Consider the following 909,356-nt stretch of genomic DNA (forward strand, 5'->3'; position numbering starts at 1 on the left):
TTCCGTCTGCCCTCGGCGCTGGACAACCGGCCGATGCGGTTCGATGAGTGGGAGGCGGTGAGTCCGCAGACCATTTTCGTTTCGGCCACGCCCGGCCCTTATGAAGCCGAGCATGCTGGGCGTGTGGTCGAGCAGGTGGTACGGCCGACTGGTCTGGTCGACCCGCAGGTGGAGGTACGTCCGGCGCTTACTCAGGTTGACGACTTGCTGTCGGAGATCCGCAAGCGCGTGGACGTTGGCGAGCGGGTGTTGGCGACGACCTTGACCAAGCGTATGGCTGAAGACCTGACCGATTACCTGGCGGACCATGATGTGCGGGTGCGTTACCTGCACTCGGACATCGACACCGTCGAGCGGGTGGAGATCATTCGTGACTTGCGTCTGGGTACGTTCGACGTGCTGGTGGGCATCAACCTGCTGCGTGAGGGGTTGGATATGCCGGAGGTATCGTTGGTGGCGATTCTCGATGCTGACAAGGAGGGATTCCTGCGTTCCGAGCGTTCATTGATTCAGACCATCGGGCGTGCGGCTCGTAACCTCAATGGCCGGGCGATTCTGTATGCCGATCAGGTGACGGGGTCGATGCAGCGTGCCATCGACGAGACTGAGCGGCGTCGGGAGAAGCAGATAGCCTTCAACCAGGCGCATGGGATCGTGCCCAAGGGGGTGGTCAAAGACATCACCGATATTATGGAAGGCGCTACGGTGCCGGGTGCGCGTAGCAAGAAGCGCAAGGGGATGGCCAAGGCGGCGGAGGAGAGTGCTCGGTACGAGGCGGAATTGCGGACGCCGGCGGAGATCACCAAACGCATCAAGCAGTTGGAAGAGAAGATGATGCAGTTTGCGAGGGATCTGGAGTTTGAGGCTGCCGCGCAGTTGAGGGATGAAATTACTCAGCTTCGTGAGCGTTTGATAGCCAGCTGATAAGCCCAGTCCCGCAAGTCAGCGTTGTTTTTGCTCTGCTTTTGCTCTGCTTTTGCTCTGTTTTTGCTTCTAGTGCGCGGCAGTTCAGGCGCTGCCAATTGCGACGTCAGTAGGCCGAGCGTAGGTTTTGCGGAGGGAGGTGACGGGCATGGATGCCCGTCAAGCGCTGCGGCCCAGGAGGGGCCGTTCAGCGCGGTCCACCCGGGAGCAAGACCGGAGCGAGGGGACCCCGAAGCGAAGCGTAGGGGCCGGATGATAGGAGCCAGCGGTTTTTGCCTACTTTTGCCCAAGAGCAAAAGTAGGTCGCCGTAAAGGCGAAAAGGTGAATGAGCGCCTCCATGGCGAATGGATATTCACGCTATCTGAATGCCGCCCTTAAATCTGTGCTTTGAAGTTTGAGGTTTTGGTTTCTGGATGCGTGAGCATATCCATTTGCCAAGGCGACGCTCAATCACCTTTCCGCTCTTACAGCGGGTCACTTTTTGGCAGACGCCCCAAAAAGTAACCAAAAAAGTCTGGCTCCTATCATCCGGCCCCTGCGCTTCGCTTCGGGGTTCCCTCGCTCCGGGCTTGCTCCGGGAGGACCGCGCTGAACGGCCCCTCCTGGGCCGCAGCGCTTGACGGGCATCCATGCCCGTCACCTCCCTGCGCAAGCCCTGCGCTCGGCCTCCTGAAGTCGCATGAGGTGGCGCCTGAACTACCGCGCGCTAGAAGTAAGAGCAAAGCGAAGCAAAAGAAAGTCCGTCTCGCATTTTGTAGTTTGAATATTTAATGTGCGGCTGGTTTAGCTGTTGTTGTTGTTGTTGTTGTTGTTGTTGTTGTTGTTGTTGTTGTTGTTGTTGTTGTTGTTATTGTTGTTGTTATTGTTGTTGTTGTTGTTGTTGTTCGGATTTGGTATTTCATGCTCCGCTTTTGCTTTTAATGCGCGATATCCCAGACGCTGCAAATTGCGACGTCAGTAGGCCGAGCGTAGGGCTTGCGGAGGGAGGTGACGGGCATGGATGCCCGTCAAGCGCTGCGGCCCAGGATGGGCCGTTCAGCGCGGTCCTCCCGGGAGCAAGCCCGTAGCGAGGGAACCCCGAAGCGCAGCGTAGGGGCCGGATGATAGGAGCCAGCGGTTTTTGCCTACTTTTGCCCAAGAGCAAAAGTAGGTCGCCGTAAAGGCGAAAAGGTGAATGAGCGCCTCCATGGCGAATGGATATTCACGCGATTTGAATGCCAGCGCCAAGTATTCGCTTTGAAGTTTGAAGTTTGAAGTTTGAGGTTTTGGTATTTAGATTTATGAGCATATCCATTTGCCAAGGCGACGCTCAATCACCTTTCCGCTCTTACAGCGGGTCACTTTTTGGCAGACGCCCCAAAAAGTAACCAAAAAAGTCTGGCTCCTATCATCCGGCCCCTACGCTGCGCTCCGGGGTTCCCTCACTCCGGCCTTGCTCCGGGAGGACCGCGCTGAACGACCCCTCCTGGGCCGCAGCGCTTGACGGGCATCCATGCCCGTCACCTCCCTGCGCAAGGCCTGCGTTCGGCCTCCTGACGTCGCGATTCGTGGTGTCTGGACTATCGCGCACTAGGGGCAAGAGCAAAAGCAAAAGCAAAAGCAAAAAAGGGTTTGCGGCACTTGAATTTGTGAAAACCAATCTTAGTGCGCCTCACCTGCCTTCAACCCCGCCGGCAACTTCTTAGTCAACAATACCGCCACCATGCTCACCGCCAACCCAATCCCGACAAAATGAAACGCATCGTTATAAGCCATGATCAACGCCTGCTGATGGGTAATCTCACTTAACTTGCCAAGCGCAGCGCTATCGCTCCCCAGCCTCTCGGCCAAAAGCGAAAGACGCTCCGCCACCTGCGGGTTGCTCGGCACCAGCGCCTCACGCAGATAATCGAAATACACCTTGCTCCGCGCATCCAGCAAGGTCGCCAGCAAGGCGATACCAATCGCCCCCCCAAGGTTACGCAGAATATTGAACAGGCTCGAAGCCGACCCCGCATCCTGCGGTAGGATGTAAGCCGTCGCGATCAGCGAAATGGTGACCATGATCATCGGCTGTCCAAGCGCCCGAATAACCTGGATCTGATTGAACTGCGGCCCGGCAAAATCCGGATTGAGCACCCCAGAACCAAAGCTGGCGATGCCGAACAGACAGAACCCCAAGGCACACAGTACTTTGGGCGAAACCACCTTCATCAATTGCGGCACCAACGGAATCAGAAACAACTGCGGAATACCCATCCACATGATCACCTCGCCGATCTGCAAGGCGTTGTAGCCCTGGATCTGCGCCAGGTACAGCGGCAACAGATAGATCGAACCATACAGCCCAACCCCCATCCCCAGACTGGCAATGCTCGACAAGCCAAAATTGCGATTACCCAGAATTCGCAGGTTGATCAGCGGGTGGGGCTTGGAGAACTGCAAGATCACGAATGCGATCAGGCTGATCAAGGCAGTGGTGCCCAGTCCGACGATCAGGCTCGACTCCAGCCAGTCCTTGCGGTGGCCTTCCTCCAGGAATACCTGCAGGCAGCCCAGGCCCAGCCCCAAGGTGACGATACCGGCATAGTCGGTGCTTTTGAGCAGCTCCCAGTGCGCCTCCTTCTTCTCCAGGCCATACAGCAAGCCGGCAATCATCAACAGGCCCGGCGGAATGTTGATGTAGAAGATGTATTCCCAGCCCCAGTTTTCCGTCAGCCAGCCGCCCAAGGTGGGGCCGATGGACGGGGCGAAGGTGGCGGTCATGGCGAACATCGCCATGCCCTTGGCACGGTGGTGTTCAGGCAGCTTGATCAGCGTCAGGGTGAAGGCCAGGGGAATCAACGCCCCCCCGGTGAACCCCTGCAATGCGCGAAACACGATCATGCTCTCCAGGTTCCAGGCCATCGAGCAGAGCAGCGACGACAACAGGAACCCCGTCGATACCCAGACCGCCAGGCGTCGTGCCGAGAGCAACTGCACCAACCAGGCCGTGAGCGGAATCATGATGATCTCGGCCACGAGGTAGGAGGTGGAAATCCATGAGCCTTCTTCCAGCGTCGCCGACAGCGCGCCTTGGATATCCTTGAGCGAGGAGTTGGTGATCTGGATATCCAGCACCGCCATGAACGCGCCTAGCATTACGCTCATCACGGCAATCCAGTCGCGTCGGGTCGGCTCCGCCGTCGGTCTCAGCAGCGTGTCACCGGCCATCGCGGGAGCCATGCTCGGGGCGAAGGTCCACGGTTGCCGTCACCGACATACCGGGGCGAATGCGGCCGTGAAGCGGATTGTCGGGGGCAAAGGTCAGCTTCACCGGAATACGCTGCACCACCTTGGTGAAGTTGCCGGTGGCATTGTCCGGCGGCAACAGGCTGAACTGCGCGCCAGAGGCCGCGAACAGGCTATTGACCCGACCCTCGATCGGGGTGTCCGGGTAACTGTCGAACAGCAACTCCACACGTTGGCCCGGCTGCATGCGGCCAATCTGGGTTTCCTTGAAGTTGGCCTGTACCCAGATATCTTCGTCCGGCACGATGGACAGCAGGTAAGCACCCGCTTGCACTACTTGGCCGTTGCGCGCATTGCGCTGACCGATGGTGCCGCTGATCGGCGCGCGGATCTCACAGCGGGTCAGGTTGAGTTCAGCCTGTGCCAGTTCGGCACGGGCGTTGGCGATCTGTGCATCGAGACGCTTGAGCTCAGCGGTCAAGGCGTTTACCTGCTGGCGCTGGCTTTGCAGGTCGGCACGGGCCTTGTCGACTTGAGAACTGGCCACGTGCTTTTCCGCCGACAGCGTCGTGACGCGCTCCTCGGAGACGAACCCAGGTTTGCGCAGCGCCTCGGCGCGGTTCAAGTCCAGGCGCGAACGGTCGAGGGTAGCCTGGTTCGCGGCAACCTGTGCCTGGCCGGCCGCAATCAGGCTGGCTTGCTGGGTCAGGCGACTTTCCGCCTGCGCGCGCTCGGCCTCGCGCGTGGCCAGGGCCGCGTGAGCACGCTCCACGGCCAGCTGGAAGTCGGCGGCCTCCAGGCGTACCAGCAGTTCTCCTTGGCTCACGTGCTGGTTGTCCGCAACCCGCACGTCGTCGATGCGTGCGCCCAACTGGCTGGAGATACGGGTGATCTCGCCTTGAACATAGGCATTGTCGGTACTTTCGAAGAAGCGACCCTTGAAGTACCAGTGAGCCAGGAAGGCGAGGGCGATGAGCGCGACAAGGGTGAGAAAGACCAGCAGGCGGCGTTTGAGTTGGGCGGGCATGAGCACTATCGTTCCAGAAATGTAAACAAATTTAACAGCGACAAACGGCGCAATCACAAGTGACGATCGCGCCATAGCTGGAGCCGAGTGCCCGCTCCCTGCTAACATCCCGCCTTTGTTTCATCTTTCGTTCGAGACTCTCCATGACCACCGTTCGCACGCGTATCGCGCCATCGCCCACTGGCGACCCCCATGTCGGCACCGCCTACATCGCCCTGTTCAACTACTGCTTCGCCAAGCAGCACGGCGGTGAGTTCATCCTGCGTATCGAAGACACCGACCAACTGCGCTCTACCCGCGAGTCGGAGCAGCAGATCTTCGACGCCTTGCGCTGGCTCGGCATCGAATGGAACGAAGGTCCGGACGTGGGGGGGCCACACGGCCCATACCGGCAGAGCGAGCGGGGCGATATCTACGCCAAGTACGCCAAGCAGCTGGTCGACGCTGGCCACGCCTTCTACTGCTTCTGCACTGCCGAAGAGCTCGAGCAGATGCGTGCCGAGCAGATGGCCCGCGGCGAGACCCCGCGCTACGACGGCCGTGCTCTGAACATGAGCGCCGAGGAAGTCCAGCGCCGCCTGGCGGCGGGCGAGCCGCATGTTATCCGTATGAAGGTGCCGAGCGAAGGCATCTGCGTGGTTCCGGACATGCTGCGTGGCGACGTCGAGATTCCATGGGACCGCATGGACATGCAGGTGCTGATGAAGAACGACGGCCTGCCGACCTACTTCCTGGCCAACGTGGTCGATGACCACCTGATGGGCATCACCCACGTGCTGCGTGGCGAGGAGTGGCTGCCTTCTGCGCCGAAGCTGATCAAGCTTTACGAGTATTTCGGTTGGGAACAGCCCAAGCTGTGCTACATGCCGCTGCTGCGCAACCCCGACAAGAGCAAGCTGTCCAAGCGCAAGAACCCAACCTCGGTGACGTTCTACGAGCGCATGGGCTTCTTGCCTGAAGCGATGCTCAATTACCTGGGGCGCATGGGCTGGTCGATGCCGGACGAGCGTGAGAAGTTCTCGCTGGCCGAGATGGTCGAGCATTTCGACTTGTCGCGTATCTCGCTGGGTGGCCCGATCTTCGACATCGAGAAGCTGTCCTGGCTCAACGGCCAGTGGCTGCGTGAGCTGCCGGTGGAAGAGTTTGCCGCTCGTGTGCAGAAATGGGCATTCAACAGCGACTACATGATGAAGATCGCCCCGCACGTACAAGGCCGGGTTGAAACCTTCAGCCAGATCGCGCCGCTGGGTGGCTTCTTCTTCGAAGGCGCGCTCAAACTCGATGCCAAGCTGTTCGAAAGCAAAAAGCTGTCCACCGACCAGGTTCGCCAGGTGATGCAATTGATCCTGTGGAAGCTCGAAAGCCTGCGTCAGTGGGAAAAAGACCGCATCACTGCCTGCATCCAGGCCGTGGTCGAGGCGCTGGAGCTCAAGTTGCGTGATGCCATGCCACTGATGTTCGCCGCCATCACCGGTCAGGCCAGTTCGGTATCGGTGCTCGACGCCATGGAAATCCTCGGTCCAGACCTGACCCGCTATCGCCTGCGCCAAGCGCTCGACCTGCTGGGCGGGGTGTCGAAGAAAGAAAACAAAGAGTGGGAAAAGTTGCTGGCCAACATCGCCTGACCCTGATCGACAGCTGCAGCGCACGCTGTGGGAGCGGCCTTGTGCCGCGAACGGGCCGCCCTGCGGTCCCAGGGTTTTAGTTGCAACGCAAAATCGCAGGGGTCGCACGCGGCCCTTTCGCGACATAAAGCCCCCCACAGCCTGCCGCGGAAGAGGTGAGGCAACCCGTAGCACTGGGGCAGGGCGGTAAGTGATTGTTATCTCGAAAAAAACTTTTGAATTTTTTCAAAAATTTGTTTGACAGCTCTGCAATCCGATCTTAATATGCGCCCCGTCCACAGCGATGAACTAAAACGAAGCGCCAGGCACCCAGCCGGTGATTCAGTTCAGCGCGACATTGTGGGGCTATAGCTCAGCTGGGAGAGCGCCTGCATGGCATGCAGGAGGTCAGCGGTTCGATCCCGCTTAGCTCCACCAAATTCCGCTTAACGGTGAATGCCGATAAGCAAGACCGGGTCCAGCAACCGGGTCTTGAAGGTAAGAAGGTTCGTCCCCTTCGTCTAGTGGCCTAGGACACCGCCCTTTCACGGCGGTAACAGGGGTTCGAGTCCCCTAGGGGACGCCAGTTTCACACAAGCGATGTTTCAGGATGTCGCTGGGCCGAGAGGCTAGAAATCCGGGGCTATAGCTCAGCTGGGAGAGCGCCTGCATGGCATGCAGGAGGTCAGCGGTTCGATCCCGCTTAGCTCCACCAATTTGCCGCGGTTCGTGAAAACGGATCGGCACGAAGGTTACGTCCCCTTCGTCTAGTGGCCTAGGACACCGCCCTTTCACGGCGGTAACAGGGGTTCGAGTCCCCTAGGGGACGCCACTTTTTCCCGCGTTTTGCGGGGCTTAAAGAGGCTCATTCTTAATGTTGGATGAGCCTTTTGTTTTCGGGGCTATAGCTCAGCTGGGAGAGCGCCTGCATGGCATGCAGGAGGTCAGCGGTTCGATCCCGCTTAGCTCCACCAATTCTGCCAGGGTTCGCTAAAGCGAATCTTCGCGAAGGTTACGTCCCCTTCGTCTAGTGGCCTAGGACACCGCCCTTTCACGGCGGTAACAGGGGTTCGAGTCCCCTAGGGGACGCCATTTTTACCCGCGTTTTGCGGGACTTCAAAGGCTCATTCGATTATTGAATGGGCCTTTTGTTTTTTCTCCCCTCCGCCAATGTGCTCGCCCCGTGCCGGGAGTCGTGTTTTTTCGCTTGCCAAAAAATATTATGAGCATAATATGATGCCTATCATATTCGAGGTGCCCATGAGCGATAAAAAGAGCAAGACCCGCGAACGTATCCTGGAAGCCGCCCGCACGGCATTGATCCAGCATGGGCCGGCCGAGCCCAGTGTCAGCCAGGTAATGGGTGCTGCCGGGCTGACGGTGGGGGGCTTCTATGCCCACTTCGACAGCAAGGACGAGCTCATGCTGGAGGCGTTCCGCCAGTTGTTGAACGAGCGTCGCGCGCTGCTTGCCCAGGTCGATCCGAGCCTGGATGGAGCGGGGCGGCGGGCGCTTGCGGCGGCGTTCTACCTGTCGCGCAAGCACCGCGACGCCGAAGTTCAGGCATGCCCGTTGCCCAACTCGCTGGGGGAGATGCAACGGCTGCCCGAGGCCTTTCGCGACGTGTTGGCCGAGCACATCGAGTTGATGACCGCGCAAATGGTCGACAGCCCCGAAGACATCGACAAGGCCCTGGCCGACCTTGCCTTGATGGTGGGCGGCCTGGCCCTGGCTCGGGCATTGGGCACCGATGCGCTATCCGACCGCATCCTGCGCGCCGCCAAGTCGGCGGTGATCTGAACCCCCTACACCTGGAGCAAGGCGATGACTACCCTGAGCTGGATTCGTGGCGTCAATGGCACCCTGGGTCATCTGGCCCCCGAACACATCGCCGGCAAGATGCGCCGCGCCTTCATGACCCCGCGCAACCTGCCGCCCAAACCGTGGGAGTTGCCCTTGCTGGCCAAGGCCGAGCGCATCACCCTGCGTTTCGGTTTGTCGGCGTTGCGCTGGGGCAAGGGGCCGACCGTGTTGCTGATGCACGGTTGGGAGGGGCGGCCGACCCAGTTTGCCGCACTCATCGAAACCTTGGTGCAGGCCGGGCATACCGTGGTATCGCTGGAAGGGCCGGCTCATGGGCGTTCGCCCGGCCAGCAGGCCCATGTGGTGTTGTTCGCGCGCGCATTGCTTGAAGCCGCTGCCGAACTGCCCCCTTTGCGCGCGGTGATCGGCCATTCCATGGGCGGAGCCAGTGTGCTGCTGGCATTGCAGATGGGGTTGCGGGCCGAGGCGGCGGTCAGCATCGCCGCACCTGCGCAGTTGCTGGGTGTGTTGCGTGGCTTCGCCCGGCGTCTTGGCCTGCCGGCACGGGCCAGGGCCGCTTTCATTCGCCAGGTCGAGCGGGATGTGGGGATGCAGATTGCCCGCTTGGACGTCAGCGCCTACCAGCTGGAACTGCCAGGGTTGGTGGTGCACGCCGCCGATGATGCGCTGGTGTCCGCCGATGAGGCGCAGATCATTCACAAAGCCTGGTTCGACAGCCGCCTGATGCTGCTAGAGGAAGGAGGGCACCAGCGGGTGCTGGCCGATCCGCGGCTGAGTGAAGCAGTGCTCGAATTGCTGGCCGGCGCCGGCACTCCCGCGCGGCAAAGCGCCTGAGCTTCCGTTACACTGCCCGCTCATCGACCGGCCCTGCTGTCGGGGCCGGCTTGCCGGCGATATGGCCGGTACAGGCAACCCATTCTTTATCAAGGAAAAGGGCATGAGCTGGGACCTGGCAACACCATTCATCATCGACCTGCGCGTCGGCACCGAGGACATCGACGGTCTCGGCCATGCCAATAACGCGGTTTACGTCACCTGGCTGGAGCGCTGCGCCTGGCGCCACTCCCAGCGCCTGGGGTTGGATTTGGCCGAATACCGGCGTCTTGACCGGGCCATGGCGGTCGTTCGGCATGAAATCGACTACCTCGCTGCCGCCTATGAAGACGATGAGCTGCAACTGGCGACCTGGATCATCGACTGGGATCAACGTCTGCGCATGACCCGTCGCTTTCAGCTCAAGCGCCCGCGGGATGGCGTCACCCTGCTCCGCGCCCAGACCACCTTCGCCTGCATCGAGCTGTCCAGCGGCAAGCCCAAGCGCATGCCGGCGGAGTTTCTCGACGGCTACGGCCCGGCGCTGATCGGTGCCTGACCCGGCGGCGTTTTTTGCTAGACTGCGGCCTTTTCCCGCCGAGACCCAGAAATGCAAATTGCCCTGGCCCCCATGGAGGGGCTGGTCGACAACATCCTGCGCGACGTCCTGACCCGAGTGGGCGGCATCGATTGGTGCGTCACCGAGTTCATTCGCGTCTGCGACCGCTTGTTGCCGGCCTCGTCCTTCGACAAGCTGGCCCCGGAGCTGCGCAGCGGCGCTCGCACCGCGGCCGGGGTGCCGATGCGTGTGCAATTGCTGGGGTCCGACCCGGTATGCCTGGCCGAAAACGCTGCGCTGGCCTGCCAGTTGGGGGCGCCAGTGATCGACCTGAACTTCGGTTGCCCGGCCAAGACGGTCAACAAGTCGCGGGGCGGTGCCGTGCTGCTCAAGGAGCCGGAACTGCTCCATGCCATCGTCCGTGAGGTAAGGCGCGCGGTGCCTGCGCACATTCCGGTAACCTCCAAGATGCGTCTGGGTTTCGATAGCCCTGATGGCGCGCTGGAGTGTGCCACGGCCTTGGCCGAAGGTGGTTCGGCGCATCTGGTGGTCCATGCCCGAACCAAGGTCGAGGGCTACAAGCCGCCGGCCCATTGGGAGTGGGTGGCCAGGGTGCAGGATGTGGTCGAGGTGCCGGTGTTCGCCAATGGCGAGATCTGGACCGTGGACGATTGGCGACGATGCCGCGAGGTCAGCGGCGCCGAAGACATCATGCTGGGTCGTGGCCTGGTCTCGCGTCCGGACCTGGCGTTGCAGATCGCCGCAGCGCGCGATGGCCGCGAGCTCCAGCCGATGTCCTGGGAGGCGCTGTTGCCGTTGCTGCGCGAATTCTGGCGTCAAGCCCAGGCCAAGTTGTCGCCGCGCTACGCGCCGGGGCGCATGAAGCAATGGTTGGCGATGCTGACCCGTAGTTACCCGGAGGCGGTGGTGTTGTTCGCCGAGTTGCGGCGCGAGGATGATTGCCAGCGGATCAGCCGGTTGCTCGGGGTCGAGGTGCCCGCGTTCGAGGAATGCGTGGCTTGATGCGTCCCTGTCGCCGGCTTGCCGGCGATACTGTTTTCAGCCCCCCTAAAATTTTTTTTGCCTACCCCTTGAAAGCCTTTTCCCCGGACATATTTCTTGAGTACGCGATGCCGAAGTCGGGTCGCGCAATGACTTACTTGCTGAAATCTCAGGAGTTTATGACCATGACTAGCGCTTTCTCTCTTGCACCACTGTTCCGCCATTCCGTTGGTTTCGACCGTTTCAACGACCTGTTCGAATCTGCGGCGCGTAACGAGGCGGGTAGCAGCTACCCTCCCTACAACGTAGAAAAACATGGCGATGACCACTATCGTATCGTGGTTGCAGCGGCCGGTTTCCAGGAGCAGGACCTCGACCTGCAAGTCGAAAAAGGCGTCCTGACCGTCACCGGTGGCAAACGCGAAAACACCGCAGCGGAAGTGACCTACTTGCACCAGGGCATTGCCCAGCGCGCCTTCAAGCTGTCGTTCCGCCTGGCTGACCATATCGAAGTCAAGTCCGCGGGTCTGGCCAACGGCCTGCTCAGCATCGACCTGTTGCGCATCGTGCCGGAAGAAGCCAAGGCCAAGCGCATTCCGATCAATGGCGACACGCCAGCGCTGAACTGAGTGCTGCATACACTCAAGAAAGGGCACCCGTAGCGGTGCCCTTTTTTTGTCTCAGTAATTGGCAGGCGCCTCGAGCAGCAGCTGACGAAACTCAGGCAAGGGCAGCGGCCGGCTGTGCAGGTAGCCTTGATACAGGTGGCACCCCAGCAATTCGAGAAACTCCAGTTGCTCGGTCAGTTCCACGCCTTCGGCGATTACCGCCAGGTCGAGGCTGCGGGCCATGGCCACGATCGCGCGGACGATTTCGGCATCGTTGGGGTCGTCCGGCGCATCGCGCACGAAGGTCTGGTCGATCTTCAGTGCATCCACCGGCAGGCGCTTGAGGTAGGTCAGCGACGAATAGCCCGTTCCGAAATCATCCATGGCAAAGCTCACGCCATAACGCTTCAGCTCGCGCATCTTGCTGATGGTATCTTCAAGGTTTTGGATGACGATGCCTTCGGTGATCTCCAGCTTGAGCATATGTCGCGGCAGGCGGTAATCGTCCAGGCTGCGTAGCACGCGTTCGACGAAGTCGTTCTGGCGAAACTGCCGGGGGCTGATGTTCACGCAGAGGCTGAAGTCGTCGGGGTCGACCAGGCCATCTTCGAGCATGCGTGCACAGGCATCGCAGGCTTCGTCGAGAATCCAGCTGCCAACGTCAAGAATCAGGCCGCTTTCTTCAAGCACCTGGATAAATTGCGTTGGTGCCTGCTGGCCCAGTTGCGGGTGGTGCCAGCGCAGAAGCACCTCGGCCCCGACGATCCGGTTGTCGCGGGCATCGACCTGGGGTTGGAAGTGCAGGGCGAGTTCGCCACGCGCCAGGGCCAGGCGCAGGTCGTTTTCCATCCGCAACCGCTCGCTGGCGGCTTTCTGCATGGTCGTGTGGAACAGCTGCGTCGTGTTGCGCCCGGAGTCCTTGGCGCGGTACAGGGCAATGTCGGCGCGCTTGAGCAGGTCGGCTGGGGTCGCGCCATGGTCGGGAATCAGCGCTACGCCAATGCTCGGCGTGACCTGCAGCCGTTGGCCGTCCAGCGACATGGGCTCGGCCAGCAGCTCGCGCAGGGTGTCGGCCAATTCACGGACCTTGTGCTCGACCACCTCACGGCTGCCCTCCAGTCCGCTGAGCAGCACCACGAACTCATCGCCTCCCAGGCGCGCCACGGTGTCTTCCAGGCGCACGCTGGCCTCCAGGCGAGCCGTGATGATCTTCAGCACGGTGTCGCCCACCGGGTGGCCGAGGGAGTCATTGATGTGCTTGAAGTGGTCCAGGTCCAGGAACAGCAGTGCCCCGCGCAGGTTGTGGCGCTTGAGCAGGGCGATCTGCTGACTCAGACGGTCCATCAGCAGGGCGCGGTTGGGCAGGTTGGTCAACGGGTCGTGGTAAGCCAGGTGCCGAATCTGCGCCTGGGCATTCTTCAACTGGCTCACGTCGCGCGCGGTCAGCAGCAGGCATTCGACTTCGTTCAGGCTGATCGGCTCGACCGACACTTCCACCGTCAGGATATCACCGCGTTTGTTGCGCCCAAGCATCTCCCGGTGGTGGACCCGGCCACGCTCGCGGAGTTCGCCGAGCAAGGCGCTGCGCTGCTTGTCGTCGGCCCAGATCCCCAGTTCGTGGACGCTGCGGCCAATCACTTCGGCGGCGCTGTAGCCGGTCAATCGGCAGAAGCCGTCGTTCACCTCCAGGTAACGACCGCTATGGCGTTCGGTGATGGTGATGGCATCCGGGCTGGAGTGGAACGCCTTGGCGAACTTCTCTTCACTGGACTTGAGCGCGGCCTCGGCCCGTTGCTGCTGGGTGATGTCGCGCAGCGTCGTGACGCTGCAGGGCTGCCCATCGACGGTGATCAGGCAACTGGAAATCACGCATGTCAGCGCTGAGCCGTTACGGTGGTTGACCACCACGGCCACATTGTTCAGCGCCCGTTCACGGATGACCCTTTCGATGCGCTGGGCGCGCTCGGAGGTCTCGGCCCACAGGCCGATCTGCTCGGCCGTGCGACCGATCACCTGGTCGGCGTCCCAGCCAAAGGTCTGGGAAAAGGCCCGGTTGACCTCGATGAACTGGCCGGTGTCCTGGCGGGTGACGCAGATCGGGTCCGGGCTTACCTGGAACAGGCTGGCGAATTTTTCTTCCGAAGCGCTCAGGCGCTGTTCGCGTTCGACCTGGTCGGTGATGTCCAACAAGGTACCGGCCATGCGAAACGGGTTGCCCTGTTCGTCGCGATACAGCCGGGCGCGGCTCTCGATGTAGCGTGAGGCGCCGTTTTCCAGCTGTACCCGATAGGTGATCTGGTAGTTGCCCGCCGGACCTTCGCGCAGACTGCGGTAAGCCTGGCGCATGCTGTTGCGTTCCTGCTCCGGTACGCCTCCGAAGAAGGAGTCGAACGATTCGTGGAAGGGGACAGGGTCCAGGCCGTGCAATTGCGCGGCGCGGGCCGAGCCGTAGAGCATGCCGCTGGGAATGTGCCAGTCCCAGGTGCCCAGTTGAGCCGAGTCCAGGGCCAGGTCAAGGCGCTCCTGGCTGTCCTTGAGGGCCTGCTCGGCACGTTTGCGTTCAGTGGTGTCGACGAAGGTGCTGATCAGGTAGGTGACGCCTTCCAGCTCGATGCCCTGGGTGCACAGGATGCCGTCGTGGATCTTGCCGCTGCTGGCGCGAAACTGCACTTCCAAGGTCAACGGGCCGCCATTGGCACGGGTGGCCTCCAGTACCTGGTGGCGTTGCTCTGGGTTTACCCAAAGGCCCAGCTCGAAACTGGTCTTGCCGATCACCTGGCTACCGGGCCAGCCGAACATGTCTTCGAAGTGCTGGTTGACCTCGAAGATCATGCCGTCATGGCGTCGGGTCAGCAAAATTGCGTTGGGGCTGAGGTGGAACAGGGTGGCAAAGCGCTTTTCCGAGTTGATCAGCGCTGTTTCACGGTCGCGCTGGCGCGTGATCTCGCGGATCACCCCGATCATCTGCGGGCGGCCATGGCGGTCGCGGGTCAGGCTGCCATTGATTTCCAGCCAGTGCAGGCTGCCGTCTGGCCAGCGGATGCGGTGGCGCATGGCCTGCTCCACCGGCTCGCCGTTGACCACCGCCTGGAAGGCCTGGCGGGTGCGGGCGCGATCCTCTTCTGGCAGTAGGTCGAGGTAGTCGATGTCGATGGGCAGCGGGCGTTGTGGGTCGAAACCGAACAGCGCCTGGGTTCCGCGCGACCAGCTGACCCTGCCGCTTTCGATATCCCACAGCCAGGCCCCCAGGTGGGCGCCGTTGAGCGCGGCAAGCAGTTGCGGAGCATTTTGCCAGGCCTGTTCCGACTCCTGAGGGTCGGCCGCCGAAATGCGCGGCAGGCGCGGAAAGCGGTTTGCTGATTTGGGCATCGGTACCAGACCTTTGGCGTGTGACGCGTCCTTGAAGTTGGAAGTGCCGGGCTGACGACCGGTCAGGCGGACCCTGCGTGGCTGTCGAGAAGAGCCATGAAGGCCCTGGCCGCGTTCGATAGCGTTCGCTCCGTGTGCAAAATGTAGCCTAGCTGGCGCGACAGCTGTATGCCGGGCAAGGCGATGGGTGCGACCTGTTCATCCAGCATAGTACGGGGCAGCACGCTCCACGCCAGACCAATCGAAACCATCATCTTGATGGTCTCCAGGTAGTTGGTGCTCATGGCGATGTTCGGGGTCAGGCCCTGGCTTTCGAACAGCCGCTGGACGATGTGGTGGGTGAAGGTGTTGCCGCCGGGGAAAACCGCCGGGTGGCGGGCGACGTCGGCCAGGCTGACCGCCGTGTCGCGGGCCAGGGGATGCTCCGGCGCCGCCACGAAGTCCAGGGCATCGTCCCAGACCGGTACCGCCTTGATCAGGTGATGCGGCTCGGGTGCCAGGGTGATCACGGCAATCTCGGCGCGCCCATGGAGGATTTCATCGTAGGCCGCTTCCGAATCCAGGAACTGAATATCCAACGCCACCGCCGGGTACTGGCGGGTAAACACCCGTAAAAGCGGAGGCAGACGATGCAGGCCTATGTGGTGACTGGTGGCAAGGGTCAGGCGACCGCTCACCTCGCCGGTCAAATTGGTCAGCGCACGTCGGGTATCATCCAGTACGTTGAGGATCTGGTAGGCGCGTGGCAGCAGGGCCCGCCCGGCCTCGGTCAGGGTCACTTCTCGGCCCAGGCGGTCGAACAGGCGCACGTCCAGTTGCTGCTCGAGTCCGGCGATGCGTTTGCTGACGGCCGGTTGAGTCAGGTGCAGGCGTTCGCCAGCCCCCGAAAAGCTGCCGGTCTCGGCGATGGCGATGAAAGCGCTGAGGTTGGCCAGGTCCATTCGAATTCCTGATGGTTATGCGAAGCATGAAAATTATGAATTTGAGTTATTCAATCTATCGCCATAGCATCGTCCGTACAAGCCAAGGGGTCTTTGGCATAGAAAGACGCTGATGAGGAACAGTCTGATGGCTGGCAAAACGCTCTACGACAAACTCTGGGAAGCCCATGAGGTCAAGCGCCGTGATGACGGCTCGTCCTTGATCTACATCGACCGCCACATCATTCACGAAGTGACTTCGCCCCAGGCCTTCGAAGGCCTGCGCCTGGCGAACCGCAAGCCGTGGCGGATCGACGCCAACATCGCCACGCCGGACCACAACGTGCCGACCACGCCAGAGCGCAAGGGCGGCATCGAGGCCATCGTCGACCAGGTTTCGCGCCTTCAGGTGCAGACCCTCGACGAGAACTGTGACGAATACGGCATCGTGGAATTCAAGATGAACGACGAGCGCCAAGGCATCGTCCATGTCATCAGCCCAGAGCAGGGCGCTACCTTGCCAGGCATGACCGTGGTCTGCGGCGACTCGCACACCTCGACCCACGGCGCGTTCGGCGCCCTGGCCCATGGCATCGGTACTTCCGAGGTCGAGCACGTGCTCGCCACCCAGTGCCTGGTCGCCAAGAAGATGAAGAACATGCTGGTGCGCGTCGAGGGCCAATTGCCCGCCGGTGTCACCGCCAAGGACATCGTGCTCGCGGTCATCGGTAAGATCGGCACCGCTGGCGGTAACGGCCATGCCATGGAGTTCGCTGGTAGCGCCATCCGCGACCTGTCCATGGAAGGCCGCATGACCATCTGCAACATGTCCATCGAAGCCGGTGCCCGCGTCGGTCTGGTGGCGGTCGACGAGACGACGGTCGCCTATGTCGAAGGCCGTCCGTACGCGCCCAAGGGCGAGCAATGGAAGCAGGCCGTCCAGGCCTGGAAAGGCCTGGTGTCGGATGCCGATGCCGTGTTCGATACCGTGGTCGAGCTCGACGCCACCCAGATCAAGCCGCAAGTCAGCTGGGGCACTTCGCCCGAGATGGTGCTTGCCGTTGACCAGCGCGTGCCTGATCCGGCCGCAGAGCCGGACCTGATCAAGCGTGGTTCCATCGAGCGTGCCCTCAAGTACATGGGCCTTGCCGCCAACCAGGCGATCACCGACATCAAGTTGGACCGCGTATTCATCGGCTCCTGCACCAACTCGCGCATCGAAGATCTGCGCGCCGCCGCCGAAATCGCCAAGGGGCGCAAGGTCGCTGCCAACGTCAAGCAGGCGCTGGTCGTACCGGGCTCTGGCCTGGTCAAGGCCCAGGCCGAGCGTGAGGGCCTGGACAAGATTTTCATCGAAGCTGGCTTCGAGTGGCGTGAGCCTGGTTGCTCGATGTGCCTGGCGATGAACCCGGACCGCCTGGAAAGCGGCGAGCACTGCGCGTCCACGTCCAACCGCAACTTCGAAGGGCGCCAGGGTGCCGGTGGTCGCACCCACCTGGTAAGCCCGGCCATGGCTGCCGCCGCGGCGGTCACCGGCCACTTCATCGATGTCCGCGAGTTGATCCAAGGGAGCGCAGCATGAAAGCCTTTACCCAGCACACCGGTCTTGTTGCGCCGTTGGATCGCGCCAACGTCGACACCGACCAGATCATCCCCAAGCAGTTCCTGAAGTCGATCAAGCGTACCGGCTTTGGCCCTAACCTGTTCGACGAGTGGCGCTACCTGGATGTAGGGCAGCCTTATCAGGACAACAGCAAACGTCCGCTGAACGAAGAGTTCGTGCTCAACCATGCCCGTTACCAGGGCGCCAGCGTCTTGCTGGCGCGCGAGAACTTCGGTTGCGGTTCGAGCCGCGAGCATGCCCCTTGGGCACTCGATGAGTACGGCTTCCGCAGCATCATCGCGCCGAGCTTCGCCGACATCTTCTTCAACAACAGCTTCAAGAATGGCCTGTTGCCGATCATCCTCAGCGACGAAGAAGTCGACGAGCTGTTCAAGCAGGTCGAGGCCCACCCAGGCTATCAGTTGACCATCGACTTGCAGGCCCAGGCCGTTACCCGCCCGGATGGCAAGGTGCTGCACTTCGAGATCGATGCGTTCCGCAAACACTGCCTGCTCAACGGCTTGGACGATATCGGCCTGACCCTGCAGGACAGCGATGCGATCAAGGCCTTCGAGAGCAAGCATCGTGCACAACAGCCCTGGTTGTTCCGTGATGCCTGAAGTTTGCAGGTGACCGTGCCGGCCCTTTCGCGGAGACACCCCGCGAAGAGGTCGGGACAGGCAATAAAAGACCAAAAGGATTGAGACATGACCCGCACCCAGCATACCGATGTGGTCCAACGCCAGTTCGGCGAACAGGCCAGTGCCTACCTCAGCAGCGCCGTGCACGCGCAGGGCAGCGAATTCGCCCTGCTGCAGGCGGAGCTGGCGGGGCGGGACGCTGCCCGAGTGCTGGACCTGGGTTGCGGTGCCGGTCATGTCAGTTTCCAGGTCGCCCCGCAGGTAGCCGAGGTAGTCGCCTACGACCTGTCGCAGTCGATGCTTGATGTTGTGGCCAGTGCCGCCGCCGAGCGCGGCCTGGGCAATATCACCACCGAGCGCGGCGCCGCCGAACACTTGCCGTTCGCCGATGCATCGTTCGACTTCGTCTTCAGCCGGTACTCGGCGCACCACTGGAGCGACCTGGGGCTGGCCTTGCGCGAAGTGCGCCGGGTGCTCAAGCCAGGCGGCGTGGCGGCCTTCATCGATGTCATGTCGCCGGGCAGTCCATTGCTCGACACCTACCTGCAAAGCGTCGAGGTGCTGCGTGATACCAGTCATGTGCGAGACTATTCGGCCGCCGAATGGCAGCAGCAGGTCAGCGAGGCTGGCCTGCACGTGCGCAGCCACACCCGCCAGCGCCTGCGCCTTGAGTTCGGCTCGTGGGTCGAGCGCATGCGCACCCCTGAGCCGCTGCGTGTGGCCATCCGCCAATTGCAGCAGGCCATGGGCGAGGAAGTACGGCAGTATTACCAGATCGAAGCAGACGGCTCGTTCAGCACCGATGTCCTGGTGATGTGGGCCGAGCGCTGAGTTTTTTACGGCGAGGCTGATCGGGCCGCGCCGCTTGAATGGATAGAGGAAAGCATGAGCAAGCAGATTCTGATTCTCCCAGGTGATGGTATCGGCCCGGAAATCATGGCCGAAGCGGTCAAGGTGCTGGAGCTGGCCAACGACAAGTTCCAGCTGGGCATGAGCCTGCAACACGATGTGATCGGTGGCGCGGCCATCGACAAGCACGGCGTGCCGCTGGCCGACGAGACCCTGGAGCGTGCGCGCAGTGCCGATGCCGTGCTGCTGGGTGCCGTTGGTGGCCCGAAATGGGACAAGATCGAGCGTGACATCCGCCCTGAGCGCGGTCTGCTGAAGATCCGTTCGCAACTGGGCCTGTTCGCCAACCTGCGTCCGGCCATCCTCTATCCGCAACTGGCCGATGCCTCTTCGCTCAAGCCCGAAATCGTCGCCGGCCTGGATATCCTCATCGTGCGTGAGTTGACCGGCGGTATCTACTTCGGTGCCCCGCGCGGTCAGCGCGAGCTGGAAGGTGGTGAGCGCCAGGCCTACGACACCCTGCCGTACAGCGAAAGCGAAGTGCGCCGCATCGCCCGTGTCGGCTTCGACATGGCCCGCGTGCGCGGCAAGAAGCTGTGTTCGGTGGACAAGGCCAACGTGCTGGCGTCCAGCCAGCTGTGGCGGGAAGTGGTCGAGGACGTGGCCAAGGACTACCCGGACGTCGAACTGAGCCACATGTACGTCGACAACGCCGCCATGCAACTGGTGCGTGCGCCCAAGCAGTTCGACGTGATGGTCACCGACAACATGTTCGGCGACATCCTGTCGGATGAAGCTTCCATGCTGACCGGTTCCATCGGCATGCTGCCTTCGGCGTCGCTGGATGCCAACAACAAAGGCATGTACGAGCCGTGCCACGGTTCGGCTCCGGACATCGCTGGGCAGGGTATCGCCAACCCACTGGCGACCATCCTGTCGGTGTCGATGATGCTGCGTTACAGCTTCAACGAGCAGGCAGCCGCCGACGCGATCGAGAAGGCGGTGAGCCTGGTGCTGGACCAGGGGCTGCGTACTGGCGACATCTGGTCGGCCGGTTGCAGCAAAGTCGGTACGCAGGAAATGGGCGACGCAGTAGTCGCAGCGCTGCGGAATCTGTAATCTCTCTGGCCCGCCACCGTTTTTGGTCGGTGGCGGCCCACTTTTAGCAAAGGTGTAGTTGCGATGAAACGTGTAGGTCTGATCGGTTGGCGCGGTATGGTCGGTTCCGTGCTCATGCAGCGGATGCTGGAGGAGCAGGATTTCGACCTGATTGAGCCGGTGTTCTTCACCACCTCCAATGTCGGTGGCCAAGGTCCGAACGTGGGCAAGGAAACTGCTCCGCTCAAGGACGCTTATTCGATTGAAGAACTCAAGACCCTCGACGTCATCCTGACCTGCCAGGGCGGCGACTACACCAATGAGGTCTTCCCCAAGCTGCGTGAGGCCGGCTGGCAGGGCTACTGGATCGACGCCGCTTCGTCCCTGCGTATGCAGGATGACGCGGTGATCATCCTCGACCCGGTCAACCGCAAGGTCATCGACCAGCAGCTCGATGCCGGTACCAAGAACTACATCGGTGGCAACTGCACCGTCAGCCTGATGCTGATGGGCCTGGGTGGCCTGTTCGAAGCCGGTCTGGTCGAGTGGATGAGTGCCATGACCTATCAGGCGGCCTCGGGTGCCGGTGCGCAGAACATGCGCGAGCTGATCAAGCAGATGGGCGGTATTCACGCAGCCGTTGCCGATGACCTGGCCAATCCGGCCAGCGCCATTCTCGACATCGACCGCAAGGTTGCCGAAACCATGCGTGGCGAAGCTTTCCCGACCGAGAACTTCGGCGTGCCGCTGGCTGGCAGCCTGATCCCGTGGATCGACAAGGAACTGCCGAACGGACAGAGCCGTGAAGAATGGAAGGCCCAGGCCGAGACCAACAAGATCCTCGGTCGCTTCAAGAGCCCGATCCCGGTCGATGGCATCTGCGTGCGCATCGGAGCCATGCGCTGCCACAGCCAGGCGCTGACCATCAAGCTGAACAAGGACGTGCCGCTGGCCGACATCGAAGGCCTGATCAGCCAGCACAACCCTTGGGTGAAACTGGTGCCCAACCAGCGTGAAATCAGCATGCAGGAGCTGAGCCCGACCAAGGTGACCGGCACCCTGAACATTCCTGTAGGCCGTCTGCGCAAGCTGAACATGGGCTCGCAGTACCTGGGCGCGTTCACCGTGGGCGACCAATTGCTGTGGGGCGCCGCCGAGCCGCTGCGTCGCATGCTGCGGATCCTGCTGGAACGTTGATCGCGCTGGCTCGACCGAAAAACCCGTACTGGAGCCAGTGCGGGTTTTTTTATGGGCGGGCAGGCAGCTTCGTGGCACGGGCCCCACGCAAAGGCCAGCACAGACAAACGCCTGCAATCCAAGTAAAGTGCCGCCCCCGCCGTTTCAGCAAAAGGATTCTCTTCATGACCCACCCCTTGGATATCGCCGTGGTCGGCGCCACCGGTAGCGTCGGTGAAACCCTCGTACAGATCCTCGAAGAGCTGAGTTTTCCGGTAGCGACCCTGCATCTGCTGGCCAGCATGGAATCGGCGGGCAGTAGCGTCATGTTCGCCGGCAAGAAAATCAAAGTCCGTGAAGTCGACAGTTTCGATTTTGCCCAGGTCAAGCTGGCCTTCTTCGCTGCCAGCCCCGCCGTTAGCCGCAGTTTCGCCGACAAGGCGCAGCACGCGGGCTGTACTGTCATCGACCTGTCCGGTGGGCTGGATGATGCGCTGGCGCTGGTGCCCGAAGCCAATGCCGAGCAAATCGCCAAACTGAAGCTGCCGGCTCGCATTTGCAGCCCCAGCACATCGGCTGTCGCGCTGGCGGTGGCATTGGCGCCCCTGAAGGGCTTGGTGGATATCGAGCGGGTGCAGGTCATGGCGTCGTTGGCGGTGTCTGCCCAGGGGCGTGAGGCGGTCAACGAGCTGGCCCGGCAAACCGCCGAGCTGCTCAATGCCCGGCCATTGGAGCCGCGCTTCTTCGACCGTCAGGTAGCCTTCAACCTGCTGGCGCAGGTCGGCGCGGCCGATGAGCAGGGTCACACGGCCGTGGAGCGTCGCCTGGTCAGCGAGTTGCGGGTGCTGCTGGGGCAGCCCCAGCTGAAGATTTCCGTGAGCTGTGTTCAAGTCCCGGTATTTTTTGGCGATAGCTTCAGTGTGGCCGTGCAGAGCCGTCGTCCGGTCGATCTGGAGGCAGTCAAGCAGGCGCTCGAGGCCGCTGGCAGTATCGAACTGGTCGAGGATGACGATTATCCCACCCCGGTGGGTGACGCAGTGGGTCAAGACGTGGTCTATGTTGGTCGTGTACGCCATGGTATTGACGAGCCAGAGCAGCTCAACCTGTGGCTGACCACCGACAACCTGCGCAAGGGCGCTGCACTCAACGCCGTGCAGGTGGCGCAATTGTTGATAAAACACATGGCGTAAAAGATACTGGCGAGCACTTTTGTCCTAAACCTGCGCAGGTTTTGGGACGATTCATACAAGGGAAGAGGTCATGCTTCGAATTCGCAAACTGGTTCTGGCCATGGCGGCAGCGTCGGCGCTGTCGTCTGGCATGGCGAACGCGTTGGGTTTGGGAGAGCTGACCCTCAAGTCGGCCCAGAACCAGCCGTTGGACGCCGAGATCGAGCTGCTCGATGTGCGCGACCTCACCGCTGCCGAAGTGGCGCCGAGCCTGGCGCCGCCAGAAGAGTTCAGCAAGGCCGGGGTCGAATACCCAGGCTACCTGGAGGACCTGACTTTCACCCCGGTGATCAACCCCAATGGCAAGAGTGTGCTGCGGGTAACCTCCAGCCAACCGTTGCCAGGCTCGGTGGTGAAGTTCCTGGTGCAGGTGATGTGGCCGCAAGGCCGTCTGCTGCGCGATTACAGCGTTCTGCTCGACCAGGCCAAGGCCCAGGGCGAACAACCGGCAGCGGCCAATGTCGCTCCGGCGGTCAGCAGCGCCAGCCGCTATACCACCAAGCGTCGTGACACCTTGTGGCAAATCGCCGCGCGGCACACCCAGGGCGGTTCGGTGCAGCAAACCATGCTGGCGATCCAGGCGCTGAACCCGGACGCGTTCATTGGCAACAACATCAACCAGTTGAAGGTCGGCCAGGTCCTGCGCCTGCCCGACCAGCAGCAGATCCAAAGCATTCCCCAGGGAGAGGCAATTCGCGACGTGGCCGAGCAGTATGCGGCCTGGCGTGAGGGCCGGCGCCTGGGGCCACGTGCCCGGCAGTTGGATGCCACGCGGCGCGGTGCTGCCGAAGCCACTCCGGCGCGTATCGCCCAGGGTGACAACCTGCGTCTGGTCAGCCCGGGTAGCCAGGCCGGTGCTGGCAGTGCCAAGGCCATCAGCGACAAGTTGGCCGTGGCCCAGGAGAGCCTGGACACCAGCCGTCGGGACAACGAAGAGCTCAAGAGCCGCATGGCTGACCTGCAGAGTCAGTTGGGCAAGCTTGAGCGACTGATTCAGCTGAAGAATGACCAGTTGGCCCGCCTCGAAGCGCAGAATGCCGCCGATGCTGCGGCCCCTGCTGCGTCTCTGCCGGGCGAGCCTGCGCCGGCACAGCCTGCGGCAACGCCGCAAGCGACTCCGGGCCAGCCCGTGGTGGCGCCAGCGCCTGCGGCGGTCGACACCGCGCCTGAGCCAGCGCCTGAAGTGGCGCTCACGCAGGGGGCTCAGCGGGGCGTGCTGGATGATGTGATGGGTAACCCACTGCTGCTGGGGTTGATCGCAGGCTCGGCATTCCTGGTAGTGCTCCTGCTCCTGCTGCTTCTGGCGCGCAAGCGCAAGGCGCAGCAGGAAGCTGAGAAACACCTGCGCATGGCGCGTGCGCTAGCCGAAGAGGGCGAGCGCGGCAAGGACTTCGACCTGCCTTCGAGTAGTTTCGATGAGCTGGAAGTCTCGGCGCCCAGCGTGACGCTGGCGCCTGCCGTGGTGGCCGCATCCGCCGCTGCCGCCGCCGCTGCGGAAAAACCAGCCGCTGCCGTCGTAGTCGAGGCCCAGCAGAACCCGCATGCCAGCCTGCTGGCAGAAGTCGAGCAGTGCATTGGCCTGGGGCGCTTGAACCGCGCCGCCGACCTGCTGGAAGCCGCGATCGCTGCCGAGCCTGCACACGACGATCTGCGTCTGAAGCTGATGGAAGTGTACGCACGTCAGGGCGACCACAGCGCATTCGTCGAGCAGGAGCACAAGCTGCAGGCTAACGAGGCCAACTCCGCTCAGGTCGGTGCTCTCAAGGAGCGCTACCCGGCGATGCTGGGCATGGCTGCCGGGCTGGGGGCCGCCGCCCTGGCCGCCGAACTTGACGAGCAGTACGTGCAGGACCTGCTGCAAGACTCGCCAGAGACCTCCAGCGTCGTCGAAGAAGCGTCGCAGCCTGTTGCCGATGCCGAAGCGTCTCCAGTCGAGCCTGAACCTGAGCCTCAAGCGCAGGTAGAGCCTGAAGTCGAAGCCGTCGCGCAAGAGCCGGCCCAGGCTATCCCGGATCCGGACGGTGACTTCGATTTGAGTCTGAGCGATGACCTGCCGCTGGAGGATCCGCTCGAGCCACCCATGCTCGACGAAGCCTCCTTGCTCGATCCGGTGGTCGAAGCTGAGCCTGAGATCACTGCCGACGTTGTCCAGGAAGTGGCTTCGCAGCCTGCCGAGACCGATGCCGATGATGATTTCGAAGCGCTGCTGGCCCAGGCCCAGGCATCGGCCGAGCCGCAAAGTGTCGACGATCTGGCCGACTTCGACCTGGATGTCGGCGAGCCGGCTGTCCCGGCTGCCGAGGAAACGCCCGTGGATGTCGCGGCAGAACTCGCCGCGTTCGACGCCATGCCGGAGTTCGACCCGATCTCCGAGCTGGAGCTGCCTGAAGACTTCGACCTGTCGCTGTCGCTGAACGACGACTCGCCGGCGGCAAAGCGTTTTGCCTCGGAGCTCGATGACGTCAACGCAGAGTTGGACAAGTTGTCGCAGAACCTGGAGTCGCCCTCGCTCGAGCCTCACTTCACGGCCGAAGATGCAGCGGCGGAGCCTGCGCCACTGGATGACCTGGACTTCGATTTCTTCTCAGGCGCCGATGAGGTGGCCACCAAGCTCGACCTGGCGCGCGCTTACATCGACATGGGTGATCACCAGGGAGCCCGCGACATCCTCGACGAAGTGGTCAAGGATGGCGACGATACCCAGCGTCAGGAAGCCGAGGAAATGCTGTCCCGGCTGGTGTGACTCCGCATGCGCAGGCCCCTTCAGGCCCCGGCTCGCAGGCGATAGGGACGGTCCAGGCAACAACTTCCTGTGAACCCACAACGGCAGCCCAACACGGCTGCCGTTGTCGTTATAATCCCCGCCAATCGTACTACCCACAGGTTTCAGGTTCTTGGACATCATCGATACCGCCGCCTCCGAATCGGCCGCCGAAGGCTTCACCCGCATTGCCCTGGGGGTGGAATACAAGGGCTCGCGTTACCGTGGCTGGCAGCGTCAGGCCAGCGGCGTGCCCAGTGTTCAGCAGGCGCTGGAACAGGCACTGTCGAAGGTCGCCGACGAGCCGATCACAGTGGTCTGCGCCGGGCGTACCGACGCCGGTGTTCATGGTTGCGGCCAGGTCGTTCACTTCGACACCCGCGCCGTGCGCGATGAGCGGGCCTGGACCTTGGGCACCAACTTCAACCTGCCCCATGACATCAGCGTGGTCTGGGCACGGCCAATGCCGGCGGACTTCCATGCCCGTTTCAAGGCCACTGCCCGGCGTTATCGCTACGTCATCTACAACGACCCGATTCGCCCCGCGCACCTGGCGGAGGAAGTGACCTGGAACCACCGCCCGCTGGATGTGCAGCGCATGGCCGAGGCCGCCCAGTGCCTGCTGGGCACCCACGACTTCAGCGCCTTCCGTGCCAGCCAGTGCCAGGCCAAGTCGCCCATCAAGCACATCCATCACCTGCGGGTGACCCGCCATGGGCAGATGATCGTGCTGGATGTGCGCGCCACGGCATTCCTGCATCACATGGTGCGTAACATCGCTGGCGTGCTGATGACCATCGGCGCTGGCGAGCGGCCAGTGAGCTGGGCGCGGGAGGTGCTGGAGGGGCGCAATCGACGCGAAGGTGGTGTCACGGCGCACCCTTATGGGCTGTATCTGGTACAGGTCGAGTACCCGGAGGCGTTCCCGTTGCCGCAACGTTACATCGGTCCACACTTTTTGACCGGCTACGAGGCCTTGGCAGACTGACGGGTGAAAAGTCATTTGCTACCATCTGGCCTTTAACCGATCACTCAGGGTTCGCAGTCCATGAGCAACGTTCGCAGCAAGATATGCGGCATTACCCGCATTGAAGACGCACTCGCGGCCGCCGAGGCTGGCGCCGATGCCATTGGCTTCGTCTTCTATGCCAAGAGCCCGCGTGCCGTGGATGTGCGCCAGGCGCGCGCCATCATTGCCGAACTGCCACCCTTCGTGACCACGGTCGGGTTGTTCGTCAATGCTTCGCGCTGCGAGCTGAACGAGATTCTCGAGGTGGTGCCGCTGGACCTGCTACAGTTCCACGGCGATGAAACACCTGCCGACTGCGAGGGTTACCATCGCCCCTGGATCAAGGCCCTGCGCGTGCGCCCGGGGGATGATCTCGAGGCGGCCTGCCAGCTTTACGCAGGGGCGCGCGGCATCTTGCTGGACACCTACGTGGCCGGCGTCCCTGGTGGTACCGGCGAGGCCTTCGACTGGTCGCTGGTGCCGGCCCGGCTCAGCAAACCGATCATCCTGGCAGGCGGTCTGTCGGCGGAAAACGTCGGCCAGGCCATCGCCCAGGTACGGCCTTATGGGGTGGATGTCAGCGGTGGGGTAGAGCAGGCCAAAGGCATCAAGGATGCCGCGAAAATCGAAGCCTTCATGCGCGCGGTCAAGCAGGCATGAAGGTGGATGTGACGGCAGGCCGAGCGCCATCGTCCATAGCTATCGCAGCCCTGCGGGGCGACCGCCGGAACATCCGCGGTCGAATGACAAATTGAAGGTGGAGCGGTGCGCAGCCAGGCCTGCGACCGGTCCGTCATCGTTTCGTAGAAGAATGTGAGCTCAAGGGCAAGGCAAGGCCGGCTTGGCCGGTCATTGCCCGCCGATACTGGAGAAAGAAAGCATGAGCAACTGGTTAGTCGACAAACTGATCCCTTCGATCATGCGTTCCGAGGTGAAGAAGAGCTCGGTGCCTGAAGGCCTGTGGCACAAGTGCCCGGCTTGCGAGGCCGTGCTGTATCGTCCGGAGCTGGAAAAGACCTTGGATGTCTGCCCCAAGTGCAACCACCACATGCGCATCGGCGCTCGCGCCCGCATCGACATCTTCCTCGATCCGGAAGGTCGCGCAGAACTGGGTGCCGAGCTGGAGCCGGTCGACCGCCTGAAGTTCCGTGATGGCAAGAAGTACAAGGACCGCCTGGCGGGCGCGCAGAAGCAGACTGGCGAGAAGGATGCGCTGATTTCCATGAGCGGCACCCTGATGGGCATGCCGATCGTGGTCAGCGCCTTCGAATTCTCCTTCATGGGTGGCTCGATGGGCGCCATCGTCGGCGAGCGTTTCGTCCGTGCGGCCAACTACGCCCTGGAAAACCGTTGCCCGATGGTCTGCTTCTCGGCCTCCGGCGGTGCACGCATGCAAGAAGCACTGATCTCGCTGATGCAGATGGCCAAGACCTCGGCTGTGCTGGCGCGCTTGCGTGAAGAAGGCATTCCGTTCATTTCCGTGTTGACCGACCCGGTCTACGGGGGTGTTTCCGCCAGCCTGGCAATGCTCGGCGATGTCATCGTTGGTGAGCCGAAGGCACTGATCGGCTTCGCCGGTCCGCGCGTCATCGAGCAGACCGTGCGCGAAAAACTGCCGGAAGGCTTCCAGCGCAGCGAGTTCCTCCTGGAGCACGGCGCTATCGACCTGATCATCCCTCGTGGCGAGCTGCGTCCGCGCCTGGCTCGTCTGCTGGCGCAGATGACCGGCCAGGAAACGCCAGCACAGGCGCGTGAGGCGGCTGCGGTCGCGTGATGACAGAGCGCAACCTGGGCGAGTGGCTCGCCTACCTCGAACAGTTGCACCCTACGGCCATCGACATGGGGCTGGAGCGTTCGCAGAAGGTGCTTGCCCGGCTGGCGCTGGGCAAGCTGGCGCCACGCGTGGTGACCGTGACTGGCACCAATGGCAAGGGCTCGACCTGCGCCTTCGTGGCGTCGATGCTGCGTGCCCAGGGGCTGAAGGTGGGCGTGTACAGTTCGCCACACCTACTGCGCTACAACGAACGGGTGCTGATCGACGGCCATGAGGCCAGCGATGAGCAGCTGTGCGACGCCTTCGCCGCTGTCGAGGCGGCGCGGGGCGAGATTTCCCTGACCTATTTCGAGATGGGTACCCTGGCCGCGTTCTGGTTGTTCCAGCGCTCGGCACTGGATGCCGTCGTGCTTGAAGTGGGGCTCGGTGGCCGTCTGGACACCGTGAACGTAGTCGATGCCGATCTGGCGTTGGTGACCAGCATCGGCGTGGATCATGTCGACTACCTGGGCGATACCCGCGAAAAGGTGGCGTTCGAGAAGGCCGGTATCTTCCGCGCTGGCAAACCGGCGCTGTGTGGTGATCTGGACCCGCCGCAACCGCTGTTGGACAAGGCCGTCGAGCTGGCGGCGCCGATGTTCCTGCGTGGCCGCGACTTCGACCTGGCCAGCGCCGATGACGCCTGGCATTGGCGGGGTACCGCCGCCGATGGGGTGCAGGTTGAGCTGCGCAATCTGCCATTGCTCGATTTGCCGATGGAAAACGCCGCCTTGGCCTTGCAGGCTTACCTGCTGATGGGGTTGCCATGGGATGCCGGGCAGCTTCGCCAGGCGTTGCTCGACACCCGCATCACCGGGCGTCTCGATCGTCGTTCGCTGATCTGGAAGGGTAAGCGCGTCGAGTTGCTGCTGGACGTCGGGCACAACCCTCACGCTGCCGAGTACCTGGCGCAACGTCTGGCGGCTCGCCCGCCGCAAGGACGTCGTCTGGCGGTGTTCGGCCTGCTTGCCGACAAGGACCTGCCGGGTGTTGTCGCGCCGTTGCAGGGCTTGGTCGATGACTGGGCGGTGACGCCGCTGGCGACCCCGCGCAGTCGTCCGGCCGCCGAGTTGCTCGCAGCCTTGACGAACCTCGGCGCGACGGTGAAGTCTTACGCCAGTGTTGCCGATGCCCTGGAAGGGCAGTGCGCGCACGTGACGTCGAATGACCAGATTCTGCTGTTCGGTTCGTTTTTCTGTGTCGCCGAGGCCCTGGAATGGCTGGAGCGGCAGGCCCCGGAGGCTTGATTAGATGGCTGTGCTGGATAAAGGGATGAAACAGCGTATGGTCGGTGCGCTGGTGTTGGTGGCATTGGCAGTGATCTTCCTGCCGATGCTGTTCACCCGCGAGGATGAAATGCGCCAGGTCCAGGTTGAGGCTCCGCAGGCGCCGGCCATGCCGACCTTGCCGCAAGTGCAGGTCGAGCCGGTTGCCGTGCCGGAGCCGCAACCTGTGCCGGAAGAGCCTCAGCCAGCGCCGGTGGTGGTCAATGAGTCCACTGCGCCGGTCACCACCCCAAGCCAGCCGATCACGCCTTCGCCGCAGACCCAGGCCCAGACCAAGGCACAGACGCCAGTGCCGGCGCCTGCGGCTGCACCGGTTGCCAAGGCTGAAACCCGACCGGCGGCTTCTCCCGCCCCGGCACCAGCCGCTTCGGCACCCTCGAAGATCGACGTTAATGGCCTGCCGGTGAGCTGGTCGATCCAATTGGCCAGCCTGTCCAACCGCGCCGGTGCCGAGAGTTTGCAGAAAACCCTGCGCAGTCAGGGCTACAACGCCTACATTCGTTCGGCCGGTGGCATGAACCGGGTGTATGTCGGGCCAATGATCGAGCGTGCGGAGGCCGAGCGCCTGCGTGACACGATCAATCGGCAGCAGAACCTCAAAGGCTTTGTGGTGCGCTTCCAGCCGGAGCGCAGCTGATTTTGCCGGGGCTGCCTTGCAGCCCATCGCCGGCAATGAGTGCATCGCGAATCACCCTGACATTCCGCTTACCCCAAGCCCGCCGCTCTGGTAAAATGCGCCGCCTCAAACGTCTGCAGGCAGCACCGTGGCATTTACCTGGGTTGATTGGGCGATCATTGCGATCATCGCCATTTCCTCACTGATCAGTCTCAAGCGCGGCTTCGTCAAGGAAGCCTTGTCCCTGCTCATCTGGATCATTGCCGGGGCGGTCGCCTGGATGTTCGGTGGGTCGCTCTCGGTGTATCTTGAGAGTTATATCCAGACCCCCTCGATGCGCACGATTGCAGGCTGCGCCATTCTGTTCGTCGCCACCTTGCTGGTGGGGGCCATGATCAACTTCCTCATTGGCGAGCTGATCCGAGTGACCGGGTTGTCCGGCACCGATCGTTTCCTCGGCATGGCGTTCGGCGCCGCGCGCGGGGCCTTGCTGGTGGTGGTGGCCATCGGGCTGCTCAGCCTGGGGCCGGTTCAACAAGATAGCTGGTGGCAGGAATCACGCCTGATACCACAGTTTCTATTGGTCGCTGACTGGTCGAAAAACCTGATCATGGGTTTCACCGGTCAGTGGATGTCCAGTGGTGTGATCAGCGCACCGGCTGATCTTCCGTTCAAGGAACAGTTGCTCGGGCCCACCAAGCCCTGAGTGCTATTCACTCAAGTTTCATCAAAGTAGGGGTTGCGTCGCATGTGTGGCATCGTCGGTATCGTCGGTAAGTCGAACGTCAATCAGGCGCTGTATGACGCGCTAACGGTCCTCCAGCACCGCGGCCAGGACGCTGCCGGTATCGTGACCAGCCATGACGGCCGGTTGTTCCTGCGCAAGGATAATGGCCTGGTGCGCGATGTCTTCCAGCAGCGCCACATGCAGCGCCTGATCGGCCACATGGGTATCGGTCACGTGCGCTACCCGACCGCGGGCAGCTCGACCTCGGCTGAGGCCCAGCCGTTCTACGTCAACTCGCCGTACGGCATCACCCTGGCACACAACGGCAACCTGACCAACGTCGAGCAGCTGGCCAAGGAGATCTACGAGTCCGACCTGCGTCACGTCAACACCAACTCCGACTCGGAAGTGCTGCTGAACGTCTTCGCCCATGAGCTGGCGGTGCGCGGCAAGCTGCAGCCGACCGAAGAGGACGTGTTCGCTGCGGTTTCCCACGTGCACAGCCGTTGCGTGGGTGGCTATGCGGTGGTGGCGATGATCACCGGTTACGGTATCGTCGGCTTCCGTGACCCGAACGGTATTCGCCCGGTGGTCTTTGGCCAGCGTCATACCGACGAGGGCGTGGAATACATGATCGCTTCGGAAAGCGTTGCCCTCGACGTGCTCGGTTTCACCCTGATCCGCGACCTGGCGCCGGGTGAGGCGGTGTACATCACCGAGGAAGGCCAGCTGTACACCAAGCAGTGCGCCACCAATCCGCAACTCAAGCCGTGCATCTTCGAGCACGTTTACCTGGCCCGCCCCGACTCGATCATGGACGGTGTCTCGGTGTACAAGGCGCGCCTGCGCATGGGCGAGAAACTTGCCGAGAAGATCCAGCGCGAGCGCCCGGATCATGACATCGACGTGGTCATCCCGATTCCGGACACCAGCCGCACCGCGGCGTTGGAGCTGGCCAACCACCTGGGCGTCAAGTTCCGCGAAGGTTTCGTCAAGAACCGTTACATTGGCCGTACCTTCATCATGCCTGGCCAGGCTGCGCGCAAGAAATCGGTCCGTCAGAAGCTCAATGCCATCGAGCTGGAGTTCCGTGGCAAGAACGTCATGCTGGTCGACGATTCGATCGTGCGTGGCACCACCTGCAAACAGATCATCCAGATGGCGCGCGAAGCTGGCGCCAAGAACGTCTACTTCTGCTCCGCAGCCCCTGCGGTGCGTTACCCCAACGTCTACGGCATCGACATGCCGAGCGCTCACGAGCTGATCGCCCACAACCGTACCACCGAGCAGGTGGCCGAGTTGATCGGCGCCGACTGGCTGGTCTACCAGGACCTGCCAGACCTGATCGAATCGGTCGGTGGCGGCAAGATCAAGATCGAGCACTTCGATTGCGCGGTGTTCGACGGTGAATACGTCACCGGCGACATCGACGAAGCCTATCTGGACCGTATCGAACAGGCCCGCAACGATGCGGCCAAGGTCAAGAATCAGGCAGTCAGCGCGATCATCGACCTCTACAACAACTGATTTGGGAGCGACGGCATGACGGATCAATGGGATGCCGGACGACTGGACAGTGACCTCGAGGGTGTCGGTTTCGACACCCTGGCGGTGCGCGCCGGTCAGAGTCGTACACCGGAGGCCGAGCACAGCGAAGCGCTGTTCCTGACCTCCAGCTATGTCTTCCGCACGGCTGCCGATGCAGCCGCGCGCTTTGCCGGTGAAACCCCGGGCAACGTCTATTCCCGCTATACCAACCCCACGGTGCGGGCGTTCGAAGAGCGCCTGGCGGCCATGGAAGGCGCTGAGCAGGCCGTGGCGACTTCAACGGGCATGTCGGCGCTGCTGGCGGTGGTCATGTCGCTGTGCAGTGCAGGCGACCACGTGCTGGTCTCGCAGAGCGTATTCGGCTCGACCATCAGCCTGTTCGAAAAGTACTTCAAGCGATTTGGCGTACAGGTGGACTACGTGCCGCTGGCGGACCTAGGCGGTTGGGAGAAGGCCCTCAAGGCCAACACCAAGCTGCTGGTCGTCGAGTCGCCGTCCAACCCTCTCGCCGAGTTGGTGGACATCAGCGCCCTGGCCGAAATTGCCCATGCCCACGGTGCCTTGCTGGTGGTGGACAACTGCTTCAGTACGCCGGCGTTGCAGCAGCCACTGAAACTGGGTGCCGACATCGTCTTCCACTCCGCCACCAAGTTCATCGACGGCCAGGGCCGTTGCATGGGCGGCGTGGTTGCTGGCCGTGCCGAGCAGATGAAGGAGGTGGTGGGCTTCCTGCGCACCGCCGGGCCGACGCTCAGCCCGTTCAACGCCTGGATATTCACCAAAGGCCTGGAAACGCTCAAGTTGCGCATGCGCGCCCACTGCGAGAGTGCCCAGAAGCTGGCCGAATGGCTGGAGCAACAGGATGGCGTGGAAAAGGTGCATTACGCCGGGCTGCCGAGCCACCCGCAGCACGCGCTGGCCAAGCGCCAGATGAGTGGCTTCGGTGCAGTGGTCAGTTTCGAGGTCAAGGGCGGCAAAGAGGGCGCTTGGCGCGTCATCGACGCTACCCGGATGATTTCGATCACCACCAACCTGGGCGACAGCAAAACCACCATCGCCCACCCAGCCACCACCTCCCACGGTCGTCTGACGCCGCAGGAGCGTGAAGCGGCGGGCATCCGCGACAGCCTGATCCGGGTTGCCGTTGGCCTTGAAGACGTGGCTGATCTGCAAGCCGATCTGGCGCGTGGTCTGGCGGCGCTGTGATCGACTGGAAAGGCGGTGGGCCGGGCCATAACGGCCGGGTAGCCCTGGTGACCGGGGCCGCTCGCGGTATCGGCCTGGGCATTGCCGCCTGGTTGATTTGCGAAGGCTGGCAGGTTGTGCTGACCGACCTTGACCGCAAGCGAGGGGCCAAGGTGGCCAAGGCACTTGGGGAAAACGCCTGGTTCATCACCATGGATGTCGCCGACGAGGCCCAGGTGAGTGCCGGGGTGTCCGAAGTGCTGGGTCAGTTTGGCCGCTTGGACGCCCTGGTGTGCAATGCGGCGATTGCCAATCCGCACAATCAGACGCTGGAAAGCCTGAGCCTGGCCCAGTGGAACCGGGTACTGGCGGTCAACCTCAATGGCCCGATGCTGCTGGCCAAGCACTGCGCACCCTATTTGCGTGCGCACGCAGGGGCCATCGTCAACCTGACCTCGACCCGTGCGCGGCAATCGGAGCCAGACACCGAAGCCTATGCCGCCAGTAAAGGCGGTTTGCTGGCCTTGACCCATGCTTTGGCCATGAGCCTGGGACCGGAGATTCGTGTCAACGCGGTAAGCCCTGGCTGGATCGATGCGCGAGACCCTTCGCAGCGCCGTGCCGAGCCGTTGACCGAGGCTGACCATGCCCAGCATCCGGCGGGCAGGGTAGGGACCGTGGAAGATGTCGCGGCGATGGTGGCCTGGCTGCTGTCGCGCCAGGCGGGTTTCGTCACCGGCCAGGAGTTCGTGGTCGATGGTGGCATGACGCGCAAGATGATCTACACCTGAACCGCACTGCGACAGGGAAGGGGACCGAAAGGTCCCCTTTTTTGTTTCTCTAGCGGATCACTGCAGGAGCCGGCTTGCCGAAGATGGGCTCGCAACAGGCAGGCAAAACCCCAGGGACCGGCAAACTGTTTTTTGCCCTTTTTGAAAAAAAATTCAATGGGGGTATTGACTTAGCTTCGGCACCTGCGTAAATTTCGCGGCCTCAGCGAAGCAAACGCAACAAGCAACATCGCGGGGGTGATTAGCTCAGCCGGGAGAGCATCTGCCTTACAAGCAGAGGGTCGGCGGTTCGATCCCGTCATCACCCACCACTTCCTGAGATTGTTCCTGGTGCAGGCCGCTTTGAAAGAAGCGAAACGCCAGAGAGGAACAGGACGCAAGTCCACTATGCGCAGCGGTAGTTCAGTCGGTTAGAATACCGGCCTGTCACGCCGGGGGTCGCGGGTTCGAGTCCCGTCCGCTGCGCCACTTTTTCAACAGATGGGTGCCTTGCACCGGTCTGAAGCCAAAAGGCGAAAATGCCTGAGGCTGATCCCAGTTTCAATCAGGCGAAAGCCTGAACGATACGCAGCGGTAGTTCAGTCGGTTAGAATACCGGCCTGTCACGCCGGGGGTCGCGGGTTCGAGTCCCGTCCGCTGCGCCATCTTCGTTTCGAGGTCCTTGAACGCCTCGAAGCAACAAGGGAAGCGATCATCGTGTCGCTTTTTTTGTGTCTACCGCTGGGTGCCAAGCACCAAGCAGAGTAGATCAGGAGATCAGGTTTTACCGGGCGCAAGCCCAAGCGATACGCAGCGGTAGTTCAGTCGGTTAGAATACCGGCCTGTCACGCCGGGGGTCGCGGGTTCGAGTCCCGTCCGCTGCGCCATCTTCGCCTCGAGGTCCTTGAACGCCTCGAAGCAACAAGAAAAGCGACCTCAGGGTCGCTTTTTTTGTTTTTGGCTTTGGCAGTGCTCCGTTGCACCTGCGGCCGAATTTACAAGAAGCTGACACACTCTTCACCGATGAACGGTTTCAGTCACTGCCCAGTGTGTTGCACAATAGACACCTTCTCGACTTACCCGGAATTCGCAATGACCAGATCATCCGTCTTTGGTGCGCTCGGGCTGGCCCTAGTGCTGGCGGGCGTGTCCGGTTGCTCTTCGAAAAAAGCCGCTATCTACGAACACGAGAACTTCGACGACTCGGGAACCTTCTCGCGCAGTTTCCCGGTGAGCGATGCCGGCTCCTGCGAGGCTGCACGGCGTGCCTTGCTCAGCCAGGGCTACATTATCACCAGCAGTGGCGCCAATCAGGTCACGGGCAACAAGAGTTTTCAGCAGAACAGCGAAAACCACCTGCAGATCAGCTTCAACATCACCTGTGCGCCCGATGTGAGTGACGATCAGCGTTCGACCATGTTCGCCAACGCCCTGCAGGACCGCTACAGCCTGAAGAAGTCCAATACCTCCGCCAGCTTGGGTGTCGGTGTGCTGGGCTCGGTTTCCATGCCGATCGGTTCGAGCGACGACTCGATGGTCAAGGTCGCCAGTGAGACGGTGACTGCAGCGCAGTTCTATGATCGCTACTTCGCCTTGGTCGAGAGCTACCTGCCAAAGCCGAAGAAGGTCCAAAAAGCCCAGAAGGCGAAGGTCGAGGCGCCCAAGGAAGAAAAGCCCGCAGCTGACCTTGGCTTGCCGGAGCAGGCATCCGCCGCCCCAGTGGTTGCCCCGCCGCCCGCCGCCGCCCTTCAGGCTCCCGCTGCGGCGCCGTTGGCTGCACAGGCGCCAGCCTCTGCCAACGTTGCACCTGCCAGTGAAGTCCAGGCGACCCCGGTAGTCGATGACAGTCAGGGCTCGCAGCCGGTCGCGCCGCCCGCGGAACCTGCGCCGATCCAGGCGCAGACTCAGGACGCTGCCAGCGCCACCGAAACAGCCACGTCTGCGGCCACACCCACTGTTACAGAAGAGCAGCGCTAACTTCCTGAACACCTGCTACGTTTACCCTTCATGGGAGTTGTCATCATTCCTTCACCTTTCCTGCTTAGGTTGAAGGCATGACCAACGAAAATGAAAGCATGAAGAGGACGCAGGGCAATGGATGATTATCAGGAAGAGCTACTCGAGTACCAGGCTTACGAACTGGACACCCCAGAGCCGGCGGACGACGCCACCGAGCTTTAACCCGCGTGACGTTGGCTACGCCGGAACGTTCCCGGCGTCATGCCGGTCCATCGCTTGAACGCGCGTTGGAAGGCTTCGGCTGACGCAAATCCCAACAAATAGGCAATCTCGCCGAAGGCCAGTTCCGTGTCGCGGATATAGGTCTCGGCCAGGTCGCGCCTCGTATCGTTGAGCAGGCTGCGAAACCCTGTGCCTTCCTCCGCCAGCTTGCGGCGCAAGGTCCAGCAGGGCAGTTGTAGGTGCAGTGCTACCTCTTCCAGGTCGGGTTCACGGCCACCGTTGAGCAAGGGCCCCAGCAAGTGAGTGATGCGTTCGCCCAGGCTGCGCACTCGCGTGCGCTGCTGCATCTGCGCTTCGCACAGTTGCAGCAGGTGGTGCCAGGTGCTCGGGCAATGGTGCGGGTTGACAAGGTCCAGCGTGGCCTTGTTCAGGCGCAGTTGATTGCTGCTGGCGCCAAACTGCACGGCAGTGCTGCACAGTGGCTGGTAATGGTCTGCGTAGTCAGGCGCCTCGAACTCGATCTCCAGGCGTTCGGCCTGCAGCGGGACGCCAGCCAGCCCCGCAAGTTGAGCCAGCCAGCCGGCCAGCAGCGAATCGACCACGAAACGGTTGTAACCGTTGTAAGGGCTGATGGAATAGAAACGCAGCCAGGCGCCGTACGGGTCCTCCAGGAAACTGGAATGGCCCCGGTAATTGGCAGCATACAGCGGTTCGAAACGCAGCAAGGTGCGCGCAGCTTCACCCAGGGTGGGTGCCTGCGCGGCCGTGACACCCGCAAGCCCGGCGTGCGAGAGGTGGCTCAGACGGCCCATGTGCAGGCCTAGTGCCGGCTCGCCGGTCAGCTCGATGGCCGCATGGCCCAGATGCATGTAACGCGGGATCGACAATCGCGCATTGGCTTCGCCCAGGCGCGTGGTGTCCAGTCCGTAGCGCAGCAGCAAGGGCGCGGGATCATGGCCCAATTCGCGCAGTGCCTGCGCCAATGGTTGGACGAAGCCTACCGACAGGTCTCCCAGGCGCACACGGGGGCGTGGCATGGCTTCACAACCACAGGTTCAGCAAGCGGGCGCCCTGGCTGGGCGGGCCGGCCAGCAGCGCTCCTGCCTGATGGGCAAAGCCCTGGCCATCGCTGCCTTGTTCCCAGAACTGACCACGCATGAAGACGCTCATGCTGCTCACGCTCGCGTCTGCGGCTTGGGTCAAGCGCTGCCAGGCGGTTTGTTCGCTGACTTCACCGCGTTGCAACGCCAGCGCCGCGGCGGCCTGCTGATGCCGATTGCCGCGCCACGGCGTCTCCCAGCTGCCTTTACCGCTCAGGAATACCGGGTTGGCGATGATCTGCACCGATTGTCGTGCCAGTTGCTGGTGGTTCGAGGGATACCAGCTGTCGCTGCCTACCAGCACGCCAAGGCGTCCGGCGGGTGTCTGCACCACGTGCAAGGGTTGCTGGCGGCCATCGTGAATGTAACGGCGCGTCTCGCTGTCGGGAAATTGCTGGCGCTGGGGCTGGCCCAGCGGCGAGCCATTGGCGGCGAACACGACGCTGCTGTTGAACAGTGGGCCACTTCCGGTGTGCAACACTCCATCCTTGATATACGGGGCCGGCAGCACGATCGAGCCGGCGACCAACGTCACCCCGAACTCCTGGGCCAGGCCGCCGAACAGCAGCTGATAGTCGCTGGCCATCTGCTGCGCTTTCATGCGCAGGTGTGCATCGGTACGGCGGTCATCGCCGCTTGCGCTAAGCATCGCCATCGCATAGCGCAGCGGGTTGCTCAGTTCCAGCCATTGCAAGGCTTCCTGGCTGCGAGTGACTTGGTACAACTCGTTCTTCTCGCCCCGTGCCCACAGCCAGGTGCCGATGTGTTCGGGTAGCACCACCACCGTGCGGGGGCCTACCAGGCCTTGGGCGCGCGCCTGTTCCAGGTAGGCCGAAAGCTTGCGGTGCAGGCGTTGCAGGTTCTGGTAGTCGCTGGGGTAGAGCAGGGGCTCCACGCCCAGCAGGTTGCCGTTGTCGCCCGGTACGCCATGGTTCAGCGCCAGCTCGATGCGCAGGTCCGAGAGGTAATGGCCTTCCGGTCGTTGCAAGGTCCAGAAGCCGTAGCCGCTTAGCGCGGCAATCATTACCAGCGCCAGGGCGCTTGCCAGGAGTTTTCGCATGAAGCCTTACTGTTGGTTGAGGGGCGAAATGGTCGTGCAGTGAAGCAGAGCATTCGCTGCAGCAGCGTGCAGTTGACAGGAAGGTTAAATGATCGGCGGTCTTGAGGGTAGGGCTGGCGATCGAAACCGGGTCGATGCCCGACCTGCCGCCTGGCAGAGGCGGCAGGTTGGAGGGGTAGAAAATCCAGCGTCAGACGGCTTCGACCTTGGTGCTGGCCGCACCCCGGCGCAGGCTCCAGAAGCCCCAGGTGAGGCCAATGACGGCGGCGATGACCGAACCGGACAACACCCCGAGTTTGGCGGCACCCAAGGCGGCTGGATCGGCGTAGGCGAGGTTGGCGATGAAGATCGACATGGTGAAGCCGATACCCGCCAGCAAGCCGATCAAGGTGATACCTGCCCAGGTCACACCGGCAGGCAATGCGCACCACCCCAACCGGACCATGAGCCAGCTGACACTGACGATGCCCAGCGGCTTGCCGAGTACCAGTGCGACCGCTACGGCAGTCATCACCCAGTAAGGCCCTGGAGCGGACAGGTCGACACCCGAGAGACTGACGCCAGCATTGGCAAGGGCGAACAGCGGCATGATGGCGTAGGCCACCCAGGGGTGCAGGTGACCTTGCATGCGCACCACCGGTGCGACCAGTTCGCGTTGTGCCAGGCGCAGACGCTTGAGGGGGTCCATCAGTTGATGTGGATCCTGCTCCGGGGTCTGCGCGCGGCCCAGCAGTTCACCGGTGAATTGCGAGATCGCCTCCAGCGGGCGCTGACGCATGGGCATTGCAGCAACGGGGGTCATCAAGCCGAGCACGACGCCGGCCAGGGTCGGGTGGGCACCGGTCATCAGGATGCCCAGCCAGGTGATCAAGCCTGGTATGACATAGGCGTATGCCGACCCGACGCCTATCTTCTGCAGCCCCACCACCATCAGCAGGCCAACCGCAGCCAAGGCGAGGCCGCTGTAATCGAGGCCGCCGGAATAGAAGAAGGCGATGATCAGCACGGCGATGATGTCGTCGATGATCGCCAGGGCCAGCAGGAAAACGCGGACATTCGCGGGAATCGACTTGCCCAGCAGCGCCAGGACGCCAACGGCGAAGGCGATATCCGTCGCGGTGGGTACCGCCCACCCTTGTTGCTCGGCTGGCGCATGGCCGAAGCTCAGGTAGATCAGTGCCGGGATCGCTACACCACCGATGGCAGCGGCCATGGGCAGCGTGGCCTGGCGCAGGCTGGACAGGGCGCCTTCATGGATTTCACGGCGAATCTCCATGCCGACGACCAGGAAGAAAATGGTCATCAGGCCGTCGTTGATCCAGAAATGCAGCGACTGCGAGACCACCAGCGAGCCGATCCCGAAGGAAACAGGCGTGTGCCAGAGTGCGTCGTAACTGGCGGCAGCGGGGGAGTTTGCCCAGATCAGGGCGGCGATGGCAGCGACCAGCAGGACCACACCACTGACAGCTTCGATATGCAGGAAGCGTTCGAGGTTGGCGAAGGCATGGGCAGCCAGTTGCTGGGCACGGGTTAGCTTGGTTTTTTGCATAGGCGCAAGAACTCCCGCAAGGCGGCCCGACCTGCGTGTCCATTTAACCTGCGTCACTGCCTCATGCAGCTAGCACCCAGGGCGCATTGTACAGGAGTGCGCCGCCTTCAAGGAAAAAAGAACTCGCCATGAGTTCACGCCAAGGCGTGGTGCGGCCTTGTTCATAGGCTTTGGCAGCCCTGGCTGCACTATTTTTTTACATCGCGTTTCCGATCATCCCCGGGGGCCACGAACGATGGCTTGCGCGCCCGGGTCGCCTGCTACGGCTGGCACACCAGGCGCTGGCGTTCATAATTCACCGCTTTGTCCCGTTCGGGCAGGTGATACGCCGCCACACACTGTCGGTCGCTCCACTTGATGGTCAGGCTGCCCTGATCCTGCTCCAACAGCACCAATGCCTTGCCGCTTGGGTCGGAAATCGCCAGTTGCCTGCCTTCGGTATCTTCGACCGAGGCGCCGAATGGAATCGACTGGTTACGCTCGTCGAACAGCTCGAACTGCACCCGACGCCCGCTCTTGCCCGTGTAGCGGGCAAGCACGACGGCGCCGCGTCGAGGCACCAGTTGCTGCGTGGCGTTGTCGATCTCGATGTCGCCCCCCAGATCGCGGGTATCGAGGCTGATCCAGTTGACCCGGTAGGGCTGGGCATTGGGGATCACCGCGTAGCCATTACGTCCGGTTTCCACACCGCTGTAGCTGCTGATCTTTGCACCCTTCACCCCGGGCACTTCGGCCAGTGCGAAGGTTTCGCTCAGCGTCTGGCCGAGGTTGATGCCACCTTGGTGGGCGACGACGGCCCCGGCGATGTTCAGGTTCTGCGAGTCGTAGCCGCGTCCCTGGCTATAGCCCAGGCTGATGTCGGCGACCGAGGTGCGGGTATTGAGGTTGGCCGATGCCGAGCTGCCGCTGGTGCGGCTGTGCCCGCCCTGGATCGAGTAGAAGGTGTCGCTGGTCTCCGAGAGATAACCGTTGACGCCAGCCTGGGTGGTGTCATTGCCTTTCTGCGTGCTCGTGGTGACGAACGCCCGAGGTGCACGGGCGCGGCTGCCGAGCGGGAACGACACCGATACGTTGAACTGGGTATCTTCCCCAGAAGGGCCTGAAGTTCCCAGTTCCTTGGTGCGGCTGACGTCGATGTTGTAGGAAACTTCGCCCCAGTTGTTGCTGTAGCCTGCGGACAGACTCTGCGAGCCGCCTCGGTTCCAGTAGCGCTGGTCGGTGGCCGTCAGGTACAGGCTGCCGAAGGCGCGGTTGCGGCCCAGACTCTGGTTGATGGTCAGGTCGGTTCGGGTCTTGGAGTTGCCGCTGCGTTTGACCAAATCTGTGCTCATGTCCTCGACATGCTGGGCGAGGGTGCGGTAGCCCTCGGTGGAGTAGCGGTAGGCGGCCAGTGTGAAGTTGGTGTCGGTGCCGGTGAATGTCTTGGCGTACAGCGCCCGCAAGCTGTTGCCCTGGGTGGTCTGGCCCTGGGCCTTGCTCGAGGAGTGGGTGACATCCAGCGAGAATGCGCCCAGCAGCGTGTTCAAACCGCTGCCCACGGCCAGTGCCTTGTAGTTGTCGGTGGCTTGCAGGCCGACGACGCCAGTCAAGGTGTTGGACAGGCCGTAGGCCAGCGTCGTGCTGAGCATCTGCGGCCTGGCCAGGCCCTCGGTATTGCTGTTGTAGCGTCCGGCGGAGAGGCTGTACTTGACCTGGCCATCGCGGACCATGAGCGGCAAGCTGGAGAATGCTTGCGTGCTGACCCGCCGGCGACCGTCGGCCTCGATGATGGTGACCTCCAGGTCGCCATTGGAGCCGCTGGGGTAGATGTCGCTGATTTCGAATGGGCCGGGCGGAACGTTGGTGGTATAGAGCACGTAGTCGTTCTGGCGAATCTCGACCCTGGCACTGGTCTGGGCTACACCCCTGACCACCGGCGCGTAGCCGCGCTCGCTATCGGCGCGCATGCCTTCGTCCGAAGCCAGTTTCAGGCCCCGGTAGCGCACGCTGTCGAACAGGTCGGTGTCGCTGAAGATGTCGCCTGCGCTGAACTGGCCCTTGAGCGCCGTCACGTCATGTTGCACATAGCTGCGGTTGCTCTTGAAAGTGTCCGGCCGACCGGTACCGCTGCTGAAGTTCGACTCGTTGCGCAAGCGCCAGCTGCCGAGGTTGATACCGTTGCGCAGGCTCAGGTTGTTGTTGATGCGGGTCTGGGCATCGCCGGCGCTGCGGCTGGTATTGAATTGATAGTTCACGAACGCTGCGGACACCCCGGCATCCCACAGCTGCGGGTCGACATAGCCGCGCAAGCCACGTTTCATCGCAACCTGCGGAATGCTGGCGGACAGGCGCAGGTGATTGGAGTCGTAGCTCAAGCTGGCCTGGTCGATCAGAGTGGGCAGGTCGTAGCACGCCTGGGCGTCAACCAGACGACCTTGGGCCTTGAGCTTGTCCATGTCGATGCCCAACTGTCCGAGCAGCTCCAGGGTCAGGCAGGGTTCCACGACCCCGGTCTGGGGGTTGCGGTTGAAGTCGATGTCACGCCGGCCCACCAGCACGTCGTTGCTGTAGAGGTCTACCCGATAATTGCCCGGCAGCACGCTGTTGGCCGACAGCAGCAGTTGCAAGTCGACCGCCGATTGCGCGCCCTGCAGGAAGGTGGTGTTGAAGCCTTGCAGGTGCGGGTCATCCTGCGCCGCTGCCAAGCCGGGTAGCGTGGTGCAGATGACCAGTGACAGGGCGTTGAGCTTCCAGGCCGGACGAAACGTGCCGCCATTGAGCGCGCGCACGCCTGCAGCGGCGCCGACTACGGAGCGGGAGGCGATGGACAGAGACATACGAGGAACCTATTTCATGTCCCGGCACGGGCTGGGCACGGGGAGGCCGCACGGGACCAGACGCGTGAGGTGTGGGCGCTACGGTTTCACAGGGCGATGGCGGGTTCGGCAGGCTTTGCGCTACCAGGCTGGGCAGTGTTCAACTGCACGGAATATTCATGTTGGGCGCCATAGTCGTTGATGCTCTTGAACGTGAGCGTCAACGGGCCCTCCACCTGGGAAAGTGCCGAGCTGAATGTCCTGTTTGCACGCGGGGCGATCATGGTCGAGTCGACGCTGAGCACAGTTTGCTTTCCGCGTTTGAGTTCGATATCGGCCATGGACACATGGAACAGGCTGGGGTTGTTTACAGTCAGTTGTGCGTGTCCGCCGCGTTGGGTCAGTTGCCAGACCAATTGCTCCGGTGCCAGCAGTGCATTACCGGGCAGGTCGGCCGGGCGAAAGAAAATTTTGATACGTTGACGCACCGCCAGTTGCAAGGTATTGGCCTTGGTACTGGCTTGCGGGATTTCCTGGACATTGAGCCAGACCACCGATTCGCGATCGGTCGGCAAGCCTTGGCCTTCATAGAGAATACGCAGCAGTTGTTCCTGCTTGGGCATTACCCTGGCCAACGGTGGTGTCACAGCGAACGGCGCGGGCGCTTTGGCGCTGTCGCCGCTGTCTATCCAGGATTGCACCAGGACTTCCTGGTTGCCATTGCGCACGATGACATTGGCTTCCTTGTGAGCACCGTCGAACATGACGCGGGTGGCGCTCAGGGAGATGCTGGCGGTTGCCTGGGCGGCAACGAGCATGCCCAGCAACCCGAGAACGGGATACATAGAACGACGCAACATGGTGGATACCTTGCGGGACGAAGGAGTGGCGAGGCTGATCAGCCTCGCCCAGGGAGCAGCTGCGAAGTGATTACTCGTACTGCAGGATGAACGGCAGGGTGGCGTCACCACGACCGGCAGTGGCGGTGCCCGCTGCGCCGGTGGTCACGTAGGCCGCGGAGAAGCTCAGGGTAGCGTCGCCGCCCTCGGCGCCCGTGCCGTGCACTTCGCTCTGGATCTTGGCGGTGGCGGCCGAGCTCAGGTCGATCAGGTTACCGTTGGGGTCGAGCAGGGCGATGCCGACGTTGGCGGCGGTGCCGGTGCCCTTGGTCAGGGCCAGGACCTTCTTGCCAGTGACCAGGCCCGAGCCGCCGCTGTTGGCATCGAAGACCATCGCCACCTTGGTGCCGACGTTGCAGTTGACGTTGAGGTTGAAGTCCTTGCCGGTCACGCGGCCCGAAGTTGGGTTTTCGGCGGTGCCCATGTCCTTGATCGAAACGGTGCCCATGTCTACGGCAATCATACGGTCGGCGTTGGCGCCATCGACCGAGCAGGCGTCATTGTTGATCACGCCGGTGAAGGAAATCTTGCCGCTGCCACCCTTGACCGGTCCGGTGGGCTCGGCGGCCAGGACGCCGGCCGAAGCGGTGATAAGCGACAGGGTCAGTGCGGCCAGGGAAAATTTTTTCATATTAATGTCCACGTGATAGTGAGTAAGTGCTGCAAGTTAATGCACGCTCACGATAAGTCAGGTGGTTTCCCTGGCACATCAGACGAATCTTAATGGCCCGACAATGACAGTCGTTAATTAGTTGAAGATATGACTCGCCAAGCAGTATTCCAATAACTCCTGGTCGCTGTTTACTTCAAGTTTGCGCATCGCTGAAACTTTCTGCGCACTAATGGTCTTGGTGCTGCGGTGTTGACTGCGGGCAATCTCGCTGACACTTTGGCCGGCAACGAAAAGACGCAGTATTTCGAATTCCTTGGGGGACAGGTTTTCTACCCGTTGGTCGATGGCGGTGGTGCAGGCGAGCACCGAGTGCCTTGCCGGTTCCGGCGCCCGGTAGGTGCTGTTGCGGGCGAGGGCATTGAGCGCCTTTTCAATCTCACCGTGCAATTGGTTCTTCTGGATGACGCCGTAGACGCCCAGTTCTTGCAGCCGTGTCAGGATCAGGGGGTTGGAAATCATGGTCAGCACGAGAATGCGGACTGCGGGATAGTGACGTTTGAGGTAGTCGATCAATTTGAGGCCGTCACCATAGGGGGAGTCTGCCGGCATGTTGTAGTCGGAGATGACCATGTCCACCGGGTGGCGTTCGAGCAGTTCGATCAGCCCTTGCGAGCAGACGGCCTCGCCGACCACTTCAAAGCGTGGGTCTCGCTCGACCAGTTCCCGGACGCCGAGCAGCACGATGGGATGATCGTCGGCGATAATGACCTTGAGTTTTTCCATAAAAGACGATCCGTTAGCCGGTGCGGATGGGAGGGTTGTTTGCAGGCGTTGTCAGCGCTGAAATTGATTCTATGCGAGGGTATCTAGCATTGCAGAAAGCCTGTCCAGTACCCCCCGCAGGTTCTCGGTCAGGGCCGCATCGATCGGCGAGTCGACCAGCGCGTTCTCCAGTGCGCAACACTGTTCGGCCAGGGCCTTGGCCTGTACCGCGCCCAGGGCGCCGGCGATGCTGTGCAGGCGTTCGCCAAGGCGCTGGTGGTCACGCTGCTCAAGCGCCAGGCGCAACTGTTGCATGTCCTGGCGCATGGTGCTGACGAACAGTGCGCGCATCGTGGCGGACAGTTGCACGGTCTCGATGGTGGACGGTGCGGGTCGCTCGCTGGAGCTTTGCGCTTGTGCGCGGCTGGAGCTGTCAGCCAGGGTTGGCCGGCACAGGCGGACCAGATGGCTGCGCAAGGTTTGCAGGCTCAGCGGCTTGACCATCCAGGCATTCATTCCCACCTCGATGCAGCGCTGGCCCTCCTCTCGCAGCGCATTGGCAGTGACGCCGATGATCGGTAGCCTTGCGTCATGCTGGCGCAGGGTCCTGGCCAGTTCGTAGCCATTCATCAACGGCATGTTCACGTCGGTGAGGACCACGTCGAAAAGGCCCGGCTGCCAACGTTGCATGGCTTGTTCGCCGTTGGCCGCCACTACCGTTGTGCAGCCCAGCGCTTCGAGTTGCTCCTGGAGAATCGCCTGGTTGATCGGATTGTCCTCGGCCACCAGGATATGCAGGCGCAGGGCGGCGCTTTGCTGCCGCGCCGTGTCCTGGCCCTCGGGTGCGCCGCCCTCGCGGATCCGGGCAACGGCCTGGGCGATGGCACGTATGTCGTGCAGGTCCACCCGCCAGCTACCGTCGCTGAAACTGGCGGGCACCGGGCCGTCGCTGCTGGCGCAGATACGCTGGCCATGCCAGTTGATGGCGTCCGGACAGTCGAGCAGGTCCACCAGCAGGGCCTGGTGATTGTCTTTTTCCATGGGCGGAATCGTCAACGTGGCGCTGATACCCAGGCGTTGCAGCCAGTCGACGCCGTGCTGGGCAAGCTCCGGGATCGGTGCGCGCACGTACACCGGGGTCGGGTCGGGCGCGACCAGCGGGCAGTCGCTCAACTCACCCGGGGCCAGTGGCAGGCTTACTTTCAGGGAAAAACTGCTGCCCAGGCCCGGCTCGCTGACGACCTTGATCTGGCCGCCCATCATGTCGGCCAACCAGCCGCAGATCGGCAGACCCAAACCGGCACCGCCCTCGCTGGAAGCGTCGACGACTTGGTAGAAAAGCTCGAAGAGCCTGGCCTGCTGCGCTTGTGAAATGCCGATGCCGGTATCGGCGACCTGCCATTGGAGGCTGACCTGGGTGTCGTCGAGCGCCAGCACGCGCGTGCGCAGCACCACCCGGCCGGTGTCGGTGAACTTGATGGCGTTGCTCAGCAAGTTGTTGAGGATCTGGCGGATGCGTATCGGGTCGCCGACCACCTGGGCTGGCAGTCGGGCATCGTGGCAAGCGTAGAGCAACAGTCCCTTGCGCTCGGCGAAGGCGCGGTAGGTGCGCACGGTATCTTCGAGCATGTCCAGCGGGCAGAACGTGACTGGCTCAAGGGCCATCTGTCCGGATTCGATCTTCGTCACGTCGAGCACGTCGCTGATCAGTTGGAACAGGGTCGCCGAGGAACGTTGGATGGTGTGCAGGTAGCCTTGCTGGCGGGCATCCAGGTGGGTCAGGCCGAGCAACTCGAGGGTGCCCAGCACGCCGTACAGCGGCGTGCGAATCTCGTGGCTCATGGTTGCCAGGAAGAGGGTCTTGGCGGTGTTGGCGGCGTCGGCGGCGCGGCGCGCCTCTTCCAGCGCCTGGGCGTCCTCGACGTGGCGGGTGACGTCGTTGAATGCGTAAAGGCGTACGTCTTCGCCATGGTAACGGGTCGACACGAAGCCGACCTGCAAATGGCGGCCCTCGACCTGCAGGTAGTGTTCGCCGCTGCGGGTACTGCCCAGTGCCGGGGCGAGAGTGCTGACCAATTCGCGGGTGCCTTGCCATTGTTGCGCGCGCTGGTTCTCCAGCAGTACCTCGTTGTCGGCGCTGCGAACCACGCACAGGCCGGTCGGCGCGGTGTCGATGACCACCCGGCTGAAGGCCTCGCTCTCGGCGATGGTCTCGTGTGCTGCGCGCGCAGGCAGGATGACCTGGCGCTGGTACCAGCGGATGGCCACCCGGCCCAATCCGACCAGGACGAGGAAGGTGGCGGCGAGGCTGGCCAGCGACCAGAACGCGTAACGGAAGAAGTGCCGGTAGGTCACGGTGTAGACCGCGCTCCAGCCACCGTTGGCTTGCTCGTGAAGGCGGAAAACCAGGCCTTCGGGCTTGATGTTGAGGCCTTCATGCACCCCCTCAAGAGGCATGGGCGTGCCGACCAGCACCTCTCCGGACGGAGCAATCAGGTTGAAATGGTCATACACGGTCCAGGCCATGATGCGTTCGAAGTCGTCGATCTGTGCCAGGTCGACCAGCGACGCCACTTGCAAATGTTGGCCGCTTGCCTCAGTCGGGCGCAGGGCGATGCTGGCATAGGCCAGTACCCGCGGTGGGGAGTCCTGGTCCGGCTGTTCGACATAGCTGCGCCAGACGATGCCGGCGCCCTGGTCCAGGCCTTGGGGGCGCCGCGCCGCGACCTGCCTGACCACGTCGATGAAAGGCTCGTCCACGTCCTGGGGCTTGCCCCGACTGCGGCCGGCGGCGGGAACCGTGATGTCGTAATGGGCATCCGGCGAGAACAGGAACACCTGGGGCGATCGGTAGGGGGAGGCCGACCAGAACATGCTGTAGAAGCTGGCCAGGTTCGCACCCTGGCTGAAGATGCTTGCCACCTGGTTGCCAGCGAGGCTGTGCGAGTCGAGCTTGAGGCTGAATGGCAGGGAAAATGGAAATGCCTGGCCTTTGTAGATGTCCGGTCCTTGGTCGGGCAGTGGTGTCAGCACCGGTTCGAGCGCACGTGGGTGGTCGAGCAACTCGCCCCTGGCGCTGCGTAGCACGAGGGCCTCGAGGAAGCTTTCCTGTTCCTGGATGTTTTCCATCAGCCGGGCGAAATGGATGCTGACCGTGTCGTTATGCTCGTCGACCAGGCGCTCGATGGACCAGAGGCTGAAGCCGGCCAGCAGCAGCGCCAGGCCAAGCAGAACGGTCATGCCTTTGTTCAGTCGCAGGGAGCTGCGAGCCAGGTTTTCCAGCAGGGCGTTGTATTGTTTCATGAAAGAATCCGGAAGACCTTGGGGGCATCGGTACCCTAGGGATATTACCTCTGATGCCCGGCCGGCGCCGTGAGTTACAACAGTTCAGTAGGCTGACGGCGGACCGTCGCTGTGCAGCAGGCGCTGGAACTGTTCAGCCGAGACGGCATGGGAGATCAGGAAACCCTGAACCTGGTTGCAGTCTACCTTGCGTAGCATCTCGAGCTCCTGGGGCGTTTCGACACCCTCTGCCACCACGGTCAGCCCAAGCTTGCGCCCCAGGGCGACGATGCTGGCCAGGGCCGAAGCCAGGCTCTCGCTTTCATCGCAGCGCTGCACCAGGGCGCGGTCGATCTTGAGCTCGGTGAACGGCGTCGAGACCAGGCTCAGGTACGAGCTGTAGCCTTTGCCGAAGTCGTCCTGGGACAGGCCGAACCCCTTCATGCGCAAGCGGCAGGCGCCTGCATAGAAATTGCTCAGCTCTTCGGGAACTGAACATTCCATCAGCTCGAAGCACAGCTTGCCGGGCACGCCTTGGTGGTGCAGGACGAACTCCAGCAAGCGGTCGGCCAGGTCATGGCTGTTGAGCAGGTGGGTCGGCAGGTTGATCGAGACGGGGATGTCATAGCCTCGGTCACGCCACCGTGCCTGGGCATCCATGGCTTGCTTGAGCATCACCCACAGCAGCCTTTCCTCGAGGCCGAAGGCCTTGATCGTCGGTAGGAAGGTGCTTGGCAACAAGACTCCTTGGTCCGGATGCATCCAGCGCACCAGCGCTTCGGCTGCGACGATGCGGCCATTGTGCAAAGACTTCTTGGGCTGGAACCAGGCCTGGAAGGCTCGGTTGTTCAAGGCATCTATCAGTGTCTGGCGATCGAACTCGAGGGCTGTCGGGGCCGCCTGGGCCGGAGCCTGGTGGTGCAGTTGCAACTGGTCGATCAGGCTGCGCAGCGCAGCCGGCTCGACTGGCTTGGAAATCAGCCCAAGCACGTCCACGCCAAGGTTCTTGGCCACCAGGCTTGCAGCCATGAGCATGCGCCGCGAGGCCGCGCTCATGATCGCCAGACCGGGTTTGTGGCGAAGGCCAGCCAGGTGCTGGATAAACTGCACGCCATCCATGCCAGGCATCAGCAGGTCAGTCAGGACCAGGTCGAAGTCGCGCAGTCGCAGGCGCTCCAGCGCTTCCTGGCCATCCCGGGCTGCCTCCAGGTTGAAGGTGCCAAGCTCGCTGAACAGGTGTTGCAGGTACATGTGCTGGAAAGGGTGGTCTTCGACGATCAGGATGTTAAAGGACTTCATGGCGGCTACCTCGATACGGGGCCAGGCAGTTGAACAACACTTGCAGGTTGAAAGGCTTGATCAGGCAGCGGTCCATGCCAGCGGCCAGGCACAGTTCTTCCTCGCCACGCAGTGCATTGGCGGTGGCGCCGATGATGGGCTGGGCGCAGCCCAGACCGCGCAGGGCTCGGGCCAGTTCGTAGCCGTTGATACCGGGCATGTTGACGTCGGTCAGCACCAGGTCGAAGTGCTCGCGTTTCCAACTTTGCAGGGCCTGCTCGCCATCGCTGGCCAAGCTCACGCTGCAGCCGAGCTCCTCGAGCTGGTCGCGAAGGATCAACTGGTTGATGAGATTGTCCTCGGCAACCAGCACGTGCAGCCCAAGCGGCTCCGGCGCGCGAACGTCGGGTACGGCTTCGTGCCTGGCACTGCGCAGGCCCTGGGCCTGGGCGACGGCATGGTGCAGGGCGCCCAGGTCGTTGAGGTTGACTTGCCAGTGACCGGCTTCGTGGCGGGCTTCCCAGCATCCCTGGGCGCTGGCCAGGATCCGCGGGCCAGGCCATTCTCCGACCAGGCAGCGCTCGACGCTGCCTGGATGCAGTTCGACCAGCAGTTCGCCGGCCAGGGCGCAGCCCGGCGCACCGACCTGGGCACGAGCCCCCCAGCGACATAACCAGCCAGCGATGGCTTCTGCCAGTTCGCGCGCCGGCGATACCACGTGAATGCGCTCTGCCAGAAGATTGAACGGGGCATTGCTGCGGCCGGACGCCACTTCCAAAGGCAGGGTCAGGCTGAAGCTGCTGCCAAGGCCCAACTCGCTTACCAGGCGCAGTTGGCCATTCATCAATTGGGTCAGCCGCTGGCAGATCGGCAGCCCAAGGCCTGTGCCGGGTATGACCTGGGTATGGCCCTCGGTCTGGTAGAAAGGGTCGAAGATGAACGGCTGGTCCTGTTCGGCGATGCCCTTGCCCGTGTCCGAGACTTGCCACAACAGGCAGGAGCGCTCGCCATCGCGGTTGAGCAGCCGGACCCGCAACACCACGCGGCCGCAATCGGTGAACTTGACCGCATTGCTCAGCAGGTTGTTGAGGATCTGGCGGATCCGGTTGACGTCACCGATCAGGTGTTCCGGCAGGCGCGGGTCCAGACAACTGTAGAGCAGCAGCCCCTTGCTCCTGGCCGCCGCGCTGTAGCCCTGGATTACCTCGCGGACCAGCTCCAACGCACTGAACTCGCTGAGTTCGAGGGCCAGTTGACCTGCCTCGATCTTGGACACGTCGAGGACGTCGCAGATCAACTGCAGCAAGGTCGAGGAGGAGCCTTCGATGGCTTGCAGGTAGTCGCGCTGCTGGGCGTCCAGCGCAGTACGCGACAGCAGCTCCAGGGTGCCCAGCACACCGAAGAGCGGCGTGCGGATCTCATGGCTCATGGTCGCCAGGAACTGGGTTTTCGCTTCGTTGGCCGTGTCGGCAGCGCGCCGGGCATCCTCCAGCGCGGCCTCGATCTGCTTGCGCGCGCTGATGTCGCTGAATGCGCACAACAGAACCTGCTCGCCCTTGTAGCGGGTTGGCGAACAACTCAGGTACAGGTGACGCCCTTCGGCGCTCTCGAAATAGTCGCTGTACTGGCCTTCGTCTGGTTCGAAGACTTTCTCTATCCATTGCGCGCTGCGCGCGTCCCGTGCCTGGCCTTGGCCCAACCACTGCTGGGCCAGGTGATTTTCCAGCACGACCTGTCCATCGCTGCGTCGCAGCACGCACAGGGCCACAGGTGCTGTTTCGATGACATCACGGCTGAACATCTCGCTTTCGACCAGTTCGCGGATACGTTCGACCGTTGGGGTGAAGAAGCGCTGGTCGAAACGCTGGATCAGGACTCTTATCAAGGTGATGCTGAGCACGCAGAACAGCAGGGCACCGAGCAGTTGCTGCCACACGCCGGCGAGGATCGCGGACAGGCCGATCGCGTATACCAGTTGCCAGTCCGAGGACATCAGCGGCTTGCTGATGACCAGGTACTCCGGCAGTAGCCCCTGGCCGACAAAGCCGAAGAAGTCCTGACCCACGGGCTTAGGTAGCGAGCGGTTCAATGCCGGGCCCTGACTGTTGGTGAACACCAGCATCCCGTCGGCGTTGAACATCATGAATTCCCCCGCGCTGGCATCCTTGAGCGATGGCGCCACCGCCTGGCTGTCGATTTCCAGGCCCAGCCAGCCGGAGTCCGCGTCGCGTTCGTCCAGGCGCAGGAAGATGAAAAGGCGCGAGCTTTGCGCGCCCTGGTCGGCCAGCCACAGTTCCCGTGGTGCCTTCACCCGTTGCCCTGCATCGCGGAGTCGGTCGAGCAGGGCGCGTGAAGGCTCCGGCGCCTGCGAGTCGACGTTGTACAGCCAGCGCATGGGGGCTTGGGCATCTGCGCCGACATACAGCAGGTTGACATGGCGCGCCTTGAGATAGGCGCACATGCGTCGTGTCAGCCACAGGCTCCAGCGCTTGCCCGGCTGGTTGCCCAGTTGCAGGTGGACCTCTTCGCCCGGTGCCAGGGGCACCGCTTGGACGCCAGGAACGGCCTGGCGCACGGTTGCGAGGCTCAGGCTTTCGAGCAGTGCCTCACGGTTGGTGAAAAAGGTATGCGCCTCGGCGATCGCACTGCTCATGGCGCCGTGGCGCCGGGCAATGTCGGTGTTGAACGTGAAGGACAGGAAATTGTAGGCCGCGCCGAGAATGCCGGCCGAGAGTACGAACGCCAGCAGCCGAAGCAGCCGGCGTGCTGCTTCGGGGTCGGAGAGTAGAGGGTTGATCTGTTGCAGATAGGCTTTGAGTCGCATCCGGCGAATTTAGGCCCGCCGCTGGCAACTAGACATCAGACGATCCTTAAACGGGCCTGGTCGCGGTGTTACTTGTAGAAAAGGTCTACCAGCGCCATGGCCTCGAACGTACCGGGGACAGGGGCCGAGCGCCAAATCAGGTCGGCACGGAACTCGTTGCGGATCAAGCCCGGTGTAGTGAGGTCCGCCAGCTTGAACCAGGTATCGAAGGGCACCGGTTGGTTGTTGTCCTGCTGGGTCAGGGCGATGCCGACAGAGCTGTTATTGCCGGGCACCAGCAGTTTGTCGATGACACTGGCGCTGCCGGCAACCGGGCTGAAGCGAGCACTGACGGCGTACGGCGTGTCGCAGGTCCTGACCAGGTCGAGGCTGAAATTGGCCGAGCTGGCGACCTGGCCGATTTGTGCCGAGCTGGCGAGGGCGCGGCGGAAATTGACCACCGAAGGTAAGATGGTCAGCTCGGGCGAACAGGGTACGAAGCGCACGTTGTTCATACCGGTGACGACATAGTTGAGGTTGCTGTCAGGCTTGGGGTTGAGTCCGCCCTTGCCGTCCAGCTGGAACACCCGATATTCACTCAGGACGCTGGCTTGTCCATCGGTCGGCGTTTCACCGTATTTTTCGATGAACACGGTGAAGGTCAGGGTGAAGCGGGCCTTGTCCCAGCCCGTGCAGTTCGCCCAGTTGCAACCGTGGAACGAGTTGAAACCGGTGCTGACCGCGCCCGAACTCTGGGTGATGGTCTTGGATCCGTAGCGAATCCCGACCCGTATGCCCTTGCCGATGCTGATTTTCGCAGGGTTGACCCAGAAATAGACGTCTTCCCGTACGCCTGTTTCGTAGTCATCGGCGCAGATGACCGGCACTGAATGTGGCGCAGATTCCCAGATGATCGTGCCGTCCGCCGCGTCGGCCGGCACCGCCAGCGCGGTACCCAGGGCCTCCTTGAACACCGACGCCTTGGAGGGGTCCAGCTTGCATGACAGCGCATAGCTGGTGGCCGGGCAGCTGGCTGCAACGAAGAGCAGGCCCAGCAGGGCTTTTCGAATTGGGATCATGGGGGGCTATCCTGTAGCGGTGTGTTCACGGCAGCGCGACGCGGTGGCGTTTCTGCAGGCCGATATCGGTGAGCTCGCTGAATGCCACACGACTCTGTGCAGGCAGTGTCGAAGGCGCTTCGAGGGTGAGCGATTCCCCTGGGCGCAGGAGGAGGTAGTCCGTAAGCGGGTATGACTGCCCGAGGCTATCGAGTTGGAGATCGATCAGCGAAACATGGAAGGCACTTGGATTGCTGACTTCGATCGAACGAGGCTCGCGCTTGCGCCATTGCAGGCCGGTGGCCGCTTCGCTGGACGAGCCTGGCAGGCCGGCGGGACGATAGAATAGCTTCAGGCGCTGGCGGATGGCGAACTGCAGGGTATCGGTTTGCGCGGGCTTGCGCGGGATCTCGAGGATGTTCAGCCAGAACAGTGATTCCCGGTCCTGGGGTAGGCCCTTGCCTGCGTACAGTATCCGCAGCGTCTGTTGACCGTTGGGGGGGATCAGCGTCAATGGCTGGACGATGGCGAAGGGTGCATCGTCGTGCTCGTCGGGTGCGCTGACCCAACTTTGCATGACCGTGTCCAGGTCGCTGCGATTGATGACGTTGAGGCTCGCTTCCTTGTTCGTTCCCAGGTAGACAAGACGCGTGCCTTCGATCTTGAGTTGGGCCCAAGCATTGGACGCCAGGCCCATCATGACGATCGCCGCCATGGCTGGGAGCAAGAGGGTACGAAGCGAGCGCGGCGACATGGTCAGGGAATGGCTCCGGTGATGCGGGTCGGGAGAGTCTCAGCCATCCTAGGCATCGCAGCGGTCGCAGGCTTTGAGACGTTTCTTAAATTGGCTTCTTTGTTTTGTGAACTACCTCACGCCCGCGGCCAGGCTGCCTGACGTTCATCCGATAGGCTCAACATTGGGTTATCGGGAGAGTGAAAACCATGGGCAGCAAGCGATTCGCATTGAGTGTTGCAGTGTGCCTCGGCCTGGCTGGTCAGGCTCAGGCAGACGCCGTCGTTGTCTCGGGCATGCTGCAGTTCACCGGCAGCATCGTCGAGCCGTCGTGCACGACCACCGCCGGCACTGGCGGCTGGCGAATGGAGGCCTGTCCGGCGCTGGCTCGTGACAGCGTCATCGGTATCCAGGGCGTGGACGATCTGGCGGTGCCGGTTCGGGCGTTACGGGTCGACCGAGGGCCTACCGTCGATCAGGCTTACAGGCTGGTCGATGAGCGCGGCGAGCCCCCGACACAAGGTCACTACGTGGTCATCCTGACGTCACCGTAGGCCTTGAATACCGTCGGCGTTCGTTCGAACCGCGTCGAAGGAAAACCTGAAGGTACGTCGGACTGCATTGAATGACCTGACGCTTCGTGTGGCGAAGCGGCTGCGCATTTTGATCAGTAAGTTGTAATTTCCGATCATTGAGCCCATTCAAACGGCTGTTTAATGTCGCAGCAGATAAACGATAGGCCCCGCCAGCGTGCGAGGTGCCTGCATTTCCGTGATCACGCCACATGGGGAACCGTTTCATGGCTGCCGACCGCTATCCGCACTTGCTGGCCCCGCTCGACCTGGGCTTTACCACCTTGCGTAACCGCACCTTGATGGGCTCGATGCACACCGGCCTTGAAGAGCGTCCCGGCGGTTTCGAACGCATGGCGGCCTACTTTGCCGAGCGCGCGCGCGGTGGCGTCGGGCTCATGGTCACGGGGGGTATTGCGCCCAACGATGAAGGGGGCGTTTATTCTGGCGCGGCCAAGCTGAGCACCGAGGAAGAAGCCGACAAGCACCGGATCGTCACCGACGCCGTGCACGCCGCTGGCGGCAAGATCTGCCTGCAGATACTCCACGCCGGGCGCTATGCGTACAGCCCACGCCAAGTCGCGCCCAGCGCCATCCAGGCTCCGATCAACCCCTTCAAGCCCAAGGAGCTGGACGAGGCGGGGATCGAAAAGCAGATCGCCGACTTCGTCAATTGTGCCGTGCTGGCCCAGCGCGCTGGATACGACGGTGTCGAGGTCATGGGGTCGGAAGGGTATTTCATCAACCAGTTCCTGGCCGCCCACACCAACCACCGCACGGACCGCTGGGGTGGCAGCTACGAAAACCGCATGCGCCTGGCGGTCGAGATCGTCCGCCGCGTGCGCGAGGCGGTAGGGCCGGCATTCATCATCATTTTCCGCCTGTCGATGCTCGACCTGGTCGAAGGCGGCAGCAGTTGGAATGAGATCGTGCTGCTGGCCCAGGCCATCGAGCGCGCAGGCGCGACGCTGATCAACACCGGCATCGGATGGCATGAGGCGCGAATTCCGACCATTGCCACCAAAGTGCCGCGCGCGGCATTCACCAAGGTCACCGCCAAGCTGCGCGGTGCGGTCAAGATCCCGCTGATCACCACTAACCGCATCAACACGCCGGAAGTGGCCGAGGCAGTGCTGGCCGAGGGCGATGCCGACATGGTCTCGATGGCCCGGCCGTTCCTGGCGGACCCAGATTTCGTCAATAAGGCCGCCGAAGGCCGTGCCGATGAAATCAACACCTGCATCGGCTGCAACCAGGCCTGCCTGGACCACACGTTCGGTGGCAAGCTGACCAGTTGCCTGGTCAACCCACGGGCCTGTCACGAGACCGAGTTGAATTACCTGCCGGTCACAAAGGTCAAGCGGATCGCCGTGGTCGGCGCCGGCCCTGCCGGTCTGGCGGCCGCGACCGTGGCTGCCGAGCGAGGCCATGAGGTGACCCTGTTCGATGCAGCAGACGAAGTGGGCGGCCAGTTCAACGTCGCCAAGCGGGTGCCGGGCAAGGAAGAGTTCTTCGAGACGCTTCGCTACTTCCGCAACAAAGTGCGCAGCACCGGCGTAGAGCTGCGCTTGAACACCCGTGTCGACGTCGAGGCATTGGTGCAGGGGAAGTTCGACGAAATCATCCTGGCGACCGGCATTGTTCCCCGTACCCCGGCCATTCCAGGGGTCGAGCACAACAAGGTCCTCAGCTACCTGGACGTGCTGCTGGAGCGCAAGCCGGTGGGCAAGAGCGTGGCGGTGATCGGGGCGGGCGGTATCGGTTTCGACGTTTCCGAATACCTGGTGCATCAGGGGGTGGCCAGCAGCCAGGACCGTGACGCGTTCTGGAAGGAGTGGGGCATCGATACGCACCTCGAAGCACGCGGCGGCGTGGCGGGTATCAAAGCCCAGCCGCATGCGCCTGCACGGCAGGTGTACTTGCTACAGCGCAAGAAATCCAAGGTCGGCGACGGCCTCGGCAAGACCACCGGCTGGATCCACCGTACGGGCTTGAAGAACAAGCATGTGCAGATGCTCAACAGCGTCGAGTACCTGAAGATCGACGACGACGGCCTGCACATCCGCGTCGGCGAGGGGGAGCCGCAGGTGTTGGCGGTGGACAATGTGGTGATTTGCGCCGGGCAGGATCCACTTCGTGAGTTGCATGAAGGGTTGGCGGCGGCGGGGCAGTCGGTTCACCTGATCGGTGGGGCCGACGTTGCTGCCGAACTGGACGCCAAGCGGGCGATCAACCAAGGGTCGCGGTTGGCGGCGGAGCTTTGAGCCACTCGCTGTCCAAGTAGTTGCGGTGGTGCTGACCTTTAGGCTTGAAGGCTGGCACCATCGGTTCGGACATGGTTTCTGGCTCGGTGCTAACGAGCGCTTTATGGGAAAGTCGCAATTTCGGTCACGTTGTGCATATCGCACCTAGGCATAAGCGGTTGTTGCGGGAGCAATGTGGGTAGGTAGGAAAGCGCCTGCTCGGTGAGGTCGGGCAGCGAGCCGCAGATCGTGGTGTGCAGGTTTATGGCAAGGCTCTACCCGTGTTGCGGCGCACGAGGAGTGGTGGTGAGCAGGGTAACGATATCGCCCAATGCCCCTGACAGCGCCATTGCATTTCCGGCCACCCATAACTTGGCGCTGCAAGTGTGCAACCGTTGCAGGCAGAGGTGACCCTCACTGACATTGGCCAGCCATCGGGTGAATACATCGATGCGCTGAGCCAGATCCTCGGCTTCCAGGGTTTCGGGAGGCGCGATAACGAACGCAGAGGATATGAGAGGCTCGCCTTCCTCAAGAGACAGGCGAGCGACGTTAAAAAATGAATCTCTATCTGTATGCAGGGGGGCTGGGGCGCGTAGGAAGATTCGTTATCTATTCGTGGAAAGGTGGCTCATGCCCCAGGCCCTGCTGCTTCGCCTGGTAAACTGCAGCACCAACCAAGGTCTCTCGCCATGTCCCCGTGCCTCTCAGAGCTACCCTCCGCGTTCTTGCAAACTTTTCATCTGCCATGGCTGCAAAACGCTGCGATCGAAGCCGCCATCCTGCGCCTGGACCTGATCGACCCGCTGATCAGCGGCAACAAATGGTTCAAGCTGCGCCACCACCTGCAACGCGCACATGAAAAGGGCGCGCCCGGCCTGATAAGCCTTGGCGGCAACCATTCCAATCACCTCCACGCCCTGGCCGCTGCCGGTAAACGCTTTGGTTTCGCCACGGTGGGGCTGCTGCGCGGTCATGCCCAGGACACGCCAACCGTTCGGGACTTGCAGGGCTTTGGCATGGAGCTGCACTGGCTTGGATACGACGGTTACCGTGCGCGCCACGAGCCCGGTTTCTGGGCGCCCTGGCAGGCTCGCTACCCGGGGTGGCACTGCATTCCCGAAGGCGGTGGCGGGTTGGCGGGCGCCGAGGGTTGTGCAGCGATCGTCGAGCAGGCACAGGCGCAACTGGGAGCGCTGGGGTGGTCAGCGTACGATGCCTGGTGGTTGGCGGCAGGAACCGGGACCACGCTGGCGGGCCTGGTACTGGCCGAGGCGGGTAGGCACGCCGTTCATGGCGCGTTGGCAGTGCCGTGGGATCATGGTGTGCCGCAGACGGTCAGGGAACTGGTCGGCGCTGACGGTTACCAGCTGCACGAAGCCTGTCGTGGCGGTTTTGCCAAGTTCGATGAGGACCTGCTGGCGTTCGTCGACGCGTGCGAGCGACACAGTGGTGTGCCGCTCGAAGCCGTCTACACCGGCAAGGCCTTGCTGGCCTTGCGCGACCAGGCTGAGGCCGGGCTGTTCGAGCCCGGCACCCGCCTGATCTTTCTGCACACCGGTGGCCTGCAGGGGCGGCGCGGTTACTTGTAGGGCAGCATGCGCAGCAGCGTGTTGTCGCGCTGCACATAGTGGTGGTACAGGCCGGCCAGTGCGTGCAGGCCGATCAGCCAGTAGCCCCAGCTGCCCACGCGCTCATGCCAGCCCTTGATGAACTTGGCTTGATCCGGGTCGGCACCGATCAGGTGTGGCAGTTCCAGGCCATAGAACGGCACCGGCTTGTCGGCGGCGCTCAGAATCAACCACCCGGCCAGCGGCAAACCGATCATCAACAGATACAGCGCCAGGTGCATCAGGTGCGCGAGGCCGGTTTGCCAGGCAGGTGGCTTGGGCACGATGGGGGGTGTCGGTCGAGTCACCCGTACGGCAAGGCGCAACCAGACCAGCACGAATACCGTCAGGCCAAGCATGAAGTGCAGGTCTTTCATCAAGTTGCGTTCGGCGCTGTCCTTGGGGAACAGGCCGCGCAACTCGATGCAGGCGTATACAGCGGCGAGCAACACCAGCATCAGCCAATGCAGGGCGATGGACAGGCGTGCGTAATGAGTCGCGGGGGTGGATGAAGCCATGGTCGGTCCTCGTCATCAGGTCGAAAAGAACGCTCTTGGCGGCGCTCGTTCCTAACTGTAACTGGTACGGGAATCTTTTTTTTGCTTTAGATCTGTGAAACTTCGTCGATACAATCCGCTGAGCGATGGCGAATAGCTATTTGCTGTTAGCTCAAGGAAGCAAGTTATACGATTTTCTACACAAGGACTCTGTGTAAATGAAACCTTTCACAGCTGCTTCGAAGGCGGCGCTGCTTTGTGCTTTATCCACTCTCATGCTGGGCGGTTGCCAGCAAACCCCCGAAACCAAACCGCTTGCCAACCTGACCATCCCCCTGTGCGTCAACGACCAATGCGCGGTCATTGACCAGACTGGCAGTTTGCTGGTGGGCCCCGATAACACTTATTCAGGCCTCTACACCGTACCTTTCAGCAATTCCTTCATTTTTGGCGATGGTGATCACTGGAGCCTGGCCAGCCGTGATGGCAAGCAGGTGATCAAAGCCGATATCACCGATGAGCTGTATACCCTGACCCCTGGCTTGTTCGGCTTTGTCCGTGATGGCAAGGTCGGTGTGATGGACGAGCAGGGCAAGGAAGTCCAGCCGGCGCTCTTCGACACCGTATATGTCGGCGGCGAGAATGACTTCATCGTTTATGAAGTGAACGAACTGCGCGGCATTCTCACGGTCAAGGGCGAGAAGGTCAGTGACCCGGTGTTCGATTCGATGTACGTGCGTGGCGCCATGAAAGGTAACTGGGTGCTCGCCAAGCGCGAAGGCGAAAGCTGGGGCTATAACCTGGATACTCGCACGCTGCGCAAGCTCGACTTCGATGACATCGTCGTCGTCGGCGACGGCCACCTGGTGGTCAAGCGCGAAGGTGCCGAAGGCTCGGGTCTGGCCGATGCCGCGGGTAACCTGGTGGTGCCTTTCGGCAAGTTCTGGCTGGGTAACCCAGGGGCTGGATTGGTGGCCTTCAAGGCCACCTACGACGGGATGTGCGGCTATATGGATTACCAAGGCAAGACGGTCATCGAGCCTCGGTATGAAACCTGCGAAGCGTTCGGCAAGACCGGTGCGATGGTGCAACAGCCGCGTACCGAGGCGGGAAGGGGCAAGGCGGGGATGATCGGCCATGACGGCAAGTGGCTGATCGAGCCGAAGTACGACTCCATTGGTGATGCGGGTACCGGCACCGGCATGATCGGTCATCGTCCGGGCTTCAGCCATATTGGCGTGATGCAGAACAGTTTCCTGGCCACCTTTGGCACCGTCGACCTGGATAAAGGCACCGTGTTGATCGAGCCCACTTATGCTGAGGTCGGTGTGCTGGCGCCTGAGCGTTTCGCCTATTCCGAGCTGCAATCGCCGCGCAAGACCGTCAAGGTCTGGGGGATGCCCGATCAGGTGCGCACTGTGGGGATGATGGATGCCAAAGGCACGGTGTTGATCAAGCCGGAGCAGTTCGTCAGGCTCTCGCTGACCGCCGACAAGCAGCACGTGCTTGCCGCCGAGGGTGAGTCCACCGACGCCAATCGCGCCCTCTACGACCTGGACGGCAAGTTGTTGGTGCCGGCCAAATGGCAGGCCATCAAAGTCGACATGGACCGCGGAGTGATCTTTGGTTATCGCGTCGAAGGGTACAACGACGATGCGGTCAGCACCTTGCGGGCCATGTATCGCCTCGATGGCACGGTGGTGTTCGACACCAACCGCTTACCGTGCGGTGCCGAGCAGGTAGTCGATGGCAAGGGCAAGGTGCTCTGGCCGACCGATGCCCAAGCCCACTGCCCCAAGGCTGAACCGGTAGCCGACGCCTCCTGAGGCACGGCGTTCTCAAAGGGGCAGGTGCGGCCAGTCGTCAGCGACCAGGAACAGCCGCTCTGCCTCTTCCCACGCCCCGTCCGCCTGCTCCTCCAGGCGGACCAGCAACTGTGCAGGGGCATGCTCGTCCAGTGCCTGCAACCATTCGCCGATCCCAGCATGCACCAGCAGGTCCTCGGCCTGGAAGCGAGCCGGTGCCAGCCACGCGTGGCGCGGCAAAGGCTGCCAGCACTGCTGTGGTGGCGGTGACCAATCCTTGCGGTGCGACCAGTGCCCACGCAAATGTTGCGGATTGCTCGGCGACGGTGAGTCGGTCTGGCCGTGACAGGGGTAGAACAGGTAGCCGCTCATCCACAAGTGCGCATTGATCTCATCGACACCCAGATCGGCCAGCCTGTCACGTGCCTGTGCACTGCGCGACATGGGCAACTGGTGACCCACGACATGGGCCAGTTTGCTGCCTAGTCGGTCGTGGCAGCCGGGGCCCAGCCAATCGGCCGGGTCGTGGCCGTCAGTCTGCTGGGGGCCGAGGTACAGCTTTATCGCCAGTTCCAGATGATGCACGCCCTCGCGATCGCGCAGGACGATATCCAGTTCGCCCAGCGTTCTACCGCTTTGGCGAATCGCCAGGTTGCCGGCCAGCAACTCGACGCCAGGGGCGTGGCGCAGGGCAAACTGCCAGAGACTTTCGTAGTACAAGCCCAAACGCTGGCTGGTCAGCTGTACCAGCCAGGCGCGCAGCGGCTGGTCGTCGGCATCCAGCGACCGTAGCCACAGCGCCAGGCCTTGTGGATCGTCCGCCCAGGCACTGCCCGTCAGCGGATGGCGCTGGGGGCAGGGCGGGGCACTGAGCAGCGGCGGCGACAGCAGTACCCACGCCAGGTCGCGAACCGCTGGGCGGCGAAGTTGGCGGGGCAGGTCGTGCAGATCGGCAAAAGGCATCATCCTGCGAGCATAGCCGGTTTGCCGCTGCCCGGTCGTTTCGCCCATAATCCCGGCATAGTCACCCGCCGCAGAGCCTCGCAGGAGCCCCATGGAGCAATTTCGCAATATCGGTATCATCGGACGCCTTGGCAGCTCGCAGGTGCTCGACACCATTCGCCGACTGAAAAAATTCCTCCTCGAGCGCCACCTGCACGTGATCCTCGAGGACACCATCGCCGAAGTCCTGCCCGGCCATGGCCTGCAAACCTCCACCCGCAAATTGCTAGGCGAGGTCTGTGACCTGGTCATCGTGGTAGGGGGCGACGGCAGTCTGCTGGGCGCCGCCCGCGCCTTGGCCCGTCACAATATTCCGGTGCTGGGCATCAACCGGGGTAACCTGGGCTTTCTGACCGATATCCGCCCGGACGAGCTGGAAGTGAAAGTCGCCGAGGTGCTCGACGGCCATTACCTGGTGGAAAACCGCTTCCTGCTGCAGGCCGAGGTGCGCCGCCATAACGAGGCCATCGGACAGGGCGATGCGCTCAACGACGTGGTGCTGCACCCTGGCAAGTCGACGCGGATGATCGAGTTCGAGATCTACATCGACGGCCAGTTCGTCTGCAGCCAGAAAGCCGACGGCCTGATCGTCGCCACGCCCACCGGCTCCACCGCCTATGCGCTGTCCGCTGGCGGCCCGATCATGCACCCCAAACTCGACGCCATCGTGATCGTACCGATGTACCCGCATACCCTGTCTGGGCGGCCGATCGTGGTGGACGGCAACAGCGAGCTGAAAATCGTCGTGTCCAAGGACCTGCAGATCTACCCGCAGGTTTCCTGTGATGGCCAGAACCACTTCACCTGCGCCCCTGGCGACACCATCACGGTGAGCAAGAAGCCACAGAAGCTGCGCCTGATCCATCCGCTGGACCACAACTACTACGAGGTCTGCCGCACCAAGCTCGGCTGGGGCAGCCGCCTGGGAGGTAGGGACGACTGATGCTCGATCCGGCGCGAAGTTTCGACATCATCGGCGACGTGCACGGCTGTGCACTGACCCTCGAACGGCTGCTCGACGCCCTCGGCTACAAACGGGTCGGCGGTGTCTGGCGCCACCCTCGGCGCCAGGCGTTGTTCCTGGGTGACATCGTCGATCGCGGGCCGCGCATTCGCGAGGCGCTGCACATCGTCCACGACATGGTCGAAGCCGGCCAGGCGTTCTGCATCATGGGTAACCATGAATACAACGCCCTGGGCTGGGTGACCCCGGCACTGCCGGGCAGTGGCAAGGCCTACGTGCGCGAACATACACCCCGGCATGCCCGCCTGATCGACGAGACCCTGACTCAGTTCGCCCATCATCCAGGCGACTGGCACGACTTCCTGCAGTGGTTCCATGAGCTGCCGCTGTTCGTCGATGCCGGGCGTTTCCGCCTGGTGCACGCCTGCTGGGACGCCCGTCTGATCGAACCGTTACGCCAGCAATATCCGCAAGGGCGCATCGACGAGCATTTCATCCAGGCATCGGCGGTGTCCGGCAGCTTTGCCGCCACCGTGTGCAATCGCCTGTTGCGCGGCACCGACATGCGCCTGCCGGACGGCCTGACACTGACCGGTGGCGATGGCCTGACCCGAGCCTTTTTCCGCACCAAGTTCTGGGAGGAAGACCCGCAGACCTACGGCGACATCGTTTTCCAGCCCGATGCCTTGCCGGAGGAAGTGGCCAGGACACCGCTCAGCCACACCGAGAAAAATGCTTTGCTGCGCTATGCCGAGGACGAGCCCATGCTGTTCGTTGGCCATTACTGGCGTAGTGGCCGACCGGCGCCGATTCGCGACAACTTGGCATGCCTGGACTACAGCGCGGTGCTGTACGGCAAACTGGTGGCCTACCGGCTGGATGACGAAACCCGTATCGACCCGCACAAGTTCGTCTGGGTCGATGTCGACCGACCGCAGGCCAACCAATGAACGTCGTTGAAGTGATACGCCTGCCGCTGACGGTCGACCTCAGCGGCTTCGTCCAGCTGCTGCAGCGCCTGCAGGTGCCGCACCGTGTGATCGTGGAGGGCGAAGCCCAGGTGCTGTGGGCGCCAGAGACAATGGCCGCCGACGTCCTCCAGCTTTATCAGCGCTTCCCGGACGGCAGCGCCGACGTACCGCTTGCGCAACCCCCTGTGGAAGCCAGTATGCCGGTGAATGCTCCAGCACCACCGTCCCTGGCCGAACAAGCCCGTGCCTGCAAGGTCACCGCCTTCATCCTGTTCCTGTGCCTGGTGGTCGCTGGCCTCACTGGCTTGGGCGAGAACTTCACCACCATAGGTTGGTTCACCTTTCTGGACTTCCGCGTCCAGGGCGAATACCTGTACTTCACCCCCTTGGCGCAAAGCCTGGGCGATGGGCAATGGTGGCGGCTGGTCTCGCCCATGCTGTTGCACTTTGGCGTGCTGCACCTGGCGATGAATGGCCTATGGTACTGGGAGCTGGGCAAACGCATCGAACTGCGCCAGGGCCCATGGATGCTGCTCGGCCTGACCCTGTTATTCAGCCTGGTGTCCAACCTGGCCCAGCATTTCGCCAGCGGGCCGAGCCTGTTCGGCGGCTTGTCCGGCGTGCTGTACGGGTTGCTGGGGCACATCTGGTTGTACCAATGGCTCGCGCCGAACCCGCTGTTCAGCCTGCCCAAGGGGGTACTGGTGATGATGCTGATCTGGCTGGTCATCTGCCTGACCGGTGTGGTCGGCCAGCTCGGGTTTGGTCAGATCGCCAACGCCGCCCATGTCGGCGGGTTGCTCATCGGATGCTTGACGGGCCTCTTGGGTGGGGCCCTTGCCCGGCGTAAACTGTCGGTTTGATTACGGCTTTGTACGAGAAGTGCCTGCCCGACCATCATGCTGCGTTGAAAACAGGCTCGGAATGCGTATTTACAAACAGTAAACTCCGCTTCCTCGCCTGTTTTTGCCTCGCCTGATCGCCGTTCGGCGATTTTCGTCCAAACCCCAGGAGACGCTATGTCCACTTTCGCGCAAATGATCGAAAACATTACCCCTGAAATCTATGCAAGCCTGAAAACGGCCGTGGAAATCGGCAAATGGTCCGACGGCCGCAAGCTCACCCCCGAGCAGAAAGAGCTGTCGCTACAGGCCGTGATCGCCTGGGAGATGAAGAACCTCCCCGAGGAGCAGCGCACCGGCTACATGGGCCCGCAAGAGTGCTCGTCGAAATCTGCGCCAATCCCTAACATTCTGTTCAAGTCGGACTCGGTACATTGATCGAACTCGCTCGTGGCTCTCTGAGCAAGATGGCGGTACGCCTGGAAGCGCCGGTCGTCCAGTACAGCTTCCGCCTGGATGACACGCAGGTGCCGGTGAACCCGCTGATCGGGCAGTCGATCCGCCTGGAATACCTTGGCGCCATTCATTGCACCCACTGTGGCAAACGCACCAAGACCAGCTTCAGCCAGGGCTACTGCTACCCGTGCATGACCAAGCTGGCCCAGTGCGACGTGTGCATCATGGCCCCGGAGAAATGCCACTACGACGCAGGCACTTGCCGCGAACCCGCCTGGGGCGAGCAGTTCTGCATGACTGACCACGTGGTGTACCTGGCCAATTCGTCGGGTATCAAGGTCGGCATCACCCGCGCCACTCAACTGCCCACCCGCTGGCTCGACCAGGGGGCTAGCCAGGCGCTGCCGATCATGCGCGTGGCCACCCGTCAGCAATCGGGTCTGGTCGAAGATGTGCTGCGCAGCCAGGTACCGGACCGCACCAATTGGCGCACGCTGCTCAAGGGCGACGCCGAGGTGCTCGACCTCATGGCCATCCGCGAGCAGATCTTCGACGCCTGCGCCGACGGTATCCGCGGTTTGCAGGAGCGTTTCGGCTTGCAGGCCATCCAGCCGTTGGCGGATGCCGAGGTGGTCGAGATGCGTTACCCGGTGGAGGCTTACCCGAAAAAGATCGTCAGCTTCAACCTCGACAAGGACCCGGTGGTGGAAGGCACGCTGCTGGGCATCAAGGGCCAGTACCTGATTTTTGACACCGGCGTGATCAACATTCGCAAGTACACGGCCTACCAACTGGCCGTGCTTCAGTAAAGGATCGTCACCATGCGCACCGAACAACCGCAAGTGATCTACCTCAAGGATTATCAGGCCCCTGAGTACCTGATCGACGAGACGCACCTGACCTTCGAGCTGTTCGAGGACCACACGCTGGTCCATGCGCAACTGGTCATGCGCCGCAACCCCGAGCGTGGCGCCGGTCTGCCGCCGCTGGTGCTCGATGGCCAGCAACTGGAACTGTTGCGTGCGTCGCTGGACGATCAGGAGTTACAGGCGGGCGACTACCAGCTCGATGGCGACAGCCTGACCGTGCAGCCTGAAGGCGAGCGCTTCACCCTCGATACCAGCGTGAAGATCCACCCGGAATCCAACACAGCCCTCGAAGGCCTTTACAAGTCCGGCAAGATGTTCTGCACCCAGTGCGAGGCAGAAGGTTTCCGCAAGATCACCTATTACCTCGACCGCCCGGACGTGATGAGCACCTTCACCACCACGGTGATCGCCGAGCAGCATCGCTACCCGGTGCTGCTGTCCAACGGCAACCCGGTCGGCAGCGGCCCGGCCGAGGATGGCCGGCACTGGGCGACCTGGGAAGACCCGTTCAAGAAGCCGGCCTACCTGTTCGCCCTGGTGGCCGGAGACCTGTGGTGTGTCGAGGACAGCTTCACCCGCCAGTCCGGTCGCGACGTGACCCTGCGCATTTACGTCGAGCCCGAGAACATCGACAAGTGCGACCACGCGATGGTCAGCCTCAAGAACTCCATGCGTTGGGACGAACAGGTCTACGGCCGTGAATACGACCTGGATATCTTCATGATCGTCGCGGTCAACGACTTCAACATGGGCGCCATGGAAAACAAGGGCCTGAACATCTTCAACTCCAGTTGTGTGCTGGCCCGTGCCGAAACCGCCACCGACGCCGCCCACCAGCGCGTCGAAGGCGTGGTTGCCCACGAGTATTTCCACAACTGGTCGGGCAACCGCGTGACCTGCCGCGACTGGTTCCAGCTGTCGCTCAAGGAAGGCTTCACGGTGTTCCGCGATGCCGAATTCAGTGCCGACATGAACTCGCGCACGGTCAAGCGCATCGAGGACGTCGCCTACCTGCGCACCCACCAGTTCGCCGAAGATGCCGGCCCCATGGCCCACCCGGTGCGCCCGGACAGCTTCATTGAGATCTCCAACTTCTACACCCTGACCGTCTACGAGAAGGGCGCCGAGGTGGTGCGCATGGTCCGTACCCTGCTGGGCGCCGAGGGCTTCCGCAAGGGCAGCGACCTGTACTTCGAACGCCACGATGGCCAGGCGGTGACCACCGATGACTTCATCAAGGCCATGGAAGATGCCAACGGTGTCGATTTCACCCAGTTCAAGCGTTGGTACAGCCAGGCCGGCACGCCGCGCCTGGAGGTCAGCGAGTCTTATGACGCGACGGCGCAGACCTACAGCCTGACGTTCCGCCAGAGCTGCCCGGCGACCCCGGATAAGGTCGAGAAGCTGCCGTTCGTGATCCCGGTCGAACTGGGGCTGCTCGATGCTGCAGGCAACGACCTGCCACTGCAGCTGGCCGGTGAAGGCTCGGCAGCAGGTACCACCCGTGTGCTGTCGGTGACCGAAGCCGAACAGACCTTCACCTTCCAGGGCATCGCGGCCAAGCCGCTGCCGTCGCTGCTGCGCGGTTTCAGCGCCCCGGTGAAACTGAGCTTCCCGTACGACCGCGACCAACTGATGTTCCTCATGCAGCATGACAGCGACGGCTTCAACCGCTGGGAAGCGGGCCAGCAGCTGTCGGTGCAGGTGTTGCAGGAGCTGATCGGCCAGCATCAGCGCGGCGAAGCGCTGAAGCTCGACCCGCGGCTGATCACCGCCCTGGGCACCGTGCTGGGCAACGCATCGCTCGATGCAGCCATGGTCGCCGAAATGCTGTCGCTACCGGGCGAGGCCTACCTCACCGAGATCAGCCAGGTGGCCGATGTCGATGCGATCCACGCAGCTCGCGAGTTCGCTCGCCAGCAAATCGCCGAGCAGCTGTTCGACGCGCTGTGGGCCCGCTACCAGGCCAACCGCGAGGTATCGCGCAACACCCCCTATGTGGCGCAAGCCGAGCACTTTGCCCGTCGCAGCCTGCAGAACATCGCGCTGTCCTACCTGATGCTGACCGGCAAGCCGCAGGTGCTGGAAGCGACACTTGAGCAGTTCGAGCACTGCGACAACATGACCGAGCGCCTGACCGCCCTGGCCGTGTTGGTCAACGCCTCGTTCGAAGCCGAGCGGGCCAAGGCGCTGGAGGCCTTTGCCGAACATTTCAAGGACAACCCGTTGGTCATGGACCAGTGGTTCAGCGTGCAGGCGGCCAGTGCGTTGCCCGGTGGCCTGGCGCGGGTCAAGGCGCTGATGCAGCACCCGGCCTTTACGTTGAAGAACCCGAACAAGGTGCGTGCGCTGATCGGTGCGTTCGCCGGGCAGAACCTGGTCAACTTCCATGCGGCCGACGGTTCCGGGTACCGCTTCCTGGCTGACCTGGTGATCGAACTGAATGCGCTGAACCCGCAGATCGCTTCGCGTCAGTTGGCACCGCTGACCCGCTGGCGCAAGTACGACGATGCGCGGCAGGCATTGATGAAGGGCGAGCTGGAGCGGATTCTCGCTTCGGGCGCGCTGTCCAGCGATGTGTATGAAGTGGTGAGTAAGAGCCTGGCCTGAGTGCTCGATAAGCTGAACTCGCCTCTTCGCGGGTAAACCCACTCTTACAGGTACACCACTGCGGTGGGATGACGGTAGGAGCGGGTTTACCCGCGAAGCTTTTGGGGCGGTTAACAAAACATAACGTCCTGCCCGTTGTATTGCCGCGACGTTCCCCGATAGCATGACCCCAAGCTATTGCAGGCCTCTAGATCAGGCTTTTCGCAGTACCTGCAAGGCACAGACCCACCAAGAAAAACACAACAGGGGACGGTCATGAGGGAGCGGTTTTTGACGCAGGCCAGGCCTGGTGCCTGGCCGTTGGCGACCGGTGCGATGCTGGCGCTGGCATTGGGTATGTGGGCGCACACCACGCAAGCGGCCGCCGCCCAGGAGTATTCCACCGAGTCGGCCAAGGCCAGCCAGAGCCTGTTGATCGACGCTGCCCATGCCGGAAAACGGCTGGTGGTGGTGGGGGATCGTGGCCATATCCTGTTCTCCGACGACCAGGGCAAGGCCTGGACCCAGGCACGCGTGCCCACCCGGCAGTTGCTGACCGCTGTCTTCTTTCTCGATGACAAACGCGGCTGGGCGGTGGGTCACGATGCCCAGATCCTCGCCAGCAACGACGGTGGCGCGACCTGGAGCAAACAGTTCGAAGACCTGTCCCGCGAGTCGCCGCTGCTCGATGTCAGCTTCCTCGATGCCCAGCATGGATTTGCTGTCGGTGCCTATGGCGCGTTGCTGGAAACCACCGATGGCGGCCAGCATTGGCAAGATGTGGCCGAGCGCCTCGACAACCCCGATCAACTGCATCTCAACGGTATTGCCCAGGTCAAGGATGCGGGCCTGTTCATCGTCGGCGAGCAGGGCTGCATGTTCCGCTCGGGCGACAACGGCCAGACCTGGTCGAAGGTCGAGGGGCCTTACGAAGGGTCGCTGTTCGGTGTGATCGGCACCTCCCAGCCTCGCACGCTGCTCGCCTATGGCCTGCGCGGCAACCTGTTCCGCTCCACCGATTTCGGCGACACCTGGCAGCCGATCGAACTCAAGGCCACACGTGGCACACTCGAATTCGGCCTGGCAAGCGCTACGCTTCTCGATGACGGCACCCTGGTGCTGGTCGGCAATGGTGGCAGCGTGCTGCGCAGCCACGATGACGGCCAGACCTTCAGCGTCTATAACCGCGCCGACCGCATCGCCCTGGCCGGAGTCAGTGGCCTGGCCAACGGAGGCTTGTTGCTGGTGGGGCAGGGCGGTGTGCACCTGGCCACAGCCGAAGGTGGCGAGCAAACTACCGGGGAGGTGCGTCCATGACCAGTCGCGAGAGCATTACCATGCATCCTCACCACCAGGACAAGGCCACGTTGCTGGAACGCCTGATCTTCAACAACCGCCCGGTGGTCATCGCTTTGTGCCTGCTGGTGAGCATTTTCCTGTTCTGGCAGGCCACGCAGATCCGCCCGTCCACCAGCTTCGAGAAAATGATCCCACTGCAGCATCCGTTCATCGAGCAGATGATGGAGCACCGCAACGACCTGGCGAACCTCGGCAATACGGTGCGCATCTCGGTCGAAGCAGTCAATGGCGACATCTTCGACAAGGACTACATGGAGACCCTGCGTCAGATCCATGACGAGGTGTTCTACATTCCCGGTGTCGATCGCGCCGGCCTCAAGTCGCTGTGGAGCCCCAGCGTGCGCTGGACCGAAGTCACCGAGGAAGGTTTCTCCGGTGGTGAGGTGATACCCAACACCTACAACGGCTCGGCCGAGAGCCTCGACGCGCTGCGCGACAACGTGCTCAAGTCGGGCCAGGTCGGTCGCCTGGTGGGCAACAACTTCAAGTCCAGCATCATCGATGTGCCGTTGCTCGAGCGTTACCCGGACCCACAGGACCAGGGTAAGCTCATCAAGCTTGACTACCAGCAATTCTCCCACCAGCTGGAAGAGAAGATCCGCGACAAGTTCCAGGCCCAGAATCCCAACGTGAAGATTCACATCGTGGGCTTCGCCAAGAAAGTCGGCGACCTGATCGACGGCCTGGTGATGGTGGCGATGTTCTTCGGTGTGGCGCTGCTCATCACCTGGGCCCTGTTGTACTGGTTCACCTGGTGCATCCGCAGCACCATCGCCGTGCTCATCACCACCCTGGTGGCGGTGGTATGGCAGCTAGGGCTGATGCACGCGGTCGGCTTTGGCCTGGACCCTTACTCCATGCTGGTGCCGTTCCTGATCTTCGCCATCGGTATTTCCCATGGCGTGCAGAAGATCAACGGCATCGCGCTGCAGTCCAGCGACGCCGACAATGCCCTGACTGCCGCGCGGCGTACTTTCCGCCAGCTGTTCCTGCCGGGCATGATCGCCATTCTCGCCGACGCGGTGGGCTTCATCACCTTGTTGATCATCGACATCGGCGTTATCCGCGAACTGGCCATTGGCGCCTCCATCGGTGTCGCGGTGATCGTATTCACCAACCTGATCCTGCTGCCGGTGGCGATTTCCTATGTGGGCATCAGCAAGAAGGCCATCGAGCGCAGCAAGAAGGACGCCACCCGTGAGCATCCGTTCTGGCGCCTGTTGTCCAACTTCGCCAGTGCCAAGGTGGCGCCGGTGTCGATCGCCCTTGCTCTGGTGATGTTCGCTGGCGGGCTCTGGTACAGCCAGAACCTGAAGATCGGCGACCTTGACCAGGGTGCGCCGGAATTGCGCCCGGACTCGCGCTACAACCAGGACAACAATTTCATCATCAGCAACTACTCCACCAGCTCTGATGTGTTGGTGATCATGGTCAAGACGCCGTCCGAGAGCTGCTCGATCCACTCGACCATGGCGCCGATCGACGAGTTGATGTGGACCATGGAGAACACCCCTGGCGTGCAGTCGGCGATCTCTTTGGTGACGGTGTCCAAGCAAGTGATCAAGGGCATGAACGAGGGCAGCCTGAAATGGGAAACCCTGTCGCGCAACCCGGACATCCTCAACAACTCCATCGCCCGCGCCGATGGCCTGTACAACGCCGATTGTTCGCTGGCGCCGGTGCTGGTGTTCCTGAACGACCACAAGGCCGAAACCCTGGAGCGGGTGACTGCTGCGGCCAAGGCCTTTGCCGACAGCCACAACAAAGAGGGGCTGCAGTTCCTGCTCGCGGCCGGTAACGCCGGTATCGAGGCGGCCACCAACGAGGTCATCAAGTCCGCCGAGCTGACCATTCTGATCCTGGTGTACATCTGCGTGGCGGTGATGTGCATGATCACCTTCCGTTCCTTTGCCGCCACCCTGTGCATCGTGCTGCCACTGGTGCTGACTTCGGTGCTGGGTAACGCGCTGATGGCGTTCATGGGCATCGGCGTGAAGGTCGCCACCTTGCCGGTGGTGGCCCTGGGGGTGGGTATTGGCGTTGACTACGGCATCTACATCTACAGCCGCCTGGAGAGCTTCCTGCGCGCAGGCATGCCGTTGCAGGAGGCCTACTACCAGACCCTGCGTTCTACTGGCAAGGCGGTGTTGTTCACCGGGTTGTGCCTGGCCATCGGGGTATGCACCTGGATCTTCTCGGCGATCAAGTTCCAGGCTGACATGGGGCTGATGCTGACCTTCATGCTGCTGTGGAACATGTTCGGTGCGCTGTGGCTGCTGCCGGCGCTGGCGCGGTTCTTGATCAAGCCGCAGAAGCTGGCGGGCAAGGAGGGTGGGTCGATCTTCGCCCATTGACAGCCGTGGGTCTTGATCGCCGGCAAGCCGGTTCCTACCCGGGGGTAGGAACCGGCTTGCCGGCGATAAGGCTATAATGCCGCCTCATTTCCAATGGGTACCCCCATGTCTTCCCTCGCCAACGCTCTCCAGTCTTGCGACATGCTCCTGATCGACGGTCTGCACGCCTTCGATTTCACCTTCGACGCCACTGGCCTCACCGTCGAGTGCATGGACGGCCGTCAGATGCGCCGCTGGAGTTTCACCACCGAACAGGTCGCCGCCGCTGTGGGCTCAGGCGATCAGTGGCAGCTCAACGATGACCAGGGCGAGCATCGTCTAGTCTGTATGAGTGCCTTTCGTGCCTCGGATGAAGACGAAGATGAATCGGACCTGGAAGAGCCTGCTGGTCGCTAGTTGCATGAGCGTTCTGATCGACGCCCACGCCGAGACCTTGTTGGTGGGCAGCTATACCGATGGCGTCAGCCAAGGCATCTACCGTTATCACTTCGACAGCAAGCGCGGTCACATCGACCCCACTCCCTTGCAGGTGGTCGATAGCGTAAGTCCTTCGTGGCTGGTGCTGTCGGCCGATCACCGGCAGTTGTTCGCGGTCAACGAAACCGCGCAAGGCACCGTCAGCAGCTTCAGTCTCAGCAGCAAGGGTGTGATCAAGCCTTTGAACCAGGTGCCGACGCAGGGTGATGAACCCACCCACGCCAGCCTCAGCCATGACCAGCGTTACCTGTTCGTCGCCAACTACGCGGTCGCAGCCGATCCAGGCGGCAGCCTGGTGGTGGTGCCCGTCGCCAAGGACGGCAAGCTCAATCCAGTGGTGCAGCAGGCCAGGCACAAAGCCAGTGGCGTCAATCCCGAACGCCAGGCCGGTGCGCATGTACATGCACTGGTACTGTCGCCGGATGGGCGGCACCTGTACGCCTGCGACCTGGGCGCCGACAAGGTGTTCATCTATCGCTACGACGGTGCCAGCCCGACGCATCCGCTGAGCCCGGCGATTCCCGCCTCGGTGGCGTTGCCGCCGGGTAGCGGGCCTAGACATCTGCTGTTCGATGCCAAGGGACGTCATGCCTACCTGACGCTGGAAATGAGCGCAGAAGTGGTCATGTTCGATGTGCAGGATGGTGCGCTGCTGGAGCGACAGCGCTTGCCGCTGACCGAGCGCCAGGAGCCCGAGGCGAAAGCGGCCGGTGGGTTGCATCTGTCGGCCGACGGGCGCTTTCTGTACGTGAGCAACCGAGGCGCGGCCAACGAGATCGTGGCGTTCAGCGTGGCCAAGGACGACGGCCAGTTGAGGTTCTTGCAACGGCGCTCGGTCGAAGGCGACCACCCCCGTGAATTCGCTCTGGATCCAAGCGACAACTTCGTGCTGGTGGCCAATCAGAAGAGCAATCAGATCGTGGTGATGCGCCGCGACCCACGTAGCGGGATGATCGGCGAGACCTTGCAAAAACTGCCACAGGATGCGCCTTCGGACCTGAAGTTTGTCGAGTAACTATCAACCGGCGTGATATTCGCTACTGCCGCAATGAATTTCTGCAGGCGGCTTCAGCGGCGTAAGTTTGACCCAAGGCCCAAACGGGCCAACGTCAAACCACCGCAGTCGAGGTCAGCCCAGATGAACTTCAATCTCTTCCCGGTCATTGCCGCATCCGCCATTTCCGCCTCCGTGGTACTGCCGGCGCATGCCCATGCCGACAGCCGCGCCAAGGCGTCGGCCACCCACAGCTATACCGAGCAGTACCTGCGCCAAAGTGCGCATTTTCATGCGGCACTGAGTGGTAAGCATGCCCATTGAGCATCTGCATTGACCCTATCGCCGGCAAGCCTGCTTCTACTGGGGCCCCGCCGTATCTGTAGGAGCCGGCTTGCCGGCGATAGGGCCAATAAGCTCAACGGGCCATCACCGCCTTGAACAGGTCCGATGCCAGCCACCCCTCTAGCCAGCTCCGCACTCGCGGATAAGCCGCCTCGGCGAACCACTGAGGTTCGACCCCGGCAAACTGGCGCATCAAGGGTAGTAATGCGGCATCGGCCAGGCTGGGATGGTCGGCGAGCAGGTAGGGGCGTGCTTGCAGCAACTGTTCAAGCTCCGCCAGCCAAGGTTCGGCTTGCTGGCGGTAATGCTGGCGCGAGTGCTGCGGGTGACGCTCGGCGTACTTGTATAGATTGACCTGCGCCTTGAATTCTCGGTCGTTGCGCTCGATCAGCCCTTCGGCCTGCCGGGCTGCCGCGGGGTCGCCCCGCAGTTGCCAATCCTGTGGGTCATGCTGTTGCAACGCCCAGCGCATGATGTCCAGGCTTTCCTCCAGCACTGCACTACCCGTATCGAGCACCGGGACCGTGCCTTTGGGCGACAGGGCCAGCAGCTCGGCCGGCTTGTCCTTCATCGCCACTTCACAGACCTGTACGTCGCAGCCGGCGTAGCGCAGGGCCAAACGCGCGCGCATGGCCCAGGGGCAGCGTCGGAACGAGTAGAGAATCACCCGCACACCTCGACATCGCTCAGGCCGTTGCCCTGGCGACGCACCTGGATCTGCACCGGAATGCGCTCATGCATCTCTTGTACGTGCGAGATCACCGCCACTTTGCGCCCTTGGGCCTGCAAGCCATCGAGGGCATCCATGGCCAGTTGCAGCGACTCGGGGTCCAGGCTGCCAAAGCCTTCGTCGATGAACAGCGACTCGATGCGCAGTGTGCTCGACGCCATCGACGCCAGCCCAAGTGCAAGGGCCAGCGACACCAGGAAGGTTTCGCCACCGGACAACGAGTGCACTGAACGCAGCTCGTCACCCATCTCGGTGTCCATCACCAGCAGGCCCAGTGCACTGCCGCCGCGCTTGAGGCGGTAGCGGCGCGCCAGTTGGCGCAGTTGCGCGTTGGCATGGTGCAGCAGCAGGTCGAGGTTGTAGCCCTGGGCGATCTTGCGGAACACGTCACCCGATGCCGAACCTATCAACGCATTGAGCCGCGCCCAGCGCTGCCATTGCTGGTAGGCCTGCTCGATTTCGCCGGCCAGTGCCTGGTGTGCCTGCTGGCGACGTTGATCATCGGCTTGCTGGGCGCGCAGTTCGGCGCATTGTTGTTCAAAGCTGGTCAGATGCTCGCGAAGTTGGGCCAGGGCCTGGTCCAGCTCTTCGGCTGATGCATCGACCGTGGTGTGCGCCGAGTGCTGCTGCAGGCGTTGCTCGCGTTCCTGAAGTACCACGCGGCCCTGTTCGATGGCCTTTTCCGCACCTTGCAGTTGCTGGCGAAGCTCGATCACCTGCGCATCATCCAGCGCCAGCAGGCGGTCGAGACCTGCATCGTCCAGTTCAGGGTGCTCGGCGCGCCACTGGGCGATCTCACCCCGCAATTGCTGATGCTCTTGTTCGAGTGCCTGGCGGCGGGCCTCGTTGGCCTTCAGTTCGCCTGCCAACTGTAAGGCTTGCGTGCGTGCATCCTGCAGATGCTGCGCGGTCTGGGCTTCGAGCGCGCGGGCCTGCTCCAGTTGCTGCTCAAGAGACTGTTGCCAGGCTTCGGCGCTTGGGTGCACCCCCAACAGCTCAGTCAGTGCGGCGCGAGCCTTGTCCATCTGCTCGGCCAGGCCATCGATTTGCTGTTGCAGCTCTTGCTGGCGTTGCACACGAGTCTGCTGCTGGTCACGCAACCGTTCCAGTTGCTGCAGCCGCTGCTGCTGTTCCTGCTGCTCGTCCTTTTGGTGCTCCAGCTGCTGCAGGCGCTGGGCAATCTGCTGGTCGAGGCTGAGGAAGGCATGCGCCGGTTCGTCGCGCAGGGCTTGGAGAATGTCGGCTGGCAGTAGGCTGGCGAAGTCCGCCAGGGCCTGCTCCAGGCGCTGTTGATCCGCATCTAGCGCCTGGTGTTGCTGGTCCAGGCGCTGCTGTGCCTGCTGCTGTGCTTCGCCGGCGGCTTGCAGTTGCTGATTGAGGCGAGCGGCTTCTTTCTGTACCGCGAGCAGGGTGGCCTGACGACTCTCGTCCCGGCTGATCTCCTGCTCCAGGCGACGCAGCTGGCCATCCAGCCAGGCACCACGGGCCGCTGGGTCATGGGCGCTGAGCGCCGCCCAGAGGGCATGAGCGGCCAGTTGTTCGGCCAACGGCTGCAATTGTTCGCTCAACTGCCCGTGCTGATGCTGGTATTCCTTGATCTGGCCGTTGACCACACCGACCTGGGTGCGCAGCTCGATCAGGCGGGCATTGAGCTGTTCGACCAATGCGACTGCCGCCGCTTCCTCGGCCTGATCGTGTCGGCCGAGGCTATGCAGCAGTGCTTCGGGCTGATGGAACGGGTGCTCGGCACTGCCACACACCGGGCAAGGTTCGCCATCACGCAGTTGGCCACGCAGCTCCTCGACGCTGGTGTTGCGTGCCAGGCGCTGCCGTTCGAGCAACTGGCGGGTCAGGGTCAAGGCTTGTTCGGCGTTTTCCAGCTCGGTCTTGGCGGCGGTGCCTTCGCCGATCAGTTGCTGGCGTTGTTGCAGGGCCTGTTGCTGGCGCTCGCGCAGCGAAGCGATGCCTTGCTGCAGTTCTTGCTCGCGGGTGTGCAGGCGCGACAATTCTTCCACGGCGCGTTGCTGCTTACGGTTTTCCTGCAGCATGCCGCCCAGCAGGTCGAGCTGCTCGGCCAGCGCCTGGGGTTCTGCGCCAGCCTCGCGGAACAGCACCTCGAAGGCGTCGCGCTGTGCTTGCAGCTGGGCATTGGCCTGGCTGGCCTGGGCTTGCAAGCCAGGCAGCTCCTCGCGGCCTTGGCTGAGGCGGTTGCCGATCTGCAGCAGCTGTTGCAGTTGCGGGCGGTAGGCCTGCCAGGCGTTGCTCAGCGTGTGCAGCGAAGCGCTCTCTGCCAGGGCGGCGTCGATCCGTGCCAGTTGCTCCTGGCTTCGTTGCTGCTGCTCATCGAGTTGCTGCACCTGTTGCTGCAACGCGCCGGCGGCCAGGTCGGCCTGCTGGCGCGTTTCGCGCAGCTTGCCCAGCTCTTGCGCCAGACGGGCGAGGGTGTCTTGCTCGGCGAAAGCCTGACGCAGGCGTGGGGCGTTTTCGCTCTGATTGCCTTGGGCTTGGCTCAACGCCTGACGTGAAGTTTCCAGCGCCTGCTCAAGTTCGGTGCAGCGGGTGTTCAGATCGTTGTGCTGGCGCTGCTGCTCGCTGAGGGTGGTGGCCAGCGGTGCCAGTGCCGCCTGCAGCGTCTGCTGGCGATGGAACTGGTGGCGCTGCGGCGCCAGGCGTTCCAGGCGCTGCAGGTCGATGCGTTGTCCGGACAGCTGCTCCCACGCCAGTGCTGCATCCTTGAGCGCCTGCGCAGCCTCGTTGTGCTGGGCCTGCAGCTGCTGTTGTTCGACAAGCCAGGCCCGTTGTTGCTCCAGTTGTCGTTCGCGGGCCTGGTCGGCCTTGAACTGCTGCTGGGCCTGCTCCAGGCGTTGGTCAAGCTCGGCACGGGCTTCGCTGGCCATGGGCAGCAAATGGCTGGCGCGGTCTTTCAAGGCACTGTGGGCTTCGCTGGTTTCCCGCGCCTTGCTGAACGCGCGTTGGCCAAGGCGGGTGTAGATGGCGGTGTTGGTGAGCTTTTCCAGCAGCTCGCTGCGTTCTTTGTCGTCGGCCTTGAGGAAGGCGCCGAACTCACTCTGGGCCAACATCACTGCGCGGGTGAACTGTTCGAAGTTCAAGCCCAGGCGTGCTTCGATCAGTTGCTTGTACTCGTTCTTGCCGCTGCCCAGGAGTTGTTCGCTGTCCAGGTCGTACAGGCTCTGGCGGCTGTTCTGCAGCTTGCCGTTGGCCTTGTCGCGGGCGCGGTTCGCTTCCCAGCGCGCCCGGTAGCGGTGGCCATCGATGCCCAGGAAGTCGACTTCGGCAAAGCCGCTACCCGTGCCGCGGCGCAACAGGTTGCGCGGGTCTGAGGTGGGGATTTCGCCGTCGGCGTCTGGCACCTTGGCTTCACGGCCGATGTCTTCGAGCCGTGGCACGCTGCCGAACAGGGCCAGGCATAGCGCGTCCAGCAAGGTGCTCTTGCCGGCGCCAGTAGGGCCAGTGATGGCGAACAGGCCGGCGCTGGCCAGCGGCTCGGCGGTGAAGCCGATGTCGATCGGACCGGCCAGGGACGCCAGGTTCTTGAGGCGAATGGCGAGAATTTTCATGGCAGTTCCTCTTCGAGCTGTACGTCCTGCAGCAACAGGGCGAAGTCGGACAGGGCCTGCTCGTCCACCGGGCTGCCGTAGGCCTGCTCCCAGGCGCGGCTGAACAGGTCTTGCGGCGTCATCTGCGCCAGTTCCACGAAGGCCTGGTCATCGTCCTGCTGTTCGCCACGGCCGGCGTATTCGGCGCTGATGCGCACCAGGCGCACGGCCTTGCCATGCAGGGCCTGCTCGATTTGCTGGCGCAGGTCGGGCTGCGGTTCGTCCAGGCGTACGCGCACTTCCAGCCAGGGCTGGCGGTTGGGGTCTTCGAGCAAGTCGATCATCGGCAAGTCGGCGAGCTGCTGGAGCACTTCACCCAGCGGCGCGGGGCCCAGGCGCTGCAGTGCCACGGCGCGCGGCACCGGGCGCGCTTCGACGCTGATCAGCTCGGTGCCTTCCAGCTCCACCTCCAGTACCTGGTGGGGGTAGTTGATCTCGGCGAACGACAGCGGTATCGGCGAGCCGCTGTAGCGGATGCGGTTCTCGCGGTTGACCTTCTGCGGCTTGTGCAGGTGGCCCAGGGCGACGTAGCTGATGGCTTTGTCGAAGAGCTTGGCCGGCAAGGCTTCGGCATTACCGATGATCAGGCTCCGCTCGGAGTCTTCCGAGACTGAGCCGCCGGCCATGTGTGCATGGCTGATGGCAATCAGCGCCTGGTCTTTCTTGCGTTTTTGCTGCGCTGCGCCGATCAGTTGCTGGTGTACCTGGTGGATACCTTGCAGGTAATCGTCACCCAGCTGCGGGCCAGTGACTTCCGCCGGACGCAGGAAGGGCAGGGCCAGGCACCAAGCGCAGACCTTGCCGCGGGCGTTGGTGAGCGGAATGAGCAGGCGCTCGGCATCCAACTGGCCTTCGTCGAGCCAGTGCACGCGGCCCAGGGCATGGGTGCGCAGGCGCCGCATCAGCGCGGCGGGCAGTTCGATCCGCGAGCCGGAATCGTGGTTGCCGGCGATCATCACGATGTCCAGCTTCGGCAGCTGTTCATGGGCCTGGACGATGAAGTCGTAAAGGCGCTCCTGGGCTTTGACCGGTGGGTTGACCGTGTCGAAGATATCGCCAGCGATCAGCAGCGCATCGGGTTGGCGCAGCCGTAGTTGGCCCAGCAGCCAGTCGAGGAAGCAGGCGTGTTCGAAGTCGCGTTCCTGGCCGTGCAGGCTTTGGCCCAGGTGCCAGTCGGAGGTGTGAAACAGACGCATGGATGACCTGTTGGTGTCGAGTCGGGCAAGCGAGGGAAAGGGCGGTATGGTAACCCAAGCAGGGGGGCGTGGTGTTTGTCGTGAGGTGTTCCGTGTCGGTTGGATCGAGCCCCGCGCGCGGCGCTCGATCTCCAGGACGCCGCGCACTGAAGGCGGGCACCCCAGCCCCTCACTTGGGATACAGTGGCGGCAGGCTTCCTGTTTCTCCAGCGGGTGGCAACACCTGTTCGGCCGGCGGAATGGTGCCGATGGCGCGCCACAATTCATCGCCATGCCAATACTGTCCGCTTTCGCTGTAGAGAGCCCCGTTCAGGCTGTCCAGTGCATCGGACAAGGGCACGAACCGAGCGGCCATGTCGGCCAGGGTTTCCGGTTGCTGGCGTGCCCAGGCATCGAGCGCCTGGCGCGTGGCCTGCGGGTCGTTGGCCTGGCAGGCTCGCTTGATGTCGTCCATCAAGGTGCGTGGGCTCGGACCATTCTGCGCCGCACGCAACACCGCTGGTTGGGAGCGTGCCCGCCACCAGAGGGCGAAGCCCAGTACCGTGGTGAGGGCCAGTATCAAGGTGGCCAGCTGCCAGGGCCAGAGCAGCGTGCTGCCGCTGCGGGTGTCGCCCACCGGTGTTTCGGCGCTCAGTGCCGGGTTGTCCTGCACATCGAGGTTGCGAGCGGGCAGGCTTGAGTGCTCTAGATGGTCTTCGCGGGTGTTCCACCAAGTGACCTCCAGCGCCGGCAGTGCCAGCTGGCCGCTGTGGATTGGGACCAGTGCCTCGCGTTCCTCGCGGTTGGCGGTCATGCCACGTTCGTTGATTTCATTACGCAGCAACGGTTGGTCGGGATAGCGACGCAGGCCGGTGATTTCAGTGGCTGGTAGTGGCGGCAACTGAGTGCTTGAGAGGCCCTCGGCGCGTAGGGTGATGTTACGGGTCAGCGAGTCGCCGATCTGCACCTTCTGTTGCGCAGGGTCAGGGTTCCAGTGTTCTTCCAGGCTCAGGCTGCGGGCGGGCAGCCAAGGCGTATCGGCAGGCCAGGCGGTGGGAATAGGGCGCACGTTCAAGCGCAGCGGCAGCGAGCTGACCTGCAGCTGGCGGCCGACCCGTGCGCTACCAGCCGGTTGCTGGCCATTGTCGGCGGCGGTGGCGGTGAAGGTCAGCGGTGGAATGTCCACGGTGCCGCTTTGCTGCGGGTACAGAGCGTAACGGGTTTCGATCACGCCATGACGAATGCCGTTGATGTCCTTCTCGTAGGTGCGCGACTCACCCAGTTGCTCGACCTTGGCGCTCTCCAGTTGCAGGGGGCTCAAGCTGCTGTCGTCGTACAGCGATACCGAGTGATAGATGCGCACGGTCAGCACGGCCTGCGCCTGGACGTAGACATCGCTGCTGTCGAGGCTGGCTTCGACGAATACCTGGGCCGCGCTGTCCGTCCGGCTGGCGTCGGCCTGCACCACCTGAAGCTCGATGGTCTGACTACGTGATTGGCCCAGTTGCAGTTCGGGGATGACCAGGCTGCCGCTGCGGCGTGGCAGCAGTGTGATGATCCAGCGGGTGCTGGCACGGGTTTCGCCGTCGAGGGTGTGCAGGCTGTTCAACTGGCGCGTGCCACGCACTTCGAAATCGCCCTCCAGCGCACGCAGGTCAGGCTTGCCGAACTGGGTCACATCCTGGCTTTCAAGGGTCAGTTCCAGGGTTTCGCCGGCTTCCAGGCGAGTGCGGTCGACGCTGGCCTGCAGGCTGGGTTGGGCCTGGGCCACCAGGGCCCACAGCAGACAAAGGAGAAAGACGCCGAAGCGACTCATCGTGGATTTTCCTGATGCAATTGCTGTTCATACCAGAATTTGCGCCGCAGCAGTTCCGCCGGGTTGTCGGGGATCTCTCGCAGCCATTGTTCCAGGGCCTGGCGTTGCTCTGCGTCAAGGCTGGTCGACACCGGGCGTTGCGGCGCCTGTGTAACGCTGTCGTCGTCACCGCCCTGGGTGTTGGGTGGTGTCTGACCGTTCTGACTACTCTCGCCGGGTGCCTCGGCGGCCTGTTCGCTGTTGCCGGGTGTGCCCTGGGCCGGGTTGCTGGCCGAGCTACTGTTGCCCTCGGTGTCGCTGCCGGGAGTGCCTTGGGCATCGTTGTCGGCTTGTGGTTCCTCGCCCTTGGCTTCGCGTTGCAGCAGCAGTTGCTGGACCAGCGCCTGGTTGTCCAGCGCCGCCTTGAGGTCGGGCTGTCGCTCCAGGGCTTGCTCGTAGGCATCCAGGGCAGCTTCCAGCTCGCCGCTACGGGCCAGGGCATTGCCTCGATTGTAGTGGGCCGCGGCAGTGTTGCTCTGTGCGAAGGCCTGGGCGGCGCCCGCGAAGTCGCCGGCCTGGTAGAGCGCCATGCCACGCCACTGTGGGTCCTGGAAGTGATGCGCGGCCTCGGCCGGGCGGTTTTGTTCGAGCAGGCGTTGACCTTGCTGGTCGGGGCGCAGCCACAGGTCGTTGAACTCGAAGGCCTGGCTGGGCTGCGGCACGGCCAGCAGCAGTGGCAGGCAGAACAGCCAGCCGCGCCGGCCGGCACAGGCTGCCAACAGCAACAGTGGGAGCAACAGCCAGTAACCCTGGTCGGCCCAACTGTCCAGTTGCACGCTTTGACCGTCGTTGCGCAGGGCGCGGGGGTTGTCGAACAAGCCCAGGCCACGCAGGTCCAGATCGTCGATGCGGGCGTGGCGATAGCGCCCGCCGGTACTGCTGATGAAGGCCTTGAGGCTGGCGCTGTCCAGGCGCGGCAGCAGGATGCCGCCCTGATCGTCCTTGAGGAACTCGCCATTGGCCTGGCGCACCGGTGCGCCTTGACTGCTGCCGATGCCCAGCATCAGCAGGCTCGGCCCCTGACGGCCCAAGGCATGAATGATGCCCTGGCGTTCCTGTTCGCTAAGCGCCGAGCCAATCAGCAACAGCCGACCCTGGCCCAGGCCACTTTGAGCCAGCAGCGACAGGCCTTTTTGTACGGCCAGGTCGGCACGCTGGCCTGCCTGCGGCATGATCGACGGGTCGATGGCTTCGAGCAGGTTGCGTGTCGTGCCCAGGTCGTCGGATAGCGGGACCAGCGTGTGTGCGCTGCCGGCGTAGACGACGAGGGCGGTCTGGCTGTCGCGACGGTGTTCGAGCAGGTCGAGCACTTTGCGCCGGGCGTGTTCCAGGCGGTTGGGCGGGCTGTCTTCGGCAAGCATCTGCGGAGTCAGTTCGAGCAGGATCACCAATGGGTCGGCGGGGCGCTGGCGGGTTTCTTCCACGCGCTGCCAGCTGGGCCCGAGCAAGGCCAGCACCACCAGGAACCAGGCCAGCCCCAAGGCCACCCATGGCAGTTTGCTGGTGCTGCCAGTGCCGCCCCCTAGCAGCACTGGATGGAAAGCGGGCGGCAAGATCATCTGCCAGCGCCCGGCGCGTTTGCGTCGGTGCCACAGTTTGAAGATCAGCCAGCCGAGTAGCGGCAGTACCAGCAGCCAGAGGGGGCGCAGCCATTGTGGCCAAAGGTCGATCATCGCCGTCTCCTCAGGCGCAGGCGCTTCAGGCGTTGGCGCCATTCCGGGTGAGGCTGCAGGAACCGAGGCTTGCGCAGCAGGCGCTGCAGTCGGTTGTCCGGCCATTGCACGGCAACCACCAGCAGTACGCTCAGCAACAACGCAAGGGCCAGCGGCCAGGCGTACAAGTCTTTGGCCGTGCGTGCCTGGGTCGGTTGCTGGGCCACGGGCTCCAGTTGATCGAGGGTGTCGCCGATGGCGTCCAGTTCGGCGCCGTCGTGGGCACGGAAGTAGGTGCCGTGAGTGATCTCGGCAATCTCCTTCAGCGAGGCCTCGTCCAGGTCCAGGCTCGGGTTCAGGCCGAGCAGGCCAGGGGTTCCGCTGGCCTCGGGGTTCGCGCCGATACCGATGGTGTAGATGCGTACGCCCTCCTGGGCTGCCAAGCGTGCCGCGGTCAATGGGTGGATCTGCCCGCCGTTGTTGGCACCGTCGGTGATCAGCACCAGGACCCGGCTCTGCGCCGGACGCTCGCGCAGGCGCTTGACCGCCAGGCCAATGGCGTCGCCGATGGCTGTGTTCTTGCCGGCGATGCCGATTTGCGCTTCGTCGAGGAAAGTACGCACCGTGCGCCGATCGAAGGTGAGGGGGGCCTGCAGGTAGGCCTGGCTGCCGAACAGGATCAAGCCGACCCGGTCACCCTCGCGGTCCTGAAGGAAGTCGCCAAGCAGTGCCTTGACCAGGTCCAGGCGGCTGATGTCCTCGTCCTTCCATTGCATGTCGGGGAAGTCCATGGAGCCGGAGACATCCACGGCCACCAGCAGGTCACGACCACTGGCCGCCACCGGCACCGGGTCGCCAAGCCATTGTGGGCGCGCGGCGGCGAACAGTAGCAGGAGCCAGATCACGACATAGGGCGCCTGTTGCCGCCAGGTTGGCAGGTTCAGGCGCGCCCGGCGCCCGGCCAGTCCTTCCAGTTCATCGAGAAAGCCCACCTTCAGCACCGGCTCGCCGCTGTCGGCGGCGGGCAGCAGCAGACGCGCCAACCACGGCAACGGCAGCAGCGTGAAGATCCACGGCCAGGCCAGCTCAAACATGCTTGCGGATCCAGGTTTCGACCGCCTGGCTGAGCCCGGCGATGGCTTTGTCGTCGAGCTTGCACTCGGGTTTGTAGGCGCCTTCGACTAGCACCATCCAGCGGGTAAGGCCTGCGGCTGGGCAGCGGTTGTCGAGGAAAGCCAGCCATTGGCGCCCGTTGAGGGTATGGCTATTGGCGCCGGGGTAGTGGTTGCGGCACAAACGTTTGAGCAGGGCATTGATCTGTTGTAGCCAGGCACCTGCGGGGGCGCCGTCGTAGGGGCGCGGCAGGCGAGCCAGTTCGGCCAGGGCCTCGACACGCACCGGGTCGAGTGGTTGTTCGGCGCGCACGATGGGACGCTTGCCGGGGCGCCAGCGGCGCAGGCGCCAAATGGCCCACGCGAGCAGCGGCAGTATCGCGAGCAACAACCACCAGCCTGGCGCGGGCGGCCACACGCCGATCGCCTGCGGCGCGATCAAAGGCTGCAGTTGGTCCAACGGGTTCATTTGCCGCTCCCAGGGCGCTGAGCATTCAGGTACTCGCGCAACTGTTCGATCATTTCGCTCTGAGTGCTCAGCGGCATCATCAGGACGCGCAATTTTTGCGTCATGAGCTCCCAACGCTCGACTCGGGCTTCGGCTTGCTGTCGGTAGGCCTGGCGCAGGTTGGCGTCGAGGGTGTCGAGTTCCAGCTGCGCGCTGCGCTGGGCGAAGCGCAGGAGCCCGGCGGCGGGCAGGGCGTGGTCGAGCGGATCGGACACTGGAAGCAGCAGCAGGTCGCAATGGCGCGAAAGCATGGCCAGGTGCTGTTCGGCCTGGTCGGTCAGCGAGCGTTCGTCGCAGATGACGATGGCTAGGCTACCGGGACGCAGCACCTCGCGGGCCCGGCGCAGGGCAAGGCCGAGGTTGTCGGCCTGGGGCACGGCTTCGGTGTGCAGGGACTGGTTGACCTTGGCCAGACGGTTGAGCAGTTGCAGCAGGCTTTGCTTGCTGCGTCGGGGTTTGACTTCGTGGTGTTCGTTGTCACCGAACACCAGCCCACCGATGCGGTCGTTATGGCCCAACGCGGCCCAGCCGAACAACGCCGCGGCCTGGGCGGCCAAGACCGATTTGAACATCAGCCCCGAGCCGAAGAACAGCCGCTGGCTTTGTTCGACGAGGATGAAGATTGGCCGTTCGCGTTCTTCATGGAAGAGTTTGGTGTGTGGCTCCTGCGTGCGTGCGGTGACGCGCCAGTCGATGTTGCGCACGTCGTCGCCGGCCTGGTACACGCGCACCTGGTCGAAGTCCACCCCGCGCCCACGCAGTTTGGAGTGGTGCAGGCCGACCAGTGGGCTGCGCTGGCCGGGGCGCGAGAACAGCTGGATCTCGCGTACTCGGTGGCGCATGTCGATCAGCTCGGCTAGGCCAATGCGGATGCCGGGCTCGGCCAGCTGAGTGGTGGGCATGGGGTCAGGCTACGGCAACGACGTCGAGGATGCGCTGGACCACGCGGTCCTGGTCGATGCCTGCCGCTTCGGCCTCGAAGGACAGGATGATGCGGTGGCGCAGCACATCGAACAGGACCGCCTGGATGTCCTCGGGGCTGACGAAGTCGCGCCCGGCCAGCCAGGCATGGGCCCGGGCGCAGCGATCGAGGGCGATGGAGCCGCGGGGGCTGGCACCGTAGGCGATCCAGTCGGCGAGTTCGGCGTCGAACTTGGCCGGGGTGCGGGTGGCCATTACCAGCTGGACCAGGTATTCCTCCACGGCGTCGGCCATGTACAGCCCGAGGATTTCCTTGCGGGCGGCGAAGATTGCTTGCTGGCTGACGCGTCGCTCGGGCTTGGCCTCGCCGCCGAGGGCTTCGCCCCGTGCCTGGGCGAGAATGCGGCGTTCGACGGCGGCGTCGGGGAAGCCGATTTTCACGTGCATCAGGAAGCGGTCGAGTTGGGCTTCGGGCAGTGGGTAGGTGCCTTCCTGCTCGATGGGGTTCTGGGTGGCCATGACCAGGAACAGCGGCGACAGGTCGTAGGTACTGCGGCCGACGCTGACCTGGCGTTCGGCCATGGCTTCGAGCAGTGCGGACTGGACTTTGGCGGGGGCGCGGTTGATTTCGTCGGCCAGGACCAGGTTATGGAAGATCGGGCCTTGCTGGAACACGAAGCTACCGGTTTCTGGGCGGTAGATTTCGGTGCCGGTGATGTCGGCGGGCAGCAGGTCTGGGGTGAACTGGATGCGGTGGAACTGGGCTTCGATGCCTTCGGCGAGTTCTTTGATGGCCTTGGTCTTGGCCAGGCCTGGGGCACCCTCGACGAGCATGTGGCCATCGGCCAGGAGCACGATCAACAGACGTTCGACCAGTTTTTCCTGGCCTAGGATCTGGGAGGAAAGAAATGTGCGCAGCGCGATCAGCGCTTCACGGTGTTCCATCGGCGACGGTTCCTGGGATTGGGCCCGGGCGCGCTGTGAGCGGGTGCCTGGGGCAGGGGGTGATACTTTAATCTATCCGGGGGGGTGGCGACCAATGGCGGTGGGTAAAATTCTCGAAAAGTCAGTCGTGCTCGTTGTGTGTTGCTTTTGCTTCGGGGGTACGCGGTCGTTCAGGTATCGCCAATTGGGTCATGAGGTCGAGCTTGGGTTTTCGGCAGCAAGACGTTGGCGAGGTGATCCTGTAGGGGGCGGATATATGGGAGTGGGGCGAAAAGGTGAGTGATCACGTTAGTTGAATGCCGCCCTTAAATCTGTGCTTTGAAGTTTGAAGTTTTGGTTTCTGGATGCGTGAGCATATCCATTTGCCAAGGTGACGCTCAATCACCTTTCCGCTCTTACAGCGGGTCACTTTTTGGCAGACGCCCCAAAAAGTAACCAAAAAAGTCTGGCTCCTATCATCCGGCCCCTGCGCTGCGCTCCGGGGTTCTCTCGCTCCGGGCTTGCTCCGGGAGGACCGCGCTGAACGGCCCTTCCTGGGCCGCAGCGCTTGACGGGCATCCATGCCCGTCACCTCCCTGCGCAAGCCCTGCGCTCGGCCTCCTGAAGTCGCATGAGGTGGCGCCTGAACTACCGCGCGCCAGAAGCAAGAGCAAAGCGAAGCAAAAGAAAGTTCGCCTCGCATTTTGTAATTTTAATAGTTAATGAGCGGCTGATTTAGTTGTTATTGTTGTTGTTTTTGTTCGGAGTTGGTATTTGATGCTTCGCTTTTGCTTTTAATGCGCGATATCCCAGACGCTGCAAAGTGCGACGTCAGTAGGCCGAGCGTAGGGCTTGCGGAGGGAGGTGACGGGCATGGATGCCCGTCAAGCGCTGCGGCCCAGGAGGGGCCGTTCAGCGCGGTCCTCCCGGGAGCAAGCCCGTAGCGAGGGAACCCCGGAGCGAAGCGTAGGGGCCGGATGATAGGAGCCAGCGGTTTTTGCCTACTTTTGCCCAAGAGCAAAAGTAGGTCGCCGTAAAGGCGAAAAGGTGAATGAGCGCCTCCATGGCGAATGGATATTCACGCTATCTGAATGCCGCCCTTAAATCTGTGCATTGAAGTTTGAAGTTTGAAGTTTGAAGTTTGAAGTTTTGGTTTCTGGATACGTGAGCTTATCCATTTGCCAAGGTGACGCTCAATCACCTTTCCGCTCTTACAGCGGGTCACTTTTTGGCAGACGCCCCAAAAAGTAACCAAAAAAGTCTGGCTCCTATCATCCGGCCCCTACGCTGCGCTCCGGGGTTCCCTCGCTCCGGGCTTGCTCCGGGAGGACCGCGCTGAACGGCCCCTCCTGGGCCGCAGCGCTTGACGGGCATCCATGCCCGTCACCTCCCTGCGCAAGCCCTGCGCTCGGCCTCCTGAAGTCGCATCAGGTGGCGCCTGAACTACCGCGCGCTAGAAGCAAGAGCAAAGCGAAGCAAAAGAAAGTTTGCCTCGCATTTTGTAATTTTAATAGTTAATGAGCGGCTGATTTAGTTGTTATTGTTTTTGTTCGGAGTTGGTATTTGATGCTTCGCTTTTGCTTTTAATGCGCGATATTCCAGGCGCTGCAAAGTGCGACGTCAGTAGGCCGAGCGTAGGGCTTGCGGAGGGAGGTGACGGGCATGGATGCCCGTCAAGCGCTGCGGCCCAGGAGGGGCCGTTCAGCGCGGTCCTCCCGGGAGCAAGCCCGTAGCGAGGGAACCCCGGAGCGAAGCGTAGGGGCCGGATGATAGGAGCCAGCGGTTTTTGCCTACTTTTGCCCAAGAGCAAAAGTAGGTCGCCGTAAAGGCGAAAAGGTGAATGAGCGCCTCCATGGCGAATGGATATTCACGCTATCTGAATGCCGCCCTTAAATCTGTGCTTTGAAGTTTGAAGTTTGAAGTTTGAAATTTTGGTTTCTGGATACGTGAGCATATCCATTTGCCAAGGTGACGCTCAATCACCTTTCCGCTCTTACAGCGGGTCACTTTTTGGCAGACGCCCCAAAAAGTAACCAAAAAAGTCTGGCTCCTATCATCCGGCCCCTGCGCTGCGCTCCGGGGTTCCCTCGCTCCGGGCTTGCTCCGGGAGGACCGCGCTGAACGGCCCCTCCTGGGCCGCAGCGCTTGACGGGCATCCATGCCCGTCACCTCCCTGCGCAAGCCCTGCGCTCGGCCTCCTGAAGTCGCATTAGGTGGCGCCTGAACTACCGCGCGCTAGAAGCAAGAGCAAAGCGAAGCAAAAGAAAATTTGTCTCGCATTTATGGTTTTAATATTGAATGTGCGGCTGGTTTAGCTGTTGTTGTTGTTGTTGTTGTTGTTGTTGTTGTTGTTCGGATTTGGTATTTCATGCTCCGCTTTTGCTTTTCATGCGCGATATCCCAGGCGCTGCAAATTGCGACGTCAGTAGGCCGAGCGTAGGGCTTGCGGAGGGAGGTGACGGGCATGGATGCCCGTCAAGCGCTGCGGCCCAGGAGGGGCCGTTCTGCGCGGTCCTCCCGGGAGCAAGCCCGTAGCGAGGGAACCCCGAAGCGCAGCGTAGGGGCCGGATGATAGGAGCCAGCGGTTTTTGCCTACTTTTGCCCAAGAGCAAAAGTAGGTCGCCGTAAAGGCGAAAAGGTGAATGAGCGCCTCCATGGCGAATGGATATTCACGCGATTTGAATGCCACCCCTAAGTTCGCCTCATCACCTCTGCCCCCACTCCTTAAAAACGCCCGAAAAAAGTAACTACGAAATCTAGCGGCTATCGTCCAGCCACAGTGCTAAGCCCCCTGAATTCTCAATAGAGGGCGACTGAACCACCGCCCACTAGAAGCGAAATCAAGTTCCAGGCGGAGAAGGGAAATTTCTGTACTTAGATGTTGAATGTGCGGGTAGGCACCGAGGTTAAGCTGTTGCTTGCTGAACTCACCAAGCCAACCGGAGTTCAGCCAGATGGATGAGTTGAGTAAAAAATTCCCCGTGTTCACCAGCACCAAACCTTATGTCCTGCGCATAGGGATCTTCTTCGACGGCACCGGCAACAACGCCCGCAACGCCGTTACCCCCGACTCCCCCACACAAAAATACACCACCGGCAGTTACGCCAACGCCCCAACCAACATCGCCCTGTTACACACGCTATACCCCACCGGCCAACCGCAGGCCACGCCAAATAAACACTTCATGAAACTCTACATCGAAGGCATAGGCACCACCGAAGCCAGCCAGGACTCGACCTTCGCCCAAGCCACCGGACGCGGTCAGACAGGTGTCGAAGCCAGAGTCCAGCAAGCCTTGGCCATGGTCGACCACCACCTGATCGACTGCTTGCACACCCACCCCCACCCCCACCACATCGAGTTCGACCTGTTTGGCTTCAGTCGGGGCGCCGCCGCCGCTCGCCACTTGCTCAACCGGCTACACGACGACACACCCATCTGCTCGCAATATCCACACCTCAAGACCAGCGTCAACTTCATCGGCCTGTTCGACACCGTCGCCGCCATCACCGCCCCACTGCACAATCGCCTCACCCAGGGCACCGCCCGATTCGGCAAGCTACGCCTGGGCTTGGCCCAGGGTTGTGCGCGGCATGTGGTGCAACTGGTCGCCAGCGACGAGCGCCGACACAACTTCCCGTTGGTGCGCACCGACCACGACATCCACATGCCCGGCGTCCATTCAAACATCGGTGGCGGCTATCCCCAGGCACAGCAGGAAAGCGTCCTCCTGTGCAAACCCAACGCCAGCCGCGTCGCACTGACCACGCCTGCCGAACGGACTCGCGCGTATGCAATCACCCGCGCCTTGCTGGAGCAGGCGTACAAGGATTTGCCCGCGCCAAAGCCACAGCTGTTGACCTGGGAAGCACCCATCGCCGGAAGCCGGAGCCGCCGCGATGATCCGGAAAAACAGGTATATGCCGCCGTGCAGTGGCAGCGGGAGGTGAAGGGACAGTTGTCCCGCATCTACCTGAGCGTCATGCGGGAACTGGCCGTGCGCGGCGGGGTGCCTTTCGCCAATCTGGGCAATGACCCAGCCCATCAACTGCCGGACGATCTGCACACCATCAGCCGCAAATTGCATGACTTCGCTCTCGGGCACAGCGCAGACCCGGGGTTGACGCAGGAGGAAACTGCCCAGTTGCGAGAGAAATACATCCACACCTCGGCAAACTGGAATGCACTCAAGGGGCTATGCAACAGCACACTGGATCAGCTCTACATCGACAGACCCGCTGAAGCAGGTCGAGTCATGCACTCCAACCCCGTGCAATGAGGGCAGACAGTCCACGCAAATGGAGTTGCGTGGACAGCAAGGTTCAGCGGGTCTTGGGGGGGGGGCTCGGCAATCGTCTGGCCTGGGGATGGCCGAGGTCGCAGCCTGCGAAGGGGCGTTGCAGAACAGGGCAGCAGGTCCTCGGCTTCCAGGGACGAGCAGTACGTGCGGCATTGTTCCAGGTCACCGCGTTCGAACAGCGCGTTCTTCAGTTCGGTGGTACCTGAACTGAGTTTGTTCCAGATCGTTAGCCAGAAACAGGGGAGGTGCGCGTACCAGCGCCGGATGTTCGCCGACGATCGAGGCCGGTCCTGTGCGCCCTCAAAGCTCGCTAACGAAGGTACCGGTACCCTCGAGGATATTGCGCAACGTCAGCGCCACCTCTTCCAGGTCAGTTCCTTGCGACGTCAACACAATCTCCAGCGACTCATCGCCTTTCAGCGCATCCCGGTCACTGGCAGCCACTTCGATCAACAAGCGCTGGGCACTCAAGGTCACTTTCAAGCCATCCAGGGTCGAGGGTTCGTCGTCCAGGGTCAGGTCGACCGTGTCCTCGTCCGGGTAGCGGGTCAGCAGGAACATCTGTCCCTTGTCGCTGTGGCAGCACAGGGTCGCCATGTCGTCTTCTTCTTCATCGCAGGGCGTGGCGAAGAGCAGGGCGGTTTTGATTTGCATGGGCGGCTCGGATCAAAGGAAATGAGGGGGAATTCTGACAGCCTTGCACGCATCCATAAACGTAAAGTTACCCCCCCTTGACCGAAATTGTCGCAGCGCTGCAAGCCGTAGTGACCACTCAGTCGTTAAGCTGCGCCGAGCCTATGAACGTGGCCTACACGTTCAACGCCTGGTTTTACCGTCCGCCTTGCCACGGTTTGGCTATCGTTGATCCGTACCAAGGCGCACGCATGCGACGCTTCAACTATTACAAAGCCCAAGCGGAGTACCACAGATGGCGTTCTTCACCGCAGCCAGCAAAGCCGACTTCCAGCACCAACTGCAGGCGGCCCTGGCGCAGCACATCAGCGAACAGTCCCTGCCACAAGTGGCGCTGTTCGCCGAGCAGTTCTTCGGCATCATCTCTCTGGACGAACTCACCCAGCGCAGGCTGTCCGACCTGGCCGGCTGCACGCTGTCTGCCTGGCGCATCATCGAGCGCTTCGACCCTGCACAACCGCAAGTGCGGGTCTACAACCCGGATTATGAGCGCAATGGCTGGCAATCGACCCACACGGTGGTCGAGGTGCTGCACCACGACTTGCCATTTTTGGTCGATTCGGTACGCACCGAGCTGAACCGCCGCGGCTACAGCATCCACACCCTGCAGACCACGGTGCTGAGCGTGCGTCGTGGCGCCAAGGGCGAACTGCTCGAACTGCTGCCCAAGGGCACCCAGGGTGAGGGCGTGCGTCATGAATCGCTGATGTACCTGGAGATCGACCGCTGCGCCAATGCCGCCGAACTGACGGTGCTGACCCGTGAAATCGAGCAGGTCTTGGCCGAAGTGCGGGTGGCAGTTGCCGATTTCGAGCCGATGAAGGCCAAGCTGCGCGAAGTGGTCGCTTTGGTGGAGCAGACGCCGTTTGCACCGGTGCAGCATGAGAAGGCCGAGGTCAAGGCGTTCCTCGAATGGTTGTTGGACAACCATTTCACTTTCTTGGGCTACGAAGAATTCACGGTCCGGGACGACAACGCCGGCGGCCAGATGGTGTACGACGAGCAGTCATTCCTCGGCCTGCCACGGCGCCTGCGCGTGGGGCTGAGCGCCGAAGAACTGCGCATCGAAGATTACGCCGTGGCCTACCTCAACGAGCCGCTGCTGCTGTCCTTCGCCAAGGCTGCGCTGCCCAGCCGCGTGCATCGCCCGGCTTATCCGGACTACGTGTCGATTCGCCAGCTCGATGCCGCTGGCAAGGTCATCAAGGAACACCGCTTCATGGGCCTGTACACCTCGTCGGTCTATGGCGAGAGTGTGCATGCCATCCCGTACATCCGCGTCAAGGTCAATGAAGTCGAGCGCCGTTCTGGCTTCGATCCCAAGGCTCACCTGGGCAAGGAACTGGCCCAGGTGCTAGAGGTGTTGCCACGCGACGACCTGTTCCAGACCCCGGTCGACGAGCTGTTCAGCACCGTGATGTCGATCGTGCAGATCCAGGAGCGCAACAAGATTCGCGTATTCCTGCGCAAGGACCCCTACGGCCGCTTCTGCTACTGCCTGGCCTACGTACCGCGTGAGATCTACTCCACCGAGGTGCGCCAGAAGATCCAGCAGGTGCTGATGGAGCGCCTGAAGGCCAGCGACTGCGAGTTCTGGACCTTCTTCTCCGAGTCGGTGCTGGCGCGTGTGCAGCTGATCTTGCGGGTCGACCCGAAGAACCGCATCGACATCGACCCGCAGCAGCTGGAAAACGAAGTGATCCAGGCCTGCCGCTCGTGGCAGGACGACTACTCGGCACTGGTGATCGAGAACTTCGGCGAGGCCCAGGGCACCAACATTCTTGCCGACTTCCCCAAAGGCTTCCCGGCCGGCTACCGTGAGCGCTTCCCTGCGCACTCGGCGGTGGTCGACCTTCAGCACGTGCTGGCACTGTCTGAAAACAAGCCGCTGGCCATGAGTTTCTACCAGCCGCTGACCCGTCTTGGCGAGCGCCTGCTGCACTGCAAGCTGTACCACGCCGATACGCCACTGGCACTGTCCGATGTGCTGCCGATCCTGGAGAACCTTGGCCTGCGCGTGCTGGGTGAGTTCCCGTACCGCTTGCGTCATGCCAGCGGCCGCGAATACTGGATTCACGATTTCGCCTTCACCTACAGCGAAGGCCTGAGCCTGGATATCCAGCAGCTCAACGACATCTTGCAGGATGCCTTCGTCCACATCGTCAAAGGCGATGCCGAGAACGACGCCTTCAACCGCCTGGTCCTGACCGCCGGCCTGCCGTGGCGCGATGTGGCACTGCTGCGCGCGTATGCGCGTTACCTCAAGCAGATTCGCCTGGGCTTCGACCTGGGCTACATCGCCAGCACCCTGAACAACCACACCGACATCGCCCGTGAGCTGACCCGGTTGTTCAAGACCCGTTTCTACCTGGCGCGCAAACTCACCCAGGACGACCTGGACGACAAGCAGCAGCGCCTGGAGCAGGCGATTCTCAGCGCCTTGGACGACGTTCAGGTGCTCAACGAGGACCGTATCCTGCGTCGCTACCTGGACCTGATCAAGGCCACGTTGCGCACCAACTTCTACCAACCGGACGCCCATGGGCACAACAAGTCGTACTTCAGCTTCAAGTTCAACCCCAAGCTGATTCCCGAACTGCCCAAGCCGGTGCCGAAGTTCGAGATCTTCGTCTATTCGCCGCGGGTCGAAGGTGTGCACCTGCGCTTTGGCAACGTCGCCCGTGGCGGCTTGCGTTGGTCGGACCGCGAGGAAGACTTCCGCACCGAGGTGCTGGGCCTGGTGAAAGCCCAGCAAGTGAAGAACTCGGTGATCGTGCCGGTCGGGGCCAAGGGTGGCTTCCTGCCGCGTCGTCTGCCATTGGGTGGCACCCGTGACGAGATCGCCGCCGAGGGCGTAGCGTGCTACCGCATCTTCATCAGTGGACTGCTCGACATCACCGACAACCTCAAGGAGGGCGGCGTGGTGCCGCCAGCCAACGTGGTGCGTCACGACGATGACGATCCGTACCTGGTGGTAGCGGCGGACAAAGGCACAGCGACCTTCTCCGATATCGCCAACGGCATCGCCATCGACTACGGCTTCTGGTTGGGCGATGCCTTCGCCTCGGGTGGTTCGGCTGGCTACGACCACAAGAAGATGGGCATCACCGCCCGCGGTGCCTGGGTGGGTGTTCAGCGCCACTTCCGCGAGCGTGGGATCAACGTGCAGGAAGACCCGATCACTGTGATCGGCATCGGCGACATGGCCGGTGACGTATTCGGTAACGGCCTGCTGATGTCCGACAAGCTGCAACTGGTGGCGGCGTTCAACCACCTGCACATCTTCATCGACCCGAATCCGGATCCGGCCACCAGCTTCGCCGAACGTCAGCGCCTGTTCGATCTGCCACGTTCGGCCTGGAGCGACTACGACACCAGCATCATGTCCGAAGGCGGCGGGATTTTCCCGCGCAGTGCCAAGAGCATTGCCATCAGCCCGCAGATGAAAGAGCGCTTCGCCATCGAGGCTGATCGCCTGACCCCGACCGAGCTGCTCAACGCGCTGCTCAAGGCGCCGGTCGACCTGCTGTGGAACGGCGGTATCGGCACCTACGTCAAAGCCAGCAGCGAAAGCCACGCCGATGTCGGTGATAAGGCCAACGACGCCCTGCGCGTCAATGGCAACGAGCTTCGCTGCAAGGTGGTGGGTGAGGGCGGCAACCTGGGCATGACCCAGCTGGGTCGGGTCGAGTTCGGCCTGCACGGTGGCGCTACCAACACCGACTTCATCGACAACGCCGGTGGTGTGGACTGCTCCGACCATGAGGTCAACATCAAGATCCTGCTCAACGAAGTGGTGCAGGGTGGCGACATGACCGAGAAGCAGCGCAACCAGCTGCTCGGCAGCATGACCGACGAGGTGGCCAGCCTGGTGCTGGGCAACAACTACAAGCAGACCCAGGCGCTGTCGCTGGCGGCCCGTCGTGCCCGCGAGCGGATCGCCGAGTACAAGCGCCTGATGGCTGACCTGGAGGGCCGGGGCAAGCTGGATCGGGCCATCGAGTTCCTGCCGTCCGAGGAGCAGTTGGCCGAGCGCCTGGCCGCAGGCCAGGGCCTGACCCGTGCCGAGCTGTCGGTGCTGATTTCGTACAGCAAGATCGACCTCAAGGAGCAACTGCTCAAGTCGCTGGTGCCGGACGACGACTACCTGACCCGTGACATGGAAACCGCGTTCCCGCCGTCGCTGGTCAGCAAGTTCGCCGACGCCATGCGTCGTCATCGTCTGAAACGTGAGATCGTCAGCACCCAGATCGCCAACGATCTGGTCAACAACATGGGGATCACCTTCGTCCAGCGCCTGAAGGAGTCGACCGGCATGAGCCCGGCCAACGTGGCCGGGGCTTATGTGATCGTGCGCGACATCTTCCACCTGCCGCATTGGTTCCGCCAGATCGAGGCGCTGGATTACCAGGTGCCGGCAGAGGTCCAACTGACCCTGATGGACGAGCTGATGCGCCTGGGCCGCCGGGCCACCCGCTGGTTCCTGCGTAGCCGTCGCAACGAGCAGGATGCCGGGCGTGACACCGCGCACTTCGGGCCGAAAATCGCCCAACTGGGCCTGAAGCTCGACGAGTTGCTCGAAGGCCCGACCCGTGAGCGTTGGATGGTTCGTTACCAGGGCTTCGTCGATGCTGGTGTGCCGGAGCTGTTGGCGCGCATGGTGGCGGGTACCAGCCACCTGTACACGCTGTTGCCGATCATCGAGGCGGCTGACGTGACCGGGCATGATCCGGCCCAGGTGGCCAAGGCGTTCTTCGCTGTGGGCAGTGCCTTCGACCTGACCTGGTACCTGCAGGAGGTCAGCAACCTGACGGTGGAGAACAACTGGCAGGCACTGGCCCGCGAGTCGTTCCGCGACGACATCGACCTGCAGCAGCGCGCGATCACCATTTCCGTGCTGCAGATGGCGGATGCGCCGCAGGACATGGATGCCCGCGTGGCGCTGTGGGCCGAGCAGCACCGGGTGATGGTCGAGCGCTGGCGCGCCATGCTAGACGACTTGCGCAACGCACCGGGTACTGACTATGCGATGTACGCGGTGGCCAACCGCGAGCTGGTCGACTTGGCGATGAGTGGGCAGGCGACGGTGGTGCCGTCCTGATCATCAAGCTGAAATGAGAAAGCCCCGGCAGTGATGCCGGGGCTTTTTTATGAGGCTTGGCGGGAGTTTTGTGGTGGTACGCAAATCGAGCGCCGCCCACGCGACGCATCGCGAGCAGGGCTCGCCCCTCGTTTTTTCCGGCCAGTAACGCCTGCCCCAGACGCACGCAAATCCCGTAGGAGCGAGCCTCGCTCGCGATGCGCCGCGCGGGCGGCGCCCGATCTTACAGGGAAAAAATCGCCTAAGACTAACCCCTTGCAGCCCACCCTCTGGCTACTTGAACCGCCGCTCCACCCCTTTCTCCACCAGGATCTTCGCCGAAATCTCCTCCACCGAAAAATGCGTGGAGTTGATGTTGGGAATGTTCTCGCGCCGGAACAGGTTTTCCACCTCTCTCACTTCGAACTCGCACTGGGCAAAGCTCGAATAGCGGCTGTTGGGCTTGCGCTCGTGGCGGATGGCAGTCAGGCGGTCGGGGTCGATGGTCAGCCCGAACAGCTTGTGCTGGTGCTTTTTCAGCACCGCGGGCAGCTGCAGGCGCTCCATGTCGTCCTCGGTCAGCGGATAGTTGGCGGCGCGGATACCGAATTGCATGGCCATGTACAGGCAGGTGGGCGTCTTGCCGCACCGCGATACGCCCACCAGGATCAAGTCGGCCTTGTCGTAGTAGTGGGTACGGGCGCCGTCGTCGTTGTCCAAAGCGAAATTGACCGCTTCGATGCGCTCCATGTAGTTGGAGTTGCCACCGATTGAGTGGGATTTACCGACGGAATACGACGAATGGGCAGTCAATTCCTGCTCGAGCGGGGATAAAAACGTCGAAAAGATGTCGATCATGAAGCCATTCGACGTGGCCAGGATCTCGCGGATGTCCTGGTTGACGATGGTGTCGAAGATGATCGGGCGCATGCCGTCCCGCTCCGCCGCGGCATTGATTTGCTGGACCATGGTCCGCGCTTTGTCAGGCGTATCGATGTACGGGCGAGTGAATTTGTTGAACGGAATGCTATCGAATTGAGCGAGCAGGCTTTGGCCCAGGGTCTCGGCGGTGATGCCGGTGCCATCGGAGATGAAGAACGCGGTTCTTTTCATTTGCATCCTGGGCCTTAAGCTGATGACGTTTCTTGGATATGATAAGTTCGGTTTGCCGAATGCGGCTGTCGGCATTCTCACTTATTTTCCAGGTACAGGCCACAAGCGTCCGGCCAAGTCAGAACAGGCAGGCGGGCGCCCTTGAGCTTTTCCAATACAGTTAGTGGAGAGATCACCTTGGTAGAGTACGTAGTTTCCCTCGATAAGCTCGGCGTCCATGATGTGGAGCATGTGGGGGGCAAGAACGCATCCCTGGGCGAGATGATCAGTAACCTCGCAGGTGCCGGCGTTTCGGTGCCGGGCGGCTTTGCCACTACGGCTCAGGCGTACCGCGATTTTCTCGAGCAGAGTGGCCTGAACGACCGCATCCATGCCGCGCTTGATGCGTTGGACGTGGACGACGTCAACGCCTTGGCCAAGACCGGCGCACAGATCCGCCAGTGGGTGATGGAGGCCGAGTTCCCGGCTCGCCTGGATTCGGAAATCCGAACTGCCTTCGCCGAAATGTCCAAGGGCAACGACAACATGGCCGTGGCCGTGCGTTCCTCGGCCACCGCCGAAGACTTGCCGGATGCCTCCTTCGCCGGCCAGCAGGAGACCTTCCTGAACATCCGTGGCGTCGACAACGTGATCCGCGCGGCAAAGGAAGTGTTCGCCTCGCTGTTCAATGACCGCGCCATCGCCTACCGCGTGCACCAAGGCTTCGACCATAAGCTGGTGGCCCTGTCCGCTGGCGTGCAGCGTATGGTCCGTTCGGAAACCGGCACCGCCGGTGTGATGTTCACCCTCGACACCGAGTCGGGCTTCCGCGACGTGGTGTTCATCACCGGCGCCTATGGCCTGGGTGAAACCGTGGTGCAAGGTGCGGTGAACCCGGACGAATTCTACGTCCACAAACAGACGCTGCAGGCTGGCCGCCCGGCGATCCTGCGCCGCAACCTGGGCAGCAAGGCGATCAAGATGGTCTATGGCGACGAAGCCAAGGCCGGACGGTCGGTCAAGACGGTCGAAGTCGACCGCGCCGATCGTGCGCGCTTCTGCCTGAGCGACGACGAAGTGAACGAGTTGGCCAAGCAGGCCATGATCATCGAGCAGCACTACCAGCGCCCGATGGACATCGAGTGGGCCAAGGACGGCGACGACGGCAAGCTGTACATCGTCCAGGCTCGCCCTGAGACCGTGAAGAGCCGCGCCAGCGCCAACGTCATGGAGCGTTACCTGCTCAAGGAAAAAGGCACCGTTCTGGTCGAAGGCCGCGCCATCGGCCAGCGCATCGGTGCCGGCAAGGTCCGCGTTATCAACGACGTGTCCGAAATGGACAAGGTGCAACCAGGCGACGTATTGGTCTCCGACATGACCGACCCGGACTGGGAACCGGTCATGAAGCGCGCGAGCGCCATCGTCACCAACCGTGGTGGCCGTACCTGCCACGCGGCGATCATCGCCCGTGAGCTGGGTATTCCGGCTGTGGTCGGTTGCGGCAATGCCACCCAGATCCTCAAGGATGGCCAGGGCGTCACCGTCTCCTGCGCGGAGGGCGACACCGGCTTCATCTTCGAAGGTGAACTGGGCTTTGACGTCAAGCAGAACTCGGTCGACGCCATGCCGGAGCTGCCGTTCAAGATCATGATGAACGTCGGTAACCCGGACCGCGCCTTCGACTTCGCCCAACTGCCCAACGAAGGTGTTGGCCTGGCGCGCCTGGAATTCATCATCAACCGCATGATCGGCGTGCACCCCAAGGCGTTGCTGAACTATGCCGGCCTGCCGCCAGAGCTGAAAGAGAGCGTCGACAAGCGCATCGCCGGCTACAACGATCCGGTCGGCTTCTACGTCGAGAAGCTGGTCGAGGGAATCAGCACCCTGGCTGCGGCCTTCTACCCGAAAAAGGTCATCGTGCGCCTGTCGGACTTCAAGTCCAACGAGTACGCCAACCTGATCGGCGGCAAGCTGTACGAGCCGGAAGAAGAAAACCCGATGCTGGGCTTCCGCGGTGCTTCGCGCTACATCAGCGAGTCGTTCCGTGACTGCTTCGAGCTCGAATGCCGTGCCCTCAAGCGCGTGCGCAACGAGATGGGCCTGACCAACGTCGAGATCATGGTGCCGTTCGTGCGTACCCTGGGCGAGGCCAGCCAGGTGGTCGACCTGCTCGCCGAAAACGGCCTGGCCCGTGGCGACAACGGCCTACGCGTGATCATGATGTGCGAGCTGCCGTCCAACGCGCTGCTGGCCGACGAGTTCCTCGAGTACTTCGACGGCTTCTCCATCGGCTCCAACGACCTGACCCAGCTCACACTGGGCCTGGACCGCGACTCGGGCATCATTGCCCACCTGTTCGATGAGCGTAACCCTGCGGTGAAGAAGCTGCTGGCCAACGCCATTGCCGCGTGCAACAAGGCTGGCAAGTACATCGGCATCTGCGGCCAAGGCCCGTCGGACCACCCGGACCTGGCAAAATGGCTGATGGAGCAGGGCATCGAAAGCGTGTCGCTGAACCCGGACTCGGTACTCGAGACCTGGTTCTTCCTGGCCGAAGGCCAGGGTGTGGCCTGATGCAGTGAATTGCGGGGGCGCGTCTGGCGCGTCCCCGCCTGGTTTCATCCAGGGCGAGTTCCAGCAATGGATCCCGCCCTTTTTTGTGCACCAAGCAACTTTATGCAAAGCAGCAGCAATCTTTTTCCCGTGGCCCTGCTCAGTGCCGAGCGCCGCGGTGACCTCAGCGAAGATGTATACCGGATCAAGGCTGGCAACAGCCCTGACCCGAGCGTCGAGCTGGCCGTGACCCGCCTGGGCCTGGCAGATCAGAATCGGGCCCAAGGCCTGCCGGTGATCCTGCTGCATGGCAGTTTCTCCAACCGGCGCTTTTGGTATTCGCCCAAGGGCATCGGCCTTGGGGCCTATCTGGCGCGAGCCGGTTTCGATGTGTGGATCCCGGAAATGCGCGGCCATGGGCTGTCGCCGCGCAACCTCAGGTGGAAGCACAACAGCGTCGCCGACTATGCCCGTCACGATCTGCCGTTGATTGCTGCGTTCGTGCGCGAGCAGTCGGGCCAGACGCCTCACTGGATCGGCCATTCGTTGGGCGGGACCACCCTGGTGGCGGCCCTGGGCGGCGGTTTTCTCGAGGCCGAACAGGCGGCCAGCGTGGCGCTGTTCGGTACCCAGGTCAGCCGTGTCTACTGGCCATTGAAGGTGCCGCCGCTGGCTTGGGGGGCGAAGCTGGTGCTCAAGCGCTGGGAACAGATATCCGGGCCGCGTTTCAAGCGTGGGCCGGAGGACGAGCCGATCGGCCTGGCGCTGGAGAGCATGCGCTGGCATGGTCTGTTCGGTCGCTTTGGCGATAAGCAGAGCGACTGGTGGGCGGCGTTGGCCGAGGTGGATGTGCCGCTGCTGGCAGTGGCCGGTGCAGGGGACTTCCAGGACCCGGTATGGGCGTGTCGCAAGCTGTTCGACCAGTTTGGCGGCGAGCGCAAGCAGTTCCTGCGCCTGGGGCGCGAGGAAGGCTTCGATGCCTTCGGGCATGTCGACATGCTGGTGAGCAAGGCAGCGCAGGCCCAGGTGTGGCCTCTGGTGGAGCGCTGGTTGCGAGAGCCGCTGCTGCCGGTGCATGAGTCCACAGTGGTGGCGCAGGCTGTGCCCGCCGGTTGAGGCGTCAGGGCTATCCTCGCCGTCAAACCCGGGGTGGGGCAGTCCATGGGCGCGCCGGCCTGCCGGCGATAAGGCCCGCGCAGACGAAATTCACCTGACTGATCGGTCCCGGATGACTGCGACTGCCTCCCCGGTGTAGCCTTGCGTGATCTACCGCTTTCGTTGTGACTGACAGGAGCTTCCCATGCAGCATTACGTAACGCCCGACCTGTGCGACGCCTACCCGGACCTGGTCCAGGTGCTGGAACCCATGTTCAGCAACTTCGGTGGCCGCGATTCCTTCGGCGGCCAGATCGTCACCATCAAGTGCTTCGAAGACAACTCGCTGGTCAAGGAGCAGGTCGAGCTCGATGGCAAGGGCAAGGTGCTGGTGGTCGATGGCGGCGGTTCGCTGCGCCGTGCACTGCTCGGTGACATGCTGGCCGAGAAAGCCGCCAAGAACGGTTGGGAGGGCCTGGTGATCTATGGCTGCGTGCGAGACGTGGACGTGCTGATCCAGACCGATGTCGGCGTGCAAGCCTTGGCCAGCCACCCGATGAAGACCGACAAGCGTGGCATTGGCGATCTCAACGTGCCGGTGACTTTCGCCGGGGTGACCTTCCGCCCAGGTGAATACGTGTACGCCGACAACAACGGCGTGATCGTTTCGCCAAGCCCGCTGAAAATGCCGGAGTGATGCGCCGCGCGCGCTGATGGAGTGTCGATGTTAGAGGAAGACAACGCGCAGTGGGGGCTGGTGCATGCCCTGGTGCTCGATGGCAAAGGCGGCGCGCGCTCGATCGCCCGTACCGAACTGGACGGGCTGCAGTTGCAGGCGCAGGAAAGCCTCTGGCTGCACTGGGACCGAAGCCATCCGCAGACACGTACCTGGCTGTTGCACGACAGTGGCCTGAGCGAGTTCGCCTGCGACCTGTTGCTGGAAGAGAACACCCGTCCGCGGTTGTTGCCGCTGGCCAGCGAGCAGTTGCTGCTGTTCCTGCGTGGGGTCAACCTCAACCCGGGTGCAGAACCCGAAGACATGGTTTCCGTGCGCATCTTCGCCGAAGCGCAGCGGGTGATTTCCCTGCGCTTGCGGCCTTTGCGCGCCAGCGACGAGATTCTCCAGCACCTGGCCGAGGGCAGGGGGCCCAAGTCGGCGTCCGAACTGTTGCTGTTGATGGGAGAGCTGTTGACGGAAAAGGTTCAGGGACTGGTCAGCGACCTTTCCGAGTGGGTCGACAACGAAGAAGAAAAGGTCGAGTCCGACGAACGGTACTCGCCCGAACAGGCCAGCCTGCAGCAAATCCGCCGTCGCGCCGCCGCCCTGCGCCGTTTTCTCGCCCCGCAGCGAGACATCTACGCGCAGTTGTCGCGCAGCAAGTGGAGTTGGTTCGCCGACGCCGACGCCGATTACTGGAACGAGTTGAACAACAGCTTGATCCGCTACCTGGAAGAGCTCGAACTGACCCGCGAACGTGCCGCGTTGGTACTCGAAAGCGAGGACAGACGCCGCAGTGAGCGGATGAACCGGACCATGTACCGGTTCGGCATCATCACCTGCATCTTTCTGCCGATGAGCTTCATCACTGGGTTGCTCGGTATCAACGTGGGCGGTATTCCGGGGGCGGAAAACCCCTACGGCTTCCTGTTTGCCTGCATCGTCGTGCTCGGGTTGGCGGTGGGGCAGTGGTGGCTGTTCCGGCGGTTGCGGTGGGTCTAGTCGTGCACGGGGCGTATCGCACCTACAGCGAGGCGCCGGCGATCCGGCCGCTGCGCACTCATTTTGAAATACCCACAGCGCCAGTCAGTGTGACCCATCGTCCTGCGCCCTCGTCTCTGACTGACACTGCGTGAGGTGCCTATGCACGATCCGTTCGAAGAATCCCTGCGTGACCTGCTCAAGGCGTCGCCGTCCGGTAAGGACCGTGACGATGCCGCGTGCCTGGGTCGCGTCCTGAAGACCGCCAACCGTCAGGTGGGCGCGGGTGATCTGTTCAGCCTCCTGGGCCGCTGGAGCCAGGCGTTGATGATTGCCGTGAACAATGGCTCGGCGCATGTCGCGCCTGTTCGTAGAAACTCTACCCGCAACGCTGCCGGTGGCAGCAAAGCAGATAAGGCCGATTGAATATGGAACTCGATCTCTGGACCCAGAGCCTGGTCACTGCGATGACCGCCCTTTGGACCAAGGTGGCGAACTTCATCCCGAACCTGTTCGGTGCCCTGGTCGTCGTGCTGCTTGGTTTTGTCGTGGCCAAGCTGCTCGATACATTGCTGTCCAAGCTACTGGCCAAGTTCGGCCTGGACCGTCTGATGGCCGGTACCGGCCTGACCAAGATGCTCAGTCGCACCGGTATCCAGGTGCCGATCTCGACCCTGATCGGCAAAATCGTGTACTGGTTCGTGCTGTTGATTTTCCTGGTGTCCGCCGCCGAATCCCTGGGGCTCGAGCGGGTTTCGGCTACCCTCGACATGCTCGCGCTGTACCTGCCCAAGGTGTTTGGCGCGGCGCTGGTGCTGCTGGCGGGTGTGCTGCTGGCGCAAGTAGCCAATGGCCTGGTGCGCGGTGCCGCGGAAGGCATCGGCCTGGAATATTCCGCAGGGCTTGGGCGTATCACCCAAGGCCTGGTGATCATCATCAGCATCTCGGTGGCCATCAGTCAGCTGGAGGTGAAAACCGACCTGCTCAACCACGTGATCGTCATCGGGCTGATTACCGTTGGTCTGGCAATCGCGTTGGCGATGGGCCTCGGCAGCCGCGAGATCGCCGGGCAGATTCTGGCCGGGATCTACGTGCGCGAACTCTATCAGGTCGGCCAGCATGTGCGGATTGGAGAGGTCGAAGGGCAGATCGAGGAAATCGGTACGGTCAAGACGACGGTGCTGACCGATGATGGCGAATTGGTGTCGATGTCTAACCGTGAACTACTTGAGCAGCGTGTCAATAGCCGCTAACCGCACAAAAGCTGTTAATGTATGCCGCCGCGAAAATCGGCCCATGGGGCTAAGCGGCGACATTGACCTGACTGTCGGCCAGATCCGTTTTGAATAAAGTTCATTCGCCGCCCATGCGTTATGACCCCCGCGAGCTCACGGACGAGGAGTTGGTGGCGCGTTCGCATGAGGAGCTGTATCACGTAACTCGCGCCTATGAGGAACTCATGCGGCGCTACCAACGGACCCTGTTCAACGTCTGTGCGCGTTACTTGGGGAACGATCGGGATGCCGACGATGTCTGTCAGGAGGTGATGCTGAAGGTGCTGTACGGTTTGAAGAACTTCGAGGGCAAATCCAAGTTCAAGACCTGGCTCTACAGCATTACCTACAACGAGTGCATCACCCAGTACCGCAAGGAGCGCCGCAAGCGTCGGTTGATGGATGCCTTGAGCCTGGACCCTGTTGAAGAGGCGTCCGAAGACAAGGCGCCGAAACCGGAAGAAAAGGGCGGGCTGGACAAGTGGCTCGTGCATGTGAACCCGATCGACCGGGAGATCCTGGTGCTGCGATTTGTCGCAGAACTGGAGTTTCAGGAGATCGCCGATATCATGCACATGGGCTTGAGCGCAACAAAAATGCGGTACAAGCGCGCGCTAGACAAGCTTCGGGAGAAATTTGCCGGGTTGAGTGAAACTTAGCCGTGTACAAATGTCTCTAACGAATCGGCAAGTTCTGCTAGACTTGCCGTCGAGTTGTCCCCCGGATGTTGGTGGGACTGCTTAACTATCATCAGATGGGGATTTAACGGATGAAATTGAAAAACACCTTGGGCTTGGCCATTGGCTCGCTCGTAGCTGCTACTTCGTTCGGTGCTCTGGCCCAAGGCCAAGGCGCTGTCGAAATCGAAGGCAACGTCACCAAGCAGTACTACGACAGCGAGCGTAACTTCAAGAACGACGGCACCAATCCTGGTGTTCGCCTGGGTTACTTCCTGACCGACGACGTCTCCCTGGATCTGGGTTACAACGAGACTCACAACGCTCGTGGCGAAGTCTTCAACAAGGACATCAAGGGTTCCAAGACCAAGCTCGACGCTACCTACCACTTCGGTACCGTAGGCGATGCTCTGCGTCCGTACGTCTCTGCCGGTTTCGCTCACGAGAGCCTGGGTCAGGCTACCCGTAGCGGCCGTGACCACTCCACCTTCGCCAACGTTGGCGCTGGCGCCAAGTGGTACATCACCGACATGTTCTTCGCCCGTGCTGGCGTTGAAGCCATGTACAACATCGACAACGGCAACACCGAGTGGGGTCCGACCGTTGGTCTGGGTCTGAACTTCGGTGGTAGCGGTGGCAAGGTTGCCGCAGCGCCTGCTCCAGTTGCCGAAGTCTGCTCCGACAGCGACAACGACGGTGTTTGCGACAACGTCGACAAGTGCCCTGACACCCCGGCCAACGTTACCGTTGACGCCGACGGCTGCCCGGCTGTTGCCGAAGTCGTTCGCGTTGAGCTGGACGTCAAGTTCGACTTCGACAAGTCGGTCGTCAAGCCAAACAGCTACGGCGACATCAAGAACCTGGCTGACTTCATGAAGCAGTACCCACAGACCACCACCGTGGTTGAAGGTCACACTGACTCCGTGGGCCCAGACGCTTACAACCAGAAGCTGTCCGAGCGTCGCGCCAACGCTGTCAAGCAGGTCCTGACCCAGCAGTACGGCGTAGAATCCAGCCGTGTTGACTCGGTTGGCTACGGCGAAACCCGTCCGGTTGCCGACAACGCCACCGAAGAAGGCCGCGCTATCAACCGTCGCGTTGAAGCTCAGGTAGAAGCCCAGGCCAAGTAATTGGTTTGACGTTTCATGAAAAACCCGGCCTCGGCCGGGTTTTTCTTTGCCTGCAATTTCAGTTGCCTCACCGTCGGCACTCGGCACATCAGCCGGCCATGACCCGCAGCGCGCGCGCCACCTGCTCGCCAACGACCTCGCCTATCACCAGGATTGCCGGGCTGCTTAACCCGAACCCTTGTGCGTCCTCCACCATTCTCAGCAGATCGCTGCGACACTCCCGTTGCGTTGGCAGCGAGGCATTCTCGATCATCGCCACTGGCATTGTCGGTGTCATGCCGCCATCTAGCAGCCCGCGGCGGATCTGTGCAAGCCGAGCCACGCCCATGTACACCACCAGTGTCGTTCCGCCCTGTGCCAGTGCTGCCCAATTCAGCTCGCTGTCATCCTGGGTATGGGCGGTTACCAGCGTCACTCCTCGGCTCACGCCACGCGAGGTGAGGGATATGCCGCACTGCGTCGCCCCAGCAAGCCCCGCCGTGATGCCGTTGACTACCTCCACGTCGATGCCGTGCCCCTGCAACCACAAGGCTTCTTCGCCACCTCGGCCGAAAATGCAAGGGTCGCCACCCTTGAGTCGTACCACGCAACGACCCTGGCGAGCGTGGCGCAGCATCAGGCGCTGGATGAATGCCTGGGGCGTGGAGCGGCAGCCTCCGCGCTTGCCAACGGCAATGACGCGGGCCTGTGGGCAATACTCCAGTACTGCCGGGTTGACCAGGTCGTCGATCATCACCACCTCGGCCTGGCGCAGTGCGCGTACGGCTTTGAGCGTAAGCAGTTCGGGGTCTCCAGGGCCAGCGCCGACCAGCCAGACTTTCGCATTCATCGGGTGTTCCTCATCGGTAATGGGTTCAGCCCTTGAGCAGGGCGAGCAGCAAGATCAGGTTCAATAGCAAGGACAGTAGCGCCAAGGTTCGCCAGAGCTTGAGGGGTTCCCGCTCCAGGAGCGGTCGATTGCGGCTCGGCAGTTCCTGACGGTCGCCGCGCTCAAGCAGCAGAAGCCACTGTTCGGCGGTCTCGAAGCGTTGTTTCGGATCGGCCGCTACTGCTTGTTGCAGGTTGTGTTGCAGCCATTCCGGCAGATCGGGCCGATATCGCGATGCGTTGATCGCAGTGCCGAAGCGCGGGCGTTGAAAGGCCTCCACTTCACCGTAGGGGTAATGCCCGGTCAGCAACCGATACAGCGTCACACCGACGGCGTAGAGGTCTTGCTGCGGGCTGGGAGGGTGGCCGTCGAACGCTTCGGGTGCGATGAACGAGGGCGTGCCCGGCAAGTCATGGTCTGGTGCTTCGCAGAGGCCCGGGCAGTAGGCCAGGCCGAAGTCCAGAAGACGCAGCTGGCCGTCTTCTCCCAACAGCAGGTTTTCCGGTTTTATATCGCGGTGCAGCAGGTTGCGCCGATGCAGCACGCCGACCGCCTGCAGCAGTTGGCGCGCAACTTCGAGCCACTGCGAGAGCGGCAGGGGGCCTTGTGTTTGCAGCATGCTAGCCAGGCTTTGGCCGCGGTGCTCGCGCATGACGTAGTAAAGGTGCTGGCGCTGGCTGGCCGCATGCACTTCGGGAAAGTGACGCCCGGCGACGCGGCGCAGGAACCATTCCTCCGTGAGCAACCCTTGCGCGGCACCTGGCTCCTGCTCGCGTGCCGCGGGCAAGGTCTTCAGTAGCCACGCCTGGCCCTGGCTATCGCGCACCCGATAGAGCAGGGACTGGCGGCTGTGCGCCAGCAAGGTCTCGACCTGCCAGCCGTCGAGCGACTGGCCTTCGCGCAAGGGGCCAGGCACTGGCCATTGCTGCAACTGGGCCAGGGTGTCACCCAGGTTACCTGCGCCCAGTTGTTCGACGCGCACCAGCAAAGCGCTGGCGTTGTCCTGGCTGCCATTGTGGTGTGCGCTGGCAACCAAGGTTTCGGCGGCCAGCTGCAGGTCGGGTTGCTCGCGCAGCACCGCCAGAATGTGCTGGTCGCCCAGGCTGGCCCAGACACCGTCGCTCAGCAGCAGGAAGCACTCGCCCGCCTGTAACTCGCCTTCCAGGTAATCGACCAGCAGGTGCTGGTCCAGGCCCAGTGCGCGCTTGAGCACATGCTGCATGCCGGGTTGGTCCCAGACGTGGTCTTCGGTCAGGCATTGCAACTGGCCGTTGTACCAACGGTAGGCGCGGCAATCGCCTACGTGGGCAAGGGTGAAACGGCGTCCGCGCAGCACCAGCGCGCTCAGGGTGGTCAACAAGGGCTGACCGCGGCCTTGGGCGCGCAGCCAGCGATTCTGTGCCAGCAGCAGACGGTCCAGGGCCTGGGCCACGCCCCAGGTAGCGGGCGTGGCGTAGTAGTCCATCGCCAGCGCCTGCAAACTGGCCCTGGCCGCAAGGCCGCCGTCGGCGCATTGGCTGACACCGTCCGCCAGGGCGAACAGAAAACCCTTGCTGGCGGCCAGTTCCGGGGCCGGGGTTACCAGGCGCAGGGCGTCCTGGTTCTCTTCTCGTGGCCCGGTGGCGCTGGCTTGGGCGAAACGCAGTTGCAGGCTCATCGGGGGCTCAGACCCGCGCCGCAGTCATTGCGGCAGAACCCCAGGTGGTGCGCCAGCGGCGTTTCACGCCGTGCAGGCCGAACCAGGCCAGCAGGCCCAGACTGGCGAACAGCCACAAGCCAAGCTGGTAGTCGCCGGTGTGCTGCTTGATGGTGCCCAACCCGGCAGCGAGCAGGAAGCCGCCGATGCCGCCCGCCATGCCAATCAGCCCGGTCATGACACCGATCTCCTGGCGGAAGCGTTGTGGCACGAGTTGGAAAACCGCACCGTTGCCGGCCCCAAGGCCAAGCATGGCGCTGACGAACAGGGCCAGGGCGGCAGCTGAGCTTGGCAGGTTGAAGCCGACCGCGGCGATGCAGATGGCTGCCACGCTGTACATCGCCAGCAGCGTACGAATACCGCCGAAACGGTCGGCGAAGGCTCCGCCCAGCGGGCGCATCAGGCTGCCGGCGAACACGCAGGCGGCGGTGTAGTAGCCTGCGGTGACCGGGCTCAGGCCATACTGGTCGCTGAAGTAGCCAGGCAGGGTGCTGGCCAGGCCGATGAAGCCGCCGAAGGTGACGCTGTAGAAGAACATGAACCACCAGCTGTCGCGATCACCCAGAGCCTTGAGGTAATCGGCCATGGCTTTGGGCTTTGGCCGTTCTGGTGCGTTGCGGGCCAGGAGGGCGAACAGCACCAGTGTCAGTGCCAGCGGAATCAGGGCGAAACCGAACACGTTGTTCCAGCCGAAACCTGCTGCCAGTGCCGGTGCCAGCAGCGCGGCGAACACGGTGCCGGAGTTGCCGGCGCCGGCAATGCCCATGGCTTTGCCTTGGTGCTGGGGTGGATACCATTGCGAGGCCAGGGGCAGCGAGACGGCGAACGAAGCACCGGCAAAGCCCAGGAAAACGCCCAGCAGCAGGGCCTGTTCGTAGCTGCGCACGCCAAGGAACCACGCTCCGGCCAGGGCGGCGATGACCACCACCTGGCCGATCAGGCCAGCGGTCTTGGGCGAAAGGCGGTCGACCAACATGCCCATGGCGAAGCGCAATACCGCCCCAGCCAGAATCGGTGTGGCCACCATCAGGCCTCGTTGCTGGGCGCTCAGTTGCAGGTCGGTGGCAATTTGCACGGCCAGTGGGCCTAGCAGGTACCAAACCATGAAGCTCAGGTCGAAGTACAGGAATGCAGCGAACAGGGTGGGCACGTGCCCGGATTTCCAGAAGCTGGTACTCATTTGAACACCTCACTCGGCAAAGCAACGGAAATGAAAAAGACGCCGCTACCCGTTCCACTGGTCTGTGGAGGGGAGGCGACGTCTTTGTCGGGATTTGTGGGCAACCGCCGTTGGCTACCGGTAGGAATTCTTCAGCAAGAGGCGGGCCAAGTCTGGACGTGGGTTGGTCGCGATGAGGCCGGGGCCAGCAGCGCAGTGCCTTGCCCCAGGCGCCTGACTAACCAAGCATCTCGTGCATGGCAATGATCTGCTCGGCCACCTGGATCAGCTTCTGTTGGCGGCTCATGGCCTGGCGGCGCATCAGCGTGTAGGCCTGTTCCTCGTTGCAGTCCTTCATCTTCATCAGCAGGCCCTTAGCCTGTTCGATGCGCTTGCGTTCGGCCAGCTGCTGGTCACGCGCCAGCAACTGGGCCTTGAGCGCCTGGTCGCTTTCGAAACGGGCCATGGCGACATCTAGAATGGGCTGGAGCCGCGCGGCATGGATGCCTTCGACGATGTAGGCGCTGACCCCGGCCTTGATCGCCTGGCGCATGACGCCGGGGTCATGTTCGTCGGTGAACAGCACGATTGGCCGTGGTTGATCGCGGCTGACCAGCACCACCTGCTCCATGACATCGCGGTCCGGGGAGTCGGTGTCGATCAACACCACGTCCGGGTGCACCGTTTCGACGCAGGCGGGCAGGTCGATGGTCAGCCCTGGGGCTTCGATCACCTCGAAGCCGGCCTCGCTCAGCGCGGCCTTGAGGCGGCCGACTTTTTTTTGCGTGTCGTCGATCAGCAGGATGCGTAGCATGTTCGTCACCCTCACAGACCGATACGTGCGCCGCGGGCATCGCCCAGGGCGTGCAGGCGGAAGCTGCGGGCGTAGGCGTGGGGGTCGCTACCGTCCCAGCGGATTCCGTCGATCAGCAGGCTGCTGCGCATGGCGGGTGCATCGCAGGGCACGCCTATGGCATTCGCGGCGTCCCGATACACGTCTAGTTGCTGCACCTGGCGGGCCACGGCAAGGTAGTCGGGGTCTTCGCGCAGCAGGCCCCAGCGGCGGAACTGGGTCATGAACCACATGCCGTCGGACAGGTAGGGCAAGTTGGCCCGTCCCTCGTCGAACAGGCGCAGGGCGTGTCGGTCCTGCCAGTGGTTGCCAAGGCCATCCTGGTAGTCGCCAAGCAAGCGCGGCTCGATGCGTTCCAGGGGCGTGTCCAGGTACGCGCTGCCGCTGAGCAGTTGCGCGGTGCCATGGCGGTTCTCCTGGCTCTGCTCGATGAAGCGGCTAGCGGCCAACACCGCCTTGACCAGCGCGCGGGCACTGTTGGGGTACTGTTCGACGAAGGCGCGTGCGCAGCCCAGGACTTTCTCGGGGTGGTCCGGCCAGATCGACTGGCTGGTTGCCAGGGTGAAGCCCTGGCCTTTGGCCACGGCGTCGGCCGACCAGGGCTCGCCGACGCAGAACCCGTCGATGCGACCGGCCTGAACGTGCGCGACCATTTGCGCAGGGGGCACCACCACGCTGTTCACGTCGTCCAGCGGATGAATACCCTGGCTTGCCAGCCAGTAGTACAGCCACATGGCATGGGTGCCGGTGGGGAAGGTCTGGGCGAAGGTCAGGCGCGCGCCTTGTTGGTGCACCAGGCGCGCCAATGCTTCAGGGTTGGTCACGCCCTTGCGTTGCAGGGCCGGGGAGAGATTGATGGCCTGGGCGTTCTGGTTCAAGCCCATGAGCACCGCCATGGCGCTGGCCGGTACGCCGCCGATCCCCAGGTGGACTGCGTATATCAGGCCGTACAGGCAATGCGCGGCATCCAGCTCGCCGCTGACCAGTTTGTCGCGCAGTCCTGCCCAGGAGCCCTGGCGCTTGAGGTTCAGGGTCAGGCCATGTTGTTGGGCGAAGCCCTGGGTGGCTGCGACCACTACCGATGCGCAGTCGGTCAGGGCCATGAAGCCGATGTTCAGGCTGGGCTTTTCCGGCGCGTCACTGCCGTTCACCCATGCCAAGGGCATTGCCGGGGGTACTGTGTTCACAAGATTCCTCGCCCGTACTGAATAGGCTGTGTCAGGCAATCGAAGCAACCGATGTGCCAAGGCCCTGTCATGCCGGGCGCGCGCTGGCTATAATCGCCACCTCACTCACCGCGAGTCTTGCCCGCCCATGTATACCCTGGCCCGCCAGCTGCTGTTCAAGCTTTCCCCGGAAACCTCCCACGACTTGTCCCTGGACCTGATTGGCGCCGGTGGCCGCCTCGGTCTCAACGGCCTGCTGTGCAAGCAGCCAGCGGCGTTGCCGGTGACCGTCATGGGCTTGAACTTCGCCAACCCGGTGGGCCTGGCCGCCGGCCTGGACAAGAACGGCGCAGCCATCGACGGCTTTGCCCAGTTGGGTTTCGGCTTCGTCGAGATCGGCACCGTGACTCCGCGTCCGCAGCCAGGCAATCCCAAGCCGCGGCTGTTCCGTCTGCCGGAGGCGACGGCGATCATCAACCGCATGGGCTTCAACAACCTGGGGGTCGACCACTTGCTCGAGCGCGTGCGTGCTTCGCGTTACGACGGTGTGCTGGGCATCAACATCGGCAAGAACTTCGATACCCCGGTCGAGCGTGCGGTCGACGACTACCTGATCTGCCTGGAAAAGGTCTACCGCGAGGCCAGCTACATCACGGTCAACGTCAGCTCGCCGAACACCCCCGGCCTGCGCAGCCTGCAGTTCGGCGACTCGCTCAAGCAGTTGCTCGGTACCTTGGCCGAGCGTCGCGAGAAACTCGCGGTCGAGCATGGCAAGCGTGTACCGCTGGCCATCAAGATCGCGCCGGACATGAGCGACGAGGAAACCGCCCAGGTGGCTGGCGCGTTGGTCGAATCGGGTATGGACGCGGTCATCGCCACCAACACCACCCTGGGTCGTGAAGGCGTCGAGGGGTTGCCGTACGGTGGTGAAGCCGGTGGTCTGTCGGGGGCGCCAGTGCTGCAAAAGAGCACTCATACGGTGAAGGTGTTGGCAGGGGAGCTGGCCGGCAAGTTGCCGATCATCGCGGCGGGCGGTATTACCGAAGGCCGTCACGCTGCCGAAAAAATCGCCGCGGGCGCAAGCCTGGTGCAAATTTACTCGGGGTTCATCTACAAAGGCCCTGCGCTGATCCGTGAGGCTGTCGACGCCATCGCTGCCATGCCCCGTACATAAAACGCGCGGGCATAAAAAAGGGCCCCTTGAAAGGGGCCCCTGGGCCTTAGCCCGCCGCCCGGATAGGGCGCGCATGGTAAATCGAATTCAGTGTCCTCGTTCAGCCAACGGCGTGATTTTCGTTGAGTCTATGGATGCCAGCGGTGCCAGTCATTCCGTCCCAGTTATCACCGCGACCTTCACGCCAGCCGTTGATCCAGGCTTGGCGAACAGAAGGAAGATTGAAGGGGCAAAGTTCGCGGGATTTGCCGGTGACCCCGTATTGGTAGCCACGTGAATATGCTCTTTCCAACGGATCACGCTTAAGTCTTCTCATAGGGTGTTGCCCTCACTTGTTGACTGTAATGTCCCGTCGGCCTCTCCGAGGCCGGGCAGAGTCTTTCTGCCGGTTTGCGCTCGCTGCCGGCGTGGCGAGCTGAAGATGCCGCCTCGTTGCGAAGCGGCCTGAGACCAGTTCTAACGAAAGCAGGTCACGGTGTGAATGACCGATTTGTCATAAGGACGTAACCTTTCCGAGGGTGAGGGGATAAGTAAATAAATGCGACTCAACCTTATTTGGCTTTGAGGCCGCTATGATCGGTGTTTGCCGATCGTTGACGTCATTTCGCCAGCGCTGCCGCGGGGTGACAGAAATATTCAGTAATGCGACGAAGGGTCACATTTGACTCCCAGGCGCTGGCATTTTTTGTACTGCTTGATGATCTAAGCTGTCCTCGTCACTGGCGAGCGGCCGATCAATCAGGCGGCCCGGCCTGTACCCGCGCATGTAGCGCAAGGGGCGGCCACCCGGACACCTGTTGGAAAGGGGTTCGGGCAAACATCGGCGGGGCGATGCGTCGCACCGTCACCTATTTAGCCCAAGGCTTTGGAATCCACATGTCGGACCGTTTCGAACTTTATCTCACCTGCCCCAAAGGCCTGGAAGGCCTGCTCGCCGATGAGGCCCGCGGCCTCGGCCTCGAAGAGGTGCGCGAGCATACCTCGGCCATTCGCGGCGTCGCCGACATGGAAACCGCCTACCGCCTGTGCATCTGGTCGCGCCTGGCCAACCGCGTGCTGCTGGTGCTCAAGCGCTTCGCCATGAAGAATGCCGACGACCTCTACGATGGCGTGCACGCCGTGGATTGGGCTGACCATCTGGCCGCAGACGGCACTTTGGCGGTCGAGTTCAGCGGCCATGGCTCGGGTATCGACAATACCCACTTCGGTGCGCTCAAGGTCAAGGATGCCATCGTTGACAAACTGCGCAACCGTGAAGGCCTGCGCCCTTCGGTCGAAAAGGTCGACCCTGATGTGCGTGTGCACCTGCGCCTGGACCGCGGCGAAGCGATCCTTTCGCTCGATCTGTCCGGCCACAGCCTCCATCAGCGTGGCTACCGCTTGCAGCAGGGCGCTGCGCCGCTGAAGGAGAACCTGGCGGCGGCCGTGCTGATCCGTGCCGGTTGGCCACGCATTGCCGCCGAAGGCGGCGCCCTGGCCGACCCGATGTGTGGTGTGGGCACCTTCCTGGTGGAAGCGGCCATGATCGCTGCCGATATCGCTCCCAACCTCAAGCGTGAACGCTGGGGTTTCAGCAACTGGCTTGGCCATGTGCCGGCGTTGTGGCGCAAGGTGCAAGAACAGGCGCAGGCCCGCGCCGAGGCGGGTTTGGCCAAGCCCCCACTGTGGATTCGCGGCTACGAAGCCGATCCTCGGTTGATCCAGCCGGGTCGCAACAACGTCGAACGTGCCGGCCTGGGCGACTGGGTAAAGATCTACCAGGGCGAAGTCGCCAGCTTCGAGCCGCGCCCCGACCAGAACCAGAAGGGCCTGGTCATCAGCAACCCGCCCTACGGTGAGCGCCTGGGTGACGAAGCCAGTTTGTTGTACCTCTACCAGAACCTCGGCGAGCGCCTGCGCCAGGCCTGCATGGGCTGGGAAGCGGCGGTATTCACCGGCGCACCTGAGTTGGGCAAGCGCATGGGCATTCGCAGCCACAAGCAGTACGCGTTCTGGAACGGAGCGTTGCCGTGCAAGCTGCTGCTGTTCAAGGTGCAGCCTGACCAGTTCGTCACCGGTGAGCGCCGCGAAGGCCCGGTCGATGGCGCTGAAGGTGGTCGCCAGGCTCCGGTGGCCAGTGAGCCTGCGCGGCTGTCGGAAGGCGCGCAGATGTTCGCTAATCGTCTGCAGAAAAACCTGAAGCAGCTGGGCAAGTGGGCGCGTCGCGAGCAGGTGGAATGCTACCGTCTGTACGATGCCGACATGCCTGAGTACGCCCTGGCCGTGGACCTCTACCAGAACTGGGTGCACGTTCAGGAATATGCGGCGCCGCGGTCGGTCGACCCGGAGAAGGCCCAGGCGCGCCTGCTCGATGCCTTGGCAGCCATCCCACAGGCGTTGGGTATCGATCCCCAGCGTGTGGTGCTCAAGCGTCGTGAGCGGCAAAGTGGCACTCGCCAATACGAGCGTCAGGCCACCGAGGGTCGCTTCCAGGAGGTCAACGAAGGTGGCGTCAAGCTGTTGGTCAACCTCACGGACTACCTGGACACTGGCCTGTTCCTCGACCATCGCCCGATGCGCATGCGCATCCAGCGCGAGGCGGCCGGCAAGCGCTTCCTCAACCTGTTCTGCTACACCGCCACGGCGACCGTGCATGCGGCCAAGGGCGGTGCGCGCAGCACCACCAGCGTCGACCTGTCGAAAACCTACCTCGACTGGGCGCGCCGCAACCTGTCGCTCAATGGCTTCTCCGAACGTAACCGCCTGGAACAAGGCGATGTGATGGCGTGGTTGGAGGGCAATCGTGACAGCTACGACCTCATCTTCATCGACCCGCCGACCTTCTCCAACTCCAAGCGGATGGAAGGGGTGTTCGACGTTCAACGTGACCACGTGCAGTTGCTTGACCTTGCCATGGCCCGTCTGGCACCGGGTGGCGTGTTGTACTTCTCCAACAACTTCCGCAAGTTCCAGCTCGATGAACACCTGGCCACGCGCTATGGGGTGGAGGAGATCACCGCGCAGACACTGGACCCGGATTTTGCCCGTAACAATCGCATTCACCGCGCCTGGCGCCTGCAATTGCGCTGATACGACGAGGAACGTTGCGCGGCTGATGGCCAATAGCTATAAATGAGCGCAGGGCTGGAAAATTCGCAGGACGCTGACGTGACGAGATTGCTTTATGTCCAAGGGTGGCGTGCATGCGAGGATCCTCGCCCTGTGCAGGGAGGTTGTGCCTGCCTGGGCCGTGGCGTTGGTGGCATTGGTGGCAGGCGGCCTGTTGTCGGCCGCCTTGGCGTTGGCCGCGCAGACATTCTATAAACAACAACTGCGCCAGCGTTTCGACCTGCTGGCCAGTGAGCGTTACAGTCGAATTGCCGAGCGTTTCGAAGACCAGCAGCAGCGCCTGGACGGCCTGCGGCGTTTTTTCAGCTTCTCCAGCGAAATAACCCCCCGCGAATTCGATGGCTATGCCCGGCCATTGCTGCTGCGCACGCAAGTCTACTCCTGGGCTCCGCGCGTGGAGGCGGCGCAGCGTGCCGAGTTCGAGCGCCGTGCCAGCGCCTGGCTCGGGCAGCCCTACCAGATCCGTGAACGGGATGCCCAAGGCAATTGGCATCCCGCGCCGCCACGCGATTACTACTTTCCGGTGCTCTATACCCAGGCAGCCAACATGGACGGTCAACCCTATGGGCCGGACCTGCGCAGCCAGCCTGAGCGCGAGGCGACGCTGGCGCGTGCCGTGGTGCCGGGCAGCATGGCGGTATCGTCACCGCTGAACATGATCAATGTCGCGCCGGACTATACCCGGGGGTTGCTGATGGTGGCACCGGTGTTCTCCGATAACGCAGCCGACGGACCTCCGTCCGGTTACGTGATGGCGTTGTTGAGCATGCGCCAGTTGATCACCGAAGGTCTTCCGGCGGTAGCCAACGACAATCTGGTGGTCCGGATCGTCGACCCCACTGGCACCGGTGGCCAGGAAGTGCTGTTCGACTCGCAGAACCCGGTTGCGCCCCTGCCGCTGGGTAGCAGCCAGTTGCTGCACCTGGCCGATCACGACTACCAGATCGATATCCGCCCCAGCATGGCCTTCCTCAAGGCCAACCGCTCCTCGGCGGCGCTCGGGATCGGCCTGCTGGGTGGATTGCTGAGTGTGTTGCTCAGTGCCTTGCTGTACAGCTTGTTCAGTCAGCGGCAACGAGCATTGGCGCTGGTCGAGCAGCGCACCGCCGAACTGCGGGTGAGCGAGCAGACGCTGCGCGGTACCCACAACCAGTTACGCAGCATATTGGATGCGGCGACCCAGGTGGCGATCATCGCCACCAGTCTCAAGGGCGTGATCAGCACGTTCAATGCTGGCGCCGAAAGCATGCTAGGGTACTCGGCCAGCGAGGCGGTCGGCCATCTGCGGCTCGAGGATCTGGTTCTGCCCCAGGAGCTGCACCTGCGTGCCCACGCGCTGAGCGTGCGTTACGGGCGGGATATCGCGGGGGGGCAGGCCATGTTCGCCGAAACGGTGCAGGAGGCGGGTGGAGAACCTGGAGAGTGGACTTTGCGGCGCAAGGATGGCAGCCAGTTGGTGGCCAACATGCTGGTCACTGCGGTGCTTGACGAGCAGGGGCTGTGGGTCGGTTACCTGGCCATCTGCATCGATGTTACCGAAAGGCGGCGCGTGCACGAGGCGCTGGCACTGCGTGACAGGTTGCTGGAGAAGCTCAGTGCCGAAGTGCCAGGTGGGATTTATCAGTACCGCCTCGATGCCGATGGCCGTTCGTGCTTCCCGTATTCCAGTCAGGGGCTGTACGACATTTACGAAGTGGACCTTCAATTGCTGCGCGAAGATGCCTCCAAGGTGTTCGAGCGTATCCATCCCGATGACCTGGAGCGAGTGCGCCGCTCAGTGCTTTATTCGGCCGAGCATCTCACCCCGTGGCGTGAAGAGTATCGTGTCTGTTTGCCGCGCGCGGGGCTGCGCTGGGTGCGGGGCGAGGCGACGCCTGAAATAGGCGAGCAGGGGTGTACGCTGTGGCACGGCTATCTCACGGACATTTCCGACCTTAAGCGTGTGGAGGAGGAGCTCAGAACCTTGTCGGTGACCGATGCCCTCACCGGAATCCATAACCGGCGCTACTTCCAGGAACGGCTCAAGGTGGAGCTGGAGCGTGCCCAGCGCGATAACTTGGACCTGGCCGTGATCATGCTCGACATTGACCATTTCAAACGAATCAATGACCAGTTCGGCCATGCGGTGGGCGACCATGTGCTGCGCAGCCTGTGCCAGCGCATCGGCAACCGCTTGCGGCGTACCGATGTGTTTTGTCGTCTGGGTGGCGAGGAGTTCATGGTGCTGTGCCCGGGAAGCAACGCCGACCAGGCCTACCGTTTGGCGCTTGAACTGTGGCAGGGGGTACGCAATGTGCCGGTGGACGGTGTCGGCAGGGTGACTGCGAGTTTCGGGATTGCCGGATGGCGTTCAGGCGAGGCGGCCGATGCGTTGTTGTTGCGGGCGGATGCCGGGGTGTATGCGGCCAAACAGGCCGGGAGGGACCGGGTCGAGACGGAGCTGCCATGAGCGCCGCTGCTTGCTGCGGCGCCTTCTTGTAGGAGCGGGTTTACCCGCGAACACGGGCTAAGCCCGTGTCATCCACCGGGTTGCCTGATTCGTGGGTAAACCCGCTCTCACAGGCAAAGCGCGAGCGTCTAGGTGCTCCTGCACGGTCCATGCAGGAGCGCCGATGGTCACTGAGCGGTGGATGCCGTGCTGTTGGCGAGCTTGGGCTGGCGATACAGGTCCAGCAGAACCTGGTCCAGCACCTGCGAAGCACCCCATGGCTTTGGATCGTTGAGGATCGCCGCCACCGCCCAGGTATGGCCGTTGCTGTCGCGGCTGAAGCCGGCAATGGCACGTACGGTGTTCAGCGTACCGGTCTTGATGTGGGCCTCGCCGGTCATCGCCGTGCGTTTCAGGCGCTTGCGCATCGTGCCGTCCATACCCACCAGCGGCATCGAACTGATGAATTCGGCGGAGTAGGGGCTTTTCCAGGCGGCCTGAAGCAAGGCCGCCATCTCGCGGGTGCTCACGCGTTCGGCACGGGACAGACCAGAGCCGTTCTCCATGACCAGATGCGGCGCGGTGATGCCTTTTTTCGCCAGCCACTGGCGGACCACGCGTTGGGCTGCGCGGGCATCGTCACCGTCGGCATCGGTACGGAACTGTGCGCCGATGCTCAGGAACAACTGCTGGGCCATGGTGTTATTGCTGTACTTGTTGATGTCGCGGATCACTTCCACCAGATCGGGGGAGAACGCCCGGGCCAGCAGACGCGCGCTCTTGGGTACGTTTTCGACGCGGTCGCGGCCCTGGATGCTGCCGCCCAGCTCGTTCCAGATCGCCCGCACGGCGCCGGCCGCGTAGGTCGGGTGATCGAGCAGGGACAGGTAGGTTTGCGAGTTGCAGCCGTCGCCGAGTTGGCCGCTGACCACCACGCTCAGGCCGTCGGGCTGGGCTACCGGGTTGTAGCGCACATCGCCGCTGCACTGTTTGGAGGCCACCGCCTTGACCTGGTTGTCGATACGGATGTTGGCAATCGGCGGCTCGACCGCGACGGTCACCTTGCCGCCATCGTTGCGGGCGACGAACCGCAGGGCCTTGAGGTTGACCAGCAGCGAATCGGGTTTGACCAGGAAGGGTTTGTTGACGTCACCGCCGTCATCATCGAACTGTGGCAGGTTCGGCTGGACGAAGTGGCTGCGGTCCAGCACCAGGTCGCCGGTAACCGTGCGCACGCCGTTGGCGCGCAAGTCACGCATCAGCAACCACAGTTTTTCCATGTTCAGCTTGGGGTCGCCGCCGCCCTTGAGGTACAGATTGCCGTTGAGCACGCCATTGCTCAGCGTGCCATCGGTGAAGAATTCGGTCTTCCACTGATAGGTCGGCCCAAGCAGCTCCAGGGCGGCATAGGTGGTGACCAGTTTCATGGTCGAAGCCGGGTTCACCGAAACATCGGCATTGAACACGGTTGGGGTACCGGGCCCATCCAGTGGCAGCATGACCAGCGACAGTGCCGAGTCCTGCAGTTTGTTGGCTTTGAGGGCCTGCTGGACCTTGGGAGGTAGGGTGGTGTTGACGGCTGCGGCCTGGCTGGGCAGTGCCAGAGGCAGAAGCAGGCCGGCGAGAACAAGGGGACGGAGCGTTTTGATCATGTTCGATAAGTACCCTGCGCACGAGGGGAATGATAGCGGGGCTGTAAAAGATGATGGCCCCAGGACGACATACGAGTGCGCATTATGCCCCAAGCGCGATCTACATGGGCTACGGTTCAACGGAAAAGCGCCGCTGGCGCGTGGAAACTGGTAAAGTGCCGCGCGTTATTACTCAAGAGGATTGTTTCATGGCCACCAACCGTTCCCGTCGTCTGCGCAAGAAGCTGTGCGTGGATGAATTCCAGGAGCTGGGTTTCGAACTGAACCTGGATTTCAAGGAAGACCTGTCCGACGAAGCCATCGATGCCTTCCTCGATGCCTTCCTGGCAGAAGCCATGGACGCCAACGGCCTGGACTATGTTGGCGGCGATGACTTCGGCCTGGTCTGCCTGGCCAAGCGTGGCTCGGTCAGCGAAGAACAGCGCGCCACCGTCGAGAGCTGGCTCAAGGGCCGCAGCGAACTGACCAAGATCGAAGTCAGCCCGCTGCTGGACGCCTGGTATCCGGACAAGCCGATCAACCCGGCTTCCTGATCCACAGCTGAGCGGCCGTCCCGCTGACGGACCGCTTCACTGAGCCCTGGCAGGCCCACTCAGGTGCCTGGCCAGGGCTTTTTCAACTCGGCGCATGTGCCGAGCCAACGCCTGTCGCCGGGTCTTCACCATCGAAGTCGGCAGGGCGGTCTCTTCAAGGGCCTCGCAGGCCGCCATCAAGCGCTGTGCTTCGAGCATGCGCGCTGCGCTGAGGATCTTGTGCGCCTGGTCGGAAATCTCCAAGGCGTCTTCAACGGGGTCCATTTGCATCAACACCGTCAGGTCTTGCCGCAAGCTCTCGAGCAACGTGGTCAGGAACCGAGTGCGGGCGCTTGGGTCATTGCCTACGATCGTGCCCAGGCCTTCGAGACAGAAGGGGTGACGCTTGGCGGCGCTGGCTGGTTGACGCGGTTTGATATCGGCCAGGTATTTGCTTAGGGTGCCCAGGCTGATGGGCTTGAGCAGGCAGTCGTCCATGCCGGCGTTCAGGCATTTCTGTGTCACCTCAGGCTGCGCGTTGGCGGTGTAGCCCAGAATTACGCAACGCGCTCGTCCACTGCGTTGTTCTTCGGCACGTACCGCTGTCGCCAGTTGGTAGCCATTCATGTGAGGCATGTTGCAGTCGAGGACCAGCGCATCGAAATTGCCCTCACGCCATTTTTCCAGGCCCTCGGGACCATTGTTGGCGCTCGACTGGCTAAGGCCCAGGTAACTCAGCTGCTGTTCCATCAACAGCAGGTTGGCCGGGTGGTCGTCGATGACCAGGATATTCAGCCTTGGGTCGGGGGTTTGCACGGCGTCGTTCGCCGGCACGGCGCGCGACGGTGGGCCCACCCGCTGCAGCGGCATGACCAGGCGCACCTGGGTGCCAACGCCCTCAAGGCTCTTGATGGTCAGCTTGCCGCCCATCATCTCGCACAGGTTCCGGCAGATGGCCAGTCCGAGTCCGGTACCGGCCCGGGCGCCTTGACTGTGAGGGTTGGCCTGGACGAACGGGCTGAACAATCGGTGCAGATCATCGGCCTGTATACCGATGCCGCTGTCACGCACCTCGAGATCCAGTAGGCCCAGGCCGGTGCCGTCATCATCCTGCACGTCCACACTGATGCGCACCTGGCCATGCTCGGTGAACTTGATGGCATTGCTGGTCAGGTTCGACAGCACCTGTTTGAAACGCAGCGGGTCGAGTAACGCATGGCAGCGTGCGCCAGGGGCGATCAGAACCTCCAGTGACAGGTTTTTCTGGCGGGCCTGGCCGTCGAACACGCGTCCTACCGATTCGATCAGTGCAGCGAGGTTTACAGGCTCCGGCGCCAGTGAAAGGTGACCCGACTCGATCCGAACGATGTCCAGGATATCGCCGATCAAGCCCAGCAGGTCCTTGGCCGAAAGGTAGGCGACTTCCAGTGCCGAGCGGTCCACCTGCCCTCGGTTCGCCCGTTTGACCGCCAGCTCCAGCATGCCGATGACCGCGTTCATTGGCGTACGGATCTCATGGCTGATGGTTGCCAGGAAGGTGCTTTTGGCACGGTTGGCATCATCGGCCTGCTGCTTGGCCTGGCGTAACTGCTGGACCAGCTTGCGCCGCTCGCTGATGTCGATCCAGCCGCCGATGATCCCCTTGACTTCGCCCATGGAATCCCGGTACGGCAGAATCCAGTGGTAGATGGTCATCTCCTGGCCCTTGACCCGCAGCGGCCGGTCGAGGATCAATGGGGTACCGATGCTCATCACACGGTGGTAGTCGGCCTGGATCTGCCGTGTATGTTCAGGATCGCCGTTCAGGCTGTCTTCCAGGCGCTTGCCAATGACGTCTTCGGCGCTGGCCTGGACGGCCTCCAGGTAGCTGTCGTTGCAGCTTTGCAGGCACCCCTCGCGATCTCGCACGTACATCGGATGTGGAGTGCCGTTGATCAGGGCACGCATGAACGCCAGTTGATCGTTCAGGGCGCGCTCGGCGAGTTGGCGCTGTTTGATCTGGCGCCGCAGGCGCGCATTCCAAAGCAGCGCCAGCAGCAGTAGCAGGCCGGTTCCCAGCAGGACCTGCACCGCCAGGCGCAGAAAACCCTGCCAGGTGTTGTCCTCATGGACGCTGTAGCCGCGCCAGCGGTTGTTGATGACCCCCAGTTCCTCCGGCGAGATGCTCATCAGGGCTTTGTCGAGAATCGAAGCGAGCTCGCTCGACGCACTCGGCATGGCCATGGCGAAGCTGGCAGGCTCGCTGTCGATCGAGCTGCGGATGATCAGGTCGGGGTTGCCGGACACTGCGTGGTTGGCGTCGAGCAAGGTGGTGATGACGGCGTCGACGGCCCCGCTGCGCAACAAGGCCATGGAATAGAAGGCGCTTTCGGTTTCGATCCAGCCAATCAGGGGATAGCGCCTGGAAAGCATCTCGTCCATGGCGCTGTAGCGGGTAATTGCGATGCGATGGCCTTGGAGTTGCTCCAGGGTATCCAGTGGTTGCTCGTTGGCACGGGTAACCAGTACGTAGGCACTTTCAAGGTACGGGCGACTGAGGCGCAAGGCGGCGCCATCGGCGCCGTCGGTGGCAAACGCGGCGATCATGTCGACCCGGCCATCCTTGAGCCGGGTGATCATGTCGGCGATACCGCTGGCGCGCTGCACCTCGAAGCGCAGGCCAGTACGCAGGCGAACCAGCTCCAGCAGGTCGGCGCTGATCCCGCGAAAATGGCCGACACCATCGAAGAACGAGACCGGCGCTGCCGTCTCGTCGATGGCTACCCGCACTGTCGGATGGGTCTGCCGCCATTTTTCCTCGGCGGCCGTCAGTTGCAGTTGGCGATCGGTCAGCAGCGTATCGCTGCCCGCGCTCCAGCGTTTGAAGATACTGGTGCGCACGACGCTGGGCTGGATATCGAGGGTGGCGTTCACCAGTTCCCTGAGGGTGGTATCGTCCTGGCGCATGGCGAAGCCGAAGCCAACCGCCTCGTGCTGGCTGAAGCTGGCCATGCGTAGGCGTGGCAGGTGGCCGCGATTGAGCTGGTAGTGGGTGGAGATCGTGTCTCCGATGAACACGTCGGCTTGGCCAAAGGCTACGGCGGCAAGGGCCTGGGATGATGAGCCGAAGGCCAGCAGCTCGGCCTTGGGGTAGGTGTCATGGACTTTTCGCTCGGGCTGGTAATGATACAGCATGCCCAGGCGCAGCCCATCGAGGTCACGGTCCACCGCACGTTTTTCATATTCGCGTGTGACCAGCACCGGTTGGTCGATGGCATAGGGGCGGGACAGGACCAAGCCGTCGGTTTGTGCTTCGTAGCTGTTGGCGCTGCCGAGCAGGTCGATTTCACCCCGTTTCAGGGCCTCGACCGCTGCTTGTCGGTGAGGGTAGCGCAAAACCCGTATTGGCAGCTTCAGGGCTTTGCCGATCAGGTTGGCGTATTCAGCGGTGAGGCCCTGGTAGTCGCGGCCACCGCTGGTGATGTCGAACGGAGGGTAGTCCGGTGCCGAGGTGCCCAGCACCAGTTCGCGACGATTCTCCAGCCATTGCTGCTGCTCGGGCGTCAGTTGCGGATAGGTCGCGGTCGTACCGGAGCGGGGCAGCAACGCATAGGCGGTGGCTTCATGGTGTGTCGCCTGGGCCGCACTCATCATGATCAAGCCAAGGAACATGCAGACAACGTAGCGTGCCATGCCAGGCCTCAGACCAATGCGTTGCGTTTGGCCATGTCTATCAGGTCGACCAGTGTATTGACCTTGAGCTTTTGCATCAGTCGTTTCTTGTAGGTGCTGACGGTTTTGTTGCTCAGGAACATGCCCTGGGCAATCTCCTTGTTGCTTCTGCCTTGGGCAAATAGTTGCAGCACCATAAGTTCGCGGTCATTAACCTGTCGGAAAAGTTTTAAATCGACGTCCGACGCTTCCTGGGAATAATTCATTGCCTGGCTGGGGAAATAATTGTATCCAGCAAGTACAGCCTTGATGGCGCTCAGCAGTTCGCTGAGGTCTTCCTGCTTGCACACATAACCGGCCGCCCCCGAATGCATGCAGCGCACCGCGAACAAGGCCGGGGACTGGGCGGTGAGTACCAGCACTTTCAATGGCAAGGCCATGTTCTGGAGGCGTGACAGCATTTCCAGGCCATCGAGCATGGGGATGCTGATGTCGAGAATCACCAGGTCGGGGAGGGCGTCGCGGATCCTCTGCATGGCATCGACACCGTTGTCCGATTCGCCGACGATCTTGTAGTTCTGGTTCTCCAGCAGCATGCGTACAGCCAGGCGGATAACGGGGTGGTCATCGACAATGAATACGGATTGCATGTTCAACTTCCTGCGGATTAGTGGCGAAGGCAGGTGCACCTTAACTCAGTTGGAAGTCAGCGGGCATGCGAGGAACGACTGTTAGCGATATATGGGAAATCGCTTACAAGAAAAAACAAATAAGACTACGAAAATGCCACGTGTTGTTATTCATTTGACTGATTTAGTAACTTTATATTTGCTAAAAACAAGCCGTGTTTAGCCTTGCTCGGCGGTATGTAGGAGTTTTCTTTCAAAAAGGGTGGCGCGGGCAGCCGCCGCGCCACGTGACAGGTACTCATACCGGGCTGGAACGACCTGTCATTTCCCGTGCCATTTCGCTGGCATAGCTGTCGGTCATGCCGGCGATGAAATCGATCATGCGCAGGAAGGCATTGTGCAGTGAACCGTGTGGGTCGGGCGCATTGTTGCCGATCAGGTCGAGCACCCGGCGGCTCTTGAACGACGGTGAGCGGCCGCCATGTTGTTCCAGAGCAGCTCCGCAGAAGGTGTTGAGCAGGATTTCCAGCGTGGTGTAGGCGCCGATCTCGTGCAGGGTCTTGCGTTTGTCCTGGAAGATCTTGTTACGCGCCATGTCCTTGGCCTGCAGAACGCAGCGCTTGGCCGGGCCATGCATGTGCTCCACCAGATCCCCTGGCAGACGGCCGGCCAACAGCGCCTGTTGCTGCTCGACGAAGGCGCGGGCGGCTGCGTTGGTCAGGTGCTCGATGGCCTTGCCGCGCAGGATGGCCAGCTTTCGTCGCCGGGAGTCCGAGGGGCCGAGTTGGCGGTAGGTTTCGGGCAGGTCGTCGCCAACCAGGTCGAGCAGCAGCGCTTCGACCTCCGCGTACTGGAGCAACTCCATTTCCAGACCGTCTTCCAGGTCGATCAGCGCGTAGCAGATGTCGTCGGCCGCCTCCATCAGGTACACCAGCGGGTGACGCGCCCAGCGTTGGTGCTCGAGCAGTGGCAGGCCCAGTTTGCGGGCGATCTGCTCCAACAGCGGCAATTCGCTCTGGTAGCACCCGAATTTATGCTTCTTGTAGCCCAAGGCATCCGCGTGGCGGGCGCTCCAAGGGTATTTGAGGTAGGTGCCCAGCGTGGCGTAGGTCAGTCGGGTACCGCCATCGAACTGGTGGTACTCCAACTGCGTGAGCACACGGAAACCCTGGGCGTTGCCCTCGAAATTGAGGAAGTCGGCCCTTTCGTCATCGTTCATGTCGTCCAGCCAGCCACGATCCGCGGCCTGCTGGAACCAGTGACGAATAGCGTCCTCGCCTGAGTGGCCGAACGGCGGGTTGCCGATATCGTGGGCCAGGCAGGCGGACTGTACGATCATGCCCAGGTCGCTGGGGGCGCACCAGTCCGGCAAGCTGTCGCGCAGGGTTTCGCCAACCCGCATGCCCAGCGAACGGCCGACGCAGCTGACTTCCAGGGAATGGGTCAGGCGGGTATGGATATGGTCGTTGCTGGAGACTGGGTGTACCTGGGTCTTGCGTCCCAGGCGGCGAAAGGCTCCCGAGAAGATGATCCGGTCGTGGTCTTTGTGGAAGGGGCTGCGGCCGAGTTCTTCGGGGCTGTACAGGGCTTTGCCCAGGCGTTCACGGGTCAGCAGGGTTTGCCAGTCCAAGGCTCGATCTCCTGTCGGTCGATGGCCATAGCTTCCCGTGTCGCGGCTGGCGGTGCAAGCGCCAGCCGCTGATCATTCCCCTCAGGGGCGCCGATTCTGCATGAACAGGCGAATCAGTGGCAGCAAGCTACCCCCCAGCCGCACCAGACGGGCCAGGTTGCCGCTGCGCATGCCTTTGCCTGTGAGGAAACCCATCGCTACCACAGCGCCTAGCCCCCACAATGGCGCATGCTTGATGCCCAGGCCGTCCTGCAGCGAATTACCCATGCCGCGCACGCGTCTGAGTGGTTCGAGCAGTTGCGCCGACTCGTGGCGAATTTCCTGACGGTGCATTTCCAGGCGCAGGCGCAACAGTGCCTTGCGCAGTTCCCTTGGGTTTCGAGTATTTGGCAATTCCGGCAGGCTCATGGCAGTAGGCGCTCCCGGTCCTTGGCCAACTCTTCAAGCGTGGCGTTGAAGGGCGACGATTCGTCGAATACCGCGGCCTTGAGGCGCAAGCCGCAATACAGCGCGGCCAGGCTGTAGAACACGCACAGGCCAATGATGCCGGCCAGTCGATAGCTGTCCCACAGCAGTACCAGCAACAGTCCGGACAAGGCTGTCAGCAACAGCAAAGCGAAGACCAGTGCCAGACCCGCGAACAACAGCAGGCTCAGGGTGCGGGCTTTCTGCTCCTGCAGTTCGATGCCGAACAGTTCGATATGGCTGTGCAACAGCCCGAGCAGGGCCGCACTCAGGCGTTTGCCCGAAACGCCGGCGCCGTTGGCGTCGTTCTCCATGGGGACTCCTCAGCGCCGATTGGCCAACAGGCCGATCAGCAGGCCAACGCCCGCAGCGATACCGATCGCGTGCCAGGGCTTTTCCTGCACATACTGCTCGGCGGCACCCAGGGCGGCCTGGCCGCGTTCGCGCACTGAGTCCTGGGTCAGTTGCAGCGTTTCGCGGGCCTGGGTCAGGCGCTCGTGGATCTGCTCGCGCAGTTCGTCGGCCTGGTCGCCTGCCAGGTTGGCGGTGTCGGCAAGCAGCTTCTCGGTGTCTCGCACCAGTGCCTGGAAGTCAGCCATCAATATCTCTTGTGCATTCTTTGCCGATTTGCTGGCCATGGGGCTCTCCCTTGAGTGTTGGTGAAAATTTCGAGTAACGCGGCGTGGCAAAGGTTCACTGCCAACGCTGGTATGGGCCTTGCTAAGTGTTTTGCCACGTCATGGGGCGATGGCATGGACCGTTGCGCCGATTCAGGGCGACACCCCGGCGGATACCAACAAACCTTAACCCAATCCTCGACAAACCCAAGAAAAAACCACGCAGGCTCCAGCCGGGTCACTGAAACAGGGCAGGGGGCTGGCACCGATTAGGTGCACGGATGCAGGTTCTTGAACTGTCCTGGTGCTTTTTTCAGCAGGTCTGCCTACGTCATGGAAAACATGCACAGCGCGATGGACTCCCTGGTCCATGGCTCCAATACGCTTTTCATCCTCATGGGGGCCATTCTAGTACTGGCCATGCACGCTGGCTTCGCTTTTCTGGAAGTGGGGACCGTGCGACACAAGAATCAGGTCAACGCATTGTCGAAGATCCTCAGCGACTTCGCCATATCGGCCTTGGTGTACTTCTTCATCGGTTACTGGATCGCCTATGGGGTAAGCTTCCTGCACCCGGCGGCGCAGCTGGCGGCCGACCACGGCTATGCACTGGTCAAGTGCTTCTTTCTGCTGACCTTCGCCGCGGCCATCCCGGCCATCATCTCCGGCGGTATCGCCGAGCGGGCGCGATTCGCCCCGCAGCTGTGCGCAACCGCATTGATCGTTGCGTTCATCTACCCGTTCTTCGAAGGCCTGGCATGGAACGGCAACCTGGGTGTGCAGGCATGGCTGCAGGCTACCTTCGGTGCGCCTTTCCATGACTTCGCGGGCTCGGTGGTGGTGCACGCCATGGGCGGCTGGCTGGCCCTGGCGGCAGTGGTGCTGCTGGGCGCGCGGCGTGGGCGCTATCGGGAGGGCCGTCTGGTGGCGTTCGCGCCTTCGAGCATTCCATTCCTGGCGCTGGGTTCGTGGATTCTGATCATCGGCTGGTTCGGCTTCAACGTCATGAGTGCCCAGACCCTGCAGGGGGTGAGCGGCCTGGTGGCGATCAACTCGTTGATGGCCATGGTCGGGGGAACGCTGGCGGCCCTGCTGGCCGGGCGCAATGACCCTGGCTTCCTGCATAACGGCCCATTGGCAGGCCTGGTGGCCGTGTGCGCAGGTTCGGACCTGATGCACCCGATTGGCGCTCTGGCCACCGGGCTGGTGGCGGGCGTGCTGTTCGTCTGGAGCTTCACCGCTGCACAGAACCGCTGGAAGATCGACGATGTGCTGGGTGTCTGGCCTCTGCACGGCTTGTGCGGGGTTTGGGGCGGAATCGCCTGTGGCATCTTCGGCCAGGTCGCGTTAGGCGGCATGGGCGGGGTCAGCCTGATCAGCCAGCTTTTGGGCAGCCTGGCTGGTGTGGTGGTGGCGTTGGTGGGCGGTTTCGCGGTGTATGGAACCCTCCGTGCGCTGCATGGACTGCGTTTGAGCCACGAGCAGGAGTTCCAGGGCGCCGACCTGTCGCTGCACCGCATCGGTGCCACCAGCCAGGATTGAGCCGAGTCAGATGCGCATAGGGCGGGACCGACCTAGAATAGAGGCTCTCCCATTCTCTGACCGGACCTGCCCATGCTGCCTGAATGCCAACTGTTCGGCACCCTCGGTTGCCATCTATGCGAAGTGGCCGAGGCCGTGCTGATGCCTTTCGTCGAGCACGGCCTGCTGGTGGAGCTGGTCGATATCGCCGAAGACGAAGCGTTCTTCGAGCGATACAGCCTGATCATTCCGGTGTTGCGGCGATGCGACAACGGCGCCGAGTTGCGCTGGCCATTCGATGCCGAGCAGGTGGTGACCTTTCTTGGCTGACCTGTGCGAGGGCAGCCTGAATTGACGGAATAGTGAAGCTCTCCGTATGCTGTATATAAATACAGTATCAGGGTGAACTCATGCTCAACGTCGAGCAACTCAAGTACAGCGTCAACCGCATGTCGCCAGACCGGGTATGCGACGCCGTGGTCGAACTGCGTCTTGAAGGCCTGGTGACGGACGACCGCACCCCATTTGGCAAGGTGCATTTCAACACCTGCTTTGCCGAGATCGAGGCCTTGTTCCAACGGGCCGGCTACCACCGGGCGCTCGATGTCGTGGGTTATCAGGGTCTGGTCTATGCGCTCTACGACCCTGGACGCTGGGAGGCGGTGGAGGTGTTGCGTTGGTTGAAAGAGCGTAGCGATGGAGTAGGGCGGGCTGGTTGAGCCGTCGGGCTTGGGGGATAATGCGCGGTCCTGATCGCCCAGAGCTTTGCCATGACCACACCGTTCGACCCCGCTCGCCAGCAGGCCAGCACCGTCTGCCTGCCACCTGGTAACTGGGCGACGGTTCTGGATTGTCTTTGCGACCACTTCAGCGCCATCAGTCGCGACCAGTGGCTTGACCGTTTTGCCCGTGGTCGTGTGCTCGATGCCGAAGGCCAGCCTATTGCAGCTCACCTGCCATATAGGCGGGGCATGCGCCTGCACTATTTTCGCGAAGTGCCCAATGAACGGCCGATCCCGGTGCAGGAAACCATTGTTCACATGGATGAGCACCTGGTGGTGGCTGACAAGCCGCATTTCCTGCCGGTGACGCCGACCGGGGAATACGTCGAACAGACCTTGCTGCGCCGCCTGATCCGCCGCCTGGACAATCCCCACCTGGTGCCGCTGCACCGGATCGACCGGCACACCGCGGGCCTGGTGTTGTTCTCCGCCAACCCTCAGACCCGCAGCGCCTACCAGCGGCTGTTTCCCGAGCGGCGCATCGACAAGCGCTACCAGGCCATTGCTGCGGCGATGCCACAGCATGCATTCCCTTTGGTGCACCGAAGCCGCCTGGTACATGGTGAGCCATTCTTCCGCATGCACGAGGTCGAGGGCCAGAGCAATAGCGAGACCTTGGCCGAGGTGCTGGAAAAGCGAGGCGAGCTTTGGCGCTACGGGCTGTCGCCGGTAACCGGCAAGACTCATCAATTACGTGTTCATATGGCGGCGCTCGGGGCAGGGATCTGCAACGACCCGTTCTACCCGGTTTTGCTCAAGGAAGAAGACGATTACCAGCGACCGTTGAAGTTGCTGGCGCAGAGTTTGCGTTTCGAGGATCCGTTGACGGGGGAGCAGCGGTACTTCGAGAGTGGTTTGACGCTGGATTGGTGAAGCCGGGCCGCTATGCGGCCCGGTGTTCATGCGGGCTCCTCGCAGGAGCACCCGATTGCTGTTGTCTTGCCGGTCCCATTGCTGGCAAGCCGGTTCCTACAGGCGGTGCGCGACGCCTGCAGGAGCGAGCAAGCTTATCGGTTGAAGCGCTCCACCAGCGAATACTGCGTGCCGGCAGTGGAGGTCAGCTCTTCGCTGAGCAGTGCCGAGTGTTGCGCCTGTTCGGCGGTCTGGTCGGCCAGCTCGGCGATGGTGCTGATGTTGCGGCTGATCTCGTCGGCCACGGCGGTCTGTTCTTCGGTGGCCGCCGCGATCTGGGTGGCCATGTCGGTGATATTGGCTACCGCTTCGCTGATTCCAATCAGCGCCTGGTCGGCCTGCATGACCCGCTCGACACCTTCCTGGGCCTGGCGGTGACCGGTTTCCATGGTGAGTACAGCGTTGCTGGCGGTTTGTTGCAGCTTGGCGATCAGGGTGTGGATTTGTCCGGTCGACTCGGCGGTACGCTGGGCCAGTTGGCGGACCTCGTCGGCGACCACCGCGAAACCACGGCCCATTTCACCGGCGCGGGCGGCTTCGATGGCGGCGTTCAGTGCCAGCAGGTTGGTCTGGTCGGCGATGCCTTTGATCACGTCTACCACACCACCGATTTCATCGCTGTCCTTGGCCAGTTGCGTCACGGTCTGACCGGTTTCGCCCACGGCTGTGGAGAGTCGTTCGATGGCTTCGCGGGTTTCACCGGCGATCTGGCGACCCTGGCTGGTCAGGCGGTTGGCTTCCTGGGTGGCGTCGGCAGTGCGTTGGACGTGGTTGGCCACTTCCTGAGTGGTGCTGGCCATCTGGTTGACGGCGGCGGCGACCTGTTCGGTTTCCACCCGCTGACGCTCCAGCCCCGAGGAGCTCTTGTGGGCCAGGGCATCGGACTGGCGCGCTTGCTCGCTGAGGTGTTCGGCACTGTCCTGCAGACGTGTCAGGCAGGTCTTCATCCGCGCATCCTGGCTGAGCATCGCCATTTCCAGGCGTGCCTGTACGCCGCGGCTGTCGGTGAACATCTGCGCGATCAGCGGGTCGGAGGTGGTCTGCTCGGCCAGGCGCAGCAGGCGTTTGAGGCCGCGTTGCTGCCAGGTCAGGCCAAGCAGGCCCAGCGGTACCGACAGGCCGGCGGCCAGGGCAAAGCCCCAGGAATGGCCGAGCCAGTTGCCGATGAGGAAGCCGATCTGGCTGACGAGAATGAACGGCAGCCAGTCCTGCACCACCGGCAGCCATGTGTCGCGGCGCGGGATGGCGCTCTTGCCTTGGTTGATGCGTTGGTAGAGGGCTTCGGCGCGGCGGATCTGCTCGGCAGTAGGTTTGACGCGGACCGACTCGAAGCCGATGACTTGGTTGTTTTCGAAAATGGGGGTGACGTAGGCATTGACCCAGTAGTGGTCGCCCGATTTGCAGCGGTTCTTGACGATGCCCATCCAGGGCAGGCCCTGCTTCAGGGTCTGCCACATATGCGAGAACACCGCCGACGGAACGTCGGGGTGGCGCACCAGGTTGTGCGGGGCACCGGTCAGTTCTTCGCGGGAGAACCCGCTGATCTCGATGAATGCATCGTTACAGTAGGTGATCACACCTTTGGCATTGGTGGTGGAGATCAACCGCTGTTGGGCAGGGAAAGTCCGTTCTCTCTGGGTAATCGGCTGGTTGTTACGCATGGGCTGAGTAATCCGCAAGGCTTTCCACAGATATCGGCAAGCCACTGGTTTTATTGAATGAATATTTAATTATGGTTGATCTGGCGCAAGGATTGTGAGGTGGGGCTGCATTAGGGAATCCTAGGTTTTCAGGGAAGATGCTGCCTTTACTCGGAACTTTATGACCATTTTGTGACGCTTGGCGTCTATCATGACCGATTGGCCATCAAAGAGCCATCGCGCGATGCATGCTGCGCTTTTGCTTTCTTTTGCTTTTGCTGTGTTCTGGTTTCCAGTACGCGGTTGTCCAGGCGCCGCTACTTGCGACGTCGGTAGGTCGAGCGTAGGGCTTGCTCCGGGAGGGCCGCGCTGAACGGCCCCTCCTGGGCCGCAGCGTTTGACGGGCATTCATGCCCGTCACCTCCCTGCGCAGTCGCATCAGGTGGCGTCTGAACTACTGCGAGCTAGAAGCAAGAGCAAAGCGAAGAAAAAGAAAATTTGCCTCGCATTTATGGTTTTAATATTGAATGTGCGGCTGGTTCAGCTGTTGTTGTTGTTGTTGTTGTTGTTGTTGTTGTTTTTGTTGTTCGGATTAGGTATTTCAAGCGCCGCTTTTGCTTTTCATGCGCGATATCCCAGACGCTGCAAATTGCGACGTCAGTAGGCCGAGCGTAGGGCTTGCGGAGGGAGGTGACGGGCATGGATGCCCGTCAAGCGCTGCGGCCCAGGAGGGGCCGTTCAGCGCGGTCCTCCCGGGAGCAAGCCCGTAGCGAGGGAACCCCGGAGCGAAGCGTAGGGGCCGGATGATAGGAGCCAGCGGTTTTTGCCTACTTTTGCCCAAGAGCAAAAGTAGGTCGCCGTAAAGGCGAAAAGGTGAATGAGCGCCTCCATGGCGAATGGATATTCACGCTATCTGAATGCCGCCCTTAAATCTGTGCTTTGAAGTTTGAAGTTTTGGTTTCTGGATGCGTGAGCATATCCATTTGCCAAGGTGACGCTCAATCACCTTTCCGCTCTTACAGCGGGTCACTTTTTGGCAGACGCCCCAAAAAGTAACCAAAAAAGTCTGGCTCCTATCATCCGGCCCCTACGCTTCGCTCCGGGGTTCCCTCGCTCCGGGCTTGCTCCGGGAGGACCGCGCTGAACGGCCCCTCCTGGGCCGCAGCGCTTGACGGGCATCCATGCCCGTCACCTCCCTGCGCAAGCCCTGCGCTCGGCCTCCTGAAGTCGCATGAGGTGGCGCCTGAACTACCGCGCGCTAGAAGCAAGAGCAAAGCGAAGCAAAAGAAAGTCCGTCTCGCATTTTGTAGTTTGAATATTTAATGTGCGGCTGGTTTAGCTGTTGTTGTTGTTGTTGTTGTTGTTGTTGTTGTTGTTGTTGTTGTTGTTGTTGTTGTTCGGATTTGGTATTTCATGCTCCGCTTTTGCTTTTAATGCGCGATATCCCAGACGCTGCAAATTGCGACGTCAGTAGGCCGAGCGTAGGGCTTGCGGAGGGAGGTGACGGGCATGGATGCCCGTCAAGCGCTGCGGCCCAGGAGGGGCCGTTCAGCGCGGTCCTCCCGGGAGCAAGCCCGTAGCGAGGGAACCCCGGAGCGAAGCGTAGGGGCCGGATGATAGGAGCCAGCGGTTTTTGCCTACTTTTGCCCAAGAGCAAAAGTAGGTCGCCGTAAAGGCGAAAAGGTGAATGAGCGCCTCCATGGCGAATGGATATTCACGCTATCTGAATGCCGCCCTTAAATCTGTGCTTTGAAGTTTGAAGTTTGAAGTTTTGGTTTCTGGATACGTGAGCATATCCATTTGCCAAGGTGACGCTCAATCACCTTTCTGCTCTTACAGCGGGTCACTTTTTGGCAGACGCCCCAAAAAGTAACCAAAAAAGTCTGGCTCCTATCATCCGGCCCCTGCGCTGCGCTCCGGGGTTCCCTCGCTCCGGGCTTGCTCCGGGAGGACCGCGCTGAACGGCCCCTCCTGGGCCGCAGCGCTTGACGGGCATCCATGCCCGTCACCTCCCTGCGCAAGCCCTGCGCTCGGCCTCCTGAAGTCGCATTAGGTGGCGCCTGAACTACCGCGCGCTGGAAGCAAAAGCAAAAGCAAAAGCAATGATTCATGGTCCTCAACTTGCAATCAATTGCCTCAGCACATAATGCAGAATGCCGCCCGATTTGAAGTACTCCACTTCATTCAAGGTATCGATCCTGCACAACACCTCGATCTTCTCCTGCTCCCCATCCTCACGAGTCATTCGCAACGTTAAACGCATTCCCGGCCGAATAGATGCATTTTCAAGGCCCTCGATGTCGATGATCTCCCGGCCCGTCAGCCGCAACTGCTTGCGATCGTTCCCAGCCATGAACTGCAATGGCAATACCCCCATACCAACCAGATTGGAACGGTGGATACGTTCGAAACTCTCCGCCAACACCGCCTTCACACCCAGCAAGTTGGTACCTTTGGCCGCCCAGTCACGGCTCGAACCCGTACCATATTCCTGGCCCGCCACCACCACCAATGGCGTTCCTTCAGCCTGGTAACGCATCGCCGCATCATAGATCGACAGCTTCTCGCCCGAAGGCACATGCACCGTATTGCCGCCTTCCTCACCCCCCAGCATCTCGTTGCGGATTCGAATGTTGGCGAAGGTGCCGCGCATCATCACCTCATGGTTCCCCCGACGCGAACCGTAGGAGTTGAAGTCCCGTGGCTCGACACCCTTCTCGCGCAGGTAACGCCCAGCCGGGCTGTCGGCCTTGATGTTGCCAGCGGGGGAGATGTGATCAGTGGTCACCGAGTCGCCAAGCAACGCCAGGATCCGCGCACCATGGATATCACCGATGTGCGGCAATGGCCCGGCGATGTCATCGAAGAACGGCGGGTGCTGGATGTACGTCGAGTCGTCCTGCCAAACGTAGGTGGCCGCCTGCGGTACCTCGATCGCTTGCCACTGCGCGTCACCGGCAAAAACCTCCGCATACTCCTTGTGGAACATGCCGGTGTCGACTTTGGCCACGGCGTCGGCAATCTCCTTCTGACTCGGCCAGATATCGCGCAGGTACACCGGCTGCCCATCCTTGCCGGTGCCCAGGGCATCTCGTGTCAGGTCCAGGCGCACGCTGCCGGCAAGGGCATAGGCAACCACCAGCGGCGGCGATGCCAGCCAGTTGGTCTTCACCAGCGGGTGCACCCGGCCTTCGAAGTTGCGGTTGCCTGAGAGCACCGAGGCAACCGTGAGGTCAGCGTTGGCAATGGCCTTCTCGATCGCCTCGTCCAACGGCCCCGAGTTGCCGATACAGGTGGTGCAGCCATAACCGACCAGGTCAAAACCCAATTGATCAAGGTAGTGGGTCAAACCGGCTGCCTTGAAGTAGTCGGTGACCACTTTCGAGCCTGGCGCCAGGGAGCTCTTCACCCAAGGCTTGCGTTGCAGGCCCTTTTCCACGGCCTTCTTCGCCACCAGGCCAGCAGCCATCATCACGCTGGGGTTGGAGGTGTTGGTGCAGGAGGTGATGGCCGCGATCACCACCGCGCCGTCGCGCAGGGTGTGGGTTTGCCCATCATGCTGGTAGTCGACTTCGCCAGCTTGATCGGCATTGCCTACCGCCACGCCGCCGCCACCTTCGCTTTCCAGGCGGCCAATCTCCTTGGCCAGTGGTTTGGGCTGCAGTTCGATGAAGTGGTCGAAGGCCTGCTTCACCTGGCCCAGGGCGACGCGGTCCTGAGGGCGTTTCGGGCCAGCCAGGCTGGCCTCCACGTCGTTCATATCGAGCGCCAGGGTATCGCTGAACAGCGGTTCCTGACCCGGCAGGCGCCACAGGCCCTGCGCCTTGCAGTACTGTTCGACCAGCTGCACCGTTTCGTTGGGACGACCGGACAGGCGCAGATACTCCAGTGTCACGTCGTCTACCGGGAAGAAACCACAGGTCGCGCCGTACTCTGGAGCCATGTTGGCCAGCGTCGCCCGGTCGGCTAGGGGCAGGTCCGCCAGGCCATCGCCATAGAATTCGACGAACTTGCCCACTACACCTTTCTTGCGCAGCATCTGTGTCACGGTCAGTACCAGGTCCGTAGCGGTGATGCCCTCACGTAACTTGCCGGTGAGTTTGAAACCGACCACTTCCGGAATCAGCATCGACACCGGCTGGCCCAGCATGGCGGCCTCTGCCTCGATCCCGCCAACCCCCCAGCCAAGCACGCCGAGGCCGTTGATCATGGTGGTGTGCGAGTCAGTGCCGACCAGCGTGTCCGGGAAGGCGTAGGTGCGGCCGTCTTCTTCACGGGTCCAAACGGTGCGACCGAGGTACTCCAGATTGACCTGGTGGCAGATGCCCGTTCCAGGTGGCACCACCCGGAAGTTGTGAAAGGCACTTTGGCCCCAGCGCAAGAATGCATAGCGCTCGCCGTTGCGCTGCATCTCGATGTCGACGTTCTCGGCGAACGCCTGGGGCGAGGCATAGCGGTCGACCATCACCGAGTGGTCGATCACCAGGTCCACGGGTGACAACGGGTTGATCCGCTGCGGATCGCCGCCGGCCTTGGCCACGGCTGCACGCATGGCAGCCAGGTCGACCACCGCCGGTACACCGGTGAAGTCTTGCATCAGTACCCTGGCTGGGCGGTATTGAATCTCGCGATCCGAACGCCGCTCCTTTAGCCATGAGGCCAGGGCGTGCAAGTCATCGCCGGTGACGGTCTTGCCGTCTTCCCAGCGCAGCAAGTTCTCCAGCAGCACCTTCAGCGACATCGGCAGGCGTTGCAGGTCGCCTAGCTGGCGGGACGCTTCGGCGAGGCTGTAGTAGTGGTAGGTATGGTCGTTTATCTTCAGGGTCTTGAGGGTTTTCAGGCTATCGAGCGAGGGCATTGCCAACTCCTTCTGCGCCGGTGCCTGGCAATCATGGATATTTGCCAGTGGCACCGCTCTGTATCGGCCCGTACGTCACGGGCCTGGCTGAAAGGTCAGGTTAGACCTGTTTGTCATGCATGACCCACTTCTGGACCGGCGGGGCATGTCGCAGGTTCCGATCTTCCTTTATCATCGCCGGCCTGCCGGCGCCGGTTGTGCGCCAGCCGAAGTGGAGTGAGAGATGAATACCCTGTTCATGCATTGCCGGCCCGGTTTCGAGGGCGAGGTGTGCGCAGAAATCAGTGAACACGCCGCCCGCCTTGGCGTTGCCGGTTATGCCAAGGGCAAGCCGCAGAGCGCCTGCGCCGAGTTCGTCTGTGCCGAGGCCGAAGGTGCCGAGCGGTTGATGGGGGAACTGCGCTTCGCTCAGTTGATTTTCCCGCGCCAGTGGGCCCGTGGTGACTTCGTCGAGTTGCCGGAAAGCGACCGTATCAGCGTGTTGCTCGAGCACCTCGGCGCTTACCCGGAGTTCGGCAGCCTATGGCTGGAGGTGCTCGACAGCAACGAAGGCAAGGAGCTGTCGACCTTTTGCCGGAAGTTCGAGGTCCCGCTGCGCAAAGCCTTGGAAAAGGCCGGGCGCCTGGTCGAAGACAGCAATCGCCCGCGTCTGTTGCTGACGTTCATCAGCGGCAGGCGGGTGTTTGTCGGCATGGCGCCACCGAGCAACAGCGCGCTCTGGGCCATGGGTATCCCTCGGCTGAAGTTCCCCCGCGAGGCACCCAGCCGTTCGACCCTCAAGCTCGAGGAAGCCTGGCACCAATTCATTCCCCGCGAGCAGTGGGAGCAGCGTCTGGGTGACGACATGACCGGTGTCGACCTGGGCGCATCGCCTGGTGGTTGGACCTACCAGCTCGTGCGTCGGGGCATGCTGGTCACCGCGATCGACAACGGCCCCATGGCCGAGAGCTTGATGGACACCGGTCTGGTGCAGCACCTGATGGCCGATGGCTTTACCTGGCAGCCAAAGCAGACAGTGGACTGGATGGTCTGCGACATCGTCGAAAAGCCCGCGCGCACCGCTGCCTTGATCGAAACCTGGCTAGGCGAGGGGCTGTGCCGCGAGGCGGTGGTCAACCTCAAGTTGCCGATGAAGCAACGCTATGCCGAGGTGCGGCGTCTGCTGGATCGCATGGAAGCCACCTTCAAGGCGCGCAAGGTCAGGGTTTCGATTGCCTGTAAGCAGCTGTATCACGACCGCGAGGAAGTGACATGTCACCTGCGCCGGCTCGACTTGAAGCCACGCTGAGTGCTTGGGGCCGGCAGCCGGCCCCTTGGACCGAAGCCTGGCATGCGCGACAATAGCGATCATTTGCGGAGTTCCACATGACTGAATTCACCCCCGACGCCATCCTCGATGCCACTGGCCTGAACTGCCCGGAGCCGGTGATGATGCTGCACCAGCACGTGCGCGACCTGGCCGCTGGCGGCCTGCTCAAGGTGATCGCCACCGACCCCTCGACCCGCCGTGATATCCCCAAGTTCTGCAACTTCCTGGGTCATGAGTTGCTGCAACAGCAGGAAGAGGCCGGTACCTTCCTGTACTGGATCCGCAAGAAGACCGACTGAGCCGCGCTGGATCAAGCCGGGCGTAGCGCCTACACTGCGTTCCCCGCACAGGAGAGCGCCATGCTGATAGTTGCCGACGAGAATATCCCGCTGCTCGATGCCTTCTTCGAAGGCTTCGGCGAGATCCGCCGTTACCCCGGCAGAAGCCTTGACGCGGCCAGCGTCAAGGATGCCGACGTACTGCTGGTGCGCTCGGTGACCCGGGTCGACCGGCAACTGCTCGAAGGCAGCCGTGTCCGTTTCGTGGGCACCTGCACCATCGGCACCGATCACCTGGACCTGGACTACTTTGCCGAGGCTGGCATCCGCTGGAGCAGCGCACCTGGGTGCAACGCCCGTGGCGTGGTGGATTACGTGCTGGGTAGCCTCCTGACCCTGGCCGACCTCGACGGTGTGTCACTGCCTGAGCGCGTATACGGCGTGGTGGGCGCAGGTGAGGTGGGCGGCCGCTTGGTGCGGGTACTGCATGGTCTGGGTTGGAAGGTGCTGGTCTGTGATCCGCTGCGTCAGGCTGTAGAAGGGGGCGACTATGTCAGCCTTGATACGGTGCTTGAGCAGTGTGATGTCATCAGCCTGCACACCCCGTTGCAGCATGGCGGCGACCACCCGACCTGGCATTTGCTGGGCGAGGCGCAATTGGCGCGTTTGCGTGCTGGCGCCTGGCTGATCAATGCCAGTCGCGGACCTGTGGTGGACAACCATGCCCTGCGCGAGCTGTTGCTGGACCGCGAGGATGTGCATGCCGTACTCGATGTATGGGAGGGCGAACCCCAGGTAAACCTGCAGTTGGCTGACTTGTGTACCTTGGCCACGCCACATATCGCAGGCTATAGCCTGGACGGTCGCCAGCGTGGCACGGCGCAGATCTACCAGGCGCTATGCCGTTTCCTCGGTCAGCCCGAGCAGGTGCAATTGGCAGACTTGCTGCCCAAGCCACCGCTGGCGCAGATCGAACTGGATGCCAGCGCCGACCTGGCCTGGTCCCTGGCGACCCTGTGTCGCGCCGTGTATGACCCACGCCGTGACGATGCTGACTTCCGTCGTAGCCTGAGCGATGACCCGGCCCAGCAGCGGGCGGCCTTCGATGCCTTGCGCAAGCATTATCCACCGCGGCGTGAGATCGAAGGGCTGGCGGTGCGTATTCGGGGCGAGGCGCCGCAACTGGCACAGATGGTCAGCGCCTTGGGTTGCGCGGCCCTGTAAGAGCCGGCTCGCCGGCGTTCAGGCCGGGCAGTCCAGCGCAAAACCCCATCAGGCGCCCATGAAAAACCCGGCCAGAGGGCCGGGTTGTCAGAAATCTATTGCTCAGCCCTTGCGCACTTTTTCTACCCGACTGTCTTCGAGGTCTTTGCACGCTTGCTGGATCATCTGCTCGGTGATCGGCACCTCGCGACCTTGGGCGTCGATGATCGAGCCGCAGACCTTCGACGGTGGTTGATTCTGTGGCTTTTGGCTATCGCTGCTTCGCTGCAGACTCATCTTTCCTGTCTCCTCATCAGGTTCAAGCTCAGGGTAACCCTGCGCCGTGACCGGCCTGTGACAGCTCTGGTTCTGTTGTCACGACAGGGACAGTCCAACAGAAAGCGCCTCAAAGCTCCAGTGACCGGTTAGAACGAAAAGCTATACTCACCAGGGTGTGCGCACTATTGGACTGCATTACCCAGAATTGGTCCGCGCTCGCCTGCAACCGTTCCCCCTTATCGGATGAATGGTAGTCTCAGGGTTCCCGTCTCCTCTGGACCTCACCATGCCCGAATCGGTTTCACCACGTCAGCGACGGGCCCTGCGCCTCGCCTGGCAGTTCATTCGTCCTTATCGGCGCCAGGCCCTGCTGGCAGTGCTGGCACTGGTGGTCACGGCAGGCATTACCTTGTCCATGGGCCAGGGCATTCGCTTGCTGGTGGACCAAGGTTTCATGACCCGCTCGCCCCACCAGCTCAACCAGACCATCGGCCTGTTCCTGGTGTTGGTCCTGGCGCTGGCCGTGGGCACTTTCAGCCGGTTTTACCTGGTGTCATGGATCGGCGAACGCTGCGTGGCCGATATTCGGCGGGCGGTGTTCGATCACCTGGTGGGACTGCACCCCGGCTTTTTCGAAGACAACCGCAGTTCCGAGATCCAGTCGCGTCTGACTGCCGACACCACCTTGCTCCAGTCGGTCATAGGTTCATCGCTGTCGATGTTTCTGCGCAATGCCTTGATGGTGGTGGGAGGTGTGGTACTGCTCTTCGTCACCAACCCCAAGCTCACCAGCATCGTGGTGGTCGCCTTGCCCCTGGTGCTGGCACCGATACTGTTGTTTGGCAGGCGGGTGCGCAGCCTGTCGCGTCAGAGTCAGGATCGGGTGGCGGACGTGGGCAGTTACGTGGCGGAGACCTTGGGGCAGATCAAGACAGTACAGGCCTATAACCACCAGTCGCGGGACCGGGAGCTGTTCGCCGGTACTGTCGAGGCGGCTTTCGGTGTGGCGCGGCGGCGCATTGCCCAGCGCGCATGGCTTATCACCCTGGTCATCGTGCTGGTGCTGGGGGCCGTTGGCGTGATGCTCTGGGTCGGTGGCATGGATGTCATCGCCGGGCGTATCTCGGGCGGTGAGCTGGCCGCCTTCGTGTTCTATAGCCTGATCGTCGGCAGCGCCTTCGGTACCCTCAGTGAGGTGATCGGGGAGTTGCAGCGCGCGGCAGGCGCGGCCGAACGTATCGACGAGTTGCTGGCAGCGCGCAGTGCAATACTGCCTCCCTCGGTGCCGACGACATTGGTGTACCCACGGGTGTCTGGCAGGATCGAGTTGCAACAGGTCGGGTTTGCCTACCCGTCGCGGCCTTCGGTGGCGGCCATCGACGATCTGAGCCTGGTGGTAGAGCCGGGGCAGACTGTGGCGCTGGTAGGACCGTCCGGTGCCGGCAAGTCGACCCTGTTCGACCTGCTGCTGCGCTTCTACGACCCCCAGCGCGGGCGCATTCTGCTCGACGGGCAACCCATCACAGACCTGGACCCGGCCGACGTACGTCGCCAATTCGCCTTGGTTGCGCAGAGCCCCGCGCTGTTTCGCGGTAGCGTCGAGGCCAACATCCGATACGGTCGGCCCGAGGCGACCTGGGAGGAGGTGGAAGCGGCTGCGCGGGGCGCCCATGCCGACGCGTTCATCCGGCAGTTACCCCAGGGCTATCAGACGATGCTGGGGGAGGGCGGGACCGGCCTTTCGGGAGGGCAGCGCCAACGCCTGGCCATCGCTCGAGCGCTGTTGGTAGACGCACCTATCCTGTTGCTCGACGAAGCCACCAGCGCCCTCGATGCCCAGAGCGAGCACTTGATCCAGCAAGCGCTGCCGAGCCTGATGGCCGGTCGGACCACCCTGGTGATTGCGCACCGCCTGGCCACGGTGCAACACGCCGACCGGATCGCGGTGATCGACAAGGGCCGTTTGGTGGCGGTGGGCAGCCATGCCCAACTGATCGAGCAAAGCCCACTTTACGCGCGATTGGCCTCGCTGCAGTTCAATACGCGTTAGTGCGTGGCCGTATGTAACATTTCTGTAGCAATTGCCTGAGAGTATCTGGATCAGCTGTTGCGTAAGTGCTCGACCTGGCTGCTATCGACCGATGGCAGCTTTTTTTTGGTCTGCGAACGAGGACATGGATGTCTTGATCTGCGCTGCCGGCGCACGCCATTTTCTTCCTCCTGGTTCCCGAGATCCCGATGTTGCGTAAATCCCTCAGAGTACAAATGCTCACCCTGCTGGCCGGTAGCCTGGCGGCGATGCTGTTGATCGCCCTGGTGTGCTTTCAGTTTCTGTCTTCCAGCGTGCGCGGTTATGCCGGGCTGGTGGATGGGCCGTTACGGGCTTCGCAACTGATCGACGAAGCCAATCTGCAGTTCAAGATTCAGGTGCAGGAGTGGAAGAACGTCTTGCTGCGTGGTCGCCAGCCGGCTGATCTGGACAGGTACTGGCAGCAGTTCCAGACGCGTGAGCAGCAGGTTCAACAGTTGCTCGGGCAATTGATCGAGACCACCGATGGCAAGCTCAAGGCGCCCTTGCAACAGTTGCGCGAGAGCCACCGGCAGTTGGGGGTAGCCTACGAAAAGGGGCGTCAGGCGTTCTTGGCCGCAGGCGGCGACCCTGTGGCGGGCGACCAGGCGGTGAAGGGGGTCGACCGCGCTGCCAGCGAGCAAATGAGTGCGCTGGTCGAACAGCTGCGCGCCGATGCCCGCGAACGGGCGTCCCACATCAGCGCCGTCGCCGAGCGCACAGTGTGGTTGGGTGTGTTGGTCATGTTGGTGTCGGCTGCGCTGGTCGGCCTGCTTAGTCTTTGGTTGATCAATCGCAGCCTGATCAAGCCTATCGGCCAGCTGATCGAGTACGTCGCGCAACTGAGTCAGGGCCGCTTTGTCTCGCGGGTGGACAGCCGCCGTGAGGATGAACTCGGTCGCCTGGCCCGGGCAGCCAATACCCTGCGTGACTTCCTCGCCGACACCGTCGGCCGTTTGCAGGACAACGCCCAGGAGCTCGAAGGTGCGAGCGGCCAATTGCGCAGCATCGCCAGTGACATGGCCCGTGGGACCCATGACCAGTTCCAGCGCACCGACCAGGTGGCCACGGCCATGCACCAGATGTCCGCTACCGCCCAGGAAGTGGCACGCCACGCTGCCGAGGCAGCACGCGCGGCGGATGAAGCAGACCAAAGCGCCCAGGCCGGCGAGCAGGTGATGCAGCAGACCATCGACATCATCGCCGTGGTCAACCGTGAAATTGCCGGTACGGCTGCGGTGATTCGCGAACTGGAAAACGACAGCACCCGCATTGGCAAGGTACTCGAGGTGATTCGCGGCATCGCCGAACAGACCAACCTGCTGGCGCTCAACGCTGCCATAGAGGCGGCCCGTGCTGGCGAGGCCGGGCGTGGTTTTGCGGTGGTTGCCGACGAAGTGCGCAGCCTGGCCCAGCGCACGGCGGCTTCCATCGCGGAAATTCATCAGATCATAGAGGCGGTGCAGTCGGGTGCGGTGGACGCGGTGAAGGCCATCGAAAGCGGTCGGCAGCGCAGCGAGGAGGGGGCCGAGCAGGTCCAGCAGGCGGGGCAGATGCTGCAGCGCATTACCCTGTCGGTGGAGGCGATTCGCGACATGAACCGGCAGATTGCCACGGCGGCCGAGGAACAGACCAGCGTGGCCGAAGACATCTCGTGCAACCTGATCGAAATCACCCGCATCGCCACGGCGAACCAGGAGGCCGTGCAGCACACCGAACGAGCCGGGCAGCGCTTGCATGGCCTCTCGGGGCAGTTGGGTGAGGTGACGTCACGCTTGACCGCCTGACGCGCAAGCGCCAGGCGCGGGTTCACCGGCGAAGCATCCGGGGGAAATCCGCCACCCAGGTTGGCGCAATCCGCTGCCCTGTGGCGGATTGTCGCCATGCGACCTACCGCCTCACCCCATGTTGCCTGGTCCAGGGCCTGTTGGCACGCTCCCTGCTCATAGCGGCGCGCGTGTACACAACAACTGGATCACATCAATGAAGAAAATCCTGCTGACGCTCCTCTGCCTGAGCGTCATCGGTTGCTCCAAACCCGAGGCGCCGCAAAAGTCCGTCGATGTCCTGCTGATCGGCGGCGGCATCATGAGTGCCAGCCTCGGCACCTACCTCACCGAGCTTGAGCCGAACTGGAAGGTCGACGTCTACGAACGCATGGACCAGGTCGCCGAAGAGAGCTCCAATGTCTGGAACAACGCCGGTACCGGGCATTCGGCCTTCTGCGAGCTGAACTACACCAGTGAGGGCACGGACGGCAGTATCGACATCAGCAAGGCCGTCGGTGTCAACGAGCAGTTTGAGATCTCCAAGCAGTTCTGGGCCTATCAGGTCGAGCAGGGCGTGCTGAGCAACCCCAAGTCGTTCATCAACAATGTGCCGCACATGAGCTTCGTATGGGGCGACGAGAACGTCGCCTTCCTGCACAAGCGCGTGGCCGCACTGCAGCACAGTTCGCTGTTCCGCGGTATGGAAATTTCCGAGGACCACGAGCAGATCCGCAAATGGGTGCCGCTGGTGATGGAGGGCCGGGACCCAGAGCAGAAAGTGGCTGCCACGCGGATGGCCATCGGCACCGACGTGAACTTTGGCGAGATCACTCGTCAGCTGTTCGCCTCGATGGCGCGCAACCCCAACGTCAAGCTGCACCTGCGCCATGAAGTGCGTGACATCGTGCGCAACGATGACGGCACCTGGAATGTGCTGGTGGCCGACTTGGCCAATGGTGGGGAGCAGACTCGCGTCAACGCCAAGTTCGTGTTCATCGGTGCCGGTGGCGGTGCGCTTAAACTGCTGCAGAAATCGGGCATTCCCGAAGCGCAAGGCTACGCCGGCTTCCCGGTGGGTGGCCAGTTCCTGATGACCGACAACCCGGACATCGTCGCCCGCCACAAGGCCAAGCTTTACGGCAAAGCCTCGGTCGGCGCGCCGCCGATGTCGGTTCCGCACCTGGACACGCGGATGATCGATGGCAAGCAAGTACTGCTTTTCGGCCCGTTCGCGACCTTCTCCACCAAGTACCTCAAGCACGGCTCGCTGCTGGACATGTTCGCGTCGTTGACCAGCCACAACGTGCTGCCGATGGTGCATGCCGGCATCGACAACATCGACCTGAGCACTTACCTGATGGGCCAATTGATGCTCAGCTTCGATGACCGCATGAACGCCCTGCGCGAGTATTTCCCCAATGCCAGGAACGAAGACTGGCAGTTGCTGCAGGCCGGCCAGCGCGTCCAAGTGATCAAGAAGGACCCGGTACACGGTGGCGTTTTGCAGTTCGGTACAGAAGTCGTGGCCGCCGAGGACGGCAGCATCGCCGCGTTGCTTGGCGCTTCCCCAGGGGCTTCTACCGCTGCGCCGATCATGCTGACCGTGCTGGAAAAGACCTTCAAGGACCGCATCCGGACGCCGCAATGGCAAGCCAAGCTCAAGGAAATCGTGCCGACCTATGGGCAAAAGCTGAACAACGATCTGGAGCTGACCAACAAGACCCGTCAGTGGAGCAGCGCGCGCTTGCAGTTGCTTTACATACCGGTGCAGGCAGAATAGGCCGTAGCCGACCTTAAGTGAGTGGAGTGCTGTGCCGGCCTGTTCGCAGCGCCGGTACAGCTTGCCGACATTTTCTGGACGCAACAAAAAGCCCGCACAAGGCGGGCTTTTTGAAGGATCTGGTCGGAGAGACAGGATTCGAACCTGCGGCCTTCTCGTCCCGAACGAGACGCGCTACCTGGCTGCGCTACACTCCGATGAACAAAATCCTACTGTATCGTCTTTTTGAACGCAAGCCCTTGTTGTGTAAAGGCCGTTTGCTCGAAGGCGGGCTCCATCAGAGCTCTTTTACGGTGCGAATCTGGTCCTTGTTCAGGCGCGTGCGCTTGCCGTCGAGTTGCTCGAATTCATAGAACCCGGAGTCCTCGTCGAACGTCGGGGTGTCCACGGCCTGGATCTCGCGACCGTCGTTCAGCGTGATGACGGTTGGCGATGCGCAGCCAGCGAGGGCGCCCAGCCCCAGGGCGAGAATGAAGGCAGGAAGGGTCCGTTGAATCATCGTGTTTCTCCAGTGCGATGGTGCTAGATGACATTAAGACGCAGGGCGTCCATGCAAGTTCCTCTGACAGTGCAGCATAGCGCTAAAGCCCGGACATTGACCGGGAACAACGGCGGCATCGGCCAGGGCCGGCTGTGATATAACTGCGGCCATCACTTGCTACTGCGACGAATGCTCATGAAAGCCAAAGCAGACACCCCCTTCGTGCCGCTGAACATCGCCGTGCTCACGGTCAGCGACACCCGTACCTTCGAAACCGATACCTCCGGCCAACTGTTCGTCGACCGCTTGACCGAGGCCGGACACCAACTGGCGGCGCGGGTATTGCTCAAGGACGACCTATACAAGATCCGCGCCCAGGTTGCGAACTGGATCGCCGACGAGACCGTGCAGGTGGTATTGATCACTGGCGGTACCGGTTTCACTGGCCGTGACAGCACCCCGGAAGCCGTGGCGTGCCTGCTGGACAAGCAGGTGGAAGGATTCGGCGAATTGTTCCGGCAGATCTCCGTTGCCGATATCGGCACTTCCACGGTGCAGTCTCGTGCTCTGGCAGGCCTGGCCAATGGCACCTTGGTCTGCTGCCTGCCAGGGTCGACCAATGCCGTGCGTACCGGTTGGGACGGCATCTTGGCCGAGCAGCTCGACGCCCGCCATCGCCCCTGCAACTTCGTGCCGCACCTGAAGCAGGCAACGGCCTGTGACAGCCGTGGTTGAGGCAGTGCAGAAGCAGCCGCTGATGTCGGTCGAAGAAGCGCTGCAGCGCTTGATTGCCCTGGCCGAGGCTGCGCCGATCGAGGCACGCGAGATCGTTCCGCTGGCCGAGGCACAGGGCCGGGTCCTGGCGACCGACCTGGTGGCTACGCTGGACCTGCCGCCCTGGCCGAACAGTGCCATGGACGGCTATGCGCTGCGCCTGGACGACTGGCGAGGCGAGCCGCTGCCGGTCAGCCAGCGCATCTTTGCCGGGCATGCCCCCCAACCTTTGCAGCCTGGAACCTGTGCGCGGATCTTCACCGGCGCGCCGCTGCCCGCGGGCGCCGATTGCGTCGAGATGCAGGAAAACGCCGAGGTGCTGGACGATGGCCGGGTGCGTTTCCTCGAGCCCATGAAGCTCGAGCAGAATGTGCGACCACAGGGCCAGGAGACCCGCCAGGGCGAACAGGTGATGGCTGCCGGTACGCGTCTCGGGCCGATTCAGTTGGGCTTGGCGGCGACACTTGGCTTCGCCACCTTGGAGGTGGTGCGAAAGATTCGAGTGGCAGTGCTCAGCACCGGCGATGAATTGGTGGAGCCTGGCCTGCCGCTAGGGCCTGGGCAGATCTACAACAGCAATCGCCGTCTGCTGGTGAGCTGGTTGCAGCGCCTGGGTTGCGAGGTTCGCGATGTGGGCATCCTGGCTGATGACCTGGCCCGCACGCGCGAATGCCTGGCCGGGTTGGGCGATGTCGACCTGATCCTTTCCACGGGCGGTGTTTCCGTCGGTGAAGCTGACTACCTTGGTGCAGTCCTGCGCGAGGCCGGTGAGCTGGCGTTGTGGAAACTTGCGATCAAGCCGGGCAAGCCCCTCACGTTCGGACATTTCCGTGGTGTGCCGGTGATCGGCTTGCCAGGCAACCCAGCGTCCACGCTCGTCACCTTCGGGTTGCTGACCCGCCCCTACCTGTTACGCCGTCAAGGCGTGACCGAGGTGACGCCCTTGCGTTTCGATATGCCTGCCGGTTTCGAATGGACCAAGGCAGGAACCCGCCGCGAATACCTGCGTGCGCGTATCGAGCAAGGCCAGGTGCGGATCTACAAGAACCAGAGTTCTGGTGTGCTGCGCAGCGCGGCATGGGCCGAAGGCCTGGTGGAGGTACGCGAAGGCACCCTGCCCAAGCCGGGCGACAGCGTGCCGTTCATTCCCTTCAGCGAGCTACTTGACTGAACGCCCGAGCCAGGCAGCATCGGTTTGCCTGGCGTCGGCCGGCGTGGCTTGAGTCAGGCGCATATGCACATTCTCCAACTGCTGGGCGCTGACGCTCCAGTCGTGGCGTTGTCGGGCAAACTGGCGGCCGGCCTCGCTGAGCTGGCACATGCGCCATGGTTGGTTGAGTAGTTGCGTGATGAACAGCGCCAACTGGTCGCCGTCGTCACTGCCCAAGTAGTGCTCGCCGTTGTTCACGGCCAAGCCTGAAACGCCCTTGGCAGTGGTGATGACGGGCAAGCCTGCGGCCATTGCCTCAAGAATTTTCACTTTGGAGCCGCCGGCATAGCGCAGGGGCGCGAAAAACAGCGCGGAACGTTGTTGCAGTTCGCGCAGGTCAGGGCGGTAGCCGAGCCATTCGATGCGCGGATCGTTCCAGTGCAGTTTCCAGCTGGCGGGCATGGCGTGCCCGGCGATAGCCAGGCGCACGGCGGGGTTGCTCATCCAGACTTGGGGCAGGATCTCCTCCAGCGCCCATTCGATGGCTTCGAGGTTGGCGCCATACTCGAAATTGCCCACGAACAGCAGACGCTGGCTATGAAATGCCGGGCGCACGTTCTGGTAGTGATCGCAGTCGACACCGTTGACCACCACGTTTACCGGACGCCCGCTGACCTGGCTGATGAGGTCGGCGTCATGAGTACTCACCGCCACCACTTCGGTGGGTTGGCGCAACACGCGTTGCTCCCAGCGCCGGTAGCGCCAGCGGTCGAAGGCATTGAGCGGTCGCAGCCACAGGGGCAGTTGGTCATGGCAGGCGGCGCCCATCACCGATTCGACCGTGTGCTCGGTCAGCATGTACGGTAAGCCGCGGGCCTGCAGGGCTTTTTCGAAAGGCTGGAAGCTGTAGCTGTGCTCGATCTGGATCACATCCCAGGGTTCATCCAGCAATTGTTCGAAGCGGTGTCGAAGGCAGGGGGCCAGGCCGTTGATGATGGCCCGCATCGGGTAGTCGATGATGGGGGATGCCAACAGGTTCAGTGGGCTGTGAAGCGGGCGCCTGGGCAGCACTATCAGGCGCTCGACCAATGGTTCCAGAGCATCGCGGGCGGCATCGCTGAGCGGTATCTTCGACTGCACCAGCAAGGTGATCCGGTGACCGTGCTGCGCGAGGGCGCGCAGCAGGTGGTATTGCCGGGTCTTGCTGCCGCTGGTGGTGGGCCAGGGCAGGTAGGGCAGTGTCCAGAGAATGCGCATGACCCGGAATCCTCGCTAAAGGTCGCGGATAACAAGACGCGCCCGCTGACAATCAGCCAGCAGCTGCTGTCGGGGCGCGTCCATAGATATCAGTAAAGCGTACGATGTCGTCTTCGCCCAGGTATTCGCCGCTCTGTACTTCGATCATCACCAGGTCGATGACGCCAGGGTTGGTCAGGCGGTGGGTGCGGCCTGGTTTGATGAAGGTGGACTCGTTGGTATCGAGCAGGAATTCTTCTTCACCATTGGTCACGCAGGCCATGCCGCTGACCACGATCCAATGTTCGCTGCGGTGATGGTGCATCTGCAGTGACAGGGACTCGCCAGGGCGCACCATGATGCGCTTGATCTTGAACCGCGGGCCTTCCTCCAGCACCGTGTACATCCCCCAGGGACGAGTGACGGTGCGGTGCAGGCGATAGGTTTCGTGGCCCTGGTGCTTGAGCTGCTGGGCGATGACCTTGACCTCCTGGCTGCGCGAGGCATCGGCGATCAGCAGGGCGTCGGGGGTGTCGATGACGATCAGGTTGTCCAGGCCCACGGCGCCAACCAGGCGCTTGGGTGAGTCGATGTAGCAGTTGCGTACATCGTGCAGCACTGCTTCACCGTTGCAGTGGTTGCCGGCGTCGTCGGTCTGGCGCAGCTCACGCACCGCTTCCCAGCTACCGATGTCGCTCCAGCCCAGCTCGCAGGGCACCACGGCGACCTTATCGGAGCGCTCCATCAGGGCGTAGTCGATGGAGATGTCCTCGGCCAGGGCGAAGCTGTCCGCGTCCAACTCCACCTGTAGCGCCTTGTCGCCTTGCTTGATGGCACTGCGCTGCAGGCAGGTGGCGACGCTGCCGAGCAATTCGGGTGCGTGAGCCTGCAGTTCCTCAAGCACACTGCTGGCGCGCAGGCAGAACATGCCGGCGTTCCACAGGTGGCGTCCACCGTCGAGGTATTCTTGGGCGGTAGGCTTGTCGGGCTTTTCAACGAAACGAGCCACCTGATAGGCGTGCTCGTTCAGCGCTTTGCCACGTTCGATGTAGCCGAACCCGGTCTCGGCGCGGTCGGGCACCAGGCCAAAGGTGGCCAGCCAGCCGTTTTCGGCCAGCTGGCGTGCATGAGCGACCGCTTGGGCGAAGGCTTCGAAATCTTGTATCAGGTGGTCGGCGGGCAGGATCAGCAGCAGGCTGTCCTCACCATATTGCGTGGCACAGTGGAGTGCGGCGGCGGCTATCGCCGGAGCCGTATTGCGTCCACTTGGCTCCAGAATGAAGTCCAAGGGCAGCTTGCCTGGATTGACCTGGCCATACTCATCCTGGGTGCGAAAGAATACTTCTCGGTTGGTCACGGTCAGCAAGCGCTCGACCCCGGGTAGGGCGCTGGCACGCGCGAAGGTTTTCTGCAGCAGGCTCTCGCCATCCGGTAAGCGCATGAAGGGCTTGGGCATGGCTTCCCTGGAAACCGGCCAAAGACGGGTACCGGCACCGCCAGCAATGATACAGGGGATCAGAACGCTCATTTCACGACCTCGACTCAGGGCGCCGTCAGTGGCGCCATTGAAGGGGAACGATGCGACCTGTCAGGGTTATGGCGGCAAAAAGTCAAAAAACCGACTTTTCTAGGCATCATCTTCCATGAAGGCCAAATATTTGTCGATCATGCTCCCTGTGAGCGAAGCTTTCAATGATGAATGTGTGAATTTGGTTGTTTTTCGTACGATGGCTTGCGTAGGAGGCCCTCGTCAGTCGAGCAGGGCCATGCAGCATTCTGCGAGAGGCGATGGTCGACATCTGGAGAAGACTGTCTTCACTGGGGAGAAAAACGATGCAAGGGCGCAAGGCGGTGTTGATCCTGCACGGCAAGCAGGCGATGAATGACGAAGTGCGTGAAGCCGTGCGCGGTATGCGCGAGCGCGGTTGGACGTTGGATGTGCGCGTCACCTGGGAAGCCGGGGATGCCCAACGCTTTGTCGATGAGGCGGTGGCGGCCGGTTACACCCATGTGGTCGCAGGTGGCGGCGATGGTACTTTGCGCGATGTAGCCGAAGCCGTGGGGCTGGCGGCCACGGACGCCAGCCTGGCGCTGCTACCGCTGGGCACCGCCAATGATTTCGCCAAGGCTGCTGGAATACCGCTGGAACCTGCGGCGGCGTTGGCGCTGCTGGAGCAGCCCGCAAAACCGATCGACCTGGGGCAGGTGGGCGAGCAACTGTTTCTCAATATGGCCACTGGTGGTTTCGGTAGCCAGGTGACGGCCAACACCTCGGAGGATCTGAAAAAAGTGCTGGGGGCGGCGGCTTACCTGTTCACTGGGCTGTCGCGTTTCAGTGAGCTGCAAGCCGCCAAGGTGGCGTTGCAAGGGCCGGGGTTCGATTGGCAGGGCGAGTTGCTGGCCCTGGGGATCGGCAATGGACGCCAGGCTGGCGGCGGTCAGGTGCTGTGCCCGGAGGCGGTGGCCGACGATGGCCTGCTGGACATCGCCATCCTCCCTGCGCCTCAGGAAATGTTAGGGGCGCTGCGTGACCTCTTCGCCGGCGAGGGCTTGTTCGTCCGCGCCAGGTTGCCGTGGGTGGAGGTCAAGTGCTCCCAGGGGCTGGACATCAACCTTGACGGCGAACCGTTGCAAGCCGAAAGCCTGCGCTTCGAGGCGAAACCTGCGGCCCTGCGCTTGCACCTGCCGGAGGGCTCGCCGCTGCTCAGTCGTCCAGGCTGATGATTTTTTCGCGTACGGCGAACAGCACCAGGCCGGCCACGTCATAGATCTGCAGACGTTTCATGATCTGCGAGCGGTGGGTTTCAACGGTCTTGATCGACAGGCCAAGGCCGGCGGCGATCTCGCGGGTCGATTTGCCGCGCACGATCAGACGCAGGATCTCCAGCTGGCGGGCGGTCAGGTTGTGACGCTCACTGACGGCGTGCTTGCCATGCTGTGCATGCATGAGTGCCTGATTGATCACGGTGTGGGCGATGGCCGGGCTGAGATAGCGCTCGCCATTGCACAGGGCGGCCAGGGCCTGTTCCAGCTCGGTAGCGGTGGTGTCCTTGAGCAGGTAGCCATGGGCGCCGCTTTCCAGGGCGCGCATGATCAGCTCCGGGTCGGTGTGCATCGACAGGATCAGCACCTTGCTGGTATTGCCGCTGGCGCGCAGTTGGGTGAGCGCATCCAGCCCGCTGGTGGAACGCATGGAAATGTCCAGCAGGATGATGTCCGGCGCCAACGCATGCACCTGTTCGAGCAGCTGGTTGCCGTCGTCGGCTTCGCCGATCACGGTGTAGCCAGGAATGTCGGAAACCAGGGCTCGGACCCCGGCACGGATCAGCGAGTGGTCGTCCACCAACAGCAATCTACAGGTCATGGGAAGCGGGGGTCCTGGCACGTTCATGGGTGCGTGGCGGCCATGGGAAAATGACATCGATCCGGGTGCCCAGGCCAAGCTGACTGGTGATGGTCAGGTTGCCCTTCAGGGCCACCACCCGTTCCTGCATACCGGCCATGCCGCGTTGGCCGGCCTCGGCCGGGTTGCTCGTGGGAGTGAAGCCGCGACCGTCGTCCTGGATGGTCAGGGCCAGGCCTTCGGGGCTGCGTTGCAGCTTGATGGTCAGGTTGCGTGCCTGGGCATGGCGCAGCATGTTGGTAACGGCTTCCTGGGTGATGCGAAAGACGGCCATGGACACTTCCTCGCCAATCCCCCCCAGGCGTTGGTGGCATTCCAGGCTCCAGTGCACGTCGCTGCTTGCCAGTGTGCGAACCAGGTGAGCACGCAGGCTGGCTTCCAGGCCCAGGCTGGCCAGTTGCCTTGGGTTGAGAATGGCCGAGACATCGCGCACGTTGCTCAAGGTGTCTTCCAGGGTGTCGCGCAGGGTGCTGCACTGTGGCTGCAGGTCGGCTGGCATCCGCCGTTGCAGCCAGTCCAGTTGCAGCTTGGCAGCGGTCAGCAGTTGGCCGATGTCATCATGCAGTTCGCGGCTCAGGCGTTGGCGCTCGCTCTCCTGGACCTTGAGCATGCGGTCGGCCAGTTCCGCCGGCTGCAGGTTGATCGACCTAGCGCCGCGGCTCAAGTGCCAGGCCACACCCAGCGTGGCGATCAGTTGCAATACCAGCAGGCCACCCGGCAGGGGTTGGTTGGCCATGAACAGCACGAGATTGGCGACCAGCGAAGCCACGCACAGCAACGCCGTCATCCAGCGCAGCAGGGCAGTGCGAGAACAGCAACGCAGAGGGATCTTCAAGCGTGGGAGCATAAATAGGGAAGCCACTGAAGTATTGCTGATGGAGGGCCTTGCACAGGTATTACCAGAGGCTTTGGCGTAGTGCTTTCAATCAATCGTCCAGCGCACGTCGAAAGGATCTGCAGGGGTGCCGAGAGCGTTTTCGTGTGCGCATATTAACACTTTGGGATGATTTGGTCGCGGGCAGCCAGAGCATCGAATCCTTAGGATTTGCGGGGGTATCCGGAGGTTTTTTCATCTCCGGACGAGGCAAAATGCCATTGTTTGACCAAGTTGTGTGCTTTTCCGGCGCAACTCGCTTGAATCGTACTCAAGTGCAAACGCCAAACTTTGGCCAAACTTCACTAGTTCGACCATGGTGGGCCTTGAACAATACGCTTAGTTGCTCTTCGGAAGGGGCGTTCGCGCCGCTCTAAAGGGGGGATGAGCGCTGCGCTGGCGCGGCCGAATGAAGGTGGGCGCCCGACTGTTCGCGCTCATTGCAGGAGGCACACGTTTGCGGAGCAGGTTGGCCCAATATCCGGGCCAGCTCACCCAGCAGCGTGGTCTGTTCGCAGGTGTCCAGGCTCAGGCGGCCGGTGCGCGGGTCGACCAGCTCCAGTTGCCAGGCCAGCAGTGTCAGGCAGGCATCCACGGCCGGTAGGGCTTCACCCTTTAGGTGTCGTTCGTGGCAAGCAGGGGCCAGCATCCGTTGCAAGGCTTCGGCGTAGCGGGCGACTTCGATCAGGCCCAGGTCGTTGGCGCGACGGGCAAGAGTATCGAGGGTGTTGTTCAGGCAATTGCAGGCATCCGGGTCGTTGTCGATCAGTTTCAGGTGCTGTAGGCATTCCTGGGACTGGGTTAACAAGATCTGCGCATCCAGCAGAAATTCCTGCAGGGCGATGCTGTTCGAGGAGGCGTGGTCCATCATGTCACTCCGGCGGCTTTAGCTGGAGCGGGGGTTGGCAACGCCAAGACGATTGCTAGCAAAAGCCTGACTCCATTCATGCAATGAGAATGGCGTCACATTAATGGCTAAAGGATATTGCGAACATCAGGTTGCACCCGATTGCTGCTAAGGGTTTCCCTGATACTGGGTAGGGGTGGCGACGAAGAAGGTGGGGTTGCGATGATCGCAGTAAAGCATGATGGTAAAGTGATATCAATCGCTGGCAAGGCTTTTTCCTGCGGGGGTCAAGCTGCGCATAAAAATGCCGATACAGGATGGATCAACTCACTTTTCCCACACGAGCCTGGGGGCTTTTCCAATGGCTGGCATTCTCGACACGGTAGACCAACGAACGCAATTGGTGGGTGAAAACCGCCTGGAAATTCTGATGTTCCGCCTGGCAGGTCGCCAGCTGTTCGCGATCAACGTGTTCAAGGTGCAGGAAGTGCTGCAGCTGCCCAAGCTGACCTTGATGCCGCAGCGTCATGCATTCGTCTGCGGCGTGGTGAACCTGCGCGGGCAGACCCTGCCAGTGATCGACCTGTCCCAGGCGATCGGCATGCGCCCGCTGCAGCCGGGCCCGGACAGCACCATCATCGTCACCGAGTACAATCGCTCGGTGCAAGCCTTCCTGGTGGGCGGAGTCGATCGCATCGTCAACATGAACTGGGAAGCCATCATGCCGCCGCCTTCCAGCGCTGGCCGTCAGCATTACCTGACCGCCATTACCAAGGTCGATGACAAGTTGGTGGAAGTGATCGACGTGGAAAAGGTCCTGGCCGAGATCGTTCCCTACAACGCCAGGGTTTCCGGCGACAAGCTCGCCGACCCGGTGCTGTCGCGTGCTCGCGGGCGAGAAGTGTTGCTGGTGGATGACTCCAGCGTAGCCCTGGCGCAGTTGCGCGACACCCTGTCCCAGCTTGGCGTCAAGCTGCATGTGGCCAGCGACGGCCTCAAAGCACTGCGCATGCTCAAGGGGTGGGCCGATGCTGGCGAAGATGTCTGCGAGAAATTGCTGATGGTGTTCACTGACGCCGAGATGCCGGAAATGGATGGTTACCGGCTGACCACCGAGATTCGCGGCGATGCGCGCCTGCGCAAGCTCTATGTGGTGCTGCACACGTCGCTGTCGGGCAGCTTCAACGAGTCCATGGTCAAGAAGGTCGGTTGCGACAATTTCCTCTCCAAGTTCCAGCCTGATCGTCTGGTCGATGTGGTGAAGCAGCGTCTGTTGCTGGATACCGCCAGCGCCTGATACCTGCGCTGACCGTGCGCCGGGTATAAGCTAGGCGTTTTCGGAGAGTGCGAGGCTGGCAAGGATGTTTCTGAGTGAGTTGTATCGATATCCGGTGAAGTCGGGGCAGGCGCAACGCTTGCAGGCTTCGCCGGTGGATCACCTGGGTGTGCTCGGTGATCGTCGCTGGATGGTGGTTGAGGAGGAAAACGGCCGCTTTTTGACCCAGCGCGCCTGGCCGCAACTGAGCCAGCTCAAGGCAAGCCATGTTGAAACGGGGCTGCTCTTGGAAACCCCAGGGCAGCCGTCGCTGCAGGTGAAGATGCCGGAGGCTGACGATGATTTGCGCGGGGTGACGATCTGGCGCGATACCTTGCGGGTGCCCGATGCGGGCGACGAGGCGGCTGCCTGGTTGTCGCAGATGCTCGCAAAGCCTGTACGTCTGGTGTATTGCCCGCCACAGCGTGCTCGCTACCTGCCCAGCGGTTATGGCTTGAACAGCGACCGGGCGGCGTTCCCGGATGGCTTTCCATTCCTGCTGATTGGCCAAGGGTCGTTGGATGAACTCAACCGGCGCATTGGCCGGCCCATGGAAATGCTCCGCTTCCGACCGAATCTGGTGGTGCAGGGCAGTGAGCCGTTCGCCGAGGATAACTGGAAGCGCATTCGCATCGGCGAGTTGGAGTTTCGCCTGCTCAAGCCCAGCGTGCGCTGCATCTTCACCACGCTCGACCCAGTGACCGGAGAGCGCAGCCCGGACCGTGAGCCGTTGACCACGCTCAAGACATTCCGTGAAAAGGAAGGGGATGTGTTGTTCGGGCAGAACCTGGCGGTGGATGGCCGAGGGGTGCTTGAAGTGGGGATGAGGGTCGAGGTGGTGGAATAGCGGGAGTGCTTGCCGGCCTCATCGCCGGCAAGCCGGCTCTTGCAGGGAGCCTGGCCGTGTACCCCCTGACAACCGACAGGGGGAGCATGGCTTACATATCGTCGAAGTACCGCTCATGCCAATCCACCAGCGGTTGCGGCGAATTGAGCTTCTGTCCGTAGATCACCGAATACGACAGCACGTTCTGCACGTACTGGCGAGTTTCATCGAACGGGATCGATTCCACCCACACATCGAAGCTCAGGTGCTTGGCGCCCTTGAGCCACTGCCGTACCCGTCCGGGCCCGGCGTTGTAGGCCGCCGAGGCCAACACCCGGTTGCCGTTGAACTGGCTGTGTACCTGGCTCAGGTAGGCTGCGCCCAGCTGGATGTTCTTGTCCGGGTTGAACACTTGCGACGGCGACGCCAGTGGGATGCTGAACTTGCGTGCGGTTTCCTTGGCCGTTGCCGGCATCAGCTGCATCAGGCCACTGGCACCCACGCTGGAGCGGGCATCTTCCATGAAGGCGCTTTCCTGGCGGGTTATGGCGAACACCCAGCTCGAATGCAGGCCGCGTACCTTGGCCTCGCGCACCAGGGTGTCGCGGTGGGCCATGGGGAAACGGACGTCCAGGTCGTCCCAGTATTGAGCCTGGCTGATGGTGCGAATGGCCGGGAAATACCAGCGCAAGTCATAGGCCAGGCGCGCCTGGGCCACCATCTCGTCACGTGTGAAGTGGCGGCTGACGTGGTACCACTCGCGGCGCCCTTCGACGATCTGGCCGCGGGCGTGGAATTCCAGGGCGCGTTTGATCCCGGGCGTATTACGCACCTTGTTGACCAGTTGCGGGCTCAGCACCAGGGGGCGGTTGTTCAGCTGGTAGGGCGTTTGAGCGCGGTCGGCGGCGAGGAAACCATAGAAATCCCGCTCGCGTGCCACATTCTTGTAAAGCAAGGGGATCTGCGGGTTGTTCGGCTGGGCCAGTTCCAGCGTGCGGGCTTGCCAGTACTTCCAGCGGCTGCTGCTGGCCAGGTCCTGGGGCAGGCGCTTGGTCAGCTCGTAGGCATCTTCCCAGCGGCCCAGACGCAACAGCAGACGCAGGCGCCATTCACTGACGGTGTTGTCGCGCAGTTCCGGGTCGAAACGGGTCATCAGGTCCAGGGCGCGCGGATCATAGCGACGGGCCAGGGTCAGGCCGATTTCCCGGGCGATGGCGACTTTTTCGTCGCGGGAGAAATGCATGCGCTGGGCGTAATCGTCGAGCAGCGCCATGGCGCGCTCTGGGTCCTGCCTGGCGAGGCGGCGCAAGCCGAGGCTGACCACGTCGGACATGGCTTCGTTGACCGGGGTGAAGCGCGAAGGTTGGTTCAGCAGTTCGGGTTTCTGTGCCACGTCGACCAGCAGGCGGCCCTGCGGGGCGAGGGTGGTCAGGGTCTTGACCAGGTTGTTGGCCAGCCCATAGTTGCGGGCTTGGGCGGCAAGCTTGGTGCGATTCCAGCGCTTGGCCTCGGTCAGCTGGCCTTCGGCTGCCCACATGCCGAACAGGGTGTCGCAGGCCGCAGGTTGCGACTTGCCGACATTCCACAGTTTTTCGGCGCTGGCGAAACCTTCGGCACGCATGCCATGGCTCAGTTGGTACTGACCGTTGAGGCAGTCCAGTTCAGTGAAATTGAGCTTGGGGTCGTAGTACTTGGCGAAGGTATTCCATTCGCCACGTTCGGCTAGCCAACGCAGCCAGCGCAGTTTCATCCAGTTGGCTTGTGGCAGGTCGCCATGCTTGGCCAGGAACCCCTCGATTTCTTCATTGCTGGCGCTTTTCAGGCGAGCGGTGAGCTCGTCATAGGCCAGGTAAGGCGTCAGCGGGTAGTCGCGCAGGGCCTGGGCGTAACGCAGGTACGGGCCTTTGTCGCCCTTGGCCAAGGCACGTTTGGCCTCGTCGTAGTACTGGCGTTGCAGGGAGAGGTCGGTGGCCTGCACCGCTGTGGCGGCAGCGGTGAGCAGCAGGCAGGATGCAATGTGTAACAGGCGGCTGCGCATGATACGTCCGGGCAGTTGAACCATGGGAAAGTGACGGCGATGCCAGCACTGTTGGAATCTATTGCTTAGCTTAGCCGTTTGCCCGCGACGGGTGAAAGCGCTGTGCTTGTATCAAGGCGTAAAGTTCGACCGGATGTCGCCAGGCCCTGGCAGGATGGCCAACTTAATGCCGGAAGGGGCCAAGTCAGGTAGAATGCGCGCCCGCTTTCTGGAGACGAACATGACCCTGCTCAAATTCAGCGATGTGTCCCTCGCATTCGGCGCCATGCCGCTGCTGGACAAAGTGTCCTGGCAGATCGCCCGTGGCGAGCGGGTGTGCATCATCGGCCGCAACGGCACCGGTAAGTCGAGCATGCTGCGCCTGGTAAAGGGTGAGCAGAAGGGCGATGACGGCGAAATCTGGCGTGCCCCCGGCCTGAAGATTGGTGAGCTGCCTCAGGAGCTGCCCGTAGCCGACGAGCGCAGCGTGTTCGACGTGGTGGCCGAAGGCCTTGATGGCGTGGGCGCGTTGCTGGCCGAATATCATCACCTGAGCCAGAACATTCAGGGTGATGAAGATCTGGAAAAACTCATGCATGTCCAGCACGAACTGGAGGCGCGCGATGGCTGGCGCCTGCAGCAGGTGGTGGAAAGCACCCTGAGCCGCCTGCAATTGCCGGCCGACAAGACCCTGGCCGAGCTGTCAGGCGGCTGGCGCCGTCGTGTGCTGCTGGCCCAGGCGTTGGTGTCCGAGCCCGACCTGCTGTTGCTGGACGAGCCGACCAACCACCTGGACATCGGCGCCATCGCCTGGCTCGAAGAAGCCCTGAGCGGCTTCAACGGTGCCGTGTTGTTCATTACCCACGACCGTTCGTTCCTGCAGAACCTGGCGACGCGCATCCTCGAGCTCGACCGTGGCGGCCTGATTGACTGGAATGGCGATTACGCCAGCTTCCTGGTGCACAAAGAAGCGGCCCTGGCCGCGGAAGAGACCGCCAACGCGCTGTTCGACAAGCGTCTGGCCCAGGAAGAGGTATGGATTCGCCAGGGCATCAAGGCCCGTCGTACCCGCAACGAAGGCCGTGTGCGTGCGCTCAAGGCATTGCGTGTGGAACGTAGTGAGCGCCGCGAGCGTCAGGGCAAGGCCAACATCCAGATCGAGGCGGCGGAGAAGTCCGGCAAGCAGGTCATGGTGCTGGAGAATGTCAGCTTCGCACACCCTGAGGGGCCGATGCTGGTGAAGGACTTCTCCATGGTCCTGCAGCGCGAAGACCGTATTGGCCTGTTGGGCGCCAACGGTACAGGCAAGACCACGCTGCTGAAGCTGATGCTCGGCGATCTTGAGCCGACCTCCGGCAAGGTAGAGCGTGGTACCAAGCTCGAAGTGGCCTATTTCGACCAGATGCGCCACCAGCTCGACCTGGAAAAGACCGTGATCGACAACCTGGCCGAAGGCCGGGACTTCATCGACATCGACGGGCAGAGCCGCCATGTGCTGAGCTACCTGGGCGACTTCCTGTTCAGCCCGCAGCGCGCGCGTACCCCGGTCAAGGCGCTGTCCGGCGGCGAGCGTGCGCGACTGCTGCTGGCCAAGCTGTTCAGCAAGCCTGCCAACCTGTTGGTCCTCGACGAGCCGACCAACGACCTGGATGTCGAGACGCTGGAGCTGCTGGAGGAAGTACTGTCCAACTACAAGGGCACGGTACTGATGGTCAGCCACGACCGGGCTTTCCTCGACAACGTGGTGACCAGCACCCTGGTGTTCGAGGGGGAGGGCAAGGTCCGCGAGTACGTCGGTGGCTATGAAGACTGGATTCGCCAGGGTGGCTCGCCGAAGTTGCTGGGTGTGACCGAAAGCAAGGGCGGCAAGTCGGAGCTCAACAGCGCGGTGGTGGAAAAGCCTGTCGTCGAGGCGGCGCCGGCCCCTGCAGCCGCGGCCGTTGATGCGTCGAAGAAAAAGCTCAGCTACAAGTTGCAGCGCGAGCTGGAGGCGTTGCCGGGGCAGATCGACGAGCTGGAGCAGCGCATGGCGGTGGTTCAGGAAGAGGTCAATGCACCTGGCTTCTACCAGCGCCCTATCGGTGAAACCTCGGCTGTGCTGGCGAAGCTGGAGAAGCTGCAGGCTGAGCTGGATACCTTGGTAGAGCGCTGGGCCGAGCTGGAAGGTTGATCCGACGGGCCCTATCGCCGGCACGCCGACGATAGGGCCCGTGCGGGTTGGATCATTCCTTCTTCTGCAACCGCACCGCCAAGACATCGCAAGGGGCGCCATGCAACACGTCATTGGCGGTAGAGCCCAGCAGCAATGCCAGCCCGTGGCGGCCATGGCTGCCGACCACGATCAGGTCGCAATGTTGTTCCTTGGCCAACTGGTGGATTTCCTGGCGCGGCTGGCCGTAGGTCAGGTGCGAATCGCCACGATTGATGTCCGGGTACTTGTTGAACAGTCGGTCCATGCGCTCCTTGGCCTGGTCGAACTGCTGCTGCTGCAGCTGAGACAGGTCCATGGGCACATCACCGCCGAATGCCATGGCCATCGGCTCGACGATATGCACCAGAGAGACCTTGGCGCCTGTAGGCTCTGCGAGCTTCATGGCGCGCTTGATCACCGGGTCGCATTCTTCGGTCAGGTCGACGGCAACCAGAAGATGTTCGTAGGACATGAGCTGTACTCCTGACAATCGCGATATTGGAAGTATGGTCGCTTTGGGGCAGGTCTTCCGTGAAACTTGAGTAACCCGCTCATTTGCAACGCTTTATGGAATCTAGATATGACGGTATGGCTGGTGGTGTCAATCCTTGCCCTGATTCTCAGTCCGCTTTCCTGGCTGCGTCTTTCACGCAAGCAGGGAGAACAGATGAGTCTGCGCCTGGAGGCTCGGCGCATGGGGCTGGCCATGCAGTTGGCGCCGCAGCAGTGGCCGCACTGGCTGGAAAAAGAGCCGCCTAGCCCGTGTCCTCAGTACCATCGGGCCCGCCGCAAAGGGCACGAAGATAGCTGGTGCTACTGGCAGGTCAGTCCCGGCGTATGGTGGAACCAGTGGCGTGAAGTGTGCGAGGAACCCCGCCTGAACGAGGTGTTCGCGCGTCTGCCTGGGACCGTCTACAAGGTCGAGGCTGACAAACGCATGATTGCGCTGTACTGGAGCGAGCGCGGTGATAAATCTGTGTTGCAGGATATTGCTCACGCCTTTGAAACCCTCGCTTGAACACGCGTTAACGACAAAGCGGCAACATGGCAACGCCCCAGGAGGGTAGGTGCCAGGTTGCCGCTTTGTCGTTTCTGCAGTGCAGAAAAGGCCAGGCAGGCCGGGAATTTCTTGGAGCCACTGGCAGTGTAGAGGGTTATTGAGAGAATGCCTGGATTTTTTTGTGGGATGTGCGCAGGGGCGCGGTAGGTGGCTGGCGATGATTATTCGGGGCCTGTTCGATCGCCCGCAGCCCGCGCGGCGCATCGCGAGCAAGGCTCGCTCCTACAGATCATCGATTTCCTACCCACAGGAATAACTAGCCCGAAACAGACGTGGGGGCGAGTCTTGCTCGCGATCTACGCTTCACCGAACATCTCAAGGCCAACACCTTCGCCCCCCCCCTGAATGGTCAATCGCTGACATGAATGATCAGCGATCACTGTCATCATGTATCGAACCCTGCCGTTGCAAAATGACTGGAAAGTCGCGTTTTCATGGTCTTCGCGAGCATTTGACAACGCCGATCTTTTCGGAGAATGTGTGCATACCCAAATCAAACGGGCGTATGAATTGAGCGTTTGTATGTCACAACGCTCACTCAGAACCCCGACTCGCGCGCTAACGGGTGTGCCTGGGGCAAGGGCAGCATGGCCAGCTCTGCCGCCAGCGTTCGGTGCGTACAGTTCAGCTTCCATATCGTGGAGATCAGTTGATGATTTACGAAGGTAAAGCCATCACGGTTAAGGCTCTTGAAAGCGGCATCGTCGAACTGAAGTTCGACCTCAAGGGTGAGTCCGTCAACAAGTTCAATCGCCTGACCCTGGACGAGCTGCGCCAGGCCGTCGACGCCATCAAGGCCGACGCCTCGGTGAAAGGCGTGATCGTCAGCAGTGGCAAGGACGTGTTCATCGTCGGCGCCGACATCACCGAATTCGTCGAGAACTTCAAGCTGCCCGAGGCCGAACTGGTTGCCGGCAACCTGGAAGCCAACCGCATCTTCAATGCCTTCGAAGACCTCGAAGTACCGACGGTCGCGGCCATCAACGGCATCGCCCTGGGTGGCGGCCTGGAAATGTGCCTGGCGGCCGATTACCGCATCATGTCCTCCAGCGCCAAGATCGGTCTGCCAGAGGTCAAGCTGGGTATCTATCCTGGCTTCGGTGGTACCGTGCGCCTGCCGCGCCTGATCGGCTCCGACAACGCCATCGAGTGGATTGCCTCGGGCAAGGAAAACCGTGCCGATGACGCGCTGAAAGTCGGTGCGGTCGATGCCGTGGTCGCCCCTGAACTGCTGCAGGCCGGGGCCCTGGACCTGATCAAGCGCGCCATCAGCGGCGAGCTGGACTACAAGGCCAAGCGCCAACCGAAGCTCGAGAAGCTCAAGCTCAATGCCATCGAGCAGATGATGGCCTTCGAAACCGCCAAAGGCTTCGTGGCCGGGCAGGCCGGCCCGAACTATCCGGCTCCGGTCGAAGCCATCAAGACCATCCAGAAAGCCGCCAACTTCGGCCGCGACAAAGCGCTGGAAGTCGAGGCCGCAGGTTTCGCCAAGCTGGCCCGTACCTCGGTCGCCGAAAGCCTGGTCGGCCTGTTCTTGAACGATCAGGAGCTCAAGCGCAAGGCCAAGGCCCATGATGAAATCGCCCACGACGTGAAGCAGGCTGCCGTGCTCGGCGCCGGCATCATGGGGGGTGGTATCGCTTATCAGTCGGCGGTCAAAGGTACCCCGATCCTGATGAAGGATATTCGCGAGGAAGCCATCCAGCTGGGCCTGAACGAGGCTTCCAAGCTGCTCGGCAAGCGTGTCGAGAAAGGCCGCCTGACCCCGGCGAAAATGGCGGAGGCGCTCAACGCCATTCGTCCGACGCTGTCCTACGGCGACTTCGCCAACGTCGACATCGTGGTCGAAGCCGTTGTCGAGAACCCGAAGGTCAAGCAGGCTGTATTGGCCGAAGTCGAAAGCCAGGTGAAGGAAGATGCGATCCTCGCCTCCAACACCTCGACCATCTCCATCAACTTGTTGGCCAAGGCCCTCAAGCGTCCAGAGAACTTCGTCGGCATGCACTTTTTCAACCCGGTGCACATGATGCCGCTGGTGGAAGTGATTCGTGGCGAGAAATCCAGCGATGTAGCGGTCGCTACCACCGTGGCGTACGCCAAGAAGATGGGCAAGAACCCGATCGTGGTCAACGACTGCCCGGGCTTCCTGGTCAACCGCGTGCTGTTCCCGTATTTCGGCGGCTTCGCCAAGCTGGTCAGCGCCGGTGTCGACTTCGTGCGCATCGACAAGGTCATGGAGAAGTTCGGCTGGCCCATGGGGCCGGCGTACCTGATGGACGTCGTCGGCATCGACACCGGCCACCACGGCCGTGACGTAATGGCCGAAGGCTTCCCGGACCGCATGAAAGATGACCGTCGCTCGGCCGTCGATGCGCTCTACGAGGCCAACCGTCTCGGCCAGAAGAACGGCAAGGGCTTCTATGCCTACGAAACCGACAAGCGCGGCAAACCGAAGAAAGTGGCCGACAGCAGCGTGCTCGACGTCCTCAAGCCGATCGTGTTCGAAGCGCGTGAAGTCAGCGACGAAGACATCATCAACTGGATGATGATCCCGCTGTGCCTCGAAACCGTGCGCTGCCTGGAAGATGGCATCGTCGAAACCGCCGCCGAAGCCGACATGGGCCTGGTCTATGGCATTGGCTTCCCTCCCTTCCGTGGTGGTGCGCTGCGTTACATCGATTCGATCGGGGTGGCCGAGTTCGTTGCCCTGGCTGACCAATATGCCGACCTCGGACCGCTGTACCACCCGACCGCGAAGCTGCGCGAGATGGCCAAGAATGGCCAGCGCTTCTTCAACTGAGCGGCCCCACAGCGCCTGAGAGCAAGAGTAGAGCGAGAGTATTGATATGAGCCTCAATCCAAGAGACGTGGTGATTGTCGACTTCGGTCGCACCCCGATGGGCCGCTCCAAGGGTGGCATGCACCGCAACACCCGTGCCGAAGACATGTCTGCGCACCTGATCAGCAAGCTGCTGGAGCGTAATGACAAGGTCGACCCGAAAGAAGTCGAGGACGTGATCTGGGGCTGCGTCAACCAGACCCTGGAGCAGGGCTGGAACATCGCCCGCATGGCGTCGCTGATGACCCAGATCCCGCACACTTCCGCAGCCCAGACCGTCAGCCGGCTGTGCGGTTCGTCGATGAGCGCACTGCACACCGCCGCCCAGGCGATCATGACCGGCAACGGTGACGTGTTCGTGGTCGGTGGCGTCGAGCACATGGGCCACGTCAGCATGATGCACGGCGTCGACCCGAACCCGCACATGTCGCTGTATGCCGCCAAGGCTTCAGGCATGATGGGCCTGACCGCTGAAATGCTCGGCAAGATGCACGGCATCAGCCGTGAGCAACAGGACCTGTTTGGCCTGCGCTCGCACCAGCTCGCCCACAAGGCGACGGTCGAGGGCAAGTTCAAGGATGAGATCATCCCGATGCAGGGCTATGACGAGAACGGCTTCCTGAAGGTCTTCGACTTCGACGAGACCATCCGCCCGGAAACCACCCTCGAAGGCCTGGCGTCGCTCAAGCCGGCGTTCAACCCCAAAGGGGGTACCGTCACCGCCGGTACGTCGTCGCAGATCACCGATGGTGCCTCGTGCATGATCGTCATGTCTGGCCAGCGTGCCATGGACCTGGGCATCCAGCCATTGGCGGTCATCCGCTCCATGGCGGTGGCCGGTGTCGACCCAGCGATCATGGGCTACGGTCCGGTGCCGTCGACCCAGAAAGCCCTCAAGCGTGCTGGCCTGACCATGGCCGACATCGACTTCATCGAGCTCAACGAAGCCTTCGCCGCACAGGCCCTGCCAGTGCTGAAAGATTTGAAAGTGCTCGACAAGATGGATGAGAAGGTTAACCTGCACGGCGGCGCCATCGCTTTGGGCCACCCGTTCGGTTGCTCTGGGGCGCGAATTTCCGGCACCCTGCTCAACGTCATGAAGCAGAATGGCGGTACCCTCGGTGTAGCCACCATGTGCGTCGGCCTGGGTCAAGGCATCACCACTGTCTTCGAGCGCGTCTGATCGCGTTGCAAGTCAGCAGCCGGGGCCCAGTGCCCCGGTTTTTGTTTTTTTACAGATTTTGTTTCAAGAGGGTGAGTGACATGCAGATACAACCAGGCGTGTATCGTCATTACAAAGGGCCTGAGTACCGTGTCTTCGCCGCTGCCCAGCACTCCGAGACCGAAGAATGGGTGGTGTTCTACCAGGCGCTGTACGGCGAATTCGGGCTGTGGGTACGGCCACTTTCGATGTTCCTCGAATCAGTCGAGGTTGACGGCGAGCAGGTGCCACGCTTTGCTTTGGTCAAGGCCGAAGAGGGGCTGTCCGGGCACTTGGCCGGGCCAGGCGAGTGATCGACCGCGCTTGACCTCACTCTTTTGCCACTATATATAGCGGTGCCGCGTCTGGCACCTGACGCGTTTTTAATCTTCAGATTCAGGAATACTCCGATCCATGGGCAAATCGCTGGTCATTGTGGAATCCCCGGCCAAGGCCAAGACCATCAACAAGTACCTGGGCAACCAGTACGTGGTGAAGTCGAGTATCGGCCATATCCGAGACCTCCCCACCAGCGGTTCGGCCAGCGCCAGCAAAGAGCCGGCCGCCAAGCGCGGCAAGACTGCGGGTGAGGCTCCGGCCCTGTCGCCCAAGGAAAAGGCGCGGCGCCAGCTGGTGGCACGCATGGGCGTCGACCCAGAACACGGCTGGAAGGCCAAGTACGAGATCCTGCCTGGCAAGGAGAAGGTGATCGACGAACTGCGCCGCCTGGCCAAGGATGCCGACACCATCTATCTCGCAACCGACTTGGATCGCGAAGGGGAGGCCATTGCCTGGCATCTGCGCGAAGCCATTGGTGGGGACGACAGCCGCTACAAGCGCGTGGTGTTCAACGAAATCACCAAGAAGGCCATCCAGGATGCCTTCTCCCAGCCGGGTGAACTCGACATCGACCGCGTCAATGCCCAGCAGGCGCGGCGCTTCCTCGACCGGGTGGTTGGCTACATGGTTTCGCCATTGCTGTGGGCCAAGATCGCCCGCGGCCTGTCCGCTGGACGGGTGCAGTCGGTGGCGGTGAAGCTGGTGGTCGAGCGCGAGCGCGAAATCCGGGCTTTCATCCCCGAGGAATACTGGGAAGTCCACGCTGACCTGGGCACCGCCAAGAACGCCAAGGTGCGCTTCGAAGTGGCTCGCGAGAACGGCGAAGCCTTCAAGCCGCTCAATGAAGCCCAGGCCATGGCCGCACTGGAGAAGCTCAAGGCTTCCAGCTACAGCGTGGTCAAGCGCGAAGACCGGCCGACCAGTAGCAAGCCGTCGGCACCGTTCATTACCTCCACCTTGCAGCAGGCTGCGAGCAATCGCCTGGGCTTCGGGGTGAAGAAGACCATGATGATGGCCCAGCGTCTGTACGAAGCGGGTTACATCACCTACATGCGTACCGACTCGACCAACCTGTCGGCCGACGCCCTGGACATGGCGCGCAGCTACATCGAGCGTGAGTTCGGCAAGCAGTACCTGCCGGAAGCTGCGCTGGTGTACGGCAGCAAGGAGGGCGCTCAGGAAGCGCACGAAGCGATTCGTCCTTCTGACGTCAATACCCATCCGACCAAGCTCAGCGGCATGGAACGCGATGCCGAGCGCTTGTACGAGCTGATCTGGCGTCAGTTCCTGGCCTGCCAGATGCCGCCGGCGCAATACCTGTCCACCAGCGTCACGGTCGCTGCTGGCGACTTCGAGCTGCGTGCCAAGGGCCGTATCCTGAAGTTCGACGGTTATACCCGTGTGCTGCCACAGCAGAGCAAGCCAGGCGAAGACGATGTGCTGCCGGAAATGGCCCAGGGTGAGGCGTTGAAGCTGATCCAACTCGACCCGAGCCAGCATTTCACCAAGCCACCGGCGCGCTTCACCGAGGCCAGCCTGGTCAAGGAAATGGAAAAACGTGGGATCGGTCGTCCGTCCACCTATGCGGCGATCATCTCCACCATCCAGGACCGTGGCTATGTGACCCTGCACAACCGCCGCTTCTATTCCGAGAAGATGGGTGACATCGTCACCGAACGCCTCTCCGAGAGTTTCTCCAATCTGATGGATTACGGCTTCACCGCCGACATGGAAGAGAACCTCGACGACGTGGCCCAGGGCGAGCGTGACTGGAAGAACGTGCTGGACGAGTTCTACGGCGACTTCAGCAAGAAACTGCTGACGGCCGAGTCGGCAGAGAACGGCATGCGTGCCAACCAGCCGACCATGACCAACATTCCGTGCAAGGAATGCGGGCGGCCGATGATGATCCGTACCGCTTCGACCGGCGTGTTCCTGGGTTGCTCGGGATACAGCCTGCCGCCCAAAGAGCGCTGCAAGGCCACCGTGAACCTGGTGCCGGGTGACGAGATTGCTGCAGACGACGAGGGCGAGTCGGAATCCCGCGTGCTGCGTGGCAAGCACCGTTGCCCGATCTGCGCGACGGCGATGGATGCCTACCTGCTGGACGAAAAGCACAAGCTGCATATCTGCGGTAACAACCCGGACTGTGCGGGCTACGAGATCGAGGAAGGCAACTACCGGATCAAGGGCTACGAAGGGCCGAGCCTGGAGTGCGACAAGTGCGGTAGCGAGATGCAGCTCAAGACAGGCCGTTTCGGCAAGTTCTTCGGTTGCACCAATCCTTCGTGCAAGAACACCCGCAAGCTGCTCAAGAGCGGCGAAGCGGCGCCACCGAAGATGGATAAGGTGGACATGCCGGAGCTCAAGTGCGAGAAGGTCGACGATACCTACGTGCTGCGCGACGGCGCTTCTGGGCTGTTCCTGGCCGCCAGCCAGTTCCCCAAGAACCGCGAAACCCGGGCCCCGCTGGTGATGGAGATCGTTCCACACAAGCACGAGATCGACCCTAAGTACCACTTCCTCTGCGATGCGCCGCAGAAGGACCCTGAAGGCCGTCCAGCGGTGATTCGCTACAGCCGCAAGACCAAGGAGCAATACGTGCAGTCCGAGGTCGATGGCAAGCCGACCGGCTGGAAGGCGTTTTACGACGGGAGTACCTGGAAAGTCGAAGACAAGCGCTGATTCCTCGGTGCTGTAATTGGGGCCGCTTTGCGGCCCTGATCATTTATGATGCAGTAATATGCCTTGCAGCCTATGGGAGGGCACTCGAAATGGCCCAGGAACTCTACACCCGCACCAACCAGAAACTGTTCTTCGCCGGCCTCGCCCTCGAATCGATGGCCAAGGCCGAACAGAGCCAGGCCATGAATGCCCAGGGCCTGGTCCAGGCTGAACGCGAGGCAGCGTTGTTTCACCTCAATGGCGCGCTGCTGGGACTGTGTCACGAGATCGGCGGCTTCTACCGGCTGCCGGTAGTGGCTTCGGTCGAGCAGGCGCTCGCCGACGATGCGCTGAACGACATCGCCATCCCTGAAGTGGCTGAAATGCTCGAACTGGTGCGCCAGCGGGAAACCTGGCTGGCGCAACTGGTCAGTGCTTATGCCGATTTGTTCCGACCGCCGGTCGCGAAGAAAACCCCTAAAACCGACGTCACCCAACCGCTGATCCAGGCTGTCAATCTCGACGAACCCGAGCAACCTGCGCTGTCGAGAGCAACCCTGGAAAGCTGGAGGAACAACCTTAAGGACTTGGTGAGACGGTTCCGTGACGCGTTGAGTGAGTGCTGATCACTGATTCGACTGGTACAATGCTGGCCTTTCGAGGAGAACAGCCCTATATGTCAACGTCCTTTCTAGAAATTGTCGAGTTGCCTGATGGCCGGATCGAACTGCGTCGTGCCGAGGACGAAGGCTCTCTGGTAACCCTGGATTTCTCGGAGGACGCCAAGGCGTTCTTGCAGGGGCAGCACGTCGAAGTCGCCAAGGCAATGCTGAGCGTCGGCGTGCAAATGGCAGGTCGCCTCATGGATGGCGAACTCGAACGCGACGAAGGACCGCGCGTACTGCACTAAACGAAGAGTGTGGTGTGAGGTAACAGGCAAAGCCTGAACATCAGCCGAGGCGGATGTTCAGGCTTTGTGCGTTTCCGGCGTTGGCTGCGCGCACCAGTTGCTGGCGTGCGCTGGCGTTGATGTTCCCTAGCCAGCTCACTACGGTATGGCTAAGGCCAAGGCGCAGGGCTTCACAGGCCAGTTGCAGCGGGCTCTGGTTGCCGCGAGGGTGCAGCAGCAGAATGCGTTCGCGGTTGAGGCCTGCATCCCGCAGCCAGGCTTGTGTCAGGTTAGAGGGTGGGGCGATCAGGGTCAGCCAGCGGGCGTCGTCTTCTTCGCTCAGTTCGCGTAGCACAGGCGCCAGCAGGTTTTGGCAGTGTCCAACTGCGCCGCGCAGTGACAGTTCGCTAAACAGCTCGGGTTGGCTGTGCTTGCGCGCCGGCTCTTGTGCCTTCAAGCCAGGCAATACCGGCTGGGCGAGGAAAGCCTCGAACAGCGGGAGCTGAACTTGCTGTGGTGCATGGATGGACTGCTGCATGACGCCTCCTGGATCAGCGGCGAATGACGCCGACACTCAAGCCCTCGATAACCAGTTCCTGTTCTTTCAGGTCGACTTCGATGGGGGCGAATTCGGGGTTCTCGGCAATAAGCCAGACTTTGCTGCCTTCACGCTTGAAGCGCTTGACCGTTACTTCGTCACCGATGCGGGCGACGACGATCTGGCCGTTTCGGGCTTCACGGCAGGTATGGACGGCGAGCAGGTCGCCATCGAAAATGCCGATGTCCTTCATGCTCATGCCATGTACGCGCAGCAGGTAGTCGGCGCGTGGATGGAAGAAGGCCGGGTTGATGTTGCAGGATTGCTCGATATGCTGCTCGGCGAGAATCGGTGCGCCGGCCGCGACCCGGCCAATGATTGGCAGGCCGTTTTCTTCTGCCTTGGCTTCGAACCCAGGGACACGAATGCCGCGGGAGGCCCCAGGGGTCATTTCGATCGCGCCTTTACGGGCGAGGGCCTTGAGGTGTTCCTCGGCGGCGTTGGGCGACTTGAAGCCCAGCTCTTGAGCGATCTCCGCGCGCGTCGGCGGGAAGCCGTTGTCTTCGAGGCAACGTTTGATGAAGGCCAGAATTTCGGCTTGGCGTGACGTCAGTTTCAACATGGCGAGCGCTCTGTCTTTTTATACAGTGACTGGGATTATATACAGTGGCTGGCCCACTGCAAGCGTTGTGCACGCGGAAAAGGCTGGCAATGTGCTGCATGAGGCGCTGGGCGTGGCGGGCAGCGTGGCCTGCAGCGTGTAGGGCGAAGCTGTGTTTTAATGGCGACCGCACGGTCAGCGAGCCTTGACATAAACAGGCCTGAAACGTATGTTTCAAACACCTGTTTGTCTGGCGGAGTAGTCATGGCCCAATCGGAAACCGTTGAACGCATTCTCGATGCTGCCGAGCAGCTGTTCGCAGAGAGGGGATTCGCCGAAACCTCGCTGCGGCTGATCACCAGCAAGGCTGGCGTCAACCTGGCCGCGGTCAACTACCACTTCGGTTCCAAGAAGGCCCTGATCCAGGCGGTGTTCTCGCGCTTCCTGGGCCCGTTCTGCGCCAGCCTCGAGCGCGAGCTGGAGCGTCGCCAGGCCCGGCCTGAACAGAAACCCTCGCTCGAAGAACTGCTGGAGATGCTGGTGGAGCAGGCGCTTGCCGTGCAGCCGCGCAGCAACAACGACCTCTCTATCTTCATGCGCCTGCTGGGCCTGGCCTTCAGCCAGAGCCAGGGGCACCTGCGCCGCTACCTCGAGGACATGTATGGCAAGGTGTTCCGCCGCTACATGCTGCTGGTCAACGAGGCTGCACCGCGCATCCCGCCGCTGGAGCTATTCTGGCGTGTGCATTTCATGCTCGGTGCCGCGGCCTTCAGCATGTCGGGTATCAAGGCACTGCGGGCCATTGCCGAAACCGATTTCGGCATCAATACCTCGATCGAACAAGTCATGCGCCTGATGGTGCCGTTCCTGGCGGCCGGCATGCGTGCCGACAGTGGCGTCACCGACGAGGCCATGGCCAGCGCTCAGCTGCGTCCACGCAGCAAGAACGCCACCGCCAAGGCCTGAACACTGGGCGGGGCAGGGCGCTTCGGCTAAGCTAGCGCCCATGCCTGACCTCGACTTTCTGCACATTTCCCTGACCGACCAGCGCCTCTACGGCTTCGTCCGTGGGCAATTGCGGGTTCGTCTCGATGTTTCCACGGCACGTAACGGCGCGGGTGAGCGCAATGGCTCCGGCTGTACGCCGCGTGGCCTGCATCAAGTGCGTGCGAAGATCGGTGCGGGTTTGCCGCTCAATGCGGTGTTGAGCGGGCGACGCTGGACCGGTGAGGTCTGGACGCCCGCGCTGCACGAGCAGTGTCCTGGGCGTGACTGGATCCTGACCCGCATCTTGTGGCTCAGTGGATGCGAGTCTGGCTTCAACCGCCGGGGCGGTGTCGACACGTTTCGTCGCTACATTTACCTGCACGGGACGCCGGACATCGAACCCTTGCGCGTACCGTTGTCACATGGCTGCATACGCCTGCGCAACACGGATTTGCTTGACCTGTTCGACCGAGTGCCGGCCCATTGCCCGGTGCGTATCGAAGAGGCTGCCTGCCCCCAGTGGGCTTCTCTCAGTCTTCAATGAAGGATTCCTTATGACCGTCAGCCTGCAAGGCTCTCTGATGGTGGATATTGCCGGTAAATGGCTGACCGCCGAGGACCGACATCTCCTGCGCCAGCCCGAAGTGGCTGGCTTGATCATCTTTGCGCGCAATGTCGAAAACCCCCGTCAGGTGCGTGAATTGTGTGCGTCGATCCGCGCCATTCGTCCCGACCTGATCCTGGCGGTCGATCAGGAGGGCGGTCGCGTTCAACGCCTGCGTCAGGGGTTCGTGCGCTTGCCGGCCATGCGTGCGATTGCCGATAACGCCAATGCCGAGTACCTGGCCGAACAGTGCGGGTGGCTGATGGCCACCGAGGTCCTGTCGGTTGGCCTGGACCTCAGTTTCGCGCCGGTGCTCGACCTGGATCACCAGCGCAGCGCAGTGGTCGGCAGCCGCGCCTTCGAAGGTGACCCGCAACGCGCCACGCAATTGGCTGGTGCCTTCATCCGTGGCATGAATGCCGCAGGCATGGCGGCCTGTGGCAAGCACTTCCCTGGGCACGGCTGGGCCGAGGCCGACTCCCATGTGGCTATCCCCACCGACGAGCGTAGCCTCGAGCAATTGCGCCAGGCTGACTTGCTGCCATTCACCCGCTTGGGCAGCCAGCTTGCCGCCGTGATGCCTGCCCATGTGATCTACCCGCAGGTGGATAACCAGCCGGCCGGCTTCTCGCGCCGCTGGTTGCAAGACATCCTGCGCGGCGAGCTGGGCTTCCAGGGTGTGATCTTCAGTGACGACCTGTCCATGGCCGGCGCGCATGTAGTCGGGGATGCCGCCAACCGCATCGAAGCGGCACTGAGCGCCGGTTGCGACATGGGTCTGGTGTGCAATGACCGCGCGTCGGCTGAACTGGCGTTGTGTGCGGCGCAGCGGCTCAAGGTGAAGCCATCGCCACGGATCGCGCGGATGCGTGGGCAGGGCTTTGCCCGGACCGATTACCGCCAGCAGCCCCGTTGGCTGGAGGCACTCGGCGCACTGAAAGAGGCGCAGCTGGTCGACTGAGGCGTCGCTTGCGACATCCCACGGTTTGCGCTATCGCTGTGGGAGCGGCCTCGTGTCGCGAAGGGGCTGCGTAGCGGCCCCAGAAGCTTAGCGCCCGCGTTTGCCTGGCAACGGTGCGAACAGCGCCTCGATCTCGTCATCCCCCAGGCGCCACTGCCCGGCCTGGCCGCCGTCGAGCAAGCCGGACGCAAGCGCCGCCTTCTCCTGCTGCAGTTGCTGGATCTTCTCTTCCACGGTACCCCGGGTGATCAGCTTGAATACGAACACCGGTTTGTCCTGGCCAATGCGGTAGGCGCGGTCGGTGGCCTGGTTCTCGCTGGCGGGGTTCCACCAAGGGTCATAGTGAATCACCGTGTCTGCGGCAGTTAGGTTAAGCCCTGTACCGCCGGCCTTCAGGCTGATCAGGAATACGTCGCTGTCACCGTCCTGGAACTGCTTGACCGGAGCGCGGCGATCTCGGGTGTCGCCGGTCAGCAGGCTGTAGCGGATATCGCGTTTCGCAAGCTCCTGCTCGATCAGCGCCAGCATCGAGGTGAACTGCGAGAACAGCAGCACACGACGGCCTTCGCTCAGCAGTTCTTCGAGCATTTCCATCAAGGCGCCGAGTTTGCCTTTGTCGGCCTGGTTGGCCTTGGCCTCCACACCTTTGACCAGGCGCAAGTCACAGCACACCTGGCGCAGCTTGAGCAAGGCATCGAGGATCACGATCTGGCTGCGCGCCGCGCCGCTGCGGGCGATTTCCTCGCGGACCTTCCTGTCCATCGCCACCCGCACGGCTTCATAGGTGTCGCGCTGGGCGTCGCTGAGCTCGACCCAGTGGACCATCTCGGTCTTGGCGGGCAGCTCGGTGGCTACCTGCTCCTTGGTCCGGCGCAGCAGGAACGGGCGAACACGATTGGCCAGGTGGGTCATGCGCTCGCTGTCGCCCTGACGCTCGATCGGGGTGCGGTAGTCCTGGTTGAAACGCTTGAGGTCGCCCAGCCAGCCGGGCATCAAGAAGTGGAATAGCGACCATAGCTCGCCCAGGTTGTTTTCCATGGGCGTACCGGTCAGGCACAGGCGCTGGCTGGCTTGCAGCTCGCACACCGACTGGGCGGCCTTGCTGGTGCTGCTCTTGATGTTCTGTGCTTCGTCGAGCACCAGGACCGCCCAAGGTTGCCCGCGCAGGTGTTCCAGGTCGCGCGGCACCAGGGCGTAAGTGGTCAATACCAAGTCGTATTCATGCAGAGAGGCGAAGTGCTTGCTGCGTCCGGGGCCGTGAAGGGCCAGTACCCGCAGGCTGGGGGCGAAGCGCTGGGCCTCGTCGAGCCAGTTGGGCACCAGGCTGGTCGGCATCACCGCCAGGGCGGGGGAGGTCAGGCGCCCGGACTGTTTTTCCAGCAGCAGGTGGGCCAGGGTCTGTAGCGTCTTGCCCAGGCCCATGTCGTCACCCAGGATCCCGCCGGTACCCATCTCGCGCAGGGCCTGCATCCAGTTCAGGCCCTGCTGCTGATAAGGACGCAAGGTGGCGTTGAGCTCGCGGGGCGGCGCGACTTGCAGGTCACGGGCATCGCGCAGGCGCCGGCCCAGGTCACGTACGTGTTTGCCGCCTTCCCAGTGCAGTGGCAGATCGGCGATGTCGTTCAGGCGTGCAGCGTCGGCGCGGTCCAGGCGCAGTGCCGGGCCGGCGGTGTCCTCGTGCAGGTACAGCTCACCCAAGGTGCCCATCACGGCCTTGATCCTGCCGTAGGGCAGGGCGACGCGCAGCGCCGGGCTGTCCAGCCGCCCTCGGTTGAGGTCGATCAGCAGGTGCTCGTCGTCGCTGCGGCGGGCCAGTTCGGCTGGGCGCAGCAGCTCAGGATTGCTGCGCAGCAGTTGCAGCACGATCGGCAACAGGCTGTGGCGCTGACCATCGACCACGATCCCCAGCTCCAGGTCGAACCACTCATGGCCTGGGGCTTCGTCGATGGTGGCGTACCAGTCGTCCACCTCGTGCAGGCTGAAGGCGAAATCGCGGTGGATGTCGATTTCCCAGCCCGCCTCGCGAAGGCGCGGCAGGCCATCGCGGGCAAAGCGCAGCCAAGCTTCGTCGTCCGGCAATTGCAGCATCTCGCCGGCACTGTCGGGCAGGGCTTTGCTCTGCCGGGTGGCGGCCTTGAAACCGAGGTCCCGCACGGTCTTGCGCAGGGCTTGCTCAGCCTGGGGCTGGCGGCGGATGCGTTGGCTGGTGGCGTCCACCAGGCGAGTCAGAGGCTTTTCGTCGCTGCCGCTGGCGCGCAGGCCGTCATAGTCGAACGACAGGGCTGCGCGGTGTTGCATCTGGCGCTGCATGCGACCGGTCTTGGGCATGTAGGCGCTGAATTCGAGGCTGCCGAGGGTCAGTCGACCGCGTGGTGAAATATCTTCGATCTGTTCGCTGCTGACAGCGGTGGGTGTTGGAACCTGGCGGTTCAGGGCATTCAGGCGATGGCTCAAGGGCACGACGAGGTGTTCGGGGACCGTGGGTGCACGGGCGAGCTGGCTGGCAATGAAGGGGTCAAGGTCGTGGTCGAGTATGCCGCAGCGGTGCGACTGCCGGTCCACGTAATACAGTGGCTCGATCGGAATTGCCTGAAGTTGCAGGTGCTCATCGTGGTACCAGGCGCCCCGGTAACTGCCGTTTTCCAGCCTTACCCAACGAAATTCAGCGTGCAGCTTCGGGCCGCCAAGCAGTGGCGATGGGTCCTGCTCGTAAAGTAGGCGCCCAGTCGCCAGGGCGTAGCCGAACAGCTCTGCGCCCTGCTTGCCTTCCAGCTCGACCACCGGCGTCACGGACTGCGTGCGTGCATCGATCAGGCGCAACAAGCGGCCGTCGTCCTCGGTCACGTAGCGGGGGGTATAGTAGATCAGTTCAGGCAGCGACGTGATTCGGGCCAGCTTGAGCGTGTCGTCTGCCTGGCGGGTGCCTTTGAGCACTTCCATTCGGCATTGTTCGCGGTCTTTGTAGACCCGGTAATAGATGGCCGGCCCCTTGCGCGCCGGTGCAGGAGCACTCACCGGTTTGGCGGGGGTCTCCAGTGCCTGCACCCACTGGTTGAGATCAGGGGGCAGCGAGAGTGCGGCTTGTTCGCGGGTCATGGAGGGGGCGAGACCGCTGGCGCCGTCCTGTACGAGCAGCAAGGCGGCGACGCAGTGCTTGCAGTTCAGGCGCACCGGGCAACTGCAACTGCCGAGAATGCGCAGCTCTCCGGCATGCGCGAACAGCTTGATTATCTGGGTGTACGTTTGCCCTGACGAGCCTTTGCAGGTCGACTCGATGGACGTGGCATCCTGCGACAGAATGCGGGTTCGCTCCTGCGCGGCATATGCGCGACCGCGGCTCAGCGCGCCGGGATCGAAGTGATCGACCCAGTGCGGATAGGCCCTGAGCAATTCTTCTGCGTCACCCGCGTTCACATCACTGCTCCATCATCTCCGGGTCCATGACCGGCATCTTCGGTGTGCCCGGAGGCGTGACCTTCAGCAGCACTGCCAGGTGGCCGCCATCGAGGAAGGTCAGTTGGCCGCCTTTCACATTGCTGTTGCTCTGCTTGAATTGTTCGCTCTGCAGCACGTTGCCGTTGCCATCGAGCTGGTTGACCCAGAAGTTGGCCTCGACAGTGATGAAGCGGCCTTCGGTGATGCTCAGGTTGCCTTCGATGGGGAAGTGGCCGAACTGCTCTTTGCCCGTGCCCAGCGCGATACGGCTGGGCTCGCTGCCCACCTGCTGTTGCCACGCCTTGTGCAACAGCACGGTGTAGTTCGGGGTGGCTTCGAGCCGGGTCACCTCATCGTCCAGGGCGACCCGACGCTCGTCGTCCTTTTCCAGGCGCGGGGCGCCAGCGCTCCAGTCTTCCGGGGCGAACGGGCTGGTGAAGGCGGGCACGTTGTTCTGCCGCACCAGAATCATTTCCACCTGATACAGGCCTTCGGCGAAGGCGGCCGGCGCGAACAGCGTCAGCAGCAAGGTCAGGCAACGGATGGCACGCATGGATATTCCTTAAGCAGGCTGTGGTGTCAGGCGCTCGAACAGCGCCTCCAGGGTGTTGAAGCGTTCGTCGGGGCGTTCCATCGGAACCAGGAAGCGGAACTGGGTCGCGCCTTCGAACTTATAGCGTTTGGGCTGGCCTTGAATCAGCTTGATCAGGGTCAGTGGGTCGACAGGGGTCTCGGCCTCGAACTCGAGTTTGCCGCCGTTGGGGCCGGCATCGACTTTCTTGATGCCCAGCTTCTCGGCATGCAGCTTGAGCTGAGTCAGGCGCATGAGATTTTTGGTCGGCTCCGGCAGCAGGCCGAAGCGGTCGATCATTTCCACTTGCAGGTCCTTCAGACCCTCCTCGTCAGCGGCCGAAGCGATGCGCTTGTAGAGGATCAGGCGGGCATGTACGTCGGGCAGGTAGTCTTCGGGTATCAACGCCGGCAGGCGCAGGTTGATCTCCGGACCACCGCCCAATGGCTGCTCCAGGTTCGGTTGGGTGCCCTTGCGAATGGCCTTGACCGCCCGTTCGAGCATTTCCATGTACAGGGTGAAGCCGACTGCCTGGATCTGACCGCTCTGACCTTCGCCCAGCAGTTCGCCGGCACCGCGAATCTCCAGGTCGTTGGTGGCCAGCACGAAGCCGGCGCCCAGGTCCTGGGTATTGGCAATGGCTTCCAGGCGCTTCTCGGCATCGGCGCTGATCTGCTGGCGTGGTGGCGTCAGCAGGTAGGCATAGGCTTGGTGGTGACTACGACCAACCCGGCCGCGCAACTGATGCAACTGGGCCAGGCCGAACTTGTCGGCGCGTTCGATGACGATGGTGTTGGCGCTGGGCACGTCGATGCCGGTCTCGATGATGGTCGAGGCGATCAGCACGTTGAAGCGCTTGTGGTAGAAGTCGCTCATCACCTGTTCGAGTTCGCGTTCGCGCATTTGCCCGTGGCCGATGCCGATCCGTGCCTCGGGCACCAGTTCGGCCAGGTCGGCGGCGCATTTCTCGATGGTTTTCACATCGTTGTGCAGGTAGTAGACCTGGCCGCCGCGCAGCAGCTCGCGCAGCAGTGCCTCCTTCACCGTGCTCTTGTTCTGCTCCATGACGAAGGTGCGCACCGACAACCGGCGGGCCGGCGGGGTGGCGATGATCGACAGGTCGCGCATGCCGGACACCGCCATGTTCAACGTGCGCGGAATTGGCGTGGCGGTCAGGGTGAGAATGTCCACCTCGCTACGCAGGGCCTTGAGCTGTTCTTTCTGGCGAACGCCGAAACGGTGTTCTTCATCGATGATGGCCAGGCCTAGGTCCTTGAAGCGCACATCGTCCTGGAGCAGTTTGTGCGTGCCGATCAGGATGTCGATCTTGCCTTCGGCCAGATCAGCCGCCGCTGCCGCCACTTCCTTGGCCGACTTGAAGCGGCTCATGACCTCCACGGTTACCGGCCAGTCGGCGAAGCGGTCGCGGAAGCTGTTGTAGTGCTGCTGGGCGAGCAGGGTAGTGGGCACCAACACTGCCACCTGGCGACCACTGTGCACCGCGATGAAGGCTGCGCGCATGGCCACTTCGGTCTTGCCGAAGCCGACGTCGCCGCACACCAGGCGATCCATGGGCTTGGCGGCCAGCATGTCGGCGCGTACGGCTTCGATGGCGGCTTGCTGGTCGGGGGTTTCCTCGAACGGGAAGCCGGCGCTGAAGGTGGCGTAGTCGGCGGCCGGGTCGGCGAACGCATAGCCTTTGCGCGCGGCGCGGCGGGCATAGATGTCGAGCAGTTCGGCCGCCACGTCGCGCACCTGTTCGGCGGCTTTGCGCTTGGCTTTCTGCCAGGCTTCGGAGCCGAGTCGGTGCAACGGTGCCAGGGCATCATCGCTGCCGGTGTAACGGGCGATCAGGTGCAGGTTGGCCACCGGCACATAGAGCTTGGCGCCCTCGGCGTATTCCAGGGTCAGGAATTCGGCGGCCTGGCCGTCGATTTCCAGGGTTGCCAGGCCCAGGTAGCGACCCACGCCGTGGTCGATATGCACCACTGGCGCACCTTCGCGCAGCTCGGTGAGGTTCTTGATGACTGCATCGTTGGCCGCCTCGCCGCGTTTCTCGCGACGCCGGCGCTGCATGACGCGCTGGCCGAACAGCGGGCTCTCGGCAATCAGCGCCACGGCAGGGTCGTCCAGCAGCAGGCCGTCATCGAGCGGGGCGATGGTGATCGCCAGGCGCTCGCTGCCGGTGATGAATTCGGCCCAGCTTTCGACCGTCTCCGGGCGCAGCTTCAGGCGCTCAAGCAGTTCCAGCAGGACTTCACGGCGGCCTGCCGATTCAGCGGTGAACAGGACCCGGCCAGGGAACTGGTCCAGGAAGTTGGCCAGTTCGGCCAGCGGTTGGTTGGCCTTGGCTTCGATGGCCAGGTTGGGCAAGGCGCGGGCGGGGAAACGCTCACGGCCGGCGCCTGGTTCTACATCGTCGGTACTTGCCACGACGCGCGGCCACTGCTTGAGGCGGGCGAAGCAGTCCTCGACCGGCAGGAACAGTTCGGCTGGCGGCAGCAGCGGGCGGGTCAGGTCGCCACGGCGTTCTTCATAACGGCCGCGGACATCGTTCCAGAAGTGTTCGGCGGCCTGCTCGACACCCGGCAGCGAGAACACTTGAGTGTCGTCCGGCAGGTAGTCGAAAAGGGTGGAGGTTTCTTCGAAGAACAGCGGCAGGTAATACTCGATACCCGCGGGGATGATGCCGCTGGTGAGGTCCTGGAAGATCGCGCTGCGGCGAAAATCGACGTCGAAACGCTCGCGGAAGCGGGCCTTGAAACGGGTCACTTCGTCCTTTTGCATCGGGAACTCGCGGGCCGGCAGCAGGCGAATCGAGTCCACCTTGTCGATCGAGCGCTGGGTTTCCGGGTCGAAGGTGCGCAGGGTTTCGATTTCATCGTCGAACAGGTCGATGCGATAGGGCAGTTTGCTGCCCATCGGGAACAGGTCGATCAAGGCACCCCGCACGGCGAACTCGCCGTGCTCGTAGACGGTGTCGACGCAGCGGTAGCCGGTGGCTTCCAGGCGCGTGCGCATCTGCTCGACATCCACTTTCTGGCCGATGTCCAGCACCAGGCTGCTGCCCAGCAGGAAGCGGGTCGGCGCCAGGCGGTGCAGGGCCGTGGTGATCGGCACCACGAGAATGCCGTGGTCCAGTTCAGGCAACTGGTAGAGGCTGGCGATACGCTGGGAAATGATGTCCTGGTGCGGCGAGAACAGGTCGTACGGCAGGGTTTCCCAGTCAGGGAAAGGCAGCACTGGCAAGTCCGGCGCGAAGAAACGCAGCTCTTGCTCCAGACGGTCGGCGGCCTGGCTGTCGGCCGTCAGCAAAAGGGTGAAGCGACCAGCGTTGCTGGCGGCTTCGGCAATGGCAAGGCTGAGGGCGGCACCGGGCAAGTTGCCCCAGGTTTGTTTGCCGGCCGTGGCCGACATTTGCGGTAGGCGCAGAACTGACACGGGAGATTGCACTCCAAGCGTTGCGGCAAAGAGATCAATTGTACCGGTGCCGGTGCGTGCTGTCAGGCTCGAAAGGCCATGAACACTCGCTCTGGCGTCGGCGACAGGCGCTCATTGCCCGATACGCGTTGGGGCGTCATAATGTAGCCCCTTTTTTCTGTCCCTACATGTGGAAGGTTCCCGTGACTCAGAAGCCCGACCAGTGTCTTGGTGAGTGGATCGATCGTGAAGCTCTTGCTGAAGCGATGATCCCGCTTATCGGTCAGCTCTACCGCAACAACAACGTGGTGAGCTCGATCTATGGCCGTAGCCTGATCAACCGTTCGGTTATCTCGATCCTCAAAGCCCACCGCTTTGCGCGTCACCGTCAAACCGACGAGACCGAACTGTCCGTCCACGAGACATTCCCCCTGCTCAAGGCCATGAGCGAGCTGAAACTGGGCGCCGCTTCGGTCGACCTGGGCAAGCTGGCCAACAAGTTCAAGCAGGAAGGCAACGGCCGCAGCGCCGAGCAGTTCGTGCGTGAAGAGCTGGCTGAAGTGGTTGGCCAGCAGAACGCTTCGGCGCGTAAGGGCACCGACGTCGTGCTGTACGGCTTCGGCCGCATCGGCCGCCTGCTGGCGCGCATCCTGATCGAGAAAACCGGTGGCGGCGACGGCCTGCGCCTGCGCGCCATCGTCGTGCGCAAAGGCGCCGAGAACGATCTGGTCAAGCGTGCCAGCCTGTTGCGTCGTGACTCGGTGCACGGCCCGTTCGATGGCACCATCACCATCGATGAAGCCAACAACACCATCACTGCCAACGGCAACCTGATCCAGGTGATCTACTCCAACGATCCGGCCTCGATCGACTACACCCAGTACGGTATCGAAAACGCCCTGCTGGTCGACAACACCGGTAAATGGCGTGACGCCGAAGGTCTGGGCCAGCACCTGCAGTGCAAAGGCATCGAGCGCGTGATCCTCACCGCACCTGGCAAGGGCGCGCTGAAGAACATCGTTCACGGCATCAACCATGGCGACATCGCCGCCGATGACAAGATCATCTCGGCTGCCTCCTGCACCACCAACGCCATCGTGCCGGTGCTCAAGGCTGTCAACGACCAGTACGGTATCGTCAACGGTCACGTCGAAACCGTTCACTCGTTCACCAACGACCAGAACCTGATCGACAACTTCCACAAGGGCAGCCGTCGTGGCCGCGCCGCGCCGCTGAACATGGTCATCACCGAGACCGGTGCCGCCACTGCCGCCGCCAAGGCCCTGCCAGTGCTCAAGGGCAAGCTGACCGGCAACGCCATTCGCGTGCCGACGCCGAACGTCTCGATGGCCATCCTGAACCTGAACCTGGAAAAGGCCACCAGCCGCGACGAAATCAACGAGTACCTGCGCCAGACCGCCATGCACTCGGAACTGCACAAGCAGATCGACTACGTCAGCTCCCAGGAAGTGGTTTCGACCGACTTCGTGGGTTCGCGCCACGCCGGTGTGGTCGATGCCGAAGCCACCATTTGCAACGACAACCGTGTTGTCCTGTACGTCTGGTACGACAACGAGTTCGGTTACAGCTGCCAGGTGGTTCGCGTGATGGAAGAGATGGCCGGTGTGAACCCGCCAGCGTTTCCGCGCTGATCCGCTTGTAAGGCAATGAAAAAACGGGAACCTTCGGGTTCCCGTTTTTTTTGGCCTGCATTTATTGTGTTTGTACCGACCTTATCGTCAGTCAGCTGGCTGACGATAAGGTCGGTGCAGGCAATCGAGAACCCAACCTTGCGTACAGCCCTTTTGTTCATCCTGATGCTCCTCACCGCCTGCGACCAGGGGCCGACCCTGGAGCGCCTGAGCGGCCCGACCATGGGCAGCAGCTACAGCATCCAGTACGTTCGCGAACCCGGCGGCCCGGCGCCTGCGCAGGTGCAGGCAGCGGTCGAGACCCTTTTGCAGGGCGTCGACCAGCACTACTCGACCTACCGGGGCGACTCCACCGTCAGCCGCTTCAACCAGCTCCCGGCCAACCAGTGCTTGGCACTGCCGCCTGACATGCTGGAGTTGGTCGCCCTCGGTCAGCGCCTCGCCGAACAGAGCGCGGGAGCCTTCGACCTTACGGTCGAGCCGCTGCTCGACCTCTGGGGCTTCGGCCCGCAGGCCCGGGCCGAGCAGGTGCCGGACCCGCAGGCTCTGGCCCAGGCTCGCCAGCGTGTGGGTTATCGCCACCTGCACATCGATGGCCAGGCCCTGTGCAAGGATGCCCCGGTGCAAGTGGACTTCAACAGCATCGCCGCTGGCCATGCGGTCGACCTGATCGCCGAGCGCCTGCGCGCCATGGGTATCGGCAACTTCATCGCCGAGGCCACCGGGGAGCTCAAGGCGGTGGGCCACAAGCCCGATGGCAGTGCCTGGCGCATCGCCCTCGAACTGCCCCGTGAAGATCGCCAGATTGCCCGCCAGATCATTCCCGTCAACGGCCTTGCCGTGTCGACCTCGGGTGACTATCGCCACTATTTCGAGCAGAATGGCCGCCGCTATTCGCACACCTTCGATGCGCGTCTCGGGCGCCCGGTCGATCACAGTCTCGCGGCAGTCACCGTGCTCGATGCCTCGGCCCTGCAAGCGGACGGTTATTCGACCCTGCTGTTGATTCTTGGGCCTGAGCGCGGTTGGGACTTCGCCGTGGCTCATGAGTTGGCGGCGGTATTGGTGACTCGGGCAGAGGGTGGCTTCGTCTCCCGAGCTACGCCTGCGTTCGAACGGGCGGTGAAAGGCGAGTGAAAGCACAAGGACGGATGATCGGCGCCACGGAGTCGGTGAACGACATGTAGTGCAGGCAAAAATAGCCTACGACGCGACCAAGGGTTAATGTTCGCGGCGTTCACGCTTGATTAGACTGCACCCGAATTTTTTCATGGCGCCTCGGCGGCATGATCGAGCCCCGCGAGCCACCGTGACCCGCGGGCCAGTTCTGAAGGAGTACGCATGGCTGTCTACAACTACGACGTAGTGGTGCTGGGTTCCGGCCCGGCCGGAGAAGGCGCGGCAATGAATGCCGCCAAAGCAGGGCGCAAGGTGGCAATGGTCGACAGCCGTCGTCAGGTCGGCGGCAACTGCACCCACCTGGGCACCATCCCGTCCAAGGCACTGCGTCACTCGGTGCGGCAGATCATGCAGTTCAACACCAATCCGATGTTCCGCGCCATCGGTGAGCCACGTTGGTTCTCCTTCCCGGACGTGCTCAAGAGCGCCGAGAAAGTGATTTCCAAGCAGGTCGCGTCGCGTACCGGCTACTACGCCCGCAACCGTGTCGATGTCTTCGTCGGCACCGGCAGCTTCGCCGACGAGCAGACCGTCGAGGTGGTTTGCCCCAACGGCGTAGTCGAGAAACTGGTGGCCAAGCACATCATCATCGCCACCGGCTCGCGCCCGTACCGCCCAGCCGACATCGACTTCCACCACCCACGCGTCTACGACAGCGACACCATCCTCAGCCTGAGCCACACCCCACGCAAGCTGATCGTCTACGGTGCCGGTGTCATCGGTTGCGAATACGCCTCGATCTTCAGCGGTCTTGGCGTACTGGTTGAGCTGGTCGACAACCGTGGCCAGCTACTGAGCTTCCTGGACTCGGAAATTTCCCAGGCGCTGAGCTATCACTTCAGCAACAACAACATCACCGTGCGCCACAATGAGGAGTACGAGCGGGTCGAGGGCCTGGACAACGGTGTGATCCTGCACCTGAAGTCGGGCAAGAAGATCAAGGCCGACGCCTTGCTGTGGTGTAACGGCCGTACCGGCAACACCGACAAGCTGGGCCTGGAAAACATTGGCATCAAGGTCAACAGCCGTGGCCAGATCGAGGTCGACGAGGCCTACCGGACCAGCGTACCTAACATCTACGGTGCCGGTGACGTGATCGGCTGGCCGAGCCTGGCCAGTGCCGCCCACGACCAGGGCCGTTCGGCGGCCGGCAGCATCGTCGACAACGGCAGCTGGCGCTTCGTCGATGACGTGCCGACCGGTATCTACACCATTCCGGAGATCAGCTCGATCGGCAAGAACGAGCAGGAACTGACCCAGGCCAAGGTGCCGTACGAAGTGGGCAAGGCCTTCTTCAAGAGCATGGCCCGTGCGCAGATCGCCGGTGAGCCGCAGGGCATGTTGAAGATCCTGTTCCACCGTGAAACCCTGGAGATCCTGGGTGTGCACTGCTTCGGCTACCAGGCTTCGGAGATCGTTCACATCGGTCAGGCGATCATGAACCAGCCAGGTGAGCAGAACAATCTGAAGTACTTCGTCAACACCACGTTCAACTACCCGACCATGGCCGAAGCCTATCGGGTAGCTGCCTACGACGGCCTGAACCGGCTTTTTTGAGCGGCTCCGGCCGGTGGCCTGAGCCGGTCGGGGAGACCGATTTCAGCCCTACCCGAGGGTGGTCTTGGCCAAACCGGGAAAGTCTGTAATCAGGCTGTCCACGCCAAAATCAGCGAGCCGGCGCATCAGTGCCGGCTCGTTGACCGTCCACACCGATACGTGCAAGCCCTGGTTCTGCGCTTTGATCAGACGCTCAGGGGTGCACAGCGTCCAGTTGAGCGCCAGCATTTCGCAGCCGTAGTTCTGCGCGACCTTCAGCGGGTCGAGCCAGGCGTACTCGGCGACCAGGCCGCGCTTCACGTCCGGGACCAGTTCCTGTGCGGCGCCCAGTACTTCGCGTGAACTCGAGGTGATGGTTACCTTGTCCAGCATGCCGTATTGCTGGGCCAGCTCGCGAATGGCCAGCACGGTGGTGGCGGCGCGGGTGCGCGATGCGCTTTTCACTTCCAGTTGCCAGTGCTCGAAGGCGCATTTCTCGAACAGCTCTTCCAGGCGCGGGATAGGGCAGGGCTGCACATGGCCAGGGCCACCTTTACGGGCATCGTAGGTAACCAGTTCGTCAGCGGTGTGTTCCACCACTTTGCCCCGTCGTCCGGTCGTGCGCTTGAGGGTGGGGTCGTGGATGACCATCAACTCGTTGTCGGCGGACAGGTGCAGGTCCAGTTCGCAGCGGGTGACGCCGTGGGACAGGCACTGGCGGAAGCTGGTCAGGGTGTTCTCGGGTGCTTCGCCCTTGGCGCCGCGGTGGCCATAGATCAGGGTCACGTTCGTTCCTTCAGTTCAAAAGAGTGTCAGGCTCAGGAGGAGGGTGGGTTCTGTTCCAGCTGCTGGCGCCGTTGCTGCTGCTGGCGCTGCAGGATGTAGCGGGCCAGCAACTGGCGCTGGGCGTCGGTCATGTCGGTGAATTCGGTGCCAACCTCGTAGGTGCCGTCCGGTCGAGGATCGCAATGGGTCACCCGGCCTCGCAGCAACAGGCCATGGGCGCGGGGCATGAGCACCATCTTTACCTTCACTCGCGTGCCAGGGGCGATGTGCTTGGCCTGGGCGAATTCGATGCCCCCTTCGGAGATGACCACTGCCTGAGGCTTGCCGATTTCACCGATCAGGGTCTGCGCAACCACGGCGCTGAGCAGGTCCAGGCGTTTGTTCTGGGCGCGCAGGAAGGCGGCCAGGGTGCGGTCCTTCTCGCTCAGCTGGCGCAGCAGGTGCTGGGACTCGAAGTCGGACAGGTGCAGTTCGCTGAGCAGGTTGAACAGCGGGGACTCATCTTGCAACAGTTCTGTCTCAAGGGCTTCGGCCGCGCTCAAGGGACTGATTTCCAGTGCGATCCGGTCTTCGATGCGGTAGTATTCGCGGCGATCTTCTTCGTCTAATGTCGTCATGGCGAACCCATGGTAGCGGCGGTGGTCCGAGTGTAAAGCCGCCGTAGGCGCCTCGCCACAAGGACGTTCCCTTTCATCCGAACAAGCCCCGACATGTTCAGACCTCTTTTCGCATTCATCGGTACGCGTTACACCCGTGCCAAGCGCCGCAATCACTTCGTCTCGTTCATTTCCCTGACCTCGATGATCGGCCTCGCCCTGGGCGTGGTGGTCATGATCGTGGTGCTTTCGGTCATGAACGGCTTCGACCACGAGATGCGTACCCGCGTGCTGGGCATGATTCCCCACGCCACGCTCGAAAGCGGCCAGCCCGTCAACGACTGGCCAGCCCTTGCCAAACAAGTAAAGCAGAATCCGCAGGTGGTGGCAGTTGCGCCCTATACCCAGATGCAGGGCCTGCTGACTCACGATGGCAAGGTGCAGAAGGTTTTGCTCAATGGCATAGACCCTGCGCGCGAGCGTGAGGTGTCGATCATCGACAACTTCATCCTGCAAGGGCGCCTGGAGCAACTGGCGCCGGGCGAGTGGGGCATCATGATCGGCGACAAGGCTGCGGCAAAGCTGGGGGTGGCCATCGGCGACAAACTCACCTTCGTCGCCCCCGAAGTCAGCGTCACGCCGGCCGGCATGTTCCCGCGCATGAAGCGCTTCACCGTGGTCGGCACCTTCCACGTCGGCGCCGGCGAGATCGATGGCTACCTGGGCCTGACCAATATCGCCGACCTGTCGCGCCTGCACCGCTGGAAGGCCGACCAGGTGCAGGGCCTGCGCCTCAAGTTCGACGACCTGTTCCAGGCCCCGCGCGTGGCCTGGGAGATCGCCCAGCGCCTGGGTGACCAGGAATTCTACAGCCGCGACTGGACCCGCACCCACGGCAACCTGTACCAGGCCATTCGCATGGAAAAAGCCATGATCGGCCTGCTGTTGCTGCTGATCGTGGCCGTGGCGGCATTCAACATCATTTCGACCCTGGTGATGGTGGTCAACGACAAGCGCGGCGATATCGCCATCCTGCGTACCCTCGGTGCCACGCCGGGGCAGATCATGGCCATCTTCATGGTCCAGGGCACGGTGATCGGGGTGATCGGCACCTTGATCGGCGCCGTGGTCGGGATTATCGCCGCGCTCAATGTCAGCGCGGTGATCGCCGGCATCGAGAAGCTGATCGGGCACAAGTTCCTCAACGCCGATGTGTATTTCATCGATTACCTGCCGTCGCAGATCCAGGCCAATGACGTGTACATGGTCTGCGGTGCGGCGCTGGTCCTGAGTTTCTTCGCCACCCTGTACCCGGCCTGGCGTGCGGCCCGCACCCAGCCTGCAGAGGCGCTACGTTATGAGTGAGTCGCGCATGAGTGATAAAGCCGTTCTGAGTTGCCGCAACCTGGGCAAGTCCTACGAGGAGGGCCCGGAGTCGGTGCAGGTGTTGTCCGGGTTGAACCTCGAACTGCATGCCGGTGAGCGGGTGGCCATCGTCGGCAGTTCCGGCTCGGGCAAGAGTACCTTGCTCAACCTGCTGGGCGGGCTCGACCGGCCCACCCAAGGCAGTGTCTGGCTGGCCGGCGAAGAACTGTCGGCGCTGGGCGAGCGTGCCCGTGGCCTGCTGCGTAACCGTGAACTGGGCTTCGTCTACCAGTTCCACCACCTGTTGCCCGAGTTCACCGCCATGGAGAACGTGTGCATGCCGCTGCTGATCGGCCGCACGCCCATACCCGAGGCCCGCGAGCGCGCCGAGGCTTTGCTCAAGCGCGTTGGCCTGAGCCATCGTCTGCATCACAAGCCGGCCGAGCTGTCCGGCGGCGAGCGTCAGCGCGTGGCGATCGCCCGAGCCCTGGTCAATCGCCCGGGCCTGGTGATGCTCGACGAGCCGACCGGCAACCTCGATCACCACACCGCCCAGGGCATCCAGGAGCTGATGCAGGAATTGTCCAGCGCATCCAAGACGGCGTTCCTGGTAGTGACCCACGACCTCAATCTGGCGCGTCAGATGGACCGCGTGCTGAAGCTCGACGATGGCCACCTGGTAGCGATCTGATCGGCGTGCCTGGGGCGGCCTGAGCCGCCCCGCAACTTATTCATTGGGTGTTTTCGTACATGTTCAGACCCTTGCCCTTGTTCATCGGTGCTCGCTACACCCGTGCCAAGCGCCGCAACCATTTCATCTCGTTCATCTCCATGACATCGATGATCGGCCTGTCCCTGGGCGTGCTGGCGATGATCGTGGTGTTGTCGGTGATGAATGGCTTTCAGCGCGAGATGAGCTCGCGCATTCTCGGTTTAGTACCCCATGCGGCGATCCTTGGCGTGCAGCCGCTGGACGACTGGCGCAAGGCGGCCGATGCCGCGCTGAGCAATCCTGCGGTGATGGCCGCTGCGCCTATCACGGAAATGGAAGGCATGCTGTCGTACAAGGGCGCCATGCAGCCGATCCAGGTCAGCGGTATCGACCCCGCCGAGGAGGGCAAGGTGTCCATCGTCGGCCAGCACATCGTCCAGGGGCGTTTGCAGGACCTTGAGCCAGGAGAATACGGGGTGGTGATCGGTGAGCTGACCGCGCGTCGCTTCCGTCTCAATACCGGCGACAAGCTGACCCTGATCGTCCCGGAAATCAGCAAGGAACCGGGCGGTATCACCCCGCGCATGCAGCGGTTGACCGTGGTCGGTATCTTCAAGGTCGGTGCCGAGCTCGATGGCTCGCAGGCCTACATGCATGTCGCCGATGCCGGCGAAATGCAGCACTGGGCCGCGGGCCAGGTCCAAGGGGTGCGCCTCAAGCTGCATGACCTGTATGCCGCGCCCCAGGTGTCCAAGGCCATCGCCGCCAGCCTGGGCGATGCCTACCGCGCCGACGACTGGTCGCACACCCAGGGCAGCCTGTTCAGCGCCATGAAGATGGAAAAGACCATGATCGGCCTGTTGTTGCTGATGATCATCGCAGTGGCGGCGTTCAACATCATCGCCACACTGGTGATGGTGGTGAACGACAAGGGGCCGGACATCGCCATTCTGCGTACCCTGGGCGCCACGCCCGCGCAGATCATGGGCACCTTCATGGTTCAGGGCAGCCTGATCGGTATCGTCGGAACGCTGATCGGCGGTGTGCTCGGGGTGATTGCCGCAATCAACGTCAGTCAGATCGTCGGTTGGTTGGAGCGGGTCAGCGGGCAGCACATCTTCACCTCGGATGTGTACTTCGTCAGCAGCCTACCGTCCGAGTTGCAGTGGGGGGATGTGGCGATCATCTGCACGGCGGGGTTGGTGATGAGTTTCCTGGCGACCATCTACCCAGCGTATCGGGCGTCGCAGGTGCAGCCGGCTATTGGGCTCGCTGTCTGAAATCGGGTTGGTGCTAGGGGGCGTTTTGCGCCCCTTTCGTTGCGCAAGGCCGCTCCCGGGATTCACTGCCGGGCGCTGAATTCGATCACGAACCGCGTCCACCCATCCGTACACTCCGCCCGAATGGTCCCGCCATGGGCCTGTACGATCGACCGGGTAATCGCCAATCCCAGCCCGGCATGTTCGTTATTGCCTTCCCGCCGTGCCGGGTCCGCGCGGTAGAACCGATCGAACAGCCGAGGCAACACCGCCGCCTCTATCGGCGTTCCCGTGTTGGCGACGCAAAGGCGTAGCCCTGGCTCCAACGTCACTTGTATCTGCCCACCGGCGGGTGTGAAGCGCAGGGCATTGTCCAGCAGGTTGGACAGCGCCCGCCGCAACATATGGCGGTCGCCCTGTAGCATCGCTTCACCGTCGCGCTGCATCCGCACCTCGACGTCCTCGGCCAGCGGTGCGTAATACTCCAGCAGGGCATCCACTTCGTCATGCAAGGCCAGCGGCGTAAGGCCGGGTACCAACAAGCCATGGTCGGCTTTGGCCAGGAACAGCATGTCGTTGACCATCTGCGCCATCCGTTGCAGCTCTTCCAGGTTGCCATGTAGCGCCTCCCGGTAGTCTTCTAGGCTGCGCGGGCGGGTGAGGGTGACCTGGGTGTGGGTCAGCAGGTTGGACAGCGGTGTACGCAGTTCGTGGGCGATATCGGCGGAAAACGCCGACAGCCGCTGAAAGGCGTCGTCCAGGCGCTGCAACATGGCGTTCACGGTGCTGGCCAGCTCTGCCAACTCATCTGGCATCTGCTCGGCGGGCAAACGGGTAGTCAGCGAGCGTGCCGACACACTGGCTGCGACCTGGCCCATTTGGCGCAAGGGCCGCAGTCCACGGCGCGCAGCCCAGGCGCCGAGCAGCGCGGTGGCCAGCGCCGAAAGACCGACAGTGAGCCATATCAGGCGCTGCATGCCTTGTAGAAAATGCTGGTGGTGGGTGATATCGAGGAACAGCGTCAGGCGCGCAGCGTGCCGGTCGCCTGCGCTCAAGGGGGCTGTGAGGCTGCGGTAATCCATGCCGTTGGCATGCAAGGTGGCCAACCCGGAAGGCAAGGGTGTTTCGGGCAACGCCGACTGGCTGTCGAACCACAGCGTACCATCCTGGCCCTCTACGCGTAGGGCGAGGTCCGACTGGTGGCTGAGTTCGTTGCGCAAAGCAGGCTCGCGTGCGCGCAGATCGCGAGCGTCGTTCACGCCGGCCAGTTGGGTGCGAAACAGCGACAGGCGCGACTCCAGCAACTGCTGGTCCAGTTCGATGAAGTGCTGCCGGCTGGCGTGGCTGAACAGCAAGCCTGCGCCCAGGGAAACCGCTGCGGTACAGGCGGCGAAAAGGAGTGCCAGGCGGCTGCTCAGTGAAACCGGGCGCATCAGTCGTGGCGCTCTTCGAGTACATAGCCCATGCCGCGCACGGTATGGATCAACTTATTGCCATGCGGGTCGTCGATCTTCAGGCGCAGGCGGCGGATCGCGACTTCGATGATGTTGGTATCGCTGTCGAAATTCATGTCCCAGACTTGCGAGGCGATCAATGACTTGGGCAGCACCTCGCCCTGTCGGCGCAGCAGCAATTCCAGTAGCGCAAACTCCTTGGCGGTCAAGTCGATGCGCTGGCCGGCGCGTTCTGCACGGCGGCGGATCAGGTCCAGGCGCAGGTCGGCCAGGCTCAGTGAGGTGTCCTGGGCGGGGTTGGCGCCCCGGCGAAGCAAGGTGCGCACCCGGGCCAGCAGCTCGGAGAAGGCGAAGGGCTTGACCAGGTAATCGTCGGCGCCCAGCTCCAGGCCGTGGACCCGATCCTCGATGGCGTCGCGTGCGGTGAGGAACAGCACCGGTGTGTCCAGGCCGGCTTGGCGTACGGCCTGCAGAATTTGCCAGCCATCGCGTCCTGGCAGCATCACATCGAGAATCAGCAGGTCATGGTCGCCAGTCAGCGCCATGTGCTGACCGGTGTCGCCATCGGCGGCCAGCTCGGTGGCGAAGCCTGCTTCGCTGAGGCCCTGGCACAGGTACTGACCGGTGCGGGCCTGGTCTTCGACGATCAGCAGTTTCATGCATTGTCCGTGTTGGCTGAAGGGGGCCTGTAAATGATACGTGACGATGTGTCCGCTCGGCCAAGCTGACGAAGTTGTAATCTTCCCGTCAGCCAACCGCCAGTCATTGCTTCCTGTTCCCGTCAGGTCGTCGGCCATCGAGTGACAAGAGCCCCAAGGCGAGGCGCAAAAACGGTAGACTAGGGGCATTTCGAACCTTCAGGTCAGTTTCCATGCATCCCGCCGCCGAACATTCCCCGCTGGGCAAGTCCAGCGAATACATTGCCACCTATACCCCTTCGCTGCTGTTTCCGATTCCGCGTACCGCCAAGTGGGCCGAGTTGGGCGTAACCGCCCAGACGCTGCCATGGCAAGGTGTGGATTTCTGGAACTGCTTCGAGCTGTCCTGGCTGCTGCCGTCGGGCAAGCCGGTGGTAGCGATTGGCGAGTTCGCCATTGCGGCCGATTCACCGAACATCATCGAGTCCAAGTCGTTCAAGTTGTACCTCAACTCGTTGAACCAGACGGTATTCGAGTCGATTGCCCAGTTGCAGGCGTGCCTGGTGAAAGACCTCTCCGCTGCCGCCGGCAAACCGGTGGGTGTGCAGGTGCGCACCTTGGCCGAAGTCGAGGCGCAAGGCGTGGTGGCGTTGCCTGGGCAGTGCATCGATGCGCTGGATGTCGCTATCCACAACTACGAGCAGCCCCAGCCGGAACTGTTGCATTGTGACCCTGACCGGGTGGTGGAGGAGACGCTACACAGTCATTTGCTCAAATCCAACTGCCCGGTGACCGGCCAGCCTGACTGGGGCAGCGTGGTGGTCGAATACAAGGGCAAGGCGCTGGATCATGCCAGCCTGCTCACTTATCTGATCAGCTTCCGCCAGCATGCTGACTTCCACGAGCAGTGTGTGGAGCGGATCTACCTTGACCTGAAGCATCTGCTCGAGCCTGAGCATCTGACGGTCTATGCGCGCTATGTGCGCCGGGGCGGGCTGGACATCAACCCGTATCGCAGCACGGGTCCGGTCAGTCCGCAGAACCTGCGGTTGGTGCGTCAGTAAGTCTAGGACTGCTTTACGCCCTGGTGGAGCCGGTTTGCCGGCGATGGGCCGCGCAGCGGCCCTCGCTTCTTCAGATACCCATACTGTGCAGCGAGTTGGCGATACTGCGCAGGGTCGCGGTCAGATCCGGGTGATCGGCCTCGAAACGCTCGATCGCCAGATTCACTCCATCCACCAGGTTGTGGTCTGGTGTCGCTTCCTCAAGCTTCAACTGCGCCTCGATCTGTCGCGCCTCTTCATGCAGGGCGGCCAGTTCCTCATCCGAAAGCGGCACGTTTCGATCCAGTTGCTCGCGCAGGCTGTTCAGTCGCTCTTGCAATTCGCGGGCAGGCATTGGTTGTTCTCCATCAATGGCTTGGCAAGGCATGGACCTCGGCGACGGGGCAAAGGTTCTCGCCTGTCTTCAAGCGTAATCCACTTGCCCACGCTTTGCATGACCCGCATCAACGGTGCTGTATCAGGGTTTTTCGCCTTTGCGTCGGCGCTGGGCGATGTCGACCAGGCAGGTGTCCAGCGCTTCGAGGTGGTCGATGACCGAGTGCACGCCAAGGTCGAACAATGCCAGGGTCGCCCTACCGCGGGCCAGTTCCTGCTCGTGCAGGCTCATGGCTTGCCAATCGCTGGAGGCAAGGTCGCAGGATGGGCTGCAAGCAGCCAGGCCGACGGTCCACAGGCCGGCGTTGAGGCCTGATTGCAGCAGCCGGGGTTCACCGCTGACCAGTACGCAGCCTTCCAGGCGCGGGCTACCCAGGCACATCAGCGCCTGCCAGCAGGCATTCGGTGCAGGCCATTGCGCGCCATTGGCCCCATGGCCAGGCAGCCATTGCGGAAGCACACTGGCCAGGTGCTTGCTCTGGGCTACGCTCTGCTCATCGAGCCAGATGCATGGCACTTGCCGGCGCCGCAAGCCGGCCAGGGCATCGAGCGCGCCAGGGGCGGGCAGGGGGCTGCCGTTTCGAGCCTGTACCAGGCAATTGCGCAGGCCGAACAGCACAGCGGTGAAGGCAGGTGCATCATGCATGGCAACGTCCCTGAAATAGTCCGCAGGCTAGGGCGCGAATGTTACGGCCCAATGACCAGCAACAGATGTTCACAAAATATTGAGCAAAAATGTGTAAAGCTGTTTCTCAACCCGCAAGCCTTTATACTGGCGGCTTATTTGCAGCGCACTGAGCGTGGCTGCGGCCGAGAAAATCGATGGAGAAACATCTATGCGTAGGATCGGTGCCGGTGTGATCGAGCGGGTCACCCAGGCTTGTGTCTGTGCCAGCTTGCTGCTGGCGCCCGTGGCAGCTACCCAGGCAGCCACCGAGGAGGACCCTTGGGAGGCGGTCAACCGTCCGATCTTCAGGTTCAACGACACCGTCGACACGTATGCACTCAAGCCCTTGGCCAAGGGCTACCAGGCCATTACCCCGCAGTTCCTCGAAGATGGTATCCACAATGTCTTCCAGAACCTGGGCGATGTGACCAACCTGGTCAACGATGTGCTTCAACTCAAGCCCCGTGCTGCCGGCATCGACACCGCGCGCTTGATCGTCAACACCACCTTCGGCCTTGGTGGCTTCTTCGATGTGGGCACCAAGATGGGCCTGCAGCGCAACGATGAAGACTTCGGCCAGACCCTGGGCTACTGGGGCGTGAGCAGCGGTCCGTATGTGGTGATCCCGCTGCTGGGCCCCAGCACGGTACGTGACGGCCTGTCCAAGTACCCGGACACCTACACCAAGCCCTACCGCTACATGGACCATGTACCGACCCGCAACTCGATCTTCGCTTTGGACGTGATCGATACCCGCGCTAATCTGCTGTCGGCGGAAAAGCTGATTCAGGGTGACAAGTACATCTTCATTCGCAATGCCTACCTGCAGAACCGCGAGTTCAAGGTCAAGGATGGCGAAGTCGAAGACGACTTCTGATTCACATTGGTGCGAAAAAGGCGACCTCAGGGTCGCCTTTTTCGTATGCCATGCGTGTTCAATGCATGGCCAGGATACGCAGGCCAAGTTTCTGCTGCCCAGTGGGCTGGTCGGCGATCCACACGACCTCGGTGCTGGCGTGCAGTCCCCTGAGTGCCGGATGGTCGGAGTCGATGCGCACTTCGAGTCGATCGCCCACCTTGAAGTGCTGCGCGGCTTGTACCTGCATGCCACCGCTGGACAGGTCGAGGCATACCGCCGCGATCACCTGGCCGGCATGTAGCAGGCTGACCTCGGTATCGATGCGCATGCGGATGAAATCACGTTTTTCGCTGTGGCTGGTGGGCGTCTGGGGCATGCTGCATCCTTCCCATCGGGTTGCACGGGTCGGCTTTCTTATAACTCCCGGTGATTTGCCCTGTAAAGAGCAGGGGCGTCGACCTAGCTGTGCTTGAAACGCCTGGCGGATGGGAGTACCGTCTGCGCCTTACGAGGTACCTCCGCCAGTTGCTGGGTCAGTTTTCTTGTCCTACAACTCAAAGAGAGTGTTACCACCGAGTATCCCTGTAGTCGGCTGTCAGTCTTGATGACACCGCTTCACCAACCCAAACCGGCGCCGTTCGCCCACATGCAGAAAACCAGTGCAACGCTGCTGATCATCGATGACGACGACGTGGTCCGTGCGAGCCTCGCCGCCTATCTGGAAGACAGTGGCTTCAGCGTCCTTCAGGCCAGCAATGGCCAGCAGGGGCTCCAGGTCTTCGAAGAACACCAGCCCGACCTCGTGATCTGCGATCTGCGCATGCCGCAGATGGGCGGCCTCGAACTGATCCGCCAGGTCAGCGAGCGCGCGCCGCAGTTGCCGGTCATCGTGGTGTCCGGAGCCGGGGTGATGAGCGATGCCGTCGAGGCCCTGCGCCTGGGTGCGGCCGATTACCTGATAAAGCCGCTGGAAGATCTGGCGGTGCTCGAGCACTCGGTACGCCGAGCGCTCGATCGTTCGCGGCTGGTGCTGGAGAACCAGCGTTACCGCGAGAAGCTCGAAGCGGCCAACCGTGAGCTCGAGGCCAGCCTGCACTTGTTGCAGGAAGACCAGACCGCCGGCCGTCAGGTGCAGATGAACATGCTGCCGGAAAGCCCCTGGGGCGCCGGCGAGTTCGTGTTCGAACACCAGATCATCCCGTCGCTGTACCTGTCTGGCGATTTCGCCGACTACTTCCGCGTGGATGACCGACGCATTGCCTTCTACCTGGCCGATGTCTCCGGACACGGTGCGTCGTCGGCCTTCGTCACCGTGTTGCTCAAGTTCATGACCACACGGCTGCTGTTCGAGCTAAAACGCAACAGGAATCGTGAGTTCAAGCCTTCGGAAGTGCTCAGCCACATCAATCGTGGGCTGATCAACTGTAAGCTGGGCAAGCATGTCACAATGGTGGGCGGGGTGATCGACGAGGAAACCGGCCTGCTGACCTACGCCGTTGGTGGTCACCTGCCGCTACCGGTGTTGTATACCCCGGGCCAGGCGCGTTACTTGGAAGGCCGTGGTTTGCCGGTGGGCCTGTTCGACGAGGCCACCTATCAGGACCAGGTGATCGAGCTGCCGCCGCAGTTCAGCCTGAGCCTGATGTCCGATGGCATTCTGGACCTTTTGCCGGGAGACACGCTCAAAGATAAAGAAGCTGCCTTGCCGGACATCGTCAAGACAGCGGGTGGTAGCCTGGATGGGCTGCGCCAACGATTTGGATTGGCTACGCTTGGGGAGATGCCGGATGATATCGCCCTATTGGTGTTGAGCAGGAACCTTCAATGAGTACCGGTAGAATCCAGTTCGCCGAGCAAAGCGGTACCTTTGTACTGAAATTTGTCGGTGAAGTGCGCCTGACCCTGTGTTCGGCGCTGGATGCGACGATCGAGAAGATCTTCACCGCGCTGAACTTCTCGGCCATCGTCATCGACCTGACCGAGACCGAAAGCATCGACAGCACTACCTTGGGCCTGTTGGCCAAGTTGTCGATTCTGTCGCGGCAGAAGGTTGGCCTGTTGCCGACCGTGGTCACCACCAACCCGGACATTTCGCGTCTTTTGCAGTCGATGGGTTTCGATCAGGTGTTCAACATCGTCGATCGTCCGGTGCCGTGCCCGGAATGCCTGACCGACTTGCCATCCCAGGACCAGAGCGAGGACGTGGTGCGCTCCAAGGTGCTGGAGGCGCACAAAATCCTGATGGGGTTGAACGACTCCAATCGCGAAGCCTTCCACGACCTGGTAAATGCGCTGGAGCGGACCTGATCCCACCTCTGCATCGCTGCCTTCGCGGGTTCACCCGCGAAGGCGCCAGTGAATCCAAGCCAAAGCTCACGCCCGTCGCATGAACTCCGTCGCCGTTCCACCGGCGGCATTCAACTGGAACACCCGCGCTGGCCGCCCCTGTTCATCGAAGAATACCTGTCCGAGCCCCGCGCTGTTCCATAGCCGTTCGCCTGCATCGGCATGGCTGGGCGTGCGCGGTATCACTTCCATCTCCCGACGCTTGGTGAACCAGTTGAGCGGCGAGCGTGGCGCGTACAGCCAGCGGTTCAGCCGGTCGAGCACCGCCAGCAGGCGTTTGGGGAATTCGTTCTTGATGCCGCTGCTGGTGATCTGCCACAGGTGCGGGCTGCGCTGACGATGGCGAATCAGAACTTCGTAGACGAACGAATAGTGCACATCCCCCGACAGGATCACGTAATGCCCCGGTGTGCGCGAGTGGCGGAAGATGTTCAGGATCACCTGCGCTGCACCCCGGTGGGCCATCCAGTTTTCGGCATCTACCAGCAGCGGGTAGCCCAGCCAACTGAACACCCTCTGCACGGTCTCGATCAGCTTCACCCCGAAAATCGGTGCAGGTGACACGATGATGGCGGAAGGATGGTCGAGCAGCGCCTGCTGCAGCTCGCACAGTGCTTCCCAATCCAACAGGCCGGAGGGCTTGGCCAGGTTGCTTTCGCTGCGCCAGCGTCGGGTGCGGGTGTCCAGCACCAGCAGAGGCGGGTTGGTGGGGAGGTTGAATTGCCAGCCCTGAAAGCGCAGTAGCTCGCCGATCAGTTCATCCTGCACCTGGCTACCCGACGCGGTTTCGGCCAGCGCGCCGACTTGCCCGACCAGCGCTTTGCAGCCATCGGGGTCATTGCCCCAGGCCTGGCACAGCAGGTAGCCCAATAGCGCATTGCCGATGATCCGCCGCGAGAAGGGGTGGCCGTAGGCGGTTTCTTCCCATTGTGCCGACAGGTTCCAGTCATCTGTGATGTCGTGGTCGTCGAAGATCATCAAGCACGGCAGGTGCGCCATCACCCGGGCCACCGGAGCCAGGTTGACGGCAAAGGCCTCGATCAGCGGCAACTCTTTGTGGTACCGACCCTGGCGTTGGGGGTTCAGCCCTTGCGGCATGGTCAGGTCGGCCAGTTGCCAGGGCGTGGGCGACCATACCAGCAGGTACATGGCCATGACCTCGGCGAAGGTCACCAGGTGATTGTCGGCATTGCTGGAGGAGAAGATCGGCTTGCGTTTGCCACCGAAGAAACGCTCGCGCAGGGTTTCGTTGCGCTCCTGCGCCGGCAGCAAGTCCGCACGGTGGTAGTAGCAGGCGGGGTGCTTGTAGAGTGCGGCGCTGTCGCTGACCAGGGCGCCGTCCAAGGTTTCATCGAGCAGGCCCAGGCGTGCGATCAGTGCATGGATGGCCCGCAGCATCGGGCCGGCCACATCGTCGGCATAGACCTGATCGCCAGTCATCAACAGCAGCGCCGGACGTTGTTCAGGCTGTTGGCATTGCTGCAGCAGGCGATCGGCACATAACAGGCCATCGGTGGCGGGGTGATGCGGTTTGCGGCAAGAGCCGTGTAGTAGCTGGTCAAGGCGTTCGCGCAGCACGAAGTTGGGGCGCCGCTGGCCGGGGTAAAGCAGGTGCTCGGCCCAGTCGGCAATGCCTCGGCCGCCGAGAAGCACATCGTATTGAAGCTCGACGTTGCAGGGCAGGGGCTGCGCGAAATGGATGTCCAGCAGGTGCAGGTAGGCGTGTTTGCCCACTGGGATGACCTGGCAATCGGTCCTTGGCGTGATGCCAGGGCAGTCCAGGGTGAATTCGGGTTGCAGCGGTTGCGTGCAGGCGAGCCAGATGGCCAGGCGCTGGGGCTCCAGGCGGCGCAATACTGGGCCTGCGAGAACGAGCGGCAAAGAGGAGGAGGGTGTCATTGACAGCTCTGGTGGCTAAAAGGCCCTACGCTGGCAAGCCAGCGTCTAACGGACGGTGCAAAATAAAACGGGCGGAAAATGTGAACACTTCCCGCCCGTCAGGCAAACCCGGTATGTATCAGGCTTTTTCAGCCATCAGTTTTTCCAGTTTCTCCTGATCCCGCGCGAACTGACGGATGCCTTCGGCGAGTTTCTCGGTGCCCATGGCATCTTCGTTCATCGCCCAGCGGAATTGGCTTTCGTTCAGTACCTGCTTGGCCTCACCGGCATTACCCGGCTTGAGTATGCGTGGCAATTGCCCTTGATCATCGCTCAACTGCTGCAGAAGTTCAGGGCTGATGGTCAGGCGATCACACCCTGCCAACTGCTCGATCTGGCCGATGTTGCGGAAGCTGGCGCCCATGACCACGGTGTTGTAGCCATTGGCCTTGTAGTAGTTGTAGATGCGGGTGACCGACTGCACGCCCGGGTCCTCGGCGCCGACATATTCCTGGCCGGTACTCTTCTTGTACCAGTCGTAGATACGGCCTACGAAAGGCGAGATCAGGAACACCCCGGCATCGGCGCAGGCCTGGGCCTGGGCGAAGGAGAACAGCAAGGTCAGGTTGGTCTGGATACCTTCCTTTTCCAGCTTCTCGGCGGCGCGGATACCCTCCCACGTGGAGGCTAGCTTGATCAGCACGCGGTCTTTGCTCACACCGGCGGCTTCGTAAAGGGCGATCAGTTGGCGAGCTTTGTTCAGCAGCGCCGGTTCATCGAACGACAGACGGGCATCGACTTCGGTGGAGATGCGCCCAGGGATGACCTTGAGAATGCCCGCGCCCACGGCCACGGCGAACTTGTCGCACGCCAGGTCGACATTACCCTTGGCGTCGGCTTTCACCTGCTTGAGCAGGTCGGCATAGCCAGGGATGGCGGCTGCCTTGAGCAGCAGCGACGGGTTGGTGGTGGCATCGACTGGCTTGAGGCGAGTGATGGCATCCAGGTCCCCGGTGTCGGCGACCACGGTGGTGAACTGCTTGAGTTGTTCCAGCTTGGAGGTCATGGGCGTGCTCTGTCCTGTGCATTTACTCGACATTACCCGAGCCCCGGCAGCTGCTCAAGGCCTGCCGACGCTGCTCGGGCGAACACCGCGAATCCCTGTGGGCGCGGGCTTTAAAGGTGAGCGTTCGAGTCGCAACCGAGCCAGAGGTTCCTTGGCGTCGCTTTGCAATCCCGTCCCCGTAAAAGACGGCTTGTCGGCAGCAAGGCGCTGACTGGCGTGTCACCGCCCCTGCAGCAACTCCGCCGCCTGGTCGAACACCACCAACGGTTCAGGCGCTTTATGAATATCCGCCGACAGCAACTGCCGGAACCGCCGCGCCCCCGGGAAGCCCTGGCCAAGCCCGAGGATATGCCGGGTGATGTGATGCATTGCGCCCCCGCTTTGCAGATGCGCAACGATGTACGGTCGCAGCGTCTCCAGTGCCTGGCTACGGCTTACCGCCGGCGCTTCGCTGCCGAACAGGCGTTGGTCCACCTCGGCCAGCAGGTACGGATTGTGATACGCCTCGCGCCCCAGCATCACGCCATCGAAGGTCTCAAGGTGCGTCTGGCACTCGTCCAGGGTCTTGATGCCTCCGTTGAGCACGATTTCCAGGTCGGGGAAGTCCGCTTTCAACTGCGCGGCAACGTCGTAGCGCAGCGGCGGGATTTCGCGGTTTTCCTTGGGCGACAACCCTTCGAGGATGGCGATACGCGCATGCACGGTAAAGCTACGGCAACCGGCCTCGCGTACCTGCCCGACGAAATCGCACAGTTCGGCATAACTGTCGCGGCCATTGATGCCGATGCGATGCTTGACCGTGACCGGAGTCGATACGGCATCTCGCATGGCCTTGACGCAATCGGCCACCAGCGCGGGATGCGCCATCAGGCAGGCACCGATCATGTTGTTCTGCACCCGGTCGCTCGGGCAGCCGACGTTCAGATTGACCTCATCGTAACCAGCCTCCTCGGCCAGTTTCGCGCAGGCGGCCAGGTCGGCCGGGACGCTACCGCCCAGTTGCAGTGCCAGCGGGTGCTCGGAAACGTCGTGGCGCAGGAAGCGGTGGGCGTCGTTGTGAAGGAGCGCACCGGTGGTGACCATTTCGGTGTAGAGCAGGGTGTGCTTGGACAGCAGGCGCAGGAAGAACCGACAGTGGCGGTCGGTCCAATCCATCATCGGCGCAACGCTGAAGCGGCGGGAGGGCTCAGGGCGCGTGGTTTGAGGCTTTGAGGCTGATTCTAGGGGCATTCTGGGTCTACGCAGTGTGTACCGTCCTGCAGGCTGCTGAGAGCGACAGGGTAGGGCGTACCCATACCGAGATCGTGCTTGTGCCAACGCAGAACATGTCAATGTCCAAGCAAGCGGGGAGCTGACGGGGCGGTCGACTGCACCGTTCAGGCCCGCCTGAAGAGAAAGTGCCCTAGTTTACCAAGAGTGCCGCACATTCGCCTGTGTGCAGGTCGCATGGGTTTACACCCGATCTTTGCGGTTGCCGGTAGTTCTGGGTGGAACCGAGTTTTTGCTCTGCCATCGAGCGCGAAAAAGCGTCACTGCGCAGGGAGCGGCATTATTGTTCAGGAGTTTGAGTGCACGCCTGAGGCCGATATCGGATCGGTCTGCATGTCCAAACAGACTTCTCTCAACAGCGTGCGTAACCACTGATGCGCGGGATCGGCCGCGAAGCGAGGATGCCAAAGCAACGACAACGTAAAAGCTTCGGTTGGGACCGGCAACGGAAAACTGTACATGCCTTCACGCAGGCTTGTGGTGTGCCGTGCAGGGACGCTAGCGATTAGGTCTGACACGCGAGCCAGTCCCACTGCGGTTGAAAAGCCAGCAACCATCGTAACCACATTGCGCGATAACCCCTGAGATACAAGCGCGTCGTCAATGGGGCCTCTGTCAGCACCAGTCCGCGACACCAGGATGTGCTTGCCTGCCGCGTACCGCTCTGCTGTAACCACGCCTTGAGCCAAAGGATGTGATAAGCACACTACCCCAACATAATTGTCTCGAAATAGCGCCTGGGAGTAGAGCTCTGGTGCCGTAGAGGTCTCTATCACACCTGTTTCGAGATCAACGGCACCTTCGCGCAATGCCTTGCTGTCTTTGTCAGGCTTCTGCATGAAACATAAACGCACATGTGGGGCTTGGTCGGCAACACGGGCAATGAGTTCTGGCCCGAAACATTCTACAAATCCCTCGCTCGTCCTGAGTCTGAACGTGCGCTCCAGCCTCTGCAGGTCGAGTTTTTTCGAAGGACGCAGAACTGACTGTGCTTCGCTCACTAACTGGCTCACCCTGTCACGAAGCTCTATTGCCCTGGGTGTGGGGACAAGGCCACGACCCGCTCTCACCAATAACGGATCGCCCGTCGTCTCCCGCAAACGCGCAAGCGCACGACTCATCGCCGAAGGGCTGAGGCGCAGACGCTTCGCAGCTCGAGCCACACTGCCCTCTGCCAATACGGCTTCGAGGGTGATGAGCAGATTCAAATCGGGAGCAGTCATGTGGAAGTCGCTCGTTCAAGGGAGGTATGGCGTCGTATGCACTATTAGAATGCAGGTATGGCGTCTTCCGCAAACCAACGGTGCTCCCTAGAGTGGAATGGCGAGCAGAAACCGATTGGGAGAGTCTGTATGAGTACGCTTGAAAGATTCGTCAGCAACGTAAGATCTTCATGGGGGCCGATGAGTACCGAGCTTGTCGCGGCCTGCCAGCAACAATTGGACGACCTGGTCAACGCTGACTGCTCTGAGCAATGGCTCGCTTTGCTTCACTTGGAAGCGGCAGTTCAAAAAGAGCTTTATCGGGACCCGGAACATGGGTTCATTCTGCTGGCCTATACGGAGCCGGCTGGACTTTACCGTCAGCCTCATGACCATGGCAGGGGCTGGGCCATCTACGCCGTGCAGCATGGCGCGGTAGAGGTGGGTACATATGCCAGGATCGAAGACCAAAATGGTGATGTAAAGCCCATCAAACGTGGCTCGACAGTGATCCATGCCGGAGAGAGTCAAGTGTACTTGCCCGGAGATATCCACGATACGCGCTGTCTAGGAAGCCAAGCATTGATATTCCGCTTGACCGATCGCGATCTTAAGAAAGAAGACAAGGAGGCGCGACGGATGACTCGGTATGTAGAGCAAGCTGGAAATTGGGTCCCAGAGACGCGGCAGTGAAGAAGATGTCAGGCTCATACGACTTGATGCCGCCTGTGGCCGGACCACACAACACGCCGCCACCAGCATCGAAAATAGCGGTCGGCGCCGTACTGGCCGGAATGATGTTGGTGGTTATGAACACCGCGATGGCTACAGTAGCGCTCCCGGCAATGGCCTTGGAACTGCGGGTATCTCCCGCTGATGCCACCTGGATATTGACGGCCTATCAAGCAGGTTTGCTGATAGCGATGTTGCCCTGTGCGGCGCTCGGAGAAAAATTCGGTTATCGCGGTGTGTTCACGTGGGGCCTGGGTTTGTTTGCCGCCAGTAGCTTGGCATGTGCACTAGCGCCTACGCTTGGCTGGCTGGTTGCTGCCCGTTTGCTGCAGGGCATTGGCGGAGCCGCCATAATGGCATTGGGGATGGCACTGTTGCGCAGCATTGTGAGTCATCAGAGACTTGGAGCCGCCATAGGCTGGAATGCATCAGTTGTTGCATTTTCATCGGCCGCGGGTCCTTTCATCGGCACTGCCATAATTTCAGTCGCCCAGTGGTCTTGGCTCTTCAGCGTCACACTTCCAGTGGTGGCAGTGGTGTTGCTTGCAACCGTCTGTCTACCGCCTTCCACGAAGAAAGATGATCCGCTTGATCTGTTCAGTATGTTGTGGAGTGTCGGAGTCTTTGCAGCCCTCATCGCTGCGCTAGGTGTGTTGGCGAGCAGGCCGATAGCGGGTGCTCTGTTGCTTGTGTTTTCTGTTGTGCAGATGTGGATGCTGGTTAAAAGGGAACGGGCGAATGCCGCGCCATTAGTTCCGATAGACTTGCTTAAGCATTACCGCTTGCGTGTGTCGGTTATGTCTTCGATATTTTGCTTTTCGGGGCAGACTGTCGGGATGGTCGCCCTGCCATTCTTTCTTCAAAAGAGCCTTGGTCTGAGTAATTGGGTGGTGAGCGGATTGATGGCGGCATGGCCGCTGAGCGTCGCCGTCATGGCTCCATTTTCCGGAGCACTTGCAGATAGAGTCTCCACGGCAAAACTGTGTCTGTTTGGTGGAATGGGGCTTGCTGCTGGGCTTTTCATTATGTCCTTAGTTGACCGTGGCGTAACCTGGTTGCTAATACCCTGCGTAGTTTCATGTGGGTTCGGATTCAGCGTGTTTAATGTTGCGAACAATCGCAATATGTTCTTGGGCGCGCCAGTGCAGAGGAGCGGTGCAATGGGCGGGCTGCAAGGTACTGCGCGATTGGTTGGTCAGACGAGCGGGGCGGTGATAATGGGTATGTTGTTTAACCTAGAGTCTATCGAACAGGCCTCTAGGACGGGTATTGCGATTGGCGCCATCTTGGTGCTGATGTCGGCCTTGCTGAGCTTGCGACACCTCAAGGTGGCACCCGAGATATTTGATGAGGTCGGATAGTTAAATTTCGTGCGGCGTTCACTCAACTATGGCAAAACGCATTAACGAATTTAGCGTGTAAAGGATACTTGCGTTTCAAAACCCTGCCAGCGATCGAGACATTTCGAGACGACCAGTAAGCGATTCCCTGTACTACCGGTGGACGCAACGCAGTGACCCTGCTCATCCCAAAACGCGCTCAGGCCCGCGGCGGCCCACCCGCCAGTCGGGCCGCCATGATTGGCCATCAGTACCGCCATGCCGTGTTGCTCGGCGTATGCCTGCAGAAGCGAGCTATCGTGCGGATAGCCAGCTTCCCCGATGAGTACGCTTGTGGCATACAGGTGTGCACCCTGCTTCGCTGCATGTGATGGGTGTTCCGCTCGGCTGAAGTCAGCACACACAGACAAGGCTATGGATACGTCCGCGATAGACAACAATTCACCGCCATTACCCGCACTAAAATATTGCTCTTCGCCAACGTGTAAATGCTGCTTGGTATAGGCAGTCACTGAACCGTCTCTGTGCAGTACGAAGGACGCAATTAAAGGCTTTTCATGGCCCGCTAGGCGTAACGGCAAACCGACTACAGTGGTCATGCAGGTTTCCCGTGCAACGTTTCGCAAGGGAGAAATTAGCGGGGTATCGATATTTTGCGCCAAGCCATCAGCCAAGGAGGGTTCGTATCCCGTAAGCGATAACTCGGGGAACAGTAGAAACCTCACCCCATGCTCGTGTGCTTGTCGCATGAACGCCATGTGCATGGCTAGGTTGCCATTGAGATCGCCAGCTTGAACGGCGCACTGAGCTGCTGCAAAGATTGGCGACGACATAGATATCTCCCAGACGAGCAAAACCCTAATTGGCCGCCGTTCAGGCGCCATAAGCGCACGGCAGGAGGCAAGATACATGGCGAATACGCTTCTTTAAAGTGTATTAGCCACACGGTACGGTGATGCAATCGAGCCCAGTTTTCCTCAACTTGCGTCGCTTTCCAGTCCGGGTCATTCAATCTTAGGAAGAGGAAAGGGCAATCGGTAAGGTCCGCTTCCGACTCTTACCGCGAGATCCTGAAGGTTTACCTGCTGCCTTGGCGATGACGTTGATCAGCACGATAGAACTGCCCGATCGCCACGGTAACCCCGAGGAATAGGGTTGCCGTCCCCAGCGCTTCCAATGGCGATGGCCAACGCTGCTGGATGAGAAGACCGAAGGTAGTGGCGTAAAGCGTTTCGCTGGCAATCAATTGCCCGCCTAACGCCAGAGGAATGCTTCGCGTTGCGATGGACCAAGCCCAGGCACCGCCGAGGGTTGCTGCCAACCCCTGTACCAGTCCGCAGAGAAGCACCGCCGAGGTTCCGTCGAGAGCGCCGCTGTGGCTTACGAAACTGGACAGTTTCAGGTAGAGCCCCACGGGTAGGAGTGCGACCATTTCGATGCTGCACGTCAGGATAAGCAGTGCCGACCAGAACAGCGGATCCATGCCCGGTCTTGTCCGGAGCGCGCGCTCGTTCAGCAAGCCGAAGGCAGTCCAGAATCCAATCGCCAGCAGGGAAAGCAAGATGCCCACCAGCACCATGACAGCGGGCTGCGAGGCTTGCCCATTGGCGCGCTCGAAACTGCTGGCATTGACCATGATGATACCCAACGCGCCCAGCAGCAGTGGGGCGGCGATGCTACGCCAAGGAATCACCTGGCTGTGCAGGTTTCCGGCGATGGCCAGGACGATGGGCACACAACCTAGCATCACCGGTGGAATCACCGGCCCAGCTGCGATAACGGCACTGGTGATCAGGAAGAAATAGCCGATGTAGCCCAGAAAGCCGAGCAGGCCGACCGTCAGCCAATCGCCAAGTGTCAGCGTCGTCACTTGTCGACGGAACCGAACCAGCACAATGAGCGCCCCCAGGCCGGCAAACGCGTAGCTAACCACCGCTAGGTCAAAGGTGCTGTACTCCCCGATCAGGCTCGGCAACAAATAGAGCAACGACCAGGAAAAAGTGGCTGCGATGGCCGCGATCAATCCAACTTTCATGTGCACTGCTCTGTGTGAGGTTGGCAATGCAGCCATTGTCTGGCCATTTGTCGTGCCGTATTGAAAACCGCCGCGCAATTGCCGTGCGCGGCACTCACAAAGCTACCCTCCAGCAGCAGAAACAGGCTATCGGCGATTTGCTGTGGGGCGTTGAACTTCGCCAGCCTGGCCAGCGAAACCAATTGCTCGCGCACCCCCGCTTTGTGCCGCTCCGCAGCAAGGAATACCGGGTGACTGAATGAGGAAAACTCGGCAGCACTGTTGACGAACAGGCAGCCGCGATGACTGTCGCGCTCGACGTAGCCCTGATAGAGATCGAAGAACGCCAGAAGCGCCTCCAGGGGATCGGGCAAGTCGTTGCGCAGTTGCTCGACTCTCGCTCGCCAGATGCGATCACGCTCCTCCAGGCATGCAACGATCAGCGAATCCTTGGATGGAAAGTGGCCGTAAAGCGTCATCTTGGTGACACCGGCCCGCGCAGCGATGGCCGCTACGCCGGTGACATGTAGTCCTTGGCTCAGAAATAGCTCCAGGGCGGCGTGGATAAGTCGCTGGCGAGTTTCTTCCATGGCGGTTGGCCTTCGCATATTGGGCGGTGATTCGACTATACCGACCGGTAAGGATTGATTGGGCGCAGAAGCGACCACTCTCGACGTACCAGCGACACCGGCCTGCGAACTGATCTTGATGAGGCTGTCACCTGCGCCCGCGTCTGCAGGAAGCGCTAGCTTCGCCGACTGAATCGCGCACTGAAGACAGCCCACCGAGGCGGACAAGGCGCTTCGCGACCCTGGCACGGTTGTGGTGCTGACGCAATAACTTGCGCCGGGGTTTATCGTTGAGCGATGGGCATCCCGGTGGGCGTGTATGGCCACTGCGACAAGCGCACGCAGCTGCCAACCCTTCACGTCGGTTTCAGGATGCGCCTGGTCGCTCCCACGCACCTTCTTGGCCCTACAAGTGCCATGCTTGTTGGATGCCCCGGAGTCCAGTGCGCGCAGACGCACGGCCTTGGGCAAGGAGGCTGCCGACAACCACGCAACCGTGACGTGGTCGGTACGCCGCAGCAGAACACGCCGGGCACTTGCCACTACAACAAAAGGCGGGCCCGTGATGCAGAGGTCCGCTGTATGCCTGATGAACTGCTTGACCTGCCGTTGATCCACAGCATTCTGGCGCGCGAAAAGGAAAACCCTGGCGCGCTGTTACCGATTCTCCATGCCATCCAGGACAGCATCGGCTACGTACCCGATGCCGCCGTCCCCGAGATTGCCCATGCCCTCAACCTCAGCCTGGCCGAGGTGCGTGGGGTCATCAGCTTCTATCACGATTTCCGCACCGCGCCGCCAGCCCGGCACACCCTACGCCTGTGCCGCGCCGAGTCGTGTCAGAGCCGTGGAGCCGAAGCCCTGGCCGCGCAACTGCGCGAGCAGCTGGCGCTGGACGATCATGGCACCAGCGCCGATGGGGCTATCGGTTTGCGACCTGTGTATTGCCTGGGAGCCTGTGCCTGTTCGCCAGCCCTGGAGCTGGACGGTCAACTGCACGCAAGGCTCACCCCTGAGCGGTTGCGGGCCTTGGTCAAGGGTTGCCTGGAGGACGCAGCATGCTGAAGCTGTTCATCCCCTGCGACTCCGTGGCCCGTGCCGTCGGTGCCGATCAGGTCGCCGATGCCCTGTTGCGCGAGGCCGAGCGTCGGCAATTGCCGCTGCAGATCCAGCGCACCAGCTCACGTGGTCTCTACTGGCTCGAACCCTTGGTGGAGTGCGACTTCGGCCGGGGGCGTCAAGGCTTCGGGCCGGTTACCCCGGAGGACGCGCCAGCCTTGCTCGATGCGCTGGTGGGCGAGCCGGGTGGCCATTCGCTGGCCTTGGGTGCCGTTGAAGACATTCCGTATCTGAAAAGCCAGCAGCGCCTGCTGTTCGCCCGCGCCGGCATCACCCGGCCCTTGTCGCTGGAGGACTACCGCGCCCATGGCGGCTTCGAAGGCTTGCGCAGCGCCGTGACGATCGGCGGTGCCGATGTGGTCGCCCAGGTGCTCGAATCCGGCCTGCGCGGCCGTGGTGGCGCAGCCTTCCCGGCGGGCATCAAGTGGCGCACCGTGCGTGAAGCCGGCGCTGGACAGAAGTACGTGGTGTGCAATGCCGACGAAGGCGACTCCGGCACCTTCGCCGACCGCATGCTGATGGAGGGCGATCCGTTCCTGCTGATCGAAGGCATGGCCATTGCCGGTCTCGCGGTGGGCGCAACCAAGGGGTACATCTATGTGCGCTCGGAGTACCCGGATGCGATCCGCGTGCTCGACCAGGCACTGCTCATCGCCCGTGACGCGGGTTATCTGGGCGACGACATAGTCGGCAGCGGCCAGGCCTTCGACCTGGAGGTGCGAGTAGGGGCGGGTGCTTATATCTGCGGCGAGGAAACCGCGTTGCTGGAGTCCATCGAGGGCAAGCGCGGAATCGTCCGTGCCAAGCCACCGCTGCCTGCCCTGCAAGGCTTGTTCGGCCTGCCTACCCTGGTGCACAACGTGCTCACCCTGGCCTCGGTGCCGACGATCCTGGCCAAGGGCGCGGCGTTCTATCGCGACTTCGGCATGGGGCGCTCGCTGGGCACCATGCCGTTCCAGCTGGCGGGCAATGTCCGCTACGGCGGCCTGGTGGAACGCGCCTTCGGTTTGACCCTGCGGGACCTGGTGGACGGCTACGGCGGCGGCACCGCCAGCGGCCGGCCGTTGAAGGCCGCGCAGGTGGGGGGGCCACTCGGCGCCTGGGTGCCTCCCAGCCACTTCGACACCCCGCTGGATTACGAAGCGTTCGCCGCCATGGGCGCGATGCTCGGCCACGGCGGCGTGGTGGTGGCCGACGACACCCTGAACATGGCCAGCATGGCGCGCTTCGCCTTGCAGTTCTGTGCCGAGGAGTCCTGCGGCAAATGCACCCCGTGCCGAATCGGCTCTACCCGTGGCATGGAGGTGGTGGACCGGCTGATCGCCACCCGTGACCTCACCGAACGCCACGACCAGGCCCTGTTGCTGCGTGACCTGTGCGACACGATGCAGTACGGCTCGCTGTGCGCCATGGGCGGGATGACCTCCTACCCGGTGGCCAGTGCACTCAAATACTTCCCCGCCGACTTCGGGTTGACCACCACGGAGGCCGCCCAATGATCAATTTCTTCGACCCCCAGACCGACCTCGGAACCCCAGCGCGCGAAAGCGACGTGCAGGTCAGCCTGACCATCGACGGGCGCGCGATTAGCGTTCCTTCGGGCACGTCCGTCATGCGTGCCGCCGCGTTGCTGGGCACCAGCATCCCCAAACTTTGCGCCACCGACAGCCTGGAAGCCTTTGGCTCGTGCCGGCTGTGCATGGTGGAAATCGAAGGCATGCGCGGCTACCCGGCTTCGTGCACCACGCCGGTCAGCGAAGGCATGGTGGTGCGCACCCAGACCCCGCGCCTGGCCGGCCTGCGCCGCAACGTGATGGAGCTGTACATCTCCGACCACCCGCTGGACTGCCTGACCTGCTCGGCCAACGGCAATTGCGAACTGCAGACCGTCGCCGGACAGGTTGGCCTGCGCGAGGTGCGCTACGGCTATGATGGCGCCAACCACCTGGCGGAACAGAAAGACCAGTCCAACCCGTATTTCGATTACGAGCCCAGCAAGTGCATCGTCTGCAGCCGCTGTGTGCGCGCCTGCGAGGATATCCAGGGGACCTTCGCCCTTACCATCACCGGACGCGGTTTCGACTCGCGGGTCGCGCCAGCCGGTGGCGACAACTTCCTCAGCTCCGAGTGCGTATCCTGCGGTGCCTGCGTGCAAGCCTGCCCGACCGCCACCCTCAGCGAGAAAAGCGTGATCGAGCTTGGCCAGCCCGAGCGAGCGGTCATCACCACGTGCGCCTACTGCGGCGTGGGCTGTTCGTTCCGCGCCGAAATGAAAGGCGACCAGTTGGTACGCATGGTCCCGGACAAGAATGGCGGCGCCAACCACGGCCATGCCTGCGTCAAGGGCCGGTTCGCCTGGGGTTATGCGACCCACCCCGACCGCATCACCAAACCGATGATCCGCAAGCGCCTGGAAGACCCTTGGCAGGAAGTCAGCTGGGACGAGGCGGTGACCTATGCGGCCAGTGAGTTCCGGCGCATCCAGCTCAAATACGGGCGCGACTCGATTGGCGGTATCACCTCCAGCCGCTGCACCAACGAGGAAGCCTACCTGGTACAGAAACTGGTGCGCACCGCGTTCGGCAACAACAACGTCGACACCTGTGCCCGGGTCTGCCACTCACCGACTGGCTATGGCCTCAAGCAAACCCTGGGGGAGTCGGCAGGCACCCAGAGCTTCGACTCGGTGATGCAGGCCGATGTGGTGCTGGTGATCGGCGCCAACCCCACCGACGCCCATCCGGTGTTCGGCTCGCAGCTCAAACGGCGCCTGCGCCAGGGCGCGCGTCTGATCGTCATCGACCCTAGGCGCATCGACCTGGTCGACTCGCCCCATGCCCGCGCCGACCTGCACCTGCAACTGCGGCCCGGCACCAACGTGGCCATGCTCAATGCCTTGGCTCATGTGATCGTCACGGAAGGGCTGCTGGCGCAGCGCTTCATCGACGCCCGCTGCGAGACCGTGGACTTCGCCCACTGGCGCGATTTCGTCAGTCAGCCGGAGAACGCCCCCGAGGTACTTGGCCCTGTGTGCGGTGTACCCGCCGAGCAGATCCGTGCCGCGGCGCGCCTGTATGCAACCGGTGGCAACGCGGCGATCTACTACGGGCTTGGCGTTACCGAGCACAGCCAAGGCAGTACGGCGGTAATGGGCATCGCCAACCTGGCCATGGCCACCGGCAACATTGGCCGGGAAGGGGTCGGGGTGAACCCATTGCGCGGGCAGAACAATGTGCAGGGCTCGTGCGACATGGGTTCGTTCCCCCACGAGTTGCCCGGTTACCGGCACATTTCCAACGAAACCGTACGTGCCGAATTCGAGCAAGCCTGGGGCGTGACCTTGCAACCCGACCCCGGGCTGCGCATTCCCAACATGTTCGAGGCCGCGCTCGACGGCAGCTTCAAGGCGCTGTACTGCCAGGGCGAGGACATTGCTCAAAGCGACCCAAACACTCAGCACGTCACCGCCGCGCTGCTTGCCATGGAGTGCGTGGTGGTGCAGGACATCTTCCTCAACGAGACGGCCAAGTTCGCCCATGTGTTCCTGCCGGGCAGTTCGTTCCTCGAGAAGGACGGTACCTTCACCAATGCCGAGCGGCGTATCTCGCGGGTGCGCAAGGTGATGGAGCCGCTGGCCGGCAAAGCCGACTGGGAGGCTACCGTGGCCCTGGCCAATGCCCTGGGCTACCCGATGAACTACCGCCACCCGTCCGAGATCATGGACGAGATCGCCCGCCTCACGCCGACCTTCCACCGCGTCAGCTACACCGAGCTCGACCGCCACGGCAGCCTGCAGTGGCCGTGCAACGAGGCAGCGCCCGACGGCACGCCGACCATGCACATCGACCAGTTCGTGCGGGGCAAGGGGCGCTTCATGCTCACTGGGTACGTGCCTACCGACGAGAAGGTCAACAACCGCTATCCGCTGCTGTTGACCACCGGCCGCATCCTCAGCCAGTACAACGTTGGCGCCCAGACCCGGCGCACCGCCAACGTCGCCTGGCATGATGCCGACCGTTTGGAAATTCACCCTACCGATGCCGAGAGCCGGGGCATCGTCGAGGGTGACTGGGTTGGCATTGGCAGTCGTGCGGGGCAGACGGTGCTGCGTGCCAAGGTCAGCACACGGGTAGCGCCCGGGGTGGTCTACACCACCTTCCACTTCCCCGAGTCTGGCGCCAACGTGATCACCACCGACAACTCCGACTGGGCCACCAACTGCCCGGAATACAAGGTTACGGCGGTGGAGGTGGTGAAGGTGTTCCAGCCGTCGCAATGGCAGAAACGCTACCAGGACTTCAGCGAGGAGCAGCGTCGTCTGCTCAAGGAGCGCCGCGCCGCGGAACAACCGGAGAAAGCCGAGGTACGTCGATGAGTAGTGAAAACCTGGTGAAGATGGCCAACCAGATTGCCCATTACTTCGACAGCGAACCGGATCACGCCCTGGCGGTACAGGGCGTGAGGCAGCATCTGAAAAGCTTCTGGACACCGGCCATGCGTCGGCAACTGAGCGAGTGGAACCAAGCCCATGGGGGAGAGGGCTTGGACCCGAAAGTGCGGGAGGCTCTGGCCTAGGGGAGGGAGTGCTGGTCCTGTCGCCGGCAACCCGGCTACTACAGAGGGTGTGCCGGGGTGGGGGTGGTGCGAAGATGAAATGTCCGTAATGTTTTTCTGTCGAGTCCTGGGGTAATGCTACGCTCGCGAAAACAACCCCATGCACTCGTTACGGAATTGCACCATGGACATGAACTGGCACCAGGCCTTGCAGGAGAGCCTGAGCTGGCTTGCAATCGCCTCGTTCATCACCCTTGCCTGTTTCACCGCTGCGGCCGCGCTTGCCGTGCGCTATACCCGTTGGGGCAGCCAGTTCTGGCAGTTGGCCGGCCCTTACTTCAGTTTCCGGCGCAGCTGGCGGCCTCTGCTAGGGTTCGCGCTGCTGCTGGTGCTGACCTTGTTCGCGGTGCGCCTGAACGTGCTCTTCTCGTTCTGGTACAACGGCTTCTACAGCGCGTTACAGGCCCTGGACCAGACAGCGTTCTGGTACTTGCTCGGGGTATTCGCGGTGCTGGCCACCATCCATGTGCTGCGCTCGCTGTTCACTTATTATGTGACTCAGGCTTTCAACATCCATTGGCGAGTCTGGCTGACCGAGCGCCTGACCGGTGATTGGATGCATGGCGACGCCTACTACCGTGGGCAGTTCCTCGCCGAGCCGGTGGACAACCCCGACCAGCGTATCGAGTTGGACGTCAACGCCTTCGTGACCAATTCGGTGTCTCTGGCATTGGGTGCAGTCAGCGCGCTGGTTTCGCTGGTCGCCTTCACGGGCATTCTCTGGGGGCTGTCGGCGCCGCTGTCGGTGGCTGGGTACGAAATCCCGCGGGCGATGGTATTCGCCGTCTACGTGTATGTGATCGTCGCCACCTGGATCGCCTTTCGCCTCGGGCGTCCGCTGATTCGCCTCAACTTCCTCAACGAAAAACTCACGGCCAACTTCCGTTATGCATTGATGCGTCTGCGCGAAAACGCGGAGAACATCGCGTTCTACCAGGGCGCTCAGGTGGAGCGAGGCACGTTGCTCGGCCGCTTCACCGCGCTGATCGGCAACGTCTGGGCGTTGGTGTTCCGAACCTTGAAGTTCAGCGGCTTCAACCTGGGTATCAGCCAGGTGGCCGTGGTGTTTCCGTTCATCCTGCAGGCGCCACGGTTCTTCAGCGGTGCAATCAAGCTTGGCGATGTGATGCAGACCTCCCAGGCCTTTGGCCAGGTGCAGGATTCGCTGTCGTTCTTCCGCGAGTCCTACGATACCTTCGCTCAGTACCGCGCCACCCTCGACCGTCTGACCGGTTTTCTCGATGCCAACCAGCAGGCCAGCGAACTGCCGCAGGTCACCACGCAGGACCAGGCACACGCGCTGGACATCAGCCGGCTGCAAGTGCTGCGCCCCGACGGCCACCCCTTGATCGCCGACTTGAATCTGAACCTTCAGGCCGGCCAGGCGCTGTTGATCAAGGGGCCGTCCGGCAGCGGCAAGACCACCTTGCTGCGCGCGCTGGCAGGGCTATGGCCCTATGCCGAAGGCTTGGTCCGCAGACCCCTGGGCAATCAGGCGCTGTTCCTTTCGCAGCGCCCATACCTGCCACTGGGCGACCTGCGAACCGCCATCGCCTACCCGGCGAGCAGCGGTGCGGCGGACGATGCGCGCATGCAGCAGGCGTTGCGTCAAGTCAACCTGCCCCACCTGGCCGAGCGGCTGGGCGTCAGTTGCGACTGGTCGCACATACTCTCGGTTGGCGAGCAGCAGCGCCTGGCGTTCGCCCGGGTGCTGTTCAACCGGCCCCAAGTGGTGTTTCTCGACGAGTCCACTTCAGCCATGGACGAGGGGCTGGAGCATGCGCTGTATTCATTGTTGCGCAATGAGATGCCTGACACCTTGCTGGTCAGTGTCGGCCACCGCAGTACCTTGGCCAGCTTCCACTCCCACCGCCTGGAAGTGGATGGCCATGGCGGTTGGTCGTTGATCGAACAGGAGTTGCTACCCGTCGGCTAGGGCGTGCACCTGTGGGAGGCGCCTGCCTGTAGTTCAGCGCCGCACTTGCGCTGGGTCGGTTACGGCGGACCACTCGAACTGGTCTGGCGCCAGGTACTGCACCTGCTCCGCCGGCAGCTGCGAATCGAGCCACGACCGCGCGTGTTCCGGCGCCAGCACCAGGGGCAGGGCGGTGCCGGCTCGTGGATCATGGTCCTGCGTCAGGATCACGAAACCATCGTCCTCTTCTGGCGCCAGCCCTATACGAATCTGCGTCAGCGCGGCGACGAAGATCGGAGCCCCGCTTTTCAGGCGAACGAAGTGGCACCGTCGCCCGTTAGGTGCCTGTGCATCGTCCGACCAGGCGTACCATCCGTCCGCCATCACCAGCGCTCGGGTCTGTGGCCACAAGGCATGGAAGGGCATGCAGGCGCTGATGATCTGCAGTGGCGCGCTGATCGACGCAGGCTGGCGCTTGCCCGCCCACAGCGGTGTCCACCCCCACGGACGTGGCGTCAAGCGCAGGCCGGTGTCGCTGTCGTGCAGGATCAGCATGCGAGTGCCCGGCTCGATGGTGGGGTGGCCAGGGGGCTCGTTGCTGGCGCTGTCGAGCACAGGCTGTTCGGCGCCCAGCACTCGCAGGTAGTCGGCAGGGCCCTGGTATTGGGCGAAGCACTCACACATGGGCGTTACTCCCTGAGGCGGGTGGGGCGAAGCTGGAAGGCTCCGGGGTCTGTGGCACGTTACCTCGCCGACAGTGAAGCGTTGATGATCTATGCAGCGTTTTCACTGTGAGCGCACCTGGCTGCTGAAGTGGGGCAACAGGGCCAAGCCGACCAGCGTGGCGCCGGCGAATGCGGCGCCGACCAGGAATGTGGCCCGAAAACCTGCGCCGTCCCATAACAGGCCAGCGACCACGCTGGCACCCAGCAGCGCCGCGCCGGTGAGCAGGTGGAACAGGCCAAAGGCCGTCCCACGCAGTCTGGCCGGGGCACTGTCAGCGATCAACGCACTGAATATGCCCTGCGTGAAGCCCAGGTGCAGCCCCCAGGCCACCACGCCGAGTGCCAGCCCGATCCAGCCCGGACACAGCGCCAGCAGCAGGTCGGCGATCAGCAGCAATGCCAACCCCAGCATCAGCACCACGCGGCGGCCGCGCCGGTCGGACAGCGTACCTGCAGGGTAGGCCGAGATCGAATAGGCCAGGGCCAGGAGCACCAGCACCGCCGGTGCCCACTGCGCGGCCAGGCCCATGTCCTGAGCGCGCAGCAACAGGAAGGCTTCGCTGAAGCGGGCCAGGGTGAACAGCGTGGCCAGGATGATCAGCCGCCAGTAAGCAGACCCTAGCCGCACCAACTGGCGCAGGGCAAGCGGTGAGCGTACGGGACGCGTCTTGGGCAGGGTGTCCGGCTCGCGGACGAAGGCTATGAGGATGAACACTGCCAGGAACGCAGGCACCACCGCCACCCAGAACACCGTCTGGAAGTGACTGGAAGTCAACCACATCACCCCGATCGCCAGCAGTGGCCCGAGCAAGGCGCCGACCGTATCCAGCGCCTGACGCAAGCCGAATGCTGCACCGCGCAGCTCTGGAGGGGTCACATCCGCCACCAGCGCGTCCCTGGGCGCCCCGCGAATACCCTTGCCGATGCGGTCGACAAAACGCGCACCGGTCAGCCACTCAAGGCCGGTCGCCAGCGGGAATACTGGTTTGGTCAGGGCCGCGAGGGCATAGCCCAGCACCGTGAGCAGCTTGCGTTTGCCCAGCCGGTCGCTCAAGGCACCGGAGAACACCTTGGTGATCGATGCGGTGGCCTCGGCGATACCCTCGATGAAACCCACCGCAACGACCGAGGTACCAAGCACGGTCACCATGTACAGCGGCAAAAGGGCGTGGATCATCTCCGAGGAAATGTCCATGAACATCGACACGAAGCCCAGCGCCCAGACACTGCGGGGAATTTTCGGCAGTACCCGGGTGGGTCCTGAGCGTTCGGATTTTTCGGCGGCGCGCATGGTTGGCCTCGGCTTCCTACCTTCGAAACTGTAGGAGTCATTGGGCAGGTTGCAACATTGCTGGTGTGCCGGGTTGTTCATGCCAGCCGACCCGCTTTGCCGGCGCTGCGACAGTGCCCGAAAAACGTCTGGGGGCGACGCGGCGACCGTGCTCCCACTCCTGAAGCGAACATACCGAACCCCCGCTTGGCGAAGTTCCGTCACAAACATGTAAATTTCGTAAATAAGATTTAAACACATTTGAGAATCATTATATTCACCATCCCTGTTGGCCCCACACAATGCTTGCCGGGCCGAAGGGCGAGGGGCCCGTCGGCGCGCAGGCCGGGCCGTGCCTTTGCCCATGACCGCAGGAGAAGTGTCGATGCAATCCAGAACCTCACCCAACAGCCTGGCCCTGGCGTTTGTCGCGCTGGCGTCGCCGGCCATGGTGGCGACTGCGGCCGAGGCCGAACAGCAACACACCGGTGAGGTGGTGGAGGTTCCGATGGCCGACCCTGCGCTGGTGATCCAGGACACCTTGGTGACCGCCGAGCGTGAGGCACGCCAGGCGCTGGGTTCGTCGATCATCACTGCTGAAGATATCCAGCGTCACCCACCAGCCAATGACCTGTCCGACATCATTCGCCGCGAGCCGGGGGTCAACCTCACCGGCAACAGTGCCAGTGGCGCGCGGGGCAACAACCGCCAGATCGACCTGCGGGGCATGGGGCCGGAAAACACCCTGATCCTCATCGATGGCAAGCCCTCCAGTGCACGCAATGCGGTGCGTTATGGCTGGAACGGCGACCGCGACACCCGTGGCGAAACCAACTGGGTGCCGGCCGAGGCTGTCGAGCGCATCGAGATTCTTCGCGGTCCGGCTGCAGCGCGCTACGGCTCCGGCGCCATGGGCGGGGTGGTCAATATCATCACCAAACGCCCCACCGAAGCGTTCAAAGGCAACGTCAACCTGTACACCCAACTGCCCCAGGACAGCGCCGAAGGGGCTAGCCAACGGACCAACTTCAACCTCAGCGGCGGGCTGACCGAAAACCTGGGGGGGCGGTTGTACGGAGGCCTGGCCAAGACCGATGCCGACGACCTGGACATCAACGCCAGCCATGCCAACAGCGCTTTGGTCGCTGGCCGTGAAGGGGTGCGCAACAAAGACATCAATGGTCTGCTGAGCTGGAAACTCAATGATGAGCATCGCCTCGAAGCCAGCGCAGGTTACAGCCGCCAGGGCAACATCTACGCTGGCGATACCATGAACAGCAACGGTGGCAGCAATGTCGAGCTGATCTCCAGCCTGTATGGCCACGAGACCAATGTCATGCAACGGAGCACCTACGACCTGACCCACCTGGGTGATTTCACCTGGGGCACCAGCAAGACCTCCCTGGCCTACGAGTACGTGCGCAACTGGCGTCTTAACGAAGGCCTGGCCGGTGGGCCTGAAGGGGCGATCAACGACACCGGGGCGGCTATGTCGCGCCTGCGCAACACCCGCCTGAGCAGCGAAGTGAACCTGCCGTTCGCCACGGGCAGCACCGAGCACGTGCTGACCCTGGGCGGTGAGTACCTCTACGAGTCGCTCAACGACCAGGGCTCGTTCCGCCCGCAGAGCTTCGACCCCAGTGGCGCGGGCAACAACGTCATCAGCGGTTTCGACCGCAGCGACTCGAAGATGACCGCCAAGAGCTATGCGCTGTTCGTCGAGGACAACATCGTTATCGGTGACACCACCGTCACCCCTGGCCTGCGTTTCGACCATCACGAGACCTTTGGCGACAACTTCAGCCCGAGCCTGAATGTGGCGCACAAGTTGACTGAGTCGTTGTCGCTCAAAGGGGGGATTGCCCGCGCCTACAAGACGCCGAACCTGTACCAGTCCAACCCTAATTACCTGCTCTACAGCCGTGGCAACGGCTGCAGCGTGCAGCAGACCAACGCCGGTGGCTGCTACCTGCAAGGCAACGCCGACCTGAAGCCGGAAATCAGCGTCAACAAGGAAGTCGGCCTGCTGTACGACCGTGGCACCTGGCGCACCAGCGCGACCTACTTTCGCAACGACTACAAGAACAAGATCATCGGCGATACCGATGTGCTCTACACCATCAACAGTGGCCGTCGTGTGACCCAATGGGAAAACGCCGGCAAGGCGCGGGTCGAGGGTATCGAGGGCAACCTGTTCGTCGAGCTGAGCCCGACGGTGGACTGGAACACCAACCTGACCTGGATGCTCGACAACGACAACCGCGAAACCGGCGAGCCGCTGTCGGTGATCCCCGAGTACACGGTCAACACCACGCTGGACTGGCGTGCCACCGACAAGCTGTCGTTCCAGGTCGCCGGCACTTACTACGGCAAGCAGAAATCGCCGACCTACAACTTCCGCACCCAGGAAGACTACGACGAACAGGCGCAGCAGGATGTCGAAGCCTACGGGTTGGTGGATGTCAGTGCCGGGTACACGTTCAACGCCAACTACAACGTGCGGGTAGGGGTGAACAACGTGTTCGACAAGCAGATCCTGCGCGGCGGCAATGCCAGCAGCTCGGGCGCCAACACCTACAACCAGCCAGGGCGCGCGTTATTCGCTTCGTTGAACATCTCGTTCTGATCATCGCCAGCAAGCCGGCCCCACACGACCCTTGTGGGAGTCGGCTTGTGGTGGTGACGAACCGCAGCGATGGGGCTGCACGCAGCCCCCTAGGAAAAACACCAAGGACCACTCGATGATCAGAGTCCCCGCCTGGCTGCAGATCCTATCCCGCAGCTGCGCCGCGTTACTCGGCGGCTACGCCTTCAGTTACTCGGCCACCGCTTGCCTTGCCCGTCTGCTGCCGCTATCGCCCGCCGACGCGGTGATCGTCTCGACCCTGCTGGCATTCGTCCTCTACACCGGCGCCATCCTCTGGGCCTTCGCCAGCCGTGACGCCTTGCGCGCCTGGGCGCCGCTCGTCCTGGCAGCGCCGCTGGCGCTCATCGGGTTCTGGCCCCAGACACTGGAGTGGCTGGCATGAAAAACACGTTCACTCAATCCATGGCCTGGCTGCACACCTGGGCCGGGCTGATCTTCGGTTGGTTGCTGTTCGCCATTTTCGTCACCGGCACGTTGGCGGTGTTCGACGAGGAACTCAATCACTGGATGAAGCCTGAGATCCCGACCCGTAGCGTTTCCCAGGCCGATGCTGCCCGACAAGCGGTGGCCTTTTTGCAGGCGCATGAGCCGACAGCGAGCCACTGGGGTATCAGCTTGCCCACCGAGCGGGCGCCGGGGCTGCGGGTGTCCACGGGGGAGCGCCGCCATGGCGGTGGGGTGCAACTGGACCCGGCAACCGGCGAAGTCATCGAGGTCCGTGACAGCGTCGGCGGCAACTTTTTCTTCCGTTTCCACTTCACCCTCGACCTGCCGCGCAATTGGGGCATCTTCGTGGTCGGAGCCCTGGCCCTGGTGATGCTCGCCGCGCTGGTGACCGGCATCGTCATTCACAAGAAAATCTTCAAGGAGTTCTTCACCTTCAGACCGAACAAAGGCCAGCGCTCCTGGCTGGATTTTCACAACGCCAGTGCAGTGCTGTTGCTGCCGTTTCACCTGATGATCACCTACACCGGGCTGGTGATCTTCATGCTGATCTACATTCCCGCGGGCGTCGATGCGCTGTTCGATGGCAACCACCGCGCTTACTTCCAGGCCCAGGGCAATGCGCGGCTCGAACAACCCCGTGGGTTGACCAGGCAACCCGGCGAGCTGGTGGACATCGCACCCTTGCTGGCCCAGGCCGAGGCCCAGCTCGGCCCGATTGCTGGCTTGAGCATCCGTAACCCCAACACGGCCGGCGCACGTATCGAGATCCGCCCGGAGCTGGGCAACCGCATCGCCCTCAGCAAGGGCCAGGCGATGGTGTTCGATGGCGTCAGCGGCAAGCTGCTCAGCGATGTGCCTGAGCTGCGCCCTGCGCCGTTGACCCAGCGGGTGATGGTCGGCCTGCATTTCGCTCAATTCGGGGGCTACCCGATGCGCTGGCTGTACTTCGCCTGCGGGCTGGTCAGCTGCGCGATGATCGCCAGCGGCCTGGTGCTGTTCTGCGTCAAGCGCGGGCGCCAATACGCCAACAGCGGTGCCGAAGCACGCGGGCTTGGTGGGTACCGGGTTGCCGAGGTGTGCAACATCGGCTTCATCACCGGCCTGCTGCTGGCCTGCATCGGCTTGCTGTGGGCCAGCCGCTTGCTGCCAGTCGAACTGGCACTGCGGGAGCAGTGGGAAGTACGGGCGTTCTTTGGCGTGTGGTTGCTGGCGCTGCTGCATGCGGGTGTGCGCCCGGCCAAGCGCGCTTGGGTCGAGCAACTTGGCCTGGCCGCGCTGCTGTGCGCAGGCTTGGCCTCGCTCGGGGGAGTCGGCGATGCCATCCGTCTTGGCGTGGTGGTCACGGCGCTGGTGCTGGGCGGGCTTCTGGGGGCGGCGGCGTGGCGGGTGCAGCTTAAGCCGTCGGCGCCCAGGCAGGCAAGGGCAGGGCGCCTGAGGGAGATGCAAGCATGATCATGCTGGTCACAGGCGGCGTGCTGTGCGCCTACGCTGGAATGCTCGGGCTGTGCCAGGGCCTGGAGCGCCACTACAAGCAGGTCTGGCAGCGCACCTGCCCCCGGTCGCTTCGTCTGACCCTGCGCAGCGCAGGTTGGCTGGCCTTGCTGGCGAGCCTGTGGCTCTGTGCCCAGGCCTGGGGTTGGGCCATGGGACCGGTGGCTTGGTTCGGTGCGATGTCGCTGGCCGGGATGGCACTGCTGATGCTGCTGCCATACTGGCCACGGCTGGCGGTTGCGTTGGTTGCGCTGGTGCCGGTCTGGGGGCTGCTGCAGCTGTGCTTTTGAGCCGGACGCGGGGCTGCAAGCCAGTCCCTGGCGCGCTGACGCTGCCTTCCGTCACCCTGGCGGTTGCGGTAAAACATCCACAGACGTGCTAAACCAGTCTGCTCAACTCGACCCTCAAGAGATTCCCGGTGAAAGCTGTACGCCTCACACTTATTTGTCATGCCCAGACCGCGGCTCAGCGAGCGGGGCGTTTGCATCGTGCGCAGGATGGCATTCTGGACCACGCCGATCGGCCATTGACCCCTATGCCCGATGTGCGCGTGTTGACGGCACCAGAGGCACGTACCAGGGAAACGGCGGCCTGGTTGTCGGGCGCGCCTCAGGTCGAGGTCGGCCTGGCCGATTGCGACCTGGGTCGCTGGCAGGGCATGACGCTGAAGCAGTTGCAGGCCGAGCAGCCCGAGGCGCTGGCGCAGTGGCTGGAGGACCCTCGCAGCGCACCCCATGGGGGCGAATCCTTTGCCGAGGTGTGCCAGCGGGTGGGCGGTTGGCTGGAGGCGTTCGAGGGGAAGGGGGACTGGTTGGCAGTGACGCACCCTATGGTGATCCGGGCAGTGATCGTTCACCTACTGGGGTGTCCGCTGACAGCGTACCAACGCATCGATGTGTTGCCGCTGTCGCGTCTGGCGTTGAGTTACACCGGGCAATGGCGCCTGCGTCTGGCGTGACGCAGGCGCGTCAGCTCAGAACGCGAGCTTGTAGCCGATCAACAGCAGCATGCCGGCCAGGCAAGGCCGCAGCATGCGGTCGGAGATACGCCCGGTGAGGTGGCTACCCAGGTAGATGCCTGGCAGCGAGCCGAGCAGCAGGTAACCCAGCAGCGACCAGTCCATGTTGCCCATGCCCGCGTGGCCTAGGCCGGCAACCAGGGTCAGCGGCACGGCGTGGGCGATCTCGGTCCCCACCAGACGGCGGGTAACCAGGAACGGGTAGAGCAGGAACAACGCCACCGTGCCCAGGGCCCCTGCACCGATGGAAGTGAGCGTGACCATCACGCCCAGCACCACGCCGGTGAGCACGGTGAGGATATTCAGACTGCGATCGCTCAGATGGTAGTGGTCACCGGCATGGCGATTGGCGAAAGCCTGCAGGCGCGACTTGAACAGGATCGCCAGCGCGGTCAGGATCAGCACCACCGCCAGGCCTTGTTTGATCACCGCATTGAGTGCCGAGGTGTCGGTGTGCAGGGTGCTGAGAAACCACAGCGTCAGCGCGGCGGCAGGCACGCTGCCCAGGCTGAGCAGGCCGGTGATCTTCCAGTCGATGTTCCTGTTGCGGCCATGCACCCAGACACCACTGGCCTTGGTGATGGCGGCGTACAGCAGGTCGGTACCCACGGCGGTGGCCGGATTGATGCCGAACCAAAGAAGAATGGGCGTCATCAGCGAACCGCCACCGACGCCGGTCATGCCGACGATGAAACCTACAACCAGTCCGGCAATGGTGAAACCAAAAGAACCTACATCCATACGCTACTCGACTGCCCAGCTTGCCCGTTTTCGGATGCTGCCCAGCATATAGATTTTTTTATAGCCAAATAGACTTGTTCGTTATTAGGTTATAACTGCGCTGATGCAGCGGCATCCCGATGATGCAGCAAACGCCGGCAAGCCGGACCCTCGTCGAAGGGGGAGCCGCCTTGCCAGCGATGGGGCCGAATCAGATTCGGAAGCTACCCACCAGTTGCTTCAACCGCCCGGCCTGCTGGGCCAGCGCATCGCAGTGACGCAGGGTTTCATTGAGGTTTTCCACCCCTTGCTGGTTCAGTGCGTTGATCTGGGTGATGTCCAGGTTGAGGCTCTCGACCACGGCGGTCTGTTCCTCGGTGGCGGTGGCGACGGATTGGTTCATGCCGTCGATCTCGCCGATACGCTGGGTCACGCTGGCCAGCCGCTCGCCCGCCTGGTTGGCCACCTGCACGGTCTGCTCGCTGGACACCTGGCTGGTGTTCATGGTGTGGACCGCCTCGCGGGAACCGACCTGCAGGCTGGTGATCATGCGGTGGATCTCTTCGGCCGACTCCTGGGTGCGGTGCGCAAGGTTACGCACTTCATCGGCCACCACCGCGAACCCACGTCCGGCCTCACCGGCGCGGGCGGCTTCGATGGCGGCGTTGAGTGCCAGCAGGTTGGTCTGCTGGGAGATGCCTTTGATCACATCGAGGATCTTGCCGATGTCGTCGGTACTGGCGTTGAGCGCTTCGATCTGCTCGCAGGATTCGCTGATCCGTTGCGACAGAGCGGTCATGGCGTTGATCGCTTCTTCGACCACTTCGCGACCGCCATGGGCCTGTTCGCTGGCACCGCTGGCATGCTGCGAGGCATCGGCGGCGTTGCGGGCGATTTCCTGGGTGGCGGCACCGAGCTGGTTGATCGCGGCGGCAACGCTGTTGGTGCGCATGCTTTGTTCTTCAGAACCGATGATCGAGGCGTTGGAGGCGTTGACCACCTTTTCCGACAAATCGTGTACCAGGCGAGTTGCCGAAGACACTTCGCTCATGGACGCGTGGATACGCTCGACGAAGCGGTTGAACGAGGTCGCCAATTCGCCGAATTCGTCCTTGTGTTGCACGGTCAGGCGGCGGGTCAGGTCACCTTCGCCCTCGGCGATGTCACGCATGGCGCGGCCCATGGTGGTCAGCGGGCGCATCAGCACCGGGATCAGCAGGCCCAACAGGCCGGCGATGGCCGCTACCGCGATGATCATGGCGATGACCGCCGAAGTGCGGAACTGGCCAAGCGCGGCATAGGCCTTGTCCTTGTCGATCGACAGGCCGATGTACCACTTCGCCGAGGGCAGGCCGCTGACCGGGGCGAAGGAAATCAGTCGTTGCTGACCATTGAGCGTGACATCCTGCATACCGGTGGTGACCCGCAGGCCGCTGCCGGGATAGATGTCTTTGAGGTTCTTCATCGCCTGGTCTTTGTCCGGGCTGACGATCACCTGGCCTTCGCTGTCGACGAGGAAGGCATGACCGATACCGCCGAAGTCGACCGAGTTGATGATCTGCACCAGGGTATCGAGGGTCAGGTCGCCGCCAACCACGCCCATCAGCTCGCCGTTGCCCTTGCGCTTGACCGGGGTGGCGATGGTGACCATCAGGCCACCTACGGCGCCCTGGTAGGGGGCGGTGAGGACGGTTTGCCCGGCGCTGACCGCCGCGCCGTACCAGGGGCGCTGGCGTGGGTCGTAGCCGGCAGGCATCTGTGCGTTGGGACGCTGGGTGAACGCGCCGGTAGCCTGGCCCAGGTAGGTGAAGAGGAAATTGCTCGTGTAGGACGGTTGCTCGATCAGCCCGGCCAGGTTGTCGCCAGCGCCTTGCTCGGCGATGTCCTGGGCCAGGTTCTCCAGCACCAGGATGCGCCCGCTCATCCAGTTCTGCACGCTGCTGGCAGTCAGCGCACCGGACTGTTGCACGGACGATTCGATGTTTTGGGCAATGGTGTTGCGTTGCAGGTAATCGTTGTAAAGCGTGAACAGAGCGAAGGCCAGCACCACGACGGCGCAGGCGCTGAGCAGGATCTTGTGGCGGAATTTCAGGTTCATGTTTCGAGACCTTGAGCCAGTGATGGGAGGGCGCTGCGCGCTTGTGACGGGCGTGCGGACCTTTCACCTTTCATATCGGCGTGCTGGGTAAAAAATTGAAACAGTAACAGTGACTTATTGATCCACTGTCGACGGACGGCAGGTCAGCGTGTGGCCAAGTGTTCGATCAGCATGCGAGCAGCCTGGCGCAGCGGCTGTTGCTTGCGCCAGAAGGCATGGATCGGCAGCTGCAGCTCATTGCGCGTGTTGCGAAAATTCAGGCGCACCAGGCGTCCGGCTTCGATCAGCGGGGCGACCCGGCTGAGCGGCAGATCACCCCAGCCATGGCCGGCTTCGACCATCTGCAGGGCGAGGTCGAAACTGTCGGTGTACCAATGGGTGGCACCGATCGAGGCACGCGGGTCGGCCAGCGGCAGGTCGCGGCTGCGCACCAGGATCTGGCGTACGGCAACCAGGTCCTCAAGATAATGGATGCGCTCGTCGAGCATGGCTCGATGGTTGGGAGACAGGGTCGCCACCAGTGTCTCTGTGCCGATGTGCTGGAATCCTCGTTGGGGGTCTACGTGCAGACCGGCGAAGGCCAGGCAAAGGTCCGCCCGCCCACTGTCGAGCAGCTGCAGGGCATCCTCTTGAGGGGCGCTGAGCAGGGCGATGTCCAGCAGCGGATAGCGCTCGCCCAGGTGGGCGATGGCGGCCAGCAAGGGACGGTGGTCGATGTCCGGGACCACGGCGATGCACAGGCTGCTTTCAAGCCCTTGGGACAGCTCAAGTGCATGCACCTGCAGAAGGCCTAGCTGCTCGGCAATCAGCCGGGCGTGGGGCTCGAGGGCCAGGGCACGGGGGCTGGGCCGCACTTCGCGCGGGCCGCGTTCGAACAGGGTATAGCCCAGTTCGGCTTCGAGGTTGCCGATGGCCATGCTCACCGCCGAGGGTACCCTGCCCAAGGCGCGCGCAGCGGCAGAAAACGAGCCATGGTCGAGCACGGCGAGGAACAACTGGATGTTATCGCTGGAAAAGTTCATGGGCAGCCTCCTGTCAGTCAATCTGAAAGCTGTTGACTTTGCCTGTCAATAAAAATGAATCATCCTTGCGCCCATCGCTTTTGTCATTTGAGGTAACCCCTGGTGCAGGGACTGAAACGCAAACTGGTCTATGTGACCTTCTATGAACTGATCGGCCTGTGCATGTCGACCGTGGGGCTGGCCTACCTGTCGGACACTCAGGCATCGCACACCGGGCCACTGGCGGTGATGATCACCACCATCGCCATGCTCTGGAACCTGATCTACAACAGCCTGTTCGAGTACTGGGAGAGCCGCCAGGCCAAGCGCGGTCGCAGCGTGGCGCGGCGGGTGGCGCATGCCGTGGGTTTCCAGCTGACCTTGGTGGTGTACCTGATACCGCTGATTGCCTGGTGGCTGGACATGAGCCTGGTCGAGGCGTTCCTGGTGGACCTGGCGTTCATCGTTCTGGTGCCTTGCTACACCTTCGTCTACAACTGGGCGTTCGACCGGATCTTCGGCCTGCCGACCTCGGCGATGGCCGTGGCCTGACGCCGCCCAGCCAGCCTCAGGGCGGCAGGCGTATCAATAATGGCTCCTGGCGCTGCTGCACTTCTTGCTCCCTCAGCTGTGGTGCGCTGGCCAGCAAGCTGTCCTCGACCTGGCCGGACAAGTAGTACACCCCCGCCATGGCGCCACTCTGGCGGTTCTCCATCAGCGCCTGCCATTCCTGGTTGAGCGCCACGTTCAGGATCACCCGCAACTGCTCGACCATCTGCGGATGCTCGCGGTCGTGGGTGATCATCCCGTAGCCGGCCGAGACGATCGAAATCATCGCCCCGGCCACCTTGCCCACGGCACTGGCCACGGCACTGGCTATGCCGCGTGGCGCCAGGGTGGCCCCGAGCTTCTCGCTGGCGCGGTCGGCAACCGTTGACAAGCCAATATCGGTTTGCCCAGGGCCTTTTGCTGCTTGCAGGTGCAGGTGCTGGCGCAGGGCCTGCCAGGCGGGCTGCTGTTCCAGTGGCTTGGCGCGCAGCAACTGATAGAGGCTGGCATTGCGTGCCTCGGGCGGGCCCAGGGCGATGGCCGGGATACGATTGAGGCGCTGGCTGAACTGCTCAGGCGGCGCACGATAGCGGGCGATGATGGCTGGCAGTTGCTGGCCGAGCAGTTGCACGTACAACTCGCAAGCCCGATCACGGATGCCTTCGGGGTTGATCTGTTCGGCCACTGGTTCGATCACCCGTTCGTGATACTGCTCCTGCAGGTACAGGGCCAGGCGCTTTTCCGCAGGCTCCCGGCCTTCGCCACTGTCGAGCTTGTACCAGGCGACCTTCAGGGTCAGCCATTGCTGGGTCCAATAGCCGGTGAACCAAGGGATGAAGTCGCTCTCGGTACGCTGCTGCACTTGCTCTTTCCATACCCGCATCGACCGCCGGGCATAGTCATTGGCCGAACCGGCGGCGCCTACCGAAGCCTCGATCAGTTCCTGGTCGATGCGTTGCCAGATGGCGGGCGTGAGCGCCACGGGCGGCGGTGGCGGCGGTGGCTTGCTGGCGCAGCCGCCGAGGGCCACCAGCAGGCAGATCAGCAGTGAGGGAATGCGCAGCGTCATGCGAGCGCCTCCCTGATAAGTGAAGGGGGTTCAACGAGTATAGGGGGCGCATTCTGTGCCTGCCTTGCAGCCCATCGCGACGGCGCGTCGCCGCGACGAGCAGCGGCGATGGCGCAAAGGCGGTGTGGATCACTCGAGTTCGAGCTTGTCTTCCAAACGGTCGAGGTGCTGGTGCATCAGGGTCAGCGCTGTTTCCTCGTTGCCGGCTTCCACGGCGTCGATGATCGCGGCATGTTCCTCCCAGGCGCAGTGTTCGCAGCACGGTGATTCGTAGCGCGCGATGATCAGCGAGGTCATCGGTACCAGGCCGTTGAGAAAGCGCGCCAAGGGGGCGTTGGCGGCCACTTGCGCGAGTTTAAGGTGGAACTCGCCCCCCAGTCGAATCGCCGCACAGCGCTCGCCACGCTCGTGGTGCAGGCGTTCGCGCTCCACCAGCGAGCGCAATTGGCGAATGTGCGAGGGCTTGGCGCGCTGGGTGGCCAGGGTGATCAACGTCGTCTCCGCCAGGCGTCGGGCGCTGAGCACCTGGCGTGCTTGCTCAGGGCCAGGTGCGGCCAGGTGGGCGGTGTGGCTTGGGCGCTGAACCACCACTTGCTGATCCGACAGGCGCCCCAGCACCCGGCGAATCACCGTGCGGCTGACGCCGAAGGCATTGCCCAGCGCTTGCTCGGGCAGCAGGCTGCCCGGTGGCAGGCGCTGCTCGAGAATGGCGTCGAACAGCCGGGGGTAGATCTGATCGGCCGACAGGCGCGTCTCGCCAGCGGCGAGCAGGGCAGGCAACTGAGGGGCGGCTTGGGCGCAGGCGGTCATGGTCGCTCTCCTGGGGTCATTGGCTGTGATGTTCGTCCGGGATGTTCAGCTCGATTCCCATGCGCTGGCCTTCGGCCAGGATGTGCCGGCGCATCTGGGCGCTGGCCTGGGCGCTGTTGCGATCACGGATGGCCCGCACCACGGCTTCGTTCTCCTTGAGTCGGGCGGCCAGGTGCTCGGGGGAATTGCGTAGCATGTCGGCACTTTGCTTGAGGGCATTGCTGGTCTGCTGTACCACGCTTTGGAAGATCGGGTTGGTGGTCAGGGCGAACAGCGCCTCGTGGAAGGCAATGTAGGCTTTGACACCGGCTTCGCTGTCATCGGCCTCGAGGGCTTCGCGCATGTCCATCAGGGTCAGGCGCAATTGGCCAATGTCCTGGCTGTTGGCCGATTGCGCCACCAGGCCGACGATGAAAGGTTCGAGGGTGTAGCGCAGCTCCAGCACGTCGGCCAGGCTGGCCGGTGCCGTGGTATCGGCACCGGGCTCGGTCACCATCGCCTCGGCATCGAGTACCAGAACCCCCTTGCCCGGCATGGCGCGCACAAGGCCCAGGGTTTCCAGCACGGTGACGGCTTCGCGCAGGCTAGGGCGGCTGATGCCCAGTTGCTCGGCCAGCTCGCGTTGGCCAGGCAACATGTCGCCGGAGCGCCACTGGCCCCGTGCAAGCGCCTGGCGCAGTTTTTCCACCACTGAGTTGACGACGGTCGATGAGCTGATCACGGTTCGCTCCTGGAGGGGCCGGCATCAATGCCGGCCACACTCGGTCAAAATTCCTGTTGATGGGCGTTGGGCTGCTTGCGTGGGGTGTGGGCGAAACCCGGCTTGCCATCGAGCACATTCTGCGCACGTTGCATGTCGATGTCCTTTTCCCATCGGGCGATGGCCACGGTAGCCACGCAGTTGCCGATCAGGTTGGTCAGCGCCCGGCCGATGCCCATGAACCAGTCCACCGCCAGCACCAACACCAAGCCCACTACTGGAATCGCCGGTACGGCGGTCAGGGTGGCAGCGAGGATGACCAGCGCCGAACCTGGGATGCCGTGGGCTCCCTTGGAGGTCACCAGCGACACCAACAGAATGGTCAGCAGGTCGGTCATCGCCAGCGGTGTGCCGGTAGCATTGGCAATGAACACGATGGCCAGGGTCAGGTAGATGGAAAAGCCGTCGAGGTTGAACGAGTAGCCCGTCGGAATCACCAGGCCGACGGTGGAACTGCCGATGCCCAGGTGTTCGAGCTTCCGCATGATCTGTGGCAGCACGGCGTCGGAGGAGGCGGTGCCGAGTACGATGGTCAGCTCTTCGCGCAGGTACTTGATGAACGGCAGCAGCTTGAGGCCCGACAGGCGCATCACGGTGCCGAGGATGATCAGCACGAAGCCCGCGCAGGTCAGGTAGAACAAGGCGACCAGCCCGCCCAGGTGCTGCAGGGATTCCAGGCCGTACTTGCTGGTGGTGAAGGCAATGGCGCCGAACACACCGATGGGGGCCAGGCGCACGATCATGCCCATGATGCGGAACACCACATGGCTCAGCTCATTGATCAGCCGCGAGATACCCGCCGCCGAGTCGCCCACCAGGTTCAGGGCACTGCCGAACAGCACCGAGAACAGCAGCACCTGGAGGATGTTGTTATCGGCGAAGGCACCGACCACCGACGTCGGGATGAGGTCCATGAAGAACGCCGTGGCGCCATGGATGTGCTGGCCACGTTCGGCCAGGCTGCTGGCGTCGGCGCTGGACAGCTGCTCGAGGTGAATGTTGGCGCCGCTGCCGATGCCGCTGGTGAAGGCGAAGACCAGGCCGATGACCAGAGCGATGGTGGTCAGGATCTCAAAATAGATGACGGACTTCAGGCCGATTCGCCCGACTTTCTTCAGGTCGCCGGCGCCGGAGATTCCACTGACCACCACGCAGAACACGATGATGCCGATGAGCATCTTGATCAGCTTGATGAAGCCGTCGCCGAGGGGTTTGAGTTGCAGGGACAGGTCGGGGAAGCTGAGGCCGCAGGCAATGCCGAGGGCAAGGCCCAGCACCACTTGCAGAAAGATCGAACGCGAGCACCATTTGAGCATGGGAGGGGTCTCTGATCGGTGTCCTTGCTTCGATGCCGCGAGGGCGAAAGAGCGCAGGACTTAATTATTGTGGTCTTACCGGTTTGTTCAGTGCAGGGTCATAAAAGCGCGAAAAATCCGACTTTGCAAGGAAATTCGGCCTTACCGGTCTGACCAGTTATGGGGCATTGTGGCCTCACTGGCTCTAGTTCGGTGCACATAGCGTTGCGGGCCTGGTGGGGCGCCCGCGCGGATGAGGCGAAAGAGTTCAGGATTTGGCCAATGCCTGATCCACTGCTGCAATCAGCTTGCCAAGCGCCTTGGGCGGGGCCTTGTGAATCACATCGAACAGGTACGCTCGCTGCTCGTCTTCATCGTCAGGCTCGCAGAAGAAGACCTTGGGCTTGATGCCCAGAACGTCGGCGAAGGTTAGCAGGGCGTCGATGCTGGGGGTGTAGGTGCCGGTCTCGAAGCGGCTGATGGTCTTGGGGTCGAAGCCGGTCTGCTCGCCGAATTGTGCCTGCGTCAAGCCTGCCAGCTTACGGTAGCGGCGCAGGGCAAATCCCAGAGCTGATCTCTTCATCAATTAATTCCCATTTAGAATCAGGAACTTACCGGTATAGTTTGGTGTAAGGCAACGCCGCCTTGGATCACATTTGCTTGATTTATGTGATGGTATTCGTAGAATTCGCACTTTGACCGGCCAGTCATTATCGGCTCTCGCTCTATGCTCGACCCGAGGCTGCAAGGGGCTCAGGTGCTCTGGAGCGTTGGAGCCCCACGATGTGAAGCGGTTCCGGTGTGTCCGATGAGCGCGGCGCCGGTTTTCTTGTGAATGGAGTCCCATCGTGCGTGTCAACCTGCCGGTTACACCGGTCGAGCAGCGTTTCCCCGAAGATCAGCGACTGATATCGGCCACCGATACGGCCAGCCTGATCACCTACTGCAACCCAGAATTCGCTGCCATCAGCGGCTACAGCGAAGCCGAGCTGATCGGCAGCCCGCATAACCTTGTGCGGCACCCGGACATGCCTGAGGCGGTGTACGCATTGATGTGGCGTTACCTCAAGGCCGGTAAAAGCTGGATGGGGATCGTCAAGAACCGCTGTCGCAACGGCGATTTCTACTGGGTCAATGCCTATGTCACGCCGATCCTGGAAGATGGGCGGGTGGTCGGTTACGAGTCGGTACGGGTCTGTCCGACCCGCGATCAAGTGCGTAGGGCCGAGGCGTTGTATGCGCGCTTGCGCCAAGGCAAGTCGGCGTTGTCGACCGGCCGTCGCCTGGCATTGCTGGGGCAGGCGCTGGCACTGCCGATGCTCGGTGGTGCCCTGGCAGTGGCGGCCAACCAGTGCTTGCCTGGTGCGCTGGGCCAGGGCGTGACCTTCGCGCTGTTCGTGGCCTACGGCCTATGGGGACGCAACGATTTGCGCCGGCAGTTGCAGCGTGTGATCCAGGGCGCAGACGGTACCTTCGCGGACCCGATCGCAGCCTTGACCTACAGCGACCTGCCGGGCGCTGCCGGGCAGTTGCAGTTGATCCTGGTCGGTGAGCATGCGCGACTCAAGACAGCGCTGACCCGCCTGAGCGATCTTGCCGCGCAGATGGCCGTGGCCGCCGCGCAGGCGGGGCAGTTGTCCCGTGGCACTGAAACCGCCCTGCTCGAGCAGCGCGCCGAAACCGACCTGACCGCCACCGCCATGACCGAGATGGCCGCCTCGATCGGTGAGGTTGCCAGCCATGTGCAGTTAACGGCCAGTGAAGCCCATACCGCCCATGGGCTCGCCGAGCAGGGGAACCGGGTCGCCGACTCGACCGGTACGGCTATTCGCAACCTCGCGGCCACCGTTGGGCAGATCAACCGGGCGGTCACTGACCTTGCGGACCAGACCGACGCCATCTCCGAGGCGGCCGGGATGATCCGCGCCATCGCCGAGCAGACCAACCTGCTGGCACTGAACGCGGCCATCGAAGCGGCCCGTGCCGGTGAGCAAGGGCGTGGGTTCGCGGTGGTGGCCGATGAGGTTCGGGCGTTGGCCGACAAGACCCGCCAGTCGACCCTGCACATCCAGGGCGTCATCGACACGTTGCGCGAGGGCGCCGAGCAGGCCGTGGCCATCGCCAGCCAGGGCATCGAAGGGGCCGAGCACGGTGTAGCCCAGGTGCAGGAGGCGCAACAAGCGTTGCAAGGTATACGCGAGGCGGTGCAGCGAATCAGCGACATGAGCCAGCAGATGGCGACGGCCTCGCAGCAGCAGTCTTCGGTAGCCGAAGAGGTGTCCCGGCAAATCAACGGGGTCGCTGGCATCGCGCAGCAAAGTGCCCATAGCGCCAATGCCGCCGCCTCGCGCGGCGCCGAGCTGGAACAGGTGTGCGCCGGATTGCGCGCCCTGGTGGAGCGCTTCAACCGTTAAAGGCAGGATGCTATGGACGATATCTATCGCGCGGCCGTGGACGCGGCCGCGATCTTTTCCGAGACCGACCTGCGCGGGCGAATCACCTACGTCAACCAGCAGTTCTGCAGTATCTCTGGCTACAGCCGTGAAGAACTGCTCGGTGCCAATCACCGTATTCTCAATTCAGGCCTGCACGAGCCGGAGTTTTTCCTGGGCATGTGGCGGGCCCTGGTCGCAGGGCGGGTGTGGAAAGGCGAGATCTGTAACCGGGCCAAGGATGGCTCGCTGTACTGGGTGGACAGTACCATGGTGCCGCTGATCGACCCCAAGACTGGCAAGGTGCACAGGTACGTCTCGATCCGCTTCGATGTCACTGAAAAACGCCAGTTGCTGCACACCCTGCAATGGCGTGTCGGACACGATGTGCTCACTGGGTTGCCCAACCGCGCGTACTTGTCCGAGTTGCTCAACCAGGCCCTGGCGTTTTCCCGTCGCGAGGACATTCCGTTGGCGGTGTGCATGCTCGACCTCGACGGTTTCAAGGCGGTCAACGATGGCTACGGACATGCCGCGGGCGACTTGCTTCTGGTCGAGGTGGCCCAGCGGTTGAGGAGCATCCTGCGCGGTGGTGATGCAGTGGCAAGGCTGTCGGGCGATGAATTCGTGCTGATCCTGCGTCATGTCGATGGCAGTCAACAGTTGCATGCCGCCTTGCATCGGATACTGCACGCCCTGGCTGCGCCTTATGTCATTCGCGAGCAGCGCCTGGCGCTCAGTGCCAGCGTTGGCGTGACGTTGTTCCCACAGGATGACGAAGATGCCGATACGTTGGTACGCCATGCCGATCAGGCCATGTACGTGGCCAAGCAGCGCGGGCGCAACCGGTATCACATTTTCGATGTTTCCCAGGAACTGGAACTCAAGGCGACGCACCAGACGGTCGCGCAGGTGCGCCGTGCGCTGCGCCAGGGCGAGCTGTGTCTGTATTACCAGCCCAAGGTCAACCTGCACAGCGGCCAGGTGCTGGGTTTCGAGGCCCTGCTGCGCTGGCAGTGCCCAGGCCGTGGACTGGTATTGCCAGGCGAGTTTCTGCCCTTGGTCGAACAGACCGACCTGATCGTGGAGATTGGCGAGTGGGTGATCGAGCAGGCGCTGCACCAACTGCGTCGATGGCAACGCGAAGGGCGTAACTGGTCGCTGAGTGTGAACATCGCCGCCCGACATCTGCAGCGCAATGACTTTGCCGCGCGGCTGGCGCAGTTGCTGGCCGAGCACCCAGGCATTGACCCCACTCGGTTGGACCTGGAGATCGTCGAGTCGGTGGCGCTGGATAATCTCCAGCACGTCAGCCGTTGCTTGGACGCGTGCCTGGCGCTGGGGGTACGTTTTTCGCTGGATGACTTCGGCACCGGCTATTCGTCCTTGAGCTACCTGAAGCGCCTGCCGACTCAGACCATCAAGATCGACAAGTCGTTCGTGCGCGACATCCTCCATGACCAGGATGACCTGGCGCTCACCGGGGCGGTGATCGGCCTGGCACGGGCCTTTGGCCGCGAGGTCATCGCGGAGGGGGTGGAAAGCGTCGAGCATGGGCGGGTGCTGATGGAGCTTGGTTGCGCACTGGCGCAGGGGTATGGCATCGCTGCCCCGATGCCAGTGGGCGAGGTGGCGGCATGGGCGCAGGCCTATCGACAACCGGAGCCATGGCGCTCGGCCTGATCACGGCAGTGGGGCCATGCTCTTGACCGCCGCCAGCTCCGGGTGCGCCACCAGTTTGTCGATATGCAGGGCGTCATCGTTCATCCAGTGTTCGGTAAGGACCCGGTAGTGCTCCATATCCCGACAGCGCATGCGCAGGCTGTAGTCGAAATGGCCGCTGATCAAATGACACTCGTACACTTCGGGGCAACTGCGCATGGTGGCCTCGAAGGCCTTTTGTGCAGCGCGGCCGCTCTGGTTGGAGAGTGCCACCAGTACCAGCAACGAGAGCCCAGGCGATACTTTCTGCAAGTCGATGATCGCTCCGTATCCACGTATCACCCCACGTCGCTCCAGTTTGCGCACACGCTCCAGGCAGGGGCGTGGGGTGAGGTGAACAAGGGTGGACAGCTTCTCGAAAGTGATGCGGCCATCGTGCCGTAGCACGTCGATGATCGCCTCGTCGATGCGGTCCAGGGGGTGGTTGGAATCGGCCTTGGTGTCCATGCGCAATGGCTTCATTCAGCGGGAGGCATGGACAGGTTAGGCGGTAATTCCGCAACTGTCGCTGCAGGGAAAAGAGGGGCCGTCGTGCGGCCCCGCAATATCAGGCGATTGCGCAGCTGGCTGGGTGTGCCGCTCGAATGCCCACCCTGCGCGGTTGCAGCAGTGCGTATAGATCTTTTGGGTTCTCCAGGGTCGGTACCAGCTCGATGTCCTGCCCGATGTCCAGAGCTTGGGCGCAATCCAGTACGTAACGCAGGGCCGCGTAATCCTCCAGGGCAAAGCCGACCGAGTCGAACAGTGTCACCTGGCGGTCATGTTCGCGGCCAGGCACCTGGCCCGTCACCACTTTCCAGAATTCGGTGACGGGCAGGTCTGCCGCCGCCTGCTGGATCTCGCCTTCGATCCGGCTCTGTGGCTCGTACTCGACAATCACCCGCGCCGCTTCGACGATGGCCCGGTGCAACTCAGTCTTGCCCGGGCAGTCACCGCCCACGGCGTTGAGGTGCATGCCCGGTTCGATCATTTCCGGGGTAAGGATGGTGGCGTAGGCTTTGTCGGCAGTCACCGTGGTCACGATGTCGGCGCCGCGCACGGCCTCGGCGACCGAGCCTGCCACGGTCAGCTTCAGGCCGGGACGATCTGCCAGGTTGGCCACCAGCTTGGCGGTGGCGGTCGGGTCGATGTCGTACAGGCGAATCTCGTCGATACCCAACAGTGTTTTGAAGGCAATGGCCTGGAACTCGCTCTGTGCGCCGTTGCCGATCAAGGCCATGCTGCGGCTGTCCTCGCGGGCCAGGTAGCGGGCGGCCAGGGCCGAGGTGGCTGCGGTGCGCAGTGCGGTGGTCAGCGTCATTTCGCTGAGCAGCACCGGGGCGCCAGTGTCGACGCGGCTCAGGGCGCCGAACGCCATCACCGTCAGCAGGCCGTCGCGGGTGTTCTTCGGGTGGCCGTTGACGTGTTTGAAGGCATACAGGTTGTGATCGGAAACCGGCATCAGCTCGATCACTCCGTCCGGCGAGTGATTGGCCAGGCGCGCGCATTTTTCGAAGTCCTGCCAGCGCAGATAGTCCTGGCGAATGTACTCGGCCATTTCCACCAGGCAGGTCGACAGACCTTTGCGATTGACCAGGCGGGCGAGGTCTTGCACATCGATATAGCGGGTCATGGGGTTCTCCGTACAGCGGCGCACCTGAGCGTCGGGTGGGCTCTCAGGGTGGGCTGTAGGTATATTTTCCGACAGGCACTGTGCAAAAGCTGGCTGTGCGCAGGGCGGGGCTCAGCCGCAACAGCTGAAATCAAGCGCCAGGCAGCCGAATCGGCTGTGGGCGGCCCTGGCGCGAAGCTCGCCCAAGGCCTGTGCAGGGAACCTCACTGCGTGTTGAACATTGTCATCGCCAGCTGTCGATACAGGGCGTCTTGGGCGTCGCGACGGGTGCTGAGCAGCAATCGGCCAGCCCGTTCGTACAGCTCGCTTTCGCCGCTGTACCGTCCTGATACCAGGTCGATACGTTGCAAGATGCCTTCAATCCGCCACCTCAAGCCCTGTACTGCGGAGGTCTCCCGCTCCAGGGCTTCGATGAATCTCGGTGGCACGGCCGGTCCGGTGTAGGGCGCGATTGCCGAGGTCGGCTCGGTCAAGTCGGTGTAGTACTCCGAAGCCGCCTGCCACTCCCGGGCCAGTGCCTGGAAGGCCTCAGGGTAAAGCCGTTGCACCCAGGCGCGCCAAAAGGGTTGCTCGCTTGCCCAGCGCGCCAGGAAAGCCCCATCCACCTCGGCCAGTACCGCCTGGGCAAGGTGCTCCAATGTGCCCTCGCTCAGTTGCGCCAGGTAGCCGAAAGCGATCTGCGCCGGTTGATCGGGTAGGCTCAGACGTTCACGCAAGGCGATGCGTGCGACCAGGGCTATTTCGATTTCGTCGGGAGGGAGTTGAGGGTCGGTCAGTCGCTCATCGCTCATGTCATCGTCGGCCAACAGCGCTGGAGCGGCCTGGCGCGCGGCCTCGTCCTCGGCTGCGCTCAAGGCTTGGCGTCGCGCCCGGCGGGCGTTGTACAGGGCGCCGACCCGTTCATCGAGACATGCTTGGCGTGCCAGGCTGGTGACCACGGAGACAGCGACAGCCTCGTCCGATGCTCCGGTGTGGGAAGTGGCTACGCAGCGCCACACCGCGACTTGCGTTTCCACTCGCTGGAACAGCAGGCTGGCCTGATCCACGCAGGCCTCGGCGGCATCGTTGATCTCGGCGGTGACTTGTTCGAGCAATTGCGCGCGTCCCCAGCCAGTTTCCCCATCGACAAGATCTTCGGCGGTCAGGGTGCTCAGCACATGGACGATTCGCTCGCGGGTGAGGGTTGGGTTTGACTGATAGTCCGGTGTTTGGACCATGCGCTCGACCAGGCGATACAGCGCGGACCAGGCGGGGTCTTCGGCATGGGCTTGACGGTGCGCGTCGAGTTCGGCGGGAAGCTCGAGGGCCCAGGGTTCTTCTTCCAGGACGTCGAGGTCAGGGATGGCTTGGAGCCCGGCATTGACCAGCCTGAGCTGGGCCTGTTCGTCGAAGGGGTTGTCGTCGAAGTCATAGTAGGTGCCTTCCTCGCCACTGCGAATGGCTTCGGCGAAGGCTGTGTCGCGCAGTTCGGGCGCGTCAACCAGGCGGTTGCCGCTAAGGTCTAGCGAACGCAGCACCAGGGGGCGCTGATCCATCAAGCCGACGAGTCCCACGGGCCACTGCGTGATCTCGACGCGGTCGAGGTCGAGGGTGTGCAGTCGCTGCCACCCGGTCACGTCAGGCGCGAGGCGCAGCGGGTTCTCGCCCAGGCGCAACGACTGCAGGTGATTCAGGCGTGCCAGCGCGGTGCGGCTTTCCGGGGTCAGGGTGATTTCGTTCGACCCCAGGCTCAGCTCGGTCAATGCAGGCCAACCTTGCAGGGCATCGAAGTGTTCGGCCTGCAGCACCAGATTGTTGAGGTCTGCCTGTAACGAGTACAGGTGCTGCAACTGACCGAGCCGTTCCAGGGCCTGGGTGGGCAAGTCTTCTAGCGCGTCGGTGAGGTTCAGGCGTTGCAGGCGAGGAAGGTGCGCCAGAACGTCGAGGTTGCGAGGCGTGTCCAGAAGCAGGAAGTTTTCCGACAGGTCCAGGGACTCCAGCTGGGTCATCTGGGTCAAGGGTTCAGGCAGCCAGCGCAGCAGATTGCTGGAAAGATCCAGATGGCGTACGCCAGGAAACGCCTGCAGGAATCCATCCAGATTGGCAGCTTCACCGGCGCGTGAACCGACCACGATCAGCCAATTCACGTGCGTCAGGCGTACCGGCAAGGTTGGCAGAGAGCCCAGGTGTTGCGCCTCGAGCACCAATTCGACCTGATCGACTTGCGGGCTTTCCCGTCGCCATGCCTGGCGTATGCGACAGGCCGCCTCGGTGCGAGCGATGCGGCGCTGTTCGATGGCGCCCACCATAAGCCCTTCTGCGTCATTGACCCAGGTGTCGAGCGTAGTGCCAAGGCGTTGGTACTCTGTTCGCAAGCCTTCGAGCAGCCTGGTGAACGCGCCGGGTGCGTCTCCGGCCGCCTGGCGCAGGCGATAACGCAACCATTCGCGATCGCCTGGCTCGCGGCTGGGAAACAGCATGTCGAACAACGCGTCGTCATTCGCCCAGCCTTGGCCGCGGCCGCTGAGTGGATAGCCTATGCGTCCTGTTTCCAGAAGGCGCGTGGGTAATTGGTAGAGCTTGCGTACCGGAGCCATGCCCAGCAGGCGGGCAGCATTGTCGCGGTCGGCGGCGGCTTTTTCGAACAATGCATCGCGTAATGGCAGGGGGTCGTGTATCTGCAGGTTCAGCGCTGTCCGCTCGCTGTCCGGCAAGGCATCGAGCAGGGCTTGGTAAAGGGTCCTGTGACCGGACAATGATTCTGCGTGCTCGTCATAGGGTTGGTAGCTTTGTTCATGGCGCACCAGGGTCTTGACCGGTCGACCGCGCGGGCCGGCAGCGTTGATAAGCCGGCCGTGCAGACTGCCTTCGCGCAACTCGATACGTACCGCGTTGCTCCAGCCAGGTAACTGCTCCAGGCAACCCAAGGCCAGGGCATCGCGATCCTGCCAGGGGCCGCTGTCCTGGTAAAAACGCAGCAAGGCGCGGTTGATGCGAGCTTCGCGCAGGTACAGGCGAGCTGTCTGTGCAATGGCGATAGGCAGGCGGCCACTGCGTTGCAGATGGTCCAGGTCGCGGTTGCTGGCTTTGGCAAGGATCTCGGACTTGGCCCTGAGACTCAGGGAAGGAAAATCGCGTCCGAGGACGACCATGCCGGTGTTTGTCGGCCCAGGTGTTGCGGCATCCGTTGCGCCAAGTGCCTGCAGGTTGTCGAGCAGCAGGGCTGGGGCGGCTTCCTGATCGACCACCACGCGGCGCACGGCTGCATCGCTGAAACTGCTGCTGCGCAGGGCCCGTAGCAGGGTTTCGTCACTCACCGCGACGCCACTGTTGCCGATTCGGCGCATGAGCCTGGCGGTGGTCCAAGCCAGAGGCTGCTCGTGTTCGAGCAGCCAAGGACTGTGGCCGTTGCCCAACAGGCGAGGCTGATACTGGTGGCCTCTGGCGGTTGCGAGACGCCAGCCATGGGCTGCTGTTTTTTCGAGCGGAAGGTGGTTGCCTTCCAGGGTGAGCCAGGGACGGCCCTGATGATGATGCAAGCCTTTGGTTGCCGGAGCGCCTGGTGGCCAGGGCGCTTCTCGGCTGAAAGGCAGCAGGTCTGCATGCCAGAGGCGTTGGCCAGAGGGGCCTGGAATGCGTGTCCAGTTCTCCAGCGGGCCAGTCAGACCGATTGCCGCATGAGCGGCGCCCAGTACGGCAATCTGCACCAGATTGTCGAACACATCGAACAGATGGCCGATGGCCGCATCGGTTTCTCCCTCGTTGAGTGCATGCACGCCTTCGAGAAACGCGTTCACGATCTGCGCGCCGCCGACCACCAGCATCAACTCGCCCAGCGCCGGCACGAACAAGCTCGCCACATTCAGTGCGGTCAGGCCCACGCCCAGCCAGCCCAGCAGGCGTGCCTGCCCGATCGCAGCGTCGAAACGCGCCGTGGGTACGACCAGCGTCACGGCATCGGTCAAGGCGACCTGCACCTGGCTGCTGGCTCGCTGTTCGAAACAGTCACCTGTCCAGGGCGTGAAGGTCAGCGTCAGGCGGGCATTCTTGTCGAGGGTCTCCTGCCATACGTCGTGGGGGGAGGGGAACAGCCGTTTGATCCAACTTACCGACTCGCCTTTTTCCAGCACAGGTGGCGTTGGGTAGAGCAGTGCGTAGGGGTAACGAGGGTAGAGTCTTTGCCGCAGTCGGGCAGCGAAGGCGGGTTGTTGCGCGTGGCTGACGAAGCGGTTGAAGAACAGTCGGAAGTCCTCCTGCCATAAACGGTGGGTAAGCGCTGTGCCGGCAGCCTGCAGGGAGGGGTACTGGCGTACTGCGCCCGAGGGGTCTGCGGGCAAGTAGAGCAGGCAGGGCTCTTGCTCGTCGCGTGGCTCCAGTCGCACCAGCAAAGGCCCGCTCAGGGGGACGCCGAGAACGCTCAGGTAGCCACATTGAAGGCGTCTTGTACCGGTCAGTGAGCGCACTTCGTGCGAGCCTGCGAGCGCGGCTTCGCCCAAGGATTCCCCGCGGCTGTCGATCCGTCCTTGCAGGCGAGCGTAGGTCAGTTCCGCCGCGAAGGCTGCGTGGTCCTGCCCGCGAAGCAGGGCGCGAAAGTCATCCGTGTCGATGTGTTGCCGCAGGTGGTTCAGGTAGCGTTGGCCAAGGTCAAGATTGCGCACGCCTTTGACGAACAGCGTGGTGTCCACGGCCATGGGCTCGAGGGCGTCTTCGGAGGCATAAAGGCGGATGGGCGTGTCGTCGGCCATGTTCTGCATGGCGGCTTCCAGCCAGGACATCATGCGTCGATGAGCGGGCGTGCGGTCGGCCAGCACGGCCGTATCGGGTGAAGGGAGCGGTATGTCCGGATACCAGCGGGCGAGGGCTTCGTTGAGCAAGGGGCGACAGAAGGCTTCCACCGATTCGAGGGGAGTCATGGCCTCGTGCAGTTTTCTCGTGGCCTTGTGGCTGTGCTGCACGCGCTTGCGCAGGATCTGGCGTTGCTGTTTGGTGGCCTCGGTCAGCCAGTCGGGCAGGCGCTGCTGAATCAGCGCCAGGTGGTGAGGTTGCAAGGTGTGCATGGGCTGCTCCTGAAGGGGGGGAGCAGTGAGGCTAATGGCGATGCGGCGAATGCCTTGCGTACAGTGTTAGCACCAGGGGCCAGGTTTGGCGCGGTAGGGCTCGCCAACGAAAACGGCACCCTCTGGGTGCCGTTTCACGTCGTGCGCCACGTGTGCTTACTTGTGCAGTTCTTCCGCTGCGTACAGCGTGTTCTCCAGCAGGCACGCCCGGGTCATCGGCCCGACACCGCCTGGTACCGGGGTGATCCAGCCTGCGCGGGGCAGGGCGGTCTCGTAGACCACGTCGCCGACCAGCTTGCCGTCGTCCTGGCGGTTGATGCCGACGTCGATGACGATGGCGCCTTCCTTGATCCACTCGCCCTTGACCAGGCCCGGCTTACCGGCGGCCACTACCACCAGGTCGGCACGGCCAACGTGGCCGGCGAGGTCCTTGGTGAAGCGGTGGCAGACGGTGACGGTGCAACCGGCCAGCAGCAGTTCCATGGCCATGGGGCGGCCGACGATGTTGGAGGCACCGACGATCACTGCGTTCATGCCGTAAAGGTCCTGGCCGGTGCTGTGCAGCAAGGTCATGATGCCTTTGGGCGTGCATGGGCGCAGCAGCGGGATACGCTGGGCCAGGCGGCCGATATTGTAGGGGTGGAAACCATCGACATCCTTGTCCGGGCGGATCCGCTCAAGCAGCAAGGAGGCGTCAAGGTGTGCGGGCAGCGGCAGTTGCAACAGGATGCCGTCGACGGCCGGGTCGTCATTGAGGCGGTCGATCAGGTCGGTCAGGGCTTGCTGCGTGGTTTCGCTGGGCAAGTCGAAGGCCTGCGAAATGAAGCCGACCTCTTCGCAGTCCTTGCGCTTGTGCGAGACATAGACTTGGGAAGCGGGGTCGGTGCCGACCAGGATCACCGCCAGGCCTGGAGTGCGCAGGCCTTGCTGGCGACGCTCCACGACACGTTGAGCGATCTGCTGGCGCAGGTTGGCGGCGATCGCCTTGCCGTCGATTAGGTGTGCAGTCATAGACGCGTGATTAACCATCGAGAAAGGAACATTAAAGAGGGCGCATTCTCGCACGACATGGCCAAAGGGCAAAGGCGGGTGGTCGGGCAAATCCCCTAACCCCTTAAATAATTTAAATTTTTTAGAAAAAGGTGTTGACGGTATTCCCGCTCGTCTATAAGATTCGCCGCACTTGTCGGGTACGACCTAGCACGGGTTGGCAAGGTCGGGCAGAATGAGTGGTTTGTTGGCTCGTTCGGTCAGGCACACTGCTTATGCGCCCGTAGCTCAGCTGGATAGAGCATCCGCCTTCTAAGCGGATGGTCGCAGGTTCGAGTCCTGCCGGGTGCGCCATTAGGCTGCTTGGGCGAGCAAGTAAGGCTGTATAGCGATATGGTGGGCGTAGCTCAGTTGGTAGAGCGCTGGATTGTGATTCCAGTTGTCGTGGGTTCGATTCCCATCGTCCACCCCATATTCTTCAGAGGCGCCTTGATTGCATGATCTGGCGCCTTTGTTTTAAGCGCTACGCGGACGTGGTGAAATTGGTAGACACACTGGATTTAGGTTCCAGCGGCGCAAGCTGTAAGAGTTCGAGTCTCTTCGTCCGCACCATGCTTCTGTAAGGTTGTAACACGGTTGTAATGTAGTACCGCAAGACCGCAATATGGTGGGCGTAGCTCAGTTGGTAGAGCGCTGGATTGTGATTCCAGTTGTCGTGGGTTCGATTCCCATCGTCCACCCCATATTCTTTAAGGGCGCCTTGATCGAATGGTCGGGCGCCTTTATGTTATCTGCTGTATGCGGACGTGGTGAAATTGGTAGACACACTGGATTTAGGTTCCAGCGGCGCAAGCTGTAAGAGTTCGAGTCTCTTCGTCCGCACCATCTTTTGCATTGAAAAGCCGCTTATTGCGGCTTTTGTGCCTTTTGGGGCGTGTCTTGAGTTGTTGGCTGGTGCGGGTATCGAGCGCCGCCCGCGCGGCGCATCGCGAGCAAGGCTCGCTCCTGCGTCTGTTTCGGGCCGGTACCGCCAGTGACAGACGCGCGCGACCGCCTTGTTTGACGACGCGATATCGCGTCGAGTGCCGAAGCGTTTGAGCGCAAATCTCGCAGGAATGATTGGCCTGAAACGAACGTAGGAGCGAGCCTTGCTCGCGATGCGCCGTGCGAATTGCTGGATTCCCTCCCCCCTTGCAATCCTCTGGTGGCGCCCCAATAAAAGCTGTTAGATTTCAGCCGGTTGAAACACCGGACCATCTGGCCGGCAGAGGAACAACCCAGTGATTGCAAAAGAAGCCCGTCAGGCCCTGGCGCTGCAGCGCTTCGCCGAAGCCAATCCGCAGCTGCTCGAAGAGATTTGCGAGCTCGATGCCCGTGAGCAAGCCCAGCAGATCGAATGGGCCTTCGAGGATGCCGCCGAGGAGCAGGGTATCGAGCCCTGGGAGCTGGCGCTGCAGTTGATCGCCGAAAGCCCTGAGCAACTGCAGGCGATGCGCCTGGAGACCCATCGCGAAGTGGCCGAGGCGCTGGGGATGGAGTGGGAAGAGTACTGCCAGTTCAACGAGATCGACCCTGAGTAAACAGTGTCGCTTGCCCTGGCAGTTGTTTGACAAGGTATTTCGGTTGTGTGCCGCCCAAGGCGTCGCGCAGCCTCCTTATATAGAAGGGCCCGGCGGTGCGCCGTGCGGGCCTTGCAAGTTAATCGACCGGCGTGGTTTTCCGTCGTCCCGGGTGGGGTGACTTCTGGTGCGCGACTCACTAGAATGTTTGCCCTTGATTCTGGAGTCGGGCTATCGCCGGCTAACGTCTGTGCAACGAGGAATATCCATGCAAGTTTCTGTTGAAAACACTTCCGCTCTCGAGCGCCGCATGACCATCGCCGTTCCGGCCGAGCGCGTCGAGAACGAAGTCAACAAGCGTCTGCAGCAGACTGCCAAGCGCGCCAAGGTCGCGGGCTTCCGTCCGGGCAAGGTGCCAATGAGCGTGATCCGCCAGCGCTTCGAGGGCGATGCCCGTCAGGAAGTCTTCGGTGACCTGGTCCAGGCTTCCTTCTACGAGGCGGTTGTCGAGCAGAAGCTTAACCCGGCTGGTGCTCCGTCCGTTGAGCCGAAGTCCTTCGAGAAGGGCAAGGACCTGGAATTCGTCGCTGTCTTCGAAGTCTTCCCAGAGTTCACCGTTGCGGGCCTGGAGTCGATCAAGGTCGAGCGCCTGAGCGCCGAAGTGGCTGACGCTGACCTGGACAACATGCTGGAAGTGCTGCGCAAGCAGAACGTGCGCTTCGAAGCCGTCGAGCGCGCCGCCGAGAAAGACGATCAGGTCAACATCGACTTCGTCGGCAAGATCGACGGTGAAGCCTTCGCCGGTGGTTCGGCCAAGGGCACTCAGCTGGTGCTGGGCTCCGGCCGCATGATCCCAGGCTTCGAAGATGGCCTGGTAGGCGCCAAGGCTGGCGAAGAGCGCGTTGTCAACGTGACCTTCCCAGAGGACTACCAGAACCTGGACCTGGCTGGCAAAGCCGCCGAGTTCACCATTACCGTCAACGCCGTTGCCGCGCCTCAGCTGCCAGAGCTGAACGAAGAGTTCTTCGCCCAGTTCGGTATCAAGGAATCGACCCTGGAAGGCTTCCGCGCCGAAGTTCGCAAGAACATGGAGCGTGAGCTGCGTCAGGCGATCAAGAGCAAGGTCAAGAACCAGGTCATGGACGGTCTGCTGGCCGCCAACCCGATCGAAGTGCCGAAAGCCCTTCTGGAAAACGAAGTCAACCGCCTGCGCGTCCAGGCTGTTCAGCAGTTCGGTGGCAACATCAAGCCTGAGCAGCTGCCAGCCGAGCTGTTCGAAGAGCAAGCCAAGCGCCGCGTTGTGCTGGGCCTGATCGTCGCCGAAGTGGTCAAGCAGTTCGAGCTGAAGCCGGACGACGTCAAGGTTCGCGAGATGATCGAAGAAATGGCTTCGGCTTACCAAGAGCCTGAGCAGGTCATCGCCTGGTACTACAAAAACGACCAGCAACTGAACGAAGTCCGTTCGGTTGTGCTGGAAGAACAAGTTGTAGATACTGTTCTGCAGAAAGCGACTGTGACCGACAAATCGGTCTCGTACGAAGAAGCAGTAAAACCAGCACAGGCTCCAGCCGCTGAGTAATACGTTTCTCTCGTAGGAAACCCCCACAAGCCAGCCTTCGCGCTGGCTTGTGCGTATTCAAGCCATGACTATTTGGGAGTGAGCGCAGGACATGTCCCGCAATTCTTATATTCAGCAGAGCTCTGACATCCAGGCCGCAGGCGGTCTGGTCCCGATGGTTATCGAGCAGTCCGCCCGTGGCGAACGTGCCTATGACATTTACTCGCGCCTGTTGAAGGAGCGAGTGATCTTCCTGGTTGGCCCTGTAGAGGACTACATGGCGAACCTGGTGGTGGCGCAACTGCTGTTCCTTGAAGCGGAAAACCCGGACAAGGATATCCATCTGTACATCAACTCTCCGGGCGGCTCCGTGACTGCTGGCATGTCGATCTACGACACCATGCAGTTCATCAAGCCGGACGTCTCGACCATTTGCATCGGCCAGGCCTGCAGCATGGGCGCCTTCCTTCTGGCGGCCGGTGCCAAGGGCAAGCGTCACTGCCTGCCGAACTCGCGTGTGATGATCCACCAGCCGCTGGGCGGCTTCCAGGGTCAGGCCACCGATATCGAGATCCACGCCCAGGAAATCCTCAACATCAAGGCGCGCCTGAACGAGCTGCTGGCCTACCACACTGGCCAGGACCTGGAGACCATCAAGCGCGACACCGAGCGTGACAACTTCATGAGCGCCTCGCGCGCGGCCGAGTACGGCCTGATCGACTCGGTATACGACAAGCGGCAACTGGCCTCCTGAACCCAGGTGCCAGAGCAGGTAGGTGCCGAAAGCGCCTACCTGCGGACTTGAAAAAGCCCGCAATTGCCTTCATCTTGTGTTGCAAGCCTACCGGATTGGATCGATCGAATGACTGACACCCGTAACGGCGAGGACAGCGGCAAATTGCTCTATTGCTCCTTCTGCGGCAAAAGCCAGCACGAAGTGCGCAAATTGATTGCCGGGCCCTCGGTATTTATCTGCGACGAGTGCGTCGACCTGTGCAACGACATCATCCGTGAGGAGGTGCAGGAAGCCCAGGCCGAAAGCAGCGCGCACAAATTGCCTTCGCCGAAAGAAATCAGCGGCATCCTGGACCAGTACGTAATTGGTCAGGAGCGCGCCAAGAAGGTGCTGTCCGTAGCGGTGTACAACCACTACAAGCGCCTGAACCAACGTGACAAGAAGGGTGACGAGGTCGAACTCGGCAAGAGCAACATCCTGCTCATCGGGCCAACCGGCTCGGGCAAGACTCTGCTCGCCGAAACCTTGGCACGTCTGTTGAACGTACCGTTCACCATCGCTGACGCCACGACCCTGACCGAAGCCGGTTATGTGGGTGAGGACGTCGAGAACATCATTCAGAAGCTGTTGCAAAAGTGCGACTACGACGTGGAGAAGGCCCAGATGGGTATTGTCTACATCGACGAAATCGACAAGATTTCACGTAAGTCGGACAACCCGTCGATTACCCGCGATGTATCGGGTGAGGGCGTGCAGCAAGCGCTGTTGAAACTGATCGAAGGCACCGTCGCCTCCGTACCGCCGCAAGGGGGCCGCAAGCACCCGCAACAGGAATTCCTGCAGGTTGATACCCGCAACATCCTGTTCATTTGTGGTGGCGCCTTCTCGGGCCTGGAAAAGGTCATCCAGAACCGCTCCACCAAAGGTGGCATCGGTTTCGGCGCGGAAGTGCGCAGCAAGGAAGAAGGCAAGAAGGTCGGTGAGTCGCTGCGTGAGGTCGAGCCGGACGATCTGGTGAAGTTTGGCCTGATCCCCGAGTTCGTTGGCCGTCTGCCAGTGCTGGCGACGCTCGACGAGTTGGACGAGGCTGCACTGATGCAGATCCTCACCGAGCCGAAGAACGCCCTCACCAAGCAATATGCCAAGCTGTTCGAGATGGAAAGCGTGGACCTCGAGTTCCGCAGCGACGCCCTCAAGGCCGTCGCCCGCAAGGCCCTGGAGCGCAAGACTGGCGCCCGTGGCCTGCGTTCGATCCTCGAAGGCGTGCTGCTCGACACCATGTACGAGATTCCTTCGCAGAAGGATGTCAGCAAGGTGGTGATCGACGAGAGCGTCATCGAAGGCACTTCGCAGCCGCTGCTGATCTACGAAAACAGTGAGCCGCAAGCCAAGGCCGCACCTGACCTCTGAGTCGGGCGATGGCAACAAGCAAGAAGGGGCCTACGGGCCCCTTTCTGCTTTTCCTTCTCCAGCGCTTGTAATTTGCCAAGCCTGCCCCCACATTAGGTCCAAGCATAATTTCCACCGGTTTCCGGCCATAAGGCCGCTGTAGAGGCGAAATCATGAAGACCACCCTCGACTTGCCTCTTTTGCCATTGCGCGATGTCGTTGTTTACCCGCACATGGTTATCCCGCTGTTCGTGGGGCGCGAAAAGTCTATCGAAGCCCTCGAGGCCGCGATGACGGGCGAAAAGCAGATTCTCCTGCTTGCCCAGAAGAACCCAGCCGATGACGATCCGGGCGAAGACGCCCTGTATCGTGTCGGTACCGTTGCCACCGTGCTGCAACTGCTGAAATTGCCTGATGGCACCGTGAAGGTGTTGGTCGAGGGCGAACAGCGCGGCGCGGTCGAGCGTTTCACCGAAGTTGAAGGGCACATCCGTGCCGAAGTGTCCCTGATCGACGAAGTCGACGCCGCCGAGCGCGAGTCGGAAGTCTTCGTGCGTACCCTGCTGTCGCAGTTCGAGCAGTACGTCCAACTGGGTAAGAAAGTCCCCGCCGAGGTGCTGTCGTCGCTCAACAGCATCGAAGAGCCGGGCCGCCTGGTCGATACCATGGCTGCCCACATGGCGCTGAAGATCGAGCAGAAGCAGGAAATCCTTGAGATCGTCGACCTGCCGGCCCGTGTCGAGCATGTGTTGGCGCTGCTGGATGCGGAAATCGACCTGCTGCAGGTGGAAAAACGCATCCGCGGTCGGGTCAAAAAGCAAATGGAGCGCAGCCAGCGCGAGTACTACCTGAATGAGCAGATGAAGGCCATTCAGAAGGAGCTCGGTGACGGCGACGAAGGCCACAATGAAGTCGAAGAGCTGAAGAAGCGCATCGAAGCCGCCGGCCTGCCCAAGGACGCACTGGCCAAGGCCCAGGCCGAGTTGAACAAGCTCAAGCAGATGTCGCCGATGTCGGCCGAGGCCACGGTGGTCCGCTCCTACCTCGACTGGCTGGTGCAGGTGCCGTGGAAGGCCCAGAGCAAAGTGCGCCTGGACCTGGCCAAGGCCGAGGAAATTCTCGATGCAGACCACTATGGCCTGGAAGAGGTCAAGGAGCGCATTCTCGAGTACCTCGCCGTACAGAAGCGCGTAAAGAAAATTCGCGGCCCGGTGCTGTGCCTGGTCGGTCCGCCTGGCGTCGGCAAGACCTCGCTGGCCGAGTCGATCGCTGCCGCCACCAACCGCAAGTTCGTGCGCATGGCCCTCGGTGGCGTGCGTGACGAAGCCGAGGTCCGGGGTCACCGTCGTACCTACATCGGTTCGATGCCGGGTCGTCTGATCCAGAAAATGACCAAGGTGGGTGTGCGCAACCCGCTGTTCCTGCTCGACGAAATCGACAAGATGGGCAGCGACATGCGTGGCGACCCGGCTTCGGCGCTGCTGGAAGTGCTGGATCCGGAGCAGAACCACAACTTCAACGACCACTACCTGGAGGTCGATTACGACCTCTCGGACGTGATGTTCCTCTGCACCTCGAACTCGATGAACATCCCGCCGGCGCTGCTCGACCGCATGGAAGTCATCCGTCTGCCGGGTTACACCGAGGACGAGAAGATCAACATCGCGGTCAAGTACCTGACCCCGAAGCAGGTCAAGGCCAACGGTTTGAAGAAGGAAGAGCTCGAGATCGACGTCTCGGCCATCCGCGACATCATTCGCTACTACACCCGCGAAGCCGGTGTGCGTGGCCTTGAGCGGCAGATCGCCAAGGTATGCCGCAAGGTGGTCAAGGAACATACCGGGCAGAAGCAGGTCAAGGTCAAGGTTACCAGCGAGCAGCTCGAGCACCTGCTTGGCGTGCGCAAGTTCCGCTATGGCCTGGCCGAGCAGCAAGACCAGATCGGCCAGGTTACCGGCCTTGCCTGGACCCAAGTGGGCGGCGAATTGCTGACCATCGAGGCCGTGGTGATTCCGGGCAAGGGTCAGTTGATCAAGACCGGCTCGCTGGGCGATGTCATGGTCGAGTCGATCACGGCCGCGCAGACCGTGGTTCGCAGCCGTGCCCGAAGCCTGGGCATTGCCGCCGATTTCCACGAGAAGCACGACGTGCACATCCACATGCCAGAGGGGGCAACGCCCAAAGACGGGCCGAGCGCGGGTATCGGCATGTGCACTGCGCTGGTGTCGGCGCTGACCCAGATTCCGGTGCGCGCCGATGTTGCCATGACCGGTGAGATCACCCTGCGTGGCCAGGTTCTGGCTATCGGCGGCTTGAAGGAAAAACTGCTGGCGGCACACCGTGGCGGGATCAAGACGGTGATCATTCCCGAGGAGAATGTTCGCGATCTGAAGGAGATTCCGGAAAATATCAAACAGGATCTTCAGATCAAACCCGTCAAATGGATTGACGAAGTCCTGCAAATTGCGCTGCAATACGCCCCGGAGCCCTTGCCAGATGTGGCTCCGGAGATAGTCGCGAAAGATGAAAAGCGCGACGGCGATGCTAAGGAAAGAATCAGCACGCACTAGTAGTTTTTAGCTGGGGGGCTTTCCTTGACAGTTTTTTCGGGGCCTTGCTATAAAGCGGCACGCTATTGTCAACAAGCCGCCCAGCGCACGTTTCATAAGCTTTTCATTACATACTTAGAAACAAACTCAATAGAGAATAAGGGGACTTAGAGTGAACAAGTCGGAACTGATTGACGCTATCGCCGCATCTGCTGACATCCCGAAAGCTGTAGCCGGCCGTGCGCTGGACGCAGTCATCGAATCCGTCACCGGCGCCCTGAAGCAAGGTGACGATGTGGTACTGGTTGGCTTCGGTACCTTCTCGGTCAAGGAGCGCGCCGAGCGCACCGGCCGCAACCCACAGACCGGCAAGGCTATCAAGATCGCTGCCGCCAAGGTTCCAGGCTTCAAGGCTGGTAAAGGCCTGAAAGACGCCGTCAACTAAGTCGTCTCTTTCAGCCGGTCCTGGCTTGGCCAGGTCCGACCGCGTGGCGGTGGGGCGCAAACGTTCCCGCCGAGCACGCCCGCTTTGAGAAGGCGCATCCACCGGATGCGCCTTTCTTCATATCAGGACTCTACCCACGCTCCGCGGTTGTCGACGCAGTGGTACAACCGTTTCTGGGGGACGCATGCTGCAAAATATCAGGGACAATTCACAAGGTTGGATTGCCAAGACCATCATCGGCCTCATCGTCGTGCTGATGGCGTTGACCGGGTTCGAGGCCATTTTTCAGGCCGCCACTCATTCGCAGGACGCCGCCAAGGTGAACGGCCAGACCATCAGCCAGAACGAGCTGAGCCAGGCCGCGGACATGCAGCGTCGTCAGCTGATGCAACAGCTGGGCAAGGATTTCGACCCTGCGCTGCTGGATGACAAGATGCTGCGCGACGCCGCGCTCAACGGGCTCATCGAACGCAAACTGCTGCTGCAGGGAGCCGAGGACGCCAAGTTTGCCTTGTCCGAGGCAGCGCTGGATCAAGTGATCCTGCAAAGACCGGAATTCCAGGTCGACGGCAAGTTCAATGCCGACCGTTTCGACCAGGTCATCCGCCAGATGGGCTATGGCCGCATGCAGTTCCGCGACATGCTCGCCGAAGAAATGCTCATCGGCCAACTGCGTACCGGCCTTGCCGGCAGCAGCTTCGTCACTGACAAGCAGGTGGAGGCATTCGCTCGCCTGGAAAACCAGACCCGTGACTTCGCTTCCCTGACCTTCAAGGCCAACCCGGCTGTGGTCAAGGTCAGCGACGAAGAGGTCAAGGCGCATTATGACGAGCATGCCAAGGAGTTCATGTCGCCGGACCAGGTGGTCATCGACTACATCGAGTTGAAGAAGTCGGTGTTCTTCGACCAGGTCAAAGTGACCGATGACGAGCTCAAGGCCCAGTACGAGAAAGAAATCGCCAACCTGGCCGAACAGCGCCATGCCGCTCACATCCTGATCGAAGTCAACGACAAGGTCAGCGATGCCCAGGCCAAGGCCCGCATCGAGGAAGTCGAGCAGCGTCTGGCCAAGGGTGAGGATTTCGCCGCCCTGGCCAAGGAGTTCTCCCAGGACCCTGGCTCTGCCAACAGCGGTGGTGATCTCGGTTTCGCTGGCCCGGGCGTCTATGACCCCGCCTTCGAGGATGCGCTGTACAAGCTCAAGGACGGTCAGGTATCGGCTCCGGTGCGCACCGAGTTCGGCTACCACCTGATCAAGCTGCTGGGCGTGCAGGCGCCGGAAGTACCGAGCTTTGCCAGCCTCAAGGACAAGTTGACTCGCGACCTGAAGCTGCCGCTGGTCGAGCAGCGTTACGTCGATGCCGCCAAGCAGTTGCAGGATGCCGCTTACGAGGCGTCCGACCTGGTTCAGCCGGCCCAGGACCTGAACCTGAAGGTGCAGACTTCGGCACCGTTCGGTCGTGAAGGCGGCGAAGGTATCACTGCCAACCGTGCGGTGATCCAGGCGGCATTCTCCGAAGAAGTGCTGGAGGAGGCTGCCAACAGCACCGCCATCGAGCTCGACCCGGAGACCACCGTGGTGCTGCGCGTCAAGGAGCACCGCAAGCCTGAGCAACTGCCGCTGGAGGCCGTGGCCAAGAACATCAGGGAGCACCTGGCCAAAGAGAAGGCTACCGCCGAGCTCAAGGCCAAAGCCGACAAGCTGATTGCAGGTCTGCGCGATGGTTCCATCGCCGCGGGTGCTGCATACGAAGGGCAGGGGTGGACTGCACACGAAGCCGTTACCCGTGGCCAGGACGGTATCGACCCGGCCGAGTTGCAGGCGCTGTTCCGTCTGGCCAAGCCGCAAGCCAAGGACAAACCGGTGTTCGGCAGTGTGGTGCTCAATGACGGCAGCCTGGTAGTGCTGCAACTCAAGGGCGTGAACGAAGGCGCCGCCGCTAGCGACGAGGAGAAGCTGCAGATCCGCAGCTACCTCGCTTCGCGGGCCGGTCAGCAGGACTTCGCGGCCTACCGCAAGCAGCTGGAAGCCAAAGCGGACATCACTCGTTACTGAGTGGTTGCTGCAAACCGAAACAGGCCGCTCATGCGGCCTGTTTCGTTTCTGCGGCTTGGGTTGGCCTCATCACCGGCAAGCCGCTACCGCGGGGTAAGGGGGCGGAGGTCTAACGCTTCTCACCCTCGTAGTTATCGAGGGTATCCCGGGCAATCTCACGCCCCAGTGCGATCAGCTCAGGCGCCTTGTAGAACTCAAAGAACCGGCATACACGTTTGGGCACGTTGATCAGCACATCCGGCGGGTACCCTGCGATCTTGTACTGCGCCAGCGAGGTTTGCATCACTTCGAAGCTCTGGTTGATCAGGTCCAGCAGTGACGCCGGACCGACGTTGTCGATGATGAACGAGCCGGTGGCTGACTTGGGGGCACCTTCGCGCTCCGGAGCTGCCGCAGGCTGCTGAGCTTCGGGGTCGGCGACGTCGGCGAGCCAGGGGTTGGGGGGCGCGAGCCCCTCGGCGACGATCTCCTGTTCGATACGTATCAACTCTTCTGCGGGCTTGCGCCGGAACGGCAAGCGCGACCCCAGCGAGGTCAGCAGCGCGTCGAAGCGCATCTTGAAGGCTGCCGGGCGCTCGATGACAGGCAACTGATACTGTTTCTGGTTGGTGGCGTTGAGATTGACCGCGATGATCAGATCGCAGTGGCTGGATACCACCGGCACGATTGGCAGCGGGTTGAGGATGCCGCCGTCGACCAGCATGCGATTGCCCTGCATCACGGGCGTGAACAGGCTCGGAATGGCCGCCGAAGCACGCATGGCCTGGTGCAGGCAGCCCTCCTGGAACCAGATTTCCTGCTGGTTGGTGAGGTCGGTGGCCACCGCCGTGTAGGGTATGCGCAACTGTTCGATGTTGATTTCGCCGACGATCTTGCGAATCTGGCCAAACACCTTGTCGCCGCGAATGGCGCCAAGGCGGAAGCTGACATCCACCAGGCGCAGCACATCCAGGTAATCGAGGCTTTCGATCCAGTTGCGGTAGTCGTCGAGCTTGCCGGCGGCGTAGATGCCACCAATCACCGCGCCCATGGAGCAACCGGCAATGCAGGCGATATCATAACCGCGCCGTTCGATTTCCTCGATCACGCCAATGTGGGCGTAGCCCCGAGCCCCACCCGATCCCAACACCAGCGCTACACGTTTGTTCATGATCGTTCCCCGGCTTGTGCAACCATTGTCCAACAATGCACGCTTTGATGCCTGTGCTTCAATGTAGACCGCGCTGGACTACTCTAAGCAAGGCATATCGAGCAGGGCACTTTTCAGCGGACCGTGCGTCGAACAGCCACACTTATTTTCTTTTGAGGTAACACTGATGAAAGCCTGGATCTGCCTTCCTCTGATTGCCCTGGCCCTTGCTGGCTGTGCGGGCAAGACGGCCTACCGTGACAGCTGTGCGACCCAGTTGGATGCCGCCTGGAAGGAGCTCGACCTGGCCAAGGCCGAAGGCTTTGCCGGTACCGTCAGTTACTCCAAGGCACTGTCGCTGTTGACCGGGGCCAAGACCCAGCAACAGTTCGAAGGCTTCGAAGGGTGTACCCGCAAAGCCGAGAAGGCACGCTTCTATATCCGTGAGTCCCGCGCCGGGCGCTGACCGGGGAGCGTCATATGTCCACCACCATGCTCGATCATGTCGTTGCCCAGATCCTGAACCTGCAGGTGCGACTGTTGGCGAGTCGCGAGCGTCTGGCTGCCGATACCGACAGCGAGGCGCTGCATGATCTGCGCACCAGCCTACGGCGCTTGCGTAGCCTGTTGCGGCCGTTGCGCGGGTTGCCTGGGGTGGAGCAACTGGAAGATGCCGCCAGGGCGTTGGGTAGCCTGACCACGCCATTGCGAGACCGTGAGGTGCTGGGTGCAGAGCTGGTTCGCCGTGGCATCGTCCAGGCGGGGAAGCGGCGTCTGGAAGGGCGGGGCAATACCTTCGCCAGCGTGGCGAACAGCGCGCAACTAGGCCGGGTGCTGGCCATTCTCGATGCGTTTCCCTTGTTCCTGCGTGCGGCTGATCGTGAGGGGCTGACCAAGTCGCTCGACAGGCGCATCGACAAGCGTCTGGACAAGCAATGGCGCAAATTGCGCAAGGCGCTGGCCGACCCTGCCCATGACCGGCATCGCTTGCGTTTGCTGATCAAGCGAGCCCGTTATGGTGATGAAGCCTATCCGCAACTGGGGCATACGGGGAAGAAACTGCGGCGTCTGCTCAAGCGTGCGCAGGGTGACCTGGGCGACTGGCATGATCGGCTGCAATGGCTGATACAGGCTCGCGAGCAGGCGGACCTAGCCTCCTGCGGTGCGGACTGGGAGCAGGAGTTGCATGAGGCCGAGCGTCAGTCCGATGTCACCTTGGATGCCCTGCAGGCGGCGCTTGAGCACAGATAGCCCTGCAAATGACCGAAATGCGGGCTGATGGCTCGTGGCAGGGCCTTTAGTATGGCCTCATATGCCTGCCCGAGGAGCCTTGCCCCGTGAACTTCGATCAATTGCTCAATGCTGTAGGAGCGCAATCCGAACCCATCAGCATCCCACCTGAGTGGGCCCAGGGCCGCGCTGTGTTCGGTGGCCTCATGGCGGCCATGGTCTACAAGGCCATGAGCTTGAAACTGCCTGACGATCGGCCGGTGCGTTCGCTGGCCATCAGCTTCGTTGCCCCGGCTGCCCCCGATGTACCGATACGCTTCGAGGCCGAGGTGCTGCGCGAGGGCAAGGCGGTTAGCACGCTGCTGGGCCGAGCCGTGCAAGGTGGTCAGGTCGTCACCCTGATCCAAGGCAATTTTGGTGCGGGGCGGCCTTCGGTGGTCGACGTGCCAGCACAGCCTGCGATCCCCATGAAGGCGCTCGAAGCGTCTGCCCCGGAGCTTCCCTATATCAAAGGAGTCACCCCGGAGTTCATGCGCCATGTGGCCCTGCGCTGGGCGATCGGTGGTCTACCGTTCAGCGGCAATGCATCACGGCAGATGGGGGGCTGGGTGCGACTGCGCGATGTTGCACAGGCGCAGGTCAACGTAGCTCACCTGCTCGCCCTGGTCGATGCCTGGCCGCCCAGCCTGATGCCCTTCCTGAAACAGCCGGCGGCGGGCAGTACCCTGACCTGGACCATCGAGTTCATCCAGCCGACGCCGAAACTGTCGACCTTGGACTGGTGCCGCTATTGCGTCGAAACCGAACATGCCCGCGATGGCTACGGACACGCGGCGGCAGCCCTGTGGACGGCCGACGGTGAGTTGCTGGCGCTGAGCCGGCAAACGGTCACGGTATTCGCCTAGCGGGTGCGAAGCAGGACGCTCACAGGAGGGAGGAGCTTCAACGCCGATGTTTGTGTCGCTCTCGCCAGGCACGCCACCAGGCGCCGCTGAGCACGAACCGCGGAAAGGTGATGAACTGCTCGGTCAGCAGGCGTTTTACGGCATCCTTGCGGTTGGCGAAGGGTTCCGGTTGCTCGGCTTCCAGGCGATGGCCTTGGCGCTGCATGCCAAGGCCTGCGATCAGGGCGATGACACCGACTGCGATCTGGCCCAAGTCCAGCGCGACGATACCCGACAGCACCAGTAGCGCGCCCAGGATGAACAGCGGCACCGCGATCAGGTGGAGCACCAGGTTGGTGGGGTGGCGGTGGTTGTGATGGTAGCCGCGCCATTGCCAGGCGGGCAGATTGGGCAGACGTTTGCTCATGGGCATTTCCTCTCGGTCATGCCCAAAGCTTAGTGCCGCCGAGGATCGGCAGCCAATCGACGCTGGCTATGGTGACTATAGCTTGAGTTGGCCAATAGCCTTGTTCAGTTCCCCGGCCAAGGTCGCCAGTTCGCTGCTGGTGGTGGCCGAGCCGACGGTCTGCTGCACGGTTTCTTCGGTCACGTCGCGAATGCTCACCACCGCGCGATTCATCTCTTCGGCGACTTGGCTTTGCTGCTCCGCGGCCACGGCGATCTGGGTATTGCTCTCGCGCATCTGCGCCACGGCGTCAGTGATCTCTGCCAGGGCGATGCCGGCTTCCTGCGCTTGCTTGACGCAGTCGTCAGCCTTGTACGAGCTCTCTTGCATGAACTCGACGGCATCGCGGGTGCCGGACTGCAGCGCCGCGACCATGGTGGTGATTTCGTCGGTGGAGGTTTGTACGCGCTTGGCCAGGTTGCGCACCTCGTCGGCGACCACGGCGAAACCGCGGCCCAGGTCGCCGGCGCGGGCGGCCTCGATAGCGGCGTTGAGTGCCAGCAGGTTGGTCTGTTCGGCAATGCTGTGAATGACGCTGACCACACCGTTGATCTTCTGGCTGTCATCAGCGAGCTGGCGGATCATTTCGGCGGTTTGTTGCACGCCGCTGGACAGCCCGGAGATCGAATCCTGAACCCGGTTGACGACATCCTTGCCGCTCCCGGCCAAGGTATCAGCGGTCTGCGAAAGGTCGCGGGTGGCGCCGGCGTGCTGGGCGATGTGATGCACGGTGGCCGACATCTCGTTGATGGCCGTGGCGGCCTGGTCGGTTTCGCTCTGTTGGCCAAGCATGCCGTGGCGCACCTCGTTCATGCTCGCTGCCAGGCGCGCAGCGCCGGAGTCCAGTTGCGCGGCGGTACGTGCCACGGTGCTGACCACGCGGTGATAGGTCGACTGCATGGCATTGAAGGCACCGGCCATCTGGCCGACTTCATCGCCACAGGCCAAGGGGACCCGCGCCGACAAGTCGCCGGTTTTCTCCACGTGCAGCATGACGTCCTTGAGGGTGTTGAGTTGGCTCAGCAGGAAGCGAATCAACAGTTGCGACGCGCAGAGCATCGCCAGCATCAGGATCAGCACGCACACTGCATAGTTGGTGAAACGGTCAAGGAACACCTGGCGCAGGCTCGGCGAAGCGGCCAGCACCGCAACCTGCTGGTTGCCATGGCGCAGTACTTGGGCGCCACGTAGCGGGTTGTCGCCGAGGATCCAGGCGGCGGGTAACTCGACCCAGCCCTGGGCATCGCGCAGGCCTTCCACGGGTTCGCCGGCATAGGTTGGAGTTTGCCCGGACTGCCAGGTGATGACATTGGCCTGCACGGGCAGGGCTTGCCCGGTTGGCCAGGCAGCCAGTAGCGCTGCCTGGGCGGATGCCTGGCCGTGCGCGGCTTCCGCCCGGGCGCGTTGCTCCAGGTGCACGGCGTACAGCACCAGTAGCAGGGTCGTGACGAAGGCCACCGCGTTGACGGCCCAGAACTTGTACTTCAGGGAAACATTGCTAATCCAGGCACCCATGGGCAGGTCTTCTCTGAGTTGAGCGGGAACATTGTTGGCAAGGTGCCATCATTGTGCCCGGGCAAGCCAGCGCCTGTGTTGATATGCGTCAACGGAGCCCGAAGAAGGCCCGTGCCGTTGCCGTGGTGTGGGCGGCGGTGTGCTCCAGCGATTCGCCACGATGCAAGGCCACCTCGCGCAATACTTCGGGCAGGAACGCTGGCTCGTTGCGTCCATTCTTCGGTTTTGGCCGTAGGCTGCGCGGCAGCAGATAGGGCGCATCGCTCTCCAGCATCAGCCGGCCTTCGGGGATGTTCCCAACCAGAGGGTGCAGGTGGGTTCCCCGGCGTTCATCGCAGATCCAGCCGGTCATTCCGATATGCAGGTCGAGGTCCAGGTAGCTGAACAGCGCCGCGCGCTCGCCTGTGAAGCAGTGCACCACAGCGGCAGGCAGGTGGTCGCGGAAGTCCTTGAGCACCGCCAGCAGGCGTTCGCTGGCGTCGCGCTCGTGCAGGAACACCGGCAGGCGCAATTCGGCGGCGAGCGCCAGCTGGGCTTCCAGGGCTTTTTCCTGCAGCGGGCGAGGGGAGAAGTCGCGGTTGAAATCCAGCCCGCATTCGCCGACTGCACGCACCCTTGGTTCGTTCAGCAGTTGGCGCAACTGGCGTTCGCTGTCGGCATCCCAGGATGTGGCGTCATGGGGGTGCACACCGGCGGTGGCGAACAGGTGGCGGGCGTCTGCATCGAGCTGCTGACACAGGGCCAGGGCCTGTTCGCTGATTTCCAGGCTGGTGCCCGTCAGGACCATCTGCGCCACACCGGCCTCGATGGCGCGTTCGACAATGGCCGCCTGTTGATCATGAAAGCTGCTGTTGGTCAGGTTGACGCCGATATCGATCAGTTGCATGGTGCTACCTCGTGCCGCGGGGCGGCCAGCATAGCAAAAAGCGCGATATTCGGAAAAAAGCCAAGAACTTCAGGCTGTTGCCGTGGTCTTCTGCCGCCGTTTATTACGAGCTGCCTGTGCCACATGGATGCCGCCTCCCGACCTCGGACACGTTCTAGCATGCTGCGATACCTGCTCATCTTGCTGCTGACGCTTGGGCTGCTCACGACCGGCCAGGCCCAGCCGCGTCTGCCTGGCCCTCAGCAGAGCGTGCCGCCTGCCAATGTCCGTGATCTGGAACACGTCCGCGCCAGTAAAGTGTTGCGGGTCTTGGTCAACCAGAGTCGCAACAGCTCGGGCGAGGTCAAGGGCGAGCCGGTTGGCCTGGAGTATTATCGCCTGCGTGCGCTCGAGCATTACCTCAACGCCCGCGCGGGTGACGGCCAGCAGATTCAGCTCAAGCTGATCCCCAGGGCCAAGGAGCAATTGCTGGGTGCACTGCAGCGTGGCGAAGGAGACCTGGCCGCGCCGGGCGAGTTGCTCGACCCCTCCATGGTGCGCGGCGTCGACACCAGCGCTCCGGTGCTGGACCTGGTGCCGCTGGTGCTGGTGGGGCGCAAGGGCGAACGCAGCTTCAGCCGGGTCGAGCAACTGTCGGGTCGCACCGTGGCATTGACCAGTGCCAGCGCCGCCGGCCCGGTGATCGAACAGCTCAACCAGCAGTTGGCGTTGCGCAAGCGGCCGCCGATCAAGGTGGAGTGGGTCGATGCGACCCTGGCGATCGAAGACGTGCTGGAGATGGTCCAGGCCGGCATCTACCACCTGACCCTGGTCGAGCGGCCCATTGCGCAGCGCTGGGCCAAGGTGATGCCGCGGCTTCGTCTCGACACCCGGGTGCAAGTGGGCAGGCCGCAGGCCATACGGTGGTATGTCCGGCGCGATGCACCGCAGCTGTTGGCCACCGTCGACCGTTTCCTGCAGGTCTACCGTGCACCGGACAACCAGGATGCGGCATTCGAACGCATCTATCGACGCCAGTACCGTGTGCGCGACCCGTTGGCCAAGAAGGACCGCCAGCGGTTGGCCTCGCTGCGCCCGGTGTTGCAGAAGCACGGCCAGGCCCAGCAGATCGACTGGTTGAACCTGGCCGCGCTGGCGTTCAAGGAGTCCACTCTGAACCCAAGTGCCCGTGGCAGTGGAGGGGCCCACGGGCTGATGCAGATCACACCCTCGGCGGCGCAGCGGGTGGGGGTGAGCAATACCGCGACCGTCGATGGCAACGTCCAGGCCAGTGCCCGCTACCTGGCGATGATTCGCCGCAAGTTTTTCGCCAGTGCGCAGATCAACGAGCGTGAACGCATGGCCTTCGTACTGGCAGCCTACAACCTCGGGCCAGAGCGCGTCCAAGCCATGCGTGCCGAGGCTCGGCGCCGAGGCCTCAACGGTAACCAATGGTTCTTCCAAACCGAGCGCATCGCCATGGAGCAGGTGGGGATGGGGCCGGTCAACTTCGTCAACAGCGTCAATAAATACTTCCTGGCGTTCAATCGCGAGCGTGCGGTGTTGGAGCGAGTGGCCAAGCGTTAAAGTATCGAATATATCGATAGTGGTTAGCGTTATTTTGCGATTTTACTATCCGTTAATTTGATTAAGATGGCGCCCATCCCAACACACACCGCTTACTCAAGGAAGTCTCGAAATGAACACCACCACTCTCAACGCCCTGTTCTCCACCCGTGCCGGCGCAGGTCTTAGCGTCATTCGCATTCTGGTCGGCATCATCTTCATGGCCCACGGCGCGCAGAAACTGTTCGGCCTGTTTGGCGGCTACGGCCTGGAAGGCACTGGCCAATGGATGGAAAGCATCGGTCTGGCACCTGGCTACCTGATGGCCCTGCTCTCGGGGAGCGCAGAGTTCTTCGGCGGCCTGGCATTGGTGATCGGCTTGTTGGCCCGTCCTGCTGCACTGGCACTGACCGTGACCCTGATCGTGGCGATCTTCTCGGTGCACATCGGCAACGGCTTGTTCATGTCCAACAACGGCTACGAGTTCGCCCTGGCGCTGCTGGCCGGTACCGTGGCGGTGCTCATCGAGGGCGCGGGTCGCTTCTCGCTGGACCGTTTGATCGCCCGCTGAAATCGGTCTGCGGCAAGCTGCGATGAAGGTCTACTTGCAGCTTGCCGCTTCTCGCTCTAGGATACCGCCTGCGCCGATTTAAACAGCTACTTGCGGGGCGCGGGATAAGCCCCCTCCGGGTCATCCGAAATACCGCTAAAGCGCTGGTTCGGTGACGCCTCCCACCGCTGCCCAGCGGGATTCGCGAGGCGGAGAGATGCTCCATGAGTTGTCCACGTACCAGTGTCTGCTTGACCCCACTGCCTGCCAACCAGGCGTCCCGTACCCCGCGCATCCTGCTCGGCGGCCAGCATCAGCCCACGCTTTTGCGTCATCTCGAAGGCTTGTCGCGCCGTAAAGGCCAGGCCCGTGCGTTTCTCATCCAGTTCGCCGAATCCTGCTTCGACCTCGAACAGTACGGCAACGACCGCTTCGACCTTGCCGTGATCCAGGCACCCACAGCCCAGGATGCCGGCCAGGTCATCGGCCACCTCACCCGCATTGCGCGCCAGGGCCTGATCACCCGCCGCTGACAGCGGTTCAGGCACTGATGGATTGTTGTATGCTTGGCCCCGGACTGTTCGTTGATCAGACGTTGTCGGGGGTCAGAGTTGCCAACAAACATCATCACCCGCCATGGGTTCGAGTCCTTGAAAGGTGAACTCGACCATTTGTGGCGAGTGTATCGGCCGGAAATTACCCAGAAAGTGGCATGGGCAGCGTCGCTGGGTGACAGGAGCGAGAATGCCGATTACCAGTACAACAAGAAGCTGCTTCGGGAAATCGACCGCCGCGTACGCTACCTGCGCAAGCGCCTTGAAGATGTAAAGGTGGTGGATTACTCGCCAGAGCAGGAAGGGCGGGTATTCTTCGGAGCCTGGGTCGAAGTGGAGGACGTCGAGGGCGACACCAAGGCATTCCGTATCGTCGGCTACGATGAAATCTATGATCGCAAGGATTACATCTCCATCGACTCGCCGATGGCCAGGGCACTGCTGAAGAAGTCCGAGGGCGACGAGGTGGTCGTCGCGACGCCGGCTGGCGAAGCTGTCTGGTACATCACCAAGATTACCTATTCCACCCCCTGACGTGGGTCCGCTATGGCCAGCAGCGGACCTTGCCGTGGGCATCCGGGGTTTCAACTTTCTCTGAGGACGGCCAGCGGGCTGGCGTTCAATGCCCGTCGCGTGCCCAACACGCCCGCGCCACCCACCAGCAGCGCGCCGGCCAGCGGTAGCACCAGCAGCCAGGGGTGCGGGCTCCATTGCAAGTCGAAGGCATAGCGATACAGCACCAGCGTGATCAGCTCGCACCCCAACGCCGCGAGCGTGCCACTGACAGCGCCCAGCAAGCCGAACTCGATGCGCCGGGCCTTGACCAGCAGCGGTCGCGGCGCACCCAGTGCACGGAGCAATGCACCCTGGCGGATGCGCTCGTCCAGGGTCGCCTGCAGCCCGGCGAACAGCACTGCCAGGCCCGCCGCCAGCACGAACGACAGGACGTACTCGACTGCCAGGGTGACTTGGGCAAGGATACTGCGTAGCTGCTCAAGCAAGGCATCGACCTGGAGAATGGTCACCGCTGGAAATGCCCGTGACAGTGCCACTACTTCAAGGTCGTGGCCAGGCCCCAGGTAGAAGCTGGTCAGGTAGGTGGTCGGTAGCCCTTGCAACGTGCCAGGCTGAAAGATCATGTAGAAGTTCGGCTGGAAGCTGTCCCAGTGCACGCTGCGCAGGCTAGTGACCCGGGCCTGGCGCTGCTGGCCGCCGATGTCGAAGGTCAACAGGTCGCCCATGTGCAGCTTGAGGCTGCTGGCCAGTTCGGCTTCGACAGAAACACCAGGAATCTGGTCGACGGGCGGCGGAACCTGCCACCAGTTGCCGGCGGTCAGCGTATTGCCCTCGGGCAGTTCGGCGGCCCAGGTCAGGCTAAGGTCGCGTTGTACCGCGCGCTCGCCCGCCGAGTCCTTGCTGACGACCTGCTGCACGGGTTGGTCGTTGATCCGGATCAGCCGCCCCGGCGTGACCGGGTAGAGCGGCGCTGTGCTGGCGTTGACCTGACGCAGACGTTCGGCGAACGGTTCGCGATCGTCCGGCAGGATATTCAGGGCGAAATGGTTGGGCGCGTCCTTGGGCAATTGCGCTTGCCAGGTGTCGAGCAGTTCGGCGCGCAACAGTGCGACCAAAGCCATGGCCAGCAGAATCAGGCCGAACGCCAGGGCCTGGCCGGCGGCGGCCATGGGGTGGCGCAGCAGTTGGCCCAGCCCCAGGCGCCAGGTCAGGGGGGCACCGGCCAGCAGCCGCCTGAGGCTGCGCAAGCCCAGCAAGAGCAAACCGCCGAGCACCAGTGCGGCAAGCAGGCCACCGCCCAGCAGGGCGAACGTCAGCAGCAGGTCGAGGCTCAGGCGCCACATGATCAGACCCAGTGCGAGCAAGGCCGCCCCGTAGACCAGCCAGCTGCTCGGTGGCACGGGCAGCAGGTCACGACGCAACACCCGCAAAGGTGGCACTTGGCCGAGAGCGGCGATCGGGGGCAGGGCGAAGCCGGCCAGGGCCACCAAGCCGGTGCCGATTCCCGCTAGCGCTGGCGTCAATCCACCGGGTGGTACAACGCTCGGTAACAGACCTTCGAGCAGGCGGAACAGGCCTAGCTGCGCCAGCCAGCCGAGCAGGGCGCCAGCCAGGGCTGCGGCAAGGCCGAGCAGGGCCAGTTGCACGCAATACAGTCCCAGGGCCTGCCGGCGGGAGAGCCCCAGGCAGCGCAGCAGCGCGCTGGCGTCCAGGCGTCGTGCCGCGTAACGGCTGGCCGACAAGGCCACCGCCACGCCAGCCAGCAGCACCGCCACCAGGCTGGCCATGTTCAGGTAACGTTCGGCCTTGCCCAGGGCGCCGCCGATCTGCTGGTTGCCGTCGCGGGTATCGCGCAGTCGCTGGTTAGCCGCCAGCCCGCCTTCGAGGGTCTGGCGATACTGCGCCAGGGCCGGGCCTTCGCCGCGCCACAGGTCGCGGTAGGTCACCCGGCTGCCGGGTTGGATGACCCCGGTGGCGGGCAGGTCCGCGAGGTTCATCATCACCCGGGGTGTCAGGCTGTAGAAGTTGTTGGCGCGGTCCGGCTCGTAGGTGAGTACGCGGCTCATGCGCAAGGGTTTCATACCCACGTCGATACTGTCCCCAATCGACAGCCCAAGTGCCGCCAGCAGACGCGGCTCGACCCAGGCTTCACCGGGGGCAGGGCCGCCACCAGGCGCTTCTTGCGCATAAGGCGCAGCGGCACTGCGCACCTGCCCTCGAAGCGGATAGGCGCTATCGGTGGCCTTGATGCTGGACAACTGAATGCCGGCGTCACCGCCCACCACACTGGTGAACTCGACCACCTGCGCATGGCTCAGTCCCAGAGATCGCCCGGCGTCTATCTGGTCCTGGCGGGCGGGCGAGCTACCCTGCAACACCAGGTCTGCGCCCAGGAACTCGCTGGCGCGCAACAGCATGGCGCCGTTGAGGCGGGCACCGAAGTAGCCAATGGCCGTGCTGGCGGCCACGGCGACCAGCAGGGCGAAGAACAGCACGCGCACTTCACTGGCGCGGGCGTCGCGCAGCAGTTGGCGCACGGCCAAGCCGCACAGGCGGGAAAAGGGCATGTGGGTCATCAGACCTCCGCAGCGGCCACCAGGCGGCCAGCGTCCAGGCGGATCTGGCGGCGGCAGCGCTGGGCCAGGCGCTCGTCATGGGTGACCAGCACCAGGGTGGTGCCGCGTTCCTTGTTAAGCTCGAACAGAAGATCGCTGATGCGCTCGCCGGTATGGCTGTCCAGATTGCCGGTCGGCTCATCGGCGAACAGTACCGCCGGATGCGCGGCAAATGCCCGGGCGATGGCTACCCGTTGCTGCTCGCCACCGGACAGTTGGCGAGGCGTGTGGCTCAGGCGCTTGCCCAGGCCGACGCGTTCGAGCAAGGTGCGGGCTTGTTCGCGGGCATCGCGACGACCGTCGAGCTCCAGCGGCAGCATCACGTTTTCCAGGGCGTTGAGGCTGTCGAGCAACTGGAACGACTGGAACACGAAGCCGACATGCTCGGCACGCACCCGTGCGCGCTGGTCCTCGTCCAGTGGCCCCAGGTCCTGGCCTGCGAGGATGACCTTGCCGGCGCTGGGGCGGTCCAGCCCGGCGAGCAGGCCGAGCAGGGTCGACTTGCCCGAGCCCGATGCACCGACGATGGCCAGGCTGTCGCCCTGGGCGAGATCAAGGGAGAGGGCGTGGAGGATGGTCAGGTCACCTTCCGCGCTTGGGACCACTTTGCTAAGGTTCTGCGCAACGAGAATGCTGGGGCCCATGGAGAATCCAATGCGAGTGTGGTGGTTGAGTGCCGGTCTGGCGCTGTTTTGCCTGGCCCAGAGCGCGGCAGCGGGAACACTGCTGGTTGTTGGCGATAGTATCAGCGCCGGTTTTGGGCTGGATAGCCGCCAAGGTTGGGTTTCCCTGTTGCAGCAACGCCTGAAACGCGAGGGTTTCAACGATCAGGTGGTCAACGCGTCGATCAGTGGCGATACCAGTGCCGGAGGCCAGGCGCGGCTGCCGGCGCTGCTTGCAGCGCATAAGCCGACCCTGGTGGTACTGGAGTTGGGCGGTAACGACGGGCTGCGTGGTCAGCCTCCGCAGCAATTGCAACAAAATCTTGCCTCGATGATCGACCAGTCCCATGACGCGGGCGCCAAGGTCGTCCTGCTGGGCATGCGGTTACCGCCCAACTACGGGGTGCGCTATACCACGGCCTTCACTCAGGTATACGAGCAATTGGCAGCGCAAAAGAAGGTGTCGCTGGTGCCGTTTTTCCTCGAAGGTGTGGGGGGTGTACCGGAGATGATGCAGGCGGATGGCATCCACCCGGCCCAGGGCGCCCAGACACGCTTGCTGGAAAATGCCTGGCCGGCGATAAAACCCTTGCTGTGATGCTTTTAACGGGGGCGGCTTTCGGCTAATGTTGCGCCCCCCGTTTCGAGAGCCCCCAATGCCGCGTCCTGCCTGGTCCTTGTATGCCTACCAACTGATCGAGCCCGACGAACAGCTCGACCTGTTCGCGTGCCAGGAAATCCGCGTTCATCTGGTGGCCCGTCAGCTCGAGCTGGGGGTGCCCGTGGATCGCACGCTGTGTGGCGGTTTGCTGCCGGCGCAACCACGCTGGTCGGGTGTGCAGCGCTCGATCTATCGCGACAACCGTCTGTGCACGTTGTGCCGGGCAATTCTCGAGGCCCAGCGGCGGGGGATGCGCCCCGTGTGGCCGGAACTCTGAGCACCTTTCATCATCTGAAACGCATGCAGCTCGCCAATGCCTCCCGTTCCCAACAGGGCGGGTGTACAATCGACTGTCTTGACCCATCTTTCGAAGGATTTACCGGATGTTGCCGCGCTTTCCCGCCGTCACCCGTAGCCTGTCCCTGGCCGCCCTGCTGGTAGCTGGGCCCGCCGTCGCGCTGGAGCTGCCCTTGCCGCCACCCGGTGAAGACGTCGTCGGTCAAGTGCAGGTCATCAAGGCCAAGTACGAGGACACCTTTGCCGACATCGGCACGGCCAACGACCTCGGCTACCTTGAAATGATCGCCGCCAACCCGGGTGTCGACCCGTGGCTGCCGGGCGCCGGTACCGAAATCATCCTGCCGACCCGTTATGTGCTGCCGCCAGGCCCGCGTGAAGGGATCGTCATCAACCTTGCCGAATACCGCATGTACTACTTCCCGAAAGGGCAAAACGTCGTGCACACCTTCCCACTGGGTATCGGCCGGGAAGGTTGGGGGTCGCCGATCGCCAACACCAAGATCACCGCCAAGACGCCCAACCCGACCTGGACACCACCTGCTTCGATCCGTGCCGAGCACGCTGCCGATGGCGACATCCTGCCTGCGGTGGTGCCAGCAGGACCCGACAATCCGCTGGGCCCGTTCAAGTTCACCCTGGGCGTGCCGGGTTACCTGATCCACGGTTCGAACAAAAAGTTCGGTATTGGCATGCGTACCAGCCATGGTTGCTTCCGCATGCTCAACAACAACGTGTTGGAGTTGTCGAAGATGGTGCCGGTGGGTACGCCGGTTCGTATCATCAACGAGCCTTACAAGTTCGGTATCAGTGGTGGCAAGGTCTATCTGGAGGCTCACACGCCGTTGGACGATCATGGCAACCCATCGGTGGTCGACAAGCACACCGCGGTCATCAACGCGTTGCTCAAGCGTGAAGACCTGGCCAACAACCTGCGCATGAACTGGGACATGGTGCGTGACGTAGTCGCCGCGGAAGATGGCATGCCGGTTGAAATTGCAGTGCCGGTCAACAACCAGGGTGCGGCACCGATGGTGTCGAGCATCCCGGCTGAACTGCAGTAAAGCCGTTTCGCGATGCCTTTAGGGCCTGCCTTAGTGCAGGCCTTTTCGTTTCTGCCGCAGACAGGCAGGTAAAAACGACAGGCAATAAAAAAGCCGACCCACAAGTGGGTCGGCTTCTCAACAATCCGTGAGGATTATTACTTGCGGCTGGCTTTGTCCAGCATACGCAGAGCGCGCTCGTTGGCTTCGTCAGCGGTCTGCTGAGCCTTCTGAGCGGCTGCCAGTGCGTCGTCAGCCTTACGGTAGGCTTCGTCAGCACGAGCTTGAGCGCGAGCTGCTGCGTCTTCAGTCGCAGTCAGACGAGCTTCGGTTTCTTTGGATACGCTGCTGCAACCGGTAGCCAGAACTGCGGCCAGAGCCAGAGCAGAGAATTTCAGAACGTTGTTCATCGTGTTCCCCTTCAAGGACTTTCTATTAAATAGCCATCTCTCGGAAAAGAGAAACTGGCCGGCGTACATAGTACCCATTACTTGTAGTAAGTAAACTGACTAAGCGCAAGAACTGCAAAAAAAATGTTGGCGAAGGGGTAGCCGACAAGATTTGTAGGGGATTTGTGAAAAAACCGTACAGGTGACGCAAGCGTTTGTAGCGTGGGAACTTTTTTGTTGAACTAACGGTGACTTTAACTGTCGGTTGACGTCTTAAGCCCAAGAGCATCCGGCTGCTGTTCCGGAGTCCAGGGTGGGTGGTTTGCCGTGGAGTTCCGAGCTTTTTAATCGCTCCCACCTTGAGCAATCCTGCCTGCGGCGCCTACTATTTGTGAGTGCCCAGCCGACCGAACGATTGCAATCGCCTCGAGGTCCAAGGGGCAAATGGTGGCGTAGAGGTTCCTCCGCCGGATAAACCATCATCGGTTAAGGTAAGGGCCTGCCATAAAGGCCTGTGAGGAGTAGTGATGAGTGAAGCGCTGACTATCCACCATGACCAGGCCGGTCATCAGTTCGAGACCAATGTGGACGGTCACCGTGCCTATCTGACGTACATGGACCTGGGCAAGCAGACGCTGGACATTTATCGCACCTTCGTGCCGAACGCCTTGCGCGGCCGCGGTATTGCCGCAGCGCTGACCGAGAAGGCCCTGGAGTACGCCGATCAGATGGGTTACACGGTGATCCCATCGTGCTCTTACGTCGAGCGCTACATGGAACGCCAGCAGCGCCATTCGAGCAAAGTCTGATACCGGCGCTGGACGCCAGATACGAAAACGCCGGGCGATGCCCGGCGTTTTCATTGGGCGTGGCTTAACCGCGTTTGCGCTGCGGCAGCACATCCTTGAGTTTGGCGCGCATGCTGCGCAGGGTCTTCTCGGTGGCACTCCAGTCGATGCAGGCATCGGTGATTGAGACGCCGTACTGCAATTCGCTCAGGTCTTTCGGGATCGACTGGCAGCCCCAGTTCAGGTGGCTCTCGACCATCAGGCCGATGATCGACTGGTTGCCTTCGAGGATCTGGTTGGCGACGTTTTCCATCACCAGAGGCTGCAGGGCCGGGTCCTTGTTGGAGTTGGCATGGCTGCAGTCGACCATGATGTTGGCCTTGATCTTGGCCTTGGCCAGGTCCTGTTCGCACAAGGCGACGCTGACCGAATCATAGTTCGGCTTGCCGTTGCCGCCGCGCAGTACCACGTGGCCGTAAGGGTTGCCCTTGGTGGTGACGATGGATACGCCACCTTCCTGGTTGATGCCGAGGAAGCGGTGAGGCTTGGAGACCGACTGCAAGGCGTTGATGGCCACGGTCAGGCCGCCATCGGTGCCATTCTTGAAGCCCACTGCCGAAGAGAGGCCCGAGGCCATTTCGCGGTGGGTCTGGGACTCAGTGGTGCGGGCGCCGATGGCCGACCAGCTGATCAGATCCTGCAGGTACTGCGGGGAAATCGGGTCGAGCGCCTCGGTGGCGGTCGGCAGGCCCATTTCGGCCAGGTCCAGCAGCAACTGACGACCAATGTGCAGGCCATCCTGGATCTTGAACGAGTCATCCAGGTACGGGTCGTTGATCAGGCCTTTCCAGCCGACGGTGGTGCGTGGCTTCTCGAAGTACACGCGCATGACCAGGTACAGCGTGTCGGAAACCTCTTCGGCCAGGACCTTCAGGCGCTCGGCATATTCATGAGCCGCCTTGATGTCATGGATCGAGCAGGGGCCTACCACGACGAACAGGCGGTGGTCCTTGCCGTCGAGGATATTGCGCACCACTTCGCGGCCGGCAGTAACGGTCTGCAGGGCCTTGGCGCTGAGGGGGATTTCCTTCTTGAGCTGATCAGGGGTGATCAAGGTCTCGTTGGAGGCAACGTTTAAGTCATCGATCGGTAAATCAGCCATCGTGTTACTCGTCAGGTCACGGGTGCCGGCCGCCAGCAATCCCCGTGCGGCCCAGCAGCAAGAAAATTCGCAGCGGGGAGCCGAACCTTAGCGCGTTAAGGGGGGCGCGACAATGGGCTGAGTCCCGTCGTTGCGGGGTTTTTCCCCAAAGCCCTGGGCGCCTGATGGTGAATCAGGTGCTTCGCATCGACAAACCGGTGTAAAAATGCTCACCGTCCTTTACCTGGAGTCCCCCTATGCATTCTCGCAAACCGCGTATCGGCATCATCGGCAGTGGCGCCATCGGTGGCTTTTATGGGCTGATGCTGCTGCGCGCCGGCTTCGATGTGCACTTCTTGCTGCGCAGTGAATACGACGTGGTGCGTCAGCAGGGGTTGAGGCTCGACAGTGCGGTACACGGTGAGGTGCGGATGGAGGTTCAGGCCTATGCTGACGTCGCGCACATGCCGCAGTGCGATTGGCTGCTGGTGGGAGCCAAGGCAACCAGCAATCTCGAGCTGGCACCGCTGATCATGCAGGCAGCTGCGCCGGGCGCCCGCGTGGTGTTGCTGCAGAATGGCCTTGGGGTTGAAACGCAGCTGCGCCCGGCTCTGCGCGACGACCTGCACCTGCTGGGTGGCTTGTGTTTCATCTGCGTCAACCGGCAGGCACCGGGGCTGATCCGACATCAAGCCCTGGGGGCGGTCCACCTGGGCTATCACAGCGGGCCGGCCACGGACGGCGGCGAGGCGATCGTCGAAGAGGGCGCCGGATTGTTCCGTACAGCGGGAATCGACTCCAAGGCCATGAGCAACCTTGACCAGGCGCGTTGGCAGAAGCTGGTGTGGAACGTGCCCTACAACGGCCTGTCGGTGCTGTTGCGGGCCAGCACTACGCCACTGATGGCCGACGCCGACAGCCGGGCATTGATTCAGGCGCTGATGGCGGAAGTCGTCCTGGGCGCAAAAGCGTGCGGGCATGCCTTGCCTGAAGGTTACGCAGAACAGCTGTTTCGCATGACCGAGCAGATGCCTGATTACTGGCCCAGCATGTATCACGACTTTGCCCAGCACCGCCCGCTGGAGCTGCAAGCCATCTACGCCGAACCGCTGGCCCAGGCGCATGCCGCCGGCTGCCGCCTGCCGAACATGGAAATGCTTTATAAGGCCCTGGCATTCATCGACCGCGACAGTCGCCGCACCTGAGCCTGCCCAGGCGTGCAGCCCCGGTGCGCCGGGCGGCGAAGCGAGGCTGCCCGGCGCTGCTAAGCTGTAGCTTGCTCTGCCTTAGCGGCAGTCGAGGAGGTCGAATGATTCGTTCCATGTTGTATGCCACCGACCTCGGTGTTTACGCGCCATTCGTCATGCAGCATGCCCTGGCCCTGGCGCGAACTTTCAACGCGGAGCTGTACGTGATCCATGCAGTGGAGCCGATGGGGCAGTTCGCCGAGTCGCTTCTGCAAAGCTACCTCGACGAGCAGACCCTGGATGAGCTGCACAGCGAGGGCGTCAATACGGTCATGGCCAACATCGAGCAGCGGGTGCTGGAGAATTTTCGCGAGGAACTGGGGGAGGCGGCGGACCTGGCGGTGATCAAAAACGTCAGGGTGCGCCAAGGTGATCCGGCCCAAGTGATACTCGACCAGGCGCAGCGCCTGGCGGTCGACCTGCTGATTTTCGGTAGCCACAGCCAGGGGGCAGGTGTCGATGTGCCCCTCGGGCGCACGGCGGTTCGCTTGCTGCAGTTGTCGCCGGTGCCGGTGTACATGGTGCCGCTGGCTCAGCATTTGGGGCGTAGGAAATCGTGACCGTGACGGTAGGAATCTTTCCTGAGGCGTGTAACAAAATAGTTCTAGATTTATTTCGAGAACCACTAATATAGTTATATCTCGTCGCTGCCTGCTGCCGGTGACTTACCGCTGATCCGAGGGAAACCTATGAAGCTTCAACAACTGCGCTACATCTGGGAAGTGGCGCACCATGACCTCAACGTCTCTGCGACGGCACAGAGTCTGTATACCTCCCAGCCCGGGATCAGCAAGCAGATCCGCCTGCTCGAGGATGAGCTGGGTGTCGAAGTCTTCGCCCGCAGCGGCAAGCACCTGACCCGCGTTACGCCCGCAGGTGAGCGCATCATCAACACTGCAGGCGAAATCCTGCGCAAGGTTGAGAGCATCAAGCAGATCGCCCAGGAATTCTCCAACGAGAAGAAGGGTACGCTGTCCATCGCTACCACTCACACTCAGGCACGCTATGCGCTGCCGCCAGTGATCAGCAGCTTCATCAAGCAGTATCCGGAAGTTTCCCTGCACATGCACCAGGGCTCGCCCATGCAGATTGCCGAGATGGCCGCCGACGGCACCGTCGACTTCGCCATCGCCACCGAAGCCCTGGAGCTGTTCGGCGACCTGATCATGATGCCGTGCTACAAGTGGAACCGTTGCGTGGTGGTGCCGCAGGGCCACCCGCTGGCCAAGTTACCGAAGCTGACCCTGGAAGCCGTTGCCGAGTATCCGATCGTCACCTACGTATTTGGTTTCACCGGCCGCTCCAAGCTGGACGAAGCGTTCAATCACCGTGGCTTGACGCCGAAGGTGGTGTTCACCGCCGCTGATGCCGATGTGATCAAGACCTATGTACGATTGGGGCTGGGCGTGGGTATCGTGGCCAAGATGGCTGTGGACAGCAAGCTCGACAGTGACCTGGTGGCTCTGGATGCCAGCGAGTTGTTCGAGGCCAGCATCACCAAGATTGGCTTCCGTCGTGGCACCTTCCTGCGTGGCTTCATGTGCGACTTTATCGAAAAGTTCGCCCCACACCTGACCCGCGAGGTAATGGCCAAGGCCATTCAATGCCATAACAAGCAGGAACTCGAAGAGCTGTTCGACGGCGTCGAGCTGCCCGTGCACTGATAGCGACAGGCAATGAAAAACCGGCTCAAGGGCCGGTTTTTCTTTGCCTGTGGTTCAGGCCTTGCTGATCAGGTTGCCAGCGTGCAGCCCGCATTCCTTCTGGGTCGACTCTTCCCACCACCAGCGACCTTCGCGTTCGTGCTGGTTCGGCAGCACTGGACGGGTGCAGGGTTCGCAACCGATGCTGATGAAGCCGCGCTCATGCAGGCTGTTGTAGGGCAGCTCCAGCATGCGGATGTAGCCCCAGACTTCCTCGCTGGTCATCTGTGCCAGCGGGTTGAACTTGTACAAGGTGCGCTCGGGGGTGGAGAACGCCGTGTCGATTTCCACTACCGCCACCTGGCTGCGGGTGCCGGGGCTCTGGTCGCGACGCTGGCCGGTGGCCCAGGCGCTCACTGTGGTCAGCTTGCGTCGCAGCGGTTCGATCTTGCGGATGCCGCAGCACTCGCCATGGCCGTCCTTGTAGAAGCTGAACAGACCTTTTTCCTTGACGAACGGATCCAGTTTGGCGCGGTCTGGGCTGAGAATCTCGATCGGCAGGTTGTACTGTTCACGTACCTGGTCGATGAAGCGATAGGTTTCCGGGTGCAAGCGGCCGGTGTCGAGGCTGAACACCTTGACCTGCTTGTTCAGCTTCCAGGCCATGTCGACCAGGACCACGTCCTCGGCGCCGCTGAAGGAGATCCACAAGTCGTCGCCAAAGTGTTCGAAGGCAAGCTTAAGGATGTCCTGGGGGGACTTGTTGGCATAGGTCGCGGCCAGGGCGGCGACGTCGAAGGGTTGGCTCATCAGGCGGTTTCCATCTTGGCTGTGGCGCTGTGCGCTCGTAGTGATGTGATGGTAACAAAAAACGGCGGGGCAGACGTCCTGCGTGACAGCCGTCCTGGTCACGTCGCTGATGGGCGAAAGCGCACGCACAATTACATCCCTTGCAGGGTCTGCATCAGTACCCGCACCTTGGCGATCGACTCTTCGTACTCCGACTGCCAGTTCGAATCCGCCACGACGGCGCCGCCGCCCCAGCAACAGGCTTGGCCGTCCTTGATCAGCAAGCTGCGAATGGCGATGGAGCTGTCCATTTCGCCGCGCACGTCCACATACAGCAGTGAGCCGCAATACAGGGCGCGGCGGGTGGGTTCGAGTTCGTCGATGATCTGCATGGCGCGGATCTTCGGTGCGCCGGTGATCGAGCCGCCGGGGAAGCTGTCGCCAATCAGGTCCAGGGCATCTTTGTCGTCGGCCAGGCGGCCGGTGATGCTGCTGACCAGATGGTGGACGTTGGGGTAGCTCTCCAGGCTGAACAGCTCGGGCACGTTTACCGAGCCGATCTGGCAGGTGCGGCCCAGGTCATTGCGCAGCAGGTCGACGATCATGAGGTTTTCCGAGCGGTCCTTGGGGCTGTGACGCAGCTCTTCGGCGTTGCGCAAATCTTCGGCCGGGTCGGCAGAGCGCGGGCGGGTGCCCTTGATTGGCCGCGTTTCGACCAGTCCTTGGCTGACCCGGATGAAGCGCTCCGGAGAGAAGCTGAGCAATGCGCTGCCGTCGGCCAGTTGCTGGAAACCGGAGAAAGGCGTTGGACAGGCTTTGCGCAAGGCTTGATAGGCGCGCCATGGATCACCCTGGCAGGGTGCACGGAACCGTTGGGTCAGGTTGATCTGATAGCAATCGCCAGCCTGAATGTACTGCTGGACCTGGTCGAAGGCAGCTTTGTATTGCACTGGGGTCAGATCGCCGGCCATTGGGGCGAGCAGCTTGAATTCGGGGTGCTCGATGCCGGCAGGGGCTTGGAACAGGTCCATCAGCCGGTCCCGCTCGCCAGGCGCCAGGCTCGGGTGCAGGACCAGTTGGCTGGTGCCAAGCTGGTGGTCGGTGACCAGTGCCCAGGCGTACAGGCCCAATTGGGCATCGGGTAGGCCCAGGTCGTCGCGGGCCTTGGCGGGCAGGTGCTCCAGGCGACGGCCAAAGTCGTAGCTCAGGTAACCGATCAGGCCGCCGGCGAACGGCAGTTCGACACCTTCGGGCAACTCGGCCCGGCCCAGTCGTGCCAGTCCGGCACGCAGGCGCTGCAGGAAGGCGCGTCCCGTCTCGTCAGGGTGTGCTTGCAGGTGCTGCATGGGCCAGGCACTGATCAGGTCGAAGCGACCGCGTTCGGCACCGGGGCGGGCGCTATCGAGCAGGATGGCACCGGGCGCCTGTCGCAGACGTGCGAAATAGGCTGCGGGGTCGGGCTGATAGGGTAGGGGATGTAGCGTACAGGTCGGCATCAGGATGGACGGCGATGACAAAGCGAGGAGGGCGATTGTAGACCTGAGTGGGGTATGCGCCTAGCGTTGGTGCGGCATTTGTGTGGCGTGTCGCGGCCGCATCGCCGGCAAGCCGGTTCCGACAGGCACCGCGACGATCGCGGAGCGCTGTGGGAGCCTGCTTGCCGGCGATTGGCTGGTGCCGTCAACGCTGATGAACGTGCCCGAACAGCCCTTGGGCAACGCGCACGCGCTGCTCGGCATCTTCGGTTTCGCCATTCTTGGCCAGCGCTTCCAGGTGCGCCTCGATGGCGTGGGTGCGCTGGGTCAGGCCGCAGTCGTTGGCGATCTGGATGTTCAGGCCAGGGCGGGCGTTGAGTTCGAGAATCAACGGCCCCTTGTCCTGGTCCAGCACCATGTCTACGCCGATGTAGCCCAGGCCGCACAGTTCATAGCAACTGGCGGCCAGCTTCATGAAACCGTCCCAGTTCGGCAACTGCACGCCGTCTACCGCGTTGGTGGTATCGGGGTGCTTGCTGATGATCCGGTTCAGCCAGGTGCCGCGCAGGGTCATGCCGGTGGCCAGGTCCACGCCTACACCGATGGCGCCCTGGTGCAGGTTGGCCTTGCCGCCGGACTGGCGGGTCGGCAAGCGCAGCATGGCCATCACCGGGTAGCCCATCAACACGATGATGCGAATGTCCGGCACGCCTTCGTAGCTGATGCTTTTGAAGATCTGGTCCGGGGTCACCCGGTACTCGATCAGCGCGCGGTCGCGGTGGCCACCTAGCGAGTACAGGCCGGTCAGGATGCTGGAAATCTGGTGTTCGATTTCCTCATGGCTGATGATCTTGCCCGAGACCGTGCGGTAGTTGTCCTCGAAACGGTCGGCAATCACCAGGATGCCGTCACCGCCGGCGCCTTGCGCCGGCTTGATGACGAAATCGTTGCGCTCGCCGATGATCTGGTCGAGCTTCTCGATTTCTTTTTCGGTTTCGATGATGCCGTACATTTCCGGCACATGGATGCCGGCGGCCAAGGCACGTTCCTTGGTGATGATCTTGTCGTCGACGATCGGGTACAGGTGGCGCTTGTTGTACTTCAACACGTAGTCCGCGTTGCGCCGGTTGATACCCATGATGCCCCGGGCCTCCAGGGCTTTCCAGGTCTTGATCAGGCCGAACATCAGGCGTCAGCCTTCTTCAGGAAAGCCTTGAAGCGCACGAGCTCGGTCAGGCGGTAGCCGCGGTAGCGACCCATCGCCAGCATGAAGCCCACCAGGATCAGCAGTACCGCCGGGAAGGTGAAGACGAAGTACACCAACTCAGGCACGGTCATCAGCAGGTGCGCGAGCGAGGCCGCGAACAGAGTGCCGATGGCGACTTTCATGGCATGGCCGCCGCCACGCTCTTCCCAGGTGATCGACAGGCGCTCGATGGTCATGGTCAGGATCACCATCGGGAACAGGGCGACCGACAGGCCGCGTTCCAGGCCCAGCTTGTGGCTGAACAGGCTGATGGCGGCAATCAGCACCACCACGAAGGTCAGTACCACCGACAGGCGCGGCAGCATCTGCAGCTTGAGGTGTTCGAGGTACGAGCGCAGCGACAGGCCCAGGGCGGTAATCACCGTGAACAGGATGATACCGAAGCCCAGCTGGGTCTCCCGGAAGGCCAGGGCGATCAGCACTGGGGTGAAGGTGCCCAGGGTCTGGATGCCGATCAGGTTGCGCAGCACCAGGATCACCAGCACGCCGATCGGAATCATCACCATGATCATGAAGGTCTGCTGGGTCTGCAGCGGCAGGCCGTAGAGCGAGTATTCGAGGAAGTCGGCGTCGGTGTTCTCGTCGGTCAGCTTGGCCAGGCGGATGGCGTTCATCTCGCTGTTGTTCATGCTGAAGGTGACGTTGGCTTTCTTGCCGCCATCGACGGTGATCAGGTTGTCATCGCCGGTCCACCACAGCAGACGGTCGCTGGGCAGGCCCTGCTCACCGGTGTCCGGATTGAAGTACAGCCAGTCGGTGCCGTTGAAGCTGCGCAGCCACAACTCAGGAGTTTGCGGGGTATCGGCGACCAGGCGGATGGTGTGGACCTTTTCGATCGGCACGTGGGCGATCGACAGCAGCAGGTCGATGACCTGGGCTTTCTTCATCGCCGAGGTGTCGCCGGCAAGCAGCAACTTGACGTTGTCGTCGTTGAGGTTGTTGACCCGTTTGATGGTCTCGCTGACGAAGGTCTCGACGTCGGCCGAGTGCTGGCGGATCGGCGCCATCAGGGCTTCGGCGGCGATCTTCTCAGGGCCCTCGACGGCCAGGCTGTCACGGAAGGTAGGGCCTTTTACCGTGGTTTTCTCTTTGCTATAGCGCTTGGTCAGCACCAGGCGGTAGTAGAGCGTCTGGTTGCCACTGGCGCGGCGGGCCGACCAGGTGACCTTGCGGTTGCCATCGGCCCGGTTGACGCTCACCCCATAGTTGTTGGAAATGAAGCTTTCATTGAGGCTGACGTAGTCGCGGTTCAGCGGCGGCACGAACATCTGGACCTTGACCGGGTCCTTGGCGCTGGCCACGAACTCGACCTTGGCGTCGATGTTCCAGAGGTCATCGGTTTCGTCCTCGGTCACCGGTATGCCGAGGAAGAAGATCTGATAAGCCGTGACCGCCACGCCCAGCAGCACCAGCACGGTGATCAGGACTTTCAAATGGAGGGTAAGAGAGCGCATCGGGATTACTCTGCTTTAGGAGCTTCGGTGGCACAGGCAGGTTTGCCGGCCGCGTATTTAAGGCTTGGGTCGACCAGTGCGTCGAAGTGCTTGAGCGCCTCGGAGCCGATCAGCAGCGGGAACTGGAAGGCGCTGCGGTCGGTGAGGTTGACTTCGATGGTGCGAAGGGTCTGGCCCATGCAGATTTCGAGTTCGATGACCGGGCGGGCCGTGTAGGCCTTGCCGGAGTCTGCATCATAGTCGCCGGCACGGCGCTTGATCTTGCTGACGCGGGCCAGGGGGCGCTCGATCGGGTGCGAGTGGGCGGCATCGATGGCCAGGTAGAAACGCACCCAGCTTTCGCCATTTCGCTTGAAGCGCTTGATGTCGCGCGCGCTCAAGGATGCGGTCTTGGCGCCGGTGTCGAGCTTGGCGGCCACTTCCAGGTCGAGGTCGCCCAGGCGGGCGTATTCGTTCAGACCATACACGGTCTTGCCTGCCGCCTGGCCAAGGGCCGGCAACAGGGTGAGGCATGACAGCAATAAAACGGGTGTAAGTCTCATAATCCTGGCGCGGTGCTGTGCAGGGTTCGGTGTAAGGCGACTGGCAACTACGGCGCAAGCTTCCTCGTTCATCTGTCAACAACATGAATGGATGACAGACACGCAATCCATACTCCGTTGGAGGCGCGGCATTCTATCACGACGATGTCTTGACGCCAGCGCGTCGCAATCAGACAGCACTGGGCTTGGGTAAGTTCGTTCTTAGACGATTGTCGACAATATTCATTTTGTCTTTGACTGCTTGCGCCTGATTCGCTAGTTTCTGGCGAAGTGACTAGCAAGGTGTCAACAATATGCTGGACCTTTCCATCGACAGCCCGGCAGTGAGCGACGAAACGGAAACCTTGTCCGAGAACGTCTTCCGCCGTATCCAGGCCGCGATCGTCAAGGGCGAGATCGCCCCTGGCAGCAAGATCTCCGAGCCTGAACTGGCGCGTACCTATGGCATCAGCCGCGGTCCGCTGCGCGAGGCCATCCACCGTCTGGAAGGCCAGCGCCTGCTGGTGCGTGTGCCACACGTGGGGGCGCGGGTGGTTTCGCTCAGTCATGCCGAACTGATCGAGCTTTACGAAATTCGCGAATCCCTGGAAGGCATGGCCTGTCGCCTGGCCGCCGAGCGCATGAGCCGGGCCGACATCGAAGAGCTGCGTCGGGTGCTCGACACCCACGAGCGTGACGCCGCGTTTCAGGCGGGGCAGGGCTATTACCAGCAGGAAGGCGACTACGACTTCCATTACCGGATCATCCAGGGCAGCGGCAACCAGACCCTGGTGAAGATGCTGTGCGGCGAGCTGTACCAACTGGTGCGCATGTACCGCATCCAGTTTTCCGCTACGCCCAACCGGCCGCGCCAGGCCTTCGCCGAGCACCACCGCATTCTCGACGCCATCGCCGACCGAGACGGCGAACTGGCCGAACTCCTGATGCGCCGTCACATCGGCGCGTCCAAACGCAACATCGAGCGTCACTACCTGGACGCCAACAACAACAGCCCACGAGGTGAGTCATGACTGTGAAGAGCACCCCCGGTCAGCGTTTTCGCGACGCCGTTGCCGCCGAACATCCGCTGCAGGTGGTCGGGACCATCAACGCCAACCATGCCCTGCTGGCCAAGCGTGCCGGTTTCAAGGCCATCTACCTGTCTGGTGGCGGTGTTGCTGCAGGTTCTCTGGGCCTGCCGGACCTGGGCATCACCGGGCTGGATGACGTGTTGACCGATGTGCGGCGTATCACCGACGTCTGCGACCTGCCGCTGCTGGTGGATGTCGACACCGGCTTTGGCGCTTCAGCCTTCAACGTGGCGCGTACCGTGCGCTCGATGATCAAGTTCGGCGCCGCGGCCATTCATATCGAAGACCAAGTGGGCGCCAAGCGTTGCGGGCACCGTCCGAACAAAGAGATTGTCAGCCAGCAGGAGATGGTCGACCGCATCAAGGCTGCGGTGGACGCCCGCACCGATGACAGCTTCGTGATCATGGCGCGTACCGACGCCCTGGCCGTTGAAGGCCTGAACGCTGCGCTGGAGCGCGCCGAAGCCTGCATCGAGGCGGGCGCCGACATGATTTTCCCGGAAGCCATCACCGAGCTGTCGATGTACAAGACCTTCGCCGATCGAGTGAAGGCGCCGATTCTGGCCAACATCACCGAATTCGGCGCCACGCCGCTTTACACCACCGAAGAGCTGGCCTCGGTCGACGTGTCGCTGGTGCTGTACCCGCTGTCGGCGTTCCGTGCCATGAACAAGGCCGCCGAGAACGTTTACACCGCGTTGCGCCGTGACGGGACCCAGAAGAACGTGATCGACACCATGCAAACCCGCATGGAGCTCTACGATGCCATTGGTTACCACGCCTTCGAGCAGAGCCTCGATGCATTGTTCGCCCAGAAGAAAGGTTGAGCCTGTGCCCGCGCCGAACCGGTAGGCGCGACGGGGCAGCAGAGTGACCTGAGAAATTAGCCAGACCGCTTCAATAACAATTTCAAGAAAGGAGAAAAACCATGGCCGAAGCAAAAGTACTCAGTGGCGCAGGCCTGCGTGGCCAGGTAGCCGGCCAGACTGCATTGTCGACAGTTGGCCAGGCCGGTGCCGGGCTGACCTACCGCGGTTACGACGTCCGTGACCTGGCCGCCGGCGCCGAGTTCGAGGAAGTCGCCTACCTGCTGCTGTACGGCGAGCTGCCGAGCAAGGCTGAACTGGCCGACTACAAGCGCAAGCTCAAGGGCCTGCGCGAACTGCCGCAAGCGCTGAAGGAAGTCCTGGAGCGCATCCCGCGTGATGCCCACCCCATGGACGTGATGCGCACCGGTTGCTCGGTGCTCGGCACCCTGGAGCCCGAACTGACCTTCGAGGCCCAGCGCGAGAAGACCGACCGCCTGTTGGCGGTGTTCCCCGCGATCATGTGCTACTGGTACCGCTTCACCCATCACGGTGTGCGTATCGACTGCACCAGCGACGAAGACACCTTGGGCGGTCACTTCCTGCACCTGCTACACGGCAAGAAGCCAAGCGAGCTGCACGTCAAGGTCATGAACGTCTCGCTGATTCTCTACGCCGAGCACGAGTTCAATGCCTCGACGTTCACCGCTCGAGTTTGCGCCTCGACCCTGTCGGACCTGTATTCGTGCATCACCGCGGCCATCGGTTCGTTGCGCGGCCCGCTGCATGGCGGCGCCAACGAGGCGGCGATGGAGCTGATCGAGCGCTTCCAGAGCCCGCAGGAAGCCGTGACCGAGCTGCTCGCCATGCTCGAGCGCAAAGACAAGATCATGGGCTTCGGCCATGCCATCTATAAAGAGTCCGATCCACGCAACGAGGTGATCAAGGGCTGGTCGAAGCAGTTGGCCGACGAGGTGGGCGACACAGTGCTGTACCCGGTTTCCGAGGCCATCGACAAGACCATGTGGGAGCAGAAGCGCCTGTTCCCCAACGCCGACTTCTACCATGCCTCGGCGTATCACTTCATGGGTATCCCGACCAAGCTGTTCACCCCGATTTTCGTCTGCTCGCGCCTGACTGGCTGGGCGGCGCATGTCTTCGAGCAGCGTGCCAACAACCGCATCATCCGTCCGAGCGCCGAGTATGTCGGCGTCGAGCAGCGCCAGTTCGTGCCGATCGACCAGCGCTGATCGTGGAAGACGCCGGGGGCGCACTGCGCCTCTGGAGGTCCACGCCGCACCTGCCCCGAACACCGTGACCGAGCCTGATAACGATATGAACACTGCATTTCGCAAGCACCTGCCAGGCACCGACCTGGACTACTTCGATGCCCGCGCGGCGGTCGAGGCGATCAAGCCCGGCGCCTACGATGGCCTGCCTTACACATCCCGCGTTCTCGCCGAAAACCTGGTGCGCCGCTGCGACCCGGCCACCCTCGACGCTTCGCTGGGGCAGTTGATCGAGCGCAAGCGCGACCTCGACTTTCCCTGGTTCCCGGCCCGTGTCGTGTGCCACGACATCCTCGGCCAGACCGCGTTGGTCGACCTGGCCGGGTTGCGCGATGCCATCGCCGACAAAGGCGGTGATCCGGCACAGGTCAACCCGGTAGTGCCGGTGCAGTTGATCGTCGACCACTCCCTGGCCGTCGAGTGCGGTGGTTTCGACCCGCAGGCGTTCGAGAAGAACCGCGCCATCGAAGACCGCCGCAACGAAGACCGCTTCCACTTCATCAACTGGACCAAGAAGGCGTTCAAGAACGTCGATGTGATCCAGCCGGGCAACGGCATCATGCACCAGATCAACCTGGAGAAGATGTCGCCGGTCATCCACAGCGACCGTGGCGTGGCCTACCCGGACACCTGTGTCGGTACCGACAGCCACACACCTCATGTCGATGCCCTGGGTGTGATCGCCATCGGTGTGGGTGGCCTTGAGGCCGAGAACGTCATGCTTGGCCGCGCCTCCTGGATGCGCCTGCCGGAGATCGTCGGTGTCGAGCTGAGCGGCAAGTTGGCGCCGAACATCACCGCCACCGACCTGGTCCTGGCCTTGACCGAATTCTTGCGCAAGCAGAAGGTGGTGGGTGCTTACCTCGAGTTCTACGGTGAAGGTGCCCGCGCCCTGACCCTGGGCGACCGTGCCACCATCTCCAACATGGCCCCGGAGTACGGCGCTACTGCCGCGATGTTCGCCATCGACCAGCAGACCATCGACTACCTCAAACTGACCGGTCGCGAAGAACAGCAGGTCAAGCTGGTGGAGACCTATGCCAAGGCGACCGGCCTGTGGGCCGACGCACTGGCCAAGGCCGAGTACGAGCGCGTGCTGCGCTTCGATCTGTCGAGTGTCGTGCGCAACATGGCAGGGCCGTCCAACCCGCATGCCCGCGTGGCCACCAGCGACCTGGCGGCCAAGGGTATCGCCGGAGCCTGGGAGGAAGTCCCGGGCCAGATGCCGGACGGCGCGGTGATCATTGCCGCCATCACCAGTTGCACCAACACCAGCAACCCGCGCAACGTGATCGCCGCAGGCCTCTTGGCGCGCAACGCCAACAAACTCGGCCTGATGCGTAAACCCTGGGTCAAGTCGTCGCTTGCCCCGGGCTCCAAAGCTGTTCAGCTGTACCTGGAAGAAGCGGGTCTGGAGAAGGAACTGGAACAACTGGGCTTTGGTATCGTCGCCTTTGCCTGCACCACCTGCAACGGCATGTCCGGCGCGCTGGACCCTGTGATCCAGCAAGAGATCATCGACCGCGACCTGTACGCCACCGCCGTGCTGTCGGGCAACCGTAACTTCGACGGGCGGATCCACCCCTACGCCAAGCAGGCTTTCCTGGCCTCGCCGCCTTTGGTGGTGGCCTATGCCATCGCCGGCACCATCCGCTTCGACATCGAGAAAGATGTGCTGGGTGTGGTCGACGGCAAGGAGATTCGCCTCAAGGACATCTGGCCGAGCGATGAAGAGATCGACGCGGTGGTGCGTGCGGCGGTCAAGCCGGAGCAGTTCCGCAAGGTCTACATTCCGATGTTCGCCATCGAGGAAGACCGTGGGCCGAAGGTGGCACCGCTGTACGAATGGCGCCCGATGAGTACCTACATTCGTCGTCCACCCTACTGGGAAGGCGCCCTTGCGGGTGAGCGCACCTTGCGTGGCATGCGCCCACTGGCGGTGCTGCCGGACAACATTACCACCGACCATCTTTCGCCCTCCAACGCCATCCTGCTCGACAGCGCGGCGGGCGAGTACCTGGCGAAGATGGGCCTGCCGGAGGAGGACTTCAACTCCTACGCCACCCATCGTGGCGACCACCTCACCGCGCAACGTGCCACCTTTGCCAACCCCAAGCTGTTCAACGAGATGGTGCGCAAGGAAGACGGCAGTGTCAGGCAGGGATCGCTGGCGCGCATCGAGCCGGAAGGCAAGGTCACCCGGATGTGGGAGGCGATCGAGACATACATGGAGCGTAAACAGCCGCTGATCATCGTTGCCGGGGCCGACTATGGCCAAGGTTCATCTCGCGACTGGGCGGCCAAGGGCGTACGCCTGGCGGGTGTCGAGGCCATTGTCGCCGAAGGTTTCGAGCGCATTCACCGGACCAACTTGGTGGGCATGGGCGTGTTGCCGCTTGAATTCAAGGCAGGCACCGATCGCAAGACCCTGGCGCTGGACGGCAGTGAGACCTATGACGTGCTGGGCGAGCGCAAGCCGCGTGCAACCCTGACGCTGGTGGTGACGCGCAAGAATGGCGAGCGCGTCGAGGTGCCGGTGACTTGCCGCTTGGATACCGCCGAGGAGGTATCGATCTACGAGGCCGGCGGGGTGCTGCAGCGCTTTGCCCAGGACTTCCTCGAAGCGACCGCCTAATCAGGAGCAGCGCGGTCCCTTGTGGGCGCGGGCAAGCCCCGCGCCCACAAGGGCTGTGCGAGACAGGAATTGAACATGGCCCATGTACCGCAAGTGAAGATCCCCGCCACCTACATCCGTGGTGGCACCAGCAAAGGCGTGTTCTTCCGCCTGCAAGACCTGCCCGAGCAAGCCCAGATTCCCGGCCCGGCCCGCGACGCATTGTTGCTGCGGGTCATTGGCAGCCCCGATCCTTACGGCAAGCAGATCGACGGCATGGGGGGCGCGACCTCCAGCACCAGCAAGACCGTCATTCTTTCGCCCAGCATCAAGCCGGAGCACGATGTCGATTACCTGTTCGGCCAGGTGTCGATCGACAAGGCCTTCGTTGACTGGAGCGGCAACTGCGGCAACCTGTCCGCGGCCGTTGGTGCGTTCGCCATCAGCAGCGGCCTGGTCGACCCAGCGCGCATCCCGCGCAACGGCATCGCCACCGTGCGTATCTGGCAGGCGAATATCGGCAAGACCATCATCGCCCATGTACCGATCACCGAACGTGAAGTGCAGGAAACCGGTGATTTCGAGTTGGATGGCGTAACCTTCCCGGCGGCCGAGGTGCAGCTGGAGTTCCTCGATCCGGCAGCTGACGAGGATGGCGACGGTGGTGCGATGTTCCCCACTGGCAACCTGGTGGACGACCTGGAGGTGCCGGGTGTCGGTACCTTCAAGGCGACGCTGATCAATGCCGGTATCCCGACCATTTTCGTCAACGCGGCCGATATTGGTTATACCGGCACCGAACTGCAGGATGCCATCAACGGTGACCCGCAGGCCTTGCTGCGCTTCGAGACCATTCGCGCCCATGGCGCAGTGCGCATGGGGTTGATCGACAACGTCGATCAGGCTGCCGGGCGTCAGCACACGCCGAAAGTCGCCTTCGTCGCGCCACCAACCACCTACACTGCGTCCAGTGGCAAGACGGTCGCGGCCGGCGATGTCGACCTGCTGGTGCGTGCGTTGTCGATGGGCAAGCTACACCATGCGATGATGGGTACTGCAGCCGTGGCAATCGGCACCGCTGCCGCCATTCCGGGCACCTTGGTCAACCTCGCCGCAGGCGGGGGCGAACGCAGTGCCGTGCGTTTCGGTCATCCCTCGGGCACATTGCGCGTCGGGGCCGAGGCGCGACAGGTGGGCGGCGAGTGGACGGTGACCAAGGCAATCATGAGCCGTAGTGCTCGCGTGCTGATGGAAGGCTGGGTGAGGGTGCCTGGCGATAGTTTCTGACGCACCACTGGCGCTTGGCTTTGAATGAGTAGGGCCGCCCTGCGGCCCCGAATTCACAGGAGCTGCAAATGAGCGCCAACGTGGATCTGAACGAGCGCCCCGATTACGACGGCGTGCTGCAAACCCTCGCCGACTATGTCCTGACCTACCGGGTCGATTCACCCGAGGCCCTGGATACCGCGCGCAACTGCCTGATGGACACGCTGGGTTGCGGCTTGCTTGCCTTGCGCTTCCCTGAATGCACCAAGCACCTCGGCCCGCTGGTCGAGGGCACCGTGGTACCCAATGGCGCGCGCGTGCCCGGCACCAGCTATCGCCTTGACCCGGTGAAGGCCGCCTGGGACATCGGCTGTACCATCCGCTGGCTGGACTACAACGACACTTGGCTGGCCGCCGAATGGGCGCATCCCTCTGACAACCTCGGCGGTATTCTGGCAGTCGCCGATCATCTGTCGCAAAAGCGCGTGGCCACGGGCGAGCGACCGTTGTTGATGCGTGATGTGCTCGAAGCCATGGTCATGGCCCATGAGATCCAGGGTGTACTGGCGCTGGAAAACGCCTTCAACCGCGTTGGCCTCGATCACGTGATTCTGGTCAAGGTGGCTTCTACAGCTGTGTGCGCCAGGCTGATGGGGGCCAACCGCGAGCAGATGCTGAGTGCGTTGTCCCATGCTTTCGTCGATGGTCAGGCACTGCGCACCTACCGTCATGCACCCAACGCCGGTTCGCGCAAGTCTTGGGCTGCCGGGGATGCGTCCAGTCGGGGCGTGCGCCTGGCCGATATCGCCTTGCGCGGCGAGATGGGTGTACCAGGGGTGCTCACCGCGCCGCAGTGGGGGTTCTACGACGTGTTGTTCAGCCATACCAACAAGGACCTGGCGCTCAAGCCTGCCGGCCAGCAGGCGTTGCGCGTGCCTCAGGCATTGGGCAGCTACGTGATGGAAAATGTGCTGTTCAAGGTCAGTTTCCCCGCCGAGTTCCACGCCCAGACCGCCTGTGAGGCAGCCGTGATCCTGCATCCCCTCGTGCGTAACCGCCTGCACGAAGTCGACCGAATCGTCATCACTACCCAGGAGTCGGCGATCCGTATCATCTCCAAGAGCGGGCCGCTGGCCAATGCCGCCGACCGCGACCACTGTTTGCAGTACATGGTGGCGGTGCCGCTGATCTTCGGCCATCTGGTGGCCGAGCATTACGAGGATGCTTTCCACGCCAACCACCCGAGCATCGACCGCTTGCGCGAAAAAATGGAGGTAGTGGAAGACCCTCGCTTCAGCCGCGAATACCTGGAAGCGGACAAGCGCTCGATCGCCAACGCCGTGCAGGTGTTCTTCAAGGATGGCACCAGTACCGAACAGGTAGTGGTGGAATACCCGATCGGGCATCGGCGGCGGCGTGGGGAGGGCATTGCGTTGCTGGAGGCCAAGTTCAGGGAGAACCTGGCGACGCGTTTTGCGCGGCAGCGGTGTGGTGAGATTCTTCAGGTGTGCAAGGACCAGCAGCAGCTGGAGCAGATGGCGGTGCATCGTTTTGTCGATTTGTTCGTGATCTGAGGTTGCTCGTCGTCCTGCACAACCCTCGAAAACTGTGCGGTCCCTGTAGGAGCGGCTTCAGCCGCGAAGAGGTCGGCACAGGTTGAAACAAGAAAGCCCCGGTATTTCTACCGGGGCTTTTCTTTTACATCTTACAACTCAGCTTATGCCTGGACCACTGGGATCTTGGCGTTGGCTGCCGCTTCGCGGAACTCGGCGATCTGGTCGAAGCTCAGGTAGCGGTAGACGTCGGCAGCCATGCTGTCGATGTCTTTGGCGTACTGCATGTACTCTTCGACTGTCGGCAGCTTGCCGATGATCGAAGCGACAGCAGCCAGCTCGGCCGATGCCAGGTACACGTTGGTGGCGTCGCCCAGACGGTTCGGGAAGTTACGGGTCGAGGTGGAGACCACGGTCGAACCGGTCTGCACACGTGCCTGGTTACCCATGCACAGCGAGCAGCCTGGCATTTCCATGCGCGCGCCAGCCTTGCCGTAAATGCCGTAGTAGCCTTCTTCGGTCAGCTGGTGAGCATCCATCTTGGTTGGCGGAGCCAGCCACAGGCGGGTCGGGATGCCGCCCTTGACTTTGTCCAGCAGCTTGCCGGCAGCGCGGAAGTGACCGATGTTGGTCATGCACGAACCGATGAACACTTCGTCGATCTTCTCGCCTTGTACCGAGGACAGCAGGCGGGCATCGTCCGGGTCGTTCGGCGCGCAGAGCACAGGCTCCTTGACTTCGGCCAGGTCGATTTCGATGATTTCGGCGTATTCGGCATCGGCGTCGGCCGACAGCAGCTCAGGCTTGGCCAGCCAGGCTTCCATCGCCTGGGCACGGCGCTCCAGGGTACGGGCGTCGCCGTAGCCTTCGCCGATCATCCAGCGCAGCAGGGTGATGTTGGACTGCAGGTACTCGGCGATGGCCTTCTCTGGCAGCTTGATGGTGCAACCTGCGGCAGAACGCTCGGCCGAGGCGTCGGACAGCTCGAAAGCTTGCTCGACGGTGAGGTCGTTCAGGCCTTCGATCTCGAGGATGCGGCCAGAGAAGATGTTCTTCTTGCCCTTCTTCTCGACGGTCAGCAGACCCTTCTGGATGGCGTAGTAAGGGATGGCGTGAACCAGGTCACGCAGGGTGATGCCCGGTTGCAGTTTGCCCTTGAAGCGCACCAGTACCGACTCAGGCATGTCCAGCGGCATGACGCCGGTAGCAGCAGCGAAGGCTACCAGGCCGGAACCGGCCGGGAACGAGATGCCGATCGGGAAGCGGGTGTGCGAGTCACCACCGGTACCGACGGTGTCCGGCATCAGCATGCGGTTCAGCCAGCTGTGGATGATGCCGTCGCCTGGGCGCAGCGACACGCCGCCACGGGTGCGGATGAAGTCTGGCAGGGTGTGATGGGTGGTGACGTCGATCGGCTTCGGATAGGCCGCGGTGTGGCAGAAGGACTGCATGACCAGGTCGGCGGAGAAGCCCAGGCATGCCAGGTCTTTCAGCTCGTCACGGGTCATCGGGCCAGTGGTGTCCTGGGAGCCGACGGTGGTCATCTTCGGTTCGCAGTAGGCACCTGGGCGTACGCCTTGGCCTTCTGGCAGACCGCAAGCGCGGCCGACCATTTTCTGGGCCAGGGTGAAGCCCTTGCCGGAATCGGCAGGCTGTTCTGGCTTCTTGAACAGGTCCGAAGCACCCAGGCCCAGTTCGGCACGGGCTTTCTCGGTCAGGCCACGGCCGACGATCAGCGGAATACGGCCACCGGCACGAACTTCGTCGAGCAGCACTTCGGTTTTCAGTTCGAAGGTGGTGACCAGCTCGTCGCTACCGTGACGGCGTACTTCACCCTTGAACGGGTAAACGTCGATGACGTCGCCCATGGCCAGGTTGGTGCAGTCGAACTCGATCGGCAGGGCGCCGGCGTCTTCCATGGTGTTGTAGAAGATCGGGGCGATCTTGGTGCCGAAGCAGAAGCCACCTGCGCGCTTGTTCGGCACGTAAGGGATGTCGTCGCCGAAGAACCACAGCACCGAGTTGGTGGCGGACTTACGCGAAGAACCGGTACCGACCACGTCACCGACGTAGGCAACTGGGTAGCCCTTGGCCTTGACCGCTTCGATCTGGGCCAGCGGGCCGACCGAACCAGGCTGCTTCGGCTCGATGCCGTCACGGGCCATTTTCAGCATGGCCAGGGCGTGCAGCGGGATGTCAGGGCGAGACCAGGCGTCTGGAGCAGGGGACAGGTCGTCGGTGTTGGTTTCGCCAGGCACCTTGAACACGGTCAGGGTGTACTTCTCGGCGATGGCCGGGCGGTAGGTGAACCACTCGCCGGCAGCCCAGGATTCCAGGACGGCCTTGGCGTGAACATTGCCGGCCTTGGCCTTTTCGGCCACGTCGTGGAAGGCATCGAACATCAGCAGGGTGTGCTTGAGCTGTTCGGCCGCGACGGCGCCCAGCTCGGCGTCATCCAGCAGCGTGACCAGCGTTTCGATGTTGTAGCCGCCCTGCATGGTGCCCAGCAGCTCGGTGGCGTGCTTGCGGTCGATCAGTGGGGACTTGGCTTCACCCTTGGCGACAGCGGAGAGGAAAGCGGCCTTGACGTAGGCAGCTTCGTCGACTCCTGGCGGAACGCGGTGGGTGATCAGGTCTACGAGGAAGGCTTCTTCGCCGGCCGGCGGGTTTTTCAGCAGCTCGACCAGGCCTGCAGTTTGTTCGGCGTTCAGCGGCTGGGGGACGATACCCAGGGCGGCACGCTCTTCGATGTGTTTGCGGTAGGCTTCAAGCACAGTTATTACCCTCATCAGTGGTCCCTAAAGGGAGTCCGGGACGCTCATCCAGCATTCCCTGCACCCATGCGCGGAGCACGGCTTTTTGAGCCGTCCAGCCAGAGTCGCAGAGAATCCTTACAGAAGCTGCTTTCAAAGTTTTACGCCTGTAGAACGGAAGGCTGATGAGGGCTGGCTCGGGCATGTGGGTACATGGCCCGGGCCAACGCCGTTCTACCGGATGAACTGTGCTCGTGACGCTTTGAAAACAGCTTCCAACGGACATTGTTGCCTTGAAAAGGCGGGATGATTCTACGGCAAAAAAAGCCTGAAGGTAAGGCGGCGAATGTGACTTTAACGAGTGACCCTGGTTAGACAAAGGGCTAACATGGGCCAGTGTTCCATCGCCAAGCCGTTGTTTTTCCATGTCCAATCACGCCATCAAGACCCCTTGCGTCGGCCTGTGCTCCACGGTTTACGGAGACACGGTGTGCCGTGGCTGCAAGCGTTTCCACCATGAGGTGATCCACTGGAACGGCTACGACGACGAGCAGAAGCGCGCGGTCTGGATGCGTCTGGAGCAACTGCTGGCGCAGGTGATGATGGCCAAGCTGGAGGTGTTCGACAAACACCTGCTGCGCCAGCAACTGGTGCAGCGTTCGATTCGCTTCGTCGAACAGCAGTCGGAATATTGCTGGGCGTATCAGCTGATCGCGCGTGGGGCGCGGATGATTCGTGACGTCGAGGCCTACGGGATGGTGTTGCTGCCGGAGTTTCGCGACTGGGAACTGCCGCAGTTGCGCGATGCCATCGACCGGGAGTTCTTTCTGCTTTCCGAGGCGCATTACCAGCGGTACATCGCCCCAGGTTTCCTGCGTGATGCGCTAGAGGGCGGACAGGGCTGAAGCCGTGCAGTGAAGCTGCCTGATACATCGCCAGCAAGCCAGTTCCTACGAGGGGGCGCGTTTGTCCCGCAGGAGCTGGCTTGCCAGCGAAGGGGACGCCAGGTCAGTCCCCGGTATATTCGCAACCGCTGGTGCAGGTTTCGTGGATGCGTACCTTGGACAGCTCTGGCAGCAGCGGCTTGACCTGGTCCCAGATCCACTTTGCGATCACTTCGCTGGTCGGATTTTCCAGGCCTGGAATATCGTTCAGGTAGTTATGATCCAGTTGCTCGTAGATCGGCTTGAAGACCGCCTTGATCTCGGCGAAATCCCGGATCCAGCCGGTGTGCGGGTCGAGTGGGCCGGTCAGGTGCAGGCCGACCTTGAACGAGTGACCATGCAGGCGCCCGCACTTGTGCCCGGCAGGAACGTGGGGCAGGCGGTGGGCCGATTCGAACGTAAACTCTTTGAAGATTTCCACGACTGTCATAACTCTGTGTGAATCGATAATGCGCGCAGTCTACCAGCATGGCCGCTACAAGGCTTGCAGCTGTTCATGCAGCCGCCCGGTGGCAATCAGCTCCAGCAGTTCGTCGCCCAGGCGCTGGCTTTCGGCGATGGCCTTGTACCAGTAGCGCTTGCGGCTCGGCGCATCGCCCATGAAGCGCTTGAAGTCGTTACGGTCCGGCAGCTTGCCGTAGGGCAGCGCTGCCAGGTACTGCGGCGAGGGTGTCATCAGCAGTACGTTTTGCAGGCGCGTGCGGTCGCCCTTGCGCCAGGGCAGGACCTTGTCGAACCAGCCGGGCACCACCTTGTCGGTGAAATGGGGGTAAAGCACCAGGTCGTCGCCGCGGTAGGGCAGGTCCAGATGGTAGTCGAGCAGGCCGCCGTCGCGGTAGGTGCCGGTTCCGGCGCCGGGGATGTCGCGTACACCCTCCATGACCATCGGGATCGAGCCCGAGGCCAGCAGCGCATGGCGCAGGTTGCCCAGGTCGAGCGGCAGGCAGCGTGATGGGAAGTCGGTGAGCGCATCGAGCGGGGGTGTGGCGCGGCCATCATGGAGGATCACCCGCTCGAAGTGTCGACCCAGTCGCGAACGCCCGAGCAGATTGTCAGCGATGACCGACGACAGCCCCATCCCCAATCGACCACGGTGGTCATAAGCGAGCTTGCCGTGGCTTTTGACCACCAGGATATTCAGACGGTAGTGCGGGTTGGCGAGAATCTGGCCATCGCGCCCCTGCAGCAGGTCATCGAGCATGCGCTGGCAACTGCGGCTGATCTGGGCCGGGGTGACGCCCTTGGCGAAGTCCTGTTCGGTGTACAGCTCGCCCAGCAGGCGCAGGCCCGCGACCGGGTCGTCCAGGCAGGCACTGGCGAAGCGCCACGAGCCGATCGACGCACCGATCAGCGACCGCTGGCGCGGCGCCGAGGGCAGCCACTGGCCGAACAATGCCAGGTCCAGCCCCTGGATACCCAGAGGTTTCGGGCCACCCGCGGCGCCGGGCAGCACGCCGACATCGGCCGCCTGCAAGCCACGTTCGCGGATCTGCCGCAGGGCACGGGTGCCGGCCTTGAAGGTCAGGGCGGGGTACTTGATGTGGATGGCGCTCATTGAGGTTCTCGCTGGCAACAAGCGGGTCATTATAGAACCATCGCTCGCAGGTCCGGCGCTTTCCCACACCGGCTCTGCATCCGCGGGGCGCAAGGGGAAACATGCGCTATCATGGCGCCAGCTGTTTTCAGGTTGAATTAAGGACCGCTGGGTAATCTTAACCCCGTAGACAACTTGAACATCTCCAAGGAGAGAAACGATGAAAACCTTGACTGCCCTGTTCGCCGCCGCTGCCCTTGCCCTGGGCGCCAATGCCGCCTTCGCCAAGGACGTTCAGCCTGACGAAGTGGTCAAGCTGGTTAGCGAAAAGACCATCAAGTCGCTGGATGAACTCAAGGCAGCTGCCGTTGCCAAGCATCCAGGCGCTACCGTGACCGACTCCGAACTGGAAAACGAGTACGGCCGTTACATCTACAAGGTCGATCTGCGTGATGCGCAGAACGTCGAATGGGATGTCGACCTGGATGCCAAGACCGGTGAAGTGCTGAAGGACGAGCGGGACAACTGATGATCGCGTTACCGCGGCCGGCGCGTTACCTGGCGCTTTCGCTGCTGGCCGTCTGCTCCCTGGCCGTTGCCCGGGATCTGGATCAGGACGAAGCCCTGGAGCTGCGCCAGAAGGGCATCATCCTGCCGCTCGAGCGACTGCTCGAAACCGCCCTGGGGCGTCACCCCGGGGCGCGTTTGCTGGAGGCCGAACTGGAAGAAGAGGACGACCGCTACGAGTACGAGGTCGAGCTTTTGACCACCGAAGGCGTGGTGCGTGAAATCAAGCTCGATGCCACCTCCGGCGCCCTGCTCAAAGACGAGGAAGACGACTGAATGCGCCTGTTGCTTGTCGAGGACAACGTACCGCTGGCCGATGAACTGATCACCAGCCTGCAACGCCAAGGCTATGCCGTGGACTGGCTGGCCGATGGCCGTGATGCGGTGTACCAAGGCCAAAGCGAGCCTTACGACCTGATCATTCTCGACCTTGGCTTGCCAGGGTTGCCGGGCCTTGAAGTACTGGGCCAATGGCGTGCCGCTGGCCTGGTCACGCCTGTGCTGATTCTAACCGCCCGGGGTTCCTGGGCCGAGCGTATCGAGGGCCTGAAGGCTGGGGCCGACGATTACCTGAGCAAGCCGTTCCACCCTGAAGAATTACAGCTGCGCATCCAGGCCCTGTTGCGTCGTGCCCGTGGCCTGGCCAACCAGCCCACGCTCGAAGCGGCCGGCCTGCACCTGGACGAGAGCCAGCAGTGTGTGAAGCGCGATGGGGTGGATATCCCGCTGACCGCAGCGGAATTCCGCTTGTTGCGTTACTTCATGTTGCACCCGCGGCAGATCCTGTCCAAGAGCCACTTGGCCGAGCATCTGTACGACGGTGAAACCGAGCGCGATTCCAATGTGCTGGAAGTACACGTCAATCATCTGCGGCGCAAACTGGGTCGCAGTGTGATCGAGACCCGCCGTGGCCAAGGGTACCTGTACGCCGGGAGCGCCGAGTGAAGTCGATCCAGGCGCGCCTGAGTCTGGGCCTCGTAGCAGTACTGGTGGTGGTGGGCGTGGCGCTCGCTCAGTTGACGCTGTGGCTGTTCGAGGTGGGGCTGCAGCGCTACCTGGAGGCGGGCCTGCGCAAGGAAAGCGAGAACCTGCTGGTGGCGATGGTGCGCGGGCCGTCCGGCTTGCAGCTCGATGAACGACGTATTTCCGCTGCTTACCAACGGCCATTTTCCGGCTACTACTTTCGTATCGACTTCGACCAAGGCACCTGGCGCTCGCGCTCGCTGTGGGACCTGGACATGCCCAAGCCCGCTGCGCCGGGTCTGTCGGACAGCCATGCGCTAGGGCCAGAAGGCCAGCAACTGCTGGCGTTGCGTGCGGATTATCGGCGCCTTGGACAGGACGTCTCCATCAGCGTGGCCCAGGACTATTCCCCGGTGCGCGAGGGCTTTCGGCGAATGCAGCAGATCGGCCTGGGCATTGGGCTGGTGGCGCTGGTGCTGATCCTGGTGTTGCAGCGGGTCACGGTCACCCGGTCGCTGCGACCGCTGGAGCGGGCACGCCAACAGATCGCCCAGCTGCAACAGGGCCAACGTACGCAGCTGGATGCTGAAGTGCCCACCGAGCTGGCGCCGCTGGTCGACCAGATCAACCACTTGCTGAGCCACACCGAGGACAGCCTGCGCCGTTCGCGCAACGCCCTGGGCAATCTGGGGCATGCCTTGAAAACGCCGCTAGCGGTGTTACTCACCTTGGCGTCCAGCGAGCGCTTGAAGGATTTGCCCGAGGTGCAGGCGCAGATGCGCGAACAACTCGAGCAGATCCAGCAGCGTCTGGCCCGGGAGCTAAACCGGGCGCGCCTGGCCGGCGACGCACTGCCGGGTGCGCAGTTCGATTGCGATGCCGAGCTGCCAGGGCTGCTCGGCACGCTGGCCATGATCCATGGCGAGGGTTTGTCGCTCGTGCATGAGGTGCCGCCTGGGCTGCTGTTGCCGTGGGACCGCGAGGACTTGCTGGAGCTGCTGGGCAATTTGCTGGACAACGCCTGCAAATGGGCCGACAGCGAGGTCCGACTGTCGATTGCGCCGACGCCTGAGGGGTATCGGATCTGCATCGACGACGATGGCCCTGGGATTCCCGAAGGGCAGCGCCAGCAGGTGTTGGAGCGGGGTTCGCGGTTGGATGAGCAGGTCGACGGGCATGGCCTGGGGCTGGGGATCGTGCGCGACATCGTCGAAGCCTGGGGCGGGCAACTGGCCTTGCTGGAGAGCCCCCTGGGCGGGTTGCGGGTCCGCCTCGAACTACCACGCAAGACAGCGCTGATAACCGGCTGACGCGCCTGCAGGTATCAGCTTGCCGAGCGTGGGGCCGTATCAGCACTGCAAAAAAATTGCAGTACAGCCGCATTTTTTTGAATTGGTCCAACCCCTGGGCATCCCTGCACAATGAGCTGCAGTTTCCATCTCTCCATGGATGGCTTCCAGGGCCCAGGCCGCTGCGGCTGGGCTTCCTTTTCAACCCAAAAAACATGACCCCCATTACCTGAATGTCTGCCTCGTCTTCTGAAAGCCGTCTGAGCAGGCTGTTGCCTGCCCCCTTGAACATTCCTCCCCAAGAGTGGCTGCGCGCCGCCTTCGGTGCACTGCTTGGCCTGTTCCTCGCCGGTTGGTTGACCAGCCTGGCCTATGGCCCTGGGATTGCCTTGCACTTGCTTGGGCCCTTGGCCGCCTCGGCGGTACTGGTATTCGCCGTGCACTCCGGGCCCTTGGCCCAACCCTGGTCGGTGGTGGGCAGCTATGCCCTGGCGGGTGCCGTGGGTCTGGCCATGCGCCAGGGCTTGGGTAGCGAACTGTGGGTAGCGGCCGTCGCCCTGGGGCTGTCGTTGGTGTTGATGTGCTTGCTGCGTTGCCTGCACCCACCGGGTGGTGGCGTGGCGGTGAGCGCAGTGCTGGCCGACGCGGGATTGACCGCCCTGGGGGATCATCTGCTTGAGCCGGTGCTGCTCGATGCCTTGATCCTGGTGACGGTGGCGGTGATCTACAACCGCATGACCGGTGTGCGCTACCCCAAGGGTGCAGCACCGCGCAATGAACCGCACCACACGCACGACCCGCTGCCCAGCCAGCGTGTCGGCGTCAGCAGCCAAGACCTGGACCAGGCACTGGACGAATTGGGCGAGTTCGTCGACGTCACCCGCGACGAACTGCAACGCATCATTCTCGCCACCGAGCAAAACGCCTTGCAGCGCAGTCTTGGTGGTATCACTGCCGCCTCGGTGATGTCCCGTGACGTGCAGTTCGCCACACCCGACACCACCCTGGAGCAGGCCTGGGCCATGTTGGCCAGTCACCACTTGAAAACCCTGCCCGTACTGGAGCGAGGCAAGCTGGTGGGCATCGTCAGCCTCAGTGACCTGGTCGGCCCGGCCATGCAGCGCGGGCGGTTCGGTTGGCAGGGTCTGTTCGGTCGCAAAACCGTGCGTATGGCTCAGGTCATGAGCCGTCGTGTGGTCAGCGTGAGCGGGCAACACCCTCTTGAGCGCCTGCTGCCACTGCTGTGTGAGCAAGGCCTGCATTGCTTGCCAGTGCTCGAGGGGGAGCGTCTGGTGGGGGTGGTCACCCAGACCGATCTGATCGCCGGCCTCAAGCGCCAGATTCTCAACGGCTCAGATCAGCGGGTCCCAGCGTTGTGACCAATCGCTGGCGCCGGCAGCCACCAGCCGGCGCAGCAGCGCGAAGGACTGCTGCAGGGCTTCGCTGTCACGCTTGCGCGGGTACACCAGGAATGTCGGATAGGTGAACTCCGGTGCCTGAGGCACCCGCTCGAACACCCCGCTGTCCAGGTAGGCCTGGACCACGCGCGTCCGGAAGTAGCCGCTGCCACCCTGGTCGAGAATGAACTGCAGGGCCAGCGGCCCCAGGTTGAAACTCAGGGCTGGGCGCGCGCAGTCAGGCAGGGCGGCATCATGCTGGCGGCGGAAGGCTTCGCCCCAGTCGATGTAGATGTAAGGCTCTGGCCGATCGACGCGACGCACGCGGATCAGCTTCTCTTCCATCAATTGCTCCACTTGCAGCCCTGGGCCGTAGGTCGGCTGGTACACCAGGGCCGCGTCGAGCAGGCCCATTTCAACCTTGCGCAGCAACGACTCGCCGTCGCTGACCTCGCTGTGGATGGCATGGCTGGGTAGCTCACGGTGCAGGGCGCTGACCCAATCGAGCAGCATCGGGTTGCCCAGACTTACCTCGGCACCGATATGCAGCACCTGCTGGCAGCCTTCGGGTAGCGGCAGGTCGCGCCGCGCCGCCTCCCAGGTCTGCACCAGTTGGTTGGCGTAGCTGACGAAGGCTTCACCGTCGCTGGTCAGGCTGGCACCGGTTCGGCTACGCACGAACAGTTGGCAGCCCAGTTGTCGTTCCAGGCGCTGCACCCTCGCGGTTATGGCCGTCTGCGACACGAACAGGCGTTCGGCAGCGGCCACCAGACTGCCGCACCGCACGATTTCCAGAAATGTTCGGGCCTGATCGATATCCATGGGCTGCTCGGTGACTGAAGGGGCGGCCTATTCTAGAGGCTTTGCACTGTTATGGGGCGCAATTGCGTTGTCTGCAAATTTGCAGGTCGGTTGTGACTTTAGTCCCATGGCGGCCCCGGCGCGCGGGTCCATACTCAGTATCCGCCCTTCAATAACAACAAGTACCGGGTTTCCTTCGCCATGACTTACCAGCACAGCTACACCCACTCCATTTCCGACCCTGCTGCTTTTTGGTCCGAACAGGCCGAACGGCTGGCCTGGCACCGCAAGCCTTCCCTAACCCTGCAACAGAACCCTGATGGCACCCATCGCTGGTTCGCCGACGGTCGCCTGAACAGTTGCTACCTGGCCCTGGACCATCAGATCGAGCAGGGCCGGGGCGAGCAATTGGCGCTGATATACGATTCGCCGGTCACCGGCGTGAAGCAAAGCTTCACCTACAACCAGTTGCGCGATGAGGTGGCACGCCTGGCCGGACTGCTGCGTGAGCTGGGCGTGGGCAAGGGTGACGGCGTGATCATCTACATGCCCATGGTGCCGCAGGCGGCCATGGCCATGCTCGCCTGTGCGCGTATCGGCGCGGTGCACTCGGTGGTGTTCGGTGGCTTTGCCGCCAATGAACTGGCCTTGCGTATCGACGATGCCCGGCCAACGTTACTGCTCACGGCCTCGTGCGGATTGGAGTTCGATCGGGTGATCGAGTACAAGCCGTTGGTCGATCGTGCCTTGCAACTGGCCAGGCACCAGCCCAGGCAGGTGTTGGTGCTGCAACGTCCGCAAGCGCGTGCCGAGCTTCAGGCAGGGCGCGATCTTGACTGGAACCAGGCCCTTGTCGACGCCAAGCCGGTGCCCCCGGTGGAGCTGGAAGCCGGCGACCCGCTTTACATCATGTACACCTCCGGAACCACTGGAAAACCCAAGGGCATCGTGCGCGAGAACGGTGGCAATGCGGTCGCCTTGTGCTACGCCATGCGCCATATCTATGGCATGCAGGCTGGCGATGTGTGGTGGGGCATCTCCGACGTGGGTTGGGTGGTGGGCCATTCGCTGATCGTCTACGGCCCGCTGATGAATGGCTGCACCACGGTGTTCTATGAAGGCAAGCCGATTCGCACGCCGGATGCTTCGGCCTACTGGCGCGTGGTCGAGGCGTACAAGGTCAACGCCTTGTTCTGTGCGCCGACGGCGATGCGTGCGATCCGCAAGGAGGATCCGGACGGAGAACTGATCCGTCGTCATGACCTGAGTTCGCTGCGCCACCTGTTCCTGGCGGGTGAGAAGCTCGACTCCAGTACCCACGAGTGGCTGGAACGGGTCAGCGGAAAACCAGTGCACGATCACTGGTGGCAGACCGAAACCGGCTGGCCGGTGACCGCCCCCTGCGTGGGCCTGGAAGGCAGCGCGGCGCGGCCTGGATCCAGCAACCGAGCGGTACCCGGCTACAACGTCCGCGTGCTGGATGACGAAGGGCGCCTGCTTGGGCCGAATCATCAGGGCTCGATCGTCATCGCATTGCCGCTGCCGCCGGGTTGCAGCCAGACGCTATGGGGTGATCACGAACGTTACCTGCAGGCTTACCTACGGACTTATCCGGGGTATTACCACACCGGTGATGGCGGCTATCTGGACGATGACGGCTTCGTCTACATCATGGGGCGCACCGATGATGTGATCAATGTCTCCGGGCATCGCCTGTCCACTGGCGAGATGGAGGACCTGGTGGCACGACATCCCGCAGTGGCCGAATGCGCGGTGATCGGCGTGCATGACGAGATCAAGGGCCAGGTGCCGTTGGCGCTGGTGGTGCTCAAGGACGGGGAGGGCATTGCCGAGTCGCAGCTGCTGGTCGAGCTGGTCGGCAGTGTGCGTGAAGAGATTGGCGCGCTGGCGTGCTTCAACCGGGTACGCCTGGTCAAGCGCTTGCCCAAGACGCGTTCAGGGAAAATCCTGCGGGCGGTGCTGCGCAAGATCGCCGATGGCCAGGACTATGTGCCGCCGTCGACCCTGGATGACCCAGCGGTGCTGGGGGAGATCGAAGCAGTGCTGGCCGACTTGCCACGGGCTGGTTAGATGCTATCGTGCCGCAGAGCCCTGGCTTCGGTGTCACGATGGCTGGGGCTCTGCGCAGCTCTTTCGCGACGCGGGGCCGCGTCCACATGGACCGGGTGCCGGGTCGGCCTTGGGTGACCGGTGCACTAGCAGCAGCTGGCTTGCACGCGGTAGGGTCAGCGAGCGCAACACAAGAAGCTAGTCGCGATCCGGTCCGATTTGATGCAACTGCCCCAGGCGGCTACGCGTGCGCATCAGGTCGGCGAGCGTGCCACCGAGGCTGTCGGCCAGTGGTCGCTGGCCGATGACCGTCAGTTGCTTGTCCTGGTCATACAGCACATCCACCAGGTTGGCGAAGCGTTGCTGCGCGGCCAATGAACACTCCGACAAATCATCCAGCCGGTCGATGATCCATTCATCGTACTGTTGCGTCAGCACCAGGTAGTCGATGACCGCTGTGGCGTGCTCGCACAAGTCCTCGAACGCGAACATCACTTGTCGGCCTGCTGTGGCTAACGCGCGCAGGGGGCGTTTGTTGACCTCCAGCATGATCGGCTGCAGCGCTGGCACGTTCAGCAGCCGGCGTTGTGCAGCATCGCCAGGCCATACAAAACTGCCGTAGGTGAAACGCTGGTGCTCGCGGTTGGCCGGCAGGCTACGAAAATCGGTATCGCCACTGACTTCCAGCACCTGCATTCGGCTGTTGATCAGGCGGATCACCGGCAGGAAACGTTCATGGTACAGCGGGTTGGGCAGCAGGCCCTCCGGCGCATAGTTGGAGGTTACCAGCAGGAAAATTTCGCGCTCGAACAAGGCGCTGAACAAGCGGGTGAGCAGCATGGCGTCGCCGATGTCGTGCACATGGAACTCGTCGAAGCACAGTACCCGGCAATCGCCCAGGAGCTCGTCCAGCGTCGCGCCCAGGGCGTCATCCAGGGCCCTGTGGCGATGCATGCCTTGGTGCAAGCGGGCGAAGAAATCGTGGAAATGCAGGCGCCGCTTGGCCTGCACCGGCACGGCCTGGAAGAAACCGTCGAGCAGCCAGCTTTTGCCACGGCCCACCGAACCATGCAGGTACAGGCTGCGAGGCTGGCCTTGCGCCAGTCGGGCCAGTTGCTCGGACATGCACTGGATGACCCTGCGTTGCCCCTCGCTGAGCTGGTAGCCACGGGCACTGGCCTTGTCTTCGAACCAGGCAAGCAACTCGCTGTCATTGGACATACCGGCGCGCAGGCGCTGGCCGAGCTGACGCAAAGGGGACGGAATCCAGGCGGGCAAGACGAAGCCTCCTTGGGCTATGGCAGGGCGGGGTGCAGTCTGCGGGAAGCCGTCTATTTTGACTAATAAAGAAACTTGGAGGCAATCATCGTTGCAGGCGATGTATCGGATTGAGCTGAGGGGGATCGCTGAGCGCTCAGGGTTGCGGTGCAGCCCCCATCAATTGCAAGCGAGGTGCCCGGATGAGCGATGACTTTCAGTTGTCCCGCTTCGTGGACGCGCAGGAGCAGGTGTTCCCGCGTGTGCTGAGCGAGCTTGTGGCTGGACACAAGACCAGCCACTGGATGTGGTTCATCTTTCCGCAGCTCGATGGCCTCGGGCACAGCGCCATGGCCGAGCGCTACGCGATTTCCGGTTTGGCCGAAGCGCGGGCGTACCTGAACCATCCGCTGCTGGGCGCCCGCTTGCTGCAATGCATCGATGCGTTGCTGCCCCACACCGATAAGACAGCTCGCCAGATCCTTGGTCGGCCTGACGATCTGAAGCTTCGTTCCTGCCTCACGCTGTTCGCCCAGGTCGACCCGCATGACAGCGTGATCGACCAGGCGCTTTTGCAGTTTTATGCCGGGGAAGCCGATCCAGCTACCCTCGACTTGCTTGTGCGGTAGCTGGCGTTCGAATACCGAAAAACACTAACTCGCTGTTTTACTGCAATTTTTTTTGCACTAGGGGCTTCCCAGGTACGAATAATGTTGTTAAAGTGCCGCGCATTCCAAGACAACAACCCAGTTGTCACTCACTTGGAATTGTCAAAGTAACATCAAGTTAATGATCGTTACTTCCGATACAGGGGCGTCGCCAAGCGGTAAGGCAGCAGGTTTTGATCCTGCCATGCGTTGGTTCGAATCCAGCCGCCCCTGCCATTTTCCCGTAGAACATTCAAAGCTCAGTGCGGAGTCGATCGGCGCTGGGTAAAGTCGTTTCTGCGCATCATGCCTATCCTGGCATGCCGAGCAATTCCTTCAATATCCGCGCCAATTCCTCGGCCTGCACCGGTTTCTGGATCACCAGGCTGCCCGGCAACTCCAGGCCTTGCAGTTCGGCATAGCCGGTCAGGAACACCACCGGCAGGCGCGGGAAGCGCTCACGCACGGCCACGGCCAGCTGGGCACCATTGAATTCAGGCATGGCGAAGTCAGTCAGCAGCAGGTCGATGCCTTCGTCCAGTTGTGCCAGTGCCTGCTCGCCGTTGTGCGCTTGGCGCACCTGATAGCCGTACTGGCGCAACACATCGCCGATCATGTCGCGTACCAGATGGTCATCATCCACCAGCAGCACGGTTCGGTCCCGGCCGCTCTCGCTGACCGATGGTGCGATGCTGGCCACGATCGGCCTTGCCTCGACTTCTTGCTTGACCGCCGGCAGGTAGACCGCGACCTGGGTGCCGCGCCCTGGCTCGGTGTCGATGCGCACGCCACCGCCGGATTGCTTGGCGAAACCGAACACCTGAGCCAGACCCAGACCAGAACCCTTGCCGATGTCCTTGGTGGTGAAGAAGGGTTCGAAGACCTTGGCCAGCACCTCTTCACTCATGCCGCAACCGGTGTCGCGGATACTCAGCATCACGTATTCGCCAGGCTCTGGGTCTTCCGGACGTTGGGGACGTGCCTTGATCCGGGTGTTGCGGGTCGAGAGCGTCAACTGGCCGCCGTCGGTCATGGCATCGCGGGCATTGATCGCCAGGTTGAGGATGATCATCTCGGTCTGGGTCGGGTCGGTCAGCGCCTGCCAGAGGTTGGTGTCCAGGTCCAGGCGCACCGCGACATTGCCGCCCAGGGTGCGGCGCAGCAGTTCCTCCAGCCCGGCCAGTGTCTGGTTGAGGTTCAATGGGACAGGTTCCAGACGTTGACGGCGAGAAAATGCCAGCAACTGCGAAGTCAGCTTGGCGCCACGCTCCCCGGCTTCACGGATGTGGGTCAGGCGAGACCTGGCTTTATCCATGTCGGCCTTGGCCAGGTCGCGCTCGAGGAAGGAGGCGCCGGTGAGAATCACCGTCAGCAGGTTGTTGAAGTCATGGGCGACCCCGGCGGTGAGCTGGCCGACCGCCTCCAGCCGCTGCATCTGCTGCAGTGCGGCCTCGATGCGCTCACGCTCGGTGATCTGTTCGCGCAAGCGGGTGTTGGCTTCTGCCAGACCCAGCGCGGACTCACGTTCGCTGGTGATGTCACGGGCTACCACATACAGCAGGGTGTCTTCAGGCACCACCACCCAGGACAACCAGCGCTGCTGTCCGCCAGCATGCTGGATGCGGCTGACGAAGCGGGCACTGGTGCGACCATGGGCCAGGGCCGCCAGCTCGGTGAGCAGGGTTTCCTGGTCGGCCTCGGGAAGCAGATGCAACAGCGAAACCTGGCTCAGACGCTCGCGGGAAAACCCCAGGCTGGCCTCCCATGCTGGGTTCAGCGCGACGGGGGTGAGGTCCTTGTTGAGCACTGCCAACAGGTCCTGGGACAGCTCCCAGGCGCGGTCGCGCTCGCGAGTGCGGCGTTCCACCCGCTCGCCGAGCATCTCATTGAGTTGCTTGAGCGCCTGGGTGGCCATGCGCTGGGTGTGGATGTCCTGCAGCACACCAGAAAAGCGTACACACCGGCCATCGACCCATTGGCTCTGGCCGCTACTAAGCAACCAGCGGGGCTCCATGCCGTTGCGCAGGGCGATTCGGAATTCGACCCTGTAATGCCCGTCGCTGTCCGTGCAAAGGGCCTGGTTGACGGCGTCCCGGACCATTTGCAGGTCGTCGGGGTAGATGCCGGCGTAGAACACCTCAAGGTTCATCTCGGTGTCGGTGGGCAGACCGAACAGGGTCTTGCAACGGTCATCCCACAGCAGCACGTCTTCCTGGGGTCGATAATCCCAAGTGCCCATGCCTGCCGCGTTGATGGCGATGCGGGCCCGTGCCTCGACATCGGCCAGCGCTTCTTCGGCGCGACGCCGACGCTGGCGCTCCTGCACTTCGGTCATGGCCCGGCGAACCGCCTTGGGCAGCAGTGGCAGGTTCTTCTTCAGCACGTAGTCGGTGGCACCCAGGCGGATCATTTCCACCGCATGCTCTTCACCGTAGATGCCAGACAAGAAAATGAACGGCACATCCGGCGCCAGGCGCTGGGCGATGGCCAGCACTTCGGTGCCCGATGAGCCGGGTAGCACGCAATCGCAGAGAATCAGGTCGTAGTCGTTTTCGCGCAGGGCATGTTCAGCCTCGGTATGGTTGAAGACCAATTGCGATTGCACCTGTAGCCCACTGCGTTCAAGGCGCACCAAGGTCAGCTCGGCATCCATCGAGCTGTCTTCGACCATCAGCAGTTTCAGCGGAGTCGGCAGCATGGTTGCGCTCGCCTCAATTGTTGCCACGGCGGTTCAGTCTCAGTGATCCGGGAGGTGGCTCGTTGAGCACGGCCCAGAACACGCCAAGGTCGGAGATCGCGGCAACGAACTCCTTGAACTCCACCGGTTTTACCACGTAGGCGTTGACTCCGAGTTCGTAGGCACGCAACAGGTCGGGCTCTTCCCGCGAGGAGGTCAGCATCACCGTGGGAATGCTGCGCAGCTCCGCGGTGGCGCGAACTTCCTTGAGCACTTCCAGGCCGTCGACCTTCGGCAGCTTCAGGTCCAGCAACAAGACGGCCGGGTTGCCATCGTCGCGCCCGGCATAGGCATTACGGCGCAGCAGGTAGTCAAGGGCATCGGCGCCATCGCGCAGGACAATGACTTCGTTGGCCAACTGGCTGCGCTCGAGGGCCAGAAGTGTCAGCTCCAGGTCACGGGGGTTGTCTTCGACCAGCAGGATAGGCTTGAGCATGGTTTCAGGTGCCTCAATAAATCGAGGGGTCACGTGGAAGGGTGAAATGGAATGCAGCGCCGTGGTCGATCTGGCCTTCGGCCCACACCCGGCCATCGTGGCGCTCGATGATGCGTCGCACACTCGCCAGGCCGATGCCGGTACCTTCGAAGTCTTCCATGCGGTGCAGGCGCTGGAACACGCCGAACAGTTTGTTGGCATAGGCCATATCGAATCCTACGCCATTATCACGAATGCAGATCTCGATTTCTGTCGGGTGTTGCACAGCACTGATCTGGATTCGGGCCGGCGCTCGCCCGCGGGTATACTTGATGGCGTTGGCGATCAGGTTCTGCAAGGCCATGTTGATGAAGGCGGGGTCGGCGTGCACCTTTGGCAAATCGGCGATGTCCCAGACGATTTCCCGGTCTTTGTAGTCCGGCGCGAGATCGCTACGAATGGCGGTGATCAGGGCGTTGAGGTCAACGTCCGACAGGCGCAAGGCAGAGCGGCCCATCTGCGAGAAGTTCAGCAAGTTGTCCACCAGGCTGCCAGCGAACTGCGCTGCCTCGCCGATGTGCTGCAAGAACCGCCTGCCACGTGGGCTGAGGACTTCACCTTCGATTTCCCCAAGCAGTTCGCTGTACCCGGCAATGTGGCGCAGCGGCGCCCTCAGATCGTGGGACACACTATAGGAAAAGGCCTCCAGTTCCTTGTTGGAGCGACGCAGTTCGTTCGCCAGTTGTGCCAGCTCTTCAGCCTTGCGCAGGACGATGCCCAGCACCGCGGTGCGCAGCTCGACGACGCCTTCGATGAGCAGTGGGTCCCACGGTTCGCTGTAGCCACGCACCTCTTCCTGCCAGCGTTCGAAGCTGTGCCGCGGGTCGAGATTGCCCTGCGGGCCGATATGTTTTTCAGGGCGCCCGGCCCATTGCACGGTGCGAACCTGCTCGGTCCGGAACCACAGCAGGTAATGCGAATGGATCTGCGAAATCGCCACGGCCAGCACACCTGCGACGTGACGGGTGAGCTCGGGAAGTTCGTCGATGTCGCGGCCCACGTTGTCGCTATGGAATACCACTTCGTCATCCCGGGACAGCCAGTGCACCAGTGCAGTCACCTGCGCGACTGGTGGTGTCTGGCCGATGAGCTCGCAGCGTTCGGCGGAGATGACCGCAGCCCCGGTTGCACCGGCAAAGTCCAGCAGTACCTGCGGCAGTTGGTGCAGGCCCTCGCTGACACTGTCATGGTCGGCCATCGACGAAATCATCTGCACGATATGCTGGCGCAGGTCGAGCAGCATGCGGGTACGGGCATGGGATTCGCGTGACTCGATCTGCAGCGACAGCACGCTGGCCAGCAGTTCGCAGGCGGTGCGGGTGCGCAAATCCACGGGACGCGGCTGCGCATGGTGGCACGAAATCAGGCCCCACAGCTGATCATCGACCACGATCGACAGCGACATCGACGCCAGGGTGCCCATGTTGCGCATGTACTGCAGGTGCACCGGCGAAACGCTACGCAGGGTGGCGAAACTCATGTCCAACGCCTTGCCCGTGCGCGGGTTGGCGGCGGGAACCAGGTTTGCCGGCTGATAATGGGCGTCCTCGATCACCCGAATCCGGTTGACCCGGTACAACTCGCGGGCCTGGCGCGGAATGTCCGAGGCCGGGAAGCATAGGCCCAGGTAACTCGGATAACCGTCATCCGCCACTTCGGCCAGTACCTCGCCATTACCCTCGCCATCGAAGCGGTAGGCCTTGACCCGACCGAAGCCGGTGATGCGCTTGATCTGCTCCACCGACTGTTGCAGCAATGCCTGGAGGCTGCCGGCTTTGTGCAGGCTACCCACGAAACCCCGAACCAGCGGATAGTAGTCACCATGGGCTTCGAGGCCCTGCGGCGTGCGCAAAGGCTCGAACTCGGTAATCAGCACCTGGTCGTGACGATGGACCAACAAGCGCAGGACGTCGCCGTAGGGTGAACCAGGGCGCAGGCGCACATCGCCTATGTGAAACGGGAACACTTCCTGCGCAGGCAGCCGCGCAAGGTGCCCGCGCAGGTCGAAGGATCCGCTCATCAGGTCGGCGAACAGGCTGCCCAGCAGCTCCCTGGCCGGCACGCCCAACCAGCGTTCGGTATTGTCGCTGGCCTGAAGGACGCGCAGATCATGCTCGTCCAGCACCAGCAAAAACCCATGGGGCTGAATGCTGCCTGGGACCTGGATCGGCTCCTGGGCGCACCGCTCGAGGGCTTCGGCAAGCGCTTTGTCTAAAGTCATCGATGAAAACTCCTGTCCTTCTGCGCCCATGCATCGTGCATGCGTCTGATACAGGCTGTTGAATGGTGGTTAACGTAACAGAATGTAGGCCGCTTTACCGGCCCAATAGCTATTTGAGGCATGGGAAGCGTCGCGGGTTCGGTGTATGGGTAAATTTTCTTACTCATTTGGCACCACGTCGCGCGTCAGAGTTAATACAAAAGAGTGGCTCCAGGCCATCACGGGAACTGCATTCCGCTGCTACGCTGAAATCCAGCACATAAATACAAGGATAAAAGAGTGACGGAACGCCTTCTGGCCGCGCTGTTGGGCCTGCTGTTGAGCGGCAATGCCGTGGCGACTGACTTCCTTGTGGAAGTGCGGGTTCAGGTAGAGCGCGGTTGCATGCTGGTCAACCAGCAACGCGACGCCGGCGCGCAGGCCTTGGGACGAATCGATCTGGGGGCCGCCGCACGCCTGGACGGCCCAGGCACACCGTTGAGCGGCGTGCTGATCAGCCGGCGCCCCCCGCGCCTGGAATGCAATCCTGATACGCCGTATCAGGTGCGGGTCGATGGTGGCCAGCATGGCGGAGTCGGCGAGCTACGCTACCTGGCGAGCAACGACGGCAAGTCCCGTCCGATTCCTTATCGTCTATACCGGGATGCCGCTTGGCGCGAGCCGGTAGCGGCGGGTGTGCCGCACTCGGCACGGGTGCCTGACAGCGGCTCGGTGGCGCTTCCGCTCTACGCCCGTATCGACAGCCTGGCCTGGGTCCCGCGAGCGGGGCTTTACGCTGACATGCTCAAAGTCACAGTGACTTGGTAGGAAGCCCCATGACCAGGGACGCGACGCCATGAACCGAACCTCGATCTTGTTGCTTAGCCTTGGTCCACTGCTGTTGCCCAGTGGCATAGCCCATGGCACCACCACCGGGTTCATCCAGGCGCGCCTGGTCATCAGCACGGCCTGTCAGATCAGCAACGGTACCGATCAGCCCGCTACCCTGGCCAATCCGGGGGTGATGGATTTCGGCGCGCGCGGGCCGAGCTGGGACCAGCCGTTACGCGGGCGGGTGGACGAAGTGGGCGGTGAGGGCAGCCTGAGGATCAGCTGCACGCCTGAAGTCAGGGCATTCAACGTGCGAATCAATGGTGGCCTCAACGGTAGCGATGGTGTGCGTCGGCTCAGCAACGGCCGCGAAACCATCCCTTACCAACTGGCCTTGGACCCGGGTGGCAATAGCCACTACGGCATTGGCCAGGCACGCGCGTTCACCATCAGCAGCGCCCAGCAGATCCCGATTCCCATCTACGGCGTGGTGGTAGCGCAATCGCGCGCGCTGCCGGCCGGGCTGTATCGCGACACCCTGAGAGTGACTCTGGACTGGTAATCACGCAAGGAGACTCCGATGCGCACGACAATCACCCGTTGTATCCTCGCCGGCCTCGGATTGGCGCTGGCGTACCAGGCTCAGGCCGCCACGGTGACTGGCACCATCAGTGCGACGCTCACGCTGACTGCCGCGTGCCAGGTCAACGGCACTTCAGGCGACTCGGGGTTGAACTTCGGCTCCCTCAACTTCGGCAGCCAGGAAGCCCTGTTCACCAGCGCCAACGCGCAGGTGCTCGGTGGCGCCTCCGCGATGAGCATCCTCTGTTCGGCAGGCACCGTGCCGGTGATCAAGGTGCGCACGGGCACTCATGATGGCCAGTCCAGTGGTGGGACGCGAGCCTTGTCCGATGGCAATGGCAATTTCGTGCCTTACGACTTCTATACCGATGCCGGGCGCACCACGCTGCTGCCCATCGACGGCACCATAACCTTACCGACCAGCACAGGCGTGGCCCAGTCCGTCAACCTGTACGGTCAGGCACGGGGCAAGGCTGGCCTGCCGGCGGGGGTATATACCGACACCGTGGCGGTCGAGCTGTCGTTCTGAGTCATGCGTCCATGGACGAACATCTGCCTCGCGGGGGCGGGGGCGCTGCTGGCCGCGCCTTTGGATGCGGCGACCAGCAGCACATTCCAGGTTTCCGCACAAATCGTTGCTGGCTGCCTGGTGATCGGCGGCGCGACCAACTATGGCCTGCTGGATTTCGGTACCCAGTCGGCGTTGTCGACCAGCACCCTGAACACGTCCCTGGGCGGCACCACGGTGACGTTCCAGTGCACCCCGGGGGTGACCCTGAGCATGAGCCTGGACGGCGGCCAGAACTCCGCCAGTGGTACACGCAACCTCAAGCGCAGCGGTGGAAGCCAATTATTGGCGTATCAACTCTACAGCGATGCCGCCTACAGCCAGGTGCTGGGGATTGGGGCGAGCCTAAACGTCAGCTACGCCGACCCCACCGCGATCAAGTTACCGGTCTATGGCCGGACGCTGTTGAGCGGCACCTTGCCAGCCGGCACCTACACCGACGTGGTGCAGGTGACGGTGACCTGGTGATGCAGCCGGCAACCATGACAAGCAATCAAGGAGAGCAGTATGGCGTCAGGCGCGAAGTGTGCGCGAGGATTGATCGGGGGGTTGCTGCTGGTCTGTTTGCCGGCTGGGGCGGCCACCTCGGTGCTGATCTGGCCGATCGACCCGGTGCTGGAGGCGGGCCAGAAAGCCGGTGCGCTGTGGTTGGAAAACCGCGGGACGGCGCCGGCAAGCCTGCAGGTTCGAGTATTCGCCTGGCGCCAAGGCGATTACCAGGAGCAGTTCCAGGCCCAGCGCGACATCATCGGCAGCCCGCCCGTGGCCACCATCGCGCCGGGGCAGAAGCAACTCGTACGACTGACCCGCACCGGCAGTTCACCTGCCGGCCAGGAGCAGGCATACCGCATCATCATCGATGAAATCCCTTCGCCGCTGCCCACCGACAATGCCAGCCAAGGCACCACCGCGGCCATTCGCCTGCAGATGCGCTATTCGGTGCCGTTGTTCGTCTACGGCGAGGGTTTGTGGGGCAAGCCAGATCCCGAGGGCAAGCGCAGCGTCGACAGTGTCGGCAAGCCGCAACTGAGTTGGCGTGCGGTCACGATACAGGGCAAGCCCTATGTGGAGTTGCGCAACACTGGCCCTGTCCACGCACGCCTGACGGATGTGGTGGTACAGCAGGGCAGTCAGGCCAAGCCGCTGGCCGAAGGCTTGCTGGGCTATGTGTTGCCGGGTGCCAGCATGCGTTGGCCGGCACCACTGGCGCCGAACGCTGGCAGTGTGCTCAAAGGGCGGATCAATGGCCAGGAAGTGGCCGAGGCTATCCGTCAGGGCCAATGAATCTTCAGCTGATTGCTAGGCAGTGGCCAAGGGGGCCCCGGCAATGGTTGGAAACCGTGCGTGAAATGGCTGTCACTGATGGCGCGTCCATGGTGCCTGGGGGCTGCTGTGTTAAGCCCCAACCTCGGCGTGGCCGACGACCTGCCGCCGCCTCCCACGGAGATGGCTGCCGTCGCCGACGCCACGTTGTACCTCGATGTATGGGTGAACCAAGTGCCCAGGGTTGAACTGGTACCGGTCCAGCAGCGCAACGGACGTCTCTATCTGGAAAGCGACGTGCTTCGCAGTGCGGGTATCGACTTGCCGGGCAACCCCCAAGGGGAAGTGGAGCTGGATGCCGTGCAGAGCCTTCACGTCGATTACGACAGTCAGAACCAGCGCCTTATGCTGCAAGTGCCCCCCGCATGGCTGCCAGACCAGCAGGTCGGCGATCGCAACCTGTATCCACCCAGCGACGCCCGCAGCAGCTTCGGCGCATTGTTCAACTACGACCTCTACCTTAATGATACCGATGAGGGTGGTACCTACCTCGCTGCCTGGAATGAACTGCGCTTGTTCGATAGTTGGGGCTCGTTTGCCACCACCGGCCAGTGGCGTCAGTCGTTCCAGCGCATGCCAGGCGATGACAGCCGTCAGGGTTTCCTGCGCTATGACACCCTATGGCGCTACACCGACGAACAGCGCCTGCTGACCTACGATGCCGGTGACCTGGTCACCGGTGCTTTGCCCTGGACCGGATCGGTGCGCGTCGGCGGTGTGCAGGTGTCGCGCGACTTCGGCGCCCGGCCGGACCTGGTCACCTACCCACTGCCGGCATTTGCCGGTGAAGCAGCAGTGCCGACGTCGCTGGACCTCTTCATCAACGGCTACAAGAGCAGCACCACCGAGCTGCAACCGGGCCCCTACACCTTGACTAACGTGCCTTTCATCAACGGTGCGGGTGAGGCCGTGGTAGTCACCACCGACGCACTCGGCCGTCAGGTTTCCACCACCTTGCCGTTCTATGTCACCAGCACCTTGTTGCAGAAAGGCCTGTCGGATTTTTCGGTGGCGGCTGGCAGCTTGCGCCGTGACTATGGCGTGCGCGACTTCAGCTATGGCCCAGGCGTCGCCTCAGCCAGCCTGCGCCATGGCGTTTCCGACAGCTTCACCCTGGAAAGCCATGTCGAGATCGCCGAATCGCTGTTGCTCGGTGGCTTGGGCGGGAACATGCGGCTGGGTAACTTCGGCGTGCTCAATGCGGCCCTGGCCCAAAGCCAGTTCGAGGGGGAAAAAGGCCATCAGGTCGCGTTCGGCTATCAATTCAACAGCCAGCGGCTGGGCTTCAATTATCAGCGCTTGCAGCGTCACGGCGGCTATGCTGATCTGTCACGGGTCGATACCCCGGACATGCAGTTGAGTCAGCGCAGCGAGCAGGTCACCGCGAGTCTGAACCTGAATCGGTACGGTAGCCTCGGTGCCGGCTATTTCGATGTGCGCGCCGGCGATGGCACACGGACCCGCCTGCTCAACCTGAGTTGGAGCAAGCCGCTTTGGGGCAACAGCAGCCTGTATCTGTCGGCGAATCGCGAGATAGGCGACAGCCAGTGGGCAGTGCAGGCCCAGCTGGTGATCCCGTTCGACCTGCACGGAACCCTGGCCCTGAGTACCGAGCGCAGTCAGCAGGGCGAAGACCTGCAACGCGTGAACTATAGCCGCGCCGTGCCATTGGGCGGTGGAGTTGGCTACAACCTGGGGTACGCCACGGGCGGTGACCGCGACGCCTACCGCCAAGCCGATGTGACCTGGCGCCTGCAGTCGGTGCAGTTGCAGGTCGGGGCCTACGGCAGCAGTGGCGCGATGACCCGCTGGGCAGATGCCACCGGTTCCCTGGTGTGGATGGACGCCGGCCTGTTCGCCGCCAACCGCATCGACGATGCCTTCGTAGTGGTCAGCACCGGCGGTTATGCCGATATCCCCGTGCGCTACGAAAACCAGGAGGTGGGCCGTACCGACCGGAACGGCCACCTGCTGGTGCCCTATGGCAGCGGCTACTACCGCGGCAAGTACGAGATCGACCCCATGAACCTGCCGCCGGACATCCTGGCGGCAGAGGTGGAGCAGCGAGTAGCGGTGCGGCGAGGCAGCGGCTATTTGCTGGAATTTCAGCTCAAGCGGGTGATGGCGGCGAGCATCGAACTGGTCGATGTTGGCCAGCAGGCACTCAAGCTGGGCAGCCGTGTGACCCACCAGCAAAGCGGTGGACAGGCGGTGGTCGGCTGGGATGGCCTGGTGTACCTGGAGAATCTGTCGCCGCACAACCGCCTGCGCGTCGACCTGGAAGGGGGCGGGCAATGTCAGGTCGAATTCGATCTGCCTGAAGGGGAGGGCTCGATTCCACTGATCGGCCCACTGGTGTGCCGATGAAGGTGAGACTTGGCGGCTTGCTGTCGTGCGCACTGGTGTCGACCGGGCCTGCCTGGGCGGGATGCACATTGGTATCGACCGCGCCCGCTGCTTTCGGCACGGTCAACTCGACCCTGGTACGCACCGTCGTGCAGAGTGCCTCCACAACCAATGCCGGGCTTCAATGCACGGGCTCTTTGTTGGCGCTGCTGTCGACCACTGACCATTTCTATCTCACGATCACATCGTCGACGACCGGTCTGGTTGGGCCGACGGGGGATGTCATCCCCTATACGATCTATGGCGATAACACTACGTCCTATCCCATCAGCCGCGGCACACCAGCGTTCGACTTCGCACCCAAGGGCATCCTCGAAGCACTCGGGCTGCTTGGCAGCACTGCGCCCAAAACCGTGCCGCTGTACTTCAGGACCCAGATCGGCAGCAATGTGGCGGCAGGCTTGTACCAGGAAACCCTGACCCTTTCCTGGAACTGGGATTATTGCGTGGGGGTCGCCGTCGGCGGCCTGTGCCTGGCGGGGCGAGATTCCGGTAGTGGCAGCAGGTCGCTCAATGTGAGCCTGACCGTGAGCAACGACTGCCAGATCACCACACCCAACATCAGTTTCGCCAGCGCGCCGGTGGTGAGTGGGTTTGGCACGGTTAGCCAGAGCGTGAGCTTGTCCTGTACCAAGGGCAGCAGCTACACGGTAGGGTTGGACGACGGGCAGAACGTATCGGGCGGACGGCGCCGGATGAAATCCAGCGCCAACAATTACCTGGCGTACGACATCTTCAAAAGTGCCGGTGCGGTGCGCTGGGGGGCGTTGAGCAGCGCCCGGCGTTCGAGCAGCGATGCCGACATAAACCCGGGCAATGGGACTGGTACCGGGAGCCAGGTCTTCAACTACAACGCTAAGGTATACACCGACCAGGCCACACCGCCGGCGGCGACTTACATCGATAATGTGGTGCTGGACGTGCAGTTCTGACACCGCTGTTGCGGCCCCCACAGCCTCGTGGGAGCCGGCTGGCCGGCGAGGACGCCGACAACCTCAACGCAAATCATCGACCATCTTCGACAATGTCTCCAACACTGCCCCGGCCAACGCTTTCGACCGCGCCCCCGACCATCCGGTCTCAGGGTTGGGCGCATCGTCATGATCCTTGAACGGCATCTCCAGGGTCAGCGACAGGCAGTCATGGGCCATGCCCACCGCATTGCACGCCAGGGTCGTATTGGCCTGCCCCGGTTCGTCACGGGTATAGCCATATTCGGTCTGAAAGTCTGGCGTCACCCTGCACAGCGTGCTGCGGAACTGCGCCTCCAGCTTCGCCAGCCGCGGCGTGTACCCTGGGTTGCCTTCACAGGCGGCGGTGAACACATGCGGAATTTCCTCATCGCCATGCACGTCGATGAACGCATCCACGCCGTACTGTTTCATCTGCGCCTGGGCGAAGAACACTTCTGGGCTGAGCTCGACGCTGGCGTCCTGCCAGGCCCGGTTGAGGTCCTTGCCCTTGAAGTTGGTGCGCAGGTGGCCGAGGACGGCGCCGTCGGGGTTCATGTTCGGGATCAGGTACAGGTCTGCCTTGGCCAGCAGTTGCTGCACCACCGCGTCGTTGGCTTGCAGGCGGTCGATCACACCCTCCATGAACCACTCGGCCATGTGCTCGCCCGGATGCTGCTGGGCGATCAGCCACAACTTGCGTTTGTTTGCAGCGCCATCGCCTGCGCGCAGCAACGGAATATCGCGGCCCTGCACGCTGCGGCCGCTAGCCAGCAGCTCGACTCCCGGAATCTGCCGGGCGCGTTCGATCAGCTGGTTGTGACGGGCGCGGGGGTAGGGCTCGAAATAAGCGAACCAGATCTGCTCCTGTTCGGCCTTCACTTCGAATGACAGGGCCTTGCCATCGAACTGGCTGGGGACCCGGAACCAGGATTGCTGGTCGTAGGACGCCACCGCGTTGTAGCCACTCCAGGCGTTCTTGTAGGAAGACTGCGAAGCGTTGTCCAGGCTGAAGCGATGGACCTGGCCGGGCGTGAGACCGCTGACCTTGAAGTGGAACCACTGGAAATGGCCGCTGTGCGTGTCCGGGCGGATGGCCAGGTGCACCCGGCTCGGGTTGCTGGCATCCAGTACCTGGATGTTGCCGGAATCGAAATCGCAGTCGATTTTCAGGGGGGACAGCGTTGCGGTCATTGTCAGGCTCCTGGGATTTTCGTGGGGGTACTGTACACCGCCTTGGGGCTCGGCGTGCACCAGCGTTTAGGTTGAGTTCCTAGGTCTTCTGGCCCAGCAGGTTGCCCACCGGGTCGTACTGATAGGCCAGGTGACCACGGCGGGTGTCGTGGATGTCGGTCAGCTGGCCGACGGCATCGTATTGATACTGGCGCTTGAGCAACGTGGACTTGCCGTCGTGGCTACCCAGCCATTGCGCCTGCAGGCGACCCGCCGGGTCCCACGCCTGGGTCTGCATCAGCTGGTTGCCCTGATGCTGGACCACCTCACGGTGCAGAGCATCGCGCTCGTAGGCCAGCAGCTCATGCTGGTCAAGGGGCATGCCCAGCACATGACCGCTGCCGTAGGTGAGCGTGCTGACCTTATGGCCATCGGGGCGAAGGCTCACCGTGCTCAGGTTTCTACGACCATCCAGCTGGTCCTACCGATATCTACATTGTCCTAATTCCAGCTAATGCTTTCTCCAAAACGCTCAAGTTGCTAGAGATTGTCAAGTCTGGTTTTTCACTAGACCATATACCCTCATAATTTTTGACCTTTCAACCAGCCTACTTACCTTTCCTGCAAGCTCACTCTCATAACCACACCCCTAACAAACGCGCCTTTACATTCAGTTAAGCGACCATTCAGAATACAATCTAACAGACAAATAGAAAATTCCTTACTGTCTACTTGCTCCGCCCAGCCAGAAGCAATTTCACATACCCCACCAACAGATCAATCCAGCAAGCAGGTGACTCATTGAACGATACATTCTCTTCAAGCGCCGCCCTCCAATTACCGAGGTAGATGAAAGTGATATTGGCGCAATGGCGAGCCTCGCAACCCACTAATTCCTATTAAAGGTAAGAAGCTAGTAGTTTGAAACCTTTAAGATACTCGCGAGCCATCTCAAGCTCAGCGTCTTCTAACGCCCACACGGAGAAACCTTTCTGGACTGAGCATTCGCCATACCGCTCCATCGCTTGGGTGAGAGCCTGCCGTTTATCGTGCGGCAAGGCCTCAATCTTCCGGCTTGAGTACATATTCAGTTGGTAAATATCTCGAATATATGAGCCCGTGTCATTGGACCATTGTTTTTTCATCCAAGCCCCAGCCTCAGATCGTCGCCCCCACATAAGTGGATGAATTTCATCAGGCATATAGATACCTCTCGCATACCCGGTACCATATGCGTGAGTCTCGACATATGCATAGGCGTAGTCATATGCTTCAACAACATGACCCATCATCAAAAATGAGTCAAGGAGGTCACTTAATCGAATTTTTTCTTTATTAGCAGAGAGCATTAAGCCCGTACCGTTAGAAAAAACCACGGAAAAATCAGAGTTCAGCACCTCACTAACCTCACCTTTTCTCCACTTGCGCTCAGAATATAACTCTATTGCTTCTAACTTCCCCAAGCTCAAGTCTTGTAAATGTTTTTTTTCATTAAACTTCACAACCTTACCGCCACTGCCGCCAGATCGCTCAACGTCACCACGCTCAGAAATCCATCGTTTTACATCAGGGTAAACTGACAGCAGATTTGTTTTGACATCTGAAACAGAATGAGCCACCAAAAAACAGTAATAATCCATACTCAATTCTTCCTTAACGTTTTTCCAGTAGCAGTATAGTCCCCTGCACGAGCCCTGAGGCCTTGTAGAGTTATTCTTCCCTTCGCCTCAAGCCTAGTCAGTTGGTCAGTCGGAGATGGTACTTCAACAATATCCACACTACCATCTTTACGAAGCCCGGTTACATCTGGACGAGTAATAGGATCAGTTGGTACACCTGTTACGGTCTTGACTGCTACGTTAACACCAACTTTCTCATAATCACCACTATTAGCCATCTGCAGAGCAATATCTTCGGACAGTTGCGCATGACCATCACCACCAGTCTTCTGCCCAGTACCGATAATTGGACAGCCATTAACGAGTCTTACTGGCTGCTTTTTCGCTAATCCAAGAGGATCAATCCACTCCACAGGGTTCGTCATGGAACCATTGCAGCTTGCTGTCGGCATTGATGGCCTGGATCAGCTTGCCGTTGCCGTCGTAGGCAAAGGTTTCTTCCTGGCGCTGGTCGCCCTGGCGGGCGACTCGGGAAACGATCCTTCCCACGGCGTCGAAGGACACCTGGGTAAGACGCTGACCGACCTGGGTGCTGGCCAGTCGACCGCTGTCCGGGTCGTACTGGTAGCGGGTGACCAAACCATCGAAGCCCTTTTCTTCCAGCAGGCGGCCGACCGGGTCGTACAGGAACGTGGCCTTGCTGTCGTTCTCGTTCTCCAGCCCGATCAGGCGGCCCAGCTTGTCCCAGCGGTAGCGCAAGGTGTGCTCGTTGGCGTCGACCCGTTCGACCAGTTTGCCGGCCGCGTCGTAGGACCAGGTGGTGCAGCGGTCCAGCGCGTCGACGTGGGCCAACAGGCGGCCTTCGGCATCGCGTTCGAAACGCTCTTCGGTGTTGTCGGGGTGGGTGACTTTCGCCAGCTGACCGGCCTTGTACGTGTAGGTGGTCTTGTTGCCCGCCGCATCGGTGAACAGCACCAGACGACCGACGTCGTCGTACTCCCATTGACTGGTCTTGCCCGAGCAGTCGGTGTACTCGATCAGCTGGTCCGCCGCGTTGTACGCCAGCTTCTTCTCGTTGCCGTTGGCATCCTTGATCGCCTTCACCAGGCCCGAAGGCGTGTAGGTGAATTCGGTCTTGTTGCCCAGCGGGTCGGTGGTTTCGACCAGGTTGCCTTTCCGGTCGTAATCACGCAGCCACAGGCCGCCTTCTGCGTCGCGGATCTTGATCGGGTGACGACGGTCGTCGTAGGCAAAGTGCGTCTTGCTGTGGTCGGCACGGATATGGCGAATGACGCTGCCTTGATCGTCGTAGTCGTAGCGGTCTTCGCTGCCATCGGCGTGCACGTGGCGCAGGAGCTTCTTGCGCTCATCGCGGAACAGCCACTCGGAGCGTTCGTCCGGGTAGCGGATGTGATACAGATGGCCCTGGATATCGTAGTAGTACCAGGTACTTTTGGCCTAAAGTCCTGCGGAAACGAGAAAGATCAATGTACTCCCGAACACTCTTAAAATCACCACCCAAAAAAGCACATTGCTTTTTCGTGCAAATGCATAGTGATAGACTTCAAGAAGTCCGCTAAATATATTGTAGCCTATCTTTTTTTGCGTAATTCCTCACATATAGATCTGTCGAAAACAGAATTGCGCTATACATTCTGACGTGATGTTATGACCAAAACCCTTGCCAAGGATCCCTCGGTAGCGCAGCCCCTTCACGCATTAAATTCATATAAAGGGGCGCATTGACTCCAGCGACACCAGAATGGGAGACCTTATAATCCGACATCACCAAAGCCCGATTAAATAAACATCAAGTCGTTTGAACTATAAATCTACCTTGCACTTCGCCATCTAGCCTCCCGAGTAGCAGTGTCCCTATACCACCTACAAGAATTCCCTTATGTGAAGGAACCGCTTTATTCAAGCGGGAGCTATTAATCTGTAGGACATAGCTCATTCCTGGCGTAAATTCTTCATCCTGGAGCCAGCATGGAGTCCCACCAATCTTTGCGATCCCATTTTCATTACTGTCTTCGCCTTGATTTTTGACAACAGAAATCAATCTTGGCGGTAAAAAATCCGTACCATAGCCATAAATTGGCTGCGCGCCCGGAGAATAAATCAACACATCTCCTCCTTCCTCCATGACCTCATCAATATAGTCATCACTCATTTTAGAGTAGGGTACAAATACAGAGGCCAACTTAGCACCATCCAGCTTGACATCACTGTATTCAGCCAAAAAGGAAAGCGGAAAACACGCTAAGTGGAGCTTAGGGTTGCCTTGACGGTCTAAAGGCCAGCTTATGGAGCCTGGTAGGTGCGCCCCACCGCCTAGATAAGGTTTACGCAGATCAAATTCGCCCTCTTCAAAAGTCAATTCATTAAACATCCCACACCTCCAAATCAAATCGTACAAGGACAGTTCGACAAGAACTGCTCCGCTTCCTGCCTTAACTGCCGGGCTCGAGAGGCCGGCAGGCCTGATGTTCGCAACGCTCCCTGCCAAATATCCATCTGACGCCTACTAGGACGTCCGTTTGTATCATATTGAAACTCATCCCGGCCAAGCCCTAAGTGCTCAGCAGCAAGCTTGTTCTCATTTCTGTGAACTTGCTGATGCATGGTTTTTGGTATGGCAATTGAAGGATTCGCTTTATTTCTAACCCCCTCAGGCGTCAGACGCATTTGCTCCAGCAACTCATTCCTCACAAACTCATGGGCATCCAACTTGTCTCCTCTATTGGGTTTGCTGGTTAAACTCCCGTAAGTTCCAAGCTGGCAATCTCTTGCAAGCCCGAGCATGTCGCGCCAACCGATGGGGTTCGGTGCGTACTCAAAAAGATTCAACCCTCCACCGTAGCTGATCGGGTCCTGGCTCACAAACCGCCCAACCCTCGGATCATAGTACCGATACCGGTTGTAATGCAGCCCGGTCTCATGATCGTGGTACTGCCCCTGGAAGCGAATCGGGTTGCTCATCCCAACCTGCTTGGCCCAGTCCGAGCGCACCTCGCTCACTTCCCCCCACGCCTTGTACTGCCCCGCCCACGCCACCTCTGCGTGGTGGTCGGTCAGCTCCATCGGCGTGCCCAGGTGATCGCACTGGTACCAGGCAATCGCATCGATCGGCTGCGGTTTCACTTCGTGCTGCCACAGCGGGTCCTGGTCGATGTCGTATTCGCGTCCACGCCAGTCCGGCTGCCATAACAGGCGAATCGGTGCCTTGCGCAGCGCCTGCGCAACGGGCACGAAGCTGTCCGGTTCGTACAGGTAGTGCACGGTCCGCCCGGTTTCGCCTTCGTCCTGCGGCGGCGAGCTTTCCCAGGCGAGGTTGTCGCCATCCCAGCCGTACAGCGTGTAACCGCAACCCAGTTCGCGCTGGCGCTTGGCGCGTTGCATCTGGTTCCAGCCGCTGCCCGCACGGGGATCGTCGTAGTGATGCGCGGTCGAGTGTTTGTGCAGGCGACGGCCCAGGGCGTCGTAGCTGTACGCGACGCTGAGCTTGCCATCGTCGAAGCGGACCAGACGGTCGAACAGGTCCCAGGTCAGGCGGGCCTTGTCGCCGTTATGCAGGCGGTGGATGAGGTTGCCGCGTTCGTCGTACTGGTAATGCGTGCCGGCGTACTCGCGCAGCAGGTTGTCCATCAGCTTGTTGCGACGCGGGTCGCTTTCCAGCGGGTGGTTGAGTTCCTGGGTCTTCTGGTCCAGCAGGTTGCCGGCCGGGTCGAAGGCGAAGGTCTCGACACCCAGGCGACTGGTGGCTTGCAGCAGACGGCCCACTGGGTCGTACTGATAAGCCAGGTGACCACGGCGGGTGTCGTGGATGTTGGTCAGCTGGCCGATGGCATCGTATTGATACTGGCGCTTGAGCAACGTGGACTTGCCGTCGTGGCTACCCAGCCACTGCGCCTGCAAGCGACCCGCCGGGTCCCACGCCTGGGTCTGCATCAGCTGGTTGCCCTGGTGCCGGACCACCTCACGGTGCAGAGCATCGCGCTCATAGGCCAGCAGCTCATGCTGGTCGATGGTCATGCCCAGCACGTGACCGCTGCCGTAGGTGAGCGTGCTGACCTTATGGCCATCGGGGCGAATCGTCGCCGTGCGCAGGTTCAGCGCGTCGTACTCGTGCCTCCACACCGCGACCATCGGCACAGCGGTCTTGAGGTAGTACTGATGCTCGCGAGTGAGGTTGCCCGCTTCGTCATGGAACCATTGCAGCTTGCTGTCGGCATTGATGGCCTGGATCAGCTTGCCATTGCCGTCGTAGGCAAAAGTTGCCTAGCACCTTGCCCAACCAAGTCCAGCAGTTGCCGGTTCCTGCTTTTGACCAGTTGACCACGCCGTCCTAGTCTAGCGCGACACTAATTAGCCACTTAACTTCGCACGGGCTTTGTTAACTGAATCCTTAAGCACAAGAACATCGCTCTCGGTAATCTTCAGACTCTTTATTTCCTTCATCATTTCGATTGAGCGAAGCACGGCATCAAGCATTAAGCTCACCTGCCTTGACTCATCCGCCTCTTTGAACTCATTGACAGGTATTTGAACACGAACTTCAATAACCTTACGCGCCTTGTGGTACTTCTTCACTTCGGGATAGTCAATGACTCGCTCGTCTGGCATTAAAATTGAAATGAACGTCCACGAGTTCGCGCCACATTCTAGCGAAACATCAGACAGAGTCTCTACCAGTACATCTTTTACTCTTTTTCGAGCAATTTGAGCGGCATTTCCGACAATAACATGTTGTTCACTTGAAGTGCTAAAAATCATACGGCACCTTAATAATCGCTTTTATTCAGAGGAGGTCTTTTGCCGTCTTTACTTACAGCCTTGTAATCCAATATCTGCTGATGCTGCCACGCATGCATTTCCCACTTTGTCCCCGATGCCTCCTCCTGCATATATGCGTTATTTTCCTTGAGATATTTTTCTGTATACCTGCGTTTACCCATAGTAGTCTCACCGTAGTTTAGAACGCTATGATCGTCTTCATCCCTCAAGGTATATCCAATAGCGGGTTTAGTAGAATTGAGACTATTCCCATGAGTACCATCCTTCTCACACGGACGCCCCGAAGAAGTTGCTGATCGCCGCCTTGGGGTCGTTGAGCAACTGGTCGCTGGCGGCTGCCATCTGCTTGCTCGCCGCCGCCTTGTCGCCCTGGGCGTCGAGTTGGCCGAGCACGACTTTCTCCAGGCCCGTGGCAATTTCGCCAGTCACCTTGGTACCCAGATCGCCCGCGTCCTTGAGAATGCCGGCGATCTTTGGCTGTGCCTGGGTCACAAAGTCGTCGAGGGTCCCGGCGATGGTGGCGTTGAGGTGGCCCATCAGCACCGTGATCAGCGAGTCGCCCAGCAGCATCTTGGCGCTGTTGCGCAGCTCCTGGCGGACCAGGAACAAGGTCGGGCGCAAGCTCATGCGGGCGGCGGCCATGGTCGGCGGCGCTGGCAATACGCCGATCAGGTTGATGCCCAGGCTGACCCAGTCGAGCACCTGGCGGTGCTTGCTCTTGACCAGGGTGACCACATCGCCCAGGGCGTCGACCAGGGCCATGATGTTGCCCACCACCGGCAAGGCACCGGCCACGGTCTTGATCCGTTCGAGGGTGACGTAGCCGCTGCTGACCGACTGCAACCAGGCGTCGAAGGCGGCGGCGCCGCGGCCCACGTCCTTGGCGTCGATGGTGTTGAGTGGGGCGACCGCGACTTGCGCTTCGCGTTGCTTGGATTCGCCACTCATGCCAGCACCTCACTGCCCAGCGGGCGCTTGCCCGGGTTGGCGGGAGGGCTCAGCGTCGGCAGCGTCGGCAGTTGCACCTGTTGCAGCGCGGCCTGGCCGCTCTGGGCCAGTTTCATGCCGGTGCTGGCCAGGGACTTGCCCTTGACGGCGCGATGGATCAGGCCGTGCAGACCGCGGCCGCTGTCGTCGAGCTGGAGGAAGGCGGGTTTGTGCAGCAGGCGTTCCAGGTCCAGCGAAGGGCGTTCGCTGACCAGCTCGAGGTCAATGGCATAGGCGTGGCTGATGGCTTCCGTGCCGTTGAAGGCGAGGACCTGGAAATCGTGCTCCAGGCCGTCGATGTGCAAGCTGAAATGGGTCTGGTTCGCGGCGGCAAACATCCCTGTCCTCCTTTGGGAAAACGTAGCGAAAACGACTGCTGTCCGTCGCGCGAACACGGCAGGGAACGGAACCGAAGTCCGGGAAATGGGCTGGTTAGGCGCGAAGCCTGCGCCGTGGCAATCACTGGAAACACTACGGGAAAGGGATTCCCAGGTATGTCAGACGCGGGTCGACACGACTCGTAGGATTGGGACTACAGCGGGTGGAAGGGCTAAACGTCGCACTTGCTCGGCATTCTCTCTGCGATGCCTGTTGAGCTTTGCGGCAAAGGTTGCACTGCGCATCAGTGTCGGGCTTCTTGACGGCAAGCCGGCTCCTACAGGATTGGAGTGGGCTTGCCCTTGGCCAGAAAATGACACGTCGCTTGACTCGTGAATTTTTTCATGTATTTTTTCATGAAAAATAAGTCTAAAAAATTCACGGTGGTTCTAAGCGATGAAGATGCACGAAGAGGTTGAGGCCCTGGCGATCCTTATTCACGACCTGCGCAAATTCAAGAACCTGTCGTTGAGCGAACTGGCTGAGCGCGCTGATCGTTCGGTGGGCTACCTTTCCCAGGTCGAGCAGGGTGCTACCCGTCCCACCGTGGCGGACCTTACCGCAATCAGCGAAGCGCTCGGCGTTTCCACCGCATACTTCTATAACCTGAGCAAGCCTCGCGCCGTCAGTTGGGTGACTCGCCCTCATGAGCGACGCACGTTGTACTTCGGCTCGGGCATTACCGATGCGCTCGCTTCGCCCACTATCGCTGGCGCCTTCTCCATGCTCGACAGCCTTCTCGAGCCGGGTGCGACCAGTGGCGAGCAGTACCTGAGCGACCGTTCGGAACAGGGCTGCTTCGTGCTCGAGGGTGACCTGACGGTGTGGTTGGACGACAGCGACGCCGTGACACTCCAGGCAAACGACAGCTTCCAGCTGCAACCCCACGCGCACTTGCGTTACGCCAATCTGACGGACAAGCCCACCCGCGTGCTTTGGGTATTCAATTGAATTCGTTCACATCACAAGGATAAGAAGATGAGTCTCATCTTTCCGGATCTGTTGACTGAAGTGCGCTCGTTCCGAGCGGAACACCCAGAAGTACGGTATGTCGACCTGATTGCACTGGATATTCCCGGGCACTTTTATGGCAAGCGATACCCAATGGACATGCTCGAGAAAGTCGCAGCCGGCGCCCCGCTGAAGGTGCCGCAGAATTGTGTACTGCTGGGCACCCAGGGTGGCCTCTACCCGATTGGTGACTACTGCTTTGCCGATGGAGACCCGGATGCAGCACGGCGCCTGGTGCCTGGGACGTTGAGACCGGTGCGCTGGGAAAAGGAAGTGATCGCACAGATGCTGATGACTTCGGACGGCACTGCAAATCCTATCGAGTTCGAGCCCCGTGAAGTGCTGGCCCGTGTCGTCGAACGTCTTGCCAAGCGCGGCATCCGCCCGGTCGTGGCCTTCGAGCTTGAGTTCTACCTGTTCGATCGCAAGCTCAAGGACGGCCTGCCGCGGTTCCCGCGCGATACCGCGACTGACGATGAAGATGATCAGCCGAACATGCATATCGAACGGTTGTCGCGATTTTCGTCCGTACTGCATGAGATGGTCGATGTCGCTAACGAGCAGGGCGTGCCGGCAAACGTCATCACGGCGGAGCTTGGCCCTGGCCAGTTCGAAATCAACTTCTCCCACAGCGACGATGCGCTGAGCGCGGCGGACTGGTCGGCGCTGTTCTGCCGCAGCACTCGCGGTGTCGCGATGAAGCATGGCTATCGTGCAAGCTTCATGAGCAAGCCATACCTGGACGCCCCGGGCAGCGGGATGCATGTGCATGTGAGTCTGTACGACGACGCTGGCAACAACATCCTCGCCGGTCGCGAACAGCGCAACTTGCGCCATGCGGTGGCCGGGTGCCTGGAGCTGCTTCCCCATTGCATGCCGATCTTCGCACCCAACCATAATGCCTACCGCCGCTACGGGGCCATGGTCAACGCTGCCAGCGTTGCGAGCTGGGGCTTCGAAGACCGCGACGCCTGCATTCGCATTCCCGAGTCCGACTCGCGCAACGTGCGTATCGAACACCGGCTCGCCGGCGCCGATGCCAATCCGTACCTGGTGCTGGCGGCCATCCTGACTGGGATGGAGCATGGCCTGGATCGCGGCATCGAACCCATTGCGCCACTGAACGACAACCGCAAGAGCGGTATCGACTTTCCCAAGGATGCCCTGAGCGCAATAGCCGCCATGCGCCACCATCCGGTGGTCAACGAGGGGCTAGGCAGTGAGTTCGTGATGGTCTACTGCGAAAACAAATACCAGGAGCAACTGGATTTTCTCAATGACATCAGTGCTCGCGAATATCGCTGGTTCTTGTAAGTGCCAATAGCCAAGTCATGACGCTGCACCCTCTATTCAACAAGTTTGAATATAACTCCCAACACTGATTTGCCGGAGGATGATATGCCACGTGTGCCCGTTATTGGCATCACAGCATGCACCCGCATGATTGAACAGCATGCGACCCAGATTATCAGCGAGAAGTATGCGCGCGCTGCGGCCAAGGCGGCGTGTGGTTTACCAATCGTGATTCCCAGTCTCGCTGACTTGATGGATACCGCCGACATAATCGACACGGTGGATGGGCTGATCTTTACCGGCTCGCCGTCCAATATCGAACCTTTCCATTACAACGGCCCAGCCAGTGCACCGGGAACTCATCACGACCCTGTGCGCGACGCCACGACTTTACCGCTCATGCGTGCAGCCATCGCGGCAGGCGTTCCGGTACTTGGCATTTGCCGTGGCTTCCAAGAGATGAATGTTGCGCTGGGTGGCACCTTACATCAGAAAGTTCATGAGACGGGTTCATTCATGGACCACCGCGAGGGCAAGGATGAACCCATGGAAAAGCAATATGGCCCGCGCCACACGATGCATATACAGCCAGGCGGCATGATGGACCGCATGGGGTTGCCGGCGATCATCGATGTCAATTCCATACATGGCCAGGGCATAGATGTGTTGGCGCCTGGGTTAAGGGTGGAAGCGCTTGCACCGGATGGCCTGGTGGAAGCGATCTCGGTGGAAGGCAGCAAGGGATTTGCCCTGGCCGTGCAATGGCACCCGGAGTTTCAGGTGCTGGAAAACCCACATTACCTGACGATCTTCCAGTCGTTTGGAAAAGCCTGCCGGCAACGTTCGGTGCTGCGCCAACTGATGTTGAAGTCCGCCTGAAAACTGCCCGATCCCGCATATAGAAAAGTATCCGCGCAGCCCGCCTGCGTATATTGATGGAGAGAAGTCGATGAGTGAAAAGAATTCGCAGACCCTTGCCTGGCAAGCGATGAGTCGTGACCATCACCTGGCACCTTTCAGCGATGTCAAACAACTTGCCGAGAAAGGCCCGCGTATCATTACCTCGGCCAAGGGCGTGTACCTGTGGGACAGCGAAGGCAACAAGATCCTCGATGGCATGGCCGGCCTGTGGTGCGTGGCGGTCGGCTACGGTCGTGACGAGCTGGCCGACGTGGCCTGCCGGCAGATGAAGGAACTGCCGTACTACAACTTGTTCTTCCAGACCGCGCACCCACCCGCGTTGGAACTGGCCAAGGCGATTGCCGACGTGGCCCCGCAAGGCATGAACCATGTGTTCTTCACCGGCTCCGGTTCCGAGGGCAACGACACCGTGTTGCGCATGGTTCGTCACTACTGGGCGATCAAGGGCAAGAAGAGCAAGAAGGTCATCATTGGCCGCATCAACGGTTACCACGGCTCCACCGTGGCCGGTGCGGGGCTGGGCGGCATGAGCGGCATGCACCAGCAGGGCGGCCTGATTCCGGATATCGTGCACATCCCGCAGCCGTACTGGTTTGGCGAAGGCGGCGACATGACCGAGGCCGAATTCGGTGTGTGGGCGGCCGAGCAGCTGGAACAGAAGATTCTTGAGGTTGGCGTGGACAATGTCGCCGCCTTCATCGCTGAGCCGATCCAGGGAGCCGGAGGTGTCATCATTCCGCCGCAGACCTACTGGCCGAAGGTCAAGGAAATTCTGGCCAAGTACGACATCCTGTTCGTCGCCGACGAGGTGATCTGCGGCTTCGGTCGAACCGGCCAGTGGTTCGGTACCGATTACTATGGCCTTGAGCCCGACCTGATGACAATCGCCAAGGGCCTCACCTCTGGCTACATCCCCATGGGCGGTGTGATCGTGCGTGACGAAGTGGCCAAGGTGCTCGGCGAAGGCGGTGACTTCAACCATGGCTTCACTTACTCCGGTCACCCGGTGGCGGCTGCGGTAGGCCTGGAAAACCTGCGTATCCTGCGCGACGAGAAGATCATCGAGCGGGTCCGCGAAGAAACCGCGCCCTACCTGCAAAAGCGCCTGCGCGAGTTGGCCGACCACCCGCTGGTGGGCCAAGTGCGCGGGTTGGGCATGCTCGGTGCGATCGAGCTGGTGAAGGACAAAGCCACTCGGGCGCGCTACGAAGGCCAAGGGGTCGGCATGATCTGCCGCCAGCACTGTTTCGACAATGGCCTGATCATGCGCGCCGTGGGCGATACCATGATCATCGCGCCGCCACTGGTCATCAGCATCGAAGAGATCGACGAACTGGTGGAAAAGGCGCGCAAGTGCCTGGACCTGACCTACCAGGCCATTCAGTGAGGGTAGGGCGTCTCGGTAGGGGCCAAGCGGTTCCCGCCGAGGGGCTCGCTTCACTGCCTTGAAGCAAGCGCGGTGGCGGGCTTGATTTGTGAAGGCATTCCTGTATTTTCCATGCCAATCATTTCTATGTTGCTTAGCCGCGCTTGATCTTGGGTCGTACGTTTACTTCGCACAAACTCGTGAACCCGCCTTCATGTTGTCGAGCCCATTGAAGATCACGGCATGCGATGTTCTTGCGTTCAAGGTTCAAGCATGAAAGTTCACGAAGAAATTGAAGAGCTGGCTGTACTCATTCGCGACTTGCGCAAGTTCAAAGGCCTGACACTGGGCGAGCTGGCTCAACGTATTGGCCGTTCGGTGGGTTTTCTCTCCCAGGTAGAACGGGGCGTGTCGCGTCCAACCGTGGCGGACTTGACGGCGATCAGTGAAACGCTCGGTGTGTCGACGGCGTACTTTTACAACCTGGACAAACCCCGTGGGCTTGACTGGGTAACCCGTCCTGAGGCCCGTCGTACGCTGCATCTGGGCGGTGGTATTACCGATGTGCTGGTCTCGCCCACGATCAACGGGGCTTTTTCCATGCTGGACAGCCACCTCGAACCAGGGGCTAGCAGCGGGGAGGAATACCTGGATGACAGTTCGGAGCAGGGCTGCTTCGTGCTCGAAGGCGAGTTGACGGTCTGGCTGGACGACGGTGAGCCTGTGACGCTTCGCACCAATGACAGCTTTCAGTTGCAATCCCACGCACGTTTTCGTTACGCCAACCTAACGGACAAACCCACCCGCGTGCTTTGGGTCTTCAATTGAGGCACGCGCAGTGAGACTGTTTTTTCGCCAGCTCGCCGAGGCTCGTGACCTTCTGCAGGGTGTGCTGAAACCACACGCTCGGCGAGCAGAAGACGCGGTACGCCTCCTGATCCCCGAGTAGTTGGTTTTTCGCGGGCAACCTATCCGACCGCTTCCACTTCCAGGAACGCCGCCTCCAGCAGCTGCCGCGTATAGGCATGCTGCGGCGCATGGAAGATTGTCTGCGCATCCCCTTGTTCCACCACATGTCCATGCTTGATCACCATCAACTGGTGACTCAGCGCCTTGACCACCGCCAGGTCATGACTGATGAACAGGTAGGTAAGGTTGTACTTGCTCTGCAGATTGCGCAGCAATTCCACGACCTGCCGTTGTACGGTCCGGTCCAGCGCTGAAGTTGGCTCGTCCAGCAAGATCAGTGCAGGCTTCAACACCAAGGCCCGGGCAATCGCGATCCGCTGACGTTGGCCTCCGGAAAACTCATGGGGATAACGGTGACGGGTCCGCGGATCGAGCCCCACTTCCTCCAGTGCCGCGATAATCGCCGCTTCCTGTTCCTGCGCAGTGCCGATGCGGTGGATACGCAAACCCTCGCCGACGATGTCCGCCACGCACATGCGCGGGCTCAGGCTGCCGAAGGGGTCCTGGAACACCACCTGCATTTCCCGCCGCAGTGGCCTGACTTCCTTCTGGTTCAAGCGCTCCAGGTTCTGCCCGTGGAACCGGATTGCCCCCTGGCTTGAAATCAAGCGCAGGATGGCCAAGCCCAATGTCGATTTACCGGAGCCGGACTCACCCACGATCCCTAGCGTCTGCCCCTGGGGCAGGCTGAAGTTGACGCCATCCACCGCCTTCACATGGTCAACCGTGCGCCGCAGAAGCCCCTTTTTGATCGGGAACCAGACCTTGAGGTCCTTCACCTCCAGTAGCGGCGCGCCCTCCGGGTTATGTGCAGGCAAACCGCTGGGCTCGGCGTTGATCAGCATCTGCGTGTAAGGGTGTTGCGGTGCGCTGAACAGTTGGCTGCAGTCGGCTTGCTCGACGATCTGTCCGCGTTGCATCACGCACACGCGGTGGGCGATGCGCCGCACCAGGTTGAGGTCGTGGCTGATCAACAACAGGGCCATGCCCAGGCGCTTCTGCAGTTTCTTGAGCAGCTCAAGAATCTTCAGCTGAACTGTCACGTCCAGTGCCGTGGTTGGTTCGTCGGCGATCAGCAGTTCAGGCTCGTTGGCCAGGGCCATGGCGATCATCACCCGTTGGCGCTGGCCGCCGGACAGTTCATGGGGCAAGGCCTTCAGACGCTTCTTCGGCTCGGGAATACCGACCATTTCCAGCAGTTCGAGGGTGCGGGCGGTGGCTTGCTTGCCCGTCAGGCCCTTGTGTATCAGCAGGATCTCGTTGATCTGTTTCTCGATGCAGTGCAGCGGGTTCAAGGAGGTCATTGGCTCCTGGAAGATCATCGCGATGCGGTTGCCGCGAATGTGGCGCATGGCCTTTTCGCTTTGATGCAACAGGTCCTTCCCCTCGTAGCGGATGCTGCCGCCGGGGTGGCGTGCGAGGGGGTAGGGCAGCAAGCGCAGGATCGAGTGGGCGGTCACCGATTTGCCCGAACCGCTCTCGCCGACCAGGGCCAGGGTCTCGCCCTTGCGGATGTCGAAACTGATGCCATCGACCACGCGGTTGACCTGCTCGCCGGTGACGAACTCCACCGCAAGGTCACGGACTTCGATCAGGTTGTCTTCGCTCATGTCATTTCCTCGGGTCGAAGGCGTCACGGGCGGACTCGCCGATGAACACCAGCAGGCTCAACATCACCGCCAGTACGGCGAAGGCGCTGATGCCCAGCCAGGGCGCCTGCAGGTTGGATTTGCCCTGGGCCACCAGCTCACCCAGCGAAGGCGCGCCGGGCGGCAGGCCGAAGCCGAGGAAGTCCAGGGCGGTCAGGGTGCCGATGGCGCCAGTGAGGATGAAGGGCATGAAGGTCATGGTCGAAATCATCGCGTTGGGCAGGATGTGCCGGTACATGATCGCGCCATTGCGCATGCCCAGGGCACGGGCGGCGCGCACGTATTCGAGGTTACGCCCGCGCAGGAACTCGGCGCGGACCACGTCCACCAGGCTCATCCAGGAGAACAGCAGCATGATCCCCAGCAGCCACCAGAAATTGGGCTGAACGAAACTTGCCAGGATGATCAGCAAGTACAGCACCGGCAAGCCCGACCAGACCTCCAGGAAGCGCTGTCCGGCCAGGTCGACCCAGCCGCCGTAGTAGCCCTGCAAGGCGCCGGCAATGACGCCGACGATGGAGCTGAGCACGGTCAGCGTCAGGGCGAACAGCACCGAAACGCGGAAACCGTAGATCACTCTGGCCAGCACGTCGCGTCCCTGGTCATCGGTGCCCAGCCAGTTGTCGGCCGAAGGCGGCGCAGGGGCTGGGACCTTTAGGTCGTAGTTGATGCTCTGGTAGCTGAACGGAATCGGCGCCCACAGCACCAGGCTGTCTTTCTTGGCCAACAGCTCGCGGATATACGGGCTCTTGTAGTTGGCCTCCAGCGGGAATTCGCCGCCAAAGGTGGTCTCTGGGTAGCGCTTGAACGCCGGGAAATACCATTGGCCGTCGTAACGCACGGCGATGGGTTTGTCGTTGGCGATCAGTTCGGCACCCAGGCTCAGGCCGAACAGAATGATGAACAGCCACAATGACCACCAGCCCCGGCGGTTGGCCTTGAAGCGCTCGAAGCGCCGACGGTTGAGAGGGGACAGGGCCATGTCAGTGCTCCCGGCTGGCGAAGTCGATGCGTGGATCGACCAGGGTGTAGGTCAGGTCGCCGATCAGTTTCACCACCAGCCCCAGCAGGGTGAAGATGAACAGGGTGCCGAAGACCACCGGGTAATCGCGGTTGATCGCCGCTTCGAAACTCATCAGCCCCAGCCCATCGAGGGAGAAGATCACCTCGATCAGCAGCGAGCCGGTGAAGAAGATTCCGATGAAGGCCGACGGGAAGCCGGCGATCACCAGCAGCATGGCGTTGCGGAACACATGGCCGTACAGCACCCGCGACCGGCTAAGGCCCTTGGCCTTGGCGGTGATCACATACTGTTTGTTGATCTCGTCGAGGAAACTGTTCTTGGTCAGCAGGGTCATGGTGGCGAAGTTGCCGATCACCAGCGCGGTAATCGGCAGTACCAGGTGCCAGAAGTAGTCCAGTATCTTGCCGCTGGTGGACAGCGCGTCGAAGTTGTTCGAGGTCAGGCCTCTGAGCGGGAACCAGTCGAAGTAGCTGCCGCCGGCGAACAGCACGATCAGCAAAATGGCGAACAGGAACGCGGGAATGGCATAGCCGACGATGATCGCCGAGCTGGTCCAGACGTCGAAGTGGCTGCCGTGACGCACTGCCTTGGCGATCCCCAGGGGGATCGACACCAGGTACATGATCAGGGTGCTCCACAGCCCCAGCGAGATCGACACCGGCATCTTCTCTGCAATCAGATCGATGACCTTGGCGTCGCGGAAGAAGCTTTCCCCAAAATCCAGTTGGGCGTAGTTCTTGATCATGATCCACAACCGTTCCGGCGCCGACTTGTCGAAGCCGTACATCCGCTCGATCTCGGCGACCAGCGCCGGGTCAAGGCCTTGCGCCCCTCGGTAGCTGGAACCGGCCACCGAGACCTCCGCGCCACCGCCGGCGATGCGGCTGGTGGCGCCTTCGAAGCCTTCGAGCTTGGCGATCATTTGTTCCACCGGGCCACCGGGGGCGGCCTGGACGATGATGAAGTTGATGATCAGGATGCCGAACAGCGTTGGAATGATCAGCAGCAGGCGTCGCAGGATGTAGGCCAGCATGTCAGTTGGCCTCATCGGCAGGGGCCGCTGTATCCGGCGTGGCCGGGGCGACTTCGGGCTTGATCCACCAGGTGTCGATGCCCACGTCGTATTTGGGCGACACGTTCGGGTGGCCGACGTTGTTCCAGTAGGCCACGCGCCAGGTCTTGATGTGCCAGTTGGGGATCACGTAGTAGCCCCAGAGCAATACACGGTCCAGTGCCTTGGTATGGTTGATCAGGCTCTGGCGCGAATCGGCGTTGATCAACTGCTCGACCAGTTGGTCGATGGCCGGGTCGCGCAGGCCGATGAAGTTGCGGCTGCCGGGGTTGTCGGCGGCGGCGCTGGTCCAGTACTCGCGTTGCTCGTTGCCGGGCGAGTTGGACTGCGGGAAACCACCGACGATCATGTCGAAGTCGCGCGAGCGCAGGCGGTTGATGTACTGGGAAACGTCGACCCGGCGGATGTTCAGGTCGATGCCCAGGTCGGCCAGGTTGCGCTTGAACGGCAGCAGGATACGCTCGAACTCGGTCTGTGCCAGCAGAAACTCGATGGACACCGGCTTGCCCTGGGCATCGACCATCTTGTCGTCGACGATCTTCCAGCCGGCGTCCTGCAGCAGCTGGTATGCCTTGCGCTGTTGCTCGCGGATCACGCCGCTGGCATCGCTGACCGGGTTGTGGAATGCCTCGGTGAAGACCTGCTCGGGGATCTTGCCGCGCAAAGGGTCGAGAATCTTCAGTTCATCGGCGCTGGGTAGGCCACGGGCGGCCATTTCGGAGTTTTCGAAGTAGCTGCCGGTGCGGGTGTAGGCACCGTTGAACAGCTGTTTGTTGGTCCATTCGTAGTCCAGCAGCAGGCTCAGCGCTTCGCGTACGCGTACGTCCTGGAACAGCGGGCGGCGCAGGTTGAAGATAAAGCCTTGCATACCGGTTGGGTTGCCGTTGGGCAGCTCTTCGCGAATCAAGCGACCTTCACGTACCGCCGGTACGTTGTAGGCGGTGGCCCAGTTCTTCGCGCTCATTTCCAGCCAGTAGTCGAATTGCCCGGCCTTGAGCGCTTCCAGGGCCACGGTGTTGTCGCGGAAAGCGTCGAAGGTCATGGCGTCGAAGTTGTAGAAACCTCGGTTGATCGGCAGGTCCTTGGCCCAGTAGTCCTTGACCCGCTCGTAGCGAATCGAACGGCCAGCCTTGACCTCGGCCACCTTGTACGGGCCGCTGCCCAGCGGAATTTCCAGGTTGCCGCGGGTGAAGTCGCGGCCCTCGTACCAGTGCTTGGGCAGCACTGGCAGTTGGCCGAGAATCAGCGGCAGCTCACGGTTGTTCCCGTGCTTGAACTTGAACAGCACCCGCAGCGGATCTTCGGCGACCACTTCGGCCACGTCGGCATAGTACTGCCGGTACAGCGGCGCCCCTTGCTTGGTCAGGGCATTGAAGGTGAACACCACATCGTCGGCCCGCATCGAGTGGCCGTCATGGAAGCGGGCTTCGGGGCGCAGGTAGAAGCGCACCCAGCTGTTGTCCGGGGCTTTTTCGATCTTGCCGGCCACCAGGCCATACTCGGTGAACGGCTCGTCCAGGCTCTGGCGCATCAACGTGTCGTAGATGATGCTGATGTTGTCGGCGGCGACCCCTTTGTTGATGAAGGGGTTGAGGCTGTCGAAGCCGCCGAAGCTGGACTGACGGAAGGTACCGCCCTTGGGGGCGTCCGGGTTGACGTAGTCGAAGTGCTTGAAGTCGGCCGGATACTTGGGCGCTTCGTCGTAAAGGGTAAGCGCATGTTGTGGCGCGGCCAATGCCGGTAGGCTCAGGCAGGCGAGCAACAGGCTGCCTGCCAGCCGGCGCAGTCGATGCGTTGGCATCATTGGGCTTTCTCCGAAGTCTTGAGCCACCAGCTGTTCAAGCCCAGTGTATAGGGCGGTGTGGCGACGAAAGCGAACCGGTTGCGGTACGCCAGGCGGTGATTGTCGAGATACCAGTTGGGAATCATGTAGTAATGCCACGAAAGCACACGGTCCAGGGCGCGGGCGGCGGCGACCTGGTCGTCGCGGGTACGGGCGGCGAGCAACGTGTCGAGCAGGTGGTCGACCACCGGGTCCTTGACCCCAGCATAGTTCTTGCTGCCCTTGGTGGTCGCCTGGCTGGAGTGGAAGTACAGCCATTGCTCGAGCCCAGGGCTGAGGGTCTGGTTCAGGGTCATCAGGATCATGTCGAAATCGAACTGGTCCAGGCGCTGTTTGTACTGGGCCCGGTCCACGGTGCGCAGGCGCGCGTCGATACCGATGCTCGCCAGGTTTTCGACATAAGGTTGCAGGATGCGTTCAAGGTTGGGGTTAACCAGCAACAGTTCCATGCGCAACTGCTGGCCTTTGTTGTTCACCAGGCGTTGGCCGTCAAGCTTCCAGCCGGCTTGGGCGAACAGGGCCAGGGCCTGGCGCAGGGTCTGGCGGTTGATACCGCGGCCATCGGTGTGGCTGACCTTGTAGGGCTCGGTGAACAGCTTATCTGGCAACTGGTCGCGGAACGGTGCGAGCAGCAGCCATTCCTTGCCGGTGGGCAGGCCGGTCGCCGCGAACTCGCTGTTGGGGTAGTAACTGGTCGAACGCCGGTAGGCGCTGCTGAACAGGGTGCGGTTGGTCCACTCGAAATCGAGCATCAGGCCCAGGGCCTGACGAACCTGCGCATCGCTGAAGGTGGCGCGGCGGCTGTTCATGAACAGCCCTTGGGTCTGGGTCGGAATGCGGTGGGGTATTTGCGCCTTGATCACATCACCCCGGCGCACCGCCGGAAAGTTGTAGCCGTTCGCCCAGTTCTTGGCCTGGTGCTCGATATAGATGTCGAATTCGCCGGCCTTGAAGGCTTCGAAGGCCACCGTGGCGTCGCGGTAGAACTCGTACTCGACACGGTCGAAGTTGTACTTGCCCCGGTTGACCGCCAGGTCCTTGCCCCAGTAATTCTTCACACGCTCGAACACCAGGCTGCGGCCTGGCTGCACCTGGGTGATGCGGTATGGACCGCTGCCCAGCGGCGGCTCGAAGGTTGTGGCCTTGAAGTCGCGGTTTTGCCAGTAATGCTTGGGCAGCACTGGCATTTCTCCCAAACGCAGGATCAGCAAGGGGTTGCCAGTGCGCTTGAACACGAAGCGGATACGCAGCGGCCCAAGAATATCCACCCGCCGCACTTCCTGCAGATTGGTGCGGTAGATCGGGTGGCCCTCCTTGAGCAGGGTTCGGTAGGAGAACGCAACGTCTGCCGAAGTGATCGGGTGACCGTCGTGAAATCGGGCTTCAGGACGCAGGTTGAATACCACCCAGCTTCGGTCCTCGCTGTATTCCACCGAGCGGGCGATCAGGCCATAGCTGGAGGTCGGTTCATCACCGGATGGGTCGTACTGGCCGGTACCGATCATCAGCGGTTCGTTTAGCTCGCTAATGCCGTATTGCAGGAAGTTCGGTGTGGTGACCGGGCTGGAGCCCTTGAAGGTGTAGGGGTTGAGCGTGTCGAACGTGCCAAATGCCATGGCCCGCAACGTGCCGCCTTTGGGCGCTTGCGGGTTGACCCAGTCGAAATGGGTGAATGTGGCCGGGTACTTGAGCGTGCCGAACTGCGCGTATCCGTGGCTTTCGCTCACCATCGCGACTGCGGGAAAGCTCAAGGCCAGGCTGAGTGACAGCAGGAGGGGACGTATCAATTCGGCATCCGATCCAGAGGCGTTGGGCTTTGGTCGGGCTACAGTAACAGCTTGGCGGGGTTGGAAAAAGGGTGTCTCGGAAGGCCTGTTCGGCTCCCGCCGATTGCCCGCCAATTCATCGAGTCAGCGTTTATCGGTAGGCGCCGACTTGCCGGCGATCACCGGCGAAGCCGGTGCCATGCACCGCGTCGCGTGCCGCACGGGTTAACCCGCGCCCACAAGCTGCCAAGCAACCCGATGCACATCAGTGCGACAGGTAAACCGTCAGGGTCTGCCCTGGCTTGAGGGCATGCCCGCTGCGCGGGTTCCACCGCTTGAGGTGTTTCATCTCGACGTTGAAACGTTTGGCCACCAGGTACAGCGAATCACCTTTGCGCACCTTGTATTGGGTGGAACGCTTCTGCGACGACGCTACACGGTTGCCCGCCGCGCTGGGCGCGTTGCCACCACGCAGGGCCAGTACCTGGCCTGCACGCAGGCGATTGCCCGGGAGTTTGTTCCAGCGCTGGATATCCTTCACTGAAACACGGTTGGCCTTGGCGATGCTGGCCAGGTTGTCGCCACGCTTGACCCGGTAGCTGCGCGCCGCAGGAGCCTTGGCCTCGGCGACCGCAGCCTCGAACACGGCCTTGCGCGGCTGCAGGCTGACCAGTTGTTCTGGCTTGAGGTTGTTCAGGCTGTCGGACAGCAGTTGCGCTTTGGCCGTTGGCACTAGCAGTTGCTTGGGGCCATCGACGGTCATGCGCTTCTTGAACGCCGGGTTTAGCTGGATCAGTTCGTCTTCGTCGATGTTGGCAAAGGCGGCCACCCGTGACAGGTCGAGGCGATCGTTGATCGCCACGGCTTCGAAATAGGGTTCGTTGGCGATGGGGTTCAGGTTCACGCCATAGGCCTCCGGCGTCATCACCACCTGCGACAGGGCCAGTAGCTTGGGCACGTAGTCGCGGGTTTCCTGTGGCAGCGGCAGGTTCCAGTAGTCGGTGGGCAGGCCAAGCCTCTCGTTCCGCTCGATAGCCCGGCTGACCGTGCCTTCTCCCGCATTGTAGGCGGCAAGGGCCAGCAGCCAGTCACCGTTGAACATGTCGTGCAGGCGGGTCAGGTAGTCCAGTGCAGCGTTGGTGGACGCCGTGATGTCGCGGCGGCCATCGTAGAAGTTGGTCTGGCGCAGGTTGAAGTGGCGACCGGTGGACGGGATGAACTGCCACAGGCCGACGGCATGGGCGCGGGAGTAGGCCATCGGGTTGTAGGCACTTTCGATGGCAGGCAGCAGCGCCAGCTCCAGCGGCATGTCGCGTTCTTCGAGCCGCTCGACGATGTAGTGCAGGTACAGGCTGCCTCGCTCGCCAGCGCTTTCGAGGAAGGTCGGGTTGCTGGCGAACCACAGGCGCTGCTGCTCGATGCGCGGGTTGACGTCGATGTTGTCCTGCAGGGCGAAGCCCTGGCGCATGCGCTCCCACACATCCTGGGGTGCCTGGTCGGCAGGCTTGACCGCCAGTGGCGAAGGCTTGTGCTTGATCCGAGCCTGGTAGTTGTGCGCGCGAACGCTGTCGGATTCGTCGAGCTGACGGGTGCTCTGGCAACCCACCAAGGTGGCGGCCAGGGCCAGCGCACTGATTTTGGCCAGGCGCGTCAGGGCGACGGAATGAGAGGTTCTGCGGCTACGGGAAGACATCGGCTGGGACAGGTTTCCGGGCGAAAAATTTCGGCGATTCTAGAAACCGGTCCCTCCCGGGTCAACCGTTGACCACGGTTTGCGATATATCTTGAGGTTATCAGAAGGTGTCCTTCCAAGACCTCAAGGCAGCAAAAACAGTGACCTGCGTGGGGTTTGAATGTCCCTTCCATTCGTCTGCTTTTTGTTTAACTAATGTTTCAGCGGTACGCAGGAAGGGGTTGGTGAGCCGCTCCAGGCCGATAGTTGATGGCAAGGTGATGCGATTGTCGGCGCGCAGCCGGGTAACGTCCTCGAAACGCTGCAGAACGTGCGGGTTGGAGGGCTCCACGGCCCTGGCGAAACGCAGGTTGCTCAGGGTGTACTCGTGGGCGCAGTAGACCTCGGTACGCTCGGGCAAGGCCGCCAGGCGGGCGAGGGCCGGTTGCATCTGTTCTGGGGTCCCTTCGAACATGCGGCCGCAGCCGGCGGCGAACAGTGTGTCGCCACTGAACAGCAGCGGGGTTGACGGTTGGTCGCTGAAGTAGGCGATATGCCCGAGGGTATGGCCGGGCACGGCCAGCACCTGGAAGGTCACGCCCAGTACGGTCAGCTGGTCGCCCTCGTCCAGCGCCAGGTCGCGGCACGGAATACGCTCGTGGGCCGGGCCGCAGACACGGGCGTCGGTCAGGCGCTTGAGCCGCTCGACACCGCCAACGTGGTCGTTATGGTGATGGGTGACCAGGATGTCTTCCAGCACCCAGCCTGGGTGACTGGTCAGCCAGGCCTCCACTGGGCCGGCGTCACCAGGATCGACCACCGCGCAACGGCGTTTGGCAGTATCCTGTAACAACCAGATGTAGTTGTCGGAGAAAGCGGGGAGAGCATCGATCTGTATCATGGTGCGGATCCGAATCGCCAAGCGGCACATGAAGGCATCTTAGCCGCGATGGCGCGGTGCGAGAACCTTCGAGGGAGAGCGCAATGACCGACCAAGCCTTTGCCCAGGCCGACCCGGACTGGGTCGAGCTGATCAGCCTGGCCCGTGACTGGTTCAACGGGCCACTCGGGCGACTGATGCTCGAGGAAGAGGACAAACTGCTCGAAGAAGAACTGGGGCGCTTTTTTGGCGGCTTCCTGGTGCACTACGGCCCCTGCGCCGATGCGCCCCCCAGTGCGCCGCAGGTTCAGCGCAACGTTCGTCTCGGCGCGCCGCTGCCGGGTGTGGAGATCGTCTGCGAAGAACAGGCCTGGCCGCTCGGCGAGCACGCCGCCGACGTGGTGGTGCTGCAACATGGCCTGGATTTCTGCCTGTCGCCCCACGGGCTGCTGCGCGAGGCAGCCAGCGCCGTGCGCCCCGGCGGGCACCTGCTGATCGTCGGTATCAACCCCTGGAGCAGTTGGGGCGTGCGTCATCTCTTCAGCCATGGCGCCCTGCGCAAGGCCCGCTGCATCTCGCCGTCGCGAGTGGGCGACTGGCTCAACCTGCTGGGTTTCGCGCTGGAGAAACGCCGCTTCGGGTGCTATCGTCCGCCGCTTGCCTCGCCCGCCTGGCAGCAACGCCTGGCAGGCTGGGAACGGGTGGCCGGGGGCTGGCAGAGCGCCGGTGGCGGGGTGTACCTGCTGGTGGCGCGCAAGATGGTGGTTGGCCTGCGGCCGCTGCGTCAGCAACGCCGCGAACCCATGGGCAAGTTGCTGCCACTGCCGATGGCCAAGGTCAACCGCGAGCGCAACGAGCCCTGACAGGCCCCGCGTGGCCGACACACTGCATTTTAAACGAGTGGTACATGAGCGATAGCGTCGAAATCTACACCGATGGTGCCTGCAAGGGTAATCCTGGCCCTGGTGGCTGGGGCGTCCTGATGATCTACAAGGGCGTCGAGAAAGAGCTGTGGGGCGGCGAGCGCGAAACCACCAACAACCGTATGGAACTGATGGCCGCGATCCAGGGGCTGATGGCGCTCAAGCGCGAATGCGAGGTGGTGCTGACCACCGACTCGCAGTACGTCATGAAGGGCATCAACGAGTGGATGGTCAACTGGAAGAAACGGGGCTGGAAGACAGCTTCCAAGGAACCGGTGAAAAACGCCGACCTTTGGCAGCAGCTCGATGAGCAAGTCAATCGTCACAAGGTGACCTGGAAGTGGGTGCGCGGTCACATCGGCCACCCCGGCAACGAGCGTGCCGACCAATTGGCCAACCGCGGCGTCGACGAAGTGCGCACCCAGGGTTGAGCTGGGGTACAATCCGCCCCTTTGTCATAGATGCAAGTTGGAGCCCTCCGCGTGGAGCAGCAGCAAGATACCAGGCTGGTCATTCTCGATACCGAAACCACCGGCATGCCGGTGAGCGAAGGCCATCGAATCATCGAGATCGGCTGTGTCGAGGTCATCGGCCGGCGCCTGACCGGGCGCCACTTCCACGTCTATCTGCAACCTGATCGCGAGAGTGACGAGGGCGCCATTGGCGTTCACGGTATCACCGATGCCTTCCTCGTCGACAAGCCGCGTTTTGCCGATGTGGCCGAGGAGTTCTTCGAGTTCATCCAGGGCGCCACGCTGGTCATCCACAACGCGGCGTTCGACGTAGGCTTCATCAACAACGAATTCGCCTTGCTCGGGCAGCACGACCGCGCTGATATCTCCCAGCACTGCACCATCCTTGACACCCTGTTGCTGGCCCGTGCCCGTCATCCAGGGCAGCGCAACAGCCTCGATGCGTTGTGCAAACGCTACGACATCGACAACTCAGGCCGTGAATTGCACGGCGCCTTGCTCGACTCGGAACTGCTGGCTGACGTCTACCTGGCGATGACGGGTGGCCAAACCAGCCTGTCACTGGCAGGCCATGGTGGCGATAACGATCAGCAGGGGCAGGGCGGTGCTGGCAGCGAGATTCGCCGCATTACCGGGCGCGCGCCGGGGCGGGTGATCATGGCCACTGCCGAGGAACTGGAAGCCCATGCCGAGCGGTTGGCGGCAATCGCCAAGTCGGCGGGCGGGCCGGCGATGTGGCAGGCATTGACGGAAACGCCTGCCGGGTAATTCGCTGACCGTACCGGGCTGATTGCCGGCAAGCCGGCGCCTGCAGGGGCTGCCCAGATCCTCAACTACCCTGAACAGCATGACCTGTTCGAAAGGGGGTAGTAGCTGATGTACAAGGACCTCAAGTTCCCCATTCTCATTGTCCACCGGGCAATCAAGGCCGACAGTGTTGCCGGGGAGCGTATACGCGGTATAGCCGAGGAGCTGAGCCAGGACGGTTTCGCCATCCTCGCCGCGGCCGACCATGCCGAGGCCCGTCTGGTTGCCGCCACTCACCACGGACTGGCGTGCATGCTGGTCGCCGCCGAAGGTGTCGGCGAGAATACCCACCTGCTGCAGAACATGGCCGAGTTGATTCGCCTGGCACGCCTGCGTGCCCCGGACCTGCCTATTTTCGCCCTGGGCGAGCAGGTCACGTTGGAGAATGCGCCCGCCGAGGCCATGGGCGAGCTCAACCAACTGCGCGGCATCCTCTACCTGTTCGAAGACACCGTGCCATTCCTGGCACGGCAAGTGGCCCGAGCCGCTCATAATTATCTCGATGGCTTGCTGCCGCCATTCTTCAAAGCCTTGGTCCAGCATACCGCGCAATCGAACTATTCCTGGCACACCCCCGGTCATGGCGGTGGCGTGGCCTACCGCAAAACCCCCGTAGGCTTGGCGTTTCATCAGTTCTTCGGGGAAAACACCCTGCGTTCCGACCTCTCGGTTTCAGTGCCCGAGCTCGGCTCGCTGCTCGATCACACCGGCCCACTGGCAGCTGCGGAGGCCCGCGCCGCCCGCAACTTCGGTGCCGACCACACGTTCTTCGTGATCAATGGTACCTCGACGGCCAACAAGATCGTCTGGCATGCCATGGTTGGCCGTGACGACCTGGTACTGGTAGACCGCAACTGCCACAAGTCGGTAGTGCATGCGATCATCATGACCGGGGCCATCCCCATCTACCTGTGCCCGGAGCGCAACGAGCTGGGCATCATCGGCCCGATCCCGCTCAGTGAGTTCAGTGCCGAGGCCATCCGGGCGAAAATCCAGGCCAACCCTCTTGCGCGCGACCGTGGAGCCCGGATCAAGCTGGCGGTGGTGACCAACTCTACCTACGACGGGCTGTGCTACCACGCCGGGTTGATCAAACAGGCGCTGGGTGCCAGCGTCGAGGTGTTGCATTTCGATGAAGCCTGGTTCGCTTATGCGGCATTTCATGAGTTCTTCGACAATCGCTACGCCATGGGCACTGTCTGTGAGGCGGACAGCCCGCTGGTGTTCAGCACTCACTCGACCCACAAACTGCTCGCCGCCTTCAGCCAGGCATCGATGATCCACGTGCAGGATGGCGCGCAGCGCCAGCTGGACCGCGACCGCTTCAACGAAGCGTTCATGATGCATATTTCCACGTCCCCGCAATACAGCATCCTGGCTTCGCTGGACGTGGCATCGACCATGATGGAGGGCCCCGCCGGACGTTCACTGTTGCAGGAAATGTTCGACGAGGCCCTGAGTTTTCGCCGGGCCCTGGCCAATTTGCGTGAACACATCGCAGCGGATGATTGGTGGTTCAGTATCTGGCAGCCGACGACCGCCGAGGGCATCCACCGCCTGGCGGTACAGGATTGGTTGCTGCAGCCGGGCGCCCAGTGGCATGGTTTTGGTGAAGTGGCGGACGACTATGTGCTGCTGGACCCGCTCAAGGTCACGCTGGTCATGCCAGGGCTCGATGCCGGCGGCGTGCTGGGCGAGCATGGTATTCCCGCAGCGGTGGTCAGCAAGTTCCTCTGGGAGCGGGGGCTGGTGGTGGAGAAGACGGGGTTGTACAGCTTCCTGGTGCTGTTCTCCATGGGGATCACCAAAGGCAAATGGAGCACCTTGCTCACCGAATTGCTCGAGTTCAAACGCCATTACGACGGCAACACGGCATTGAGCGCTTGCCTGCCCAGTGTCGTGGCGGTGGCACCTGTGCGGTACCAGGGCATGGGCCTGAGGGACCTGTGCAACCAACTGCACGATTGCTACCGCGCCAATGCTACCGCCAAGCAGTTCAAGCGTTTGTTCACACGCTTGCCCGAGGTGGTGATGAGCCCGGCCCAGGCCTATGACCGCATGGTGCGCGGCGAGGTGGAAGCGGTGCCGATCGAGGCGCTGCTGGGGCGGGTCGCGGCGGTGATGCTGGTGCCGTATCCGCCGGGTATCGCCCTGATCATGCCGGGCGAACGCTTTACCGAAACCACCCGCTCGATTCTCGATTACCTGGTGTTCGCCCGCGCTTTCGACAGCGGCTTTCCTGGCTTCGTCGCCGATGTGCATGGGCTGCAGCACGAGAACGGCATCTACACGGTGGACTGCATCAAGGAATGCGAATGATCTCGACGCCAGTGCGCGCCAGTTCGAAGCGGTCTTCGCCCAGGTGGTTGACCCGGTCGCCGATGGCCAGGCGATAAGTGGTGATCGGTGCGCCCAGGGTGGTGCCGTCGACCTGGAGCGTGGACTCCTGGAATTCATGCACGGGATAGATACGGCCTTCGGCGTCACGGGCGTGGAACTGACCGACCATTACTGCTGCCATTTGGGTGAAAACCTCTGAATTGCCTGGGAAATGTCTGCAGGCATAGACCGCTCGGGCCCGCAGTAAGTTTTAGCGGCCAAGAAAAAAAACCATGGAACCGAGGAACGGTCATCTATAACTACAACGTCCCATTCCCCAGCAAAGGTTGGAAATCGCCATGAGCCAGGTGTATTCGGTAGCGGTCGTCGTCGGCAGCTTGCGCAAGGATTCGTACAATCGCAAGGTGGCCAGGGCACTTTCGGAGCTGGCGCCGTCCAGCCTTGCCCTGAGGATCGTCGAGATCGCTGACTTGCCGCTGTACAACGAGGATGTCGAGGCCACGGCGCCTGACTCCTGGAAACACTTTCGTGACGAAATTCGTCGCAGCGATGCCGTGCTGTTCGTTACCCCGGAGTACAACCGGTCGGTGCCGGGCTGCCTGAAAAATGCCATCGACGTGGGATCCAGGCCTTACGGGCAAAGCGCATGGGCGGGCAAGCCAACGGCGGTGGTGAGTGTCTCGCCGGGGGCCATCGGTGGCTTCGGTGCCAACCACGCCGTGCGTCAGTCGCTGGTGTTTCTCGACATGCCGTGCATGCAGATGCCAGAAGCCTATATCGGTGGGGCGGCGAGCCTGTTCGATGAAGCCGGCAAGCTCAGTGACAAGACCCGGCCGTTCCTGCAGGGGTTCATCGACAAGTTCGCCTCGTGGGTGAAGTTGAATCGGGCTGTGTAAAGCGGGTCGGACCCCTGTCGTCACGCCGATAGGGGTCGCAACAGCCAGTCAGGAGGCCTGCGGCATTTCACCCTTGGCCAAGCGGCGGTTGATATCGGCAACTACCTCCGGCAGATCGTTGATGGTGTCGATCAGGTAGTGCGGGCGCGACCCTGCGAACATCGAGCGAATACGCTGGCGCTCGCGCTCCAGCTTTTCCACGCTCAATGACTGGTAGCCTTCCCAGGTCAGGCCCAGGGCATTGCCCGAGCACACCAGTGCCACGGTCCACATGCCGGCACGACGGCCTTCGAGAATGCCGGGTACGGTGTCGTCGACCTTGACGCAGGCCGCTACATCGTCGATGCCCAGGGCGATCACGTTGGCCAGTGCCTGGGCCGGCCAAGGACGCCCGTTGGGCGTTTCATCGGTGGCGACGACATGGTCGGCGACATAACCGTTCTGCGCAGCCAGCTCCACCACCTTGTCCATCACCACTTTCGGATAGCCCGAGCAGGAGCCGATCTTCAGGCCATCCTTGCGTAACCCGGTGAGGGTGTCCAGAGCGCCGGGGATCAATGCCGAGTGCACGGCAATCTTCTCGATCTGCAGTGGCATGAAGCGTTCATAGATGGCCGTGACGTCATCGTCGGTGGGCGTGCGGCCAAACACTTTGCGATAGCGCTCGGCGATTTCCGGGACATCGCACAGAGTGCGAATGTGGTCCCACTTGCCCATGCCCATCGGGCCTCGGGCTTCCTCGATGGACACTTGGACGTCGAATTCGGCGAAGGCTTCGACGAAGATCTGGGTCGGGGCGAAGGAGCCGAAGTCGACCACGGTGCCGGCCCAGTCGAGGATGGCGGCTTGCAGCTGGGTGGGGTTGCTGTAGTTCATGTGCGCGAGTTCCTGGGAGTTCGAGGTGATTGGGCGGGTCAGATGTCCAGCACTTCCACTTCCCGCAGCACGTGGGCCACGGCATTGACAGCGGCCTGCATACCGTCTGCTCCGACCACGCCGATGCAGCCGACGCGGAAGGTTTCGACCTGGGTCAGCTTGCCTGGGTAGAGGATGAAACCCTTGGCCTTGACCCGTTCATAGAAGTCCTTGAACTGGTAGCGGGCGTCGTTCGGTGCATGGAAGGTGACGATGATTGGCGCCTGGATCTCGGCCGGAAGGAAACTGCGCAGGCCGATGGCTGCCATGCCATCGAGCAGGGTCTTGCAGTTGTCAGCGTAACGTTGGTGGCGTGCTGGCAGGCCGCCTTCTTCGTTGTACTGCAACAGGGCCTCGTGCAAGGCAGCGACCACATGGGTCGGCGGGGTGAAGCGCCATTGGCCGGTCTTGGCCATGTACTGGTGTTGATCGTGCAAGTCCATGGCCAGGGAATGGGCATTGCCTTCGGCGGCGGCCAGGGCGTTTTTCTCGGCGAACACGAAGCCCATGCCCGGTACCCCTTCAAGGCACTTGCCCGAGGCGGCGATCAGGGCTTCGAACGGGATCTTGCGGGCATCGATCGGCAGTGCGCCGAACGAGCTCATGGCATCGATGATCAGGCGTTTGCCGTGGCGCTTGATGACCTGGGCAATCTCCGGCAGCGGGTTGAGGATACCGGTGCTGGTTTCACAGTGGATCAACGCGACGTGTGTCACGGTGGGGTCGGCGGCCAGCAGGCGGTCGACGTCGGCGGCGGTGGTCGGCTGGTCCTCGGCGGTCTCGAAAGTGCTGTAGGTGCGGCCCAGTACCTTGCAGATCTTGGCCAGGCGCTGGCCGTAGGCGCCATTGATCAGCACCAGCACCTTGCCGTCGCGGGGCACCAGGGTGCCGATGGCGGCTTCGACAGCGAAGGTGCCGCTGCCTTGCAGGGGAACGCAGTGGTGGCTGGCGCTGCCATCGATGATCGCCAGCAATTGCTCGCAGACGCTGGCGGTGAGTTGGTTGAAGTCGCGGTCCCAGGAGCCCCAATCCACCAGCATGGCTTGGCGGGTGCGGAGCGATGTGGTCAGTGGGCCGGGGGTCAGCAGAATCGGGGCATTGCTCATTCCGTGGTTCCTCACAAGCTGCGGGTGGTCCGCCAACAGAGGTGGCGCTGAAACTACGGGTGCTAGGTTGCAATTCGCCCTTTTATCAATCAAATTGTTTGTTGTTATGCCAGTCATAAGTCAGGCCGATAGATATGAACCTGTTCCAGTTACGTGCATTCGACGCGGTTGCCCGTGAAGGCAGTTTCACCCGTGCCGCGGCGCGTCTGTTCATCAGCCAGCCAGCGGTGACCGGGCACATCAAGGCGTTGGAGGAGCACTACCAGATCACGCTGTTGCGGCGCACGGCGCGGCGGGTCGAACTGACCGAGGAGGGTACGCGCCTGGCAGCCATCACCCGGGCCATGTTCAGCCTGGCAGAAGAAGCACAGGTGATGCTGGAGGCCAATCGGCAACTGCTGACCGGGCGCCTGGAAGTCGCTGCCGACGGTCCGCACCGGGTGATGCCCATGCTGGCGCAGTTGCGCGCGCGTTACCCTGGTATCACGGTCAACCTGCGCCTGGGCAATGCCCAGGAAACCCTGGCGGCGCTATTGTCCGAGCATGCCGATGTGGCCGTGCTGACCGAAGTCGAGGCGCGCAATGGCCTGTACTTGCAGGGCCTGGGTGATTCACGGATTTGTGCGCTGTTGCCAGTGGGCCACCCTTGGGCGCATGCCTCGGGTGAGCTGGCGCTGGCCGATCTGGACAAGCAGATCATGGTGCTGCGTGAACCCAGCTCGATCACCCGGCGCACGTTTGACCAGGCGTGTGCGGCAGCCAAGGTGCAACCCCGGGTGCTGCTGGAACTGGACAGTCGTGAGGCGGTGACAGAGGCCGTCGCGGCCGAGCTGGGTATCGGTATCGTCTCATCGGTGGAGGTGGCCCACGATCCTCGGGTGGTGGCTCGGCCCATAGCTGGCGACGGTCTGGTCAACCGGCACATGGTCGGCTGCCTGGAGCGCCGCCGCGAGTTACGTTTGATCAAGGCATTCCTGGGGTTGGATGGGCAATGAGCGAAAAAGACACGATCTCCATGCAACTGGTACGTGAGGCTTTGTTGCAGACATGCCCCGCTGGGTCACCTGACGTGGGCCTGCTGCTTCGCGCCGGCATCGAGCCGGAACAACTGGAGCTGGCGCAGGCGAGGGTGTCTGCCGACGCCTATGCCAAGCTGTGGCGGCTGCTTGCCCGACGTTGCAACGATGAGTTCTTCGCCATGGACCCCCGTGGTTTGCCGATGGGCAGCCTTGCCTTTCTGACCCGCGCAGCCATGGCTCAGCAGAGCCTCGGTGCCGGGCTTGAAATTGCCTTGGGCTTTCTGTCGTTGATGCTGCAGGATCTGCAACCGAGCCTGGTACGCCAGCAGAGCCTGGCCGAAATCGTCGTCAACGAGCCCCGTGACCTGCCACGGCGCGCGTTCACCTATTTCACCTTCTGGATGATCGTGCACGGTGTGGCCTGCTGGCTGGCGGGGCGGCGGATTCCGATCCTGGCTATCGACCTGCGCTGTGCCGAGCCACCGTTCTGCGACGACTACCGGGTGATGTTTTCCGAGAACCTGCAATTCGACCGTCCGCGTACCCGCATGATCATCGCCGCCGACTGCCTGGACCTGCCGCTTAGGCGCACGCCCCAGGAGCTGCAGCGCTTTCTTGCCGAAGCGCCGGGCAACATTCTGGTCAAGTACCGCGATCCGGCCAGCCTGGCCAGGCGCATCCGCAGCGATTTGCTGAAGATCGACCCGGCACATTGGCCGGATGCCGACAGCCTGGCGCGTGGCTTGTGCTTGTCCAGCGCAACCCTGCGCCGGCGCCTGGCGGAGGAGGGGCAGACCTACCAACGCCTCAAGGACAGCGCACGACGCGAGCTGGCGATTGCCTGGTTGGCCCAGGTCGAGCCGGGCCTGGGCGATATCGCCGAACGGCTGGGGTTTGCCGACAGCAGCTCGTTCTACAAGGCCTTCCGTAAATGGTTCGGCTGCAACCCAGGTCACTATCGGGCGCTGATCCAAGCCCGAGACGGGAGCGAATGAATCAACCTCTGCCGTGCGTGTCGAAGCGTTTCCAGCTGCAGCCGAGAGTGGGTTAGGTACAAGCATATGGCCCCTTTCTGCCCAGATCGGAGCCACCATGACGCTTATCCCTCCTTCCCAGCAAGCCTCTTCCGTACAAGCAAGGCTTTCGACCGCTACCGATGACTTCATCCAGGCCCAGTTACCGGACTGGCTGAGGCGAGCCTCGCGCGGGCAGATCAGGAAACTGCGCGATAGCTTCAAAAGGCACCAGGCCAGCCATGATCGGTTGCGAGCAGCGACCCATGAACTGCTTCCGTTGCAGCAGTTTGCCGAGCGACAGTTCCAGGCCCTGCTAGGCGATGCACTGCCTCCAGGCACACAGGTGTCCGATCTGCACTGGGTCACGGTTTCTCCCGATTTTGCGGGGCAGCTGGCGTGGCCCGACTTTGTCTACAAACCCAAGTACACCCATTCGCCCGCACTATCGAAGCTGATGCAGGGATTTGCCGCGGACAGTCGCTTCTACGTGGGCAGTGGCTTGGTCCTGGAAGGTGCCAATGATGTGCTGGTGGCCGCCGACGACGCGTTCACCGAGCGATGCCGGACGTTGGACGCGGGCAAGCTATACCAGGACCAGGTCGAACAGGTGTATGGCGGGCAGAATCTGAATCTGCTGGCCGAAGACAAGCGCAGTGGATTCATCCTCGCCATCGAAATCGCCGCGCTGCGGGGGGAAGTATCCGCGTTGGAGCAAATCGCCCTACGTGACATCGCAACGCACATTCCGCACACGGTCGGGCAACCGGTTCCACACAGTGTCAATCATGTCGAGCTGCTGGGGCAGACGCTTTCCAATGCACTGTTAGTCGTGCTGCGCGAGTTCGATGGTGTGATAAAAAGCGTGCTGCTTTATCTGCCTAGCGCCCCCGACCAGGCCTTGCGACGCTTCACTTCGCTGGCGCAGTTGCACGAGCAGCTGGTCAGCGAACTGCAGCGCCCGGGCTTGCGCCAGTGCCTGTCGGAGCAAGTCCACCTGGAGCATCGCGCAACCTTCCTGCAGACCCTTGATCTGCGCCTGAAGGATGCCCGACCGGACCTGCAATTGGTCAGAGGCTCGATCGTGGAGGATGCGTTCCTCACGTTGGCCAGGGCCCAGGTGCAGCAGGTCAAGGATGATGCGCGGCTATTGTTGGTGCCAACGGCTGAGGTCGATGCCGCCGCCGCTGGGCGACGGATTCAGCGTTGGGAGTCGGTGGGCATGGGGCTTGTCAACCTGGTAGGCCTGTTCAACCCGGTCGTGGGGGCGCTGCTGCTTGGACAGTTGGTGGTGCAGACCTTGTCCGACGTGTTCGAAGGCGCCGTTGATTGGTCCAAAGGCCATCAGCACGAGGCCCTGGAGCATGTGCTGAGTGTCGCAGAGGCCCTGGCCTACACGGTTGCCACGGTCGCGGGCGTGGCCGTGGTGCGCAGTGCCTTCGTGGATGCGCTTGAGCCGATTGCCCTTGATACCCATCGCAAGCGTCTCTGGTCTGGTGATTTGACGCCCTACGAAACCATGCCCGAAGACAGGCGTCTGCAGCCGGACGGCCTGTACGGCCAGGGCAAGCGCCGCTGGATGCGGGTGCAGACCCGTTACTACGAAGTGTATCGCCCCGATCCCCTGGGCCCATGGCGACTTCGCCACCCTTTGCGTGACAGCGCCTATGGTCCGGTCGTGCAACACAATGGTCAGCGCGGTTGGCGGTTGCAACAGGATCAACCGCTCGAGTGGGACGATGGCGCGCGCATGCTGGACTGCCTGTGGCCGCAAGCGTCCCCTGTGGATGCTGAAAGGGCCAGGCAGATTCTTCAGGTGGCCGGCATGGACGTGGATGAGCTGCGGGGTTTGCTGGTGGAGAGCCGACCTGCACCCATCAACCTCGCCGACACGCTGCGCCGGTTCGAAGTTGACGCTCGGATCGAGGCCTTCATCGGCCACCTGAACAGTGGTGCGCTGGGGCAGGATGAAGAAGATCTGCTGGCATGGTGCACTGCTCAACATGAAGTCGCCGGTCCCGAGCAGGGGATGCGCGAGAGGTTGATCGAGCAGATGCCGCTGATGCGGTGGCGGCTGTTCGAGAGCTTTGCCTACGCGCCACGGTCGAGCTCCTCGCTGGCGCTCGTGGTATCGCGTGATTTTCCCGGGCTTCCCAAAGGCTACATTCCGCAGGTGCTCAGCGGCATTGACAGAAGCGAGTTGGAGATAGCGCTTGTGCAGCAGCGCTTGTCGCTGGCGATGGCAAGCAAGGCGCGGTCTTTGCTGCGGGTGGCTCGGCTGACCCGTGCGCTGGAAGGTTTTTACCTTGGCAGCGCCAGCTGCGCGGAAACCGACGAGCTGGCGATTGCTTTGCTCCGCCAGCTGCCGGGAAGGCCGGCCGATCTGAACCTGGAAGTGCGCGAGGCAACGCCCACGGGGCGTCTGTTGGCCGAACTCGATCCGGCGGGTCCCAAAACGGGGCGCATCAGCCTGGTGCGCGTTGGCAGGCACTTTCAATTGTTCGATGGCCGGGGGCAGTCATGGAGACCTTCGAGAACGGCGCCGACTACCATTTTCGAAGCGATCGCGGCAGTGCTGTCGTCGGCCCAATTGCAGGCGCTGGGCCTAGGCGACGATCCAGCCGATGAGTTACGTCAGTTGCTGATCACGCGGCTTCCGAACGCCCACGACCGGTGCATCGAACTGCTCGGTTGGCCTGCCCAGCCTCGCTGGTTCAACCCAGGTCAACGGCTGCCCGATGGTCGCGTCGGCTACGTGCTGAGCGGGCGTGGCCAAGGCGCGGCGCAGGGTTCATCGAAGCAAACGTTGCTCAATGGTTTGCGCCAGCTGTTTCCGGGTCTGGACGATGACCAGCTTGAACAGGAACTGCAGCGCCTGCTGCACGGTGAAGACATGCCGTTTGCAGGCCTGGCAGCGCTGCAGGATGATCATGTGCAGTTGCAGCAGGCACTGAACAGGTGGGTCTCGGCTGAGCTGAACACGACAAGGCAGGCCAATCGGCAACTGCTCTCGGACCGCGTGCTACGCGCCTGGCGCGGGCAAGGCGAGCAAGTGCCGGCCGCTGACGGGCAGCCGGGTGGATTGCGTCTGGCGTTGAGTCTTGGCGAGTTGGCGAGTCTGCCTGCGTTGCCTGGGCAGGTGCAGTTCAATCATGTGACATCCTTGGCCATCAATGACAGCTCGATCACCGCGGTGCCCGCTGACTTCCTGCACAGTTTCGTCAACGTGAACAACCTGAATCTCAGCGGCAATCGGTTATTGGCCATTCCGACCGGACTGGCCCACATGACCCAGCTGCGTACCCTGCGCCTGGCGCGTAACTTCATTCGCATGACCCTGTCGGCTTTCCAGGCGCTCGCCAGCCTGCCCCAGTTGATGCGGTTGGACCTCAGCTACAATCCCCTGGGCGTGCTCTACGTGCCTTTCGGTCAGCTTCAGCACCTGGTTCAGCTGAACGTACGGCATTGCCGGCTGAGCCTCTGGCCGGGGTACATCGAGTTGTGCCAACACTTGCAATTAGCGGACTTGCGAGACAACCAGCTGGCCGAAGTCGCTCCCGAGACGTTACAGATGCCGCAATCTTTCCGTCAGGCATTCGTGGTGGAGCGCAACCTGTTGAGCAACCGGCAGGTGATACGCCTGTACGCACTCGATACGATACCGGAAGCCCCACAGGCTGGATTGTCCCAGGACGACATCCGCGCTTTGTGGATCGGAATTTTGCCTGAATCCGCGAGGTCGGAACGAGGTTCGACATGGGACGCCGTGATGGGGGCCAGCGGCAGCGGACCATTCGCTCAGCTGATGGGTCAGTTGCAGTATGTCTCTGACTACGCTCAGGCACGCCGGTACCTGGCGACCCAGGTGTGGTCATTGCTCGAAGAACTGCAACAGCATGCTTCGCTGCGCGAGCGGATGTTCGAGTGGGTGGATGAGGTGCCTACCGTGCGCAATCGTGTCGCTGATGTGTTCACCCGCTTGCAGGTGCGCATGTTCGAAGCGCGCGCGGAACGGGCCGCGGTGCAGGGCGTGCAGGGGCGTGCGCTGATCGCACTGGGCCGTGGCCTCTATCGTTTGGACGTTATCGCCTTGCTTTCGCGCGAGGCGACGGTGCGAGTGAACGAGCAACGGGCCATCGCTCGGCGGGCAGATCCGAGTGCCACGCACCTGGCGGATGTCGATGGTCGGGATATCGACTTGCTCTATCGTGTGCGGCTCAGAGAGGCGCTGAGTTTGCCTGGGCAGCCCCAGACGATGCATGGCGATAGCCTTCCGGGAATCACCGAGGAATCGATATTCAGCGACCGGCAACGAATCGAACGGGTTGGAGGAATCGAGGAGCTGGCAGAAGACCTGAGTCAACGCCGCTTCTGGCAGTCCTACCTGGAAAATCGTCACGCCAATGACTTCCAGGTGCTGGAGTCGGCGCACCGGGCTCGCATCGGCAGGTACCACGCAGAAAATCCACAGGCAACAGCGGCCGAACGCGCGCGCGCCCTGGACGACCTTCAGATCGCGCACGATGCTGCAGTGCATCGCCATCGGGTGGCACTGACCCGTCATGAACTGAGGTCCGAAACGGCGCGACTGGGATGACACCGCAATGGCCCGGCGTTGCCTGGGCCAGGCAGTGGATGCCACCCATCGGGTGCAGCGGCGAGCGCCGCCTCGGTGGGTAGCCTTCCCGGTTCAGCCGCGCCTCGGGTGGCGGCAGTGTGAGCGGTCCATCAATCGCCGCAGTACCCACCATGATCGAAACCACCCAAGATATGCCGCGAGAACGCGCGACCGACGCTTTCATTGCACAACTCCTGCCGCAATGGCTCCGAAGCTCCACGTATGCCCAGGTGCAAATCCTGCGGACCTGCTTCGAGCACCATGTGCAGAGCCAGCACAAGGTGCAGGTCGCACTGGCAGGACTCGAACCGCTGGATACATTCGTCACCCAACGCCTGCAAGAGAAACTGCAATCGTCGTTTTCTCTGACCGTAGAGCTGGGCAAGGCGCAATGGCGTGAAGAGCGTCGAAAGCTGGTCGCCGATGCCTCAGGCCCGATACTGCACGAAGCGTATTTCGTGCGTTCGCCGGCAGTGCTGAAACTGATGCAGAACTTCAAGCAAGGCGAGTCGTTCTTCGAGCACACCGCTCTGGTGTACCCCGCCGATCCAGCGACGGGGCAGGCTGAGCGGGTGTTGACCACCGACAGCGAGCAACTGGTGGACATCTGCCGGACGCTGGATGTCGGTCGACAGTACCAGCAGCATCTCGACAGCGTGTTGGACACCGACTACCGGGCTGCACTGGCCGAGGACAAGCGCACGCAATTGAGGCTGGCCGTAGAGTTGGCGTCGCTGAAACGGCAGCTGCCCACCGATGAAGTGAACATGCTGCGGCGCTTCGCGGCTGGTCAGCCGTTGACCCACCCTCATAGCCATAGGGTGCGTGCAGGGGCGTTGGAGGTTCTTGGCTGTCGTGTGGACGGTGCATTGGCTTTCGAGTTGCAACGCCTCAACCCCGCGTTCAGGGATGTTCCGCCGTTCATCATCGAAGGTGTGATTCTGTACTTGCCTGGCGATCCTGAGTGCCCCCTGCGCGCATTCGGCAGTTGGCAGCAAGCCAGTTGGGCGCTGGGAGCCCTGTTGCGCGATGCAGCCTATCGGCAAGCTTTCGTTCAGCGGATTGCAATGGCGGACCGCGCTGCCTACCTCTCGACGCTGAACAAGCGCCTGGCAGACGATCAGACCGATGCAAGCTGTGCGTGTGGGGCAATCGATGAGCAGATATTCAAGGTGCTGGCCGAGCAGCAGTTGCAGCGAATTCGCGACAATGCGCGTTTTCTGGCAGTACCCACCGCACAGGTCGACGCCCGCGTCAGTGCCGAGCACCTGCGAACACTGGAGTCCGTCGGCATAGGCCTGGTCAGCCTGGCCGGGTTGTTCGTGCCGGTGATCGGCGCCGTGTTGGTGACCCACTGGGTGGGGCAGATTCTGTCCGAGGTTTTCGAAGGGGTCGAAGACTGGAAACAGGGCCATCAGCACGAAGCCCTGGAACACCTGCTGGGTGTGGTCGAGTCAGTGGCGATCGGCACCGCGCTGGCGGCCGGGACCACGTTGGCCGCCCGCGGCTTCCTACGCAGCGCCAACGTCGACCAGATGGTGCCCGTGCTGGATGGCGAGGGGCGGGCGCGATTATGGTCCGCAGAGATCGGCCATTACGAAGATCCGTCACCGCCGGATGACTTGCTGGAGCAGGATAATGGCCTGTTGTCCAACGCGCTGGGACAGTGGTGGTACAACGATAACAAGTATTTTCAGGTGGTTCCCGTGCCGGGGCGCAGTTCGTGGCGGTTGCGCCATCCACGGCGCGAATCGGGTTTCGGACCGGAGCTGGCGTTCAATGGAGAGCGCGGTTGGCGGCTGTCATCCGAGCGGCCGCTCGAATGGGAGGGAGCGCCCCTCTTGCTGGGGCGCCTGTGGCCACCGGCAACCCGTTTGGACCCCGAGCGTATCGGGCAGATACTGAAGGTCGCGGATGTCGACCAAGACCACCTGCGCGGCCTGTTGGTCGAGGGGCGGGCGCTCCCGGTTGCACTGCGAGACACCCTGGAACGCTTTGCCGTGGACGCCCGTGTCGACGAATTCCTCGAGCAACTGGATCGAGGGCTGAATGTTGACCCCGAGCTGTTCCAGTGGTGCGTCGAGCACTTCGGGCTCGAGGAGGGGCTGACATCGCAGGAGCAACGCGTGGCATTGATCGAAGAGGGCGCAGCGGTACGCGAACAGCTGTTCGATCACTTCTCGCGCAAATACCTTGCCATGGACCCTCTGCTGGACCTGGTTTCGAGGGATTTCAAAGGGTTGCCCGATGCTTATGCGCTCGACGTACTCAGGCAGGCAACCGATACGCAGCGCCGCTGGATGCGCAGCGAACAGCGGATTCCTTTGCCCGTTGCCGAGCGGGCCCGAGCGCATTTGCAGCTGGCGCGGCTGACGCGTGCCCGCGAAGGGCTGTACCTCAAGGGCAGCTATCATCCGGACACGGTTGCGCTGGCCTTTGCGTTGTTGCGCAAGCATGCACGCCTGTCGACGACAGTGGACATCGAACTGCGCGAAGGTTCGGATGTCGGACGCCCGCTGGCGCGGCTTCATCCGCAGAATGATCCACTGCGCATCTCCACCGTTCTGGTAAGGCAGGCCGGTGGCTTCAAATGCTACGACCTGCAAGGACGCGAACTGAGTGTCGACCAGGTCGACCCTGTCGAGATTGGCGAGGTGTTGGCCAGGTACCTCTCCCGAGACGATCTGGCGCGCCTGGGCTGGGATGGTTCCCAAGCCAGCGAACAGATCAACAATGCGCTACGAGCCTGGTTGCCGGCCGACAACAAGGCGCTTGTCGAGTTGTTGGGCGCACGGGAGATAAAACCTACGAGGAATTCACTACGGCGTCTGCCAGACGGGCGTATGGGTTATCCGCTCAACGGGCATGACGAGGCGCGGCACCCTTCGCGACGCTTGTTGCTAGAGTCCTTGGGCGCACTGTATCCGACACACAGTGCCCAAGCACTGGAGGACTATGTGGCGACCCTGCTGGAGTCGCCGCAGACTGCATATGCCGTGATGATCAGGCAGTACCAGCAGTACCTTGCCCTCGATCGGGCAATGCAGACATGGGTGATGCAGGTGCCAGCGGGGCGTCAGCGAGGGGCACGTCGTTTCGCCTCCGAGGAGCTGCGCCGCAGCTGGCGTCTCGGAGGGCCACAGGACAGCGTTTCGAGCACCACTGCACCGGCCAGTCGCCTGACCCTGGTTGGCCTGGACATCGGAGGTCTGCCCGCGCTGCCAGCCAACACCGACTTTGCGCACATCACCGACCTGGTACTGGTCGGTTTGCAACTGGAACACGTGCCGCCAAGTTTCCTGGGGTCTTTCAGCCGATTGCGTGGGTTGAACCTAAGCAACAACGCCCTGACCAGCCTGCCCGCGGGTATCGGGGGGTTGAGCCAGCTGCGCATACTGCACTTGGCGCGTAACCGGATTCGCATGACCGAAGAGGGCGCCCAGGCTTTAAGTGGCCTCACCCAATTGGACACCCTGGATTTGGGCTTCAACCGACTAGGCTCGATCAGCTTGCGCCTGGGGCAGTTGACGCGTCTGCGTGAATTGAACCTGCGCCGGAACAATCTGCACAGCGTGCCCACAGCGCTGGAGCAATGCCTGCACCTTGAGGCGGCGGACCTGCGTGACAACCAGATCGCGCAGCTCCCTGATACTTTGCTGCTTGCACCGTTGCATGTACGCCTTGCCCTCAGGTTGGAAAACAACGCGCTGCCAGTCGCCGAGCGCGAGCGCTTGTACGCTGCCAACCCGGTGCAGGTAGAGCCCCCGGGACCAACGGAAGCGCCAGGCTTGGCCCGCTCGGCCTGGCTGCAGCTCGCGGACTCTGCGACGAGAACCGCAAGAAGCCTGCAATGGGATGATTTGTTGGACGAGCCCGATAGCGATGCGTTCTTCCGAGTGCTGGCAGAACTGACGCAGACCAGTGACTTCCAGCACGTACCGCAGGATCTGTCGCGCCGGGTTTGGGCGATGATCGCCGCAGCCAGCGAGAACGCCGCCCTGCGGGCTGAATTGTTCGAGCTGGCTGCCGTGCGAACTTGCGTCGACCAGGTCATCTCGTGCTTCAGCACGCTCGAAGTCCGCGTATTGCTGGCTGAGGCGATGCAATCTGCGGCGGCAGGCGGGCAGGAGCAGGCCTTACTCGAGCTGGCTTGTGGACTGTTCAGGCTGGATCGGGTTGCGATGATCGCCGGCAAAGAGGTGGAACGGCGGGTGACCTTGGAGGTAGACCGGCTGCGTACCTCTGGGTGGCCCGAGGAGCAGTCCAGGGAGTTCGCGTTAGCGCAGGTGGACGCGATCGAGATCAGTCTAGCCTATCGCGTAGGCCTGGCTCGCACATTGAATCTTCCAGGACAACCGAAAACCATGCAGTTCGAGCAGCTGGCCGGGGTCAGCCCGATGCAGCTCAGCAATGCCGCAGCCGAAGTGCGCTGGGCATCGGCGACCGATGCGCTGTTGAACGATATTAGCCAGCGGGATTTCTGGATCGCGCACCTGGAACGTCAATACGCCACCGAGTTCCAGCAGGTCAAACAGCCGTTCTGGGAGCAACTGGAGGAGGAGGGCACCGAGGACGCCGAGCGTGTCGCGCACATCCAGCGAGCGTTCGACGACGCCGTTCATCGATTGGTCCTGCGCTTGAGCGCCGAGGCGTTGAGCGTGCAGGATCCAGCCAACTGAAATCCTGCTGGAAACGGCCAAACCGCTCATCCCGATTGAGCGGTTTGGCCATTGCCGAGTGACGTCGGCAGCGACAACATCGTTAGACCCATGGTGCGCTCCAACAATAAGAATCCAGGAGTCTGACGATGCGCGATTACGCCGAGGCCGTCCGTTCGTTCAACTACGAACAGGTTGCTCATACCGCCCTGCACGGCAACCTCAAAGCCCTCAATGCCTGTGTCGAGTGCTGCGACCGACATGCAGGCGGGGGCAGGCTCGCCCTGATCTGGGAAGGCCGTGACGGCCAAAGCGAACGCTACAGCTTCGACCAGCTTCAGCAGCAGGCCGCACGCTTTGCCAATGTCCTCAAGGCACAAGGTGTCCAGGCTGGCGACCGGGTCGCCGGTCTGATGCCGCGCACCCCGGAACTGCTGATCACCATTCTCGCCACGTGGCGATTGGGGGCTGTGTACCAGCCGCTGTTCACGGCTTTCGGCCCCAAGGCCATCGAGCATCGCCTGGAGCAGTCCCATGCTCGTGTAGTGGTCACCGACAGCCTGAACCGCAGCAAGCTGGATGAGGTGAACGACTGCCCGACCCTCATTACCGTGAAAGCGCCGGTAGGCGAACTGGATTTCCATCAGGTTCTGGCTGCTGCCGATCAGCACTGCGAACCTGTCATGCGCAGCGGCGATGATCCGTTCCTGCTGATGTTCACCTCGGGCACCACCGGTCCGGCCAAGCCTCTTGAAGTACCGCTGCGCGCGATCGTCGCCTTCCAGGGCTACATGCGTGATGCCATCGACCTGCGGCCGGACGACAACTTCTGGAACCTGGCCGACCCAGGCTGGGCCTACGGTCTTTACTACGCCGTCACCGGCCCGTTGTCGCTGGGCCACGCCACGACGTTCTACGATGGCCCCTTCAGCGTCGAAAGCTGCGCGCGGGTCATTAACAAGCTAGGTATCACCAACCTGGCAGGCTCGCCCACGGCCTACCGTCTGCTGATCGCCGCGGGCAGCGAGTTTTCCACGCCGATCAAAGGCCGGCTGCGCGTGGTCAGCAGCGCCGGTGAACCCCTTAACCCTGAGGTGATCCGCTGGTTCGCCGATGAGCTGGGCGTGACCATCCACGATCACTACGGCCAGACCGAACTGGGCATGGTGTTGTGCAATCACCATGGATTGCAGCACCCGGTGCACTTGGGTTCGGCTGGTTTCTCCATTCCTGGCCACCGGATCGTCGTGGTGGACGAGCAAGGTCTGGAACTGCCGGCCGGTCAACCGGGCATTCTGGCGGTGGACCGCGAACAGTCGCCGCTGTGCTGGTTCGGCGGCTATCACGGCCTGCCCACCAAGGCCTTCGTCGGCAAGTACTACCTGAGCGGCGATACCGTCGAGTTGAACGCGGACGGCAGCATCAGTTTCGTCGGCCGCAGTGACGACGTGATCACCACCTCCGGCTACCGCGTCGGCCCGTTCGATGTCGAGAGCGCGCTGATCGAACACCCGGCGGTGATCGAAGCGGCCGTGGTCGGTAAGCCGGACCCCGAGCGTACCGAGCTGATCAAGGCCTTCGTGGTGCTGGCCGCGGGCTTCAGCGGCAGCCCGGAGCTGGAGGAAACCTTGCGCCAGCATGTGCGCCAACGTCTGTACGCCCATGCCTACCCTCGCGAAATTGAATTCGTCAGCGAGCTGCCCAAGACCCCGAGCGGCAAGCTGCAACGCTTCATCCTGCGCAACCAGGAAATCGCCAAACAACACGCGCACCTGGCAACCCGCGCCAGCGCCTGAAAGGAAAGACAACATGCAAATCAGCCATAAGCACTTCATTGTCAGCGGCGGCGCCTCCGGGCTTGGCGCTGCAACCGCGCAGATGCTGGTCGAAGCTGGCGCCAAGGTGATGCTGGTCGACCTCAATGCCGCCGCCGTCGAAGCCAAGGCCCGCGAGCTGGGTGACAATGCCTGTTTCGCGGTTGCCGATATCAGTGACGAACAGGCCGCCAAGGCAGCGGTGGAGGCGGCGGTCGCCGCCTTCGGCAGCCTTCACGGGCTGGTCAACTGCGCCGGTATCGTCGGTGCCGAGAAAGTGCTGGGCAAGCAGGGGCCGCACGGACTGGCCAGCTTCGCCAAGGTGATCAACGTCAACCTGATCGGTAGCTTCAACCTGCTGCGCCTGGCAGCCGCGGCCATGGCCGAAGGTCAGCCGGACGAGGGCGGCGAGCGCGGAGTGATCATCAACACCGCCTCCATCGCCGCCTATGACGGGCAGATTGGCCAAGCCGCCTACGCCGCGTCCAAGGGCGCCATCGCCAGCCTGACCTTGCCGGCCGCCCGCGAACTGGCGCGTTTCGGGATTCGGGTGATGACCATCGCCCCAGGTATCTTCGAAACGCCGATGATGGCCGGCATGACCCAGGAAGTGCGCGACTCGCTGTCCGCTGGCGTGCCGTTCCCGCCGCGCCTGGGACGGCCGCAGGAATATGCCGCGCTGGCCCGACATATCATTGAAAACAGCATGCTCAACGGCGAGGTGATTCGCCTCGACGGCGCGCTGCGCATGGCTGCCAAGTAAGGAGAACCGAACATGACCATTGCCAACGATCCGATCGTCATCGTCAGCGCTGTGCGCACGCCCATGGGTGGGTTGCAGGGCGAACTCAAGAGCCTGACCGCGCCGCAACTGGGCAGCGCCGCCATCCGCGCCGCCGTCGAGCGCGCTGGGGTCGATGCCGCCAGTGTCGAGCAGGTGCTGTTCGGCTGTGTGCTGCCGGCAGGTCAGGGCCAGGCACCGGCCCGCCAGGCTGCGTTGGGCGCCGGGCTCGACAAGCACACCACGTGCACCACCCTGAACAAGATGTGTGGCTCGGGCATGCAGGCGGCCATCATGGCCCATGACCTGCTGCTGGCCGGCAGCGCCGATGTGGTGGTGGCGGGGGGCATGGAGAGCATGACCAACGCACCGTATTTGCTAGACAAAGCCCGTGGCGGCTACCGCATGGGCCACGGCAGGATCATCGACCACATGTTCATGGATGGCCTGGAGGATGCGTATGACAAAGGGCGCCTGATGGGAACCTTCGCCGAGGACTGCGCCCGGGCCAACGGATTCAGCCGCGAAGCGCAGGATAACTTTGCAATCGCGTCGTTGACCCGTGCCCAGGAAGCCATCAGGAACGGGCGCTTCGCCGCCGAGATTGTCCCGGTCGAGGTCACCGAGGGTAAGGAAAAGCGCCTGGTCAAGGATGACGAGCAGCCGCCCAAGGCGAAGCTGGACAAGATCCCGCAGCTCAAGCCGGCCTTCCGCGAAGGCGGTACCGTGACAGCCGCCAACTCCAGTTCGATTTCCGACGGTGCTGCCGCACTGGTGCTGATGCGTCGCTCCGAAGCCGACAAACGCGGCCTCAAGCCACTGGCGGTCATCCATGGACACTCCGCATTCGCCGATACGCCGGCACTGTTCCCAACCGCGCCGATCGGTGCGATCGACAAATTGATGAAGCGCACCGGCTGGAACCTGGCCGAGGTCGACCTGTTCGAAATCAACGAGGCATTCGCCGTGGTCACCTTGGCGGCCATGAAACACCTCGACCTACCCTCTGAAAAGGTCAACATCCATGGCGGCGCCTGCGCCCTGGGCCACCCCATCGGTGCCTCGGGCGCGCGCATCCTGGTGACCCTGCTGTCGGCCCTGCGCCAGAACAACTTGCGCCGTGGCGTGGCAGCGATCTGCATCGGCGGCGGCGAAGCCACTGCCATGGCCGTCGAATGCCTGTATTGAGGTGAGCCATGTTGGTAACTGATGAGCAACAACAGATCGCCGACGCAGTGCGAGACTTCGCCCAGGAGCGGTTGAAACCGTTTGCCGAGGCGTGGGACAAGGCCCACCGCTATCCACGTGAGGCCATTGCGGAAATGGCCGGTCTGGGCCTGTTCGGCATGCTGGTGCCGGAACAGTACGGTGGCAGTGACACCGGCTATGTGGCCTATGCCATGGCCTTGGAGGAGATCGCGGCCGGCGACGGTGCCTGCTCGACCATCATGAGTGTGCACAATTCGGTCGGTTGCGTGCCGATCCTGAAATTCGGCACCGAGCACCAGAAGCAGCAATTCCTCGCCCCCCTGGCCAGTGGTTCGATGATTGGGGCCTTTGCCCTGACCGAACCCCAGGCCGGTTCCGATGCCAGTAGCCTGAAAACCCGTGCACGGCTCGAAGGCGACCACTATGTGCTTAATGGCAGCAAGCAGTTCATCACCTCCGGGCAGAACGCAGGGGTGGTCATCGTGTTCGCCGTCACCGACCCGGAGGCGGGCAAGCGTGGCATCACCGCGTTCATCGTGCCCACCGACTCACCTGGCTACCAGGTCGCGCGAGTCGAGGACAAGCTCGGCCAGCATGCGTCCGACACCTGCCAGATCGTATTCGACAACGTGCGGGTGCCAGTCGCCAATCGTCTCGGTGAGGAAGGGCAGGGCTACAAGATCGCCCTGGCCAACCTCGAAGGTGGCCGCATCGGTATTGCCTCCCAAGCGGTCGGTATGGCGCGGGCTGCGTTCGAAGTGGCGCGCGACTACGCCAACGAGCGGCAGAGCTTCGGCAAGCCGTTGATCGAGCACCAGGCAGTGGCCTTCCGCCTGGCCGACATGGCCACTCGCATTGCGGTCGCCCGGCAGATGGTGCTGCACGCGGCAGCCTTGCGTGATGCCGGGCGCCCGGCATTGGTGGAAGCCTCGATGGCGAAGCTTTTCGCCTCGGAAATGGCCGAAAAGGTATGCTCGGATGCCTTGCAGACCCTGGGTGGATATGGCTATCTGAGCGACTTCCCGCTGGAACGAATCTACCGCGACGTTCGGGTGTGCCAGATCTACGAGGGCACCAGCGACATTCAGCGCATGGTCATTGCGCGTAATCTTTGAAGGAGCATCCTGCATGGCATTCGAAACCATCCTGTTGGACATCCACGGCAAGGTCGGCCTGATCACCCTCAACCGCCCCCAGGCGCTCAATGCGCTGAACGCGCAGATCGTGGCTGAGATCAACCAGGCGCTGGACCAGCTCGAACGTGACCCCAACATTGGCTGTGTGGTCCTGACCGGCTCCGCCAAGGCCTTCGCCGCCGGCGCTGATATCAAGGAAATGGCCGAGCTCCAGTACCCGCAGATCTATGTCGACGACCTGTTCAGCGATGCCGACCGCATTGCCAATCGACGCAAGCCGATCATCGCGGCTGTTTCTGGCTTTGCCTTGGGCGGGGGCTGCGAGTTGGCGATGATGTGCGACTTCATCCTGGCCGCCGACAACGCCAAGTTCGGTCAACCGGAAATCAACCTGGGCGTACTGCCGGGCATGGGCGGCACCCAGCGTCTGACCCGTGCAGTGGGCAAGGCCAAGGCCATGGAGCTGTGCCTGACCGGCCGCCTGATGGGCGCCGAGGAGGCCGAGCGCGCAGGTTTGGTGGCCCGCGTGGTGCCACAGGCCGAGCTGCTGGAAGAGGCACTGAAGGTGGCTGCGACCATCGCCAGCAAATCGATCCCGGTGAGCATGATGGTCAAGGAAAGCGTCAACCGGGCCTTCGAAGTCACCCTCAGCGAAGGTGTTCGCTTCGAACGTCGCGTGTTCCACGCTGCGTTCGCCACCGAAGACCAGAAGGAAGGCATGGCGGCCTTCATCGGCAAGCGCGAAGCACAGTTCAAGGACCGTTGAGTACAACCCTGTCGTGGCCTGGGCGCCACGGCAGGTTTTCGCGCCTCTTCCCCTGGCCGCCCACGACCGGCAAAGGTCGTGGGTCGGCCCTGCCTGGATCTGCCGATGGGCGGAATCCAGGCCATTTCGGTCAAATTCCCTTGTGATTGCAGTTGCTCCGGGCGACGTGGCGCCTTAGACTGCCGCCCCCTGTAAAAGAGTGCCGGTTGGCGCTTGAAGAATTCCGCTGCCCGCGCCAAGGCGCTGGCGGCACCCGAATCGCCCAATGCACATTTTTCATAGAGAAATCGATGACCAAGGAACAGTTGCTGGCCATGTCGGCCGATGACTACATGAACGCTGAACAGCTGGCATTCTTCACTGCCTTGCTGCAGGCGATGAAAGTCGAAACCCATGAACGCATCGAGCTGAGCCGCGCCACCATCGAAAGCCTGGATACCCCTTCGGATCCAGCCGATGTGGCCTCGGTCGAAGAAGAGCGCCACTGGCTGGTCAATGCCATCGAGCGTGACCAGCGCCTGCTGCCGCAGCTGGAAATGGCCCTGGGCCGTATCGCTGACGAAAGCTTCGGCTGGTGCGACGACAGCGGTGAGCCTATCGGCTTGCAGCGCCTGCTGATCAGTCCGACCACCAAATACTGCATCGAAGCTCAAGAGCGTCACGAGCAGCTCGACCGTCACCAGCGCCAGATCTGAGTCGACGCGTCTGACCAAGCCCCACGGAGCGATCCCTGGGGCTTTTTGCGTGACTGTCGTTTGCGACAGATTTGTTGCCATCGGCGCAATACAGCTGTGCTGAAGCGCGCTTTTTCCGGCACCTTGGCAGGCGTATCATGGGCTCATCGTTAGGTTGCTAATTAAATTCCGGAGGGAATGATGAATAGCCGAGTCGATGTAGCCGTGATGATTGGCTCTGGCGTACCTGCAATGTTGCAGGCGCAGGGGCGGCGGGTGTGCTGGGTGGTACTGGTCAACGGCGAACGCCGGGGCACTGCCTTCGCCAGCCGTGCCGAAGCGGTCGAGTGCCAGGTGGCATGGTTACAGCAATTGGATAAGGGGCGAGCCGCCTAAGTAGGATATTGCGCCCAGCGGCGTAAGAAAAAACCTCTTTTTCTCTCGACGGATTTTGGTGTTTTCGTGCATATTTCCGCCTACGTAATGCACCGATAGATTCCAGCGCCCATTCTGCCGAGGGGCCTGTCGCAATCTGTCGCATCTTTTCTGGCATTTTTGCTGTCAGACTTTACGCTTCCCCGAGGGGAATATGCCGAAAGCCTGCACTTAGGCCAGATCTGGCAAGTCAGAGTAACGATTCCTGCATGCAGCAGCGTCTGCAGGCACAGACATCTCGTGTATTGCGTTATTAATCTTTGTCTATCGACATGAATTGGCCGCGCCTCTTGCACGAAGAGTGAGTGCGGATGTAAACGGTTTGAGGATCACTTCATTGGCAGTCAGTACTCTTGATACCCACGCTCTGTTTGCCTTGGGCGACTTGCGCGCAAGGCTCGTCAAACTGTTTCAGGGGCGTTTTGTCTATGTCACCGAGCAAAGCCCCGAAGGTTTGTACATGGCTGAAATCGACACCGACAGTGCGTTGGTCGTCGACGACAAGCAACGTTTGGAGTTGAAGGTGGGTGACCACTTCCGGGCTGCGGTATTGCCCAGTCGCGAAGGCGGCAAGCTGGAGATGCGCTTTCGTGACATCAAGCTCAATGTCTATGGCGTAGGTGACTATGCGTTCGTTTCCGTCCCTGAAGGTGAAGGCATCGTGTTTCGCGAAGGCCACGGCGTGATGCTGGTGTTCGCCGCCCAGCAACAAGTTCAGGAAGGGCTGGGCAAATTGCTCAAGGCCGTGACCGGCAAGGTTGCGAAATGGCGTAAGGGTGAGTTGACCACCTTCAAGGCCAGTGAATGAGTGAAAGCGCCGTTACGCCCCAGAGCCGGGCCGAGTTTCATCTGCGGTATCAGGCGCAAGCCACCGCGCAGGCCGAGCATCTGTTGGCACAGAGGGAGCGGATGCAGGGTGCCTGGTTGGCCTGGGTAGCGGGCCAGCTCTATCAGCTGAGCCCAGCACCCTATGCCGCGATGGTGCGGCGTGAATTGCAGCGTCTGAGCGAGGGGTAGAAAGGCGGCTGCTCAGTGGTCGTGATTTTTGTGGCTGCTGATTTCCTCAGGCACCGCTTCCTTCGACATCCGTTTGCGAAACAGCGCGGCCCTGGCCAGCAGCAGTGTGGTTACCGGTACCGTGATCGACAGCAGGATCGGAATCAGCCAGGCGTGCAGTACCGGGCCCTCCTTGAGCCACGAGAAATAAAGGATCGAGGCCAGAGAGACGCACCAGGCGCCGATAGTGGAAGCCAGTGCCGGTGGGTGCATACGCTGAAAATAGTCCTTCAGGCGCAACAAGCCCAAGGCTCCCACCAGGGCGAACAGGCTGCTGGTCAGCAGCAGTGCGGCGGTGACAAGCTCAAGCCACAGAGGCAAGTCCAGGGTGTCCGTCATTCGATCACCTCGCCGCGCAGCAGGAACTTGGCCAGGGCAAACGAGCCGACGAAGCCGAACAACGCGATCAGCAAGGCGCCCTCGAAGTAAGTATCGCTGGCATAGCGAATGCCGAGCACCAGCATCATCAGCATCGCCAGGATGTACAGGTAGTCCAGCGCCAGGACCCGGTCCTGGGCGGACGGGCCACGAAACAGCCGGATCAGCGCCAGGGCCATGGCCAACGCAAAGATGAACAGGCTGGCGAGGACTGCATTGGCAAGCAGGCCTGTCATTCGAATATCTCCATCAACGGGCGTTCGTAGGTGTGCTTGAAGTGTTCGATGAAGGCGTGTTCGTCTTCAAGGTCGAACACATGCAGCAATAACACACTGCGGTCCAGGGCCAGTTCTGACCAGACGGTGCCAGGCACGACCGTGGTGATCATCGACAACGCCGCCAGGCCATGGGCATCACGCAGATCCAGCGGAATGTGCACGAATGCCGAGCGGGGTGGTCGCTTGCCTGCGCGCAACACGCCGCGTGCGACCAACAGGTTGGACACGATCACATCGATACCTACCCGGAAGATCAGCCTGGCGATGACCAGCGGCCGTCGCACATGGGCATGCTGAGGCCGCAGAGGGGCCATGAGCAAAGGCGCCAGCATGCCGAGGGCTGCGCCAAGCAGCAGGTTGCCGGCGCTCACCGATAAGTTGAGCAGCAGCCACAGCACGAACAGCGACAGGGACAGCAGCGGGGCAGGGAATAGTCGGCTCATGGTTGCACCTGCCCGTCGAGCGTGGTGGGGCCCGGTATCGGGCGTGCGGCCATCACGGCTTCTATGTACGCATCGGGTGCTTGCAAGCTGGCAGCGGTGTCCTGGGTATAGCGCAGCACAGGCTCGGCCCTGAAGCTCAGGATGATGCACAGGCCAAGCAGGATGACGATCGGCAGGTATTCGAAGCGGCGCAGTACCGGTGAAGGACGTTCCTCGGGCTTCCAGAAGCGCTGGATACCGACGCGGCAGAAGGCGATCAGAGAAGCCATGCCAGACAGCACCAGCAGTGCCACCAGCCCCCAGCCCGCCGCGCTCAGCGGTTGTTCGCTCGGAGTGCCAAGCCCTTGTGGATTGAACAGGGCGCTGATCAGGTTGAGTTTGCCAATGAAGCCCGATAGCGGCGGCATGCCAATGATCAGCAGTGCGCAAGCGATGAAGCTAAGGCCCAGGAAGGCCATGGTCCATGGGATGATCTGGCCGATCACGGCCTTTTGTTCATCGTCGAGGTTGATGCCTTTTGGAGGGTGCAGCGACTCCAGCGGCGGCGGAATGGCATCTTCCTCTTCATCCAGGGGCAGTTCGTTGGCCGAGCGCGAACGCTCGACCAGTTCTGCAAGCAGGAACAGTGCGCATAGGGCCAAGGTCGAGCTGACCAAGTAAAACAGCGCAGCGCCGATCAGGGCCGGCTGGGCGAAACCGATCGCGCCCAGCAGCGTACCAGCGGAGACCAGGATGCTCAGGGCAGCCAGCCGCTCCAGGCGTTGCGCAGCAAGAATCGACACTGCCGCCACCGCTAGCGTCACCAGGCCACCATAGACCAGCCACTGGCCACCGAAGTGCGCCGAGGCCCCGGCCTGGCCGGAGAACAGCAAGGTCCAAAGGCGCAGCACCGCGTACAGCCCGACCTTGGTCATGATGGCGAACAGCGCCGCCACCGGAGCACTGGCTGAGGCATAGGCGGGTACCAGCCAGAAATTCAGTGGCCAGATGCCGGCCTTGACCAGAAACGCCATGGCCAGAATCGCGGCGCCAGCATGCAGCAGGCCACGGTCGGCTTCGGGCACCAGCGGTATCTTCAGGGCCAGATCGGCCATGTTCAGTGTGCCGGTTACGCCATAGAGCATCGCCGCGCCCACCAGGAACAACGACGAAGCGAACAGGTTGATGGCGATGTAGTGCAGGCCAGCCCTGACCCGTGCCCGGCCCGAGCCGTGCAACAACAGACCGTAGGAAGCTGCCAGCAGCACCTCGAAGAATACGAACAGGTTGAACAGGTCGGCGGTCAGGAACGCCCCGTACAGGCCCATCAGTTGGATCTGGAACAGCGCATGGAAGCTGGCGCCGGCACTGTCCCAACGGGCACGGGCGAACATCAGGGCGCTCACAGCAATGACCCCGGTCAGGGTCAGCAACAGGGCAGACAGGTGGTCGACAACCAGCACGATGCCGAACGGTGCCGACCAGTTTCCAGGCAGGTAGACACCAATGGACTCCGCCTGACCTTGGGTGCGCACCCACAGCAACAGGTAGATGGCGATGGCCAGGCCGCTGATGCTGGACAGCAGGTTCAGGCGGGCCTTGAGCTGGCGATGTTTCTCGCCCAGCAACAGCATCACTGCTGCCGTGAGCAATGGCAGCAGGATGGGCGCGACGATCAGTTGGCTCGCTCCAGTCATTCTTCACGCTCCCGGCCATCGACATGGTCGGTGCCGGTCAGGCCACGGGAGGCCAGCAGCACCACCAGGAACAGCGCGGTCATGGCGAAACTGATGACGATGGCAGTGAGTACCAAGGCCTGGGGGAGTGGGTCGGTGTAGTGCAGAAGGTCCTGGGTGACGCCGTCCTTGATGATTGGCTCCTTGCCGATGAACAGGCTACCCATGCTGAAAATGAACAGGTTTACGCCGTAGGACAGCAGGCACAGGCCCATGATCACCTGATAGGTGCGAGGACGCAGGATCAGCCACACTCCAGAGGCGGCCAACACACCGATGGCGATTGCAATGACTTCTTCCATCAGGCGGCTCCTGCTTGGCTGGATTTCGACGGGTTGGCCGGGCGGTAGGCGCGGACCGATTGGTGCGCCAGGGCGGTGAGGATCAACAAGGTCGAACCAACCACGACGGTGTACACGCCGACATCGAAGAACAAGGCGCTGGCCACGTGCACGTCACCCAGCACGGGCAGGTGCAGGTGAGCGGTATGGGTGGTCAGGAAAGGGTAACCCAGCAACATTGCGCCGACCCCGGTCAGGGTGGCGCAGAGCAGGCCGGTACCCATCCAGCGCAGCGGGCGCAGGCTCATCTGGGCTTCGACCCACTGGGTCCCGGCAACCATGTACTGGAGGATGAACGCCACAGACATCACCAGACCGGCGACAAAACCGCCGCCTGGCTGGTTGTGGCCACGCATGAACAGGTACATCGACACCAGCAGGGCGATCGGCAGCAACAAGCGCACCAATACGGCTGGCACCATCATGAAGCCCAGTGCGGTATCGGCGGCATGACGCGGGTTGATCAGGTCGGTGACCACGTCTGGTGCCAGCAACCGTTGTTGTGCAGGCAGCTGCATGCTTTCCTTGGGCGGGCGGAAGCGGCGCAGCAGGGCGAACACGGTCAGGGCCACGGCGACCAGCACGGTGATTTCCCCCAGGGTATCGAAGCCGCGGAAGTCGACCAGCATCACGTTGACCACATTGGTCCCGCCGCCCTGTGGCAGGGCGCGGCTGAGGTAGAACGATGAAATGTCGTTGGGGGTCGGCCGGGTCAGCATGGCATATGACAACGCCGCCATGCCCGCGCCGACCAGCACCGCCAGCAGCAGGTCGCGCAGACGCCGCAGACGCGCACGCTCCTGGCTGCCGGGCAGCGGCGAGACGCCCTCGATACGGCGCGGCAGCCAGCGCAGGCCGAGCAGTATCAGCACGGTGGTGACCACTTCGACCACCAGCTGGGTCAGTGCCAGGTCCGGTGCCGAGAACCAGACGAATGTTATGCAGGTCATCAGACCGCAGACGCTGACCATGATCAACGCCGCCAACCGGTGGTATTTGGCCTGGTAGGCGGCCCCGATGGCGCAGGCGATGGCGATCAGCCACAGGGCGACGAACACGCCAGAACCCGGGATCTTCGGACGGTCACCCCAGCTCAGGCCGCTGTAAAGCATTGGCGTGAGCCCGGCCAGGAAGGCTGCCAGCACCAGCATGAACAGTTGCGCCTGCAGGCGGCGGGACGTCAACAGCCGTTCGATGCGCCGCGCCAGCAGCATCAGTCGCACCTGGCCGTGTTCGAACAAGCGTTTGCCGTTGAACCGTTCGATCAGTGGTGGGTAAGGGAAACGACCGCGACGCAATTGGTTGCGCAGCAGCAGGTACAACACGATGCCCCCGCTCATGGCGATCAGGCTCATGATCAACGGGGCATTCCAGCCGTGCCAGATGGCCAGGCTGTACTCGGGCAAGGTTCCACCTACCACCGGCAGTGCAGCCGCCGCCAGCAATGGGCCGACCGACTGGGCTGGGAAAATGCCCACCACCAGGCAGGTGAGCACCAGCAGTTCCACGGGGGCACGCATCCAGCGCGGCGGTTCATGCGGGGTGTGCGGCAAGTCCTGCGCAGTTGGGCCGAAGAACACATCGACGGTGAAACGCAGGGCGTAGGCCACGCTGAAGGTGCCCGCCAGCGTGGCAATCACCGGTAATGCGGCTTCGACCCAGGCGGTAGAGGAGATGAACACCGTCTCGGCGAAGAACATCTCTTTGGACAGGAAACCGTTCATCAGCGGTACGCCGGCCATCGAGGCGCTGGCGACCATGGCCAGCGTGGCGGTGTAGGGGACCAGGCGGATCAGGCCGCTGAGGCGGCGAATGTCGCGGGTGCCGCTTTCATGGTCGATGATGCCGGCGGCCATGAACAATGACGCCTTGAAGGTGGCGTGGTTGAGAATGTGGAACACCGCCGCCACGGCAGCCAACGGGCTGTTAAGGCCCAGCAGCAGGGTAATGAGCCCGAGGTGGCTGATGGTCGAGTACGCCAGCAGGCCCTTGAGGTCGTTCTGGAACATCGCGGCGAAGGCGCCAAGCAGCAGGGTCAGCGCGCCGGCACCGCCGACGATCCAGAACCACTCTTCGCTGCCTGAGAGTACCGGCCACAGACGGGCCAGCAGGAACACCCCGGCCTTGACCATGGTTGCCGAGTGCAGGTATGCCGACACGGGCGTGGGCGCAGCCATGGCGTGGGGTAGCCAGAACTGGAAGGGGAACTGCGCACTCTTGCTCAGGGCGCCGATCAGGATCAGTGGCAGCAACACCGGGTAGAGCGCGTGCTGGCGAATGGTCTCGCCAGCGGCCAGCACCTTGTCCAGGTCATAGCTGCCGACCACATGGCCGAGCAGCAGCGCGCCGACCAACAGGCACAGCCCGCCGGCGCCGGTGACCATCAGCGCCATGTAGGCCCCCCGGCGAGCATCGGCGCGGTGGTGCCAGTAGCCGATCAGCAGGAACGAAAACAGGCTGGTCAGCTCCCAGAAGAACACCAGCTGGATGAGGTTGCCGGAAATCACCAAACCGAGCATGGCGCCCATGAATGCCAGGAAGAAGGCGAAGAAGCGCGGTACCGGGTCTTGTGGCGACATGTAGTACCGGGCGTACAGCGACACCAGGGTGCCGATGCCCAGCACCAGCAGCGAGAACAGCCAGGCAAAGCCATCCATGCGCAGCACCAGGTTCATGCCCAGGCTTGGCAGCCATAGCAGTTCTTCGCGAATTACCCCGCCATGGGCGACTTGCGGGTACAACAGTGCTACCTGGACGGTACCGACCAAGGCTACGAGCCCGGCAAGGATGGACTCGGCGTTACGTGCATTGTGCGGCAGCACGGCTGCCAGGCAACTGCCCACGAACGGCAGAAGCAATAGCACTATCAATGACATAGCGTTCTATTCTGGAGAGGTTTGCCAAGGATCATACGTGCCGAGCAGTTGATCACCAACACGCAAGCTGTCGCAGAATCGTACAAAACCGGTGTGACAAGCTGTTTTTTTATAACAGTTTTTTACAAAGCATAGTTGCTGTTACGCGCTTTACCGGCTGCCTTCACGTTCGTGCTGAAGGGTTTCATCCGAGGCGTGGTCGGCCGCGTCACCGCGGCGGACCTTCAACTCGCTGACGATCACGGCCAATACGATCAGAGCGCCGCCGATCAGCGCCACGCCCGGCAGACGTTCGCCAGCGATGCGCCCGACGATCCCGGCCCAGACCGGCTCGCCCGCGTAGATCAAGGTGGCGCGGGTCGGCGATACCGATTGCTGGGCCCAGTTCATGGCCACTTGAATGACCGCGCTCATCGCGCCCAGTCCCAAGGCGCTGGCCAGCAGCAACCCGGAAAAGTCGGGAATGCGCTCCTGGGTCGGAACGATCATCAGAAACGACAGCAACGAAGCGGTGGCCAACTGCACCACGGTCACCCGGCGCACATCGACCTGGCCGGCATAGCGGCTGATCAGGATGATCTCGCCAGCGATGGCCACGGCGCTGACCAAGGTGACCAGTTCCCCTTCACTGAAATGCAGGGCGCCGCCTTCCGGGCCGGCCAGCAGCATCAGGCCGACGAAGGCCAGGCAGATGCCGATGCTCGGCATCAGGCCAGGTCGACGCCCGAGCACCAGCCATTGCAGCAACGGGACGAAGGGTACGTAAAGTGCGGTGATGAATGCCGACTGGCTGCTGCTGATGGTTTGCAGACCCATGGTCTGCAGGCCGTAGCCGAGCATGATGGATACACCGATCAGCATGCCGGCCTTCAGCTCGGTGAAAGTCAGGCCCGACAGTGCGCGCGCCGATACCAGGCCGACGAACAGGGCGGCGGCGGCAAAACGCAGGCCGACGAAGAACATCGGGCCACTGACGGTCATCACGTTATGGACCAGCAGGAAGGTGCCACCCCAGAGCATGGTGATGAACACCAGGACCAGTTCGGCCTTGCTCAGGCGTAAAGATAACGACGTCTTTGGGGCGGTGTCTGGCTGGTTCATGGTCTTGCGCACTCGGAGGGGGCGGCGCACAATCGCCGCAAAGTGGGCAGTATACTGCGCAACCTCTTCCAGTGAGCAATATAGTGCACAAAGATTCCGCGCACCGTTCATCGGTGCTTCAACACGTGAGCCAAAACGTCCGTCGCTTGCGTAACGGCCTGGGGCTCAGCCAAAGTGCCCTGGCGGAGCGCTCCGGGGTTAGCAGGCGCATGCTCGTGGCGATAGAGGCCGGGGAAAAGAACGTCAGCCTGACCACCCTCGACTTGATCGCCGAGGCGCTGGGCGTGGCGTTCAGCACGTTGATCCAAGCGCCTGACCACCGCGACCCAAGCCGCATCGAAGAGCTGGCCTGGGCCGGTGAGCACCCGCAGAGCAAGGCCGTGCTGCTGGCCAGCAGTGCGGCCCGACGAGAGGTCGAGATCTGGGAGTGGACCCTCGCGCCGGGGGAGTGCTACGTCAGCGAAGCCGACGCAGAAGGGTGGAGCGAGCAGATCTACGTGGCTGAAGGGCAACTGACCCTGATCATCGAAGGGGCCGAGCACTGCTTGCAGGTCGGCCAGTTCCATGTGTTTCCCAGCAACTGTCGGTACGCCTACCGCAATGATGGAAACGTGCCCACGCGGTTCGTGCGTAATGTAGTGATCTGACCGTAGGTATGGTCCGGTTTCACTGCCCCAGCAAGTCGTCGGTCTTCAACACCTTGGCATAGGCGAATGCCAGTGCGGCCATGGCCGAGGCATGCACATCGACCGCTGGAACCTGCTTGCCATCGAACTCCAGTGGCAGCGTCGCGCAGGCATCGTGCGCCACCGTGACTGCGTAGCCATAGTCGGCGGCGGCACGAGTAGCGGCGTCGATGCACATGTGACTCATGCTGCCGACGATGGTCAGACTTTTTACACCGTGTTGATCCAGGGTGCGCTTGAGCGAGGTGTCGAGGAACGCGTTGACCTTGTGCTTGAGCACCTCTGGCTCACCGTCCAGGGGGGCGACTTTCTTGTGAAAGTGCGCACCGGTCGAGCCAGGGGTGAAGAACGGTGCATCAGCGCTTTCGAACTCGTGGCGAACATGCACCACCAGATCGCGTCGCGCACGGGCGGCGGCGAGCAGTCGTGCAGCGTTGTCGGCAGCGGCTTCGACACCGTCGAGGGGCCACTTGCCGCCGGGGAAGTAGTCGTTCTGGATATCGATGATGATCAGGGCGTGCTTGCTCATGTTGCCTCCTGTGGCAGTAGTCGTTGTCAGGCCATAGTTATAGGCTGTACGCACTGACCTGAGGATTGGCGCGAACGACACTATGGCGGCAAAAACTGACAACCCTGGCAGCCTGGAGATCGGCCTGCTGATCTATCCTGGCGCACAGCGTGCGGCGGTGCATGGCCTCGATGACCTGTTCACCGTTGCCAACCGTGTGGCGGCCGAGTTGGGGGCTGACGACCTGCCACGCGTGCGTGTCAGCCATTGGCAGTTGGACGAGACCGGGCAATTGCGCTGTATTGCCGATGAGCCGGGGCGCGAGGGGCATGGGCTGCGGGTGCTGATCATTCCGCCGAGTCTGGAGTCGATGCCAGTGCCTGAGGTACTGGAGCGTCACCGCTTGCCACTGTGTCACTGGCATGACCGGGGTACGGTATTGGCGTCGGTGTGCATCGGGGTGTTCTTCATTGCCGCCAGCGGGCTGCTCGACGGGCGTGCGGCCAGTACCCACTGGAACTACGCGCATACCTTGGCCCAGCGTTTCCCCAAGGTGCGTGTGGAGGCCAATCAGCCGCTGCTGGACGACGGCGACATCATGACGTCAGCCGGCTTGATGGCCTGGACTGAGCTGGGGCTGCGTCTGCTTGAGCGTTATCTTGGCGCCTCGGTGGCGTGCGAGACGGCACGCTACCTGTCGGTCGAGCCGGTTTCCACGCCAATGCCGGGGGCGCTGTTCAGCCCGAGCCTGGATCATGGTGACGAAGCTGTGCTCAGGGTTCAGCACTGGCTCCAGGCCGGAGCAGCCCACGACGCCGACCTGGCAAGCATGGCCGCCTGCGCCGGGCTTGAGGCGCGCACGTTTCTGCGGCGGTTTCGTGCCGCCACGGGGCTCAGGCCGACCGAATATTGCCAGCAAGTGAGAGTTGGGCAGGCCTGCCGGATGCTGGAATTCACCCGGCGTACGGTTGAGCAGATTGCCTGGGGCGTGGGCTACCAGGATCCGGGCGCCTTTCGTAAGGTGTTTCAGCGAGTCACTGGCCTGACGCCCAGCGAGTACCGGCGAAGATTCGTGTTGCCTTGATCAGGGCAGATGCGGCCCTGGGCCTTCTTCTGCCAGATGATCCTGACGGTTGCGCAAGGGGCAATCCTTCAACGACATGCAGCCGCAGCCGATGCAGCCATCGAGCTGGTCGCGCAACCTGATCATTTCGTCGATCCGCCGATTCAAGTCCTGGCGCCAGCGTGCGGAGAGGTGCCGCCAGTCCTCGGCGGTGGGGGTGTGGTCGCTGGGCAGCTCGGCAAGGGCCTCGGCAATTTCGGCTAAAGGTATGCCCAGGCGCTGGGCCATCTTGATCACCGCGACTCGACGCAACATCGCCCTCAAGTAGCGGCGCTGGTTCCCGGCGTTGCGGGTGCTCTGGATCAGCCCTTTGGTCTCGTAGAAGTGCAGGGCCGTCACCGCGACACCGCTGCGTGCCGCCAGTTGGCCAACACTGAGCAGCTTGTCAGCGGCGATAGGGGGCTTGCTTGGCATGCTAAAAAAGCTCTTGACCTTGAGTTAACTGGAGGTTTTACCCTGCCGAACATCTTGTAGCAAGTGCCCTCGACAAGGAGACTGCTGATGACAGCCACACCGCAAACCCTGTGGTTCACTCAGATGATCGAATACCAAGTGCCCGCCTCGCATCAGGCAGCGTTGGCCCAGGCGCTGGTCGTGCGCAGCGAAGAGTTGGCTGTGCGTTGCAAAGACTTGCAAGGGGTCAGCATCCAGACCAGCGACGATGGCAGTCGGGTGCTGCAGTGTCTGCAATGGCAGTCCCGCCAAGCCTGGGCAGCGGCTGCAGAGTGCTTTGCCGAGGAGCCGTTCTTCGACCTGTTGAGCCTACACCGGGCCCGGGGGGTCAACTTTGCCGCGTACCAGGCATTGTGCAGCCTGGTACGCGACGCCGATGGAGACCTGCACTGCCAGATCGGTGAGGGTCAGGCATACCACGGGGCATAATGCGGGTAGCGGTCGAGGCGTGCACCGATCACCATTTCGCTGATCCACGCCGTCAGGATCGAGCTGTAGGCTTTTTGGTTCTCCTCGCTGGAAAGCGCGTGATCGGCTCCATCGACAATGCGGTGGGTGAGCGAGTGAGCGCTGACGAACGCTGAGCGATAACTCATCATCGTCGTATGAGGGACATAGTCATCCTGCTCTGATTCGACCAGTAACACGTCGCCGCGAAACGCTGCACAGGCCGCCAGGGCGCGGTTGTCGTCCGGGCCAAGCGGGCGCTGGCGGTAGGCGTTGAGGCGCTGGCGGTCGAGGGTTTGCTTGGGGCTATGCCAATCCTCGTCCCAGTACATTGCCGGTACGCGCAAGGCCAACCATTTTACGGGCCGCTGCAAGGTCAGCAGGGTTGCCAGGTAGCCTCCGTAGCTGCTTCCGATGATGGCGATAGCGTTACTATCGACGGCCGGGTGGCCGGCCAGGCGGTCGTAGGCCACCAGTAGGTCTTGGAGGTTCTGCTCGCGCGTGACGGTCAGGCGTTGGCTAGCGGTCTTTTCGTGGCCACGCAGGTCGAAGGTCATGCACACGCAGCCAAGTCCCGTAATCTGCCTGGCGCGGGCCAGGTCTCGTTGCTGGCTACCGCCCCAGCCGTGGACGAACAGAATGCCTGGCATCTTGTTGCCGGGGCTGACAAGAGTGCCGGCTATGCTGTCGCCCTCGACCTGCAGATCAACGGATTCACTCTGAATACTCATAGTGGCGAATCCGTGCGAATTTGCTGAGTTGTCCGAGTTCACTGTCGTTTCCTTGGTAGAAGAGGGTGGCGTCAGTGGGTAGTTCAAGTTGCCCGAAAACTTCGTGGGTCGAGGCGCAGACCTGCTGCAGTGCCGGGTCGTCGGCGAAAGCCTGCAGTGCCAGGAGTTCTGCACTGCTGGCGCCGCCGACGCGCCACGATTGCTCGAGCACGCCGCTGCGCAGGCGGCCTTGGCCATTGCTCCCGCGTGCGATGTCATAGTTGCGCCGCGATGCGATGAAACCGGGAAAGTGCTGCTCTGCGGCTTCCTCGTAAATCATGGCCTGGCGGATCGCCAGGCGCACATGGTCTTCCAGGGGCAGTTGCAGCAAGGCGTGGTAATCACCACGTACCACGACCAGTTCTGAGCCGCCGTAGACCTCTTCCCCTTGGTGATCACGGGTCAACTGCTGGGTACCGTGATAGCTGCAGGTGTGGCCTGCGACCTGTACCTGGCCGACACTGAAGGTCTGTATGTCGCTCAGGTCTTCCTCAAGCACCAGACCCCAAAGTGCCAGATCCTTGTCGTCCATGCTGGCCAATAGCGGTTCCAGTCCATCCAGTTCGCTGATGGCTTTCTGGCCACGCCCGGCGCGCGACAGGACGGGTTTGATCCGCACTGGCCCGTCGCGCAGCAACAACTGGGCTGCGCGGCGGGCATCGGACTTGCTGAATACGGTGTAGCCGCACAGCAGCGCATCGCTGGCTTGTCGGGCAAAGTCGTCGGTCCAGCCGGGCGGGAAGCTGGCATTTGCCGGCAGTGGATGGGAGATTGCCTTCGTCGCCATGTAGGGATGGCTGACCAAACCGCCAAACAGGTCACGCGCGCTGTGAATGCCCAGCGCCGTGTACCGTTGCGGGTCGATCAGCGTTTCGGTAGGCAGGTAGTAGCACTGCTCGTGTTGCGACGGTGGCAGGTCGGACAGGACCGTCTCGCACCCCAGCAGTTGGGCCAGGCCCTGGGCCAGTTTCAGATGCACGCTGTGTTCGTGTTCCGGGGTGTGCTCGCGGGTGTCGAGCAGTACCACGGCGGTTTTCTCGGTGACACGTGCCATGTGCTTCCGCCTGAGCGCGATGAATATAGAGTTTGTGAAGCTGTGGCTTGCGGTAAGTTCAGCCGGAACTGATCGGTGGTCCCGCTCGATCGTAGGAAGTGTCTCGTTCCTACAGGGCGTCATGGGCATTGCATGCCGTGAGTCGACGCCACGATTGCGACACCGTGGCTGCTGTTCCATTATCCTCATCCTGGAATAACCAAGATGTGTCCGCAGGAGTGCGCATGAACGTTCAGACCACGATTGAGCAAAGTGTGCCGGAGCGCCTGGCGCGCGTGCGCGAAGTCATGGCGCGGGAGGGTGTCGATGCCCTGCTGGTGCCTTCGGCCGACCCCCATTTGTCCGAGTACTTGCCCGGTTATTGGCAGGGGCGCCGTTGGCTGTCGGGTTTTGACGGCTCGGTGGGCACCTTGGTGGTGACTGCAGGCTTTGCAGGGGTATGGGTCGACAGCCGTTATTGGGAGCAGGCCGAGAAAGAGCTGGCCGGAAGCGGCATCGAACTGATGAAGCTGATGCCGGGCAAGCCTGGGGCGCTGGAATGGTTGGGAGAACATGTTCCGTTCGATGGCACGGTGGCCGTGGATGGGGCGGTCATGGCTCTGGCTTCGTCGCGACAGCTTCAAGATCGGCTAAAAGCCCGCGAAGCGCGGCTTGTCACTGACAAGGATCTGCTGGAAGAGGTCTGGGAGGGGCGCCCGCAACTGCCCTTCAACCCGGTCTATCAGCACCTGCCTCCTTATGCCACGGTCAGCCGGGCCGAGAAACTTGCCCAGTTGCGTGGTGCCTTGCAGGAGAAGGGAGCAGACTGGCATTTCATCGCGACCTTGGATGACATTGCCTGGCTGTTCAACTTGCGCGGAAGCGATGTTTCATACAACCCGGTCTTCGTTGCCTTTGCACTTATCGGCAAGGACCAGGCAATTCTGTTCGTGGAGGTCAGCAAGCTCGATGAGCATTTGCGTCATGTGCTTGAAGTGGATGGCATCGAAGTACGTGATTACAGCGCGGTCCACGAGGCATTGAAGCGACTGCCACACGGCAGCCGGCTGCTGGTCGATCCGGCGCGCGTGACCTGCGGCCTGTTGAATAACCTGGACGCAGGGGTGCAACTGATCGAAGGTTTGAACCCGACGACGCTTAGCAAATCGCGCAAGAGCGATGAGGAACTGCGGCATATTCGGCAGGTCATGGAGCAGGATGGAGCGGCCTTGTGCGAATTCTTCGCCTGGTTCGAGGCGCAGCAGGGCCAAGAGGTGATAACCGAGCTGACTGTCGATGAGAAATTGAGCGCTGCGCGTCGACGTCGTCCAGGCTTCGTTTCGCTGAGTTTCTCGACCATTGCCGCCTTCAATGGTAACGGTGCCATGCCGCATTACCGCGCGACCGAAGCGTCCCATGCGGTCATCGAGGGCGATGGCCTGCTGTTGATAGACTCCGGAGGGCAGTACCTTGGCGGCACCACCGACATCACCCGGATGGTTCCTGTGGGTACCCCGAGTCTTGAACAGAAAAAGGACTGCACGCGTGTGCTCAAGGGGATGATCGCGCTGTCCCGCGCCACCTTTCCACGGGGCATCCTGTCGCCGCTGCTTGATGCCATTGCGCGTGCACCGATCTGGGCTGACCAGGTCGACTATGGCCATGGTACCGGGCATGGCGTGGGCTACTTCATGAACGTGCATGAAGGTCCGCAGGTGATTGCCTACCAAGCGGCGGCGGCTCCGCAGACTGCGATGCAGGCAGGGATGATCAGTTCGATCGAGCCAGGCACCTACCGGCCGGGTGCTTGGGGGGTGCGAATCGAGAATTTGGTGGCAACCCGTGAGGCGGGCAAGAGTGTGTTCGGCGACTTCCTGTCTTTCGAGACCTTGACGTTGTGCCCGATCGACACACGTTGCCTTGTCCCGGAGTCGCTAACCGAGGAGGAACGCGAATGGTTGAATGGCTATCACCTAATCGTTCGTGAGCGCCTCGCGCCGCTGTTGCAGGGTGACGCACTGACTTGGCTGGAGGCGCGAACAACTCCGTTGTGACGTGAGCCTCTGCACGACCGAAAAAGGGCAGCACTTGGGCTGCCCTTCCTTATTTACAGATGACGATCATGCTGCGGCTGGTATAGCCGGCGGGATTGATGCCGAACAGGTAATCCCCGGGTTCTTCATCGGTATCCCCGGACCGCGCGATGACTTTGTAGCCTCGCTTGCTGCACGAGTTTGCGGCCTTGCTGTAGCAGTTGTCCCATGAAGAGGAGAGCCCCGAGCAGTTGATATGCAGGCCCTTCTTCCCTCTCTTGACCTCAGTCTTGGCTGTGGCGGCACATCCAGCAATAGCGAAGATGGCCAGGATGACCAAAATACGTTTCATTCCTGTCCTTACTGTGCAGGGCTTGTCAGGTGTCGCCCTGTCGTAATTGCGTCAATTCTTCCTGAAATGTCCCCAGCGTCCGTGTTCGGCTCAGTAGATAGCGTAAACATGATGATTCTGTGACAGCTTAATCAGCACGGCGGGCGCCCACAATGGTTAATCCTGTCTCAAATGAAAATATTTCTCATATCAGTCGGCGGCGACAGGAGGATTCGCTTCCCTGCGCATCGACAGTGTGGCACCCACCGAAGCGGTAATGATCGCCGCGATGGCCAGCCACTGAGTGAATGTCAGGACCTCGCCCAGGAACACCAGCCCTGACATCGCGGCGACCGCAGGCTCGATGCTCATCAAGGTGCCAAAGGTGCGCGCTGGCATTTTCGTGAGTGCGATCATTTCCAGGCTATAGGGCAGGGCGGTCGACAGGATGGCGACACCCAGGGCTAGCGGGATCACGGCAGGTGTCAGCAGGGCGCTGCCGGCGTGGACGATACCGATAGGCGCCACGAAGATGGCGGCGACCACTACACCCAGCGCAGCCCCTTGGATACCGTGCTCGGCGCCGGCACGTTGGCCGAACAGAATATAGAGCGCCCAGCACACGCCAGCTCCCAGAGCGTAGGCGGCACCCACAAGGTCCAGCGACTGGCCGCCATGGCCGGCAGGGATCAGTAGCACTAACCCTAGAGTGGCCAGGCCAACCCACAGGAAGTCGATGGCTCGACGTGAGCCGAACAGCGCCACGGCCAGGGGGCCGGTGAATTCCAGTGCTACGGCGATGCCCAGAGGGACGGTTTGCAGGGACATATAGAAGAGGAAGTTCATGCCACCCAGCGCCATGCCATAGATGATCACATTGCGCAGCGTGGTGGCGGTAATGCGTGCTCGCCAGGGGCGCAGGATGAGCAGCATGATCACGGACGCAAAAACCAGCCGCAGTGTGGTAGTGCCTTGTGCGCCGATGATCGGAAACATGCTCTTGGCAAGCGAGGCGCCAGATTGAATCGATGCCATGGCAATAAGCAGCAGGCCTATCGGGAAAAGGGTGGCGGCCAGACTGCGGGATTGGGTGTTCATTGCTGTGTTGCGATCCTGGGAGAGGGGTGATGTGCACTATAGTGCGCAATTGATCGGTCGGGCCGCAAGCATTGCTTCTATATGAGGGGGGGTGTGGGTTTCTGCGACAGGGGGGGTTGACGGGCCTTCGAATCCCCTTATAATGCGCACCTCTTCCGACGTGGTCGAAAAAGAAACGCTTTGTTAATCAAAGAGTTAAATTTTCAGGTAGTATCGGAAGGGCTTCGATCTCGAAGTCGGTGGCGGTTGGCAAGAAGGTTGACAGCGTTTTAAAACGCTGTATTATTCGCCTCCCGCTACGAGAGATCGCAGCGAGTCAAGTGTTTGAAGCTAAACGAGTTTCTCGCAAAAAACTTCAAAATAAACGCTTGACAGCAAATGAGGAAAGCGTAGAATGCGCGCCTCGGTTGAGACGAAACGCTCTTAGCCAAACGCTCTTTAACAAATCGAATCAAGCAATTCGTGTGGGTGCTTGTGAGTACGGACTGATAGTCACAAAGATTATCAGCATCACAAGTGACCATGCGAGAAATCACATAGTCATTTGAGATTGCTGAGCCAAGTTTAGGGTTTCTTAAAAACCCAAGCAGTATTGAACTGAAGAGTTTGATCATGGCTCAGATTGAACGCTGGCGGCAGGCCTAACACATGCAAGTCGAGCGGATGACGGGAGCTTGCTCCTTGATTCAGCGGCGGACGGGTGAGTAATGCCTAGGAATCTGCCTGGTAGTGGGGGACAACGTTTCGAAAGGAGCGCTAATACCGCATACGTCCTACGGGAGAAAGCAGGGGACCTTCGGGCCTTGCGCTATCAGATGAGCCTAGGTCGGATTAGCTAGTTGGTGAGGTAATGGCTCACCAAGGCGACGATCCGTAACTGGTCTGAGAGGATGATCAGTCACACTGGAACTGAGACACGGTCCAGACTCCTACGGGAGGCAGCAGTGGGGAATATTGGACAATGGGCGAAAGCCTGATCCAGCCATGCCGCGTGTGTGAAGAAGGTCTTCGGATTGTAAAGCACTTTAAGTTGGGAGGAAGGGCAGTAAGCTAATACCTTGCTGTTTTGACGTTACCGACAGAATAAGCACCGGCTAACTCTGTGCCAGCAGCCGCGGTAATACAGAGGGTGCAAGCGTTAATCGGAATTACTGGGCGTAAAGCGCGCGTAGGTGGTTCGTTAAGTTGGATGTGAAAGCCCCGGGCTCAACCTGGGAACTGCATCCAAAACTGGCGAGCTAGAGTACGGTAGAGGGTGGTGGAATTTCCTGTGTAGCGGTGAAATGCGTAGATATAGGAAGGAACACCAGTGGCGAAGGCGACCACCTGGACTGATACTGACACTGAGGTGCGAAAGCGTGGGGAGCAAACAGGATTAGATACCCTGGTAGTCCACGCCGTAAACGATGTCAACTAGCCGTTGGAATCCTTGAGATTTTAGTGGCGCAGCTAACGCATTAAGTTGACCGCCTGGGGAGTACGGCCGCAAGGTTAAAACTCAAATGAATTGACGGGGGCCCGCACAAGCGGTGGAGCATGTGGTTTAATTCGAAGCAACGCGAAGAACCTTACCAGGCCTTGACATGCAGAGAACTTTCCAGAGATGGATTGGTGCCTTCGGGAACTCTGACACAGGTGCTGCATGGCTGTCGTCAGCTCGTGTCGTGAGATGTTGGGTTAAGTCCCGTAACGAGCGCAACCCTTGTCCTTAGTTACCAGCACGTTATGGTGGGCACTCTAAGGAGACTGCCGGTGACAAACCGGAGGAAGGTGGGGATGACGTCAAGTCATCATGGCCCTTACGGCCTGGGCTACACACGTGCTACAATGGTCGGTACAGAGGGTTGCCAAGCCGCGAGGTGGAGCTAATCTCACAAAACCGATCGTAGTCCGGATCGCAGTCTGCAACTCGACTGCGTGAAGTCGGAATCGCTAGTAATCGCGAATCAGAATGTCGCGGTGAATACGTTCCCGGGCCTTGTACACACCGCCCGTCACACCATGGGAGTGGGTTGCACCAGAAGTAGCTAGTCTAACCTTCGGGAGGACGGTTACCACGGTGTGATTCATGACTGGGGTGAAGTCGTAACAAGGTAGCCGTAGGGGAACCTGCGGCTGGATCACCTCCTTAATCGACGACATCAGCCTACTGATGAGCTCCCACACGAATTGCTTGATTCTTTGTATAAAGACGATGCTGTAACGCGACCCTGTTATAGGTCTGTAGCTCAGTTGGTTAGAGCGCACCCCTGATAAGGGTGAGGTCGGCAGTTCAAATCTGCCCAGACCTACCAATTACTTGGTGCGGCCTAGAACACACGGGGCCATAGCTCAGCTGGGAGAGCGCCTGCCTTGCACGCAGGAGGTCAGCGGTTCGATCCCGCTTGGCTCCACCACTCTTTCAGGTTGTACAGCTGCTCAGAACTTAGAAATGAACATTCAGATCGAATGTTGATTTCTGACTTTTGTCAGATCGTTCTTTAAAAATTCGGATATGTGATAGATAGACTGACACGCACTTTCACTGGTGTGATGTCAGGCTAAGGTAAAATTTGTGAGTTCTGCTCTTAATTGAGCAACATGCGAATTTTCGGCGAATGTCGTCTTCACAGTATAACCAGATTGCTTGGGGTTATATGGTCAAGTGAAGAAGCGCATACGGTGGATGCCTTGGCAGTCAGAGGCGATGAAAGACGTGGTAGCCTGCGATAAGCTTTGGGGAGTCGGCAAACAGACTGTGATCCAGAGATCTCTGAATGGGGGAACCCAGCCAGCATAAGCTGGTTATCTTGTACTGAATACATAGGTGCAAGAGGCGAACCAGGGGAACTGAAACATCTAAGTACCCTGAGGAAAAGAAATCAACCGAGATTCCCTTAGTAGTGGCGAGCGAACGGGGACCAGCCCTTAAGTTGATTTGAGATTAGTGGAACGCTCTGGAAAGTGCGGCCATAGTGGGTGATAGCCCCGTACACGAAAATCTCTTATCAATGAAATCGAGTAGGACGGAGCACGAGAAACTTTGTCTGAACATGGGGGGACCATCCTCCAAGGCTAAATACTACTGACTGACCGATAGTGAACCAGTACCGTGAGGGAAAGGCGAAAAGAACCCCGGAGAGGGGAGTGAAATAGAACCTGAAACCGTATGCGTACAAGCAGTGGGAGCCTACTTTGTTAGGTGACTGCGTACCTTTTGTATAATGGGTCAGCGACTTATATTCAGTGGCAAGCTTAACCGAATAGGGGAGGCGTAGCGAAAGCGAGTCTTAATAGGGCGTTTAGTCGCTGGGTATAGACCCGAAACCGGGCGATCTATCCATGGGCAGGTTGAAGGTTAGGTAACACTGACTGGAGGACCGAACCGACTACCGTTGAAAAGTTAGCGGATGACCTGTGGATCGGAGTGAAAGGCTAATCAAGCTCGGAGATAGCTGGTTCTCCTCGAAAGCTATTTAGGTAGCGCCTCATGTATCACTCCAGGGGGTAGAGCACTGTTTCGGCTAGGGGGTCATCCCGACTTACCAAACCGATGCAAACTCCGAATACCTGGAAGTGCCGAGCATGGGAGACACACGGCGGGTGCTAACGTCCGTCGTGAAAAGGGAAACAACCCAGACCGTCAGCTAAGGTCCCAAAGTCATGGTTAAGTGGGAAACGATGTGGGAAGGCTTAGACAGCTAGGAGGTTGGCTTAGAAGCAGCCATCCTTTAAAGAAAGCGTAATAGCTCACTAGTCGAGTCGGCCTGCGCGGAAGATGTAACGGGGCTCAAACCATGCACCGAAGCTACGGGTGTCATCTTTGATGACGCGGTAGAGGAGCGTTCTGTAAGCCTGTGAAGGTGAGTTGAGAAGCTTGCTGGAGGTATCAGAAGTGCGAATGCTGACATGAGTAACGACAATGGGAGTGAAAAACTCCCACGCCGAAAGACCAAGGTTTCCTGCGCAACGTTAATCGACGCAGGGTTAGTCGGTCCCTAAGGCGAGGCTGAAAAGCGTAGTCGATGGAAAACAGGTTAATATTCCTGTACTTCCAGTTATTGCGATGGAGGGACGGAGAAGGCTAGGCCAGCTTGGCGTTGGTTGTCCAAGTTTAAGGTGGTAGGCTGAGATCTTAGGCAAATCCGGGATCTTAAGGCCGAGAGCTGATGACGAGTTGCCTTTAGGCGACGAAGTGGTTGATGCCATGCTTCCAAGAAAAGCTCCTAAGCTTCAGATAACTGGGAACCGTACCCCAAACCGACACAGGTGGTCGGGTAGAGAATACCAAGGCGCTTGAGAGAACTCGGGTGAAGGAACTAGGCAAAATGGCACCGTAACTTCGGGAGAAGGTGCGCCGACGAGGGTGAAGGACTTGCTCCGTAAGCCCATGTCGGTCGAAGATACCAGGCCGCTGCGACTGTTTATTAAAAACACAGCACTCTGCAAACACGAAAGTGGACGTATAGGGTGTGACGCCTGCCCGGTGCCGGAAGGTTAATTGATGGGGTTAGCGCAAGCGAAGCTCTTGATCGAAGCCCCGGTAAACGGCGGCCGTAACTATAACGGTCCTAAGGTAGCGAAATTCCTTGTCGGGTAAGTTCCGACCTGCACGAATGGCGTAACGATGGCGGCGCTGTCTCCACCCGAGACTCAGTGAAATTGAAATCGCTGTGAAGATGCAGTGTATCCGCGGCTAGACGGAAAGACCCCGTGAACCTTTACTATAGCTTTGCACTGGACTTTGAATTTGCTTGTGTAGGATAGGTGGGAGGCTTTGAAGTGGGGACGCCAGTTCTCATGGAGCCATTCTTGAAATACCACCCTGGCAACTTTGAGGTTCTAACTCAGGTCCGTTATCCGGATCGAGGACAGTGTATGGTGGGTAGTTTGACTGGGGCGGTCTCCTCCCAAAGAGTAACGGAGGAGTACGAAGGTGCGCTCAGACCGGTCGGAAATCGGTCGCAGAGTATAAAGGCAAAAGCGCGCTTGACTGCGAGACAAACACGTCGAGCAGGTACGAAAGTAGGTCTTAGTGATCCGGTGGTTCTGTATGGAAGGGCCATCGCTCAACGGATAAAAGGTACTCCGGGGATAACAGGCTGATACCGCCCAAGAGTTCATATCGACGGCGGTGTTTGGCACCTCGATGTCGGCTCATCACATCCTGGGGCTGAAGCCGGTCCCAAGGGTATGGCTGTTCGCCATTTAAAGTGGTACGCGAGCTGGGTTTAGAACGTCGTGAGACAGTTCGGTCCCTATCTGCCGTGGACGTTTGAGATTTGAGAGGGGCTGCTCCTAGTACGAGAGGACCGGAGTGGACGAACCTCTGGTGTTCCGGTTGTCACGCCAGTGGCATTGCCGGGTAGCTATGTTCGGAAGAGATAACCGCTGAAAGCATCTAAGCGGGAAACTTGCCTCAAGATGAGATCTCACTGGAACCTTGAGTTCCCTAAAGGGCCGTCGAAGACTACGACGTTGATAGGTTGGGTGTGTAAGCGCTGTGAGGCGTTGAGCTAACCAATACTAATTGCCCGTGAGGCTTGACCATATAACACCCAAGCAATTTGCTGACGCAGATTGCGGTGGTGAAGACGAAACGACCGAAAGTTCGCAAAACCACAAATTCACATATCCGAATTGGCCAAGAGTGTTTAAACGACATTCTGGCAACAGAATTTCTTGACGACCATAGAGCATTGGAACCACCTGATCCCATCCCGAACTCAGCAGTGAAACGATGCATCGCCGATGGTAGTGTGGGGTTTCCCCATGTGAGAGTAGGTCATCGTCAAGATTCATTTAGCAAAACCCCTATCTGCGTGAGCAGGTAGGGGTTTTGTCTTTCCGGCGCGGTGGTTGCAGTCTCAACCCCTCGCCAGTTCCGCCAGGTGGGCTGTTGCTTCCTCGCTCTTGAGCACCAATACATCGCCTTTCAACGCGTCTAGCACCACCTCTGCGGTGTTTCCGATCAAAGCGCCGGTTATGCCGGTTCGGCCGACGGTACCCATGATGGTCACGACAGCGTCGTACTTGTCCTCCGTGAAGGGGATTAGAACATCCGCCGGGCCTTCTGCGATGTGCAGGCGATCATCACTGATATCGAACTCGGCTTGGAAAGCTGTGCATGCGTCCCTATAGCGCTGCTCGATGGTTTCGCTGAGTTGGAAGGCGGGGTCGGAAGCGGAAAGCATGGGGGAGGGATGGGCGCAGATCACATGCAATTCCCCTTTGGCCAAGCTGGCGATTGCATAACCGTGATCGATGATACTGGCATGCAGGCGACGGTGGTCCTCGTCCTGATTGCCGACATCAACAGCAGCAAGAATCACTCCACCGGTCCAGGGCCGCTCGCTCTTGACCATCAACACTGCGCAAGGGCACTGACGCAACAGCTTCCAGTCGCTGGGTGTCAGTATCGCCTTTTTCAGTGGGTTATCCGGTCGATGCTCCTTGATCACCAGTTCGCAACCTTCAGCCTGCTGCACCCGAATAATGGTTTCGTGCAGGCTTTCTTGCCAAGCCTCTTCATGGGTGACATTGACATACCCATCATCGCGCAACTGGCTTTGCAGCAAACTCAAAAGGGCACTGTGCTCACGATTCTTGTCACACATCAGCAGGTGCAGGCGGGCACCTGTCACACCTGCGATCAGTTTGGCCCGGGTCAGTGCGCGGCTATGGGCATGCGCAGGGTCTAGAACGACAAGGATGCTGCGGACGGCTTGCATGGGCGTTAGCTCCCTTCAAAGATGGCGACCTGTGCCTGACTATAGTCCGCGCCGCGCACGCCGCCGTTTGATGTACATCAAGCATAGCCACTGGCGTTGGCCGACGCCGCCGGTATAATTCCTGGTCCTGCCTGTCCTGTGTGGTTGTGTGCTTATGTCCCTGATCCCCGAAATCGACGCTTTCCTCGGCTGTCCCACCCCAGACGCTTGGATCGAGGCGGCGCTGTCGGATCAGGAAACCTTGCTGATCGACCACAAGAATTGCGAGTTCAAGGCTGCCAGCACCGCGCTGAGTCTGATCGCCAAGTACAACACGCACCTGGACCTGATCAACATGATGTCGCGCCTGGCCCGTGAAGAGTTGGTGCATCATGAACAGGTGCTGCGTCTGATGAAGCGTCGTGGTGTGCCATTGCGACCGGTTTCCGCCGGGCGTTATGCGTCGGGTCTGCGCCGTCTGGTACGGGCCCACGAGCCGGTCAAACTGGTCGACACACTGGTTGTCGGGGCCTTTATCGAGGCGCGTAGTTGCGAGCGCTTCGCAGCCTTGGTGCCGCACCTGGATGAAGAGCTCGGCACCTTCTATCACGGGCTGCTGAAAAGCGAGGCGCGCCATTATCAGGGTTACCTGAAGCTTGCACACCAGTACGGTGCTGAGGCGGATATTGCCAAGCGTGTGGAGCTGGTGCGCGAGGCAGAGGTCGAATTGATCAGTTCACCCGATCAGGAATTGCGCTTTCACAGCGGTATCCCCATGGCGCAGGCTGCCTGATCCACCTCAAGAACGCCGCCCCAGCAACAACCCGATGACCAAGCCAAAGCCCGCGGAAATGGCAACGGTTTGCCAAGGATGCCCGCCAATGTAGTCCTGGGTGGCATCCATCACGGGTTGGGCCTTGGCACGTACCCGGTTGGCAGACTCACGGGCCTGGCGCAATTTGAGGCTGACTTGGGCGCGCAGGGTTTCTGCCTCTTCGCCTACCAGGGAGGCGCTGTCGTTGAGGAGCTTCTCTGACTCTTCGATCAATGCCTGCAGCTCGCTGAACACTTGGTCCTTGATTTGTTCGCTTTCGGTAATCAGGGCGGTTTTCCGGGCCATGAACACATCCTCGTCGATGGGTGATTTGAATAATGGATGCCGGTGCGGCGGGAAAGTTGCGCCGGCTTACCGATCATTCGCCCCTACAGTGTAAGATAGCGACCATTTTTCACAGGCAGGTATCCCCATGAGTTTCAATCTGGCCAACAAGAGCTTCGAGGAACGGGCGCAGATCGAGGCAGAAAAGGCCCGCTTGTTCGAACTGTGGCAGAACAACCTCGGCAAAGCCAAGGGCGAGGCCGCGCGGCTGATTGCCGAAAAGCCCCGGCGCAAAGGCAAATGGGCCGAGTGGGTACGTGCCGAGCTTGACAGCATGTCGCCACCGGAATACGCAAACATGGTGCGCAGCGAGGTCAACAAGCTGATGGCCGCCGCCAGCGCCAATCGTTGAGCGCCTGATATCCTGCACTCAACGATAAAGGCTGCCACCCTGAGGCAGGTCAAGCTTGCCCTGGTCGGTGAAACGCACCGTGCCAAACAACCCTCCCGCCAGTTTTCCGCGCAACACATAGGGCAGGCCTTGCAGTGAGTCCAGCTTGCGCAGCCCATAGGCCTGGCGCAGGAAGGAGAACGCTGTGATGCTGACCGGCACCACGATCACCGCTTCGTCGTATCGGCCGATGTGCCCCTTCTGGTCGCTGACGCCGGCCGCCAGTGGCTGGCCATTCACTTCCAGATTGAGTGCGACACCGTCGTAATCGACCGATGCATCATTAGGGTTCTGCACGCGCATCTTCACTGCCATGCGCATCTCCAGTTCTTGTCCTGGCAAAGGCTCGATGCCGATGACGCTGATGTTCAGTGGGTCGCGCGCCTGGAACAGCGCACAGGCACCGAGCCCAAGCGCCATCAATAGCATCAGTGCATAACGGGCGCAGCGCACAAGACGGTCACGCATAGAGGTGGCCTTTTCGTTAGAAAATCAGCATGCAGTGTGGCAAATGCACGAGGACGTTGAAAGTCTCGGGCCTTATGAAAGATACTGTTTCTCATTAACGCCCGATAATCTCTCTTACTGGCTGCTTCTCACTCAATGCTGACGTCTCCCGTGTCTGGTCTGCTGGCAAGTTTCCAGGAGCACTACGACGACCTGCTGCAGTTTCTCACCCGGCGTATGAACGACCGGCAGCGGGCCGCCGATGTGGCGCAGGAGACCTATCTGAAGCTCGTACAGGTCGATCAGCAGGCGATACCGGTTCTGCATGCGCGCAGTTACATCTTTCGCGTGGCCGGCAATCTGGCGATCGATGCCCTGCGTCGTGAGCAGCGTATCGCGTCCCGCCACGATGACAGTGACGGTGCGGGAGAGATTGCCTGTCCGGCCCCCGCGCCGGAAGCGGCGCTGCTTGCCCGCGAGCGTTTGCAGATACTCGACCAAGCGCTGCTGCAATTGCCCAGCAAACCCCGCGAAGCCCTGTTGCTCAACCGCGTCGAAGGCCTGACCCAGGCGCAAATTGCACAGCGGCTGGGCGTTTCCGAGAGCATGGTGGCAAAATACATCGGCCAAGCCCTGCGCCACTGCCGTGACTGGGTCAAACACAACCATGACTGATGCCCTTGCCATGCCCGCGCCTCCACCGACCAGCGACCTGTCCAACGACGCCCTTGACTGGCAGGTGCTGCTGCATTCTGGCAACGCCAGTGCGGCAGACCACGCACGCTATCAACGCTGGTGCCAGCTCAGCGCGGCCCATGCCGAGGCGGCGCGGGAGGCCCAAGCGCTCTGGGAGGATATCGGCGGCACTTCCGCTGCCGCATCGTTCATTGCGTCGCCGGCTCCGCGCAAGCGCCACTGGTTTGCTGGCATCGCCGCATCAGTGGTGCTGTTGGTGGCGGGCTACAGCGGTTGGCAGCAGGCCCCAGTCTGGCTGGCGGACTATCACACAGGCGTGGGGCAGCGGCAGAGCATTACTCTGGCCGATGGCTCGCGGGTGGTGCTCAACAGTGCCAGCGCCTTGACCGTGGCCTTTACCGATCATGAGCGCAGGGTCGTGTTGCGGGCCGGCGAGGCGTTGTTCGAAACGGTCAACGATGTGCGCCCCTTTGTTGTCGCTACTGGCGATGAGACCGTGCGGGGCGACACCGCCGTGTTCAGCGTGCGCAGCGACGGCCGGGTGGTGCTGGCCGAAGGTGAGGCAAGGGTAGCGGGGCAGCTCGTGCCGGTATCGGCAGACGCCAGCGCGCAGACAGCCTGGCAGCGCGGCAAGCTGATTTTCAATGGCAAGCCATTGGGCCAGGTGCTGGCAGAGCTTGAGCGTTACCAGCAGGGTCGCATCCTGTTGTCGGACAGCCAGCTGGCCACACTGCAAGTCAGTGGCGTTTTCGATCTTGACGAGCCTCACGCTTTGTTGCGCACACTCGAGCAGCGTTACGGCCTGAAGGTCACCTATCTGCCATGGCTGGCTGTAGTGCATTGAGTCGTCAGAAAAAATAATCGAAATTTTTTTCATTCAGCACTGCAAGTTCATGCAGGCCAGATCGTCGTAGTGGGACTGATCAGCAACCCATTCTCATTTACGACTTGTCTGGAAGCTTATTCGTGACACTCACGCTCAAGCCTTTGCACCGCCGCGGCGGTCGGTTCCATCATGCCTTGCTGTCCTGCACCGCCCTGGCCATGCTTGCCAGCCCGCTGCAGGTCTGGGCCGACTCCGCTCGCGATCAAGCCCGGGTCGAAGCTCGACAGGTACAGCTCGATCTCCCTGCGCAGGCCCTCGACCAGGCCCTGACCGCGTTTGCCGACCAGGCGGGTTTGCACCTGCTGTACACCACCAGCGACGTCGCAGGGCTCACCAGCCCGGCACTGCAGGGTAGCTACAGCATCGAGCAGGCATTGCAACAGCTGCTGGCCGGAAGCGACATGGCCTGGCAGTTCAGCGACGTCCGCACCGTAACCCTGCGCAGGGCCGAAGGTGCGCCGCAGGCGATCAATCTCAAGCCCATCGAAGTGAGCGTGGCGTCGCGTACCAGCACTGCCATCAGTGAAATTCCTGGTACGGTCTGGGTCGTTGACCAACAGCAGCTGCGCGAGCAGATCGACAGCGGCGTCAGTCTCAAGGAGGCCATCGGCAAGTTGGTGCCTGGCCTGGACCTGGCCCCTGAAGGCCGCACCAACTACGGCCAGAACATGCGCGGGCGCAACGTGTTGGTGATGATCGACGGTGTCAGCCAGAACAGTTCGCGCGGTTTGTCGCGCCAGTTCGATAGCATCTCGCCGTTCAACGTCGAGCGCGTGGAAGTGTTGTCCGGCGCCAGCGCCATCTATGGCGGTGGTGCCACCGGCGGCATCATCAACATCGTGACCAAGAAGGGCGAGCCGGGGCCTGCACGTTTCGAGACTCAGTTTGGCGCCAGCAGCGGCTTCAACAACAGCGACGACCTGGCCACTCGTTTCGCTCAGTCGGTCAGCGGCGGCAATGAGCGGGTGAAGGCTCGCCTGGGAGTTTCCGGCGAACAGAACGAGGCGTTCTATGACGGTGCGGGCGACCAGATTTTCATCGACAACACTCAGACCGACTTGCAGTACAACCGCACCCTCGATGTGCTCGGCACCCTGGGGCTCACCTTGAGCGACGAGCAGAGCCTCGACCTGTTGGCCCAGTACTACGATTCCGGTAACCACGGCAGCACCGGCATCTACTTCCCCAACCTCAACTACAACGCACCGTCAGACTTAGAAGACGCCGAGCTGCGCGGTGGTTATTCCTCTGACCTGGAACCTCGCACCCGTCGTCTGCTACTCAATGCCAACTACCACCACACCGATGTGCTGGGCCAGGACTTCTACCTGCAAGCTTCGTATCGCAAGGAGGACGACAATTTCTATCCGTTCCCTTACTACAACCGCGCCACTCCCACCGGCTCGCGCGGCGTGTACTTCGCCGCGTCGCAGCAGAATTTCGAGGTCACCAGCCTCAAAGGGTTGTTCGCCAAGCAGTGGGATACGCTCAAGCTCACTTACGGGGTAGACCTTGACCGAGAGCGCTTCAATGCCCAGCAGACCACCTTCGATGCACTGACCTCGTCTGAAAGCGGTGGCCTGGACCTGGACAAAGCCAGCAAGGCGGACCGTTACCCCAGCTACCGGGTCGACGGTGTGTCCGTTTACGCCCAGCTCGATTGGCATGCGACCGATAACCTGACCCTGTCCACAGGCGCACGACGCCAGCAGATGGACGTGGATGTCAGCGATTTCAAGGGCGTGCCGGGCGGCAGCAATGACTACCAGGTCAATCTTTACAACATGGGAGCCATCTACGATTTCAAGAATGGCCACCAGGTTTGGACCAACTACGGTGAAGGTTTCGACCTGCCAGACCCTGCCAAATACTACGGCAAGCAAGGCCTGAGCGTGGCCGACAACCCGCTGGCGGGTATCAAGAGTCGTCAGGTCGAGCTCGGCTGGCGCTACGCCGATCTGGATTGGGATGCCCAGGCAGCGTTGTACTACATCTGGTCGGACAAGATCATCAACGTCGACTCGCAGACGCTGACCATCGATGTGGAAGACCAGAAGAGCCGAGACTTTGGCTTTGAAGGGGCGTTGACCCGGCACTTTCAGAGCGGTTGGGAGGCGGGCGGCACCCTGCACCTCACCCGCTCTGAGGAAGAAGACGCCAATGGCGGCTGGGACAAGCGCGACGCTCGATATGCATCGTTGTCCAAATCCACTGCGTTCGTTGGCTGGAAAGGTGACGGCCGTAGCGCACGCCTGCAGGCCAACCATGCATTCAGCTTGAAGGATGACGCTGACCACGAGATCGACGGGTATACGACCTTCGACCTGCTGGCCAGCCAGGACACCGGTTTCGGCACCTTCAGCGCGGGTATCCAGAACCTTCTGGACAAGCAGTACAGTACGGTCTGGGGGCAGCGAGCGACATTGTTCTACTCACCAACTTATGGGCCAGCTTACCTGTATGACTACCAAGGACGGGGCCGGACCTACACCCTGACCTGGAGCATGGCCTACTAACCGGTGCTTGCGCGTGCTGGCCGGATCGCCGGCCGGCGCCTACAGGTGCTTTACGCGCCCTGTAGGCGCCGACTGATCGTTTCATGAGACGAACGCCCCTTGCAGATCCTCCACGAATGCGCCCTGCGCCTCCCCGCAGGCCTGCACTCGATGCCAGGCCAAAGTGAACGGCACAAGGAAATCCAGCGCCGGATCCAGCGCTCGCAGCAGACCTTGCGCCTCCCAAGGTGCTGCGTAATGGCACGGTAGGTAACCGATATGTCGGCCCGACAGGATGAATGCCAGTACACTTTCGGTCTGCTCCGCCACCGCCATGCTTCGGTGGCTTTGAAACGGCTCGCCTGATTTGAGAAAGCGATACGGGTGACGAACCTGGTCCGCTTCGAGCAACTGTCCGTGCTCGACGTGCGGCACCGCGAACAGCGCGTGGCCCTTGCCGCAGTACAAGCGCTGGCGCTCTTCGAACAACGGTTGGTAATCGAACGCTGCCTGGTTACCGGAGAAGTAGCTGATGGCGTAATCCAGCCGCTGCTCCAGCAACAGTCGTTCCAACTCTGCCGGTGGTGCGCTGATCAATTGCAACTGGACGGATTCGTTCCGCTCACGAAAGCGCGATATCGCGTTGGCGATGCGCAGGCTCACCGACGTGTCCTGGCCCTCTGCCAAACCCAGCCGTACAGTCCCCAGCAGCCTTCCGCCAACGCCATTGGCCTGCTGACGAAAGTGCTCGATGTTCAGCAACAATTCGCGGGCAGCATCCAGCAATAACTGGCCTTTTTCAGTCAGTCGGAAGCCACCCTTGCCACGGTTGCACAGGCGATAGCCCAGGCGGGTTTCCAGCTGCGCCATGCGCTGGCTGATGGTGGGTTGGCTGAGCCCAAGTACGCCCTGGGCGGCACTGAAACCACCGGCCTCTACTACAGTGACGAACAGCCGCAGCAGGTGCAGGTCGGGGTCTTGCAGTTGGCCAAGCATACATTGCTCCTGATGAATGTCAGCTTTACAAACTTGCCATTCTTGCAATGTAACTCGGCTGGTATGCTGGCGGCATCCACCCATGTGCCGAGGTGTTCGTCATGCGTCGATCGTTGTGTCTGTTGTCCCTGGTACTGGCCTTACCGCTGCAGGCCGAAGAGAAGGTCGTGAACCTTTACAGCTGGGCGGACTATGTCGCGCCGCAAACCCTTGAGCGCTTCGAGCGCGAGACCGGCTACAAGGTCCGCTACGACACCTTCGACACCACCGAAGTGCTGGAAACCAAGCTGTTAACGGGGGGGAGCGGCTACGATGTGGTGGTGCCATCTTCCACGGTGCTGGCGCGTGCGCTGAAGGCCAGTGCGTTACAACCCTTGAACGCACAGGCAATGCCTGGCTATGCCAATCTCGACAAGGACCTGCTGGCAAAACTGGCCGAGGCCGACCCCGGTAACCGTTACGCAGTGCCCTACACCTGGGGCACATTGGGCCTGGGGGTGAATGTCGAAGCGGTGCGCGAGCGATTGGGTGACGTGCCGCTGGACAGCCTCGACCTGCTGTTCAAGCCCGAGTACGCCAGCCGACTCAAATCATGCGGGATCGCCATGCCCGACTCACCCCAGGAGGTCATCGGCCTGGCCCTTAACTACCTCGGTAAAGACCCGTACAGCCAGGACAAGAACGCGCTTGCCGCCGCCCGCCAGTTGCTGGACCAACTGCAGCCGTCGATCAGCTACGTCGCCAACGGCCGCCAGATCAACGACCTGGCCAACGGCAGCGTGTGCCTGGCATTGACCTACAACGGTGACGCCGCCATGGCGGCCGACCAGGCGCGCAAGGCCGGCAAGCCATTCCAGCTCATCTACCGCATTCCGCGGGAAGGCACCCTGGTGTGGCAGGACAACCTGGTCATTCCCAAGGATGCCCCGCATCCGGAGGCTGCCCGGGCGTTCATCGCCTTCATGCTCAAGCCAGAATCGGTAGCCGCGCTGACCAATACGCTGTTTTTCGCCAACGCCAACCAGGCCGCCACCCCCTTGGTGGACGACGCGGTACGTAACGACCCGGATATCTATCCACCTGCCGCGGTGCGTGAGCGTCTGTACGCCGACCGCAGCATGGCATTGTCCGACCTGCGCCAGCGCAACCGCTTGTGGACGGCATTTCGCAGCGGGCAGTAATCGATAACGACATAGGAGCGACACCGTGGACCAAGCCGCCAACAATGACCAGGCCATGACCCGCGACAGCTTGTACGGCACTGCTGCTGAAAGCACCTACGCAGGCATTACCAGTTTCTCCCGGCGCCGCTACAGCCGCGATTTGCGTGGGGTGGATGTAGTGGTGAGCGGGGTGCCTTTCGACACCGCCACCAGCAACCGCCCAGGCGCACGTTTCGGGCCGCGAGCGATTCGTGCCGCTTCGGTGCAGCAAGCCTGGGCACGGCACTGGCCCTGGGCGTTCGATCCCTTCGACCACCTGGCGGTCATCGACTATGGCGACTGTGCGTTCGACAGTGGGACGCCACAGTCGGTGCCGGAAAGCATAGAGGCCCATGCCAATCGGATACTCGAAGCAGGGTGTGCCATGTTGACCCTGGGCGGCGACCACTTCATCAGCTACCCGCTGCTCAAGGCCCATGCCCGGCGCCACGGGCCGCTGGCGCTGATTCACTTCGATGCACACAGCGACACCTGGCCCGACGAAGATGGCAAGCGCATCGATCATGGCACCATGTTCTGGCACGCTGCGCGCGAAGGCTTGGTCGATCCAACGCATTCCGTGCAGATCGGCCTGCGCACCACCAATGACGACAGCCAGGGCTTTGCCATCCTCGATGCCCGCCAGGTCCATCGCCTGGGCACGGAGGCGGTTATCGAAGCGATCCGCCAGCGAGTCGGTGATCGGCCGGTATACCTGACTTTCGATATCGACTGCCTCGACCCAGCTTTCGCCCCAGGCACGGGGACCCCGGTATGCGGTGGCCTTAGCACCGTACAGGCCCTCGAGATTCTGGGTGGATTGCGTGGCATCAACCTGGTGGGCATGGACCTGGTGGAGGTGGCGCCGGCTTATGATCATGCCGATATCACTGCCCTGGCGGGGGCAACCCTGGCCATGGAAATGCTCTGCCTGTATGCGGCGCGACACAAACTCACCGACACATCACGGGGTCTGTAGGCGTCGGCTGGCCGGCGACCAGGCCATCGGAAAGGACCGATGGCCTTGCGTCGCAACGGTCAGGTACAGCGCCGCCAAAGGCCCATACTGAAACATCACGAATCAACTCCATCCGCTTTCACACTTTTGCCGCGAACCCCTTGCGCCTTAGGCTATCCAACCTTCGAGGCGCGTCATTTTCGTACAGGAGGTGAAGCATGAACATCACGATGCCAACCTTGGGCCTCGGCCTGTTGCTGTGCTTGCCACTGCAAGCGGCGCCCCTCCAGCCGCTGCAGCTCGCTGCTGGCAACAACAACCCTTACAACAGCCCAATCCAGCGCGCCAATCCGAATAGCCGCCAAGGTAGCGTCCAGCCGGCGCCTCCGGTACGCGGGCCTTCGACCGTGCCCATTCAGCGCACGCCCAGCCTGGACAACCGCGGCATCGGTAACGGCGACAACCTTCGGCGTCAGCAGCAAGCGCCAAACCTTGAACCCACTCGGCCACCGCGCGACACCCAGCGCGTGCCGTGAGCCCCGCATCGGAAGGAACCCTGCATGACACGACCCACCTGGCTGATTACCCTGACCGCCGCAGCGTTATTCCCGCTGCTGGCCCAAGCCGCTTCCCAGCAGCAGTTTCCCAGTGAAGAGGGGCCGTTGATCGTCGATACCGTGGCCGATGGCCTGCGCAATCCCTGGTCACTGGCGTTTTTACCGGGTGGCACGGACATGCTGGTGACCGAGCGGCCTGGCAATCTGCGCATCGTCAATGCCGAGGGCAAGGTTGGACCACCCGTCAGTGGCGTGCCCAAGGTGTGGGCCGAAGGGCAGGGTGGTTTGCTGGATGTGGCGCTGTCGCCTGAGTTCGGGAAGGACCGTACCGTCTACCTGTCATTTGCAGAGGAGGGCAGCGACGGCAAGGCCGGGACGGCCGTCGGTCGCGGCCAGCTTTCGGCGGATCGTGCACGACTGGAGAACTTTACCGTGATCTTCCGTCAGTTGCCCAAGCTGTCGGAGGGCAACCACTTTGGTTCGCGGCTGGTGTTTGACCGAGACGGCTACCTGTTCATCGCGCTGGGCGAGAACAACCAGCGGCCCACCGCCCAGGACCTTGACAAGCTGCAGGGCAAGATCGTGCGCTTGTGGCCCGACGGCAGCGTGCCGAAGGACAACCCCTTCGTCGGCCAGGACGCCGTGCGCCCGGAGATCTGGTCTTACGGCCATCGCAACCAGCAGGGCGCTGCCCTCAATCCATGGACCGGAAAACTCTGGACCCACGAACATGGCCCACGCGGCGGTGACGAGATCAACATCCCGCAAGCGGGCAAGAATTACGGGTGGCCCATCGCAACGCATGGCATCAACTATTCGCTGCTGCCGATCCCCGAAGCCGAGGGCAAGCACGTCGATGGCATGATCGACCCGCACCATGTGTGGGAGAAGTCACCCGGAATCAGCGGCATGGCGTTCTACGATAGCCCCACCTTCCAAGCCTGGGGCCACAACTTGTTCATCGGCGCACTGGCCACCCAGGAATTGATCCGACTGCAGTTGGTGGGAGACAAGGTCGTCCATGAGGAGCGGCTGCTGGGCCAGCTCAAGGCGCGGATTCGAGATGTGCGGGTGGGACCGGACGGTTATCTTTATGTGTTGACCGATGAGAAGGATGGAAAGCTGCTGAAAGTTGGGTTGGACGAAGATTGAGGTCGAGCCGCAGGTCGCAGGAGTGCCTATGCTCAAGCATGCATTCCAGGGAGTCGTCTCATGCCTGCCACCTCCATCACCAGCCTTCGGGCCGCACCCTGTGAGCTGATCATCGACACCGATCCCGGGGCCGACGATCTGGTCGCGCTGTTACTGGCCATGGCATCGCCAGATGAGCTGAGTATTCGTGCGATCACCACCGTGGCTGGCAATGTGCACCTTGCCAAGACCTCGCGCAATGCTCGCCTGGCCTGTGAGTGGGGTGGTCGGGAGGATATCCCGGTGTATGCCGGGGCCGCCCGGCCACTGGTACGTGCGCCTGTCCATGCCGCCGAATTGCACGGTGAAGAAGGCTTGAGTGGTGTGACGGTTCATGAGCCGGCCAAGCCCCTGAGTCAGGGCAATGCCGTGCAGTACCTGATCGATACCCTGGGCGCCGCTGAACCTCACAGCATCACCCTGGCCATGCTCGGCCCGCAGACCAACCTGGCACTTGCGCTGATCCAGCGTCCGGAAATAGCCAAGGGCATCAAGGACGTGGTGGTCATGGGCGGTGCCCACTTCAACGGCGGCAACATCACGCCGACGGCGGAATTCAACATTTATGCCGATCCTCACGCCGCCGAGGTAGTGCTGGCAAGTGGCGTTCGCCTGACCTACCTGCCGCTGGACCTGACCCATACGCTACTCACCAGCGATGCTCGTCTGCGGCAGCTGGCGGCTATCCACAACCGTGCCAGTCAAGTGGTGGTGGATATACTCAACGCCTACATCAAGCACGACATGGACGTGTATGGGATGCCCGGCGGGCCTGTGCATGACGCCAGCGTCATCGCCTACCTGGTCAAGCCAGAACTGTTCAGTGGTCGACGTGTCCATCTGGTGGTAGACAGCCGTGAAGGCGCAACCTTCGGCCAGACCATCGCCGATTGGTACGGTGTGCTCAAGCGTCCGGCAAACGTGATGTGGGTATCGCAGGGCGACGCCCAGGGGCTGTTCGATCTGCTCAGTGAGCGTCTGGCGAGATTGCGATAGCCGGCTGTGGGGCGTAGCGCTCGATGACCTGCTCGACGAAACTGCGCGCCGCTTCGGCACCGCGGTCACGTACCAGCAGGTCGATGGCGATCAAAAGCAGCTCCTCCGGGGTGCCAGGGCTGTAGGCGCTCTGGCCCTCGGCCCATTTGACCTTGATGTCGGCGTCGATGCTGTGGCTGCTCATGGAAGGCTCTCGCTGAAGGCCCGGTATGGAGAGGCGAACACCTGACCCTGGCGTTCGAGGGAGGCATGATGCGCTCCACTTCTTGCAGTAAATCATGACTTTGCGTCAAGCACCCTGCGACTTAAGAATAAAAGGCCATGTCGGGCAAACCAAGAGGCTGGTGCAAAATTCAGTCACGATTGCTTTTCGTCTCGACTGGCGAGATCAGGCAGACTTGTGCGGTTTTGCAACAAACTATGAGTGAAGCTGTCGCATTAGGCAGTTCCCGGATTGATTTTAGGAGGATTCATGTTCCGTACCCGCGCTTCCCTGGCGACCCTGCTACTGGCGTCCGTCCTGGCAGGTTGCAGCTCTGGCGGTCACTCGGGCGGCGGTGCCCCGGCAGCGGCGGCTGGCAACGATGGGCGCTGCGATGCCAGTGGGGCCGATTTCGCCATTGGCAAGCCAGGTAGCGCCGAACTGCTCGAGCAGGCGCGAAAGGCCAGCGGCTCGCAAATGGCACGCATCCTCAAACCCCATGACGTGGTCACCCTGGAGTATCGCTCCGAGCGTTTGAACCTTAATGTCGACGAGCGAGGGGTAGTCATCCGCGCCAACTGCGGTTAAGGGGCAGGGCCGAGCGTGCCCGGCGGACACCCAAAAAAAACCCGCCACGGAGGCGGGTTTTTTCAGCTGTCCGAATTACTCCGGACGAACCTGAGCAGCCTGCATGCCCTTCTGGCCGCGCTCGGCGACGAAGGAAACAGTCTGGCCTTCTTTCAGGCTCTTGAAGCCGTCGGTTTCGATGGCCTTGAAGTGTACGAACAGGTCGTCGCCGCCGCCTGCTGGGGTGATGAAGCCGTAGCCTTTCTCATCATTGAACCATTTGACGGTGCCGTTTTGGCGATTGGACATGGGGTGAATCTCCAGACATTTAATTTTTCAGTGGTGCAATGCGGCCGAGGCTACGGAGCACCGGCGACATCATAGTCTAATTCTGCGCATCTAGCGCCTTTTACCTTCGCAGGATACTGATCCAGGGCAAACAAAGTGTTGATTGCTTGCTCAGGACTTCGGTTTGCATGCCGCCTGCACGACAGTTTGCGCTTTCTGCATCAGCTTGGCGTCAACGCCGTCCTTGCTATCCAGGTCTTCGATCTCCTTATCGCTGAAATTCTTTTTGATGGCTTGCGCGCCGCATTCGCAGTGCTTTTTCGCGGTCGCAGCGTCCACGCCCTGTCCGCTGGCCACTTGGGTGCACTGGGCCATGTAACCAGCCTCCTTCCCAGGGGGGAAGTTGCCAGCGTTCGCAGCGACAGGCAGCAGCAGGGCGCTAGCGGCCGCCAGGGCCAGAAGAGAGTGAAGTCGCATAACCGGTTACTCCTTGGGTTAAGGTCTCATCAAGAGTAGGTTGCTTCCCAAGGTCTGATAGGATTTTTTCCGCGTTAGTTCACCACAACCGCGTAATTCCCAAATATTTCTGCCTGCTGTGCAACCCGCGTGCTAGCATGGCCGGCTTGTGGCTGCCCTGACGGCGCCTACATTTATCTTTTTCACTTTCCAGTCACTCAGGTCCCCCTGGCAAGCCGAAAGGTTTCTGCCACTGTGAGGCAGGCTTTCCCAAGGGAAAGGCAGGTCGGATTTTGTACTGGCTCATCCCAACCCACGTGACCTTTGGTAGGGGTCACCACTAGGAGAGGAGGCGCCATGCCCATTATTACTCTTCCCGATGGCAGTCAACGTTCGTTCGACAAGGCCGTATCCGTAGCCGAAGTCGCCGCCTCGATCGGCGCTGGTCTGGCCAAGGCCACCCTGGCCGGTAAAGTCGACGGCAAGCTGGTCGATGCCTGCGACCTGATCGAGAACGACGCCACCCTGCAGATCATCACCCCTAAAGATGAAGAGGGACTGGAGATCATTCGTCACTCGTGCGCCCACCTGATCGGCCACGCGGTGAAGCAGTTGTACCCGACCGCCAAGATGGTGATCGGCCCGGTGATCGACGAAGGCTTTTATTACGACATCGCCTACGAGCGTCCTTTCACCCCGGATGACCTGGCCGCCATCGAGCAGCGCATGCAGCAGTTGATCGACAAGGACTACGACGTCATCAAGAAGATGACTCCGCGCGCCGAGGTCATCGACGTGTTCAAGAACCGTGGCGAGGACTACAAGCTGCGCCTGGTCGAGGACATGCCCGACGAGAAGGCCATGGGGCTGTACTACCACGAAGAATACGTCGACATGTGCCGTGGCCCGCACGTGCCGAACACCCGTTTCCTCAAGGCCTTCAAGCTGACCAAGCTGTCCGGCGCCTACTGGCGCGGTGATGCCAAGAACGAACAGTTGCAACGCGTGTACGGCACCGCTTGGGCCGACAAGAAGCAGCTGGCCGCCTATATCCAGCGCATCGAAGAAGCCGAAAAACGCGACCACCGCAAGATCGGCAAGCAGCTGGACCTGTTCCACCTGCAGGAAGAAGCACCCGGCATGGTGTTCTGGCACGCCAATGGTTGGACCGTTTACCAGGTACTCGAGCAGTACATGCGTAAAGTCCAGCGCGAGAACGGCTACCAGGAAATCAAGACCCCACAGGTTGTCGACCGTATTCTCTGGGAGCGCTCCGGCCACTGGTCCAACTACGCCGAGAACATGTTCACCACTTCGTCGGAAAGCCGCGATTTTGCCGTCAAGCCGATGAACTGCCCGTGCCACGTGCAGGTGTTCAACCAGGGCCTCAAGTCTTACCGCGACCTGCCGCTGCGCTTGGCCGAATTCGGTGCTTGCCACCGTAACGAGCCGTCTGGCGCGCTGCACGGCATCATGCGTGTACGTGGCTTCGTTCAGGACGATGCGCACATCTTCTGCACCGAAGACCAGGTGAAGAAGGAAGCTGCCGACTTCATCAAGCTGACCCTGGACGTGTACAAGGACTTCGGTTTCACCGACGTCGCCATGAAGCTGTCGACTCGTCCCGCCAAGCGCGTGGGTTCCGAAGAGTTGTGGGATCGCGCCGAAGGCGCCCTGGCCGATGCGCTGAACGAGTCGGGCCTCGAGTGGGAATACCAGCCGGGCGAGGGTGCGTTCTACGGTCCGAAGATCGAGTTCACCCTGCGCGACTGCCTCGGTCGTAACTGGCAGTGCGGTACGCTGCAGTACGACCCGAACCTGCCTGAGCGTCTGGATGCCAGCTATATCGCCGAAGATAACAACCGTAAGCGCCCGGTCATGCTGCACCGTGCCATCCTCGGTTCGTTCGAGCGCTTCATCGGCATGCTGATCGAGCACTACGCGGGTGTGTTCCCTGCCTGGCTGGCACCAACCCAAGCGGTGATCATGAACATCACCGACAAGCAGGCCGATTTCGCCCTCGAAGTAGAAAAAGCCCTGAACGGTAGCGGTTTCCGTGCCAAGTCGGACTTGAGAAACGAGAAGATTGGCTTTAAAATCCGCGAGCATACTTTGCTCAAGGTCCCGTACCTTTTGGTTATAGGGGATCGCGAAGTCGAAACGCAGACCGTCGCCGTACGCACCCGTGAAGGCAAAGACCTCGGCTCCATGCCGGTGGCTGAATTCACGCAGCTGCTCAACAGCGCTGTAGCCCAGCGCGGTCGCCTAGAATCGGAGTAATGACTATTAAGCGTGAAATGAGAAACGATAAACGAACTGCACCGAAAGCCCCGATCAACGAGAATATCTCGGCACGCGAGGTTCGGTTAATTGGCGCTGACGGCGAGCAGATTGGCATCGTCTCGATTGATGAAGCGCTTCGAATCGCTGATGAAGCGAAGCTGGATCTGGTGGAAATCTCTGCAGACGCGCAACCGCCCGTCTGCAAGGTGATGGACTACGGCAAGCACCTCTTCGAGAAGAAGAAGCAGGCCAACGAAGCCAAGAAAAACCAGAAGCAGATCCAGATCAAAGAAATCAAGTTTCGTCCAGGGACGGAAGAAGGGGATTACCAGGTAAAACTACGCAACCTGGTACGTTTCCTTACTGATGGGGACAAGGCCAAGATCTCTCTGAGATTCCGTGGCCGTGAGATGGCTCACCAGGAGCTGGGCATGGAGCTGTTGAAGCGGGTCGAAGCCGACCTCGCCGAATACGGCTCCGTTGAGCAGCATCCGAAGATGGAAGGACGCCAGCTTATGATGGTCATCGCCCCCAAGAAAAAGAAGTAATCTCCCGGGCACGGCAGGCCTGATGATTATGTGTAATTTTATCGAATGCGGAGTTCCAACATGCCAAAAATGAAAACCAAGAGCGGTGCTGCAAAGCGCTTCCTGAAGACCGCTTCCGGCTTCAAGCACAAGCACGCTTTCAAGAGCCACATCCTGACCAAAATGTCGACCAAGCGTAAGCGTCAACTGCGCGGTGCCAGCCTGCTGCACCCGTCTGACGTTGCAAAAGTCGAGCGCATGCTGCGCGTACGTTAATTTCGGTCAAAGATAGAGGAAGTTACTCATGGCTCGTGTAAAGCGCGGCGTTATCGCTCGTAAGCGTCACAAGAAAATTCTGAAACTGGCTAAAGGCTACTACGGTGCACGCTCGCGCGTATTCCGCGTCGCCAAGCAGGCTGTCATCAAGGCTGGCCAATACGCCTACCGTGACCGTCGCCAGAAGAAGCGTCAGTTCCGCGCCCTGTGGATCGCTCGTATCAACGCCGGTGCCCGCACCAACGGTCTGTCCTACAGCCGTCTGATTGCTGGCCTGAAAAAGGCGTCGATCGAAATCGACCGTAAGGTTCTGGCTGACCTGGCAGTGAACGAAAAAGCGGCGTTTGCTGCGATTGTCGAGAAAGCTAAAGCCGTTCTGGCTTAAGTACCCACGACAATCATCCGGCGGCGCGCTGCGGCGCCGGGTGTAAAACGTCATCGATAGGGGAAGAGCCTTCAAAAGCTCTTCCCCTATTTTCGTATCTGGAGTCTGTACATGGAAAACCTGGACGCGCTGGTTGCCCAAGCCCTCGAGGCCGTGGAACGCGCTGAAGACATCACTACCCTGGAACAGATCCGGGTTCAATTCCTCGGCAAGAAGGGCGAACTGACCCAGGTGATGAAGACCCTGGGCAACCTGCCAGCCGAAGAGCGGCCGAAAGTCGGCGCGCTGATCAACGACGCCAAGGAACGCGTCACCGACGTGCTCAACGCACGCAAGGCCGCCTTTGAAGAGGCCGAGCTCAGCGCTCGCCTGGCCGCCGAATGCATTGACGTGACCCTGCCAGGCCGTGGCCAGACCACTGGCGGCCTGCACCCGATCACCCGTACCCTCGAGCGCATCGAGCAGTTCTTCACCCACATCGGCTACGGCATCGCCGAAGGCCCGGAGGTCGAAGACGACTACCACAACTTCGAAGCGCTCAACATCCCAGGCCACCATCCGGCCCGGGCGATGCACGACACCTTCTATTTCAATGCCAACATGCTGCTGCGCACCCATACCTCGCCGGTACAGGTCCGCACCATGGAATCGAGCCAGCCGCCGATTCGCATTGTCTGCCCAGGCCGCGTCTACCGCTGCGACTCGGACATTACCCACTCGCCGATGTTCCACCAGGTCGAAGGCCTGCTGATCGACCGCGGCATCAACTTCGCCGACCTCAAGGGCACCATCGAAGAGTTCCTGCGGGTGTTCTTCGAGAAAGAGCTGGCCGTGCGCTTCCGCCCGTCGTTCTTCCCCTTCACCGAGCCGTCCGCCGAAGTGGATATCCAGTGCGTGATGTGCGCTGGCAACGGCTGCCGCGTGTGCAAGCAAACCGGCTGGCTGGAAGTGATGGGTTGCGGCATGGTGCACCCGAACGTGCTGCGCATGTCTGGCATCGACCCGGAAGAGTTCCAGGGTTTCGCCTTCGGCATGGGCGCCGAGCGCTTGGCCATGCTGCGCTATGGCGTCAACGATTTGCGTCTGTTCTTCGACAACGACCTGCGGTTCTTAGCGCAATTCCGCTAGGCCTATCCGACGCAATTTTCAGGAGAACAGCATGAAATTCAGTGAACAGTGGCTGCGCGGTTGGGTAAACCCGCAAGTCTCCCGTGACGAACTGGTCGCCCGTCTGTCCATGGCCGGCCTCGAAGTCGACAGCGTTACCCCCGCTGCCGGGCAGTTCAGCGGTATCGTCGTGGGCGAGATCCTCGCCACCGAACAGCACCCGGACGCCGACAAGCTGCGCGTCTGCCAGGTAAGCAACGGCCAGGAAACCTTCCAGGTTGTCTGCGGCGCCCCTAACGCACGTCCAGGCATCAAGATCCCGTTCGCCATGATCGGCGCCGAGTTGCCAGGTGACTTCAAGATCAAGAAAGCCAAGCTGCGCGGTGTCGAATCCTTCGGCATGCTGTGCTCGGCCGCCGAACTGCAGATCAGCGAAGAAAACGACGGCTTGCTGGAGCTGGCCGCCGACGCCCCGGTAGGTGAAGACATTCGCCAGTACCTGAGCCTGGACGACGCCAGCATCGAGATCGGCCTGACCCCGAACCGTGGCGACTGCCTTTCCATCGCCGGTCTGGCGCGCGACGTCAGTGCGCTGTACAACGTCCCGGTTACCCGCCCGAACGTGCCGGCGGTACCGGCTGCGCACGACGAAGTGCGTCCGGTCGAAGTCAGTGCTCCGGCTGCTTGCCCGCGTTACCTGGGCCGCGTCATCCGCAACGTCGACCTGAGCAAGCCGACTCCGCTGTGGATGGTTGAGCGCCTGCGCCGCAGCGACGTGCGCAGCATCGACGCTGCCGTCGACATCACCAACTACGTGATGCTTGAGCTGGGCCAGCCCATGCACGCTTTCGACCTGGCTGAGATCAACGGCGGCATCCGCGTGCGCATGGCCGAAGAGGGCGAGAAGCTCGTCCTGCTCGACGGCCAGGAAGTAGCCCTGCGGGCCGATACCCTGGTCATCGCCGACCACACCCGCGCCCTGGCCATTGCCGGCGTCATGGGGGGCGAGCACAGCGGCGTGAACACCGAGAAGACCCGCGACCTGTTCCTGGAAAGCGCCTTCTTCGAGCCGATTTCTGTCGCTGGTAAAGCCCGTTCCTACGGCCTGCACACCGACGCCTCGCACCGCTATGAGCGTGGTGTCGATTCGCAGCTGGCTCGCGAAGCCATCGAGCGCGCTACTGCGCTGGTGCTGGAGATCGTGGGTGGCGAAGCCGGTCCGGTGGTCGAGGCTGCCAGCGAGCAGCACTTGCCGAACATCGCCCCGATCACTCTACGCGCCGACCGCATCACCCAGATGCTCGGCATGGAAATGGACCCGGCCCAGGTCGAGCAACTGCTCAACGCCCTGGAGCTGACCACCACGCGCAGCGGAGAGGGGGAGTGGACCGTCAACGTCCCGAGCCACCGCTTTGACATCAGCCTGGAAGTCGACCTGATCGAAGAGCTGGCCCGCCTGTACGGTTACAACAACCTGCCGGTCCGTTATCCGCAAGCGCGCCTGGCGCCGCAAGCCCGCCCGGAAACCCGTGGCGAGCTGCCAAACCTGCGTCGCCTGCTGGTTGCTCGCGGCTATCAGGAAGCCATCACCTACAGCTTCATCGACCCGAAACTGTTCGAGCTGTTCAGCCCAGGTGTCGAGCCGCTGCTGCTGGCCAACCCTATCTCCAACGATATGGCTGCCATGCGTGCGTCGCTCTGGCCGGGTCTGGTGAAGGCGCTGCAGCACAACCTCAACCGCCAACAAGACCGCGTTCGCCTGTTCGAAAGCGGCCTGCGTTTCGTTGGCCAGCTGGGTGATCTCAAGCAGCAGCCGATGATTGCCGGCGTGGTCACCGGTAGCCGCCTGCCAGAAGGCTGGGCCAACGGTCGCGATGGCATCGACTTCTTCGATGTCAAGGCCGATGTGGAGGCCCTGCTGGGTTACTCGGGAGCGCTGAACGACTTCACCTTCAGCGCTGGAAAACACCCCGCCCTGCACCCTGGCCAAACCGCCCTGATCGAGCGCGACGGCAAGCAGGTCGGCTACCTGGGCGCCATCCACCCAGAGCTGGCCAAGGCCCTGGATCTGGATCGCCCGGTGTTCCTGTTCGAGCTGGTGCTGGGTGAGGTGGTCGAAGGCCGTCTGCCGAAGTTCAGTGAACTCTCCAAGTTCCCGGAAACCCGTCGTGACCTGGCGCTGATCGCCGGCCGTGACGTGGCCTCCAGTCAGGTGCTTGAAGTGATTCGTAACAATGCCGGCGAATGGCTGACAGACCTCAGGCTGTTTGACGTCTACCAGGGTAAAGGTATTGATCCTGATAGAAAAAGCCTGGCAGTCGGCTTGACCTGGCAGCATCCATCGCGCACTCTTAACGACGATGAGGTGAACACGACTCTGCAGAACATCCTCACCTCGCTCGAACAAAGGTTGAACACCACGTTAAGGAAATAACGGTATGGGTGCTCTGACGAAAGCTGAGATGGCCGAAAGGCTGTACGAGGAGCTGGGACTCAACAAGCGTGAGGCCAAGGAGTTGGTAGAGCTGTTTTTCGAAGAAATTCGGCACGCGCTTGAGGAGAACGAGCAGGTGAAGTTGTCAGGTTTCGGCAACTTCGACCTTCGCGACAAACGGCAGCGGCCGGGCCGCAACCCCAAGACGGGGGAAGAGATCCCGATTACCGCGCGCCGCGTCGTCACCTTTCGTCCAGGGCAAAAGCTGAAAGCCCGGGTAGAGGCCTATGCTGGAACCAAGCCATAACGACGAACTGCCCCCCATACCGGGCAAACGCTACTTCACTATTGGTGAAGTCAGCGAGTTGTGTGCGGTGAAGCCGCATGTGCTGCGGTATTGGGAGCAGGAGTTTCCCCAACTCAACCCGGTCAAGCGGCGCGGGAACAGGCGGTATTACCAGCGGCAAGATGTGCTGATGATTCGTCAGATCCGTGCACTGCTGTACGACCAGGGCTTCACCATTGGCGGGGCGCGGTTGCGGCTTTCCAGTGATGAGGTAAAGGACGAGTCCAGCCAGTACAAGCAGCTGATTCGGCAGATGATTGCCGAATTGGAAGATGTGCTGGTCGTGCTCAAGAAGTGATCTGCACCCGACGAATGGAAGTTTCTTAAAAAAAAGCTTCCATTAATCAGATGGTTAGGGTAGATTCTTCATCGTTCTCAGCGGTATCGAGAATAGAGTCGGGGCGTAGCGCAGCCCGGTAGCGCACTTGCATGGGGTGCAAGGGGTCGAGTGTTCGAATCACTCCGTCCCGACCAAAAAACTCCAAGAAATCCAGATGCTTACGGGTATCTGGATTTTTTTATGGGCGGCTCTGCGCAAAACTTGCGCAAAATGGGCGCAAAACTATCCGGCGATTTCGCCAATATCCAGGTCGGCTTCGACTTCGGACCACACCACATCTTCGTGTCCTTTCTGGTAGTTCCTGGTCATGCCTTCAGTGGTATGTCCGGCGATTTTCTGACCATCTTTCCCAGCCCGTTTGTATAGGTGAAGGGAGAGGGCGCGCACTTCATGAAACCCTGGCATCTCCTCCTCTTTGAGGTCTTGATAACAGCCGGCGGCATCCCTTGCATCCTTGAAGGCACGGGTGAGAAATCTCTCATCGACCTTCGTCCAGTGATCCTTCCCTTCACGTTTCTTCTTCCGCTCAGGGCGTCGGTGCACCAAGTACGGAGACAGAATGTCGTCCCGGCAACGGCTCAGCACTTCGCCCAATTGGTCGGTGACTTTGATCTTCAGCCAGCCAGCGTCCGAAGCCTTCTCCGTTTTGCTCTGCACCACATACAGATAACCATCACGCACGTCTTCGAACTTCATATCGAGGATGTCGCCACGTCGTTGCGCAGTAATGAGCGCAAGATCGATGGCATTTTTCAGCCAGCGCGGGGACTTATCGCGAATTGCTTTCAGACCTTCTAGCGTGTGCCGCTTGCGTTGCTTCTTCTCGATCTTTGGAATCGTGTTGGCTGCAGGGTTGTCCGGGCACAGGCCTTTGGCAGCGGCATGGTTGAATAGATCGATCAGAATTGCTCGCGCTTGGTTGCTTGCCCGTGGGGTTAGCGGCTCAAGGAATTCTGCAATCATCCTGATGGTGATCTGGTCTATTGGTCGCTCGGCGAACTCTGCCCGGATTTGCTTGAACCTGACGGCGTATAAATCAAGCGTTGCTTTTGCTAGCTCGCGAGGCGGGAGTACGTCTCGCTCATAGGTGACCAGGAACTCGCCCAATGTCACCGAGCTTTCGCCGAGAACCTCGGCTACCAAGTCACCACCACGCAGGAATGCGGTGTTGAGCTGAGCGGCCGCATCGATGGCGCGGCCCCGGTCTGAGCCGAACTGAAACCACTTCCCGTCGGTGGGGCGCCGATACCGATACGTGCCCCGCCGAGCGTCGAAGTAGAGGTTCATGGGTAGGCCTTTATTGGCCTTGTTCCTTGGTCGAGGAACCATCACGCGACTCCTTTCAACACCATATCAACCAAGCTGTTGCCGGTGGTCCGCTGGTAGGCAGCCCAGTCGACGTACCAAATGTTGCCTATCCGTTCGCCCGGAATCTTGCGGTTGCGGAGGTAGTTGCGAATTGCCTGGGAGCACAGCGGAGTGCCGTTTTCGCCCCATTTTCGCCGCTGAAACTCGCTAATTTTGATCAGTTCTTTCTTCATTATGGTCTCCACGCCGCCGGTGGCGGCCAAATGGTTCGCAAAAATTCCACTTACCCCTTCGACGTAATGTATGGGTGCTAGAATCCCATTAGTGTGTTCTTTGGGGTGACCGCTATGGCGTTAGTGCTAGAAAATGGAAGTCATGTAAAATTTATTGATTGCGTGTTTGATGATGTCGACGTGGCAGTTGAGTTGATCAACTCAACTGATGTGGAAATAAGAAATACAACTGTTACCGGTAGGGCGGTTGTGAGAGGTAAGCATTCTCGCGGGCTGCTTTTTTCGGGAATTGAGCATACGTATCGTCCAAGCAGAACCCACATTTCAGTAGCTGTACAGAGGGCAATTTATGGCAATGTTTGAACTCGAAGACTCAGATCGGATAAATATTGAAGGGTGCAAGAGCGATAGCGAAACGCTCCTGAAAGGTGCGCGACTTAAGGATGTGACTGCTGTGGATTGTGAGGTTCAACAAAAGCCAGTCCAAGAAACTCCAAATCTGAAAACTGGTAAATTACTTGGCCTTTCAATCGGATGGGCTATGACTATTGTTGCCGGGGTAATAGTCGCGGCGATATCGACATGGCTTGGGTTGTCTTGAGGTTACTGACTTCTGGGCGTAAGACTCAGAATCTTTTCCTGGGAAGTCCTTGTATGTCAGTACCAGGATCACGGAATCAGCTCCTTCGGTATCTGGACGATATTGCCGAGCCTGTGGTTGACAAGGCCCCGGCAGAATGCGACCAGCGCGGTTGGCCCGTAGCACCAGACTCTGGCGCCGGCCGGCCCGCCTGCGTAGCAGACATCATCGGGCAGGCCAGGAATGTGCTGCGATGTTCCGGAGTGCTCATCGATCAGCAGGCCGCCCTGGCTCCAGTCCTTCGACGGCTGATAGAGGTTCGTCCAGCAGCCCCCCTCGGGTGTGTCGTAGATGCAGCTCACGCCTTGCTCGCTCACCTTGATCTCGCCGGCGGCTGTAGCCTTGGCCACCGCCCAGTCCAGAGGCGCGCCGACCAGGTTGGAGACCCTCACTTGGATCAGGTCGCTCATGCTGCCTCCTGCATTGCTTTGCCCACTTCAGCGGCAACCTCAACGATTGCCCGGCGGGTAGCTTTCGGGTTACTGATAGGCGTTATGTCCCGAGATGCTTCAACAAAGTTACCTCGGCACCCTGCGCGGTATGACTTCCAGACGCGGCCAGGGTGAATGGGCATCTCCAGCTCAAGAGCGAGGCTGAATGCTTGGCCATCGTGGTGCAGCGGCTCCCACACCGTCCAAAGGTCGTTGCCGCGCCTGACCCAAAGGGTGTAGTCCTGCCAAGAGGTCTGGAAGCCTGCGGCCATGGCGGCGAAGGTCAGCAGCTCCCGGTCTTCGGCGCTCACTACGGTTACGTCGATCATGGCGCCACCTGGCTGGGGTAGGGCGGCTGTGTGGAAAGGGAGAGCGAGCCCAGCAGCGGGAGCCTCACCCATGCGCCGAAGTGGCCGCAGCCGATTCGGTACTTGGTGCCGGCCGCCATCGAGGGGCCGAATGCCGGAAGACAAAGCGCCTTCTTGGGCTTGCGCCACCACACCGCCCAGCGCCAGTAGCCACACTTCAGCGCCCAGCTCGCGACAACAGCCTCCTCCCTTCCGCCGTAACACCAGCGCAGTCCAAGAAACAGTTTTCCGATCTTCACAGCTGATACCTCTCATCAATCCAGCGCCCAGGCGCCAGTGCGGGTGTAGGTTCGGGTTGGGTTTCGTGCGGGGAGAGCTGGCGCTCGTTGCTGGACTGCCGCCCGGTCTTGCGCTTGAGTTGGCTGTCAGGAATGCAGCTCAGCCCTGTGGCGGTGTACCAGCATGTGACGCCGCGCTCGTCGTCGTGGAAGGTTTCGACGCCCCATGGCAGGGGCTCAGCGCTGGCGCCGGTGGCCAGCAGCAGGAGGCAGAGGGCGAGGCGGGTCATGGCTCGATCCTCTTGAATTCGATGACCCAGACCCATGGGTTGCCGTTCCACGACTCATCGCCGTTGATGCTGCTCCAGAGGCATTCGAATAACTGGGCGGCAGTCAGCGTCTCGTCGGCGTCTGGAGCGTGGCGGAGAAAGCCAACACCTTCCGCCTCGGCCTGCTCTTCGCTGATGTCCTGCAGGAGCTCTACCCGTACGTCGGTGACCTCCAGCAGGATGCGGCTATCGCGCCGACGCATGTGAATGCTCGGTTTCCAAGGTCCGCCGTAGTCGGTCCGGTTGTCGCACTCGCGGTAGACCACCCAGCTTTCTCCAGGCGCCTGCGCCACATTGATCTGCGCCCATGCTTCGCGGACCCACAGGCGGTCACCTGGCAGTCCATACGGGCAGACAATTGGATGCTCGGTGCCTTTGGCATCCATGCAGCTCTCGTCAAACGTGTGCATGGGGCGCCAAGACTCGTCTTCCTGCTGGTGAAGCTCGAAGCTGCTATCAGCGCTCCGCATGCTGGGCTTGATCTCGCGCCGTGTGACAGTCTTCTGGCCGTTCAAGATGGCGCGGACCATATGCCCGCTGAACAGGATCGGGCGTTCCTTTGCTTGAGACATAGCTTCGCCTTGGCCGCCATATCGCGGCAGTGAATAGAGGGGAGAGGGGTTACAGCTGGGTGGAGTACTTTTGTACTCCTTTCGTCAGGATGTCTTGATCTCAAGCGCCGCGCGGGCCTGCCAAGCGTCGTGAGCTGTACCGGCAACGAGGTCGTGATACAGGCCGATCTCGTCCAACCTCAAGTTCAGCGGGGTTAGCCTGGATCGGGCCCAACTCTCGAACGCTGCATTCTCATTGTGCTCAACAGGCGTTGTCGGCGTTGTGTTTCCCTTGAGCTCATCCAGGATGTCGCGCAGATACCCAGTGGCTACGCTCGGCTGGGTGCCAGCGCAATCGACCAGCCTTTGGACGAAAGCCGTGGCCTTGGTCAACCGTGCAGCCTCGACATCCCCGGTCATTGGCCCCAGTCCAACAATCGGCAGCCCAGTAGCCGCCGCATCCCTCTCTGCCTCTTCTTTGGTCCACCAGAAGGCAGTACCAACCATCCAGGCTATAGGCTCGGGGTGGGGCTGCGGTTCTGGATGCGTTTCGCGGTAGCCGGCCAGAAACAGCAGGTAGTCGCTGTGGGTGCGCTGGTCTTCGAAGCCGGTGCTGTCCTTGCGCAGTTCTTCCTCGCCCAGGCCGAGCGGGTTGAGCCTGATGAACACATCGCGTGGGTCGGTGTTGCTGGATGGGTTTTCTGTGGGCATGGATGCTTTTTCCAAATATGGCTAGGTATAATTGTTAAAAACTCTACGGATATGATTGTGAAGAGAGATTGGGTTGTTTGGCTGGGGTGCATTTTGCTATTCGGATCTGGGGTTGTTTGGGGGAGCGTGCATTTAAAAACCGATTTTTTTGTTGTAAGCAATGTCCATGATCTTTTCGATATTTTCGGAGCAATAGCGACAGTTGTGGCGGTATGTGTTGCAGCAGTCGGGCTTAACTCTTGGAAAAGTCAAATTCGCTCATCTGCAGATCATGAATTGGCGAGGGCTATTTCGGTCTCGCTCTTACGTTACAAAGCGCAAGTGGAGAATATATGGGATTGCGCGTCGTCTGCGCATGCAAGGCTTGATTATAAAGTTCAGCTTGGCGGGTCGTTGAAGGAGCGGGTGGAACAAAATATACAGTCAGACATCAACGCGGCTCAGGCAGCTAGGGTTGAGTTTCAAGGACTGATTCTTGAATCTAAGGCTGCGTGGGGGGACTTGTTAAATGCAGATGCTGAGCGTTTGGTTGAATTTGAAGGGCGCTGTTGTCGTTGTGCGCAGAAGTACTTGAAGTTCTTTATGTATGATGGTGCGCTGGGTCGGTACGGTTTATCGAAAAGTCATGCAGAGGTGGTGAAGAGTTGGCAGTGGTTTGAGCAAAACGAATTGGATTCCAGGGACGGCGCTGTTCAGTATTTAGATAGGGTGGTGATGAGTGTTTTTGATGCTTTAAGGGCGAAGCGTATTTAGTGCTTATTAATACTTGTCTATTGTGTATGAATTAAAGCGAATGGTGGGGGTGAGCGACAACAGTTCAACTAAGCGGCTGCGAGCAGAGCTTCAATTACCCGCTGCCCAGCCAGTGGCGGTACCGCGTTTCCGGCCATGTGCATGGTCAGCCGATGACTGTCCGGACGCAGGGTGTCAGCCGGGAACGACATGGCGGCCAGGGCCTCGCTGGCGCTGAGCATCCGCATGCGGTCACCGTCGACCAGCGCCCAGCGGTCCAGGGTGGTGATGGTGCCGGTCGGCCGGTTAATGTCGCGGCCGGTGGTGCCGGAGCCTTTGCCGTAGTAAGGCATGATGAACCGGTCGCCGAAGCGCTGGCGCCCGTTGCGCACGCGGTCGAGGGTGGCTTGGGCCCGGCCTGGCTTCTCGATTGGCGACCAGCGGCCGGCGTCGAAGTCGAGGAAGCTGGCGGCCGGCACATGTCGCTCCTGCGGCAGCTGCAGCATCAGCGGCGCCTTGCTGCGTGTCAGCACCATGAATAGCCGCACGCGATGCTGTGGCACGCCGACGTCGGCGCAGTCGACGATATGCGGAGCGGCCTGATACCCCAGCGCCTGTACCGCTTGCAGCCAGGCCGGGTAGAGCACCCAGTCGGTGAACTCCGGCACGTTCTCGATCACCGCCGCTTGTGGCCGGTGGAACTCAAGTGCCGATACCGGCGCCCAGGCCGTCGAACGCGATGCGTCATGCTCGGGATTGCCCGACCTCTTGCCGCGCGCCTTGGCGTGGCCCTGGCAGCAGGGCGAGGCGAGCAGGATGTCGTGAGCAGGTACCTGCTCCCAGCGAGCCTGGTGCAGATCCTGGCAGACGTGCTGCGTCTCGGGGTGGTTGGCGCTGTGCCATTCAACAGCTACCGGCCAGTGGTTTGCCGCCCAGAGAACCTGGACGCCTGCGGCGCGCGCGCCAGTGCTCCATCCGCCGAGGCCGGCGAACAGGTCGATTGCTGTAGTCATTTGAGAATCTCGTTCGGTTATAGGGCCAGTTCAGTTTGGCTCTCGCGCTGCCAAGTCGGCGAACTGGTGTGCGCTTCGATTCGATCAGCGATCACGCTGGCGCGCTGGCCGGCGGAAGGCGGTACGTACATGCCGAACCGGCTAATGCTGCCGCCGTTGACCGCGGCGTTGGTGCTGTCGGCAGACGCCAAGGGCAGGCTCTGGAAGATTGCCGGGTCAAGCATGCGTAGGCCATGCAGGCGGCATTGGGGCCGGCCTTGTTCATCGCATATGGCATCCATCGCTGAACTCATGCGTTTCCACCACGCGGCGGTACCAGGCGATCTCCACTGCCCAGAGCTGCCCAGGGCAACAATTCGCCAGGACTGCGCCAAGCGCTGCAAGCGCTCGATCGTCTCGTGCATGTGCCAGACCGGAACGCCTGGGAGGTGGCTGGGCCATTGCTCGAGCAAGCGGTCGTTGGCGGCCTCGTCACCGTCGATCACGTCAGGGATCAATGCCCAGTCGAAGCCAGGGTGGCGGTGCCAGTCATCTACCCAGCGGGTGTACCCCTCGACATCAACCTGGCCGCCTTTCTTCCAGACGGTGAATGCGCCGTTGTCGAAGACGAACGACTGACAGGTCTCGGCGACAATGCCCATGTCGTCCTGGCGCGGGAACGGCACCAATGCGTGCCTGCCTGCCAGCAGCCTTGCTGCATCCTGTCGCGTGCCGCCTATAGGCGTGCCGTGGTAATGGATCATCCGCTCAGCCTCACCGTTTCGATCTCAACGCCCTGGTGCACCGCCTTGATCAGTTGGTCGCCGCCGAAGCGCTCGGCCAGTTGGTCGGCGATCTGCTCGTGCCAACCCTGCTTGATCAGCGCCGTGGCTGTCCTGATGTGCTCGACGAGGATCATCGATTGGCTGCGAATCTCCAGGCTGTACACGATGACCTCTCCATCGCCGGGGCAGATCGCGGTGAATGTATGCCGGTAGGTGTTGCTGGATCGGTTTTCTCTGGGCATAGGGATATCCTGGAACAATGATGGCTTATTGATGTCAGTACAGGCGCTGTCACTCACAAACAACCAGAACCGGAGAACGCATCGTGGAAAATGCATATAGAGTCCTGATAGGCATCAAGGAGGAATTTCAGATTGAGGTTGAAAGAGAGGCGCGCAACGTGACCACTGAGAGTTGCACGAGGAAGCTGAACGTGCGCCGCCCAGGCGGGCAACTTGTGGACTCCTACGACGTCACCACAAGCAATGCATTGACTGGCGGGTATGGCTCCGTGACTTGGACTCGGACCTTTGGCGCGGGCGAAAGCAGTATCCCTGTCGATGCTCCTGGGAATCCTTCCTGGAATTGACGGTTGAGCGCCAAGCAGCCTAACTAGGTTCGACGTGACTCACCCATCCAGCTTCGGCGCCCGAGTCTTCGCATAGATGATCGGGCGCCCTCCAGCGTCGATCAGTCTGATTGGACCGGGTGGTTTTCGTGATCCTCTTGGCCTTGGCAAGCGCTACCACGGGTCATGCTGAAAACTGCGAATGTGCTCATGGTGATCTCCAGACAGGCGCCGCCCTCGCCGGGGAGGCGTTATCGTTGAATAGGGGAAGGCGCCGCAGTTGGCGCGCATCGTTCTGGTGAGCTATCAATTCATGGCTGACTCGACTTCGTGGAGGTCGCCATGACACTGAAAAGCGATACCGAAGCCCTTGCTTCGATCGAGGAAGAAGCCCAGGCAATGCTGAAAAAGATCGGCTTGCCGGACGAACAGATGAAGAAGGAAATGGTCATCTGCCTACGCCAGATCATCGCGATTGCCCGCTACCGAAAAGGCCTGGGCGCCAACCCTGCCGTTGAATAGGGCAAGGCGCTGGCGGGCAGTGCCGAATTGGGCTATTGCTTGGCTCTCGGTCAGTCCATTCAGGGAGCGTGAGATGAAGCGGTTAATGATTTGTGCGTTGCTGGCTGCGTCGGGCGCGGCTCAGGCTGGCATTCCACTGGTGAACGCGACGTGCCCAGGAAACATCGAGGTGCACGCCGACAAGGGCGGTCCGATTTATATCAACGGCAAAGAAGGCAAGCTGAAGAAATTCAACGAGAACTACTTCGAAGCCAAAGGCAGTGGGGTGACAATCTCGCTGTCGATCAACCCGGACGGCTCGCCTGATGTCTCGTATACCGGGAAGGACCGGGCTAACGGGATTTGCCAGGTGAAAAGCGAAGGCTCCTGAGGCGCTGGCGGACAGCGCCAGTTTGTTCAGGTAGTTGGTGTGTGCTATTCCGATATGGTCGAACAAGGAGAACTCTAATGAGATTTCTCATCGTTTTCGGAATTGCTCTGGTAGCCGCCCAGTTGGTTGGCTGCGGTGAAAAGGTGGAGGCGCAGCCGCAGGCTAACGTTGCTCCAAGTGCTTGCGGATGCTCTGACCAGGCAAACCTGATTGGGAATAAGCACGCCGTATACAATTGCAATTGTGGGGCGATGCAGTGCGTCGTCGCATTTTCAGCAAATGGAACCGGTGGTCCTTTGGGGGAAGTTGCGTTGCAGTGTAAGTAGATCGTTATCGGGCCGCTGATTGTCCGGCAGCGGCGGATGGTCAGGCTGCGATCGGGAACTGCTTGGCCAAGGCCTGCTGCACCGTCTCGATGATGCGGCAGAGGTAGGCCCAGTCCGGGTTCGGCTCCATGGCGTCAGCCGGCAGGTTCCACCAGTCGTCACCGAATACCCGATGCATGAACTCGCGGTGGACGCCGCCGCACTCATCTAGCGAACTGGTGTGGCGAACATCCTCTGCCTCGTCGAGCAGGCTCCTGGCAGCTTCTGCGTCCAGATCCCGTTCACGCCGCATTTGCACGATCACCTTCCGCGCTTTGTCGGCCATGGCTTCAGCACTGAACCGGCGAGAGCTCAGCGACCGGTCGAAGTAGCCGATGATGTAGGCGTCGTGCAGCTTGCAGAAGAACTGGCCGATGGTCAGGCCATCCCACATGCCGCCCCAGTAGGCGTGCCAGGTCTTGTCGTAGCAGCTGACGGTGATCTTTCCCTTGCAGGGTGCGAAGTCTTCGAGGTAGACGCTGATCGGGTCCAGGCCTTCGGCGCCGGTGATCAGCAGCTTGGTGACTGTCGAGGTCTCGACTTGCATTGCGGTACTCCATGCATGCGCCGCCCTCCGTGGCCGGATGCGGCATGGTGGCAATTTGGGGTGGGATGGGGTATTACGGGTTACCGGCATGGGGCCGGACTACAAGGAGCGCAGTGATGCCATCGCAACAGGAAATCGAAGGACTTTTCGTAACCAGAGGAAGTGATCACTTGATTTACCGAAGCTCGGAAGGAAAGGGCCCGGTGTACCTTGTCAGCTCTGGTGACGGCTTACACACTGTGAGCCTCAAGTCCGGGCAATATGGTTTCGGCTCTGATGAGACTGGCTCAGGAGACGCAATCATTACCCTCAAAGGTGGTGGGATTCACGACGCGAAAGTCGTGTCCACTGTTCCTGAGACACTTCCTGATGGATCAACTGATGCTATCAACTTGGTTCTCAAGCTGAAGCTGGCCTGAGTACCTCGTCGCCAGGGTCTTGCTGGATCATCAGCATGCTCTTCCGATCGAAAGCCAGGGCCAAGCGTGGCGAGATGCTGATCTCATGGCGCGGCGGGGTGAGAAACTTCGCCGCGTGCAGCGTGCCCAGGGCGTGGATGCCGTGAATCAGCGCCTCGATCATCTGGCTATATGTGGCGTCTGCCCAGCCGCAGATCGCCCGCAGGTGCTGCCCAGTCCGCTTCCTGGCTGACAGCCGCAGCGGCTCAGTCCGCGCCACAAGTCGGTGAGCGTCTATTTCGTGGCGCGCGATCCTGAACAAGGCGTGATGCCCGAGCGCTTCGACGTGATGAATCATCAGCGTCATCGCCTCGCCCTGTTCCTCGATCCCGGCCCACTCCATCAGTTCAAGCAGGGCCTGTTTAGTCCCTGGTCGAACTTTCAAGCGCAGGTCTTCTTCCTGGAGGCGATCGGCCTTATCGCGCCGGCGCTCGTCACGCTGCTGCTGCGTCAGAGCCATCATCGCCTCCATTGCGCACAAAGGTGGCGCCCGGCCCGATGTCGAGCAGGTCGCACACCCGGTTGATGATCTTGAGCGCGGCGTCGAACACCTTGGCGTCGTCCGGCTCGCGGGCCAGGCGCTTCATGTTCGGCTGGTGCTCCAGGCAGACCTTATCGACCAAGCGCCGGGCCAGCCTGCGCAGATGATCCGCGCTGTCGTGCATGCGCAGGCTCAGCGCGAATGCCAGGGCCACATCATCAGGCCGGTACTGGCCGCCGCTGCGGGTGATGTACAGCTTTCGGACCGGCTTGCGAATCGATGCGTCGAAAAGGGATGCCATGCTCGACCTCCTGCAGGCCACTTGGTGGAAGGTGGAAATGCTCACGCCGCCTTGTTCTTTGCAGCGCGCTTCGGATTTTTCTGCTCAATCTCAAGATCCATGTCGTTCCAGCCGGCCAAGAACCAGGCCCCATGGAACGTGTGATAGGCGAATGGGTTGGCCATCTTGCCGCCACCGTTTCGGCGGCATTCCCGGCCAAGGTAGTAGACGCTGGGATGCTCGCCGCAATCGCTCATGACTATGCACCTACCAGGTGGTGGATCGGGGCGAACGGTATGTCGTCGTTGAAGCTATCTGGCGGCGCCGACTGCTGGCTCTGCTGCCCGTAGTTGTCATTTGGGTTGTAGTGGTGCTGCTGCCGAGGCTGCTGGCGCTGTTGCCGCTGCTGTTGAGGCTGCCGCTGTTGTTGCTGCTGTCCGCCGCCTTGGTTATCCGGCCGGCCGCCCAGCAGCTGCATGGTGCCGTTGATATCGACGTGCACCTCGGTGCTGTACCGCTTGATGCCGTCTTGCTCCCATTCGCGGGTTTTCAGCTTTCCCTCGATGTAACATTGCGACCCTTTGCGCAGGTATTCGCCGGCAATTTCAGCGACCTTGCCGAAAAGCACCACGCGGTGCCACTCGGTTTTCTCAACCTTCTGCCCAGTCTGCCTGTCGTTCCATGACTCGCTGGTTGCCAGGCTGACATTGGTCACGGCATTCCCGTTTGGCAGGTAGCGGACTTCCGGATCCCTGCCACATGTGCCAACCAAGATGACTTTGTTGATGCCTCTCATGCTGCTTTGCTCCTGAGTTGTTTCTCGTATCCGTCAACTAGCAGCTTGAACTCCCAAAGGTCCTGCTCCAGCTGCTCGATGTAGTCATCGTCGCGCTTGAACTCGCGCCACCAGAGCTGGCGGCCAACAGGCTTGAGGAGAGGGCAGTACATCCCGATGTGCCACCACTTGCGGCCGGTGATCCACATGCAGCCCTGGACTTGGTCGATAACTTCGCTGGCGTCGTTGTTGATATGGAAGGCCCGGAGCTTGTCAGGGGCCAGGAAGCACTTGTACTCGCTGCCGCCGTCCTCGCCGATGAAACCGTCCGCGCTTGCGCCGAATACGCCGTCGTCCGTTTTGACCAGGCCGACCTGAGTAACGATGAGGCCGGTCTGGATCTCATGTTCCATCCGGGCCTCAGGCTCCAGCTCGTGACCGCGACGCATCTGCCAAGTCTCGAATCCGCCATCGAGTGGTGCGCCACCGATTCGCTCAACGGCCAGCTCGAATGCGTAGGTGAGGGCGGCATTCGACGGTTCGCCGACCTTTTCCCCGTCCAGCGCCTTCTGGACCACCTCAGCTTTAGGTGCGGCCTTGTAGCCGGCCAGGTCGCGTGCTTTGGATTCGCTGTGGCCCGCAAGAATTGCCTCGACGTAGGTCTTCTGCTGGGTGGTCAGCCCGTTCACCTTGGAGCGGGCAGTGCTGAACATGCTGGCGGTGATCACGCCGGCGCGGGCCTGCAGCCACTCGGGCGAGCCCTGGGTGCAATTGACGATAATCATGGGTTGGCCTCCAATACTGCTTTCCGCTTGGTTACGGCGATCTTCACCGCGTCGTATCCGGCTTTGTCACCGGTGGCCTGCATGACCTTTACGGATGCCTGCCATACATCCTTGAGCTCGTCGGGGGTTGCAGCTGCTTCGACCTGGGCAAGGATGTCGTTTAGCGCCTGGGCTCGCATTTCTGCCGTATCGGATCCATCCGACGATTGCGCGTCATCGTCCCTGACGTCGCCGGTGGTGATGTTCAGCAAGGCGCACATCACGTAGCGCTTACCGTATGTGGTGGATGAGCCAACCGCTTGAACATCGTTCCGGCCTTTGCCGATGTCGGCCGGCAAGGTCATGGTTGTCTGCTCGCGGTGGCCGTCGCGGTGCATCAGGATGCCCGTGACGCTGATCGACTTGTCCTGGTTCTCCACCTTGAAGGTGATCGCGAACCCGTGGCGCTGCATGATCGGCTTGACCACCCGGGTGATGTCGTCGAGCGTGGCGTATGCGTTTCCGGTGTGCAGGTTAACCGCAGCCTCGAACACCGTCGGGATCTCGCATTGCATCTGCGCCATGCCAGCGTTGAAGGCGGCTTCTGCTGTCTTGGCCTGCATGCGCTCGTGCATAGCCAGTAGCCGCTCCATCTTCTCGATATCGCAGGATGGATCGGCCGCTGCTCTGCTGATCACAGCCATGATGCTGTTGTCGACGGGGCCGGCTGGCGCCACCGCTTGGCGGCGCTGCTCAGGCACAATGATTGCGCTACTCATGGTCGGTGCCTCAGTAGGAGATGGCGATGTTGGGGATCTTGCGCTGAGCGATCAGGGTGACCGCTTGCTTGGCGCAGGCTTCAGGCATGCCCTCGGCCATGAAAGCTTCCAGGGCGGCGCGGTTGATGCTCGCCCGATGTGCTTTGTCAGCTTCACGGGCTTCCTGCTGGCGCAGGATCTCGGCTGCTGCTGCATCGGCCCGGCGGCGTTCTTCATGGCGGGCCTGCTCGGCTGCCTCCTCTTGCCGGCGGGCTGCCGCCTGGCGCTCTTGCTCCATCCGCTGCTCGGCTGCAACGCGGTCGGCCTCGGCCTGAATCCGTGCACGCTCGGCTTGCTCAGCCTGCAACTTGAGCTGCAGACGCTGATTCTCGGCTTCGCGCTCTTGCGCAGCGGCCTGGTCAAGCAGTTCCTGTTCACGACGGGCTGCCGCTTCGCGTTCTGCTTGCTGCTGCTGGGCCACGCGTTGGCGCTCGGCCTCGACGGCGGCCTCTTGGGCTGCCCGAATGCGATCCTGCTCGGCGCGCTCTTCTGCTTCGCGGCGCAGGCGGGCCAATTCGGCTTGCTCGGCGTCGTACTTCTCGCGCTTGGCCAGGCCGGCACGCAAGGCATTCAGGACTTTATCCTTCTCGCGAGCGGCTTCAGCTTCAAACTCTTCCCACTCAGGCCCGATCACCACCTCTTCGACAGAAGCGATGCGATCCTTGATGTCCGTCGCCTCCAGAGCATCCAGGCCATCGTCACGATTGCGCAGCCAGTCCAGGCGGTCGTTGTGGCGATCAATGCGGGCGTCCTCGGCGGCCTCCCATTCGGTGAGTGGCCGGCGCGTCTCGTCCCTCAGCGTGTCCATCTTGGTCACGAACTCGCGCAGCTCGGCTTCGACCACCTTCGGCATTTCCTTCAGCCGACGCAGGTAGTCGCGGCCCGGCTTCTCGACGGCGGTCTTCGACTTGCTGACCTTGGCGGCCAGGCTGGCGATGCGCTCGCGGCCCTTGCGGGTGGTCAGGTCGGGCACTTCGGCTTCGACCTCGGCCTTCACCAGGTCGATGAATTGCTTCAGGCCACCGGCCACGTAGATGGCCGGGGCGTTCTCCTCGCTGATCTCTTCGATCGCGATCAGTTTCTGTTCTGCGGACATTAGAAAACCTCGCGCCTGGCCGGCGCCGTCAGTGAAAGGGGAAATGCCAGGTCACCCGGATTGGAGGTGCCACCAGGCCCTGGCTGCGGTGGATGATTGCGCGCTCTCGCCGCTTACGCTCCCGAAGGGGTACGGTTATCCCGAAGGCCCGCCGTGCTCGGGTGCGTGTGATTCAGGAAGTGATGCAGCCGGCCCAGGCGCTCGCAAGCATCCAGGCGGTGCAGATGAGTAGGGTGGTGAAGCTGCCGCGCCAGAATGCCAGCGGCGTGCTTGCTGGCGGGTCACGATCGGACCTCATAGGCCAGCGTGCACATGCCGCAGAGGTAGGCCCGGCCCGACCAAGCTGCCGGGTTCTCGATGTGGGCCAGGCGCGCCTGGTTCATGGCGTCCTCCATGGTCAGGCCCTTGAACACCATCAGGATGCGGTCATCTGGCACGGCCTGGGCAACCTCGGCCACCTGGTCGTCGATGATCGACGGGAAGATCGGCGTAGTCATGCAACCTCCTTGCGCCCACCAACAATCTTGTTGAGGCGCCCGCAGTAATGGTTGAACTCTTCGATGGTGATGCGCTGGTCGGCCATCATTTCGGTGAGCTGCTTCTGGATCATCGCGGACCAGCTCACCGGCGTAGATGGATCGGCGAGAGCCTCCAGTTCATTGTCGAGCAGGACGTGAGGGCTCATAGCTGAGCCTCATCTGCCTCGTGCTTCACGCCTTGCTCGGCATAACCTTCAAGCATCGACTCGGCGATCTCGAAGAGCTTTCCGCCGACGTGGTCGCTTGGGCCAAGGATGTCAGGGACCATGCTCTTCACCGGGCCTCCGGCCTGAGCCTGGAGCAGGAGGAGGGCCAGGGCGTTTAGGTCGTCCTTCTCAGCCTCTTGAAGGGCGCGAAGATGCTCGGCCAGCTTGGCGACGAACTGCTCTTGGCTAACGCCAACTGGGCCACCAAAGCGCTGCGGAATCAGAACATCACAGCCGCCGACCAGCTCCTCGGCCTTGCTCTCGATCCAGTTCTGCGCCGCCTCCTGATAGGCCGAGTCGTCTTCCGGCTCAGCATGGTCATACCGCCATTGTGCTGCTCGAAGTGCGTCCATGGCGTCCTCCTAGTTGGTTGTGCGGCCGCATTGGCCAGGAGCCAGGCGCGGGTGACCAAACCCACCTTGAGAGGTGGCCTGGCGCCTGCCAATGCGGTCGTATGTGAAGGGAGGGGGCAGGCGCCCGGAGCCGGCCGGGAAGCATCTGGCCTGGCTGGGTAGGCCCCGGATTCGCCTGCTACTGGCTTGCCAGCGGATTTACGTGTGGGTGAGTGATAGGTCGCTCACGATGCAGATGGAGCCGTCGTCAGTTGGAGTGGCATCGGTGTAATCGACCTGGTTGTAAACGCCCCCGTGGAAGTTCAGCAGCGATGATCGCCAGGAACTGTCCATGTGGAGGCTGCCGGACGACGCGGCTTTGCCATTGCAACTGGCGGTCACGGTCAATGCGCCCGAGGCGAGAACGCGGAGGGTGACGGTGAACTTCGCACCCAGAGGAACGCCTTTGAGCAGCGTGGTGTTGATCGGCGTGGCCTGGTTAAAAGTTTCGCGGAACCCCAAGGTGATGTTCCCTTTGCTCCAGAAAACCTTCACTGGCGGGCTGTCGTCGTCCTTCACGTGCAACTGCGAAATCACCACTTTCTGCGCGGAGTTGACCTTTGTGAGCGTCATCTCCTGCAGGTTGATGTGCTCGGCTGCGCTCGCCAAAGACCAGTAGTTGGCCTCTTTCCACTCACAGCGCGTTCGGTGCGTACTCTTGCTCGAAGCGCCTTTGGTGGGCGCCGAAAACTGAACTGAGCCATCGGCCAGGACAGTCACCACGCTTGGGTACTGAGCGATCGCTTCGGCCCCGCTGAGCTCAAGGGCTACGGGGTTGGTGGATGAAGTGGCCACCGGGGTCGTGATCGTTAGATTGCTGATGTTTACGGTCATGGCTATGTCTCCTGACGATAAAAATCATGGTCTGGCACGATTGCCTTTGCTGCCTGGATGCGCGCTCGCATCCCTCAACCAGCTCTTCGAGTGGGCTCAGGTGATGCTGCGCAATGCCGCCTCATCGAGACGGCATCATCAAATCGTTCTGTCTTTCTCCGCACTCGCTTACCGGGTCATTCACTCAGTTCGGTTAACACCTCGTCCGCCGTCGCAGTGGGCTGCGCGTGGGCAGGCTTTCGGGCCTGTCGGATCGCCGGTCGCCGGTAGAGGCAAGAGCGGTTTTGTTCATCGGTTTACTGACCTCCCACCGATGGAGCCGGGAGTGACCTAACCGGCTGGGCCGGGTAGTCGGGCATGGCGCTGGCTGTTAAAGAGCGGTGAGGCTTGAGGGCCTCCCGAGGGGCTGTGTAGTGCCTCGGTGAAGTGAAATTTAGCCACAAGCTAAAATAAGGTCAATAGCTCAAAGCTAAATTATTTTCGCCGAGCGACAAACCGCCGGCTAGACCGATTTGCCAGCCGCCGCGCCTTTACGCGTCGTTTAGCACTGAGCTATGATTCCGATAAGCCTGTACGGATATACAGTAATGGAGGTAGGAAATGGCAGCAGCACTCGAAGACGCCTCAATGGCCGCGCGCCCCGAATTGACCGGCCTGGAGCGCCTGGGTTTGCGGGTTTCTGCGATGATCAACTCGCCGCTGGCGCAGTTGGGGAGGAGGGTGCTGATCCATCGCCTGGACACGGACAGTGATCAGGATTGGGAAGCGATCATGGAACTGCTATCCGAGACGGACGGCCTGGACATGACGTTCTGCGATGATGGATCGGTGATTCTGCAATGGGAGAGGGCGGAAGCCGACAATGTGGTAGACCTTGAAGAGGGCGATATCGACGAGGCACCTTTCTGACAGGCAAAGAAAAGCCCGCACTGCTATGCGGGCTAACGTAGGGAAGCGGATGAGTCTTCACTGTGCAGCGTAGGGCGTGAAAAAAGCGTGAAGGCATGAAAAAGCCCGCCGAGGCGGGCTGAATCTCAAATTTCAGGTGACAGCTTAAACTGTAGAGGCTGTGGATCGATGGAAGCCAAGGACTTTGCTGTTAGTCCAACGATTTGCGATCTCTTAAACAATTGTTTGTCGTGGGTCCAAATTTCCCTGGCTCCTGACGCTAGAGCTACTGCAAGAATCTGCCTGTCGAATTTAAGCTTAGCCATCCTGGCGTTAGGGTCCATCTGTTTGAGTTCGCTGTTGCTAACCAGCATTGCGCATTCAATCGCGGCCATCTGATCAAACGGTGATATTTCTATGCATTTGAACCCGTTCAGCATATCCAGATGAAGCTGATAGACAGATCGCTCGATACCAAGAAGGTACTCGGCTATGACTGGTGCAGGCAGAACGACGACTCCTTTGATGCTGTCGATCCGCTCAACCAAGGCTTCGGCCCGAGCAAAAGCATCTTTCACGACATTGCCAGTCTCTGGGTCGTATAAATCCTTCGCGCCATCGTTCTGCATGATTTGTACAAGAACGTTGGTATCAATGACAATCTTCAATCCTAGCCCCTAGTATCTAGAATCTCAGAATGGGCATTAGGAATGTCATTCCAGTTGACCCCTCCTGCGGCTTTGAGCCTGGCTATAGCTTCCTTGAAGCCAATATCTTCGAGTTTCTCAAAAGATGTGACTTTTAACTTTATCAGCTTCCAGCAACCGTCCGCTCTTTTCTCCCATTCACCATCACCATGAACTCGGACTGTTTTGAATAGGATTTGAGCAAGTCGCTCAGCGATATCAATTCCCGCTTCGCACATGAGGGTTTCCCCGTTGCCGCCTTCAATACGTACGGGAACGGTATCGTCTTTACCTCCGACGCTATATAGCTTTCCCTGAACAGAAGAAGGCTTAACTACTCGAAGTGGAGGGGGTTCGTTTTTGGCGACTGGAAACTGAAAAATTTTAGCTCCGCCAGATCGCAGGGAGCCTCGAGTTTTATCATGAGCCATCAGCTCGGAGAGCTTCTCGTAGCTGTTGAGCACCCGCTTAGAACCAAGCCCACCAGACACCTCTCGAACTTGCTGGAGTATGCCATTGTAAGCCTGTTCCTCTATCAAGGACTGGAGCTGGGCTGAACCTTCCTTGACGCTATCGAAGTGAACCTCAGATTCATGGCCATAGAGGGTAGAAAGCTCGCGCAGGTATTCCGCCAAGCGCTTCATTGAAAGCTGCCCAGGGGTCAGGTCGTCGAGGTAAAGCGTTAGCTCTTTCATAGTTCGATTATAGCCCGGCGTCCTTGCCTTTCTCTACGGTGCATAGCTTACAGCCTAGCCCGTCTCGCTCATACCAAGTGTGCGTTCCACACCAGCAGCACCCGGGCCTGGATGTAGGTCATATCCCGACGGATCAGCCGATCCTTGTGCCGCGGGTTGTCAGAAATCATCTCGAAGTGCTCCTCATCAGCCACCTGCAGGCGCTTGATGTAGAGCAGGTCATCCCAGACGAAGAGGTATATCCCGTCGCCAACGAACTCGCGGACGTTGATATTCACGATCAGCGGGTCACGGTGCTTGATGGTAGGCTCCATCGATTGACCCCAACCGGTGACCACCTTCAGGTGGAAGTGCTCTTCGAACTCGACGCCCAGCTCACGGAGATGGCTCGGGCTGACGCGGATGTCTTTGAGTAGCTCTGGAAAGTCGTGCGCGCTCTGACCGCCGCCCATCGATGCCCGGACATCGTAGTGGGCGATCCATACCTCATCACCTACCAGGCCCGGGCGAGAGAAGTCGGCGGTGATCACGTTTGTGGCTGACGGCTCCTCAGCCGCTGCCAATAATCGTTGCCGCGTCTCTTCCGGGATCCCCTTGCCGCTCTTCGCCAGCATTTGCTTGACCAAGTCGGCGGCCGATTTCCCGCCGGCATCTGAGCCCAGGGCTGTCGCGCGCGGCTCATCATCCGAAGGGATTGAGTCGAACCATCCGCGGGGCAGGCCTTCGATGCCCTCGATCCGCCGGGCCACATCGTCGCCCAGGTTCTTCGCGGTCTTGTCCGAAAGGATCTGGCTTAGGTGCGCAGGCGCCATCCCCCAGCGCTCGGCGCAGGAGCCTTTTCTCTGGCCGCCAATCAGCTTGACCAGGTTGTGCTTGCGAATCTCGTAGATATCCATGACGCGAAGAATGCCAGTGTTTAGCTGGCTGCTAAATGTGCGCAAAGCTAAATTGCTCTTGCTCATAAATTAGCCATGAGCTAAATTTCGCTCTATGTGTAAGGAGAACCCTCATGAATGATCACCTCCGTGATTGGTTGGGCAGGGCCACGAATGAACGCCGGCAGCAGGTCGCTGCCGACGCGAAGACCACTGTTGGCCACCTGTGGCAGCTCGCAGGTGGTCACCGGAAGGCCTCTACCGAACTCGCCGAACGACTGCAGGACGCCTCGGACGGCGAGATCACGATCGCCGGTCTGCGTCCGGACCTCATCCCATTCGCCCGAAAAGCGCTGAAAGGCGCCGCGTAATCACCTTCAACAGCAAGGAGCAATCCCCGCATGTACGCCAATCCCAAGCACCTGCATGACCGCGAGATCAAGGTCCGGGTCGATGAGGACACGTTCGAACTGATTCAGGCGCTGGCCAAGTTTCACCGCACCCAGCGCGCCGTGCTCTGTCGTGAGTTGCTCGAAGCTCAATTGGCCGCCCTGGCTTCGGAGAATACCGGCGATCAGCACGTGGCCTGAAGGCCCTTAGGAGGGGCCCATGCCTATCGAACAGATCGGCTTGGACCAGGAATTGACGCATCAGCTTGAGCAGGAAGCGAAAAGACGGGGCGTCAGCCCTGAAGAACTCGCGGCAGAGCTGATCCGAAAAGAGCTGGCAAGCCGAACAAAGCCTCGCAACCCAAGAGGCAATGTGAAGCCGTTCCACGTCAGGTCCTGACCAGGCCCTGATAAGCCCGAATTGCGGGCACAAAAAAGCCGGGATTGCGGCCCGGCCTTTTCAACTGCATATGACTGGAGTCGATTATGCATATCCAACCACAAGATGTACAGGGCCTCCAGAGGCCCGCGCCACAAAATGCAGCCAGCGGTTTCGTGGCGCGCACAATGTCGTCCAAGGAGATTGCCAGCTTGACTGGCAAACGCCATGACAACGTCAAGCGCGACATTGTCGCCATGCTGAAAGACCTCAAGGTCGATCCCCTCAATTTTGAGGACATCTATCTCGATGGGAGAAACCGAGAGCAGGTGCAGTACCTGCTCGACCGTGAGCACACCGATTGCCTGCTGACCGGCTACAGCCCGGCCTTACGCATGAAGGTGATCCGCCGCTGGCGTGAGCTGGAGGGCCAGTCCGAAGCCCGCCAGGCCGTGACGGCCAATGGCACCAAGGTGATTGGTGAAATCGCCATCATGGAGTGCTTCACGCGCCTGCTAAAGCCGGCTCCATCGAGCCAATTGGCCATGCTGACTAAGATCGCCGAGAACAACGGTCTCGACCCGCAGTTTCTGCCGAGCTATGCCATCGACTCGCCACCGGATGCCACAGCCGGCAGCTCGATGCCGACCATGGCTGTGACGGCCCTACTCAAACGCCATGGCGTGAACAAGTCGGCCCCCGCCTTTAACCGTGCCCTGGCTGGGCTTGGCTTCCTCCAGGCTCGAACCCGGCAGAACAGCAAGCGCGAACCTGTCTGCTTCTGGTCCGTGACTGATAGGGGGCTGCGCTACGGCAAGAACATCACTAGCCCTCAGTGCCCCCGAGAAACGCAGCCGCACTGGTACATCGATCGTTTCGAAGAACTCGTCGACCTAGTCGGCGTGGGAGCCAAGTAATGGCCGGAGACTGGATCAAAATGCGCGTAGATCTTCAGACGCATCCGAAAGTTTTCCGCATGGTGTCCGCATTGCGTGCGGACAGGTTGCGGGTGATCGGCGGCCTGCATGTCGCTTGGAGCATCTTTGACACGCACTCTGCTGATGGAGTGCTGCATGGGTACACCACCGATGCCATGGATGCAGTGATCGGTTGGCCAGGCTTCACTCAGGCCATGGTGGATGTCGAGTGGGCGGATATCGATGAGCATGGAAGCCTTGTCATGCCTCGCTTTGACGAGCACAACGGGGCCAGCGCAAAGCGCCGCGCCAACGACAGTGAGCGCAAGCGTGAATCGCGAAAAGCGAATTCTGTCCGCAATCCGTCCGCAAGTGATGCGGACAAAATGCGGACCAGAGAAGAGAAGAGAAGAGAACAGAAAGAACAAGATCAAAAGCCTTCGTCATCGAGCGATGACGGCGACCTGTTCGCTCTGTTCTGGAAGCTCTACCCACGGAAGGTGGGCAAGGCCAATGCTGAGAAGGCCTGGGCGAAGCTGAAAGTCGACGCCGACCTGTTCGAACGCATGGCCAGCGCGCTGGCTGCCTGGGCGGTTTCGTCGGACTGGACCAAGGACGGCGGCCAGTTCATCCCCCACCCGGCCACTTGGCTGAACGGCAAGCGCTGGGATGACGAGCTGCCGGCGCCCGGCAATGTCCACCCGTTCCCACCCCGGCGACAGGGCAATGGCCCAGACTTCAACGACACCACATGGGCTGATGACCTGGGGGCGCTATGAGCACGCAGATCGCTCCAAAGAGCGTCACGCAGATCATGGCCACGGCCCGCAACCTGCCCGCCGAGATTCAGGTCCCGGCCAAGCAGCTGGACCCAGGCACCACCGAAGTGGTCAACGCCCTGTTCAAGGAGCTGCAGGCCATCTTCCCGGCGTGGAAGCAGGCATGGCCGGATGACGATGCGCTGAAAGCTGCCAAGCGCAGCTGGATCAAGTCCTTCGTCGCCGCTGGCATCAACACGCTCGATCAGATCCGCTTCGGCATCCAGAAGTGCCGGGTGCTGGGTACCGATTTCGCACCGAGCAGCGGCAAGTTCATCAAGCTGTGCCAGCCGACCCCGGAAGAGATGGGCATTCCGCCGCTTGCGCGGGCTCTGGCAGAGGCGCTCGAGAACTTCCACCCCAGCAGGGCAGGGTCGCGCGTTTGGACGCACGCAGCGGTGCGCCACGCTGCCCTGCAGTGCGAGGCGCAGAATCTGGGATCGATGGAGGTTGAGCGGGCCGAGAAGGTATTCGCCCGGGCCTACGACATCACGATCCGCATGCTGGTCGCCGGCGAGCCACTGGGCGACATCGCCACCGGTATCGGCCACGACAGTCAGAAGAGCCTGGTCGAGCTGGCTGACGAGTACGCGAATCAGCGCCAGGTCCGCCTGCTGGAGATTCAGCAGATCCCATCGAGCGCCGCCGCATGCCGTGCACACCTGCTAGCCAAGTTGAACATCAAGCGCGCCGGTCAGCCGGCCGGGGAGGGGGTTTGATCACGAAGGTGTCGGCAAAGGAAAGTGGTTGGCCTCTCACTCGCACATACACACTTCCGCAAGGTTTCCGGGAGCTTGAGGCCGGTGCACCAAATTCTATTAATCTGAATTTCTTCGATCAAGAGGATAGGCATGGCTGAGTTCGCCATTCGAAGTTCTCAGGACCTCAACCGCGTCTATGGCGCCCTGCATGCCATAGATCTGACCAAGCCCAAGGTCATCGTCATCAAGGACGAAAAGCGTCCGGACGTCTGCAATCGGAAGATGTGGGCCATGCTCCGCGACATCTCCCAGCAGGTGGAGTGGTATGGCCGCAAGCTCACTGACGAGGACTGGAAGCACATCTTCAGCGCGGCGGTGCAGAAGCAGGACGCGGTGCCGGGTATCGACGGTGGGTTTGTGGTCCTGGGCGTCTCGACCCGCAAGCAGTCGCAGAAGTGGTTCAGCGACCTGTTCGAGGTGATGCACGCCTTCGGCGCCGAGCATGGCGTGCGCTGGACTGAGCCGGATCGGTGGGGAGGGCAGTACTGATGCGCGTCGTATCCAAGAAGGTGCGTGAGAGCGCCCGCGGCCAGGACTGCACTGTCCGCATTCCAGGCATCTGCAATTTCAACCCGGACACCACCGTGCTGGCCCACCTGCCATGCGGGCAGAAGGGCATGGGCATGAAGGGGTTCGACACCGTGGCGGTCTACGCCTGCAGCGCCTGTCACGACGTCCTCGATGGTCGTGGGAAAGGCGAGGTGGACTGGTCCGACATGCCTCGGGCGATCGCTGAGACTCATGGGGCCCTGATCCGGGCCGGGATTCTGACCATCAAGGGGGCCGCATGACGGAACTGACACTACCGTGGCCACCGGCCGCATGCAGCCCAAACGCTCGGGTGCACTGGTCCAGGAAGAGCAAGGCGGCGAAGACCTATCGCTATGCCTGCTTTCTCTTGGCCAGGCAAGCAGGCATCCAGCCTCCCGAGGGTGGCGCGCTGCTCATGCTCGAGTTCGTGCCGCCTGATCGCCGCCGGCGCGACGACGACAACCTGTTGGCGATGTTCAAGGCTGGCCGTGACGGCCTGGCAGATGCCCTGGGCATCGACGACAACGTGTTCGCCACCCAGATCTGGGTGAGCAAGGAAACGACCAAGGGCGGCGCCGTGCGCGTCCGTATACAGGCACAGGAGACAGCAGCATGAACTGGACACCAACCGACAGCGCCCAGCTGCTGATCCTGGGCATGTTCCTCTTCGCCAGCTACGCCATTGTGCGCGGCATGGTCATCTCGTATCGCCGCAAGAAGGAGCAGGGACGATGAAATACCAAAGCGTTTTGGCAGCAGTAGTCCGCGCCCTTGCGGCAGAGACCATGAGCGGTGTAGGTGGCGGCGACTTCGAGCCGAAGGTCCAGGCCTCGAAGCTGAAGGGGGAGATCACCGGGAAGGATGCGGCGATGCTGGTGGACTGCTGGGTGCACGCCCGCCTGCACAGCAAGCTGATCCCGCGGCACTGGAATGCGCTGACGGCCAGGTTCTCGACCCACAAGGCCAAGAAGGTGGATGCGATCGGCAAGCTGGTGCCGTTGATCGCTACCCAGGCGCCGAACTTGTTCCGATACAAGGCGGTAACGGCCTGGGCCATCCCGCCGGTGAAAGGCGTCCAGGCGCAGTCGGGGCATGAGGTGGCCAGCCGGGCGGCCCGGGAGCGGGCAGAGTTCGATTCGCTGCACGCTGGCGCGGTCCAGCTCCTGGCGGGTGGCGAGATGCCAGAGGACGCAGGGCAGGCGCGCCGCGACCAGTACGTGAAGCGCTCCACCGACATGATCGTGCTGCCGGCCGAGTTCTACGACATCAACACCTGGGACGGGCAGGGACTGAACCGCACCACCTACTGGCGTTGGAAGAAGGCCATCGAGAAAGTGCTGGACGAGATGGTGGCGGAGGCGCTGGTCGCGTCTGGCAAGATACTTCAGGAGGAAGGCGTTTTGATGGCAGATGCCGCTTGACAACCCTGCAACGGTGCAACAAAATTCTAGCATCCTGTCATTCCTGCGCATGTTGAGGGGTGACAAAAAAGAACCCGGCCACCGCGCCGGGTTTTTTATTTTCGAGCTCTTGTTTTTTATCTCCCTTGGCACCATCTCCAACAAGCGCTTGTCAGACCTGACCGGCAACCAGGGGAGAATGGAATGTCAGAACTTATTGAGCAGTTCAAAGAAAAGGTTGAGGAGCAAATTCAAGACCTCATCGATCGTGCGGATGATACTGCAGATGATGTTGAGGATTATCTTGATCGAGCGACAGCCATTGATCATGCGAAAATCAATCGCGATTCGAGAGACCATGTCCCAATGGATGACCTTCCTTACGGTGAAGAGCGGGCGAGACTTGACGGTAGTCCTGATGCCTTGAGAGGCGTGGCGGACCAGCTGAGGGCGATTAAGGTGGAAGACACATCGATCACTGCGCTGCAGCGGGTGCTCGGTGAAGCGGAAGAAAAGATCAACGAGGTTCGCTCAACCATCGAGGATTGCACCCCGCTCCCCGATGATGCTGATGAAGACGATGAACCTGCTTAATTGAAGGATTTCTAAATGGCCCCGCCGATGTGTGGGGTTTTTTGACCCTCAGAGGGCCTCAAAAGTCCCCGGCCTTCAGGCCGGGGTATTCGTTCGTCAAACGAGGCGAATGAAGCCGGCCGAAACGCCTTGCTGCTTCTGAACGTGCTCAATTTTCCCGGTTGCTACCAGATCGTCGATGACCTCGCGCACTGCCTGCATGGTGTCGGGGTTCTTCGCGTAGCGGGTCCGCAGGAAGTGATCGAGAGAGTCTTCCCTGACCTGGCTCAGCACACCAGCAACTGCCCCAACCAGCATCTTATGATCAGGGCGCTGCTGCAGTTCATCAATCAGACGGCCTGCGTAGAACCCTGCTTGTCCACCGCCGTAGGGCAGGTTGATCCACTCAGGGTCAGCAGGTGCAACGCGAACAGGGGAATTCAATGCGTCCAAGGCTTTCTCCAGTTGTTCCATTTTCGATGTGTGGGTGAAGTCAACTAGGCGGTCTCCAGTGGTCTGGGAAACGCCGAGGTGCCTGCATAACTCAGCCTTCTTCATCCCGCGCCGCATCATCTCGTTCCATAGCGCGATCTTTGCCACGGTGACAGCTGGCAGATGAACAACGTGTTCACCATCTTGGGCAGGCGTCGCCTCAGGAATCTGACGGCGCTGCTCAACGTACAACGACAGGACGGTCTCAATGCCGTCGAGAGCTTCGCGAATGGCGTGCTCTCGGTCATCACCAAAGCTGTTCACTTCTGGCAGGTCACGACAGAACACCGCCAAACCTGGGGCGCTATCGTCCTTCTCAAATCGTACTGCGTAGTCGTACATCGTCACTCTCCTGGTGGGTGATAGTCCAGCGGTCGCAGGCGAAGGGGACTCTCAGAGCCCCAGTTGCTTGATGATCGCCTTGCGGGTCGGCTCGGGCATTTCCTTGCTGCCGTGGTCCGCGAAGACAGTCTTGTTACCGTTCGGGGCGGTGATCTTGAAGTGGCTTCCTTTGCCTGCTTCGAAGGTCACCCCTTGGGCCTTCAACCATCGTCTGAACTCGCTGAACTTCATCACCTCATCTCTGTTGTATGGATGAGTCAACAATACAACATAAATGTGGTGCATACAACATTTTTGTGGTGCTTCTCGCTTGAGATTCACCTGGAGAATCTGGATGGACCCGACCGACCTCGGCCCAGGCACAGCCACCTGGCTGGGCGGAACGGGCACAGTATTGCTGGGTGGTTTCCTCTGGCTGCGCAAGTGGTTGTCCAGGGATGCCACCGACAGGGCGATGGACACTGCTGATATCGGCGTCGTCCGGCGCCTGAACGAGCTGCTCGACATCGAGCGCGAGGCCCGTAAAGAAGCTGAGGCCCGCGCCGATCAGTTCGCCAAGGAGCGGAACGACCTTGTGGCCACGGTAGGGCGTCTGGAGGGCAAAATAGAAGCTCTGACCAGCCAGGTCGGCCAGCTCAATGAGCGCGTAGCTGCGCAGAGCGATGAGCTCGCCCGCCTCCGCGGAAAGCTGGGAGGTGCTTCCTGATGGACAGATGCGCACTTGAATTCATCGCCCGCCGCTGGTGGCGCCGGGCAGAGGTCTGGATCATCGCTGCACTGCTGGTCACCGGCGGGGCGGTCCTGGGCTGGCAGTCGGCCTTCTGGTCGATGGCCACGACCCAGGCCAACCAGGTGGCCGAGATCCGGGCCGCCTACGATGCCGCAATGGCCGAGCGCGATAAGCGCCTAGATGAGCTGACCAGTAAGGCCGAGAGCGCCGCGGCTAAGGCGTCGAAGGCGGCGACCACTGCTACCCAGGCCGCCGACAAGGCTGATGAGGCTCTCAATCGGGTATCGCCGTAGTCGCACCCCATTTAAGGTCCGGCAAATCAGATGCTAGGAGATAGGCAAGCTCTGAGCGATTCCTGGTGAGCTTGAAGTTGCGCTATGGCCTCATCGCGACGAGGGCCTTTCAGCGAATGGGTCCAGGCTGGTTCCACTGCCAGCTGTTTCTCTAAGTCGGCTATCACGCGCTGAATCGAAACGCAGGGGTCAGTCAACTTTACCTTTCGATCTAATTGGGTGTTAAGCGCTTTGTAGTCCTCAATCATGCGGGTGGCTTGAGCAAGCTGCTGATTTGCCAAAGCAAGGCTGGACTCAGACTTATACAGTTTCAACTCAAGCTGGTGAGCCTGTGACTGAAGCTGGTCAGCCTTTTCAGCAAGCTTTCTTTTCTCGGTCTGGAGGTCAGTAATCAAGCCCGCTTGGAGCTCTACGGTCGATTGGACCTTCCCTATGCCGACGAGCCGTTCTGCCCCTACGCCAAGTAGTTGTAGCAATGGCACCGCTGCAATCAGGCCTGCACCAAACGTCGCTGCAAAGCGTAAACGATAATGTGGCTTGGCTCCCCGCTGGACTGGCTTGGGTTCTTTCATCCGGAGATTCGTCTATGAGTGGTGAATATGCGCCTCCGGCGCTGGAGGAGCATGAAAGCGGAAATGCTGTGTAGTGCCGCAGGTGAGTACGGCACTGATGAGTTACTTGACCTTCAGTGCTTCCTGAATCTGATCTGCATAGGCGCTCAGGTTGCTCAGCTCCCATTGAAGCTGGCTGGAACCTGTAGCGTTAGCAACCCTGGATTCAATCAGCGTCAAGGCTGCGGTGACAGCAAACTCGCGTTGCTGCTCAGGACTGGCGGGGCCATAACCCGAATCGCCCAACAACCGTTTGAAATTTTCAGACATGTAGCTCTCCTTGCGTTGGTTTGATTCTTACCAATACCGGCAACACGCCATCATTTCAAGTCAGAGACGTCTATGGCAATCAAGCAACCCGACTGGGAGGCAATCGAACGTGCCTTCCGGGCCGGCGCGCTTTCCATCCGTACCATCGCAGACCGCAACGGGGTGAGCGATACCGCGATCCGGAAGAAGGCCAAAGCCTTGGGCTGGGAGCGGGACCTTTCCGAGCAGGTCCGCAAAGAGGTTCGCAACAAGCTGGTTCGCGGCGAAGTTCGCGAAGACCAATGCGCGAACCCCGAGCGGGACGCCGAGATCATCGAAGAGGCGGCGGAAGAGGGCGCGACGGTTGTTCGCAGTCACCGCCGCGACATTCGCAAGGCCACGAACCTTGCGAACCTGCTGATGGATGATCTGCTGACGACCATCCAGAAGCGCGAAGAGATCGAAGACGAGATTGAGCGCGAGACCGCCGGCGACGATAGCGGTTTTCGCCGGGCATCCATGCTCTCCGCTGTGGCTCTTCCCAGTAACGCCAAGACCCTTTTCCAGCTGTCCTCGGCCATGAAGAACCTGCAGGTGCTCGAGCGAACTGCATTCGGCCTGGACGACAAGGAGCAGTCGAAAGACGCCGACGAACTCTCGCAGCTGATGGATGAACTATCGAAGGACGCCTGACCATGAAGCCCGAGCACCTCAAACTGCTCCGGGACCGGTTCTGGCGGCTGAACAACCTGTACTTCATCACGGACAAGCAGGGCAAGAAGGTCCGCTTCCGCATGACGCAGGAGCAGGTCGATTACTTCCAGGGGATGCACACCCGAAACATCATCCTCAAGGCCCGGCAGCTGGGCTTCACCACGCTGGTCTGCATCGTCCAGCTTGATGCTGCGCTGTTCGAGGCCGCCAAGTGCGCCCTGATCGCCCACACCCTGAACGACGCCAAGCGCCTGTTCCGGGAGAAGGTGAAGTACGCCTATGACAACCTGCCCAAGGAAATCAAGGCGGCCAACCCGGCGCGAAACGATGCGGCCGGAGAGCTGGTGTTCAGCAAGGGCGGGTCGCTTTACGTGTCCACGTCCTTCCGGGGCGGCACGCTGCGCTACCTGCACGTTTCCGAGTTCGGGAAGATCTGCGCCAAGTTCCCGCACAAGGCGCGGGAGATCGTCACCGGCGCGTTCGAGGCTGTGGCCGCTGAGTGCTTCGTCACCATCGAGTCAACAGCTGAGGGCCGGGCCGGTTACTTCTTCGACTACAGCCAGTCTGCCGAGAAGCAGCAGCTGTCTGGTGTGCCCCTGAGCCTGCTCGACTGGAAGTTCTTCTTCTTCAGCTGGTGGCGGAACCCGCTGTACTGGCTGGACCCGACCGATGTTCTCATTCCTGATCGGCTGACCAAGTACTTCGACGACCTGCGCGCGAAGCACGGGATTGTCACCAACCCAGGCCAGCGCGCCTGGTACACCGCCAAGGAAAAGACCCTCGGCGACGATATGAAGCGCGAGTACCCTTCGATCCCTGCCGAGGCATTCCAGCAGACGATCGAGGGCGCCTACTACGCGAAGCAGTTCACCAAGCTCTACGCCGCCCAGCGTATCGGCAAGCTGCCAGACAACAGCCACCTGCCGGTGCACACCTTCTGGGATATCGGCGTTGGCGACTCGACGGCCATCTGGTTCGTCCGGATCGTCGGCGAAGAATTCCACGTCATCGATTTCTACCAGAACAGCGGCGAAGGCCTGCGGCACTACATGAAGGTGCTCAAGGATCGCGGCTACACCTACGGCGAGCACTGGGGCCCCCACGACATCGACAACCGCGAGTTTGGTAGCGACGGCAAGACCCGGCGCGAACTCGCACGAGAGGGCTACGAGATCGACGGCGAGAAGTATCGGATGACCTTCCAGGTTGTCCCGAAGCTCGGCGTTGACGAAGGCATCGAGCAGGCGCGGGAGATCCTCCCGAACTGCGTCTTCGACGAAGCCAAGTGCAGCGAGGGCATCACCGCGCTGGAAAGCTACCGCAAGGAGTGGGACGACAAGCGAGGGTGCTGGAAGGACAAGCCGCTTCATGACTGGTCCTCGCATCCGGCTGACGGGTTCCGCTATTTCGCCGTTGCCATGGCGCGACGTAAACGCACAGGCGGTGTCCGCCGCATCGGAGGTTTGGCGTAATGCCTGTTCAATCCACCAACCCAGACTACGACGCTCACATTGAAGAGTGGCGGATGATGGACGACGCCCTGGAGGGCGAGGGCGCGATCAAGCGCAGCCCGCGCAATCTGCCCAAGCCCAGTGGCATGACCGAAGCCGAGAAACTGGACGGTGCCGGCAATGCCTACCTGTACCAGAACTACACCGCCCGAGCCCAGTATGAGCACTGGGTGCGGGATTCACTGCGTTCGATGATGGGCCTGGTCTCGCGACTGATCCCCGAGGTGAGGCTGCCTGCGGGCCTGAAGGGGTTGGAAGAGAACGCCACAGCCGATGGCTTCGGCCTGACTCAGCTGTTCCTGCGGATCGTGCGCCAGGCCGTTTCCCACGGCCGGGTGCCGCTGGTGGTCAACATCGATGACGCCGGGCAGCCGTACTTCGCCACCTACGCGGTGCGCAACGCCATCAACTGGGACACCGCCGACCAAGGTGGTCGCCAGGACCTGGTGCTGTCGGTGTTCCGAGAGTTCAGACGTAAGGAGCAGGACCGCTACAGCCACGAATGTGAGACGGTCTACCGCGAGTTCTACATGGACGGCGCGGTCTGTCGCACAGGCGTGCGCAACGAGGCCGGTGAGCTGATCGAGGATGATCGCCCACTTGGTACCGTCGACGGCAGCAACAATCTGGTGCGTGGTCTGGACTACATCCCGGTCATCTACTGTGGGTCCACCGACAACTCGCCGGACGTGGATGAAATCCCGCTGCTGACCATGGCGCGAGCCGCGTTGAAGTCGTACCAGCTCAGCGCCGACTACTTCACAGCGCTGCACCAGACCAGCCATCCACAGCCGTGGGTATCTGGCCTGGACGAGAGCGTGGAGCTCAGTGTGACCGGTCCTTCCGCAGCCTGGGATCTCGGGCCGAATGGTCAATGCGGCTATCTGGAGTTTCAGGGCGCCGGAATCGAAGCTGTCCGCACAGCGATGGAAGACCAGAAGAACGCGGCCCTTGAGGCTGGCGCCAAGGTCATGGATGTCTCCGGCACGGAGTCGGGCGAGGCCCGAAAGACACGCCAGAACGACCAGCACGCCACGCTACATAGTATCGTCATCACCGCCGCGGCCGGCATCGAGCAGGCCCTGCGATACGCAGCGGAGTGGACGGGCTACAACCCGGACGAAGTCGCGTTCAAGGTCAAGCCGGAATTTGTGATGCCAGTGGTGGACGCACAGGTGCTGGCTGAGCTGCAGAAGAGTGTCATGGCCGGCACCATCAGTGCCGAGACGTATTGGCAGTATCTGACCACTGGAAAGCTGCCCGAGCACCCCTATGACGAAGAGGCCGAACTGATCGGCGACGACCGCGGCGCAGCTGGAATTGACCTGGACCATGAAGATGGCGACGAAACCGGAGCAAACGGCCGACGAGAAGCTGCTGGAGCAGGTCAGCCGCCACTCGGTGCTTCTTGAGCGGCTCAAGGCTGGCGAGGTCAAGAAGTTTGAGACCGTCCTGCGGCGGGCAGATGCCCATGTCCGCGACCAGCTCACCCGCAAGGAACTGACCACCTACAGTCGCAGCCGGCTCGAGGAGTTTCTTGGCCGGGTGGGTGGCAAGTTGCTGGAAATCTACAAGGCCTTTAGCGACCGGATGCAGTCCTACCTGGTGGATATCGCGCAGTACGAAGCTGCATTCGAAGGCCGCAGCCTGGCGAAGGCGCTGCTGATCGATGCGGCTATGCCAGCCGACTCCCTGATCCGGGCGGCGATCAATACGCAGCCTCTGCAGGTGGCCGGGGTGGATGGTGGCAAGCTGCTCAAGCCCTTCCTGAACGGATGGACCCGCACTGAAGCGGACAGGGTCACCAACGCCATCCGGATGGGTGTCGTGCAGGGCCAGACCAACGCCGAGATCACCCTGGCGGTGCGCGGTACCGCGGCGCAGAATTTCACGGACGGCATACTGGCGGTCACGAACCGGAGCGCCCGGGCTGTAGTCCAGACCGCAGTCCAGCATGTGGCCACCACAGCGCGCATGGAAACACTCAAGGCGAACTCCGATGTCGTGCCCGGGTACCGGATCGTCGCCACCCTAGACCGGAAGACCAGCGTGCAGTGCAGGAGCATGGACGGCCGTGAGTTCGAGATGGGCAAGGGGCCGGTGCCCCCATTCCACATCCACTGCCGGACCACCATCACGCCAATCACCAGGGTGTCGGCGCTATTTGGGCAAGGCGCCACGAGGGCAGCAGTGGGCGCTGCTGGCGGCGGGCAGGTCTCGGCAAGCCTCAGCTACTACCAGTGGCTGAAAACGCAGCCAGCGGCCTTCCAGGACGCTGCGCTGGGGCCGGTGCGCGGCAAGCTGTTCCGAGATGGTGGGCTGACTGCCGAGCGCTTCGCTGCCATGCAGCTGGACAAGAACTTCAAGCCGCTGACACTGGACTCGCTCAAGGAGCTGGAGCCTCTGGCGTTTGCGCGGGCTGGTTTGGATTGATCGACTGCGCAGCTACGGTATCGTGTCTATCCACTTAAGGAGACGCGCATGCTGACAGCTACTAAGCCTAGGGAATATTTAACTGAGAGTTTCATCGGTACGGATGAGGGTTGTGGAATTTTCATCCCTGCAAACCGCATGCTTTACCAGTTCGTGCGTGATAATCCCAGCAATACCGATCCGGCTCAGATCGCATCCAAAGCGCTCATTATCGGCCGAAGCTTGGCTGCCTCTGCCGAGCGTCGGGCTGTGAAGGATGGCCCTATCCCATCTGGCTCGTTCTACCACGCGCTTGCAGATACCATTTCTAAATCCATGGTTGAGGAACTGCTTCAGCTTTTGCCGGAGGACAGTGCTATTTCGCGATCTTCAATCACTGAGGTGGTGAAGGTGCATGCCCGACTTTGTGAGGCGGTTACAAGCCTCACCGGCCGAGACTGCAGCAGCTTCGCTTCCAAGTATCTGCACTTCCATCGACCCAACCATTTTCCGATGATGGATTCTAGGGCGCGAGAAGCTCTCAAGTGGGTAGCGCAAGAGGAAGAATGGGTGTTCGCTTTTACCACTGCCGGTTCTGCAAAAAACTACCGTCAATATGTGAGCATTTATCTGGACGCTAAGGATCTATTTGAAGGAGAGCTTCGGAAACCCTTAAGCCTTCGCCAGATGGATAACATCCTTCTAAACAGATACGACAACTGGATCTAAACCAAACCCGCCAAGGCGGGTTTTTTTATGCCCGCAAGGTGGGCCCATCAATCCCCAGGGGATAGCCACATGCCTTTTGACTTCGACCCGGCCGCCCACGGCCTCACCCTCGACGACAGCCAAACTGCCGCGCTGACAGCAGCGCTGGGCGGCGAGGTACAGAAATTCCTGGATGGCGAGGTCGCGGGCCTCAAGTCCAAAAACACTGAGCTGATTGGCTACAACAAGACCATCAAGGCCGAGCTGGACAAACTTAAAGGTCAGTTCGACGGCCTGGACATCGAGGCGGTCAAGGGCCTGCTGGCAAAGGCCGGCCAGGACGAAGAGACCAAGCTGATCGCCGAGGGCAAGCTGGACGAAGTGATCAGCCGCCGCACCGAGCGCCTGCGCACCGATCTGGACAAGCAGGTCAAGGCCGCCAACGAGCGTGCGGACAAAGCCGAAGCCTTCGCCGCCAAGTACAGCGACAAGGTGCTGGCTGACTCCATCCGCGCGGCCGCCATCAAGGCCGGTGCGCTGCCTGAGGCTGCCGAGGACATCATCCTTCGAGCCCGAGGCACCTTCAAACTGAGCGAAGACGGCGAGCCCATTGCCACCGACCGTGACGGCGAAGTCGTGTACGGGAAGGACGGCAAGACCCCGCTGTCTCCCCTCGAATGGGCGGAATCGCTTCGCGAAACCGCATCACACCTGTGGCCAAGGGCCCAGGGAGCCGGGCAGACCGGCGACAACGGTGGCAAGGCCACGAAGAAGTGGGGTGAGTACACCGAGACCGAACGCGCAGCGATGGCTCGTGACAACCCCGAAGCATTCAAAAAACTCCAAGCCACCCGAGGAACCTAACTCATGCCAACCACCCAACTGTCGGACATCTTCGTTTCCGACTACTACGGCACGCTGGAGCCGGTGAACTCTCCAGAGAAGACCGCCGTCTTCGAGTCGGGCATCATCACCCGCTCGGCCACCCTGGACGATATCGCCAAGAATGGCCAAGGCACCTCCGAGATCAGCTACTGGCAGGATCTCGACGCCGACGAGGCGCCGAACATCTCCAACGATGATCCTGACGACCAAGGCGCTGTCGGCAAAGCTGAGCAGGGAAGCATGCGTGCCCGCACCCTGTACCTCAACAAAGGTTACGGTGTCTCCGACCTGGCTGCCGAACTGGCCAACTCCGAGCCGATGCAGCACATCCGCAACCGCTTCGGCACCTACTGGACCCGCCAGTGGCAGCGTTATCTGATGGGCGCCGGCCGCGGCATCATCGCAGCCAACATCGCCCAGAACGGCGGCGACATGGTCAAGGACTCGGGCGCCTCGATCAGCGCTAATGCCTTCCAAGACGCAGCCTTCACCGCCGGCGACGCCGCTGACATGTTCGCCGCAATCGGCGTGCACTCGGTCGTCATGAACCAGATGGTGAAGCAGGACATGATCGAGTACCTGCGCGACTCGCAGGGCAAGATCATCCTGGCGACCTACCTGGGCAAGCCGGTGTTCATGGACGACGCCCTGACCTACGCGCCGGGCCAGTACCTGTCTCTGTTCTTCGGCCAGGGTGCTTTCGGCTACGGCGAAGGCGATCCGACCAAGCCGGTCGAGCTGGAGCGCAAGCCTGGCGGCGGCAACGGTGGCGGCGCCGAGGTGCTGTGGGAACGCAAGACCTTCATCCTGCAGCCGGCTGGCTTCAGTTGGCAGGGCAGCGAGAACCGCAACCTCAGCCCGACCGCCGCCCAGTACGCTGCAGCTGCGAACTGGAAGCGCGTCTTCGACCGCAAGCAGGTTCCGTTCGCCGCGGTCATCAGCGGTACCGCCACCCCTTGACCCATGATGCGGGGCGCCGGCCTGGCGCCCTACGCAGGAGATCAGCATGAAAGTCATCTATACCAACACCCCGGGCACCGAGCGTGGCACCTGTTACCGCCGCTTGGACCAGTTCTTTGGCGTGATCGATGGCGCTACCTCGGTGTCCGTTCAGGGCGATGCTCCGCACATCGGCGAGGCGTACCAGCGCCAGGGCATCAGCGTCAGCGAGATCGAGGAAGGGCTGCGCTTGGACGGCCCCACCGTCGCCCAATGGATGGCGGATGGCTACAAGGCGTCGACTTACCCGCCGAACGGCTATGCCCCGGTCAGCAGCCAAGCGGAGATCGACAGGGCGATCGAGGAGGAGGGCGGCAGCGACGATGAAACGGACCCGCACAAAATGAAGGTCCCGCAGCTGAAGGCCTGGTTGACGGCCCAGGGCATCAGCTTCGACGCCGGCCTCAACAAGCCCGACCTGCAGGCCCTCATCCCGTCGAAGGAATAAGCCATGACCGACTTCATCACCGTCGCTGATGTTGACCAGGCGCTCGGGCAGGGCTGGGCAGGTGACGGTGATGCGGTCATCGCCGTTGCCATGGCCAACGCCTGGCTCACGGCCAAGATCAAACGGGCGGTGCCAGATCCGGTGCCGGACGCCATCGTGAGTGCTGGCGCGCAGGTGGCCAAGCTGGCCGCGGCCGGCAAGCTCTACAAGGACACCCAGCGCGAGGTGCAGAGCAAGACCGTATCGGCCCAGGCCGGCACCTCGACCAGCAAGACTTACGTCGCGGGGTCTGTCGATCGCTCAGTCGGTGAAAACTTCGCCCTCGACCTCATCGATCCCTGGATCCGTCGATCCGGCACCGTAATGCTCAAGAGGATCTGACCCATGGGCATGCGCGAAGAACTCCAGGCCGAGCTGGCGGAAGCGTTCGACGATCCAGATGGCCTGGCCGATGCGGTGAAGCCCGTTGCAGGGAGTCGCACTGTCAAAGGTGGATATGACCCCGAGATCGGAGGCACCGTCCCTGCCTCGACCATCCATTACACCGGGCGCGGCGTGTTCGGCAGCTATCTGGCCAAGGAGATCGACGGGAGCCGCATCCAAACCGAAGACGTAAAGCTGCTGGTGCTCCAGAACGAGCTTTTCGAGGGGCAGTCCGGTGCCGTTACCAGCGTCTCTGCGGCCCCCAAGATCGGCGACCAGGTAAGCGGGTACCGAGTGCTCAATGTTTCGGAAGACCCGGCTCAGGCTACCTGGACCATTCAGCTGAGGAAGTGATATGGCGCGCGGCTCACACATGGCCCAGCGATATGGCGGCCACCAGGGAGGCTTCGCTGAGGCAATACGGGCGTTCGCCGAGAAGGCGGAGCAAGCCCTCGACGCAACCTTCCGCGAAATCGTGATCGAGATCGGCAGCAGCGTCATCCGCATGTCACCGGTAGGCAACCCGGAACTATGGGCGGCCAACGTGGCTCACCGGGCCAAGGCCAACAAGGCTGCCGATGACTACGACTTCAAAGTCGCGGTACGCAACACCCTGATCAACCTGAATCAGGACAACTTCACCAAGGCCGGCAGGCTGCGTAAAGGCGTGAAGTACGCCAAGCCCCTGACCAAGACCGAGCGAGAGCAGAACTTCGCTGTGAACGGCCTAGTTGCCGGCCAGGGATACGTTGGCGGGCGGTTCCGGGGCAACTGGCAGTTCTCCATCGACTCTCCGGCGACTGAGGAACTCGACCGCATCGATCCGTCGGGCAGCGAGGCCATTACCGCGCTCATCACCCAAGTGCAGGCGCTGACCATCGGCCAGACCGCGTTCATCGTGAACAACTTGCCGTATGCCATCCCGCTGGAATACGGGCATTCGTCGCAGGCTCCGGCCGGCATGGTCCGGGTCACTCTCGCAAACTTCCAGCGCATCGTCGACGAAGCCATCAGGACCCATCGAGCATGAGCCACGCAAGAGCACGACAGGCCATCGAGATCAAGCTGATGGCCTGGGCCGCGGCGCGCCCGATACGGGTCGCAAACTTCGAACAGGGTTTCGAGGCCGGGCCCGACGAAACCTACCTGCAGGCGTTCCAACTGCCAGCGGGCACCACCTGCCGCTACCTGGGCAGCGATGCCTATGAGTACACCGGCGTCTACCAGGTGAGCATCGTTTGCCCGGCTGGCCAGCCTCTGGCTACCGCCGAGAGCCTTGTCGGTGAGCTGTCGAGCCTCTTCAGGGTGGACACGGAAATCAGCCGCAACGGCTTCGAGGGCCTTGTTACCGAACCGGTTGACCAGGGCCCAGCCATCACCGAGTCGGCGACCTACATGGTCCCGGCCAGCTTCACCTACCGCGGTGTCGCGGACCAACCGCCCGCTGGGGCATAACCAACCGCCGCCCGGCGGGCAACAACGAGGAAACACTCCATGGCCGCAAAATTCCCGCTGCCGAACGGCTCTGTGCTGGAAATCGCCAGCGTTTTTGGCGCAGCCGTCGCCTTCACCGCTTTGACCAATGCCTTGCCGCCGGTGGCCACCGCTGCCGGTCACGACATTGAGAATGGCGATGTCCTGTTGGTTAGCTCCGGTTGGGCACTGATCGCCGACCGTGCCGTCAGTGCCGCAAACGTGTCCGCCGACACCTTCGCCTTGAAAGGACTCAACACCACCAACGTGGACAAATACACTCCGGGTGCCGGCGTAGGCTCGGTGCTCCCTGTGACCGCCTGGGCGCAGATCTCCAAGGTGACCGCTTTCACCTCGGCCGGCGGTGAGCAGCAATACCTCACCGTGGGGTATCTGGAAGATGACGATGACCGCCAGTTCCCGACCAACCGCAACCCGATCACGCTGTCGATCACCGTCGAGGACCAGCCGACCGCTGCCTACGTTGCCCTGGTCGAAAACTACGGTGACAGCAAGGAGCTCGCGGTGGTACGCCTCAAGCTGCCAGGTGGTGATCAGATCCTATACCCGGGCTACGTCAGCATTACCACCACCCCAACCATGGATCGGAACAGCCTCATGACGCGCACCATCAGCATCGCACTGTCGGGCCGTCCAGTTCGCATTCTGGCCGGTGCGTAAGGAGCCATCATGGCGAAGATCAAGATCGCGCAGAACCCCACTTTCACCGCCGTGGTGCAGGTTCCGCGCATTGGCGCCGAACCGGTGCCGGTGAAATTCCAGTTCCGCTACATGGACCGCGTGGCCCTGTCCGCAATGTTTGATCGCTGGAACAAGGCGCGCGACGCCTGGGCGAAGAAGGCCCAGAAGGACGGGGCAACCTGGGAGGAGGTCACCACCGGTGAAATCGCCCTGCAGGCAGAGCAGTTGAGCGAGATCGTCACTGGCTGGGATCTGGAGGACGAGTTCAGCGCCGTGGCCATCGCCGACCTGGTGCGCACCTGCACCGGCGCGCCGAAGGCAGTAATCGACGCTTACCAAGCCGCCTACAGCCCGGCCCGCTTGGGAAACTGAGGGCGGCGGCCCGGGCTTGCTATGAGCGCGGCCCGTCCGCTGAGCAACTGGCGGCGCTGGGGCTGACCCTTGATGACATCGCGGAGGAGGTAGTAGAGGTCTTGCCGGATGCCTGGCCTGCCTTCCGCCTGTTCGATGCGCTGGGCACACAGTGGCGGGTGGCTTCGGGCGGCCCGTCCGGCTTGGACTACACCGCTATTCCTGCAACCGCCTCAATGCTCGGCATCAAGCGCCGCGACCTCAGCGACATTTTTCCCGATCTCCGCGTCATGGAGGTTGAGGCCTTGGCCGTCATGGCCGAATCGATGGAGTAGATCATGACCACCATTGCCTCTCTCGGTCTTCAGATCGACTCCGGTGATGCCGTCGAGGCCAAGGACAACCTCGATAAGCTGACGGACGCCGGCAAGCGCAGCGAGGAGTCGGCTGGACGAACCGGGCGTGCCTGGGAGACTGCCTTGGGCAGCCTGCAGGGTGACACCCGGCAGATTGTGCAGGAGCTGCAGGCGCTCAATGCCAAGCAGACAGAGTTGGCGCAGCAGATGGCCACCGTGGGGCGCGCCGTTACCAGCGCTTCCACGGCGTTCAGCAGCGCCGCGGCGAACATGGGGGCGTTTCGGACCGAGGCTGCGCAGGCTGGCAAGGTGCAGGAGGCGCTCACCAGCGCCACGGATGCGGGAGCCCAGGCCGGCCGGCGTGCTGCCGCGTCCGCCGACGAGCAACAGGCCAGGATTCTGGCAGTAGCCAAGGCCTCGCTGGAGGCGAGTCAGTACGTTCAGTCGCTCAACCGGGCGACCGAGCAGAGCGCCCAGGTCACCGCCCAGGCGAATGCAGTTCTTTCAGACAGTGCCAGCCGTCAGGCATCCATCATCAGTCGGGCTCAGGCCCTAATCGCCACGGAAGAGCGCCAGGCCGAGGCGGCGAAGAAGGCCGCCGGTGCACATCGGGAAGAAGGCCAGGCGCTCGAGGAGCTGCTGGGCAAGATTGACCCGACCGTCGCAGCAATGAGCCGGCTGGACCAGATGGAGCAGAAGTTGAAGGGCTTCCGCACCAGTGGCGCGCTCGATGCGGAGACCTTCGGCGAGTACCAGGCGAAGATCGACCAAGCCCGCACAGCCTTGGGCGGTGCCGATGCTGCGCTGAACAAGACCGGGATGTCGGCAAAGGCCACTGCTGCTGCACTGTGGGGTGTGCCGGCACAGTTCACCGACATCGTGGTATCCCTGCAGGGCGGACAGGCCCCGCTCACTGTGCTGCTGCAGCAGGGCGGGCAGCTAAAGGATATGTTTGGCGGTGTGGGCCCAGCCATTCAGGCACTCGGCGGCTACGTCATGGGCCTGGTGAACCCGTTCACCGTCGCGGCTGCAGCAGTGGGTGTGCTCGGTTACGCCTACTACTCGGGCAGCGAGGAGGCGGTCGGCTTCCAGAAGGAGCTGATCAAGACCGGCAACGCCGCCGGCACAACGGCGGATCAGATGTCTGGAATGGCTCGCCAGGTCGCGGCGACCGTCGGCACCACCGGTGCCGCAGCCGAGGTTCTCACCCAGCTGGCCGGTAGCGGCAAAATTGCTTCGGACAGCTTCGTCGAGATTACCGAGGCAGCCCTGGAGTGGCGGTCGGCGACCGGAAAAGCGGTCGAGGAGACGGTGGCCGAGTTCGTGAAGATCGGCAAGGATCCGGTGGCTGCCGCCAAGGACCTAAACGAGCAGTACAACTTCCTCACCGCTGCTACCTATTCGCAGATCATTGCCCTGAAGGAGCAGGGCGACACCATCGGGGCAGCCAAGCTGCTCACCGACACCTACGTCGATACCATCAAAAACCGTAGCAAGGAAGTCACCGAGAATCTGTCCATCTGGGAGCGCGGATGGAAGGCTCTGCGTGGCGAGGTTGCTGCCACGGTCGATTCGGTCAAGAACATTGGCCGGGACCAGGATATCGCGAGTCGCATCGTAGAGACGCAACAACGAGTGGCAGCGGCGCAGAGCGCGGTGAACGGCGATCCTGACGACACCGCTGGGAAGCAAAAGCTCACGGATGCCAACCTTGAGCTCAAAGCTCTCATTCAACAGCGAGACACGCAGCAGGCGATTGCCAAGGCACGGGAACTGGATAGCCAGCGGCAGCAGGCGGCTATCGTGGCCATCGGCAAGATCGACGCTCTGGAGAAGTCCGCAAGGACCAACGCCGAGAAGCGCGCGGATGCTCTCAAGGAGTACAACAAGTCTCTTGATGCGATCCGCAAGGTCAACCCGAATGATGAGCGGCTGAAGCCCGAGAACATCGCTCGGGTGCAGGCCGACATCGCCAAGCAGTTCAAGGACCCTGCTGGGCGGACTGGTTCGGTCGACCTCTCCGGGTTCAACGACCAGAAGAACGCGCTGAGCGCCATTCTGGCCGAGTACAAGAGCCACCAGAAGGAACTGGAAGCAGCGCAGAAGGCTGGGCTGATCTCTCAAGAGTCGTACGCCGCCCAACGGGCTGCGATCATCGAGCAGCAGAAGGCCGAGGTCACGAACGCCTACGAGGCCGAGATCACGGCGCTGGAGAAGGCCAAGGGGCGCAGCAGTACCAGCGCCCAGCAGCGAATCCAGCTCGACCAGAAAATCGCGGATGCCCGCGCCGCCATGGTCAAGGCGCAGAAGGACGCCGATACCGAGCTTTCGGTGCTGGCGACCAATGAGCAGGGCCGGCTGGCCAAGCAGGCCAGGGCGGTGCAGACCTACACCGATGCTCTCGACCAGCAGGTGCTGGCGCTGCGCCTGCAAGGGCAGCGTTCCGCTGACGGCCTTGGTCTCGGCGATCGTCAGCGTAGCCTGCATGACCAGCAGAACGGCATCACCGACCGGATGAACCAACAGCGCCTGGACCTTGCCAATCAGTACGGTGACGGCTCCCGCGGCATGAGCCTCGATGAGTACAACCAGAAGCTGGCAGCGCTGCGCAAGACCGAGAAGGACCTGCAGGAAACCACCATCGCCAACTACGACCAGATGACGGCCGCACAGGGCGACTGGCGTAAGGGGGCATCGTCAGCCTTTCAGAATTACCTGGACCAGGCACGGGATGTCGCCGGGCAGACGAAGTCCCTGTTCACCAACGCCTTCAGCTCGATGGAGGATGCGATCGTAAACTTCGCCATGACTGGCAAGTTATCGTTCACTGACTTCACCAAGTCGATCCTTGCTGACATGGTCCGGATCGAAACCCAACGCGCTGCCTCGGGTCTCCTGGGCAGCCTGGTTAGCTGGGGTAGCACGGCTGTTTCTGCGTGGTTCGGCAGCGGAACCACGTCCGCAGGATCGACCCAGGCCGGATACACTCCCCAGATCATGGACAACTTCGTCTCTGGTCAGCGCGCAGCCGGCGGTCCGGTAGCGGCGAACTCGCTCTACCAGGTAAACGAATTGGGGCCTGAACTGCTGAGCCAGGGAGGCAAGACCTATCTGATGATGGGGGAGCAGGGCGGCACCATCACCCCGCTCGGCCCTGGGCCCGCTTCACCCCTCGCTACCACGAGCACTTCGGGAACGATGATAAGCGTGTCGGCACCGGTCAACGTGGCCGTCGTAGATCGTAGTGACGAAGGCATGGAGCTCGACCAAACGCTCCTCCAGCAAAACATGCAGAAGCAGATGCAGCTCGCTGCCGAGAAGGCTGTTGCCGATTCGTGGCGACCCGGCGGGGTGAGCTATCGGAACACTAAAGGAGGGCGCTGATGGCCATCGAGACGTTCAGCTGGCCGACGCAGCGCGGCGAAACGCCGGACATCACTTACCGGGTCCGGGAGTCCAAGTTCGGCGGCGGGTACCGGCAGGTGGTGGGCGACGGCCCCAACAACAAGGAAGACAGCTACCCGATCACCGTAACCGGCACGAAGGCACAGGTCCGCAAGGTCATGGAGTTCTTCGATCGGCACGGCGGCGCGAAGGCCTTTCTGTGGTCCACTCCGCTCGGTGATTTGGGCCTGTTTACCTGCACCGATCCTAAGCCCACGCCCGTGGGTGGCGGTCGGTTCAAGGTCTCCGCAACCTTTGAGCGGGCATTCCACCCATAAGGACGTCGCATGTCACTGATCAAGGACATCCAGACCCTGGAGCCTGGCAGCGAGGTACTGCTGTTTGAGCTGGATGGCTCGGACTTCGGTGCCGATATTCTGCGGTTCCACGGGCATGCAATACCGCACACGTCCGAGGAACTGGCAGTTGCCGGCGCAAATGCCGATCAACTGCCGGCCAAGTCTATCTGGTGGCAGGGCAACGAGTATGGCGCCTGGCCCATGCAGATCGAGGGCATCGAAGCGAACTCGGACGGTACCGCCGTGCGCCCCACGCTGACCGTGGGCAACGTCAACGGCCGGATCACAGCCCTGTGCCTGGCCTTCGACGATCTGCTCGAGTTCAAGCTGACAATGCGTCATACCATGGCGCAGTACCTCGATGCGGCCAATTTCCCCAGTGGCAACCCGGATGCCGACCCAACCGAGGAAGCCATCGAGGTCTGGTACATCGACCAGAAGGTGTCGGAGAACGGCACCACGGTCGCTTGGGAGCTGGCTAGTCCTGGGGATGTTGGCGGCGAGTCCATTGGGCGGCAGATGACCCAGCTTTGTCACTGGGCAATGACAGCCGGCTACCGAGGTCCGAACTGTGGTTACACCGGCCCCTATTACGACCTCGACGGCAACCCGACGGATGACCCGGCCAAGGACCAGTGCAATGGCTGTTTGGGCTCTGGCTGCACTGTCCGCCACGGCCAGGGCAATCAATTGCCTTTCGGTGGCTTTCCGGCTGTTTCTCTGATTGCACGGAGTTGACCATGCGCAAACACATCCTCGCCGCAGTGCAAGCGCACGCAGCGGCCGAGTACCCGCGCGAGTGCTGCGGGCTGCTCATCGCCGTGGGACGCGCCCAGCGGTACATCCCGTGCGACAACACCGCTACCGATCCTACAGAGGAGTTCCGGATCTCACCGGAGCAGTACGCGGCTGCAGAAGACCAGGGTGAGGTGATCGGCATCGTGCACTCGCATCCAGATGCCACCAGCAGGCCTTCGTCCCGCGATCTGGCGATGTGCGAGGCCACGGCGCTGCCCTGGTACATCCTGTCGTGGCCGGAGGGTGACCTGCGCACCGTTACGCCCACCGGTCACGCACCGCTGCTCGGGCGGCCGTTCGTGCACGGCGCTTGGGACTGCTGGCAAGTCTGCGCGGACTGGTACCAGCGCGAGTGGGGCCTGGCTTTCCCGTCCTACACCCGAGAAGAGGGCTGGTGGGAGCAGGCGGACAGCCCCAGTCTTTACGAGCAGGCCTATGAGGCGGCGGGCTTCTACCAGGTCAGCCAACCGCAGCGCGGCGACATGATCGTCATGGCGGTGGGGCGCACTGCACACCCAAACCACGCTGGCATTTATCTGGGTGCCAACGTGCAGCTAGCTGAAGAACAGGTCCAAGTCTTCGGTCCTGGGCCCTTCATGTTGCACCACCTGCTAGGCAGGCCATCGGAAATTATCGTGTTCGGCGGGCCCTGGCTTGACCGGACGCGCCTTGTGTTGCGTCATGAGGACGCGAAGTGAAGCGGCAGTGCCGCAGGAGAAGGGCATGAATGATGCTGAAAAAATAAAGAAACTGGAAAAGGATCTTGCAAGTGCCAGAGAGGATTTGACCTCTTTGGAGACTCGCTTCTTACATGAGGAAAGCCAGCGCGCTTTAGCTGACCAGGCGCTGGCTCAGCGGATCACCTCACTAGAGATGAAATGCCTGCTTTAGCAGGTGTGCTCCTTAGCGGCCGCTTCCTTAGCTAATTGTTCAATTTGAGCAATTGTAAGGTCTCGAATTGGGCTGTTTGGCGTGACCCAAATTTGAGTTTGTGTCCCAGAAACGTTGCTCTTGAGGGCGACCATCAATCGGCCGTCATCTGCGATGCCTACGTTGGTGATGTTGAATGACATTTGAGACTCCTGTTTTCATTAATCCCCAGTCCATGGGCTTTCCGGCAATGGACCGGGGCGGTTCATTGGGAGGCATAACGCTACTACGCGCAGGGTTGCCGCATGTACTGGCTTTCCGTCCAGGGTGGATGGGTAGACAGAAGTGATGATGGCAAATTGACGCACTTGCAGGTGAGCATTACATTCAACGCCCAATCAGGGTCAAAGGTTTTCTGCCTTGGCCAAACCAGCAAAGGAAAAGCGTAAGTGGCCAAATTCATGTGGGTCGTGACCATCATCATGTCTGTGATCGGCGCGATCATAGGCTTTACAGGGATGCATACTGCAACCAGTGCTCCGCAGGAAGCTGCCGCTGCGGCAATGGGCCTAGCATGGGCCGTCATCCCATACTGCATCGCCAAGGCGTTCACTGAGCTGCGATCTCTCTGATGTCGAAGCAGCGAACAGAGGCCCAGCCCCCTCGCTGGGTTTTTGCATTATCAACGGATTCATTTTCCATCGTCCGCCGCAACGGGAAGGTCACTAGCGAGGAATGCACCCAACGTGCTGCAAAGGAGTAGATGCCAAGCTCGCTTCTTTTCGTTTTCCTCGACGCGCTGGATAGCTTTTTCCCGCTCGTGCGCATGCATCTGCTGAACGGCCTCTGCCCAGTGCTTAGATACGTCTCGCGAAACCTGGTGATCGTCCTCGCTCATCTCTACGTCCCTCGTACGGAAGCCTGAGAGAAGTGAGAAAGGATAGTCCAGATGACCAACTCAGTCGGCCTCGTCTAGCGATGAACACTGCCTGGCTGTGATAGATTCCCGCCATTAACAAGGAGGGATCACATGCGAATTCTGATCGTCGCCGCAAGCCTGGCGATGCTGGTTGGTTGCGCTACATCGCCAGTTCCTGAGGGCGAAGCTGAAAGCGCACCGGGAAATAGGGTCACCGCTTACCAAGCTGAAGTAGCCGAAGGCGGGACGATAATTGTGACGCGGGATAGCGGGTTTCCAGGTGGTGGGTGCTTTGCAACCGTCTACCTCAACGGTAAGCCAGTGGCTCGGCTAAATCCGAAAGAAAAAGCTCATTTCAACGTGCCAGCCGGGGAGTGGATGGTCGGTGCTGCTCTTGATGGCAAAGGCCTCTGTGGACTGAACTCAGAACGCCTAGAAGCAGAGGCGCTGATCAAGCCTGGGCAGACAAAAAAATATCGAGTGCACACATCCGCAAATGGCGATGTGAGTGTTAAACCAACTACGTTTTAAACAGCCGCCTTCGGGCGGTTTTTTAATGCCTGAGGAATCACGATGGCCGCATTAGCTGCATACTACGAGCCGATGACAGTTATTAAGCTCTCTGGATCTCTCGCTCAGAAATTCGGGCGAGTGCATCGCAGAATGTTAGAGAAGGGAACGACCTTTGAAGCATTCAGCGCCCTAAAGGCAACGCTTGATGGGTTCGAGGATGAGGTAAAGCGGCTCAATGGGCTGGGAATGCGGTTTGCCATTTTCCGAAATCGAAAGAACGCTGGCATGGATGATATGAGGCGCTGCGGTACTCGGGAGGTGCGCATAGTTCCCGTGGTGGAAGGGAGCAAGCGCGGCGGAGTACTCCAAACGATAGTAGGGGCCGTTTTGATTGTGGCCAGCTTTTTCGGTGCACCAACCTTGCAGATAGGTATTGCCCTTGTAGCCGGTGGCGTCATCCAGATGCTCAGCCCCCAGGCCAAGGGCCTATCCCAGAGCGCTGCACCGGAAAACCTGCCGTCCTACGCTTTTGGCAGCGCCAAGAATACCACTGCCAGCGGCAACCCTGTCCCTATTTGCATCGGCAAGCGCCGCTGGGGCGGGGCGATCATTTCGGCTTCCATCTACGCCGAAGACAAAACCTGATTTAACGCAGCGACCAAGCCGCCTCCGGGCGGCTTTTTAATGCCTGGAGGAAAGCATGGGCGCAGCAGCTCACCTGAACATCGCCGGCGCCAAAGGCGGAGAAAGCAAGCCGAAGACCCCTGTCGAGGCGCCGGACAGCCTTCAGTCGACGAACATCGCCAAGATCCTGCTCGCCGTAGGCGAGGGGGAGTTCGACGGCACCCCGACCGCCCGTGATATCTACCTCGATAACACCCCGATTGTGGATGCCAGCGGCAACGTCAACTTTCCGGGCGTGAAGTGGGAATGGCGCCCCGGAAGCATTGATCAGAGCTACATCCAGGGCATCCCAGCCGTAGAGAACGAAACCACGGTTGGCGTTGAGCTGCGCAGCGACAGCCCATGGGCGCGAGCCTTGAGCAATATTCAACTATCCGCCGTGCGCCTGCGCTTCAGTTGGCCGCGTCTGGCCAAACAGGATAGCGAGGGCAACACGAACGGCTACCGGATCGAATATGCGATCGACATCGCCACCGATGGCGGCGCTTATGTTGAGTCGCATCGGGGCGCGGTGAGTGGGAAAACCACCAGTGGCTACCAGCGTTCCGTGCGAGTGGACCTGCCTGAGGCAACCACCGGCTGGATGATGCGCGTCCGTCGCATCACTCCGAACGCGAACAGCGGAACCATCGCCGACACGATGAATATCGCTGGCTACACGGAGATCATCGACGAGAAGCTGCGCTATCCGAATACTGCTCTGCTCTACATCGAGTTTGACGCTCAGCAGTTCCAGAACATTCCGACGGTGACCGTCGACTGTCGGGCTAAGCGCTGGCCAGTGCCTTCGAACTACGATCCAGATACCCGCACCTATACCGGTGTGTGGGACGGCACTTTCAAGCAGGCCTGGACCAACAACCCGGCCTTTGTGACCTATGGCCTGTGCATCGAAGACCGTTTCGGCCTGGGTAAGCGCATCAAATCGTGGATGGTCGATAAGTGGGAGATGTACAGGATCGCCCAATACTGCGACCAGTTGGTGTCGGATGGGCGCGGCGGCCTGGAGCCGCGATTCCTGTGTGACATGAACCTGCAGGGACGTGCCGAGGCTTGGACACTGCTGCGCGACCTGTCGGCGATCTATCGCGGCATGGTGTATTGGGCCCACGGCTCGCTGTTCATGCAGGCGGACATGCCGCGTGCGCAGGACATCGACTATGTCTTCACTCGCTCGAATGTCATCGACGGTAATTTTGACTATGGTGGCGCCGAGCGCAACACCCACTACAGCCGCGCCCTGGTCAGCTACGACAACCCGGCCAACAACTACGACACCGACGTTATCCCGGTCACCGACTTGGCGCTGCAGCGCCGGTACCGCGACCGACCCATCGAGATCTCGGCCATCGGTTGCACCCGTGCATCCGAAGCCCAGCGTCGCGGCAAGTGGGCACTGCTGAGCAACAGTCAGGACCGCACCGTCACCTTCAAGACGGGCATGGAGGGTCGTATCCCGCTTCCTGGCTACGTCATCCCGGTGGCAGATGAGCTGGTAGCAGGGCGGCCGAATGGCGGCCGGATCTCGGCGGCAGCGGGACGGGTTGTGACTCTGGATCGTGACACGCCGATCAAGGCTGGCGACCGGTTGATCCTGAACCTGCCGAACGGGACCGCCCAGGCCCGGACGGTCCAGTCGGTCAGTGGCCGTGCCGTCACGGTGACCGTGGCCTACAGCGTTCAGCCTGAGCCGGAGCTGCAATGGGCCATCGATTACGACGACCTGGCGGTGCAACTCTTCCGCGTGCTGAAGACAGTGCGCACCCAGGAAGGGGAGTACGAAATCACGGCGTTGGAGTTCAACCCCAGCAAGTTTGCTGCGATCGATACTGGTGCCAAGCTGGAAGAGCGACCGATCAGCGTCATTCCGGTGACCACTGTACAACCGCCGGCCAGCGTCACGCTGACCTCGGCTTACGCAGTGGATCAGGGCATTGCCATCAGCACCATGACCATCAGCTGGCCCGCAGTGCAGGGTGCCGTGGCCTATGACGTCGAATGGCGCAAGGATGACGGCAACTGGGTCCGCCTGCAGCGCACCGGCACCACCTCGGTTGATGTGGTTGGCATTTACGCTGGCGCCTACTTGGCCAGGGTTCGAGCCGTCAGCTCGTTCGACATCACGTCGATTTGGCGAGACTCCAGCTTGACCGAACTGAAGGGCAAGGAAGGCCTACCGCCCTCGGTAACCTTCCTCACAGCCACCTCTCTGCTTTTCAGCATCTCGCTCAAATGGGGCATTCCACCAGGTGCTGAGGACACCCAGCGCACGGAAATCTGGTACAGCCAGACGAACGACCTGGGGGCAGCGACCAAGCTGGCGGACCTGGCTTACCCGCAAACTGAGTACGTCATGCAGGGCTTGGCCGCTGGTGTATCGTTCTTCTTCTGGGCACGTCTGGTGGATAGAACCGGAAACATTGGCCCGTTGTACCCGTTGGGTAGTGGCGTGCTTGGTCAGTCTGGGTCGGATGCAGGCCCCATCCTCGACCTGATCAGCGGCGAGATTGACGAGTCCATGCTTGGCCAAGAGCTCAAGGACAAGATCGAAGGTCTTCAAGATCAGATTGATGCCCTTGACGGGTTGAAGGCTTACGACAAGGGTTTGGCCTATACGAAGGACCAGATGGTGGTCGAGGATGGCCGCATCTACCAGGCTAAGATTGCTGTCCCTGCCAACGCTTCGGGAGCAAACGCACCGCCAAACGTGACCTATTGGATAGACGTCGGTCAGTCGGTTACCACGGCCAATGGCCTCGCTCAGCAGGTCAGCACCAACACGACCAAAATCGCCGAGGTCGATGGCAAAGTCACTGTGGCTGCCGAAAGCCAGCAGGTGCTCAGGGCGTCTTATCGCGACGACAGTGTCGAAGGCGACCTTGCCGCGGCGATCAACCAGTGGAACTCGACCGCTGCCTTTGCTGCTGAGGTGAAAGCAACGGCTACGCGGGAAGAGGCAATTGTCCGGAAGACCGAGACACTCGAAGCGTCGATAGGCCAGACGAATGCTGCTGTGCAGACCGTCAGCCAGGCCCAAGCCACGGCGGATGGCAAGGCCAGCACGATGTGGGCGGTCAAGATGCAGCTCAACGCTCAGGGACAGTACCTTGTCGCTGGTATTGGTCTTGGCATCGAGAACGGCCCGGCCGGCCTTCAAAGCCAGTTTATCGTCCTGGCGGATAGGTTCGCTGTCGCCAGTAGCATCAATGGCGAGATCAAGTCGTTTTTCGCCGTCCAGGGCGGACAGTCGTTCATGGATTCGGCATTCATCATGGACGGCACGATCACCAACGCCAAGATCGGCAGCTACATCAGTTCAACCAACTATGTGGCGGGCCAGCAGGGGTGGATCCTTAACAAGTCCGGCACCTTTGAAATCAACGGGACAGTCGCAGGGCAGGGGCGCTTGCTCCTGAATAACCAGCGCCTGCGGATATTCCATGCCAACGGCAACCTGGCGATTGACCTCGGAGTGAACGTATGAGCACTGGCCTGAAGGTCTATGACCCTAGCGGCTTGGTGCTTCTCGACATGACGAGCTCGATCAGCCAGATGATGGGGTATGTCGACACGGGAGCGGCCAATGGGTCGCTCTCGATTCCATTGCCTCCAGCCGGCAAGGAGCTGTTCTACGCCATCACCGAGCTGTCGGCGCAGAACAAGTATCTGGGAAAGCGCCCAGGGGTGACCCTGACCGTTGGAGCCTCCAGCGCGACCTTAGCCTGGCAGTACTCCTACGCCGGCGGCTGGGGGTTCTACTCGCTGAACTGCCGCATTCATTACGGATATCACTAAATGTCAGCAGGTTTGAAGGTCTTCAAGGAGGACGGCAGCCTTCTGTTCGACACGGAGAAAATCACGTATGGCCTGCTGAAAAGCGGGTTCATGACGCTGCTGGTCAATTGGCCACGTCTGGACTACAGGTCGGCAAACCTGCCGCCCAATGAAGGCAGCAGCTATGCCGAGTCGTCCATCACCGACGCTATCCATGGGTTCAGCGTTACAGGCGCAGTGGCGCCCATTGTCTTTATCGTCGGCTCGGGTATCTCCTGCGGGTCTTCTCGCTCGGGCGACACCACGACCTTCTACTACATCGGCGCGAGTCCTTCGACGAAGTATTACTACTTCGACACGATGCGGGACACGCTGAGTGGTGCTGGCCTGAAGTGTTACGACGAAGCGGGCACGCTGACCTTCAACTCGTTGCAGTACCCGCTCAATATCTTGGCCACGGTCTCGGCTCCAGCCCCACCCACGCCAACGGTCGTCAATGGGACGGCCAATTACGGCGTTCCGTTTGCTGGCGCGACGAAGCTCGCAACGCGCTTCATCAACTCCGGTCCTTATTACTGCGTGGCTCGCGTGTTCATCTCAGTTGGCTCGGGAGAGTTCGCAGCAGCTACGACATTCTCCAGATCGTTCGGCCAGGGGCGCATGGATGGAATGTCGGCGCCCGGCAGCCCGTTTCCCGCATACAGCAACCAGCAAGCCCATATGGACGGGGCATATGGAGCATCTGGCGGCATCTACTTCATGTCGTGCGATGCCGCCAGGACCACGATGTATTGGGGGGTGCCAGTCACTTACAACAACTACTACGGCATCCCGACGGATAAGTATCCAGAAGCCCTGGTTATCAAAACGGACAACTTGCCGTTCCCTTTTAATTAATTGTTGGAGCAATCCATGGCCTGGTACAGAGCTGGCACCGTGGCGATCGCGGCTGGCCAAAATACGGTGACCGGTACCGGCACCAGCTTTTCTGCAAACGCCCGGGTGGGTGACGCTTTCCTGGGGCCCGATGGGGCCTGGTATGAAGTGACCAACATCGCCAGCGCGACTGTGCTGAGCATTCTTCCGGCTTACAAAGGCGCAACTGTTGGCGCGGGAAACTATGCGATCTCACCGATCCAGGGGTACGACAAAAGCCTCCGAGACGCCATTAACGCGATTGTCCAGCAATGGGGGGCGACGTTGGCGGGGTTGGGCGCCGTTTCGACCGAAGACGTTGTGCCGGTTGCGAAAGGAGGTACGGGCGGGACAACCCCTAGTGCGGCGCGAAGCGGCCTGGGGCTGAAAGCGGCAGCCATAGCCGATATCGTCGGTACTGTTTTGCAAAGCGGGGGTGTACCCACTGGCGCCATCCTAGAATTCATCAGCAATGCCAATGGCGACTGCGTGAAGTTTGCAGACGGCACGATGATCTGTGCGATGGAAAGCTCTACTACTTATACAGCCACCGCCGCCCAGGGGGCGCTTTTTTTCAACAATGGCCAGACCTTTACCTATCCAGCGCCATACATAGCAGCCCCCAAAGTGCTTCCGGCCGTTGTATCAGCAGGCGGTGGCGGTGTTCCGTTGGGCTTCTCATACAGCCGAGGCCTATCTTCGGTGGGTATCGGCGCTTATGCCGTTGTCAGTGGAACGATTTTTCGGCCTGGTTACGTAGCCATTGGGAGGTGGTACTGATGATAATTAAACTTTCCCCGGTTCGCTCTGATGCGGGCCTCTCTGTGGTTAAGTCGGGCGACATACTGGAAGTCAACGCCGTGGCGCTGGACTTTTCCTGTTTGGCTGATGGCGCAACCCTACCGGGCCAAGCAGTAGGGTGTGAATTCGTGATTGGCCCAGTGGAGCGGATCAATGGCGAATTAGTGCTGACTCTCATGCTGCCGCATGCCGCCGATGCGTCTCCGGCTGCACGGTTTCCGGTTGACCTCTACCCAGCCGACGGCCAAGTGCAGCTTCCTGGTCTGGAGCTGGGCGAACGTCTCGCTTCGACTGCTGGCGTAATCGATTGGTCGCAAGCGATCACGGCCGAGGCCAAGGTCCAGGCTGCAGCCGATCAACTGCTTGCCACGGTAACAGCCGATCTCGCCCAGCGCCGCGCCGTCGCTGACGCCGCCATCGCTCCTCTGCAAGACGCTGTCGAGCTTGAGGAGGCAACTGAGGCCGAGGTCGCGTTACTGAGGGAGTGGAAGCGGTACCGCCTGACCTTGATTAGGCTGCCCGAGCAGGAAGGCTACCCCACCAGCATCGACTGGCCCGCTTCGCCGGCCTGATTCGCCTAGACCCCACCGACCGCCATCTGGCGGTATTTTTTTGCCTGGAGAAAACCCATGACCATTCCCCGCGGCGTCCGGAACAACAACCCCGGCAATATCGACTTCAACCCGCGCAACGCTTGGCAGGGCCAGCTCGGCCTGGAGGTTGGAGTGGCCAAGCCACGCTTTGCCCGCTTCGACACGCCCGAGAATGGCATCCGTGCCCTAGGCAAACTGCTCATCAACTACCAGGGCAAGGACGGCATGCCTGGTGTGGGCGGGAAGGGCATAGACACGGTGCTCGAAACCATCAACCGCTGGGCGCCTGCCAACGAGAACGACACCAGGGTCTATGCCACTGCCGTAGCCAAGCGCCTGGGTGTGGGCATCACCGAGCCGATCAACATCAAAAACCTAGCCACGCTGCGTGGGATGGTCGTCAGCATCATCATCCATGAGAACGGCGGCAATCCGTACAAGGCTGAGGTGATCGACGAGGGCGTACGGAGGGCCTTGGCGTGAACAGCTGGGGTATCCGTGCGCTGGCGCTCCTGCTGGTGGTGGCCTCCTACTGGGGCGCCTACCAGCACGGCCGATCTGTCGAACGCGCTGAGGCTGCCACAGCATCGGCTCAGCGCGATAGCGGCGACCGCCTGGCCGAGGTATTAGGCGAGCGCAGCGCCCGGGAAGAAGAACAACGACGCGTCCAGGCGCAAGAGGAGGCGAGAGCCCATGCCCAGGAAGAACGAACGACTGCTGATGCTGGTGTTGCTGGCGCCGATGCTGCTGGCCAGCGGATGCGCAACGAAGCAGCCAATCTCGCTGCCACCGTCAGTTGCCCCGGCACGGATACCGCCGCTGTCGCCCGAGGCCAGGCAGCCACCCGCGCCGCCATGGTGCTCTCCGACCTGCTCGCACGGGCTGATGAACGATCGGGAGAACTGGCGAAAGCTTATGACCGTGCCCGAATAGCTGGCGAACAGTGTGAGCGTGAATACGACAGTCTGTTGCAGGTCTCCGCCGGGATACGCTAGTGCCGAGATGGAGTGGCCGCTATCGACCCATTGGGGACACTGAGGCCCTACGCTGAAGTCTAGACAGCTTGTCGCCCTCTAAACGCTCAACCTAGTTATCAGCGTCCACTGTCGAGCCTAGGAGTTTCTCGGCAAGTCAGCTACCTGTCGTCACGCTCACTTGCCCCCAAGGTTCGCCCGAGCCCATTGCTCAGCGGTGGTTACTGGAATCGACTGCTGTTCGTTGAAGGTTCCCGATTTAGGCCATGCCACACCTCTGCCCTGTGCGAACACAGCACGGTACTTTTTGATGTGATGAGTAGGGTCTTTTCTCAGCTCATCCATCAGGAACGGAACAGTCCACACGTTAGTTTTGAACGGACGCCCCAGCGCATGTTCGAGGATGTTCGCGACTTGTCCATACGACACCGTGTCGCCTGAGAGATAGACAATCTCGTTGCGGAAGCGAGGTTCGAAGAAGACGATTTCCGCCGTGAGAGCGCCGATGTCGTCTGGTGTAGTGAGCGTCACGCTGTTCTCAAGACTGCCGAGAGCGTTAACGGTGTCATTGTCGAAGTCGACGACCTCAAATACTGGCTCGAAAAGGAAGCTGGTGAACATGCCCGTCGAGATAATGACCCATTCAGTTTTGTCTTGCGCACGAAGCGCCTCGCGTACATCGAGTTGAGAATCGAAAAGATCTTGGGGGCTGCCCCGACCGATCACTTCGAAATCCACGCCAAACTGCCACGGGAAGTAGCGCTTCACCCCCGACCTTAGCGCTGCGGTTGCCAGTTTCATGGGGGTTTCTCGACCCGCGACCATGCCGGCACAGCCTATGACGGTATCGAACCGGGCGAACACTTCAGCTAACTGTTCAATTGAATCGTTCACCAGGTCCGCTGCGACCATCTGAATGCCCAGCCCGCGAAGCTCATCGATTTCGGCCTTTTTCTCCGGTATCTGGGTGTTGATGGTCGACTCTCGGAGAAGAACGCTGATTTGGGAACCGGGTGCGCGTTTTGCCACTCGCACGAGATTGCGCAAAACCGGGAGACCAAGTTCCCCGGCGCCGAGAACAAGAATGGATTGAGGGGCAAGTGGGGTTGCTTCGGTCATGATTCCTCCTGAGGCGTGATGCCTATAACATGAGCAAATGCTGGCATGATCAGGCAGTACTCGTAAGAAGGCACACGCGTGATACCTAGGAGGAATAAATGACCAATCAGGACGCTCTGAGCCAGGCAGAAGCCATCTGCCAAACGCTCCGAGAAGATGATGATGGCGTCAGGCGGGAAGTCCTCGCTCACGCAGGTAGCCGATGGTCATTGGGCATCCTGCATGCCTTGGGCGTGTACGGCACGATGCGCCACGCCGAGATAAAAAGACAGATGACTGGGGTGACCCAGCGAATGCTCACCAAGACGCTACGCGCCATGGAGCGGGATGGATTACTGCTTCGACGGGAGTTCGAGGAAATTCCGCCGCGCGTCGAATACGAGCTGACGCCGCTGGGTATGGAGCTGTTGGTTCGGATGTCCCCCGTTTGGATGTGGGTGGTCGAAAACGCTGAGGAATTCCGCGAGGCGCGTCGCGCTTTCGACAGTCAAGGTGAAAAGAAGCCCGCCTGGCAAATCCCCACCCCGGCACTCTTTGATCCAGAGTAATCGATAGCGTGCACCCTCATTCAGATAAGTAGCACTCGATTTGACCTAGCAAAAACCGAACGCATGCCTTTGGCCTACAGCCGTCCTTCGCGAAGGGCAGCTATGGGTCGAATGCAGCCGGTCGTGGGTGACCGCTTTCGACCCTTAGCGGCCACTGGAGACCGGCTGAAATCGGTTGCCCACTGCAAATTAAATTAATAAGAATCGACAAATTCCCGTTCAATTATTGTTCCGACCAACCACACCAAAGAAGCTGGGGTAATCCAAAGCATCACAACCACTGTCAATATTCCCATTACACTATAAATATCCTGATAGTTCCCTGGGCTAACAAACGACATATATGCCGGGGCCGCAAACATGAAAATCCCCAGGATAATTTCACAAAGTACAATCCCAAACGCGTTGCCATGCTCCCTCAAGTGCCGGTAAGAATCTACCAAGCCGCCACTGGCATCCTTTCTTTTTTTCGCCAAGTCCCTATAAAAATAATATAGCTTATCTCGCTGCAAAACACACTTTACAACTATTACAATCTGAGAGATCAAGACATTGCAGGCCAAAAATACCACGGCAGAAAACCAGATTTTTGGAAGCCCCTCAACCGAGCTAACCAAGCTAAATATCAGTGCCAAGTTGGCGCACACCACCACACGTATCGCACTTGATATTCTTTCAATGCTCAAAAAAGGCAAAGGGCCTTTGGGGATCGAAAACCGACCTGCATGCAATACCAAAATAGGTGCACTTGCCAGATATGAATACACAAGGCCGACACCAAAAAATATCCCGACCTGGACCAGATCAATGGGCTCTCCGGGCTTGACGAATATAAGCGCTGAAAGCGCCTTGTTTTTCTGCACAAGGAAAAACAGGATGATTGCGCCCAACACCGCTCCAACGCTGTACCTAAGAGCATAGAACTCCCAAAAACGAGATGAACTTTCCTCACCCTGCTGCATTTTATTTCCTTTACATTGCTAAATCGCTTTACGATGGAGGCTGTGCACAGTTGTGCATTTTTTCCGTGGGGGCGCCATTGCGCCGCAATCCTTACACATAGGCTGCAGCCACTGGAGACCAAATGCCAGTTGGCTAGGGAAGAAGAATTGTAAATGCCGTTATGTTGGTTCAATATCATCAACGATCGTAATCGGTTTCTCGCGGTATTCTAACCGCCTGTATTCTCAAATACGGATGGGCCACAAGTGCGGTTCACTGTTCCCAAGACATTTAGTCCAGCAGATGATGGCTTTCACACATCATCCGGACATGCCTAGCATAATCCCAGTGCGCTTCAAAATGCCATCATTGCAGCTGAACTGATCCGCAATCTTTCACAGGGGACTTAGGATCAGAGTCGAGCAGGCAACATACGTGGTGGCCAACTGATTCCGGACACTGCCCCGATATCGCTAAGGCAGTTCTTGTTCGAACGTCTTCTGAAGACCGTTTGCTGCCCTCCACGAACGACCGCTCTGGGTCGATAGCAGCCACTCTGGGAGTGCAAAAATTCACCAGTAGCCCCTGGCATGCTATCTATAATGGTTTGACCGAAAAATGGAGTGGGACCGTGGACAAGCGCAGCTTCATAGGAATGGTTGAGGCTGGAGAGCCACTGATTCAGCAGGCCATTGATGCCATGCGGGAGTACCACCAGGCCCAGGACCGTGGTGCTTCTACAGAAGAGGTGGAGCGCCTTCGCCTGCTGGCGGAGTCCCTGTTTGAGGCGGTTTCCGACTACCAATCGCGAGTGATTGCGAAGGCTCGCGGCAAGGATCTACCGGCTTTGCATTAAGCCGCTGTTCGACATTTGCCCGAAAACGCACCGATGTATACGATACTGTATCTATATACAGTATTGGTGTCGGTGAGCTATGTACTTCCTCGTTGTTCGTCGCCGAGTACGCGGCGTGGCAATCCCAGCGGACCAGCTTCGCAAGGTCAAACCCCTGAAAGCTGACATCCACATCGGTGAGCATCATTCCGAGGTGCTTGGCCGGGTGGCTACCCAGGCATGGGTTTTCAACCCAACGCCGAGCGGCGACATCATCCCGCGCCTGCTCGATGCCAAGGTCAACGGCATGGCCCAGCTCGGCATGAACATCAATGGCGTGGAGGAGGTCGACGGCGTGCTCTACGCGCAGTCTTGGTGGTGCCGGGCGGAGGGGTCGTATGGCAACTAGCCTCCCGCCGGCCTGGTTGGCCGAACTGAACGACCAGGGCTCCCTGGTCACCGATCCGGACGGACGTGCCGCCGTGCTTTGTGAGATGGCTTTTGCCGCTCATCGCCGCCGAGAGGTGGACGATGTCGAGCTATCCGAGATGCTGGAGTTTGCCGAGGCTGCGCGGCTGTGGGCGATCGAGCATGAGGGGGCTGGCGGGGTGTCAATTTGAGAAGGGGGATAGGGTCGGCAGAATGCCGGAGGAGGGGTGTTTTGCTGTCTAAAACCGCTCGAATGCTTCCCGGTTTTACTGGGCGAAAGTCGCTGCAACTCGCCAAACCGTATTAGACAGAATCGACGCATAGGCCGCTAACGGCGCGGCCTGATGTCGATTTTCCACACTACTGCTGCATTACCAGAACGAAATTTAATGATCTCCTTCAAGGGCCTGAATGACAAGTGTGCAATAGTTTTCTTGAATTATTCGCATGGACTCTCGAATAAGTGGCATGATGAAATCCCCTTTCTGCTGGCCTCGCATCATCCCGAGCCAGTAAGTTGGGTGATATCTGGATAAAGTCCCAAGGAAAAACGCTAGTAAGAAGTATCTTCCGAGTTTCGGGATTTGAACGCCATTGGGGAATGGAGCTATAATTGATGTGTATGGGTAGTTGTCGTTTTCAAACTGCGGAAGGTTTGATGGCAATGCGCCGTTATCTTCATGCGGCAGCCTAAATGTGAAATGCCCATAGGTATGGACAAAGTTATGGGTATACGAATGCCTCATTGATATTTCAGCTGAGAGCGAGAATTGTTCTCGGAGGATGCTTTCATCCTGGAGACCATCTGCACTTTGAAATACGTCAATGTCAGTATGAGCGTTAGCGATGTTAAAGATGAATGACTGGTAGTTATTAGCGGTCTTTCCAAAGCTCTTTTCGTATATCGCCCTAAGCTCCGGTACTCTGGAGATGATATCTCCAAAGGTAAAGGATGTGCTCGGAAGGTCGTCTAAATTATAGCTGCGTGTTATGTATGTTCTACTTGGGTATGGTCCGGTGAAAACCCACGGCAGTTCAAAGTTATTGAGATTGATTAACTCAAGAAACGTACCTTTTGTTACTGATGCGGACAGGCTTCCGGGATCTTGATTGTGAAGACTTTTTCCCCAGCCGTTTGACGTTAAGCCATGTGATGGCGGAAGCGCGGCTTCTCTCAGGATGGGGGATAGTAGAAGAATCAACCCTCGACTTAAAGCTAACGTTCCATAGTATTGTAGCACCGGTCGAACAAGTAAGTCGGCGTCTGCAGCTGAGCTGAAGTACTCGCGACCTTGTGCGAGAGCAGAAACAATTTCGCTGGCCTTTCCAGTATTGAGCTCTCTGTTGTGCCGCTTCTGAAATAATTTCTTGACTATGTCAGTGCTTTCGTAGAGGGATAATCTGGCCCAGCTGTCCATTTTTTTACTCGCCATGCTCACGAAAATTCGGGGCCCGCATACAGTGGACCCAAGTAGCCATCGATCCTAACTCATAAAGCCTAGTTTTAGGGCAAAAATCGATTCCAAAACCCGAGCGTCGACCCTTGCAGTATGCGGCCTGTAGCCACTCCGTTTCGTCTTTGTTTTGGAATCGATTTCGCCGATGACGCCGCATGGAAAGGGCGCTTATACCACGGTCTTGAAATCCGTTGACCCGCGCAAAACCACCTGTGCAGGCCGCATGCTACCGTTTGCAAAACGCTCGAAAACTCTTATTTTTGGTGGTCTTCCAGACGCTATATCTTCAATAGAATCATAAGCTTACACGCCTTTGAGACGCTGCATGGGGTGCAAGGGGTCGAGTGTTCGAATCACTCCGTCCCGACCAAATAACTCCAGAAAATCCAGTCACTTAGCGGTGACTGGATTTTTTTATGCCTTTCTTTTTTGCCACGTTAGCAATTTCGCCCCACTTTTTGCCCCACCGAATGAGTGGCAGCAGTTGCCATCCAGCGTGTCATGATCAGGCTGCAAGCACTACGCGCTTCTCCGCATGCGGTTGATGGAGTGATCTCTCATCGGGGCGAGATGAAGCAGGAGGATGTCGACAGGTTTGTCAGCGCCAGTGGCGAAACCGCGAGGCGCTGAAGAAGAAGGGCGGGGTGACCGCGCTGCTGGTCAGCGGCAATGTTCAGGGCCAGCAGATCGCCTGTGCTTCCTTCCTGGCCACGACGCCGCTCGTCCAGCTCGACAGCCATGACTTCGTCGCTGCGCAGAAATCCGCCGACGGCAAGCTTCAGGTCAATCCGGCTCGTCTGGGAGAGGTCATGGCCGTTCGCATGGCCCTGGCTCGCACCGATGCCGAGTATTTCTCGCTGATCGCCGAAAAACTGCGGCAGACGCCGGGCCTGAGCTCCGCGCAGTACCAGAGCAGGGCCCGGGAGCTGTTCTCCGAACTGGCCCCGACCTACCTTGCGCGCGTCAAGCAGCAGATGCCGCTGCCCGGCACCCAGTACTCCATCAAGCGACTGGACAATGAACGCTTTGCCTTCAGTACGCCCAACGGCGGCGAATACGAGTACGGGAATGATGGAATGACTCTGCATCAGGACAACATCACCTGGTACGGCGATGGGATGCTGATGGGGCAGCAACATACGCTCAAGATTGCCTATTACCCCGATGCCGTGGTAAGCCGTATCCACTAGGAGATGCGATGGTTCCTTCCAGCCTGACGCGTCGAAGGCCAATCACTCCATGTCATGGACGACTTAGTTGTTCAATCCGCATCTAGAATGACCGGGGTGCGGATCTTTATCGTTGGCTACGTATCGAATGAAGGTGGCTCACGGCCGATGGGCGCCCGGTCCGAGCTGCAGCTATCGACGATGGATTTAACCCGTGAACGCAACACGCTGAACTCTAGCAGGCAGGTTTTGCAGCGCCCCCCAAAGCTGCCGCTATATCCACCAGCCCGGCTTTTCGCCTCAGCTGTTGACGAGCAAATCTTTGTGAGGATCGGGCGTTTTCGTTACTTCCATCTCCGAGGAATGATCGGGAACGAGGAGTGTGCCTCTGGACGATTCAACAAGTCCATCCATTACTGATGGTTTATTCATGCGGTACTGACACCTTCTGATCTGGGGTAGCGGGTCATGCGCGCTTGCCCGAACAAATGACGCTTCGCTTCGGGGACATAAATGTGGCCGAGGCGGACGAGCATGTCCATCTCAGTGCCGATGGCCCCGCGACGGCCAGTACACCTCCAGTCAGTTGGATCGTTGGGGGATTCTATGGGCGGTGTCGCGGACTCAAGCGGCGCGAAGGGGGATGGTGGCCGGGCGCACAACCGCCAGGACGATGCCGGCGGCCAGCATGTAGAGCCCCATCACGAATAACAGGCTATAGCTGCTGCTGCCGCTGGCGGTATTCAGTGCGGTAGTGATCGGTGGGCTGATGGCGCCTCCCAGATTGCCGATGCTGCTAATCATAGCGATGCCGGCAGCTACCGAGGCGCGCGGCAGATACTCGGAGGCGAGGGCGAAGAAGACCGGCGTGACCGCGGCTATCCCCAAGATCGCCAGGCAGAGACCGGCCAGGGAGATGCCTAGCTGGCCCTGGCCAAGGGTGATGACTAGCAGACCAATCATGGCCGCCGATGCTCCTAAGCCGAAGTGCCAGCGCCGTTCGCGGTGGCGATCCGAACTGCGACCGAGGAGCAGTACCCCGGCGATGGCGAAGAATTGTGGAACGGTGGCGTATGCGCCGATCTGCAGGACATCGGAGACGCCCCAACTGCGGATCAGGGTCGGAGTCCAGAACACCATGCTGTAGGTACCGGCGACCATCAGCAGATAAACCAGCGACAGCGCCCAGACCTTGAAGTCGGCCAGCAGGCCAAGCAACGAGCCATGGCGAGCGCTGCCTGGCGCCTCGGCTTGTTCCTCGAATTGCTGGCGCAGCCGGGCCTTTTCGTCGGTGCTCAGCCAGTAAGCCTGTTCGGGGCGGTCGACCAGCACGTACCAGGCCAGCAGGCCGAGCAGCGGGGCAGGGAGACCCTGCAGGAGGAACAGCCACTGCCAGCCGTGCCACTCGTTGGTGCCGTGCAGGTACTTCATGATGGCGCCCGACAACGGGCCGGCAACCAGCGCGGCGATGATGGCGCCCAGCAGGAACACGGCAATCATCCGCGCACGCCGTGCCGGCGGGTACCAGTAGGTCAGATAGAGAAGGGCGCCTGGGGTAAAGCCGGCTTCGAATGCGCCCAGGAGGAAGCGCAGGACATAAAACTGCAAGGGTGTGCGCACGAACATCATCGCCATCGCCACCAAACCCCAGCAGACCATGATGCGCAGGAGCGTACGACGCACGCCGACCCGTTCCAGCATCAGGTTGCTCGGTACCTCGAACAGCAGGTAGCCGATGAAGAACACCCCGGCGCCCATGGCATAGACGGTATCGCTGAATGCCAGCGTTTCCTTCATCTGCAACTGCGCGTAGCCGACGTTGATCCGGTCGAGGAAGGCCACAACGTAAGCCACCAGCAGCAGTGGCATGATTCGCCAGCTAATCTTAAGGTACATCGCGTTGTCGTTCTGGGACGCTTGTGTGTTCATGACTGTCTCCTTGTAGTCGTTGCTTGGTGGGCGTACCGAGAAATGCAATTAAGCTTCAAGCGCTAGAGCGCAGAACCAGCGCACAACGTCGGTATGGCTGCCATTAGTGGGGCATGCGTCGATCAGTTCGACGGCGCAATCGATCATCTGGTCCAGCGGCTGGCGCAGCGCAGTCAGTGAGTGCTCTGGATAGGATGTGTCACGGATGTCATAAAAGCCGATCAGCGCCATGTCCTCGGGCCCCGCAGGGAGGTGTTCTGGCGAAAGTGGGCTAGTACGGCGATGGACATCACGTCGTTGCCGCAAAGCTGCTCGTCGATGGCCGGTGCGGCTATGCTGAAGAGATGGCCGGCGGTTTGCCTTAGCCCGTCGGACGCTTAGGGCCCGTATCGCTGGCCACGAGCCGGTGACAGTGCTCCGTGAGGCCCTGCCCGAACCCGTGCAGGCGGTTGGCAGCGACGGGGAATCTAGGTTCGCCGGAGACGATTGCGCAGGCTCGGCGATCACTGCCCGGCCACGTAAGTGGTGACTTCGCGACCTATGCGCTGATTGTTGTAGCAGACAGACCAAACACGCAGCTCCACCACCCGCCTGTTGAGGAAAATCACAGCGATGCCTTTGCTCGCAGTGTTCGGACATGCGCGAAGTTAGTTTCGCGGCAGTCACTACGATGGTATCGACCTGATACTGCAGGAGTTTCGGCATCGACTCGTCGGCATCGCCGCCAGGCGGCGAGACGAACATCAGCAACTGCCGGCTGCCCCGGCGAAGACGTGGGGCAAAGTCGTCAAGTAGTGCTCGGCAGAAGGGAATGTCCTGACTGAAGATCATCTGCAGGACGATTCCGGTCTTGCGCCGGCTCAAGGAGTGGGCAACAGCGTTGGGCCAACAGCCCAGCTCATTGGGGATGGCGAGGATTTGCCAGCGCAGTTCAGGCGATATCCGAGAATGCTCGTCGAATGTGCGCTTGATATTCGAGGTCACCATACCCAGGCACACGGTGCGGTCTTTGGTGGTGGTCCGCATGGTGGCGGAAGGCGGTGGGTTGACGCGGGACATAAGCGATTCCGGTGGCCATGCAACCTATGCGTACATGGCCTGGATGCTACTCGTGCCCCTCGGGAGGCGAGACCTCCCCCTATGAGGGGGGAAACCTTCAGGTACCGGATCGGAAGCTCTCGTCGACCATATCCAGCGCTGACTCGCCGCCGTCGGTGGCACTGCGGGAAAGACACTCGGGAGGAATCGGGCGCGCGGCGTCGCCCAGGGTGATTGGCAGATGCGGCGCTACTCGATCAGGTTGTGGTTCTTCGCCCAGATCATCGCGTCGTAGCGGCTGGACACACCGAGCTTGGCGAAGATGTTGCGCAGGTTCCACTTCACCGTTTCCAGTGTGATGTCCAGTGTATGGGCGATGCGCTTGCTCGACATGGCCTGGGCCACCAGTGCGAGGATGTCGATTTCGCGCTTGGTCAGCACGGCCTGGGTTTTGGTCGGCAGGGCGCGGCGCGGGCGGGGAGCGCTGGCGTTGACCGCGAAGGGGTCGTTGAGCTTGGCGAGCAGCTCTTCGGTGTAGGCCAGCACCTCGCCTTCCAGCGCCTGCTCCTCGACCAGGCGGGCGAGCAGTCTTTCCGCCAGCGGGCCTTCATCGATGAAGGTGCGGACCAGGCCGAACCGCTGTCCGTCGCTGACCGCCTGGCGTGCGCGCTGCAGGGCTTCGTCGGGGCGCTTGAGGTCCTCCAGGGTGGAAGCCGCGAGCAGGTCGGCCAGCACCGCCATGCGGCCGCGATCGAAGGCTTTGGCGTGGGCGCGAACGATCTCCAGCTGAGCCAGGGTCTGTTCCGAATCCTCTGCCTTGAGGATTCGCGCGCGGGCCAGTGCGGCGATCGCCGGCAGTTCGGCACGGGCGCCGCGCTCGGTGCCATGCTGGCGTGCCAGTTCCTCGAGGGTTTCCAGCAGTTCGCCGGCCCGGCCGCGGCTGCCTTTGAGCAGCAGCACGCGGATTTCCTCGCCCAGCAGATGCGCCACCGGGCGGACCTGGCCAAGGCAACGCAGGTGGGCGATCTGCTGTTCGAGGAACGCCAGCGCGGCCTCGGAACCCTTCTGCAAAAGGTCCAGGCGTACACGGGTGACGTTGGTGCGCACGATCACGTCCGGCACCGAGGAATGCAGCAGGCCGAAGCGGTTTGCGATGGTCTCGCGGGAGTCGTCGATGCGGTCGAGTTCGTAGAAGACCTCGGTCAGGGCGCTGGCGCAGAGGTTGGTGCAGATGGAGCGGCTGCCGCCCTCCCGGGTGGAGTGCTCGAGCAGCTGCGAACCGACCTTCTCGAAATCGCGGAAGTACCCGGCGGTGATCAGGTTGGTGGCGTTGGAGAACTCGGCGACCATGGCCATGTCGTTGCCACGGTCCTCGGGCGGGATCGGGTGCTGGTCGAACAGCCGGCGGGCGTCGCTGTAACGGCCGGCCGCGGAGTAGGCGACGGTCAGCGCCGACAGCAGCACGTAGCGCAGGAAGGGGTTCTCCACGCTGGCATCGCGCAGCGGTTCTAGCAGTTCGATGACCAGATCGGTGTCGTCGTCCTGCACGGCGATGGCGGCACGGATCATCGGCAGGCCGTTGGCGATTTCCGGCAGCCCCTGCAGGTCCGCTGTGCTCAGGTGTTGCAGCCAGGCCTTGGCCCGAGCCGGCCGCGAGGTCAGCGACACCGTCAGGCAGGCGAGGAAGAGCAGGCGCTTGTGGCGCAGCAGCACCTCTTCGGGTAGGCGCTCCAGCAGGTGCAGCGTCGGCCCCAGGTATTCCAGGCTCCAGGTCGAGGGCGCGGTGCGCTCGATGACCTGGGTGGCGAAGTCCAGGTCCTCCCCCAGGCTTGCGTGGCGCACGGCTTCGGTCAGGCAGCGGTGCTCGGCGAACCAGCGTGCCGCGCGCTGGTGCAGTTGCTTCTGCAGGTCGCCGCCGTGGCGAGCCAGGCGGCTGGCGAGGAATTCGCCGAACAGCGGGTGCAGGCGGTACCAGGCCAGGCGGTCGTCGGAGTCGACACGGTAGATCAGCAGGTTCTCGTCCTCCATGCGCTTGATCAGCTCGGCGGCGTCGGCCCGGTCGCTCACCGCACGGGCCATGGCGGCGTTGAAGCGGCGGAACAGCGACAGCGCCTCGGCGAACTCCACCAGCTCTGCCGGCAGGTGCTCGACCACCTCTTCGCTGAGGTAGGTCTGCAGGTCGCTGGAGCGCCAGATCAGGTCATGCAGGATGGAGCGGGTGTCCGGGCGGTTCTTCAGCATGATCACGATCAGCTGCAGGCAGGACGGCCAGCCGCTGGTGAGTTCGTGGATCATGTTCAGTTCGTCGGCGTTGAGCTTGTCGCGGCCGAGGTTCTCCTCGACGAAGGTGCGCGTCTCGGCGGGGTCGAAGGGCAGGGTGACGCTCTCGATCTCCACCACCTGCTGCATCACCCGCAGGCGCGACAGGCTCAGCGGTGGCGCGACCCGCGAGGCGATCACCAGATGCAGGTTGCCGGGGCCCTGGTCGAGCAGTTTCTGCACCAGCTTGTGGGCCAGCGGCACCTCGACGTGGTGGTAGTCGTCGAGGATCAGGTACAGCTCCTTGGACAGGTTCTCCGCGGCATCGACGATGGCGGCGATGGTGGCATCCATCGCGGTGGCGGTGCCGTCTTCCTGCAGCAGGTCGAACTCCACGCCCACGCCCAGCCGGCGCAGCGCTTCGATCAGGGCGGTGCAGAAGGGCGCGTAGCCCTTGTCGTCGGCGGTCAGCGAGATCCAGGCGACTTCGGCACCGGCCTTCAGGCGGGCCTGGCGCCACTGCGCCAGCAAGGTGGTCTTGCCGTAGCCGGCGGCGCCGGTGACCAGCGCCAGGCGGCACTCGTGCATCTGGTCGAGCTGGGCGATCAGGTTGGCGCGCGGCACGTGCTTGGTGCCGATGCGCGGCGGCGAAAACTTGGTCGACACCAGGTGTCGGGCGGGATTTATTGTCATTTTTTTCCCTGACGCTTGATGGTTGGCCGCGAGCGCCGGTCCTTCGCAGGGGCGGCGGCGCGGTCAGGCATGAAGGTGCAAAGGCGACCGTACTGGAGTGTCCGGAGAGCGTCAAGGACCGTCAATCCTGGCCTTTTTCGAGGTCCCGGCGGACGTCCGCCACCCCCTAAAAAGGGGGTGGGACGCCCGCGCCAGACGCTGCCTAAGCTCGACCGCCGGCCGCAGTGGCCGTACGAATCACGAACCTGGGAGAAGCACGCGCATGAATCTGCACAACAAGGTCGCCATCGTCACCGGGGCCGCTTCGGGGCTCGGCCTCGCCACCTGTCGCGCCCTGGCTGCCGCCGGCGCGCGGGTGGTCGGCCTGGACCTGCAGCAGGAGCGCCTGGACGTCGCGCTGGGCGGAGAAATCCGCGGCATCGCCGTCGACGTGGCCGACGAGGCCAGTGTCAGCGCCGCCATCGAGCAGGTGGTGGGCGAGCACGGCGGCCTGCACCTGGCGGTGAACTGCGCCGGCATCCTCGGCCCGTGCAAGACCCTCTCCAAGGGCCAGCTGTTCCCCACCGAACTGTGGAACCGCGTACTGGCGGTCAACCTGACCGGCACCTTCAACGTCATCCGCCATGCGGCCCTGGCGATGAGCGCCAATGAACCGGACGAGGGCGGCGAGCGTGGCGTCATCATCAATACCGCGTCCGGCGCCGCGCGTGAGGGGCAGATGGGCCAGGCGGCCTACAGCGCGAGCAAGGCCGGGGTCATCGGCATGACCCTGCCGATCGCCCGTGACCTGGCCGAGCATGGCATCCGCGTGGTGAGCCTGGCGCCGGGCCTGTTCGAGTCGGGCATGTCCGCCGGCATGCCGGCGAAGGTCTCCGAAACCATCGTCAACAGCCTGTTGTTCCCCCGGCGCATGGGCCGGCCCGAGGAGTTCGCGGCGCTGGTTCGCCACGTGGCCGAAAATTCCTACCTGAACGCGCTGACCCTCGACATCCAGTGCGGCACCCGCTGAAACCGCTGGGCGGCGCTGGCTGGCGCCGCCCGAACCTTCAAGCCGGCTCGGCCTGAACCTGCAAGCCTTCCAGCACCTGGCGCAGCGCCCCGGGCAGGGGCACCGGGCGGCGCGTTTCGCGGTCGACGTAGACATGCACAAAATGCCCTTTGGCCGCGCAGGTCCGCTCGTCATTGCGGAACAGCCCGATCTCGTAGCGCACGCTGGAGTTGCCGATGCTCGCCACGCGCAGCGCGGCATTGACGGTATCGGGGAAGCTCAGCGAAGCGAAGTAGTTGCACTGCGTCTCGATCACCAGGCCGATGGTGTCACCGGCCAGGTAGTCCAGGACGCCATGGCGGATCAGGTAGCTGTTCACCACGGTGTCGAAGTAGCTGTAGTAGACGACGTTGTTGACGTGGCCATAGACGTCGTTGTCCATCCAGCGGGTCGGGATCGGCTGGGTGAAGGCGTAGGCTTCCAGGGCCTCGGGTTGCGGCTTGCTCATGGCTTAGTTTCCTCGGTGACGGCTTCGCTGCGCAGGCGATACCAGGCGACGCCGTCGCTGTCGGTCTCGACTTCCAGTTCGCCGCGATGCAGCAGGTGGTTCAGGTGTGCCAGGCTTTCCCCGGTCGCCAGGCTCATCAGGCTGCCGTCGGTCATGGGTATCGGTCGGGAGAACAGCAGTTCGAACGTATCGATCGCGCGCCGTGGCCGCTGCAAGCCCTGGCGCAGCCGTTGCAGCGTGGCGAGCAGGCTGTCGCGCAGCTGGTCCAGGCGGGCGTGCAGGCCATGGAAGGGTTCGCCATGGGCCGGCAGCACCAGTACGTCGTCGGCGATGCGCTGGCGCAACACCACCAGCGAGACCAGCCAGTCGCCTATCGGGTCGGCGTCGGGTTCGATGGGGTGAACCGAGAGGTTGGATGAAATCCTCGGCAGCACCTGGTCGCCGGTGATCAGCAGGCGCCGCGCTGGATCGTACAGGCAGGCGTGCTCGGGGGTGTGGCCGGCGCCGACCACCACTTCCCAGTGGTGATTGCCGATCCGCACGGACTCGCCGTCGCGGATGCGCCGGAAGCTGTCGGGCAACTGCCAGATCATCCGGCCGAAATTGCCGAAGCGTGAGCGGTACATCGCCAATGCATCCTCGTCCCAACCGGCCCGGCGGTAGAAGGCCAGCCCCTCGGGTGGCGCCTCGCGTCCGGTATCGCCGGCCAGTACCCGGCACTGCATGTACTCCAGGCGGGTCATCCACAGGCGGCAGTCGAAGCGATCGCAGAGCCAGCCGGCGAGGCCGACATGGTCCGGATGCAGGTGGGTGACCAGCACTCGCTGCAGCGCCCGTCCGTGCAGTGCGCCATCGAAAAGTTGCTCCCAGGTCTGGCGGGCCTCGGGGCTGTTGATGCCGGTGTCGATCAGGCTGTAGCCGCTGTCGTCGTCCAGCAGCCACAGGTTGATCGCTGCCAGGGACGGCGGCAGCGGCATGCGGGTCCACTGCACCCCGGGGGCCACTTCACGCATTTCGCCGAAGGCCGGACGCGGGCCACAGGGATAGGTCAGCCCGCCGTCGTGCCGGGGCCGGTTGTCGTTGTCCATCGTCGCTCCTTGGTGATCGCCTGCCGGCGGCCGCTGTGCGCGCCGGCCAGGTTGTCAGGGTGGCCGCGCGAGGAGGGGGGGAGTGCCCCCAAAAAAAGGGGGGGAGTGCTTTCGCCGGCCGCTGGCACCCTTGCTCCACTCGATCACTGAATGAGCGTCTTCCTGGCTTCGCGCCATCGGCCCGCGGCCTGGATATCGAGGGGAGAGAGGACACACACATGGCCAACGACAAGAACAAGATGATGAAGAATCAGCCAGCTGTATCCCAGGCACTGAGCGCGAGCGTCCTGGTGTTGTGCGCTTTGGGTGCGGGCAATGCCCGGGCCATCGAGATCGATACCGGTAACCCGGACGTGCAACTGCGCTTCGACAATACCTTCCGTTACAACCTCGGCAAGCGTATCGACGACCAGAAGCAGGCGATCCTGAAGAACCCCAACAACGACGATGGCGACCGCAATTTCAAGAAGAACAGCATCGTCGCCAACCGCATCGACATCCTCAGCGAGAGCGACCTGGTCTACAAGCAGAAGTACGGTGCTCGCGTGAGCGCCGCGCTTTGGTACGACGATGCCTATGCCGGGAGCCTGGACGGCGACAACACCGCCACGTCCAACCACCTCAACGGCGACGGCCGGCCGGCGCAAGGTCTGAGCCGCTACGCCAACCGCTACTACGAAGGCCCTTCGGGCGAAATCCTCGACGCCTTCGTGTTCGGCTCCTTCAACTTGGGTGACTCGCCGCTACAGATGCGTGCCGGCCGCCACACCGTCAACTGGGGCGAATCGCTGCTGGGCAGCGGCGCGATCCACGGCATTTCCTACGGCCAGGCGCCGCTGGACCAAGGCAAGGCCCTGGCGCTGCCCGGCATTGAGGCCAAGGAGCTGTACATCCCGCGCACCCAGCTGTCGACGCAGCTGCAGGTCAACCCGGAGCTGTCGTTCGCCGCCCAGTACTTCCTCGAATGGCGGCCGTCGCGGGTGCCGGAGGCGGGCACCTACCTGGGCTTCTCCGACATCTACCTGCAGGGTGGCGAGTCGTTCATCCTCACCCCGAACCTGCGCGCCACCCACGGCGACGACATCGAGCCGCATGACTCCGGCGACTGGGGCGTCATGGCACGCTGGACCCCGGAGGCGCTGGACGCCACCCTGGGCCTCTACGTGCGCCGCTTCTCCGACACCCTGCCGCAGGTCATCCTGCTGCAGACCCGCAAGCCGCAGTACTTCATGGACTACGGCTCGGACATCGACATGTACGGTTTCAGCCTGTCCAAGGAAGTCGCCGGCATCAGCTTCGGCCTGGACCTGAACTATCGCCACAACATGCCGCTGGTGAGCAGCCCGGCGCGGGTGACCTCGCTGGCCGCGCTGCCGGACCGTGGCGACATCCTCGGCGCCCGTGGCGACACCGTGCACGGCGTGCTCAACGCCATCGGTTCGGTTAGCTCCACGCCGCTGTTCGACGCCGCTTCCTGGGCCACCGAACTGACCTGGAGCCGCTGGGTGTCGGTCAATGACGACGCGCTGAACCTGTTCAAGGGCAGCTCGCAATACAAAGCCGTGTCGACCAACATCGACGCCGTGACCCGCAACGCTTACACCATGGCGGTGAACTTCACGCCGACCTGGTACCAGGTGTTCCCGGGCGGCGACCTGAGCATGCCGCTGAGCTACTCGGTGGGCCTGCAGGGCAACTCGGCGGTCGCCTCCGGCGGCAACGAGGACGCCGGCAGCTATGCCGTCGGCATGGCGCTGGACCTGTACAGCCGCTACCGCTTCGACCTGAAGTACGTCGACTACTTCGGCGACTTCTCGAAGAACGCCAACGGCGCGGCCCTCACTCCCAGCGGCAGTCAGTCCCTGCTCGAGGACCGTGGCGCCCTGTACTTCACCTTCAAGACCAGTATCTGAGTGCAGAGCGTGTCGCGCGCGGAGCCAGCCCGGCTCCGCGCGCGAAACGGCGGCGGGCGCCCTGGCGTCCGCCGCACCGACCCGGTGACTTCCTGCCGGGGCACAACCGATGTGAGGGCAACAGATGTTCAGAAGAATCCTCGGCGTTCCGCTGGCCTTCGGCTTGGCCGTGCTGGCGGGTGCGGTCACGGCGCAGCCAGCCTTCGTCGCGCCCATGGACGTTCCGGCGCCGGCAAGCGCCCTGGCGCTGAAAGCGCCGCTCAACGCACTGGCCGTGGCCGGGCAGCGCCTGGTGGTCGCCGGGCAGCGCGGACACATCCTGTATTCCGACGACGGTCAGAGCTGGACCCAGGCCGCGGTGCCGGTCAGCTCCGACCTCAATGCCCTGGCGTTTCCCAACCCCCAGCAGGGCTGGGCGGTGGGGCACGAAGGCGTGATCCTGCACAGCGCCGACGGCGGCCACAGCTGGACGCGCCAGCTCGACGGCCCGCGGATCGCCGAACTGCTGAAGCGCCAGTACGGCCGACCGGCCAACCCGGACGACCCCGACGCGGCGCGCCTGCAACACGAGGCCGAACTGGCCGTTGCGCAGGGTGCGGACAAGCCGCTGCTGGACGTGTGGTTCGAAGACGACAAGCGCGGTTACGCCATTGGTGCGTTCAACCTGATCCTGCGCACCGAGGACGGCGGCCAGCACTGGACGCCCTGGCTCGACCGCGTGGAAAACCCGCGCGGTATGCACCTGTACGCCATGCGCCCGGCGGCCGGCACGCTGTTCATGGTGGGCGAGCAGGGGCTGGTGAATCGCCCCGGGTTTCCTAGACACTCTCCAAGCTCAGAAAATAGCGTTTCTCATACTCTACTGGCGACAGCTGCATAGCACTGCTGTGACGACGTTTTGGGTTATAGAACATCTCGATGTAATCGAAAATATCACTTCGGGCTTCGTCACGCGTTGCGTAAATCTTTCGTCGGATTCGCTCCCGCTTCAAAAGCTGGAAAAAGCTCTCGGCTACGGCGTTGTCATGGCAGTTTCCTCGCCGACTCATGCTGCTAATCACGTTGTTAGCCTTCAAGAAGCTTTGCCAATCTGAGCTACTGAATTGACTGCCCTGATCTGAATGAATCATCACTTGCTGCTGTGGCTTGCGGCGCCACACGGCCATCAACATCGCGTCGATCGCCAGGTCGCTGCACATCCTGGGCTTCATTGACCAGCCAATCACTTGGCGGGAAAACAGATCCAGCACTACTGCCAGGTACAGCCATCCTTCATAGGTGCGGATGTAAGTGATGTCTGTCACCCAGACCTTGTTCGGCTCACTGACCTTGAACTGCCGCGCAAGGCGGTTTGGCGAGGCGACGGTTGGCTTTCCGCCATAAAACCCTGGGCGCCGACGATAACCCGTTTGTGAACGCAGCCCCTCTGCCTGCATCAAACGTCTGACTCGATTTCGCCCACAGATCTCTCCCAGCTCTCGCAGATCATCGTGAATCTTGCGATAGCCATACACACCTCCGCTTTCTAACCAGGCATGCTTGATCAAGCCAAGCAGGCGTTGATCTTCTTTTGCTCGGGCAGATTGAGGCTCGGCCAACCAAGCGTAGTAGCCGCTGGGGTGCACCTTGAGGGTTTGGCAAAGGCGCCGCACCGGGTAATCCGTCGAGTGCTTCTTGATGAAGGCGTACTTCAGCCGCACTCCTTGGCAAAGTACGCGGCGGCCTTCTTTAAGATGTCTCGCTCTTCCGTCACGCGCTTGAGCTCAGCACGCAGCTTGCGCAGTTCGGCTTGCTGGTCATCGTCTTGCTGACGCTGATCTTGGGGTTTGCTGTAGAGCTTGATCCAGGCGTAGAGACTGTGAACGGACATGCCCAGACGCTGGGCAACATCGGCGACAGGCTTGCCTTTCTCGGTCACTTGTTTGACCGCTTCAATCTTGAATTCTTCAGGGTAACGCTGACGACTCATGGCACGTCCTATTTGGGCCTCATTATGAGGTTTGAAGGTGTCTACGAAACCAGAGGCGATTCATGGCACGGTGAGCCCAAATCCTAGACCAAGGCAAAGTCCGCCCTCGATCATCAACGTCAGGTCCTCTGCGGTCACAAACGCCAAGTGCGCCAGCGCGTAAAAAGCCAATCCGAAAATCAGTGTTCCGTGTTCGCCTGCCTTGCGGGCAGCAATGGGCATGACGGCCGCTGCCCCCACCGCAACCAGTGACACACCAGACAGAAAGTACCCGACCTGGGCTTCATTGAGACCAATGCCATGCAACCGCAGTGGCAGCATGATGATGGCGCTGAAGAATACGATCATGGAGAGCGTGGCTAACGCATACACAAGCCTCAGCGCAACCGAGGGGGTACGAGTGATCTCGCCTGCTTCCGTCGAGTGCCTGGTAACGGAAGGCTGAGGGACGCATACCAGCACCAGCACAAGCAGCCCCCACGCGCACAGGTACAGCGCGAATGGCCACTGCCATCCCACGTTTGCCAGAAGACCGGCTGCAGAGAGAAAGAGCACGCCGCCCAGCTCGATTGACATGCCTTGCATGGCAATCATGTTCAACCGGGCATTGCCTTCGTAGAACTCCGAGATCAGCCCGGTTCCGGCGGCCATGATCATGGCCGTCGATCCTCCCAGAAGGAGTCGGTCTACGAATATCGCTGGGCCGTGAAAAATGAAGCCCACCATGCCTAATAGCCCGTAGGCAAACAGGCCAAAGCACAAACTCTTGTATAGCCCGATTCGGTCGATGAGTTTGCCCGCCATTGGCCCAAAGACGATGACACCCAGCGACGGGACAGTAACCAGCCAACTGGCAGCGCTACCGAAGCCCAGTTTGTGAGCAATGGTAGGCAGTCCCGGGACGATGACGCACCCGACCATGATGGTCAGCGACGCGACTGCCAGTAGCACGAGAGATCCTGATCGAGAAAGTGGTGGATTCATGGGGTGTCCGTTTGGTGGAACAAATGTCCGGATAACGGAACAGAGCATGTTGGGTTATCCTGTCGATGTCAACGAGAGGATCGACGAATGGTAAAGGGGGAAGAGGTGACATCTGAGGGAGAGGGTGCTGGAAAGCAAGTCATCGCGCGTGCCGCTGCGGTGTTGAAAACGCTGGAAAATCAGCGCGATGGATTGAGCCTGAGCCAGGTTGCCAAGGCGTCCGGGTTGCCGCGCACGACAGTGCATCGCATCGTGACGGCGCTGGAAGCTCAGCAGATGGTGATTACCGGAAGCTCGGGGATTCGTCTGGGGCCTGCACTTGTTCGGCTTGCGGCGTCTGCCCACACAGATCTGGTGGCGATTGCCCGGCCTTATGTCGAGAGCCTCGGGCGGCGTACCCGTGAGACTGTCGATGTCTCCGTGTACAAAGGGCTTCATGCCATTTCCGTGGATCAATATCCCTCGGATCAGGAACTGCGCGTCGTTTCTCCGGTGGGAACAGCATTTCCGATCCATTGCACCGCGCATGGCAAAGCACTGCTGAGCGCATTCTCGGAAGCGCTCTTGACCCAGATGCTGACGGCACCCCTGGAACGTCGCACAGCGTCGACCATCGTCTCTCTCAATGTGCTGATGGAGGAAGTGAGTGTCGCCAGACGACAAGGGTGGGCCATCGATCAGGAAGAGCACGCCCAGGGTGTTTGCGGTATCGGCGTGCAAATTCGCAGCGGGTTATCGGAGCACTATGCCATCTCGCTGGCAGTCCCGGCACTGCGCTTCCACACCAATCTGGAAGCGCTGAAGGCGGCGTTACTTCAATGCAAGGCAGAAGTTGAAGCGGTGATTGGGGTGTGAACATCCCCTGAGGTGTCTCGTCGAGAGCAGCCGTTCACCCTAGGCTCTGTACGAAAAGCCTTGATACTCGGTGATGCTGCGTTGAAAACAGCCTCGGAATGCTCATTTACAACCCGTAAACTCCGCTTCCTCGGCTGTTTTCGCCTTGCCTGACCTTCGTCTCAAGACTTTTCACACAGAGCCTAGGCCGCTTTCGACCCAGGGCTGCCAGTGGGGTCAGAGGTGATCTTTGTGGGAGCGGGTTTACCCGCGAACACGGGCGTAGCCCGTGCCATCCTCCGCGTTGCCTGCTTCTCGGCGATTCTACGCCTCGATGAACCCGCTCCCACAGCGTTCGCGTCAGCCTTGGAAAATGAGCAAGGCCAATGCTTTCGCAACGGCCGCTTTGGGTCGAGGGCAGCCGGTCACGACTGTCCGCTATCGACCCATTACAGCGGCCGATAAGGTACCGCAGCACATTCTGCTCGATATCCGCCATCAGGGTTGTTTTAGCCAAGCCTTCGGCAGCACCTTACCCGAGAGACCGAAGCTTCGCGATATCTCGGCTCGGGGGAGCCCCAAACATCCGGCTGTATTCACGGCTGAACTGTGACGGACTTTCATAGCCCACTTTGAATCCGGCTGTAGAAACATCCATACCCTCTGAGATCATCAACCTGCGTGCATGGTGCAGGCGAAGTTGTTTTTGATACTGCAAAGGACTCATTGCGGTGACAGCCTTGAATCGATGGTGAAGCGTCGAGTTACTCAGATTGACATAGCTCGCTAGCTCATCAATGTGCAAGGGCTGTGCATAATTGTTGTTCAGCCACTCAATGGCCCGAGTGACGCGATGGGTCTGGCTATCCGTTATGGCTATCTCATGTAAACGCTGACCCTGCTGGCCTTTGAGCAGCCGGTAGAAAATTTCTCTGAGTGCTAGCGGTGCCAACGCTGGGATATCCGATGGCACATCCAACAGACGTACCAATCGCAGCATCGCATCGAGCAAGGAGCTATCGATCTTATCCAGATATAGCCCTCGGTGGGGCTGTTGGCTCGGCACGCCGATAGGACTGACGTCGGCGATCAGCTGAGCGATTTCTGCCGGATCGATATCCAGGCGGATGCAGAAATAGGGCTTTTCTGAGGATGCCTCTGTCACTTGACCCGCTAGAGGCAGGGTTACCGAGACGACCAGATAGTTCAAAGGGTCGTAGACATAGCTTTCTTCCCACAACTGCACCTCTTTACGGCCCTGCACAACGATGCATAGCCCCGGCTTATGTACAGTGTGGATCACATCGGTTGGAGTATCACTGCGTATGAAATGCAGCGGAGCAATTCCCGTCTGAAACACGCCGTAGGTGGGAGCATAACGATGCATGGTTGATGCTAGCTCGGCCCTCAGACGCGTCAGCTCTTCGTTCCTATCATCCACTGCCATTACCTCCCGTTAGGCTGGTTCTATTGCAGAGAATAAATTGGTCCGCAGTCTTTTGGGTAGATGCTAATAGACACCCTTCAAATGCAAGAGCCCGGCGGGCCGGGCTCTCGGTAGGATGGGCTATATACGTCAGGCATAGGTGGCACGATCCGTATCGACTTTAGCCACTCGACGGGCATTAATACGTTCCGCACCATCTTCAGCCACACGGCGATCATTCAGGCGATCAGCACCACCCTCGGCCACGCGACGGTCATTGAGACGATCCGCACCACCCTCGGCCACGCGGCGATCATTCAGGCGATCAGCACCACCCTCAGCCACACGGCGGTCATTGAGACGATCCGCACCACCCTCGGCCACGCGACGGTCATCGAGACGATCCGCACCACCCTCGGCCACGCGGCGGTCATTCAGGCGATCCGCACCACCCTCGGCCACGCGGCGGTCATCGAGACGATCTGCACCACCCTCGGCCACGCGGCGGTCATCGAGACGATCCGCACCACCCTCGGCCACGCGACGGTCATTGAGACGATCCGCACCACCCTCGGCCACGCGGCGATCATCGAGACGATCCGCGCCACCCTCGGCCACGCGGCGATCATCGAGACGATCCGCGCCACCCTCGGCCACGCGGCGGTCATTGAGACGATCTGCACCACCCTCGGCCACGCGACGGTCATTGAGACGATCCGCACCACCCTCGGCCACGCGGCGGTCATTGAGACGATCCGCATCACCCTCGGCCACGCGGCGGTCATCGAGACGATCTGCACCACCCTCGGCCACGCGGCGGTCATTGAGACGATCCGCACCACCCTCGGCCACGCGGCGGTCATCGAGACGATCCGCACCACCCTCCACCACAAGGGGGGCCATCACTTCTTTGCAGGTCTGATTGGTCCAACGGCCAATTTCTTTGGCCGGCAGTGCCATCGAACTTGCACTGACAGCAGATAAGGCAATTCCAATCATCATTGAATGTACAGTTTTCATGACAGCGACTCCGTAATTTGCGATGGATTCGTTGCCGGTTGTCAGTGCAAAGCGTGACGTGGATTCCTGTTTGTTGCAGGCTCGGTCGCTCTGATGGCCGGCGGCAGAAGCGGTCTCGCTTTCTGCTTGGGCTCAGATTACGGTGGCGATAAGCAGGCCGTTATTTGGTTCCTGCGAGGCTTTTGCATATTCCTGCGCAGGGCCGCCTTCTGGCAGATTCACTCGAGCGTAGGGCCTTCGAGGTTAATCACCGATTCACATCGAACACCAGTTTGCCGCGAGTATGTCCCCCCCGGCTTAGCATCAAAGCCTCAGCCGCGTTGGAAAGCGGAACGACCTCAACCTCGGCGTGTAGCTTCTTCTCAGCAAACAATTTCGCTATCTCCGCTAACTGGCGCCCGTCCGACCGGGTTGCGAAGTTTTTGCCGACTACGCCGTACTCAAGAGCTTTCTGCACGTTGGGTGTGCTGACAGGCGAGACTAACGCCCCACCGCGATTGATCACCGTCCAGGACCGATCCTGAGTTTCTCCGCCGATCAGATCAATGACGGTATCGACATTGCTGACGATGTTCTCGAACTGTTGTGCGGTGTAATCAATGAACTGATGGGCGCCGAGTGATTGGAGGTAGTCTCGGTTTCTGGCTGAGCCCGTTGCCACTACATGAGCGCCGGCCAGCCGTGCTAACTGGACCGCGAAACTACCCACCCCTCCTGCAGCTCCGTGAATCAAAACAGTCTGGCCTGGCTTGATTTCGGCGTGTTCGTGCAGCGCCTGCCAAGCAGTAAGCGCTGCGGCAGGAATTCCACCGGCGTGAAGAAGTGATAGCCCATCGGGTTTGTGCGCAAGCCTGTCGGGCGTTGCAAGAGCCTGAGTGGCGTAACCACCGACTATTCCAATGAATCCGAACACCTCATCACCCACAGCGTATTCATGAATATTCTTTCCAACTGCTGCAATGGTGCCAGCAACCTCGACACCCGGCGTATAGGGGAAGGACATTGGGATGAACTGCTTCATGGCCCCCGAGAGAATCTTCCAGTCGATCGGATTGATTCCGCTCCCGGCAACGTCAATCAGAACCTGGTCATCGTTGGGCACCAGCTCTTCACGCTCTATCAGCTCAAGCTGCTCAACCTGACCGTACTCTGCCACTTGTATAGCTTTCATGAACTTCCCCGTCTGTAGGTATGGTTTATCTAGTCGATGTTTGGCAGCGCGCGTCAGTTACTGGCGACGTGCGTCCACGCTGAAGCGGCCTGCGCCGTAGGCCACGATCTGCAGCAAACCGCCGGCCATCGCGATGTTCTTGAAGAAGTGAATGAATTGATTTTGATCGGCCAGAGCACTGTGGAAGATCACCGCAGTGAGGACACTGAAAAGCGCCAACCCTGCTGCGACAACACGGGTTTTATAGCCGGCGATCAGAGCTACACCGCCGGCTATTTCTACAAGAATGGCAAGCGCCAGCGCTAAGGAAGGAAACGGCAGACCAACTGAACTGATGTAGCCGATCATCATGGCCGGCGCGCTTACCTTGGATACGCCTGAGAGGATGAAGATCGCGCTCAGAAAAATGCGACCCAATAGTGCAACGGCACCAGTTATTGCAGCCGAAGGATGAGAGGCTGAGCTTGAAATGGTGGTGGCGTGAGGCATGGCATACGTTCCTTGATGTAAGCATTCCGGAATGGAGCGCTGGTAGGAGTAAGTTTGGAACAGCCGCACATAGCTGAATAGCCGCTTAATTTCGTTGTTTACGTTCGATGAAATAGACAAGCGTGTTTGCTTTTCGCCTGCTGGCATTGCATGACGTCAAACGCCAACCGCTTACGCAGGATCGTGCATGTTGACCGCAGGAATCGGATAACCCAGCCCAGCCAAGTCTTCTTACTCTTGCTTCACCACCTGCTTGCCGGCGGTGGCCTCTTAAGCCAGAAACAGGAGTACGAAAATGCACGGCATCGAACAAAAAGTCATCGTGATCACCGGCGCCAGCAGTGGTATCGGCGAAGCGACAGCCCGCCTGCTTGCCAGCAAAGGCGCTCGCGTGGTCCTGGGCGCCCGCCGCACCGATCGCCTGGAAACTTTGGCCAGGGAGATTCGTTCAGCAGGCGGTGTCGCTGATGTCCTGGCGCTGGATGTCACCAACCTGGATGACATGCAGTCCTTTATCGACTTCGCTGTCGAACTGCACGGACGCGTCGACGTGCTGATCAACAATGCCGGCGTCATGCCGCTTTCGAAACTTGAAGCGCTCAAGGTAGATGAGTGGAATCGGATGATCGATGTGAACATTCGCGGCGTCCTGCATGGCATTGCCGCAACGCTGCCGCTCATGCAAGAACAGCGCGCCGGTCAGATCATCAATATTGCCTCGATTGGAGCCTACGCGGTGAGCCCGACCGCTGCGGTGTACTGCGCTACCAAATATGCCGTACGAGCCATTTCCGAAGGTTTGCGCCAGGAGGTGGGAGGTGACATCCGGGTCACCGTCATTGCCCCAGGGGTCACCGAGTCCGAACTGGCCGACAGCATTTCCGATGAGGGTGGGCGTGCCGAGATGCGCGAGTTCCGCAAGATCGCGATTCCAGCCTCGGCGATTGCCCGGGCGATCGCCTACGCCGTAGAACAGCCCGCGGATGTCGATGTCAGCGAACTGATCGTGCGTCCAACCGCAAGTCCATTCTGAATGTCCGGTCGACAGCGAGGAAATGCCATGGGTGAACCACTTGGAGATCAGGACAAATACGTTGGCATGTGGGTGACGGCTGACGGTCACATTCGCCATGAGCTCCTGCCTGGCGGTCGCTATGACGAGGCCCGCGGAGGGCAACAAAGCGCGTACCAAGGTCGATACTGGCTAGAGGGTGATCACATCGAGTATGTGGATGACACCGGATTTACTGCCGACGGGGAGTTTCGCAGCAACGTGCTGTATCACGCAGGGATGATTCTCTATCCCGAGCGTTGAAGGGCTGGCCGGAATGGAGACATTCCGGCTTTTTTTTGATTTTTTCCTTTAAGAACACGCATCCAGAGCGGGTTCTTTGCGTCCCCTATAGTTCCGCGAACAGCCTTCACTGTTGAAAGCCTAGGCTTGAACTTCACGTACACCCTGTGAGACCAATGCCTAAGATGGCTCGTTTGAGCCCGCGTACTGACTGAGGTGACGATTTCCATGGATGTCATAGACCGGACTTCAGCCCATGGTTTGGAGGCTTACATTCGGGGTGAGCGGCTTGCCGCCTCGGACGTTCTGGCCGATCGGGATATGTTGGTGCAGATCTTTAACCGGGAGCGTAAGGAAGAGAGCTTTATCGTGCCCGCCGTAGCTGAGCCCTTGCTCGTGTGGATCATCTCTGGGAATGCTGCCGTTCAGGAACGTGAGCTTGATGGCGACTGGCAATGTAGCCAGGTAACCAAAGGTGATTTCTTCTTGACTACCTCGACACAGCCTTACGAGATGCGCTGGAACGTAGTCGGTGCAGAACCATTTGAAGTCATGCATATCTACCTCGGCATCCCGCTTCTGGAAAAAGCCATCCATGAGGTCTTGGGTGGGTCTGTGAAAGCGGTTCGACTACGTGAAGTCTCGGGCGGGCGTGACGATGGGTTGTCCGTTCTACTGGAGCAAGTTCGCCTGGAGCTGACGGGGCACAGGACTAGTCCTCTTTATCTTCAGGGGCTGGCCCAGTGCATCGCCATTCACCTTGCCCGCAGCTACCTGGACAGCTCAGCGGACGATATCTTGCGCCGCAATGCATTGCCCGCTTACAAGCTGCGCCGTGTGCTGTCGGCGATGGAGGCGAATCTGGCTGAGGAATTCTATCTCGGGCACTTGGCCGAAATAGCTGGGATGAGCGAGTACCACTTCAGCCGGCTGTTCAAAAAAGCCGCTGGTTATTCCCCGTCGCAGTTCTTTATCAGACTGCGGATGGCAAGAGCCCGGCAGCTCCTGGTCGAAACGGATCGGAGCGTGATCGATATAGGCTTGGAGATCGGATACAGCAGCCCAAGCCATTTTTCGCAGGTGTTCAAACGTGAGGTTGGCGTCACGCCCACTCAATACCGTAAATAGTGAGTGGGCCACGCCAGTCAGAGGTTCTGGGAACGGAATTGCTGGCGAAAGTCCAAGATTTCCCCCGCCACCATGAATTGACCGCCTCCCCTGTAGTGCAGCGTTCTAGGCTGTTCCACCGAGCGATCTACATGCGCTTTGACCACGTGCCAGATGAACAGACCGTACTCGTCGATCAGCGTCGAGTCATACAGCTGGCATTCGAAGCTGGCATAACACTCGGCTATCAGCGGCGCTTCAACCCGCGTCGCAGCTGTCGGGGTAAGACCGAATTGGCCAAACTTGTCCACAGCACTGCCCGTATTGTTGCCCACCGCGACTACTTGGTCCGCCAGCTCTAGGGTGGGTACGTTGATCACGCATTGCTGGCTGTTGCGGATGAGTTCGTAGCTATGGTTCCCCGACCAGATGTAGCAGCCAACAAGGGCTGGATCGAATTGCATCATCATGTGCCAGCCCATGGTCATGATGTTTCTTTCGCCGTTCCAGGCTGAGGTCACGAGCACTATGGGCCCGGTTTCCAGATGCTGGCGAACGTTGATGAGAGGGAAGTCGGATTTTCGAAGTGCGGTCATGACGGCTCCGTTGAATAGGTCTGGTAGCAAGAAAACGCGTTGTGCTGCCAATGCAGCACAACGCGGACAAGGCGAAGGATTAACCTACCGGGACGCTCATGCCGCCATCGGCCATGACCACCGAACCGACAATGAAACTGGCGCGCTCGGAAGCCAGGAAAGAGACAATCTCGGCGATCTCTTCCGGTGCTGCAGCTCGACCGATCGGCGCGGACTTGCCATGCTCTTGCAGGAACCCACGACCGTCTTCCATAAAGTGGTTCAACAGGTTGGTAACCACATCTCCCACGCCAATGGCATTGACCCGAATGCCATGCTCAATCGCTTCCAGCGCCTGGGTACGAGTCAACTGTGCTAAGGCGCCTTTGGACGCGGTGTAGGCCGCGATACCTGGAAATGCGAAGTAGGACGCGTAGGAGGCGATGTTCACGATCGCGCCGCTCTTGTTCTTCATCATCTCCTTCATCGCCTCTCGGGAATGAAGAAACGCCCCCGTCACGTTGGTTTGCATCTGCCATTCCCAATCTTCACGGGTCATTTCGACGAGGGGCTTGTATAGGATGCGACCGGCGTTATTGACCAGGACGTCCAGCTTGCCAAACTTCTCTACCGCCAACGCCACCGCTTGCTCGGCAGAACCGTCAACGGTGATATCGGCGACGAAAGGAACCAGGCCGGGACGTTCAAGTGCGTTGACTTTCGGGTCGATATCCTCGGCAATGACTTTCGCTCCACGGCTGTGAAGGAGCTCGGCGATGGCCTTCCCGATGCCGCTAGCCGCGCCGGTTACCAGCACCACTTTGCCTGCCACTTCGTTTGGGGTTGGGATGAAGTCAGTCATTTTGATGTCTCCAAGTCAGGAATTGGTTGTCGCTTTCGACGGTGCCAATTTCTCTCTTTTTGACATTCGACTCCTTGGCGACCTTGCTTTGCCTGTCGGAGTTTTGCTTCTTTCGTGCACTCGGCAGCGCCGCTAGCCCGGCATCACCACGGCGGAGTCCAAGGCGTAAGCCGCCTGGACAGGATCGAAGTACTCACGAATATGTGTCAGCTTACCCTCACGAACGCTAACGAACAGGACATAATCTTGTGAGTAGGTTTTACCCGTCTCAGTGATGATCCCCTGTGCCTTGACTTGCGCGACGGCAGATAGTGGATCAGCGAATTGCTGAATACGTAGATTGTGGAATCGAAACGACTCCACCGCTCCGACAAACCATCCGACGTGATTGAGCACTTGCTCGCGGCCGACCAGCTTCTCCGGGTGACCGAGACTCGGGGCGAAGGGCAGCTCCCAGACGATGTCTGGAGCGATTAGGGATTTCCACTTTTCATGGTCATCAACAAACATTTCGAAATGGTGTTGAAGAAGCTCGGCTGCTGAACACATAGGTTCACCTTTGTAGTACCGGAGTCTTGCGATTATTGAGGCCCAGGCACCGAAGCGCGCGTGTCTGGTCTATGAGCAACAGCCTAACAGGGGCCTGGCTGGCTAAAAACCAGAAGAATATCGAACGGTTTATACGACTTATTCGACAAGTCTAGAGAGCTTCGGCTTGCTGGCCAAAGCGTTTGATGAGCCATAGCCCAGCCGGCCCAGGCGGCGAATCAGTCCGGTAGATAGCGTCAAACGCGTAAGAGCCGCCTTTGCAATCAGGAAGATCGAGATGGATAAGATGTCCCGCATTGAGGTCCGCTTGGACCATAGGTAAGGGCATGTTGCCCCAGCCAATGCCTTCCTTGAGTAGCATGTGTTTTGCGCCTAAGTCTGCGAGCCGCCAGGTGCGGGGGCTCACTACGGCAAAATCTCTGTCCCCGGTAAGCGTTGAGCGATCTGACAACACCAATTGGACGTGATTTCTTGCCGCACCAGGCTCGTTGCGGCCGGCGAGGGCAAGTGGGTGCGCCTGGGCTGCAACGGGTACTAATTCAACACTGCCTACGCCGACACGCTCAAGGCCATCCCACCCCGTGTCCAGGGGGCCACTGATCCCAATGCCGGCTTTTTTCTCAAGTACTAGTTGCGTGACCGCACCGAGCGCTTCCATATGTAGATGCAAGGCCACAGTTGGAAACACCTGTCTAAAAGTCCTAAGCGCATCGACCACCCGCTCCGCTGGCAGCATTACATCCAGAGCAAGATGCACCTCTGCTTCGAGACCGTGCAACAGTCCAGACACCTTCGATCGTAGCCCATTGACTCCGTTGATGATCGTTCGTGCTTCGGCCAACACTGTGCGTCCAGCCTCTGTCAGCTGTGGTTTACGTGTCGTCTTGCGGTCAAAAAGTGATACGCCGAGCTGCATCTCGAGATTGGAAATGGAATAGCTCACCACTGACGTTGCACGATGCAGTTTCCTTGCAGCACCGGCGAAGCTTCCCACCTCTACGACCGTCAGGAGAACTTTCAGCTGGTCTAGAGTTGGTGTGCCAGGATCTGAGATCATTTTTACCAGCTCGGGAATATTGGACTAAGGCATGCTATTTGGGGCGCATCACTATGTCGACAGGTGAGTCGATCCCTCGGCCGATTATGGCTGGAATTTGCCGAGGCTGCTCGGCTGTGGGCGCTCGAGCATGAAGGGCCTGGCGGGGTTTCAATCTGACAGGGGAGAAGGGGCGGCAGAACGCCGGAGATGTGCAGCAGTGTTCTGCGTGAAATTTGCGTGACGCTTGGAAACGCTTGCAGACACCCATGAGCAGTCGATTGCAGCGAGAGCCGAGGTTAATCCAACGTTTACAGGGTTTATGGCCTGCTACACGCATGGGTGCAAGGGGTCGAGTGTTCGAATCACTCCGTCCCGACCAAAAATCCCTAAAAAATCCAGTCACTTAACGGTGACTGGATTTTTTTATGCCCCCACGTTTTCAACCAGCATCAAAACGCAGCGCCTAACACCACGAAAAGCCTCAAGCAGTGCGCCCGCCGAGCGTCTGCGCGACCCAATCGGCGATGTAGTGCCCGGCATTGATGCTGTTGTCGAAACTTGAGTGCTGCACGCCACCTTCGCGCGCGGTGAAGATCTTCAGTTCGCGTTTCGGGCTATTGACCAGTTGCTCGTAGGTGCGGTGCGCCCATTTGAGCGGGATCTGCGAGTCCTGCTCGCCGTGGGTGACCAGAAACGGAACGCGGATGCGATCGAGCACGCCATCCAGGTGCACGTTCTCGGCGATGCGCATGAAATCGTCCATGTCCTTGGCACCCCAGACCCAACGCACATGCGCCCAGTAATGCGGCACCGGGAAGTCACCCTCTTTCTCCAGTCGGCGCTTCTGCACGTCGCGCCAGTCATGGTTGGCACCCCATACCACCCCGCAGGCGAAGCGCGGCTCGAAGGCCACCGCGCGGGGGCAGTAGTAGCCGCCCAAGGACACACCTTCCATACCGATGCGCTTGGCGTCGACATCGTCGCGGGTTTCCAGCCAGTCCATGACTCGGCTGGCCCAGTGCTCACTGTCGTAGCGTGCAGTCAGGCCGTGCAGACGCAGCGCTTCGCCGGTGCCGGGCTGGTCGATGATCAACGACGACACGCCGCGCTTGGCCAGCCAGGTGGGTAGGCCGACGCGGTATTTCATCTCCTTGGTCGAGTCCAGGCCATTGACCTGCACCAGCAGTGGTGCCGGGCCACTGACGCCTTCTGCGCGAACCAGCAAACCACTCAGGTGCTTGCCTTCGTAGGGGATCTGGACCCGTTCGCAGTTTTCCCGGGACAGGTCGATGCCGCGGGCGAAGGTCTCCAGAAAGCGCTGGTACAGCGCCGCGCGCCCTGGAGCGGCGTGGGCCTGCAGGCGTTCGCAGGTAAGGTAGTAGGTCGCGGCGCGGTTGTACTTCTCGCCAGCGGACAGGCGCCGGCCGGCGGCTTCGTCTTCCTCGGCCAGGGCGCAGAGTTTGTCGGCCATGCTCGACCAGGTTTCCCGGAAGGCCTGGGTACCGGCGGCGTCGGGTTGCTTGGCGGCTTCTTGCAGCGGGGCGCACATCACCTCGATTTCGCCCATGCGGGCGCCCATCTCGATGGCCAGGTCCACCGAAAGGTTCCAGACGTAATTGGTGGGGAAGTAACGGAACATTGTTGTTGTCCTTCTGCGGTCGTTGAGTCCGGCGCCCCTATTGCGGCAGGCACGCAGGGCGCGGTTCGACAGCACGTTACGCAGACAAGACAGGCCGAGGCCAATCGTGATCGGGGATGCAAGGTATCGCCAAACGCGATGCCCCGGCTGCGTTGCGCTAGCCGGGGCGATGGTTACGGATCAGGCGGTGGCGCGCAGGGCTTGTGGCTGTCGCTCGGCGCTCTGGATGAAGTCACAGATCCGCTCTCGCAGCCAGCGGTGCATGGGGTCGCCGTCCATGCTGCGGTGCCACAGCATGAACTCTCGCATCACCGGGATCCTCACCGGTGGCGGCAGGATGCGTAGGGGCAGGTAACCGGCGTACAGCTCGGCCAGGCGGCGGTGCATCGTAGCGATCCGCGAGGTGCCCACCAGCAGTTGGGGCAGGGTGTTGAAGTCGTTGGTGATCACTTCCAGGCGGCGGTTGAAGCCGTACTGGTTCATGAACCAGTCCTCGATGCTCAGGTGCCGGTTGCGGCCGAAGCCTACCGAGATGTGGCCCATTTGCATGTACTGCTCCAGCGTCAGTTGCTCGCCAACCTCCGGGTTATCGCGCCAGACGACGCAGACGTGGTCCTCCTCGAACAGCAGTTGGGCTGGATGGCCGTCGATGAGGTAGCGCTCGGGCACGATCATCATGTCCACCTCACCGCGCATCAGTAGCTCGGCGCTGTTGTCGCCGGGGCTGATCATTTCGAAGGTGATGTGCGGCGCCACCCGGTGAAGCTTCTGGATGACCTGGGCGAACAGCACGCTGATCAGGTAGTCCGAGCTCACCAGGCGAAAGTGACGCTTGCTGCTCGCCGGTTCGAACACGGGCTTGGCGGTGATCGAGGATCGAATGGTAAGCAGCACCTCGCGCACCGGCTTGGCCAGTTCCAGGGCGTAGGGCGTGGGCTGCATCTTGCGGCCGACCTGCACCAACAGTTCGTCCTCGAAAAAGGTTCGCAAGCGCCCCAGCACGCCGCTGGTGGCCGACTGGGTCATGTGCAGGCGTTCGGCGGCGCGGGTGATGTTCTGCTCTTCGAGCAGGACGTCCAAGGCAACCAGCAGGTTCAGATCCAGGTGGTGAAAGCGCATGGTGATAGCTCTCGGCTCTTGTAGTTATTTTCGCGATACCTTCTCGCTGCATTGCCGATACGTCAAGCGCCAGCCGCCTTTGACCGAGCCAACGCCAGGCGCCATGGGCCTGCGCGCAGGTATCGCGATTGCTGATGCCTCGCATCCTGACTCGCGATTGGTCATGCCACCCCAGCGCCGCGCAACCTGCGCTCCAGTCGAGCGGCCGATGCGCCGTCCACGACCCACTGACGGCAGCTCTGCCTCGCCTAATAACAATTTCAATGGAGTGGTAGCCATGAACATTCTTGGTCTCGACGCGCTGGTGTTCGGCGTCGACGATATCCAGGCCTGTGCCGCTTGCCTGCGTGACTATGGCCTTGACACCGTCCACCTGGACGCCGACGGCGGCCGTTTTGAAGCGCTGGACGGGACCGCGATCGTCATCCGTCGCGGCGATGACGAAAGCTTGCCGCCGGCCTTGGGGCCGACCCCATCGCTGCGCGAGACGGTCTATGGCGTGGCCGAGCCGGCCGACCTCGAAGCGATCGCCGACGAACTGGGCCGCGACCGGGAAGTGCGCCGCGACGCCAGCGGCGCGCTGCATACCTTCGATGACCTGGGGTTCGCCATCGCTTTCCAGGTGACCTGCCGGCGTACCTTCGAGGCGCCAGCGGACCTGACCAACGCCCCGGGCAGCACCCCGCAGCGTCCGCTCAACCAGCTCGGCATCACCCCGGACATGCCTGCGCTGCCGCGCACGCTGTCCCACGTGGTGTACTTCGTCCCAGATGCGGCCAAGGGCGAAGCGTTTTACCGCGACCGCCTGGGCTTCGTCACCACCGATAGCTTCACCGGCGTCGGCCCGTTCATGCGTAGCGCGGGCATGGATGATCACCATTGCCTGTTCATGATCCAGACACCGCCGCACATGCAAGGCTGCGAGCACTTTACCTTCCACATGGGCAGCGGCACCGAAGTGTTGCTGGCCGGCACGCGCTTCCAGCAGAACGGTTGGACCAGTTTCTGGGGCCCAGGCCGGCACCTGCTCGGCTCCAACTGGTTCTGGTATTTCAACAGCCCGTTGGGGTGCCACATCGAATACGACGCCGATATGGACAAGCATGACGACGCCTGGGCGGCGCGCCAGGCGCCGATGTCCGCGGACAACTCGCAGTTGTTCCTGTTCACCTCGCGGGAGAAATGGGCCCCCGGCGGCCCACCCCCGAAAAAGGCCTGAGCCATGGGCCGTATGGCGCTGTGTCGGCTCGAAGAGCTGGTTGAAGGCCAGGCCCGCGGTTTCGACCCCAAGGGCAAGGGCGAAGACACGCTGTTCGCCCTTCGCTACCGGGGGCAGGTCCGGGTGTATCGCAACCTGTGTCCGCACCTGCGGGGACCTCTGGAGTACCGCAAGGACCGTTTCCTCAGTGCCGATGGCCAGTGGGTGGTGTGTTACGCGCACGGTGCGCGCTTCAGGCCCGACGACGGTACCTGTGTCCACGGCCCTTGCCGCGGCGAGGCCTTGCACGTGCTGCAACACCACGAGGCGGGCGGATGGCTGCTAGTGCCGCTGGAGCAGTTGGGCCACTGATCTATCGCGCTGCGCGATAGGTCGCATCCCAGGACTCGATTGGTCAAAGCCTGGCGCTGCCGTGAAGCTGTGCCCAGGCACAGGAAACGACCGCCACCCATGACGGGGCGGACAACAAGAACAAGACGTGAGACATGCCATGAATACTGTGAACAAAGTGCTGGTCGTCGGCGGCGGGATCGGCGGGTTGTGCGCCGCCATTGCCCTGCGTCGCAAGGGCATTGCGGTCGACCTGGTCGAGCTCAAGACCGAGTGGACCGTCTATGGCGTCGGCATCATTCAGCAAAGTAATGTCGTGCGTGAGATGCATCGCCTGGGCCTGCTCGAGGCCTATCTCGATGCCGCCTACGCGTTCGAAGACGTGGCCATCTATACCGCCCAGGGCCAACAGCTGGCGCGCATTCCCGGGCAGCGACTGGCCGGCCCCCAGTACCCGGCCAATGTCGGCATCTCCCGCCGCGCTCTGCACAAGGTCTTGAGCGAAACCGCCATCGAACTCGGCACCGAGGTGCGCCTGGGTACCTCGGTGGAGAGTTTCGAACAGGATCGCGGAGGGGTGGACGTGCTGTTCACCGATGGTAGCCAGGGGCGTTATGGGCTGGTTGTGGGTGCCGACGGGCTGTACTCGAAGATTCGCGGGCTGTTGTTCGGTGACCAGTACCAACCACGTTTTACCGGGCAGTCGGTGTGGCGTTACAACTTCCCGCGGGCTGCCGGTATCGACCACCTGGCCAACTACCAGGGGCCGTCAGGCAATGCCGGCCTGGTGCCCCTGGCCGATGACCTGATGTACCTGTTCACCACCTCCCATGAGCCGGGCAACCCCTGGATGGAGCCGGCCACCCTGGCCGATGGCCTGCGCCAGCGCCTGGTCGGATTCGGCGGGCTGATCGGTGAACTGCGCGAGCAAATCGGCGACAGTCGCGAGGTCGTGTACAAGCCGCTGGAAGCCGTGTTCGTCGACCAGCCCTGGTATCGCGGTCGCGTGTTGCTGATCGGCGACGCCGCCCATGCCACCACGCCGCATCTGGGGCAGGGTGCGGGAATGGCCATCGAGGATGCCGTGGTGCTGGCTGAGGAGCTCACCGCAGGCAGCAGTCTCGACGCCCAGTTGCAGCGCTTCATGGGCCGACGTTTCGAGCGCTGCAAGTTCATCAGCGAGAAGTCCCTGCTGGCCGGCGAGAAAGAGATCCAGGGTGACGCCTCCTTCGACCGCATCGGCCTGGTCAAGCACATGCTGGATGTCACCGCACGACCGATCTGACGCCTTGCAATCGGTGCGCCCCCGTGCTGGCGCACCGGATTCTCCGCCAACACCGACCGACAAGAACAATAAAGAGGAAACCCCGATGTTGACTCGCAAAGGTGCGACCCCACGGCCCCTGCCGGCGCTGAAACCCATCGGCCTGGCGCTTCTGGCGCTGGCCACCAGCCAGGCCCAGGCCTTCGAGTTCGAGACCGGTAACCCCGATCTGCGGGTGCGCTGGGACAACACGCTCAAATACAGCGCCGCCTGGCGCACCCAGGATGCCAGCGGCAAACTCACCGAGGGCCAGACTGCGCTGAACCTGGATGACGGCGACCGCAACTTCGACAAAGGCCTGATCTCCAACCGCCTCGATCTGCTGTCGGAGCTGGACATCACCTACGACAACGTCGGTGCACGGGTCAGCGGCGCGGCCTGGTACGACGATGTCTACAACCAAGGCACCGACAACAACGACCCCAACCGCGCCAACAGCTATTCGGTCGACTACGACGCCTTCACCGACGACACCCGCACGTTGCATGGACGCAAGGGCGAGTTGCTTGACGCCTTCATCTTCGGCAAGACCGAGATCGGCGACATGCCGGTATCCGGGCGCCTTGGCCAATACGCCATGCAATGGGGCGAGAGCCTGTTCTATGGGATGAACGGCATTGCCGGTGGCATGGCGCCGGTGGACGTAGTCAAGGGACTGTCGGTGCCCAACACCCAGTTCAAGGAGCTGATTCGACCCGTGCAGCAGATCTCCGGCCAGTTGCAACTGACACCGGATGTATCCGTTGGGGCTTACTACCAGTTCGAGTGGGAAGCCAACCGTCTGCCTGCGGCTGGCAGCTACTTCTCCACCGACGACTTCTTCGGTGATGGCGGTGAACGCATGTTCGTCGGGGCGCCGGTGTTTCCCGGCGGCCAGCCGCTGGCATTCTTCCGTGGCAACGACAAGGAAGCCAAGGATTCGGGGCAGGGCGGGGTGCAGCTGCGCTGGCGGACCGAGACCGTCGATTGGGGCGTCTACGCCATTCGCTTCCATGACAAGTCGCCGCAACTGAACGTGCGTCCGAACTTCGCCAACCTCGACCCGGTCAGCGGCAAGGCGGGCGAGTTCTACTGGGTGTATCCAGAAGGCATCGAGGCGCTTGGCGCCAGCTTCTCCACCACGCTGGGCAACTTCAACCTCGCAGGTGAGTTGTCTACGCGCTGGAACCAGCCGTTGGCTTCCACCAACCAGCATGCATTGGCGGCGGGGGAGGTCATCGACAACGACGACAACCCGGTCTACGCCACCGGTCGCACTCTGCACGCCAACTTCTCGTGGCTGGCCAGCCTGGAGCCGAACTTCATCGCTGCCGAGTCCAGTTTCCTTGGCGAAATCGCCTGGAACCGGGTGATGAGCGTGAGCAAGAACGCCGATGCCGTCGACCCCAATGCCGACCGCGATGCCACCAGCCTGCGCCTGGTATTCGAGCCGATGTACCGGCAGATCTTCCCCGGCCTCGACCTCTCGGTGCCGATCGGAGCGAGCTACACCAACGGTGCATCCATGGCGCTGGGCACCGGTTTTGGCGCTGACCACGGCGGCGACCTGAACATCGGCCTGAAGGGCAACTACCTCAATACCTGGAACCTGGGTCTGACCTACACGCACTACTACGGCCCGGAAAACACCTTCCTCGATGCCGACAACCATTACACCTTCGAACAGTCGCTCAAAGACCGCGACTTCATCGCCTTCACCGTCAGCCGCACCTTCTGACCGAGGACTTCACGATGAAACACAACAAGAAAGTCGTTTCCCTGTTCACTGCCCTGAGTGTCTCGCTGCTGTTCGCCCATGGCGCTTGTGCCGCGGTATCCGCCGAGCAGGCCGCCACGCTCAAGACCACCTTGACGCCGCTGGGCGGCGAGCGCGCCGGTAACGCCGACGGCAGCATCCCGGCCTGGACCGGCGGTTATACCCAGGCCGACCCCGGCTACAAGGAAGGCGGCAAGCGCGGCGATCCATTCGCCCGTGAAAAACCGCTATTGACCATCACTGCACAGAACATGGCGCAATATGCCGACAAGCTGACCCCAGGCATCCAGGCGATGCTCAAGAAGTACCCGGACAGCTACCGGCTGGACGTCTACCCGACCCACCGTAGCGCTGCCGCACCACAATCGGTGTACGACGCCACCTTCGCCAATGCCACCAGCGGCACGCTTGTGGACGGCCCTGCCGGACCGATGCCGACAGGGGCGGCCGGAGGTATTCCGTTCCCGATCCCCGCCGACGGTGTGCAAGCCATGTGGAATCACCTGCTGCGTTGGCGTGGTGCGTCGTGGCATGCCAGCTTCAAGCAGTACCTGACCACCGCCGACGGCAAGCATGTGCTGACCAACGACTCGCGCGCCGACCTGCAGATGCCCTGGTACCTGCCGGGCGGCAGTGGCGACAAGGGCGTGTTCTGGTCGATCCGCATGACCAACGATGGCCCACCCCTGCGCGCCGGTGAGGCCATCACCGGCTTGGAGAACCTTAACGCCGACAAAGCGGCTGTCTGGACCTACCTGCCGGGCCAGCGCCGCGTGCGTCGCCTGCCCAACGCCTGCTGCGACACGCCAACCCCGGCCACCGCCGGTGTGATGAGTTTCGATGAGCTGTACGTGTTCAACGGGCGCCTCGACCGCTTCGACTGGAAGCTGGTGGGCAAGAAGGAAATGTACATCCCCTACAACGCCAATAAGGTCTTTACCGCTGCCAGCGCCGAAGCGCTGCTCGACCCGCATCACCTGGCCCCAGATGCCATCCGCTGGGAACTGCACCGCGTGTGGGAAGTGCAGGCGACCCTCAAGAACGGCCAGCGTCACGTGATGCCGCGCAGTACCTACTACCTCGACGAAGACACCTGGGCCGCGGTACTGGGCGAGCGCTATGACGCCCGAAACCAGTTGGCCAAGGTGGTCTGGACGTCACCCGTGGTGCTACCCGACCTGCCTGGCGTGGTGACGCTCACCAATGGCTTCTACGACCTGCTCTCCGGTGCCTGGTTCGCAGGTGACCTGTTCGCCGGCAAGAGCGAGCAGTACCGCATCGTGCCGCCCTACAAGGACTCGGTGTTCACCGCCGACGCCATGGCCGGTGAGGGCGTTCGCTGAACAGGCTCTGCGCCTGGGCTGTACCCACTACAAGAACAAAAGGTTGCGTGCGATGAACAAGATGCTCTACAGCTGGCTGCTGGCCGCCTGTTGCTGGCTGCCTCCGGCGTTCGCCGGAAGTGGCGTGGATGTACTCTCGCAGCCCGCGGTGCATGGGCCACAAGCCCTGCGTGCGGTGCTGCAGGACGTGGCGCGGGTTGGTATGCGCCTGGTGGCGGTGGGCGAGCGTGGTGTGGTGTTGCTCAGCGATGACAACGGCGCCACCTGGCGTCAGGCCATGAGCGTACCGGTGAGTGTCAGCCTCACCGCCGTGCAGTTCATCGATGAACGTCACGGTTGGGTGGTCGGTCACGCTGGGGTGGTGTTGCACAGCGCCGACGGCGGTGAGCACTGGACCTTGCAGCTTGACGGCAAGCGCGCCGCGACGCTGGAGTTGCAAGCGGCCCAAGCATCCGCGGACGAGCAGCGCGTGGCCGCCGCGCAACGGCTGCTCGCCGATGGCGCCGACAAGCCGCTGCTGGCGCTGAGCTTCGCCGATGCACGCCACGGCCTTGCTGTGGGAGCCTACGGGTTGGCCATGAGCACTGTCGATGGTGGGCGGACCTGGCAGTCCGCCATGGGGCGTTTGCCGAATCGACGTGGCTTGCACCTGTATGCCCTGGCGCGCCAGGGCAGCGACCTGTACATCGCCGGTGAGCAGGGCCTGCTGTTGCGTTCGCGCGACAGCGGTTCCCACTTCGAACCGCTGCAAGGCCCTTACGATGGCAGCTACTTCGCGGCCGCCATTCTGCCAAGCGGGCGACTGCTGGTCGGAGGATTGCGCGGCTCGTTGTTCGCCTCCGATGACGGCGCAGACAGTTTCGTGGCGCTGGCCAACCCGATTCCCGCCTCGCTCAACAGCATACGCGTCGTCGGTGACCAGCTCTTGCTCGCCAACCAGGCTGGCATGCTCCTGCGCAGCGGCATCGACACCTTCGCCGCGCAGCCTGTGCCGGTCTCCGACGGCTTGCCGCTGACCGCCGCCACCCTCGCGGCAGACGGTGCCATCGTCGCCGTCGGAATGGCGGGTACCCGCCGTCTGGCGGCTTCCAACGTTTCCACCACGGCGGACTGAACCATGCACGCGATGAATTCACCTGCGCCGTCCAGCGGCCGTCTCGATGACTTCGACAGCACGTCCGGCTCGCTGCTAGAGCGCGCGCTGTTCAACCATCGCGCCTGGGTGCTGCTGTTGTGCCTGGCGGCAACCCTGCTGCTCGGCTGGCAGGCCTCGCGCCTGACCCTCAACGCCAGTTTCGAGAAAATGATCCCGCAGGATCACCCATTCATTCACAACTACCTGGAGCACCGCCAGGAACTGGCCGGGCTGGGCAACGCCGTTCGCATCGCCGTGGCCAACCCGCACGGCAGCATCTACGACAAGCATTACCTGGACAACCTGCAGCAGCTCAACGACGCGGTATACCTGCTGCCGGGCGTCGACCGCGCCGCGATGAAATCCCTGTGGACCCCTTCCACCCGCTGGACCGGAGTGACTGAGGAAGGTCTGGAGGGCGGTCCGGTGATTCCCGATGGCTACGATGGCGCCGCCGCGAGCCTGGAGGCGCTCAAGCGCAACGTCGAGCGCTCCAACGAGATCGGCCAGTTGGTGGCCTTCGACCAGCGATCGAGCATCATCTACGTGCCGCTTCTGGAGAAGACCCCAGACGGTCAGTCGCTGGACTACACAGCGTTCGCCCACGAGCTTGAGACCCTCCGCGAGCGCTTCCAGGCACAGGGCGTGCAGATCCACATCACCGGGTTTGCCAAAGTGGTGGGCGACCTGATCGACGGCCTGCGGCAGATCCTGCTGTTCTTCGCCGTGGCAATCGCCATTACCGCCGTGGTGCTCTACGGGTATACCCGCTGTGTGCGTAGCACGGCACTGGTGGTGGTGTGCTCGTTGGTGGCAGTGATCTGGCAGCTCGGCCTGCTGCCGCTGCTGGGCTACGCGCTCGACCCTTACTCGGTGCTGGTACCGTTCCTGGTGTTCGCCATCGGCATGAGCCACGGCGCGCAGAAGATGAACGGCATCATGCAGGACATCGGACGCGGCATGCATCGCCTGGTGGCGGCGCGCTTTACCTTCCGCCGCCTGTTCCTGGCTGGGTTGACCGCGCTGTTGTGCGATGCGGTGGGTTTCGCTGTGCTGATGATCATCCAGATCCAGGTGATCCAGGACCTTGCGGTGATCGCCAGCCTGGGCGTGGCGGTGCTGATCTTCACCAACCTGATTCTGCTGCCGGTATTGCTCTCGTACGTGGGAGTCAGTGCCCGAGCCGCGCGGCGTAGCCTGCGCGCCGAAGAAGCGCAGGCGAGTGGGGCGCGCAAGCAGGCGTTGTGGCGTTTTCTTGACCTGTTCACCCAGCGTCGCTGGGCTGGTGCCTGCATCGCCGTGGCGGCGTTGATGGCCGCTGGTGGGTATGCCGTCAGCCTGCACCTGAAGGTTGGCGACCTCGACGCGGGGGCGCCTGAGTTGCGCGCCGATTCGCGCTACAACCGCGACAATGCCTTCGTCACCCAGCATTACGGCGCCAGCAGCGATGTGTTCGCCGTGATGGTGCGCACCGCTCCCGGCGGTTGTTCGGCCTATGACACTCTCAAGCGGGTGGATGACCTGGACTGGCAACTGCGAGGCCTGCAGGGGGTGGATTCGACCAACTCGCTGGCACTGCTCAATCGCCGGGTGCTGGTCGGCCTTTCCGAGGGCAGTCCGAAGTGGTACGACCTGGTCAACAACCAGGCGACCCTGAACATGGTCACCGCCAATGCCCCGCGCGGGTTATACAACGACGACTGCAGCCTGCTGACGCTCTACGCCTACCTCACCGACCACAAGGCCGACACCTTGGCGCAGGTGGTGGACAGCGTCCAGGGCTTCGCCCAGGCCAACGACAGCGAGCAGGCGAGCTTCCTGATGGCTGCTGGCAGTGCGGGTATCGAGGCTGCCACCAACCAGGTGGTGAAACAGGCCAATCGCGACATGCTGTGGTGGGTGTACGGCGCTGTGATCCTGCTCTGCCTGGCGACCTTCCGCTCGTGGCGAGCGGTACTCTGCGCGGTATTGCCACTGGTGCTGACCTCGATCCTCTGCGAAGCGCTGATGGTCGCGCTCGGTATAGGCGTGAAGGTCGCGACCCTGCCGGTGATCGCGCTGGGTGTCGGCATCGGCGTGGACTACGCGCTGTACGTGATGAGCATCGTGCTGGGCCAGCTGCGTGAAGGGGCGAGCCTGTCCCAGGCCTATTACCGCGCACTGCTGTTCACTGGAAAGGTGGTGATGCTTACCGGATTCACCCTGGCCATCGGCGTCGGTACCTGGATCTTCTCGCCGATCAAGTTCCAGGCTGACATGGGCGTGCTGCTGGCCTTCATGTTCGTCTGGAACATGGTCGGCGCGCTGATCCTTTTGCCCGCACTGGCTTACTTCCTCTTGCCCCACCGCCAGGTCAGTGCCGAACAGCACCCCAAAGCATCGGCCCATGAATCCCAGCCCACGCAGCGCGAGGAAGGGGCAGGGGCGCTGGAACCCAGCGCAGGCTTTCGTCCACTGGAGGAGATGAGCCATGGCCGCTGAACGTATCGCCGGACGCATCCAGGGCGCGCTGCTGCTGTTCGGCAGTTGCCTGCCGGTGCTGGGTGCTGTGCTCATAGCGCCGGTCCTGCCGCGCATGCATGAGCATTTTGCCCAGACTCCGGGAGTCGCCGTGCTGGTGCCCGTGGCGTTGACGCTGCCGGCGCTGGTGATTGCCTTGCTGGCGCCGCTGGCCGGGGTGCTCGCCGACCGTGTCGGGCGTCGACCACTGTTGCTGGCGAGCATGCTGCTGTACAGCCTGTGCGGACTGTTGCCGCTATGGCTGGATTCATTGGCCCTGATCGTCGTCAGCCGCGCCGGTATCGGCGTGGCCGAAGCGGGGATCATGACCTGCTGCACGACGTTGATGGGTGATTACTTCGACGGCCAGCGCCGAGCCCGGCTGTTCGCCCTGCAGATGGTGGTGACGTCGTTGTCGGCGGCGTTGTTCATGGGCATGGGCGGTGCGTTGGGCGAAAGCGACTGGCGTTCCCCCTTCGCGCTTTACGCCGTGGGTGTACTGTGCCTGCCGCTGATGGCCGTCGCGCTGTGGGAGCCCGGCACCTGTCGCAGCGCATGCGAGCAGAAGGCGCAATCGCGTTTCCCCTGGGCAGCCTTGGCGCCTTTGTACCTGCTCACCGGGCTGGCTGGCGTCAGCCTGTTCATCGTCCCGGTACAGGCCGGTTACGTGCTGCAACTGCTGCATGTCGATGCGCCGCAACACGTCGGCTTGACCATGGGTGCCAACCAACTGGGCGTGTTGGCCGGCGCACTGGCTTTCCGGCTGCTGGCGCGCCTGGCTCCTTGCCGCCTGCTGGCATTGGGTTTTGCCACCGCCGGGGTCGGTGGTGGCCTGATGGCGTTGGCCAGCAGTCATGCACCGGTGGTCGTGGCGGTGCTCATCAATGGTTTGGGTGTAGGCCTGCTATTACCGACGCTGATCACCCGAGTAATGCAGCAGGTCGGCTTCGAGCAGCGTGGCCGCGCCACTGGCGGATTCACCGCGGCGATCTTCGCCGGCGAGTTCCTCAGCCCGCTGCTGGTGCTGGCGCTGACGGCGGGTGTGGTTGCGCAATTGCCCCACGCGCTGTTGCTGATCGCCATCGGGCAACTGCTATTGGCGCCAGTGTGCCTGGTGATGATGCGCCGCACACGTCCTGATGCAGTGGTAGGTGCACGATGAGCGAACTGTTTTCACTGGCGGGAAAGACTGCACTCATCACTGGCGCTACCCGCGGCATCGGCCTGGCCATTGCCCGCGAGTATGGGCGTGCCGGTGCGCGTGTCGCCATCAGCAGCGAGAGTGCCGAGGGCTGCGAGCACGCCGTGGCGCAACTGGCGCTGGAAGGCATCGAGGCCATCGCGCTGGTCGCCGATCTGCGTGACGCCGAGGCCGTACAGGGCCTGGCCAGGCGCTGCCTGGATCACTTCGGGCGTCTCGATGCGTTGGTGTGCAATGCCGGTGTCGCCCCGCACATGGGGCCATTGGCCGCGGCTAGCGATGCCGACTGGGAACTGACCTTCACCGTCAACCTGCGCAGCGCGCTGTGGCTGACCAACGCGCTGTTACCGGCCATGGCCGAGGGCGGCGGCGGCAGCGTGGTGTTCATGGCCAGTATCGCCGGTGTGCGCGGCAACAAGGGGCTGGGCCTGTATGGGCTGTCCAAGGCTGGCCTCGCACAGCTGGCGCGCAACCTGGCGGTGGAGTGGGGGCCGGCGAACATTCGCGTCAATGCCATCAGCCCTGGCGTCATCCACACCGCGTTCGCCCGCCCTCTGACCGACAACCCCCAGGTACTGGAGCGGCGCCTGGCGCTCACCCCCTTGCGGCGGGTCGGCCGCCCGGAAGAATTGGCAGCCCTTGCCTTGCTGCTGGCTGCGCCGGGGGGCGCGTTCATCACGGGACAGAATCTTATTGTCGACGGTGGCACGACCATCGGCGACGGCAATTGAAAGGAGACAACATGCAATCGCTTCCTGCATTCAAACGTGTCGTTACCGGCCACGATGCCAAGGGCCAGGCGGTCATCGCCAGTTGCGGCCCGACGCCAAATAACTTCCCGCTCATGGCGGTCCCCGGCACCCTGTTCTATGAGGTCTGGAACAGTGTCGGCAGCCCCGCACTACTGGACAACGGCGATGACCCGACCGCGCAGCCACTGCAGCTGAGCCCTGGCAGGCTGGGCAGCGTGATCCGGGTGGTGGACATTCCGCCGGACAGCGTACAGAACCGGGTCAGCGCTGAAGCGGCGGCGGCTGTGTTCGCCGAGATCGGCCAGGTTGGTGCCGGCACGGGCAAGGCCGATTCGAAACACAAGCTGATGCACCGTACACAGACCCTGGACTACGGCATCGTCACCGAGGGCGAGGTCTGGTTGGTGCTGGACGATGGCGAGGTCCACCTCAAGCGCGGTGACATCGTGGTCCAGCGTGGCACCAACCACGCCTGGAGCAACCGCACCGAGCAGATGGCACGGATGGTCTTCATCCTGCTCGATGGCCGTTATGCCGACGACCTCAAGGAGCTGTTGCCATGAAGCTTGCCACACTCGATGACGGCAGCCGCGATGGCCGCTTGCTGGTAGTGGCCCGTGACCTCGGGCAAGCGGTCGATGCCAGCGACATCGCCGCCAACTTGCAGGTTGCCCTGGAGAACTGGCCCCAGGTCGAAGCCCGATTGCAGCAGCGCTATCAGCAGCTCAACGACAACACGGCCAGGGGGCGCTTCGATCTTGACCTGACCCGACTGGCCGCCCCCCTGCCGCGTGCCAGCCAATGGTTGGACGGCTCTTGCTTTCTCAGCCATGGCGAGCTGATGCAGAAGGCCTTCAACCTGGACCCCATTGAGGGCGTAGAGCACACGCCGCTGATCTACCAGGGCGCCAGTGACGACTTCCTCGGCCCGTGCGCGGACATACCTTTGCCCAGCGAAGCCCACGGCATCGACTTCGAAGGCGAGTTTGCCGTGTTGCTCGATGACGTCCCCATGGGCTGCCTGGCTGATCAGGCGTTGCAGCATGTGCGCCTGGTGCTGCAACTCAATGACGTCAGCCTGCGAGCCCTGGCCCCGAGGGAAATGAAGACTGGTTTTGGCTTTCTGCAGGCCAAGCCTGCCAGCACCTTCGCACCGGTAGCGGTGACGCCGGACGAACTTGGCGATGCGTGGCGCGAGGGTCGCGTGCACCTGCCGCTGCAGGTGGAGTGGAATGGCCAGTGGTTTGGCCACCCTCATGGGGGCACCATGCATTTTGGCTTTCACCAGCTGATCGCCCATGCGGCGCTGACACGGCGTTTGAGTGCCGGCACGCTGATTGGCTCCGGCACCGTGTCCAATGCCGATCGCAGTGTGGGCTCGGCGTGCATCGCCGAGCGCCGCGCCATCGAAACCATTGCCACTGGGGCGCCGCGCACGGCCTTCATGCGTTTTGGCGATCGCGTGCGCATGGAAGCCCGCGGCCTCTCTGGCGAAGTGCTGTTCGGTGCCATCGACCAGCGCGTGGTGCAGGGAGGCGGGCCATGCGCGTGATGATCACCGGCGCCAATGGATTCGTCGGTCGACAACTGGTGCGGCGCTTGTTGGACAGGGGGCAGTTGCGTGGGCAGCGCATCGAGGCATTGCTGCTGCTGGACCAGGTGCTGGATGGCTTGCCCGAGGACACGCGCCTGCGTTGCCACACCGGCAACATCACTGACGCGGCCTTGTTGCGCCGGATACTGGCAGATGGTGTCGACGTGGTGTTCCATCTGGTCAGTGTGCCGGGAGGCGCGGCCGAGGCGCAGTACGAGCTGGGTTATCAGGTGAATCTGCAAGCCAGCCTGGAACTGCTCAACCAACTGCGCAATCGCTGTCGTCCTCCGGTGCTGGTGTACGCCAGCAGCGTAGCGGTATACGGCGGCGAGCTGCCGCTGCGCATGGACGAAGGCCAACCGGCGTCCCCGCAGCTTTCCTATGCGGCGCACAAGCGCATGGTCGAAATCGCCTTGCAAGACCTGTCCCGCCGTGGCGAGGTGGACGGCCGTGCCTTGCGCCTGCCCGGCATCGTCGCCAGGCCGCGTGAGCCGAACGGTTTGCGTTCGGCGTTCATGAGCGACCTTCTACATGCCTATGCGGCGGGTGACGCCTACACCTGCCCGGTCTCGCCTGATGCACGTGCCTGGTGGATGTCGGCCAATTGCTGCGTGGACAACCTGCTGCGTGCTGCCGAACTGGAAGAACCCGGCAACCAGCGCATCTGGCAGTTGCCTGTGTTGCATCTATCCATCGCCCAGGTGCTGGCCGGGCTGGCGACCAGCTTTGGCGAGGCCAACGGCGCACGCATCAGCTTCGCCCCGGACCCCCAACTGCAAGCGCAGTTCGGCAGCTATCCACCGCTGCGAACGCCCCAGGCCCGCGAGCTTGGTTTCTGCCACGACGGGTCGGTGGCCGCGCTGCTGCGCAATGCCCTCGACCTCCCGCTGCGCCGCAGTAACCGCGCCACCCATCGAAAAGGAATCCCTGCATGAGCATCAGTGCACGTCGTTTGCTGGACCTGTCTGTCACCCTGGACAACAACCCGTACACCGATCCACCGCCCCTGCTGCCGAAGATCGACTACATGGACCACCAGCAGGGCTGGCCGGAGATGGCCGCGATGTTTCCCGGACTACGCAAGGAAGACCTGCCGGGCGACGAATCCTGGGCAGCCGAACGCCTGCAGATCACCACCCATAGCGGGACGCACATGGATGCGCCCTGGCATTACGCGTCAACCACCGATGGTGGCAAGCCGGCCTTCGGCATTGACGAACTGCCGTTGGAGTGGTGCCTGCAGCCGGGTGTGAAACTGGACATGCGCCACTTGCCCGATGGTCACGTGGTCAGCGCGGCCGAGGTCGAGGCAGAGTTGGCGCGCATCGGCCATGAACTGCAGCCGCTGGATATCGTCTTGGTGAACACCCGCGCCGGTAGCCTGTTCGGCCAGCCCGGTTACCTGGAGGCTGGGGTCGGAATGGGCCGTGAGGCGACGCTCTATCTGTTGGAGCGGGGGGTGAGGGTGGTCGGTACCGATGCCTGGAGCTGGGACGCTCCGTTCAAGTACACCCGCGAACGTTTCATCGCTTCGGGCGATGCCTCGATTATCTGGGAGGGGCACAAGGCTGGGCGCGACATCGGGTATGGGCAGATGGAGAAGTTGGCCAATCTTGAAAAGCTGCCGCCGTTCGGTTTTCTGGTCAGTTGTTTCCCGTACAAGATTCGTCGGGCTTCTGCGGGCTTTGTTCGGGCTGTGGCGATCTTTACTTGATCTTGAGGGGCGTCAATCGAGCGCCGCCCGCGCGGCGCATCGCGAGCAAGGCTCCTACCTCTGTTTCGGGCCAGCCATGCCCGCACGATTTGCGCGCGACCGCCTTGCTGCACGGCGCAATGATCGCGCGCTTGCAGGCGCTGGCCTTGCTCGTGATGCGCGGCTCAGGCGCTAAGGCCCAAGAGCAGCAACGCAGCAATGCCGAGGCCGACAGCAATCGAACAGCCACCCAGCGATAACGCCGCCCGGCCTTGTCGGTACCACCCGTCGTGCCCCAGCGCACGAGCCGGTGCCAACAGACTTCGCCAGCACAGTTCGGTCTCGTGGAAAGCTTGCAGATGCGCAGGGTCGGCATCGAGCCAGCGGCGGAAGTCGATGCGCTCGCAAGCGCTCGCCTGAGGATTCTGCAGGCGCACGTACCAGTGGCCGGCTAGGCGTGCCAAGGCATCGCCACGGGGACGTGCGCATTGCAGCGCCTGGATCATGTGCCGCTCGACGCTGGACAGCGGCAGGCCAAGGCGGGTAGCGATGCAGGGGAAATCGAGCTGGTCCAGACGATTGAGCAGGAAGACTTGCTGCACGCGGCGTGGAAGCCGCTTGAGGCCATGCAGAAGGGCATCGTCAGTGGGCCCTGCGACGGCATGGGGGCTGTGTTCAACGGGCAGCAGCGAACGGCTCATGGACAGCTCCGTGCTCAAGTGGGAAGGGGGCATCTTCCGTGATGCGGATTCAGAGTAAGCGAAACGAGATTGATTCTCAAGTGCTGATTCCGCAAAGTTTTGTAATGAGCGTTCACGCTCTGAAACATTTTTGCTATCATCGCCGCCATTCAACGATCTTCATTAGCCTGAAGAGCCAAAAAAAAGACCCGGCAAAAAGCCGGGTCAAAAACCGTGATTAGCCTGATGAGGAGATAATCTGAGAGCGACCTAAGCTCCAGGTTATCCAGCGGATCTCGCGATCAGCTGAGTGCAATAATAATCGTTATCATTTGCGAGTCAAATGAATTTTCAGTTATCCGGTAAAAAAGTATTACCGGTGCGCTCCTAGTCCCGGCAACCGGGGCCTTTGCCGTGACGCGGCTATCACGTTTCTCCCTTCCTAATCCGTGCTAAAGGCCCGTCTGCACCGAGCGTTTGTGTTCGAGCAGCGCCCTGGCCATGTCCATCATGTGCATCAACGCGAACGTCAACTCCCGCTGGGTGCCTTGCTGGTGCTGGGCCGTTTCCTGTGCCGTGGCCGCTGCGCAGCGTAGCAGTGCGATGGCGTGTTCCTGCGCCTGTTCGCCGGTAACGCCTTCGTGCAAGGTCCAGATCTTGTTCTGGGCAGTGGGGCGCGTTGGGTTGGGGTTCAGGTAATAGTCGAGGGCACGGCGAGCGGCTTCGCTGTCGAGATCTGTTTCGTCTTTTTTCGAGGGTTTCATCCTGATACCTGTGAATGCCAATGGGGAAAAGGTTCAACCCGAGTTTAATACTTGGGGTATTCTCGTGCTTTCTGATAAATAATACTAAATGTTTATTGAGCGCTCGAAGGCAGTCCGTATCGTGCCAGCGATGAATATGGATAAATGGATTGCCCTCGTCCGTGAGCGGATGGAGGAGCTCGATATCTCCCAGGAGCAACTGGCCGAACGCGTTGGCGTCTCCCAAGGTAGCGTGGGTCATTGGCTATGCAAGCGGCGCCAACCCAGGGTCGACTCGATGAACCGTGTGTTCGTCGAACTGGGCATGCCTCACTATCACGTCAGCATGCAGTTGCGGGTGCTGGGGCGGGTGGGCGAAGACCCAGGTAGCTATACCTTGGATGAGGTCGATGACGACCAGGACCTGATGCAGTACATCGTGTGTTTTCGCTACCCGGTGCTGGGCTGGGAGCAGGTCGGCTCAAGCACGGCCGAATCATCCACGGTGTTCGAGCAGACCGACTATCTGGCACAGGGCAAGGCGTTCTGGCTGCCGGTCGAAAACGATGCCATGAGTACGAACACGGGCCGCAGCGTGCCTCAAGGCATGCGTGTGCTGGTTGACCCAGGGCTTGAGGCTGTGCCGGGAAAACTGGTGGTTGCACGGTTGCCTGGCAAGTCGGCGATTCTGCGGGAGCTGGCCGAGGAGGGCGGGCAACGCTATCTGAAAGCGCTCAACAACAGTTATCCGGCGCTCCTTTGCGAGGAGGGGTGTGAGTTTCTGGGCGTCGTCGTGCAGGCGCACGGGGTTTTCTAGCTGGATCGTGGCCTCATCGCCGGCTTGCCGACGATGAGGCCAGAACAGACAACACACACCGTTGCCCAAGCCCAATCACTCAGCCAGTTCGACCAGCGCCGTTCCTTCGCTGACCATATCCCCTTCCTGACAGAACAGTGCCTTCACCGTCCCGGCGTGTGGGGCGCGAATGCTGTGTTCCATCTTCATCGCCTCCAGCACCACAAGCGCAGCGCCGGCCTCCACCCGTTGCCCCAACTCGACCAGCACCCGCACGATACTGCCGTTCATGGGCGCCGTCAGGCCGCCTTGATGGCCATGGCTGGCCTCGGCTTCGGCGATCGGGTCGAACGCTTCCACGGCGTGCACTTCACCTTCCCAGCGCAGGAACAGCGTGCTGCCTTTGCGCACGGCCAGATGCCGGCGGCGCATGCCATCGTGGTCTTGGCACAACTGCTCGCCATCGAGCTGCCAGGTCGATGCGGCGCTGCGTTCGAGGGCGACGGCCTGAGCTTGCCCGCCGCTCAACAGGTGCAGGCTGCTGCGTGCCGGCAACCCCAGGCGCAGGCCGTTGTGTTCCCGCCAGGGCGAGCCTGCGTCGTCGGCGCGCTCGTGCGGTGCCTGGCCCAGCAGCCAGGCTTCGGCCGCTGCTTCCCAGAAGGTGGCCGGCAGTGCCTGGGGCGCAGGCAGCAAGACGTCTTGATGGCGCGGGATGAACCCAGTATCGAGTTCTGCCTCGGCGAACGCCGGGTGGGCGAGAATTCGGCGCAGGAAGTTGATGTTGGTCTTGAGGCCGCCGATGGCGAACTCGTTGAGCATCGCCAGCAACCGCAGGCGCGCCTGTTCGCGGTCCTGGCCCCAGGCAATCAGCTTGCCCAGCATCGGGTCGTAGAACGGCGACACCACATCGCCCTCGCTGACGCCGCTATCGACCCGGCGCCCTTCGCCCGGCGCCGACTCGCGGTACAGCGTCAGGGTGCCAGTGGCCGGTAGGAATTCATTGGCTGGGTCCTCGGCGTACAGACGTACCTCGATGGCATGGCCCATCAGAGGCACCTCGGCTTGGGTGATCGGCAACGGTTCGCCGCAGGCCACGCGGATCTGCCAGGCCACCAGGTCGAGGCCGGTGATGGCTTCGGTGACCGGGTGCTCCACCTGCAGGCGGGTGTTCATCTCCATGAAGAAGAACTCGCCACGGGCATCGAGCAGGAACTCCACGGTCCCCGCGCCAACGTAGCCGATGGCCTGGGCGGCACGCACTGCAGCTTCACCCATGGCCTGGCGCAGTTCCGGGGAAAGGCCTGGCGCCGGGGCTTCCTCGACGACCTTCTGGTGACGACGCTGGATCGAGCAGTCACGCTCGTTCAGGTACAGGCAGTTGCCGTGCTGGTCGGCGAACACCTGGATTTCCACATGACGTGGCTTGAGCACGTACTTTTCCACGAGCATGCGCGAGTCGCCGAACGACGATTGCGCTTCACGCTGGGCCGAGGCCAGGGCGTCGGCAAGCTGGCTTTCGTCCTCGACCACCTTCATGCCCTTGCCACCGCCGCCCGCACTGGCCTTGAGCAGAACCGGGTAGCCGATGCGTTCGGCGGCGGCGCGGAAGGTTTCCAGGTCCTGGGCCTCGCCATGATAGCCGGGCACCAGGGGTACGCCGGCAGCTTCCATCAGTGCCTTGGCCGCCGACTTGCTGCCCATGGCGTCGATGGCACTCGCCGGTGGACCGAGGAAGATCAGCCCGGCTTGTTCGATGGCCCGGGCAAAGGTGGCGTTTTCGGACAGGAAGCCATAGCCGGGATGGATGGCCTGGGCGCCGCTGGCCTTGGCGGCGGCCAGCAACTTGTCGATCACCAGGTAGCTTTCGGCGGCCTTGGTGCCGCCCAGGTCGACACGGATGTCCGCTTCACGGCTGTGGCGGGCGTCACGATCGGTAGCGCTGTGCACGGCGACGGTGGTCAGTCCCATGGACTTGGCGGTGCGCATTACCCGGCAGGCGATTTCGCCACGGTTGGCGACCAGCAGGGTGGTCAGTGTGGGGCGGCTCATGGGCGCGGCTCCTTCTTGTCGTCGTTTTGCCAGGCGGGGCGGCGTTTTTCCAGGAAGGCGCGCAGGCCTTCCTGGCCTTCTGCGCTGACGCGGATGCGGGCAATGGTGTTTTCGCAATAGCGGCGCAGGGCGGGGCTGAGTTCGCCGTCGTCCACTTCGCGCAGCAGGTCCTTGGTGACACGCAGCGCCTGCGGGCTGTTCTGCAATAGATTGGCTACCCAAGCCTCGACCTGCGCATCCAGCTCGGCGGCGGGATACACCTGCGCAAGCAGGCCCAGTTCGTGCGCGCGCACGCCGCTGAAACGCTCGGCGGTCAGGGCATAGCGGCGTGCGGCGCGTTCGCCGATGGCCTTGACCACGAACGGGCTGATGACCGCTGGCGCCAGGCCGATGCGCACTTCCGAGAGGCACAGCTGAGCGTCTTCGGCGCCGATGGCCATGTCACAGCAACTGATCAGGCCCAGTGCGCCACCAAAGGCCGCGCCTTGCACCACGGCCAAGGTCGGCGCCTTGAGACGGTGCAAGGCGTACATCAGCTCGCCGAGTTCGCGGGCGTCGTCGAGGTTGGTGTTGAAGTCCAGCTGCGCCGATTGCTGCATCCAGGCCAGGTCGGCGCCAGCGCTGAAGTGCCGGCCACGGCCGCGCAGCAGCAAAAAGCGCAGGCTCGCGTCCTCGGCCAACTGGTCGAGGGCGACGATCAGCTCGCGGATCATCAGCGCGTTGAAGGCGTTGTTCTTGTCCTCTCGGCTCAGCCACAAGGTGGCGAAGCCGCGCGGGTCGCGAATCACTTCGAGGGTGCTGAAATCGCTCATGGATCACATCCGGAATATGCCGAAGCGGCTCTGTTCGATCGGGGCGTTCAGCGAGGCGGACAACGCCAGGCCGAGCACGTCGCGGGTCTGCGCCGGGTCGATGACGCCGTCGTCCCACAGCCGGGCGCTGGAGTAGTAGGGGTGGCCCTGGTGCTCGTACTGGTCGAGAATCGGCTGCTTCAGGCGCGCCTCGTCTTCGGCGCTGAAGGGCTGGCCACTGCGTTCGCTCTGCTCGCGCTTGACCTGCGCCAGTACCCCGGCGGCTTGCTCGGCGCCCATCACACCGATGCGCGCGTTGGGCCACATCCACAGGAAGCGCGGGTCGTAGGCCCGGCCGCACATGCCATAGTTGCCGGCGCCGAAACTGCCGCCGATGATCACCGTGAACTTCGGCACCTGGGCACAAGCCACGGCGGTCACCAACTTGGCGCCATGCTTGGCGATGCCGCCCTCTTCGTACTTCTTGCCGACCATGAAACCGGTGATGTTTTGCAGGAACAGCAGCGGAATGCCCCGCTGGCAGGCCAGTTCGATGAAATGCGCACCTTTTTGCGCAGCTTCGGCGAACAGGATGCCGTTGTTGGCCAGGATCGCGACCGGATAGCCGTGCAGGTGGGCGAAACCGCACACCAAGGTGGTACCGAACAGCGCCTTGAACTCATCGAACACCGAGCCGTCGACCAGGCGGGCGATCACCTCGCGGACATCGAACGGTTGCTTGGCGTCGGCCGGCACCACGCCGTACAGCTCCTCGGCGCTATACAGCGGGGCGATGGGCGTTTGGCGCTGCAGTTTGCCCAGCTTGTGCCAGTTGAGGTTGGCGACGCTGCGCCGCGCCAGGGCCAGGGCGTGTTCGTCGTTGTCGGCATAATGGTCGGCCACGCCGCTGGTACGGCAATGCACGTCGGCACCACCCAGGTCCTCGGCGCTCACCACCTCCCCGGTAGCGGCTCTCACCAGAGGCGGGCCGGCGAGGAAGATGGTGGCCTGCTGGCGTACCATGATCGCTTCGTCGGCCATGGCTGGCACGTAGGCGCCACCGGCGGTGCACGAGCCCATCACCACGGCGATCTGCGCAATGCCCAACGCGCTCATGTTCGCCTGGTTGAAGAAGATGCGGCCGAAATGCTCACGGTCGGGGAACACTTCATCCTGGCGCGGCAGGTTGGCGCCGCCCGAGTCCACCAGGTAGATGCACGGCAGACGGTTCTGCAACGCGATGGTCTGGGCGCGCAGGTGCTTTTTCACCGTCAGCGGGTAGTAGGAGCCGCCTTTGACCGTGGCGTCGTTGGCCACGATCATGCACTCCACGCCCTCGACACGGCCGATACCGGCGATCAGGCCCGCCGCGGGCACGTCTTCGCCATAGACTTCATGGGCCGCCAGCTGACCGATCTCAAGGAAGGGCGAGCCGGTGTCGAGCAGGCGGTCGATACGCTCGCGTGGCAACAGCTTGCCCCGCGAGGTGTGCCGTTCCTGAGCTTTCGGCCCTCCGCCCTGGCTGACCTGGGCGAGCAGGCTGCGCAGGGCTTGGACCTGTTCTAGCATGGCCGCGCTGTTGCTGGCGAACTCCGCCGAGCGCGGGTTGATCTGGGTATGCAGGATAGCCATGGACGCCCGTTCCTTATGCTCAGCGGGTTTCGTTGAACAGTTCGCGGCCGATCAGCATCCGACGGATTTCGCTGGTGCCGGCACCGATCTCGTACAGCTTGGCGTCGCGCAGCAAGCGGCCGGCCGGGAACTCGTTGATGTAGCCGTTGCCGCCGAGAATCTGAATCGCTTCCAGGGCCATCTGGGTGGCGCGTTCGGCGGTATAGAGGATGACCCCGGCGGCGTCCTTGCGGGTGGTCTCGCCACGGTCGCAGGCCTGGGCCACGGCATACAGGTAGGCGCGGCTGGCATTGAGCTGGGTGTACATGTCGGCGATCTTGCCCTGGATCAGCTGGAATTCGCCGATGCTCTGGCCGAACTGCTTGCGATCGTGAATGTAGGGCACCACCAGGTCCATGCAGCTTTGCATGATGCCGGTGGGGCCGCCGGAGAGCACCACGCGCTCGTAGTCCAGGCCACTCATTAGCACGCGCACGCCGCCGTTGAGCTGACCGAGGATGTTCTCTTGCGGGACTTCGACGCCATCGAAGAACAGCTCGCAGGTGTTGGAGCCGCGCATGCCCAGCTTGTCGAACTTGTTGCTGCGGCTGAAGCCTTTCCAGTCACGCTCGACGATAAACGCGGTGATGCCATGGGGGCCCTTGTCCAGGTCGGTCTTGGCGTAGATCACGTAGGTGTTGGCATCGGGGCCGTTGGTGATCCAGGTCTTGCTGCCGTTCAGCACGTAGTGGTCGCCGCGTTTTTCCGCACGCAGTTTCATCGACACCACGTCGGAACCGGCATTGGGCTCGCTCATGGCCAGGGCGCCGATGTGTTCGCCGCTGATCAGCTTGGGTAGGTACTTGAGCTTCTGCTCGTGGCTGCCATTGCGGTTGATCTGGTTGACGCAGAGGTTGGAATGAGCGCCATAGGAGAGGGCTACCGAGGCCGAGCCACGGCTGATTTCTTCCATGGACACCACGTGCGCCAGGTAACCCAGGCCGGCACCACCGTACTCTTCCGGCACGGTGATGCCCAGCAGGCCCATGTCACCGAACTTGCGCCACATGTCGGCGGGGAACAGGTTGTCGTGGTCGATCTGCGCAGCGCGGGGGGCCAGTTCGGCAGCGACGAACGTGCGGACCTGGTCGCGGAGCATGTCGATGGTCTCGCCCAGGGCGAAGTTCAGGGAGGGGTAATGCATGCTGGGGCACCTTGTTGTTCTTGAAATAGGGGAAACAGCCTGGCTCAAGGATCCGGCGTCCTGCCTGAGGGCCGGTGTCGTTCATCACCTTTACGTTAACGTAAACCTGACCCTCATCGCTGTCAATCCATTCATCACCTTTACGTAAACGTAAATCTGCGCCAGAGTATTCCTGCTTGCTTCAGTCGTGCCCAGAACAACCACAAGAAGGGACACCCATGAGTCAACCAAGCTACACCCGCGGTCGCCAGGACCGACCCTTGCTGACCCAAACCATCGGCCAGGCCTTCGATGCCACTGTGGCCCGGTGCGCCGACGGCGAGGCGCTGGTGGCCCGCCATCAGGGCCTACGCTACACCTGGCGTCAGTTGGCCGAGCAGGTCGAAATGCACGCTCGTGCCCTGATGGCGCTGGAGGTGAACACCGGCGACCGGGTCGGGATCTGGTCACCCAACTGCGCCCAGTGGTGCATCCTGCAACTGGCCAGCGCCAAGGTCGGTGCCATCCTGGTCAACATCAACCCGGCATACCGGGTGGGCGAGCTGGAATATGTCTTGCGCCAATCCGGCTGCCGTTGGTTGGTATGTGCCGATGCCTTCAAGACCTCCGATTACCATGCCATGGTCCAGGAACTGGTGCCGGAACTGGCCAGCGCCACTGCAGGTGAGCTGGCTTGCGAACGCTTGCCCGACCTGCGTGGCGTGATCAGTCTGGCGGCCACCCCACCGGTGGGCTTTCTACCCTGGCAAGCACTGGCCGAACGGGCAGGGCAGGTCTCGGCGCAGGCCTGCGTGGCTCGCCAGCAAAGCCTGCAATTCGACCAGCCGGTGAACATCCAGTACACCTCCGGTACCACAGGCGCGCCCAAGGGCGCCACGCTCAGTCACTACAATATTCTCAACAACGGCTTCATGGTCGGCGAAAGCCTCGGCCTGACCGAGCGCGACCGCATGGTGATCCCGGTGCCGCTGTACCACTGCTTCGGCATGGTCATGGCCAACCTCGGTTGCATCACCCACGGCAGCACCATGATCTACCCCAACGACGCCTTCGACGCCGAACTCACCCTGCGCGCAGTGGCCCAAGAGCGTGCCAGCATCCTTTATGGCGTGCCGACCATGTTCATCGCCATGCTCGACCACCCCTCGCGTGCACAGATGGACCTTTCGACGCTGCGCAGCGGCATCATGGCCGGTGCCACTTGCCCGATCGAGGTGATGCGACGGGTCATCGACCAGATGCACATGGCCGAAGTCCAGATCGCCTACGGCATGACGGAAACCAGCCCGGTGTCGCTGCAGACCGGTCCGGACGACGACCTTGAGCTGCGTGTGACCACCGTCGGCCGTACCCAGCCGCAACTTGAGACCAAACTGGTCGACCAGGAGGGGCGCATCGTCCCGCGCGGCGAGATCGGCGAGCTGTGCACCCGTGGCTACAGCGTGATGCTCGGGTACTGGGACAACACCCAGGCCACCGTGGACGCCATCGACCCGGCCGGCTGGATGCACACCGGCGACCTGGCGGTGATGGACGACGCGGGCTATGTGCGTATCGTCGGGCGCAACAAGGACATGATCATCCGCGGCGGCGAGAACATCTACCCACGCGAACTGGAGGAGTTCTTCTACACCCACCCGGCGGTGGCCGATGCGCAGGTGATCGGCATACCGTGCAACAAGTATGGCGAGGAGGTGGTGGCCTGGATCAAGCTACACCCCGGGCACAGCGCGACCGTCGAAGAGCTGCAGGCCTGGTGCAAGGCCCGCATTGCCCATTTCAAGGTGCCGCGGCATTACCGGTTCGTCGATGAATTTCCGATGACGGTCACCGGCAAGGTGCAGAAGTTCCGGATGCGCGAGATCAGCATGGCAGAGCTGGGTTGACCGTTTCGGCCTGATCGGCGGCAAGCCGGCGATCAGGCTGACAACCCCACCACGATCCTTGGCTATCCTTATGCCTTCACCGGTGGCTCCTGGCTGGGCGGGTCACCCACGGTTGGCGGCACGGTCGGCTTGATCGGCAGCTCGTTGGGGTCTTCTTCCGGTACCGGCGGCGGCAGGCTGGGGTCGTCGATGTTCGGGTCGGGTGTCTCCGGTGGAATGGGAATGTTCATGGCCTGACCTCGCAGGGTGATAGGAGAGGGTGGTGCAGGCTTTGATGCGTGCCAGCGCCAATCGCTCATTTTTTTTGAACCCCCTGCCGGTCGACGGCTCTGAATCCTTAGCGCCAATGCCAACAGGGAGCCAGGACCGATGACGCGCAACGAGCCCTTCGAAAGCGTACCGATGGCGAACGATCACCCCGACCAGGCTATTAGCCTGTCCCAGGCGCTGCTGGCGCCGCGCATCGTGATCGAGGACACCAGCCCGGTGCTCGACGCTGGCACTTTCGCCGCCAAGGCCATCAGCGGCCAGCCGGTCACGGTCAGCAGCAAGGTCTATAGCGATGGCCATGACCGCCTGGCGGTAACCCTGCTGTGGCGACAGGCCCACAGCCGCCGCTGGCACTGTGTGCCGATGCATTCCCCTGGTAACGACCTGTGGCTGGCCGAGTTCACCCCAGTTGAGCTGGGCTTGCACCTATTCAGTATCGAGGCCTGGATCGACCCGTTCGCGACCTACTGCCACGACCTTGAGAAAAAGTACCATGCGGGTGTCGAGGTGTCGCTGGAGCTGGAGGAGGGCAGGCTGATGCTTGGCAAGGGCCTGGAGCGCAGCGATGGGGCCCTGCGCAAGGAAATCCAGACGCTGCTCGACAGCTTGCCGACCCTGCCGGCGGATGACCAGGTGGCGCTGCTGCTCGATGCCAACACTGCGCGCTTGATGAGCGAGGCCGAACATCGCAGCTACCTGACCCGTAGCACCGAATTCCCGCTGGATGTCGATCGTGAGGCGGCGCTGTTCGCCAGTTGGTACGAACTGTTTCCCCGCTCGATCACCGATAGCCCTGACCGCCACGGCACCTTCAACGATGTGCACGCACGTTTGCCGATGATCCGCGACATGGGCTTCGACGTGCTGTACTTTCCGCCCATCCACCCTATCGGAACGCAGTACCGCAAGGGCCGCAACAATGCCCTGCGTGCTGAGCCGGGTGACCCCGGCAGCCCTTACGCCATCGGTAGCCACGAGGGCGGGCACGAGGCCATTCACCCGCAGCTGGGCAGCCGCGACGACTTCCGACGGCTGGTGGCCGCAGCCGCTGAGCATGGCCTGGAAATCGCCCTGGACTTCGCCATCCAGTGCTCCCAGGATCACCCCTGGCTCAAGGAACACCCCGGCTGGTTCAGCTGGCGCCCCGACGGCACGATCCGCTATGCCGAGAACCCACCCAAGAAGTACCAGGACATCGTCAATGTCGACTTCTATGCGCCCGAGGCGGTGCCATCGCTGTGGCTGGCATTGCGCGACGTGGTGGTCGGTTGGGTCGAGGAGGGGGTGAAGACGTTTCGCGTGGACAATCCGCACACCAAGCCCCTGCCATTCTGGCAATGGCTGATCGCCAATGTGCGCAGCCAGCACCCGGAGGTGATCTTCCTCGCCGAGGCCTTCACCCGACCGGCGATGATGGCGCGCCTGGGCAAGGTCGGTTATGCCCAAAGCTATACCTACTTCACCTGGCGTAACACCAAGCAAGAACTGCGCGAGTACTTCGAACAGCTCAACCAGCCGCCCTGGAGCCAATGCTATCGCCCCAACTTCTTCGTCAATACGCCCGACATCAACCCGTTCTTCCTGCACAGCTCCGGGCGCGCCGGTTTCCTCATTCGTGCCGCGCTGGCCACCATGGGTTCGGGGTTGTGGGGGATGTATTCGGGCTTCGAACTGTGCGAAAGCACGCCACTGCCGGGCAAGGAAGAGTACATGGACTCGGAGAAGTACGAGATCCGTCCGCGGGACTTCACCCAGCCCGGCAACATCATCGCCGAAATCGCCCAGCTCAATCGCATTCGCCGCCAGAACCGTGCCTTGCAGACCCACCTGGGCGTGGCGTTCTTCAATTGCTGGAACGACAACATCCTGTATTTCGCCAAACGCACCCCAGAGCGCGACAACTTCATCCTGGTGGCGGTGAGCCTCGATCCCCATAACGCCCAGGAGGCGAGCTTCGAACTGCCGCTGTGGGAACTGGGCCTGGACGACAACGCCGACACCCTCGGTGAAGACCTGATGACCGGTCATCGCTGGACCTGGCATGGCAAGACCCAGTGGATGCGCATAGAGCCCTGGCATTCGCCGTTCGGCATCTGGCGCATCGAAAAGGCCCATTGACGGTCGCACGCTGTTCCCTGTGGGAGCGGGCTCACCCGCGAACTCGGGCCAATCCGGTGCTATGGAGCCCGTTGCACACTGCGCCGGGATCTACGGCTCACAGGAGATCGCGCAAGTTCAAGAAAGCTTTGAAAGGAGTCACACATGGCCAAGCGTTCCCGCCCTGCTGCCTTCATCGACGACCCACTGTGGTACAAGGACGCAGTGATCTACCAGTTGCACGTCAAGTCGTTCTTCGACGCCAACAACGATGGCATCGGCGATTTTCCCGGCCTGATCAACAAGCTCGACTACATTGCCGAGCTGGGCGTCAACACCCTCTGGCTGCTGCCATTCTACCCGTCCCCCCGGCGCGACGACGGTTACGACATCGCCGAGTACAAGGCCGTGCATCCCGATTACGGCAGCATGGCCGATGCCAAACGCTTCATTGCCGAGGCGCACAAGCGTGGGTTGCGGGTGATTACCGAGTTGGTCATCAACCACACCTCCGACCAGCACCCCTGGTTCCAGCGAGCCCGCCATGCCAAGCGCGGCAGCAAGGCGCGGGACTTCTACGTGTGGTCCGATGACGACCAGAAGTACGACGGCACGCGGATCATCTTCCTTGACACCGAAAAGTCCAACTGGACCTGGGATCCGGTGGCCGGCCAGTATTTCTGGCACCGCTTCTACTCCCATCAGCCCGACCTCAACTTCGATAACCCGCAGGTGCTCAAGGCGGTGATCGGCGTCATGCGTTTCTGGTTGGACATGGGCGTCGATGGCCTACGTCTGGATGCCATTCCGTACCTGATCGAGCGCGATGGCACCAACAACGAGAACCTCCCCGAAACCCACCAGGTACTCAAGGCGATCCGCGCCGAGATCGACGCCAACTACCCTGATCGCATGCTGCTGGCCGAGGCCAACCAATGGCCGGAGGACACCCACCCGTACTTCGGCGAAGGCGATGGTGACGAATGCCACATGGCATTCCATTTCCCGTTGATGCCACGCATGTACATGGCCCTGGCGATGGAGGACCGTTTTCCGATCACCGATATCCTGCGTCAGACACCGGAGATTCCGGCCAACTGCCAATGGGCGATTTTCCTGCGCAACCACGATGAACTGACCCTGGAGATGGTCACCGACCGCGAGCGCGACTACCTGTGGAACTACTATGCCGAGGACCGCCGCGCACGCATCAACCTCGGCATCCGTCGGCGCCTGGCGCCGCTGTTGCAGCGCGACCGTCGGCGTATCGAACTGCTCACCAGCCTGCTGCTGTCGATGCCCGGCACACCCACCTTGTATTACGGCGACGAGCTAGGCATGGGCGATAACATCTACCTGGGCGATCGCGACGGCGTGCGCACCCCCATGCAATGGTCACCGGACCGCAATGGCGGTTTCTCCAAGGCCGACCCGCAACGCTTGGTGCTACCGCCGATCATGGACCCGCTGTACGGCTACCAGACCGTCAACGCCGAGGCCCAGTCCCACGACCCGCACTCGCTGCTCAATTGGAATCGCCGCCTGCTGGCCGTCCGCAAACAACAGAAGGCCTTTGGTCGTGGCACCTTCAAGATGCTCACGCCGAGTAACCGGCGGATCCTGGCCTACCTTCGCGAATACACCGACGCGAACGGCAACACTGAAGTGATCCTGTGCGTGGCCAACGTGTCGCGGGCTGCGCAGGCGGCCGAACTGGAGTTGTCGCAGTACGCCGACATGGTGCCGGTGGAGATGCTCGGCGGCAGCGCATTCCCGCCGATCGGCCAGTTGCCGTTCTTGCTCACCTTGCCCCCCTATGCGTTCTACTGGTTCTTGCTGACCTCCCACGACCGCATGCCCAGCTGGCACATCCAGCCCTCCGAAGGCCTGCCGGAGCTCACTACGCTGGTGTTGCGCAAGCGCATGGAGGAGTTGCTCGACGCGCCCTGCCGCGACACCCTGGAAACCGCGATTCTGCCGCAGTACCTGCCCAAACGCCGCTGGTTCGCCGGCAAGGAAGGGCCACTGGACCAAGTGCAACTGAGCTATGGCGTGCGCTTGGCCACGGCCACCACGCCGGTGCTGCTGAGCGAGATCGAAGTTCGCAGCGAAGATACTGTCACGCGTTACCAACTGCCGTTCGGCCTGTTGCCTGAAGAACAGATCACCACCGCGTTGCCCCAGCAACTGGCGCTGTCCCGCGTACGCCGGGGCCGTCAGGTGGGACTGATCACCGATGCCTTCGTGCTCGAACCCTTCATCCGCGCCGTGCTGCGCAACTGTGAGGCAGGCACGAGGCTGCCCTGCACGGCGGGCGAGCTACGTTTCGAACGTACCGACTTGCTTGCGGCAGCCGGGCTGTCTGAGGAAAGCCAGGTACGCTACCTGGGCGCCGAGCAATCCAACAGCTCGGTGGTGGTCGCTGACCGCGTGGTGCTCAAACTGATTCGTCGGGTCAATGCAGGCGTGCACCCGGAACTGGAAATGAGCGCCTACCTCACGGCTGCCGGGTTCACCAACATCTCCCCGTTGCTTGCCTGGGTCAGCCGGGTGGACGAGCAGGGCACACCGCACCTGTTGATGATCGCCCAAGGCTACCTGAGCAACCAGGGCGATGCCTGGGCCTGGACCCAGAACACCCTCGAACGGGCCATCCGCGACCAGATGGAGCCTTCGAGCAACACCCCCGATGCCCACGCCGACGCTCTGGCCGAACTAAACGGTTTCGCGGCCTTGCTCGGCCAGCGGCTGGGCGAGATGCACCTGCTGCTGGCCAGGCCCAGCGACGATCCTGCCTTCACGCCACGGCCCAGCGATGCCCGTGACAGCAAGCGTTGGAGCGAGCAGATCACAGCCGAACTTGCCCGTGCCCTCGACCTGCTGGCGCAACACCGCGACAGCCTCGATGCCGACAGCCAGGCGCTGGTCGATGACCTGCAGCAGCAACGCGACGGTCTCGCCCAGCACATCGACAACCTCGCGCGCCAGGCCCAGGGCGGCTTGCTGATGCGCGTACACGGCGACCTGCACCTGGGTCAGGTGCTGGTGGTACAGGGCGATGCCTACTTGATTGATTTCGAAGGAGAACCCGCCCGTCCTTTGGACGAGCGGCGCGCCAAGCACAGTCCCTACAAGGATGTAACCGGCGTGTTGCGATCCTTCGACTATGCTGCTGCCATGATCCTGCGCAGCGCCTCGGCGGTAGACCTCTCCGACGCGGCGCGCCAGGCTCGTCAGCGGGTTGCACGGCAGTACCTGCACCAGTCGCGCCACGCCTTCGTTGAAGCCTATGGCCTGGCCACCGCCGCAATGCCCCACGCCTGGCAACAGGCTGAGGGCGAGCGCGCCGCCTTGGAGCTCTTCTGCCTGGAAAAAGCCGCCTACGAGATCACATACGAAGCCGAAAACCGTCCAAGCTGGCTGGCCGTGCCTTTGCATGGCTTGCATGGACTGATCAGTACCTGGGGAGAGTCATAGATGAATGCAACCACGCGTGAAAACGGCGGACTTCGGCAACGGGACCTGGATGCCCTGGCCCGCGCCGAGCACGCCGATCCCTTTGCAGTGCTCGGCCCCCATGGCGATGGAACGGGGGGCTCGTTCGTCCGCGCCTTCCTGCCCAATGCGTTGAATGCACGCGTGCTGGCCCGCCATGATGGGCAAGTGCTCGCCGATATGGTGCAGGGTAGCTTGCCTGGGTTGTTCACCGCGCACTTGGATGAGGCACAACCCTATTTGCTGCAAATTGGTTGGGCAGGCGGCGAGCAGGTGACCGAGGATCCCTACAGTTTCGGTCCGCAACTGGGCGACATGGACTTGTACCTGTTTGCCGAGGGCAACCACCGGGATCTGTCCGGCCGCTTCGGTGCCCAGCCGACGCAGGTCGATGGTGTCGCTGGCGTCTGCTTCTCGGTGTGGGCGCCGAACGCCCGTCGTGTGTCGGTCGTGGGCGACTTCAACAACTGGGACGGTCGCCGCCATCCCATGCGCCTGCGCCACAGTACGGGTGTCTGGGAATTGTTCGTGCCCCGCATCGGTGTCGGCGAGACATACAAGTTCGAGGTATTGGGCAAGGAAGGGGTGCTGCCACTGAAGGCCGACCCACTGGCCCGCGCCACCGAACTGCCGCCCAGTACCGCCTCCAAGGTCGCTGATGCGCTCAGTCACCCATGGCAGGATCACGACTGGATGGCACACCGTGCCCAGCGTCACGCCTACAGTGCGCCGCTGTCGATCTACGAGCTGCACGCAGGCTCCTGGCGCTGCGAGTTGGACGATGCCGGTGAAATCGCGCGCTATTACAACTGGCGCGAACTGGCCGAGCGGCTGGTGCCCTATGTACAGGAACTTGGCTTCACCCATATCGAGCTGATGCCGATCATGGAGCACCCGTTCGGTGGCTCATGGGGCTACCAGCCGCTTTCGCTGTTCGCGCCCACCTCGCGTTACGGCAGCGCCGAAGATTTCGCGGCATTCGTCGATGCCTGCCACCAGGGTGGCATTGGCGTGATACTCGACTGGGTGCCTGCGCATTTCCCCACCGATGAACACGGCCTGGCCCGCTTCGACGGCACGGCACTTTACGAGTACGACAATCCCCTGGAAGGCTTCCACCAGGACTGGAACACCCTTATCTACAACCTTGGTCGCAACGAAGTACGCGGCTTCATGATGGCCTCGGCGCTGCACTGGCTCAAACACTTCCACATCGACGGCCTGCGGGTCGATGCGGTGGCTTCGATGCTGTACCGCGACTACTCGCGCAAGTCGGGTGAGTGGGTGCCCAACCGCCATGGTGGGCGCGAGAACCTCGAAGCCATCGACTTCATCCGCCACCTCAACGGCGTTGCCGCCCATGAAGCGCCCGGTGCGCTGATCATCGCCGAGGAATCCACTGCCTGGCCCGGCGTCAGCCAGCCGATCCAGCAAGGCGGCCTGGGCTTTGCTTACAAGTGGAACATGGGCTGGATGCACGACACGCTGCATTACATCCAGAACGACCCGATCCACCGCACGTACCACCACAACGAGATGAGTTTCGGGCTGATCTATGCCTATTCCGAGCATTTCATCCTGCCGATTTCCCACGATGAAGTGGTGCATGGCAAGCATTCGCTGATCGACAAGATGCCCGGCGATCGCTGGCAGAAATTCGCCAACCTGCGCGCCTACCTCACCTTCATGTGGACCCACCCCGGCAAGAAGTTGCTGTTCATGGGCTGCGAGTTCGGCCAATGGCGCGAATGGAATCACGACGACGAGTTGGACTGGTACCTGCTGCAGTACCCCGAGCACCAGGGTGTGCAGCGCCTGGTGAGTGACCTTAACCGGCTGTACCGCAACCTGCCGCAATTGCATGAGCAGGACTGCCAGCCGCAGGGCTTCCAGTGGTTGATCGGCGATGATGCGCACAACAGCGTGTATGCCTGGCTGCGCTGGAGCAGCCAAGGTGATCCGCTGCTGGTAGTGGCTAACTTCACCCCGGTGCCGCGTGAGGGCTACAGGATTGGTGTGCCGTTCGGTGAACGCTGGCAAGAGCTGCTCAACAGCGATGCCGAGCTGTATGCCGGGTCGAATGTGGGTAACCTGGGCGCAGTGGACTGTGAGGCGGTGGCCAGTCATGGGCAACCGGTGTCGCTGTCGCTGAATTTGCCGCCGTTGGGGGTGTTGGTGATGAGGCCCGCGTAAGGGGAGCGCTGGGGCGTTGGCCGCTCATCGGCTGGTATGCCTACTGCGGTGACCGGACGTAGGCTCCGTTTCGCTGTGGTAGGCTTCAGCTGTTGGCATCGATGCCCCCCCTTATGACAGGAGTTCGTACCATGAAAGACATCATCCGCCTCGGCGATTCCACTACCCACGGCGGCAAAGTGCTTGGCTCGTTCGGCAACACCAACGTCAACGGCAAACCCATCGCCGGCGTCGGGCACATGGTCAGTTGCCCGCTGTGCAAGGGGGTGTTCCCCATCGTCGAAGGCAGTGCTACCTACAGCGTCGATGGTATCCCTGTCGCGCTCGACGGACACAAGACCGCCTGCGGCGCGGCGCTCATTGCCAGCGGGCCGAAGAGCGTAGTCGCAAGCTGATCTTTCGGTGTGACTTTACGGTCCGCTCCTGACCTCTAACCTCAGCCCAGTTCGCAAGGCCCCTCGGCTACTCGCTTGGGGGCCGGCTGGCGCTGTGCGTCAAATGTTCGAACGCCCCCTGTCCGATGGTGGCTAATTGACGCCAAAAAAAGTTGGCTTTAGCCGGAAGAGCTGGTAGCTTGCGCGCCACGGTGCACTGGGATGTGCGAAAGTGACTTCAAGGAGCGATACATGACACCGGATCATTCCGTCGTTGGCAGTACTGAGTTGGAGCGGCCACTGGGTCGCCTGGATGGCCGTCTTCCGGGCCATGGCGCGGCGGTGTCGTCGCCTGTGCTTAAGGCCGCGCCACTGCAAGCCAACGCCATCGATGTTCTCGCTGTTGCTACCTCTGCGCACTACCTTCCCGAGCACTCCATCCAGCCCCCCTTGGCGAGCATTCTTGTCTTGCGCTCAAACGTTTGCGTCTTTCCCACGCCATTGCCCGGTCGTAGTCATTAAATTTAATAATTTAATGGATGGATCAACGGGGGTTGTTACGAGTTAATTCAGTATCGGATATTTCCGTAAGACGAATCTGAATTTCCCATGCGGCTATTTTAGGAAGTGGTTAGGGTTTGTATAGTCTTTCGAGTTGATCTGCTGAACTGGAGTAGGGTGGTGAAGTTTCCAAGGCTTTTCGCGGCTTTCGAGACCGTTTGAGTCCTTGGCTTTGGTGCCCGTTTTCCTGGCTGCTCACTAGGGTGTGAGCTTCGATAGTTTGAACTTCGTGTCCACTGAATAAGTGGTTTCGCCAAGTATTGTGCGCGCGAAAGTTCACAATGTGAGATATGGATGTCCTACTCCTCGAAACTGACTGCGCGTTTTGCAGCGCTCGCCAGTAATGCCATCGCGCCGGGATCTTTCGTCGGCGAAGATGTGCGTTTTTCTTCCGAGTTCGAAGCCTTGGAAGCTGAACTTGGCAAGGCTCAGTCAATACATGCCAGCGGCCAGGTCGACTGGCTGAAGATTCTCGAAGGCGGTGAAACGCTGCTGCGAGAGCAGTCCAAGGATCTGCGCGTCGGTGCCTGGTTGACCTGGGCGCTGTACCAGCGCGAGTCCTACGCGGGGCTGCTGGCAGGGCTGGGCATGCTGCGCCAGTTGTGCGAGCAGCACTGGGAGACAGTTCATCCGCAAAAGGCCCGTACGCGCTCGGCGGCGATCGGCTGGCTGGTTCCGCGCCTGGAGCAGGCGTTGGACAGCGATATCGCGATCAAGGAGCAACTGCCACTGTTCCAGCAGATGGTCGAGCACCTCGCTGGGCTCGAGGCGTTTCTCTCGCAGCAACTGGGCACCGATGCACCGATGCTGCTGCCGCTTTGCCGTTCGCTCAAGAACCAGGTGCAACGTTCGGCCAGCAACGAGCCGCCAGCGGGGAGTGTCGGGGCGATCGTCAACCAGGTCAAGCAGGCGGCCACGCAGCTGTTCACTCCTGGCGAACCGGTGGAGAGTGAAAAGGATGCCGGCAAGGCCCTGCGTGCCCAGCAGGAGCAGGGGCGCCAGCTGTGCGTGTGGTGGCAGCGACAGAAAGCCACCGACCTGCGCGCGCTGCGCCTTAACCGCACACTGCTGTGGTTGCCCATCGAAGCCGTTCCCGAACGCAACGCCGAGAATGTCACCGCGCTACGGGGGGTGCCGGTCGACAAGCTCAAGAGCTACCGCGACCGCTTCGAGCAAGGCGCCTATGCCGACCTGCTGGTCGAACTGGAGAACAGCGTGGCCAAGGCACCGTTCTGGTTCGACGGACAGCGCATGGTCTGGGAGTGCTGCCAGGCCCTGAACGTCGAGGCCGGCATGCGTGAAGTGGAAATGAACTTCGCCTCGCTGCTGCAGCGCCTGCCCATGCTGATCGAGCTCAAGTTTCACGATGGCACACCGTTCGCCGACCCCGAGACCCGCGCCTGGATTGCCTCCCAGGTCTCGCCCCACCTGCAGGCAGTCGTCGCTCAGCCAGTGGTCGAATCCAGCGAGCGCCAGGCGCCCTGGGAAGAGGCCCTGGAAGCGGCGATCCCGGTACTGCGCAAGGATGGCCTGAAGAAGGCGGTGCAGCAGCTCAAGCAGCAGATGCAAGGGTGCCACGGCGGGCGAGAGCGTTTCTTCTGGCAACTCAGCCAAGCCCGGCTGTGCTTCACGGCAAAAAAGTACGAGCTGGCCAAGACCCAACTGGAAGCCCTCGATCTGCAGCTGTGCCAATCCGGCCTGGATGCCTGGGAGCCAGACCTGTCGCTGCAGGTGCTGCATCTGTTGCACACCTGCTGTGAATTGTTGCCGCAGAACCATGTGGTTCGCGAGCGCAAGGACGAGATCTATCGCCGTCTGTGCCACCTCGATCTCGAAGTCGTACTCGAATAGGCCCAAGGGCCATAACCCTCAAGGAGAAAACCAATGGCCAAAGAAGGCTCGGTAGCCCCCAAGGAACGTATCAACGTCACCTTCAAACCCGCCACTGGCGGCGCTCAGGAAGAGATCGAACTGCCGCTGAAACTGCTGGCGATCGGTGACTACACGCTGCGTGCCGATGATCGCAAGATCGAAGACCGCAAACCGATCAGCATCGACAAGATGAACTTCGACGAAGTGCTGGCCAAGCAGGAACTGAGCATGACCCTGGCCGTGCCCAATCGCCTGCAGGAAGGCGCCGAAAGCGACGAGCTTGCCGTCAGCCTGCGCATCAATTCGATGAAGGACTTCAACCCGGCCAGCCTGGTCGAGCAGGTGCCTGAGTTGAAGAAGCTGATGGAGCTGCGTGAGGCCCTGGTCGCGCTGAAAGGCCCGCTGGGTAACGCTCCAGCGTTCCGCAAGGCCATCGAAGGCGTGCTGGCCGATGATGCCTCGCGTGAGCGCGTGCTCGGTGAGCTGGGCATCAATGCAACGCCGGACGCCTGAACCCACTAGTCAAGGAAGCTATTTGTCATGAGCACCGCCGCACAACAACAGAGCGCCGAGAACAGCGAATTCAGCATTCTCGACAGCATCATCGCCGAAACCCGTCTGACCCCCGACGACGAAGCCTACGACATCGCCAAGCGCGGTGTGTCGGCCTTCATCGAAGAGTTGCTCAAGCCGCAGAACGACGGCGAGCCGGTCAAGAAGGCGCTGGTCGACCGCATGATCGCCGAGATCGATGCCAAGCTCAGCCGTCAGATGGACGAGATCCTCCACCATGCCGATTTCCAGGCCATGGAGTCGGCGTGGCGTGGCCTGCAGTTGCTGGTCGACCGCACCAACTTCCGCGAAAACATCAAGATCGAAATCCTCAACGTTTCCAAGCAAGACCTGCTGGACGACTTCGAGGACTCGCCCGAAGTGATGCAGGCCGGCCTGTACAAGCACATCTACACCGCTGAGTACGGCCAGTTCGGTGGCCAGCCGGTTGGCGCGGTCATCGCCAACTACTTCCTGTCGCCGAGCTCGCCGGACGTCAAGCTGATGCAGTACGTGTCCAGCGTAGCGTGCATGTCCCACGCGCCGTTCATCGCCGCGGCCGGCCCGAAGTTCTTCGGCCTGGAAAGCTTCACCGGCCTGCCGGACCTCAAAGACCTGAAAGACCACTTCGAAGGCCCGCAATTCGCCAAGTGGCAGAGCTTCCGCCAGTCGGAGGACTCGCGCTACATCGGCCTGACCGTGCCGCGCTTCCTGCTGCGCAACCCGTACGACCCGGAGGAGAACCCGGTCAAGTCGTTCGTCTACCGCGAAACCGTCGCCAACAGCCACGAACACTACCTGTGGGGCAACACTGCCTTCGCCTTCGGCACCAAGCTGACCGACAGCTTTGCCAAGTTCCGCTGGTGCCCGAACATCATCGGTCCGCAGAGCGGAGGCGCGGTGGAAGACCTGCCGTTGCACCACTTCGAAAGCATGGGTGAGATCGAAACCAAGATCCCGACCGAAGTGCTGGTTTCCGACCGCCGCGAGTACGAACTGGCCGAAGAGGGCTTCATCGCCCTGACCATGCGCAAAGGTAGCGACAACGCAGCGTTCTTCTCGGCCAACTCGGTACAGAAACCGAAGTTCTTCGGCATCAGCGCCGAAGGCAAGACGGCCGAACTGAACTACAAGCTCGGCACCCAGCTGCCGTACATGATGATCGTCAACCGACTGGCCCACTACATCAAGGTCCTGCAGCGCGAGCAACTGGGCTCCTGGAAGGAGCGCACCGACCTGGAGCTGGAGCTGAACAAGTGGATCCGCCAGTACGTGGCCGACCAGGAGAACCCCAGCGCCGAAGTCCGTGGCCGCCGTCCGCTGCGTGCGGCACAGGTCATCGTCAGCGACGTGGAAGGTGAGCCGGGCTGGTACCGCGTGAGCCTGAACGTGCGTCCGCACTTCAAGTACATGGGGGCCGATTTCACCCTGTCGCTGGTCGGCAAGCTGGACAAGGAGTAACACGCCGATGACGAGCGGATACGGAAGCCTGTTCGAACGTTTGAGCGGCGAAGCCGGCAAGCGTGCCAACTGGCGGCGTGAAGATGCTGCCATGGCGTCCGTCGCCGCTCATCTGGCGAAGATGCTCAGCACCCGGGCCGGTAGCGTGCAGACGCTTGCCGACTACGGGTTGCCCGATCTCAACGACATGCGCCTGAGCCTGCACGACGCGCTCAGTCAGGCCCGCCAGGCCATCGAGCATTTCATCGAGGCCTACGAGCCGCGCTTGTCGGATGTCAGGGTGATTTCAAGACCGCGTGATCACGATCAGCTCAAGCTCGCTTTCAGTATCGAAGGCCAGCTTGAGGTGAACGGTATCAAGCGCCAGGTCAGTTTTGCCGCGCGCCTGGATGGCAGCGGGCAAGTCAGCGTAGGTCAGGGAGACTGGTGATGTTGCCTTGCACATGACTGGGCTCTCCCTGTGACTTTTTGACCACCACCGGCTAGCCGCACGCCGTCTGCCAGGGACTGCTCAAGCAGCCACGGTGGTACCCAGACCGAATTCAGGCGAAACGACAGATGTCCTTCAATCATTACTACCAAAGCGAGCTGACGGCCCTGCGCCAGCTAGGTCGCCGTTTCGCCGAGCGTAGCCCGGCGTTGGCGCCGTACCTGGGCCAGGCCGGACGCGACCCCGATGTCGAGCGGCTGCTCGAAGGCTTTGCCTTTCTCACGGGTCGTTTACGCCAGAAGCTCGACGACGAGCTGCCTGAGCTCACTCACTCACTGATGTTGCTGCTGTGGCCCAACTACATGCGTCCGTTGCCAGCCTTCAGCATCCTGCAGTTCGACCCGCTGCGCCAGGCCGGTCCGGCACTGCTGGTCGAGCGCGACACGCCAGTGGAAGGTCGGCCTATCGATGGGGTCAGCTGCCGCTTTCGCACCTGTTACCCCACCGAGGTCCTGCCGCTGAAACTGAGCGCGCTCAATTACTCGCTCAATGGTCAGGGCGCGCTGCTCAGCCTGCGCCTGGACATGAACTGCGATGGCCATGTCGGCGACGTCAAGCTCAGCCGCCTGCGCCTGCACCTGGCCGGAGAGCGCTACATCAGCCAGATGCTCTACTTGAGCCTGTTGCGCGGACTGGCTGGCATCGAGCTCATAGCGCTGTGCAGCAATGGCAAACCGTTGCTCAACGACGCTGGCGATCCGCTGGTCCTCAAGGCGCGGGATGCCAAGGTTCATCCGGTAGGGTTCGCCGAGGAAGAGGCGCTGATTCCTTACCCGTTGAACACGTTTCGTGGCTATCGCTTCTTGCAGGAGTACTTCGCCTTCCAGGACAAGTTCCTGTTCGTCGATGTCACTGGCCTGGACGTTCTGCAGCGGCTGCCCGAGGAAACCCTCAAGCAGGTGCACGGCGTGGAGGTGCGTTTCGATATCCGCAAAGCCGAAGCCCAGCGCCTGCGCCCGACCCTGGACAATGTGAAACTGTACTGCACGCCAATCGTCAACCTGTTCAAGCACGACGCCTTGCCGATCCGCCTGGACGGCAAGCAGGACGAATACCTGCTGTTGCCTGCCGAGCTCGACCCCGAGCACTGCGGGGTATTCTCGGTCGATGGTGTCACCGGCTGGAGCCCCGGAGGACTGGGCTACCAGGAATACGTGCCCTTCGAGTCCTTCGAGCACGACCCCAGCTTCGATGTGCCGCACAGCCGATCGCACTACAGCCTGCGCCAACGCTCTTCGCTGCTGCACGATGGCCTCGATACCTACCTGAGCTTCGGTGTGCATGGCGGCGAGTTCCACGAGACCTTGTCGATCGAGCTGACGTGCACCAATCAGAACCTGCCGCGGCGGCTCAAACTCGGTGACATCTGCATGCTGAGCGAGCAGACCCCCGAGTTCCTGACCTTCCGCAACATCACTGCGGTCACCTCCAGTTATGCACCGCCGCTCAATCGCGATTTTCTTTGGAAGCTGATCAGCAACATGTCGCTGAACTACCTGTCGCTGGCCGATGTGGACGCGCTGAAGGTCATCCTCGAAACCTATGACCTGCCGCGCTACTACGACCAGCACGCGGAGAAGGTCAGCCGACGCCTGCTCGGTGGGCTCAAGTCGATCCGCCACCAGCATGTCGACCGCTTGCACCGTGGCCTGCCGCTACGCGGCCTGCGCACCGAACTGACGATCGATCCCGAGGGTTACATCGGTGAAGGCGACCTGTTCGTCTTCGCCTCGGTGCTCAACGAGTTCTTCGCACTCTACGCCAGCCTCAACTCGTACCACGAGCTGCGGGTGAAAAGCACACAAGGGGAGGTGTACCAATGGACACCACGTATGGGCCTGCAGCCCCTGCTTTGAGCCGGCTGAGCCGGAGCATCCGTGAATACTCGCTGTTCCAGGCGGTTCTGCTGGTCACCGAGCAGTTGCGCGAGCATTACCCGTACCTGGAGGACGACGAGCTGTATGACCTGCTCGAGTTCGAGGCCAACCCGAGCCTGGGCTTTCCGCGCAGCGATGTCGACCGCGTCGAGTTCTTCCGCGAGCACGGCCAGTTGCGTGCGCGTCTTCGATTCAACCTGGTGAGCCTGATCGGTTCCAGCTCGCCGCTGCCCGCGTTCTATGGCGAACAGGCGTTGGGTGACAGTGAAGATGGCAACCCCACGCGCCAGTTTCTCGACCTGTTCCACCACCGGCTGCAACGCTTGCTCCTGCCGATCTGGCAAAAGTACCGCTACCGCGCCAGCTTCAAGAGCGGGGCGCTGGATGGCTTCTCATCGCACCTGTTCGCCTTGATCGGCCTGGGCGGTGAGGAGATCCGCAGGGCCAAGGAACTGAACTGGAAGCGCCTACTGCCGTACCTGGGCGTGCTGAGCCTGCGTGCGCATTCGGCCGCCCTGATCGAGGCGGTGCTGCGCTATTACTTCAAGCACGCCGACCTGGTCATCGAGCAATGCCTGGAACGACGCGTGGAGATTCTCGAGGAACAGTGCAACCGCCTTGGCCTGGCGAACAGCCTGCTCGGTGAAGACGCGGTACTGGGCGAGCGGGTGCGCGATCGCAGTGGCAAGTTCCGTATTCACATCACCCAGTTGGACTGGCAGCGCTTTCACGAATTCCTGCCCATCGGCCTCGGCTATCAGCCGCTGTGTGCGTTGGTGCGTTTCACGCTGCGCGACCCCCTTGATTACGACATCCGCCTGGAGCTGCGCCGCGAGGAAATTCGCGAGCTACGCATTGGCGAGCAGAACGTCTGCCACTTGGGCTGGACCAGCTGGTTGGGGCGCGAGCGCGCCGATGGCGTGGTGACTTTGGGAAGCAAAATTCATTAAGGATCAATGACCATGATCAACGTAGACCTGCAACAACTCGTACAAGCCCTGGATGCCGACAGCCGCCGTGACCTGGAGCGCTGCGCCGAGCGCTGCGTCGCTCGCAGCGGCAGCAAGATCCTCGTCGAAGACCTGCTGCTCGGCTTGTTCGAACGTGAAGGCAGTCTGTTGCAGCGAGCGCTGCAAGACGCCGAGGTCGATTTCGGCGAATTCCGCGCCGCGCTGCATACGGCGGTCGAGCACAGTGCCACCCGCAACCCCGTGTTCTCCCCGGAACTGGTGCAGTGGTTGCAGGATGCGCTGCTGGTGTCCAACCTTGAACTGAGCCAGGCCCAGGTCGACCAGGCTGCCTTGATCCTGGCACTGTTGCGCAACCCGCTGCGCTATGCCGGCAGCCGTTACCAGAAGCTCCTAGGCCGCCTGGATATCGAACGCCTAAAGGGCTATGCGCTGGCCCAGCAGCCCGCTGCGCCCAAGGCCGCTGGCCAGCCTCAGGGCGAGTCGATGCTGCAGCGTTTCACCCACAACCTTACCGAGCAGGCCCGTGCCGGCAAGCTCGACCCGGTGCTGTGCCGCGACGGTTCGATCCGCCAGATGATCGATATCCTCGCTCGTCGACGCAAGAACAACCCCATCGTGGTGGGCGAGGCCGGTGTCGGCAAGACCGCCGTGGTCGAAGGGCTGGCGGCGCGTATCGTCGCAGGCCAGGTGCCGCCTGCCTTGCAGGGCGTCGACCTACTGGCGCTGGACATGGGCCTGTTGCAGGCTGGCGCCAGCGTCAAAGGCGAGTTCGAGCGGCGCCTCAAGGGCGTGATCGACGAGGTCAAGGCCTCGCCCCGGCCAATCATCCTGTTCATCGACGAAGCACACACCCTGATCGGTGCCGGTGGCAACGCGGGTGGCTCCGATGCCGCCAACCTGCTCAAGCCCGCGTTGGCACGCGGCGAACTGCGCACCATCGCCGCCACCACCTGGGCCGAATACAAGAAATACTTCGAGAAGGACCCGGCACTGGCCCGTCGCTTCCAGCCGGTGCAACTGCATGAGCCGACCGTGGTTGAAGCGGTGACCATCCTGCGTGGCCTGGCGCAGTTGTACGAAAAAAGCCACGGCATCTACCTGCGCGACGACGCCGTGGTGGCCGCTGCCGAGTTGTCGGCGCGCTACCTTACCGGTCGACAACTGCCGGACAAGGCGGTCGATGTGCTCGACACCGCTTGTGCCCGCGTGCGCATCAGCCTGGCGGCGCCGCCCGACAGCCTGGAGCGCTTGCGCGCCGAGCTGGCCGAAGGCGAGCGCCAACGCAATGCCATCAGCCGTGATGCTGAGGCAGGGCTGCAGATCGACCAGGAAGCGTTCGAAGGCTTGCAGCAGCGCCTGGCCGAGGCGACCGAGCAAGAGCGACACCTGAGCGTGCGCTGGGCGCGCCAGCGTGAGCTGGCCGAGCAAGTGCTGGCATTGCGTCAGCAAGTTGCCAGCGCTGCCGTGGCGCCGGTGGCCGAGGCGGACGAGGAGGGCACCCTGGTCGAGACCCGCGAGCAGCTGCAGCAGCGCCTTGCCGAGACGCACCAGGCCTTGCTCGATGCCCAGGCGCAAGAGCGCCTGGTCAGTGCCGAGGTCTGTCCACGGCTGGTGGCCGAAGTGATTAGCGCCTGGACGGGCGTGCCGTTGACCCAGCTGGCACGCGAGCATAACGCCAAAGTGGTCAGCTTCGCCGACGACCTGCGTGCGCGCATCCGTGGCCAGGAGCAGGCCGTGCATGCCCTTGACCGTGCCATGCGGGCCACCGCCGCAGGTCTGAACAAGCCCGATGCACCGGTGGGGGTGTTCCTGCTGGTTGGCCCAAGTGGCGTGGGCAAGACAGAAACGGCGCTGGCCCTGGCCGACCTGCTGTACGGTGGTGATCGCTTCATCACTACCATCAACATGTCCGAGTTCCAGGAAAAACACACTGTTTCGCGCCTGATCGGTGCGCCACCTGGATATGTGGGTTATGGCGAAGGCGGCATGTTGACCGAAGCCGTGCGCCAGAAACCATACTCGGTGGTGTTGCTCGATGAGGTGGAAAAAGCCGACCCCGACGTGCTCAACCTGTTCTATCAGATCTTCGACAAAGGCGTGGCCAACGATGGCGAAGGGCGACAGATCGATTTTCGCAACACCCTGATCCTGATGACCTCGAATCTGGCCAGCGATCAGATCAGCGCCCTCTGCGAGAACGGCAAGCGCCCGGACGCCGAGCAGCTTGAAAGCCATATCCGCCCTGTGCTCAGCCGCCACTTCAAGCCGGCCCTGCTGGCGCGCATGCGCGTGGTGCCGTACTACCCGGTCGGTGGCCCGGTGCTGCGCGAACTCATCGAGATCAAGCTTGCCCGCCTGGGCGAGCGACTGCAGCGTCGGCAACTGGCGTTCAGCTATTGCCAGCCGCTGGTCGACCACCTGGCCGAGCGCTGCAGCCAGAGCGAGAGTGGCGCCCGCCTGATCGACCACCTGCTCGATTCGCACGTGCTGCCAAAAGTGGCTGATCGCCTGCTCGATGCCATGGCCAGCGGCGAGGACATCAGCCGTGTGCATGCGACCTTGGACCCGGCTGCGGGCGTGATCTGCGAGTTCGCCTGAGGTGGGAGTGATGTTCACGCATGTGCCGCAGCCTCTGGCCTATGCCGAGACCTTGATGGGGACCTTCACCGAGCTGGCCTGCGCCGCTGACGAGCAGGGCCTGATGCAGGCACTGGTCCAGGCGGTGGCCGGGCTCAGTGGCTGCGCGCTGGTGCAGGTGTACTTGCTCGACTCGACCCACACGCGGCTGGGGCTTGAGGTCGCCTGCCTCGATGGGCAGTTGCAGGCGCGGGACTGTGCCAGCCTGCCGGCCGACTACAATGGCGAGCAGTTGATGCAGTTCGCCTTGTGTCAGAACCGCATGGTGAGCATCGCCGAGCTGTCCGCCAGCATGTTCGACACCAGTTTCCTGCCGGCTCAGGCAACACCATGGCAGGCGCTGCTGGCGGTGCCCCTGGTGACCCCGCAGCAACGGGTGGTTGGCGTGTTGTTGTGCGTAGCCCGGGCGCGCATCGAGCTGGCCGGCTTTGCCGACTCGCTGGGACGCCTCGGTGCTTTCGCCATGGCTCAGTTGCATCTGCTGCGGCGTTTGCGTCAACCCCAGCCGCAGCTGCCGGCCAGTGTCGCCAAGCCGGCCGAGGTCGGTAGTTACGGCCTGATCGGTGACAGCCCGGCCATGCGTCAGACCTGCCAGATGATCAGCAAGGTGCTGCACAGCCCTTACACCGTGCTGGTGCTCGGTGAGACGGGCACCGGCAAGGAATTGGTGGCCCGGGCCATCCACGACTACGGCCCTCGCCGTTCGGGGCCATTCGTGGTGCAGAACTGCGCGGCATTTCCCGAGCACCTGCTGGAAAGCGAGCTGTTCGGTTACCGCAAAGGCGCCTTCACCGGGGCCGACCGCGACCGCCCGGGACTGTTCGACGCCGCGGACGGCGGCACCCTGTTGCTCGACGAGATTGGTGACATGCCGCTGGCGTTGCAGGCCAAGTTGCTGCGGGTGCTGCAGGAGGGTGAGATCCGCCCGTTGGGGGCTAACAGCACGCACAAGATCGACGTGCGCATCGTCGCTGCCACGCACCGTGACCTGGCGCAGATGGTGCGTGACGGTCAGTTCCGTGAAGACCTCTATTACCGCCTGGCCCAGTTCCCGATCGACTTGCCGCCACTGCGCCAGCGTGACGGCGATGTGAGTGCCCTGGCACGGCATTTTTCCGATAAGGCCTGTGCGTTCCTGCAGCGCAGCCCAGTGATCTGGTCCAACGCCGCCCTGAACCACCTCGAAGGCTATGGCTTCCCTGGCAACGTTCGCGAGCTCAAGGGGCTGGTGGAGCGCGCGGTGGTGCTCTGCGAGGGCCGTGAGCTGGCGGCGGAGCACTTTGCGCTGAACGGCGCCGCATCCACAGCGGGCGATGGCGAACTGAACCTGCGCGAACGCCTCGAGCAGGTCGAGCGCAATCTGCTGCTCGACTGCCTGCGCAAGCACGATGGCAACCAGACCATGGCCGCTCGCGAGTTGGGCTTGCCGCGGCGCACCCTGCTGTACCGACTCGGTCGCCTGAATATCCAGATCGGCGATGGCGCAGGCCGGCTGGCATGAACCTTTTCTCTTACATCCAAGGCGCGCCGCAGCTGGTGCTTGCCTGTTTAGCTCATGGAGTGTTTTCGATGTTCATCGGTATCTGGCGGGCTGCGTTACTGGCCCTGTTAACCGTGCTGGTCCTGGCCGGGTGCAGCGGCAACTACAAGTTCGATGACGACCGCTACCGGCCAGTGGGCGACCCACAGGCCCTCAATCGTGGCAACTGAGCCCAAGGAGCCCTGACCATGGAACTGGTTTTCGAGCTGGTGGACAGACGCCAGCACACCCGCACCGACTCGCCCAGCAAGTCGTTTGGCCGCAGTGGCGGCCACATTGGACGCGCCAAGGACTGCCACTGGTGCATCGAGGACGAAAAGCGCCACTTGTCCAGCCACCATGCCGAGGTCACCTATCGCGAGGGCGCCTTCTACCTCACCGACCAGAGCAGCAATGGCATTCGCCTGGCCAGCAGCGGTGCGCAACTGCGCAAGGGCGAGGCCTACCGTATCGAGCAGGGGGCGGTGTACCAGATGGGCGACATCGAGGTGCGCGCCCGCTTGATCGAAACGGATCGTGCCTTGGATGTAGGGCTCGGCATACCGGGATCGGACATCATCCCCGATGATGCCTTCCTCGCGCTCGACCCGCTGTCCGCCCTGGACAACGAAGAGGCGCGCCTTGCACCGATGGATGAACTGGCCGCCATGACCTTGCCCGACACCCCGGCCAAGCAGCGTGCCGACTACGCCCAGATCGACCGCGAAAACATCATCGTGCCGACGTTGGTGCCAGCCCCGGTTACCGAGCCTGCCCCGCAACCGGCCCCGCGCGAACGGCGAAGTGAAGCATTCTGGGAGCGCTTCGGCGCAGCGCTGGGCGTCGACCTCGCCGGTCTCGACGATCAAGCTCGCGAAGACCTCGCGGTGCAGGCAGCCGGTTTGCTGCGCCACAGTATCGGTGCCTTGCAGCAAAGCTTGCGCACCCGTAGCGAGCTCAAGAACGAGTTGCGCCTGTCGCTCACCACCCCGCAAGGCGCCAGCCGGAACCCGATCAAGGCGCCGTTGGAAGCCGACCAGGCCCTGGGCGAGTTGCTCAAGCCGCGCCGGCCCGGACAGTTGTCGGCCGAGCAGGCCGTGGCCCAGGCCTTCCGTGACTTGCAGGCACACCAGGTGGCTTTGCTTGGTGCCAGTCGCAGCGCCTTGCGCAGCACCCTCGAACACTTTGCCCCCAGTCAGTTGGCGTTGCAGTTCGAACGCCTGGGTCGCAAGCCGTGGTTCGGTAGCCGCTGGAAGCAATACGTGCGCTACCACGAAGCACTCAGTGCCGATGCCGACTGGAGCGAGCGCCTGCTGGCCAAGGACTTCGCCCAAACCTACGAAGAGCAGGTGCGCCTGATCGCTTCCCTTCACCACGATCCGCGAGGATGACTGCATGAAACCTATCACCCGCAAATGCTTCGGGGCAGCGTGGGCTTTGGTTGCCGCGTCCTGGTTGACCGGCTGTGCCGCGCTGTCGCCGTATTCGCACATGACCAAGCTCGACCTGACACTGACCGCCACCGACGCGCTCAACCTCGACATCAACGGCCGGCCGTCGCCGGTAGTGGTACGTCTGTTCGAGCTCAAGCACCCGGTCGCGTTTGAAAGCACCGACTTCTTCACGCTCTACCAGCGCCCGAAAGAAGCCCTCGACCTGGACATGGTTGCCAGCGAAGAGCACGAACTGCGCCCAGGCGAAACCCTGAGTCTGAACCTGAGCATCGACCCAGGCAGCCGCTTCGTCGGCGTGCTGGCCGCCTATCGCGACCTGGAGCAAGCCGAGTGGCGCCGGGTGCAGCCGGTTCGGGCCGGTGAGCGGACGGTCGTCAACCTGTACCTGGACAAGACCGGTATTCACAACGGCGTACCAGCGGTAGTCCAAGCGGGTGAACAGCCATGAACGTGCACAAGGTAGTCTGGCAGGAAGGCATGCTGCTGCGCCCGCAGCATTTCCAGCACAACGACCGCTACTACGACAGCCAGATGAAAACCCGCACGCAGCTGCTGGGTAATTGCACCTGGGGTTTCATCGATCTGGAGATCGACCTGCAGTTCCTGACCATGGGCAAGCTGGTGATCAGTCGTGCCGCAGGCATCCTGCCGGATGGCAGTCTGTTCGAGCTCGATGGCAGCAGTGAACCGCTGGCCCTGGACGTGCCGCCAAACACCGGCAGCACGCCGATCTTCATGGCCTTGCCGCTGGTCACCGGAAACCACATCGAGGCCCGCCGGCCGGAGCAGGCCGAGGTATTGACGCGCTATACCACCTACGAGCTGGAGGTCAGCGATTCCAACGCGGGCGATGACAACAGCACCCAGATCAACTGCGCGCGCCCGGACTTCCGCCTGCTGCTGGGCGAGCAGCAGGGCGACCAGGCGTACGTCAAGCTCAAGGTGTGCGAAGTGCTCGACACCTCGCCGGACGGGGTCATTACCCTGGATCCGGACTTCGTCCCGAGCTACATCCGGACCCAATCCTCGGTGTACCTGCAGTCATGCCTGAAGGAAGTGATCAGCATGCTGGCCTTGCGTGGCGACACCCTGGCCGAGCGCATCCGCTCCAATGGCAAGGTCGGCGGTGCAGAGGTGGGCGACTTCATGATGCTGCAGCTGATCAACCGTACCGAGTTGCTGCTGCGTCACTACCTGAACCTTGAGCAGGTGCACCCGGAAGAGTTGTACCGCACCTTCCTGATCATGCTCGGCGACCTGTCGACCTTCTCCAGCGACACCAAGCGCCCTCGGCTGGACGCTCGTTACCAGCACAGTGACCAGGGCAGCAGCTTCCGCAAGCTGATGGAGTCGATCCGTCAGGTGTTGTCGATGGTGCTCGAGCAACATGCCATCGAGTTGGAGCTGCAACAGCGCCAGTACGGCATCCTGGTTTCACCCTTGCACGATCCAGGGCTGCTCACCACGGCATCGTTCGTACTGGCCGCCAGCGCCAACTGCGAATCCGAGGAGCTGCGCCAGCGTTTGCCGCTGCACCTCAAGGTCGGCCCGGTGGAGCGCATTCGCCAGTTGGTCAACCTTCACTTGCCTGGGCTCAAGGTCAAGCCCTTGCCTGTGGCACCGAGGCAGATCCCGTTTCATGCCAACAAAACCTACTTCATCGTCGAACTCGATGCCGCAGATCGCGCCAAGATGGATGGCTCTGGTGGTTTCGCCTTCCACGTCACCAGTGAGTTCTCCGATCTTGAACTGAAATTCTGGGCCATCAGGAACTGACCGCAATGAGCAAGGACACGGAACACCCGCAGGACGACAAGACCGTCCTGTACAACCAGGATGGCTCGGCACCCTCTGGCCAGCCACTGACGGCCCATGGCGATGCGGCCAAGGTCGAGCCGCTGGAGCAGCGTATGGTCTATTCGGCGCGGCTCCCTGCCAGCGGCAGCTTCAGCGTCGGTCTCAACCCGTTGGTGGCGGCTGCTGCCGAGTTGATTTCGGAAGTGGTGCGGCTCAAGCACAGCGAAACCGCCGAAGACTTGAATACGCTCAAGGAGCGACTGAGCGCCTACATTCGCACCTTCGAAGCGCGCATCCATTACGAAGGGGTCGAGAGCAGCCAGGTGACGGTGGCGCGCTACCTGATTTGCACCGTGGTCGATGAAGCCGTGGTCACCACCTCGTGGGGCAACGAAAGTCAGTGGTCCCAGATGAGCCTGCTCAGTGCGTTTCACAACGAAACCTTCGGCGGCGAGAAGTTCTTCGCCTTGCTCGACCGCATGTCGAAGAACCCGGTCAAGCACCTGGCCATGCTGGAGCTGATGTACCTGTGCCTGTCGCTGGGCTTCGAGGGCAAGTATCGGGTAATCGATCGCGGTATGTCCGAACTCGAAGGCATCCGCGACGCGCTGTTCCGCCAGATCCGCCAGCTGCGGGGCGACGTGCCGCGCGAGTTGGCGCCACGCTGGGAGGGTCACGACCAGCGCCACACTCCGGTGCGTATCGTGCCGTGGTGGAGCGTGGCGTTGCTCACGATGGTGTGTCTGATGGTGCTGTATGCCGGTTTCGCCTGGGTGCTGGGGGAGCAGCGCGCCACCGTCTTGCAACCCTTCCAGCCCCTCGAACAGAACGTGGCCGAACAGAAGCAGTGACACAAGGATCTGTGATGAAGAATGTTTTCAAGAAAGTCGGCGCATTCCTTGCCCGGACCTGGGTGTGGAGTCTGCTGCTGGTGCTGGCCCTGGCCTTGCTGGTGTGGTTCGTCGGGCCACTGCTGGCCGTCGCCGACGACAAGTTCTGGGAAGACGCCGCGGCGCGGCTGTTGACCATCAGTGTGCTGTTCCTGCTCTGGGGATTGTGGATGGTGTACGCCAGCTGGCGTGCCAACCATCGCAAGCAGAAGGCGCTGGAGAGCGAGGGCGGGCAAGAGCGTCTGGAGCGTGAAGAGCGCAAGTACGAAGCGGCCAAGGAAATCAGGGCGCGTTTCAAGCATGCCCTGGCCACGCTCAACACCTCGAGCCTGTACGGTGGCCGTCACGACCGCTGGCGTCGTGATCTGCCATGGTACCTGGTGCTCGGCGCCAATGGCTCGGGCAAGACCAGCCTGCTGGAGCATTCGGGGCTGGAGTTTCCCATCAACGCGCTGGAGCGCAGGCGCTCGCAGGACGCGGGCAATGGCGAATACTGCAATTACTACTTTGCCGAGCAGGGCGTGCTGGTCGACACCGGCGGGCGCTTCCTCGAACAGCGCGACAGTGAGCTGGACGGCCATGCCTGGCGCACCTTGCTCGACCTGCTGCGTCAGCGTCGCCGCAATCGGCCGCTCAACGGTGTGTTGATCACCGTACCAATGGATACCTTGCTTGGCGGTGACGCGGCATTGAACGACTTGGCGCAGAAGGTTCGCTCGCGCTTGCAGGAGTTGCGCCAGCGCCTGCACCAGGACCTGCCGGTATACCTGGTGCTGACCAAGACCGACCGGCTGGCTGGCTTTGAGGAATTCTTCGACCAGCAGTCGCGAGAAGAAAACGAACAGGTGTTTGGCGTCACGTTCGGCAAAGGCAAGAATGGCGCCGATACCGAGTTACTGGCCAACGAGTTTCAGGGCCTGCTGCAGCGCCTGGGTGACCAGGTCACCCAGCGCATCCACCACGAGCGCAATACCTTGCGTCGTGCGCGCATCCTCGATTTCCCGCACCAGCTCGGACGCATCGGTGACCAATTGTGCCTGTTGGTGGATGCCGCTTTCACCGGCAACCGCTATCAGCGCGCCAGCCACTTGCGCGGTGTCTATCTGACCAGCGCGCCGCACCTTGCGCCGCAGGTCGATAGCGACAATGGCTTCCAGCCCGGTATGCCTGGGCACGGAATCCCGCGGGGGCGGGCGCGCTTCATGCTGCAGTTGTTCACCCGTGTCGTGTTTCCCGAATACGACCTGGCTGGCCTCGACCGCCGTGAGCGGCGCCGCATCAATTGGGGCCAGCGTGCCGTATACCTGACGGCACTCGGCGCGCTGGTGCTGTTCGGCCTGCTGTGGGCAAACAGTTTCTCCGGCAACCATGAGCGTCTGGAAGCGCTGCGTGAACTGGCTCGGCAATGGCAGCATCAGCACCAGAGCCTCGACGGCCGCGACGATGCCCTGGCCGCACTCAAGCCGTTGGATTCGGCCTACCAGGCAGCACGAGTGTTTCCCGACAGTGGCGATGTCTCGCTGCTGCAGCGCGCCGGCCTGTATCAAGGGGGGGCTGCCAACGAGGTGCTGCAACCTGCTTACCAGCGCGAACTCGAGCAAGTCCTGCTGCCGCGCGTCGGCAAGATGGTGGAAGAGCAGATTCGCAGCAACCTGAAGAACCGCGAACGCTTGCTCAACAGCCTGCGTGCCTACCTGATGCTGGGCGATCCCGAGCGTCGAGATCAGGACTGGTTGCAGGATTGGGTGGCAGCCGGCTGGTCGCAGCGCTACAGCGGCAACACCGCCGCGCAGGAGGCGCTCAACGCACACTTCGGGCGCCTGTTGCAGCAACCGTTCGCCTTGCCGCTCAATGATGCGCTGGTGGCACAGGCGCGTCAGGTGTTGCGTGCAGAGTCGCTGGCCAGCGTGGTCTACCGAGTGCTGCGAGAACAGGCCCGCAGTCTGCCCGAGTACCGCCTGAGCCAGCAGTTGGGGCCACAGGCGAGCCAGTTCGTGGGGGTCGACTATGCGATTCCGGGCTTCTACACCTCCCAGGGTTACCAGCAATACTTCTCGGTGCAGGGCGCCAACCTGGTCAACGACATCCTGCGTGACAACTGGGTGCTGGGGGAGGGGCCAGGTATCAGCGACATGGACATGCGACGGCTGATGGTGGCGCTGGAACAGTTGTATTTTCGCGACTACGCCAATTATTGGGGGGAGGCGATCAACCAGGTCGGCTTGATTCCGTTCAGCGACGCGGGGGAAGGCGCTGACCAATTGTCGGCGCTCACCGCCGCCAACTCGCCGTTGTTGCTGCTGCTGACCGAAGTGCGCGAGAACACCCGTTTCCCGACGTTGCCAGAGACGTCAGACGAGGGCGAGCAGGCAGCCGAGGCGGCCGCTGGCAAGGCCGCGGCCAAGAAGCTTGGCAAGAACGGCACTGCCGTGGCTGGCGCGGTCGCCGGCAAGGCCCGTGACGCCCTGGCCAAGCGACCGCTGCCAGACACCGCGCGCATGGCGCTGCAACGGCGCTTCGAGCCGCTGCACCGTTTGCTCGATGACAACAACGGCCCAGGGCCTGATCTGGCGCCGACCCTGCAAGCGCTGAACGATCTGCAACAACAATTGGCCGGGCTGGCGCGCTCCAACCAGGTCGAGGAAGCTTCGTACCAGATGGCCAAGGCGCGCATGTCGGGCCAACGTGACGCCTTGAGCAGCCTGCGCAACGGCACCGCCCGACTGCCACGGCCAGTGGCGGGCTGGTTCAACCTGCTCTCGGACGACATCTGGCGCATGGTCCTGAACGACAGCTACAACTACCTCAACCAGCGTTACCAGAGTGAGCTGTACAGCTTCTATGGCAAGGCCATCGAGTCGCGCTACCCGTTCAACGCCGCAGGCACCGGCGATGTGGCGATCAGCGATTTCCGCGACTTCTTCAAGGCCCAGGGTGTAGCCGACCAGTTCTTCGACAGCTACATGAAGCCGTTCGTCAGTGGCGAGCCAGGCAACTATCGCTTGCGCAGCCTGGACGGCCAGAGCCTGCCGATGACCAAGACGTTCCTTGAACAGATGGGCATCATCCAGGCCGTGCGCCAGAGCTTCTTTGCGCAAAACCCGCAAGAGCCGCAAGTGCAGTTCAAGCTCGAACCGTACACCCTCGATCCATCGGTGAGTCGCGCTGAGTTTCGCTTCGGTGACCAGGTGATCGACTACCGTCATGGTCCGATTGTCTCCACCACGTTCAAGTGGCCGACCGAGGCACAGGACGGCAACAGCAGCCTGACCCTGGAGCAAATCAATGGCCGCCCCATGTCGCTGGAAAAGAACGGCGGCCCGTGGGCGCTGTTCCGCTTGCTCGACCTGATGCAGACCGAGTACCTCAAGGGCCGCGACACCATGGTGGTCAAGGCCAACGTCGGAGGTATGCGCGCCAACTACCTGCTGACCAGCCAGCGCTCGCCCAACCCGTTCGACCTGAACGTGTTGCGTGGCCTGCGGCTGCCGGGTGAACTCTGATGCTGCACGCCAACCCCTGGCGCAGTGCGGCGCGCACAGACGCCGGCAAGGTGCGCGCCCGCAACGAGGATGCATTTCTGGATTGCCCGCAGCATGGGTTGTGGGCTGTAGCGGATGGTATGGGAGGACATGAGGATGGCGATGTCGCCAGCCAGATGATCGTGGCCAGCCTGGCTGAACTGGCCCCTGCCGCCAGTTTCGACGAGCGTGTGGTCGCGGTCCGCCAATGCCTGCACTGGATCAATCGCCGCCTGGGCCAGGAGCTGACAGTGAGCGTCGAGGGCCACGCGCGAATCATCGGAAGCACAGTGGTCACGTTACTGCTTGAAGGCCGCCGTGGTGCATGCGTGTGGGCCGGCGACAGCCGTTGCTACCTGTGGCGTGGGCATCGGCTGTACCAGCTGACCCGCGATCATTCGCTTGCGCAGCAATTGATCGACCAGCAGCGCATGAGCGCCGAGCAGGCCCGTGGCCACCCCTCGGCACGCGCACTGACCCGTGCGGTGGGCGCCAGTGCCGAGCTCAAGCTGGAGGTGCTGGAGTTCGAAGCGTTGCCGGGCGATGTGTTCCTCCTGTGCAGCGACGGTCTCTACGACAGCCTTCAAAGCGATGGTCTCGGCCACGCCCTGGACCTTGCGTCGCCCGCCGATGCCTTGCAGCGACTGTTTGCTACTGCACTGGGCGGTGCGGCGAAAGACAACCTGACCGCAGTGGTGATCCATCAATGAGCGGCGACGCACTGGATATACTCGATGCCCTGGAGCAAGGTGGCGACGCCACCTACTTTTCCTTCACCCAGCCGGCCGGCGAGCCGGATCGGGGCAGCAATGGCAAGGGGCGGCGCAAGCGCCGTGGCAAGGGCAGGGCGGCAGAACCGTTGCCTGCAATCCCGGCAGCCGTCGACGTGTTGCCTGTGCCCGAGCTGTTGGCCGGCCGCTATCGCCTCGAGCGGCTGCTGGGGGCTGGCGGCATGGGCCTGGTGTATCGCGCTCGCGACTTGTTGCAGGAAAGCTACGGTGATCCGCAACCGTTGTTGGCGGTCAAGCTGATGAGCGACCAACTGGCTGCCTCGGCAGACGCCAACGCATTGCTGTTCAACGAATACGCGCTTACCAGCCGCTTGCGGCACCCCAACCTGGTGCGGTTGCATGGTTTCGCTGTCGATCCGCAATGCGGGCGCGCCTTCATCAGCATGGAGTTGATGCGTGGTCGTGCGCTTGACCGCGTACTCTGCGACCAGCCCCTGGGCCTGGCGTGGGCAGAGGTGCGTGAAATAGCCGTGCCGCTGCTCGACGCCCTGGCCTGTGTACACGGCCAAGGGGTGGTGCATGGCGATATCAAACCCAGCAATGTGATGCTCGGCGACGATGGCGTGCGTCTGTTCGACTTTGGCCTGGGCATGGCCGTGGAAGGGCCACTGGCCAGGTTGCCGCATTTGAGCTACGGCCGTTTCGAAGCCTGGACACCGGCCTATGCAGCGCCGGAGTTGTTCGAGGGCAGTAATCCCAGCAGGGCCAGCGACCTGTATGCCGTTGCCTGCGTATTGTATGAGCTGGCCTGCGGCCGTCATCCCTTCGAGCGTGTACCCTCGATCAAGGTCCGCGACCAGGCGCTGAGCTCGCGGCTTTCGGTGCCGCTTGGCATGCCGGCCAAGGCCTGGAGCGCATTGCGTGTGGCGCTGGCGTTCGACCCCGAGCAGCGCCGCGTGAGTGCGGCGCAGTTGCGTGATGCCTTTGCCGCCCAAGGACTGTGGGCGCGGCTCAGGAGCATGCGCAACACTCAGTCTTCCTGAGGGGTTGTAGCACCGAAGCCATAGCCGCGCAGCATGCCCTGGCGCAGGCCATTGCCCCAGGCATACAGGTGCGCCTGATGCGCAGCGGTCCAGTCCAACGTGTTGCGCGCCAGGGTTAACACCAGGCTATCGCTGTTGCCCGTGGTCAGTCCGAATGCCGGTACCTGTGACTTGCCCGTAAACAGCGCCATGCTGCCCAGTAGCAACACGTACAGCGCCAACAGTTTCAGGTACACGCCCGGAGGCTGCGGCAGCCCCAAACGCAGCAGGTACGCCAGCGTTCTGAACAGGTGCACCACCAACCCGATGCTGATCAGCAGCACGGTGACGCCTGGGGTTACCAGATCGCGGTAGCTGTCACGGCCGAGGGTAGAGAGGTCGTTGCTGGCCTCGACGCGTTGCTTCATCAGTTCGCGGGCGTCGTATTGCAGTGCCGGTCGGTAGACTGTGAGCGCGAAGGCTTCCTTGGTCAGGTAGGCATACAAAGTGATGCCAGCGGGTAGGGCCAAATCCTGTCGCCATTGGGCCTGGATGGCGTTAACTGCCAGGAAGCCCGTCCGCGTCAGGCCGGGTTCGATCCAGCCGGCGTCGATGCGTTGCTGGAGTGTTTCGGCGTATCGGTTACGTGCTTCGCGCCGCACCTGCCTGGCGACCGCCTGGTTGAAGCCGCGGCGGTCATCGGGGCGCCAGAGGTCGTTGACCGGAACGTTCATCTGCTCGCGTAGCACGTGGCGCACAGGTTGCCACTCAGCGAGCGGCAGGTTCCATGGATTGAGGGTGCGACCACGCTTGGTGAGCAGACGCAGGTAGTCGGTCCAGGCCTGGCCCTGGCGCTGGAGGATGGCCAGGCGGCTGGTTGCATCCGCGTAGAACTGGCTAGCGCGTCGGTACTGGCGGTAATGGTCCTCCTGCCTGCCGGTGGCTTGCAGGTAACGCTGGTAATTACGCTCCAGGCCCCCGCGTCGTTGGTCGGCGAGCTGCTCGAAGAACGCCTGCGGCGTGAGGCCGTCTGTCAGCGCCACTTGGGGACTGTCCGGTAGCAGCAGGGCCAATTCGGCCAGCCGCCATTTGCCCTCGGGGCTTTGCAACTGCGCGGGCGTGGCGGTCTGGCCGTCGATGCGCAGGTCATGTTCGAGCATGCGGTTGAGCAGCGGCATACCGAAGGCTGCCTGGGCTTGTTGGCTAGGGCTGGTGCGCTCGACCAGGCTATCGATCAGCAGGCGCTGGGCCTGGTTGCCAAGGTACAGGCAGCTTGTGCAGGTCAGCAGCGCCCACAACAGTGTGCGACCGAAGCCCCAGTTCAGGCGCAGCCCCTTGCGCAACAAGCAGCTCAATGCCAGCAGGGCCAGGGCGAAAGCCCCCAACCATTGGCCGTGGTCGGCGAGGCGTTGCAGCACCGCATGCGGCGCCAGGCTGCCGATCAGGTCGGTGATCTGCGCCAGGTATGCCAGGGCAAGCAGCAGGTACATCGCGCTTGGCAGCAGCATCAATTGCGCCAACAAACGGCCCTGGGCGCGCGTCAGCGGCAGGCTGCCGCCCCATAAGGCACGGGTTATACGCTGCCAGGGAGAGAGGTCTTGGCGGGTCCGTTGCAGTAGGGCGCCGAGCATCAGGCGTGGCCTGCTGGCAGAAAACGGGCAGGGCAGGGTGAAGCAGTAACGGAAGTGGTCACGCGCGGCGTTCCTTGTCGAATCGGTAGAGCATCCATGAGTGCGGCACGATGGTAGCACGTTGGTTTTGGTGGCGGCCGGCTTGCTGCATTTCGCGATGGCTTTTACAGCTTCGGCGCACTCTCCTGAGTCAACTGCGCAAGAAGTTGCGCACTCAAATGTCGATATACCTGTGCAAACATTCCTGTAGGCCTTAAGAAATATCCGTTGTGGCAGATGACGATGCCACCGCAGGCGTTCGATGCGATTGCCTGGTACCACTGCGATCACCTCGGCACGCCGATGGTCGCCGTGTGGCAGCACGAATACGACGCCCTCAACCAGCGCGCCAGCACCCTCCGCCCGGATGGCCACAAAGTCGGCTGGCTCACCTACGGCAGCGGCCACCTGCTGGGCATGACCCTCGACCACCACGAGATGCTCGCCTACGAGCGCGACGACCTGCACCGCGAAGTGGTTCGGCAGCAGGGCAACCCCAGGCCTGGGACCTGGTCGGGCGTTTGCAGGAGCAGTGGCTCGGCAGCCACGACAGCCCATCCACGCTGCTCAAGCGCCAGTACCGCTACGCCGTCGCCGTCCAGCTCACCCACTCCACGCCACCCGACGCGGCCCGTCGGAGTACCAGTAGTACCTGCTCGACCGCCCGCTGTAAGCCGATCCACGGTGTAACGAGTTGATGGACAACCGACTGCGAACACGTCGGTGCCGACTACCGCTGCGATGTACAAGGCGGTGGCGAATGCGAGTCCTTTCAACCTGTGCAGGTCACCCTTTGGCATGGCATCCAGGTCGGCCCGTAAGCGGACCCGCCACTCAATTCCGTCCCCTCTAAATGACCTAATGCCGCCCTTGCCCTATGCAGCAGTACACACTACCAACGCATCTTCACCCCCAAACTCCCAATCAACCCATTCAAGTCATTCCCATCCACATCACTGCTGTAATCGGCACTGACAAACAGCGCCACGGACGGGGTGACCCTGGCTACTAGTCCCAAGCCTAACTCCACCGTGGTCGAGTAGCGCGAGCTGGAAATCTTGTCGACCTGGTCCAGCTTCACCGAGTCGGCGTTGCTGAAGTCGTACCAGACGTTGGTCCGCACGTAAGGCTCGATCGGCATGCCGCGCACGGCGTAGCGGCCGGACAACTTGGCACCGACCCGGCCGCTCCAGCTGGGCTGGCTGTCGAAGGCCTGCAAGGTCTCTTCCTGCACTTGGCTGCCGGGGAAGAATTGTTGGTTGATCAACTGTGCCTGTGGCTCGATCACCCAGCCGCCTCCCAACTTGATCGGGTAGCCGCCTTCCACCGAGAAGGTCATCGCGTGGCCGCTGTCGTCCAGGCGCTGGCCGCTTTCGCCACGGCCGTTGACATCAATGCGCGAGCCCATGGCCACGGCATCCAGGTGCCAGCCGCGATCATGGGTCATGCTCCAGTACACCCCCAGGCTCTCGCCGCTGAGGTTGACCGCATTGCGCTGCTTGTCGCCAAGCAACGGGCGCATACCGTTGAAGGTGCTCTGCAGGTTGTTATGGCCAACGAAGATTCCCGCCCGGTGCACATTGCCCGCCGAGGATTCACGTACGAACAGGTCCGGGCCGATCATCAATTGCTGGCTGGGCGCTTCGAGCTGGTCTGGCGGCTGCGCGCCCTGGCGTTGCACGCTGGGGAAGAACTGCGACCATTGGCTGGCGACCAGGTCCGGTGCGGCCTGCCCGTGGCGCTCGCTCATGCGATCGGAAAACTCGTTCAGCGTGCCCAGGGTGAGGCCGACGGCGCTCACCGGGTCGAGTGACAGCTGTGGCATTGACGGTTGTTGCAGGAAGCGGTCGAAGGTCGGGTCGTCCTGCAATTCAAACGCCAAGGTTTCCACAGGGGTTGCCAGAAGCAGCGACGTGGAAACCGCGCAGAAAATGCTGTCGAAACGCCAGGGATTCGAGGTTCTTTTCATAGCGGATCTCCTCATTTTTTTGTTGTACAGCCCAAGGACCTGGCCTGTTGTCACGAGCTGTACGGCAAAAACAGAGGGCGACCCAAACCAGCACGCCAGCTTTAGCAAGTGCGCACGAAGGCGCGAGCTAGAGGCCCGGCGTGATTTTTTACGCGTAGTGATAATGTTCAGCTAAGGAGAGGTCGGCGCTTGCGTCAAGAAAACGTGAAAGTCCCGTTCATGCCTTGGTGATTGGCTCAACGCTATGAATCTATTGATAAAAATTGTGGGCATAGCGATGTTCGCTATTTGCCGATCGGCGGCTATGCCGAATCATTGTTAGGGCTAGAGCTCAAGCTCCACCGCCGCTTGGGCGGTGGCGCCCGTTGGGTCTATTCATCTTCTCGTTGGAGCACCATCAGCAGCACCGAGCGGCCTTTGACTTCGAAGGTCGTATCGAACTGCAGATGCTGGGGTTTGCGCATCTCGGGCCTGTCGGTGTTGATCAGGCAGCTCCAGTAATCGCCCTCGGGTACGGCCGGTAGCAGGAACGGTACGGTGTCGTGGTAGGCATTGACGATCAGCAGGAGGGTAGCCTCCGAACCGGGGCGGGCGATGCCGCTCACCTGGGCGCGACCGTCCATTAGCATCCCCAGGCAGCGGCCATGGGGGTCTTCCCATTGTTCTACGCTCATTTCGCGGCCATCCGGTGCCAGCCAGGTGACGTCCTTGACCCCGATCGCTTCGTTGTAGTCTCCGACCAGGAAACGTGAGCGGCGCAGCACCGGGTAGGCCAGGCGCAGACGGGTCAGGCGTTTGACAAAGGCCAGCAGCTCTTCGCCTTCTTCGTCCAACTCCCAGTTCACCCAGCCGATCTCGCTGTCCTGGCAATAGGCGTTGTTGTTGCCATGTTGGGTCCGGCTGAACTCATCGCCGGCGACGATCATCGGGGTGCCCTGGGCCAGCAGCAAGGTCGCGAAGAAGTTGCGCATCTGCCGGGTGCGCAGGGCATTGATGGTCGGGTCGTCGGTCGGGCCTTCGGCCCCGCAGTTCCATGACAGGTTGTTGTCGGTCCCGTCCTGGTTGTTCTCGTCGTTGTCTTCGTTGTGCTTGTGGTTGTACGACACCAGGTCGCGCAGGGTGAAGCCATCATGGGCGGTGACGAAGTTGACTGAGGCATAGGGGCGTCGGCCACGGTTGTTGAACATGTCGCCCGAGGCGGTCATGCGCGAGGCGAAATCGGCTAGCTGGCCTTCGTCACCCTTCCAGAACGCACGCACGGTATCGCGGAAGCGGTCGTTCCATTCCGCCCAGCCCGGTGCGAAGTGACCCACCTGGTAGCCGCCGGGGCCGCAGTCCCATGGCTCGGCGATGAGCTTGACCTGGCTGAGCAGCGGGTCCTGGCGGCAGGCGACGAGGAAGCTGTGACGTTCGTTGTAGCCGTCGTGGTAGCGCCCGAGAATGGTCGCCAGGTCGAAGCGGAAACCATCGACGCGCATCTCGCCGGCCCAGTAGCGCAGCGAGTCGGTCACCAGTTGCAGTACGCAGGGGTGGCTCAGGTCGAGGGTGTTGCCTGTGCCGGAATCGTTGATGTAGTAGCGCTTGTCATCCGGCATCAAGCGGTAGTACGAGGCGTTGTCGATGCCGCGCATGGACAGCGTCGGACCGAGTTCGTTGCCCTCGGCAGTGTGGTTGTAGACCACATCGAGTATCACCTCCAGGCCGGCATCATGCAGGTGAGCGACCATCTCCTTGAACTCGGCGATCTTGCCGCTGGCCAGGTAGCTGGGATGCGGCGCGAAGAAGGCGATGCTGTTGTAGCCCCAGTAGTTGTTCAGGCCTTTTTGCAGCAGGTGCTGGTCGTTGACGAAGGCATGGATCGGCAGCAGCTCGATGCTTGATACACCCAGGTCCTTGATGTGCTTGAGCAACTCGTCATTGGCAAGGCCGGCGAAAGTGCCGCGCAGAGCTTCCGGCACCGCCGGGTGACGCATGCTGATGCCCTTGGTGTGGGCTTCGTAGATGATCGTGCGCTCCCAGGGCACCAGCACGCGCTGATCGCGGCCCCAGGTGAAGGCAGGGTCGATCACCTTGCACTTGGGCACGAAGGGCGCGCTGTCGCGTTCATCGAACGACAGGTCGCCGTCGGGGTGGCCAATGGTGTAGCCGAACAAGGCTTCGGACCATTTCAGGCCGCCGACCAATTGCTTGGCATAGGGGTCGATCAGCAGTTTGTTGGGGTTGAAGCGGTGGCCGTTCTCTGGCTCGTAAGGGCCATGCACGCGGTAGCCGTAGACCAGCCCCGGATGCGCGTCGGGCAGGTAGCCGTGGTAGATCTCGTCGGTGTACTCGGGTAGCTCGATGCGCTCCAGTTCCTCTTCGCCGCTGGAGTCGAACAGGCACAGTTCGACCTTGCTGGCGTTGGCCGAGAACAATGCGAAGTTGACCCCCAGCCCATCCCAGGTGGCACCAAGGGGGAAGGGCAGTCCTTCGCGGATCCGCGATGGGGCGACAGAGCGGGTTTTCTTTGGGGTGCGGGGGCTCATGGCAATCCTCGAGGGCCTGTGTGGAGGGAAATGTAGGCGGGCTCATCACCGGCAAGCTGGCGCCTGCAAAAGGGCAAGGGCTGGCTACCGGCGATGAGGCCGAGACTGATACCGATTCAGCCGGCAGTGGGCTTTTTCACCGCGCGCGGCTTCTTCACCGGCGCCGGCTTTTCGGCCACGGCAGGGGCTTTAGGTTTGGCCGGGGCGCGCTTGCGTGGCGCCGCCTTGGGCGCCAGGGACTCGGCTTCCGCAAGCTTGCGCGCCATGTCCCAATGGCGCTCTTCCTGGCCTACGGGTTTACCTTCCGACTCCCAGATCTGATAGGCAAATTCGCGAATACGCTTTTCATCGACGCTCATCATTACGCTCCTGATGTTCAAGATTGTTGTATCAACAGATTGACCGGAAACTTCGCCAGTACGCTGTTCAACATCAGCTCCTTACAAGGGCTGACCGCACCGGTGGTGAAAAGTCCCGTCGTATTGGCAGGCGACAAGGCAAACGGCAGGATCAGCCGGGTGTCGTCCCAGTTCTGCGCTGGGATCAACGGTGTAGGGGCATCGCCAAGCAGGCTGCTGGCAAGGCGTGGGGCAATCACGATGGCGCGTTCATCTTCGCCCAGGCGGGCGAAGGCCACGACCTTGTCGGCATGTCGGCCCTGCACGGTCAACGGCAGGTAGGCTCCGCGACGGAACAGCGCGGAGTGTGCCTGACGGCAATCCAATACCTGCGACACCAGCGCCTGCTTGATACGTCCGTCACGCCAGTGCATGAGCAGCGCGTCGAGCGGTGTGGCAGCGTCCAGGGTGCGACGCCTGCAAGCGTAGTCCACGGGGCGGCGGTTGTCCGGGTCGACCAGGCTGAAATCCCAGTACTCGTTGCCTTGGTACAGGTCGGGCACGCCGGGCACGGTCATGCGCAACAGCGTTTGTACCAGGCCGTTGAGAGCGCCAGGGCAGGCGATCAGGCGCACCGCGTCGGCCAGCGACTGGCGCAGCTGCTGGTTCTGGCGGTCCAGCAGCAGGCTATCGACGTAGGCTGCACAGGCCGTTTCGTAGGCTGTGTTCGGCGCATTCCAGCTGCTGCGAAGCTTGGCCTCGCGCAGCGCTTTCTGCTGCCACTGACGGATACGCTCGGCATAGCTGCGCAGCGCGGCATCGTCGTGCAAGTCGAGCTCCAGTGGCCAACTGCCCAGCAGCGTCTGGAATAGCAGCAACTCATCGCCGGGACTAGGGGCCAGGCCGTCCTCCAGCGACTCGCGCAATGGGGCGGCGAGTTCGCGCCAGTGCTCGACGCGGCTGGCCAGCCAGGGCGCGCGCTCGCTGAGCACGGCCAGGCGCGCGCGGCAGTCCTCGCCACGTTTGTGGTCATGGGTGGCGGTCGTCAGCAGGTTGTCGGGGTAGTGGTGCAGCCGGCGTTGGGCCTGGCTGTGGAACTCGGCTGCATCGGCACAGAACCGTTCGGCCTCGAAGCCTACATCGTTGCGCGACAGCAGGCGGCCGCTGCGGTAGAAGGCGGTGTCTTCCACCGCCTTGGCGGCGCTGGGGGCGGTGAGTTGCTGGAAGCGCACGCAGGCATGGCGCAGGTGTTTGCGTGGCTTGCCCGCAGGCAGGTGCCGCCAGGGCTGGCCGCCCAGCCATTGTTCGAGCTGCGCCAGCAGCGGCCAGTCGGCTTCGCCGAGGTCCTGGCGGGCACCGGCCAGCGCCTGCTGGAAGAAAGCTTCGTCTTCGGCCGGGCGCCCGCAGGCGTTGAAGTACGTGCGGTAGACTGGGTAATGCGCGACCAGCGCCTGCACGGCGCGGCGGATCGCGCCTAAAGTCAGGTCGCGGGTCATCAGGTCGTCGCGGGCGACCTGAAGGAGGGCTTGGGCCACCGACTCGCAGTCGCCGGCCAGGCTGGCATTGAGCACCAGGTGCCGCGCCTGGCGGACCTCCTCGGGGAAGTCGGGGCGTTCGCTGATGCTCGACCACAACTCGCTAAGCGGCGCCTCGCCAGCGGGGGCGTGCTGCAGCAGCGACACCTGGTTCATGAACTCGTAGCCGGTGGTGCCGTCGGTCAGCCAGTCGCGATGCAGGTGCTCGCCGGCGCCGAGAATTTTTTCCACGTAGATCGGGAAATGCTCGACTGCCGCGTTCACGGGGCGCCGTGCCAGCAGACGATCGACCCGCCTGCGCAGCTTGCGGCAGTACTGGCGCGGATCGGCCAGGCCGTCGATATGGTCGATGCGCAGGCCATCGACCAAACCGCGCTCGATCAGCTCGAACAGCTTGGCGTGGGTAGCCTCGAACACCACGGCACGCTCGACCCGCAGGCCGCCCAGTTCGTTGATGTCGAAAAAGCGCCGCCAGTTGATGTCGTCGGCGGCGGTTCGCCAACTGGCCAGGCGGTAGGTCTGGCGTTCGAGCAGCGCGTGCAGGTGCTTGAAACCCGCTGTGCTGCGGCTATCGAAGGCCTGCAGCGCGGATGCCAGGTCGGCACCATCGGCGACGCAGCGTGCCAGTTCTGCCTGCAAGGGCAGGGCAGCGTGCAGGGGCTCGTCAGCCAGGTGCAGGGCGGCGAAGCGTGGGGCCAGGGCCTGCAACTGGGGGTCAGGACTCTGTGAGAGGACCCGGCCATAGTCCACCGGGCAGATCGGGAAACGGTGGTCGTAGTGGGCGATATGCAGCACACCGTGCTGATCATCGAAGGTCAGCGGTATTTCGCCGTTCTTCAGTGCCAGCCCATAGTCGTTGCCGAGGAAGGGCAGCAACAGTTGCCCGGCCAGTAGCGGGTCGCTGGAGTGCCACTGGATGTCGAAGAATTCGGCATACGGGCTGCGCCGTCCCCAGGCCAGGAGGCTCTGCCACCAAGGGTTGTCGGCCCCGCCGACGGCCATGTGGTTGGAAACGGTGTCCACGATCAGTCCCATGCCGTGCTGGCGCAACGCGCTCACCAAGCGCTCAAGGGCGGCCTCGCCACCCAGTTCGGGGTTCACGCAGGTGGGGTCGACCACGTCGTACCCATGACGTGAGCCGGCGCGTGCCTTGAGGAGGGGGGAAGCGTAGAGGTGGCTGATGCCAAGCCGGGCGAAATACGGCACCAGCGGCACCGCATGGTCAAGGGTGAAGTCACTGTGAAATTGCAGGCGCTGGGTGGCGGTCAATGGCTTCATCGGTCACGCTCCCAGGCTTGTTCGCGCGCCTGGGCCAGTAGCTCCAGGCGACGGGAGGCATCTTCATCGTCGAGCAATTTGCCAACGGGCTGGGCAAAGCGACGGCGCCAATTGGGGTGGCTGTGAGTGGTGCCCGGCAAGTTGGGCTGTTCGTCGCTGCCGAGCAGGTCTTCGAGGGGCACCAGGACCAGCGGTGCGCGGGTGTGGCCAACGAAGCGGATGGCGGCGTCGATGATGGCGGCGTTGTCTTTCAAGGAACCGTAGTTGGCCTCGAGGATGTGGCGCAGGCCGGCTTGTTCTTTCTGTCGCTCATGGCGCCAGTGCAGTTCGGTGGCAGCGTCGATCAATTGCAGGCGGTGGTTCCAGTCGATGTCGCGGCTTTCCAGCCAGCCGGCCAGAGGTGCCAGGTCGTGGGTGCCGGTGGTGGCCAGCGCGTTGTCCGGCCAGTCGAGGATCGCTTTGAAGTGCCCCGTCGATGTCTGTTCGAACGGCAGCACACGCATGCCGAGTATGGCTTTTGCGGCCAGTCGTTCGCGCAAGCCATCAGGGACGGTGCCGAGGTCTTCGCCAAGAATGATCGCGCGATGGCGTACCGATTCCAGAGCCAGCAAGCGCAGCAGGTCGTCCACTGGGTATTGGAGGTAGGCCCCTTCGGTTGGCTTGGCACCTCGCGGAATCAGCCACAAGCGGCGTAGCCCCATCACGTGGTCGATGCGCAGGCCGCCGGCATGGGCCAGGTTGGCTCGCAGCATCTCAATGAAGGCGCGATAGCCATTGCGCTTGAGGCCCTCGGGGGAAAAGGCGCAGATGCCCCAGTCCTGCCCCGAGCGGTTCAGGATGTCGGGCGGAGCACCCACCTTGAGGTCGGCCAGCAGTTCGTCCTGGCGGCTCCAGGCCTGGCTGCCGGCCCCGTCGGCACCCACCGCCAGGTCGGCGATCAAACCTATCGCCATGCCATTGCTGCGGGCCGCGGCCTGGACGCGTTGCAGGCCGCGCTCGGTCAGCCATTGGCAAAATGCCTGGAACTCGACCTCGGCCTGATGGGCGTCGGCGAACGCCTCGACTTCAGGGTGATAAGGGTCGTGCCAGGCTCTTGGCCAGGCTCGCCAGTCAGCGCCCAGACCTCGTGCCTTGGCCTGGATCTGTAGCACTTCGAAGCGGCAGTGGTGCTCCAGCGCCTGGCCACCGGCGGCGCGGAAACTGTCGAAGTCCTCGCGCAGCGGGTGATCGCTCTGGCTGAAATCCCGATACAGGGCTTGCAGCAGACGTTCATGGGCATCGGCTGCGCGGGGCCAGTCGACCAGAGGGCCTTGTTCCAGGTCTTCCAGGATGTGTTCAAGGCCGCAGGCCTCGATGGCCATGCGCACGGCGCGCTCGCCGAGCAGTGCGGCGGGGCTTGAATACAGGGTGTTGAGCAACAATCGGCTGGATGGCGAGTAGGGGCTGTAGTGCTCCTGGTCGATGGCCGAGAGTGCATGAACCGGACTGATGGCCAGGGCATCGGCACCGCGTTCGGCGGCGCTGCGAGCGAGTTGCTCAAGGGCCAGGCAGTCACCGAAGCCACCGTCGCCGTCGCGGCGCAGGCTGTAAAGCTGCACGGCCAGGCCCCAGCAGCGTGGCGGCGGTTGCGTCACGGCCTCGTCCAGGCTATGGCAGCGCAGCGGTGCCACAGCCAGGGTGAAGCTGCGGCTGTCGATGTCCACGGTGTGATAGCCGATGGGCAGGTCACCGGGCAGGCGGGCCTGGGCGTCCAGGGTCAGCAGGCGCTGGCTGCCATCCTCCAAGGTGCAATGGGCCTGGGTTGCGGCGCTGAAGTAGCGTTGCAGTGGCAACGGCTGGCCGACGTCGGCAGTCAGCAGCGGCGGTAGGTGCTCGCTGTCTTCGGCTGCTTCCACGGCCCGCAGGCTGGCCAGGACAGCGGCATCGTCCTGGGCGCAGTGGCCCAGGGCTTCGAGCACGTTGCGCAGCACATCGTCGCTGACCTGCTGGGGCCTGGCGTTGGCGTCGATCCAGTCGCGGGCCAGACCGACGCGGGCAGCCAGGCGGTGCAGTGGGGTATCGCTCATGGGCGCTCCTGACCAGGTGTGAGCAGGCTGACCACGCAGCTGTAGGCGGCCAGGTGGGAATCGGGGTGGGCACTGTCGCTGGTGTCGAACACGCGTTGTTCGAAGCCGGGCAGTCCGACCGGTTGGGCGGTGTCGGCCAGGTTCAGGTCGATACGCAGGGTGTTGCCATTGCCCAGGCGCCAGCGGGCGGTGAGGGCTTTTTCGCCGAGCACCTCGGCACCCAGCGCACGGCAACCAGGTAGCTGCGGGATGATGTAGCGGTGGCGCAGGTCGAGCAGGTGCTGGTAAAGACCGTGCCAGCCGGCGAGCACTTCCTTGGCCAGAGGCCGGGAAGCGTCGAAGGTGTCTGGCGCATTGGGGTCGGGGATCTGCTCGCGTGATTGCGGCTGGGTGAATGCAGCGAAGTGGGCGAACTCGTTGCGCCGGCCCTCGCGCACGGCATCGGCCAGTTCGTCGTGAAAATCAGTGAAGAACAGGAACGGCCGGCAACTGCCGTCGTCGTCGCCCATGAACAGCAGCGGAATCATCGGTGCCATCAGTAACAGGGCGGTGGCGGCGCGTAAGGCCGCAGGCGGGCAGAGCCGGCTCAGGCGCTCGCCGAGGGCGCGGTTGCCGACCTGATCATGGTTCTGCAGGAACAGCACGAACGAGGTGGGCGCCAGGTGCCCGCTGGGCTCGCCCCGTGGGGTGCCGTGGCGGTTGGCCTGGCCCTGGAACACGAAGCCTTCTGTCAGGCAGCGTGCCAACTGTTCGATCGGGCGGTGCTGGTAGTCGGCATAGTAGCCTTCGGTTTCACCCGTCAGCAGTACATGCAGGGCATTGTGGCCGTCGTCGTTCCACTGCGCATCGAAGCCTTGTTCCAGCAGGAAAGCCTGGTTGTGCTCGTTCTCCAGCACCAGCCAGACATGCCGGCCGGGGGAGACGGCTGCGCGCACCCGTTGTGCCAACTCGCGCAGGAAGTCGGGGTGGTCGATGGCGTGCACCGCATCCAGGCGCAGGCCATCGCAGCGGTAGTCGCACACCCACATCAGTGCATTCTGAATGAAGAACTCCCGCACCTCGGGGCGACGGAAGTCGATGGCCGCGCCCCAGGGGGTGTGTTTGTCCTCGCGGAAGAATGGGCTGGCATAGTGGTGCAGGTAATTGCCGTGGGGGCCGAAGTGGTTGTAGACCACATCCACCAGTACCATCAGCCCCTGGCCGTGGGCCTGGTCGACCAGCGCGCACAGTTGCTCTGGGCTGCCATAGCTGTGCTGGGGGGCGTAGGGGAACACGCCGTCGTAGCCCCAATTGCGCGTGCCGGGGAACTGCCCGAGGGGCATCAGCTCGATGGCGCTGATACCCAGCTGTGCCAGGCGCGGCAGCTGCCGGGCAACCCCGGCATAGCCATCGAGCACACCCACGTGCAATTCCTGGATCACGGCCTCGTGCCATGGTCGACCCTGCCAGGGGTGCTGCCAATCATAGGCGTGCGTATCCACCAGTTGGCTAGGGCCGTCGACCCCCTCGGGCTGGTAGCGTGATGCCGGGTCGGCTACCCATTGCTCGCCGTCGATACAATAGCGATAACGGTCACCGGCCTGGCACTGGGCAACCCCGGTGTACCAGCCGTCGTTTTCCGGCAGTAGCTCGATCGCCGGCTGTTGCTCCAGTTGAAGGCTCACGCAGCGCGCATCCGGCGCCCAGAGGGCGAAGCGCGCCGACGTGGCGTCCAGCAGGTGTGCGCCATGCCTGTGCATCTTCGGCCTCCGCTCTAGTGGCTGAACTGTGCCTGTTTGACCAAGTCCTCGTAGAGGCGGGCGTAGGGTTCCACCGCCTGGCACCAGTTGAACGGTTGGGTCATTGACAGGCAGCGCATGGCATTGAGCAGGTCCGGTTTGCCGTAGACATAAAAGGCTCGGCTCAAGGCTTCGCGGTAGCTCTCGACCGTCGACTCGTCGAACAGGAAACCGGTGACACCGTTTTCGATGGTGTCGGCCAGCCCGCCCGTATTGCGTGCCACTGGCAGCGAGCCGAAGCGCTGAGCGTACATCTGGCTCAGGCCACAGGGCTCATAGCGAGAGGGCATGAGCAGGAAGTCGCTGCCGGCGAACATGCGCCGGGCATCGGTTTCGTTGAAGCCGATGCGCACGCCGATACGGCCGGGGTGGCGCAGGGCCAACTCACGCATGGCTTGCTCTTCTTCGGGCTCGCCACGGCCGATGATCGCGATCTGCCCGCCCTGTTCGACGATGTAGTCGGCGACGCCCAGGGTCAGGTCCAGACCTTTCTGGTACACCAGCCGCGAAACCACGGCGAACAGTGGGCCTTCGGACGGTGCCAGCCCGAACAGCTCACGTACCTCTTGGGCATTGCGCGCCTTGCCGTCCCAGTCGTTGATGCTGAAGTTGTGCTGCAGGTACTTGTCGGTGGCCGAGTCCCAGCTTTCGTCGATGCCGTTGGGGATGCCGCCGAGCAGGCCTTGCTGGGCCTTGCTGGCGAGGAAGCCATCCAGGCCGCAACCGAATTCGGGGGTGGTGATTTCCCGGGCGTAGGTGGCACTGACCGTGGTGATATGGCTGGAATAGGCAAGGCCTGCCTTGAGGAACGACAGCTTGCCGTAGAACTCCATGCCTTCCTGCTGCATGGCGTGCTCGGGGATCGCCAGTTCCGGGCTGCAACCGCGGCTGTAGACCCCTTGATAGGCGAGGTTGTGGATGGTGAACAGGGTCGGCGTGTTGAGCCCGCGCCAGTGCATGTAGGCGGGAGCAAGGCCGGCCGGCCAGTCATGGGCATGGACCACCTCGGGCTTCCAGTGGATCATGCCTTCGCCGGCAGCGATCTCGGCTGCGGCCAGGCCCAGGCGGGCGAAGCGGATGTGGTTGTCAGGCCAGTCGCGGCCGTTGTTGGCACCATAGGGTGTGCCGTCGCGCTGATACAGTTCGGGGCAGATCAGCACATAAATGACCAGCCCGTCGGCCAAGTCCATGCGGCCGATCTTGCACGGCGGCAGGGCCGCGTGACCGCCCAATTCGCCAACGATGTGAATGGGGTTGTCGCTCTCCATCACCTGGCGGTAGCCGGGGATCAGTACCCGGACATCATGCAGGTGAGCAAGCGCCCGAGGCAGTGCCGCGGACACGTCGCCCAACCCGCCGGTCTTGACCAGGTCGGCGATTTCCGAGGTGACGAACAGGATCTTGCGCTTGTTGGGATTGTGCTGGCGCTGGGCGCCAGGTGCCTTGGCTGTCGTGGCGAAGTCCGGGGTAAGCGGCTCGCGATTGTCCGGTTTGAATGAATCTACATGAGGTTCGACAGCGGCACTGATCATACTTCTCTCCGTCCCTATGTTTGGTCGGGTGCTGGCACCCTTTGCGTTATGTCGTGCTGGTTCTCTCTGAATGCGTTTCTTCGTAGTGCAGTCCTTGCCCCTGAGTCGTGCGCGCAGGCACTGCGCGATCGGCATTCCGGCCGAAAGCGTTTGACTGAATGGGGTGGGTAAGCCTTAGCGTGGGAAGTCCCTTTGCAATGGCCTGTTTACTCCATGACCCGCCGCCTTTTCAGAAAGTTCGACTTTTTTTCCGTCGCTTTTCTACACAGCAAATGGCGGGCCGAAATCAGAGTGTAGGAGACAGGGAGATAAAAAGGTGACCCGTCGGTCACTTTCGTTATGACGCGCGTTAGACGCAAACGTTGGCGTATGTGACAGGATGTGAATGGTGTGTTCCAGGGTGGGGCAGGGGCCAGAAGTGCGTGCGACATGATGTGTCGGCAAATAGCACCTCGCACCGTTTTGGTGCGTCATGGGGAGGGTGTAGGCGGGCGTATAAAGCACGATGTGAAGCAGAGTGGGAGCCAGGAGAGCCCCCACGACAGGGTTCAATCAGACGCTGACGGCTTTGCCACCGTTGCGGCTTTGTGCCAGTTGCAGGTTCAGCAGGGCCACCTGCTGCTTGAGTTGGTCGCGTTCTTCTTTCAAGCGAGCCAGTTCGTCGCGGCGGACGCTTACATATAGGGTCTGGACGGGAGTAGCAGGCATCAAGGTACCCATTGCACACCTCGCAATTGGCTAGTGACGTTTTAAGCGTAGACGCTCGCGCGGCGCGCATTCTGAATTCTTTCTGCCGCGTTGGGAACTTTTTTGTTTATGGTTGTCGCGCCGTTCGTCGGTGAACCTCATGGCGGAGCGCTGGACTAATCTGAACACCTGAACCGCCTTGTCATCCATTTCTAAGGGGAGCGTCGGCACATGCAACTGGGAATCGTCGGGCTGGGCCGCATGGGCGGCAATATCGCAAGACGGCTGATGCGCGCAGGGCATCGCACCGTGGTCAACGACCGCAACCGTGAAGCCATTACGGCACTGGAGGGGGAGGGCGCGCAAGGCGCGCACGACCTCGGCGCACTGGTACAGAAGCTGAAGGCACCCCGCGCAGTATGGGTAATGCTGCCTGCGGGCGAGCCGACCGAGCAGACCATCGCCCAACTGGCCGACATGCTTGAGCCGGGGGATGCGATCATCGACGGCGGCAATACGTTCTACAAGGACGATGTACGCCGCGCCGCCGAACTTGCCAAGCGTGGGCTGCATTACCTGGATGTCGGCACCTCGGGTGGCGTGTGGGGCCTTGAGCGTGGCTACTGCATGATGATCGGCGGTGAAAAAGAGGTGTTCGAGCGCCTCGAGCCGCTGTTCAAGGCCCTGGCGCCCGGTGTCGGCGACATCCCGCGTACCCAGGGGCGCAGTGGTGAGTACCAGCGTGCCGAGCACGGCTACATCCATGCAGGCCCGCCCGGCGCCGGGCACTACGTGAAGATGATCCACAACGGCATCGAATATGGGCTGATGCAAGCCTACGCCGAGGGCTTCGACCTGCTGCGCAGCAAGGGCGGCAATGAGCTGCCAGAAGAGCAGCGCTTCGACCTCGATGTGGCTGAAATCGCCGAAGTCTGGCGCCGCGGCAGCGTCGTCACCTCCTGGCTGCTTGACCTCACCGCCGATGCGTTGGTTGCCGATCCGCAGCTCGCGCAGTTCAGTGGCTCGGTGTCCGACAGCGGCGAAGGGCGCTGGACCATCGACGCCGCCGTCGAGCAGGCCGTGCCGGTGCCGGTGCTCTCCAGCGCGCTGTTCGCCCGCTTCCGTTCACGCCAGCAGCAGGGGACTTATGGCGACAAGATCCTGTCTGCCATGCGCCTGGGTTTCGGTGGCCACATCGAGAAGAAAGGCGAATGACCAGACCGACCATTCCTGCTGCCCCCCCTTGCACCCTGTTTCTGTTCGGCGCCAACGGCGACCTGGTCAAGCGCCTGCTGATGCCGGCGCTGTACAACCTCAGCCGCGACGGGTTGCTCGACCGTAACCTGCGCATCGTTGGCGTCGACCACAACCCGGCCAGCGCAGAAGACTTCGCCGAGCGCCTGCACCGCTTCATGCTCGAACGCGACCCCCAGTGCCTGGACGAAAAGCGCTGGCAGCGTCTGGCCAAGTCGCTGGATTACCAGACCGGCGATTTTCTCGATCCGGCCACCTACACCGCCCTGACCAAACGCATCGACAAGACCAGTCATGGCAACGCGATCTTCTACCTGGCCACTTCGCCACGATTCTTTCCTGAAGTGGCCCAGCGCTTGGGTGAGGCCGGACTGCTTGACGAGCGCGCAGGGGGCTTTCGCCGGGTGGTGGTGGAAAAGCCGTTCGGCACCGACCTGGCCAGCGCCGAAGCCTTGAACGCCTGCTTGCTCAAAGTGATGAGCGAGCGGCAGATCTACCGCATCGACCACTACCTGGGCAAGGAAACGGTGCAGAACATTCTGGTCAGCCGCTTCTCCAACGGCCTGTTCGAGTCGTTCTGGAACAACCACTACATCGACCACGTACAGATCACGGCGGCGGAGACCGTCGGCGTCGAAACCCGGGGGGCGTTCTACGACCATACCGGCGCACTGCGCGACATGGTGCCCAACCACTTGTTCCAGCTGTTGGCGATGGTCGCGATGGAGCCGCCGGCAGCCTTCGGCGCCGACGCCGTGCGCAGCGAGAAGGCCAAGGTCATTGGCGCCATTCGGCCCTGGTCGACGAAGCTTGCGTTGAAGAATTCGGTGCGCGGCCAGTACACCGCTGGCAAACAGGGCCGCAAGCGCCTGCCCGGTTACCGCCAGGAGCCCAATGTTGCCGAAGACAGCCAGACCGAGACCTACGTCGCGCTGAAGGTGATGATCGACAATTGGCGTTGGGCCGGTGTGCCGTTCTACCTGCGTACCGGCAAGCGCATGAGCGTGCGTGATACCGAGATCGCCATCTGCTTCAAGCCTGCACCCTATGCTCAGTTTCGCGAGTCCGAGCTGGAGCGGCCGAAGCCCAACTACCTGAAGATCCAGATCCAGCCTAACGAAGGCATGTGGTTCGACCTGCAGGCCAAGCGCCCTGGGCCGGAACTGGTGATGGAGAACGTCGAGCTCGGGTTCGCCTACAAGGATTTCTTCAAGATGACCCCGGCCACCGGCTACGAGACGCTGATCTACGATTGCCTGACCGGCGACCAGACCTTGTTCCAGCGCGCCGACAACATCGAGAACGGCTGGCGCGCGGTGCAGCCGTTTCTCGACGCCTGGGCCACGGACGGTGAAGTGCATGCATACCCGGCGGGCGAGGATGGCCCTGAAGCGGGCAACGAGCTGTTGGCCCGGGACAAGCGTGAGTGGCACACGCTGGGTTGACCGACCGCTGGCCCCCTATAGCGCCAAGGTCCAGGCCATCACAGCATGAAGCCGCACAACGGCTGCCTGCATTCCCTGCAAACCTGTTAGCCTTGACAGGTTTCAGGCGTTTTGGACAGGCCATGGCCAACCACAAGATCGAAATCCGTCGGCGCAATGTAGAGAAGATTCTGCAGGCGGCCGAGAAAGTGTTCGCTGAGAAGGGATTCGGCGCAACTTCCATGGGTGACATTGCCGAGCAGGCCGAACTGCCGCGCTCCAATCTGCACTATTACTTCAGCACCAAGGACGACCTGTACCGCGCGGTATTGCAGGACCTGCTGGACGTGTGGAAGCAGGATGCGCTGTGCTTCGAAAGCTTCGATGACCCCCGGGTGGTGCTCACCAGTTACATCCGCGCCAAGATGGGCCATTCGCGTACCCGTCCGTTGGGTTCGAAGATCTGGGCCGAAGAAATGCTGCATGGCGCGCCGCTGTTGGGGGCTAGCCTGGATGAAATCCTGGTGCCCTGGGCGCAGCTCAAGGAGGCGAAGATCCGCCGTTGGGTGGAGGAGGGGCGCATCCTGGCGGTGGAGCCATCGGCGCTGTTGTACATGATCTGGGCGGCGACCCAGCACTATGCCGACTTCGGTTACCAGGTGGCCCTGCTCAATGGCGGGGAGCCGCTGTCGGACCTGGCATTCGAAAGTGCGGTGCAGACGGTGACCTGTGTGATCCTGCGCGGAATCGGCCTGGAGCCGTGACGCGGATCGCCGGCAAGCCTGCCCGTACAGGGATCGCTACACACCTGTAGGCGCCGGCTTGCTGGCGATGTGGCCCTCAGAAGCCTCTGTCCGAGTGGGTCAGCTGGCTTCGCGATAGGGGTTGCGTGGGTCCTGCGTCCAGTTCATGTACGGCTTGCCGGTATCCTGCGCCACCATTTCGATGCAGTGCTCCACCGGGCAGGTGATCTGGCACAGGTTACAGCCCACGCATTCCTCTTCGATCACGCTGTAGCTGTGCGTTGCGTCCTCCTTCAACGTGCTGGCGATCGCCTGGTGCGAGGTATCCTCGCAGGCGATATGGCAGCGTCCGCACCCGATACAGGCATCCTGGTCGATGTGCGCCACCGACTTGTAGTTCATGTCGAGGTATTTCCAGTCCGTGGTATGCCCCACCGCCAAGCCGCGGAAAGTCTCCAGATTCTGGTAACCATGCTGGTCCATCCAGCGCGCCAGTCCGTCCTTCATGTCCTCGACGATGCGAAAACCATGCAGCATCGCCGCCGTGCACACTTGCACCGCACCGCTGCCCAGCGCGATGAACTCGGCCGCGTCGCGCCAGTTGCCGATCCCGCCGATGCCGCAGATCGGTAGCCCGCGGGTTTCAGGGTCGCGGGCGATCTCGGCGACCATGTTCAGGGCAATGGGTTTGACCGCCGACCCACAGTAGCCTCCGTGGGTGCTTTGGTCGCCGACGATGGGGTGGGCGACCATGCGGTCCAGGTCGACGCTGGTGATCGAGTTGATGGTGTTGATCAACGACACCGCATCGGCGCCCCCGCGATGGGCAGCGCGCGCCGATTGGCGAATGTCGGTGATGTTGGGGGTCAGCTTGACGATCACCGGCAGCGAGCAGTGCGTCTTGCACCAGCGGGTGACCATCTCCACGTACTCAGGCACTTGGCCGACGGCTGCGCCCATGCCGCGCTCCGGCATGCCATGGGGGCAGCCGAAGTTCAACTCGATGCCGTCGGCCCCCGTGGCTTCGACCAGCGGCAAGATGAATTTCCACGACTCTTCCACGCACGGCACCATCAGCGAGACGATCAGCGCGCGGTCGGGCCAGTCCTTCTTCACCTGGGTGATTTCCCGCAGGTTGATCTCCAGCGAACGGTCGGTGATCAGCTCGATGTTATTGATGCCCTGTACGGTACGGTTGGCGCCATAGTGCGCCGAATAGCGCGACGACACGTTGACCGCCGCTGGGTCTTCGCCCAGGGTTTTCCAGACCACACCGCCCCAGCCCGCTTCGAAGGCGCGCACGACGTTGTAGGCCTTGTCGGTGGGCGGCGCGGAAGCCAGCCAGAAAGGGTTTGGGGCCTTGATGCCGGCGAATACGATGGACAAGTCGGCCATTTACGCAGCCTCCACGTTGAGCATGAGTTGGGCATGGATGGCTTCGGCGGCCAGCTTGCCGTGTTGTACGGCCTGGACGGTCAGATCCTGGCCCAGGTTGGTGCAGTCGCCACCGGCGTATACGCCCGGCAGGCTGGTCCGGAGGTGCGCATCGACGCGAATCCGCTCGCCGTCGCGGTCCAGTTGTGCGGCCAGCGGGTCGCCGAGGCAGGCTTCGTCGAAGGACTGGCCGATGGCTTTGAAGATGGCGTCGGCAGCCAGCTCGAAGGTTTCGCCCGTGTCGGTCAGGCGACCCTCCTGCAGGTGCGTGCGGGCGAAACGCATACCGCGCACACGGCCGTCATCGTCCAGCAGGACGGCATCCGGGCGTGCCCAGGTGTGCAGGCGCACCTGGTTGGCCTTGGCAATGTCCTGCTCGTGGCCAGTGGCGCCCATGTCGGCATGGCCACGGCGATAGACCAGATTGACGTCGCGTGCGCCCAGCCGGCTCATTTGCACGGCCATGTCGATGGCTGTGTTACCAGCGCCAATCACCAGGCAGCGGTCGGCCAGCGGCAGTTGCGAGAGGTCATCGGCCTGGCGCAGTTCGCGGATGTATTCAGTGGCGGCCAGCAAGCCGGCGGCTTCTTCGTCGGCCAGGCCGAGCTGGCGCACGGCACCAAGGCCCAGGCCGAGGAACACGGCGTCATACTGGTCGCGCAGTTCGGCGAGGCTGAGGTTGCTGCCCAGGCGTTGGCCGTGGCGAATCTCGATGCCACCGATGCCCAGCAGGAACGCCACCTCGCGCTGGGCATAGTCATCCACCAGCTTGTAACGGGCGATGCCGTATTCATTCAGGCCACCGGCTTTTTCACTGGCCTCGAACACCACCACATCATGGCCATGCATGGCCAGGCGATGGGCACACGACAGCCCGGCGGGGCCAGCGCCTACGACGGCAATACGCTTGCCGGTGGATGGGGAGCGGCTGAACGGGTGCTCAGTGAACTGTGCGTTGTCCAGGGCGTAGCGTTGCAGCTGGCCGATCAGGACCGGTGCGCACTCCTGGGCATTGTTGCGCACACAGGCTTGCTGGCAGAGGATTTCGGTAGGGCAGACGCGGGCGCAGCTGCCCCCCAGGATGTTGGCCGAGAGAATACGCTCGGCGGCACCTTGCAGGTTTTCATCGCTGATGCGGTGGATGAACGAAGGGATGTCGATCTCGCTGGGGCAGGCGTTGACGCAGGGGGCGTCGTAGCAATACAGGCAGCGGGCGCTTTCCACGGCAGCCTGGCGCGGGGTGAGCGGCGGCGCGAGGTCGGTGAACTGCTCGGCCAGTTGGTCGGCGCCGGCCCGGGGGCGCGGCAAGTGCTTCAGGGCGTCGATCACGGTTGTAGCCTCTTTGATTTTATTGGGTGTGGCTCAATCGCCGGCAAGCCGGCTCCTGTAGGTCCATGGATGACCTTGAAGTGGATGCGGTCTATGCAGGAGCCGGTGTGCCGGCGATGGGCTGCGTAGCAGCCTCAACAGCACTATCGCTGGACGGGCGTCGGGCGCTGTTGTTCGGCGCGTCGCTCCAGCACCTCGTACACCGAGGGGTAGGGTGGACGTTCCACGTAACGGCCCGCGCCGGGTTCCGCACGCAGGTCGCCATCGGCCCACAACACACGGCCCTGGCTGATGGTGTGGCTGGGTATGCCCCGCACGGTGCGGCCTTCGAAGATGTTGAAGTCCACCCGCTGGTGGTGGGTCTGCGCCGAGATCGTGCGGGTGCCTTGTGGGTCCCACAGCACCAGGTCGGCATCGGCACCGACGCGGATGGCGCCCTTGCGCGGAAACAGGTTGAAGATCTTCGCGGTGTTGGTGGATGTGAGCGCGACGAACTCATGCATCGACAGCCGCCCGCTGTTGACGCCGGCATCCCACAGTACGGCCATGCGGTCTTCGATGCCCGCGGTCCCGTTTGGAATTCGACTGAAGTCGTTGCGTCCCATGGCTTTCTGTTCGGCGCAGAAGCAGCAGTGGTCGGTAGCGGTGGTATGAATGCTGCCCGACTGAAGGCCTCGCCACAGCGCTTCCTGGTGTTCGCGTGGGCGGAAGGGAGGGCTCATCACGTGCCCGGCCGCGGTGGCCCAGTCCGGGTGACGGTAGACGCTGTCATCGATCAGCAGGTGGCCGGGCAGCACTTCGCCGTATACCGGTTGACCCTTGGCCCGTGCGTAGGTGATTTCGTCCAGCGCTTCCTTGCAGGACACATGGACCAGGTACAGCGGCGTGCCGAGGGTCTCGGCAATGCGGATGGCCCGGCTGGCGGCTTCGCCTTCGACCTGGGAAGGGCGCGACAGCGGATGCGCTTCAGGCCCGGTCATGCCTTGGGCGAGCAGTTTCTGCTGCAGGTGATAGACCAGCTCGCCATTCTCGGCATGCACCGTAGGTACCGCGCCCAACTGCAGGCAGCGCTCGAAGCTGGCGACCAAGGTGTCGTCGGCGGCCATGATCGCGTTCTTGTAGGCCATGAAGTGCTTGAAGCTGTTCACCCCGTGCTTGGCCACCAGCTCGCCCATCTCCTCGGCCACCTGTTCGCTCCACCAGGTGATGGCGACATGGAAGCCATAGTCGGCGGCAGACTTCTGCGCCCAACCGCGCCAGGTGTGGAAAGCATCCAGCAACGACTGCTGAGGGTTGGGGATGACGAAGTCGATGATCGAGGTGGTGCCGCCGGCCAGCCCCGCAGCGGTGCCGCTGAAGAAGTCCTCGCTGGCCACGGTGCCCATGAAGGGCAATTGCATATGGGTATGTGGGTCGATACCGCCTGGCATCAGGTACTGGCCACTGCCGTCGAGGACTTCGCAATCGGTGGGGACGTCGAGGTTCTGGCCAATGGCGCGGATCAAACCCTCGGCACACAGGACATCAGCGGAAAAACTTTCTTCGTGGGTAACCACGGTGGCACCACGGATCAACAGGGACATGCCGTTTTCCTCGCAGGCTGACCGGTCGAACGCCGGTTCTTGAAGTTTTGATGCCAGTGGCTGGAGGTTGCGATGCAATCCTGTCAGGCCTGACAAGAATGGAATCTAGATGCTGATCAGAGAATGATCAAGAAAAAAGTTTATGAACTTATAACCAAATTAAGTGCTTGAAAAATAAAGAATAAAATCACAAATCACCAAAATGGAACGGTCTCTCACCATTTTGACGCACTTGACAGGAAGCGAAATTGGTCAAGATTTTCTATGCAAAATCAGCTGCTTGATGATTGTCCTGCCGGCGCAGGGGGGCCGCTGTTTTTCCAGGCCGCACCAGATTGAAACCCTGGGCGTTGGACACGCCAGGTGTACGGCAGGCAGGTGATGGCCATAGCGCTGTCGTCGGTATTGATGAATACGCTTGCAAGTCAGTGAGTTACCTCCGGTCGGCGGCGACCAAACGGGGCGGCCTTGGCCAACCCGGCACGGTTGTTGAACTGCGTTGGCCGCGACCGCCTGGCCGGGCCGGAGGTGCAGTACTGGTGGTGTGTGTGCTCCGGCCATCGCGTTAGCCCGATGAGCGACAACTAGAAAAAGAACCTGGAGAGCCCCATGCAACAGAGCAGATCGGAAGTGATCGAACAGGACGGGTTGTTCGAGCTGTCCGCCGGCAGCGACGTCCTCGACAGCCCCCGCTACAACCACGATATCGCACCGACCAAAGTGCATCAGCGCACCTGGAACAAATGGCACATCACGGCGTTGTGGGTGGGCATGTCCATCTGCGTGCCTACCTACACCCTCGGCGGGGTGCTCACTGCCTATTTTGGCCTGAGCGTGGGCGAAGCGTTGCTGGCCATCCTATTGGCCAACGTGATCGTGTTGATCCCGCTGACACTCAACGCCTTCGCTGGCACCAAGTACGGCATTCCTTTTCCGGTTCTGCTGCGTTCCTCGTTCGGCATCATCGGCTCCAATGTGCCGTGCCTGATTCGCGCAGTGGTGGCCTGTGGCTGGTTCGGTATCCAGACCATGTTCGGCGGGTTGGCGATTCACCTGTTCCTGGGCTCGATGTTCGAAGGCTGGAAGGCCCTGGGCGGCACCGGCGAGGTGATCGGCTTCATGATCTTCTGGGTGCTCAACCTGTGGGTAGTGTTGCGCGGTGCGGAGTCGATCAAGTGGCTGGAAACCCTCTCGGCCCCCTTGCTGGTAGCGGTGGGCTTCGGTTTGCTGTTCTGGGCCTTGCCACACATGTCGATGACCGAGCTGCTGGCTCAGCCGCCCAAACGCCCGGAAGGGGCTAGCATGGCCAGCTACTTCTGCGCAGGGCTCACCGCCATGGTGGGGTTCTGGGCCACACTCTCGTTGAACATTCCTGACTTCAGTCGGTACGCCAAAAGCCAGAAAGACCAGATTCTCGGGCAGATCCTTGGCTTGCCCCTGACCATGTTCCTGTTCGCCTCGTTGGGCGTGGTGATGACCGCGGCATCGGCCTCGCTGGTGGGTGAGACGGTGTCCGACCCCGTGAGCCTGATCGGCAAGATCCAGAGTCCGGGCTGGGTGGCACTGGCCATGGCGCTGATCGTGATCGCCACGTTGTCGACCAACACGGCGGCGAACATCGTCTCACCGACCAACGACTTCCAGAACATCGCGCCACGCCTGATCGGGCGAAGCCGCGCAGTCTGGCTTACCGGATTCATCGGCCTGGCACTGATGGGCCACGAGCTGCTGAAAAAGCTAGGATGGATCGTCTCGGATGTGAGCCTGGAAAGTATCTATTCCAACTGGTTGCTGGGTTACTCCAGTCTGCTGGGGCCGATTGCCGGAATCATGGTCGTGGACTATTTCCTGATCCGTCGTCAGCGTCTGGACCTCGCCGGACTGTACCGCGACGACGTGTATCCGGCCTGGAACTGGGCAGGCTTCGCCGCCTTCGCGCTGCCGGTGGCGCTGACCGTGATGGCGATCGGCAACAGCAGCTTCAGCTGGTTCTATGACTACGGCTGGTTCACCGGGTCGCTGCTGGGCGGCGTGTTGTATTACGTGCTCGGTGGTGTGGCGGTGCGTGGAGCGGCGCGGCTGGCCAAGCCATTGCCGTAAGACGTGTGCTGGCTTCATCGCCCGCTTGCGGCGATGGCAACAGCGCGACTTCGATGATGATTGCAGACAACAAGAACGCCTGAGGAGACAACCCCATGAGCTTCGTCTTGAAACCGTCCGAACGCCACGTCAACAGCGAACGCCTCTGGCAGTCGCTGATGGACCTCGCGCGCCTCGGTGCCACCGCCAAGGGCGGCGTCTGCCGCCTGGCCCTGACCGACCTCGACCGCCAGGCCCGTGACCTGTTCGTCAAATGGTGCGAAGCCGCGGGGTGTAGCGTCAGTGTCGATAAGGTCGGCAACATCTTCGCCCGCAGGCCCGGCCGCAACCCCGCATTGCCGCCCGTGATGACCGGCAGCCATATCGACACCCAGCCCACCGGCGGCAAGTTCGATGGTTGCTTCGGAGTGATGGCCGGGCTAGAAGTGATCCGCACCCTCAATGACTTGGGGGTGGAAACCGAGGCGCCGCTTGAGGTGGTGGTGTGGACCAACGAGGAAGGTTCACGCTTCGCGCCCTGCATGATGGGCTCTGGGGTGTTCGCCGGTAAGTTCACCCTGGAGGAAACCCTGGCCAAGCGCGATGCCCAGGGGGTGACTGTCGGTGAGGCGTTGAGTGGCATCGGCTACGCAGGTGAGCGTGCGGTGCTGGGCCATACGGTCGGCGCTTATTTCGAAGCGCATATCGAGCAGGGACCGATTCTCGAAGACCAGGCCAAGACCATCGGCGTGGTGCTGGGCGCACTGGGACAGAAGTGGTTCGACCTGACTTTGCGTGGCGTCGAGGCCCATGCTGGCCCGACCCCCATGCACTTGCGTAAGGATGCCCTGGTAGGCGCCGCCGCCGTGGTCGAGGCGGTCAACCGTGCCGCGCTCGGGCACCAGCCGCATGCTTGTGGCACGGTCGGGTGCCTGCAGGCGTACCCGGGGTCGCGCAACGTCATTCCGGGGGAGGTGCGCATGACCCTGGACTTCCGTCACCTTGAAAGCGAGCGCCTGGATTCGATGATCGCCGACGTGCGCGCAGTGATCGAGGCCACTTGCGCCAAGCACGGTCTTAGCTATGAGCTGGTCCCGACGGCGGACTTCCCGGCGTTGTACTTCGACCCCACCTGCGTCGATGCCGTGCGCGAGTCGGCAGGTGCCTTGGGCCTGTCGCACATGGACATCGTCAGTGGCGCCGGGCATGACGCGATCTTCCTCGCCGAGCTGGGGCCGGCGGGGATGATCTTCGTGCCGTGCGAGAACGGCATCAGCCATAACGAGATCGAGAACGCCGCGCCAGAGGACCTGGCGGCCGGGTGCGCGGTGCTGTTGCGGGCCATGCTGGCGGCGTCTGAAGCGATTGCCAAAGGGAAGTTGGCAGCCTAGGAAGCGTGCCGGACTTGTCACCGGCAGCCCGGCCCCTACAGGTGTTGCGTCTTGCCTGTAGGCGCGGCGTCAAACGGCGTGCAGGCAGCCATCACGCCCGATGTGGTAGCGCTGCAGATCCCGCGCGAGGGTCAGGTTGCCACCGTAGTACGCCTGGGCTTCCTCGTGCACATCGTCGATACACGGGCTGCGCTGGGGGTTGGACTGGTAGCGGGCGCTGAAATGGGTCAGCACCAGGTTGCGCACGCCAGCCTGCGCGGCAAAGCGTGCGACCGCAGCTGCGGTGCTGTGGCCGTACGTTACCCCGTTGCGCGCGATGATCGCTTGGGTGAAGGTGGCTTCGTGCACCAGCACATCCGCGTTTCTGGCCACCTCGGCCAAAAGCTCAGGGTTATCGTTGTCGCCGCAGACGATGAGCTTTCGCGCAGGACGGGACGCCCGCAGGTAGTCGTGGCCATGCAGCACTCGTCCGTCGAATTCCACCGAAAGGCCCTGGGCCAGCTCGCCCCACAAGGGGCCACGGGGGATACCCTCGGCGTCCAGGCGCTGTACATCCAGGCGTGGCTCTGGGTTCAGCTCGGTGAACACGAAACCGACGCTAGGCACACGGTGCGACAGTTGCACGGTGTTCACCTGAAGGGTTTCGCTGCACCAGTCGGCCAGGCTCTCGACCGCCAGCAGGCGCAGCTCGAACGGCAGGTAGGTTTCACTGGCCGCCAGGCTCAGGCGGATCCAGTCATGCAGCGCGTGAGGCAGCACCAGGTCCAAGGGTTCGGTGCGACCGCTCATGCCGGCGCTGGCCAGCAGGCCTGGAAGGCCAAAGCAATGGTCACCGTGCACATGGGTGATGAAAATGCCGCGCAGGTCGCGTATCGACAGCGGTGTATGCAGCAATTGGTGCTGGGTGCCTTCGCCGCAATCGACCAGGTACCAGTGGCGACCACTGGCTTCGATCACGGCGGTGGCGCTGACATTACGGGTCTTGGTGGGCACCCCGGAAGAGGTGCCCAGAAACAGCAGGTCCAAGAGGTTGGCTCCGAAGGGGGTGGGCTTACACCTTAGCTCGGCTGGGTCAGGGCGTCGACGTTTCCTGGCGCCAGATCAGCTTGCTGGTGTCATAGCCTTGATTGCGGGCGATCGAAAGCATTTGTTCGCGCGTTTGCTCGGTGACCGTCGGTGTGCGTGACAGCAGCCACAGGTATTCCCGGTTCGGGTGACCCACCAAGGCAACGCGATAGTCCTGGTCGTGGTACAGCACCCAGTAATCGCCCTTGGTCAGTCCCGGCGCCAGGCGGCTGAACCAGTTGTCGAAAGTCACCCACAGCTTGTCGGTCTTGCCAGGCTGCTGCGCTTCGGCGATGCCTTTGGCTTCGTTCCACTGGCCGTCGTTTTCCTTGCAGCGGTTGGTCACGTCGATCCGGCCATCTTCGCGCAGACCGTAATGTGCCTCGGATTGTACGCAGTTGCGCTGGAAGAACATCGGCAACCGAGCCAGTTCGTACCAGGTGCCCTGGTAGCGTTGCAGGTCGACCTGCTGGGTAGTGGGAGGGGGGCGTTGATCGTCGCTGGAGCCTGCGCAGCCGGTCAGGGCCAGCGCCAGGGTCAGGCAGGAAAGCAGCAGGGGCGTGCGTGTTGCCATGGGTCATCTCCGTTTCGCGTAGAAAGGGCTCACCTGTCATTCGATGCGGGGGCGAGGCAAAAGTTGTACGCCGTTGAACAGCATACGCAGGTATCCACCGCACCCGTACGCACGTCGCGTACGGGATACCGGTGCAGGTCCCGCTACAGCCGACTTGTCGTCGATTGGGTCAGGATAGCCGCCTCACAACCAGTAGGTAACCGCCCACCAGCCCAGCCCGCCCATCACCACGGTGTAGGGCAGCGCCATCCACACCATCCGCCCATACGACAGTCGAATCAGTGGTGCGATCGCCGAGGTCAGCAGGAACAAAAAGGCCGCCTGCCCATTGGGTGTAGCCACGCTGGGCAGGTTGGTACCGGTGTTGATCGCCACCGCCAGGGTTTCGAAATGTTCGCGGCTCATGGCGCCGTCGAGGAAGGCTTGCTTGACCTCGGTGATGTAGATGGTGGCGACGAACACGTTGTCGCTGATCGCTGAGAGCAGGCCGTTGGCGAGGTACAGCATGCCCGGCTGCTGCTCGGCAGGCAGCGCCAGCACCCAGGCGATCAGCGGGCTGAACAGCTGTTGGTCATGGATGACCGCGACCACCGCGAAGAACACCACCAGCAGGGCCGTGAAGGGCATGGCGTCCTGGAAGGCTCGGCCCAGGCGATGCTCGTCGGTGATGCCGGTAAAGGCGGTGATAAGCACGATTACCAGCAGGCCGATCAGGCCGACTTCGGCGATGTGCAGGCCCAGGCTGATGATCAGGATCAACGCGGCGAGGCCCTGTACCAGCAGGGCGAGGCGTTGCGCCGGGGTTCGGGCGGCATCATCTTCGGCGGCATAGGCGGCCAGCACATGGCGCACCGGTGCTGGCATCAACACGCCGTAACCGAATAGGCGCAGTTTTTCCAGCAGTACGCAGGTAACCAGTCCTGCACCCAGCACGGGGAGCGACACGGGTGCGACATTGAAGAAGAAGTCGGCGAAGTGCCAACCCATTTCATGGCCGATCAGCAGGTTCTGCGGCTCGCCTACCAAGGTACAAACGCCGCCCAGGGCCGTGCCGACCGCGCCGTGCATCAGCAGGCTGCGCAGGAAGGCGCGGAATTGGTCGAGGTCTTCGCGGTGCAACTGGGCGACCTCTTGGTCACTGTCCAGCGCGCTTTCCTCACGAGGGTTGGCGCCCGAAGCGACGCGGTGATACACCGCGTAAAAGCCCACGGCGGCGCTGATGATCACCGCCGTCACGGTCAGTGCGTCGAGGAAGGCCGAGAGGAATGCCGACAGCACACAGAACAGCAAGGCCAGCACGGCTTTGGAATGCACGCCCAGCAGAATCCGCGAGAACAGGTACAGCAGCAGCTCTTTCATGAAGTGGATGCCCGCCACCATGAACATCAGCAGCAGGATCACTGGGAAGTTGTGCTGTAACTCCTCGTACAATGCCTGGGGCGTTGTCATCCCCACCAGCAATGCTTCGATCAGCAGCAGGCCGCCGGGCATCAGCGGGTAGCACTTGAGCGCCATGCCCAGGGTGAAGATGAATTCGACGACCAGTAGCCAGCCAGCGGCCACCGGGCCAGCCGTGAACAGCAGCACTGGGTTCAGCACCAGGAACAGGCAGATGACGGCCTTGTACCAGCGCGGCGACTGGCCCAGAAAACTCTGGGCAAGCGCGCCCGTCAGGGAGCGGGACATGAATATGTTTCCTTATGATTCAGCGATGGCGCACGGTGCCGCATCAGCTGCCGTTAGGCAAGGCATGGAGTCCCGTTTTTGGCACAAGTGCGGCCACAGGGCTGGGTTAACATCCAGCGCTGTGAACCTTTCCCCTCAAGGAGTACCGCCCGTGACCGACTACAACGCGTTCAAGGTCGAGCAGACCGACAACATCGCCCATGTGCAGATCAATCGTCCCGAGAAGATCAACGCGATGAATGCTGCCTTCTGGGAAGAGATCGTCGACATCTTCCAGTGGATCGACGACACCGATGCAGTGCGGGCGGTGGTCATCAGTGGCGCGGGCAAACATTTCTCCTCCGGCATCGACCTGATGATGCTCGCCTCGCTGGCCGGGCAGATGGGCAAGGACGTGGGGCGCAATGCCCGTTTGCTGCGGCGCACCATCCTGCGCCTGCAAGCCTCGTTCAACGCCGTCGACAACTGCCGCAAGCCGGTGCTGGCAGCGATCCAAGGGTACTGCATCGGCGGCGCCATCGACCTGGTGTCGGCGTGCGACATGCGCTACTGCAGCCAGGATGCGCAGTTCTCGATCAAGGAAATCGACATGGGCATGGCGGCAGACGTCGGTACGTTGCAACGTTTGCCACGTATCATCGGCGACGGCATGATGCGTGAGCTGGCCTTCACCGGTCGCATGGTCGATGCCGACGAGGCGCTGCGCATCGGCCTGGTAAACCGGGTCTATGATGATCAGGCCGCGCTGCTGGACGGTGTCTTTGCCATCGCCCGCGAGATTGCCGCAAAATCGCCGATCGCCGTGGCCGGCACCAAGGAGATGCTCAGCTACATGCGCGACCATCGCATCGACGATGGCCTTGAATACATCGCTACCTGGAACGCCGCCATGCTGCAGTCCGAAGACCTGCGCGTGGCCGTGGCGGCGCACATGAGCAAACAGAAACCGACGTTCGCCGACTGACAGTCCGGGGGACGCGCTGCAAGGAACCTCCACATGTCAGCTCGCTGGATCACCGCAGTACTCGACCCGCAAATCACCGGGGGACTTGCCGTCGCCCGCAGCCCGGACGGGTTCCTGCTGGATGACAATGGCGCGCTGTTCCCCCGGGACTGGCTCAAGCGCCAGGACCTGGACGTGCTGTGCGAGCAGGGTATCGGCCACTTCGACGGCGAGCCCGTGTTCCTGCTCGAACTGCGCAGCGCCAGCGAGGTGCCGGGTTGCCATTGGCGCGGGCTGCGTTCGTTCATGCTCGAAGGCGATTTCGAGACCTACAAGATTCTGGGCTATGCCGCGCAGATCGGCACCTGGGCGCGCGAGCACCGTTTTTGCGGCAGTTGCGGCCAGCCGATGACGCAAATTCGCTGGGAGCGGGCGATGTATTGCCAGCCCTGCGACCTGCGTAGCTACCCGCGTATCTCGCCGAGCATGATCGTGCTGGTGACCCGTGGCGACGAGATCCTGCTGGCCCGTTCGCCACGTTTCGTGAGCGGTGTCTACAGCACACTGGCCGGCTTCGCCGAGCCTGGTGAGTCGGCCGAGGATTGCCTGGTGCGTGAAGTGCGTGAGGAGGTCGCGGTTGAGGTGAAGGACATCCAGTACATCGGGAGCCAGTGCTGGCCGTTCCCGCATTCGATGATGCTGGGTTTCCATGCCGAGTACGCGGGGGGCGAGATCGTCATGCAGCCGGACGAGATCGAAGACGCCAAGTGGTTCAGCGTGCATGAACTGCCACCCCTGCCGGCCGGGCGCTCCATCGCCCGATACCTGATCGACCTGTATGTGGCGCGTCGTTTAGGCCTGCCCGAACCAGTGCTGCCACGCTAGGCGCACGGTCAAGGCCAGCACCACGGTGATGAACACCGGGCGGATGAACTTGCTGCCGCCGCTGATCGCTGTGCGTGCGCCGAAGAAGGCACCGACCATCACCGACAGACCCATGCACAAGCCGACGATGTAGTCCACCTGCCCGGAAATGATGAACACCGTCAGCGCCGCGATGTTGCTGACGAAGTTCATGCTGCGCGCCACACCGCTGGCCCGTACCAAGTCGATGGGGTAGAGCAGCAAGGTGCTCACGGTCCAGAACGCGCCGGTGCCGGGGCCGGCCACACCGTCATAGAAGCCCAGGGTGAAGCCCTGGGGTAACTGCCACTTCTTCTTGATTGGCGCATCGGCGTCCAGGGGCGCCTTGGGCGTGCCACCGAACAACAGGTAGATACCGCAGGCGAAGACGATGACCGGGAGCATCTTGTTCAGCCATTCGGCGGGCATGTAGTGGGCGACCACCGCACCGATCAAGGCACCCACCAGTGTGCCGAGCAGTGCCCGACGCCATTGGGCAGGGTGGAACAGCTTGCGTCGGTAGTAGGTGAAACCGGCGGTAGCCGAACCGAAGGTCGAGCTGAGTTTGTTGGTGCCCAGTACCAAGTGCGGCGGCATGCCAGCGGTGAGCAAGGCCGGCGTGGTCAGCAGGCCACCGCCACCGGCGATGGCATCGATGAAACCGGCGACGAAGGCGACCAGGGCAAGTATCAGCAGGGTAAGCGGTTCTACGGTGAGTTCGAAGGGCATGGATTTTTGGCGGACAGTCAGGCAAGGGGCGGCCATCGGCCGCGCTGGAAGGCGACCATGTTAATCCCGTGCGCCCTGTGTTGCGACCGAAACGTAACGTGGCCTTACCACAATGCCTGCGAAGCCGCCGTCACCACCCGCGAGAAGACTTCGACGGCCTTGTCCACCTCGGCCTCGGTGGTGAACCGTCCTAGGCTGATGCGCACGCTCTTGCGCGCCAGCGCTTCGTCCAACCCCAGCGCCAACAGCACGTGCGACGCGGCGTTGCTTGCCGAGTTGCACGCCGAGGTGGTCGAAAGCGCAAGCTCGCTGGCCAAGGCTGCACTGTTGAACCCTTTGGCCTCGATACACAGGTTCAAGGTGTGCGGGATGCGCTGTGTACGGCTGCCGTTGAGGCTCACCCCCGGCAACGCCAGCAAGCCTGCACGCAGGCGTTCGGCCAGCCGTTCGATACGCTGGTGTTCGCCGTCGCCCGGCTGACCGGCCAGCGCGAACGCGGTGCCCATCGCGACGATCTGGTGGGTGGCCAGGGTCCCGGAGCGCAAGCCCTGTTCATGACCTCCGCCGTGCATCTGTGCACGCATCCATGGAAATGCGCGTGGCCCCACATACAGCGCACCGATGCCTTTGGGGCCATAGACCTTGTGAGCGGAGAACGACATCAGGTCAACCGCCTGGCTGCCCAGGTCGATGGGCAGCTTGCCCACAGCCTGTGCTGCATCCACATGCAGCAAAGCCCCGTGCGCTCGCACATGCTCGCCGATGGCGGCGAAGTCGGTGATGGTTCCCAGTTCGTTGTTCACGGCCATCAACGACACCAGACGGGTGTCGTCGCGCAGCGCAGCCTGTACGGCCTGCGGCTGGATCAGCCCGTCTTCGTCCGGCGTCAGGTAAGTGACCGCCCAGCCTTGGCGAGCCAGTTCGGCGACAGTGTCTAGCACTGCCTTGTGCTCCAATCGGCTGGTGATCAAGTGGCCGGGTTGCCCGGCACCTAGGGCTATGCCCTTGAGTGCAAGGTTGTTGGACTCGGTGGCGCCGGAGGTCCAGACCAGCTCGCTCGCTTTGGCGCCCACGCGATCAGCGACCTGCTGGCGCGCCTTTTCAACGGCATCGCGAGCCGCCTGGCCATAGGCGTGGCCGCTGGAGGCGGGGTTACCGAAATTCGTATGGCGGCTCAGGCAGGAAACCAAGGTTTCGATGACCCGGTCGTCGACCGGCGTGGTGGCAGCGTAATCGAAGTAAAGCGGGGCACTGGGCATTGGGGCGGGTCCGTTTCTGTTGCCGTGGATATGGCGATCTTTGATGAAAGCGTACCCGCTGCTGCCCGAAATGTTTTGCTCAATGGTGGGTCCCGTCGGCCAACCTTGAAAAAATTTCTCTATTGCAAGGCCTTGAGGTAGAAAATTGTTCTCCCGTCGTTGTCATGCCGATTGTAGCGCTTTCTCCTCCTCGAGCACCACGCGCTCGCACAGCTCGATGATCTGTTCGCGCATCCAACGATTGGCCGGGTCCTGATCAGTGCTTTCGTGCCAATACAGGTGCGTTTCCAGCGGTGGCACGTCGACCGGCAGCGGTTGATAGCGCAACTGATGGCGACGGGCGAATCGCTCGGGAACGGTCATCACCATGTCGGTTTGCTGCAGCACCTGCGATGCCATCAAGTAGTGCTGTGAACGCAAGGCAACCTTGCGCTGCACGCCCATCTTGCCCAGCGCCAGGTCGACATAGCCCAGGCCGTTGCGGCGGCTGGAGATGTGGATGTGGGTCATGCCTAGGTAACTGTCGAGCGTCAACTTGGCTTCAGCCAGCGGATGGCCCTGGCGCAACGCGCAGACGTAGCGGTCTTGCATCAGTTTGACATGGCGTACCTGCGGGTCGGTGTTCAAGGGCGCATCGACGGCGAAATCCAGTCTACCGGCGGCCAGCTCCTTGGTGGTCTCGCGGCGCTTGCACAGAAAACTCTCGATCAGCACCGAGGGGGCCTGGCGGCGCAGACGCTGGAACAACGGCGGCAGGATCACCGCTTCGGTGAGGTCGGTCATGCTGATGCGGAAGGTCTTGTTGGCTTGCTGCGGGTTGAAGATGCGGCTTTCCTGCACCGAGGTTCGCAGCAGCGCCAGGGCGTTGCGCACCGGGCCAATGATGTTCTGCGCCATGGGGGTAGGCACCATGCCCTGGGCGGTGCGGACGAACAGTGGATCGTTGAAGGTTTCGCGCAGCCGTGACAGGGCGTTGGACACCGCCGGCTGGGTGATGCCGACGATCTGCCCGGCGCGGGTCAGGTTGGCTTCGGTGTAGATCGCGTCGAAAACGATGAACAGGTTGAGGTCGACCTTGCTGAGGTTCATAGGCGCCGCTCTTTGTTGGAATTATGGGTCGATCATATATCGGTTATGAATGTTTATACACGTAGAAAATAGACTAGGTGGATGAAGGCCGGCTGTTCTAGGCTCTGGTCCATGTATTTCGAACCGTGAAGGTAGCCCAGATGGATTTCGCCTATTCACCCAAGGTCCAGGCCCTGCGCGAACGCGTCGCTGCGTTCATGGACACTCATGTCTATCCCGCCGAACCGGTGTTCGAGCGGCAGGTCGCCGAGGGTGACCGTTGGCAGCCGACTGCGATCATGGAAGAGCTCAAGGCCAAGGCCCGCGCCGAAGGCCTGTGGAACCTGTTCCTGCCCGAGTCGGAGTACGGCGCGGGGTTGAGCAACCTGGAATATGCGCCGCTGGCCGAGATCATGGGCCGCTCACTGCTCGGCCCGGAGCCGTTCAACTGCTCGGCGCCGGACACCGGCAACATGGAGGTGCTGGTCCGCTACGGCAGCGAGGCGCAGAAGCGCCAGTGGCTCGAGCCGCTGCTGCGCGGCGAGATCCGTTCGGCGTTCGCCATGACCGAACCGGACGTTGCCTCATCGGATGCCACCAACATGGCTGCCACCGCCGTGCGCGATGGGGATGAGTGGGTGATCAACGGTCGCAAGTGGTGGACCTCCGGCGCCTGCGACCCGCGTTGCAAGGTGATGATCTTCATGGGCCTGTCCAATCCCGATGGGCCGCGTCACCAGCAGCATTCGATGGTATTGGTGCCGACCGATGCACCTGGGGTGAACATCGTCCGACCATTGCCGGTGTTCGGTTATGACGATGCACCCCATGGTCATGCCGAGGTGCTGTTCGAGGATGTGCGGGTGCCCTACGAGAATGTCATCCTCGGCGAGGGCCGCGGCTTTGAAATTGCCCAGGGACGCCTGGGCCCCGGCCGCATTCACCATTGCATGCGGTCGATCGGCATGGCTGAACGGGCACTGGAGTTGATGTGCAGGCGCTCGGTCGAGCGAACAGCGTTCGGCCGGCCATTGGCACGACTGGGCGGCAACATCGACAAGATCGCCGACTCGCGGATGGAAATCGACATGGCGCGGCTGCTGACCCTGAAGGCGGCCTATATGATGGATACCGTCGGCAACAAAGTGGCGCGCAGCGAAATCGCCCAGATCAAGGTGGTGGCTCCGAACGTGGCCTTGAAGGTGATCGACCGGGCAATCCAGATACATGGTGGGGCAGGGGTGAGCGGTGATTTTCCGTTGGCCTACATGTACGCCATGCAGCGCACCCTGCGCTTGGCCGATGGGCCGGACGAAGTGCACCGGGCGGCGATTGGCAAGTATGAAATCGGTAAGTACGTGCCGCCGTCGATGTTGCGCTAGTCTGTGCTGATCACGCAGTTTCTGTGCGGGTTGCCCGCGAAGCATTCGACGCGGTGCATGGCCCTGGCTTTGCCAGTGTTCGCGGGTGAACCCGCCCCCACAGGTCCCTGCTACATCATTGCGGTATGTGCCGTCCTGCGAGGGGCGGCTTGCCGCCGCTGTCTCCGATTTGCCACGGCCAGGATGTAAATGAGTCACTCACCGTTCCACCCCCTCCAATTTCTTGCGGATGCGTTGCAGGCGCACATGCCTGAAGCCACGGATGACGGCGCCCATGACCTGGCGCACCTGCACCGAGTGTGGGCCAACGTACGCAGGATCCACGCGGTAGAGGGCGGGGACCTGGAGGTGTTGCTGGCCGCAACCGTGCTGCACGATTGTGTGGCCGTGGAAAAAGACTCACCCCAACGCAGTCAGGCCTCGCGGCTGTCCGCCAGCAAGGCGGCGCAGATACTCGCAGCTTTGAACTGGCCCACGCCACGCATCGAGGCGGTTCGCCACGCCATTGCCGCGCACAGCTTTAGCGCCCATCTGCCAGCCGATACCCTGGAAGCGAAGATCCTGCAGGACAGCGACCGCCTCGACGCCCTCGGCATGGTCGGTATTGCCCGCTGCTTCTACGTCGGTGGCCGCATGGGTACGGCGCTGTATGACCCGAACAATCCCAAGGCCAAAGGCCGCGACTACCAGGATCGTCAGTTCAGTCTTGAGCACTTTCCCAACAAATTGCTGACGCTGGCGTCGGGGTTTCAGACCGGCGAGGGCGCACGACTGGCGGCTCAGCGGCATCAGCGGTTGGTGTGGTTTGTCGACGGCTTCATGGATGAAATTGGCGTTTCTTGACGCCTGAAAGGTCGCGCTGGGAGAGCAGGTGGGGCAAGTCATTCATGAGGTGATGGATGATTGAGTTTGAAAAGTGGTCGCCGTCATTGAAGAGCGCGTTCTTGATCATTCCTTTCATCATGGCGTGTTGGTCATCGCTTCTAACTCTGCAAATGCAGCAGGCCTTGGGGGCCAGTGCATCCGCAAAGCGGCCCCCGGCTCTGGCTCACACCCTCATTTGCGGATCCTCTTCCTTGTTCACGTTCACGGCCTTGCCTTGCGTCTGATCCATGGGTGGCTGAGCAGCTTCCGGTGCACTCCTACGCGTCCTGAACAACGACAACACGACCCCGCCGAGCAACAACCCGAATGTCACGCCCAACGACAGCAACGCCGGTACCTTGCCCACCATGCCGTGGTAGAAGATCTTGCAGCCGATGAAGATCAGCACCAGCGCCAACGCGTACTTGAGGTAGACGAAGCGGTGCATCAGTGCGGCCAGGGCGAAGTACAGCGAGCGCAGGCCAAGGATGGCGAAGATGTTGGAGGTATAGACGATGAAGGGGTCCTGGGTAATGGCGAAAATCGCCGGCACGCTATCCACCGCGAACACCAGGTCGGCCAGTTCGATCAGTACCAGGGCCAGGAACAGCGGCGTGGCATAATGCAGGGCCTTGGTGTGGCCTGGGGGCTTGAGGCGTACGAAAAAGTGCGAGCCATGGATCTGGTCCGTGACGCGCATGTGCCGGCGCACGAACTTGAGCACTGGGTTGTTGGCAAGATCCGGATGGCTTTCTTGCCTGGAGAACGCCATCTTGACCCCGGTGAACAGCAGGAACGCGCCGAACACATACAACACCCAGGCAAAGTTCTGCACCAGCGCTGCGCCCACGCCGATCATGATCGCGCGCAACACCACGACGCCAAGGATGCCCCAGAACAGGACGCGGTGCTGGTAACGGCGGGGGATGGCGAAGAAGCCGAAGATCATGGCCATGACGAACACGTTGTCCATCGACAATGACTGCTCGACCAGAAAACCGGTATAGAACTCTAACGCCGCCTGCGACCCCAGTTCGAACCAGACCCAGGCCCCGAACAGCACGCCGACGCTGAAATAGCCTGAGTACAACAACAGGCTTTCGCGCATTTCGATCTCGCGGTCCTGGCGGTGCAGAACCCCCAGGTCAAGCACCAGCAAACCGATGACGATGGCCATGAACACCAGCCACAACCAAGTGCTGGTGCCGAGGAACGGGGTGGTGAGGAATGTCTGCAGAGCTGTCATGAGCCCCTCCTTGAATGTCGACGTTGCATGGCAACAGTGATCCGACATGGCGGCTCGGCAGCCGTCAGAGGGGCCCGGTATCACATGGTTCTGAGCCTAGACCCAATTCCCCGCGAAGCCGAATGGTGAGCTGTTACATTTTTTTGCGTGCAGCGCGCCCTAAAGGGCCCTGATCGATGTGCTGATGGCGCGCGCGCATTCGAGAGCGGCCGGCGCCAGTCGGCGCTCGGCATCTTCCACCGACCAGCGACTGGTGGGCGCCACCACATGCACGGACGCAACAGGCCGGCCTTGGCTGTTTCGCACGGGGGCAGCCACGGCCATGTCACCGAGGAACAGTTCTTCGCTGTTGATCGCATATCCCTTGCACCGGACCTCGGCAATCGCCTCAAGAATCTGCTCGGGGCTGGTGCGGGTGAGGTGGGTATGGCGGATGAGCTCGCTGCGCGCCAGCAGCGCCTTGACTTCATCCTCTTCCAGAGCGCTCAGGTAAGCGCGGCCGGAAGCCGTGCAGTACATCGGTATGCGACTACCGATCGGTAAGTGGATGGGGATGAACTTGGGGCCTACGAACCGCGCCACGTAGAGCATGTCGGTGCGCACGGGCTCGGTCAGGTTGGTGGTTTCGCCGGTAGTTTGCGCCAGTTCCGCGAGGAAGGGGTTGGCCACGTCCACCAAGGTGTCGGCGGCCAGGTAGTTGTAGCCGATCTCCATCACTTCCGGAGTGAGCTGGAAACGTTTGCTCAGCGGATGCTTGCTCACATAGCCCAGGGCTTCGAGGGTGTAGATCATGCGCTGCGCCGAACTCTTGTTGATGCCGGCGGCCTCGGCCACCTCTGCCAGGTTCATGGTACGGCGGCGGGCATTGAACGCTCGGAGCACGGCCAAACCCTTCTCCAATGACTGATTGAACAGGCTGCTTTCGCTATCGTTCATACGTTGAATCATCCATTTCCGCTTCTTTAATATCGATATGCGATATTTGTAAATCTCTTTACGATTTTTGTAAATTGTTTATAGTAAAAAACATGCCTCCTGCCGATACCTGAGGCCAACCCTACGCATAAACACAATAAGTCGCGTGAAATGGGAGTGTTCAGCATGTATCCACGTCTTCGAGCAGTCACTTGCGCTCTGGCCCTGGTCGCCAGTTGTGCCACCGCCTTGGTCGCCCAGGCCGAGACCTACAAAGTGGGCGCCACTGCCACCGGCGTTCCGTTCACTTTCCTTGATGTGAAGAGCAACAGTATCCAGGGCATGATGGTCGACTCGGCTGAGGCCGTGGCCAAGGCGGCGGGCTTTGAAGTGGAAATTGCCCAGACCAATTTCGCGGCGCTGATCCCTTCGCTGACAGCTCGTAAGATCGACCTGATTTCAGCGGCCATGCTGCGCACGCCAGAGCGGGAGAAAGTCGTGCAGTATTCGGAACCGGTGTTCGAGTACGGTGAGGGGCTGATGGTGCGTGCCGACGATGACAAGGCCTACACCAGTATGGATGACTTCAAGGGCGAAGTGGTGGGAGCCCAGGTGGGGACCGTTTTCATCGACGAACTGAATCGCCGTGGCATCTTCAAGGAAGTGCGTGGCTACGACTCGCTCGCCGACCTCACCCGTGACCTGGCGCTGGGTCGGATCAAGGCCGGCTTCGGTGATCACCCGATCCTGGCGTATCAGATGGCGCAGGGCACATTGAAGAAAGTGCGCCTGGTCGAGAGTTACCAGCCGCACCTCAAGGGCCAGGTGTGCCTGATCATGCGCCAGGGCGACCCGCAGATGCTGGCACAGGTCAACAAGGGTATCGCCAGCATCAAGGCCGACGGCACGCTGGCCGGCATCATCGCCAAGTGGAAGCTCGACTGACGGTCGTCATCCTCCGGTGCCCAGAAAGGGCGCCGTCTCTTAGGTACATCCATCCCGGACACGCTTATGTTCTTCCAGAATGCTCTGGACTTCCTGCCCATTCTGCTCAATGGCGCGGTGGTCACCGTGCAGGTCACGATTGCCTCGTTCCTGCTCAGTTCCCTGATTGGTTTGGGCTTTGCCCTGATGATGGTGTCGAAGGTGCGCGCCGTCGCCCTGTGCGGCATCACCCTGGTCAACGTCATCCGTGGCCTGCCGATTATCGTGCAGTTGTTCTACATCTACTTCGTGCTGCCTGAATTCGGCATTCAACTCAGCGCCTTGCATGCGGGCATCATCGGCTTGGGTATCGCCTACTCGGCGTACCAGGCGGAGAATTTCCGCGCCGGCATACAGGCCATTCAACAGGGCCAGATCGAGGCGGCCGAGTCCCTTGGCATGCGTGGGCCGATGATCATGCGCCGGGTCGTGCTGCCACAGGCGTTGCGTATTGCCTTGCCGCCCTACGGCAACACCTTGGTGATGATGCTCAAGGACTCGTCCCTGGTGTCGACCATCACCGTTGCCGAGATGACCCGTGCCGGCCAGCTGATTGCCTCGTCGACCTTCGAGAACATGACCGTCTACACCCTGGTGGCATTGCTCTACTTGTCCCTGAGCCTGCCCCTGTCGTATGCCCTGCGCCGTCTCGAAACGCGTATCGCCACGAGGAAGCACGCATGATCAGCATTCAGTCTCTGCATAAAAGCTACGGCAGTACACCTGTGCTCGAAGGCATCGACCTGAACGTCGACAGCGGTCAGGTGGTGTGCCTGATCGGCCCATCGGGTTCGGGAAAGTCCACCTTGCTGCGCTGCATCAACGGGCTGGAGACCTACGAAGGTGGCGACATCCTGGTCGAAGACGAACGGGTGGACCGCAATGCCAAAAGCATCCACTCCATCCGCAGTCAGGTGGCCATGGTGTTCCAACGCTTCAACCTGTTTCCGCACCGCACTGCGTTGCAGAACGTCATGGAAGGTCCGGTGTATGTGAAAAGGGAAAACCCGCAAGCCGCCCGCGAACATGCTCGGGCACTGCTGGAGAAGGTAGGCCTGGCCCACCGTATGGACGCCTACCCCGACGAGCTTTCCGGGGGGCAGCAGCAACGCGTTGCCATCGCCCGTGCGCTGGCCATGCGGCCCAAGGCGATTCTGTTCGATGAGCCGACTTCGGCGCTGGACCCGGAGTTGGTAGGTGAAGTGCTGGCGGTGATGCGAAAACTGGCAGATGAAGGCATGACCATGGTGGTGGTGACCCACGAGATGGGCTTTGCCCGTGAGGTCGCTGACAAGGTCTGCTTCCTCTACGGCGGCAGGATCATCGAAGAGGGCCCGGCCCGCGAGGTGCTCGGGGCGCCTCAGCAACAGCGTACCCAGGACTTCCTGCGACGTTTGCTGACCAGTGAAGGGGGCCAGGCATGAGTGCTGCGCAACTGGCATTGCCTGCCTCATTATGGGCGGCCACTGCCACGCCGGGGGTGCATACACCGCCACTGGATGACGACAAGCAGGTGGATGTCGCCGTGGTCGGTGCCGGTTACACAGGGTTGGTGACGGCCCTGCACCTGGCCCGCCAGGGTGTGCGGGTTTGTGTGCTGGATGCCGGCGAGCCTGGCTGGGGCGCCTCCGGGCGCAATGGCGGGCAGGTCATTCCGGGCCTCAAGCATGACCCGGAAGACTTGCTGCGCCTCTTCGGCCCGGTGCAGGGGCAGCGCTTGGTCGACGTGGCGGGTGGCGCTGCCGATGAAGTCTTCGCGCTCATCCAGCGTTACGGCATTCAGTGCGACGCGACCCGCAAGGGCTGGATCCAGCCGGCTGCGACGCTGGCCGCCATGCGTGCGATCGAGCGGCGCGCCGAGCAATGGCGCAAGCGCGGTGTGCCTGTCGAGCTGCTCGACCAGGGCCGTGTGAGCCAGCGTATAGGCAGTTATGACTACCTCGGTGCCTGGGTCGACCCGCGTGCCGGTAGTGTCCAGCCGCTGAGCTACGTGCGCGGCCTGGCGCGGGCGGCGTTGAGCGAAGGCGTGCAGATCCATGGCCATAACCGGGTGACCGGCTTGCGTCGTGACAGCAGTGGGTGGACGCTCACCACCGATACCCGCCGCATGGTCACAGCCGAACGGGTTGTGCTGGCCACCAATGGCTACACGGACGATCTGTGGCCGAAGTTGCGGCAGACGCTGCTGCCGGCGAACAGTTTCATCGTCGCCACCCGGCCGTTGCCTGAGCAGTTGCGTCGCACGATTTTGCCGGGGGGCGAAGTCTGCTCCGATGCCCGGCGCCTGCTGGTGTATTTCAAGCAGGACGCACAAGGACGCCTGTTGCTGGGCGGGCGAGGGCCATTTGCAGAACCGCGTGCGGCCACTGACTGGAATCATCTGCGCCGCTCAGTGGTGGGGCTGTTCCCGCACTTGAAGGATGTCGAGTTCGAGTACCAGTGGGCTGGGCGGGTGGCGCTGACCCAGGATTTCCTGCCGCACCTGCATGAGCCGGCCCCTGGCCTGAGCATCCTGCTGGGCTACAACGGTCGAGGCATTGCCATGTCGACGACCCTTGGCCGCCATCTGGCCGAGCGCTTGCTTGGGCAGGCCGAGCATTTTCCGTTTCCGGTGACGCCGATTCGGCCGATACCGCTCCATGGTCTGCAGCGCTTGTACCTGGGCGTTGGCATTGCCTGGTACCGGCTGCTGGACGCCATCCTTTGAGTCCAGGCGCGCATGCAATCCGGCCTGTGGTGACCAAGACGGCGGCCGATAGCCCGTTCGGCCACTGCGTTGTTGGGCAGGGCGCCAACGGCTAAACCTGGGGTTTCAGTAGACCCACACTTCCACCCGCCGGTTGCGCAAACGGCCCTGTTCCAGGTCGTTGCCGGCCACAGGCAGTTCGTCGCCCATACCGGTTATCTCCAGGACTTCGACGCCGCCCCTGGCCAGCTCGCGTCTTACCGCCAGGGCTCGCAGACGTGACAGCAGGGCGGCGCGCCCGGGCGTTTCCTTGGGGTCGCCAAAGCCCACCAGCACTGCCTTGGTGTGCAGCTTTGCGTTCTGGCGCAGGTAGTCGGCCACCCGCTGCACGTCGCGCAGTGCCTTGGTGTCGAGGCTGGCACTGCCTTCCTGGAAGCGGAAGTTGACGCTCAGTCGCTGCGCTTTCAGGGCCAGGGTGCGATAGCGCGGTGGCATGTTGGTGTGTGGCGGCACTGACTGGGCCGTGACCTGTTGAGAAACGAAACCCTGTGCGGCGACGATCGCCTGGCCGGCCGGGCTCTGGGCAAAGTCGGCCAATGCCCGGGCCATGGGTGTGGCATTGGCGGGCAGGTAGAAATACAACCTGCGCGACAACGGGTAATCTTCATTGGCCACCAGCGCGCGCTCCGGGCGCATCGCGGGCGCATCACCCTCGGCGATTGCCAGCACCTTGGCGCCGTGCGCCGCTGCCAGGCTACTGAAGCCGATGGCCTGGCGATCGCCAGCGACCCGTTCGGCCAGTTCGTCGCTGGACTCGAAGCGCTGGGTCTGCGGCATCAAGCTGGCCTGGTGCCGGTCCAGTACCATTGCCTTGAAGGTCTCGAACGTGCCGGAGCGCTCGTCCCGGGCATACCTGTGAATCTCGCCGCCGACTACGCCCAGCTGCTCCCAGCGCTGAATGTGCCCGGAGAAGACTTCGGCCAATTGTTGGGTGGTCAGTTGCGGCAAGGGGTTGTCGGGATGGACGATCACCGCCACACCGTCCAGGCCGATGACTTGCTCGGCACGCGCCGCGCGCAGGTCGCCCAAGGCATGCAGCTGGTTGGCTTCGGCGTCGTTGATGGGGCGGGAGGCCGCGGCCAGGTCAGCCTCGCCGCGGCCCAGGGCGGTGAAGCCGGTGCTCGAACCGTGCGCGGCGATGTCGATCCGCAGGGCGCGGCCTTGGGTATCCTGTGCCTGGATCACACTCTCGTTAGGTACCGCTCCGGGCAATCGCTGGATGGCCGTGGCGTGTTGCGACTGCAACAAGCTTTCGACAAGTGCCGGCAACAAGGCCGCGCCGATGGTGTTGGAACCCTGAATACGCAGGTGCGCCGGTTCGGCCAGGGCCATCAGCGGTAGCAACGGGATGAGCAGGATGAGCAGGCGATGCATGCCGGGGACCTTTGGCACAGGAGTGCCCGGCAGATTACGACAGGGGCGTGACTGAAATGTGACAGCGGGTGGCGGGAGGGAGGGCTTTGCCCGCTTATCGCCGGCAAGCCAGCTCCTACGAAGCGTCGGCTTGCCGGCGATGGCGCTGCATCAATGAGCGCCGGCGGATTTGCTCAGGTCACTTTCGGCCCACTCGGTGTACACGCAGGCATCCGCCACGGCCCAGCGAACCTTCACGGTATCGCCCGGCTGCATGGGCATACCCGCGGCAGACAGCGCCTTGACGGTCAGTTCGGTACCACCGGCGGTCACCACATGACAGGTCTGGCTTTCGCCGAGGAACAGTACTTCCGCGACCTTGGCGCTGACCTCGTTCCAACCTGCTGGCAACGAGTCACGAGCGGCTTGTTCAGCCGTCAGTGCCAGGGCTTTTTCCGGGCGCACCATGATCAGCGCGTCTTGCCCGGCCGTCAGGCCTGGCGTCAGGCGAATGGCTACCGGCTGGCCTTCGAAGCTGCCTGCCCCATTGCTGCTGGCCTTGATGCGCAGGAAGTTGGAATTGCCCAGGAACGAGGCCACGAACGCGTTTGGCGGGTTCTGGTAAAGGTCGTAGCCGGTACCCAGGCCAACGATCTTGCCGTGGCTGAAAATGGCGATGCGCTGCGAAAGGCGCATGGCTTCTTCCTGATCGTGGGTCACGTAGACGATGGTGATGCCCAGGCGCCGGTGCAGCTGGCGCAGCTCGTCCTGCAGGTCTTCACGCAGCTTCTTGTCCAGCGCACCAAGCGGTTCGTCCATCAGCAGGATGCGGGGCTCGTACACCAGCGCCCGGGCAATCGCTACGCGCTGCTGCTGGCCGCCGGACATCTGCGAGGGTTTGCGGTGGGCGAATTTCTCCAGCTGTACCAGCTTGAGCATGGCGTCGACGCGCTTGTTGGTCTCAGCGGCGCCGAGCTTGCGGATGGCCAGCGGGAAGGCGATGTTGTCGCGCACGTTCAGGTGCGGGAACAGCGAATAGCGCTGAAACACCATGCCGATGTCGCGCTTGTGCGGTGGCACGTTCACCAGCGACTGGCCTTCGACCAGAATCTCGCCGCTGCTGGGCGTTTCGAAGCCGGCCAGCATCGACAGGGTGGTGGACTTGCCCGAGCCGCTGGAGCCCAGGAAGGTGAGAAACTCGCCGTCCTGGATGTCCAGGTCGAGGTTGTCCACGGCGGTGAAGTCGCCGTAGTGCTTGTTCAGACCGCGCAGGCTGACCAGGGTCTTGTTGTGCGCGTTGTCTTTGATCACTGCACTCATGGTTGTTCTCTCCGGGCACTCAGGCGTTGACTTCGGTGCGCCGGCGCAGTGCGGCGGCAATAATCATGACAAGAAGCGACAGGCCGATCAGCAGCGTCGATGCGACGGCAATGACCGGGCTCAGGTCCTGACGCAGGGTGGTCCACATCTTTACCGGCAGTGTCTGCAGGTCGGGGCTCGCCATCATCACGCTGAGCACCACTTCATCCCAGGACACCAGGAAGGCGAACAGGCCGCCGGCGATCATTCCCGGGCGGATGGCGGGGAAGGTGACCTTGAAAATGGCCTGCAGGCGCGAGGCGCCGCAGATCACCGCGGCATCCTCGATCGACTGGTCGAACAACTTCAACGAGTTGATGATCGAGATGATGGTGAAAGGTAGGGCGACGATCACATGGCTGACCACGAAGGCGAACAGCGTGCCGGTGTAGCCGAGCTTGAGGAACAGCGCATACACCGCCACGGCGATGATCACCAGCGGCACGATCATCGGCATGGTGAACAGGCCGTAGAGCAACTCACGGCCAGGGAAGCGCCCGCGTACAAGGGCGAAGGCGGTGGGCAGGCCCAGCAGCACGGCGGCAAGGGTGGTCAGCACGGCGACCTTGAGGCTGGCCAGGGCGGCGTCCATCCATTCGGGATTGGAGAAGAACTGGCCATACCATTTGAAGGTCCAGCCTGGTGGTGGGAACACCAGCCACTGGGATGAGCCGAACGACAATAGGACGATGAATACCACCGGCAGCAGCAGGAAGGCCGCGATGACCCCGGTGGTCAAGTACAGGCCAGTACGCAGCGGGCGGCCCATGGCGTTGGGAGACAGGAGCATGACGGCTTACCTCGCGTTGCCAACCGGAGATTCCGGCTGCAGCTTCAGGTACAGATAGAAGAGCACCAGGGTGATCACCACCAGCAGTGCGGCGGCGGCGCTGGCCAGGCCCCAGTTCAGGAACGATTGCACCTGCTGGATGATGAATTCAGGCAGCATCATGTTCTGCGCACCGCCCAGCAGTGCCGGGGTGACGTAGTAACCGAGCGACATCACGAACACCATCAACGCACCGGAGAACAACCCCGAGCGGCACAGCGGCAGGAACACCTTCCAGAAGTTGGTCCAGGGACTGGCACCACAGATCGAGCCGGCCTGCAGCACCATCGGGTCGATGGCGTGCATGGTCGCCTGCAGCGGCAGGACGATGAACGGAATCATGATGTAGCTCATCCCGATCACCACGCCGGTGAGGTTGTGCACCATCTCCAGCGGCGTATCGATGATGCCCATGGCCATCAACGCCTTGTTGATCACCCCCGAGCTTTGCAGCAGCACCAGCCATGAGTAGGTGCGCGCCAGCAGGCTGGTCCACATCGACAGCAGCACGATGTTCAGCAGCCAGCGCCCCCAACCCTTCGGCACCAAGGTGATTGCCCAGGCCAGCGGAAAGCCCAGCAGCACGCTGATCAGGGTCACCAGGCCGGCGACGGAGAAGGTGTTGAAGAGCACGCGCGCGTAAGCCGAGTTTGCGAACAGCTGCTCGTAGTTGCCCAGCCCCGGCACCGGCTCCAGCACTCCGCGCAGCAACAGACCGGCCAGCGGCGCGAAGAAGAACAGGCCAAGGAACAGCAGGGCAGGCAGCAGGTTGCGGCTGCCTTTCCAGCGTTGGCTCAGGCTTGGGCGGCACGCGGCCGCTCCCGGAGCGCCGGTGCCGCTGGGGGCACCGTGCGCGTTATGCAGGGCGTTGATGGCAACTTTCATTTGACCAGCCACTCATTCCAGCGCGCCGCGATGGCCGGTCCGTTCTTGGCCCAGTAGGCGAAATCCAGGGTGACCTGGTCCTGGGCATAGGCGGTCGGCAGGTTTGGCGCAAGGTCTTTGTCGAGTTTGCCGACGCTGTCGATGTTCACCGGGGCGTAGGCGGTCTTGTTGGCGAAATCGGCCTGGCCCTCGGCGCTGCTGGCATTGGCCAGGAACTTCATGGCCGCATCCTTGTTCTTGGCGCCCTTGGGGATGACCAGGAAATCGGCCATGACCAGGTTCTGCTTCCAGCTCACACCCACCGGCGCACCGTCTTGCTGCAGGGCATAGACCCGGCCATTCCAGAACTGACCCAGGGACGCTTCTCCGGAGGCCAGCAGCTGTTGTGACTGGGCGCCACCGCCCCACCAGACGATGTCCTTCTTGATGGTGTCGAGTTTCTTGAAGGCGCGGTCCAGGTCCAGCGGGTAGAGCTTGTCGGGCGCTACGCCGTCGGCCAGCAGGGCAAGCTCCAGCACGCCAGGGCTGGGCCATTTGTACAGGGCGCGTTTGCCAGGGTACGTCTTGGTGTCGAACAGAGCGCTCCAGTCGACCGGTTTGTTGGCACCGAGCTTGCCTTCGTTGTAGCCGAGCACGAAGGAGAAGAAGAACGAGCCGACACCGTGGTCGGAGACGAAACGAGGATCGATCTTGTCGCGCTGGATCTGTTTGAAGTCCAGGGGTTCGAGCAGGCCTTCGCTGGCAGCCCGCAGTGCAAAATCGGCTTCGACGTCGACCACGTCCCATTGCACGTTGCCGCTCTCGACCATGGCCTTGAGCTTGCCGTAATCGGTCGGGCCGTCCTGAACGACTTTGATGTTGGTCGACTTGGTGAAGGGGACTGCCCATGCTTCTTTCTGGGCGTCCTGGGTGGTGCCGCCCCAACTGACGAAGTTGAGGCTGTCGGCGGCCTGCACGGCCTGACATGCCAGGGTCAGCAGGCTGGCGGACAGCACTGCGGTTACACGTTTGCTCAACAGCATGGTTACGCCCTCGTTGCTTTTGTTATTCGAGGCGGGGCTTGTGGTGCGCCCGCCAACAGTGTTCGGGGAGCAGCTTCAACAAAGTGTCTTCTGGCCGTTTGTCATTGTAGGTGCCGGCCTGCTGAATCAAGGTCTACGGGATATCATATTATGGTATTCCAAACATTTGACAAGAGGGATGAGGCTACCGGCCATCACTCCGAGGTTCTGGTTGCGACGCGGGCCCTCTGCAGGAGCGGCCCGGCTCAATTGGAAAAGGGGAGGTTGTTCAGCCCGCGATCCCCGGTTCGAACGGAATGCTTTGCACCACTTCCAGCTCATACCCTGCCAGCCCTGCGTATTTCAGTGGCGGCCCCAGGTGACGCAGCTTGCCCACGCCCAGGTCCTGGAGGATTTGCGCTCCGGTACCCACCTCCGAGTACACCTTCGATTGTCCGCGCTGGTAAGGCCGTATCGGCTGGGTCAGTTGCGGCACGCGTTCGAGCAAGGCCTGGGAGGATTCGTGGTTGGCCAGGATCACCACCACGCCTGCACCTTCCTCGGCGACCTTCTCGAGCGCCGCCCACAACGTCCAGTTGGCCGGGCCGGCGTACTCGGCACCGACCAGGTCACGCAGCGGGTCGATCACATGCACACGCACCAGGGTCGGCTGCTCGCGGCGGATGTCACCCATCACCATCGCCATGTGCACACCGCCTTCGATGCGGTCTTCATAGGTCACCAGACGGAAGGTGCCGTGGACGGTGGGTAGCTCCCGTTCGCCGATGCGCTTGATGGTCTGCTCGGTGCTCAGGCGATAGTGGATCAAATCGGCGATGGTGCCGATCTTGATGCCGTGCCGGGCGGCAAACACTTCCAGGTCGGGCCGCCGGGCCATGGTGCCGTCGTCGTTGAGCACCTCGACGATTACCGATGCCGGGGCAAAGCCGGCCAGGCGCGCCAGGTCGCAGCCGGCTTCGGTATGCCCGGCACGAGTCAGGACGCCGCCTTCGCGGGCGCGCAGGGGAAAGATGTGGCCGGGCTGCACCAGGTCTTCCGGGCGGGCGTCAGGAGCCATGGCTGCCGCCACCGTGCGGGCCCGGTCGGCGGCGGAGATGCCAGTGGTGACGCCGGTGGCCGCTTCGATCGACACGGTGAAGGCGGTGCTGAACACACTGCCGTTGGCCGGTACCATCTGTTCCAGGCCCAGGCGTTGGCAGTGATCGTCGGTGAGGGTCAGGCAGATCAGGCCGCGCGCTTCGCGGGCCATGAAGTTGATAGCCTGGGCGTCACAGCGTTCGGCGGCAATCAGCAGGTCGCCTTCGTTTTCCCGGTCTTCATCGTCCACCAGCAGCACCATCTTGCCCTGCCGGTAATCTTCGAGAAGTTCTTCGATGCTGTTGAATGCCATGCTGCACGCTCGCTGTGATGGGGTGATTTTTATGGTATACCATCATACACAATATCGACGTAGCAGGAGATCAGCGGATGAAGGCTTACTGGATCGCCCATGTGGATGTCAGCGACCCCGAGCAATACCAGCAGTACACCCAGCGTGCGCCGGCGGCCTTCAAGGCATTCGGTGGACGCTTCCTGGCTCGTGGCGGGCGTAGCGAGGCAATGGAGGGGAGGCCTACGCCTCAGCGTAGCGTGGTGATCGAGTTCGATTCGTATGAACAGGCAGTGGCCTGTTATCGGTCGGCGTTGTACCAGCAGGCTTGCAGCCATCGCCAAGGGGTGGCGAAGGCCGAGGTGATCATCGTCGAAGGTTTCGAGCCCTGAGCCATTCGCGACTGGCCTATGGCGGGCTTGCCCGCCGTAGGCCAGTAATGCCTGAGGTAGCCTTCAAGGCATCCCAGGCAACTCATGTGGACGCAGGTCGAATACCAACACTTCGGCATCATTGCCATTGGCCAGCTCCAGCCTTTGCTCTTGGCGAACCCGCACACCGTCCCCCTCATTCAGCGCCTGCCCATTGAGCGCGATGCTGCCCCGGGCGACATGCACATAGGCATGGCGGTTTTCCCGCAGGTTAAGGGTCGCCCGTTCCTCGCCATCGAACAGCCCGGCATACACCCGCGCGTTCTGGCGGACCTGCAATGAGCCTTCGGCGCCATCGGGCGAGATGATCAAGCGCAACCTGCCGCGTTTTTCCTCTGCACTGAAGTGCCGCTGCTGGTAACGCGGTGTCGCGCCCCTGACGTTGGGCACGATCCAGATCTGCAGGAAGTGTACCGGCACCGTCAGGCTGTGGTTGAACTCGCTGTGGGCCACACCGTGCCCCGCGCTCATCAGTTGCACATCGCCGGGGCGAATCACCGAACCGGTGCCGAGGGTGTCCTTGTGCTCCAGTGCACCTTCAAGCACATAGGAGAAAATCTCCATGTCTCGGTGCGGGTGCTCGCCGAAGCCTTTGCCGGCGATGACACGGTCGTCGTTGATCACCAGCAGGTCGGAAAAACCTTGTTCTTCGGGGTTACGGTAATGGCCGAAGGAAAAGGTATGGAACGACTTCAGCCAGCCATGGAAGCCAATGCCACGGTCTTGGGCGTTGCGCAGGGTGAGCATGGTGACTCTCCTTGAAAAGCCGGGGCCGGAAGGGCCGCAGGGCAATTGATGGGAGAATCGTACTGTCACTTTAAGTGTTTATAAATTAGGTTCAATGAGTATTACTGTCTTGTCCAGGATGACAGCGGTAGACGTGCTCTGACGGCTATTTCTTTTGCGGCAGTAGTACTGTTCCTAATTTTCGCTGACGCGCTTCGGAGGGGGATTTCGGCTGCTAGCTTCCGGATTTTCCACTCGGGAATCGCACTCCATACGTAATGAAATCGACGGTAAAGGCCAGGCAGTAGACGGGGACAGGACCACCACCGGGGCCATCTGCATGGCCAGTGGCAGTGGCTATACCTTCAATGGTCAGAAGGTGCTTCGCCGAGGTGATGTCACTACGGCTTGTCCGATGTGTGGCCAGGAAGGAGTGATTGCAGAGGGTAGCGAGTTGTTCCTCTCGTTCGGGCAGCCCGTGGCGGAGGATGGATCATTGGTGAAATGTGGCTGCCCGACTGGCAGCAATCGTGTAGTGGCGCCCCTTAGGGGGCCGATGCCGTCAGGCCGGAGCTTGGCCACGGCAAGAGCAGTCGCTGCGCCGACAACACGGTCCCTCGGCGCTGCTGATTCTGGATTGGAATCGGGCTTTCATATCGTTCAGCGCAGCATGTCGTTCGAGGAGGTATTGGCGAGCCTGGCTATGCAAAAGCCTTTGCCCCTCTCATCGCTGCAGCGCTTGAATCCCACCTTCGCTGACGGCTTCAAGGCCGGCGAGATCTTTGTGCTGGGCAGCCCGAGCAGCGAGTTTACCTGCAGCCCTGGGGAAACCGAATTGATCATGGTGGCGGAAGAAGCGAGAGCGTCACTGGCGATTCTTTGACCCGAGGAAGCCAATTTTATGATGCGGCACCTAAGCGAGATTGCAGGTGTACTCAATGGCGCGAGCCAGTCGATGGGCGTTGGCATGGATATGCTTGAGCGGGGGCTGGGGCAGGTAACAAATACTCTGAAAGGGATCGAAGCATTGCACCAGCGTCAATTTACCCTGCATGGCCATCTGAACAGCCCAGAGTTCTTTGCCTCGCGCAAGGAGCTCTAAAAGCAACTGGATAGCCAATTGCGCATGGCCTTTTTGAACAAGCCGCTAGGTTTGGGAAGTTATGACAGTCTGCGCCGTGATCTTGGTATCTCGTCCAAGAGTGTTGTACATCATTGGAAGAAGGCAGGCGTGTCAGGACAGATACCGGGCTACGCGACGCACCTGGACGAGGTGGCGAAGGTGTCGAAGTATCTCAAATACGGAGGGTGGGTTGGAATCGGACTGGGTGCCGGGTCTTCTTATTTGAAGGTCTATGAAGCGTGCCGATCAGGTGAGACCAAAGCCTGTAAGAAAATTCGATTTACAGAAGCGGGAAGTTTTGCAGGAGGGTTAGCTGGAGGAGTCGCTGGGGGGCAGCTTGCGTCTCTTGCAGCGAAAGCGGTGTGCCGTTTTGGCGTCTATGGTAAGGCTGTTTGTGGTATTGCGATGATTGGTGGTGGATCCTATGGTGGTAGCACGTTAGGTGAACCGGTGGGCGACGTTTTAGGAGAAATGGCATACGAGGCGCTCTATGATTGATCTATCGAACGTGCCCGTTGGCTTGAAAATAGCGTTTGTGCTTGCACCTTTCATCATCAGTTTGACTGGGGTCGGTATTGGCTACCATAGAGCGGGTTCCCGGCATTTCGAGGTGCTATGCAAGGCATTTAAAAATAGCCAGGGCTTTGTGGAGGACTTTACGTATTGGAGTACTATTTCGCTTAGAACAAGGTCGATGATAGTGTCGGGTGTCACGTTGGCGTCAGTTTGGCTTGGTTTAGGAATTCGCCAAGGGTGGTTGGATGCTGATGACTGCCGAAACTGCCCGCTCTATCTCAGGCGCAGGCTGCAGATATCATTCTGGTGTCTTCTAATCGGTTGTATATGGCTTTTTGTAGTTTGGCTGCTGATTGAACTGGATAGATTGTAGATCCGAAAAAGACCCGCCAAGGCGGGTCTTTTGATCGTTGACTCACTGCAAATGTATTTTAAGTTCGGTGGCCGCCTGCCTCATCGCCGCCTTAACCGCCGGCACCTGATTCAACGGGTTGAGCAGCCCATAGTCGTGAATCATCCCGTTGTACCGCACCGAAGTCACCGTCACGCCAGCGGCATCCAGCTTGCGGGCATACGCTTCACCTTCGTCACGCAGCACGTCGAACTCGGCCGTCTGCACCAGCGCCGGCGGCAGGCCTTTCAACTGCTCACTGCTGGCCCGCAGTGGCGAAGCGTAGATCTGCGCGCGAGCATTGGCGTCGGTGGTGTAGTTGTCCCAGAACCACTTCATCATGCCGGTGGTGAGGAAGTGCCCTTCGGCGAACTGCTTGTAAGAACCCGTCTCGAAGCTGGCGTCAGTCACCGGCCACAGCAGCAACTGGAAGCGCAACGCCGGCGTGCCAGCCTCTTTGGCCTTGAGTGCCACGACGGCCGCCATGTTGCCGCCGACGCTGTTGCCTGCCACGGCCAGGCGCTTGCCGTCCACGCCGATGTCCTTGCCATGCTCGGCCACCCAACGGGTCGCGGCATATGCCTGGTCGATCGCAGTGGGGTAGTGCGCTTCGGGCGACGGGGTGTAGTCCACATAGATCGCCACCGCACCGGAGCCGACCACCAGGTCGCGAATCAATCGCTGATGGGTCGGGAAGTCGCCGAGTACCCAGCCGCCACCGTGGAAGAACATGAACACTGGCAACTCGCCTTTAGCGTTGCTTGGGCGCACCACCTGCAGCTTGATCGACTGGCCGTTGGCCTGGATGGTGCGTTCCTTGACCTCGATGCCGGACAGGTCGACCTTCACCGACGCCTGGGCACCGGTCAGCACGGCACGGGCTTCGTTCGGGGTGAGTTGCTCGAGCGGCTTGCCGCCGCCGCGTTCCAGGGCTTCGAGGAAGGCTTGAGTGTGCTGTTCGACACCCGGGCTGCCCGCTGCAAATGCGCTGGAGACGGACAGGGCCAGAAGGCTGGCGGTGAGGGTTTTGTGGACAATGTTCATGTGCGAATCCTTTTCTATGAAGTGTTGGAGTGGGCGTCTTGCCTGGCCTGGGGGCCATCGCTGCGACCTGTGCATAGAGTAGGGAGATGCCTTCGTGGGAAAAAGTCGGTATAAAGCGTTTTACTGTCACGTAGAGAGAGACAATGAACCCATACGAAGACATGCGGATCTTCGCCCAGGTCATGGAAGCTGGCAGCTTCACCGCTGCCGCCGACCGCCTGGGCATGTCCAAGCAATCGGTCAGCCGACGCTTGATGCAGTTGGAAGAACGCCTGGGTGTGCGCCTGCTCAATCGCTCGACTCGACGCCTGGATGCCACGCCGCTGGGCCAGCATTACTATCAGTCGGCCTTGCGTCTGCTGGGCGAAGTGCAGCAGGTAGAATACGACATCAGCGGCCAGGCTCAGGCCCTGCGCGGTACCTTGCGTTTGAGTGCGCCGCTGTCTTTCGCCATGGCGCACCTGGGATGCCTGCTGACTGAGTTTCTCCGCTTGCATCCGCAGGTCGACGTCGAAGTGGACTTGAGCGACCGCGCTGTCGACCTGATCGGCGAAGGTTATGACTTGGCATTGCGGATCGGCGCACTGGAAGATTCAAGCTTGGTGGCGCGGCGCATCGCCAGTGTCGAGCGGGTGTATTGCGCCAGTCCAGCCTACTTGCAAGCCCGGGGGCAGCCCATTACGCCCGAGGCAGTGAGCGAGCACGATTGCCTGCCATACGGCCACGCACGTCAGGTGCAGTGGCAGTTCAAGGGGCAGGGCAAGGCTCAAAGCATCGCGGTCACTGGTCGGATGCGTGCCAACAATGGTGAACTGCTCAGGGATGCGGCGATCGCCGGCATGGGCATCACCTACCTGCCGACCTTCATCGTTGGGCAGGCATTGGCCGATGGGCGCCTGGTGACGCTGCTGGAGCCCTGGACACCGCCACCCCTGCAGTTGTCGGCGGTGTATCCGCAGCACCGGCAGGTGGCCAGGCCGGTGCAGGGGTTCGTGGCGTTTCTGCGCGAGCGCCTGGCGCAGTTGTAGGCGCCTACTCCAGACCGCGTTGCAATGCTTCGATGAACACACCTTCGGCCCGGCTCAGGCGTTGCTCGCGGTTCCACAGCAGGTGGATGTCCACATCGGCAATGCCTTCGTGCGGGGGCAGCTTCCACAGCAGCCCCGCGGCCACATCCGGTGCCACCACGTGCTCGGGCAGGCAGCCGATGCCGAACCCCGCGATCACCAGGCGGCGGACTTCCTCCAGGCTGGGCGACGAAGCCACGATACGCCCGGAAAAGCCCTGTTGGTCGCGGAAAATGGTCAGCGGCGACAGCATGCCGCCGATCTGGTCGCTGGTGAAGCTGACGAAATTCTCCCGCTGCAAGTCGCCTTCGGCCTGGCCGAACAGACGATGGTGCTTGCCACAGAAGAACGCATAGCGTTGACGCAGGAACAGTCGTTGTTCCAGGCGTGGCTGGGGCCGGCGGTTGAGGCTAAGGCCTGCCGTGGCGGTCTTCTCCTGCAGGGCGGCGACGATATCGGAGCTGCGCATCACGTCAATCTCCACCTCCACCCTTGGGTGCTGGCGATGGAAGGCGGCGAGAAAATCATCGAAGCGCTCGCTGACGATGCGGCTGATCATCAGTAGGCGCACCTTGCCCACCAATTCATCGGCCGGTTGCTCCAGCAGCCCGCTGATTTGCGACATCTGCCCATACACCTCACCGGCCAGCTGGAACAGCTGCTCGCCCATTTCGGTCAGTACGAACCGCGGCCCCCGGCGGGCGATGAGTTGGCGCCCGAGTTGTTCCTCCAGGCGCTTGAGTGCCTGGCTCACGGCAGGTTGGGTCAGGTGCAGCCGGGCAGCGGCGCGGCTGATGGACAACTCCTGGCCAATCACCCGAAACGTACGCAGCAGGTTCCAGTCGAGGCGGTCGTTGAGCAGGCGGTCGGACATGGCGGGACTCTAGAATAAGCTCGATTTATAGTTGGAATAATAAATAGAAAATTGACTAATCATAGCCTCGGAACGATAAATCGCACCTAGACGCCGACAGAGCGCTCCCGTGACTCACTTACTCCTGCCAGAAAAACAAGCAAAGGAGCCATCCATGAAGCCTACCGCTTCACCCCAGCCGCGCCGGGCCGCTGCCGCCGCATTCATCGGCACCATGATCGAGTGGTACGATTTCTACATTTACGCTACCGCCGCGGCGTTGGTGTTCGGTGCCTTGTTCTTCCCCTCCGACGACAGCCTGTTCAGCACCATGGCCGCCTTCGGCACCTTCGCCGTAGGCTTTTTCGCCAGGCCGCTGGGTGGCATTGTCTTCGGCCATGTCGGCGACCGTATTGGTCGCAAGAAATCCCTGGTCATCACCCTGTTGATGATGGGCGTGGTGACGGTCGGCATCGGCCTGCTGCCGACCTACGCCCAGATCGGTACAACCGCGCCGGTGCTGCTGATTTTGCTGCGCATCGTCCAGGGCATTGCCGTGGGCGGCGAGTGGGGTGGGGCGGTCTTGATGGCTGGCGAGCATGCCCCCAAAGGGCGCCGTACCTTCTTCGCCTCCTTCGCCCAGTTGGGTAGCCCGGCGGGTTTGATCCTTTCCCTGTTGGCCTTTGGCGCCGTCACGCGGTTGCCAGAAGCAGAGCTGATGAGCTGGGGCTGGCGTGTACCGTTCCTGGCCAGTGCACTGTTGCTGCTGGTAGGCCTGGCCATTCGCCTTGGGGTCAACGAGTCGCCTGAGTTCATCGCCAGCCGTGAACAGGCCCTGAAGACTCAACGCAAGGAGCAGGCCCCGGTACTGGAAGTGCTGCGTACTGCCTGGCGCCCGTTGTTGCTGTGCATCGGCGCCAATACCCTGGGCATCGCCGGGGTCTATTTCACCAATACCTTCATGATCAGCTACACCACCCAGCAGTTGCACCTGGAACGCGCCTTGATTCTTGAATGCCTGTTCTTCGTGGCTGTCATCCAGTTCTGCGTGCAACCGCTGGCAGCGTGGCTATCGGAAAGAATCGGTACCACGCGCTTCCTGGCGCTGGTCGCCCTGCTGGCCATGGCTTCGCCTTACCCGATGTTCGTGCTGGTCAGCTCCGGCGAAGGCCCGTTGATCGTGCTGGGTATCGCCCTGGCGGCAGCCTGCATGGCTTCGTTCTACGCGGTCATCGCCGGTTATGTCAGCGGCATGTTCGAAACCCGTGTGCGCTACACCGCCATCTCCATGGCCTACCAGGTGTGTGGCGCCATCGCTGGCGGGCTTACCCCGCTGATCGGCACCTGGCTGGCCCATACCTTCATTGGCCAATGGTGGCCGATGGCGGTGTTCTACACCCTGATCGCCACGATCTCGCTCACTTGCGTGCTGGCCCTGGCGCGCCAATACACCCGCAGTCAGCGCCTGGAGCTGGCCTGATCCCGACCGAATCCGGAGTATTCGTATATGTTGAAAAGCAACGGGGACCGCCTGTGGGCGAGCCTGATGGACATGGCTGAGGTCGGTGCCACTGCCCGTGGCGGCAGCTGCCGACTGGCCCTGACCGACGACGACAAAGCCGGCCGCGCACTGTTCAGTCACTGGTGCCGTGAGGCCGGTTTGACTCTGTCGGTAGATGCCATCGGCAACCTGTTCGCCCGTCGTGCAGGGACCGACCCTGACGCCGCGCCGGTGATGATGGGCAGCCACCTCGACACCCAGCCCGAAGGCGGTCGCTTCGATGGCGTCTATGGTGTGCTGGCTGGCCTGGAGGTGGTCCGCCGTCTCAACGACCTCGCTATCCAGACCCGCAAGCCGCTGGAAATCGCGGTGTGGACCAACGAAGAGGGCGCCCGCTTCACTCCGGCCATGTTCGGCTCGGCGGTGTTCACCGGCACATTGTCTCTTGACCACGCCCTGGCCATCCGTGATGCCGACGGCATCAGCGTGGCCGATGAGCTGCAGCGTCTCGGTTACGCCGGCCAACGTCCGCTGGGAGGCAAGGTCGATGCCTATTTCGAAGCGCATATCGAACAGGGCCCGATCCTGGAAGACAACGCCAAGTCCATTGGGGTGGTCAGTGGCGGTCAGGCCATTCGTTGGTTGGACGTAACGGTCCAGGGCATGGCGGCCCATGCCGGCACCACACCGATGTTGCTGCGCAAGGATGCCCTGTACGGTGCTGCGCAGATGGTCCAGAGCGTGGAGCAACTGGCGGCAGCCTTTGCCCCTGAAGGCCTGACCACCGTGGGTGAGCTGTCCATCGTCAAGTCATCGCGCAATACCGTGCCAGGCTTGCTGCGCTTTACAGTCGACCTGCGCCACCACCGTGATGAAGCCATTGAAGCCATGGAGAGCGATCTGGCCGCGGAGCTGCAGACGATTGCTGCGCAGCGAGGCTTGCAGGTGCGCATCGAGCGCCACTGGGGCAGCCCGGCAACCCCTTTCGATGCCGAGTGCGTGGCGCAGGTGCAGCGGGCGGTCGATGGGCTCGGTTACTCCCAGCAGAGCATCGTCAGCGGTGCTGGCCATGACGCGATCCTGCTGGCCCGCTATTGCCCGACAGCGATGGTGTTCATCCCCTGCGTCGGTGGCCTGAGCCACAACGAAGCCGAAGACGTGCTGCCCGAGGATGCCAGTCAGGGCGCCGATGTACTGCTCAATGCCGTGCTGGCCCGCGCTGGCCGTGTCGAACAAGGAGAAGCCTGATGCGTTGCTACTTCCACCCCGAGCAACTGTTGCACCACCCCCGCAGCTATTACTCCCGCGGCGCCATGCGCACCCCGCAGGAAGTTCCCGAGCGTGCCCAACACCTGCTGCAGGCAGCCAAGGATCTGGGCTTCGACATCCGCCAGCCCGAAGATGCGGGGCTGGCACCGCTCAAGGCTGTGCATGGCGAGGCCTACCTGGTCTTCCTCGAAGAGGCACATGCGCGTTGGAAGGAGGTACCCGAGGATTGGGGCGACGAGGTGATGTCCAACATCTTCGTGCGCGAACCCAATGCCCTGCGCGGCATCCTTGCCCAGGCCGCGCGTTACCTGGCCGACGGCAGTTGCCCGGTGGGCGAGCATACCTGGCGTTCGGCCTACTGGTCGGCGCAAAGCGCAGTGGCCGCGGCCAAGGCCATCCTCGACGGTGAACCCGCCGCCTATGCCCTGTGCCGCCCGCCGGGACACCATGCCCGCTTCGATGCAGCCGGTGGCTTCTGCTACATCAACAATGCCGCCGTCGCCGCCCAAGCGCTGCGCAGCCGATACAACCGCGTAGCGATCCTCGACACCGACATGCACCATGGGCAGGGCATTCAGGAAATCTTCTACGCGCGCAACGATGTGCTGTACGTATCGACCCATGGTGACCCGACCAACTTCTATCCTGGTGTGGCCGGGTTCGAGGACGAGCGTGGCAGCGGTGCGGGGGAGGGGTACAACCTCAATCTGCCGATGGCCCATGGGGCCAGTGAGGCGGACTTCATGGTCCAGCTTGAAATTGCGCTGGATGCGGTGAAGGATTTTGGCGCCGAGGTGCTGGTGCTGTCGCTGGGGTTCGATATCTATGAGCAGGATCCACAGAGCAAGGTGGCGGTGACGACCGAAGGCTTTGCCGCGCTGGGGGAGCGGATTCGGGCGTTAGGGGTGCCATGCTTGATTGTCCAGGAAGGGGGCTATCACCTGGAGAGCCTGGAGGCGAATGCTCAAGCCTTCTTTGCTGAACAAGCAGCTTGGCGATAGGTGAAGGGCCGATAGCGGGGCCGTCATGGGCGGCCCAATAGCCGGCAAGCCGCCTCCTGGAGAGACGCCTGCCAGCCCAGCGCAATACCTGTAGGCGGGGGCTTGCCCGCGGGGGGGCGGTTCAGTTTCGCCCGGCAGCGCCTCACGTGTTCCCACGCCGCACGTGCTTGACCAACACCTTCTCCAGCAACTCCCACATCGCCGGGTCGCTGCTGAAGGCCACATTGAACCGCATCCACCCGGTGGCCTGCGCATCGACCATGAACAACTGGCCAGGCCCGAGCATGATCCCTTGCTCCAGCGCATCGTCCAGCAACGCCGCGCTGTCGGGAATCGCTGGGTGGCGGGTCCAGATGTACATGCCTTCGTCCGACTCGGTGAATAACTCGAAACCCAACCGGTGCAGGTGACGGCCCACTTCCTGGTGCGCCTCGGCCAGGCGTTGGCGCAGGCGCTTGAGGTGCTTGCGCCAGCGGCCGTCGATGATGGCGGCGTATACCACGCGCTCCATGACCTGTGACGTGGTAAGGCCCGAGCGCATTTTCAGGTGCAGCAGTTTCTGCATCAGCTCGGGGTTGGCCAGCATGTAGCCGACCCGTACGTTGGGCGAGATGCTCTTGGAGTAGCTGCCCACGTACACCACCTGCTGCAAGTGGTCCAGGCTGGCCAGGCAAGGCTGCGGCTCGGCGACCATGTCGGCGTACAGATTGTTCTCCACCAGCCTGAAACCGTGCTTGCTGGCCAGTTGCAGCAGGCGGTGCAATTGCGCCAGCGGGGTGCGTGAACAGGTTGGGCTGTGCAGGTGCGGTTGGGTGAAAAACGCGGTGGGGCGGTGGTGCGCCAGCAACTGCTCCAGTTGGTTCAGGTCATAGCCTGCCGGTGTGCGGGGGACTCCCACCAAGGTGGCGCCCTGGGTACGCAGGATGCTCATCAGGTTGGGGTAACCCGGGTCGTCCACCAGCACCACATCGCCTGGGCGCACCAGGGTACGCGCTGCAAGATCCAGAGCCTGGCTGGCACCGTGGGTGAGCATCAATTGCGCTGGATTGGCGACGATCGACAGCTCTTGCTGCAGGTTCTGCGCCGTCAGCGTGCGCAGCTCCAACAGGCCCATCGGGTCGCCATAGCCGGACAGCTCCAGCGGGCTGCCGGCCACTTGGCGCAAACCGCGGCGCAGGCCGTCTTCGTACATCCAGTCGTTGGGCAACCAGCCGCAACCTGGCTTGAACGGCAACTGGCGGATTTCGAAGATCTGCTGCAAGTACCATTCGGAGTTGAACGTTGGTCGACTGGTGTCGGTCTCGGCACTGTGGTTGTCCAGCAACTCGCCCGCTGCGCGATTGACGAAAAAGCCCGCGTTGCCACGGCTTACCAGCAGCCCCTGGGCCACCAGTCGGTCATAGGCTTCGACCACGGTGAAGGTACTCACCGAATAGGTCGCGGCGAAGGCGCGGATAGACGGCACCTTGGCTCCAGGCTTGAGGGTCTGGTTGTCGATCAGCGCGCGCACCCCGTCGATGATCTGGTTGACCAGCGGAGTGGGGGCGTCTGGATGTAGTTCAAACATTGGGGTGCCTTCAGGTGTGCAGAACGCTGGGCGTCTGCGGGGTACTGCGGGTGTATTGCATGGGTGACCTGTACAGTGCAGCGCGTATTTCATGCCACTGTGCATGGCTCTCTGCGCCGGACATTTTTACATTACGTGTCAGATATCGCCACATAAAGCATGTTCAGTCCGCTCCAGGGTCAACCTTGGGGCGCGTAAGCAGGCCGCCATGGAAGGCCTGCGTGTGCTTGTGCACACCTTCCTGCCCGCATTAGCGCTGATGTACAGGTGAGACCGCTAGCCATCGGGGTCTCACAGTTTTCCTTGGATAAAAAGAAGCACGGGGTACACAACTGATGGGAGCAACATCCACAACCACCACCGCCAAGGGCGAGCACGAGAGCAAGCTCAGCGCTTCGCTCAAGTCGCGCCACCTGACGATGATGTCGATCGCCGGGGTAATCGGCGGCGCCTTGTTCGTCGGTTCCGGCAGCGTGATTCACAGTGCCGGCCCGGCCGCTGTGCTGGCGTATCTCGCCGGCGGCATCCTGGTGGTCCTGATCATGCGAATGCTGGGTGAAATGGCGACGTCCTCGCCAGACACCGGCTCGTTCTCGACCTACGCCGACCGCGCCATTGGCCGCTGGGCCGGCTTCACCATCGGCTGGCTGTACTGGTGGTACTGGGTCATCCTGATGGCCTGGGAGGCCTACGTGGCGGGCAAGATCCTGCACGGCTTCTTCCCCGATGTGAGCGTCAACGTATTCGTGCTGGCCACGACCTTGGTGCTGATCACCGTCAACTTCTTCAACGTCAAGCACTACGGCGAATTCGAGTTCTGGTTCGCGCTGATCAAGGTGGTCGCGATTGTCTGCTTCCTGGTGATCTGTACTGCCGCGGTCATGAATATCTGGCAGTTCGGTGAAGTCCGTGGCATCAGCCACCTGACCGCTGAAGGCTTCATGCCCAATGGCATCACCACCGTGATCGGTGCGTTGCTGGGGGTGATGTTCGCATTCCTCGGCGCTGAAATCGTGACCATCGCGGCTTCCGAAGCCAAGGACCCGGCCGCCCAGATCGTCAAGGCCACCAACTCGGTGGTATGGCGCGTGTGCCTGTTCTACGTCGGCTCGATCTTCCTGATCGTCTGCCTGGTTCCATGGAACGACCCGCACCTGGGTGAGTCCGGCTACGGCGCCTACCGTCGTACCCTGGAACTGCTGGGTGTGCCGTACGCAGAACTGCTGATGAACTTCGTGGTACTGACGTCGGTCAGCAGCTGCCTGATCTCCGGTCACTACACCGCTTCGCGCATGTTGTTCTCCCTGGCCCAGCGTGGCGACGCGCCGTCGTTCTTCAAGATCACCCGTGCCGGCACCGGTGTTCCGGTGTACGCGATCATCGGTTCCTGCGCCGTGGCCGTGGTGTGTGCGCTGATCAATTTCAGCGAGACCCTGCGTCCGAAGGACGTACTGGAAACCCTGATGAACACCACTGGCATGATCGCCTTGCTGGTGTACCTGGTAATTGCCTTCTCGCAGCTGCGCATGCGCCGCAAGCTGATCGCCGAGGGCAAGGAAGTGCGCCTGAAGATGTGGCTGTTCCCTTGGCTGACCTACCTGGTGATCGCTTTCATCGTGGCAGCCCTGGTGACCATGGCATTCATGCCTGACTACCAGATCCTGGTGATCTCCACCGGCATCGCCGCTGCCATCGTGGTGGCCATGGGTGTGGTGCACCAGATCCGTACTGGCAAGCAACACTAAGCGTTCAACGCTTGAGAGACGGCCGGCTTCTTCGGGAGGCCGGCCGTTTTTTTTCGTGATGGTGGAGGCGCCACGCGGCGTTACCGAAAGTGTGAGCAAGCGCATGACCCTAAGTATGGGCACATGGCTTATGCTTCGAGCATTGCCCGCCAAAAGGAACCCGCCATGGCCTGGTCCGCCAATCAGTATTCGCTTTTCGAAGATGAACGCACCCGCGCCGTGCGCGACCTGCTCGCCGCGGTGCCGCAGCGCGCGGTGCACCACGCCACCGACCTGGGCTGCGGCCCTGGAAACTCTACCGAAGTCCTGCTGCACCATTGTCCCGATGCCCAGGTTGTGGCCCTGGACAACGACCAGGACATGATCAACAAGGCGCTTGAGCGGCAACGGTTGCGCGTGCTGCGGGTGCGTTGCGAGAAGGCCGATATCGCCACTTGGACCGCATCGAAACCGCAGGACCTGATCCTGGCCAATGCGTCGTTGCAGTGGTTGCCGGACCACGGATCGCTGTACCCTCATTTGGTTCACCAGCTGTGCGAGGGCGGCAGTCTCGCGGTGCAGACGCCCGACAACCTGGACGAACCTGCGCACCGGCGGTTGCGTGAAATCGCCAGCCAGGGCCCTTGGGCCGACAAGTTCGCTGACCATGTCCTGCCGCCCCGGCACAGCGCAGCCTATTACTATGACCTGCTCAGCCCCCTGTGCGCCCGCGTGGATGTATGGCGCACCACCTACCATCACCCCTTGGCGGGAGGCGCCGAGGCAGTCGTGGAGTGGTTCAAGGGCTCGGCGCTGCGACCTTACCTGGCAAAGTTGGACGCGCAGGAGCAGGCCGATTTTCTGCAGTTGTACCTGCAAGCCATGCAGCGCGACTACCCCCCGGCCACCGACGGTAAGGTGTTGTTGCCGTTCCCACGGCTGTTCGTGGTGGCTACCCGCTGAGCCGGCGCTTGCGCCAGACGATGTAACCATAAAGGGCGAGGTTGACCACCAGCACCAGCGTGCCCAGCAGCAACTGAGTCCGTTCGGTCAAGCCGGCGGGGTAAATCAAGGGCCAGATGTAATGCTCGACGAAGCCGCCTTCGTAACCGGCATCTCCTGCGGCACTGCGCATGCGGTTTTCCCACGTCGTCAGGGGGCAACCCAGGTGCAGGCATTCCACGGCCAGGCCCCAGGCCAGGGCTGGCAGGTGAACGAGCAAGGCGCGAGGCCAGCGGATCACTAACAGCCCGCCCAACAGCACCAGCAGGATGAAGGCCAGGTGCAGTAGGACCAAGGTGTCGGCGGTCAGGCGAAAGAGCATGAGGGCTTATCGCTGGGTTCAGGAACGCTCAGCATAAGACAATTGATGGGGCTGCACGGGTCTTGTTGCCGGCTAGCCGGCTCCTACAGGTTCGGCGAGGATTGTGTAGGAGCCGGTTTGCCGACGATGTGCTGACTCAGACCAGGGCAGGCGTGCGCGGCGGGATCATGCGTCGCGAACCGGTGGCCTCGAATGCTGCACCGAAGGTCAGCAGGGCATTGTCGGAGTAAGCGCGACCGGCGAAGGTCAAGCCTACGGGCATACCGATATCCGCCATGATGCCCATCGGTACGGTGACGGTCGGCACGCCCAGGTGACGGATCGCCAGGTTGCCGTTGGCTACCCAGATACCATTGCTCCAGGCGATGTCCGCCGACACGGGGTTTACATCGGCATCGGCCGGTCCCACGTCGGCCACGGTAGGGAACAGCACCGCGTCAAGGCCCAGGTCATCCATCCAGTCTTCCAGGTCAATCTTGCGGGTTTTCTCCAGCCCGCGCAGGCCGTCGGGCAGCGTTTCGATCTGGTCCCAGGTCTTCAAGCCGCGCTTGGCCATGTTGACGTATTCGTCCATGCCCGCGGCCAGGTCGTCTTCACGGTTGGGCAGGGTGCCGGGGTCGTGGGGGAAGATCTGTGGGCCATCGACGTCGGCCAGGCGGTTGAGCTTGGGGTCGTCGTTGGCGCGCAGGAAATCGTCGAAGGCCCAGCCTGACAGTTCCCACAGTTCGTCGTGAAGGAATTCCTTGCTGACGATGCCACGGTTGTACACGGTCGGTGCACCCGGACGGTCGCCTTCGCAGTTTGACACCAGCGGGAAGTCCACTTCGATCACCTCGGCACCGGCGGCTTCCAGCGCCTTGCGTGCCTCTTGCCACAAGTCGATGACGCTGGCACGGGTGTTGATGCGCTGACCGGTCGGGCCACCGATGCCAGGCTTTTCGGAAGTGCCGGCTTCGGGATCGGCGTTGATGTACATGCGAGGCACGCCGAAACGCTTGCCTTTGAGCGCGCTGGCATCCACCGCCAGGTCGAGGTACGAGGTCGGACGCACGGTCGAGGCCGCCGGAATCGGTACCCAAGGTTGCAGGCGCCACAGGTCGCCACGCTTGTCGGCGTCGTCGGCGACCACTACATCCAGAATTTCCAGCAGGTCGGCCATGGTCCGTGCATAAGGCACCACCACGTCCATGGTCGGGGTCAGTGGCCAGTTGCCACGGACCGAAATCACCCCGCGAGAGGGGGTATAGGCGCACAGGCCGTTGTTCGAGGCTGGGCCGCGACCACTGGACCAGGTTTCCTCGGCCAGGCCGAAGGCACTGAAGCTGGCGGCGGTGGCAGTTCCGGCACCATTGGAGGAGCCGGACGCGAACGGTGCGGTCAGGTAGTTGGCGTTGTACGGGCTTTCGGCGCGGCCGTAGACGCCGCGCTGCATGCCGCCGTTGGCCATGGGCGGCATGTTGGTCTTGCCCAGGCACACCGCACCGGCCGCACGCAGGCGCTCGATGGTGAAGGCGTCGCGCTGGGCGACCAGGTCCTTGAAGGCCGGACTGCCGGAGGCGGCGGTAAGGCCTTTGACCAGGTAGCTGTCCTTGGCGGTGTAAGGAATGCCGTCCAGCGGGCTCAGGGTCTGTCCCTTGGCGCGACGCGCATCGGACGCTTCGGCCTCCTTGAGTGCGTCTGGGTTGCGCACGACCACGGCGTTCAGGGCAGTGGCGGTATTGGCTCCATCGTAGGCGTCGATACGCGCCATATAGGCCTTGACCAGCTCGACCGCCGTCGTGCGGCCCGACTCAAGTGCATCGCGCAGCTCGGCAATGGAAACCTCGGTTACCTCGATCATGCTTTCACCAAAAATTGTGCAAGGTGGGGGCTAATGCGAGGAGTGTACAAGAAGGTTTCGGGGGAAGCAGGTTTGCGCGGGAGAAATGGTTTTTTGCAGGCGGGCATTGATGGGGCCGCCAAGCGGCCCGGTGCACTCAGGCCAGGTCTGTCGCCGAATGCCGTTCCGCCACCTGGCTGGCTTCGTCGCCCCAGGTGCGGTTCACCCGTGTGCCGCGTTGTACCGCCGGGCGTGCGGCGATCTGCTCGGCCCAGCGCTGAACGTTCGGGTACTCATCCACCGCCAGGAACTCTGCGGCGCCATACAGGTTGCCGCGTACCAGCTGGCCGTACCATGGCCATACGGCGATATCGGCGATGCTGTATTCATCGCCACCCAGGTAACGGCTTTCGGCCAGGCGGCGATCCAGCACGTCGAGCTGGCGTTTGGCTTCCATGGTGAAGCGGTTGATGGCGTACTCGAATTTCTCCGGGGCATACACATAGAAGTGGCCAAACCCTCCGCCCAGGTAGGGGGCCGCGCCCATCTGCCAGAACAGCCAGTTCAGGGTTTCGGTGCGGGCAGCAAGGGACTTGGGCAGGAAAGCGCCAAACTTTTCGGCCAGGTACAGCAGGATCGAGCCTGACTCGAACACCCGTACCGCAGGTTCGACGCTGCGGTCGAGCAGGGCGGGAATCTTCGAGTTCGGGTTGACCTGCACGAAGCCGCTGGAGAACTGGTCGCCTTCGCCGATGCGAATCAGCCAGGCGTCGTATTCGGCACCGGTGTGGCCGAGGGCGAGCAATTCTTCGAGCAGGATGGTGACCTTGACGCCGTTGGGCGTGGCCAGGGAGTAAAGCTGAAGGGGGTGTTTGCCCACCGGCAGGTCCTTGTCATGGGTCGGGCCTGCGACAGGGCGGTTGATGCTGGCGAACTGGCCGCCGGAAGCGGCCTCGTTGCGCCAGACCTTGGGCGGAACGTAAGGGGACTTGCTCATACGCGGATCTCCTACCTGCAAAGACTTGCATCTATGCCATGGGTTGGGCGCCGAGGGCAAATGCAACCGATGCATGCGAAACAGGGCGCCCTGGCCTGAACCTCGACAGCGGCAGGTAGCATAACAGCGGCACTGTTGCGCAAGGCTGGCCGCCAACTGTGCTGGTCCCTGCCGAAGAAATGCCTTTATGCTGTAACGAAATATGTCTAGAACGCCTGAAGAAGGAAGCCGCAATGCCGCTCAAGGACCTGCTGATCGCCCTGGTGGTGATCATCGCGTGGGGAGTCAACTTCGTGGTCATCAAGGTTGGCCTCGACGGTCTGCCACCGATGTTGCTGGGGGCGTTGCGCTTCGTGTTGGTGGCGTTTCCGGCCATATTGCTGGTCAAGCGCCCGAAGCTGCCCTGGCGCTGGCTGATTGCCTACGGTGCGACCATCTCCCTGGGCCAGTTCGCTTTTCTCTTCCAGGCCATGTACAGCGGGATGCCACCGGGGCTGGCTTCGCTGGTGCTGCAATCCCAGGCGTTCTTCACCCTTGGTTTCGCTGCGCTGTTTCTGGGGGAGCGGTTGCGCCTGGCCAGCGTACTCGGGTTACTGGTGGCGGCGAGCGGCCTGGCGCTGATCGGCAGCGAGGACAGCGGGCACGTGCCGATGGTGGCGCTGCTGCTGACATTGTGCGGCGGTGCCATGTGGGGCCTGGGTAACATCATTACCCGGCGCTTCGGCTCGGTGGACTTGGTGGCGCTGGTGATCTGGGGCGGGTTGATTCCGCCATTGCCGTTCCTGGCGCTTTCGTGGTGGCTGGAGGGGCCAGAGCGCATCGGTCATGCATTGGCCAACATCAGCTGGAGCTCGATTCTGGCCCTGGCTTACCTGGCTTTTGTCGCCACCATGCTCGGCTACAGCCTCTGGAGCAAGCTGCTGTCGCGCTACCCGGCGGGCAAGGTGGCACCGTTCTCGTTGCTGGTTCCGGTGATTGGCTTGAGTTCCTCGGCGTGGTTGCTGGGTGAACGGTTGACCGCCGTGCAGGGATGGGGCGCGTTGCTGGTGATGGCCGGGCTGCTGGTCAATGTCTTCGGGCCGAAGCTGGGGCAGCGCTTGAGGGCGGCCAGCGCGCAATAACTGAAAACACACCCGCGTTCAGTTGCAACGGGCAAGCGCCGCAATGCGGGCGAGGGCTTTGTTAGACTGGGCCTCTTTTGCCAGGCCCACGGAGCACGCCCATGATCATTTCCACCACCAGCCAGCTCGAAGGCCGCCCGATTGCCGAGTACCTCGGGGTAGTCAGCTCTGAATCGGTGCAGGGCATCAACTTTGTGCGCGATTTCTTCGCACGCTTTCGGGACTTCTTCGGGGGGCGTTCGCAGACCCTGGAAAGCGCATTGCGCGAGGCCCGCGAACAGGCCACCGAAGAACTGAAGGCTCGGGCACGGCAGTTGCAAGCCGATGCAGTGGTGGGGGTCGATTTCGAGATCAGCATGCCCTCGGTGCAGGGCGGAATGGTCGTGGTGTTCGCCACTGGTACGGCGGTGCGGTTGAGGTAAGGCTTTTTGCCACTGGTCGGGTTTGGATGTTTTGCCCGGGCAGTCTGCAAATGACTGGCTAGTCTCTTTCTTCAACAGACCGCGTTTTTCCTGGGCATGTCATCTACCTGCCGACGCGGTCGTCACTTGAGGGAGACGGGGCATGAGCGAGTCCTTTTTCGAAGACACGAACGACGCATTCCCAATCAACAGCCAGGTATGGTGCGGCCAGTCGTCGTTTCGCCTGGGCTTTGCCAACATGACCCTGGACGAGTCAGAGCAGCTCAAGCCTGCGCATTTGCAGCGCTACAAGAAGGGCCGTTTCACGCCCCGGCTACCTGCGAAGAAGTAACGCTGACCCAAGACCCCGCCGAACGGCGGGGTTTTTGTTTTGGTTGCTTGATCCAGCTCATGGTATCCAGGGGTAGCGCTCGCCGGATCGCGGCGCTTGTGGTCTTCTTGCGCGGCATGTCAGAAAAGGAGGATTGTTTTTCCATGCGCATCAGGGAAGAGACTTATTGGCAGTGGGCTGACGCCCAGCTGCACAGCCGCTGTCATGACGAGGCGCTGAGCGATGGCACCACGCTCGATGTTCAGGTACGTCTGTCGCGCCTGGGTGCGACGCAGCTGTTCCTTGGCTTGTATGCCCAGGACGGCAAGGCGCTGCTTGAGGAGTATTACCCAGCGCGGCCTGGCGAGACCATGACCCGCGCACTGGTGTGGGGTGTGGACCGCGCGCGAGCACTGGCCACAGGTGCACTGCCACTGCCAACCACCGTGCTACGCCGTCAAGCTTGAGCGTGCCGGGCTTCAGACGCCTGGACGATGCGTTGCGCAGGGACGTGCAACTGACGTAGCAGGTAGTCGGAGAACGCCGGGTCCCACCGTTGCAGGGCAATGGCATCGCGCATGCAAGTCAGCCAGACGCTGGCGTGCTGTGCGTCGATCGGCCACTGCGCATGGAACGATGGGATGGCGATCGAGCCGTAGCGTTCACTGTACAGGCGTGGGCCACCCAACCAACCACTGAGAAAACAGGCCAGTTTGTCCCGTGAGCCGCTCAGGTCGTCCGGGTGCATCTGGCGTACGCTGGCGGCTGCCGGTGTTTCATCCATCAGGCGGTAGAAGTCATCGACCAGGCGGCGCAGGCCATCGATACCGCCTGCGGCCTGGTAAGAGGCATCGCCGGTGCCGAATGCGGGAGTGTTCATCAAGGGCTCCAAGGTCCAGGGGCCGACAGTTTAACAGGCATGAAAAAGCCCGGCCGTTGCGGGCCGGGCTGATGAGGAGGCGTGCTCGATCAGTTGATCGAATCGATCACCTTGATCGCCTGCCGCTCGCGGGCGGCGGGCCATTCCTCCTGCAGGGTCTGCAGGACGCGGCCTACGAACTCGGTGTCGGCGGCGGCCTTCTTGCCGACGTAGCCCTGGCCACGGCGGTAGACCTTGAAGCGTGCGCGCATGCTGGGCAGGTGCGCTTCGAATTCATCTTCGACGGTGTTTGGCGGCAGACGGTCGAGGCGTACCTCACCGGTCTGGCTGACCCACAGCAGGTGATCGTCGAGGCTGTCCTTGCGTGCGGCGAACAGCTTGGACAGTTGGTCGATCGTGGGATTGTTGTTCAAGTTCATCATAAAGCCCCCATTACCTATTGATTGTGATTTTCACAGTTGGCGCCACCACGGTGTAGCGCACTACCACGGCTGCTACAGCAGCATCGCAACAGGGGCTTTCTCACGCTGCCTTTTGGACAGTTCCCTCTCCACGAACGGCCTGCGTTACCGCGCAGGCCGTCTGGAATACCCTTGCCACCGCTCCCGATCAGGGAGACGGCCTCATCATGCCCAAGGCGGATGAACGGCGTCAACCGTTTTGTAGTGAATATTTTTTCTCACTACATCTTGTCGGACAATCCACCTGTCGGGGCCTTTTCAAGGGTGTCGCCGGTCAATGCGACAGGCCGGACAGAATCTGCCATGCAGCCCGAACCCGCGCCTCGTTGGGGTAGTTGCGGTTGGCTAGCAGCACCACGGCCTGGCCTTCGGAGGGAATGAATACGGCGTAGGCACCAAAGCCATTGGTGGAGCCGGTCTTGTTGTACCAGGCGTTGCGCAAGGCGGGACTGGCAGGCTTGAGGCGTTGGGTGCTCTGAGGTTCGCGGATCAGCCTGGGGCTGTTGCCATCGACGAGGGTCTGCAGGTCGACAGGGTAGGGGTAGCGCTCCCAGCCCAGGCCCTGAGTCATTGTGCCGACCTGGAAGTAACCTGCCTGGGTGATCGCGGTGGCCTCCTGCAGGGGTTGAGGCAAGGCGGAGGGTTGCATGTGCAGGCGTACGTAACGCAGCAGGTCGGTGGCGCTGGTCTTGATGCCGTACGCCGGGTCGGCATATGGGCCGGGGTTGACCCGAACGGGTTGGTCCTGGGCGTCATAACCCTGGGCGTAGAGGCTACGCGCTTCGGGAGGGACGTTCAGATAGGTGTGCTCCAGACCCATTCGCGGCAATAGCCCCTGGGTCATCAACGGGTCGAAAGGCCGATGCTGGGCGCGTGCTGCAAGATCGCCAAACAGCCCAATGCTGGGGTTCGAGTAGCAGCGCTGAGTGCCGCGCTCACTGTGCGGTTTCCACTGGCGGAAGAACGTCAGCACCTGCCGTGGCGTCTGCACATCGTCGGGGAACTGCAAGGGCAGGCAGTCGGCGCTGTAGGCACCAAGCTCCAGCACGCTGACATCACCCAGATACGTGCCGGCCAGTGCGGGCTGGTAGCGGCGGGCAGGCGCATCGAGGTCCAGCTTGCCTTCGGCACTGGCCAGGGCCGCGAGGGTGGCCGTGTAGGTCTTGCTCAGCGAACCGACCTCGAACAGGGTATCGGCGCTGACCGGTGTGCCCGCTGCCTTGTCGGCCACGCCAAAGCTGAAGTAATGCGCCTGGCCCTTGTGGTAGACCCCCACTGCCATGCCGGCGATCCCGTACGCCTGCATCAGCGGGCGGATGGTCTGGGTCACCCGTGCTTGCAGGGTGTCATCGGCGTGGGCCGAGGCATGGACCCAGGCGAGGGAAGTAGCGGTAGCCAGCGTGGCAAGAAGAAAGCGTGACATGGGGGCGGGTCCTGTGCGACGGAGTGTCCGTTCAGCGATACCGGCGGGGGTTCCGGCGTTAGCGGGAAAAAGGCCCAGACCTTATCGTCTGCCCCGGCACAATGACAAGACGGAATCTGTGATGAAGTATTTGCGCATGTTATTCGACAATTTCACCCTGGCGCTGCTCAGTGTGGTGTTCATTGCCACCGTGCTGCCCTGCTCGGGTGATGGGGCGTTGTACTTTGGCTGGTTGACCAACCTGGCCATCGGCCTGCTGTTCTTCCTGCATGGCGCCAAATTGTCGCGTGAGGCCATCATTGCCGGTGCCGGCCACTGGCGTCTGCACCTGTTGGTATTCTCCTGCACCTTCGTGCTGTTTCCTTTGCTGGGCATGGCCTTCAAGCCGTTGTTCGTGCCGCTGGTGGGCAACGAGTTGTACCTGGGCGTGCTGTATTTGTGCGCGTTGCCGGCCACGGTGCAGTCGGCCATCGCCTTCACCTCGCTGGCCCGCGGTAACGTGCCAGCAGCCATCTGCAGCGCGGCGGCTTCCAGTCTGCTGGGTATTTTTCTCACGCCGTTGCTGGTGATGATGTTGCTGGGTGCCAGTGGCGATACCGGTTCGGGCCTGGACGCGGTGCTGAAGATCACTCTTCAGTTGCTGGTGCCGTTCCTGGCCGGCCAGGTTGCCCGCCGCTGGATCGGCAACTGGGTCAAGCGCAATGCACGCTGGCTCAAGCTGGTCGACCAAGGTTCGATTCTACTGGTGGTCTACACCGCATTCAGCGATGCCGTGGTCACGGGTTTGTGGCACACCGTTTCCTCGCAGCACCTGGCAGGGTTGTTCGCGGTGTGCGCCATCCTGCTGGCCGTGGTGCTCCTGGGCACCCATATGCTGGGCAAGGTGCTGGGGTTCAACCTCGAGGATCGCATCACCATTCTGTTCGCAGGTTCGAAGAAGAGCCTGGCCACCGGTGTGCCCATGGCGCAGGTGCTGTTCGTAGGCAGCGGTATCGGGGCGATGATTTTACCGTTGATGTTATTTCACCAAATCCAACTGATGGTCTGCGCGGTACTGGCGCAGCGCTACGCCAGTCGCGATGAAGCGGGTGAGGTTGTCACCAACGGCTAGTGCGCCTGACCCGAGCCTCGCTGGCGCAGGGTCTTATTCACCTGAGCCTCGATCTTGTAAGCCGGCGCTTCCAGCTCCTCGTAATTTCGGGTGTAGCGCCGCGCGAACTCTTCCACGCCCAATTGCTGATACTGCTGAACGTGCTTGAGTTCATGCGCCCACAGCGCCACGTTGTCCTCGGCATCGGTCGCGTGGCGGAATATGATGGTGTCGATGAGCGTGACCGCATTCACGTCAGGGTTCTGCAGCAGGGCATTGGCGGCGCTCACCTGTTGCTCGTCGCCGACCCGGTAACGTGCGGCGTCGAGCACGGCGAAATCGTACCAGGGTTCCAGTTGTACCCGGATATGCAGCGGAATGGGCTGTGTGCCGCTGGCCGTGGCTTCGTCGCGGGCCTGCTGCAGGGCGAACACCAGGCTGCTGGAGGCGACGACCTCGACGTCCTTGAGAATCTGCCCGGCCTGGCCGGGGTCGATCGGCGCGCAGAAGCATCCCATCAGGCACACCTGGTATTGCCCAGGAGGGCAGGCTTGTTCGGCGAATGCGGGGGCAGACAGCACAAGGCCAAGCAAAAGACTAGAGAGCTTCATTCAAGGCCTTGTCGACGAAGGTACGGTTGGCATCCAGCACCTGGGTTTGCACGTGTTCGCTGACCATCATGCGCCCGACCACCAGGGCGCCCACGCACTGGCTGATCAGCACCCAGGCCAGTTGCGGGTCTTGCAGCGTTTCGCTCCACGCATCATGCAGGGCTACCAGCCAATGCTCGGCTTCCTCGCGCACCTGTGGCTCGGCCCGAGCGATTTCAACACCTAGCGGGGGCAACGGGCAACCACCCTCGGGATTGTGCAGGTGAGCCAGGCTCAGGTATTGCTCAAGACAGCGTGCCAGGCGTGCCTTGCTGGTGCCTCGATTGGCCAGGCGGGCCAGTGGGCTGTTGCACAACTCCTGGCGGACCACTTCGGTGAACAAATCGTCCTTGGATGGAAAGTGGTTGTAGAAGGCGCCGCCGGTCAGGCCAATGGCCTTCATCAGCCCGGCCACGCCGGTGCTGGAGAAGCCGCCACGCTTGGCCAGCGCGCCGCTGCTGGCCAGCAGTCTTTCTCGCGTTTGTTGCTTGTGTTCGGTGGAATAGCGCATCCGAAACCCCTCGCGCCCTGACTTGACGATGGGGGCGATCATAACATAGCGTTCGTTTACTAAGTGATCGTTCACTAATGGAGGCGGGTCGTGACAGAGCAACAAAAAGTAGTGCTGGTGATCGGTGCCGGCGATGCCACCGGAGGGGAAATTGCCAAGCGTTTCGCCCGCGAGGGGTACACCGCCTGCGTCACACGACGCCAGGCCGAGAAGCTGCAACCCCTGGTGGACGAGATCCGCGCTACGGGCGGCCAGGCCCATGGTTTTGGCTCCGATGCCCGCAAGGAAGAAGAGGTGACGCAGCTGATCGAGACCATCGAGCGCGACATTGGCCCGATCGAGGCGTTTGTCTTCAATATCGGCGCCAATGTGCCGTGCAGCATTCTCGAGGAAACGCCCCGCAAGTATTTCAAGATCTGGGAAATGGCCTGCTTCGCCGGCTTCCTGACCGCACAGGCGGTTGCCCGGCGGATGGTGGTGCGCGAGCGCGGCACGATCCTCTTCACCGGTGCCACGGCTGGCACCCGAGGCGCTGCCGGGTTCGCCGCCTTCGCCGGGGCCAAGCATGCCTTGCGCGCGTTGGCCCAGAGCATGGCCCGTGAACTGGGCCCGCGAAACATTCACGTCGCCCATGTGGTGGTCGATGGGGCCATCGACACCGCCTTCATTCGCGACAGCTTCCCCGAGCGCTACGCCCTCAAGGACCAGGACGGTATCCTCGACCCGGCACATATCGCCGACAGCTACTGGTTCCTGCATGTCCAGCCACGGGACGCCTGGACCTTCGAGCTGGATCTGCGGCCATGGATGGAGCGCTGGTGACCCCTATGTCGAACAAGGAGCTTTCAATGGGCAAGACTGTCGAGTTTTTCTTCGATCTGGGCAGCCCGGCCAGCTATCTGGCCTGGACCCAAGTGGCGGGTATCTGCGACCGCCACGGCGCCGAGCTTCGCTACCGACCCTTGTTGCTGGGCGGTGTGTTCCAGGCGACCGGTAATGCTTCACCCGCCATGATCCCGGCCAAGGGGCGCTACATGTTCACCGACCTGGGGCGCTTCGCTGCGCGCTATGGCGTGCCGTTCGCCATGCCCCCGGGCTTTCCGATCAACACCCTGAGCCTGATGCGCGGCTTGACCGGCACGCAATTGCTGGCACCCGAGCGCTTCGAAACGTTGCTCGACGTGCTGTTCACCGGCCTGTGGGCGAAGCAGTTGAACCTGGGGGATGCTGCAGTGCTGGACGTTACCTTGCGCCAGGCAGGCTTCGACCCTGCCGCGTTCCAGGCCTTGGCCGCCGAGCCACAGGTCAAGGCGACGCTCAAGCAGGTGACCGAAGAAGCAGTGGCGCGTGGGGTGTTCGGTGCACCGACGTTCTTTGTCGATGGGCAGATGTTCTTCGGGCAGGATCGCCTGGACTTCGTCGAAGGTGCGTTGCGTTAGCCAGCCAGCAGTTTCTCGAGCTGGGTACGCTCCCAGAGACTGAGCAGGTCGGTGGGGTTGCTGCCGTAGCGTTGCCAGTCTTCCAGATCGGCCTGCAGGCCCTCGGGGGACTGGCAGCGCACGCAATGGGCCAGGCCTTCGGCATCCACGGCCAGGGTCAGCTGCCAGCCGTCGATGTCCACTTCGACCAGCCCATGCCCATCACGGGCGCGAACCTGCAGCGAGTGAACGCCGAGGGCCGTCTCGCGCAGGCACTGGTAAACGGCCCGGGAGTGCAAGCGCTGGCCGGGTTCAGGCACGGTCAGAAGTTGGCCGGCGTGTTGGCGCTGATGATTTCGGCCTCGTCCGGACCGATGTTCTTGAAACTGTGCGGCAGGGTAGTGGGGATGTAGTAGCCATCGCCGGAGTTGAGCACGCTGACCTGGCCATCGACCCACAATTCGACCGTGCCCCGGGTGACCAGCCCGCATTCTTCGCCCTCGGCATGCACGATCGGCTCGCCGGAGTCGGCGCCTGGTGCATACAGCTCGCGCAGCATACGCATCTGGCGGGCTTCGACGCTCGCACCGACCAGCAGCATGCGCAGGCCGTTGCGGCCCAGGTCAGGCTGCTCGTTGGCGCGGAACACGAAGCGCTCTTCCCGCACCGGCTCGTCGAAGCTGAAGAACTCCGCCAAGGTCATCGGGATCCCCTCGAGCAGTTTTTTCAGGGAACTGACCGAAGGGCTGACGCGGTTTTGCTCGATCTGCGAAATCGTCGAGTTGGTCAGGCCGCTGCGACGGGCCAGCTCCCGTTGGGAGAGGTTGTTGCGTTCACGCACCAGTTTGAGTCGTGTCCCCGTGTCCATAGCCGCCTTGTAATCAGAGGTGTAAAAAATAATGGGCGACGCATTAAAGCACACTCTGAAGCCTTGCGCGCAGTGCTTGTCAGGTGCGTTGGTCGCGGGGCATTGGCCACAGCCCGACCAGCAGCAACAACACGGCAACCGCAAGGAATGGCAGGCGTGGATCCAGCGCGTAGACCAAGGTGCCAGCCAGTGGCCCTATCACCGCGCCCATCCCCTGCGCCGCGCCGACGGAGCCGGCCGTGGCGCCTTGTTCCGACGCGTGCATGGCATTGGCGGCCAGCGCGGAAAAGGACGGGAACACAAAGCCCATGCCCGCGGCGGCGACGAAGTAGCAACCCCAGAGCCAGGGCGCGCTCGTGGCCAGAGCGCCGCCGGCAAAGCCCAGCGCCGAGACGCTGGCGCCAACCCGTATCATCTTCAGCGGTGGCCATTCCAGCTGGCGCAGGGCGATCTGCGACAGGATCAGTGCCACCCCGACCGTAGTCAAGGCGATGCCGGCTGCCTGGGCTGCCTCGGTCGGCGGCAGGTGCAAACGGTCGAGGGCGAAGAAACCGACGATGATCTGCGAAACGGTGACGCTGAGCATGGCGCTGAAGGCCACCAGCAGGGGGCGGCGCAGGCGCGGGTCGGTCAGGCGCACCGGGCTCGGCGCGTGGCTGTGGGCCAACGGTTGCGGCTTTAGCTTGAACAGCAACACGATGAACGCGGTGGCCGGTAGCAAGGACATGATGTGAAACGGCAGGCTCAGACTGTGGCGTGCCAACAGCGCGGCAATCGCCGGGCCCAGTACCAGCCCCACAGCATTGGCTGCGCCCAGGGAGGCCATGGCCCGGGCCCGACGTTGCGGTTCGACATGGTCGGCGATCAGCGCATTGCCGGCCACCGGCAGGGCCGCGTAGAACGCGCCGATCAGCCCGCGAGCCAGCATCAGACCGACGAACGCCAAGGTGGCGTCTGGCAGCCAGCGCAAGGCGCCTTCGACGAACAGGCACAATGACCAGTAGGCCAGGGTAAAGCCCGCACTGCCTAGCAGCAGGATGCGTCGGCGTCCGAGGCGGTCGGCCGCGCGCCCCCAGGGGCGTGCCAGCAGCACCCAGACCACGCCGGCCACGGTCACGGCTGCCCCGGCCTGCCAGGTCGCCATCCCCAGCAGCCGGGCAATTGGCCCGATCAAGGCCACGAAGGCCATCATCGACATGGTGCAGGCCATGTTGGCCAGCAGCAGGGGGCGCAGGTCGAGGGTGCGTGTGACACCCAGGGTGGCAGGATCCTTTGCAGCAGTCATCGGGCAGTCCAGGCAGTTTCAGCGTTAAAGGGCGATCTTATTAAGAGCACTCATCGGTTGTCGAACCGGCCTGGACCGCACGCTGTCATTCGCCGCGGCGCAGGGGGCCTGGCCACATGCTACGCAACACGCCGTCCCGGCGCACCAGTGCGTGCATCAACGCTGCACCCAGGTGCAGCAGGACAGTGGCGAACAACAGGTACCCGGCCCAGCCATGGGCTTGGCGCAGTACGGCGTACAGTTGCAGGTCGTGTGGGGCGATGGCCGGTAGCTGCAGCGGTCGAGGGTAACCGCCAGCCGACAGCATTGCCCAGCCCAGCAGCGGCATGGCCAGCATCAGGGCATAGAGCAGCAGGTGCGAGGCGCCGGCAGCGAACCGTTGCACAGTCGGCAAGTCGTCGGGCAGGGGCGGATGAGGTCGGGTCAGGCGCACGCCGATACGCAGCAGCACCAGTACCAGCAGCGCCAGGCCGGTGGCCTTGTGCAGCTCGACCAGCATCGGGTGGCGGGTTGACAGGTCGGCGACCATGCTCACGCCGATGAACAGCATGGCCAGTATCAACACTGCCATCAGCCAGTGCAGCGAGCGGGCCAGGGGGTGGAAAGCTTCAGGTTTCATGGGCGGGCTCCGGTGCTGAGCGATTCGCGGCTGCGGCGATTGAAAGACTCCGAATAGGCCGCCGAGCGGGCGGCGAGGATCGGGTCGGCGGAAGGTTCGATGCCACGGGGGAGAATCAGCGGGTCGAAGTTCAGGTCGCGGCAGGCACCTTGTTCAGGGGCGTCCACTCGTTCGATCACCAAGGTGCCAGCGTCCACTCGGCGCCGTTGCGCAGGCCAGGGCTGGGCCGGGTCGTCCACGGCGTCGCCGGCCTCGGCCAGCACCAGGCGCAAGGTCCAGCGCAACGGGCCCTGGGCCAGGCGTTGTTGCAGGTCATGTTGCAGGAATTGTTTGTCATCGACCTTGCCTGGGAGCGCGGCGAAGTGGGTCTGTGGCTCCAATTGCCAGCGCACCGGGTGAGCCTTGCCATCGCCGTCGATCAGGCGAAAGGCATTGATGCTGTGGTATTGGGTGCTGGCGAAGCTGTCGCTCGGGGTATAGCTGGCGGCCCATTGGCGGAACGCCGCGCTTTCCGGATGGGCGGCGAAGAATGCTTGTAGCCTTGCCGGGTCAGGCTTGCCGGTGGCAGGGTCAGGCGCGCTGGCCAGCACCTGTTCATAGAACGCCTGCGGCGTGCTCACCGCCAGCACGGGAGGGTTGTTCATACCGGTACGCCAGAGCTGGCCGTCATCGGTACTCAGTTGCAGCGCCAGACTGCGCACGGGCACCGCGGTGTCCGGTGCGAACGGATTGGCCCCCCCAATGGCGAACCGGCCGATGACCGGTACCCGCGCCTGGCTGAACACCCGCGCCGTCGACAGCGTCGCCGCCTGGCCGCTGGCCTGGAAGTAACCGCTGACACACAGGCCTTTCGCATGGTTCTTGCGGTAGCCGGGGTAATGGCCAGCCTGGGCCTCGAAGGTATCTATGATGCGCTGCGGGGTCACTGTTGGGCCGCCGATCCAGCCAGCGGCATAGGCGAAACACGCGCCCATGGCCAGCATGATGGCGCCTATGGCGGCCAGCCGCAGGTGCTTGGCGGGGCCGTGCAAGGGTGAGTTCATGGTCATCGTCCGGTGCAGTTGAGGTGCCGGTACGACGGGGCAGGAAGGCGGTTATTCCCTGCGAGGGAATAAATTTTGTGGCCGGGCGTCTGCCCTCTACACTGACCATCCCAGGGGCCGGATGACTTCCATGCATGATTTGGACGAACACCAATGGCGCGAGCTGCTGCAGCGTCTGCGCCGCTTTGCCATCTGGCTGACGCGCGAGTCTGGCAGCGCCGACGACCTGGTCCAGGCGACCGTCGAGCGTGCCCTCAGCCGTAGCAGTCAGCAGCGTGACGCCGACAGCCTGCGCGCCTGGCTGTTCACCATCCTTTATCGGCAGTTTCTCGATGGCAAGCGCCGTGACCGCCTGCATGCGCGTTGGCTGTCCTGGTTTGGGCGCGCCGAGGCGCAGGAAGAGCCGGTTGGCGGCGATATCGAACGCATCATCCTGGCCCAGGCGGACTTGCAGGCCTTCGCGCGATTGTCGGACGAGCAGCGCGCCCTGTTGTTGCTGGTCAGCGTCGAGGGCCTGAGCTACAAGGAGGCCGCCCACGCCCTAGGGATTCCCATCGGTACTGTGATGTCGCGCCTGTCGCGCGCCCGTGCCGCGTTGCGTGAACTGACCGAGGGCAACCCGCAGCCCCCGGCCTTGCGGAGACTGAAATGACGCGCCTTATTCCCAGTGAACACGAGCTGCATGCCTACGTCGATGACCGTCTGGAGCCCTCACGGCGAGCCGAAGTGCAAGCCTGGTTGGCGGCCAACCCGTTGGAAGCGCAAAGGGTCGAGGCCTGGCGAAGCGATGCCCGGCGTCTGCGGGCGGCATTGGCAGGTTTCGGCGAGCAGCCAGGCTCGTCACAGTTGGATGTGGGCAGGCTGCAGCAACGCTTGCGTCATCGCAGGCAGCGCCGCTGGGCGTCGGCTGCGGTGTTGCTGCTGGCCGTGGGAGTGGGTGGATTGGTTGGCTGGCAGGCACGGGACGCCACGTTGGCGGACGCTGGCCTGCCCATGGCCGATGCCGTGCAGGCCCATCGCCTGTTCGCTGCCAGCGAAGCGCTGGATATCCAGGCCAGCGACCCGGCTCAGTTGCGCGACTGGCTGGAGCGGCATTTCAGTCGGGTAGGGCAGTTGCCAGACCTCGCGGGATACGGCTTCAAGCCGGTGGGGGCACGACTGCTCAGCAACGAGCAGGGGCCGGCGGCTTTGCTGGTATTCCAGGACCGTGAAGGGCAACGCATCAGTCTGTTTCTGCGCTCGCCGGGCGAACGCTTCGCGCGCATGCCGCAGGGGCAGCGCACGGATGGGCGGTTGGAGGCACGCTACTGGTCCCATGGGGCGTACAACTTCGCACTGGTCAGTGCGGCGGACGATGTGCGCGGGGCCGGTGTTGGCGAGGCGCTGCGCTTGGGCCTGTAGTCGGTCCGATCGCGGACAAGCCGGCTCTACGGAGCGTACGACGACTTCGTAGAGGCTGGCTTGCCGGCGATTCGTTTCAGCTCAATTCCAGCCAGATCGGCGCATGGTCCGAGGGCTTTTCCATGCCACGCAGCTCGTAATCCACCCCTGCGGCCTTCAGGCGCGGCACCAGGGCTTGCGAGGCCATGATCAGGTCGATGCGCAGTCCGCGCTTGGGCTCGTCCTCGAAGCCGCGGCTGCGGTAGTCGAACCAGCTGAAGCGGTCGTTCACTTCCGGGTACAAGTGACGGAAGCTGTCCACCAGGCCCCAGCCCTTCAGGCGCTCCATCCATTCCCGCTCTTCAGGCAGGAAGCTGCATTTGCCGGTCTTCAGCCAGCGCTTGGCGTTGTCCGGGCCGATCCCGATATCGCAGTCCTGGGGCGAGATGTTCATGTCGCCCATCACCAGCACCGGCTCGTGATTGTGGAACTGCCCTTCGAGCAGGGCCTGCAAGTCGCTGTAGAAGCGCTGTTTGGCCGGGAACTTGGTGGGGTGGTCGCGGCTTTCGCCTTGGGGGAAGTAGCCGTTCATGATAGTGATCGGGGTGCCGTTGGCATCGGCGAAGGAGCCCCAGATGAAACGGCGCTGGGCATCTTCTTCGTCGGTGGCAAAGCCTTTGAACAGGCTAAGAGGCGCCTGGCGCGACAGCAGGGCGACGCCGTAGTGGCCTTTCTGGCCATGGAAGTGCACGTGGTAGCCCAGTGCCTGGACCTCGGCCAGAGGGAACTGATCGTCGCTGACCTTGGTTTCCTGCAGGCCGATCACGTCCGGCTGGTGCTTTTCGATCAGCGCCGCCAGCTGATGCGGGCGGGCACGCAGGCCGTTGATGTTGAAACAGACGATCTTCATCGAAAGACAATCCTGGTAAAAGGCCGGATGCTAGCCGACATCGGCCGTCTCCACCAGCGTGGCAGCCTTGGGGTGGCGCTGCTAACGTGCTGGAGGGGGTGAACGATGTGCGTCCAGGCACCTCCAAGGCACTGAATGACCTTTCCAGGAGGACCGCCCGCGATGCCCGATACCACTGAAGCCAAGGCCAGTGTCTGTATGCTCGATGAGGGCTATAGCCGTGAGGTGCGCTCGCTGCTGTACCACGCCTATCGCCACGAACCGACGTTCGGCTATGTGTTCGAGGGCCAGCGGCCTGGCTACGAAAGGCGCCTGCGGGTGATGGTGCGTGAGTGGGTGCGCCAGCACTTCTATTTGCAATTGCCCGCCATTGGCCTTTTGCTGGATGACCGCCTGATCGCCTTGGCACTGATCGTGCCGCCGCAACGACGGTTGGGGGTGGCCGACAGCTGGGCCTGGCGCCTGCGCATGATGTTGGGCACTGGCTTGCGCTGCACGCGCCGCTACATGGAATACCAGGCCGCATTGGCCAGTTGCCTGCCGGGCGCCAGGGTGCATGTGCTGCCTTTGCTGGGGGTCCATCCGCAATTTCAGGGCCGGCACTACGGTGAACAATTGCTCCAGGCCGTGCACGACTGGTGCGCGGAAGACCCAAACACCCAAGGGGTGGTGCTGGATACGGGCAATGAGCATTATCTGGCGTTCTACCAACGCCAGGGGTACGAAGAGATCGGCGAGGTAGCTGTAGGACCAATCCGGGAAAGGGTGTTCTTTCATCCCAATCCTGTGTCATCAAGAATGACGGAGGCCTGAACGCCTCCCATGAGGGCCCGGCTCTGGTAGCATGCGCCGCATGACGTATTCAGGAAGATTCACCTGGGGCCTTATTTTCTGGGCCGCCAGTTTCGCAGCATGGGGCCAGAGCGAGTTGCTGGTGAAGGTCAAGCCGGCCAATAAAGCGCTCAAGGCCAATGTCGAAGGCTATATCGGTAATCTGGGTGACCGCGACGAGGAAGCGCTGCTGCGCTTCAGTCGCGGGGCGCAGGAGCAGGCGCGCAAGGCTGCGCAGGCACTGGGCTACTATCAGGCGCAGATCGACACTGAGGTCAAGCCCGCAGCCAAGGCCGACGAACACCCGCAATTGATCATCCGCATTGAACCCGGCGAACCGGTGCGCCTGCGCAACGTGACGGTGCGCATCGAAGGGCCAGCCAGTGAGATGAAGGCGTTTCGCATACCGGATGGTCGTGCGCTGCGTCCGGGCGAGCCGCTTAACCACGGCCACTACGAGGATGCCAAGCGGCTGATCCAGAACCAGGCCTCGCGCTATGGATTCTTCAGCGGTCGGTTCACTCGCCAGCGTCTGGCAGTGGACCCCCAGGCCGGGGTGGCCGACATCGAGCTGGTGTACCAGAGTGGCCCACGCTACCGCCTGGGCGCGGTCACGTTCGGTGGCGACACGCCACTGGATGAAGAACTGCTGCAACGCATGGTTTCGTTCAAGCCTGGCACCCCCTACGATTCGGAACTGGTGGCCGAGCTCAACAACGACTTGCAGTCCAGCGGCTACTTCGAAGGCGTGCGGGTCGACGCGGCGCCCACTGCCGCCGTGGGCGAAGACATCCCGGTGGACGTCCATCTGCAAACCCGCAAACCGCGCACCATGGGCCTGGGCCTGGGTTTCTCGACCGACGTTGGTCCGCGTGGCAAGGCCAACTGGACCCGCCACTGGGTCAACCCACAAGGGCACAGCTACGGCTGGGAAACCGAACTATCGGCCCCGCGGCAGAACGTCGGCCTTTGGTACGACATTCCCCTGGACCCTCCGCTGACCGACAAACTGCGGTTCGCCGGTGGCTATCAGAACGAAGAGCTCGCCGGAACCGACACCCTCAGCAAGCTGTTGACCGTCGGCCCGGAATGGCACAGCAAGCTGCCCAGTGGTTGGCAGCGGGTCATCTCGCTCAAGTACCAGCGCGAGGAGTACCGCCTGGGCGACGACTCGGGCCTTAGCAACCTGCTGATGCCAGGCGTGAGTTTTTCGTATCTGCGCAGCGACAACCGCATCGACCCGCACAGCGGCTACCGCCTGCAGTTCGATGTTCAGGCGGCCAAGGAGGGGCTGGTTTCGGACACCAACCTGCTGCATGGCAATGTCCTGTTGAAAGGCCTGACGACGCTTGGCCACAACCACCGTTTCCTGGGCCGTGTGCAGTTCGGCGGCAGTGCCACCAATGGTTACAAGAACAACATTCCGCCGTCACTCCGTTTCTTCGCCGGTGGCGACCAGAGCGTGCGCGGCTACGACTACCAGAGCTTGTCGCCGAAGAACAGCGACGGCGACCGGATCGGGGGGCGCTACCTGGTGGCCGCCAGCGCCGAGTACCAGTATTCGTTGGCCGAGAAGTGGCGCGTTGCGACCTTCGTCGACCAAGGCAACGCGTTCAATACGCTTGAACTGCCCAGCCTCAAGACCGGGGTCGGCATCGGTGTGCGTTGGGTATCGCCGGTCGGGCCGCTGCGTCTGGACCTGGCCAGGGCGCTCGATGACGATGGCGGTTTCCGCCTGCACTTTTCCATGGGGCCTGAGCTGTGATGCGTGTGTTGAGAACCCTTGTGCTGAGCCTGCTGGCCATCGTGCTGTTGGTGGCCTTGGCGCTCGGCGCGATACTGGCTAGCGAAGCTGTCGGGCGCTGGCTGCTGGGTCAGGTGCCTGGGCTCGAAGTCACTGAATTCCAGGGGCGCCTGGGTGGCAGCTGGCAGGCCCGTCAGATTGTCTGGGCAGATGGCGGTAACCGTGTCGAGCTCCAGGAGCCGGTGCTGTCCTGGTCGCCTGCTTGCCTGTTGCGTGCCACCTTGTGCATCGACCGGCTCAAGGCCCAGCGGGTCGACATGGCCTTTGCGCCCAGCGACGCGCCTGCTGACACCAGCCCTGTGCAGCTGCCGGTGTTGCGCCTGCCGATCGGGATCGAAGTGGGTACGGTCGAGGTCGGGCAGTTGCGACTCGACGGCAATGATCTGTTGGGCGACCTGCAACTGGCGGCGCACTGGACGACCACTGGGCTTCGCATCGACCGCCTGCAAGTGCATCGGGACGATCTGCACCTGGCGTTGCAGGGTAATCTCTTGCCCGAAGGCGATTGGCCGCTGCAACTCGATGGCCAGCTACAGCTGCCAGCCGTGGAAGGTCAGGCCTGGCAACTGGCCGTGACCGCCAAGGGGGATTTGCAGCGAACCCTCGAACTGGATGCGAGCAGCACCGGTTATCTCAATGCCCGGTTGACCGGTGAGCTGCAGGCCCTTGCCGAGCACCTGCCGGCCAAGCTGCACGTCCGTTCCGAAGCGTTCAAGCCCGCAGCTGCGCTTCCGGACACCGTGCAACTCAACCAGCTCAAGCTGGACGCCGAGGGTGACTTGCTAAAGGGTTATCAGCTGACTGGCTCGGCCAGTTTGCCTGCCGAACAAGCCCCCGTGTCGCTGGTGCTGGCGGGGCGTGTGGATGCCAAGGGGGCAAGACTCGATGCCTTGGACCTGAGCGCCAGTGAAACCCAGCGGTTGAAGCTAAGTGCCACCGCCGATTGGCAGAACGCCCTGCAGGCCGATGCCCAATTGGATTGGCTGGACTTCCCCTGGCTGCGCCTGTACCCCTTGGAAACCCCGCCTGAAGTCAGCCTCAAGCGCCTCGATGCCCAGGTGCATTACCGCGATGGCAGTTACCAAGGTACGTTCAAGGGTGAACTCGACGGCCCGGCAGGTGCCTTCACGTTGGCCAGCCCGTTCGAAGGCGACCTGGGCCAGGTTCGGTTGCCGCAACTGGCGCTGGTGGCAGGCCAGGGCAAGGCGAGCGGCAATGTTGCCGTGCGTTTCGCCGACACACTGGCGTGGGATGTCGACCTGCAGCTGTCGGCGCTCGATCCCGCTTACTGGCTCGCCGAGCTACCCGGTACCCTGGCGGGGCCGTTGCGCAGCAAAGGTGAGTTCAAAGGCGAGCAACTCACCCTCGATGCCCAGTTGGATCTAAAGGGGCGCCTGCGTGGTCAGCCGGCGGTGCTCAAGGTAGAGGCCCAGGGCGCTGCCCAGAGCTGGACATTGGGCGCCTTGGCCGTGCAGCTGGGGGACAACCGCATCACCGGCAGCGGCAGTATGCAGCAGCGCCTGGCCGGGCGGGTGGACCTTGACCTGCCGCGCCTGGGCCAGCTTTGGCCAAGGCTGCAAGGGCAGGCCAAAGGCCGGCTGGACATCAGCGGAACACTCAAGGCGCCCCAAGGCACGCTGGTCCTGCAGGGTCAGCAACTGGTCCAGGCCGAGAACCGGATCCAGCGCCTGGACCTGGATGCTCGTCTGGATAACGCCCAGCGCGGCCTGATCGAGCTCAAGGCCAGCGGTATTCGTCTGGGCGAAACATCCCTCGGCACGCTCCAGGCCAATGGCAAGGGCGACATCCGGCAGCAGGCACTGACCCTGGCTTTGGATGGCCCGCAGCTGAAACTCGACTTGGGTCTGGATGGCCAGTTGAACAAGGGCGACTGGCGCGGCCGACTGGCCAGCGGACGGATCCAGGCCGGTGGTCAGGATTGGCAACTGCAAGGGCCGGCACGTTTGCAGCGTCTGGCCAGCGGCCAACTGGACTTTGGCGCCCATTGCTGGCGTTCCGGCCAGGCCAGCCTGTGCGGTGACGACCAGCGCCTGGCACCTGAGCCGCGCCTGCGTTACCACCTCAAGCAGTTCCCGCTGGAGAGCCTGGCCCAGTGGTTGCCCAAGGACTTTGCCTGGCAGGGGCTGCTCAATGCCGACGTCAATCTGAATGTTCCCGCCAGCGGCCCCAAGGGCAAGATCGTTATCGACGCCAGTGGCGGCACCCTGCGTGTACGCGACAACGGCCGTTGGATCGACTTCCCGTACCAGGCCCTGCGGCTGGACAGCACCCTGGCGCCGCGACGGGTCGACACCCGCCTGGATTTCCGTGGCGAGCGGCTGGGCGAGCTCAACGTCACCACGCGCCTCGATCCGTTGGGCAAGGACAAACCGCTGTCGGGTGACTTCCGCCTGGCGGGCCTGGACCTCTCGGTCGCCCGACCGTTCGTGCCCATGGTCGAGCGGCTGGCCGGGCAGTTGAACGGCAGTGGCCGGCTCTCCGGCACCCTGTTGGCACCGCAGGTCAATGGCGACGTGGTGCTCAGCGGGGGCGAGGTGAGCGGAGCCGAGCTGCCGGTGAGTTTGCAGGGCTTGTCGTTGCAAGCGCAGATCGCCGGTGAACGGGTGCAACTCAATGGCGACTGGCGCAGCGGGGCGGCGGGTCGCGGGCAACTTTCCGGGCACCTGACCTGGGGCCAGGCCCTGGGCATGGACGTGCGCCTACAGGGTCAGCAATTGCCTGTCACGGTCGAGCCGTATGCAGAACTGGAAGTCGCGCCAGACCTCAGTCTGCGCCTGGTCGACGACAAACTGTCGGTCACTGGCAAAGTGTTGGTGCCCAAGGGCAACATCACCGTGCGCGAGCTGCCACCGTCGACGGTGAAGGTGTCGGACGACACCGTCATCGTCGGCCACCAGACCGAAGAGGGCAAGGCGCCCATGGCCGTGGCCATGGACATCGACGTAGAAGTGGGACGCGACAAGCTCTCGTTCAGCGGCTTCGGCCTCTCCGCCAACCTGTTGGGGCATGTACACATCGGCGATAACCTGGACACCCGTGGCGAACTGAGCCTGGCCGATGGCCGTTACCGTGCCTATGGCCAGCGCCTGACCATTCGTCGTGCGCGCTTGCTGTTCGCAGGGCCCATCGACCAGCCGTACCTGGACATCGAGGCGATCCGCAAAGTCGACGATGTGATTGCCGGTATCCGCCTCAGTGGCAGCGCCGAGCAACCGACCACCCAGGTGTTCTCGGAACCGGCGATGAGCCAGGAACAAGCGTTGTCCTATCTGGTGCTGGGCCGCCCGTTGGGCGCCTCGGGCGAGGACAGTAACATGTTGGCCGAGGCTGCCCTGGGCCTTGGGCTGGCAGGCAGCGCCGGGATCACCGGCAGCCTGGCATCGAGCCTTGGCATTGACGATTTCCAACTCGATACCGAGGGGTCGGGCAACGCCACCAGCGTCGTGGCCAGTGGTAACCTGACCGAGCGACTGAGCCTGCGTTATGGGGTAGGGGTGTTCGAGCCAGCCAACACCATCGCGTTGCGCTACAAGCTGAGCAAGAAGGTCTATCTCGAAGCGGCCAGCGGGCTGGCAAGCTCGCTGGACATCTTCTACAAGCGGGACTTTTAAGTGCAGCAAAGCCCGCGCACGCGGGCTTTGTTCTTAAATGGCCTGGACGGCGGCTGTTCGGGATTCGCTTTTTAGAATCAGCTCCAGCAGCAGCGCCAGGACCAGTGCAGCAGCCGCGACGCTGAACAGCACGCCGTAGTGGCCATCGCTGCTCGCGAACAGGGCTGAATATCCGTATCCGGCGATTGCCTGGAAACTCGCGAACGAAACCGTGGCGCGGCTCCAGGTCGCATTCTGCCGTGTATGCCCCTCGACCAGGCTGTGCACCCTGGCAAGTGCCAGCGGGACAATGCCAGGCGGGAAAGAGCCGATCAGCAATGCTGCCGCGCCAAGCAGTCGCAGGTCATGGCTTTCAATCAATGCACCCATTGCGACCAACTGTGCGAAGAGCACGATCCGAATGCCCGCCCGTGCGCCCAAGTGGTCGGCCAGCAGCCCATACAGTACGGGGCCCGCGATAGCGCCCAGACCATACAGTCCCCATATCAGCGCACCGGCATGAGTGCCGGCACCAAGGCCGCGGCTGATGTAGTCCACCAGGAACATCATGGGCGCGACCAATGCGGTGGCCATCAGCGCGTACTGGCCGAACAAGACCAGCACTGCCGCCGACGTTGCAGGCTTTGCCGGCGTCGGTGTCGGCGGATGATGCGGAGGGTCTGCTGGCCATCCCGCCCAGCTGCTGATCGTCAGCAGCAGCGACAACGCCGCAAGACCGAGCCAGGTTTGTTGCAGGCCTTTGTCCAGCAACCAGGGTACCAGGCTGGCGGCACCTGCGATTCCCAGTCCGATTCCAAGGAAGATCGCACCACTTGCCAGCCCCCTGCGGTGGGTGGCGACATGGGGGAGGATGGCCGTTGCGGCCAGCACCATGATCGCGCCCCCGGCGACGCCCGATAGCAGCCGCCAGAAGAAGAACCAGCTCACCGACAGGGGCCAGGCACAGCCTAGAAATGCCAGGCTGACCAGGACCATCATGAACCGGAGCACGCTTGCACTTGACCATCTGGTCGCGATCGGTCGGCTGATCAAGGCACCGGTGAGGTAGCCTGCGAGGTTCGCAGCGCCCAGGAAAACGACTGCAGAGCTGGCAAACCAATGGGCCTCGATGAGGGCCGGGATGAGTGGGGTATAGGCGAAACGCGCCAGGCCGATACCGACGAGGCTGGCACAAAGACCCGCCCAAATCGGTAGCCATGGGGCACGCGGTGTTGATGCAGTCATGACTTCCCCTTGCGCCGCTGGCGGCGTGAAAGTGACACGGCGTGATGAATTTGACTGGCGCGTTGCATCAGCCAGCAACGCCCGTTACGGGTGAGTCGGATAGTCGATGTAGCCCCGTTCGTTGCCGCCGAAGAAGGTCGCGGGGTCGGGGGTATTGAGCGGCAGGCCCTCGCGGATTCGGCGTGGTAAGTCCGGGTTGGCCAGAAACGGCCTGCCGAAAGCCACCACGTCCGCACGGCCATCACGGATCGCTTTCTCGGCAGAAGCAGCGTCGTATCCGCCCGCGATTACCAGTACGCCTTTCCAGGTATCCCGCAGCGTGAGGATGATCTCGTCCCAGCGGGGGTCGAAGTTCTCGTCCTTGACGGTGCCGACGACCGCAGGCTCGACCAGATGCAGGTAGGCCAGCCCATACCGGTTCAGCGACTCCACGATGTAGGTGAACGTTTCCAGAGGAGTGTCGTCTCCCATCCCCATGAACCGTCCCATGGGGGTCAGGCGCACACCGACGCGATCTGCACCGATTTCCTGCGCCACTGCCTGGACGACGGCCAACAGCAGGCGCGCCCGGTTGCGATAGGAGCCGCCATACGTATCGGTGCGTTCGTTACTGTTGCTGTTGATGAACTGGTCGAGCAGATAGCCATTGCCCGCGTGAATCTCGACACCATCCATCCCGGCCTCGATGGCGTTCAGCGCCGCATGGCGGTAGTCGTCGATGATGCCGGCGATTTCCTCGGTATCCAGCGCGCGCGGCACCGGCACATCACCCCAGACCCCATTGCCCTGTTCGTCGACGATGAAGGTCTTGCCGGGCGCTGCGATGGCGCTCGGAGCAACCGGTAGCCCGTTGCCGGGCTGGAAGCTTGGGTGCGAAACACGTCCCACGTGCCACAGTTGCATAAAGATGCGGCCATCGCGTTCATGCACCTGATCGCTCACCTGTTTCCAGGCTTCGATCTGTTCACGGGTGTAGATACCCGGGGTCCAGGCGTAGCCTTGGCCCTGCTGGGAGATCTGCGTGGCTTCGGTGATGATCAGCGCTGCACTGGCACGCTGGCCGTAATACTCCGCTGCCATGGGCGTTGGCACATCGCCTGGTTGGCCTGCGCGCGATCGGGTCAGGGGTGCCATGGCGATACGGTGAGGAAGTTCCACAGCGCCCACGCGAATAGGATTGAACAGATTACTGGTCATCACTCAGTTCCTTTCAAGTCAGTGTTGATACGGGGTCGAAGGTGCAGCGATGTTGCTGTCGTTTGATGACGTCAGGTTAAGACCCGGGTCCGCATTTGATAATCACCACAACCAGAGCAAGTGCGTTGCGCCACTCGCAAAGCTTGCGACGGAAGCAGCTTCAAAGAGCCGCTCGGGCTTTGCCCCGGTAAACACGCAGCACATCGGCCATTACCGACAAAGCGATTTCGGCTGGCGTTCTGGAGCCGATGTCCAACCCGATGGGCATATGTAGACGGTCCACTTGCGCGGGCGACAGTCCGCCGATTCGCTGCAACCGCTGCGCGCGTTTTTCCGAAGTCCGGCGCGAGCCCATCGCACCGATGTAGAAGGCAGGCGTGTGTACCGCCTCCATCAAGGCCAAGTCATCGATCTTGGGGTCGTGGGTCAATGCCACCACTGCGGTTGCCGCGTGACAACCGCCGTTGGCGATGTACATCGAGGGCAACATGGAAATCAGCTTCACACCCTCGATCGGCATCGCCGCGGCTTCTTCGCGCGGATCGCAGGCGATCACCTCGAAGCCCAGTGCGCGGGCGAACTGCCCGCATGCCTGGGCGACCGGCGACAGACCGGCGAGCAACAAGCGAAGCGCAGGCCCGAGGTTGATCTCCAGGCGGCTGCCAAGACGCACCACCGGATCTGCACCCGCGACAGGGCTTTTCACGCTGAAGAGGCCGCTTTCCAGGTCGAGCGTGCGCGTCAGTCGATGCTGCCCGCGCAGAGCCTCGAGCAATTGCCTGAGGTGGTCACGCCATTGCGCACACGGGTGCCTGTGCTCGACCAGCACGTCCAGGCTGCCACCACACGGCAACTGCAGGCGACTTCGCTCTTGGGCCGTACCGCCGTAACGGATGACCTGCGCCGGTGCGGCATGCTCGCCACGGCCGAGTGCTTCAAGAAATTCCTCTTCGACGCAGCCGCCCGACAATGAGCCGCTGTGTGCTCCGGATCGCAGGGCCACCAGCATGGCGCCAGGCGACCGCGGGGCCGAGCCGAAGGTGCTGAGCACAGTGCAAAGCCACACACTTTTCCCCTCGTCAGCCCAGGCCAGGGCCTGTTCGAGAACCGTCACATCAAGATGTTGCATCTACCGTAACCTCTGTAAACGCTGGCGCGAGTGCCACCGGCTACCCTTGCTGACCGGAACGGGTGAGCGGCAGGGCGAGCCGTCGGTGTCCTGTGGCATCTGCCAGCGCATTGCCCAGCGCGGCAGCCATCGGACCCTGCACGATTTCAGCGGCCCCGAGGAAGGGCTGGCCAGGTTGGTCGATCATGTGCACTTGCACGTGCTTGGGAAGCTGCGGGAAGCGCAGGATCGGATAGCCGCTCCAGTCGTAGCTGCGCACACCACCGGCGTCATAACTGACTGCCTCATACAGCGTCCAGCTGCTGGACTGAACGATGCCGCCTTCCACCTGGTTGCGCAGCCCATCGGGGTTCACGATCTGTCCTACATCGACGGCCGTGACCACCCGCTGGATCTCGATCTCGCCGGTTTGCGGATGTACCTGGATTTCCACCGCCACTGCGCAGTAGCCCATGATGTTCTTGTAGCGCGCGAAGCCCATGCCAATGCCTGAGCCTGGGGTGGGCGATCGCCGTGGCCAGCCGAATTCACTGCGGGCCCGCTCGATGACAGCCCGGGCCCTGGGGTCGGTGAGGTGGCTCAGGCGGAACTCCACGGGATCCACCCCTGCCTGGCCAGCCAGTTCGTCCAGGCAAGCCTCGATGGCGAAGACGTTGATGTGCGCCCCAAGCGAGCGCATCGCCGAGGTGCGAAATGGCATTTGCGTGATGAAATTCATATCGATAGTGCTCGCGCCCGTTTGGTACAACGGGATTGCGTTGCGGTCACCATCGCCTTCGGGCTGCGCGATCGGAATGGAGGGCGCCGAGGTGAACGGCCGAGCGAGCAGGCGCGCGGGCACGAGGCGGCCGGCATTGGTGATGCGTTCGTTATGCGGCGTGGTCCAGAGCTCGTATTTCCAATGGTTGATTCGGCCGTTGCGGTCCAGATCCGCCTCCAGTTCGGTGAGCATGGCCGAGCTGTAGGGCTCCCACAGGTTCTCCTGTTCACGCATCCACTGCACACGCACCGGGACGCCCGGCACCTGTAGGGCGATCAGCGCAGCGTCGGCTGCCGCGTCATCGGCGCCATTGTGCCCGTAGCATCCGGAGCCTTCGACATGGATGCAACGCACGGCGCTTAGCGGCAGGCCGACCATCTCGGCGATGCCGGCGCGCAGTGGGAATACACCTTGGGTGTGGCTCCAGACCGTCAGCGTACCGTCCTTGAACCAGGCCACCGAACAGGAGGGGCCGATCGAACCGTGCATCAAGTATTGCTTGGTGACGCGCGCCCGATACGTCTTGCCACTGGAAGGCGCCGCTGAGCCTTCATGCTTGATTGGGTAGCGCCTGGATTGCAGCCTGGGCAGCAGCTGGTGAATGACGGCTTGGTCCGCAATCACCTCTGCGCCGCTCCAGGTCGCTGATTCGTAGCCTGCGCGCATGGCGGTGACGGCCTGCCATTCATCCTTGGCCACCACGGCGAGGTAGTTGCCATCCTTGACCACCTTGACGATGCCTGGAAGGCTTTCAATAGCTTGCATATCGAAACCGGTGAGCGTGCTGCGAGGCCTTGGTGGCCGGATGACCCGCGCGTGGACCATGCCGGGTAGCCGCATGTCCTGGACGAACGCCGCGGCGCCGGTGACTTTTGCAGGGATGTCGAGGCGTGGAATGGCGTGGCCGATGAGCTTGAACTGCTCCGGTGCGCTTTGCGGTGACTCGGCCTTGGCGTATCGATGCAAGTCCACACCGGTCACGGCCTCGGCATAACTCATGCGCAGGCCGGACGGGGCGATGATCATCGCGTCAGCGGTCTTCAGCGATGCGGCATCGACGCCCCAGCGTCTGGCGGCCGACTCCAGGAGCATCTGGCGAACCTGAGCAGCGGCGTTGAACAACGCCGTGCCACTGTCGAAGATCGTGTGGCTGCCGGCCGTGTAGCCTTCGTTGGGCGTCAGGGCCGTGTCGGCCGTGAGAAAGGTGATCGCTGTTGGTGCGACATCCAGACGCTCTGCCGCAATCTGCACAAGCGCGGTCTTGACGCCGGTCCCTAGCTCCACCTTGCCGGTATACACGGTGATCCCCTCTGCACCAACCCTGATCCAGGCGTCCAGGTAAGGGTTGGTGCGCAAGCTGCCGGGCAGATCCGGGGCGAGCACGAGCGTACCCAGGGTATCCACCTCAGTATCGGCCAGCGCCTTGCGCGCGGCTGGCATCAACGTGAAGGCCATCAGCAGGCTGCTGCCCTGAAGGAATGCGCGGCGACTGAATTCAGTTCTGGACGACATGGATTCCACCGTTTTCAACGACGCGGGTGATCGCTTCAATGATCCGAAGGTGCGTGCCGCAGCGACACAGGTTCGTCGCCATGTGGGCACGAAGGGTGTCCTCGTCGGGGCGAGGGTTTTTCTCCAGCAGGGCCTGGGCGCGCATGATCATCCCAGCGATGCAGTAACCGCACTGGGCCGCCTGGGTATCGATGAAGGCTTGCTGCAGGGGGCCTGGCCGCTCTGTCGTGCCCAGGCTTTCGAGCGTGCGGATCTTGCGGCCTTCCATGCCTGAACATGGCGTCACGCACGAGAACACCGGCCTGTCGTCGACGATGACGGTGCAGGCGCCACACTGGCCCAGCCCGCAGCCATACTTGGCGCCGTTGAGTTGCAGGTGGTTACGCAAGGCGTAGAGCAATGGCATGTCCGGATCGATGTCCAGGCTGTGCACCTTGCCGTTGACGGTGAGATTGACGTTGCTCATTTGGCCTCCTCGCGCAGCGCTTCGATAGTCGAGTCCACTCCGCTCCACGGCTGCTCCGGGTTCGCCTGGTGCCTGACGTACGAGGCCAGGGCGGCGAGCTGTCGGTCGTTCAGGCTGGCAGCGAAGGGGGGCATGGCTGGGCCGGCCTCGCCGGGTGTGGGAGGAATGCCCTCAAGTACCGTCTTGATGAAATTGCGTGGCTCATGGGCCTGAGCCGCGGATGTGGCCGCCAGTGAAGGCCGGCCGTCGATGGTGCGCATCGGCGCCGCAGCACCGTGGCAGCCCGCGCAAGCGCCCTGGAAAAGATCGCGACCAAGGCTGGTCGACTCAGCCGTTGCCACCGTGTCCGAATGGTCGTCGGTCGGTTTACGACGCGGCGCCGGCAAGCTCAGCAGGTAGTGGGCAATGGCTTGGACGTCGGCCTGCGGCAGTCGCGCCAGTTCCTGGCTGACCGGGCGCATCGGCCCGGCTGGGGTGCCATGGTCGTCAACCACCTTGGCCTGCAGATAGCCCACCAACTGTGCCTGCGTCCAAGGCTTTTCGCGACGGGCAAGGCCGAGCAGGGAGGGCGCTTCCCAACCATCGACCAGCCCACCGGAAAGCGCCTGGCTGTCTTTCTCGGCACCGAGAAAGTTCAAAGGCGTGTGGCAACCGCCACAGTGGCCTGCGCCTTCGACCAGATAGCGGCCACGATTCCACTGTGGCGATTGCTGCGCTGTCGGCTCGAAGGGCTGTGTATGCAAGAACAGAAGGTTCCAGCCCGCGACCAGCGGGCGAATGTTCATTGGAAACTTCATGCGGTTGGGGGAGGCGGGCTCATACACTGGCGGCCCGCTCATCAGATAGGCGTAGGCGTCCGCCAGGTCGTGATCGCTGAGCAGGCGATAGTGCTTGTATGGGAAGGCTGGATAAAGGAAATGCCCATCGCGGGAAACCCCGTCGCGCATGGCGCGTTCGAACGCTGCGAGCGGCCACTGGCCAATGCCCGTTTCGGCGTCAGGCGTGATGTTGGTGCTGTAGAGCGTGCCAAACGGCGTTACCAGTGGCAGGCCACCTGCCAGGTATTTACCACCGGGACGTGTATGGCAAACCGCGCAGTCTCCGGCTGTAACGACCTTGGCGCCGCGAGCGATCTGCGCGGCATCGAAGGCTGCTGGCCGCTCGATCGGCTCGATAGCAGGTCGCCACATCAACCCGAACGCTGCCGCCAACCCTGCTACTGCAAGGGCAACGGCCACGGATGCCCAACGCTTGTTACGCGACATCGAAGATCTCCTCATCTCCAACCTCGGCGTGTTCGGTACCGATTGGTTGAGGGCCTGAGCGTAAAGGAGCAGGTTTTCCAGGGGTATAGGTCCCTCGCGCAAGGAAGCTTTGCTGTTCACGCAACGCTGGCAGTTTTGCGCAACATGCACAGCTTCGTTGCTGGGCGTTCATATTCCAACGCCTCGCCTTGGCGCATAGGCTTGCTCCTGAACTTTTCAACCCATCCGGAGATGTCGCCATGTCAGCGAGCAGCCCTGAAGTACTTGTTTCACCGTCGGTGCATGCCGATGCAACCCCGACGCTATCCAAAGCGCTGGTCGTGTTCCTCGCATTCTGCTGCGGTGCGGTGGTTGCAAACCTCTATTACGCCCAGCCCATCGTCGAACTGATCGCGCCGAGCATTGGCCTGTCGCCCGAACATGCCAGCCTGATCGTTTCGTTGACCCAGTTCGGTTATGCAGCGGGCTTGCTGTTCCTGGTCCCGCTGGCCGACTTGATGGAAAACAAACGCCTGGTGATCGGCTTTACCCTGGTCGTCGGCGGGTTTCTCGCGGCAGCAGGGTTTGCGGACTCGCCCTCGCTGTTCCTGATCGCGGCGTTGATGATCGGCCTGACTTCCGTCGCCGTGCAGATCCTGGTACCGCTGGCCGCGCACATGGCACCTGAAAGCAGTCGTGGCCGGGTGGTGGGCAACATCATGAGCGGCCTGCTGCTCGGGATCTTGCTCGCTCGCCCCGTAGCGAGCCTGGTGTCCGAATACATTGGCTGGCGAGGTGTGTTCTTCAGCGCTGCGGTGCTGATGGTCGCGATTGCCTTGCTGGTCGCCGTACTGCTGCCCAAGCGCATGCCTAACCATCACACCACCTATGGTCGTCTGATTGGTTCGGTGTTCGGCCTTGCCAAGCAATATGCCGTTCTTCGGGAACGCTCGCTGTACCAAGGCCTGTTGTTCGCAAGCTTCAGCTTCTTCTGGACCATCGTGCCGATCGAGCTGATCCGTCACTATGGCTTCAGCCAGAATGGGGTGGCGCTGTTCGCGCTGGTCGGCGCAGTGGGTGCCGTCGCGGCCCCCATCGCCGGCCGTCTGGCCGATGCAGGGCATGGCCACGTCAGTACCTTGGTGGCATTGGTACTGGCACCGGTAGCGCTGCTGATCGGTGGTATTCCGGGGCTGGGCTACCTGGGACTGGTGGCAGCGGCAATCGCCTTGGACTTCGCGGTGCAACTGAACATGGTGCTTGGGCAACGCGAGGTCTATGCGCTGGACCCCAACAGCCGAGCACGCCTGAACGCCGTGTTCATGACCAGCATCTTTGTCGGCGGTGCACTGGGTTCGATGCTTGCAAGCCCGCTCTATGAGCGCTTTGGCTGGCCAGCCACGATCTTCACTGCCGCTGCGTTTCCGGCCGTGGCGCTGGTGATTTTCCTCATGAAGCATGCGGGCAAGCGCTGATCGATGAGCTGAGCACGCCTGTTCTATTTCCACGTCCGTTCACATGACTATCATCCAGCCTGCCAGCAGCGTCGACGGGTGACGACACTGGCTTGCCGGATGGATCTTCAACGGAGTCGGAAATATGGATAAGTTTCTCGCGTTAAGCATGTTCGTTGAGACGGTGCGCTGCGGTGGATACTCCGCAGCGGCCCGAAAGCTTGGCGTGGCAACTTCTTCCGTAGCGCGTCAGGTTGCCGCATTGGAGTCGGAGCTGGGCACCACGCTGATCACCCGCAGCACACGCCAGAACAGCCCGACCGACTTGGGGCAGGCCTATTTCGAAAGCGCGGTGGCCATCCTCGATGCGCTCGCTGCCGCTGACAGCAGGGTGACGGACAGAGGAAGCGAAGCCAAAGGCAAGCTTCGGGTCAGCGTGCCAGTGGAGTTCGGCCGGCGCCTGATCTCACCCCACTTGGGCCGGTTTCTGGCGAGTCATCCGGGGGTGGAGGTGAGCCTGAACCTCAGCGATGAGAGGGTGGATCTGTTCAAGGACCGAATCGATCTGGCCGTTCGCTTGGGCTCGACGGTCTCCAGCGAGGAAGTCATCTGCACCACCATCGGTCACTTTCAACGCTGGCTGGTGGCAAGCCCGGCGTACCTTGAACAGCATGGTGCGCCCACTCAGCCAGGCGAACTCAGCACCCATTCTTGTATGCGATTCGACTACGGTGGGCCGATGCGAGACTGGCTTTTCGAAGTCGCTGACCAGACTCTGCCGGTTTCGGTTCAGGGGCGGATGCAAAGCAACAATGCCGATATTCTCAGGCAAGCAGCCGTTGCAGGGCAGGGCATTGCACTGTTGGCCGACTGGCTGGTCGCCGAGGATGTGCAGCAGGGGCGGCTCACCCGCTTGCTGCCGGAATATGAAGTGAACCCGATATCCGTCAATTCCTCGATCAACATCGTCTACTTGCCGATCAACCGTGAATCGACACGCATCAAGGTATTTGCGCAGTTCATGAAAGAGTTGCTCAATATCGCATAGCTGCGTACGCAACGCTCCATTGCGTGGTGCGTGGCTTCAGTCTGTCCCCGTAACGCCTTACCCTTGGATGAACGAATCCTTCAGGGTAGTAATCATGCAGACTCCACCGATCTTGGCGTTCGACTTTCTCGACCCTTGGGGTTGGGTCGCAATGCGCCGGCTCGTGATCGCGATGACCCAGGCCAATAGAGAACTGAATGTTACCTTTCAACCCTGCCGCTGCGTGCTGAGTCGATCGGCAGCCGGCATGACCTACCGCGACTTCCTGGCGTACCGCTTCGGGACACAAGCGGTGCTCCATCAGTCCCTCGTGGCAACGGAACTGCAAATGCTGGGCATTGAACCGGCGTTCAGCGCAATCGTCTGCGTTCCGGACACGCGGCTGGCGCTTGCGGCGGTGCTGTGGTTGCAGCGCAGCGCCAGGCCTGCCCGGCCATTCGTGGAAAGCGTGTACCAAGCCTTGTATTGCCATGGTCAGGACATAGGTGATCCGGCCATGCTGGAAAAGTTGCTGGGGCGCGAGATGGCGTCCTTCGGCGACATTCAGGCATTCATGCAAAGTGCCGCTTTCAGCGATGAATTGCAGGAAACCGAAGCTTCTGTCGCCGCCTGGGCTGGACGTGTGATTCCCTCTTTGCGCATTAATGGGGCCGTTGTCTTCGGCGCGCAGACGCCCGGCGTATTAATGCCAATGTTCATCTGAGGTGGGCCGTGTTCAGGTGACTGTGCGGCTAGGCCGCGGTAGCTGAGCCTAGACAAGGTCTGGACTGACGCTGCGCTAGCCACCTGGCCACAGCCATCGCGGGCTTTGCTTGCCTCGATGTCGCTTGTGGCTTTCGCCATCAGATCTGTCTGCTGTTGCGCGCAGCGATCGCGACCGTGTTCGGCGAGTCTGCAAGTGAGACGAATTTTCGTGTCGCGCCATCAAGCGCATCGATGCAACCCGCCTCGATGTCGTAGACCCAGCCGTGCAGGTTCAAACGCCCCTGCTCGAGCGCCAGTGCGACCGAGGGGTGGGTACGAAGGTTCGACAGTTGCGCAATCACGTTTTCCCGCACAAGGCCGTCGAGCTTGGCGCGAGGCGTGTCGAACGCATGCGCCGCGTTGATCGCTTTTGCGGCGTCTGCGTGCCGCAGCCAGCTAGCGACCGCGGGAAGATGGTCCAGACAAGTGCAGCGTGAAATCGCGCCCATCGCACCGCAGTCGGAGTGGCCGCAGATCACGATGTCCTGCACGCCGAGCACCGCGACCGCATATTCGACGGTTGCCGAGACGCCGCCGGGTTCGGGTCCATAGGACGGCACGATGTTACCGGCGTTGCGAATCACAAACAGCTCGCCCGGTTCGCGCTGTGTAAGAAGTTCAGGTACGACACGACTGTCCGAGCAGGTGACGAACAATGCCTTCGGGTTTTGCGTCGTCGCGAGTTGCTTGAATAGCTCGACGCGTTGGGGGTAAACCTCTCGCTGAAAGCGCAGAAAGCCGTCAATGATATCACGCATGGAATCCTCCAAATCCGAATGCCAGGATCAGGTCACGAGCATTCAATATGCCACGGTGCCGTTGTGGCCGTCATCATCGCGAAGCTCGTGCCCAGTGGCTGTCGTCGATCAGCGGAATTCCCCGCGCCGCAACCCTGCAACGAACGCCTAGTCCGCAGGCCCAAGTCTGGTCATTGATCCTCGAACCGCCCAGCAGGGTGCATTGCACTTGAAATGCAGATTCCGGGCGGCAGCTGTTGCAACGGCTAACGGGCTCATCAGGGCTGGCTTGGATCCATTTCAAACCTCGATGGAAGAATTTCAGTTCAAACGGGTCACTCAGGCCTGGCGGCGAATGTTACCGATCTGGCGCAGGCTCAGGCCGTACTTATCGGCCAACAGGCTGCGGGACAAGCCTTTGGCGCTTTCTTGCTGGATTTGCAGGTTGCGCAGCTGGCGCAGGAAGTGATCGGCCTTGGGAATTTCCAGCGCCACGCCAGCGAAGCGTTTGATCAGGGCATCCAGAGCCTGTGGCGGCAGTACATCGGTCAGCTTGGAGCGTTCGCGATGCTTGGGGATGTATTTTGGCCTGCCGCCGTAGGAGCAGGTCAGGCGGTAAGCATTTTCAATGCCGATGCACTCGATGAGCGATTGCAGCGAATGCGGTAATTGGCTGATATCGATGCAGCTCAGGTCTAGTGATTCCATGTGGGCCCCCTCAGGACAAATGGGATGCGCGCGTTGAACGTCCAACGTTGCGACTCTGCGATCGCCACCGATCGGTTGCTGATGGCGTGACTGGATTTTCAGACAGCGGCGAGCTGAGCCGCTAGGCGCCAAGCGGACTGGGCGCTGTAGCCTAGCGGAGCACTTGTTGCAGGCAGCGATTTCGTGGGCTGTAGGATAAGGCGTCGGCTTTTGGCTCCAGGCCTTTGTTTTCCGACGGGGCCAGCGTCCGTTGCTGCATTGGGTCTCAGTACCCTCATTTGTACCGGGGGGGCAGAGGGGAAGGGGCCAGGACGCTGGCATCGTGGCCATGGCTATCGATACCTTGGCAGTGGGCGCAAGGCCCATGTGCTCAGGTGCGTCGAAGCACGCCAGGCAGGAAATGCAGCGCAGATGACGGTTGGCGTTGTATCATGGCCGCGGCTCGATGCGAGCCATTTGCCTCTGATGTTGCAAGGAACCTTCGATGACACATGTGCAGCGCCTCAAATACTCCCTTTTGATCATCCTGGTGGTGTTGGGCCTCATGCTGGGCCTGTCTCACCTGCAGAAAGAAGGGGTGATCAGCGAGCAGACGTTCCAGGTGTGCGCCATCGTCATTGCGGTGGTCGTGGTGGTAATCAACGGGATACTGCGGCGCAAGGTCAAACCCTGACCCGTGCCGGCCGGCCAGTCCTGGCCGGCCATCCGCTCAGCGCGCGGCCTGCTCCAACACGGCGCGCGCCTGGGGATCGAGGCTGTAGCATTTGTCGCTGCCCAGGCAGATCACACCTTCGGCGCACAGGCGCTTGAGCACCTCCCGGACACTCAGGAATGAAAGCGGTATGTCCAGTTGTTCAAGCTGGGCGTGCACACCGCGCACGCCGATGCTGCGGCCGTTGCGGTCAGCCGTGTGCAGGGCGTCGATCACCTTCAGGCGGATCAGGCTGGTGCGCAGGCCATAACTGCGCAGCAACTCGCGAATCTGTTCGTTGCCAACGCGTTCATCCCCGCTGGCGACCGCTCCGTTGGGCGCCGTGACCGGCGCATGCCCGGCCTGCATCGTGGGTTGCGGGTGGTACATGTGAATGCTCCTTTTCGTGGACTGTCCCGAAATATGGGTGCCTCACTTACTAGGACGAATGAGAGCGGCAAATCTGCAGCCTTGGCGTAAAAAAAATTGCCTCGGCCTGATCAAGACCTTGGATGCGCGGGCATTGCGTAAAATTTTCATTCAGCCATTCGTCTGATCGGGATGACCCTTGAATCCGAGGAATGCCCGTGTTCACACTTTCGCGTCCACTGACCTGTGCCAGCCTGGCGGTAGCCCTGGTTGTCTTCAGCGTTGCTGCCCAGGCTCGGGATACCGGTGACGAGGCCAGCGCACAGATCCGCCGCACCAGCTTTGGCGTCCCGCACATCGTGGCCAAGGACGAGCGCGGCCTGGGGTATGGGATTGGCTACGCCTACGCGCAGGACAACCTGTGCTTGCTGGCCAATGAGGTATTGACCGTCAATGGCGAGCGCTCCCGCTACTTTGGGGCCCAGGGCAAGACCGTGGAGCAGCGCGACAACCTGACCAGCGACCTGTTCTTCACCTGGCTCAACCGCCCATCAGCGGTCAATGGCTTCCTGCAGGCACAGCCGACCGCCGTACGGCAGTTGCTCGAAGGCTATGCCAGCGGCTACAACCGTGCACTGGGCGAGCGCCGTGCCGCGGGCCTGCCGGCCGAATGCGGAACAGGGCAGTGGTTGCATCCGATCACCAGTCTGGACCTGGTCAAGTTGACCCGGCGGTTGCTGGTGGAGGGTGGGGTGGGGCAGTTTGCCGAGGCCGTGGTAGGCGCGCAGCCGCCGACACGGGCGACTCAGCGGGCCGCCAGCGATTTTACTGCGGCGCTGGCACAGCAGTCGCGCTTCGCTTCCGAGCGCGGCAGCAACGCGGTGGCCGTCGGCGCAGAGCGCTCAGCCAATGGTCGCGGGCTGTTGTTGGCCAACCCACATTTCCCTTGGGTGGGCGGCATGCGTTTCTATCAGATGCAGCTGACCATTCCTGGCCAACTGGATGTCATGGGCGCTGCCCTGCCGGGGTTGCCGGTGATCAACATCGGTTTCAACCGGCACCTGGCCTGGACCCACACCGTCGATACCTCGAAGCATTTCACCCTGTACCGGTTGCAACTGGACCCGAAGGACCCGACCCGCTACCTGCTCGATGGCCAGTCGCTGCCACTCATGCCGCAAACCGTGAGCATCACCGTCAAGTCCAAAGACGGCAGCCTGAGCCAAGTGCAGCGCCAGGTCTATGCCTCGACGTTCGGCCCGGTGGTGCAAGGGCCGGGCCGACTGGACTGGGACAGCCAAGCTGCCTACAGCCTGCGCGACGCCAACCTGGACAACACCCGTGTGTTGCAGCAGTGGTACCAGATCAACCGCGCGGGAAGCCTGGACGCGCTCAAAGGCTCGATCGCCAGCCTCCAGGGCATTCCCTGGGTCAACACCCTGGCGGTAGACGCCGAAGGACGAACGCTGTACCTCAACCAGTCGGTGGTGCCGTACGTCGACCAGGAGTTGCTGAGCCACTGCAGTCACCCGGCAGCCCAGGGCCCACTGGTGGTGCTGGATGGATCGCGCAGTGCGTGCCAGTGGAAAGTCGATGCCCAGGCGGCTCAGCCGGGTATCTTCCCCGCGCGTCTGCTACCAAGCCTTGAGCGCTCCGACTTCGTGCAAAACTCCAATGACCCCGCCTGGATGGCCAACCCTGCCGAGCCCCTGACGGGTTTCTCGCCACTGGTCAGCCGCGATGATCAACCGCTTGGCATGCGCGGGCGCTTTGCCCTGCAGCGCCTGCAAGGCAAGACGAAGGTGGGTATCGATGACTTGCAGCGCATGGTGACCGATGACGAGGTCTATCTCGCCAGCCTGGTGCTGCCGGATCTGATGCAGTGGTGCAAGGAAGCCGAGGCTGACGTGCAGACCGTTTGCGCCAGCCTGGCAGCGTGGAACGGCAAGGCTGATCTGAACAGTGGCGTCGGCCTGGTGCATTTCGAAAACATTGTCGAGGCGCTGGCCGAACACCCGCAAAGCTGGCGGGTGGCCTTCGACCCGGCCGATCCGCAGCACACGCCCCGGGGGCTGGCCGTCGAACAGGCAGCGGTACGCAAGCTGCTCCATCACGCCGCGCTGGCGTCATTGCAGGCAGTCGCACAAGCCGGGGTAGGGGAAAACAGCCAGTGGGGGCAGATCCAACAGGCTGCCGATGGCACGCCGGTGCCGGGCGGGCCACAAGGCTTGGGCGTATACAACGCGATCTACAGCGTGCCGCACGGGCCGGGCAAGCGACGGGTCGTCAGTGGCACCAGCTACCTGCAACTGGTCAAGTTCACCGAGCAGGGGCCGCAGGCCCGAGGGCTGCTGGCGTTTTCGCAGTCCAGTGAAGCCGGTTCGGCACATTCGAACGACCAGACCAAGGCCTTCTCCGCCAAACAGCTGGCGCCGATTCCGTTTACCGAGGCGCAGATCAAGGCAGACCCGCAGTATCGGCAGTATGTGATCAGCGAGCGGGATGGGGCGGTTGTGAGCGTGAAATGAGGGCGGCCTCACCGCCGGCAAGCCGGCTCCTGCAGGTCGACACGGGCCTGCAGGGGCCGGCTTGCCGGCGATAGGATCGACAGCATCAGGAAAACTCGAAAGGCGCCAGCTGGAACCCTTGCTCGTCCACCTGAAGGGCCCAGCCCCGACGGTCCCAGTCGCCCAGAACGATGCGCCGCGCTGGCTCACCTTCGACCACCAGCTTGTGAATCGCCGGTCGGTGGGTATGGCCATGGACCAGGGTGCGCACACCGTGCGCCGCCATGACCTTCGGGACCTCTTCGGGCGTGACGTCGACGATCTCGGTTGCTTTCATGCGTGTCTGCGCGCGGCTTTCGCTGCGCAGCTTGCGCGCCAGCTTCTGCCGCGTGGATAGCGGCAGGTGGCGCAGTACCCACAGGCTAACCGGGTTGCGCAGGTATCGACGCAGCTTCATGTAGGCCAGGTCGCGGGTGCACAGGGTGTCGCCGTGCATCAGCAGCACCTGTTCGCCACCGAGCTCGATCACGCTTGGGTCGGTCAGTAGCGTGCAGCCGGCGGCTTCGCAGAAGTCCTGGCCGATCAGGAAGTCACGATTGCCATGCATCAGGTAGATCGCCGTGCCGCTGTCGCTCAGCTGGCGCATGGCCTGGCCGATCGACTGCTGGAAGGGCGACATCGCGTCGTCGCCGATCCATGCTTCGAAGAAGTCACCAAGGATGTAAAGCGCCTTGGCGTGGCGGGCACGACCGTCGAGCAGATCAAGAAACGCCCGGGTTATGTCCGGGCGTTCTTCTTGCAAGTGCAGATCGGAGATCAGCAGAATCACTCAATGATCTCGGCTTTCTCGATGACCACGTCGTCTTTCGGCACGTCCTGGTGGCCAGCCTTGGAACCGGTGGCGACCGTTTCGATGGCGTCGACGACTTCACGGCCTTCGATCACTTCGCCGAACACGGCATAGCCCCAGCCCTGAACGTTCTTGCCGCTGTGGTTGAGGAAGTCGTTGTCGTTGGCGTTGATGAAGAACTGCGCCGAGGCCGAGTGCGGCTCCATGGTCCGGGCCATGGCGATGCTGTACTTCTTGTTCTTAAGGCCGTTGTCGGCTTCGTTCTGGATGCTGGCGCGGGTCTTCTTCTGGCTCATGCCGGCTTCGAAGCCGCCGCCCTGGATCATGAAGCCCTTGATCACGCGGTGGAAGACGGTGCCGTCGTAGTGGCCGTCTTTGACGTACTGAACGAAGTTCTCAACGGTTTTCGGCGCTTTCTCGGCGTCCAGTTGCAGGACGATGTCGCCGTGGTTGGTGCTCAGTTTGACTTTGGACATGCTGAAATTCGCTCTTTCAAGGCATTCGGGAATAGGGTGCGTCAGGCGCATAATGGCAACTGACGCAGGATCCGGCCGGCACGACACATGGCCTGCGTCGGCTATTTTGCCAGCTTGCGACAAATAGCAGCGATAAATCGCGGCAGTTTGTCCGAGCCCGGCTGTCAGCAGCTTGACTGCTTCGGCTATGATAGGCCCTTTGATTCAATCGGCCTACCCAGGCCGGACACGTGCATTCAAGGATCCTATGAGCAAGCCCACTGCCGACAACGCGCCCAACGCCGCTGCCAAAGGCGCCCCCGCCGTCCCTGCGAACTTCCTGCGGCCGATCGTCCAGGCCGACCTGGACTCGGGCAAGCACAGCAGCATCGTCACCCGCTTCCCGCCAGAGCCCAATGGCTACCTGCACATCGGCCACGCCAAGTCGATCTGTGTGAACTTCGGCCTGGCCAAGGAGTTCGGCGGCGTCTGCCACCTGCGTTTCGACGACACCAACCCGGCCAAGGAAGACCAGGAGTACATCGACTCCATCCAGCGCGACGTCAAGTGGCTGGGCTTCGAGTGGGCGGGCCCGGTGCGCTACGCCTCGGACTACTTCGAGCAATTGCATGAGTGGGCCGTGGACCTGATCAAGTCGGGCAACGCCTACGTCTGCGACCTGACCCCGGAGCAGGCCAAGGAATACCGTGGCAGCCTGACCGAGCCTGGCAAGAACAGCCCGTTCCGCGAGCGCAGCGTCGAGGAGAACCTGGACCTGTTCGCCCGCATGAAGGCGGGTGAGTTCAAGGATGGCGAGCGCGTGCTGCGTGCCAAGATCGACATGGCCTCGCCGAACATGAACCTGCGCGACCCGATCCTGTATCGCATCCGTCACGCCCACCACCACCAGACCGGTGACAAGTGGTGCATCTACCCCAACTACGACTTTACCCACGGTCAGTCGGACGCCATCGAAGGCATCACCCACTCGATCTGCACCCTGGAATTCGAAAGCCACCGTCCGCTGTACGACTGGTTCCTGGACAAGCTGCCGGTACCGGCGCACCCACGCCAGTACGAGTTCAGCCGCCTGAACCTGAACTACACCATTACCTCCAAGCGCAAGCTCAAGCAGCTGGTCGACGAAGGGCACGTCGAGGCCTGGGACGACCCGCGCATGTCGACCCTGTCGGGCTACCGCCGCCGCGGCTATACCCCAGCGTCGATCCGCAACTTCTGCGAAATGATCGGCACCAACCGTTCCGACGGCGTGGTCGACATGTCGATGCTCGAGTTCAGCATCCGTGACGACCTGGACCGCACCGCGCCTCGTGCCATGTGCGTGCTGCGTCCGCTGAAGGTGGTCATCACCAACTACCCGGAGGGCAAGGTCGAGCAGCTCGAACTGCCGCGTCACCCGAAGGAAGACATGGGCGTGCGCGTACTGCCATTCGCCCGCGAGCTGTACATCGACCGTGACGACTTCATGGAAGAGCCGCCCAAGGGTTACAAGCGCCTGGAGCCAGCCGGCGAGGTGCGCCTGCGCGGCAGCTACGTGATCCGTGCCGACGAAGCCATCAAGGATGCCGACGGCAACATCGTCGAGCTGCGCTGCTCGTACGACCCCGACACCCTGGGCAAGAACCCTGAAGGCCGCAAGGTCAAGGGTGTGATCCACTGGGTACCGGCCGAAGGCAGCGTCGAATGCGAAGTGCGCCTGTACGACCGTCTGTTCCGCTCCGCCAACCCGGAGAAAACCGAAGACGGTGGCAGTTTCCTCGACAACATCAACCCGGACTCGCTGCAAGTGCTGACGGGTTGCCGTGCCGAACCATCGCTGGCCCAGGCACAGCCGGAAGACCGCTTCCAGTTCGAGCGTGAAGGCTACTTCTGCGCCGACCTGAAGGACAGCCAGCCTGGCCGTCCGGTGTTCAACCGCACCGTCACCCTGCGTGACTCCTGGGGCAGCTAAGGAACCGCCGTGCTTACCATCTACAACACGCTGAGCAAAACCAAGGAAGTCTTCAAGCCGCTCGATGGCAACAAGGTGCGCATGTACGTCTGCGGCATGACCGTGTACGACTACTGCCACCTGGGCCACGGTCGCAGCATGGTGGCCTTCGACCTGGTCACCCGCTGGCTGCGCAAGAGCGGCTATGAGCTGACCTATGTGCGCAACATCACCGACATCGATGACAAGATCATCAACCGGGCCAACGAGAACGGCGAGTCGTTCGACGCGCTGACTGCCCGAATGATCGACGCGATGCACGAGGACGAGCGCCGCCTGAACATTCTCAAGCCGGACCTGGAACCGCGTGCCACCGACCATATCGCCGGCATGCATGCGATGATCCAGACCTTGATCGACAAAGGCTACGCTTACGCCCCGGGCAATGGCGACGTGTACTACCGCGTCGGCAAGTTCGTCGGTTACGGCAAGCTGTCGCGCAAGAAGATCGAAGACCTGCGCATCGGCGCCCGCATCGAAGTCGACGAAGCCAAGCAGGACCCGTTGGACTTCGTGTTGTGGAAAGGCGTCAAGCCGGGCGAGCCGTACTGGGATTCGCCGTGGGGCCCTGGCCGTCCGGGCTGGCACATCGAGTGCTCGGTGATGTCCACCTGCTGCCTGGGCGAGAGCTTCGACATCCACGGTGGCGGCAGCGACCTTGAGTTTCCGCATCACGAGAACGAGATCGCCCAGAGCGAGGCGGCCACCGGCAAGCCGTACGCCAACGCCTGGATGCACTGCGGCATGATCCGCATCAATGGCGAGAAGATGTCCAAGTCGTTGAACAACTTCTTCACCATTCGCGACGTGCTCGACAAGTATCACCCCGAAGTGGTGCGTTACCTGCTGGTGGCCAGCCATTACCGCAGCGCGATCAACTACTCCGAGGACAGCCTGCGTGATGCCAAGGGCGCCCTGGAGCGGTTCTACCACGCCTTGCGTGGCCTGCCGCGCGTGGCAGCCAAGGGGGGCGAAGAGTTCGTCGAGCGCTTCAGCGTGGCGATGAACGACGACTTCGGTACGCCCGAAGCCTGCGCCGTGCTGTTCGACCTGGTACGCGAGATCAACCGCCTGCGGGAGACTGACCTGGAGGCCGCTGCCGGCCTGGCGGGGCGTCTGCGTGAGTTGGGGGATGTGCTGGGTGTGCTGCAGCTGGAGGCTGATGACTTCCTGCGCGCCGGTGCCGAGGGCAAGGTCGATGCGGCCGAAGTCGAGGCGCTGATCCAGGCGCGTTTGCAGGCACGTGCCGACAAGAACTGGGCTGAATCGGACCGTATCCGCGACCAGCTGACCGCCATGGGCGTGGTGCTGGAAGACAGCAAGGGTGGGACCACCTGGCGTCTGGCCGACTGATCGCGTTAGCGGATCGTTCGCCGGCACGCCGGCACCTACAGGATCTCTCAGTGTCATGTAGGCGCCGGCGTGCCGGCGATTGGGCTGCGAGGCAGTCCCGGTCGTTACTTGGCCAGCCCCGCCAGCGGGCAATGCATCACCAACTTCGCCCCACCGAACTCGCTTGCCCCAATTTCCAGTGCGAACCCATGCAGGTCGACGATCGCCGCCACGATCGACAGCCCCAGCCCGAACCCTGCATGACGGTGACCTTCCTCGCTGCGATAGAAGCGTTTCAACACCGCGGCGCGCTCCTCTTCAGGAATGCCCGGCCCGCTGTCTTCGATGGCGATATGCACCCCGGCCTCGTCCTGGGTCGCCGAGATGACCACACGCCCGCCCTCGGGGGTGAACTTGATCCCGTTGCCGACCAGATTGGCCAGCGCCTCGAACAGCAGTTCCCGGTCGCCGTGTAGCGCCGCCAGTTGCGCGGGCTGTTCCAGATAAAGGCGTATGCCACCGTCCTCGGCCAGCGGCAGGTAGAAGTCATGCAGCTCCACCAGCAGGCCATGCGGATCCAGCTGCACGAAGCCGGCCCGGCGTTGGCGGTCCTCCAGCTCACTGATGCGCAGCAACCCGCGAAAACGCGCCATCAGCGTATCGGTTTCGCCAATCGCCTGGTCCAGCGCCTCGGCTTCGGCCGAGTCGACGGCGCTTTGCTGGCGAATTCGATACAGCTGCGCGCGCAGGCGGGTCAACGGCGTGCGCAGGTCATGGGCAATGTTGTCACACACGCCCTTGACCTCGTGCATCAGCCGCTCGATACGGTCGAGCATGGCATTGACGATGGCCGCCAGCATATCCAGCTCGTCACGCCGTGCCGACAGCGGCAGGCGGTGGGTGAGGTCGCCGGCGACGATCAGTTCGGCCTGGGCCTGGATGGCGCGGATGCGCTTGAGAGGGCGGCGGCGCAGCAGGTACCAGCCAGCGAAGCCTGGGATCAGGGTCAGCGAGATGCCCCAAAGCAAGGCATGCAGGATGATCCGGGTGACCACGAACAACGAGCCATTGTCGCGCACCAGCACCAGCCAGCGGCCATCCTGCACCTTGATGGCCACGGCATCGCAGCTGTCTCGCGGCATGTGCGGGTCATCGGCATCCAGGCAGCGCTTGAGCTCATGCACCTTGCCGTCCAGCCCAAGTTCCTGAGGTATGGCGCGAATACGCCCGCCAATCGGGTTGAGCTGCGCGTCGAACAGGCCATAGGCGTCGAAACTGCGCTCTTCGAAGGCTTGGCTGGCGATCAGGGCATCGTCCAGTTGCTTGCCGCTCATGTGCGCGAACAAGTGCTGGCGCTGCAGCATGGAATGGCGAGTGAGCTTGTTCAGGTAACTGGACACCTCGAAGTACAGCACCCCCATGAGGATGCAACTCCAGGCCACGAACAGGAAGCTGTACAGCGCCAGCAGGCGGCTGGTGGACGAGCTCCAGCCCTTAGACGGGTTCAGCAATGGCATAGCCGGAGCCCCGTACGGTACGGATCAGCGGCGACTGGCCGGGTGAGTCGATCTTCTTGCGCAGACGGCCGATGTGGACGTCGATCAGGTTGGTGCCAGGGTCGAAGTGGTACCCCCAGACTTCTTCGAAAATCATCATCCGCGTGATCACTTGGCCGGCGTGGCGCATCAGGTACTCCAGCAACTTGTACTCGGTGGGCAGCAGGTTGAGGGTCTGCTCGCCGCGACGTGCCTCGTGGCTGATCAAGTCCAGCTCCAGGTCGGCGACCTGCAGGCGGGTCTGGGTCATGGGCACGCTGTTGCGCCGCAGCAGCACTTCGACCCGCGCGGCCATTTCATCCGATGCGAACGGCTTGGTCAGGTAGTCATCCCCGCCGGCGCGCAGGCCACGTACCCGCTCGTCGACATCGGACAGGGCGCTGATCATCAGGATCGGCGTGGCGATCTTCAGGTTGCGCAGGGTGGTGACGATGGTCAGGCCGTCGACCTCGGGCAGCATGCGGTCCAGGGTGATCAGGTCATAACCACCGGCAATGGCCTTGGCCAGGCCTTCACGGCCATTGTCGGCCCAATCCACTTCCAGGCCGTGGCTGGTGAGTTCGGCGACGATTTCCTGGCCGGTGACGGCGTCGTCTTCGATGGTCAGTACGCGTGGCATGCTGGTTCCTGGGCGGCGAATGGAGACTGGATTGTGCCAAAGAATAGACTGCCCGGAATTTAAGAAAAATTCATCTGCCACCGGGTAGCAAGCGTTGGCCGAGCCGCCGCCTCTGCGCCAAGCCGGTTGTTGGGCGGATTTAGATCAATCCTACATTCAGTAGTGAAGCGTCCTACATATATTCGCGGATGTTCTTGGTAGGTTCCGGTCTTTGCCGATTGACAGGCATTGGTCCAACCCACATCAAAGGACATCGGATGTTCAAGTCATATGGCTACGGGGCAATTCGCTTTCTTGCGGACAGGTTGCCCGATGACATGCGCGTGCTGGCCTTCAGCGGCGGCGAAGGCATCAGCAGCCTGTTCTCTTTCGATATCGAACTGGTCAGCGAGCGCGCCGACCTGCCGTTGGAAACACTGCTCAACCAGCAGGCGTTTCTCGCCTTCGACACACGGGGCAGCGGTGTGCATGGCGTGATTTCGCGCTTGCGCCAGGGTGCCAGCGGCAAGCGCCTGACCCACTACCACGCCAGGCTAGAGCCGCAAATGGCCCGCCTGGGACTGCGTCGCAACCACCGCATCTTCCAGGGCCGCACGGTTGCTCAGGTGGTCGCCCGCCTGCTCGAAGAGCACGGCATACTGTCCGACGCCTACCAGTTTCACCTCGCCGAGCCATCACCGCCCCGCGATTACTGCGTGCAATACGCAGAGAGCGACCTGGCCTTCGTCGAGCGGTTGTGCCAGGAAGAGGGCATTCATTACCACTTCGTCCATTCGCCGCAGGGGCATCGGGTGGTGTTCGCCGATCACCAGTCCTATTTCCCGAAACTGGCCACCGCGGTCCCGTTCGTGCCGCCCGCCGGGCTGCAACCCGACGGGCCGGTCATCCAGGCATTCAGTGTGGCGGTGCAGACCACGGTAAGCCGCGTGGAACTGCGCGACCATGACTTTCGCAAGGCCGCTGCGCCGCTGGCCTATGCCAGCCGTAGCAATACCGGGCTCCGTGCGCCGGATATCGAGTTTTACGCCTACCCGGGCGGCCTGCGCCAGACGTTGGAGCAGCGCCGTGGCAGCACGATGAGCAAGCGTGCCCTGGAGCGTTGCCGGGTCGACCACCGCCAGGCCCAGGGCGACAGTGATGAACCTCTCCTGGTCAGTGGCCACTTGATGAGCCTGACGGGCCACCCCCGCGCTGACTTCAACGACCTGTGGCTGCTGACCAGCCTACGCCATGAGGGGCGTCAGCCACAGGTATTGGAGGAGAACGGTGGCCAGGAGGGGGCCGTCAGCGAAGCGCCGCGCTATGCCAATCACTTCACTGCCACGCCCTGGGACGTCATCTACCGTCCGGCCATGACCCGTCCCCCGCCGCGCATGCCTGGTTGCCAGGCCGCGCGGGTGACCGGGCCCAAGGGCGAGGAGGTGTACTGCGACGAACTGGGACGGGTCAAGGTGCAGTTTTACTGGGACCGTGAAGGCCAGGGCAACGAACACAGCAGCTGCTGGTTGCGGGTGATGTCGAGTTTGGCCGGTGATCGTCATGGTGCGGTGTGCTTGCCGCGGGTCGGTATGGAAGTGGTGGTGAGCTTTCTCGATGGCGACCCGGACCAACCAGTGGTCAGCGGGTGTCTGCCCGACAGCCTGCACCCTTCACCGTATGCGCTGCCGGACGCCAAGGCCCGTACCGTCTTGCGCAGTCGCAGCCTGGGAGGCAGCGGTGGCTACAACGAGTTGGCCATGGATGACCGCGACGGCAACGAATTGCTGTACCTGCGCGCACAGCGCGATTTCGAGCAATGGGTCGAGCATGACAGCCTGCTGGAGGTCGGCAACCGCCAGCAGGTGCTGGTCAAGGGCGACAGCCACGTCACGCTGGAGGCCGAGGCAGGGTGCACGGTCGGCGGCGACCGCCGTGTCCTGCTGCGCTCCAGCGATCACCTGACCGTCGACCTGGGTCGTCAGGTCCGGGTCGGCACCGTGCTCGCCCAGCATGCCGGTCAGCAAATGCAGCTGTCGGCGGAGCGTGAGGTGGTCGTGGAGGGTGGGGCGAGTATCACCCTGAGAGTCGCAGGTCAGCACCTGGTCATCAATGGCGCCGGGATCTTCGCCAGCAGTCCCGTTCAGCTTGGTGGCGTGCCGGCTGCCAGTCTCGTCGCCAACCCCTTGTCGCCAGGGCAGGGGGGTGGCGTACAGGTACCGGGGGCATTGCCGGCGAGCATGGCGCCGACGCAAGCGGCGTTGATGCAGCAGAGCCGGTTACTCGGAGCGGCCTATTGCCCGGTTTGCGAGGGCTGCCGCGAAGGCGTGGCGGCGTTGGGAGGTGTGCAATGAGCGCGGTATCGCCTCGGGCCTGGATGGCGCAGCAGCGCGCCTGCGGTCGCGAGATTGCCTTGGTGCTGGACAGCGGCTTCGACGAGCGCACGTCCCTGCTCGCGTGCCTGCCGAGCGAGCGCTGGTGTGCGTTTTATGCCCAGACCGAAGTGGCGCACATGGCGACCCTGGGGCCGAGTTGCTTCTTGATTGGCGAGCCCGAGGCGAAGACCGTTCAGGCGCTGCTGGATCAGCCACAACGGCATTGGGGCTGGCTGGCCAGCCTGGCCCCCGATGCGCTGGCCGCCTGGGCTGCGCATTGGCGGGCGCGGCTGTTGATCGGCCAGCGACCGCAGCAGGCGCTGTACCGCTTCCATGACAACCGCATTCTGGCGGCGGCCTTGCAGCGGTTGCCCTCGGCTGCCCTGCCTGCCTACCTGGGGCAGGCCATCAGCATCTGCTACTGGGACGGGCAGCGGTGGGCGCAGGTCGACAACCCGTTGCCCGGTGATCATCCCTTGCCGACAGCGCCTGTTTGGCTGGCGCACGGCTCAGGCAGCGAAGCGGTGTTGCTGGCCAATGCACATCGATTCCTCCTGGCCCACCACTTCGCGGCCTACCTGAAGGTGTTCGAACCCCCTGGTCACCCTGATTGGTTGCGTACGCAACTGGCGCGTGCCCGCGCCTGGGGCTGGGAGACGCCGCAGCAACGCGAGTTCTTGCTGGTGCAGAGCCTGAGTATGCCGGGGTTGGTGTTGCCAGAGGACTGGGGGCCACAGGCTGGGGAAAGTCCGCAGATGCATCTGCACCGGTTGCGCTATCGCACGGTGGGCTGACGAAACGAGAGGTCAGGGAGCATGAATGCTCAACGGATGATTAAACAGTTGTGCTGGCTTGGCGGCATGGCGCTACTGGCTGGTTGCGGTGATGACAAGACCAATACCTTTACGTTGATAGGTGAGTTGCCGCCGAATTTTTCCTATCACGGCGTGGCGTGGTACAGGCACGAATCGGACCCCACGTGCGACGCCGGAGGGTTTCGTGGAGTGTCTATCAATAAGGATTGGCGGAAAAACTACCTCCCCGTGACGACCATCGAAATTCGCAAGGTGGTCAAGGGTTGCCCGATGGTGGTGCGGCATTTGGAGTTGAAGATACGTGCAAAGTATGGAGATACGATTTATGAAATAACTGGGGATCCGGCAAATATCGGGATCTATGAAGTGTTGGAGGAAAAGTACCATCGTGAATTCAATGAGACGAACGAAGATGTTTTCTTTGGGGTGTGTGAGTGGATGTTCAGGACGATGGGGAGGGATCGGGTGATACGCAAGTTGCTGGCATGCAGAAAAGACAATGAGCGCGGAGAGCGTGGTTTGGGCCATCCCTTTGCGGCGTATACGCTCGATCAGCTACCAGGGAAAACGGTGCGGATGAATATTCGAGTGGGTGGTGAAGAGAGTCCGTCTTGGGGAGATACATGGGTTAAGTTTCCAAATGGTTGGAAACGATGTAAGGGAAGGGGACCTGAGGATGTTAGGGGGTACTGCAACGGAAATTACACCGATTTCAGCGAATTTACCATGCCTGATGGTAGGCGTTGCACAATTTACCCAGGTTGTGAGGAGTGATGGATGAAGTTGGGCGTCAATACTGCCAGGGCAGGAAAACATATTCTGGGGCTTGGCGTTGTGGCGCTACTGGCTGGTTGCGGTGATGACAAGACCAATACCTTTACGTTGATAGGTGAGTTGCCGCCGAACTTTTCCTATCACGGCGTGGCGTGGTACAGGCACGAATCGGACCCCACGTGCGACGCTGGAGGGTTTCGTGGGGTGTCGATCAATAAGGACTGGCGGAAAAACTACCTCCCCGTGACTACCATCGAAATTCGCAAGATGGTCAAGGGCTGCCCGATGGTGGTGCGGCATCTGGAGTTGAAGATACGTGCAAAGTATGGAAGTGAATTCCACCAATTCACTGGAGATCCGGCAAATATCGGGATCTATGAAGTGTTGGAGGAAAAGTACCATCGTGAATTCAATGAGGCGAACGAAGATGTTTTCTTTGGAGTTTGTCGATGGATGTTCAGGACGATGGGGAGGGATCGGGTGATACGCAAATTGCTGGCATGCAGAAAAGACAATGAGCGCGGAGAGCGTGGTTTGGGCCATCCCTTTGCGGCGTATACGCTCGATCAGCTACCTGGGAAAACGGTGCGGATGAATATTCGAGTGGGCGGGGAAGAGCGTCCGTCTTGGGGGGATACATGGGTGAAGTTTCCAAATGGTTGGAAACGATGTGCAGGGGATGGGCCTGATGACCTTCAAGGGTACTGCCATGGAAATTACACCGATTTCAGCGAATTTACGATGCCTGATGGTAGACGTTGCACAATTTACCCAGGTTGTGAGGAGTGATGGATGAAGTTGGGCGCCAATACTGCCGGAGCAGGAAACATATTGTAGGGTTTGGAGTAGTTGCACTACTGGCTGGTTGCGGTGATGACAAGACCAATACCTTTACGTTGATAGGTGAGTTGCCGCCGAACTTTTCCTATCACGGCGTGGCGTGGTACAGGCACGAATCGGACCCCACGTGCGACGCAGGAGGGTTTCGTGGAGTGTCGATCAATAAGGACTGGCGGAAAAACTACCTCCCCGTGACGACCATCGAAATTCGCAAGGTGGTCAAGGGCTGCCCGATGGTGGTGCGGCATCTGGAGTTGAAGATACGCGCAAAGTATGGAAGTGAATTCCACCAAATTACTGGGGATCCGGCAAATATCGGGATCTATGAAGTGTTGGAGGAAAAGTACCATCGTGAATTCAATGAGGCGAATGAAGATGTTTTTTATGGAATTTGTCAATGGATGTTCAGGACGATGGGGAGGGATCGGGTGATACGCAAATTGCTGGCATGCAGAAAAGACAATGAGCGCGGAGAGCGTGGTTTGGGCCATCCCTTTGCGGCGTATACGCTCGATCAGCTACCAGGGAAAACGGTGCGGATGAATATTCGAGTGGGCGGTGAAGAGAGTCCGTCTTGGGGAGATACATGGGTGAAGTTTCCAAATGGCTGGAAACGTTGTGCAGGAAAAGGGGCTGAGGATCATAGGGGGTACTGCCATGGAAATTACACCGATTTCAGCGAATTTACGATGCCGGATGGTAGACGTTGCACAATTTACCCAGGTTGTGAGGAATGATAGATGGAGCTGAAGACTGATGTTGCTGAGAGGATTTCAGCTTCGCTGAATGATCAAGCGCTAACATGTCCGCATCGCGGTCGTGAAACAACATTTCAATTGGTGGATGAACAGGGGGCGGGTGAGCCTTATGCGGGCTTGTATTATGAAGTGGTAGACAGTGAAGGGGTTACGTACAGTGGTGCGCTAGATGTCAAAGGATGCGGCAGGGTGACGAATCATCACGGTGCTATATCGTTGCGGTTCGAGAGCGAATATGTCGGCTCGGAAGAGCTTTATAGCGACCTTCAGCGACGTAAATCCTATCCCTTGAAAATTACTGATCTCCAAGTGCGCGCAGAGAAAACGCAGTACGCAAATGCCGATGGATCCAGAACTTCAAGTAATCCTGCGCAAGCAGCGGCGGACCATTACTATCAGGTAGAAACCAGTGAGCTGGTTCGTTATGCCTGCCATTTACCACCGCTCGTTGACCGTGGTTTTCCACCTCGAACCTCCTTGAATGCCATCATGGGGGAGCATGGAAATAGCGGTATTTGCCTTATGCCGGATGCTTGCACGGTGCTTGAAGTGCGTCCGCTCCGGGCATTGCGACCGCTGCTATCGGCGAACGCCGAGTTCTGTGCGCTGAACTTGTATCAGTTGGCGTTGATGGCGACGCTCAGCTACAACCCATTTGGACAGGACCCGGACGAGCACCCCGTACTGGCTTCTACGGTCAACTTTCCGTTCATACCCACCAGTGGTAACTGGTTCGGGAGTGCGTTGAACACGTTCAACGAAATCTGGCGTGTCGACCCCAAGCAATCGGAACCCATGTACCCAATACTCGAAGAGGTGGCCTATTCCAGACGTCTGGAAATCGTGCCGTTTGACCCCGCTCTGTATCCAGTCAACGACCCAAACCTGGGAAACGACCAACAAAATCCGGCACGCTTGCATTTTTTGGATGACCGAGGTGTCAGCGATGCAACGGACACCCAGGCCTTCATCACTCACACATCTGAATATGCTCTGATTGCAATACGCGGAACAAACGAAGCAGCGGACTTTCTTCGAGATGTTGACGCACTCCAAGTGCCCTTCGAGCAAGGAGAAGGTCGCGTCCATCGTGGTTTTTATGAGTCAGCGCTCAAGGTCTTTGACTTCGCGATGTCGTACCTTGATCAGTTCGACTATTCAAAGAAACTAATCATCTGCGGCCACAGTCTTCGGAGCAGTTGCCTTGATCCTGGCCGAAATGCTGCGCCGCACTTCCAAAGAGTTTGCCATCCAACTCTACACCTACGGCGCCCCCCGCGCCGGTGACGTCACCTTCACCCGCAACGCTGCCGACCTCATCCACCACCGCATCGTCAACCATGACGACGTCATCCCCAACGCCCCGCTCCCCTGGATGAACCCGCGCTACGACGTCATGGCCCAAGGCGCCTTGGTGATGCAGATCGATGCCTTGCTTGGCATGAAAATCCTGCGCACGGGCCTGGTCAACCAGGAGGGCGAACATTACGAACATCACGGCAGCCTGCGCCATTTCATGCCGATCGCGCTGACGCCGCACACATCGTCGGCCATTCTGTGGAGCCCGGGCTGCGATACCATCACCGATCAGGCCCTGTGCAGTCGCTACCTGCGCAAGGTCGATGGTTTGCCGGAGCTTCGCTCGATCAGTGTTGCGGATCACGCCATGACGGCCGGTTACCTACCGGCCTGCTGGGCAGTGTTGCGCCGCCACCAGCAAGCACTGGCCGATCGGGCACCTGCGGTCACCCGACGAGAAATACAGCTGGTCGAAGAGGCCTTGAAGTCTATCAGCGAACAGTTGGTCAGGCGCCGAGCACGTCTGGCTGGCGGTGACCATTACGCGCGCACCCATGAGCCAAGCCAAAAGCAGGTGGAGCAGGAGTTGAGCCGTATCAGTGTCACTCGCGAGCGCCTGGCGACCTTGAACCATGCTCCTATCAGTGCAGCCGATATCTATGGCGAGCATGCTGGCACACCTCATCTCATGGCCGCATTGGCGCGCTGGCATGCCCATGCGCAGAACGCCCGAACCGAACCGCTTGCCCAGGCACCCGCTGAGTTGGCGCCCGTCGAGCCCGTGACGCCAGCCATGACCTACAACGACATCCTCGCCTACCTGGATGCCGTGGACGACCCGAATGACCCGCTGAACCTCATATGAAAAAGGGGCACACCCACAAAGGCATGCCCCTTTTGACTGGCGCGTGGGCTATCAGGCGACCTTGACGATCCAGCCCGCTGGCGCTTCGACGTCACCGCTCTGGATGCCGGTCAGCTCGTTGTAGAGCTTCTGGGTAACGGGGCCGACTTTTTCCAGGTCATGGAATACATGCAGCTTGCCGTTGTATTCGATACCACCGATCGGGGTGATCACGGCAGCGGTACCGCAGGCACCGGCTTCGACGAAGCGGCCGAGATTGTTGATCTCGACATCGCCTTCGACCACGGTCAGGCCCAGGCGCGATTGCGCCAGTTCCATCAGCGACAGGCGGGTGATACCCGGCAGTACCGAGGCCGATTTCGGGGTGACGAATTCGTTGTCGGCGGTGATGCCAAAGAAGTTGGCCGAACCGACTTCCTCGATCTTCGAGTGGGTCAGTGGGTCCAGGTAGATGGCGTCGGCGAAGTGCGCCTTCTTGGCTTCGGCGCCCGGCAGCAGGCTGGCTGCGTAGTTGCCGCCGACCTTGGCCGCACCGGTGCCTTGCGGGGCTGCGCGGTCGAAGCTGGAAATCTGGAAGTTGTGCGGCTTCATGCCGCCCTTGAAGTACGAGCCTACCGGGATGGCGAAGATCGAGAAGATGAACTCGGGGGCGGTGCGCACGCCGATGTTGTCACCGGTACCGATCACGAACGGACGCAGGTACAGGGCACCTTTGCCGTGCGGCGGAACGAACTTCTCGTTGGCCTTGACCACTTGCTTGCAGGCCTCGATGAATACATCGGTCGGCACTTGCGGCATCAGCAGGCGTGCGCAGCTGCGCTGCATGCGTGCGGCGTTCTGGTCGGGGCGGAACAGGTTGATCGAGCCGTCCTTGCAACGATAGGCCTTCAGGCCTTCGAAGCACTGCTGGCCATAGTGCAGGGCGGTGGAGCCTTCACTGATGTGCAGCACATTGTCTTCGGTCAGGGTGCCTTTGTCCCACTCGCCGTTGCGCCACACGGACAGGTAGCGCTTGTCGGTCTTGATGTAGTCGAAACCCAGCTTGTCCCAGTTAATGCTCTCGTTACTCATGACACCCTCGATTGTCTTGCAGATGCCCGATCTACTCGGGCTGCTGTGATATGCGCACCTCGCCACGATAATACATCCGTCGCGGATCGGGAACGGCCAGTCACGAATTGGCTGCCGCTCACGTCAATCGGCCTGCCTGTCAGCGCTCCTGCAGGCGTCGGTTCCAGTCACCGCCATGGCGGCGGGCGCAGGCCTCTTCGCTGTCGAAACGCACGTGCCAGGCCACATGGTCCAGACGAATGCCGGCTTCGTCGAGCGCCTGGGCTGTCAGTGCCAGCATACGCGCCTTCTGAGGGCTGCCCAGGGCTGCGTCCTTGTCCGCTTCGCGGTCGAATACCCAGGTGATACGCAGGCTGTCGGGGAATGCATCGGGATCCAGGCGATGGGTGAGCCAGGCGAAACCGACAATTTCGGCCTTGGCGGTTTCACAGGCTTCGGTCAGGCAGGCGATCAGTTCGCGCTCCATACGCGCCAGTTCACGTTTGTTCAGGGCTTTCACCAGGCCTCCTGGCGGCAGTGTGTGGAAAAAACCGTCACTTTAGCGCAGTTAATGTCGAGGTTGGTTTTTGCACGGGCGGGGCAGGCGTGATAGAACGCAGGGGTGCCATTCAGAAGTTGAATACCCAGATGTCCATCAGCGCTAAATCGAATAGAGCCCTCTTCGACCTCGACTTGCTCCGAGCCATTGTCGTGGTGGCCGACTGCGGCAGCTTCACCACGGCCGCGGCACGCTTGCACTCGACACAGTCGACCATCAGCCAGAAGGTTCGCCGCCTGGAAGAAATGGTTGGCCACCGCCTGCTGGTGCGTGGCAATCGTGACGTGCTGCCCACCGATGCCGGTCAGACCCTGCTCGGTTATGCCCGCCACATGCTGGCGTTGAACGACCAGATGCTCGAAGCCTTGGCCGGTGCCATGGTCGGCGTGACCGTACGCCTTGGCGTGCCGGAGGACTTCGTCGGCGGACGCACCACCCATGCGTTGTCGGCGTTCAGTCGCCAGCACCCGCAGGTCAAGCTGGAGGTCACCAGTGGGCTGTGTCGCGACCTCAGCCAGTCCTATGACAACGGTGAACTGGACTTGGTGTTGCTCAAGCAGCGGCGCAACAGCCGCGAAGGGGTGGCGTGCTGGCCGGAGCGGTTGCAGTGGATCGACAGCGTGCGCCTGCCATCGTTCGAGCTCGACCCGGTACCCTTGGTCACGTTTCCTCCGCGCGGGCTGTATCGCGATGACATGATCAGCGCCATCGAGGGCATGGGGCGGCGCTGGCGCATCAGCTTCACGAGTTCGAGCCTGAGCGGGATCCAGGCCGCGGTGGCCGATGGGATGGGCATCAGCCTGCTGCCACCACGGGCCGCGACCGGTGAGCACCGCACCCTCGGGCTGGCGCAAGGGCTGCCGGAGGTGGACAGTTATGAAATCGTGATCCTGCATCGCCCGACAGCAGATGTGATGGTCAAGGCGCTGGCGGATGTGCTCAAGCAAATGCTGGCTGTGGACGGGATCTGACAGCCCCCCCTTGCCGTGCGGCGGACGTTGCGCGGCTGCCGCGATCCGCGCTCGCGCGATCAATGCACGGTCTTGCGCTGCCTGACACACCCCGCAGCTTGCACCGTCAGTTCATCCAGCCATTCATCACGCTGCTGTTCAGCGTCGATCATGGCGTCCTCGCCTTGCTGGTTGAGCAGGTAGGTATGGATCTGGTGCACTTCCGTGGTCTGGTAGATCGGCGCGATATCCAGTCGGCCAATCAGCGCGCCGCTGGCGTGGCCGGTGCTGCTCATCAATACCTGCGGCCCATTGGCGGCCACCACTTGCATTCCCATGCTTTCGAACCACGGTACCTGGCCGGCGAAGGCGTTGAGCTCGACGCAGGCGTAGCGCGTCTTGAGGTCCGTCAGCAGGGCACGGGCGATGCCCTGGCGGCGGTGGCTTGGCCGTACCGCAAGAAAGGTCAGCGCGCAGGCCTGGTCGTTGTCCTGGGCCGGTAACGCCAGGGCGAACCCGAGCAGTTGGTCCGGTGCATCGGCGTCCAGGGCGAGGGTCAGTGTCACCCGCAGCCCACGCGTGCCGTCCAGGGCCTGGAGATACTGGTGTACCTCCATGCCAACGCCGTACTGATACAACGGGTACAGCGGATTCTCGACGCGGATGGCGACGCTGCTCAGGTCGCCGACGTTTTCGATCACCAGTTGGCGAATCTGGTTCTGGAAGGACTCGGGCGGCACGCTGTCGAGGCGGCTCAGGATGAACATCGGTGGACGGGCTCCGGCTGGCAAGGGCTTAGGCTGCGCCACGCTGGCGCAGGACCCACAGTCTACCCGTTTTTGCCGAGCAGGCTCAGGCCCGCAGCGCCGCCAGCATCAGGTCCAGATTCTGCACGGCCGCGCCCGATGCACCTTTGCCCAGGTTGTCGAACACCGCCGTCAGCAGCACCTGGCCATGCGCGGGGTTGGCATACAGCGCCAGTCGCAGGTCGTTGCTGTCGTTCAGGGCTTCAGGGTCGAGCGCTGCCGCTGGCCCGTGCTGGTGCAGTGGCATCACCTGGACATGGCGCGCGCCCTGGTAATGCTGCTCCAGGCAGGCCTGCAGCTGTTCGGCGCGGACGTTGCCTGGCAGCAGGCGCAACTGCACGGCAATGCTTAGCACGATGCCCTGGCGATAGGCGCCATAACCTGGCAGGAACATCGGCCGTTGCGACAGCCCGGCATGTTGCTGGATCTCCGGCACGTGTTTGTGCGCCAGTTCCAGTCCATAGAGTTGCAGGGCAGGGGGGCTGTCTGCTGACGCCTGTTCGTAGCGCTCGACCGCTGATCGGCCACCGCCGGAGTACCCGGAAATGGCATGAATGCTCAGGGGGTAGTCGGCTGGTAGTAGCCCGGCCTTGATCAGCGGGCGCAACAGGGCGATGGCGCCGGTGGGGTAGCAGCCAGGGTTACTGACGCGTTTGGCTTGGGCGATGCGCTCGGCCTGCTGCTCATCCAGCTCTGGCAAACCATAGACCCAGCCGGGGGTTGTGCGGTGGGCGGAGCTGGCGTCGATCACGCGTACGGCCGGGTTGCGCAGCGCTGCAACGGCTTCGCGGGCGGCGTCGTCGGGCAGGCAGAGCAGGGCGATGTCGGCATTGTTGATGGCCTCTGCGCGGCGTTGTGGGTGCTTTCGGTCAGCCTCGGGGAGGGTAATCAGGCGCAGGTCGTCGCGGCCTTGCAAGCGGGCGTGAATGTGCAGGCCAGTGGTGCCTTGGTCGCCGTCGATGAAGACAAGTGGCGTGTGCATGGTCGAGTTCCGGTGGCGGAGGGATGGCCTATGCTCGCGCGTCGCTGGACTAAAGAAAATTTGAATATCATGATGCTTGTATTCATAAATTCTGAATTAACACCATGCGAGAAATCAGCCTGGATCGCCTTCGTACCTTGGTGGTGATCGCCGATATGGGGTCGTTCGCCGAAGCGGCCCGACAGCTCAACCTGGCGCCTGCGACCATCAGTCTCCATGTAGCGGAACTGGAGGCACGGGTCGGGGCTGCGCTGCTGCTGCGCAACCGCAGCCAGGTTCGGCCTACCGCCCTCGGCGAAACCCTGCTGGTGCGTGCCCGCCGCCTGCTGGCCGATGCCGACCTGGCGCTGGACGAGGTGCGCCGGCAGGTCGAGGGCCTGACGGGGCGCGTGCGACTGGGAGCCTCGACCGGCGCCATCGCCCACCTGCTGCCCCAGGCATTGGAGCACCTGCGCCAGACGCATCCAGGGGTCGATGTGCAGGTACAGGTGCTGACCTCCCAGGCTTCGCTGACACGGCTGCGTGACGGCACGCTGGATATTGGCCTGGTGGCATTGCCGCAGGTGGCGGGCAAAGGGCTGAGGGTCACACCCTGGCGGCGTGACCCGATCATGGCCTTCGTGCCCAGTGACTGGCAGCCTCCGGCCAAGGTGACGCCAGCCTGGCTGGGGCAGCGCGCATTGATCCTCAATGACAACAGCACCCAGCTGTCACGGGTGACCGCCGAGTGGTTCGCGGCGGCCGGGTTGTACCCGGTACCGCGCATCGAACTGAACTACAACGATGCGATCAAGAGCCTGGTGGGCGCGGGGTATGGCGCGACATTGCTGCCTCAGGAGGGCGCAGCGGCAGAGTTCGACCCCAGGGTTGCCCGGCGCCCGTTGCGACCGGGGTTGTGGCGGCAGTTGGGTATTGCCTGCCGGGAAGGGGAGCACGACCGGGCCACGGGGTATGTGCTGGAGGCGTTGGAGCGGTTGCGGCAGTAGACTGGCTCATTGCCGATGTGCTTGAAGAGGCCCGATACTCACTCCGCTGGCGGCTGGGTTTCGGTGACCGGGCGACTGAAGGCGCCATTGCGGACTTGAAAAAAGGTCCGCAGGCCATTTCAATCGATACTTCATGTAATCAATAGAGTCGCCATGACCCGCCATTTCGATGACCTGCAACTGGGTAGCCTGGAGCTGTTCTGCCTTGCCGCCGACACCGGTAGTTTCACGGCGGCCGCTAACGAGGCCGGCGTTACCCCAGCAGCGGTGAGTCGCAGCGTGGCCCGCCTGGAGGAGCGTCTGGGGGTGCGGTTGTTCGTGCGTACCACCCGCCATATGCGCCTGTCTGAGGCCGGCCTGGCGTATTACCAGCAATGCCGCCAGGCACTGGGGCAGCTGGTCGAGGCCGAGCGCCAGGTCGCCGGTGGGCAGCTCGAGCCCAGTGGCCGGCTGCGCATCAGCGCCCCGACACCCTATGCCCATCACCGTCTGCTGCCGCTGCTGCCGCGCTTTCGTGAGCTGTACCCGCAGGTGCAAATCGATGTGCACGTCAGCAATCGCAATGTCGATTTCGCCGACGAGCCGTTCGATCTCGCCATTCGCGGTCGTGAGCCCGCGGATTCGCGGCTGGTGGCAAGGCGGCTGGAAGATGCCGAGCTGGTGGTGGTGGCAACGCCCGGCTACTTGGCACGGGCCGGCGTGCCACAGGTGCCCGAAGACCTGCTGCGGCATGAATGCATCCAGTTCGAGCTCCCCAGCAGCGGCCGCCGTCCGCCCTGGAGCTTTCGCCAGGACGGTCGGCAGCTGGAGCTGGAGACCCACGGATCGTTCACCTGCCAGGGCGACTTCCTGGCCACCGCCACGCTGGTACGCCATGGCGCGGGCTTGATGCAGGCCTATCGCTTCACGGTACAGGATGCTCTGGAGCGTGGCGAGCTGGTGGAAGTGTTGCGTGATTTTGGCGGCACTTCACGGCCGTTCATGTTGATCTACCCGCAGGCGCGGCACATGCCCTTGCGGGTGCGGGTGCTGATCGACTTTCTGTTCAGCGGTGCAAGCCTGGGGCAGGCCCGCACTGTGGCAGGGCTGCCCACACGCCCTTAGGCTGTGTACGAAAAGCCTTGATACTCGGTGATGCTGCGTTGAAAACAGCCTTGCCTGACCTTCGTCCCAAGCCTTTTCCCACAGCCCCTAGAACCAGCGGTCGTTCTTCTTGCGGCCTCGGGTCAGCGACGGCAGGATCAGCCCGGCCAGCAAACCTGCGCCAGCGATGCTACCGCCATAAACCATGTAGCGCATCATCACCTGCTTGTTCTCGTCGCCCAGGCGCGCCTGGGTGTCGCGCAAGCTGGACTGGCTCTGGTCGAGCTGTTCACTGAGCGCCTTGTTGCGCGCCTCCAGCTCATCGATCAGTTTCTTGCGTGAGTCGAGGGTTTCCTGCATACCCTGCACGCGGTTCTTCCAGCTGTCGTCGATGGTTTTCAGCTGACCGGACAACTCCGCCACCTGGGCATCGAGTTGCGGCAGGCGTTCGCTCTGGCCTGGCACCGACTGCAAGTCGGTGCTGAGGATCCACACCAAGTCGCCGTTCTGCCCGCGTACCTGACTGTAGTTACCCTGGCTGCCAATGAGCGTGACCTTTTGTCCGGACTTGAGGTTGCCGACGATGCGGTGGCCATCGGTAGGGCCACTGCGCACGTAGGTGGTCAGGCTGTCACTGACCCAGCGCGCATCGCTGGCGGGTTCTTCAGCATGCACCGGAACGGCGAGGGCCACCAGCGCGGCGATCAGGCTGCCGCGCAGGGCAGGGAGGACAGGGGCAGAGGGGCGGGAATCAGGCATGTTGGGTCTTCGCTGGAACTGGACAGAAAATGGCCCGGTGAATAGGCCGGTGAACCGGTCGCTGGTTTGACCGTCAGGGAATGACCGCATTTTTGTAGGCAGGTTCACTGCCTAATGTCGGAAATGTCTGCAGAATGTTGCAGGGATGCACGCGAGCCAAGGCGCTAGACTGATGGTTCCTTCAACGCTCCTGGAGCATGGCCATGACTGCCAAGAACACCCTCTGCCTCTGGTTCGACAAGGATGCGCAAGCAGCGGCGAACTTCTATGCCAGTGTTTTCCCCGATAGTCGGGTAGTCGCCGTGCACAAGGCGCCGGCTGACTTCCCCTCGGGCAAGGTCGGCGACGTGATCACTGTGGAATTCATCGTCATGGGCTTACCCTGCGTAGGCATCAATGGGGGCACGGCGTTCAAGCAGACCGAGGCGTTTTCGTTCCAGGTCTGTACCGAAGACCAAGCCGAAACCGACCGTTTCTGGAACGCCATCGTGGGCAACGGCGGCCAGGAAAGCGTGTGTGGTTGGTGCAAGGATAAGTGGGGGGTGTCATGGCAGATCACGCCCAGAGTGTTGCTCGAGTCCTTCAGTCACCCTGATCCCGCAGCGGCCAAGCGAGCGTTCGAGGCGATGATGACCATGGGCAAGATCGATGTGGCTGCCATCGAGGCGGCATTGAAAGGCTGACCGGCAAGACTGGCAGGCCTTGGCGGCGGGTGGGCTCTAGGCTCTGTACGTAAAGCTTTGATACTCGGTGACGCTGCGTTGAAAACAGCCTCGGAATGCTCATTTACAAGCCGTAAACTCCGCTTCCTCGGCTGTTTTCGCCTTGCCTGACCTTCGTCTCAAGACGTTTCATACAGACCCTAAGGACGGGGCGCCTGGGTAAGCCGTATGATCTGCCGCGCGCAGTAGGCGCCGGTGAGAATCACTCCGAACAAACGCAAGGTCTGCATGGCCAGCACCAGGCCGACATCGGCATGGGTCTCAACCGCGATGATCGCCATGGCATCCAGCCCACCGGGGCTGGTGGCCAGGTACATCGACAGGAAGTCGCTGCCCATCGCCTTGGCCATCAGCCAGGCGCAGGCAGCGCACAGCACGATCAGCACCAAGGCTCCAGCTATCATGGTCGGCAGGTGTGTCCACACGTAGCGCACGGTCTGCCGGTCGAAGCGCAGGCCGATGTAGCAGCCAATGGCGCCATACGCCACGGCCAGCAAGGGTTCGGGCAGGGTGATCGTCAGCAACTCGCTCAGCTGCAGCGCACTACCGAGCAATAATGGCATCAGCAGAGCCCCCGCGGGCATTCGGTTGCCGGCGGCAATGCCGACCACCACCACGCCAACACTGAGCAGGCTATTGAGCAGATGCGGTGCCTCGCTGATCGCAGGGGCGTTCGCCGCCGCGCCAGGCCCCGGCGTGGCGCCCAGCAGGTGGCTGACCAGCGAGCCGATCATCACCACGCACACCACGCGCACATACTGCATGGTGGCCACTACGCGGCCATCTGCGCCGTTTTCCTCAGCCATCGACACCATCGCCGACGCAGCGCCAGGAGCGGTGCCCCAGGCAGCGGTACTGCCGGGAATGCCGCCAAAGCGCACCGTGCCCAGGCCCACCAAGGCGCTCAGGGCCACGGTGATGAAGGTGGCGACCAGCATCAGGTGCCAGGACTGCGCCATCGAGATCAATACCGACCAGCTCACCGCGTGCGCCACCAGCAGGCCGACGCAACCTTGGCCGAAACGAAACGCCTGACGATGTAGAGACAGGCGCGCACCGCCTATACCGAACACGATGGCCACCAGCATGGGGCCGAGGAACAAGCCTGCCGGTACGGACAGGGTATGCAACAACTGGCCGAAGGCACCGGCGCCTATCAGTAGCGCGAACCATTTGACGAAGGTCTTGGGGTTGCCGGAGGCAGAGGTCTGCAAGGTCGAGACTCCTTGTGCAGCGATAACGCGGTGTGCGGGGAAAAGTATCGACGGGGCAACCGATCAAGTCTATTTTCTACTTTTGATGAATCCATAACTGAAATTCATGAATCATGGACCTTCGCGACCTGACGTATTTCGAAACCATCGCCGAACTCGGGCATCTGGGCCGGGCTGCCGAACAGCTCAATCGCAGCCAGCCCGCGCTGAGCAAGAGCATCCAGCGTCTTGAAGAGTCGTTGGGCACGCGCCTGTTCCAGCGGGATGGGCGGCGGATCAAACTGACCGAAGTCGGCAAGCTGCTGTTGGCCCGTGGCAAGCAATTGCAGATGAACATCGCGCAAACCGAGCGTGAAGTGCGCGATTTCGCCAGCGGGCTGGTGGGCAACATTCGCCTTGGCTGCGCCGCGAGCATGGCCGATCATCTGTTGCCGAACCTGACGGCGGTCCTGCTTGAGCGGGCGCCGGAGCTGACGCTGAAACTGTCCATCGCTCAGGACGATGTGCTCAAGGAGTCGCTGCGCTCTGGCCAGCTGGATGTGATCATCTCGCCGCAGATCGCCGACGACCCGCAGTTCACCACCTACCCGATCGTTGAAGACGAAGCAGTGGTCGTGGCCAGCGAGGACCATCCGGTGTTTGCCGGCCCCATCACCTTGAAGGACCTGTGCCGCTATCGCTGGGTGTTGGGTGGCCCCACGGTCACGGCTCGGCGCTGGATCGACAACGTGTTCATGGCCCAGCAATTGCCTTCCCCGCAGGTACAGATCGAGACCAATTCGATTTCGCTTCTACCCCGGCTGATCGCCCGCACCCGTCTGCTGAGTTTCGTGGCGCGGGAAACGCTGGAGCACGGTCTGGGCCGTTCGGGTTTGCGCGAGGTGCCGCTGGAGGAGACCACGATGCGGCGAACCGTTGCGGTATCGGTGCGCGCTCAAGGGTATTTGCCACCGGCGGCAAGCTCGATGGTGGAGTTGCTGAGGGAAAAGGGCGTGAGCTTCCTGGGTAGTGAATGGCGGCGAAGCGACGGTGCTTGAGGATTCTGATGGCCGGTTGATGACAAGCGGCACGCTGAATCTACGCTCAGGCATAAGTAACATTCTGCAATATTCCCCGGCAGGCCCTGATGGATCTCGTTCGTTCGCTACGCAGGAAGGCCGTGCTGGTCGGCAAGTCGCCCTATGGGGGGACGCAATTCTTGAGTTGCCCGGTGCAACTCCTGGCGGAGGCTCATCAATGCTTAAAAAATGCTTGTTGGCGTTGGCCATCGGCGGCTTGCTGTCGGCATCGGCGGTGTGGGTGCCGGACTCGCTCGGTGGCGTATCCACTGCTTATGCGAAAGACGGTGGCGGCGGTGGAGGTGGAGGCCACGGTGGAGGCGGTGGAGGCGGTGGAGGCCATGGAGGCGGCGGAGGCGGCCACGGTGGCGGTGGTGGAGGGCATGGTGGTGGCGGAGGCTCAGGCGGTGGCCATGGCGGCAGTGGCAGCGGACACGGTGGCGACGGCGGCAATGCCGGCTCGGGCCGTGGTGAGAGCGGTCGCAACGGGGCAGATGATGGTGCCAGCCATGAGGCCAACCACGAGGCCAATCACGAAGCGAATCACGAAGCCAACCATGATGTGGGTGGGCCCCACGGCGTGGGGCAGGGGGCGGATGATGGGGTGAATCATGACGTCGGGGATGACCGTGGGGGTGATCGGACCTGACATTCCCGTGGCCTGTACCAGCCCGTTTCGAAAGGCGGTACAGGCGTTCAGGTCGATGGTTGCCCCGGGTAGTCAGGTATGAGGGACCTGTTTGGCCACCGGCGTCCCGGCATACTGCGGCTTCAAATGCCCCTGGTCATCCAGCAGGTACGCATCCATCACTTCGCGCACCACGGGCCCCGCCACCCGGCCTCCGGCCTCGCCGTTCTCGATCATTACCGCCACCACCACGCTTGGATGGTCAGCCGGAGCGAAGCCGACGAACAGGGCGTTGTCGCGGTGGCGTTCCAGGGTTTTGTCACGGTTGTAGCGCTCGCCTTGCTTGATCGCCACCACCTGCGCGGTGCCGCTCTTGCCTGCAATCCGGTACTGCGCCCCAGCCGCCGCCGCGCGGGCGATACCTCGTGGGTCGTGCATGACCATCTGCATGCCCTGGTTCACCTGGTCCCAGGCATGGCGGTCGTGCAGCACGATGTTCGGCATCGGGTTCGGGTCCACCGGTGCTTCACCGCCCACGGTCATGGCCAGGTGCGGACGGTGCCATACACCTTTACTGGCCAGCAGGCTGGTGGCCTGGGCCAGTTGCAGCGGTGTGACCTGCATGTAGCCCTGGCCAATCCCGAGAATCAATGTCTCGCCGGGGAACCAGGCCTGGCGGCGAGTCGCACGTTTCCATTGCTGCGACGGCATCAGGCCGGCCGCTTCCTCGAACATGTCCAGCGACACCTTCTGACCCAGGCCGAACTCACTCATGTAGTCGTGCAGCCGGTCGATGCCGAGTTTGTGTGCCAAGTCGTAGAAGTAGGTGTCGTTGGAACGCATGATGGCGGTGTACATGTCCACCCAGCCATCGCCGCTGTGGTTCCAGTTGCGGTACTTGTGATCGTAGTTGGGCAACTCGTAGTAGCCGGGGTCGAACACTCGGCTGCCGGGGGTGATCACACCACTGTCGAGACCGGCGATGGCGACTTCCGGCTTGACCGTCGAGCCCGGCGCGTAGAGACCGCGCAGCACGCGGTTGAACAGCGGGCGGTCGATCGAGTCGCGCAGGGCTGCGTATTGCTTGAAACTGATGCCCTTGACGAACAGGTTAGGGTCGAAGCTGGGGTTGCTGACCATCGCCAGCACGTCGCCATTGGCCGGGTCCAGCACTACCACGGCGCCACGTCGGTCGCCCAGGGCCTTCTCCGCAGCCAACTGTAGGTGCGCATCGAGGCTCAGGACGATGTCCTTGCCGGGAATCGGGTCCTGGTGATTGAGCACTCGCATCACACGGCCCTGGGCATTGGTTTCGACCTCTTCGTACCCGACGTGGCCATGCAGCTGGCGTTCGTAGAAGTGCTCGATACCCGTCTTGCCGATCGACTGGGTGCCCCGGTATTCAGTGCTGTCGAGGGTCTTGGCTTCCTTTTCGTTGATGCGCCCGACATAGCCCACCGAATGGGCGAAGTGCTCGGCCAGGGGGTATTCGCGGATGAACTGTGGCTCGACCTCAAGGCCCGGCAGGCGGAATTGGTTGACCGCCACCAGGGCGATCTGCTCCTCGCTCAACCCCACCATCAGGGTCACCGGTTCGAAAGGCTTGCGGCCTCGACGAAGGTCCTTGTCGAACTGCTTGCGATCATCTTCGGACAGGCTCAGGACCTGGGCCAGGGTATCGAGAACCTTGGCCGTATCGCCGGCCCGTTCACGGGTCATGGTCAGGTCGAAGCTGGGCTTGTTGTCGGCCAGCACCACGCCATTGCGGTCGTAGATCAGTCCGCGCTCGGGGGCGATGGGTAGCACATGCACACGGTTGTTTTCCGAAACAGCGGTCTGCTGGTCGTGCTGTACCACCTGTAGCACATACAGCCGTCCCACCAGCACGGCCACCAGGCTGCAGACCAGGGCGGCGCAGGCCAGCAGCCGACGGTTGACCAGGTGCTTTTCCTTTTCGTGGTCCTTCAGGGGTATGGGCTGGGGCATGGGCTCGGCTGTCGGGTCTCGGGCAATACGCAAGATCGCGGGGCAGGCAGGCTTGGGCAGGTTCGGCGCAGCCGCTGACGAGCGGTGTCCCTGCCAGCGCCGACCTGCCCCGCGATGGGCGGGCGATGCTACGCAAGGTCGCCGGGAGCCTCAAGGTACCGGATGCACCGCACGGGCCTGGATATGCCGCTCGCCCCCGGTGTCAGTGCCTTCATGGCCAACATGAAGATTCGTTCATGCGACTGACGGGCATAAAAAACAGTTTTTGCGACGGTTACTGACCTGCAACAGGGTTTTGCAGCCAAGTACTGACTAGACTGGCTTTTCCAACCCTGCCCGTGAGAGCGCGATGACGGACCATCCCCTGCAGCAGACGCCCCCGCAAGCCATCCGTTTCCCCGTCGGATTGGTTGCCGCTGTGATCGCACTGGTGGTGGTCTTGCTGCTGCCTCTGCCGGCCACCCTGCCAGTGGCCGGGCAGCGGATGCTGGCGATTCTGTTGTTCGCGGTCATCGTCTGGGTCACCGAAGCGGTGTCCTATGAAGCCAGCGCCATCATGATCACCTCGCTCATGGCGGTGCTGTTGGGCACTGCGCCCACGTTGCAAGACCCCGCGGTGACCTACGGGTCGTCGGCGGGTGTATCGATGGCGCTCAGCGGCTTTGCAAACCCGGCGCTGGCGCTGGTGGTCGGTGCTTTGTTCATTGCTGCCGCGATGACCCACACTGGGCTGGACAAGCGCATCGCCCTGGTCACCCTGAGCAAGGTCGGCGCCAGCACCCAGCGTGTGCTGCTGGGATCGATGGCGGTGATCGTGCTGTTGAGCCTGGTGGTGCCCAGCGCTACCGCGCGCAGCGCCTGCGTGGTGCCGATCATGATGGGGGTGATCGCGGCATTTGGGGTTTCGGCACGTTCGAACATCGCCGCAGGCATCATGATCATCGTCGCCCAGGGCACCAGCATCTGGAACATCGGGATCCAGACCGCCGCGGCCCAGAACCTGCTGACGGTGGGCTTCATGGACAAGATGCTCGGGCAGCGGGTGTCTTGGATCGACTGGCTGATGGCCGGCGCGCCGTGGGCGGTGATCATGTCGCTGGTGCTGGTGGTGCTGGTCCTGAAACTGCTGCCACCGGAAAGCGACAAGGTGCCGGGCGGCATGGAGGGGGTCAACCAAAGCCTGACGCAACTAGGGCCCATGACTGGCGCGCAGAAGCGTCTGGGCCTGGTCTCGCTGCTGTTGTTACTGGCCTGGGCCACGGAAGGGCGCCTGCACCCGTTCGATACCACGACCACCACCTATGCCGGCTTGGTGGTGCTGTTGCTGCCGCGCTTTGGCGTGATGACCTGGAAGGATGTGCAGGCGCGCATTCCGTGGGGCACGGTGATCGTGTTCGGCGTCGGCATCAGCCTGGGTACTGCCCTGCTCAGCACCCAAGCAGGGCAGTGGCTGGGCGCGCAGGTGGTCGAGCGCACCGGGCTGGACCAGGTCGGCTCGTTGGGCGTGTTCGCGATCCTCAGTGCATTCCTGATTCTGATTCACCTGGGCTTTGCCAGTGCCACCGCGCTGACGTCGGCATTCCTGCCCATTCTCATTGCAGTCCTGCAGACGCTGCCCGGCGATTTCAGCCGGGTAGGCATGACCATGCTGCTCGGTTTTGCCGTCAGCTTCGGTTTCATTCTGCCGATCAACGCCCCGCAGAACATGGTCTGCCTGGGCACCGATACCTTCACCCCCAGGCAGTTCGCGCGGGTTGGCATCTGGGTCAGTGTGATCGGCTATGTGCTGTTGTTGGTCTTTGCCGGGACCTATTGGTCGTGGCTGGGCTGGATGTAACCCGCCGGCAAGCCCGGCAACGCTCGTTGGCTAGCCGACCGAGCGATCACTCAAGCTCATGTGGGAATACAAGGAGGCGAGTATGAAAGCTGCTGTCGTTGCAAAAGGGCAACGTGTGGAAGTGGTCGAGAAAACCCTGCGACCGTTGAAGCACGGTGAAGCGCTCCTGGCGATGGAGTGCTGTGGCGTCTGCCATACCGACCTGCACGTGAAGAACGCCGATTTCGGTGACAAGACCGGTGTCGTGCTGGGTCATGAGGGCATCGGCGTGGTCAAGGAAGTTGGTCCGGGTGTCACCTCGCTGAAAATAGGCGACCGGGCCAGTGTCGCCTGGTTCTACCAGGGCTGTGGTCATTGCGAATACTGCAACAGCGGTAACGAAACCCTGTGCCGCGAGGTGAAGAACGCCGGCTACACCGTCGATGGCGGCATGGCCGAAGAGTGCATCGTGGTGGCCGATTACGCGGTCAAGGTGCCCGATGGGCTGGACTCCGCTGCTGCAAGCAGCGTCACCTGTGCTGGCGTCACCACCTACAAGGCAGTGAAGATTTCCAACATTCGCCCCGGACAGTGGATTGCCATCTACGGCCTCGGCGGCCTGGGCAACCTGGCCCTTCAGTACGCCAAGAACGTCTTCAATGCCAGGGTCATTGCGGTGGACATCAACGATGACCAGCTGGCGTTCGCACGGGAAATGGGAGCGGACCTGACGATCAACTCCCTCAAGGAAGACGCCGCGAAGATCATCCAGGAGAAAACCGGGGGGGCTCATGCGGCCGTGGTGACGGCCGTGGCGAAGACGGCGTTCAACTCAGCGGTGGACGCGTTGCGCGCGGGCGGGCGACTGGTGGCGGTCGGTTTGCCGACCGCCAGCATGGACCTCAACATTCCCCGCCTGGTACTGGACGGTATCGAAGTGGTCGGCTCGCTGGTCGGCACTCGCCAGGACCTGCACGAGGCCTTCGAATTCGCCGCGCAAGGCAAAGTGGTGCCGAAGGTCGCCCTGCGCCGCATCGAAGAGATCAACGAGATCTTCGATGAAATGGAGCAAGGCAAGATCACTGGTCGCATGGTGATCGACTTCACTCAGTAAGGCAGTCGAAGCAAGGCCCCGGTCGCAGGGTGGTGCTGGCCGGGGCCTTGTTTTTCAAGCCGTGGTCAGTGCTTGAACATTACATGACGGATGGCCGTGTAGTCCTCGAGGCCATACATCGACATGTCCTTGCCATAGCCGGACAGCTTCACGCCGCCATGCGGCATCTCGCTGACCAGCATGAAGTGGGTGTTGACCCAGGTGCAGCCGTACTGCAGGCGCGCCGCCAGTCGGTGGGCGCGACCGACATCGGCGGTCCACACCGAGGAGGCCAGGCCATAATCGGAGTCGTTGGCCCAGGCCAGGGCCTGTGCCTCGTCGTCGAACTCGGTGACCGATACCACCGGGCCGAAGATCTCGCGACGCACCACTTCGTCATCCTGAAGGGCGCCGGCCAGTACGGTCGGTTCGAAGAAGAAGCCTGCACGTTCGGCGCGCTTGCCACCGGTAACCACTTCGATGTGCGGCAACTGCCGGGCACGCTCGACGAAACCGGCGACGCGCTCCAGATGCTGCTGGGTGATCAATGGCCCCAATTCGGTGTCCGGGTCGTCCTGCTCGCCATAGCGAATGCTGGCAACGGCTTCGCCGAGCTTCTGCACGAACTTGGCGTAGATGCCTTTCTGTGCATAGATGCGGCAAGCCGCGGTGCAGTCTTGCCCGGCGTTGTAGAAGCCGAAGGTGCGGATGCCTTCCACGGCAGCGTCGATATCTGCGTCGTCGAAGATGATCACCGGGGCCTTGCCGCCCAATTCCATGTGCATGCGCTTCACCGTGTCAGCGGTGCCGGCAATGATGCGGCTGCCGGTGGCCACCGAGCCGGTCAACGAGACCATGCGCACTTTCGGGTGGGCGGTCAGGGGCTCACCGACGCTTGGGCCACGGCCGAAGACGATGTTCACCACGCCAGCCGGGAAAATGCCGGCAATCAGCTCAGCCAGGCGCAGGGCAGTCAGCGGGGTCTGCTCGGACGGCTTGAGTACCACGGTGTTGCCGGCGGCCAGGGCTGGGGCGAGTTTCCAGGCCGCCATCATCAGTGGGTAGTTCCACGGGGCGATCGACGCAACCACGCCCACCGGGTCACGGCGGATCATCGAGGTATGGCCCGGCAGGTATTCGCCAGCGGCCGAACCTTGCAGGCAACGGCTGGCACCTGCGAAGAAGCGGAACACGTCGGCCACGGCTGGCAGTTCGTCGTTCAGCGCGGCGCTGTAGGGCTTGCCGCAGTTGTTCGATTCCAGGCGTGCCAGTTCCGCTGCGTTGGCATCGATGGCGTCGGCCAGCTTCAACAGCAGGAGCGAGCGGTCCTTCGGCGCGGTCTGCGACCAGCTGTCGAAGGCCGTATCGGCAGCCTGAACGGCGGCATCGACCTGGGCAGGCGTGGCCTCGGCGATCTCGATCAGAGTGGTGCCGAGTGACGGATTGAGGATGGCAAGCGTTTCGCCTTTGCCGGCGACCAGTTGGCCGTTGATCAACAGGTTGGTTTGCATCGGTGGAACCTCCAGTTCGGGAGCGTAGAGCACATTCGGTCGGTGTCGTGTTCAAGCGCGTGCCACGGCGCGGCTACTTGCCGCTGCCCGCCACGCCTTCGCCACCTTTGGTCAGGTAATAGGCGCCCAGGATCGGCAGCATCGTCACGAGCATCACCAGCATGGCGACCACGTTGGTTACGGGGACGTCGCGGGGGCGGCCCAGTTGGTTCAGCAGCCAGATTGGCAAGGTTCGCTCATGGCCGGCGGTGAAGGTGGTGACGATGATTTCGTCGAATGACAGGGCGAACGCCAGCATGCCGCCGGCCAGCAAGGCCGAGCCAAGGTTGGGCAGGATCACGTGGCGGAAGGTCTGCCAGCCATCGGCGCCCAGGTCCATCGAGGCTTCGATCAGGCTCTGGGAGGTCCGCCGCAGGCGAGCGATGACGTTGTTGTAGACGATCACCACGCAGAAAGTGGCATGGCCGATGACGATGGTCAGCATGCCCGGCTCGATGCCCAGTGACTTGAACGCCGACAGCAGGGCGATACCGGTGATGATGCCGGGCAAGGCAATCGGCAGGATCAGCATCAGCGAGATGCCTTCCTTGCCGAAGAAGTCGCGCCGGTACAGCGCCACCGAGGCCAGGGTGCCCAGCACCATGGCGATCAGCGTGGCGATGCCGGCGACCTTTACCGACAGCACGATGGCATCGAGTACGTCCTGGCGCGCGAACGCCACGCTGAACCAGTGCAGGGTGAAGCCCTTGGGCGGGAAGCTGAAGGCGGCGTCCTCGGTGTTGAAGGCGTACAGGAAGATGATCAGGATCGGGAAGTGCAGGAACACCAGTCCGCCCCAGGCGGCGGCTTTCAGCCCCCAGGAAGCCTGGCCGTGGGTTGAGGAGTCAGAGTGCATCGAAGGCCCCCAGGCGTTTGACGATGGACAGGTAGACGGCGATCAGCACGATCGGTACCAGGGTGAAGGCGGCCGCCATCGGCATGTTGCCGATCGCGCCTTGCTGGGCGTACACCATGTTGCCGATGAAGAACCCGGGTGGACCCACCAGTTGTGGCACGATGAAGTCGCCCAGGGTGAGGCTGAAGGTGAAGATCGAACCGGCGGCGATGCCAGGCACCGACAACGGCAGGATGACCTGGAAGAAGGTCTGCTGCGGGTGTGCCCCCAGGTCGGCCGAGGCTTGCAGCAACGAAGGCGGCAGGCGTTCGAGAGAGGCCTGGATCGGCAGGATCATGAACGGCAGCCAGATGTACACGAACACCAAGAAGCGCCCGAAGCTGGAGGTGGACAGGGTATTGCCCCCCAGCCCCGGCAGGCCCAGCAGCAGGTTCAGTACAGGTTCCAGGCCCAGGTGCTGGATGAACCACATCGCCACGCCGCCCTTGGCCAGCAGTAGGGTCCAGGCGTAGGTCTTGACGATATAGCTGGCCCACATCGGCAGCATCACGGCGATGTAGAAAAACGCCTTGGTCTTGCCGTGGGTGTAGCGTGCCATGTAGTAGGCGATGGGGAAGGCCACCGCGCCGCTGGCGACGGATACCGCCACGGCCATCAGCACCGTGCGCTGGATGATGTCGAAGTTGGCCGGGTTGAATAGCGAGGTGAAGTTGGACCAGGTAAAGTCCGAGGTCACCATCATGGTGAAGTCGTCGAAGGTGTAGAAACCCTGCCACAGCAAGGTCAGCAACGAGCCCAGGTAGATTGCGCCGAACCACAGCAGCGGTGGTACCAGCAGCAGCGACAGGTACAGGGTCGGCTTGCGGTACAGCAGGTTCGACAGGCGTCGCAGCGGGCCATTGGCTGTCGCCGTAGCCGGTGCATTGAGGGTCAGTTCCATGTCATGCGCCCTCGTTGAGCACCACCATGGCCGCGCGCGACCAGCGAGCGGTCACCTGCTGGCCCGGCTGGTGGGGGAGGTGGCTGTCGGCCCACTGGCTGTTGGCCTGGCTGAGGCAGAGGTTCTGACCGTTGTCCAGGCGGATTTCGTAGCGGGTCGCCGCACCTTGGTACTGGATGTCGTGCAGCAGGCCGCTGATCTCGATGTCGCTGGCGCCGCGTTCGCCGTCGGCGAAGCGGATGTGTTCCGGACGGATGGAAAACGGCTGTGCGTTGCCGGTCAGGGCGCGGGCGAGGTCGCCGCGCAGCACGTTCGAGGTGCCGACGAATTCCGCCACGAACGGTGTGGCCGGCTTCATGTACAGGTTGCGAGGGGTGTCGACCTGCTCGATGCGGCCTTTGTTGAACACCGCCACGCGGTCGGACATCGACAGCGCTTCGCTCTGGTCGTGGGTCACGAAGATGAAGGTGATGCCCAGTTGGCGCTGCAGTTTCTTCAGCTCGCTCTGCATCTGTTCGCGCAACTTGAGATCCAGCGCGCCCAGGGGTTCGTCCAGCAGCAGTACACGTGGGCGGTTGACCAGGGCGCGGGCCAAGGCCACGCGTTGGCGCTGCCCGCCGGAAAGCTGCACCGGCTTGCGCTGGCCATAACCCCCCAAGGCCACCATGGCTAACGCCTCTTCGGCACGCTGCAGGCGGTCAGCCTTGCCAACCCCTTTCACCTTCAGGCCATAGGCGACGTTCTCCAGCACGCTCATGTGCGGGAACAGCGCGTAGTCCTGAAACACCGTGTTGACGTCGCGCTGATAGGGCGGCAGACCGGCGGCTTCCTGACCGTGGATGCGGATCGAGCCTGCGCTGGGTTGCTCGAAGCCGGCGATCAGGCGCAGGCAGGTGGTCTTGCCCGAGCCCGATGGGCCGAGCATGGAGAAGAACTCGCCGTCCTTGATGTCGATGGACACCCGGTCAACGGCTTTCACCTCGCCGAATTGGCGGGAAACCTGGGTGAACTGAACAGCGGGGGTGGTCATGGTGCACGCTCCAAGGGGCAGGAATCCGGCGTAGCAGGGCCCTGCCCGTTGCTCTGAAGGACGGGAAATCGCTATGCAGGTAGTTCGGTGTGGGGCTGGCGCGCCTGGCACTCACTGACGCGTGCTGCCAGGCGCCGGGAAAGCCGTCGCTCAGCGGCCGCCCATGATCCCGATGTAATCCTGGGTCCAGCGGCTGTAGGGCACGAACTTGCCGCCCTCCGCCACTGGGGTTTTCCAGAACGCGATCTTGTCGAACTGGTTGTAGCCGTTGCTGGCGCAGCCTTCGGCACCCAGCAAGGCACTGGCCTTGCAGCCTTCGGGGGCTGCCGGGACCGAGCCGAACCAGGCAGCGACGTCACCCTGTACCTTGGGCTCCAGCGACCAGCTCAGCCATTTGTAGGCGCAGTTGGGGTGTTTGGCCTCGGCATGCAGCATGGTGGTATCGGCCCACCCGGTAACGCCTTCCTTGGGGAAAACGGTGGCGATGGGCTGGCCCTCGGCCTTGAGTGCGTTGGCCTGGTACGGCCAGGCACTGGAGGCCACGACGCCTTCGTTCTTGAAGTCGCTCATCTGCACCGTGGTGTCGTGCCAGTAACGATGGATCAGTTCACGCTGTTGGCGCAGCAGTTCGATCACCGCGGCGTACTGCTTCTCGTCGAGTTGATAGGGGTCGGTGATGCCCAACTGCGGCTGGGTGGCCTTGAGGTACAGCGCGGCATCGGCGACGTAGATCGGGCCGTCGTAGGCCTGCACGCGGCCCTTGTTCGGCTTGCCGTCGGCCAGGTCCTGGCCTTGGAATACTACCTTCCAGCTGTCCGGCGGAGTGGGGAACACCTGGGTGTTGTACATCAACAGGTTCGGGCCCCACTGGTAGGGGGCGCCGTAGGTCTTGCCGTCGACCACGTACCAGGCCGCATCCTTGAGCCTGGGGTCGATGTTCTTCCAGTTGGGAATCAACGCAGGGTCGATCGGCTGCACGCGTTTGCCGTAGATCAGCCGCAGCGAAGCATCACCTGAAGCGGTGACCAGGTCATAGCCGCCCTTGGCCATCAGGCTGACCATCTCGTCGGAGGTGGCGGCGGTCTTGACGTTGACCTGGCAGCCGGTTTCCTTTTCGAATGGGGTGACCCAGTCGTACTGCTTGTCGGACTCGCCACGCTCGATGTAACCGGGCCAGGCGACGATGTCCAGGCGGCCTTCACCCGCGCCGACCTCCTTCAAGGCCTCAGCGGCCTGGGTGCCGGCGCTGGCCAGTAGGGCGGTGGTGATGGCACTGAGTAGTACGGTCTTGCGCATCGGGTGAGTTCCTCTTGTTGTTGTCGCTTGGGATGTGCCGGCAGGCGCGTTCACTCCAGCTGCTGGCCGTGGCGCGCCATGATGTGGCGAACCACGCTGTAGTCCTGCAGCGAGTCACTGGACAGGTCCTTGCCATACCCCGAGCGCTTGAGGCCGCCGTGGGGCATTTCACTGGCCAGCATGAAATGGGTGTTGATCCAGGTGCAGCCATACTGCAAGCGGTTGGCGACCTGGAACGCCTTGTCCAGGTTCTGCGTCCACACCGATGAAGCCAGGCCGTATTCCGAGTCGTTGGCCCAGTCCACCGCCTGTTCCAGCTGATCGAAGCGGGTCACCGTGACCACTGGGCCGAACACTTCGCGCTGGACGATCTCATCCTGCTGCTTGCAGCCGGCGAGCAGGGTGGGCTGGTAGAAGAAGCCCGCTCCCGAATGCGCGGCGGCGCCGGTGACCCGTTCGATATGCGGCTGGCCCAGGGCGCGTTCGACGAAGCTGGCCACGCGGTCGCGCTGGCGGGCGCTGATCAATGGGCCGATCTCGTTGTCGGCGTCGCGCTTGCGGGCGAAGCGAATATTGGCCACGGCATCGCCGAGCTCGGCGACCAGACGGTCGTGGATGCCGGCCTGGGCGTAGATGCGGCAGGCGGCGGTGCAGTCCTGGCCGGCGTTGTAGTAGCCATGGGTGCGCACACCTTCGACCACGGCGGCCAGGTCGGCGTCATTGCAGACGATCACTGGGGCCTTGCCGCCAAGCTCCAGATGGGTGCGCTTGAGGGTGCGCGAGGCAGCCTGCAGGATCTTCTGCCCGGTGACGATATCGCCGGTGAGGGAAACCATGCGCACCTTCGGGTGGCTGACCAGATGGCTGCCGATGCCTTCGCCACCGCCGCAGACGATATTGAGCACGCCGGGTGGCAGGACCTGCGCCAGGGTGGGTGCCAGCGCCAGGATACTCAGCGGGGTGTGTTCGGACGGTTTGAACACCAGGGTGTTGCCGGCCGCCAGGGCCGGAGCGATTTTCCAGGCCGCCATCATCAGCGGGTAGTTCCACGGCGCGATGGAGGCCACCACGCCGACCGGGTCACGACGTACCATGCTGGTATGGCCGGGAATGTATTCGCCGGACAATTGGCCTTGCTGGCAACGCACGGCGCCGGCGAAGAAGCGGAATACGTCGGCGGTGGCGGGGATGTCGTCCTGGCGTGCCAGGTGCAGCGGTTTGCCGCAGTTGAGTGCTTCGAGCCGGGCGAGTTCGTCGGCGCAGTGGTCGATGGCTTCGGCGATGGCCAGCAGCGCCTTGGCGCGCTGGGCGGGGGTGGTGCGTGACCAGGCCGGGAAGGCCCGGTGGGCGGCCGCGATGGCGGCTTCGAGTTGATCCAGCGAACCTTCGGCGATGCTGACCAGGGTCTGGCCACTGGCCGGGTTGATGATCGGTTCGACAATACCCTGGCCTGCGACCAGTTGGCCGTCGATCAGCAACGCGGTGTGCAGGGGGGCACCAGTCATCTTGGACGCTCGTCGTTTATCGGTCTTGTTGTCGTGGGGCATAGGCAGGCTCCGCAAGGTTGAAGCCCGGAACTGGCCCTGTGCTATGGCAACAGAGACTAGAGTCCGGGCCAGTGGACGACAAATGCTTAATACTGAAAGCGTCGTTCGAAAAAATCGAATGCTACACGCTGTCAGATCGACAGGCGCTTGGCGTTGGGCTGTTCGCGGGCCACGGTGAGGAATGGGTCGACCAGCGTCGGCCGCGCCGTGCCACGGCGCCAGGCCAGGCCGACGTCGAGTGGCTCGCCAAGGTCCACCAGTGGGCGCGCCTCGATGATGTCGCCCTCCAATGACCATGGGCGGTAAGTCATGTCGGGCTGAATCGACAAGCCCAGGCCGGCGGCAACCAAGCTACGCACCGCCTCCACCGAGGCCGTGCGCAGGGTCACTTGCGGTACAAGCCCGGCACGGGACCAGATGCGCTGGGTATGCAGGCCCATTTCGTCAGCGTTCAGCTGGATCAATGGCTCGCCCGCCACATCGGCCAGGGCGATGCTGTCGCGTTCCAGCAATGGATGTTGCGGCGGCAGCCACAGCCGGTGTGGAGAGTGGGTGAGTACTTCGGTCTGCAACGCGTGACGGTCTTCGAGGTTGGACAGAATCAGCACGCCAACGTCGATCTCGCCGCTGACCAGCAAGTGTTCGATGTAGGGACGTTCGTCCTCCACCACCCGAGTGCGCACGTTGGGGTAGGCGCGCTGGAAGCGGTTGATCAGGTCTGCCAGGTAATAGCCGGCCACCAGGCTTGTAACGCCGATGGTCAGGCTGCCGGTGACCTGGTCGGTGCTCTGTTGCAGGCTGCGCTTGGCGTTTTCCACCGTGGCCAGGATCAGGTGCGACTGGCGCAGGAACTGGTGGCCTTGGTGCGTGAGGGTCATGCCCTTGGCGTGGCGGTCGAACAGACGCACGCCGATTTCTTCCTCCAGCTGCTGGATGGCCAGGGTCAGGGTGGACTGGGAAATGAACACTGCCTGGGCGGCAGCGGAAATCGAGCCGGTTTCGGCGACGGCGATGAAATGGCGGATCTGGCGGAGCGTCATCATAGGTAGTGGGCCGCTTTCGATCAATCGGCGCGCAAGCCCGTCGTCGAGGCGGGTAGGGCGCTTTTTCGTTGTGGTTTATCGAAAGCCCATGGGAGCATTCTTTTTAATCGAAAGAAAGCAGTTGGACGCAAGCAATCAGGACCTGGGCGGTTCTCGTTCGAAGCAATGGCGCATGGCGTCCAGATAACGGCGTGCGCCAAGGCCCAGTGGTCGGGACTTGATCCAGATGATATCCACCCACAGCCGCAGGCGGCTGGCCATGTTGTCGAAGCGCACCTCGGCCAATGCGCCGGAGGCGATCAGTGGCTCGACCAGCGGCTGCGGCAGATAGGCCCAGCCCAGGCCGGATTGCACCAGGTCGAGCGTGGCCAGGTAGCTGTCGGTCAGCCAGATGCGCCGGGACAGCACCATGCGCGGGTCGGACCCGGTAGGGTTGCCGGACGCCACGATGATCTGCCGCTGTTCGGCAAGCTGTTCCTCAGGCAGCGGTGTGCCGCTGTGCTGACCGGCGGGGTGACGTGGCGAGGCGACCGCCACCAGCAGTTGGCTACCGGCTTCGAGAAAGGATTCGCGCTCGTCGATGCCAGGTCGTTCGAACACCAGGGCCAGTTGCACGCTGCCCTCATGCAGCAGGCGAATGGCTTCCGATTGCGTGGCAGAGCGGACCTCGATCTCCAGGTTGGGAAACGCGTTCGCCAGCATCTCCAGTGGTTGGCTCCAGCGCCCGGTCTGCAGTTCGGGTGCCATGGCGATGGTCAGGCGCTTTTCCAGCCCTTTGTGCAATTGCAGGGCCTGGGCATCCAGCAGGTTCAGTTGGCAGATCACCTGCCGTGCCTGGGGCTCGAGTGCCAGCGCCGCGCTGGTGGGCAGGGCCTTGCGGGTTGCGCGGTCGAACAGGGCCAAGTCCAGTTCGGCTTCCAGTTGGCCGATGGCCATGCTCACCGCCGAGGGTACGCGGCCAAGCTTGCGGGCGGCCGCAGAGAATGAACCGCCGTCCAGCACGGCGAGGAACACGGCTAGGGAATCGCTCGTGAATGCCATTGTCAGGAAACCTGATGACGCTTGTGTTTTATTGATAGAAATTATGAACACAAGAGGGCGCTATCACAACTATCGGCCTTGCCCACCGGGCGCACCGGTGGGCAAGGCTGAAGGACCGCTACAGGCCTTCCTGCAGGATCCGCTCGATGCTGTCGACGAAGTAGTCGACGCTGGCCCGCGTGGTGCACATCGGCGGTTTGATCTTGAGGATGTTCAGGTAATCGCCGGTCGGCTGCATGAAGATGCCGAGGTCGCGCAGGCGGTTGCACAGCGCGGTGGTTTCTTCGGTGGCTGGCTCCAGGGTCTGCCGGTCGCGCACCAGCTCCAGCCCCAGGTAGAAGCCCGAGCCATGGGCGGCGCCAGCCAAGGGGTAGCGGTCGACCAGGTCCTGCAGGCGCGCCTTGAAGTAACGCCCGACCTCCCGCGCATTGTCCAGCAGTCCTTCGCCATGCAGCACATCCAGCACCGCCATGCCGATGCGGCAACTGACCGGGCTGCCGCCTGCCGAGGAGAAGAAGTAGCCCTCTGCCTCCAGTGCCTCGGCGATTTCGCGGCGGGTAATGACCGCGCCCAGGGGTTGGCCGTTGCCCATACCCTTGGCCATGGTGATGATATCCGGCACCACGCCTTGCTCTTCGAAGCCCCAGAAGTATTCGCCCAAGCGTCCATAACCCACCTGTACCTCGTCGGCGATGCACACGCCACTGCGAGCACGGACCTTGGCGTAGGCCGCCTGCAGGTAACCCGCTGGCAAGGAAATGCCGCCGGCATTGCCGTACACCGGCTCGCAAATGAATCCAGCCAGTTGGCGGCCACGGGCATCGAGGTCGGCGAGCTTGGCATCGACATCGCGCAGGTAGTCCGCGGCGCTGTCAGGGCCCTTGTAGCGCCCGCGGAAGGTGTTCGGCGCTTGCACCGGGTGTACCCAGTCGGGTCGGGTTTCCAGGGCCTGCGGGTTGTCGGCGATGGAGGTGGATATGGCATCGGTGGCCACCGACCAGCCATGGTAGGCCTCCAGCACGCTGAGCAAATCACGTCCGCCGCTATAGGCCCAGGCCAAGCGAATCGCCAGGTCGTTGGCCTCGGTGCCACTGTTGACCAGGAACACCCGGTCGAAGCCCTCGGGCGCCAGTTCCAGCAGGCGTTCGGAGAACTCGGCGATGGCCGCGTAGTGGAAGCGCGAGTTGGTGTTGACCAGCGACCACTGGCGCGCCGACTCGGCGGCCATGCGCGGGTGACCGTGGCCCAGCACCGCGACGTTGTTGAGCATGTCCAGGTAGGAGCGGCCCTGCATGTCGATCAGGTAGTTGCGCCAGCCGCGCTCGATGTGGGGCGGCTGGGCGTAGTAGTGCTTCTGCGAGCGGGCGAAGCTGGCATCGCGGCGCGCCAGCAGGGCTTGCGGGTCGGGCAGTGGCTCGGCATCGCAGTCCAGGCCCAGCAACGCTGCCGGCGACGGGCACAGGGCCATCCAGGCGGCGGCCTGCGAGGGCGCGGCAAAGAATGGCGGCTGCAAGCCTTCGTCCAGGCACAGCTGGACGCTGAGAAAACCGCAGCTGCTGCCCAAGGCCTGCCCTTTGGCCAAGGCCTGGCCATGCTCGGGGGCATCTTCCAGGCCACTGAGCCACAGGGTCCAGGTGGCGGTGCGCAGGCAGCCGCGACCATCGCCGGTACGCTGCCAGGTGCCGGCCTCCGGCGCCTGCACAAGGCTACCGTTCGGCAAATTGAGCTCTACGCCCAGGGCGCAGGTCGCCGGTTCGTCAGGGCGGTCGATGTGGGTTTGCGACAAACGGAACTGGCCATGCAGGCTGCACGCGGGGGCGGGCTGGGCCGTCAGTACGTGCTGGTCGAAACCGGGCTGCTCCCAGTTGCCAGCCTCGCAGTGCGGGCTGAGCACACCCAGGTCGACCCGGCTCACGGCCTGTCCGGCCAGGGCGGGAATCAGGGGCAGGCAGCCGGCGAAGTCCACGGTGGCCTGGGGTTTGCCGGCGGCGTGCAGGATTGCCGCCTCCATCAGTGCGGCGGGCACGGCACAGGCGGTGTCGAAGATTTCCCATTCGTGGGCGATGTTGTCACGGGTGTACTGGTTGGCCGGGTCGACCGCCAGTTGCTGTTCGCTGCTCAGGACCAGTACCGCCGAACGCAGTTGCACCAACGGCCACAGGGCATGTACCTCGGCGTCGTGAAGTGGGTTTAGCGCCTGGTAGGCACTGATCGCCGGCAGGATACGCAGCGGGTCGCCCTCGGCGTGGTGGAGCAGGGCCGAGCACGTCACCGACAGGTCGGCGATGCGCCAGGTGCGCAGCAGGTCGCCGAAGTCGATCACCCCTTGCACTTGCCAGTGACGTTCGGCATCGCGGCCCCAGACGACGTTGTCGTCGGTGATGTCCAGGTGCACGGCTTGGCTCGGCAAGTGCTCGACCAGCGGTTCCAGGCGCTTGGCCGCCTGCTGTGCCAGGCGCGATACCTGGTCCCGGCGCGCAGGGTCCTTCAGCACGGGGAGCAGGTGTTCGATCAGTGCCAGGGCGTGGCGAGGGTCCCATTGCAGGGTGCGCTCCAGCCCCGGATGGTCGAAGCCGGCCAGGGCCTTGTCGACCCGGGCGCACAGCGCGCCGAATTCGGCAACGACCGAGGCGGGCAGGTGCGCCAGACGAGTCAGAGGTTGCCCGTCCAGATAGTCGAGCAAGCGTGCACGCAACGGCTGGCCGCCTACCTCGACGGCCAGCAGCGCCCGGCCATTGCGTGCCGTGCGCACGGCGGGTACCTGCAATCCCTGGTCACGCAGGTACGCCAGTGCCGCGTGTTGCGCTTCGAGCTCGATCTGGGCGTAGGTGCCATGGCAGGCCTTGAGCACATACCGCCCCTGCGGGCTATCGACCCGATAGTTGAGGTCCTGCTGGCTGCCAAGGGCCTGTAGCGTCCCGTCGAGGTCATAGTGCTCACGCAGCAAGGCATGGGCCTGGTCTTCGTTGAGCGAAGGGCTGGACTGGCTGGAGCGTTCGAGCAGCGAAGCGAGCGAGGTGGAGGTTGCGTGCGGGAAGGACATGGATGCCACCGTGGGTCGTACAATTATTGGCGCCGAATCTATGCCTCAGTTGGCTGACGATAAAAGACAATCGTGATCAGAAATTCTGATGACGGCGCCCGGAGCCAAAGCCCATCTCCTTTTGGCGTCTCGGGGATGGCGGCGACGACGCCAGCTTTCGGGTAAGAGGCTTGCACCCTTCGACATTAACCCGGCACGTTTGCAATCGCTGATTACACTGTTGAAACCGCAATACATGGAATACCCGGCATGGGCGAGGTGTCGATGGGTCGTGCAGCTTGGCTGGCAGGCCGCCTGGTGGCGCGTCTTGTGAAGGTGATTCGTGCGGTCGAACCGGCTTGTGCCAGGGAGACACCCCCATGAACAACCCAGGACGGGGTGTTTCCCTGCAGTGGCTGGTGGCATTGGCGATCATGCTGGGCATGTTGGTACTGGGTGTTGGCTTGGCCTGGCAGGGCTATCGCGCCATACAGCAGACGCTGGTGGCCGCAGCCGGCGACACGGCCGAGCAATTCGCCCGGACCATCGATGAGCGCGCCCGTCGCCTGGTCGACCCAGTGCAAAGCAGCATTCGCCTGCTTGCCGTCAACCCGTCCGCCAGTGGCTTGGCCCACCGTCTGCAGCAGTTGGCCCAGCTGGTCGAAAGCCTCAACGCCAACCCGATGCTCAGCGCTGCCTACGTCGGTTACCCCAATGGCGAGTTCATGCTGCTTCGCCCGCTGCGCACGGCGCAGTTGCTCGAGCGCTTCGCCGCACCGCCAGGCACGGAGTTCCTGGTGCAGAGCGTCAGCCTGGGGGAGGGCGGGGGAATGCTGGGCGAGTGGCGGTTCTACGACCGTGCCCTGACCTTGCTCGAATCTCGGGTCAAACCGGATTACCACTACGATCCACGTCAGCGCCCCTGGTTCGTCGAAGCCTCAAGCCAGGCACAGACCGTGCTGACCCACCCCTACGTGTTCTTCACCACCGGCCAGATCGGCCTGACCATGGCCCAGCGCAGCCGCGATGGTGGGGCTGTGATCGGCATGGATGTGTCGGTCGACGACCTGGCGAGCCAGAGCCGCGACCTACGCATCACCGCTGGCACCGAAATCGCCGTGGTCGACGACCAGGGCAATGTGGTGGCTTACCCGGACCTTGCGCGCGTAATCGTGCGCGAGGGCGAAGCGGTGCGCCTGTCGCGCCTTTCGGAACTGGGTATCCCCAGCCTCGATCGGATATACACTGACTTGCCCCAGGGCAGCCGACCACAGCCGTACGAACTGCAGGGGCAGACCTGGTACGGCATGCGTGTGCGCTTCACCACCCTGGCTGGCCAGGAACTGCAGGTGCTGATCGCCGTGCCTGCTCGAGAGCTGCTGGCCGGAGCGCGCACGGTGCTGGTCGAGCAAGTGCTGTGGACGCTGGCACTGATGGCCATACTGCTGTTGCTGGGTGGGCTGCTCGGACGTCGTATCGGGCGCCCGCTGCGCCTGCTCGCCGAGCAGGTGCGGGCGCTGGCCAGTTTCGATTTCAGTCGTGAAGTTGGGGTGTCTTCGCGGGTGTCCGAGGTGCGTGAGCTGAGCCATGTGCTCAGCCGCATGTCCGTCACCATTCGCAGCTTCCAGGCGATCACCCTGGCGCTGAGCCGAGAAAGCCAGCTGGAGCGCATGCTCGACGGGGTGCTCACCCACTTGGTGAATGCCGCTGGAGTCAGTGCCGGTGCGGTTTACCTGCTCGACGCAGAGGGCGCCTCGTTGCGCCTGGCCGCCTGCCAAGGCGAGGGGTACCCGGCAGAGCTGGCCCTCGACGACCATGAGCGCGACGATCTGGCCAGCGCCGTGGCCCATGCCCTGGAGCTGCGTGGGGAGAGCCTGGCGGTGGTGCTCAACGATCGCAGCCAGGCGCTGCTCGGCATCCTGGTGTTGCAATTGAACAGCGAGCACGCCCGCGAAGAAGTACGCCAGCCGTTTCGACGTTTTGTCGAAGAGTTGTCCGGTGCCGCCGCCGTCGCCATCGAGACGCGCCAGCTGATCGAGGCACAGCAGCGACTGCTCGATGCCATGATCAAGTTGCTGGCCGACGCCATCGACGCCAAGAGCCCATACACCGGCGGCCATTGTGAACGGGTGCCGCAATTGGCGCAGATGCTGCTGGACAAGGCCGTGCAGGCCGAAACGGGCCCCTACGCCGACTTCGCCATGAGCGAAAGTGAACGCTACGAGTTTCGCGTGGCGGCCTGGTTGCACGATTGCGGCAAGATCACCAGCCCCGAATATGTGGTGGACAAGGCCACCAAGCTGGAGACCTTGTACAACCGTATCCACGAGGTGCGCATGCGCTTTGAGGTGCTCTGGCGCGATGCTGAGCTTGCTTACTGGCAAGGGCTGGCCGCCGGCGGCGACCGGCAAGGGCTGCAGCGCACCCTGGAGCTGTACCAGGCACAGTTGCAGGATGAGTTCGCGTTCGTCGCCAAGGCCAACATTGGCGGGGAGTTCATGCAGGACGAAGATGTCGAGCGGTTGCAGCGTATAGGCCAACGCCGCTGGCAACGGCATTTCGATGACCGTCTGGGCATTTCACGCGATGAAGAGCAGCGCTTTGCTGGCCTGGCGCCGGTGCCCCTGCCGGTGGAGGAGCCATTGCTGGCTGACCGGGACGAGCACCGCGTACCCTGGGGCCCGCGCAAGCCCCCCGTGACCCGCGACGACCCGCGCAACCTGTGGGGGTTCGACATGCGCCTGCCGGCCAATGCCAGCAACCATGGCGAGCTGTACAACCTGTCGATTCGGCGGGGAACGCTGAACGACGAGGAACGCTTCAAGATCAACGAACACATCGTGCAGACCATCATCATGCTCAGTGCCTTGCCGTTTCCACGGCAGCTGCGGCGCGTGCCTGCCATCGCCGGCAACCACCACGAGCGCATGGATGGCAATGGTTACCCGCGCCGATTGGGCGAGGACCAGCTGAGCCTCGCCGAACGGGTCATGGCCATTGCCGACATCTTCGAGGCACTGACCGCCGCCGATCGCCCGTACAAAGCGCCTAAGACACTGTCCGAATCGGTGAAGATCCTGGTATCCATGGCGCGCGACAGGCATGTCGACGGGCAACTGCTTCAGCTGTTCCTGAGCAGTGGGGTATACCGCGAGTATGGCGAGCGGTTCCTGCGTCCCGAGCAGCTTGACGAGGTGGACGTAACGTACTGGTTGGCCCAGATTGCGGGGCAGTCGCTGCTGGAAAGTTGAGGCGGTCGAGGAATCCGTCGGCGCGGGCAGGTCCCGCTGCCGGGTGTGCATGCGGCCCTGGCTTTTTCACTGGCTGGCGAGCTATCCCGGCGTTATGCTGGTGACTCACTTATCGGAACACTCAGCATGCGCAGGTTAGTGCTGTTACTCGTTGCCAGCGTCATCGCGGGCTGCCAGGCTCCGATGCCGGTGGCAGACCCGCAAAAGGCCTGGGTCGATTTTTCCACACCGTTTCCCAATGACAGGTTGCTGCTGGCCGAGCGGCTGGACAAACAGCGCTTGCGCGATGGCCGCTTCTTCGAGGTCGCCCCTGGCAGCCATGAGCTGATCGTACGGTTCGATTTCGAAGTGGCCGGTGGCGGTAGCATGAGCATGATGGGCGGTCCTTCCACCCGTGTCTGTTACCTGACGCTTCACTACGCGCATTTCGAGGCCGGCCAGCGCTACTTGCTCGAAGGCCGCTCGATGGCGTTCACCCCCGAGGCTCGGCTGTTCAACGCCAAGCATGAGGTCGTTGCCCAGGCCAGTGAGTACTACTGCCTGACCTGAGGTGGTGCACTGGCCATCTGCCCCCGCCCTGAATCCACGCCTTGCTGTCGCGCTCGCTGTGAGGGCATGGGCGCGCGCGTGCGTTTAGCTGAGGAACATGACCTTTGATGCGATTTGTGGATCCACAAAAAGTTTCCATTGCCTAAATAATTTGACTTTTCTCGCTTCTGTATCAGTTAATGGATCCACAAAAATAAATAGCCGGAGAGTCAAATGTTCCCGACAAACGCCTGGTATGTGGCTTGCACCCCTGATGAAATCACCGAGAAGCCGTTAGGCCGACAAATCTGTGGGGAAAAAATGGTGTTCTACCGCGGGCAGCAGGACCAGGTCTGCGCCGTGGAGGATTTCTGCCCGCACCGCGGCGCACCCTTGTCCTTGGGGTATGTCGAGAACGGCAACCTGGTCTGCGGCTACCATGGCTTGGTCATGGGCTGCGATGGCAAGACCCTCGAAATGCCTGGCCAGCGGGTACGGGGCTTCCCATGCAACAAGGCCTATGCCACGGTTGAGCGCTACGGTTTCGTCTGGGTCTGGCCCGGCGACCAGGCACTGGCCGATCCCGCGACCCTGTGCCACCTGGAGTGGGCCGAGAGCGAAGAATGGGCCTACGGCGGTGGGTTGTTCCACATCAGGTGCGACTATCGCCTGATGATCGACAACCTGATGGACCTGACCCATGAAACCTACGTGCATGCTTCGAGCATCGGCCAGAAGGAGATCGATGAAGCGCCTCCGGTGACAACGGTCAATGGCGACGAAGTCGTCACGGCCCGGCACATGGAAAACATCATGGCACCGCCGTTCTGGCGCATGGCCTTGCGGGGTAATCATCTGCCTGACGACCTGCCGGTGGATCGCTGGCAGATCTGCCGTTTCACTCCGCCGAGTCACGTACTGATCGAAGTGGGCGTGGCGCTCGCGGGCAAGGGAGGCTATGACGCAGCGCCCGAACACAAGGCGTCGAGCATCGTTGTGGACTTCATCACGCCGGAAACCGAGACCTCAATCTGGTACTTCTGGGGCATGGCGCGCAATTTCAATCCGCAGGACCAGGCGTTGACCGACAGCATCCGGGAAGGGCAGGGGAAGATCTTCAGCGAAGACCTGGACATGCTCGAGCAGCAGCAAGCCAACCTGCTCGCCAACCCGCAGCGCACTCTGCTCAAGCTCAATATCGACGCAGGCGGCGTGCAGTCGCGACGCATCCTGGAGCGGTTGGTGGCTCAGGAGCAGGCTGGCGTCGCAGCACAGCTGATCGCTACCGCGCAGTAACCGTCCCTGTCGATGTCCAGCACGGCCACCGGGTGGCCGTCAATGGAAGGTGAGCCATGATTGAAGTTGTCGTCACATCCCGTACCCGTGAAGCTGAAGGTATCTGCAGCTACGAACTGAGCTGCGCCCACGGCAACCCGCTGCCCGCATTCAGCGCCGGGGCGCACATCGACGTGCACCTGCCAGGAGGGCTGGTGCGCCAGTATTCCTTGTGCAACCACCCCCAGGAACGCCATCGCTACCTGATCGGCGTTCTCAACGACGCTGCTTCACGCGGTGGCTCCCGTTGCCTGCATGAGCAGGTCGTGACGGGGCAGTCCCTGCTGATCAGTGAGCCGCGCAATTTCTTTGCCCTCGCCCCCAAGGCCAGTCGCAGTCTGCTGTTTGCCGGCGGGATCGGCATCACCCCGATCCTGTGCATGGCGGAGCAATTGTGGAGCCAGGGCGAGGAGTTCGAACTGCATTACTGCGCACGCTCCCACGAGCGAGCGGCGTTTCTCGAGCGTCTGACTAGCGCCGCGTATGCCAGCCAGGTTCACCTGCATTTCGACGCGCATCCAAACACGCGGCTCGACCTGGAGCAGGTGTTGGCAAACCCTGGGGCGCAGGACCATCTGTATGTCTGCGGCCCCGGTGGGTTCATGCAGCATGTGCTGGACAGTGCCCGCAGCCACGGTTGGCCAGATGCCCGGCTGCATCGGGAGTACTTCGCCACCGAGCCGGTCGACACCCGCGATGACGGAGCGTTTTCGGTCAAGCTCGGCAGCACCGGTCAGGTATTCGAGATCCCAGCAGACAAGACCGTGGTCCAGGTGCTGGAGCGTCATGGCGTGTCGATTGCCGTTTCGTGCGAGCAGGGCGTATGCGGTACCTGCCTGACCCGGGTGCTGGAAGGCGTGCCAGAACACCGCGACCTGTACCTGACCGAAGACGAGCAGGCGGCCAACGATCAGTTCACACCCTGTTGCTCACGGGCTAGGACAACCATGCTGGTGCTCGATCTGTAACGGGCGTCTAGTCGCCCCTGGAAATCACCTGGACGCCACTTGCCGTGCTGGCTGCGCCGAACACCTCGGCGTAGCGCAGCGTGGCATTGGCATGCTCGCGCATGATGCTTTCGGCGCGCGCGCCCTGACGGTTGCGCAAGGCGTCGACTAGCGAGTGGTGCTGCATATGGGCAAAGTTGAAGCGCCGGTATTCGCGGGCCATGTCGTCGCGGTCGAAGGCCAGCGCCGACACCGATGCGAATGGCCGATGATCGTTGCGTGCCAGTGCCTCGGCGATTGCCGGGTTACCGCTGCCGGTGATGATTACCTGATGCAAGCGCACGTTCAGGTCGTGGTAGGCCGCCAGGTCCTGCTCGGTGATGTAGCCCTTGTCGAACAGCGCGTCGCCCTCGTCCAGGCATTGCTTGAGCGTGGCCATGGCTTTGGCGTCCAGGCCGCGCTCGGCGCACTGCCGTGCTGCCAGGCCCTCGAGTACACCCCTCACCTCGACGGCGCCGGTAAGGTCTTCGACGCTCAGTGCGCGAACCTGAAAGCCCTTGCCGCCATGGCGGACCAGCAAGCCTTCCTGTTCAAGGGTACGAAACGCCATGCGCACCGGCATGCGCGAAACGCCGAAGCGCTCCGCCGTGGGAACTTCCATCAAGCGCTCACCGCCGGCCAACTCACCGGAAGCGATCATCTTGCGCAGGGCGACCAGGATGGTCTGGCCATGTTTGCTCATTGCAGGCGACCTCGGGGAATGAGCCGCCATGGTAACGCAACGAGCACAGGCGTGCGCGGTGCTGGCAGGGCAGCCTCCGGGTCGACGGTTTTTTCCTCGGTCGATGCATTGACGCGCGCGGCGATTGCTGACTATTCTCTCGAAACTGGAACGAGAATTCTAATTCTGTTGCGGGGTTCGAATCGGTACCGCCGGCCTCCCAGCCCTCGCCCAGCGACTCATCATGACAATAAGAGGACACACATGATGCGCTTCTCAGCATTCCTGGTCGGCCGCTCGACCGCCCCTGAACAAGACCGTTTCGTCATGGACGCCCTGGTAGAGCATGCCTGCGCTGCCGAACGGTTGGGCTTCGACGCGGTGTTCATGCCGGATCACCACTTCACCGGCTACGCCCCCATGTCCAGCGACCCGTTCATGTTCGCGGCCTACCTGGCAGCGCAGCTCAAGCGAGTACATTTCGGCATGTCGGTCACCACGGTGCCACTGCACCATCCGGTGCGTTTCGCCGAGCGGGTGAATCTGCTTGACCAGTTGACCGATGGGCGTTTGCTGGTGGGGGTGGGCAGCGGGACCACACCGGAGGAGATGATTGGCTTCGGTGTGAACTACAAGCATGCTTCGGCCTTGCTGCAGGAAAATCTCGACCTGGTCCAGCGCCTCTGGGACAAGGAACTGGAAGACGCCCCAATCTCCTTCGAAACCGCGCACTACAAGGGCGCCGTCGTGCAACGCATCGTGCCGACGGCCTACCAGAAGAAGTTCAACCGCATCATGCCGGTGGCGCTGCGCGAAACCAGCATGCAGCGGGCCGCCGACTCGGGCTGGCCAGCCTTCATTCCGGCGTTCACCCCGCCAGTGGCGGCCAGTGCCGATCCGTTCACCGAGCTGACCAAGTACTTCCACCGCTACCGCGACGCGCTGCACGAAGCCGGTCATGCGCCGGAGGTCGTCGCACATTGCCTGTCCTGGACCACACATACCTACCAATGCGTGCACCTGGCCCCTAGTGCGGAGCAGGCGCAAGAGGAGCTCATGCAGATCCTCAAGGCCTACAAGCAGGCCATCGACCGCGAGTACCACTACAACAAGCGCGCCGAAGTGCTCAGCGGCGTCTCGCTGCACCCACACCCTGACTGCTTCAGCCCGGAATGGATCAAGACCTGGTGCTTGCACGGGACACCGGAGCGGGTCGCCGAAGAACTGCACAAGCACAAGCAGCTTGGCATCGGCAACGTACTGATGGGCTTCACCAATGGGCCGCTCACTGAGCAGCGCATCGGCTTTGCCAACCAGTCGCTGGATCTGTTCTCCCGCGAAGTCATGCCGCAATTTCGTTGAGCCGGAGGCCTGAGTCATGAAACGTACTGTTCAATTGCATGATGCTGATCGGCCACTGATCGTCGGCATCGGCGGCACCACCCGGCCGGGGTCCAGCACCGAGAAGGCTCTGCGTTGTGCCTTGGAGCGCGCGCGGCAGTTGGGCGCACGGACCATTTTGTTCGGTGGCGCCGAGCTCTCTGCCTTGCCAAGCTTCGATCCGCAGGTGACCGAACGCACCCCGGCCGAGGTGGCGTTGATCGAGGCGGTGCGTGCCGCCGATGGTGTGATCTTCGCAACACCCGGGTACCACGGCGGCGTTTCCGGATTGGTGAAGAACGCCATCGACCTGCTGGAAGACCTGCGTCAGGATCGCCGCGTCTACCTGGATGGCCGTGCGGTGGGTTGCATCGTCACAGCGGCCGGATGGCAGGGGTGTAACACCACCTTGGGAGCCCTGCGCTCCATCGTCCATGCACTGCGGGGCTGGCCAACGCCATTGGGCGTAACGCTCAACACTGCCGGCGCTGCGCTGTTCGACGCCGAGGGCCGTTGCACCCATGAGCAGATAGCGGCGTCGTTGGCCACACTGGCAGAGCAGAGCCTTGCGCTGGTGCAGCAGCGTCAGGGGGCAGGGCAGAGGTTCAGCCATGGGTAGCCCAGTATTCGATTGGCGCCAGGTGGCGCACCTCACGGCCGGGCAGGATATGTGGTCGACTCATCCGCTGCCGGCAATCGGGCTCAAGTCCGTGCGTTTTTCCGACGGCCCGATGGGCATCACTGGAGGGCGGGTGGATGAGCGCGATCTTGCGCTGCTGACACCGTGCGGTCTGGCGCTGGCGGCCAGTTGGGATGGGGCGTTGGTGCGCAAGGTCGGCCAGGTGGTGGGCGACGAGGCGCTGCGTCTGGGAATCCAGGGCATCCTTGCGCCCAATCTCAACCTGATGCGTAGCCCGTTGGCGGGCCGGGCCTTCGAGTTGTTCGGCGAAGACCCACTGCTGATCTCGAATCTTGGTGGGGCCTGGGCTGCAGGGGTGCAGTCCCGTGGGGTGGCGTCGGTGATCAAGCACCTGGTGTGCAACGACTCGGAAACCGACCGGCGCAACATGAACGTGACGGTAGACGAACAGACCCTGCGGGAGGTGTATTTCCGCCCGTTCGAGCACACGGCCAGGCAGGGAGCGTGGGGCATGTTGACGGCTTACAACAGCGTCAATGGGGTGCGCTGTGCCGAGCTTGGCCAAGCCATTGGCTGGCTCAAGCAGGGCTTGGGTTGGGACGGACTGGTGATGTCGGACTGGTTTGGCACCCACGACGGCGTCGCTAGCCTGGCGGCAGGGCTGGACCTGGAAATGCCCGGCCCTGCCCGGCATATGGGCGCGGCGCTGGACGTCGCTGCGCCGATCGGCGAACGCCTGGTCGATGCCGTCGAACGCCTGCAGCGCCTTGCTGGTCGAGTCGACAACCCGCTTCCCTATGACGCCAGCGTCGCTGCCGAATTGGAGCGCATCGAGGTGCTGAAAGAGGCGGCGGCGGCTGGAATGGTGCTGTTGCGCAACGACGGCCTGTTGCCGTTGCGGCCGGATAAGGAAAAGCGCATCGCGGTCATCGGCCCCAACGCGATCCAGCCTTGTTTCCAAGGTGGCACGTTCGCCAAGGTAGCGCTCGACCCGGCGACGGAAATGCCGGTCACCTCGATCACGGCACGTTTCCACGAGGTGGTGTATGCCGAAGGCGTGGTCGCCGAGTACCGGATTCCCCCGTTGACCCGCGAGCCGCTGGACCTGAGCGTGACGTTCCGCGATGCCGAAGGGCACCTGGTGCACGAGGAAACGCGCCATGCTTCTTCGCTGGTCTGGTTCAAGGACATGCCCGGTGTGGGCGATCTTCTGTCGCTCGAAGGCATTGCCAACGTTACGGCTAGCACGGTCATGCAAGTGGCCAACAGTGGTGTGTATCGCTTCTTCCTCGGCGGTACGGGCGAGGTCAGCCTCTCCATCAACGGGCAGGCCTATGCCAGCTTCGATGGCGTCACCTTGTCCGGTGACATCATGGGCAAGTTGATGCAGAGCCCACACACCTGGGTCGATGTGATACTGGAGGCGGGCCAGCAGTGTTCGCTTGAATTCTCGATGAACATTGGCCGAAGTCTGGCGCATGGCCTGTGGTTCGGCTGTCGAGCACCTCAGTCACATGACCTGCTCGCGCAAGCCGTGGCGTTGGCGCAGCAGGTGGATAGCGTCGTGCTCATGGTGGGGGAGACCGCCGATGCGGGGCTGGAAAGCGTCGACCGCGACACCACCCAGCTCAGCGCCGCACAGCAAACCCTGGTTCGTGCGGTCTGCGAGGTCAATCCGCGTACGGTCGTTGTGCTCAATGTGGGGCATCCGGTCGATACGGCCTGCCTGAAGCACGCCGCCGCTGTCATCGTCGCCTGGTATCCGGGGCAGGCCTTCGGGCCTGCACTGGCCTCGGTATTGGCAGGCGATCTCGAGCCAGGTGGGCGGTTGCCGGTGACCTTCGCTGAGCGGGAGCAGGATTATCCGGTCTGGTCTCTCACGCCTGATCCGGCGGGTGAGGTGCACTACCACGAGCGTTGGTGGGTGGGGTATCGCCATTTTGCGGCGCACTCGCTAACGCCTGCCTTTCCCTTCGGCCATGGCTTGGGTTATGCATCGATCGAGCCTGAAGTGGCCCAGTTGTCCGGGGAGCACGTCGAGACACTGAGCGTGCGCCTTGGGTTGCTGAACAACTCGTCTCGCCAGGGCAAGGCTGTTCCCCAGCTCTACCTGCTGGCCCCCCCCGAAGAAGGCCAGGACAGGCGATATTCTCTGGAGGCCTTCGCGGCGGTGGACGTTCCCGCGACGGGGAGGGCCGCTGTCGACCTGGTGCTCCAGGCGCGCAGTTTTTCCCGTTGGGATTGCGAGCAGCAGCGGTGGCGACTGCAACCTGGGCTTTACCGCATGACCCTGGGCGCTTCGAGCACTGACGGCTGGCTGCAGCTGGCGCTTGAGGTCGATGAGAAGGGCGGCGTGGAGGCGGGCGCATGGCATTCGCTGTTCGATCAATCCATCCACGCCAGCGATAGGCCGCTCACGAGATAAATGATGTGCAGTGGCGCGAGTGCTGTGGCTCACTGCCAGACAATCAGAATAAGAATCCTCGTTCAGAATAACAATGGCGGTCAGGAACCGCCCTACAAGGAGGTAAGACGTGTACCCATCAGCCTGTATCGAATGGCTCTTTCAGGATGACTGTCCCAATTTCGCCGATCGCATCCGTGCGGCGAAATCCGCCGGGCTCAGCCATGTCGAGTTTCACCTGTGGCGCGACAAACCCATGGACCAGGTAGCGCACGCCTTGCGTGAAACCGGGGTGACCTTGACCAGCTTCTGCGTCGATCCGCGACGAAGCCTGGTCGATCCGGCGCAGCATGCCGAGTTCATCGAAGCGGTGCGCGACAGTCTGGCGGCCAGCCAGAAGGTCGGTTCGCCTCCGCTGATCGTGGCCTCTGGCTTCACCCGTGAGGGCGTGTCGCATGCCGAGCAACGCGCAGCCGCCATCGACGCGCTGAGCAACGCCGCCCACCTGGCCGAACAGGCCGGCGTGGAGTTGCTGATCGAGCCACTCAACACCCGTATCGACCACCCCGGTATGTTCCTGCACGACACCCGCGAAGCCCTGGACATCATCGAGGAGGTCGACAGTCCGAACCTCAAGCTGCTGTTCGATGTGTACCACTCCAGCGTGATGGATGAATCGCTGGAGGATGTGCTGCGCGGCCGCATGCACCTGGTGCGCCACGTGCAGATCGCCGACCTGCCAGGGCGCAATGAGCCTGGCACCGGGCAACTCGACTGGGACGATGTGCTGCGACGGCTCGAGACGCTGGGGTACCGGCAAGCGATCGGCCTCGAGTACAAGCCCACCCTGCCTTCCCTGCAATCGCTGGCCACCGTGCGACAAGCCACCGGCCTGTAACAGCCACTCCAGGAAAAATGCCATGAACAACAAGATCAAACGCGGCGTCAGTCTGTACAGCTTCCAGAACGAAACCTTCCTCGGCAAGATGGACCTGGCCGATTGCATCCACCAGTGCGCGCAGATGGGGGCACTGGGTATCGAGATCATCGGTGAGCAGAGCTTCGCGGGCTGGCCGGAGCAGGGCGTGGCCGACACGGCCATCGAGCATTGGCATCACCTGATGAAGAAGTACGGCACCGTGCCGGTGAGCCACGACTTCATGCTCGATTACAAGCGTTACAAAGGGCGGCCGATGCCCTTCGAAGAGCAGGTTCGCAGTGTGCGCAACGACCTGGAGTTCGGTGCGCGCCTGGGCATGAAATACATCCGCTCGCTGGTCTCGGTCGACCCGGAAGTCTTGGTGGCCGCCGCACCTTATGCCGAAGAACTGGGGCTGAAGATTCTCCTTGAAGTTCATGCTCCGCTGCACTTCGACCATCCCTGGATCATCCGCCACGCCGAAGCCTATGAGCGCGCCGGTACCCAGGCGTTGGGCTTCTTGCCGGACATGGGGATGTTTCTCGATCGCTTCCCGCGGGTCTGGAAGGAGCGGTTCATCCGCAATGGCTGCCCGGTCGCTGCCGCCGACTTCATCGAAAAGAGCTACGAAGACCGCCGCCTCAGCGAGTACGTCATCCTGGACGTCATGGAGAAATGGGGGCCGGGCCCGCAACTGGCGATGGCCGAGACCCTGCGACACAACGCGGCGTTCGAACCCAAGCGAATGCTCGATTTCATGCCGCGCATCCACAATATCCACGCCAAGTTCTACGAGATGACCGAGTCGCTGCAAGAGTGGTCGATCCCGTATGACGAGATCTTCCGCGTGCTGCAAAAAGGTGGCTATGAGGGTTATGTCTGTTCCGAGTACGAGGGCAACCGTTGGGTGGAAGACGCCTTCGAAGTCGACAGCCTGCATCAGGTTCGCCTGCAACACCGCATGTTCTGCAAACTGCTGAACGAAGATCTGCCCGCCGCTTTGGCCGCCTGAGGATAGCCCCGATGTTCGATAAACACATGATTTGCCAGGAAGGCTTCAACAATGTCATCGAAGGCGGCAAGGTCACCGGCTTCCGCTTCCTCGCGCGTTTGCCGTATTACCGCGGCCTGGGCCTGTCGATGATCGAAGACATCGCTATCAGCGTGGACGGCGAGGCGATCGAACGCAGTGCGATTCGCTTTAGCGTAAGGGGCCGCAGCTGGAGCCTGGATGAGCTGGAAACCGTGTACGACGACCGCTGGAATTTTGGCGAGAAAGCCGAGCTGATCGTGCTCAAGCCCGGCGGCCTCGCCGAGGGCAAGCATCGCCTGAAGCTTGCCGAGAAGCTGCGGATTTCCTACCTGCCGTTCGTGCCCACCACGACGTGCGAGGCGGATGTCGCGCTGACGCAATGAACTGAACCTGTCCTGAACGCGGGCGAGTCGGGCCTTCCCGATTCGCCTTGCTGCGTGCCCAGTCCGTTTGATCTCCACAAGAACAATGAAGGAGAAGATCGTGGGAACTCCCCTTTCTGCTGCTCAAACCGCTCCACGCGCCGGGGTGGCGCAAGGCCTGATCATGGTGCTGACCGGATTCCTGCCCATTCTGGCTATTGTCTCGCTGGCACCGGCTGTACCGACGCTGATCGAGCACTTCGCGCCTGTCGCCCATGCGCAGGTGCTTATCCCGTTGATGATCACCGCACCGGGCTTGGTCATCGCCTTCGTGGCGCCTTTTGCCGGCTTGCTTGCCGACCGGCTGGGGCGTCGTCGTCTGCTCATCGGTGCGACATTCCTGTTCGGCGTGTGCGGTACCATGCCGCTGTGGTGCCAGTCGCTGACGCTGATCTTCGCCAGCCGTCTGGGCGTGGGTCTGGCGGAGGCCGTGGTACTGACGCTGGCTAACACCATGCTGGTGAACTATTTCAATGTCCGCCGTCGTCGCTTCTGGCTGGCGCTGCAAGGGTTCGTCGGGCCTTCGCTCGCCGCCGCTGTCATCGCCAGCTCTGGCTACCTGACCGCCATGGTCTGGAATGGCGCGTTCTGGATCTACACCATCGCCTTCCCGCTGTGCTTGGCCATGAAGGTATGGATGTTCGAGCCCGATGCCGATACCCGCCACGATGACGAGCCGCTGATCGACGACAGCGTTTTCCCTTGGCTGCGCATGGCGACCATCTGCCTGACCACCTTCGTCATTGCCGTCGTGTACTACGTCTACACCATCAACGCCGGTACCGCGTTCCATGCACTGGACGGCGCATCGCCGCAGCGCATCGGCATGCTGATGTCGTTGGCGTCGTTGGCGGTGCCGCTGGGGGCATTGCTGTTCGGCTGGGTCTCCAGCCGGACCACGCCGGAGCGCGTGCTCACCGTCACGTTGGCGTTGATCGGTGCGGGCATGATCGCTATCGGGCAGGCACGCAACCCGATGGTCATGGGCGTTGGCGCGGTGGTTCAACAGGTCGGTGCCGGCATGGCCGTCAGCGCGATGATCTTCTGGGTGGCCTCGCTGGTGGGGCCTGCGCATCGCGGTCGGGCGATGGGGGCGTGGTCCAGTGCCTTCTTCGCCGGGATGTTCGTCAGCCCACTGTTCGTCAACCTGCTGCGCGTGCAGGCTGAGGGCAATATCATGGTGCCGTTTTCGGTATTCGGTGGCGTGGCGTTGGTGCTAGCAGCCGCGATCTTCGCCTATTCGCTTTCCGGACGCGGGCATGCGCTACGCAAGCTTCCCGCCTGAAACGCTTTATCGGCAGTAAAACAAAGGGCCTCCTGTTCAGGAGGCCCTTTGTTTTGTCAGCGTCACGACTCTGCAGCCACGCTCGCACTCTCCCTGGAAGGCCACTGGGCACGTAGCCAGACGATTCCGCCAACCATGAACGCCTGGCACAGGGCGCAGACGATCACCATCGACAGGCCGCTGCCGAAGGACGCCAGGGCGGCAACCAGTGCCCCAGCCAGCGATGCACCGGCCATCTGCATGGCACTCATCAGCGCGCTGGCAGTGCCGGCGTGCTGACGGAAAGGCTGCAGCGCCATTTGCGTTGCATTGCCACTGACCAGCCCGCCAGACATCGTCAATGCAAGGATGGCGACCAACCAGGGCCAGATCGAACGGGCGTCGGTGAGTGCGCAGGTCGCCAGCCCTACACAGCCCGCGACGGCCAACCCGGCGCCGGCGAGCAGCAGTTTGTGTGCTTCGACATGTTTGGCGCTGAGGCGCCCGTTGCTGACGGCCCCCACGATCAGTCCCGCCGAGCAGGCGCCGAAGGTGAGCCCGAATTGTTGTGGGGTCAGCCCCAGGGTATCGATGAACAGGCTGGGGGCGGCACCGACGTAGGCGAAGATCGAGGCGAACGAGGCAGACGTAACGAGGGTGCCGGCAAGGAACAGGGGTTCTGCCAGCGCCTTCATGTATCCCGCGGCCAGGGACCTTGGGCTGAGCTGGGGCAGGGGAACCTTGAGGGTTTCCTTGAAACCACGGGCGAGCAGCAGCCCGATCACGATCCCGTAAACCGCCAGGAACACGTACAGCATCTGCCAGCGTGCAAACCCGATCAGCAGCGAGCCCAGGCTCGGTGCAAGCAGAGGCGCGAGCATCCCTAGGGCGGCCATGAACGACAGCTTGCTGCGCGCCTCGCTGCCTTGGAAACAGTCCCGCATGATTGCCAGGATCACCGGCCGGCCAGCGCCGCCGCCGACGCCCTGCAGCAACCGCCAGGAAAGCAACGTACCGAGGCTGTCCGACAGCGCACAGCCCAGGCTGGCCACGCTGAACAGCACCAGCGAGACAAGCAGCACCGGCCTTCTGCCGTAGCGGTCGCACAGCGGGCCCGCGATCAGTGGAACGGCGGCGAAGCCAGCAAGGAACACGCTGAGTGACCAGACCATCGCCTCCGGCGCGATCCCTAGCGCTGAAGCGGTGCTGCCGTTGGCCGGCAGCGCCATGTCGATTCCTAGCGCACCCAAGGCGCTCACGGCGGCCATGAGGATCAGAAACGCGCGTGCATGCGGGTCTATCGCCTTCAAGGGGCTAACCTCCTGATTGGATAAAACAAGAATTCTAATTCTAATTTAAGGCAGTGCCAATCCCGATTCGGCGGTTGAGCCGAGGCGGGAGGCGGTCAATGGGTGAGGAAGAGCACGCTCATGGTGCCCAGGTCTTGCTTCAAGTGGTTCCAGTCGCCTTCGCCCGCGGCGTCGGCCGCCGAGCCCAGCCCAAGGAAACGGGCAAGCGAGGAGTAGATGATGCGGAAGCAGGAATGGATGGCGCGGTCAGGGTCTGGATGACGGATTTCATCCTGGTGCGCGTTGATCTGTGCCATGAACGCGGCTGCCATCCTGGCGTGATATTCCTTGCCTGAACGGGCGATATCGGCGTGGCTGGCGCGGTTCATGAATGGCTTGAGGATCGCGGCATGCCGGGCCAGGTGTTCGGCCAGGGTGTCCACCAACAGTGGTAACCGTTCCGAGAGGTCAAGCTGGCGGGCGCCAAGCTCGCGCATCGAGGACTGCCACTCGAGGTCCATCTTCTCGAGCGCATCTTCGAAGACTACTTGCAGCAAGTCGTCCTTGCCCTTGAAACGGCCGTAGATCGAGCCGATCGATACGCCAGCTGCCTTGCTGACCTCAATCAGCGTGAGGTCTGCGGTGAGGCTTTCGCACAGTAGTTGTCGCGCTGCGGTGAGCACTTTTTCCAGGGACTGGCGGCTTCGGTCTTGCTGGGGCGGGCGTACGTTTGGGGTAGTCATGGTGGCAAGCTTGGAGTTTTTTCCGATGGCCCGCAAGGAAAAACTTGACGGACATGAAAAGGCAATTAAGTATGACTCATAGAACCAGAATTATGATTCTATTTGCAAGCGATTTTGCTTGCCACCCACAACAAGAAAGGCCCGCTCGCCGAGGCGGGTGCAGGAGGTCGACATGGAAATGCCAGCAAGAATGCCAACGCCGCAACCAGGAGGGCCGTCCGATCCTAATGCGCTTGGGTGTCTCCATCTTCAGTCTTCACGTCGTTGAGGGGCCGCGCTCATGCGATTGAAGGGGCTGGATCTGAATCTGCTGATGGTGCTGGATATCCTTCTGCAGGAGTGCAACGTCTCAAGGGCCGCGCAACGCCTGGGCCTGGGGCAGTCCACCGTCAGCTCGTCGCTGGCCAGGTTGCGCGAGCATTTCGCAGACGAACTGCTGGTCAAGGGCAATCACAGCATGCTGCCCACCGCGCTTAGTCAGGAGCTCAAGCCTTTGGTGAGGCAGTGGTTGCAGGATGTGGGCGGCCTGCTCGAACAATCAACGGCCTTCGTGCCCGCGCAGTGCGATGCTACGTTGCGCATTGCCTGCACCGACGATCTGGCCCAGCAACTGCTGCCACGGATCATCAGGGCTTTGGGCCGGCAAGCGCCTGCCATGCGCGTTCAACTGCTGGCCGCACCCCGGGGCAGCGCTGAAAACCTCGATGCCTGGATGGCGCGTCAGCAGATCGATTTCATGATCGCCAGCGACGCCTGCAGCCATAGTGAGGCACTTTTCGATGAGCAGTGGCAGTGTCTCGCCCGGACCGATCACCCCGCCTTGCAAGACGGCCTGAGCCTGGAAACGTTCAACCGCCTGCCGCACCTGCGGGTGGCGGGGCAGCACTTCGCGGGCGATGAAACCCGCGACATCTGTGCGTGGGTGCCGGGTTACCTGGCCCTTGATACCTACCTGGACGCAGGGCAGGCGATTGCCTGCGTGCCCGCGTCCCTGAGTCGTGCGTACAGGACGCAGAGACCGCTCCAGGTGTGGCCGCTGCCTTTCGACACCGCAAGGCTGGTGCAGCGGCTGTCCTGGCGGGCTGGCGTCATACAAGAGCCACTGCACGATTGGGTACGTCAGTTGATCCGAGGCTGTGTGAACCTGCCGGACAAAGGAGCGCTGCCATGCGTTATCGGGCTCTAGACCTGAACCTGCTGGTCGTGCTGGACGCATTGCTTGAACACTGCAGTGTCAGTCGGGCAGCCGAGCAGCTGTACGTCAGCCAGCCCGCGATCAGCGCAGGCCTGGCCCGGTTGCGCCTGCATTTCGATGACCCCCTGCTGGAGCCGGACGGCCGACGGATGCGCCCGACCCCGCTGGCACTGGAAATGCGCGAGAAAGTGCGTCATGCCGTGCATCGAGCGGCCGAGATCGCGCGTCGCGACAAGGTATTCGATGCTGCGCATACCCGGCAATCGTTCAAGGTGATGTGCTCGGACCTCGACGCGGGTTTTCTCATTCCGCTGCTGTATCAACGCCTGGTGAAGCTTGCGCCTGGGGCTCGTCTGGAAGTGCTGTCGATTTCCCAGCTGGGCGAGAGCGCAGTCCAGGATGCTTTCCAGCGTCATGGCGCAGATGTGCTGATCCGCCCATTCGATGAGCACGACGAGGCCTACGCCAGCCAGATGCTGCTCGACGTGCCGCTGGCGACGCTGGTCTGCCAGCGCCCGGTCGAGCCGAGCTTTGTCGTCGATCCAGACGATGGCTGCGAGGTGATCGCTTCGGACCTTGGGCTGAAGTCGACCGAGGGTTGGCGCACCGACCACCTGCTGGCGTTGCCGACACTGCTCGGGGCGAGCAATCTGCGCGTGAGGCTGCCGGATTTCATCGCGCGCAGGTTCTGCCAACGCTACCCGAACCTGCGGATGCTCAACGCCTCACAACAGGCACCGCGTTGCCGGCAAGTGATGCAATGGCCCAGACACCGTGATCAGGAACCCGCGCACACGTGGCTGCGCGAGCAGTTGCTCACATGCGCAGCCCAGCTTGTGCAAGCGCCAGTGGGGGAAGGGCGCTCAGTGTCCCAGCTTCACCCATTGGCCACCCAGGGCGTGGCTGCGCAACATGGCCTCGATAGCGGCGAGACCGCGTAGTCCTGTGTCGAAATCAGGTAGCAGGGTAGCTGCGTAGGCGGCGGGACGCAGGGTTTGTCGTGCCAGCCAGAGCTCTGCGTAATCGCAATAAAGCTGGGCGAATGCCTCCAGGTATCCCTCCGGATGGCCCGCGGGTAGGCGCAACAGCGCATCCCGTTGTCGCGCATGTTCGCCCGCTGCGCGTTTGATGATGCGCGTCGCCTGGCCGGTTTCGGTGAACAGCAGCGCCTCGGGTTGTTGTTGATCGAAGGCCAATGCGCCCTTGCTGCCGAACAGCCGGAGGCGTAGCCCATTCTCCTGTCCGGGCGCCACCTGGCAGGCCCAGAGGCCGCCCCGAGCGCCGTTGGTGAACCTCAACAGCGCTTGCACCTGGTCGTCCAGGCGACGTCCAGACACCAGCGATGCGAGGTCTGCGCAGACTTCGTTCAATACCAGGCCACTGACGAACTCCACCAGGTGCAAGGCGTGGCTGCCGATATCGCCCAGTGCCCCGGCCGGCCCAGCTTGGTCAGGGTCATCGCGCCAGGTTGCCTGCGGGCTCTGCGACAGATCCGTGAGCCATTCCTGGGCGTACTCGACCTGGACCACGCGTACCTCGCCGATGGCTCCGGCGGCTACCAATCGGCGCGCCTCACGCACCATGGGGTAGGCGCTGTAGGGATAGGTCACGGCAAAGATGCGATCGCTCGCACGTACGGTCGCGGCCAGTGCATGAGCTTGGGCGTACGTGCGGGCGAGGGGCTTCTCGCAGATCACATCGATACCATGGTCGATGAATGCCGACGCAATCGGTATGTGCAGGTGATTGGGCGTGGCGATCACCACGGCATCGATGCCATCGTCACGCATCGCTTCGGCGCGCGCCATTACCTGCCAGTCGTGGTAGCTGCGCCCTGGATGAATGAACAATGCCCTGGCGCTGGAATCGGCTCGTGCGGGATCTCTGCTCAATGCGCCCGCGACCCACTCGAAGCGGTCGTCGAGGCGGGCTGCCATGCGGTGGACGGCACCGATGAACGCGCCGTCACCGCCGCCGACCATGCCAAGTCGCAGACGCCGTGTCTGTGCACTCATCGCTCGCCTCCTATGCCCAGCAGATGCGATTGCGCCGTTGCGTCGAGGGTGCTGCTTGCGAAGTCGTCGAAGGCGTAGCGCGCCACGGGAATAATGTGCTCTGCGATGAACCGCGCGCCTTCGCGGGCACCGTCCTCGGGATGCTTGAGGCAGCACTCCCATTCGAGGGTGGCCCAGCCTGGATAGTCGTAGGTTGCCAGGCGCGAGAAGATCGCCTTGAAGTCGATCTGTCCGTCGCCCAACGAGCGGAATCGGCCAGCGCGTGATATCCAGTCACCATAGCCGCCGTAGAGACCCTGGCGGCCATCGGGTCGGAACTCGGCATCCTTGACATGAAATGCCCCGATCCGTGCATGGTAGTGATCGATGAAGGCCAGGTAGTCGACCTGCTGCAGATGCAGGTGGCTGGGGTCGTACAGCAGTTTTGCCCGGGGATGCTGGTCGACCTCGGCCAGAAAGCGCTCGAAACTGACTCCGTCGTGCAGGTCTTCGCCGGGGTGCAGCTCGAAGCAGACATCCACGCCGTGCCGGTCGTAGGTGTCCAGCAGAGGACGCCAGCGATCGCCCAGTTCCTTGAAAGCTCGCTCGACCAGCCCTTGCGGACGTTGCGGCCAAGGATAGAGGTAGGGCCATGCCAGCGAACCGGAGAAGGTCGCGTGGGCCGTCAAGCCGAGGCGCGCAGAGGCCCGCGCAGCCAGCGCCACTTGTTCGCTGGCCCATTGCCGGCGTGCGCCGGGGTTGCCGCGCACTTCACGGGGAGCGAACGCGTCGAAGAGCGTGTCGTAGGCAGGGTGCACGGCGATCAACTGACCTTGTAGGTGAGTGGAAAGCTCGCTGACAACGACCCCGTGTCGGTCCAACCGACCGCGGATCTCATCGGCATAGCCCTGGCTTTGCGCAAGCTGCTGCAGGTCGAACAGGCGTGGATCGCAGGGGAGTTGCAAGGCCTTGTAGCCAAGGCTCGCTGCCCACTCGGCCAGGTTGTCCAGGGTGTCGAAGGGGGCGGTATTGCCCACGAACTGCGCAACGAACAGCGAGGGGCCTTTAAGCGTGACCATGGGTGTGCTCCTGCAGGATGCGCTCGCAGGCGCGTACGGCGAGGGCGACGCTGGTCAGCGTCGGATTGCAGGCCGTCGGAGTGGGAATGACGCCGTTGCCTGCGACGAACAGGTTCCTGAAGCCCCATACCTGGCCGCGGTCGTCACAGACACTGGTGCCATCGTCCGCTTCGCCCATGCGCGTCGTGCCCTGGTAGTGGAGCGAGCTGCCTGGCGGCAACATCAAAGGTGCTTCACCCAGTGGCTGGCCGAGGGCTTTGCCTGCGCGCTGCAACAGGTCGCGCGCCTTGTCGACCTGTGCCAGGTCGCGTTCGGTCAAGCTGTAGTCGAGGGTCATGGCGGGCATGCCGAGGAAGTCCTTCTCGGTCTCGCTGAAGCGCACACGGTCTTCGGCGCGGATGTCCTGCTTGCAGCAGAACCAGCCCAGGGCGACGATGTGCTCGACGTTCGCCTGGGCTTCATCCGTCAGTGCAACCGGGCACGCTTCCATCTGCATGACCTGGCCATGAAACGGGTGATGCTGCCGGTCGAAGGGTACCCAGTACACGCCAACCGTCGCATCCTCTCCAGGGCGGGTGATACCGCATTCCTCGGCATCGAGTCGAACGGCATGCACGACCTGGGGCTGATCGTTGAGGTAGCGGCCGAGGGCCTGGGGGCGTATGCCCGAGGCCCAGAGCAGTTGCGGGGTGCGCAGTGCATCGGCGGCGACGATGACGGTCTTGGCGTCGACGCGGTAACGTGTGCCGCTGCTGCGGTCCAGCAGTTGGGCACCGATCACGCGGTCGTGCCTGACCAGCAACTGCAGGCAGGCGGTGTCATGGCGTAGTTCGAATCGCTCCGGCCTGCCTGCTTCGTCCGCCAGGGCACCGAGAATCGTATCGCTGCCACTCCATCGGCGTTGGTCGTGCTCGGCACTGCAGGCAAGCGGCATGCGCTGCACGGCGCGATCGCGCGAAGTGACCTCAGCGAAGGCATTGCTCAGGCGTTCACGCAGGCGTTGGCTGACAGGGGTATCTGGGTACGCGGCCGCCGTAACTTGCAGCAGCTCCCTGGCTGTCGCCAAGGCGGCTTGCATCTCGTCGGTGGGGATGAAGCCGATGGCTTCACCGTCGGCCGGCGGTGGGCACGCGCACGTCCAGTGCGCGCCCATGCCGCCAACATTGGTCGAGCAAGCGGCGGCAGGCAGTTCACCCCATCGTTCTCCGTTCGGCAGGTGAGTGCCGGGGCGCACGAGATGCTCGAGTCGATAGCGGCCCGACACGGCAGCGCCGGCGCGTTCAGGCATGCTGGGCACTGCGTAGCGGAAGGCGGTCGGCCCTTGCGCGGCGACCTGTGCTGCCACGCGGGCCTCTTCAGGCAGGTTGCGAACGTGCAGGCCGGCGCGCTCGGTCAATCGTGGGCCGGCATCCACCATCAGCACGTGCAAGTGGCCCTGGTCGACGAGCAGGCGAGCGCATGTCGCACCGACCGGCCCGCTGCCAACGATCAGCACATCTACATCGATCATCGCGTCACGCATTATTGGAATTCTCCGCGAGTGGCTAACAGCCTGGAAGTATGCGTTTCAAACGTTGCGGCGGGGCATGATAAATATCGATGTGGCAGTATCCGTCCAGCTGATGGGTAATGCCGAGGCATAATCAATGAAGATAGGAGGTGCTCGCCATAAACGATTTCTAAGTTAACGGCTGCTGTGGGTTACTTGTGGTGCAAGTCCACGCCTTGCGATGGTTTCCGTACAACTACAAGAACTTCGGGAGTCCTGACGTGCTTAAAAGTCACAAGGGCAGTTGCCTGCCGTCCATTTTAATGCTGCTGGTTTCATCGGTACTCACCCATTCGGCGTTTGCCGGGTCGACTGAAGAAACAAACGACACGGTCGGCCAAGCGTCCAAGGCACCGGCACCTTACAGTTGTGAATACTTTGACCAGTTTCTCTCGCGGGCGACCGCTGTCATCCGCCCTCAATCTAACTGTGAGTCGCTGCTTGGCGATGCCGGCGGCATTCGCTCCGAACTGGCCGACCGGGGTATCGGCGCACAGCTGACCTGGAACCCGATGGGGCTTTACGACCTGAAAGGTCAGAACCGCGACCCGCAAGAATACGGCGGGCAGAATTTCACCTACAGCCAGAGTGTCGCCCTGACCTTGACCTATGACCTTGAGCGCATCGGCTTCAGCAAGGATGCACAGCTGACATTCACGCCGCAGGTGCAGACATCCAACTACCAACAGGGCTACCCAAGGTTGCACAACGTCGCGATTCTCGCGGTCAACCAGCCGTTCAACGACGGCAAGCTGGAGCTGCAATACGGCTTCTACCCCCTGATTCGCCAGTTCTACGGCATGATTCTGGGCGGTAACTCGGCATCGGCGGCCCTTGGTCCGACCAGCGTGATACCGGTTCAGGTGGGCCTGAGCCTGAACGCACCGACGCCGTCATTCGATGTCACCTTCCGCGACGACAGCAAACGCTGGTACAACCATTCCTCCATCAGCCGAAGCATGACACCTGAAGGGTTCCTGGCCGATGTGCAAAAGAACCCCTATGGCTTGAAGTGGCACGTGGATGGCGCCAATCCCCTGTTCGTCAATGAGTTCGGCTACAAAGTCCAGCCCGGTCAGGGCAGCCATTCGCATTGGTTCCGAGCCGGGCTGATCTATAACACATCGCACTACACCTATTTGAAGACGCAGCAGCCGACCGACAGTAACTACGGTGCGTATGTTGCCAATACGATCCAGTTGACCACCCCCAGCCCGGGTACTGCGCAAGGGTTGTACCTGGATACCAAGGCAAGCTGGGCGCCAAAGGACCGCAACGCTTACAACGGCGATGTCCAGTTCACGTTATTTGACATCGGCCTGTTTCCGGGGCGGCCTCGTGATATGACATCCATTGGCTTTACCCGCTCATTTATCAGTAAGGACTTTCGCGACGTAATGGGCGAACGAGGTTTGGCGCCCGCCGATACTATTACCGCCGTCTCACTTTCCCACGCCTTCCGGGTCACCAAGGGTATCTATTGGATCAACGGGTTTACGTATCAGGATAATCCAACGTTAGTGCCCAAGCGCGGGGATGCCTTCTTGTGGCAGACCAGCATGTATTGGAACTTCTAGGTGGGGACTTTATAGGGTAGAGCACGTGCTTAGTTGGTGAATGTGAAAAGTGCCTGCATGTTTCAAGGGCGTGTGTGGCCGTGTAATCTGTACGGGGCATCAACCCGGCCCGCTAACAACAAGGTACAGACGGTTGAAACTTCACCAACTCAAGGCGCTGGTCGCCATCCATAACGCAGGCAGCATCCTTGAAGCCTCCAAGCTCATGCACATCACGCAGCCCGCATTGAGCCGTTCGATCAAGGAGCTGGAACGGGAGGTTGGCTTTACCCTGTTGCAGCGCTCGCACAAAGGCATGGCGCTCACCGAGGAAGGCAAGCGCGTCATTCGCCATGCCAACCTCGTGGTGGAGAGTATCCGGCGCCTGCAGATCGAAGCTGCGAGCATTCAGGATGCCGCGCTGGGCGCGGTATCCATCGGGGTCACTTCGCTGACTGCGATGCTCGACGGTGTCGATGAGAGCATCCTGGCCTTTCGGCGTAAGTACCCGAGGGTGAAGATCACCATCACCGACTTGCGGCCGTCCCAGATCCTGCAGCGGTTGCGCGATGGCAGCCTCGATTTCGCCATTACCTCCCAGCAGCCGCTGAGCCGTATGAGTCTGGATTGGGAGGCACTGGGCAGTATCAAGGGCAGGGTGATCTGCCATGCGTCGAATCAGCAGAAGTTCGCCAAGTCGCTGCGCACCTTGCAGTATGCCAACTGGATCAGCCTGGATGAACTGTCGGACCAGGCGTCGCAGTTTCATCAGTTGTTCGAAAGCAATGGCCTTCGGGTGCCGCAGAACACCGTCGAATGCACCTCCGTGATGATGGCGCTCAAGCTGCTTAAGAACACCGAATCGTTGATGACGATCAGTGAGCTGGCCGTGGACCAGGGGTTCACCTTTGGCGTCGAGTGCGACTACGTGGCCATGCCGGTGCAGGAGCTGATTCCGGACTACCCCATCAATTTGGTCTGCATCGACCGCCATAGCCTTACGGCACCTGCCCAGGAGCTGTTCCACAGCTTGCGCGGGCAGGTGCTCAGGCAAACTCGCCCGGTACTCTCAGAAGTGGTAGTACATTCCTAGCGCGACATTGCTTGGATCATCGCCAACCTGGTCCACCGGTGTGCCGGCGTAGGTGACCGACGAAGCTCGCTGGTTGACGATCCTGCCGAGTCGCCCATAGATGGCCCAACGCGGGGTGATGAAATGGTCATAGCCGATCATCACCCCGGTTGCGTCCTTGTCGCCGGCGCTGACTTGGCGTTGCATCACGGCTAGGCGCAGGACGTCCCGATTGCCGACCGGTGCCAGCACGCCGAAGGTGTACAGCGTGGTGCTGGGCGTACCGGACTGGTCCACCTCCTGGCGTTGCCAGGTCATGCTGGTGGACAACGGGCCGAAGTCATAGAACGCTGACAGGCTCTTGTAGTGGTTGGCCGTCTGCCGGGAGACGCCACCGTCGTCATACGGATCGCTGTAGTACAGGTTGTAGGAGGCCAGCAGCATGACCTGGCTGTTGCGGTACTGCAACTTGGCACCGCCGCCACGGACGGTGCGCCCCGCGCTGGCGGCATCATCGAAGCCGAAGCTCAGTGCGGTGCCGATGCTGAAACCGTCCAGGTTCGGGCTGGTATAGGCCAGGGTGTGCTTGGGGCGCAGGTCCAGGTAATAGGCGCCCTTGCCAGCGGCAGGCAGGGCCAGGTAGGTGTAAGGCGAGCCGTAGGTGGCCAGGAACGGGTCGGCGTAGGTGGGCGTGCTCATGCTGTAGGTCTTGCCGAACTCGAGCTTGCCCAGGGTTCGCGAGCGCAGGGCGATCGTTGCCAGGCGCAGACTTCCAATGCTGTCCCAGGTTGCGTCCAGGGCTTTGCCGTTGATGTTGAAGCCCTCTTCGACGTCGAGCTCCAGCACCGTATCGGGGCTGAGCCCCTTGCGGGCATACAGCCCGAGCTTGTTGGTCCATGCGCCGCCCCCGGCCAGCCGGTAGCCCGAATGGTGCTGCGAATCGTGATAGCTGGCGAATGCATCCACGGTGCCATAGACCTTGAGTTGGTCATCGAAACCGTAATCCACGCCGTAGTAACCAAAACCTGGCGCAAGGCGATCGAGCGCCGGAAAGCCTTCGGCTTGCGCCTGAACGGCCAGGCAAGCCCCTTGGATCATCAACAGCAACGACGTCATGCGAGTGTTCATTCACGACTCCAAGCCAGCACAGTGATGTGTGCCCGTAGCGTCGGTGAACGGAACGTTTCAGCGTGATTGCTTATTCGGCCATGTCATGCCGTTTGGTTAATAGCAGCTTCACGCGGCGTTGTGTTTCGCGGGAGCGCCGTTTCTACAGAGGCTGCCAAGCCGCCGAGAAGCGGCCCTTCAGGCGCGGTTCGGTGGGCATTATTGGGGCGGTGTGGCGAGGCAGGGCAAACTGTGCGCTAGCTCAGGGCAAATTGGCCAACCACCGATGAGGCCAATTAACCAGAGGTTAGCTTCATGCCGAAACTGCAAGTGTGTTGAGTGCCCGATTGGCAGATATTCGTTGCACGCCGCGATTTGCCATCGGAGACAACAATGACCAGAACGCCCCCCGCGCCGTCAGTCGTGCAGACAGGCCCGCATTCAGCCGCGAAAGCATCCTCCTCCCGCAAAACCTTGATCGCGTGCTCGTTGGGCAACGCGCTGGAGATGTACGACTTTACGATCTACAGCTTTTTCGCTGTGCTGATCGGCAAGCACTTTTTCCCCTCCGACTCGGCGATGGCTTCATTGCTCATGTCGCTGGCCACCTTTGGCGTCGGTTTCCTGATGCGACCGGTCGGGGCGATGGTCATCGGTCGCTACGCCGATCGGCATGGACGCAAGGCAGCATTGAGCCTGACCATCGGGCTGATGACCCTGGGCACCGGGCTGATCGCCTTCGCGCCGACGTATTCGCAGATAGGTATTTTCGCGACCTTGCTGCTGGTGGCGGGCCGGCTCATCCAGGGCATGTCGGCGGGCGGGGAAGTCGGCACCGCGTCGGTGTTCCTGATGGAATCCAGTGCAGTGAGCAACCGTTGCCGCAATGTCAGCTGGCAGGCCGCCAGCCAGGGATACGCCGCATTGGTGGGAGCAGGCTTTGGCGTTGCCCTCAACCAGTTGCTCGACCCCGCTGCCCTTGAAAGCTGGGGGTGGCGAATACCGTTCATCTTCGGGCTGCTGATCGGTCCGGTCGGCTGGTACATTCGCACGCGTTTGCCCGAAATCCACGACACAGGGCCTGCGCAGAAGGCCGAGCGGGGGCTCGACGCCGAGCTGCTCAAGCGTATCGGCCTAGGCATCGGCCTGATGGCCAGTTCGACCATAGGCATGTACCTGTTCGTGTTCTACATGCCCACCTACCTGACCACGGCGTTGCATTACCCGCCGGGCAGCGCCATGGCCATTGCCTGTATCAGCAGCGGTTGCATGGCAATCATCTGCCCGTTGGCTGGCCGATTCGCGGACAAGTATCAACTCAGGAAGCGCCTGCTGGCGTGGACGGTTGCGACGCCGGTGGTGCTGATACTGCCGGTGTTCCACCTGCTTGGCGAAGTGCGACACACAGGCCTGGCCATGATGTGCGTAGCCATCCTGATCCTGCCGACCTGCATCGGTGCCGGTGCGTTCTTCGCATTGATCATGGAAGGTTTTCCCAAAGCTCGGCGCTCCTTCGGCACCTCAGTCAGCTATAGCCTGGGGGTGACGATCTTCGGTGGTTTTTCGCCGCTGGTGGCTACCTGGTTGATTGGCGTGATGGGCACCGCGCTGGCGCCAGCCTATTTCCTATTGGCTGGGGGCGTCGTCAGCCTGGCCTGCCTCAAACATTTCCCTGAAAACAAAGGATGCGCGTGACATGGGTACTTTCCAGAGCAAGCAACCTCGGCCCTCGTCTGCAGAGCTGGATGAGTTCGTCATGCTTCGTCGGCAGATCCATGCTGCGCCGGAACTGGGCGGCGACACCCCCAATACCGCCGCATTGGTGGCCGACAGGCTGCAGGCCTGGGGCTATGAGGTGCATCGCAATGTCGGTGGGCATGGTGTGGTCGGCGTATTGAAAGCAGGGGACAGCCCACGCAGCATTGGCTTGCGGGCCGACATGGACGCATTGCCCATGAGCGAAAAGAATCGCTTCGAGCATGCCAGCAAGATTCCCGGGCGCATGCATGCCTGTGGCCATGACGGGCATACCGCGATCCTGCTGGCCGCCGCTGCGCAACTGGCCGAGACGCGTGACTTCGATGGCACGGTGAATGTGATCTTCCAGCCTGACGAGGAAGGTCTGGGCGGGGCCAAGGCGATGATCGACGACGGCCTGTTCGAGCGCTTCCCATGCGACTCGGTGTACGCATTACACAATATGCCTGGCCTGCCAGTGGGTACCTGCGTGGTGCAGGCCGGGCCTACCATGGCGTCCTCTGAGCGGGTGAGCATTCGCATTACCGGCAAAGGCGGGCACGGTGCGATGCCGGAGCTGTCGGTGGACCCGGTGATGGCGTTGAACAGCCTGATCAGCGGCATCCAGACCATCAAGTCGCGCAACCTGAGCGTGGATGAATATGCGGTCATCAGCATCGGCATGATCCAAGCCGGCACCGTCTACAACATCATCCCTGACGAGGCCTGCATGCTGTTGAGCGTGCGCACCGACACGGCCCAGACCCAGCACAAGATCAACCGCCGCATCGACGCTCTGGTCAAGGGGCATGCCGAGAGTTTCGGCGTGGCGATCGATGTGCAATTCACCCAACTGGCGCCCGCACTGTGCAACAGCGACCACGAAAGCACGTTGCTCCGTGAAAGCCTGAGGCCTTTGTTCGCCGACGGCTCAGTGCTGGACAAAATGCCCAGCAAGGTCATGGGCACCGAAGACTTCGCCTACATGCTGGAGGCGCGGCCAGGCTGTTACTTCATGTTGGGCAATGGTACGGGCGAGTTCCATGGATGCTCGGTGCACAATCCTCATTACGACTTCAACGATGCGCTGGTGAAGATTGGCGCCGATTGTTGGGTAAAGTGGGTCCAGGACTACTTGCGCTGATGGTGGATGGGCGCGGTTTAACTGCCAACGCTGTCACGCGCGGTTTCCACGGACACTGCTGGTACGCCTGAGGCGCGGGTGGTCTTTTGGCTTTAGCAGACGATACTTCTCTGTACAGGCGGGCGCATAGCCGGTGGCGCACCGCGGGAGGTGTCAGGTGAACAAGCTATCAATCGTGGGTGCTGGGATGGTGGGTGAGGCGGCGGCTCAGGCCATCGCCCTGGAAGAGTTGTGCAGCGAGTTGGTGTTGATCGATGTGCAGGGTGATCTGGCACGGGGCAAGGCACTGGATGTGTGGCAGGCGGCGGTCGAGTCAGGGTCTGATACCCGGGTTTACGGCGGGGCCGATGCCCAATGCCTGCAGGGCTCCGACCTGGTGGTGATAACGGCCGGTGTGCCGCGCAAGCCCGGCCAGTCGCGTCAGGATGTGTTGAGCGTCAACCTGCCGATTCTCGATGGCATCATGCGGGATATCCAGCAGCATGCGCCAGCCGCCACGGTACTGGTGGTGTCCAATCCGGTCGACGTACTGACCTATCGGGCCTGGTCCCTCAGCGGGCTGGGGCGCAACAAGGTATTTGGGCAGGCAGGGGTGCTCGATACCGCACGCATGAAGTGTTTCATCGCCGAGGAAACCGGCTTTTCAGCGCGGGATATCACCGCGCTGGTGCTGGGCGGGCATGGCGATAGCATGGTGCCGTTGATGCGCTATTGCGCGGTCGGTTCGGTGCCGTTGTCCCACTTCCTGTCGGACGAGCAGATAGCGCGGATCGTGCAGCGCACACGGCAGGGCGGTGGCGAGATCCTCGGCTTGAAAAAATCGGGCAGCGCCTGCGATGCGCCGGGCGTGGCCATTGCGCGGATGGTGGACGCCATCGCTTACGGACGGCGCAGTATCGTGCCGACGGTCGCGATGCTTGAGGGCGAGTACGGGCGCACGGGTATCGCCATGGGCGTCCCATGCGTACTGGCAGCGGACGGGGTTTCGCAGGTGATCGAGTTGCCTCTGGATACCCGGGAACAGGCGATGTTCGACCACTCCGCCGACCAGGTAGCGCGTGATATCGCTGAGATGAACGCACTGGTGAGCGGGACGGCATGAGGGTGCAATGGCCCTGGGATTAAACCTTCGCGTCAGCGCGCAGTCAGTTGCAGTAACAAGCCTCGTTTGGTGATGGCTGGAGGGGTAGCTGATGAAACTCGTCTGCTTGCTGCGTGGTTGCCAGTGGCGCACGGTGATGACCCGTGAAGTCGCGGGTCTCGAATGCCAGTGTTGCGAGCGCTGCGGCGCCCTGCGCTACAGCAGCGCCGGCGATCCGTTCAACCCATAGGAGGTCAGCATGGCGCGGGCCATCTGGAAAGGCGCGATCAGTTTCGGCTTGGTGCACATCCCGGTTTCGCTCAATACGGCGGTGCGTACCGAGCGGGTCGATTTCGACTGGCTCGACAAGCGCAGCATGGAGCCGGTGGGCTACAAGCGGGTGAACAAGGTCACTGGCAAGGACATCGACAAGGAAAACATCGTCAAGGGCGTGGAGTACGAGAAAGGTCGCTATGTGGTGATCAGCGAGGAAGAGATTCGCGCCGCGCGGCCTGAGGCGACCCAAACCATCGACATCTTCTCCTTCGTCGACGCCGGCGACATCCCGCTGCAGCACTTTGACACCCCTTACTATCTGAGCCCCGACCGCCGTGGTGGCAAGGTCTACGCACTGTTGCGCGAAACCCTGGAAAGCACCGGCAAGGTGGCGTTGGCGACGGTGGTGCTGCACACCCGTCAGCACCTTGCGTTGCTGCGGCCGCTGGACGATGCCCTGGTGATGATCACCCTGCGCTGGCCCGAGGAGGTGCGCAGCATTGAAACCCTGGAGTTGGACAAGAGCGTGACCGAAGCCAAGGTCGACAAGCGCGAACTGGACATGGCCAAGCGGCTGGTCGAGGACATGAGCGGGCCGTGGTCCCCGGATGAGTACCACGATGCGTTTCGCCAGACCATTCTTGACCTGGTGGAGGAAAAGGCCAGCAAAGGCAAGATCGAGACGGTGGAGAATGGCGAAGGTACCCGTACGGAGAAAGGCGCCGACATCATCGACCTCACCGAACTGCTCAAGCGCAGCCTGGGCGGCGGCAAGACCGTCAAGGGCAAGAAATCGACGACCAAACGCTCGCGCAAGGCGTCATGAGGGCGACGGGTCGCCCCCATGCTGTGCAATCAGGCTGTAGCGTGACTCAGGCCGCGCCGCGGGCGGCTTGCCGGCTGCCTTGCGCTGGCAGTGGCTCGTGCAGCGAGATCCGCGATGTCTCCGGTAGCGCCAGGCCGCCCAGCAATGCCACCAGGGCAATCACCACCAGGTAGAATGCTGGCGCAAGGCTGCTGCCGGTCTGGCCGATCAGCCAGGTCGCCACCAAGGGCGCCGTGCCGCCGAACAGCGTGTAGGCCACGTTGTAGGTGATCGCCGATGCGGTGTATCGGGTGCGGGTCGGGAAGGTTTCCGACAGCAGCGCCGCGGTCACCACCCCGCTTAGCAGCGCCCCGACCGCCAGCAGGATCACCCCCAGCAGTGCCCCGGACATCGACCCGGAACTGGCCAGCCAGTAAGCAGGGAACACGCAGGCCATTACCCACAGGCAGGTGAAGCCAATGGTCTTGCGCCGTCCGACCCGGTCCGAGAATGCGCCAGCCAGCGGGCAGCCAATGGCGGCGAACAGCAGCGCCACGGTAGTCACCAGCAGCGACTGGGCGCGGGTCAGGTGGCCAACCAGTTGCAGGTAGGTGGCGAAGTAAGTGGTGAACATGTAGAACGACAGCGCCGTCAGCGAGATGAAAGCTCCCAGGTTGCGGATCGCCCGGCCATGGGTGCGCAGGGTCTCCTTGAGCGGCGAGTGCTCGTGTGCCTTGCCCTCGGCCATGGCTTCGCGGAAGGCCGGGGTTTCTTCCATGCGCCAGCGCAGGTAGAGGCCGACCAGCCCCAGCGGCGCGGCGACCAGGAACGGAATGCGCCATCCCCAGGTGTTCATCGCTTCGCTGGTGAGGCTGGCTTCCAGCCCGTACGCGATCACTGCGGCGCAGGCGAAGGCCGAGAAGGTCGAAACCGGAACGAAACTGCCGTAGAAGGCCCGGCGGTTTCTGGGCGCGTGCTCCATCAGGTAGGCACACGCACCGGCATACTCGCCGCCGGCAGAGAAGCCCTGCAGGCAGCGTGCCAGGGTCAGCAGTGCGGGGGCGGCCAGGCCAATGCTGGCATAGGTCGGCAACAGGCCGATCAGGGTGGTGGAGCCGGCCATGAGCAAGATGGTCATCGACAGGACGCGCTTGCGCCCAAGCCGATCGCCCAAGGCGCCGAACACAATTCCGCCCAGGGGGCGCAAGGCAAAGGCCACGGCGAATACCGCGAACGTCTTGAGCAGCGCCACGCTGGCATCTTCGCTGGCGAAGAACTGGCTGGCGATCAGGGTGGCGAGAAAACCGTAGACGGCAAAATCGAACCACTCGACGAAATTGCCGATGGCCGAAGCGGCGATGACGCGGCGTAGCGTGGCGGGGGATACCTCATGAGGTGCGGACATGCGTGTGCTCTCCGGTGGTCATAGGCAGCCTGGATGAATGTAGAGCGGTCGGGCCGCTTTATCGTTGTGGTACAGGCAGTAGACAGGCCAGCGCGGGTGAGTGCTGCTTCGAGGGCGACATCGGGATATCTGTTTTGACCGTTTGTCGTGCGATACGGCCCCGTAGGAGCCGGCTTGCCGGCGATGCGACCCATGCGGTGCATGCACCGGCCGAGCGGTGATGGTCGGCAAGCCGGTTTCCACAACGACCGTCCAGTCGCAATCGCTTAGACGGTGAATACGACGCCAGTACGCGATGCGGCATTGCGAATATGCTCCTGCATGGCCCGTTGCGCTCCAACTTGCGAACGCCGTGCCAGCGCGCGGAGGATCTTGCGGTGCTCCTGCCAGGTTTCCATGGCGCGCTCGGGGCGAATGAACGGAAGTTTCTGGCTTTCCAGGAAGATCTCCTGGCTGGCGGTGATCACCTGCAGCATCGCCTGGTTGCCGCAGGCTTGCAGTAACTGCTGGTGGAAGGCGAAGTCCAGGCGCGCGGCCGCTTCGAAGCGACCGGCCCGCAATTCCACACGCATGGCCTCGACATTGGCCTCCAGGCGGTCGATGTCGTCAGCGGTCAGCCTCAAGGCAGCTTGCCCGGCGGCAAAACCTTCCAGCGTGTAGCGCAATTGGAAGGTGTCGGCGGCCGACACCTGCTCGGCGTAGGGCCAGGCGAACGCCGGCGGCGTCTGGGCCAGCGGCGCCTGGACGAACACACCCTTGCCCGGCTGGACGCTCACCAGTCCCAGCGCACTGAGCGAGGAGAGGGCTTCGCGCAACGAAGCCCGGCTGACGCCCAATTGTTCCGCCAGGTCGCGCTGCGAGGGCAGGGCATCGCCGGGCAGGTAACCGCCGTCGTCGATCAGTTTACGAATCGCCTGCAGGGCGATTTCAGGGACTGCGCGGGGGAGGGTGTCGAGCATGCTGTTCAGACCGGTCGGAGGCGATATCCGCTCCTTTTACGGGCATTGGCGGCGCCTTGCAAGTCTTGCCCCGGTGTGGCGCAGAATCGTTTCATCCTGCACGAATGCGGGGCGCGGCGCACCGCAGTGGGTGAAGCGTTCGAAGTAACTGTTCAGACCAGTAAGACCTTGCAGGCGCGGGCCTTGCGCAGGGTTCATCGTGTGTTTTCAGGGATCTGGCATGGCCCATGCAATGGCCTTGCAGACTCATCACCCCGTTCCCTGCGAGGCTTTTCCATGAAGATGTTCCGTCCCCTGCTTCTGGCCACCCTGTTCTGCGGCAGCACCCTGGGCTTGTCCCAGGCGCAGGCCGACGCCCTCGCCGACATCACTGCCCGCGGTGTACTGAAGGTGGCGGTGCCGCAGGACTTCCCGCCGTTCGGTTCGGTCGGTCCCGACCTCAAGCCTCGTGGCCTGGACATCGACACCGCCCAGCTGCTGGCCGACAAGCTCGGTGTCAAGCTGGCGCTGACGCCGGTCAACAGCACCAACCGTATTCCATTCCTCACCACCGGCAAGGTCGACCTGGTGATCTCGAGCCTGGGCAAGAACCCCGAGCGCGCGGCGGTGATCGATTTCTCCCGCCCTTATGCGCCGTTCTACCTGGCGGTATTCGGCCCGCAGGACGCCAAGGTCGACAATATCGACGCCATCGTTGGCAAGACCATCAGCGTCACCCGTGGCGCGATCGAGGACATGGAGCTGTCCGCCGTCGCGCCCCAAGGCACCCTTATCAAACGCTTCGAGGACAACAACTCGACCATCGCCGCTTACCTGTCCGGCCAGGTCGACCTGATCGCCAGCGGCAGTGTGGTAATGGCTGCCATCGCCGAGAAGAACCCTTCCAAGGTCCCGGTGATGAAGGTCAAGCTCAAGGACTCGCCAGTTTATGTGGGCCTGGCCAAACAAGAGCCTGCGTTGCTGGAGAAGGTCAACGCCACCCTGGAAGCGGCCAAGGCCGACGGCAGCCTCAATCGCAATGCCGAGAAGTGGCTCAAGCAACCGCTGCCGGCTGATCTTTGAGCGGCAAGCGGAGCCTGAACCATGGCCTATCAATTCGACTTCGCCCCGGTGCTGGCGCAGGGTGACCTGTTGCTCAGGGGGGCGCTGTTCACCTTGCAGCTGACGGTTATCGGTACGCTGCTCGGTGTCGCCATCGGCGTGGTCGGCGCGGTGGTCCGCGCCTGGCGGCTGCGCCCGTTCGATGCGCTGTTCGGCGTGTACGTGGAACTGATCCGCAACACGCCTTTCATCGTCCAGCTGTTCTTCATCTTCTTCGGCTTGCCGGCGCTGGGCGTCAGGTTGACCGAGTGGCAAGCGGCGGTGCTGGCGATGGTGATCAACCTCGGGGCGTATTCCACCGAGATCATCCGTGCGGGGATCCAGGCTATAGCCAAGGGGCAGTTGGAGGCCGCTGCGGCATTGGCCATGAGCCGCTTCGAGGCACTGCGCCATGTGGTGTTGCGCCCTGCATTGGCCAAGGTCTGGCCGGCGTTGTCGAGCCAGATCGTGATCGTGATGCTGGGCTCGGCTGTGTGTTCGCAGATCGCCACCGAAGAGCTGTCCTTTGCCGCCAACTTCATCCAGTCGCGCAACTTCCGCGCCTTCGAAACCTACCTGCTGACCACGCTGATGTACCTGGTCATGGCCATTGTCGTGCGCCAGTTGCTGGCCTGGGTCGGCCAACGTTGGCTGATGGGGAGACGCTGAATGGATTTCACCTTGTGGGACATTGTCCGAAACCTGCTAACCGGGCTGCAGTGGACCTTGCTGCTGTCGCTGGTCGCGTTTCTGTGCGGCGGGCTGGCCGGGTTGCTGCTGTTGCTGGCGCGGATCAGCGACAGCTCCTTATTGCGTGGCTTTGCCCGTGGCTACATCGAGCTGTTCCAGGGCACGCCGCTACTGATGCAGCTGTTCATGGTGTTCTTCGGCATAGCGCTGTTCGGCATCGACGTCTCGGCGTGGATGGCCGCTGCCATTGCCCTCACGCTGTTCACCAGCGCCTTCCTGGCCGAGATCTGGCGTGGCTGCGTCGAGTCCATTCCTCGCGGTCAGTGGGAGGCGTCGGGCAGCCTGGCGTTGAATCGCCTGGAGCAACTGCGCTACGTGATCCTGCCCCAGGCACTGCGCATCGCCATCGCCCCGACGGTGGGCTTCTCGGTGCAGGTGGTCAAGGGCACGGCGGTGACCTCGATCATCGGCTTTACCGAGTTGACCAAGACCGGCGGCATGCTGGCCAACGCCACGTTCGAACCGTTCCTGATCTACGGCCTGGTCGCGCTGGGCTATTTCCTTCTCTGCTATCCGCTCTCGCTGAGCGCCCGTTATCTGGAAAGGAGGCTGCATGCCCCTGCTTAGAGTATCCGCACTGCACAAATACTATGGCGACAATCATGTGCTCAAGGGCGTTGACCTGAGTATCGAGGAAGGCGAGGTGGTGGCCATCATCGGCCGCAGTGGTTCGGGCAAGAGTACCTTCCTGCGTACCCTCAACGGTCTGGAGTCGATCAGCGATGGGGTGATCGAAGTCGACGGCGAATACCTCGATGCCAGCCGCGCGGACTTACGCGCCCTGCGCCAGAAGGTTGGCATGGTGTTCCAGCAGTTCAACCTGTTTCCGCACCTGAGCGTGGGCGAGAACGTGATGCTCGCGCCACAGGTGGTGAAGAAGGCCAGCCGTGCAGAGGCCCGCCAGCTGGCCGAGCAGATGCTGGCGCGGGTGGGGCTCGCCGAGAAGTTCGATGCGTATCCTGACCGACTCTCTGGTGGCCAGCAGCAACGCGTGGCAATCGCCCGGGCGCTGGCGATGTCGCCGAAGGTACTGCTGTGCGACGAGATCACCTCGGCACTGGACCCGGAGCTGGTCAACGAAGTGCTGGGCGTGGTTCGCCAACTGGCCAGCGAGGGCATGACCCTGATCATGGTTACCCACGAAATGCGCTTCGCCCGCGAGGTGGGCGACAAACTGGTGTTCATGCACCACGGCAAGGTGCACGAGGTGGGAGACCCCCGCGAAGTGTTCGCCGCCCCGCGCACGGCGGAGCTGGCGAACTTCATCGGTGCGGTGGCGTCGGCCTGACCGGCCAAACGATCAGAAACGAAGGTCCAGCGCCAGCTCGAAGGTGCGTGTAGCGCCCATGTAGTACTGCTGGTGGTAGGCCTGCTTGGCATATACCTCATTGGTCAGGTTGCGCACCCACCCGGTGAGGGGGGTGTGCTCGTCCAGGCGATAGCGGACGAAGGCACCCTACAGGGTGTAGGCTGGTGCCTTGGGGGTATTGGCGTTGTCGGCGTACACCGAGTCGACATAGCGAGCGTCCACGCCCCCTGACCCGTCCTGGGGCAGGCTGTAGGTCAGCCACAGGTTGCCGACATTTGGTGCATTACCCTTGCGCGACACCGATGCGCCGTTGAGCGCTTCGTTGAGCTGATCGTACCGCCCGTCGCCGACGTTGTAGTTCTCGAAGCGCTGGCTCTTGTCGCTCTGCAGGGTGCTGCGACCAGGCAGGAGCGGCGAGCCCCAGTACGGACTGTCCTCGGTGTCCTACTGGTATTCCAGTGCCAGGGCAGCACGCGGGCCCGTGGGGTGATTTTCATGGCGGCGAATCTAGCATTGGGGTGAATGGTCAGGTAGTGCTTCGCGGTGGCGGATTGCCGCACCTGGCATCGCGTAGGACTCAGCCCTGCGAATCACCGGTGCACAGCCGGTTGCGCCCGCTCTGCTTGGCCTGGTACAGCGCCCGATCCGCCTCGCTCAGCGCCTCGCCAGGGTCGCTGCCTTCCACTGCCTGCCAATGCGCGACACCCAGCGAAATGGTCATTGCGCCCACCGGCTCCAGCGGCGTGTCCTGTACCGTCACTCGCAGGCGCTCGGCTACATTCGTGGCCACCTCCAGACTGGCACCGGGCAACAGCATCAGAAACTCCTCGCCACCGGTTCGGCATAGCAGGTCGCCTTCACGGCAACAGCCGCGCATCAGTTCGGCGAGGCGGCGCAGCACCTGGTCGCCAACATCATGGCCATGGCAATCGTTGATCCGCTTGAAGTGATCGATGTCCAGGACGATGGCCGAGAATCGCCGCCCTTCAGCTTTGAGCAGCGACAGGCTGAACTCCAGGCTGCGGCGGTTGCCCAGCCCGGTCAGCGGGTCGGTCTGGGCGTCGCGGTTGAGCCGGCCTATGCGCTCGTGCAACAGGTTCAAGCCAAACAGTAGCGCACGCTTGAGCTCGGCCGCTTCAAAGTACCAGGCGCGCACGCGATGCAGGCGTTCGGCGGTACTGGCGCGGTCCATCGACCTGGCCCCGGCCGCCAATTGCCATAGCGGGCGGGCGATGATCATTGCCAGCCACCAGAGCAGCAGGCAGCCAAGCAACGCCAAGGGAGCTGAAATACCCATCACGCTGAGTATCAGGTGGCTCAATGGTGCAACGGTTTGCTCCAGCGGCTGCTGGGCTATCACGCCCCAGCCCGCGCTGGGTACGGTGGCGAATCCGGCCAGCATCTCGACGCCACGGGTATTGGTCACTTGCCGGGTGCCGCTGGGCACCGTCGCCAACTGGTCCACCAGTGCGTTGCCTTCCACCAGCGTGCCGACACGCTCTGCATCGGGGTGATACAGCAACCGACGATTGCGATCGACCACGTAGAGGTACGAGCCGTCTTTGTAGAAATGTTCACCCAGCAAGCTGTTGAGGATGTTGCGCTCGCGCAGGTAAAGGCTGCCGCCGACATAACCGAGGTACCGGCCGTTGCCATCGAAGATCGGGTGCGACAGCGCTACCACCAGGTTGTTGGCGGCTGACAGAAAAGGCGTCGAGACCAGAGGCCGGCGCTGGGTCAGTGCCTCCTGGGACCCGGGTGAATGCACGCGGGTGCCGATGAAACGACGTAGTGTAGCGGGCGATATAGCCCGCAGGACGCCCTCGGCGTCCACCACGAAGGTGGAGTTGAAGGCACTGCTCTGTCGCAGCAGACGCTCGGTTTCCGCCACCATCGCTTCGGTGTCGTCCATCTGACGTCCCTGCAAACCGGCGCTGAACGACAGATGCTGCAAGGCGTTGCTGATGAAGGTCTCGGTGATGGCCGCCAGCTTGGCCGCATACACTCGGTTCGCTTCAAGCGCGTGGTCGATCAGCAACTGTCGTTGCACCCGGTAGCTGGCGAAATAGCTGGCGCACAGCATCACCAGGGCGGTGAGGGCACAAAGGACGAGAATGAGCGTGCGCAGGTCCAGGCGCAGTCCGTGCTTGGCGTGTGGCAATCCTGATCTCACTGACGCGGAAAATGGAATAACCTTACTCGTTATGTGTTTGCACGGCTATAGAAGAACGGTGTGAGGTACCGAGGCATCAAGCGCCGGCCTTTTCCAGCGACCTCAGCTCGTCTTCCACTTGTTGCATGCGCTGTTTGGCCAATGCCTGCACCTTTTCATCACGTGCAGACTCACGCATGAGTGCGGTCAGCTTGCGGCTGAGGCGCTGGCCTTCCTCGGTCTCTTCCAAGGCCCTGGCCTTGGCCGGGTCGCGGGTGGCTTCGACGATGGTGTTGAACTCGGTGTCGCTGAAGTTCTTCTCGCTGTAGAGCTTGTACAGGTCCTGGCGCTGGTCCTCGACGGTAAGGTGCTTGCGCAGCACTTCCCTGATCGTGGTTTCGGCCAGCGCCGGGTGGGTGCGGGTGAGCAGCGACGCCATACGGTCGATATTGTTCTCGTAGGCCTCCTGCAGCGGCAAATTGGCCAGGATCTGTTCGTTGCGGCTGGGCTTTGGGTCGCAAGCGACGAGGGCAGCGGCGAGCAACAGGGGAAGCAGGAGCGAGGGGAGGCGGGGCATGGACTGGCCTTGGGCGCGATGTATGGGGCAATTATACCGATGTCGATGTGCCGGCGACGAGAGCGAATGTGCGTCAGCAATTGGCCGGCCAGGGCAATGCCCGAACGGGCAAGCAGGCCTTGTGGCGCCGACCTTACTGAAGTACAACTCAGGTCGCACTCGCCATCGCTACCTGTCGACCATGCCACATTGGACCCTCCATACTCCCAGCCATGACGCCATCGCAGAAGTCGTGAGGTTCGTCGACGCGGCACGCCGTGATCTGTTCCCCATGCTCGCCGAAGCGCCGTTACCCAACGACCTTGCCCACTTCGGCGATACCTACCTCGATGGCGCTGGTCGTTTCCTCGTGGCCCGCGACCAGGGCCGGCTGGTCGCAGCCATCGGCTATCTGCCGTATGACCATCGCTTCCCTCAGCTCGACTACCGAGGTGCTCACGTGGTCGAGGTGGTGCGCTTGTTCGTCCGGCCCGAGTACCGCAGGCATGGGCTGGCTGGCGCCCTGTTCGCGGCACTGCGCGAGCAGGCCATGAATGCAGGTGTCGACTGCCTGTACCTGCACACCCATCCCTTCCTGCCTGGCGCGATTGCGTTCTGGGAGCGGCAAGGATTCAAGGTGGTCGATGTCGAGGATGACCCGCTGTGGCGCACCACCCATATGCACCAATGGCGGCGAACCTAGTGTGGTGTTTCGCAAGTAACACTCATATTTTTCGGCCTAACGCCTCGGCTGCACGACCGACGCTTGCCAAGATGTCATCGGCCTTTCGATGCCAGCGAAAGGGTCGAGGGTTGGCGTTGTGGGTGGCAAGGTAGTACTCAATGGACTTTTCCAGATCCTTCACGCTGGTATGTGCCTGGCGCTTGATCCACTTTTCGCTCAGCGTCGAGAAGAAGCGCTCCACCAGATTCAACCAGGATGCCGAAGTAGGTGTGAAGTGCACTTGGTAGCGCGGATGCGCTGCCAGCCACACTTTCACGTTGTCAGTCTTGTGTGTCGCGTAGTTGTCCATTACCAGATGAACAGGCATGTCCTCGGGTACGTTAGCGTCCACCTCTTTGAGGAAAGCGAGAAACTCTGTACTTCGATGGCGGCGCTTCAATCTTCCGATGACTTCACCCGTAGCGATATCCAGCGCCGCGAATAACGATGTGGTTCCGTGGCGCTTGTAGTCGTGGGTGCGAGTGACGGGTTTGCCGGGGGCAAGAGGTAAGCCTGGCTGGGTACGGTTCAGCGCCTGAATCTGGCTTTTCTCGTCGATGCAGAGCACCAGGGCCTTTTCGGGAGGGTTGAGGTAGAGCCCAACAATGTCGTGGACCTTGTCGACGAACAGAGGGTCGGTCGAAAGTTAGAAGGTCTTCTCAAGGTGAGGTTTGAGGCCGAAGGCATGCCATATCCGCATGACGCTGGCTGGAGAAATGCCGGTTGCCTGGCTCATCGAGCGAGTGCTCCAGTGACTGGCATCTTCGGGTTTGGATTGCAGTGCCTGATTGACCACGGCCTGTACTTGTTCATCGGTTATGCTGCGAGGCCGGCCTGAGCGATGTTCGTCATTTAAACCATCGAGCCGCAGCCGACTGAATCGCACTCGCCAACGCGAGACCGTGTGTACGCCGATGCCAAGTCTGTGGGCGATTGAGGTGCCTGATTCTCCACTAGCGCACGCCAAGATGATTTCGGCGCGAATGCGAGATTCAGCAGAGCCTTTACGCTATCGGGAGCGACGAAGCAGTTCGATGTGTTCTTCGTCGCTCAGCTCAATCGGGGCAGCAGGTCGGCCGGCTTTCATATCGTGGCTCCGAGGCATTTCTGATGCTGTAAAGCCTAGACCAAAATATGAGTGTTACTTGCGAAGCACCACACTAGGAAGGCTCCTACATCCGCGCTGCGGCGCGGGCCATCACGTTCATTTCATTCCCCCGCCGCGTTCCTTACCTTCCCGTCCGATCATCAAGACGAGGAAGCAATGCCCATGGCGCACCTGGCCCTGTACAAGCTCAAGCTGCTGGACCATTTCGAAGACCGCAGAGACGCCTGGACCTTCGCAGACTTCGAGAGCAGCTTGCTCAAGGCCTGGCGCCGGGCGACGCGCGATGATGCCAAGGCCATCATCCATGCGGCGCATAAGGAAGGATGCTGGCCAAAGACGGTCAAGCGTTACGTGCTGACCCACTACCAGGTTTTTGGCAATGTCAGTGCGCAGCTCAGTGCAACGTTCGCTGATGTCGTGGCGTCGATAAGCTCGCAGGAGAGGGCGCAGTGGCGATTGCAGGCATCAACCTGAAAGCGCAGCGGGCCGCGCGCAGGATCAGAATCCTCCTGTCAGCGGCCACTCCACCGCCAGGCGGATCTGGTTCCCGTCCAGTTCCGCTTGCGCGGTATTGCCCCGGTGCACGTTGTGCCGCACAGAAAACGCAGTGCCCTTGGCCTTGCCGCTCTGCACCACGTAGCGCGCCTCAAGGTCGCGCTCCCAATGCTTGCCGCCCTTGCCATAGCCCAGGTAGGCATAACCGCCGTTGGGGTCCACATGCGATCCGTCGATGTCGAACCCCCTGACGTACAGCGCTGTCAGGCTCAACCCTGGTACCCCATAGGCGCCCATGTTCAGGTCATAGCGCGCCTGCCAGGACCTTTCGTTGGGTGCGTTGAAGTCGGACATCTGCACGGCGTTGGCGATGTAGATCGCTCCACGGCTGACATAGTCGAACGGCGTGTTACCGTCCACCTGCTGCCAGCCGAGGCTGAAGCCGTGGGGGCCCTGATTGTAACGCCAGACCAGGCTCCATGTGGTGTTGTCAATGTGCCCGGATAGCGCCTTGCCGGTATCGGTGGTGCGATACAGGTTGAGATCCAGGCTCAGGCTGCGACGGTCGTCCAGGGCATGGGTGAGTGTGCTGCCCAGGTAGTGCTGGTTCCAGCTGTCCTCATAGCGAGAGGTGTACAGGCTGCCACTGAAGGCGGCGCCGGGGTTCCACACCACGCCTGCCAGGTCGAAACCGTTGCCTTGCCGGCCGTTGGAATAGTTGACCACGAAGCCTTGGTCGTGGCTCGATGCGTTGCGGTCGGTGTTCTCGTTGAAATGGCCGGCCACCAGCTTGAGTGAGTCGAACGGGTTGCTGGTGAGGAAGAGTCCGGTGGCCGTCTCAGGCAACAGGCGGCTGTCGGAGGAACTGAATACCGGCGTCTTCACGCGCTGTTCGCCATAGGACAGCACGGTATTGGAAACACGCAGCTTGAGCGCAGCACCGCCCCGGCTGTACTCGGATTTGGGGTGGCCATCGTTGTCCAGGCTGAGCAAGCGTGCCTTGCCGGCGCGTCCTCCGCCGCTGTCCAATTGCAGGCCAAGGTAGGCGTGTGCATCGACACCCACGCCGATAACGCCTTGGGTAAATCCTGAGGTGAAGGTGCCCATCAAACCGTAGGCCCACTCTTCGGCAAGGCCGTTGCGTTCGTCACGCGGCTTGTAGGCATTACGCGCGCTGCCGTTGCGGCCCCCATGCTTGTAGTCGCGCTGGTCGAATACGCTGCGATTGAGCAGGCCCCAGGTGCTGTCCTCGACGAAGCCGTTGCTTTGCGACTGCGTGGAGTCGGCCATCGTGAATGGGGTGATGCCCAGCAGCGGCAGCGCCAGCAGCAAGCGGCTCATCGTGCGGCCTCCAGTTTGCTCAACTGTGCGGCGAAGCGGTCTTTGGCGCGGGTCGGCAGGTTTCCTGGGATTGGCGTGGCCTGGGCGTCACCCACTTGAATCAACATCACCATGCCCATGGCCACGTGGGGAATGCACTGGACGCCATATGTACCGGGCACCGTGAAGCTGTGCTCGAAGGGCTGGTTGAGCCTGCTCATGAACGCCTCGGCCCCGGCAGGCAGCAGCCCTGGAACGCTGGCGGCGTTGTGCCCGCTTTGGCTAGGCAGAAAGCGAACCGTGTCGCCTGGCGCAATGCGCAGATAATCCGGCTCGTACACCATCGACCCCTCGGCGCCGCGATTGAGCATTTTCACTTCATGCACCTCGGCCTGGGCGGCGTGGGTGAAAACGGTGCTGACGAGCAGTAGGGCGAAAGGACGCAACGGCATGGTGGGAACTTCCAGGTTCAGGGGGCGCGAAAACGCAGGATGCGCGCGCCATCGAAGGGGTCGGTGAGGTAGTGCGCCTGCACGCCGAAGGTGCTCAGCAGACGCTCCGGCGTCAGCACGTCCTGCGGTTTGCCCAGGGCGACCAGGCGGCCTTTGTCCAGCATGGCGACACGGTCACAGGTGAGCGCCTGGTTCAGGTCGTGCAGGGCGATCAGGGTGGTGATCGGTAGCGCCTGAACCTGGCGTAGCAGGCTGAGCTGATGCTGGATATCCAGATGGTTGGTCGGCTCGTCGAGCAGCAGCACCTGAGGGCTTTGGGCCAGGGCGCGGGCGATGTGCACCCGTTGGCGCTCGCCCCCGGACAGTGAGTTCCAGATGCGGGTGCGCAGGTGCTCGGCGTCGAGGTCGACCAAGGCTTGCTCGACGATGGCGCGGTCGTGGCTGGAGAACGGCGACAGGGCCGATAACCATGGCGTGCGCCCCAGGGCCACGGCGTCGAACACGCTGATGGCGTCGAGGGTGTCGGCCTGCTGTTCGACCAGCGCCAGAGTCTGGGCGATACGCCGTCGGGGAAGCCGCGCCAAGGCGTTACCGAGCAACTGGACACTGCCGCTGGCCGGCGCGCGTAGCCCGGCCAGCACTTTGAGCAAAGACGATTTACCCGAACCATTCGGGCCGACGATCCCCAGCGTTTCGCCGGTGACCAAGGTGAGGTCGATATCGCGGAGCACGAGATTGCCCGACAATTCGAGGCTCAGGCCCTGACAGGCGAGTGGGGCGATGGGCGCATTGATCATGAGGGTCATGGGCGCCCCCGACGGCTGACCAGGATCAGCGCGAACACAGGCGCGCCGATCAATGCGGTGACCACGCCAACCGGTATCACTTGGCCCGCAATCAGCGTGCGTGACAGTACATCGGCGGCGATCAGGAACAAGGCGCCGCCCAGGGCGCTGGCCGGCAGCAGGTGGCTATGGCCAGGGCCGAGCAGCAAGCGCAGGGCGTGGGGAATCACTAAACCGACAAAACCGATGGCCCCGACGATCGACACCATCACCGCTGTCACCAATGCAGCGCAACTGATCAGCAGCAACTGGGTGCGACGCACGGCAATACCCAGCGACGCTGCCGAGTCGACTCCGAAAGTAAAGGCATCCAGCGTGCGGCGGTGCCACAGGCACACCACCAGGCCGGCCAGCGCCACTGGAAGTGCCAGCCACACCGATGGCCAGCGCACGCCACTGAGGTTGCCCAACAGCCAGAACAGGATGCCACGCGCCTGCTCGGCGGTGGCCGACTTGGTGATCAGGAAGGCAGTCAGTGCATTGAACAGTTGCGAGCCGGCAATGCCTGCGAGGATGACCTGGGCGCTGTTGCCAGTGGAGCCGCTGGTGCGGGCCAGCACCAATACCAGCGCGAAGGCAGCGAGTGCACCGAGGAACGCACCTGCTGACATGCTCAGTGCCATGCCACCGAACCCCAGCAAGCCCACCAGCACCGCACCGGTCGAAGCGCCTGCCGAGAGGCCCAGCAAGTAAGGCTCGGCCAGCGGGTTGCGCAGCAATGCCTGGAGAATCACCCCGCAGGTCGCCAGCCCGGCACCGCAGGCGGCAGCCACCAGGGTGCGGGTCAGACGGTAGTTCCAGACGATGCCCGCATCGATCGGGTCGACCGGGTAACCAGCCTGCCACAGGTGGTTGGCCAGCACTTGGTAAACCACGCTGGACGATACGTTGGCCTCTCCGATGACGGTGCCGGCCAGGACGGCGGCGAGCAGGGCCATTGCCGACAGGACGCTATAAATCAACAAACGCTTCATCACGGCGCCGCATTGCCGCTGGCGAAGGCGGCAGACAAAGTCTGCAGGCCACGGAACAGACGGATGCCGGCCTGCATGGCATCTGCATCGAGGATGATGATGCGGTTGTTCTTCACCGCGTCCATGTTGCGGGTCACCGGGTCGTTGTGCAGGAAGTCGAGTTTTTTCTGGTAGTCGTCGGCGGGGAAGCGGCGGCGGTCCATGCGGGCAATGATCAGCCAGGTTGGATTGGCCTTGGCCAGCGTTTCCCAGCCCACGGTCGGCCATTCCTCGTTGGACTCGACCACATTGCGCACACCGAGGGTGCGCAGCATGAAGTCAGCCACCCCTTGGCGACCAGCCACATAAGGGTCTATCTGGAAGTCGGCGCTGGAGAACCAGAACAATGCGCTGGTGTTGGAGAGGTCCTTGCCTGCAACGTGCTTTCTGGCACTGTCCAGGCTTGCCTTGAGATCGGCGTTCAATGCCGCGCCGCGGTCCTGCACGTCGAAGATCTCGGCCAGTTGGCTGACGCTTTTGTAGATGCTCTGGACCTGGAAAGCTTGTAGACGGGTACCGTCGGCTCCGACCAGGTTGTCCTTGCCTTCGCAGTCCGATGGCAGCAGGTACGTAGGAATCTTCAGCTCATCGAACTGCTCGCGGGTTGCCACGACGCCCTGGGCGCCGACCATCCACTCGAATTGCACCGCCACCAACCGTGGGCGCTTGCCCACCACGGCTTCGAAACTGGGGTCGTTGTCGGCCAGCCGCTCGACCTTGTCGTTCACCGCCTTGTACTCGGGCAGCACATTGTTGAACCACAGCGAAGTGCCGGCCACTTTGTCGCCCAGCCCAAGGGCATAGAGGATCTCGGTCGCCGCCTGGCCGATGGTGACGGCGCGCTCGGGGGCCTGGGCGAAGGTCTGGGGCCGGCCACAGTTGTCGACGGTGAGCGGGTAGTGGGTGGTAGCGGCCTGGGCCAGGCCGGCGAGGCTCAGGCCTGCAAGCAGGGTGGTGAAGCGCAGCAGCATGTGGGGGCGATCTCCTATCGGACAGTTCACGGCATGAACGCACGGACAGGCATCGCCAAGCCCCATGCGCACGGCGTGGGGCTGCACCCGGGAACGGGTGGAGATGGCCATCCCGGACACCCCGCCGGTTGGTGAATGTAGGCCGGCAGGTCTCCTGACTGGTGCGTCCTTGCCCGGCTCCGGCCTTCCCGGATCGGCAGACCCAGTGGCTTGGTTGGAGCAGGCTCGGCACCTACAGTTGCGGGGGCAGTTCCGATTGGCCAGTGAAAGCTGGCCCTGGATTCCCTATTAATTCCGTGGTGGAAACCGGCGGGCCGCATGGTAGACCATTCGGCCGCCGGGTGAAAACGTCATATCAGAAGTACTTCAGCCAGCTGATGTCGCGGCGACGCGCCTTCAAGCGGCCAAATGCCCGCACCGGCAGGTACAGCGCCACCGCCAGCAGCACGGCGACCAGCCACACTGCACCGATCCCGTCGAAGCCAAAATACTGGCCCTGGTTCAGCCCGAACAGGGCGACGCAGGCCAGGTACAACAGCTTCAGGACGTAAAGGTGCAACAAGTAAAAGAACATGGGGGCTGCGCCAAACACGGCCAAGGCCCTGATCCAGCGAGCCTGGCCGGCACGTTCGAAGACGCGCAGCAGCACGAGGCCGCCCCCCAGGGTCAGGGCCAGGAACAGCAGTGAAGGAGGGTACTTGGTGATGTTGAAGAAGCTCATCGCCGTCTGCGTCAAGGTTGGGTAACCGCTCCAGGGGGCCTCGCCATAGCCATTGATCATGCGCAGCACGACGAAGCCCAGCAGGGCGATCACGCCGGCCATCAGCAGACGATGCTGGCGTTGGCCTGCGTCGCTGCCGCGGGCGAACCATGGACCCATGCCATAGCCCAGGGCGATGACGCCAATCCATGGCAACACCGGGTAGGACGTGCGTAGGCGCAGGCCGTCGGAGAGCGTCAACCAACCACGATCATGCAAGATGGCCCACGGGACATGCAGAGCCGATCCCGGCTCGAAGTGCAGGCCGTCGAGCAGGTTGTGCCCGGCCACGATGACAGCGCCCACGGCGAGCATCAGCGGACGCGGCAGCCACACCAGCACAGACAGGGCAATCATGCTCACGCCAATGGCCCAGATCACCTGCAAGTAGATGACGGTGGGCGGCAGTTGGAAGGTCCAGGCGAAGTTGACCAGGGTGAACTCCAGTGCCACCAGGAACAGCCCGCGCTTGAACAGAAATGCCGACACATCGCTGCGGCCCTTGTGCTTTTCGCCGTACAGCCAGGCCGAAAGGCCAGTGAGCAGGACGAACACCGGGGCGCACAGATGGGCGAGGGTACGACTGACGAACAGCGAGGGCTCGGTGGTGTCGATGTCCATCGGGTCGCCTACCTGGCGGTGCAGGAAGAAGGTTTCGCGGACGTGGTCCAGCAACATGAACACGATCACCAGGCCGCGCAGGGCATCGATGCTGTGCAGGCGCTGGGTGAGTTGGGTAGGCGTGGCTATGGCGCTTGTCATAGGGGGTCGCAGGCAGGAACCATTATCAAGTGAAACGTTATCTTATAACCATTTAATGAGCCCTGAACAGGCTTTTTCAGGTGGGTGACATTTTGTCGCGCCCGCGCCAGCACTGAATAATCGTTATTGCCCGGCGCGCACGGGACAATCTCGATATTTTGGCTTTTCAGTCACGCACGACAGGCTTATGGTGTAGGTCGTCAAATTTCTTGGAGCTTCCATGTCCAGCCGTTTCCCTGTTGTTCGCCCTCGTCGCCTGCGCCAGAACGAGTCCCTGCGTACCCTGTTCCAGGAGACGGAGTTCCGCCTCGAAGACCTGATCCTGCCGATCTTCGTCGAAGAGGGCATCGATGACTTCGTCCCGATCACCAGCATGCCTGGGGTCAACCGCATCCCGGAGAAACGACTCGCCGAGGAAATCGAGCGTTATGCCCGTGCCGGTATCAAGTCGGTAATGACTTTCGGTGTTTCCCACCACCTGGACGAAACCGGCAGCGACACCTGGAACGAAAACGGCTTGGTCGCGCGCATGGCGCGAATCTGCAAGGACACCGTGCCGGAGATGGTGGTGATGTCCGACACCTGTTTCTGTGAATACACCAGTCACGGCCATTGCGGCGTGTTGCATGACCATGGCGTGGACAACGATGCGACCCTGGCCAACCTCGGCAAGCAGGCGGTGGTGGCCGCTGCCGCGGGCGCCGACTTCATCGCCCCTTCGGCGGCGATGGACGGCCAGGTCCAGGCGATTCGCTCCGCCCTCGATGGCGCCGGCTTCCATGACACCGCCATCATGGCCTACTCGACCAAGTTCGCCTCGTCGCTCTACGGCCCGTTCCGCGAGGCCGGTGGCACCGCACTCAAGGGCGACCGCAAGAGCTACCAGATGAACCCGATGAACCGTCGCGAAGCCGTGCGCGAATCATTGCTCGACGAGCAGGAAGGCGCTGACGTGCTGATGGTCAAGCCAGCCGGCGCCTACCTGGATGTGATCGCCGACATCCGCGCAGCCTCGCGCCTGCCGCTGGCGGCCTACCAGGTCAGCGGCGAGTACGCGATGATCAAGTTCGGCGGCCTGGCTGGCGCCATCGATGAAGGGCGCGTGGTGCGTGAAAGCATTGGCGCGATCAAGCGTGCCGGCGCGGACCTGATCCTCACCTACTTCGCCATGGATCTGGCCCGCGAAGGCATCTGAGACACGCGACCCGGGCTCAGCGGGGCATGTAGCCCCGTTGCCATGAGCGCGGAATGAACCGCGCCACCAGGGCCAGCAGGCACGCCAGGGCGCAACTGCCCACCAGTGCCTGCAGGCCCAGGTGATGTTGCAACCAGCCGCCCAGCGCGGCACCCAGCAGCATGCCGCTCCACGGCACCAGTTGCACACGCCAGCCGTCGCGACGTTCACCCATTAGCCAGCGGCCAAAGCCGCGACCGAACCGGGACAGCGCTCCGGTCACGTAGGTCAGGCCGATCGGCAGCCCATTCACTTGTTCGACCACGGCATTGATCATGCCCATGGCCAGGATCGCCGCGATCAGGGGTAGCCAACTCGTGACCGTTGGCCAGGAGGCCGCCAGGGCAAGCAGGGCTGCGACCACCACCAGCACAGGCCAGGCTCGTTGCCTGAAACCGCGGGCCAGCACTATCCCCAGCGCATTACCAAGCACGAAGCTGAGAATGGCGGCGCTCAGGCGCAGCACCAGGGCCAGGTCCGCCTGGCTGATGGCCACTGCCAGGCGGGTGGTGTTGCCACTCATGAACGAGACGAAATCGCCTAGCGCCAACAGGCCAATGGCATCGGTCATACCCGCCAGTACCGATAGACTGGCGACCAGGCCAAGACCTACCCGACCACGCAATCTCTGCAGCCTCAGGCGTTTGGCGCTGCGCGAGGGCAGGGCATTGGGCAACATAGCGGTGGTCTCAGCGCAGCAGGTTTTCGCGGGCCAAGGTGCCCTTCAGGGTGCGCTCGACCACATCCACCAGGACCATGGTCTGGTGGTCCACCTCGATATTGATCAGGTCACCGTTCTGGTAGCGGGCGAAGGTGGTCTGGCGCAGGGTTTCGGGAATCAGGTTGATGGTGACGACGTTTTCTTCAACGTCGGCGACAGTCAAGCTGCAACCATTGACGCCGAGGAATCCGCGCGCAAATACGTATTTGGCCCATTCCGGCGGCATGCGGAACTTGATGAAGGCGCCGGTCTCCTTGATCGACAGCTCGACAATCTCTGCAGTGGTGGCGATGTGGCCGGCCATCAGGTGCCCACCGACTTCGGCGTTCATCTTCGCCGAGCGTTCTATGTTCACGCCTTGGCCTGCGCTGAAGAAGCGCAGGTTGGTACGTTCGAGGGTGGCGGTCATGGCGTCGAACTTCACCTGACTGCCGTTGATTTCGGTGACTGACAGGCAGGTACCTTCTACGCTGACGCTGGCGCCGATCTTCAGCTCATCGAGCAGCTCGGCGGTGAGGTCGATGGTGAACTGGTTGTGACCTGGGTAGCGGGTTACATCAAGTAGAGGGCGGACGGCCTGGACGATGCCGGTGTACATGGGGAGCTCCTGGGCACAGGGAATGCTGAACTCTCGAACGCTATGCCCGTGGGCCGGTAAATGCAAGCGCTTGGCTTTCGTGATGGGGGTTGTGGACGCCGATCCTGCGCGGGTAAACCCGCTCCGACAGCGGGCTGGCATGTGGCTAGGTAAAGTGTCTGTCCATCAACGCCGCGCCGACAATTGCTGCGGCGCCAGAAACGCTCCGTGGAAGTAGGTGCGCACGGCCTGCATCGCTGGGCTGAATGCCCGTTCGCGGTGCCAGGCCAGCCCCACGCTCATGGGTGTGACAGGGTCGCTGATGGTGACGGTCTCGATCCGCTTGCCCTCCAACGACCAGGGGCGGTGCACCAGATCGGAGAGGATCGCCACGCCACTGCCGTTGGCCACCATGCTGCGCACCGCTTCGACCGAACTGGTGCGCACGCGCACACGGGGTCGCTGACCGGCCTGCTCCCAGTATCGTAAGGTGGCTTGTTCCGCCTCATCCACGGTCAGCTGGATGTAAGGCTCGCGGGCCACGTCGGCCAGGCTCACCGATGAGCGTTCGCACAGCGGGTGATGGCTGGGAAGCCACAGTCGACGCTCGGAGTTGAACAGCGTCTCGGAAACGATATCCGGGTGCGTCAGGTTGGCGGTCAGCACCACGGCCATGTCGAAGTCGCCCTCCAGCAGGCCTTGTTCGATGGTGCTGCGTTCTTGCTCTTGCACCTGAAGGCTCACATCCGGATGCCAATGCTCAAGCCGTTGCAGGTGGTGCGGCAGGAAGTAGCCCAGCACCGTGTAACTGGCTGCCAGACGCAGCACCCCGCTGGCGCGCAGGTCGGGCAGCGGGCTGTTGAGCGCGTCATCGACGCTGCGCAAGATCACATAGGCGCGGTTGAGAAAGTGCCGGCCGGCCTCGGTCAAGGTCATGCCCTGGGCCGAGCGCTGAAACAACAGCGCACCGAGCATCGCCTCCAGCTCCTTGATGGCGGTGGTCACTGCCGACTGGGAAATGTTCAGGTGGATCGCAGCCTGGGAAATCTGGCCGATTTCGGCGGTTGCGACGAAGTAACGGACCTGGCGCAGGGTCAGTGACACAGCATGCTCCTGTCGTATCTGTTTTTCAGAAGACACCCCCTCTGTTTATAAATCTTCCCAAGGGGGTGAGGAAAATCTAACGTGGCTGGCATGCAGTCACAAGTATCAGGAGCCAGGGTATGCACGCAGTGGATTTCAACTCTGACATGGGTGAGGGGTTCGGTCCCTGGACCATCGGTGATGGTGTCGACGACGAGCTGATGGCCTACATCAGTTCGGCCAACGTCGCCACCGGTTTCCATGCAGGCGACCCCGGCACCATGCGCCGTACCGTGGCGCGGGCCAAGGCGTTGGGCGTGGCGGTGGGTGCCCATCCAGGTTTTCGTGATCTCGTCGGTTTCGGGCGTCGCCACATCAATGCGCCAGCCCAGGAACTGGTCGACGACATGCTCTACCAACTGGGTGCGCTACGTGAAATTGCCCGTGCCCAGGGCGTGTCATTGCAGCACATCAAACCCCACGGCGCGCTGTACATGCACCTGGCCCGTGACGAAGAAGCCGCACGTCTGCTGGTGGAAAACCTGCGGGTGGTCGAGCCTGAGCTGTTGCTTTACTGCATGCCTGGTTCGGTGATCTGCCGTGTCGCCCAGGAGATGGGGCAGCCGGTGGTCCGTGAGTTCTATGCCGACCGCGAATACGACTTGAGTGGCTCCATTGTGTTCACCCGTCATGTACGCGGCTACGAACCCCAGCGGGTTGCCGAACGGGTTCTGCGCGCTTGCCAGGAGCGGGTAGTGCGTACGGTCGAAGGCCAGGACCTGGCGATAAGTTTCGATTCCATTTGCCTGCACAGCGATACGCCTGGCGCTCTTGACCTGGTCGAGGCCACACGCAAGGCGTTGAATGGGGCGGGCATCAGGGTGCGCGCACCGCGCTGAGGCCTGTCACAGGCACCCGGCGCAGACAAGCCTGGGCCTCCCCATGATTCGAATTCGCCTGCCTTTGTATAAAGACTCCAAAAAGGAACAGAGATGGCCGAGCCGCTTGCAACTTCCCCGATTCGCTACAGCTTTGGTGCCGACGAGCACTTGTTCGCCGAGGTCAGCGACAGCATGTCGCTGGAAGCCTTTTTCAAAGGTATGGCCGTGACACGTGCAGTGGAGCGCCTGGCGCTGGACGGCGTACTGGATGTGTGCCTGGCCAATGCCTCGTTCCAGATCCGCTTCGACCCGGACCGTATCGCCCCGCAGGACCTGTTGGAGGCGGTACGTGGCGCCGAGTCCGAAGCGGTAGCCGAGCGCTCGCTGCAGACGCGCATCATCGAGATTCCGGTGTTGTACAACGACCCCTGGACCCATGAAACCCTGATGCGCTTTCGTGACCGCCATCAGGAGCCGGACAGCACCGATCTGGAGTATGCGGCGCGAATCAACGGCCTGGCCGATGTTCAAGCGTTTATTGCCGCGCACAGTGGTGCGCCGTGGTTCGTGTCCATGGTCGGTTTCGTCGCAGGCTTGCCGTTCATGTTCCAGATGGTTGAGCGAGAACGGCAGTTGCAAGTGCCCAAATACCTGCGTCCGCGCACCGACACACCCAAGCTGACCCTTGGACATGGCGGTTGTTTCGGTTGCATCTACTCGGTGCGCGGAGCAGGGGGATACCAGATGTTCGGCGTGACCCCAGCACCGATCTATGATCCGCAGCAGCGTCTGCCCTACCTCAAGGAGCACATGGTGTTCTTCCGTCCGGGCGATATCGTGCAGTTCAAGCCCATCGACCGGGCCAGCTACGACCAGGCCGTATCCGATGTGGAAGAGGGACGTTTCAACCTGCGCATACGCCCCGTGGACTTTGACCTCGATGCCTTCCTGGCCGACCCGGTGGGCTACCCGAAATCGCTTCAGGAGGTACTGGCATGATCAAGGTGCTCAAACCTGGCTTGGCCACATCGGTTCAGGACCTTGGCCGCGAGGGTTATTATCATTTGGGTATCCCGCCTTCCGGCGCTCTGGACCAGTATGCCCTGTGCGCGGCCAACCACCTGGTGGGCAATCCGGCGGGTGCGGCGGCACTCGAATGCGCGCTGGTGGGGCCGGAACTGGAGTTTCAGCACGATGCCTTGGTGGCGGTGTGCGGTGCACAGATGCCGGTGCTCCTGGACGGTCGTCAACAGCCACCGGACACGGCGTTTGCGGTCCGCGCCGGACAAGTGCTGCGCTTCGGCTTTCCCTCGGCGGGCGCCCGTGCCTATCTGGCAGTGGCCGGTGGTATTCAAGTGCCCGAGGTGCTTGGTAGCCGATCGACCTACGCACTGGGGGCGCTTGGAGGATTGCACGGCCGCAAGCTGATGGCCGGCGATGTGCTGCCGGCGGGTGTGAGCACTGGAAAGACGCGGGCAGGTGCGAGTTTGCCAATGGCGCTGCGTCAATCGCTAGGTGGGGAGGTGGTGCTGAGGGTAGTGCCCGGGTTGTATTTCCACCGTTTGACCGAAGCGGCTGCCAAGAGCTTTTTCACCGAAGCCTGGACGGTGGGCTCGGAGGCCGACCGCATCGGCTATCGCTACAAAGGCGCAAGCGCGTTGAGCTTCCAGCCCCGTGAGCAACCCTTCGGCGCCGGGTCGGACCCTTCGAACATCGTCGACAGTTGCTACCCCATTGGCTCGATTCAGGTGCCGGCAGGGCTTGAGCCGATCATTCTGCACCGCGACGCGGTGTCGGGTGGCGGGTATGCCATGATCGGCACGGTGATCAGCGCCGACCTCGACCACATCGGGCAGATGCAGCCGAACCAGCAGGCAAGATTCCTGGCCGTTAGCCTTGAGGAGGCTCTACAGGCCCGGCGTTCGTACAAGAAGAAACTTGCCTGCCTGGGGCGGTTGTTCGGCTGATCAATGTCATTTGCCGGCGGCGTGGCTGATCTTTTTGCCCCGTTGTTCCGCCACTTCCAACGCCTGGCCGTCGCGCTGCTTGCCTTGGCGCGCCAGGCCTTCCAGCTGTGGAATCAGCATCCCTTCGGGCAGGTGGCGCCAGAACCGCCCTGGCATGTGCAGGCGCAAGGCTTCGGGGTTCAGGCGGGCAGGGTTGAAGGTGTGACGATAATAGGTGCGCCACAGCTCGGCATCCGGATCGTTGGCATGGCGTGCCCACTGCTGCCAGGTCGATGGGCAGCAGCGTTGGTAGTCGAAATGCTGACCGTCGAAACGAATGCCGTCCTGAGGCGTGGCGATCATCCAGCGTTGGCGACCCAGACGATCGGCAAAATGCGCGCTGGCGCTTTCCAGGATGTCATGTGCCGGCTCATGGTAAGCCACCAGATCCAGTTGCAGCTCAAGGGCAAGCGCTTCGGGCAATGGCACGAAGCGCAGGAAGGCATGCAGGTGGTGTGCTTCGCGGTTGACCTGCTTGATACGACGGTGCAGTTCGCTGCCCAGGCGGTCACCGGCGAGCATGGCTGTGCGGTCGCCATGGGCCACGCGCCAGAGCACTTCGTAGAGCAGGTTCCAGCGTTGCTCGCCTCGGTAGCGAGCCGCCCGTTCGAGTTGGTTCAGCAATTCCGGCGGAACCCGTGCGCGAAAGGGACCGGGGCCTTCGGGCAATGGTGTTGGCACCGCCAGTAAGTCGTCCATCGGACCCTGGGACCAGGTCACCTCGGCCGGGTCGATGCCGTGGCCAAGCAGTGTCCGGGCCTGGCCGCGCCAGGTGGCGAAGTGGTTGTCGCAGTCGAGCGCGATCATCCCCACAACCCCATCTGTACCGGAGCCTGGGACTCACGCAGACGGGCCCGCAGCAGGCCGCTGCGCAACTCGGCCTGCGCGGGCCGGTAATCGCTGGTGACGATGAACGGGCGCGCCTTGTCCAGCACGCAACGCAGCTGGATCAGGTCATCGTAGCGGATGCGTCGCTCGCGGCGAAGTGCCACCAGGCGTTGCACACTGCGCAAGCCAATGCCCGGAATACGTGCCAGCAGGGCGGGTTCTGCGCGATTCACATCCAGTGGAAACACATCGCGGTTGGCCAGTGCCCACGCCAGCTTCGGGTCAATGTCCAACGCCAGGTTGGCGTTCGGGCCCAACAGCTCGCCTGCCTTGTAGCCGTAACCTCGAAGCAGGAAGTCAGCCTGGTACAGACGATGCTCGCGCAGGAGCGGCGGCGCGGCCAGCGGCACGCTGTTGGGGCTGTCCGGGATGGGGCTGAACGCCGAGTAGTACACACGCTTTAGCCCGTAGCCCTGGTAGAGCGATTCGGCGTTGCGCAGCAGGGTGCTGTCGTCGGTCGAGTCGGCCCCGACGATCACCTGGGTGCTTTGCCCGGCCGGGGTGAAGCGCGGTGCCTTGGGTTCGTTGGCCACAGCCTGTTGGCCGCGATGGATCACGCCCATTGCCTGGCGAATGGTGTGCGCTCGTTTCTCCGGCGCCAGGCGCTTGAGGCTGGCGTCGGTGGGCAGCTCGATATTGACACTCAAGCGGTCGGCCAGGCGCCCAGCTTCCTCGATCAGCAAGGGGTCGGCGTCGGGAATGGTCTTGAGGTGGATGTAACCGCGGAACTGGTGGGTTTCCCGCAGCAGGCGGGCTACGCGGATCAACTGCTCCATGGTGTAGTCGGCCGAACGGATGATGCCGGAACTCAGGAACAGCCCGCTGATGCAGTTGCGCCGGTAGAAGTCCAGGGTCAGGCGAACCACCTCCTCGGGGGTGAAACGGGCCCTGGGAACGTTGCTGGATCGACGATTGACGCAGTACTGGCAGTCGTACAGGCAAAAGTTGGTCAGCAGCACCTTGAGCAGCGAGACGCAACGCCCATCCGGGGTGAAGCTGTGGCAGATGCCCATGCCATTGGTTGCACCCAGGCCATCGCCACCGCGCGAATTACGCTTGGGCGCACCGCTGCTGGCGCAGGAGGCATCGTACTTGGCGGCATCGGCAAGGATGCCGAGCTTGGCGATGAGTTGCATGGCGTCGTCTCGCAATACTGACTATTCATACAGTATTTTGAGTGTGCCCGGATTGCAAGCACCTGCGCGCGGCACCCGACTCGCTTCGGCGACCGCTAGACCTTGGGATCAGGATTGCGCCGCGGCCCACACCTGCTGGCGGAACCAGCTGCGCATCGGGTCTGCGTGGGTTCGTTGGTGCCAGATCTGCATCACTTCCACCTGCGCAAGCTTCAGCGGCAGCGGGTGATGACACAGGTCCTGATCACGCTCGGTGGCGTCCTCTGCCACCGAGCGAAGGCAAGTGAGCAGCAGGTCGGTACCCCGCACCAACCTGGCCGGCGCCAGGAAACTCGAAAGGCCCGCAACCACCTTGCGGCGGTGCCCTTGGGCGTGTAAGGCCCGATCCACCAGGCCATCGAGATCGCCCGTGAGGGTGGTCAACAGGTGATCGCAGCGCAGGAATGTATCCAGGTCCAGGCCTTGGGCCAGATGTGGATTGTGTTTCCAGGCGAGCACGACGAAGTCCTCGCTGAGCAGACGCTGTTGGTGAAAGGTATCTGGAAGGTCGGTGTAAAAGCCGGCGATGGCCAGGTCGCAACTGCCTTTTTCCAATGCGTCGCGGGGTAGCTGACCCCGCGTGTTATGGGTGACCAGCACCAGGTTCGGCGCCTGCTCGCGCAAAACCGGCAGCAGTTTCGGTAACAAGGTCTGCTCGATGTAATCGGTGCTGTACAGGTGCAGGCGGGCAGGGCGGGAGAGGAAGTCCTGGCCATCGCAGCGCTCGTAGAACGCCTCCAGCCCTTCCACCAAACGCTGTACCTCGGGCGCCAGTTCGTGGGCCCGAGGCGTCGGGGTCATCCCCCGCGGCGCGCGGACGAACAATGGGTCGCCAAACTGGTGTCGCAGTTTGTTGAGCTTGTGGCTGAGTGCGGGTTGGCTCAGGGCCATGCGCTCGGCGGCAAGGGTGGCATTGCGTTCCTGATAGAGCACGTGGAACAGGTGCAGCAGGTTCAGATCCTTGTGGGTGATATTCATTTTAAGAATCGCAGGCATGAAGGCTTTCGAATAATCGAATCATAGCGCGCCGGGTAGCATGGGCCCACTTTTCGCTTGATCCGGAGAACGTTGCATGAAAAAGACATCCACTCTTGCGTTGGCCGTGGCCGGCGCGCTGCTTGCCGGCACGGTCAGTGCCGCCCCCAAGGGGGAAGTGCTGGTGCTGCTGTCCAGCGAGAACCAGCTGCCGCTGCAGGGCGGTACAAGCTATGCCACCGGCTACTACCTCAACGAGTTCGGTGTACCTGCGGACCAGTTGCTCAAGGCTGGCTACACACTGGTCCTGGTCACGCCCAAGGGCAACGCGCCGAGGGTTGACCAGCGTTCGGTCGACCCCCAGTATTTCGGCGGCGACGCTGCCGAGATGCAGCGCATTCAGACGGTTGTGCAGGGGCTGCCGGACATTGGTGACACGCTTTCGGTGAAGGAAGTACTGGCCGGTGACCTGGACCGTTATGCGGGGCTGTTCATTCCAGGTGGCCATGCGCCGCTGATCGACCTGGCGAACAACCCTGAGGTCGGCGCTTTGCTGAACCACTTCCACCAGGCGGGCAAGCCGACCGCTGCCATCTGCCATGGCCCTATTGCGCTGCTCTCGGCTCAGAAAGACCCGGCCAGTTACCAGGCCGCACTGGCCCGTGGTGAGAAGCCAGCAGCCACTGACTGGGTGTACCAGGGTTACAAGATGACCATTTTCTCCGACCCGGAGGAGCAGGTGTTCGAAGGCTCGCTCAAGGATGACCGGCTGCTGTTCTATCCGGCCAAGGCAATGGCTGGAGCCGGCGGTAACATGACCTACGCCCCGGCATGGCAGCCGAACGTGGTGGTGGACCGTGAATTGATCACTGGGCAGAACCCCTTCTCGGACAAGGCGCTGGCCAAGGCGTTGCTGGAGAAGCTGGCAAGCCGCCGGCAATGACAGCCTTGTGGTTGCCAAGGCGGTTTCCGTGATCGCGGGCGACCCTGCGCCGACCAGGGTTCGCTCTGCGGTTTGAACTAAACTTATGCGTGGTTCGCTTGCAGAACGTTTCATCCATCCGACCACCGCCCTCCGGACAGGACTGCCCTCGTTGACGGTGGCCTTCTTGCAGAGGAGGGCTGGTCATGGACGAGGCAAGGCTTCACGATTTCATGGGCAAGCTGGTCGGCGACATGGGCGCGGCGGCGACGCTGGCCAATGTCATTCTCGGCGATGAGCTGGGGCTGTACCGAGCCATGGCTGACAGCCAACCCGTCACCCCCGAGGCACTTGCGGCCAAGACCGGTTGCCACCCACGGTTGGTGCGTGAGTGGCTGAATGCCCAGTCGGCCGCCGGCTACGTCGTTCATGAAAAGGGCAGCTTCGTGCTACCCGAAGAGCAGGCCATGGCCCTGGCGCTGGAAGACTCCCCCGCCTACATGGCAGGGGGCGCGTCGGTGATCGCCGCCCTGTTCCATGACAAGGACAAGCTGGTGGCAGCCATGCGCGGTGGTGGAGGCCTGGCCTGGGGCGATCATCACCCGTGCATGTTCAGCGGTACCGAACGCTTCTTCCGGCCGGGCTATCGGACCTTCCTGGTGGCTGACTGGTTGCCAGCGCTGGAGGGCGTGGTGGCCAAGCTGCAGGCCGGGGCGAAGGTCGCGGACGTGGGATGCGGTCATGGGGCGTCGACCCTGGTCATGGCCGAGGCGTTTCCAGCCTCGACCTTTACCGGTTACGACTACCACGCGCCTTCTATCGCCACGGCCAGCGAACGTGCACGCGAGGCTGGGCTGACTGAACGCGTCAGTTTCCAAAAGGCTTCTGCCAAGGATTACCCAGGTCATGATCATGACCTGGTGTGTTTTTTCGACTGTCTGCATGACATGGGCGACCCGGTCGGGGCGGCGCGGCATGCCTACCGTGCGCTCAAGGCAGATGGCACGGTAATGTTGGTGGAGCCTTATGCCGAGGACTCGCTGGATGGCAATCTGACGCCGGTGGGGCGGCTCTTCTACGCGGCCTCGACGTTTATCTGCACACCGAATTCGCTTTCGCAGGAAGTCGGGTTGGGGCTTGGCGCCCAGGCCGGGGAGGCGCGTTTGCGGGCGGTGTTCGAGGAAGCGGGATTCACCCGGTTCCGGCGCGCGACGCAAACGCCCTTCAACCTGATCCTGGAGGCGCGCAAGTAGCAGGCGCTGGCTTGTCAGGGATGCGGCCAAAGCAGAAGGGGCGCCATGTCGGCGCCCCTTCTGTCTTGTTGCTTAGGCTTCAGCGTCCCAAGGACGGTCGCCTTTTTCGTCTTTCACGCGGGTTGGCAGGCCCATGACGTCCAGCGCCTTGAGGAACGGCTCGGCTGGCAGCTCCTCGACGTTGACCATGCGCTTGGCATCCCACTCGCCGCGTGCGACCAGCAGGGCAGCGGCCACTGGCGGTACGCCAGCGGTGTAGGAAATGCCCTGGCTGTCGGTTTCGGCGTAGGCTTCTTCGTGGTCCGCGACGTTGTAGATGAACACTTCGCGGGGCTGGCCATCCTTGGTGCCCTTGACCAGGTCACCGATGCAGGTCTTGCCGGTGTAGCCCGGGGCCAGGGAGGCCGGATCAGGCAGCACGGCCTTGACCACCTTCAGCGGTACCACTTCCAGGCCTTCGGCGGTCTTGACCGGTTGCTCGGAGAGCAGGCCCAGGTTCTTCAGCACGGTGAACACGTTGATGTAGTGCTCGCCGAAGCTCATCCAGAAACGCACGTTCGGTACGTTGAGGTTCTTGGAGATCGAATGAACTTCGTCATGACCGGTCAGGTACAGGTTCTGCGAACCTACCACCGGCAGGTCGTCGGTACGCTTGACCTCGAACATGGTGTTGCTGGTCCACTGGCTGTTCTGCCAGCTCCAAACCTGACCTGTGAATTCGCGGAAGTTGATTTCCGGGTCGAAGTTGGTAGCGAAGTACTTGCCGTGGGAACCGGCATTGACGTCGAGAATGTCGATCGACTCAATGCTGTCGAAATACTGTTGCTGCGCGAGTTTCGCGTAGCTGTTCACCACACCCGGGTCGAAGCCGACACCAAGAATGGCGGTAATGTTCTTTTGTTGGCACTCTTCGAGGTGTTTCCACTCGTAGTTGCCGTACCAGGGCGGCGTCTCGCAGATCTTGCCCGGTTCTTCGTGAATGGCGGTGTCCAGGTAGGCGACACCGGTATCGATGCAGGCACGCAGCACCGACATGTTGAGGAAGGCGGAACCAACGTTGATCACGATCTGCGATTCGGTTTCGCGGATCAGCGCTTTGGTCGCCTCGACATCGAGAGCATTGAGCGAGAAGGCCTGGATGTCGGCGGGTACCTTGAGGCTACCCTTGGCCTTTACGCTGTCGATGATGGCCTGGCATTTGGAGATGTTCCGCGACGCAATGGCAATACGACCGAGTTCGTCGTTATGCTGCGCGCACTTGTGGGCCACCACCTTGGCGACACCTCCTGCACCAATGATAAGAACGTTCTTCTTCAATTTATCCCTTGCTCCTTACTGAAAGCCCGTCTTACGACAGGCTGGAAACGTAGTCTTCGAAACCGAACTCGCGGACAACCTCGACGCTGCCGTCGAGTTGCTTGACCACGATGGCTGGCATTTTCAGACCGTTGAACCAGTTTTTCTTGACCATGGTGTAACCCGCCGCGTCGATGAACGACAGGCGATCGCCGATGGCCAGCGGTCGATCGAATTGGTACTCGCCGAAGATGTCACCGGCCAGGCACGACTTGCCGCAGACCATGTAGGTGTGTTCGCCCTCGTTAGGGGCCATCTTGGCATTGAGGCGGTAGATCAGCAGATCGAGCATGTGCGCTTCGATGGAGCTGTCGACCACAGCCAGGTGCTTGCCATTGTAAAGGGTGTCGAGCACGGTCACTTCGAGCGACGCGCTCTGGGTGATGGCAGCTTCGCCCGGCTCGAGGTAAACCTGCACGCCGTACTTTTCCGAGAAGGCTTTCAGGCGCGCGCAGAAGGCATCCAGAGCATAGTCTTCGCCGGTGAAGTGAATACCGCCACCGAGGCTGACCCACTCGACCTTGTGCAGCAGGTGGCCGAAGCGTTCCTCGATGTGCGAGAGCATCTTGTCGAACAGGCTGAAGTCGCCGTTCTCGCAGTTGTTGTGGAACATGAAGCCGGAGATCTGCTCGATGACCTGCTCGATCTTGGCCGGGTCCCATTCGCCCAGGCGGCTGAACGGGCGGGCCGGGTCGGCCAGCAGGTAGTCGGAGCTGCTCACCTGCGGGTTGACGCGCAGGCCGCGAACCTTGCCTTCGGACTGCTCGGCGAAGCGTTGCAGCTGGCCGATGGAGTTGAAGATGATCTTGTCGCAGTTCTCGAGCATTTCCTCGATTTCATCGTCGGCCCACGCCACGCTGTAGGCATGGGTTTCGCCAGCGAATTTCTGGCGGCCGAGCTTGAGCTCGTACAGCGACGAGGAAGTGGTGCCGTCCATGTACTGTTGCATCAGGTCGAATACCGACCAGGTGGCGAAGCACTTGAGGGCGAGGAGGGCCTTGGCACCGGAGTGTTCGCGCACGTAGGCGATCTTCTCCATGTTGCCCAGCAGCTTGGTTTTATCGATGAGGTAGTACGGCGTCTTGATCATTTAAAGGCCCCCGGCCAGGCCGGCCAAAAAAAGGACACGCATTGTGCCTTCACTTGCCGTATATCGAAAGGGCGGAAGACGCATTTCGTCAGAGTTATGTGGCTGACGGTAATCGATGCGCCATCCGTCCTTCGCGCAAGGCAGTTGAACAGACGAATATGACTATCCTAATCGCCGCGTTCGGTGGCTGGCGGGAACCCGATCGACGACCTGCGCCGTACCTGCCAGCAGGGGGGATCTACTGCGCCGCCGCCAACCAGGTCTGAATCTGCGCCAGGGTCGCCGTGGCGCCACCACAGACCACCACCAGCACCTGGCGGTATTGCTCCAGTGCCTGCGGGTCGTAGGCCAGGGCCAAGGCTGCGCCGCAGGCTGGCTCGACCAGTACCCGATGATCGAGCAGGAACCGCTCGCAAGCCTGTAGTGCGGCGCGGTCGCTGACCAGGTGGCTCTGGACCGGGTGCGTGCGCACGCAGGTCAACGCTTGATCGGCCACCCGTTTGGCGCCCAGCGAGGTGGCGACCGACGTGATGCGCGCCAGTTCGATGGACTGGCCGGCCTGCATGGCCGCGTGCAGCGATGCTGCACCTTCGGTTTCCACCGCCAGCACCGGTACATCGTCCCAGCCGTTGCGCTGCAGGCCTTCGACCACGCCGCTGAGCAAGCCTCCGCCGCCAACCGAGAGCACCACCGCATCGGGTTTGAAACCGGCCTGGGCCAGCTCGTCCACCAGGCTGGCATGGCCGGTCCACAGCAATGGGTCGTCGAAGGGGTGGATGAAGGCATCGTTCGGCCCGACCAAGGTCTGCGCCAGTTCGTTGGCCTCCTGCCAGGAACTGCCGTGCACCACCACCTCGGCGTTCTCGAGGCGCAGCAGCTCCTTGGCGCGTTCAGTGGTGGTTTCGGGCACCACCACCGTGACCGGGACGCCCAACTGGCGACCGGCATAGGCCACGGCCAGGCCAGCGTTGCCACCGGAGGACGACACGAAGTGCCGGGCTCCACGCGCATGATGCGTCTCGCAGGCGTGGCCGACCCCGCGTAACTTGAACGAACCGCAGGGCTGCAGTGCATCGAGCTTGAGCCACACCGCTCGACCGGCTGCGATGGACATGGGCCGGGATTCGATCAGGGGCGTCTGAATGTGCAAGGTCATGGGTAGATCCCTCTGTTTACCAAGGCTGAAATGAGTCGCGTACGGTACAGGTCACATTGCCTCCTGGACCATCTGTAGAAAAGTCGCCACCACCCGCCGTGTGCGTTGTTCGCTCAAGCACACCAGGGTTTCGGTCAGGTGCCGCTGGCAATCGACGATAGGCAGCGCGCATACACGGGCGTCGGCGCCGAACTCGGCTGCCGAGACCACCCCCACGCCAATTCCCACCACCACCGCCTCACGCGCGGCCTCCCGGCCCTCGACCTGAATCGCCGGGCGTATGCGCAGGCCGGCACGTTGCATTTCTTCTTCAAGCGTTTGCCGGGTTACCGAGCCCGGTTCGCGAAGCACCAGCGGTGTGTCGTCCAGGTCGGCCAGGCTGATCGACCCGCGACTGGCCCATGGGTGCTGATGGGAGACGAAGGCCACCATCGGGTCGCGTCGCAATGGCACGCAGTGCAGGCGCTCGTCGTCGACATCGCGCCCCAGCAGCGCCAGGTCCGCCTGGTAACTGAACAGGCGGGCGAGGGATTCATCGGTGTTGCCAGTCTCGACCTTTACTTGGATGCCTGGATAGCGCTGGCAGAAGCGGGCGATCTGCGGCAGCACGTGGACAGGCGCATCCACGGCCAGGACCAGGCTGCCGGTTTGCAGGGCGCGGGAGTCTTGCAGCAGCTCGTGGGCCTCGGCTTCGCAGGCGAACAGGCGCTGGCTGATACCCAGCAGGCGTTCACCCAGGTCGGTCAGGTGCACCGAGCGCTTGTTGCGATGAAACAGCAACACGCCAAAGCGTTCTTCGAGTTTGCGCACCTGGTCGGACACCGCCGGTTGGCTCAGGAACAGTTTTTCTGCGGCGCGGGTGAAGCTCCCGTGCACGGCCACGGCATGAAAGGCCTTGAGTTGAGCGTGGGAAACCGCCATGACGTCTCCAGTAACAAGCTGAGCTTATGTCTGAAATACCTTAAATCGTTTTTATTTATCAGTCAGTAGCTGTTTCCATACCGATCAGCCCCAACCAGCCGCCACAAGCGGCCGCCTGTGGCCATGGTGCCCATACGGCGCCATCTGACCAGATGACGAGCCACGTCATGCAGTGCGCAACACAACAACAAGACAGGCATTTTCTTCACATTCTGCCGGCACACTTGAGCAAGAGGTCAGAGTCAAAATGAATCAAACCCTAGCCGCGATGAAACGTTGGCGCGTACAGATCTTCGCCATCACCTGGCTGGCCTACGCCGCCTTCTATTTCACCCGCAAAGCGTTCTCGGTGGCCAAGCTTGGCATCGGCGAAGACCCGAATTTCATGCTCGACAAGGCCGCCATGGCCAACCTCGATGCGATCTACCTGGCCGCCTATGCCGTGGGCCAGTTTACTTGGGGCATGCTTGCCGACCGCTTTGGCCCGCGCGTGGTAGTGCTCGGCGGCCTGCTGATTTCGGCCGCCGCTGCGGTGGTGATGGGCAGTTACGCCACCTTCCCGATCTTCGCCACCTGCATGTTGATCCAGGGCCTGGCGCAGTCCACCGGTTGGGCGGGGCTGTGCAAGAACATCGGCAGCTTCTTCCCGGCCTCGCAGCGTGGCCGGGTATTGGGGCTGTGGAGTTCCTGCTATGCCTTTGGCGGGTTGGTCGCCTCGCCATTCGCCGGCTGGTGGGCCTACACCCTGGTCGGCACCTGGCACGCGGCGTTCTTCTCCAGTGCCGCGGTGGTGGCGGCTGTCGCTGTGCTGTTCTTCTTTCTGCAGCGCAACAAACCCGAGGATGTAGGCCTGCCAGCGGTGGAGCCTGAGCCGCAGAGCATGTCCCCGGGTTCAAACCTGTGCAGTGTCTGGGCGCCGCTACGTGAAGTGCTACGCAACCGTACGGTACTGACCCTCGGCCTGGCTTACTTCCTGCTCAAGCCGGCACGTTATGCCATTTTGCTGTGGGGGCCGGTGATCGTCTTCGAGCAAATGCCTTCGGTGGGCAAGGTGGGGGCGGCGATCATTCCGACGGCCTTCGAGCTGGCCGGACTGCTGGGCCCCATCATCATTGGCCTGGCCTCGGACAAACTGTTCGGCGCGCGGCGCATGCCGGCCTGCGTGATCAGCCTGCTGCTGTTGACCCTGACACTGGCAGCCTTCATGGGTGCGATGCATAGCGGCAGCGTGATGCTGGTGGTGGCGCTGCTGTTCGTCATGGGCCTGACCCTCTATGGGCCTGACTCGATGATCAGCGGCGCGGCAGCGATCGATTTCGGCACGGCCAAGGCGGGGGCAACGGCGGCCGGTTTCGTCAACGGGTGTGGTTCGGTGGGTGCCGTGCTGGGCGGCTTGCTGCCCGGTTACTTCGACAGCGTCACGGTGTTCATCGTCTTCGCAGGCTGTGCGCTGTTCTCGGCCCTGGTGCTGGTGCCGCATTGGAACAGTCGCCCGGCGAGCACGGCCCAGGCCAGTGACGTGGCGCCCAACACCAGCATGGCAATAAAGCCACTGCGTACATAAAGGAAAGCAAGCGAATGAGACCCTTCTGGCTGCAACAGGCCCTGGATTCCGAACAGGCGGCTGTTTGCCCACCGCTGCAGGGCGATGCCCGCTGTGATGTCTGCATCGTCGGTGGCGGCTACACCGGGCTATGGACAGCACTGATGCTCAAGCAAGCGGTGCCAGCACTGGATGTATTGCTGATCGAGGCGGATATCTGCGGCGCTGGGGCCAGTGGGCGCAACGGCGGATGCGCGCTGTCGTGGTCGGCCAAGTATTTCACCTTGGAGCGTCTGTTCGGGGTGGCTGAGGCGGTGCGCCTGGTGCGCGAGTCCGAGCGCAGTATCAGCGCCATCGGCGCGTTTTGCGCCGAGCATGGCATTGACTGCGACTACCGACTGGATGGCACGCTGTACACCGCTACCAATCCGGCCCAGGTGGGGGCCACCGACGCAGTGATCGCAGCGCTGGAGCAGAAGGGGATCAATTCGTTCCAGCGTTTGCCGCTGGAACAGCTGCAGCGCCTGGCCGGTTCGGCGCGACACCTGGAGGGCTGGTTCTCTCCGGCTGCCGCCACCGTGCAGCCGGGGCGCCTGGTGCGCGGCCTGCGCCGGGTGGCCCTGCAGCTGGGGGTGCGAATCCATGAAGGCACGGCCATGACCGGGCTTGAGCATGGCGCTCCGGTGCAGGTGCGCACTGCCCACGGTACGGTCCGTGCCGACCGCGTGGTGCTTGGTCTCAATGCCTGGATGGCGCGGGCATTCGCGCAGTTCGAACGCACCGTGGCCATCGTTTCCAGCGATATGGTGATCACCGAGCCGTGCCCCGAGTTGCTCCGGGAAATCGGCCTCGACAGCGGCATCAGCGTGCTCGATTCGCGCATTTTCGTGCATTACTACCACAACACCTCTGACGGCCGGCTGATGCTCGGCAAGGGCGGCAATACCTTCGCCTATGGTGGGCGCATGCTGCCAGTGTTCGACCAACCGTCGCCGTACCGGCCCTTGCTGCGCGAGAGCCTCGGCGCGTTCTTCCCAGCGCTGGCCGATGTGCCTCTGGCGGCCAGCTGGAACGGGCCCTCGGACCGTTCGGTGACCGGTTTGCCGTTCTTTGGCCGGTTGGATGGGCAAGGCAACGTGTTCTATGGCTTCGGCTATTCCGGCAGCGGTGTAGGGCCTTGCCACATGGGCGGGCAGATTCTCTCGTCGCTTGCGCTGGGGCTGGACAACCCATGGACCCGTTCGCCACTGGTCAACGGACCGCTGGGCCTGTTCCCGCCAGAGCCGATTCGCTACCTGGGCTCGTTGATGGTGCGCAATGCCATTCGGCGCAAGGAGCGCGCCGAGGACCAGGGTGTAAGGCCGCGGCGGCTGGACGTGCGGCTGGCACGGTTCGCGGCGGCGGCGGGTAAGTCTGACAAGGCCTGAGTGGCTCTGGGCGTGTAGGCGCTGGCTTGCCAGCGCTTGGGCGAAGATTTCTTGTCGAACCATCGCCCGAGGGCGTATAAACTGCACCCACTTTTGGCCGGTCGCTTCCTGAACCGGCCGCTGAAACAAAGAGAGTCGACATGGGCGCACAGTGGAAAGCCAAACATAAAGAAGCCGCGGCCAACGCCAAAGGCAAGATCATGGGCAAGCTGTCCAAAGAGATCCAGATTGCCGCCAAGTCCGGCGCCGATCCCGACATGAACCCGCGTCTGCGCCTGGCCATCGAACAGGCCAAGAAGGCCTCGATGACCCGTGAAACCCTGGAACGGGCGATCCGCAAGGGCGCAGGGCTCGATGGCGACGCGGTGCAGTATCAGGCTGTGAGCTACGAGGGCTTCGCACCGCACCAGGTGCCGCTGATCGTCGAGTGCCTGACCGATAACGTCAACCGCACCGTCGCCCAGATCCGCGTGCTGTTCCGCAAGGGCCAGCTGGGTGCCAGCGGTTCGGTGGCCTGGGACTTCAACCACGTTGGCCTGATCGAGGCGACCCCGAACGGTGACGCCGACCCGGAAATGGCCGCCATCGAGGCCGGCGCCCAGGACTTCGAAGAAGGCGAGGAAGAGGGTTCGACCCTGTTCATCACCGACACCACCGACTTGGACGCCGTGCAGAAGGCGCTGCCAGAGCATGGTTTCACCGTGACCTCGGCGAAAATCGGCTACACCCCGAAGAACCCGGTAAGCGCTGCCAGCCTGAGCGCTGAAGCCCTGGCCGAGGTCGAGGCATTCCTCGAAGCGATCGACGAAAACGACGATGTGCAGAACGTCTACGTCGGCCTGACTGCCTGAAGACAGGGGCCGCGTTGCGTCCCAATCGCCGGCAAGCCGGTTCCTGCAGGGGCTGGGGGGCTGGCGATTGGGCATGGCGCTCCCTTGCTGGAAGGCTTGAATGAACCCCACCTTCACCTCCCTCAGCCTCGCTCACCTGCGTACGCTTGACTGCCTCCTGCAGTTGAAGAACCTCAGCCATGCAGCCGAGCGCCTGGGCGTCAGCCAGTCGGCCCTAAGCCGTCAATTGGCCCATCTGCGCGAAGCGTTCGACGACCCGCTGCTGGTGCGACAGGGCCGTGGCTATGTGCTCAGCGAGCATGCCGAAGCCTTGGTCGAACCGCTGCGTCAGGTGCTGGAAGAGCTCCAGGCCCTGCGCCAGCCAGCGGCCTTCGACCCAGCCCGTTGCGAGCGTCGGTTCTGTCTGGCTGCCTCCGATTACGTCGCCGAACATATGCTGCCGCTGCTGGTGGCAGCGCTGGAGCGCGAAGCGCCGGGCATAAGCCTGGAGTACCGCACCTGGCAGGCTGGCCAGTATGCGCTTCTGGCCAGTGGTGAGATCGACCTGGCCACGACCCTGTTCGATGAGTCTCCACCCAACCTGCACGGCCGCCTGCTGGGCGAGGACCGTGCGGTGTGCCTGATGCGTCAGGACCATCCGCTCACAGCATTCGAAGCCTTGAGCCAGGAGGACTACCTGGCGTTCAAGCATGTGCGTATCTCAGGTGGCGGCGACAAGGACAGCTTCATCGATCGCCACCTGCGCGCCCAAGGCCTGCAGCGGCGGGTTGGCCTGGAAGTGCCGTTCTTTTCCGCCACCGTGCAGGTGGTCGGCAACAGCCAGGCTGTGGCGACCGTTCCCGAACACATCGCCCGCCAATTGTGCCGGCTGCACCCACTGGCCTGGCGACCGCTGGGCTTTATCGAGCACACCCAACGCTACTGGGTGGTGTGGCACCAGCGCCTGCAGGCATCTGCTGAGCATCGCTGGTTGCGCAACCGAGTCTTCGAGCTGTGGCGGCAATCGCAGTTCGGTGTACAGGGCGGTCATGCGCCTTTGCCATAGCAGGTATGCGCCAAGTGGGGTTCTTCGGCGGCGTGGGGCTGCCTAGACTGGGGGACATCGTGGTGTCGGGGCTGGCCCTTTTCGTGGGTGAAGCCGTTCCTTGCAGGACTGCGCTGTTTTCGGAGCCAGTGAGTAATCTGTGGGAGCGGGCGTGCTTGCGCAAAGAGCGGCACTGACGCCAGGCACCCCCAAAGGAGACTGAGCGTGACCCCCGAACAATTTCGCCAGTATGGCCACCAACTGATCGACTTGATCGCAGACTATCGGCAAGGTATCGCCGAGCGCCCGGTCATGGCACAGGTTGAGCCGGGCTATCTCAAGTCGGCATTGCCCGATGCAGCGCCGCAGAAGGCCGAGCCGTTCGAGGCAATTCTCGACGACGTCAACCACCTGCTGATGCCTGGCCTGTCGCACTGGCAGCACCCGAATTTCTTCGGCTACTTCCCGTCCAACGGCACGCTGTCGTCGGTCCTGGGCGACTTCCTCAGCACCGGCCTGGGCGTGCTCGGGCTGTCCTGGCAATCCAGTCCGGCACTCAGCGAGCTGGAAGAGACCACCCTGGATTGGCTGCGCCAATTGTTGGGTTTGTCGGCACAGTGGAGCGGGGTTATCCAGGACACCGCTTCGACCAGCACCCTGGTGGCGCTGATCTGCGCGCGCGAACGAGCCACCGGGTACGCCTTGGTGCGGGGTGGCCTGCAGGCCGAGGCAAAACCGTTGGTCGTGTATGTCAGCGCCCACGCGCACAGTTCGGTGGACAAGGCAGCGTTGCTGGCGGGTTTCGGACGCGACAACATTCGCCTGATCGCCGTTGACGAACAGTTCGCCATGCGCCCTGAGGCGCTACGCGAGGCCATCGTGCAGGACCTGGCAGCGGGCAATCAGCCCTGTGCGGTCGTCGCCACCACCGGCACCACCGCCACCACCGCGCTCGATCCGCTCCGTTCGATTGGCGAGATCGCCCAGGCGCATGGCTTGTGGCTGCACGTTGATTCGGCCATGGCTGGTTCGGCGATGATCCTGCCGGAATGCCGCTGGATGTGGGAGGGCATTGAGCTGGCCGACTCGGTGGTGGTCAATGCCCACAAGTGGTTGGGCGTGGCCTTCGACTGCTCGATCTACTATGTGCGCGACCCACAGCATTTGATCCGGGTGATGAGCACCAACCCCAGCTACCTGCAGTCGGCGGTGGATGACGAGGTGAAGAACCTGCGCGATTGGGGGATCCCATTGGGTCGTCGGTTCCGCGCGTTGAAGCTGTGGTTCATGTTGCGAAGCGAGGGGGTAGAGGCCTTGCAGCAACGCTTGCGCCGGGACCTGGAAAACGCCCGCTGGCTGGCCGAGCAGGTGCAGGCTACGGCGCAATGGGCGCTGTTGGCACCTGTGCAATTGCAGACGTTGTGCATTCGCCATTGTCCAGCAGGGTTGGATGGCGAGGCGCTGGATACCCACACCAAGGGCTGGGCGCAACGGCTCAATGCCTCGGGGGATGCTTATGTCACGCCGGCTACCCTGGATGGGCGCTGGATGGTGCGAGTGTCGGTGGGGGCTCTGCCGACCGAGCGAGAGCATGTGGAGCGGTTGTGGGAGCGGTTACAGCAAATCGTCAACGACTGAAACAAGGGGGCCGCTAAGCGGCCCCCTTGTCCATCAATGTCCTACTGTCTGAAAGCTGCCTTTGCGGCTGGCCTCGTAGGCTTCTTTTTCCATCGGCTTGGCCTGTGGGTTACCCAGGTCTTCCATTGCCAGGCGGTGGGTTTCCGGTGCCAGGTAGGCAGCGAAGGCGCACACGCAGGTGATGAGGAACGCCAAACCGCCGATCACCAGTGGGATGTTGTCCGAACCTGGCGGGGCAACGAAGGCGAACAGCGCCGGCAGCATGGCGGTGAGCATGGTGCCGATGTTCTGTGCGATGGCCATGGCCGAGACCCGGTAGCGGGTCTGGAACAGCTCTGGATAGAAGCTTGGGAACACCGCGTTGTAGCCTTGGTACACCAGACCCCACATCACGATCGAGGCGACGAAGGCCATCGGTACGTTCTGGATGCTGATCGCATACAGGTAGACGAAGGCTAGCAGACCAGAGCCCAGGCAACCGGCAATCATGGTCGGGCGACGACCGATCTTGTCCGAGAGGTTGCCGACGAACGGAATCACCAACACTGCAACGATGTTGCCGACCACCGGAATCCACAGGTAAACGCTCTTGTCGAAGCCAATGCCGTAGGCCGGCTGTACTGCGTAGGCTGCACCGAAGATGGTGGCCACGACCGGGATCACGTTCATCAGTGCCATGAACATCACCAGCACCATGTGCTTCCAGCTGTGACGGAAAGCTTCTTTGACGGGCGACTTGGCGACTTTGTCCTGCTTCTCTTCTTTCACGAAGGCTGGGGTTTCATGCACTTCCCGGCGGATGATGAAGCCCGCTACCAGCACCAGGGCGCTCATCAGGAACGGAATACGCCAGCCCCAATCGTTGAAGGCTTCACTTGGCATGAAGTAGGCCAGCGGCAGGAATACCGCGGCGGCCATGACCTGACCGGCCTGTACGCCCTGCAGTGTGAAGCTGGCGTAGTAGCCGCGCCGGCCGAACGGAGCGTGCTCCATGATCATCGAACTGGCGCCGGAGATTTCGCCGGCCACGGCAAAGCCTTGGACCAGGCGCAGCAACACCAGCAGTGCCGGGGCCAGCAGGCCGATGTCGTGGTAGGTAGGCAGCAGGCCGACAGCCATCGTCGACAGGCCCATCAGGAACATGCACAGCAGCAGTACGTTCTTGCGCCCGCGGGTATCACCCCAGTGGCCGAGCACGAAGGCGCCGACCGGACGGGCCAGGTAGCCGACACCGTAGGTGGCCAGCGAAGCGATGATGGCCATTTTCGGGTCGGTGTTGGGGAAGAAGATCTGCGGGAAGATCAGGGCCGCAGCTTGCGCATAAATGAAGAAGTCGTAGTACTCGAGTGCCGAGCCGATCCATCCGCTGGCGGTCGCCTTCTTGGCTTGAGAGCTGGAGTGGGCCATCGTTGTCTCCGTTGTTCTTGTTGGTTACCGCACGGCTGGCAGCGTTCGCGAGGCGCGACAAGGGGCCGGACGTAGCGATCGATATCGGGAGTAGGGGCGTTGCTAAATGGCGCGCAATCGCGGATGGGAAGTGCGAAGGGAGAGCGAGCGAGCAGGTGCGGATCGCAAGGCGACTGGAGTGTGCATAGGTCGGTACCCGGTTTATTGAACTTATTATGTGGTGATACTGGGCTCTTCAGCGCAGGTTCCGCCGAACGACCTTCTGGGCAGAATCGGATCTTCGGTTTACCTGCGTCTGGAATTCATAGTTGCGCACGGGTTGGCATTTGATCAATTCATCGAAACGGGTTTTGTTCGGTAATCGAACACAAAACTAACCATTTCGTACAAACCAATTGCTGACAGGACTTTACCTGCGAATAATTGATCGTGCCAGAAACCTGTTCGAGGTTTCGGCACCGTCGTCCTCCGCGCAGGCCCCGCGCCGCGCTCCAATAACAAGGTATTCCAGCATGCAGCGTTCGATAGCCACCGTGTCCTTGAGCGGCACTCTGCCGGAAAAGCTCGAAGCCATCGCCGCCGCCGGTTTTGACGGCGTTGAAATCTTCGAGAACGATCTGCTCTATTACGCCGGTAGCCCACGTGAAATTCGGCAGATGTGCGCCGACCTGGGTATCGCCATCACTCTGTTCCAGCCGTTTCGCGATTTCGAAGGCTGCCGTCGTGAACGCCTGCAGAAGAACATCGATCGGGCCGAACGCAAATTCGACTTGATGCAAGAGCTGGGTACCGACCTGGTCCTGGTGTGCAGCAACGTCCAGGCCGATGCGCTGAGCGAAGAGCAGATTCTGGTGGATGACCTGCGTCTGCTGGCCGAGCATGCCGGCAAGCGCGGTCTGCGCATCGGCTACGAAGCCTTGGCCTGGGGCCGCCATGTGAACACCTACCAGCAAGTCTGGAACCTGGTGCGCCAGGCTGACCATCCTGCGCTGGGCGTGATCCTCGACAGCTTCCACACCCTGTCGCTCAAGGGCGATCCGTCGGCGATCCGCGATATCCCCGGCGACAAGATCTTCTTCGTGCAGATGGCCGATGCGCCGATCCTGGCGATGGACGTGCTGGAGTGGAGCCGCCACTTCCGCTGCTTCCCAGGGCAAGGTGAAATGGATCTGGCGGGCTTCCTCGCACCGATTTTGGCGACTGGCTATCGTGGTCCGTTGTCGTTGGAGATTTTCAACGACGGCTTCCGCGCGGCACCGGCACGGCAGAACGCCGCCGATGGCCTGCGTTCGCTGCTGTACCTTGAAGAGCAGACCCGCCTGCGCCTGGAGCAAGAAGCCACGCCCATCGAGCCGGGTGTGTTGTTCGCGCCACCGGCGGCCAGTGCCTATGACGGTGTCGAATTCCTTGAATTTGCAGTGGATGAGGCCGTTGGTGCGCGCCTTGGCGGTTGGCTCAAGCGCCTGGGCTTCGCCGAGGCTGGCCAGCACCGCAGCAAGGACGTGACGCTGCTGCGTCAGGGCGATATCAACATCGTGCTCAATGCCGAGCCGTATTCCTTCGGCCACAACTTCTTCGAGGCTCACGGCCCTTCACTGTGTGCCACGGCCTTGCGAGTCAAGGACGAGGAGGCGGCACTGCAGCGCGCGACGGCTTTCCGTGGTCAGCCGTTCCGCGGCCTGGTCGGCCCCAACGAATGTGAAGTGCCTGCGGTGCGTGCCCCGGACGGTAGCCTGATCTACCTGGTGCAGCAGGGGCGCGAAGGCCGCTCGCTGTACGATACCGACTTCTCCCTGGACCCTGAAGCGACTGCCAGTGGTGGCTTGCGCCGAATCGACCACATGGCTCTGGCCCTGCCGGCCGAGTCGCTGGACAGTTGGGTGCTGTTCTACAAGAGTCTCTTCGACTTCGCCGCTGACGACGAGGTGGTTTTGCCCGACCCATACGGCCTGGTGAAAAGCCGCGCCCTGCGCAGTCAGTGCGGTACCTTGCGTTTGCCGTTGAACATCTCGGAAAACCGTAACACCGCCATCGCCCACGCATTGTCCAGCTATCGGGGCTCGGGTGTTCATCACATCGCCTTCGATTGTGACGATATCTTCCGCGAAGTGGCCAGGGCCAAGGAGGCGGGAGTGCCGTTGCTGGAGATTCCGCTGAACTACTACGACGATCTGGCTGCGCGCTTCGATTTCGACGACGAATTCCTCAGCGAGCTGGCGTATTACAACGTGCTGTACGACCGCGATGCCCAGGGGGGGGAGTTGTTCCACGTCTACACCGAGGCGTTCGAGGAGCGTTTCTTCTTCGAAATCATCCAGCGCAAGGGGGGGTACGCCGGCTATGGTGCCGCCAACGTTGCGGTGCGGCTGGCGGCGATGGCCAAGCGGCGCAGTGGTGCGGCGCGCAAGCCGGTGTTGTGAGCATGGCGTTAGGCTCTGGGGGCCTGTGAGATCGAGCGCCGCCCGCGCGGCGCATCGCGAGCAAGGCTCGCTCCTACGTCTGTTTCGGGCCAATGACGTCAGTGACAGGCGCGCGCGAGCGCCTTGCTTGTACGACCTGATATCGCGTCAAGCGCACATCTTTCAGGAATTATTGGCCCGGAATAGACGTAGGAGCGAGCCTTGCTCGCGATGCGCCGCGCAGGCGGGGTTCGATCTCACAATCACCACACCCTCCGCGACACCACCCGACCAACAGCGCGCTTCCCTGTATCGCTTCGCTCACGGATAATCCTCGCATTCCAATAAACAGCCTGTGAGTGGGTATGAGTGATTCCGTAGTCAGCCTCGGCCAGCCTGAGATCGAAGGGGTGCGCAAGACGCGCAAGAACAACCCCGAGAAAACGCGCGAGGACATCCTCCAGGCCGCGATCAACGAGTTCGTCCAGCAGGGGCTGGCAGGCGCGCGGGTCGACGCCATCGCCGAGCGCACGGCCACCTCCAAGCGCATGATCTACTACTACTTCGGCAGCAAGGAACAGCTGTACGTCGAGTGCCTGGTCAAGCTTTACGGCGATATCCGCAAGACCGAACAAAGCCTCGAGCTAGAATCGCTGCCGGTCGAGCAGGCAATTCAGCGTCTGGTCGAGTTCACCTTCGATCACCATGACCGCAATGTCGACTTCGTGCGCATGGTCTGCACCGAGAACATCCATTACGGCGAATACGTCAAGAAGACCCCGGTCATCCGCGAGATGAGCAGCCTGGTGCTCCAGGCCTTGAGTCGTACGTTGCAGCGCGGTGTTGAAGAGGGCGTGTTCCGGCCCGGAATCGAGGTCATCGACCTGCACATGCTGATGAGCTCGTTCTGTTTTTATCGGGTATCGAACCGGCATACCTTTGGCGACATCTTCCAGGTCGATTTCTCCGACACCAACGTCAGGCAGCGCCACAGGGCGATGATCTGCGACGTAGTGATGCGCTACATCCGCGCCTGACCGGCGCTCATTCACCCAGCCGTTGCTCGCGTGACGGCGGGTAGCCGAAGTAGGCGGCATAGCATTTGCTGAAGTGCGACACCGAGACGAAACCACAGGCCACCGCCACCTCCATCACCGACAGGTCGGAGTATTGCAACAGGCGGCGGCTCTTGGTGATGCGCAGCTCCATGTAGTAGCGCCGCGGCGAGGTACCCAACTGGGCCTGGAACAGCCGGTCGATCTGTCTTCGCGAGCGCCCGCTGTAGGTGGCCAGCTGGTCGAGGCTGAGGGTTTCTTCCAGGTTGTTTTCCATCAGCTCGACGATGGTGCGCAGGTGCAGGCTCATGGACTTCTTCGCTCCAGGCCCGACCTGGCGATAGCGAGCACCCGAGAACGACAGGATTTCCTCGACACCTTCGGCCAAGCCATCGCCGTAAAGCCTGCGTACCAGCCCTAGCATTAGCTCCATGGCGCCGTTGGGGCTGGCCGCGCTCAGGCGGTCACGGTCGAGGGTGAAGCTGGCAGGGGTGATGCGTGTCTGCGGGCTGCGCTCGGACAAGCTCGCGCGCTGTTCGGGGTGGATGCTGCAGCCATAGTCATCGAGCACGCCGGCGCGGCCAAGGAACCAGGCACCGTTCCATAGGCCACCCAGGGCCATGCCATGGGCAGCGCAGTCCCCCAACAGGCGATCGAGTTCGGGGTACTTCAACGGCGTGCGCAGGCCGCCACACACCAGCAGCAGATCAAGGTCCTTGAGCGCTTGCGCCTCCAGCTCGGTAGCCACCAGTTCCAGGCCCAGGTCGCTCAGCACCCGATCGCCACTGAGCGACAGCGGGGTAAAGCGGAAACTGTCGGCGCGCAGCAGGTTGGCGGTGACCAGCACATCCATGGCCACGGTGAAACTGGCCATCGAAAAGTGTTCGAGCAGGACGAAGTCGACCCGATAGGGCGCCTGTGCGTTCTCGGTCGAGGATTTGAGCCTTAGCATGTTGCTGGTGCTGGTCTTCTTGCTGAACTGACGTGGCGTTGGCACTCTGAACTCCGCTTCCAGGCTGGTTCGCAGAGTGTGGCGGCAGGCCGAGGGAAAGACAATCTCCGGGGTGCGGGCGTGGTATTGGAGGTCGTATTGAGGCAACTGAGCTATGCTGGCGTACCTCACCCGGAGACCCTCGATGAAATACGCCCTCGCTTTGCTGCTGAGCCTGTTGCCATTCATGGCCAATGCCTTGCAAACAGGTGAAACACTGGCGCCCTGGACGCTGCTCGACCAGTACGACCAGGCCGGCAGTCTTGAAACCGGCACCCATATCTTGCTGGTTGCCCGCGATATGGACGGCGCCAAGCTGGTGAAGGCGGCGCTTGCCGATCAGCCCAAGGGCTACCTTGAAGCACGCCATGCGTTGTTCGTCGCTGATATCCAGCGCATGCCGGCGCTGATCAGCAAACTGTTCGCCATTCCGGCGATGCGTGACTACAGCTACCGGGTTCTGCTTGACCGTGACGGCCGAGTGGCCAGTCGTTACCCAGCCGAGGAGGGCAAGGTGCTGTGGTTGCAGCTGGAGCGGGGCGCGTTGGTGAGCCAACGGCTGTTCAGCGATGCGCAGGCGCTCAAGGCCGCCCTGGACCAAGCGCCGCACCCTTGAAAGGGGTGATCAGGGCACCCGATGCACTGATGCCCTGAGCGGGGTCATGGAATATTGAGCGTGATGGCGCTACCAAGGCCATTGACCATCAGGCTGCCTTCGAACTCGATGTGCTTGATCACGTCCGCCGATTCGAGTTCGCCTTTTATTCGCATGCGGACCTGGCGTTTCGCTTCGCGGGCCTTGTCATCGAGGGTGGCGGGTGCCAGCTCCACTTGGCCGAGCAGTGTGGTCTCGATATCACCGGTGGTTTCCCAACCCAGGTTGTGGCGCAGGATGGTGCGCGCTTTCTCCGCCGAAGCTACGTGCTGTGGTTTGCCGGTGTCGAGGGGGCTGATCGTGTAGGCGAGTTGGAAGTCGTGTTTCATGGCATTTCCTTTTCTGTGGATGCAGGCCTCCGTGCCGGGGCCTGCAATCTAACCGGCCGTTAGCGAAACTGAAACCAACGCGTTGTTCAGGCTGCTCCGGTCGCGGTGGGAATCTGCCCACAGCGTTCTTCGGCGCGCGTTAAACTGCTAATTTTTCGAGCCCGCCTCATGCTGCCCATCGAATTGCTTGAAACCACCCCCGACCAGGCTGAACTGCTGCGCAACCTTTATCAGTTCTATGCCTATGAATCCTCCGACTGGGAGCAGGAGGACGTCGAGGTGGACGGGCGTTTCTACATTCATGAATCACACCTGCAACGTTATTGGCACGCTCCCGACTGGAGCGCCAGCCTGGTCCTGGTGGATGGTTTCATCGCGGGTTTCGTGCTGGTCGAGCGCAGCGAATTGCCGGGGGTCGATGCCCTGGAACTGGCTGACCTGTTCATCCTTAAAAAGTATCGCCGCCAGGGCGTTGCGCGGGCTGTCGCGCAACAGTTCCTCGGCCGCCCCGGTGACTGGCTGCTGCGCTGCCATGGCCGGGACCGCCAGGCCGTGGCGTTCTGCCAAGCGCTGGTGGATACCCTGCCGCGTCCGGTGCGGATGATCGAGCTGGATGACGACCCGGAGTTGCTCAATTTCTGGGTAAGCGCGGCCCGCCACTGAGCGCCGCGCCGCGATGGGCAACGGCAAAATTTTGTGAGTCACTTCACAAAAATCAGGTAATTGGCATAATGCCAGCACCCTTTTGCAAGACCTGGCCGCCACCGTGCCCGGCGGCTTATCGTTCCCTTGGCAGGTTCAGGTAAATCTCATGTCGCTAGTCGCAAGTTCGGACATCATGTACCGGCTGTTGATCCAGAGTGTGCTGGATTACGCCATTTACCTGCTTACCCCCGAGGGGATCGTCGCCAACTGGAATCCGGGAGCGCAGCGGGCCAAGGGCTATGGGGCCGACGAGATTGTCGGTAAGCACTATTCGCTGTTCTACAAGGATAGCGAGCGTAACGCCGGTCTGCCCGAGCAGAACCTGGATCAGGCCCGGCGCACGGGGCGCTTCGAGGAAATCGGTGTGCGCTTGCGCAAGGATGGCACGGCTTTTCACGCCCATGTGGTGATCGACGCGGTATACGACGACGATGGCCAGTTGGTCGGCTTTGCCAAGGTCACGCGTGACATCACCGAGCGTCGCCAGCAGGAGCTGGAGCTGTTGAAGGCCAAGGAGCTGGCCGAGCAGTACAGCCAGGAGATGACCAACCTGTCGCAGTTCCTCGACTCGGTGATCTCCAATATTCCTGCCAGTGTGATCGTCCAGGACCTGCAGAGCCAGCGCATCCTGCTGGCCAACCAGCAGGCCGAGCGCCTGTTCGGCGGCCGTGACGCGAACATGATCGGCCAGATGCCCAACGAGTGCCTGACCCCGGCTGGCGCTGAATTCCTGGGTCAGCAGTTCAGCCGTGGTGCCCGCAGTGCCAAGGGGTTTGCCGCCGAAACCCGGGTCGACACCGCCTGCGGCCCGCGCATCCTGCGCAGCCGGTCGCTGCTCTGCCAGAATCGCGACGGTCAGGCCGACTACGTGCTGTTCGTCGCCGAAGACGCCACCGAGGAGCTGGCCGCCCACGCACAGATCCACCACATGGCACACCATGACGCGCTCACCGGGTTGCCGAATCGCACGCTGTTCAACGAGCGTTTGAAACAGGCGCTGGTGCGGGGTGAGGACAACAGCAAGCTGACCGCTGCGCTGTGCCTGGACCTGGACAATTTCAAGAACATCAACGACTCGCTTGGCCATGCTTTCGGCGACAAGTTGCTGCGAGCCTTGGGCAAGCGGCTGCGTCGCGAGCTGCGGGAGCACGACACCCTGGCCCGTCTGGGCGGCGATGAATTCGCCGTGGTCCTGACCAACCTGGAGAACCGTGAGGGTGCCTACCACATCGCCCAGCGCCTGATTGAAGCGATCAGCCCGCCGTTCCAGATCGAAGGCCATCAGTTCTCGGTAGGGGTCAGCATCGGGGTGGCCATCGCCCCGCAGGACAGCGATCAGGCCGAGCAACTGCTGGGTTATGCCGACATGGCGTTGTACGAAGCCAAGCGCAATGGGCGCAATCGCTACGAGTGCTTCAGCGTCGAGATGGACGTTGCCGCACGCCAGCGCCGCCTGGTCGAGACCGACCTGCGTACAGCGCTGCACCTTGGGCAATTGCACCTGCACTACCAGCCAGTGGTCGACCAGCAGACCAGCCAGATCACCGGGTACGAAGCGCTACTGCGCTGGGAGCATCCGACCCGGGGCATGGTGATGCCGATGGACTTCATCCCCATCGCCGAAGAAACCGGGCTGATCCACGAGCTTGGAACCCGCGCACTCAACCTGGCGTGTCAGGAGGCAGCCAGCTGGGAAGGCGAGCAGACGGTGTCGGTGAACCTGTCGCCGGTGCAGTTCAAGAACGCCAATCTGGTGCACACGGTGGCCCTGGCGCTGGCCGACTCGGGCCTGGCGCCTCAGCGCCTGGAGTTGGAAATCACCGAATCGGTGTTGCTGGGCAACAGTGAAGAGAACGTGCGTACCCTGCGGGCGCTAAAGGCACTCGGAGTGTCCATCTCGCTGGACGATTTCGGGACGGGTTACTCGTCGCTGGGCTACCTGCGTTCATTCCCGTTCGACCGGATCAAGATCGACAAGTCCTTTGTACATGACATGTGCGAAAGCCGCGAGGCGATGTCGATCATTCGGGCCATTACCGAGCTGTCCAACAGTCTGATGATCAAGACCACGGCCGAGGGTGTGGAGTCGGAAGAGCAGATGCGCCGCCTGGCTGCCGAGGGGTGCTCGCACTTTCAGGGGTACCTGTACGGTCGACCGGCACCGGCGAGCGAGCGATTGAAACAGGTGGGCTGATCGCTGGCGGTGCCGGCTCCATGCCCCGCCGTCGCTATGCTGCGGGGTCTATGCAGGAGCCGGGTTGGCGGCGATGGGGGCGCTCAGCTATTCCACTGGGGCGCAAAATCTGGGCTCACAACCCGCTGATCCTTCGGCAGCGCCGCGATCAAGGTCCGGTCATCATCATCCAGTTGCACGTCCAGTGCCGCCAGGTTGGCCAACTGGTTCTGGCGGCTGCTGGCTTTTGGAATCACCGCCACGCCATCCTGGTCCAGCAGCCACTTGAGCGCGACCTGGCTTGGCAGGACGCCATGCTTGGCGGCGATATCGCCAATAGCCTGCTGTTCCGCGGCCCGTCCGCGCGCCAGCGGCGTGTAGGCAGTCAAGAGCAGGTCATGCTGACGCGCGTAGTCCAGCAGCGGCTGCTGGCTGAGCAGCACGTGGTACTCCACCTGGATCGCCGACAGCGGCGCCCCCAGCTCCTCGACCACCTGGCGCAACAGGCCGAGCGGGAAATTGGCCACGCCGATACTGCGCGCCTTGCCTTCCTCGTGCAGGGTGACCAGTGTCTCGATACTGCGGGCCAGGTCCATGTCCTTGGCGGGCCAATGGATATGGAACAGGTCTACCTGGTCGGTGCCCAGGAGACGCAGGCTGTCCTCCAGCGATTGACGCATGGCCTTGGGTTCGAGCTTGTCCCACCAGACCTTGGTGGTCAGGTGGATGGCTTCGCGCGGCACTTCGCTCTCGCGCAGGGCCTGGCCGACCGCGGCCTCATTGTCGTAGGCGGTGGCGGTATCGATGTGCCGATAACCCAGCTCCAGCGCCTGGCGGACCGCTGTGGTGCATTCGCTGCCGGTCATTGGCCAGGTGCCCAGGCCGATACAGGGCAAGTCCAGACCGTTGCGGGTTGTTAACCTATGCATGAGAACTCCTTGTAGGGGGGAGGAACGGGCATTGATGGTGCGTGTGTGTTGCGGCCTGGGCCATGTGCCTGAGGCAAAAAGTGGTCGATCAGCGAACGAAATCTTCTGGGCCTTGAGCGGGAACGGCAATGGGTCTTCCTTAAGTTGTCGTATCTCTTCTAGAATTCGACCTGCCGCACCTGCCTTTCACCCTGGCGCAGTATCCCGCCGCGCCGCCATCGAGAGCGCCATGAGTTCCAGCACACCGCTGTCCGGAGTCAATCAACCACTGCGAGGCATCGCCCTGGTGGTGGTGGCGACGTTTCTATTTGCCAGCCACGATGCCTTGTCCAAGTTTCTCGGCGGGCTTTACCCGATCATCATGGTGGTCTGGGCGCGCTATCTGGTGCATACCTTGCTGATGGCCGGGATCTTCCTGCCCAAGTCCGGCCTTAACGTGCTGCGGACTCGTCGCCCGGTGCTGCAGACCTTGCGTGCGTTGAGCCTGCTGAGCACCAGCCTGTTATTCACCACCGGCCTGCAGTACCTGCCGCTGGCCGAGGCGACGGCGGTCAACTTCCTTGCGCCGGTGCTGGTTACGGCATTGTCGGCACCGCTGCTCAAAGAGCGGGTGACGGCGGGGCAGTGGGTGGCGGTGGTGCTGGGGTTCGTCGGGGTGCTGGTGGTGGTGCACCCGGGAGGCGCGATGTTCACCCCGGCGATTCTGTACCCGTTCGGCTCGGCGCTGGGGTTCTGCTTCTACCAGTTGCTGACCCGTATCCTGGCCGCCCACGACAGCCCGACCACCAGCAACTTCTATGCAGGGTTGTGCAACACCTTGGTGATGACGGCGCTGGTGCCATTTTTCTGGGAAGTGCCGCGCTGGGATCATGCGCTGTTGATGCTGGCACTGGGCGGCTTTGGCATGAGCGCGCACTTGCTGCTAACCCAAGCGTTCCGCCATGCGGCGCCGGCGTTGTTGGCACCGTTCAGTTACTGCCAGATCGTATTCGCCGGGTTGCTCGGCCTGCTCATTTACCGGCAGGTGCCGGACAGTGCCAGCCTGATCGGGATCGCCGTCATCTGCCTGAGCGGTTTGGGTGCGGCGTGGATGCAGCGCAGGAAGTGACCGTCATTGCGTGCAGCTGGATGTGGAAGAACCCATGCATTGCGAAGGGGCTGCTCGATGGCCACATGGGTCAGGCACGCCCCCCCAGCAAGCTGCTCAACGACGCATCGAAGTCTCGCAACGCATCGGCCTGCACTGCCTGCTCATCGTCGATAACCCGTGTCACATCGCCAAGCGCCTTGTGCGCCCGTCCCTCGGCACGGCCGATGTAGGTCAGCTGGTCGTCGAAGAAGCGTGCTACCACACGGCTTTCGATATCGGCGCTGGCGAGTCGGCTTTCGCTATCGAGGAGCACGATGATGTCCGGGCGATCGGCCAACAGTGTGTCCAGGTCGTCATAGAACGTCACTTCGGCGAACTGTTGGGCCAGTGATTTGGCCAGCCAGTCGTAGGCTTGGCTGCCGCTGTTGAGGGTGGCGACCGGAATGCTGCGGTTCTGCGCGGGCGCAGTGCGTTCGTCGCGATGGCGCTGCAGGTAGTCGAGTGTCGAGGCGCCGTTGCGCCCCAGCAGTACTGCGACATGCTGGCCGGGCGCAAGCACCACACTGGACATTGCGGTGGCGGAGTAAAAATGCCCGTCGGGCCTGGCGTCGTGGTTCGCTGCAGGCGCCGCACAGCCGCTGAGAGCCGCGAGCAGGACGAGCAGGGCTGCGATCATGCCGGTTTTCATCGGGAAACCTCGTCAATGCATCAATGCCGCCATCTTCCGCCAGGCACTGCTTGCGGCGGAACTCGATGCTGTTCATGGTGGCTATTGACGAGGTCGATGAATCAACGAGGGTCGGCCATGAACTGCATGATCCGCTCGCGCAGCCAGCGTTCAGCCGGGTCGTTGTCCTGGGCGCCGCTCCAGACCATCGACAGCTCTGCCTCGGTGACATCGAACGGTGCGGGGTCGGCGCGCAGGCTGCCATCGTCGGCCAGGGCACAGGCGGCATAGTCCGGCACCGTGGCGATCAGTTCGGTGTTACGCAACAAGGCCCGAAGGCTGCCGAACTGCGGCACTGCAAGGACCACCTTACGGCAGCGGCCGATGCGGGCCAGGTCAAGGTCGATGTTGCCGCTCATGTCGCCCGAGAAGGACACCATCACATGGGGGCGGGCGCAGTATTCGTCCAGGGTCAGCGGGCCGGGGCGGTCATCGGCGCGCAGCACCCGCACACCGATGTTGCGCAGCTTGCGACGCTTGGCCGTGGCCGGCAGGTCGGTGGTGTAGCTCACGCCGACGGAAATTTCGCCGCTGGACAGTAGCCCTGGCATCAGCAGGAAGTTGGCTCGACGCACCACCACACTGATCTCAGGGGCCTCTTCGCGCAGGGCTTGGAGCAGGGCGGGAAACAGGCCGAACTCGGTGTCGTCCGACAGGCCCAGGCGAAACACGTTGCAGCTGTTGGCCGGATCGAAATCCCGCGCCCGGCTGATCGCCGCGGAAATCACGTCCATGGCCGGCCCAAGCTCGGCAAAAATCTGCATCGCCCGCGGCGTCGGCTCCATGGCCCGGCCATTGCGGATCAGCAGCGGGTCGTCGAACAGCTCCCGCAGGCGGGCGAGGGCGGCGCTGACCGTGGATTGGGTGATGAACAGCTTTTCGCCGACACGGGTCAGGTTGCGTTCGATCATCAGGGCTTCGAACAGCACCAGCAGGTTCATGTCGACGCGGCGCAGGTCATTGCGGTTCATGTGCTTGGCTCTGGGCGTCAGTGGTTGGCGATGAATTGAAGCACGCCGAGGGCCCTTTTGCCTTGTATGGATGTGCCCGGCCTTTGACCGGGAAAAAGCATACGCTGACGCTATCGCCCCGCAATAGCCACTCTATTAGAAGTCTGCCCAAGGTCGGCTAGTCTTGTCCCTGGCTCCGCGAATTGTGCGTGCGGGCGGCGTGTCAGCACCTGTGTGCAAGACCGAGCCGCGGCGCCGTGGCAAGGTCGCTAGCCCCGTGTCGGCACGCGTCCGACCCAACCTGATGAGGGGTAGGCATGAGCCCCTGTGCTCAGCTGAAAGAACACCTGGCATAGACCGGAAATCTGGATAACCGACCCAAAAGGTAACCGCAGATGTCGAACGAATCGAAATGCCCGTTCCATCAAACCGCAGGTGGCGGCACCACCAACCGCGACTGGTGGCCTGACCAGCTCAATCTTAGGATTCTCCATCAACATTCCTCGAAGTCCGACCCGATGGACAAGGACTTCGATTACGCCAAGGCGTTCAAGAGCCTCGATTTCCAGGCCCTGAAGAAAGACCTGACCGCCTTGATGACCGATTCCCAGGACTGGTGGCCAGCCGACTTCGGTCACTATGGCCCATTGTTCATCCGCATGGCCTGGCATAGCGCGGGCACCTACCGCATCGGTGACGGCCGTGGTGGCGCTGGCTCTGGGCAGCAGCGTTTCGCCCCGCTCAACAGCTGGCCGGACAACGTCAGCCTGGACAAGGCACGGCGCCTGCTGTGGCCGATCAAGCAAAAGTACGGAAACAAGATTTCCTGGGCCGACCTGATCGTGCTCACCGGCAACGTTGCCCTCGAATCGATGGGCTTCAAGACCTTCGGTTTCTCGGGTGGGCGTGCCGACGTCTGGGAACCAGACGAAGACGTGTACTGGGGCTCGGAGAAAGTCTGGTTGGGTGGCGATACCCGCTATGGCAAGGCCCAAGCGCCCGGCCAGGGCGACCTGGTGGCCGAACCGGCCAAGCGTCCGGAAGAAGAGAGCCGTACGCTCTCCGGCGAGCGTAATCTTGAAAACCCGCTGGCCGCTGTGCAGATGGGCTTGATCTACGTGAACCCGGAAGGCCCGGAGGGCGTTCCCGACCCAGTGGCCTCGGGCAAGGATATCCGTGAAACCTTTGGCCGCATGGCCATGAACGATGAAGAAACGGTTGCCCTGATTGCCGGCGGCCACGCCTTCGGCAAGACCCATGGTGCCGGCCCGGCCGACAACGTCGGGCCCGAGCCTGAAGCCGCGGGGCTGGAGCTGCAGGGCCTGGGCTGGGCCAACAAGTTCGGCACCGGCAAGGGCGGCGATACCATCACCAGTGGTCTGGAAGTGACCTGGACCTCGACCCCGACCCGCTGGAGCAACGAGTACCTGAACAACCTGTTCAACTTCGAGTGGGAACTGACCAAGAGCCCGGCGGGTGCGCACCAATGGCGACCCAAGGACGGCAAGGGGGCCGGCACCGTGCCGGATGCCCACGACCCGGCCAAACGCCACGCGCCGTCCATGCTCACCTCTGACCTGGCCTTGCGTTTCGACCCGATCTACGAGCCCATCGCCCGTCGCTTCAAGGACAATCCCGACCAGTTGGCGGATGCCTTCGCCCGCGCCTGGTACAAGCTGATCCACCGTGACATGGGGCCTCTGGCTCGTTACCTGGGCCCGGAAATGCCCAACGAAGAGCTGCTGTGGCAAGACCCGTTGCCGAAAGTCGATCATCCGTTGGTGAACGAGCAGGACATCGCGACGCTTAAGGCCAAGGTGCTGGCGTCGGGCCTGAGTGTTGCCGAGCTGGTGTCCACCGCCTGGGCTTCGGCCTCGACGTTCCGCGGGTCGGACAAGCGAGGGGGCGCGAACGGCGCTCGCCTGCGTCTGGCGCCGCAAAAGGACTGGGCTGCCAACCAGGGCGTTGAGAACGTGTTGACGGCGCTGGAAAAGATCCAGAGCGAGTTCAACAGTGGCGGCAAGAAGGTCTCCCTGGCCGACCTGATCGTGCTGGCCGGCAACGCGGCGGTGGAGAAGGCCGCCAAGGACGCCGGGCACGATGTCAGCGTGCCGTTCCATCCTGGGCGTGTCGATGCCAGCCAGGCGCAGACCGATGTCGAGTCGTTCGCCGTGCTGGAGCCGCTGGCTGACGGCTTCCGCAATTTCACCAAGGCGCGCTACAGCGTCAAGGCCGAGAAATTGCTGCTGGACAAGGCGCAGTTGCTGACCCTCACCGCTCCGGAGCTGACGGTGCTGATCGGCGGCTTGCGTGTGCTGGGGGCCAACCATGGTGGTTCAAAGCATGGGGTGTTCACCGACAAGCCCGGCAGCCTGAGCAACGACTTCTTCCGTAACCTGCTGGACATGGGCGTGGAATGGAAGTCGACCTCGGCCGACAACGACACCTTCGAGGGGCGCGATCGCAAGACCGGGCAAGTGAAGTGGACCGGCACCCGGGTTGACCTGGTGTTCGGCTCCCATGCCCAACTGCGAGCCTTGAGCGAGGTGTACGGCAGCAGCGATGGCAGCGCCAAGTTCGTCAAGGACTTCGTCGCGGCCTGGGCCAAAGTGATGGAACTCGACCGCTTCGACTTGCCGCGTTGAGTCCCCTCCCCAAGGCCTGATGCGACAGGCCTCGAGTTACCCTCCGGTTGCGATGTTTTGCCGGAGGGCGACTCACCCCTGGGTTTCCTGAAACGTCAGTCATTCCCCCTTCCATTCTGCCGACGGAAGTTTGCTGTTAGTGCATGCTTCCCCATAAGACGCAGGCAGTAATCGCAGCAAGGGTGCGCTATCATGCGGCCCTTTTTTCGCGTGCATAGGTGGCTGTCTGACAGCTGTTCGTTCCATTGGCGTTTATTGGGGGCGTGGGCGGTTATAGATCGCCGCGGCGTCAAGGAAGGCTTTGGGGAAGTGTGTTCCCTGATTGTAACCAGGTGGTGTGTGTGGGTCGTATCAAGCTGTATTGGTGTCGCGGTAGCGGGCGTAAAGACCCGAACCGTCAAAACTTCGGAGACTACCTCTCTGCCGATATCGTCGAGTTCGTATCCGGCAAGAAAGTCGAACATTCGCCGATAAAATCCGCCGAACTCATTGCCATTGGCAGTGTCTTGGGGCGCGAGAAGAAAGCCAGGATCTGGGGCTTTCCACGCAAGCTGCACATCTGGGGGGCAGGCACCGCAGATGCGCAGGATCTGTTCTCGAGTCGGCACTACTACCACGCGGTACGTGGGCAGAAATGCGCATCGCGTATCCAGGGTTTGAAACGCCAGCCTGTGCTGGGCGACCCTGGGCTGCTTTCGTCTTCACTGGTCAACAGGCCACTGCACAAGCACACCCGCATCGGCATCATTCCACATATCAATCACCGTGCTGCTCCCGTCATCAAGGCGCTCTTACAGCACCTGCCGGGTTCGAAGGTCATTGATGTGTATTCGCCAGTAAAACAGGTGTTGTCCGAGATAGCCTCCTGTGAGTTCGTGCTGTCCACCAGTCTGCATGGGCTGATCGTTGCAGATTCCTACGGCGTGCCCAATAAATGGATGGCCATGGAAAGAAATGCCAACTGGGAGTTCAAGTTCCAGGACTACTACTCAGCCTTCGGCATCGTTGACCCCGCACCGATAACGCCCGACCAGATCTTGCAGGACGCTAATTGGTCTGTCGAAAGCTGCATGGGCGATTATCTTCGCCCAGGACTTGGCGATATCCAGCAAAACCTCATCAAGGCGTTCCCAGCGTTGTAACCGCCGATTCGACAAGCCGAGGCATTCGAGCTTCGGCTTGTCGACGGCCATAGCGCCAATTCCAGGTCGGATAGATACAAAAGCGTTCCCGAGCGTTCTGTTGCAATGCTTCCCAGGCGGCCGGCCTGAACAGCGTGCTCACAACCACAAGGAATACCGACCATGCAAATGCCCAAGACCCTGAGGATTCGTAACGGCGAGAAGGTGCAGCCCACCTTCAGCGCCCAGGAATACGCCGCTCGCCACGCCCGTCTGCGCGCCTACATGGCCGAGCACGACATCGAAGCCGCGATCTTCACCTCCTACCACAACGTCAACTATTACAGCGACTTCCTGTATTGCTCGTTTGGTCGTCCTTATGCGCTGGTGATCACCCAGGACAAGGTGGTGTCGATCAGCGCCAATATCGACGGCGGCCAACCCTGGCGCCGCACCGTAGGCACCGACAACATCGTCTACACCGACTGGCAGCGCGACAACTTCTACGTCGCCATCCAGCAGGCCCTGCCACTGGCGTCGCGCATCGGCGTGGAGTACGACCACCTCAACCTGCAGAACCACGCCAAGCTCGCCGCCTGCTACCCCAAGGCCGAGTTGCTGGACATCGGTGCTCCCTGCATGCGCATGCGCATGATCAAATCCGCCGAGGAACAGGCGCTAATTCGCCACGGCGCACGGGTGGCCGACATCGGTGGTGCGGCGGTCGTCGAAGCATTGCGCGACCAGGCACCGGAGTACGAAGTGGCGCTGCATGCCACCCAGGCCATGGTGCGCGAGATTGCCAGAAGTTTCCCCGATGCCGAATTGATGGACACCTGGACCTGGTTCCAGTCCGGGCTCAACACCGACGGTGCTCACAATCCGGTAACCAGCCGCAGGGTCAACAAAGGCGACATTCTCAGCCTCAACTGCTTCCCGATGATCGCCGGCTACTACACGGCGCTGGAGCGCACGCTGTTCCTGGACCACTGCCCGGACGAATACCTGCGCCTCTGGCAGGCCAACGTGGAAGTGCACGAGGCGGGACTGAAGCTGGTGCGCCCAGGCATGCGCTGCTGCGATATCGCCCGCGAGTTGAACGAGATCTTCCTGCGGCATGACCTGTTGCAGTACCGCACCTTCGGTTACGGCCACTCGTTCGGTACCCTCAGCCACTACTATGGCCGCGAAGCCGGGCTGGAGCTGCGCGAGGACATCGACACGGTGCTGGAACCGGGGATGGTGGTGTCGATCGAGCCGATGATCATGCTGCCGGAAGGGCGACCGGGGGCAGGCGGCTATCGCGAGCACGATATCCTCATCGTCAACGAGCATGGCGCCGAGAACATCACCAAGTTCCCGTATGGGCCAGAGCACAACATCGTTCGCAAGTAAGGACCGATGTCGGTCGCTTCGCGGGTGAACCCGCGCCCACCGGTCAGGCAGTGTGCTCAACAGCTGCCAGTACCCGTGGACGCTGGCTTGCCGGCGAGGCGGCCGAGGCATACAACAAGAACATCACTGAATGACCATCAGACCCTGCCTCCAATTAGAAGAATCAGAGGGTACCCGTCATGTCCAGCACCACCCTGAATGCATCCACACTCGACGCCGCCAGCCAGAGCGCCGAGCGCCAGGCCTTGCGCAAGGCCGCCCGCGCCAGCTTCATGGGCAACTTCGTCGAGTGGTTCGACTACGCCGCCTACGGTTACCTGGCCACCATCATCGCTGCGACCTTTTTCCCCCAGACCGACAAGACTACCGGCCTGTTGGCAACCTTCGCGGTATTTGCCCTGTCCTTTCTGGTCCGCCCTCTGGGCGGCATGGTGTGGGGACATTTTGGTGACCGCCATGGGCGACGCAATGCGCTGTCACTGTCGATCCTGATCATGTCGATCTCGACATTCTGCATCGGCCTGCTGCCGGGCTATGGGCAAATCGGCCTGTGGGCGCCATCCCTGCTGTTGCTCATTCGCCTGGTCCAGGGCTTCTCCGCCTCAGGCGAGTATGCCGGGGCTTCGGCGTTTCTGGCTGAATACGCGCCACCCGGGCGGCGCGGGCTCTACACCAGTATCGTGCCGGCCAGTACCGCGGCGGGGCTGTTGTTCGGTGCGACCTTCGTGGCGGTGCTGCACGAAGTGCTCAGTACCGAAGACCTGCACAGTTGGGGATGGCGCCTGCCGTTCCTGCTGGCCGCCCCCTTTGGCCTGGTCGGCCGCTACATCCGCATGAGCCTGCAGGACACGCCCAAGTTCCTGGAAATGGAACAGCGTCTGGAGAGCAAGGCCTGCATGACCCCGGCACCGATTCGCGAATTGCTGTCCCGGCACCGTCGTAGCCTGGCCATTGGCATCGGCGTGACCTGCCTGAATGCCGTGGCCTTCTACCTGCTGCTGAGCTACATGCCAACCTACCTGTCCACCGAGATGGGCATGAGCGAGCGGGATTCGTTCATCGCCTCGACCGTGTCGCTGGCGACCTACATCGGCCTGATTTTCCTGATGGGACGGCTGTCCGACCACTTTGGCCGCAAGACCATGCTGGTAGTGGCTTCGCTGTTGTTCCTGGGGCTCACCATTCCGCTGTTCAAGTTGCTCGAGGGCCAGCCGCTGCTGGTGATCCTGGCGATCCAGATTCTGTTCGGAGCGATGCTGGCGATGAATGATGGAACGCTGCCGTGTCTGCTGGCGGAAATCTTCCCCACCCGGGTTCGCTTCAGTGGCTTTGCCTTGTGTTTCAACGTGGCCAATGCGCTGTTCGGCGGCACGGCTCCGTTCATCGCCACCTGGTTGATTCAACTGACGGGCAACAAGCTGGCCCCAGCGGGGTATCTGCTGGCTGCAGCGCTGGTGGCGTTGGTGGCGATGCTGATGTGCCGGGAAACGGCGCATGCGGCCTTGAAGGACTGAGCCGTCGATACGCGCCTGATCGGCGGCGAGCCGGTTACTACGCAGCGCAAGCCGAACCCGCCAGGCGCCGGCTTGCCGGCGATCAGGCTGTCAGTGCAACGAAGCCTGTCGCCGTTCGCCCAACGGCGACAAGCCAAAGAACCGGCTATAGCTCTTGGAAAAATGCGCCGGCGAGCTGAACCCGCAGGCCAACGCCACTTCCCGCACCTGCACATTGCTGCGCAGCAGCAACTCCCGCGCCCGCGACAGGCGCAATTCCAGGTAGTACTGGCTAGGCGTGCGCTGCAGGTACTTGTGGAACAAACGCTCAAGCTGGCGGACGGTCACCTCGTTGAGGCTGGCCAGTTCCTCCAGGCCCAGCGGCTCCTCAAGATTCGCCTCCATGATCGCCACCACCTGGCTGAGCTTGGGCTGTGCGCTGCCCAGCAGAGTGCGCAAGGGCACCCGCTGACGTTCCCGCTCACCGCGTACCCGGTCGCACAGCAGCAGCTCGGCGGCCTTGGCGGCGATGTCCTGCCCACCGGCTTCACGGGCCACCAGCTGCAGCATCATGTCCATGGCGGCCACACCGCCGGAGCAGGTATAGCGGTCGCGGTCGAGCTCGAACAGCTGGCTGGAGATGACGATGCCGGGAAACTGCTCCTGCAGGGTCTGTAGGTCTTCCCAGTGGATGGTGCAGCGGTAGCCTTTGAGCAGGTCGGCCCGCGCGAGCAGGTAGCTGCCGGTACAGATACCGCCCAGCGGCAGCCGTTGTCGCGCCAGTTGACGCAGCCAGTCGATGAGTGGTCGATTGCTCTCGCGCCCTCGATCGATGGGGTTGGCGCCCACCACGAACAGGGCATCCAGCGCCGGGCTGTTGGCGATGCTATGGTCAGGCAAGACGCGCATGCCATTGCTGGCCATGACCGGGGCATCGCTGGCTGCGATCAGGACGGTGCGGAACAAGGTGCGGCGGGCTGCCAAGTTGGCCATGCGCAAGGTCTCCACCGCCGAGGCCAGGCCGATGGTGGTGAAGTTCGGCAAGACCAGGAATCCGAACGTTCTGGTCGTGGACGGCGTACCAATCGTTGAAGCGGGGTGGACCATTGCGATCTTCCTGTGCAAGCTGAGGCGTAATTCGTCAGGGGCAGTGAAAAATTGAAGCCTCATGTGTTTCTTGTAGTTATGGGTCGTTGCCGGGTCGATCTTACACCCCGCGTACAGCGACCAGGAATGGACCTGATTGCACAGAAAAGGTGAACGTTGGTGAAACCCGATTCCATGCTGGCTGCGCTGCCAGGTGTCTTCATGCCCGCCGAGTCGATCCAGGTACTGCCCGATGCCGCAGCCTATCGGGCCTGCCTGCTGGAGCGCATCAAGGCGGCCACCCGGCGCATCGTCATCGTCGCGTTGTACCTGCAGGAGGACGAGGCCGGCCAGGAGGTACTCGACGCGCTGTACCAGGCCAAAGCCGCGCGGCCGGGGCTTGAGATCGTCATCGTGGTCGACTGGTTCCGGGCCCGGCGCGGCCTCCTGGGGGCAGGGCGCCAGCCGGGCAATGCCGCGTGGTACCAGGCCCAGCGCCAGTTGCGCGGGTTGGATGTGGTGATTCACGGCGTCCCGGTGCAAACCCGCGAGCTGTTCGGCGTGTTGCACCTGAAAGGCAGCGTCATCGACGATTGCGTGATCTATACCGGCGCCAGCTTGAATAACGTCTATCTGCATCGATTCGACCGCTATCGCCTGGACCGTTACCATCTGTTTCACTCGCCGGCGTTGGCCGATGCCATGGTCGATCTGGTTCGACGCCTGCTGCATCATACCGCCACGCCGCGCCTGGACCTGCCGGCTCCGCCAGTGAACCGTGGCTTGCGCGCCGATATCCGGCGCCTGCGGGCTCGCTTGCGGCGCATGGCCTATGAAGTGCCAGCAGCGAAGCAGGGGGAGGGTGTGCGGGTGATTCCGCTGCTCGGCGTTGGGCGTGGCAACCTGCTCAACCGAACACTTTGCACGCTGTTGGCCACCGCCCGATCACAGATCATCATCAGCACGCCGTACTTCAACCCGCCACGGGTACTGATGCGCGAGGTCGACCATGCCTTGGAACGCGGCGTGCGCATCGAGCTGATCGTCGGTCACCGAACGGCCAACGACTTCTATATCACGCCCGGTGAGCCGTTCAGTGCCAGCGGTGCCTTGCCCTACCTGTATGAAGACAATCTACGGACCTTCGCCCGCCGTCGCGATGGCGCCATCGCCAGTGGTCAGCTGGTGGTGCGGGTGTGGAACGATCCAGGGCATACCTTCCATGCCAAAGGGCTGTGGATCGACCAGCGTTATTCACTGCTGACCGGCAACAATCTCAACCCGCGCGGGTTCAACCTGGACCTGGAAAACGGTTTGCTGATCGACGACCCGCAAGGGCACTGGCTGGTACCTCGGGCATCCGAGCTTGAGTCGTTGCGCCACCATGCACCGAAGATTGCCTCGGCAGAAGAACTGGGTATCCAGGCCGAACATCCCAAGGAAGTGCGCAGGTTTTTGCGCAGGCTGCGCTACAGTCGATTGGAGCCTTTGATCAAGCGCGTGTTGTGAGGACGGGCCAGCGTCCAGGTTAACCTGAAGGCGGCATATTCAAATGGATGTGCCCCCTCTGAAAAGCCATGACAAGCGCATACAATCAGCGGCTTTCACGTTAACCAGATAGGCCAATCCGTATCATGGCGCTTGACCCTCCTACGATGCTGACCATTTCGATCGCCCTGGCCGCCGCGGCTGCCTTTTACCTGGCAATCGAGTGGCGTAGCGTTCGCGAACCTTCTTTGCTGTTCTGGAGTGCCGGGTTCGCCACGATCACCGTCGGTTCCACCTTGGCCTTGCTGCGGGGAGTCGGCCTGCTGCTGATCGGGATCTGGTTCGCCAACGGCTTGCTGGTGGTCGCCCACGCGTTCTTCCTGGCCGGGGTAATGCATTTCACCCAGGCGCGGTGGTCCAAAGCATGGCTGCTGATCGTGCTGGCGTGGTTCGCCTTGCTGCTGCTCCCCGTGGGGCCGCAGTGGTCAAAGGTCATGCTGATGGTCAACTCGCTGCTGGTGTCGCTGTTGACGCTCTGGGCCAGCTTCCTGCTGCGCCCGCATGGCAAATCATTGAGCGTGGGTGCGGTGCAACTGCGCTATGTGTTGCTCATCCATGGGCTGTTCTACGTCGCCAAGGCGGTCATCGCGATCATGCCGGGCACCTTGATCGACCTGGCCACCTTCGGCGGGCTGATCATCCAGATTTCCCTGGTCGAGGGGGCAATGGCGATCATGCTGATCGCCTTGTCGATGACGGGCACCGTGCGCTACAGGCGCGAAGAACGTATTGCCCGACTGGCCGCGCGCGACCCACTGACGGCCCTGTACAACCGCCGTGCACTGGAAGTGCGTGCAACCCACCTGTTCAAGGATGTCAGCCCGGCGCGACCGGGGGCCTTGCTGCTGATCGATATCGACAATTTCAAGCTGGTCAACGACCTGCATGGTCATGCAGCTGGTGATCGCCTGCTGGTTACCCTGAGCGAAATGATTCGTGCGCTGCTACCAGAGCGTTCGCTGGCCGCCCGGCTGGGGGGCGATGAGTTCGTCATTCTGCTCAGCGATGCCAGTCGTGAGCGCGTGGAGGCGTTGGGTGGTCGATTGCGGGAGCAGTTTCGGGAGGCGGCGGCGCAGAACCTGCCAACACCTGAGGCGGTGACCCTGAGCATCGGTGCCAACCTGTTCGACCAGCCGCCAGTCAGTCTGGCCGCGCTGATCGAACAAGGTGATGTGGCGTTGTATCAGTCCAAGCGGGGTGGGCGTAACAGCATTCGGTTGGTTGACCGCACGGTGTAGCGCCTGCTCGGCTGGTCGCCATCGGCCGTGGGTCAGGCCACTACCTGGTAGCATGGCACGTAGGCCGCGCCGCCGGGCAGTTTCATTCGGTGCTGGTCGACGAACGCCTGCAACAGACGACCCAATGGGTCCATCACGGCGCGGTCGCCGCGAATCTGGTACGGCCCGTGTTCCTCGATCAGGCGAATGCCCTTGTCCTTGACGTTGCCGGCTACGATCCCGGAAAACGCCCGGCGTAGGTTGGCCGCCAGCTCATGGGGCGGCAGCTCCCGGCGCAGGTCCAGATCCGCCATGTTCTGGTGAGTAGGGTCGAATGGACGCTGGAAGCTCTCCTCGATCTTCAGCAACCAGTTGAAGTGGAATGCGTCGTTTCGCTCGCGGCGGAACTGCTTGACCTCCTTGAGGCCCTCGACCATGTGCCGGGCCACCTCGGCCGGGTCGTCGATGATGATCTTGTACAGGCGGTGAGCGGCTTCGCCGAGGGTCGAGCCGACGAACTGGTGCAACTGCTGCAGGTAGGGTTCGGCACTGCGTGGGCCGGTGAGAATGACCGGGAACGGCAGGTCCTTGTTGTCCGGGTGCATGAGGATGCCCAGCAGGTACAGGAACTCTTCTGCAGTACCGGCACCGCCGGGGAAGATGATGATGCCGTGGCCGACACGGACGAAGGCTTCCAGGCGCTTCTCGATGTCCGGCAGGATCACCAATTCGTTGACGATCGGGTTGGGCGCCTCGGCGGCGATGATGCCCGGCTCGGTCAGGCCCAGGTAACGGCTGCCGTGCATGCGCTGCTTGGCGTGGGCAATGGTGGCACCTTTCATCGGGCCCTTCATCACACCCGGCCCGCAGCCGGTGCAGACGTCCAGCTTGCGCAGGCCCAGCTCGTGGCCGACCTTCTTGGTGTACTGGTACTCCTCGCTGCTGATCGAGTGACCGCCCCAGCACACGACCATTTTGGGCTCGACGCCCGGACGCAGGGTGCGTGCGTTGCGCAGCAGGTGGAAGACGTAGTCGGTGATGCCTTGGGAGCTTTCCAGATCGATGCGCTGGCTGGCCAGCTCGCTTTCGGTGTAGACGATATCGCGCAGGGCGCAGAACAGCATTTCACGGGTGCTGGCGATCATTTCGCCATCGACGAAGGCATCGGCCGGGGCATTGAGCAGCTCCAGGCGTACGCCGCGGTCTTGCTGGTGAATACGGACCTCGAAGTCTTGGTAGGCCTCAAGGATGGTCTTGGCATTGTCGACATGGGCGCCGGTGTTGAGGATGGCCAGGGCGCACTGGCGGAACAGGGTGTAGAGGCTACCGGTACCGACTTCACTCAGTTGTTGGACTTCACGTTGCGACAGCGTTTCCAGGCTGCCTTTGGGGCTGACGGATGCATTGATGACATTGCGTTGGGGCATCTAAGTCTTTCCTGTGCAGGTAAAACATCCTTCTTTGACACCACCATACCGACAATTTCACCTGGCAACGAGAGGGGTCAATAAAATCTTGACGTGGCATGGCCCTCTTCGCGGGTTTACCCGCGAAGAGGGCCATGCCACGTCAACCGCTCATCCGAACAGCTTTTGCACCCCCAGGGTAATGGCCAGGCCACCCCCGACCAGCCACAGGTTGAGGATCGCGCCGGTGGCCAACGCCCGGGGGCCGGCCTGGCGAATCTGGCTCAAGCGGGTTTCCATGCCCAGAGCGGTCATGGCCATGGTCAGGGCGAAGGTGTCGAGGCTGTTGACCGTCTGGATCAGCCCGCTTGGCAGGACCTGCAGCGAATTCACCAGCACCAGCGCGAGGAAACCGAAGGCGAACCAAGGCATGGCGATGCGCCCGTTGCCGTGCACCTGGCCGGCCTTGCGCGAGCGGCTGATCCACACACCCACTACCAGCAACACGGGGACCAGCAGCATGACCCGGGTCATCTTGACGATGGTAGCGATGTGCGTGGCCTCTGAGCTGATGTTGCTGGCGGCGCCCACCACCTGGGCAACTTCATGGACGGTGCCGCCGAGGAACAGGCCGGCACCGAGGGTGTCGAGCGGGATCCAGCCAGCATTGATCGCCAACGGGTAGAGAAACATCGACAGGGTGCCGAACAACACCACGCTGCCGACGGCCATGGCGCTTTTGTGCGGGGCGCTGCGCAGGGCGGATTCGAACGCCAGTACGGCGGCGGCGCCGCAGATCGCGCTGCCCGCGGCAGCAAGCAGCGCGGTATCGCGGTCCAGCTTGAGCAGTTTCATGCCGCACCAGAGGCCGATCAGCAGGGTGCTGACGACAATCAGCAGCGACACCGTCAACCCCGACCAACCGACCTCGGCGATTTCCTGCAGACTGACCCGTAGACCAAAGAATGCCACGGCAATTCGCAGCAGCTGGCGAGCAGAAAAGTTGATACCTGCCGCCCAACTGTCAGGCACGCCATGGCGCAGCGCGTTGCCATACAGGGCACCTGCGACGATGCCGACGATCAGCGGGCTGATGCCAAGATTGGCGATGGCAGGCAGGCCGGCCAACTGGGTGACCGCAAGCGCGAACAGCGCGACGAACAGAACGCCATTGAGCCGCCCTCGGGTGGCGAGGGTAGGAGCAAAGGCAGGGTGGGACGGAACCGTGGCCATGTGAGTCCTCCGGAAAGGTGTTTCGACATGACCTACGTTAATCTGGTTATAAGCTTATAAAAAATCGTAATTTAGAATGGAAAATATCCGTTTAGCTGATATTTTATTCTCATGACCCCAGAACAACTGATAACGTTCGCCACGGTTGCGGAACACGGCAACATCAGCCATGCGGCCCAGGCGCTGCACCTGTCGCAGCCGGCGGTGTCTGGCCAGCTCAAGTTGCTGCAGGAGGCCTTTGGCGAACCTCTCTATCAGCGCGCCGGCCGGGGTGTGCGGCTGACAGCTGCCGGGGAGCAGTTGCTGGCCCATGCTGAGCGCCTGCGCGAAACGTTTCGTCAGGCCCAGGCATTGCGCGAGGCCATGCGTGGGCTGGAGCGCGGTACCTTGCGCATCGGCGCCAGCACCACGCCTGCCAGCTACCTGCTGCCGTACCTGATTGCCGATTTCCATGCTCGCTACCCGGAGGTGCTGGTGAGCACTTCCAACGGCAACACGGCGGAGATCGTCGCCGCGCTCGACAGCGTCGACATCGCCCTGATCGAAGGGCCGCCGGGACAGGAGCTGCCATTGGGCACGGTGGTGACGGCGTGGCGGGAAGACGAGATCGTCGCCATCGTGCCGCGTGGGCATCCGCTGGCTGGCAGTGACCAGCAAACGCTGGCGGCGCTAGGGGCCTACCCACTGGTGCTGCGCGAGAGCGGCTCGGGTGTGCGACAGATCGTCGAGCGGGCATTTGCCCGCAGCGGCGTGGCGATGCGTGTGGCGCTGGAGATTGCCGGGGTGGAAGGGGTGAAGGAGGCGGTGCGGGCCGGGATGGGGATCGGTTTCGTGTCGGCGATGTCGATCCGTCACGAGGATGGCGCGTTGCACCGGTTGCAGGTTGTGCCGCAGGCGTTGGTGCGGCGGTTTTCCATTCTGGTCCCGCATGCCGCCTCCCCGTCGCGGGCGGCGGCGCGGTTTCTGGAATTATGTATTGGCCTGCAAGCGTCGGGTTGACTGTGTTGGCCGCCAATTACCGGCTTTGTGATCGAAGTTTATTGCCGGGGCGGTATAGCGTCGGGGGGAATTGACGCGTCAGCCAAGTGGCCTGTTAAAACTGCCAGTGTTCAGGCCATGGCTTTCTCTTTAAAGTGGCCCTTCCGTCAGGCGCGGGGTGATTCACGATGGATCGTTGTTTTCGCAGTGCCAGCTGCCACAACCGTCAGTGCCATGACCTGGCCTACACGCCCTATGGTGTGTCCGTCAGTTCCCAATGTTCATCGCGTGTTGGTTTTGCGGGCCAATGGCAGGACACACTCAGTGGCTGTTATCTGCTGGGTATGGGGCGGCGGATGTACGATCCCTCACTGGGTCGTTTTGTCAGCCCCGACGTCTTGAGCCCGTTTGGTAGCGGCGGTGTAAATGCCTATGCCTACTGCGCTGGCGATCCAGTGAATTACGTCGACCCTTCAGGGCTCAGCAGGAGCGGCGTCGGAAGGCAAGCGAATCCTCAAAAGCGCTTGGATATCAGCGTTCTGAAAAGCGCGAATCTTCGACCAAGCTTGTATCCACAGCTCGCGAACTTCAGGCAACAGGCTAAGGGAATGACTGGATGGCCCATGGAAAGGGAAACAGTAGTTGCACGGATATATAAACACGAGGTTCCGCACTACGGTTACAGTAGGTTTGATTTAACGTACAACTTTGCTGCTGATGATTTTTCAGTGAATTTTGTGTATGGGTCACCTATTTTTCATCTGCCGGCTGGTAACTATGAGGTAAAAAAGGATACCTACGTATTGGGTGTTGGAGCGTTTCAGCCCGCACGTGGGCTCAGGAATTATAAATCTCGTGAAGTCAGTAAAGCAGATTTTGGAGGGTTTTCTCTTCCTGCTGTTCAGCACCCTAGAGCGCAACTTGCAGAGTCTGCATGGCCTGAAGTCGCCAATGCAATTTGGGATGTGCGTCTTCGACGGGAAGTTGACCAATTTGACAAGATGCTGCAAAGCTATTCACCACCAGACGCCCCCACGCCACCCCCCAGGCGGCGTTAACCTGGGAAGCGAGTGCGCCTGACACCCGGCCGGGACCCTCAGCGGCGAACCTTGCACCGCACCGATACACTGGCCGCCGCGCTCGACCATGGCGATGAAGAAGGTTACCCGGGGGATAGCCAGAGGGCACCGCTCAGGCCCAGCGCCGGCGGGTTGCGCAAGGTAAGCGCATCGCCCAGGTGTTTATCCGATCGCGACATCGGTTGTGGCCTGGCTCCGCCGTGTCACTCGTCTGCGTAATTCATGATCGACAACAGGCGGATGGGTACTTGCACCAGTTGCTCGGGGCCGTGCGGGGTCTCGCCGTCGAAGGTCAGGCTGTCACCGGCCTGCATGTGATAGAGCTGGTTGCCGTGGCGATACACCAGCTCGCCCTCCAGCAAGTGGAGGAACTCGGTGCCGGGGTGAGCGAAGGTCGGGAATTCTTCACTGGCGTCGTCCATGGTCACCATGTACGCCTCGAAGTTTTTTTTCGGCCCCCTGGCGTGATTGAGCAGATGGTAGGTGTGGCCTTTTTCGGTCCCGCGGCGAACCACCTCCAATCCTTCGCCGGCCTTCACCAGCAAGGCATTGCCGTCGGGCTGGTCATATTGGCTGAACAGCTTTGCCATCGGCATACCCAGCACGTCGCACAGGCGACTGAGCGTGTCGAGGCTGGTGGACACTTGGGCGTTCTCGATCTTGCTCAGCATGCCTTGGCTGATGCCGGCGATGCGCGCCACATCGGCGAGCTTGAGGGACTGGGCCTGGCGCTGGCGCTTGATCTGCAGGCCCAGGTACTGCTCAAGGCGGAGGCGGGGTTCGGTCTCGGTCAACATCACGTTTCCTTTCACGCGTTGCACTGTTTCAGTTCAGGAATAAAGATTTCGCACTGGGAAAGCGCAGGGTGAGGCTGCAGCAGACGCCTCTTTCCTCGGGTGAAAACTAGTTTCCCACATATATAAAAGAAAAACTGCCCCATGGCCGGACTGGCTTCATCGTCGACAAGCCGGCGCCTGCACGGGTAAAGCATTACCCCAAGCGCCGGCTTGCTGGCGACAGGGGCACTCCTGGCAAAAAGTTGGCAAGGCTGTTGCATTCCTGATAGGAAAGTAAATTTCCCGTGCGGAATTACATGCAGGTCCACCATGCCTTGCCCCCTTACCCAGGAGTGTTCAACCCATGTTGCCAGCAGAAACCCAGCGCACCCTCGATCAACACGGCATCAAGTACGTGTTGGCCCAATTCGTCGATATCCATGGCTCGGCGAAAACCAAATCGGTGCCGGTATCGGGCCTGAAGATGGTGGCCGAGGAGGGCGCCGGCTTCGCCGGGTTCGCCATCTGCGGTATGGGCATGGAACCCCATGGTCCGGACTTCATGGCCCGTGGTGATCTGTCCACACTGATCCCGGTGCCTTGGCAGCCCGGCTATGGTCGCGTGGTGTGCGTCGGTCACGTCAATGGCCAACCCTGGCCTTACGACAGCCGCTACGTGCTGCAACAACAGGTGCAGCGCCTGGCCGACAAAGGCTGGACCCTGAACACTGGCCTTGAACCGGAGTTCAGCCTGTTTCGTCGGGACGAAAGCGGCAAGCTGCAGTTGGTGGATGCCTCGGACAACCTCGACAAACCTTGCTACGACTACAAAGGCTTGTCGCGTTCGCGGCTGTTCCTCGAGCGCCTGACCGAGGCCCTGCAGCCGGTCGGCTTCGACATCTACCAGATAGACCACGAGGATGCCAACGGCCAGTTCGAGATCAACTACACCTATTCCGATGCCATGGAGTCGGCCGACCGTTTCACGTTCTTCCGCATGGCCGCCGGCGAGATCGCCAACGACCTGGGGATGATCTGCTCGTTCATGCCCAAACCTGACCCCAAGCGTGCGGGCAATGGCATGCACTTTCACCTGTCGCTGGCCAGCAGCACCAACAAGAACCTGTTCCACGATCCCTCCGACAGCAGCGGCATGGGACTGTCCAAGCTGGCCTACCACTTCGCCGCCGGCCTATTGGCCCATGGGCCGGCCCTGTGTGCCTTCGCCGCGCCAACGGTCAACTCGTACAAGCGCCTGGTGGTGGGCCGTTCGCTGTCTGGCGCCACCTGGGCTCCGGCTTTCGTCGCCTACGGCGCCAACAATCGCTCGGCCATGGTGCGCATTCCTTACGGGCGCCTGGAGTTTCGCCTGCCGGACGCGGGCTGCAACCCTTATCTGGTCACCGCCGCGATCATCGCCGCCGGCCTGGATGGTATCGACCGGCAGTTGGAGCCGGGCGAGATGTGCAACGAGAACCTCTACAACCTCAGCCTCGAAGAGATCGCCGACCGCGGCATCAAGACCCTGCCGCAGTCGCTCAAGGAAGCCGCCGACGCCCTGGAGGCCGACCCGCTGTTCCGCGAGGTGTTGGGTGCCGAGATCGTCGACGAGTTCATCAAGCTCAAGCGCATGGAGTGGGTGGAATACAGCCGCCATGTCTCCGACTGGGAAATCCAGCGTTACACCGAGTTCTTCTGACCGCCCCCAATCCCCTGGGCGGCTACAGCGAGCGCGGTCGCCCACTGCCTTGTAAGGAGTATCACCATGTGTGGAATCGTAGGTCTGTACCTGAAAAAGCCCGAGCTGGAGGCCCAACTCGGCAAGCTGTTCGAACCCATGCTGCAAGCCATGACCGATCGCGGCCCCGACAGTGCCGGCTTTGCCATCTACGGCGACGAAGTGGCCGAGGGTTGGGTTAAGTTGACCTTGCAGGCCAGCGACATCGACTACCCCTGGACCGCCCTGATGGGCGAGCTGGAAGGGCGTCTTGGCTGCTCGCTGGACTGGTTCCAGAACGCCAGTGCCGCCGTGTTGAAGGTACACAGCAGCGAGGCCGCCGTGCGCCAGGCACTGGTCGAGCTGGCGCCGAACGTGCGCATCATGAGCGCTGGGCGGAGCATCGAGATTCTCAAGGGCATGGGCCTACCGGCGGAGATTTCCAGCCGTTTCGGCCTGGCCACCATGAAAGGCAGCCACATCATTGGTCATACCCGCATGGCCACCGAAAGCGCGGTGACCATGGAGGGCAGCCACCCGTTTTCCACCGGCGCCGACTTGTGCCTGGTGCACAACGGCTCGCTGTCCAACCACTTCCGTCTGCGCCAGGAGCTCAAGCGCGAAGGCATCAGCTTCGAGACCGACAACGACACCGAGGTGGCTGCCGGCTACCTGACCTGGCGCCTTCGCCAGGGCGACACCCTGGCCCAGGCCCTGGATGGTGCGCTGGAGGACCTGGATGGCTTCTTCACTTTCGCCATCGGCACCCGCAACGGCTTTGCCGTGATTCGCGACCCGATCGCCTGCAAGCCGGCGGTGCTGGCCGAGACCGATGACTACGTGGCCATGGCCTCGGAGTACCAGGCCCTGGCCAGTCTGCCAGGCATCGACAAGGCCAGGGTCTGGGAACCAGCACCCGCCACCCTCTACGTCTGGGAGCGCGAAAGCGCCTGACCCTTTCACCGAACACTGGAGCACTTGCATGAAGACCATCGACCTTTCCAGCGCCTCGGTGCGCGAGCTCAACCAGGCCTTGCACGGCGAGGTGCAAGACCGTGAATGGCGGGTCAGCCACCCGGACGGCAAGCACAACCTGGCTGTAGGCATCAACCAGGCCGTTTCCGTGGACATCGACGGCCATGCCGGCTACTACTGCGCCGGAATGAACCAGAGGGCTAGCGTTACCGTGCACGGCAATGTCGGCGTGGGCGTTGCCGAGAACATGATGTCCGGCTCCGTGCGCGTCAAGGGCAGCGCCTCGCAAGCAGCCGGCGCGACTGCCCATGGCGGCTTGCTGGTGATCGAGGGCGATGCCGGAGCGCGTTGCGGCATTTCCATGAAGGGCGTGGACATCGTCGTCGGCGGCAGCATTGGCCATATGAGCTGCTTCATGGGCCAGGCCGGGCGCCTGGTGGTGTGCGGCGATGCGGGCGATGCACTGGGCGATTCACTGTATGAGGTGCGTATCTACGTCAAAGGCACGGTGCAGTCGCTGGGTTCTGACTGCATCGAAAAGGAAATGCGCGCCGAACACCTGCAAGAGCTGCAAGAGCTGCTGAACAAGGCCGGCCTCGACCACAAGGCCGCCGATTTCAAACGCTACGGCTCGGCTCGCCAGCTGTACAACTTCAAAGTCGACAACGCCAGCGCGTACTGAATCAGGAGCACCATCATGAGCGAGCAACCCACCCCGGTACTGCGTGAGTCGGCCACCTTCGACCGCCTGACCATCCAGGAAATCCAGCGCGCCGCCGAAACCGGCATCTATGACATTCGTGGCGGTGGCACCAAGCGCCGTGTGCCGCATTTCGACGATCTGTTGCTGCTGGGCGCCAGCGTGTCGCGGTACCCGTTGGAAGGCTACCGCGAAAAATGCGGCACGGACGTAGTCCTGGGCACCCGTTTTGCCAAGAAGCCGATACACCTGAAAATCCCGGTGACCATCGCCGGCATGAGCTTCGGCGCGTTGTCAGCCAACGCCAAGGAGGCTCTGGGCCGTGGGGCCACCATCGCCGGTACCAGTACCACCACCGGTGACGGCGGCATGACCACGGAAGAGCGCGGCCAGTCGCAGCATCTTGTCTACCAGTACCTGCCTTCGCGCTATGGCATGAACCCGGATGACCTGCGCAAGGCCGACGCCATCGAGATCGTCCTTGGCCAGGGCGCCAAGCCTGGCGGCGGCGGTATGTTGCTGGGCATGAAAGTGACCGAGCGGGTGGCCGGTATGCGCACCTTGCCGATCGGGGTCGATCAGCGCAGCGCCTGCCGCCACCCGGATTGGACCGGACCGGATGACCTGGCGATCAAGATTGCCGAGCTGCGCGAGATCACCGATTGGGAAAAGCCCATCTACGTCAAGATCGGTGCCAGCCGACCGTACTATGACGTGAAGCTGGCGGTGAAGGCCGGTGCGGACGTGATCGTGCTCGACGGCATGCAGGGCGGTACCGCAGCGACCCAGGAAGTGTTCATTGAGCACGTGGGTATCCCGATCCTGCCAGCCATCCCGCAAGCGGTGCAGGCGCTGCAGGAAATGGGCATGCACCGCCAGGTTCAACTGATTGTCTCCGGAGGCATCCGCAATGGTGCTGACGTGGCCAAAGCCATGGCCTTGGGCGCCGATGCCGTGGCCATCGGGACTGCCGCGCTGATCGCCCTGGGCGACAACCATCCACGGCTGGATGCCGAACTGAAAAAAATCGGCTCGGCTGCCGGCTTCTACGACGACTGGCAGAACGGCCGAGACCCAGCGGGTATCACCACGCAGGACCCGGAGCTGGCCAAGCGCCTGAACCCGGAGGAGGCCGGTCGTCGCCTGGCCAACTACCTGCGGGTCCTGGTGCTCGAAGCCCAGACCATGGCCCGCGCCTGCGGCAAGTCGCACCTGCACAACCTTGACCCTGAGGACCTGGTGGCGCTGACGGTGGAAGCAGCGGCCATGGCGCGGGTGCCGCTGGCGGGTACTGCCTGGGTACCGGGGCAGGCGCAGTACTGATGTTGTTGCACTGACTGCTCTGGTCTCATCGCCGGCTTGCCGGCGATGAGACCGATGCAACGCCTACATCGGCAACAGCCGATCCTGGATCACCTCTTTCATCACCAATGTCGAACTCAACCGTTTCACATTGGGAATGCTGGTCAATTGCTCGTCGTACAGCTTCTGAAACGCCGGCAGGTCCTTGGCCACCACATGCAACAAGTAATCTGGGTCGCCAAACAACCGCTGGGCCTCGACGATCTGCGGAATTTCACCCAGTGCGCCTTCGAAATCGGCCACGGGCTGGCGGGTGACTTCGCGCAAGGTGACGAACACCAATGCCGCGAAATTGAGCCCCAAGGCCGAGGGCGCCAAGCGTGCGTGATAGCCAAGAATCGCGCCGTTCTCCTCCAGCGCCTTCAGCCGCCTGTGGCATGGCGACAGGCTCAGGCCGACGCGGTCGGCGAGCTCTGTGACCGACAGCCGACCGTCTTTTTGCAGTTCGGCAAGTATCTTTCTGTCTGTTCTGTCCATTGGGAAGAATCTTCCACCAAATAACGTTCCGCGGGGAATATACGAAAGAAAATCCCCTGGCGGAACCCGTACGCTGTGTCCATCCCCTACCGCGTGCAAAGGAAGTTTCAAGTGGCTATGAGTGTGCTGATGGCGTTCTGGGCCGTGTCGTTGCTGTTCGTGATTACCCCCGGAGCCGACTGGGCATATGCCATCTCGGCGGGCATGCGTGGGCGCTGGGTGATGCCGGCGGTAGCAGGAATGCTGTCGGGGCATTTCATGGCCACACTGGTGGTGGCGGCGGGTGTTGGTACCGTGCTGGCGGGGCACCCCGTGGCCTTGATGTTGCTGACGCTGGCCGGCTGCATCTACTTGCTGTGGCTGGGCGGCAATCTGTTGCTCAGCCCACCGGTGCCGCAATCGGGGCAAAGCAGTATTGCTGACTCTGGCAAGCGCTGGGCACTGAAGGGCTTTTGCGTGAGCGGCCTGAACCCCAAGGTGTTCCTGTTGTTCCTGGCCTTGCTGCCGCAGTTCACCGACCCGCAATCGAGCTGGCCGGTACCGTTGCAGATTCTGCTGCTGGGCCTGGTGCACCTGTGCAGTTCGCTGGTGGTCTATTCGCTGGTGGGGTACGGCGCCAAGGCGGTGCTGAGCAGCCGTCCGGGCGCGGCCAGGATGGTCGGGCGGGTGTCAGGGGGGGTGATGATCCTGGTCGCAGTGGGGTTGATTGCCGGGCAGTTGGGCAGTTGATCACGCCTTTGTCGGCTCAGCGCATGAAATGCACTTTGCCGGTAGCGTCATTACCCATGTAGATCCCATACACCCCCGCCTGCCGTTCAAGGATGTAACGCTCGAGAATCTGTCGGATCGCCGGGTAGTAGATGTCGTCCCAGGGAATCTCGTCAGGCTCGAAGAACTGGTAAGCCATTGTCTCGGGCCCGAACTGGCCGGTCTCTTCGGTGGCGATGGCGCGGAAGATGATGTACACCTCGCTGATCTTCGGCACGCTGAAGATCGAATAAGGCGAGACGATATCGGCGCGCACGCCGCTTTCTTCCCAGACTTCGCGCAGGGCCGCCTGTTCGGTGGTTTCACCGGCCTCCATGAAACCGGCCGGCAAGGTCCAGGTGCCTGGACGGGGAGGGATGGCACGCTGGCACAGCAGGTACTTGCCCTCGCGCTCGATGATGCAGCCGGCGATGATCTTCGGGTTGATGTAGTGGACGTAGCCACAGCCAGGGCAGTGCAGGCGCTCGTGGGTGTCGCCAGTGGGAACGCCCCGGGCCAGTTCCGTGGTGCAGTGCGGGCAGTAGCGCGGGGCGGTGGGCATGGTCAGCGGCCTATGCGAGGTTCCTTGAGGGCCAGGGGCTCGACGATATCGCGCACCTTGGTGTTGTCGTCCTGCTTCTGGCGCAGGTATTCCAGCGCTACCTTGGCGGCGGCGCGAACGTGGTCGACCGAAGCTTGGTGGGCAACCACTGGGTCGCCACTCTTGATCGCCTCGACAATCTTCTCCATCTCACGGTTGCTGGCGCCGCGGCGGTTCTCTTGCGACACCGAAGTGGCGCGCAGGTAGCTGATGCGGGCCTGAAGCTGGCGTAGCTGTTGCGCCGCCACCTGGTTGCCGGAGCCTTCGAGCAGGACGTCGTAGAAGCCTTGTACCGACTCGAGCACTTGCTGCAGTTCGCCTTCTTCGAGGGCTTCGCGGTTGACCTCGAGGGCGCGCTCAAGGGCGCGGATGTCCTTGGCCTTGGCGTTGAGCGTGAACAGCTGCACGATCAGGCCTTCGAGTACACAGCGCAGCTCGTAGATGTCGCGGGCATCTTCCAGGGTGATGATGGCAACGCGTGGGCCCTTGGCGTCGGCGAATTCCACCAGGCCTTCGGATTCCAGGTGACGCAGGGCTTCGCGCACCGAGGTGCGGCTCACGCCAAGGCGGTCGCAGAGGTCGCGCTCTACCAGGCGGTCGCCTGGTAGAAGGTGGAAATTCATGATCGCGCCGCGCAGCTTGTCGAGCACGATTTCACGCAGAGTAACGGGGTTGCGGTTGACCTTGAAGCTGTCGTCGAGTGGCTGGCGTTTCATCAGGTGCGCTCTTTATGAGGCTGTTGCGCCAACATCGCGGAGTGCCTTGAACCTGGCACTCCTTGCAGTGGTTCGAACAGCCCGTTGTTAACGGGTTGACTCCGCATCGGCTTCGGCGAACGCTTCGCGGGCCAGGCGGAAACTGTCCACCGCCGCGGGTACGCCGCAATAAATGCCGACCTGGAGCAGGATCTCGCGAATCTGTTCACGGCTCAGGCCATTGCGCAATGCGCCGCGAATGTGCAGCTTGAGCTCGTGGGGCCGGTTGAGCGCGGAAATCATGGCCAAGTTTATCATGCTGCGCTCTTTGAGCGACAAGCCTTCGCGGCCCCAGACGTGGCCCCAGCAGTACTCGGTGACCAGCTCCTGCAAGGGCTTGGTGAAGTCGTCGGCATTCTGGATCGAACGGTTGACGTACTCCTCGCCCAGCACCTGGGTACGGATCTGCAGGCCCTTGTCGTACTTTTCGTTGCTCATTGCCGTGCTCCGAATGAAAAAGGGGGCCGCAACCGAGGGTGAGAGGGTGGGCGCGGCCCCTGAAAACAGGGGAATGTGTGTGAGCTTCTGCGCGGTTTTACCCGCGAAGAAGCCAACACCGCTTCCTTGGGGGCTTAACCCAAAGGTGGCAGGGCACCTAGCTTGCCTTTGTGGTAGACCATCGGCGTCACCGGCTCGGCTGGCAGCACCAGGTTCTTCACCGCGCCAACGATGATCGCGTGGTCGCCGCCGTCGTATTCACGCCACAGTTCGCACTCTATGATCGCCGTGGCCTTGCTCAGCAACGGGTTGCCCAGTTCGCTCAGGTGCCATTCGATGCCTTTGGCCTTGTCCTTGCCTTTACCGGCGAAGGCGTAAGCCTCAGCGGTCTGGTCGGCTGACAGCAGGTGAATGGCGAACTGCTTGCTGTCACGCAGGATCGGGTAGGTGTCGGAGGCGTAGTTGGGACAGAACAGCACCAGTGCCGGGTCGATCGACAGCGCGCTGAACGCGCTGGCGGTGATGCCGACGATGGCGCCGTCGGCATCGAGGGTGGTGACCACCGTCACGCCGGACGGGAAGGAGCCCATTACGTCTTTGTAGATGCCAGGTTCGATCATCTCGTGTTACCTCTTAGCGCATCACGAACGGGTCGGGCATCGGCGCGGTGGAGAGATTGATCCACACCGTCTTCAGCTCGGTATAAGCCAGCACCGAGTCGATGCCGCTCTCACGGCCGTAGCCGCTGTTCTTGAAGCCACCGATCGGCGCCATGGCCGACACGGCACGGTAGGTGTTGACCCAGATGATGCCGGAGCGTACGTCACGGGCCAGGCGATGGGCACGGCCCAGGTCACGGGTCCAGATCCCGGCTGCCAGGCCGAACTGGGAGTCGTTGGCGATTGCCAAGGCCTCTTCCTCGGTCTTGAAGCGGATCACCGCCGCGACCGGGCCGAATACCTCTTCCTGCATGATGGTCATCGAGTTGCTGTCGCACTCGAACAGGGTCGGCTCGTAGAACCAGCCGTCCCCCTCGACCTCGGCACGCTTGCCACCCATGTGCAATTTGGCGCCTTCGGCCTTGGCGGCCGCAACCAGGCCTTCGACCACGGCCAGTTGCTGGGCGGTGGCCATCGGGCCCATCTCGCTGGCATCGTCCTGCGGATTACCGATACGAATGCGCTTGGCGCGGGCGATCAGGCGCTCGACGAACTCATCGAAGATCTCATCCTGCACCAGCAAGCGCGAACCTGCCACGCAGCTTTGTCCCGAGGCGGCATAGATGCCGGCTACGGCGCCGTTGATGGCGCTGTCCAAGTCAGCGTCGGCGAAGATGATGTTTGGCGACTTGCCACCCAGCTCCAGGGACAGCTTGGCGAAGTTCTCGGCGCTGCTGCGCACCACATGGCGGGCGGTGGCAGCACCGCCGGTGAAGGCGATCTTGCGCACCAGTGGATGGCGGGTAAGCGCTGCGCCAGTGCTTGGGCCGTAGCCGGTCACCACGTTGACCACGCCAGCCGGGAAGCCGGCTTCTAGGGCCAGGCGGGCCAGCTCCAGAATGGTCGCTGAGGCGTGCTCGGACGGCTTGAGCACGATGGTGTTGCCGGCGGCCAGAGCCGGCGCCAGCTTGATCGCGGTCAGGTACAGTGGGCTGTTCCACGGGATGATCCCGGCCACCACGCCGATCGGCTCGTGCACGGTGTAGGCGAACAGGTCAGGCTTGTCCAGCGGCAGGGTGCCGCCTTCGAGCTTGTCGGCCAGGCCTGCGGTGTAGTGGAAGAACTCCGGCAGGTAGCCGACCTGGCCGCGGGTTTCGCGGATCAGCTTGCCGTTGTCGCGGCTTTCGAGCTGGGCGAGGTGCTCTTTGTTCTGGGCGATCAGATCGCCGAGGCGACGCAGCAGCTTGCCTCGGGCGGTCGCGGTGAGGCTGCGCCAGGCTCTGCTGTCGAAGGCACGCTGGGCGGCCTGCACGGCCAGTTCGACATCGGCCTCACCGGCGTCGGGCAGTTGCGCCCAGGCCTTGGCGGTAGCCGGGTCGAGGCTGTCGAAGGTCTTGCCGCTCTGGGCATCGAGCCATTGGCCGTCGATGCACATCTGGAAACGAACGAGGGTCATGCAACAATCCCCTTGGCGGATTCGGTAAGGGTGCGGGCTTGCGCCAGGAAGTCCAGAAGCATCTTGTTGACTTCCCGCGGCGCTTCCACCGGCATCATATGCCGTTGCTCGGCGAGGACCACGCTTTGCGCACCAGGAATGCGCGCGGCAAGCTGGCGAGTCATGGCCGGGGTGGAGCCTGCGTCGAGTTCACCGGTGGCGATCAGCGTCGGCACCTGGATGCTGCCCAGGTCGTCGGCGCGATACATGTCTTGGGTGGCGAACAGCGCATAAGTGGTGTGATAGCCCTGCGGATCGTTGCTCGCCAGCACCTGGCGGATGGCGGCGACCTGCGCGGGGTTGGCGGCTTTGTATTCGCGGCTGAACCAGCGGTCGAGCGCGGCATCGACGTTGGCGTCCGGGCCTTGTTGCGCAGCCTGGGCGGCACGGGCGATGACGCCGGCGCTCTGCTCGGGGGTGCGGTTGAACACGCTGTTGAGCACCACCAGCGCGGCAAGGCGCTGCCGGTGGTGAAGGGCGAATGCGCGCGCCACCAGGCCACCCATCGAGAAGCCAATCACGGTGGCTTGGGCAATCTGCAGGTGATCGAGCAGTTCGGCCAGTTGGTCGGCGTAGCCTTCCAGGCCTACGTCGGGCGGTGGCAGGGCGCTCTGGCCATGGCCGAGCATGTCATAGGCGATGACCCGATAGTCGTTGGCCAGGCCCACGAACTGCCCGCCCCACATTTCTTTGTTCAGGCCCACGCCGTGGATCAACACCACAGGTTGGCCCTGGCCTTGGACCAGGTAGCTGGTTCCGGCCGGTGTACGTTCAGCGACAGGCTGAATCATGGAGGGCGCTCCTTGAAGGTCGGGCGTGGCGCTTGCACGCAACGCCCCGGCCCGTCTTGGTTGTTGTTATTGAGCGTTGGCTTTTTCGGCAGCCAGTTCTTCCAGGTCGATGTAGCGGTTGCCGATGCGCGGGTGCAGGCGACCGCCGTCGGAGGCGCCCAGGACCACGACGATTTCATCGGCGCGCGGGGCGTCTTCGATCTGCATTTCCAGGGTGATGTAGTGAGAACGCAGGCCTTCGTCGTCCTTCTGCATCATCGGGATCTGAATCGAGGTGCCTGGGCCGCCGCGCTTGTTGGTGAAGCTCAGGTAGCTCTTGGCCTTGACGGCTTCGCGGTAATGGTTGCCGAAGCGCAGGGTGTGGATCACGGCGGAAGCGTGTTCGATTTCGCCATCGGCGCCGACCACGGCGGCCTTGCCGTAGGCTTCGATCTTGTCGGCACCGCCGATGGCGGCGGTCAGGCGCTCGACCATCAGCGCGCCCAGCTCGGAGCAGTTGGCGCGGATTTCCGGCTTCAGATCCTCAACGAAACCGCGACCGGCCCATGGGTTCTTGATCACCACGGCCAGGCCGACCATGGTCACTGGCTTGTCGGTGGCTTTGCCGCCTTCGATGCGGGTCTCTTCGGAGTAGGTGACGATCTTGCGGATTTCGAAACTCATGGGGGGCTCCTGGTGAGGGTTATCAGTTCTTGTTGTCTGATGGTATACCATAATATTTGTTGTGCAAGAGGTGCCGAACAATTTCTCTGTTCAGGGGGACGAAAGGTGGGCTGATCCCTTGGTTTTTGGGCTGTCTGTGCTGGACTTCTCGCGGGTAGCCATGCACCTGCAGGTGCTGCACTGTTCTCGATTTCAGTGGGCTGGCGATGGGAACGCCGCCCATGCAAAAAAATGCCCGCTCACGCGGGCCACGAGGGCCCGCGGGAGCGGGCTCATCCCGCAACGGTTTCAGGCAATGGGAATTCAGGCGAACGCCGGCACCACTTCCTTGATGAAGAGTTCGAGCGACTTTTTCTTCTCGGCGTGGGGCAGGCTGTTGTCGCACCAGAAGCTGAACTCGTCGACGCCCAGTTCCTGGTAGTACTTGATGCGCGCGATGATTTCTTCCGGCGTGCCGATCATGGTGTTCTTGCGGATATTCTCCAGCGCGAACGCCGGCACTTCAGCGAACTTGGACTCCGGGCTTGGCTCGAGGAATCCGTTGACCGGCGTGGTCTTGTTGCCGAACCAGGCGTCGAAGGTGCGGTAGAAGCGCGAGATGGCCTGGGCGCCAACCTTCCAGCCTTCGGGCTCCGACGGGCTGTGTACGTGGGTGTGACGCAGCACCATCAGTTGCGGGCGCGGTACTTCGGGGTTGTTGTCGAGTGCGGCCTGGAACTTGTTCTTCAGGTCCAGCACTTCTTCGTCGCCCTTCATCAGCGGGGTGACCATGACGTTGCAGCCGTTTTTCACAGCGAAATTGTGCGAGTCCGGGTCGCGCGCGGCGATCCACATCGGGGGCATGCCTTTTTGCACGGGCTTGGGCACGCTGGTGGAGGTCGGGAACTTGTAAACCTCACCCTCATGGGCGTAATCGCCTTCCCACAGCTTGCGTACGGCCGGCACCATTTCACGCAGCGCCTTGCCGCCGTCGGTGGCGGGCATGCCGCCGGCCATGCGGTCGAACTCGAACTGATAGGCGCCACGGGCCAGGCCCACTTCCATGCGACCGTTGCTGATCACGTCCAGCAGGGCGCATTCACCGGCCACGCGGATAGGGTTCCAGAACGGCGCGATGATGGTGCCGGCGCCCAGGCGGATTTTCTCGGTGCGCGCGGCCAGGTAGGCCAGCAGCGGCATCGGGCTCGGCGAGATGGTGTATTCCATGGCGTGGTGTTCGCCGATCCACACGGTGCTGAAACCGCCGTTCTCGGCCATCAGGGTCAGTTCGGTCAGGTCTTCGAACAGCTGGCGATGGCTGACCTGTTCATCCCAACGTTCCATGTGCACGAACAACGAAAATTTCATGGGGCTTTCCTCGGAGCTTTAAGGTGTCGCCTGGTGCGCCAGGCGTCATTGATGACGATAGGTGGCTCAGGCGAAGGCGGGCAGGCTGGCCATCTTGCCGCGGCAGTAGACCATCGGCCGTGGGGCCTCTTCGGGCACGATCAGGTTGTGCACCTTGCCGACCATGATGGCGTGGTCGCCGCCTTCGTATTCACGCCACAATTCGCATTCGATGACGGCGGTGGCGCCGGCCAGAATGGGGTTGCCAAGCTCGCTCAAAGTCCACTCGATACCAGCGGCCTTGTCCTTGCCTTTCTTGGCGAACGCGTAGGCTTCGGTCTGTTGCTCGCCAGAGAGCAGGTGGATGGCAAAGCGCTTGTTGCGCATCAGTACCGGGTAGGAATCGGAGCTGTAGTTCGGGCAGAACAGCACCAGCGGCGGGTCCATGGACAGGGAAGAAAATGCGCTGGCGGTAAGGCCGACGATCGAACCATCGTCGTCCAGGGTGGTGATGACCGTGACGCCGGACGGGAAGGAGCCCAGGACATGCTTGTAGACGGTTGCATCGATCATGGCGAATACCTCGAGAGGGCTGCGGTGGTCCGCGGTTTTTATCGTTGATGTGTCTGATGGTATACCGTAATACTCGATTTGCAAGTGGAATTTTACACCGGGTAAAAATCACGATGAATGGCGCAAGGCCGCATGAACAGCGGCTTTGAAAAAATCAAGCAAGCATTGCGGGTGCTGCTGAACCGGATCAGTTACACATTTTTCAGCCGCATCAGTGTTGTCAAAAGTTTGGAATACCATAATATGGTCTTCAGCTGAGAGGCCGCCCCGCGCGGTTTCCTTACAAAGATAAAAACGACCTTTCGAGCTGAAAACCTATGTCCCAACCGTCGTCGCAACACCAGTTTGTCGAGAATCACACGGTCGATTACGTTCCACCTGCCGAGCGCCATGGGAAGGCGCGTGATCTGTTCACCCTTTGGTTCAGCACCAACATAGCGCCCCTGCCCATCGTCACCGGCGCCATGGTGGTCCAGGTATTCCACCTGAATCTGTTGTGGGGGTTGGTCGCCATCGTGCTGGGCCATCTTGCCGGGGGCGTGGTCATCGCCTTGGCCTCTGCCCAGGGACCGCAGTTGGGCATTCCGCAGATGGTCCAGAGCCGTGGCCAATTCGGCCGCTATGGCGCCTTACTGATCGTGTTCTTCACGGCGCTCATTTATGTGGGCTTCTTCATTTCCAACATCGTGTTGGCGGGCAAGTCGATCCATGGCATCGCCCCCAGCGTGCCGATGCCCACTGCCATCGTCATTGGTGCGCTGAGCGCAACGGCCATTGGTGTGATCGGTTACCGCTTCATCCACACCTTGAACCGTATTGGCACCTGGGTGATGGGCTCGGCATTGCTGGCAGGCTTCATCATGATGTTCGCCCAGCAGCTGCCGGCTGACTTCTTCAGCCGCGGAGGGTTCAACCTGTCAGGCTTCATCGCCACGGTGTCGCTCGGCACTATCTGGCAGATCAGCTTCTCGCCGTACACCTCCGACTACTCGCGCTACCTGCCGCGTGAGGTAGGCATCGCCAAGCCATTCTGGGCGACCTATTTCGGCGCCACACTGGGCACCATTTTGTGCTTCAGTTTCGGTGCCGTGGCGGTGCTGTGCGTGCCGCAAGGTACCGATGCGATGGACGCGGTCAAGCAAGCCACCGGTTGGCTGGGGCCGATCCTGATGGTGCTGTTCCTGCTCAACATCATCAGCCATAACGCCCTCAACCTCTATGGCGCGGTGCTGTCGATCGTCACGGCCATCCAGACCTTCGTCGCCCAGTGGACCCCGAGCATCAAGGTGCGGGTGATTTTGGCGTCGCTGATCTTGGTGGGCTGCGGCCTGGTAGCGCTCAATGCATCGGCGGACTTCATCGGTCAGTTCATCGGCCTGATCCTGGCGCTACTGCTGGTGCTCGTACCGTGGGCCTCGATCAACTTGATCGACTTCTACCTGATCAAGAAAGGCCAGTACGACATTGCCTCGATCTTCCGCGCCGATGGCGGTATCTACGGGCGCTTCAACCACCATGCGATTGTCGCCTATGCCTGCGGGATCCTGGTGCAGTTGCCGTTCGCCAACACTTCGCTGTATGTCGGGCCCTACTCGAACATCGTCGAGGGGGCCGACCTGTCGTGGCTGTTTGGCTTGTTGGTGACGGTGCCGCTCTATTACTGCCTGGCGACCCGAGGCAAGGAAGAGAAAGCGGGGCAGGTTGTCAGTGCGAATGACTGACTGGGCTTCGTAACGACCGTGATGGCGCTGCTTTGGCAGCGCCATCTTCGTTTTCGGGGGGCCTACAACGGATAGTGCTTCAGTTCCCGAGCGATCAGCATCCGCTGGATCTCGCTCGAGCCCTCATAGATCTGCGTGATCCGCGCATCGCGGTAATACCGCTCCACCGGATAGTCTTCCAGGTAGCCATAGCCTCCGTGCACCTGAATCGCCATCGAACACACGCGCTCGGCCATTTCCGAAGCGAACAGCTTGGCCTGGGATGCTTCCGACAAGCACGGCTTGCCCGCGCTGCGCAGGCGCGCAGCATGCAGTATCAACAGGCGCGCGGCATTGACCTGTACCTGCATGTCGGCCAGCAGGTTAGCGATGCTCTGGTGTTCATTGATCGGCTTGCCGAACTGCACACGGTCGCGCGAATAGAGAAGGGCAGCCTCGAATGCCGCGCGGGCTATCCCCAAAGCTTGGGCGGCGATGCCTATCCGCCCGCCTTCGAGGTTGGAGAGGGCGATAGCCAGGCCCTTGCCGCGCTCGCCAAGGATGTTGGCGGCCGGGATACGGCAGTTGTCGAGGGAGACCGCGCAGGTATCCGAGGCGCGGATGCCCATCTTGTGCTCGCTACGGTCGACCTTGAACCCCGGATTGTCGGTCGGCACCAGAAAGGCAGAAAGACCCTTCTTGCCCAGCTCCGGGTCGGTGACGGCGAAGACGATGGCCAGTCCGGCACGGCGGGCGTTGCTGACGAACTGCTTGGAGCCGTTGATCACCCATTCGCCGTTGACCAGCTCTGCACGGGTGCGCAGGTTGTGCGCTTCGGAGCCGGCTTGCGGCTCGGTCAGGCAGAAGCAACCGATGACTTCGCCGCTGGCCAGGCGCGGTAGCCAGGCCTGTTGCTGCTCGGGTGTGCCATAAGCCAGCAGCGGGCCGCAACCGACGGAGTTGTGAATGCTCATCATCGCCCCGGTAGCGCCGCAGCCAGCAGCGATCTCCTCGACGGCCAGGGCATAGGCGACATAGTCGGTGTAGCTGCCGCCAAAGTCTTCAGGCACCACCATGCCAAGCAGGCCCAGTTCGCCCATTTTCTTCACCACGGCGTCATCGATCCAGCCGGCCTTTTCCCAAGCCTGGGCGTGGGGGGCGATCTCGCCGCGGGCAAAGTCCCGGGCCATGTCGCGGATCATGATCTGCTCTTCGCTCAGTTCCAGGTCTTGCATGTGCGTACTCCCAGGCTCACAGGCCTTCGAAGAATTGGTCGACCCGCTGGCGGCTCAGCCCGCTCAAAGTCGGCGGATTCCAGCGTGGTTGTTTGTCCTTGTCGACGATCAGGGCGCGTACGCCTTCGATGATATCGCCATGCTGGAACCACTGGCGGTCCAGGTGCAACTCCATGGCGAAGCAGTCTTCCAGTGCCAGGTGGCGGCCTCGGCGCAGCATCTCCAAGGTCACTGCCATGGCCAGCGGCGAACGGCTTTCCAGCAGGTCGGCTGTGGCTATGGCCCACGGGCGACTGTCACCGATGCTGACCGCGCGCAGTTGCTCGATGATTGCGAGCGGGTCGGGTTGGGCGAAGAAGTGGTCGATGACGGGGCGCAGCTTTTCCAGAGGGGCATCGTTCAGGGTCTGGGTGCCGAGGGTGGCCATCAGGTTTTGCAGGTCCTTGAGTGGGTATTCGCCGAACGTGATGTTATCCAGGCCTTGCTCCAGGGCAGTGAGGGCGTCGCTGGCCAGGTACCAGTCGGCCAGCCCGCAGTACAGGGCATCGGCGGCCTGGATCTGCACGCCACTGACCCCCAGGTAGATGCCTAGTTCACCGGGAATGCGCGGCAGGAAATAACTGCCGCCCACGTCCGGGAAGTAACCGATGCCCACCTCGGGCATGCCCAGGCGGCTGCGCTCGGTGACGATGCGCAGGTCCGCGCCTTGGGCCAGGCCCATGCCGCCACCGAGGGTGAAACCGTCCATCAGCACCAGAACCGGTTTGCGGTAGCGATGGATGAGCAGGTCGAGGGCATATTCCTCGACGAAGAAATCTTCGTGAAGCCTGTCACCAGCCTTGAAGCTGTCATGCAGCGAGCGGATATCGCCACCGGCGCAGAAGCCCTTGGGGCCTTCGCCGCGCAGAACCACGGCCTTTACCTGTGCGTCCTCGGCCCACCGGTCCAAGTGCTGGCGCAGGCTGCGCACCATGTCGAGGGTCAGGGCGTTGAGGCCGGTAGGGCGGTTGAGGGTGAGGTGGCCAATGTGGTTGCGAACCTCGGCCAAAACGTGATCCGTTGCCGAGATGTGAGCATGCGCGGTCATCGCGTTCTCCCTGCTTTGTTATTGATTTTCCAAGTGAAGTCTGGAGTGCGCTGGAGTGTCGCAGGATCGTGGCATGCGAATTTACCGTGCACAATCGACAAATCTGCAGGGGTGTCCTGCATTTTTGCCTTATGTGCGCGCCTTCCGGACAAGTCATGCAACTTTAGCGCTGTCGCGTCCCCGCGTCGTCCGTCGCTGGCCACCTTCGATCCTTGCACCGTGAAACGTCACGCTTACCGATCTCGCTCGATGTAGTCCGTATCCCACGAGTCGTGTCGAACTGCATCTGACATACATGGGAAGCGCGTCCCCGTACCGTTCTCGCACCGCGACTTGCCACGTTCACCTGTCAGGTCGCAGTCGTTTTCACTACGTTTTCCTAAAGGAGGACAGGGATGTTTGCCGCCGCGAACCAGACCCATTTCAGCTTGCACATCGACGGCCTGGAGCACGATTTCCAGGTCCTCGCCTTCAACGGCACGGAAGCCATCAGCCACGCCTATGCCATTGACCTCGAGCTGGTGAGCGAATGCCCTTCGCTGGACCTGGAACGCCTGCTACACAAACCCGCCTTCCTCCAGCTCGGCGACGCCGGCCGCAGTCTGCACGGCCTGATCCATCGCGCCGTCAAGGGCAAGTCCCTGGCCAGCACCGGCATGAAACTGGCCCAGAGCGGCCAGGCCGCGCTGCAACAGGTGCAACTGCCCACGCTGCCGACGCTGAGCCCTCCCGCCAACCCGGCCAAGCGCCCGCTGGGCAGTGAGGTGCTGGCATGAGTGGCGAAACCAAGCAACGCGAAGCGCAAGTCGCGGTCGCCCCGCTCAACACCATCGACGCCAAGGACGTGGGCCGCGGCGCCGCCGCCTTCGACGCCTGGTTGCAGTCGGTCAGCAGCGGCTACGTCACCCTCGAACGGATCAAGACCGTGGCCGGTGCCTTGCCGGTGGTGGGCAACATCATGGCCCTGGTCGACGCCCTGGGCGATGTGGTCACCCTGGTCAAGAGCAAGCACCGCCAGGTGCTCGATTGGGTCAGCCTGGGCATCAACCTGATCGGCGTATTGCCGGCGCCGCCGACCATGGCAGCCGCCCGCATGAGCTTGCGCCCGACCTTGTTCCTGGTCCGCCAGGAGCTGCGCAACAGCGCCAAGATGCTGCTGGGCGACTCGCTGATCACGGTGCTGATGGGCCACCTCAACGCCACCATCGCCGGGACCCTCGACGACTTTGTGACCCAGGCACAGCCAAAGATCGCCGGCATTCTCAAAGATGCGGGCGATCTGGGTACCAAGGTGACTGGCGAAATTGCCACGGGCCTGGAGAAAGTCGTGCTCGGCCAACTCGACGCCCAGGGCGACAAGGCGGCGGCGAGCAAGCAGATGGCGGCCGCCAGCGACCAGTTGCTCAACGACCCCAAGGCGGCGATCAGCAACTTCTTTGGGGCGTCCGTGTGAGAAGGATGGTACTCATGGGAATAGTCTCAATTCTACTAAACCCGCTATTGGATATACCTTGAGGGATGAAGACGATCATAGCGTTCTAAACTACGGTGAGACTACTATGGGTAAACGCAGGTATACAGAAAAATATCTCAAGGAAAATAACGCATATATGCAGGAGGAGGCATCAGGGACAAAGTGGGAAATGCATGCGTGGCAGCATCAGCAGATATTGGATTACAAGGCTGTAAGTAAAGACGGCAAAAGACCTCCTCTGAATAAAAGCGATTATTAAGGTGCCGTATGATTTTTAGCACTTCAAGTGAACAACATGTTATTGTCGGAAATGCCGCTCAAATTGCTCGAAAAAGAGTAAAAGATGTACTGGTAGAGACTCTGTCTGATGTTTCGCTAGAATGTGGCGCGAACTCGTGGACGTTCATTTCAATTTTAATGCCAGACGAGCGAGTCATTGACTATCCCGAAGTGAAGAAGTACCACAAGGCGCGTAAGGTTATTGAAGTTCGCGTTCAAATACCTGTCAATGAGTTCAAAGAGGCGGATGAGTCAAGGCAGGTGAGCTTAATGCTTGATGCCGTGCTTCGCTCAATCGAAATGATGAAAGAAATAAAGAGTCTGAAGATTACCGAGAGCGATGTTCTTTTGCTTAAGGATTCAGTTAACAAAGCCCGTGCGAAGTTAAGTGGCTAATTAGTGTCGCGCTAGACTAGGACGGCGTGGTCAACTGGTCAAAAGCAGGAACCGGCAACTGCTGGACTTGGTTGGGCAAGGTGCTAGGCAACTTTTGCCTACGACGGCAATGGCAAGCTGATCCAGGCCATCAATGCCGACAGCAAGCTGCAATGGTTCCATGACGAAGCGGGCAACCTCACTCGCGAGCATCAGTACTACCTCAAGACCGCTGTGCCGATGGTCGCGGTGTGGAAGCACGAGTACGACGCGCTGAACCTGCGCACGGCGACGATTCGCCCCGATGGCCATAAGGTCAGCACGCTCACCTACGGCAGCGGTCACGTGCTGGGCATGACCATCGACCAGCATGAGCTGCTGGCCTATGAGCGCGATGCTCTGCACCGTGAGGTGGTTCGGCACCAGGGCAACCAGCTGATGCAGACCCAGGCGTGGGACCCGGCAGGTCGCTTGCAGGCGCAATGGCTGGGTAGCCACGACGGCAAGTCCACGTTGCTCAAGCGCCAGTATCAATACGATGCCATCGACCAGCTGACCAACATCCACGACACCCGCCGTGGTCACCTGGCTTATCAGTACGACCCAGTGGGCCGTCTGCTGCAAGCCACCAGTCGCCTGGGTGTCGAGACCTTCGCCTTCGACCCGGCCGGCAACCTGCTGGACCAGAAGACCCAGGAACTCAACCGCCCGCTGGAAAGCGACCCGCGTCGCAACAAGCTGATGGACAACCTGCTGCGCGAGTACGCCGGCACGCATTACCAGTACGACGAACGCGGCAACCTCATCCACCGCCTGCATAACGGCGACAAGGCCCGCCTGACCTGGGACCTGTTCGACCGTCTGGTCCGCTTCGACGATGGCAAGCTCAGCGTGGCATACAGCTACGACGCGCTGGGCCGTCGCCAGCACAAACACTCGACCGCGCATCACTACGACGATCCCCGTGCGGGCAGCGGCTGGAACCAGATGCAACGCGCCAAGCGCCAGCGCGAACTGGGTTGCGGTTACACCCTGTACGGCTGGGATGGCGACAACCTCGCCTGGGAAAGCTCGCCACCGCAGGACGAAGGCGAGACCGGGCGGACCGTGCACTACCTGTACGAACCGGACAGCTTCGTGCCCGTTGCGCAGGCGCTGCGCAAGGCACCGATTCGCCTGTTACGGCAGCCGGACTGGCGTGGACGCGAATACGACATCGACCAGGACCCGCTGTGGCAACACGAAGTGAAGCCGCAGCCGATCGATGCGATTGCCTGGTACCAGTGCGATCACCTGGGCACGCCGATGGAGCTGACCGACCACCACGGAGAGCTGGCGTGGGCGGGGCAGTACAAGGCGTGGGGTGACGTGCGCGAGGTGCGTTCGGACTGGGCAAAGCAGGTTGGGATGAGCAACCCGATTCGCTTCCAGGGGCAGTACCACGATCACGAGACCGGGCTGCATTACAACCGGTATCGGTACTATGATCCGAGGGTTGGGCGGTTCGTGAATCAAGACCCGACTAGTTATGCAGGTGGGCTGAACCTCTTTGCATACGCACCGAACCCGGTATTCTGGATCGACCCTCTGGGGTTGGCGAAAAAGCAGCCAGTACGAGTTGTTAATGGCTGCCCGATTATCGGTACGGGGCAGAAAACTGGTGGAGATGGTCATGCGCAAATATCCGAAAATATGGCGGAGCAGATGGCCAACAGCGGCGATTATGAAAAAGTCGGCGTTAACGTTGCAGTCAAGACAGTGACAGGGGTGCCTTCTGATCCGATTACTCGTCCGGACGTTACGGGACTGAGAAAAGATGGAAAGGTCGACATTGTTGAGGTTCCATCTCCAACAGATGACCCCCGCAAGCTGAGGGCGAAGGGTGACGTCATCCTACAAGGGTTAGGCGGGCGAGCGGGTAGTTACATTGAGACTCCAAAAACTAAGAGAAAGGTTTAAGCATGGAAGAGTTTAGTTTTTTTGTGGCTCATGACTGCCCCGGGAAGAATGTCGATAAAGTGAAAGTTTTTGGCAGGCTCAAAGAATGGATGGAGCGGCGTCCTGCTAGGGTGGATCGATGTGGTGGTAAAAATGGCAAGCTCGTGAAGTTTAACGAGAAAAAATATTTGAATGGGCTACAGGCAGGTGGCGTAGGGGAAGTTTCATTATATTCCGAGCGAATTTGGGGTGCGGGTGAAGTTGATGAGTTTTTGAATTGCGATTTTTCTGCAGGCTACTCAAGTGGCTCAGAACTGCTCTTGTCATCTAATGCCGCTAAACTTGATTTGCAGGGGTTGATTGAGTCATTCTGGGCGCAAGAGGAGGTGGTTGGACTTTGTGACTATGCATACGCGTATAGTGAGACTCAAGCTTACGGCTTTGGTTATGGTATTGGCGTGTCAATGATTGATGATGAGCATCCACTGTTGTGGAAAGGGCACGCTAGAGTCGGTATGTGGAGAAAGATGCAGTGGGCCGGCAGAACAGACGAACTCATCCGAGATGTTTATCCTTTTAATATATTCTCTGAACGCAAAATCGAGGTTTTGCCTCAGAGTAAAAGCCAGGCTTTGGTTCAGGCAATGGAGCGTTTTGGTGAGTCATCTATTCATAAGGGCTTTTCAGTATGGCGTCTGGATGATGCGGACCTTGAGAAGGCGCGCGATTTTCTTAAAGACTCCAATTTGTTAGCATCATATCTCGAGTAAAGTTATAGTCTGTGCAAGCCGCCGGCAAAAAATAAAGGTAACTTTTCCGGTGGTAGCAGGTCTCTGCCGATAGTCTGTAAAGGGTCGATGAGATATTGGTGGATTATGATTACCTTATAGGTTTTCCGCTTGCCTATAGTTTGCCAACGAAGAATGGAGTGCTGAGTACGACGCGCTGAACCTGCGTACGGCGACGATTCGCCCCGATGGCCATAAGGTCAGCACGCTCACCTACGGCAGCGGTCACGTGCTGGGCATGACCCTTGACCAGCATGAGCCGCTGGCCTACGAGCGCGATGCTCTGCACCGTGAGGTGGTCCGGCATCAGGGCAACCAGCTGATGCAGACCCAGGCGTGGGACCCGGCGGGTCGCCTGCAGGCGCAATGGCTGGGTAGCCACGACGGCAAGTCCACATTGCTCAAGCGCCAGTATCAATACGATGCCGTCGGCCAGCTGACCGACATCCACGACACCCGCCGTGGTCACCTGGCCTATCAGTACGACCCGGTGGGCCGCCTGCTGCAAGCCACCAGTCGCCTGGGTGTCGAGACCTTCGCCTTCGACCCGGCCGGCAACCTGCTGGACCAGAAGACCCAGGAACTCAACCGCCCGCTGGAAAGCGACCCGCGTCGCAACAAGCTGATGGACAACCTGCTGCGCGAGTACGCCGGCACGCATTACCAGTACGACGAACGCGGCAACCTCATCCACCGCCTGCACAACGGCGATAAAGCCCGTCTGACCTGGGACCTGTTCGACCGTCTGGTCCGCTTCGACGATGGCAAGCTCAGCGTCGCGTACAGCTACGACGCGCTGGGCCGTCGCCTGCACAAACACTCGACCGCGCATCACTACGACGATCCCCGTGCGGGTAGTGGCTGGAACCAGATGCAACGCGCCAAGCGCCAGCGCGAACTGGGTTGCGGTTACACGCTGTACGGCTGGGATGGCGACAACCTCGCCTGGGAAAGCTCGCCACCGCAGGACGAAGGCGAGATACCTGTACCAACCGGACAGCTTCGTGCCCGTCGCGCAGGCGCTGCGCAAGGTACCGATTCGCCTGTTGCGTCAGCCGGACTGGCGTGGACGAAGCCGTGCTGATCCGCCTGCAGTCGTCACGGTGCTCAATGCCCCGCCATCGTTAACCTGAGCGTAACGATCACGCACCCAGCTTGATTGATCGAGCCGACAGTACCGCCCTAATGTGCCTCCACGACAGCGAACCGTGGAGTCACCCATGACCATAACAACGAATCCACCGCCGCAATGGTCGAGGCGGCGCGCCGAGAAGCAGCGTCGTCTCGATCGGGTCCGGCACCTCGCCGACGGTGTGGTGCTGCCCACCGAGCGGATCGTCGAGGCCCTGGAGTTGCTGATCGCTCCCGGCGACCGGGTCGTGCTCGAAGGCAACAACCAGAAGCAGGCCGACTTTCTCTCGCGCGCCCTGGCCAAGGCCGACCCCGAGCATCTGCATGACCTGCACATGATCATGCCCAGCGTGAGCCGTGCCGAGCACCTTGACCTGTTCGAACGCGGCATCGCCCGCAAGCTCGACTTCTCCTTCGCCGGCCCGCAGAGCCTGCGCATCGGCCAGCTGCTGGAAGACGGCCTGCTGGAAGTCGGCGCCATTCACACCTACATCGAACTGTATTCGCGGCTGCTGGTCGACCTGATCCCCAACGTCACCCTGGTCGCAGGTTTCATGGCCGACCGCGACGGCAACCTGTATACCGGCCCCAGCACCGAGGACACCCCGGCCTTGGTGGAACCGGCAGCCTTCAGCGATGGCATCGTCATCGCCCAGGTCAACCAATTGGTCGAGCGTACCGATGACCTGCCACGGGTGGACATTCCGGCTTCCTGGGTCGATTTCGTGGTCGTTGCCGACAAGCCGTTCTATATCGAGCCGCTGTTCACCCGCGACCCGCGTCACATCAAGCCGGTGCATGTGCTGATGGCGATGATGGCCGTCCGTGGCATCTACGAAAAGCACCAGGTCCAGTCGCTCAACCATGGCATTGGCTTCAATACCGCCGCGATCGAACTGATCCTGCCAACCTACGGCGAGTCCCTGGGCCTCAAAGGCAAGATCTGCCGCAACTGGACCCTCAACCCGCACCCAACCCTGATCCCGGCCATCGAGACCGGCTGGGTCGAAAGCGTGCACTGCTTCGGTACCGAGCTGGGCATGGAGGACTACATCGCTCAGCGCCCTGACGTGTTCTTCACCGGCCGCGATGGCTCGCTGCGTTCCAATCGCATGATGTGCCAGCTGGCAGGGCAATACGCAGTGGACCTGTTCATCGGCGCCACCTTGCAGGTCGATGGCGATGGACATTCCTCGACCGTCACCCGTGGCCGCCTGGCAGGTTTCGGCGGTGCGCCGAACATGGGGCACGACCCCAGGGGACGGCGCCATGCTACTCCGGCCTGGCTTGACATGACCGTGCCGCAAACCCTGCTCGAGCGTGGTCGCAAACTGGTGGTGCAGATGGTCGAGACCTATCAGGAGGGCGGTAAACCCACCTTCGTCGAGACGCTCGACGCGGTCGAGGTCGCGAAGAAAACCGGCATGCCCCTGGCCCCCGTAATGATCTACGGCGACGACGTCACCCACCTGTTGACCGAAGAGGGCATCGCCTACCTGTACAAGGCACGCAGCCTTGAACAACGTCAGCAGATGATCGCCGCCGTGGCCGGGGTTACCGCCATCGGCCTGCGTCACGACCCGAAAGTCACCCTGCGGCTGCGCCAGCAAGGCCTGGTGGCTTTGCCCGAAGACCTGGGCATTCGACGCACCGACGCCGGCCGCGAACTGCTCGCCGCGCGCAGCATCGCCGATCTGGTGGAGTGGTCCGGAGGTTTGTACAACCCGCCTGCGCGTTTCAGGAGTTGGTGATGGAAACCTTGAATCCCCAATCGGATTGGCCATCGCGCCGCCCCCTGAGCCTTGAGCCTCCTGCAGGAGCGAGCTTGCCCGCGATGAGGCCCGAACGGTCATCGGCCATCACCTTGCCCGAGCACCTCGCCGACCTCGCTGTGGCGGCCTTGATCGACGAGGCCGACCTGTCGCCCAAGCCTGGGTTGGTGGACCGCCGCAGCAGCGGTGCTCACAACGACATGACCCTGAGCTTGATGCATGCTTCGGCAATGGCGCTGTGGCCTTGTCTGCGACAGATGGCCGAGGCTGCCCAGGATCATGGGTATATCGACCAGCCACTGCGCGGCGCGCTCGGTCGCATCGGCCGTGAAGGCGAAGCCGCCATGCTGAGTGTCACGGCCGGGGTGAATACCCATCGAGGCGCAATCTGGGCGCTTGGCCTGCTGGTTGCGGCCTGCGCCCTGGACCCTGGCGCAGGCGCCCAGGTAGTGGCCGCCCGCGCAGGGCGTATTGCGCTGCTCGACGACCCGGCCGCCATCGCCCCGGACAGCCACGGCAACCAGGTACGCCGTCGCTACGGCGCCAGTGGGGCGCGTGAGCAAGCTCAGCAAGGCTTCCCAGCCGTCATCGAGCATGGCCTGCCGCAACTGCTGCGAAGCCGCGCCGCCGGAGCCAGCGAAACCCATGCCCGTCTGGACGCCTTGCTGGCGATCATGGCCGCACTGAGCGATACCTGCGTCCTCTGGCGCGCTGGGCCACAGGGTCTGGCCGCGGTCCAGCAGGGTGCCCGCGCCGTGCTCGATGCTGGGGGCAGCGCCACCCTCGGCGGGCGCCGGCAACTGCGTCAGCTGGAGATGCAACTGCTGCAACTGAATGCCTCACCGGGCGGTGCCGCCGACTTGTTGGCCGCTTGCCTGTTCCTCGACTTTGCCGGGAGCCTGTGACATGCAAACCCTTACGTTTCAATTTCCCGCCGCCGGACCGGGGCGTGGCCGCACCCTGGTGGGGTGCGTCAGCTCCGGGGACCTGGAGGTACTGATCGAGCCCGGCACCGCCGGCCGCCTCGATATTCAGGTGGTAACTTCGGTCGACGGCAGCGACGCCCGCTGGACGCAACTGTTTCAGCGCTTGTTCGAAGGCCGCACATTACCGGCGGTGAAGATCGACATCCACGATTTCGGCGCCACTCCAGGAGTGGTGCGACTGCGCCTGGAGCAAGGTTTCGAGGAGATTGCCCATGACTGACATCGACCGCCTGCTGCGCAGCCGCAGCTTCGTCGAGCTCGGCGCACGCCAACGCGCCCGCGCCTTGTTCGATCCTGGCACCTTTCGCGAACTGCTTGGCCCGTTCGACCGACTCATGTCGCCTTGGCTACCGCGTCAGGGCATCGTGCCCCAGGCCGACGATGGCGTGGTGATCGGCAAAGGCCGTTTGAAAGGCACACGTGCAGTGATCGCGGCCATCGAGGGCGGCTTCCAGGGTGGCAGCATGGGCGAAGTAGGAGGTGCCAAGATCGCTGGGGCGCTGGAGTTGGCCATCGAGGATAACCGCAAGGGTATTCCCACGTGCGCGGTGTTGTTGCTGGAAACCGGTGGTGTGCGCCTACAGGAAGCCAACCTGGGCCTTGCTGCCATTGCCGAGATTCAGTCCGCCATCGTCGAGTTGCGCGCCCATCAACCTGTGGTAGGCCTGATCGCAGGCTCGGTCGGCTGTTTCGGCGGCATGTCCATCGCCGCTGGCTTGTGCAGCCACTTGCTGGTCACCCGCGAGGCCCGGTTGGGGCTCAACGGCCCCCAAGTAATCGAACAGGAAGCCGGTATCGAGGAATACGACGCCAAGGACCGTCCTTTCATCTGGAGCCTGACCGGCGGTGAACAGCGTCATGCTTGCGGGTTGGTTGACGCCTACGTTGCCGATGATGTCGACCGTATCCGCCAGCGACTGGTGCAGTTGCTCGACAGTCCCTCTGCCAATCGGGTCGCTCGCCATGCCTGGTTCCTCGATCGCCTGGCAAGCCTCGGTGATGACTGCCCGCAATTGGACGCCGCTGCCGTGCGAACTCTCTATCAAGGAGCAATCTCATGAACCGTGCCTTGAACTGGCTGCCCGGCCTGGCCGGAGGTGAGGCTCTGCCTGGTTACCCGGCGTCGATACAGGTGATCGATGGTGAGCTGGATAATCGTCTGGCGCGCTTCATCGCGGTGGTGCCAGATGCCAGCAACCCCTTTCCCCGCGCGCGCTCGGGGGAGGTTGGGCTACTCGAAGGCTGGGGCTTGGCCAAGGCGGTGAGCGAAGCTGTGGAAGCCGATCGCTCGGGTGAAAAACGTGCCATCGTCGCCGTCATTGACGTACCGAGCCAGGCCTACGGCCGACGGGAGGAGGCGTTGGGCATACATCAGGCCTTGGCCGCCGCGGTGCACGCCTATGCCCAGGCGCGCCTGGCCGGCCACCCGGTGATAGGCCTGCTGGTCGGCAAGGCCATGTCTGGCGCGTTCCTGGCCCACGGCTACCAGGCGCAGCGCCTGATTGCTCTGGAGGATGACGGCGTCATGGTTCATGCCATGGGCAAGGCCGCCGCGGCGCGCATCACCCTGCGCAGCGTCGAGGCACTGGAGGTGCTGGCCGCCGAAGTTCCGCCAATGGCCTACGACCTGGCCAGCTATGGGTCGCTTGGCTTGTTGTGGCGGCGGCTGTCGGTCGACAACGCCCAGACCCCGAGCGTCAGGGACCTGGCTCAGGTGCGCGCCTGCCTGGCTGATGCCGTGCGCGATATTGGCAGCTCCACGTCGCTTGCATCACGCCTGCTGGGTGAAAACCGCCGTGCTTCGCGCGAAGTTCGCGAACAGTTGCGTCGCCAGTGGCAGGAGGCCTGAGATGGGCGCCCCATACCCCCACGACCTGCTCTGGGGCATGACCCCGCAGAACCTGCCTGATGCAGCGCCGGCCTGGGCGCATCAAGTATTGGCAGGTGGCGAGCCCGTGGTGGTCCGTCGGGCCTGCAGTCCACCCGGCTGGGTGGCGGTGGGGCTTCGTGGGCACGGACGCGAGCAGCGCCTGGGCGTGCAGATGCCTCTGGCCAAAGTCCAGCGGCGGTTGAGCCCGCAAGCGCTGCGCTGGCAGGGCGATAGCCCCTGGCCGGCACTGCAGGCCCTGGCTTCGGTGGCTCCGGTGCTCGATAGCACAGGCTTGGAATGGGGGCCGACCGGAAGCGTGGGGTACCAGATCGCCACCGCTCGCAATGTGCTGCACCTGGCCAGCGATCTGGATCTGCTGCTGCGCACACCGCAGCCGGTAGCACGGGCAAAGGCGCGGGAACTGCTGGCCATTCTGGACTGCGCTCCCTGCCGTATCGACCTGCAACTGGACACCCCAAATGGCGCCATCGCCCTGCGCGACTGGGCGGGGATGGCACGGCGGGTTCTGCTCAAGTCGGCCAATGGCGCCCGCCTGGTGACAGACCCCTGGAACGCCTTGGAGTGTGCGGCGTGAGCAGTCTGTTCGCATTTCCCGGCCAGGGTGTTCAGCAGCCAGGCATGCTGCATCGTTTGCCCGAGGGTTCCGGGCGGCTGCTCGAAGAGGCCAGCGATACCTTGGGCGAACAGGTGCTGGACCTGGACAGTGAAGCAGCCCTGCACTCCACCCGTGCCGTGCAGTTGTGCCTGCTGCTGGTCGGCGTCGCGTGGGCACGTTGGCTGATGCAGCGCGGCCCAGCCCCGGATTACGTGGCGGGGCTGTCGATCGGGGCCTATCCCGCCGCAGTGACCGCCGACGCGCTGGATTGGCGTGATGCCGTGCGCTTGGTAAGCCTGCGTGGCGAGTTGATGCAACGCGCCTATCCGCAAGGGTACGGCATGATCGCCATCAGTGGCCTGGACCTGGCCTGTGTCGAGCGTCTGCTGGAGCAGGTGGGGGGCGAGGTGTTTCTGGCCAACCTCAACAGCGACAACCAGATCGTCATCGCCGGCCGAGACACTGCGCTGGATGAAGTCGCCGCTCGCGTTCGCCGCCAAGGCCAGGGCGTCGCTCGTCGCCTGGCTGTCAGCGTGCCGTCCCATTGCGCCTTGCTCGACGAACCCGCGCGGACGTTGGCCGAAGCCTTTGCCGATGTGCCATTGCGCCGTCCACGTATCACCTACCTGAGCAGCACCAGCGGCCGGCCGATCTTCGACCCAGAGCGCCTGCGCGACGACCTGGCAGGCAACATGGCGCGGCTGGTGAACTGGCGTGCCACGTTGCGCAACGCATATGAGCGCGGTGTGCGCCTGCACCTGGAACTGCCGCCAGGCAGCGTATTAAGCGGCCTGGCGCGTCCTGTATTGGAACAGGGCAGGGTGCTGGCAGTCGAGTCGACCCGGCCCGATACCATGGACGTCTTGTTGCGTCAGGAGGTGGCCAACGACCGATGATGTCCCTGGGCTAGCTGTCTCCTTCAGCCGCGGTAGCCGTCGGCTTGCCGGCGATGAGGCTGGCACGGGCAGCGCAACAAAAGCGTTATCGAAGAACAACAACAAGCAACTTCGACACAAGCTGAGGACAACGACAATGATTATCTATGGTGTGGCTCTGCTGGCGGTATGCACGCTGGCCGGCGTTATCGTCGGCGACTTCCTGGGCGTGCTGCTTGGGGTCAAATCCAATGTGGGCGGGGTTGGCATCGCCATGATCCTGCTGATCTGCGCGAGGCTGTACATGCACCGCCACGGCGGCATGAGCAAGGAATGCGAATTCGGCGTTGGGTTCTGGGGCGCGATGTATATCCCGGTGGTGGTGGCCATGGCGGCCCAACAGAACGTGGTCACGGCCCTGCATGGTGGGCCTGCCGCACTGCTGGCGGCGGTCGGTGCCGTGCTGGTTTGCGGCTTGACGATCGCCCTGATCAGCCGCAGCCATCGCGGCGAACCCTTGCCCGCGCTGAATGCGGACCCCGCAACCCAGACGCAGGTCGTCCCTGCGGGAGGTCGTTGATCATGTGGCCGATCATTGACAATGCCCTGGAGCACAACGGCCTGATCACCGCGTTCGCGGTGGTGGGTGGGATCATGTGGTTGTCGGTACTGCTGTCGAAATACCTGACCTTCGGCCGGGTGCACGGATCGGCCATCGCCATCGTCATTGGCCTGGCACTGGCCTGGGTCGGCGGCACCGTGACCGGCGGGCAGAAAGGCTTGGCCGACATGGCGCTGTTCTCGGGCATCGGCCTGATGGGAGGGGCCATGCTGCGTGACTTCGCGATTGTCGCCACAGCGTTCGAGGTGCAGGCCACCGAAGCACGCAAGGCGGGGATGATCGGTGCAGTATCGCTGCTGCTGGGAACGGTGCTGCCGTTCATGGTCGGGGCGGCGGTTGCTTATGCCTTCGGTTATCGCGATGCGGTGAGCATGACCACCATCGGAGCCGGCGCAGTGACCTATATCGTCGGGCCGGTCACTGGCGCCGCGCTGGGGGCGAGTTCGGACGTGGTCGCGCTGTCGATTGCCACCGGTTTGATCAAGGCGATCTTGGTAATGGTGTTCACTCCGGTCTCTGCGCGCTTGCTGGCCCTGGACAACCCACGTTCGGCCATGGTGTTCGGCGGGCTGGCGGGAACAGTCTCGGGTGTAACAGCGGGCCTTGCGGCGACGGATCGACGGTTGGTGCCCTATGGCGCTCTGACGGCGACCTTCCATACCGGGCTGGGGTGTTTGATGGGACCTTCGATACTGTACTTCTGTGTGCGTGGGCTGGTGGGCTAGGCGTCTGCGTTGCGGTGCAGCCTATCGCCAGCAAGCCGGCGCCTGCAGGTTCAATCGGCAGGCGTCGGCTTGACGGCAATGAAACTCGCTCAGTTTTCCCGGCTATACATCCGGCATTCAGCCAACAACGCCAACAGGTTCGGCTCTCGCTCCCGGGCCTTGAGAAACACCACGCCAATGTGCTGTTGCAAGCGGTAGCGCGGTTGCAGCGGTAGCAGCCGCACGCGGTTCTCGTACACTGCGGCGATGCGCCCCGGTAGCAGGGCATAACCCACGCCCGAGCTGACCATGCTCAGCAGTGTGAAGATATCGTTCACCTGCATCGCTACCTTTGGCTCGAACCCGGCCTGTTGGAACACCCGCGCGCCATCACGGTGGGTGGCGAAGCCCTGGGTCAGGGTTATGAAGGTAGAATCGGCCAGGTCCGCCAAGTCCACCTCGGCCTGTGCCGCAAACGACGAATCGGTGGGCGCGGCAAGGAAGATATCGTCCGAGAACAGCGGCAACTGTTCGCAGGTCGGGTCATCGACGCTGTCGTCCAGCGACACCAGAATCGCATCCAGTTCGTGGTTTTTCAGGCGCTGTAGCAGGTCGATGTTCGAGCCAAGGGTCAGGTCGATATTCAGTTCGCTGCGCCGCAGCTTCAGGCCCATCACCAGCTTGGGCACGGTCTTGACCGTCAGCGAGTACAGCGCACCCAGCCGAAAGCGCTCGGCATAGAAGCCTGCCGCTTCCCGGGTCTGCCGCACCATTTGCTCAGCATCCTGAATCAGCTGGCGGGCTTTCTTCTCCAGCACATAGGCGCTTTCCAGCGGAATCAGCTGACGGCCTTCGTGCTTGAACAGCGGGCAGCGCAGGGCGCTTTCCAGGGAGTGGATCGCCCGGTGCACGCTCACCGCGCTGGTCGACAACTCAGCGGCGGCACGGCCGAGGTTGCCGCTGCGCATGAAGGCGAGAAAAGTCTCGAGCTTCTTGAGGGTCAGTTCTTCGTCGATGAGCATGGAATGGCTCGCAGTCGAGGGAGACTGATCTTGCCACAAGCGCAGTGGATTTAGGTCAGCTCAAGCTTGCAGCGCCTGGCCCTCGGGCGGTTGTCTCTGCACCCGCGACTTGATGCGTGGAATCAGCGCTTGGCCGTACTCTACGGCATCGCGAAGCTGATCGAAGCCGCGGAACAGGAAGGTGGTAACACCCAGCTCGTAGTAGGCCAGTGCTGCCTCGGCGACCTGATCGGCAGTGCCAACCAGCGAGGTGGAGTTGCCAGCTCCGCCGCCCAGCGCAGCGATCTCGGTCCACAAGCGGGTGTCGTGAACCTTGCGTTGGCTGGCCAATTGCACCAGGCGCTCCGAGCCGACGTTGCTCTTGCCGACGTTTTTATCGCGGCGGTTGCCCTGGCGCAAGCCGATGCGGTGCTGAGCGTCGGCGAGGATGCGTTCGGCCCGTGCCCAGGCCTCTGCCTCGGTGGCACCAAGGATCGGCCGTAGCGACAGGCTGAAGCGGATCTTCTGTTCGCGGCCATAGCGTGCCGCGGCCTTGCGCACCTTGCCGATGCGCTCGCGTACTTGCTCCAGCGGTTCGCCCCACATCATGTAGACATCGGCATGCTTGGCCGCCACCTCCACCGCCGCGTCAGAGGCACCGGAGAAGTAGACAGGCAGCTTGGCCACCGGCTTGACCAGGGTCAAGTTGTCCTCGACCCGGTAGTGTTCACCGTGGTGGTCGAAAGGTTCGGTGTGGGTCCAGGTCTTGCGCATCACCTCCAGGTACTCGTCGGTGCGGGCGTAACGTGCATCTTTGTCGAGGAAGTCGCCGTCGCGTTGCAGATCACCGCTATCGCCGCCGGTGATGATGTTGATCGAGGCGCGGCCACGGCTGAGCTGGTCGAGGGTGGCGAGCTGTCGAGCGGCGAACGTCGGCGCTTGGAACCCGGGGCGGTGCGCCACCAGCAGGCCGATGCGCTCGGTTAGCGCCGCCACATAGCTGGCCAGAATCAGCGAGTCCGGCTCGCTGGTGTTGACTGCCAGCAACGCTTTGTCGAAACCGCCGTATTCCTGGGCGTGGGAAAAGGCCCTGATGAATTCGAGGTCGACCAGCGGGCCACGCGGCGCCTGCGATTCGCTACCTTCCTGGGGGCCGATGAGGCCGATGAATTCGAGACTCATGAATCAGAACTCTCTGTCGTGGTGGGCTCAGGCCGCCGCGTCTGTCCGGTCGAGGCGAGCCAGGCGGCCGGGAAGTGGGTGGTTGTCGGCCTCCGCCAGGAAAGGGGTCGGTCTGCAGTGAACTTAGCGGTTGTGGGGTGAGGTTGTGAAAGGCTTTGTGGTTCTATTCTAATTATGTTTATGATTCATAAAAAATATAGATATAAATGCATTATTGTAATTTTTTGCGATGGGCTTGGGTGCCGATCCAGAACGCCGCCGACGTGCAGTCGATGAGGCCGATCCAATCAGCGCTGGTAATCAAGCCCCTCCCGGTCCAGTTGCCGAATCAGTGCATCCCAGTGCCGCTTGATGCCCTCACCCTGCCCATCGGAAAACCGCTTGGATTGCTCATGGACCTTGGCGATCGCTGCCGGCGATGCATGCAACAACTGATCATGGCCGCCAACTTGCGCCGCCACTTGGATGTTGCAGGCGCGCTCCAGCCCATGCAGTTCGCGAAAGGCATGCTCGACACTGATGCCGCCCGTCAGCAGGCCGTGATTGCGCAGAATCAGGATATTGCCGGTGCCCAGGTTGGCCACCAGTCGTTGTTGCTCGTCAAGGTCCAGCGCGACGCCTTCATAGTCGTGGTAGGCCACCCGGCTGTAGTAAGCCAGGGCATGTTGCGAGATCGGCAGCAGACCCTTGCGCTGGGCCGACACGGCGGCACCGTCACGGGTATGGGTATGCAGCACCGCCTTGAGGTCGGGGCGGGCACGATGGATAGCGCTGTGAATCACGTAGCCGGCCTGGTTGATGCCCAGGCCCAGTGGGTCGTCGATGATCGTGCCGTCGACATCCACCTTCACCAGGTTCGAGGCGGTGATTTCGTCGAACAACAGGCCAAACGCGTTGATCAGGAAGTGTTCATCCGGCCCAGGCACGCGGGCCGAAAAATGTGTGTAGATATGGTCGGTCCAGCGGAACAGTGCCGCCAGCCGGTAGGCCGCGGCGAGCTTGACTCGCACCTCCCATTCCTCGGCGCCGACCCGCTGGCGCACGCCGCTTTCGTTGGGGGATACCGCAGACAATGAACTCATGATGCTCTCCAGAAGTCAGGAACGGTAGCCGCGCTGGGTGTCCACCCGCGCAGCGGGGCTTGCTTGGGGTAACGGGCACAGTTGTCGAGGAAGGCGTCCTGCAGGGCGAGGTAGCCTTCTTCGAAAATCACCGAGGCGTGAGGCGACAGGTGATCACCGATTGGCTCTTGCGGCCACCTCCGCCAGCGCAGTGCGCACGGTCTGGCCGAGCACCATATCGTCTTGCGGGGCGTGGACGGGGGTGACTCATGGGGCATTCATCCCTGGAACACGTTAGGTTTCAAAGAACGTATTCGTAGGAGCGGATGCTGTAAAAGTCTTTTTGGTTCTATGCTAATTATTTGTTTTGAGAATAAAATAATTTCTTATTTATGCGGTATGTGCATTTAGTGATGGTGCCGGCGCGGATCGGCTCGCCCCTCGCAAGCCCACTCTCACAAGGGCCGGCGATAGGAGCGGGCGAGCTCACTCCGCTTTCAATCGATTGCCCGCGATTTCCCCGAACAACTCAACCGGCTCTTGCAGATTCCCCAGGTATCGGGGGTGGAACAACCACAAGTCGACCTGCGGCTTGAAGTCGGACACATTGACCACCTCCAGTGCATCGCGATGGCGGCTGCCCTCCAGCAGCGGTTCTGGCACAAGGCCCAGTCCTTGGCCTGTGGCGACCAGGCCCAGTTGCAACTCGGTACCGAAGGTCTCCAGGTTGATCGTCAGGCTCAGGCCCTGTTCGCTCAGTGCCCGCTGCAACCCGGCGCGAAAGCCGCAACCATCGGGGTTGAGTACCCAGCCGCGGGTGTAGCAGTCCTTGAGCTTGAAGCTACGTTTGCTGGCACTCCCCTTGGCAGCCACTACTCGCAACGGCATTCGTGCAACCGACTGGCTGGCGATGCCCTCCGGGAAAATCTTGCCCGGCGGGAACAGCGCCGCAGCGGCGTCGAGTTCGCCATTTTCCATACGGGCGATCAGGCTGCTGCCCCAACCGCTGGTGACTTGGGTACGCAGTTGCGGATAGGTTTCGCGCAACTGCGCCAGGGCATCGAGCAATATCACATCGCCCAGTGTCTGTGGCACGCCAAGTCGCAGGGTGCCGGACGGTGCACCGTCGTTGGCCACCAATTCGCGCAGCGAGTCGATCTCGCGCAGGATGGCCTTGCACTGCTCGTATACCCGCAGTCCCATGGGTGTCGGTCTGAGCGGTTTGGTGTTGCGGTCGAGGAGGGTGGCGCCCAGGTCTTGCTCGAAGTTCTGCACCCGGCGCGTGATGGCCGGCTGGGTCAGTTGCAGGGCCTCGGCGGCAAGGTTGGTCGACTGGCAACGGATGACCGCCACGAAGGCGTCCATGTCATCGATTTTCATATTCGGCGCTCACATATTGAAACGTGGGGACATGCCTACAGAGCATAATCCCCGTGACGCCGATTGTCACAGCGAGTTGGGCTGCCAGGCCGTTCCGCCTCAGCCGTGGGCGAAGCCCAGCAAGGTTTCACCCTCCATCCGATACCGGACCCACTCATCCTGGGCCTCTGCGCCCAACGATTTGTAGAACCCGATGGCGGGCTCGTTCCAGTCCAGCACGCTCCACTCCAGGCGCCCACACTGGTTTGCCACCGCCTCACGGGCAATGTGCCGCAGCAGTTGCCGTCCTGCGCCATCGCCGCGTTGCTCGGGGGTGATGTACAGGTCTTCCAGGTAGATGCCGTTGCGCCCCAGCCAGGTCGAGTAACTGTAGAAATACACGGCAAAGCCGATGGCCCGACCGTCTCGCTCGCAGATCAGGCTATGCACCGTGCTGCCCTCGTCGAACAGGCTGTGCTCGATGTCGGCTAGGGAGGCGACCACTTCGTGGCGGGCACGTTCATAGTCGGCGAGCTCGGTGATGAAGGCCAAAATCTGCGCAGCATCGCTACGAACGGCAGGGCGGATGTTGAGGCTCATGGGGCGTCCTTGTGGGTGGAGAACATCGCGGGTCGGTACAGTGATTTGTATCTGTTTAATTTAACCCAACTGTATCGGTTGCAGTCAGGGCGACTCGGCTAGTGTGGCAGCAACGACAATAAATGCGGAATGCCGATCATGCTTGCCTCTGCCGATTTGCTCATGGCCTTCATGTTATTCGCCTTCGTTTCCTCCATCACCCCAGGGCCGAACAACACCATGTTGCTGGCGTCGGGGGTGAACTTCGGCGTGCGTCGGACCATTCCCCACGCCATCGGAATCAGTGTCGGCTTCATGGTGATGGTGCTGGCGGTGGGCTTTGGCCTGGGCGAAGTGTTCAAGGCCTGGCCGCCGCTGTATACCGTGCTGCGTTATACCGGCGCCGTTTACTTGCTTTACCTGGCCTGGAAAATCGCCACCTCCGGACCGGTCGGCAGCTCTTCTTCCGGCGCCCGCAAGCCCCTTGGGTTCTGGGGCGCGGCAGCGTTTCAATGGGTCAATCCCAAGGCCTGGGTAATGGCCGTGGGGGCGATCACCACTTACACACCGGCCCAAGGCTATGTGCTCAATGTCATCGTGATCGCTGCGGTGTTCGCCCTGGTCAACCTGCCCAGCGTCGGGGTCTGGGTGATGTTCGGCAGCGCCTTGCGCAATGTGCTGCAGAACCCGCGCTGGCTGATGCTGTTCAATGTCCTGATGGCCTTGTTGCTGGTGATTTCGCTGTACCCGTTGCTGTTTGTAGAATCGGCGTTTTCCTAGAACGATGAGTAGCGCGCGCCGATGGAGTTGATTCCCTGGTCCCATACCTGCACCGAAGGTTTCACCTTGCGCGGCTGGCGTTCGCCAGCCAGTGGCAAGCCGCTGGTGCATTTTCTCCATGGCAATGGTTTTTGCAGCCTGGCTTACCAGCCACTGTTGATGCGTCTGGCAGAGCATTTCGACTTGTGGCTGAGCGACGTGCAGGGGCATGGAGACAGCGACCACGGCGGTGATTTTCTGGGCTGGAACCGCACGGCGGCACTGGCCTTGGAGGCCTTCGAAGCGGGACGCGGCGAATATGGCGATGTACCTCGATATGCCGTCGGGCATAGCTTCGGTGGCGTGCTCACCGGGCTGATGCTGGCCAGCGACCCGCAGGCCTTCGCGCGAGCCGTTTTGCTTGACCCGGTATTGTTCAGTCGGCGGATGATCGGGGTCATGGGCGCGGCCGCGATGGTTGGCCTGCATCGTCGTCATGCCCTGGCGCGCAAGGCGGCCAGCCGCCGCAGTCACTGGCCGGATCGCGAAGCCGCACTGGCCTCGCTTCAAGGGCGGGGTATCTTCAAGGGGTGGAGCGCCGCAGCGCTGCAGGCCTACGTCGAACACGCTATCGGTGACTGCGGGGAAGGGGTGGTGCTCAAGTGCCGGCCCAGCCGCGAAGTGGAGATATTCAGTTCTTTCCCCACCCGCATGTGGCCCAATCTTGCCCGTATCCAGGTGCCGACCCTGGTGCTGTACGGCGAGCACACCTATCCCTTCGTCCCTCGCTCGGTAAACCGCCTGGCCACGCTCAATGCCAATGTCACCGCGCTACCCGTACCCGGTGGTCACTGCTTCATGCAGGAAGACCCTGTCCTGGCGGCGGAACAGGTGCTCTCCTTTCTTTACCAATGAGCGTATTGTCCTGTCAGTGGAACGATCCATGCCATTTGAGCCGTCTTCCGGCGGATTGACATGGTTGTTAAGGTGAGCTCAGCCGAGAGAGGAGACTTCTCATGAAAACGATTCTGGGTATCCACCGCAGCCCCCATGCGCACTGGGTGGGGGACGGTTTTCCGGTACGCAGCCTGTTCACCTATGACAACCTGGCCAGCCAGATCAGCCCATTCCTGCTGTTGGACTACGCGGGGCCCCATGACTTCACGCCCACCCATGACCGGCGTGGGGTTGGGCAGCACCCGCACCGGGGCTTCGAGACCGTGACAATCGTCTACCAGGGCGAACTGGAGCACCGTGACTCCACGGGTGCCGGCGGCCTGATCGGCCCAGGCGACGTGCAATGGATGACCGCCGCCAATGGCATCATTCACGAAGAATTCCATTCGCCAGCGTTCGCGCGCCAAGGCGGTACCCTCGAAATGGTGCAACTTTGGGTCAACCTGCCTGCGCGGGACAAGCGCGCCGCTGCGGGCTACCAGACGCTGCTGGCCTCTGACATTCCTGTGGTGCCGTTGGCGCATGAGGGGGGCAATGTCCGGGTGATTGCCGGTGAGTACGAAGGCCGGCGAGGCCCCGCCCGCACCTTTACCCCGATGGACGTCTGGGACTTGCGCCTGAAAGCCGGTACTTCGCTGCAGTTGCCGGTGGCGCAGGGGCGCACGGCCGCTCTGGTGGTGTTGCGCGGTATGCTGCGCGCCAACGGCGAGCGAGAAGCCGGCCCGGCCAGCCTGGTGCTGTTCGAGCGCGACGGAGAGCATGTGGTGATCGAGGCGCAGCAGGACAGCAGTGTGTTGCTGCTCAGTGGTGAGCCGATCGACGAACCGATAGTGGGCTATGGTCCGTTCGTGATGAACAGTCAGGTCGAGATCGCCGAGTCGTTCGATGACTTCCATGCCGGTCGGTTCGGACAGATGGCCGAGGACCGCGACGGTGCCGCGCACTGACCGCCCGTCGCGAACTGCCAGCATCCAGTCGAACCACCCGGCCCGGATCGCATTCTTCCACTAAGGTGCTTAGGGATATCTGAGCCGATCATTGTTCAGGCACATGGAGTGCCGCTTGGACATGCGCATTATCAATTGGCACCCCACGCGGCAAAGGCGTACTCACACAACAGGCCATCCAGTACAGAGAGGGTCGTACCATGTCGTTGATTGGAGTTTCGATGCTAGAGATGCGGCAGATGATCGAGCAAGCCTGCCTGCCCGATCGTTGCGAGGTAAGCTGCCCGGACGGCGCCACCCTGACAATCCGCCTTGGCCAGGGACAATCGCTCGATGACGGTGTAACGTTGACATCGATCCCGCTGCAGAATCTGAACAGTTGCCGTGACCTGGTGCATCTGGTCAGTCAGTTGCACGCCCTTCGTGACGCACAGCCAACGGTGCTGAAAGCCATTGCCTGACAGTGTCTAGCCCCGGCTGGCCCAAGCTGGCCGGGGGCGATCCCCGCTACTGCAGTTCGAGCAACAGGTTCAGCCCGCCGTCTCCGCACTTTCCATGGTCCCGTACCACTCCACGGTAGTCTCGCCCGTCCCAGATGAAGGCGACGCTATGGGCACGGTCGACTTTATCTGGCAGCGGGGGGCAGATGTGCAGGCGTAACGCGGGGCGGCCCTGGAGCGTGAGGGCGGCCAGTTGGCATTGGCATTCGACGCTCTGGGCCACGGGCCCGAAAAGCGTATCGCGCACATAGTCTAGTTGTAGGCAGGCATTGGGCGAGCGACCGGGCATTTTCATGGGCGTGGCGTCCCCATGGGCGGTCGCTGTCCAGATTGGACGCGGGTCATGACAGGCTCCTCGCAGGTGGCGATTGGTATCTTCGTTTGAAGCGTGTTTTTCGCAGATGTTCAATCGATTTGATGAACATGCGACCGATCGCTAGCGGGTGCTGAACTTGAACGACGGTACATACCCTGAGCCAAGCAAGTACGGGCATTTGGACGGTACAAACGCATCGGTCATCAGGTCGTGGGCGCTGTTGTATTCATTGGTCAGCACACCTGTGATACCAAGCAGCGTATGGGGTAGCGAAGAGGTACTGATGGGTTGGTCGGCCCGGTCCTTGAGTTTTGCGAGCCTGAGGTTGAGCGGTGCCGGCAGGTTGTCGGATGCCCAGATGAACGAAGAGACCGCCAGGTCGTATTCATTGCCGATGCCATGACCCAGCAGCTCGCGGTGATCGTCCAGGATATTTTCGCCATGGTCGGACGCGTAGACCAGCAGGGCAGGCCGTCGACGGGCCTGCAGTTGGGTGATGAGGCTGTTCAGCAGCCAGTCGGTGTACAGAATGGTGTTGTCGTAGTCTGCGGTGATCTGGTCTTTCGCACTGCCGCTGGCCGGTTTGAATTGCTTGAAGTTGTCGGGGTAGCGCCGGGCGTAGTCGAAGTGGCTGCCCTTGATGTGGATGAAGATCGCCTGTTTGCGCGTGCCGCCGTCGCGCACTATTTTTTCGTAGGCAGGAAGCAGGGCGCCGTCATGACTGCGTTCGAAATACTGACGGTACTGCGCTTCCGCGGCGATGTGCGGGATGATGCCGCCGAAGCTGTCGACTTCCTGGACCGAAAGCCAGTGGGTGTCGTAGCCCGCTTTTCGGTAGATGCCGACCAGTGATTGGGTCGAGGCAATCATGTCCCAGTTGGAAATGGGCGACAGGCTGAGCATGGCGGGAACGGCCACCGACGTATACGGCGAGGTGGTGCACACGTTGTCCAGCCTGTAGATACCCTTTTGCCGGTCGAGGTTCGGCGTGGTGGGTTTGTGGTAGCCATAGAGTGACCAGTTATGTGGCCGTGACGATTCGCCGATCACGAACACCACTGTTTCGATACTCGCTTCGTCGGCCTGGCTGATGATGTCGATCTTCGCGGTGCGACGTTTGCTGATGTGTTCCTGGGATTGCATGTGCAGGTAGGTGGTCAGGCCGATCTGCGACAGGTAGCCGAACGGCGTGCTCTGGTCCTTTGCGGCAAGGTCCAGGACTGCACTTGTGCCAAGGCTGTTGAGTTTGACTGTCTTGTAGAAGTAGGCGCCGTAACCTAGCAGCAGGGTGCAGGCCGTCAACAAGGCGAGGGCCGGGCTTCTGTAGTAGCGCCGTTTGTACAGCCCGGCCAGTCCCAGGCCGTAGCACAGGGCGAATATGGCCAGCACCGAGACGACCGGCTTCCAGTAGGTGGCTGCGAAATCGCTCGCCTCCTTGTAATTGGTCAGGGCAATGAATACATAGGCAGCAGTCAACCGGGAGTTGAAGTTCAGTACCAGGAACAGGTCGATCGTGGCCAGCAGGTAGAAGGGCAGCAGCAGCGCGTGGACTTTGAACTGATTGGACGAAACGAGCCGCAGCAACACCAGCCAAAGCCCGGAGATGGCAAGGTTATAGAGGGCCAGCAAGTCGATGCTCGCATGCTGCTGGTTGGCAATGCCCCGTATCAACAGGGGGGACAGAAGGTATGCCCACAAGACCAGGGTTGGCCATTGCGATATCAGTGAATGAGGGGTAAGCGGGGGCGTTCGTTCCGAGGTCTGCATGTTTGAATCGTCCTCGTGATAAGCCCAACCACCCCAGCGCGGGTAGCGCCTGAAGAAGGTGTGGCGAGCTACAACGTTCCATGCGCAAGCGTGCAATAGCCAATTGCCGGTAGCTAAGCACCAGCATAGTCAGCCCAACACACTCCCAGCACTCAGTGCCCTGATATTTTGTGTAACCGCCCGATAAGCGGTGGCGTCGCATCAACCTGTGCGTGACTTTTTCTTCCGCTGCCGGTTTATTTGGCGGCAGTTTGAGGCTAGCTTCCTCGAGTCGCTGTCCCAGTTGTCCTGCTCGCGCCGCCGTGCTCCTGGGGCAGACCACGCTCCTTACTTAACTAACAGACATCGCTCCCTATGCCCGAAGGCTTCCCGAACCTGCCATCGTTGAACGCCCTACGGGTGTTCGAAGTGGTTGCGCGCCATCTGAACTTTCGCCTGGCGGCCGAGGAACTGGGTGTTACCCAGGCTGCGGTGGCCCAGCAGATTCGCGGGCTGGAAGCCAGCCTGGAGATTCGTCTGTTCGAGCGCTTGCCGCGAGGGCTAGGCATGACCGATGCCGGGCGCTCCTACGCCAGCCGCGTGCGCAGCGCCTTGTCCATGATCGACGAGGCGACCCGTCTGCTCAGGCCGCAGCCGCTTCACCTCACGGTCAGCGTCACCCCCTCCTTTGCCTCGAAGTGGCTGATCCCAAGGTTGGGTGCCTTCGCCGAGGACTACCCGGATATCGACCTGCGCGTACTGGCCACGGACAAGCTCTCGCACTTCAGCACGGATAGTGTCGATTTGGCGGTGCGCTATGGCCAGCCCCCGTTCGGGCCAGGGCTGAATACCGAGTTGCTGATGGACCAGCGGATCGTGGCGGTGGCCAGCCCACGGTTGCTGGCCAGCAAGGGGGCCCCCGACAGCTTCGAGGCATTGCAGGACTTCGTGATGCTGCATGATGCGCATGATTTCTGGCCAGAATTTACCGGTGCGTTGTTTGCGCAGCACGCCCAGGGCACGGCGAAAAACGTGCGGTTCAACCAGACGTCGCTGGCCATCGAAGCTGCCATCAACGGCCAGGGCATTGCCTTGGCCAGCCAGATGTTCGTTCAAGGAGACATCGATGCCGGACGACTGGAGCAAGTGTTTGCCCAGCAGTTGCGGCTCGATAAGGCGTTCTATCTGGTCTGGCCACGCAAGGCTGGTACACCGCCAGGTTTGGCGGTGGTCAAGGATTGGCTGTTGCGTCAGGCTCATCTGTAGACAGTAGTTTTGCTACTGCCAGCACCAACTTCGGCTGCCTCCCTCACCGGCGACTCTGCTGCTAGTGTGATGACATCAATTCACACGATGTCCATCCAGAGGAGGCAACATGTCCATAGAAAAAGTAGCGATCATCACGGCAGGCGGCAGTGGTATGGGCGCGGCAGCTGCGCGGCGTCTGGCAGCGGATGGCTTCAAGGTCGGCATCCTCTCATCGTCGGGCAAAGGTGAGGCGTTGGCCAACGCACTGGGAGGCGTCGGCGTGACCGGTAGCAATCAGTCGAATGAGGATCTCCAGCGCCTGGTCGATGCCGTGGCGGAAAAATGGGGCCGTGTCGACGTGCTGGTCAACAGCGCAGGTCACGGCCCGCGCGCGCCGATCCTGGAAATCTCCGACGCCGACTGGCACCTGGGTATGGACACCTATCTGCTCAACGCCATCCGTCCGTCCCGCCTGGTCACGCCTATCATGCAGCGCCAGGGCGGTGGAGTGATCATCAATATTTCGACGGCCTGGGCATTCGAGCCCAGCGACATGTTCCCCACTTCGGCGGTGTTCCGCGCAGGTCTGGCCGCGTTCACCAAGATTTTCGCCGATACCTACGCCGGCGATAACATCCGCATGAACAATGTCTTGCCAGGCTGGATCGACAGTCTGCCCGCCACCGAGCAGCGCCGCGACAGCGTACCGCTCAAGCGCTACGGTACCTGCGAGGAAATTGCAGCGACCATTGCCTTCCTGGCCGGGGAGGGTGCCGCTTACATCACCGGGCAGAACATCAAGGTCGATGGCGGTATCACTCGCCATCTCTGACAGGAGCACGCGCCCACGGCATCGGCCCTGTTGTGCGATTGGATGGTTCATCGGATAGCCGCTCGTGGCTTTTACCTGTGATGCCAAAAGCGGCCTGGCAGCTGGCCGTCGATGGTCCAGACTGTCTGATGCGAGCGGCTTGCGATGCCATCGCTGCCATTGAACCATGGCAGCGATGGCATTCATGTCTGGCCGTCGAATGCCAACCGTGCCGAGGGTCGTACATGGATGAGCGTGGTCCTTGCCTGGCGATTCTGCTGGTCTGCGTCCTGGCGGTGCTACCAAAGACGGCACTGGCGGCGCGAGACTGCCATTATCTCACTGCAACAGGTAATCCCGAGTATCCGCCTTACCTGTGGCGTGACCCGGACAATCCACGGCAGCTGATCGGCGCCAATGCCGACCTGCTCCTGCACCTGGGCAGAAGCCTGGGCCTGGAGGTACAGGTGTTGTATACCGGGCCTTGGTCCCGGGCGCAGGAGGAAGTACGCACTGGCCGTATCGACCTCATGGCAGGCTACTTCCTGACCCAGGCGCGGCAACAGGTGATGGATTTCGTGATGCCGGCGTTCCTGCATACGCCCAGCGTGGTCTGGGTGCGCCAGGACAGCGTCTTTGCCTATCAGGGGTGGGCTGACCTGCAAGGACTCAAGGGCGGGACCTTGGTCAGCAACAGCCATGGCCAGCAGTTCGACGACTACGCCAAGGCACACCTGAACCTCGAAGCGGTGCCCAGCGCCAGGCAAGCCTTCGAGAAACTGCTGCACAAGCGCAACGACTATGTGGTCTACGAGCAATACCCCGGCATGGCGCTGGCGCGTACGCTGGGCATGGACCCGCTACTGAAGGTGTTGGAGCCACCGGTGGCCAGCGAGGGGCTGTATCTGGCGCTGTCACATCAATCGCCGTGCAACCAGCCTCTGCTTCGGCAACAGCTGGCGCAGAAAATGAAAGCGATCGTCGATGGGCCGCTGCCGGCGCAATGGCTTGAGCAAAACCTCGAGCGCTGGAAAAAACAGCAGAAGAACGCGGCGCAACCCTGAAGGAGGCTGGCCCACGATGGCCAGCACCGCGGCCCCTTCTGACCCTAACCGAGCAAATCAGTCGGGGTATCGACATCCCGCAAGACGCCGGAATCTTCCACGTCCACCCTGCGCCAGGCATGCCGGTTGTCCAGAATGACCTGCCGACCACCCTGGTCACCCTGCACGCATTCAAGCGCCGGCCAGAACGCCCGCCCGAACAGCACCGGATGGCCGCGCTCGTCCTGGTGGAACGGCATCACGATATGCGTTTCGCTGGCCTCGGCGCGCAGGCGTCGCAGTGTGTGCGCTGTTACCCAAGGCATGTCCCCAAGCATGATCGCCACCGCCTGGGCCCGCGACGCCTGCAGCGCTTGGATGCCGGCGGCCAGGCTGGCTGACAGGCCGCTTTCGGCGTGCGCGGCGTAGACGAGCTTCGCGTCTGGCCCGATGCCCAGTCGCTGTGGCTCATCCCCCGGGCGCACCACCACCAACACTTCGTCGAAGTGCTCAAGCGCTTGCCTGAGTGTCTCGGCCAGCAGTGTCTGGCCCGAGGGCAGGGCGGCGACGCGTTTGTCGCTGCCAAAGCGCGTTGCCCGCCCAGCCGCCAGTACCAGTGCTGCGCAGGTCGCCAGGCCCGCCGTCACGCGCCCTCCTCTTGGGCGTACTTGGCCTGGCTGACATCGAGGGTACCAGGCAGTACCACGCCATTCTTGGCCGCGAGCAACTCGGCCATGACGCTGACGGCGATTTCGGCCGGGGTCTTGCTGCCGATGTAGATGCCGATGGGGCCGTGCAGGCGCTGCAGCGAGGTTTCGCTCTCGCCGAAGTGTTCGATCAAACGCGCGCGGCGCAGCTCATTGTTGCGCCGCGATCCGATAACGCCGATATAGAACGCCGGGCCTCGCAGGGCTTCGAGCAGGGCCAGGTCGTCGAGCTTGGGGTCGTGGCTCAGGCCAACGATGGCGGTACGCATGTCGGCGGCGTAGGCGCGCACCACGTCATCCGGCATGCCGACGAGCTTCTCGACACCGGCAACGTTCCAGCCATCCATGTACTCCGGGCGCGGGTCACAGACCGACACCTTGAAGCCATTGAATAAAGCCATGGTGGCCAGGTATTCGGCCAGCACACCAGCGCCTATCAGCAGCAGGCGGTAGCCTGGCCCCAAGGTATTGACCATGCGTTGGCCGTCGAAGCTGAACGGGACCGGCGTATCGGTAACGTTCAGCCGAGCCTCGCCAGTGCCAACTTCCAGCGTGCGCTGTACCAGGTTGCCGGCGTCGAGCTGGACCAAAAGTTGATCCAGGCTGCGCCATGCTGGGTTGGCCTCCAGGATCAGTTCCAAGGTGCCGCCACACGGCAGGCCGAAGCGATGAGCTTCATCGGCGCTGACGCCGTAGCGCAGCACTTGCGGGCTTCGTTGCGCAATTCCGCTGCCGCCATAGGCGGTGGTGTGGCGATGAATGAGGTCGTCCTCGATACAGCCACCGGAAACGCTGCCAACCACTCGACCGTCGTTGCGCAGGGCCATCATCGAGCCGACGGGCCTGGGCGACGAGCCCCAGGTCCGAGCCACCGTGGCAAGCAGCACGGACTCGCCGGCTTGCAGCCAGTCTCGGGCGGTGCGTAGGACCAGCAGGTCGATACTTTCCATCGGTCAATCCTGTTCAACGCATATGCAGAATGATCGGGCTGCTACTGGCTGGGTCGGTGTGCCCGCGCAGCTTGGCCACTGCCGGGGCATCGACCGCGCCGCCATGGTTGCCCCAGGTGGTGCGGATATAGCTCAATACTTCGGCAATCTCCTGGTCGGATAGCTGTTCGCGGAACGCCGGCATGCGATAGGCATCCGGCAGCCCGGCCGTGACCACCCGCTGCGAGCCATTGAGGGTGATATTGATTGCCGATGCTTGCTCCTTGGCCAGCGCCGACGTGGCGCCAGCCAGCGGTGGCATCCACTCTTTCTGGCCTTTGCCGTCCAGGCCATGGCAGGCGGCGCAGCGGGTAATGTAGGTGTGCGCGCCTGGCGTGTCCGGCTGGGCGTCGGCAGCGACGGCCTGGTACTGCCACGGCGTGCCGTCACGTTGCGGGTCGCCAGGCAACGACGCCAGGTAATGGGCGATCGCTGCCAGGTCCTGGTCATTCATGAACTGGGTGGAGTTGTTGAAGGCCTCGGTCATCGAGCCGAACACAACCGTGTGTTGGTTGCGACCGGTCTTGAGGAACTGCACGATGTCGGCCTCGCTCCAGCGCCCCAGGCCAGTGTTCGGGTCAGCACGCAGGCTTGGCGCATACCAGCCATCGAGCAGGGCGCCGGACAGGAACGTGTCGCCAGCCTCGTCCAGGGCTTTTTCGTTGAACGCCAGGCCCCGTGGGGTGTGGCAACTGCCGCAATGGCCCGGACCCTGGACGATGTAGGCGCCGCGGTTCCACTGGGCATCCTGTGCGGGTTTTTCCGCATAGGGCATGTCGGGGGCGAACAGCCCGTTCCACAGCGCAATCGGCCAACGCAGGTTCAGCGGCCAGGGAATCTCGCCAGGGAGGTTGGGCTGGTTGGCCGGTTGCACGCCTTTCATGAAGAAGGCGTACAGCGCACGCACATCGTCGTCACTGAGCTTGGCGTAGGAGGGGTAGGGCATGGCCGGGTAGAGCCTGCGTCCACCCGGCGCGACCCCGTGGCGCACGGCGCGGTCGAAGTCGGCAAGGCTGTAGTTGCCGATGCCGGTAGCGCGGTCGGGGGTGATGTTGGTGGCATGGATGGCACCCAGCGGGGTGGCCATTTCCAGTCCGCCTGCGAAGGGAGCCTGCCCAGGCAAGCTGTGGCAGGCCACGCAGTCGCTGAGCCTGGCCACGTACTCGCCGCGGCTGATGAGCGACGGTTCATGTTGGGTGATGGGCTGGTTCTGGAACGGCGAGGCGGGCTCGCGGCTGACATACCAGGCCAGCAGGCCTGCCGCCACCAGGCAGGGCAGCGCGAGCCAGCCTGCGGTGCTTGCGAAACGGCTTTGGGTCATGGGCAATCCTTGCTCGGTCAGCTGAAGGTGTAACGGCTAAGGGGCATGCTGCGAATGCGCTGGCCGGTCAGCCGCGCCACGGCGTTGGCCACAGCCGGGGCGACTGCCGGCAGTGGTGGTTCGCCGATGCCGCCCATCTTCGCGCCGCTTTCCACGATCCGCACATGCACGTTTGCCATCCGCGACGGTGGCAGGATCGGGTACAAGTCGTAGTTGCGCGCCTTGGGCTTGCCGTCGACGTACACCGCTTCCTCAAGCAGCGCCTGAGACAGCCCCAGGGCCACTGCACCGTTGACCTGCGCTTCGATGATCGCCGGGTTGACGATGCTACCAGGGTCGATGGCCTGCCAGATGTCGTGCACCTTGACCTGGCCATTCTCGATGGAGACCTCGGCGATGACCGCTGCCTCGGAGCCGAACGGAGAGGCCATGGCCACGCCACGGGCGCGCTTGCTGCCATCTTCGGCGGTGAACGGGCCGCGCTTCCAGCCGCCGGAAAGCTCACCGACAGCCTGTAGCAGTTGGGTCAGCCGTGGGTTACCTTTGAGCAACTGCAGGCGCAGTTCGAACGGGTCCTTGCCGCCTTTGTCGGCCAATTCGTCGAGAAATGCCTCGTAGAAGAAATCGTTCAGCGAATTGCCCACCGAGCGCCAGTAGCCAAGCATCACCGGACCTTTCACATAGATCTGCGCAATGCGCTTGTTGGCAATGGCATAGGCCTTGCCGGACAGCCCTTCCAGCGCGGTAGGGTCGATCTTCTCGCCCTGCTTGCCGGCCAGCGCCTCGGTTGGACCCTCGGTGGCACTGACGGCCTCGATGGCGACTGGCAGGCCTTCGGCATCCAGCGCGGCGCGAAACTTGACCACCGCCATGGGCCGATGCACGTCGCGCAGGAACTCTTCCTCGCGACTCCAGATGAGCTTGACCGGTCGGCCGACCGCCTTGGCCAGCGCGATGGCCTGTGGGTAGGGGTTGGCCGAGTCGTACAGGAAGTGTCGCCCGAAGAAGCCACCCAGCAGCGGTGAGTGCAGGGTGATGCGTGCCGGGTCCAGGCCGGTGCGCTTGGCGATGTCGTCGCGGAACATGTCCGGCGCCTGGTTGGGTAGCCAGACTTCCAGCGAGCCATCCGGGTTGAAGCGTGCGATGGCCGACGGCGGCTCCAATTGGGCATGGTTCAGGTACTGGTTGTGGTAGGTGGCCTCGACCGTGGTCTTGGCTTCGGCCAGTACCTTGGCCACGTCTCCCTCTACCTCGTCATCACGGGCCGGTCCTTGCTGGGCAGCCAGGTGGTCGCGGTAGGCGTCGCTGGAGAAGTCGGCCGGCATGGCCCGCACTTTTGAGTCGGCGGCAGGTTCTTGCCAGTCGACCTGAAGGGCCTCGACCGCACGCTTGGCGTGCCACCAGCGCTCGGCCACCACCGCAACGGCGCCAGGCAGGCGGTGCACCGAATGCACGCCTTTCATGGCCTTGACCTGGTCCTCGTTGCGCAGGTTGCCGACGGTCATGCCCAAGCGTGGCGCATGTTGCACGGCGGCGTGGAGCATGTCGTCGACCTTGATATCGATGGTATACAGCGCCTTGCCGGTGGACTTGTCATAGGCATCGACCCGGCGCACCGGTTTGCCGATCCAACGGAACTGACTGGGGTCGCGCAGCTTGATGCTGGCAGGGTCCGGCACCGGCAGGTCCATGGCGCGCCCTGCCAGCTCACCGTAGGCCAGCGAACGGCCAGATGCGGCATGGACGACTTTGCCAGGCTCGGTGGACAGCTCGCCGACCGGCACGCCCAGCTGTTGAGCGGCGGCTTGCAGGAGCATGGCCCGGGCCAGGGCGCCGAGGCGGCGCATGGTCGGGTAGCTCATGCGCACCGACATGCTGCCACCGGTAATGCGCATGCCGTTTTCCATCACCACATAGGTTTCGCCGGGCGGTGCACTGTCGAGCACGAAGGTGGCGGGGTCGGCATCCAGTTCTTCGCCGACGATCTGCGCCATGGCGGTGTAGATGCCCTGGCCGCCTTCCATGAATGGGCACAGCAGGCGCACGGTGCTGTCCGGGCGGATTTCCAGAAATGCCGGAACCTGGGTGCCGCGCGCTTCGGGGGCAGCGGTTGCGGCCTGGATCCGGGCCGAGCCCAGTGGCAAGCCGAAGCCCAGGACCAGCGCGCCTACCGCGCTGCTGGCCAGGAAGCGTCGGCGCGACAGGTTGACCGTTTCGCCCGCCGTTAGCTTCAGCAGGTCTTCAGGGGTGTCGATGCGAGTGTTCATTACGCCTTACCCCCTTCGGCCAGCGCATGCACCGCCGCATGGATGGCGTTGTAGGTGCCGCAGCGGCACAGGTTGACCATTGCCGCATCGATCTGCTCGTCACTGGGTTTCGGGGTGTGCTTGAGCAGAGCCGTGGCAGCCATCACCTGGCCGGACTGGCAGTAGCCGCACTGAGCCACCTGGTGCTCGACCCAGGCAGCCACCACGCGTTTGCCCACCTCGTCGGTTTCGATGGCCTCGATGGTGGTCACCTCGCGGCCGACCACGCCTGCCACCGGCGTCACGCAGGCGCGCACCACATTGCCGTCCACCAGCACCGAGCAGGCGCCACATTGGGCCAGGCCGCAGCCGTACTTGGTGCCGGTCAGGCCCAGGTCGTCACGGATCACCCACAGCAAGGGCGTGTCCGCATCGGTCTCGACCTGATAGGTCTTCTGGTTGATCCGTAGTTCCATGGTTCACCTGCTGATCATCGGTTGCTGTCGCATGTTCTGGGTGGGCTGGGAATACACTGTTCCCTGACCCAGAAACGCTAGCACAGGAGGGTGACCGCTGGTCTGGTGCGGGGTGCAGGTCAGGAGGATCAGGCAAGTAATTCGGTGAAATGCGCAAGCCAGCAACGATGATGCCGGTGCAGACAAACAGGACTTCCGGGTCGAAAACCCGGATAATGCCGGCCAATTTCGTTTTGCACGCTTAAATCACGGTAATCCCGCATGGAAATCAAGGTCAATTTTCTCGACAACCTACGTCTTGAAGCCAAGTTCGACGACTTCACGGTAATCGCCGACCAGCCGATCCGCTATAAAGGCGATGGCTCGGCGCCGGGGCCGTTCGACTACTTCCTGGCGTCGTCGGCCTTGTGCGCGGCTTACTTCGTGAAGTTGTACTGCCAGACACGCAATATCCCCACCGAGCACATCCGTCTTTCGCAGAACAACATCGTCGACCCGGAAAACCGCTACAACCAGATCTTCAAGATCCAGGTCGAGCTGCCCGAGGACATTTCCGAGAAGGACCGTCAGGGCATCCTGCGCTCCATCGACCGCTGCACGGTCAAGAAGGTGGTGCAGACCGGTCCGCAGTTCATCATCGAGGAAGTCGACAACCTCGACGCCGATGCCCAGGGCCTGCTGATGCCGGTGGCCGACACCACCACTTACATCGCCGGCAAGGACCTGCCTCTGGAGCAGACCATCGCCAACATGTCGTCGATCCTGGCGGGGTTGGGCATGAAGATCGAGATCGCGTCGTGGCGCAACATCGTGCCCAACGTGTGGTCGCTGCATGTGCGTGACGCACAGTCGCCGATGTGCTTCACCAACGGCAAGGGTGCGACCAAGGAGGCTGCGCTGGCTTCGGCGCTGGGCGAGTTCATCGAGCGGCTGAACTGCAACTTCTTCTACAACGACCAGTTCTGGGGCGAGGAAATCGCCAATGCGCCGTTCGTGCACTACCCCAATGAGCGCTGGTTCAAGCCAGGGCCAAAGGATGCGCTGCCGGTGGAGATCCTCGACGCGTATTGCCTGGACATCTACAACGCCGATGGCGAGTTGCGCGGCTCGCACCTTTACGACACCAACTCGGGCAATACCGAGCGCGGTATTTGCTCGCTGCCATTCGTGCGCCAGTCGGACGGTGAAGTGGTCTATTTCCCGTCCAACCTGATCGAGAACCTGTTCCTTAGCAATGGCATGAGCGCGGGCAATACCCTGGCCGAAGCCCAGGTGCAGTGCCTGTCCGAGATCTTCGAGCGGGCGGTCAAGCGCGAAATCCTCGAAGGCGAACTGGCGCTGCCGGATGTGCCGCAGGAAGTGCTGGCCAAGTACCCAGGCATCCTGGCCGGAATCCAGGGGCTGGAAGAGCAGGGCTTCCCGGTGCTGGTCAAGGATGCGTCGCTAGGCGGTGAGTTCCCGGTGATGTGCGTGACCCTGATGAACCCGCGCACCGGTGGCGTATTCGCCTCGTTCGGCGCCCACCCGAGCTTCGAAGTGGCACTGGAACGCAGCCTCACCGAATTGCTGCAGGGCCGCAGTTTCGAAGGGCTGAACGACTTGCCGCAGCCAACCTTCGAAAGCCATGCCCTGACCGAGCCGAACAACTTCGTCGAACACTTCATCGACTCCAGCGGCGTGGTGTCGTGGCGCTTCTTCAGTGCCAAGGCCGATTTCGAGTTCGTCGAGTGGGACTTCTCCGGGCACGGCGAGGATTCGAACGTCCAGGAAGCCCAGACCCTGTTCGGTATTCTCGAAGACATGGGCAAGGAAGTGTACATGGCGGTGTACGATGACCTCGGCGCCAATGCCTGCCGCATCCTGGTGCCGGGCTACTCGGAGATCTACCCGGTCGAAGACCTGATCTGGGACAACACCAACCGTGCCCTGGCGTTCCGCGCCGACATCCTCAACCTGCACAGCCTCGACAACCGTGCGCTGCGGGCGCTGCTCAAGCGCCTGGACAACTGCGAGGTGGATGACTACACCACCATCACCACCCTGATCGGCGTCGAGTTCGACGAAAACACCGTGTGGGGCCAGTTGACCATCCTTGAGCTCAAGTTGCTGATCTGCCTGGCCTTGCAGCGTTTCGACGACGCCAAGGAGCTGGTGGAGGCCTTCCTGCAGTTCAACGACAACACCGTCGAGCGCGGCCTGTTCTACCAGGCCTTGAACGTGGTGCTGGAGGTCGTGCTGGACGATGAGCTGGAAATGGCGGATTACGAAGTCAACTTCCGTCGCATGTTCGGCAACCCGCGCATGGACGCGGTGCTGGGTTCGGTGGACGGCAGCGTGCGCTTCCATGGGCTGACCCCGACCAGCATGAAGCTCGAAGGCCTCGACCGCCACTTGCGTTTGATCGAAAGCTACAAGAAGCTGCACGCGGCACGGGCCAAGGCCGCCCAGTAAGGGTCAGTCGGGCGCGACGTTGCAACGGTTGCGTCCGAGCCGCTTGGCTTCGTACATCGCCTTGTCCGCGCGCGCCAATACCTCTTCCGGGGTGTGGCTACCGCCCCCAGCACCGCGCACGTAGATGCCAATACTGGCACCGATGGTGACCTGCGTATCGGCCAGGCGGAACGGGCTGGCCAGGGTGTCGCAGAGCTTGCGTCCGATATCCCGGGCAGCGGCCTGGTTGGCCACGGACTGGGCAATGACGATGAATTCGTCTCCAGCCAGACGGGCAACCACATCATCGGCCCGCATGACCGCCAGCATCCGACTGGCGGCCGCCTGCAGCAGGAGGTCGCCGGTTTCATGGCCGCATTCGTCGTTGACCTTCTTGAAACCGTCCAGGTCGATGAAGTACAGGGCGAAGGCAGTCTGCTGGCGCAGCGCGTAGGTCAGCTCGTGCTGCAGCACCGCACGATTGGGCAGGCCGGTCAGCGGATCGAGGGTCGCCTGGTCCAAGAGCGATTTTTCGCGTTTCTTGCGTTCGGTCACATCCAGCGACATCACGAAGAAACCTTCAACCTTGCCCTGGCGCACGTCGGGTACATAGCTGGTGTGCCAGATGCGCGGGTCGGCCGGGTTGTAGCGGACATCGTCGGCCTCCACGCGCTCGCCGGCCAGCGCCTTGCCAAAGTATGGGAGCAGGTGTTCATAGACATGCTCTGGCAGCACTTCGGCGACCTTGCGCCCCTTCAGGTGAGCGGGGTCCAGGCCGAAGATTTCCTTGTACAAGGCATTGTTGAAACGGTACCTGAGCGCCGTGTCGATGTGTGCGATCAACACCGGCAGGTTGTCGGCGATGGCCTGCAGCGTGGTCTGGCTGCGCTGCAGATCTTCGGTGCGCTGGGCCACTTGTTGTTCCAGCGAGGCCTGGTATTGCTGCAGGCGTGACTGGGTGCGGCGCAACTCGGTGATATCGCGCACCGAAGCCACCAGTTGCGCGGGCAGACCGTGCTCATCGCGCAGCGCCGACATGCTCAGTTCCACCCACACCACGCCACGAGCGTGGCTGTGCAAGCGCAAGGTCTGCATGGCGTTGTCCTGCTCACCGGTCAGCAGGCGATGGACCAGGGCGGTGTACAGTTCGCGATCCTCGGCATGCACTTGCTGCAGTAGGGTCTGCAGCACCAATGCCTCGGGCGGCTGGCCCAGCAATTGGCAGAACTCCCGATTGGGCTCGTAGATACGGCCTTCCAGGCTGATGATGGCCTTGCTCGAAGGGCCCTCCTGGAAGACCGCGCGGAAGCGCTCGGCCGAGGACACCAGGGCGCTGCGTTCGGCTTCATCGACGATACGCGCGTCGATGGCCAGGCTGCGGTGCAGCAACTCACGCTCGACGATCCGGGCCAGGTCGCGCAGGTGCTCCAGGTCTTGCTCGCCGAGTTGCCTCGGACGGGTGTCCAGCGCACACAGCGTGCCGACGGTCAGCCCGCCGGCAAAGCGCAGTGGCACGCCAGCGTAGGAGCGGATGAACGGGGCACCGACCACCAGCGGGTTATCCGCGAAGCGTGGGTCGGTTTTGGCGTCGGCGATCACCAGGATGTCATCGGCGTGCAGGGCATGGGCGCAGAAAGCGACATCCCGCGAGGTCTGTTGCGCATCGAGGCCGTGGCGTGACTTGAACCATTGGCGGTTCATGTCCACCAGCGAAACCAGCGCCATTGGCACGTCGAGCAGGCGGCTGACCAGCCGTGTGATGCGGTCGAAGTTTTCCTCTGCCGGCGTGTCGAGGATATTCAGGCTGTCCAGGAAGCACAGTCGGGCAGCTTCGTTGAGGGGTGGTGGGGCAATTAGCATGACGGATTTTGTTTTCCAGGCTGCGATGTCCTGAAGCCAACCTTAGCGGGACGTTCGGCAAGCGCAAGCCCCTGCAACGGGCATCTAAACAGATGCATCGTTGTAATGAACCGTTCTTGCCATTCAGCCAGGTGCTGCTTGCCCCGCAGCGAATGTGGGGTTTAGCTGGTGAATGGCCCTCAGCGGGTCTCAATTCTTTCTGACTCAAGGCGCATCGACCGCCGCAAAGTCGTCCGGTCGAGCACTACACAGTAGGCGTGGACCATGAGCACATCCCTGGATTTCAATGCGTTGAAGACCCGCCAGCAGGCCGCCTGGGCCAGCGGCGATTATGCCGTGATCGGAACCACCCTGCAGATTGTCGGTGAGCGCCTGGCCGAAGCCTGCGACTTGCGCTGGGACGAGCAGGTGCTGGATGTCGCGGCCGGTAACGGTAACGCCACACTGGCTGCCGCGCGGCGCGGGTGCAAGGTGACGTCTACCGATTATGTACCCGCGCTGCTCAAGCGCGGCGAGGAACGCGCCCGTGCAGAACACCTGAGCGTGGACTTCCAGGTGGCGGACGCCGAGGACTTGCCATTTCGAAACGGTGCCTTCGATGCCGTGATCTCAACGTTCGGCGTGATGTTCGCCCCTAACCAGGCGCAAGCGGCCCGCGAGCTGGCCAGGGTTTGCCGTTCTGGTGGGCGTATCGGCATGGCCAACTGGACGCCCCAGGGCTTCGTTGGGCAAATGTTCAAGACCTTGGGACGACATGTCCCGCCACCTGCCGGGGCGTTACCACCGTCGCGCTGGGGGGACGAGCCGCAGTTGAGGGAAATGTTCAGTGGTGAGATCGGCTCGATGACGGTCAGCCATGAGCTGTTCAATTTCCGTTATCGTTCGGCTTCGCATTTCATCGATGTCTTCCGTACCTGGTACGGCCCGGTGCACAAAGCCTTTGCCGCGCTGGAGCCGGAAGCGGCGAGGGCGCTGGAGGATGACCTGACGGAGCTGCTCAATGAAAACAACATCGGCGGTGCGTCGCTGGTGGTGCCCAGCGAGTACCTTGAGGTCGTGATCGTGCGGCGCTGAACCGGGTTGTCGCGGCCCAGGTACCCGTCAGTTCTTGCACTTGGCCAGGACCACCTGGCACGTGTCCGGGGTGCCCCCGGACCTGCTGGCATAACGGATGCAGTTGTTCAGTGATTTTTGCTGGGCGATGCTCAACGTGTTGCCCCAGGCCAGGCCGCCTTCGCCGCTGCTGGGCAGTGCTTTTGCGTAGCATTTGGAGCCCGTTGTCGCCATGGCGTAACGGGCCTTGCTGGTTTTGTTGGAACACCCGGCCGTCATGGCCAGACTGATGGCGATCAGAGCACTGGCGAACAGGTAGTTGCAGTGCCGTAGAGGGTGCGCATTCATGACATGCCCCAAGCTCGGTGAACGCTACGGTCCGGTTGGTTAATGCGCGTCAGGATATGTCATTCCGGCCAAGCGGTGAACCCGACGGTCCCTCTTTCCTGGGGGGTACAGCAAATGTAGTCGAGCCGCGAAAGGGCCGCAGGGTCGCCCCAGCGCTTCATCCATCGAGGCTGAAGTCTGGGGCCACTTTTGTGGCACTTTCGCGGCACGAGGCCGCTTCCACAGCAGGCGCGTAGGGTCAGAAACGGTAGTTCAGGCTGGCTTCCAGGGTGCGCGGCGCACCTGGGGTTATCAGGTCGACCGAGCCGTGCGCGGAGGCATAGTAGTCGCGGTCGAACAGGTTCTTCAGGCGCAAGGCCATGTCCCACTGCGGCACGCTGTACAGCAGCGCCGCATCGAAGGTGGTGTAGCCAGGCATCACCACCTTGTTATCCAGCGCGGTGTAGCGCTCGTCGACGTAGTTGGCGCCTGCAGCCACCCGCCATTGCGGGGTGAGGGTGCGCACCAGCCACAGGTTGGCGCTGTTGCGAGGGGTCAGCGTGGGCGTCTGGCCTTCGTTGGACACCCCGTTGGTCTTGCTGTTGGACTTGGTGATTTCCGCATCCAGGTAGGCGTAGCCTGCGTAAACCTGCCACTTGTCGGTCAACTGGCCGCTGACGGTGGCTTCGAAGCCGTCGGTGCGTTGTTCGCCGGCCAGTATGGTGAGGTTCGGGTTGGCTGGGTCCGCCGTCTTCATGTTGGTGCGTTCGAGGCGGAAGATCGCCGCCGTCAGCGAAAGACGGTTGTCCAGCAGGTCCCACTTGGCGCCCAGCTCGTAGTTGGTGGTCTCTTCAGGTTCCAGGTGCTGGTTGCTCGGGCTGACCGCGAACACTTCACCAGACGGCTGGTAACTGCGGCTCACCGAAACGTAGTACGACTGGATCGCGTCAGGTTGATACACCAGGCCGGCACGCGGGCTCCAGGTCTTGTCGGTGCGGTCGAGGTCGACATTCTGGCGACGGTCGTCGTCGTACTCTTGGCCGAAGATGTCATAGCGCACGCCGACCAGGGCTTTCCAGTGCTCGCTCAGCTCGACCAGGTCCTGCACGTACAGGCCTGTGGTCTGCTGATAGTTGGTGCCCTTGGACGACAGGTTGGCCGCATGCTCTGGTACCGGTACCAGGCCGTCGCGATACACCGGTACCTGGGCCACGTTGTTCTGGCTGAAGACCCGCTGGTGCTTGTCCTGCATGCCCACTTCCACGCCGTACAGCAGGTTGTGCTGCATGCCAAGCAATTGTGCCTGCTGCTTGAGCTCGGTCTGGTTGAACACGCCGTACTCGTCACGCGCCACGTTGCCGCGGTTGAGCTTGACGAGCAACTCGCCGTTGGGCGCGGTGACGAAGCGGGTAGGGCTGCTGTCGGCCAGCGTGTTGTTGCGGTCCAGGTCGTAGCGGTAGAAGCGGCTAGTGTTGGTCAGGGTGAAGTCGTCGTTGATGCGGTAGTCGAGGCTGGCGGTGAACGAGAATACCTCGCTGCGGGCGTAGTCCTGGTCGGCATCGCCTGAGCCGAAGCGCTTGTCGCGATCGACATCCACTGGACGGTTGCCCAGGGCGGGGATGCCGAAGTCGATCAGGCGCTTGTCGTACAAGTAGGTAGCACCCAGGTTCAGCTCCAGGTCGTCGGACAGCCTGAAGTAAGCCGACGGGGCGATGGCCTTGCGGTCGATGTAGCCATCGTCGCGGAAGGTGTCGCTGTCTTCGAAGGCGCCAGTGACGCGGTAGGCCTGGTTGCTTCGCTGGTCAGCCCAGCCGGTGTCGAACTGGGTGCGGCGCTTGCCTTCACTGTCGAAACTGACGCCGACCTCGCGCTTGGGCGCAAAGCCAGGTTTCTTGCTGATGCTGTTGATCAGGCCGCCCGAGGAGCCACGGCCGTAGAGCACGGCGGCAGGACCTTTGATGACTTCGACCCGCTCGATGTTGGACAGGTCGCGAAAGTACAGGGCGTCGTCCCGAACACCGTCGATGTACATGTCGCCGATGGCGCTGAAGCCGCGGATGGTGACCTGGTCGCGCTGACCATCGCCGTTGGACAGGCCGACGCCGGGCACGTTCTTGAGCACGTCCGCCATGGACTGAGCGCCCTGGTCCTTGATCACGCTCTCTGGAACGACGTTCACGGTCTGTGGAATGTCGCGCAGCGGCGCATCGATCTTCAGCGCGCTTTTGCTTTCGCTGGCCTTGTAGCTTTGCTGCTCGTAGGCGCTGGTAACGGAAGTTGCGGGGAGGGCAAGGGCCTCCTGGGTGTCGGCATGAGCGGTGGGGGCGACCAGCAAGCCGAGTACTGACAATGAGGCAGGAGCAGCAGACAGTTTTGCCATGAAGGGCGACTCAGTTGTTGTTTTGAAGTCGCGAATGGTAATGGTTAACAAATGTAAAGCAAGTGTAAAGGTTAATCATTCCCTAATAATTTTGTAATGGCTTTTGGGATCCAAAAATGGCGCCCGCTGCTAACGGGGGCGGCGGGTTGGTGCGCAGTGGCTATGCTTGTCTGCGCGTAAGGATTTCCCCACTCATTCGCTCTGAATCACATGGAAGCTGCCTATGAAACCCATTAGCTCCCTGGCTCGCGCCGTTGCCCTTGCTTCGATGCTGACCACAGTCAGCCTCCTCGCCCAGGCGGCGGACGTACCGATTGGAAGTGAGGCGCTGGAAAGTCATGTCACCACCCAGGTGCAGGCCATCGACCTGGAAAAGCGTCAGGTGACGGTTAAAGGGCCTAACGACAAGGATGTAACCTTTCAGTTGACCGAGAAGGCCAAGGCGTTGCCCAACCTGAAGGTCGGTGACACCGTCGACATCTATGTCACCCGCGCGGTGGCCTACGTGCTCAACACCCATGTAGGTGGGGCGCCAAAGATGAGCGATGAGTCTGGCACCCTCCGTGCCACTGCCGACAACCCCAACCCAGGGGGCGAAGCGTTCCGCCAGGTCAGGGTGACGTCACAGATCCAGAAAATCGACCTCAAGAACCATGAGGTAAGCCTGCTGCCGCCTGAGGGCAAGTTACAGGTGGTCAAGGTCGAGAACCCTGACCTTCAGGCCCGGATGAAGAACCTCAAGGTCGGGCAGACGGTCGATGCCATCTACACCGAAGTATTGCGCGTGGAGACGTCACGCTAGCGACGGGATGAGGCGCCGTCCCCGCATAACGCTCGTACTCGCCGGCTGAGCGGTTTTCGAAGACCCAGGGCGTTATACTCGGCGCCCGTTTCATTGAAATCCGAGTATTGTGATGGGTCTTTCCTCTGCCGCCACACCCGAACCGCGCCGCTTGGGCGCCCCCTCGATCGCCCTGGCCTTGTTGCTGGCCGGGGCCTGGTTTCTCAACCGCAATGCCGGTTTCAAGCAGGTGTTGCTGCTGCTTGTCGGCGCGGCCTTGGGCCTGACGCTCTACCACGCAGCGTTCGGCTTCACATCGGCCTGGCGAGTGTTCATCAACGAGCGCCGTGGCGCCGGTCTGCGGGCCCAGATGGTCATGCTGGCACTGGCGGTACTGCTGTTCTTTCCGGCGCTGTCGGCGGGTAGCCTGTTGGGTAACCCGGTAAGCGGACTGGTGGCTCCGGCAGGGGTCTCGGTGGTGTTCGGCGCGTTCATCTTCGGCATCGGCATGCAGTTGGGCGGTGGTTGCGCTTCCGGGACGTTGTTCACCGTCGGCGGTGGCAACGCGCGAATGCTGGTGACCCTGTTGTTCTTCATCATCGGTTCGGTGTCGGCGACCCATCACGCTGATTGGTGGTTTGCGCTGCCATCGTTTCCGGCCACTTCGATCGTTCAGGTGTGGGGTGTCGGACCCGCTTTGCTGGTGAGCCTGGCGCTGTTCGGCCTGATTGCCTGGACGACCGTGGTGCTTGAAAAGCGTCGGCATGCAACCCTGCAAGCGCCGGTTGCCCGCGAACACCAAGGCTTGCAACGCTTTGTGCGTGGCCCGTGGCCGCTCTTGTGGGGCGCTATCGCCCTGGCCTTGCTGAACTACGCCACCCTGGCCCTGGCGGGGCGACCTTGGGGGATCACCTCGGCGTTCGCCCTGTGGGGCGCCAAGACTCTGAACGGCCTGGGGGTGGACGTGAGCAGTTGGGCGTTCTGGCAGATGCCAGCCAACGCCAAGGCGCTGGCGGCGCCACTGTGGCAGGACATCACCACGGTCATGGACCTGGGTATCGTTCTGGGGGCTTTGCTCGCCGCGGGGCTGGCAGGCCGTTTCGCACCTAGCCTGAAGATTCCCCTGCCATCGTTGATCGCTGCCATGGTCGGCGGCTTGATGCTGGGTTATGGTTCACGCTTGGCTTACGGTTGCAACATTGGCGCTTATTTCAGCGGCATCGCCTCGGGCAGCGTGCACGGTTGGTTGTGGTTGCTGGCGGCCTATGCCGGCAACGTGATCGGTGTGCGCCTGCGTCCGTGGTTCTTTGCCGGTGAGCGTGGTCCCGTGGCGCTCACCGGCTGCTGAATTCTAATGATGATCTGGACAAGGAGGTTTGCGTGGCGCAATACACGGCACAAGTAGCCTGGGCCCGTGAGGGGCAGGATTTCCTCGGTAACCAGTACAGCCGCAGGCACCTGTGGCGTTTCGATGGCGGTGTCGAGGTAGTGGGTTCCTCGTCGCCCCATGTGGTGCCGTTGCCGCTGTCCGATGCTTCGGCGGTCGACCCCGAAGAAGCCTTCGTCGCATCGCTGTCCAGTTGCCACATGCTGTGGTTTCTGTCGCTTGCGGCCAAGCAGCGTTTCTGCGTCGAGCAGTACGTGGACGATGCTGTCGGCGTGATGGATCGCAATGAAGCGGGGCGCACGGCGATGACCCTTGTGACCCTGCGCCCCCGGGTGGCGTTCTCGGGCGAGCGCCAGCCGACTCGGGAGCAGTTGGAGCGCTTGCACCATCTTGCTCATGAAGAGTGCTTCATCGCCAACTCGGTGAGGACAGAGGTGCGTTGCCAGCCAATCTACCCAGGCTGACCCTTACTTCACTGCGTGCGGCAATGATAAACATGCAGCTGATTGCGGTGACAGGGTGGCCTATTTTCTCGATTTTGATTCATTTTGTGCAATTAAGTTATTGATCAAAAAAGGAAAATACTTCTGGATGTAATGGATCGCCAGCTAGATTATTCATCAATATTTAGCCATAACATTTTGATAAATAAGAAATTATCTCTTGGCGACCGCATGCTGCACGCACTGCTCGTAATACGTCTGCTTGATAGCCGCCGGCTTGAGTCGCGAGCGGCTGTTGTAGGTCTGCTCGGTGATGCCGAATGCGGTCATGCGCATCCATGGTTTGGGGAATTTACGTACCTGCAGCTTCTTGCGGGTGGCGTACAGCGTAACCCCGGAGAGCTTGGCCTGCTGAGCCTCGGCGGCGATCTGCGAACCCCAGGCGCAGACGTGGCGATCATTCTGGCTCAACGTCCTGGCTTGGACGCCGAAGGCGATCGTGGCCAACAGGCAGCCGGCCATGGTTGCTAGAAATACCCGCATGTTGCTGTCCTAAGCTTCTGAAGGAGAAGGGAGTTTGCCTCGCCTGCGAAGGGCTGGGGGCCAGCAGTTTGCTGGCAGGTGGGAGCAATGCGACCACCAATCGCCAGTTCAAGTGGGGGGCGGTGCGGCACGGTAATAAATACCGGGCGGGGTGTATGTGATCGTACAACTGCTTGCGCTATCATGACGGCTGTCTTTCAAGGTGAAATACAGGGCATGACAGAGCAACAGGTACAGGCAAGAACCCGGCGCAAGCCGCGCAGTCTGGCCCAGGAACTGGTTACGGTGCTGACCGAGCGCATTCGCAGCGGCCAGCTCAAGCGTGGCGACAAGTTGCCGACCGAATCGCAGATCATGGCCGAGGAAGGCGTGAGCCGCACGGTCGTGCGTGAAGCGATCTCGCGGCTGCAGGCAGCCGGTCAGGTCGAGACTCGCCATGGTATCGGCACTTTCGTGCTGGACGCTCCGGCCTCTAGCGGTTTTCGCATCGACCCGGCGACCGTGGTCACGCTGCGTGAAGTGCTGGCGGTGCTGGAATTGCGCATCGCTCTGGAGATCGAGTCGGCAGGCCTTGCGGCGCAGCGGCGCAGCGACGAGGAACTGGCCGGCATGCGTGCTGCGCTGGACGAGCTCAACGAAGGTGTTGCCCATGCCTTCGATGCGGTGTCGGCGGACTTCCAGTTTCACCTGCGCATCGCCCAGGCCAGCGGCAACCATTACTTCGCCGATATCATCAACCACCTGGGCACCAGCATTATCCCGCGCACCCGGCTGAATTCGGCGCGCCTGGCGCGTGACGACCAGGCCCATTACATGAGCCGGCTGAGCCACGAGCATGAAGCGATCTATGAAGCGATTGCCCGGCGCGATAGCGAGGGGGCGAAGATGGCCATGCGCATGCATTTGAGCAATAGCCGCGAGCGGTTGCGCCAGGCGCATGAGGAGGCTGAGGCGCAAGAGGGCTGAGGTTTTTAGGGCAGGGTTGGAGTGGGTTGGTGTGTGTGAGATCGAGCGCCGCCCGCGCGGCGCATCGCGAGCAAGGCTCGCTCCTACGTTTGTTTCGGGCCAGTAACCCCAGCAATAGACGTGCGCGACCGCCTCGTTTGTACGGCTCAATCGCGCCCAGCACCAAAGTGGTCGCGCGCAACTCTCACAGGAATAATTGGCCCGAAACAGACGTAGGAGCGAGCCTTGCTCGCGATGCGCCGCGCGGGCGGCGCTCGATCTACCGGACGGCGCAACTCTAACGCCGAACAGCCAAAAACGCCCCGCATCAGCAGGGCGTTCTTGCATCAGGCCACTTAGATCGCCCCATCGCTCCATTGCCCATTCACCAGCCGACGCAGCCCAAGCGGATTGCTGTCACGCAGCGCCTCGGGCAGCAGCGTCTGCGGGTAGTTCTGGTAGCACACCGGGCGCAGGAAGCGATCGATGGCCAGGGTGCCGACCGAGGTGCCACGGGCATCGGACGTTGCCGGGTACGGCCCGCCATGCACCATCGCATCGCACACTTCCACGCCGGTCGGATAGCCGTTGACCAGAATGCGGCCGACTTTTTCTTCAAGCAAGGGCACCAGCCAGGCGAAGGCTTCGAAGTCTTCAGGCTCGCCGATCAGGGTAGCCGTCAGTTGCCCGCGCAGGCCTAGTAGGGCAGCGCGTAATTCGGCATTGTCCTTGGCTTGCACGGCTACCGTGGTCGGGCCGAACACCTCCTCCTGCAGCAGCGGGTCGGACTCGACCAGCAGGCGGGTGTCCGCCTTGAACAACTGTGCGCGGGCCTGGCCGCCTTCCTGCGGCTGGCCGGCCAGGTGTTCGATGCCAGCGTGGGCATGCAAATGCTTCAGGCCGTCCACATAGCTGCGCAGGCCGCCCGCGTTGAGCATGGTCTGGCCGGCTTGCTGCTCCAGGTGTCGGCCAAGGTCGGCGAGTAGCTGGCTGAATGGCGCCGACTGCAGCCCTATCACCAGGCCCGGATTGGTGCAGAACTGGCCGGCGCCAAGGCATACGGATCCCGCCAGTTCACGGGCGATGGCGTCGCCACGCCTGGCCAGGGCGCCCGGCAGGATGATGACCGGGTTGATGCTGGACATCTCGGCGAACACTGGAATCGGCTGAGGGCGTTCGGCGGCCATGCGGCACAGGGCATCGCCACCTTTGAGCGAACCGGTGAAACCGACCGCCTGGATAGCCGGGTGCTTGACCAACCACTCACCGACCCCGCCACCAAAGACCATGTTGAACACGCCTTTGGGCATGCCGGTACGCTCGGCGGCCCGGATGATCGCGGTGGCGACCATGTCGGCGGTTGCCATGTGGCCGCTGTGGGCCTTGAACACTACCGGGCAGCCTGCGGCGAATGCAGCGGCGGTGTCGCCGCCGGCGGTGGAGAAGGCCAGCGGGAAGTTGCTGGCACCGAAGACGGCGACCGGGCCTACACCGATGCGCATCTGGCGCAGGTCGACGCGGGGCAGCGGTTGGCGCTCTGGCAGGGCCAGATCGATGCGCGCGCCAAGGAAGTCGCCACGGCGCAGCAGCTGCGCGAACAGGCGCATCTGGCCGCTGGTACGACCGCGCTCACCCTGGATGCGTGCGGCGGGCAGGGCAGTTTCACGGCAGACGATGGCGACGAAGGCGTCATCGAGTTCATCCAGTTCGGCGGCAATGGCGTCGAGGAACTCGGCGCGGCGGGCCGGGCTCGACTGGCGGAATTCGGGGAATGCCGCGGCAGCGGCCTTGGCGGCTTGGTCGACTTCGCTTTCGGTGGCCTGCATGAAGCTGAAAGGCAGGGCTTCGCCGGTGGTGGCGTCCAGGCTCTGCAGGCGCTGCGAACCTGTGGCGCTGCGCTGGCCGGCGATGAAGTTGTGGCCGAGGATCTCAGGCATGGGGTACTCCTTTGGAGAAAAAGACTGGAGGACAACGTCGTTCCTGTAGGCGCCAGGCGCTGGGCGAGTGCTGCGCACTCCAATCGCCGACAAGCCGGCCGCCACAGGGCAGGTGGCGTATCAGGTGATCGGCGCCGGGTTGAACAGCGTGATGTCGTTGTGCAGCTTGTGCTGCTCGGCCCAGGTCCGCTTGCGGCCGCTGGCCACGTCCAGGTAGTAGTGAAACAGCTCCCAGCCCAGTTCCTCGAGGGTCGAACGGCCACTGGCAATGCGCCCGGCGTCGATGTCGATCAGGTCAGGCCAGCGCTGGGCCAGTTCGGTCCGGGTGCAGACCTTGACCACCGGCGTCATGGCCAGGCCATAAGGCGTGCCGCGACCGGTGGTGAACACATGCAGGTTCATGCCTGCGGCCAGTTGCAGCGTGCCGCAGACGAAATCGCTGGCGGGGGTGGCGCAGAAGATCAGGCCTTTGCGCTTGACCCGCTCGCCAGGGCCAAGCACACCCTGGATGGCACTGCTACCGGACTTGACGATAGAGCCCAGGGATTTTTCGACGATGTTGGACAGGCCGCCTTTCTTGTTGCCCGGTGTCGTGTTGGCGCTGCGGTCGGCCGCGCCTTGTTGCAGGTAGCGGTCGTACCAGTCCATCTCGCGCACCAGGGCATCGGCGACTTCCTGGTTCTCGGCGCGGGAGGTGAGCATGTAGATGGCGTCGCGCACTTCAGTCACTTCCGAGAACAGTACGGTAGCGCCGGCGCGTACCAGCAGGTCAGCGGCAAACCCCAGCGCTGGGTTGGCGGTGATGCCCGAGAAGGCATCGCTGCCACCACACTGCATGCCCAGAATCAACTCGCTGGCGGGTACCGTTTCGCGGCGGCGTTGATCGAGCTTCTTCAGGCGCGTTTCGGCCAGTTCCATGATCTGCTCGATCATTTCGACGAAGCCCAGGCTGGCATCCTGCAGGCGGTATAGCCACGGTTCGCTGAGGTCCACCGACGGGTCGTCATCGTGCATCACCTGACTGGCCTGTAGCTTTTCGCAACCCAGACTGATGACCAATGCCTCGCCGCCGAGATTCGGGTTGCGTGCCAGGTTGCGCACGGTACGGATGGGGATGTAGGCGTCGCGCGCATTGATCGCCACGCCGCAGCCGTAGCTGTGGGTCAGTGCCACCACGTCGTCGACGTTCGGGTACTTGGGCAGCAGTTCGCTGCGGATGCGCTTGACCGCATGTTCGAGAACGCCGGTCACGCATTGCACCGTGGTGGTGATGCCAAGGATGTTGCGGGTACCGACGGTCCCATCGGCATTGCGATAGCCTTCGAAGGTAAAGCCTTCCAGTGGCGGCAGGGGCGCGGGCACTGCGTCGCAGCGTGGCAGGCTGTCCAGTGCCGGGGCCGCTGGCATGGCCAGTTGGCTTTCCTGGACCCAACTGCCCTGGCGCAGGTCCTCAAGGGCGTACCCGATTATTTGCCCGTAACGGCGCACCGACTCGCCCTTGGCGATGTTCACGGTGGCGACCTTGTGGCTCTGCGGTACACCCTCGATCAAGGTCAGGCCGTCGGCGAAGCGGGCGCCTTCGCCCAGGCCGCCGTCGTTGACCACCACCACGACGTTATCGTCGTCGTGAAGGCGAACGTAGCGGGGCGAGTCTGAGTGTTCGATCAACTGCATATGGGGGCCCTGTTTGTCAGATTCTCAGGCGTTGTACGTCCGCCCGCCCACGGCATCCGCCGGCGCGGGCGTGCTCTGTCAGTGGCGAGAGCTGGCCAGCTCGCCAGTGGCGCGTGGCTCGGCTTCAGTCTTTGGGTCGTCGCGCAACTCGATCCGTTTGATCGGGCCGACGATCACCAAGTAGCTGAACACCGCCACCAGCGCGTTGGCGCCTACATACACCAGCGCCCACTTGAACGAACCGGTGGCGCTGATGATGTAGCCGATGACGATTGGCGTGGTGATCGAGGCAATGTTGCCGAAGGTGTTGAACAGGCCACCGGACAACCCGGCGATCTGCTTGGGCGAGGTGTCGGCGACCACTGCCCAGCCCAACGCGCCGATGCCTTTGCCGAAGAAGGCCAGGGTCATGAATCCTACGACCATCCATTCGGCATCGACGTAGTTGCAGAAGACCATGGTGGTCGACAGCAGCAGGCCACAGACGATGGGCAGCTTGCGGGCGAAGGTCAGCGAGTTGCCCCGTCGCAGCAGCCAGTCCGAGATCACCCCGCCAAGCACGCCACCGATGAAGCCGCACACTGCCGGCAGCGAGGCGATGAAGCCGGCCTTGAGGATGGTCATGCCACGTTCCTGCACCAGGTATACCGGGAACCAGGTGAGAAAGAAGTAGGTGATGGCGTTGATGCAATACTGGCCAAGATAGACGCCCAGCAACATGCGGCTGGTCAGCAGTTGCTTGATGTAGCCCCATTTGGGGCCTGCGTTATCGCCACGCTTTTGGTCCATGTCCACGAGGCCGCCGTTCTGCTCGATGTGTTCGAGCTCGTCCTGGCTGATGCGTGGGTGCTGACGTGGGTTGTAGATGGTCTTCATCCACACCATCGAGAACAGGATCCCGAGCGCGCCCATCACCACGAATACGTGCTCCCAGCCGAAGCTGAACACGATCCAGCCCATGATCGGGGCGAACAATGCGGTGGCGAAGTATTGTGCCGAGTTGAAGATGGCCGAGGCGGTGCCGCGTTCCTGTGTAGGAAACCAGGCCGCGACGATGCGGGCATTGCCCGGGAACGAGGGGGCTTCGGCAAAACCGACCAGAAAGCGAAGGGTGAACAGGGTCACCACTGCCCAGGCCACGGGCAAACCGCCGACGAAGCCTTGCAGCAGGGTGAACAGCGACCAGGTGAAGATGCTGAAGGCGTAGACGTTCTTGGAACCGAAACGATCGAGCAGCCAGCCACCAGGAATCTGGCCAGCCACGTAAGCCCATCCGAAGGCGGAGAAGATATAACCGAGGGTTACGGCGTCAATGCCGAGGTCTTTCTGCAGGCTGGAACCTGCGATGGCGATGGTTGCTCTGTCGGCATAGTTGATCGTGGTCACCAGGAACAGCATGAACAGGATCAGGTAGCGCACATGCGTCTTTTTAGTCGCTTGCATGCTGGCAATACTCCCACTAGTTATTTTTGTGCGGGCTCACGAGTTGTAGCCGGAGTGGGGCATCCCACTCCGGTGGCGGCGATGGCAGGCCGCCGGGGGCGCTTATTGCGGACCCATCTTGTCCATCAGCGCTGCGAGCATTTCGTATTCTTCGCCAGTCAGGTCGGTCAGCGGGGTGCGTACCGGCCCTGCGTCGTAGCCGGCGAGCTTGGCCCCTGCCTTGACGATGCTGACGGCGTAACCGGCCTTGCGGTTACGGATGTCCAGGTATGGCAGGAAGAAATCGTCGATCAGCTTGGCCACGGTGGCGTGGTCGTCGCGGGCGATGGCGTTGTAGAAGTCCATCGCAGTTCTCGGGATGAAGTTGAATACCGCCGACGAGTAGACCGGCACACCAAGTGCCTTGTAGGCGGCAGCATACACCTCGGCGGTCGGCAGGCCACCCAGGTAGCTGAAGCGTTCGCCCAGACGGCGACGGATCGACACCATCAGCTCGATGTCACCCAGGCCGTCCTTGTAGCCGATCAGGTTCGGGCAACGCTCGGCCAGCCTCTCCAGCTGTACCGCGTTAAGGCGGCAGACATTGCGGTTGTAGACCACCACACCGATGTTCACCGATTTGCACACGGCCTCGACATGGGCTGCAACGCCGTCCTGGCTGGCTTCGGTCAAGTAGTGTGGCAGCAGCAGCAGGCCTTTGGCGCCCAAGCGCTCGGCTTCCTTCGCATATTCGATGGCCTGGCGGGTGGAGCCGCCGACGCCGGCGAGGATCGGCACCGACGTGGCGCAGGTGTCGACCGCGGTCTTGATGATCTGGCTGTATTCGCTGGCGGCCAGCGAGAAGAATTCACCGGTGCCGCCTGCGGCGAACAGGGCGCTGGCGCCATAGGGGGCGAGCCATTCCAGGCGTTTGATGTAGCCGGCCTGGTTGAAATCGCCCTGGGCATTGAAATCGGTTACCGGGAACGACAGCAGGCCGTGGGAGAGGATGGATTTGAGTTCTTGTGGAGTCATTGTTGTTGGCATCCTATGGCGCTTGGGTGACGAGTGATGTTTAGCGATGGATGTAAGTTATCGTACAACTATGGTGTTGGCTAGTCCCTTTTGGGGATTTTTTGCTTGGGTGGTGCTTGTCTTGGGATTTGCGGCGTATGTCCGAAGAGGCGTAGCGCCTGGGAGATCGAGCGCCGCCCGCGCGGCGCATCGCGAGCAAGGCTCGCTCCTACGCTTGTTTCGGGCCAGTGATGTCAGTGGCCGATGCGCGACCGTTTTATTTGTACGACCTCATATCGCGCCGTGCACTGAAGCGTTTGCACGCCAATCCCACGGGATTCATTGGCGCGAAACAAACATTGGGGTATGCGGTGGGGGGGAGATCGAGCGCCGCCCGCGCGGCGCATCGCGAGCAAGGCTCGCTCCTACGCTTGTTTCGGGCCAGTGATGTCAGTGGCCGGCGCGCGACCGTTTTGTTTGTACGACCTCATATCGCGCCGTGCACTGAAGCGTTTGCACGCCAATCCCTCGGGATTCATTGGCGCGAAACAAACATTGGGGTATGCGGTGGGGGGGAGATCGAGCGCCGCCCGCGCGGCGCATCGCGAGCAAGGCTCGCTCCTACGCTTGTTTCGGGCCAGTGATGTCAGTGGCGCGATGCGCGACCGCCTTGTTTGTACGACCTGATATCGCGTCAGGTGCCAAAGCGTTCGCGGGCAATCTCACAGGCATAGTTGGCCCGAAACAGACGTAGGAGCGAGCCTTGCTCGCGATGCGCCGCGCGGGCGGCGCTCGATCTCGCAGGCGTAGGGTCTGTCACGACGACCACACTCAGTCATCGTATCTCTGGCTGCGAAAAGGGAAAAAACGATCGCGGAGACAGGCACAAGCCCGCCGCCCGCTTCCACGGGAAGTATTCTGGGACCAGCAGAGGGTGACCGGGGAAACGGGGGCGACGTTGCGCCGCCCCGCGATCAAAGCTAACGAAGCAGAGGAATCAAGCCGCCAGGTGGCGTTTGCCGGCCTGGGCCTTGCGGACCTGGGCGCGGCAGGCGTCGCCAAAGGCCTGGAACATTTTGATCGAGTCAGGGTTCTTCGCAGCTTGCCACTCTGGGTGCCACTGCACAGCGAAGAGGAAAGGCGAAATGCTTGGCGCGTGGATGGCCTCGACCAGGCCGTCTTCGGCGTGAGCGATCGGCTCGATGCCTTCACCCAGATTGCGCAGGCCCTGACCGTGCAGCGAGTTGACGCGGATCTCATCGGTACCGAGCGTTTCGCGCAGCCAGCTGCCTGGCTTGATCTTCACGCTGTGGACCTGGGCGTATTGCACCTCGACCGGGTCTTCCGGGTTTTCCCGGTGATCGTTGAAACCTGGCTCTGCGTAGACCTTCTGGTAGATATCACCACCCAGGGCCACGTTGATTTCCTGCATACCCCGGCAGATGCCGAAGATCGGCAAGCCACGCTTGATGGCTGCCTTGACCAGCGGGATATCGAACAGGTCGCGGTTCTTGTCCTGGCCTTTGCCTGGGGTCTCGTTTTCCTGGCCGTACAGGGTGGGGTCGATATTGCTGCCAGCACCGGTCAGGTACACGCCGTCGGCCATGTCCAGATAGGTCTCCAGGTCTTCGGTACCGCAGCAAGTGGGCACCAGTACCGGGACGCAATCGGAAAACTCGACCAGCGGGGTGATGTATTTGTGGGTCATGACCTGGTAGTCATGGCCTTTGCGCTCTTGCATGCCCATGGTCATCAGGACGACGGGTTTGCGCAGGGAGGGTTGTTTGCTGCCAATGTTGCTGTTGGACATATGTCACCTTGAGACAGGTTCGACCTGTCGTTGTTGTGCAGGCGCACGGCCTTGGCCTTCTGTGCTGCCTGGAGCCCCGAGCACTGCCGGCTCGTCCGAGTCGACGATTCCGGTCGGGGCTTAAGCGATAGATTGCCAGAGCCGTTCGATATGTCAAACGACACGCAGGGGCTTTGATGGGGGGCGGGCGCCGAAATACGGGGGGTTAAACCCTTGCGAGCCTCAGGCGGCAAGGGTTTGACGTAAGGTGAGGTCAATTATATTTAACGATGCAGTCGGCTCATTGCAGCCGTGCAATGAATCGCCGCCAATTCGGCGCCGGCAAAGGCTCCGCAACCCCAGCAGGCATCGGCTTGCCGACGATCAGGCCTCAATGCAGTATCTGCGCAAGGAACGCCTTGGCTCGCGCAGTGCGTGGCTGGCCGAAAAAGACCTCTGGCGGGCTGTCTTCGATGATCTGACCACCTTCAAGGAACAGCACGCGCTCGGCGACCTGCCGGGCAAAGCCCATCTCGTGGGTCACGCACAACATGGTCATGCCCGTGCCAGCCAGTTGTACCAGCACATCCAGCACCTCGGCGACCATCTCCGGGTCGAGCGCCGAGGTCGGTTCGTCGAACAGCATGATCCGCGGCTTCATGCACAGTGCACGGGCAATCGCAACCCGTTGTTGCTGGCCGCCGGAAAGCTGGCTGGGGTACTTGTGCGCCTGGCTCTCGATGCCGACCTTGCTCAGGTACATCCGCGCGCGTTCCTCGGCGTCCTTGCGTGACAGCCCGCGCACGCTGGTGGGGGCCAGCAGGCAGTTGTCGAGCACGCTCATGTGCGGAAACAGGTTGAAGTGCTGGAATACCATGCCAATTTCGCTACGCACCTGGGCAGCTTGCCGGCTGGTCGCAGCAAGGTCGGTGCCGTCGACCCGAATGGTGCCTTGCTCGGCCACCTCCAGACGGTTGATGCAACGGATCAGGGTCGACTTGCCCGAGCCGGATGGGCCGCACAGGACTATGCGCTCGCCTTCGCGCACCTTGAGGTTGATGTCACGCAATACATGGAAGGCGCCGTAATGCTTGTTCAAGCCCTCGATGCTGATCAGCGTTGGACGCGGATCGGGTTCAGGAGCAAGGCTGGCAACGCTCAGGGGGGCGGTCATATTGTTGTTCTCCCGCGTGGGTTCAGTCGAAACGTGCAGCGCTGTAAGGCGCAGGGTCGGTGAATGGCCGTTCGCCGGTGACCATCTCGGCCAGCAGGCGGCCGCTGACCGGGCCCAGGGTCAGGCCATGGTGGGCATGGCCGAAGTTGAACCACAGCCCTTTGTGCCTTGGCGCAGGCCCGATCACCGGACGCATGTCCGGCAGGCAGGGGCGACGACCGAGCCAAGGGCTGTCGTCCAGGCGCTCGCCGAGGGCCGGGAACAGTTGGCGGGCCAGGATTTCGCAGCGCCTTAGTTGGATTTCATTGCCCGGCGCGTCGCTGGCGGCGAACTCGATGCCGGTGGTCAGGCGCACGCCTCGGGCCATCGGTGCCAGCACGTAGCCGCCTTGTGTATCGCAGATCGCATGTTCGAGCTGTGCACCGTCACGGGTGCCGTAGTGCATGTGGTAGCCGCGCTTGATACCCAGCGGGATGCGGTAACCCAACCGCTCGTAGACTTGGGCGGATTGCGGGCCGAGGCAGGCGACGACTTCGTCGGCGGTGATCGGGCCGCGCTGGCTGTTCACCTGCCAGCGACCTGCGACCTGGCTCAGGCTGCGTGCATCGCCATGCAGGAACTGCCCGCCGCGCTGGACGAATAGCGCGGCGTAACCCTGGGTGAGGGCGCCGGGGTTGTTCACGGTTTTCGGGTCGAGCCAATGAATGCCACCGACCACCGCGCTGTCGAGCTGATGCTCTCGCGCCTGCAACTGGCCGCGCTCGAGAATCTCGTACTGCAGACCATAGCGGGCAAGCCCCCTGATCTCGGCCTTGGCCTGTTCGAACAGGGCCGGGTCGCGGTACACCTCGATCCAGCCTTTGGCTTGCACCAGCCCTTCGAGGCCAGCAGCACCGATCAACGCGTCATGCTCTTCGACGCAGCGCTGCACCAGCGGCAGCATGTCGGCGGCCGCGCCCGCCAGACGCCCAGGAGCCGACTGGCGCCAGTAACGCAGCAGCCATGGCGCTGCCTTGGGCAGGTGCAGCAGGCTGTAGCGAACATCGGGCTGGCGGTTCAGGCCATAACGCAGCAGAGCGCCCAGTTGGCGGGGGAACGCGTAGGGGATCACGCTCGAGCGCTCGATCAGGCCCGCGTTGCCGTGGCTGGTACCGCTGCCGGGTTCGTCGCGGTCGATCAGGATCACCTGGCGACCACGCGCTTGCAGGTGCAGCGCGGTGCTGACGCCGACGATACCGGCGCCGAGGACAAGGGTCTGGCAATGCATGGAACGTATCCTTCCGTCAGTTCAAGTGGCGGCCCAGGCGGGCTTCCAGGTGTTTGAGCAGGCGCCGTACCAGTTCCACGATCACCAGGTAGAGCACAGCGGCCCACAGGTAGATCTGGAAGTCGAAGCTGCGCGAGAAGGCCAGCTTGGTCACGCCCATCAGGTCGTAGATGGTCACCAGCGAAGCGATGGCGCTGGCCTTGATCATCAGGATCAACTCGTTGCCCAGCGGGCCGATGGCCACCAGCAGCGATTGCGGCAGGATCACCTTGAAGAAGGTGGTCGAGCGTTTCAGGCTCAAGGCTCGCGCGGCTTCGTACTGCCCTGGGGCGACCGCCATCAGGCTGCCGCGGAAGATTTCGGCTTGGTACGCCGCGGTGTTCAGGGTGAAGGCCAGCAGGGTGCAGAACCACGCCTCGCGGAAGAACCACCACAGCCCTACGTCCTGCCAGAAGCCTTTGAGCGAACCCAGGCCGTAATAAAGTAGGAACAGCTGCGCGAGCAGCGGCGAACCCCGGAAAAAATAGATGTAGCCAGCGGCCATGCGCTGCAACAACAGGCTGTGTGACATCCTCGCCAATGCCAGCAGCAAGCCAAGGACGGCGCCCAGACTGAAGGAGATGGCCACCAGTTTCGCGGTCACCAGCAGGCCATCGACGAAGCGTGGCCCGTAGCGCTCCAGCAGGTCAGGGTCTAGTACCAGGCCCAGCAGTTGTTCGAAGCTCATGCCCGTGCTCCTTGCAGATGTCGGTTGCAGCGTCGTTCGATCCAGGCGAATACCCGCCCCGACAATGCCGAGAACAGCAGGTAGCCCACGCAGGCAACGCCATAGAAGAACATCGGCTCTTTGGTCACGCTGACTGCCAGATTGGTCTGGCGCATCAGGTCGACCAGGGAAATGGTCGAGACCAGCGAGGTGTCCTTGAGCAACGACAGCCAGTTGTTGGAAAGGCCGGGCAGGGCGATGCGCGTCAGTTGCGGCAGCACCACCTTGAAGAACGCCGTGCGCTTGCCCAGGCCCAGGGCCGAGCAGGCCTCCAACTGGCCTTTGGGCAGGGTCTTGAAAGCGGCCAGCCAGATCTCGCTGGAGAACGCCGCGAATACCAGGCTGAAGGCGACCATGGCGGCCAGGAAGGTGTTGATCAGGAACTCACCTTCATAGCCCATGGCTGTCAGGATCTTTTGCGCGGCGATCTGGCAGCCGTAATAGATGATGAGCAGGGTGAGCAGTTCGGGCAGCCCACGAAACACGGTGGAAAAGGTGGTCGCCCAGGCTCTTGGCAGGCGTTTGCGAGAACGCGCAGCCATGGCCACGCCAAGGCCCAGCGGCAGGCCGATGGGCAGGCAGGCCAGGGCCAGCGAAACAGTGACCAGGGCACCGGCCAGCAGGGCCTGGCCCCAGCCTCCGCTGGCGAACGACAGAAGTGACAATTGGTCGAGCATGACAAGCCCTCACGCGGGATCACTTACCCTCCCTGCAGGACCGGGTTTATCCGCGAAAGTGCCAGCAACAGCGGCACCTGTCGCCCGGTCGGGCGCATTCGCGGGCAAACCCGCTCCCACAGGGCAGCAGGTCAGTTGTAGATGTCGAAGTCGAAGTACTTGCTGGCGATCTTCTGATAAGTGCCGTTGGCGACGATCTCGGCCAGGGCGGTATTCAATCGCTGGCGAAGCGCATCGTCGTCCTTGCGCACCGCGATGGCGGCGTCGGCCTTGGTCCCGGCCACATCACCGAGGATCTTGCAGCAATCCTTGCCATTTTTGTTGACCCACTCCTGCAGCGGGAACTTGTCGGCGATCACCCCGTCCAGGCGGCCGGCTGCCAGGTCGGCGTTGGCCTCGTCCATGGTTGGATAGAGCTTCACCTCGGCGCCGGCCTTGGCGTAAACGTCCTCGGCGTAGATCGCCTGGGTGGAGGAGGACTGGGCGCCCACGGTGTAACCTTCGAACGTGGTCTGGGCGTCGTCGATCTTGCTGTCCTTGGCCACGGCGACGGCCAGCGGCGTACGGTAGTAGTGGTCGGTGAAGGCGATCTTTTTGCGGCGCTCTTCGGTGTCGATCATCGAGGCGACCACGGCATCGTACTTGCGCGCCATCAACGCCGGAATGATGCCTTCCCAGTCTTGTGCCACCAGGGTGCACTCGACTTTCATCTGTTCGCACAAGGCGTAGGTAATGTCGATGTCGAAACCGTGCAGCTTGTTATCGGCGTCGACATAGTTGAAGGGCGGGTAGCCGCCCTCGGTGGCGAAGCGCACGGTTTCGGCACTGGCAGCACCCGCCAGCAGCAGGGCACACGCACCCACCATAGCCATGGTCTTGTTCATCTCGCACCTCTTGCACTCTTGCTATTGTTGTTTGCCCGACGGCCACGAGGTGTAGCCGACGAACTCGTTATGTAGAGCGGCAGTTGCTTCCAAGCGTCTTTCAACATCCGGTCCGAGCTTCTTGCAGACCTCGTTGACCATCAGGTGCACCCACGACAGCATGGGGGCAGTAGATTCCCAGAACAGATTGAACTCGGTAGGTACGCGGAACACTTCGTCGGCGTGGGCATCTGCCCAGTCGCAGAAGGTATCGGTCACCAGGGTGACGGGTATGCCGGCGGCCCGTGCCTTCTGGCACAGCAGCAGGGCGTGGCGTGAATAACGGCGGGCCTCGAACACCACCAGGGCGCTCTGTTCGGCGGGCCCGAGCAGCACTTCGCCGAAGTGCCCGGCGCTGCCATCGACCTGTTGCACGCCATCGCGTAGGTATTGCAGCAGGTGGGTCATGCACAGGGCGACGCCGCGCTCGGTCTGGAAGCCGGCGATGAATACCCGTGGTTTCTGCGCCAGGCGCTGGGCGACCTGGTGCCAGGCGTCGGTCTGACGATACTCGTGGACCCGTACCAAGGCGGCCATTTCCAGCTCCAGGCTGCCAGAGATATCGCTGGGGTCATGGTTCTGGCGGTATTCTTGCAGACGATCACCCACCAGCCAGGGGCCGTCGCCCAGGTCGCTTTGCAGATCTTGCTTGAGCGCTTTGAGGTGAGGGTAACCGAGGGCGCGGCAGAAACGGCCGACACTGGATTCGCTGACACCCAGCTTGGCAGCGATGCTGGCCGAAGTCTGGAATGGCAGTTCGTGCAGATTGGCGAGCATGTACGTGGCGATCTTGCGGCCTGAGGCAGCGGCCCCTTGCAGGCTGTTTTCCAGGCGTTGCTTGATCGGTTGGCTCATGCTGTGGCTCCCGGTGAGGCGTGGAAAAGAAAATGGATGTTTTCTGTCATCAAGTCAACATTTGACAGGTAGCTGTCACTTGCAGGAAAGTTTTTGTCGTTGCCAACGCTGTAGCCACTCCAAATCCAATAAGGAGCTTCAGATGTCCGCACCCTCCACCAGCCCCGTCGTGCGTGTGCCTTTCGCCGAGTTGCAGGCGCTGTTGCAAGCGATTTTCCAGCGCCACGGTTGCAGTGAGGCAGTGGCCGAAGTGCTGGCCCACAATTGTGCCAGCGCCCAGCGCGACGGCGCCCATAGCCACGGGGTGTTCCGTATTCCGGGGTATGTCTCGACACTGGCCAGCGGCTGGGTCGATGGCCGCGCAACACCGCAGGTCACCGATGTCGCCTCCGGTTATGTCCAGGTGGATGCGGCGGGCGGTTTTGCCCAGCCCGCCTTGGCAGCCGCACGTGCGCTGCTGGTGAAAAAGGCCCGCAGTGCCGGAATCGCCGTGTTGGCAATCCACAACTCGCACCATTTCGCGGCCCTGTGGCCGGATGTCGAGCCGTTCGCCGAGGAAGGCCTGGTTGCACTGAGCGTGGTCAACAGCATGACCTGTGTGGTGCCCCATGGCGCACGCAAGCCGTTGTTCGGTACTAACCCCATCGCCTTCGCTGCTCCGTGCGCCGACCATGACCCCATCGTCTTCGACATGGCCACCAGCGCCATGGCCCACGGCGATGTGCAAATCGCCGCCCGTGCCGGCCAACAGTTGCCTGAAGGCATGGGGGTCGATGCCAATGGGCAGCCAACCACCGACCCGAAGGCCATGCTCGAGGGCGGGGCGTTGTTGCCGTTCGGTGGACACAAGGGCTCGGCACTGTCGATGATGGTCGAGCTGCTGGCGGCGGCCCTGACCGGAGGTAACTTTTCCTGGGAGTTCGATTGGTCCAAGCACCCTGGGGCCAAGACCCCATGGACCGGGCAGTTGATCATCGTCATCGACCCCAGCAAGGCCGAAGGCGAACGGTTTGCCCAGCGCAGCCGTGAGCTGGTCGAGCAGATGCAGGCCGTGGGGTTGACGCGCATGCCTGGCGAGCGCCGCTACCGCGAGCGAGAAATGGCCGATGAGCAAGGGGTGGCGTTGACGCAGTGTGAGTGGGAGTCCCTTCAGGGAATGATTGGCTGAGCGGGTTCGAGGCCAAGGTTGCTTCGTCGCGAGCAAGGCTCGCTCCTACCTGGTCGTGTCGCACAGGCATGGCGGGACAGGGGCGAACCTTGCTCGCCATCACCGCGCAGGTGGCGTTCGATCCAAAGGGCGAAGAAAACGCTCCCGTCATGCAATCTTGCATAGACAACCTTGCACGATAGGTGATGTTTCTTGGCCCCGACTCCGGGTATCCTCAGGGCAGCCTTTCCGAACTGTCCTGATCCAAGGAGCTGCACGCTGTGTTCAAACATGTCGATGCCTATGCCGGCGACCCGATCCTCTCGTTGATGGAGACCTTCAAGGCCGACCCACGCGCCGATAAGGTCAACCTGAGTATCGGCCTGTACTACGATGAGGCCGGCGTGGTGCCGCAATTGGCGGCTGTGGATGCGGTGGAAAAACGCATCGCGGGCCAGGACCACGAAGCCTCGCTGTACCTGCCGATGGAAGGCCTGGCCAGCTACCGTCAGGCCATCCAGGCGCTGCTGTTCGGTGCTGACCACCCGGCCGTCACCGGCAAGCGTGTGGCCACCGTGCAGACCGTCGGTGGTTCCGGCGCGCTGAAAGTCGGTGCCGACTTCCTCAAACGCTACTTCCCAGGCTCCGAAGTCTGGGTCAGCAACCCGACCTGGGATAACCACCGTGCCATCTTCGAAGGTGCCGGTTTCAAGGTCCACACCTATCCGTACTTCGACCAGGCCACCCGTGGCGTGGACTTCGCCGGCATGCTCGCCACCCTGCAGACCCTGCCGGAAAACAGCATCGTCCTGCTGCACCCATGCTGCCACAACCCTACGGGTGCCGACCTGGAGCAGAACCAGTGGCAACAGGTGGTGGAAGTGGTCAAGGCGCGCAACCTGATTCCGTTCCTCGACATCGCTTACCAGGGCTTCGGCGAGGGCCTGGTGGAAGACGCCTACGCCATCCGTGAAATGGCCCGCGCCGGCGTGCCGTGCTTGGTCAGCAACTCGTTCTCGAAGATCTTCTCGCTGTATGGCGAGCGGGTAGGGGGGCTGTCGGTGGTCTGCGACGACGAAGCCACCACCCAGAGCGTGCTCGGCCAGCTCAAGGCCACCGTGCGCCGCAACTACTCCAGCCCGCCCAACTTCGGTGCCCAGTTGGTGGCCGGCGTGCTCGGCGACCCGGCCCTCAACGCCCAGTGGGTCGCGGAAGTCGAAGTCATGCGCAAGCGCATCCTCGACATGCGTCAGGCCCTGGTGGACGCCTTGGCGGTATTGCTGCCGGGCCAGGACTTCCAGTTCTTCCTGCGCCAGCGCGGCATGTTCAGCTACACCGGCTTCAGCGTCGAGCAGGTGCGTCGCCTGCGTGACGAGTTCGGGGTGTACCTGATCGACAGCGGCCGTGTGTGCATGTCGGGCCTGCGCCCGGCCAACCTGCAACGGGTTGCCGAAGCGTTCGCTGCTGTTCAGTAAAGAATCGAAGCATAAGCCGCCTTCAAAATTCTATTGAGGGCGGTTTCATCGGTGAATCTTGGCGCGGTCATACCGATCACTCAGTCTGCACAAATGCTGCACAGGGTAATTTCTGACTGCCTTCCAACCTAGTAAAACTGATAGTTTCTACCTTGATCTTGCGCTGGTATACATATCTACTTTCTGAGGAGTGGATATGAAAACGGTACCAGATAGGCGCGTTTACAATTGCTATGGTTACTGCGCAAACGTCAGTTCTGAACTTTTGGGTTTTTGTGGGTATCCTCAAGATCCGATCACGCTCTGTCATTTTCTTGGTAATGGCTATCGAGCTTATAGCCCAGGATTAATGCGATTTTTATTCAGTGATGATGCTAGTCCTTTCGGGGAGGGTGGCATCAATTCTTATTGCTACTGCGGCGGCGACCCTATAAATCGAATTGACTCATCGGGGCGGAGCTGGCATGGCGCTCTGACTTTTAAGCGAGTGAAAGCTCAGGCAGATTTTGAAGTGTTTGACACTAAAATGCTTAGATATTTTAATAGAAAGGTCAAGGTTGCCAAATTATCCCCTGCGTTCAAAAACGAGTTGAAAAATACACGTTCAGCTGAGCTGGATGCGGCTTCATTCGGAGAGATCTCGGCGCTCGTCGATTATCGTTCCATTCAAAATGCCAAACGCGCTTACTTGCTAATGGCGGACGGAAGTCAGCCCTCGCCTGAGCCGAGAGGAATGTTTAGTTCTCATTATGGCATGATAATAAGCGCACGAAGAAAACTTGAGAATTCGTTGTCGCCAATAGAAACTCCTGCGGGAAATGGGCGCGCTTTAAGGAGGGCGCATGATGAGAATATTAAGGCGTTTAATATTGTGGCCGATAAGGCCAGATTGCTCAGGGACGTACAAGGTCTTGAGCTTTCACGTAAGCGGTGTTGATGGATGTATGACGTAAGAGCTGCTGAGGATGCGTTACTCTGAGGTGCAACCGTCCCTCGGACGGGGCTTCCCCAAGTGCAACCTTTGCAGGCACAATCGCGCCCCTCTTTTCCGGTTGAGTTGGGCGAAACGTCTATTTCGCCATTCTCAGCCTGTTGCAGTCTTGCGAGTGGAGCTTCACCCGGAATGAATGAGCAGGCCCCAAGCGTTGAACAACGCTTTGCAGAATCGACCCCCGCCACCCTCGGCAGCTGGTCGCGTCACGACACCACCTGGATGCTGGGCCTGTTCGGCACAGCCATCGGCGCTGGAACCCTGTTCCTGCCGATCAACGCAGGCCTCGGCGGTTTCTGGCCGTTGCTGATCCTCGCCGCGTTGGCGTTCCCCATGACGTATTTCGCCCACCGTGGCCTGACCCGTTTCGTGCTGTCGGGGCGCAACGGTGGCGATATCACCGAAGTGGTGGAAGAGCATTTCGGGCTCAAAGCCGGTGCCCTGATCACCGTGCTTTACTTCTTCGCCATCTTTCCGATCCTGCTTATCTACAGCGTGGCGTTGACCAACACGGTGAGCAGCTTCATGGAGCACCAGTTGCACATGACCCCGCCGCCACGCGCGATCCTCTCGTTCGTGCTGATCCTCGGCCTGCTGGCCATCGTCCGTTGCGGTGAGCAGGCCACGGTCAAGGTCATGAGCCTGCTGGTCTATCCGTTCATCGTCGCCCTGGCGCTGCTGGGCCTTTACCTGGTGCCGCACTGGACCGGCGGTATCCTGGACAGTGCCAACCAGGTGCCGTCCGGTTCGGCCTTCCTGCACACCGTGTGGCTGGCGATTCCGGTGATGGTGTTCTCGTTCAACCACTCGCCCATCATTTCCGCGTTCGCGGTGGACCAGAAGCGTCGCTACGGTGAGCACGCCGACGAGCGCAGCGGCCAGATCCTGGCCCGTGCCCACCTGCTGATGGTGGCCATGGTGCTGTTCTTCGTCTTCAGCTGCGTGCTGACCCTTAGCAGCGCCCAGCTGGCCGAAGCCAAGGCGCAGAACTTGTCGATCCTCTCGTACCTGGCCAACCACTTCAGCAACCCGACCATCGCCTTTGCCGCGCCGCTGATCGCCTTCATCGCCATCGCCAAGTCGTTCCTGGGGCACTACATCGGTGCCAGCGAAGGCCTCAAGGGCATCATCGCCAAGGCTGGCCTGCGCCCCGGCGCCAAGACCCTGGATCGCGTGGTCGCCGCGCTGATGCTGGTGGTGTGCTGGATCGTCGCCACGCTCAACCCGAGCATCCTCGGCATGATCGAGTCGCTGGGCGGCCCGATCATCGCGGTACTGCTGTTCCTGATGCCGATGTACGCCATCCGTCGCGTGCCGTCGATGCGCAAGTACAGCGGGGCGCTGTCCAACGTCTTCGTCGTTGTGGTCGGCCTGGTCGCACTGACCTCGGTGGTCTACGGCCTGCTGGGCTAATCCACCGCCAAAACTAAAAATGTCCGGATGGTCTGTGGCCATCCGGACATTTTTTTGTCCACAAGAATTGTCCGGCAATAAAACAATTTCTCCGCCACCCATAGGCACCCGGCTGCCTTCATGCTTAACTCAGTGTCCTTTTCAAACCCCGCATAAGGATTTCTGCCCATGGCTCAAGTGACTCTCAAAGGCAACCCGGTTCAGGTGAACGGCGAGCTGCCAAAAGTCGGTGCCCAGGCTCCCGCTTTCTCGCTGGTCGCTGGCAATCTGGCCGACACCTCGCTGAAGGACTTCGCCGGCAAGCGTAAGGTGCTGAACATCTTCCCAAGCGTCGACACGCCAACCTGCGCCACCTCCGTGCGTAAGTTCAACGCCCAGGCCAACGACGTCGCCAACACCGTGGTGCTGTGCATCTCCGCCGACCTGCCATTCGCCCAGGCGCGTTTCTGTGGTGCCGAAGGCCTGGAAAACGTGAAGAACCTGTCGACCCTGCGCGGCCGCGAGTTCCTGGAGAACTATGGCGTAGCCATCGCCGATGGCCCGCTGGCTGGCCTGGCCGCCCGCGCCGTGGTAGTGCTGGACGAAAATGACAACGTGCTGCACAGCGAGCTGGTTGGCGAAATCGCTGACGAGCCGAACTACGCGGCGGCGCTGGCGGTTCTGAAGTAAACGCTGCGTGGGGGCAGGCCGTTGTGGCCTGCTCCGGCCCTGTCGCCGGCACCTGACATCGCAGTGCTTGCAGGCGCCCGGTACTAGGGCTTCAAGCAATACCCTGTAAACGGCCCGGAACGCGTTCCGGGCCGTTTTCATTTAAAGTTCAGCATCTTGGCAACGTCAGCCGAAGGTAAACCTCTGGTAAAGGGCCTTTGCTAAAACGAAGCCAGTGCTTATCGTTCAAACTTTCCAAGCCGTCCTTTTCTGAACAAGGTTCGTTCAATCCATGCAAGCTTCTGTCTCCCGTTCCCCCCGTCGCTGGCTCGTTGGCCTGCTGATCCTGCTGCTGGTGGCCCTGCTGGCCTGGTGGTTGTGGCCTGCAACGCCGGCACATAAAGAGGCCGGTGGTGGTCGCATGGGCATGGGAATGGGCAAGGGGCGCCCAGGCTTCGGTGCATCCACCGACCCGGTGCCGGTGCGGGTCGAACCGGTGCGGGTTGGCGACTTCCCGCTCTACTACAAAGCCCTCGGCACGGTAACGGCGACCAACACGGTCAATGTGCGTAGCCGGGTTGCAGGCGAACTGGTGAAGATCCACTTCAAGGAAGGCCAGCAGGTCAAGGCCGGTGACCTGCTCGCTGAAATCGACCCGCGCAGCTACCGCATCGCCTTGCAGCAGGCTGAAGGCACCCTGGCGCAAAACCAGGCGCAACTGAAGAACGCCCAGGTCGACCTGGCGCGTTACAAAGGTTTGTACGCCGAAGACAGCATCGCCAAGCAGACCCTGGATACCGCCGAAGCCCAGGTCGCGCAGTTCCAGGGCTTGGTCAAGACCAACCAGGCGCAGGTCAACGATGCCCGTTTGAACCTCGATTTCACCCAGATTCGTGCGCCGATCAGCGGCCGTGTAGGCCTGCGCCAGCTCGACCTGGGCAACCTGGTCGCCGCCAATGACACCACGGCCCTGGTGGTCATCACCCAGACCGAACCGATCAGTGTCACGTTCACCTTGCCGGAAACCGAACTGAGCAGGGTGCTCGAGCGCTACCGCAGTGGCGCCAGCCTGCCCGTCGAGGCCTGGGACCGCAGCGACAGCAAGCTGCAATCGACTGGCGTGCTGGGCAGCCTGGACAACCAGATTGATACCACCACTGGAACCCTCAAGTTCAAAGGCCGTTTCGAGAACAAGGACCAAGCCTTGTTCCCCAACCAGTTCGTCAACGTGCGCCTGCTGGCCGACACCCTCAAACAGGTGGTGCTTGCCCCTGCAGCGGCCATCCAGTTCGGAAACGATGGCACCTTCGCCTACGTCGTCAATGCCGATAACAAAGTCAACATCCGCAAGCTGAAGGTCGGCGCCAGCGACGGCGAGCACAGCGTGATCCTCGAAGGCCTGGCCGCAGGCGACCGACTGGTGCTCGAAGGTACCGACCGCCTGCGAGAAGGCACCCAGGTGGAGGTGGTGGAAGACAGCTCGCAGGTCCCCACCACGCCCGGTCAGCACCTGCAGGGCCAGGATGCCAAAGGTTCGGCCCAGGCGGGTGAAGCAGGCAAGGCGGGCGCATGAACCTCTCGCGCCTGTTCATCCTGCGCCCGGTCGCAACCACGCTGAGCATGCTGGCCATCGTCCTGGCCGGCCTGATTGCCTACAAACTGCTGCCGGTCTCGGCCTTGCCCCAGGTCGATTACCCGACCATCCGGGTCATGACCCTGTATCCCGGTGCCAGCCCTCAGGTCATGACCAGCGCGGTCACCGCACCGCTGGAGCGCCAGTTCGGCCAGATGCCAGGCCTTACCCAGATGGCCTCGACCAGCTCGGGTGGGGCTTCGGTGCTGACCCTGCGCTTCAGCCTGGACATGAACATGGACGTTGCCGAGCAACAGGTGCAGGCCGCGATCAACGCCGCCAACAACCTGCTGCCCAGCGACCTGCCTGCACCGCCGGTGTACAACAAGGTCAACCCCGCGGACACCCCGGTGCTGACCCTGGCCATTGCCTCCAAGACCATGCCGTTGCCCAAGCTCAACGACCTGGTGGATACCCGCGTGGCGCAGAAAATCGCCCAGATCAGCGGCGTGGGCATGGTCAGCATCGCCGGCGGCCAGCGCCAGGCGGTACGTATCAAGGTCAACGTCGACGCCCTGGCTGCCAACGGCCTTAATCTCGAAGACGTGCGCACCTTGATCGGCGCGTCCAACGTCAACCAACCCAAGGGCAACTTCGATGGCCCGACCCGGGTGTCGATGCTCGATGCCAACGACCAACTGCGCTCGCCCGAGGAGTACGCCAACCTGATCCTGGCGTACAACAACGGTGCGCCACTGCGCCTCAAGGATGTCGCCGAGATCGTCGACGGCGCCGAGAACGAGCGCCTGGCCGCCTGGGCCAACGAGAACCAGGCCGTGCTGCTGAACATCCAGCGCCAGCCGGGCGCCAACGTCATCGAAGTGGTCGACCGGATCAAGCAGATGCTGCCAACGATCACCGACAACCTGCCTGCCGGCCTGGACGTTTCAGTGCTGACCGACCGCACCCAGACCATCCGCGCAGCGGTCAAGGACGTGCAGCACGAGCTGCTTATCGCCATTGTCCTGGTGGTCATGGTCACGTTCGTGTTCCTGCGTCGCGTCAGTGCAACCCTCATTCCTTCGATCGCCGTGCCGCTGTCGCTGATCGGTACCTTCGGCGTGATGTACCTGGCCGGTTTTTCGATCAACAACCTGACACTGATGGCCCTGACCATCGCCACTGGCTTCGTGGTGGACGACGCCATCGTCATGCTGGAGAACATCTCCCGTCATATCGAGGAAGGCGAACCCCCCATGCAGGCGGCGCTCAAGGGCGCCCGGCAGATCGGCTTCACCCTGGTTTCCCTGACCTTCTCGCTGATCGCGGTGCTGATCCCGCTGTTGTTCATGGCCGATGTGGTCGGCCGGCTGTTCCGTGAATTCGCCATTACCCTCGCGGTGGCGATCCTGATCTCGCTGGTGGTGTCGCTGACCCTGACCCCAATGATGTGCGCGCGCTTGCTCAAGCGTGAGCCCAAGCCTGAAGCGCAGGGCCGCTTCTATCGCGCCAGCGGCGCCTGGATCGACTGGCTGATCGCGCACTATGGTCGTGGCCTGCAATGGGTGCTCCGGCACCAGCCGCTGACCCTGCTGGTGGCGGTGGCGAGCCTGGCACTGACGGTGGTGTTGTACCTGGCAGTGCCCAAGGGCTTCTTTCCGGCCCAGGACACCGGCGTGATCCAGGGTATTTCCGAAGCTCCGCAATCGACTTCGTTCGCCGCCATGAGCGAACGCCAGCAGGCCTTGAGCAAAGTGATCCTGCAAGACCCTGCGGTGCAAAGCCTGTCATCCTACATAGGCGTGGACGGCGACAATGCCACGCTCAATAGCGGCCGTCTGCTGATCAACCTCAAGCCCCACGGCGATCGCGATGTGACTGCTGCGCAAGTCATCGAGCGCCTGCAACCGCAGCTCGACAAACTGGTGGGCATTCGCCTGTTCATGCAGCCGGTGCAAGACCTGAGCATCGAAGACAGGGTCAGCCGCACCCAGTACCAGTTCAGCTTGTCGTCGCCCGACGCCGAGTTGCTGGCGCAATGGAGCGGCAAGCTGGTCCAGGCTCTGCAGCAGCGTCCCGAACTTCAGGACGTGGCCAGCGACCTGCAGGACAAAGGCCTGCAGGTGTACCTGGTGATCGACCGCGACATGGCCAGCCGCCTTGGCATCAACGTGTCGCAAATCACCAATGCCCTGTATGACGCCTTCGGTCAGCGGCAGATCTCGACCATCTATACCCAGGCCAGCCAGTACCGTGTGGTGCTGCAGTCCCAGACCGCGGCGAGCATTGGCCCACAGGCCCTGGAGTCGATCCACGTCAAGGCTTCAGACGGTGGCCAGGTGCGGCTGTCGGCACTGGCGCGCATCGAGCAGCGCCAGGCCCAGCTGGCCATTTCGCACATTGGCCAGTTCCCGGCGGTGATGATGTCGTTCAACCTGGCCCATGGCGCGTCCCTGGGCGAGGCAGTGAAGGTGATCGAGCAGGTGCAGCAGGAGATCGGCATGCCGATTGGCGTGCAGACCCGCTTCCAGGGCGCCGCCGAAGCTTTCCAGGCCTCGCTGTCGAGCACCTTGCTGCTGATCCTGGCCGCCGTGGTGACCATGTACATCGTGCTGGGCGTGCTCTACGAGAGTTACATCCACCCGATAACCATCCTCTCGACCCTGCCATCGGCAGCCGTCGGTGCCTTGCTGGCGCTGATCCTGAGCGGCAACGACCTGGGTATGATCGCCATCATCGGCATCATCTTGCTCATCGGCATCGTCAAGAAGAACGCGATCATGATGATCGACTTCGCCCTCGAAGCCGAGCGCAACCAGGGCATGGCACCGCGTGACGCGATCTACCAGGCGGCGCTGCTGCGCTTCCGGCCAATCCTGATGACCACCCTGGCGGCGCTGTTCGGCGCCGTGCCGTTGATGCTGGCGACCGGTTCCGGTGCCGAGCTGCGACAACCCCTGGGCCTGGTGATGGTCGGCGGGCTGCTGGTCAGCCAGGTGCTGACGCTGTTCACCACGCCGGTCATCTACCTGTACTTCGACCGCCTGGCGCGCCGCTGGCGTCCGGTCGCTGACGTGAAGCAGGCCGAGGCATGAACCTGTCCGGACCTTTCATCCGTCGCCCCGTGGCGACCATGCTGCTGAGCCTGGCGATCATGTTGCTCGGTGGCGTCAGTTTCGGCCTGTTGCCTGTGGCACCGTTGCCGCAGATCGACTTCCCGGTGATCGTGGTACAGGCCAACCTGTCCGGTGCCAGCCCCGAAGTCATGGCGGCCACGGTCGCCACGCCGCTGGAGCGCAAGCTGGGCACCATCGCCGGCGTCACCACCCTGACCAGTAGTTCGAACCAGGGCTCGACCCGGGTGATCATCGGTTTCGAACAGGGCCGTGACATCGATGGCGCGGCGCGCGAGGTGCAGGCGGCGATCAATGCCACTCGCAACCTGCTGCCCAGTGGCATGCGCAGCATGCCCACCTACAAGAAGATCAACCCGTCCCAGGCGCCGATCATGGTGCTGTCGTTGACGTCGGATGTGCTGCAGAAAGGCCAGCTGTACGATCTTGCCGACACCATCCTGTCCCAGAGCCTGGCCCAGGTGAGTGGGGTAGGCGAGGTGCAGATCGGCGGTAGCTCGTTGCCGGCAGTGCGTATCGCGGTGGAGCCGCAACTGCTCAACCAGTACAGCCTGTCGCTGGACGAAGTGCGCACAGCGGTGGCCAATGCCAACCAGCGGCGGCCCATGGGTTTTGTCGAGGATGCCGATCGCAACTGGCAGGTGCGTGCCAACGACCAGCTGGAAAAAGCCGAGGACTACGCGCCGATCGTGATCCGGCAGGAAAATGGCACGATCCTGCGCCTGTCCGACGTGGCTACCATCACCGACGGGGTGGAGAACCGCTACAACAGCGGTTTCTTCAACGACCAGAGCGCGGTGTTGCTGGTGGTCAATCGCCAGAGCGGTGCCAACATTATCGAAACCGTCGACCAGATCAAGGCACAGCTCCCGGCGTTGGAGTCGCTGTTGCCGGCCAGCGTCAAGCTGAACGTGGCCATGGACCGCTCGCCGGTGATCAAGGCCACCTTGAAGGAGGCCGAACATACCCTGCTGATCGCCGTGGTGCTGGTGATCCTGGTGGTCTACCTGTTCCTCGGCAACCTGCGTGCTTCGCTGATTCCTAGCCTGGCGGTGCCGGTGTCGCTGGTGGGCACCTTCGCGGTCATGTACCTCTGCGGCTTCTCGCTCAACAACCTGTCGCTGATGGCGCTGATCCTGGCCACCGGTCTGGTGGTGGATGACGCGATCGTGGTGCTGGAGAACATCTCCCGGCATATCGAGGGCGGCGAACCTCCGATGCGCGCTGCGTTCCTCGGCGCCAAGGAGGTGGGGTTCACCTTGCTGTCGATGAACGTCTCGCTGGTGGCGGTGTTCGTCTCGATCCTGTTCATGGGCGGTATCGTGCGCAGCCTGTTCCTGGAGTTCTCGGTCACGCTCGCGGCGGCAATCATCGTCTCGCTGGTGGTTTCCCTGACCCTGACGCCGATGCTCTGCGCCCGCTGGCTCAAGGCGCAGCACCGCGAGCAGACTCGCCTGCAACGCTGGAGCGACCAGCTCCACCAGGGTATGGTCGATGCCTACGATCGCAGCCTGGGCTGGGCCCTGCGCCACAAGCGACTGACCCTGATCAGCCTGTTGCTGACCATCGGGGTCAACATCGCCTTGTACGTGGTGGTGCCCAAGACCCTGATGCCGCAGCAGGATACCGGCCAGCTGATCGGCTTCATTCGCGGTGACGACGGCCTGTCGTTCAGCGTGATGCAGCCGAAGATGGAAATCTACCGACGCGCCTTGCTGGCCGATCCGGCGGTACAGAGTGTCGCCGGCTTCATCGGCGGCAACAGCGGTACCAACAATGCCATGGTGCTGGTGCGTCTAAAACCGATCGGCGAACGAAAGATCAACGCTCAGCGGGTCATCGAACGCTTGCGCAAGGAAATGCCCAGGGTGCCGGGTGGGCGACTGTTCCTGATGGCCGACCAGGACCTGCAGTTGGGCGGCGGTGGTCGCGACCAGACTTCGTCGCAGTACCTCTACACCTTGCAGAGCGGCGACCTGGCGGCGCTGCGCGAATGGTTCCCGAAAGTGGTCGCCGCCTTGCGTGCGCTGCCGGAGCTGACCGCCATCGACGCCCGTGACGGCTCGGGTACCCAGCAAGTGACCCTGGTGGTCGATCGTGACCAGGCCAAGCGCCTGGGCATCGACATGGACATGGTTACCACCGTGCTCAACAACGCCTACAGCCAGCGGCAGATCTCCACCATCTACGACAGCCTCAACCAGTACCAGGTGGTGTTGGAGATCAACCCGAAATACGCCTGGGACCCGACCACGCTCGAGCAGGTCCAGGTCATCACCGCCGACGGTGCCCGGGTACCACTGTCAACCATCGCCCGTTACGAGAACAGCCTGGCCAACGACCGGGTCAGCCACGAGGGGCAGTTCGCCTCCGAAGACATCGCGTTCGACGTCGCCGAAGGCTACAGCCCCGACCAGGCCATGAGCGCGGTGGAGCGGGCGGTGGCCAAGGTTGGCCTGCCTGAAGAGGTGATCGCCAAGCTCGGCGGTACTGCCGATGCTTTTGCCAAAACTCAGGAAGGCCAGCCACTGATGATCCTCGGCGCCCTGGTGCTGGTGTACCTGGTGCTGGGCATTCTGTATGAAAGCTACATTCACCCGTTGACCATCCTTTCGACCCTGCCTTCGGCTGGGGTTGGAGCCTTGCTCGCGCTTTACGCCACCGGTGGCGAGTTCAGTCTGATTTCGCTGCTGGGACTGTTCCTGCTGATTGGGGTGGTAAAGAAGAACGCCATCCTCATGATCGACCTGGCCTTGCAGCTTGAGCGTCACCAGGGCTTCACGCCGGAGGAGTCGATTCGACAGGCCTGCCTGTTGCGCTTGCGACCGATCCTGATGACCACTCTGGCGGCTATTCTGGGGGCCTTGCCATTGCTGCTCAGCCGCGCCGAAGGCGCTGAAATGCGCCAGCCCCTGGGCCTGACCATCATTGGCGGCCTGGTGGTCAGCCAGGTCCTGACCCTCTACACGACGCCGGTGGTATACCTGTACCTCGACCGTTTGCGTCACCGATTCAACCGTTGGCGTGGCGTGCGCACCGACGCCGCCCTGGAAACCCCGCTATGAACTTTGCCCAGACACCTCTTCACCGTGCCCTGCAGTTACTGACACGTGGGCGTGGCTCGCGCCTGGTCGGCGCGGGGCTGTGCGTGGCGCTGCTGAGTGCCTGTACCCTGAGCCCCGACTACCATCGTCCCCAGATGAGCACCCCGGTCCAGTTCAAGCAGGCCGAAGGTTGGACCCAGGCCAAGCCGTCCGATGCCATTGACCGTGGGGCGTGGTGGGAGATCTACGGCGATGCCGGGCTCAACGCGCTGGTCGAGGAGCTCAATCGCAGCAATCAGACCGTCGCCCAGTCCGAAGCCCAGTATCGTCAGGCCCAGGCGCTGGTGCGCAGCAGCCGTGCCTCGCTGTTCCCCAGCCTGGACCTGACCACCAGCAAGAACCGCTCGGCCCAGGGCACCGGTAGCAGCAGTTCGAGCTTGTCCAACAACAGCAGCGGCATCCGCAACACCTACAACGCGCAGCTGGGGGTGAGCTGGGAGATCGACCTGTGGGGCAAGTTGCGTGAAACGCTCAATGCCAATGAGGCGAGCGCTGAAGCCAGTCTTGCCGATCTGGCGGCCATTCGCCTGAGCCAGCAGTCGGAGCTGGTGCAGAACTACCTGCAACTGCGGGTCATCGACGAGCAGAAGCGCTTGCTGGAGGCCACGGTGGCCGCCTACCAGCGGTCGCTGCGGATGACCGAAAACCAGTACCGAGCGGGCGTCGCCGGGCCCGATGCGGTGGCCCAGGCCCGGACCCAGCTCAAGAGCACCCAGGCCGACCTGATCGACCTGGTGTGGCAGCGCGCCCAGTTCGAGAACGCCATTGCGGTGCTGATGGGCAAGGCCCCGGCCGAATTCAGCCTGGCTGATAACCAGTCGATACCGGCGTTGCCGGACATTCCGGTAACATTGCCGTCGCAATTGCTCGAACGTCGTCCCGACATCGCGTCGGCCGAGCGCAATGTAATGGCTGCCAACGCCAACATCGGCGTGTCTCGCGCGGCATACTTCCCCGACTTGTCCCTGAGCATGAGCGGCGGTTATTCCAGCAGCAGTTTCAGCAACTGGATCGAGCTGCCCAACCGTTACTGGTCGGTGGGGCCATCGCTGGCCATGACCCTTTTCGATGCTGGCAAACGTAGCGCCGAGGTGGATCGCACCGTGGCGGTCTATGACCAGACGGTGGCGCAGTATCGGCAGACGGTGCTCGACAGCTTCAAGGAAGTCGAGAACTACCTGGTGCAGCTCAAGGTCTACGCCGACGAAGCGGTGGTGCGTCAAGAGGCGCTGGATGCCGCGCGTGAGTCGTTGCGACTGACCGAGAACCAGTATCGTGCAGGCTTGATTGGCTATTTGGATGTGGTGAACGTGCAGACCACGGCATTGAGCAACGAGCGCAGCGTGCTCAACGTGCTGCAGGGGCGGTTGGTCGCGAGCGTCCAGCTGATTGCCGCGCTTGGCGGTGGCTGGCAGTCCGACGAGGCGTTCGCCCGGCAGGAGTGACAGGTACCGTCGCCAGCCAGCTTCTCTCTCCCGGAGCGGGCTGGCTGGCGGTCGACCTTGACAGCAGCCTGGATCCGTTCCCATTCGCAAAAACCCCGTGCGTTTCGCTAACGCTTGAGTACAATCGTCAGCTTTTTCCGGGCCCTTCGTCCCGACGCTGGAACTCCTGATGCTGACCGGTAGCTACTCTTCCTCGCTGGTGCTGATTTCGCTGTGCGTGGCGATTCTAGCGTCCTACACCGCCCTCGACCTGACGGGGCGCATCGCCACGGCCAAAGGCCGGGCTGTTCATCTGTGGATGGTGGGCGGAGCGCTGGCCATGGGTATTGGCATCTGGTCGATGCACTTCATTGGCATGCTTGCCTTCAGCCTACCTATCCAGCTGGGCTACGACTTCGGCCTCACCGCGTTCTCGCTGTTGATCGCCGTGTTGTCCTCGGCTTTCGCTTTGTGGCTGGTCAGCCAGCCGAGCCTGCCCTGGACGCAGTTGGGGTTCGGTGCACTGATCATGGGAGCCGGCATCAGCTTCATGCACTACACCGGCATGGCCGCGTTGCGCATGCTGCCAGGGATCGACTACGACCCGGTATTGTTCAGCGCATCCCTGGCCATTGCCGCGAGTGCCTCGGCGGCAGCCTTGTGGATCGCTTTCCGGCTACGCCAGCATACCCCCTATGTCCGGCATGTTCGCGGTCTGGCGGCGATCATCATGGGCTTCGCCATCGTCGGCATGCACTTCACCGGCATGGCCGCGGCGAATTTTCCCGAAGGCAGTTACTGCGGTGCGTTGGCAGAGGGGCTCAAGGGTGACGGGCTGGTCTACCTGGTGCTGATCACCACGCTGGCGGTGCTGTCGGTAGCGTTGCTCACCTCGGTGCTCGACGCCCGTCTGGAAGCGCGCACGGCCGAGCTTGCCCGCTCGCTGACACGGGCCAACCAGGAGCTGATCCAACTGGCCCTGCACGATACCCTGACCGGCTTGCCCAACCGTACACTGCTGGCCGACCGCATCGAGCAAGCCATCCGCAAGGTGGCGGAGCAGGGCGGTTGTTTTGCGCTGATGTTCATCGATCTGGACGGCTTCAAGCCGGTAAATGACGCCTTTGGTCATCATGTGGGCGATCAGCTGCTCAAGGAGGTGGCGGCGCGCCTGCGAGGCCATCTGCACAGCCAGGACACCCTGGCACGGATTGGCGGCGATGAATTCGTGCTGTTGGTGGAGCTTCAGGAACCGGACGATGCCATGGGCGTGGCGGTCAAGCAGGTCAACCTGGTATCGCGTCCCTTCCGCGTTGCCGAACATGACCTGCAATTGTCGGCAAGCCTGGGCATCGTGCTTTATCCCGGCAATGGCCAGGACCAGCACGAACTGCTGCGTAATGCCGACGCCGCGATGTATCACGCCAAGAGCGCCGGCAAGAATGGCTACAGCTTCTTCGACGTGTCGATGAACAGCAATGCCCGTCAGCAGCTGCAACTGCTCCAGGACCTGCGCGTGGCCCTTGAGCTGGGCCAGTTCCGTCTGCATTACCAGCCCAAGTTCGATGCCCAGGCCTGCCGCCCCATCGGTGCCGAGGCCCTGTTGCGCTGGGAGCACCCCCAGCACGGGCTGCTGTTGCCAGACCGCTTCATTGGCCTGGCGGAGAAGACCGGTCTGATCATTCCCATCGGCGAATGGGTGATGCAGGAAGCCTGCCGACAGATGCGCGCCTGGATGGAGCAGGGGCACGAGGACTGGCGCATTGCGGTCAACCTCTCGGCGATTCAATTCTGCCATGCCGGGCTGGTCGACAGCGTTGCCCGAGCGTTGCGCGCAAACAACCTGCCGGCCAACCGGCTGACCCTGGAAATCACCGAAACCACAGCGATGCACGATGCCGATGCCAGCCTCACGGTACTGCAGCGCCTGGCCGACATGGGGGTCGACCTGTCCATCGACGATTTCGGTACTGGCTATTCCAGCCTGATGTACCTCAAGCGCCTACCAGCCAACGAGCTGAAGATCGACCGAGGTTTTGTGCGCGACCTGGAGCAAGACAGCGACGATGCGGCCATCGTTTCGGCGATTGTCGCATTGGGTCAGGCGTTGGGCCTGCGGATCGTCGCCGAGGGAGTGGAAACCGACCGCCAGCAGGCTTTTCTGACCCGTCTGGGGTGCGATTCGTTACAGGGTTATCTGCTCGGGCAGCCGGTGCCGGCCGAGCAGTTCATGGACAAGCTGCAGGCGTTGCGTCAGGCGAGCGACGCAGTGGCTTAACCTGCGTCGCGCAGTGCCATGGCAGGCACGAACGCCTCCATCTCGGCCTCGACGGCTTCGATGATCCGTTCCACGTCGGAGGCCGCCATGATGGCTGCGCAGGGGATACCGGCAATGGCGAGCAGGGTTTGCCCCGTGGCGCGGTCGAACAGGCGGGCGACCATGCTGCGCGGTGCATCCATGCTGGCCTCGAAGCCCAGCGGATGGAAATGCCAACGCATCACCTGGCAGGCGTTTGGGAACGTCATTTTGTTCAAGCCAGCCTCCTTGTCCAGTCCTGGACGCCTCGTTTGGATGGCCGCATGCGCGGTTGCCGGGAACTTAACCATAGCACTTGGATCGCCATTGTCCCGCGCCGCTCAAGACAATTGCATGAAGGCTTGAAGGCGGTCACAGATCCGTCATGCCTACCATTGGGCTATTAACGTCCAGGCAAACGTTTTCCTTCGCGGCCTGCCGCTAGCTGAGCCGTGGCCTCTGCTATGTTTAACCCCAGTTGGCGCACAGCGTTTTCGGACGAGCGGTGCGGGCTGGGCAGACAGGGAGACAGTCATGCGCTATTCCACGCTCACGCAACGCATCGCCGGGGACGCCAGCTCTGCCTGGGACATCCATTATCAGGCTCAGGCCCTGCGACGCGAAGGGCGAGAGATCTTCCTGCTGTCGGTGGGCGACCCCGATTTCGACACGCCCAGACCCATCGTCGAGGCGGCGGTCAGCAGCCTGCGCCGCGGCGATACCCATTACAGCGATGTGCGCGGCAGCCTGGCCTTGCGCCAGGCCATTGCCCGGCGTAGCGGCCCGCAAGTCACGGCGGACCAAGTGGTGGTGCTGGCGGGCGCGCAGTGTGCCTTGTACGCCGTCGCCCAATGCCTGTTCGAGGCGGGAGACGAGGTGATCGTCGCCGAACCCATGTACGTTACCTACCCTGCGGTACTCGCCGCCTGTGGGGCGCTACCGGTCGTGGTGTCGGTCAGCCCCGAGCAGGGGTTCCGGCTCGATCCGCTGGCCGTGGCCCGGGCCGTCACCCCCCGTACCCGGGGCTTGTGGCTCAATACCCCGCACAATCCCACCGGCGTCGCCATCCCAGCCCAGGACATGGCGCAACTCGCGCAGCTATGCCGCGAGCACGACCTGTGGCTAGTGTGCGACCAGGTCTACAGCGGGTTGTTGTTCGAGGGCAAGGTGATCGACCCGACCAGCCTGCCGGGCATGGCCGAGCGCTGCGTGATCATCGACAGCCTGTCCAAGTCCCATGCCATGAGCGGCTGGCGAATCGGTTGGGTGGTCGGACCGCTCCCGCTCGCCGCGCACTTGGCCAACCTGGCCATGGCCATGCTGTTCGGCTTGCCGGAGTTTGTGATGCAGGCAGCCTGTGTTGCGTTGGAAGGAGACCTGCCGGCGGTGCGGGAGATGCGCGAAGCGTATCGACAGCGTCGTGACCGGGTGTGCTCGGTCCTGGCCGATTGCCCGGGGGTCAGGGCTCACAAGCCCTCAGGCGGCATGTTCGTCATGCTCGACATCAGCGCGACCGGGCTTAGTGCCCAGGCGTTCGCCCAGCGTCTGCTAATGGAGGAGGGCGTAGCGCTGCTACCGGGCGATGCCTTTGGCCCCAGCGCGGCAGGGCATGTACGCATGGGGCTGGTGCTGGAGACTGGTCAGTTGGAGGACGTTTGTCGCCGTGTCGCTGCTTGTGCCTGGCGTGCGCTAGCCCAGCAACCCGGCGGCGATGTTGATCGTGAACCCCAGGATGGCCGTATTGAACACGAAACCTACCAATGAGTGCGCCAGCACTACCCGTCGCAAAGCCCGCCCTGCGACGCCGACATCCGACGTTTGCACCGCCACGTTGAGGGTGAACGAGAAATAGTGGAAGTCCCAGTAATCCGGGTTGCATTCATTGTCCGCGAAGCGCAGGGGCGGTGCCTTGCCATCGTCGGTGTAGAACAGGCGGGCGTAGTGCAGGCTGAAGATGCAGCCAATCATCAACCAGGAGCCGGCAACGGTCAGCCCAGTATAGAGGTAGTGCAGGACAAGGTCGCTGCCGTGCAGCCCGCGGCTGGATACCAACTGCAGGGTGACCGCCGCCAGGCTGGCGATGGCTGCGATGCAGACGGTGAACAGCACCAGGCCTGCGTTCTCGTCTTCGATGCGGGCGACCCGGCGCACGGTATCGGGACTGGCCCGCCAGGTCAGCCACAATACCAGCAACAGGTAAAGCCAGACGCCGATGTTCCAGCCGATCAGCACCTGCTGGACGGTGTCGTCGGCGGGAACCAGCCAGGCGCCGACAACGCCTGCCAGGGTGGCGATGCTCAGGCGGGGATGGGTGCGGGTCAGTCGATGGAACGCCATGCGGCCTCGGCGATGGGGAGTCATGGCTACCACGATAGCCTATGGGGTACCATCATGGGCCGTGCCACCGTCAAACCCCTTGAATATCAAGGTGATGGCATTGATTCGCTTCACGCCTGGCGTGGCGTCACGCCGCCCTGGGCTTCGCTACAGGATCACGTTTTGTCCGACCTCACGCAAAACCCGCTGCTGCAGTACCTGGCCCGGCTGGCGCCCTCCAGCCAACAGACGATGCGCTACATTCTCCAGGATGCCGCCGACCGGCTTGGTTTCGTCGATTACGATATCGTCGATGTACCCTGGCACCAGCTCGAGCCTGGGCATGTCATCGGTCTGGTGGCCGCGTTGCGGTCGGACGGTTACGCGCCGAACAGTTCGTCGTTGTACGTCAATGCGGTGCGCGGGGTGATGAACGAAGCCTGGCGCCAGGGGTTGATCGAGCATGAGCGGCTGCTTCGAATCCGCGAAGTCAAGCCAGACACCGGCAGCCGTCTGCCACCGGGGCGCAACCTGCGACGCAGTCTGATTCGCGAACTGATGGACGTCTGTGCAGCCGACCCACGCCCACAAGGCGTGCGTGACGCGGCGATCATTGCGCTGTTGTATGGCACCGGCATGCGCAAGTCCGAGTCGGTGGACATCGACCTGACACAGGTCGATTTCATCGAACGCAGCTTGCAGGTGGTGGGCAAGGGTAATCGGCAGTTGGTCAAGTACGCGCCAGCCTGGGCCTTCGAAAAGCTTCAGGCCTGGCTCGACCTTCGTCGCCAGGCGTTGCCCGAGGGGGCTGCGGACGACCCGTTCCTGTTCAACCGTATCCGCCGTGGCAACCACATCACCCGCGCGCGCATCACCAAGCATGCGATCTACTACATCGCTCGCCAACGCGGTGCCCAGGTGGGGGTCAAGATCATGCCCCATGATTTTCGCCGTGCGTTCATCACCCGGGTGATCGAAGAGCACGACCTGTCGATTGCCCAGAAGCTTGCGCACCATGCCAACATCCAGACCACTGCCAGCTATGATCGGCGGGATGACAACGAACGGCGGCGTGCGGTCGATCGCTTCGATTACTGAAAAAGCGCCGGTGCCCAAGGCATTCCCATGCGCAGGCTTTTCCCCTATTGTCGGTGACTCCCAACCAAGCGATTGGCAGTGACATGGACAACGTTATCGTCATCACCGGTGCCAGCCGTGGCATCGGCGCCGCAACGGCATTGTTGGCGGCAAAGCAGGGTTACCGTATCTGTATCAATTACCACGCCGATGATCAGGCCGCCGAGAGCGTTCTGGCCCAGGTCCGGGCGTTGGGCGCCGACGCCATTGCCGTGCGTGCCGATGCCAGCGTCGAGGATGAGGTGATCCAGTTGTTCCAGCGGGTCGACCACGATCTCGGTCCGGTCACCGCGCTGGTCAACAATGCCGGCACCATCGCCCAGCAAAGCCGGGTCGAGGACATGTCGGAGTTTCGCCTGCTCAAGGTGATGAAAACCAATGTGGTCGGGCCGATGCTATGCGCCAAGCACGCGCTGCGGCGTATGTCCCGACGCCACGGCGGTCAGGGCGGCGCCATCGTCAATGTCTCATCGGTGGCGGCGCGCCTGGGTTCTCCTAACGAATACGTCGACTATGCCGCATCCAAAGGGGCGCTCGATACCTTCACCCTCGGCCTGGCCAAAGAGGTGGCGGGCGAGGGCGTGCGCGTCAACGGTGTGCGGCCCGGCTACATCCACACTGGTTTCCATGCCCTGTCCGGCGACCCGGGGCGGGTGAGCAAGCTCGAACCGGGCCTGCCCATGGGGCGCGGGGGGTACCCCGAGGAAGTCGCCGAGGCGATTCTCTGGCTGCTATCGGACAGGGCGTCCTATTCCACCGGCAGTTTCATTGACCTCGGCGGTGGGCGCTAAGCCCGCCGTCACTTCTGCCCATTGTCGAGCAACTGGCGCACCTGGTCAGCCAGTGCTCCGAGTTCGAAGGGCTTGGTCAGAACGCGCGTGCCCTGGAGCAGTTGCCCCTCGCTAAGCGCCGCACTCTCGTCGTAACCGGTGATGAACAGCACGCTCAGGTCCGGGTAGCGGGCCCGGCAGCGCTCGGCCAATTGGCGACCATTGATCCCGCCGGGCAGGCCAATGTCGCTGAGCAGCAGGTCGGGCCGTTCGCCATTTTGTAGATGATCCAGTGCCGCCAGGCCGTTTTCGAATGCCTCGACCTGGTACCCCAGCTCTTCCAGCACCTCGCTGACCACCATGCGCAGCGCCACTTGGTCCTCTACCAGGAGGATTCGCTGGCCGCTCGGGTGTGTGGACGCTGTCGGATTGCTTGCCGATTCGACACTGCAAGCAACCGGCTGCTCGTAATGGCGAGGCAAGTAGAGTGCTACCTCGGTGCCCTCGCCGAGGGTCGAGCGCAGGCGCATTTGCCCGCCGGACTGGCGCACGAAACCGTAGGTCATCGACAACCCCAGCCCCGTCCCTTGGCCCATCGGCTTGGTGGTGAAGAACGGATCCACCGCCCTTGCCATCACCTCCGGCGTCATCCCACGGCCGTTGTCCGAGATGGTCAGGCACACATATTCACCGGAAGGCAGCTCCACTGCACGTGCCTGGTCGGCATCCAGCACCCGATTCTCGCCCTCGATGACGATGGTGCCACCAGCAGGCAGCGCATCGCGAGCGTTGATGCACAGGTTCAGCAGAGCACTTTCCAGCTGAGGTGGATCGATGAACACCGGCCACAGGGGCGAATGGAACCGACTGCTCAACTCAATCGATGGCCCGATGGAGCGGCGCACCAATTCCTCCATGTCATGCACGAGCGCGGTGATGTGGGTGGAACGTGGTTGCAGGGTTTGCTGGCGGGAGAAGGCCAGCAGGCGGTGCACCAGCGATGAGGCGCGCTTGGCCGAGCTGTTGGAAAGGTCGAGCAAGCGGTGCAGGTCGTCGTACTGCTCCCGGGCCAGGCGCTGGCGCATCAGGTCCTGGGCGCCAAGTATGCCGCCGAGCAGGTTGTTGAAATCATGGGCGATACCGCCGCTGAGCTGTCCCACGGCCTCCATTTTCTGTGCCTGGCGCAAGGCTTCTTCGGCCTTTAGCCGCCGTTGCTGCTCCTGGAAACGCTCGGTGACGTCGTAGGCGAACAGGTAAGCGCCCTGGATCGTGCCGTCATGGTCGCGCAAGGCGTTGAAGTGCAGCTCGAAGTGGCGCACGTAGTGCTCGCTGCCGAAGACGCTCATTTCGAGGAAGCGCTCGCCTGCCAGGGCCCGACGCCACATTGGCAGGAACCGCGCGCGGTCGTCATCGGCATCGCCCATCAGGGCCGGCATGGACGCACCGACTTGCGGCGTGTGCCCATACAGTTTGTGGAAGTCTTCCTTGGCCTGGCGGTTGACGGCCAACCAGCGCATGTCGGTGTCGACCACATGCACATTGACCACGCTGTGCTCGATCAACTCGGCAAATAGCCGGCGTTCGGCCAGTGCTTCGCTGACCCGTTGCTCGAGTTCCTCATTTAGCCGCTGCAGGGCAAGCTCGGCCTTGCGGCGTTCGGTGACATCCTTGAACAGCACCGCGACCTGACGTTTCTCGGGGGGCTCGACACGAAAGGTGGTGACCGAAAGTACACGGCCGGTGGCGACCAGTTCCTGCTCGAAGTGCAGCGGTTCGCCGGTGCGCAGCACCGCGCCGTAGCGCTCCACCCAGTCATCGGCCTCGTCGGGGACCATCTGGCGAAGCTTTTGCCCCACAACGTTGGGGATGCCGGCGTGCTTGGTGTAGGCGGCATTGGCCAGCACATGCACATAGTCGCTCAGTGGGCCATGGGGGCCATCGAAGAACTCGATGATGCAGAAGCCTTCGTCCATGGTGTCGAACAGGAAGCGATAGAGACCATCACCGAGCGTCTGTTGCTGCGCCAGCGTGGCTTCGAGTTGGCTGGTGCGCTGTTGCAGTGCGTCGAGTTGCTGGCGCAAATGGAGCAATTCGCGAGAGGGCATGCGGTCGTCCGACAGTGGGGCATGGCCCCACTGTAGCCTGCCCGTCATGGTGGCGGCTAGAAGGATCGCACGATGCGGCCCAGTGTCTCCATGGCCTGCTCGGCGCCATCATGCCAAGGGCTGCCGTAGTTCAGGCGAATGCAATTGCCGAAGCGTCGGGTCGGCGAGAAGATCGGCCCCGGGGCGATACTGATGCCTTGGGCCAGCGCCATGTGGAACAGCTTCAGCGCGTCCATCTGCTCGGGCAGTTCCAGCCACAGGAAGTAGCCCCCGGAAGGCTGGCTGACCCGTGTCTGCGCCGGGAAATACCGGGCGATGGCCGCCAGCATGTTGGCCTGCTGGCCTTCGAGGGCATAGCGCAGCTTGCGCAGGTGGCGGTCGTAGCCACCGTGCTGCAGGTAATCGGCAATGGCGGCCTGGGCGGGCATCGAGGCGCATAGCGAGGTCATTAACTTCAAGCGTTCGATTTTCTGGGCGAATCGCCCGGCTGCGACCCAGCCGATCCGGTAACCGGGTGCCAGGCTCTTGGCGAAGGAGCCGCAGTGCATCACCAGGCCTTCGGTGTCGAACGCCTTGGCCGGCTTGGGGGCTTGCTGGGCGTAGTACAGTTCGGCATAGACATCGTCTTCGATCAGCGGCACCTGGTGGCGGCGCAACAGTTCGACCAATGCCTGCTTCTTGGCCTCGGGCATGCTGGCGCCCATGGGGTTCTGGAAGTTGGTCATGCACCACACAGCCTTGATCGGGTGCTTGTCCAACGTTTGTGCCAACACGCCGAGGTCCATGCCTTCGCGTGGCTGCACGGGAATTTCTACCGCCTTGAGCTTGAGTCGCTCCAGTACCTGCAGGCAGGCATAGAAGGCAGGGGCTTCGATGGCTACCAGGTCACCGGGTTCGGTGACGGCTTGCAGGCACAGGTTCAGCGCTTCGAGTGCGCCATTGGTGATCAACAGCTCTTCCATGGGCAGCATCAGGCCGCCGACCATGTAGCGCAGTGCGATCTGCCGCCGCAACTGCGGGTTGCCAGGCGAAAGGTCGGTCACCACCATGCGCGGGTCCATCGTGCGGCTGGCGCTGGCCAGCGAGCGCGACAGGCGCTGCAAGGGGAACAGTTCGGGGCTGGGGAACGCCGAGCCGAACGGCACGGTGTTGGGGTCCTTGATCGACTCGAGGATCGAGAACACCAGGGCGCTGACATCTACCTCGGTGGATTCGCTGAGCGGCTGTAGCGTTTGCGGCTCGCTGAACGGGCGCGGTGCGTGAGCGTTGACGAAATAGCCTGAGCGCGGCCGGGCACGAATCAAGCCGCGTCGCTCAAGCAGGTAATAGGCCTGGAACACCGTGGACGGACTGACCCCATGGGTCTGGCTGGCATAGCGCACCGAAGGTACGCGCTGGCCTGGGCCGAGCACCCCGGTGCGGATCAGTTCGGCGATGTCGTCGGCAAATCGTTCGTAGCGTTTCATCGTGGCTGTTTGTCGTGGCCTGGCGGGCAAGGTGAATGGGCAGTGTAAGGGATCAGCGGTTCATCGGTGCCACGAAGCGGCTCTGGGCCACGCTCCGCACCTCGGGCTCGTCGCTGTCCTGAACCACGAAACTCAGCGCCTGCGAGCTGCTGGTCGGGCGCTCGGCGAGCAGGGCGACCGATACCGGCACTTCGCTCATTTCCCCGGCTGGCACGATCAGTTCGTCCGGGCCTTGCAAGGCAAAGCCTTCGGCGTCGTCCAGGCGCAGCCGATAGCGCTGTGTCTGTTCGGTCTTGTTGATGATTTTCAGCAGGTAGATGTTCTCGATCTGGCCCAGGGCATTCTCCCGGAACAGGCCGCGGTCCTTGATCACGTCCAGCGACACCATCGGGCGCACCTGCAAGGCCACCACCAAGGCGCCGAGCATTACCACCAGGGCGCAGGCATAGCCTAACAGACGTGGGCGCAGCCAGTGGGTGGTGCCGCCTTGCAGGCTGTGTTCGGACTTATAGCCGATCAGGCCACGTGGGTAGCCCATCTTGTCCATCACGCCATCGCAGGCATCGATACAGGCGGCGCAGCCGATACAGGCCATCTGCAAGCCGTCGCGGATGTCGATGCCGGTGGGGCAGACCTGCACGCACAGCGTGCAGTCGATGCAATCGCCCAGGCCCTGGGCGCGGGCCTCGGCGCCCTTCTTGCGTGCCCCGCGTGCCTCGCCTCGGCGTGGGTCATAGGCCACGGCCAGGGTGTCCTTGTCGAACATCACGCTCTGGAAGCGCGCGTACGGGCACATGTGCAGGCACACCGCCTCGCGCAGCCAGCCGGCGTTGATGTAGGTGGCGGCAGTGAAGAACAGCACCCAGAACAGTGCCGTCCCCCCCAGTTGCAGGGTGAACAGCTCAGCCGCCAAGGGGCGGATCGGCGTGAAGTAGCCCACGAAGGTGAGGCCGGTTAGTACACCGATCGCCATCCACAAGCTGTGTTTGAGTGTACGGCGGGCCGCCTTCGCCAGGCTCCAGGGCGCAGTGGCGAGTTTGATGCGCTGGTTGCGGTCGCCTTCGGTGACCTTTTCGCACCACATGAACAGCCAGGTCCAGGTGCTCTGTGGGCAACTGTAGCCACACCACACCCGGCCGGCGTATACGGTGATGGCGAAGAGGCCGAAGGCACAGATGATCAGAACTGCCGAAAGCAAGATGAAGTCCTGTGGCCAGAAGGTGGCGCCAAAGATGTGGAACTTGCTGTTGGACAGATCCCACAGCACGGCCTGGCGCCCGTTCCAGTCGAGCCAGGCGGTACCGAAGAACAACACGAACAGACTGCCGGCGAAGACGATTCGCAGGTTGCGGTACAGACCTTTGAAGCTGCGGGTATGGATGCCGCTGTCGACGGGGTTGGCGGTGCTTCGCGGGGCAGCGATCTCGACGAAGGGAATGCGTTCGCTCATGGTTCTGTGCTCATCAGGCCTGCATCAGGGTTGCTGCACTATCGCCGTCAAACTGTTTTCAGCACAGACTCAGGTTTTGCAATAAAAACCGTATCAGATGGCCAGGCGTGTTGCTCGCCAGCCGGTAGGCGGCACTCCTGGCACACAGCGCGGTCCACCGTTCATGTGAGTGGCCTGATGCGGGAGGCGGTTATGGAACCTTGGTGGCGACCTGTGGTGCTGGCCATTGAGTCCGAATTTGCCGATGTGACCGACGAAGGCGAGGTGACGCGGATTCTGCTGCGTTTGCTGATGGCGGCATTGCTGGGGGCGGTGCTGGGGTTCGAGCGTGAGCACAAGGGTAAATCGGCAGGTGTGCGCACCCATATGTTGGTGTCGCTTGGGGCCGCGCTGTTTGTCCTGGCACCAGCGATGGCCGGGGCGGATGAGCAAGCCTTGAGCCGGGTGATCCAGGGCATCGTCGCGGGCATTGGTTTTCTGGGGGCGGGCACCATTCTCAAGGGCAATGGGCAGGACACCAGCCATGTGAAGGGGTTGACCACCGCTGCCGGACTCTGGATGACCGCTGCCATCGGCACGGCGGCAGGCATGGGGCGAGAAGTGACGGCGCTGGTAAGCACGGTGATGGCGCTACTGGTGCTGGGCACGATGCCCAAGGTGGTGGAAAAGGTCGAAGGGCATGAGGAGGCGAAGCAGGAGGAGGGCGAAGGCAGGAAGCACTGAGGGGAGCCGGAGCTCCCCTCAAAGCGTTGTTGCTTGCTCTTTTTTATTATTGAAGACCGACCATTTGTTGTTTTTGTTAGCCTGTCTTGGTACTGCGGCCGACCCCCATCCGGGGTCAAGAGCAAACGTATTTTTTTGAGCGCTGATCTGCTTTCACCAGGGCTGGTCCGGTCCTGACCGTCTCTACCTGAAGGTAGTTTTATTGTTCTGTGTCAGACCGCGGGGCGAACCCCTGAAAAGCGTATCTACTCCAAAAAAATCTGCTTGCTACGCCTCTGCCGTGTTGTTTTTTTTATGTCAGAGCCGTTATCTGTTGTTTTTATTGGGTATCACGTTTTTGTTCTTGTTATGCCAAAGATATAGCAGGTGGCGTGCCAACTTTCTAAAATCCTTTAAAATCAATAGGTTGGCATTCTGGGCGTGTGGCGGGTGACCTGAGATTTTGTCGATTTGTTTCCCTGTTACCCGATTTTTTGCTGGTTTTTGTGGGGGCGGTAACACTCCACCCACACAAATGTGACAGCCGTGTGAACTAGCCCGCAGTGCACGCCCGCGCCACCCGTGAACCATTGGCTCGGCCCAGCACGGTACTGATACGCTGACCGGCTGCAATCAGTCGGTCCAAATCGATACCGCTGTCGATGCCCAGCCCCTGCAGCAGGTAAAGCACGTCCTCCGTGGCGATATTGCCGGTGGCGCCCTTGGCGTAGGGACAGCCCCCAAGGCCTGCGACCGAGCTGTCGAACACGTTGATACCCTCCAGCAGGCTGGCATAGACGTTGGCCAGGGCTTGCCCATAGGTGTCGTGGAAATGCCCGGCCAGCTGCTCGCGTGGCACCTGTTTCGACACCACCTCGAACAGGCGCCGGGTATCGCCGGCGGTTCCGGTGCCAATGGTGTCGCCCAGCGACACCTCGTAGCAGCCCATGTCATGCAGGGCACGGGCGACCGGTGCGACCTGTTCGGCGCTGACCTTGCCTTCATAAGGGCAACCGAGCACGCACGACACATAGCCGCGAACACGCACGCCGTGGCTGCGTGCCGCGTCCATGATCGGTTCGAAGCGCGTGAGGCTTTCACTGATCGAGCAATTGATGTTGCGCTGCGAGAAGGCCTCGGAGGCAGCGGCAAATACCGCGACCTCCTTCACACCGGCCGCCAATGCGTCTTCGAACCCGCGCAGGTTGGGTGCCAGGGCGGCATAGGTAACGCCTGGGCGCTGACGAATACCGGCGAACACCTCGGCGGAACCGGCCATCTGCGGTACCCATTTGGGCGAAACGAAACTGCCGACTTCGATGTAGCTCAGCCCGGCTTCGGTGAGGTCGTCCACCAGGCGCACCTTGTCGGCAACACTGATAGGTTGGGCTTCGTTCTGCAGGCCGTCGCGCGGGCCGACTTCGACCAGGCGAACGTGTTTGGGCAAGGACATGGCAGGGTTCCTGTGGCGGATCAACGGTTGTCGTTCTTGTTCAAGGTGGCAGCCAGGGCTTGTTCGCAGCGCTCCTGGGCGGTGTCCAGTTCCAGTTGCATCTGGTGGATATCGAGCATCTGCTGTTCCAGCTGCGCACGGCGCTCGGCGATTTTCGCCAGCATGCTGTTGAGCTGCTTGAGGTTGCCGCTGGTGGGGTCGTATAGCTCGATCAATTCACGGCATTCGGCCAGCGAGAAGCCGATACGCTTGCCGCGCAGGATGAGCTTGAGGCTGACCTTGTCGCGCGCCGAATAGATTCGCTCCAGGCCGCGGCGCTCTGGGCTCAGCAGGCCCTGTTCCTCATAGAAGCGGATAGCGCGGGTGGTGATGTCCAGCTCGCGGGACAGGTCGGAAATGCTGTAGGTCTGGCTGCTCATGCTCGGGCTCGCAGGATGGTATGTGGCTAACCTAATGGCAGGTTGACGTATACGTCAAGCAGGCGCGTGCGAAGCCGAACGCCTGAATGCATTGGGCGTCTGGCCGGTCAGCCGTTTGAAGAACCGTGCAAAGTAGGTGGGGTCGCTGAACCCCAGGCTGTCCGACAGTTGGCTGATGCTCATACGCGTGTAGATCAGGTTGCGCCGGGCCTCCAGCAGCAGGCGCTGATGGACGACCTGCAAGGCCGTCTGGCCGCTGAGCTCGCGGCATAGCTGGTTCAGTTGCAGGCTGGAAATATTCAGGTGCGCGGCGAAGTCCTCCACCGACAGGTGTTCGCGGTAATGAGCCTCGACCAGGCGCAGGTACTGGCCCAGCAACAGGCGGTCGCGTTCATCGCGGTTGCGTGGTGCCAAACCTTGTTGCTGGCGACGGCTGATCCACACCACCAGTGCGGTGACCAACGCCTGGAGCATGGTCGACCGCGCCGGGGCACTGCCCTGGTATTCCTGCTGCAAGGTGTCGATCAGCGTGCGCAGGTGCTGACGATCCTTGCCCAACGGGTAGCAGGCCGGTGTCGAAAGCACCCGCAGCGGCGTGCCCAAGCGCTGTTCCAGATCGGCTACCAGGGCTGCGCCGAACGTCACCACATGCCCTTGAATGTCCGCGCTAAAGCGAAAGCCATGCACCGTCAGTGGCGGCACGACCTGGATCGCGGCCTCGCGGATTTCGCTGTGCCGGCCCTCGATCTCCACCTCGGCCCGACCCCGCTGCACGTAGAGCAACTGGAACAACTCGGCATGTTGGTGCGGCTTGATTTCCCAATGGTGCAGGCGGCTGCGCACCGGGATGGTCTCGCAATGCAGCAAGTCGGTGGCGGGCCAGGCTTGGTTTTCGCCATACAACTGGAACAGCGGGACGCCGGGGAGGGTGGATTTCATTGTTCTTGTTCCTGTCCGTTAATCGAACGCTTTTTGCAAAAGTGCAGTTTTTATATTGGATAGCACACTTTTTAGCGGTGCATTGCCAGTAAAAATGCAGGGGCAAACCCTAACAGCAGATGCCCAGCCACTGCCAGTCGTGGGCTGGCATCGCCAGACAAGAGACAAGAACAATGAACACTCAGGTTGCAATCATCGGCGCAGGTCCGTCCGGCCTGCTGCTTGGCCAGTTGCTGCATAACGCTGGCATCGACACGGTCATCGTCGAACGCCAGACCCCTGAATACGTGTTGGGCCGGATCCGTGCAGGCGTCCTCGAACAGGGCACGGTCGACCTGCTGCGCGAAGCCGGTGTGGCCGCCCGCATGGACTGCGAAGGGTTGGTTCACGAAGGCGTCGAGCTGCTGGTTGGCGGGCGTCGCCAACGCCTGGACCTTAAGGCCCTGACGGGTGGCAAGACCGTCATGGTGTACGGCCAGACCGAAGTGACCCGCGACCTCATGGAGGCCCGCAAGGCCAGCGGCGCACTGACCATCTATTCCGCCAGCAACGTCCAGCCCCACGAACTCAAGGGTGAACGCCCTTACCTGACCTACGAGAAAGACGGCCAAACCTATCGCCTGGACTGCGACTACATCGCTGGCTGCGACGGTTTCCACGGTGTGTCGCGACAGAGCATTCCTGAAGGTGTGCTCAAGCATTACGAACGGGTCTACCCCTTTGGCTGGCTGGGTATGCTGGCCGACACCCCGCCGGTGAACCATGAACTGATCTATGCCCACCATGAACGCGGCTTCGTGCTGTGCAGCCAGCGTTCCCACACCCGCAGCCGCTATTATTTGCAGGTTCCACTGGAAGATCGCGTGGAGGAATGGTCCGACGAGCGCTTCTGGGAGGAGCTCAAGGCGCGCCTGCCTGATGACGTTGCCGAACGTCTGGTCACCGGCCCTGCACTGGAGAAAAGCATCGCTCCGCTGCGCAGCCTGGTGGTCGAGCCCATGCAGTACGGGCACCTGTTCCTGGTTGGCGATGCCGCGCACATCGTCCCGCCCACCGGTGCCAAGGGCTTGAACCTGGCCGCTTCCGACGTCAACTACCTGTTCCGTATCCTGGTCAAGGTGTACCGCGAGGGCCGCACCGACCTGCTGGCGCAGTATTCGCCACTGGCGCTGCGCCGGGTGTGGAAGGGCGAGCGCTTCAGCTGGTTCATGACTCAGTTGCTGCATGACTTCGGCGACCACAAGGATGCCTGGGACCAGAAGATGCAGGAGGCCGATCGCGAGTACTTCCTGACCTCGCCGGCTGGTCTGGTGAACATCGCCGAAAACTACGTCGGGCTGCCCTACGAAGCGGTGGAGTAGGCGCAGTTTCCGTGGGAAATTCCAGGGTTGGGGGCAAAGCTTTCTTGCCCCCCGCCAACTCTTCACCCCAGGTAAAACCAGGGGCCACCAAACGATCCCGTCCGAACCCACGCCACTTCCACCGCCATGGCCCAAAACGGGGCTCTGTACCGCCCCTCGTTTGTGCGCCATAGCCCTGTGTGCCCGATGCCAGAGCAGTCGCCACACACGTTTCATTTTCCTTCACCTGCGTAGTTGGCCCGCAACCTGCTATATCCAGCCATCGAATTTGATCGAGTGGTCAGGCAGGCAATGCTCAGCGGCGCCGCGCCAAACCCTCACAACGGCCGTCAGGCCACGGATATCAGGGGCCGCAGGATGTCGCTCGCGGAGCAGATCGAACATACCGAACAGGATGCTGGCTGGAGCGCGCACTTGCAGTTGCGCTTTGTCGAACGCGCCGGCGCGACCCGTCTTGGTGCGCGCCATCATTTTGGTCCTCTTTTGGTGCAGCGACCGTTCTACCCGGAAGGTGCACCGTGTCACGTCTATGTGCTGCACCCACCCGGCGGCATCGTTGCTGGCGACCGCCTGGAACTGGACATTCATCTGGAACCAGGCAGTCACGCGCTGCTGACCATGCCCGGCGCCAGCAAGTTCTACCGCAGCATCGGCCCTACCGCCCGATTACGTCAGCGCTTTCACCTGCAGCCGGGCAGCACGCTGGAATGGCTGCCTCAGGACAGCATCTTCTTCTGCGGTGCCCGAGCGAGCCTCGACAGCTGTTTCACCCTGGAGCCTGGTGCCCGGCTACTGGCCTGGGAAGCCCTCTGCCTGGGGCGGCCAGTGATGAACGAACGCTTCGAGCAAGGCGCCCTGGATAGCCGACTGCGCATCGACATGCCCGGTGACCCGGGGCTGCACGAGCGCCTGCGTATCGAAGGCGGGCGCCTGGACAAGGTCGCTGACCACCCGCTGCTGGCCACCTTCTGCGCCGCGCCCGCCGACCAGGCGCTGCTGGAGCAGGTGCGGCCTTTGCTCGAAGCACTGGGCAACCCCGCTGGCGCCACGCTGCTGGGGCAACTGCTGGTGATCCGTCTGCTCGATCACGACAACCAACATCTGCAACGCACCCTGCAGCGCCTCTGGCATGTGCTGCGGCCGGCCGTTCTCGGCCTGCCGGCATGTCCGCCGCGCATTTGGGCTACCTGAGAACGCGCCATGGAACTGACCCCGAGAGAGAAAGACAAACTGCTGCTGTTCACCGCCGCGCTATTGGCGGAGCGGCGCCTGGCCCGCGGCTTGAAGCTGAATTACCCGGAAGCGGTGGCATTGATCAGCGCCGCGGTGCTCGAAGGTGCCCGCGATGGCCGGACTGTGGCCGAGCTGATGAGCCTGGGCCGCGAAGTGTTGAGTCGCGAGCAGGTCATGGAAGGCGTCGCCGAGATGCTCCACGACGTGCAGGTCGAAGCCACCTTCCCGGACGGCACCAAGCTGGTGACCGTGCATGACCCCATCGTCTGAGGAGCCACCCATGATTCCCGGAGAAATCCAGGTCGCCGATGGCGACATCGAGCTCAACGTCGGCCGCGCCACTGTCAGCGTCAGCGTGGCCAACCATGGCGACCGGCCGGTGCAAGTCGGCTCGCACTACCACTTCTACGAAGTCAACGACGCGCTGGTGTTCGAACGTGAACCTACACGCGGCTTTCGCCTGGACATCCCCGCCGGCACCGCCGTGCGCTTCGAGCCCGGCCAGTCACGCACCGTGCAACTGGTGGCCTACGCCGGCAAGCGGGAAGTCTACGGCTTCCAGGGCAAGATAATGGGCGCACTGGAGGGCCAGGCATGAGCCGTATTTCCCGTCGAGCCTACGCCGACATGTTCGGCCCCACTGTCGGCGATCGCGTGCGCCTTGCCGACACCGCGCTGTGGGTAGAGGTGGAGAAGGACTTCACCCTCTATGGCGAAGAGGTCAAGTTCGGAGGTGGCAAGGTCATCCGCGACGGCATGGGGCAAGGCCAGATGCTGGCGGCCGAGGCCATGGACCTGGTGCTGACCAACGCGCTGATCATCGACCACTGGGGCATCGTCAAGGCCGACATCGGCGTCAAGCATGGCCGCATCGCCGTCATCGGCAAGGCCGGTAACCCCGATGTGCAGCCTGGCGTGACCGTGCCGGTCGGGCCAGGCACCGAAGTGATCGCCGCCGAAGGCAAGATCGTCACCGCCGGGGGCATCGATTCGCATATCCACTTCATCTGCCCGCAGCAGGTGGAGGAGGCGCTGACCAGCGGCGTCACCACCTTCGTCGGTGGCGGCACCGGGCCGGCTACCGGCACCAACGCCACTACCTGCACCCCAGGTCCGTGGTACCTGGCGCGCATGCTCCAGGCCGCCGATTGCCTGCCGATCAACATCGGCCTGCTGGGCAAGGGCAACGCCTCGCAACCTGAAGCCTTGCGCGAGCAGATCGCCGCGGGAGCGGTGGGCCTGAAGCTGCACGAGGACTGGGGGTCGACACCCGCGGCCATCGACTGCTGCCTGGGCGTGGCGGAAGAAATGGACATCCAGGTGGCCATTCATACCGATACGCTCAACGAATCCGGCTGCATCGAGGACACCCTGGCCGCCATCGGTGACCGCACCATCCACACCTTCCACACCGAAGGTGCCGGGGGCGGTCATGCCCCGGACATCATCCGTGCGGCAGGCCAGGCCAATGTGCTGCCATCCTCGACCAATCCGACGCTGCCTTACACGGTCAACACGGTCGATGAGCACCTGGACATGCTCATGGTCTGCCACCACCTGGACCCTAGCATTGCCGAAGACGTGGCTTTCGCCGAGTCGCGCATCCGCCGTGAAACCATTGCCGCCGAAGACATTCTCCACGACATGGGCGCCTTTGCCATGACCTCGTCCGACTCCCAGGCCATGGGCCGGGTCGGCGAAGTGGTGCTGCGCACCTGGCAGGTCGCGCACCAGATGAAATTGCGCCGTGGACCGCTGGCCCCGGATACCACCTACAGCGACAACTTCCGGGTCAAGCGCTACATCGCCAAGTACACCATCAACCCGGCGCTGACCCATGGTATCGCCCATGAAGTCGGCTCGGTGGAAGTGGGCAAGCTGGCCGACCTGGTGTTGTGGGCACCAGCCTTCTTCGCCGTGAAGCCGGCCCTGGTGATCAAGGGCGGCATGATCGCCACTGCACCGATGGGCGACATCAACGGCTCGATCCCGACGCCGCAGCCAGTGCACTACCGTCCGATGTTCGGCGCCCTGGGCGCTGCCCGGCATGCCACGCGCATGACCTTCCTGCCCCAGGCCGCCATGGACCGCGGTCTGGCCGAGGAGCTGGGCCTGCGCAGCCTGATAGGGGTGGCCCACGGCTGCCGCCGGGTGCGCAAGGCCGACATGGTACACAACACCCTGCAACCGGTGATCGAAGTCGATTCGCAAACCTATCAGGTGCGTGCCGATGGCGAGCTGCTGGTGTGCGAGCCAGCCACCGAATTGCCGCTGGCTCAGCGTTATTTCCTGTTCTGAAGGAGCAAGCATGATTGTCCTGACCCGCCGGATCCCTGCATCCGACACTGTTACCGGCACTGTCACCCTGGATGTGGACAGCCGAATCAAGAGCCGCTTGCGCGTCACGCTCGACGACGGTCGCGAGGCTGGCCTGATGCTCGAACGTGGCCACCTGCTGCGTGGCGGCGAGTTGTTGGCCGATGCCCAAGGCAGTCAGGTGATACGTGTGCTGGCTGCCCCGGAAGCGGTGTCGACGGTGCGTTGCGCTGATCCACACCTGCTGGCCCGTGCCGCGTATCACCTGGGCAACCGTCATGTGCCGCTGCAGATCGAACCGGGCCTGCTGCGCTTTCAGCACGACCATGTGCTGGACGACATGCTGCGCGGCCTGGGCCTGACGGTGGAAGCCGAACAGGCCCCTTTCGAACCCGAGGCCGGCGCCTACCAGAGTGCGCCGCATAGCCACAGCCATGGCCACGATCACCCGTTCGTGCGCATGCCAGCCCATTCTTGAGTACACGGAGTCAACCATGAAAAAAACGATCGCCTTTGCCTTGCTGATGGTGGCCTTGCCAGCCTTCGCCCACCCTGGCCACGATGCCAATCCGTTGCAGGACGGTCTGCTTCACCCGCTGACTGGCCTTGACCACTTGCTGATGCTGCTAGGTACCGGCGTGCTTGCTGCGCTGACCCGCCGCAACCTGACACTGCCGCTGGCCACCTTGGCGGCGATGTTCGGTGGCGCCATCTGCGGTCACGTGTTCGGTGACGTGTTAGGCATGGAAACCCTGATTACCGTCTCGCTGCTGGTTGCCGCTGGCGCGTTGTTGCTGCCCAGCCGCCAGCTGGTGTTGGCTCTGCTCATGCCGGTGTTCGCGCTGTTCCACGGCTGGGCCCACGGTGTGGAAGCTACCCCTAGTGCCTTCTGGCTGTTCAGTGCAGGCTTCGTCACCGTCAGCGGCCTGCTGCTGGTGGTCGGGTTCGCCGTCGGTTGCCTGCTGCGTCGCCATAGCGGCCTGCAGAAGGCCTTCGGCGGTGGCCTGCTGGCCGGCGCCGCCTTGGTGCTGGCCGGTTGATGAACAGCGACCTGGCACTGCTACGCCTGCTGCAGCTGGCCAGCCCCGGCCTGCCAGTAGGCGGGTTCACCTATTCGCAAGGTCTGGAGTGGGCTGTCGAGGCAGGTTGGGTGCGCGACATCGCCAGCTTCAGTGCCTGGCAACGAGAGCAGTTGCACGACACCCTCGGCCACCTCGACTGGCCGCTGCTGGCGCGCTTGTACCGGGCCAGCCAGGCCAATGATGCCGAGGCGTTCGGCCGCTGGAGCCGGTTCCTGCTGGCCAACCGCGAAACCGCCGAGCTGCGCCTGGAAGAACAGCAGCGCGGCTCGGCCCTGGCGCGCATGCTCGACGGCTGGCAATTGGGTCAGGACCCGGCCTGGCGCGCCAGCCTGGAACTCAGCCAGCTCGGCGGCATGGCCTGGCTCGGCGCCCACTGGTCGATCCCGCTACGCCAGTTGGCCCTGGGCCATGGTTTTGCCTGGCTGGAAGGCGCCGTGATGGCAGGCGTGAAGCTGGTGCCCTTCGGCCAACAAGCGGCCCAGACACTGCTGCGCGACCTGGGCCAAGCGCTGCCCGGCGTGCTCGACCATGCCTTGGCGCTGGACGACGATCAGCTCGGTGGCGGCCTGCCGCTGCTGGCTATCGCTTCGTCGCGCCATGAAACCCAATACACCCGTTTGTTCCGTTCTTGAGGACTGCCTGCATGCAAAACTATCAGCAACCCCTGCGCGTCGGTGTCGGCGGCCCGGTCGGCTCGGGCAAGACCGCCTTGCTCGAAGCCCTGTGCAAGGCCATGCGCGATCACTATCAGATCGCCGTGGTCACCAACGACATCTATACCAAGGAAGACCAACGCATCCTTACCGAGGCCGGCGCCTTGGAACCTGAGCGCATCGTCGGCGTGGAAACCGGCGGCTGCCCCCATACCGCCATTCGTGAGGACGCTTCGATGAACCTCGCGGCGGTGGAAGCCCTGGCGCGCAAGTTCGGCAACCTCGAAGTGATCTTCGTGGAAAGCGGCGGCGACAACCTCAGCGCCACCTTCAGCCCTGAATTGGCCGACCTGACCATCTACGTGATCGACGTGGCTGAAGGCGAGAAGATTCCGCGCAAGGGAGGCCCTGGCATCACCAAGTCCGACTTCCTGGTGATCAACAAGACCGACCTTGCGCCCTATGTCGGCGCTTCGCTGGAGGTGATGGAGCGCGATACCCAGCGTATGCGCCCCGAGCGCCCCTGGACCTTCAGCAACCTGAAGAAAGGCGAAGGCCTGCAGGCGGTGATCGACTTCATCGTTGAGCGGGGGATGTTGGGTGTGCGGGGCTGAAGCCCAGCACTTCCACACGGTTGCGGCCATTCTGCTTGGCCTTGTAGAGCTGCTCGTCCGCCTGCTTGAGCAGCGTCTCGGCTTGATCGCTATCGGTCTGCCGGCAGACCACGCCAATGGACAACGTGAGTCGGCCAACATGGGCGGTATCAGCTTGTTCGACCGCCTCACGAATTCGCCCGGCGATGCGCCGTGCATCGGCCTGGCCGGTGTCGGGCAGCAGCAGGGTGAACTCCTCGCCAGCCACCCGGCAAGGCAGGTCTTGCTGGCGTGACTGCTGGCGCAGCAACGCGGCGAGGTGTTTGAGCACTTCGTCGCCTGCGTCATGGCCAAAGGTATCGTTGACCCGTTTGAAATGATCGATATCCAGCGCCAGCACGGCGAACGGGCGTGTGCCTTGCATCAGGGCGTCGAGGGTATGGTGCAGCGCCCGTCGGTTGGCCAGGCCGGTGAGCGCATCGCTCTGCGCTCCCTGGCGCAAACGACCGAATTTATCCCGCAACAGTTGATCGCACGTCAGCAAGGCCTGGCGGATGGATTTCCGGCGAGCGCTGGCGGCGGCTGGCGATCTGGCGGATGTCGGGGTAGGCCATCAGTACCTGGCTATCGGGGTTAACCATGACGATCGAGTTGAAGTCCTTGTCCTGCGCTTGCAGGCGGTGCGCTTCGCTTTGCAGCAGGACTGTCTCGTCCAGGCCTGTGGCCAGTTTTCGAGCGCTGTAGCGCAGGTGGCTGTGGGGCGAGCGCAGAAACTCGGCGATGCTGGACGCT

At 62.1% G+C, this 909,356-nt stretch carries 813 protein-coding genes, 20 tRNA genes, 3 rRNA genes, 12 pseudogenes and 1 riboswitch (2 of these 849 cut by a window edge); of the genes and pseudogenes, 477 read left to right on the forward strand and 371 right to left on the reverse strand.

Annotated elements, in window-relative coordinates:
* Window positions 1-924: the 3' portion of an excinuclease ABC subunit UvrB gene (gene uvrB, locus P3R38_RS07255; RefSeq protein ID WP_023379425.1), read on the forward strand. The gene continues 1,092 nt to the left of window position 1, outside the view; only the last 924 of its 2,016 coding nucleotides appear in the window; its start codon lies beyond the left edge, outside the window; its stop codon occupies window positions 922-924.
* Between the two features lie 768 nt (window positions 925-1,692).
* Here the strand turns inward: uvrB and P3R38_RS07260 are convergent.
* From P3R38_RS07260 to P3R38_RS07270, 3 genes are all read right to left on the reverse strand, one after another.
* Window positions 1,693-1,827, reverse strand: a complete 135-nt coding sequence (locus P3R38_RS07260; protein ID WP_277686954.1) for a hypothetical protein — start codon at window positions 1,825-1,827, stop codon at window positions 1,693-1,695.
* Between the two features lie 739 nt (window positions 1,828-2,566).
* Complete coding sequence (locus P3R38_RS07265) at window positions 2,567-4,057, reverse strand: MDR family MFS transporter (protein WP_177325260.1); 1,491 nt, start codon at window positions 4,055-4,057, stop codon at window positions 2,567-2,569.
* A 49-nt stretch (window positions 4,058-4,106) separates the two neighbouring features.
* A complete protein-coding gene (locus tag P3R38_RS07270; protein WP_023379428.1) occupies window positions 4,107-5,162 on the reverse strand; it encodes an HlyD family secretion protein in 1,056 nt (351 codons plus the stop codon).
* Between the two features lie 143 nt (window positions 5,163-5,305).
* Here P3R38_RS07270 and gltX point away from each other — a divergent pair, with 143 nt between their 5' ends.
* From gltX to P3R38_RS07330, 12 genes are all read left to right on the forward strand, one after another.
* Window positions 5,306-6,787 (forward strand): glutamate--tRNA ligase, encoded by a 1,482-nt coding sequence (gene gltX, locus P3R38_RS07275; protein WP_277686955.1) that lies wholly within the window; start codon window positions 5,306-5,308, stop codon window positions 6,785-6,787.
* Between the two features lie 341 nt (window positions 6,788-7,128).
* A tRNA-Ala gene (locus P3R38_RS07280) sits at window positions 7,129-7,204 on the forward strand.
* Window positions 7,205-7,276: 72 nt separating this feature from the next.
* A tRNA-Glu gene (locus P3R38_RS07285) sits at window positions 7,277-7,352 on the forward strand.
* A 53-nt stretch (window positions 7,353-7,405) separates the two neighbouring features.
* Window positions 7,406-7,481 (forward strand) — tRNA-Ala (locus tag P3R38_RS07290).
* Between the two features lie 41 nt (window positions 7,482-7,522).
* Window positions 7,523-7,598 (forward strand) — tRNA-Glu (locus P3R38_RS07295).
* 66 nt (window positions 7,599-7,664) lie between these two features.
* A tRNA-Ala gene (locus tag P3R38_RS07300) sits at window positions 7,665-7,740 on the forward strand.
* A gap of 42 nt (window positions 7,741-7,782) precedes the next feature.
* Window positions 7,783-7,858, forward strand: a tRNA-Glu gene (locus P3R38_RS07305).
* 168 nt (window positions 7,859-8,026) lie between these two features.
* Window positions 8,027-8,566, forward strand: a complete 540-nt coding sequence (locus P3R38_RS07310) for a TetR/AcrR family transcriptional regulator (protein ID WP_023379430.1) — start codon at window positions 8,027-8,029, stop codon at window positions 8,564-8,566.
* Between the two features lie 24 nt (window positions 8,567-8,590).
* Entirely contained in the window at window positions 8,591-9,424 is an 834-nt protein-coding gene (locus tag P3R38_RS07315; RefSeq protein WP_023379431.1) for an alpha/beta fold hydrolase, read from the forward strand.
* 103 nt (window positions 9,425-9,527) lie between these two features.
* A complete protein-coding gene (locus P3R38_RS07320) occupies window positions 9,528-9,962 on the forward strand; it encodes a thioesterase family protein (protein WP_023379432.1) in 435 nt (144 codons plus the stop codon).
* Between the two features lie 51 nt (window positions 9,963-10,013).
* Window positions 10,014-10,985 (forward strand): tRNA-dihydrouridine synthase, encoded by a 972-nt coding sequence (locus tag P3R38_RS07325; RefSeq protein ID WP_023379433.1) that lies wholly within the window; start codon window positions 10,014-10,016, stop codon window positions 10,983-10,985.
* Window positions 10,986-11,149: 164 nt separating this feature from the next.
* Window positions 11,150-11,593 (forward strand): Hsp20 family protein, encoded by a 444-nt coding sequence (locus P3R38_RS07330; protein ID WP_023379434.1) that lies wholly within the window; start codon window positions 11,150-11,152, stop codon window positions 11,591-11,593.
* Between the two features lie 51 nt (window positions 11,594-11,644).
* Here P3R38_RS07330 and P3R38_RS07335 read toward each other — a convergent pair whose 3' ends face one another.
* Together P3R38_RS07335 and P3R38_RS07340 are read right to left on the reverse strand one after the other, a co-directional pair.
* Window positions 11,645-14,941: a PAS domain S-box protein gene (locus P3R38_RS07335; RefSeq protein WP_277686956.1), complete on the reverse strand. Its 3,297-nt coding sequence runs from the start codon at window positions 14,939-14,941 to the stop codon at window positions 11,645-11,647.
* Window positions 14,942-15,003: 62 nt separating this feature from the next.
* Entirely contained in the window at window positions 15,004-15,882 is an 879-nt protein-coding gene (locus tag P3R38_RS07340) for a LysR family transcriptional regulator (protein ID WP_023379436.1), read from the reverse strand.
* A gap of 127 nt (window positions 15,883-16,009) precedes the next feature.
* Here P3R38_RS07340 and leuC point away from each other — a divergent pair, with 127 nt between their 5' ends.
* From leuC to P3R38_RS07445, 21 genes are all read left to right on the forward strand, one after another.
* A complete protein-coding gene (gene leuC, locus P3R38_RS07345) occupies window positions 16,010-17,443 on the forward strand; it encodes a 3-isopropylmalate dehydratase large subunit (protein ID WP_023379437.1) in 1,434 nt (477 codons plus the stop codon).
* Window positions 17,440-18,084, forward strand: a complete 645-nt coding sequence (gene leuD / locus P3R38_RS07350) for a 3-isopropylmalate dehydratase small subunit (protein ID WP_104882809.1) — start codon at window positions 17,440-17,442, stop codon at window positions 18,082-18,084. Before leuC ends, leuD begins: the two co-directional genes overlap by 4 nt.
* 87 nt (window positions 18,085-18,171) lie before the next feature.
* Window positions 18,172-18,936: a class I SAM-dependent methyltransferase gene (locus tag P3R38_RS07355; RefSeq protein WP_104882026.1), complete on the forward strand. Its 765-nt coding sequence runs from the start codon at window positions 18,172-18,174 to the stop codon at window positions 18,934-18,936.
* Between the two features lie 54 nt (window positions 18,937-18,990).
* Window positions 18,991-20,073 carry a 3-isopropylmalate dehydrogenase gene (gene leuB / locus P3R38_RS07360; RefSeq protein ID WP_023379440.1) on the forward strand — a complete coding sequence of 361 codons (1,083 nt, stop codon included), beginning with the start codon at window positions 18,991-18,993 and terminating at the stop codon, window positions 20,071-20,073.
* Window positions 20,074-20,136: 63 nt separating this feature from the next.
* Window positions 20,137-21,249: an aspartate-semialdehyde dehydrogenase gene (gene asd / locus P3R38_RS07365; RefSeq protein ID WP_023379441.1), complete on the forward strand. Its 1,113-nt coding sequence runs from the start codon at window positions 20,137-20,139 to the stop codon at window positions 21,247-21,249.
* Between the two features lie 164 nt (window positions 21,250-21,413).
* Window positions 21,414-22,418 (forward strand): aspartate-semialdehyde dehydrogenase, encoded by a 1,005-nt coding sequence (locus P3R38_RS07370; RefSeq protein WP_277686957.1) that lies wholly within the window; start codon window positions 21,414-21,416, stop codon window positions 22,416-22,418.
* 70 nt (window positions 22,419-22,488) lie between these two features.
* On the forward strand, window positions 22,489-25,200 hold the full coding sequence (locus tag P3R38_RS07375; RefSeq protein WP_023379443.1) for a FimV/HubP family polar landmark protein: 2,712 nt from the start codon (window positions 22,489-22,491) through the stop codon (window positions 25,198-25,200).
* 151 nt (window positions 25,201-25,351) lie between these two features.
* Entirely contained in the window at window positions 25,352-26,206 is an 855-nt protein-coding gene (gene truA / locus P3R38_RS07380; RefSeq protein ID WP_023379444.1) for a tRNA pseudouridine(38-40) synthase TruA, read from the forward strand.
* Between the two features lie 60 nt (window positions 26,207-26,266).
* Window positions 26,267-26,887, forward strand: a complete 621-nt coding sequence (locus tag P3R38_RS07385) for a phosphoribosylanthranilate isomerase (protein WP_023379445.1) — start codon at window positions 26,267-26,269, stop codon at window positions 26,885-26,887.
* A gap of 220 nt (window positions 26,888-27,107) precedes the next feature.
* Window positions 27,108-28,001, forward strand: coding sequence for an acetyl-CoA carboxylase, carboxyltransferase subunit beta (accD, locus tag P3R38_RS07390; protein WP_023379447.1), 894 nt, complete (start codon window positions 27,108-27,110; stop codon window positions 27,999-28,001).
* Entirely contained in the window at window positions 28,001-29,287 is a 1,287-nt protein-coding gene (gene folC, locus P3R38_RS07395) for a bifunctional tetrahydrofolate synthase/dihydrofolate synthase (RefSeq protein WP_023379449.1), read from the forward strand. The genes accD and folC overlap by 1 nt, the downstream gene beginning before the upstream one ends.
* Window positions 29,288-29,291: 4 nt before the next feature.
* Window positions 29,292-29,963: an SPOR domain-containing protein gene (locus P3R38_RS07400; RefSeq protein ID WP_023379450.1), complete on the forward strand. Its 672-nt coding sequence runs from the start codon at window positions 29,292-29,294 to the stop codon at window positions 29,961-29,963.
* Window positions 29,964-30,090: 127 nt separating this feature from the next.
* Window positions 30,091-30,648: a CvpA family protein gene (locus tag P3R38_RS07405; protein ID WP_023379452.1), complete on the forward strand. Its 558-nt coding sequence runs from the start codon at window positions 30,091-30,093 to the stop codon at window positions 30,646-30,648.
* Between the two features lie 42 nt (window positions 30,649-30,690).
* Complete coding sequence (gene purF / locus P3R38_RS07410) at window positions 30,691-32,196, forward strand: amidophosphoribosyltransferase (protein WP_023379454.1); 1,506 nt, start codon at window positions 30,691-30,693, stop codon at window positions 32,194-32,196.
* Between the two features lie 15 nt (window positions 32,197-32,211).
* The gene (locus tag P3R38_RS07415; RefSeq protein WP_023379456.1) at window positions 32,212-33,423 is read left to right on the forward strand and encodes an O-succinylhomoserine sulfhydrylase; all 1,212 of its coding nucleotides are present in this window, start codon (window positions 32,212-32,214) and stop codon (window positions 33,421-33,423) included.
* A complete protein-coding gene (locus tag P3R38_RS07420) occupies window positions 33,420-34,193 on the forward strand; it encodes an SDR family oxidoreductase (protein WP_023379457.1) in 774 nt (257 codons plus the stop codon). Before P3R38_RS07415 ends, P3R38_RS07420 begins: the two co-directional genes overlap by 4 nt.
* 235 nt (window positions 34,194-34,428) lie before the next feature.
* Window positions 34,429-34,504 (forward strand) — tRNA-Val (locus P3R38_RS07425).
* 80 nt (window positions 34,505-34,584) lie between these two features.
* Window positions 34,585-34,661: transfer RNA gene (locus P3R38_RS07430), tRNA-Asp, on the forward strand.
* A 99-nt stretch (window positions 34,662-34,760) separates the two neighbouring features.
* Window positions 34,761-34,837: transfer RNA gene (locus P3R38_RS07435), tRNA-Asp, on the forward strand.
* A 145-nt stretch (window positions 34,838-34,982) separates the two neighbouring features.
* Window positions 34,983-35,059, forward strand: a tRNA-Asp gene (locus P3R38_RS07440).
* 205 nt (window positions 35,060-35,264) lie between these two features.
* A complete protein-coding gene (locus P3R38_RS07445; RefSeq protein ID WP_023379469.1) occupies window positions 35,265-36,149 on the forward strand; it encodes a DUF2242 domain-containing protein in 885 nt (294 codons plus the stop codon).
* A 200-nt stretch (window positions 36,150-36,349) separates the two neighbouring features.
* On the opposite strand, the gene P3R38_RS07450 is transcribed toward P3R38_RS07445, so the two are convergent.
* The 12 genes from P3R38_RS07450 to P3R38_RS07505 all read right to left on the reverse strand — a co-directional run bounded on the left by P3R38_RS07450 (window position 36,350) and on the right by P3R38_RS07505 (window position 54,306).
* Complete coding sequence (locus P3R38_RS07450) at window positions 36,350-37,390, reverse strand: AraC family transcriptional regulator (protein ID WP_277686958.1); 1,041 nt, start codon at window positions 37,388-37,390, stop codon at window positions 36,350-36,352.
* 4 nt (window positions 37,391-37,394) lie between these two features.
* On the reverse strand, window positions 37,395-38,513 hold the full coding sequence (locus P3R38_RS07455) for a nitrilase-related carbon-nitrogen hydrolase (protein ID WP_023379471.1): 1,119 nt from the start codon (window positions 38,511-38,513) through the stop codon (window positions 37,395-37,397).
* A gap of 190 nt (window positions 38,514-38,703) precedes the next feature.
* Complete coding sequence (nhaA, locus tag P3R38_RS07460; protein ID WP_277686959.1) at window positions 38,704-40,062, reverse strand: Na+/H+ antiporter NhaA; 1,359 nt, start codon at window positions 40,060-40,062, stop codon at window positions 38,704-38,706.
* Window positions 40,063-40,322: 260 nt separating this feature from the next.
* Window positions 40,323-42,878 carry a fimbria/pilus outer membrane usher protein gene (locus P3R38_RS07465; RefSeq protein WP_186599117.1) on the reverse strand — a complete coding sequence of 852 codons (2,556 nt, stop codon included), beginning with the start codon at window positions 42,876-42,878 and terminating at the stop codon, window positions 40,323-40,325.
* 86 nt (window positions 42,879-42,964) lie between these two features.
* Window positions 42,965-43,717 (reverse strand): molecular chaperone, encoded by a 753-nt coding sequence (locus P3R38_RS07470; protein ID WP_277686960.1) that lies wholly within the window; start codon window positions 43,715-43,717, stop codon window positions 42,965-42,967.
* Window positions 43,718-43,787: 70 nt separating this feature from the next.
* Window positions 43,788-44,387: a fimbrial protein gene (locus P3R38_RS07475; RefSeq protein ID WP_023379475.1), complete on the reverse strand. Its 600-nt coding sequence runs from the start codon at window positions 44,385-44,387 to the stop codon at window positions 43,788-43,790.
* 117 nt (window positions 44,388-44,504) lie between these two features.
* The gene (locus tag P3R38_RS07480) at window positions 44,505-45,152 is read right to left on the reverse strand and encodes a response regulator (protein WP_023379477.1); all 648 of its coding nucleotides are present in this window, start codon (window positions 45,150-45,152) and stop codon (window positions 44,505-44,507) included.
* 69 nt (window positions 45,153-45,221) lie between these two features.
* Entirely contained in the window at window positions 45,222-48,434 is a 3,213-nt protein-coding gene (locus tag P3R38_RS07485) for a hybrid sensor histidine kinase/response regulator (protein ID WP_027907525.1), read from the reverse strand.
* Between the two features lie 84 nt (window positions 48,435-48,518).
* Entirely contained in the window at window positions 48,519-49,712 is a 1,194-nt protein-coding gene (locus P3R38_RS07490; protein WP_023379479.1) for an EAL domain-containing protein, read from the reverse strand.
* The gene (locus P3R38_RS07495) at window positions 49,699-52,515 is read right to left on the reverse strand and encodes an ATP-binding protein (protein WP_104882018.1); all 2,817 of its coding nucleotides are present in this window, start codon (window positions 52,513-52,515) and stop codon (window positions 49,699-49,701) included. The genes P3R38_RS07490 and P3R38_RS07495 overlap by 14 nt, the downstream gene beginning before the upstream one ends.
* Before the next feature lie 68 nt (window positions 52,516-52,583).
* A complete protein-coding gene (locus tag P3R38_RS07500) occupies window positions 52,584-53,573 on the reverse strand; it encodes a fimbrial protein (protein WP_104882803.1) in 990 nt (329 codons plus the stop codon).
* A gap of 25 nt (window positions 53,574-53,598) precedes the next feature.
* Entirely contained in the window at window positions 53,599-54,306 is a 708-nt protein-coding gene (locus P3R38_RS07505) for a molecular chaperone (RefSeq protein ID WP_277686961.1), read from the reverse strand.
* Between the two features lie 188 nt (window positions 54,307-54,494).
* Between P3R38_RS07505 and P3R38_RS07510 the strand changes: the two genes are divergently transcribed.
* From P3R38_RS07510 to P3R38_RS07520, 3 genes are all read left to right on the forward strand, one after another.
* Window positions 54,495-54,839, forward strand: coding sequence for a hypothetical protein (locus P3R38_RS07510; protein ID WP_277686962.1), 345 nt, complete (start codon window positions 54,495-54,497; stop codon window positions 54,837-54,839).
* A 245-nt stretch (window positions 54,840-55,084) separates the two neighbouring features.
* The gene (locus P3R38_RS07515; RefSeq protein WP_023379484.1) at window positions 55,085-57,121 is read left to right on the forward strand and encodes an NADPH-dependent 2,4-dienoyl-CoA reductase; all 2,037 of its coding nucleotides are present in this window, start codon (window positions 55,085-55,087) and stop codon (window positions 57,119-57,121) included.
* A gap of 671 nt (window positions 57,122-57,792) precedes the next feature.
* Entirely contained in the window at window positions 57,793-58,692 is a 900-nt protein-coding gene (locus P3R38_RS07520) for a pyridoxal-phosphate dependent enzyme (protein ID WP_023379485.1), read from the forward strand.
* Here P3R38_RS07520 and P3R38_RS07525 read toward each other — a convergent pair.
* Window positions 58,683-59,228: a cytochrome b gene (locus P3R38_RS07525; protein ID WP_023379486.1), complete on the reverse strand. Its 546-nt coding sequence runs from the start codon at window positions 59,226-59,228 to the stop codon at window positions 58,683-58,685. The genes P3R38_RS07520 and P3R38_RS07525 overlap by 10 nt on opposite strands.
* Before the next feature lie 197 nt (window positions 59,229-59,425).
* On the opposite strand from P3R38_RS07525, the gene P3R38_RS07530 reads away from it, so the two are divergent.
* Entirely contained in the window at window positions 59,426-61,033 is a 1,608-nt protein-coding gene (locus P3R38_RS07530) for a WG repeat-containing protein (RefSeq protein WP_041925450.1), read from the forward strand.
* 12 nt (window positions 61,034-61,045) lie between these two features.
* Here P3R38_RS07530 and P3R38_RS07535 read toward each other — a convergent pair whose 3' ends face one another.
* Complete coding sequence (locus tag P3R38_RS07535) at window positions 61,046-62,023, reverse strand: DUF1853 family protein (RefSeq protein ID WP_277686963.1); 978 nt, start codon at window positions 62,021-62,023, stop codon at window positions 61,046-61,048.
* 43 nt (window positions 62,024-62,066) lie between these two features.
* On the opposite strand from P3R38_RS07535, the gene P3R38_RS07540 reads away from it, so the two are divergent.
* The 11 genes from P3R38_RS07540 (at window position 62,067) to P3R38_RS07590 (ending at window position 74,213) form a co-directional block, all read left to right on the forward strand.
* A complete protein-coding gene (locus tag P3R38_RS07540) occupies window positions 62,067-62,957 on the forward strand; it encodes an NAD(+) kinase (protein ID WP_023379489.1) in 891 nt (296 codons plus the stop codon).
* Entirely contained in the window at window positions 62,957-63,928 is a 972-nt protein-coding gene (locus tag P3R38_RS07545; protein WP_023379490.1) for a metallophosphoesterase, read from the forward strand. The genes P3R38_RS07540 and P3R38_RS07545 overlap by 1 nt, the downstream gene beginning before the upstream one ends.
* Window positions 63,925-64,812, forward strand: a complete 888-nt coding sequence (locus P3R38_RS07550) for a rhomboid family intramembrane serine protease (protein ID WP_277686964.1) — start codon at window positions 63,925-63,927, stop codon at window positions 64,810-64,812. The genes P3R38_RS07545 and P3R38_RS07550 overlap by 4 nt, the downstream gene beginning before the upstream one ends.
* 156 nt (window positions 64,813-64,968) lie before the next feature.
* On the forward strand, window positions 64,969-65,229 hold the full coding sequence (locus P3R38_RS07555) for a DUF1315 family protein (protein ID WP_023379492.1): 261 nt from the start codon (window positions 64,969-64,971) through the stop codon (window positions 65,227-65,229).
* Window positions 65,226-66,056 carry a DUF2797 domain-containing protein gene (locus tag P3R38_RS07560; RefSeq protein WP_023379493.1) on the forward strand — a complete coding sequence of 277 codons (831 nt, stop codon included), beginning with the start codon at window positions 65,226-65,228 and terminating at the stop codon, window positions 66,054-66,056. The genes P3R38_RS07555 and P3R38_RS07560 overlap by 4 nt, the downstream gene beginning before the upstream one ends.
* A gap of 12 nt (window positions 66,057-66,068) precedes the next feature.
* Window positions 66,069-68,726 (forward strand): aminopeptidase N, encoded by a 2,658-nt coding sequence (pepN, locus tag P3R38_RS07565; RefSeq protein WP_027907518.1) that lies wholly within the window; start codon window positions 66,069-66,071, stop codon window positions 68,724-68,726.
* A gap of 255 nt (window positions 68,727-68,981) precedes the next feature.
* Window positions 68,982-70,022 carry a YCF48-related protein gene (locus tag P3R38_RS07570; protein WP_277686965.1) on the forward strand — a complete coding sequence of 347 codons (1,041 nt, stop codon included), beginning with the start codon at window positions 68,982-68,984 and terminating at the stop codon, window positions 70,020-70,022.
* 20 nt (window positions 70,023-70,042) lie between these two features.
* Window positions 70,043-72,418 (forward strand): RND family transporter, encoded by a 2,376-nt coding sequence (locus tag P3R38_RS07575; RefSeq protein ID WP_041925608.1) that lies wholly within the window; start codon window positions 70,043-70,045, stop codon window positions 72,416-72,418.
* 105 nt (window positions 72,419-72,523) lie between these two features.
* Window positions 72,524-72,814, forward strand: a complete 291-nt coding sequence (locus P3R38_RS07580) for a DUF5629 family protein (protein WP_104882799.1) — start codon at window positions 72,524-72,526, stop codon at window positions 72,812-72,814.
* A complete protein-coding gene (locus tag P3R38_RS07585) occupies window positions 72,780-73,910 on the forward strand; it encodes a lactonase family protein (RefSeq protein WP_277686966.1) in 1,131 nt (376 codons plus the stop codon). Before P3R38_RS07580 ends, P3R38_RS07585 begins: the two co-directional genes overlap by 35 nt.
* Window positions 73,911-74,033: 123 nt before the next feature.
* On the forward strand, window positions 74,034-74,213 hold the full coding sequence (locus tag P3R38_RS07590; protein ID WP_023379501.1) for a hypothetical protein: 180 nt from the start codon (window positions 74,034-74,036) through the stop codon (window positions 74,211-74,213).
* Window positions 74,214-74,307: 94 nt separating this feature from the next.
* Here P3R38_RS07590 and P3R38_RS07595 read toward each other — a convergent pair whose 3' ends face one another.
* The 9 genes from P3R38_RS07595 to P3R38_RS07635 all read right to left on the reverse strand — a co-directional run bounded on the left by P3R38_RS07595 (window position 74,308) and on the right by P3R38_RS07635 (window position 86,749).
* On the reverse strand, window positions 74,308-74,901 hold the full coding sequence (locus P3R38_RS07595; protein ID WP_027907513.1) for a glutathione S-transferase: 594 nt from the start codon (window positions 74,899-74,901) through the stop codon (window positions 74,308-74,310).
* The gene (locus tag P3R38_RS07600; RefSeq protein ID WP_277686967.1) at window positions 74,898-78,542 is read right to left on the reverse strand and encodes an AAA family ATPase; all 3,645 of its coding nucleotides are present in this window, start codon (window positions 78,540-78,542) and stop codon (window positions 74,898-74,900) included. Before P3R38_RS07600 ends, P3R38_RS07595 begins: the two co-directional genes overlap by 4 nt.
* Window positions 78,539-79,777 (reverse strand): exonuclease SbcCD subunit D C-terminal domain-containing protein, encoded by a 1,239-nt coding sequence (locus tag P3R38_RS07605; RefSeq protein WP_023379504.1) that lies wholly within the window; start codon window positions 79,775-79,777, stop codon window positions 78,539-78,541. The genes P3R38_RS07600 and P3R38_RS07605 overlap by 4 nt, the downstream gene beginning before the upstream one ends.
* 169 nt (window positions 79,778-79,946) lie before the next feature.
* Window positions 79,947-81,572: a BatD family protein gene (locus P3R38_RS07610; protein WP_023379506.1), complete on the reverse strand. Its 1,626-nt coding sequence runs from the start codon at window positions 81,570-81,572 to the stop codon at window positions 79,947-79,949.
* Window positions 81,569-83,284 carry a tetratricopeptide repeat protein gene (locus P3R38_RS07615; protein WP_277686968.1) on the reverse strand — a complete coding sequence of 572 codons (1,716 nt, stop codon included), beginning with the start codon at window positions 83,282-83,284 and terminating at the stop codon, window positions 81,569-81,571. The genes P3R38_RS07610 and P3R38_RS07615 overlap by 4 nt, the downstream gene beginning before the upstream one ends.
* Complete coding sequence (locus P3R38_RS07620) at window positions 83,281-84,357, reverse strand: VWA domain-containing protein (RefSeq protein ID WP_023379508.1); 1,077 nt, start codon at window positions 84,355-84,357, stop codon at window positions 83,281-83,283. Before P3R38_RS07620 ends, P3R38_RS07615 begins: the two co-directional genes overlap by 4 nt.
* Window positions 84,350-84,844: a DUF4381 domain-containing protein gene (locus tag P3R38_RS07625; protein ID WP_023379509.1), complete on the reverse strand. Its 495-nt coding sequence runs from the start codon at window positions 84,842-84,844 to the stop codon at window positions 84,350-84,352. The genes P3R38_RS07620 and P3R38_RS07625 overlap by 8 nt, the downstream gene beginning before the upstream one ends.
* A complete protein-coding gene (locus tag P3R38_RS07630) occupies window positions 84,841-85,785 on the reverse strand; it encodes a DUF58 domain-containing protein (protein WP_023379510.1) in 945 nt (314 codons plus the stop codon). The genes P3R38_RS07625 and P3R38_RS07630 overlap by 4 nt, the downstream gene beginning before the upstream one ends.
* A gap of 4 nt (window positions 85,786-85,789) precedes the next feature.
* Window positions 85,790-86,749: a MoxR family ATPase gene (locus tag P3R38_RS07635; RefSeq protein ID WP_023379511.1), complete on the reverse strand. Its 960-nt coding sequence runs from the start codon at window positions 86,747-86,749 to the stop codon at window positions 85,790-85,792.
* Between the two features lie 2,933 nt (window positions 86,750-89,682).
* On the opposite strand from P3R38_RS07635, the gene P3R38_RS07640 reads away from it, so the two are divergent.
* Window positions 89,683-91,008 (forward strand): DUF2235 domain-containing protein, encoded by a 1,326-nt coding sequence (locus P3R38_RS07640; RefSeq protein WP_104882794.1) that lies wholly within the window; start codon window positions 89,683-89,685, stop codon window positions 91,006-91,008.
* Between the two features lie 128 nt (window positions 91,009-91,136).
* Here the strand turns inward: P3R38_RS07640 and P3R38_RS07645 are convergent.
* Together P3R38_RS07645 and P3R38_RS07650 are read right to left on the reverse strand one after the other, a co-directional pair.
* Window positions 91,137-91,283, reverse strand: a pseudogene (locus P3R38_RS07645) (L-2-hydroxyglutarate oxidase); the annotation flags it as partial.
* Window positions 91,284-91,329: 46 nt separating this feature from the next.
* The gene (locus P3R38_RS07650) at window positions 91,330-91,683 is read right to left on the reverse strand and encodes a hypothetical protein (protein WP_023379514.1); all 354 of its coding nucleotides are present in this window, start codon (window positions 91,681-91,683) and stop codon (window positions 91,330-91,332) included.
* Window positions 91,684-91,957: 274 nt separating this feature from the next.
* On the opposite strand from P3R38_RS07650, the gene P3R38_RS07655 reads away from it, so the two are divergent.
* The gene (locus P3R38_RS07655) at window positions 91,958-96,823 is read left to right on the forward strand and encodes an NAD-glutamate dehydrogenase (protein ID WP_104882009.1); all 4,866 of its coding nucleotides are present in this window, start codon (window positions 91,958-91,960) and stop codon (window positions 96,821-96,823) included.
* A 273-nt stretch (window positions 96,824-97,096) separates the two neighbouring features.
* Here the strand turns inward: P3R38_RS07655 and P3R38_RS07660 are convergent, their stop codons facing one another.
* Window positions 97,097-97,921, reverse strand: a complete 825-nt coding sequence (locus P3R38_RS07660) for a pyruvate, water dikinase regulatory protein (protein ID WP_177325243.1) — start codon at window positions 97,919-97,921, stop codon at window positions 97,097-97,099.
* Between the two features lie 171 nt (window positions 97,922-98,092).
* Between P3R38_RS07660 and ppsA the strand changes: the two genes are divergently transcribed.
* The 8 genes from ppsA (at window position 98,093) to P3R38_RS07700 (ending at window position 106,322) form a co-directional block, all read left to right on the forward strand.
* Window positions 98,093-100,468, forward strand: coding sequence for a phosphoenolpyruvate synthase (gene ppsA, locus P3R38_RS07665; protein WP_023379517.1), 2,376 nt, complete (start codon window positions 98,093-98,095; stop codon window positions 100,466-100,468).
* 102 nt (window positions 100,469-100,570) lie between these two features.
* The gene (locus P3R38_RS07670) at window positions 100,571-101,563 is read left to right on the forward strand and encodes an alpha/beta fold hydrolase (RefSeq protein ID WP_023379518.1); all 993 of its coding nucleotides are present in this window, start codon (window positions 100,571-100,573) and stop codon (window positions 101,561-101,563) included.
* 184 nt (window positions 101,564-101,747) lie between these two features.
* Window positions 101,748-102,239, forward strand: a complete 492-nt coding sequence (gene rraA / locus P3R38_RS07675; RefSeq protein WP_023379519.1) for a ribonuclease E activity regulator RraA — start codon at window positions 101,748-101,750, stop codon at window positions 102,237-102,239.
* Between the two features lie 27 nt (window positions 102,240-102,266).
* On the forward strand, window positions 102,267-103,262 hold the full coding sequence (locus P3R38_RS07680; RefSeq protein ID WP_277686969.1) for a CorA family divalent cation transporter: 996 nt from the start codon (window positions 102,267-102,269) through the stop codon (window positions 103,260-103,262).
* A 141-nt stretch (window positions 103,263-103,403) separates the two neighbouring features.
* Window positions 103,404-103,667 carry a hypothetical protein gene (locus tag P3R38_RS07685; RefSeq protein ID WP_023379521.1) on the forward strand — a complete coding sequence of 88 codons (264 nt, stop codon included), beginning with the start codon at window positions 103,404-103,406 and terminating at the stop codon, window positions 103,665-103,667.
* 2 nt (window positions 103,668-103,669) lie between these two features.
* Window positions 103,670-104,494 (forward strand): mechanosensitive ion channel domain-containing protein, encoded by an 825-nt coding sequence (locus P3R38_RS07690; RefSeq protein WP_023379522.1) that lies wholly within the window; start codon window positions 103,670-103,672, stop codon window positions 104,492-104,494.
* Between the two features lie 113 nt (window positions 104,495-104,607).
* Complete coding sequence (gene sigX, locus P3R38_RS07695; protein ID WP_023379523.1) at window positions 104,608-105,174, forward strand: RNA polymerase sigma factor SigX; 567 nt, start codon at window positions 104,608-104,610, stop codon at window positions 105,172-105,174.
* A gap of 110 nt (window positions 105,175-105,284) precedes the next feature.
* The gene (locus tag P3R38_RS07700) at window positions 105,285-106,322 is read left to right on the forward strand and encodes an OmpA family protein (RefSeq protein ID WP_023379524.1); all 1,038 of its coding nucleotides are present in this window, start codon (window positions 105,285-105,287) and stop codon (window positions 106,320-106,322) included.
* A gap of 88 nt (window positions 106,323-106,410) precedes the next feature.
* On the opposite strand, the gene cobA is transcribed toward P3R38_RS07700, so the two are convergent.
* From cobA to P3R38_RS07725, 5 genes are all read right to left on the reverse strand, one after another.
* Window positions 106,411-107,151, reverse strand: a complete 741-nt coding sequence (gene cobA, locus P3R38_RS07705; RefSeq protein WP_104882007.1) for a uroporphyrinogen-III C-methyltransferase — start codon at window positions 107,149-107,151, stop codon at window positions 106,411-106,413.
* Between the two features lie 25 nt (window positions 107,152-107,176).
* On the reverse strand, window positions 107,177-108,847 hold the full coding sequence (locus tag P3R38_RS07710; RefSeq protein ID WP_277686970.1) for a bifunctional protein-serine/threonine kinase/phosphatase: 1,671 nt from the start codon (window positions 108,845-108,847) through the stop codon (window positions 107,177-107,179).
* Window positions 108,848-108,854: 7 nt separating this feature from the next.
* Entirely contained in the window at window positions 108,855-110,066 is a 1,212-nt protein-coding gene (locus P3R38_RS07715) for a nitrate/nitrite transporter (protein ID WP_023379527.1), read from the reverse strand.
* Window positions 110,067-110,283: 217 nt separating this feature from the next.
* Complete coding sequence (locus P3R38_RS07720) at window positions 110,284-110,859, reverse strand: ANTAR domain-containing protein (protein WP_023379528.1); 576 nt, start codon at window positions 110,857-110,859, stop codon at window positions 110,284-110,286.
* Window positions 110,860-110,870: 11 nt separating this feature from the next.
* Entirely contained in the window at window positions 110,871-112,085 is a 1,215-nt protein-coding gene (locus P3R38_RS07725; protein ID WP_186599183.1) for a CmpA/NrtA family ABC transporter substrate-binding protein, read from the reverse strand.
* 127 nt (window positions 112,086-112,212) lie between these two features.
* Here P3R38_RS07725 and P3R38_RS07730 point away from each other — a divergent pair, with 127 nt between their 5' ends.
* Window positions 112,213-113,238: a quinone-dependent dihydroorotate dehydrogenase gene (locus P3R38_RS07730; protein ID WP_023379530.1), complete on the forward strand. Its 1,026-nt coding sequence runs from the start codon at window positions 112,213-112,215 to the stop codon at window positions 113,236-113,238.
* A 100-nt stretch (window positions 113,239-113,338) separates the two neighbouring features.
* Here the strand turns inward: P3R38_RS07730 and P3R38_RS07735 are convergent, their stop codons facing one another.
* Window positions 113,339-113,554 (reverse strand): ribosome modulation factor, encoded by a 216-nt coding sequence (locus P3R38_RS07735; RefSeq protein ID WP_003248687.1) that lies wholly within the window; start codon window positions 113,552-113,554, stop codon window positions 113,339-113,341.
* A gap of 560 nt (window positions 113,555-114,114) precedes the next feature.
* Here P3R38_RS07735 and rlmKL point away from each other — a divergent pair.
* Window positions 114,115-116,307 (forward strand): bifunctional 23S rRNA (guanine(2069)-N(7))-methyltransferase RlmK/23S rRNA (guanine(2445)-N(2))-methyltransferase RlmL, encoded by a 2,193-nt coding sequence (gene rlmKL / locus P3R38_RS07740; protein ID WP_104882006.1) that lies wholly within the window; start codon window positions 114,115-114,117, stop codon window positions 116,305-116,307.
* Window positions 116,308-116,401: 94 nt separating this feature from the next.
* Window positions 116,402-118,795, forward strand: a complete 2,394-nt coding sequence (locus P3R38_RS07745) for a diguanylate cyclase (protein WP_277686971.1) — start codon at window positions 116,402-116,404, stop codon at window positions 118,793-118,795.
* 167 nt (window positions 118,796-118,962) lie between these two features.
* Here the strand turns inward: P3R38_RS07745 and dacB are convergent, their stop codons facing one another.
* Window positions 118,963-120,426: a D-alanyl-D-alanine carboxypeptidase/D-alanyl-D-alanine-endopeptidase gene (gene dacB, locus P3R38_RS07750; protein WP_023379533.1), complete on the reverse strand. Its 1,464-nt coding sequence runs from the start codon at window positions 120,424-120,426 to the stop codon at window positions 118,963-118,965.
* 188 nt (window positions 120,427-120,614) lie between these two features.
* On the opposite strand from dacB, the gene P3R38_RS07755 reads away from it, so the two are divergent.
* Window positions 120,615-120,959: a YggL family protein gene (locus P3R38_RS07755; protein ID WP_023379534.1), complete on the forward strand. Its 345-nt coding sequence runs from the start codon at window positions 120,615-120,617 to the stop codon at window positions 120,957-120,959.
* A gap of 36 nt (window positions 120,960-120,995) precedes the next feature.
* On the opposite strand, the gene P3R38_RS07760 is transcribed toward P3R38_RS07755, so the two are convergent.
* The 6 genes from P3R38_RS07760 to P3R38_RS07785 all read right to left on the reverse strand — a co-directional run bounded on the left by P3R38_RS07760 (window position 120,996) and on the right by P3R38_RS07785 (window position 127,951).
* Window positions 120,996-124,610, reverse strand: coding sequence for a transporter substrate-binding domain-containing protein (locus tag P3R38_RS07760; RefSeq protein ID WP_104882005.1), 3,615 nt, complete (start codon window positions 124,608-124,610; stop codon window positions 120,996-120,998).
* Window positions 124,611-124,618: 8 nt separating this feature from the next.
* Complete coding sequence (locus P3R38_RS07765; RefSeq protein ID WP_104882791.1) at window positions 124,619-125,239, reverse strand: response regulator transcription factor; 621 nt, start codon at window positions 125,237-125,239, stop codon at window positions 124,619-124,621.
* Window positions 125,240-125,516: 277 nt separating this feature from the next.
* Complete coding sequence (locus tag P3R38_RS07770; RefSeq protein WP_023379537.1) at window positions 125,517-126,848, reverse strand: deoxyguanosinetriphosphate triphosphohydrolase; 1,332 nt, start codon at window positions 126,846-126,848, stop codon at window positions 125,517-125,519.
* A gap of 81 nt (window positions 126,849-126,929) precedes the next feature.
* Window positions 126,930-127,256 (reverse strand): hypothetical protein, encoded by a 327-nt coding sequence (locus P3R38_RS07775; RefSeq protein ID WP_023379538.1) that lies wholly within the window; start codon window positions 127,254-127,256, stop codon window positions 126,930-126,932.
* Window positions 127,253-127,627: a phage holin family protein gene (locus tag P3R38_RS07780; protein ID WP_023379540.1), complete on the reverse strand. Its 375-nt coding sequence runs from the start codon at window positions 127,625-127,627 to the stop codon at window positions 127,253-127,255. Before P3R38_RS07780 ends, P3R38_RS07775 begins: the two co-directional genes overlap by 4 nt.
* Before the next feature lie 9 nt (window positions 127,628-127,636).
* A complete protein-coding gene (locus tag P3R38_RS07785) occupies window positions 127,637-127,951 on the reverse strand; it encodes a YqjD family protein (RefSeq protein WP_023379542.1) in 315 nt (104 codons plus the stop codon).
* Window positions 127,952-128,263: 312 nt separating this feature from the next.
* On the opposite strand from P3R38_RS07785, the gene P3R38_RS07790 reads away from it, so the two are divergent.
* The 4 genes from P3R38_RS07790 (at window position 128,264) to P3R38_RS07805 (ending at window position 131,106) form a co-directional block, all read left to right on the forward strand.
* Window positions 128,264-129,472 carry an ammonium transporter gene (locus tag P3R38_RS07790; protein ID WP_023379544.1) on the forward strand — a complete coding sequence of 403 codons (1,209 nt, stop codon included), beginning with the start codon at window positions 128,264-128,266 and terminating at the stop codon, window positions 129,470-129,472.
* A gap of 72 nt (window positions 129,473-129,544) precedes the next feature.
* Entirely contained in the window at window positions 129,545-129,781 is a 237-nt protein-coding gene (locus P3R38_RS07795; RefSeq protein ID WP_023379545.1) for a glutaredoxin family protein, read from the forward strand.
* Between the two features lie 80 nt (window positions 129,782-129,861).
* Window positions 129,862-130,170: a hypothetical protein gene (locus tag P3R38_RS07800; RefSeq protein ID WP_023379546.1), complete on the forward strand. Its 309-nt coding sequence runs from the start codon at window positions 129,862-129,864 to the stop codon at window positions 130,168-130,170.
* 51 nt (window positions 130,171-130,221) lie between these two features.
* Window positions 130,222-131,106: a pseudouridine synthase gene (locus P3R38_RS07805; protein WP_023379547.1), complete on the forward strand. Its 885-nt coding sequence runs from the start codon at window positions 130,222-130,224 to the stop codon at window positions 131,104-131,106.
* Between the two features lie 134 nt (window positions 131,107-131,240).
* On the opposite strand, the gene P3R38_RS07810 is transcribed toward P3R38_RS07805, so the two are convergent.
* Together P3R38_RS07810 and acnA are read right to left on the reverse strand one after the other, a co-directional pair.
* Window positions 131,241-132,806: a PAS domain-containing methyl-accepting chemotaxis protein gene (locus P3R38_RS07810; protein WP_023379548.1), complete on the reverse strand. Its 1,566-nt coding sequence runs from the start codon at window positions 132,804-132,806 to the stop codon at window positions 131,241-131,243.
* Window positions 132,807-134,901: 2,095 nt separating this feature from the next.
* The gene (acnA, locus tag P3R38_RS07815) at window positions 134,902-137,643 is read right to left on the reverse strand and encodes an aconitate hydratase AcnA (protein ID WP_277686972.1); all 2,742 of its coding nucleotides are present in this window, start codon (window positions 137,641-137,643) and stop codon (window positions 134,902-134,904) included.
* A gap of 223 nt (window positions 137,644-137,866) precedes the next feature.
* On the opposite strand from acnA, the gene rlmM reads away from it, so the two are divergent.
* From rlmM to pdxB, 3 genes are all read left to right on the forward strand, one after another.
* Window positions 137,867-138,931, forward strand: coding sequence for a 23S rRNA (cytidine(2498)-2'-O)-methyltransferase RlmM (gene rlmM / locus P3R38_RS07820; RefSeq protein WP_023379550.1), 1,065 nt, complete (start codon window positions 137,867-137,869; stop codon window positions 138,929-138,931).
* Window positions 138,932-139,008: 77 nt separating this feature from the next.
* Complete coding sequence (gene tusA / locus P3R38_RS07825) at window positions 139,009-139,251, forward strand: sulfurtransferase TusA (protein WP_023379551.1); 243 nt, start codon at window positions 139,009-139,011, stop codon at window positions 139,249-139,251.
* Window positions 139,252-139,311: 60 nt separating this feature from the next.
* Window positions 139,312-140,454 (forward strand): 4-phosphoerythronate dehydrogenase PdxB, encoded by a 1,143-nt coding sequence (gene pdxB, locus P3R38_RS07830; protein ID WP_023379552.1) that lies wholly within the window; start codon window positions 139,312-139,314, stop codon window positions 140,452-140,454.
* 102 nt (window positions 140,455-140,556) lie between these two features.
* On the opposite strand, the gene P3R38_RS07835 is transcribed toward pdxB, so the two are convergent.
* Window positions 140,557-140,730 carry a PA1571 family protein gene (locus tag P3R38_RS07835; protein ID WP_023379553.1) on the reverse strand — a complete coding sequence of 58 codons (174 nt, stop codon included), beginning with the start codon at window positions 140,728-140,730 and terminating at the stop codon, window positions 140,557-140,559.
* 268 nt (window positions 140,731-140,998) lie between these two features.
* Between P3R38_RS07835 and P3R38_RS07840 the strand changes: the two genes are divergently transcribed.
* The 3 genes from P3R38_RS07840 (at window position 140,999) to mqo (ending at window position 146,329) form a co-directional block, all read left to right on the forward strand.
* On the forward strand, window positions 140,999-142,762 hold the full coding sequence (locus P3R38_RS07840; protein ID WP_104882786.1) for an ABC transporter transmembrane domain-containing protein: 1,764 nt from the start codon (window positions 140,999-141,001) through the stop codon (window positions 142,760-142,762).
* Between the two features lie 188 nt (window positions 142,763-142,950).
* On the forward strand, window positions 142,951-144,567 hold the full coding sequence (locus P3R38_RS07845) for a methyl-accepting chemotaxis protein (RefSeq protein WP_023379555.1): 1,617 nt from the start codon (window positions 142,951-142,953) through the stop codon (window positions 144,565-144,567).
* 196 nt (window positions 144,568-144,763) lie between these two features.
* Window positions 144,764-146,329 (forward strand): malate dehydrogenase (quinone), encoded by a 1,566-nt coding sequence (mqo, locus tag P3R38_RS07850; protein ID WP_277686973.1) that lies wholly within the window; start codon window positions 144,764-144,766, stop codon window positions 146,327-146,329.
* 120 nt (window positions 146,330-146,449) lie between these two features.
* On the opposite strand, the gene P3R38_RS07855 is transcribed toward mqo, so the two are convergent.
* Both P3R38_RS07855 and P3R38_RS07860 read right to left on the reverse strand, forming a co-directional pair.
* Window positions 146,450-146,526: transfer RNA gene (locus P3R38_RS07855), tRNA-Pro, on the reverse strand.
* Window positions 146,527-146,606: 80 nt separating this feature from the next.
* Entirely contained in the window at window positions 146,607-146,828 is a 222-nt protein-coding gene (locus P3R38_RS07860) for a YgdI/YgdR family lipoprotein (protein ID WP_023379557.1), read from the reverse strand.
* 177 nt (window positions 146,829-147,005) lie between these two features.
* Here P3R38_RS07860 and moaB point away from each other — a divergent pair, with 177 nt between their 5' ends.
* Together moaB and glp are read left to right on the forward strand one after the other, a co-directional pair.
* Complete coding sequence (moaB, locus tag P3R38_RS07865) at window positions 147,006-147,545, forward strand: molybdenum cofactor biosynthesis protein B (protein ID WP_023379558.1); 540 nt, start codon at window positions 147,006-147,008, stop codon at window positions 147,543-147,545.
* On the forward strand, window positions 147,529-148,755 hold the full coding sequence (glp, locus tag P3R38_RS07870; protein WP_023379559.1) for a gephyrin-like molybdotransferase Glp: 1,227 nt from the start codon (window positions 147,529-147,531) through the stop codon (window positions 148,753-148,755). Before moaB ends, glp begins: the two co-directional genes overlap by 17 nt.
* Here glp and P3R38_RS07875 read toward each other — a convergent pair.
* Together P3R38_RS07875 and P3R38_RS07880 are read right to left on the reverse strand one after the other, a co-directional pair.
* Complete coding sequence (locus P3R38_RS07875; protein WP_104881999.1) at window positions 148,744-149,991, reverse strand: glycosyltransferase family 4 protein; 1,248 nt, start codon at window positions 149,989-149,991, stop codon at window positions 148,744-148,746. The two genes, glp and P3R38_RS07875, sit on opposite strands and share 12 nt — an antisense overlap.
* 52 nt (window positions 149,992-150,043) lie before the next feature.
* Complete coding sequence (locus P3R38_RS07880; protein ID WP_277686974.1) at window positions 150,044-151,498, reverse strand: mannose-1-phosphate guanylyltransferase/mannose-6-phosphate isomerase; 1,455 nt, start codon at window positions 151,496-151,498, stop codon at window positions 150,044-150,046.
* 305 nt (window positions 151,499-151,803) lie between these two features.
* On the opposite strand from P3R38_RS07880, the gene yegS reads away from it, so the two are divergent.
* Entirely contained in the window at window positions 151,804-152,691 is an 888-nt protein-coding gene (yegS, locus tag P3R38_RS07885; RefSeq protein ID WP_023379562.1) for a lipid kinase YegS, read from the forward strand.
* Here yegS and P3R38_RS07890 read toward each other — a convergent pair.
* The 3 genes from P3R38_RS07890 to P3R38_RS07900 all read right to left on the reverse strand — a co-directional run bounded on the left by P3R38_RS07890 (window position 152,675) and on the right by P3R38_RS07900 (window position 155,118).
* Window positions 152,675-153,334, reverse strand: coding sequence for a response regulator transcription factor (locus tag P3R38_RS07890; protein ID WP_277686975.1), 660 nt, complete (start codon window positions 153,332-153,334; stop codon window positions 152,675-152,677). The genes yegS and P3R38_RS07890 overlap by 17 nt on opposite strands.
* Window positions 153,324-154,220, reverse strand: a complete 897-nt coding sequence (locus tag P3R38_RS07895) for a sensor histidine kinase (RefSeq protein ID WP_027906765.1) — start codon at window positions 154,218-154,220, stop codon at window positions 153,324-153,326. Before P3R38_RS07895 ends, P3R38_RS07890 begins: the two co-directional genes overlap by 11 nt.
* A gap of 400 nt (window positions 154,221-154,620) precedes the next feature.
* The gene (locus P3R38_RS07900; RefSeq protein ID WP_277686976.1) at window positions 154,621-155,118 is read right to left on the reverse strand and encodes a histidine kinase; all 498 of its coding nucleotides are present in this window, start codon (window positions 155,116-155,118) and stop codon (window positions 154,621-154,623) included.
* A 337-nt stretch (window positions 155,119-155,455) separates the two neighbouring features.
* Here P3R38_RS07900 and P3R38_RS07905 point away from each other — a divergent pair, with 337 nt between their 5' ends.
* Window positions 155,456-156,391: a chemotaxis protein CheV gene (locus tag P3R38_RS07905; RefSeq protein ID WP_023379566.1), complete on the forward strand. Its 936-nt coding sequence runs from the start codon at window positions 155,456-155,458 to the stop codon at window positions 156,389-156,391.
* A 64-nt stretch (window positions 156,392-156,455) separates the two neighbouring features.
* Window positions 156,456-157,256, forward strand: a complete 801-nt coding sequence (locus P3R38_RS07910; protein ID WP_023379567.1) for an MOSC domain-containing protein — start codon at window positions 156,456-156,458, stop codon at window positions 157,254-157,256.
* Window positions 157,257-157,347: 91 nt separating this feature from the next.
* Here P3R38_RS07910 and P3R38_RS07915 read toward each other — a convergent pair whose 3' ends face one another.
* Window positions 157,348-159,273, reverse strand: a complete 1,926-nt coding sequence (locus P3R38_RS07915) for a transglycosylase SLT domain-containing protein (RefSeq protein ID WP_023379568.1) — start codon at window positions 159,271-159,273, stop codon at window positions 157,348-157,350.
* A gap of 220 nt (window positions 159,274-159,493) precedes the next feature.
* Here P3R38_RS07915 and P3R38_RS07920 point away from each other — a divergent pair, with 220 nt between their 5' ends.
* Window positions 159,494-161,422 (forward strand): ATP-binding cassette domain-containing protein, encoded by a 1,929-nt coding sequence (locus tag P3R38_RS07920; protein WP_023379569.1) that lies wholly within the window; start codon window positions 159,494-159,496, stop codon window positions 161,420-161,422.
* A gap of 52 nt (window positions 161,423-161,474) precedes the next feature.
* Here the strand turns inward: P3R38_RS07920 and P3R38_RS07925 are convergent, their stop codons facing one another.
* Window positions 161,475-161,915, reverse strand: a complete 441-nt coding sequence (locus P3R38_RS07925) for a universal stress protein (RefSeq protein WP_023379570.1) — start codon at window positions 161,913-161,915, stop codon at window positions 161,475-161,477.
* A 108-nt stretch (window positions 161,916-162,023) separates the two neighbouring features.
* Here P3R38_RS07925 and P3R38_RS07930 point away from each other — a divergent pair, with 108 nt between their 5' ends.
* From P3R38_RS07930 to P3R38_RS07960, 7 genes are all read left to right on the forward strand, one after another.
* Entirely contained in the window at window positions 162,024-162,461 is a 438-nt protein-coding gene (locus tag P3R38_RS07930; RefSeq protein ID WP_023379571.1) for a hypothetical protein, read from the forward strand.
* 694 nt (window positions 162,462-163,155) lie between these two features.
* Entirely contained in the window at window positions 163,156-165,303 is a 2,148-nt protein-coding gene (gene fadB / locus P3R38_RS07935; protein ID WP_023379572.1) for a fatty acid oxidation complex subunit alpha FadB, read from the forward strand.
* A gap of 46 nt (window positions 165,304-165,349) precedes the next feature.
* Window positions 165,350-166,525 (forward strand): acetyl-CoA C-acyltransferase FadA, encoded by a 1,176-nt coding sequence (fadA, locus tag P3R38_RS07940; RefSeq protein ID WP_023379573.1) that lies wholly within the window; start codon window positions 165,350-165,352, stop codon window positions 166,523-166,525.
* 80 nt (window positions 166,526-166,605) lie between these two features.
* Window positions 166,606-166,857 carry a DUF1653 domain-containing protein gene (locus P3R38_RS07945; protein WP_023379574.1) on the forward strand — a complete coding sequence of 84 codons (252 nt, stop codon included), beginning with the start codon at window positions 166,606-166,608 and terminating at the stop codon, window positions 166,855-166,857.
* Between the two features lie 100 nt (window positions 166,858-166,957).
* Entirely contained in the window at window positions 166,958-169,567 is a 2,610-nt protein-coding gene (topA, locus tag P3R38_RS07950) for a type I DNA topoisomerase (RefSeq protein ID WP_027906767.1), read from the forward strand.
* 89 nt (window positions 169,568-169,656) lie between these two features.
* Window positions 169,657-170,172, forward strand: coding sequence for a DUF6586 family protein (locus P3R38_RS07955; RefSeq protein ID WP_023379576.1), 516 nt, complete (start codon window positions 169,657-169,659; stop codon window positions 170,170-170,172).
* A gap of 50 nt (window positions 170,173-170,222) precedes the next feature.
* The gene (locus P3R38_RS07960; RefSeq protein ID WP_004376430.1) at window positions 170,223-170,456 is read left to right on the forward strand and encodes a hypothetical protein; all 234 of its coding nucleotides are present in this window, start codon (window positions 170,223-170,225) and stop codon (window positions 170,454-170,456) included.
* Window positions 170,457-170,496: 40 nt separating this feature from the next.
* On the opposite strand, the gene sulA is transcribed toward P3R38_RS07960, so the two are convergent.
* Together sulA and lexA are read right to left on the reverse strand one after the other, a co-directional pair.
* A complete protein-coding gene (gene sulA / locus P3R38_RS07965) occupies window positions 170,497-170,973 on the reverse strand; it encodes an SOS-induced cell division inhibitor SulA (RefSeq protein ID WP_023379577.1) in 477 nt (158 codons plus the stop codon).
* Between the two features lie 13 nt (window positions 170,974-170,986).
* Window positions 170,987-171,595 carry a transcriptional repressor LexA gene (gene lexA / locus P3R38_RS07970; RefSeq protein ID WP_023379578.1) on the reverse strand — a complete coding sequence of 203 codons (609 nt, stop codon included), beginning with the start codon at window positions 171,593-171,595 and terminating at the stop codon, window positions 170,987-170,989.
* Window positions 171,596-171,838: 243 nt separating this feature from the next.
* On the opposite strand from lexA, the gene P3R38_RS07975 reads away from it, so the two are divergent.
* Genes P3R38_RS07975 through nagZ form a run of 3 tightly spaced genes read left to right on the forward strand, consistent with a single transcriptional unit; the run spans window position 171,839 to window position 174,126 of the window.
* A complete protein-coding gene (locus P3R38_RS07975) occupies window positions 171,839-172,540 on the forward strand; it encodes a TetR/AcrR family transcriptional regulator (protein ID WP_023379579.1) in 702 nt (233 codons plus the stop codon).
* A 40-nt stretch (window positions 172,541-172,580) separates the two neighbouring features.
* On the forward strand, window positions 172,581-173,105 hold the full coding sequence (locus tag P3R38_RS07980; protein ID WP_027906768.1) for a L,D-transpeptidase: 525 nt from the start codon (window positions 172,581-172,583) through the stop codon (window positions 173,103-173,105).
* Window positions 173,106-173,127: 22 nt separating this feature from the next.
* Window positions 173,128-174,126, forward strand: coding sequence for a beta-N-acetylhexosaminidase (gene nagZ / locus P3R38_RS07985; protein WP_177325262.1), 999 nt, complete (start codon window positions 173,128-173,130; stop codon window positions 174,124-174,126).
* Between the two features lie 87 nt (window positions 174,127-174,213).
* Here the strand turns inward: nagZ and P3R38_RS07990 are convergent, their stop codons facing one another.
* Genes P3R38_RS07990 through mfd form a run of 3 tightly spaced genes read right to left on the reverse strand, consistent with a single transcriptional unit; the run spans window position 174,214 to window position 181,573 of the window.
* Window positions 174,214-177,540, reverse strand: a complete 3,327-nt coding sequence (locus P3R38_RS07990) for a DEAD/DEAH box helicase (protein WP_277686977.1) — start codon at window positions 177,538-177,540, stop codon at window positions 174,214-174,216.
* Between the two features lies 1 nt (window position 177,541).
* A complete protein-coding gene (locus P3R38_RS07995) occupies window positions 177,542-178,114 on the reverse strand; it encodes a peptidoglycan binding protein CsiV (protein WP_023379583.1) in 573 nt (190 codons plus the stop codon).
* Window positions 178,115-178,123: 9 nt separating this feature from the next.
* A complete protein-coding gene (gene mfd, locus P3R38_RS08000; RefSeq protein ID WP_104881991.1) occupies window positions 178,124-181,573 on the reverse strand; it encodes a transcription-repair coupling factor in 3,450 nt (1,149 codons plus the stop codon).
* Window positions 181,574-181,740: 167 nt separating this feature from the next.
* Between mfd and P3R38_RS08005 the strand changes: the two genes are divergently transcribed.
* The 3 genes from P3R38_RS08005 (at window position 181,741) to sthA (ending at window position 185,940) form a co-directional block, all read left to right on the forward strand.
* Complete coding sequence (locus P3R38_RS08005) at window positions 181,741-183,204, forward strand: glyceraldehyde-3-phosphate dehydrogenase (RefSeq protein ID WP_041925454.1); 1,464 nt, start codon at window positions 181,741-181,743, stop codon at window positions 183,202-183,204.
* A 138-nt stretch (window positions 183,205-183,342) separates the two neighbouring features.
* A complete protein-coding gene (locus P3R38_RS08010; RefSeq protein ID WP_027906771.1) occupies window positions 183,343-184,341 on the forward strand; it encodes an FAD:protein FMN transferase in 999 nt (332 codons plus the stop codon).
* A gap of 204 nt (window positions 184,342-184,545) precedes the next feature.
* Complete coding sequence (gene sthA / locus P3R38_RS08015) at window positions 184,546-185,940, forward strand: Si-specific NAD(P)(+) transhydrogenase (RefSeq protein ID WP_023379587.1); 1,395 nt, start codon at window positions 184,546-184,548, stop codon at window positions 185,938-185,940.
* A gap of 48 nt (window positions 185,941-185,988) precedes the next feature.
* Here sthA and P3R38_RS08020 read toward each other — a convergent pair whose 3' ends face one another.
* Complete coding sequence (locus P3R38_RS08020; RefSeq protein ID WP_023379588.1) at window positions 185,989-186,705, reverse strand: glycerophosphodiester phosphodiesterase family protein; 717 nt, start codon at window positions 186,703-186,705, stop codon at window positions 185,989-185,991.
* Window positions 186,706-186,737: 32 nt separating this feature from the next.
* Window positions 186,738-187,322 carry a PilZ domain-containing protein gene (locus P3R38_RS08025; RefSeq protein ID WP_023379589.1) on the reverse strand — a complete coding sequence of 195 codons (585 nt, stop codon included), beginning with the start codon at window positions 187,320-187,322 and terminating at the stop codon, window positions 186,738-186,740.
* Window positions 187,323-187,415: 93 nt separating this feature from the next.
* Here P3R38_RS08025 and P3R38_RS08030 point away from each other — a divergent pair, with 93 nt between their 5' ends.
* The 3 genes from P3R38_RS08030 to P3R38_RS08040 are packed head-to-tail and all read left to right on the forward strand — an operon-like array spanning window position 187,416 to window position 190,658.
* Window positions 187,416-188,666: a lipoprotein-releasing ABC transporter permease subunit gene (locus P3R38_RS08030; protein WP_023379590.1), complete on the forward strand. Its 1,251-nt coding sequence runs from the start codon at window positions 187,416-187,418 to the stop codon at window positions 188,664-188,666.
* 7 nt (window positions 188,667-188,673) lie between these two features.
* The gene (lolD, locus tag P3R38_RS08035; protein WP_177325244.1) at window positions 188,674-189,357 is read left to right on the forward strand and encodes a lipoprotein-releasing ABC transporter ATP-binding protein LolD; all 684 of its coding nucleotides are present in this window, start codon (window positions 188,674-188,676) and stop codon (window positions 189,355-189,357) included.
* A 59-nt stretch (window positions 189,358-189,416) separates the two neighbouring features.
* Window positions 189,417-190,658 (forward strand): lipoprotein-releasing ABC transporter permease subunit, encoded by a 1,242-nt coding sequence (locus P3R38_RS08040; protein ID WP_023379592.1) that lies wholly within the window; start codon window positions 189,417-189,419, stop codon window positions 190,656-190,658.
* A 62-nt stretch (window positions 190,659-190,720) separates the two neighbouring features.
* Here P3R38_RS08040 and P3R38_RS08045 read toward each other — a convergent pair whose 3' ends face one another.
* Entirely contained in the window at window positions 190,721-192,073 is a 1,353-nt protein-coding gene (locus tag P3R38_RS08045; protein WP_277687200.1) for a heavy metal sensor histidine kinase, read from the reverse strand.
* Window positions 192,070-192,750, reverse strand: a complete 681-nt coding sequence (locus P3R38_RS08050) for a heavy metal response regulator transcription factor (protein ID WP_023379594.1) — start codon at window positions 192,748-192,750, stop codon at window positions 192,070-192,072. The genes P3R38_RS08045 and P3R38_RS08050 overlap by 4 nt, the downstream gene beginning before the upstream one ends.
* Window positions 192,751-192,962: 212 nt before the next feature.
* Here P3R38_RS08050 and queF point away from each other — a divergent pair, with 212 nt between their 5' ends.
* Complete coding sequence (gene queF / locus P3R38_RS08055; RefSeq protein WP_023379595.1) at window positions 192,963-193,793, forward strand: NADPH-dependent 7-cyano-7-deazaguanine reductase QueF; 831 nt, start codon at window positions 192,963-192,965, stop codon at window positions 193,791-193,793.
* 70 nt (window positions 193,794-193,863) lie between these two features.
* Here queF and P3R38_RS08060 read toward each other — a convergent pair whose 3' ends face one another.
* Both P3R38_RS08060 and P3R38_RS08065 read right to left on the reverse strand, forming a co-directional pair.
* A complete protein-coding gene (locus P3R38_RS08060; protein ID WP_015269548.1) occupies window positions 193,864-194,127 on the reverse strand; it encodes a DUF4404 family protein in 264 nt (87 codons plus the stop codon).
* A 123-nt stretch (window positions 194,128-194,250) separates the two neighbouring features.
* Window positions 194,251-194,814 carry a phosphonoacetaldehyde phosphonohydrolase-related protein gene (locus tag P3R38_RS08065; protein WP_277686978.1) on the reverse strand — a complete coding sequence of 188 codons (564 nt, stop codon included), beginning with the start codon at window positions 194,812-194,814 and terminating at the stop codon, window positions 194,251-194,253.
* A 190-nt stretch (window positions 194,815-195,004) separates the two neighbouring features.
* On the opposite strand from P3R38_RS08065, the gene P3R38_RS08070 reads away from it, so the two are divergent.
* Window positions 195,005-195,712 (forward strand): VacJ family lipoprotein, encoded by a 708-nt coding sequence (locus P3R38_RS08070; RefSeq protein ID WP_027906774.1) that lies wholly within the window; start codon window positions 195,005-195,007, stop codon window positions 195,710-195,712.
* 58 nt (window positions 195,713-195,770) lie between these two features.
* On the opposite strand, the gene P3R38_RS08075 is transcribed toward P3R38_RS08070, so the two are convergent.
* Window positions 195,771-196,070, reverse strand: coding sequence for a PilZ domain-containing protein (locus P3R38_RS08075; protein ID WP_023379598.1), 300 nt, complete (start codon window positions 196,068-196,070; stop codon window positions 195,771-195,773).
* Between the two features lie 270 nt (window positions 196,071-196,340).
* On the opposite strand from P3R38_RS08075, the gene rssB reads away from it, so the two are divergent.
* Both rssB and rssC read left to right on the forward strand, forming a co-directional pair.
* Entirely contained in the window at window positions 196,341-197,522 is a 1,182-nt protein-coding gene (rssB, locus tag P3R38_RS08080) for a two-component system response regulator RssB (protein WP_023379599.1), read from the forward strand.
* Window positions 197,519-198,001: an anti-sigma factor antagonist RssC gene (rssC, locus tag P3R38_RS08085; protein ID WP_023379600.1), complete on the forward strand. Its 483-nt coding sequence runs from the start codon at window positions 197,519-197,521 to the stop codon at window positions 197,999-198,001. Before rssB ends, rssC begins: the two co-directional genes overlap by 4 nt.
* Before the next feature lie 66 nt (window positions 198,002-198,067).
* Here the strand turns inward: rssC and P3R38_RS08090 are convergent, their stop codons facing one another.
* The 4 genes from P3R38_RS08090 to P3R38_RS08105 all read right to left on the reverse strand — a co-directional run bounded on the left by P3R38_RS08090 (window position 198,068) and on the right by P3R38_RS08105 (window position 203,476).
* Window positions 198,068-199,939 (reverse strand): alkaline phosphatase D family protein, encoded by a 1,872-nt coding sequence (locus P3R38_RS08090; RefSeq protein ID WP_277686979.1) that lies wholly within the window; start codon window positions 199,937-199,939, stop codon window positions 198,068-198,070.
* 118 nt (window positions 199,940-200,057) lie between these two features.
* On the reverse strand, window positions 200,058-200,984 hold the full coding sequence (gene tal, locus P3R38_RS08095; protein ID WP_023379602.1) for a transaldolase: 927 nt from the start codon (window positions 200,982-200,984) through the stop codon (window positions 200,058-200,060).
* A gap of 219 nt (window positions 200,985-201,203) precedes the next feature.
* Entirely contained in the window at window positions 201,204-202,214 is a 1,011-nt protein-coding gene (gene dusA / locus P3R38_RS08100; RefSeq protein WP_023379603.1) for a tRNA dihydrouridine(20/20a) synthase DusA, read from the reverse strand.
* A gap of 326 nt (window positions 202,215-202,540) precedes the next feature.
* Entirely contained in the window at window positions 202,541-203,476 is a 936-nt protein-coding gene (locus P3R38_RS08105; RefSeq protein ID WP_186598784.1) for a LysR family transcriptional regulator, read from the reverse strand.
* Window positions 203,477-203,605: 129 nt separating this feature from the next.
* Here P3R38_RS08105 and P3R38_RS08110 point away from each other — a divergent pair, with 129 nt between their 5' ends.
* Together P3R38_RS08110 and P3R38_RS08115 are read left to right on the forward strand one after the other, a co-directional pair.
* On the forward strand, window positions 203,606-204,148 hold the full coding sequence (locus P3R38_RS08110) for a hypothetical protein (RefSeq protein ID WP_277686980.1): 543 nt from the start codon (window positions 203,606-203,608) through the stop codon (window positions 204,146-204,148).
* A gap of 5 nt (window positions 204,149-204,153) precedes the next feature.
* Window positions 204,154-205,548, forward strand: coding sequence for an MFS transporter (locus tag P3R38_RS08115; protein WP_277687201.1), 1,395 nt, complete (start codon window positions 204,154-204,156; stop codon window positions 205,546-205,548).
* Between the two features lie 50 nt (window positions 205,549-205,598).
* Here P3R38_RS08115 and P3R38_RS08120 read toward each other — a convergent pair whose 3' ends face one another.
* The 3 genes from P3R38_RS08120 to P3R38_RS08130 all read right to left on the reverse strand — a co-directional run bounded on the left by P3R38_RS08120 (window position 205,599) and on the right by P3R38_RS08130 (window position 208,131).
* Entirely contained in the window at window positions 205,599-206,360 is a 762-nt protein-coding gene (locus tag P3R38_RS08120; protein ID WP_277686981.1) for a carbon-nitrogen hydrolase family protein, read from the reverse strand.
* Between the two features lie 245 nt (window positions 206,361-206,605).
* Entirely contained in the window at window positions 206,606-207,562 is a 957-nt protein-coding gene (locus P3R38_RS08125) for a DMT family transporter (protein WP_277686982.1), read from the reverse strand.
* Window positions 207,559-208,131, reverse strand: coding sequence for a TetR/AcrR family transcriptional regulator (locus P3R38_RS08130; RefSeq protein WP_023379605.1), 573 nt, complete (start codon window positions 208,129-208,131; stop codon window positions 207,559-207,561). The genes P3R38_RS08125 and P3R38_RS08130 overlap by 4 nt, the downstream gene beginning before the upstream one ends.
* A gap of 561 nt (window positions 208,132-208,692) precedes the next feature.
* On the opposite strand from P3R38_RS08130, the gene P3R38_RS08135 reads away from it, so the two are divergent.
* The 5 genes from P3R38_RS08135 (at window position 208,693) to P3R38_RS08155 (ending at window position 215,779) form a co-directional block, all read left to right on the forward strand.
* Entirely contained in the window at window positions 208,693-209,175 is a 483-nt protein-coding gene (locus P3R38_RS08135) for a formate dehydrogenase subunit gamma (protein ID WP_023379606.1), read from the forward strand.
* Window positions 209,169-210,728, forward strand: a complete 1,560-nt coding sequence (locus tag P3R38_RS08140) for a formate dehydrogenase beta subunit (RefSeq protein ID WP_186598781.1) — start codon at window positions 209,169-209,171, stop codon at window positions 210,726-210,728. The genes P3R38_RS08135 and P3R38_RS08140 overlap by 7 nt, the downstream gene beginning before the upstream one ends.
* Window positions 210,725-213,604, forward strand: a complete 2,880-nt coding sequence (gene fdhF, locus P3R38_RS08145) for a formate dehydrogenase subunit alpha (protein WP_023379608.1) — start codon at window positions 210,725-210,727, stop codon at window positions 213,602-213,604. Before P3R38_RS08140 ends, fdhF begins: the two co-directional genes overlap by 4 nt.
* Window positions 213,601-213,804, forward strand: coding sequence for a formate dehydrogenase subunit delta (locus P3R38_RS08150; RefSeq protein WP_023379609.1), 204 nt, complete (start codon window positions 213,601-213,603; stop codon window positions 213,802-213,804). Before fdhF ends, P3R38_RS08150 begins: the two co-directional genes overlap by 4 nt.
* A 163-nt stretch (window positions 213,805-213,967) precedes the next feature.
* The gene (locus P3R38_RS08155; protein ID WP_277686983.1) at window positions 213,968-215,779 is read left to right on the forward strand and encodes an ABC transporter ATP-binding protein/permease; all 1,812 of its coding nucleotides are present in this window, start codon (window positions 213,968-213,970) and stop codon (window positions 215,777-215,779) included.
* Window positions 215,780-215,812: 33 nt separating this feature from the next.
* Here P3R38_RS08155 and P3R38_RS08160 read toward each other — a convergent pair whose 3' ends face one another.
* Entirely contained in the window at window positions 215,813-216,442 is a 630-nt protein-coding gene (locus tag P3R38_RS08160; protein WP_277686984.1) for an SOS response-associated peptidase family protein, read from the reverse strand.
* Between the two features lie 102 nt (window positions 216,443-216,544).
* Window positions 216,545-217,774 carry an MFS transporter gene (locus P3R38_RS08165; protein ID WP_104882700.1) on the reverse strand — a complete coding sequence of 410 codons (1,230 nt, stop codon included), beginning with the start codon at window positions 217,772-217,774 and terminating at the stop codon, window positions 216,545-216,547.
* 364 nt (window positions 217,775-218,138) lie between these two features.
* Between P3R38_RS08165 and P3R38_RS08170 the strand changes: the two genes are divergently transcribed.
* From P3R38_RS08170 to P3R38_RS08190, 5 genes are all read left to right on the forward strand, one after another.
* Window positions 218,139-220,379, forward strand: a complete 2,241-nt coding sequence (locus tag P3R38_RS08170; protein ID WP_023379613.1) for a TonB-dependent siderophore receptor — start codon at window positions 218,139-218,141, stop codon at window positions 220,377-220,379.
* Window positions 220,380-220,494: 115 nt separating this feature from the next.
* The gene (locus tag P3R38_RS08175) at window positions 220,495-220,782 is read left to right on the forward strand and encodes a hypothetical protein (RefSeq protein ID WP_023379614.1); all 288 of its coding nucleotides are present in this window, start codon (window positions 220,495-220,497) and stop codon (window positions 220,780-220,782) included.
* Complete coding sequence (locus P3R38_RS08180; protein WP_277686985.1) at window positions 220,779-222,299, forward strand: PepSY-associated TM helix domain-containing protein; 1,521 nt, start codon at window positions 220,779-220,781, stop codon at window positions 222,297-222,299. Before P3R38_RS08175 ends, P3R38_RS08180 begins: the two co-directional genes overlap by 4 nt.
* The gene (locus P3R38_RS08185; protein ID WP_023379616.1) at window positions 222,296-222,628 is read left to right on the forward strand and encodes a DUF3325 domain-containing protein; all 333 of its coding nucleotides are present in this window, start codon (window positions 222,296-222,298) and stop codon (window positions 222,626-222,628) included. Before P3R38_RS08180 ends, P3R38_RS08185 begins: the two co-directional genes overlap by 4 nt.
* Window positions 222,629-222,756: 128 nt before the next feature.
* Complete coding sequence (locus P3R38_RS08190; RefSeq protein ID WP_027906782.1) at window positions 222,757-223,296, forward strand: histidine phosphatase family protein; 540 nt, start codon at window positions 222,757-222,759, stop codon at window positions 223,294-223,296.
* 15 nt (window positions 223,297-223,311) lie between these two features.
* Here P3R38_RS08190 and P3R38_RS08195 read toward each other — a convergent pair whose 3' ends face one another.
* From P3R38_RS08195 to P3R38_RS08205, 3 genes are all read right to left on the reverse strand, one after another.
* Window positions 223,312-224,097 (reverse strand): sulfite exporter TauE/SafE family protein, encoded by a 786-nt coding sequence (locus P3R38_RS08195; RefSeq protein WP_277686986.1) that lies wholly within the window; start codon window positions 224,095-224,097, stop codon window positions 223,312-223,314.
* Between the two features lie 190 nt (window positions 224,098-224,287).
* On the reverse strand, window positions 224,288-226,174 hold the full coding sequence (mcpA, locus tag P3R38_RS08200; RefSeq protein WP_023379619.1) for a methyl-accepting chemotaxis protein McpA: 1,887 nt from the start codon (window positions 226,172-226,174) through the stop codon (window positions 224,288-224,290).
* 143 nt (window positions 226,175-226,317) lie between these two features.
* Window positions 226,318-227,196: a LysR family transcriptional regulator gene (locus P3R38_RS08205; protein ID WP_277686987.1), complete on the reverse strand. Its 879-nt coding sequence runs from the start codon at window positions 227,194-227,196 to the stop codon at window positions 226,318-226,320.
* 102 nt (window positions 227,197-227,298) lie between these two features.
* Between P3R38_RS08205 and P3R38_RS08210 the strand changes: the two genes are divergently transcribed.
* Window positions 227,299-227,727 carry a PACE efflux transporter gene (locus P3R38_RS08210; RefSeq protein WP_023379621.1) on the forward strand — a complete coding sequence of 143 codons (429 nt, stop codon included), beginning with the start codon at window positions 227,299-227,301 and terminating at the stop codon, window positions 227,725-227,727.
* 16 nt (window positions 227,728-227,743) lie between these two features.
* Here P3R38_RS08210 and P3R38_RS08215 read toward each other — a convergent pair whose 3' ends face one another.
* The 5 genes from P3R38_RS08215 to P3R38_RS08235 form a co-directional block, all read right to left on the reverse strand.
* Complete coding sequence (locus P3R38_RS08215; RefSeq protein WP_027906783.1) at window positions 227,744-228,793, reverse strand: hypothetical protein; 1,050 nt, start codon at window positions 228,791-228,793, stop codon at window positions 227,744-227,746.
* A 129-nt stretch (window positions 228,794-228,922) separates the two neighbouring features.
* Window positions 228,923-229,603 (reverse strand): GntR family transcriptional regulator, encoded by a 681-nt coding sequence (locus tag P3R38_RS08220; protein ID WP_023379623.1) that lies wholly within the window; start codon window positions 229,601-229,603, stop codon window positions 228,923-228,925.
* Window positions 229,604-229,619: 16 nt separating this feature from the next.
* Entirely contained in the window at window positions 229,620-230,324 is a 705-nt protein-coding gene (locus tag P3R38_RS08225; RefSeq protein WP_023379624.1) for a FadR/GntR family transcriptional regulator, read from the reverse strand.
* Window positions 230,325-230,368: 44 nt separating this feature from the next.
* On the reverse strand, window positions 230,369-231,679 hold the full coding sequence (locus tag P3R38_RS08230) for a C4-dicarboxylate transporter DctA (RefSeq protein WP_027906784.1): 1,311 nt from the start codon (window positions 231,677-231,679) through the stop codon (window positions 230,369-230,371).
* A gap of 247 nt (window positions 231,680-231,926) precedes the next feature.
* On the reverse strand, window positions 231,927-232,241 hold the full coding sequence (locus tag P3R38_RS08235) for a helix-turn-helix transcriptional regulator (protein ID WP_027906785.1): 315 nt from the start codon (window positions 232,239-232,241) through the stop codon (window positions 231,927-231,929).
* 265 nt (window positions 232,242-232,506) lie between these two features.
* Here P3R38_RS08235 and P3R38_RS08240 point away from each other — a divergent pair, with 265 nt between their 5' ends.
* Window positions 232,507-234,072 carry a PAS domain-containing methyl-accepting chemotaxis protein gene (locus tag P3R38_RS08240; protein WP_027906786.1) on the forward strand — a complete coding sequence of 522 codons (1,566 nt, stop codon included), beginning with the start codon at window positions 232,507-232,509 and terminating at the stop codon, window positions 234,070-234,072.
* Window positions 234,073-234,084: 12 nt separating this feature from the next.
* Window positions 234,085-235,773 carry an EAL domain-containing protein gene (locus P3R38_RS08245; protein WP_027906787.1) on the forward strand — a complete coding sequence of 563 codons (1,689 nt, stop codon included), beginning with the start codon at window positions 234,085-234,087 and terminating at the stop codon, window positions 235,771-235,773.
* Here P3R38_RS08245 and P3R38_RS08250 read toward each other — a convergent pair whose 3' ends face one another.
* The 4 genes from P3R38_RS08250 to folD all read right to left on the reverse strand — a co-directional run bounded on the left by P3R38_RS08250 (window position 235,774) and on the right by folD (window position 243,471).
* Window positions 235,774-236,259 carry an Lrp/AsnC family transcriptional regulator gene (locus P3R38_RS08250; RefSeq protein WP_104881980.1) on the reverse strand — a complete coding sequence of 162 codons (486 nt, stop codon included), beginning with the start codon at window positions 236,257-236,259 and terminating at the stop codon, window positions 235,774-235,776.
* A 100-nt stretch (window positions 236,260-236,359) separates the two neighbouring features.
* Entirely contained in the window at window positions 236,360-237,424 is a 1,065-nt protein-coding gene (locus P3R38_RS08255; protein WP_023379630.1) for an ornithine cyclodeaminase, read from the reverse strand.
* 203 nt (window positions 237,425-237,627) lie between these two features.
* Window positions 237,628-242,460, reverse strand: coding sequence for an NEL-type E3 ubiquitin ligase domain-containing protein (locus P3R38_RS08260; RefSeq protein WP_277686988.1), 4,833 nt, complete (start codon window positions 242,458-242,460; stop codon window positions 237,628-237,630).
* 156 nt (window positions 242,461-242,616) lie between these two features.
* On the reverse strand, window positions 242,617-243,471 hold the full coding sequence (folD, locus tag P3R38_RS08265; protein WP_023379632.1) for a bifunctional methylenetetrahydrofolate dehydrogenase/methenyltetrahydrofolate cyclohydrolase FolD: 855 nt from the start codon (window positions 243,469-243,471) through the stop codon (window positions 242,617-242,619).
* A gap of 256 nt (window positions 243,472-243,727) precedes the next feature.
* Here folD and P3R38_RS08270 point away from each other — a divergent pair.
* The 12 genes from P3R38_RS08270 (at window position 243,728) to P3R38_RS08325 (ending at window position 253,742) form a co-directional block, all read left to right on the forward strand.
* A tRNA-Arg gene (locus P3R38_RS08270) sits at window positions 243,728-243,804 on the forward strand.
* A 42-nt stretch (window positions 243,805-243,846) separates the two neighbouring features.
* Window positions 243,847-243,922 (forward strand) — tRNA-His (locus P3R38_RS08275).
* A 55-nt stretch (window positions 243,923-243,977) separates the two neighbouring features.
* Window positions 243,978-244,062 (forward strand) — tRNA-Leu (locus P3R38_RS08280).
* 55 nt (window positions 244,063-244,117) lie between these two features.
* Window positions 244,118-244,193: transfer RNA gene (locus P3R38_RS08285), tRNA-His, on the forward strand.
* A 57-nt stretch (window positions 244,194-244,250) separates the two neighbouring features.
* A tRNA-Leu gene (locus tag P3R38_RS08290) sits at window positions 244,251-244,335 on the forward strand.
* A gap of 395 nt (window positions 244,336-244,730) precedes the next feature.
* Window positions 244,731-245,030, forward strand: a complete 300-nt coding sequence (locus tag P3R38_RS08295; protein WP_027906792.1) for a DUF6388 family protein — start codon at window positions 244,731-244,733, stop codon at window positions 245,028-245,030.
* Between the two features lie 247 nt (window positions 245,031-245,277).
* Window positions 245,278-246,588 (forward strand): trigger factor, encoded by a 1,311-nt coding sequence (tig, locus tag P3R38_RS08300; protein WP_027906793.1) that lies wholly within the window; start codon window positions 245,278-245,280, stop codon window positions 246,586-246,588.
* Window positions 246,589-246,679: 91 nt separating this feature from the next.
* Window positions 246,680-247,321 carry an ATP-dependent Clp endopeptidase proteolytic subunit ClpP gene (gene clpP / locus P3R38_RS08305; RefSeq protein ID WP_003259400.1) on the forward strand — a complete coding sequence of 214 codons (642 nt, stop codon included), beginning with the start codon at window positions 246,680-246,682 and terminating at the stop codon, window positions 247,319-247,321.
* Between the two features lie 108 nt (window positions 247,322-247,429).
* Window positions 247,430-248,713, forward strand: a complete 1,284-nt coding sequence (gene clpX, locus P3R38_RS08310) for an ATP-dependent Clp protease ATP-binding subunit ClpX (RefSeq protein ID WP_023379635.1) — start codon at window positions 247,430-247,432, stop codon at window positions 248,711-248,713.
* A gap of 152 nt (window positions 248,714-248,865) precedes the next feature.
* Window positions 248,866-251,262: an endopeptidase La gene (gene lon / locus P3R38_RS08315; protein ID WP_277686989.1), complete on the forward strand. Its 2,397-nt coding sequence runs from the start codon at window positions 248,866-248,868 to the stop codon at window positions 251,260-251,262.
* Between the two features lie 151 nt (window positions 251,263-251,413).
* Window positions 251,414-251,686, forward strand: a complete 273-nt coding sequence (gene hupB, locus P3R38_RS08320) for a nucleoid-associated protein HU-beta (RefSeq protein ID WP_011533117.1) — start codon at window positions 251,414-251,416, stop codon at window positions 251,684-251,686.
* Window positions 251,687-251,870: 184 nt separating this feature from the next.
* Window positions 251,871-253,742 carry a SurA N-terminal domain-containing protein gene (locus tag P3R38_RS08325; RefSeq protein ID WP_027906794.1) on the forward strand — a complete coding sequence of 624 codons (1,872 nt, stop codon included), beginning with the start codon at window positions 251,871-251,873 and terminating at the stop codon, window positions 253,740-253,742.
* Window positions 253,743-253,851: 109 nt separating this feature from the next.
* On the opposite strand, the gene P3R38_RS08330 is transcribed toward P3R38_RS08325, so the two are convergent.
* Window positions 253,852-254,892, reverse strand: a complete 1,041-nt coding sequence (locus P3R38_RS08330) for a patatin-like phospholipase family protein (protein ID WP_023379638.1) — start codon at window positions 254,890-254,892, stop codon at window positions 253,852-253,854.
* Between the two features lie 166 nt (window positions 254,893-255,058).
* Here P3R38_RS08330 and P3R38_RS08335 point away from each other — a divergent pair, with 166 nt between their 5' ends.
* The 3 genes from P3R38_RS08335 to P3R38_RS08345 all read left to right on the forward strand — a co-directional run bounded on the left by P3R38_RS08335 (window position 255,059) and on the right by P3R38_RS08345 (window position 257,006).
* Window positions 255,059-255,337: a hypothetical protein gene (locus P3R38_RS08335; RefSeq protein ID WP_023379639.1), complete on the forward strand. Its 279-nt coding sequence runs from the start codon at window positions 255,059-255,061 to the stop codon at window positions 255,335-255,337.
* 14 nt (window positions 255,338-255,351) lie between these two features.
* Window positions 255,352-256,122 (forward strand): CHAD domain-containing protein, encoded by a 771-nt coding sequence (locus tag P3R38_RS08340; RefSeq protein ID WP_256584449.1) that lies wholly within the window; start codon window positions 255,352-255,354, stop codon window positions 256,120-256,122.
* Window positions 256,123-256,208: 86 nt separating this feature from the next.
* A complete protein-coding gene (locus P3R38_RS08345; RefSeq protein ID WP_027906796.1) occupies window positions 256,209-257,006 on the forward strand; it encodes a thioesterase family protein in 798 nt (265 codons plus the stop codon).
* A 37-nt stretch (window positions 257,007-257,043) separates the two neighbouring features.
* On the opposite strand, the gene P3R38_RS08350 is transcribed toward P3R38_RS08345, so the two are convergent.
* From P3R38_RS08350 to P3R38_RS08360, 3 genes are all read right to left on the reverse strand, one after another.
* Window positions 257,044-257,412, reverse strand: a complete 369-nt coding sequence (locus tag P3R38_RS08350) for an Mpo1-like protein (RefSeq protein ID WP_023379643.1) — start codon at window positions 257,410-257,412, stop codon at window positions 257,044-257,046.
* Between the two features lie 75 nt (window positions 257,413-257,487).
* Window positions 257,488-258,966, reverse strand: coding sequence for a methyl-accepting chemotaxis protein (locus P3R38_RS08355; protein ID WP_104881978.1), 1,479 nt, complete (start codon window positions 258,964-258,966; stop codon window positions 257,488-257,490).
* Window positions 258,967-259,054: 88 nt separating this feature from the next.
* On the reverse strand, window positions 259,055-259,852 hold the full coding sequence (locus P3R38_RS08360) for a TatD family hydrolase (RefSeq protein WP_023379645.1): 798 nt from the start codon (window positions 259,850-259,852) through the stop codon (window positions 259,055-259,057).
* Window positions 259,853-260,011: 159 nt separating this feature from the next.
* Between P3R38_RS08360 and P3R38_RS08365 the strand changes: the two genes are divergently transcribed.
* The 4 genes from P3R38_RS08365 (at window position 260,012) to greB (ending at window position 263,035) form a co-directional block, all read left to right on the forward strand.
* Window positions 260,012-261,418, forward strand: coding sequence for a transglycosylase SLT domain-containing protein (locus tag P3R38_RS08365; RefSeq protein ID WP_277686990.1), 1,407 nt, complete (start codon window positions 260,012-260,014; stop codon window positions 261,416-261,418).
* Window positions 261,419-261,530: 112 nt separating this feature from the next.
* A complete protein-coding gene (locus tag P3R38_RS08370; RefSeq protein WP_023379647.1) occupies window positions 261,531-261,968 on the forward strand; it encodes a DoxX family protein in 438 nt (145 codons plus the stop codon).
* Between the two features lie 203 nt (window positions 261,969-262,171).
* The gene (locus P3R38_RS08375; protein WP_023379649.1) at window positions 262,172-262,480 is read left to right on the forward strand and encodes a hypothetical protein; all 309 of its coding nucleotides are present in this window, start codon (window positions 262,172-262,174) and stop codon (window positions 262,478-262,480) included.
* 78 nt (window positions 262,481-262,558) lie between these two features.
* Window positions 262,559-263,035, forward strand: coding sequence for a transcription elongation factor GreB (gene greB / locus P3R38_RS08380; RefSeq protein ID WP_023379651.1), 477 nt, complete (start codon window positions 262,559-262,561; stop codon window positions 263,033-263,035).
* Window positions 263,036-263,085: 50 nt separating this feature from the next.
* On the opposite strand, the gene P3R38_RS08385 is transcribed toward greB, so the two are convergent.
* Window positions 263,086-265,593, reverse strand: coding sequence for an FtsX-like permease family protein (locus tag P3R38_RS08385; protein ID WP_027907722.1), 2,508 nt, complete (start codon window positions 265,591-265,593; stop codon window positions 263,086-263,088).
* Window positions 265,593-266,276, reverse strand: a complete 684-nt coding sequence (locus P3R38_RS08390) for an ABC transporter ATP-binding protein (RefSeq protein ID WP_023379655.1) — start codon at window positions 266,274-266,276, stop codon at window positions 265,593-265,595. The genes P3R38_RS08385 and P3R38_RS08390 overlap by 1 nt, the downstream gene beginning before the upstream one ends.
* A gap of 10 nt (window positions 266,277-266,286) precedes the next feature.
* On the opposite strand from P3R38_RS08390, the gene P3R38_RS08395 reads away from it, so the two are divergent.
* The 3 genes from P3R38_RS08395 (at window position 266,287) to P3R38_RS08405 (ending at window position 268,316) form a co-directional block, all read left to right on the forward strand.
* Window positions 266,287-266,892, forward strand: coding sequence for an arylesterase (locus tag P3R38_RS08395; protein ID WP_023379656.1), 606 nt, complete (start codon window positions 266,287-266,289; stop codon window positions 266,890-266,892).
* A 58-nt stretch (window positions 266,893-266,950) separates the two neighbouring features.
* Window positions 266,951-267,232, forward strand: a complete 282-nt coding sequence (locus tag P3R38_RS08400) for a hypothetical protein (RefSeq protein ID WP_023379658.1) — start codon at window positions 266,951-266,953, stop codon at window positions 267,230-267,232.
* 106 nt (window positions 267,233-267,338) lie between these two features.
* Entirely contained in the window at window positions 267,339-268,316 is a 978-nt protein-coding gene (locus tag P3R38_RS08405) for a L,D-transpeptidase family protein (protein WP_277686991.1), read from the forward strand.
* Between the two features lie 137 nt (window positions 268,317-268,453).
* On the opposite strand, the gene oprI is transcribed toward P3R38_RS08405, so the two are convergent.
* A complete protein-coding gene (gene oprI, locus P3R38_RS08410) occupies window positions 268,454-268,705 on the reverse strand; it encodes an outer membrane lipoprotei OprI (RefSeq protein ID WP_003259780.1) in 252 nt (83 codons plus the stop codon).
* A 506-nt stretch (window positions 268,706-269,211) separates the two neighbouring features.
* On the opposite strand from oprI, the gene P3R38_RS08415 reads away from it, so the two are divergent.
* Window positions 269,212-269,493, forward strand: coding sequence for a GNAT family N-acetyltransferase (locus tag P3R38_RS08415; protein ID WP_023379662.1), 282 nt, complete (start codon window positions 269,212-269,214; stop codon window positions 269,491-269,493).
* Window positions 269,494-269,557: 64 nt separating this feature from the next.
* Here P3R38_RS08415 and P3R38_RS08420 read toward each other — a convergent pair whose 3' ends face one another.
* Entirely contained in the window at window positions 269,558-270,634 is a 1,077-nt protein-coding gene (locus tag P3R38_RS08420; RefSeq protein WP_023379664.1) for a 3-deoxy-7-phosphoheptulonate synthase, read from the reverse strand.
* A 236-nt stretch (window positions 270,635-270,870) separates the two neighbouring features.
* On the opposite strand from P3R38_RS08420, the gene P3R38_RS08425 reads away from it, so the two are divergent.
* The 3 genes from P3R38_RS08425 to cysB all read left to right on the forward strand — a co-directional run bounded on the left by P3R38_RS08425 (window position 270,871) and on the right by cysB (window position 273,524).
* Entirely contained in the window at window positions 270,871-271,818 is a 948-nt protein-coding gene (locus P3R38_RS08425) for a putative 2-dehydropantoate 2-reductase (RefSeq protein ID WP_023379666.1), read from the forward strand.
* A 104-nt stretch (window positions 271,819-271,922) separates the two neighbouring features.
* On the forward strand, window positions 271,923-272,420 hold the full coding sequence (locus P3R38_RS08430; RefSeq protein ID WP_023379668.1) for a universal stress protein: 498 nt from the start codon (window positions 271,923-271,925) through the stop codon (window positions 272,418-272,420).
* Window positions 272,421-272,549: 129 nt separating this feature from the next.
* A complete protein-coding gene (cysB, locus tag P3R38_RS08435) occupies window positions 272,550-273,524 on the forward strand; it encodes an HTH-type transcriptional regulator CysB (protein ID WP_023379669.1) in 975 nt (324 codons plus the stop codon).
* 54 nt (window positions 273,525-273,578) lie between these two features.
* Here the strand turns inward: cysB and P3R38_RS08440 are convergent, their stop codons facing one another.
* The 5 genes from P3R38_RS08440 to P3R38_RS08460 form a co-directional block, all read right to left on the reverse strand.
* Window positions 273,579-274,313: a phosphoadenylyl-sulfate reductase gene (locus P3R38_RS08440; protein ID WP_023379671.1), complete on the reverse strand. Its 735-nt coding sequence runs from the start codon at window positions 274,311-274,313 to the stop codon at window positions 273,579-273,581.
* Window positions 274,314-274,444: 131 nt separating this feature from the next.
* The gene (gene pabB, locus P3R38_RS08445; RefSeq protein WP_023379673.1) at window positions 274,445-275,788 is read right to left on the reverse strand and encodes an aminodeoxychorismate synthase component I; all 1,344 of its coding nucleotides are present in this window, start codon (window positions 275,786-275,788) and stop codon (window positions 274,445-274,447) included.
* A gap of 184 nt (window positions 275,789-275,972) precedes the next feature.
* Window positions 275,973-276,953, reverse strand: coding sequence for an alpha-L-glutamate ligase-like protein (locus P3R38_RS08450; RefSeq protein WP_023379675.1), 981 nt, complete (start codon window positions 276,951-276,953; stop codon window positions 275,973-275,975).
* The gene (locus P3R38_RS08455) at window positions 276,953-278,488 is read right to left on the reverse strand and encodes an inactive transglutaminase family protein (RefSeq protein ID WP_023379676.1); all 1,536 of its coding nucleotides are present in this window, start codon (window positions 278,486-278,488) and stop codon (window positions 276,953-276,955) included. Before P3R38_RS08455 ends, P3R38_RS08450 begins: the two co-directional genes overlap by 1 nt.
* A 5-nt stretch (window positions 278,489-278,493) precedes the next feature.
* Window positions 278,494-279,030: an ATP-dependent zinc protease gene (locus P3R38_RS08460; protein WP_027907724.1), complete on the reverse strand. Its 537-nt coding sequence runs from the start codon at window positions 279,028-279,030 to the stop codon at window positions 278,494-278,496.
* Between the two features lie 293 nt (window positions 279,031-279,323).
* On the opposite strand from P3R38_RS08460, the gene P3R38_RS08465 reads away from it, so the two are divergent.
* The 6 genes from P3R38_RS08465 to prpD all read left to right on the forward strand — a co-directional run bounded on the left by P3R38_RS08465 (window position 279,324) and on the right by prpD (window position 287,649).
* Window positions 279,324-280,040 (forward strand): GntR family transcriptional regulator, encoded by a 717-nt coding sequence (locus P3R38_RS08465; protein ID WP_023379680.1) that lies wholly within the window; start codon window positions 279,324-279,326, stop codon window positions 280,038-280,040.
* Window positions 280,037-280,927: a methylisocitrate lyase gene (gene prpB, locus P3R38_RS08470; RefSeq protein WP_023379682.1), complete on the forward strand. Its 891-nt coding sequence runs from the start codon at window positions 280,037-280,039 to the stop codon at window positions 280,925-280,927. The genes P3R38_RS08465 and prpB overlap by 4 nt, the downstream gene beginning before the upstream one ends.
* A 101-nt stretch (window positions 280,928-281,028) precedes the next feature.
* The gene (gene prpC, locus P3R38_RS08475; protein ID WP_023379683.1) at window positions 281,029-282,156 is read left to right on the forward strand and encodes a 2-methylcitrate synthase; all 1,128 of its coding nucleotides are present in this window, start codon (window positions 281,029-281,031) and stop codon (window positions 282,154-282,156) included.
* An 85-nt stretch (window positions 282,157-282,241) separates the two neighbouring features.
* Entirely contained in the window at window positions 282,242-284,830 is a 2,589-nt protein-coding gene (acnD, locus tag P3R38_RS08480; protein WP_023379685.1) for a Fe/S-dependent 2-methylisocitrate dehydratase AcnD, read from the forward strand.
* A gap of 75 nt (window positions 284,831-284,905) precedes the next feature.
* Window positions 284,906-286,096 (forward strand): 2-methylaconitate cis-trans isomerase PrpF, encoded by a 1,191-nt coding sequence (gene prpF, locus P3R38_RS08485; protein ID WP_104881971.1) that lies wholly within the window; start codon window positions 284,906-284,908, stop codon window positions 286,094-286,096.
* Between the two features lie 68 nt (window positions 286,097-286,164).
* Entirely contained in the window at window positions 286,165-287,649 is a 1,485-nt protein-coding gene (gene prpD, locus P3R38_RS08490; protein ID WP_023379689.1) for a 2-methylcitrate dehydratase, read from the forward strand.
* A gap of 143 nt (window positions 287,650-287,792) precedes the next feature.
* Here the strand turns inward: prpD and acnB are convergent, their stop codons facing one another.
* Window positions 287,793-290,402 carry a bifunctional aconitate hydratase 2/2-methylisocitrate dehydratase gene (gene acnB / locus P3R38_RS08495; RefSeq protein WP_277687202.1) on the reverse strand — a complete coding sequence of 870 codons (2,610 nt, stop codon included), beginning with the start codon at window positions 290,400-290,402 and terminating at the stop codon, window positions 287,793-287,795.
* A 404-nt stretch (window positions 290,403-290,806) separates the two neighbouring features.
* Between acnB and P3R38_RS08500 the strand changes: the two genes are divergently transcribed.
* Window positions 290,807-291,286, forward strand: coding sequence for a DUF1289 domain-containing protein (locus tag P3R38_RS08500; protein ID WP_023379692.1), 480 nt, complete (start codon window positions 290,807-290,809; stop codon window positions 291,284-291,286).
* 103 nt (window positions 291,287-291,389) lie between these two features.
* On the opposite strand, the gene queD is transcribed toward P3R38_RS08500, so the two are convergent.
* Window positions 291,390-291,746 (reverse strand): 6-carboxytetrahydropterin synthase QueD, encoded by a 357-nt coding sequence (gene queD / locus P3R38_RS08505; RefSeq protein WP_015269720.1) that lies wholly within the window; start codon window positions 291,744-291,746, stop codon window positions 291,390-291,392.
* Window positions 291,747-291,800: 54 nt separating this feature from the next.
* Complete coding sequence (locus P3R38_RS08510; RefSeq protein ID WP_277686992.1) at window positions 291,801-292,880, reverse strand: patatin-like phospholipase family protein; 1,080 nt, start codon at window positions 292,878-292,880, stop codon at window positions 291,801-291,803.
* Between the two features lie 199 nt (window positions 292,881-293,079).
* Between P3R38_RS08510 and P3R38_RS08515 the strand changes: the two genes are divergently transcribed.
* The 5 genes from P3R38_RS08515 to P3R38_RS08535 all read left to right on the forward strand — a co-directional run bounded on the left by P3R38_RS08515 (window position 293,080) and on the right by P3R38_RS08535 (window position 297,057).
* A complete protein-coding gene (locus P3R38_RS08515) occupies window positions 293,080-293,388 on the forward strand; it encodes a PepSY domain-containing protein (RefSeq protein ID WP_023379696.1) in 309 nt (102 codons plus the stop codon).
* Window positions 293,388-293,702 carry a PepSY domain-containing protein gene (locus tag P3R38_RS08520; protein ID WP_023379697.1) on the forward strand — a complete coding sequence of 105 codons (315 nt, stop codon included), beginning with the start codon at window positions 293,388-293,390 and terminating at the stop codon, window positions 293,700-293,702. Before P3R38_RS08515 ends, P3R38_RS08520 begins: the two co-directional genes overlap by 1 nt.
* Window positions 293,703-294,371 carry a response regulator transcription factor gene (locus tag P3R38_RS08525; RefSeq protein WP_027907729.1) on the forward strand — a complete coding sequence of 223 codons (669 nt, stop codon included), beginning with the start codon at window positions 293,703-293,705 and terminating at the stop codon, window positions 294,369-294,371.
* Complete coding sequence (locus tag P3R38_RS08530; RefSeq protein ID WP_023379700.1) at window positions 294,368-295,699, forward strand: sensor histidine kinase; 1,332 nt, start codon at window positions 294,368-294,370, stop codon at window positions 295,697-295,699. The genes P3R38_RS08525 and P3R38_RS08530 overlap by 4 nt, the downstream gene beginning before the upstream one ends.
* A gap of 212 nt (window positions 295,700-295,911) precedes the next feature.
* Window positions 295,912-297,057: an HPP family protein gene (locus P3R38_RS08535; protein ID WP_023379701.1), complete on the forward strand. Its 1,146-nt coding sequence runs from the start codon at window positions 295,912-295,914 to the stop codon at window positions 297,055-297,057.
* On the opposite strand, the gene P3R38_RS08540 is transcribed toward P3R38_RS08535, so the two are convergent.
* Entirely contained in the window at window positions 297,031-297,897 is an 867-nt protein-coding gene (locus tag P3R38_RS08540; protein ID WP_027907730.1) for a LysR family transcriptional regulator, read from the reverse strand. The two genes, P3R38_RS08535 and P3R38_RS08540, sit on opposite strands and share 27 nt — an antisense overlap.
* Before the next feature lie 180 nt (window positions 297,898-298,077).
* Between P3R38_RS08540 and P3R38_RS08545 the strand changes: the two genes are divergently transcribed.
* On the forward strand, window positions 298,078-299,967 hold the full coding sequence (locus tag P3R38_RS08545; RefSeq protein WP_023379703.1) for a propionyl-CoA synthetase: 1,890 nt from the start codon (window positions 298,078-298,080) through the stop codon (window positions 299,965-299,967).
* Window positions 299,968-300,144: 177 nt separating this feature from the next.
* On the opposite strand, the gene zapE is transcribed toward P3R38_RS08545, so the two are convergent.
* Complete coding sequence (zapE, locus tag P3R38_RS08550) at window positions 300,145-301,224, reverse strand: cell division protein ZapE (RefSeq protein ID WP_277686993.1); 1,080 nt, start codon at window positions 301,222-301,224, stop codon at window positions 300,145-300,147.
* Between the two features lie 182 nt (window positions 301,225-301,406).
* Here zapE and P3R38_RS08555 point away from each other — a divergent pair, with 182 nt between their 5' ends.
* Window positions 301,407-301,832 (forward strand): DUF1810 domain-containing protein, encoded by a 426-nt coding sequence (locus P3R38_RS08555; protein ID WP_023379705.1) that lies wholly within the window; start codon window positions 301,407-301,409, stop codon window positions 301,830-301,832.
* A gap of 180 nt (window positions 301,833-302,012) precedes the next feature.
* Window positions 302,013-302,087 (forward strand) — tRNA-Gln (locus P3R38_RS08560).
* Window positions 302,088-302,160: 73 nt separating this feature from the next.
* On the opposite strand, the gene P3R38_RS08565 is transcribed toward P3R38_RS08560, so the two are convergent.
* Genes P3R38_RS08565 through P3R38_RS08575 form a run of 3 tightly spaced genes read right to left on the reverse strand, consistent with a single transcriptional unit; the run spans window position 302,161 to window position 307,283 of the window.
* A complete protein-coding gene (locus P3R38_RS08565) occupies window positions 302,161-304,548 on the reverse strand; it encodes a hybrid sensor histidine kinase/response regulator (protein WP_104881967.1) in 2,388 nt (795 codons plus the stop codon).
* A gap of 13 nt (window positions 304,549-304,561) precedes the next feature.
* Complete coding sequence (locus P3R38_RS08570; RefSeq protein WP_023379707.1) at window positions 304,562-305,023, reverse strand: response regulator; 462 nt, start codon at window positions 305,021-305,023, stop codon at window positions 304,562-304,564.
* A gap of 13 nt (window positions 305,024-305,036) precedes the next feature.
* Window positions 305,037-307,283: an ATP-binding protein gene (locus P3R38_RS08575; RefSeq protein WP_277686994.1), complete on the reverse strand. Its 2,247-nt coding sequence runs from the start codon at window positions 307,281-307,283 to the stop codon at window positions 305,037-305,039.
* Between the two features lie 279 nt (window positions 307,284-307,562).
* Between P3R38_RS08575 and P3R38_RS08580 the strand changes: the two genes are divergently transcribed.
* The 7 genes from P3R38_RS08580 (at window position 307,563) to P3R38_RS08610 (ending at window position 313,904) form a co-directional block, all read left to right on the forward strand.
* Entirely contained in the window at window positions 307,563-308,090 is a 528-nt protein-coding gene (locus P3R38_RS08580; protein ID WP_027907733.1) for a spore coat U domain-containing protein, read from the forward strand.
* Between the two features lie 28 nt (window positions 308,091-308,118).
* Window positions 308,119-308,655: a spore coat U domain-containing protein gene (locus tag P3R38_RS08585; RefSeq protein ID WP_023379710.1), complete on the forward strand. Its 537-nt coding sequence runs from the start codon at window positions 308,119-308,121 to the stop codon at window positions 308,653-308,655.
* 18 nt (window positions 308,656-308,673) lie between these two features.
* The gene (locus P3R38_RS08590) at window positions 308,674-309,204 is read left to right on the forward strand and encodes a spore coat protein U domain-containing protein (protein ID WP_023379711.1); all 531 of its coding nucleotides are present in this window, start codon (window positions 308,674-308,676) and stop codon (window positions 309,202-309,204) included.
* Window positions 309,205-309,207: 3 nt separating this feature from the next.
* Entirely contained in the window at window positions 309,208-309,711 is a 504-nt protein-coding gene (locus P3R38_RS08595; protein WP_277686995.1) for a spore coat U domain-containing protein, read from the forward strand.
* Window positions 309,712-309,750: 39 nt separating this feature from the next.
* Window positions 309,751-310,527, forward strand: a complete 777-nt coding sequence (locus P3R38_RS08600) for a molecular chaperone (protein ID WP_023379713.1) — start codon at window positions 309,751-309,753, stop codon at window positions 310,525-310,527.
* Between the two features lie 108 nt (window positions 310,528-310,635).
* Window positions 310,636-312,933, forward strand: a complete 2,298-nt coding sequence (locus tag P3R38_RS08605) for a fimbria/pilus outer membrane usher protein (protein WP_277687203.1) — start codon at window positions 310,636-310,638, stop codon at window positions 312,931-312,933.
* Complete coding sequence (locus P3R38_RS08610) at window positions 312,930-313,904, forward strand: spore coat U domain-containing protein (RefSeq protein ID WP_023379715.1); 975 nt, start codon at window positions 312,930-312,932, stop codon at window positions 313,902-313,904. Before P3R38_RS08605 ends, P3R38_RS08610 begins: the two co-directional genes overlap by 4 nt.
* Window positions 313,905-313,967: 63 nt before the next feature.
* Here the strand turns inward: P3R38_RS08610 and P3R38_RS08615 are convergent, their stop codons facing one another.
* The 10 genes and pseudogenes from P3R38_RS08615 to P3R38_RS08660 form a co-directional block, all read right to left on the reverse strand.
* Window positions 313,968-315,116, reverse strand: coding sequence for a M14-type cytosolic carboxypeptidase (locus P3R38_RS08615; RefSeq protein WP_023379716.1), 1,149 nt, complete (start codon window positions 315,114-315,116; stop codon window positions 313,968-313,970).
* A 79-nt stretch (window positions 315,117-315,195) separates the two neighbouring features.
* Window positions 315,196-315,543 (reverse strand): hypothetical protein, encoded by a 348-nt coding sequence (locus tag P3R38_RS08620; RefSeq protein ID WP_347176209.1) that lies wholly within the window; start codon window positions 315,541-315,543, stop codon window positions 315,196-315,198.
* Window positions 315,544-315,994: 451 nt separating this feature from the next.
* Complete coding sequence (locus P3R38_RS08625; protein WP_277686996.1) at window positions 315,995-316,735, reverse strand: hypothetical protein; 741 nt, start codon at window positions 316,733-316,735, stop codon at window positions 315,995-315,997.
* Window positions 316,736-316,737: 2 nt separating this feature from the next.
* Window positions 316,738-317,139: a hypothetical protein gene (locus P3R38_RS08630; protein WP_277686997.1), complete on the reverse strand. Its 402-nt coding sequence runs from the start codon at window positions 317,137-317,139 to the stop codon at window positions 316,738-316,740.
* Window positions 317,132-318,163, reverse strand: a pseudogene (locus P3R38_RS08635) (RHS repeat protein); the annotation flags it as partial. The gene P3R38_RS08630 and the pseudogene P3R38_RS08635, both read right to left, overlap by 8 nt.
* Window positions 318,164-318,524: 361 nt before the next feature.
* Complete coding sequence (locus P3R38_RS08640; protein WP_177429818.1) at window positions 318,525-319,106, reverse strand: DUF1963 domain-containing protein; 582 nt, start codon at window positions 319,104-319,106, stop codon at window positions 318,525-318,527.
* Window positions 319,107-319,504: 398 nt separating this feature from the next.
* A pseudogene (locus P3R38_RS08645) lies at window positions 319,505-320,992 on the reverse strand (RHS repeat-associated core domain-containing protein); the annotation flags it as partial.
* A 90-nt stretch (window positions 320,993-321,082) separates the two neighbouring features.
* On the reverse strand, window positions 321,083-321,490 hold the full coding sequence (locus P3R38_RS08650; protein ID WP_277686998.1) for a hypothetical protein: 408 nt from the start codon (window positions 321,488-321,490) through the stop codon (window positions 321,083-321,085).
* A 288-nt stretch (window positions 321,491-321,778) separates the two neighbouring features.
* Window positions 321,779-322,459, reverse strand: a complete 681-nt coding sequence (locus P3R38_RS08655) for a hypothetical protein (RefSeq protein ID WP_252189437.1) — start codon at window positions 322,457-322,459, stop codon at window positions 321,779-321,781.
* Window positions 322,460-322,590: 131 nt separating this feature from the next.
* Window positions 322,591-322,836, reverse strand: a pseudogene (locus P3R38_RS08660) (type VI secretion system tip protein VgrG); the annotation flags it as partial.
* Window positions 322,837-323,272: 436 nt separating this feature from the next.
* Here P3R38_RS08660 and P3R38_RS08665 point away from each other — a divergent pair.
* The 5 genes from P3R38_RS08665 to P3R38_RS08685 all read left to right on the forward strand — a co-directional run bounded on the left by P3R38_RS08665 (window position 323,273) and on the right by P3R38_RS08685 (window position 328,295).
* Window positions 323,273-323,827 (forward strand): XRE family transcriptional regulator, encoded by a 555-nt coding sequence (locus P3R38_RS08665; RefSeq protein ID WP_186599149.1) that lies wholly within the window; start codon window positions 323,273-323,275, stop codon window positions 323,825-323,827.
* A 27-nt stretch (window positions 323,828-323,854) separates the two neighbouring features.
* On the forward strand, window positions 323,855-325,201 hold the full coding sequence (locus tag P3R38_RS08670; protein WP_027907633.1) for a glutamine synthetase family protein: 1,347 nt from the start codon (window positions 323,855-323,857) through the stop codon (window positions 325,199-325,201).
* Between the two features lie 84 nt (window positions 325,202-325,285).
* Window positions 325,286-326,059, forward strand: coding sequence for a gamma-glutamyl-gamma-aminobutyrate hydrolase family protein (locus P3R38_RS08675; protein WP_277686999.1), 774 nt, complete (start codon window positions 325,286-325,288; stop codon window positions 326,057-326,059).
* A gap of 70 nt (window positions 326,060-326,129) precedes the next feature.
* Window positions 326,130-327,488: an aspartate aminotransferase family protein gene (locus tag P3R38_RS08680; RefSeq protein ID WP_104881965.1), complete on the forward strand. Its 1,359-nt coding sequence runs from the start codon at window positions 326,130-326,132 to the stop codon at window positions 327,486-327,488.
* A gap of 252 nt (window positions 327,489-327,740) precedes the next feature.
* Window positions 327,741-328,295 (forward strand): XRE family transcriptional regulator, encoded by a 555-nt coding sequence (locus P3R38_RS08685; protein ID WP_202676025.1) that lies wholly within the window; start codon window positions 327,741-327,743, stop codon window positions 328,293-328,295.
* 140 nt (window positions 328,296-328,435) lie between these two features.
* On the opposite strand, the gene P3R38_RS08690 is transcribed toward P3R38_RS08685, so the two are convergent.
* From P3R38_RS08690 to gloB, 7 genes are all read right to left on the reverse strand, one after another.
* The gene (locus tag P3R38_RS08690; protein ID WP_023379728.1) at window positions 328,436-330,046 is read right to left on the reverse strand and encodes an ABC transporter ATP-binding protein; all 1,611 of its coding nucleotides are present in this window, start codon (window positions 330,044-330,046) and stop codon (window positions 328,436-328,438) included.
* A 1-nt stretch (window position 330,047) separates the two neighbouring features.
* Entirely contained in the window at window positions 330,048-331,067 is a 1,020-nt protein-coding gene (locus P3R38_RS08695) for an ABC transporter permease (RefSeq protein WP_023379729.1), read from the reverse strand.
* 1 nt (window position 331,068) lies between these two features.
* Window positions 331,069-332,142, reverse strand: coding sequence for a microcin C ABC transporter permease YejB (locus P3R38_RS08700; RefSeq protein ID WP_023379731.1), 1,074 nt, complete (start codon window positions 332,140-332,142; stop codon window positions 331,069-331,071).
* Window position 332,143: 1 nt separating this feature from the next.
* The gene (locus tag P3R38_RS08705) at window positions 332,144-333,985 is read right to left on the reverse strand and encodes an extracellular solute-binding protein (RefSeq protein ID WP_277687000.1); all 1,842 of its coding nucleotides are present in this window, start codon (window positions 333,983-333,985) and stop codon (window positions 332,144-332,146) included.
* Complete coding sequence (locus tag P3R38_RS08710; RefSeq protein WP_218279022.1) at window positions 333,982-335,811, reverse strand: extracellular solute-binding protein; 1,830 nt, start codon at window positions 335,809-335,811, stop codon at window positions 333,982-333,984. Before P3R38_RS08710 ends, P3R38_RS08705 begins: the two co-directional genes overlap by 4 nt.
* Before the next feature lie 244 nt (window positions 335,812-336,055).
* Window positions 336,056-337,483 carry a transglycosylase SLT domain-containing protein gene (locus P3R38_RS08715; RefSeq protein WP_023379736.1) on the reverse strand — a complete coding sequence of 476 codons (1,428 nt, stop codon included), beginning with the start codon at window positions 337,481-337,483 and terminating at the stop codon, window positions 336,056-336,058.
* A gap of 100 nt (window positions 337,484-337,583) precedes the next feature.
* Window positions 337,584-338,363: a hydroxyacylglutathione hydrolase gene (gloB, locus tag P3R38_RS08720; protein ID WP_023379738.1), complete on the reverse strand. Its 780-nt coding sequence runs from the start codon at window positions 338,361-338,363 to the stop codon at window positions 337,584-337,586.
* Window positions 338,364-338,446: 83 nt separating this feature from the next.
* Here gloB and P3R38_RS08725 point away from each other — a divergent pair, with 83 nt between their 5' ends.
* From P3R38_RS08725 to P3R38_RS08740, 4 genes are all read left to right on the forward strand, one after another.
* The gene (locus P3R38_RS08725) at window positions 338,447-339,205 is read left to right on the forward strand and encodes a methyltransferase domain-containing protein (RefSeq protein WP_023379740.1); all 759 of its coding nucleotides are present in this window, start codon (window positions 338,447-338,449) and stop codon (window positions 339,203-339,205) included.
* Window positions 339,206-339,249: 44 nt separating this feature from the next.
* Window positions 339,250-339,696 carry a ribonuclease HI gene (gene rnhA / locus P3R38_RS08730; RefSeq protein WP_023379742.1) on the forward strand — a complete coding sequence of 149 codons (447 nt, stop codon included), beginning with the start codon at window positions 339,250-339,252 and terminating at the stop codon, window positions 339,694-339,696.
* Window positions 339,697-339,747: 51 nt separating this feature from the next.
* Window positions 339,748-340,506 (forward strand): DNA polymerase III subunit epsilon, encoded by a 759-nt coding sequence (gene dnaQ / locus P3R38_RS08735; RefSeq protein WP_277687001.1) that lies wholly within the window; start codon window positions 339,748-339,750, stop codon window positions 340,504-340,506.
* A 108-nt stretch (window positions 340,507-340,614) separates the two neighbouring features.
* On the forward strand, window positions 340,615-342,864 hold the full coding sequence (locus P3R38_RS08740; protein ID WP_023379745.1) for an Orn/Lys/Arg decarboxylase N-terminal domain-containing protein: 2,250 nt from the start codon (window positions 340,615-340,617) through the stop codon (window positions 342,862-342,864).
* On the opposite strand, the gene P3R38_RS08745 is transcribed toward P3R38_RS08740, so the two are convergent.
* Window positions 342,848-343,066 carry a hypothetical protein gene (locus P3R38_RS08745; protein WP_023379747.1) on the reverse strand — a complete coding sequence of 73 codons (219 nt, stop codon included), beginning with the start codon at window positions 343,064-343,066 and terminating at the stop codon, window positions 342,848-342,850. The genes P3R38_RS08740 and P3R38_RS08745 overlap by 17 nt on opposite strands.
* A 157-nt stretch (window positions 343,067-343,223) precedes the next feature.
* On the opposite strand from P3R38_RS08745, the gene P3R38_RS08750 reads away from it, so the two are divergent.
* Window positions 343,224-343,781: an NAD(P)H-dependent oxidoreductase gene (locus tag P3R38_RS08750; RefSeq protein ID WP_023379749.1), complete on the forward strand. Its 558-nt coding sequence runs from the start codon at window positions 343,224-343,226 to the stop codon at window positions 343,779-343,781.
* Between the two features lie 48 nt (window positions 343,782-343,829).
* On the opposite strand, the gene phnX is transcribed toward P3R38_RS08750, so the two are convergent.
* Both phnX and P3R38_RS08760 read right to left on the reverse strand, forming a co-directional pair.
* Window positions 343,830-344,657, reverse strand: coding sequence for a phosphonoacetaldehyde hydrolase (phnX, locus tag P3R38_RS08755; protein WP_023379750.1), 828 nt, complete (start codon window positions 344,655-344,657; stop codon window positions 343,830-343,832).
* Window positions 344,658-344,695: 38 nt separating this feature from the next.
* On the reverse strand, window positions 344,696-345,802 hold the full coding sequence (locus tag P3R38_RS08760) for a 2-aminoethylphosphonate--pyruvate transaminase (RefSeq protein WP_277687002.1): 1,107 nt from the start codon (window positions 345,800-345,802) through the stop codon (window positions 344,696-344,698).
* A 134-nt stretch (window positions 345,803-345,936) separates the two neighbouring features.
* Between P3R38_RS08760 and P3R38_RS08765 the strand changes: the two genes are divergently transcribed.
* The 13 genes from P3R38_RS08765 to P3R38_RS08825 all read left to right on the forward strand — a co-directional run bounded on the left by P3R38_RS08765 (window position 345,937) and on the right by P3R38_RS08825 (window position 364,942).
* Window positions 345,937-346,797: a LysR substrate-binding domain-containing protein gene (locus P3R38_RS08765; RefSeq protein WP_027907629.1), complete on the forward strand. Its 861-nt coding sequence runs from the start codon at window positions 345,937-345,939 to the stop codon at window positions 346,795-346,797.
* Window positions 346,794-347,816, forward strand: coding sequence for an AraC family transcriptional regulator (locus P3R38_RS08770; RefSeq protein WP_023379753.1), 1,023 nt, complete (start codon window positions 346,794-346,796; stop codon window positions 347,814-347,816). Before P3R38_RS08765 ends, P3R38_RS08770 begins: the two co-directional genes overlap by 4 nt.
* 97 nt (window positions 347,817-347,913) lie before the next feature.
* Window positions 347,914-352,431 carry an NEL-type E3 ubiquitin ligase domain-containing protein gene (locus P3R38_RS08775; RefSeq protein ID WP_277687003.1) on the forward strand — a complete coding sequence of 1,506 codons (4,518 nt, stop codon included), beginning with the start codon at window positions 347,914-347,916 and terminating at the stop codon, window positions 352,429-352,431.
* Between the two features lie 251 nt (window positions 352,432-352,682).
* Window positions 352,683-357,131 carry an NEL-type E3 ubiquitin ligase domain-containing protein gene (locus tag P3R38_RS08780; RefSeq protein WP_277687004.1) on the forward strand — a complete coding sequence of 1,483 codons (4,449 nt, stop codon included), beginning with the start codon at window positions 352,683-352,685 and terminating at the stop codon, window positions 357,129-357,131.
* 128 nt (window positions 357,132-357,259) lie between these two features.
* Complete coding sequence (locus P3R38_RS08785) at window positions 357,260-358,906, forward strand: acyl-CoA synthetase (protein WP_104881960.1); 1,647 nt, start codon at window positions 357,260-357,262, stop codon at window positions 358,904-358,906.
* 13 nt (window positions 358,907-358,919) lie between these two features.
* Window positions 358,920-359,687, forward strand: a complete 768-nt coding sequence (locus tag P3R38_RS08790) for an SDR family NAD(P)-dependent oxidoreductase (RefSeq protein WP_023379756.1) — start codon at window positions 358,920-358,922, stop codon at window positions 359,685-359,687.
* A 12-nt stretch (window positions 359,688-359,699) separates the two neighbouring features.
* Window positions 359,700-360,893 carry an acetyl-CoA C-acyltransferase gene (locus tag P3R38_RS08795; RefSeq protein WP_277687005.1) on the forward strand — a complete coding sequence of 398 codons (1,194 nt, stop codon included), beginning with the start codon at window positions 359,700-359,702 and terminating at the stop codon, window positions 360,891-360,893.
* Between the two features lie 8 nt (window positions 360,894-360,901).
* Window positions 360,902-362,029 carry an acyl-CoA dehydrogenase gene (locus tag P3R38_RS08800; protein ID WP_023379758.1) on the forward strand — a complete coding sequence of 376 codons (1,128 nt, stop codon included), beginning with the start codon at window positions 360,902-360,904 and terminating at the stop codon, window positions 362,027-362,029.
* Window positions 362,030-362,042: 13 nt separating this feature from the next.
* Window positions 362,043-362,816 (forward strand): enoyl-CoA hydratase, encoded by a 774-nt coding sequence (locus P3R38_RS08805; RefSeq protein ID WP_023379759.1) that lies wholly within the window; start codon window positions 362,043-362,045, stop codon window positions 362,814-362,816.
* A gap of 290 nt (window positions 362,817-363,106) precedes the next feature.
* Window positions 363,107-363,511, forward strand: a complete 405-nt coding sequence (locus P3R38_RS08810) for a TraR/DksA C4-type zinc finger protein (protein ID WP_023379760.1) — start codon at window positions 363,107-363,109, stop codon at window positions 363,509-363,511.
* Between the two features lie 180 nt (window positions 363,512-363,691).
* A complete protein-coding gene (locus tag P3R38_RS08815; RefSeq protein ID WP_023379761.1) occupies window positions 363,692-363,886 on the forward strand; it encodes a hypothetical protein in 195 nt (64 codons plus the stop codon).
* 376 nt (window positions 363,887-364,262) lie between these two features.
* A complete protein-coding gene (locus P3R38_RS08820; protein ID WP_023379762.1) occupies window positions 364,263-364,733 on the forward strand; it encodes a hypothetical protein in 471 nt (156 codons plus the stop codon).
* Window positions 364,730-364,942, forward strand: coding sequence for a hypothetical protein (locus tag P3R38_RS08825; RefSeq protein ID WP_023379763.1), 213 nt, complete (start codon window positions 364,730-364,732; stop codon window positions 364,940-364,942). The genes P3R38_RS08820 and P3R38_RS08825 overlap by 4 nt, the downstream gene beginning before the upstream one ends.
* Before the next feature lie 12 nt (window positions 364,943-364,954).
* Here the strand turns inward: P3R38_RS08825 and P3R38_RS08830 are convergent, their stop codons facing one another.
* The 7 genes from P3R38_RS08830 to P3R38_RS08860 all read right to left on the reverse strand — a co-directional run bounded on the left by P3R38_RS08830 (window position 364,955) and on the right by P3R38_RS08860 (window position 372,113).
* A complete protein-coding gene (locus tag P3R38_RS08830) occupies window positions 364,955-365,320 on the reverse strand; it encodes a Na+/H+ antiporter subunit G (protein ID WP_023379764.1) in 366 nt (121 codons plus the stop codon).
* Window positions 365,317-365,595 carry a K+/H+ antiporter subunit F gene (locus P3R38_RS08835; protein ID WP_023379765.1) on the reverse strand — a complete coding sequence of 93 codons (279 nt, stop codon included), beginning with the start codon at window positions 365,593-365,595 and terminating at the stop codon, window positions 365,317-365,319. Before P3R38_RS08835 ends, P3R38_RS08830 begins: the two co-directional genes overlap by 4 nt.
* Window positions 365,592-366,080, reverse strand: coding sequence for a Na+/H+ antiporter subunit E (locus tag P3R38_RS08840; protein ID WP_023379766.1), 489 nt, complete (start codon window positions 366,078-366,080; stop codon window positions 365,592-365,594). Before P3R38_RS08840 ends, P3R38_RS08835 begins: the two co-directional genes overlap by 4 nt.
* Complete coding sequence (locus P3R38_RS08845; protein WP_023379767.1) at window positions 366,077-367,756, reverse strand: monovalent cation/H+ antiporter subunit D; 1,680 nt, start codon at window positions 367,754-367,756, stop codon at window positions 366,077-366,079. The genes P3R38_RS08840 and P3R38_RS08845 overlap by 4 nt, the downstream gene beginning before the upstream one ends.
* Window positions 367,753-368,097 carry a Na+/H+ antiporter subunit C gene (locus P3R38_RS08850; protein WP_023379768.1) on the reverse strand — a complete coding sequence of 115 codons (345 nt, stop codon included), beginning with the start codon at window positions 368,095-368,097 and terminating at the stop codon, window positions 367,753-367,755. The genes P3R38_RS08845 and P3R38_RS08850 overlap by 4 nt, the downstream gene beginning before the upstream one ends.
* Window positions 368,097-371,012: a monovalent cation/H+ antiporter subunit A gene (locus P3R38_RS08855; protein ID WP_027907624.1), complete on the reverse strand. Its 2,916-nt coding sequence runs from the start codon at window positions 371,010-371,012 to the stop codon at window positions 368,097-368,099. The genes P3R38_RS08850 and P3R38_RS08855 overlap by 1 nt, the downstream gene beginning before the upstream one ends.
* A 150-nt stretch (window positions 371,013-371,162) precedes the next feature.
* Window positions 371,163-372,113, reverse strand: a complete 951-nt coding sequence (locus P3R38_RS08860; RefSeq protein ID WP_023379770.1) for a DMT family transporter — start codon at window positions 372,111-372,113, stop codon at window positions 371,163-371,165.
* 83 nt (window positions 372,114-372,196) lie between these two features.
* On the opposite strand from P3R38_RS08860, the gene P3R38_RS08865 reads away from it, so the two are divergent.
* On the forward strand, window positions 372,197-372,760 hold the full coding sequence (locus P3R38_RS08865) for an XRE family transcriptional regulator (RefSeq protein ID WP_023379771.1): 564 nt from the start codon (window positions 372,197-372,199) through the stop codon (window positions 372,758-372,760).
* A 19-nt stretch (window positions 372,761-372,779) separates the two neighbouring features.
* Here P3R38_RS08865 and P3R38_RS08870 read toward each other — a convergent pair whose 3' ends face one another.
* On the reverse strand, window positions 372,780-373,328 hold the full coding sequence (locus P3R38_RS08870) for a cysteine hydrolase family protein (RefSeq protein ID WP_104882678.1): 549 nt from the start codon (window positions 373,326-373,328) through the stop codon (window positions 372,780-372,782).
* 82 nt (window positions 373,329-373,410) lie between these two features.
* On the opposite strand from P3R38_RS08870, the gene P3R38_RS08875 reads away from it, so the two are divergent.
* Window positions 373,411-374,391, forward strand: coding sequence for a helix-turn-helix domain-containing protein (locus P3R38_RS08875; RefSeq protein ID WP_023379773.1), 981 nt, complete (start codon window positions 373,411-373,413; stop codon window positions 374,389-374,391).
* Here the strand turns inward: P3R38_RS08875 and soxR are convergent, their stop codons facing one another.
* On the reverse strand, window positions 374,392-374,844 hold the full coding sequence (gene soxR / locus P3R38_RS08880; protein ID WP_027907622.1) for a redox-sensitive transcriptional activator SoxR: 453 nt from the start codon (window positions 374,842-374,844) through the stop codon (window positions 374,392-374,394).
* An 87-nt stretch (window positions 374,845-374,931) separates the two neighbouring features.
* Here soxR and P3R38_RS08885 point away from each other — a divergent pair, with 87 nt between their 5' ends.
* Entirely contained in the window at window positions 374,932-375,312 is a 381-nt protein-coding gene (locus tag P3R38_RS08885) for a hypothetical protein (RefSeq protein ID WP_027907621.1), read from the forward strand.
* Here P3R38_RS08885 and P3R38_RS08890 read toward each other — a convergent pair.
* Together P3R38_RS08890 and P3R38_RS08895 are read right to left on the reverse strand one after the other, a co-directional pair.
* On the reverse strand, window positions 375,291-376,061 hold the full coding sequence (locus P3R38_RS08890; protein ID WP_104881958.1) for an alpha/beta hydrolase: 771 nt from the start codon (window positions 376,059-376,061) through the stop codon (window positions 375,291-375,293). The genes P3R38_RS08885 and P3R38_RS08890 overlap by 22 nt on opposite strands.
* Window positions 376,045-377,154, reverse strand: a complete 1,110-nt coding sequence (locus tag P3R38_RS08895; protein ID WP_186599154.1) for a DUF3182 family protein — start codon at window positions 377,152-377,154, stop codon at window positions 376,045-376,047. Before P3R38_RS08895 ends, P3R38_RS08890 begins: the two co-directional genes overlap by 17 nt.
* 224 nt (window positions 377,155-377,378) lie before the next feature.
* On the opposite strand from P3R38_RS08895, the gene P3R38_RS08900 reads away from it, so the two are divergent.
* On the forward strand, window positions 377,379-379,187 hold the full coding sequence (locus P3R38_RS08900) for an aminopeptidase P family protein (RefSeq protein ID WP_277687006.1): 1,809 nt from the start codon (window positions 377,379-377,381) through the stop codon (window positions 379,185-379,187).
* Window positions 379,188-379,236: 49 nt separating this feature from the next.
* On the opposite strand, the gene P3R38_RS08905 is transcribed toward P3R38_RS08900, so the two are convergent.
* Together P3R38_RS08905 and rhtA are read right to left on the reverse strand one after the other, a co-directional pair.
* Window positions 379,237-379,518, reverse strand: coding sequence for a hypothetical protein (locus tag P3R38_RS08905; RefSeq protein ID WP_023379779.1), 282 nt, complete (start codon window positions 379,516-379,518; stop codon window positions 379,237-379,239).
* A gap of 189 nt (window positions 379,519-379,707) precedes the next feature.
* Window positions 379,708-380,595: a threonine/homoserine exporter RhtA gene (rhtA, locus tag P3R38_RS08910; RefSeq protein WP_023379780.1), complete on the reverse strand. Its 888-nt coding sequence runs from the start codon at window positions 380,593-380,595 to the stop codon at window positions 379,708-379,710.
* A 594-nt stretch (window positions 380,596-381,189) separates the two neighbouring features.
* Here rhtA and P3R38_RS08915 point away from each other — a divergent pair.
* From P3R38_RS08915 to rrf, 5 genes are all read left to right on the forward strand, one after another.
* Window positions 381,190-382,726: ribosomal RNA gene (locus tag P3R38_RS08915) — 16S ribosomal RNA — on the forward strand.
* 86 nt (window positions 382,727-382,812) lie between these two features.
* Window positions 382,813-382,889 (forward strand) — tRNA-Ile (locus P3R38_RS08920).
* A 26-nt stretch (window positions 382,890-382,915) separates the two neighbouring features.
* Window positions 382,916-382,991: transfer RNA gene (locus tag P3R38_RS08925), tRNA-Ala, on the forward strand.
* A 242-nt stretch (window positions 382,992-383,233) separates the two neighbouring features.
* Window positions 383,234-386,125: ribosomal RNA gene (locus tag P3R38_RS08930) — 23S ribosomal RNA — on the forward strand.
* Between the two features lie 130 nt (window positions 386,126-386,255).
* Window positions 386,256-386,371, forward strand: a 5S ribosomal RNA gene (gene rrf / locus P3R38_RS08935).
* Together the 16S, 23S and 5S rRNA genes with 2 tRNA genes alongside form the textbook arrangement of a ribosomal RNA operon.
* 70 nt (window positions 386,372-386,441) lie before the next feature.
* Here the strand turns inward: rrf and P3R38_RS08940 are convergent.
* A complete protein-coding gene (locus tag P3R38_RS08940) occupies window positions 386,442-387,305 on the reverse strand; it encodes a universal stress protein (protein WP_104881955.1) in 864 nt (287 codons plus the stop codon).
* Window positions 387,306-387,459: 154 nt separating this feature from the next.
* On the opposite strand from P3R38_RS08940, the gene miaE reads away from it, so the two are divergent.
* Complete coding sequence (gene miaE, locus P3R38_RS08945) at window positions 387,460-388,077, forward strand: tRNA isopentenyl-2-thiomethyl-A-37 hydroxylase MiaE (protein WP_023379782.1); 618 nt, start codon at window positions 387,460-387,462, stop codon at window positions 388,075-388,077.
* Window positions 388,078-388,083: 6 nt separating this feature from the next.
* Here the strand turns inward: miaE and P3R38_RS08950 are convergent, their stop codons facing one another.
* Complete coding sequence (locus tag P3R38_RS08950; protein ID WP_027907811.1) at window positions 388,084-388,404, reverse strand: DUF883 family protein; 321 nt, start codon at window positions 388,402-388,404, stop codon at window positions 388,084-388,086.
* 127 nt (window positions 388,405-388,531) lie between these two features.
* On the opposite strand from P3R38_RS08950, the gene P3R38_RS08955 reads away from it, so the two are divergent.
* Complete coding sequence (locus P3R38_RS08955) at window positions 388,532-388,795, forward strand: hypothetical protein (protein WP_023379784.1); 264 nt, start codon at window positions 388,532-388,534, stop codon at window positions 388,793-388,795.
* 18 nt (window positions 388,796-388,813) lie between these two features.
* Here P3R38_RS08955 and P3R38_RS08960 read toward each other — a convergent pair whose 3' ends face one another.
* Window positions 388,814-389,302 (reverse strand): LEA type 2 family protein, encoded by a 489-nt coding sequence (locus P3R38_RS08960; RefSeq protein ID WP_023379785.1) that lies wholly within the window; start codon window positions 389,300-389,302, stop codon window positions 388,814-388,816.
* Window positions 389,303-389,437: 135 nt separating this feature from the next.
* On the opposite strand from P3R38_RS08960, the pseudogene P3R38_RS08965 reads away from it, so the two are divergent.
* The 3 genes and pseudogenes from P3R38_RS08965 to P3R38_RS08975 all read left to right on the forward strand — a co-directional run.
* Window positions 389,438-389,941, forward strand: a pseudogene (locus P3R38_RS08965) (RNA polymerase sigma factor); the annotation flags it as partial.
* A gap of 7 nt (window positions 389,942-389,948) precedes the next feature.
* A complete protein-coding gene (locus tag P3R38_RS08970; RefSeq protein ID WP_277687007.1) occupies window positions 389,949-390,821 on the forward strand; it encodes a FecR domain-containing protein in 873 nt (290 codons plus the stop codon).
* A 122-nt stretch (window positions 390,822-390,943) separates the two neighbouring features.
* On the forward strand, window positions 390,944-393,379 hold the full coding sequence (locus tag P3R38_RS08975; protein ID WP_023379786.1) for a TonB-dependent receptor: 2,436 nt from the start codon (window positions 390,944-390,946) through the stop codon (window positions 393,377-393,379).
* Window positions 393,380-393,460: 81 nt separating this feature from the next.
* Here P3R38_RS08975 and P3R38_RS08980 read toward each other — a convergent pair whose 3' ends face one another.
* Entirely contained in the window at window positions 393,461-394,354 is an 894-nt protein-coding gene (locus P3R38_RS08980; RefSeq protein ID WP_277687008.1) for a LysR family transcriptional regulator, read from the reverse strand.
* A 101-nt stretch (window positions 394,355-394,455) separates the two neighbouring features.
* On the opposite strand from P3R38_RS08980, the gene P3R38_RS08985 reads away from it, so the two are divergent.
* From P3R38_RS08985 to P3R38_RS09005, 5 genes are all read left to right on the forward strand, one after another.
* The gene (locus P3R38_RS08985; RefSeq protein ID WP_023379788.1) at window positions 394,456-395,535 is read left to right on the forward strand and encodes an extracellular solute-binding protein; all 1,080 of its coding nucleotides are present in this window, start codon (window positions 394,456-394,458) and stop codon (window positions 395,533-395,535) included.
* A gap of 25 nt (window positions 395,536-395,560) precedes the next feature.
* Complete coding sequence (speB, locus tag P3R38_RS08990) at window positions 395,561-396,535, forward strand: agmatinase (RefSeq protein ID WP_027907813.1); 975 nt, start codon at window positions 395,561-395,563, stop codon at window positions 396,533-396,535.
* Window positions 396,536-396,732: 197 nt separating this feature from the next.
* A complete protein-coding gene (locus P3R38_RS08995) occupies window positions 396,733-397,050 on the forward strand; it encodes a hypothetical protein (protein ID WP_023379790.1) in 318 nt (105 codons plus the stop codon).
* A gap of 24 nt (window positions 397,051-397,074) precedes the next feature.
* A complete protein-coding gene (locus P3R38_RS09000) occupies window positions 397,075-398,223 on the forward strand; it encodes a PQQ-dependent sugar dehydrogenase (protein WP_277687009.1) in 1,149 nt (382 codons plus the stop codon).
* A 60-nt stretch (window positions 398,224-398,283) separates the two neighbouring features.
* On the forward strand, window positions 398,284-399,258 hold the full coding sequence (locus P3R38_RS09005) for a nucleoside hydrolase (RefSeq protein ID WP_104882672.1): 975 nt from the start codon (window positions 398,284-398,286) through the stop codon (window positions 399,256-399,258).
* Here the strand turns inward: P3R38_RS09005 and P3R38_RS09010 are convergent.
* Window positions 399,230-399,442, reverse strand: coding sequence for a hypothetical protein (locus tag P3R38_RS09010; protein ID WP_023379793.1), 213 nt, complete (start codon window positions 399,440-399,442; stop codon window positions 399,230-399,232). The genes P3R38_RS09005 and P3R38_RS09010 overlap by 29 nt on opposite strands.
* Window positions 399,443-399,730: 288 nt before the next feature.
* On the opposite strand from P3R38_RS09010, the gene P3R38_RS09015 reads away from it, so the two are divergent.
* Window positions 399,731-400,048, forward strand: coding sequence for an I78 family peptidase inhibitor (locus tag P3R38_RS09015; protein WP_023379794.1), 318 nt, complete (start codon window positions 399,731-399,733; stop codon window positions 400,046-400,048).
* A gap of 75 nt (window positions 400,049-400,123) precedes the next feature.
* Here the strand turns inward: P3R38_RS09015 and P3R38_RS09020 are convergent, their stop codons facing one another.
* Together P3R38_RS09020 and P3R38_RS09025 are read right to left on the reverse strand one after the other, a co-directional pair.
* A complete protein-coding gene (locus P3R38_RS09020) occupies window positions 400,124-400,336 on the reverse strand; it encodes a cold-shock protein (protein WP_023379795.1) in 213 nt (70 codons plus the stop codon).
* A 150-nt stretch (window positions 400,337-400,486) separates the two neighbouring features.
* Window positions 400,487-400,792: a hypothetical protein gene (locus tag P3R38_RS09025; RefSeq protein ID WP_023379796.1), complete on the reverse strand. Its 306-nt coding sequence runs from the start codon at window positions 400,790-400,792 to the stop codon at window positions 400,487-400,489.
* 336 nt (window positions 400,793-401,128) lie between these two features.
* On the opposite strand from P3R38_RS09025, the gene thrS reads away from it, so the two are divergent.
* From thrS to P3R38_RS09070, 9 genes are all read left to right on the forward strand, one after another.
* Window positions 401,129-403,051, forward strand: a complete 1,923-nt coding sequence (gene thrS, locus P3R38_RS09030; protein ID WP_023379797.1) for a threonine--tRNA ligase — start codon at window positions 401,129-401,131, stop codon at window positions 403,049-403,051.
* Window positions 403,051-403,602, forward strand: a complete 552-nt coding sequence (infC, locus tag P3R38_RS09035) for a translation initiation factor IF-3 (RefSeq protein WP_013972005.1) — start codon at window positions 403,051-403,053, stop codon at window positions 403,600-403,602. The genes thrS and infC overlap by 1 nt, the downstream gene beginning before the upstream one ends.
* 60 nt (window positions 403,603-403,662) lie before the next feature.
* Complete coding sequence (rpmI, locus tag P3R38_RS09040) at window positions 403,663-403,857, forward strand: 50S ribosomal protein L35 (RefSeq protein WP_003250667.1); 195 nt, start codon at window positions 403,663-403,665, stop codon at window positions 403,855-403,857.
* 28 nt (window positions 403,858-403,885) lie between these two features.
* The gene (gene rplT, locus P3R38_RS09045) at window positions 403,886-404,242 is read left to right on the forward strand and encodes a 50S ribosomal protein L20 (protein WP_003250671.1); all 357 of its coding nucleotides are present in this window, start codon (window positions 403,886-403,888) and stop codon (window positions 404,240-404,242) included.
* 111 nt (window positions 404,243-404,353) lie between these two features.
* Window positions 404,354-405,370 carry a phenylalanine--tRNA ligase subunit alpha gene (pheS, locus tag P3R38_RS09050; RefSeq protein WP_023379798.1) on the forward strand — a complete coding sequence of 339 codons (1,017 nt, stop codon included), beginning with the start codon at window positions 404,354-404,356 and terminating at the stop codon, window positions 405,368-405,370.
* Window positions 405,371-405,401: 31 nt separating this feature from the next.
* A complete protein-coding gene (pheT, locus tag P3R38_RS09055; RefSeq protein ID WP_277687010.1) occupies window positions 405,402-407,783 on the forward strand; it encodes a phenylalanine--tRNA ligase subunit beta in 2,382 nt (793 codons plus the stop codon).
* Window positions 407,784-407,787: 4 nt separating this feature from the next.
* Complete coding sequence (gene ihfA, locus P3R38_RS09060; protein ID WP_003250679.1) at window positions 407,788-408,090, forward strand: integration host factor subunit alpha; 303 nt, start codon at window positions 407,788-407,790, stop codon at window positions 408,088-408,090.
* Window positions 408,071-408,427: a MerR family transcriptional regulator gene (locus P3R38_RS09065; protein ID WP_011533210.1), complete on the forward strand. Its 357-nt coding sequence runs from the start codon at window positions 408,071-408,073 to the stop codon at window positions 408,425-408,427. Before ihfA ends, P3R38_RS09065 begins: the two co-directional genes overlap by 20 nt.
* Before the next feature lie 99 nt (window positions 408,428-408,526).
* Window positions 408,527-408,603, forward strand: a tRNA-Pro gene (locus tag P3R38_RS09070).
* An 88-nt stretch (window positions 408,604-408,691) separates the two neighbouring features.
* Here the strand turns inward: P3R38_RS09070 and P3R38_RS09075 are convergent.
* Both P3R38_RS09075 and P3R38_RS09080 read right to left on the reverse strand, forming a co-directional pair.
* Window positions 408,692-409,798 (reverse strand): tyrosine-type recombinase/integrase, encoded by a 1,107-nt coding sequence (locus P3R38_RS09075; protein WP_277687011.1) that lies wholly within the window; start codon window positions 409,796-409,798, stop codon window positions 408,692-408,694.
* Complete coding sequence (locus P3R38_RS09080) at window positions 409,798-410,010, reverse strand: hypothetical protein (protein WP_277687012.1); 213 nt, start codon at window positions 410,008-410,010, stop codon at window positions 409,798-409,800. Before P3R38_RS09080 ends, P3R38_RS09075 begins: the two co-directional genes overlap by 1 nt.
* A gap of 349 nt (window positions 410,011-410,359) precedes the next feature.
* On the opposite strand from P3R38_RS09080, the gene P3R38_RS09085 reads away from it, so the two are divergent.
* On the forward strand, window positions 410,360-410,611 hold the full coding sequence (locus P3R38_RS09085; protein WP_277687013.1) for a hypothetical protein: 252 nt from the start codon (window positions 410,360-410,362) through the stop codon (window positions 410,609-410,611).
* Between the two features lie 68 nt (window positions 410,612-410,679).
* Here the strand turns inward: P3R38_RS09085 and P3R38_RS09090 are convergent, their stop codons facing one another.
* The 6 genes from P3R38_RS09090 to P3R38_RS09115 form a co-directional block, all read right to left on the reverse strand.
* On the reverse strand, window positions 410,680-411,060 hold the full coding sequence (locus P3R38_RS09090; RefSeq protein ID WP_277687014.1) for a phage protein NinX family protein: 381 nt from the start codon (window positions 411,058-411,060) through the stop codon (window positions 410,680-410,682).
* On the reverse strand, window positions 411,057-411,410 hold the full coding sequence (locus tag P3R38_RS09095) for a hypothetical protein (RefSeq protein ID WP_277687015.1): 354 nt from the start codon (window positions 411,408-411,410) through the stop codon (window positions 411,057-411,059). The genes P3R38_RS09090 and P3R38_RS09095 overlap by 4 nt, the downstream gene beginning before the upstream one ends.
* A complete protein-coding gene (locus tag P3R38_RS09100; RefSeq protein WP_081669712.1) occupies window positions 411,407-411,688 on the reverse strand; it encodes a hypothetical protein in 282 nt (93 codons plus the stop codon). Before P3R38_RS09100 ends, P3R38_RS09095 begins: the two co-directional genes overlap by 4 nt.
* Window positions 411,685-411,957 carry a hypothetical protein gene (locus P3R38_RS09105; protein WP_277687016.1) on the reverse strand — a complete coding sequence of 91 codons (273 nt, stop codon included), beginning with the start codon at window positions 411,955-411,957 and terminating at the stop codon, window positions 411,685-411,687. Before P3R38_RS09105 ends, P3R38_RS09100 begins: the two co-directional genes overlap by 4 nt.
* Window positions 411,954-412,568: a hypothetical protein gene (locus P3R38_RS09110; RefSeq protein WP_277687017.1), complete on the reverse strand. Its 615-nt coding sequence runs from the start codon at window positions 412,566-412,568 to the stop codon at window positions 411,954-411,956. The genes P3R38_RS09105 and P3R38_RS09110 overlap by 4 nt, the downstream gene beginning before the upstream one ends.
* A gap of 84 nt (window positions 412,569-412,652) precedes the next feature.
* Complete coding sequence (locus P3R38_RS09115; protein ID WP_277687018.1) at window positions 412,653-413,258, reverse strand: hypothetical protein; 606 nt, start codon at window positions 413,256-413,258, stop codon at window positions 412,653-412,655.
* A gap of 57 nt (window positions 413,259-413,315) precedes the next feature.
* Here P3R38_RS09115 and P3R38_RS09120 point away from each other — a divergent pair, with 57 nt between their 5' ends.
* Window positions 413,316-414,011 carry a hypothetical protein gene (locus P3R38_RS09120; protein ID WP_277687019.1) on the forward strand — a complete coding sequence of 232 codons (696 nt, stop codon included), beginning with the start codon at window positions 413,316-413,318 and terminating at the stop codon, window positions 414,009-414,011.
* 68 nt (window positions 414,012-414,079) lie between these two features.
* Here P3R38_RS09120 and P3R38_RS09125 read toward each other — a convergent pair whose 3' ends face one another.
* From P3R38_RS09125 to P3R38_RS09135, 3 genes are read right to left on the reverse strand one after another with little or no spacing between them, the layout of a single operon-like run.
* Window positions 414,080-415,003, reverse strand: a complete 924-nt coding sequence (locus P3R38_RS09125; RefSeq protein WP_277687020.1) for a DNA cytosine methyltransferase — start codon at window positions 415,001-415,003, stop codon at window positions 414,080-414,082.
* Between the two features lie 17 nt (window positions 415,004-415,020).
* Complete coding sequence (locus P3R38_RS09130) at window positions 415,021-415,746, reverse strand: hypothetical protein (protein ID WP_277687021.1); 726 nt, start codon at window positions 415,744-415,746, stop codon at window positions 415,021-415,023.
* On the reverse strand, window positions 415,743-416,009 hold the full coding sequence (locus P3R38_RS09135) for a hypothetical protein (RefSeq protein ID WP_277687022.1): 267 nt from the start codon (window positions 416,007-416,009) through the stop codon (window positions 415,743-415,745). The genes P3R38_RS09130 and P3R38_RS09135 overlap by 4 nt, the downstream gene beginning before the upstream one ends.
* Window positions 416,010-416,677: 668 nt before the next feature.
* Here P3R38_RS09135 and P3R38_RS09140 point away from each other — a divergent pair.
* Window positions 416,678-416,857, forward strand: coding sequence for a hypothetical protein (locus P3R38_RS09140; protein WP_186617724.1), 180 nt, complete (start codon window positions 416,678-416,680; stop codon window positions 416,855-416,857).
* A 73-nt stretch (window positions 416,858-416,930) separates the two neighbouring features.
* On the forward strand, window positions 416,931-417,227 hold the full coding sequence (locus P3R38_RS09145; RefSeq protein WP_027907851.1) for a hypothetical protein: 297 nt from the start codon (window positions 416,931-416,933) through the stop codon (window positions 417,225-417,227).
* A 366-nt stretch (window positions 417,228-417,593) separates the two neighbouring features.
* On the opposite strand, the gene P3R38_RS09150 is transcribed toward P3R38_RS09145, so the two are convergent.
* Window positions 417,594-418,139: a hypothetical protein gene (locus P3R38_RS09150; RefSeq protein WP_277687023.1), complete on the reverse strand. Its 546-nt coding sequence runs from the start codon at window positions 418,137-418,139 to the stop codon at window positions 417,594-417,596.
* A 116-nt stretch (window positions 418,140-418,255) separates the two neighbouring features.
* Here P3R38_RS09150 and P3R38_RS09155 point away from each other — a divergent pair, with 116 nt between their 5' ends.
* The gene (locus P3R38_RS09155; RefSeq protein WP_277687024.1) at window positions 418,256-418,558 is read left to right on the forward strand and encodes a hypothetical protein; all 303 of its coding nucleotides are present in this window, start codon (window positions 418,256-418,258) and stop codon (window positions 418,556-418,558) included.
* Here P3R38_RS09155 and P3R38_RS09160 read toward each other — a convergent pair.
* From P3R38_RS09160 to P3R38_RS09210, 11 genes are all read right to left on the reverse strand, one after another.
* On the reverse strand, window positions 418,539-419,057 hold the full coding sequence (locus P3R38_RS09160) for a hypothetical protein (protein ID WP_277687025.1): 519 nt from the start codon (window positions 419,055-419,057) through the stop codon (window positions 418,539-418,541). The two genes, P3R38_RS09155 and P3R38_RS09160, sit on opposite strands and share 20 nt — an antisense overlap.
* Window positions 419,032-419,379: a hypothetical protein gene (locus tag P3R38_RS09165; RefSeq protein WP_277687026.1), complete on the reverse strand. Its 348-nt coding sequence runs from the start codon at window positions 419,377-419,379 to the stop codon at window positions 419,032-419,034. Before P3R38_RS09165 ends, P3R38_RS09160 begins: the two co-directional genes overlap by 26 nt.
* Window positions 419,380-419,420: 41 nt before the next feature.
* Complete coding sequence (locus tag P3R38_RS09170; protein WP_060507212.1) at window positions 419,421-419,615, reverse strand: hypothetical protein; 195 nt, start codon at window positions 419,613-419,615, stop codon at window positions 419,421-419,423.
* Between the two features lie 2 nt (window positions 419,616-419,617).
* Window positions 419,618-420,154, reverse strand: coding sequence for a single-stranded DNA-binding protein (locus tag P3R38_RS09175; protein WP_277687027.1), 537 nt, complete (start codon window positions 420,152-420,154; stop codon window positions 419,618-419,620).
* Window positions 420,151-420,918, reverse strand: a complete 768-nt coding sequence (locus P3R38_RS09180; protein WP_277687028.1) for a lambda exonuclease family protein — start codon at window positions 420,916-420,918, stop codon at window positions 420,151-420,153. Before P3R38_RS09180 ends, P3R38_RS09175 begins: the two co-directional genes overlap by 4 nt.
* Window positions 420,915-421,676 (reverse strand): ERF family protein, encoded by a 762-nt coding sequence (locus P3R38_RS09185; RefSeq protein ID WP_277687029.1) that lies wholly within the window; start codon window positions 421,674-421,676, stop codon window positions 420,915-420,917. Before P3R38_RS09185 ends, P3R38_RS09180 begins: the two co-directional genes overlap by 4 nt.
* Window positions 421,677-421,686: 10 nt before the next feature.
* Window positions 421,687-422,811 (reverse strand): hypothetical protein, encoded by a 1,125-nt coding sequence (locus P3R38_RS09190; protein ID WP_277687030.1) that lies wholly within the window; start codon window positions 422,809-422,811, stop codon window positions 421,687-421,689.
* A 281-nt stretch (window positions 422,812-423,092) separates the two neighbouring features.
* On the reverse strand, window positions 423,093-423,308 hold the full coding sequence (locus P3R38_RS09195; RefSeq protein ID WP_027907655.1) for a hypothetical protein: 216 nt from the start codon (window positions 423,306-423,308) through the stop codon (window positions 423,093-423,095).
* Window positions 423,305-423,496 (reverse strand): hypothetical protein, encoded by a 192-nt coding sequence (locus P3R38_RS09200; protein WP_277687031.1) that lies wholly within the window; start codon window positions 423,494-423,496, stop codon window positions 423,305-423,307. Before P3R38_RS09200 ends, P3R38_RS09195 begins: the two co-directional genes overlap by 4 nt.
* Window positions 423,493-423,909: a hypothetical protein gene (locus P3R38_RS09205; protein ID WP_277687032.1), complete on the reverse strand. Its 417-nt coding sequence runs from the start codon at window positions 423,907-423,909 to the stop codon at window positions 423,493-423,495. The genes P3R38_RS09200 and P3R38_RS09205 overlap by 4 nt, the downstream gene beginning before the upstream one ends.
* A 198-nt stretch (window positions 423,910-424,107) precedes the next feature.
* Window positions 424,108-424,782: a polysaccharide lyase family 7 protein gene (locus P3R38_RS09210; RefSeq protein ID WP_277687033.1), complete on the reverse strand. Its 675-nt coding sequence runs from the start codon at window positions 424,780-424,782 to the stop codon at window positions 424,108-424,110.
* A 600-nt stretch (window positions 424,783-425,382) separates the two neighbouring features.
* Here P3R38_RS09210 and P3R38_RS09215 point away from each other — a divergent pair.
* On the forward strand, window positions 425,383-425,691 hold the full coding sequence (locus tag P3R38_RS09215) for a DUF1654 domain-containing protein (protein WP_277687034.1): 309 nt from the start codon (window positions 425,383-425,385) through the stop codon (window positions 425,689-425,691).
* 125 nt (window positions 425,692-425,816) lie between these two features.
* Here the strand turns inward: P3R38_RS09215 and P3R38_RS09220 are convergent, their stop codons facing one another.
* The 3 genes from P3R38_RS09220 to P3R38_RS09230 all read right to left on the reverse strand — a co-directional run bounded on the left by P3R38_RS09220 (window position 425,817) and on the right by P3R38_RS09230 (window position 427,947).
* Window positions 425,817-426,338, reverse strand: coding sequence for a PIN domain-containing protein (locus tag P3R38_RS09220; RefSeq protein WP_277687035.1), 522 nt, complete (start codon window positions 426,336-426,338; stop codon window positions 425,817-425,819).
* 2 nt (window positions 426,339-426,340) lie between these two features.
* Window positions 426,341-427,051 (reverse strand): hypothetical protein, encoded by a 711-nt coding sequence (locus tag P3R38_RS09225; RefSeq protein ID WP_277687036.1) that lies wholly within the window; start codon window positions 427,049-427,051, stop codon window positions 426,341-426,343.
* A gap of 68 nt (window positions 427,052-427,119) precedes the next feature.
* Complete coding sequence (locus P3R38_RS09230; protein WP_277687204.1) at window positions 427,120-427,947, reverse strand: S24 family peptidase; 828 nt, start codon at window positions 427,945-427,947, stop codon at window positions 427,120-427,122.
* Between the two features lie 113 nt (window positions 427,948-428,060).
* Between P3R38_RS09230 and P3R38_RS09235 the strand changes: the two genes are divergently transcribed.
* The 12 genes from P3R38_RS09235 (at window position 428,061) to P3R38_RS09290 (ending at window position 433,715) form a co-directional block, all read left to right on the forward strand.
* The gene (locus P3R38_RS09235) at window positions 428,061-428,297 is read left to right on the forward strand and encodes a hypothetical protein (protein WP_088851912.1); all 237 of its coding nucleotides are present in this window, start codon (window positions 428,061-428,063) and stop codon (window positions 428,295-428,297) included.
* Window positions 428,298-428,327: 30 nt separating this feature from the next.
* On the forward strand, window positions 428,328-428,516 hold the full coding sequence (locus tag P3R38_RS09240) for a hypothetical protein (protein ID WP_027919780.1): 189 nt from the start codon (window positions 428,328-428,330) through the stop codon (window positions 428,514-428,516).
* 19 nt (window positions 428,517-428,535) lie between these two features.
* Window positions 428,536-428,715 (forward strand): hypothetical protein, encoded by a 180-nt coding sequence (locus P3R38_RS09245; RefSeq protein WP_277687037.1) that lies wholly within the window; start codon window positions 428,536-428,538, stop codon window positions 428,713-428,715.
* A gap of 167 nt (window positions 428,716-428,882) precedes the next feature.
* Entirely contained in the window at window positions 428,883-429,611 is a 729-nt protein-coding gene (locus P3R38_RS09250; protein WP_277687038.1) for a Rha family transcriptional regulator, read from the forward strand.
* Window positions 429,611-430,390, forward strand: a complete 780-nt coding sequence (locus P3R38_RS09255; protein ID WP_277687039.1) for a Pyocin large subunit-like protein — start codon at window positions 429,611-429,613, stop codon at window positions 430,388-430,390. Before P3R38_RS09250 ends, P3R38_RS09255 begins: the two co-directional genes overlap by 1 nt.
* Entirely contained in the window at window positions 430,387-431,148 is a 762-nt protein-coding gene (locus tag P3R38_RS09260; RefSeq protein WP_277687040.1) for a replication protein P, read from the forward strand. The genes P3R38_RS09255 and P3R38_RS09260 overlap by 4 nt, the downstream gene beginning before the upstream one ends.
* 132 nt (window positions 431,149-431,280) lie before the next feature.
* Window positions 431,281-431,679 carry a recombination protein NinB gene (locus P3R38_RS09265; protein ID WP_027907670.1) on the forward strand — a complete coding sequence of 133 codons (399 nt, stop codon included), beginning with the start codon at window positions 431,281-431,283 and terminating at the stop codon, window positions 431,677-431,679.
* On the forward strand, window positions 431,679-431,981 hold the full coding sequence (locus tag P3R38_RS09270) for a nuclease domain-containing protein (RefSeq protein WP_277687041.1): 303 nt from the start codon (window positions 431,679-431,681) through the stop codon (window positions 431,979-431,981). Before P3R38_RS09265 ends, P3R38_RS09270 begins: the two co-directional genes overlap by 1 nt.
* Complete coding sequence (locus tag P3R38_RS09275) at window positions 431,978-432,337, forward strand: endodeoxyribonuclease RusA (RefSeq protein WP_277687042.1); 360 nt, start codon at window positions 431,978-431,980, stop codon at window positions 432,335-432,337. Before P3R38_RS09270 ends, P3R38_RS09275 begins: the two co-directional genes overlap by 4 nt.
* Window positions 432,334-432,456, forward strand: coding sequence for a hypothetical protein (locus tag P3R38_RS09280; RefSeq protein ID WP_277687043.1), 123 nt, complete (start codon window positions 432,334-432,336; stop codon window positions 432,454-432,456). The genes P3R38_RS09275 and P3R38_RS09280 overlap by 4 nt, the downstream gene beginning before the upstream one ends.
* Window positions 432,453-433,142 carry a hypothetical protein gene (locus P3R38_RS09285; protein ID WP_277687044.1) on the forward strand — a complete coding sequence of 230 codons (690 nt, stop codon included), beginning with the start codon at window positions 432,453-432,455 and terminating at the stop codon, window positions 433,140-433,142. The genes P3R38_RS09280 and P3R38_RS09285 overlap by 4 nt, the downstream gene beginning before the upstream one ends.
* A gap of 183 nt (window positions 433,143-433,325) precedes the next feature.
* Entirely contained in the window at window positions 433,326-433,715 is a 390-nt protein-coding gene (locus tag P3R38_RS09290; RefSeq protein WP_277687045.1) for a hypothetical protein, read from the forward strand.
* A 96-nt stretch (window positions 433,716-433,811) separates the two neighbouring features.
* On the opposite strand, the gene P3R38_RS25080 is transcribed toward P3R38_RS09290, so the two are convergent.
* Both P3R38_RS25080 and P3R38_RS09300 read right to left on the reverse strand, forming a co-directional pair.
* The gene (locus tag P3R38_RS25080) at window positions 433,812-434,528 is read right to left on the reverse strand and encodes a type II toxin-antitoxin system HicB family antitoxin (RefSeq protein ID WP_347176210.1); all 717 of its coding nucleotides are present in this window, start codon (window positions 434,526-434,528) and stop codon (window positions 433,812-433,814) included.
* A gap of 51 nt (window positions 434,529-434,579) precedes the next feature.
* On the reverse strand, window positions 434,580-434,759 hold the full coding sequence (locus P3R38_RS09300) for a type II toxin-antitoxin system HicA family toxin (RefSeq protein ID WP_277687046.1): 180 nt from the start codon (window positions 434,757-434,759) through the stop codon (window positions 434,580-434,582).
* Between the two features lie 103 nt (window positions 434,760-434,862).
* Here P3R38_RS09300 and P3R38_RS09305 point away from each other — a divergent pair, with 103 nt between their 5' ends.
* A complete protein-coding gene (locus tag P3R38_RS09305; RefSeq protein ID WP_027907130.1) occupies window positions 434,863-435,234 on the forward strand; it encodes a chemotaxis protein in 372 nt (123 codons plus the stop codon).
* Window positions 435,234-435,551 (forward strand): hypothetical protein, encoded by a 318-nt coding sequence (locus P3R38_RS09310; RefSeq protein ID WP_277687047.1) that lies wholly within the window; start codon window positions 435,234-435,236, stop codon window positions 435,549-435,551. Before P3R38_RS09305 ends, P3R38_RS09310 begins: the two co-directional genes overlap by 1 nt.
* A gap of 26 nt (window positions 435,552-435,577) precedes the next feature.
* Here P3R38_RS09310 and P3R38_RS09315 read toward each other — a convergent pair whose 3' ends face one another.
* Entirely contained in the window at window positions 435,578-436,123 is a 546-nt protein-coding gene (locus P3R38_RS09315; protein ID WP_277687048.1) for a hypothetical protein, read from the reverse strand.
* A gap of 102 nt (window positions 436,124-436,225) precedes the next feature.
* Window positions 436,226-436,432 (reverse strand): hypothetical protein, encoded by a 207-nt coding sequence (locus P3R38_RS09320; protein ID WP_277687049.1) that lies wholly within the window; start codon window positions 436,430-436,432, stop codon window positions 436,226-436,228.
* Between the two features lie 72 nt (window positions 436,433-436,504).
* On the opposite strand from P3R38_RS09320, the gene P3R38_RS09325 reads away from it, so the two are divergent.
* The 20 genes from P3R38_RS09325 to P3R38_RS09420 all read left to right on the forward strand — a co-directional run bounded on the left by P3R38_RS09325 (window position 436,505) and on the right by P3R38_RS09420 (window position 452,825).
* Window positions 436,505-437,104 carry a hypothetical protein gene (locus tag P3R38_RS09325; protein WP_277687050.1) on the forward strand — a complete coding sequence of 200 codons (600 nt, stop codon included), beginning with the start codon at window positions 436,505-436,507 and terminating at the stop codon, window positions 437,102-437,104.
* A gap of 2 nt (window positions 437,105-437,106) precedes the next feature.
* Window positions 437,107-438,597, forward strand: coding sequence for a terminase (locus tag P3R38_RS09330; RefSeq protein WP_277687051.1), 1,491 nt, complete (start codon window positions 437,107-437,109; stop codon window positions 438,595-438,597).
* Complete coding sequence (locus P3R38_RS09335; protein WP_277687052.1) at window positions 438,597-440,048, forward strand: DUF4055 domain-containing protein; 1,452 nt, start codon at window positions 438,597-438,599, stop codon at window positions 440,046-440,048. Before P3R38_RS09330 ends, P3R38_RS09335 begins: the two co-directional genes overlap by 1 nt.
* Window positions 439,975-441,069 carry a minor capsid protein gene (locus tag P3R38_RS09340; RefSeq protein WP_277687053.1) on the forward strand — a complete coding sequence of 365 codons (1,095 nt, stop codon included), beginning with the start codon at window positions 439,975-439,977 and terminating at the stop codon, window positions 441,067-441,069. Before P3R38_RS09335 ends, P3R38_RS09340 begins: the two co-directional genes overlap by 74 nt.
* A 48-nt stretch (window positions 441,070-441,117) precedes the next feature.
* Entirely contained in the window at window positions 441,118-441,777 is a 660-nt protein-coding gene (locus tag P3R38_RS09345; RefSeq protein ID WP_277687054.1) for a hypothetical protein, read from the forward strand.
* A 69-nt stretch (window positions 441,778-441,846) separates the two neighbouring features.
* Window positions 441,847-442,620, forward strand: a complete 774-nt coding sequence (locus P3R38_RS09350; protein WP_277687055.1) for a hypothetical protein — start codon at window positions 441,847-441,849, stop codon at window positions 442,618-442,620.
* A 3-nt stretch (window positions 442,621-442,623) separates the two neighbouring features.
* Window positions 442,624-443,601 (forward strand): major capsid protein, encoded by a 978-nt coding sequence (locus P3R38_RS09355; protein WP_054573903.1) that lies wholly within the window; start codon window positions 442,624-442,626, stop codon window positions 443,599-443,601.
* A gap of 46 nt (window positions 443,602-443,647) precedes the next feature.
* Window positions 443,648-444,088, forward strand: a complete 441-nt coding sequence (locus tag P3R38_RS09360; RefSeq protein ID WP_277687056.1) for a HeH/LEM domain-containing protein — start codon at window positions 443,648-443,650, stop codon at window positions 444,086-444,088.
* A gap of 3 nt (window positions 444,089-444,091) precedes the next feature.
* Window positions 444,092-444,469 (forward strand): hypothetical protein, encoded by a 378-nt coding sequence (locus tag P3R38_RS09365; protein WP_277687057.1) that lies wholly within the window; start codon window positions 444,092-444,094, stop codon window positions 444,467-444,469.
* A gap of 3 nt (window positions 444,470-444,472) precedes the next feature.
* Window positions 444,473-444,865, forward strand: a complete 393-nt coding sequence (locus P3R38_RS09370) for a hypothetical protein (protein WP_277687058.1) — start codon at window positions 444,473-444,475, stop codon at window positions 444,863-444,865.
* 1 nt (window position 444,866) lies between these two features.
* Window positions 444,867-445,541 (forward strand): hypothetical protein, encoded by a 675-nt coding sequence (locus P3R38_RS09375; RefSeq protein ID WP_277687059.1) that lies wholly within the window; start codon window positions 444,867-444,869, stop codon window positions 445,539-445,541.
* Window positions 445,538-445,966, forward strand: coding sequence for a phage tail terminator-like protein (locus P3R38_RS09380; RefSeq protein WP_277687060.1), 429 nt, complete (start codon window positions 445,538-445,540; stop codon window positions 445,964-445,966). The genes P3R38_RS09375 and P3R38_RS09380 overlap by 4 nt, the downstream gene beginning before the upstream one ends.
* A 39-nt stretch (window positions 445,967-446,005) precedes the next feature.
* Entirely contained in the window at window positions 446,006-446,665 is a 660-nt protein-coding gene (locus P3R38_RS09385) for a phage tail protein (protein WP_277687061.1), read from the forward strand.
* 9 nt (window positions 446,666-446,674) lie between these two features.
* Window positions 446,675-447,058 carry a phage tail assembly chaperone gene (locus P3R38_RS09390; protein WP_277687062.1) on the forward strand — a complete coding sequence of 128 codons (384 nt, stop codon included), beginning with the start codon at window positions 446,675-446,677 and terminating at the stop codon, window positions 447,056-447,058.
* Window positions 447,059-447,120: 62 nt separating this feature from the next.
* The gene (locus tag P3R38_RS09395) at window positions 447,121-447,372 is read left to right on the forward strand and encodes a DUF1799 domain-containing protein (protein WP_277687205.1); all 252 of its coding nucleotides are present in this window, start codon (window positions 447,121-447,123) and stop codon (window positions 447,370-447,372) included.
* A 3-nt stretch (window positions 447,373-447,375) separates the two neighbouring features.
* Window positions 447,376-450,777, forward strand: a complete 3,402-nt coding sequence (locus tag P3R38_RS09400) for a phage tail tape measure protein (protein ID WP_277687063.1) — start codon at window positions 447,376-447,378, stop codon at window positions 450,775-450,777.
* Window positions 450,777-451,115 carry a phage tail protein gene (locus P3R38_RS09405; RefSeq protein ID WP_023379938.1) on the forward strand — a complete coding sequence of 113 codons (339 nt, stop codon included), beginning with the start codon at window positions 450,777-450,779 and terminating at the stop codon, window positions 451,113-451,115. The genes P3R38_RS09400 and P3R38_RS09405 overlap by 1 nt, the downstream gene beginning before the upstream one ends.
* Window positions 451,116-451,124: 9 nt before the next feature.
* Window positions 451,125-451,874, forward strand: a complete 750-nt coding sequence (locus P3R38_RS09410; protein ID WP_277687064.1) for a phage minor tail protein L — start codon at window positions 451,125-451,127, stop codon at window positions 451,872-451,874.
* A 2-nt stretch (window positions 451,875-451,876) separates the two neighbouring features.
* Window positions 451,877-452,632, forward strand: a complete 756-nt coding sequence (locus tag P3R38_RS09415) for a C40 family peptidase (RefSeq protein ID WP_277687065.1) — start codon at window positions 451,877-451,879, stop codon at window positions 452,630-452,632.
* A 25-nt stretch (window positions 452,633-452,657) separates the two neighbouring features.
* The gene (locus P3R38_RS09420) at window positions 452,658-452,825 is read left to right on the forward strand and encodes a hypothetical protein (protein ID WP_277687066.1); all 168 of its coding nucleotides are present in this window, start codon (window positions 452,658-452,660) and stop codon (window positions 452,823-452,825) included.
* Here P3R38_RS09420 and P3R38_RS09425 read toward each other — a convergent pair.
* The gene (locus P3R38_RS09425) at window positions 452,822-453,007 is read right to left on the reverse strand and encodes a hypothetical protein (protein ID WP_277687067.1); all 186 of its coding nucleotides are present in this window, start codon (window positions 453,005-453,007) and stop codon (window positions 452,822-452,824) included. The two genes, P3R38_RS09420 and P3R38_RS09425, sit on opposite strands and share 4 nt — an antisense overlap.
* 246 nt (window positions 453,008-453,253) lie before the next feature.
* Here P3R38_RS09425 and P3R38_RS09430 point away from each other — a divergent pair, with 246 nt between their 5' ends.
* Window positions 453,254-453,436 carry a hypothetical protein gene (locus tag P3R38_RS09430; protein ID WP_027907699.1) on the forward strand — a complete coding sequence of 61 codons (183 nt, stop codon included), beginning with the start codon at window positions 453,254-453,256 and terminating at the stop codon, window positions 453,434-453,436.
* 59 nt (window positions 453,437-453,495) lie between these two features.
* On the opposite strand, the gene P3R38_RS09435 is transcribed toward P3R38_RS09430, so the two are convergent.
* Window positions 453,496-453,702 (reverse strand): hypothetical protein, encoded by a 207-nt coding sequence (locus P3R38_RS09435; RefSeq protein ID WP_277687068.1) that lies wholly within the window; start codon window positions 453,700-453,702, stop codon window positions 453,496-453,498.
* A gap of 132 nt (window positions 453,703-453,834) precedes the next feature.
* Here P3R38_RS09435 and P3R38_RS09440 point away from each other — a divergent pair, with 132 nt between their 5' ends.
* The 9 genes from P3R38_RS09440 to P3R38_RS09480 are packed head-to-tail and all read left to right on the forward strand — an operon-like array spanning window position 453,835 to window position 461,998.
* The gene (locus P3R38_RS09440) at window positions 453,835-454,254 is read left to right on the forward strand and encodes a hypothetical protein (protein WP_023379946.1); all 420 of its coding nucleotides are present in this window, start codon (window positions 453,835-453,837) and stop codon (window positions 454,252-454,254) included.
* A gap of 42 nt (window positions 454,255-454,296) precedes the next feature.
* Complete coding sequence (locus tag P3R38_RS09445) at window positions 454,297-454,881, forward strand: tail assembly protein (RefSeq protein WP_277687069.1); 585 nt, start codon at window positions 454,297-454,299, stop codon at window positions 454,879-454,881.
* A 55-nt stretch (window positions 454,882-454,936) separates the two neighbouring features.
* Window positions 454,937-458,404 carry a phage tail protein gene (locus tag P3R38_RS09450; protein WP_277687070.1) on the forward strand — a complete coding sequence of 1,156 codons (3,468 nt, stop codon included), beginning with the start codon at window positions 454,937-454,939 and terminating at the stop codon, window positions 458,402-458,404.
* Window positions 458,401-458,715, forward strand: a complete 315-nt coding sequence (locus P3R38_RS09455) for a hypothetical protein (protein ID WP_023381820.1) — start codon at window positions 458,401-458,403, stop codon at window positions 458,713-458,715. The genes P3R38_RS09450 and P3R38_RS09455 overlap by 4 nt, the downstream gene beginning before the upstream one ends.
* Window positions 458,716-459,591, forward strand: coding sequence for a hypothetical protein (locus P3R38_RS09460; RefSeq protein WP_277687071.1), 876 nt, complete (start codon window positions 458,716-458,718; stop codon window positions 459,589-459,591).
* Window positions 459,592-459,606: 15 nt separating this feature from the next.
* Window positions 459,607-460,389 carry a phage tail protein gene (locus tag P3R38_RS09465; protein ID WP_277687072.1) on the forward strand — a complete coding sequence of 261 codons (783 nt, stop codon included), beginning with the start codon at window positions 459,607-459,609 and terminating at the stop codon, window positions 460,387-460,389.
* Window positions 460,389-460,982: a tail fiber assembly protein gene (locus P3R38_RS09470; RefSeq protein ID WP_277687073.1), complete on the forward strand. Its 594-nt coding sequence runs from the start codon at window positions 460,389-460,391 to the stop codon at window positions 460,980-460,982. Before P3R38_RS09465 ends, P3R38_RS09470 begins: the two co-directional genes overlap by 1 nt.
* A 57-nt stretch (window positions 460,983-461,039) precedes the next feature.
* Window positions 461,040-461,486 carry a structural protein P5 gene (locus tag P3R38_RS09475; protein WP_277687074.1) on the forward strand — a complete coding sequence of 149 codons (447 nt, stop codon included), beginning with the start codon at window positions 461,040-461,042 and terminating at the stop codon, window positions 461,484-461,486.
* Window positions 461,483-461,998: a DUF2514 domain-containing protein gene (locus P3R38_RS09480; RefSeq protein ID WP_277687075.1), complete on the forward strand. Its 516-nt coding sequence runs from the start codon at window positions 461,483-461,485 to the stop codon at window positions 461,996-461,998. The genes P3R38_RS09475 and P3R38_RS09480 overlap by 4 nt, the downstream gene beginning before the upstream one ends.
* 156 nt (window positions 461,999-462,154) lie before the next feature.
* Here P3R38_RS09480 and P3R38_RS09485 read toward each other — a convergent pair whose 3' ends face one another.
* Complete coding sequence (locus P3R38_RS09485) at window positions 462,155-463,096, reverse strand: aromatic alcohol reductase (RefSeq protein WP_277687076.1); 942 nt, start codon at window positions 463,094-463,096, stop codon at window positions 462,155-462,157.
* A gap of 98 nt (window positions 463,097-463,194) precedes the next feature.
* Here P3R38_RS09485 and P3R38_RS09490 point away from each other — a divergent pair, with 98 nt between their 5' ends.
* The gene (locus P3R38_RS09490) at window positions 463,195-463,644 is read left to right on the forward strand and encodes a helix-turn-helix domain-containing protein (protein WP_182328745.1); all 450 of its coding nucleotides are present in this window, start codon (window positions 463,195-463,197) and stop codon (window positions 463,642-463,644) included.
* Between the two features lie 194 nt (window positions 463,645-463,838).
* Here the strand turns inward: P3R38_RS09490 and P3R38_RS09495 are convergent, their stop codons facing one another.
* Window positions 463,839-464,606 carry a hypothetical protein gene (locus P3R38_RS09495; RefSeq protein ID WP_186598208.1) on the reverse strand — a complete coding sequence of 256 codons (768 nt, stop codon included), beginning with the start codon at window positions 464,604-464,606 and terminating at the stop codon, window positions 463,839-463,841.
* Between the two features lie 611 nt (window positions 464,607-465,217).
* Between P3R38_RS09495 and P3R38_RS09500 the strand changes: the two genes are divergently transcribed.
* The 3 genes from P3R38_RS09500 (at window position 465,218) to P3R38_RS09510 (ending at window position 466,041) form a co-directional block, all read left to right on the forward strand.
* Complete coding sequence (locus P3R38_RS09500; protein ID WP_277687077.1) at window positions 465,218-465,442, forward strand: hypothetical protein; 225 nt, start codon at window positions 465,218-465,220, stop codon at window positions 465,440-465,442.
* Between the two features lie 79 nt (window positions 465,443-465,521).
* The gene (locus P3R38_RS09505) at window positions 465,522-465,830 is read left to right on the forward strand and encodes a hypothetical protein (RefSeq protein WP_023379863.1); all 309 of its coding nucleotides are present in this window, start codon (window positions 465,522-465,524) and stop codon (window positions 465,828-465,830) included.
* A complete protein-coding gene (locus tag P3R38_RS09510; protein ID WP_277687078.1) occupies window positions 465,820-466,041 on the forward strand; it encodes a hypothetical protein in 222 nt (73 codons plus the stop codon). The genes P3R38_RS09505 and P3R38_RS09510 overlap by 11 nt, the downstream gene beginning before the upstream one ends.
* Before the next feature lie 195 nt (window positions 466,042-466,236).
* Here P3R38_RS09510 and P3R38_RS09515 read toward each other — a convergent pair whose 3' ends face one another.
* The gene (locus P3R38_RS09515; RefSeq protein WP_277687079.1) at window positions 466,237-467,268 is read right to left on the reverse strand and encodes a YaaC family protein; all 1,032 of its coding nucleotides are present in this window, start codon (window positions 467,266-467,268) and stop codon (window positions 466,237-466,239) included.
* A 683-nt stretch (window positions 467,269-467,951) separates the two neighbouring features.
* On the opposite strand from P3R38_RS09515, the gene P3R38_RS09520 reads away from it, so the two are divergent.
* Window positions 467,952-468,497 (forward strand): hypothetical protein, encoded by a 546-nt coding sequence (locus P3R38_RS09520; RefSeq protein WP_277687080.1) that lies wholly within the window; start codon window positions 467,952-467,954, stop codon window positions 468,495-468,497.
* Window positions 468,498-469,100: 603 nt separating this feature from the next.
* On the opposite strand, the gene P3R38_RS09525 is transcribed toward P3R38_RS09520, so the two are convergent.
* The 3 genes from P3R38_RS09525 to P3R38_RS09535 all read right to left on the reverse strand — a co-directional run bounded on the left by P3R38_RS09525 (window position 469,101) and on the right by P3R38_RS09535 (window position 474,395).
* A complete protein-coding gene (locus P3R38_RS09525; protein WP_277687081.1) occupies window positions 469,101-470,405 on the reverse strand; it encodes an MFS transporter in 1,305 nt (434 codons plus the stop codon).
* Between the two features lie 48 nt (window positions 470,406-470,453).
* Complete coding sequence (locus tag P3R38_RS09530) at window positions 470,454-471,464, reverse strand: hypothetical protein (RefSeq protein WP_277687082.1); 1,011 nt, start codon at window positions 471,462-471,464, stop codon at window positions 470,454-470,456.
* A 228-nt stretch (window positions 471,465-471,692) separates the two neighbouring features.
* Window positions 471,693-474,395: a LuxR C-terminal-related transcriptional regulator gene (locus tag P3R38_RS09535; protein WP_277687083.1), complete on the reverse strand. Its 2,703-nt coding sequence runs from the start codon at window positions 474,393-474,395 to the stop codon at window positions 471,693-471,695.
* Window positions 474,396-474,657: 262 nt separating this feature from the next.
* Between P3R38_RS09535 and P3R38_RS09540 the strand changes: the two genes are divergently transcribed.
* Window positions 474,658-475,404, forward strand: coding sequence for an SDR family NAD(P)-dependent oxidoreductase (locus P3R38_RS09540; protein ID WP_043099970.1), 747 nt, complete (start codon window positions 474,658-474,660; stop codon window positions 475,402-475,404).
* A gap of 37 nt (window positions 475,405-475,441) precedes the next feature.
* On the opposite strand, the gene P3R38_RS09545 is transcribed toward P3R38_RS09540, so the two are convergent.
* Both P3R38_RS09545 and P3R38_RS09550 read right to left on the reverse strand, forming a co-directional pair.
* Entirely contained in the window at window positions 475,442-475,891 is a 450-nt protein-coding gene (locus P3R38_RS09545) for a thioesterase family protein (RefSeq protein ID WP_277687084.1), read from the reverse strand.
* Window positions 475,888-476,979, reverse strand: coding sequence for an MBL fold metallo-hydrolase (locus P3R38_RS09550; RefSeq protein WP_277687085.1), 1,092 nt, complete (start codon window positions 476,977-476,979; stop codon window positions 475,888-475,890). The genes P3R38_RS09545 and P3R38_RS09550 overlap by 4 nt, the downstream gene beginning before the upstream one ends.
* A gap of 218 nt (window positions 476,980-477,197) precedes the next feature.
* On the opposite strand from P3R38_RS09550, the gene P3R38_RS09555 reads away from it, so the two are divergent.
* Window positions 477,198-478,892 (forward strand): DUF1302 domain-containing protein, encoded by a 1,695-nt coding sequence (locus tag P3R38_RS09555; protein ID WP_277687086.1) that lies wholly within the window; start codon window positions 477,198-477,200, stop codon window positions 478,890-478,892.
* A 124-nt stretch (window positions 478,893-479,016) separates the two neighbouring features.
* Window positions 479,017-479,772 (forward strand): YCF48-related protein, encoded by a 756-nt coding sequence (locus P3R38_RS09560; RefSeq protein ID WP_277687087.1) that lies wholly within the window; start codon window positions 479,017-479,019, stop codon window positions 479,770-479,772.
* On the opposite strand, the gene P3R38_RS09565 is transcribed toward P3R38_RS09560, so the two are convergent.
* A protein-coding gene (locus P3R38_RS09565; RefSeq protein ID WP_277687088.1) for an IS3 family transposase occupies window positions 479,711-480,861 on the reverse strand; the annotation gives its coding sequence in 2 pieces (ribosomal slippage) (window positions 479,711-480,618 and window positions 480,618-480,861; 1,152 coding nt in all). The genes P3R38_RS09560 and P3R38_RS09565 overlap by 62 nt on opposite strands.
* Window positions 480,862-480,921: 60 nt before the next feature.
* Window positions 480,922-481,845, reverse strand: a complete 924-nt coding sequence (locus P3R38_RS09570) for an MFS transporter (protein ID WP_277687089.1) — start codon at window positions 481,843-481,845, stop codon at window positions 480,922-480,924.
* Between the two features lie 87 nt (window positions 481,846-481,932).
* Between P3R38_RS09570 and P3R38_RS09575 the strand changes: the two genes are divergently transcribed.
* On the forward strand, window positions 481,933-482,700 hold the full coding sequence (locus P3R38_RS09575; RefSeq protein WP_023379959.1) for an IclR family transcriptional regulator: 768 nt from the start codon (window positions 481,933-481,935) through the stop codon (window positions 482,698-482,700).
* A 511-nt stretch (window positions 482,701-483,211) separates the two neighbouring features.
* On the opposite strand, the gene P3R38_RS09580 is transcribed toward P3R38_RS09575, so the two are convergent.
* From P3R38_RS09580 to P3R38_RS09595, 4 genes are all read right to left on the reverse strand, one after another.
* Window positions 483,212-484,126 carry an AraC family transcriptional regulator gene (locus P3R38_RS09580; protein ID WP_104881946.1) on the reverse strand — a complete coding sequence of 305 codons (915 nt, stop codon included), beginning with the start codon at window positions 484,124-484,126 and terminating at the stop codon, window positions 483,212-483,214.
* A 129-nt stretch (window positions 484,127-484,255) separates the two neighbouring features.
* Window positions 484,256-485,125 carry a hypothetical protein gene (locus tag P3R38_RS25085; protein ID WP_347176211.1) on the reverse strand — a complete coding sequence of 290 codons (870 nt, stop codon included), beginning with the start codon at window positions 485,123-485,125 and terminating at the stop codon, window positions 484,256-484,258.
* Window positions 485,126-485,372: 247 nt separating this feature from the next.
* A complete protein-coding gene (locus tag P3R38_RS09590) occupies window positions 485,373-486,296 on the reverse strand; it encodes an NADP-dependent oxidoreductase (RefSeq protein ID WP_104881944.1) in 924 nt (307 codons plus the stop codon).
* A gap of 57 nt (window positions 486,297-486,353) precedes the next feature.
* Window positions 486,354-486,785, reverse strand: coding sequence for a DoxX family protein (locus P3R38_RS09595; protein ID WP_277687090.1), 432 nt, complete (start codon window positions 486,783-486,785; stop codon window positions 486,354-486,356).
* Between the two features lie 295 nt (window positions 486,786-487,080).
* Between P3R38_RS09595 and P3R38_RS09600 the strand changes: the two genes are divergently transcribed.
* From P3R38_RS09600 to P3R38_RS09610, 3 genes are all read left to right on the forward strand, one after another.
* The gene (locus tag P3R38_RS09600; RefSeq protein WP_019099091.1) at window positions 487,081-487,818 is read left to right on the forward strand and encodes an SDR family oxidoreductase; all 738 of its coding nucleotides are present in this window, start codon (window positions 487,081-487,083) and stop codon (window positions 487,816-487,818) included.
* Window positions 487,819-487,845: 27 nt separating this feature from the next.
* On the forward strand, window positions 487,846-488,100 hold the full coding sequence (locus tag P3R38_RS09605; RefSeq protein ID WP_104881942.1) for an Atu4866 domain-containing protein: 255 nt from the start codon (window positions 487,846-487,848) through the stop codon (window positions 488,098-488,100).
* 207 nt (window positions 488,101-488,307) lie between these two features.
* Window positions 488,308-489,207 carry an AraC family transcriptional regulator gene (locus tag P3R38_RS09610; protein WP_104881941.1) on the forward strand — a complete coding sequence of 300 codons (900 nt, stop codon included), beginning with the start codon at window positions 488,308-488,310 and terminating at the stop codon, window positions 489,205-489,207.
* A gap of 17 nt (window positions 489,208-489,224) precedes the next feature.
* On the opposite strand, the gene P3R38_RS09615 is transcribed toward P3R38_RS09610, so the two are convergent.
* The 6 genes from P3R38_RS09615 to P3R38_RS09640 all read right to left on the reverse strand — a co-directional run bounded on the left by P3R38_RS09615 (window position 489,225) and on the right by P3R38_RS09640 (window position 494,969).
* Window positions 489,225-489,782 carry a flavin reductase family protein gene (locus P3R38_RS09615; RefSeq protein ID WP_104881940.1) on the reverse strand — a complete coding sequence of 186 codons (558 nt, stop codon included), beginning with the start codon at window positions 489,780-489,782 and terminating at the stop codon, window positions 489,225-489,227.
* Between the two features lie 79 nt (window positions 489,783-489,861).
* Window positions 489,862-490,623 (reverse strand): SDR family oxidoreductase, encoded by a 762-nt coding sequence (locus P3R38_RS09620; RefSeq protein ID WP_027609281.1) that lies wholly within the window; start codon window positions 490,621-490,623, stop codon window positions 489,862-489,864.
* A gap of 132 nt (window positions 490,624-490,755) precedes the next feature.
* Window positions 490,756-491,172, reverse strand: a complete 417-nt coding sequence (locus P3R38_RS09625) for a nuclear transport factor 2 family protein (RefSeq protein ID WP_104881939.1) — start codon at window positions 491,170-491,172, stop codon at window positions 490,756-490,758.
* A gap of 151 nt (window positions 491,173-491,323) precedes the next feature.
* Window positions 491,324-492,229, reverse strand: a complete 906-nt coding sequence (locus P3R38_RS09630) for a LysR family transcriptional regulator (RefSeq protein WP_104882596.1) — start codon at window positions 492,227-492,229, stop codon at window positions 491,324-491,326.
* Between the two features lie 463 nt (window positions 492,230-492,692).
* Window positions 492,693-493,850: a prolyl oligopeptidase family serine peptidase gene (locus P3R38_RS09635; protein ID WP_027907050.1), complete on the reverse strand. Its 1,158-nt coding sequence runs from the start codon at window positions 493,848-493,850 to the stop codon at window positions 492,693-492,695.
* Between the two features lie 180 nt (window positions 493,851-494,030).
* A complete protein-coding gene (locus P3R38_RS09640; RefSeq protein WP_023379962.1) occupies window positions 494,031-494,969 on the reverse strand; it encodes a LysR family transcriptional regulator in 939 nt (312 codons plus the stop codon).
* Window positions 494,970-495,246: 277 nt separating this feature from the next.
* Here P3R38_RS09640 and P3R38_RS09645 point away from each other — a divergent pair, with 277 nt between their 5' ends.
* From P3R38_RS09645 to P3R38_RS09705, 13 genes are all read left to right on the forward strand, one after another.
* On the forward strand, window positions 495,247-496,188 hold the full coding sequence (locus P3R38_RS09645) for a VOC family protein (protein ID WP_027907049.1): 942 nt from the start codon (window positions 495,247-495,249) through the stop codon (window positions 496,186-496,188).
* Between the two features lie 3 nt (window positions 496,189-496,191).
* The gene (locus P3R38_RS09650; RefSeq protein WP_023379966.1) at window positions 496,192-496,539 is read left to right on the forward strand and encodes a Rieske 2Fe-2S domain-containing protein; all 348 of its coding nucleotides are present in this window, start codon (window positions 496,192-496,194) and stop codon (window positions 496,537-496,539) included.
* Window positions 496,540-496,678: 139 nt separating this feature from the next.
* Complete coding sequence (locus P3R38_RS09655) at window positions 496,679-497,803, forward strand: FAD-dependent oxidoreductase (RefSeq protein WP_104882595.1); 1,125 nt, start codon at window positions 496,679-496,681, stop codon at window positions 497,801-497,803.
* Window positions 497,804-497,888: 85 nt separating this feature from the next.
* On the forward strand, window positions 497,889-499,559 hold the full coding sequence (locus P3R38_RS09660) for a DUF1302 domain-containing protein (protein ID WP_023379968.1): 1,671 nt from the start codon (window positions 497,889-497,891) through the stop codon (window positions 499,557-499,559).
* Between the two features lie 14 nt (window positions 499,560-499,573).
* On the forward strand, window positions 499,574-500,941 hold the full coding sequence (locus P3R38_RS09665) for a DUF1329 domain-containing protein (RefSeq protein ID WP_023379969.1): 1,368 nt from the start codon (window positions 499,574-499,576) through the stop codon (window positions 500,939-500,941).
* Between the two features lie 52 nt (window positions 500,942-500,993).
* The gene (locus P3R38_RS09670) at window positions 500,994-502,055 is read left to right on the forward strand and encodes a YCF48-related protein (protein ID WP_023379970.1); all 1,062 of its coding nucleotides are present in this window, start codon (window positions 500,994-500,996) and stop codon (window positions 502,053-502,055) included.
* Between the two features lie 3 nt (window positions 502,056-502,058).
* The gene (locus tag P3R38_RS09675) at window positions 502,059-504,557 is read left to right on the forward strand and encodes an MMPL family transporter (protein ID WP_277687091.1); all 2,499 of its coding nucleotides are present in this window, start codon (window positions 502,059-502,061) and stop codon (window positions 504,555-504,557) included.
* Window positions 504,547-505,737, forward strand: a complete 1,191-nt coding sequence (locus tag P3R38_RS09680; RefSeq protein WP_023379972.1) for an MFS transporter — start codon at window positions 504,547-504,549, stop codon at window positions 505,735-505,737. The genes P3R38_RS09675 and P3R38_RS09680 overlap by 11 nt, the downstream gene beginning before the upstream one ends.
* Entirely contained in the window at window positions 505,734-506,507 is a 774-nt protein-coding gene (locus P3R38_RS09685; protein WP_277687092.1) for a glucose 1-dehydrogenase, read from the forward strand. Before P3R38_RS09680 ends, P3R38_RS09685 begins: the two co-directional genes overlap by 4 nt.
* A gap of 11 nt (window positions 506,508-506,518) precedes the next feature.
* Window positions 506,519-507,091, forward strand: a complete 573-nt coding sequence (locus P3R38_RS09690; protein WP_023379976.1) for a cupin domain-containing protein — start codon at window positions 506,519-506,521, stop codon at window positions 507,089-507,091.
* The gene (locus tag P3R38_RS09695; protein WP_023379977.1) at window positions 507,088-508,080 is read left to right on the forward strand and encodes a fumarylacetoacetate hydrolase family protein; all 993 of its coding nucleotides are present in this window, start codon (window positions 507,088-507,090) and stop codon (window positions 508,078-508,080) included. The genes P3R38_RS09690 and P3R38_RS09695 overlap by 4 nt, the downstream gene beginning before the upstream one ends.
* Window positions 508,071-509,057 carry an NAD-dependent epimerase/dehydratase family protein gene (locus tag P3R38_RS09700; RefSeq protein WP_104882591.1) on the forward strand — a complete coding sequence of 329 codons (987 nt, stop codon included), beginning with the start codon at window positions 508,071-508,073 and terminating at the stop codon, window positions 509,055-509,057. The genes P3R38_RS09695 and P3R38_RS09700 overlap by 10 nt, the downstream gene beginning before the upstream one ends.
* Window positions 509,054-509,836, forward strand: coding sequence for a cyclase family protein (locus P3R38_RS09705; protein WP_023379979.1), 783 nt, complete (start codon window positions 509,054-509,056; stop codon window positions 509,834-509,836). The genes P3R38_RS09700 and P3R38_RS09705 overlap by 4 nt, the downstream gene beginning before the upstream one ends.
* A 164-nt stretch (window positions 509,837-510,000) precedes the next feature.
* Here the strand turns inward: P3R38_RS09705 and P3R38_RS09710 are convergent, their stop codons facing one another.
* Together P3R38_RS09710 and P3R38_RS09715 are read right to left on the reverse strand one after the other, a co-directional pair.
* Window positions 510,001-510,516 (reverse strand): DUF4880 domain-containing protein, encoded by a 516-nt coding sequence (locus tag P3R38_RS09710; RefSeq protein ID WP_023379980.1) that lies wholly within the window; start codon window positions 510,514-510,516, stop codon window positions 510,001-510,003.
* A 431-nt stretch (window positions 510,517-510,947) separates the two neighbouring features.
* On the reverse strand, window positions 510,948-511,259 hold the full coding sequence (locus tag P3R38_RS09715; RefSeq protein ID WP_023379981.1) for a hypothetical protein: 312 nt from the start codon (window positions 511,257-511,259) through the stop codon (window positions 510,948-510,950).
* Between the two features lie 88 nt (window positions 511,260-511,347).
* Here P3R38_RS09715 and P3R38_RS09720 point away from each other — a divergent pair, with 88 nt between their 5' ends.
* A complete protein-coding gene (locus tag P3R38_RS09720; RefSeq protein WP_104882590.1) occupies window positions 511,348-512,055 on the forward strand; it encodes a LexA family transcriptional regulator in 708 nt (235 codons plus the stop codon).
* A gap of 75 nt (window positions 512,056-512,130) precedes the next feature.
* On the opposite strand, the gene P3R38_RS09725 is transcribed toward P3R38_RS09720, so the two are convergent.
* From P3R38_RS09725 to P3R38_RS09740, 4 genes are read right to left on the reverse strand one after another with little or no spacing between them, the layout of a single operon-like run.
* A complete protein-coding gene (locus P3R38_RS09725; RefSeq protein ID WP_277687093.1) occupies window positions 512,131-514,083 on the reverse strand; it encodes an acetyl/propionyl/methylcrotonyl-CoA carboxylase subunit alpha in 1,953 nt (650 codons plus the stop codon).
* Entirely contained in the window at window positions 514,080-514,895 is an 816-nt protein-coding gene (locus P3R38_RS09730) for a gamma-carboxygeranoyl-CoA hydratase (protein ID WP_023379984.1), read from the reverse strand. The genes P3R38_RS09725 and P3R38_RS09730 overlap by 4 nt, the downstream gene beginning before the upstream one ends.
* A 3-nt stretch (window positions 514,896-514,898) precedes the next feature.
* Window positions 514,899-516,506: a carboxyl transferase domain-containing protein gene (locus P3R38_RS09735; RefSeq protein WP_023379985.1), complete on the reverse strand. Its 1,608-nt coding sequence runs from the start codon at window positions 516,504-516,506 to the stop codon at window positions 514,899-514,901.
* 19 nt (window positions 516,507-516,525) lie between these two features.
* Window positions 516,526-517,689 (reverse strand): isovaleryl-CoA dehydrogenase, encoded by a 1,164-nt coding sequence (locus P3R38_RS09740; RefSeq protein ID WP_023379986.1) that lies wholly within the window; start codon window positions 517,687-517,689, stop codon window positions 516,526-516,528.
* A gap of 218 nt (window positions 517,690-517,907) precedes the next feature.
* Between P3R38_RS09740 and P3R38_RS09745 the strand changes: the two genes are divergently transcribed.
* Entirely contained in the window at window positions 517,908-519,575 is a 1,668-nt protein-coding gene (locus P3R38_RS09745; RefSeq protein WP_104882588.1) for an AMP-binding protein, read from the forward strand.
* A gap of 68 nt (window positions 519,576-519,643) precedes the next feature.
* Here P3R38_RS09745 and P3R38_RS09750 read toward each other — a convergent pair whose 3' ends face one another.
* Window positions 519,644-519,805 carry a hypothetical protein gene (locus P3R38_RS09750; protein ID WP_023379988.1) on the reverse strand — a complete coding sequence of 54 codons (162 nt, stop codon included), beginning with the start codon at window positions 519,803-519,805 and terminating at the stop codon, window positions 519,644-519,646.
* Window positions 519,806-519,944: 139 nt separating this feature from the next.
* Here P3R38_RS09750 and P3R38_RS09755 point away from each other — a divergent pair, with 139 nt between their 5' ends.
* From P3R38_RS09755 to P3R38_RS09850, 20 genes are all read left to right on the forward strand, one after another.
* Window positions 519,945-521,963, forward strand: coding sequence for an alpha-1,4-glucan--maltose-1-phosphate maltosyltransferase (locus P3R38_RS09755; protein WP_104881930.1), 2,019 nt, complete (start codon window positions 519,945-519,947; stop codon window positions 521,961-521,963).
* A 144-nt stretch (window positions 521,964-522,107) separates the two neighbouring features.
* Entirely contained in the window at window positions 522,108-525,419 is a 3,312-nt protein-coding gene (gene treS / locus P3R38_RS09760) for a maltose alpha-D-glucosyltransferase (RefSeq protein WP_277687094.1), read from the forward strand.
* On the forward strand, window positions 525,420-527,630 hold the full coding sequence (gene glgB / locus P3R38_RS09765) for a 1,4-alpha-glucan branching protein GlgB (protein ID WP_023379991.1): 2,211 nt from the start codon (window positions 525,420-525,422) through the stop codon (window positions 527,628-527,630).
* 131 nt (window positions 527,631-527,761) lie between these two features.
* Window positions 527,762-528,025 (forward strand): PAAR domain-containing protein, encoded by a 264-nt coding sequence (locus tag P3R38_RS09770; protein ID WP_023379992.1) that lies wholly within the window; start codon window positions 527,762-527,764, stop codon window positions 528,023-528,025.
* Between the two features lie 834 nt (window positions 528,026-528,859).
* Window positions 528,860-530,416, forward strand: coding sequence for a type VI secretion system protein TssA (gene tssA, locus P3R38_RS09775; RefSeq protein ID WP_023379993.1), 1,557 nt, complete (start codon window positions 528,860-528,862; stop codon window positions 530,414-530,416).
* A 33-nt stretch (window positions 530,417-530,449) separates the two neighbouring features.
* Complete coding sequence (gene tssB, locus P3R38_RS09780; protein WP_023379994.1) at window positions 530,450-530,950, forward strand: type VI secretion system contractile sheath small subunit; 501 nt, start codon at window positions 530,450-530,452, stop codon at window positions 530,948-530,950.
* 27 nt (window positions 530,951-530,977) lie between these two features.
* Complete coding sequence (tssC, locus tag P3R38_RS09785; protein WP_023379995.1) at window positions 530,978-532,450, forward strand: type VI secretion system contractile sheath large subunit; 1,473 nt, start codon at window positions 530,978-530,980, stop codon at window positions 532,448-532,450.
* A 7-nt stretch (window positions 532,451-532,457) separates the two neighbouring features.
* Complete coding sequence (gene tssE, locus P3R38_RS09790; RefSeq protein WP_023379996.1) at window positions 532,458-532,880, forward strand: type VI secretion system baseplate subunit TssE; 423 nt, start codon at window positions 532,458-532,460, stop codon at window positions 532,878-532,880.
* A gap of 128 nt (window positions 532,881-533,008) precedes the next feature.
* The gene (tssF, locus tag P3R38_RS09795; RefSeq protein WP_023379997.1) at window positions 533,009-534,796 is read left to right on the forward strand and encodes a type VI secretion system baseplate subunit TssF; all 1,788 of its coding nucleotides are present in this window, start codon (window positions 533,009-533,011) and stop codon (window positions 534,794-534,796) included.
* The gene (tssG, locus tag P3R38_RS09800; protein WP_023379998.1) at window positions 534,760-535,767 is read left to right on the forward strand and encodes a type VI secretion system baseplate subunit TssG; all 1,008 of its coding nucleotides are present in this window, start codon (window positions 534,760-534,762) and stop codon (window positions 535,765-535,767) included. Before tssF ends, tssG begins: the two co-directional genes overlap by 37 nt.
* A gap of 6 nt (window positions 535,768-535,773) precedes the next feature.
* Window positions 535,774-538,386 carry a type VI secretion system ATPase TssH gene (tssH, locus tag P3R38_RS09805; protein WP_162472068.1) on the forward strand — a complete coding sequence of 871 codons (2,613 nt, stop codon included), beginning with the start codon at window positions 535,774-535,776 and terminating at the stop codon, window positions 538,384-538,386.
* 10 nt (window positions 538,387-538,396) lie between these two features.
* Window positions 538,397-539,926, forward strand: a complete 1,530-nt coding sequence (locus P3R38_RS09810; protein WP_023380000.1) for a sigma-54-dependent Fis family transcriptional regulator — start codon at window positions 538,397-538,399, stop codon at window positions 539,924-539,926.
* A gap of 68 nt (window positions 539,927-539,994) precedes the next feature.
* Complete coding sequence (locus tag P3R38_RS09815) at window positions 539,995-540,135, forward strand: hypothetical protein (protein WP_023380001.1); 141 nt, start codon at window positions 539,995-539,997, stop codon at window positions 540,133-540,135.
* Between the two features lie 18 nt (window positions 540,136-540,153).
* On the forward strand, window positions 540,154-541,335 hold the full coding sequence (tagH, locus tag P3R38_RS09820; RefSeq protein WP_023380002.1) for a type VI secretion system-associated FHA domain protein TagH: 1,182 nt from the start codon (window positions 540,154-540,156) through the stop codon (window positions 541,333-541,335).
* Window positions 541,336-541,339: 4 nt separating this feature from the next.
* A complete protein-coding gene (gene tssJ / locus P3R38_RS09825; protein WP_023380003.1) occupies window positions 541,340-541,846 on the forward strand; it encodes a type VI secretion system lipoprotein TssJ in 507 nt (168 codons plus the stop codon).
* Window positions 541,843-543,174 carry a type VI secretion system baseplate subunit TssK gene (gene tssK / locus P3R38_RS09830; protein ID WP_023380004.1) on the forward strand — a complete coding sequence of 444 codons (1,332 nt, stop codon included), beginning with the start codon at window positions 541,843-541,845 and terminating at the stop codon, window positions 543,172-543,174. The genes tssJ and tssK overlap by 4 nt, the downstream gene beginning before the upstream one ends.
* Window positions 543,175-543,179: 5 nt before the next feature.
* Window positions 543,180-544,046 carry a type IVB secretion system protein IcmH/DotU gene (gene icmH / locus P3R38_RS09835; protein WP_277687095.1) on the forward strand — a complete coding sequence of 289 codons (867 nt, stop codon included), beginning with the start codon at window positions 543,180-543,182 and terminating at the stop codon, window positions 544,044-544,046.
* Window positions 544,047-544,060: 14 nt separating this feature from the next.
* Window positions 544,061-547,588 (forward strand): type VI secretion system membrane subunit TssM, encoded by a 3,528-nt coding sequence (gene tssM, locus P3R38_RS09840; protein WP_104881927.1) that lies wholly within the window; start codon window positions 544,061-544,063, stop codon window positions 547,586-547,588.
* Window positions 547,588-548,316 (forward strand): PP2C family serine/threonine-protein phosphatase, encoded by a 729-nt coding sequence (locus P3R38_RS09845; RefSeq protein WP_023380007.1) that lies wholly within the window; start codon window positions 547,588-547,590, stop codon window positions 548,314-548,316. Before tssM ends, P3R38_RS09845 begins: the two co-directional genes overlap by 1 nt.
* Window positions 548,313-549,380, forward strand: coding sequence for a serine/threonine-protein kinase (locus tag P3R38_RS09850; RefSeq protein ID WP_023380008.1), 1,068 nt, complete (start codon window positions 548,313-548,315; stop codon window positions 549,378-549,380). The genes P3R38_RS09845 and P3R38_RS09850 overlap by 4 nt, the downstream gene beginning before the upstream one ends.
* On the opposite strand, the gene P3R38_RS09855 is transcribed toward P3R38_RS09850, so the two are convergent.
* A complete protein-coding gene (locus tag P3R38_RS09855) occupies window positions 549,368-550,990 on the reverse strand; it encodes a hypothetical protein (RefSeq protein WP_104881925.1) in 1,623 nt (540 codons plus the stop codon). The genes P3R38_RS09850 and P3R38_RS09855 overlap by 13 nt on opposite strands.
* A gap of 276 nt (window positions 550,991-551,266) precedes the next feature.
* Here P3R38_RS09855 and P3R38_RS09860 point away from each other — a divergent pair, with 276 nt between their 5' ends.
* Entirely contained in the window at window positions 551,267-551,719 is a 453-nt protein-coding gene (locus tag P3R38_RS09860; protein WP_158664870.1) for a hypothetical protein, read from the forward strand.
* Between the two features lie 202 nt (window positions 551,720-551,921).
* Here the strand turns inward: P3R38_RS09860 and P3R38_RS09865 are convergent, their stop codons facing one another.
* The 8 genes from P3R38_RS09865 to P3R38_RS09900 form a co-directional block, all read right to left on the reverse strand.
* Window positions 551,922-552,998 carry an autotransporter outer membrane beta-barrel domain-containing protein gene (locus tag P3R38_RS09865; RefSeq protein WP_023380011.1) on the reverse strand — a complete coding sequence of 359 codons (1,077 nt, stop codon included), beginning with the start codon at window positions 552,996-552,998 and terminating at the stop codon, window positions 551,922-551,924.
* A gap of 371 nt (window positions 552,999-553,369) precedes the next feature.
* Window positions 553,370-555,523, reverse strand: coding sequence for a glycogen debranching protein GlgX (glgX, locus tag P3R38_RS09870; RefSeq protein ID WP_104881923.1), 2,154 nt, complete (start codon window positions 555,521-555,523; stop codon window positions 553,370-553,372).
* A 116-nt stretch (window positions 555,524-555,639) separates the two neighbouring features.
* The gene (locus tag P3R38_RS09875; protein WP_027907028.1) at window positions 555,640-555,885 is read right to left on the reverse strand and encodes a DUF2934 domain-containing protein; all 246 of its coding nucleotides are present in this window, start codon (window positions 555,883-555,885) and stop codon (window positions 555,640-555,642) included.
* 14 nt (window positions 555,886-555,899) lie between these two features.
* Window positions 555,900-558,674 (reverse strand): malto-oligosyltrehalose synthase, encoded by a 2,775-nt coding sequence (locus tag P3R38_RS09880; RefSeq protein ID WP_277687096.1) that lies wholly within the window; start codon window positions 558,672-558,674, stop codon window positions 555,900-555,902.
* Complete coding sequence (gene malQ, locus P3R38_RS09885) at window positions 558,671-560,740, reverse strand: 4-alpha-glucanotransferase (protein ID WP_104881922.1); 2,070 nt, start codon at window positions 560,738-560,740, stop codon at window positions 558,671-558,673. The genes P3R38_RS09880 and malQ overlap by 4 nt, the downstream gene beginning before the upstream one ends.
* A complete protein-coding gene (gene treZ / locus P3R38_RS09890; RefSeq protein ID WP_277687097.1) occupies window positions 560,737-562,479 on the reverse strand; it encodes a malto-oligosyltrehalose trehalohydrolase in 1,743 nt (580 codons plus the stop codon). The genes malQ and treZ overlap by 4 nt, the downstream gene beginning before the upstream one ends.
* A gap of 14 nt (window positions 562,480-562,493) precedes the next feature.
* On the reverse strand, window positions 562,494-564,050 hold the full coding sequence (gene glgA / locus P3R38_RS09895) for a glycogen synthase GlgA (RefSeq protein WP_023380017.1): 1,557 nt from the start codon (window positions 564,048-564,050) through the stop codon (window positions 562,494-562,496).
* A 552-nt stretch (window positions 564,051-564,602) separates the two neighbouring features.
* Window positions 564,603-564,770, reverse strand: a complete 168-nt coding sequence (locus tag P3R38_RS09900) for a DUF6026 family protein (protein WP_023380018.1) — start codon at window positions 564,768-564,770, stop codon at window positions 564,603-564,605.
* A 198-nt stretch (window positions 564,771-564,968) separates the two neighbouring features.
* Between P3R38_RS09900 and gnd the strand changes: the two genes are divergently transcribed.
* From gnd to P3R38_RS09915, 3 genes are all read left to right on the forward strand, one after another.
* Entirely contained in the window at window positions 564,969-565,952 is a 984-nt protein-coding gene (gene gnd, locus P3R38_RS09905; RefSeq protein WP_023380019.1) for a phosphogluconate dehydrogenase (NAD(+)-dependent, decarboxylating), read from the forward strand.
* Complete coding sequence (zwf, locus tag P3R38_RS09910; RefSeq protein WP_023380020.1) at window positions 565,949-567,436, forward strand: glucose-6-phosphate dehydrogenase; 1,488 nt, start codon at window positions 565,949-565,951, stop codon at window positions 567,434-567,436. Before gnd ends, zwf begins: the two co-directional genes overlap by 4 nt.
* Window positions 567,437-567,558: 122 nt before the next feature.
* A complete protein-coding gene (locus tag P3R38_RS09915; protein WP_023380021.1) occupies window positions 567,559-568,179 on the forward strand; it encodes a TetR/AcrR family transcriptional regulator in 621 nt (206 codons plus the stop codon).
* A gap of 99 nt (window positions 568,180-568,278) precedes the next feature.
* Here P3R38_RS09915 and preA read toward each other — a convergent pair whose 3' ends face one another.
* From preA to hydA, 3 genes are all read right to left on the reverse strand, one after another.
* Entirely contained in the window at window positions 568,279-569,553 is a 1,275-nt protein-coding gene (preA, locus tag P3R38_RS09920; protein ID WP_023380022.1) for an NAD-dependent dihydropyrimidine dehydrogenase subunit PreA, read from the reverse strand.
* Window positions 569,554-570,921 carry an NAD(P)-dependent oxidoreductase gene (locus tag P3R38_RS09925; protein WP_023380023.1) on the reverse strand — a complete coding sequence of 456 codons (1,368 nt, stop codon included), beginning with the start codon at window positions 570,919-570,921 and terminating at the stop codon, window positions 569,554-569,556.
* Window positions 570,922-571,064: 143 nt separating this feature from the next.
* Window positions 571,065-572,504: a dihydropyrimidinase gene (gene hydA, locus P3R38_RS09930; RefSeq protein ID WP_023380024.1), complete on the reverse strand. Its 1,440-nt coding sequence runs from the start codon at window positions 572,502-572,504 to the stop codon at window positions 571,065-571,067.
* A gap of 609 nt (window positions 572,505-573,113) precedes the next feature.
* On the opposite strand from hydA, the gene P3R38_RS09935 reads away from it, so the two are divergent.
* Complete coding sequence (locus tag P3R38_RS09935) at window positions 573,114-574,604, forward strand: NCS1 family nucleobase:cation symporter-1 (RefSeq protein ID WP_023380025.1); 1,491 nt, start codon at window positions 573,114-573,116, stop codon at window positions 574,602-574,604.
* A gap of 95 nt (window positions 574,605-574,699) precedes the next feature.
* Window positions 574,700-575,974 (forward strand): Zn-dependent hydrolase, encoded by a 1,275-nt coding sequence (locus tag P3R38_RS09940; RefSeq protein WP_023380026.1) that lies wholly within the window; start codon window positions 574,700-574,702, stop codon window positions 575,972-575,974.
* Window positions 575,975-576,043: 69 nt separating this feature from the next.
* Here P3R38_RS09940 and P3R38_RS09945 read toward each other — a convergent pair whose 3' ends face one another.
* The 3 genes from P3R38_RS09945 to nhaB all read right to left on the reverse strand — a co-directional run bounded on the left by P3R38_RS09945 (window position 576,044) and on the right by nhaB (window position 579,299).
* The gene (locus tag P3R38_RS09945; protein ID WP_023380027.1) at window positions 576,044-577,000 is read right to left on the reverse strand and encodes a ribonuclease Z; all 957 of its coding nucleotides are present in this window, start codon (window positions 576,998-577,000) and stop codon (window positions 576,044-576,046) included.
* Window positions 577,001-577,046: 46 nt separating this feature from the next.
* Complete coding sequence (locus tag P3R38_RS09950) at window positions 577,047-577,613, reverse strand: lipocalin family protein (protein WP_023380028.1); 567 nt, start codon at window positions 577,611-577,613, stop codon at window positions 577,047-577,049.
* 183 nt (window positions 577,614-577,796) lie between these two features.
* A complete protein-coding gene (gene nhaB / locus P3R38_RS09955; protein WP_023380029.1) occupies window positions 577,797-579,299 on the reverse strand; it encodes a sodium/proton antiporter NhaB in 1,503 nt (500 codons plus the stop codon).
* A 151-nt stretch (window positions 579,300-579,450) separates the two neighbouring features.
* On the opposite strand from nhaB, the gene P3R38_RS09960 reads away from it, so the two are divergent.
* Together P3R38_RS09960 and nudC are read left to right on the forward strand one after the other, a co-directional pair.
* Window positions 579,451-580,263 (forward strand): crotonase/enoyl-CoA hydratase family protein, encoded by an 813-nt coding sequence (locus P3R38_RS09960; protein WP_277687098.1) that lies wholly within the window; start codon window positions 579,451-579,453, stop codon window positions 580,261-580,263.
* Window positions 580,264-580,296: 33 nt separating this feature from the next.
* The gene (nudC, locus tag P3R38_RS09965) at window positions 580,297-581,127 is read left to right on the forward strand and encodes an NAD(+) diphosphatase (RefSeq protein WP_023380031.1); all 831 of its coding nucleotides are present in this window, start codon (window positions 580,297-580,299) and stop codon (window positions 581,125-581,127) included.
* Here the strand turns inward: nudC and P3R38_RS09970 are convergent.
* From P3R38_RS09970 to P3R38_RS09980, 3 genes are all read right to left on the reverse strand, one after another.
* The gene (locus tag P3R38_RS09970) at window positions 581,095-581,874 is read right to left on the reverse strand and encodes a TSUP family transporter (protein ID WP_027907024.1); all 780 of its coding nucleotides are present in this window, start codon (window positions 581,872-581,874) and stop codon (window positions 581,095-581,097) included. The two genes, nudC and P3R38_RS09970, sit on opposite strands and share 33 nt — an antisense overlap.
* A 104-nt stretch (window positions 581,875-581,978) precedes the next feature.
* Window positions 581,979-583,133, reverse strand: coding sequence for an aminotransferase class V-fold PLP-dependent enzyme (locus P3R38_RS09975; protein WP_023380034.1), 1,155 nt, complete (start codon window positions 583,131-583,133; stop codon window positions 581,979-581,981).
* Between the two features lie 162 nt (window positions 583,134-583,295).
* The gene (locus tag P3R38_RS09980; protein WP_023380035.1) at window positions 583,296-584,222 is read right to left on the reverse strand and encodes a LysR family transcriptional regulator; all 927 of its coding nucleotides are present in this window, start codon (window positions 584,220-584,222) and stop codon (window positions 583,296-583,298) included.
* Between the two features lie 140 nt (window positions 584,223-584,362).
* On the opposite strand from P3R38_RS09980, the gene P3R38_RS09985 reads away from it, so the two are divergent.
* Both P3R38_RS09985 and P3R38_RS09990 read left to right on the forward strand, forming a co-directional pair.
* Window positions 584,363-585,583 carry an acyl-CoA dehydrogenase gene (locus P3R38_RS09985; protein WP_023380037.1) on the forward strand — a complete coding sequence of 407 codons (1,221 nt, stop codon included), beginning with the start codon at window positions 584,363-584,365 and terminating at the stop codon, window positions 585,581-585,583.
* A gap of 189 nt (window positions 585,584-585,772) precedes the next feature.
* On the forward strand, window positions 585,773-586,426 hold the full coding sequence (locus P3R38_RS09990; protein ID WP_104881916.1) for an HD domain-containing protein: 654 nt from the start codon (window positions 585,773-585,775) through the stop codon (window positions 586,424-586,426).
* Between the two features lie 205 nt (window positions 586,427-586,631).
* Here P3R38_RS09990 and P3R38_RS09995 read toward each other — a convergent pair whose 3' ends face one another.
* Together P3R38_RS09995 and P3R38_RS10000 are read right to left on the reverse strand one after the other, a co-directional pair.
* Window positions 586,632-587,693 carry a TerC family protein gene (locus tag P3R38_RS09995; RefSeq protein WP_023380039.1) on the reverse strand — a complete coding sequence of 354 codons (1,062 nt, stop codon included), beginning with the start codon at window positions 587,691-587,693 and terminating at the stop codon, window positions 586,632-586,634.
* Between the two features lie 159 nt (window positions 587,694-587,852).
* A complete protein-coding gene (locus P3R38_RS10000; RefSeq protein WP_104882577.1) occupies window positions 587,853-588,629 on the reverse strand; it encodes an IclR family transcriptional regulator in 777 nt (258 codons plus the stop codon).
* A gap of 165 nt (window positions 588,630-588,794) precedes the next feature.
* On the opposite strand from P3R38_RS10000, the gene P3R38_RS10005 reads away from it, so the two are divergent.
* The 4 genes from P3R38_RS10005 (at window position 588,795) to P3R38_RS10020 (ending at window position 592,299) form a co-directional block, all read left to right on the forward strand.
* Window positions 588,795-589,553: an ABC transporter substrate-binding protein gene (locus P3R38_RS10005; RefSeq protein WP_041925634.1), complete on the forward strand. Its 759-nt coding sequence runs from the start codon at window positions 588,795-588,797 to the stop codon at window positions 589,551-589,553.
* A gap of 66 nt (window positions 589,554-589,619) precedes the next feature.
* Entirely contained in the window at window positions 589,620-590,276 is a 657-nt protein-coding gene (locus P3R38_RS10010) for an amino acid ABC transporter permease (protein ID WP_023380042.1), read from the forward strand.
* A complete protein-coding gene (locus P3R38_RS10015) occupies window positions 590,273-591,016 on the forward strand; it encodes an amino acid ABC transporter ATP-binding protein (RefSeq protein ID WP_023380043.1) in 744 nt (247 codons plus the stop codon). The genes P3R38_RS10010 and P3R38_RS10015 overlap by 4 nt, the downstream gene beginning before the upstream one ends.
* Window positions 591,013-592,299, forward strand: coding sequence for an FAD-binding oxidoreductase (locus P3R38_RS10020; RefSeq protein ID WP_277687099.1), 1,287 nt, complete (start codon window positions 591,013-591,015; stop codon window positions 592,297-592,299). The genes P3R38_RS10015 and P3R38_RS10020 overlap by 4 nt, the downstream gene beginning before the upstream one ends.
* A gap of 105 nt (window positions 592,300-592,404) precedes the next feature.
* Here P3R38_RS10020 and P3R38_RS10025 read toward each other — a convergent pair whose 3' ends face one another.
* The 6 genes from P3R38_RS10025 to ribBA form a co-directional block, all read right to left on the reverse strand.
* Window positions 592,405-593,712, reverse strand: a complete 1,308-nt coding sequence (locus P3R38_RS10025) for a substrate-binding domain-containing protein (protein WP_023380045.1) — start codon at window positions 593,710-593,712, stop codon at window positions 592,405-592,407.
* Window positions 593,713-593,862: 150 nt separating this feature from the next.
* The gene (locus P3R38_RS10030; RefSeq protein WP_104881914.1) at window positions 593,863-595,011 is read right to left on the reverse strand and encodes an ABC transporter ATP-binding protein; all 1,149 of its coding nucleotides are present in this window, start codon (window positions 595,009-595,011) and stop codon (window positions 593,863-593,865) included.
* Between the two features lie 19 nt (window positions 595,012-595,030).
* Window positions 595,031-595,840: an ABC transporter permease gene (locus P3R38_RS10035; RefSeq protein WP_023380047.1), complete on the reverse strand. Its 810-nt coding sequence runs from the start codon at window positions 595,838-595,840 to the stop codon at window positions 595,031-595,033.
* A 6-nt stretch (window positions 595,841-595,846) separates the two neighbouring features.
* Window positions 595,847-596,764, reverse strand: a complete 918-nt coding sequence (locus P3R38_RS10040; RefSeq protein ID WP_023380048.1) for an ABC transporter permease — start codon at window positions 596,762-596,764, stop codon at window positions 595,847-595,849.
* Window positions 596,761-597,786, reverse strand: coding sequence for an ABC transporter substrate-binding protein (locus P3R38_RS10045; protein ID WP_023380049.1), 1,026 nt, complete (start codon window positions 597,784-597,786; stop codon window positions 596,761-596,763). Before P3R38_RS10045 ends, P3R38_RS10040 begins: the two co-directional genes overlap by 4 nt.
* Window positions 597,787-598,054: 268 nt before the next feature.
* On the reverse strand, window positions 598,055-599,176 hold the full coding sequence (ribBA, locus tag P3R38_RS10050; RefSeq protein ID WP_023380050.1) for a bifunctional 3,4-dihydroxy-2-butanone-4-phosphate synthase/GTP cyclohydrolase II: 1,122 nt from the start codon (window positions 599,174-599,176) through the stop codon (window positions 598,055-598,057).
* A 77-nt stretch (window positions 599,177-599,253) separates the two neighbouring features.
* On the opposite strand from ribBA, the gene P3R38_RS10055 reads away from it, so the two are divergent.
* Window positions 599,254-599,547: a DUF1330 domain-containing protein gene (locus P3R38_RS10055; protein ID WP_023380051.1), complete on the forward strand. Its 294-nt coding sequence runs from the start codon at window positions 599,254-599,256 to the stop codon at window positions 599,545-599,547.
* A gap of 63 nt (window positions 599,548-599,610) precedes the next feature.
* Here the strand turns inward: P3R38_RS10055 and P3R38_RS10060 are convergent, their stop codons facing one another.
* Window positions 599,611-600,333, reverse strand: coding sequence for a pirin family protein (locus P3R38_RS10060; protein ID WP_023380052.1), 723 nt, complete (start codon window positions 600,331-600,333; stop codon window positions 599,611-599,613).
* Between the two features lie 319 nt (window positions 600,334-600,652).
* On the opposite strand from P3R38_RS10060, the pseudogene P3R38_RS25090 reads away from it, so the two are divergent.
* The 4 genes and pseudogenes from P3R38_RS25090 to P3R38_RS25105 all read left to right on the forward strand — a co-directional run.
* Window positions 600,653-600,769 (forward strand): annotated as a pseudogene (locus tag P3R38_RS25090) (hypothetical protein); the annotation flags it as partial.
* Between the two features lie 213 nt (window positions 600,770-600,982).
* Window positions 600,983-601,195, forward strand: coding sequence for a hypothetical protein (locus P3R38_RS25095; RefSeq protein ID WP_244880951.1), 213 nt, complete (start codon window positions 600,983-600,985; stop codon window positions 601,193-601,195).
* Window positions 601,196-601,213: 18 nt separating this feature from the next.
* On the forward strand, window positions 601,214-601,414 hold the full coding sequence (locus P3R38_RS25100) for a hypothetical protein (RefSeq protein ID WP_347176212.1): 201 nt from the start codon (window positions 601,214-601,216) through the stop codon (window positions 601,412-601,414).
* Between the two features lie 24 nt (window positions 601,415-601,438).
* Complete coding sequence (locus P3R38_RS25105; protein WP_347176213.1) at window positions 601,439-601,933, forward strand: hypothetical protein; 495 nt, start codon at window positions 601,439-601,441, stop codon at window positions 601,931-601,933.
* A gap of 433 nt (window positions 601,934-602,366) precedes the next feature.
* Here the strand turns inward: P3R38_RS25105 and P3R38_RS10070 are convergent, their stop codons facing one another.
* Window positions 602,367-603,386, reverse strand: a complete 1,020-nt coding sequence (locus P3R38_RS10070) for an alpha/beta hydrolase (RefSeq protein ID WP_023380054.1) — start codon at window positions 603,384-603,386, stop codon at window positions 602,367-602,369.
* A 143-nt stretch (window positions 603,387-603,529) separates the two neighbouring features.
* Here P3R38_RS10070 and P3R38_RS10075 point away from each other — a divergent pair, with 143 nt between their 5' ends.
* Complete coding sequence (locus P3R38_RS10075; protein ID WP_023380055.1) at window positions 603,530-604,414, forward strand: LysR family transcriptional regulator; 885 nt, start codon at window positions 603,530-603,532, stop codon at window positions 604,412-604,414.
* Between the two features lie 4 nt (window positions 604,415-604,418).
* Here the strand turns inward: P3R38_RS10075 and P3R38_RS10080 are convergent, their stop codons facing one another.
* Entirely contained in the window at window positions 604,419-605,327 is a 909-nt protein-coding gene (locus P3R38_RS10080) for a LysR family transcriptional regulator (protein ID WP_277687100.1), read from the reverse strand.
* 154 nt (window positions 605,328-605,481) lie between these two features.
* Between P3R38_RS10080 and P3R38_RS10085 the strand changes: the two genes are divergently transcribed.
* Genes P3R38_RS10085 through P3R38_RS10095 form a run of 3 tightly spaced genes read left to right on the forward strand, consistent with a single transcriptional unit; the run spans window position 605,482 to window position 609,077 of the window.
* A complete protein-coding gene (locus tag P3R38_RS10085; RefSeq protein ID WP_023380057.1) occupies window positions 605,482-606,786 on the forward strand; it encodes an MFS transporter in 1,305 nt (434 codons plus the stop codon).
* Window positions 606,787-606,813: 27 nt separating this feature from the next.
* Entirely contained in the window at window positions 606,814-608,055 is a 1,242-nt protein-coding gene (locus P3R38_RS10090) for a Zn-dependent hydrolase (protein WP_104882575.1), read from the forward strand.
* Complete coding sequence (locus P3R38_RS10095; protein ID WP_104881908.1) at window positions 608,055-609,077, forward strand: histone deacetylase family protein; 1,023 nt, start codon at window positions 608,055-608,057, stop codon at window positions 609,075-609,077. The genes P3R38_RS10090 and P3R38_RS10095 overlap by 1 nt, the downstream gene beginning before the upstream one ends.
* Before the next feature lie 142 nt (window positions 609,078-609,219).
* On the opposite strand, the gene P3R38_RS10100 is transcribed toward P3R38_RS10095, so the two are convergent.
* On the reverse strand, window positions 609,220-610,644 hold the full coding sequence (locus P3R38_RS10100; protein WP_104881907.1) for a PLP-dependent aminotransferase family protein: 1,425 nt from the start codon (window positions 610,642-610,644) through the stop codon (window positions 609,220-609,222).
* A 335-nt stretch (window positions 610,645-610,979) separates the two neighbouring features.
* On the opposite strand from P3R38_RS10100, the gene P3R38_RS10105 reads away from it, so the two are divergent.
* Window positions 610,980-612,389, forward strand: a complete 1,410-nt coding sequence (locus tag P3R38_RS10105) for an amino acid permease (protein ID WP_023380061.1) — start codon at window positions 610,980-610,982, stop codon at window positions 612,387-612,389.
* Window positions 612,390-612,554: 165 nt separating this feature from the next.
* Entirely contained in the window at window positions 612,555-613,331 is a 777-nt protein-coding gene (gene tam / locus P3R38_RS10110) for a trans-aconitate 2-methyltransferase (RefSeq protein ID WP_023380062.1), read from the forward strand.
* Here tam and P3R38_RS10115 read toward each other — a convergent pair.
* The 3 genes from P3R38_RS10115 to yghU form a co-directional block, all read right to left on the reverse strand.
* Entirely contained in the window at window positions 613,321-613,692 is a 372-nt protein-coding gene (locus P3R38_RS10115) for a DUF2784 domain-containing protein (protein ID WP_023380063.1), read from the reverse strand. The genes tam and P3R38_RS10115 overlap by 11 nt on opposite strands.
* A gap of 136 nt (window positions 613,693-613,828) precedes the next feature.
* Window positions 613,829-615,532 (reverse strand): amidase, encoded by a 1,704-nt coding sequence (locus tag P3R38_RS10120; RefSeq protein WP_027907013.1) that lies wholly within the window; start codon window positions 615,530-615,532, stop codon window positions 613,829-613,831.
* Window positions 615,533-615,668: 136 nt separating this feature from the next.
* Window positions 615,669-616,508: a glutathione-dependent disulfide-bond oxidoreductase gene (yghU, locus tag P3R38_RS10125; protein ID WP_023380065.1), complete on the reverse strand. Its 840-nt coding sequence runs from the start codon at window positions 616,506-616,508 to the stop codon at window positions 615,669-615,671.
* 233 nt (window positions 616,509-616,741) lie between these two features.
* Here yghU and P3R38_RS10130 point away from each other — a divergent pair, with 233 nt between their 5' ends.
* From P3R38_RS10130 to P3R38_RS10145, 4 genes are all read left to right on the forward strand, one after another.
* Entirely contained in the window at window positions 616,742-617,629 is an 888-nt protein-coding gene (locus P3R38_RS10130; protein WP_023380066.1) for an EamA family transporter, read from the forward strand.
* A 101-nt stretch (window positions 617,630-617,730) separates the two neighbouring features.
* Window positions 617,731-618,051, forward strand: a complete 321-nt coding sequence (locus P3R38_RS10135; RefSeq protein ID WP_023380067.1) for a YbjQ family protein — start codon at window positions 617,731-617,733, stop codon at window positions 618,049-618,051.
* A gap of 142 nt (window positions 618,052-618,193) precedes the next feature.
* Complete coding sequence (locus P3R38_RS10140; protein ID WP_023380068.1) at window positions 618,194-618,382, forward strand: hypothetical protein; 189 nt, start codon at window positions 618,194-618,196, stop codon at window positions 618,380-618,382.
* A gap of 143 nt (window positions 618,383-618,525) precedes the next feature.
* Window positions 618,526-618,828: a hypothetical protein gene (locus P3R38_RS10145; protein ID WP_023380069.1), complete on the forward strand. Its 303-nt coding sequence runs from the start codon at window positions 618,526-618,528 to the stop codon at window positions 618,826-618,828.
* On the opposite strand, the gene P3R38_RS10150 is transcribed toward P3R38_RS10145, so the two are convergent.
* From P3R38_RS10150 to ampC, 3 genes are all read right to left on the reverse strand, one after another.
* Complete coding sequence (locus tag P3R38_RS10150; RefSeq protein ID WP_023380070.1) at window positions 618,819-619,241, reverse strand: group II truncated hemoglobin; 423 nt, start codon at window positions 619,239-619,241, stop codon at window positions 618,819-618,821. The two genes, P3R38_RS10145 and P3R38_RS10150, sit on opposite strands and share 10 nt — an antisense overlap.
* Window positions 619,242-619,330: 89 nt before the next feature.
* Window positions 619,331-619,663: a hypothetical protein gene (locus tag P3R38_RS10155; RefSeq protein WP_023380072.1), complete on the reverse strand. Its 333-nt coding sequence runs from the start codon at window positions 619,661-619,663 to the stop codon at window positions 619,331-619,333.
* A gap of 313 nt (window positions 619,664-619,976) precedes the next feature.
* Entirely contained in the window at window positions 619,977-621,125 is a 1,149-nt protein-coding gene (gene ampC, locus P3R38_RS10160; RefSeq protein ID WP_023380074.1) for a class C beta-lactamase, read from the reverse strand.
* 121 nt (window positions 621,126-621,246) lie between these two features.
* Between ampC and P3R38_RS10165 the strand changes: the two genes are divergently transcribed.
* Complete coding sequence (locus P3R38_RS10165; RefSeq protein ID WP_277687101.1) at window positions 621,247-622,236, forward strand: bile acid:sodium symporter family protein; 990 nt, start codon at window positions 621,247-621,249, stop codon at window positions 622,234-622,236.
* Here the strand turns inward: P3R38_RS10165 and P3R38_RS10170 are convergent.
* Window positions 622,233-622,826, reverse strand: coding sequence for a DUF4157 domain-containing protein (locus P3R38_RS10170; protein ID WP_277687102.1), 594 nt, complete (start codon window positions 622,824-622,826; stop codon window positions 622,233-622,235). The two genes, P3R38_RS10165 and P3R38_RS10170, sit on opposite strands and share 4 nt — an antisense overlap.
* Entirely contained in the window at window positions 622,813-623,376 is a 564-nt protein-coding gene (locus P3R38_RS10175) for a TetR/AcrR family transcriptional regulator (RefSeq protein WP_023380080.1), read from the reverse strand. The genes P3R38_RS10170 and P3R38_RS10175 overlap by 14 nt, the downstream gene beginning before the upstream one ends.
* A gap of 90 nt (window positions 623,377-623,466) precedes the next feature.
* Between P3R38_RS10175 and P3R38_RS10180 the strand changes: the two genes are divergently transcribed.
* On the forward strand, window positions 623,467-624,198 hold the full coding sequence (locus tag P3R38_RS10180) for an SDR family oxidoreductase (protein WP_186598374.1): 732 nt from the start codon (window positions 623,467-623,469) through the stop codon (window positions 624,196-624,198).
* A 26-nt stretch (window positions 624,199-624,224) separates the two neighbouring features.
* The gene (locus P3R38_RS10185) at window positions 624,225-624,815 is read left to right on the forward strand and encodes a 2-hydroxychromene-2-carboxylate isomerase (RefSeq protein WP_023380083.1); all 591 of its coding nucleotides are present in this window, start codon (window positions 624,225-624,227) and stop codon (window positions 624,813-624,815) included.
* Here P3R38_RS10185 and P3R38_RS10190 read toward each other — a convergent pair.
* The 5 genes from P3R38_RS10190 to P3R38_RS10210 form a co-directional block, all read right to left on the reverse strand.
* On the reverse strand, window positions 624,812-625,114 hold the full coding sequence (locus tag P3R38_RS10190) for a hypothetical protein (protein WP_252189434.1): 303 nt from the start codon (window positions 625,112-625,114) through the stop codon (window positions 624,812-624,814). The two genes, P3R38_RS10185 and P3R38_RS10190, sit on opposite strands and share 4 nt — an antisense overlap.
* A gap of 2 nt (window positions 625,115-625,116) precedes the next feature.
* Window positions 625,117-625,662 (reverse strand): cupin domain-containing protein, encoded by a 546-nt coding sequence (locus P3R38_RS10195; RefSeq protein WP_023380085.1) that lies wholly within the window; start codon window positions 625,660-625,662, stop codon window positions 625,117-625,119.
* 79 nt (window positions 625,663-625,741) lie between these two features.
* Window positions 625,742-626,947: an MFS transporter gene (locus P3R38_RS10200; protein WP_023380086.1), complete on the reverse strand. Its 1,206-nt coding sequence runs from the start codon at window positions 626,945-626,947 to the stop codon at window positions 625,742-625,744.
* An 85-nt stretch (window positions 626,948-627,032) separates the two neighbouring features.
* Window positions 627,033-627,566, reverse strand: coding sequence for a cytochrome b/b6 domain-containing protein (locus P3R38_RS10205; RefSeq protein WP_023380087.1), 534 nt, complete (start codon window positions 627,564-627,566; stop codon window positions 627,033-627,035).
* The gene (locus tag P3R38_RS10210) at window positions 627,563-628,615 is read right to left on the reverse strand and encodes a catalase family peroxidase (protein WP_277687103.1); all 1,053 of its coding nucleotides are present in this window, start codon (window positions 628,613-628,615) and stop codon (window positions 627,563-627,565) included. The genes P3R38_RS10205 and P3R38_RS10210 overlap by 4 nt, the downstream gene beginning before the upstream one ends.
* Before the next feature lie 124 nt (window positions 628,616-628,739).
* Between P3R38_RS10210 and P3R38_RS10215 the strand changes: the two genes are divergently transcribed.
* Complete coding sequence (locus P3R38_RS10215; RefSeq protein WP_023380089.1) at window positions 628,740-629,261, forward strand: sigma-70 family RNA polymerase sigma factor; 522 nt, start codon at window positions 628,740-628,742, stop codon at window positions 629,259-629,261.
* Window positions 629,258-630,010, forward strand: a complete 753-nt coding sequence (locus P3R38_RS10220) for an anti-sigma factor (protein ID WP_023380090.1) — start codon at window positions 629,258-629,260, stop codon at window positions 630,008-630,010. Before P3R38_RS10215 ends, P3R38_RS10220 begins: the two co-directional genes overlap by 4 nt.
* 76 nt (window positions 630,011-630,086) lie before the next feature.
* Here P3R38_RS10220 and xthA read toward each other — a convergent pair whose 3' ends face one another.
* Window positions 630,087-630,899: an exodeoxyribonuclease III gene (gene xthA, locus P3R38_RS10225; protein ID WP_023380092.1), complete on the reverse strand. Its 813-nt coding sequence runs from the start codon at window positions 630,897-630,899 to the stop codon at window positions 630,087-630,089.
* A 162-nt stretch (window positions 630,900-631,061) separates the two neighbouring features.
* Here xthA and P3R38_RS10230 point away from each other — a divergent pair, with 162 nt between their 5' ends.
* The 3 genes from P3R38_RS10230 to P3R38_RS10240 are packed head-to-tail and all read left to right on the forward strand — an operon-like array spanning window position 631,062 to window position 637,166.
* Entirely contained in the window at window positions 631,062-631,712 is a 651-nt protein-coding gene (locus P3R38_RS10230) for a GNAT family N-acetyltransferase (protein WP_202676060.1), read from the forward strand.
* A gap of 40 nt (window positions 631,713-631,752) precedes the next feature.
* Window positions 631,753-633,495 carry an autotransporter assembly complex family protein gene (locus P3R38_RS10235; RefSeq protein WP_027907006.1) on the forward strand — a complete coding sequence of 581 codons (1,743 nt, stop codon included), beginning with the start codon at window positions 631,753-631,755 and terminating at the stop codon, window positions 633,493-633,495.
* The gene (locus tag P3R38_RS10240) at window positions 633,492-637,166 is read left to right on the forward strand and encodes a translocation/assembly module TamB domain-containing protein (RefSeq protein WP_277687104.1); all 3,675 of its coding nucleotides are present in this window, start codon (window positions 633,492-633,494) and stop codon (window positions 637,164-637,166) included. The genes P3R38_RS10235 and P3R38_RS10240 overlap by 4 nt, the downstream gene beginning before the upstream one ends.
* Before the next feature lie 33 nt (window positions 637,167-637,199).
* Here the strand turns inward: P3R38_RS10240 and P3R38_RS10245 are convergent, their stop codons facing one another.
* The 6 genes from P3R38_RS10245 to P3R38_RS10270 all read right to left on the reverse strand — a co-directional run bounded on the left by P3R38_RS10245 (window position 637,200) and on the right by P3R38_RS10270 (window position 644,719).
* Window positions 637,200-638,390, reverse strand: coding sequence for a YbfB/YjiJ family MFS transporter (locus P3R38_RS10245; RefSeq protein ID WP_277687206.1), 1,191 nt, complete (start codon window positions 638,388-638,390; stop codon window positions 637,200-637,202).
* A gap of 84 nt (window positions 638,391-638,474) precedes the next feature.
* Window positions 638,475-639,587, reverse strand: a complete 1,113-nt coding sequence (locus tag P3R38_RS10250) for an alkene reductase (protein ID WP_277687105.1) — start codon at window positions 639,585-639,587, stop codon at window positions 638,475-638,477.
* A 160-nt stretch (window positions 639,588-639,747) separates the two neighbouring features.
* Complete coding sequence (locus P3R38_RS10255; protein ID WP_023380098.1) at window positions 639,748-640,716, reverse strand: XdhC family protein; 969 nt, start codon at window positions 640,714-640,716, stop codon at window positions 639,748-639,750.
* Between the two features lie 40 nt (window positions 640,717-640,756).
* Window positions 640,757-642,988 carry a molybdopterin cofactor-binding domain-containing protein gene (locus tag P3R38_RS10260; protein WP_277687106.1) on the reverse strand — a complete coding sequence of 744 codons (2,232 nt, stop codon included), beginning with the start codon at window positions 642,986-642,988 and terminating at the stop codon, window positions 640,757-640,759.
* Window positions 642,972-643,454 (reverse strand): (2Fe-2S)-binding protein, encoded by a 483-nt coding sequence (locus P3R38_RS10265; protein WP_023380100.1) that lies wholly within the window; start codon window positions 643,452-643,454, stop codon window positions 642,972-642,974. The genes P3R38_RS10260 and P3R38_RS10265 overlap by 17 nt, the downstream gene beginning before the upstream one ends.
* Window positions 643,451-644,719, reverse strand: a complete 1,269-nt coding sequence (locus P3R38_RS10270; protein WP_277687107.1) for a cytochrome c — start codon at window positions 644,717-644,719, stop codon at window positions 643,451-643,453. The genes P3R38_RS10265 and P3R38_RS10270 overlap by 4 nt, the downstream gene beginning before the upstream one ends.
* A 239-nt stretch (window positions 644,720-644,958) precedes the next feature.
* On the opposite strand from P3R38_RS10270, the gene P3R38_RS10275 reads away from it, so the two are divergent.
* From P3R38_RS10275 to P3R38_RS10285, 3 genes are all read left to right on the forward strand, one after another.
* Window positions 644,959-646,173, forward strand: a complete 1,215-nt coding sequence (locus P3R38_RS10275) for an MFS transporter (protein WP_023380102.1) — start codon at window positions 644,959-644,961, stop codon at window positions 646,171-646,173.
* 124 nt (window positions 646,174-646,297) lie between these two features.
* The gene (locus P3R38_RS10280) at window positions 646,298-647,200 is read left to right on the forward strand and encodes a LysR family transcriptional regulator (protein WP_027907001.1); all 903 of its coding nucleotides are present in this window, start codon (window positions 646,298-646,300) and stop codon (window positions 647,198-647,200) included.
* A 94-nt stretch (window positions 647,201-647,294) separates the two neighbouring features.
* The gene (locus P3R38_RS10285; RefSeq protein WP_023380106.1) at window positions 647,295-647,903 is read left to right on the forward strand and encodes a DsbA family protein; all 609 of its coding nucleotides are present in this window, start codon (window positions 647,295-647,297) and stop codon (window positions 647,901-647,903) included.
* A gap of 139 nt (window positions 647,904-648,042) precedes the next feature.
* Here P3R38_RS10285 and P3R38_RS10290 read toward each other — a convergent pair whose 3' ends face one another.
* Together P3R38_RS10290 and P3R38_RS10295 are read right to left on the reverse strand one after the other, a co-directional pair.
* Entirely contained in the window at window positions 648,043-648,702 is a 660-nt protein-coding gene (locus P3R38_RS10290) for a carbonic anhydrase (RefSeq protein WP_023380107.1), read from the reverse strand.
* Between the two features lie 318 nt (window positions 648,703-649,020).
* Complete coding sequence (locus P3R38_RS10295; protein WP_023380109.1) at window positions 649,021-649,389, reverse strand: Mor transcription activator family protein; 369 nt, start codon at window positions 649,387-649,389, stop codon at window positions 649,021-649,023.
* A 484-nt stretch (window positions 649,390-649,873) separates the two neighbouring features.
* On the opposite strand from P3R38_RS10295, the gene P3R38_RS10300 reads away from it, so the two are divergent.
* Complete coding sequence (locus P3R38_RS10300; protein WP_023380111.1) at window positions 649,874-650,062, forward strand: hypothetical protein; 189 nt, start codon at window positions 649,874-649,876, stop codon at window positions 650,060-650,062.
* A gap of 36 nt (window positions 650,063-650,098) precedes the next feature.
* Here P3R38_RS10300 and P3R38_RS10305 read toward each other — a convergent pair whose 3' ends face one another.
* Window positions 650,099-650,470 (reverse strand): fe2+ zn2+ uptake regulation protein, encoded by a 372-nt coding sequence (locus tag P3R38_RS10305; RefSeq protein ID WP_104881892.1) that lies wholly within the window; start codon window positions 650,468-650,470, stop codon window positions 650,099-650,101.
* Window positions 650,471-650,667: 197 nt separating this feature from the next.
* On the opposite strand from P3R38_RS10305, the gene P3R38_RS10310 reads away from it, so the two are divergent.
* Window positions 650,668-652,977 (forward strand): acylase, encoded by a 2,310-nt coding sequence (locus tag P3R38_RS10310; RefSeq protein ID WP_277687108.1) that lies wholly within the window; start codon window positions 650,668-650,670, stop codon window positions 652,975-652,977.
* An 85-nt stretch (window positions 652,978-653,062) separates the two neighbouring features.
* On the opposite strand, the gene lpxH is transcribed toward P3R38_RS10310, so the two are convergent.
* On the reverse strand, window positions 653,063-653,785 hold the full coding sequence (gene lpxH, locus P3R38_RS10315; protein ID WP_023380115.1) for a UDP-2,3-diacylglucosamine diphosphatase: 723 nt from the start codon (window positions 653,783-653,785) through the stop codon (window positions 653,063-653,065).
* On the reverse strand, window positions 653,782-654,282 hold the full coding sequence (locus P3R38_RS10320) for a peptidylprolyl isomerase (RefSeq protein ID WP_104881891.1): 501 nt from the start codon (window positions 654,280-654,282) through the stop codon (window positions 653,782-653,784). The genes lpxH and P3R38_RS10320 overlap by 4 nt, the downstream gene beginning before the upstream one ends.
* A 247-nt stretch (window positions 654,283-654,529) precedes the next feature.
* Here P3R38_RS10320 and P3R38_RS10325 point away from each other — a divergent pair, with 247 nt between their 5' ends.
* Complete coding sequence (locus P3R38_RS10325) at window positions 654,530-656,233, forward strand: glutamine--tRNA ligase/YqeY domain fusion protein (protein WP_023380117.1); 1,704 nt, start codon at window positions 654,530-654,532, stop codon at window positions 656,231-656,233.
* Between the two features lie 9 nt (window positions 656,234-656,242).
* Window positions 656,243-657,625 carry a cysteine--tRNA ligase gene (cysS, locus tag P3R38_RS10330; RefSeq protein WP_027907822.1) on the forward strand — a complete coding sequence of 461 codons (1,383 nt, stop codon included), beginning with the start codon at window positions 656,243-656,245 and terminating at the stop codon, window positions 657,623-657,625.
* A 104-nt stretch (window positions 657,626-657,729) separates the two neighbouring features.
* On the opposite strand, the gene P3R38_RS10335 is transcribed toward cysS, so the two are convergent.
* Both P3R38_RS10335 and P3R38_RS10340 read right to left on the reverse strand, forming a co-directional pair.
* Complete coding sequence (locus P3R38_RS10335) at window positions 657,730-659,121, reverse strand: HAMP domain-containing sensor histidine kinase (RefSeq protein WP_023380119.1); 1,392 nt, start codon at window positions 659,119-659,121, stop codon at window positions 657,730-657,732.
* Window positions 659,099-659,779, reverse strand: a complete 681-nt coding sequence (locus P3R38_RS10340; protein ID WP_023380120.1) for a response regulator transcription factor — start codon at window positions 659,777-659,779, stop codon at window positions 659,099-659,101. Before P3R38_RS10340 ends, P3R38_RS10335 begins: the two co-directional genes overlap by 23 nt.
* A 257-nt stretch (window positions 659,780-660,036) precedes the next feature.
* On the opposite strand from P3R38_RS10340, the gene P3R38_RS10345 reads away from it, so the two are divergent.
* The 7 genes from P3R38_RS10345 (at window position 660,037) to P3R38_RS10375 (ending at window position 667,481) form a co-directional block, all read left to right on the forward strand.
* A complete protein-coding gene (locus tag P3R38_RS10345) occupies window positions 660,037-662,109 on the forward strand; it encodes a type VI secretion system tip protein VgrG (RefSeq protein WP_277687110.1) in 2,073 nt (690 codons plus the stop codon).
* A complete protein-coding gene (locus P3R38_RS10350) occupies window positions 662,106-662,924 on the forward strand; it encodes a DUF4123 domain-containing protein (RefSeq protein ID WP_277687111.1) in 819 nt (272 codons plus the stop codon). Before P3R38_RS10345 ends, P3R38_RS10350 begins: the two co-directional genes overlap by 4 nt.
* Before the next feature lie 21 nt (window positions 662,925-662,945).
* Window positions 662,946-663,719 carry a hypothetical protein gene (locus P3R38_RS10355; RefSeq protein WP_277687112.1) on the forward strand — a complete coding sequence of 258 codons (774 nt, stop codon included), beginning with the start codon at window positions 662,946-662,948 and terminating at the stop codon, window positions 663,717-663,719.
* Window positions 663,720-663,722: 3 nt separating this feature from the next.
* Window positions 663,723-664,508 carry a hypothetical protein gene (locus tag P3R38_RS10360; RefSeq protein ID WP_277687113.1) on the forward strand — a complete coding sequence of 262 codons (786 nt, stop codon included), beginning with the start codon at window positions 663,723-663,725 and terminating at the stop codon, window positions 664,506-664,508.
* Window positions 664,509-664,711: 203 nt separating this feature from the next.
* The gene (locus P3R38_RS10365) at window positions 664,712-665,296 is read left to right on the forward strand and encodes a hypothetical protein (protein ID WP_347176214.1); all 585 of its coding nucleotides are present in this window, start codon (window positions 664,712-664,714) and stop codon (window positions 665,294-665,296) included.
* 3 nt (window positions 665,297-665,299) lie between these two features.
* Window positions 665,300-666,604, forward strand: coding sequence for a hypothetical protein (locus tag P3R38_RS10370; protein WP_277687114.1), 1,305 nt, complete (start codon window positions 665,300-665,302; stop codon window positions 666,602-666,604).
* Window positions 666,522-667,481 (forward strand): hypothetical protein, encoded by a 960-nt coding sequence (locus P3R38_RS10375; RefSeq protein ID WP_277687115.1) that lies wholly within the window; start codon window positions 666,522-666,524, stop codon window positions 667,479-667,481. The genes P3R38_RS10370 and P3R38_RS10375 overlap by 83 nt, the downstream gene beginning before the upstream one ends.
* 51 nt (window positions 667,482-667,532) lie before the next feature.
* Here the strand turns inward: P3R38_RS10375 and P3R38_RS10380 are convergent, their stop codons facing one another.
* A complete protein-coding gene (locus P3R38_RS10380; RefSeq protein ID WP_023380128.1) occupies window positions 667,533-668,552 on the reverse strand; it encodes a branched-chain amino acid aminotransferase in 1,020 nt (339 codons plus the stop codon).
* Between the two features lie 139 nt (window positions 668,553-668,691).
* Window positions 668,692-669,051 carry a hypothetical protein gene (locus tag P3R38_RS10385; RefSeq protein ID WP_277687116.1) on the reverse strand — a complete coding sequence of 120 codons (360 nt, stop codon included), beginning with the start codon at window positions 669,049-669,051 and terminating at the stop codon, window positions 668,692-668,694.
* Window positions 669,052-669,179: 128 nt separating this feature from the next.
* Between P3R38_RS10385 and P3R38_RS10390 the strand changes: the two genes are divergently transcribed.
* Entirely contained in the window at window positions 669,180-670,061 is an 882-nt protein-coding gene (locus tag P3R38_RS10390; RefSeq protein WP_023380130.1) for a LysR family transcriptional regulator, read from the forward strand.
* Window positions 670,062-670,120: 59 nt separating this feature from the next.
* Here the strand turns inward: P3R38_RS10390 and P3R38_RS10395 are convergent, their stop codons facing one another.
* Entirely contained in the window at window positions 670,121-670,807 is a 687-nt protein-coding gene (locus tag P3R38_RS10395; RefSeq protein WP_023380131.1) for a GNAT family N-acetyltransferase, read from the reverse strand.
* 85 nt (window positions 670,808-670,892) lie between these two features.
* Window positions 670,893-671,828: an N-acetyl-gamma-glutamyl-phosphate reductase gene (gene argC, locus P3R38_RS10400; protein ID WP_023380132.1), complete on the reverse strand. Its 936-nt coding sequence runs from the start codon at window positions 671,826-671,828 to the stop codon at window positions 670,893-670,895.
* Between the two features lie 104 nt (window positions 671,829-671,932).
* Here argC and P3R38_RS10405 point away from each other — a divergent pair, with 104 nt between their 5' ends.
* Window positions 671,933-672,814, forward strand: a complete 882-nt coding sequence (locus P3R38_RS10405) for a LysR family transcriptional regulator (RefSeq protein ID WP_023380133.1) — start codon at window positions 671,933-671,935, stop codon at window positions 672,812-672,814.
* A gap of 153 nt (window positions 672,815-672,967) precedes the next feature.
* Window positions 672,968-673,918, forward strand: a complete 951-nt coding sequence (locus P3R38_RS10410; RefSeq protein ID WP_023380134.1) for a LysR family transcriptional regulator — start codon at window positions 672,968-672,970, stop codon at window positions 673,916-673,918.
* An 87-nt stretch (window positions 673,919-674,005) separates the two neighbouring features.
* Here P3R38_RS10410 and P3R38_RS10415 read toward each other — a convergent pair whose 3' ends face one another.
* Window positions 674,006-674,656, reverse strand: a complete 651-nt coding sequence (locus P3R38_RS10415) for a TIGR04211 family SH3 domain-containing protein (RefSeq protein WP_023380135.1) — start codon at window positions 674,654-674,656, stop codon at window positions 674,006-674,008.
* A gap of 203 nt (window positions 674,657-674,859) precedes the next feature.
* Between P3R38_RS10415 and P3R38_RS10420 the strand changes: the two genes are divergently transcribed.
* The gene (locus P3R38_RS10420) at window positions 674,860-675,339 is read left to right on the forward strand and encodes a VOC family protein (RefSeq protein ID WP_104881885.1); all 480 of its coding nucleotides are present in this window, start codon (window positions 674,860-674,862) and stop codon (window positions 675,337-675,339) included.
* Between the two features lie 179 nt (window positions 675,340-675,518).
* Here P3R38_RS10420 and P3R38_RS10425 read toward each other — a convergent pair whose 3' ends face one another.
* Complete coding sequence (locus P3R38_RS10425) at window positions 675,519-676,592, reverse strand: AbrB family transcriptional regulator (protein ID WP_277687117.1); 1,074 nt, start codon at window positions 676,590-676,592, stop codon at window positions 675,519-675,521.
* 113 nt (window positions 676,593-676,705) lie between these two features.
* On the opposite strand from P3R38_RS10425, the gene P3R38_RS10430 reads away from it, so the two are divergent.
* The gene (locus P3R38_RS10430) at window positions 676,706-677,629 is read left to right on the forward strand and encodes a LysR substrate-binding domain-containing protein (RefSeq protein ID WP_023380138.1); all 924 of its coding nucleotides are present in this window, start codon (window positions 676,706-676,708) and stop codon (window positions 677,627-677,629) included.
* 421 nt (window positions 677,630-678,050) lie between these two features.
* On the opposite strand, the gene P3R38_RS10435 is transcribed toward P3R38_RS10430, so the two are convergent.
* Together P3R38_RS10435 and mrdA are read right to left on the reverse strand one after the other, a co-directional pair.
* Entirely contained in the window at window positions 678,051-678,302 is a 252-nt protein-coding gene (locus tag P3R38_RS10435; protein ID WP_104882559.1) for a hypothetical protein, read from the reverse strand.
* Window positions 678,303-678,371: 69 nt separating this feature from the next.
* The gene (mrdA, locus tag P3R38_RS10440) at window positions 678,372-680,264 is read right to left on the reverse strand and encodes a penicillin-binding protein 2 (RefSeq protein ID WP_277687118.1); all 1,893 of its coding nucleotides are present in this window, start codon (window positions 680,262-680,264) and stop codon (window positions 678,372-678,374) included.
* Between the two features lie 349 nt (window positions 680,265-680,613).
* On the opposite strand from mrdA, the gene P3R38_RS10445 reads away from it, so the two are divergent.
* Both P3R38_RS10445 and adhP read left to right on the forward strand, forming a co-directional pair.
* Window positions 680,614-682,101, forward strand: a complete 1,488-nt coding sequence (locus P3R38_RS10445) for a DASS family sodium-coupled anion symporter (protein ID WP_023380141.1) — start codon at window positions 680,614-680,616, stop codon at window positions 682,099-682,101.
* A gap of 82 nt (window positions 682,102-682,183) precedes the next feature.
* Window positions 682,184-683,194 (forward strand): alcohol dehydrogenase AdhP, encoded by a 1,011-nt coding sequence (gene adhP / locus P3R38_RS10450; protein WP_277687119.1) that lies wholly within the window; start codon window positions 682,184-682,186, stop codon window positions 683,192-683,194.
* Between the two features lie 65 nt (window positions 683,195-683,259).
* On the opposite strand, the gene P3R38_RS10455 is transcribed toward adhP, so the two are convergent.
* The 9 genes from P3R38_RS10455 to P3R38_RS10495 all read right to left on the reverse strand — a co-directional run bounded on the left by P3R38_RS10455 (window position 683,260) and on the right by P3R38_RS10495 (window position 695,519).
* The gene (locus P3R38_RS10455) at window positions 683,260-684,684 is read right to left on the reverse strand and encodes a gamma-aminobutyraldehyde dehydrogenase (RefSeq protein WP_023380143.1); all 1,425 of its coding nucleotides are present in this window, start codon (window positions 684,682-684,684) and stop codon (window positions 683,260-683,262) included.
* 73 nt (window positions 684,685-684,757) lie between these two features.
* Window positions 684,758-685,579 carry an ABC transporter permease gene (locus tag P3R38_RS10460; RefSeq protein ID WP_023380144.1) on the reverse strand — a complete coding sequence of 274 codons (822 nt, stop codon included), beginning with the start codon at window positions 685,577-685,579 and terminating at the stop codon, window positions 684,758-684,760.
* Complete coding sequence (locus P3R38_RS10465) at window positions 685,569-686,519, reverse strand: ABC transporter permease (protein ID WP_027907162.1); 951 nt, start codon at window positions 686,517-686,519, stop codon at window positions 685,569-685,571. Before P3R38_RS10465 ends, P3R38_RS10460 begins: the two co-directional genes overlap by 11 nt.
* Window position 686,520: 1 nt before the next feature.
* Entirely contained in the window at window positions 686,521-687,549 is a 1,029-nt protein-coding gene (locus tag P3R38_RS10470; RefSeq protein ID WP_023380146.1) for an ABC transporter ATP-binding protein, read from the reverse strand.
* Between the two features lie 150 nt (window positions 687,550-687,699).
* On the reverse strand, window positions 687,700-688,845 hold the full coding sequence (gene ydcS / locus P3R38_RS10475) for a putative ABC transporter substrate-binding protein YdcS (RefSeq protein ID WP_104882556.1): 1,146 nt from the start codon (window positions 688,843-688,845) through the stop codon (window positions 687,700-687,702).
* 50 nt (window positions 688,846-688,895) lie between these two features.
* Complete coding sequence (locus P3R38_RS10480) at window positions 688,896-690,350, reverse strand: gamma-aminobutyraldehyde dehydrogenase (RefSeq protein ID WP_104882370.1); 1,455 nt, start codon at window positions 690,348-690,350, stop codon at window positions 688,896-688,898.
* Between the two features lie 173 nt (window positions 690,351-690,523).
* A complete protein-coding gene (locus P3R38_RS10485; RefSeq protein ID WP_023380149.1) occupies window positions 690,524-691,435 on the reverse strand; it encodes a LysR family transcriptional regulator in 912 nt (303 codons plus the stop codon).
* Between the two features lie 135 nt (window positions 691,436-691,570).
* The gene (locus tag P3R38_RS10490) at window positions 691,571-692,476 is read right to left on the reverse strand and encodes a LysR family transcriptional regulator (protein WP_023380150.1); all 906 of its coding nucleotides are present in this window, start codon (window positions 692,474-692,476) and stop codon (window positions 691,571-691,573) included.
* A 118-nt stretch (window positions 692,477-692,594) separates the two neighbouring features.
* Window positions 692,595-695,519 (reverse strand): aminotransferase, encoded by a 2,925-nt coding sequence (locus tag P3R38_RS10495; protein ID WP_277687120.1) that lies wholly within the window; start codon window positions 695,517-695,519, stop codon window positions 692,595-692,597.
* Between the two features lie 359 nt (window positions 695,520-695,878).
* Here P3R38_RS10495 and P3R38_RS10500 point away from each other — a divergent pair, with 359 nt between their 5' ends.
* The 4 genes from P3R38_RS10500 to P3R38_RS10515 all read left to right on the forward strand — a co-directional run bounded on the left by P3R38_RS10500 (window position 695,879) and on the right by P3R38_RS10515 (window position 701,580).
* Window positions 695,879-698,749 carry an HD domain-containing phosphohydrolase gene (locus P3R38_RS10500; protein ID WP_277687121.1) on the forward strand — a complete coding sequence of 957 codons (2,871 nt, stop codon included), beginning with the start codon at window positions 695,879-695,881 and terminating at the stop codon, window positions 698,747-698,749.
* Window positions 698,750-698,875: 126 nt separating this feature from the next.
* Window positions 698,876-699,298, forward strand: a complete 423-nt coding sequence (locus P3R38_RS10505) for a hypothetical protein (RefSeq protein ID WP_041925476.1) — start codon at window positions 698,876-698,878, stop codon at window positions 699,296-699,298.
* Window positions 699,299-699,511: 213 nt separating this feature from the next.
* Window positions 699,512-700,573: an aromatic ring-hydroxylating dioxygenase subunit alpha gene (locus tag P3R38_RS10510; protein WP_277687122.1), complete on the forward strand. Its 1,062-nt coding sequence runs from the start codon at window positions 699,512-699,514 to the stop codon at window positions 700,571-700,573.
* Between the two features lie 56 nt (window positions 700,574-700,629).
* Window positions 700,630-701,580, forward strand: coding sequence for a PDR/VanB family oxidoreductase (locus P3R38_RS10515; protein WP_277687123.1), 951 nt, complete (start codon window positions 700,630-700,632; stop codon window positions 701,578-701,580).
* Between the two features lie 7 nt (window positions 701,581-701,587).
* On the opposite strand, the gene P3R38_RS10520 is transcribed toward P3R38_RS10515, so the two are convergent.
* Window positions 701,588-702,301, reverse strand: coding sequence for a GntR family transcriptional regulator (locus P3R38_RS10520; RefSeq protein ID WP_023380156.1), 714 nt, complete (start codon window positions 702,299-702,301; stop codon window positions 701,588-701,590).
* 243 nt (window positions 702,302-702,544) lie between these two features.
* On the opposite strand from P3R38_RS10520, the gene P3R38_RS10525 reads away from it, so the two are divergent.
* From P3R38_RS10525 to P3R38_RS10555, 7 genes are all read left to right on the forward strand, one after another.
* A complete protein-coding gene (locus P3R38_RS10525; protein ID WP_277687124.1) occupies window positions 702,545-703,642 on the forward strand; it encodes an LLM class flavin-dependent oxidoreductase in 1,098 nt (365 codons plus the stop codon).
* A gap of 16 nt (window positions 703,643-703,658) precedes the next feature.
* The gene (locus P3R38_RS10530) at window positions 703,659-704,279 is read left to right on the forward strand and encodes an NAD(P)H-dependent oxidoreductase (RefSeq protein ID WP_023380158.1); all 621 of its coding nucleotides are present in this window, start codon (window positions 703,659-703,661) and stop codon (window positions 704,277-704,279) included.
* Window positions 704,272-706,725 carry a glycoside hydrolase family 3 protein gene (locus tag P3R38_RS10535; RefSeq protein WP_202676075.1) on the forward strand — a complete coding sequence of 818 codons (2,454 nt, stop codon included), beginning with the start codon at window positions 704,272-704,274 and terminating at the stop codon, window positions 706,723-706,725. The genes P3R38_RS10530 and P3R38_RS10535 overlap by 8 nt, the downstream gene beginning before the upstream one ends.
* A 109-nt stretch (window positions 706,726-706,834) precedes the next feature.
* Entirely contained in the window at window positions 706,835-707,602 is a 768-nt protein-coding gene (locus tag P3R38_RS10540) for a TIM barrel protein (protein WP_027907169.1), read from the forward strand.
* A gap of 22 nt (window positions 707,603-707,624) precedes the next feature.
* Entirely contained in the window at window positions 707,625-708,635 is a 1,011-nt protein-coding gene (locus tag P3R38_RS10545; RefSeq protein ID WP_023380162.1) for a TIM barrel protein, read from the forward strand.
* Between the two features lie 11 nt (window positions 708,636-708,646).
* Window positions 708,647-709,039, forward strand: a complete 393-nt coding sequence (locus tag P3R38_RS10550) for a DUF6379 domain-containing protein (RefSeq protein ID WP_023380163.1) — start codon at window positions 708,647-708,649, stop codon at window positions 709,037-709,039.
* Window positions 709,040-709,139: 100 nt separating this feature from the next.
* A complete protein-coding gene (locus P3R38_RS10555; RefSeq protein WP_277687125.1) occupies window positions 709,140-710,363 on the forward strand; it encodes an MFS transporter in 1,224 nt (407 codons plus the stop codon).
* A 62-nt stretch (window positions 710,364-710,425) separates the two neighbouring features.
* On the opposite strand, the gene P3R38_RS10560 is transcribed toward P3R38_RS10555, so the two are convergent.
* A complete protein-coding gene (locus P3R38_RS10560) occupies window positions 710,426-711,652 on the reverse strand; it encodes a multidrug effflux MFS transporter (RefSeq protein ID WP_023380165.1) in 1,227 nt (408 codons plus the stop codon).
* A gap of 95 nt (window positions 711,653-711,747) precedes the next feature.
* Window positions 711,748-712,374 carry a TetR/AcrR family transcriptional regulator gene (locus P3R38_RS10565; protein WP_023380166.1) on the reverse strand — a complete coding sequence of 209 codons (627 nt, stop codon included), beginning with the start codon at window positions 712,372-712,374 and terminating at the stop codon, window positions 711,748-711,750.
* 280 nt (window positions 712,375-712,654) lie between these two features.
* Between P3R38_RS10565 and P3R38_RS10570 the strand changes: the two genes are divergently transcribed.
* Entirely contained in the window at window positions 712,655-713,560 is a 906-nt protein-coding gene (locus P3R38_RS10570; RefSeq protein WP_277687126.1) for a LysR family transcriptional regulator, read from the forward strand.
* Window positions 713,542-714,510 (forward strand): LysR family transcriptional regulator, encoded by a 969-nt coding sequence (locus P3R38_RS10575; protein ID WP_023380168.1) that lies wholly within the window; start codon window positions 713,542-713,544, stop codon window positions 714,508-714,510. Before P3R38_RS10570 ends, P3R38_RS10575 begins: the two co-directional genes overlap by 19 nt.
* On the opposite strand, the gene P3R38_RS10580 is transcribed toward P3R38_RS10575, so the two are convergent.
* From P3R38_RS10580 to P3R38_RS10590, 3 genes are read right to left on the reverse strand one after another with little or no spacing between them, the layout of a single operon-like run.
* Window positions 714,433-715,584, reverse strand: coding sequence for a Gfo/Idh/MocA family oxidoreductase (locus tag P3R38_RS10580; RefSeq protein ID WP_023380169.1), 1,152 nt, complete (start codon window positions 715,582-715,584; stop codon window positions 714,433-714,435). The two genes, P3R38_RS10575 and P3R38_RS10580, sit on opposite strands and share 78 nt — an antisense overlap.
* Window positions 715,581-716,642: a sugar phosphate isomerase/epimerase gene (locus tag P3R38_RS10585; protein ID WP_023380170.1), complete on the reverse strand. Its 1,062-nt coding sequence runs from the start codon at window positions 716,640-716,642 to the stop codon at window positions 715,581-715,583. The genes P3R38_RS10580 and P3R38_RS10585 overlap by 4 nt, the downstream gene beginning before the upstream one ends.
* Window positions 716,629-718,164: a GMC oxidoreductase gene (locus P3R38_RS10590; protein WP_277687127.1), complete on the reverse strand. Its 1,536-nt coding sequence runs from the start codon at window positions 718,162-718,164 to the stop codon at window positions 716,629-716,631. Before P3R38_RS10590 ends, P3R38_RS10585 begins: the two co-directional genes overlap by 14 nt.
* A 248-nt stretch (window positions 718,165-718,412) precedes the next feature.
* On the opposite strand from P3R38_RS10590, the gene P3R38_RS10595 reads away from it, so the two are divergent.
* Both P3R38_RS10595 and P3R38_RS10600 read left to right on the forward strand, forming a co-directional pair.
* Window positions 718,413-719,768: a carbohydrate porin gene (locus P3R38_RS10595; RefSeq protein WP_202676079.1), complete on the forward strand. Its 1,356-nt coding sequence runs from the start codon at window positions 718,413-718,415 to the stop codon at window positions 719,766-719,768.
* Window positions 719,769-719,901: 133 nt separating this feature from the next.
* A complete protein-coding gene (locus P3R38_RS10600; RefSeq protein WP_104882548.1) occupies window positions 719,902-720,840 on the forward strand; it encodes a LysR family transcriptional regulator in 939 nt (312 codons plus the stop codon).
* On the opposite strand, the gene P3R38_RS10605 is transcribed toward P3R38_RS10600, so the two are convergent.
* Window positions 720,817-721,947, reverse strand: coding sequence for a porin (locus tag P3R38_RS10605; protein WP_027907175.1), 1,131 nt, complete (start codon window positions 721,945-721,947; stop codon window positions 720,817-720,819). The genes P3R38_RS10600 and P3R38_RS10605 overlap by 24 nt on opposite strands.
* Window positions 721,948-722,319: 372 nt before the next feature.
* Here P3R38_RS10605 and P3R38_RS10610 point away from each other — a divergent pair, with 372 nt between their 5' ends.
* From P3R38_RS10610 to P3R38_RS10630, 5 genes are all read left to right on the forward strand, one after another.
* Window positions 722,320-723,621 (forward strand): MFS transporter, encoded by a 1,302-nt coding sequence (locus P3R38_RS10610; protein ID WP_277687128.1) that lies wholly within the window; start codon window positions 722,320-722,322, stop codon window positions 723,619-723,621.
* A gap of 1 nt (window position 723,622) precedes the next feature.
* Entirely contained in the window at window positions 723,623-724,807 is a 1,185-nt protein-coding gene (locus tag P3R38_RS10615; protein WP_023380176.1) for a M20 aminoacylase family protein, read from the forward strand.
* Between the two features lie 157 nt (window positions 724,808-724,964).
* Window positions 724,965-725,909, forward strand: a complete 945-nt coding sequence (locus tag P3R38_RS10620) for a malate dehydrogenase (RefSeq protein WP_202676080.1) — start codon at window positions 724,965-724,967, stop codon at window positions 725,907-725,909.
* A 91-nt stretch (window positions 725,910-726,000) separates the two neighbouring features.
* A complete protein-coding gene (locus P3R38_RS10625; protein ID WP_167332796.1) occupies window positions 726,001-726,138 on the forward strand; it encodes a PSPA7_2676 family Cys-rich small protein in 138 nt (45 codons plus the stop codon).
* A gap of 9 nt (window positions 726,139-726,147) precedes the next feature.
* A complete protein-coding gene (locus P3R38_RS10630; protein WP_277687129.1) occupies window positions 726,148-726,990 on the forward strand; it encodes a Ku protein in 843 nt (280 codons plus the stop codon).
* Between the two features lie 46 nt (window positions 726,991-727,036).
* Here the strand turns inward: P3R38_RS10630 and P3R38_RS10635 are convergent, their stop codons facing one another.
* Window positions 727,037-728,374 carry an MFS transporter gene (locus tag P3R38_RS10635; protein WP_104882545.1) on the reverse strand — a complete coding sequence of 446 codons (1,338 nt, stop codon included), beginning with the start codon at window positions 728,372-728,374 and terminating at the stop codon, window positions 727,037-727,039.
* Window positions 728,375-728,640: 266 nt separating this feature from the next.
* Window positions 728,641-729,333, reverse strand: a complete 693-nt coding sequence (locus P3R38_RS10640; RefSeq protein WP_023380180.1) for a FadR/GntR family transcriptional regulator — start codon at window positions 729,331-729,333, stop codon at window positions 728,641-728,643.
* Window positions 729,334-729,615: 282 nt separating this feature from the next.
* On the opposite strand from P3R38_RS10640, the gene P3R38_RS10645 reads away from it, so the two are divergent.
* The 4 genes from P3R38_RS10645 to P3R38_RS10660 are packed head-to-tail and all read left to right on the forward strand — an operon-like array spanning window position 729,616 to window position 732,451.
* Window positions 729,616-730,395: a transporter substrate-binding domain-containing protein gene (locus P3R38_RS10645; protein ID WP_277687208.1), complete on the forward strand. Its 780-nt coding sequence runs from the start codon at window positions 729,616-729,618 to the stop codon at window positions 730,393-730,395.
* A gap of 21 nt (window positions 730,396-730,416) precedes the next feature.
* On the forward strand, window positions 730,417-731,082 hold the full coding sequence (locus tag P3R38_RS10650; protein ID WP_023380182.1) for an amino acid ABC transporter permease: 666 nt from the start codon (window positions 730,417-730,419) through the stop codon (window positions 731,080-731,082).
* Complete coding sequence (locus P3R38_RS10655) at window positions 731,083-731,730, forward strand: amino acid ABC transporter permease (RefSeq protein WP_023380183.1); 648 nt, start codon at window positions 731,083-731,085, stop codon at window positions 731,728-731,730.
* Window positions 731,717-732,451 (forward strand): amino acid ABC transporter ATP-binding protein, encoded by a 735-nt coding sequence (locus tag P3R38_RS10660; RefSeq protein ID WP_023380184.1) that lies wholly within the window; start codon window positions 731,717-731,719, stop codon window positions 732,449-732,451. The genes P3R38_RS10655 and P3R38_RS10660 overlap by 14 nt, the downstream gene beginning before the upstream one ends.
* 12 nt (window positions 732,452-732,463) lie before the next feature.
* Here P3R38_RS10660 and P3R38_RS10665 read toward each other — a convergent pair.
* The 3 genes and pseudogenes from P3R38_RS10665 to P3R38_RS10675 all read right to left on the reverse strand — a co-directional run.
* Window positions 732,464-732,817, reverse strand: a pseudogene (locus tag P3R38_RS10665) (TonB-dependent receptor); the annotation flags it as partial.
* A 232-nt stretch (window positions 732,818-733,049) separates the two neighbouring features.
* On the reverse strand, window positions 733,050-734,633 hold the full coding sequence (locus tag P3R38_RS10670; RefSeq protein WP_277687130.1) for a sensor domain-containing diguanylate cyclase: 1,584 nt from the start codon (window positions 734,631-734,633) through the stop codon (window positions 733,050-733,052).
* Window positions 734,634-734,721: 88 nt separating this feature from the next.
* Window positions 734,722-735,201, reverse strand: coding sequence for a hypothetical protein (locus P3R38_RS10675; RefSeq protein WP_104882543.1), 480 nt, complete (start codon window positions 735,199-735,201; stop codon window positions 734,722-734,724).
* A gap of 181 nt (window positions 735,202-735,382) precedes the next feature.
* On the opposite strand from P3R38_RS10675, the gene P3R38_RS10680 reads away from it, so the two are divergent.
* Window positions 735,383-735,883 carry a GNAT family N-acetyltransferase gene (locus P3R38_RS10680; RefSeq protein ID WP_027907178.1) on the forward strand — a complete coding sequence of 167 codons (501 nt, stop codon included), beginning with the start codon at window positions 735,383-735,385 and terminating at the stop codon, window positions 735,881-735,883.
* A 22-nt stretch (window positions 735,884-735,905) separates the two neighbouring features.
* Here P3R38_RS10680 and P3R38_RS10685 read toward each other — a convergent pair.
* A pseudogene (locus tag P3R38_RS10685) lies at window positions 735,906-736,889 on the reverse strand (IS630 family transposase).
* 285 nt (window positions 736,890-737,174) lie between these two features.
* On the opposite strand from P3R38_RS10685, the gene P3R38_RS10690 reads away from it, so the two are divergent.
* On the forward strand, window positions 737,175-737,486 hold the full coding sequence (locus P3R38_RS10690) for a hypothetical protein (RefSeq protein WP_023380188.1): 312 nt from the start codon (window positions 737,175-737,177) through the stop codon (window positions 737,484-737,486).
* A 24-nt stretch (window positions 737,487-737,510) separates the two neighbouring features.
* On the opposite strand, the gene P3R38_RS10695 is transcribed toward P3R38_RS10690, so the two are convergent.
* The 6 genes from P3R38_RS10695 to P3R38_RS10720 all read right to left on the reverse strand — a co-directional run bounded on the left by P3R38_RS10695 (window position 737,511) and on the right by P3R38_RS10720 (window position 743,630).
* The gene (locus tag P3R38_RS10695) at window positions 737,511-738,848 is read right to left on the reverse strand and encodes an OprD family porin (RefSeq protein ID WP_023380189.1); all 1,338 of its coding nucleotides are present in this window, start codon (window positions 738,846-738,848) and stop codon (window positions 737,511-737,513) included.
* Complete coding sequence (locus P3R38_RS10700) at window positions 738,845-739,279, reverse strand: pseudoazurin (RefSeq protein ID WP_023380190.1); 435 nt, start codon at window positions 739,277-739,279, stop codon at window positions 738,845-738,847. The genes P3R38_RS10695 and P3R38_RS10700 overlap by 4 nt, the downstream gene beginning before the upstream one ends.
* Before the next feature lie 17 nt (window positions 739,280-739,296).
* Window positions 739,297-740,085 carry an ABC transporter ATP-binding protein gene (locus P3R38_RS10705; RefSeq protein WP_023380191.1) on the reverse strand — a complete coding sequence of 263 codons (789 nt, stop codon included), beginning with the start codon at window positions 740,083-740,085 and terminating at the stop codon, window positions 739,297-739,299.
* Window positions 740,082-741,098 (reverse strand): iron chelate uptake ABC transporter family permease subunit, encoded by a 1,017-nt coding sequence (locus P3R38_RS10710; protein ID WP_023380192.1) that lies wholly within the window; start codon window positions 741,096-741,098, stop codon window positions 740,082-740,084. Before P3R38_RS10710 ends, P3R38_RS10705 begins: the two co-directional genes overlap by 4 nt.
* Window positions 741,098-742,108, reverse strand: a complete 1,011-nt coding sequence (locus P3R38_RS10715) for an ABC transporter substrate-binding protein (RefSeq protein ID WP_023380194.1) — start codon at window positions 742,106-742,108, stop codon at window positions 741,098-741,100. Before P3R38_RS10715 ends, P3R38_RS10710 begins: the two co-directional genes overlap by 1 nt.
* Window positions 742,109-742,234: 126 nt before the next feature.
* A riboswitch (cobalamin riboswitch) is annotated at window positions 742,235-742,434 on the reverse strand.
* 29 nt (window positions 742,435-742,463) lie between these two features.
* The gene (locus P3R38_RS10720; protein WP_023380195.1) at window positions 742,464-743,630 is read right to left on the reverse strand and encodes a DUF1624 domain-containing protein; all 1,167 of its coding nucleotides are present in this window, start codon (window positions 743,628-743,630) and stop codon (window positions 742,464-742,466) included.
* A 220-nt stretch (window positions 743,631-743,850) separates the two neighbouring features.
* Here P3R38_RS10720 and hemB point away from each other — a divergent pair, with 220 nt between their 5' ends.
* Entirely contained in the window at window positions 743,851-744,825 is a 975-nt protein-coding gene (gene hemB / locus P3R38_RS10725; RefSeq protein ID WP_023380196.1) for a porphobilinogen synthase, read from the forward strand.
* A gap of 16 nt (window positions 744,826-744,841) precedes the next feature.
* On the opposite strand, the gene P3R38_RS10730 is transcribed toward hemB, so the two are convergent.
* The 3 genes from P3R38_RS10730 to P3R38_RS10740 all read right to left on the reverse strand — a co-directional run bounded on the left by P3R38_RS10730 (window position 744,842) and on the right by P3R38_RS10740 (window position 747,266).
* The gene (locus tag P3R38_RS10730) at window positions 744,842-745,543 is read right to left on the reverse strand and encodes a YoaK family protein (RefSeq protein WP_023380197.1); all 702 of its coding nucleotides are present in this window, start codon (window positions 745,541-745,543) and stop codon (window positions 744,842-744,844) included.
* A 10-nt stretch (window positions 745,544-745,553) separates the two neighbouring features.
* Window positions 745,554-746,183 carry a riboflavin synthase gene (locus P3R38_RS10735; RefSeq protein WP_023380198.1) on the reverse strand — a complete coding sequence of 210 codons (630 nt, stop codon included), beginning with the start codon at window positions 746,181-746,183 and terminating at the stop codon, window positions 745,554-745,556.
* 165 nt (window positions 746,184-746,348) lie between these two features.
* Window positions 746,349-747,266, reverse strand: coding sequence for a LysR family transcriptional regulator (locus P3R38_RS10740; protein ID WP_023380199.1), 918 nt, complete (start codon window positions 747,264-747,266; stop codon window positions 746,349-746,351).
* A gap of 119 nt (window positions 747,267-747,385) precedes the next feature.
* Between P3R38_RS10740 and P3R38_RS10745 the strand changes: the two genes are divergently transcribed.
* The 3 genes from P3R38_RS10745 (at window position 747,386) to P3R38_RS10755 (ending at window position 750,093) form a co-directional block, all read left to right on the forward strand.
* On the forward strand, window positions 747,386-748,144 hold the full coding sequence (locus tag P3R38_RS10745; RefSeq protein ID WP_023380201.1) for a 5-oxoprolinase subunit PxpA: 759 nt from the start codon (window positions 747,386-747,388) through the stop codon (window positions 748,142-748,144).
* Window positions 748,145-748,237: 93 nt separating this feature from the next.
* Complete coding sequence (locus P3R38_RS10750) at window positions 748,238-749,125, forward strand: allophanate hydrolase subunit 1 (protein ID WP_023380202.1); 888 nt, start codon at window positions 748,238-748,240, stop codon at window positions 749,123-749,125.
* Window positions 749,122-750,093 (forward strand): biotin-dependent carboxyltransferase family protein, encoded by a 972-nt coding sequence (locus P3R38_RS10755; protein WP_277687131.1) that lies wholly within the window; start codon window positions 749,122-749,124, stop codon window positions 750,091-750,093. The genes P3R38_RS10750 and P3R38_RS10755 overlap by 4 nt, the downstream gene beginning before the upstream one ends.
* Before the next feature lie 6 nt (window positions 750,094-750,099).
* Here the strand turns inward: P3R38_RS10755 and P3R38_RS10760 are convergent, their stop codons facing one another.
* From P3R38_RS10760 to P3R38_RS10770, 3 genes are all read right to left on the reverse strand, one after another.
* A complete protein-coding gene (locus P3R38_RS10760; protein WP_104881871.1) occupies window positions 750,100-750,945 on the reverse strand; it encodes a TIGR03915 family putative DNA repair protein in 846 nt (281 codons plus the stop codon).
* Window positions 750,936-752,156 (reverse strand): putative DNA modification/repair radical SAM protein, encoded by a 1,221-nt coding sequence (locus P3R38_RS10765; protein WP_023380208.1) that lies wholly within the window; start codon window positions 752,154-752,156, stop codon window positions 750,936-750,938. The genes P3R38_RS10760 and P3R38_RS10765 overlap by 10 nt, the downstream gene beginning before the upstream one ends.
* A 108-nt stretch (window positions 752,157-752,264) precedes the next feature.
* Entirely contained in the window at window positions 752,265-753,173 is a 909-nt protein-coding gene (locus tag P3R38_RS10770) for a LysR family transcriptional regulator (RefSeq protein WP_104881870.1), read from the reverse strand.
* A 94-nt stretch (window positions 753,174-753,267) separates the two neighbouring features.
* Here P3R38_RS10770 and P3R38_RS10775 point away from each other — a divergent pair, with 94 nt between their 5' ends.
* Both P3R38_RS10775 and P3R38_RS10780 read left to right on the forward strand, forming a co-directional pair.
* Window positions 753,268-754,113, forward strand: coding sequence for a type 1 glutamine amidotransferase domain-containing protein (locus tag P3R38_RS10775; RefSeq protein ID WP_023380210.1), 846 nt, complete (start codon window positions 753,268-753,270; stop codon window positions 754,111-754,113).
* A gap of 185 nt (window positions 754,114-754,298) precedes the next feature.
* Complete coding sequence (locus tag P3R38_RS10780) at window positions 754,299-755,345, forward strand: class I SAM-dependent methyltransferase (protein WP_023380211.1); 1,047 nt, start codon at window positions 754,299-754,301, stop codon at window positions 755,343-755,345.
* Between the two features lie 72 nt (window positions 755,346-755,417).
* Here P3R38_RS10780 and P3R38_RS10785 read toward each other — a convergent pair whose 3' ends face one another.
* From P3R38_RS10785 to P3R38_RS10800, 4 genes are all read right to left on the reverse strand, one after another.
* Window positions 755,418-756,662 (reverse strand): saccharopine dehydrogenase family protein, encoded by a 1,245-nt coding sequence (locus P3R38_RS10785; protein WP_023380212.1) that lies wholly within the window; start codon window positions 756,660-756,662, stop codon window positions 755,418-755,420.
* Between the two features lie 31 nt (window positions 756,663-756,693).
* Window positions 756,694-757,791 carry a carboxynorspermidine decarboxylase gene (nspC, locus tag P3R38_RS10790; protein ID WP_023380213.1) on the reverse strand — a complete coding sequence of 366 codons (1,098 nt, stop codon included), beginning with the start codon at window positions 757,789-757,791 and terminating at the stop codon, window positions 756,694-756,696.
* 238 nt (window positions 757,792-758,029) lie between these two features.
* Window positions 758,030-758,947 carry a pyridoxal-phosphate dependent enzyme gene (locus P3R38_RS10795; protein WP_023380214.1) on the reverse strand — a complete coding sequence of 306 codons (918 nt, stop codon included), beginning with the start codon at window positions 758,945-758,947 and terminating at the stop codon, window positions 758,030-758,032.
* A gap of 51 nt (window positions 758,948-758,998) precedes the next feature.
* The gene (locus P3R38_RS10800; protein ID WP_023380215.1) at window positions 758,999-759,868 is read right to left on the reverse strand and encodes a LysR substrate-binding domain-containing protein; all 870 of its coding nucleotides are present in this window, start codon (window positions 759,866-759,868) and stop codon (window positions 758,999-759,001) included.
* 247 nt (window positions 759,869-760,115) lie between these two features.
* Between P3R38_RS10800 and P3R38_RS10805 the strand changes: the two are divergent.
* From P3R38_RS10805 to P3R38_RS10825, 5 genes and pseudogenes are all read left to right on the forward strand, one after another.
* Window positions 760,116-761,363 (forward strand): annotated as a pseudogene (locus P3R38_RS10805) (MFS transporter); the annotation flags it as partial.
* 83 nt (window positions 761,364-761,446) lie between these two features.
* A complete protein-coding gene (locus P3R38_RS10810) occupies window positions 761,447-762,838 on the forward strand; it encodes an FAD-dependent oxidoreductase (RefSeq protein WP_202676086.1) in 1,392 nt (463 codons plus the stop codon).
* 140 nt (window positions 762,839-762,978) lie between these two features.
* On the forward strand, window positions 762,979-763,689 hold the full coding sequence (locus P3R38_RS10815; RefSeq protein WP_023380218.1) for a YebC/PmpR family DNA-binding transcriptional regulator: 711 nt from the start codon (window positions 762,979-762,981) through the stop codon (window positions 763,687-763,689).
* 100 nt (window positions 763,690-763,789) lie between these two features.
* Window positions 763,790-764,734, forward strand: a complete 945-nt coding sequence (locus P3R38_RS10820; protein ID WP_104881868.1) for a LysR family transcriptional regulator — start codon at window positions 763,790-763,792, stop codon at window positions 764,732-764,734.
* Window positions 764,735-764,938: 204 nt separating this feature from the next.
* The gene (locus tag P3R38_RS10825) at window positions 764,939-766,351 is read left to right on the forward strand and encodes a DOPA decarboxylase (protein ID WP_277687132.1); all 1,413 of its coding nucleotides are present in this window, start codon (window positions 764,939-764,941) and stop codon (window positions 766,349-766,351) included.
* Between the two features lie 33 nt (window positions 766,352-766,384).
* Here the strand turns inward: P3R38_RS10825 and P3R38_RS10830 are convergent, their stop codons facing one another.
* A complete protein-coding gene (locus P3R38_RS10830; protein WP_023380222.1) occupies window positions 766,385-767,758 on the reverse strand; it encodes an MFS transporter in 1,374 nt (457 codons plus the stop codon).
* 512 nt (window positions 767,759-768,270) lie between these two features.
* Here P3R38_RS10830 and quiC point away from each other — a divergent pair.
* Window positions 768,271-770,178, forward strand: a complete 1,908-nt coding sequence (gene quiC / locus P3R38_RS10835; protein WP_023380225.1) for a 3-dehydroshikimate dehydratase QuiC — start codon at window positions 768,271-768,273, stop codon at window positions 770,176-770,178.
* Window positions 770,179-770,522: 344 nt separating this feature from the next.
* The gene (locus P3R38_RS10840; protein WP_023380226.1) at window positions 770,523-771,194 is read left to right on the forward strand and encodes a TetR/AcrR family transcriptional regulator; all 672 of its coding nucleotides are present in this window, start codon (window positions 770,523-770,525) and stop codon (window positions 771,192-771,194) included.
* Window positions 771,195-771,201: 7 nt separating this feature from the next.
* Here the strand turns inward: P3R38_RS10840 and P3R38_RS10845 are convergent, their stop codons facing one another.
* Window positions 771,202-772,209 (reverse strand): GlxA family transcriptional regulator, encoded by a 1,008-nt coding sequence (locus tag P3R38_RS10845; protein ID WP_023380227.1) that lies wholly within the window; start codon window positions 772,207-772,209, stop codon window positions 771,202-771,204.
* A gap of 139 nt (window positions 772,210-772,348) precedes the next feature.
* Here P3R38_RS10845 and P3R38_RS10850 point away from each other — a divergent pair, with 139 nt between their 5' ends.
* The gene (locus P3R38_RS10850; protein WP_104881867.1) at window positions 772,349-772,819 is read left to right on the forward strand and encodes an FAD/FMN-containing dehydrogenase; all 471 of its coding nucleotides are present in this window, start codon (window positions 772,349-772,351) and stop codon (window positions 772,817-772,819) included.
* Window positions 772,820-772,863: 44 nt separating this feature from the next.
* On the opposite strand, the gene P3R38_RS10855 is transcribed toward P3R38_RS10850, so the two are convergent.
* Window positions 772,864-773,187 (reverse strand): hypothetical protein, encoded by a 324-nt coding sequence (locus P3R38_RS10855; RefSeq protein WP_023380229.1) that lies wholly within the window; start codon window positions 773,185-773,187, stop codon window positions 772,864-772,866.
* A 168-nt stretch (window positions 773,188-773,355) separates the two neighbouring features.
* Between P3R38_RS10855 and P3R38_RS10860 the strand changes: the two genes are divergently transcribed.
* Together P3R38_RS10860 and P3R38_RS10865 are read left to right on the forward strand one after the other, a co-directional pair.
* Window positions 773,356-773,850, forward strand: coding sequence for a GNAT family N-acetyltransferase (locus tag P3R38_RS10860; RefSeq protein ID WP_104882536.1), 495 nt, complete (start codon window positions 773,356-773,358; stop codon window positions 773,848-773,850).
* Between the two features lie 148 nt (window positions 773,851-773,998).
* Window positions 773,999-776,086, forward strand: a complete 2,088-nt coding sequence (locus P3R38_RS10865; protein WP_023380231.1) for an EAL domain-containing protein — start codon at window positions 773,999-774,001, stop codon at window positions 776,084-776,086.
* Window positions 776,087-776,169: 83 nt separating this feature from the next.
* Here P3R38_RS10865 and P3R38_RS10870 read toward each other — a convergent pair whose 3' ends face one another.
* Complete coding sequence (locus tag P3R38_RS10870) at window positions 776,170-776,994, reverse strand: aldo/keto reductase (protein ID WP_027907186.1); 825 nt, start codon at window positions 776,992-776,994, stop codon at window positions 776,170-776,172.
* A 229-nt stretch (window positions 776,995-777,223) separates the two neighbouring features.
* Here P3R38_RS10870 and P3R38_RS10875 point away from each other — a divergent pair, with 229 nt between their 5' ends.
* The gene (locus tag P3R38_RS10875) at window positions 777,224-778,102 is read left to right on the forward strand and encodes a DMT family transporter (RefSeq protein WP_023380233.1); all 879 of its coding nucleotides are present in this window, start codon (window positions 777,224-777,226) and stop codon (window positions 778,100-778,102) included.
* A gap of 70 nt (window positions 778,103-778,172) precedes the next feature.
* Here the strand turns inward: P3R38_RS10875 and P3R38_RS10880 are convergent, their stop codons facing one another.
* Window positions 778,173-778,772 carry a hypothetical protein gene (locus P3R38_RS10880; protein ID WP_027907187.1) on the reverse strand — a complete coding sequence of 200 codons (600 nt, stop codon included), beginning with the start codon at window positions 778,770-778,772 and terminating at the stop codon, window positions 778,173-778,175.
* A gap of 101 nt (window positions 778,773-778,873) precedes the next feature.
* Window positions 778,874-779,782 carry a LysR family transcriptional regulator gene (locus tag P3R38_RS10885; RefSeq protein ID WP_023380235.1) on the reverse strand — a complete coding sequence of 303 codons (909 nt, stop codon included), beginning with the start codon at window positions 779,780-779,782 and terminating at the stop codon, window positions 778,874-778,876.
* Between the two features lie 374 nt (window positions 779,783-780,156).
* On the opposite strand from P3R38_RS10885, the gene katG reads away from it, so the two are divergent.
* The 4 genes from katG (at window position 780,157) to P3R38_RS10905 (ending at window position 786,436) form a co-directional block, all read left to right on the forward strand.
* Window positions 780,157-782,406, forward strand: a complete 2,250-nt coding sequence (gene katG / locus P3R38_RS10890) for a catalase/peroxidase HPI (protein WP_104881866.1) — start codon at window positions 780,157-780,159, stop codon at window positions 782,404-782,406.
* A 341-nt stretch (window positions 782,407-782,747) separates the two neighbouring features.
* A complete protein-coding gene (locus P3R38_RS10895; protein ID WP_023380237.1) occupies window positions 782,748-783,548 on the forward strand; it encodes a polysaccharide pyruvyl transferase family protein in 801 nt (266 codons plus the stop codon).
* Between the two features lie 162 nt (window positions 783,549-783,710).
* Window positions 783,711-784,922 (forward strand): M24 family metallopeptidase, encoded by a 1,212-nt coding sequence (locus P3R38_RS10900; protein WP_023380238.1) that lies wholly within the window; start codon window positions 783,711-783,713, stop codon window positions 784,920-784,922.
* A gap of 179 nt (window positions 784,923-785,101) precedes the next feature.
* Window positions 785,102-786,436 carry an MFS transporter gene (locus P3R38_RS10905; protein WP_202676088.1) on the forward strand — a complete coding sequence of 445 codons (1,335 nt, stop codon included), beginning with the start codon at window positions 785,102-785,104 and terminating at the stop codon, window positions 786,434-786,436.
* Window positions 786,437-786,526: 90 nt separating this feature from the next.
* Here P3R38_RS10905 and P3R38_RS10910 read toward each other — a convergent pair whose 3' ends face one another.
* A complete protein-coding gene (locus P3R38_RS10910) occupies window positions 786,527-787,522 on the reverse strand; it encodes a GlxA family transcriptional regulator (RefSeq protein WP_023380242.1) in 996 nt (331 codons plus the stop codon).
* Window positions 787,523-787,696: 174 nt separating this feature from the next.
* Between P3R38_RS10910 and pssA the strand changes: the two genes are divergently transcribed.
* Window positions 787,697-789,010, forward strand: a complete 1,314-nt coding sequence (pssA, locus tag P3R38_RS10915; RefSeq protein ID WP_277687209.1) for a CDP-diacylglycerol--serine O-phosphatidyltransferase — start codon at window positions 787,697-787,699, stop codon at window positions 789,008-789,010.
* A gap of 125 nt (window positions 789,011-789,135) precedes the next feature.
* Window positions 789,136-790,287, forward strand: coding sequence for a GGDEF domain-containing protein (locus P3R38_RS10920; RefSeq protein WP_084212819.1), 1,152 nt, complete (start codon window positions 789,136-789,138; stop codon window positions 790,285-790,287).
* 32 nt (window positions 790,288-790,319) lie between these two features.
* On the opposite strand, the gene ppnN is transcribed toward P3R38_RS10920, so the two are convergent.
* Together ppnN and P3R38_RS10930 are read right to left on the reverse strand one after the other, a co-directional pair.
* Entirely contained in the window at window positions 790,320-791,693 is a 1,374-nt protein-coding gene (gene ppnN / locus P3R38_RS10925; protein ID WP_023380248.1) for a nucleotide 5'-monophosphate nucleosidase PpnN, read from the reverse strand.
* Window positions 791,694-791,843: 150 nt separating this feature from the next.
* Window positions 791,844-792,905, reverse strand: coding sequence for a YeiH family protein (locus P3R38_RS10930; RefSeq protein ID WP_277687133.1), 1,062 nt, complete (start codon window positions 792,903-792,905; stop codon window positions 791,844-791,846).
* A 111-nt stretch (window positions 792,906-793,016) separates the two neighbouring features.
* Between P3R38_RS10930 and P3R38_RS10935 the strand changes: the two genes are divergently transcribed.
* Window positions 793,017-793,904 (forward strand): LysR family transcriptional regulator, encoded by an 888-nt coding sequence (locus P3R38_RS10935; RefSeq protein ID WP_104882533.1) that lies wholly within the window; start codon window positions 793,017-793,019, stop codon window positions 793,902-793,904.
* Between the two features lie 167 nt (window positions 793,905-794,071).
* Window positions 794,072-794,941, forward strand: coding sequence for an RHS repeat-associated core domain-containing protein (locus P3R38_RS10940; RefSeq protein ID WP_277687134.1), 870 nt, complete (start codon window positions 794,072-794,074; stop codon window positions 794,939-794,941).
* A gap of 224 nt (window positions 794,942-795,165) precedes the next feature.
* Here P3R38_RS10940 and P3R38_RS10945 read toward each other — a convergent pair whose 3' ends face one another.
* Window positions 795,166-795,759 (reverse strand): cupin domain-containing protein, encoded by a 594-nt coding sequence (locus P3R38_RS10945; protein ID WP_023380252.1) that lies wholly within the window; start codon window positions 795,757-795,759, stop codon window positions 795,166-795,168.
* A gap of 343 nt (window positions 795,760-796,102) precedes the next feature.
* Here P3R38_RS10945 and glnT point away from each other — a divergent pair, with 343 nt between their 5' ends.
* From glnT to P3R38_RS10965, 4 genes are all read left to right on the forward strand, one after another.
* Window positions 796,103-797,437, forward strand: coding sequence for a type III glutamate--ammonia ligase (gene glnT / locus P3R38_RS10950; protein WP_023380254.1), 1,335 nt, complete (start codon window positions 796,103-796,105; stop codon window positions 797,435-797,437).
* Window positions 797,438-797,503: 66 nt separating this feature from the next.
* The gene (locus P3R38_RS10955; protein WP_023380255.1) at window positions 797,504-798,409 is read left to right on the forward strand and encodes a glutamine amidotransferase family protein; all 906 of its coding nucleotides are present in this window, start codon (window positions 797,504-797,506) and stop codon (window positions 798,407-798,409) included.
* Window positions 798,410-798,437: 28 nt separating this feature from the next.
* Window positions 798,438-799,112: a glutamate synthase subunit alpha gene (locus P3R38_RS10960; protein ID WP_023380256.1), complete on the forward strand. Its 675-nt coding sequence runs from the start codon at window positions 798,438-798,440 to the stop codon at window positions 799,110-799,112.
* Window positions 799,113-799,127: 15 nt separating this feature from the next.
* A complete protein-coding gene (locus tag P3R38_RS10965) occupies window positions 799,128-800,453 on the forward strand; it encodes an FMN-binding glutamate synthase family protein (RefSeq protein ID WP_027907194.1) in 1,326 nt (441 codons plus the stop codon).
* Window positions 800,454-800,516: 63 nt separating this feature from the next.
* On the opposite strand, the gene P3R38_RS10970 is transcribed toward P3R38_RS10965, so the two are convergent.
* Window positions 800,517-800,969 (reverse strand): Lrp/AsnC family transcriptional regulator, encoded by a 453-nt coding sequence (locus P3R38_RS10970; protein WP_023380258.1) that lies wholly within the window; start codon window positions 800,967-800,969, stop codon window positions 800,517-800,519.
* Between the two features lie 111 nt (window positions 800,970-801,080).
* Between P3R38_RS10970 and P3R38_RS10975 the strand changes: the two genes are divergently transcribed.
* The gene (locus tag P3R38_RS10975) at window positions 801,081-801,698 is read left to right on the forward strand and encodes a LysE family translocator (protein WP_023380259.1); all 618 of its coding nucleotides are present in this window, start codon (window positions 801,081-801,083) and stop codon (window positions 801,696-801,698) included.
* Window positions 801,699-801,714: 16 nt separating this feature from the next.
* On the opposite strand, the gene P3R38_RS10980 is transcribed toward P3R38_RS10975, so the two are convergent.
* From P3R38_RS10980 to P3R38_RS11020, 9 genes are all read right to left on the reverse strand, one after another.
* Complete coding sequence (locus P3R38_RS10980) at window positions 801,715-802,278, reverse strand: NUDIX hydrolase (RefSeq protein ID WP_277687135.1); 564 nt, start codon at window positions 802,276-802,278, stop codon at window positions 801,715-801,717.
* Between the two features lie 2 nt (window positions 802,279-802,280).
* Entirely contained in the window at window positions 802,281-803,033 is a 753-nt protein-coding gene (locus P3R38_RS10985; RefSeq protein WP_023380261.1) for a GntR family transcriptional regulator, read from the reverse strand.
* Window positions 803,034-803,120: 87 nt separating this feature from the next.
* Window positions 803,121-803,510, reverse strand: coding sequence for a carboxymuconolactone decarboxylase family protein (locus P3R38_RS10990; RefSeq protein ID WP_023380262.1), 390 nt, complete (start codon window positions 803,508-803,510; stop codon window positions 803,121-803,123).
* Between the two features lie 134 nt (window positions 803,511-803,644).
* Window positions 803,645-804,130: a flavin reductase family protein gene (locus tag P3R38_RS10995; protein WP_104881861.1), complete on the reverse strand. Its 486-nt coding sequence runs from the start codon at window positions 804,128-804,130 to the stop codon at window positions 803,645-803,647.
* A 13-nt stretch (window positions 804,131-804,143) separates the two neighbouring features.
* Window positions 804,144-805,625 carry an aldehyde dehydrogenase gene (locus tag P3R38_RS11000; RefSeq protein ID WP_023380264.1) on the reverse strand — a complete coding sequence of 494 codons (1,482 nt, stop codon included), beginning with the start codon at window positions 805,623-805,625 and terminating at the stop codon, window positions 804,144-804,146.
* Window positions 805,622-806,455, reverse strand: a complete 834-nt coding sequence (locus P3R38_RS11005) for an alpha/beta fold hydrolase (protein WP_023380266.1) — start codon at window positions 806,453-806,455, stop codon at window positions 805,622-805,624. The genes P3R38_RS11000 and P3R38_RS11005 overlap by 4 nt, the downstream gene beginning before the upstream one ends.
* 66 nt (window positions 806,456-806,521) lie before the next feature.
* A complete protein-coding gene (locus tag P3R38_RS11010) occupies window positions 806,522-807,118 on the reverse strand; it encodes an amino acid synthesis family protein (RefSeq protein WP_023380267.1) in 597 nt (198 codons plus the stop codon).
* Window positions 807,119-807,421: 303 nt separating this feature from the next.
* Window positions 807,422-808,465 (reverse strand): LLM class flavin-dependent oxidoreductase, encoded by a 1,044-nt coding sequence (locus tag P3R38_RS11015; protein WP_023380268.1) that lies wholly within the window; start codon window positions 808,463-808,465, stop codon window positions 807,422-807,424.
* A 66-nt stretch (window positions 808,466-808,531) separates the two neighbouring features.
* Complete coding sequence (locus P3R38_RS11020; RefSeq protein WP_023380269.1) at window positions 808,532-809,017, reverse strand: flavin reductase family protein; 486 nt, start codon at window positions 809,015-809,017, stop codon at window positions 808,532-808,534.
* A gap of 317 nt (window positions 809,018-809,334) precedes the next feature.
* Between P3R38_RS11020 and P3R38_RS11025 the strand changes: the two genes are divergently transcribed.
* On the forward strand, window positions 809,335-810,738 hold the full coding sequence (locus P3R38_RS11025) for a cytosine permease (RefSeq protein ID WP_023380270.1): 1,404 nt from the start codon (window positions 809,335-809,337) through the stop codon (window positions 810,736-810,738).
* A 62-nt stretch (window positions 810,739-810,800) separates the two neighbouring features.
* Here P3R38_RS11025 and P3R38_RS11030 read toward each other — a convergent pair whose 3' ends face one another.
* A complete protein-coding gene (locus P3R38_RS11030; protein WP_023380271.1) occupies window positions 810,801-811,952 on the reverse strand; it encodes an acyl-CoA dehydrogenase family protein in 1,152 nt (383 codons plus the stop codon).
* Between the two features lie 16 nt (window positions 811,953-811,968).
* Window positions 811,969-813,039, reverse strand: coding sequence for an enoyl-CoA hydratase/isomerase family protein (locus P3R38_RS11035; protein ID WP_023380272.1), 1,071 nt, complete (start codon window positions 813,037-813,039; stop codon window positions 811,969-811,971).
* 395 nt (window positions 813,040-813,434) lie between these two features.
* On the opposite strand from P3R38_RS11035, the pseudogene P3R38_RS11040 reads away from it, so the two are divergent.
* From P3R38_RS11040 to madM, 15 genes and pseudogenes are all read left to right on the forward strand, one after another.
* Window positions 813,435-813,680: pseudogene (locus tag P3R38_RS11040) on the forward strand (type VI secretion system tip protein VgrG); the annotation flags it as partial.
* Window positions 813,681-813,811: 131 nt separating this feature from the next.
* Window positions 813,812-814,492: a hypothetical protein gene (locus P3R38_RS11045; RefSeq protein WP_277687136.1), complete on the forward strand. Its 681-nt coding sequence runs from the start codon at window positions 813,812-813,814 to the stop codon at window positions 814,490-814,492.
* A 288-nt stretch (window positions 814,493-814,780) separates the two neighbouring features.
* Window positions 814,781-815,188 carry a hypothetical protein gene (locus P3R38_RS11050; RefSeq protein ID WP_158664931.1) on the forward strand — a complete coding sequence of 136 codons (408 nt, stop codon included), beginning with the start codon at window positions 814,781-814,783 and terminating at the stop codon, window positions 815,186-815,188.
* A gap of 90 nt (window positions 815,189-815,278) precedes the next feature.
* Window positions 815,279-816,766, forward strand: a pseudogene (locus P3R38_RS11055) (RHS repeat-associated core domain-containing protein); the annotation flags it as partial.
* A gap of 362 nt (window positions 816,767-817,128) precedes the next feature.
* Window positions 817,129-817,875, forward strand: a complete 747-nt coding sequence (locus P3R38_RS11060) for a hypothetical protein (RefSeq protein WP_202676094.1) — start codon at window positions 817,129-817,131, stop codon at window positions 817,873-817,875.
* Window positions 817,876-818,038: 163 nt separating this feature from the next.
* Window positions 818,039-818,957 (forward strand): annotated as a pseudogene (locus tag P3R38_RS11065) (RHS repeat protein); the annotation flags it as partial.
* 156 nt (window positions 818,958-819,113) lie between these two features.
* Window positions 819,114-820,775 carry a malonate decarboxylase subunit alpha gene (gene mdcA, locus P3R38_RS11070; RefSeq protein ID WP_277687137.1) on the forward strand — a complete coding sequence of 554 codons (1,662 nt, stop codon included), beginning with the start codon at window positions 819,114-819,116 and terminating at the stop codon, window positions 820,773-820,775.
* A gap of 83 nt (window positions 820,776-820,858) precedes the next feature.
* Window positions 820,859-821,701: a triphosphoribosyl-dephospho-CoA synthase gene (locus P3R38_RS11075; protein WP_244880967.1), complete on the forward strand. Its 843-nt coding sequence runs from the start codon at window positions 820,859-820,861 to the stop codon at window positions 821,699-821,701.
* A gap of 1 nt (window position 821,702) precedes the next feature.
* A complete protein-coding gene (locus P3R38_RS11080; RefSeq protein ID WP_023380290.1) occupies window positions 821,703-822,002 on the forward strand; it encodes a malonate decarboxylase subunit delta in 300 nt (99 codons plus the stop codon).
* Window positions 821,995-822,843 carry a biotin-independent malonate decarboxylase subunit beta gene (locus P3R38_RS11085; RefSeq protein ID WP_023380291.1) on the forward strand — a complete coding sequence of 283 codons (849 nt, stop codon included), beginning with the start codon at window positions 821,995-821,997 and terminating at the stop codon, window positions 822,841-822,843. The genes P3R38_RS11080 and P3R38_RS11085 overlap by 8 nt, the downstream gene beginning before the upstream one ends.
* Window positions 822,840-823,631, forward strand: a complete 792-nt coding sequence (mdcE, locus tag P3R38_RS11090) for a biotin-independent malonate decarboxylase subunit gamma (protein WP_104884009.1) — start codon at window positions 822,840-822,842, stop codon at window positions 823,629-823,631. The genes P3R38_RS11085 and mdcE overlap by 4 nt, the downstream gene beginning before the upstream one ends.
* Before the next feature lies 1 nt (window position 823,632).
* Window positions 823,633-824,247, forward strand: coding sequence for a malonate decarboxylase holo-ACP synthase (locus tag P3R38_RS11095; protein ID WP_104881855.1), 615 nt, complete (start codon window positions 823,633-823,635; stop codon window positions 824,245-824,247).
* Complete coding sequence (gene mdcH / locus P3R38_RS11100) at window positions 824,244-825,164, forward strand: malonate decarboxylase subunit epsilon (protein ID WP_277687138.1); 921 nt, start codon at window positions 824,244-824,246, stop codon at window positions 825,162-825,164. Before P3R38_RS11095 ends, mdcH begins: the two co-directional genes overlap by 4 nt.
* 136 nt (window positions 825,165-825,300) lie before the next feature.
* The gene (gene madL, locus P3R38_RS11105) at window positions 825,301-825,723 is read left to right on the forward strand and encodes a malonate transporter subunit MadL (protein ID WP_023380295.1); all 423 of its coding nucleotides are present in this window, start codon (window positions 825,301-825,303) and stop codon (window positions 825,721-825,723) included.
* Between the two features lie 2 nt (window positions 825,724-825,725).
* Entirely contained in the window at window positions 825,726-826,490 is a 765-nt protein-coding gene (gene madM / locus P3R38_RS11110; protein ID WP_027907787.1) for a malonate transporter subunit MadM, read from the forward strand.
* Between the two features lie 89 nt (window positions 826,491-826,579).
* Here the strand turns inward: madM and P3R38_RS11115 are convergent, their stop codons facing one another.
* The 5 genes from P3R38_RS11115 to P3R38_RS11135 form a co-directional block, all read right to left on the reverse strand.
* The gene (locus P3R38_RS11115; RefSeq protein WP_023380297.1) at window positions 826,580-827,491 is read right to left on the reverse strand and encodes a LysR substrate-binding domain-containing protein; all 912 of its coding nucleotides are present in this window, start codon (window positions 827,489-827,491) and stop codon (window positions 826,580-826,582) included.
* Between the two features lie 60 nt (window positions 827,492-827,551).
* Window positions 827,552-828,652 carry an LLM class flavin-dependent oxidoreductase gene (locus P3R38_RS11120; RefSeq protein ID WP_104881853.1) on the reverse strand — a complete coding sequence of 367 codons (1,101 nt, stop codon included), beginning with the start codon at window positions 828,650-828,652 and terminating at the stop codon, window positions 827,552-827,554.
* A gap of 287 nt (window positions 828,653-828,939) precedes the next feature.
* On the reverse strand, window positions 828,940-829,734 hold the full coding sequence (locus tag P3R38_RS11125; protein WP_023380299.1) for a class II aldolase/adducin family protein: 795 nt from the start codon (window positions 829,732-829,734) through the stop codon (window positions 828,940-828,942).
* Window positions 829,735-830,199: 465 nt separating this feature from the next.
* Window positions 830,200-831,093: a LysR family transcriptional regulator gene (locus P3R38_RS11130; protein ID WP_023380301.1), complete on the reverse strand. Its 894-nt coding sequence runs from the start codon at window positions 831,091-831,093 to the stop codon at window positions 830,200-830,202.
* A 99-nt stretch (window positions 831,094-831,192) separates the two neighbouring features.
* Window positions 831,193-831,672 carry a GNAT family N-acetyltransferase gene (locus P3R38_RS11135; protein ID WP_023380302.1) on the reverse strand — a complete coding sequence of 160 codons (480 nt, stop codon included), beginning with the start codon at window positions 831,670-831,672 and terminating at the stop codon, window positions 831,193-831,195.
* A gap of 129 nt (window positions 831,673-831,801) precedes the next feature.
* On the opposite strand from P3R38_RS11135, the gene P3R38_RS11140 reads away from it, so the two are divergent.
* The 4 genes from P3R38_RS11140 to P3R38_RS11155 all read left to right on the forward strand — a co-directional run bounded on the left by P3R38_RS11140 (window position 831,802) and on the right by P3R38_RS11155 (window position 834,775).
* Window positions 831,802-832,431 carry a LysE family translocator gene (locus P3R38_RS11140; protein ID WP_023380303.1) on the forward strand — a complete coding sequence of 210 codons (630 nt, stop codon included), beginning with the start codon at window positions 831,802-831,804 and terminating at the stop codon, window positions 832,429-832,431.
* Window positions 832,432-832,452: 21 nt separating this feature from the next.
* Window positions 832,453-833,325, forward strand: coding sequence for an alpha/beta hydrolase (locus P3R38_RS11145; RefSeq protein ID WP_277687139.1), 873 nt, complete (start codon window positions 832,453-832,455; stop codon window positions 833,323-833,325).
* A gap of 101 nt (window positions 833,326-833,426) precedes the next feature.
* The gene (locus tag P3R38_RS11150) at window positions 833,427-834,314 is read left to right on the forward strand and encodes a pirin family protein (RefSeq protein WP_277687140.1); all 888 of its coding nucleotides are present in this window, start codon (window positions 833,427-833,429) and stop codon (window positions 834,312-834,314) included.
* 200 nt (window positions 834,315-834,514) lie between these two features.
* A complete protein-coding gene (locus P3R38_RS11155) occupies window positions 834,515-834,775 on the forward strand; it encodes a DUF1652 domain-containing protein (protein ID WP_027907792.1) in 261 nt (86 codons plus the stop codon).
* A gap of 46 nt (window positions 834,776-834,821) precedes the next feature.
* On the opposite strand, the gene P3R38_RS11160 is transcribed toward P3R38_RS11155, so the two are convergent.
* Together P3R38_RS11160 and P3R38_RS11165 are read right to left on the reverse strand one after the other, a co-directional pair.
* Window positions 834,822-835,109, reverse strand: a complete 288-nt coding sequence (locus P3R38_RS11160) for a hypothetical protein (protein ID WP_023380307.1) — start codon at window positions 835,107-835,109, stop codon at window positions 834,822-834,824.
* A 141-nt stretch (window positions 835,110-835,250) separates the two neighbouring features.
* Window positions 835,251-836,828: a phosphoethanolamine transferase gene (locus P3R38_RS11165; protein WP_238546548.1), complete on the reverse strand. Its 1,578-nt coding sequence runs from the start codon at window positions 836,826-836,828 to the stop codon at window positions 835,251-835,253.
* A gap of 423 nt (window positions 836,829-837,251) precedes the next feature.
* On the opposite strand from P3R38_RS11165, the gene P3R38_RS11170 reads away from it, so the two are divergent.
* The 3 genes from P3R38_RS11170 (at window position 837,252) to P3R38_RS11180 (ending at window position 839,999) form a co-directional block, all read left to right on the forward strand.
* Window positions 837,252-838,142 carry a LysR substrate-binding domain-containing protein gene (locus tag P3R38_RS11170; RefSeq protein WP_023380309.1) on the forward strand — a complete coding sequence of 297 codons (891 nt, stop codon included), beginning with the start codon at window positions 837,252-837,254 and terminating at the stop codon, window positions 838,140-838,142.
* A gap of 109 nt (window positions 838,143-838,251) precedes the next feature.
* The gene (locus P3R38_RS11175; RefSeq protein WP_023380310.1) at window positions 838,252-838,956 is read left to right on the forward strand and encodes an SDR family oxidoreductase; all 705 of its coding nucleotides are present in this window, start codon (window positions 838,252-838,254) and stop codon (window positions 838,954-838,956) included.
* 224 nt (window positions 838,957-839,180) lie between these two features.
* A complete protein-coding gene (locus tag P3R38_RS11180; protein ID WP_041925654.1) occupies window positions 839,181-839,999 on the forward strand; it encodes a transporter substrate-binding domain-containing protein in 819 nt (272 codons plus the stop codon).
* Window positions 840,000-840,043: 44 nt separating this feature from the next.
* Here the strand turns inward: P3R38_RS11180 and P3R38_RS11185 are convergent, their stop codons facing one another.
* Genes P3R38_RS11185 through P3R38_RS11205 form a run of 5 tightly spaced genes read right to left on the reverse strand, consistent with a single transcriptional unit; the run spans window position 840,044 to window position 845,717 of the window.
* Window positions 840,044-840,625: a nucleotidyltransferase family protein gene (locus P3R38_RS11185; RefSeq protein WP_023380312.1), complete on the reverse strand. Its 582-nt coding sequence runs from the start codon at window positions 840,623-840,625 to the stop codon at window positions 840,044-840,046.
* Complete coding sequence (locus P3R38_RS11190; protein WP_023380313.1) at window positions 840,622-841,635, reverse strand: XdhC family protein; 1,014 nt, start codon at window positions 841,633-841,635, stop codon at window positions 840,622-840,624. Before P3R38_RS11190 ends, P3R38_RS11185 begins: the two co-directional genes overlap by 4 nt.
* A gap of 13 nt (window positions 841,636-841,648) precedes the next feature.
* A complete protein-coding gene (locus P3R38_RS11195; RefSeq protein ID WP_023380314.1) occupies window positions 841,649-842,995 on the reverse strand; it encodes a cytochrome c in 1,347 nt (448 codons plus the stop codon).
* A 17-nt stretch (window positions 842,996-843,012) separates the two neighbouring features.
* Window positions 843,013-845,262, reverse strand: coding sequence for a xanthine dehydrogenase family protein molybdopterin-binding subunit (locus P3R38_RS11200; protein ID WP_023380315.1), 2,250 nt, complete (start codon window positions 845,260-845,262; stop codon window positions 843,013-843,015).
* Window positions 845,262-845,717, reverse strand: a complete 456-nt coding sequence (locus P3R38_RS11205; RefSeq protein WP_023380316.1) for a (2Fe-2S)-binding protein — start codon at window positions 845,715-845,717, stop codon at window positions 845,262-845,264. The genes P3R38_RS11200 and P3R38_RS11205 overlap by 1 nt, the downstream gene beginning before the upstream one ends.
* Before the next feature lie 261 nt (window positions 845,718-845,978).
* Here P3R38_RS11205 and P3R38_RS11210 point away from each other — a divergent pair, with 261 nt between their 5' ends.
* Window positions 845,979-848,168, forward strand: a complete 2,190-nt coding sequence (locus P3R38_RS11210) for an OsmC domain/YcaO domain-containing protein (RefSeq protein ID WP_027907797.1) — start codon at window positions 845,979-845,981, stop codon at window positions 848,166-848,168.
* Between the two features lie 3 nt (window positions 848,169-848,171).
* On the opposite strand, the gene P3R38_RS11215 is transcribed toward P3R38_RS11210, so the two are convergent.
* On the reverse strand, window positions 848,172-850,007 hold the full coding sequence (locus tag P3R38_RS11215) for a diguanylate cyclase (RefSeq protein ID WP_049818814.1): 1,836 nt from the start codon (window positions 850,005-850,007) through the stop codon (window positions 848,172-848,174).
* A 264-nt stretch (window positions 850,008-850,271) separates the two neighbouring features.
* Between P3R38_RS11215 and P3R38_RS11220 the strand changes: the two genes are divergently transcribed.
* A complete protein-coding gene (locus P3R38_RS11220) occupies window positions 850,272-851,081 on the forward strand; it encodes a class I SAM-dependent methyltransferase (RefSeq protein WP_023380319.1) in 810 nt (269 codons plus the stop codon).
* 27 nt (window positions 851,082-851,108) lie between these two features.
* Here the strand turns inward: P3R38_RS11220 and P3R38_RS11225 are convergent, their stop codons facing one another.
* Both P3R38_RS11225 and P3R38_RS11230 read right to left on the reverse strand, forming a co-directional pair.
* The gene (locus P3R38_RS11225) at window positions 851,109-851,408 is read right to left on the reverse strand and encodes a hypothetical protein (RefSeq protein ID WP_023380320.1); all 300 of its coding nucleotides are present in this window, start codon (window positions 851,406-851,408) and stop codon (window positions 851,109-851,111) included.
* Window positions 851,409-851,646: 238 nt separating this feature from the next.
* Window positions 851,647-853,767 (reverse strand): TonB-dependent siderophore receptor, encoded by a 2,121-nt coding sequence (locus tag P3R38_RS11230; RefSeq protein ID WP_104884004.1) that lies wholly within the window; start codon window positions 853,765-853,767, stop codon window positions 851,647-851,649.
* A gap of 223 nt (window positions 853,768-853,990) precedes the next feature.
* Here P3R38_RS11230 and P3R38_RS11235 point away from each other — a divergent pair, with 223 nt between their 5' ends.
* The 3 genes from P3R38_RS11235 to P3R38_RS11245 all read left to right on the forward strand — a co-directional run bounded on the left by P3R38_RS11235 (window position 853,991) and on the right by P3R38_RS11245 (window position 856,399).
* Window positions 853,991-854,569 (forward strand): hypothetical protein, encoded by a 579-nt coding sequence (locus P3R38_RS11235; protein ID WP_104881848.1) that lies wholly within the window; start codon window positions 853,991-853,993, stop codon window positions 854,567-854,569.
* Between the two features lie 112 nt (window positions 854,570-854,681).
* Entirely contained in the window at window positions 854,682-855,896 is a 1,215-nt protein-coding gene (locus P3R38_RS11240; RefSeq protein ID WP_277687141.1) for a YeeE/YedE family protein, read from the forward strand.
* 32 nt (window positions 855,897-855,928) lie between these two features.
* Window positions 855,929-856,399, forward strand: coding sequence for an OsmC family protein (locus P3R38_RS11245; RefSeq protein ID WP_023380324.1), 471 nt, complete (start codon window positions 855,929-855,931; stop codon window positions 856,397-856,399).
* A gap of 192 nt (window positions 856,400-856,591) precedes the next feature.
* On the opposite strand, the gene P3R38_RS11250 is transcribed toward P3R38_RS11245, so the two are convergent.
* The gene (locus tag P3R38_RS11250) at window positions 856,592-856,921 is read right to left on the reverse strand and encodes a hypothetical protein (protein WP_027907799.1); all 330 of its coding nucleotides are present in this window, start codon (window positions 856,919-856,921) and stop codon (window positions 856,592-856,594) included.
* 216 nt (window positions 856,922-857,137) lie between these two features.
* On the opposite strand from P3R38_RS11250, the gene P3R38_RS11255 reads away from it, so the two are divergent.
* Entirely contained in the window at window positions 857,138-857,887 is a 750-nt protein-coding gene (locus tag P3R38_RS11255; protein ID WP_023380326.1) for a FadR/GntR family transcriptional regulator, read from the forward strand.
* Between the two features lie 335 nt (window positions 857,888-858,222).
* Here the strand turns inward: P3R38_RS11255 and P3R38_RS11260 are convergent, their stop codons facing one another.
* From P3R38_RS11260 to P3R38_RS11310, 11 genes are all read right to left on the reverse strand, one after another.
* Window positions 858,223-859,803 (reverse strand): aldehyde dehydrogenase (NADP(+)), encoded by a 1,581-nt coding sequence (locus P3R38_RS11260; RefSeq protein ID WP_023380328.1) that lies wholly within the window; start codon window positions 859,801-859,803, stop codon window positions 858,223-858,225.
* A gap of 120 nt (window positions 859,804-859,923) precedes the next feature.
* Window positions 859,924-861,477, reverse strand: a complete 1,554-nt coding sequence (garD, locus tag P3R38_RS11265) for a galactarate dehydratase (RefSeq protein WP_277687142.1) — start codon at window positions 861,475-861,477, stop codon at window positions 859,924-859,926.
* Between the two features lie 78 nt (window positions 861,478-861,555).
* Window positions 861,556-862,920: an MFS transporter gene (locus P3R38_RS11270; protein ID WP_277687143.1), complete on the reverse strand. Its 1,365-nt coding sequence runs from the start codon at window positions 862,918-862,920 to the stop codon at window positions 861,556-861,558.
* A gap of 102 nt (window positions 862,921-863,022) precedes the next feature.
* A complete protein-coding gene (kdgD, locus tag P3R38_RS11275; protein ID WP_023380333.1) occupies window positions 863,023-863,934 on the reverse strand; it encodes a 5-dehydro-4-deoxyglucarate dehydratase in 912 nt (303 codons plus the stop codon).
* A gap of 976 nt (window positions 863,935-864,910) precedes the next feature.
* Complete coding sequence (locus tag P3R38_RS11280) at window positions 864,911-865,723, reverse strand: type 1 glutamine amidotransferase (protein ID WP_023380334.1); 813 nt, start codon at window positions 865,721-865,723, stop codon at window positions 864,911-864,913.
* Window positions 865,724-866,093: 370 nt separating this feature from the next.
* Window positions 866,094-866,876, reverse strand: coding sequence for an amino acid ABC transporter ATP-binding protein (locus P3R38_RS11285; RefSeq protein WP_023380336.1), 783 nt, complete (start codon window positions 866,874-866,876; stop codon window positions 866,094-866,096).
* Window positions 866,877-866,898: 22 nt separating this feature from the next.
* Window positions 866,899-868,143, reverse strand: coding sequence for an FAD-binding oxidoreductase (locus P3R38_RS11290; RefSeq protein WP_023380337.1), 1,245 nt, complete (start codon window positions 868,141-868,143; stop codon window positions 866,899-866,901).
* Window positions 868,144-868,159: 16 nt separating this feature from the next.
* Complete coding sequence (locus P3R38_RS11295) at window positions 868,160-868,870, reverse strand: ABC transporter permease subunit (RefSeq protein ID WP_023380338.1); 711 nt, start codon at window positions 868,868-868,870, stop codon at window positions 868,160-868,162.
* The gene (locus tag P3R38_RS11300; RefSeq protein ID WP_023380339.1) at window positions 868,867-869,586 is read right to left on the reverse strand and encodes an ABC transporter permease subunit; all 720 of its coding nucleotides are present in this window, start codon (window positions 869,584-869,586) and stop codon (window positions 868,867-868,869) included. The genes P3R38_RS11295 and P3R38_RS11300 overlap by 4 nt, the downstream gene beginning before the upstream one ends.
* Window positions 869,587-869,717: 131 nt before the next feature.
* On the reverse strand, window positions 869,718-870,470 hold the full coding sequence (locus P3R38_RS11305) for a transporter substrate-binding domain-containing protein (RefSeq protein ID WP_023380340.1): 753 nt from the start codon (window positions 870,468-870,470) through the stop codon (window positions 869,718-869,720).
* A 21-nt stretch (window positions 870,471-870,491) separates the two neighbouring features.
* On the reverse strand, window positions 870,492-871,364 hold the full coding sequence (locus P3R38_RS11310) for a MurR/RpiR family transcriptional regulator (RefSeq protein WP_023380341.1): 873 nt from the start codon (window positions 871,362-871,364) through the stop codon (window positions 870,492-870,494).
* A gap of 142 nt (window positions 871,365-871,506) precedes the next feature.
* Between P3R38_RS11310 and P3R38_RS11315 the strand changes: the two genes are divergently transcribed.
* The 10 genes from P3R38_RS11315 to P3R38_RS11360 all read left to right on the forward strand — a co-directional run bounded on the left by P3R38_RS11315 (window position 871,507) and on the right by P3R38_RS11360 (window position 888,551).
* Window positions 871,507-872,532, forward strand: coding sequence for an Ldh family oxidoreductase (locus tag P3R38_RS11315; protein WP_277687144.1), 1,026 nt, complete (start codon window positions 871,507-871,509; stop codon window positions 872,530-872,532).
* A 260-nt stretch (window positions 872,533-872,792) separates the two neighbouring features.
* A complete protein-coding gene (locus P3R38_RS11320; protein WP_277687145.1) occupies window positions 872,793-873,986 on the forward strand; it encodes an amino acid aminotransferase in 1,194 nt (397 codons plus the stop codon).
* Between the two features lie 196 nt (window positions 873,987-874,182).
* A complete protein-coding gene (locus P3R38_RS25110) occupies window positions 874,183-874,923 on the forward strand; it encodes an RHS repeat-associated core domain-containing protein (RefSeq protein WP_023380344.1) in 741 nt (246 codons plus the stop codon).
* A gap of 186 nt (window positions 874,924-875,109) precedes the next feature.
* Window positions 875,110-876,390, forward strand: coding sequence for a serine/threonine transporter (locus P3R38_RS11330; RefSeq protein ID WP_023380345.1), 1,281 nt, complete (start codon window positions 875,110-875,112; stop codon window positions 876,388-876,390).
* A 168-nt stretch (window positions 876,391-876,558) separates the two neighbouring features.
* The gene (tpx, locus tag P3R38_RS11335) at window positions 876,559-877,059 is read left to right on the forward strand and encodes a thiol peroxidase (RefSeq protein WP_023380346.1); all 501 of its coding nucleotides are present in this window, start codon (window positions 876,559-876,561) and stop codon (window positions 877,057-877,059) included.
* Window positions 877,060-877,330: 271 nt separating this feature from the next.
* Window positions 877,331-878,611, forward strand: a complete 1,281-nt coding sequence (locus P3R38_RS11340) for an MdtA/MuxA family multidrug efflux RND transporter periplasmic adaptor subunit (RefSeq protein ID WP_023380347.1) — start codon at window positions 877,331-877,333, stop codon at window positions 878,609-878,611.
* Window positions 878,608-881,706 carry an MdtB/MuxB family multidrug efflux RND transporter permease subunit gene (locus P3R38_RS11345; protein ID WP_027907606.1) on the forward strand — a complete coding sequence of 1,033 codons (3,099 nt, stop codon included), beginning with the start codon at window positions 878,608-878,610 and terminating at the stop codon, window positions 881,704-881,706. Before P3R38_RS11340 ends, P3R38_RS11345 begins: the two co-directional genes overlap by 4 nt.
* Window positions 881,703-884,810, forward strand: coding sequence for an efflux RND transporter permease subunit (locus P3R38_RS11350; RefSeq protein ID WP_277687146.1), 3,108 nt, complete (start codon window positions 881,703-881,705; stop codon window positions 884,808-884,810). The genes P3R38_RS11345 and P3R38_RS11350 overlap by 4 nt, the downstream gene beginning before the upstream one ends.
* Entirely contained in the window at window positions 884,807-886,294 is a 1,488-nt protein-coding gene (locus P3R38_RS11355; RefSeq protein ID WP_023380350.1) for an efflux transporter outer membrane subunit, read from the forward strand. Before P3R38_RS11350 ends, P3R38_RS11355 begins: the two co-directional genes overlap by 4 nt.
* A gap of 169 nt (window positions 886,295-886,463) precedes the next feature.
* Window positions 886,464-888,551 (forward strand): EAL domain-containing protein, encoded by a 2,088-nt coding sequence (locus tag P3R38_RS11360; RefSeq protein ID WP_023380351.1) that lies wholly within the window; start codon window positions 886,464-886,466, stop codon window positions 888,549-888,551.
* Here the strand turns inward: P3R38_RS11360 and P3R38_RS11365 are convergent.
* Window positions 888,548-888,808 (reverse strand): DUF1652 domain-containing protein, encoded by a 261-nt coding sequence (locus P3R38_RS11365; protein ID WP_027907608.1) that lies wholly within the window; start codon window positions 888,806-888,808, stop codon window positions 888,548-888,550. The genes P3R38_RS11360 and P3R38_RS11365 overlap by 4 nt on opposite strands.
* 295 nt (window positions 888,809-889,103) lie before the next feature.
* On the opposite strand from P3R38_RS11365, the gene P3R38_RS11370 reads away from it, so the two are divergent.
* A complete protein-coding gene (locus P3R38_RS11370; protein ID WP_277687147.1) occupies window positions 889,104-890,333 on the forward strand; it encodes an aminotransferase class I/II-fold pyridoxal phosphate-dependent enzyme in 1,230 nt (409 codons plus the stop codon).
* On the opposite strand, the gene P3R38_RS11375 is transcribed toward P3R38_RS11370, so the two are convergent.
* Entirely contained in the window at window positions 890,259-890,906 is a 648-nt protein-coding gene (locus P3R38_RS11375) for a DUF1345 domain-containing protein (RefSeq protein WP_023380354.1), read from the reverse strand. The genes P3R38_RS11370 and P3R38_RS11375 overlap by 75 nt on opposite strands.
* A 162-nt stretch (window positions 890,907-891,068) precedes the next feature.
* Between P3R38_RS11375 and P3R38_RS11380 the strand changes: the two genes are divergently transcribed.
* Together P3R38_RS11380 and P3R38_RS11385 are read left to right on the forward strand one after the other, a co-directional pair.
* On the forward strand, window positions 891,069-891,983 hold the full coding sequence (locus P3R38_RS11380) for a tyrosine-type recombinase/integrase (RefSeq protein ID WP_023380355.1): 915 nt from the start codon (window positions 891,069-891,071) through the stop codon (window positions 891,981-891,983).
* Window positions 891,984-892,066: 83 nt separating this feature from the next.
* On the forward strand, window positions 892,067-892,813 hold the full coding sequence (locus P3R38_RS11385) for an SDR family oxidoreductase (protein WP_023380356.1): 747 nt from the start codon (window positions 892,067-892,069) through the stop codon (window positions 892,811-892,813).
* Window positions 892,814-892,821: 8 nt separating this feature from the next.
* Here P3R38_RS11385 and P3R38_RS11390 read toward each other — a convergent pair whose 3' ends face one another.
* Genes P3R38_RS11390 through ccoG form a run of 3 tightly spaced genes read right to left on the reverse strand, consistent with a single transcriptional unit; the run spans window position 892,822 to window position 897,813 of the window.
* Window positions 892,822-894,897: a PAS domain-containing protein gene (locus tag P3R38_RS11390; RefSeq protein ID WP_023380357.1), complete on the reverse strand. Its 2,076-nt coding sequence runs from the start codon at window positions 894,895-894,897 to the stop codon at window positions 892,822-892,824.
* A 56-nt stretch (window positions 894,898-894,953) separates the two neighbouring features.
* Window positions 894,954-896,363, reverse strand: a complete 1,410-nt coding sequence (gene mapR / locus P3R38_RS11395; protein ID WP_023380358.1) for a GntR family transcriptional regulator MpaR — start codon at window positions 896,361-896,363, stop codon at window positions 894,954-894,956.
* Window positions 896,364-896,415: 52 nt separating this feature from the next.
* On the reverse strand, window positions 896,416-897,813 hold the full coding sequence (gene ccoG, locus P3R38_RS11400) for a cytochrome c oxidase accessory protein CcoG (RefSeq protein ID WP_277687148.1): 1,398 nt from the start codon (window positions 897,811-897,813) through the stop codon (window positions 896,416-896,418).
* Between the two features lie 192 nt (window positions 897,814-898,005).
* On the opposite strand from ccoG, the gene P3R38_RS11405 reads away from it, so the two are divergent.
* Window positions 898,006-898,536, forward strand: coding sequence for an MgtC/SapB family protein (locus P3R38_RS11405; protein ID WP_023380360.1), 531 nt, complete (start codon window positions 898,006-898,008; stop codon window positions 898,534-898,536).
* Window positions 898,537-899,068: 532 nt separating this feature from the next.
* Here P3R38_RS11405 and P3R38_RS11410 read toward each other — a convergent pair.
* From P3R38_RS11410 to P3R38_RS11420, 3 genes are read right to left on the reverse strand one after another with little or no spacing between them, the layout of a single operon-like run.
* On the reverse strand, window positions 899,069-899,968 hold the full coding sequence (locus P3R38_RS11410) for a hydroxymethylglutaryl-CoA lyase (RefSeq protein ID WP_277687149.1): 900 nt from the start codon (window positions 899,966-899,968) through the stop codon (window positions 899,069-899,071).
* A 20-nt stretch (window positions 899,969-899,988) separates the two neighbouring features.
* Complete coding sequence (locus tag P3R38_RS11415) at window positions 899,989-900,387, reverse strand: MerR family DNA-binding transcriptional regulator (RefSeq protein ID WP_023380362.1); 399 nt, start codon at window positions 900,385-900,387, stop codon at window positions 899,989-899,991.
* Window positions 900,388-900,441: 54 nt separating this feature from the next.
* On the reverse strand, window positions 900,442-901,326 hold the full coding sequence (locus P3R38_RS11420; RefSeq protein WP_023380363.1) for a helix-turn-helix domain-containing protein: 885 nt from the start codon (window positions 901,324-901,326) through the stop codon (window positions 900,442-900,444).
* A gap of 173 nt (window positions 901,327-901,499) precedes the next feature.
* Here P3R38_RS11420 and pobA point away from each other — a divergent pair, with 173 nt between their 5' ends.
* The 9 genes from pobA to ureG all read left to right on the forward strand — a co-directional run bounded on the left by pobA (window position 901,500) and on the right by ureG (window position 908,585).
* The gene (pobA, locus tag P3R38_RS11425) at window positions 901,500-902,687 is read left to right on the forward strand and encodes a 4-hydroxybenzoate 3-monooxygenase (protein WP_023380364.1); all 1,188 of its coding nucleotides are present in this window, start codon (window positions 901,500-901,502) and stop codon (window positions 902,685-902,687) included.
* 357 nt (window positions 902,688-903,044) lie between these two features.
* Window positions 903,045-903,878 carry an urease accessory protein UreD gene (locus tag P3R38_RS11430; protein WP_277687150.1) on the forward strand — a complete coding sequence of 278 codons (834 nt, stop codon included), beginning with the start codon at window positions 903,045-903,047 and terminating at the stop codon, window positions 903,876-903,878.
* Between the two features lie 9 nt (window positions 903,879-903,887).
* Window positions 903,888-904,190 (forward strand): urease subunit gamma, encoded by a 303-nt coding sequence (locus P3R38_RS11435; protein WP_023380367.1) that lies wholly within the window; start codon window positions 903,888-903,890, stop codon window positions 904,188-904,190.
* 10 nt (window positions 904,191-904,200) lie between these two features.
* A complete protein-coding gene (locus P3R38_RS11440) occupies window positions 904,201-904,518 on the forward strand; it encodes an urease subunit beta (protein WP_023380368.1) in 318 nt (105 codons plus the stop codon).
* Window positions 904,515-906,218, forward strand: coding sequence for an urease subunit alpha (gene ureC, locus P3R38_RS11445; RefSeq protein ID WP_104881837.1), 1,704 nt, complete (start codon window positions 904,515-904,517; stop codon window positions 906,216-906,218). The genes P3R38_RS11440 and ureC overlap by 4 nt, the downstream gene beginning before the upstream one ends.
* A gap of 10 nt (window positions 906,219-906,228) precedes the next feature.
* Complete coding sequence (gene ureE, locus P3R38_RS11450; RefSeq protein ID WP_023380370.1) at window positions 906,229-906,714, forward strand: urease accessory protein UreE; 486 nt, start codon at window positions 906,229-906,231, stop codon at window positions 906,712-906,714.
* Window positions 906,715-906,730: 16 nt separating this feature from the next.
* Window positions 906,731-907,276 (forward strand): HupE/UreJ family protein, encoded by a 546-nt coding sequence (locus tag P3R38_RS11455; protein WP_023380371.1) that lies wholly within the window; start codon window positions 906,731-906,733, stop codon window positions 907,274-907,276.
* Window positions 907,276-907,950: an urease accessory UreF family protein gene (locus P3R38_RS11460; protein WP_277687151.1), complete on the forward strand. Its 675-nt coding sequence runs from the start codon at window positions 907,276-907,278 to the stop codon at window positions 907,948-907,950. Before P3R38_RS11455 ends, P3R38_RS11460 begins: the two co-directional genes overlap by 1 nt.
* 11 nt (window positions 907,951-907,961) lie before the next feature.
* Window positions 907,962-908,585, forward strand: coding sequence for an urease accessory protein UreG (gene ureG, locus P3R38_RS11465; protein ID WP_023380373.1), 624 nt, complete (start codon window positions 907,962-907,964; stop codon window positions 908,583-908,585).
* Here the strand turns inward: ureG and P3R38_RS11470 are convergent.
* Together P3R38_RS11470 and P3R38_RS11475 are read right to left on the reverse strand one after the other, a co-directional pair.
* Complete coding sequence (locus P3R38_RS11470; RefSeq protein WP_238346515.1) at window positions 908,548-909,087, reverse strand: GGDEF domain-containing protein; 540 nt, start codon at window positions 909,085-909,087, stop codon at window positions 908,548-908,550. The two genes, ureG and P3R38_RS11470, sit on opposite strands and share 38 nt — an antisense overlap.
* Window positions 909,077-909,356 carry the 3' portion of a hypothetical protein gene (locus P3R38_RS11475; RefSeq protein ID WP_238346514.1) on the reverse strand. Its footprint extends 167 nt past the window's final position, so only the last 280 of its 447 coding nucleotides appear in the window; its start codon lies beyond the right edge, outside the window; its stop codon occupies window positions 909,077-909,079. The genes P3R38_RS11470 and P3R38_RS11475 overlap by 11 nt, the downstream gene beginning before the upstream one ends.

Origin of the sequence: Pseudomonas sp. NyZ480 (genome assembly GCF_029537255.1) — a bacterium.
In the GTDB taxonomy this organism is placed as follows: Bacteria; Pseudomonadota; Gammaproteobacteria; order Pseudomonadales; family Pseudomonadaceae; genus Aquipseudomonas; species Aquipseudomonas taiwanensis.

Bases quoted from the DNA above. Each gene is read 5' to 3' on its own strand.
- P3R38_RS07260 (WP_277686954.1), bottom strand. From the start codon at position 1,827: ATGAAATACCAAATCCGAACAACAACAACAACAACAACAATAACAACA.
- P3R38_RS07270 (WP_023379428.1), bottom strand. From the start codon at position 5,162: ATGCCCGCCCAACTCAAACGCCGCCTGCTGGTCTTTCTCACCCTTGTC.
- gltX (WP_277686955.1), top strand. From the start codon at position 5,306: ATGACCACCGTTCGCACGCGTATCGCGCCATCGCCCACTGGCGACCCC.
- P3R38_RS07310 (WP_023379430.1), top strand. From the start codon at position 8,027: ATGAGCGATAAAAAGAGCAAGACCCGCGAACGTATCCTGGAAGCCGCC.
- P3R38_RS07315 (WP_023379431.1), top strand. From the start codon at position 8,591: ATGACTACCCTGAGCTGGATTCGTGGCGTCAATGGCACCCTGGGTCAT.
- P3R38_RS07320 (WP_023379432.1), top strand. From the start codon at position 9,528: ATGAGCTGGGACCTGGCAACACCATTCATCATCGACCTGCGCGTCGGC.
- P3R38_RS07325 (WP_023379433.1), top strand. From the start codon at position 10,014: ATGCAAATTGCCCTGGCCCCCATGGAGGGGCTGGTCGACAACATCCTG.
- P3R38_RS07330 (WP_023379434.1), top strand. From the start codon at position 11,150: ATGACTAGCGCTTTCTCTCTTGCACCACTGTTCCGCCATTCCGTTGGT.
- P3R38_RS07335 (WP_277686956.1), bottom strand. From the start codon at position 14,941: ATGCCCAAATCAGCAAACCGCTTTCCGCGCCTGCCGCGCATTTCGGCG.
- P3R38_RS07340 (WP_023379436.1), bottom strand. From the start codon at position 15,882: ATGGACCTGGCCAACCTCAGCGCTTTCATCGCCATCGCCGAGACCGGC.
- leuC (WP_023379437.1), top strand. From the start codon at position 16,010: ATGGCTGGCAAAACGCTCTACGACAAACTCTGGGAAGCCCATGAGGTC.
- leuD (WP_104882809.1), top strand. From the start codon at position 17,440: ATGAAAGCCTTTACCCAGCACACCGGTCTTGTTGCGCCGTTGGATCGC.
- P3R38_RS07355 (WP_104882026.1), top strand. From the start codon at position 18,172: ATGACCCGCACCCAGCATACCGATGTGGTCCAACGCCAGTTCGGCGAA.
- leuB (WP_023379440.1), top strand. From the start codon at position 18,991: ATGAGCAAGCAGATTCTGATTCTCCCAGGTGATGGTATCGGCCCGGAA.
- asd (WP_023379441.1), top strand. From the start codon at position 20,137: ATGAAACGTGTAGGTCTGATCGGTTGGCGCGGTATGGTCGGTTCCGTG.
- P3R38_RS07370 (WP_277686957.1), top strand. From the start codon at position 21,414: ATGACCCACCCCTTGGATATCGCCGTGGTCGGCGCCACCGGTAGCGTC.
- P3R38_RS07375 (WP_023379443.1), top strand. From the start codon at position 22,489: ATGCTTCGAATTCGCAAACTGGTTCTGGCCATGGCGGCAGCGTCGGCG.
- P3R38_RS07385 (WP_023379445.1), top strand. From the start codon at position 26,267: ATGAGCAACGTTCGCAGCAAGATATGCGGCATTACCCGCATTGAAGAC.
- accD (WP_023379447.1), top strand. From the start codon at position 27,108: ATGAGCAACTGGTTAGTCGACAAACTGATCCCTTCGATCATGCGTTCC.
- folC (WP_023379449.1), top strand. From the start codon at position 28,001: ATGACAGAGCGCAACCTGGGCGAGTGGCTCGCCTACCTCGAACAGTTG.
- P3R38_RS07400 (WP_023379450.1), top strand. From the start codon at position 29,292: ATGGCTGTGCTGGATAAAGGGATGAAACAGCGTATGGTCGGTGCGCTG.
- purF (WP_023379454.1), top strand. From the start codon at position 30,691: ATGTGTGGCATCGTCGGTATCGTCGGTAAGTCGAACGTCAATCAGGCG.
- P3R38_RS07415 (WP_023379456.1), top strand. From the start codon at position 32,212: ATGACGGATCAATGGGATGCCGGACGACTGGACAGTGACCTCGAGGGT.
- P3R38_RS07445 (WP_023379469.1), top strand. From the start codon at position 35,265: ATGACCAGATCATCCGTCTTTGGTGCGCTCGGGCTGGCCCTAGTGCTG.
- P3R38_RS07450 (WP_277686958.1), bottom strand. From the start codon at position 37,390: ATGCCACGCCCCCGTGTGCGCCTGGGAGACCTGTCGGTAGGCTTCGTC.
- P3R38_RS07455 (WP_023379471.1), bottom strand. From the start codon at position 38,513: ATGCGAAAACTCCTGGCAAGCGCCCTGGCGCTGGTAATGATTGCCGCG.
- nhaA (WP_277686959.1), bottom strand. From the start codon at position 40,062: ATGCAAAAAACCAAGCTAACCCGTGCCCAGCAACTGGCTGCCCATGCC.
- P3R38_RS07465 (WP_186599117.1), bottom strand. From the start codon at position 42,878: ATGTCTCTGTCCATCGCCTCCCGCTCCGTAGTCGGCGCCGCTGCAGGC.
- P3R38_RS07470 (WP_277686960.1), bottom strand. From the start codon at position 43,717: ATGTTGCGTCGTTCTATGTATCCCGTTCTCGGGTTGCTGGGCATGCTC.
- P3R38_RS07475 (WP_023379475.1), bottom strand. From the start codon at position 44,387: ATGAAAAAATTTTCCCTGGCCGCACTGACCCTGTCGCTTATCACCGCT.
- P3R38_RS07480 (WP_023379477.1), bottom strand. From the start codon at position 45,152: ATGGAAAAACTCAAGGTCATTATCGCCGACGATCATCCCATCGTGCTG.
- P3R38_RS07485 (WP_027907525.1), bottom strand. From the start codon at position 48,434: ATGAAACAATACAACGCCCTGCTGGAAAACCTGGCTCGCAGCTCCCTG.
- P3R38_RS07490 (WP_023379479.1), bottom strand. From the start codon at position 49,712: ATGAAGTCCTTTAACATCCTGATCGTCGAAGACCACCCTTTCCAGCAC.
- P3R38_RS07495 (WP_104882018.1), bottom strand. From the start codon at position 52,515: ATGCGACTCAAAGCCTATCTGCAACAGATCAACCCTCTACTCTCCGAC.
- P3R38_RS07500 (WP_104882803.1), bottom strand. From the start codon at position 53,573: ATGATCCCAATTCGAAAAGCCCTGCTGGGCCTGCTCTTCGTTGCAGCC.
- P3R38_RS07505 (WP_277686961.1), bottom strand. From the start codon at position 54,306: ATGTCGCCGCGCTCGCTTCGTACCCTCTTGCTCCCAGCCATGGCGGCG.
- P3R38_RS07510 (WP_277686962.1), top strand. From the start codon at position 54,495: ATGGGCAGCAAGCGATTCGCATTGAGTGTTGCAGTGTGCCTCGGCCTG.
- P3R38_RS07515 (WP_023379484.1), top strand. From the start codon at position 55,085: ATGGCTGCCGACCGCTATCCGCACTTGCTGGCCCCGCTCGACCTGGGC.
- P3R38_RS07520 (WP_023379485.1), top strand. From the start codon at position 57,793: ATGTCCCCGTGCCTCTCAGAGCTACCCTCCGCGTTCTTGCAAACTTTT.
- P3R38_RS07525 (WP_023379486.1), bottom strand. From the start codon at position 59,228: ATGGCTTCATCCACCCCCGCGACTCATTACGCACGCCTGTCCATCGCC.
- P3R38_RS07530 (WP_041925450.1), top strand. From the start codon at position 59,426: ATGAAACCTTTCACAGCTGCTTCGAAGGCGGCGCTGCTTTGTGCTTTA.
- P3R38_RS07535 (WP_277686963.1), bottom strand. From the start codon at position 62,023: ATGGGCGAAACGACCGGGCAGCGGCAAACCGGCTATGCTCGCAGGATG.
- P3R38_RS07540 (WP_023379489.1), top strand. From the start codon at position 62,067: ATGGAGCAATTTCGCAATATCGGTATCATCGGACGCCTTGGCAGCTCG.
- P3R38_RS07545 (WP_023379490.1), top strand. From the start codon at position 62,957: ATGCTCGATCCGGCGCGAAGTTTCGACATCATCGGCGACGTGCACGGC.
- P3R38_RS07550 (WP_277686964.1), top strand. From the start codon at position 63,925: ATGAACGTCGTTGAAGTGATACGCCTGCCGCTGACGGTCGACCTCAGC.
- P3R38_RS07555 (WP_023379492.1), top strand. From the start codon at position 64,969: ATGTCCACTTTCGCGCAAATGATCGAAAACATTACCCCTGAAATCTAT.
- pepN (WP_027907518.1), top strand. From the start codon at position 66,069: ATGCGCACCGAACAACCGCAAGTGATCTACCTCAAGGATTATCAGGCC.
- P3R38_RS07570 (WP_277686965.1), top strand. From the start codon at position 68,982: ATGAGGGAGCGGTTTTTGACGCAGGCCAGGCCTGGTGCCTGGCCGTTG.
- P3R38_RS07575 (WP_041925608.1), top strand. From the start codon at position 70,043: ATGCATCCTCACCACCAGGACAAGGCCACGTTGCTGGAACGCCTGATC.
- P3R38_RS07580 (WP_104882799.1), top strand. From the start codon at position 72,524: ATGTCTTCCCTCGCCAACGCTCTCCAGTCTTGCGACATGCTCCTGATC.
- P3R38_RS07585 (WP_277686966.1), top strand. From the start codon at position 72,780: ATGAATCGGACCTGGAAGAGCCTGCTGGTCGCTAGTTGCATGAGCGTT.
- P3R38_RS07590 (WP_023379501.1), top strand. From the start codon at position 74,034: ATGAACTTCAATCTCTTCCCGGTCATTGCCGCATCCGCCATTTCCGCC.
- P3R38_RS07600 (WP_277686967.1), bottom strand. From the start codon at position 78,542: ATGAAAATTCTCGCCATTCGCCTCAAGAACCTGGCGTCCCTGGCCGGT.
- P3R38_RS07605 (WP_023379504.1), bottom strand. From the start codon at position 79,777: ATGCGTCTGTTTCACACCTCCGACTGGCACCTGGGCCAAAGCCTGCAC.
- P3R38_RS07610 (WP_023379506.1), bottom strand. From the start codon at position 81,572: ATGAGTCGCTTCGGCGTCTTTCTCCTTTGTCTGCTGTGGGCCCTGGTG.
- P3R38_RS07615 (WP_277686968.1), bottom strand. From the start codon at position 83,284: ATGATCGACCTTTGGCCACAATGGCTGCGCCCCCTCTGGCTGCTGGTA.
- P3R38_RS07620 (WP_023379508.1), bottom strand. From the start codon at position 84,357: ATGTTTGAGCTGGCCTGGCCGTGGATCTTCACGCTGCTGCCGTTGCCG.
- P3R38_RS07625 (WP_023379509.1), bottom strand. From the start codon at position 84,844: ATGAACCCGTTGGACCAACTGCAGCCTTTGATCGCGCCGCAGGCGATC.
- P3R38_RS07630 (WP_023379510.1), bottom strand. From the start codon at position 85,785: ATGCCCACCACTCAGCTGGCCGAGCCCGGCATCCGCATTGGCCTAGCC.
- P3R38_RS07635 (WP_023379511.1), bottom strand. From the start codon at position 86,749: ATGGAACACCGTGAAGCGCTGATCGCGCTGCGCACATTTCTTTCCTCC.
- P3R38_RS07640 (WP_104882794.1), top strand. From the start codon at position 89,683: ATGGATGAGTTGAGTAAAAAATTCCCCGTGTTCACCAGCACCAAACCT.
- P3R38_RS07650 (WP_023379514.1), bottom strand. From the start codon at position 91,683: ATGCAAATCAAAACCGCCCTGCTCTTCGCCACGCCCTGCGATGAAGAA.
- P3R38_RS07655 (WP_104882009.1), top strand. From the start codon at position 91,958: ATGGCGTTCTTCACCGCAGCCAGCAAAGCCGACTTCCAGCACCAACTG.
- P3R38_RS07660 (WP_177325243.1), bottom strand. From the start codon at position 97,921: ATGCAAATGAAAAGAACCGCGTTCTTCATCTCCGATGGCACCGGCATC.
- P3R38_RS07670 (WP_023379518.1), top strand. From the start codon at position 100,571: ATGCAAAGCAGCAGCAATCTTTTTCCCGTGGCCCTGCTCAGTGCCGAG.
- rraA (WP_023379519.1), top strand. From the start codon at position 101,748: ATGCAGCATTACGTAACGCCCGACCTGTGCGACGCCTACCCGGACCTG.
- P3R38_RS07680 (WP_277686969.1), top strand. From the start codon at position 102,267: ATGTTAGAGGAAGACAACGCGCAGTGGGGGCTGGTGCATGCCCTGGTG.
- P3R38_RS07685 (WP_023379521.1), top strand. From the start codon at position 103,404: ATGCACGATCCGTTCGAAGAATCCCTGCGTGACCTGCTCAAGGCGTCG.
- P3R38_RS07690 (WP_023379522.1), top strand. From the start codon at position 103,670: ATGGAACTCGATCTCTGGACCCAGAGCCTGGTCACTGCGATGACCGCC.
- sigX (WP_023379523.1), top strand. From the start codon at position 104,608: ATGCGTTATGACCCCCGCGAGCTCACGGACGAGGAGTTGGTGGCGCGT.
- P3R38_RS07700 (WP_023379524.1), top strand. From the start codon at position 105,285: ATGAAATTGAAAAACACCTTGGGCTTGGCCATTGGCTCGCTCGTAGCT.
- cobA (WP_104882007.1), bottom strand. From the start codon at position 107,151: ATGAATGCGAAAGTCTGGCTGGTCGGCGCTGGCCCTGGAGACCCCGAA.
- P3R38_RS07710 (WP_277686970.1), bottom strand. From the start codon at position 108,847: ATGAGCCTGCAACTGCGTTTCGCCCAAGCCAGCGCCACCGGGCCACGA.
- P3R38_RS07715 (WP_023379527.1), bottom strand. From the start codon at position 110,066: ATGAGTACCAGCTTCTGGAAATCCGGGCACGTGCCCACCCTGTTCGCT.
- P3R38_RS07720 (WP_023379528.1), bottom strand. From the start codon at position 110,859: ATGCTACGCATCCTGCTGATCGACGACACGCAAAAAAAAGTCGGCCGC.
- P3R38_RS07730 (WP_023379530.1), top strand. From the start codon at position 112,213: ATGTATACCCTGGCCCGCCAGCTGCTGTTCAAGCTTTCCCCGGAAACC.
- P3R38_RS07735 (WP_003248687.1), bottom strand. From the start codon at position 113,554: ATGAGAAGACTTAAGCGTGATCCGTTGGAAAGAGCATATTCACGTGGC.
- rlmKL (WP_104882006.1), top strand. From the start codon at position 114,115: ATGTCGGACCGTTTCGAACTTTATCTCACCTGCCCCAAAGGCCTGGAA.
- P3R38_RS07745 (WP_277686971.1), top strand. From the start codon at position 116,402: ATGTCCAAGGGTGGCGTGCATGCGAGGATCCTCGCCCTGTGCAGGGAG.
- dacB (WP_023379533.1), bottom strand. From the start codon at position 120,426: ATGATCAAAACGCTCCGTCCCCTTGTTCTCGCCGGCCTGCTTCTGCCT.
- P3R38_RS07755 (WP_023379534.1), top strand. From the start codon at position 120,615: ATGGCCACCAACCGTTCCCGTCGTCTGCGCAAGAAGCTGTGCGTGGAT.
- P3R38_RS07760 (WP_104882005.1), bottom strand. From the start codon at position 124,610: ATGGCACGCTACGTTGTCTGCATGTTCCTTGGCTTGATCATGATGAGT.
- P3R38_RS07765 (WP_104882791.1), bottom strand. From the start codon at position 125,239: ATGCAATCCGTATTCATTGTCGATGACCACCCCGTTATCCGCCTGGCT.
- P3R38_RS07775 (WP_023379538.1), bottom strand. From the start codon at position 127,256: ATGAGCCTGCCGGAATTGCCAAATACTCGAAACCCAAGGGAACTGCGC.
- P3R38_RS07780 (WP_023379540.1), bottom strand. From the start codon at position 127,627: ATGGAGAACGACGCCAACGGCGCCGGCGTTTCGGGCAAACGCCTGAGT.
- P3R38_RS07785 (WP_023379542.1), bottom strand. From the start codon at position 127,951: ATGGCCAGCAAATCGGCAAAGAATGCACAAGAGATATTGATGGCTGAC.
- P3R38_RS07790 (WP_023379544.1), top strand. From the start codon at position 128,264: ATGGAAAACATGCACAGCGCGATGGACTCCCTGGTCCATGGCTCCAAT.
- P3R38_RS07795 (WP_023379545.1), top strand. From the start codon at position 129,545: ATGCTGCCTGAATGCCAACTGTTCGGCACCCTCGGTTGCCATCTATGC.
- P3R38_RS07800 (WP_023379546.1), top strand. From the start codon at position 129,862: ATGCTCAACGTCGAGCAACTCAAGTACAGCGTCAACCGCATGTCGCCA.
- P3R38_RS07805 (WP_023379547.1), top strand. From the start codon at position 130,222: ATGACCACACCGTTCGACCCCGCTCGCCAGCAGGCCAGCACCGTCTGC.
- P3R38_RS07810 (WP_023379548.1), bottom strand. From the start codon at position 132,806: ATGCGTAACAACCAGCCGATTACCCAGAGAGAACGGACTTTCCCTGCC.
- acnA (WP_277686972.1), bottom strand. From the start codon at position 137,643: ATGCCCTCGCTCGATAGCCTGAAAACCCTCAAGACCCTGAAGATAAAC.
- rlmM (WP_023379550.1), top strand. From the start codon at position 137,867: ATGAATACCCTGTTCATGCATTGCCGGCCCGGTTTCGAGGGCGAGGTG.
- tusA (WP_023379551.1), top strand. From the start codon at position 139,009: ATGACTGAATTCACCCCCGACGCCATCCTCGATGCCACTGGCCTGAAC.
- pdxB (WP_023379552.1), top strand. From the start codon at position 139,312: ATGCTGATAGTTGCCGACGAGAATATCCCGCTGCTCGATGCCTTCTTC.
- P3R38_RS07835 (WP_023379553.1), bottom strand. From the start codon at position 140,730: ATGAGTCTGCAGCGAAGCAGCGATAGCCAAAAGCCACAGAATCAACCA.
- P3R38_RS07840 (WP_104882786.1), top strand. From the start codon at position 140,999: ATGCCCGAATCGGTTTCACCACGTCAGCGACGGGCCCTGCGCCTCGCC.
- P3R38_RS07845 (WP_023379555.1), top strand. From the start codon at position 142,951: ATGTTGCGTAAATCCCTCAGAGTACAAATGCTCACCCTGCTGGCCGGT.
- mqo (WP_277686973.1), top strand. From the start codon at position 144,764: ATGAAGAAAATCCTGCTGACGCTCCTCTGCCTGAGCGTCATCGGTTGC.
- P3R38_RS07860 (WP_023379557.1), bottom strand. From the start codon at position 146,828: ATGATTCAACGGACCCTTCCTGCCTTCATTCTCGCCCTGGGGCTGGGC.
- moaB (WP_023379558.1), top strand. From the start codon at position 147,006: ATGAAAGCCAAAGCAGACACCCCCTTCGTGCCGCTGAACATCGCCGTG.
- P3R38_RS07875 (WP_104881999.1), bottom strand. From the start codon at position 149,991: ATGCGCATTCTCTGGACACTGCCCTACCTGCCCTGGCCCACCACCAGC.
- P3R38_RS07880 (WP_277686974.1), bottom strand. From the start codon at position 151,498: ATGAGCGTTCTGATCCCCTGTATCATTGCTGGCGGTGCCGGTACCCGT.
- yegS (WP_023379562.1), top strand. From the start codon at position 151,804: ATGCAAGGGCGCAAGGCGGTGTTGATCCTGCACGGCAAGCAGGCGATG.
- P3R38_RS07890 (WP_277686975.1), bottom strand. From the start codon at position 153,334: ATGACCTGTAGATTGCTGTTGGTGGACGACCACTCGCTGATCCGTGCC.
- P3R38_RS07895 (WP_027906765.1), bottom strand. From the start codon at position 154,220: ATGCTCCCACGCTTGAAGATCCCTCTGCGTTGCTGTTCTCGCACTGCC.
- P3R38_RS07900 (WP_277686976.1), bottom strand. From the start codon at position 155,118: ATGATGGACCACGCCTCCTCGAACAGCATCGCCCTGCAGGAATTTCTG.
- P3R38_RS07905 (WP_023379566.1), top strand. From the start codon at position 155,456: ATGGCTGGCATTCTCGACACGGTAGACCAACGAACGCAATTGGTGGGT.
- P3R38_RS07910 (WP_023379567.1), top strand. From the start codon at position 156,456: ATGTTTCTGAGTGAGTTGTATCGATATCCGGTGAAGTCGGGGCAGGCG.
- P3R38_RS07915 (WP_023379568.1), bottom strand. From the start codon at position 159,273: ATGCGCAGCCGCCTGTTACACATTGCATCCTGCCTGCTGCTCACCGCT.
- P3R38_RS07920 (WP_023379569.1), top strand. From the start codon at position 159,494: ATGACCCTGCTCAAATTCAGCGATGTGTCCCTCGCATTCGGCGCCATG.
- P3R38_RS07925 (WP_023379570.1), bottom strand. From the start codon at position 161,915: ATGTCCTACGAACATCTTCTGGTTGCCGTCGACCTGACCGAAGAATGC.
- P3R38_RS07930 (WP_023379571.1), top strand. From the start codon at position 162,024: ATGACGGTATGGCTGGTGGTGTCAATCCTTGCCCTGATTCTCAGTCCG.
- fadB (WP_023379572.1), top strand. From the start codon at position 163,156: ATGATTTACGAAGGTAAAGCCATCACGGTTAAGGCTCTTGAAAGCGGC.
- fadA (WP_023379573.1), top strand. From the start codon at position 165,350: ATGAGCCTCAATCCAAGAGACGTGGTGATTGTCGACTTCGGTCGCACC.
- P3R38_RS07945 (WP_023379574.1), top strand. From the start codon at position 166,606: ATGCAGATACAACCAGGCGTGTATCGTCATTACAAAGGGCCTGAGTAC.
- topA (WP_027906767.1), top strand. From the start codon at position 166,958: ATGGGCAAATCGCTGGTCATTGTGGAATCCCCGGCCAAGGCCAAGACC.
- P3R38_RS07955 (WP_023379576.1), top strand. From the start codon at position 169,657: ATGGCCCAGGAACTCTACACCCGCACCAACCAGAAACTGTTCTTCGCC.
- P3R38_RS07960 (WP_004376430.1), top strand. From the start codon at position 170,223: ATGTCAACGTCCTTTCTAGAAATTGTCGAGTTGCCTGATGGCCGGATC.
- sulA (WP_023379577.1), bottom strand. From the start codon at position 170,973: ATGCAGCAGTCCATCCATGCACCACAGCAAGTTCAGCTCCCGCTGTTC.
- lexA (WP_023379578.1), bottom strand. From the start codon at position 171,595: ATGTTGAAACTGACGTCACGCCAAGCCGAAATTCTGGCCTTCATCAAA.
- P3R38_RS07975 (WP_023379579.1), top strand. From the start codon at position 171,839: ATGGCCCAATCGGAAACCGTTGAACGCATTCTCGATGCTGCCGAGCAG.
- P3R38_RS07980 (WP_027906768.1), top strand. From the start codon at position 172,581: ATGCCTGACCTCGACTTTCTGCACATTTCCCTGACCGACCAGCGCCTC.
- P3R38_RS07995 (WP_023379583.1), bottom strand. From the start codon at position 178,114: ATGCGTGCCATCCGTTGCCTGACCTTGCTGCTGACGCTGTTCGCGCCG.
- P3R38_RS08005 (WP_041925454.1), top strand. From the start codon at position 181,741: ATGTGGAAGGTTCCCGTGACTCAGAAGCCCGACCAGTGTCTTGGTGAG.
- sthA (WP_023379587.1), top strand. From the start codon at position 184,546: ATGGCTGTCTACAACTACGACGTAGTGGTGCTGGGTTCCGGCCCGGCC.
- P3R38_RS08025 (WP_023379589.1), bottom strand. From the start codon at position 187,322: ATGACGACATTAGACGAAGAAGATCGCCGCGAATACTACCGCATCGAA.
- P3R38_RS08030 (WP_023379590.1), top strand. From the start codon at position 187,416: ATGTTCAGACCTCTTTTCGCATTCATCGGTACGCGTTACACCCGTGCC.
- lolD (WP_177325244.1), top strand. From the start codon at position 188,674: ATGAGTGATAAAGCCGTTCTGAGTTGCCGCAACCTGGGCAAGTCCTAC.
- P3R38_RS08040 (WP_023379592.1), top strand. From the start codon at position 189,417: ATGTTCAGACCCTTGCCCTTGTTCATCGGTGCTCGCTACACCCGTGCC.
- P3R38_RS08050 (WP_023379594.1), bottom strand. From the start codon at position 192,750: ATGAAACTGCTGATCGTCGAAGACCAGGCCCGCACCGGTCAGTACCTG.
- queF (WP_023379595.1), top strand. From the start codon at position 192,963: ATGCATCCCGCCGCCGAACATTCCCCGCTGGGCAAGTCCAGCGAATAC.
- P3R38_RS08060 (WP_015269548.1), bottom strand. From the start codon at position 194,127: ATGCCTGCCCGCGAATTGCAAGAGCGACTGAACAGCCTGCGCGAGCAA.
- P3R38_RS08065 (WP_277686978.1), bottom strand. From the start codon at position 194,814: ATGCATGATGCACCTGCCTTCACCGCTGTGCTGTTCGGCCTGCGCAAT.
- P3R38_RS08070 (WP_027906774.1), top strand. From the start codon at position 195,005: ATGCGTAGGATCGGTGCCGGTGTGATCGAGCGGGTCACCCAGGCTTGT.
- P3R38_RS08075 (WP_023379598.1), bottom strand. From the start codon at position 196,070: ATGCCCCAGACGCCCACCAGCCACAGCGAAAAACGTGATTTCATCCGC.
- rssB (WP_023379599.1), top strand. From the start codon at position 196,341: ATGCAGAAAACCAGTGCAACGCTGCTGATCATCGATGACGACGACGTG.
- rssC (WP_023379600.1), top strand. From the start codon at position 197,519: ATGAGTACCGGTAGAATCCAGTTCGCCGAGCAAAGCGGTACCTTTGTA.
- P3R38_RS08090 (WP_277686979.1), bottom strand. From the start codon at position 199,939: ATGACACCCTCCTCCTCTTTGCCGCTCGTTCTCGCAGGCCCAGTATTG.
- tal (WP_023379602.1), bottom strand. From the start codon at position 200,984: ATGACCTCCAAGCTGGAACAACTCAAGCAGTTCACCACCGTGGTCGCC.
- dusA (WP_023379603.1), bottom strand. From the start codon at position 202,214: ATGCCCCTAGAATCAGCCTCAAAGCCTCAAACCACGCGCCCTGAGCCC.
- P3R38_RS08105 (WP_186598784.1), bottom strand. From the start codon at position 203,476: ATGACTGCTCCCGATTTGAATCTGCTCATCACCCTCGAAGCCGTATTG.
- P3R38_RS08110 (WP_277686980.1), top strand. From the start codon at position 203,606: ATGAGTACGCTTGAAAGATTCGTCAGCAACGTAAGATCTTCATGGGGG.
- P3R38_RS08115 (WP_277687201.1), top strand. From the start codon at position 204,154: ATGTCAGGCTCATACGACTTGATGCCGCCTGTGGCCGGACCACACAAC.
- P3R38_RS08120 (WP_277686981.1), bottom strand. From the start codon at position 206,360: ATGTCGTCGCCAATCTTTGCAGCAGCTCAGTGCGCCGTTCAAGCTGGC.
- P3R38_RS08125 (WP_277686982.1), bottom strand. From the start codon at position 207,562: ATGAAAGTTGGATTGATCGCGGCCATCGCAGCCACTTTTTCCTGGTCG.
- P3R38_RS08130 (WP_023379605.1), bottom strand. From the start codon at position 208,131: ATGGAAGAAACTCGCCAGCGACTTATCCACGCCGCCCTGGAGCTATTT.
- P3R38_RS08135 (WP_023379606.1), top strand. From the start codon at position 208,693: ATGCCTGATGAACTGCTTGACCTGCCGTTGATCCACAGCATTCTGGCG.
- P3R38_RS08140 (WP_186598781.1), top strand. From the start codon at position 209,169: ATGCTGAAGCTGTTCATCCCCTGCGACTCCGTGGCCCGTGCCGTCGGT.
- fdhF (WP_023379608.1), top strand. From the start codon at position 210,725: ATGATCAATTTCTTCGACCCCCAGACCGACCTCGGAACCCCAGCGCGC.
- P3R38_RS08150 (WP_023379609.1), top strand. From the start codon at position 213,601: ATGAGTAGTGAAAACCTGGTGAAGATGGCCAACCAGATTGCCCATTAC.
- P3R38_RS08155 (WP_277686983.1), top strand. From the start codon at position 213,968: ATGGACATGAACTGGCACCAGGCCTTGCAGGAGAGCCTGAGCTGGCTT.
- P3R38_RS08160 (WP_277686984.1), bottom strand. From the start codon at position 216,442: ATGTGTGAGTGCTTCGCCCAATACCAGGGCCCTGCCGACTACCTGCGA.
- P3R38_RS08165 (WP_104882700.1), bottom strand. From the start codon at position 217,774: ATGCGCGCCGCCGAAAAATCCGAACGCTCAGGACCCACCCGGGTACTG.
- P3R38_RS08170 (WP_023379613.1), top strand. From the start codon at position 218,139: ATGCAATCCAGAACCTCACCCAACAGCCTGGCCCTGGCGTTTGTCGCG.
- P3R38_RS08175 (WP_023379614.1), top strand. From the start codon at position 220,495: ATGATCAGAGTCCCCGCCTGGCTGCAGATCCTATCCCGCAGCTGCGCC.
- P3R38_RS08180 (WP_277686985.1), top strand. From the start codon at position 220,779: ATGAAAAACACGTTCACTCAATCCATGGCCTGGCTGCACACCTGGGCC.
- P3R38_RS08185 (WP_023379616.1), top strand. From the start codon at position 222,296: ATGATCATGCTGGTCACAGGCGGCGTGCTGTGCGCCTACGCTGGAATG.
- P3R38_RS08195 (WP_277686986.1), bottom strand. From the start codon at position 224,097: ATGGATGTAGGTTCTTTTGGTTTCACCATTGCCGGACTGGTTGTAGGT.
- mcpA (WP_023379619.1), bottom strand. From the start codon at position 226,174: ATGAACCTGAAATTCCGCCACAAGATCCTGCTCAGCGCCTGCGCCGTC.
- P3R38_RS08205 (WP_277686987.1), bottom strand. From the start codon at position 227,196: ATGAACTTTTCCAGCGATAACATCCAGTTGTTCCTCGCCGTGCTCGAC.
- P3R38_RS08215 (WP_027906783.1), bottom strand. From the start codon at position 228,793: ATGACGCTGCGCATTCCCTCACTGCTGATCTGCCTGCTGGTGGCCCTC.
- P3R38_RS08220 (WP_023379623.1), bottom strand. From the start codon at position 229,603: ATGACCGCCTGCGCCCAAGCCGCCCCTCAGTTGCCTGCCCTGCTCGCC.
- P3R38_RS08230 (WP_027906784.1), bottom strand. From the start codon at position 231,679: ATGCTCAAATGGTGCTCGCGTTCGATCTTTCTGCAAGTGGTGCTGGGC.
- P3R38_RS08235 (WP_027906785.1), bottom strand. From the start codon at position 232,241: ATGAAGAGATCAGCTCTGGGATTTGCCCTGCGCCGCTACCGTAAGCTG.
- P3R38_RS08245 (WP_027906787.1), top strand. From the start codon at position 234,085: ATGGACGATATCTATCGCGCGGCCGTGGACGCGGCCGCGATCTTTTCC.
- P3R38_RS08250 (WP_104881980.1), bottom strand. From the start codon at position 236,259: ATGGACACCAAGGCCGATTCCAACCACCCCCTGGACCGCATCGACGAG.
- P3R38_RS08255 (WP_023379630.1), bottom strand. From the start codon at position 237,424: ATGACCCGCTATATCGATGTGCAAGACCTCGCCCGCCTGGTCAATCGC.
- P3R38_RS08260 (WP_277686988.1), bottom strand. From the start codon at position 242,460: ATGCACACCTTGCAACCTCACCACCTGGCGCTGATTCAGCAGCGCCTG.
- folD (WP_023379632.1), bottom strand. From the start codon at position 243,471: ATGACTGCACACCTAATCGACGGCAAGGCGATCGCCGCCAACCTGCGC.
- tig (WP_027906793.1), top strand. From the start codon at position 245,278: ATGCAAGTTTCTGTTGAAAACACTTCCGCTCTCGAGCGCCGCATGACC.
- clpP (WP_003259400.1), top strand. From the start codon at position 246,680: ATGTCCCGCAATTCTTATATTCAGCAGAGCTCTGACATCCAGGCCGCA.
- clpX (WP_023379635.1), top strand. From the start codon at position 247,430: ATGACTGACACCCGTAACGGCGAGGACAGCGGCAAATTGCTCTATTGC.
- lon (WP_277686989.1), top strand. From the start codon at position 248,866: ATGAAGACCACCCTCGACTTGCCTCTTTTGCCATTGCGCGATGTCGTT.
- P3R38_RS08325 (WP_027906794.1), top strand. From the start codon at position 251,871: ATGCTGCAAAATATCAGGGACAATTCACAAGGTTGGATTGCCAAGACC.
- P3R38_RS08330 (WP_023379638.1), bottom strand. From the start codon at position 254,892: ATGAACAAACGTGTAGCGCTGGTGTTGGGATCGGGTGGGGCTCGGGGC.
- P3R38_RS08335 (WP_023379639.1), top strand. From the start codon at position 255,059: ATGAAAGCCTGGATCTGCCTTCCTCTGATTGCCCTGGCCCTTGCTGGC.
- P3R38_RS08340 (WP_256584449.1), top strand. From the start codon at position 255,352: ATGTCCACCACCATGCTCGATCATGTCGTTGCCCAGATCCTGAACCTG.
- P3R38_RS08350 (WP_023379643.1), bottom strand. From the start codon at position 257,412: ATGAGCAAACGTCTGCCCAATCTGCCCGCCTGGCAATGGCGCGGCTAC.
- P3R38_RS08355 (WP_104881978.1), bottom strand. From the start codon at position 258,966: ATGGGTGCCTGGATTAGCAATGTTTCCCTGAAGTACAAGTTCTGGGCC.
- P3R38_RS08360 (WP_023379645.1), bottom strand. From the start codon at position 259,852: ATGCAACTGATCGATATCGGCGTCAACCTGACCAACAGCAGCTTTCAT.
- P3R38_RS08365 (WP_277686990.1), top strand. From the start codon at position 260,012: ATGCTGCGATACCTGCTCATCTTGCTGCTGACGCTTGGGCTGCTCACG.
- P3R38_RS08370 (WP_023379647.1), top strand. From the start codon at position 261,531: ATGAACACCACCACTCTCAACGCCCTGTTCTCCACCCGTGCCGGCGCA.
- P3R38_RS08375 (WP_023379649.1), top strand. From the start codon at position 262,172: ATGAGTTGTCCACGTACCAGTGTCTGCTTGACCCCACTGCCTGCCAAC.
- P3R38_RS08385 (WP_027907722.1), bottom strand. From the start codon at position 265,593: ATGACCCACATGCCCTTTTCCCGCCTGTGCGGCTTGGCCGTGCGCCAA.
- P3R38_RS08390 (WP_023379655.1), bottom strand. From the start codon at position 266,276: ATGGGCCCCAGCATTCTCGTTGCGCAGAACCTTAGCAAAGTGGTCCCA.
- P3R38_RS08395 (WP_023379656.1), top strand. From the start codon at position 266,287: ATGCGAGTGTGGTGGTTGAGTGCCGGTCTGGCGCTGTTTTGCCTGGCC.
- P3R38_RS08400 (WP_023379658.1), top strand. From the start codon at position 266,951: ATGCCGCGTCCTGCCTGGTCCTTGTATGCCTACCAACTGATCGAGCCC.
- P3R38_RS08405 (WP_277686991.1), top strand. From the start codon at position 267,339: ATGTTGCCGCGCTTTCCCGCCGTCACCCGTAGCCTGTCCCTGGCCGCC.
- oprI (WP_003259780.1), bottom strand. From the start codon at position 268,705: ATGAACAACGTTCTGAAATTCTCTGCTCTGGCTCTGGCCGCAGTTCTG.
- P3R38_RS08415 (WP_023379662.1), top strand. From the start codon at position 269,212: ATGAGTGAAGCGCTGACTATCCACCATGACCAGGCCGGTCATCAGTTC.
- P3R38_RS08420 (WP_023379664.1), bottom strand. From the start codon at position 270,634: ATGGCTGATTTACCGATCGATGACTTAAACGTTGCCTCCAACGAGACC.
- P3R38_RS08425 (WP_023379666.1), top strand. From the start codon at position 270,871: ATGCATTCTCGCAAACCGCGTATCGGCATCATCGGCAGTGGCGCCATC.
- P3R38_RS08430 (WP_023379668.1), top strand. From the start codon at position 271,923: ATGATTCGTTCCATGTTGTATGCCACCGACCTCGGTGTTTACGCGCCA.
- cysB (WP_023379669.1), top strand. From the start codon at position 272,550: ATGAAGCTTCAACAACTGCGCTACATCTGGGAAGTGGCGCACCATGAC.
- P3R38_RS08440 (WP_023379671.1), bottom strand. From the start codon at position 274,313: ATGAGCCAACCCTTCGACGTCGCCGCCCTGGCCGCGACCTATGCCAAC.
- pabB (WP_023379673.1), bottom strand. From the start codon at position 275,788: ATGCCGACCTGTACGCTACATCCCCTACCCTATCAGCCCGACCCCGCA.
- P3R38_RS08450 (WP_023379675.1), bottom strand. From the start codon at position 276,953: ATGTTCGGCCTGATCAAGACCTGGAAAGCCCTGGAGGCCCGGGGCATC.
- P3R38_RS08455 (WP_023379676.1), bottom strand. From the start codon at position 278,488: ATGCGCTCTCTTACCCTCCATTTGAAAGTCCTGATCACCGTGCTGGTG.
- P3R38_RS08460 (WP_027907724.1), bottom strand. From the start codon at position 279,030: ATGAGACTTACACCCGTTTTATTGCTGTCATGCCTCACCCTGTTGCCG.
- P3R38_RS08465 (WP_023379680.1), top strand. From the start codon at position 279,324: ATGCTGGACCTTTCCATCGACAGCCCGGCAGTGAGCGACGAAACGGAA.
- prpB (WP_023379682.1), top strand. From the start codon at position 280,037: ATGACTGTGAAGAGCACCCCCGGTCAGCGTTTTCGCGACGCCGTTGCC.
- prpC (WP_023379683.1), top strand. From the start codon at position 281,029: ATGGCCGAAGCAAAAGTACTCAGTGGCGCAGGCCTGCGTGGCCAGGTA.
- acnD (WP_023379685.1), top strand. From the start codon at position 282,242: ATGAACACTGCATTTCGCAAGCACCTGCCAGGCACCGACCTGGACTAC.
- prpF (WP_104881971.1), top strand. From the start codon at position 284,906: ATGGCCCATGTACCGCAAGTGAAGATCCCCGCCACCTACATCCGTGGT.
- prpD (WP_023379689.1), top strand. From the start codon at position 286,165: ATGAGCGCCAACGTGGATCTGAACGAGCGCCCCGATTACGACGGCGTG.
- P3R38_RS08500 (WP_023379692.1), top strand. From the start codon at position 290,807: ATGTCCAATCACGCCATCAAGACCCCTTGCGTCGGCCTGTGCTCCACG.
- P3R38_RS08510 (WP_277686992.1), bottom strand. From the start codon at position 292,880: ATGAGCGCCATCCACATCAAGTACCCCGCCCTGACCTTCAAGGCCGGC.
- P3R38_RS08515 (WP_023379696.1), top strand. From the start codon at position 293,080: ATGAAAACCTTGACTGCCCTGTTCGCCGCCGCTGCCCTTGCCCTGGGC.
- P3R38_RS08520 (WP_023379697.1), top strand. From the start codon at position 293,388: ATGATCGCGTTACCGCGGCCGGCGCGTTACCTGGCGCTTTCGCTGCTG.
- P3R38_RS08525 (WP_027907729.1), top strand. From the start codon at position 293,703: ATGCGCCTGTTGCTTGTCGAGGACAACGTACCGCTGGCCGATGAACTG.
- P3R38_RS08535 (WP_023379701.1), top strand. From the start codon at position 295,912: ATGTCTGCCTCGTCTTCTGAAAGCCGTCTGAGCAGGCTGTTGCCTGCC.
- P3R38_RS08540 (WP_027907730.1), bottom strand. From the start codon at position 297,897: ATGGATATCGATCAGGCCCGAACATTTCTGGAAATCGTGCGGTGCGGC.
- P3R38_RS08545 (WP_023379703.1), top strand. From the start codon at position 298,078: ATGACTTACCAGCACAGCTACACCCACTCCATTTCCGACCCTGCTGCT.
- P3R38_RS08555 (WP_023379705.1), top strand. From the start codon at position 301,407: ATGAGCGATGACTTTCAGTTGTCCCGCTTCGTGGACGCGCAGGAGCAG.
- P3R38_RS08565 (WP_104881967.1), bottom strand. From the start codon at position 304,548: ATGCTGCCGACTCCGCTGAAACTGCTGATGGTCGAAGACAGCTCGATG.
- P3R38_RS08570 (WP_023379707.1), bottom strand. From the start codon at position 305,023: ATGCTCAAGCCTATCCTGCTGGTCGAAGACAACCCCCGTGACCTGGAG.
- P3R38_RS08575 (WP_277686994.1), bottom strand. From the start codon at position 307,283: ATGACTTTAGACAAAGCGCTTGCCGAAGCCCTCGAGCGGTGCGCCCAG.
- P3R38_RS08585 (WP_023379710.1), top strand. From the start codon at position 308,119: ATGAACCGAACCTCGATCTTGTTGCTTAGCCTTGGTCCACTGCTGTTG.
- P3R38_RS08590 (WP_023379711.1), top strand. From the start codon at position 308,674: ATGCGCACGACAATCACCCGTTGTATCCTCGCCGGCCTCGGATTGGCG.
- P3R38_RS08595 (WP_277686995.1), top strand. From the start codon at position 309,208: ATGCGTCCATGGACGAACATCTGCCTCGCGGGGGCGGGGGCGCTGCTG.
- P3R38_RS08600 (WP_023379713.1), top strand. From the start codon at position 309,751: ATGGCGTCAGGCGCGAAGTGTGCGCGAGGATTGATCGGGGGGTTGCTG.
- P3R38_RS08610 (WP_023379715.1), top strand. From the start codon at position 312,930: ATGAAGGTGAGACTTGGCGGCTTGCTGTCGTGCGCACTGGTGTCGACC.
- P3R38_RS08615 (WP_023379716.1), bottom strand. From the start codon at position 315,116: ATGACCGCAACGCTGTCCCCCCTGAAAATCGACTGCGATTTCGATTCC.
- P3R38_RS08625 (WP_277686996.1), bottom strand. From the start codon at position 316,735: ATGGATTATTACTGTTTTTTGGTGGCTCATTCTGTTTCAGATGTCAAA.
- P3R38_RS08630 (WP_277686997.1), bottom strand. From the start codon at position 317,139: ATGACGAACCCTGTGGAGTGGATTGATCCTCTTGGATTAGCGAAAAAG.
- P3R38_RS08640 (WP_177429818.1), bottom strand. From the start codon at position 319,106: ATGTTTAATGAATTGACTTTTGAAGAGGGCGAATTTGATCTGCGTAAA.
- P3R38_RS08650 (WP_277686998.1), bottom strand. From the start codon at position 321,490: ATGATTTTTAGCACTTCAAGTGAACAACATGTTATTGTCGGAAATGCC.
- P3R38_RS08655 (WP_252189437.1), bottom strand. From the start codon at position 322,459: ATGAGTGGCGAATCCAAGCAACGCGAAGCGCAAGTCGCGGTCGCCCCA.
- P3R38_RS08665 (WP_186599149.1), top strand. From the start codon at position 323,273: ATGAAGATGCACGAAGAGGTTGAGGCCCTGGCGATCCTTATTCACGAC.
- P3R38_RS08670 (WP_027907633.1), top strand. From the start codon at position 323,855: ATGAGTCTCATCTTTCCGGATCTGTTGACTGAAGTGCGCTCGTTCCGA.
- P3R38_RS08675 (WP_277686999.1), top strand. From the start codon at position 325,286: ATGCCACGTGTGCCCGTTATTGGCATCACAGCATGCACCCGCATGATT.
- P3R38_RS08680 (WP_104881965.1), top strand. From the start codon at position 326,130: ATGAGTGAAAAGAATTCGCAGACCCTTGCCTGGCAAGCGATGAGTCGT.
- P3R38_RS08685 (WP_202676025.1), top strand. From the start codon at position 327,741: ATGAAAGTTCACGAAGAAATTGAAGAGCTGGCTGTACTCATTCGCGAC.
- P3R38_RS08690 (WP_023379728.1), bottom strand. From the start codon at position 330,046: ATGAGCGAAGACAACCTGATCGAAGTCCGTGACCTTGCGGTGGAGTTC.
- P3R38_RS08695 (WP_023379729.1), bottom strand. From the start codon at position 331,067: ATGGCCCTGTCCCCTCTCAACCGTCGGCGCTTCGAGCGCTTCAAGGCC.
- P3R38_RS08700 (WP_023379731.1), bottom strand. From the start codon at position 332,142: ATGCTGGCCTACATCCTGCGACGCCTGCTGCTGATCATTCCAACGCTG.
- P3R38_RS08705 (WP_277687000.1), bottom strand. From the start codon at position 333,985: ATGATGCCAACGCATCGACTGCGCCGGCTGGCAGGCAGCCTGTTGCTC.
- P3R38_RS08715 (WP_023379736.1), bottom strand. From the start codon at position 337,483: ATGTCTTCCCGTAGCCGCAGAACCTCTCATTCCGTCGCCCTGACGCGC.
- gloB (WP_023379738.1), bottom strand. From the start codon at position 338,363: ATGATACAGATCGATGCTCTCCCCGCTTTCTCCGACAACTACATCTGG.
- P3R38_RS08725 (WP_023379740.1), top strand. From the start codon at position 338,447: ATGACCGACCAAGCCTTTGCCCAGGCCGACCCGGACTGGGTCGAGCTG.
- rnhA (WP_023379742.1), top strand. From the start codon at position 339,250: ATGAGCGATAGCGTCGAAATCTACACCGATGGTGCCTGCAAGGGTAAT.
- P3R38_RS08740 (WP_023379745.1), top strand. From the start codon at position 340,615: ATGTACAAGGACCTCAAGTTCCCCATTCTCATTGTCCACCGGGCAATC.
- P3R38_RS08745 (WP_023379747.1), bottom strand. From the start codon at position 343,066: ATGGCAGCAGTAATGGTCGGTCAGTTCCACGCCCGTGACGCCGAAGGC.
- P3R38_RS08750 (WP_023379749.1), top strand. From the start codon at position 343,224: ATGAGCCAGGTGTATTCGGTAGCGGTCGTCGTCGGCAGCTTGCGCAAG.
- phnX (WP_023379750.1), bottom strand. From the start codon at position 344,657: ATGAACTACAGCAACCCCACCCAGCTGCAAGCCGCCATCCTCGACTGG.
- P3R38_RS08760 (WP_277687002.1), bottom strand. From the start codon at position 345,802: ATGAGCAATGCCCCGATTCTGCTGACCCCCGGCCCACTGACCACATCG.
- P3R38_RS08765 (WP_027907629.1), top strand. From the start codon at position 345,937: ATGAACCTGTTCCAGTTACGTGCATTCGACGCGGTTGCCCGTGAAGGC.
- P3R38_RS08770 (WP_023379753.1), top strand. From the start codon at position 346,794: ATGAGCGAAAAAGACACGATCTCCATGCAACTGGTACGTGAGGCTTTG.
- P3R38_RS08775 (WP_277687003.1), top strand. From the start codon at position 347,914: ATGACGCTTATCCCTCCTTCCCAGCAAGCCTCTTCCGTACAAGCAAGG.
- P3R38_RS08785 (WP_104881960.1), top strand. From the start codon at position 357,260: ATGCGCGATTACGCCGAGGCCGTCCGTTCGTTCAACTACGAACAGGTT.
- P3R38_RS08790 (WP_023379756.1), top strand. From the start codon at position 358,920: ATGCAAATCAGCCATAAGCACTTCATTGTCAGCGGCGGCGCCTCCGGG.
- P3R38_RS08795 (WP_277687005.1), top strand. From the start codon at position 359,700: ATGACCATTGCCAACGATCCGATCGTCATCGTCAGCGCTGTGCGCACG.
- P3R38_RS08800 (WP_023379758.1), top strand. From the start codon at position 360,902: ATGTTGGTAACTGATGAGCAACAACAGATCGCCGACGCAGTGCGAGAC.
- P3R38_RS08805 (WP_023379759.1), top strand. From the start codon at position 362,043: ATGGCATTCGAAACCATCCTGTTGGACATCCACGGCAAGGTCGGCCTG.
- P3R38_RS08810 (WP_023379760.1), top strand. From the start codon at position 363,107: ATGACCAAGGAACAGTTGCTGGCCATGTCGGCCGATGACTACATGAAC.
- P3R38_RS08815 (WP_023379761.1), top strand. From the start codon at position 363,692: ATGAATAGCCGAGTCGATGTAGCCGTGATGATTGGCTCTGGCGTACCT.
- P3R38_RS08825 (WP_023379763.1), top strand. From the start codon at position 364,730: ATGAGTGAAAGCGCCGTTACGCCCCAGAGCCGGGCCGAGTTTCATCTG.
- P3R38_RS08830 (WP_023379764.1), bottom strand. From the start codon at position 365,320: ATGACGGACACCCTGGACTTGCCTCTGTGGCTTGAGCTTGTCACCGCC.
- P3R38_RS08835 (WP_023379765.1), bottom strand. From the start codon at position 365,595: ATGACAGGCCTGCTTGCCAATGCAGTCCTCGCCAGCCTGTTCATCTTT.
- P3R38_RS08840 (WP_023379766.1), bottom strand. From the start codon at position 366,080: ATGAGCCGACTATTCCCTGCCCCGCTGCTGTCCCTGTCGCTGTTCGTG.
- P3R38_RS08845 (WP_023379767.1), bottom strand. From the start codon at position 367,756: ATGACTGGAGCGAGCCAACTGATCGTCGCGCCCATCCTGCTGCCATTG.
- P3R38_RS08850 (WP_023379768.1), bottom strand. From the start codon at position 368,097: ATGGAAGAAGTCATTGCAATCGCCATCGGTGTGTTGGCCGCCTCTGGA.
- P3R38_RS08855 (WP_027907624.1), bottom strand. From the start codon at position 371,012: ATGTCATTGATAGTGCTATTGCTTCTGCCGTTCGTGGGCAGTTGCCTG.
- P3R38_RS08860 (WP_023379770.1), bottom strand. From the start codon at position 372,113: ATGAACCAGCCAGACACCGCCCCAAAGACGTCGTTATCTTTACGCCTG.
- P3R38_RS08870 (WP_104882678.1), bottom strand. From the start codon at position 373,328: ATGAGCAAGCACGCCCTGATCATCATCGATATCCAGAACGACTACTTC.
- P3R38_RS08875 (WP_023379773.1), top strand. From the start codon at position 373,411: ATGGCGGCAAAAACTGACAACCCTGGCAGCCTGGAGATCGGCCTGCTG.
- soxR (WP_027907622.1), bottom strand. From the start codon at position 374,844: ATGCCAAGCAAGCCCCCTATCGCCGCTGACAAGCTGCTCAGTGTTGGC.
- P3R38_RS08885 (WP_027907621.1), top strand. From the start codon at position 374,932: ATGACAGCCACACCGCAAACCCTGTGGTTCACTCAGATGATCGAATAC.
- P3R38_RS08890 (WP_104881958.1), bottom strand. From the start codon at position 376,061: ATGAGTATTCAGAGTGAATCCGTTGATCTGCAGGTCGAGGGCGACAGC.
- P3R38_RS08895 (WP_186599154.1), bottom strand. From the start codon at position 377,154: ATGGCACGTGTCACCGAGAAAACCGCCGTGGTACTGCTCGACACCCGC.
- P3R38_RS08900 (WP_277687006.1), top strand. From the start codon at position 377,379: ATGAACGTTCAGACCACGATTGAGCAAAGTGTGCCGGAGCGCCTGGCG.
- P3R38_RS08905 (WP_023379779.1), bottom strand. From the start codon at position 379,518: ATGAAACGTATTTTGGTCATCCTGGCCATCTTCGCTATTGCTGGATGT.
- rhtA (WP_023379780.1), bottom strand. From the start codon at position 380,595: ATGAACACCCAATCCCGCAGTCTGGCCGCCACCCTTTTCCCGATAGGC.
- P3R38_RS08940 (WP_104881955.1), bottom strand. From the start codon at position 387,305: ATGCAAGCCGTCCGCAGCATCCTTGTCGTTCTAGACCCTGCGCATGCC.
- miaE (WP_023379782.1), top strand. From the start codon at position 387,460: ATGTCCCTGATCCCCGAAATCGACGCTTTCCTCGGCTGTCCCACCCCA.
- P3R38_RS08950 (WP_027907811.1), bottom strand. From the start codon at position 388,404: ATGGCCCGGAAAACCGCCCTGATTACCGAAAGCGAACAAATCAAGGAC.
- P3R38_RS08955 (WP_023379784.1), top strand. From the start codon at position 388,532: ATGAGTTTCAATCTGGCCAACAAGAGCTTCGAGGAACGGGCGCAGATC.
- P3R38_RS08960 (WP_023379785.1), bottom strand. From the start codon at position 389,302: ATGCGTGACCGTCTTGTGCGCTGCGCCCGTTATGCACTGATGCTATTG.
- P3R38_RS08970 (WP_277687007.1), top strand. From the start codon at position 389,949: ATGACTGATGCCCTTGCCATGCCCGCGCCTCCACCGACCAGCGACCTG.
- P3R38_RS08980 (WP_277687008.1), bottom strand. From the start codon at position 394,354: ATGCTTGGCCAACTGCAAGACCCCGACCTGCACCTGCTGCGGCTGTTC.
- P3R38_RS08985 (WP_023379788.1), top strand. From the start codon at position 394,456: ATGCGTCGATCGTTGTGTCTGTTGTCCCTGGTACTGGCCTTACCGCTG.
- P3R38_RS08995 (WP_023379790.1), top strand. From the start codon at position 396,733: ATGAACATCACGATGCCAACCTTGGGCCTCGGCCTGTTGCTGTGCTTG.
- P3R38_RS09000 (WP_277687009.1), top strand. From the start codon at position 397,075: ATGACACGACCCACCTGGCTGATTACCCTGACCGCCGCAGCGTTATTC.
- P3R38_RS09005 (WP_104882672.1), top strand. From the start codon at position 398,284: ATGCCTGCCACCTCCATCACCAGCCTTCGGGCCGCACCCTGTGAGCTG.
- P3R38_RS09010 (WP_023379793.1), bottom strand. From the start codon at position 399,442: ATGAGCAGCCACAGCATCGACGCCGACATCAAGGTCAAATGGGCCGAG.
- P3R38_RS09015 (WP_023379794.1), top strand. From the start codon at position 399,731: ATGTTCCGTACCCGCGCTTCCCTGGCGACCCTGCTACTGGCGTCCGTC.
- P3R38_RS09020 (WP_023379795.1), bottom strand. From the start codon at position 400,336: ATGTCCAATCGCCAAAACGGCACCGTCAAATGGTTCAATGATGAGAAA.
- P3R38_RS09025 (WP_023379796.1), bottom strand. From the start codon at position 400,792: ATGCGACTTCACTCTCTTCTGGCCCTGGCGGCCGCTAGCGCCCTGCTG.
- thrS (WP_023379797.1), top strand. From the start codon at position 401,129: ATGCCCATTATTACTCTTCCCGATGGCAGTCAACGTTCGTTCGACAAG.
- infC (WP_013972005.1), top strand. From the start codon at position 403,051: ATGACTATTAAGCGTGAAATGAGAAACGATAAACGAACTGCACCGAAA.
- rpmI (WP_003250667.1), top strand. From the start codon at position 403,663: ATGCCAAAAATGAAAACCAAGAGCGGTGCTGCAAAGCGCTTCCTGAAG.
- rplT (WP_003250671.1), top strand. From the start codon at position 403,886: ATGGCTCGTGTAAAGCGCGGCGTTATCGCTCGTAAGCGTCACAAGAAA.
- pheS (WP_023379798.1), top strand. From the start codon at position 404,354: ATGGAAAACCTGGACGCGCTGGTTGCCCAAGCCCTCGAGGCCGTGGAA.
- pheT (WP_277687010.1), top strand. From the start codon at position 405,402: ATGAAATTCAGTGAACAGTGGCTGCGCGGTTGGGTAAACCCGCAAGTC.
- ihfA (WP_003250679.1), top strand. From the start codon at position 407,788: ATGGGTGCTCTGACGAAAGCTGAGATGGCCGAAAGGCTGTACGAGGAG.
- P3R38_RS09065 (WP_011533210.1), top strand. From the start codon at position 408,071: ATGCTGGAACCAAGCCATAACGACGAACTGCCCCCCATACCGGGCAAA.
- P3R38_RS09075 (WP_277687011.1), bottom strand. From the start codon at position 409,798: ATGGTTCCTCGACCAAGGAACAAGGCCAATAAAGGCCTACCCATGAAC.
- P3R38_RS09080 (WP_277687012.1), bottom strand. From the start codon at position 410,010: ATGAAGAAAGAACTGATCAAAATTAGCGAGTTTCAGCGGCGAAAATGG.
- P3R38_RS09085 (WP_277687013.1), top strand. From the start codon at position 410,360: ATGGCAATGTTTGAACTCGAAGACTCAGATCGGATAAATATTGAAGGG.
- P3R38_RS09090 (WP_277687014.1), bottom strand. From the start codon at position 411,060: ATGAGCGACCTGATCCAAGTGAGGGTCTCCAACCTGGTCGGCGCGCCT.
- P3R38_RS09095 (WP_277687015.1), bottom strand. From the start codon at position 411,410: ATGATCGACGTAACCGTAGTGAGCGCCGAAGACCGGGAGCTGCTGACC.
- P3R38_RS09105 (WP_277687016.1), bottom strand. From the start codon at position 411,957: ATGACCCGCCTCGCCCTCTGCCTCCTGCTGCTGGCCACCGGCGCCAGC.
- P3R38_RS09110 (WP_277687017.1), bottom strand. From the start codon at position 412,568: ATGTCTCAAGCAAAGGAACGCCCGATCCTGTTCAGCGGGCATATGGTC.
- P3R38_RS09115 (WP_277687018.1), bottom strand. From the start codon at position 413,258: ATGCCCACAGAAAACCCATCCAGCAACACCGACCCACGCGATGTGTTC.
- P3R38_RS09125 (WP_277687020.1), bottom strand. From the start codon at position 415,003: ATGACTACAGCAATCGACCTGTTCGCCGGCCTCGGCGGATGGAGCACT.
- P3R38_RS09130 (WP_277687021.1), bottom strand. From the start codon at position 415,746: ATGATCCATTACCACGGCACGCCTATAGGCGGCACGCGACAGGATGCA.
- P3R38_RS09135 (WP_277687022.1), bottom strand. From the start codon at position 416,009: ATGCCCAGAGAAAACCGATCCAGCAACACCTACCGGCATACATTCACC.
- P3R38_RS09140 (WP_186617724.1), top strand. From the start codon at position 416,678: ATGACACTGAAAAGCGATACCGAAGCCCTTGCTTCGATCGAGGAAGAA.
- P3R38_RS09145 (WP_027907851.1), top strand. From the start codon at position 416,931: ATGAAGCGGTTAATGATTTGTGCGTTGCTGGCTGCGTCGGGCGCGGCT.
- P3R38_RS09150 (WP_277687023.1), bottom strand. From the start codon at position 418,139: ATGCAAGTCGAGACCTCGACAGTCACCAAGCTGCTGATCACCGGCGCC.
- P3R38_RS09155 (WP_277687024.1), top strand. From the start codon at position 418,256: ATGCCATCGCAACAGGAAATCGAAGGACTTTTCGTAACCAGAGGAAGT.
- P3R38_RS09160 (WP_277687025.1), bottom strand. From the start codon at position 419,057: ATGGCTCTGACGCAGCAGCAGCGTGACGAGCGCCGGCGCGATAAGGCC.
- P3R38_RS09165 (WP_277687026.1), bottom strand. From the start codon at position 419,379: ATGGCATCCCTTTTCGACGCATCGATTCGCAAGCCGGTCCGAAAGCTG.
- P3R38_RS09170 (WP_060507212.1), bottom strand. From the start codon at position 419,615: ATGAGCGATTGCGGCGAGCATCCCAGCGTCTACTACCTTGGCCGGGAA.
- P3R38_RS09175 (WP_277687027.1), bottom strand. From the start codon at position 420,154: ATGAGAGGCATCAACAAAGTCATCTTGGTTGGCACATGTGGCAGGGAT.
- P3R38_RS09180 (WP_277687028.1), bottom strand. From the start codon at position 420,918: ATGATTATCGTCAATTGCACCCAGGGCTCGCCCGAGTGGCTGCAGGCC.
- P3R38_RS09185 (WP_277687029.1), bottom strand. From the start codon at position 421,676: ATGAGTAGCGCAATCATTGTGCCTGAGCAGCGCCGCCAAGCGGTGGCG.
- P3R38_RS09190 (WP_277687030.1), bottom strand. From the start codon at position 422,811: ATGTCCGCAGAACAGAAACTGATCGCGATCGAAGAGATCAGCGAGGAG.
- P3R38_RS09195 (WP_027907655.1), bottom strand. From the start codon at position 423,308: ATGACTACGCCGATCTTCCCGTCGATCATCGACGACCAGGTGGCCGAG.
- P3R38_RS09200 (WP_277687031.1), bottom strand. From the start codon at position 423,496: ATGAGCCCTCACGTCCTGCTCGACAATGAACTGGAGGCTCTCGCCGAT.
- P3R38_RS09205 (WP_277687032.1), bottom strand. From the start codon at position 423,909: ATGGACGCACTTCGAGCAGCACAATGGCGGTATGACCATGCTGAGCCG.
- P3R38_RS09210 (WP_277687033.1), bottom strand. From the start codon at position 424,782: ATGACCGTAAACATCAGCAATCTAACGATCACGACCCCGGTGGCCACT.
- P3R38_RS09215 (WP_277687034.1), top strand. From the start codon at position 425,383: ATGGCAGCAGCACTCGAAGACGCCTCAATGGCCGCGCGCCCCGAATTG.
- P3R38_RS09225 (WP_277687036.1), bottom strand. From the start codon at position 427,051: ATGAAAGAGCTAACGCTTTACCTCGACGACCTGACCCCTGGGCAGCTT.
- P3R38_RS09230 (WP_277687204.1), bottom strand. From the start codon at position 427,947: ATGGATATCTACGAGATTCGCAAGCACAACCTGGTCAAGCTGATTGGC.
- P3R38_RS09235 (WP_088851912.1), top strand. From the start codon at position 428,061: ATGAATGATCACCTCCGTGATTGGTTGGGCAGGGCCACGAATGAACGC.
- P3R38_RS09240 (WP_027919780.1), top strand. From the start codon at position 428,328: ATGTACGCCAATCCCAAGCACCTGCATGACCGCGAGATCAAGGTCCGG.
- P3R38_RS09245 (WP_277687037.1), top strand. From the start codon at position 428,536: ATGCCTATCGAACAGATCGGCTTGGACCAGGAATTGACGCATCAGCTT.
- P3R38_RS09250 (WP_277687038.1), top strand. From the start codon at position 428,883: ATGTCGTCCAAGGAGATTGCCAGCTTGACTGGCAAACGCCATGACAAC.
- P3R38_RS09255 (WP_277687039.1), top strand. From the start codon at position 429,611: ATGGCCGGAGACTGGATCAAAATGCGCGTAGATCTTCAGACGCATCCG.
- P3R38_RS09260 (WP_277687040.1), top strand. From the start codon at position 430,387: ATGAGCACGCAGATCGCTCCAAAGAGCGTCACGCAGATCATGGCCACG.
- P3R38_RS09265 (WP_027907670.1), top strand. From the start codon at position 431,281: ATGGCTGAGTTCGCCATTCGAAGTTCTCAGGACCTCAACCGCGTCTAT.
- P3R38_RS09270 (WP_277687041.1), top strand. From the start codon at position 431,679: ATGCGCGTCGTATCCAAGAAGGTGCGTGAGAGCGCCCGCGGCCAGGAC.
- P3R38_RS09275 (WP_277687042.1), top strand. From the start codon at position 431,978: ATGACGGAACTGACACTACCGTGGCCACCGGCCGCATGCAGCCCAAAC.
- P3R38_RS09280 (WP_277687043.1), top strand. From the start codon at position 432,334: ATGAACTGGACACCAACCGACAGCGCCCAGCTGCTGATCCTGGGCATG.
- P3R38_RS09285 (WP_277687044.1), top strand. From the start codon at position 432,453: ATGAAATACCAAAGCGTTTTGGCAGCAGTAGTCCGCGCCCTTGCGGCA.
- P3R38_RS09290 (WP_277687045.1), top strand. From the start codon at position 433,326: ATGTCAGAACTTATTGAGCAGTTCAAAGAAAAGGTTGAGGAGCAAATT.
- P3R38_RS25080 (WP_347176210.1), bottom strand. From the start codon at position 434,528: ATGTACGACTACGCAGTACGATTTGAGAAGGACGATAGCGCCCCAGGT.
- P3R38_RS09300 (WP_277687046.1), bottom strand. From the start codon at position 434,759: ATGAAGTTCAGCGAGTTCAGACGATGGTTGAAGGCCCAAGGGGTGACC.
- P3R38_RS09305 (WP_027907130.1), top strand. From the start codon at position 434,863: ATGGACCCGACCGACCTCGGCCCAGGCACAGCCACCTGGCTGGGCGGA.
- P3R38_RS09310 (WP_277687047.1), top strand. From the start codon at position 435,234: ATGGACAGATGCGCACTTGAATTCATCGCCCGCCGCTGGTGGCGCCGG.
- P3R38_RS09315 (WP_277687048.1), bottom strand. From the start codon at position 436,123: ATGAAAGAACCCAAGCCAGTCCAGCGGGGAGCCAAGCCACATTATCGT.
- P3R38_RS09320 (WP_277687049.1), bottom strand. From the start codon at position 436,432: ATGTCTGAAAATTTCAAACGGTTGTTGGGCGATTCGGGTTATGGCCCC.
- P3R38_RS09325 (WP_277687050.1), top strand. From the start codon at position 436,505: ATGGCAATCAAGCAACCCGACTGGGAGGCAATCGAACGTGCCTTCCGG.
- P3R38_RS09330 (WP_277687051.1), top strand. From the start codon at position 437,107: ATGAAGCCCGAGCACCTCAAACTGCTCCGGGACCGGTTCTGGCGGCTG.
- P3R38_RS09335 (WP_277687052.1), top strand. From the start codon at position 438,597: ATGCCTGTTCAATCCACCAACCCAGACTACGACGCTCACATTGAAGAG.
- P3R38_RS09340 (WP_277687053.1), top strand. From the start codon at position 439,975: ATGGCGACGAAACCGGAGCAAACGGCCGACGAGAAGCTGCTGGAGCAG.
- P3R38_RS09345 (WP_277687054.1), top strand. From the start codon at position 441,118: ATGCTGACAGCTACTAAGCCTAGGGAATATTTAACTGAGAGTTTCATC.
- P3R38_RS09350 (WP_277687055.1), top strand. From the start codon at position 441,847: ATGCCTTTTGACTTCGACCCGGCCGCCCACGGCCTCACCCTCGACGAC.
- P3R38_RS09355 (WP_054573903.1), top strand. From the start codon at position 442,624: ATGCCAACCACCCAACTGTCGGACATCTTCGTTTCCGACTACTACGGC.
- P3R38_RS09360 (WP_277687056.1), top strand. From the start codon at position 443,648: ATGAAAGTCATCTATACCAACACCCCGGGCACCGAGCGTGGCACCTGT.
- P3R38_RS09365 (WP_277687057.1), top strand. From the start codon at position 444,092: ATGACCGACTTCATCACCGTCGCTGATGTTGACCAGGCGCTCGGGCAG.
- P3R38_RS09370 (WP_277687058.1), top strand. From the start codon at position 444,473: ATGGGCATGCGCGAAGAACTCCAGGCCGAGCTGGCGGAAGCGTTCGAC.
- P3R38_RS09375 (WP_277687059.1), top strand. From the start codon at position 444,867: ATGGCGCGCGGCTCACACATGGCCCAGCGATATGGCGGCCACCAGGGA.
- P3R38_RS09380 (WP_277687060.1), top strand. From the start codon at position 445,538: ATGAGCCACGCAAGAGCACGACAGGCCATCGAGATCAAGCTGATGGCC.
- P3R38_RS09385 (WP_277687061.1), top strand. From the start codon at position 446,006: ATGGCCGCAAAATTCCCGCTGCCGAACGGCTCTGTGCTGGAAATCGCC.
- P3R38_RS09390 (WP_277687062.1), top strand. From the start codon at position 446,675: ATGGCGAAGATCAAGATCGCGCAGAACCCCACTTTCACCGCCGTGGTG.
- P3R38_RS09400 (WP_277687063.1), top strand. From the start codon at position 447,376: ATGACCACCATTGCCTCTCTCGGTCTTCAGATCGACTCCGGTGATGCC.
- P3R38_RS09405 (WP_023379938.1), top strand. From the start codon at position 450,777: ATGGCCATCGAGACGTTCAGCTGGCCGACGCAGCGCGGCGAAACGCCG.
- P3R38_RS09410 (WP_277687064.1), top strand. From the start codon at position 451,125: ATGTCACTGATCAAGGACATCCAGACCCTGGAGCCTGGCAGCGAGGTA.
- P3R38_RS09415 (WP_277687065.1), top strand. From the start codon at position 451,877: ATGCGCAAACACATCCTCGCCGCAGTGCAAGCGCACGCAGCGGCCGAG.
- P3R38_RS09420 (WP_277687066.1), top strand. From the start codon at position 452,658: ATGAATGATGCTGAAAAAATAAAGAAACTGGAAAAGGATCTTGCAAGT.
- P3R38_RS09425 (WP_277687067.1), bottom strand. From the start codon at position 453,007: ATGTCATTCAACATCACCAACGTAGGCATCGCAGATGACGGCCGATTG.
- P3R38_RS09435 (WP_277687068.1), bottom strand. From the start codon at position 453,702: ATGAGCGAGGACGATCACCAGGTTTCGCGAGACGTATCTAAGCACTGG.
- P3R38_RS09440 (WP_023379946.1), top strand. From the start codon at position 453,835: ATGCGAATTCTGATCGTCGCCGCAAGCCTGGCGATGCTGGTTGGTTGC.
- P3R38_RS09445 (WP_277687069.1), top strand. From the start codon at position 454,297: ATGGCCGCATTAGCTGCATACTACGAGCCGATGACAGTTATTAAGCTC.
- P3R38_RS09450 (WP_277687070.1), top strand. From the start codon at position 454,937: ATGGGCGCAGCAGCTCACCTGAACATCGCCGGCGCCAAAGGCGGAGAA.
- P3R38_RS09455 (WP_023381820.1), top strand. From the start codon at position 458,401: ATGAGCACTGGCCTGAAGGTCTATGACCCTAGCGGCTTGGTGCTTCTC.
- P3R38_RS09460 (WP_277687071.1), top strand. From the start codon at position 458,716: ATGTCAGCAGGTTTGAAGGTCTTCAAGGAGGACGGCAGCCTTCTGTTC.
- P3R38_RS09465 (WP_277687072.1), top strand. From the start codon at position 459,607: ATGGCCTGGTACAGAGCTGGCACCGTGGCGATCGCGGCTGGCCAAAAT.
- P3R38_RS09470 (WP_277687073.1), top strand. From the start codon at position 460,389: ATGATAATTAAACTTTCCCCGGTTCGCTCTGATGCGGGCCTCTCTGTG.
- P3R38_RS09475 (WP_277687074.1), top strand. From the start codon at position 461,040: ATGACCATTCCCCGCGGCGTCCGGAACAACAACCCCGGCAATATCGAC.
- P3R38_RS09485 (WP_277687076.1), bottom strand. From the start codon at position 463,096: ATGACCGAAGCAACCCCACTTGCCCCTCAATCCATTCTTGTTCTCGGC.
- P3R38_RS09490 (WP_182328745.1), top strand. From the start codon at position 463,195: ATGACCAATCAGGACGCTCTGAGCCAGGCAGAAGCCATCTGCCAAACG.
- P3R38_RS09495 (WP_186598208.1), bottom strand. From the start codon at position 464,606: ATGCAGCAGGGTGAGGAAAGTTCATCTCGTTTTTGGGAGTTCTATGCT.
- P3R38_RS09505 (WP_023379863.1), top strand. From the start codon at position 465,522: ATGTACTTCCTCGTTGTTCGTCGCCGAGTACGCGGCGTGGCAATCCCA.
- P3R38_RS09510 (WP_277687078.1), top strand. From the start codon at position 465,820: ATGGCAACTAGCCTCCCGCCGGCCTGGTTGGCCGAACTGAACGACCAG.
- P3R38_RS09515 (WP_277687079.1), bottom strand. From the start codon at position 467,268: ATGGACAGCTGGGCCAGATTATCCCTCTACGAAAGCACTGACATAGTC.
- P3R38_RS09525 (WP_277687081.1), bottom strand. From the start codon at position 470,405: ATGAACACACAAGCGTCCCAGAACGACAACGCGATGTACCTTAAGATT.
- P3R38_RS09530 (WP_277687082.1), bottom strand. From the start codon at position 471,464: ATGTCCCGCGTCAACCCACCGCCTTCCGCCACCATGCGGACCACCACC.
- P3R38_RS09535 (WP_277687083.1), bottom strand. From the start codon at position 474,395: ATGACAATAAATCCCGCCCGACACCTGGTGTCGACCAAGTTTTCGCCG.
- P3R38_RS09540 (WP_043099970.1), top strand. From the start codon at position 474,658: ATGAATCTGCACAACAAGGTCGCCATCGTCACCGGGGCCGCTTCGGGG.
- P3R38_RS09545 (WP_277687084.1), bottom strand. From the start codon at position 475,891: ATGAGCAAGCCGCAACCCGAGGCCCTGGAAGCCTACGCCTTCACCCAG.
- P3R38_RS09550 (WP_277687085.1), bottom strand. From the start codon at position 476,979: ATGGACAACGACAACCGGCCCCGGCACGACGGCGGGCTGACCTATCCC.
- P3R38_RS09555 (WP_277687086.1), top strand. From the start codon at position 477,198: ATGGCCAACGACAAGAACAAGATGATGAAGAATCAGCCAGCTGTATCC.
- P3R38_RS09560 (WP_277687087.1), top strand. From the start codon at position 479,017: ATGTTCAGAAGAATCCTCGGCGTTCCGCTGGCCTTCGGCTTGGCCGTG.
- P3R38_RS09570 (WP_277687089.1), bottom strand. From the start codon at position 481,845: ATGAATCCACCACTTTCTCGATCAGGATCTCTCGTGCTACTGGCAGTC.
- P3R38_RS09575 (WP_023379959.1), top strand. From the start codon at position 481,933: ATGGTAAAGGGGGAAGAGGTGACATCTGAGGGAGAGGGTGCTGGAAAG.
- P3R38_RS09580 (WP_104881946.1), bottom strand. From the start codon at position 484,126: ATGGCAGTGGATGATAGGAACGAAGAGCTGACGCGTCTGAGGGCCGAG.
- P3R38_RS25085 (WP_347176211.1), bottom strand. From the start codon at position 485,125: ATGAAAACTGTACATTCAATGATGATTGGAATTGCCTTATCTGCTGTC.
- P3R38_RS09590 (WP_104881944.1), bottom strand. From the start codon at position 486,296: ATGAAAGCTATACAAGTGGCAGAGTACGGTCAGGTTGAGCAGCTTGAG.
- P3R38_RS09595 (WP_277687090.1), bottom strand. From the start codon at position 486,785: ATGCCTCACGCCACCACCATTTCAAGCTCAGCCTCTCATCCTTCGGCT.
- P3R38_RS09600 (WP_019099091.1), top strand. From the start codon at position 487,081: ATGCACGGCATCGAACAAAAAGTCATCGTGATCACCGGCGCCAGCAGT.
- P3R38_RS09605 (WP_104881942.1), top strand. From the start codon at position 487,846: ATGGGTGAACCACTTGGAGATCAGGACAAATACGTTGGCATGTGGGTG.
- P3R38_RS09610 (WP_104881941.1), top strand. From the start codon at position 488,308: ATGGATGTCATAGACCGGACTTCAGCCCATGGTTTGGAGGCTTACATT.
- P3R38_RS09615 (WP_104881940.1), bottom strand. From the start codon at position 489,782: ATGACCGCACTTCGAAAATCCGACTTCCCTCTCATCAACGTTCGCCAG.
- P3R38_RS09620 (WP_027609281.1), bottom strand. From the start codon at position 490,623: ATGACTGACTTCATCCCAACCCCAAACGAAGTGGCAGGCAAAGTGGTG.
- P3R38_RS09625 (WP_104881939.1), bottom strand. From the start codon at position 491,172: ATGTGTTCAGCAGCCGAGCTTCTTCAACACCATTTCGAAATGTTTGTT.
- P3R38_RS09630 (WP_104882596.1), bottom strand. From the start codon at position 492,229: ATGATCTCAGATCCTGGCACACCAACTCTAGACCAGCTGAAAGTTCTC.
- P3R38_RS09635 (WP_027907050.1), bottom strand. From the start codon at position 493,850: ATGTTCCGTTACTTCCCCACCAATTACGTCTGGAACCTTTCGGTGGAC.
- P3R38_RS09640 (WP_023379962.1), bottom strand. From the start codon at position 494,969: ATGCGCTTTCACCACCTGGATCTGAACCTGCTGGTTGCCTTGGACGTC.
- P3R38_RS09645 (WP_027907049.1), top strand. From the start codon at position 495,247: ATGAACATTCTTGGTCTCGACGCGCTGGTGTTCGGCGTCGACGATATC.
- P3R38_RS09650 (WP_023379966.1), top strand. From the start codon at position 496,192: ATGGGCCGTATGGCGCTGTGTCGGCTCGAAGAGCTGGTTGAAGGCCAG.
- P3R38_RS09655 (WP_104882595.1), top strand. From the start codon at position 496,679: ATGAATACTGTGAACAAAGTGCTGGTCGTCGGCGGCGGGATCGGCGGG.
- P3R38_RS09660 (WP_023379968.1), top strand. From the start codon at position 497,889: ATGTTGACTCGCAAAGGTGCGACCCCACGGCCCCTGCCGGCGCTGAAA.
- P3R38_RS09665 (WP_023379969.1), top strand. From the start codon at position 499,574: ATGAAACACAACAAGAAAGTCGTTTCCCTGTTCACTGCCCTGAGTGTC.
- P3R38_RS09670 (WP_023379970.1), top strand. From the start codon at position 500,994: ATGAACAAGATGCTCTACAGCTGGCTGCTGGCCGCCTGTTGCTGGCTG.
- P3R38_RS09675 (WP_277687091.1), top strand. From the start codon at position 502,059: ATGCACGCGATGAATTCACCTGCGCCGTCCAGCGGCCGTCTCGATGAC.
- P3R38_RS09680 (WP_023379972.1), top strand. From the start codon at position 504,547: ATGGCCGCTGAACGTATCGCCGGACGCATCCAGGGCGCGCTGCTGCTG.
- P3R38_RS09685 (WP_277687092.1), top strand. From the start codon at position 505,734: ATGAGCGAACTGTTTTCACTGGCGGGAAAGACTGCACTCATCACTGGC.
- P3R38_RS09690 (WP_023379976.1), top strand. From the start codon at position 506,519: ATGCAATCGCTTCCTGCATTCAAACGTGTCGTTACCGGCCACGATGCC.
- P3R38_RS09695 (WP_023379977.1), top strand. From the start codon at position 507,088: ATGAAGCTTGCCACACTCGATGACGGCAGCCGCGATGGCCGCTTGCTG.
- P3R38_RS09700 (WP_104882591.1), top strand. From the start codon at position 508,071: ATGCGCGTGATGATCACCGGCGCCAATGGATTCGTCGGTCGACAACTG.
- P3R38_RS09705 (WP_023379979.1), top strand. From the start codon at position 509,054: ATGAGCATCAGTGCACGTCGTTTGCTGGACCTGTCTGTCACCCTGGAC.
- P3R38_RS09710 (WP_023379980.1), bottom strand. From the start codon at position 510,516: ATGAGCCGTTCGCTGCTGCCCGTTGAACACAGCCCCCATGCCGTCGCA.
- P3R38_RS09715 (WP_023379981.1), bottom strand. From the start codon at position 511,259: ATGAAACCCTCGAAAAAAGACGAAACAGATCTCGACAGCGAAGCCGCT.
- P3R38_RS09720 (WP_104882590.1), top strand. From the start codon at position 511,348: ATGTTTATTGAGCGCTCGAAGGCAGTCCGTATCGTGCCAGCGATGAAT.
- P3R38_RS09725 (WP_277687093.1), bottom strand. From the start codon at position 514,083: ATGAGCCGCCCCACACTGACCACCCTGCTGGTCGCCAACCGTGGCGAA.
- P3R38_RS09730 (WP_023379984.1), bottom strand. From the start codon at position 514,895: ATGAGCGATTTCAGCACCCTCGAAGTGATTCGCGACCCGCGCGGCTTC.
- P3R38_RS09735 (WP_023379985.1), bottom strand. From the start codon at position 516,506: ATGGCTATCCTGCATACCCAGATCAACCCGCGCTCGGCGGAGTTCGCC.
- P3R38_RS09740 (WP_023379986.1), bottom strand. From the start codon at position 517,689: ATGCATTACCCCTCCCTGAACTTCGCCCTGGGCGAGACCATCGACATG.
- P3R38_RS09745 (WP_104882588.1), top strand. From the start codon at position 517,908: ATGAGTCAACCAAGCTACACCCGCGGTCGCCAGGACCGACCCTTGCTG.
- P3R38_RS09750 (WP_023379988.1), bottom strand. From the start codon at position 519,805: ATGAACATTCCCATTCCACCGGAGACACCCGACCCGAACATCGACGAC.
- P3R38_RS09755 (WP_104881930.1), top strand. From the start codon at position 519,945: ATGACGCGCAACGAGCCCTTCGAAAGCGTACCGATGGCGAACGATCAC.
- treS (WP_277687094.1), top strand. From the start codon at position 522,108: ATGGCCAAGCGTTCCCGCCCTGCTGCCTTCATCGACGACCCACTGTGG.
- glgB (WP_023379991.1), top strand. From the start codon at position 525,420: ATGAATGCAACCACGCGTGAAAACGGCGGACTTCGGCAACGGGACCTG.
- P3R38_RS09770 (WP_023379992.1), top strand. From the start codon at position 527,762: ATGAAAGACATCATCCGCCTCGGCGATTCCACTACCCACGGCGGCAAA.
- tssA (WP_023379993.1), top strand. From the start codon at position 528,860: ATGTCCTACTCCTCGAAACTGACTGCGCGTTTTGCAGCGCTCGCCAGT.
- tssB (WP_023379994.1), top strand. From the start codon at position 530,450: ATGGCCAAAGAAGGCTCGGTAGCCCCCAAGGAACGTATCAACGTCACC.
- tssC (WP_023379995.1), top strand. From the start codon at position 530,978: ATGAGCACCGCCGCACAACAACAGAGCGCCGAGAACAGCGAATTCAGC.
- tssE (WP_023379996.1), top strand. From the start codon at position 532,458: ATGACGAGCGGATACGGAAGCCTGTTCGAACGTTTGAGCGGCGAAGCC.
- tssF (WP_023379997.1), top strand. From the start codon at position 533,009: ATGTCCTTCAATCATTACTACCAAAGCGAGCTGACGGCCCTGCGCCAG.
- tssG (WP_023379998.1), top strand. From the start codon at position 534,760: ATGGACACCACGTATGGGCCTGCAGCCCCTGCTTTGAGCCGGCTGAGC.
- tssH (WP_162472068.1), top strand. From the start codon at position 535,774: ATGACCATGATCAACGTAGACCTGCAACAACTCGTACAAGCCCTGGAT.
- P3R38_RS09810 (WP_023380000.1), top strand. From the start codon at position 538,397: ATGTTCACGCATGTGCCGCAGCCTCTGGCCTATGCCGAGACCTTGATG.
- P3R38_RS09815 (WP_023380001.1), top strand. From the start codon at position 539,995: ATGTTCATCGGTATCTGGCGGGCTGCGTTACTGGCCCTGTTAACCGTG.
- tagH (WP_023380002.1), top strand. From the start codon at position 540,154: ATGGAACTGGTTTTCGAGCTGGTGGACAGACGCCAGCACACCCGCACC.
- tssJ (WP_023380003.1), top strand. From the start codon at position 541,340: ATGAAACCTATCACCCGCAAATGCTTCGGGGCAGCGTGGGCTTTGGTT.
- tssK (WP_023380004.1), top strand. From the start codon at position 541,843: ATGAACGTGCACAAGGTAGTCTGGCAGGAAGGCATGCTGCTGCGCCCG.
- icmH (WP_277687095.1), top strand. From the start codon at position 543,180: ATGAGCAAGGACACGGAACACCCGCAGGACGACAAGACCGTCCTGTAC.
- tssM (WP_104881927.1), top strand. From the start codon at position 544,061: ATGAAGAATGTTTTCAAGAAAGTCGGCGCATTCCTTGCCCGGACCTGG.
- P3R38_RS09845 (WP_023380007.1), top strand. From the start codon at position 547,588: ATGCTGCACGCCAACCCCTGGCGCAGTGCGGCGCGCACAGACGCCGGC.
- P3R38_RS09850 (WP_023380008.1), top strand. From the start codon at position 548,313: ATGAGCGGCGACGCACTGGATATACTCGATGCCCTGGAGCAAGGTGGC.
- P3R38_RS09855 (WP_104881925.1), bottom strand. From the start codon at position 550,990: ATGCTCGGCGCCCTACTGCAACGGACCCGCCAAGACCTCTCTCCCTGG.
- P3R38_RS09860 (WP_158664870.1), top strand. From the start codon at position 551,267: ATGACGATGCCACCGCAGGCGTTCGATGCGATTGCCTGGTACCACTGC.
- P3R38_RS09865 (WP_023380011.1), bottom strand. From the start codon at position 552,998: ATGAAAAGAACCTCGAATCCCTGGCGTTTCGACAGCATTTTCTGCGCG.
- glgX (WP_104881923.1), bottom strand. From the start codon at position 555,523: ATGAGCCCCCGCACCCCAAAGAAAACCCGCTCTGTCGCCCCATCGCGG.
- P3R38_RS09875 (WP_027907028.1), bottom strand. From the start codon at position 555,885: ATGATGAGCGTCGATGAAAAGCGTATTCGCGAATTTGCCTATCAGATC.
- P3R38_RS09880 (WP_277687096.1), bottom strand. From the start codon at position 558,674: ATGAAGCCATTGACCGCCACCCAGCGCCTGCAATTTCACAGTGACTTC.
- malQ (WP_104881922.1), bottom strand. From the start codon at position 560,740: ATGAGCGATACCCCACTGCACCGCCTGGCTGCCCGCGTCGGTCTGGCC.
- treZ (WP_277687097.1), bottom strand. From the start codon at position 562,479: ATGCACAGGCATGGCGCACACCTGCTGGACGCCACGTCGGCGCGCTTC.
- glgA (WP_023380017.1), bottom strand. From the start codon at position 564,050: ATGATCAGTGCCGCTGTCGAACCTCATGTAGATTCATTCAAACCGGAC.
- P3R38_RS09900 (WP_023380018.1), bottom strand. From the start codon at position 564,770: ATGGGTACCTTGATGCCTGCTACTCCCGTCCAGACCCTATATGTAAGC.
- gnd (WP_023380019.1), top strand. From the start codon at position 564,969: ATGCAACTGGGAATCGTCGGGCTGGGCCGCATGGGCGGCAATATCGCA.
- zwf (WP_023380020.1), top strand. From the start codon at position 565,949: ATGACCAGACCGACCATTCCTGCTGCCCCCCCTTGCACCCTGTTTCTG.
- P3R38_RS09915 (WP_023380021.1), top strand. From the start codon at position 567,559: ATGGCCAACCACAAGATCGAAATCCGTCGGCGCAATGTAGAGAAGATT.
- preA (WP_023380022.1), bottom strand. From the start codon at position 569,553: ATGGCCGACTTGTCCATCGTATTCGCCGGCATCAAGGCCCCAAACCCT.
- hydA (WP_023380024.1), bottom strand. From the start codon at position 572,504: ATGTCCCTGTTGATCCGTGGTGCCACCGTGGTTACCCACGAAGAAAGT.
- P3R38_RS09935 (WP_023380025.1), top strand. From the start codon at position 573,114: ATGCAACAGAGCAGATCGGAAGTGATCGAACAGGACGGGTTGTTCGAG.
- P3R38_RS09940 (WP_023380026.1), top strand. From the start codon at position 574,700: ATGAGCTTCGTCTTGAAACCGTCCGAACGCCACGTCAACAGCGAACGC.
- P3R38_RS09950 (WP_023380028.1), bottom strand. From the start codon at position 577,613: ATGGCAACACGCACGCCCCTGCTGCTTTCCTGCCTGACCCTGGCGCTG.
- nhaB (WP_023380029.1), bottom strand. From the start codon at position 579,299: ATGTCCCGCTCCCTGACGGGCGCGCTTGCCCAGAGTTTTCTGGGCCAG.
- nudC (WP_023380031.1), top strand. From the start codon at position 580,297: ATGTCAGCTCGCTGGATCACCGCAGTACTCGACCCGCAAATCACCGGG.
- P3R38_RS09970 (WP_027907024.1), bottom strand. From the start codon at position 581,874: ATGCCCTTCGAACTCACCGTAGAACCGCTTACCCTGCTGATACTTGCC.
- P3R38_RS09975 (WP_023380034.1), bottom strand. From the start codon at position 583,133: ATGCCCAGTGCCCCGCTTTACTTCGATTACGCTGCCACCACGCCGGTC.
- P3R38_RS09980 (WP_023380035.1), bottom strand. From the start codon at position 584,222: ATGAACCTCAGCAAGGTCGACCTCAACCTGTTCATCGTTTTCGACGCG.
- P3R38_RS09985 (WP_023380037.1), top strand. From the start codon at position 584,363: ATGGATTTCGCCTATTCACCCAAGGTCCAGGCCCTGCGCGAACGCGTC.
- P3R38_RS09990 (WP_104881916.1), top strand. From the start codon at position 585,773: ATGAGTCACTCACCGTTCCACCCCCTCCAATTTCTTGCGGATGCGTTG.
- P3R38_RS09995 (WP_023380039.1), bottom strand. From the start codon at position 587,693: ATGACAGCTCTGCAGACATTCCTCACCACCCCGTTCCTCGGCACCAGC.
- P3R38_RS10000 (WP_104882577.1), bottom strand. From the start codon at position 588,629: ATGAACGATAGCGAAAGCAGCCTGTTCAATCAGTCATTGGAGAAGGGT.
- P3R38_RS10005 (WP_041925634.1), top strand. From the start codon at position 588,795: ATGTATCCACGTCTTCGAGCAGTCACTTGCGCTCTGGCCCTGGTCGCC.
- P3R38_RS10010 (WP_023380042.1), top strand. From the start codon at position 589,620: ATGTTCTTCCAGAATGCTCTGGACTTCCTGCCCATTCTGCTCAATGGC.
- P3R38_RS10015 (WP_023380043.1), top strand. From the start codon at position 590,273: ATGATCAGCATTCAGTCTCTGCATAAAAGCTACGGCAGTACACCTGTG.
- P3R38_RS10020 (WP_277687099.1), top strand. From the start codon at position 591,013: ATGAGTGCTGCGCAACTGGCATTGCCTGCCTCATTATGGGCGGCCACT.
- P3R38_RS10025 (WP_023380045.1), bottom strand. From the start codon at position 593,712: ATGCATCGCCTGCTCATCCTGCTCATCCCGTTGCTACCGCTGATGGCC.
- P3R38_RS10030 (WP_104881914.1), bottom strand. From the start codon at position 595,011: ATGAGTGCAGTGATCAAAGACAACGCGCACAACAAGACCCTGGTCAGC.
- P3R38_RS10035 (WP_023380047.1), bottom strand. From the start codon at position 595,840: ATGCTCCTGTCTCCCAACGCCATGGGCCGCCCGCTGCGTACTGGCCTG.
- P3R38_RS10040 (WP_023380048.1), bottom strand. From the start codon at position 596,764: ATGAAAGTTGCCATCAACGCCCTGCATAACGCGCACGGTGCCCCCAGC.
- P3R38_RS10045 (WP_023380049.1), bottom strand. From the start codon at position 597,786: ATGCTGTTGAGCAAACGTGTAACCGCAGTGCTGTCCGCCAGCCTGCTG.
- ribBA (WP_023380050.1), bottom strand. From the start codon at position 599,176: ATGGCATTCAACAGCATCGAAGAACTTCTCGAAGATTACCGGCAGGGC.
- P3R38_RS10055 (WP_023380051.1), top strand. From the start codon at position 599,254: ATGAAGGCTTACTGGATCGCCCATGTGGATGTCAGCGACCCCGAGCAA.
- P3R38_RS10060 (WP_023380052.1), bottom strand. From the start codon at position 600,333: ATGCTCACCCTGCGCAACGCCCAAGACCGTGGCATTGGCTTCCATGGC.
- P3R38_RS25095 (WP_244880951.1), top strand. From the start codon at position 600,983: ATGTCGTTCGAGGAGGTATTGGCGAGCCTGGCTATGCAAAAGCCTTTG.
- P3R38_RS25100 (WP_347176212.1), top strand. From the start codon at position 601,214: ATGATGCGGCACCTAAGCGAGATTGCAGGTGTACTCAATGGCGCGAGC.
- P3R38_RS25105 (WP_347176213.1), top strand. From the start codon at position 601,439: ATGGCCTTTTTGAACAAGCCGCTAGGTTTGGGAAGTTATGACAGTCTG.
- P3R38_RS10070 (WP_023380054.1), bottom strand. From the start codon at position 603,386: ATGAACATTGTCCACAAAACCCTCACCGCCAGCCTTCTGGCCCTGTCC.
- P3R38_RS10075 (WP_023380055.1), top strand. From the start codon at position 603,530: ATGAACCCATACGAAGACATGCGGATCTTCGCCCAGGTCATGGAAGCT.
- P3R38_RS10080 (WP_277687100.1), bottom strand. From the start codon at position 605,327: ATGTCCGACCGCCTGCTCAACGACCGCCTCGACTGGAACCTGCTGCGT.
- P3R38_RS10085 (WP_023380057.1), top strand. From the start codon at position 605,482: ATGAAGCCTACCGCTTCACCCCAGCCGCGCCGGGCCGCTGCCGCCGCA.
- P3R38_RS10090 (WP_104882575.1), top strand. From the start codon at position 606,814: ATGTTGAAAAGCAACGGGGACCGCCTGTGGGCGAGCCTGATGGACATG.
- P3R38_RS10095 (WP_104881908.1), top strand. From the start codon at position 608,055: ATGCGTTGCTACTTCCACCCCGAGCAACTGTTGCACCACCCCCGCAGC.
- P3R38_RS10100 (WP_104881907.1), bottom strand. From the start codon at position 610,644: ATGTTTGAACTACATCCAGACGCCCCCACTCCGCTGGTCAACCAGATC.
- P3R38_RS10105 (WP_023380061.1), top strand. From the start codon at position 610,980: ATGGGAGCAACATCCACAACCACCACCGCCAAGGGCGAGCACGAGAGC.
- tam (WP_023380062.1), top strand. From the start codon at position 612,555: ATGGCCTGGTCCGCCAATCAGTATTCGCTTTTCGAAGATGAACGCACC.
- P3R38_RS10115 (WP_023380063.1), bottom strand. From the start codon at position 613,692: ATGCTCTTTCGCCTGACCGCCGACACCTTGGTCCTACTGCACCTGGCC.
- P3R38_RS10120 (WP_027907013.1), bottom strand. From the start codon at position 615,532: ATGATCGAGGTAACCGAGGTTTCCATTGCCGAGCTGCGCGATGCACTT.
- yghU (WP_023380065.1), bottom strand. From the start codon at position 616,508: ATGAGCAAGTCCCCTTACGTTCCGCCCAAGGTCTGGCGCAACGAGGCC.
- P3R38_RS10130 (WP_023380066.1), top strand. From the start codon at position 616,742: ATGCCGCTCAAGGACCTGCTGATCGCCCTGGTGGTGATCATCGCGTGG.
- P3R38_RS10135 (WP_023380067.1), top strand. From the start codon at position 617,731: ATGATCATTTCCACCACCAGCCAGCTCGAAGGCCGCCCGATTGCCGAG.
- P3R38_RS10140 (WP_023380068.1), top strand. From the start codon at position 618,194: ATGAGCGAGTCCTTTTTCGAAGACACGAACGACGCATTCCCAATCAAC.
- P3R38_RS10145 (WP_023380069.1), top strand. From the start codon at position 618,526: ATGCGCATCAGGGAAGAGACTTATTGGCAGTGGGCTGACGCCCAGCTG.
- P3R38_RS10150 (WP_023380070.1), bottom strand. From the start codon at position 619,241: ATGAACACTCCCGCATTCGGCACCGGCGATGCCTCTTACCAGGCCGCA.
- P3R38_RS10155 (WP_023380072.1), bottom strand. From the start codon at position 619,663: ATGATGAACTTGAACAACAATCCCACGATCGACCAACTGTCCAAGCTG.
- ampC (WP_023380074.1), bottom strand. From the start codon at position 621,125: ATGTCACGCTTTCTTCTTGCCACGCTGGCTACCGCTACTTCCCTCGCC.
- P3R38_RS10165 (WP_277687101.1), top strand. From the start codon at position 621,247: ATGAAGTATTTGCGCATGTTATTCGACAATTTCACCCTGGCGCTGCTC.
- P3R38_RS10170 (WP_277687102.1), bottom strand. From the start codon at position 622,826: ATGAAGCTCTCTAGTCTTTTGCTTGGCCTTGTGCTGTCTGCCCCCGCA.
- P3R38_RS10175 (WP_023380080.1), bottom strand. From the start codon at position 623,376: ATGCGCTATTCCACCGAACACAAGCAACAAACGCGAGAAAGACTGCTG.
- P3R38_RS10185 (WP_023380083.1), top strand. From the start codon at position 624,225: ATGGGCAAGACTGTCGAGTTTTTCTTCGATCTGGGCAGCCCGGCCAGC.
- P3R38_RS10195 (WP_023380085.1), bottom strand. From the start codon at position 625,662: ATGGACACGGGGACACGACTCAAACTGGTGCGTGAACGCAACAACCTC.
- P3R38_RS10200 (WP_023380086.1), bottom strand. From the start codon at position 626,947: ATGACTGCTGCAAAGGATCCTGCCACCCTGGGTGTCACACGCACCCTC.
- P3R38_RS10205 (WP_023380087.1), bottom strand. From the start codon at position 627,566: ATGAAACCTGAAGCTTTCCACCCCCTGGCCCGCTCGCTGCACTGGCTG.
- P3R38_RS10210 (WP_277687103.1), bottom strand. From the start codon at position 628,615: ATGACCATGAACTCACCCTTGCACGGCCCCGCCAAGCACCTGCGGCTG.
- P3R38_RS10215 (WP_023380089.1), top strand. From the start codon at position 628,740: ATGCATGATTTGGACGAACACCAATGGCGCGAGCTGCTGCAGCGTCTG.
- P3R38_RS10220 (WP_023380090.1), top strand. From the start codon at position 629,258: ATGACGCGCCTTATTCCCAGTGAACACGAGCTGCATGCCTACGTCGAT.
- xthA (WP_023380092.1), bottom strand. From the start codon at position 630,899: ATGAAGATCGTCTGTTTCAACATCAACGGCCTGCGTGCCCGCCCGCAT.
- P3R38_RS10230 (WP_202676060.1), top strand. From the start codon at position 631,062: ATGCCCGATACCACTGAAGCCAAGGCCAGTGTCTGTATGCTCGATGAG.
- P3R38_RS10235 (WP_027907006.1), top strand. From the start codon at position 631,753: ATGACGTATTCAGGAAGATTCACCTGGGGCCTTATTTTCTGGGCCGCC.
- P3R38_RS10245 (WP_277687206.1), bottom strand. From the start codon at position 638,390: ATGACTGCATCAACACCGCGTGCCCCATGGCTACCGATTTGGGCGGGT.
- P3R38_RS10250 (WP_277687105.1), bottom strand. From the start codon at position 639,587: ATGACCAGTAATCTGTTCAATCCTATTCGCGTGGGCGCTGTGGAACTT.
- P3R38_RS10255 (WP_023380098.1), bottom strand. From the start codon at position 640,716: ATGCAACATCTTGATGTGACGGTTCTCGAACAGGCCCTGGCCTGGGCT.
- P3R38_RS10260 (WP_277687106.1), bottom strand. From the start codon at position 642,988: ATGTCGTCCAGAACTGAATTCAGTCGCCGCGCATTCCTTCAGGGCAGC.
- P3R38_RS10265 (WP_023380100.1), bottom strand. From the start codon at position 643,454: ATGAGCAACGTCAATCTCACCGTCAACGGCAAGGTGCACAGCCTGGAC.
- P3R38_RS10270 (WP_277687107.1), bottom strand. From the start codon at position 644,719: ATGTCGCGTAACAAGCGTTGGGCATCCGTGGCCGTTGCCCTTGCAGTA.
- P3R38_RS10275 (WP_023380102.1), top strand. From the start codon at position 644,959: ATGTCAGCGAGCAGCCCTGAAGTACTTGTTTCACCGTCGGTGCATGCC.
- P3R38_RS10280 (WP_027907001.1), top strand. From the start codon at position 646,298: ATGGATAAGTTTCTCGCGTTAAGCATGTTCGTTGAGACGGTGCGCTGC.
- P3R38_RS10285 (WP_023380106.1), top strand. From the start codon at position 647,295: ATGCAGACTCCACCGATCTTGGCGTTCGACTTTCTCGACCCTTGGGGT.
- P3R38_RS10290 (WP_023380107.1), bottom strand. From the start codon at position 648,702: ATGCGTGATATCATTGACGGCTTTCTGCGCTTTCAGCGAGAGGTTTAC.
- P3R38_RS10295 (WP_023380109.1), bottom strand. From the start codon at position 649,389: ATGGAATCACTAGACCTGAGCTGCATCGATATCAGCCAATTACCGCAT.
- P3R38_RS10300 (WP_023380111.1), top strand. From the start codon at position 649,874: ATGACACATGTGCAGCGCCTCAAATACTCCCTTTTGATCATCCTGGTG.
- P3R38_RS10305 (WP_104881892.1), bottom strand. From the start codon at position 650,470: ATGTACCACCCGCAACCCACGATGCAGGCCGGGCATGCGCCGGTCACG.
- P3R38_RS10320 (WP_104881891.1), bottom strand. From the start codon at position 654,282: ATGTCCAAAGTCAAACTGAGCACCAACCACGGCGACATCGTCCTGCAA.
- P3R38_RS10325 (WP_023380117.1), top strand. From the start codon at position 654,530: ATGAGCAAGCCCACTGCCGACAACGCGCCCAACGCCGCTGCCAAAGGC.
- P3R38_RS10335 (WP_023380119.1), bottom strand. From the start codon at position 659,121: ATGCCATTGCTGAACCCGTCTAAGGGCTGGAGCTCGTCCACCAGCCGC.
- P3R38_RS10340 (WP_023380120.1), bottom strand. From the start codon at position 659,779: ATGCCACGCGTACTGACCATCGAAGACGACGCCGTCACCGGCCAGGAA.
- P3R38_RS10345 (WP_277687110.1), top strand. From the start codon at position 660,037: ATGTTCAAGTCATATGGCTACGGGGCAATTCGCTTTCTTGCGGACAGG.
- P3R38_RS10350 (WP_277687111.1), top strand. From the start codon at position 662,106: ATGAGCGCGGTATCGCCTCGGGCCTGGATGGCGCAGCAGCGCGCCTGC.
- P3R38_RS10355 (WP_277687112.1), top strand. From the start codon at position 662,946: ATGAATGCTCAACGGATGATTAAACAGTTGTGCTGGCTTGGCGGCATG.
- P3R38_RS10360 (WP_277687113.1), top strand. From the start codon at position 663,723: ATGAAGTTGGGCGTCAATACTGCCAGGGCAGGAAAACATATTCTGGGG.
- P3R38_RS10370 (WP_277687114.1), top strand. From the start codon at position 665,300: ATGGAGCTGAAGACTGATGTTGCTGAGAGGATTTCAGCTTCGCTGAAT.
- P3R38_RS10380 (WP_023380128.1), bottom strand. From the start codon at position 668,552: ATGAGTAACGAGAGCATTAACTGGGACAAGCTGGGTTTCGACTACATC.
- P3R38_RS10390 (WP_023380130.1), top strand. From the start codon at position 669,180: ATGTCCATCAGCGCTAAATCGAATAGAGCCCTCTTCGACCTCGACTTG.
- P3R38_RS10395 (WP_023380131.1), bottom strand. From the start codon at position 670,807: ATGTTCATCCTGAGCCGCCTCGACAGCGTGCCGCCCGAGTCCTTCCAG.
- argC (WP_023380132.1), bottom strand. From the start codon at position 671,828: ATGCACACGCCACTTGTCTTCATCGACGGCGACCAAGGCACCACTGGC.
- P3R38_RS10405 (WP_023380133.1), top strand. From the start codon at position 671,933: ATGCGAGAAATCAGCCTGGATCGCCTTCGTACCTTGGTGGTGATCGCC.
- P3R38_RS10410 (WP_023380134.1), top strand. From the start codon at position 672,968: ATGACCCGCCATTTCGATGACCTGCAACTGGGTAGCCTGGAGCTGTTC.
- P3R38_RS10415 (WP_023380135.1), bottom strand. From the start codon at position 674,656: ATGCCTGATTCCCGCCCCTCTGCCCCTGTCCTCCCTGCCCTGCGCGGC.
- P3R38_RS10420 (WP_104881885.1), top strand. From the start codon at position 674,860: ATGACTGCCAAGAACACCCTCTGCCTCTGGTTCGACAAGGATGCGCAA.
- P3R38_RS10430 (WP_023380138.1), top strand. From the start codon at position 676,706: ATGGACCTTCGCGACCTGACGTATTTCGAAACCATCGCCGAACTCGGG.
- P3R38_RS10435 (WP_104882559.1), bottom strand. From the start codon at position 678,302: ATGTCAGGTCCGATCACCCCCACGGTCATCCCCGACGTCATGATTCAC.
- mrdA (WP_277687118.1), bottom strand. From the start codon at position 680,264: ATGCCCCAGCCCATACCCCTGAAGGACCACGAAAAGGAAAAGCACCTG.
- P3R38_RS10445 (WP_023380141.1), top strand. From the start codon at position 680,614: ATGACGGACCATCCCCTGCAGCAGACGCCCCCGCAAGCCATCCGTTTC.
- adhP (WP_277687119.1), top strand. From the start codon at position 682,184: ATGAAAGCTGCTGTCGTTGCAAAAGGGCAACGTGTGGAAGTGGTCGAG.
- P3R38_RS10455 (WP_023380143.1), bottom strand. From the start codon at position 684,684: ATGCAAACCAACCTGTTGATCAACGGCCAACTGGTCGCCGGCAAAGGC.
- P3R38_RS10460 (WP_023380144.1), bottom strand. From the start codon at position 685,579: ATGCACTCTGACTCCTCAACCCACGGCCAGGCTTCCTGGGGGCTGAAA.
- P3R38_RS10465 (WP_027907162.1), bottom strand. From the start codon at position 686,519: ATGGAACTGACCCTCAATGCACCGGCTACGGCGACAGCCAATGGCCCG.
- P3R38_RS10470 (WP_023380146.1), bottom strand. From the start codon at position 687,549: ATGACCACCCCCGCTGTTCAGTTCACCCAGGTTTCCCGCCAATTCGGC.
- ydcS (WP_104882556.1), bottom strand. From the start codon at position 688,845: ATGCGCAAGACCGTACTACTCAGTGCCATCACCACCGCCCTACTGGCC.
- P3R38_RS10480 (WP_104882370.1), bottom strand. From the start codon at position 690,350: ATGACTGGTGCCCCCCTGCACACCGCGTTGCTGATCGACGGCCAACTG.
- P3R38_RS10485 (WP_023380149.1), bottom strand. From the start codon at position 691,435: ATGATGACGCTCCGCCAGATCCGCCATTTCATCGCCGTCGCCGAAACC.
- P3R38_RS10490 (WP_023380150.1), bottom strand. From the start codon at position 692,476: ATGGCATTCACGAGCGATTCCCTAGCCGTGTTCCTCGCCGTGCTGGAC.
- P3R38_RS10495 (WP_277687120.1), bottom strand. From the start codon at position 695,519: ATGTCCTTCCCGCACGCAACCTCCACCTCGCTCGCTTCGCTGCTCGAA.
- P3R38_RS10500 (WP_277687121.1), top strand. From the start codon at position 695,879: ATGAACAACCCAGGACGGGGTGTTTCCCTGCAGTGGCTGGTGGCATTG.
- P3R38_RS10505 (WP_041925476.1), top strand. From the start codon at position 698,876: ATGCGCAGGTTAGTGCTGTTACTCGTTGCCAGCGTCATCGCGGGCTGC.
- P3R38_RS10510 (WP_277687122.1), top strand. From the start codon at position 699,512: ATGTTCCCGACAAACGCCTGGTATGTGGCTTGCACCCCTGATGAAATC.
- P3R38_RS10515 (WP_277687123.1), top strand. From the start codon at position 700,630: ATGATTGAAGTTGTCGTCACATCCCGTACCCGTGAAGCTGAAGGTATC.
- P3R38_RS10520 (WP_023380156.1), bottom strand. From the start codon at position 702,301: ATGAGCAAACATGGCCAGACCATCCTGGTCGCCCTGCGCAAGATGATC.
- P3R38_RS10525 (WP_277687124.1), top strand. From the start codon at position 702,545: ATGATGCGCTTCTCAGCATTCCTGGTCGGCCGCTCGACCGCCCCTGAA.
- P3R38_RS10530 (WP_023380158.1), top strand. From the start codon at position 703,659: ATGAAACGTACTGTTCAATTGCATGATGCTGATCGGCCACTGATCGTC.
- P3R38_RS10535 (WP_202676075.1), top strand. From the start codon at position 704,272: ATGGGTAGCCCAGTATTCGATTGGCGCCAGGTGGCGCACCTCACGGCC.
- P3R38_RS10545 (WP_023380162.1), top strand. From the start codon at position 707,625: ATGAACAACAAGATCAAACGCGGCGTCAGTCTGTACAGCTTCCAGAAC.
- P3R38_RS10550 (WP_023380163.1), top strand. From the start codon at position 708,647: ATGTTCGATAAACACATGATTTGCCAGGAAGGCTTCAACAATGTCATC.
- P3R38_RS10565 (WP_023380166.1), bottom strand. From the start codon at position 712,374: ATGACTACCCCAAACGTACGCCCGCCCCAGCAAGACCGAAGCCGCCAG.
- P3R38_RS10570 (WP_277687126.1), top strand. From the start codon at position 712,655: ATGCGATTGAAGGGGCTGGATCTGAATCTGCTGATGGTGCTGGATATC.
- P3R38_RS10575 (WP_023380168.1), top strand. From the start codon at position 713,542: ATGCGTTATCGGGCTCTAGACCTGAACCTGCTGGTCGTGCTGGACGCA.
- P3R38_RS10580 (WP_023380169.1), bottom strand. From the start codon at position 715,584: ATGAGTGCACAGACACGGCGTCTGCGACTTGGCATGGTCGGCGGCGGT.
- P3R38_RS10585 (WP_023380170.1), bottom strand. From the start codon at position 716,642: ATGGTCACGCTTAAAGGCCCCTCGCTGTTCGTTGCGCAGTTCGTGGGC.
- P3R38_RS10590 (WP_277687127.1), bottom strand. From the start codon at position 718,164: ATGCGTGACGCGATGATCGATGTAGATGTGCTGATCGTTGGCAGCGGG.
- P3R38_RS10605 (WP_027907175.1), bottom strand. From the start codon at position 721,947: ATGAACACTCGCATGACGTCGTTGCTGTTGATGATCCAAGGGGCTTGC.
- P3R38_RS10610 (WP_277687128.1), top strand. From the start codon at position 722,320: ATGACCAGAACGCCCCCCGCGCCGTCAGTCGTGCAGACAGGCCCGCAT.
- P3R38_RS10615 (WP_023380176.1), top strand. From the start codon at position 723,623: ATGGGTACTTTCCAGAGCAAGCAACCTCGGCCCTCGTCTGCAGAGCTG.
- P3R38_RS10625 (WP_167332796.1), top strand. From the start codon at position 726,001: ATGAAACTCGTCTGCTTGCTGCGTGGTTGCCAGTGGCGCACGGTGATG.
- P3R38_RS10630 (WP_277687129.1), top strand. From the start codon at position 726,148: ATGGCGCGGGCCATCTGGAAAGGCGCGATCAGTTTCGGCTTGGTGCAC.
- P3R38_RS10635 (WP_104882545.1), bottom strand. From the start codon at position 728,374: ATGTCCGCACCTCATGAGGTATCCCCCGCCACGCTACGCCGCGTCATC.
- P3R38_RS10640 (WP_023380180.1), bottom strand. From the start codon at position 729,333: ATGCTCGACACCCTCCCCCGCGCAGTCCCTGAAATCGCCCTGCAGGCG.
- P3R38_RS10645 (WP_277687208.1), top strand. From the start codon at position 729,616: ATGTTCCGTCCCCTGCTTCTGGCCACCCTGTTCTGCGGCAGCACCCTG.
- P3R38_RS10650 (WP_023380182.1), top strand. From the start codon at position 730,417: ATGGCCTATCAATTCGACTTCGCCCCGGTGCTGGCGCAGGGTGACCTG.
- P3R38_RS10655 (WP_023380183.1), top strand. From the start codon at position 731,083: ATGGATTTCACCTTGTGGGACATTGTCCGAAACCTGCTAACCGGGCTG.
- P3R38_RS10660 (WP_023380184.1), top strand. From the start codon at position 731,717: ATGCCCCTGCTTAGAGTATCCGCACTGCACAAATACTATGGCGACAAT.
- P3R38_RS10675 (WP_104882543.1), bottom strand. From the start codon at position 735,201: ATGCCCCGCCTCCCCTCGCTCCTGCTTCCCCTGTTGCTCGCCGCTGCC.
- P3R38_RS10680 (WP_027907178.1), top strand. From the start codon at position 735,383: ATGCCACATTGGACCCTCCATACTCCCAGCCATGACGCCATCGCAGAA.
- P3R38_RS10690 (WP_023380188.1), top strand. From the start codon at position 737,175: ATGGCGCACCTGGCCCTGTACAAGCTCAAGCTGCTGGACCATTTCGAA.
- P3R38_RS10695 (WP_023380189.1), bottom strand. From the start codon at position 738,848: ATGAGCCGCTTGCTGCTGGCGCTGCCGCTGCTGGGCATCACCCCATTC.
- P3R38_RS10700 (WP_023380190.1), bottom strand. From the start codon at position 739,279: ATGCCGTTGCGTCCTTTCGCCCTACTGCTCGTCAGCACCGTTTTCACC.
- P3R38_RS10705 (WP_023380191.1), bottom strand. From the start codon at position 740,085: ATGACCCTCATGATCAATGCGCCCATCGCCCCACTCGCCTGTCAGGGC.
- P3R38_RS10710 (WP_023380192.1), bottom strand. From the start codon at position 741,098: ATGAAGCGTTTGTTGATTTATAGCGTCCTGTCGGCAATGGCCCTGCTC.
- P3R38_RS10715 (WP_023380194.1), bottom strand. From the start codon at position 742,108: ATGCTGCTGCGCTTCACCACCCTGCTTGCAGGCCTGAGCCTCGCCGGC.
- P3R38_RS10720 (WP_023380195.1), bottom strand. From the start codon at position 743,630: ATGACAAGCGCCATAGCCACGCCTACCCAACTCACCCAGCGCCTGCAC.
- hemB (WP_023380196.1), top strand. From the start codon at position 743,851: ATGTCCAGCCGTTTCCCTGTTGTTCGCCCTCGTCGCCTGCGCCAGAAC.
- P3R38_RS10730 (WP_023380197.1), bottom strand. From the start codon at position 745,543: ATGTTGCCCAATGCCCTGCCCTCGCGCAGCGCCAAACGCCTGAGGCTG.
- P3R38_RS10735 (WP_023380198.1), bottom strand. From the start codon at position 746,183: ATGTACACCGGCATCGTCCAGGCCGTCCGCCCTCTACTTGATGTAACC.
- P3R38_RS10745 (WP_023380201.1), top strand. From the start codon at position 747,386: ATGCACGCAGTGGATTTCAACTCTGACATGGGTGAGGGGTTCGGTCCC.
- P3R38_RS10750 (WP_023380202.1), top strand. From the start codon at position 748,238: ATGGCCGAGCCGCTTGCAACTTCCCCGATTCGCTACAGCTTTGGTGCC.
- P3R38_RS10755 (WP_277687131.1), top strand. From the start codon at position 749,122: ATGATCAAGGTGCTCAAACCTGGCTTGGCCACATCGGTTCAGGACCTT.
- P3R38_RS10765 (WP_023380208.1), bottom strand. From the start codon at position 752,156: ATGCAACTCATCGCCAAGCTCGGCATCCTTGCCGATGCCGCCAAGTAC.
- P3R38_RS10770 (WP_104881870.1), bottom strand. From the start codon at position 753,173: ATGAATATCACCCACAAGGATCTGAACCTGCTGCACCTGTTCCACGTG.
- P3R38_RS10775 (WP_023380210.1), top strand. From the start codon at position 753,268: ATGAAAAAGACATCCACTCTTGCGTTGGCCGTGGCCGGCGCGCTGCTT.
- P3R38_RS10780 (WP_023380211.1), top strand. From the start codon at position 754,299: ATGGACGAGGCAAGGCTTCACGATTTCATGGGCAAGCTGGTCGGCGAC.
- nspC (WP_023380213.1), bottom strand. From the start codon at position 757,791: ATGATCAAGACGCCGTACTACCTCATCGATAAAACCAAGCTGCTGGGC.
- P3R38_RS10795 (WP_023380214.1), bottom strand. From the start codon at position 758,947: ATGACCTTGCACATTCAGACGCCCCTGATCGAATCCCGGCCCATGTCC.
- P3R38_RS10800 (WP_023380215.1), bottom strand. From the start codon at position 759,868: ATGGCGGTTTCCCACGCTCAACTCAAGGCCTTTCATGCCGTGGCCGTG.
- P3R38_RS10810 (WP_202676086.1), top strand. From the start codon at position 761,447: ATGAGACCCTTCTGGCTGCAACAGGCCCTGGATTCCGAACAGGCGGCT.
- P3R38_RS10815 (WP_023380218.1), top strand. From the start codon at position 762,979: ATGGGCGCACAGTGGAAAGCCAAACATAAAGAAGCCGCGGCCAACGCC.
- P3R38_RS10820 (WP_104881868.1), top strand. From the start codon at position 763,790: ATGAACCCCACCTTCACCTCCCTCAGCCTCGCTCACCTGCGTACGCTT.
- P3R38_RS10830 (WP_023380222.1), bottom strand. From the start codon at position 767,758: ATGGCCCACTCCAGCTCTCAAGCCAAGAAGGCGACCGCCAGCGGATGG.
- quiC (WP_023380225.1), top strand. From the start codon at position 768,271: ATGCAGCGTTCGATAGCCACCGTGTCCTTGAGCGGCACTCTGCCGGAA.
- P3R38_RS10840 (WP_023380226.1), top strand. From the start codon at position 770,523: ATGAGTGATTCCGTAGTCAGCCTCGGCCAGCCTGAGATCGAAGGGGTG.
- P3R38_RS10850 (WP_104881867.1), top strand. From the start codon at position 772,349: ATGAAATACGCCCTCGCTTTGCTGCTGAGCCTGTTGCCATTCATGGCC.
- P3R38_RS10855 (WP_023380229.1), bottom strand. From the start codon at position 773,187: ATGAAACACGACTTCCAACTCGCCTACACGATCAGCCCCCTCGACACC.
- P3R38_RS10860 (WP_104882536.1), top strand. From the start codon at position 773,356: ATGCTGCCCATCGAATTGCTTGAAACCACCCCCGACCAGGCTGAACTG.
- P3R38_RS10865 (WP_023380231.1), top strand. From the start codon at position 773,999: ATGTCGCTAGTCGCAAGTTCGGACATCATGTACCGGCTGTTGATCCAG.
- P3R38_RS10870 (WP_027907186.1), bottom strand. From the start codon at position 776,994: ATGCATAGGTTAACAACCCGCAACGGTCTGGACTTGCCCTGTATCGGC.
- P3R38_RS10875 (WP_023380233.1), top strand. From the start codon at position 777,224: ATGAGTTCCAGCACACCGCTGTCCGGAGTCAATCAACCACTGCGAGGC.
- P3R38_RS10880 (WP_027907187.1), bottom strand. From the start codon at position 778,772: ATGAAAACCGGCATGATCGCAGCCCTGCTCGTCCTGCTCGCGGCTCTC.
- P3R38_RS10885 (WP_023380235.1), bottom strand. From the start codon at position 779,782: ATGAACCGCAATGACCTGCGCCGCGTCGACATGAACCTGCTGGTGCTG.
- katG (WP_104881866.1), top strand. From the start codon at position 780,157: ATGTCGAACGAATCGAAATGCCCGTTCCATCAAACCGCAGGTGGCGGC.
- P3R38_RS10900 (WP_023380238.1), top strand. From the start codon at position 783,711: ATGCAAATGCCCAAGACCCTGAGGATTCGTAACGGCGAGAAGGTGCAG.
- P3R38_RS10905 (WP_202676088.1), top strand. From the start codon at position 785,102: ATGTCCAGCACCACCCTGAATGCATCCACACTCGACGCCGCCAGCCAG.
- P3R38_RS10910 (WP_023380242.1), bottom strand. From the start codon at position 787,522: ATGGTCCACCCCGCTTCAACGATTGGTACGCCGTCCACGACCAGAACG.
- pssA (WP_277687209.1), top strand. From the start codon at position 787,697: ATGCTGGCTGCGCTGCCAGGTGTCTTCATGCCCGCCGAGTCGATCCAG.
- P3R38_RS10920 (WP_084212819.1), top strand. From the start codon at position 789,136: ATGGCGCTTGACCCTCCTACGATGCTGACCATTTCGATCGCCCTGGCC.
- ppnN (WP_023380248.1), bottom strand. From the start codon at position 791,693: ATGCCCCAACGCAATGTCATCAATGCATCCGTCAGCCCCAAAGGCAGC.
- P3R38_RS10930 (WP_277687133.1), bottom strand. From the start codon at position 792,905: ATGGCCACGGTTCCGTCCCACCCTGCCTTTGCTCCTACCCTCGCCACC.
- P3R38_RS10935 (WP_104882533.1), top strand. From the start codon at position 793,017: ATGACCCCAGAACAACTGATAACGTTCGCCACGGTTGCGGAACACGGC.
- P3R38_RS10940 (WP_277687134.1), top strand. From the start codon at position 794,072: ATGGATCGTTGTTTTCGCAGTGCCAGCTGCCACAACCGTCAGTGCCAT.
- P3R38_RS10945 (WP_023380252.1), bottom strand. From the start codon at position 795,759: ATGTTGACCGAGACCGAACCCCGCCTCCGCCTTGAGCAGTACCTGGGC.
- glnT (WP_023380254.1), top strand. From the start codon at position 796,103: ATGTTGCCAGCAGAAACCCAGCGCACCCTCGATCAACACGGCATCAAG.
- P3R38_RS10955 (WP_023380255.1), top strand. From the start codon at position 797,504: ATGTGTGGAATCGTAGGTCTGTACCTGAAAAAGCCCGAGCTGGAGGCC.
- P3R38_RS10960 (WP_023380256.1), top strand. From the start codon at position 798,438: ATGAAGACCATCGACCTTTCCAGCGCCTCGGTGCGCGAGCTCAACCAG.
- P3R38_RS10965 (WP_027907194.1), top strand. From the start codon at position 799,128: ATGAGCGAGCAACCCACCCCGGTACTGCGTGAGTCGGCCACCTTCGAC.
- P3R38_RS10970 (WP_023380258.1), bottom strand. From the start codon at position 800,969: ATGGACAGAACAGACAGAAAGATACTTGCCGAACTGCAAAAAGACGGT.
- P3R38_RS10980 (WP_277687135.1), bottom strand. From the start codon at position 802,278: ATGCCCACCGCCCCGCGCTACTGCCCGCACTGCACCACGGAACTGGCC.
- P3R38_RS10985 (WP_023380261.1), bottom strand. From the start codon at position 803,033: ATGAAACGCCAGCCACTCGACGACAGCTTCAAGGTCAACCGCAACCCC.
- P3R38_RS10990 (WP_023380262.1), bottom strand. From the start codon at position 803,510: ATGAGCAACGAAAAGTACGACAAGGGCCTGCAGATCCGTACCCAGGTG.
- P3R38_RS10995 (WP_104881861.1), bottom strand. From the start codon at position 804,130: ATGATCGAACCTGGCATCTACAAAGACGTAATGGGCTCCTTCCCGTCC.
- P3R38_RS11000 (WP_023380264.1), bottom strand. From the start codon at position 805,625: ATGACCCTCGTTCGTTTCCAGATGTGCATCGACGGCCAATGGCTCGAT.
- P3R38_RS11005 (WP_023380266.1), bottom strand. From the start codon at position 806,455: ATGATTCAGCCTGTCGCTGAACGTACACCGGCCGGAACCAGCTACCTG.
- P3R38_RS11010 (WP_023380267.1), bottom strand. From the start codon at position 807,118: ATGAGTTTCGAAATCCGCAAGATCGTCACCTACTCCGAAGAGACCCGC.
- P3R38_RS11015 (WP_023380268.1), bottom strand. From the start codon at position 808,465: ATGAAATTTTCGTTGTTCGTGCACATGGAACGTTGGGATGAACAGGTC.
- P3R38_RS11020 (WP_023380269.1), bottom strand. From the start codon at position 809,017: ATGATCGATGCAACCGTCTACAAGCATGTCCTGGGCTCCTTCCCGTCC.
- P3R38_RS11025 (WP_023380270.1), top strand. From the start codon at position 809,335: ATGTCCCAACCGTCGTCGCAACACCAGTTTGTCGAGAATCACACGGTC.
- P3R38_RS11030 (WP_023380271.1), bottom strand. From the start codon at position 811,952: ATGCAAGACCTGGAACTGAGCGAAGAGCAGATCATGATCCGCGACATG.
- P3R38_RS11035 (WP_023380272.1), bottom strand. From the start codon at position 813,039: ATGACCGCGCATGCTCACATCTCGGCAACGGATCACGTTTTGGCCGAG.
- P3R38_RS11045 (WP_277687136.1), top strand. From the start codon at position 813,812: ATGAGTGGCGAAACCAAGCAACGCGAAGCGCAAGTCGCGGTCGCCCCG.
- P3R38_RS11050 (WP_158664931.1), top strand. From the start codon at position 814,781: ATGATTTTTAGCACTTCAAGTGAACAACATGTTATTGTCGGAAATGCC.
- P3R38_RS11060 (WP_202676094.1), top strand. From the start codon at position 817,129: ATGGAAGAGTTTAGTTTTTTTGTGGCTCATGACTGCCCCGGGAAGAAT.
- mdcA (WP_277687137.1), top strand. From the start codon at position 819,114: ATGACCATAACAACGAATCCACCGCCGCAATGGTCGAGGCGGCGCGCC.
- P3R38_RS11075 (WP_244880967.1), top strand. From the start codon at position 820,859: ATGAGGCCCGAACGGTCATCGGCCATCACCTTGCCCGAGCACCTCGCC.
- P3R38_RS11080 (WP_023380290.1), top strand. From the start codon at position 821,703: ATGCAAACCCTTACGTTTCAATTTCCCGCCGCCGGACCGGGGCGTGGC.
- P3R38_RS11085 (WP_023380291.1), top strand. From the start codon at position 821,995: ATGACTGACATCGACCGCCTGCTGCGCAGCCGCAGCTTCGTCGAGCTC.
- mdcE (WP_104884009.1), top strand. From the start codon at position 822,840: ATGAACCGTGCCTTGAACTGGCTGCCCGGCCTGGCCGGAGGTGAGGCT.
- P3R38_RS11095 (WP_104881855.1), top strand. From the start codon at position 823,633: ATGGGCGCCCCATACCCCCACGACCTGCTCTGGGGCATGACCCCGCAG.
- madL (WP_023380295.1), top strand. From the start codon at position 825,301: ATGATTATCTATGGTGTGGCTCTGCTGGCGGTATGCACGCTGGCCGGC.
- madM (WP_027907787.1), top strand. From the start codon at position 825,726: ATGTGGCCGATCATTGACAATGCCCTGGAGCACAACGGCCTGATCACC.
- P3R38_RS11115 (WP_023380297.1), bottom strand. From the start codon at position 827,491: ATGCTCATCGACGAAGAACTGACCCTCAAGAAGCTCGAGACTTTTCTC.
- P3R38_RS11120 (WP_104881853.1), bottom strand. From the start codon at position 828,652: ATGAGTCTCGAATTCATCGGCCTCATCGGCCCCCAGGAAGGTAGCGAA.
- P3R38_RS11125 (WP_023380299.1), bottom strand. From the start codon at position 829,734: ATGAGTTCATTGTCTGCGGTATCCCCCAACGAAAGCGGCGTGCGCCAG.
- P3R38_RS11130 (WP_023380301.1), bottom strand. From the start codon at position 831,093: ATGAAAATCGATGACATGGACGCCTTCGTGGCGGTCATCCGTTGCCAG.
- P3R38_RS11135 (WP_023380302.1), bottom strand. From the start codon at position 831,672: ATGAGCCTCAACATCCGCCCTGCCGTTCGTAGCGATGCTGCGCAGATT.
- P3R38_RS11140 (WP_023380303.1), top strand. From the start codon at position 831,802: ATGCCGATCATGCTTGCCTCTGCCGATTTGCTCATGGCCTTCATGTTA.
- P3R38_RS11145 (WP_277687139.1), top strand. From the start codon at position 832,453: ATGGAGTTGATTCCCTGGTCCCATACCTGCACCGAAGGTTTCACCTTG.
- P3R38_RS11150 (WP_277687140.1), top strand. From the start codon at position 833,427: ATGAAAACGATTCTGGGTATCCACCGCAGCCCCCATGCGCACTGGGTG.
- P3R38_RS11155 (WP_027907792.1), top strand. From the start codon at position 834,515: ATGTCGTTGATTGGAGTTTCGATGCTAGAGATGCGGCAGATGATCGAG.
- P3R38_RS11160 (WP_023380307.1), bottom strand. From the start codon at position 835,109: ATGAAAATGCCCGGTCGCTCGCCCAATGCCTGCCTACAACTAGACTAT.
- P3R38_RS11170 (WP_023380309.1), top strand. From the start codon at position 837,252: ATGCCCGAAGGCTTCCCGAACCTGCCATCGTTGAACGCCCTACGGGTG.
- P3R38_RS11175 (WP_023380310.1), top strand. From the start codon at position 838,252: ATGTCCATAGAAAAAGTAGCGATCATCACGGCAGGCGGCAGTGGTATG.
- P3R38_RS11180 (WP_041925654.1), top strand. From the start codon at position 839,181: ATGGATGAGCGTGGTCCTTGCCTGGCGATTCTGCTGGTCTGCGTCCTG.
- P3R38_RS11190 (WP_023380313.1), bottom strand. From the start codon at position 841,635: ATGGAAAGTATCGACCTGCTGGTCCTACGCACCGCCCGAGACTGGCTG.
- P3R38_RS11195 (WP_023380314.1), bottom strand. From the start codon at position 842,995: ATGACCCAAAGCCGTTTCGCAAGCACCGCAGGCTGGCTCGCGCTGCCC.
- P3R38_RS11200 (WP_023380315.1), bottom strand. From the start codon at position 845,262: ATGAACACTCGCATCGACACCCCTGAAGACCTGCTGAAGCTAACGGCG.
- P3R38_RS11205 (WP_023380316.1), bottom strand. From the start codon at position 845,717: ATGGAACTACGGATCAACCAGAAGACCTATCAGGTCGAGACCGATGCG.
- P3R38_RS11210 (WP_027907797.1), top strand. From the start codon at position 845,979: ATGGAAATCAAGGTCAATTTTCTCGACAACCTACGTCTTGAAGCCAAG.
- P3R38_RS11215 (WP_049818814.1), bottom strand. From the start codon at position 850,007: ATGCTAATTGCCCCACCACCCCTCAACGAAGCTGCCCGACTGTGCTTC.
- P3R38_RS11220 (WP_023380319.1), top strand. From the start codon at position 850,272: ATGAGCACATCCCTGGATTTCAATGCGTTGAAGACCCGCCAGCAGGCC.
- P3R38_RS11225 (WP_023380320.1), bottom strand. From the start codon at position 851,408: ATGAATGCGCACCCTCTACGGCACTGCAACTACCTGTTCGCCAGTGCT.
- P3R38_RS11230 (WP_104884004.1), bottom strand. From the start codon at position 853,767: ATGGCAAAACTGTCTGCTGCTCCTGCCTCATTGTCAGTACTCGGCTTG.
- P3R38_RS11235 (WP_104881848.1), top strand. From the start codon at position 853,991: ATGAAACCCATTAGCTCCCTGGCTCGCGCCGTTGCCCTTGCTTCGATG.
- P3R38_RS11240 (WP_277687141.1), top strand. From the start codon at position 854,682: ATGGGTCTTTCCTCTGCCGCCACACCCGAACCGCGCCGCTTGGGCGCC.
- P3R38_RS11250 (WP_027907799.1), bottom strand. From the start codon at position 856,921: ATGCGGGTATTTCTAGCAACCATGGCCGGCTGCCTGTTGGCCACGATC.
- P3R38_RS11255 (WP_023380326.1), top strand. From the start codon at position 857,138: ATGACAGAGCAACAGGTACAGGCAAGAACCCGGCGCAAGCCGCGCAGT.
- P3R38_RS11260 (WP_023380328.1), bottom strand. From the start codon at position 859,803: ATGCCTGAGATCCTCGGCCACAACTTCATCGCCGGCCAGCGCAGCGCC.
- garD (WP_277687142.1), bottom strand. From the start codon at position 861,477: ATGCAGTTGATCGAACACTCAGACTCGCCCCGCTACGTTCGCCTTCAC.
- P3R38_RS11270 (WP_277687143.1), bottom strand. From the start codon at position 862,920: ATGCAAGCGACTAAAAAGACGCATGTGCGCTACCTGATCCTGTTCATG.
- kdgD (WP_023380333.1), bottom strand. From the start codon at position 863,934: ATGACTCCACAAGAACTCAAATCCATCCTCTCCCACGGCCTGCTGTCG.
- P3R38_RS11280 (WP_023380334.1), bottom strand. From the start codon at position 865,723: ATGTCCAACAGCAACATTGGCAGCAAACAACCCTCCCTGCGCAAACCC.
- P3R38_RS11285 (WP_023380336.1), bottom strand. From the start codon at position 866,876: ATGACCGCCCCCCTGAGCGTTGCCAGCCTTGCTCCTGAACCCGATCCG.
- P3R38_RS11290 (WP_023380337.1), bottom strand. From the start codon at position 868,143: ATGCATTGCCAGACCCTTGTCCTCGGCGCCGGTATCGTCGGCGTCAGC.
- P3R38_RS11295 (WP_023380338.1), bottom strand. From the start codon at position 868,870: ATGAGCTTCGAACAACTGCTGGGCCTGGTACTAGACCCTGACCTGCTG.
- P3R38_RS11300 (WP_023380339.1), bottom strand. From the start codon at position 869,586: ATGCTCGACCAATTGTCACTTCTGTCGTTCGCCAGCGGAGGCTGGGGC.
- P3R38_RS11305 (WP_023380340.1), bottom strand. From the start codon at position 870,470: ATGAACAAGACCATGGCTATGGTGGGTGCGTGTGCCCTGCTGCTGGCG.
- P3R38_RS11310 (WP_023380341.1), bottom strand. From the start codon at position 871,364: ATGAGCCAACCGATCAAGCAACGCCTGGAAAACAGCCTGCAAGGGGCC.
- P3R38_RS11315 (WP_277687144.1), top strand. From the start codon at position 871,507: ATGTCCGCACCCTCCACCAGCCCCGTCGTGCGTGTGCCTTTCGCCGAG.
- P3R38_RS25110 (WP_023380344.1), top strand. From the start codon at position 874,183: ATGAAAACGGTACCAGATAGGCGCGTTTACAATTGCTATGGTTACTGC.
- P3R38_RS11330 (WP_023380345.1), top strand. From the start codon at position 875,110: ATGAATGAGCAGGCCCCAAGCGTTGAACAACGCTTTGCAGAATCGACC.
- tpx (WP_023380346.1), top strand. From the start codon at position 876,559: ATGGCTCAAGTGACTCTCAAAGGCAACCCGGTTCAGGTGAACGGCGAG.
- P3R38_RS11340 (WP_023380347.1), top strand. From the start codon at position 877,331: ATGCAAGCTTCTGTCTCCCGTTCCCCCCGTCGCTGGCTCGTTGGCCTG.
- P3R38_RS11345 (WP_027907606.1), top strand. From the start codon at position 878,608: ATGAACCTCTCGCGCCTGTTCATCCTGCGCCCGGTCGCAACCACGCTG.
- P3R38_RS11350 (WP_277687146.1), top strand. From the start codon at position 881,703: ATGAACCTGTCCGGACCTTTCATCCGTCGCCCCGTGGCGACCATGCTG.
- P3R38_RS11355 (WP_023380350.1), top strand. From the start codon at position 884,807: ATGAACTTTGCCCAGACACCTCTTCACCGTGCCCTGCAGTTACTGACA.
- P3R38_RS11360 (WP_023380351.1), top strand. From the start codon at position 886,464: ATGCTGACCGGTAGCTACTCTTCCTCGCTGGTGCTGATTTCGCTGTGC.
- P3R38_RS11370 (WP_277687147.1), top strand. From the start codon at position 889,104: ATGCGCTATTCCACGCTCACGCAACGCATCGCCGGGGACGCCAGCTCT.
- P3R38_RS11375 (WP_023380354.1), bottom strand. From the start codon at position 890,906: ATGGCGTTCCATCGACTGACCCGCACCCATCCCCGCCTGAGCATCGCC.
- P3R38_RS11385 (WP_023380356.1), top strand. From the start codon at position 892,067: ATGGACAACGTTATCGTCATCACCGGTGCCAGCCGTGGCATCGGCGCC.
- P3R38_RS11390 (WP_023380357.1), bottom strand. From the start codon at position 894,897: ATGCCCTCTCGCGAATTGCTCCATTTGCGCCAGCAACTCGACGCACTG.
- mapR (WP_023380358.1), bottom strand. From the start codon at position 896,363: ATGAAACGCTACGAACGATTTGCCGACGACATCGCCGAACTGATCCGC.
- ccoG (WP_277687148.1), bottom strand. From the start codon at position 897,813: ATGAGCGAACGCATTCCCTTCGTCGAGATCGCTGCCCCGCGAAGCACC.
- P3R38_RS11405 (WP_023380360.1), top strand. From the start codon at position 898,006: ATGGAACCTTGGTGGCGACCTGTGGTGCTGGCCATTGAGTCCGAATTT.
- P3R38_RS11410 (WP_277687149.1), bottom strand. From the start codon at position 899,968: ATGTCCTTGCCCAAACACGTTCGCCTGGTCGAAGTCGGCCCGCGCGAC.
- P3R38_RS11415 (WP_023380362.1), bottom strand. From the start codon at position 900,387: ATGAGCAGCCAGACCTACAGCATTTCCGACCTGTCCCGCGAGCTGGAC.
- P3R38_RS11420 (WP_023380363.1), bottom strand. From the start codon at position 901,326: ATGAAATCCACCCTCCCCGGCGTCCCGCTGTTCCAGTTGTATGGCGAA.
- pobA (WP_023380364.1), top strand. From the start codon at position 901,500: ATGAACACTCAGGTTGCAATCATCGGCGCAGGTCCGTCCGGCCTGCTG.
- P3R38_RS11430 (WP_277687150.1), top strand. From the start codon at position 903,045: ATGTCGCTCGCGGAGCAGATCGAACATACCGAACAGGATGCTGGCTGG.
- P3R38_RS11435 (WP_023380367.1), top strand. From the start codon at position 903,888: ATGGAACTGACCCCGAGAGAGAAAGACAAACTGCTGCTGTTCACCGCC.
- P3R38_RS11440 (WP_023380368.1), top strand. From the start codon at position 904,201: ATGATTCCCGGAGAAATCCAGGTCGCCGATGGCGACATCGAGCTCAAC.
- ureC (WP_104881837.1), top strand. From the start codon at position 904,515: ATGAGCCGTATTTCCCGTCGAGCCTACGCCGACATGTTCGGCCCCACT.
- ureE (WP_023380370.1), top strand. From the start codon at position 906,229: ATGATTGTCCTGACCCGCCGGATCCCTGCATCCGACACTGTTACCGGC.
- P3R38_RS11455 (WP_023380371.1), top strand. From the start codon at position 906,731: ATGAAAAAAACGATCGCCTTTGCCTTGCTGATGGTGGCCTTGCCAGCC.
- P3R38_RS11460 (WP_277687151.1), top strand. From the start codon at position 907,276: ATGAACAGCGACCTGGCACTGCTACGCCTGCTGCAGCTGGCCAGCCCC.
- ureG (WP_023380373.1), top strand. From the start codon at position 907,962: ATGCAAAACTATCAGCAACCCCTGCGCGTCGGTGTCGGCGGCCCGGTC.